Origin of the sequence: Sulfitobacter sp. SK012 (genome assembly GCF_003352085.1) — a bacterium.
In the GTDB taxonomy this organism is placed as follows: Bacteria; Pseudomonadota; Alphaproteobacteria; order Rhodobacterales; family Rhodobacteraceae; genus Sulfitobacter.
In genome coordinates this window covers 1,367,318-2,290,063 of record NZ_CP025804.1, presented here as the reverse complement: position 1 = coordinate 2,290,063, position 922,746 = coordinate 1,367,318, and the positions used below count along the sequence as shown (strand labels likewise).

Annotated in this window: 837 protein-coding genes, 12 tRNA genes, 1 other RNA gene and 15 pseudogenes (2 of these 865 only partly in view); 395 read left to right on the top strand and 470 right to left on the bottom strand. The window is 55.1% G+C overall.

Annotated elements, in window-relative coordinates:
* On the top strand, positions 1 to 123 hold the end of the coding sequence (locus C1J03_RS11195) for a c-type cytochrome (protein ID WP_114886496.1). Its footprint begins 291 nt before the window's first position; the window shows 123 of its 414 coding nt (coding positions 292–414); its start codon lies beyond the left edge, outside the window; it ends in the stop codon at positions 121 to 123.
* Positions 124 to 269: 146 nt separating this feature from the next.
* On the top strand, positions 270 to 416 hold the full coding sequence (locus C1J03_RS25325; protein ID WP_162798517.1) for a hypothetical protein: 147 nt from the start codon (positions 270 to 272) through the stop codon (positions 414 to 416).
* A gap of 374 nt (positions 417 to 790) precedes the next feature.
* Here the strand turns inward: C1J03_RS25325 and C1J03_RS11190 are convergent, their stop codons facing one another.
* Entirely contained in the window at positions 791 to 1,984 is a 1,194-nt protein-coding gene (locus C1J03_RS11190) for an IS91 family transposase (RefSeq protein ID WP_114886494.1), read from the bottom strand.
* A 12-nt stretch (positions 1,985 to 1,996) separates the two neighbouring features.
* On the bottom strand, positions 1,997 to 2,884 hold the full coding sequence (locus tag C1J03_RS11185) for a tyrosine-type recombinase/integrase (RefSeq protein ID WP_114886492.1): 888 nt from the start codon (positions 2,882 to 2,884) through the stop codon (positions 1,997 to 1,999).
* 457 nt (positions 2,885 to 3,341) lie between these two features.
* On the opposite strand from C1J03_RS11185, the gene C1J03_RS11180 reads away from it, so the two are divergent.
* The 5 genes from C1J03_RS11180 (at position 3,342) to C1J03_RS11160 (ending at position 9,073) form a co-directional block, all read left to right on the top strand.
* Positions 3,342 to 3,773, top strand: coding sequence for a MarR family winged helix-turn-helix transcriptional regulator (locus C1J03_RS11180; protein ID WP_114886490.1), 432 nt, complete (start codon positions 3,342 to 3,344; stop codon positions 3,771 to 3,773).
* Between the two features lie 141 nt (positions 3,774 to 3,914).
* Positions 3,915 to 5,414: an IS21 family transposase gene (istA, locus tag C1J03_RS11175; RefSeq protein WP_114882484.1), complete on the top strand. Its 1,500-nt coding sequence runs from the start codon at positions 3,915 to 3,917 to the stop codon at positions 5,412 to 5,414.
* On the top strand, positions 5,411 to 6,175 hold the full coding sequence (gene istB, locus C1J03_RS11170) for an IS21-like element helper ATPase IstB (protein WP_114882482.1): 765 nt from the start codon (positions 5,411 to 5,413) through the stop codon (positions 6,173 to 6,175). Before istA (C1J03_RS11175) ends, istB (C1J03_RS11170) begins: the two co-directional genes overlap by 4 nt.
* Positions 6,176 to 6,288: 113 nt before the next feature.
* Complete coding sequence (locus C1J03_RS11165) at positions 6,289 to 7,761, top strand: hypothetical protein (RefSeq protein WP_114886488.1); 1,473 nt, start codon at positions 6,289 to 6,291, stop codon at positions 7,759 to 7,761.
* A gap of 10 nt (positions 7,762 to 7,771) precedes the next feature.
* A complete protein-coding gene (locus tag C1J03_RS11160) occupies positions 7,772 to 9,073 on the top strand; it encodes a HupE/UreJ family protein (protein WP_162798516.1) in 1,302 nt (433 codons plus the stop codon).
* A 1,042-nt stretch (positions 9,074 to 10,115) separates the two neighbouring features.
* On the opposite strand, the gene C1J03_RS11150 is transcribed toward C1J03_RS11160, so the two are convergent.
* The 10 genes and pseudogenes from C1J03_RS11150 to C1J03_RS11105 form a co-directional block, all read right to left on the bottom strand.
* Complete coding sequence (locus C1J03_RS11150; RefSeq protein WP_114886482.1) at positions 10,116 to 10,457, bottom strand: hypothetical protein; 342 nt, start codon at positions 10,455 to 10,457, stop codon at positions 10,116 to 10,118.
* Positions 10,454 to 10,687, bottom strand: a complete 234-nt coding sequence (locus C1J03_RS11145; RefSeq protein WP_114886480.1) for a helix-turn-helix transcriptional regulator — start codon at positions 10,685 to 10,687, stop codon at positions 10,454 to 10,456. The genes C1J03_RS11150 and C1J03_RS11145 overlap by 4 nt, the downstream gene beginning before the upstream one ends.
* Before the next feature lie 146 nt (positions 10,688 to 10,833).
* Positions 10,834 to 12,147 (bottom strand): tyrosine-type recombinase/integrase, encoded by a 1,314-nt coding sequence (locus C1J03_RS11140; RefSeq protein WP_114886478.1) that lies wholly within the window; start codon positions 12,145 to 12,147, stop codon positions 10,834 to 10,836.
* A gap of 680 nt (positions 12,148 to 12,827) precedes the next feature.
* Positions 12,828 to 14,348 carry a calcium-binding protein gene (locus C1J03_RS11135; RefSeq protein WP_114886476.1) on the bottom strand — a complete coding sequence of 507 codons (1,521 nt, stop codon included), beginning with the start codon at positions 14,346 to 14,348 and terminating at the stop codon, positions 12,828 to 12,830.
* 428 nt (positions 14,349 to 14,776) lie between these two features.
* Positions 14,777 to 15,031: pseudogene (locus C1J03_RS11130) on the bottom strand (c-type cytochrome); the annotation flags it as partial.
* The gene (locus C1J03_RS11125; protein ID WP_114886472.1) at positions 15,028 to 16,326 is read right to left on the bottom strand and encodes a multicopper oxidase family protein; all 1,299 of its coding nucleotides are present in this window, start codon (positions 16,324 to 16,326) and stop codon (positions 15,028 to 15,030) included. The pseudogene C1J03_RS11130 and the gene C1J03_RS11125, both read right to left, overlap by 4 nt.
* An 8-nt stretch (positions 16,327 to 16,334) precedes the next feature.
* Positions 16,335 to 17,183, bottom strand: coding sequence for a copper resistance D family protein (locus C1J03_RS11120; protein WP_114886469.1), 849 nt, complete (start codon positions 17,181 to 17,183; stop codon positions 16,335 to 16,337).
* Position 17,184: 1 nt separating this feature from the next.
* Positions 17,185 to 17,526: a copper resistance CopC family protein gene (locus C1J03_RS11115; RefSeq protein WP_114886467.1), complete on the bottom strand. Its 342-nt coding sequence runs from the start codon at positions 17,524 to 17,526 to the stop codon at positions 17,185 to 17,187.
* 35 nt (positions 17,527 to 17,561) lie between these two features.
* Positions 17,562 to 17,996 carry a c-type cytochrome gene (locus C1J03_RS11110; RefSeq protein WP_114886465.1) on the bottom strand — a complete coding sequence of 145 codons (435 nt, stop codon included), beginning with the start codon at positions 17,994 to 17,996 and terminating at the stop codon, positions 17,562 to 17,564.
* 72 nt (positions 17,997 to 18,068) lie between these two features.
* Positions 18,069 to 18,818, bottom strand: coding sequence for a MauE/DoxX family redox-associated membrane protein (locus C1J03_RS11105; protein WP_174234460.1), 750 nt, complete (start codon positions 18,816 to 18,818; stop codon positions 18,069 to 18,071).
* A 106-nt stretch (positions 18,819 to 18,924) separates the two neighbouring features.
* On the opposite strand from C1J03_RS11105, the gene cueR (C1J03_RS11100) reads away from it, so the two are divergent.
* On the top strand, positions 18,925 to 19,308 hold the full coding sequence (gene cueR, locus C1J03_RS11100; protein WP_114886463.1) for a Cu(I)-responsive transcriptional regulator: 384 nt from the start codon (positions 18,925 to 18,927) through the stop codon (positions 19,306 to 19,308).
* A gap of 1,001 nt (positions 19,309 to 20,309) precedes the next feature.
* On the top strand, positions 20,310 to 20,810 hold the full coding sequence (locus C1J03_RS11090) for a GFA family protein (protein ID WP_368073928.1): 501 nt from the start codon (positions 20,310 to 20,312) through the stop codon (positions 20,808 to 20,810).
* 25 nt (positions 20,811 to 20,835) lie between these two features.
* Here the strand turns inward: C1J03_RS11090 and C1J03_RS11085 are convergent, their stop codons facing one another.
* Positions 20,836 to 22,449, bottom strand: a complete 1,614-nt coding sequence (locus tag C1J03_RS11085; RefSeq protein WP_114886459.1) for a hypothetical protein — start codon at positions 22,447 to 22,449, stop codon at positions 20,836 to 20,838.
* A gap of 226 nt (positions 22,450 to 22,675) precedes the next feature.
* On the opposite strand from C1J03_RS11085, the gene C1J03_RS11080 reads away from it, so the two are divergent.
* The 3 genes from C1J03_RS11080 to C1J03_RS11070 all read left to right on the top strand — a co-directional run bounded on the left by C1J03_RS11080 (position 22,676) and on the right by C1J03_RS11070 (position 25,736).
* Positions 22,676 to 23,383, top strand: a complete 708-nt coding sequence (locus C1J03_RS11080; RefSeq protein WP_114886457.1) for a VIT1/CCC1 transporter family protein — start codon at positions 22,676 to 22,678, stop codon at positions 23,381 to 23,383.
* Between the two features lie 368 nt (positions 23,384 to 23,751).
* The gene (locus tag C1J03_RS11075) at positions 23,752 to 24,834 is read left to right on the top strand and encodes a tartrate dehydrogenase (RefSeq protein WP_114886455.1); all 1,083 of its coding nucleotides are present in this window, start codon (positions 23,752 to 23,754) and stop codon (positions 24,832 to 24,834) included.
* Positions 24,831 to 25,736, top strand: coding sequence for an alpha/beta fold hydrolase (locus C1J03_RS11070; protein ID WP_114886453.1), 906 nt, complete (start codon positions 24,831 to 24,833; stop codon positions 25,734 to 25,736). Before C1J03_RS11075 ends, C1J03_RS11070 begins: the two co-directional genes overlap by 4 nt.
* Positions 25,737 to 26,025: 289 nt before the next feature.
* On the opposite strand, the gene C1J03_RS11065 is transcribed toward C1J03_RS11070, so the two are convergent.
* The 3 genes from C1J03_RS11065 to C1J03_RS11055 are packed head-to-tail and all read right to left on the bottom strand — an operon-like array spanning position 26,026 to position 28,342.
* Entirely contained in the window at positions 26,026 to 26,712 is a 687-nt protein-coding gene (locus C1J03_RS11065; RefSeq protein ID WP_254694252.1) for an NnrU family protein, read from the bottom strand.
* The gene (locus C1J03_RS11060) at positions 26,697 to 27,908 is read right to left on the bottom strand and encodes an NnrS family protein (protein ID WP_254694251.1); all 1,212 of its coding nucleotides are present in this window, start codon (positions 27,906 to 27,908) and stop codon (positions 26,697 to 26,699) included. Before C1J03_RS11060 ends, C1J03_RS11065 begins: the two co-directional genes overlap by 16 nt.
* Entirely contained in the window at positions 27,905 to 28,342 is a 438-nt protein-coding gene (locus C1J03_RS11055; RefSeq protein ID WP_114886449.1) for an Rrf2 family transcriptional regulator, read from the bottom strand. The genes C1J03_RS11060 and C1J03_RS11055 overlap by 4 nt, the downstream gene beginning before the upstream one ends.
* An 81-nt stretch (positions 28,343 to 28,423) precedes the next feature.
* Here C1J03_RS11055 and C1J03_RS11050 point away from each other — a divergent pair, with 81 nt between their 5' ends.
* From C1J03_RS11050 to C1J03_RS11020, 7 genes are all read left to right on the top strand, one after another.
* Entirely contained in the window at positions 28,424 to 28,819 is a 396-nt protein-coding gene (locus tag C1J03_RS11050) for a YbaN family protein (RefSeq protein WP_174234459.1), read from the top strand.
* A 138-nt stretch (positions 28,820 to 28,957) separates the two neighbouring features.
* Positions 28,958 to 29,230 carry a hypothetical protein gene (locus tag C1J03_RS11045; protein ID WP_114886445.1) on the top strand — a complete coding sequence of 91 codons (273 nt, stop codon included), beginning with the start codon at positions 28,958 to 28,960 and terminating at the stop codon, positions 29,228 to 29,230.
* Positions 29,231 to 29,577: 347 nt separating this feature from the next.
* The gene (locus tag C1J03_RS25730; RefSeq protein WP_254694250.1) at positions 29,578 to 30,744 is read left to right on the top strand and encodes a DUF6544 family protein; all 1,167 of its coding nucleotides are present in this window, start codon (positions 29,578 to 29,580) and stop codon (positions 30,742 to 30,744) included.
* Complete coding sequence (locus tag C1J03_RS11035; protein ID WP_114886443.1) at positions 30,741 to 31,406, top strand: MotA/TolQ/ExbB proton channel family protein; 666 nt, start codon at positions 30,741 to 30,743, stop codon at positions 31,404 to 31,406. Before C1J03_RS25730 ends, C1J03_RS11035 begins: the two co-directional genes overlap by 4 nt.
* A 31-nt stretch (positions 31,407 to 31,437) precedes the next feature.
* On the top strand, positions 31,438 to 31,764 hold the full coding sequence (locus tag C1J03_RS11030; protein WP_114888964.1) for an ExbD/TolR family protein: 327 nt from the start codon (positions 31,438 to 31,440) through the stop codon (positions 31,762 to 31,764).
* 4 nt (positions 31,765 to 31,768) lie between these two features.
* Entirely contained in the window at positions 31,769 to 32,146 is a 378-nt protein-coding gene (locus C1J03_RS11025; RefSeq protein ID WP_114886441.1) for an ExbD/TolR family protein, read from the top strand.
* Positions 32,143 to 33,366 (top strand): cell envelope integrity protein TolA, encoded by a 1,224-nt coding sequence (locus tag C1J03_RS11020; protein WP_114886439.1) that lies wholly within the window; start codon positions 32,143 to 32,145, stop codon positions 33,364 to 33,366. Before C1J03_RS11025 ends, C1J03_RS11020 begins: the two co-directional genes overlap by 4 nt.
* A gap of 222 nt (positions 33,367 to 33,588) precedes the next feature.
* Here the strand turns inward: C1J03_RS11020 and C1J03_RS25545 are convergent, their stop codons facing one another.
* On the bottom strand, positions 33,589 to 35,409 hold the full coding sequence (locus tag C1J03_RS25545) for a CAP domain-containing protein (protein ID WP_174234458.1): 1,821 nt from the start codon (positions 35,407 to 35,409) through the stop codon (positions 33,589 to 33,591).
* Between the two features lie 693 nt (positions 35,410 to 36,102).
* Between C1J03_RS25545 and C1J03_RS26065 the strand changes: the two genes are divergently transcribed.
* Positions 36,103 to 36,222, top strand: coding sequence for a transposase domain-containing protein (locus C1J03_RS26065; RefSeq protein WP_216825915.1), 120 nt, complete (start codon positions 36,103 to 36,105; stop codon positions 36,220 to 36,222).
* Positions 36,223 to 37,020: 798 nt separating this feature from the next.
* Positions 37,021 to 37,611 (top strand): VPLPA-CTERM sorting domain-containing protein, encoded by a 591-nt coding sequence (locus C1J03_RS10995; protein ID WP_114886437.1) that lies wholly within the window; start codon positions 37,021 to 37,023, stop codon positions 37,609 to 37,611.
* Positions 37,612 to 38,280: 669 nt separating this feature from the next.
* Here the strand turns inward: C1J03_RS10995 and C1J03_RS10990 are convergent.
* Entirely contained in the window at positions 38,281 to 40,035 is a 1,755-nt protein-coding gene (locus tag C1J03_RS10990) for a calcium-binding protein (protein WP_114886435.1), read from the bottom strand.
* Positions 40,036 to 40,879: 844 nt separating this feature from the next.
* Here C1J03_RS10990 and C1J03_RS10980 point away from each other — a divergent pair.
* Complete coding sequence (locus C1J03_RS10980; RefSeq protein ID WP_114886434.1) at positions 40,880 to 41,425, top strand: amino acid synthesis family protein; 546 nt, start codon at positions 40,880 to 40,882, stop codon at positions 41,423 to 41,425.
* 176 nt (positions 41,426 to 41,601) lie between these two features.
* On the opposite strand, the gene C1J03_RS10975 is transcribed toward C1J03_RS10980, so the two are convergent.
* Positions 41,602 to 42,633, bottom strand: a complete 1,032-nt coding sequence (locus C1J03_RS10975; protein ID WP_114886431.1) for a D-cysteine desulfhydrase family protein — start codon at positions 42,631 to 42,633, stop codon at positions 41,602 to 41,604.
* Between the two features lie 265 nt (positions 42,634 to 42,898).
* Positions 42,899 to 43,924 (bottom strand): LacI family DNA-binding transcriptional regulator, encoded by a 1,026-nt coding sequence (locus C1J03_RS10970; RefSeq protein ID WP_114886429.1) that lies wholly within the window; start codon positions 43,922 to 43,924, stop codon positions 42,899 to 42,901.
* A gap of 100 nt (positions 43,925 to 44,024) precedes the next feature.
* Between C1J03_RS10970 and C1J03_RS10965 the strand changes: the two genes are divergently transcribed.
* The 5 genes from C1J03_RS10965 to C1J03_RS10945 all read left to right on the top strand — a co-directional run bounded on the left by C1J03_RS10965 (position 44,025) and on the right by C1J03_RS10945 (position 49,974).
* Positions 44,025 to 45,536 carry a tripartite tricarboxylate transporter permease gene (locus C1J03_RS10965; protein WP_114886426.1) on the top strand — a complete coding sequence of 504 codons (1,512 nt, stop codon included), beginning with the start codon at positions 44,025 to 44,027 and terminating at the stop codon, positions 45,534 to 45,536.
* Positions 45,533 to 46,003: a tripartite tricarboxylate transporter TctB family protein gene (locus C1J03_RS10960; protein WP_114886425.1), complete on the top strand. Its 471-nt coding sequence runs from the start codon at positions 45,533 to 45,535 to the stop codon at positions 46,001 to 46,003. Before C1J03_RS10965 ends, C1J03_RS10960 begins: the two co-directional genes overlap by 4 nt.
* Positions 46,004 to 46,043: 40 nt before the next feature.
* Positions 46,044 to 47,012 carry a tripartite tricarboxylate transporter substrate binding protein gene (locus tag C1J03_RS10955; protein WP_114886423.1) on the top strand — a complete coding sequence of 323 codons (969 nt, stop codon included), beginning with the start codon at positions 46,044 to 46,046 and terminating at the stop codon, positions 47,010 to 47,012.
* Positions 47,013 to 47,089: 77 nt separating this feature from the next.
* Complete coding sequence (gene sauS / locus C1J03_RS10950; protein WP_114886420.1) at positions 47,090 to 48,493, top strand: acylating sulfoacetaldehyde dehydrogenase; 1,404 nt, start codon at positions 47,090 to 47,092, stop codon at positions 48,491 to 48,493.
* On the top strand, positions 48,490 to 49,974 hold the full coding sequence (locus C1J03_RS10945; RefSeq protein WP_114886418.1) for an AMP-binding protein: 1,485 nt from the start codon (positions 48,490 to 48,492) through the stop codon (positions 49,972 to 49,974). Before sauS ends, C1J03_RS10945 begins: the two co-directional genes overlap by 4 nt.
* Before the next feature lie 712 nt (positions 49,975 to 50,686).
* Here C1J03_RS10945 and C1J03_RS10940 read toward each other — a convergent pair.
* On the bottom strand, positions 50,687 to 50,950 hold the full coding sequence (locus C1J03_RS10940) for a hypothetical protein (protein WP_162798514.1): 264 nt from the start codon (positions 50,948 to 50,950) through the stop codon (positions 50,687 to 50,689).
* 93 nt (positions 50,951 to 51,043) lie between these two features.
* Between C1J03_RS10940 and C1J03_RS10935 the strand changes: the two genes are divergently transcribed.
* Complete coding sequence (locus C1J03_RS10935) at positions 51,044 to 51,247, top strand: hypothetical protein (RefSeq protein ID WP_114886414.1); 204 nt, start codon at positions 51,044 to 51,046, stop codon at positions 51,245 to 51,247.
* A gap of 392 nt (positions 51,248 to 51,639) precedes the next feature.
* On the opposite strand, the gene C1J03_RS10930 is transcribed toward C1J03_RS10935, so the two are convergent.
* The 3 genes from C1J03_RS10930 to C1J03_RS10920 form a co-directional block, all read right to left on the bottom strand.
* Positions 51,640 to 51,963, bottom strand: coding sequence for a hypothetical protein (locus C1J03_RS10930; RefSeq protein ID WP_162798513.1), 324 nt, complete (start codon positions 51,961 to 51,963; stop codon positions 51,640 to 51,642).
* Between the two features lie 277 nt (positions 51,964 to 52,240).
* On the bottom strand, positions 52,241 to 53,629 hold the full coding sequence (locus C1J03_RS10925) for an NAD(P)-binding protein (RefSeq protein WP_162798512.1): 1,389 nt from the start codon (positions 53,627 to 53,629) through the stop codon (positions 52,241 to 52,243).
* Between the two features lie 288 nt (positions 53,630 to 53,917).
* Complete coding sequence (locus tag C1J03_RS10920; RefSeq protein WP_114886408.1) at positions 53,918 to 54,922, bottom strand: GlxA family transcriptional regulator; 1,005 nt, start codon at positions 54,920 to 54,922, stop codon at positions 53,918 to 53,920.
* Between the two features lie 63 nt (positions 54,923 to 54,985).
* Here C1J03_RS10920 and C1J03_RS10915 point away from each other — a divergent pair, with 63 nt between their 5' ends.
* Both C1J03_RS10915 and C1J03_RS10910 read left to right on the top strand, forming a co-directional pair.
* On the top strand, positions 54,986 to 55,240 hold the full coding sequence (locus tag C1J03_RS10915) for a DUF1272 domain-containing protein (protein ID WP_114886406.1): 255 nt from the start codon (positions 54,986 to 54,988) through the stop codon (positions 55,238 to 55,240).
* A gap of 17 nt (positions 55,241 to 55,257) precedes the next feature.
* A complete protein-coding gene (locus tag C1J03_RS10910) occupies positions 55,258 to 55,866 on the top strand; it encodes a DJ-1/PfpI family protein (protein ID WP_114886404.1) in 609 nt (202 codons plus the stop codon).
* Between the two features lie 192 nt (positions 55,867 to 56,058).
* Here C1J03_RS10910 and C1J03_RS10905 read toward each other — a convergent pair whose 3' ends face one another.
* The gene (locus C1J03_RS10905) at positions 56,059 to 56,643 is read right to left on the bottom strand and encodes a Crp/Fnr family transcriptional regulator (RefSeq protein WP_114886402.1); all 585 of its coding nucleotides are present in this window, start codon (positions 56,641 to 56,643) and stop codon (positions 56,059 to 56,061) included.
* A gap of 78 nt (positions 56,644 to 56,721) precedes the next feature.
* Here C1J03_RS10905 and C1J03_RS10900 point away from each other — a divergent pair, with 78 nt between their 5' ends.
* A complete protein-coding gene (locus tag C1J03_RS10900) occupies positions 56,722 to 57,270 on the top strand; it encodes a hypothetical protein (protein ID WP_114886399.1) in 549 nt (182 codons plus the stop codon).
* A 134-nt stretch (positions 57,271 to 57,404) separates the two neighbouring features.
* On the opposite strand, the gene C1J03_RS10895 is transcribed toward C1J03_RS10900, so the two are convergent.
* Together C1J03_RS10895 and C1J03_RS10890 are read right to left on the bottom strand one after the other, a co-directional pair.
* On the bottom strand, positions 57,405 to 57,899 hold the full coding sequence (locus C1J03_RS10895) for a hypothetical protein (protein WP_162798511.1): 495 nt from the start codon (positions 57,897 to 57,899) through the stop codon (positions 57,405 to 57,407).
* 79 nt (positions 57,900 to 57,978) lie between these two features.
* Complete coding sequence (locus C1J03_RS10890; protein ID WP_114886395.1) at positions 57,979 to 58,707, bottom strand: NAD(P)-dependent oxidoreductase; 729 nt, start codon at positions 58,705 to 58,707, stop codon at positions 57,979 to 57,981.
* Positions 58,708 to 58,811: 104 nt separating this feature from the next.
* Between C1J03_RS10890 and C1J03_RS10885 the strand changes: the two genes are divergently transcribed.
* On the top strand, positions 58,812 to 59,714 hold the full coding sequence (locus C1J03_RS10885; RefSeq protein WP_114886393.1) for a LysR family transcriptional regulator: 903 nt from the start codon (positions 58,812 to 58,814) through the stop codon (positions 59,712 to 59,714).
* Positions 59,715 to 59,716: 2 nt separating this feature from the next.
* Here the strand turns inward: C1J03_RS10885 and C1J03_RS10880 are convergent, their stop codons facing one another.
* Positions 59,717 to 60,331, bottom strand: coding sequence for a TetR/AcrR family transcriptional regulator (locus C1J03_RS10880; protein WP_114886391.1), 615 nt, complete (start codon positions 60,329 to 60,331; stop codon positions 59,717 to 59,719).
* A gap of 128 nt (positions 60,332 to 60,459) precedes the next feature.
* On the opposite strand from C1J03_RS10880, the gene C1J03_RS10875 reads away from it, so the two are divergent.
* Positions 60,460 to 60,891, top strand: coding sequence for a DUF4345 family protein (locus C1J03_RS10875; protein ID WP_114886389.1), 432 nt, complete (start codon positions 60,460 to 60,462; stop codon positions 60,889 to 60,891).
* Positions 60,892 to 61,144: 253 nt separating this feature from the next.
* Here C1J03_RS10875 and C1J03_RS10870 read toward each other — a convergent pair whose 3' ends face one another.
* Positions 61,145 to 61,651, bottom strand: a complete 507-nt coding sequence (locus C1J03_RS10870) for a hypothetical protein (protein WP_114886387.1) — start codon at positions 61,649 to 61,651, stop codon at positions 61,145 to 61,147.
* Between the two features lie 437 nt (positions 61,652 to 62,088).
* On the opposite strand from C1J03_RS10870, the gene C1J03_RS10865 reads away from it, so the two are divergent.
* The gene (locus C1J03_RS10865) at positions 62,089 to 62,637 is read left to right on the top strand and encodes a luciferase domain-containing protein (protein WP_216825914.1); all 549 of its coding nucleotides are present in this window, start codon (positions 62,089 to 62,091) and stop codon (positions 62,635 to 62,637) included.
* Positions 62,638 to 62,722: 85 nt separating this feature from the next.
* Here the strand turns inward: C1J03_RS10865 and C1J03_RS10860 are convergent, their stop codons facing one another.
* Complete coding sequence (locus tag C1J03_RS10860; RefSeq protein ID WP_162798510.1) at positions 62,723 to 63,865, bottom strand: MFS transporter; 1,143 nt, start codon at positions 63,863 to 63,865, stop codon at positions 62,723 to 62,725.
* Between the two features lie 35 nt (positions 63,866 to 63,900).
* Entirely contained in the window at positions 63,901 to 65,418 is a 1,518-nt protein-coding gene (locus C1J03_RS10855; RefSeq protein ID WP_114886385.1) for an amidase, read from the bottom strand.
* 447 nt (positions 65,419 to 65,865) lie between these two features.
* Here C1J03_RS10855 and C1J03_RS10845 point away from each other — a divergent pair, with 447 nt between their 5' ends.
* Positions 65,866 to 66,438: a sugar O-acetyltransferase gene (locus C1J03_RS10845; RefSeq protein ID WP_114886382.1), complete on the top strand. Its 573-nt coding sequence runs from the start codon at positions 65,866 to 65,868 to the stop codon at positions 66,436 to 66,438.
* Positions 66,439 to 66,746: 308 nt separating this feature from the next.
* On the opposite strand, the gene C1J03_RS10840 is transcribed toward C1J03_RS10845, so the two are convergent.
* Complete coding sequence (locus C1J03_RS10840) at positions 66,747 to 67,679, bottom strand: carbon-nitrogen hydrolase family protein (RefSeq protein WP_114886379.1); 933 nt, start codon at positions 67,677 to 67,679, stop codon at positions 66,747 to 66,749.
* Between the two features lie 66 nt (positions 67,680 to 67,745).
* Complete coding sequence (locus C1J03_RS10835) at positions 67,746 to 68,897, bottom strand: acyl-CoA dehydrogenase family protein (protein ID WP_114886377.1); 1,152 nt, start codon at positions 68,895 to 68,897, stop codon at positions 67,746 to 67,748.
* Between the two features lie 142 nt (positions 68,898 to 69,039).
* Between C1J03_RS10835 and C1J03_RS10830 the strand changes: the two genes are divergently transcribed.
* Positions 69,040 to 69,729 carry a winged helix-turn-helix transcriptional regulator gene (locus tag C1J03_RS10830; RefSeq protein ID WP_114886375.1) on the top strand — a complete coding sequence of 230 codons (690 nt, stop codon included), beginning with the start codon at positions 69,040 to 69,042 and terminating at the stop codon, positions 69,727 to 69,729.
* Between the two features lie 95 nt (positions 69,730 to 69,824).
* On the opposite strand, the gene C1J03_RS25725 is transcribed toward C1J03_RS10830, so the two are convergent.
* Positions 69,825 to 70,151, bottom strand: a complete 327-nt coding sequence (locus tag C1J03_RS25725; protein WP_254694249.1) for a VPLPA-CTERM sorting domain-containing protein — start codon at positions 70,149 to 70,151, stop codon at positions 69,825 to 69,827.
* Positions 70,152 to 71,022: 871 nt separating this feature from the next.
* On the opposite strand from C1J03_RS25725, the gene C1J03_RS10810 reads away from it, so the two are divergent.
* Positions 71,023 to 72,822: an NAD(P)/FAD-dependent oxidoreductase gene (locus C1J03_RS10810; protein WP_114886369.1), complete on the top strand. Its 1,800-nt coding sequence runs from the start codon at positions 71,023 to 71,025 to the stop codon at positions 72,820 to 72,822.
* Between the two features lie 184 nt (positions 72,823 to 73,006).
* Here C1J03_RS10810 and C1J03_RS10805 read toward each other — a convergent pair whose 3' ends face one another.
* Both C1J03_RS10805 and C1J03_RS10800 read right to left on the bottom strand, forming a co-directional pair.
* Positions 73,007 to 73,483: a hypothetical protein gene (locus C1J03_RS10805; protein WP_114886367.1), complete on the bottom strand. Its 477-nt coding sequence runs from the start codon at positions 73,481 to 73,483 to the stop codon at positions 73,007 to 73,009.
* 486 nt (positions 73,484 to 73,969) lie between these two features.
* Positions 73,970 to 74,914, bottom strand: a complete 945-nt coding sequence (locus C1J03_RS10800; protein ID WP_114886365.1) for an alpha/beta fold hydrolase — start codon at positions 74,912 to 74,914, stop codon at positions 73,970 to 73,972.
* 125 nt (positions 74,915 to 75,039) lie between these two features.
* On the opposite strand from C1J03_RS10800, the pseudogene C1J03_RS10795 reads away from it, so the two are divergent.
* Positions 75,040 to 75,315: pseudogene (locus C1J03_RS10795) on the top strand (helix-turn-helix transcriptional regulator); the annotation flags it as partial.
* Positions 75,316 to 75,373: 58 nt separating this feature from the next.
* Here the strand turns inward: C1J03_RS10795 and cueR (C1J03_RS10790) are convergent.
* Entirely contained in the window at positions 75,374 to 75,769 is a 396-nt protein-coding gene (gene cueR, locus C1J03_RS10790; RefSeq protein ID WP_114886363.1) for a Cu(I)-responsive transcriptional regulator, read from the bottom strand.
* Between the two features lie 10 nt (positions 75,770 to 75,779).
* Entirely contained in the window at positions 75,780 to 78,287 is a 2,508-nt protein-coding gene (locus C1J03_RS10785) for a heavy metal translocating P-type ATPase (RefSeq protein ID WP_114886361.1), read from the bottom strand.
* A gap of 460 nt (positions 78,288 to 78,747) precedes the next feature.
* Here C1J03_RS10785 and C1J03_RS10780 point away from each other — a divergent pair, with 460 nt between their 5' ends.
* Both C1J03_RS10780 and C1J03_RS10775 read left to right on the top strand, forming a co-directional pair.
* On the top strand, positions 78,748 to 79,062 hold the full coding sequence (locus tag C1J03_RS10780; RefSeq protein ID WP_114886359.1) for an ArsR/SmtB family transcription factor: 315 nt from the start codon (positions 78,748 to 78,750) through the stop codon (positions 79,060 to 79,062).
* Positions 79,063 to 79,116: 54 nt separating this feature from the next.
* Positions 79,117 to 80,169: a permease gene (locus tag C1J03_RS10775; RefSeq protein ID WP_114888960.1), complete on the top strand. Its 1,053-nt coding sequence runs from the start codon at positions 79,117 to 79,119 to the stop codon at positions 80,167 to 80,169.
* A 286-nt stretch (positions 80,170 to 80,455) separates the two neighbouring features.
* On the opposite strand, the gene C1J03_RS10770 is transcribed toward C1J03_RS10775, so the two are convergent.
* The 20 genes and pseudogenes from C1J03_RS10770 to C1J03_RS10675 form a co-directional block, all read right to left on the bottom strand.
* Positions 80,456 to 81,049 carry an OsmC family protein gene (locus C1J03_RS10770; protein WP_114886357.1) on the bottom strand — a complete coding sequence of 198 codons (594 nt, stop codon included), beginning with the start codon at positions 81,047 to 81,049 and terminating at the stop codon, positions 80,456 to 80,458.
* 15 nt (positions 81,050 to 81,064) lie between these two features.
* Positions 81,065 to 81,519, bottom strand: a pseudogene (locus C1J03_RS25720) (S-methyl thiohydantoin desulfurase domain-containing protein).
* A 288-nt stretch (positions 81,520 to 81,807) separates the two neighbouring features.
* A complete protein-coding gene (locus tag C1J03_RS10760; protein WP_254694268.1) occupies positions 81,808 to 82,467 on the bottom strand; it encodes an IS6 family transposase in 660 nt (219 codons plus the stop codon).
* A 282-nt stretch (positions 82,468 to 82,749) separates the two neighbouring features.
* Positions 82,750 to 83,514, bottom strand: coding sequence for an IS21-like element helper ATPase IstB (gene istB, locus C1J03_RS10755; protein ID WP_114882482.1), 765 nt, complete (start codon positions 83,512 to 83,514; stop codon positions 82,750 to 82,752).
* On the bottom strand, positions 83,511 to 85,010 hold the full coding sequence (gene istA / locus C1J03_RS10750) for an IS21 family transposase (RefSeq protein WP_114882484.1): 1,500 nt from the start codon (positions 85,008 to 85,010) through the stop codon (positions 83,511 to 83,513). Before istA (C1J03_RS10750) ends, istB (C1J03_RS10755) begins: the two co-directional genes overlap by 4 nt.
* A gap of 399 nt (positions 85,011 to 85,409) precedes the next feature.
* Positions 85,410 to 85,499, bottom strand: a tRNA-Ser gene (locus C1J03_RS10745).
* A gap of 47 nt (positions 85,500 to 85,546) precedes the next feature.
* A complete protein-coding gene (locus tag C1J03_RS10740) occupies positions 85,547 to 86,266 on the bottom strand; it encodes an alanyl-tRNA editing protein (RefSeq protein ID WP_114886355.1) in 720 nt (239 codons plus the stop codon).
* Entirely contained in the window at positions 86,266 to 88,644 is a 2,379-nt protein-coding gene (locus C1J03_RS10735) for a DUF3772 domain-containing protein (protein ID WP_114886353.1), read from the bottom strand. The genes C1J03_RS10740 and C1J03_RS10735 overlap by 1 nt, the downstream gene beginning before the upstream one ends.
* Positions 88,641 to 89,675, bottom strand: coding sequence for a cysteine synthase A (locus tag C1J03_RS10730; RefSeq protein WP_114886351.1), 1,035 nt, complete (start codon positions 89,673 to 89,675; stop codon positions 88,641 to 88,643). The genes C1J03_RS10735 and C1J03_RS10730 overlap by 4 nt, the downstream gene beginning before the upstream one ends.
* Positions 89,676 to 89,698: 23 nt before the next feature.
* Entirely contained in the window at positions 89,699 to 90,823 is a 1,125-nt protein-coding gene (locus C1J03_RS10725; RefSeq protein WP_114888959.1) for an NUDIX domain-containing protein, read from the bottom strand.
* Between the two features lie 5 nt (positions 90,824 to 90,828).
* A complete protein-coding gene (locus C1J03_RS10720; RefSeq protein ID WP_114886349.1) occupies positions 90,829 to 91,269 on the bottom strand; it encodes a TrgA family protein in 441 nt (146 codons plus the stop codon).
* Between the two features lie 23 nt (positions 91,270 to 91,292).
* Positions 91,293 to 92,504 carry an SAM-dependent methyltransferase gene (locus C1J03_RS10715; protein WP_114886347.1) on the bottom strand — a complete coding sequence of 404 codons (1,212 nt, stop codon included), beginning with the start codon at positions 92,502 to 92,504 and terminating at the stop codon, positions 91,293 to 91,295.
* Between the two features lie 83 nt (positions 92,505 to 92,587).
* On the bottom strand, positions 92,588 to 94,012 hold the full coding sequence (locus C1J03_RS10710) for a cryptochrome/photolyase family protein (protein ID WP_174234457.1): 1,425 nt from the start codon (positions 94,010 to 94,012) through the stop codon (positions 92,588 to 92,590).
* 70 nt (positions 94,013 to 94,082) lie between these two features.
* Positions 94,083 to 95,306 carry an aminotransferase class V-fold PLP-dependent enzyme gene (locus C1J03_RS10705; RefSeq protein WP_114886343.1) on the bottom strand — a complete coding sequence of 408 codons (1,224 nt, stop codon included), beginning with the start codon at positions 95,304 to 95,306 and terminating at the stop codon, positions 94,083 to 94,085.
* Between the two features lie 70 nt (positions 95,307 to 95,376).
* Complete coding sequence (locus C1J03_RS10700; RefSeq protein ID WP_114886342.1) at positions 95,377 to 97,095, bottom strand: BCCT family transporter; 1,719 nt, start codon at positions 97,093 to 97,095, stop codon at positions 95,377 to 95,379.
* Between the two features lie 184 nt (positions 97,096 to 97,279).
* The gene (acuI, locus tag C1J03_RS10695) at positions 97,280 to 98,263 is read right to left on the bottom strand and encodes an acryloyl-CoA reductase (protein WP_114888958.1); all 984 of its coding nucleotides are present in this window, start codon (positions 98,261 to 98,263) and stop codon (positions 97,280 to 97,282) included.
* 78 nt (positions 98,264 to 98,341) lie between these two features.
* Positions 98,342 to 99,445, bottom strand: coding sequence for a dimethylsulfoniopropionate demethylase (locus C1J03_RS10690; protein ID WP_114886340.1), 1,104 nt, complete (start codon positions 99,443 to 99,445; stop codon positions 98,342 to 98,344).
* The gene (locus C1J03_RS10685) at positions 99,445 to 99,954 is read right to left on the bottom strand and encodes a DinB family protein (RefSeq protein ID WP_254694248.1); all 510 of its coding nucleotides are present in this window, start codon (positions 99,952 to 99,954) and stop codon (positions 99,445 to 99,447) included. Before C1J03_RS10685 ends, C1J03_RS10690 begins: the two co-directional genes overlap by 1 nt.
* Complete coding sequence (locus C1J03_RS10680) at positions 99,951 to 100,658, bottom strand: DUF1326 domain-containing protein (protein WP_114886338.1); 708 nt, start codon at positions 100,656 to 100,658, stop codon at positions 99,951 to 99,953. The genes C1J03_RS10685 and C1J03_RS10680 overlap by 4 nt, the downstream gene beginning before the upstream one ends.
* Before the next feature lies 1 nt (position 100,659).
* Positions 100,660 to 101,448 (bottom strand): DUF2182 domain-containing protein, encoded by a 789-nt coding sequence (locus C1J03_RS10675; RefSeq protein WP_114886337.1) that lies wholly within the window; start codon positions 101,446 to 101,448, stop codon positions 100,660 to 100,662.
* Between the two features lie 76 nt (positions 101,449 to 101,524).
* Here C1J03_RS10675 and C1J03_RS10670 point away from each other — a divergent pair, with 76 nt between their 5' ends.
* The 10 genes from C1J03_RS10670 (at position 101,525) to C1J03_RS10625 (ending at position 108,467) form a co-directional block, all read left to right on the top strand.
* Positions 101,525 to 102,253, top strand: a complete 729-nt coding sequence (locus C1J03_RS10670; protein ID WP_114886335.1) for a FadR/GntR family transcriptional regulator — start codon at positions 101,525 to 101,527, stop codon at positions 102,251 to 102,253.
* 109 nt (positions 102,254 to 102,362) lie between these two features.
* The gene (locus C1J03_RS10665) at positions 102,363 to 102,935 is read left to right on the top strand and encodes a DedA family protein (RefSeq protein WP_114886333.1); all 573 of its coding nucleotides are present in this window, start codon (positions 102,363 to 102,365) and stop codon (positions 102,933 to 102,935) included.
* Between the two features lie 34 nt (positions 102,936 to 102,969).
* Positions 102,970 to 103,317, top strand: a transfer-messenger RNA (tmRNA) gene (gene ssrA, locus C1J03_RS10660).
* A gap of 87 nt (positions 103,318 to 103,404) precedes the next feature.
* A complete protein-coding gene (locus tag C1J03_RS10655) occupies positions 103,405 to 103,833 on the top strand; it encodes an ester cyclase (protein WP_114886330.1) in 429 nt (142 codons plus the stop codon).
* A 132-nt stretch (positions 103,834 to 103,965) separates the two neighbouring features.
* Entirely contained in the window at positions 103,966 to 104,781 is an 816-nt protein-coding gene (locus C1J03_RS10650; RefSeq protein WP_114886328.1) for a chromate resistance protein ChrB domain-containing protein, read from the top strand.
* The gene (gene chrA / locus C1J03_RS10645; protein WP_114886326.1) at positions 104,778 to 106,025 is read left to right on the top strand and encodes a chromate efflux transporter; all 1,248 of its coding nucleotides are present in this window, start codon (positions 104,778 to 104,780) and stop codon (positions 106,023 to 106,025) included. Before C1J03_RS10650 ends, chrA begins: the two co-directional genes overlap by 4 nt.
* Before the next feature lie 71 nt (positions 106,026 to 106,096).
* A complete protein-coding gene (locus C1J03_RS10640; protein ID WP_114886324.1) occupies positions 106,097 to 106,573 on the top strand; it encodes an SspB family protein in 477 nt (158 codons plus the stop codon).
* A gap of 95 nt (positions 106,574 to 106,668) precedes the next feature.
* Positions 106,669 to 108,060: a class II fumarate hydratase gene (fumC, locus tag C1J03_RS10635; protein ID WP_114886322.1), complete on the top strand. Its 1,392-nt coding sequence runs from the start codon at positions 106,669 to 106,671 to the stop codon at positions 108,058 to 108,060.
* A gap of 9 nt (positions 108,061 to 108,069) precedes the next feature.
* The gene (locus C1J03_RS10630; RefSeq protein WP_114886320.1) at positions 108,070 to 108,246 is read left to right on the top strand and encodes a DUF4169 family protein; all 177 of its coding nucleotides are present in this window, start codon (positions 108,070 to 108,072) and stop codon (positions 108,244 to 108,246) included.
* A complete protein-coding gene (locus tag C1J03_RS10625; protein ID WP_114886318.1) occupies positions 108,243 to 108,467 on the top strand; it encodes a ribbon-helix-helix domain-containing protein in 225 nt (74 codons plus the stop codon). Before C1J03_RS10630 ends, C1J03_RS10625 begins: the two co-directional genes overlap by 4 nt.
* Here the strand turns inward: C1J03_RS10625 and C1J03_RS10620 are convergent.
* The 4 genes from C1J03_RS10620 to C1J03_RS10605 form a co-directional block, all read right to left on the bottom strand.
* The gene (locus tag C1J03_RS10620; protein ID WP_114886316.1) at positions 108,464 to 109,357 is read right to left on the bottom strand and encodes a fructose bisphosphate aldolase; all 894 of its coding nucleotides are present in this window, start codon (positions 109,355 to 109,357) and stop codon (positions 108,464 to 108,466) included. The genes C1J03_RS10625 and C1J03_RS10620 overlap by 4 nt on opposite strands.
* 75 nt (positions 109,358 to 109,432) lie before the next feature.
* Entirely contained in the window at positions 109,433 to 110,797 is a 1,365-nt protein-coding gene (locus tag C1J03_RS10615; RefSeq protein WP_114886314.1) for a cytochrome P450, read from the bottom strand.
* Positions 110,794 to 112,029 (bottom strand): hypothetical protein, encoded by a 1,236-nt coding sequence (locus C1J03_RS10610; protein WP_114886312.1) that lies wholly within the window; start codon positions 112,027 to 112,029, stop codon positions 110,794 to 110,796. Before C1J03_RS10610 ends, C1J03_RS10615 begins: the two co-directional genes overlap by 4 nt.
* A 54-nt stretch (positions 112,030 to 112,083) precedes the next feature.
* Positions 112,084 to 112,836 carry a cytochrome c biogenesis CcdA family protein gene (locus C1J03_RS10605; protein ID WP_114888956.1) on the bottom strand — a complete coding sequence of 251 codons (753 nt, stop codon included), beginning with the start codon at positions 112,834 to 112,836 and terminating at the stop codon, positions 112,084 to 112,086.
* A gap of 92 nt (positions 112,837 to 112,928) precedes the next feature.
* On the opposite strand from C1J03_RS10605, the gene C1J03_RS10600 reads away from it, so the two are divergent.
* Positions 112,929 to 113,165 (top strand): sulfurtransferase TusA family protein, encoded by a 237-nt coding sequence (locus C1J03_RS10600; protein WP_114886310.1) that lies wholly within the window; start codon positions 112,929 to 112,931, stop codon positions 113,163 to 113,165.
* A gap of 46 nt (positions 113,166 to 113,211) precedes the next feature.
* On the opposite strand, the gene C1J03_RS10595 is transcribed toward C1J03_RS10600, so the two are convergent.
* Positions 113,212 to 115,917: an Rne/Rng family ribonuclease gene (locus C1J03_RS10595; RefSeq protein WP_114888955.1), complete on the bottom strand. Its 2,706-nt coding sequence runs from the start codon at positions 115,915 to 115,917 to the stop codon at positions 113,212 to 113,214.
* A 566-nt stretch (positions 115,918 to 116,483) separates the two neighbouring features.
* On the opposite strand from C1J03_RS10595, the gene C1J03_RS10585 reads away from it, so the two are divergent.
* The gene (locus C1J03_RS10585; RefSeq protein ID WP_114886306.1) at positions 116,484 to 116,783 is read left to right on the top strand and encodes a hypothetical protein; all 300 of its coding nucleotides are present in this window, start codon (positions 116,484 to 116,486) and stop codon (positions 116,781 to 116,783) included.
* Between the two features lie 20 nt (positions 116,784 to 116,803).
* On the opposite strand, the gene C1J03_RS10580 is transcribed toward C1J03_RS10585, so the two are convergent.
* The 5 genes from C1J03_RS10580 to purC form a co-directional block, all read right to left on the bottom strand.
* Positions 116,804 to 118,138, bottom strand: coding sequence for a sigma-54-dependent transcriptional regulator (locus tag C1J03_RS10580; RefSeq protein WP_114886305.1), 1,335 nt, complete (start codon positions 118,136 to 118,138; stop codon positions 116,804 to 116,806).
* A gap of 4 nt (positions 118,139 to 118,142) precedes the next feature.
* On the bottom strand, positions 118,143 to 119,900 hold the full coding sequence (locus C1J03_RS10575) for a sensor histidine kinase (protein WP_114886304.1): 1,758 nt from the start codon (positions 119,898 to 119,900) through the stop codon (positions 118,143 to 118,145).
* Positions 119,901 to 119,936: 36 nt separating this feature from the next.
* Complete coding sequence (gene purQ, locus C1J03_RS10570) at positions 119,937 to 120,605, bottom strand: phosphoribosylformylglycinamidine synthase subunit PurQ (protein WP_114886303.1); 669 nt, start codon at positions 120,603 to 120,605, stop codon at positions 119,937 to 119,939.
* A complete protein-coding gene (gene purS, locus C1J03_RS10565) occupies positions 120,605 to 120,835 on the bottom strand; it encodes a phosphoribosylformylglycinamidine synthase subunit PurS (protein WP_114888954.1) in 231 nt (76 codons plus the stop codon). The genes purQ and purS overlap by 1 nt, the downstream gene beginning before the upstream one ends.
* A gap of 67 nt (positions 120,836 to 120,902) precedes the next feature.
* A complete protein-coding gene (gene purC, locus C1J03_RS10560; protein WP_114888953.1) occupies positions 120,903 to 121,664 on the bottom strand; it encodes a phosphoribosylaminoimidazolesuccinocarboxamide synthase in 762 nt (253 codons plus the stop codon).
* Between the two features lie 158 nt (positions 121,665 to 121,822).
* Between purC and C1J03_RS10555 the strand changes: the two genes are divergently transcribed.
* Together C1J03_RS10555 and bmt are read left to right on the top strand one after the other, a co-directional pair.
* A complete protein-coding gene (locus C1J03_RS10555) occupies positions 121,823 to 122,137 on the top strand; it encodes a DUF1476 domain-containing protein (protein WP_114886300.1) in 315 nt (104 codons plus the stop codon).
* A 255-nt stretch (positions 122,138 to 122,392) separates the two neighbouring features.
* Positions 122,393 to 123,406 (top strand): betaine--homocysteine S-methyltransferase, encoded by a 1,014-nt coding sequence (gene bmt / locus C1J03_RS10550; RefSeq protein WP_114886298.1) that lies wholly within the window; start codon positions 122,393 to 122,395, stop codon positions 123,404 to 123,406.
* Positions 123,407 to 123,525: 119 nt separating this feature from the next.
* Here the strand turns inward: bmt and C1J03_RS10545 are convergent, their stop codons facing one another.
* Positions 123,526 to 124,605 (bottom strand): PA0069 family radical SAM protein, encoded by a 1,080-nt coding sequence (locus C1J03_RS10545; protein ID WP_114886296.1) that lies wholly within the window; start codon positions 124,603 to 124,605, stop codon positions 123,526 to 123,528.
* A 192-nt stretch (positions 124,606 to 124,797) separates the two neighbouring features.
* Between C1J03_RS10545 and C1J03_RS10540 the strand changes: the two genes are divergently transcribed.
* From C1J03_RS10540 to C1J03_RS10525, 4 genes are all read left to right on the top strand, one after another.
* On the top strand, positions 124,798 to 125,496 hold the full coding sequence (locus C1J03_RS10540; RefSeq protein ID WP_114886294.1) for a corrinoid protein: 699 nt from the start codon (positions 124,798 to 124,800) through the stop codon (positions 125,494 to 125,496).
* 99 nt (positions 125,497 to 125,595) lie between these two features.
* The gene (locus C1J03_RS10535) at positions 125,596 to 125,811 is read left to right on the top strand and encodes a hypothetical protein (RefSeq protein WP_114886292.1); all 216 of its coding nucleotides are present in this window, start codon (positions 125,596 to 125,598) and stop codon (positions 125,809 to 125,811) included.
* A complete protein-coding gene (locus C1J03_RS10530) occupies positions 125,811 to 126,125 on the top strand; it encodes a YbjQ family protein (RefSeq protein ID WP_114886290.1) in 315 nt (104 codons plus the stop codon). The genes C1J03_RS10535 and C1J03_RS10530 overlap by 1 nt, the downstream gene beginning before the upstream one ends.
* Complete coding sequence (locus tag C1J03_RS10525) at positions 126,122 to 126,757, top strand: DUF1638 domain-containing protein (RefSeq protein ID WP_114886288.1); 636 nt, start codon at positions 126,122 to 126,124, stop codon at positions 126,755 to 126,757. The genes C1J03_RS10530 and C1J03_RS10525 overlap by 4 nt, the downstream gene beginning before the upstream one ends.
* A 677-nt stretch (positions 126,758 to 127,434) precedes the next feature.
* Here the strand turns inward: C1J03_RS10525 and C1J03_RS10515 are convergent.
* Positions 127,435 to 127,845 (bottom strand): SufE family protein, encoded by a 411-nt coding sequence (locus C1J03_RS10515; RefSeq protein ID WP_114886286.1) that lies wholly within the window; start codon positions 127,843 to 127,845, stop codon positions 127,435 to 127,437.
* Between the two features lie 157 nt (positions 127,846 to 128,002).
* Between C1J03_RS10515 and C1J03_RS10510 the strand changes: the two genes are divergently transcribed.
* Entirely contained in the window at positions 128,003 to 128,494 is a 492-nt protein-coding gene (locus C1J03_RS10510) for a hypothetical protein (protein ID WP_254694247.1), read from the top strand.
* On the opposite strand, the gene rnd is transcribed toward C1J03_RS10510, so the two are convergent.
* The 3 genes from rnd to purM all read right to left on the bottom strand — a co-directional run bounded on the left by rnd (position 128,491) and on the right by purM (position 131,360).
* Entirely contained in the window at positions 128,491 to 129,654 is a 1,164-nt protein-coding gene (gene rnd, locus C1J03_RS10505; protein ID WP_114886284.1) for a ribonuclease D, read from the bottom strand. The genes C1J03_RS10510 and rnd overlap by 4 nt on opposite strands.
* A 63-nt stretch (positions 129,655 to 129,717) precedes the next feature.
* Positions 129,718 to 130,317, bottom strand: coding sequence for a phosphoribosylglycinamide formyltransferase (gene purN, locus C1J03_RS10500; RefSeq protein WP_114886283.1), 600 nt, complete (start codon positions 130,315 to 130,317; stop codon positions 129,718 to 129,720).
* Positions 130,314 to 131,360, bottom strand: a complete 1,047-nt coding sequence (gene purM, locus C1J03_RS10495) for a phosphoribosylformylglycinamidine cyclo-ligase (protein ID WP_114886282.1) — start codon at positions 131,358 to 131,360, stop codon at positions 130,314 to 130,316. The genes purN and purM overlap by 4 nt, the downstream gene beginning before the upstream one ends.
* Positions 131,361 to 131,473: 113 nt before the next feature.
* On the opposite strand from purM, the gene C1J03_RS10490 reads away from it, so the two are divergent.
* Positions 131,474 to 131,550, top strand: a tRNA-Ile gene (locus C1J03_RS10490).
* 22 nt (positions 131,551 to 131,572) lie between these two features.
* On the opposite strand, the gene C1J03_RS10485 is transcribed toward C1J03_RS10490, so the two are convergent.
* The 3 genes from C1J03_RS10485 to C1J03_RS10480 form a co-directional block, all read right to left on the bottom strand.
* The gene (locus tag C1J03_RS10485; RefSeq protein ID WP_114886280.1) at positions 131,573 to 132,676 is read right to left on the bottom strand and encodes a tyrosine-type recombinase/integrase; all 1,104 of its coding nucleotides are present in this window, start codon (positions 132,674 to 132,676) and stop codon (positions 131,573 to 131,575) included.
* Complete coding sequence (locus tag C1J03_RS25320) at positions 132,673 to 132,846, bottom strand: hypothetical protein (protein ID WP_162798509.1); 174 nt, start codon at positions 132,844 to 132,846, stop codon at positions 132,673 to 132,675. Before C1J03_RS25320 ends, C1J03_RS10485 begins: the two co-directional genes overlap by 4 nt.
* A 103-nt stretch (positions 132,847 to 132,949) precedes the next feature.
* Positions 132,950 to 133,153, bottom strand: coding sequence for a helix-turn-helix domain-containing protein (locus tag C1J03_RS10480; RefSeq protein ID WP_114886278.1), 204 nt, complete (start codon positions 133,151 to 133,153; stop codon positions 132,950 to 132,952).
* 140 nt (positions 133,154 to 133,293) lie between these two features.
* Here C1J03_RS10480 and C1J03_RS10475 point away from each other — a divergent pair, with 140 nt between their 5' ends.
* Positions 133,294 to 133,683 (top strand): helix-turn-helix domain-containing protein, encoded by a 390-nt coding sequence (locus C1J03_RS10475; RefSeq protein WP_162798508.1) that lies wholly within the window; start codon positions 133,294 to 133,296, stop codon positions 133,681 to 133,683.
* Positions 133,680 to 133,961, top strand: coding sequence for a hypothetical protein (locus C1J03_RS10470; RefSeq protein ID WP_162798507.1), 282 nt, complete (start codon positions 133,680 to 133,682; stop codon positions 133,959 to 133,961). Before C1J03_RS10475 ends, C1J03_RS10470 begins: the two co-directional genes overlap by 4 nt.
* Positions 133,962 to 134,662: 701 nt before the next feature.
* On the opposite strand, the gene C1J03_RS10465 is transcribed toward C1J03_RS10470, so the two are convergent.
* Entirely contained in the window at positions 134,663 to 135,580 is a 918-nt protein-coding gene (locus C1J03_RS10465) for a LysR family transcriptional regulator (protein WP_114886271.1), read from the bottom strand.
* A gap of 99 nt (positions 135,581 to 135,679) precedes the next feature.
* Here C1J03_RS10465 and C1J03_RS10460 point away from each other — a divergent pair, with 99 nt between their 5' ends.
* The gene (locus C1J03_RS10460) at positions 135,680 to 136,786 is read left to right on the top strand and encodes an alkene reductase (RefSeq protein ID WP_114886269.1); all 1,107 of its coding nucleotides are present in this window, start codon (positions 135,680 to 135,682) and stop codon (positions 136,784 to 136,786) included.
* 136 nt (positions 136,787 to 136,922) lie between these two features.
* Here the strand turns inward: C1J03_RS10460 and C1J03_RS10455 are convergent, their stop codons facing one another.
* Positions 136,923 to 137,822, bottom strand: coding sequence for a LysR family transcriptional regulator (locus C1J03_RS10455; protein WP_114886267.1), 900 nt, complete (start codon positions 137,820 to 137,822; stop codon positions 136,923 to 136,925).
* Between the two features lie 117 nt (positions 137,823 to 137,939).
* Here C1J03_RS10455 and C1J03_RS10450 point away from each other — a divergent pair, with 117 nt between their 5' ends.
* From C1J03_RS10450 to C1J03_RS10435, 4 genes are all read left to right on the top strand, one after another.
* Complete coding sequence (locus tag C1J03_RS10450; protein ID WP_114886265.1) at positions 137,940 to 138,569, top strand: pyridoxamine 5'-phosphate oxidase family protein; 630 nt, start codon at positions 137,940 to 137,942, stop codon at positions 138,567 to 138,569.
* 39 nt (positions 138,570 to 138,608) lie between these two features.
* Positions 138,609 to 139,589, top strand: coding sequence for an alpha/beta fold hydrolase (locus C1J03_RS10445; RefSeq protein WP_114886263.1), 981 nt, complete (start codon positions 138,609 to 138,611; stop codon positions 139,587 to 139,589).
* Positions 139,590 to 139,670: 81 nt separating this feature from the next.
* Positions 139,671 to 139,868, top strand: coding sequence for a hypothetical protein (locus tag C1J03_RS10440; protein ID WP_114886261.1), 198 nt, complete (start codon positions 139,671 to 139,673; stop codon positions 139,866 to 139,868).
* 60 nt (positions 139,869 to 139,928) lie between these two features.
* Complete coding sequence (locus C1J03_RS10435; RefSeq protein ID WP_216825911.1) at positions 139,929 to 140,543, top strand: hypothetical protein; 615 nt, start codon at positions 139,929 to 139,931, stop codon at positions 140,541 to 140,543.
* On the opposite strand, the gene C1J03_RS10430 is transcribed toward C1J03_RS10435, so the two are convergent.
* Entirely contained in the window at positions 140,479 to 140,904 is a 426-nt protein-coding gene (locus tag C1J03_RS10430; RefSeq protein WP_114886259.1) for a DUF4345 family protein, read from the bottom strand. The two genes, C1J03_RS10435 and C1J03_RS10430, sit on opposite strands and share 65 nt — an antisense overlap.
* 128 nt (positions 140,905 to 141,032) lie before the next feature.
* On the opposite strand from C1J03_RS10430, the gene C1J03_RS10425 reads away from it, so the two are divergent.
* Positions 141,033 to 141,647: a TetR/AcrR family transcriptional regulator gene (locus C1J03_RS10425; protein WP_114886257.1), complete on the top strand. Its 615-nt coding sequence runs from the start codon at positions 141,033 to 141,035 to the stop codon at positions 141,645 to 141,647.
* Positions 141,648 to 141,649: 2 nt separating this feature from the next.
* Here C1J03_RS10425 and C1J03_RS10420 read toward each other — a convergent pair whose 3' ends face one another.
* Complete coding sequence (locus C1J03_RS10420) at positions 141,650 to 142,552, bottom strand: LysR family transcriptional regulator (protein WP_114886255.1); 903 nt, start codon at positions 142,550 to 142,552, stop codon at positions 141,650 to 141,652.
* A 136-nt stretch (positions 142,553 to 142,688) separates the two neighbouring features.
* On the opposite strand from C1J03_RS10420, the gene C1J03_RS10415 reads away from it, so the two are divergent.
* The 3 genes from C1J03_RS10415 to C1J03_RS10405 are packed head-to-tail and all read left to right on the top strand — an operon-like array spanning position 142,689 to position 145,026.
* A complete protein-coding gene (locus C1J03_RS10415) occupies positions 142,689 to 143,417 on the top strand; it encodes a DUF4386 domain-containing protein (protein ID WP_162798506.1) in 729 nt (242 codons plus the stop codon).
* A gap of 12 nt (positions 143,418 to 143,429) precedes the next feature.
* Positions 143,430 to 144,467: an NAD(P)-dependent alcohol dehydrogenase gene (locus tag C1J03_RS10410; RefSeq protein WP_114886252.1), complete on the top strand. Its 1,038-nt coding sequence runs from the start codon at positions 143,430 to 143,432 to the stop codon at positions 144,465 to 144,467.
* Positions 144,460 to 145,026 carry a DUF4386 family protein gene (locus C1J03_RS10405; protein ID WP_162798505.1) on the top strand — a complete coding sequence of 189 codons (567 nt, stop codon included), beginning with the start codon at positions 144,460 to 144,462 and terminating at the stop codon, positions 145,024 to 145,026. The genes C1J03_RS10410 and C1J03_RS10405 overlap by 8 nt, the downstream gene beginning before the upstream one ends.
* A gap of 209 nt (positions 145,027 to 145,235) precedes the next feature.
* On the opposite strand, the gene C1J03_RS10395 is transcribed toward C1J03_RS10405, so the two are convergent.
* Positions 145,236 to 145,781 (bottom strand): hypothetical protein, encoded by a 546-nt coding sequence (locus C1J03_RS10395; protein WP_114886249.1) that lies wholly within the window; start codon positions 145,779 to 145,781, stop codon positions 145,236 to 145,238.
* 80 nt (positions 145,782 to 145,861) lie between these two features.
* Between C1J03_RS10395 and C1J03_RS10390 the strand changes: the two genes are divergently transcribed.
* The gene (locus C1J03_RS10390; protein WP_114886247.1) at positions 145,862 to 146,446 is read left to right on the top strand and encodes a Crp/Fnr family transcriptional regulator; all 585 of its coding nucleotides are present in this window, start codon (positions 145,862 to 145,864) and stop codon (positions 146,444 to 146,446) included.
* Between the two features lie 348 nt (positions 146,447 to 146,794).
* On the opposite strand, the gene C1J03_RS10385 is transcribed toward C1J03_RS10390, so the two are convergent.
* From C1J03_RS10385 to C1J03_RS10345, 8 genes are all read right to left on the bottom strand, one after another.
* Complete coding sequence (locus C1J03_RS10385; RefSeq protein WP_162798504.1) at positions 146,795 to 147,307, bottom strand: hypothetical protein; 513 nt, start codon at positions 147,305 to 147,307, stop codon at positions 146,795 to 146,797.
* A gap of 215 nt (positions 147,308 to 147,522) precedes the next feature.
* Positions 147,523 to 147,852 carry a helix-turn-helix domain-containing transcriptional regulator gene (locus C1J03_RS10380; protein WP_114886243.1) on the bottom strand — a complete coding sequence of 110 codons (330 nt, stop codon included), beginning with the start codon at positions 147,850 to 147,852 and terminating at the stop codon, positions 147,523 to 147,525.
* A 1-nt stretch (position 147,853) separates the two neighbouring features.
* The gene (locus C1J03_RS10375) at positions 147,854 to 148,201 is read right to left on the bottom strand and encodes a type II toxin-antitoxin system RelE/ParE family toxin (RefSeq protein WP_254694246.1); all 348 of its coding nucleotides are present in this window, start codon (positions 148,199 to 148,201) and stop codon (positions 147,854 to 147,856) included.
* A 33-nt stretch (positions 148,202 to 148,234) separates the two neighbouring features.
* On the bottom strand, positions 148,235 to 149,794 hold the full coding sequence (locus C1J03_RS10370) for a relaxase/mobilization nuclease domain-containing protein (RefSeq protein ID WP_114886239.1): 1,560 nt from the start codon (positions 149,792 to 149,794) through the stop codon (positions 148,235 to 148,237).
* Positions 149,791 to 150,261 (bottom strand): plasmid mobilization protein, encoded by a 471-nt coding sequence (locus C1J03_RS25715; protein WP_254694245.1) that lies wholly within the window; start codon positions 150,259 to 150,261, stop codon positions 149,791 to 149,793. Before C1J03_RS25715 ends, C1J03_RS10370 begins: the two co-directional genes overlap by 4 nt.
* Positions 150,258 to 151,139 carry a helix-turn-helix domain-containing protein gene (locus C1J03_RS25710; protein ID WP_254694244.1) on the bottom strand — a complete coding sequence of 294 codons (882 nt, stop codon included), beginning with the start codon at positions 151,137 to 151,139 and terminating at the stop codon, positions 150,258 to 150,260. Before C1J03_RS25710 ends, C1J03_RS25715 begins: the two co-directional genes overlap by 4 nt.
* A 540-nt stretch (positions 151,140 to 151,679) precedes the next feature.
* On the bottom strand, positions 151,680 to 152,942 hold the full coding sequence (locus C1J03_RS10350; protein WP_254694243.1) for a BamA/TamA family outer membrane protein: 1,263 nt from the start codon (positions 152,940 to 152,942) through the stop codon (positions 151,680 to 151,682).
* Between the two features lie 496 nt (positions 152,943 to 153,438).
* Entirely contained in the window at positions 153,439 to 154,758 is a 1,320-nt protein-coding gene (locus C1J03_RS10345) for an ATP-binding protein (protein WP_114886237.1), read from the bottom strand.
* Positions 154,759 to 154,803: 45 nt separating this feature from the next.
* On the opposite strand from C1J03_RS10345, the gene C1J03_RS10340 reads away from it, so the two are divergent.
* Positions 154,804 to 155,715 (top strand): MBL fold metallo-hydrolase, encoded by a 912-nt coding sequence (locus C1J03_RS10340; RefSeq protein WP_114886235.1) that lies wholly within the window; start codon positions 154,804 to 154,806, stop codon positions 155,713 to 155,715.
* 79 nt (positions 155,716 to 155,794) lie between these two features.
* Positions 155,795 to 155,869: transfer RNA gene (locus tag C1J03_RS10335), tRNA-Asn, on the top strand.
* A gap of 220 nt (positions 155,870 to 156,089) precedes the next feature.
* Here C1J03_RS10335 and C1J03_RS10330 read toward each other — a convergent pair.
* The gene (locus C1J03_RS10330; protein WP_254694242.1) at positions 156,090 to 157,001 is read right to left on the bottom strand and encodes a tyrosine-type recombinase/integrase; all 912 of its coding nucleotides are present in this window, start codon (positions 156,999 to 157,001) and stop codon (positions 156,090 to 156,092) included.
* A gap of 151 nt (positions 157,002 to 157,152) precedes the next feature.
* Positions 157,153 to 157,410: a hypothetical protein gene (locus C1J03_RS10325; RefSeq protein ID WP_114886230.1), complete on the bottom strand. Its 258-nt coding sequence runs from the start codon at positions 157,408 to 157,410 to the stop codon at positions 157,153 to 157,155.
* 227 nt (positions 157,411 to 157,637) lie between these two features.
* On the opposite strand from C1J03_RS10325, the gene C1J03_RS10315 reads away from it, so the two are divergent.
* Entirely contained in the window at positions 157,638 to 157,943 is a 306-nt protein-coding gene (locus tag C1J03_RS10315; RefSeq protein WP_162798503.1) for a hypothetical protein, read from the top strand.
* Between the two features lie 2 nt (positions 157,944 to 157,945).
* Here the strand turns inward: C1J03_RS10315 and C1J03_RS10310 are convergent, their stop codons facing one another.
* A complete protein-coding gene (locus C1J03_RS10310) occupies positions 157,946 to 158,587 on the bottom strand; it encodes a hypothetical protein (protein ID WP_114886226.1) in 642 nt (213 codons plus the stop codon).
* Positions 158,588 to 158,745: 158 nt separating this feature from the next.
* Here C1J03_RS10310 and C1J03_RS10305 point away from each other — a divergent pair, with 158 nt between their 5' ends.
* Positions 158,746 to 158,958 carry a helix-turn-helix domain-containing protein gene (locus tag C1J03_RS10305; RefSeq protein WP_074786777.1) on the top strand — a complete coding sequence of 71 codons (213 nt, stop codon included), beginning with the start codon at positions 158,746 to 158,748 and terminating at the stop codon, positions 158,956 to 158,958.
* 2 nt (positions 158,959 to 158,960) lie between these two features.
* Complete coding sequence (locus C1J03_RS10300) at positions 158,961 to 159,164, top strand: hypothetical protein (protein WP_114886224.1); 204 nt, start codon at positions 158,961 to 158,963, stop codon at positions 159,162 to 159,164.
* A gap of 265 nt (positions 159,165 to 159,429) precedes the next feature.
* On the opposite strand, the gene C1J03_RS26055 is transcribed toward C1J03_RS10300, so the two are convergent.
* Positions 159,430 to 159,999 (bottom strand): TetR/AcrR family transcriptional regulator, encoded by a 570-nt coding sequence (locus tag C1J03_RS26055; RefSeq protein ID WP_368073931.1) that lies wholly within the window; start codon positions 159,997 to 159,999, stop codon positions 159,430 to 159,432.
* A 102-nt stretch (positions 160,000 to 160,101) separates the two neighbouring features.
* Between C1J03_RS26055 and gntH the strand changes: the two genes are divergently transcribed.
* From gntH to C1J03_RS10255, 7 genes are all read left to right on the top strand, one after another.
* Positions 160,102 to 161,400: a guanitoxin biosynthesis MBL fold metallo-hydrolase GntH gene (gene gntH, locus C1J03_RS10285; protein WP_114886218.1), complete on the top strand. Its 1,299-nt coding sequence runs from the start codon at positions 160,102 to 160,104 to the stop codon at positions 161,398 to 161,400.
* A 208-nt stretch (positions 161,401 to 161,608) separates the two neighbouring features.
* Entirely contained in the window at positions 161,609 to 162,433 is an 825-nt protein-coding gene (locus tag C1J03_RS10280; RefSeq protein ID WP_114886217.1) for an outer membrane protein, read from the top strand.
* An 84-nt stretch (positions 162,434 to 162,517) separates the two neighbouring features.
* On the top strand, positions 162,518 to 163,630 hold the full coding sequence (locus tag C1J03_RS10275; protein WP_114886214.1) for an AI-2E family transporter: 1,113 nt from the start codon (positions 162,518 to 162,520) through the stop codon (positions 163,628 to 163,630).
* Positions 163,631 to 163,657: 27 nt separating this feature from the next.
* Positions 163,658 to 164,467 carry a hypothetical protein gene (locus C1J03_RS10270; protein WP_114886212.1) on the top strand — a complete coding sequence of 270 codons (810 nt, stop codon included), beginning with the start codon at positions 163,658 to 163,660 and terminating at the stop codon, positions 164,465 to 164,467.
* 102 nt (positions 164,468 to 164,569) lie between these two features.
* A complete protein-coding gene (locus C1J03_RS10265) occupies positions 164,570 to 166,369 on the top strand; it encodes a hypothetical protein (protein WP_114886210.1) in 1,800 nt (599 codons plus the stop codon).
* Positions 166,366 to 167,631 (top strand): HupE/UreJ family protein, encoded by a 1,266-nt coding sequence (locus C1J03_RS10260; protein WP_114886208.1) that lies wholly within the window; start codon positions 166,366 to 166,368, stop codon positions 167,629 to 167,631. The genes C1J03_RS10265 and C1J03_RS10260 overlap by 4 nt, the downstream gene beginning before the upstream one ends.
* A gap of 82 nt (positions 167,632 to 167,713) precedes the next feature.
* Positions 167,714 to 168,937, top strand: coding sequence for a porin (locus tag C1J03_RS10255; RefSeq protein WP_114886206.1), 1,224 nt, complete (start codon positions 167,714 to 167,716; stop codon positions 168,935 to 168,937).
* Between the two features lie 864 nt (positions 168,938 to 169,801).
* Here the strand turns inward: C1J03_RS10255 and C1J03_RS10250 are convergent.
* Both C1J03_RS10250 and C1J03_RS10245 read right to left on the bottom strand, forming a co-directional pair.
* Positions 169,802 to 170,140, bottom strand: coding sequence for a hypothetical protein (locus C1J03_RS10250; RefSeq protein WP_114886204.1), 339 nt, complete (start codon positions 170,138 to 170,140; stop codon positions 169,802 to 169,804).
* A gap of 110 nt (positions 170,141 to 170,250) precedes the next feature.
* Positions 170,251 to 171,690: an amidohydrolase family protein gene (locus C1J03_RS10245; protein ID WP_162798501.1), complete on the bottom strand. Its 1,440-nt coding sequence runs from the start codon at positions 171,688 to 171,690 to the stop codon at positions 170,251 to 170,253.
* A gap of 206 nt (positions 171,691 to 171,896) precedes the next feature.
* Between C1J03_RS10245 and C1J03_RS10240 the strand changes: the two genes are divergently transcribed.
* Complete coding sequence (locus tag C1J03_RS10240) at positions 171,897 to 172,847, top strand: helix-turn-helix domain-containing protein (RefSeq protein WP_254694267.1); 951 nt, start codon at positions 171,897 to 171,899, stop codon at positions 172,845 to 172,847.
* Between the two features lie 307 nt (positions 172,848 to 173,154).
* Here the strand turns inward: C1J03_RS10240 and C1J03_RS10230 are convergent, their stop codons facing one another.
* Positions 173,155 to 173,343, bottom strand: a complete 189-nt coding sequence (locus tag C1J03_RS10230; RefSeq protein ID WP_254694240.1) for a hypothetical protein — start codon at positions 173,341 to 173,343, stop codon at positions 173,155 to 173,157.
* Between the two features lie 259 nt (positions 173,344 to 173,602).
* Here C1J03_RS10230 and C1J03_RS10225 point away from each other — a divergent pair, with 259 nt between their 5' ends.
* From C1J03_RS10225 to istB (C1J03_RS10155), 16 genes are all read left to right on the top strand, one after another.
* Positions 173,603 to 173,929 carry a hypothetical protein gene (locus C1J03_RS10225; protein WP_052275151.1) on the top strand — a complete coding sequence of 109 codons (327 nt, stop codon included), beginning with the start codon at positions 173,603 to 173,605 and terminating at the stop codon, positions 173,927 to 173,929.
* A 64-nt stretch (positions 173,930 to 173,993) separates the two neighbouring features.
* Entirely contained in the window at positions 173,994 to 174,584 is a 591-nt protein-coding gene (locus tag C1J03_RS10220; RefSeq protein WP_114886195.1) for a lytic transglycosylase domain-containing protein, read from the top strand.
* Positions 174,584 to 174,874, top strand: a complete 291-nt coding sequence (locus C1J03_RS10215; RefSeq protein WP_039004605.1) for a TrbC/VirB2 family protein — start codon at positions 174,584 to 174,586, stop codon at positions 174,872 to 174,874. The genes C1J03_RS10220 and C1J03_RS10215 overlap by 1 nt, the downstream gene beginning before the upstream one ends.
* A 7-nt stretch (positions 174,875 to 174,881) precedes the next feature.
* A complete protein-coding gene (locus C1J03_RS10210) occupies positions 174,882 to 175,160 on the top strand; it encodes a type IV secretion system protein VirB3 (protein WP_114886193.1) in 279 nt (92 codons plus the stop codon).
* A complete protein-coding gene (locus C1J03_RS10205) occupies positions 175,150 to 177,510 on the top strand; it encodes a type IV secretion system protein B4 (RefSeq protein ID WP_114886191.1) in 2,361 nt (786 codons plus the stop codon). The genes C1J03_RS10210 and C1J03_RS10205 overlap by 11 nt, the downstream gene beginning before the upstream one ends.
* Complete coding sequence (locus C1J03_RS25315; RefSeq protein WP_162798499.1) at positions 177,510 to 177,668, top strand: hypothetical protein; 159 nt, start codon at positions 177,510 to 177,512, stop codon at positions 177,666 to 177,668. The genes C1J03_RS10205 and C1J03_RS25315 overlap by 1 nt, the downstream gene beginning before the upstream one ends.
* Entirely contained in the window at positions 177,661 to 178,809 is a 1,149-nt protein-coding gene (locus tag C1J03_RS10200; protein ID WP_114886189.1) for a lytic transglycosylase domain-containing protein, read from the top strand. Before C1J03_RS25315 ends, C1J03_RS10200 begins: the two co-directional genes overlap by 8 nt.
* Entirely contained in the window at positions 178,806 to 179,585 is a 780-nt protein-coding gene (locus C1J03_RS10195) for a type IV secretion system protein (protein WP_114886187.1), read from the top strand. The genes C1J03_RS10200 and C1J03_RS10195 overlap by 4 nt, the downstream gene beginning before the upstream one ends.
* A gap of 4 nt (positions 179,586 to 179,589) precedes the next feature.
* The gene (locus C1J03_RS10190; protein ID WP_114886185.1) at positions 179,590 to 180,240 is read left to right on the top strand and encodes a virB8 family protein; all 651 of its coding nucleotides are present in this window, start codon (positions 179,590 to 179,592) and stop codon (positions 180,238 to 180,240) included.
* A gap of 3 nt (positions 180,241 to 180,243) precedes the next feature.
* Positions 180,244 to 180,939: a TrbG/VirB9 family P-type conjugative transfer protein gene (locus tag C1J03_RS10185; RefSeq protein ID WP_114886183.1), complete on the top strand. Its 696-nt coding sequence runs from the start codon at positions 180,244 to 180,246 to the stop codon at positions 180,937 to 180,939.
* Positions 180,932 to 182,248 carry a TrbI/VirB10 family protein gene (locus C1J03_RS10180; protein WP_114886181.1) on the top strand — a complete coding sequence of 439 codons (1,317 nt, stop codon included), beginning with the start codon at positions 180,932 to 180,934 and terminating at the stop codon, positions 182,246 to 182,248. Before C1J03_RS10185 ends, C1J03_RS10180 begins: the two co-directional genes overlap by 8 nt.
* Positions 182,249 to 182,250: 2 nt before the next feature.
* A complete protein-coding gene (locus C1J03_RS10175; protein WP_114886179.1) occupies positions 182,251 to 183,246 on the top strand; it encodes an ATPase, T2SS/T4P/T4SS family in 996 nt (331 codons plus the stop codon).
* Positions 183,239 to 183,430 (top strand): DUF4177 domain-containing protein, encoded by a 192-nt coding sequence (locus C1J03_RS10170; protein ID WP_102938029.1) that lies wholly within the window; start codon positions 183,239 to 183,241, stop codon positions 183,428 to 183,430. Before C1J03_RS10175 ends, C1J03_RS10170 begins: the two co-directional genes overlap by 8 nt.
* A gap of 9 nt (positions 183,431 to 183,439) precedes the next feature.
* Complete coding sequence (locus C1J03_RS10165; protein ID WP_254694239.1) at positions 183,440 to 184,030, top strand: type IV secretion system protein; 591 nt, start codon at positions 183,440 to 183,442, stop codon at positions 184,028 to 184,030.
* Positions 184,031 to 184,134: 104 nt separating this feature from the next.
* Complete coding sequence (gene istA, locus C1J03_RS10160; protein ID WP_114882484.1) at positions 184,135 to 185,634, top strand: IS21 family transposase; 1,500 nt, start codon at positions 184,135 to 184,137, stop codon at positions 185,632 to 185,634.
* Positions 185,631 to 186,395 (top strand): IS21-like element helper ATPase IstB, encoded by a 765-nt coding sequence (gene istB / locus C1J03_RS10155; RefSeq protein WP_114882482.1) that lies wholly within the window; start codon positions 185,631 to 185,633, stop codon positions 186,393 to 186,395. Before istA (C1J03_RS10160) ends, istB (C1J03_RS10155) begins: the two co-directional genes overlap by 4 nt.
* Positions 186,396 to 186,877: 482 nt before the next feature.
* Here istB (C1J03_RS10155) and C1J03_RS10150 read toward each other — a convergent pair whose 3' ends face one another.
* From C1J03_RS10150 to C1J03_RS10125, 6 genes are all read right to left on the bottom strand, one after another.
* Positions 186,878 to 187,540: a hypothetical protein gene (locus C1J03_RS10150; protein ID WP_114886177.1), complete on the bottom strand. Its 663-nt coding sequence runs from the start codon at positions 187,538 to 187,540 to the stop codon at positions 186,878 to 186,880.
* A 175-nt stretch (positions 187,541 to 187,715) separates the two neighbouring features.
* Positions 187,716 to 189,479, bottom strand: coding sequence for an ATP-binding protein (locus C1J03_RS10145; protein ID WP_114886175.1), 1,764 nt, complete (start codon positions 189,477 to 189,479; stop codon positions 187,716 to 187,718).
* Positions 189,479 to 191,011, bottom strand: a complete 1,533-nt coding sequence (locus C1J03_RS10140) for a DEAD/DEAH box helicase (protein WP_114886173.1) — start codon at positions 191,009 to 191,011, stop codon at positions 189,479 to 189,481. The genes C1J03_RS10145 and C1J03_RS10140 overlap by 1 nt, the downstream gene beginning before the upstream one ends.
* A gap of 225 nt (positions 191,012 to 191,236) precedes the next feature.
* On the bottom strand, positions 191,237 to 192,076 hold the full coding sequence (locus C1J03_RS10135) for a phosphoadenosine phosphosulfate reductase domain-containing protein (RefSeq protein WP_114886171.1): 840 nt from the start codon (positions 192,074 to 192,076) through the stop codon (positions 191,237 to 191,239).
* Positions 192,069 to 195,419 (bottom strand): ATP-binding protein, encoded by a 3,351-nt coding sequence (locus C1J03_RS10130; RefSeq protein WP_114886169.1) that lies wholly within the window; start codon positions 195,417 to 195,419, stop codon positions 192,069 to 192,071. The genes C1J03_RS10135 and C1J03_RS10130 overlap by 8 nt, the downstream gene beginning before the upstream one ends.
* The gene (locus C1J03_RS10125; RefSeq protein WP_114886166.1) at positions 195,409 to 196,350 is read right to left on the bottom strand and encodes a DUF4007 family protein; all 942 of its coding nucleotides are present in this window, start codon (positions 196,348 to 196,350) and stop codon (positions 195,409 to 195,411) included. Before C1J03_RS10125 ends, C1J03_RS10130 begins: the two co-directional genes overlap by 11 nt.
* A gap of 127 nt (positions 196,351 to 196,477) precedes the next feature.
* On the opposite strand from C1J03_RS10125, the gene C1J03_RS10120 reads away from it, so the two are divergent.
* The 4 genes from C1J03_RS10120 (at position 196,478) to C1J03_RS10105 (ending at position 203,599) form a co-directional block, all read left to right on the top strand.
* Entirely contained in the window at positions 196,478 to 197,620 is a 1,143-nt protein-coding gene (locus tag C1J03_RS10120; RefSeq protein WP_114886164.1) for a cysteine desulfurase family protein, read from the top strand.
* 72 nt (positions 197,621 to 197,692) lie between these two features.
* Positions 197,693 to 199,720, top strand: coding sequence for a DNA phosphorothioation-associated putative methyltransferase (locus C1J03_RS10115; RefSeq protein ID WP_162798497.1), 2,028 nt, complete (start codon positions 197,693 to 197,695; stop codon positions 199,718 to 199,720).
* 78 nt (positions 199,721 to 199,798) lie between these two features.
* A complete protein-coding gene (locus tag C1J03_RS10110) occupies positions 199,799 to 201,166 on the top strand; it encodes an exonuclease domain-containing protein (protein WP_114886160.1) in 1,368 nt (455 codons plus the stop codon).
* Positions 201,167 to 201,277: 111 nt separating this feature from the next.
* Entirely contained in the window at positions 201,278 to 203,599 is a 2,322-nt protein-coding gene (locus C1J03_RS10105) for a DUF262 domain-containing protein (RefSeq protein WP_114886158.1), read from the top strand.
* A 540-nt stretch (positions 203,600 to 204,139) separates the two neighbouring features.
* Here C1J03_RS10105 and C1J03_RS25310 read toward each other — a convergent pair.
* Complete coding sequence (locus C1J03_RS25310; RefSeq protein ID WP_162798496.1) at positions 204,140 to 204,337, bottom strand: hypothetical protein; 198 nt, start codon at positions 204,335 to 204,337, stop codon at positions 204,140 to 204,142.
* A gap of 815 nt (positions 204,338 to 205,152) precedes the next feature.
* Between C1J03_RS25310 and C1J03_RS10090 the strand changes: the two genes are divergently transcribed.
* From C1J03_RS10090 to C1J03_RS10070, 5 genes are all read left to right on the top strand, one after another.
* Positions 205,153 to 206,307, top strand: coding sequence for a helix-turn-helix domain-containing protein (locus C1J03_RS10090; RefSeq protein WP_114886152.1), 1,155 nt, complete (start codon positions 205,153 to 205,155; stop codon positions 206,305 to 206,307).
* Positions 206,308 to 206,661: 354 nt separating this feature from the next.
* Positions 206,662 to 206,799 carry a hypothetical protein gene (locus tag C1J03_RS10085; RefSeq protein WP_162798495.1) on the top strand — a complete coding sequence of 46 codons (138 nt, stop codon included), beginning with the start codon at positions 206,662 to 206,664 and terminating at the stop codon, positions 206,797 to 206,799.
* 1 nt (position 206,800) lies between these two features.
* The gene (locus C1J03_RS10080; RefSeq protein ID WP_114886148.1) at positions 206,801 to 207,280 is read left to right on the top strand and encodes a hypothetical protein; all 480 of its coding nucleotides are present in this window, start codon (positions 206,801 to 206,803) and stop codon (positions 207,278 to 207,280) included.
* Positions 207,281 to 207,353: 73 nt separating this feature from the next.
* Positions 207,354 to 207,743 carry a hypothetical protein gene (locus C1J03_RS10075; protein WP_114886146.1) on the top strand — a complete coding sequence of 130 codons (390 nt, stop codon included), beginning with the start codon at positions 207,354 to 207,356 and terminating at the stop codon, positions 207,741 to 207,743.
* A gap of 55 nt (positions 207,744 to 207,798) precedes the next feature.
* Complete coding sequence (locus C1J03_RS10070) at positions 207,799 to 209,841, top strand: UvrD-helicase domain-containing protein (RefSeq protein WP_254694237.1); 2,043 nt, start codon at positions 207,799 to 207,801, stop codon at positions 209,839 to 209,841.
* A gap of 144 nt (positions 209,842 to 209,985) precedes the next feature.
* On the opposite strand, the gene C1J03_RS25305 is transcribed toward C1J03_RS10070, so the two are convergent.
* The 3 genes from C1J03_RS25305 to C1J03_RS10060 form a co-directional block, all read right to left on the bottom strand.
* The gene (locus C1J03_RS25305) at positions 209,986 to 210,147 is read right to left on the bottom strand and encodes a hypothetical protein (protein WP_162798409.1); all 162 of its coding nucleotides are present in this window, start codon (positions 210,145 to 210,147) and stop codon (positions 209,986 to 209,988) included.
* 89 nt (positions 210,148 to 210,236) lie between these two features.
* Entirely contained in the window at positions 210,237 to 211,112 is an 876-nt protein-coding gene (locus C1J03_RS10065; RefSeq protein WP_114886144.1) for an endonuclease NucS domain-containing protein, read from the bottom strand.
* Positions 211,109 to 211,447, bottom strand: coding sequence for a HipA domain-containing protein (locus tag C1J03_RS10060; protein WP_114886141.1), 339 nt, complete (start codon positions 211,445 to 211,447; stop codon positions 211,109 to 211,111). Before C1J03_RS10060 ends, C1J03_RS10065 begins: the two co-directional genes overlap by 4 nt.
* Before the next feature lie 247 nt (positions 211,448 to 211,694).
* Here C1J03_RS10060 and C1J03_RS10055 point away from each other — a divergent pair, with 247 nt between their 5' ends.
* Positions 211,695 to 212,291: a DUF6088 family protein gene (locus tag C1J03_RS10055; protein WP_114886139.1), complete on the top strand. Its 597-nt coding sequence runs from the start codon at positions 211,695 to 211,697 to the stop codon at positions 212,289 to 212,291.
* 128 nt (positions 212,292 to 212,419) lie between these two features.
* Here C1J03_RS10055 and C1J03_RS10050 read toward each other — a convergent pair whose 3' ends face one another.
* The 3 genes from C1J03_RS10050 to C1J03_RS10040 form a co-directional block, all read right to left on the bottom strand.
* Positions 212,420 to 212,995: a PIN domain-containing protein gene (locus C1J03_RS10050; protein ID WP_114886137.1), complete on the bottom strand. Its 576-nt coding sequence runs from the start codon at positions 212,993 to 212,995 to the stop codon at positions 212,420 to 212,422.
* A complete protein-coding gene (locus C1J03_RS10045) occupies positions 212,992 to 213,456 on the bottom strand; it encodes a helix-turn-helix domain-containing protein (protein ID WP_114886135.1) in 465 nt (154 codons plus the stop codon). The genes C1J03_RS10050 and C1J03_RS10045 overlap by 4 nt, the downstream gene beginning before the upstream one ends.
* Positions 213,457 to 213,646: 190 nt before the next feature.
* A complete protein-coding gene (locus C1J03_RS10040) occupies positions 213,647 to 214,510 on the bottom strand; it encodes a hypothetical protein (RefSeq protein WP_114886133.1) in 864 nt (287 codons plus the stop codon).
* 361 nt (positions 214,511 to 214,871) lie between these two features.
* Between C1J03_RS10040 and C1J03_RS10035 the strand changes: the two genes are divergently transcribed.
* Complete coding sequence (locus C1J03_RS10035; RefSeq protein ID WP_114886131.1) at positions 214,872 to 215,189, top strand: hypothetical protein; 318 nt, start codon at positions 214,872 to 214,874, stop codon at positions 215,187 to 215,189.
* A gap of 299 nt (positions 215,190 to 215,488) precedes the next feature.
* Here the strand turns inward: C1J03_RS10035 and C1J03_RS10030 are convergent, their stop codons facing one another.
* Positions 215,489 to 218,467 (bottom strand): ABC transporter transmembrane domain-containing protein, encoded by a 2,979-nt coding sequence (locus C1J03_RS10030; protein WP_441351136.1) that lies wholly within the window; start codon positions 218,465 to 218,467, stop codon positions 215,489 to 215,491.
* A gap of 501 nt (positions 218,468 to 218,968) precedes the next feature.
* Between C1J03_RS10030 and C1J03_RS10025 the strand changes: the two genes are divergently transcribed.
* The gene (locus C1J03_RS10025) at positions 218,969 to 219,223 is read left to right on the top strand and encodes a hypothetical protein (RefSeq protein ID WP_114886129.1); all 255 of its coding nucleotides are present in this window, start codon (positions 218,969 to 218,971) and stop codon (positions 219,221 to 219,223) included.
* A 266-nt stretch (positions 219,224 to 219,489) separates the two neighbouring features.
* Positions 219,490 to 219,654, top strand: coding sequence for a hypothetical protein (locus C1J03_RS25300; RefSeq protein ID WP_162798494.1), 165 nt, complete (start codon positions 219,490 to 219,492; stop codon positions 219,652 to 219,654).
* A gap of 54 nt (positions 219,655 to 219,708) precedes the next feature.
* Here C1J03_RS25300 and C1J03_RS10010 read toward each other — a convergent pair whose 3' ends face one another.
* The 3 genes and pseudogenes from C1J03_RS10010 to C1J03_RS10005 all read right to left on the bottom strand — a co-directional run bounded on the left by C1J03_RS10010 (position 219,709) and on the right by C1J03_RS10005 (position 226,230).
* On the bottom strand, positions 219,709 to 220,581 hold the full coding sequence (locus C1J03_RS10010) for a metal-dependent phosphohydrolase (RefSeq protein WP_114886125.1): 873 nt from the start codon (positions 220,579 to 220,581) through the stop codon (positions 219,709 to 219,711).
* Positions 220,582 to 221,295: 714 nt separating this feature from the next.
* Positions 221,296 to 221,647, bottom strand: a pseudogene (locus C1J03_RS25700) (DDE-type integrase/transposase/recombinase); the annotation flags it as partial.
* An 86-nt stretch (positions 221,648 to 221,733) separates the two neighbouring features.
* Positions 221,734 to 226,230, bottom strand: a complete 4,497-nt coding sequence (locus tag C1J03_RS10005; RefSeq protein WP_162798493.1) for a VCBS domain-containing protein — start codon at positions 226,228 to 226,230, stop codon at positions 221,734 to 221,736.
* A 276-nt stretch (positions 226,231 to 226,506) separates the two neighbouring features.
* Between C1J03_RS10005 and C1J03_RS10000 the strand changes: the two genes are divergently transcribed.
* Complete coding sequence (locus C1J03_RS10000; protein WP_114886121.1) at positions 226,507 to 228,795, top strand: CHASE2 domain-containing protein; 2,289 nt, start codon at positions 226,507 to 226,509, stop codon at positions 228,793 to 228,795.
* A gap of 1 nt (position 228,796) precedes the next feature.
* On the opposite strand, the gene C1J03_RS09995 is transcribed toward C1J03_RS10000, so the two are convergent.
* The 3 genes from C1J03_RS09995 to C1J03_RS09985 are packed head-to-tail and all read right to left on the bottom strand — an operon-like array spanning position 228,797 to position 233,680.
* The gene (locus C1J03_RS09995; RefSeq protein WP_114886119.1) at positions 228,797 to 230,119 is read right to left on the bottom strand and encodes an HlyD family type I secretion periplasmic adaptor subunit; all 1,323 of its coding nucleotides are present in this window, start codon (positions 230,117 to 230,119) and stop codon (positions 228,797 to 228,799) included.
* A gap of 4 nt (positions 230,120 to 230,123) precedes the next feature.
* A complete protein-coding gene (locus tag C1J03_RS09990) occupies positions 230,124 to 232,310 on the bottom strand; it encodes a type I secretion system permease/ATPase (RefSeq protein WP_114886117.1) in 2,187 nt (728 codons plus the stop codon).
* Complete coding sequence (locus tag C1J03_RS09985; protein ID WP_162798492.1) at positions 232,307 to 233,680, bottom strand: TolC family protein; 1,374 nt, start codon at positions 233,678 to 233,680, stop codon at positions 232,307 to 232,309. The genes C1J03_RS09990 and C1J03_RS09985 overlap by 4 nt, the downstream gene beginning before the upstream one ends.
* 211 nt (positions 233,681 to 233,891) lie before the next feature.
* On the opposite strand from C1J03_RS09985, the pseudogene C1J03_RS09980 reads away from it, so the two are divergent.
* Positions 233,892 to 234,871 (top strand): annotated as a pseudogene (locus C1J03_RS09980) (IS481 family transposase).
* Between the two features lie 152 nt (positions 234,872 to 235,023).
* Here C1J03_RS09980 and C1J03_RS26190 read toward each other — a convergent pair.
* A pseudogene (locus C1J03_RS26190) lies at positions 235,024 to 235,637 on the bottom strand (DDE-type integrase/transposase/recombinase).
* A gap of 289 nt (positions 235,638 to 235,926) precedes the next feature.
* Between C1J03_RS26190 and C1J03_RS09970 the strand changes: the two are divergent.
* Complete coding sequence (locus C1J03_RS09970; RefSeq protein WP_114888947.1) at positions 235,927 to 236,601, top strand: Crp/Fnr family transcriptional regulator; 675 nt, start codon at positions 235,927 to 235,929, stop codon at positions 236,599 to 236,601.
* A gap of 55 nt (positions 236,602 to 236,656) precedes the next feature.
* On the opposite strand, the gene C1J03_RS09965 is transcribed toward C1J03_RS09970, so the two are convergent.
* Complete coding sequence (locus C1J03_RS09965) at positions 236,657 to 237,364, bottom strand: IS6 family transposase (RefSeq protein WP_114886112.1); 708 nt, start codon at positions 237,362 to 237,364, stop codon at positions 236,657 to 236,659.
* Positions 237,365 to 237,542: 178 nt separating this feature from the next.
* Between C1J03_RS09965 and C1J03_RS09960 the strand changes: the two genes are divergently transcribed.
* A complete protein-coding gene (locus C1J03_RS09960; protein ID WP_114883801.1) occupies positions 237,543 to 238,703 on the top strand; it encodes an IS30 family transposase in 1,161 nt (386 codons plus the stop codon).
* Positions 238,704 to 238,743: 40 nt separating this feature from the next.
* Here the strand turns inward: C1J03_RS09960 and C1J03_RS09955 are convergent, their stop codons facing one another.
* Positions 238,744 to 240,450, bottom strand: a complete 1,707-nt coding sequence (locus C1J03_RS09955; RefSeq protein ID WP_254694266.1) for a CHASE domain-containing protein — start codon at positions 240,448 to 240,450, stop codon at positions 238,744 to 238,746.
* Positions 240,451 to 240,819: 369 nt separating this feature from the next.
* Positions 240,820 to 241,182: an integrase arm-type DNA-binding domain-containing protein gene (locus C1J03_RS09950; RefSeq protein ID WP_368073927.1), complete on the bottom strand. Its 363-nt coding sequence runs from the start codon at positions 241,180 to 241,182 to the stop codon at positions 240,820 to 240,822.
* Between the two features lie 263 nt (positions 241,183 to 241,445).
* Here C1J03_RS09950 and C1J03_RS09945 point away from each other — a divergent pair, with 263 nt between their 5' ends.
* A complete protein-coding gene (locus tag C1J03_RS09945) occupies positions 241,446 to 241,958 on the top strand; it encodes a GNAT family N-acetyltransferase (RefSeq protein ID WP_216825910.1) in 513 nt (170 codons plus the stop codon).
* A gap of 383 nt (positions 241,959 to 242,341) precedes the next feature.
* Here the strand turns inward: C1J03_RS09945 and C1J03_RS09940 are convergent, their stop codons facing one another.
* Positions 242,342 to 242,701, bottom strand: a complete 360-nt coding sequence (locus tag C1J03_RS09940; protein ID WP_114886104.1) for a group I truncated hemoglobin — start codon at positions 242,699 to 242,701, stop codon at positions 242,342 to 242,344.
* Positions 242,702 to 242,873: 172 nt separating this feature from the next.
* Between C1J03_RS09940 and C1J03_RS09935 the strand changes: the two genes are divergently transcribed.
* Entirely contained in the window at positions 242,874 to 243,566 is a 693-nt protein-coding gene (locus C1J03_RS09935) for a winged helix-turn-helix transcriptional regulator (RefSeq protein ID WP_114886102.1), read from the top strand.
* A 307-nt stretch (positions 243,567 to 243,873) separates the two neighbouring features.
* Here the strand turns inward: C1J03_RS09935 and C1J03_RS09930 are convergent, their stop codons facing one another.
* Positions 243,874 to 244,797 carry a sulfotransferase domain-containing protein gene (locus C1J03_RS09930; RefSeq protein ID WP_162798489.1) on the bottom strand — a complete coding sequence of 308 codons (924 nt, stop codon included), beginning with the start codon at positions 244,795 to 244,797 and terminating at the stop codon, positions 243,874 to 243,876.
* Between the two features lie 913 nt (positions 244,798 to 245,710).
* On the opposite strand from C1J03_RS09930, the gene C1J03_RS09925 reads away from it, so the two are divergent.
* Entirely contained in the window at positions 245,711 to 247,180 is a 1,470-nt protein-coding gene (locus tag C1J03_RS09925; RefSeq protein ID WP_114886097.1) for a tetratricopeptide repeat protein, read from the top strand.
* Positions 247,181 to 247,584: 404 nt separating this feature from the next.
* On the opposite strand, the gene C1J03_RS09920 is transcribed toward C1J03_RS09925, so the two are convergent.
* The 6 genes from C1J03_RS09920 to C1J03_RS09890 form a co-directional block, all read right to left on the bottom strand.
* Positions 247,585 to 249,006 (bottom strand): FAD-binding oxidoreductase, encoded by a 1,422-nt coding sequence (locus tag C1J03_RS09920; RefSeq protein ID WP_114886095.1) that lies wholly within the window; start codon positions 249,004 to 249,006, stop codon positions 247,585 to 247,587.
* A 150-nt stretch (positions 249,007 to 249,156) separates the two neighbouring features.
* The gene (locus tag C1J03_RS09915) at positions 249,157 to 249,465 is read right to left on the bottom strand and encodes a DUF4242 domain-containing protein (protein ID WP_254694235.1); all 309 of its coding nucleotides are present in this window, start codon (positions 249,463 to 249,465) and stop codon (positions 249,157 to 249,159) included.
* The gene (locus C1J03_RS09910; RefSeq protein WP_114886093.1) at positions 249,458 to 253,012 is read right to left on the bottom strand and encodes an adenylate/guanylate cyclase domain-containing protein; all 3,555 of its coding nucleotides are present in this window, start codon (positions 253,010 to 253,012) and stop codon (positions 249,458 to 249,460) included. The genes C1J03_RS09915 and C1J03_RS09910 overlap by 8 nt, the downstream gene beginning before the upstream one ends.
* A gap of 588 nt (positions 253,013 to 253,600) precedes the next feature.
* A complete protein-coding gene (locus C1J03_RS09900) occupies positions 253,601 to 254,308 on the bottom strand; it encodes a helix-turn-helix domain-containing protein (protein ID WP_114886088.1) in 708 nt (235 codons plus the stop codon).
* A 417-nt stretch (positions 254,309 to 254,725) separates the two neighbouring features.
* On the bottom strand, positions 254,726 to 255,418 hold the full coding sequence (locus C1J03_RS09895; protein ID WP_114886086.1) for a hypothetical protein: 693 nt from the start codon (positions 255,416 to 255,418) through the stop codon (positions 254,726 to 254,728).
* On the bottom strand, positions 255,411 to 256,718 hold the full coding sequence (locus C1J03_RS09890) for a tyrosine-type recombinase/integrase (RefSeq protein WP_114886084.1): 1,308 nt from the start codon (positions 256,716 to 256,718) through the stop codon (positions 255,411 to 255,413). The genes C1J03_RS09895 and C1J03_RS09890 overlap by 8 nt, the downstream gene beginning before the upstream one ends.
* A 376-nt stretch (positions 256,719 to 257,094) precedes the next feature.
* Here C1J03_RS09890 and C1J03_RS25295 point away from each other — a divergent pair.
* Positions 257,095 to 257,195: transfer RNA gene (locus tag C1J03_RS25295), tRNA-Cys, on the top strand.
* A 1,036-nt stretch (positions 257,196 to 258,231) separates the two neighbouring features.
* On the opposite strand, the gene urtE is transcribed toward C1J03_RS25295, so the two are convergent.
* From urtE to urtA, 5 genes are read right to left on the bottom strand one after another with little or no spacing between them, the layout of a single operon-like run.
* Complete coding sequence (gene urtE / locus C1J03_RS09885; RefSeq protein WP_114886082.1) at positions 258,232 to 258,927, bottom strand: urea ABC transporter ATP-binding subunit UrtE; 696 nt, start codon at positions 258,925 to 258,927, stop codon at positions 258,232 to 258,234.
* A gap of 3 nt (positions 258,928 to 258,930) precedes the next feature.
* Positions 258,931 to 259,671, bottom strand: a complete 741-nt coding sequence (urtD, locus tag C1J03_RS09880; protein WP_114886080.1) for an urea ABC transporter ATP-binding protein UrtD — start codon at positions 259,669 to 259,671, stop codon at positions 258,931 to 258,933.
* Positions 259,668 to 260,843, bottom strand: a complete 1,176-nt coding sequence (gene urtC, locus C1J03_RS09875; protein ID WP_114886078.1) for an urea ABC transporter permease subunit UrtC — start codon at positions 260,841 to 260,843, stop codon at positions 259,668 to 259,670. The genes urtD and urtC overlap by 4 nt, the downstream gene beginning before the upstream one ends.
* Before the next feature lie 4 nt (positions 260,844 to 260,847).
* Positions 260,848 to 262,797, bottom strand: coding sequence for an urea ABC transporter permease subunit UrtB (gene urtB, locus C1J03_RS09870; protein WP_114886076.1), 1,950 nt, complete (start codon positions 262,795 to 262,797; stop codon positions 260,848 to 260,850).
* 60 nt (positions 262,798 to 262,857) lie between these two features.
* Complete coding sequence (gene urtA, locus C1J03_RS09865) at positions 262,858 to 264,132, bottom strand: urea ABC transporter substrate-binding protein (RefSeq protein WP_114886074.1); 1,275 nt, start codon at positions 264,130 to 264,132, stop codon at positions 262,858 to 262,860.
* Positions 264,133 to 264,673: 541 nt separating this feature from the next.
* Here urtA and C1J03_RS09860 point away from each other — a divergent pair.
* From C1J03_RS09860 to C1J03_RS09830, 7 genes are read left to right on the top strand one after another with little or no spacing between them, the layout of a single operon-like run.
* Complete coding sequence (locus tag C1J03_RS09860) at positions 264,674 to 265,060, top strand: Fur family transcriptional regulator (protein WP_114886072.1); 387 nt, start codon at positions 264,674 to 264,676, stop codon at positions 265,058 to 265,060.
* On the top strand, positions 264,948 to 265,688 hold the full coding sequence (locus tag C1J03_RS09855) for a DUF2796 domain-containing protein (protein ID WP_368073926.1): 741 nt from the start codon (positions 264,948 to 264,950) through the stop codon (positions 265,686 to 265,688). Before C1J03_RS09860 ends, C1J03_RS09855 begins: the two co-directional genes overlap by 113 nt.
* Before the next feature lie 6 nt (positions 265,689 to 265,694).
* Complete coding sequence (locus C1J03_RS09850) at positions 265,695 to 266,387, top strand: ABC transporter ATP-binding protein (protein ID WP_114886068.1); 693 nt, start codon at positions 265,695 to 265,697, stop codon at positions 266,385 to 266,387.
* Positions 266,384 to 267,634 (top strand): ABC transporter permease, encoded by a 1,251-nt coding sequence (locus C1J03_RS09845; protein WP_114886066.1) that lies wholly within the window; start codon positions 266,384 to 266,386, stop codon positions 267,632 to 267,634. The genes C1J03_RS09850 and C1J03_RS09845 overlap by 4 nt, the downstream gene beginning before the upstream one ends.
* A gap of 22 nt (positions 267,635 to 267,656) precedes the next feature.
* On the top strand, positions 267,657 to 268,157 hold the full coding sequence (locus C1J03_RS09840) for a DUF3299 domain-containing protein (protein ID WP_114886064.1): 501 nt from the start codon (positions 267,657 to 267,659) through the stop codon (positions 268,155 to 268,157).
* The gene (locus C1J03_RS09835) at positions 268,151 to 269,269 is read left to right on the top strand and encodes a hypothetical protein (protein WP_114886062.1); all 1,119 of its coding nucleotides are present in this window, start codon (positions 268,151 to 268,153) and stop codon (positions 269,267 to 269,269) included. The genes C1J03_RS09840 and C1J03_RS09835 overlap by 7 nt, the downstream gene beginning before the upstream one ends.
* Entirely contained in the window at positions 269,262 to 269,816 is a 555-nt protein-coding gene (locus tag C1J03_RS09830) for a DUF3299 domain-containing protein (RefSeq protein WP_114886059.1), read from the top strand. The genes C1J03_RS09835 and C1J03_RS09830 overlap by 8 nt, the downstream gene beginning before the upstream one ends.
* 278 nt (positions 269,817 to 270,094) lie before the next feature.
* On the opposite strand, the gene C1J03_RS09825 is transcribed toward C1J03_RS09830, so the two are convergent.
* The 5 genes and pseudogenes from C1J03_RS09825 to C1J03_RS09795 form a co-directional block, all read right to left on the bottom strand.
* On the bottom strand, positions 270,095 to 270,748 hold the full coding sequence (locus C1J03_RS09825; RefSeq protein ID WP_114886057.1) for a DUF3299 domain-containing protein: 654 nt from the start codon (positions 270,746 to 270,748) through the stop codon (positions 270,095 to 270,097).
* 323 nt (positions 270,749 to 271,071) lie between these two features.
* On the bottom strand, positions 271,072 to 271,671 hold the full coding sequence (locus tag C1J03_RS09820; protein ID WP_162798488.1) for an MSMEG_1061 family FMN-dependent PPOX-type flavoprotein: 600 nt from the start codon (positions 271,669 to 271,671) through the stop codon (positions 271,072 to 271,074).
* Between the two features lie 104 nt (positions 271,672 to 271,775).
* A pseudogene (locus tag C1J03_RS25690) lies at positions 271,776 to 272,753 on the bottom strand (NAD(P)H-dependent flavin oxidoreductase).
* A 388-nt stretch (positions 272,754 to 273,141) separates the two neighbouring features.
* A pseudogene (locus C1J03_RS09800) lies at positions 273,142 to 274,298 on the bottom strand (IS3 family transposase).
* A 76-nt stretch (positions 274,299 to 274,374) separates the two neighbouring features.
* Entirely contained in the window at positions 274,375 to 275,769 is a 1,395-nt protein-coding gene (locus C1J03_RS09795) for an FAD-binding oxidoreductase (RefSeq protein ID WP_216825909.1), read from the bottom strand.
* A gap of 145 nt (positions 275,770 to 275,914) precedes the next feature.
* On the opposite strand from C1J03_RS09795, the gene C1J03_RS09790 reads away from it, so the two are divergent.
* Positions 275,915 to 276,949: a GlxA family transcriptional regulator gene (locus C1J03_RS09790; RefSeq protein ID WP_114886044.1), complete on the top strand. Its 1,035-nt coding sequence runs from the start codon at positions 275,915 to 275,917 to the stop codon at positions 276,947 to 276,949.
* Between the two features lie 355 nt (positions 276,950 to 277,304).
* Here the strand turns inward: C1J03_RS09790 and C1J03_RS09785 are convergent, their stop codons facing one another.
* The 4 genes from C1J03_RS09785 to C1J03_RS09760 form a co-directional block, all read right to left on the bottom strand.
* A complete protein-coding gene (locus tag C1J03_RS09785) occupies positions 277,305 to 277,901 on the bottom strand; it encodes a hypothetical protein (RefSeq protein WP_114886041.1) in 597 nt (198 codons plus the stop codon).
* A 43-nt stretch (positions 277,902 to 277,944) separates the two neighbouring features.
* Positions 277,945 to 278,847, bottom strand: coding sequence for an oxidoreductase (locus C1J03_RS09780; RefSeq protein WP_114886039.1), 903 nt, complete (start codon positions 278,845 to 278,847; stop codon positions 277,945 to 277,947).
* Between the two features lie 294 nt (positions 278,848 to 279,141).
* Positions 279,142 to 280,302 (bottom strand): IS30 family transposase, encoded by a 1,161-nt coding sequence (locus C1J03_RS09775; protein ID WP_114883801.1) that lies wholly within the window; start codon positions 280,300 to 280,302, stop codon positions 279,142 to 279,144.
* 951 nt (positions 280,303 to 281,253) lie between these two features.
* Positions 281,254 to 281,904, bottom strand: a complete 651-nt coding sequence (locus tag C1J03_RS09760) for a CDP-alcohol phosphatidyltransferase family protein (protein ID WP_114886033.1) — start codon at positions 281,902 to 281,904, stop codon at positions 281,254 to 281,256.
* A gap of 241 nt (positions 281,905 to 282,145) precedes the next feature.
* Here C1J03_RS09760 and C1J03_RS09755 point away from each other — a divergent pair, with 241 nt between their 5' ends.
* The 6 genes and pseudogenes from C1J03_RS09755 (at position 282,146) to C1J03_RS09725 (ending at position 287,651) form a co-directional block, all read left to right on the top strand.
* A complete protein-coding gene (locus C1J03_RS09755; RefSeq protein WP_114886031.1) occupies positions 282,146 to 282,628 on the top strand; it encodes an adenylyltransferase/cytidyltransferase family protein in 483 nt (160 codons plus the stop codon).
* 1 nt (position 282,629) lies between these two features.
* Positions 282,630 to 283,181, top strand: a complete 552-nt coding sequence (locus C1J03_RS09750) for a 2OG-Fe(II) oxygenase (protein WP_114886029.1) — start codon at positions 282,630 to 282,632, stop codon at positions 283,179 to 283,181.
* Positions 283,182 to 283,501: 320 nt separating this feature from the next.
* Positions 283,502 to 284,809 (top strand): DUF3300 domain-containing protein, encoded by a 1,308-nt coding sequence (locus C1J03_RS09745; RefSeq protein ID WP_114886027.1) that lies wholly within the window; start codon positions 283,502 to 283,504, stop codon positions 284,807 to 284,809.
* Positions 284,809 to 285,732, top strand: coding sequence for a DUF2950 family protein (locus C1J03_RS09740; protein WP_114886026.1), 924 nt, complete (start codon positions 284,809 to 284,811; stop codon positions 285,730 to 285,732). The genes C1J03_RS09745 and C1J03_RS09740 overlap by 1 nt, the downstream gene beginning before the upstream one ends.
* 810 nt (positions 285,733 to 286,542) lie before the next feature.
* A pseudogene (locus C1J03_RS26050) lies at positions 286,543 to 286,827 on the top strand (winged helix-turn-helix domain-containing protein); the annotation flags it as partial.
* Positions 286,764 to 287,651 (top strand): hypothetical protein, encoded by an 888-nt coding sequence (locus C1J03_RS09725; protein ID WP_162798408.1) that lies wholly within the window; start codon positions 286,764 to 286,766, stop codon positions 287,649 to 287,651. The pseudogene C1J03_RS26050 and the gene C1J03_RS09725, both read left to right, overlap by 64 nt.
* 225 nt (positions 287,652 to 287,876) lie before the next feature.
* On the opposite strand, the gene C1J03_RS09720 is transcribed toward C1J03_RS09725, so the two are convergent.
* On the bottom strand, positions 287,877 to 288,434 hold the full coding sequence (locus C1J03_RS09720; RefSeq protein ID WP_114886017.1) for a CIA30 family protein: 558 nt from the start codon (positions 288,432 to 288,434) through the stop codon (positions 287,877 to 287,879).
* 513 nt (positions 288,435 to 288,947) lie between these two features.
* Here C1J03_RS09720 and ppk2 point away from each other — a divergent pair.
* Positions 288,948 to 289,814, top strand: coding sequence for a polyphosphate kinase 2 (gene ppk2 / locus C1J03_RS09715; RefSeq protein WP_254694264.1), 867 nt, complete (start codon positions 288,948 to 288,950; stop codon positions 289,812 to 289,814).
* Between the two features lie 17 nt (positions 289,815 to 289,831).
* Positions 289,832 to 290,074, top strand: coding sequence for a YdcH family protein (locus C1J03_RS09710; RefSeq protein WP_114886013.1), 243 nt, complete (start codon positions 289,832 to 289,834; stop codon positions 290,072 to 290,074).
* 534 nt (positions 290,075 to 290,608) lie between these two features.
* On the opposite strand, the gene C1J03_RS09705 is transcribed toward C1J03_RS09710, so the two are convergent.
* A complete protein-coding gene (locus C1J03_RS09705) occupies positions 290,609 to 291,115 on the bottom strand; it encodes a hypothetical protein (protein WP_114886011.1) in 507 nt (168 codons plus the stop codon).
* A gap of 726 nt (positions 291,116 to 291,841) precedes the next feature.
* On the opposite strand from C1J03_RS09705, the gene C1J03_RS09700 reads away from it, so the two are divergent.
* A complete protein-coding gene (locus C1J03_RS09700) occupies positions 291,842 to 292,168 on the top strand; it encodes a DUF1330 domain-containing protein (protein ID WP_114886008.1) in 327 nt (108 codons plus the stop codon).
* A 96-nt stretch (positions 292,169 to 292,264) separates the two neighbouring features.
* On the opposite strand, the gene C1J03_RS09695 is transcribed toward C1J03_RS09700, so the two are convergent.
* Positions 292,265 to 293,086, bottom strand: a complete 822-nt coding sequence (locus tag C1J03_RS09695; RefSeq protein ID WP_254694234.1) for a helix-turn-helix transcriptional regulator — start codon at positions 293,084 to 293,086, stop codon at positions 292,265 to 292,267.
* Positions 293,087 to 293,206: 120 nt separating this feature from the next.
* Here C1J03_RS09695 and C1J03_RS09690 point away from each other — a divergent pair, with 120 nt between their 5' ends.
* Positions 293,207 to 294,160, top strand: coding sequence for an ornithine cyclodeaminase family protein (locus C1J03_RS09690; RefSeq protein WP_114886005.1), 954 nt, complete (start codon positions 293,207 to 293,209; stop codon positions 294,158 to 294,160).
* Between the two features lie 10 nt (positions 294,161 to 294,170).
* On the top strand, positions 294,171 to 295,292 hold the full coding sequence (locus tag C1J03_RS09685; RefSeq protein WP_114886003.1) for an aminotransferase: 1,122 nt from the start codon (positions 294,171 to 294,173) through the stop codon (positions 295,290 to 295,292).
* 168 nt (positions 295,293 to 295,460) lie between these two features.
* Here the strand turns inward: C1J03_RS09685 and C1J03_RS09680 are convergent, their stop codons facing one another.
* The 5 genes from C1J03_RS09680 to C1J03_RS09660 are packed head-to-tail and all read right to left on the bottom strand — an operon-like array spanning position 295,461 to position 298,996.
* Positions 295,461 to 296,060 (bottom strand): peroxidase-related enzyme, encoded by a 600-nt coding sequence (locus C1J03_RS09680; RefSeq protein WP_114886001.1) that lies wholly within the window; start codon positions 296,058 to 296,060, stop codon positions 295,461 to 295,463.
* Between the two features lies 1 nt (position 296,061).
* A complete protein-coding gene (locus C1J03_RS09675; protein WP_114885998.1) occupies positions 296,062 to 297,132 on the bottom strand; it encodes an aromatic ring-hydroxylating dioxygenase subunit alpha in 1,071 nt (356 codons plus the stop codon).
* Positions 297,132 to 297,476, bottom strand: a complete 345-nt coding sequence (locus C1J03_RS09670; RefSeq protein WP_114885995.1) for a carboxymuconolactone decarboxylase family protein — start codon at positions 297,474 to 297,476, stop codon at positions 297,132 to 297,134. Before C1J03_RS09670 ends, C1J03_RS09675 begins: the two co-directional genes overlap by 1 nt.
* Positions 297,477 to 297,487: 11 nt before the next feature.
* A complete protein-coding gene (locus C1J03_RS09665) occupies positions 297,488 to 298,246 on the bottom strand; it encodes an amino acid ABC transporter permease (RefSeq protein WP_114885993.1) in 759 nt (252 codons plus the stop codon).
* A gap of 9 nt (positions 298,247 to 298,255) precedes the next feature.
* On the bottom strand, positions 298,256 to 298,996 hold the full coding sequence (locus C1J03_RS09660; RefSeq protein ID WP_114885991.1) for an amino acid ABC transporter ATP-binding protein: 741 nt from the start codon (positions 298,994 to 298,996) through the stop codon (positions 298,256 to 298,258).
* 126 nt (positions 298,997 to 299,122) lie between these two features.
* On the opposite strand from C1J03_RS09660, the gene C1J03_RS09655 reads away from it, so the two are divergent.
* Both C1J03_RS09655 and C1J03_RS09650 read left to right on the top strand, forming a co-directional pair.
* Positions 299,123 to 299,893 carry a transporter substrate-binding domain-containing protein gene (locus tag C1J03_RS09655; protein ID WP_114885988.1) on the top strand — a complete coding sequence of 257 codons (771 nt, stop codon included), beginning with the start codon at positions 299,123 to 299,125 and terminating at the stop codon, positions 299,891 to 299,893.
* A gap of 240 nt (positions 299,894 to 300,133) precedes the next feature.
* Positions 300,134 to 300,886: a creatininase family protein gene (locus C1J03_RS09650; RefSeq protein WP_114888943.1), complete on the top strand. Its 753-nt coding sequence runs from the start codon at positions 300,134 to 300,136 to the stop codon at positions 300,884 to 300,886.
* Here the strand turns inward: C1J03_RS09650 and C1J03_RS09645 are convergent.
* The 3 genes from C1J03_RS09645 to C1J03_RS09630 form a co-directional block, all read right to left on the bottom strand.
* Entirely contained in the window at positions 300,883 to 301,971 is a 1,089-nt protein-coding gene (locus C1J03_RS09645) for a hypothetical protein (protein WP_114885986.1), read from the bottom strand. The two genes, C1J03_RS09650 and C1J03_RS09645, sit on opposite strands and share 4 nt — an antisense overlap.
* A gap of 682 nt (positions 301,972 to 302,653) precedes the next feature.
* The gene (locus tag C1J03_RS09635) at positions 302,654 to 304,288 is read right to left on the bottom strand and encodes an arylsulfatase (protein ID WP_114885982.1); all 1,635 of its coding nucleotides are present in this window, start codon (positions 304,286 to 304,288) and stop codon (positions 302,654 to 302,656) included.
* Between the two features lie 485 nt (positions 304,289 to 304,773).
* The gene (locus C1J03_RS09630; protein WP_114885980.1) at positions 304,774 to 305,874 is read right to left on the bottom strand and encodes a CaiB/BaiF CoA transferase family protein; all 1,101 of its coding nucleotides are present in this window, start codon (positions 305,872 to 305,874) and stop codon (positions 304,774 to 304,776) included.
* 1,853 nt (positions 305,875 to 307,727) lie between these two features.
* Here C1J03_RS09630 and C1J03_RS09625 point away from each other — a divergent pair.
* Positions 307,728 to 307,919, top strand: a complete 192-nt coding sequence (locus C1J03_RS09625) for a hypothetical protein (RefSeq protein WP_114885978.1) — start codon at positions 307,728 to 307,730, stop codon at positions 307,917 to 307,919.
* Positions 307,920 to 308,025: 106 nt separating this feature from the next.
* On the opposite strand, the gene C1J03_RS25600 is transcribed toward C1J03_RS09625, so the two are convergent.
* A complete protein-coding gene (locus tag C1J03_RS25600; protein WP_216825908.1) occupies positions 308,026 to 308,169 on the bottom strand; it encodes a hypothetical protein in 144 nt (47 codons plus the stop codon).
* 210 nt (positions 308,170 to 308,379) lie between these two features.
* On the bottom strand, positions 308,380 to 309,693 hold the full coding sequence (locus tag C1J03_RS09615) for an alpha/beta hydrolase (RefSeq protein ID WP_114885974.1): 1,314 nt from the start codon (positions 309,691 to 309,693) through the stop codon (positions 308,380 to 308,382).
* Positions 309,694 to 310,146: 453 nt separating this feature from the next.
* On the opposite strand from C1J03_RS09615, the gene C1J03_RS09610 reads away from it, so the two are divergent.
* The gene (locus tag C1J03_RS09610; RefSeq protein WP_114885972.1) at positions 310,147 to 310,473 is read left to right on the top strand and encodes a TfoX/Sxy family protein; all 327 of its coding nucleotides are present in this window, start codon (positions 310,147 to 310,149) and stop codon (positions 310,471 to 310,473) included.
* Between the two features lie 174 nt (positions 310,474 to 310,647).
* Here the strand turns inward: C1J03_RS09610 and ndk are convergent, their stop codons facing one another.
* A complete protein-coding gene (gene ndk, locus C1J03_RS09605; protein WP_114885969.1) occupies positions 310,648 to 311,070 on the bottom strand; it encodes a nucleoside-diphosphate kinase in 423 nt (140 codons plus the stop codon).
* A 104-nt stretch (positions 311,071 to 311,174) separates the two neighbouring features.
* On the opposite strand from ndk, the gene C1J03_RS09600 reads away from it, so the two are divergent.
* From C1J03_RS09600 to C1J03_RS09590, 3 genes are read left to right on the top strand one after another with little or no spacing between them, the layout of a single operon-like run.
* Positions 311,175 to 313,049 (top strand): ABC-F family ATP-binding cassette domain-containing protein, encoded by a 1,875-nt coding sequence (locus C1J03_RS09600; protein WP_174234456.1) that lies wholly within the window; start codon positions 311,175 to 311,177, stop codon positions 313,047 to 313,049.
* Entirely contained in the window at positions 313,046 to 313,684 is a 639-nt protein-coding gene (locus C1J03_RS09595) for a MarC family protein (protein WP_174234455.1), read from the top strand. The genes C1J03_RS09600 and C1J03_RS09595 overlap by 4 nt, the downstream gene beginning before the upstream one ends.
* Positions 313,685 to 313,728: 44 nt before the next feature.
* Complete coding sequence (locus C1J03_RS09590) at positions 313,729 to 314,310, top strand: retropepsin-like aspartic protease family protein (RefSeq protein ID WP_114885965.1); 582 nt, start codon at positions 313,729 to 313,731, stop codon at positions 314,308 to 314,310.
* Here C1J03_RS09590 and C1J03_RS09585 read toward each other — a convergent pair.
* Together C1J03_RS09585 and C1J03_RS09580 are read right to left on the bottom strand one after the other, a co-directional pair.
* Positions 314,307 to 314,765: a DNA polymerase III subunit chi gene (locus C1J03_RS09585; RefSeq protein WP_114885957.1), complete on the bottom strand. Its 459-nt coding sequence runs from the start codon at positions 314,763 to 314,765 to the stop codon at positions 314,307 to 314,309. The two genes, C1J03_RS09590 and C1J03_RS09585, sit on opposite strands and share 4 nt — an antisense overlap.
* 6 nt (positions 314,766 to 314,771) lie before the next feature.
* Positions 314,772 to 316,244, bottom strand: a complete 1,473-nt coding sequence (locus C1J03_RS09580; RefSeq protein WP_114885955.1) for a leucyl aminopeptidase — start codon at positions 316,242 to 316,244, stop codon at positions 314,772 to 314,774.
* A 150-nt stretch (positions 316,245 to 316,394) separates the two neighbouring features.
* On the opposite strand from C1J03_RS09580, the gene lptF reads away from it, so the two are divergent.
* From lptF to C1J03_RS09545, 8 genes are read left to right on the top strand one after another with little or no spacing between them, the layout of a single operon-like run.
* Positions 316,395 to 317,525 carry an LPS export ABC transporter permease LptF gene (gene lptF / locus C1J03_RS09575; protein ID WP_114885953.1) on the top strand — a complete coding sequence of 377 codons (1,131 nt, stop codon included), beginning with the start codon at positions 316,395 to 316,397 and terminating at the stop codon, positions 317,523 to 317,525.
* Complete coding sequence (lptG, locus tag C1J03_RS09570) at positions 317,522 to 318,619, top strand: LPS export ABC transporter permease LptG (protein ID WP_114885951.1); 1,098 nt, start codon at positions 317,522 to 317,524, stop codon at positions 318,617 to 318,619. The genes lptF and lptG overlap by 4 nt, the downstream gene beginning before the upstream one ends.
* Position 318,620: 1 nt before the next feature.
* Entirely contained in the window at positions 318,621 to 320,765 is a 2,145-nt protein-coding gene (locus tag C1J03_RS09565) for an LPS-assembly protein LptD (protein ID WP_254694233.1), read from the top strand.
* The gene (locus tag C1J03_RS09560) at positions 320,753 to 321,976 is read left to right on the top strand and encodes a peptidylprolyl isomerase (RefSeq protein WP_114885947.1); all 1,224 of its coding nucleotides are present in this window, start codon (positions 320,753 to 320,755) and stop codon (positions 321,974 to 321,976) included. The genes C1J03_RS09565 and C1J03_RS09560 overlap by 13 nt, the downstream gene beginning before the upstream one ends.
* Entirely contained in the window at positions 321,973 to 322,938 is a 966-nt protein-coding gene (gene pdxA / locus C1J03_RS09555; protein WP_114885945.1) for a 4-hydroxythreonine-4-phosphate dehydrogenase PdxA, read from the top strand. The genes C1J03_RS09560 and pdxA overlap by 4 nt, the downstream gene beginning before the upstream one ends.
* A complete protein-coding gene (gene rsmA, locus C1J03_RS09550; protein ID WP_114885943.1) occupies positions 322,935 to 323,768 on the top strand; it encodes a 16S rRNA (adenine(1518)-N(6)/adenine(1519)-N(6))-dimethyltransferase RsmA in 834 nt (277 codons plus the stop codon). The genes pdxA and rsmA overlap by 4 nt, the downstream gene beginning before the upstream one ends.
* Positions 323,765 to 323,899, top strand: coding sequence for a hypothetical protein (locus tag C1J03_RS25950; protein ID WP_302661620.1), 135 nt, complete (start codon positions 323,765 to 323,767; stop codon positions 323,897 to 323,899). Before rsmA ends, C1J03_RS25950 begins: the two co-directional genes overlap by 4 nt.
* Positions 323,900 to 323,923: 24 nt before the next feature.
* Entirely contained in the window at positions 323,924 to 324,331 is a 408-nt protein-coding gene (locus C1J03_RS09545; RefSeq protein ID WP_162798486.1) for a hypothetical protein, read from the top strand.
* Positions 324,332 to 324,435: 104 nt separating this feature from the next.
* On the opposite strand, the gene C1J03_RS09540 is transcribed toward C1J03_RS09545, so the two are convergent.
* The 3 genes from C1J03_RS09540 to prfA form a co-directional block, all read right to left on the bottom strand.
* The gene (locus C1J03_RS09540; RefSeq protein WP_114885939.1) at positions 324,436 to 325,134 is read right to left on the bottom strand and encodes a DUF4167 domain-containing protein; all 699 of its coding nucleotides are present in this window, start codon (positions 325,132 to 325,134) and stop codon (positions 324,436 to 324,438) included.
* Positions 325,135 to 325,344: 210 nt separating this feature from the next.
* Positions 325,345 to 326,181: a peptide chain release factor N(5)-glutamine methyltransferase gene (prmC, locus tag C1J03_RS09535; RefSeq protein ID WP_114885937.1), complete on the bottom strand. Its 837-nt coding sequence runs from the start codon at positions 326,179 to 326,181 to the stop codon at positions 325,345 to 325,347.
* On the bottom strand, positions 326,178 to 327,227 hold the full coding sequence (gene prfA, locus C1J03_RS09530; protein WP_114885935.1) for a peptide chain release factor 1: 1,050 nt from the start codon (positions 327,225 to 327,227) through the stop codon (positions 326,178 to 326,180). Before prfA ends, prmC begins: the two co-directional genes overlap by 4 nt.
* Before the next feature lie 63 nt (positions 327,228 to 327,290).
* Here prfA and C1J03_RS25680 point away from each other — a divergent pair, with 63 nt between their 5' ends.
* On the top strand, positions 327,291 to 327,578 hold the full coding sequence (locus tag C1J03_RS25680) for a hypothetical protein (protein WP_114885934.1): 288 nt from the start codon (positions 327,291 to 327,293) through the stop codon (positions 327,576 to 327,578).
* On the opposite strand, the gene C1J03_RS09520 is transcribed toward C1J03_RS25680, so the two are convergent.
* From C1J03_RS09520 to C1J03_RS09505, 4 genes are read right to left on the bottom strand one after another with little or no spacing between them, the layout of a single operon-like run.
* The gene (locus C1J03_RS09520; RefSeq protein ID WP_114885932.1) at positions 327,516 to 327,917 is read right to left on the bottom strand and encodes a DUF1499 domain-containing protein; all 402 of its coding nucleotides are present in this window, start codon (positions 327,915 to 327,917) and stop codon (positions 327,516 to 327,518) included. The two genes, C1J03_RS25680 and C1J03_RS09520, sit on opposite strands and share 63 nt — an antisense overlap.
* Positions 327,918 to 327,957: 40 nt before the next feature.
* Positions 327,958 to 328,905, bottom strand: a complete 948-nt coding sequence (gene speB, locus C1J03_RS09515) for an agmatinase (RefSeq protein ID WP_114885930.1) — start codon at positions 328,903 to 328,905, stop codon at positions 327,958 to 327,960.
* Positions 328,902 to 329,864 carry an agmatinase gene (gene speB / locus C1J03_RS09510; RefSeq protein WP_114885928.1) on the bottom strand — a complete coding sequence of 321 codons (963 nt, stop codon included), beginning with the start codon at positions 329,862 to 329,864 and terminating at the stop codon, positions 328,902 to 328,904. Before speB (C1J03_RS09510) ends, speB (C1J03_RS09515) begins: the two co-directional genes overlap by 4 nt.
* A gap of 1 nt (position 329,865) precedes the next feature.
* Positions 329,866 to 331,032 carry a M20 aminoacylase family protein gene (locus C1J03_RS09505; protein ID WP_114885926.1) on the bottom strand — a complete coding sequence of 389 codons (1,167 nt, stop codon included), beginning with the start codon at positions 331,030 to 331,032 and terminating at the stop codon, positions 329,866 to 329,868.
* A gap of 56 nt (positions 331,033 to 331,088) precedes the next feature.
* Here C1J03_RS09505 and mazG point away from each other — a divergent pair, with 56 nt between their 5' ends.
* From mazG to C1J03_RS09485, 4 genes are all read left to right on the top strand, one after another.
* Positions 331,089 to 331,925 (top strand): nucleoside triphosphate pyrophosphohydrolase, encoded by an 837-nt coding sequence (gene mazG / locus C1J03_RS09500; RefSeq protein WP_114885923.1) that lies wholly within the window; start codon positions 331,089 to 331,091, stop codon positions 331,923 to 331,925.
* 109 nt (positions 331,926 to 332,034) lie between these two features.
* Complete coding sequence (locus C1J03_RS09495) at positions 332,035 to 332,976, top strand: nucleoside hydrolase (RefSeq protein ID WP_114885921.1); 942 nt, start codon at positions 332,035 to 332,037, stop codon at positions 332,974 to 332,976.
* Positions 332,973 to 333,425 carry a GNAT family N-acetyltransferase gene (locus C1J03_RS09490; RefSeq protein ID WP_114885919.1) on the top strand — a complete coding sequence of 151 codons (453 nt, stop codon included), beginning with the start codon at positions 332,973 to 332,975 and terminating at the stop codon, positions 333,423 to 333,425. The genes C1J03_RS09495 and C1J03_RS09490 overlap by 4 nt, the downstream gene beginning before the upstream one ends.
* Positions 333,422 to 334,828, top strand: coding sequence for a protein adenylyltransferase SelO (locus C1J03_RS09485; RefSeq protein ID WP_114885917.1), 1,407 nt, complete (start codon positions 333,422 to 333,424; stop codon positions 334,826 to 334,828). Before C1J03_RS09490 ends, C1J03_RS09485 begins: the two co-directional genes overlap by 4 nt.
* On the opposite strand, the gene C1J03_RS09480 is transcribed toward C1J03_RS09485, so the two are convergent.
* On the bottom strand, positions 334,825 to 335,712 hold the full coding sequence (locus C1J03_RS09480) for a DMT family transporter (RefSeq protein WP_114885915.1): 888 nt from the start codon (positions 335,710 to 335,712) through the stop codon (positions 334,825 to 334,827). The two genes, C1J03_RS09485 and C1J03_RS09480, sit on opposite strands and share 4 nt — an antisense overlap.
* Before the next feature lie 129 nt (positions 335,713 to 335,841).
* Here C1J03_RS09480 and C1J03_RS09475 point away from each other — a divergent pair, with 129 nt between their 5' ends.
* Complete coding sequence (locus C1J03_RS09475) at positions 335,842 to 336,705, top strand: DUF533 domain-containing protein (protein WP_114885913.1); 864 nt, start codon at positions 335,842 to 335,844, stop codon at positions 336,703 to 336,705.
* 72 nt (positions 336,706 to 336,777) lie between these two features.
* On the opposite strand, the gene C1J03_RS09470 is transcribed toward C1J03_RS09475, so the two are convergent.
* Positions 336,778 to 338,106 (bottom strand): DEAD/DEAH box helicase, encoded by a 1,329-nt coding sequence (locus tag C1J03_RS09470; protein ID WP_114885911.1) that lies wholly within the window; start codon positions 338,104 to 338,106, stop codon positions 336,778 to 336,780.
* Between the two features lie 330 nt (positions 338,107 to 338,436).
* Between C1J03_RS09470 and C1J03_RS09465 the strand changes: the two genes are divergently transcribed.
* Positions 338,437 to 338,847 (top strand): Fur family transcriptional regulator, encoded by a 411-nt coding sequence (locus C1J03_RS09465; protein WP_114885909.1) that lies wholly within the window; start codon positions 338,437 to 338,439, stop codon positions 338,845 to 338,847.
* A 111-nt stretch (positions 338,848 to 338,958) separates the two neighbouring features.
* On the opposite strand, the gene C1J03_RS09460 is transcribed toward C1J03_RS09465, so the two are convergent.
* Positions 338,959 to 340,011, bottom strand: coding sequence for an AbrB family transcriptional regulator (locus tag C1J03_RS09460; RefSeq protein WP_114885907.1), 1,053 nt, complete (start codon positions 340,009 to 340,011; stop codon positions 338,959 to 338,961).
* A 107-nt stretch (positions 340,012 to 340,118) separates the two neighbouring features.
* On the opposite strand from C1J03_RS09460, the gene C1J03_RS09455 reads away from it, so the two are divergent.
* The 5 genes from C1J03_RS09455 to C1J03_RS09435 all read left to right on the top strand — a co-directional run bounded on the left by C1J03_RS09455 (position 340,119) and on the right by C1J03_RS09435 (position 344,417).
* On the top strand, positions 340,119 to 341,021 hold the full coding sequence (locus C1J03_RS09455) for a DMT family transporter (RefSeq protein WP_114885905.1): 903 nt from the start codon (positions 340,119 to 340,121) through the stop codon (positions 341,019 to 341,021).
* Between the two features lie 39 nt (positions 341,022 to 341,060).
* Positions 341,061 to 342,335 carry a phosphopyruvate hydratase gene (eno, locus tag C1J03_RS09450; protein ID WP_114885903.1) on the top strand — a complete coding sequence of 425 codons (1,275 nt, stop codon included), beginning with the start codon at positions 341,061 to 341,063 and terminating at the stop codon, positions 342,333 to 342,335.
* Positions 342,332 to 342,838 (top strand): GNAT family N-acetyltransferase, encoded by a 507-nt coding sequence (locus tag C1J03_RS09445; RefSeq protein ID WP_114885901.1) that lies wholly within the window; start codon positions 342,332 to 342,334, stop codon positions 342,836 to 342,838. The genes eno and C1J03_RS09445 overlap by 4 nt, the downstream gene beginning before the upstream one ends.
* Positions 342,835 to 343,251 carry a cupin domain-containing protein gene (locus C1J03_RS09440; RefSeq protein WP_114885899.1) on the top strand — a complete coding sequence of 139 codons (417 nt, stop codon included), beginning with the start codon at positions 342,835 to 342,837 and terminating at the stop codon, positions 343,249 to 343,251. Before C1J03_RS09445 ends, C1J03_RS09440 begins: the two co-directional genes overlap by 4 nt.
* Before the next feature lie 452 nt (positions 343,252 to 343,703).
* Entirely contained in the window at positions 343,704 to 344,417 is a 714-nt protein-coding gene (locus C1J03_RS09435; protein WP_114885897.1) for an NYN domain-containing protein, read from the top strand.
* A gap of 310 nt (positions 344,418 to 344,727) precedes the next feature.
* On the opposite strand, the gene C1J03_RS09430 is transcribed toward C1J03_RS09435, so the two are convergent.
* Complete coding sequence (locus tag C1J03_RS09430) at positions 344,728 to 345,843, bottom strand: anhydro-N-acetylmuramic acid kinase (RefSeq protein ID WP_114885895.1); 1,116 nt, start codon at positions 345,841 to 345,843, stop codon at positions 344,728 to 344,730.
* A gap of 77 nt (positions 345,844 to 345,920) precedes the next feature.
* Between C1J03_RS09430 and tyrS the strand changes: the two genes are divergently transcribed.
* The 3 genes from tyrS to C1J03_RS09415 are packed head-to-tail and all read left to right on the top strand — an operon-like array spanning position 345,921 to position 348,849.
* On the top strand, positions 345,921 to 347,171 hold the full coding sequence (gene tyrS / locus C1J03_RS09425) for a tyrosine--tRNA ligase (RefSeq protein WP_114885893.1): 1,251 nt from the start codon (positions 345,921 to 345,923) through the stop codon (positions 347,169 to 347,171).
* Between the two features lie 54 nt (positions 347,172 to 347,225).
* Positions 347,226 to 348,056, top strand: coding sequence for a GNAT family N-acetyltransferase (locus C1J03_RS09420; protein ID WP_114885891.1), 831 nt, complete (start codon positions 347,226 to 347,228; stop codon positions 348,054 to 348,056).
* A gap of 37 nt (positions 348,057 to 348,093) precedes the next feature.
* Positions 348,094 to 348,849, top strand: coding sequence for a 3-hydroxyacyl-CoA dehydrogenase (locus C1J03_RS09415; protein WP_114885889.1), 756 nt, complete (start codon positions 348,094 to 348,096; stop codon positions 348,847 to 348,849).
* A gap of 69 nt (positions 348,850 to 348,918) precedes the next feature.
* Here C1J03_RS09415 and C1J03_RS09410 read toward each other — a convergent pair whose 3' ends face one another.
* From C1J03_RS09410 to C1J03_RS09400, 3 genes are all read right to left on the bottom strand, one after another.
* Positions 348,919 to 350,733 (bottom strand): ABC-F family ATP-binding cassette domain-containing protein, encoded by a 1,815-nt coding sequence (locus tag C1J03_RS09410; RefSeq protein ID WP_114885887.1) that lies wholly within the window; start codon positions 350,731 to 350,733, stop codon positions 348,919 to 348,921.
* Between the two features lie 97 nt (positions 350,734 to 350,830).
* Positions 350,831 to 351,556: a GNAT family N-acetyltransferase gene (locus C1J03_RS09405; RefSeq protein WP_114885885.1), complete on the bottom strand. Its 726-nt coding sequence runs from the start codon at positions 351,554 to 351,556 to the stop codon at positions 350,831 to 350,833.
* 61 nt (positions 351,557 to 351,617) lie between these two features.
* Positions 351,618 to 352,091, bottom strand: a complete 474-nt coding sequence (locus C1J03_RS09400) for an outer membrane protein assembly factor BamE (protein WP_114885883.1) — start codon at positions 352,089 to 352,091, stop codon at positions 351,618 to 351,620.
* 112 nt (positions 352,092 to 352,203) lie between these two features.
* Here C1J03_RS09400 and C1J03_RS09395 point away from each other — a divergent pair, with 112 nt between their 5' ends.
* From C1J03_RS09395 to C1J03_RS09360, 8 genes are all read left to right on the top strand, one after another.
* Positions 352,204 to 352,758 (top strand): YceD family protein, encoded by a 555-nt coding sequence (locus tag C1J03_RS09395; protein ID WP_174234454.1) that lies wholly within the window; start codon positions 352,204 to 352,206, stop codon positions 352,756 to 352,758.
* 182 nt (positions 352,759 to 352,940) lie between these two features.
* Complete coding sequence (rpmF, locus tag C1J03_RS09390; RefSeq protein ID WP_114885881.1) at positions 352,941 to 353,147, top strand: 50S ribosomal protein L32; 207 nt, start codon at positions 352,941 to 352,943, stop codon at positions 353,145 to 353,147.
* 38 nt (positions 353,148 to 353,185) lie between these two features.
* Entirely contained in the window at positions 353,186 to 354,265 is a 1,080-nt protein-coding gene (gene plsX, locus C1J03_RS09385; RefSeq protein ID WP_114885879.1) for a phosphate acyltransferase PlsX, read from the top strand.
* Positions 354,262 to 355,233, top strand: coding sequence for a beta-ketoacyl-ACP synthase III (locus C1J03_RS09380; protein ID WP_114885878.1), 972 nt, complete (start codon positions 354,262 to 354,264; stop codon positions 355,231 to 355,233). Before plsX ends, C1J03_RS09380 begins: the two co-directional genes overlap by 4 nt.
* Positions 355,234 to 355,327: 94 nt before the next feature.
* Positions 355,328 to 355,630: an integration host factor subunit alpha gene (ihfA, locus tag C1J03_RS09375; RefSeq protein WP_114885876.1), complete on the top strand. Its 303-nt coding sequence runs from the start codon at positions 355,328 to 355,330 to the stop codon at positions 355,628 to 355,630.
* Positions 355,631 to 355,634: 4 nt separating this feature from the next.
* Entirely contained in the window at positions 355,635 to 356,612 is a 978-nt protein-coding gene (locus C1J03_RS09370) for a MerR family transcriptional regulator (protein ID WP_114885874.1), read from the top strand.
* A 106-nt stretch (positions 356,613 to 356,718) separates the two neighbouring features.
* Positions 356,719 to 356,795: transfer RNA gene (locus tag C1J03_RS09365), tRNA-Pro, on the top strand.
* Between the two features lie 64 nt (positions 356,796 to 356,859).
* Positions 356,860 to 357,936: a 2'-deoxycytidine 5'-triphosphate deaminase gene (locus C1J03_RS09360; protein ID WP_114885872.1), complete on the top strand. Its 1,077-nt coding sequence runs from the start codon at positions 356,860 to 356,862 to the stop codon at positions 357,934 to 357,936.
* On the opposite strand, the gene C1J03_RS09355 is transcribed toward C1J03_RS09360, so the two are convergent.
* The 8 genes from C1J03_RS09355 to C1J03_RS09320 form a co-directional block, all read right to left on the bottom strand.
* Entirely contained in the window at positions 357,933 to 358,202 is a 270-nt protein-coding gene (locus C1J03_RS09355; protein ID WP_114885870.1) for a hypothetical protein, read from the bottom strand. The genes C1J03_RS09360 and C1J03_RS09355 overlap by 4 nt on opposite strands.
* A 60-nt stretch (positions 358,203 to 358,262) precedes the next feature.
* Positions 358,263 to 358,868 (bottom strand): SMC-Scp complex subunit ScpB, encoded by a 606-nt coding sequence (gene scpB / locus C1J03_RS09350; RefSeq protein WP_441351135.1) that lies wholly within the window; start codon positions 358,866 to 358,868, stop codon positions 358,263 to 358,265.
* Positions 358,869 to 358,923: 55 nt separating this feature from the next.
* Positions 358,924 to 359,706 carry a segregation and condensation protein A gene (locus C1J03_RS09345; protein WP_114885866.1) on the bottom strand — a complete coding sequence of 261 codons (783 nt, stop codon included), beginning with the start codon at positions 359,704 to 359,706 and terminating at the stop codon, positions 358,924 to 358,926.
* On the bottom strand, positions 359,699 to 360,712 hold the full coding sequence (locus tag C1J03_RS09340) for a glycoside hydrolase family 3 N-terminal domain-containing protein (protein ID WP_254694232.1): 1,014 nt from the start codon (positions 360,710 to 360,712) through the stop codon (positions 359,699 to 359,701). Before C1J03_RS09340 ends, C1J03_RS09345 begins: the two co-directional genes overlap by 8 nt.
* On the bottom strand, positions 360,709 to 361,692 hold the full coding sequence (locus C1J03_RS09335) for an SPOR domain-containing protein (protein ID WP_254694231.1): 984 nt from the start codon (positions 361,690 to 361,692) through the stop codon (positions 360,709 to 360,711). Before C1J03_RS09335 ends, C1J03_RS09340 begins: the two co-directional genes overlap by 4 nt.
* A 97-nt stretch (positions 361,693 to 361,789) precedes the next feature.
* Positions 361,790 to 363,535: an arginine--tRNA ligase gene (argS, locus tag C1J03_RS09330; RefSeq protein ID WP_114885860.1), complete on the bottom strand. Its 1,746-nt coding sequence runs from the start codon at positions 363,533 to 363,535 to the stop codon at positions 361,790 to 361,792.
* Positions 363,536 to 363,601: 66 nt separating this feature from the next.
* A complete protein-coding gene (locus C1J03_RS09325; RefSeq protein ID WP_162798485.1) occupies positions 363,602 to 364,204 on the bottom strand; it encodes a hypothetical protein in 603 nt (200 codons plus the stop codon).
* Positions 364,205 to 364,265: 61 nt separating this feature from the next.
* On the bottom strand, positions 364,266 to 365,411 hold the full coding sequence (locus tag C1J03_RS09320) for a deoxyguanosinetriphosphate triphosphohydrolase (RefSeq protein ID WP_114885856.1): 1,146 nt from the start codon (positions 365,409 to 365,411) through the stop codon (positions 364,266 to 364,268).
* Positions 365,412 to 365,504: 93 nt separating this feature from the next.
* Here C1J03_RS09320 and C1J03_RS09315 point away from each other — a divergent pair, with 93 nt between their 5' ends.
* Positions 365,505 to 365,828, top strand: coding sequence for a HesB/IscA family protein (locus C1J03_RS09315; protein WP_114885853.1), 324 nt, complete (start codon positions 365,505 to 365,507; stop codon positions 365,826 to 365,828).
* Positions 365,829 to 365,847: 19 nt separating this feature from the next.
* On the opposite strand, the gene C1J03_RS09310 is transcribed toward C1J03_RS09315, so the two are convergent.
* The gene (locus C1J03_RS09310) at positions 365,848 to 366,909 is read right to left on the bottom strand and encodes a DUF6902 family protein (RefSeq protein ID WP_114885850.1); all 1,062 of its coding nucleotides are present in this window, start codon (positions 366,907 to 366,909) and stop codon (positions 365,848 to 365,850) included.
* A 51-nt stretch (positions 366,910 to 366,960) separates the two neighbouring features.
* Complete coding sequence (locus C1J03_RS09305; RefSeq protein WP_114885849.1) at positions 366,961 to 367,359, bottom strand: DUF6749 family protein; 399 nt, start codon at positions 367,357 to 367,359, stop codon at positions 366,961 to 366,963.
* A 355-nt stretch (positions 367,360 to 367,714) separates the two neighbouring features.
* Here C1J03_RS09305 and xth point away from each other — a divergent pair, with 355 nt between their 5' ends.
* Positions 367,715 to 368,497 (top strand): exodeoxyribonuclease III, encoded by a 783-nt coding sequence (xth, locus tag C1J03_RS09295; RefSeq protein WP_114885844.1) that lies wholly within the window; start codon positions 367,715 to 367,717, stop codon positions 368,495 to 368,497.
* Between the two features lie 43 nt (positions 368,498 to 368,540).
* On the opposite strand, the gene C1J03_RS09290 is transcribed toward xth, so the two are convergent.
* The 4 genes from C1J03_RS09290 to C1J03_RS09275 all read right to left on the bottom strand — a co-directional run bounded on the left by C1J03_RS09290 (position 368,541) and on the right by C1J03_RS09275 (position 371,278).
* Complete coding sequence (locus C1J03_RS09290; RefSeq protein ID WP_114885842.1) at positions 368,541 to 369,125, bottom strand: HNH endonuclease; 585 nt, start codon at positions 369,123 to 369,125, stop codon at positions 368,541 to 368,543.
* A gap of 121 nt (positions 369,126 to 369,246) precedes the next feature.
* On the bottom strand, positions 369,247 to 369,912 hold the full coding sequence (locus C1J03_RS09285) for an alpha/beta hydrolase (protein ID WP_114885840.1): 666 nt from the start codon (positions 369,910 to 369,912) through the stop codon (positions 369,247 to 369,249).
* On the bottom strand, positions 369,909 to 370,538 hold the full coding sequence (locus tag C1J03_RS09280) for a DNA-3-methyladenine glycosylase family protein (protein ID WP_254694230.1): 630 nt from the start codon (positions 370,536 to 370,538) through the stop codon (positions 369,909 to 369,911). Before C1J03_RS09280 ends, C1J03_RS09285 begins: the two co-directional genes overlap by 4 nt.
* The gene (locus C1J03_RS09275) at positions 370,535 to 371,278 is read right to left on the bottom strand and encodes a precorrin-6A/cobalt-precorrin-6A reductase (protein WP_114885838.1); all 744 of its coding nucleotides are present in this window, start codon (positions 371,276 to 371,278) and stop codon (positions 370,535 to 370,537) included. The genes C1J03_RS09280 and C1J03_RS09275 overlap by 4 nt, the downstream gene beginning before the upstream one ends.
* Before the next feature lie 96 nt (positions 371,279 to 371,374).
* Between C1J03_RS09275 and C1J03_RS09270 the strand changes: the two genes are divergently transcribed.
* Positions 371,375 to 372,607 carry an MFS transporter gene (locus tag C1J03_RS09270; protein WP_114885836.1) on the top strand — a complete coding sequence of 411 codons (1,233 nt, stop codon included), beginning with the start codon at positions 371,375 to 371,377 and terminating at the stop codon, positions 372,605 to 372,607.
* Positions 372,608 to 372,612: 5 nt separating this feature from the next.
* Here the strand turns inward: C1J03_RS09270 and C1J03_RS09265 are convergent, their stop codons facing one another.
* From C1J03_RS09265 to cysS, 4 genes are all read right to left on the bottom strand, one after another.
* The gene (locus C1J03_RS09265; RefSeq protein WP_114888939.1) at positions 372,613 to 373,377 is read right to left on the bottom strand and encodes a squalene/phytoene synthase family protein; all 765 of its coding nucleotides are present in this window, start codon (positions 373,375 to 373,377) and stop codon (positions 372,613 to 372,615) included.
* Positions 373,374 to 374,093: a class I SAM-dependent methyltransferase gene (locus C1J03_RS09260; RefSeq protein WP_114885834.1), complete on the bottom strand. Its 720-nt coding sequence runs from the start codon at positions 374,091 to 374,093 to the stop codon at positions 373,374 to 373,376. The genes C1J03_RS09265 and C1J03_RS09260 overlap by 4 nt, the downstream gene beginning before the upstream one ends.
* Positions 374,090 to 375,715 (bottom strand): citramalate synthase, encoded by a 1,626-nt coding sequence (gene cimA, locus C1J03_RS09255; protein WP_114885832.1) that lies wholly within the window; start codon positions 375,713 to 375,715, stop codon positions 374,090 to 374,092. The genes C1J03_RS09260 and cimA overlap by 4 nt, the downstream gene beginning before the upstream one ends.
* Positions 375,716 to 375,794: 79 nt before the next feature.
* The gene (gene cysS, locus C1J03_RS09250; RefSeq protein ID WP_254694229.1) at positions 375,795 to 377,195 is read right to left on the bottom strand and encodes a cysteine--tRNA ligase; all 1,401 of its coding nucleotides are present in this window, start codon (positions 377,193 to 377,195) and stop codon (positions 375,795 to 375,797) included.
* Between the two features lie 227 nt (positions 377,196 to 377,422).
* Between cysS and C1J03_RS09245 the strand changes: the two genes are divergently transcribed.
* The gene (locus tag C1J03_RS09245) at positions 377,423 to 378,595 is read left to right on the top strand and encodes a pyridoxal phosphate-dependent aminotransferase (RefSeq protein WP_114885827.1); all 1,173 of its coding nucleotides are present in this window, start codon (positions 377,423 to 377,425) and stop codon (positions 378,593 to 378,595) included.
* Between the two features lie 411 nt (positions 378,596 to 379,006).
* A complete protein-coding gene (locus tag C1J03_RS09240) occupies positions 379,007 to 380,557 on the top strand; it encodes a trimethylamine methyltransferase family protein (RefSeq protein WP_114885825.1) in 1,551 nt (516 codons plus the stop codon).
* A gap of 89 nt (positions 380,558 to 380,646) precedes the next feature.
* Here C1J03_RS09240 and C1J03_RS09235 read toward each other — a convergent pair whose 3' ends face one another.
* Positions 380,647 to 380,907 (bottom strand): hypothetical protein, encoded by a 261-nt coding sequence (locus C1J03_RS09235; protein WP_114885823.1) that lies wholly within the window; start codon positions 380,905 to 380,907, stop codon positions 380,647 to 380,649.
* 250 nt (positions 380,908 to 381,157) lie between these two features.
* On the opposite strand from C1J03_RS09235, the gene C1J03_RS09230 reads away from it, so the two are divergent.
* The 4 genes from C1J03_RS09230 to rsgA all read left to right on the top strand — a co-directional run bounded on the left by C1J03_RS09230 (position 381,158) and on the right by rsgA (position 384,078).
* Positions 381,158 to 381,655: an RNA polymerase sigma factor gene (locus tag C1J03_RS09230; protein ID WP_114885821.1), complete on the top strand. Its 498-nt coding sequence runs from the start codon at positions 381,158 to 381,160 to the stop codon at positions 381,653 to 381,655.
* A 124-nt stretch (positions 381,656 to 381,779) separates the two neighbouring features.
* Positions 381,780 to 382,268 (top strand): twin-arginine translocation pathway signal, encoded by a 489-nt coding sequence (locus tag C1J03_RS09225; protein ID WP_114885819.1) that lies wholly within the window; start codon positions 381,780 to 381,782, stop codon positions 382,266 to 382,268.
* Between the two features lie 73 nt (positions 382,269 to 382,341).
* A complete protein-coding gene (locus C1J03_RS09220) occupies positions 382,342 to 382,902 on the top strand; it encodes a ferric reductase-like transmembrane domain-containing protein (RefSeq protein WP_254694228.1) in 561 nt (186 codons plus the stop codon).
* A gap of 141 nt (positions 382,903 to 383,043) precedes the next feature.
* Complete coding sequence (rsgA, locus tag C1J03_RS09215) at positions 383,044 to 384,078, top strand: ribosome small subunit-dependent GTPase A (protein ID WP_254694227.1); 1,035 nt, start codon at positions 383,044 to 383,046, stop codon at positions 384,076 to 384,078.
* Between the two features lie 86 nt (positions 384,079 to 384,164).
* On the opposite strand, the gene C1J03_RS09210 is transcribed toward rsgA, so the two are convergent.
* On the bottom strand, positions 384,165 to 384,923 hold the full coding sequence (locus C1J03_RS09210) for a DeoR/GlpR family DNA-binding transcription regulator (RefSeq protein WP_114885815.1): 759 nt from the start codon (positions 384,921 to 384,923) through the stop codon (positions 384,165 to 384,167).
* A gap of 279 nt (positions 384,924 to 385,202) precedes the next feature.
* Here C1J03_RS09210 and glpD point away from each other — a divergent pair, with 279 nt between their 5' ends.
* From glpD to C1J03_RS09175, 7 genes are all read left to right on the top strand, one after another.
* Positions 385,203 to 386,819 (top strand): glycerol-3-phosphate dehydrogenase, encoded by a 1,617-nt coding sequence (gene glpD, locus C1J03_RS09205; protein ID WP_114885809.1) that lies wholly within the window; start codon positions 385,203 to 385,205, stop codon positions 386,817 to 386,819.
* Between the two features lie 21 nt (positions 386,820 to 386,840).
* Positions 386,841 to 387,929, top strand: a complete 1,089-nt coding sequence (locus C1J03_RS09200; protein ID WP_114885806.1) for an ABC transporter ATP-binding protein — start codon at positions 386,841 to 386,843, stop codon at positions 387,927 to 387,929.
* Between the two features lie 12 nt (positions 387,930 to 387,941).
* Entirely contained in the window at positions 387,942 to 389,021 is a 1,080-nt protein-coding gene (locus tag C1J03_RS09195) for an ABC transporter ATP-binding protein (protein ID WP_114885805.1), read from the top strand.
* A 54-nt stretch (positions 389,022 to 389,075) separates the two neighbouring features.
* Positions 389,076 to 389,948, top strand: a complete 873-nt coding sequence (locus C1J03_RS09190) for a carbohydrate ABC transporter permease (protein WP_114885803.1) — start codon at positions 389,076 to 389,078, stop codon at positions 389,946 to 389,948.
* Complete coding sequence (locus C1J03_RS09185; RefSeq protein WP_114885800.1) at positions 389,948 to 390,787, top strand: carbohydrate ABC transporter permease; 840 nt, start codon at positions 389,948 to 389,950, stop codon at positions 390,785 to 390,787. The genes C1J03_RS09190 and C1J03_RS09185 overlap by 1 nt, the downstream gene beginning before the upstream one ends.
* Positions 390,788 to 390,807: 20 nt before the next feature.
* Entirely contained in the window at positions 390,808 to 391,080 is a 273-nt protein-coding gene (locus C1J03_RS09180) for a DUF2160 domain-containing protein (protein ID WP_114885798.1), read from the top strand.
* A 71-nt stretch (positions 391,081 to 391,151) separates the two neighbouring features.
* Entirely contained in the window at positions 391,152 to 392,873 is a 1,722-nt protein-coding gene (locus C1J03_RS09175) for an ABC transporter substrate-binding protein (protein WP_114885796.1), read from the top strand.
* Positions 392,874 to 393,046: 173 nt separating this feature from the next.
* Here C1J03_RS09175 and C1J03_RS09170 read toward each other — a convergent pair whose 3' ends face one another.
* Positions 393,047 to 393,475, bottom strand: a complete 429-nt coding sequence (locus tag C1J03_RS09170) for a YqaA family protein (RefSeq protein ID WP_114885793.1) — start codon at positions 393,473 to 393,475, stop codon at positions 393,047 to 393,049.
* Between the two features lie 766 nt (positions 393,476 to 394,241).
* Here C1J03_RS09170 and C1J03_RS09165 point away from each other — a divergent pair.
* Positions 394,242 to 394,910, top strand: coding sequence for a YrbL family protein (locus tag C1J03_RS09165; protein WP_114885792.1), 669 nt, complete (start codon positions 394,242 to 394,244; stop codon positions 394,908 to 394,910).
* A gap of 763 nt (positions 394,911 to 395,673) precedes the next feature.
* Positions 395,674 to 395,865 (top strand): hypothetical protein, encoded by a 192-nt coding sequence (locus C1J03_RS25290; protein WP_162798484.1) that lies wholly within the window; start codon positions 395,674 to 395,676, stop codon positions 395,863 to 395,865.
* Positions 395,866 to 396,424: 559 nt separating this feature from the next.
* Here C1J03_RS25290 and C1J03_RS09155 read toward each other — a convergent pair.
* The 5 genes from C1J03_RS09155 to pdxH all read right to left on the bottom strand — a co-directional run bounded on the left by C1J03_RS09155 (position 396,425) and on the right by pdxH (position 402,545).
* Positions 396,425 to 400,069 carry a vitamin B12-dependent ribonucleotide reductase gene (locus C1J03_RS09155; RefSeq protein WP_114885787.1) on the bottom strand — a complete coding sequence of 1,215 codons (3,645 nt, stop codon included), beginning with the start codon at positions 400,067 to 400,069 and terminating at the stop codon, positions 396,425 to 396,427.
* Positions 400,070 to 400,698: 629 nt separating this feature from the next.
* Positions 400,699 to 400,775 (bottom strand) — tRNA-Pro (locus C1J03_RS09150).
* Positions 400,776 to 400,831: 56 nt separating this feature from the next.
* The gene (locus C1J03_RS09145; protein ID WP_114885785.1) at positions 400,832 to 401,362 is read right to left on the bottom strand and encodes a DUF192 domain-containing protein; all 531 of its coding nucleotides are present in this window, start codon (positions 401,360 to 401,362) and stop codon (positions 400,832 to 400,834) included.
* Positions 401,287 to 401,925: a cold-shock protein gene (locus tag C1J03_RS09140; RefSeq protein ID WP_174234453.1), complete on the bottom strand. Its 639-nt coding sequence runs from the start codon at positions 401,923 to 401,925 to the stop codon at positions 401,287 to 401,289. Before C1J03_RS09140 ends, C1J03_RS09145 begins: the two co-directional genes overlap by 76 nt.
* A gap of 14 nt (positions 401,926 to 401,939) precedes the next feature.
* Positions 401,940 to 402,545 (bottom strand): pyridoxamine 5'-phosphate oxidase, encoded by a 606-nt coding sequence (gene pdxH, locus C1J03_RS09135; RefSeq protein WP_114885783.1) that lies wholly within the window; start codon positions 402,543 to 402,545, stop codon positions 401,940 to 401,942.
* A 242-nt stretch (positions 402,546 to 402,787) separates the two neighbouring features.
* Here pdxH and fabI point away from each other — a divergent pair, with 242 nt between their 5' ends.
* The 7 genes from fabI (at position 402,788) to C1J03_RS09100 (ending at position 410,405) form a co-directional block, all read left to right on the top strand.
* Positions 402,788 to 403,594 carry an enoyl-ACP reductase FabI gene (fabI, locus tag C1J03_RS09130; RefSeq protein WP_114885781.1) on the top strand — a complete coding sequence of 269 codons (807 nt, stop codon included), beginning with the start codon at positions 402,788 to 402,790 and terminating at the stop codon, positions 403,592 to 403,594.
* 14 nt (positions 403,595 to 403,608) lie between these two features.
* On the top strand, positions 403,609 to 404,211 hold the full coding sequence (locus C1J03_RS09125; protein WP_114885779.1) for a LysE family translocator: 603 nt from the start codon (positions 403,609 to 403,611) through the stop codon (positions 404,209 to 404,211).
* 5 nt (positions 404,212 to 404,216) lie between these two features.
* Positions 404,217 to 404,738, top strand: a complete 522-nt coding sequence (gene gpt, locus C1J03_RS09120; protein ID WP_114885776.1) for a xanthine phosphoribosyltransferase — start codon at positions 404,217 to 404,219, stop codon at positions 404,736 to 404,738.
* A 32-nt stretch (positions 404,739 to 404,770) separates the two neighbouring features.
* On the top strand, positions 404,771 to 405,952 hold the full coding sequence (locus C1J03_RS09115) for an aminotransferase (protein WP_114885774.1): 1,182 nt from the start codon (positions 404,771 to 404,773) through the stop codon (positions 405,950 to 405,952).
* Positions 405,953 to 406,015: 63 nt separating this feature from the next.
* Positions 406,016 to 407,857 carry a peptidyl-prolyl cis-trans isomerase gene (locus C1J03_RS09110; protein WP_114885772.1) on the top strand — a complete coding sequence of 614 codons (1,842 nt, stop codon included), beginning with the start codon at positions 406,016 to 406,018 and terminating at the stop codon, positions 407,855 to 407,857.
* 2 nt (positions 407,858 to 407,859) lie between these two features.
* A complete protein-coding gene (trpE, locus tag C1J03_RS09105) occupies positions 407,860 to 409,371 on the top strand; it encodes an anthranilate synthase component I (protein ID WP_114885770.1) in 1,512 nt (503 codons plus the stop codon).
* Positions 409,371 to 410,405 (top strand): succinylglutamate desuccinylase/aspartoacylase family protein, encoded by a 1,035-nt coding sequence (locus C1J03_RS09100; RefSeq protein WP_114885768.1) that lies wholly within the window; start codon positions 409,371 to 409,373, stop codon positions 410,403 to 410,405. The genes trpE and C1J03_RS09100 overlap by 1 nt, the downstream gene beginning before the upstream one ends.
* A 4-nt stretch (positions 410,406 to 410,409) precedes the next feature.
* Here C1J03_RS09100 and C1J03_RS09095 read toward each other — a convergent pair whose 3' ends face one another.
* On the bottom strand, positions 410,410 to 412,026 hold the full coding sequence (locus C1J03_RS09095) for a divergent polysaccharide deacetylase family protein (protein ID WP_114885766.1): 1,617 nt from the start codon (positions 412,024 to 412,026) through the stop codon (positions 410,410 to 410,412).
* A 134-nt stretch (positions 412,027 to 412,160) separates the two neighbouring features.
* Here C1J03_RS09095 and C1J03_RS09090 point away from each other — a divergent pair, with 134 nt between their 5' ends.
* The 7 genes from C1J03_RS09090 (at position 412,161) to lexA (ending at position 417,645) form a co-directional block, all read left to right on the top strand.
* On the top strand, positions 412,161 to 412,742 hold the full coding sequence (locus C1J03_RS09090) for an anthranilate synthase component II (protein ID WP_114885764.1): 582 nt from the start codon (positions 412,161 to 412,163) through the stop codon (positions 412,740 to 412,742).
* Positions 412,739 to 413,758, top strand: coding sequence for an anthranilate phosphoribosyltransferase (gene trpD, locus C1J03_RS09085; RefSeq protein ID WP_114885762.1), 1,020 nt, complete (start codon positions 412,739 to 412,741; stop codon positions 413,756 to 413,758). The genes C1J03_RS09090 and trpD overlap by 4 nt, the downstream gene beginning before the upstream one ends.
* Entirely contained in the window at positions 413,758 to 414,417 is a 660-nt protein-coding gene (locus tag C1J03_RS09080; protein ID WP_114885760.1) for a uracil-DNA glycosylase, read from the top strand. The genes trpD and C1J03_RS09080 overlap by 1 nt, the downstream gene beginning before the upstream one ends.
* Positions 414,414 to 415,226, top strand: coding sequence for an indole-3-glycerol phosphate synthase TrpC (trpC, locus tag C1J03_RS09075; RefSeq protein ID WP_114885758.1), 813 nt, complete (start codon positions 414,414 to 414,416; stop codon positions 415,224 to 415,226). The genes C1J03_RS09080 and trpC overlap by 4 nt, the downstream gene beginning before the upstream one ends.
* A complete protein-coding gene (moaC, locus tag C1J03_RS09070; RefSeq protein WP_114885756.1) occupies positions 415,226 to 415,699 on the top strand; it encodes a cyclic pyranopterin monophosphate synthase MoaC in 474 nt (157 codons plus the stop codon). The genes trpC and moaC overlap by 1 nt, the downstream gene beginning before the upstream one ends.
* Positions 415,696 to 416,868 (top strand): molybdopterin molybdotransferase MoeA, encoded by a 1,173-nt coding sequence (locus C1J03_RS09065; protein WP_114885754.1) that lies wholly within the window; start codon positions 415,696 to 415,698, stop codon positions 416,866 to 416,868. The genes moaC and C1J03_RS09065 overlap by 4 nt, the downstream gene beginning before the upstream one ends.
* 78 nt (positions 416,869 to 416,946) lie before the next feature.
* Positions 416,947 to 417,645, top strand: a complete 699-nt coding sequence (gene lexA / locus C1J03_RS09060) for a transcriptional repressor LexA (RefSeq protein WP_114885752.1) — start codon at positions 416,947 to 416,949, stop codon at positions 417,643 to 417,645.
* Here lexA and C1J03_RS09055 read toward each other — a convergent pair.
* Complete coding sequence (locus C1J03_RS09055) at positions 417,639 to 419,693, bottom strand: ComEC/Rec2 family competence protein (RefSeq protein ID WP_114885749.1); 2,055 nt, start codon at positions 419,691 to 419,693, stop codon at positions 417,639 to 417,641. The genes lexA and C1J03_RS09055 overlap by 7 nt on opposite strands.
* Positions 419,694 to 419,828: 135 nt before the next feature.
* Between C1J03_RS09055 and gltX the strand changes: the two genes are divergently transcribed.
* The 4 genes from gltX to C1J03_RS09035 all read left to right on the top strand — a co-directional run bounded on the left by gltX (position 419,829) and on the right by C1J03_RS09035 (position 424,299).
* Positions 419,829 to 421,229 (top strand): glutamate--tRNA ligase, encoded by a 1,401-nt coding sequence (gltX, locus tag C1J03_RS09050; protein WP_114885747.1) that lies wholly within the window; start codon positions 419,829 to 419,831, stop codon positions 421,227 to 421,229.
* A gap of 116 nt (positions 421,230 to 421,345) precedes the next feature.
* A complete protein-coding gene (gltA, locus tag C1J03_RS09045) occupies positions 421,346 to 422,641 on the top strand; it encodes a citrate synthase (protein WP_114885745.1) in 1,296 nt (431 codons plus the stop codon).
* A gap of 349 nt (positions 422,642 to 422,990) precedes the next feature.
* The gene (locus tag C1J03_RS09040; RefSeq protein WP_114885743.1) at positions 422,991 to 423,920 is read left to right on the top strand and encodes a calcium-binding protein; all 930 of its coding nucleotides are present in this window, start codon (positions 422,991 to 422,993) and stop codon (positions 423,918 to 423,920) included.
* Between the two features lie 73 nt (positions 423,921 to 423,993).
* Positions 423,994 to 424,299 carry a hypothetical protein gene (locus C1J03_RS09035; RefSeq protein ID WP_114885741.1) on the top strand — a complete coding sequence of 102 codons (306 nt, stop codon included), beginning with the start codon at positions 423,994 to 423,996 and terminating at the stop codon, positions 424,297 to 424,299.
* Positions 424,300 to 424,305: 6 nt separating this feature from the next.
* Here the strand turns inward: C1J03_RS09035 and C1J03_RS09030 are convergent, their stop codons facing one another.
* From C1J03_RS09030 to C1J03_RS08985, 10 genes are all read right to left on the bottom strand, one after another.
* On the bottom strand, positions 424,306 to 425,082 hold the full coding sequence (locus tag C1J03_RS09030; RefSeq protein WP_114885739.1) for an enoyl-CoA hydratase-related protein: 777 nt from the start codon (positions 425,080 to 425,082) through the stop codon (positions 424,306 to 424,308).
* A 75-nt stretch (positions 425,083 to 425,157) separates the two neighbouring features.
* On the bottom strand, positions 425,158 to 425,610 hold the full coding sequence (locus tag C1J03_RS09025) for a cytochrome c-type biogenesis protein (RefSeq protein ID WP_114885736.1): 453 nt from the start codon (positions 425,608 to 425,610) through the stop codon (positions 425,158 to 425,160).
* A complete protein-coding gene (locus C1J03_RS09020; RefSeq protein ID WP_114885733.1) occupies positions 425,607 to 427,568 on the bottom strand; it encodes a heme lyase CcmF/NrfE family subunit in 1,962 nt (653 codons plus the stop codon). Before C1J03_RS09020 ends, C1J03_RS09025 begins: the two co-directional genes overlap by 4 nt.
* A gap of 78 nt (positions 427,569 to 427,646) precedes the next feature.
* A complete protein-coding gene (locus C1J03_RS09015; RefSeq protein WP_114885731.1) occupies positions 427,647 to 428,219 on the bottom strand; it encodes a holin family protein in 573 nt (190 codons plus the stop codon).
* Positions 428,210 to 428,821 (bottom strand): holin-associated N-acetylmuramidase, encoded by a 612-nt coding sequence (locus C1J03_RS09010; protein ID WP_114885728.1) that lies wholly within the window; start codon positions 428,819 to 428,821, stop codon positions 428,210 to 428,212. Before C1J03_RS09010 ends, C1J03_RS09015 begins: the two co-directional genes overlap by 10 nt.
* Positions 428,822 to 428,897: 76 nt before the next feature.
* Complete coding sequence (gene ccmE, locus C1J03_RS09005) at positions 428,898 to 429,341, bottom strand: cytochrome c maturation protein CcmE (RefSeq protein ID WP_114885726.1); 444 nt, start codon at positions 429,339 to 429,341, stop codon at positions 428,898 to 428,900.
* A 6-nt stretch (positions 429,342 to 429,347) separates the two neighbouring features.
* A complete protein-coding gene (gene argC, locus C1J03_RS09000; RefSeq protein ID WP_114885723.1) occupies positions 429,348 to 430,376 on the bottom strand; it encodes an N-acetyl-gamma-glutamyl-phosphate reductase in 1,029 nt (342 codons plus the stop codon).
* A 48-nt stretch (positions 430,377 to 430,424) separates the two neighbouring features.
* Entirely contained in the window at positions 430,425 to 431,234 is an 810-nt protein-coding gene (locus tag C1J03_RS08995; protein ID WP_114885721.1) for a glutamate racemase, read from the bottom strand.
* Between the two features lie 14 nt (positions 431,235 to 431,248).
* The gene (locus tag C1J03_RS08990) at positions 431,249 to 431,587 is read right to left on the bottom strand and encodes a hypothetical protein (protein WP_114885719.1); all 339 of its coding nucleotides are present in this window, start codon (positions 431,585 to 431,587) and stop codon (positions 431,249 to 431,251) included.
* 187 nt (positions 431,588 to 431,774) lie between these two features.
* Complete coding sequence (locus C1J03_RS08985) at positions 431,775 to 435,191, bottom strand: indolepyruvate ferredoxin oxidoreductase family protein (RefSeq protein ID WP_114885717.1); 3,417 nt, start codon at positions 435,189 to 435,191, stop codon at positions 431,775 to 431,777.
* A gap of 174 nt (positions 435,192 to 435,365) precedes the next feature.
* Here C1J03_RS08985 and C1J03_RS08980 point away from each other — a divergent pair, with 174 nt between their 5' ends.
* The gene (locus tag C1J03_RS08980; protein WP_114885715.1) at positions 435,366 to 436,271 is read left to right on the top strand and encodes a LysR family transcriptional regulator; all 906 of its coding nucleotides are present in this window, start codon (positions 435,366 to 435,368) and stop codon (positions 436,269 to 436,271) included.
* Between the two features lie 274 nt (positions 436,272 to 436,545).
* Complete coding sequence (gene purL / locus C1J03_RS08975) at positions 436,546 to 438,705, top strand: phosphoribosylformylglycinamidine synthase subunit PurL (protein ID WP_114885713.1); 2,160 nt, start codon at positions 436,546 to 436,548, stop codon at positions 438,703 to 438,705.
* A 63-nt stretch (positions 438,706 to 438,768) separates the two neighbouring features.
* On the opposite strand, the gene C1J03_RS08970 is transcribed toward purL, so the two are convergent.
* Together C1J03_RS08970 and C1J03_RS08965 are read right to left on the bottom strand one after the other, a co-directional pair.
* Entirely contained in the window at positions 438,769 to 440,031 is a 1,263-nt protein-coding gene (locus C1J03_RS08970) for a vWA domain-containing protein (protein WP_114885711.1), read from the bottom strand.
* A 36-nt stretch (positions 440,032 to 440,067) separates the two neighbouring features.
* Positions 440,068 to 440,976, bottom strand: coding sequence for an AAA family ATPase (locus C1J03_RS08965; RefSeq protein ID WP_114885708.1), 909 nt, complete (start codon positions 440,974 to 440,976; stop codon positions 440,068 to 440,070).
* A gap of 245 nt (positions 440,977 to 441,221) precedes the next feature.
* On the opposite strand from C1J03_RS08965, the gene C1J03_RS08960 reads away from it, so the two are divergent.
* The 10 genes from C1J03_RS08960 to C1J03_RS08915 all read left to right on the top strand — a co-directional run bounded on the left by C1J03_RS08960 (position 441,222) and on the right by C1J03_RS08915 (position 453,035).
* Positions 441,222 to 442,262, top strand: a complete 1,041-nt coding sequence (locus C1J03_RS08960) for a glycosyltransferase family 2 protein (protein ID WP_114885706.1) — start codon at positions 441,222 to 441,224, stop codon at positions 442,260 to 442,262.
* A complete protein-coding gene (locus C1J03_RS08955; protein WP_114885704.1) occupies positions 442,259 to 442,888 on the top strand; it encodes a sulfotransferase in 630 nt (209 codons plus the stop codon). Before C1J03_RS08960 ends, C1J03_RS08955 begins: the two co-directional genes overlap by 4 nt.
* Positions 442,885 to 445,242, top strand: a complete 2,358-nt coding sequence (locus C1J03_RS08950; protein ID WP_114885702.1) for a glycosyltransferase family 2 protein — start codon at positions 442,885 to 442,887, stop codon at positions 445,240 to 445,242. Before C1J03_RS08955 ends, C1J03_RS08950 begins: the two co-directional genes overlap by 4 nt.
* Before the next feature lies 1 nt (position 445,243).
* Positions 445,244 to 445,951, top strand: coding sequence for an FkbM family methyltransferase (locus C1J03_RS08945; RefSeq protein ID WP_254694226.1), 708 nt, complete (start codon positions 445,244 to 445,246; stop codon positions 445,949 to 445,951).
* Entirely contained in the window at positions 445,952 to 447,010 is a 1,059-nt protein-coding gene (locus tag C1J03_RS08940) for a glycosyltransferase family 2 protein (protein ID WP_114885700.1), read from the top strand.
* A 120-nt stretch (positions 447,011 to 447,130) separates the two neighbouring features.
* Positions 447,131 to 448,060: a phosphoadenosine phosphosulfate reductase gene (locus C1J03_RS08935; RefSeq protein WP_114885698.1), complete on the top strand. Its 930-nt coding sequence runs from the start codon at positions 447,131 to 447,133 to the stop codon at positions 448,058 to 448,060.
* Between the two features lie 32 nt (positions 448,061 to 448,092).
* A complete protein-coding gene (gene pyrC / locus C1J03_RS08930; RefSeq protein ID WP_114885696.1) occupies positions 448,093 to 449,127 on the top strand; it encodes a dihydroorotase in 1,035 nt (344 codons plus the stop codon).
* A gap of 72 nt (positions 449,128 to 449,199) precedes the next feature.
* Positions 449,200 to 449,877 (top strand): orotate phosphoribosyltransferase, encoded by a 678-nt coding sequence (locus C1J03_RS08925; protein WP_114885694.1) that lies wholly within the window; start codon positions 449,200 to 449,202, stop codon positions 449,875 to 449,877.
* A 163-nt stretch (positions 449,878 to 450,040) separates the two neighbouring features.
* On the top strand, positions 450,041 to 451,537 hold the full coding sequence (locus C1J03_RS08920; protein ID WP_114885692.1) for a replicative DNA helicase: 1,497 nt from the start codon (positions 450,041 to 450,043) through the stop codon (positions 451,535 to 451,537).
* 160 nt (positions 451,538 to 451,697) lie between these two features.
* Positions 451,698 to 453,035 carry an MBL fold metallo-hydrolase gene (locus tag C1J03_RS08915; protein WP_114885690.1) on the top strand — a complete coding sequence of 446 codons (1,338 nt, stop codon included), beginning with the start codon at positions 451,698 to 451,700 and terminating at the stop codon, positions 453,033 to 453,035.
* A 20-nt stretch (positions 453,036 to 453,055) separates the two neighbouring features.
* Here C1J03_RS08915 and C1J03_RS08910 read toward each other — a convergent pair whose 3' ends face one another.
* A complete protein-coding gene (locus tag C1J03_RS08910) occupies positions 453,056 to 454,375 on the bottom strand; it encodes an alpha/beta hydrolase family protein (protein ID WP_114885687.1) in 1,320 nt (439 codons plus the stop codon).
* A gap of 120 nt (positions 454,376 to 454,495) precedes the next feature.
* The gene (locus C1J03_RS08905; protein WP_114885685.1) at positions 454,496 to 454,756 is read right to left on the bottom strand and encodes a hypothetical protein; all 261 of its coding nucleotides are present in this window, start codon (positions 454,754 to 454,756) and stop codon (positions 454,496 to 454,498) included.
* Between C1J03_RS08905 and alr the strand changes: the two genes are divergently transcribed.
* From alr to C1J03_RS08845, 12 genes are all read left to right on the top strand, one after another.
* The gene (gene alr, locus C1J03_RS08900) at positions 454,755 to 455,789 is read left to right on the top strand and encodes an alanine racemase (RefSeq protein WP_114885683.1); all 1,035 of its coding nucleotides are present in this window, start codon (positions 454,755 to 454,757) and stop codon (positions 455,787 to 455,789) included. The two genes, C1J03_RS08905 and alr, sit on opposite strands and share 2 nt — an antisense overlap.
* A 34-nt stretch (positions 455,790 to 455,823) precedes the next feature.
* Entirely contained in the window at positions 455,824 to 456,258 is a 435-nt protein-coding gene (locus C1J03_RS08895) for a paraquat-inducible protein A (RefSeq protein ID WP_114885681.1), read from the top strand.
* Between the two features lie 148 nt (positions 456,259 to 456,406).
* Positions 456,407 to 457,213 carry a DNA repair protein gene (locus C1J03_RS08890; protein ID WP_114885679.1) on the top strand — a complete coding sequence of 269 codons (807 nt, stop codon included), beginning with the start codon at positions 456,407 to 456,409 and terminating at the stop codon, positions 457,211 to 457,213.
* A 57-nt stretch (positions 457,214 to 457,270) separates the two neighbouring features.
* Positions 457,271 to 458,638 carry a DNA repair protein RadA gene (gene radA, locus C1J03_RS08885; protein ID WP_114885677.1) on the top strand — a complete coding sequence of 456 codons (1,368 nt, stop codon included), beginning with the start codon at positions 457,271 to 457,273 and terminating at the stop codon, positions 458,636 to 458,638.
* A 58-nt stretch (positions 458,639 to 458,696) separates the two neighbouring features.
* A complete protein-coding gene (locus tag C1J03_RS08880; RefSeq protein WP_114885675.1) occupies positions 458,697 to 459,251 on the top strand; it encodes a CvpA family protein in 555 nt (184 codons plus the stop codon).
* A 277-nt stretch (positions 459,252 to 459,528) separates the two neighbouring features.
* Entirely contained in the window at positions 459,529 to 461,013 is a 1,485-nt protein-coding gene (gene purF / locus C1J03_RS08875; RefSeq protein ID WP_114888935.1) for an amidophosphoribosyltransferase, read from the top strand.
* Between the two features lie 44 nt (positions 461,014 to 461,057).
* Entirely contained in the window at positions 461,058 to 461,456 is a 399-nt protein-coding gene (locus C1J03_RS08870; RefSeq protein ID WP_114885672.1) for a DUF1801 domain-containing protein, read from the top strand.
* A gap of 136 nt (positions 461,457 to 461,592) precedes the next feature.
* The gene (locus C1J03_RS08865; protein ID WP_114885670.1) at positions 461,593 to 461,859 is read left to right on the top strand and encodes a pilus assembly protein PilZ; all 267 of its coding nucleotides are present in this window, start codon (positions 461,593 to 461,595) and stop codon (positions 461,857 to 461,859) included.
* Positions 461,860 to 461,901: 42 nt separating this feature from the next.
* The gene (locus tag C1J03_RS08860) at positions 461,902 to 462,552 is read left to right on the top strand and encodes an SDR family NAD(P)-dependent oxidoreductase (protein ID WP_114885668.1); all 651 of its coding nucleotides are present in this window, start codon (positions 461,902 to 461,904) and stop codon (positions 462,550 to 462,552) included.
* A 74-nt stretch (positions 462,553 to 462,626) separates the two neighbouring features.
* The gene (gene surE / locus C1J03_RS08855) at positions 462,627 to 463,412 is read left to right on the top strand and encodes a 5'/3'-nucleotidase SurE (RefSeq protein ID WP_114885666.1); all 786 of its coding nucleotides are present in this window, start codon (positions 462,627 to 462,629) and stop codon (positions 463,410 to 463,412) included.
* Complete coding sequence (locus C1J03_RS08850) at positions 463,409 to 464,065, top strand: protein-L-isoaspartate(D-aspartate) O-methyltransferase (protein WP_114885664.1); 657 nt, start codon at positions 463,409 to 463,411, stop codon at positions 464,063 to 464,065. Before surE ends, C1J03_RS08850 begins: the two co-directional genes overlap by 4 nt.
* 61 nt (positions 464,066 to 464,126) lie before the next feature.
* Entirely contained in the window at positions 464,127 to 465,323 is a 1,197-nt protein-coding gene (locus C1J03_RS08845; RefSeq protein ID WP_254694225.1) for a peptidoglycan DD-metalloendopeptidase family protein, read from the top strand.
* 2 nt (positions 465,324 to 465,325) lie between these two features.
* On the opposite strand, the gene C1J03_RS08840 is transcribed toward C1J03_RS08845, so the two are convergent.
* Genes C1J03_RS08840 through tatA form a run of 4 tightly spaced genes read right to left on the bottom strand, consistent with a single transcriptional unit; the run spans position 465,326 to position 467,861 of the window.
* A complete protein-coding gene (locus tag C1J03_RS08840; RefSeq protein WP_114885662.1) occupies positions 465,326 to 466,165 on the bottom strand; it encodes an ATP-binding protein in 840 nt (279 codons plus the stop codon).
* Positions 466,162 to 467,034: a twin-arginine translocase subunit TatC gene (gene tatC, locus C1J03_RS08835; protein WP_114885659.1), complete on the bottom strand. Its 873-nt coding sequence runs from the start codon at positions 467,032 to 467,034 to the stop codon at positions 466,162 to 466,164. Before tatC ends, C1J03_RS08840 begins: the two co-directional genes overlap by 4 nt.
* The gene (gene tatB, locus C1J03_RS08830; RefSeq protein ID WP_114885657.1) at positions 467,031 to 467,615 is read right to left on the bottom strand and encodes a Sec-independent protein translocase protein TatB; all 585 of its coding nucleotides are present in this window, start codon (positions 467,613 to 467,615) and stop codon (positions 467,031 to 467,033) included. Before tatB ends, tatC begins: the two co-directional genes overlap by 4 nt.
* A gap of 6 nt (positions 467,616 to 467,621) precedes the next feature.
* Positions 467,622 to 467,861: a twin-arginine translocase TatA/TatE family subunit gene (gene tatA, locus C1J03_RS08825; RefSeq protein ID WP_114885655.1), complete on the bottom strand. Its 240-nt coding sequence runs from the start codon at positions 467,859 to 467,861 to the stop codon at positions 467,622 to 467,624.
* A gap of 173 nt (positions 467,862 to 468,034) precedes the next feature.
* Here tatA and C1J03_RS08820 point away from each other — a divergent pair, with 173 nt between their 5' ends.
* On the top strand, positions 468,035 to 468,712 hold the full coding sequence (locus tag C1J03_RS08820) for a helix-turn-helix transcriptional regulator (protein ID WP_114885652.1): 678 nt from the start codon (positions 468,035 to 468,037) through the stop codon (positions 468,710 to 468,712).
* On the opposite strand, the gene C1J03_RS08815 is transcribed toward C1J03_RS08820, so the two are convergent.
* From C1J03_RS08815 to C1J03_RS08790, 6 genes are all read right to left on the bottom strand, one after another.
* Positions 468,709 to 469,077: a Lin0512 family protein gene (locus tag C1J03_RS08815; RefSeq protein ID WP_114885650.1), complete on the bottom strand. Its 369-nt coding sequence runs from the start codon at positions 469,075 to 469,077 to the stop codon at positions 468,709 to 468,711. The genes C1J03_RS08820 and C1J03_RS08815 overlap by 4 nt on opposite strands.
* Positions 469,070 to 469,420, bottom strand: a complete 351-nt coding sequence (locus C1J03_RS08810) for a Lin0512 family protein (RefSeq protein ID WP_114885648.1) — start codon at positions 469,418 to 469,420, stop codon at positions 469,070 to 469,072. The genes C1J03_RS08815 and C1J03_RS08810 overlap by 8 nt, the downstream gene beginning before the upstream one ends.
* Before the next feature lie 21 nt (positions 469,421 to 469,441).
* Entirely contained in the window at positions 469,442 to 470,524 is a 1,083-nt protein-coding gene (locus C1J03_RS08805) for an ABC transporter ATP-binding protein (protein WP_114885646.1), read from the bottom strand.
* Positions 470,525 to 470,566: 42 nt separating this feature from the next.
* Positions 470,567 to 471,925: a sodium:proline symporter gene (locus tag C1J03_RS08800; RefSeq protein ID WP_114885644.1), complete on the bottom strand. Its 1,359-nt coding sequence runs from the start codon at positions 471,923 to 471,925 to the stop codon at positions 470,567 to 470,569.
* Positions 471,926 to 472,030: 105 nt separating this feature from the next.
* Positions 472,031 to 473,149, bottom strand: coding sequence for a hypothetical protein (locus C1J03_RS08795; RefSeq protein ID WP_114885641.1), 1,119 nt, complete (start codon positions 473,147 to 473,149; stop codon positions 472,031 to 472,033).
* Positions 473,149 to 473,928, bottom strand: a complete 780-nt coding sequence (locus C1J03_RS08790) for an SDR family oxidoreductase (RefSeq protein ID WP_114885640.1) — start codon at positions 473,926 to 473,928, stop codon at positions 473,149 to 473,151. The genes C1J03_RS08795 and C1J03_RS08790 overlap by 1 nt, the downstream gene beginning before the upstream one ends.
* A 140-nt stretch (positions 473,929 to 474,068) precedes the next feature.
* Here C1J03_RS08790 and C1J03_RS08785 point away from each other — a divergent pair, with 140 nt between their 5' ends.
* From C1J03_RS08785 to C1J03_RS25285, 7 genes are all read left to right on the top strand, one after another.
* Positions 474,069 to 475,070 (top strand): Hint domain-containing protein, encoded by a 1,002-nt coding sequence (locus tag C1J03_RS08785; protein WP_114885638.1) that lies wholly within the window; start codon positions 474,069 to 474,071, stop codon positions 475,068 to 475,070.
* 247 nt (positions 475,071 to 475,317) lie between these two features.
* On the top strand, positions 475,318 to 475,866 hold the full coding sequence (locus tag C1J03_RS08780) for a VPLPA-CTERM sorting domain-containing protein (protein WP_114885636.1): 549 nt from the start codon (positions 475,318 to 475,320) through the stop codon (positions 475,864 to 475,866).
* A gap of 123 nt (positions 475,867 to 475,989) precedes the next feature.
* Entirely contained in the window at positions 475,990 to 477,609 is a 1,620-nt protein-coding gene (locus C1J03_RS08775) for a peptide chain release factor 3 (protein WP_114888933.1), read from the top strand.
* Positions 477,610 to 477,622: 13 nt separating this feature from the next.
* Positions 477,623 to 478,564 (top strand): glycosyltransferase family 2 protein, encoded by a 942-nt coding sequence (locus C1J03_RS08770; protein ID WP_114885634.1) that lies wholly within the window; start codon positions 477,623 to 477,625, stop codon positions 478,562 to 478,564.
* Between the two features lie 142 nt (positions 478,565 to 478,706).
* Positions 478,707 to 480,245, top strand: a complete 1,539-nt coding sequence (locus C1J03_RS08765) for a DEAD/DEAH box helicase (RefSeq protein ID WP_114885632.1) — start codon at positions 478,707 to 478,709, stop codon at positions 480,243 to 480,245.
* A gap of 21 nt (positions 480,246 to 480,266) precedes the next feature.
* Positions 480,267 to 480,923 carry a class I SAM-dependent methyltransferase gene (locus tag C1J03_RS08760; protein ID WP_114885630.1) on the top strand — a complete coding sequence of 219 codons (657 nt, stop codon included), beginning with the start codon at positions 480,267 to 480,269 and terminating at the stop codon, positions 480,921 to 480,923.
* Between the two features lie 538 nt (positions 480,924 to 481,461).
* On the top strand, positions 481,462 to 481,704 hold the full coding sequence (locus C1J03_RS25285; protein ID WP_162798483.1) for a hypothetical protein: 243 nt from the start codon (positions 481,462 to 481,464) through the stop codon (positions 481,702 to 481,704).
* A gap of 48 nt (positions 481,705 to 481,752) precedes the next feature.
* Here the strand turns inward: C1J03_RS25285 and C1J03_RS08750 are convergent, their stop codons facing one another.
* The 38 genes from C1J03_RS08750 to C1J03_RS08555 form a co-directional block, all read right to left on the bottom strand.
* Positions 481,753 to 483,420, bottom strand: a complete 1,668-nt coding sequence (locus C1J03_RS08750; RefSeq protein WP_114885625.1) for a ribonuclease J — start codon at positions 483,418 to 483,420, stop codon at positions 481,753 to 481,755.
* 1 nt (position 483,421) lies between these two features.
* The gene (locus C1J03_RS08745) at positions 483,422 to 484,198 is read right to left on the bottom strand and encodes a type III pantothenate kinase (RefSeq protein ID WP_114885623.1); all 777 of its coding nucleotides are present in this window, start codon (positions 484,196 to 484,198) and stop codon (positions 483,422 to 483,424) included.
* A 16-nt stretch (positions 484,199 to 484,214) separates the two neighbouring features.
* The gene (locus tag C1J03_RS08740) at positions 484,215 to 484,946 is read right to left on the bottom strand and encodes a biotin--[acetyl-CoA-carboxylase] ligase (RefSeq protein WP_114885620.1); all 732 of its coding nucleotides are present in this window, start codon (positions 484,944 to 484,946) and stop codon (positions 484,215 to 484,217) included.
* A gap of 34 nt (positions 484,947 to 484,980) precedes the next feature.
* Positions 484,981 to 486,423 carry an NADH-quinone oxidoreductase subunit NuoN gene (gene nuoN / locus C1J03_RS08735; protein WP_114885618.1) on the bottom strand — a complete coding sequence of 481 codons (1,443 nt, stop codon included), beginning with the start codon at positions 486,421 to 486,423 and terminating at the stop codon, positions 484,981 to 484,983.
* A gap of 16 nt (positions 486,424 to 486,439) precedes the next feature.
* Complete coding sequence (locus C1J03_RS08730; protein ID WP_114885616.1) at positions 486,440 to 487,999, bottom strand: NADH-quinone oxidoreductase subunit M; 1,560 nt, start codon at positions 487,997 to 487,999, stop codon at positions 486,440 to 486,442.
* The gene (gene nuoL / locus C1J03_RS08725; protein ID WP_114885614.1) at positions 487,999 to 490,104 is read right to left on the bottom strand and encodes an NADH-quinone oxidoreductase subunit L; all 2,106 of its coding nucleotides are present in this window, start codon (positions 490,102 to 490,104) and stop codon (positions 487,999 to 488,001) included. The genes C1J03_RS08730 and nuoL overlap by 1 nt, the downstream gene beginning before the upstream one ends.
* Positions 490,105 to 490,109: 5 nt before the next feature.
* Positions 490,110 to 490,415, bottom strand: coding sequence for an NADH-quinone oxidoreductase subunit NuoK (nuoK, locus tag C1J03_RS08720; protein WP_008553673.1), 306 nt, complete (start codon positions 490,413 to 490,415; stop codon positions 490,110 to 490,112).
* Between the two features lie 152 nt (positions 490,416 to 490,567).
* Complete coding sequence (locus C1J03_RS08715) at positions 490,568 to 491,170, bottom strand: NADH-quinone oxidoreductase subunit J (protein WP_114885612.1); 603 nt, start codon at positions 491,168 to 491,170, stop codon at positions 490,568 to 490,570.
* A complete protein-coding gene (locus C1J03_RS08710) occupies positions 491,167 to 491,586 on the bottom strand; it encodes a carboxymuconolactone decarboxylase family protein (RefSeq protein WP_114885610.1) in 420 nt (139 codons plus the stop codon). The genes C1J03_RS08715 and C1J03_RS08710 overlap by 4 nt, the downstream gene beginning before the upstream one ends.
* Positions 491,583 to 492,077, bottom strand: a complete 495-nt coding sequence (gene nuoI, locus C1J03_RS08705) for an NADH-quinone oxidoreductase subunit NuoI (protein ID WP_114885608.1) — start codon at positions 492,075 to 492,077, stop codon at positions 491,583 to 491,585. The genes C1J03_RS08710 and nuoI overlap by 4 nt, the downstream gene beginning before the upstream one ends.
* Position 492,078: 1 nt before the next feature.
* Entirely contained in the window at positions 492,079 to 493,116 is a 1,038-nt protein-coding gene (nuoH, locus tag C1J03_RS08700) for an NADH-quinone oxidoreductase subunit NuoH (protein WP_114885606.1), read from the bottom strand.
* 6 nt (positions 493,117 to 493,122) lie between these two features.
* Positions 493,123 to 493,506: a hypothetical protein gene (locus tag C1J03_RS08695; RefSeq protein WP_441351130.1), complete on the bottom strand. Its 384-nt coding sequence runs from the start codon at positions 493,504 to 493,506 to the stop codon at positions 493,123 to 493,125.
* On the bottom strand, positions 493,503 to 495,518 hold the full coding sequence (gene nuoG, locus C1J03_RS08690; protein WP_114885604.1) for an NADH-quinone oxidoreductase subunit NuoG: 2,016 nt from the start codon (positions 495,516 to 495,518) through the stop codon (positions 493,503 to 493,505). The genes C1J03_RS08695 and nuoG overlap by 4 nt, the downstream gene beginning before the upstream one ends.
* A 4-nt stretch (positions 495,519 to 495,522) precedes the next feature.
* Entirely contained in the window at positions 495,523 to 495,924 is a 402-nt protein-coding gene (locus C1J03_RS08685; protein WP_114885601.1) for a DUF5333 domain-containing protein, read from the bottom strand.
* Between the two features lie 121 nt (positions 495,925 to 496,045).
* A complete protein-coding gene (locus C1J03_RS08680) occupies positions 496,046 to 496,372 on the bottom strand; it encodes a hypothetical protein (protein ID WP_114885600.1) in 327 nt (108 codons plus the stop codon).
* Positions 496,372 to 496,842 carry a DUF3291 domain-containing protein gene (locus C1J03_RS08675; RefSeq protein ID WP_114885598.1) on the bottom strand — a complete coding sequence of 157 codons (471 nt, stop codon included), beginning with the start codon at positions 496,840 to 496,842 and terminating at the stop codon, positions 496,372 to 496,374. The genes C1J03_RS08680 and C1J03_RS08675 overlap by 1 nt, the downstream gene beginning before the upstream one ends.
* Positions 496,843 to 496,917: 75 nt before the next feature.
* Positions 496,918 to 497,289, bottom strand: coding sequence for a hypothetical protein (locus C1J03_RS08670; RefSeq protein ID WP_114885596.1), 372 nt, complete (start codon positions 497,287 to 497,289; stop codon positions 496,918 to 496,920).
* 395 nt (positions 497,290 to 497,684) lie between these two features.
* Complete coding sequence (locus C1J03_RS08660) at positions 497,685 to 498,092, bottom strand: MAPEG family protein (RefSeq protein WP_114885592.1); 408 nt, start codon at positions 498,090 to 498,092, stop codon at positions 497,685 to 497,687.
* A 303-nt stretch (positions 498,093 to 498,395) separates the two neighbouring features.
* Positions 498,396 to 499,694 carry an NADH-quinone oxidoreductase subunit NuoF gene (gene nuoF, locus C1J03_RS08655; protein ID WP_114888931.1) on the bottom strand — a complete coding sequence of 433 codons (1,299 nt, stop codon included), beginning with the start codon at positions 499,692 to 499,694 and terminating at the stop codon, positions 498,396 to 498,398.
* Positions 499,695 to 499,699: 5 nt separating this feature from the next.
* On the bottom strand, positions 499,700 to 499,924 hold the full coding sequence (locus C1J03_RS08650) for a DUF5337 family protein (protein ID WP_114885590.1): 225 nt from the start codon (positions 499,922 to 499,924) through the stop codon (positions 499,700 to 499,702).
* Between the two features lie 16 nt (positions 499,925 to 499,940).
* The gene (locus C1J03_RS08645) at positions 499,941 to 500,771 is read right to left on the bottom strand and encodes an NADH:quinone oxidoreductase (protein ID WP_114885588.1); all 831 of its coding nucleotides are present in this window, start codon (positions 500,769 to 500,771) and stop codon (positions 499,941 to 499,943) included.
* 27 nt (positions 500,772 to 500,798) lie between these two features.
* Positions 500,799 to 501,947, bottom strand: a complete 1,149-nt coding sequence (locus C1J03_RS08640; protein ID WP_114885586.1) for an NADH-quinone oxidoreductase subunit E — start codon at positions 501,945 to 501,947, stop codon at positions 500,799 to 500,801.
* 84 nt (positions 501,948 to 502,031) lie between these two features.
* Positions 502,032 to 503,255, bottom strand: a complete 1,224-nt coding sequence (locus C1J03_RS08635) for an NADH-quinone oxidoreductase subunit D (protein WP_114888930.1) — start codon at positions 503,253 to 503,255, stop codon at positions 502,032 to 502,034.
* Positions 503,255 to 503,860, bottom strand: coding sequence for an NADH-quinone oxidoreductase subunit C (locus C1J03_RS08630; protein WP_114885584.1), 606 nt, complete (start codon positions 503,858 to 503,860; stop codon positions 503,255 to 503,257). Before C1J03_RS08630 ends, C1J03_RS08635 begins: the two co-directional genes overlap by 1 nt.
* A 25-nt stretch (positions 503,861 to 503,885) precedes the next feature.
* Positions 503,886 to 504,416 carry a NuoB/complex I 20 kDa subunit family protein gene (locus C1J03_RS08625; protein WP_114885582.1) on the bottom strand — a complete coding sequence of 177 codons (531 nt, stop codon included), beginning with the start codon at positions 504,414 to 504,416 and terminating at the stop codon, positions 503,886 to 503,888.
* On the bottom strand, positions 504,407 to 504,772 hold the full coding sequence (locus C1J03_RS08620) for an NADH-quinone oxidoreductase subunit A (RefSeq protein WP_114885580.1): 366 nt from the start codon (positions 504,770 to 504,772) through the stop codon (positions 504,407 to 504,409). The genes C1J03_RS08625 and C1J03_RS08620 overlap by 10 nt, the downstream gene beginning before the upstream one ends.
* 63 nt (positions 504,773 to 504,835) lie before the next feature.
* Positions 504,836 to 504,997 carry a hypothetical protein gene (locus C1J03_RS25280; protein ID WP_162798482.1) on the bottom strand — a complete coding sequence of 54 codons (162 nt, stop codon included), beginning with the start codon at positions 504,995 to 504,997 and terminating at the stop codon, positions 504,836 to 504,838.
* Between the two features lie 786 nt (positions 504,998 to 505,783).
* Positions 505,784 to 506,944 carry an IS30 family transposase gene (locus C1J03_RS08610; protein WP_114883801.1) on the bottom strand — a complete coding sequence of 387 codons (1,161 nt, stop codon included), beginning with the start codon at positions 506,942 to 506,944 and terminating at the stop codon, positions 505,784 to 505,786.
* Positions 506,945 to 507,241: 297 nt separating this feature from the next.
* Positions 507,242 to 508,024, bottom strand: coding sequence for a crotonase/enoyl-CoA hydratase family protein (locus C1J03_RS08605; protein ID WP_114885576.1), 783 nt, complete (start codon positions 508,022 to 508,024; stop codon positions 507,242 to 507,244).
* 3 nt (positions 508,025 to 508,027) lie between these two features.
* Positions 508,028 to 508,882, bottom strand: a complete 855-nt coding sequence (locus C1J03_RS08600) for a hydroxymethylglutaryl-CoA lyase (protein ID WP_114885574.1) — start codon at positions 508,880 to 508,882, stop codon at positions 508,028 to 508,030.
* Positions 508,883 to 508,957: 75 nt separating this feature from the next.
* Entirely contained in the window at positions 508,958 to 509,629 is a 672-nt protein-coding gene (locus C1J03_RS08595) for a glutathione S-transferase family protein (protein WP_114885572.1), read from the bottom strand.
* Complete coding sequence (locus C1J03_RS08590) at positions 509,626 to 511,572, bottom strand: acetyl/propionyl/methylcrotonyl-CoA carboxylase subunit alpha (RefSeq protein WP_114885570.1); 1,947 nt, start codon at positions 511,570 to 511,572, stop codon at positions 509,626 to 509,628. Before C1J03_RS08590 ends, C1J03_RS08595 begins: the two co-directional genes overlap by 4 nt.
* A 75-nt stretch (positions 511,573 to 511,647) precedes the next feature.
* Positions 511,648 to 512,061, bottom strand: coding sequence for an ASCH domain-containing protein (locus tag C1J03_RS08585; RefSeq protein ID WP_114885568.1), 414 nt, complete (start codon positions 512,059 to 512,061; stop codon positions 511,648 to 511,650).
* 75 nt (positions 512,062 to 512,136) lie between these two features.
* Complete coding sequence (locus C1J03_RS08580; RefSeq protein ID WP_114885566.1) at positions 512,137 to 513,741, bottom strand: carboxyl transferase domain-containing protein; 1,605 nt, start codon at positions 513,739 to 513,741, stop codon at positions 512,137 to 512,139.
* Positions 513,742 to 514,027: 286 nt separating this feature from the next.
* The gene (locus C1J03_RS08570; protein WP_114885562.1) at positions 514,028 to 515,545 is read right to left on the bottom strand and encodes an AMP-binding protein; all 1,518 of its coding nucleotides are present in this window, start codon (positions 515,543 to 515,545) and stop codon (positions 514,028 to 514,030) included.
* Between the two features lie 55 nt (positions 515,546 to 515,600).
* Entirely contained in the window at positions 515,601 to 516,764 is a 1,164-nt protein-coding gene (locus C1J03_RS08565) for an acyl-CoA dehydrogenase family protein (protein WP_114885560.1), read from the bottom strand.
* 203 nt (positions 516,765 to 516,967) lie between these two features.
* Positions 516,968 to 518,164, bottom strand: a complete 1,197-nt coding sequence (locus tag C1J03_RS08560) for a DegT/DnrJ/EryC1/StrS family aminotransferase (RefSeq protein WP_114885558.1) — start codon at positions 518,162 to 518,164, stop codon at positions 516,968 to 516,970.
* Between the two features lie 3 nt (positions 518,165 to 518,167).
* Entirely contained in the window at positions 518,168 to 518,839 is a 672-nt protein-coding gene (locus C1J03_RS08555; RefSeq protein ID WP_114885556.1) for an HAD-IA family hydrolase, read from the bottom strand.
* Positions 518,840 to 518,978: 139 nt separating this feature from the next.
* Here C1J03_RS08555 and glmU point away from each other — a divergent pair, with 139 nt between their 5' ends.
* The 3 genes from glmU to C1J03_RS08540 are packed head-to-tail and all read left to right on the top strand — an operon-like array spanning position 518,979 to position 522,831.
* Positions 518,979 to 520,331, top strand: coding sequence for a bifunctional UDP-N-acetylglucosamine diphosphorylase/glucosamine-1-phosphate N-acetyltransferase GlmU (gene glmU / locus C1J03_RS08550; protein ID WP_114885554.1), 1,353 nt, complete (start codon positions 518,979 to 518,981; stop codon positions 520,329 to 520,331).
* Between the two features lie 2 nt (positions 520,332 to 520,333).
* Positions 520,334 to 522,154, top strand: a complete 1,821-nt coding sequence (gene glmS, locus C1J03_RS08545) for a glutamine--fructose-6-phosphate transaminase (isomerizing) (RefSeq protein WP_114885552.1) — start codon at positions 520,334 to 520,336, stop codon at positions 522,152 to 522,154.
* A gap of 8 nt (positions 522,155 to 522,162) precedes the next feature.
* The gene (locus tag C1J03_RS08540) at positions 522,163 to 522,831 is read left to right on the top strand and encodes a DNA alkylation repair protein (RefSeq protein WP_254694224.1); all 669 of its coding nucleotides are present in this window, start codon (positions 522,163 to 522,165) and stop codon (positions 522,829 to 522,831) included.
* A 65-nt stretch (positions 522,832 to 522,896) separates the two neighbouring features.
* Here the strand turns inward: C1J03_RS08540 and C1J03_RS08535 are convergent, their stop codons facing one another.
* On the bottom strand, positions 522,897 to 523,400 hold the full coding sequence (locus tag C1J03_RS08535) for a hypothetical protein (RefSeq protein WP_174234451.1): 504 nt from the start codon (positions 523,398 to 523,400) through the stop codon (positions 522,897 to 522,899).
* An 85-nt stretch (positions 523,401 to 523,485) separates the two neighbouring features.
* Between C1J03_RS08535 and moaA the strand changes: the two genes are divergently transcribed.
* From moaA to C1J03_RS08520, 3 genes are read left to right on the top strand one after another with little or no spacing between them, the layout of a single operon-like run.
* Positions 523,486 to 524,493 (top strand): GTP 3',8-cyclase MoaA, encoded by a 1,008-nt coding sequence (gene moaA / locus C1J03_RS08530; protein WP_114885548.1) that lies wholly within the window; start codon positions 523,486 to 523,488, stop codon positions 524,491 to 524,493.
* Positions 524,494 to 524,496: 3 nt separating this feature from the next.
* Positions 524,497 to 525,783, top strand: coding sequence for a 3-deoxy-D-manno-octulosonic acid transferase (locus C1J03_RS08525; protein WP_114885546.1), 1,287 nt, complete (start codon positions 524,497 to 524,499; stop codon positions 525,781 to 525,783).
* Positions 525,780 to 526,820: a glycosyltransferase family 4 protein gene (locus C1J03_RS08520; protein ID WP_114885544.1), complete on the top strand. Its 1,041-nt coding sequence runs from the start codon at positions 525,780 to 525,782 to the stop codon at positions 526,818 to 526,820. The genes C1J03_RS08525 and C1J03_RS08520 overlap by 4 nt, the downstream gene beginning before the upstream one ends.
* Here the strand turns inward: C1J03_RS08520 and C1J03_RS08515 are convergent.
* Genes C1J03_RS08515 through C1J03_RS08490 form a run of 6 tightly spaced genes read right to left on the bottom strand, consistent with a single transcriptional unit; the run spans position 526,817 to position 533,963 of the window.
* A complete protein-coding gene (locus C1J03_RS08515) occupies positions 526,817 to 527,977 on the bottom strand; it encodes a M20 aminoacylase family protein (protein ID WP_114885542.1) in 1,161 nt (386 codons plus the stop codon). The two genes, C1J03_RS08520 and C1J03_RS08515, sit on opposite strands and share 4 nt — an antisense overlap.
* Before the next feature lie 43 nt (positions 527,978 to 528,020).
* Positions 528,021 to 529,187, bottom strand: coding sequence for a M20 aminoacylase family protein (locus C1J03_RS08510; protein ID WP_114885540.1), 1,167 nt, complete (start codon positions 529,185 to 529,187; stop codon positions 528,021 to 528,023).
* 26 nt (positions 529,188 to 529,213) lie between these two features.
* A complete protein-coding gene (locus tag C1J03_RS08505; RefSeq protein WP_114885538.1) occupies positions 529,214 to 530,554 on the bottom strand; it encodes an NAD(P)/FAD-dependent oxidoreductase in 1,341 nt (446 codons plus the stop codon).
* A gap of 24 nt (positions 530,555 to 530,578) precedes the next feature.
* Positions 530,579 to 531,742, bottom strand: coding sequence for an acetylornithine deacetylase (gene argE / locus C1J03_RS08500; RefSeq protein ID WP_114885536.1), 1,164 nt, complete (start codon positions 531,740 to 531,742; stop codon positions 530,579 to 530,581).
* Positions 531,739 to 532,116, bottom strand: coding sequence for a bleomycin resistance protein (locus C1J03_RS08495; RefSeq protein WP_114885534.1), 378 nt, complete (start codon positions 532,114 to 532,116; stop codon positions 531,739 to 531,741). The genes argE and C1J03_RS08495 overlap by 4 nt, the downstream gene beginning before the upstream one ends.
* Before the next feature lie 14 nt (positions 532,117 to 532,130).
* Positions 532,131 to 533,963, bottom strand: coding sequence for an ABC transporter ATP-binding protein (locus tag C1J03_RS08490; protein ID WP_114885532.1), 1,833 nt, complete (start codon positions 533,961 to 533,963; stop codon positions 532,131 to 532,133).
* Positions 533,964 to 534,354: 391 nt separating this feature from the next.
* Between C1J03_RS08490 and C1J03_RS08485 the strand changes: the two genes are divergently transcribed.
* The 3 genes from C1J03_RS08485 (at position 534,355) to C1J03_RS08475 (ending at position 538,259) form a co-directional block, all read left to right on the top strand.
* Positions 534,355 to 536,073 (top strand): peptide ABC transporter substrate-binding protein, encoded by a 1,719-nt coding sequence (locus C1J03_RS08485; RefSeq protein WP_114885529.1) that lies wholly within the window; start codon positions 534,355 to 534,357, stop codon positions 536,071 to 536,073.
* 130 nt (positions 536,074 to 536,203) lie between these two features.
* The gene (locus C1J03_RS08480) at positions 536,204 to 537,271 is read left to right on the top strand and encodes an ABC transporter permease (RefSeq protein ID WP_114885527.1); all 1,068 of its coding nucleotides are present in this window, start codon (positions 536,204 to 536,206) and stop codon (positions 537,269 to 537,271) included.
* Complete coding sequence (locus C1J03_RS08475; protein ID WP_114885525.1) at positions 537,264 to 538,259, top strand: ABC transporter permease; 996 nt, start codon at positions 537,264 to 537,266, stop codon at positions 538,257 to 538,259. Before C1J03_RS08480 ends, C1J03_RS08475 begins: the two co-directional genes overlap by 8 nt.
* Here C1J03_RS08475 and C1J03_RS08470 read toward each other — a convergent pair whose 3' ends face one another.
* From C1J03_RS08470 to C1J03_RS08450, 5 genes are all read right to left on the bottom strand, one after another.
* The gene (locus tag C1J03_RS08470; protein ID WP_114885523.1) at positions 538,260 to 539,540 is read right to left on the bottom strand and encodes a DUF3422 family protein; all 1,281 of its coding nucleotides are present in this window, start codon (positions 539,538 to 539,540) and stop codon (positions 538,260 to 538,262) included.
* Between the two features lie 298 nt (positions 539,541 to 539,838).
* Entirely contained in the window at positions 539,839 to 540,732 is an 894-nt protein-coding gene (locus tag C1J03_RS08465; protein ID WP_114885521.1) for a hypothetical protein, read from the bottom strand.
* A 151-nt stretch (positions 540,733 to 540,883) separates the two neighbouring features.
* Entirely contained in the window at positions 540,884 to 542,332 is a 1,449-nt protein-coding gene (locus C1J03_RS08460) for an NAD(P)(+) transhydrogenase (Re/Si-specific) subunit beta (RefSeq protein WP_114885519.1), read from the bottom strand.
* 10 nt (positions 542,333 to 542,342) lie between these two features.
* On the bottom strand, positions 542,343 to 543,917 hold the full coding sequence (locus tag C1J03_RS08455; RefSeq protein ID WP_114885516.1) for a Re/Si-specific NAD(P)(+) transhydrogenase subunit alpha: 1,575 nt from the start codon (positions 543,915 to 543,917) through the stop codon (positions 542,343 to 542,345).
* Between the two features lie 224 nt (positions 543,918 to 544,141).
* The gene (locus C1J03_RS08450; RefSeq protein ID WP_114885514.1) at positions 544,142 to 544,849 is read right to left on the bottom strand and encodes a porin; all 708 of its coding nucleotides are present in this window, start codon (positions 544,847 to 544,849) and stop codon (positions 544,142 to 544,144) included.
* Between the two features lie 184 nt (positions 544,850 to 545,033).
* Between C1J03_RS08450 and C1J03_RS08445 the strand changes: the two genes are divergently transcribed.
* A complete protein-coding gene (locus C1J03_RS08445) occupies positions 545,034 to 545,786 on the top strand; it encodes an SDR family NAD(P)-dependent oxidoreductase (protein WP_114885512.1) in 753 nt (250 codons plus the stop codon).
* Positions 545,787 to 545,810: 24 nt separating this feature from the next.
* On the opposite strand, the gene C1J03_RS08440 is transcribed toward C1J03_RS08445, so the two are convergent.
* The 3 genes from C1J03_RS08440 to C1J03_RS08430 all read right to left on the bottom strand — a co-directional run bounded on the left by C1J03_RS08440 (position 545,811) and on the right by C1J03_RS08430 (position 549,263).
* Entirely contained in the window at positions 545,811 to 546,584 is a 774-nt protein-coding gene (locus tag C1J03_RS08440; protein ID WP_114885510.1) for a gamma-glutamyl-gamma-aminobutyrate hydrolase family protein, read from the bottom strand.
* 99 nt (positions 546,585 to 546,683) lie between these two features.
* The gene (locus tag C1J03_RS08435) at positions 546,684 to 547,109 is read right to left on the bottom strand and encodes a GlcG/HbpS family heme-binding protein (RefSeq protein ID WP_114885508.1); all 426 of its coding nucleotides are present in this window, start codon (positions 547,107 to 547,109) and stop codon (positions 546,684 to 546,686) included.
* A gap of 39 nt (positions 547,110 to 547,148) precedes the next feature.
* Positions 547,149 to 549,263 (bottom strand): malate synthase G, encoded by a 2,115-nt coding sequence (locus C1J03_RS08430; RefSeq protein WP_114885506.1) that lies wholly within the window; start codon positions 549,261 to 549,263, stop codon positions 547,149 to 547,151.
* A gap of 354 nt (positions 549,264 to 549,617) precedes the next feature.
* On the opposite strand from C1J03_RS08430, the gene pepN reads away from it, so the two are divergent.
* The 3 genes from pepN to C1J03_RS08415 are packed head-to-tail and all read left to right on the top strand — an operon-like array spanning position 549,618 to position 553,167.
* The gene (gene pepN / locus C1J03_RS08425) at positions 549,618 to 552,179 is read left to right on the top strand and encodes an aminopeptidase N (protein ID WP_114885504.1); all 2,562 of its coding nucleotides are present in this window, start codon (positions 549,618 to 549,620) and stop codon (positions 552,177 to 552,179) included.
* 23 nt (positions 552,180 to 552,202) lie between these two features.
* A complete protein-coding gene (locus tag C1J03_RS08420) occupies positions 552,203 to 552,736 on the top strand; it encodes a hypothetical protein (protein WP_114885502.1) in 534 nt (177 codons plus the stop codon).
* Positions 552,733 to 553,167, top strand: a complete 435-nt coding sequence (locus tag C1J03_RS08415; RefSeq protein ID WP_114885499.1) for a hypothetical protein — start codon at positions 552,733 to 552,735, stop codon at positions 553,165 to 553,167. The genes C1J03_RS08420 and C1J03_RS08415 overlap by 4 nt, the downstream gene beginning before the upstream one ends.
* Positions 553,168 to 553,170: 3 nt before the next feature.
* On the opposite strand, the gene C1J03_RS08410 is transcribed toward C1J03_RS08415, so the two are convergent.
* Positions 553,171 to 553,917 (bottom strand): lytic transglycosylase, encoded by a 747-nt coding sequence (locus C1J03_RS08410; protein ID WP_254694223.1) that lies wholly within the window; start codon positions 553,915 to 553,917, stop codon positions 553,171 to 553,173.
* 250 nt (positions 553,918 to 554,167) lie between these two features.
* On the opposite strand from C1J03_RS08410, the gene C1J03_RS08405 reads away from it, so the two are divergent.
* The 4 genes from C1J03_RS08405 (at position 554,168) to C1J03_RS08390 (ending at position 559,190) form a co-directional block, all read left to right on the top strand.
* The gene (locus C1J03_RS08405) at positions 554,168 to 555,496 is read left to right on the top strand and encodes a hypothetical protein (RefSeq protein WP_254694222.1); all 1,329 of its coding nucleotides are present in this window, start codon (positions 554,168 to 554,170) and stop codon (positions 555,494 to 555,496) included.
* A gap of 171 nt (positions 555,497 to 555,667) precedes the next feature.
* Positions 555,668 to 557,179: an Asp-tRNA(Asn)/Glu-tRNA(Gln) amidotransferase subunit GatB gene (gene gatB / locus C1J03_RS08400; RefSeq protein WP_114885497.1), complete on the top strand. Its 1,512-nt coding sequence runs from the start codon at positions 555,668 to 555,670 to the stop codon at positions 557,177 to 557,179.
* 653 nt (positions 557,180 to 557,832) lie between these two features.
* Positions 557,833 to 558,501, top strand: coding sequence for a VPLPA-CTERM sorting domain-containing protein (locus C1J03_RS25275; RefSeq protein WP_162798481.1), 669 nt, complete (start codon positions 557,833 to 557,835; stop codon positions 558,499 to 558,501).
* Between the two features lie 227 nt (positions 558,502 to 558,728).
* Positions 558,729 to 559,190 carry a DUF4177 domain-containing protein gene (locus C1J03_RS08390; RefSeq protein WP_114885492.1) on the top strand — a complete coding sequence of 154 codons (462 nt, stop codon included), beginning with the start codon at positions 558,729 to 558,731 and terminating at the stop codon, positions 559,188 to 559,190.
* Positions 559,191 to 559,193: 3 nt separating this feature from the next.
* Here the strand turns inward: C1J03_RS08390 and C1J03_RS08385 are convergent, their stop codons facing one another.
* Complete coding sequence (locus tag C1J03_RS08385; RefSeq protein ID WP_114885490.1) at positions 559,194 to 559,457, bottom strand: BolA family protein; 264 nt, start codon at positions 559,455 to 559,457, stop codon at positions 559,194 to 559,196.
* 92 nt (positions 559,458 to 559,549) lie between these two features.
* Here C1J03_RS08385 and C1J03_RS08380 point away from each other — a divergent pair, with 92 nt between their 5' ends.
* Positions 559,550 to 560,176: a J domain-containing protein gene (locus C1J03_RS08380; protein WP_114885488.1), complete on the top strand. Its 627-nt coding sequence runs from the start codon at positions 559,550 to 559,552 to the stop codon at positions 560,174 to 560,176.
* On the opposite strand, the gene C1J03_RS08375 is transcribed toward C1J03_RS08380, so the two are convergent.
* Positions 560,166 to 560,612: a hypothetical protein gene (locus C1J03_RS08375; RefSeq protein WP_114885485.1), complete on the bottom strand. Its 447-nt coding sequence runs from the start codon at positions 560,610 to 560,612 to the stop codon at positions 560,166 to 560,168. The genes C1J03_RS08380 and C1J03_RS08375 overlap by 11 nt on opposite strands.
* A 159-nt stretch (positions 560,613 to 560,771) precedes the next feature.
* Between C1J03_RS08375 and C1J03_RS08370 the strand changes: the two genes are divergently transcribed.
* The 5 genes from C1J03_RS08370 to C1J03_RS08350 all read left to right on the top strand — a co-directional run bounded on the left by C1J03_RS08370 (position 560,772) and on the right by C1J03_RS08350 (position 566,557).
* Complete coding sequence (locus C1J03_RS08370) at positions 560,772 to 561,140, top strand: hypothetical protein (RefSeq protein ID WP_114885483.1); 369 nt, start codon at positions 560,772 to 560,774, stop codon at positions 561,138 to 561,140.
* A gap of 133 nt (positions 561,141 to 561,273) precedes the next feature.
* Positions 561,274 to 562,260, top strand: a complete 987-nt coding sequence (cobS, locus tag C1J03_RS08365) for a cobaltochelatase subunit CobS (protein WP_114885480.1) — start codon at positions 561,274 to 561,276, stop codon at positions 562,258 to 562,260.
* Positions 562,261 to 562,473: 213 nt separating this feature from the next.
* On the top strand, positions 562,474 to 564,345 hold the full coding sequence (gene cobT / locus C1J03_RS08360) for a cobaltochelatase subunit CobT (protein ID WP_114888926.1): 1,872 nt from the start codon (positions 562,474 to 562,476) through the stop codon (positions 564,343 to 564,345).
* 51 nt (positions 564,346 to 564,396) lie between these two features.
* Positions 564,397 to 566,187, top strand: coding sequence for an aminopeptidase P family protein (locus C1J03_RS08355; protein WP_114885478.1), 1,791 nt, complete (start codon positions 564,397 to 564,399; stop codon positions 566,185 to 566,187).
* 25 nt (positions 566,188 to 566,212) lie between these two features.
* Positions 566,213 to 566,557, top strand: coding sequence for a DUF427 domain-containing protein (locus C1J03_RS08350; protein ID WP_114885476.1), 345 nt, complete (start codon positions 566,213 to 566,215; stop codon positions 566,555 to 566,557).
* A gap of 10 nt (positions 566,558 to 566,567) precedes the next feature.
* On the opposite strand, the gene C1J03_RS08345 is transcribed toward C1J03_RS08350, so the two are convergent.
* The 15 genes from C1J03_RS08345 to ftsW form a co-directional block, all read right to left on the bottom strand.
* The gene (locus tag C1J03_RS08345) at positions 566,568 to 568,253 is read right to left on the bottom strand and encodes a chloride channel protein (protein ID WP_114885474.1); all 1,686 of its coding nucleotides are present in this window, start codon (positions 568,251 to 568,253) and stop codon (positions 566,568 to 566,570) included.
* 64 nt (positions 568,254 to 568,317) lie between these two features.
* Positions 568,318 to 569,967, bottom strand: coding sequence for a DNA repair protein RecN (gene recN, locus C1J03_RS08340; protein WP_114885472.1), 1,650 nt, complete (start codon positions 569,965 to 569,967; stop codon positions 568,318 to 568,320).
* A gap of 39 nt (positions 569,968 to 570,006) precedes the next feature.
* Positions 570,007 to 570,873, bottom strand: a complete 867-nt coding sequence (locus C1J03_RS08335; RefSeq protein ID WP_114885470.1) for an outer membrane protein assembly factor BamD — start codon at positions 570,871 to 570,873, stop codon at positions 570,007 to 570,009.
* Between the two features lie 182 nt (positions 570,874 to 571,055).
* The gene (gene lpxC, locus C1J03_RS08330) at positions 571,056 to 571,979 is read right to left on the bottom strand and encodes a UDP-3-O-acyl-N-acetylglucosamine deacetylase (RefSeq protein ID WP_114885468.1); all 924 of its coding nucleotides are present in this window, start codon (positions 571,977 to 571,979) and stop codon (positions 571,056 to 571,058) included.
* 206 nt (positions 571,980 to 572,185) lie between these two features.
* Positions 572,186 to 573,838 (bottom strand): cell division protein FtsZ, encoded by a 1,653-nt coding sequence (gene ftsZ, locus C1J03_RS08325; RefSeq protein ID WP_114885466.1) that lies wholly within the window; start codon positions 573,836 to 573,838, stop codon positions 572,186 to 572,188.
* 176 nt (positions 573,839 to 574,014) lie between these two features.
* Positions 574,015 to 575,349 (bottom strand): cell division protein FtsA, encoded by a 1,335-nt coding sequence (gene ftsA / locus C1J03_RS08320; RefSeq protein WP_174234450.1) that lies wholly within the window; start codon positions 575,347 to 575,349, stop codon positions 574,015 to 574,017.
* The gene (locus C1J03_RS08315) at positions 575,346 to 576,233 is read right to left on the bottom strand and encodes a cell division protein FtsQ/DivIB (RefSeq protein WP_114885464.1); all 888 of its coding nucleotides are present in this window, start codon (positions 576,231 to 576,233) and stop codon (positions 575,346 to 575,348) included. The genes ftsA and C1J03_RS08315 overlap by 4 nt, the downstream gene beginning before the upstream one ends.
* Positions 576,221 to 577,099, bottom strand: a complete 879-nt coding sequence (locus C1J03_RS08310; RefSeq protein WP_254694221.1) for a D-alanine--D-alanine ligase — start codon at positions 577,097 to 577,099, stop codon at positions 576,221 to 576,223. Before C1J03_RS08310 ends, C1J03_RS08315 begins: the two co-directional genes overlap by 13 nt.
* Before the next feature lie 105 nt (positions 577,100 to 577,204).
* On the bottom strand, positions 577,205 to 578,143 hold the full coding sequence (gene murB / locus C1J03_RS08305; RefSeq protein ID WP_114885460.1) for a UDP-N-acetylmuramate dehydrogenase: 939 nt from the start codon (positions 578,141 to 578,143) through the stop codon (positions 577,205 to 577,207).
* On the bottom strand, positions 578,140 to 578,424 hold the full coding sequence (locus C1J03_RS08300; RefSeq protein WP_162798480.1) for a hypothetical protein: 285 nt from the start codon (positions 578,422 to 578,424) through the stop codon (positions 578,140 to 578,142). The genes murB and C1J03_RS08300 overlap by 4 nt, the downstream gene beginning before the upstream one ends.
* A gap of 4 nt (positions 578,425 to 578,428) precedes the next feature.
* Positions 578,429 to 578,692 (bottom strand): DUF2484 family protein, encoded by a 264-nt coding sequence (locus C1J03_RS08295; RefSeq protein ID WP_114885456.1) that lies wholly within the window; start codon positions 578,690 to 578,692, stop codon positions 578,429 to 578,431.
* Positions 578,689 to 578,940 carry a DUF2484 family protein gene (locus C1J03_RS08290; RefSeq protein ID WP_114885454.1) on the bottom strand — a complete coding sequence of 84 codons (252 nt, stop codon included), beginning with the start codon at positions 578,938 to 578,940 and terminating at the stop codon, positions 578,689 to 578,691. The genes C1J03_RS08295 and C1J03_RS08290 overlap by 4 nt, the downstream gene beginning before the upstream one ends.
* A complete protein-coding gene (gene murC / locus C1J03_RS08285) occupies positions 578,937 to 580,352 on the bottom strand; it encodes a UDP-N-acetylmuramate--L-alanine ligase (protein ID WP_114885452.1) in 1,416 nt (471 codons plus the stop codon). Before murC ends, C1J03_RS08290 begins: the two co-directional genes overlap by 4 nt.
* Complete coding sequence (locus C1J03_RS08280) at positions 580,349 to 581,449, bottom strand: UDP-N-acetylglucosamine--N-acetylmuramyl-(pentapeptide) pyrophosphoryl-undecaprenol N-acetylglucosamine transferase (RefSeq protein ID WP_114885450.1); 1,101 nt, start codon at positions 581,447 to 581,449, stop codon at positions 580,349 to 580,351. Before C1J03_RS08280 ends, murC begins: the two co-directional genes overlap by 4 nt.
* Positions 581,446 to 582,615, bottom strand: a complete 1,170-nt coding sequence (gene ftsW, locus C1J03_RS08275) for a putative lipid II flippase FtsW (protein ID WP_114885448.1) — start codon at positions 582,613 to 582,615, stop codon at positions 581,446 to 581,448. The genes C1J03_RS08280 and ftsW overlap by 4 nt, the downstream gene beginning before the upstream one ends.
* 260 nt (positions 582,616 to 582,875) lie before the next feature.
* Here ftsW and C1J03_RS08270 point away from each other — a divergent pair, with 260 nt between their 5' ends.
* A complete protein-coding gene (locus C1J03_RS08270; protein ID WP_114888924.1) occupies positions 582,876 to 584,051 on the top strand; it encodes an NAD(P)/FAD-dependent oxidoreductase in 1,176 nt (391 codons plus the stop codon).
* On the opposite strand, the gene murD is transcribed toward C1J03_RS08270, so the two are convergent.
* The 8 genes from murD to C1J03_RS08230 all read right to left on the bottom strand — a co-directional run bounded on the left by murD (position 584,048) and on the right by C1J03_RS08230 (position 593,250).
* Complete coding sequence (gene murD, locus C1J03_RS08265; protein WP_114885446.1) at positions 584,048 to 585,451, bottom strand: UDP-N-acetylmuramoyl-L-alanine--D-glutamate ligase; 1,404 nt, start codon at positions 585,449 to 585,451, stop codon at positions 584,048 to 584,050. The genes C1J03_RS08270 and murD overlap by 4 nt on opposite strands.
* Positions 585,452 to 585,611: 160 nt before the next feature.
* Positions 585,612 to 586,694, bottom strand: a complete 1,083-nt coding sequence (gene mraY / locus C1J03_RS08260) for a phospho-N-acetylmuramoyl-pentapeptide-transferase (RefSeq protein ID WP_114885444.1) — start codon at positions 586,692 to 586,694, stop codon at positions 585,612 to 585,614.
* 41 nt (positions 586,695 to 586,735) lie between these two features.
* Positions 586,736 to 588,163, bottom strand: coding sequence for a UDP-N-acetylmuramoyl-tripeptide--D-alanyl-D-alanine ligase (locus C1J03_RS08255; RefSeq protein ID WP_114885442.1), 1,428 nt, complete (start codon positions 588,161 to 588,163; stop codon positions 586,736 to 586,738).
* Complete coding sequence (locus tag C1J03_RS08250; RefSeq protein WP_114885440.1) at positions 588,160 to 589,641, bottom strand: UDP-N-acetylmuramoyl-L-alanyl-D-glutamate--2,6-diaminopimelate ligase; 1,482 nt, start codon at positions 589,639 to 589,641, stop codon at positions 588,160 to 588,162. The genes C1J03_RS08255 and C1J03_RS08250 overlap by 4 nt, the downstream gene beginning before the upstream one ends.
* A gap of 12 nt (positions 589,642 to 589,653) precedes the next feature.
* A complete protein-coding gene (locus C1J03_RS08245; protein ID WP_114885438.1) occupies positions 589,654 to 591,441 on the bottom strand; it encodes a peptidoglycan D,D-transpeptidase FtsI family protein in 1,788 nt (595 codons plus the stop codon).
* A complete protein-coding gene (gene ftsL / locus C1J03_RS08240) occupies positions 591,438 to 591,812 on the bottom strand; it encodes a cell division protein FtsL (RefSeq protein WP_114885436.1) in 375 nt (124 codons plus the stop codon). Before ftsL ends, C1J03_RS08245 begins: the two co-directional genes overlap by 4 nt.
* Positions 591,812 to 592,804, bottom strand: coding sequence for a 16S rRNA (cytosine(1402)-N(4))-methyltransferase RsmH (gene rsmH / locus C1J03_RS08235; protein WP_114885434.1), 993 nt, complete (start codon positions 592,802 to 592,804; stop codon positions 591,812 to 591,814). The genes ftsL and rsmH overlap by 1 nt, the downstream gene beginning before the upstream one ends.
* Before the next feature lie 5 nt (positions 592,805 to 592,809).
* Positions 592,810 to 593,250 (bottom strand): division/cell wall cluster transcriptional repressor MraZ, encoded by a 441-nt coding sequence (locus C1J03_RS08230; RefSeq protein ID WP_368073925.1) that lies wholly within the window; start codon positions 593,248 to 593,250, stop codon positions 592,810 to 592,812.
* Between the two features lie 773 nt (positions 593,251 to 594,023).
* Between C1J03_RS08230 and C1J03_RS08225 the strand changes: the two genes are divergently transcribed.
* A complete protein-coding gene (locus C1J03_RS08225; RefSeq protein ID WP_162798479.1) occupies positions 594,024 to 594,800 on the top strand; it encodes a hypothetical protein in 777 nt (258 codons plus the stop codon).
* A gap of 3 nt (positions 594,801 to 594,803) precedes the next feature.
* Here the strand turns inward: C1J03_RS08225 and C1J03_RS08220 are convergent, their stop codons facing one another.
* Positions 594,804 to 595,877 (bottom strand): Mrp/NBP35 family ATP-binding protein, encoded by a 1,074-nt coding sequence (locus tag C1J03_RS08220; protein ID WP_114885430.1) that lies wholly within the window; start codon positions 595,875 to 595,877, stop codon positions 594,804 to 594,806.
* A 395-nt stretch (positions 595,878 to 596,272) separates the two neighbouring features.
* Between C1J03_RS08220 and C1J03_RS08215 the strand changes: the two genes are divergently transcribed.
* The gene (locus C1J03_RS08215) at positions 596,273 to 596,593 is read left to right on the top strand and encodes a DUF1127 domain-containing protein (protein ID WP_254694220.1); all 321 of its coding nucleotides are present in this window, start codon (positions 596,273 to 596,275) and stop codon (positions 596,591 to 596,593) included.
* Between the two features lie 186 nt (positions 596,594 to 596,779).
* Here the strand turns inward: C1J03_RS08215 and C1J03_RS08210 are convergent, their stop codons facing one another.
* Complete coding sequence (locus C1J03_RS08210) at positions 596,780 to 599,122, bottom strand: ATP-dependent helicase (protein WP_114885427.1); 2,343 nt, start codon at positions 599,120 to 599,122, stop codon at positions 596,780 to 596,782.
* 123 nt (positions 599,123 to 599,245) lie between these two features.
* Here C1J03_RS08210 and C1J03_RS08205 point away from each other — a divergent pair, with 123 nt between their 5' ends.
* The 4 genes from C1J03_RS08205 to C1J03_RS08190 all read left to right on the top strand — a co-directional run bounded on the left by C1J03_RS08205 (position 599,246) and on the right by C1J03_RS08190 (position 604,950).
* Positions 599,246 to 600,391, top strand: a complete 1,146-nt coding sequence (locus C1J03_RS08205) for an alpha-hydroxy acid oxidase (protein ID WP_114885425.1) — start codon at positions 599,246 to 599,248, stop codon at positions 600,389 to 600,391.
* 122 nt (positions 600,392 to 600,513) lie between these two features.
* Positions 600,514 to 603,957: a pyruvate carboxylase gene (locus C1J03_RS08200; protein ID WP_114885423.1), complete on the top strand. Its 3,444-nt coding sequence runs from the start codon at positions 600,514 to 600,516 to the stop codon at positions 603,955 to 603,957.
* 227 nt (positions 603,958 to 604,184) lie between these two features.
* Positions 604,185 to 604,565: a VOC family protein gene (locus C1J03_RS08195; protein ID WP_441351129.1), complete on the top strand. Its 381-nt coding sequence runs from the start codon at positions 604,185 to 604,187 to the stop codon at positions 604,563 to 604,565.
* 310 nt (positions 604,566 to 604,875) lie between these two features.
* Positions 604,876 to 604,950: transfer RNA gene (locus tag C1J03_RS08190), tRNA-Gly, on the top strand.
* Between the two features lie 107 nt (positions 604,951 to 605,057).
* Here the strand turns inward: C1J03_RS08190 and C1J03_RS08185 are convergent.
* Together C1J03_RS08185 and C1J03_RS08180 are read right to left on the bottom strand one after the other, a co-directional pair.
* On the bottom strand, positions 605,058 to 605,399 hold the full coding sequence (locus tag C1J03_RS08185; RefSeq protein ID WP_114885421.1) for a hypothetical protein: 342 nt from the start codon (positions 605,397 to 605,399) through the stop codon (positions 605,058 to 605,060).
* Positions 605,399 to 605,638, bottom strand: a complete 240-nt coding sequence (locus C1J03_RS08180) for an Lrp/AsnC family transcriptional regulator (protein WP_114885419.1) — start codon at positions 605,636 to 605,638, stop codon at positions 605,399 to 605,401. The genes C1J03_RS08185 and C1J03_RS08180 overlap by 1 nt, the downstream gene beginning before the upstream one ends.
* A gap of 127 nt (positions 605,639 to 605,765) precedes the next feature.
* On the opposite strand from C1J03_RS08180, the gene hisB reads away from it, so the two are divergent.
* From hisB to C1J03_RS08165, 3 genes are all read left to right on the top strand, one after another.
* Positions 605,766 to 606,353: an imidazoleglycerol-phosphate dehydratase HisB gene (gene hisB / locus C1J03_RS08175; protein WP_114885417.1), complete on the top strand. Its 588-nt coding sequence runs from the start codon at positions 605,766 to 605,768 to the stop codon at positions 606,351 to 606,353.
* Position 606,354: 1 nt separating this feature from the next.
* Complete coding sequence (hisH, locus tag C1J03_RS08170; protein ID WP_114885415.1) at positions 606,355 to 606,993, top strand: imidazole glycerol phosphate synthase subunit HisH; 639 nt, start codon at positions 606,355 to 606,357, stop codon at positions 606,991 to 606,993.
* Positions 606,994 to 607,207: 214 nt separating this feature from the next.
* Entirely contained in the window at positions 607,208 to 607,639 is a 432-nt protein-coding gene (locus C1J03_RS08165; RefSeq protein ID WP_114885413.1) for an ACT domain-containing protein, read from the top strand.
* A 176-nt stretch (positions 607,640 to 607,815) separates the two neighbouring features.
* Here the strand turns inward: C1J03_RS08165 and C1J03_RS08160 are convergent, their stop codons facing one another.
* The gene (locus C1J03_RS08160; protein ID WP_114885411.1) at positions 607,816 to 608,715 is read right to left on the bottom strand and encodes a haloalkane dehalogenase; all 900 of its coding nucleotides are present in this window, start codon (positions 608,713 to 608,715) and stop codon (positions 607,816 to 607,818) included.
* 433 nt (positions 608,716 to 609,148) lie between these two features.
* The gene (locus tag C1J03_RS08155) at positions 609,149 to 609,532 is read right to left on the bottom strand and encodes a DUF2147 domain-containing protein (RefSeq protein WP_114888920.1); all 384 of its coding nucleotides are present in this window, start codon (positions 609,530 to 609,532) and stop codon (positions 609,149 to 609,151) included.
* Positions 609,533 to 609,668: 136 nt separating this feature from the next.
* On the opposite strand from C1J03_RS08155, the gene hisA reads away from it, so the two are divergent.
* The 3 genes from hisA (at position 609,669) to C1J03_RS08140 (ending at position 611,550) form a co-directional block, all read left to right on the top strand.
* Positions 609,669 to 610,388: a 1-(5-phosphoribosyl)-5-[(5-phosphoribosylamino)methylideneamino]imidazole-4-carboxamide isomerase gene (gene hisA / locus C1J03_RS08150; RefSeq protein ID WP_114885409.1), complete on the top strand. Its 720-nt coding sequence runs from the start codon at positions 609,669 to 609,671 to the stop codon at positions 610,386 to 610,388.
* A 98-nt stretch (positions 610,389 to 610,486) separates the two neighbouring features.
* A complete protein-coding gene (gene hisF, locus C1J03_RS08145; protein ID WP_114885407.1) occupies positions 610,487 to 611,248 on the top strand; it encodes an imidazole glycerol phosphate synthase subunit HisF in 762 nt (253 codons plus the stop codon).
* The gene (locus C1J03_RS08140) at positions 611,245 to 611,550 is read left to right on the top strand and encodes a phosphoribosyl-ATP diphosphatase (RefSeq protein ID WP_114885405.1); all 306 of its coding nucleotides are present in this window, start codon (positions 611,245 to 611,247) and stop codon (positions 611,548 to 611,550) included. The genes hisF and C1J03_RS08140 overlap by 4 nt, the downstream gene beginning before the upstream one ends.
* A gap of 9 nt (positions 611,551 to 611,559) precedes the next feature.
* Here the strand turns inward: C1J03_RS08140 and C1J03_RS08135 are convergent, their stop codons facing one another.
* The 3 genes from C1J03_RS08135 to rlmB all read right to left on the bottom strand — a co-directional run bounded on the left by C1J03_RS08135 (position 611,560) and on the right by rlmB (position 613,308).
* Positions 611,560 to 612,027 (bottom strand): CoA-binding protein, encoded by a 468-nt coding sequence (locus tag C1J03_RS08135; protein ID WP_114885403.1) that lies wholly within the window; start codon positions 612,025 to 612,027, stop codon positions 611,560 to 611,562.
* Between the two features lie 216 nt (positions 612,028 to 612,243).
* Complete coding sequence (locus C1J03_RS08130; RefSeq protein ID WP_114885401.1) at positions 612,244 to 612,525, bottom strand: hypothetical protein; 282 nt, start codon at positions 612,523 to 612,525, stop codon at positions 612,244 to 612,246.
* A 6-nt stretch (positions 612,526 to 612,531) separates the two neighbouring features.
* A complete protein-coding gene (rlmB, locus tag C1J03_RS08125; RefSeq protein ID WP_114888919.1) occupies positions 612,532 to 613,308 on the bottom strand; it encodes a 23S rRNA (guanosine(2251)-2'-O)-methyltransferase RlmB in 777 nt (258 codons plus the stop codon).
* 451 nt (positions 613,309 to 613,759) lie between these two features.
* On the opposite strand from rlmB, the gene C1J03_RS25270 reads away from it, so the two are divergent.
* Positions 613,760 to 613,843: transfer RNA gene (locus C1J03_RS25270), tRNA-Tyr, on the top strand.
* Positions 613,844 to 613,927: 84 nt separating this feature from the next.
* Here C1J03_RS25270 and C1J03_RS08120 read toward each other — a convergent pair.
* Both C1J03_RS08120 and C1J03_RS08115 read right to left on the bottom strand, forming a co-directional pair.
* Complete coding sequence (locus tag C1J03_RS08120) at positions 613,928 to 615,544, bottom strand: arylsulfatase (protein ID WP_254694219.1); 1,617 nt, start codon at positions 615,542 to 615,544, stop codon at positions 613,928 to 613,930.
* Positions 615,545 to 615,782: 238 nt separating this feature from the next.
* Entirely contained in the window at positions 615,783 to 616,343 is a 561-nt protein-coding gene (locus C1J03_RS08115; RefSeq protein ID WP_162798478.1) for a hypothetical protein, read from the bottom strand.
* Between the two features lie 100 nt (positions 616,344 to 616,443).
* Here C1J03_RS08115 and C1J03_RS08110 point away from each other — a divergent pair, with 100 nt between their 5' ends.
* Positions 616,444 to 617,178 (top strand): DUF6502 family protein, encoded by a 735-nt coding sequence (locus C1J03_RS08110; protein ID WP_114885396.1) that lies wholly within the window; start codon positions 616,444 to 616,446, stop codon positions 617,176 to 617,178.
* Positions 617,179 to 617,566: 388 nt separating this feature from the next.
* Here C1J03_RS08110 and C1J03_RS25675 read toward each other — a convergent pair whose 3' ends face one another.
* Complete coding sequence (locus C1J03_RS25675) at positions 617,567 to 618,226, bottom strand: hypothetical protein (protein WP_254694218.1); 660 nt, start codon at positions 618,224 to 618,226, stop codon at positions 617,567 to 617,569.
* 108 nt (positions 618,227 to 618,334) lie between these two features.
* Here C1J03_RS25675 and C1J03_RS08100 point away from each other — a divergent pair, with 108 nt between their 5' ends.
* A complete protein-coding gene (locus tag C1J03_RS08100; protein ID WP_114885394.1) occupies positions 618,335 to 619,339 on the top strand; it encodes a hypothetical protein in 1,005 nt (334 codons plus the stop codon).
* A gap of 84 nt (positions 619,340 to 619,423) precedes the next feature.
* On the opposite strand, the gene C1J03_RS08095 is transcribed toward C1J03_RS08100, so the two are convergent.
* Positions 619,424 to 620,080 (bottom strand): DVUA0089 family protein, encoded by a 657-nt coding sequence (locus C1J03_RS08095; RefSeq protein ID WP_162798477.1) that lies wholly within the window; start codon positions 620,078 to 620,080, stop codon positions 619,424 to 619,426.
* A gap of 394 nt (positions 620,081 to 620,474) precedes the next feature.
* Here C1J03_RS08095 and C1J03_RS08090 point away from each other — a divergent pair, with 394 nt between their 5' ends.
* Both C1J03_RS08090 and C1J03_RS08085 read left to right on the top strand, forming a co-directional pair.
* Positions 620,475 to 621,767: an O-acetylhomoserine aminocarboxypropyltransferase/cysteine synthase family protein gene (locus C1J03_RS08090; protein WP_114885390.1), complete on the top strand. Its 1,293-nt coding sequence runs from the start codon at positions 620,475 to 620,477 to the stop codon at positions 621,765 to 621,767.
* A gap of 174 nt (positions 621,768 to 621,941) precedes the next feature.
* Positions 621,942 to 624,431 carry a hypothetical protein gene (locus C1J03_RS08085; RefSeq protein ID WP_114885388.1) on the top strand — a complete coding sequence of 830 codons (2,490 nt, stop codon included), beginning with the start codon at positions 621,942 to 621,944 and terminating at the stop codon, positions 624,429 to 624,431.
* Positions 624,432 to 624,515: 84 nt separating this feature from the next.
* Here C1J03_RS08085 and hppD read toward each other — a convergent pair whose 3' ends face one another.
* The gene (gene hppD / locus C1J03_RS08080) at positions 624,516 to 625,625 is read right to left on the bottom strand and encodes a 4-hydroxyphenylpyruvate dioxygenase (RefSeq protein WP_114885386.1); all 1,110 of its coding nucleotides are present in this window, start codon (positions 625,623 to 625,625) and stop codon (positions 624,516 to 624,518) included.
* A gap of 138 nt (positions 625,626 to 625,763) precedes the next feature.
* On the opposite strand from hppD, the gene C1J03_RS08075 reads away from it, so the two are divergent.
* Both C1J03_RS08075 and C1J03_RS08070 read left to right on the top strand, forming a co-directional pair.
* Positions 625,764 to 626,219, top strand: coding sequence for an Lrp/AsnC family transcriptional regulator (locus tag C1J03_RS08075; RefSeq protein WP_114885383.1), 456 nt, complete (start codon positions 625,764 to 625,766; stop codon positions 626,217 to 626,219).
* Positions 626,220 to 626,241: 22 nt separating this feature from the next.
* Entirely contained in the window at positions 626,242 to 628,155 is a 1,914-nt protein-coding gene (locus C1J03_RS08070; RefSeq protein WP_114885381.1) for a cation:proton antiporter domain-containing protein, read from the top strand.
* Here the strand turns inward: C1J03_RS08070 and cobT (C1J03_RS08065) are convergent.
* On the bottom strand, positions 628,152 to 629,162 hold the full coding sequence (gene cobT, locus C1J03_RS08065; protein WP_114885379.1) for a nicotinate-nucleotide--dimethylbenzimidazole phosphoribosyltransferase: 1,011 nt from the start codon (positions 629,160 to 629,162) through the stop codon (positions 628,152 to 628,154). The two genes, C1J03_RS08070 and cobT (C1J03_RS08065), sit on opposite strands and share 4 nt — an antisense overlap.
* An 80-nt stretch (positions 629,163 to 629,242) precedes the next feature.
* Here cobT (C1J03_RS08065) and C1J03_RS08060 point away from each other — a divergent pair, with 80 nt between their 5' ends.
* Entirely contained in the window at positions 629,243 to 630,007 is a 765-nt protein-coding gene (locus C1J03_RS08060; RefSeq protein WP_254694217.1) for an adenosylcobinamide-GDP ribazoletransferase, read from the top strand.
* A 66-nt stretch (positions 630,008 to 630,073) separates the two neighbouring features.
* On the opposite strand, the gene C1J03_RS08055 is transcribed toward C1J03_RS08060, so the two are convergent.
* From C1J03_RS08055 to C1J03_RS08035, 5 genes are all read right to left on the bottom strand, one after another.
* Complete coding sequence (locus C1J03_RS08055; protein WP_114885377.1) at positions 630,074 to 630,586, bottom strand: CarD family transcriptional regulator; 513 nt, start codon at positions 630,584 to 630,586, stop codon at positions 630,074 to 630,076.
* Positions 630,587 to 630,888: 302 nt separating this feature from the next.
* A complete protein-coding gene (fdxA, locus tag C1J03_RS08050; protein WP_114885375.1) occupies positions 630,889 to 631,227 on the bottom strand; it encodes a ferredoxin FdxA in 339 nt (112 codons plus the stop codon).
* 52 nt (positions 631,228 to 631,279) lie between these two features.
* Positions 631,280 to 631,654 carry an RNA-binding S4 domain-containing protein gene (locus tag C1J03_RS08045; protein WP_254694216.1) on the bottom strand — a complete coding sequence of 125 codons (375 nt, stop codon included), beginning with the start codon at positions 631,652 to 631,654 and terminating at the stop codon, positions 631,280 to 631,282.
* A 13-nt stretch (positions 631,655 to 631,667) separates the two neighbouring features.
* Entirely contained in the window at positions 631,668 to 634,502 is a 2,835-nt protein-coding gene (locus C1J03_RS08040) for a helicase-related protein (protein WP_441351134.1), read from the bottom strand.
* Between the two features lie 37 nt (positions 634,503 to 634,539).
* Positions 634,540 to 635,130, bottom strand: a complete 591-nt coding sequence (locus C1J03_RS08035) for a tetratricopeptide repeat protein (protein ID WP_254694215.1) — start codon at positions 635,128 to 635,130, stop codon at positions 634,540 to 634,542.
* Positions 635,131 to 635,172: 42 nt separating this feature from the next.
* On the opposite strand from C1J03_RS08035, the gene C1J03_RS08030 reads away from it, so the two are divergent.
* From C1J03_RS08030 to C1J03_RS08010, 5 genes are all read left to right on the top strand, one after another.
* Positions 635,173 to 635,463 (top strand): SCP2 sterol-binding domain-containing protein, encoded by a 291-nt coding sequence (locus C1J03_RS08030; protein ID WP_114885369.1) that lies wholly within the window; start codon positions 635,173 to 635,175, stop codon positions 635,461 to 635,463.
* 12 nt (positions 635,464 to 635,475) lie between these two features.
* Positions 635,476 to 636,423, top strand: coding sequence for an alpha/beta fold hydrolase (locus C1J03_RS08025; RefSeq protein ID WP_114885366.1), 948 nt, complete (start codon positions 635,476 to 635,478; stop codon positions 636,421 to 636,423).
* Between the two features lie 39 nt (positions 636,424 to 636,462).
* Positions 636,463 to 637,476 (top strand): ligase-associated DNA damage response exonuclease, encoded by a 1,014-nt coding sequence (locus C1J03_RS08020; RefSeq protein WP_114885364.1) that lies wholly within the window; start codon positions 636,463 to 636,465, stop codon positions 637,474 to 637,476.
* The gene (locus tag C1J03_RS08015; RefSeq protein WP_114885361.1) at positions 637,473 to 639,071 is read left to right on the top strand and encodes an ATP-dependent DNA ligase; all 1,599 of its coding nucleotides are present in this window, start codon (positions 637,473 to 637,475) and stop codon (positions 639,069 to 639,071) included. Before C1J03_RS08020 ends, C1J03_RS08015 begins: the two co-directional genes overlap by 4 nt.
* A gap of 167 nt (positions 639,072 to 639,238) precedes the next feature.
* A complete protein-coding gene (locus C1J03_RS08010; protein ID WP_114885359.1) occupies positions 639,239 to 641,059 on the top strand; it encodes a M3 family oligoendopeptidase in 1,821 nt (606 codons plus the stop codon).
* A 31-nt stretch (positions 641,060 to 641,090) separates the two neighbouring features.
* On the opposite strand, the gene C1J03_RS08005 is transcribed toward C1J03_RS08010, so the two are convergent.
* The 5 genes from C1J03_RS08005 to C1J03_RS07980 form a co-directional block, all read right to left on the bottom strand.
* Positions 641,091 to 641,621, bottom strand: a complete 531-nt coding sequence (locus C1J03_RS08005) for a hypothetical protein (protein ID WP_162798476.1) — start codon at positions 641,619 to 641,621, stop codon at positions 641,091 to 641,093.
* A gap of 177 nt (positions 641,622 to 641,798) precedes the next feature.
* Positions 641,799 to 642,029 carry a hypothetical protein gene (locus C1J03_RS07995; RefSeq protein WP_162798475.1) on the bottom strand — a complete coding sequence of 77 codons (231 nt, stop codon included), beginning with the start codon at positions 642,027 to 642,029 and terminating at the stop codon, positions 641,799 to 641,801.
* A 52-nt stretch (positions 642,030 to 642,081) separates the two neighbouring features.
* Positions 642,082 to 643,053 carry a Gfo/Idh/MocA family protein gene (locus C1J03_RS07990; RefSeq protein ID WP_114888914.1) on the bottom strand — a complete coding sequence of 324 codons (972 nt, stop codon included), beginning with the start codon at positions 643,051 to 643,053 and terminating at the stop codon, positions 642,082 to 642,084.
* A gap of 129 nt (positions 643,054 to 643,182) precedes the next feature.
* Positions 643,183 to 644,079 carry an RNA polymerase sigma factor RpoH gene (gene rpoH / locus C1J03_RS07985; RefSeq protein WP_114888913.1) on the bottom strand — a complete coding sequence of 299 codons (897 nt, stop codon included), beginning with the start codon at positions 644,077 to 644,079 and terminating at the stop codon, positions 643,183 to 643,185.
* 170 nt (positions 644,080 to 644,249) lie between these two features.
* On the bottom strand, positions 644,250 to 645,284 hold the full coding sequence (locus C1J03_RS07980; protein WP_114885350.1) for an RluA family pseudouridine synthase: 1,035 nt from the start codon (positions 645,282 to 645,284) through the stop codon (positions 644,250 to 644,252).
* Here C1J03_RS07980 and C1J03_RS07975 point away from each other — a divergent pair.
* Positions 645,283 to 645,573, top strand: a complete 291-nt coding sequence (locus C1J03_RS07975) for a DUF6476 family protein (RefSeq protein ID WP_114885348.1) — start codon at positions 645,283 to 645,285, stop codon at positions 645,571 to 645,573. The two genes, C1J03_RS07980 and C1J03_RS07975, sit on opposite strands and share 2 nt — an antisense overlap.
* A 106-nt stretch (positions 645,574 to 645,679) precedes the next feature.
* Here the strand turns inward: C1J03_RS07975 and C1J03_RS07970 are convergent.
* Together C1J03_RS07970 and C1J03_RS07965 are read right to left on the bottom strand one after the other, a co-directional pair.
* Positions 645,680 to 645,756, bottom strand: a tRNA-His gene (locus C1J03_RS07970).
* Positions 645,757 to 645,828: 72 nt separating this feature from the next.
* Complete coding sequence (locus C1J03_RS07965; RefSeq protein ID WP_114885346.1) at positions 645,829 to 646,311, bottom strand: GNAT family N-acetyltransferase; 483 nt, start codon at positions 646,309 to 646,311, stop codon at positions 645,829 to 645,831.
* A gap of 83 nt (positions 646,312 to 646,394) precedes the next feature.
* On the opposite strand from C1J03_RS07965, the gene C1J03_RS07960 reads away from it, so the two are divergent.
* The gene (locus C1J03_RS07960) at positions 646,395 to 646,589 is read left to right on the top strand and encodes a DUF6324 family protein (protein ID WP_114885344.1); all 195 of its coding nucleotides are present in this window, start codon (positions 646,395 to 646,397) and stop codon (positions 646,587 to 646,589) included.
* A gap of 4 nt (positions 646,590 to 646,593) precedes the next feature.
* On the opposite strand, the gene C1J03_RS07955 is transcribed toward C1J03_RS07960, so the two are convergent.
* Entirely contained in the window at positions 646,594 to 647,052 is a 459-nt protein-coding gene (locus tag C1J03_RS07955) for an MmcB family DNA repair protein (protein WP_114888912.1), read from the bottom strand.
* Between the two features lie 119 nt (positions 647,053 to 647,171).
* Here C1J03_RS07955 and C1J03_RS07950 point away from each other — a divergent pair, with 119 nt between their 5' ends.
* Together C1J03_RS07950 and C1J03_RS07945 are read left to right on the top strand one after the other, a co-directional pair.
* A complete protein-coding gene (locus tag C1J03_RS07950; RefSeq protein WP_114885342.1) occupies positions 647,172 to 648,458 on the top strand; it encodes a hypothetical protein in 1,287 nt (428 codons plus the stop codon).
* Positions 648,455 to 649,216 (top strand): hypothetical protein, encoded by a 762-nt coding sequence (locus C1J03_RS07945; protein WP_114885340.1) that lies wholly within the window; start codon positions 648,455 to 648,457, stop codon positions 649,214 to 649,216. Before C1J03_RS07950 ends, C1J03_RS07945 begins: the two co-directional genes overlap by 4 nt.
* A 241-nt stretch (positions 649,217 to 649,457) precedes the next feature.
* On the opposite strand, the gene C1J03_RS07940 is transcribed toward C1J03_RS07945, so the two are convergent.
* The 5 genes from C1J03_RS07940 to C1J03_RS07920 form a co-directional block, all read right to left on the bottom strand.
* Positions 649,458 to 650,150: a sulfotransferase family protein gene (locus tag C1J03_RS07940; protein WP_114885338.1), complete on the bottom strand. Its 693-nt coding sequence runs from the start codon at positions 650,148 to 650,150 to the stop codon at positions 649,458 to 649,460.
* Positions 650,151 to 650,152: 2 nt separating this feature from the next.
* The gene (nusB, locus tag C1J03_RS07935; protein ID WP_114885336.1) at positions 650,153 to 650,632 is read right to left on the bottom strand and encodes a transcription antitermination factor NusB; all 480 of its coding nucleotides are present in this window, start codon (positions 650,630 to 650,632) and stop codon (positions 650,153 to 650,155) included.
* A complete protein-coding gene (locus C1J03_RS07930; protein ID WP_114885334.1) occupies positions 650,629 to 651,180 on the bottom strand; it encodes a 6,7-dimethyl-8-ribityllumazine synthase in 552 nt (183 codons plus the stop codon). Before C1J03_RS07930 ends, nusB begins: the two co-directional genes overlap by 4 nt.
* Before the next feature lie 4 nt (positions 651,181 to 651,184).
* Positions 651,185 to 652,309 (bottom strand): 3,4-dihydroxy-2-butanone-4-phosphate synthase, encoded by a 1,125-nt coding sequence (gene ribB, locus C1J03_RS07925; RefSeq protein ID WP_114885332.1) that lies wholly within the window; start codon positions 652,307 to 652,309, stop codon positions 651,185 to 651,187.
* A gap of 69 nt (positions 652,310 to 652,378) precedes the next feature.
* On the bottom strand, positions 652,379 to 652,966 hold the full coding sequence (locus C1J03_RS07920; protein WP_114885330.1) for a riboflavin synthase: 588 nt from the start codon (positions 652,964 to 652,966) through the stop codon (positions 652,379 to 652,381).
* 150 nt (positions 652,967 to 653,116) lie between these two features.
* Here C1J03_RS07920 and C1J03_RS07915 point away from each other — a divergent pair, with 150 nt between their 5' ends.
* The 3 genes from C1J03_RS07915 (at position 653,117) to C1J03_RS07905 (ending at position 657,704) form a co-directional block, all read left to right on the top strand.
* Positions 653,117 to 654,409, top strand: a complete 1,293-nt coding sequence (locus tag C1J03_RS07915; RefSeq protein WP_114885328.1) for a capsule biosynthesis protein — start codon at positions 653,117 to 653,119, stop codon at positions 654,407 to 654,409.
* Positions 654,410 to 654,524: 115 nt separating this feature from the next.
* Positions 654,525 to 655,661 (top strand): polysaccharide biosynthesis/export family protein, encoded by a 1,137-nt coding sequence (locus tag C1J03_RS07910; protein ID WP_114885326.1) that lies wholly within the window; start codon positions 654,525 to 654,527, stop codon positions 655,659 to 655,661.
* 6 nt (positions 655,662 to 655,667) lie between these two features.
* On the top strand, positions 655,668 to 657,704 hold the full coding sequence (locus tag C1J03_RS07905) for a capsular polysaccharide biosynthesis protein (protein WP_114885324.1): 2,037 nt from the start codon (positions 655,668 to 655,670) through the stop codon (positions 657,702 to 657,704).
* 4 nt (positions 657,705 to 657,708) lie between these two features.
* Here the strand turns inward: C1J03_RS07905 and ribD are convergent, their stop codons facing one another.
* The 10 genes from ribD to C1J03_RS07855 all read right to left on the bottom strand — a co-directional run bounded on the left by ribD (position 657,709) and on the right by C1J03_RS07855 (position 669,749).
* On the bottom strand, positions 657,709 to 658,797 hold the full coding sequence (gene ribD / locus C1J03_RS07900) for a bifunctional diaminohydroxyphosphoribosylaminopyrimidine deaminase/5-amino-6-(5-phosphoribosylamino)uracil reductase RibD (protein WP_302661619.1): 1,089 nt from the start codon (positions 658,795 to 658,797) through the stop codon (positions 657,709 to 657,711).
* Positions 658,794 to 659,261 carry a transcriptional regulator NrdR gene (gene nrdR / locus C1J03_RS07895; RefSeq protein ID WP_114885322.1) on the bottom strand — a complete coding sequence of 156 codons (468 nt, stop codon included), beginning with the start codon at positions 659,259 to 659,261 and terminating at the stop codon, positions 658,794 to 658,796. The genes ribD and nrdR overlap by 4 nt, the downstream gene beginning before the upstream one ends.
* A gap of 169 nt (positions 659,262 to 659,430) precedes the next feature.
* Positions 659,431 to 659,844, bottom strand: a complete 414-nt coding sequence (locus C1J03_RS07890; protein ID WP_114885320.1) for a hypothetical protein — start codon at positions 659,842 to 659,844, stop codon at positions 659,431 to 659,433.
* A 346-nt stretch (positions 659,845 to 660,190) separates the two neighbouring features.
* Positions 660,191 to 662,188, bottom strand: a complete 1,998-nt coding sequence (gene rpoD, locus C1J03_RS07885) for an RNA polymerase sigma factor RpoD (protein ID WP_114885318.1) — start codon at positions 662,186 to 662,188, stop codon at positions 660,191 to 660,193.
* Positions 662,189 to 662,318: 130 nt separating this feature from the next.
* Complete coding sequence (gene dnaG, locus C1J03_RS07880) at positions 662,319 to 664,301, bottom strand: DNA primase (RefSeq protein WP_114885316.1); 1,983 nt, start codon at positions 664,299 to 664,301, stop codon at positions 662,319 to 662,321.
* Positions 664,302 to 664,349: 48 nt separating this feature from the next.
* The gene (locus tag C1J03_RS07875) at positions 664,350 to 664,661 is read right to left on the bottom strand and encodes a hypothetical protein (protein ID WP_114885314.1); all 312 of its coding nucleotides are present in this window, start codon (positions 664,659 to 664,661) and stop codon (positions 664,350 to 664,352) included.
* A 32-nt stretch (positions 664,662 to 664,693) separates the two neighbouring features.
* Positions 664,694 to 665,233, bottom strand: a complete 540-nt coding sequence (locus C1J03_RS07870) for a sarcosine oxidase subunit gamma (RefSeq protein ID WP_114885312.1) — start codon at positions 665,231 to 665,233, stop codon at positions 664,694 to 664,696.
* The gene (locus C1J03_RS07865) at positions 665,226 to 668,162 is read right to left on the bottom strand and encodes a sarcosine oxidase subunit alpha family protein (RefSeq protein ID WP_114885310.1); all 2,937 of its coding nucleotides are present in this window, start codon (positions 668,160 to 668,162) and stop codon (positions 665,226 to 665,228) included. The genes C1J03_RS07870 and C1J03_RS07865 overlap by 8 nt, the downstream gene beginning before the upstream one ends.
* A complete protein-coding gene (locus C1J03_RS07860; RefSeq protein WP_114885307.1) occupies positions 668,159 to 668,422 on the bottom strand; it encodes a sarcosine oxidase subunit delta in 264 nt (87 codons plus the stop codon). Before C1J03_RS07860 ends, C1J03_RS07865 begins: the two co-directional genes overlap by 4 nt.
* Positions 668,423 to 668,495: 73 nt before the next feature.
* The gene (locus C1J03_RS07855) at positions 668,496 to 669,749 is read right to left on the bottom strand and encodes a sarcosine oxidase subunit beta family protein (RefSeq protein WP_114885305.1); all 1,254 of its coding nucleotides are present in this window, start codon (positions 669,747 to 669,749) and stop codon (positions 668,496 to 668,498) included.
* A gap of 199 nt (positions 669,750 to 669,948) precedes the next feature.
* Between C1J03_RS07855 and C1J03_RS07850 the strand changes: the two genes are divergently transcribed.
* On the top strand, positions 669,949 to 671,631 hold the full coding sequence (locus C1J03_RS07850; protein WP_114885303.1) for an adenylate/guanylate cyclase domain-containing protein: 1,683 nt from the start codon (positions 669,949 to 669,951) through the stop codon (positions 671,629 to 671,631).
* A gap of 30 nt (positions 671,632 to 671,661) precedes the next feature.
* Here the strand turns inward: C1J03_RS07850 and C1J03_RS07845 are convergent, their stop codons facing one another.
* A complete protein-coding gene (locus C1J03_RS07845; RefSeq protein WP_114885301.1) occupies positions 671,662 to 673,095 on the bottom strand; it encodes a Glu/Leu/Phe/Val family dehydrogenase in 1,434 nt (477 codons plus the stop codon).
* 384 nt (positions 673,096 to 673,479) lie between these two features.
* Between C1J03_RS07845 and C1J03_RS07840 the strand changes: the two genes are divergently transcribed.
* Genes C1J03_RS07840 through C1J03_RS07830 form a run of 3 tightly spaced genes read left to right on the top strand, consistent with a single transcriptional unit; the run spans position 673,480 to position 676,051 of the window.
* Positions 673,480 to 674,934, top strand: coding sequence for a TadE/TadG family type IV pilus assembly protein (locus tag C1J03_RS07840; RefSeq protein WP_114885298.1), 1,455 nt, complete (start codon positions 673,480 to 673,482; stop codon positions 674,932 to 674,934).
* Positions 674,931 to 675,470 (top strand): TadE/TadG family type IV pilus assembly protein, encoded by a 540-nt coding sequence (locus C1J03_RS07835; protein ID WP_114885296.1) that lies wholly within the window; start codon positions 674,931 to 674,933, stop codon positions 675,468 to 675,470. The genes C1J03_RS07840 and C1J03_RS07835 overlap by 4 nt, the downstream gene beginning before the upstream one ends.
* Positions 675,470 to 676,051 carry a TadE/TadG family type IV pilus assembly protein gene (locus tag C1J03_RS07830; protein ID WP_114885294.1) on the top strand — a complete coding sequence of 194 codons (582 nt, stop codon included), beginning with the start codon at positions 675,470 to 675,472 and terminating at the stop codon, positions 676,049 to 676,051. Before C1J03_RS07835 ends, C1J03_RS07830 begins: the two co-directional genes overlap by 1 nt.
* A gap of 75 nt (positions 676,052 to 676,126) precedes the next feature.
* On the opposite strand, the gene C1J03_RS07825 is transcribed toward C1J03_RS07830, so the two are convergent.
* Complete coding sequence (locus C1J03_RS07825) at positions 676,127 to 676,639, bottom strand: hypothetical protein (protein WP_114885291.1); 513 nt, start codon at positions 676,637 to 676,639, stop codon at positions 676,127 to 676,129.
* 137 nt (positions 676,640 to 676,776) lie between these two features.
* Positions 676,777 to 677,727, bottom strand: coding sequence for an NAD(P)-dependent oxidoreductase (locus tag C1J03_RS07820; RefSeq protein ID WP_114885289.1), 951 nt, complete (start codon positions 677,725 to 677,727; stop codon positions 676,777 to 676,779).
* Between the two features lie 169 nt (positions 677,728 to 677,896).
* On the opposite strand from C1J03_RS07820, the gene C1J03_RS07815 reads away from it, so the two are divergent.
* Positions 677,897 to 678,808 (top strand): pirin family protein, encoded by a 912-nt coding sequence (locus C1J03_RS07815; protein WP_114885287.1) that lies wholly within the window; start codon positions 677,897 to 677,899, stop codon positions 678,806 to 678,808.
* Here C1J03_RS07815 and C1J03_RS07810 read toward each other — a convergent pair.
* Complete coding sequence (locus C1J03_RS07810; RefSeq protein ID WP_114885285.1) at positions 678,805 to 679,389, bottom strand: TetR/AcrR family transcriptional regulator; 585 nt, start codon at positions 679,387 to 679,389, stop codon at positions 678,805 to 678,807. The genes C1J03_RS07815 and C1J03_RS07810 overlap by 4 nt on opposite strands.
* 78 nt (positions 679,390 to 679,467) lie before the next feature.
* Here C1J03_RS07810 and C1J03_RS07805 point away from each other — a divergent pair, with 78 nt between their 5' ends.
* From C1J03_RS07805 to C1J03_RS07775, 7 genes are all read left to right on the top strand, one after another.
* Positions 679,468 to 679,764 carry a hypothetical protein gene (locus tag C1J03_RS07805; RefSeq protein WP_114885283.1) on the top strand — a complete coding sequence of 99 codons (297 nt, stop codon included), beginning with the start codon at positions 679,468 to 679,470 and terminating at the stop codon, positions 679,762 to 679,764.
* A gap of 80 nt (positions 679,765 to 679,844) precedes the next feature.
* Positions 679,845 to 681,131, top strand: coding sequence for a homoserine dehydrogenase (locus C1J03_RS07800; RefSeq protein ID WP_114885281.1), 1,287 nt, complete (start codon positions 679,845 to 679,847; stop codon positions 681,129 to 681,131).
* Between the two features lie 46 nt (positions 681,132 to 681,177).
* On the top strand, positions 681,178 to 682,917 hold the full coding sequence (recJ, locus tag C1J03_RS07795; protein WP_114888910.1) for a single-stranded-DNA-specific exonuclease RecJ: 1,740 nt from the start codon (positions 681,178 to 681,180) through the stop codon (positions 682,915 to 682,917).
* An 86-nt stretch (positions 682,918 to 683,003) separates the two neighbouring features.
* Positions 683,004 to 683,078: transfer RNA gene (locus C1J03_RS07790), tRNA-Glu, on the top strand.
* A gap of 385 nt (positions 683,079 to 683,463) precedes the next feature.
* Entirely contained in the window at positions 683,464 to 684,240 is a 777-nt protein-coding gene (locus C1J03_RS07785) for a sugar transferase (RefSeq protein WP_162798473.1), read from the top strand.
* A gap of 72 nt (positions 684,241 to 684,312) precedes the next feature.
* Positions 684,313 to 685,197, top strand: a complete 885-nt coding sequence (locus C1J03_RS07780; RefSeq protein ID WP_162798472.1) for a CpsD/CapB family tyrosine-protein kinase — start codon at positions 684,313 to 684,315, stop codon at positions 685,195 to 685,197.
* Between the two features lie 142 nt (positions 685,198 to 685,339).
* Positions 685,340 to 686,614: a GumC family protein gene (locus tag C1J03_RS07775; RefSeq protein WP_114885277.1), complete on the top strand. Its 1,275-nt coding sequence runs from the start codon at positions 685,340 to 685,342 to the stop codon at positions 686,612 to 686,614.
* Position 686,615: 1 nt separating this feature from the next.
* Here C1J03_RS07775 and C1J03_RS07770 read toward each other — a convergent pair whose 3' ends face one another.
* Positions 686,616 to 687,968, bottom strand: a complete 1,353-nt coding sequence (locus tag C1J03_RS07770; RefSeq protein WP_114885275.1) for an oligosaccharide flippase family protein — start codon at positions 687,966 to 687,968, stop codon at positions 686,616 to 686,618.
* 120 nt (positions 687,969 to 688,088) lie between these two features.
* On the opposite strand from C1J03_RS07770, the gene C1J03_RS07765 reads away from it, so the two are divergent.
* On the top strand, positions 688,089 to 689,285 hold the full coding sequence (locus C1J03_RS07765) for a glycosyltransferase family 4 protein (RefSeq protein WP_114885273.1): 1,197 nt from the start codon (positions 688,089 to 688,091) through the stop codon (positions 689,283 to 689,285).
* On the opposite strand, the gene C1J03_RS07760 is transcribed toward C1J03_RS07765, so the two are convergent.
* From C1J03_RS07760 to C1J03_RS07725, 8 genes are all read right to left on the bottom strand, one after another.
* On the bottom strand, positions 689,286 to 690,125 hold the full coding sequence (locus C1J03_RS07760) for a glycosyltransferase family 2 protein (RefSeq protein WP_114885271.1): 840 nt from the start codon (positions 690,123 to 690,125) through the stop codon (positions 689,286 to 689,288).
* On the bottom strand, positions 690,122 to 692,614 hold the full coding sequence (locus C1J03_RS07755; RefSeq protein ID WP_114885269.1) for a hypothetical protein: 2,493 nt from the start codon (positions 692,612 to 692,614) through the stop codon (positions 690,122 to 690,124). Before C1J03_RS07755 ends, C1J03_RS07760 begins: the two co-directional genes overlap by 4 nt.
* A complete protein-coding gene (locus C1J03_RS07750; protein WP_114885266.1) occupies positions 692,611 to 693,552 on the bottom strand; it encodes a hypothetical protein in 942 nt (313 codons plus the stop codon). Before C1J03_RS07750 ends, C1J03_RS07755 begins: the two co-directional genes overlap by 4 nt.
* Positions 693,553 to 693,574: 22 nt before the next feature.
* A complete protein-coding gene (locus C1J03_RS07745; RefSeq protein WP_114885264.1) occupies positions 693,575 to 694,273 on the bottom strand; it encodes a 4'-phosphopantetheinyl transferase family protein in 699 nt (232 codons plus the stop codon).
* Complete coding sequence (locus tag C1J03_RS07740; RefSeq protein WP_114885262.1) at positions 694,270 to 698,742, bottom strand: MupA/Atu3671 family FMN-dependent luciferase-like monooxygenase; 4,473 nt, start codon at positions 698,740 to 698,742, stop codon at positions 694,270 to 694,272. Before C1J03_RS07740 ends, C1J03_RS07745 begins: the two co-directional genes overlap by 4 nt.
* Positions 698,739 to 699,710 (bottom strand): glycosyltransferase family 2 protein, encoded by a 972-nt coding sequence (locus C1J03_RS07735; protein WP_114885260.1) that lies wholly within the window; start codon positions 699,708 to 699,710, stop codon positions 698,739 to 698,741. The genes C1J03_RS07740 and C1J03_RS07735 overlap by 4 nt, the downstream gene beginning before the upstream one ends.
* A gap of 4 nt (positions 699,711 to 699,714) precedes the next feature.
* Positions 699,715 to 706,101: a type I polyketide synthase gene (locus tag C1J03_RS07730; RefSeq protein WP_114888908.1), complete on the bottom strand. Its 6,387-nt coding sequence runs from the start codon at positions 706,099 to 706,101 to the stop codon at positions 699,715 to 699,717.
* A gap of 296 nt (positions 706,102 to 706,397) precedes the next feature.
* Positions 706,398 to 707,855, bottom strand: a complete 1,458-nt coding sequence (locus C1J03_RS07725) for a hypothetical protein (RefSeq protein ID WP_216825907.1) — start codon at positions 707,853 to 707,855, stop codon at positions 706,398 to 706,400.
* Positions 707,856 to 708,038: 183 nt separating this feature from the next.
* Here C1J03_RS07725 and C1J03_RS07720 point away from each other — a divergent pair, with 183 nt between their 5' ends.
* Complete coding sequence (locus tag C1J03_RS07720; protein ID WP_114885258.1) at positions 708,039 to 708,785, top strand: WecB/TagA/CpsF family glycosyltransferase; 747 nt, start codon at positions 708,039 to 708,041, stop codon at positions 708,783 to 708,785.
* Here C1J03_RS07720 and C1J03_RS07715 read toward each other — a convergent pair whose 3' ends face one another.
* The 10 genes from C1J03_RS07715 to C1J03_RS07670 form a co-directional block, all read right to left on the bottom strand.
* Positions 708,786 to 709,730: a glycosyltransferase gene (locus C1J03_RS07715; protein WP_114885256.1), complete on the bottom strand. Its 945-nt coding sequence runs from the start codon at positions 709,728 to 709,730 to the stop codon at positions 708,786 to 708,788.
* Between the two features lie 239 nt (positions 709,731 to 709,969).
* Positions 709,970 to 711,310 carry an NAD(P)/FAD-dependent oxidoreductase gene (locus C1J03_RS07710; protein WP_114885253.1) on the bottom strand — a complete coding sequence of 447 codons (1,341 nt, stop codon included), beginning with the start codon at positions 711,308 to 711,310 and terminating at the stop codon, positions 709,970 to 709,972.
* Positions 711,307 to 712,803: an aldehyde dehydrogenase gene (locus C1J03_RS07705; protein ID WP_114885252.1), complete on the bottom strand. Its 1,497-nt coding sequence runs from the start codon at positions 712,801 to 712,803 to the stop codon at positions 711,307 to 711,309. The genes C1J03_RS07710 and C1J03_RS07705 overlap by 4 nt, the downstream gene beginning before the upstream one ends.
* Positions 712,804 to 712,807: 4 nt before the next feature.
* Positions 712,808 to 713,722, bottom strand: a complete 915-nt coding sequence (locus tag C1J03_RS07700) for a dihydrodipicolinate synthase family protein (RefSeq protein ID WP_114885250.1) — start codon at positions 713,720 to 713,722, stop codon at positions 712,808 to 712,810.
* A 7-nt stretch (positions 713,723 to 713,729) separates the two neighbouring features.
* Entirely contained in the window at positions 713,730 to 714,431 is a 702-nt protein-coding gene (locus C1J03_RS07695) for a GntR family transcriptional regulator (protein WP_114885248.1), read from the bottom strand.
* 84 nt (positions 714,432 to 714,515) lie between these two features.
* The gene (locus C1J03_RS07690; RefSeq protein WP_254694213.1) at positions 714,516 to 715,550 is read right to left on the bottom strand and encodes a diguanylate cyclase domain-containing protein; all 1,035 of its coding nucleotides are present in this window, start codon (positions 715,548 to 715,550) and stop codon (positions 714,516 to 714,518) included.
* Complete coding sequence (locus C1J03_RS07685) at positions 715,547 to 716,134, bottom strand: heme NO-binding domain-containing protein (protein WP_114885246.1); 588 nt, start codon at positions 716,132 to 716,134, stop codon at positions 715,547 to 715,549. The genes C1J03_RS07690 and C1J03_RS07685 overlap by 4 nt, the downstream gene beginning before the upstream one ends.
* A 108-nt stretch (positions 716,135 to 716,242) precedes the next feature.
* Positions 716,243 to 717,802 carry a trimethylamine methyltransferase family protein gene (locus C1J03_RS07680; protein ID WP_114885244.1) on the bottom strand — a complete coding sequence of 520 codons (1,560 nt, stop codon included), beginning with the start codon at positions 717,800 to 717,802 and terminating at the stop codon, positions 716,243 to 716,245.
* Between the two features lie 109 nt (positions 717,803 to 717,911).
* Positions 717,912 to 718,607: an HAD family hydrolase gene (locus C1J03_RS07675; RefSeq protein ID WP_174234449.1), complete on the bottom strand. Its 696-nt coding sequence runs from the start codon at positions 718,605 to 718,607 to the stop codon at positions 717,912 to 717,914.
* Positions 718,604 to 718,888 carry a DUF3572 domain-containing protein gene (locus C1J03_RS07670; RefSeq protein WP_114885239.1) on the bottom strand — a complete coding sequence of 95 codons (285 nt, stop codon included), beginning with the start codon at positions 718,886 to 718,888 and terminating at the stop codon, positions 718,604 to 718,606. Before C1J03_RS07670 ends, C1J03_RS07675 begins: the two co-directional genes overlap by 4 nt.
* Before the next feature lie 99 nt (positions 718,889 to 718,987).
* On the opposite strand from C1J03_RS07670, the gene C1J03_RS07665 reads away from it, so the two are divergent.
* Complete coding sequence (locus C1J03_RS07665; protein ID WP_114885237.1) at positions 718,988 to 720,415, top strand: diguanylate cyclase; 1,428 nt, start codon at positions 718,988 to 718,990, stop codon at positions 720,413 to 720,415.
* A 20-nt stretch (positions 720,416 to 720,435) separates the two neighbouring features.
* On the opposite strand, the gene C1J03_RS07660 is transcribed toward C1J03_RS07665, so the two are convergent.
* The 4 genes from C1J03_RS07660 to C1J03_RS07645 are packed head-to-tail and all read right to left on the bottom strand — an operon-like array spanning position 720,436 to position 722,374.
* Positions 720,436 to 720,924: a periplasmic heavy metal sensor gene (locus C1J03_RS07660; RefSeq protein ID WP_162798471.1), complete on the bottom strand. Its 489-nt coding sequence runs from the start codon at positions 720,922 to 720,924 to the stop codon at positions 720,436 to 720,438.
* Between the two features lie 4 nt (positions 720,925 to 720,928).
* Entirely contained in the window at positions 720,929 to 721,267 is a 339-nt protein-coding gene (locus tag C1J03_RS07655; protein ID WP_216825906.1) for a hypothetical protein, read from the bottom strand.
* Positions 721,248 to 721,889: an RNA polymerase sigma factor gene (locus tag C1J03_RS07650; RefSeq protein WP_114888906.1), complete on the bottom strand. Its 642-nt coding sequence runs from the start codon at positions 721,887 to 721,889 to the stop codon at positions 721,248 to 721,250. Before C1J03_RS07650 ends, C1J03_RS07655 begins: the two co-directional genes overlap by 20 nt.
* A 41-nt stretch (positions 721,890 to 721,930) precedes the next feature.
* The gene (locus tag C1J03_RS07645) at positions 721,931 to 722,374 is read right to left on the bottom strand and encodes an EF-hand domain-containing protein (protein WP_114885231.1); all 444 of its coding nucleotides are present in this window, start codon (positions 722,372 to 722,374) and stop codon (positions 721,931 to 721,933) included.
* Between the two features lie 259 nt (positions 722,375 to 722,633).
* Here C1J03_RS07645 and C1J03_RS07640 point away from each other — a divergent pair, with 259 nt between their 5' ends.
* A complete protein-coding gene (locus C1J03_RS07640; protein ID WP_114888905.1) occupies positions 722,634 to 722,984 on the top strand; it encodes a DUF983 domain-containing protein in 351 nt (116 codons plus the stop codon).
* A gap of 25 nt (positions 722,985 to 723,009) precedes the next feature.
* Positions 723,010 to 723,717, top strand: coding sequence for an NUDIX hydrolase (locus C1J03_RS07635; RefSeq protein ID WP_114885229.1), 708 nt, complete (start codon positions 723,010 to 723,012; stop codon positions 723,715 to 723,717).
* Positions 723,718 to 723,765: 48 nt separating this feature from the next.
* Here C1J03_RS07635 and C1J03_RS07630 read toward each other — a convergent pair whose 3' ends face one another.
* On the bottom strand, positions 723,766 to 724,713 hold the full coding sequence (locus tag C1J03_RS07630; RefSeq protein WP_368073924.1) for a fatty acid desaturase: 948 nt from the start codon (positions 724,711 to 724,713) through the stop codon (positions 723,766 to 723,768).
* A 107-nt stretch (positions 724,714 to 724,820) separates the two neighbouring features.
* Between C1J03_RS07630 and C1J03_RS07625 the strand changes: the two genes are divergently transcribed.
* Complete coding sequence (locus C1J03_RS07625; protein WP_114888903.1) at positions 724,821 to 725,681, top strand: helix-turn-helix domain-containing protein; 861 nt, start codon at positions 724,821 to 724,823, stop codon at positions 725,679 to 725,681.
* A 24-nt stretch (positions 725,682 to 725,705) separates the two neighbouring features.
* On the opposite strand, the gene C1J03_RS07620 is transcribed toward C1J03_RS07625, so the two are convergent.
* The 4 genes from C1J03_RS07620 to C1J03_RS07605 form a co-directional block, all read right to left on the bottom strand.
* The gene (locus C1J03_RS07620; protein ID WP_114885227.1) at positions 725,706 to 727,178 is read right to left on the bottom strand and encodes a carnitine 3-dehydrogenase; all 1,473 of its coding nucleotides are present in this window, start codon (positions 727,176 to 727,178) and stop codon (positions 725,706 to 725,708) included.
* Positions 727,175 to 727,777: a lipocalin family protein gene (locus C1J03_RS07615; RefSeq protein WP_114885225.1), complete on the bottom strand. Its 603-nt coding sequence runs from the start codon at positions 727,775 to 727,777 to the stop codon at positions 727,175 to 727,177. Before C1J03_RS07615 ends, C1J03_RS07620 begins: the two co-directional genes overlap by 4 nt.
* Positions 727,774 to 728,685 carry a 3-keto-5-aminohexanoate cleavage protein gene (locus tag C1J03_RS07610; RefSeq protein WP_114885223.1) on the bottom strand — a complete coding sequence of 304 codons (912 nt, stop codon included), beginning with the start codon at positions 728,683 to 728,685 and terminating at the stop codon, positions 727,774 to 727,776. The genes C1J03_RS07615 and C1J03_RS07610 overlap by 4 nt, the downstream gene beginning before the upstream one ends.
* 132 nt (positions 728,686 to 728,817) lie before the next feature.
* The gene (locus tag C1J03_RS07605; RefSeq protein WP_114885221.1) at positions 728,818 to 729,861 is read right to left on the bottom strand and encodes an aldo/keto reductase; all 1,044 of its coding nucleotides are present in this window, start codon (positions 729,859 to 729,861) and stop codon (positions 728,818 to 728,820) included.
* Between the two features lie 143 nt (positions 729,862 to 730,004).
* On the opposite strand from C1J03_RS07605, the gene C1J03_RS07600 reads away from it, so the two are divergent.
* Positions 730,005 to 731,240 (top strand): MFS transporter, encoded by a 1,236-nt coding sequence (locus tag C1J03_RS07600; protein ID WP_114885219.1) that lies wholly within the window; start codon positions 730,005 to 730,007, stop codon positions 731,238 to 731,240.
* Positions 731,241 to 731,305: 65 nt separating this feature from the next.
* A complete protein-coding gene (gene metG / locus C1J03_RS07595) occupies positions 731,306 to 733,015 on the top strand; it encodes a methionine--tRNA ligase (protein ID WP_114885217.1) in 1,710 nt (569 codons plus the stop codon).
* A 179-nt stretch (positions 733,016 to 733,194) separates the two neighbouring features.
* Here metG and C1J03_RS07590 read toward each other — a convergent pair whose 3' ends face one another.
* Positions 733,195 to 735,618: a methyl-accepting chemotaxis protein gene (locus tag C1J03_RS07590; protein ID WP_254694212.1), complete on the bottom strand. Its 2,424-nt coding sequence runs from the start codon at positions 735,616 to 735,618 to the stop codon at positions 733,195 to 733,197.
* Between the two features lie 612 nt (positions 735,619 to 736,230).
* On the opposite strand from C1J03_RS07590, the gene C1J03_RS07585 reads away from it, so the two are divergent.
* A complete protein-coding gene (locus tag C1J03_RS07585; RefSeq protein ID WP_114885213.1) occupies positions 736,231 to 737,163 on the top strand; it encodes a hypothetical protein in 933 nt (310 codons plus the stop codon).
* Positions 737,164 to 737,316: 153 nt separating this feature from the next.
* Positions 737,317 to 737,625, top strand: a pseudogene (locus tag C1J03_RS07580) (helix-turn-helix domain-containing protein); the annotation flags it as partial.
* A gap of 581 nt (positions 737,626 to 738,206) precedes the next feature.
* On the opposite strand, the gene C1J03_RS07575 reads toward C1J03_RS07580, so the two are convergent.
* From C1J03_RS07575 to C1J03_RS07565, 3 genes are all read right to left on the bottom strand, one after another.
* Positions 738,207 to 738,791 (bottom strand): uracil-DNA glycosylase family protein, encoded by a 585-nt coding sequence (locus C1J03_RS07575; RefSeq protein ID WP_114885211.1) that lies wholly within the window; start codon positions 738,789 to 738,791, stop codon positions 738,207 to 738,209.
* Positions 738,792 to 738,858: 67 nt separating this feature from the next.
* Entirely contained in the window at positions 738,859 to 739,227 is a 369-nt protein-coding gene (locus C1J03_RS07570) for a hypothetical protein (RefSeq protein WP_114885209.1), read from the bottom strand.
* Between the two features lie 110 nt (positions 739,228 to 739,337).
* The gene (locus tag C1J03_RS07565; protein WP_114885207.1) at positions 739,338 to 740,294 is read right to left on the bottom strand and encodes an AraC family transcriptional regulator; all 957 of its coding nucleotides are present in this window, start codon (positions 740,292 to 740,294) and stop codon (positions 739,338 to 739,340) included.
* 136 nt (positions 740,295 to 740,430) lie between these two features.
* On the opposite strand from C1J03_RS07565, the gene C1J03_RS07560 reads away from it, so the two are divergent.
* A complete protein-coding gene (locus C1J03_RS07560; protein WP_114885205.1) occupies positions 740,431 to 740,955 on the top strand; it encodes a DUF4142 domain-containing protein in 525 nt (174 codons plus the stop codon).
* Positions 740,956 to 741,481: 526 nt separating this feature from the next.
* On the opposite strand, the gene C1J03_RS07550 is transcribed toward C1J03_RS07560, so the two are convergent.
* Both C1J03_RS07550 and C1J03_RS07545 read right to left on the bottom strand, forming a co-directional pair.
* A complete protein-coding gene (locus C1J03_RS07550) occupies positions 741,482 to 742,297 on the bottom strand; it encodes a DUF3800 domain-containing protein (protein ID WP_114885201.1) in 816 nt (271 codons plus the stop codon).
* 176 nt (positions 742,298 to 742,473) lie between these two features.
* A protein-coding gene (locus tag C1J03_RS07545) for an IS5 family transposase (RefSeq protein WP_114885199.1) occupies positions 742,474 to 743,231 on the bottom strand; the annotation gives its coding sequence in 2 pieces (ribosomal slippage) (positions 742,474 to 742,907 and positions 742,907 to 743,231; 759 coding nt in all).
* Between C1J03_RS07545 and C1J03_RS07540 the strand changes: the two genes are divergently transcribed.
* On the top strand, positions 743,230 to 743,619 hold the full coding sequence (locus C1J03_RS07540; RefSeq protein WP_114885197.1) for a hypothetical protein: 390 nt from the start codon (positions 743,230 to 743,232) through the stop codon (positions 743,617 to 743,619). The genes C1J03_RS07545 and C1J03_RS07540 overlap by 2 nt on opposite strands.
* A gap of 10 nt (positions 743,620 to 743,629) precedes the next feature.
* Here the strand turns inward: C1J03_RS07540 and C1J03_RS07535 are convergent, their stop codons facing one another.
* The 8 genes from C1J03_RS07535 to C1J03_RS07500 form a co-directional block, all read right to left on the bottom strand.
* Entirely contained in the window at positions 743,630 to 744,757 is a 1,128-nt protein-coding gene (locus C1J03_RS07535; protein WP_114885195.1) for a Gfo/Idh/MocA family protein, read from the bottom strand.
* A gap of 1 nt (position 744,758) precedes the next feature.
* Positions 744,759 to 745,814 carry a sugar phosphate isomerase/epimerase family protein gene (locus C1J03_RS07530; protein WP_114885193.1) on the bottom strand — a complete coding sequence of 352 codons (1,056 nt, stop codon included), beginning with the start codon at positions 745,812 to 745,814 and terminating at the stop codon, positions 744,759 to 744,761.
* 21 nt (positions 745,815 to 745,835) lie between these two features.
* The gene (locus C1J03_RS07525; RefSeq protein WP_114885191.1) at positions 745,836 to 746,957 is read right to left on the bottom strand and encodes a Gfo/Idh/MocA family protein; all 1,122 of its coding nucleotides are present in this window, start codon (positions 746,955 to 746,957) and stop codon (positions 745,836 to 745,838) included.
* Entirely contained in the window at positions 746,950 to 747,714 is a 765-nt protein-coding gene (locus tag C1J03_RS07520; RefSeq protein ID WP_114885188.1) for a sugar phosphate isomerase/epimerase family protein, read from the bottom strand. Before C1J03_RS07520 ends, C1J03_RS07525 begins: the two co-directional genes overlap by 8 nt.
* Before the next feature lie 17 nt (positions 747,715 to 747,731).
* Positions 747,732 to 748,811: an ABC transporter ATP-binding protein gene (locus C1J03_RS07515; RefSeq protein ID WP_114885185.1), complete on the bottom strand. Its 1,080-nt coding sequence runs from the start codon at positions 748,809 to 748,811 to the stop codon at positions 747,732 to 747,734.
* A 7-nt stretch (positions 748,812 to 748,818) separates the two neighbouring features.
* Positions 748,819 to 749,724 (bottom strand): carbohydrate ABC transporter permease, encoded by a 906-nt coding sequence (locus C1J03_RS07510; protein ID WP_114885183.1) that lies wholly within the window; start codon positions 749,722 to 749,724, stop codon positions 748,819 to 748,821.
* Entirely contained in the window at positions 749,717 to 750,634 is a 918-nt protein-coding gene (locus C1J03_RS07505) for a carbohydrate ABC transporter permease (RefSeq protein WP_114885181.1), read from the bottom strand. The genes C1J03_RS07510 and C1J03_RS07505 overlap by 8 nt, the downstream gene beginning before the upstream one ends.
* 78 nt (positions 750,635 to 750,712) lie before the next feature.
* Entirely contained in the window at positions 750,713 to 751,942 is a 1,230-nt protein-coding gene (locus C1J03_RS07500) for an ABC transporter substrate-binding protein (RefSeq protein ID WP_114888902.1), read from the bottom strand.
* A gap of 157 nt (positions 751,943 to 752,099) precedes the next feature.
* Between C1J03_RS07500 and C1J03_RS07495 the strand changes: the two genes are divergently transcribed.
* The 3 genes from C1J03_RS07495 (at position 752,100) to C1J03_RS07485 (ending at position 754,753) form a co-directional block, all read left to right on the top strand.
* Positions 752,100 to 753,122, top strand: coding sequence for a LacI family DNA-binding transcriptional regulator (locus C1J03_RS07495; protein WP_114885179.1), 1,023 nt, complete (start codon positions 752,100 to 752,102; stop codon positions 753,120 to 753,122).
* 411 nt (positions 753,123 to 753,533) lie between these two features.
* Positions 753,534 to 754,253, top strand: coding sequence for an META domain-containing protein (locus C1J03_RS07490; protein ID WP_114885177.1), 720 nt, complete (start codon positions 753,534 to 753,536; stop codon positions 754,251 to 754,253).
* Between the two features lie 86 nt (positions 754,254 to 754,339).
* Positions 754,340 to 754,753 carry a c-type cytochrome gene (locus tag C1J03_RS07485; RefSeq protein WP_114885175.1) on the top strand — a complete coding sequence of 138 codons (414 nt, stop codon included), beginning with the start codon at positions 754,340 to 754,342 and terminating at the stop codon, positions 754,751 to 754,753.
* A gap of 194 nt (positions 754,754 to 754,947) precedes the next feature.
* Here the strand turns inward: C1J03_RS07485 and C1J03_RS07475 are convergent.
* The 3 genes and pseudogenes from C1J03_RS07475 to C1J03_RS07465 form a co-directional block, all read right to left on the bottom strand.
* Positions 754,948 to 755,127: pseudogene (locus C1J03_RS07475) on the bottom strand (IS3 family transposase); the annotation flags it as partial.
* A gap of 150 nt (positions 755,128 to 755,277) precedes the next feature.
* Positions 755,278 to 756,339, bottom strand: a complete 1,062-nt coding sequence (locus tag C1J03_RS07470) for an IS630 family transposase (RefSeq protein ID WP_114883540.1) — start codon at positions 756,337 to 756,339, stop codon at positions 755,278 to 755,280.
* Positions 756,340 to 756,424: 85 nt separating this feature from the next.
* Positions 756,425 to 756,625, bottom strand: a complete 201-nt coding sequence (locus tag C1J03_RS07465) for a DUF1059 domain-containing protein (protein ID WP_114885173.1) — start codon at positions 756,623 to 756,625, stop codon at positions 756,425 to 756,427.
* A 287-nt stretch (positions 756,626 to 756,912) separates the two neighbouring features.
* Here C1J03_RS07465 and C1J03_RS07460 point away from each other — a divergent pair, with 287 nt between their 5' ends.
* A complete protein-coding gene (locus C1J03_RS07460) occupies positions 756,913 to 757,932 on the top strand; it encodes an IS110 family transposase (protein WP_114885170.1) in 1,020 nt (339 codons plus the stop codon).
* Between the two features lie 346 nt (positions 757,933 to 758,278).
* Here the strand turns inward: C1J03_RS07460 and C1J03_RS07455 are convergent, their stop codons facing one another.
* Together C1J03_RS07455 and C1J03_RS07450 are read right to left on the bottom strand one after the other, a co-directional pair.
* The gene (locus tag C1J03_RS07455) at positions 758,279 to 759,829 is read right to left on the bottom strand and encodes a VCBS domain-containing protein (protein WP_114885169.1); all 1,551 of its coding nucleotides are present in this window, start codon (positions 759,827 to 759,829) and stop codon (positions 758,279 to 758,281) included.
* 608 nt (positions 759,830 to 760,437) lie between these two features.
* Positions 760,438 to 760,866: pseudogene (locus tag C1J03_RS07450) on the bottom strand (IS30 family transposase); the annotation flags it as partial.
* Between the two features lie 402 nt (positions 760,867 to 761,268).
* Between C1J03_RS07450 and C1J03_RS07445 the strand changes: the two are divergent.
* Positions 761,269 to 761,784 carry a hypothetical protein gene (locus C1J03_RS07445; protein WP_216825905.1) on the top strand — a complete coding sequence of 172 codons (516 nt, stop codon included), beginning with the start codon at positions 761,269 to 761,271 and terminating at the stop codon, positions 761,782 to 761,784.
* 262 nt (positions 761,785 to 762,046) lie between these two features.
* On the opposite strand, the gene C1J03_RS07440 is transcribed toward C1J03_RS07445, so the two are convergent.
* From C1J03_RS07440 to C1J03_RS07425, 4 genes are all read right to left on the bottom strand, one after another.
* A complete protein-coding gene (locus C1J03_RS07440) occupies positions 762,047 to 763,264 on the bottom strand; it encodes a tyrosine-type recombinase/integrase (RefSeq protein WP_114885167.1) in 1,218 nt (405 codons plus the stop codon).
* Positions 763,265 to 763,425: 161 nt separating this feature from the next.
* Positions 763,426 to 763,511: transfer RNA gene (locus C1J03_RS07435), tRNA-Leu, on the bottom strand.
* Between the two features lie 186 nt (positions 763,512 to 763,697).
* Positions 763,698 to 764,168: a tetratricopeptide repeat protein gene (locus C1J03_RS07430; protein WP_254694211.1), complete on the bottom strand. Its 471-nt coding sequence runs from the start codon at positions 764,166 to 764,168 to the stop codon at positions 763,698 to 763,700.
* A gap of 114 nt (positions 764,169 to 764,282) precedes the next feature.
* Positions 764,283 to 764,759, bottom strand: coding sequence for an Lrp/AsnC family transcriptional regulator (locus tag C1J03_RS07425; protein WP_114885163.1), 477 nt, complete (start codon positions 764,757 to 764,759; stop codon positions 764,283 to 764,285).
* Positions 764,760 to 764,867: 108 nt separating this feature from the next.
* On the opposite strand from C1J03_RS07425, the gene putA reads away from it, so the two are divergent.
* The 3 genes from putA to cas8a1 all read left to right on the top strand — a co-directional run bounded on the left by putA (position 764,868) and on the right by cas8a1 (position 769,505).
* Positions 764,868 to 768,287, top strand: a complete 3,420-nt coding sequence (gene putA, locus C1J03_RS07420) for a bifunctional proline dehydrogenase/L-glutamate gamma-semialdehyde dehydrogenase PutA (RefSeq protein ID WP_114885161.1) — start codon at positions 764,868 to 764,870, stop codon at positions 768,285 to 768,287.
* Positions 768,288 to 768,396: 109 nt separating this feature from the next.
* Positions 768,397 to 769,140, top strand: coding sequence for a rhomboid family intramembrane serine protease (locus C1J03_RS07415; RefSeq protein ID WP_114885159.1), 744 nt, complete (start codon positions 768,397 to 768,399; stop codon positions 769,138 to 769,140).
* Complete coding sequence (cas8a1, locus tag C1J03_RS07410) at positions 769,137 to 769,505, top strand: type I-B CRISPR-associated protein Cas8b1/Cst1 (RefSeq protein ID WP_114885157.1); 369 nt, start codon at positions 769,137 to 769,139, stop codon at positions 769,503 to 769,505. The genes C1J03_RS07415 and cas8a1 overlap by 4 nt, the downstream gene beginning before the upstream one ends.
* A gap of 60 nt (positions 769,506 to 769,565) precedes the next feature.
* Here cas8a1 and C1J03_RS07405 read toward each other — a convergent pair whose 3' ends face one another.
* On the bottom strand, positions 769,566 to 770,351 hold the full coding sequence (locus C1J03_RS07405; RefSeq protein WP_114885155.1) for an inositol monophosphatase family protein: 786 nt from the start codon (positions 770,349 to 770,351) through the stop codon (positions 769,566 to 769,568).
* 167 nt (positions 770,352 to 770,518) lie between these two features.
* Between C1J03_RS07405 and C1J03_RS07400 the strand changes: the two genes are divergently transcribed.
* Positions 770,519 to 771,559, top strand: a complete 1,041-nt coding sequence (locus C1J03_RS07400) for an NADP-dependent oxidoreductase (RefSeq protein ID WP_114885153.1) — start codon at positions 770,519 to 770,521, stop codon at positions 771,557 to 771,559.
* A 117-nt stretch (positions 771,560 to 771,676) separates the two neighbouring features.
* On the opposite strand, the gene C1J03_RS07395 is transcribed toward C1J03_RS07400, so the two are convergent.
* Entirely contained in the window at positions 771,677 to 772,582 is a 906-nt protein-coding gene (locus tag C1J03_RS07395; protein ID WP_114885151.1) for a LysR family transcriptional regulator, read from the bottom strand.
* A gap of 91 nt (positions 772,583 to 772,673) precedes the next feature.
* Between C1J03_RS07395 and metF the strand changes: the two genes are divergently transcribed.
* Positions 772,674 to 773,540: a methylenetetrahydrofolate reductase [NAD(P)H] gene (metF, locus tag C1J03_RS07390; RefSeq protein ID WP_114885149.1), complete on the top strand. Its 867-nt coding sequence runs from the start codon at positions 772,674 to 772,676 to the stop codon at positions 773,538 to 773,540.
* A 65-nt stretch (positions 773,541 to 773,605) separates the two neighbouring features.
* On the top strand, positions 773,606 to 774,088 hold the full coding sequence (locus C1J03_RS07385; protein ID WP_114885147.1) for a PaaI family thioesterase: 483 nt from the start codon (positions 773,606 to 773,608) through the stop codon (positions 774,086 to 774,088).
* A 56-nt stretch (positions 774,089 to 774,144) separates the two neighbouring features.
* Here the strand turns inward: C1J03_RS07385 and C1J03_RS07380 are convergent, their stop codons facing one another.
* Together C1J03_RS07380 and C1J03_RS07375 are read right to left on the bottom strand one after the other, a co-directional pair.
* Positions 774,145 to 775,224 (bottom strand): DUF2235 domain-containing protein, encoded by a 1,080-nt coding sequence (locus C1J03_RS07380; protein ID WP_441351128.1) that lies wholly within the window; start codon positions 775,222 to 775,224, stop codon positions 774,145 to 774,147.
* Positions 775,202 to 777,499 (bottom strand): xanthine dehydrogenase family protein molybdopterin-binding subunit, encoded by a 2,298-nt coding sequence (locus tag C1J03_RS07375; RefSeq protein WP_114885145.1) that lies wholly within the window; start codon positions 777,497 to 777,499, stop codon positions 775,202 to 775,204. The genes C1J03_RS07380 and C1J03_RS07375 overlap by 23 nt, the downstream gene beginning before the upstream one ends.
* 354 nt (positions 777,500 to 777,853) lie before the next feature.
* Between C1J03_RS07375 and C1J03_RS07370 the strand changes: the two genes are divergently transcribed.
* Positions 777,854 to 780,946, top strand: a complete 3,093-nt coding sequence (locus C1J03_RS07370; RefSeq protein WP_114888900.1) for a valine--tRNA ligase — start codon at positions 777,854 to 777,856, stop codon at positions 780,944 to 780,946.
* A 104-nt stretch (positions 780,947 to 781,050) separates the two neighbouring features.
* Here C1J03_RS07370 and C1J03_RS07365 read toward each other — a convergent pair whose 3' ends face one another.
* Both C1J03_RS07365 and C1J03_RS07360 read right to left on the bottom strand, forming a co-directional pair.
* Complete coding sequence (locus C1J03_RS07365) at positions 781,051 to 781,839, bottom strand: crotonase/enoyl-CoA hydratase family protein (RefSeq protein WP_114885143.1); 789 nt, start codon at positions 781,837 to 781,839, stop codon at positions 781,051 to 781,053.
* 75 nt (positions 781,840 to 781,914) lie between these two features.
* Positions 781,915 to 782,082, bottom strand: a complete 168-nt coding sequence (locus tag C1J03_RS07360) for a twin-arginine translocation signal domain-containing protein (RefSeq protein ID WP_114885141.1) — start codon at positions 782,080 to 782,082, stop codon at positions 781,915 to 781,917.
* 99 nt (positions 782,083 to 782,181) lie between these two features.
* Between C1J03_RS07360 and C1J03_RS07355 the strand changes: the two genes are divergently transcribed.
* Positions 782,182 to 783,285 carry a pyridoxal phosphate-dependent aminotransferase gene (locus C1J03_RS07355; protein ID WP_114885138.1) on the top strand — a complete coding sequence of 368 codons (1,104 nt, stop codon included), beginning with the start codon at positions 782,182 to 782,184 and terminating at the stop codon, positions 783,283 to 783,285.
* 155 nt (positions 783,286 to 783,440) lie between these two features.
* Here C1J03_RS07355 and C1J03_RS07345 read toward each other — a convergent pair whose 3' ends face one another.
* The gene (locus C1J03_RS07345; RefSeq protein WP_114885135.1) at positions 783,441 to 784,721 is read right to left on the bottom strand and encodes a pyridoxal-phosphate-dependent aminotransferase family protein; all 1,281 of its coding nucleotides are present in this window, start codon (positions 784,719 to 784,721) and stop codon (positions 783,441 to 783,443) included.
* 216 nt (positions 784,722 to 784,937) lie between these two features.
* Between C1J03_RS07345 and C1J03_RS07340 the strand changes: the two genes are divergently transcribed.
* Positions 784,938 to 786,716 (top strand): ABC transporter ATP-binding protein, encoded by a 1,779-nt coding sequence (locus tag C1J03_RS07340; RefSeq protein ID WP_114888899.1) that lies wholly within the window; start codon positions 784,938 to 784,940, stop codon positions 786,714 to 786,716.
* A 52-nt stretch (positions 786,717 to 786,768) separates the two neighbouring features.
* Here C1J03_RS07340 and C1J03_RS07335 read toward each other — a convergent pair whose 3' ends face one another.
* Positions 786,769 to 787,443, bottom strand: a complete 675-nt coding sequence (locus tag C1J03_RS07335) for a TIGR04283 family arsenosugar biosynthesis glycosyltransferase (RefSeq protein ID WP_114885133.1) — start codon at positions 787,441 to 787,443, stop codon at positions 786,769 to 786,771.
* Positions 787,444 to 787,508: 65 nt separating this feature from the next.
* Between C1J03_RS07335 and ygfZ the strand changes: the two genes are divergently transcribed.
* On the top strand, positions 787,509 to 788,252 hold the full coding sequence (gene ygfZ / locus C1J03_RS07330) for a CAF17-like 4Fe-4S cluster assembly/insertion protein YgfZ (protein WP_114885131.1): 744 nt from the start codon (positions 787,509 to 787,511) through the stop codon (positions 788,250 to 788,252).
* A 7-nt stretch (positions 788,253 to 788,259) separates the two neighbouring features.
* Here the strand turns inward: ygfZ and efp are convergent, their stop codons facing one another.
* On the bottom strand, positions 788,260 to 788,823 hold the full coding sequence (gene efp / locus C1J03_RS07325; protein ID WP_114885128.1) for an elongation factor P: 564 nt from the start codon (positions 788,821 to 788,823) through the stop codon (positions 788,260 to 788,262).
* Between the two features lie 220 nt (positions 788,824 to 789,043).
* On the opposite strand from efp, the gene C1J03_RS07320 reads away from it, so the two are divergent.
* Together C1J03_RS07320 and C1J03_RS07315 are read left to right on the top strand one after the other, a co-directional pair.
* Positions 789,044 to 789,364 carry a DUF6280 family protein gene (locus C1J03_RS07320; RefSeq protein ID WP_114885126.1) on the top strand — a complete coding sequence of 107 codons (321 nt, stop codon included), beginning with the start codon at positions 789,044 to 789,046 and terminating at the stop codon, positions 789,362 to 789,364.
* Between the two features lie 396 nt (positions 789,365 to 789,760).
* The gene (locus tag C1J03_RS07315) at positions 789,761 to 791,224 is read left to right on the top strand and encodes a cobyric acid synthase (protein WP_114888898.1); all 1,464 of its coding nucleotides are present in this window, start codon (positions 789,761 to 789,763) and stop codon (positions 791,222 to 791,224) included.
* Position 791,225: 1 nt separating this feature from the next.
* Here C1J03_RS07315 and C1J03_RS07310 read toward each other — a convergent pair whose 3' ends face one another.
* The 3 genes from C1J03_RS07310 to C1J03_RS07300 form a co-directional block, all read right to left on the bottom strand.
* A complete protein-coding gene (locus C1J03_RS07310; RefSeq protein WP_114885124.1) occupies positions 791,226 to 792,500 on the bottom strand; it encodes a hypothetical protein in 1,275 nt (424 codons plus the stop codon).
* 120 nt (positions 792,501 to 792,620) lie between these two features.
* Positions 792,621 to 794,042, bottom strand: coding sequence for a TolC family outer membrane protein (locus C1J03_RS07305; RefSeq protein ID WP_114885122.1), 1,422 nt, complete (start codon positions 794,040 to 794,042; stop codon positions 792,621 to 792,623).
* Positions 794,043 to 794,092: 50 nt separating this feature from the next.
* On the bottom strand, positions 794,093 to 794,746 hold the full coding sequence (locus tag C1J03_RS07300; RefSeq protein WP_114888897.1) for a protein-L-isoaspartate O-methyltransferase family protein: 654 nt from the start codon (positions 794,744 to 794,746) through the stop codon (positions 794,093 to 794,095).
* A 143-nt stretch (positions 794,747 to 794,889) separates the two neighbouring features.
* Between C1J03_RS07300 and C1J03_RS07295 the strand changes: the two genes are divergently transcribed.
* Positions 794,890 to 794,963 (top strand) — tRNA-Cys (locus C1J03_RS07295).
* A gap of 714 nt (positions 794,964 to 795,677) precedes the next feature.
* Here C1J03_RS07295 and C1J03_RS07290 read toward each other — a convergent pair.
* From C1J03_RS07290 to C1J03_RS07255, 8 genes are all read right to left on the bottom strand, one after another.
* Positions 795,678 to 796,301, bottom strand: a complete 624-nt coding sequence (locus C1J03_RS07290) for a histidine phosphatase family protein (RefSeq protein WP_162798470.1) — start codon at positions 796,299 to 796,301, stop codon at positions 795,678 to 795,680.
* Positions 796,298 to 796,930, bottom strand: a complete 633-nt coding sequence (locus tag C1J03_RS07285; protein WP_114885118.1) for a hypothetical protein — start codon at positions 796,928 to 796,930, stop codon at positions 796,298 to 796,300. The genes C1J03_RS07290 and C1J03_RS07285 overlap by 4 nt, the downstream gene beginning before the upstream one ends.
* A complete protein-coding gene (locus C1J03_RS07280; protein ID WP_162798469.1) occupies positions 796,917 to 799,013 on the bottom strand; it encodes an NAD-dependent epimerase/dehydratase family protein in 2,097 nt (698 codons plus the stop codon). The genes C1J03_RS07285 and C1J03_RS07280 overlap by 14 nt, the downstream gene beginning before the upstream one ends.
* 147 nt (positions 799,014 to 799,160) lie before the next feature.
* Complete coding sequence (locus tag C1J03_RS07275) at positions 799,161 to 800,459, bottom strand: MBL fold metallo-hydrolase (RefSeq protein ID WP_114885114.1); 1,299 nt, start codon at positions 800,457 to 800,459, stop codon at positions 799,161 to 799,163.
* Positions 800,456 to 801,361 (bottom strand): restriction endonuclease subunit S, encoded by a 906-nt coding sequence (locus C1J03_RS07270; RefSeq protein WP_114885111.1) that lies wholly within the window; start codon positions 801,359 to 801,361, stop codon positions 800,456 to 800,458. Before C1J03_RS07270 ends, C1J03_RS07275 begins: the two co-directional genes overlap by 4 nt.
* A 777-nt stretch (positions 801,362 to 802,138) precedes the next feature.
* Positions 802,139 to 804,397: an AAA family ATPase gene (locus C1J03_RS07265; protein ID WP_114885109.1), complete on the bottom strand. Its 2,259-nt coding sequence runs from the start codon at positions 804,395 to 804,397 to the stop codon at positions 802,139 to 802,141.
* Between the two features lie 51 nt (positions 804,398 to 804,448).
* Positions 804,449 to 807,094 carry an AAA family ATPase gene (locus C1J03_RS07260; protein ID WP_114885107.1) on the bottom strand — a complete coding sequence of 882 codons (2,646 nt, stop codon included), beginning with the start codon at positions 807,092 to 807,094 and terminating at the stop codon, positions 804,449 to 804,451.
* Positions 807,091 to 808,200 (bottom strand): metallophosphoesterase family protein, encoded by a 1,110-nt coding sequence (locus C1J03_RS07255; protein ID WP_114885105.1) that lies wholly within the window; start codon positions 808,198 to 808,200, stop codon positions 807,091 to 807,093. Before C1J03_RS07255 ends, C1J03_RS07260 begins: the two co-directional genes overlap by 4 nt.
* 497 nt (positions 808,201 to 808,697) lie before the next feature.
* On the opposite strand from C1J03_RS07255, the gene C1J03_RS07245 reads away from it, so the two are divergent.
* Positions 808,698 to 809,309, top strand: a complete 612-nt coding sequence (locus C1J03_RS07245; protein ID WP_114885101.1) for a dCTP deaminase — start codon at positions 808,698 to 808,700, stop codon at positions 809,307 to 809,309.
* A 365-nt stretch (positions 809,310 to 809,674) separates the two neighbouring features.
* Here C1J03_RS07245 and C1J03_RS07235 read toward each other — a convergent pair whose 3' ends face one another.
* The 7 genes from C1J03_RS07235 to C1J03_RS07205 form a co-directional block, all read right to left on the bottom strand.
* The gene (locus tag C1J03_RS07235; RefSeq protein WP_114885096.1) at positions 809,675 to 810,379 is read right to left on the bottom strand and encodes a ThuA domain-containing protein; all 705 of its coding nucleotides are present in this window, start codon (positions 810,377 to 810,379) and stop codon (positions 809,675 to 809,677) included.
* Positions 810,376 to 811,242: an NAD(P)-dependent oxidoreductase gene (locus C1J03_RS07230; RefSeq protein WP_114885094.1), complete on the bottom strand. Its 867-nt coding sequence runs from the start codon at positions 811,240 to 811,242 to the stop codon at positions 810,376 to 810,378. Before C1J03_RS07230 ends, C1J03_RS07235 begins: the two co-directional genes overlap by 4 nt.
* Positions 811,242 to 812,771, bottom strand: a complete 1,530-nt coding sequence (locus tag C1J03_RS07225) for a sugar ABC transporter ATP-binding protein (protein ID WP_114885092.1) — start codon at positions 812,769 to 812,771, stop codon at positions 811,242 to 811,244. Before C1J03_RS07225 ends, C1J03_RS07230 begins: the two co-directional genes overlap by 1 nt.
* Complete coding sequence (locus tag C1J03_RS07220) at positions 812,768 to 813,769, bottom strand: ABC transporter permease (protein ID WP_114885090.1); 1,002 nt, start codon at positions 813,767 to 813,769, stop codon at positions 812,768 to 812,770. Before C1J03_RS07220 ends, C1J03_RS07225 begins: the two co-directional genes overlap by 4 nt.
* A 13-nt stretch (positions 813,770 to 813,782) precedes the next feature.
* Entirely contained in the window at positions 813,783 to 814,757 is a 975-nt protein-coding gene (locus tag C1J03_RS07215; protein WP_114885088.1) for an ABC transporter permease, read from the bottom strand.
* An 81-nt stretch (positions 814,758 to 814,838) separates the two neighbouring features.
* Complete coding sequence (locus C1J03_RS07210) at positions 814,839 to 815,630, bottom strand: SDR family oxidoreductase (RefSeq protein ID WP_114885086.1); 792 nt, start codon at positions 815,628 to 815,630, stop codon at positions 814,839 to 814,841.
* Positions 815,631 to 815,718: 88 nt separating this feature from the next.
* Complete coding sequence (locus tag C1J03_RS07205) at positions 815,719 to 816,675, bottom strand: sugar ABC transporter substrate-binding protein (protein WP_114885084.1); 957 nt, start codon at positions 816,673 to 816,675, stop codon at positions 815,719 to 815,721.
* Positions 816,676 to 816,971: 296 nt separating this feature from the next.
* Here C1J03_RS07205 and C1J03_RS07200 point away from each other — a divergent pair, with 296 nt between their 5' ends.
* The 15 genes from C1J03_RS07200 to C1J03_RS07130 all read left to right on the top strand — a co-directional run bounded on the left by C1J03_RS07200 (position 816,972) and on the right by C1J03_RS07130 (position 831,436).
* The gene (locus C1J03_RS07200; RefSeq protein ID WP_114885082.1) at positions 816,972 to 818,708 is read left to right on the top strand and encodes an extracellular solute-binding protein; all 1,737 of its coding nucleotides are present in this window, start codon (positions 816,972 to 816,974) and stop codon (positions 818,706 to 818,708) included.
* Between the two features lie 24 nt (positions 818,709 to 818,732).
* Complete coding sequence (locus tag C1J03_RS07195) at positions 818,733 to 819,542, top strand: SDR family NAD(P)-dependent oxidoreductase (protein WP_114885080.1); 810 nt, start codon at positions 818,733 to 818,735, stop codon at positions 819,540 to 819,542.
* Positions 819,543 to 819,600: 58 nt separating this feature from the next.
* Positions 819,601 to 820,911, top strand: coding sequence for a M24 family metallopeptidase (locus C1J03_RS07190; protein WP_114885078.1), 1,311 nt, complete (start codon positions 819,601 to 819,603; stop codon positions 820,909 to 820,911).
* Between the two features lie 73 nt (positions 820,912 to 820,984).
* Complete coding sequence (locus C1J03_RS07185; protein ID WP_114885076.1) at positions 820,985 to 821,980, top strand: thiamine pyrophosphate-dependent dehydrogenase E1 component subunit alpha; 996 nt, start codon at positions 820,985 to 820,987, stop codon at positions 821,978 to 821,980.
* Positions 821,981 to 821,990: 10 nt separating this feature from the next.
* A complete protein-coding gene (locus tag C1J03_RS07180) occupies positions 821,991 to 822,986 on the top strand; it encodes an alpha-ketoacid dehydrogenase subunit beta (protein ID WP_114885074.1) in 996 nt (331 codons plus the stop codon).
* Complete coding sequence (locus C1J03_RS07175; protein ID WP_114885072.1) at positions 822,976 to 824,295, top strand: biotin/lipoyl-containing protein; 1,320 nt, start codon at positions 822,976 to 822,978, stop codon at positions 824,293 to 824,295. Before C1J03_RS07180 ends, C1J03_RS07175 begins: the two co-directional genes overlap by 11 nt.
* 15 nt (positions 824,296 to 824,310) lie before the next feature.
* Positions 824,311 to 825,741 carry an NAD-dependent succinate-semialdehyde dehydrogenase gene (locus C1J03_RS07170; protein WP_114885070.1) on the top strand — a complete coding sequence of 477 codons (1,431 nt, stop codon included), beginning with the start codon at positions 824,311 to 824,313 and terminating at the stop codon, positions 825,739 to 825,741.
* A gap of 10 nt (positions 825,742 to 825,751) precedes the next feature.
* Positions 825,752 to 826,630: a 2-oxo acid dehydrogenase subunit E2 gene (locus C1J03_RS07165; RefSeq protein ID WP_114885068.1), complete on the top strand. Its 879-nt coding sequence runs from the start codon at positions 825,752 to 825,754 to the stop codon at positions 826,628 to 826,630.
* 11 nt (positions 826,631 to 826,641) lie between these two features.
* On the top strand, positions 826,642 to 828,021 hold the full coding sequence (gene lpdA / locus C1J03_RS25670) for a dihydrolipoyl dehydrogenase (protein ID WP_114885066.1): 1,380 nt from the start codon (positions 826,642 to 826,644) through the stop codon (positions 828,019 to 828,021).
* Positions 828,022 to 828,023: 2 nt separating this feature from the next.
* Positions 828,024 to 828,791: an SDR family oxidoreductase gene (locus C1J03_RS07155; protein WP_174234447.1), complete on the top strand. Its 768-nt coding sequence runs from the start codon at positions 828,024 to 828,026 to the stop codon at positions 828,789 to 828,791.
* A gap of 104 nt (positions 828,792 to 828,895) precedes the next feature.
* The gene (locus C1J03_RS25265; protein WP_162798468.1) at positions 828,896 to 829,066 is read left to right on the top strand and encodes a hypothetical protein; all 171 of its coding nucleotides are present in this window, start codon (positions 828,896 to 828,898) and stop codon (positions 829,064 to 829,066) included.
* 833 nt (positions 829,067 to 829,899) lie between these two features.
* Entirely contained in the window at positions 829,900 to 830,226 is a 327-nt protein-coding gene (locus C1J03_RS07145) for a hypothetical protein (RefSeq protein ID WP_114885062.1), read from the top strand.
* Between the two features lie 64 nt (positions 830,227 to 830,290).
* Positions 830,291 to 830,869, top strand: coding sequence for a lytic transglycosylase domain-containing protein (locus tag C1J03_RS07140; protein WP_114885060.1), 579 nt, complete (start codon positions 830,291 to 830,293; stop codon positions 830,867 to 830,869).
* Complete coding sequence (locus tag C1J03_RS07135; RefSeq protein ID WP_114885057.1) at positions 830,869 to 831,159, top strand: TrbC/VirB2 family protein; 291 nt, start codon at positions 830,869 to 830,871, stop codon at positions 831,157 to 831,159. Before C1J03_RS07140 ends, C1J03_RS07135 begins: the two co-directional genes overlap by 1 nt.
* 7 nt (positions 831,160 to 831,166) lie before the next feature.
* Complete coding sequence (locus tag C1J03_RS07130) at positions 831,167 to 831,436, top strand: type IV secretion system protein VirB3 (protein WP_114885055.1); 270 nt, start codon at positions 831,167 to 831,169, stop codon at positions 831,434 to 831,436.
* Between the two features lie 168 nt (positions 831,437 to 831,604).
* Here C1J03_RS07130 and C1J03_RS07125 read toward each other — a convergent pair whose 3' ends face one another.
* The 6 genes from C1J03_RS07125 to C1J03_RS07100 form a co-directional block, all read right to left on the bottom strand.
* On the bottom strand, positions 831,605 to 833,647 hold the full coding sequence (locus C1J03_RS07125) for a CocE/NonD family hydrolase (protein WP_114885053.1): 2,043 nt from the start codon (positions 833,645 to 833,647) through the stop codon (positions 831,605 to 831,607).
* A 63-nt stretch (positions 833,648 to 833,710) separates the two neighbouring features.
* A complete protein-coding gene (locus C1J03_RS07120) occupies positions 833,711 to 834,643 on the bottom strand; it encodes an oligopeptide/dipeptide ABC transporter ATP-binding protein (protein WP_114885051.1) in 933 nt (310 codons plus the stop codon).
* Positions 834,640 to 835,617, bottom strand: a complete 978-nt coding sequence (locus C1J03_RS07115; protein WP_114885049.1) for an ABC transporter ATP-binding protein — start codon at positions 835,615 to 835,617, stop codon at positions 834,640 to 834,642. The genes C1J03_RS07120 and C1J03_RS07115 overlap by 4 nt, the downstream gene beginning before the upstream one ends.
* Positions 835,614 to 836,495: an ABC transporter permease gene (locus tag C1J03_RS07110; protein WP_114885047.1), complete on the bottom strand. Its 882-nt coding sequence runs from the start codon at positions 836,493 to 836,495 to the stop codon at positions 835,614 to 835,616. Before C1J03_RS07110 ends, C1J03_RS07115 begins: the two co-directional genes overlap by 4 nt.
* Before the next feature lie 11 nt (positions 836,496 to 836,506).
* The gene (locus tag C1J03_RS07105; protein ID WP_114885045.1) at positions 836,507 to 837,445 is read right to left on the bottom strand and encodes an ABC transporter permease; all 939 of its coding nucleotides are present in this window, start codon (positions 837,443 to 837,445) and stop codon (positions 836,507 to 836,509) included.
* A 124-nt stretch (positions 837,446 to 837,569) separates the two neighbouring features.
* Positions 837,570 to 839,135: an ABC transporter substrate-binding protein gene (locus C1J03_RS07100; RefSeq protein WP_114885042.1), complete on the bottom strand. Its 1,566-nt coding sequence runs from the start codon at positions 839,133 to 839,135 to the stop codon at positions 837,570 to 837,572.
* Positions 839,136 to 839,349: 214 nt separating this feature from the next.
* Here C1J03_RS07100 and C1J03_RS07095 point away from each other — a divergent pair, with 214 nt between their 5' ends.
* A complete protein-coding gene (locus C1J03_RS07095; protein ID WP_114885040.1) occupies positions 839,350 to 840,129 on the top strand; it encodes a helix-turn-helix transcriptional regulator in 780 nt (259 codons plus the stop codon).
* Positions 840,130 to 840,609: 480 nt separating this feature from the next.
* On the opposite strand, the gene C1J03_RS07090 is transcribed toward C1J03_RS07095, so the two are convergent.
* From C1J03_RS07090 to C1J03_RS07030, 13 genes and pseudogenes are all read right to left on the bottom strand, one after another.
* Positions 840,610 to 841,629, bottom strand: coding sequence for an IS110 family transposase (locus C1J03_RS07090; protein WP_114885038.1), 1,020 nt, complete (start codon positions 841,627 to 841,629; stop codon positions 840,610 to 840,612).
* Positions 841,630 to 842,163: 534 nt separating this feature from the next.
* Positions 842,164 to 842,361 carry a hypothetical protein gene (locus tag C1J03_RS25260; protein ID WP_024096524.1) on the bottom strand — a complete coding sequence of 66 codons (198 nt, stop codon included), beginning with the start codon at positions 842,359 to 842,361 and terminating at the stop codon, positions 842,164 to 842,166.
* Between the two features lie 321 nt (positions 842,362 to 842,682).
* Positions 842,683 to 843,975 (bottom strand): type II toxin-antitoxin system HipA family toxin, encoded by a 1,293-nt coding sequence (locus C1J03_RS07080; RefSeq protein ID WP_114885035.1) that lies wholly within the window; start codon positions 843,973 to 843,975, stop codon positions 842,683 to 842,685.
* Positions 843,975 to 844,220, bottom strand: a complete 246-nt coding sequence (locus tag C1J03_RS07075; RefSeq protein WP_025059995.1) for a helix-turn-helix domain-containing protein — start codon at positions 844,218 to 844,220, stop codon at positions 843,975 to 843,977. Before C1J03_RS07075 ends, C1J03_RS07080 begins: the two co-directional genes overlap by 1 nt.
* A gap of 97 nt (positions 844,221 to 844,317) precedes the next feature.
* Entirely contained in the window at positions 844,318 to 845,181 is an 864-nt protein-coding gene (locus tag C1J03_RS07070) for a hypothetical protein (RefSeq protein WP_114885033.1), read from the bottom strand.
* 444 nt (positions 845,182 to 845,625) lie between these two features.
* Positions 845,626 to 846,014, bottom strand: a pseudogene (locus tag C1J03_RS07065) (YaeQ family protein); the annotation flags it as partial.
* A 333-nt stretch (positions 846,015 to 846,347) separates the two neighbouring features.
* Positions 846,348 to 847,208 carry a TauD/TfdA family dioxygenase gene (locus tag C1J03_RS07060; RefSeq protein ID WP_114885031.1) on the bottom strand — a complete coding sequence of 287 codons (861 nt, stop codon included), beginning with the start codon at positions 847,206 to 847,208 and terminating at the stop codon, positions 846,348 to 846,350.
* 33 nt (positions 847,209 to 847,241) lie between these two features.
* Positions 847,242 to 848,033 carry an SDR family NAD(P)-dependent oxidoreductase gene (locus C1J03_RS07055; RefSeq protein ID WP_114885029.1) on the bottom strand — a complete coding sequence of 264 codons (792 nt, stop codon included), beginning with the start codon at positions 848,031 to 848,033 and terminating at the stop codon, positions 847,242 to 847,244.
* Positions 848,030 to 849,466, bottom strand: a complete 1,437-nt coding sequence (locus tag C1J03_RS07050) for an AMP-binding protein (protein WP_114885027.1) — start codon at positions 849,464 to 849,466, stop codon at positions 848,030 to 848,032. The genes C1J03_RS07055 and C1J03_RS07050 overlap by 4 nt, the downstream gene beginning before the upstream one ends.
* Positions 849,466 to 850,053, bottom strand: a complete 588-nt coding sequence (locus tag C1J03_RS07045; RefSeq protein WP_114885025.1) for a thermostable hemolysin — start codon at positions 850,051 to 850,053, stop codon at positions 849,466 to 849,468. The genes C1J03_RS07050 and C1J03_RS07045 overlap by 1 nt, the downstream gene beginning before the upstream one ends.
* A gap of 95 nt (positions 850,054 to 850,148) precedes the next feature.
* Positions 850,149 to 851,513 (bottom strand): sensor histidine kinase, encoded by a 1,365-nt coding sequence (locus tag C1J03_RS07040; RefSeq protein WP_114885022.1) that lies wholly within the window; start codon positions 851,511 to 851,513, stop codon positions 850,149 to 850,151.
* Complete coding sequence (locus C1J03_RS07035; protein ID WP_114885020.1) at positions 851,510 to 852,187, bottom strand: response regulator transcription factor; 678 nt, start codon at positions 852,185 to 852,187, stop codon at positions 851,510 to 851,512. The genes C1J03_RS07040 and C1J03_RS07035 overlap by 4 nt, the downstream gene beginning before the upstream one ends.
* A gap of 13 nt (positions 852,188 to 852,200) precedes the next feature.
* The gene (locus tag C1J03_RS07030; protein ID WP_114885018.1) at positions 852,201 to 852,806 is read right to left on the bottom strand and encodes a DUF6134 family protein; all 606 of its coding nucleotides are present in this window, start codon (positions 852,804 to 852,806) and stop codon (positions 852,201 to 852,203) included.
* 621 nt (positions 852,807 to 853,427) lie between these two features.
* Between C1J03_RS07030 and C1J03_RS07025 the strand changes: the two genes are divergently transcribed.
* Entirely contained in the window at positions 853,428 to 854,888 is a 1,461-nt protein-coding gene (locus tag C1J03_RS07025; protein ID WP_254694210.1) for a S1C family serine protease, read from the top strand.
* A 342-nt stretch (positions 854,889 to 855,230) separates the two neighbouring features.
* Entirely contained in the window at positions 855,231 to 855,437 is a 207-nt protein-coding gene (locus tag C1J03_RS07015; RefSeq protein WP_114885011.1) for an aldo/keto reductase, read from the top strand.
* Between the two features lie 29 nt (positions 855,438 to 855,466).
* Here C1J03_RS07015 and C1J03_RS07010 read toward each other — a convergent pair whose 3' ends face one another.
* Both C1J03_RS07010 and C1J03_RS07005 read right to left on the bottom strand, forming a co-directional pair.
* A complete protein-coding gene (locus C1J03_RS07010) occupies positions 855,467 to 855,889 on the bottom strand; it encodes a thermonuclease family protein (RefSeq protein ID WP_114888896.1) in 423 nt (140 codons plus the stop codon).
* A gap of 104 nt (positions 855,890 to 855,993) precedes the next feature.
* Positions 855,994 to 856,848, bottom strand: a complete 855-nt coding sequence (locus tag C1J03_RS07005) for a M48 family metalloprotease (RefSeq protein WP_254694209.1) — start codon at positions 856,846 to 856,848, stop codon at positions 855,994 to 855,996.
* Between the two features lie 1,435 nt (positions 856,849 to 858,283).
* Here C1J03_RS07005 and C1J03_RS26040 point away from each other — a divergent pair.
* The gene (locus C1J03_RS26040; protein WP_216825903.1) at positions 858,284 to 858,715 is read left to right on the top strand and encodes a DUF3995 domain-containing protein; all 432 of its coding nucleotides are present in this window, start codon (positions 858,284 to 858,286) and stop codon (positions 858,713 to 858,715) included.
* Between the two features lie 518 nt (positions 858,716 to 859,233).
* The gene (locus C1J03_RS06995; protein WP_114885009.1) at positions 859,234 to 860,553 is read left to right on the top strand and encodes an adenylate/guanylate cyclase domain-containing protein; all 1,320 of its coding nucleotides are present in this window, start codon (positions 859,234 to 859,236) and stop codon (positions 860,551 to 860,553) included.
* A 49-nt stretch (positions 860,554 to 860,602) separates the two neighbouring features.
* Here the strand turns inward: C1J03_RS06995 and C1J03_RS06990 are convergent, their stop codons facing one another.
* The 4 genes from C1J03_RS06990 to C1J03_RS06975 all read right to left on the bottom strand — a co-directional run bounded on the left by C1J03_RS06990 (position 860,603) and on the right by C1J03_RS06975 (position 868,868).
* Complete coding sequence (locus C1J03_RS06990; protein WP_114885007.1) at positions 860,603 to 863,959, bottom strand: ATP-binding protein; 3,357 nt, start codon at positions 863,957 to 863,959, stop codon at positions 860,603 to 860,605.
* Positions 863,960 to 864,663: 704 nt separating this feature from the next.
* Entirely contained in the window at positions 864,664 to 866,499 is a 1,836-nt protein-coding gene (locus C1J03_RS06985) for an ABC transporter permease (RefSeq protein WP_114885005.1), read from the bottom strand.
* A 4-nt stretch (positions 866,500 to 866,503) separates the two neighbouring features.
* The gene (locus tag C1J03_RS06980) at positions 866,504 to 867,595 is read right to left on the bottom strand and encodes an ABC transporter ATP-binding protein (protein WP_114885003.1); all 1,092 of its coding nucleotides are present in this window, start codon (positions 867,593 to 867,595) and stop codon (positions 866,504 to 866,506) included.
* A 16-nt stretch (positions 867,596 to 867,611) separates the two neighbouring features.
* Positions 867,612 to 868,868, bottom strand: coding sequence for an ABC transporter substrate-binding protein (locus tag C1J03_RS06975; protein ID WP_254694208.1), 1,257 nt, complete (start codon positions 868,866 to 868,868; stop codon positions 867,612 to 867,614).
* A gap of 192 nt (positions 868,869 to 869,060) precedes the next feature.
* Here C1J03_RS06975 and C1J03_RS06970 point away from each other — a divergent pair, with 192 nt between their 5' ends.
* Positions 869,061 to 869,900: a TIGR01459 family HAD-type hydrolase gene (locus C1J03_RS06970; protein ID WP_114885001.1), complete on the top strand. Its 840-nt coding sequence runs from the start codon at positions 869,061 to 869,063 to the stop codon at positions 869,898 to 869,900.
* A gap of 871 nt (positions 869,901 to 870,771) precedes the next feature.
* Here C1J03_RS06970 and C1J03_RS06960 read toward each other — a convergent pair.
* From C1J03_RS06960 to C1J03_RS06925, 6 genes are all read right to left on the bottom strand, one after another.
* Positions 870,772 to 872,310 (bottom strand): YfjI family protein, encoded by a 1,539-nt coding sequence (locus C1J03_RS06960; protein ID WP_254694207.1) that lies wholly within the window; start codon positions 872,308 to 872,310, stop codon positions 870,772 to 870,774.
* A 400-nt stretch (positions 872,311 to 872,710) separates the two neighbouring features.
* The gene (locus C1J03_RS06950; protein WP_114884993.1) at positions 872,711 to 873,343 is read right to left on the bottom strand and encodes a hypothetical protein; all 633 of its coding nucleotides are present in this window, start codon (positions 873,341 to 873,343) and stop codon (positions 872,711 to 872,713) included.
* Complete coding sequence (locus C1J03_RS06945) at positions 873,333 to 874,622, bottom strand: tyrosine-type recombinase/integrase (protein WP_114884991.1); 1,290 nt, start codon at positions 874,620 to 874,622, stop codon at positions 873,333 to 873,335. Before C1J03_RS06945 ends, C1J03_RS06950 begins: the two co-directional genes overlap by 11 nt.
* 774 nt (positions 874,623 to 875,396) lie before the next feature.
* On the bottom strand, positions 875,397 to 876,050 hold the full coding sequence (locus tag C1J03_RS06935) for a DUF2461 domain-containing protein (RefSeq protein ID WP_114884987.1): 654 nt from the start codon (positions 876,048 to 876,050) through the stop codon (positions 875,397 to 875,399).
* Between the two features lie 465 nt (positions 876,051 to 876,515).
* On the bottom strand, positions 876,516 to 876,980 hold the full coding sequence (locus C1J03_RS06930) for a hypothetical protein (RefSeq protein WP_216825902.1): 465 nt from the start codon (positions 876,978 to 876,980) through the stop codon (positions 876,516 to 876,518).
* 118 nt (positions 876,981 to 877,098) lie between these two features.
* On the bottom strand, positions 877,099 to 878,046 hold the full coding sequence (locus C1J03_RS06925) for a DMT family transporter (protein WP_114884983.1): 948 nt from the start codon (positions 878,044 to 878,046) through the stop codon (positions 877,099 to 877,101).
* A gap of 814 nt (positions 878,047 to 878,860) precedes the next feature.
* Here C1J03_RS06925 and C1J03_RS06915 point away from each other — a divergent pair.
* Positions 878,861 to 879,133: a hypothetical protein gene (locus C1J03_RS06915; RefSeq protein WP_114884980.1), complete on the top strand. Its 273-nt coding sequence runs from the start codon at positions 878,861 to 878,863 to the stop codon at positions 879,131 to 879,133.
* 109 nt (positions 879,134 to 879,242) lie between these two features.
* Here C1J03_RS06915 and C1J03_RS06910 read toward each other — a convergent pair.
* Positions 879,243 to 880,175, bottom strand: a pseudogene (locus C1J03_RS06910) (IS5 family transposase).
* Positions 880,176 to 880,479: 304 nt separating this feature from the next.
* Here C1J03_RS06910 and C1J03_RS06905 point away from each other — a divergent pair.
* Together C1J03_RS06905 and rlmF are read left to right on the top strand one after the other, a co-directional pair.
* The gene (locus C1J03_RS06905; protein ID WP_114884978.1) at positions 880,480 to 880,965 is read left to right on the top strand and encodes a DUF3124 domain-containing protein; all 486 of its coding nucleotides are present in this window, start codon (positions 880,480 to 880,482) and stop codon (positions 880,963 to 880,965) included.
* Between the two features lie 301 nt (positions 880,966 to 881,266).
* On the top strand, positions 881,267 to 882,208 hold the full coding sequence (gene rlmF / locus C1J03_RS06900; protein WP_114884976.1) for a 23S rRNA (adenine(1618)-N(6))-methyltransferase RlmF: 942 nt from the start codon (positions 881,267 to 881,269) through the stop codon (positions 882,206 to 882,208).
* Here rlmF and C1J03_RS06895 read toward each other — a convergent pair.
* The gene (locus C1J03_RS06895) at positions 882,205 to 883,056 is read right to left on the bottom strand and encodes a hypothetical protein (RefSeq protein WP_254694206.1); all 852 of its coding nucleotides are present in this window, start codon (positions 883,054 to 883,056) and stop codon (positions 882,205 to 882,207) included. The genes rlmF and C1J03_RS06895 overlap by 4 nt on opposite strands.
* A gap of 444 nt (positions 883,057 to 883,500) precedes the next feature.
* On the opposite strand from C1J03_RS06895, the gene C1J03_RS06890 reads away from it, so the two are divergent.
* The 16 genes from C1J03_RS06890 (at position 883,501) to C1J03_RS06815 (ending at position 900,465) form a co-directional block, all read left to right on the top strand.
* Positions 883,501 to 884,496 (top strand): lipoprotein N-acyltransferase Lnb domain-containing protein, encoded by a 996-nt coding sequence (locus tag C1J03_RS06890; RefSeq protein WP_114888892.1) that lies wholly within the window; start codon positions 883,501 to 883,503, stop codon positions 884,494 to 884,496.
* A gap of 171 nt (positions 884,497 to 884,667) precedes the next feature.
* The gene (locus tag C1J03_RS06885) at positions 884,668 to 884,979 is read left to right on the top strand and encodes a bactofilin family protein (RefSeq protein WP_114884972.1); all 312 of its coding nucleotides are present in this window, start codon (positions 884,668 to 884,670) and stop codon (positions 884,977 to 884,979) included.
* 482 nt (positions 884,980 to 885,461) lie between these two features.
* Positions 885,462 to 886,583 carry an MHYT domain-containing protein gene (locus tag C1J03_RS06880; protein ID WP_114884970.1) on the top strand — a complete coding sequence of 374 codons (1,122 nt, stop codon included), beginning with the start codon at positions 885,462 to 885,464 and terminating at the stop codon, positions 886,581 to 886,583.
* A 134-nt stretch (positions 886,584 to 886,717) separates the two neighbouring features.
* The gene (locus tag C1J03_RS06875; RefSeq protein ID WP_114884968.1) at positions 886,718 to 887,572 is read left to right on the top strand and encodes an FAD binding domain-containing protein; all 855 of its coding nucleotides are present in this window, start codon (positions 886,718 to 886,720) and stop codon (positions 887,570 to 887,572) included.
* Between the two features lie 13 nt (positions 887,573 to 887,585).
* Complete coding sequence (locus tag C1J03_RS06870; RefSeq protein ID WP_114884966.1) at positions 887,586 to 888,080, top strand: (2Fe-2S)-binding protein; 495 nt, start codon at positions 887,586 to 887,588, stop codon at positions 888,078 to 888,080.
* Positions 888,077 to 890,503, top strand: a complete 2,427-nt coding sequence (locus C1J03_RS06865; RefSeq protein WP_114884964.1) for an aerobic carbon-monoxide dehydrogenase large subunit — start codon at positions 888,077 to 888,079, stop codon at positions 890,501 to 890,503. Before C1J03_RS06870 ends, C1J03_RS06865 begins: the two co-directional genes overlap by 4 nt.
* 51 nt (positions 890,504 to 890,554) lie before the next feature.
* Entirely contained in the window at positions 890,555 to 891,430 is an 876-nt protein-coding gene (locus C1J03_RS06860; RefSeq protein WP_114888891.1) for an AAA family ATPase, read from the top strand.
* Positions 891,427 to 892,608 carry a vWA domain-containing protein gene (locus C1J03_RS06855; protein ID WP_114884963.1) on the top strand — a complete coding sequence of 394 codons (1,182 nt, stop codon included), beginning with the start codon at positions 891,427 to 891,429 and terminating at the stop codon, positions 892,606 to 892,608. Before C1J03_RS06860 ends, C1J03_RS06855 begins: the two co-directional genes overlap by 4 nt.
* Positions 892,605 to 893,384 (top strand): XdhC family protein, encoded by a 780-nt coding sequence (locus C1J03_RS06850; RefSeq protein WP_114884961.1) that lies wholly within the window; start codon positions 892,605 to 892,607, stop codon positions 893,382 to 893,384. The genes C1J03_RS06855 and C1J03_RS06850 overlap by 4 nt, the downstream gene beginning before the upstream one ends.
* A complete protein-coding gene (locus tag C1J03_RS06845; protein ID WP_114884953.1) occupies positions 893,377 to 893,991 on the top strand; it encodes a nucleotidyltransferase family protein in 615 nt (204 codons plus the stop codon). Before C1J03_RS06850 ends, C1J03_RS06845 begins: the two co-directional genes overlap by 8 nt.
* Before the next feature lie 110 nt (positions 893,992 to 894,101).
* Entirely contained in the window at positions 894,102 to 894,554 is a 453-nt protein-coding gene (locus tag C1J03_RS06840; protein ID WP_114884950.1) for a CoxG family protein, read from the top strand.
* Complete coding sequence (locus tag C1J03_RS06835; protein WP_254694205.1) at positions 894,547 to 895,512, top strand: XdhC family protein; 966 nt, start codon at positions 894,547 to 894,549, stop codon at positions 895,510 to 895,512. The genes C1J03_RS06840 and C1J03_RS06835 overlap by 8 nt, the downstream gene beginning before the upstream one ends.
* An 871-nt stretch (positions 895,513 to 896,383) precedes the next feature.
* Positions 896,384 to 898,693, top strand: coding sequence for a xanthine dehydrogenase family protein molybdopterin-binding subunit (locus C1J03_RS06830; protein WP_114884946.1), 2,310 nt, complete (start codon positions 896,384 to 896,386; stop codon positions 898,691 to 898,693).
* 94 nt (positions 898,694 to 898,787) lie between these two features.
* Positions 898,788 to 899,057 carry a hypothetical protein gene (locus tag C1J03_RS06825; RefSeq protein WP_114884944.1) on the top strand — a complete coding sequence of 90 codons (270 nt, stop codon included), beginning with the start codon at positions 898,788 to 898,790 and terminating at the stop codon, positions 899,055 to 899,057.
* Between the two features lie 51 nt (positions 899,058 to 899,108).
* Positions 899,109 to 899,750, top strand: coding sequence for a glutathione S-transferase family protein (locus C1J03_RS06820; RefSeq protein ID WP_114888890.1), 642 nt, complete (start codon positions 899,109 to 899,111; stop codon positions 899,748 to 899,750).
* A gap of 298 nt (positions 899,751 to 900,048) precedes the next feature.
* Positions 900,049 to 900,465, top strand: a complete 417-nt coding sequence (locus tag C1J03_RS06815; protein WP_114888889.1) for a VOC family protein — start codon at positions 900,049 to 900,051, stop codon at positions 900,463 to 900,465.
* Between the two features lie 304 nt (positions 900,466 to 900,769).
* On the opposite strand, the gene C1J03_RS06810 is transcribed toward C1J03_RS06815, so the two are convergent.
* Positions 900,770 to 901,810: a glycosyltransferase family 8 protein gene (locus tag C1J03_RS06810; protein ID WP_162798466.1), complete on the bottom strand. Its 1,041-nt coding sequence runs from the start codon at positions 901,808 to 901,810 to the stop codon at positions 900,770 to 900,772.
* Between the two features lie 231 nt (positions 901,811 to 902,041).
* Here C1J03_RS06810 and C1J03_RS06805 point away from each other — a divergent pair.
* Positions 902,042 to 903,012 (top strand): annotated as a pseudogene (locus C1J03_RS06805) (IS481 family transposase).
* Positions 903,013 to 903,534: 522 nt separating this feature from the next.
* Here the strand turns inward: C1J03_RS06805 and C1J03_RS06800 are convergent.
* The gene (locus tag C1J03_RS06800; protein WP_302661623.1) at positions 903,535 to 904,206 is read right to left on the bottom strand and encodes a GntR family transcriptional regulator; all 672 of its coding nucleotides are present in this window, start codon (positions 904,204 to 904,206) and stop codon (positions 903,535 to 903,537) included.
* Positions 904,207 to 904,344: 138 nt separating this feature from the next.
* Between C1J03_RS06800 and C1J03_RS06795 the strand changes: the two genes are divergently transcribed.
* The 5 genes from C1J03_RS06795 to C1J03_RS06775 all read left to right on the top strand — a co-directional run bounded on the left by C1J03_RS06795 (position 904,345) and on the right by C1J03_RS06775 (position 911,013).
* Entirely contained in the window at positions 904,345 to 905,502 is a 1,158-nt protein-coding gene (locus tag C1J03_RS06795; RefSeq protein ID WP_114884938.1) for a M24 family metallopeptidase, read from the top strand.
* A 2-nt stretch (positions 905,503 to 905,504) separates the two neighbouring features.
* The gene (locus tag C1J03_RS06790) at positions 905,505 to 906,299 is read left to right on the top strand and encodes a carbon-nitrogen hydrolase family protein (RefSeq protein ID WP_114884936.1); all 795 of its coding nucleotides are present in this window, start codon (positions 905,505 to 905,507) and stop codon (positions 906,297 to 906,299) included.
* A gap of 88 nt (positions 906,300 to 906,387) precedes the next feature.
* A complete protein-coding gene (locus tag C1J03_RS06785) occupies positions 906,388 to 907,500 on the top strand; it encodes an aromatic ring-hydroxylating oxygenase subunit alpha (protein WP_114884934.1) in 1,113 nt (370 codons plus the stop codon).
* A gap of 476 nt (positions 907,501 to 907,976) precedes the next feature.
* The gene (locus C1J03_RS06780) at positions 907,977 to 909,248 is read left to right on the top strand and encodes a mechanosensitive ion channel family protein (protein ID WP_114884932.1); all 1,272 of its coding nucleotides are present in this window, start codon (positions 907,977 to 907,979) and stop codon (positions 909,246 to 909,248) included.
* Between the two features lie 88 nt (positions 909,249 to 909,336).
* On the top strand, positions 909,337 to 911,013 hold the full coding sequence (locus tag C1J03_RS06775) for a mechanosensitive ion channel family protein (RefSeq protein WP_114884930.1): 1,677 nt from the start codon (positions 909,337 to 909,339) through the stop codon (positions 911,011 to 911,013).
* 363 nt (positions 911,014 to 911,376) lie between these two features.
* On the opposite strand, the gene C1J03_RS06770 is transcribed toward C1J03_RS06775, so the two are convergent.
* A complete protein-coding gene (locus C1J03_RS06770) occupies positions 911,377 to 912,219 on the bottom strand; it encodes a helix-turn-helix domain-containing protein (RefSeq protein ID WP_114884928.1) in 843 nt (280 codons plus the stop codon).
* Between the two features lie 417 nt (positions 912,220 to 912,636).
* Between C1J03_RS06770 and C1J03_RS06765 the strand changes: the two genes are divergently transcribed.
* Positions 912,637 to 914,214 (top strand): arylsulfatase, encoded by a 1,578-nt coding sequence (locus tag C1J03_RS06765; RefSeq protein ID WP_254694203.1) that lies wholly within the window; start codon positions 912,637 to 912,639, stop codon positions 914,212 to 914,214.
* Between the two features lie 198 nt (positions 914,215 to 914,412).
* Positions 914,413 to 914,997 (top strand): hypothetical protein, encoded by a 585-nt coding sequence (locus C1J03_RS06760; RefSeq protein ID WP_114884923.1) that lies wholly within the window; start codon positions 914,413 to 914,415, stop codon positions 914,995 to 914,997.
* Positions 914,998 to 915,071: 74 nt separating this feature from the next.
* Here C1J03_RS06760 and C1J03_RS06755 read toward each other — a convergent pair whose 3' ends face one another.
* Positions 915,072 to 915,932 carry an NAD(P)-dependent oxidoreductase gene (locus C1J03_RS06755; RefSeq protein WP_114884921.1) on the bottom strand — a complete coding sequence of 287 codons (861 nt, stop codon included), beginning with the start codon at positions 915,930 to 915,932 and terminating at the stop codon, positions 915,072 to 915,074.
* 103 nt (positions 915,933 to 916,035) lie between these two features.
* Between C1J03_RS06755 and C1J03_RS06750 the strand changes: the two genes are divergently transcribed.
* Complete coding sequence (locus tag C1J03_RS06750) at positions 916,036 to 916,953, top strand: LysR family transcriptional regulator (RefSeq protein WP_114884919.1); 918 nt, start codon at positions 916,036 to 916,038, stop codon at positions 916,951 to 916,953.
* Positions 916,954 to 917,133: 180 nt separating this feature from the next.
* Here the strand turns inward: C1J03_RS06750 and C1J03_RS06745 are convergent, their stop codons facing one another.
* The 5 genes from C1J03_RS06745 to C1J03_RS06725 form a co-directional block, all read right to left on the bottom strand.
* Positions 917,134 to 918,828: a dipeptide ABC transporter ATP-binding protein gene (locus tag C1J03_RS06745; protein WP_114884917.1), complete on the bottom strand. Its 1,695-nt coding sequence runs from the start codon at positions 918,826 to 918,828 to the stop codon at positions 917,134 to 917,136.
* Positions 918,828 to 919,733 (bottom strand): ABC transporter permease, encoded by a 906-nt coding sequence (locus tag C1J03_RS06740; RefSeq protein WP_114884915.1) that lies wholly within the window; start codon positions 919,731 to 919,733, stop codon positions 918,828 to 918,830. The genes C1J03_RS06745 and C1J03_RS06740 overlap by 1 nt, the downstream gene beginning before the upstream one ends.
* A complete protein-coding gene (locus tag C1J03_RS06735) occupies positions 919,733 to 920,707 on the bottom strand; it encodes an ABC transporter permease (RefSeq protein ID WP_114884913.1) in 975 nt (324 codons plus the stop codon). Before C1J03_RS06735 ends, C1J03_RS06740 begins: the two co-directional genes overlap by 1 nt.
* A 25-nt stretch (positions 920,708 to 920,732) precedes the next feature.
* On the bottom strand, positions 920,733 to 922,298 hold the full coding sequence (locus tag C1J03_RS06730) for an ABC transporter substrate-binding protein (RefSeq protein ID WP_254694202.1): 1,566 nt from the start codon (positions 922,296 to 922,298) through the stop codon (positions 920,733 to 920,735).
* A 286-nt stretch (positions 922,299 to 922,584) separates the two neighbouring features.
* On the bottom strand, positions 922,585 to 922,746 hold the 3' portion of the coding sequence (locus tag C1J03_RS06725) for a DUF2182 domain-containing protein (protein ID WP_114884908.1). Its footprint extends 714 nt past the window's final position; 162 of the gene's 876 nt are visible here — the last part of the coding sequence; its start codon lies beyond the right edge, outside the window; its stop codon occupies positions 922,585 to 922,587.

Sequence of the window (922,746 nt, the reverse complement as noted above, 5' to 3'; positions counted from 1 at the left end):
CATGACATGAGTGAGTTCGATCCGGGAAATGGCAATCCGTTCCTTATGCCCACTAAGCTGATCGAGATCGCAAACTACCTAGAGTCACTGCAGGATCCTGCGCCAAAGCCCAGCCTTCCCTGAAAAACATTAGAGCTGATGGACAGAAAATCGATTTGGCCGAAGCCATCCCTGTTTTTCATGCTTTAGCTCGGTTAACTTAGTTGACGCAAAAATGCTAAAAACGGCTGCTTTGTCCCCAACTGAGAGATCGGGCACGGGCGCAGCGAATGGCCGGTTTGGATTCTGGTGATTTGGCACCCTTTGAACGGCCGCTTCCGGGAAATCTTGCCACAACGCCGAAACGCAGTCACCGTCTCGACCAGTGTGTTGTCGCAGATTTTGCTGCACCTGCATCAGGCGGCTTTGTCCGCTAAGCAGACCTCCATACGTAGTGCAGCGAACGTCCGGTATCCTGAAGGTTTTTCGATGAGGGCCGCGGCGTTACGACTGCCGCCAAGTGATGGCGGCCCGCGTTGACAAACCCCGGAAGGAGGAAGCCGCGGGGGGCTGGGAACTGTCTATGGGGAAAGTGAGCTGACGGTTGGGTTTGACTTCTCGTCGGATCGGCATCCTGATTGATAGCGGGCGCTATTGGCATCCTCTGACCGGCACGCAGCTGAGCGATCTGAGGGCCATTTGGGTTCCACAGCTTTGACTTTGGTCCATATCTGAACGCCAAGCATATAGAGATCGGGCCGGAACAGGTAGTTGGACCGGGGCATGGTAGACGAGAGTGACGGGCGGTTTGTCATGCGGCCTGCTCCCTTGGTGGTGCCCTTGATCTTGGCTGTTGTCCTCGACGGAATATCTCCACGATACGCATCGGCCCACCACAGCATGGGCATGGCTCGCGCAGTGTAAGCGGGATCACCTCAGCGCTTTGCTGTGGCTCTTGATCGGGTTGCTCCACCTCAAGCAGGGTTCGGATCTTGGCGATGTTGGTCTTTCGGGTCGCGTTGGCCAGCAGGCCATAGTGCCTGATGCGGTGGAAGCCGTCGGGCAGGACGTGGATCAGGAATCGGCGAATAAACTCGCTGGTAGCCAGGCGCATGGCCTTTTGGCGGTCGCCTGTTTTGATCCGATAATCCTTCCAGCTGAAAGCCACGGTCTTGGCGTCCGCGCAGACCAATCGGGCGTTCGAGATGGCGACGCGGTGGGTGTATCGACTGAGATAGGCCAGCACGGCTTCGGGACCACCGAAGGGAGGTTTGGCATAGACCACCCACTCGGACTTGCAGAACGGGGCGAGCCACCCAGTGAAGACATCGGTACCTGACAGCCCAGCAAGATCGCCGAAGAATGTCAGTTCTCCTGCCCGGTGTAGTGCTAATAGACCTTCGATAAACAAGCGGCGAAAGAGACGCGACAGCACCCGTACATGCAGAAAGAACCCCGGCTTGCAGCCGACCCAACGGGTGCCGTCGGGCGACAACCCACCGCCGGGCACGATCATGTGGACATGGGGATGGTGGGTCAGCGCCGATCCCCAAGTATGCAAAACGCTGGTCATGCCAACCCGTGCGCCGAGGCGCTTGGGGTCGGCACCGATGGTGGTCACCGCCTCGGCTGAGGCGCGGAACAGCAGTCCGTAGATCGTTTTCTTGTTCCAGTAGGCAATCTGGGCGATCCCGGCGGGGAGTGTGAAGACCAGATGGAAATACTCCACGGGCAGCAGGTCTTCAGCCCGCGCAGCCATCCAGTCGATTGCCGCTGGTCCCTGACACTTTGGACAATGCCGGTTCTTGCAGGAATTATAGGCGATGTGCTGGTGATCGCACTTGGTGCAAGCGGCAACATGTCCGCCGAGCGCCTCAGTTCGGCAGGCTCCAATGGCTGACATCACTTTGAGCTGGCTGAGGCTGATATGCCCAGCATTGGCCTGCCGCCATGCGGGACCGTACTTTCGAAAAATGTCAGCAATCTCTAGCTTCGGACGAGACACCGGCCCCGAGCGTCACTCCAACCCTCGTCGGAGCGTGTGATCCTGCAACTGTTTGAGGTTGTCGAACGGGCTGACCGTATTGCGGATCGTCTTGGTGGCGACGTGGGTGTAGCGCGCTGTCGTGCTCAGCTTGGAATGACCCAACAGGACCTGGATCACCCGCACATCGGTATTGGCCTCCAGCAGATGGGTCGCAAAACTATGCCGCAGAGTATGCAGTGTCGCCGGTTTGTTGATCCCAGCCATGTGCTTTGCCGAGGTGAAGGCGCGATTGAGCTGGCGTGGTGACAACGGATTGATCTTGGGTTTTCCGGGAAATAGCCAGCCCTCGGGTCGTGCCTCGAGCCAATAGTCTCGCAGCAGGTCCAAAAGCTTCTGCGACAGCATCGCCTTACGGTCTTTGCCATTCTTGCCCTCGTCGACATGGATCAACATCCGGTCGCTGTCGATGTCGGCCACTTTGAGGTGGCAAACTTCGGACGCCCGCAGCCCTGCACCATAGCTAATCCCGAGCGCGGCCCGGTACTTCAGCCCGGGTCCGGGAACAGCTGCCAGCAAGTCGCCGATCTCCTTGATGCTGAGCACGACCGGCAGCTTCCTCGGCTTGCGCCGGAACTGCATGTACCGCTTCATCTCTTCGCGCCCGCAGGTCACGCCGAAGAACAACCGCAAAGAGACGATCCGGGTGTTGAAACTCGCTGTCGATACATCTGTATCTGTCATGTGTAGCTGATAGGCGCGCAACTCATCTGGCGTAGCTGTGTCCGGTGGTCGACCCAGAAACGCAGCGAAGTTCTTAACCGCGCGGATGTGCCCTTTTTGCGTCGTCTCCTTTAGCCCACGGATGCGCATATCTTCAATCATCCGCTCACGCAGCGGCGTCGTTCTATCGTCCCTCATGGAAGCCTCCTGTCCTTGGATTGAGAGCCTCAATCGTCGGACAGGTTCGTCAGATCACAAAATGAGCCCGGTGGAGGTCAGCGCGCACCACCAGCCACAAACGCCATTGCCGCGCGAGCGGCTTAGTCCATCCGCCCTTAGTGTCAAAATGTGCATGGTGCAGCATTGGTCACAAACGGCCCATAGCGGACCTTGATGGCCTTTGCAGCGAACGGCAGGTCTGAGCCCTCTTTACCGAATTTCTGCAATGCGGCTAATGCCCGCTATCACCATAGAGGCAAAAACCTTCTACAATCGATTAGCTTTTGAACGGGGTCTGTGGCTGCATTCAACGATGTGGTTTTACCTGATCCAAGAGCGAGAGTTTTTAACGGCTTGCAGGTTGGTTTTCCAAACGTCACCACAACCTGATCCATTTTCTTGCCGACGTGAAGTTACGGGTATATACCCGTAAATTATGAGTGACAAATGTATTTGCACGTCTCTGCGTCAGGCCGCTCAGGCCAGCACTGCTCTCTATGACAGGGTGCTAGCACCGTCCGGCCTAAAGGTGACAATGTTTCGCCTCTTGCGCCAGATCGAAGCCAACCCCGACGCAACGATCAGCGAGTTGGCTGAACTTGTGGGATTGGACCGCAGCACGCTTGGGCGAAACCTTAAGGTGCTGGAGCGTCAAGGTCTGCTGGTTTTGCCGACTTGCGCGGATGCGCGGGCGCGCAGCGTGGTACTGACCCCAGCGGGCTGCGCGGCGCTTGTGAAAGCGGTTCCGCTTTGGACACAGGCGCAGTCGGAGATGAAGGCATCACTCGGTAAGGGGCTCGATAACCTTCTAGGCACGCTGGAGCGTGTTATTGAATTAGATACCAAAAGCAAGGGCACATCCCCATGACAAAACCTGTTGGCGCATGGCACGGCGCAGTGTGTGAATCCCGGAGACAAAATGGCCATGGAAATGGTTGGGTAATCTGACCGTCGCGGAGTAAAATTCCGCAATCTAACATCTGGTGCTGTCGAGCAACGGGTGGGGAAGATGTATTCTGTGGATTTGTACAGTCGGGTGCGCCGTGCGTGCCATGTCGAAGGTAAGAACAATAGTGAGGCGGCCCGTCTGTTTGGGATTGACCGCAAAACAGTGGCGAAGATTTTGAAGCATTCGGTTCCGCCGGGTTATCAAAGAACGACCGCGCCAGTTCGTCCGAAGTTGGATCCGTTCATTGGGATAATTGATCAGATCCTGAAAGACGATAAACGGGTCATCAAAAAGCAACGCCACACAGCCAAACGTATTCATGCGCGATTGCGTGATGAACATGGGTTCACTGGCGGGATCACCATCGTCACGGACTATGTTCGTGAGAAGCAGCGACGTACCCAAGAGGTGTTTGTTCCTCTGGTTCACACCCCTGGCCATGCTCAGGTCGATTTTGGCGAGACCCTTGGTGTGATTGGTGGTGTTGAACGAAAGCTGCATTACATTGCGATATCGTTGCCGCATTCGGATGCGTTCTTCATGAAGGCATATCCGGCAGAAACGACAGAAGCCTTCTGTGATGGTCACAACGCTGCGTTTGCGTTCTTCGGTGGTGTGCCCTTGTCGGCACTGTACGATAACACCGTGATAGCGGTTGCAAAGATCTTGGGAGGAGGCAAGCGGATCCGGACCAGAACTTTCTCGGAACTACAATCGCATTATCTGTTTGAGGACCGGTTTGGCCGCCCTGGTAAAGGTAACGACAAAGGTAATGTCGAAGGTGTCATTGGCTACGGACGGAGGAACTTCCTAATCCCTGCTCCCCGGTTCGATAGTTTTGATGCTTTGAACGCCTGGTTGGAGGAACAATGTTTGAAGCGTCAGGACGATGTTGTTCGCGGGCATAGTGAGAGTATTGGTGAACGGTTGCTACGAGACCTGGACGCGTTGATGGCATTGCCCCCAACACCTTACGATGCGTGTGATAAGGTCAGTACTCGGGCAACTTCAATATCGATGATCCGTTATCGCAATAACGATTACTCCGTCCCTGTCGCCTTTGCCCATCATGAGGTTCAGGTACGCGGCTATGTCCATGAGGTCGTGATCGGCTGTGGGACCGAGATTGTCGCCCGACATCGACGATCTTACGAGAAGGCAGATATGATTTTCGACCCGATGCATTACTTGCCATTGTTGGAGCAGAAGGTTGGTGCTCTCGACCAGGCGGCACCCTTGCAGGGTTGGGATCTGCCCGATGCGTTCACGACCCTTCATCGATTGTTGGAAGCCCGCATGGGTAAGGCGGGGAAGCGCGAATATGTTCAGATCTTGCGACTATTGGAAACCTTCGAGATGGAGCACGTTCATGCTGCAATCAAACAAGCCTTGGACCTGGGCGCACTTGGCTACGATGCGATCAAGCATCTGATCCTTTGCCGGATTGAGCGTCGTCCGCCTAGGCTTGATCTCGATATCTATCCTTATCTGCCGAAAGCGGTGGTTGAGACGACAAAGCCTTCCAGCTATGCCGTGCTGTTGTCCGAGGTGGCCGCATGAACGATACTGTTACTGATACACCGCAGGTTCTGCTCAGGCATCACCTGACCAAACTTCGGCTGCCAACCTTCCAAAGCGAATACACCAAACAGGCCCAACAATGCGCCGCAGAGAACAAGGATCATGTCCAATATCTCCTGCGCTTGTGTGAGCTGGAGCTGATCGAACGTGAGCGACGGATGGTAGAGCGGCGTATCAAAGCCGCGAAGTTTCCGGCAACCAAGAGCCTGGATAGCTTTGACTTCAAAACGATCCCGTCACTGAACAAGGTGCTGGTGATGGAATTGGCCCGCTGCGAGTACACCGCAAAGCGTCAAAACGTTATCGCGCTAGGACCAAGTGGGACCGGTAAAACACATGTTGCTCTCGGCCTTGGACTGGCAGCTTGCCAAAAGGGCTTGAAGGTACGTTTCACCACAGCCGCTGCACTGGTTCATGAAATGATCGAGGCAGTTGACGAACGCCGACTGCAACGACACCAAAAACAACTAGCAGCCCAAGATTTGCTGATCATTGACGAACTTGGGTTCGTGCCACTCTCCAAGACCGGGGCCGAGTTGCTGTTCGAAGTGATCAGTCAACGATATGAACGCGGCTCCATCATCATCACATCCAACCTGCCGTTCGATGAATGGACAGAGGTCTTCGGATCAGAACGCCTCACGGGTGCCATCCTCGACCGCCTGACACACCACGTCCATATCCTGGAGATGAATGGTGAAAGCTATCGGCTGAACCAAAGCCGAAACCGCACAGCCTGAACAAACCCAACTGAAGCCAAGGAGCTGACAAATTGGCCAATTTCTCTCCGGGACGCTGACCGATTTTACTCCGGGATTGACACATTCGAGGCGTTGATGGCGCTCCGCTAACCGTGACCGCAGAACTGGTCGAGTCGAGAACAAGGGTCGATCGCGCTTCGCCGCTTGCGGGCAGGCGCGACCCGACAAGTGGGCAAATCGTTCCAGCCCCACCAAATGACAAACGCGTGCTTTACGCGGAGCTTTTCTATTCATTCGAGGGCACCCGCCCCGAGCAAGTAACGATAGTGCCGCCGATGGATGAAGACGGACGTTTGCGTGCCTCAACAGGTATGATCGTCTATGACCGTGACGTTCCGGTGATTGATTTTCGCTATTTGTCTGGTCAAGAAACGCTGAACATCGACTGGAGCGACCCTTGGTATAGCCGTTTTGAAAACACGACGTTGCGGCGTCACTATCGCTTTCCTATCCAGACATTTTTGTATGCGACACCCTACGAAATCCGTCATGAAGCCCTTATCCGGGTGCGTAACGCCGCCAAGTTGGCTGGTGTGTCGATTGCAGGGCGGACCATGACAGCGGCTGAGCGCAAAGAGTTCGAAACACGTCTGCCCTCGATTTTGAATGAACGCTCGCCAATGACGGTTGAAGGTGAAAAAATCGTCCCATCTTTTGATCGCCTCAGTTTTATGCGCATTGGAACTAGAGGCCTGAATTTTCTCGGAGACGATGATGAAATTCTGACAGACGCAGACTTTGTCGGTCTGATCTATTCGATCCCCACAGACGGATATGCCCAGAAAGCGACAGTCGAATGGACTGTGTTTCCCGCACCTGTCATTAAGGTTCCGGGCAATGCCACGGACGCCGCTGGCCCATTCCTAGCAGACCTCACTCCGGACGACTCGGTATTGACCTGGGTCAACTTCTTCAAAACCTACGAGCCGCCGATTATCGCGCCTGTTGTCTATGGCAAAGAGCGCACGGTCGACGTGCCTATCCTCACGATCTTTCTGACCGCACTCACCTTGGGTGTGGCGGCTCTTCTGAGCCGGAGGCGGTCCGTTCTTGTCGCTCGCAGAATTGGCGTTGTAGGGGTTCTGGTTGCGGTCACGGGTGTATCAACCCAATTTGGTTGGGTCACGGTCGTTAACCCTGTCGCAGGAGTGCCTGATGACCCTGCTGCCGCGCGTATCACCGGTCATTTGATCGAAAATTTTCACAAGGGGTTGCAAGAAAAGATACCCGAACGGTTGGATGATGCTTTAATTGTCAGTGTTTCAGAAGATTCTTTTGAAGACGTGAAACAAGAACTCTCCCGCGCTCTGCTTATTGAGATGCAAGGCGGGGGCGTTGGGACGATCGGTGGCATCCGGGACCTTGTTGTGACGAATGTTGCACCCGCATCCGGGGGAGCCGGGTTTATGGCAACGGTGAACTGGAGCGTGACGGCGTCCGGAAATCACTGGGGACATCCACACCAGAAGACCATCCACTTTGGCGCTTTGATGGATATCGCACCGATTGACGGCGTATGGAAGCTGACTGGTATGACTGTAACAAGTGCCCAGCCGGAGACCTGAAGAGATGCTGTTGAAGTTCGTAGAACTTGGCCGTCGGCCCCTCAAGCTGTCGACCGTGGTTTCTGCAGCACTGCTGTGCGTCCTGCTGCTGGCATCTGGCCAGACGGCCGCGCATTTTTTGTTGAATCTGAATACGCGCATTATTCATGTCGAACATCTGAGCAATGGCTTGCGGGTCTATCTGCGCCTTCCGATGCCCTATCTTGTTGCCAATCTGGTTGGCCCTGATCTGCCCGAAGGTTTACCAGAACCCGCGCCCTATACGACCAACATCCGAGAGGATGGGAATGTCGTCTATTACCTTGATGCAAAGGCATTGCAGGCTGATCCTGGCGGACTCGGCGATTTGGTGGCGGACGGCCATCAGTTTATCGGCGACGGCGTTGTTTTGCAGGCGCGGGTTGAAACCGTCAGGGTGTACCCCGGATCCCGCCAACCACCATTTTCGACTTTGGATGAAGCCCGCGCTTCGTTTCAGAGCGCGCTTTATCCGCCAGAATTTCCGGTAACCTACGTCAGCGACACGGTTGTCGACACGGTCCTTCTATTCACCAACCAGGGGGCTGCGACATCCTATAATGTGTCCAGTTCGCTCAATCCCGGTTTGCCTGGGCAGGAGAAAACAGCCAATCTAATTCTTGATTATTACCCTGGCAGCGTTGAGGTATTTCGAGCACGCGGTCTGCTGGACGACCCGATTCCAATCTCGAGGTCGCCATGGGCCGCTGCCATCACGTTCATCAAAGAAGGCATGCTCCACATTCTGGAGGGTCTTGACCACGTCTTGTTTGTCATCTGCCTGGCATTGGGTGCCGTGAGTTTCAGAAGCCTGTTTTCTCGTACGACCGGATTTACTATCGGTCACAGTGTAACGCTGAGCCTTGGCTTTTTCGGGCTGGTGCCCTCGGGGGCGTGGTTTATTCCAACAATCGAGTTGGGGATCGCCCTGTCAATCATTTTCGCAGCCCTCGTGGCGGTGAGGCAGAGAAAGGGACACCAACCACCAGAACTAACAATGTTTGCCGTCACAGCCGGAATCGGCACCCTGCACGGTCTGGGGTTTTCGTTTGTGCTGCACAAGATTCTGCAAGTCGATTCCCCTAATATCTGGCAAAGCCTCTTATCGTTCAATATCGGTGTCGAGATTGGTCAGCTTTTGATTATCCTTGCCTGCTGGCCTTTGTTTCGTTTTTTGTCGCGGTTGGGAGAGCGGGGCTGGCTGGTGGCGCGTTGGGGTATAGCTGCGCCTTGCATTGCAGTGGCCGCGCTCTGGACGGTGCAACGTGCGATTCTAGTTATTCAAAATATCTGACTAAGGCAGTATCGGACATCGGGGTCAAAAATTCGCTGCAGGGGCAACGAAGGACTGTTCCGTCCGGCAACTGAGACATTGGGCACTAACGCAGCGAACGACCGGTTTGAATTTCAGCCAATTTGTCCGTAGTGAACGTCCGCTTCGGGGAATTTGTGCTGCACTGCCGCGACACGATCGCTGTTTCGACCGGTCTGCCGTAGCAATGTCTGCTGCATTTGCATCAGGCCGCTTTGCCCCCCATAGCAGACCTTGATGCAACGCGCAGCGAAAGTCCGCAATCCGCCCTTAGTGTCGAAATGTGCATGGTGCAGCATTGGTCACAAAGGGCTCCAAGCCGCCGTTCGCTGCGGAGCGCATCAAAGTCCGCTTTGTGGCGTTTGACGCTTTTAGATTTAATGGGTCCTGACCCTAGAAGTAGCTAAATGCTTGGGAATTGGCTGACTGTGATGCGCGTCCTGGAGGCGAACGACACGGCTTCTCAGCATATGCATTCGGGGTGAAACCGCAGATCAACCTCTGTGCGAAAGTGCGACCTATACCGCAAGCGCAGCGCCACACCGTTTCCACGAAAAACAGACCTGTCATCTTGGATGCGCCCTAACGTCTGGAAACGCTACAACGTCTCCATCATCGATAACGTCAGGACCGGAGTGCGCCCCCTTAGTAGTTGGTCTACTTAACTGTGATGATTTTGATGATGATGATATTCGACACTTAGGTCTGTTATCTAAGTTATGATTTTCAGCATTTAGATACGTGAACGCGCGAAAGCCAATTATAACAACCTTGCCGGTTTCAGGGTCAGTTTTTCGAACTTTCTCCGTCCGTAGTAGTCCAAGGTTCACGAGCGATCGGCGGACCCTGTAAAACTTCTGCCTGCCCCAACCAATATCTGCCGACACTATCGGTTCATGGTGCAGCCAAATATCCTGATCGTGGCTGTCGAAATACATCAGCAGAAAGCGCTCATCAGAACTCAGCGGATTGTTTTGAAACATCCACCTAGGAGCTTTGTAGAATCCGGGTCTGCGCTTATTGGTCATTGGTAGACCTCGCGAAGCCGTGCGGTGTCCGAAAGGCAAGCCGTCCGCGTGCCCGCCTCACTGCCAGCGGTCATTGTGACCGGAAAACCTGCACGGGCCAGATTTTCAATGGACTGCCAATCAGACTGTGAGACATTTAGGCCGCCGGGTGCGTTGCAGATCCGTCCAAGCAATTCACGATCACCAGAGGCAATCTGAATGAGCCGTACTTCGTCTTCTTGCTCGACTTCAAAGGTGAATTGCGATAGTTTTTTAGGGTCAGAATGAGCATCAGACAAACCTCGAAATTGCCCTGCCCCGGTTCGCCAACCGGGCGGGGTTTTGAATGGTGGGATCATAGTTTAGCTGCCCCCATTTGCTCAGTTTCCGGGTAAGAAACCGTTGCGCGGCTAGACAGCAAGTTGAGAACGTCTGTTTCGCGCCAAGCGACCGCACGGCGACCTAAGCGGATCGGTTTCGGAAATTCGCCGCGCCCCATCATCACGTAAATGGTTGCCCTTGAGAGACTGGTAGTTTCCACAACGGTTTTAAGTTTTAGTACTCGGCTATGTATTCGTGCATTGCTCATGAGAGATCTCCTAAATAGTATTGAGAGACCCAGAATGGGCTGAATACATCTCTCGCCAAATGCACGGACAAGCATGGCGGAAACATTCGCGAAGAAGCGCAGCTAAATAAGGGATTATGGGCTGAAGAGTTGTGAATCGCCCCACATCAAACTGCTCGCAGCCCAATCGAATTGGTGTGGCCGGATCTTTCGCTAAGCAGATATTGCGCCCACGCTTCCATCATAGGCCGGCGGCGCTCCAATAAGCTATCCCGATGATAGGCCTGCTCAACGCGGTTTCCGATCCTGTGACCCAAGGATAGCTCCGCCAGTTCCCTTGGGTAACCTTGCAGGCCTGCCCAGTCTCGCGCAGTCGATCTTAAGCCATGAGGCACAGCGGGCCGGCCGGACCTCTCGTCTAACCATCCAATTTGATGCTCAAGCAAACCTCTAGCTTTGTATAAATCACGATCATACGAATCCGCTTGGTGAAGTCGCCGCATCACAGCCGACAACGCCATATCGCTTAGTTGGCCGCCTCGCGGGGAAACAAAAACCAAGTCCACGTCAATCAGATCGCCACCTTTGTCGTTTGCCTCGCGAACGCGAGGAATGCCCCTCAGCAGACCGATTGCAGCGAGTGAGAGCGGGACCATCTGCTCCTCTTTGGTCTTCGTTCGGCTTGCAGGAATGCGCCATATCGCTTTGTCCAAATCAATTTCCGACCACTTGGCACCACGGGCTTCACCGCTGCGGACCCACGTAAGCGCAAGAAACTCCAAGCATCTTGCGGATGATCCTCGCCGCTGCGCAAGTTCATCAAACCAGAATGGAGCATCGCGGACTTGAAGCGCGGGCTGGTGGACAACTTTCTTCACCTTCGATGGCTTAGGCAGCAACATGTCCAAATTGCCGCCCCACGTTGCGGGGTTGGGTCCAGATCGCCAACCGCTCGCAGTTGAAAATGCGAAAACAGCTTCGATCCTGCCGCGCAATCTACTTGCCGTTTCATTCTTGGTTTTCCAAATTGGCAAAAGAACCTCGACAATATCCGTGACAGTAATCTCAGATACTCGCATTTTCCCAAGCCGAGGCACCGCATAAGTCCGCAGTGTGCTTTCCCATTGCGCAATATGTTTGGCATTGCTGAGTTCACCGGCCTTTTTGGCGAGAAGGTCGACCATAGCCATATCAAAAGTGCGAAGGGACAAATCTTCATCGCGCCGGGCTAACGGGTCTCCGCCTGCGCGCGCAACGCCCCGGTTTTCCGCTGCGGCTGCACGGGCTTTGGCGAGCGGCACTAAGGGGTAGGCTCCCAAGCCAATATCGCGCCGCCGACCGCGTATCACTAACCTTTGAACCCATCTTTTTGCGCCGCTGTCGGATACCACCAACATTAGACCATCTCCGTCGCTGTGCTTGCCTGGCGCTTTGACAGTGCTGCAAAAACCGGCGGTCAATCCCTTTGCACGTTTAGGCATATCAGCCCCCCATCCCATCCCACATCAAATTGGATAAACCAACATTCTATCCCACATAAAGTTGTGGATTAGAGTAGACTTTTTTAGACGAGATTGGAAGTAAATCTTATCTTATATTGAGAAAAAGTGGATTATCTCGGACAAGGTTAGACCCTAGTATAGCGGACTGTCTCTCCGCCAAGTTACCCCACAACCTATTGCAATATAAAGATAAAGTTATTTTTATATTTTCCTACCTACCATAATGCCTGCCATTCAAGTGATCGAAAATCGCTTGGAGCAAAAATCATTGAGAACTTGCAAGAGAGAAAAAGCACTAGACTGAAATAGGTAGAGTTTTCTTGGTTGCTTTCCAGTTCTCCTTGAGAACCGCCGATCCAGTTGCGGCAGTTCAGCACTAGACTGTTAATCAATTGGTCGTAGGTTCGATCCCTACCGTCGGAGCCATAAAAAGAACCTGAGATCAATAGCTTGATGGCTTTTTTGTTTTAGGGGCAAATCTAAGGACCTCGCCTTGTCACCGAATTTGTCACCAAATTCTCTTCAGATTAGACCAACGGATTGCAAATCCGTGCACAGGAGTTCGCTTCTACTACTCGCCTCCATATAACTGTTGAATAGAAAAAAGGGCCGCATCCAATTCGGATACAGCCCTTTCAATAGCATATATCAGTTGTTGATCAGAAGATGAAATCATCCTCAACCAGATCGCCGACAGCCAGACCTTCTAACGTCAATGTCGCATTTGTAGCTGATGTGATGACCACATTGCCGCCGGAATTACTGGCGTGATTTGCGATCATATCCGTGAAATCGGTAATGCCTGCTGCCGTGCTCATCAGCACTTCGTCCACATTCACCGCGAAATCGGTGATCGTATCTGCGGTCGCCGCAAAGACAAAAACATCCGCCCCGGCACCACCTGTCATCCGGTTGATACCTGTGCCACCGTCAAGCGTGTCGTTGCCGGTGCCGCCGAAAAGCGTATCATTGCCCGACCCGCCAGACAGATCATCGTTTTCAGTGAAGCCGTAGACCGCATCATTGCCGTCACCACCAAGCACGGTGTCATTCCCGGCTCCGCCAAAGAGCGCGTCATTGCCGGTGCCACCTGCGACATAGTCATCGCCGCCACCGCCGTAGACAGTGTCGTTGCCCGCCGCGCCATAGACGCTATCCGCGCCCGCAGCACCGCCCAGCAGATCGTTGCCGCCACCACCGTAAATTACGTCATCACCAGTCCCAGTCCAGATCTCGTCTGCATCGGCACCGCCACCAGCGGTGTCATTGCCACCACCGGTATAGATCTCGTCGCGGCCGCCAGAACCCCAGGCCTGATCCGCAGCATCGCCACCACCAGCCCCAATGAGGTCATCGCCCGCACCGCCGTAGAGTGTATCGCCGCCGCCGCCGCCATAAATGGTATCGTCGCCTGCTCCGCCGCCGACAAAGTCAACGCCGTTGCCAACAAAAATAACGTCCGATCCGTTGCCGCCATAAACGGTGTCATTGCCGCCGCCGCCGCCAATGGTGTCATTACCGTTCGCACCAAAGGCAAAGTCATTGCCCGCGCCAAGGTAGATCACGTCGTTGCCATTCCCCCCGTTTACAGAGTCGTTGCCATTGCCGGACAGAACTGTGTCGTTGCCGAGCCCACCGTTAAAGTCATCATCGCCAGTGGTGCCTTGTATCAAATCGTGTTCGGTGACCGTAGCACCCAAACTTGTCAGGGGGATCGCCCTTCCTGGCCCGAAGACCCCGGTAGCGTTGCCGATAGAGGTGAGTGAGTTTTCAAAGTCGATCCACTGAGCTGCCGTCGAAATCGGCGGCACCGAACCATCGAGCACAAAGAGAAAATCGGTATCGTTCCTGCCCAGACCGTTTATCCGAGTGTTTTCAACAAAAAGACCAAGAACAGTGGCGGACACGCCCGAACCGGAGACGTCAATGAAGAACTCTTCTTCAACGTCAAGGTTTTCCAACGTGTTAAAAGAACTGCCGATCAGTCGGGCGTTTATGTCGTCGATCGAAATGTCAGCAAAGCGGAATTCGTCATCTGAAAACGGCAGCAGGGAGTAGCTTAACGAGGATACGTTGTCTGGAACTACAACTTGCAGCTGAATGTTCTGCGTAAAACCGAGCACCGCATTGCTGTTGGTGCTGCGGTGTACTGCAACTCCATTGAGTGTGTAGGTGGTCATTCTGGGAAATCCTTGCTCTTATTTCTTGTCAGAAAAGTGGGTACAAGCATGTACTAGAGCCAAGAAATACCGATTAAAGACCTGTGCACCACTGCCGCTCGAATTCTTCAGCTCGTATGAGCTGCCTTAACATAGCCCATACAAGCGCTCGGTCAAGTTTTTGGGTGAGCCGCATGGTAGTTCAGCGGAGACCCAAAGTGTCAACTAACGACTAGATCAGGTAAGGACTATCCATGAGCCAAGAACACTCTCTTATCAAATACCGCTATTTGGGCCCATAGGCGCTGACGTCAGGCATCCAGACCGCGCAGTGACGGGGTTCTAACGTGACTGACCGTCTATAACGAGTTGCTATTGATGAAAGAACAAGGCGCAACTGGCCCACTTACCCGTTTTGCACCGGGAAAATCCTCAATCTAGAGTTTCATCAACCGCCGATATTCGAACAGCAATTCATCGTCATGGTGCCAAGTGTGGCCTGATCCGTCGTGAGGCGGCGCTGGAAGCACACCATCGTCGTTGGGAGATCGCCAGTTCGGCTGCCCTTCAAGGTTTGCGCCGTGGCACGATGCGCAGTTGTCTGCATAAAGACCGCGGCCCGCTTCAATGTCGCGATGATCCCAATTGTGATCAGCCGTTGCGCTGGAGGCCAAGGACAACACGACTGCTATCAACCATCTCATGCCACATTCACCCATGTGCGCATCCCACCGACAGCGTGGCTAAGCATGTGGCAATGCAAAAGCCAACGACCAGAATTGTCGAACACACAGATGATGTCACGGCTCTCACCAGCGTTCACCAAAGTGGTATCGCGCAGGTCCCCCAATACTCCCTCTTCATCAACTTCGTAGAAGTGGTGTCCGTGCAGGTGGATGCCATGCGGGAACGATGTGTCGTTTGCGAATGTGATCCGTACCGTCTCGCCATTTTGGAAGGATCCGAATGGTTCGGATTGCAGGTCCGATACATTGTTGAAGGCCCAGATATTATCACCGCTGTGTCGTCCACCCATCGCACCGCCCATCATCGTCAACGTCAGATGCTGCGTAGGCTCATCAGGTGCCGGCAGATTGGGCGGTGACAGAGCCATGATCGCTCCAGCTTGCCTATCCGTATTGGTGCCACTCACAGCCAGATCAGCCAATCGATAAGGTCCCTGACGGGTCTGCATGTCAAACCCAACGGGGCCAGTGATGTCCACAATCAGATCGACACGTTGTGCTGGCGCGAGAACAAGTTCAGTTATCGGGCGCGGCTTGGATAGGGCCATTCCATCCAAGGCCACAACCGACCCTTTGATACCGCTGATCGCAACGGTGAAGATACGGTTCGTTGCAGCGTTGATCAGCCGAAACCGAACGCGATCCCCAATTTTCACCTCATCTTGAGACAAGAATGCGCGGGCGAAGTTTCCCATGTAACCGCCATGGGCAAGACTGTGCATATCGCCAAATTCATCAGATAAACGACCATTCTCCTGTATCTGCCAATCCGACATCAGCACAGTGATGTCCTGATCGACATCGGGGGGTGTTTCATCCTCAACAATTAATGGTCCCATCATTCCGCGCGCCACCTGCTCGTGAGAAATGTAGTGCGAGTGGTACCAATAAGTGCCTTCATCTGGTGGGATGAAGCTGTAGGTTTTTGTGTCCGCAGGATTGATCAGATCTTGGGTCAGCATCGGGACGCCGTCCATTTGGTTCTCTAACCGGATGCCGTGCCAATGCACTGCGGTGCCTTCATCAAGACCGTTCTCGACATCGATGTTCACCCGTTCACCACGACGCAACCGCAGTTCTGGACCTGGCATTGACCCGTTGAAGCCTAGCATGGATGTTGCACCATCTCCGTCTGGCAGGATTTGCTGCGTTACCGTTTCGGCCTTCAGTCGCAACGTATTTTGAGCCGCGAAGGTCGGCATCGGTAAGATCGCGGCGGCCGAGACGGAAGCCAAGAAATGTCGTCTGTTCATGTGGTGCCTCATGTTGGCAAAGTCAGATTTGTGGTCAGAACCGCAGTTGTGCCGAGCACGGCAAGAATAACCATCCATTCAACGGATATAGATTTGGAGAGGTGATTTGCGGCCGCTGGATCACCTGCCCAGAGTGCCGGTATGAACCGAAACTTGTTAGCAGCGGCCAATCCCAAGAGACCACCGACCAGCAGCACCTTGATGATCAATGCCTGCCCGTATCCGGTGCCTATAAGAGCGGAGAATGACCCCACAAGCTGATAGCCCATGTAACCACCCGCGATGATCAACACTGGGACAGTTATCGAGGCTATGACACCAAATCGATGTCCCACATCCGCAGCCGAAGCATATGTGCTGGATGATGAAGCCAAGCGTTTCAATGGCGTAAGAACGCCGATCCAGAGGGCAACTGCCAGCAAGTGCAACGTCAATGCGATGTCGAGGAGCATGGTGTCACGGCCAGAAACATGTCCGACGTGATCGAACGACCAGACCGCAACAATGCCACCTAGAACTGAAATCCAAGGCCCAGATCTGCCCATAAACAGACCCATGATCAACAGGCTGAGGCCCCCAAGACGCAACATTATAGCCGTGCCAACGGGTGTCGCCCAAAGGAGGCCCAGCATCTCAGGATCAGTCATGCCGCCCACGTCGCCCGTCAGATTGGCACCGCGCAAGCAGAAGGCAAGGATCGTCGCAACAATTCCCAGACCACCGAATGCTATGGCCAAACCGCGTGTGCGATCCAACCGAAACACCAACGCGGCCATGACCGTGCCCGCCGCAGCCATCACACCAAGATAAAGCGCAAACTTTGTAACGATTGCAGCCAAACCGAAAACATCAGGCATCTTATTCGGCAGTGAAGCTGAAGGTGCCATTCAACGCATGACCGTCGCTACCAAGTCCACGCCAATCGATCACATAGGTACCGCTGCCATTGGGCTGCATTGGGACTGAATAATCGGAGATGAAACCACTATTTCCGCTCAAGTCCAGATCGACACTGTCGTGATCGGCATGCGTCATGGTCACACGCGTCAGACGAATATCGCCCTTAAAGTCCAGAAGTAATTCGGTCGGTGCCTCCGCAACGCTGGCCTCATTCGCTGGGGTCGTGCCATGGAGGGGGGAGTGTGCCAAGCCAGTAGTGGCCCAAACGCAGATCATTCCTGCAATCAATATGTTTTTCATCTTTGTTCCCTGTCTCATTGTTTTGTTGCGGTCAGTCAGTCGATCCCGTTGGCACGCTGTAACTCCCGAACATAGGCGGTGATCATGGTCACGTCGCCCTTAGTCACACCTTCAACTGGGGGCATGTCTCCAAACGTCCAGTGATGTCCTCGAACACCCATAGACGCAGCGCGTTGGAAACTTTCATCACCGTGGTGGCTCGGTTCATATATGATATGGACCAATGGTGGGGCCACGCCATCCTGACCAGCAGCGTTCGCGCCATGGCAAGCCGCACATTTGGCTTCAAAGCCAAGTTTCCCGATCTGAGCATTCTGCGAGAGTGTTTCAGGTAGCTGGACATTGGCGAGAACCCCATCTTTTACACTGATGGCTCTGTCAGTCGCGGCTGTTTGTGACGTCACAGGCCACATAACGTAGCCCAGGCCACCCACAACCAGAACGGCAGAGATTGCGATATTCGATTTCATGGACTGCACGGACCCTCTTATTTTTGGACATCGCTAAGCCCTCCCGTAGGTGGAGGGTCAAACGCTTTCTCATCACAGCTTCGAGAGCATCCAGATCGCCATGCCTACCATCATTAGGCTTTCTGTAAGTGATACAAATCCCAGTGGGACATTACTGTCACCGCCAACACAAGCGCACTTGAGTTCACGTTTGTCGAGGTAGACCGCTTTGAAAACACTGACAGCGCCAATGCTGGCCACGAACAACGCGGCTGGTGCGGACAGCCACGTGAGGACACCCGCCATCATCAACAGCCCCGCGCCCGTCTCTACGAACGGATAGATGTATCCGTAGCGAACCCACCGCTGTGCCAACAAATCGTAGTTCAGGAACATCGTGGCAAACCGCTCAACATCTTGCAGCTTTTGCAGACCCAACAACACCATTGAGATCGAAATGAACCATTCGACCGTCCGTCCTGTGAACAGGTTACCAAGTGTGAGCCAGGTGACCACAATAGCCAACAACGCAGCGACCGAGAACAACGCAATCACTGGCTTATACGTTGTCGCGTCTTTGGACGTGGTGATTTTCCCGAAATGTCCGCTCAGGTCATCGAAGCCGCCGATGCGTTCTTTACCAATGAAGGTCTGTGGTGTCGTCTTTACATCATGCTTGGCCTTGAACGCATCAACCTCATCACGGCTGGTGAGGTGACGATCTTCCACATGCAAGCCCTGACGCTCTAGCAGATCTTTCGACCTCAATCCGTAGGGACACATGTGGTCAGTCATCACCATCCGATAGAGTGTTGCGGTTTTGGCTGCGGTATCCTTGGCCATGTATCTAATCCTATTGCGGGTGCGGACACCCATCAGAATGGCACCCTTGAAACTCGTTCATCATCAGCTTAATCTCTCCAGTAACAGGAAGGTAAAGGTGAGTTTTATGAATATTTCTGCCGCATCAAAGGCTGCAGGCCTCCCCGTCAAAACCGTGCGATATTATGCCGATATCGGCTTGGTCGAAGCACCGTCGCGATCAGAGGCGGGATACCGCACCTATGATGATGTGGCCGTGCGCAAGCTGGTGTTCGTCAGACGATCACGTGCGTTCGGGTTCAGTATCGAAGGATGCCGCGAACTATTGAGCCTGTACCAAGATCAGGACCGCACCAGTTCGGAAGTGAAACGCATTGCATCCAAGCGACTGGAAGAGATCGAAGAGAAACAACGGGAGCTACAGTCACTGCATGATGAGTTGGCTTATCTGGTGACATCCTGCCGTGGTGATCACATGCCTGACTGTCCGATCATTGATTACCTTGGTTAGGCGGACTGAAAAATTGGGTTCGAATACCTATGGCTAACGTCTTAAGGCAACCAAAACTGTTCATGAAAATAGACACTCACGCCTCCAACACGCTGATGTGTAACGAGTGAGATGTACTCCCTGCCCCCGATTTCGAAGGTATAGGAATAGGAACTAGCATGGGAACTGGTGTGAAATTATTATATATACTTTTCAATTGGATAACGTCACTCGTTCATAATCCATGACTCTCCATCAAGAACTCGCATCAATCGAATGATGACATGCAATGAACACACCACCCTTCAAATCAGGCCCGCACCAAAACCCACAACGTTAATATCAATACTGCGAGCAGAACCAACATTAGGGAAAGGGCTAAGATTGATCACGTTCCTTTTGCATCCTGCTTAATATAAACATACCGACCTAGGCAGCCAAAAGAGGGCCCCACCCACCAGGTAAATAGGGCTCTAACAATCTGATTTTCCCTGCAATTGGTTCAATCTCAAACATTACCAGCCCTCCGTAGATCACCCGCAGAAAACCAATGATCAATAATGCGGAAATTACGGGTCTGATCAAATTAACTGCATTAAAGAGCTTTAACATAACTACCTTCTACCGTTCCAAATCTTAGGCGCTTCCGGAATTCATGTACCCATTCTGAGACAGATCAAAAATTGGCATGAAATAAAATTTCTCTAGCGTTTCTGGCTTTACTCCAGCTTTCCAGTCCAGCCAAACGAGCAAGCGCAGCCTTCTCGCCTAATAGGTGTGCCTTATGGATTTTTCGAGAAAAACATGGTTACAGTTGCAATAACATGCCCCTCTCCAAGAGCCAATTCACCAGCCTTGCAATACACCAAGCCGAAGGGCTTTCCGCGAATGTAGCCTGCACTTATCAATAGATGCTCGCCTTCCTTTATTCGTTTTTCTCAAAGCCTGCTTTGATGCTGTTTGCTACAGCGGAATTAAGGAACCAGTCCCCAACGGCGGTGTTGTCGAAGCGATAGCGCCACATGTCGGTTCAGAACCCAAGCTGCCTTTCTTTCTTCTGGGTTACAGACTTCGATGCGGACTGTATGGTTTGGCCTATGAGGAAGAAATACACCGGAAAATGCCTTTGTGGCGAAGTCACTTACCTTGCCATTGGGCCACCTCTCGTTGTCGCACAATGTCACTGTGAAGAGTGTCGCAGATTGAGCGGAACAGGTCATTCAGTAGGTGCCATGTTTAGTACAAACGCCGTAACCATGAGCGGAAGGTTGAGCGAGTACAATTACGCGTCTGACAAAAACTCTCAGGTTACGAAGGCATTTTGTGCGAGCTGTGGCAGCCCAATTTACGGGACGAACACGCGAATACCGGATCATCTGACAATTACGCTTGGCACGTTGAACGATGCAAGCGATCTGGAAGTAGAAGTCGTCATCTTCGAGCGCGACAAACCACATTGGGATCATCTTGGGCAAGAGGTTGTTTCTTTTGCGACCCAACCGGATTGGAAACCTGAAAGCTGAGCCTAGTTCTATGTAATGCTGCGTATCATTCTGAAGTTCGAAAACGCGAGGATTGCACAACAAACACGACCAATAGCGGCACCGCCACAGTGATTGCCCCGACCACGATCAGCAGTTGACCCAATTCAGTGTAATTCGCTGCTGAGATTTGCTCGCCAGTGACCGGATCAACCGAGGCCCGCGTGACCAGGAACACCTTGTTGAGGTATTTTGTGCCAAGGCTGCTTGCCGACAACGCCATGTTGGTGAACGAGGCCATAACCGCAAAAAAGGTGGCCTTTAGATCGGGTGGCGCGTTGCGCGCGATCCATGCAAGCATCGGCACCATGGCGATCTGCCCCAACGGCGATTCAATCGCAGTATCAAGAACAGCAATGAACCGTGCGTCCACAATCCCGCCAGTACGTACTGCGGTCCACTCCTGCACCCCGTAGTATAGTCCAATATTTGGCAGCGACAGCACCCCCGCCGCAATGGTCAGCAGCACCACAATATATGCGATTGAATATTTGGCCATCAAAGGGCGCAAAACAACCAAGCCCACCAGCGCCAGCAAAGAGGTAATGAGCGAAAGGATCGAAAGGAACTGCTCATCAAACCCAAGGTCATCAATCTCAAACCAAATCAGACCCGGTCCTGGCAAAGGCACTGCCCTGAAAACGAAGATGATCGTAGCAGTACCAATCAGAATCCGGGCCGCAGAAGGCTCCAGCTCTTTGAGCAATTGCTTGATCAAGTACAGGATGATCGAAAGAGAGGCCACAAAGACGATCTCTTGCGCATAAACCAGATTGGATGTGCCTAATGCGATGCTAAGCACCACAAAGAACAGCCCACCGCCAAGGATCTTCCAATTGACCTCTGTCTCGTTGTCTGGATCGGGATGTTCCCGTCTTTGCGATTTGCGCCGTTGAATAAGGGTATGCAGAAACATCCCGCTGACTGAAATCACCGGAATGGCGAGGGCGGTCAGATAAACCCGCGCGTAAAGTGCCAGCCGGGCCTCGCGCGGCAACGCTTCCGCATCGGTAAAAATCCAGATATTGATGGCTGCCACGGACACAAAACCCGAGATAATCGCGATCCGCCCAAGTGCCTGCATGGTGGTGTGCATGGCCCGTGACTGCGTTTCACTGAAGGTTTGACCGGATGCATCAAGCAACGGGACAGCCTCAACCGTCATTGCATCGGCAACAACGTCTTGAATGGCGTATCCGGACGGGGCGAGCAGCAATGCAATGACAAACCAAGTAGCAAGCGGGAGGACTGTGCGCATCTCATCCGGGCGCGACACCAGACCAAACATGATCAGCAAAGACAGCGTAATCAGCCCTGCCCCCACCAAGATCAACAAGCCTTTCCATTTCCAGAACAGATCGACGACATGACCCATGGGCACTTTCAAAATCCACGGCAGACCCGCCCAAAACGCCAGCCCCGCAATGAACTCGGCTGACAGATCCAGATAGTCTTTGAGGTAAAATGCCCCAACGACCGATGTAAGGCCTGACACCCCAGCCGCGAAATACACCATGAGTGGCGGTAGAAATGACCATCGCATCTGCTGCGCGAGGTCTAGAAAGACGCGCTGGAACCAAGTCCGTCTGTCCGGTGGGCTATGATCGTCTTGCAATGTCATTTGTCTCCCTGGCCGGTATCTTAGCCCGGTTATGTTCCTAAGAATTGATCTGCGACAATTGGCTATGGTCATAAACCCAAGGACCTCGCAAACAGCATCAAATTTCGGCATAGGCAAGTGTTTGCAATAGGCTAGCTGCCGGTTATGTCGGTGGCCAATCGCCCTCTTAAAAGCTAGATAGCAATCATATATCAGTACAATCACCTTTTCTTTCATGGAGATTATGATGACCTTACCTTACGAATCTGCGCATGAGGAAATGCACTTCATCAATCGATCGGGCTGGCTACGCGCAGCTGTTTTGGGTGCCAATGACGGTATCGTCTCGGTTTCATCGCTGATCGTCGGGGTCGCGGCGGCGGCCCCCAGTTCATCTGCCATCTTGGTTGCGGGTGTTGCCGGACTTGTCGCCGGCGCAATGTCGATGGCCGCAGGTGAGTATGTCTCGGTCAGTTCACAGTCAGACACCGAACGAGCTGACATTGAGAGAGAAAAACAGGCGCTCATTGATACACCACAAGAGGAAGAAGCTGAACTTGCTTCAATCTATCAGTCTCGTGGACTTTCTGCTGAAACAGCCATGTTAGTCGCACGAGAGTTAACGGCAAAAGACGCATTGAGTGCCCACGTCCGAGACGAACTTGGGCTTTCCGAAATCCACGCCGCAAATCCACTACAGGCGGCGGTGGCCTCCGGGTTCACGTTTTCTGTTGCGGCAGCTCTTCCACTCGCTGCTGCAGTCTTGGCGCCGAGCGATAAGGTCATTCCGATCGTTGTCGTCGCAACCTTGATTTGTCTCGCTGGTCTTGGCGCGTTGGGTGCACATGTTGGCGGAGCGCCAAAACTTCGCGCGACAGCCAGAGTATTATTTTGGGGTGCAGCGGCCATGGCGGTTACCGCCGGTATAGGAAGTCTCTTTGGTCTGAACCTCTAACGAGCTAAATTGACCGGAACGCTGCAGTTAGTTCGGTTCAGAAAAAAGACCACTCTGAGCCCGAAACGGTGCTGTAAGGCAAACTCGAACGAACCTCAGGCAGGCCAGTAAAACGCACTTTATGGCGGACCAGAACGGCGGTGCGTACCCGCTTGAAGTTTACCTGCTGACGAGCAGACCGACGCTGGTTGAGCATTGCTGTCATTAAGAATGCCAACGCTACCTCCTTGTCGCGTGCCTTCGTGGCGCAGTTCTCTAGCACTTCGCCCTCATCATGAGGCCCGCCAGAGATAATCCCGGTCCGCGCATTGACGCCGCAAGTGAAGCAACGCAGGTTACAAAATCAATTTCAAAGGCAGGAAAATCCCATGGCCAACAATAGCTTCCAAATCGCCGTCATACCCGGAGATGGGATTGGTACCGAAGTGGTTCCAGAGGGATTGCGCGTACTAGAAGTTGCTGCAAAACGTTTCAATCTCGGGTTTGATTTCAAAGATCACGACTTTGCCTCGGCCGACTACTACACAGAACACGGCCAGATGATGCCGGATAACTGGCAGACCCTGCTTGATGGGGCGGATGCGCTGTTTTTCGGTGCTGTAGGCTGGCCGGACGTCGTGCCTGATCATGTCTCGCTGTGGGGCTCACTCATTCAGTTCCGTCGGAACTATGATCAGTATGTCAGCCTGCGCCCTGCCCGTTCTATGCCCGGTGTGCCCTCTCCACTGGCCGGCCGTAAGCCCGGTGACATTGACATGATGATTGTGCGTGAGAACACGGAAGGCGAATATTCTTCGGTTGGCGGGCGCATGTTTGAGAACACTGACCGCGAGATCGTCATTCAGGAGACAATCATGTCGCGTGTCGGTGTGGACCGCATCTTGAAATATGCCTTCGATCTTGCTGAACAGCGCGGCAAACATCTGACGTCAGCGACCAAATCCAATGGTATTTCCATCACCATGCCCTATTGGGATGAACGCGTGGCTGAAATGGCCAAGACCTACCCGCATGTCAAAGTGGACAAGTACCATATCGACATTCTGACGGCTCAATTTGTGCTGCATCCTGATTGGTTTGACGTCGTAGTCGCCTCGAACCTGTTTGGCGACATCCTGTCCGATCTCGGCCCGGCCTGCACCGGGACAATCGGGATCGCACCCTCAGGCAATATCAACCCAGAGCGACGGTTTCCGTCTCTCTTTGAGCCAGTCCACGGGTCAGCACCGGATATTGCGGGCAAAGGTATCGCCAACCCTGTTGGACAAATCTGGGCGGGTGCGATGATGCTGGAACATTTGGGTCACAAAGATGCAAGCGATGCGATCGTTGCCGCTATCGAACTGGTGCTGGCTGAAAAAGAGCTGCGCACAGCCGATCTGGGTGGGAGCGCTGATACAATCACCTGCGGCGCAGCGATTGCTGACGCGCTAGCAGACGGAGCAAGATGAGCACCGCAGGCTTTCTGCCAGGTTTTGCCGAACAGCGCATTGACTGTAATGGCGTCTTTATTAACTGCGCTGTCGCCGGCACGGGGCCACCAGTATTGCTGCTGCACGGACATCCACAAACGCTTATCGTCTGGCGTAAAGTTGCGCCTGAATTGGTGGCTGTGGGCTACAGTGTCGTGGCGTCTGATTTACGCGGCTATGGGGCCTCAGACAAACCCGCCAGTACGTCTGATCATGCACCCTATTCGAAACGCACCATGGCGGAAGATCAGGTGACGCTGATGGGCAAACTCGGCCACGAGCGCTTCGCGGTGATCGGGCATGACCGTGGCGGGCGCGTCGCACACCGAATGGCACTGGATGCACCGGACGCAGTCGAACGTGTGGTGGTCATCGACATAGCACCAACGGCCACAATGTACGCGCAGACTGACAAGGAGTTCGCCACCCGCTATTTCTGGTGGTTCTTTTTGATCCAGCCCTTTGATTTGCCTGAAAGGCTGATTTCTTCTGACCCTGCATATTTTCTAAGAAAACATATCGACGGACAGCTAAAGACGCCGGATGCAGTCAGCGACGACGTCTTTATCGCCTACCTGAAAGCCTACCAACAGCCCGAAACGATACATGCGATCTGTGAAGACTACCGCGCCGCCGCCAGTATTGACCTGCTGCACGACGCCAATGACGCGGATATGCGCGTTATCGCGCCGCTATTAGCTCTTTGGGGGTCGAAGGGCACCGTTGGCGCACTTTACGATGTATTGGAGACATGGCGGGAAAAGGCGCTGGATGTATCGGGCTGTGCCCTTCCGTGCGGCCACTCAGTACAAGAGGAAGTGCCACAGCTTTTTCTTGACCACGTGCTGCCTTTTCTCGCCAAGCGACAAAACTCCCGTTAGTTTTGTTTCATGATCCGCCGGTCCAGCTCTAGAAATTTTTTATAAAGAACCAGTCGGAAACCCAGAAGGACGGACACCTGCCCTTAGGAACGGAGCATATCTGCATTGAGCTTTAAATGGACCTTCGCCCTGTCACAATCGAAGTTCTGCCATGCTGACACTGTGTTATTTTGCTTTATTTGCGCCAATGGCGGCTTTTCTGGCGGGTGCAATTGTAGACAGATACAAATTTGAAAAAATAAGACCCTTTCGCGAGGGCATCCTTCCACCACTTGCGCATGCCAAATACTTAAGGCAACGGAGAAACTCCCAATAGCAAAGTATGTGCGAAAATGAGCGCCATGTATGCCAGACATCCGGCTAGTAACCGAAGGCATAGGAACTGGAATGGTTGCAGACTTTGGATGACCGGAGTGATGCTGATCTCATTAATTAAATCCTGCCAATGACTGTGACCGATCGTTCTCTTCTTGCGCCGGTCGATGATCCCCTGCCCTAAAATAGCAAATCCGAGGAAGACACCGAAGAGAATGACGTGTGCCAAATTTCCATTGGGGAGCAGATGCAGGCCAGCCCACAGCGCGAGGGCGACTAATAGCGGGTGGCGTGTCCAACGTACGATACCGGGGCGTGCGGTATCAAATTGATCATTTCTAGCCCCTCCAAACGAAAACCGATTGGGCCTTCCTATGGAGACCGCAAGTAACATGCACACCGCAAACATCCCCACTAGGGTGACGTATTTCTGCCAAACGGCGAGATCCCACAGCAGCACGAACGGTGCGCGGTTCGCTGCAAAGATCAACAGCCCCAACATAACCAAGGACAAGACCGAATAGGCCAAAGTAAAGCCGCGCGACCCAAGCTTTGACACCAAACGGGATTTTATGGCCGGGCGCACTGGGATGGAATGCGTTGCAAAGAAGAGTACAAATACAATGGCAAAGCCGATCCAGTTCATCACTGGTTTTTGCATTTTGGCTGCAGAAGAACGCTGCCGTAGGCAATTGCAAAGCCACCGAACGCGCCCATCCACATTACACCTGCGAGCATGTAAAGCACCAACGAGTGTTCCGGCCAAATCCCTGCACTTAGACGTGCAAAAACCGACCCAGTAATCGATAGATAGATGGCTACAGTCGCCGGTCCTGCTCGCAAGTCACGCCCTGTGTGGCCCAACGTCGCGCGTGTCATCACTGCTAAGGTCATTAAACCAATCGCACCTGCCATCCAGATATGTTGCGCGGCCGCCAGCCCTACTGCGTCGGGCCACAAAATGTACCCCCCGAGGGCTGCAGCGCCGATTGGGACAAACGCGTAGCCCACGTGCAAGACCCATACTAGCGGTTCAGCTTTGGTATGGGTGCCTTTCCAGCGCAGTAAACGCGCGGCGTGTAAGCCAGCCATTACAAGAAGTGCGCCGCCCGTCGCGGTGTGTTTTGGCCAGAATAACCAAGCCAACAACGTGATCAACGTCGCGAAAAGTACGAGTTTGTCAAAGCCCTGCATAACATCCGCAGGCCGGGCATCACGGCCGGTCTTTTTCAACCAATTGCGGGTGAAGGTCGGTATGACCCGCCCGCCAATCAAAGCGATCATCATGAGCCCCGTCGCGAGACCCATACGCAAACCGAACCCTTGGGCTGCATACGCGCCTTGCGCGGCTTCAACATGAAACACCAAGTTAGCAGTTGTGAAAGAAGCCAGCAAAATCACGATGACCAAGTTACGCCAATTTTGGCCTGCAATGATCTCGCGCAGGATGATCGCCCCAAGCACCAAGGGAAAGCTGAGGTCGATTATTATAACGGGTATCAAAGGAAATAGGGCCGATGTCAGAACAGCCAGACGCCCCATACACCAGAGTAATACGAGTGCCAGCAAAGGCCATCCAGCCAAAGGGGGCCGTCCGGTCCAGTTCAGCACAGCCGTCAGGAGAAACCCTGCAATAATTGCCCCAAGATAGCCGAAAAGAAACGCATGTGCGTGCCATGAAACGGGATCAAACCGGCTGGGCAGCGTAAACCCGCCCGCGAGGACAGTCATCAAAATCGTCATTGCCGCTACTGCCCAAAGCGACCCCAACAGGAAAAACGGGCGCAACCCAATGGAAAAAAACGCAGACGGCGGTTTTGCAGGCTGCGGTTGAATTGGTGCGTCCAAGCTGGTCACTGCGCAGCCTCAGAAATGAAATCTGGAATTTGTGCAGGCAGCGCGCAATCCGCTAACGTATAAGCATCAAGTGACGTCAAAAAGGCCGTCTCGGCTGCTCCCAAAAAACCTTTCAGTTTGCAGACCGGTGTGATGGTACATGCGTTACCGCTGCCTTTGTAGCACTCTACCAAAGCTTGATCTTTTTCCAACAATCGGACCAGATCACCGACGCGGATTCTGTCCGCAGGTCGGGCCAGCATTGCGCCACCCCCGCCACCTCGTCTGGTCTTTAGGATGCCTTCGTTGGCTAACACTGCAATCACTTTGGTTAGATGATGTCGTGAAATACCGAACTCATCGGCAATTGCCGTTGTGCTCCACGCACGATCAGGATCGCTTGCGATCCGCATCAAAGCCCGTAGGCCAAAGTCAGTAAAGGTTGTCAGGCGCATCTCCGACTCCTTTTGAGTTTACAATTCTGTCGCCGCACCTTAAACGGTATTTAAAATACCAATTCAAGCTGGAATATGGTTATGGTGATCAAGAACTGCATCGGAACATTGCCGCGCTTGGCTTGGTTAAGTGTTGGTTTGCTTGCACTGGGGATAGGTGCGTTTGGCGCGGTCTTACCCCTATTGCCAACAACGCCTTTTGTTTTGCTCGCGGCCTTTGCTTTCGCAAGAGGATCACCGCGCCTGCGCTTCTGGCTTGTCGAACACCGCGTGTTCGGTTCGATAATTGCAGATTGGGAAAGCCACGGTGCAATTGCACGCCGCTACAAGGTTTTGGCCTGCTGTGTCATGGCGATCACCATGATCGGTAGCTTTTTGATGGGGTTTCCAACGACCGTACTTATCATACAATTGTTGACCTTATCAGCCGCAGCCACTTACGTCCTTACCCGCCCAAGTGCGGGCGGCGCACGCTAATCAGCCAGCCCAAGGCGGCCAGCCAGCATGCCACGGCGGGAACTCCTGCCCATCTAAGGAAAACCTTTATGAAACAGCCCATTTTTTGCGCTATAGCGCTGTGTATTTCCTAGCATTGTCTTTTCTGAAACGACGGTCGTGCAAACGGCCGATCCCCCAAATCAAACGGTTTATGATGTGGCCACGCTAACGCAACTGGCGCTGGATGCCGAAGGCAAACCGTCGGTGATCCAGCTGTCCTTGCCTGACGGTGAAGAAATCGCGGCCCATGGTACGGACAGCGGTCTGCGGCTGATCACAGTTGTTACAGGTGATTTATATTGGGGTGATGGTGATGCCGTCGATCCAGCGGCTAAGATGATTTATCCAACCGGCTCAGTTTTGATGCTCCCCTCAATAACACCACACTAGCTGACCGCTCATGCGAGGCCGCAAAGGTCAAATGCCTTAAAGCTCTAGAAAAGGGACTGGGTAGGATATCCAGGGGATGCGATGGCCCTGGTGTTTCTGGGGACTGCTATGTTTTCGCGTCCTTGGCTGACCACGGCTCATGCGACCGCCAACATTAGAAAGACGACGAGCGGGCCTTGCTTCAGCGCCCTAGGACGACGGCTTTATCCGCTCCGCTGGCCCCCTCCCAAGCGACTTGGGCGCGACGGTTGCGCGCATCCCAATTGGACTCTTGTGATTCAGATCAAGGGTCATTCGCACAGCTCCCAGTAAGCTAAAACTTGCAATTTTTTCTTGGAGTGACGTTTATGAAAGCAACCATAGTTGTCATCCTTTGCATCCTGGCGCTGGTACTTGCCGCTCTGTTCGTTTGGAGATTGCTTGATCACAAAGCTGACCGCGCCGAATTTGAGCGTCTTTTGGTCCTTCAACCTATCGATCCCCCCATATTTACAAAAAGCCTCGTTGCAGACCAGCCTGACCCCGCACGTCGCTACTTCGAGTTTGTAATTCATGAAGGGACCCCACTCTACACCGTGGCAAGGATCGAGATGGCAGGAATGTTCGGCCTCGGAAATAACGATGAACCAAACTACATGGCCGTGAGTGCGCAGCAGATCTTGGCGGCCCCTGAAGGATTTATCTGGAAAATGTCTGCGGGTACCGGGCTTAAAGCCATTTCCGGCTCGGATAGTGCTCGCTGGACGCGTTTCTGGTTAGCTGGATTGGTGCCTGTAGCACGGGCAGGTGGAACTCCAGATCACACTCTGTCAGGATTTGCACGATACGTGTCGGAAGCCGTGTTTTGGACACCCGCAGCGCTGTTGCCGAGGCCGGGTGTGGAATGGGACGCCTTGGATGCGAATACTGCACGTGTGACGATGGTGCAAAACTGCAAGACCCAGTCAGTCGATGTGACAGTTGATGCGGACCTTCCGCTTGGTTGCTGTCCGCGATATGTGGAGCAAAGTGTCCGGTCGTGGCACCAGCGACGCGTCGCCGCACGTCATGGCCGTCGCCGCGTAATAAGGAGCCTGCCCATGTCGTTTCGTCGCCTTGCTCTTGCCGTACTACTCATCGGTGCAATGCCGAGTGTGTCGTTGGCGCAATCTGCTGAAGGTGCTCCTTCGCAGCTTTTTCTGGAACTGAATTCGATTAGGGATGTTGGCGGTGCGTGCCGATTGACGTTTTTAGCGCGCAACGAGACGGGCGTTGCGATCGACAAGGCCGTGTTCGAGACGGTGATATTTGACACATCAGGCGGCGTGGTGAGCCTGTCGCTTTTTGATTTCCGCGACCTGCCAGCGGACCGGCCCCGGGTGCGTCAGTTTGAGCTCCCGGCAATGGCCTGCGACACTGTGGGACAGGCGCTGATCAACGGCTCAAGTTCTTGCATCGTCGATGGTGCCGAAAGCGGGGTGTGTCATGAGGCACTCTCACTTGGCAGCCGTCTCGCGATTGAGCTGCTCGGATGAGCGCCCTAGACACGCTGTTCGGGATCCTCGACCTCGGTGGACCGGTGGTTGCGATCCTACTTGTGATGTCGGTGCTGACACTCGGTGTCACGCTCTACAAACTTTGGCAATTTGCAGTCTCCGGCGTAGGCCGGCACCGGGTGCTTTCCGAGGCGTTGACAGCTTGGGATACAGGCGACCGGCCGGCGGCTCAAGCGCGTCTCGCCCAGAGCCGCAGTTACCTCGCACCGCTTCTGGGCAAAGCGATGAAATCGCTGGACCAGCCTGGGATTAACGGGCGGCTCGATGCCGAAGCTGGGCTGGCGCTCGCGGGTCTCGAGCGCGGCTTTCGCCTGTTGGACACAGTCGCACAGATCGCACCACTGCTTGGGCTTTTTGGCACAGTACTTGGCATGATTGAGGCGTTCCGGAGCTTGCAGTCGGCCGGATCTTCGGTTGACCCGTCGCTGTTGGCAGGCGGAATTTGGGTGGCTTTGCTGACGACAGCCGTCGGCTTGGCGGTCGCCATGCCGACGTCGATGATCCTTGCTTGGCTCGAAAGTCGCACCGCGCGCGAGCGGATCTTTGCAGACAAGGCGCTACGTACCGTGCTGGTACCAGCCCAGAGCATGCCAGCGGCAATGGGGGCAGAATCCCCCGCAGCCGCCCCCTCACATGCGTAACGCAGCACCCTTTATCCGACGGGCAGTTTCGATGACCCCGCTCATCGATATCGTGTTCTTGCTTTTGCTGTTCTTCATGCTGACCTCGACCTTTTCGAGCTACGGCGAGATCGAGCTTAGCCAGGCAACTGCCGGGGCTGCCACGCCTAGCGAGCCATCGGAACGGGCCTTTGTCCAGCTTGGTGCCACTCGACTGGTATTGAACGGCGCGCCAATCGCGCTGGAAGACCTGACCGAGCAGCTAGAAACCGGACAGGTGCTGGTCAGCCTTGACGCCGATGCGTCAGCGCAACGGCTGGTCGATCTTCTGGCTCTGCTGCGCGGGCGTGCTGAGCTGACCGTCATGGTGCTGGAGTGAGCGCATGATATCCCCTGCTCCTCCGCGCAAAAAACGCGACTCGACCATTGCACTGATCAACGTAGTCTTCTTGATGCTGATCTTCTTCCTGATCGCAGGCACGGTGGCACCCCCGCTCGATCCCGGATTGGAACTTGTGGACACATCCGACCTCGAAGGGCGCGAGCCGCCAGATGCACTGGTGCTGCGCCAAGATGGGACGTTGAATTTCCGAGGTGTTCCGACCGATCCGGCGGCCTACATGGCCAACCATGGTACGGGGCCAGTACGGATTGTGCCTGACCGAAACGCCTCTGGTTCGCGACTGATGGAGGTCACCGGCGCGCTCCGCCGTCTGGGCGCTCCTTCCGTCTTCCTTGTTACCGTTCGGTCGTTAGAATGATCCGAAGATCTACAGCCATTGCTGCAGCGGCCATTCTGCTGTCGCTCTTGGTGCACTTCCTCGGTCTGGGCTTTGCCCCCCCCATCCAACCGCAGCCATCTACCGAGGAAACCACCAGCGATGTGGTTCGAGTGGGAAATGCGTTTGAGGACGTCGCCGAAACCCTGTCCGAGCCTGTCGCGCCCGAAAATACACCAAGCCCAGAACCGGAACCGGCGACCGAACCGGAGCCGGAGCCCGCAGATACGCCGACCAGCGAGGCGCTTGTGGCCTCTTCCAACCCACAACAAACCGTTTCACCCGACACGGGTTCGGCGCAGGCCGTGCAACCTCAGTCAACAGGGCCGTCCGAGCCGGAGGAAGGCCAGGTCCCCGACCCAGAGACCGTGGAGCCGTCAGGTGAAACAGGAACACCTGCCGATTTGCCTGAAACCTCGCAGGTTGAGCCTGAGACAATTGCCGAAGCGCCGAAGGGGGAACCACTGGCAAGCGTAGAGCCCGTCGAGACAATCACTGCCGAGCCGGTGCCCAGCCCTCCCGTTGCTCCTCCTGTCACGCAGCAACTCGCGGCCTTACCACCAGAAGCGATCGCGCCTGCTTTGCCTGTCACACCAGCTCCTGAGCCCTCGGCGATCCCTGTTATCCCGCTGGGCGTAGAGACGGTCGCCCCTGAAACTCCGGAGACGACGGTCGATCCCACGCCTAATGATGCCGAAACCGAAGAGGCCGAAGATGAAGGTACCGGCTCCGATTTGGCCGTTGTCTCTTCAAAGCGCCCGCAATCACCACCACCTCGGCCAGCTGGGGATTCCTCGGGCGATGCTCAGCGTACCCCACCGCCACTCATTGAATCGCCGCTAGCAGCCTATCAACGCAACGGAACCGATCTTAATTTCAAACAAAACGGCGGAACCCGGTCTGGCGGGATCGGCTTCCAGAATTCTGGCGGCAACGGGAACTCTAACGTCACCAACTATGCCGGTTCGGTTCTGGTCCATTTAAACCGTGTTGAGACGGTTCGTGTCTCAGGCCAAGGGTTTGCTTGGGTTAAGTTTGAAATTAATCCTGACGGAACGCTGGGCTGGGTCGACATTATTGACAGCTCAGGCTCGCAGGAAATCGATCGCGCGGCAGAAGCGCAGGTTCGAAACGCAGCACCGTTCCCGCTTCCACCGGAAGGTGCCAGCCGAAGACTGGCGTTTTTCTACCGAATCTATTGATCAGATGGGCCGCCCGGGCGAGCGGCCCCCCCTCGAGCTGCCGAGACTGCGCGATCACCAGCGCTTGGCCATCTGCCACGCTTGCACTCCGTCCACCAATGAACATTTACTCAACGAAACAAGGGGGAGCACTGCCCCCCGATGTTCGCCTTTGCCGAGCGAAGCAAGTCTCAAACAGATTATCCTGATCTGAGTGCCACAAGCGCTAGATAAGAAATTCAATCAGACGAAATCAAAATCGGATGATGTAACATCATCCCTGTTTAACCCCACAAGAAAGACGTCTACGTTGCCGAATTCGACCAGTAGTCCTGCAGCCGTGTCCGTAAATTCTAGGTCAGACATATTTTCCGCACCGTTCCAGATGCGAATGGTGTCATTGCCTTGAAAATCCGTGATCCTGTCTCTGCCTGAACTGGCATTGAAGATGAATATGTCGGCACCCGAACCGCCCGTAAGAGCGTCCGAACCACCATCGCCACGAAGCCAGTCATTCCCGCTTCCGCCAAACAACGCGTCATTCCCATTGCGGCCTGCGATGAAGTCATTGCCACCCTGGCCCCAGAGACTGTTGGCACCATTATTTCCAACCAGAACGTCGTTGTGATTAGACCCAAGTAGGTTCTCGACTGACGTGTAGGTGTCGCCTTTGGCTTCGCCGGAGTTTGTGCCAGTGAGGATAAGGTCGGCGCGCAGGCCAGAGGTCGCAGTGTTGTACTCTGCGCGGTCGATACCTGCCCCGCCATCAAGGCGGTCAGCCCCCGTGCCGCCATTCAGCCGGTCGTTGTTGTTCCCACCAAATAACTTATCGTTGCCACCTCGGCCGACAAGCAGGTCATTTCCGTTGATCCCTGCGAGTGCGTTGGCACCGTTATTGCCAGCAAGAACGTCGTTGTGATTAGACCCAAGTAGGTTCTCGATTGACGTGTAGGTATCGCCATTGGCTTCACCGGTGTTTGTGCCAGTGAAGATAAGGTCGGCGCGCAGCCCAGAGGTCGCAGCGCTGTACTCTGCGCGGTCGATACCCGCCCCGCCATCAAGACGGTCAGCCCCCGTACCGCCATTCAGCCGGTCGTTACCCGTGCCACCGTTTAGACGGTCGTTGCCGTTGCCGCCATTCATCCAATCATTACCACCTCGGCCGACAAGTAGGTCATTTCCGTTGATCCCGACGAGCGCGTTGGCACCGTTATTGCCAGCAAGAACGTCGTTGGAATTGGACCCTAATAGGTTCTCGACAGACGTGTAGGTGTCGCCATTGGCTTCGCCTGTGTTTGTGCCAGAAAACATAAGATCGGCACGCAGGCCAGAGGTTGCAGTGTTATAATCTGCGCGGTCGATACCTGCGCCGCCATCAAGGCGGTCGCCCCCCCTGCCGCCATTCAGCCGGTCGTTGCCCGCGCCGCCGTCCAAACTGTCATTGCCGTTTCCGCCGTAAAGATTGTTCTGGGTCGAAGAACCTTCCAAAATGTCATTTCCAGCCAACCCGTTGAGATTGCCGGCAACCCCTTGCGCCAGAGCCAGCCAATCGGCGCTGTCGGTGCCTGTCGTTCCCGCAGAAACGACTTGTCTCGCAGTTTCTCCGGTATCCAATTGCAGTGTTGCTGAAGTGCGCGCGAAGTTCTGGGTCACCATCACAGCATTGAAACCCATTTGCGTACCCGTTTCGATCCCAATCCCGATGACGGTGACATCAGGATTGAGGATGTTGGCCCTGTGTCCTGGGCTATTCATCAGACTGTTGTGTAAGTCGACTACATCATCGCTCAGGCCCGGTGCCCCTCGCTCGCTCTGCCAGGCGATGTTTTCCGCCCATGTCCAGCTGCCCGAAAATACAAAGTCAGCGTCCCGCATTCGATCGCCCGGTGACGATCCATTGATACCGGTGTGCGAAAATCTGTCGGTCTGAAGCATCCAATCGCTGTGATCTTCTGCCGCGTCGTTCAGTCTGAGTTCCAACTGAACTGGATCGAGTCCTCGCGATGTGCGCTCGGCATTTATAAGGTCAAGCATCTGTCGTTCGAGAGAATCGGCCTGTGACATAAGAGATATCCTTGTGAGTTATCGAGTTTATTTCTCCCTTTGGTGGCAGGATTAAGGCCATGTGAAAGACACAGAGTTCCCGACACCAGTTGTCGGCGAATAGCGGCCAGATTTTTGAAGCCCGTGGTGCGGGAAACCGCTCGATAATATGGCATTTGAAGCGACAGCAATAAGCCGCGCGGGCCGACCCTTGTTTTCGGCGAGTACCCGCACGATCGAGCGGTCAATCTTGCCCCAAGACCGACTCAATTGCGGTGCAAAAACCCAATCTGAGACTCACTGGTCGAGCCAGAATACTCTTGGCAAGACAATGTGTTCTCGCGGCTGGGGCTCTTTGAGGTCCCGGCTTTAGAAGCCTGTCGCTGCTTCCATGCGAACTCGGGTTCTGTTCGGCTTGCAGGTCCTAGCACGGACCGCCGCCAACGTCTCTTTCCCGCACGTACTACTTCAAATGTCCTTGCTAAACTTTCCTGAGGTCGCGGCACATAGGGTTCCCGTCTTCTCGTGCCATCCAGCGGCGTTCCGGCGGCAAATGCTCGAACTTTCACTCGCGAAATCTGCGGATACGATCACGGCCTCGCGGCCCAGCTCTTTTCGTCGACAACTAGCCGCAGAATCTAACTATCGCATCCGGTCGGGTTCAGAACCGGCACAAGGCCGTCGCCATCGCTCTGCCTTCCAGCAGGTTTGGTCGTGCTGCAAACCCCTGCGCTCAAACCTCTTGCATCCACCCTGATCCAAACCGCCAAACTCAATACCGTCGACCCACACACTTGGCTTGCATGGATTTTGCGACGCATCGCAGGAATATAATCAATAAGTTTAACGAATTCATGCCGAGAATTATCGTTCTGAACAGTAGGCAAGGCCCCTTGCTTTAGGTCAGGCAAATCTATCCGTTAAGCGCTGACGTCAAACATTGCAAAACCATGCGTCTACTGTGATTGTGATTTCGACTATTCAATTTGAGAAATGAGCCCCGCATACTAAAAAAATACCCTCTGGGTTTATCGCGACGATGTGTTTGGTCGCAGTCCTAATGTAGTTAGAATACCAAAGTGGTAATAGACTCGATCTTGATGAACTTGTAATACCGATCGGAATATTCATTTGCGCTGTTGTGTATTATTTTTTTAAAAAATGAATAGGAAAAAATCTAACTAAAACAAACACTAATATGAAAAATTGTACAATCTGATTAATTACACAATCGATGTTCCCGACGGCCTTTCCAGTTTTGATCCATGAGGCTATCAACCTTCAAGTTACCCACTTCGTACCACTGGCAACGCTGCAACTGCGGTACCGATTGGCGTCGGCGGGAGTTGCGCAGGGGTCGTCAAATCCACCGGAGTGGGTATCAAGGTCGGCGTCAAAACCTGCAATTAGGGCGGAGCAAAAGTCGGGCATTTGGTGCCGTGCCTTGATCTTGACGGTCTAACCCATGGTTCCAATCGCATCGCTGAAACAAAGCAGCAAAAGCTGCAGCACCGTTGAAGGTTTTCCGTAGATATCTGTAATGCTTTGGTTTTCTATAGAGTTGTGCAATGGTCTCGAGGGTTAAGGCATTCCACTGGGTGAATGTCAGCTGAAATTGGAAGTTAAAAATTTATGACAACGTCAACAAAACTAAGGAGCCTTGCGACTGGCATCGCTCTGACAGCCCTCGCAGGTGCGGCTAGTGCTGCGACAGTGACTTTCGACCTTACTTACAGTGGATCGGCCCAAGGGACATCCGCAACTGCGTCAATCTCGTTGGACGATGTAATTTTCGAAGGGGCAGCAAGCGGGAATTTTCCTGGATCGGGAATTACAGCATTTTCCATTACAGTTGAAAACGGACTAGGCTCATCGACGTTTGGCTTGTCAGATTTTGATGAATTCATATTCTTTAGCTCTGGCCCATTGGACGGTACAATTGATTTGGTCGGTCAGGCTGACTTTCAGGATTTTAACTTTTTTGGACCTGAGCTTTCTGGAGTAGAACCATTTGTGTTTTCGGAGGGCGGTTTTAGACCTCGCTTTGCAGCGCTAAGCATTGGCAACCCTGAAAGACCAGAAGGACCTGAAGGGGATTTGTATACCCTGACGTCCTTTGCGCCAGCGACAGTCGCCGCAGTTCCGCTGCCCGCGGGCGGTGTTTTGCTGATAACTGGCCTGTTGGGCCTTGCTGCAGCACGTCGGAAAAGGAAATCCGCGTGATCGTCAGCTAAAAAAACAAACCGCAGCGCCTGAGCTTTGGCGCTGCGCCTCTGACGTGATCACAGCCCAGCCTAATTTAACGCGCTCAAGCGCCCGATGGATCATCCGCCAAAGGGTTTAAAAAGTGCTCTGTGACGTGCTTCACAGACCGCGCGGGCAAATTAGGGTAACGTGAAGCCAGCCAGAGGAGATGATTATGTTTATCCATACCTATAAAACCAAAATTACTCAGGCAGTTGCTCGGACTTTTCGGGCGTGTTGCCGGATGCAACGGCGGGTGAACCGCTTCCACTAAAAGACCATTTGTAAGTTCAAAGTTTGGGGGGACGTAAGTTAAGTCCCCTTTTTTCCTATTTCCTTAGTTTGTAGAGTTGGTGAGCCCGGGTTCGGCGCTGGCAAGCGTGGCGCTTGGGGTAAACCTAAGAAGCCAACAGTAGATTGCGCCACACATCCCACTCATGCGGAACCCAAGCCACTCAAGACGCCGCAAGTCTAGCTGTGAAATTTCACCCTCCTGCTTGTTTGGAGGAAAACACACCTGCTTATCGGGTGTTTGAATGTTTGCACTAGGTTTTCAGGATCATGAACCCACACAACACCATAGTGCATCGTTGAAAAAGAGGGTCGTCCATTTGGACGCCCCCCTTTGTGATGGTTCTTGTTTTCCTCTTAGAAAATCAACTCAAAGTCAGCGTTTGTAAGTTCACCGATGAGCGTGTTTTCGATGGTTATGCTATCCCGGGCGCTGAGGGTAATGACCGCGTCATCGCCCAGTTGGCTGAATGCCAGTTCCGAGATGTCCGTGATCCCATAGCTGCTGATCTGAATCATATCGATACCGATCTCGAAATCTGTGATGGTATCAGCCCGGGTGCGATCATCAGTAAAGATAAATATATCAGCACCTTGGCCGCCGGTGAGTTCATCATCACCCCACCCGCCGATAAGCTTGTCCGCGCCATTCCCGCCATTCAGGACATCTTTGCCAGCGCCGCCCAACAATTTGTCATCGTCATCGCCGCCCCAGATTTTGTCGTTGCCGTTCTCGCCGACCAATGTGTCATTGCCGCTGTCGCCATAAATACGGTCATTGGCATTTCCGCCGTTGATGTCATCGTGGCCATTTCCGCCTTCGAGTTTATCGTTGTCTGAACCGCCTAGAACGACGTCGTTGCCTTCGCCGCCTTTGATTTGGTCCTTACCTGAACCACCGATCAGCAAGTCGTTGCCTTCTCCGCCGTCAATCGTGTCCTGACCTGTGCCACCATCGATTGTATCGTCTCCGCCAAGGCCATAGACCCGGTCAGAGCCGCCAGCCGTCAGGTAGGTCTCACTCGCTTCGGTGCCGGTGAATGTGTCACCGCCTTCGGTGACCTCGATCACGGGTGCTGCGTCCAGGATGAAGTCGTCGTTGGTCAGCATGCCTTCAGCCAAATCCACGAGTTCGATATAATTGCCATCACCGGTACTGATCCGGACGCCATCGGCCGATCCTTGGATCCCCAGCTGCGATATGTCCCAAACATTCAGTAGGGTTAGGTCGATCTTGTCCTCGCCTTGGGTGAAATCGGTGATGATGTCCTGTCCGTCACCATTGCTAAAGACGAAGGTGTCGGCCCCTGCCCCACCTGTCATGAGGTCATCATCTTTACCGCCAGTGATGAAGTCGTCGTTATCACCACCATCAATTGTGTCATCACCCTTTTCACCGATCAGAGTGTCATTGCCTCCGTCGCCGTTCAACACGTCTTCTTGGTTGCCGCCGTCCATTAGGTCGTTGTCAGCGCCGCCCGACATGATATCGCGACCGTTGCCGCCCAAAAGCGTGTCATTGCCTTCGTTGCCTGTAATTCTGTCATTGCCGCAGACACCATCGATGTTGTCATCGCCCAGGCCCCCAGTAACCACATCAGATCCACCAAGCGCTACATAGGTATCATTCCCGCCCAACAGATCAATTCGGTCAGACGTCATGTTCCCTATGAGGTTGTCGTCCCCTTCTGTTGGGCCGGGGATTATCACTTCTGCAAGCGTCACGGTATAGTTGACACCCGCTGTGGCGCTACCGTCGGTCCCAAAGGCAAGCACGACTGGCCCTGACGTTGACGCGGTGTAGGTGACGGTTAATTCAAATGTGCCGATGGCATTGGGGGCAGACGCCGAAATCCCATCAACGTTAAAATTTAGGCTGACGGGGTTGCTTTGCGCGTCGCCAGCAACCGTGAAGGTATATGTGTTGCCTGCGATGACATTGATCGAAGCCGTGTCCAAGACATCTGTACCTTCAGGTCCGGCCAGATACTCAATCCCTACGGTGCCTGATAGTTGATCGCCGACTTCGATATCGATCGCTTGTTGGTCATAAAAAGAGTCCTCAAAAAACGTAACTTCACTAACAAGCGTCTCAACATAAACAGCCGACATAATACTCTCCAAAAAATCCAGCAATTCACAAATTTCACACTTGCTGAACGGTCGCCCAAACCCAGAGAGTTGATACCACAAGATTTGACCAGTGGTTGAAAAATGGCCTAAATATGGCCTATTTATGGTTAATTCTCGTCATGCGGGAGTTCTTCGTTTACCTCTTAGAAACAATGAGAGTTATCCTTCGGCTTTGTAGATTTAACTGTGAATTACAGGTGCGAATCTGTTCTGCTACCGGTGCATCGCGCTGTGCAGAGTTTCTGAGTTAGCTTTGCGTTTTCCCGTGAGATCCCAGACCAGAAGTTGTTCGATCTGTTTGTGTTACGTACCTGTCTTTTGGCCCAAAAGTCCTCGAGTGTTTTGGCCACACCGCGATCGCTGCTGCTGGTATTATCAGCATCGGAAGCTGGCTGACGATCTTTTCCGGGGCGCTATGTGGGCAGATTGTGGACCGCTTTGGGGGCCGCAACGTTGTTTTGTCAATTTGCATGGGGGGCGCAATCGTGTCCCTTTTGCTGCTAAACTTGCCAGGTGCCGGACTTGGCGCAAGCCAGTGTTTCGGTTTGGTTGGCATGGCCCCGGCTGGGGTCATCATGGCAATGTCCGGACAAGCGCTGCGCCCATAGGTTCGGGCATTCGGAATGGGCATATTTTTTACAATCTACTTCGTGATCATGTTGGTCGCGCCCCCGTTCGCGAGCGCATTACTGAACGGGGCCGGAAGCACGCAGGGGCCAATATGGCTTGCCATCATTTTGTTTGCATCCGTGGTCCCACTTGCGATTGCATTTCAGCATTTCAAAAGCCAACCTAATCAAGCCGTTGAAAAGAGAGTTTGATCATGGACATTCGGAAAACGATTTTCACCAAAGAAATCATATCAGCAGATGAAATGGGCAAGTCGTGCGAACCGATTACGCGTGTCGCCGCCATAGCAGTCGTTCGAAACCCCTTTGCAGGGATCAATCAAGAAGACCTTTCGAAGTTATTCGAATTTGGTGCGCTGCTTGGCGGATCTCTGACAGAGGAACTGGTGAATATGCTCTCAGGGATACCTATTTGCTATGGCAAAGCCGCCCTTGTTGGATCGTCAGGCGCAATGGAGCATGGCGCTGCGGTGCTGCACCCAATGCTTGGGAAACCTGTGCGCGATGCCGTTGGGGGCGGAAAATCACTGATGCCCTCAAATCACAAAGTTGGGCCTTTGGCAGGTACCATTGATCTACCGCTCGGGCACAAAGATGAGGCATGGTCATTTGATCACATCGACACGATGACCCTTTGGGTGCCCGACGCACCGCGCGCAGATGAAATCTTGCTGTGCATCGGATTATCGGACGGTACTCGGGTGCACCCGAGGGTCGGCAAAGGCCCAAGTAATTCTTAGCAAGTATCGGTTTGCTGGCAGGCCTTCCGAATAGCAGATAGTCTTGCGGTTTGCAGTATTGGTAAATCGGGCTCTGGGCAGTCATTCACTGCGGGATTCTTAAAATTCGCAAATCCGGAACAAAGTGAGCTTTCGCAAGACAAGCACCAATGACTGATATGGTCAGAATTCGTAATTCAATCTTGGTACAACTGATCGGCGTAGCCAAACAGTGCCGGTTGCCCGCCCGTGTGCCAAAACAGAACACGTCTTCCGCTACACTCATCTTCTTGTGCTTTTGCGATCAGTGCTGCCATGACCTTCCCAGTATAGACTGGATCTAGGAACAATCCTTCCGTCCGGGCCGTCCGTTCAATTGCTGCGCGGGTGTGAGTAGCCATTTGGCCGTATCCGGGCCCAAGCGCCGCATCAGTCAAGTGCACGTCTTCCGGAGTGACAACCCGGTCATCCACGCCCAACAAAGCCGCTGTGGCTGCCACTCGTTGGAGGACGCGCGCGGTCTGTTGCGTTGCATTTCGGCGGACGCAGACACCGCGCACCGGGGTCTTGTCGCCAATCAAACGAAGGCCAAGCAAGAGACCAGCATGGGTTAGCGCACTGCCAGACGCGACCACGATTTCATCAATGCCGCCAACTGCCTGGATTTGCGGCAAAACTTCTATCGCCGCCCGGACGTATCCAAGGGCGCCTAACGGTTTGCTGCTAGCGCCAAGAGGAATAATGTAGGGCGTCTGACCGCTACCCCGCAGCGCATCCGCAATCCGCGCGATTTCAGCGTCGGCACCGGCCTCATCTTCGCCTTCAGGGTAGGAATGAAGCGTCGCGCCAAGCAATCTGTCCAAAAGCACGTTACCGTTTGTGCGGTGAAGATGAGAGATGTCGGGCACACGTTCTTCAAGCTGAATGTGACACTCCATGCCAAGACGGCGTCCCATTGCAGCAGCGATGCGTACAAAATTTGACTGTACGGCCCCTGTGATAAGCAGGACGTCGGCATGAACGGCTTGCGCGGCACCCAAATAATATTCCATCTGCCGGACCTTGTTGCCGCCAAATGCAATGCCTGTGCAGTCATCCCGCTTTACAAAGAGTGACAATCCTAGTTCTCGGCCGAGATTTGGCATGGCCTCCAAAGGGGTCGCCAGATGCCCGATTTCCGCTCGAGGGAACCGTTCAAGAGTGGCCAACAAAAGGTCGTCATCTTTCATCTTTGGTCCGTGCCTCAAATGTAATTCGCGAAGAGAATTACCATCGCTTCCTAGGAAGTGACAACACGCAGTTGAATTGGCTGTCCAAATTCACTGTTTCTCACGTGCGGTGATTGGGTATCTTGAACGATGATGGCTCATTTGGGCTCAGAGGCAACATCTTTTGGTTTGGATTTGGTGCAAATGCCAGCGAAGCGGACAAATCTGACTAATGGTTGTTCGCAGCACAATGTCCGCTTCTTGCACCTCATGCCCGCTAAAGAAACTAAGGTTTGTGTTTGCAGGTGCCACGTTCGATCAACGCAATATCGCAGCTGACTCGCCGTCTCTCTGTCAATTCACCGATGATAGATCGACTAAGGTGCTCCCCAGCTTGGCGTCCGATTTCCCGGGCCGGGAGGCGAATGGTTGTCAAACCAGGCTCCACTTCGTTTGAGCCTTTAAAATCGCCAATTCCAATTATGGATAGGTCTTCGGGAACGCTCAGGCCGCAACGTCGCGCGGCATACAAAACCCCCATCGCTAGAACATCATTTCCACATAGTATTGCGCTTGGGCGGTGCTTGTTTTTCAGGATCTGCAAGGCCGCGTCTTTGGCGTCAGCAATACTGTATGAGCTTTCAATATCCCATTGAGGATGAACGTGGGCACCAACTTTGGTCAGAATGGACTGCGCACCACTTCGCCTATCGCGTGCGCGGTCGTTGTCAGTCGTCGGAGGGAACACCAAACCAATGTCCAAGTGACTGAGATCCGCAAGATGTTGGGCGGCCAAGCTACCAGCCATCTCATTGTCTGCCCCAACGCAGGATAGCCGCGAGTTTTCAGTATAATTCCAGATCGAAATCGCTTGGATATTTTGGCGCTCTATCAGTTCGTAGGTTTCCTCTGAATGGTCCTCCCCGATAATGGCTACACCGTCGACGCGGTGTTCCAGAAATTTCCGTAGAACCGCGTATTCCCTCTCCAAGTCGTAGCCATGCGACGCGATAAGTATCGTGAAGCCATGTTCGTCAACGCTGTCGGAAAAGGCTTGGATCACCTCGGCAAAGATCGCGTGATCGATTGTGGGCACAACCAACCCGATGGTTCCGCTGCGAATTCCATGCATGGTTTGGGCCGCGCGATTGCGAATATATCCAAGCTTGCGCACAGCTGCATCAATCTTCTTGCGAGTCGCCGGATTGACCAGTTCTGGATGATTGTAGCTACGTGAGACTGTTGAAATAGAAACCTTCGCACGCTTTGCTACAGCGAAGATATCTACCTTATTTTGTTTACTATCAGCCATTTGCCAGTGCCTTTTGGAGTCTTTATGAAAACATTTGCAATACTATTTTCATCACCTAACCTCAAAGGTCAACAACAGGTATGACTGGGACGTTTGAGAAATGGAATTCATCTACTACTTTGGTGACGTCTTCACGCCGATCAATTTTGGCCTACTTCTGTTGGGCACAATTGGTGGCTTAATTCTTGGCGCGACACCGGGATTATCGCCTACAATGGCCGTTGCCCTGCTGATCCCGTTCACCTTCCAACTCGAGGCAGCTCAAGGGCTGATCTTGCTTGGCGCAGCCTACACATCAACGGTCGCAGGTGGTGCGGTTTCGGCAATCCTCCTCAAAATTCCAGGTGCGCCCGCAAATATCGCCACCACCCTTGATGGGCACGCGATGGCGCTAAATGGTGAAGGTGCCAAAGCCTTACAGCTATCGTTCTTATCGTCAGCGGTTGGCGGTGTGTTCGGCGTTCTTCTCCTCATTTTTCTGACGCCCGTTTTGGCACAATGGGCACTCGCATTTGGCCCAAGCCATCTGTTCTGGCTCGCGATCCTTGGGGTGACAGTCATTGGATCACTGGATTCCAAATCGGTGGTCAAAGGATTGCTCTCAGGTTGCATCGGCTTATGGCTTGCAACAATCGGATTTGACGACATCATGGGCGCGCAGCGCTTTATCTTTCACCCCTCTTTGGGCGGCGGCATCAACATCATCGCGGCACTCATCGGGTTGTTCGCAATCCCTCAGGTCATCACCATGTTTGCAAAAGGCCGCAAAAACGACGGGGCCGAAGCGATCCAAGTCAAAAAACACCCAATCAAAGGGGCAATATCCGAGCTTTTCCGTTACAAACGCGCGATGGGCATCGGCACGATCACCGGCTCAATCATCGGATTGATACCGGGTGTCGGTGGCCAAATCGCAGGGCTTGTCGCCTATGATCAATCCAAGAAATTCAGCACTGATCGCGACAAATTCGGCACCGGTCATCCCGAAGGGTTGATCGCTGCGGAGTCTGCTAACAACGCAATGGTAGGTCCTTCATTGGTCCCCCTCCTCACGCTCTCGATCCCCGGGTCTCCTACCGCTGCGGTCCTGCTCGGTGGCCTACTGATCCATGGCATCTTTCCCGGCACTGATCTGTTCGACAACCACCCTGACGTGGCGTGGACCTTCATCAACTCGATGCTCATTGGGCAAATCTTGATGTGTATCTTTGGGCTTTATGTGGCGGGTATGGCCGCGCGGGTCGCCCAAGTTCCACAGTCCATGATGGCCGCGATTGTGCTGGGTCTTGCCGTCTTCGGAAGCTATTCGGTTCAATCCAGCATGGGCGATGTCTATGTCATGGCCTCGCTCGGGGTGATGATGTATTTCCTTGAACGGTTCGGTTTTTCCGCGGCACCACTCGTCCTTGGTCTAATCCTAGGGCCCATCGCGGAAAGCAACTTCATCCAAGGCAGCATGATCGCTACGGCCACTGACGGTCTCGCCCCCTATTTCCTAACTGGCATATTGAACCTGTTCCTCATAGCGGTTGTGGTCCTGTCGATCCTTTACTCTGCCTATATGGAGCTCAGATCACAGCGCTACACATCCAAAGAGGAAATCATGGCATGAGCACTATCTCCCTGCCCCGTCTTCAGCACATCATTGGCTCCGGTATCGTGGCAGCCGTCGGAGTAACCGTCTGCTACATCAGCTACACACAACAACCGTCCGAGGCGTTTCTATTCCCGCGCCTGATCTCAACCGTATTTGTTGTCTTAGCGATCTGGACCTTCCTCAAGGCCTGCCTTGGGTGGACCAAAGTCGGCAACGGCATCTCCATGACACAGTTCAAAAACCTAGCACCTGGGTTGGTCATCGCACTGATCTACATTTTCTGGGTGGCCAAAGGCCTCGGGTTTTACACAGCCACAACAATCGCGTTTTTCATTCTGCTTAGCCAGTACGACCCTGCGCCACACAATGCGCTGAAATCATGGGTTAAGCGCGTCATCACAACGGCCTGTTTTATGGCCGTTATGTACGGTCTCTTCGCACTACTGCTCAAAGTGTACACGCCGCGGGAGATTTTTTTCTGAACCGCACAAGCGGCAGAATTCACTTAAGGGAGGAACTACAATGAAAAAGTTACTAGCTGGGGCCGCCTGCGCCCTAATGGGCCTGACCCAAACAGCGTCTGCTGACGGTCATGCCAACTATCCAGAGCGCCCCATCATGATGATGGTCAGCTACGGCGCGGGCGGTGCAACCGATTTTCAGGCGCGTATCGTGACCATGACCGCTGGCAATGAGGACGCGTTGGGCATGCCAATCGCAATCCTGAACAAGCCAGGAGCTGGTGGCCGTGTCGGTTGGAATTGGCTTGCGGGACAAGCCGAAGCAGATGGGTATACGCTTGGGGCCTACAACATCCCCCACTTCATCGCGCAATCCATCAAAGGTGGCGTTGAGTACAGCGCAGAATCCTTTGAACCCATCGCAAACTGGGGTGCAGATCCTGCGGTTCTTGTCGTTGGAAAAGATAGCGAATTCAATACGCTAAAAGACGTAGTTGATTTCGCGAAGGCTAACCCTGGCAAACTGACAACATCAGGCGCAGGACTGTTTGTTGGCCACCATATTGCAGCCTTGCAAATGGAAAAAGCTGGCGACATGAAAATAGCCTACATCCCAACAAAGGGCGGTGGTGCAGCAGCAATGAAAGCCGTGATCGCAGGCGACGTTATGGCAGGCATCAATAACCTGTCTGACGCTTTTCGCGCCGAACAAGCGGGCAATGTCAAAATCCTCGCCGTAGCTGATTTAGAACGGAATGAGTTCCTGCCAGACGTTCCTACAATGAAAGAAGGCGGTTTGGACGTTGATAATGCCTCCGTGAACTTTCGTGGCGTGATGGTGCCAAAAGGTACACCGCAAGCGATCATCGACAAACTGGCGGCAACGGTCCCAACGATGTTCGAAAACAAGCGCGTAGCCAGCAAAATGAAAGCTGGTGGTTCTCCCATGCACATCATGACGCGCGACGAAGTGCTGGCCATGTGGGCCGCACGTGAAGAGACCTTGAAAGACCTGCTCGCAGGTCTGTAGAGCCACACGATATCAAATAGATCCTCACCCGGTATATCGGGTGAGGATCATCTCTTAAACAGTAGGAAACGTCCCAAATGACCGTTCTTGATGATCTTGCCGAAGTCGAAGCCGTTGTTGAAAGCGCCCGCTCCGCGCAACGACGTTTTGAGGCAAATGGCTCTCAAGTTCGCTATGACCGCGCAGCCCAGGCTGCTGCATGGGCGATCATGGAGCCCTCCAGAAACACTCGCCTTGCTGAATTGGCCGTTGAAACAACTGGCCTTGGCAACGTGCCCGACAAAATCACCAAAAATCACCGCAAAACATTGGGTTTGATGCGCGACATTGCCACGGCCAAAACCTACGGCGTCATCAGCGACAACGCTGAAACAGGTATCACCGAAATTGCCCGTCCGATCGGGGTGATTGGGGCCGTTGTGCCTTCGACAAACCCTGCCGCGACGCCCGCAAATAACATCATCAATGCCCTGAAATGCGGCAACGCAATTGTGTTGTCCCCCTCCCCAAAAGGCGTACCGGCCTGCGAGGTCTTAATTGGGTATATTCACGCTGAATTCGACAAGATCGGTGAAGACCGTGATCTGGTTCAAATGGTCCCCGGCAAGGGCAGCAAAGAAAAAACCCAGCGTTTGCTTGAAATCAGCGATCTGATCGTGGTGACGGGATCACAAAACAACGTCAGACGGGCCTATACATCTGGGACCCCTGCGCTCGCCGTGGGCGCAGGCAACGTCACAGTGATAGTCGACGAAACTTGCGATCTGGATGCAGCCGCCGAAAAGATCACCGCCTCCAAAACATTCGACAATGCTACCTCTTGCTCGTCTGAGAATTCAATCGTCGTGGTCGATGCAATCTACGATGAATTCATGGCTGCTCTGGCTATTGCAGGTGGCGTTCAGGTGACCGACGAGGCCAGAATAATCAGCAAATTATGGCCCGACGGACACCTCAACAGGTCTGTCATTGCCCAAGACGCGGACAAAATGTTGCAAGCGTTGGCTATGGAAAATGAGGTGCCCGCAAACACCAAATTCCTAGCCGTCGAAACCAAGGGCATCGGACCTAATCATCCGCTTTCAGGTGAGAAACTTTCCCGTGTCGCAGCGCTCTACCGCGCCCACGACTTTGACGATGCGCTCAAGATCACCAATGAGATTATGGCCTATCAAGGGGCTGGTCACTCCGTTGGTCTGCATTCCACCTCTCCAGAACGTGCGCTACAGCTTGGTATGGAAATCCCAACCTGCCGGGTGATCGTCAATCAGGCGCACACCTTCGCAACCGGTGGGTCCTTCACCAACGGAATGCCGTTTTCTCTGTCGATGGGATGTGGATCATGGGGGGGCAATTCGATCGATGACAACGTGCATTGGAAACACTTCATGCAAACGGCCAAGATCATCCGTGAAATCCCACCACGCGAGCCAAAGGTCGAAGATATCTTTTCCGATTACTGGGACGCCGCGGGTAAATGAACTTGTCTTACGATACGCCGCCGGAAGGAACGTTGCGCGACTGGATTAACTACCGGGCGCAAGGCGCTGATATTGCGTTTGTATTTCCAGAAGGAGAGATCTCGCTAAGTTGGAAAGATCTGCGAGACGAAGCTGCCAAAATAGCGAGGGCGATCACAGCTCAAGGAATAGCAAAAGGCGAAAGCATCGCAATCCTTCAACCCAACGGGCGCGAAGGTGTTTTGGCCTTCTACGGTGCGGTCTACGGTGGGTTTCGCGCAACAATGGTAAACCTTGCAGCTGGGCGAGACGCTATCGCCTATGCTTTGGATCATTGTGAAGCCCGCATAGCGCTGGTTCATGATAGCGTTTGCGACTTGTTTGAAACAGCGCGCCCCAAAAAAATGGTACGGCTGAGTTCATTCATTGAAAATGATGTCGAACTGCACAACGTAAGCGCGTCCGATCACGCGTTGCTCATGTACACCTCGGGCACCACCGGACGGCCAAAAGGCGTGGTACATACGCAGTCCAGCTTGCTCGCTGGGGGGTGGACACCCACTGTGGCGCATCGATTGACCGATCAAGACCGCGCGCTTTGCGTTTTGCCAATCTGTCATATCAACGGGTTGTGCGTGACTGTCATGGGAGCGTTGGTTTCGGGTGGTTCCGTGGCAATGGCCGAAAAATTCTCGGCCAGCCGGTTCTGGGATCAGATTAAGACCTATGAGGCGACGTGGTTCTCTGTCGTGCCCACAATCATCTCACACCTGCTGCACAACGCTGCAAACCCTGACGAAAACAGCAAACAACGCCTGCGATTTGGCCGCTCGGCTTCGTCAGCCTTAGCGCCCGATGTGCAAACTGCGTTCGAGACGCGCTTTGGCCTGCCGATCATCGAAACCATGGGGCTTACAGAAACTGCAGCACAAATCCTGTCTAACCCCCTGCCCCCGGGAAATCGCAAAATCGGCTCCCCTGGCATCGCATTTGGAAACGAGGTCACGATTCTCGCGGCAGATCTCAGCGAATGCGAAACGGGTGTTGAAGGTGAAATTGCCGTTCGCGGACCAAATGTCATGCTTGAATACCTCAAAAATCCAGAAGCTACGCAGTCCACTTTCCACAAGGATTGGTTGCGTACTGGTGATCTGGGGCGCAAAGACGCTGATGGGTATCTTTTTGTCACAGGACGGCTCAAGGAATTGATCATCAAAGGCGGCGAAAACATCGCTCCGCGAGAGATCGACGAAGCGCTTTATGCCCATGGCGATGTGGTCGAAGCGGCAGCCTTTGCACGCCCTTGCGAAATATACGGTGAACGGGTCGAAGCCGCAGTGCGGGTTTGCGAAGGATCGACCCTCACGGCACAAGACCTCATCGCGACCTGCATCGAAAAATTGGGCCAATTCAAAGCGCCCGATCATGTGCATTTCCTACCCGAACTGCCGAAAGGTCCTTCCGGGAAAATCCAACGGCTTAAGCTGCAAGAAATTCTTTAAAGGTGACGCCTGTTATATAGCTCGCCGCAAGCAGATGTGCTCTTGCGGCAAAAATCACTTCCAAGTCTCATCCAAAGGTGGTCCGGTCGTCGATCACATTTATGTTCGCGCTGAGCAACGCGAGGGCCTGCAAAGGCACCCGGAAGTTCTCTAGAGACCAAAGAAGCCAAGTGAATGATGTCTTTGCACATTTTGTAGAAATTCTTTCACACCTCAGCATTGGGCATTTTGGATTACACAAGGAAAGTTGACCGCCTGCATTTTTGATGCGGTCCCGCGGCGTTGCGGCAGGCTGGGTGTTACGCATGGTGACCCTCGCGGATTAATTGGAACACTAAACCCAAACAAGAGAAAAGCGTCTGAGAGAGAAAACCAGAACGGCCTCAATATCCGCAATCTCTTTGAGGCTCAGAAACCTTGCGATGTTCTATTCGTTGCCTGTGCAATCTGTCATTGGACACCGGTGAAAGGAGCGTGTCCTCCTTTGAAGAAGCCGATGAACGACGCATAGCTATTGCAAAGGATATTGAGCCAGCACAAAGCCACCCGTATTGAAGGCACATATACGCGTCGCAGGAACGGAGCTGGATCAGATCACAGGTCAACGAGCTGGTTCTGTCGACGCCCACTCTGACGTGAGCGTCTCATGAACTCTAACCGCGCGACTTCATGCCGAAGATATGGCATTTACCGCAACGAACCGGATCACCGTTTACCGGAGACTCCCGTCAAAGAAGTTATCGTTGTCACGAATGGCCCCTATGCAGCTTTGATCATCGGTGGCAGAACAACTGACTGGGCGTGTCCCGACATAGATATACCGCCTAGAATAGGTGGTTCCGTTGTCACGGACAAATTCGCGCGTGACAGACCGGTAGGTGTCCCCACGGTAAGCAAACGTTCCTTCAGTTTCATTGGCCGTTTCCACGCATGCGCCAAGTGTGAGTGCAAAAAGCAGTATTGCAGCATGTTTCATCGAATATTCTCCAGTCCAAACAAGAACAATAAATGTTACATAGCCCGGCATATTCCAAGTGGAATGCCTACGCCTTCATATGAAGCGGTTTTAATGCCTCAATCAAGTGCTGCGGGCACGCTGTGTCGATTTGTCGACGCTGTGTTCATAAACTCGCCAGCGATGGTGAAGCCAGCACGCGCTTTGGAAAATATCATAAAAACCAGAGCTTACGTCATTGGCTGTGAACTTTCGATTGCACAAGCTACGCCTGCGTCCGAAGCGCTCAACATACGCAATCGGTTTGATCTCGATTAACCCGACAGAGTGCAAAGTTGGGCATTGGCTTCCAAACTAGAAACGGGCGTCAGTATGAATGGCGCACAGCTTGCCCCTGCGTTTCCATCTACCACCGTTTTGCATTGCAAACCGTTATAGGCAGCCACGAAAACCGGTAGGGGCTTTTCGAATTAGGGGCCACTGGCCTTCGCCCTTGGAGGTTTGCGAGTTGGGAATGCGCCGTTCGAGCCTCTTTTCCTCGATATGAATTGCACTCAAAACAAATAACGCCCTCACACTGCTTCCCCGCAGTTTACTGGTAGAATTTCGTCTAATTGCAGTGACGGCTGGGAACCCGGCCGACACAGTTGGCTTCAGCGCCTCGAGCGGCTGCATGTTGGGCTGCCATGCGGGACAAAATGAATCCTTGCTCAATCGATCTTTGGGGCCAACTCCGCTTGATGAAAGGCAGCTAGACAACCAAGCGTCGCTTGGGTGGCGAAGATGTGGGTGGTTATGCCACGTTGATCCTCCGGCACTAGCCCGTGATTTTCATACGCATTCTTCACCATGAGACTAATCAAATCCTGTGTTCGCCTATTTTCGGAGGTTCCGATCATCATTTCCATTAGCTCAGGCATTGGCACCTCTTTCTGGCGAAAAAATATGATCTTCAGAGCATTGCCGCCAAATTCAATACAGATACGGTCTTCTGCTGTGAGCGCGCGTGCTGGTTCTGCATAGGTGCCCGCCATGGCCGTAACTGCTACCAATGCGACGCGCCTCATGGAGTGTTCCCTTATTCTGCCTCCGTCCAAATCGGTTGGAGGCATTGGCTACCGAGTGTGACGTCGAATGCAATAATCTCGTGGGCCAATATCGTAATCTGAACCTCCGCCCTATGTTGTCTTGCCAAGGTCTATTCAGCAAAGCTCAGCCCGGTTTAGGCACGACGTGGCCGCTTGCTGCACCATGCATTAAGTTTCGGTCCAGTCCTGAGGTCACAGAGCTTCAACTCGTATCCAGAGCTCGTCATTGTTTTGCGAGTTTTGTCATGTTGAGGAATGCCGGCAGAGACATTTCTTTTATGCGGTTAAAAACCGCCTTTACCTCTGGGTCAGCTCTATCGACTTCCCGGCTGGCACGCCCAAAGCCATCAAGGCGGCAAGTCGCGATCCAAGCTATTATTTCAGCGTTCTGAGACCACGCGATTTGGTTCGTCGAGCTGACAAGTTGGGAAGTTAACCAGCTTTGAACGGTGTCCGTCATGGCCACTGGTTTCGTGAGGGCATTTTTCAACTCATTATTGTCGAAAGTTGCTTCGATTTTTGCGATCAAGGCTGCGCTAAAAGTGGGCTGGTAGATCCGTATCATTTGCAGCGTAATTCGATCATCGTTGAATATTTGCGTTGTATTGGCATGACTAAGTGCCCGAGCCGTACAATCAATGTACAGCGTATCAGCACGTGCCGAACAAACTCCTCCCACAAGCCTAAGCATGTCAGGCTCGATAGTCTCGACATGGCCCATGCGAACAACATCTCCAACTTCGCGAAGCTGGGTAAGTTCCGCCTTGGCAACCGTAGGCCCGTGCATGATGAGCGGTCGAACAGATGGATCAAGACGCATCCATAAATCAGCGGCTTCCATTCTATCAGCAAAATCGTTCGTTGAAGTCGCCTCGCTCAGGGCTTCCATCTGACGTGCTATGCCGCCAAAACTCTCATGATAAAACGCGCCGCTTGGCTGGACGGAGGCGCGATTGATCATCCACGGATCGCGCGGTACCACCCAGCGGATCTGTGCAGGATCCGCACCGTTTTCGAGCAACCAAAGGACGCTATCCATTGCAGTTTTGCCAGCGCCCAGTATCGTGAAATGGTCGTGTAAATGCGCCTTTTGTAGTAAAGAATTCGGCGGAATACAGGCAACACCTCCAGCAACATGGAACTTTCTTTGATGTGTTAAAGGAATGTTATTTTCACAATACCTTGCATCAACAAACCGGTGGCCCACGTTGACTTGGGTGAGTTTGTTCGAAAGCAATTGTCGGACTTTACCGTTACCCAAATGCTCGGACATGGGTAAAAAGCGCACGCGACCAGATTGCAGCAATCGATCTCGCATCACCGTATGGAAATAGTTGGTGACCTCTGGGCCAGAGGCAAGTTCTTCGTAGCCCATATTGAGTCCGGCTTGGTCAATTCTCTCGCGGCCTAACTTAAGCGACGAAACGCCATAAAATGAAGAGGGCTGGTGCAACCGAACAAAAGGGTATGCATCATTCCAGTGGCCGCCGGCCTGGTCACGGCGATCCACCAGCGTGATATGCGCGTCCGTTTCGTCAAGCAGTGTATCGGCAAAAGCCAAACCCGAAGCCCCTGCCCCAATGATCATGTAGTCTGTCTCAAAGCTGTCCATAGCGAATTCCCGATAGTGCTTGAACAAAGCTAGACACCGTCGGGTCTCACGCATAGCTTAATTCGGGTGCCGAATGTCATAGTACCTTCTCGACATCCGCAAAGCGGGTAATAAGCGCCATATCGAAATCTGTCGTTCGGCCCCAAGCGGGCCGTCGCTTAGCCAAGCAATATCGCCCAGTCTTTGAGCAGAGCTACCATTGGCCAAATGTAGGCGAAAGTCAGCTATCGACCTAGAGGACGATAACTCCTTGAAATCTAATTGCCGCCAATGGTCTTCTTGCCAGTGTCACTGCGACTGAAATTGAGCACGGTATTGAGAAGGCGTCGTTTTTACCTGCCGCAAGAATGCGCGTCTCATGCGTTCATCGTCTTGAAAGCCGCAGTTCACGGCAATCGCCTTGATGCTTTTTTCGGTTGCCCCTAACAGGTCACGCGCGGCATTTACTCGAATGGCTTCAACAGCCTTTGCTGGTGGCGTCCCCATCGTCGCGGTGTACTGGCGCGAAAAGTTTCGCGAGCTCATGCCGCAACGTTCGGCCATAACATCCACACAAATGTCTTTGCGAAGATTACTGTTAATCCAATCATGCAGAGGCCTGAACCGTCCTTCGAGGTCTCTGGCTTGCCTGTCCAACTCGGGGCTGAATTGCGATTGCCCGCCGGAACGGACCATCGGCGTCACCAATGATCGCGCCATTTCAATAGCCGCGGGCGTGCCCAAGTCTTCCTCAATGATCGCCAGCGCCATGTCGATGCCAGCCGTGATACCCGCAGATGTCCAGACCGTTCCGTCTTTGATGTAGATCGGATCGACTTCTACTTTCACCGCCGGATATTGCGTTGCAAGGTGATCACAATCCTCCCAATGTGTGACAGCCCGCCGGCCATCAAGCAAACCCGCTGCCGCCAAAACAAGTGCACCGGAACAAACTGAACACACCCGGTAGGACCGTTCCGCCAGCTGTCTAACTTGACTGACCAACTGGAGATCTAGGGCTGCGACGAGTGCACCGTCACCGCCAATGACCACCAATGTATGGATGGGCGTATCTTGATGTGCCTCGAACCAATCAGTCAGCGGATCGCTGTCGATCTGCAAGATTGTATTGGTTTCTATTCGTCCCCCATCACATGACACAACATGCGTTTGATACGCTGGCCCTGCGTGCGCATCCTTACGTGCATGGGTGAACACCTGAAGCGGCCCAACAAGGTCAAGAAGCACAATGTTAGGGTACACAATAAACACGACGTTCATCGGGCTGGGTGATTTGTCATAAAAAGAGGTCATGTTGTCATTTATGCCATGACTTAGCCTGTTAGGCTACCAACAGCACAAACAGAGGATTGGTCCATGTTGATTTTAAAACCCAATTGCGAATGCTGCGACGCGGATTTGCCACCTGACAGTCAAGACGCACGCAGTTGCTCGTTTGAATGCACGTTCTGCAAAGATTGCGCTGACACTGTGTTTCACGAGACATGCCCCAATTGCGGTGGAGAACTTCTGCGCCGTCCAATTCGTCCCGCAAACATGTTGGATAAATTTCCAGGATCCACAGAGCGGTTTGTCAAAGATCACCCCGAATGCGCACAGCTCAAAACATAAAGACAGGACCCATTATAATGAAAACTCTCGCAGCACTCGTCTTTCCCGGGTTCGAAACACTCGACTACTTTGGGCCCATGGAAATGCTCGGGGGATTAGGGAAAGAAACCGAAATCATCACAGTGGCCAAAGGGCGCGATCCGGTTCCAAGTGTACACCGTCAGCGCATTGTAATCGACAAAACCATTGCGGAGAAAAACGACTATGATCTGCTGTTCATTCCCGGCGGCGACTCCGCGCTGGACGCGGCCAAAGACGAAGAATTGATGCAGTGGATCAGGGAAACTTCCGCAAACGCGGAGCGCGTGATGGCCGTCTGCACCGGGACAGTGCTTCTAGGAATGACAGGCGTTTTGGACGGGCGCAAAGCGACAACCAACAAGCTTGATTTCACCAAGACAGTCCCCCTCGCGCCGAACGTCAATTGGGTGAAAGAAGCGCGTTGGGTCGAAGACGGCAAGTTCTTCACGTCCTCCGGCGTTTCTGCTGGAATGGACATGGCCCTTGCTGTGATGGCCGATCTGTTTGGCATGGAAATGGCCGACAGAATCGCCTTGGGTTGTGAATATGAATGGCACAAAGACGCTAACCGAGATCCTTTTGCAAAATCAGCAGGTTTGGTGTGAACTAGATTGCCATTTGCGGCACCGCTGAGTTTTGCTCAAAGAGGTATCAAAGCAGACGTTTGACAAAAGCAGGCCGAAAAGTTGTTCTGCTACAATGCCCCTTTAACGTCGGATATGCGAGAAGAAGCACCGTCTTTTTGCTTTAGCGACCAAGGCATTCTTTACGAGCCGATGGTTCCCACAGGCAAGCGTTCAATCAAACGCGGCGTCTCGCTCGGCACCGCGAAGCCTGCTGAGTGTGACCGGTGATATCCCTAGAAAAGAGGCTATCAAATAATGGCCGAAAAGCCCTTCGTGGAGCGGAAAGTGTTCACGAAACCACCCAAGGCGGTCTGCACCACCCAATGCGGCAAGGCACCACTCTCGATCAGCCTTACGGGCCAGTTCTTGCTGCAAAATTCCGTTCGCCCATTCCCGAATTGGCTCGGATGCCAACATGAGTTCCGTCAAGGAACCGCTGTCCATTTGCGCAACTAACGCGTCCGAATTCACGTCTATTGAAACAAGCGAGGCCTCATTTCTGGTTCTCGCGACATTTGGTGCGACCACGCAGGGGCCAGCGTGAAAGCCAACACAAACGGCTCGGCCTTCAGGATCTGTGATTTGACTGGTGGCGCGGCCATCCAGGATGATGTGTTCAAATGGATCTGGTTCACCCTGCGTTGCAATGCGGTGCCCCTTTTCGACATATTTAACGCGCCATGCCTCTGTCAGCTGACGCGCAGTGTCTTTGTCCAAAGCACTCGGAGAGCTTGTTAGAAAAGTTAAAAGGTCCAATCGCGAATTCCTTATCAAACGATAATGCCAGTTTGGCGCGCGTTCAGTACGACGGTGCTAACGGTAAGGAGACGACCAATGAAAATAACGATAGCAACGAAGCAGTACGGGCGGCAAGCGGCACTCTTTGGTTTCGCTGCCAGCGCAATTTACCTGCTGATGATTTTTGTCACGCTAGCGCATATCGAGGTACTGTCCGGTCTTCGCCCTTTCGACATGCGCCCCGGCGGGTATTCCGATGAACAGGCGAATTCTCTGCTCTCTGCCCTAGGGCCCAGCGGGAGGCGGTATTACCTCGCTCGACAAATTCCGCTCGATCTTATGTATCCCGCGCTTATGGCTCTGACCTTAGTGTCCTTGCTCAATTGGCTCGGATCTCGGGGCATAGATCGCAGGCTCATTCAGATTGGAATTTGGTTTTCGATTGGCGCAGCTAGCGCCGATTACATAGAGAATACAGGTATCTGCCTTATGATCTTGAGTTGGCCAGAAACATCAGCAAACACAGTCCTTGCGGCAAGTGTCGCTTCCATTGTGAAATCCGGTCTAACGACGGGTGCTGTGCTGACTGTCTTGCTTGGCGCAATCTTTTGGACGTTCAAAAGGGCGCATGCTTATGCCCGGTAGATACTTGCTGGAGCTCCCTCTAGAATCCACTTTTTCAAAAAGCCGTTGGCTCCCATCTTTCGAAATTTTACTAACCGCCCTTTAAGGTGTGCAATCTGCTGACAATGGCGGCCTCTTTCGCATTCAAACAGAAATTATTCCACAAGGGTCTGGCCTCGCGAGATCATGCAATGGCTCACGAATTCTGTCTGCTGTTTCTTCAGCTCACGTTTGTGGGCCGCTGCGGAGGCGCCTCCAACAAGTACGGCACCGATGGCCGCCGCTCCTGCCCGACTATAGCCCTGATCGGCGACGACCGCTCCGAGAATTCCGCCTTTGGCAGAGCCCTTCAAAATTCTCATCCGCTGTTCTTCCGTCGGCATTTCTGTTGCAAAAATTCGACATTCTGTCAGATTTTGTTGGTACGCGCGGTTTGCTGGTACATCCGTTTGCAGCGGCTGTTTGGCGGTTGGCTCACTGCAAGCAGATAGAATTATTGCAGCAAATATCGTAGAAAATAGAGCCTTTAGCATCTGATATTTCCATTGTTTTAAAAGATATTTGGAAGTTTTTAGTCGGTTGGCGCGACTTCGACTGGAATTCAATGAACTGTTGGGCACCTCCCACAAGGTGCGGACAATTGTTCTCAAAGGGCCGCCAACCATAAAGACACCGAGGCCGCTCAGCCAAGTTCAGCAGATAGGTCATGGCTACGCTTAAGTCACGCCATCAGGCGGATGCTGCGTTATAGATTACTGGCATCTTGCCCTGCCACTTGCCCCACGTGATATCTGCACTGATTAGCTTTGCCATAAAATGTGCAACGTTGATGCGGCTGGTAGTCCCGGCATCAAAAATTGCGCTTCGAGTTGGCGAAGTGTGAATCTTGTATTCCGAAACTTCGGTGTCATCGGTAAGCCCGTCAGGCCGCACTGCAGCCCATTCAATTGCCGGATCGTTTTGGCCGACGTTGATACGCAGGTAATCAGCCGCTTTTTCGTTGTCCAAATGCGGAGGTAACAGCACTCGTAACAGGCCAATGACACATTTTTGCGCAAGGGATATGCGCTCGTTTAGGTCGCGGTTGCTATTGCCTGTCGTGTTCATCAGGATAAATTTAATGGGTCCCGCCGGTTCGTTCGCCCGGATGGCGTCGCATAAGCGGCGAGTTGCATCAGCGACGAGCCTGTGGGGGCCTCCGAATAATCCTCGGAAGGTTAGGTTGTGTCCCAAACATGATACCACCGCGTGACATCCTCGAACATGTCTGGCCATCTCGGCGTCGCTAATGTCCAAAATACTCGCCTCAATCACAACCAAGTTGGCGTGGGTTTTTATTGCCTTAGGCAGGCTATCAAGTGATCGAACGACGATCTTCACCGTTTGGCCACGGTTCAATAATTCTTCCACAAGTAAACGCCCTGTTGCTCCGCTTGCTCCAACGATGAGAGTTGTCATATTTGGTCCAATCCATTTGGGTTCAATTTGTTAACTGTGCAATACTGCCTTCGGTTTAGAGAACTTGTCGAAATATGCGAATTGACCAAGTCCTGTGATTTGATATGCATATATGCATGGATTGGCGCTCAGTAAAATTTGATTGGAATAAGGCGCGGGCTTTCTTGGTCACCGCTGAAGAAGGATCGCTGTCAGCGGCGGCGCGCGCATTGGGTATGGCCCAACCGACCCTGGGCCGGCAGGTTGATGGCCTAGAACAAGAGTTGGGCATCGTATTGTTTGAGCGCGTTGGCCGCGGCCTAACGCTCACGCCAAGTGGGCTGGAACTGCTGGACCATGTCCGCGATATGGGAGAGGCAGCAGGCCGTGTCTCGATGACTGCTCTAGGTCAGTCGCAAGCGCTAGAAGGGTCGATCTGCATTTCAGCAAGCGAGACCTATGCCGCTGTGTTGTTGCCCCCGATTATCGCTAAGTTACGCCTCTTAGAGCCCGGCATTCAGGTCGAGATTGTCGTCGCCAATCATGCAAGCGACCTGCGCCGCCGCGAGGCTGATATCGCGATCCGCAACTTCCGACCCACCGAACCTGACTTGATCGCCAAGAAGATCGGTGACGCGGGTGCGGCGCTCTATGCAACGCCAGATTATATCACAAAGATCGGCAACCCAACGAAGCCCTCTGATCTGCGTCACGCTGAATTCGTGAACTTAGATCATGGTGGCATGATGCTCAAAGGGCTCAACACGCTTGGGCTTGGCTTGACCGATGCGAATTTCCCGCTTTTGACCGAAAGCTATCTGGTCATGTGGGAACTTGTGCGCCACGGCGCAGCTATTGGTATCCTCGACGCCCACATCGGCGACACAGACCCCATCGTACGCCGCGTTCTCCCTGATCTCGAACCGCTCGTTTTTCCGATCTGGCTGGTCTCACACCGTGAACTCACAACCAGCCGTCGCATTCGCCGAGTCTATGATTTTCTGGCTGAGGAGCTGCGTAGAGGCTGACGTCAAGTCGCGTCATCGATTGGTGACACAATGTTCTTGAGCAGTTGGTCAGTCATCATCGCCGCGTCCGCCCAAGGATAATCACGTACCGTATTAATACAAAGCGCAATGCCGATCATTCCAGAAATGAGTGTGTCAGAACTTGTTTTGACGTCGTGGTCACCTTGAGTAACAGCCCGCACCAAATCTGAGAACATCTTAAAATGCATCAAAGTTTTATCTTCCTGAACGAACGTGCTGACATCTGACCGCGATACGTTGTTCGACATAAAAACGAGCCGAAAATGATCAGGGTGATCGATCCAATAGGATACAAAGGTCTGCGCAGCCATTTGCAAACGCTCAACCGGGGCAACAATTGGTTTAAGTTTTTCCTGAATTTCGTCGGACATACCCGCAAGAACGTCAGCCCAAAGATATCGCAGAATGTCCTGTTTTCCCTCAAAATGAGCGTAAATCGTCATCGGGGCGCAACCAACCTCCTTGGCAAGGCGGCGCATCGAAACCGCTTCGAAACCTTCTGCGCGGTAGATCACGAGTGCTTGCTTTGCGATCTTGGATCTGTACGCCGAGATATCTCTCTCGCTGCGGGGTGGTCTACCGGCGGTTTTAGCCATGGGTTTGTTTCTCCAAGAATAATTTAGAACACGTCACAAATAATCCTTGCAATGTCAAGGCAGCATTAATATGGCACGCGCAACACTTAATACAAATACCTAAACAAACTAACTCAAGGAACACAGAAATGAAAAAGATCAATCTACTGAATCTGGTTGTTGTGATTGTTGGCGTTGCCATCATCTTTCTGGGATTGAATGTTGGTCTAGGTGGGATCAGAACACTTGGCTGGCAAACAACAAGAGATTTTGTCGCAATCACAGATGCTGCAATATTTCACACACAAGATAGCCACATAAGGTTTATTGGCGGTATCTGGTTCGGTGTTGGTGCGACGTTCCTGATTGGGGGTTTTGCACTGAGAACGTTCCGCCCAACATTGATCATTCTGTCTGCGATGATCGCGATTGCCGGCCTTTTCCGACTGAGCGGCATGGACAGCGGCGCAATATTCAGCGCGGCAATTGCCCCATCCATTTCTCTGGAGTTGATCGGCTTTCCGCTGCTTGCGTGGTGGCTTGTGGTGTCGAAAAACGTGCGCGGTAACTTGAACACCTGACTTGGTGTGTTGGTCTGCGGCCCACCGGACAGCGAGCAAATATTGAATCAATGCTAGGAACTGATTGTCCGTCGATGTTCACTTGCGACCAGGCACTCTCAATGGGCTTGCCGACAACCGAATTAGGCGAGATCGGCCAACTCAAACACTTTGCAGTCTTTATAATCGATTGGGTTTTGGAGGCACAAAAAAAGGCCCCGCCATGGGCGGAACCTTGTTATTCGCAATGGACGGTAAGCGTCCATGCTTCGTCTTAGTTGATCTGCTTGTCGTTGCACTCACGGGCCATTTCGATGGCCTTTTTTGTGCCAGCCAGATCAACGACAAAAGAGTACTCTGTCTCTGGGAATACGACCATCTCGTATTGCTGCTCGATGTCTTTCACGAACATGGGGCTGTCGCTGAGGACATATCCACCGGAGTAGCCCTTTGTGATGTTGCCGCGCATCCCAGTCACTTCACCAAGGTAGATATTCTCACCGATGAGGATCGCTACACCTTCTGTGTCACCTTTTTTGATATTGGTGTCAGCTTTGGTGAAAACGCCGAGATAACCGATGCTACGGTCTGCAGTCAGGCCCATCTGAACAACGTTTTCAAAGGCATCCACGGCTTCAATCAGGCAAGATTTTTTCTCTTGATCAACGAAGACTTTCCAGCCCTCAACTTCACCGTATTTTTCGTAGGTTTCAGCGCTCGCGCCAGTGGTGAGCGCGGCGGTCACGATTGCTGCGGTGGCAATCTGTTTTATTCTGAGCATAGTGGTAAAGTCCTATTTGGAAATCATGCCGATTAGTGGGCGTGTATAATTTATCTACTAGGGCGGTGGCATCAACCCCAAAAGACACTAAAGCAAACCACAATAGATCAATAGGAGCGCCTCTTGCGGGCCTAATTAGCATCGACATCCTAATAGTAAGGGCCACATTTCCATTTGAACCACCGTTTCCTACGACTGGAACAAACGAAGTTACTGAGTGTACAGATTTTGATGCGCGATACTATGCAAGGCTAGTTCCCAACACCTTCGTCATGGTTTTCAGAGGGAGCGCATTTGCAGTTCATAGAGATGAGTTGCTCTCTCCGCTTGAGTCCACATGGGGCGATCGATATCCTTCGATAAATCCTCTTCCAACAAAACTGACTGGAAGGTGCCTGACTTTCTTGACCCGAAACAAGTTCAAATGGGAGTGAGACATGCCATCGTTGCCGAACCTTTCATGTTATGGCCTGCTGTCATTGTTGGCGGTGTCTGCGACGTTGTCACATGCTGAAACTCTACCGATCCGCACAACGCCAATACCCCAAACCACGGATGGTGTGCCCCACGTACAGATCGGTGTTGATGCGGTCCCAGAACTCACCGAAGCGCTTTTGAATTACGTGGCGCAATTTCCGGGCGTTAGTCTTGGACCAACACGTGTCTCGATGCCGGGCGGCATTGGGTTCCAGCTCGAAGAAGATCTACCTCTCGCGCGTCCGGATGAAATTGTCGGTGGTCGAGAGTTTGCACACATTCATCCGGATGGCAGCTTACACGCCTCATTGAATCCTGACGTGGCCCTCGCCGCGATCCAAGCAGGTTGGGCTATCGCCCATCCTTGGGCCGATCAACGGGCAGGATGGGAAGGGTTCGTGATGATCTACACCCCTACCACGCAGGCCGAACTGGATGCTGTGCTCCATTTGGTGCGAGGTTCATACACCTACATCACGGGGCAATCATTGCCCGAAACATCGCAATAGCGGGCAGCAGTGAAGCGATCACATCGCCGACGATCGCTCGTAAGACTATTGGGACAATACACATTGTCGTTCGGGCCTAATGTTCTCAGCTATGTCGCATGCTCTTTTGCGCGGAAATTGCTGAAATGATGCCCAGCCCTGCAGCCACCCACAGCGCCAGGACATAACTTCCATCCCAGTCATAGATTTGGCCTGCGAGCCAAGGCGCAAGTAACCCAGCAAGTCCCCAGGCCGTGAATATTCGGCCATAGGCGATGGGGCCATCTTCGCCGGGGAAAAGAACGGAAATAGCAGCTGGATATGTTGCTATTGTCCCTCCGTAGGCGAAACCGACGACGCCCAAAAGCGCTATCGTGAGCCCAGGGAACACTGAAAGCGCCAGTAGTGCAGCTGTGCCAAGAAGCGGTAGAACTGTGAGGATCCTGCGATGTGAAACCTTCTCCGATAGCCATCCTGAAAGGAGGCTGCCGACGAGATTGCAGCCCGCAATAACTGCTGTTGCCACCCAACCGGCAAACCCCGCGGTTGCGGCAATGCCTGCTGCGTGGCCAATGGCCATTAGCCCAGCGGCGACACCGCTGCCATATGCGACCCAGATCGCGGCGATGCGGCCCAACGGCAAGTTGAAGGTTTTTGGTTTTGCTTGCGCGTCAGAATACTGCGCACCGCTCCTTAATACTATTAAAGCCGCACCAAGGGCGACAAAAAAGATAACCGATCCAAGGGCGATCATAGCCAAAAAGAAACCTCCGTACGCCAATGCGACTTCAAATCCATAGGGAGCCAAGACAGCTCCAAGGGCGTAGGCTGCCGTGACCACTCCCATGGCGAACCCTGCATGGTCTGGGTTTGCGCGTGCCGCGAATTGGAGGCCAAATCCGTAGCCTAAACCGTTGGCGATACCAAAAATAAAACTGTAGCCAATCCAAACGGTTTCTAACCCGGTCGCGATACCGGCAAGGCCGGTCCCGATGGCACCAAGGAACGCGACCCAGATGTAAATCGTGGCCGGCTGCAGGCGGGAATATACCGCCGGGCCAAACAGAACCGAGATGGTCAGGAAGACCAAACTAAACGAGTAAATAAGACTGACAGTTCCACGAGAAGATTTGAATGTGGTTTCGAGAGGTTCCAAAAAAACTGAAAATGCGTGTATCGAGCCGAGCACCATAGAAACCATTGAAGCCGCAAAGAGAACTTTGGGCCCTTGATGATCAGGTGAGTTCATGGAGGGAACGTATCGTAAGTGGTACAGAGAACCAACTAGACTGGCACGTATTTCAACGAAAACGGTGCCCAAATGTTCTTCCATGGGCGAGCGTCTTCCAGTTCATAAGCCAGCTCGTACAACAGTCGGTCATGCCCTTCTGCCGCGATGAAATGTGATCCAATGGGCAGTCCAAGAGATGCACTCCAAAATAGAGGCACTGACATGGCTGGGCACCCGGCGAAGTTAATCGGGGACGTAAACTTCAACCGTGCTGCCGCGTACTGCGCCAATTCATCTGTCCATAACTCGTCGGGCGTATGCTCATACAAGGGCGGTGCTACAACGGGGGCGACCGGTGCTAGAAGCACATCATAGCGTTGAAAGACACCGTCGAAGAGAGGCACCAGGTTGTCTAAGAATTCGCGGCCCGCAGCGATATCTTCGGAGGAATAGGCTGCTGAGGCCTCAATGTTGGAGGCCAGCAACGGCGTCAGCAATCCAGCTTCCATAAGGGGTTTGCCTGAGGCCGCCTCAACCGCTTGCTTTAGAGGCCCCACCTTTCCAGCAAAGAACTTCACATAAGCATCGGCCATAGCATCCGCGTCAACGGGCCACGCTGTCTCTTCTACTTCGTGGCCAAGCGACCCGAGTAAAAGTGCCGCCTTGCGCTGCGCATCAGAAACCTCCGGATTCGTTGAAATCAGCTTTCCGTCATCTACCACCAGACCAATTTTAAGACGCCGAGTTGATGCTCCCTCAACAAAACCCACGGGAGCAAACGGGTCGCCTGCCTGAGTTTCTGTAAGAGAAAAAGCAAGGGCACTGTCGCGAACTGTGCGAGACAGCATCTGGTTTGTTTTCGCCACATCGTGCCCGCCGCCAGCTTCGCCCGACAGCATTCGGCGCCGGCTCGGCTTCATGCCGAATATCCCCGTCGCAGACGGTGGTAGCCGATTTGAACCCGCGCCGTCCGTTCCATGCGCCATTGGCACGACGCCAGCGGCAACTGCGACAGCCGATCCTCCACTAGATGAAAAAACGGAATAATCCGGATTCCAAGGGTTCCTGGTGGCCCCAAAAACTTCGTTGTTTGTTATGACAAAACTGGCCATCTCTGGAACGTTTGTCTGGCCAAGAATGTTCAAGCCAGCCCGCTCCACAGCTTCGACATACTCCACGCTCCGCTCCGGAACGTTATTCAACATCAACCGAGAACCGTCCGTACGAGGCATGCCGCCAATGTCGATCATATCCTTCATCAAGATTGGGACACCGGCAAAAGGCGCATCAAGTGGGATCGTATCGGCCTTCGCGCGGGCACGATCAAAGGCCGAGTTCGTCATAAAGTTCAGCGCCGGATTCATCACTTCGATCCGACGGATAATTGTCTCGACCAATTCCGATTGAGTAAACTCGCGGGCGCGCAAACGAATTGCTAGCCCCGTTGCATCTTCGTTGATCAGTTCATCCATGCGGCGCGTCGGTGTAAGCCCTACCGCTGGCCTCAACCCCACGACAGATGCGGCCGCAGCGGATGCCATCAAAAATGCTCTACGGGTTTGCTTGGACATCGGCTTCACTCCTTACACGTCTGCATTGGGGAAAAATTAGTTCAATTCCACGGAATATCAATCAGCGTGTTGGTTAAGCACGCCCTGCTGGAATGACACACATGATCGAAGGAACGTTTCGAATTGTGAGCCACAATGCGCAACAGGATGCTTTCGCCGCTTTGGTCCAGCTAAGGCATGCTTCGCACCCTATCGAGCGAGACTATGCAAACGGCCCAGATCCGGCCTTGACCTCAAGAGCTGCGCTGCTGTTTCCCCAATCCGGACATTGGTCCAGCACGTTGCACTTCTTTAGCTTGAAGGGCATCAATCCAAATGAACGGACTCTGAAAGACGAGGTTGCGAACCCGCTCAGAATGTCTTGACCATACCAAAATGAACAGCAAGAAACAGGGACCGGCATCACGCCCCAACGGCCCATATCAGGGGAAAAGTTCATAGGTAGTTATGCAAAAAACTGAAAGACAGAAAATGGAAGCGGGTGAATGGTACACCTGTCTTGATGATGAACTCGAAGAGCTGCGCGTTGCCGCGCGATTTGCTGTTCATCAACATAATATCCTTGCTCCGGATGAACGTGGGGCCATCGGGCCAAAACTTCGTGAACTCATCACGGCACATGATGCTATCATCGAGGCCCCTTTTCATTGTTCCTACGGGATCAACATCCACCTTGGTCGCAATGTGTTTTTAAATGCTGGCTGCACCATTTTGGACTGCGCGACCGTCACGATCGAAGATCAATGCCAACTTGGGCCCAATGTGCAAATTTTCTGTGCTGAACATCATCAGGATCCTATTAAGAGAACTCATGAAGGCCTTGAGGTCGCCCATCCTGTCCATATCAGAAAACGTGCATGGATCGGCGGAGGCGCAATTATTTTGGCAGGTATTACGATTGGAGAAGGCGCTGTGGTTGGAGCAGGCAGCGTTGTTACAAAAGATGTGCTCCCCGGACAGATCGTCGCTGGCAATCCAGCGAAATCGCTAAATGCAAAGATTTCAGAAGCGAGCAGTTAACAGCAATCGAGCTGTGAGCGATTTCTGAAGCCATTGCGATTTGTGTCTCTGGGCCGCCCGACACGTGCCGCCAAAACTGACCTTTCAACGACCAAATCACATGCCGAAGTGCAGCACGTCCAAGGAGGCATCCGCTGAAACTGTCACGTCAGGTGGCTAGCGAATTCACACTCTGCGGGGAAAAAAGATGGCCTTCTCCAAGTGCATCCTAGTGGTTGCCGTCACCCTTGGAAATATTCGTAACTATCGGAAAGGTCGAGCAAATCAAACGGACCTTAGTAATGCTGGCTTCGATGAAATGCCTGCAGTCAGCTGAACGAAACTGGCTCCTTTTTGCTTCTATCGACCGCGAGCGCAAACACATCGGGCCTGGAATAATGACCACTGACATCGAATTTTCGCCGAGAGGATCGAGATGCGGATACATCAATGTCAGCCCAGAGCAGCCCCTTCTCACGGTTCATTGGCCCAGCTTGGATCCCGCCGAATGGCTTGTAGATGACGGCGTCACCAGGGTTCACCCATTCATCCTTGTCTGGGAACAGGATTTCATGATGTGGGATGCCTGTTGGAATGTCGGACGCTTCTAAGGCAGTCGCGCATCCGATGACCCAACATCCACCCTCACGCGCGACATGTTGCATCGTGGCAAGCCAGGTGTCGCCACTGTCCCATGTCGGGGCGATATAGATGTCGATATTCTGGGCATACAGCGCATAGCGTGCCAGGGGCATATAGTTTTCCCAGCAAATCAAAGTGCCAATGCGACCCACCGCCGTTTCAACCACATTGAGGCCTGATCCGTCACCAAAACCCCAGATCATACGTTCAGGGTTGGTCGGCATCAGTTTTCGGTGATTGTTCACAATTTGCCCATCGGCATCGATAATCGCGCAAGAGTTGTATAGAGTGGAGCCCGAAACTTCTCCGTCGATTTCCTGATAACCGATCACAATAACCATATCGTTTTCGGCTGCCGCATCTTGCAGCGGGGCCATGCCGTTGCGGCTAAGATCGATGGAGTTCGCTTGTGTCAGAGCGAACAATTCGTCCGTCTTGCCCATGTCTGCACCTGGTGACAAACGCCAACAAAACGTCGGATAGCCAGGAAGCCAAGTTTCGGGAAAGACCAACAACTTAGCACCGTCTTTGGCGGCTTGCTCGACCAGGTCAACGGCGCGCTCCATGCTGGCAGCAAGATCTAAATAGACCGGCGGCTCCTGAATAACTGCGACTTTCATCTGAAATTCCTTTGAATTAGCTACCAATGGATTTTGGGCATTGGAGGGTGTGGCACTTGAGCGGTCTCAAAAAATTCGATCAACAGGATGGCCGAGCGCCATGGCACCGGCATATTCGGCCTGCACCTCTTTTTGCAGCGGGTGATAGCGTGCGGCCTGAATGTCGCGAAATCTGCGCTCAAGTTCAGTTTTGCGATAAAAACTGGCCCCACCAGCCAATTCCATGGCCAGTTCCACGACGCGGATCGTGTTCTCTTCGACCAGGCGGCGGCCGATCATCACATCATTTATAGTCTCAGCGGAAGGTGCGTTACGCTCAACGACTTCAATCATATAGTTTTGGGCCAAACGTGCCGCCGTCAGCGCCGTGTCCATCCGCCCTGCTATGGATTGTGTGCGATGAGAAGTTGGTTTCATTCCAGCAATACCGATCGCGATCTCGCGGGCACTTTCTGCAACGCCAAGATAGGCTGAGTAGATCAGAGGAAACGCTATTGTGGCAATCATTTGGAATGCCGGATGCCATTCGCCTGCCCTACGTCTCAGAGGAATTTTGTCATCCGGAATGAACAACCCGTCGATTTGAATATCGTGCGAACCCGTGCTCCGCATCCCCATCGTGCGCCAAGTGTCTAGGATGCTCACCTCTGGCGCGCCAAGCGGCACACCGAAATGTAGCACTGTGCGTTCGCCGCCTTCTTCGCTGATTGCGCCAGTCATCAAGAGATCACCGGCAGGAGCCCCTGATGTAAAAACCTTCCGCGCGGTGATCAGGTACCCCCCCTCGACCTTTTCTGCTTTGCCGGACCCGCCGATCCAGTCTGATCCGCCTGAACTCAGCAGGACAAGGTTTTCATCTGCGACACGACGCAAAAGCGGTTCAACCATTGCGCGGGCCGCGTCCTGATGGTGCCAACGCCATGCCGGAATTGCGACTTGATGAGTATGCATCGAGAGTGCAAGCCCAGTTGACCCACAGGCCCCCGCGATTATGCGCAGCATTTCGCAGAGCTCGCGAACTTTGACGCCGCCGCCACCAAGCTCTTTCGGAACGCCTGCGGAGAGCAAACCCGCGGCCTTCATATCCGCAAAGTTATCTTCAGCAAATTTGTCATTCTCGTCATTCGCCGCAGCCCGTTTTTCAAATTTCTTGGCCAGTTTTTTGGTGCGCTCTCTGACGTCAATAACGGCTATTTCTGGGTCTATCAGATTGTTCATGAAATCATCTCCTCGCTTCAAAATATGCTGCCAGAGTCGCGAAATGCCCTGTCTTGTGATAGTCCAGAAACTGTACCGGACACGAACAAACCCCTCGTGCTAGGCTCAGATGGCAATTTTTTTTGCGAGAAGGATGAACATTATGCGCGGCGGATATGGACAATTTTGCCCGATTGCTATGGCAGCCGAGATCCTCTGTGCCCGCTGGACTCCGCTGCTCATCCGGGAGTTTCTGTGTGGGAGTACCCGGTTCAATGACCTGCGGCGCGGACTGCCGCGTATGTCGCCGACGCTGCTGTCAACGCGGCTGAAAGAACTGGAAGCAGCAGGTGTGATTCATTCTGTGACAGGCGCAAAAGGTGTCAGAGAGTACAATCTGACAAAGGCTGGAGAAGAGCTACGCACCCTTGTCATGGGCATCGGCGTTTGGGGGCAAAGATGGGTCGAGAGCGGACTTTCTCTCGACAATCTGGATCCAGAATTGCTGATTTGGGACATGCATCGCGGCTTGAATATCGACCCTCTCCCGAAAAAGCGGATTTGCCTTCAATTTGTGTTCGACAACCTTCCCACTGCAAAACAGAACTATTGGCTTCTGGCCGACCCCGAAACGGGAGTTGAGGCTTGCTATGCCGATCCAGGCCATGACGTGGACCTTTACGCAGTTAGTAATTTGCGGACGATGACAGCTATTTGGATGGGCGTGGATACCGTGCAGAAAGCGGTGGCTGATAGTCGCTTGGTGTTGACCGGCACCCGCGAAATCGCGTCCTTAATGCAGGAATGGCTTGGCCTCAGCCCATTCGCTCACGAGGAACGCATGGCCGATTAGAGCGCTTGGTCGCGGGCTACACGGCCGCCCGATCCCGTTAGAATACAGCCCGACAACTTAGGTCAGGCCGCCTTTTGCATTCGTAAGTATGAGCCTTACGCCTTGCGCCGACGAGACAGCGCTCCCAATCTGCCAATTGCAGAGATAAGCAATAGGCTCGCTGCCGGCAGTGGTACGGGTGCCACTGGTGTTGGGAATGGGCTGGATTCGTATCTTACCATCGAGTTTGGCGCGAAAGCATCAAATGTCAGCAGCCCACCATTGGTATCGAAACTACCAAAAGTCACCGCTTGGGTTAGATCAAAAGCTGCGTCGGTGTCTAAGCCATAAGAAATTGGCACGGTATTGGCTGACAACACGGTTGCAATATTAAGACCGGAAATGTCCGCGGCAAAGGCCAGCGTCCCTCCGGCGCGAACCACATAAACTGGCTCAACAAGGGATTAGGAGGAGCCTCCGAAAACAATGGTTGCATCGAATGCGTTGGCAATCCTGGTGGCATCTATGCTGAATATATTGTCCGTATCGCCTGTGCCAGAAATGATGATTGGAACAGCCAGGACAGTTGGTGTCCCGTCCAAAGTTAAAGTGGCGTCCAATTCAAAGGTATAATTAATACTCGCAGAGTTTGCACTCTGCGCGACCAGTAGAAAAACTGCAATCTTCGTCATTTGACCAAAAAGGATCTTCGTAAATCTCCCCAAATAATATTGGCAGGAAAATGAGCAGCTAGGTCGAACCGGTCAAGAAATTACGTCACTTGGCTGATCTTTGGTGCTGGCAACGAAACACTGGGCCAGAAATCGGGGTTATTGTTTCCGTGTTGCACCCAAAACGCAGAGATGCGAACTAAACAAAAACATGATCGGCAGCGCAGAAATACCAACATTGGCGACAAAAGCCATCGGGGATTATGACCGCACTGAGGTTGCAATGATCGGCGGCAACGCAGCTACCGAAGTGCCGACCGTATGTCTTTCAACTGTTGGGTTAGCAAGTAAACCGGTGGCCAGACGATAGCTGCTGCATCCGTGCCTCCGCCTTGCTTCCTTTTAAACTCTGCGCAATTTCGCGCGCCAAACTTGATGCCTGTGGCCCTGTGATCCTGTCGAAAGTAGGTTGGAAATGGATACAGAAGTACTCGCGAATAATACCGTGTGCTCCTCGCTGGTGCCTTCATTTGCAGAGCGTAAGGCGAGATATTGCTCGTCGCGCTTGCCAAGTCCAAACACGCCCGCTTAGGGTCGCTGAATATTAGAAACATTTTTGAACATTCCGACTGGGGGGATACCAATGCTTGATCGCAATGCAGATACCGACGTGGAACAGGTCCTTGATGCGCTCAACCAAGCATTGACTGCAGGCGATGCTCACGCCGCAGCAAACCTTTTCACAGATGATAGCTATTGGCGTGATCTGGTCTCCTTTACTTGGAATATCAAAACCATGGAGGGCAAGGACGCAATCGCCGAAATGCTGTCCGCGCAGCTGTCCTCTGTCAAACCAAACGGCTGGCGAATTGCCGATGGTGAAGTCGCCGCAGAAGATGGAGGTGTTACCACAGCCTGGATCAGCTTCGAAACCGCTGTGTCACGCGGCTACGGATTGATGCGTCTGCGCGACGGGCTAATCTGGACTTTGCTGACGTCGATGGTGGAACTTAAGGGGCATGAGGAGCCCTTGGGCACGGAGCGTCCCATGGGTGCCAAACACGGAGCTGGAAAGCACCGCCCCACCTGGAAGGAAGACCGCGAGAAAGAAACGGCCGAACTCGGCTATACCACTCAGCCTTACACTGTCATTATCGGCGGCGGTCAGGGTGGTATCGCGTTGGGCGCACGGTTGCGTCAAAACGGTGTACCCACGATCATTATCGAAAAGAACGATCGCGCAGGCGACAGTTGGCGCAACCGCTACAAATCGCTCTGCCTTCATGATCCGGTCTGGTATGACCACCTGCCCTATCTGCCATTCCCGCCGAATTGGCCGGTTTTCGCGCCCAAAGACAAGCTGGGTGATTGGCTCGAGATGTATACGAAAATCATGGAGCTCAACTACTGGACCCGCTCCACCTGCCAGAACGCCAGCTATGACGAAGCGACTGAGGAATGGACCGTCACAGTGGACCGCGACGGCAAGAAGGTCGTTCTAAAGCCCAAACAGCTGATCTTTGCCACCGGCATGTCCGCCAAAGCGAACCTACCCAATTTTCCCGGTATGGACAGCTTCAAGGGCGATCAGCACCACTCGTCTAAACACCCAGGGCCCGACGCCTATAAGGGGAAGAAGGCGGTTGTGATCGGTTCCAACAACTCTGCTCATGACATCTGTGCAGCGCTTTGGGAGAACGATGTAGATGTGACCATGGTCCAGCGTTCGACGACCCACATTGTTCGTTCTGAACCGTTGATGGAGATCGGGCTAGGTGATCTCTATTCCGAGCGGGCGGTGGCCTCTGGAATGACAACGAACAAGGCCGATATGGTCTTTGCGTCATTGCCCTATGCGATCCTGCACGAATTCCAGATCCCGGTTTATGACAAAATCAAGGAGGTCGATGCTGACTTTTATGCAGGCCTCGAGAAGGCAGGCTTCCAACTGGATTGGGGCTCGGACGGGTCAGGACTATTCATGAAATACCTGCGCCGAGGCTCAGGGTATTACATTGATGTTGGGGCGAGCCAGCTGATCATCGACGGTAAGATCAAACTGGCCCATGGCCAAGTCACTGAAGTCGTGGAGGACGGTGTTATCCTCGGCGATGGAACACAGCTGGAGGCTGACGTCATCGTCTATGCCACGGGCTACGGCTCGATGAATGGTTGGGTCGCTGACATCGTTGACAAAGAGACCGCATATAAGGTCGGAAAATGCTGGGGCCTCGGCTCTGACACGCCCAAAGACCCAGGGCCATGGGAAGGGGAACAACGCAATATGTGGAAGCCTACTCAGCAAAAGGCGCTTTGGCTCCATGGCGGCAATCTCCATCAATCCCGCCACTATTCGCAATTCCTGGCATTGCAAATAAAGGCTAGAATGGAAGGCATCGCTACTCCCGTCTACGGGCTGCAAGTCTCGCATCACAAAGGATAATCGCACCTGCATCCTGAATGCTCGGAGCGTAATGTCGCGGCATGCAATCATTCTATGGCAGTCTAGGCGGGCTCGAAGCTGACCACCACTTCGGCGAGCCCGCTTTGGGAAAAACTCCCAAACCAATTTCCTGTCCTCCCGTTGATCGCTCAAGTTGGGATAGCTAAAATCCGGGTGGCCAATGCTATGTTGAATACTGTTTCAAAAGGTACTTCGTTATCTTTTTGTTGGGCGTACCAGAGTTGCCCAAAATAGTATTTTTCCAGGCGGTAACTTCAAAATTGACGATGTCCATTTCCCACACGCAGCCAACCACTTCGTTATTGCTGGGAGCGAAAATTGTCGGCTGCTCCCAGGGTGCACGGATCTGCTCTACGTTTGCGAGCACGCTTCCCCATTTCCAGTAGAATGCTGGCGCGACCACTGCGACCTCTGCAAAATGAACTATCTGAAATCCAACGCCATGATTGGTACTGGCATCAAAAATATCGCCTGCCGTCGGCAACCGTTCACTCACTGCTTGCAATGCAGCCGAGGCAATCTTGTCATCAAAATCGTGATCCTTGGACAAAATGGCATAACGCTTCAGGCACCAGCCGTTCGTGTTTACGATTGGCAATGCCTGAACGCTTCGAGATTGGAATGTTTGTAGATGTTCCATGGTGGCTCCTTGCGGCTAAATTTACGTTGAGCCCAATTAGCAGCGGTAAACCCTGCCCCTTCAACTGCCGGATGGCCCGACAAGCTCGTGATGAAGCCAATGCAAAAAAACCTCAATCACAAATTCATCGCGTTTGCAGTATGATCATTTCTGGTAGTTTCGCACCGCAAAGAACTTGACCTATCTGAGAATACCCAACTGTTGACAGAGATAATCGACGATGCCGTTGGGCAGACGCCAATCTGGAATTTTCTCATACCACCTGTATATTCAGTTCTAGAAACTCCGCCTCAATAAATGTCGTTTTTAAAGTTGGATATTCAAACAGGATTATTGGTCGTTGCGGCTCCCACGAAGCGCTGTTCATGGAAAGAGCGCGACAAGCACGCTGAAAAACAGGCCTTCGAATGCGGAGTGCCCCGGATTGATGTCTGTTACCCTCCAGTTAAACTGAAGGGTAAGATTGACGCTGAAATGTGCCGTTGGCTAACTGGTATCCTGCTGCTTGAGCCACTTCAAAATTACTCGGTTTGTGTCTTCCGGCTTTTCTTGCTGGATCCAATGACCGCAATCCAGATTGATCACCTCTACATTGGGCACAAAATCTGTTAAGTTTTCAGACTTCGCGACCGGATCACGTTCACCGTAAATCATGAGCGCGGGTTGTTGGATGATCGGGTCCGCGTCGGCCAATAAGTGCCAGTTTCGATCCAGGTTCCTGTACCAGTTGATACCCCCTGTGAACCCAGTTTTCTCAAATGCAGAGACGAAAACAGCCAGATCACTGTCGCTCATAACGGGTTCACCCTGTGGCGTTTCTTCTTTGGCAAGGTTGATCATCATCATGCCGTCCGCTGGCGCGACAGGGGGCTGGTTTTGGCGATACAGGTTGCGCAAAAACTGGGCTGTGTTTTCGCCCAAAACGATGTCTGCGACGCCTGGCTGTCGATTGAAATGGACAAAATAGAAGTCTGGACCCATGAATTTCTCCATCATCTCAATCCAAGGTTTTTCCCAACGTTCTTGGTAAGGCACGCTCAGGTTTATCAGCCTGTTTACACGGTTTGGGTGCAACAACGTCAGGCTCCAAACAACCATCGCACCCCAATCATGGCCAACAAAACTGGCGTTGTCATATCCGAAGTGATCCAGAAGCCCGACAAGATCACCCGTCAAATGTTCAATGTCATAATCAGCGACTTCGTTTGGGCGCGACGAGTTGCCATACCCCCGCTGGTTCGGGGCAATGACGTGGTAGCCCGCAGCGACTAAAGCAGGGATTTGATAGCGCCATGAAAATGCATGCTCTGGCCAGCCGTGGCACAGGACAATCGGATTGCCCGCATTGTGCTGGCCCGCTTCAAAAACTTCGAGCTCGATGCCGTTGGTCGCGATAAGGATCGGCTTGGGAAAGTCGGTTGGGTTAGACATTTTAGTTCCAATTTCAGTTTCTGGATGTGCCTGACACTTTCATAATTGCCTTGCTGACACGCTCTGCCCCTGACTAAGGTTTAAAGGTGCCAAATACTGGCACCTTTAAACGGTAGCCTTTCAAAATGAACATTCGCAGTCGACATGACGCCATCGTGCGCAGCCTACGCCGCAACGGGACCTCGACAATCGCCGAACTGATGCAGGACGTAAGTGCATCGCGGCGCACGGTGCTGCGGGACATTAGCGCATTGCGTGATGAGGGGTTCGTCATTCATTCCGAACCGGGTCGCGGGGGTGGTTTGCAACTCGACCCACAATCGGTCCAAGCCACCGCCCGGCTTTCGGTCGCGGAGGTCTTTGCGCTTTTGATCAGCGTGGCGTCCATGCGTGCCGCCGGATAGAACCACCGACGCCAATTGCACTCGGGCCGGACACCACCAAAACGAGAGGGTCCGGTTACTTCATTGGGAATTTTTCAAGAGACTTCAGGATCGGGCAATCAGGCCGCTCATCACCAGTACATTCACGCACAAGATGTGACAGCGTGTCCTGAATTTCTTGTAAATCCAAAATTTTGCTTTCAACCTGCGCCAAGTGCTCTTTTGCAATTGCCCGCACATCTGCGCTTGCCCGATCCTGATCATCCCAGAGTGCTATGAGATTGCGACAATCCTCAATGGTGAAGTCCAACGCTCGGGAACGGCCCAAGAACGCAAGTTTGTGCATGTCGCTATCTTGAAAGCTACGATACCCGTTTGTGGTTCGTTCGGGCGCTACCAGTCCGATTTCCTCATAATAGCGTATCGTCTTTGGCGGCAGGCCAGCACGCTTTGATACATCTCCAATATTCATCTGAGAACTCCTATTCCGCCGCCGCTGACACAAGGCCAGGGCTTACGCTGGTATTCGAGCGGGATTCGGTGAGGGTTGGGGCGATCCACCGCAAGCGAAGCGCATTGGACAACACAAACACGCTGGAGAGCGCCATTGCCCCCGCCGCAAGTGCCGGCGACAGCATCAGTCCGAACAGAGGGTAAAATACGCCAGCGGCGACGGGGATCAGCAGAGCGTTATAGCCAAAGGCCCAAAACAGATTCTGATGAATATTTCGCATGGTACGTCGGCTGATGTGCAGGGCATTCACCACCCCTTTCAGATCACCAGACATCAACACAACGTCCGCGGCCTCAATCGCAACGTCGGTCCCAGTTCCAATTGCCACGCCGACATCTGCATGCGCCAAAGCAGGCGCATCGTTTATACCATCGCCGACGAATGCAACCTTGCGCGCGCCTTCCTGCAGCTTTTGAATTGCCGCGACTTTGCCTTCGGGCAGGACTTCAGCAACAACCGTATCAATCCCAAGCTGACGTGCTATCGTATCTGCCGTCGCTTGATTGTCACCCGTGATCATTGCAACCTTAAGGCCCATATCATGCAAAGCAAAGATTGCCTCGGCGGTGCTCGGTTTTATTGGATCTGACACTGCAATGATGGCTGCAAGCTTTCCGTCGATTGCAGCATAAAGAGGTGTCTTACCCGCCTGCCCCAAGCTTGTTCCAATGCCATCCACCTGATCAAGTGCAATGCCTTCGCGGACCATAAGGCGGTCTGCGCCGACAAGAATTTTGCGACCTTCAACCTCGGCGCTTACGCCGTAGCCAGTGATAGAGTTAAAACCGTCAATCCCTGCCAATGTTAGCCCTTGTTGTTCTGCTCGCCGCACGATTGCCGCAGCAATCGGGTGTTCTGATGTCCCCTCAACGGACGCAACCAGCCTCAAAACATCGTCTTCCGCAAATCCCGCCGTAACAGTCAGATCGGTTAGCTCTGGACGACCTTGTGTCAGAGTCCCTGTCTTATCCAACGCGATCGTGCTTACATTATTCAAAGACTGCAGCGCATCACCGCGCCGGAATAGAACACCCAGCTCTGCGGCGCGCCCTGTTCCCACCATGATCGACGTCGGCGTTGCCAATCCCATTGCGCAAGGACACGCAATAATCAGCACTGCCACAGCGGCAACCAGGGCAAAGCTGAGCGCAGGATCAGGACCAACCAAGAGCCATACGACAAAGGTAGCCAACGCAACGCCCATCACAGCGGGCACGAACCAAAGTGTAATTTTGTTGACCAAATCCTGGATAGGAAGCTTGGCACCCTGGGCCTCTTCCACCATGCGGATAATTTGCGCCAGCATGGTATCCCTGCCGACCTTGGTGGCTTCAAATACCAGCGCACCCGTCCCGTTAACTGTACCGCCCACCACCTGAGCGCCTTTTGTCTTTTCCGAAGGAATAGGTTCGCCCGTGATCATGCTTTCGTCGACGTAAGACGCACCTTTGATGACGATACCGTCGAGTGCGATCTTTTCGCCAGGCCGCACCTGAACGAGATCACCGACCACAATATCATCCACCGACAGCTCAATGATTTGCCCATTTCGTTCGACCTGCGCTGTCTTTGCCTTAAGACCCACAAGCTTTCGAATGGCCTGCCCCGTCCGCCCTTTTGCACGGGCCTCAAGAAATCGCCCGAGAAGAATAAGGGTCACGATGACCGCTGCGGCTTCGAAATAAACCACACGCGTGCCGTTTGGCAAAAGCGAAGGCGCAAAGAGTGCGACTGTAGAAAAGCCCCAAGCAGCCATTGATCCAAGTGCCACCAGCGAATTCATATCAGGTGCACCTTTGAGCAGTGCAGGAAACCCCTTGAGATAGAACTGTCGCCCCGGCCACGCCAGAACGATGGTCGTGAGGACAAATTGAATTCCCCAGTTCACATCCATACCCAGTGAGTTCATGACCCAATCATGAAGTGCAGGGATCAGGTGACTGCCCATTTCCAGAATAAAAACAGGGATAGTAAGCAACGCCGCAAGGAGCGTCATATTTTTGAGATGCTCAGATTCTGCTGCTTTTCGCTCCGCGGTCCTATCCGCACTGCCTTCGTCAACAAGCAAGCTCGCGGGATAACCTGCGGCGGCTGCGGCTTGCGTTATCGTACTTGCCGCTACGCCAATTGCTTGAACCGTCGCTTCTTCCTGCGCCAGATTTACAGAGGCATTTACAACACCTGGCACCATTGCAAGAGCCTGCTCGACCCGCCCGACACAGGACGCACATGACATATTCTCAATAGAGAACCGGAATGTTGCCATCTCGGCAGGATATCCAGCGTCCTTGAGTGCGTCAGCGGCCAAACTCATATCGAAGGCATTTCCAACAGCAATTGTTGCAGTTTCTGCAGCCAAGTTGATGTTTGCTTCTAGCACCTCGGGCACCGCCAATAGTGCTTTTTCAACCCGGCCAACACAGGAAGCACAAGTCATCTCGCGGACCTGAAATGTGAATGAATTTTGACTGCTCATGTTGAGGCTCCTGCTCTTACATGAACACTACATAGGGCTTCCAGTTGCTGGAAGGTCAAGGACTAATGCTGTTTCTAATACGTCGCTGATTTCACACGGTTCGATAGAGAGTGGTGGTGGAGCAAACACCAAGGGGCTTGGGCGTAAAATTCTGCTAGAGTTTCCAGTTCAACCAAAGGCCCAGTAAGCTCAAGGTTCCATTGCGGACACGGATTTTCTGGCTAACCCGACAGTCGTTCACACTAGCCCTTAGTTACGAGGGTTGGCCTAGATCAATGGCAGACACTCAAACTTTCCACAGCATCGCAATTATAGGTTCAAAGCCGTTGATATCTGCGCTTTGTTGCAGCGACAGGAATGCGGACAATATCTTAAAAGGAGTCCTTTGAGACATCGGCTGCAATGCAGAAAATTGAATGAAGCGTCTTGACAAAACTATATATGTAGTTTTATTGGTGTTATGATGAAACACTCGTCCGCCGCTCTCTCGCTTGCCGCTCTTGGCCACGATACTCGCCTGACAGTCTTCCGATTGTTGGTGCGGGCTGGAAACGATGGTCTCAATATCGGTGAGATCGGCCAGCACTTAGGCATGGCGGCGTCAACGCTTGCCTATCACCTTAAGACTCTGGTCGACGCAGAGCTTGTGACTCAAGAACGGCTGGGGCGGCAGATCATAAACCGTGTAGATTTCGATGTTATGCACCAAACTGTGTCGTTCCTTACATCGCAATGTTGCGCAGGGGTGAAGCTCACACAGGAGGATGCTGCTTAGTGGGCACAGCAATTTTTCTCACCCCAAAGAAACTATAAAATTAAGGATATGGATATGTCTGATCTCTTTTTTAATACCCGCTCTAGGACTAATGACTTGATTTACCGGTTCTGGGCAAAGGAAAAGGTCTGGCTTTTCTCAGCAGCTCTTCTCACTGTTTTGCTCATTTTTGCACCGAAACTCGGCGTAACAACTGCGGGTTTTGCAGCCCAAAACCTGCTTAACGTAGCCCCTTTCCTCGCCCTTTCTGTAGGGATAGCGGCGTATGCTGGGGCGACTGGTGCTGATGGGCTGATCGCGCGGGCTTTCACTGGATCGCCCACTGTCATGATCTTGATCGCAGCTGCAGTTGGTGGACTTTCGCCATTTTGTTCGTGCGGTGTGATCCCGCTGATTGCCGCCCTCTTGGCGATGGGCGTTCCGCTTTCGGCGGTCATGGCCTTCTGGCTTGCTTCGCCGGTGATGGACCCTTCGATGTTCTTGCTGACGACGGGGGTACTGGGCATCGAGTTCGCGATAGCAAAGACAATCGCAGCCTTGAGTTTGGGCGCTCTTGGAGGCTTTGTTGTCCACTTTCTGTCCCGTTCGGGTGCTTTGTCGGATCCACTGCGCGACGGTGTGGGTAATGGGGGTTGCGGTGGGGCCAAGGTCCGCACGGCACAACCCATTGTCTGGAAGTTCTGGAGCGATGATGCGCGCGTTGCCAAATTCTGGCGCGAAGGTATCAAGACTACGCTATTTCTTGCCAAATGGCTGACCCTCGCCTTCATTCTTGAAAGCCTGATGTTGGCCTGGCTGCCTGCTGATCTGGTGGCACGTTCGCTTGGCGGCACCGGCCTCGCCCCTATTGGGATCGCAACGCTTGTAGGTGTGCCTGCATATTTGAACGGGTACGCAGCTTTGCCGCTGGTTGGTGGTCTAATGGGGCAAGGCATGGCACCTGGCGCGGGCATGGCATTTCTTGTCGCAGGCGGGGTCAGCTCGTTGCCCGCAGCTATCGCAGTCTGGGCCTTGGTCAAAAGGGAAGTGTTTTGCCTGTATCTCGGCATTGCGCTCGCTGGCTCATTCGCCATCGGTCTGTTGTTTCAGCTTTGGACCGCTCTCTAGAAAGCGTTTTGGTTCCACACAGAAGATCGCAGGCATTCGTCGAATGCCTGCGATTTCGCACTGCGGTCCTCCCTATTCGTTCAAAAATCCCACTTTTTTGACAGGCGTGAACCGCCTCATTTAAGGTGGTAGAAATCCGACCAGTCATGGATTTTTTTGCCTTTCTCGTAAGAGCAGCCAACCGAGTTTCGGGGCCAAACTGTGCGCTGCCCTTTCCCCTCGCCACAAGATACTCAACCAGAAACACGTTCCCCATCGAAATTGGGTCAAATCAAGCCGGAAGCCATCACCCATTGCGTTTGATGACTTCTTTCCCGTTATAGATCAGACGAGATGACCACGGAATTGGGTTGCGAAGAGCATGGTGAGCCATGCAGGCATTCTCGGCCTCGTCCATAAGATCCATGATACGTTCTTGGGGTTCATCGCTTTCGATCAACACATGCGTTTCAATGCCCAACGTCTCGCCCTCAGTCGTATGACCCAAATCACGCATATTGCTCAGATTGGTCTGGAACCGCATCTTCTGCTCGATATTCATCGACTTAATCTTGATTTTACGGGCCGAATAAATGTCCGTCAGGTGTGTCATCAGGCAAAATGCAATGCCCGCGCACAGATATGCCAAAGGCGGCGGCGCTGTGTCGTCGCCAACCGGGGTCTGTTCATCGCAATACAGTTTGACCGGGGAAAAACCTGGGATGTTCACCTGCACCATGCCGGACTTCCTTTGCCGGTCATGTGCCTCTGCCGTTAGATTAATCTCAAACTGGAGAGGCGCAGGTGGACGGCCTTTTTTGAACGGTTTGGTCTCGTATTGGGTCGGTGCTGGCATGCTGTCTGAAAGCTCACCAACCTTGTATTCTTTCGCATCACTCATGGCGCTAATCCTTGATCAAGGTATTTGGGGGACTGATGGGCGGTATTGCTGATCCAAGCCTGCATAAGCTGGGCCAAATGCAACCAGCCCTTTGGTGGGTGTAAATTGTGTCGGTGCTGGCAAAATGACCTCTGCTATGCTTTGCCCGTCATGGTAGTTTTGGTTCGTCACAGGCGCACCAGTATCAGTGTCGATCATACAAATCATATCTGGAATTGTTGCGTGAACGGTATGGTTCAACCAACCATATTTTCGTTCTTGAGCCAAATGCGATATTCGTCGTTCCTGAATTCATCAATTCCCGCGATCGAAACATTGCCAATTGTAAAACCGTCTTCGGTCTTCCAATCATTCGCAGCGACCACGCCACGAAAGGCGACAAACCCAGCACCAATTTTCGCAACAACCGTGGCACCGTCTTGATCCTTAGCAAGGGCTTCCCGCGCGTTTTTGCCCATTTCCAACGCCATGCTGATCGTACCGGGAATAATGGCATCGCGGACTTCATGGATCTCAAGCGCGTGATCTCTGGCACGGCGCGACCGGCAGGACCCCGTGTCAATCAAATACGCACCGATAAAAATCACCAAAGCCATTCAATCTAAATGACAAAAATGGTGGGTTGGCGGTGCTGTCAGACGAATGCGAACCAGTCTCTGCAAGGACAATGAAACTGCCCTTTATGCCGCATCGAGTTGACGCCACGGTGCTGCCAGACTAATTCGAAACAGTCTCCGCAAGGACAGTGAAGCTGCCCCTTATGTCGCGCAGAGACCACGCCACTCGGCAAGAGCAGCGGCGCGGTTGAGCTTGAAATTCGGTCTCGTTGAAAGGCTGCGTTCCTGATTGAATTGATTGTAGACTGAAGCGTGGACGGATGCGAATTTCTGCAAACTTCGCATCCGTCTGAACCGAAGCATCGCCCGTTCCCGTCTTCGAAATGGCAGGTGTGAGTTTTCTGCTCTGTTGTTCAGCCAGCGGCCCGTTTCCTGTCTGTCTGCAGCGCCCATCTCCTTCAGAGCCGCGCCATACGATGCCAGCCCGTCCGTCACGATCAGGTCGGGACTGACGGGCTTCCGCATTGCTTTCTTTAAGAATCTCAACGCGGCCTTCTTATCACGTGCCTTTGTGACGAAGCTTTCCAGGATTTCGCCTTCATGATCGACGGCCCGCCAGAGATAGTGCTGTTCGCCGTTGATCTTCACGAACATCTCGTCCAGGTGCCAGCGCCAGCGACTGGATTTCATACTTTCGATCCGGCGTTTACGGATCTCGGAAGCAAACATCGGCCCGAACCGATGCCACCAATATCTGACGGCTTCATGGCTGACATCGATGCCCCGTTCATTGAGCAAATCTTCAACATTGCGAAGGGACAGAGGAAACCGGACATAAAACATTACCGCCAGGCGGATAATCTCACGACTTGTTTAAAAATAGCGAAATGGGTCATATTGTATCATCTTTAGACGCTACGAAACCGCCCTGCCCGGCTCAAGTTAGTTTCTTCTGACAGAGCCGATCCAACAGGGTGCCGTCTACCTGCGCTAGCATTTGGGGCTGCCGTGGTGCGCGCTATCACCGACCACCTGCTCGATCACGCAGATCGGCACGCCGTTGTCAATCCCGGAGTAAAATCGGTCAGCGTCCCGGAGAGAAATTGGCCAATTTGTCAGCTCCTTGGCTTCAGTTGGGTTTGTTCAGGCTGTGCGGTTTCGGCTTTGGTTCAGCCGATAGCTTTCACCATTCATCTCCAGGATATGGACGTGGTGTGTCAGGCGGTCGAGGATGGCACCCGTGAGGCGTTCTGATCCGAAGACCTCTGTCCATTCATCGAACGGCAGGTTGGATGTGATGATGATGGAGCCGCGTTCATATCGTTGACTGATCACTTCGAACAGCAACTCGGCCCCGGTCTTGGAGAGTGGCACGAACCCAAGTTCGTCAATGATCAGCAAATCTTGGGCTGCTAGTTGTTTTTGGTGTCGTTGCAGTCGGCGTTCGTCAACTGCCTCGATCATTTCATGAACCAGTGCAGCGGCTGTGGTGAAACGTACCTTCAAGCCCTTTTGGCAAGCTGCCAGTCCAAGGCCGAGAGCAACATGTGTTTTACCGGTCCCACTTGGTCCTAGCGCGATAACGTTTTGACGCTTTGCGGTGTACTCGCAGCGGGCCAATTCCATCACCAGCACCTTGTTCAGTGACGGGATCGTTTTGAAGTCAAAGCTATCCAGGCTCTTGGTTGCCGGAAACTTCGCGGCTTTGATACGCCGCTCTACCATCCGTCGCTCACGTTCGATCAGCTCCAGCTCACACAAGCGCAGGAGATATTGGACATGATCCTTGTTCTCTGCGGCGCATTGTTGGGCCTGTTTGGTGTATTCGCTTTGGAAGGTTGGCAGCCGAAGTTTGGTCAGGTGATGCCTGAGCAGAACCTGCGGTGTATCAGTAACAGTATCGTTCATGCGGCCACCTCGGACAACAGCACGGCATAGCTGGAAGGCTTTGTCGTCTCAACCACCGCTTTCGGCAGATAAGGATAGATATCGAGATCAAGCCTAGGCGGACGACGCTCAATCCGGCAAAGGATCAGATGCTTGATCGCATCGTAGCCAAGTGCGCCCAGGTCCAAGGCTTGTTTGATTGCAGCATGAACGTGCTCCATCTCGAAGGTTTCCAATAGTCGCAAGATCTGAACATATTCGCGCTTCCCCGCCTTACCCATGCGGGCTTCCAACAATCGATGAAGGGTCGTGAACGCATCGGGCAGATCCCAACCCTGCAAGGGTGCCGCCTGGTCGAGAGCACCAACCTTCTGCTCCAACAATGGCAAGTAATGCATCGGGTCGAAAATCATATCTGCCTTCTCGTAAGATCGTCGATGTCGGGCGACAATCTCGGTCCCACAGCCGATCACGACCTCATGGACATAGCCGCGTACCTGAACCTCATGATGGGCAAAGGCGACAGGGACGGAGTAATCGTTATTGCGATAACGGATCATCGATATTGAAGTTGCCCGAGTACTGACCTTATCACACGCATCGTAAGGTGTTGGGGGCAATGCCATCAACGCGTCCAGGTCTCGTAGCAACCGTTCACCAATACTCTCACTATGCCCGCGAACAACATCGTCCTGACGCTTCAAACATTGTTCCTCCAACCAGGCGTTCAAAGCATCAAAACTATCGAACCGGGGAGCAGGGATTAGGAAGTTCCTCCGTCCGTAGCCAATGACACCTTCGACATTACCTTTGTCGTTACCTTTACCAGGGCGGCCAAACCGGTCCTCAAACAGATAATGCGATTGTAGTTCCGAGAAAGTTCTGGTCCGGATCCGCTTGCCTCCTCCCAAGATCTTTGCAACCGCTATCACGGTGTTATCGTACAGTGCCGACAAGGGCACACCACCGAAGAACGCAAACGCAGCGTTGTGACCATCACAGAAGGCTTCTGTCGTTTCTGCCGGATATGCCTTCATGAAGAACGCATCCGAATGCGGCAACGATATCGCAATGTAATGCAGCTTTCGTTCAACACCACCAATCACACCAAGGGTCTCGCCAAAATCGACCTGAGCATGGCCAGGGGTGTGAACCAGAGGAACAAACACCTCTTGGGTACGTCGCTGCTTCTCACGAACATAGTCCGTGACGATGGTGATCCCGCCAGTGAACCCATGTTCATCACGCAATCGCGCATGAATACGTTTGGCTGTGTGGCGTTGCTTTTTGATGACCCGTTTATCGTCTTTCAGGATCTGATCAATTATCCCAATGAACGGATCCAACTTCGGACGAACTGGCGCGGTCGTTCTTTGATAACCCGGCGGAACCGAATGCTTCAAAATCTTCGCCACTGTTTTGCGGTCAATCCCAAACAGACGGGCCGCCTCACTATTGTTCTTACCTTCGACATGGCACGCACGGCGCACCCGACTGTACAAATCCACAGAATACATCTTCCCCACCCGTTGCTCGACAGCACCAGATGTTAGATTGCGGAATTTTACTCCGCGACGGTCAGATTACCCAACCATTTCCATGGCCATTTTGTCTCCGGGATTCACACACAGGCTCTTACAGACAGTAAAAGCGATACTTTGCATAAGAACGATTTGAACTTTGGCCGAAACGAAAAACTAATATTCAACAGAGCTATCGTTTTCTCCACATCTCCATCCAATGTGTCGGTCGAACTTGGAGGATTTTCGCCTGTTTTGACCCTACTCAATAATCACGACACGATACTTCTAGCAAACCTGCGATTCTCTCAAGAATGCCTTGGTGGATGAAATGGGGGATGGCGCAGTAAGCAAGGAATTCAATACTTTGAAATTATTGGGTAATTTATAATTAGTTGGCGGACAGACAGGGATTCGAACCCTGGAGACGGTCACCCGCCTACACACTTTCCAGGCGTGCGCCTTCGACCACTCGGCCACCTGTCCGTAATCTGGGGTTTAGCGTGGGAGAGGTCCGGGTTGCAAGCAAGAAATCAACCGCCCAAATGCAGATAGACACGGCGGTTCATGCGACCTTTCTTCTCGATCTTGCCCAGGCGCAGGGTGCCGATTTCACCGGTGCGCGCCACGTGGGTTCCACCGCAAGGTTGCAGGTCGATCCAGTCGTCCTCCTCGCCAATCCGCACAAGTCGGATATCGCCCCCTCCGCGCGGAGGTTGGACGGCCATTGTCTTGACCAGCTCAGGTGCCGCATCCAGCTCTGCTCGGGTGATCCAGCCATCACCCACCCGCGCGTCCATCTCAATATAACTGTTCATTGTGTCTTCTAGACCAGCGCGATCTTCGGGGGCATCCGGCATGTCGAAATCCAGCCGCCCGTGCGACGCTGAAATCGCCCCGCCCGTCACCCCGAAAGGCATCACCACCGACAACAGATGCAGGGCTGTGTGCACCCGCATGTGACGGTGACGTCGGTCCCAATCCAGCTCTTGCGTGACACGTGCTCCCAGCGGCGGCAGCGCCAAAGGTTCAGACGGAACCAGCACAATATTCCCTTGGTCATTGCGCACTGCCGTGGCGATCGGCAGGGTTTGACCTTGCCAATGCAGCACACCGCTGTCGCCAGGCTGCCCACCACCCGTAGGATAGAACAAGCTGCGATCCAGAACGACGCCACCTTCGGCCGTAATCTCTTCAACACGTGCATCAGCCTGACGCACATAGGCGTCGTCTAAGTAAAGCGGCTTGGTCATCAATCGTCCTTGGGCTTGTCTGATTTGGGTGGTGATGCCTGCATCTCTCTGCCGGGGCGCAGCATTTCAGGGTTGCGCAGCCACAGGTCGCGCTGAGCAAAGGGTATTTCAATGCCTTCGGCAGCAAAGCGTTCTGCGATGACGTGGTTAACGTTGTTGCGCACAACCATCGTCCAATTCACGTCTCTTAGGTACATCCGCAATTCAAATTCCAGCGCATCAGCGCCGAAGTTCACGAAAAACACATTGGACGGTGGGTTGGCCAAGACCATCGGTTGTTCCGAGGCGATCTCAGTCAGAATGTCATTCACCAACCGTGTGTCCGTCCCGTATGCCACGCCAACAGCAATAATAACCCGCCCTACCGTGTTGCCTCGGGTATAGTTGGTCACCGTCCCCGTAATCAGATCTGCGTTGGGAACAATCACGTCTGTTCGATCGAAAGTCTCAATTCGGGTAGACCGCACCGAGATGTCGCGCACATAGCCCATCTGCCCGCCAACTTCGATCCAGTCACCTTCTGAAATGGGCCGCTCAATCAAAAGGATGATCCCAGAAACAAAATTCGACACCACATTTTGCAGGCCAAAGCCGATACCAACCGACAAGGCACCGGCAACATAAGCCAAGGCGCTCAGGTCGAGCCCTGCCCCTGTGATCGCCACCAGCCCAGCAAGGAACAGGCCAACATACCCCAGCCCAGACACAATCGCGTTTTGCCCACCGATATCCATTTTCGTCTTGGGCAGCACGGAACCCCGTAGCGTGCTTTGCAAAAGACGAGTCAGCCCATAGCCGATGGCAAAGATTACAGCAAAGCTCAGGAATACTTTCGGTGAAATTTGCGATCCACCAACCTCAACTCCACGAAGGAAGGTCACCCAAGCCTCAGAGAGGTCGTCCACGCCGGCGCCCCAGATGAGCGCCACGAGCGGGATTGCCGCAAGGCTTAGTAAAAAGCCAAAGAAAACGGGCATCAGCGTATCGCGGGCCTTCACGCCCAGCCCTGTGACTGCGCCATAAACATCAGCGCTGAACCGCTGGAGCACCATCAACAACCCAAGCAGTATACCCGTCATGACAAAGGGCGGCACGAATGCTTGGACCGCCGTGGCATAGCCCGCCGCTTGGAGCAGTGGCGCGATGACCGCAACCAAAAGTGCGGCCGAGCCATAACCCCGAACAACCCGGATCCGCGTACCTGCGCTTGCAGAGCCATCCTCGTCGGACGTCAGTTCTACGCCATATCCGCGTAGCAGCTGTCCCAGACGGTAAAGCACGAGGCTCATCAAGATCGTAATTGGAAAGGTTAAAACAGTGATGCTGGTGGCTGAAGCATTGTCCAGTTTCAACAATTCCACCAAGCAGGCCAGCACGATGATCAAGATAGTAATGGCTGTGATACACATGCGCGCGTGTTTACGGCCATGCCCGCTGAGCAAGATTAGCGCTTCGTCATCATCGCGTGAAAAAACGCGTTCAGACACCCAGCGAAATCCAAGTATCACGCCGCCTATTAAAGGAATAATTGAGATCAGCGTGGTTGATCTGGGCCCAAGCACGGTACTTTGTTGCAAGGCATAAACCAGCAACCAAAGACCAATAAGTGGCAACGCAATCCGTAAAAGCGAGACCAAGAAACGCCAGACGCCAATGTCGCGCACACCAAGCTGCTGCAGGCTGCCGACAATGTGCACAGCCCACGCCCGACCACGCGCAACCAATAGGACACCTAAAAAGATCGAGCCCAATACCAGCGGCAGCTTACCGCGCCACCCCAAGCCGCTCTCTTCAAAATTTAGACGATCCTCTTTCCAAACGCCGCGCACCGCATTTCCCAAAGCCGTGAGTGCAGGCCCCCAATGCTTGGGGTTCAAGGGCGACGCGATAACCGACACCAGCTGATCGGCTTTGCGTTCGCGTTGTATCGAGTCGATTTGCCCCACAATACCATTTGCGCGGGTAAACCCAGCTTCCGCGACCTGCACCGGGACCAAAAGCACGGCCAGCCGGCGCCTCAGATCTTCGCGCTTTTCTGTAATCTCGGTGGCTTCCGATACGCTTGCCCCATCAGCTGGGGGATCGCCAAGCGCCGCGATTTGCTGACGCAGTGACACAATCTGCGCACCGTTTGTTCTGCGAGCCGATTCAAAATAAGCGCGGTGCTTGACGACCTGCGCCCGCAGATCAAACAATGCTCTATCGCTAATGGAAGAATCTTCGACTGCGGCTTCCGAAAGCTCAGCAATGCTTTGCCACATTGCTGGATTAACGTCCCTTTGCTCTTGCGCAAAGGCAGCCCCCGCAAGCATGCCCCACAAGAGCGCAAACGTAACTGAAACGCTAATCGCAAAAGGGCGCAGCATAAGGCGGGTCATACGTCTTCGAACACGCCAGGAATGCTTGCAGGTGCGCGTTCAAGCCAGCTTGGTGTCGGCAGGCCCTTTTCGCGCAGGAACTCGGGGTTAAACAGCTTGGACTGATAGCGCGTGCCGAAATCGCATAGGATCGTCACAATCGTATGCCCAGGCCCCATGTCGCGCGCCATACGGACGGCGCCTGCGACATTCACCCCTGAAGACGCACCCAGGCACAGCCCCTCATGCTGCAAAAGGTCAAACACAACCGGCAGCGCTTCGCTGTCGGGGATATTATAGCTGAAATCGGGTTTCAGACCTTCAAGGTTCTTGGTGATGCGGATCTGCCCGATGCCCTCCGCAATGGAGGAGCCGTCCGAGGCAAGCTCGCCGGTCGTGTAATAGCTGTGAAGGGCCGCACCATCGGGATCCGCAAGGCCGATCTTAACGCCCTTGGGCTGGAGTGCCATCGCCATGCCAGCCAGTGTTCCACCAGAGCCTACGGCGCAGATGAAACCATCCACATTACCACCGGTCTGCTCCCAAATCTCAGGGCCAGTGGTTTCCACATGGGCCTGACGGTTGGCGACATTGTCAAACTGATTGGCCCAAATCACCCCTTCGTTGGTCGAGCGCGCCAGTTCATGCGCCAAACGCTCGGAATAGCGCACAAAGTTGTTGGGGTTGCGGTAGGGCGCTGCGGGCACCTGCACCAGTTCAGCGCCGGCCAACCGCAACATGTCTTTCTTTTCCTGGCTCTGCGTCTCAGGAATAACAATTACTGTTTTGAACCCCATTGAGGCCCCGACCAGCGCAAGGCCAATCCCGGTGTTACCAGCTGTTCCTTCGACGATTGTGCCGCCAGGTTTCAGCGTGCCCTTCGCGATCGCATCTTTAATGATATAGAGTGCCGCGCGGTCCTTAACCGATTGGCCGGGGTTCATGAATTCGGCTTTGCCATAGATCTCGCACCCGGTCTCTTCGCTGGCCTTACGCAAACGAATGAGCGGTGTGTTCCCGACGGCTGCTTCTAGATCGCGTGCTACTTGCATTTTGGCCCCCAAATCATGTTGCCCTATGATGTAGCGGTGCTCCCCTCAGACCTCAAGCGTTCCCGGTGCTGCGCCAGCCAATAGCCCGCCAAAACAAGCGGCGAATTTGCGACTTGTAGCGTATCACACAGGGTCATGAACGCGTCAAAAGACATAATATGCGAGCGGATATCCTCGTCTTCTGACGCAAGGCCACCTACCCCGGCCACGTCGTCAGGCAAATCCGCAATGCCCACGAAAATGTGAAAGAACTCGGTCGAATTGCCGGGCGAGGCATAACATTCCGCTACCGACTCTAACTTGCCCAAGGCGACGCCTGCTTCTTCCTCGGCTTCACGGCGTGCGGCCTCTTGTGGGGTCTCTCCGGGATCAATGCGCCCTGCGATGGGCTCAAGCTGCCAACAGGCCACGTCACCGCGCACAATCGGCCCCACACGCACCTGTTCCACCATCATCACCCGGTCACGCACCGGATCGTAAGGGAGCACGAGTGCGGCATCCACAGGCACAAAGACGGACCGTTTCAATGCCGGTGACATCGTCCCATCAAAGCGTTCAAACTGCAGGTTCATCTCATCCAGTGCAAAAAAATCTGAATAAACGCGAGCATGGTCCGTCAATGTGACCTTGCCGTGCAACGTCCCTGCCCCGTGGCGGGCATCTGCCGCCAGAACCCGCGCCCAAGCGCGCGTGCGGATCGGCCCAAAAATCTCGGCAACTTCTTCCCGGCTGCGTGTGCCTCGGTACCCCATGACCTCGCGCGCGGCGTGGCAACTCATTGCGCCCCAGTTGCGCTCCCAAACCTCAAGCGACCAAGGCTCTGTCGCGGTCCAACGCCCAGCTGGGGACATATAAACCTGCGCGGTTCCGCCTTCTTCCAGCGGCAAATCCACCAGATCATAGTCAAAGCCACCTTCGTAATAATCCAACCGCGCGATGTCTTCGGCACTGAGGCCTGCAACAACAAGGCCAACCGCCCGTCCACCAGATTTGGAAATCAACGTCGGAAACGGGCCTTCGGCAACGGCGCAGACCTGATGATCTGGCAAATGGGTCGTCGTTAGCTCAAGCTCAGCAGCCGACCGCCCAAGCACAATTTCCAAAAGCGGCACATGCCGCAGCGACCCATAGAAAAAGAGACGGCTCACGGCACTCAGCGCCATTTACCTTCAGCGTATTCCGTCAAAAGACCGCTGATCAACGCACCGATCAAAAACGTAACCCCAATAGGCACCGTCAACATGATCAAGCCGTATTCAGCGCCAATCTCAAAGATCGCGGTCAGGGCTTCAAATGCGTCTTTGTACCTGTTGCGCATGGCAAGGCGGAACATCTCATAGGTCGCCTGAACGCCAAGGCCCCACAAGATCAGTACAAAAACGCCCGTCAGGCCGTTGTTTATTCCCTGAACAGTGCCGCGCCCAGCACGAGGTCCCATCACAAACCACCCCGCAAGAAGCCCAAGACCCATATTGAGCCAGGTGAACCTTCCAAAGCTCGTACTTTCTGGCATGAGCGGCTTGACCTGCTCAGACAGCACCAAGGCCACAATTGCTAAGCAGATTGCGGCCATCAATCGGGCGGCTGTGGGCATTGGTGTGGCTCCTATCGCGGTGACTACAGTGGCTTACGCACCGTAATCTGCGTCACGTCACAATTTCCACTCTCAAATGTCGCCGCGCAAGAAGTGAGGTAAAAATTCCACATGCGTCGAAACCGGTCATCAAAGCCCATTGCCGCAACTTGGTCCCATTTTTCGTTAAACGTTTCATGCCAGCGGCGCAGCGTGATGTCGTAGCTTTTGCCAAATTCGATGGAACGCACAACAGCCAACCCGGCCTTTTCAATCTGACCACGCAGCACGCTGGGACTGGGCAGCATACCGCCCGGAAAGATGTATTTTTGGATGAAATCGACGCCACGCTTATAGATGTGCCACCGGCGGTCCGCGACTGTGATAATCTGAAGCGTCGCTGTTTTCCCCGGCTTCAACCGTTCGCGCACGGTCTCGAAATATGCGGGCCAGTATTGTTCGCCCACGGCTTCAAACATTTCGATGCTGGCGATGCCATCATAGGTTCCCAGTTCGTCGCGGTAGTCCTGCAATTTGAATTCAACAAGATCGGAAAGACCAGCTTTATCAATGCGTTCCTGAGCGTACTTAAACTGCTCTTCGCTGATTGTAAGACACGTCACCTTCAACCCCCGTTCGCCTGCGGCATATTCGGCAAACCCGCCCCAGCCACAACCAATTTCAAGTACATGATCCCCGGGCTGCGCGCCCATTTCATCAACCATGGATTTGTACTTTGCCGTTTGAGCAGCCTCCATGCTTTGCTGCGGATCGCTGAACAGCGCACTGGAATAAGTCATCGTATCATCAAGCCATAACCCGTAAAAATCATTGCCCAGATCATAATGATAGCTGATGTTTTTGAGGGCCTGCGCTTTGTTGTTGCGCTGCAGCCAAAAGCGGAACCGCTCATAGCCACGCACCAACGCCATGCCGGGAAAGCCGTCGTAAATATTCTCATTAGCCTCTGCGTGGATGAAATCCATAAAGGCTTGCAAATCAGGTGTGCTCCACCAGCCATCAAGGTAGGCGTCACAAAATCCTAGATCGCCTTCACGGATCATGCGGGCAAAAAGATCATCATTGTGCACGCGAATCTCAGCGACAACACCGGCTTCTGCCCCTTCGGCCCGAAAGGTACGCCCGTCAGGCAGCACAAAATCAATCCGTCCTTGATGAAGGTCCTTGGCCGTCGCCAATACTCGGGAAAAATAGCGCGGCAATCCAGTCTGGCCTTCGGTGCTCGTCAAGATCATTACGGCGTCCCTTCTAGCGTTTCTCCCGTGGCGGTAAATCTCTTTCCCAGCACGGCACAATTAACAATAATTAATATAGTACTTCAAAAGTCGCGATTTTTATAGGCGTCCAAGGCACGCAACCGGCCCACATCCAACGCCACGATCGGCTCATGGGGATAGTCATTATCCGGACTGAGTGCCCATTCAAGCGGGACCGCGTCGAAAAAGGCCAATGCATCTTTGTGCGGTTGCGCGCGCCCTTCGGCGATCCAACGAGAAGTATAATCGCGGTTTTTGTCGAATTTGTCGAGTTGGGTCACCGGATTGAAGACCCGGAAGTAGGGCGTGGCATCAGGCCCCGACCCTGCCGACCACTGCCAGCCCATCGCATTGCTGGCCGGATCCCAGTCAATCAGACACTCTTCGAACCATTTCTGACCAATGCGCCAATGACACATCAAATGCTTGGTCAAATAGCTCGCGACGATCATCCGTCCGCGGTTGTGCATCCGGCCCGTGACATAGAGCTCCCGCATGGCAGCATCGACAAAAGGGATACCAGTGCGTCCCCCTTTCCATGCCTTAACTTCGGCGCTGTCTTGATCTTCTTTCCAGGGAAAGGCTTGCCATTCTTCGCGCCAATTCGAATTCAAGATACGCGGCGTATGGTGCATCAGATGATACGCGAACTCTCGCCAAACAAGTTCCTTTAGGAATATCTCAGCACCTTGTTTGCCCTCTTCCATGGCGCGGCGGCCTGCGTGCCAGCATTGATGCGCAGATATTTCACCTAGCGCCAGATTTTCGCTGAGGTTTGAGGTGCCATCGGTGCCCGGCAAATCGCGGGTGGCCTTATAATCGGCCACAATGTTGCCGATGAACGCCGCCAACCGCGCCTGCGCCGCCTGTTCGCCCAGCCGAACGAAGGGCCGGACCACCTCCGCGCCACGGTTCATAGCCGCAGCCATGTGCCAATCGCTGAGGTCTTCGGACGCGGGCCATTCAGATGGCGGCCTAATCTCACTTGGTGCAGACCGAGGCGCATCCACGCCAACGTTCTTAACCGAATTCCAAAACGGCGTGTAAACCTTGTAATAACCGCCCGTTTTCGTCTGAACCGTCCACGGCTCAAACATCAGATGCCCGCCAAAGGATTTAGCATCAACCCCATCAAATTTCAGTGTTTCTTTGACTGATGTATCGCGCGCAACCGCACTGGGGTCATACAGCCGCGACCAATAGACCGCCCCTGCTCCTGTCTCTTTGATCAAGGTCCGCAAGACATCCAGTGCATCGCCACGCCGCAAGATCAGCTGGCTCCCTTTGTCCGCGAGCGCCTTTGCAAAGGCTTCAATCCCTAACCCCAGTCGAAATTTAGGCGCAGCAGCCAGTGCTTCTGCCTCATCGTCTAGGATAAACACCGGGATCACCGGGCGGCCAGATGCGCAAGCATGGCTAAGTGCCGCGTGATCGCTCAGCCGCAAGTCACGGCGAAACCACATCAGGACTGGGGATGTTTCGGACAAATCAAAGATACCTTTTTTAACACACTGTTAAGCGAGGTAGGCCGTGCACCGTGCGATCAAGGGAGAGACCTCACAAAACTGCATCCAAAGCGCCCAAAAGCTGATCTATTTCGGCCTGCGAAGTGTAATGCGTGAAACTAAGCCGCAAAACACCCTGATCGGGGTCCACGCCCATGGCACTAAGCGCGCGCATTGCATAGAAATCACCGCCCCCCGCCATGATGCCGTGATCAACCAACTCACGTGCGACGTCCTCGCCCGGACGGTTGAGCGCAAGCGCAACGGTTGGTGCGCGCCCTGCGGCCTCGCTTGGCCCAATCAACCGCACCGCGTTGCGCCCTTTGACTGCATCCAGCAGCTGCTGCAACAACCCGGTTTCGTGGGTGCGCATCAGGTCATGAACCACCTTGCCCCGGCCAGCGGCATCCGCGTCGCCCCCACCGTGATGGGCATAAAGCGCGTCGATATAATCTGCCATTCCCGCACACGCCGCCACCTGAGCATGATCAGGTCCCGCAGGCGTAAACCGCTTATAAAGGCTATTGCCGTTGAAATAGTGCCCTTGGTTCGGCAACAGCTCTGCCAGCGGGCGCCGGACCACCATCAAACCTTGATGCGGGCCAAAAGTTTTGTACGATGAAAAGAGGTAAATGTCGGGGCCAAGGTCGCCCACATCCACAAAACCATGCGGTGCATAAGACACACCGTCCACACACACAAACGCACCTGCGGCATGCGCAAGAGCGGTGATCTGTGTGACTGGATTGATCTCGCCCACCACGTTGGAGCAATGGGGGAAGCAGACCAGCCGCACTTTATCGTCGAGCAGCTCTTCGAGCGCGTCCGTATCAAGGTGGCCTGTGGCGGGATCAACCTGCCATTCACGCACCTCAATTCCGCGCTCGGCCAACCTGCGCCATGGCCCGCTGTTGGCCTCGTGATCTTGATTGGTCACCACAATCGCTTCGCCGGGCTGCAACATCTGGCCAAAGGCCTGCGCCAGCACATAGGTGTTCTGCGTGGTCGATGGCCCAAAGCTTAGCTCATCGTCGTCAACTCCAAGGATTGCAGCCATACGGGTTCGCGCCTCGTCCATCTCTTCGCCACCAAGGGTGCTGGCAGCATAGGCCGCATAAGGCTGCACTTTGCGTTGGGTGTAAAAACGATGCAGGCGGTCAACAACCGCACCACAGGCATAGGACCCGCCAGCATTCTCAAAAAACGCCTGACCCTGCAGCGTGGGTTCCGCAAACGCTGGAAACTGGCTGCGTACAAATTCAATGTCTAACTTCATAAACGCACCCTACGACAAAGGCCCCGATGCGCAAGCATCGGGGCCTTTGAATTCTTCTTTTTGGATCGGTTTATTCAGCAGGCATCGCTGCTGCCGCGGCATCATCAACCGTCACAGATGTGACACCAGCGGCTTCACGACGACCGTCGTTAAAGATCGCTTTGATCAACGATATTGCCATCAACACCATCACAAAGGAGAACGGCAGCGCGCCGATCACCATCGCGGTCTGAATGGCACCTGTACCACCTGACATTAGCAGCCCACCGACCACTAGCGCCAATGCAGCACCCCAGAACAGGATATGCGGACGTGCCTTTGGACCTTCATCACCCGCCGCGTTGATCGTGTTAACGATCAAAACCGCAGAGTCAGCAGACGTCACAAGGAAAGTCATCAACAAGACAACGATCAGCAACGTCATGCCCCATGAAAGCGCCTCAGAAATCGGTGCAAGCATGTAGTTGGTCATGGCAAAGATTTTATCGCTATTGGCCACACCAAAGATCGCACCATCAGCGCCACCGTTCAGTTCAAGGTCAATGGCGGTGCCACCGGCCCATGAGAACCAAACAAAGCACATCAATGCGGGCACGAGCATTGCACCCAACACGAATTCACGGATTGTCCGCCCACGCGAGATGCGTGCAAGGAACAGGCCAACGAACGGTGCAAAAGCGATCCACCAAGCCCAGTAAAACACGGGCCACCAGCCCTGCCACTGCGCCAATTTGAACGCTTCGGAGTCTGCAACGCCATCGGATTTGAAGACGTTAAAGCTCATGGATGGCAATGCGATCAGATAATCCCAGATACCAATGAACATCGCCTGCGCGCCGAACCATGTCGCCCCAAAGATGATGAAAAAGCTCAGCAAGATAATCGACAACACCATGTTGATGTTTGACAGCCATTTGATGCCTTTGCCGACACCAGACAGCGCCGACAGAGTGGAGGCACCCATGATTATCACAAGAGCAATGATGATACCGAATGTAGTAGAATTGCCTGCAATGCTTTCGCCTGCTGCATTCACTGCATCAGCGCCAGAAACGAGGCCACCAAAGCCAATACGGGTCAAGCCAGCCAAGAACTGCTCAACACCAAAGCCAAGCGTTTGCGCCACGCCCAGAATGGTAGCCACAACCGCAACGATGTCGATCAAGTGACCCAAAGGACCCGAAAGAGCTTTGCCAAACAACGGCGTCAAACCCGAGCGGATTGTCAGTGGCAAACCACGACGATAGCTAAAGAACGCAAGCGACAGGCCTGCGATCGCATAACACGCCCAAGCGCCCAGTCCCCAGTGCAGGAACGACCATTTGTAGGCCATGCGAACGTTGTCCGCTGTGCCACCCGTCGTCATGCCTTGGATGGTTTCAGGGTTGGACCCAAAATGTGCGACCGGTTCGGCCACAGCAAAGGTCAGCATGCCGACACCGATACCGGCACCAAACATCATCGAGAACCAAGAGAAGTTGGAAAACTCGGGCTTGTCGCCTTCGCCACCAAGGTTAAGACGCCCCGCAGTCGGCCAGATCGCAAGGCCAAGACACACGATCACAAATGCCGCAACGACCCAGATGTACCAAGCCGCAAAATTTGCAAGAATAACGCTGTTCCAGTTGCCAAGAACACCACCAGCCTGCGTGGGCCAAAAGATGCACCAGACCACAAGCACGGAGATTATGACCTTACTGATTACAGTGACGTTAATGCTAAAGCCTCGATAGAAGCCCACATCCGCTGTCTTGATCGGTAGATCAGATAGAGGGGGTTGAAGTGCCATTAATTTTTGTCCCTATTGTTTTTTATTAGTCGCTAATCCTAACTTGTTTCCTACACCAAACAAGGAAAAACCCAGCGCGACTGGAACATTTTGTCGCACCTGATCACGGCTCATTATTGGGATGCCGGCATAAAAAAACCGCCCATGCCACGGGGACACGGACGGTTTCAAAGATTCAACCGCTTCAGGCGTTAACGTCTACGACCACGCGGCCCTTGATCTGACCTTTTAGGATATCTCGGCCCAGCTGCGGCAAATCCGACAATGTAGCGGGCTGCACCATCGCCTCGAGTTTGTCCATCGGCAGGTCCTTAGCGATACGTCCCCAAGCGCGGACACGGTTTTCGTAAGGCTGCATCACGCTGTCGATCCCCAAAAGGTTCACACCGCGCAGCAGGAATGGGATCACGGTCGCGGGCAAATTGGCACCACCAGCAAGACCAACGGCGGCAACAGAAGCACCGTATTCCATTTGGCCAAGGACCCGCGCCAGCATCTCGCCGCCCACTGCGTCAACACAACCGCCCCACGCTTCGGCTTCAAGCGGCCGTTTGATGGTTTCGTTGATCTCTTCGCGGGCAACAATTTGTGTGGCTCCCAAAGATTTCAGGTAATCCGCCGTTTCAGGCCGCCCCGTCACAGCAGCAACATCGTGGCCCAACGCTGCCAACAGAGCTACTGCAACCGATCCAACGCCGCCCGCTGCACCACAAACCAGAACCGGACCTTGCTTGATGCCGTGGTCCTCTAGCGCCATCACCGACAGCATCGCGGTAAAGCCGGCCGTACCCACAGCCATAGCCTGACGTGCATCCAGACCTGCGGGCAGCGGCACCAACCAGTCAGCCTTAACGCGCGCTTTTTGGGAATATCCGCCCCAATGCGCTTCGCCAACACGCCAGCCGGTCAACACGACCTTGTCGCCTGGCTTGTAGCGCGCATCATCAGAGGCCTCGACCGTCCCTGCAAAATCGATCCCCGGAATATGCGGGTAATTCCGAACCAACCCGCCGCCTGGCCCAATGCACAAACCGTCTTTGTAATTTACCGTCGAATACTCAACCGCAACCGTCACATCACCTGCAGGAAGCTGATCTTCACTGATCTGCGTCACCGCCGCATGGGTTTTGCCCTCATCATCCTTGGTCACCACCAATGCATCAAACATATTTGTCTCCATTCCGGGCATTTCGCCCTGCTCTTTATTCAAAAAATTCAGTCGAAGGCCCCGACATTGCGCGTGGCGTTAAAGCCAAAAGTCCTCGCGCACTATTGCATCGCGCAAGCCGTCCGGTGTTTCGACTTGCAGGTGCGTCCCGGGATCCCAGTGGGTCATACGCACCATGCCCATCGCCACATTCGTCCCAAAGTCAGGCGACCATGCCGCCGAGGTCACCTGCCCCACACGCTTGTCACCTGCCTTGATTGACCACGCCCGATCAGAACCTGGCACTTTGCCGCCAGCAATCTCAATCGCGCGGATTTGCTGAACAGGGCCTTCCTTGGCCACGCGCAACAGCGCATCGCGGCCAATACACCCGATAGCAGTTTGGGTGTCGCAAAACCGACCCAGGCCGCATTCATGGGGTGTGTTATCGTCGGTCATGTCATTGCCATAACTCAGCAACCCGCCTTCGATCCGCTCAATCATGTTTGGACAGCCCGCGCGCACATCCTTCGATTTGCCCGCTTCCATCAGCGCATGCCACAGCGGCATCGCCAAATCGGACCCTTCGACATAAATCTCAAAACCACCCTGCTTGGAATATCCAGATCTTGCCACGGCCAAGGACCGTCCCTGGAAATCAAACATGCCAAAGCGGAAGAATTTGATGTCGCGAACGCCATCGCCGAAGATTGCGGCCACCAGATCTTCGGCCTGAGGGCCTTGAACGGCAAGTGGGCTCACGTCAGGTTCATCTACCAGCACATCCAGCCGGTAACCATTGGCGATCCCTTTGACCCACAACAATAAATCCGAGTCTGCGATGGAAATCCACCACCGGTCTTCAGCCAACTTTACTGCAACAGGATCGTTCAACATGCCGCCCGTCTCATCAACGATGGGCACATAGAAACACCGCCCCGGCAGCATCCCGCGTAGGTCACGCGGGGTCAGCATTTGCATCAGTCGTGCAGCATCGGGGCCGCGCAACTCAACTTGGCGTTCACAAGACACGTCCCAAACCTGCACAGCAGACTTGAGGTGGTGGTAGTCTTCTTCTGGACTTCGAAAGACGGAAGCCAGCAGCATCCGGTTATAGACCGTGTATGCCTTAACACCGGCGGCTTCGACGCCATCAGAAAAAGGAGTACGCCGCACCCGGCGTGAAGGAGAAATCAACGACATTATACGTCCTCCGACATCATAAAGAGATCGCTCACCGGCGGGGTCATTCCCGCTTGGGACAGCATGGCATGCAGCTGACCGCGGTGGTGGGTCTGATGGTTAAACATATGCGCCACACAAACGGCCATGGGCCGGGTCACATCACGCGCCAAGGCGTCTGAATGCCACGATAGGTCGCCGCTCAGATCAACATTTCGCAAGGTTTCCGACCAAATGCGCATGCGCCCATCAAGCCGAAATCTTTTTGTATCCCACACGTCCAGATCGGGCGTGAAGGCAATGCTGTCGGGAATGCCCACATCTGGCGCTGGCACATCACTGCACCAGCGGCTCATCCAGATTGTATCGCCCCACAGAAGATGGTTCAGAGTGCCAAAGATCGATCCGAAAAAAGCCCCACGATCTTTATGCAACTCCGCCGCATCTGCGACTTTAACAAGGTCGCGTAATTGACTGTTTTGCCAAGCATTATAGCGCGCCATCATGCTGACATAACGCTTGTCGATCACGCAACAGGACCTTTCCAGTCAATCGGGCAAATCTCAGCTGATTTTCCGCCGAAATCCCAAATGCGGCCATAATCGCGCACCCGGCTTTTGAGGCCCTTTGCTGCAATGATGTCAGGACCCATCCAGTATTTCGAATTGCTGACCATCACAGGGTGGTCTTCCGACTTACCAGCGATCATCTCGATCTCGCCTTGGATTTTGCGACCAATCTGGATGGAGCGTTTACGGCCATCGCATACGATTTCTACGGGTGCACGTTCTGCCCCGATGATCTCTGAGACCAGCATCGTAAACAGGCCCGTCGTGCCCCCAGCAGCACCTGAGAATATCTGCAGGATGCCGTTATAGGCTTTGCCGGTGGCGCGTTCGTCCACGTAGGCCGCAACTTTCCAATTTCCCTCGCCCATACGGCCCGGAATATCGACCAACAGCCCGACATTAAGCCCGGCAAGGTCTTCACCCTCATAATGGCCTTCATCAATGGCGATCGCCATCCACGCGTGGCAATGCCCCTCTGTGGGAGGGTGCGCGCCCAAGGACACAACGCAGGGACAGAACACTGTGCACGAACAATTGAGGAATAGTTCCCCTTTGATCGCCCAGTTCGTCGGCGTCGCCTCGCGGCGTTTTGGGTTTGGCATGCGGCTGTCAATCCGCTGTGAAATCGGCAGCTTATCCGCGTCCGGTCGCTTGTTCGTAGCCATCTTATCCTCCCGTTAGCATGGGCCAGCCTGCCACGACGAAAGCGCCGAGGATCAGGGAAAAACCCATTGGTTTTGTTACGTAATGTCCAATTTGTGGTAGTTTTTCCAACACCATAAACAGTGTCGCAAGACCCATCCAAGCAAGGTTCATCACCCCGCCTGCAAATCCCAACGCCATAAAGCCCCAGCAGCAGCCGACACAAAAGGCCCCAAGGCCCAAACCCATGCGCAGCCCGCCACCAAATCCAGTGCGCCAATGGCCCAAGAAATACATCCCAGGCGCGTGACAAACCCCGTGGCACAGCTCCTTGGCGCGGGTGAATTGAAAAAGCCCAACGGCCAAAAGCAATGCCACAGCAAACCAGCGCGACCGCGCAATGCCCAGCATATCGATGACACCGCCAAACAGCAGCGCCAGTTGCAGACCAGCCAGAGCCATCGCAAATACGACCCAAACCGCGAAATACCCTGTGACCACACCCAGCCAACCAACACGTGTCCCGTTTGCGGAGTCCATCAGGTCTTCATAGGCGCGCAAAGTCGGCACCAGCGTTGGCAGCATCATCGCCGCCATCATCAGCGCCCACATTCCTGCCAACGGCCCGAATCGCGCCATCGGCATGTCCATATCCATGTGCGGATCCATCGCTGCCATCGCACGGCCCATTGCATCTGGGCGACCCAGCAAATCAAGGCCCATTTGCCCGCTCATCTGCGCCATCATGACCCACGCAAAGAGGATCAGGCCGAAAAAGCCTAACCAGAATGTGGAGCGTAAAAGATGTGGCATGAGAGGCCTCGCGAACGGTTCTTGCTTTTTTAATGTCAGACATTTAGATATTTGCCAAACATTAAATGTAAGACATATGAAAATTGACCCACAAAGCCCCGCTGATCTGTCGGCCCAGATCGCCAGTGCGATACGCGATGAGATCGTTGAAGGCCGTTTGATTGTCGATGCACGCTTGCCGTCTGAGGCAGAGCTTGCCGATCATTTTGCCGTCTCGCGCCCCACGGTCCGCGAGGCGCTCAAACGTTTGGCTGCGCAATCACTTATCCGCACGCAACGCGGCGCGTCTGGTGGGGCATTCGTGAACAGGCTCAGCTTTGAAGAAGCTTATGCCCAGCAAGTCACTACTTCGACGTTGCTCCTTTCGATGAATGCGGTGAGTTTTGGGACCGCCTGCGAAGCGCGCTATGCGCTTGAAAGGGCCTGTGCGCCCCTGTCCGCTGCGCGCCGCAGCGCGGACCATTTGGCCACCATGCGTGCCGAAATTCACCGCCAGCAACAGCCCGGCCTGACGGACGAAGCATTTTGCGCCTCTGACGTGACATTCCACCGCGCCCTCGTTGATGCCGCTGGCAATCCGGTTCTGTCTTACCAACTCGCCGGTGCGGTTGAGGCAATGCAGCCCCTCATGAACATGATCACCTTTACCGCCCGCGACCGCAGCGCCATCGTGGCATTTCATGTGGCCATCGCAGATGCGGCTGAAGAACACGCCGGCGACAAGGTCGCGCAGGGCCTCAGCGCGCTTGAAGACGAAACCCAAAGCCTCGCCCGCAGCGTTTTTGCCGCCCGGGCTGAACGCTAGATCGTCCGCTTGGGCATCACAGACGTTTTGAGGATGCCGTACCACGGGGCAGATTTCCAAACACCCCATGTTCATTGCCCCCACCTATGGCTGCAGCTAGGTTAACTCAATGCACTCAATCGAGACCTTTCTTGCCAGCTATGGCCTTGTCGCCGTTTTTCTCGGTTGCTTCTTAGAGGGCGAAACCGCGGCGATTGCTGGGGGTGTCATGGCCCAGCACGGATTATTTCCGGTTTGGCAGGTCGCGACCGTTGCGTTCACAGCCGCATTTACCACTGACTTTGGTATTTTCATTCTGGCCCGCCGTTACCGCACCCATGCATGGGTGGTGCGCCAAATGGCGCGCACAACAATGAAGCGGGCTCTTTTGGGGGTCAACGCAAAGCCACACGTGTTGGCGAGCCTTTTTCGCTTTATTCCCGGCATGCGCATCGTGGGGCCAACTGTGCTGGCGCAATCGCGGATCGGCACCGCCCGGTTTGCGGCCCATGCCGCCGTTTCAGCAGCGGTTTGGGCATGGTTTTACGTCTATCTAGGTGAAGCCATCTCAATACTATTCGCCCGTATTTTTGGCGATCTAACTTTAACCCAGCAAGTCTTGATCGCCTCCGGGGTCGCCCTTTTGCTTGGCGGCAGCATCGCCATATGGCACCGCCGCAACAAGCTTCGGCCACGCCCATAGGCGGAATGCACCAATTGCAGCAAACACCGATCAGCCAATTGAAATCCCACGCCAGATGCCCTATCTAGAAGATGTCCTTCGGGACTATGGACATAAACGCGCTCGTCATAAGCGGATCGGACCCGGGGGCGGTACCCGGCGTCTCCACCAAATATCCTTCATTTGAGGATCATGGGGACGAAATAGGATCGACGAACGTCTAAAGGGGTTGCTTTGTTTCGGCTGACTGCCACCGTTATCGGCGTAAAATGTACAATTGCAAATGACAATCGTGCTCCAATGGCGATGGCCGCGTAAGCGACCGGGACTATTGAAAATTAAGTCCTTGCGCTTAGCGGTGTAAGGCGGGGTTCGCAGGCACCTGGCAACAGAAGCCTGCACTTTAACCCACTAATTTCAAACACGTTTACCAATTGGTAGCTTCGCTGAGCGATGACTGTTCTATACACTCATGGTCAGGACCCCACCTATGCTCTCCAAGGTCGAAATCCTTGCAAAATGGTACCGCGAGGTTTGGGAAGACGGCAATCTGGACGTCATCGAAAGCTATTTCAACATCGCCGCGCGCGACCAACGTTTACTGCCTGGCTCCGATATTGAACCTAGCGAAATTCGCGAATGGGTCGGTGTGTTACGCGGCCTGGTCGACAACATCCAAGTCCGTACGATTCATTCCATAGAACAAGGCGATTGGCTCAGCGCCATTCTGGAGATTTCCTGCAGCAGGCGCAGCGACGGCGCACCGATCAAGGTCATCCAACAGATCATGTTGCGTTTTGACGGGGACAAAAAGGCTGAAACCTATCCCTTGTTCGACTTTCTCCAATTTTTTGAACAACTTGGCCTGCTACCCCACGACGTCCATGCACTATTGCTCGCGGGAACCAAGTTTGAATAATTTCATCGAAAAGGCGCAGCGTGATTGACCGCACGCCCTTTCGCGTGGCATGCATGATCCATGGGGACAGCGCGATCGCCCCGTGAGGCTCCGGCCCAAGTATCGCATCCTGTTCAAACAAAGGATGCTGCTATGCCTGCTCCCAATGAAATTACTGCTGCTCAACTTTTGCGCCGTATTGGCCTGCCCGATGCGCCCGTTCTGGTGGATATTTCCATCGATCCAGACTTTGAAGCGGATCCCTTCCTCATCCCCGGTGCCTTTCGGCATCCGCACACCGACATCCCCGGCCTTATCGAACGACTTGCCGGGCGGCCCGCTGTGGTGACCTGCCAGCAAGGCATCAAACTAAGCCAAGGCCTCACTGCATGGATGCGCAGCGAAGGCCTTGAGGTGGAATACCTAAAGGGCGGCAACTACGGTTGGCGCGATCTGGATGGGGCACCGCGTGTCCCCGCCTCAGCCCTGCCCGCACGCGTCGCCGGCAGCACGCTTTGGGTCACGCGCCATCGCCCCAAGATTGACCGGATCGCCTGCCCCTGGTTGATCCGCCGCTTTGTCGATCCCTCCGCTCGGTTCCTGTTTGTCTCGCCAGCCGAAGTCGAAGGCGTCGCGGCCCGCTATGAGGCCACACCCTTTGACATCGAAGGCGTATTTTGGTCCCACCGTGGCCCGCTTTGCAGCTTTGACGTGATGCTGGATGAATTTGGCCTCAGAACCCCTGCCCTCGACCGATTGTCCACCGTTGTGCGCGGCGCTGATACCAACGCCCATGATCTAGCCCCCGAAGCCGCGGGCCTGTTGGCCCTTTCGGTTGGTTTGTCACGGCAATACCGCGATGACACACAACAGCTTGAGGCCGGTATGGCGATGTATGACGCTTTGTACCGATGGGCGCGCGACGGCGCGGATGAAACCCATGACTGGCCTGCGGTCCGCGGCCAATGAACGCCCCTAGTTACCGCGAGATGGCCCGCATTTTCGGGCACATCGGGCTTTTGTCGTTTGGCGGGCCCGCGGCCCAGATCGCCTTGATGCACCGCGAATTGGTCGAAGAGCGCACCTGGCTTTCTGAGCAAACCTATTTGCGCGCACTCAGCCTGTGCATGTTGCTGCCGGGGCCAGAGGCGATGCAACTGGCGACTTATGCGGGTTGGCGCATGCGCGGCACCGTTGGTGGATTGTTGGCAGGACTTCTTTTTGTGGTGCCGGGCGCAATCATCATCGCCGCGCTGGCGCTGCTCTATGCGTCCTACGGACAATTGCCACTGGTGCAGGCGGCGTTTCTGGGAATCAAGGCCGCAGTAATCGTTGTGGTCTTTCAGGCCTTGCGCAAAGTTGCTGCCAAGGCGCTGCATGGCACTCAAGGGTGGCTCCTTGCGGGGTTCAGCTTTGTCGCGCTTTTCGTGTTTGGCCTTCCGTTCCCGCTTATTATCATTCTTGCTGGGCTGTGGGGCATGTTTACTGCAAATGCCGCCGCAGAACCCTTTGTGCCACCACCCGATACCAAAAGCCATTTCTGGCCGACACTCTTGATCTGGTCCGCCTTATGGTCGCTGCCTTTGCTGCTGGTCGCGGCGCTTGATAATCAATTCCTGCTGGAACTTGGCCTCTTTTTCTCAAAACTCGCAGTCGTGACGTTTGGCGGGGCCTATGCCGTTCTTGCCTATATGACCCAGACCGTCGTCAGCGATCTGGGTTGGATCACTACACAGCAGATGATCGACGCACTTGGCCTTGCAGAGACCACACCCGGTCCATTGATCCTTGTGACCGAATTTGTGGCCCTGCTCGCCGGGTTTGCGCAATCTGGCCTCACAGGGGCATTGGCGGCGGGCCTCTTGGCGCTTTGGGTGACTTTCACGCCGTGTTTTATGTGGATTTTCCTGGCCGGTCCTTATCTTGACCGGATTAGCGCACAGCCGCGTCTTGCCATGGCGTTGCAGGCCATCACCGCCGCTGTCGTTGGCGTAATCGCAAATCTCTCTGTTTGGTTCGCTCTTCATGTGATTTTCGCCGAGGTAAAAACCGGCGCATCTTGGGCCTTGCCCGTTCCCGTTTGGGCCAGTTTCGATCCAATTGCAGCAGCCCTCACACTACTGGCCGCAATCCTTATGCTGGGCGCTAAATTGGGCTTTGTGCGCGCAATGATGTTGCTTGCGGTCGCTGGGCTTGGATTGTCCGTTTTCTGATGTCTGCACCCCCTTTCCTTGCCGGTAGAATCCATTATGCTGCACCCAGTATTAATCGAGCGGAGAGCGCGATGACCCGCGGCATTGACTACGGCAATCTAATGTATGACGCGATGCGGGGGCTCCTGCATAAGGTCCTTCTGGACGTCGCGGCCAATGGTTTGCCCGGTGATCACCATTTTTTCATCACCTTTCAGACCAGCCACCCGGATGCCGAATTGGCAGATTGGCTGTCTGATCGCTACCCAGATGAAATGGTTGTGGTGATACAGCATGAGTTCGAAGACCTAAAAGTCACCGATGACGGTTTCTTTGTGACTGTTCGCTTTGGTGGCGCGCCCGAGACAATTTATGTGCCATATCGCGCGATCACGACGTTCGTAGATCCGTCCGTTGAACTGGGCCTACAATTCCAGCAGCGCGACGAAGAAATAGATGAAGCGGATACAGACACCGAACTGACCCAAACCGACGAAGCCGAGCTCGAAGTGGCTGATAGCGGCCCGCGTGACGCTGAAATCGTGTCATTGGACAGCTTCCGCAAGTAAACATCTTTCACCAAGTACATTGGCCTGCCCAATTGCTTTGGGCCTTGCGGGACGCTAAACCGCACGGCGACCCTTTTGCCACATCAGGAGCCGACATGGCCGATACCCGCACCGAAACAGACAGCTTTGGCCCGCTTGAGGTCCCTTCAGATAAATACTGGGGTGCGCAAACGCAGCGCTCCATCATCAACTTCCCGATCGGCTGGGAAAAACAGCCCATCGCCATCGTGCGCGCACTTGGTGTGATCAAACAAGCCTGTGCGCAGGCAAACATGGCCCAAGGATCTTTGGACGAGACACGCGGTAAAGCCATTGTAGAAGCTGCCAGCGAAGTTGTCGCCGGCAAGTTCGACGATAATTTTCCACTGGTCGTCTGGCAGACAGGGTCCGGGACACAATCGAACATGAACGCCAATGAGGTCATCGCCAACCGCGCGATTGAAATCCTGGGCGGCGTGATCGGGTCCAAGGACCCGGTGCACCCCAATGATCACTGCAACATGGGACAATCGTCAAACGATACGTTCCCCACCGCCATGCACATCGCCGCCGCGACAACAGCGCATACCGTGCTATTGCCTGGCCTGCAAAAACTACACGCGGCCCTGCAAGCCAAGGTTGAGGAATTCGACGGCATCATCAAGATTGGCCGCACCCACACCCAAGACGCCACGCCCCTTACGCTCAGCCAGGAATTCTCTGGCTACACCCATCAGGTCGCGATGGGCATTCAGCGTGTCAAAGACGCTTTGGGCCGTATTTATGAGTTGGCGCAGGGTGGCACAGCCGTCGGCACGGGCCTGAACACCCAAAAAGGTTGGGACGTGGCCGTCGCCCATAACATGGCACAGATCACCGGCCTGCCCTTTGTCACCGCGCCCAACAAGTTCGAAGCACTGGCAGCCCATGACGCGATGGTCGAAATTTCCGGTGCGTTGAAAACCGTTGCCGCTAGTCTTTTCAAGATCGCCAACGACATCCGCTTGCTGGGCTCCGGCCCCCGCTGCGGTTTGGGCGAATTGGTATTGCCAGAAAACGAGCCTGGCTCCTCGATCATGCCGGGCAAAGTTAACCCAACCCAATGCGAAGCGCTGACACAAGTATGTGCGCATGTGTTTGGCAATGATGCGGCCGTCGGGTTCGCAGGCAGCCAAGGCCACTTTGAGCTTAACGTCTATAAGCCAATGATGGCCTATAACGTCCTGCAATCTATGCAGCTTTTGGGTGATGCGTCTTCGACCTTCACCGATAATCTGATGGTCGGCCTCAAAGCAGACCCGGACCGGATCGAAAAGCTGATGCGCGAATCGTTAATGCTTGTCACCGCCCTCGCACCAGAGATCGGCTATGACAACGCGACTAAAGTCGCTAAGACGGCGCATAAGAACGGCACCACATTGAAAGAAGAGGCAATCGCCCTTGGCTTTGTGGATGCAGAAACCTTCGAGCGCGTTGTGCGTCCGGAAAATATGATCGGCCCAAAATAGGATGCTGAAATGAGCGCGCCCATAAATTTGAATAAAGTGAAAAAAGAGCGCAACCGCGCATCGCGCAAAGCGCGGGCGGATGAAAATGCTGTTGGTTTTGGCCAGTCCAAAGCCCAAAAAGAAGTGTTGAAAGCACGCGCCGAACAAATCGCGCGCAATCTTGAAGGCAACAAGCGCGAAACATGACTGCGCGGCCCGTCAAACATTCGGTGACCTTACGAGGTCACCGAACATCGATCTCGCTTGAGGCACCATTTTGGCTTGAATTACGCCTGATCGCAGAAGAAAAAAGCATGCCTATCAATGCGCTAGTAGCCGACATTGATGAAGCACGCGGGATTGAGGCAGGTCTCGCCTCAGCCATCCGCGTCTACGTGCTCCAGTCTCTTAAGGACCGCCTGCCTTAGGCCACCGACGCGCTGTAAATCTTGTCGATGTTTTGGCCAAGTGCAGTGTTGAACTCAACATCCGTCATTTTGACGTTCAGCCCTTCTGTCAGCGCACGGCTAAAGCTTGCGATCATCTTGGGATTTTGCGTCAGCTTGTGGCAGGCGTCCTGTGTTGAATACCCACCCGATAGCGCCACAACGCGCATCACCCGAGGATGGTCGGCCAACACATCGTAGATGCCCGCATTCTCAGGTATTGTCAGCTTGACCATCACCTCAACGACATCATCTAAGCCGTTGAGGTGTTTGATAATTTCGGAAACTAAAATACCCTCGGCATCGGCCTTTGTATCAGAGGTGATCGTCACCTCTGGCTCGATAATCGGGACTAAGCCAGCTTTGGCAACGGCTTTGGCTAGGTCAAACTGTTGGGCCACAATCGCAGCGATCCCGGCCTCATTAGCTGCATGAATGACGGAGCGCTCTTTGGTCCCAAAGATGCCTTTGCTTTTGGCCTCATCCAGCAGCGCTTCAAGGCCCGGAATGGGCTTGAGAAGCTGAACGCCCTGCGCCTCATCTTCGAGCCCTTTGTCGATCTTGAGAAACGGCACCACACCACGTTTAGACCACATCAGTTCGGCCACCGGTGTACCATTTATCGTCTCGTTCATGGTGCGTTCAAACAAGATCGCGCCAAGAACTTTGGCGGACGTAAAATCATCTGCGAGGATAATGCGGGCACGCATGTCATGCATCGCCTGAAACATCTCAACATCACCAGAATAATCCGCAGGCTCTACGCCATAAAGGCTCAGTGCTTTGGGAGTTGATCCGCCGGATTGATCCAATGCCGCAATAAAACCGTCGCCGGTATGGATTTGTGTACGTTGTGCTGCGGTATTGGACATTAGAAAATCATTCCTTCGTTTCATCGTGATTCCGTTGTGCGGTTCTTAGAACATTCCGCGTTGTGATGATAGAACCTAGCGCCGCTCCAGCCGAAGCCAGATACCGTTCTCAGAGCGTACCGTCAGATGCGCCACCGGTACAGGCGTACGTGTCGCGACAGGTACCGCCCGAAGATCCCGCAATATCCGCGATAGGATAAGCGGCCCTTCGATCATCGCAAACCCGGCACCCGGACAGACACGTGCGCCCGCACTGAAGGGAATAAACGCTTCGCGCTGGCATTTCTGGCCGTTCTCAGTGGCCCACCGCGCAGGATCAAATCCATCAGGGTTATCCCAAAGCCGCGTGTGCCGGTGCAGGTGCCAAGGGCTGAGCACGATCTGGCTGCCACGCTTGACTGTGCGGTCGCGAAACTGCTCCGGGCAGGCGTTTTCACGCACCATCATCGGGACAGGCGGATAAAGCCGCAAAGTTTCACGAAAGACATCACGGCTGATCTTGAGCTTTGACATGACTGAAAAATCACAATGATCCAGCGCCTGCGCCTCTTCAGATAGACGGTCCTGCCAGTCAGGGAAAAGCGCCATCAGATACAGCGCCCAAGACAACGCCGATGCGCCGGTTTCATGCCCAGCAAGGAAAAAGATCGCCACTTGGTCGACCATCTCATCGGTGCTGAACACCGCTCCGGTCTCGGGATCTGGCGTTGTCATGATCTTGGTGGCTAGATCATCTGGCGCAGACCCATCATTGATCGCTTCACGCCGCGCAGACGTTAGCTTGGTGATCAACTGCCGGATCAACGCCGCACTCGCCCGTGTGTCGCGCCGAAACATCCTTGGCATCCAACGCGGCAGAGGGATCAGCGCGCCCAAATTCAGGATCGGTTGGCTGCGTTGATAGGTACGAAATTCGTCAAATACTTCGCGCGCCGTCTCATGTTCGATGGGGATCGAAAACAACGTGCGAAATATAACGTCAGCGGCAACATGGCTTGTCTCGCTCTCAATCTCGATATCGCGGCCTACATTTGCGTTCAGCCGGGTCGCGGCGGCCTCTGCAGCGTCCCACATGGCAGGAAATGTTTCGCGCAGCCGACCTCCTTCAAAGGCCGGGTCGATAATGCGGCGCTGGCGCTTCCACGTCTCACCATTGGTCAAAAACACCGAATTGCCCAAGAGCGGGCGCAACCCTTCACTAATCCGGTCGGATTTAGGGAAATCATCTGGCCGCCCGCGCAGCACCTCTTTGATCAGATCAGGTTGATTGACCAAATAACTGCGAAAGAACGGCGTTTTGAATTCCGCCATCCAAGCACGGTAAAGCCGCGCAGGCTGTGCGGACAGCAGATCTCTGCGAAACAGCTTAGCATAGTGCCAAAGCGACACTTTATCTGCCCTGCTAGGGGGTTTGGGCGGAAGGATTGCGGGCCCTGTCATGGTGCCATACTCGGATATTTATTCACCGGCGTTTCAATCCGGGACTTCGAAGGCGCGCGGTCGGCGTAGCGATCCCCGAGCGTAATCGGCCCTGCGGTAATCTGGAAATAGTCATAGTCACCCGGCCGGTCAAAAGCGCAGAGATATTGGAAATGCAGCCGAAAAAACCGCCATCGCAGTTCCTTCCACCGCGCCGCGGTGAGCGTTTGTGAAAAAGCTGCAGAGAAAACCAGCGGCCAACGCTTGTCCGGAGGGGCAACACCAGTCACGCAAACCGGATCACACAACGCAAAAGCACAACCATCGCCGGGGGCCGTAACATCGACCCAAGTCAGGCCATCCTGAACGCTCAGATAGGCCAGATCAGCCCGTAAACGGTGGGCGTTGGGCAGAAATGACACCATAGGCACAACTTGCCCCAAGCTTAAGAACGAAAGGGTCGGACCATCAGCAGGCACCCTGCCCGCACGGATCAAATCAGCCAGAACTGACACGCCCAAATGCGCGCCAGATGAATGGCCAACAACCAACACCTCATCCACGTCTGTCTCAAAGGCCGCCGCGATAGAATCCGAAAATTGCGCCATGCGGGCCTCGAGTTCAGGCGGGTTTGCCCCCTTTGTGGCCGCGCCGTAAGCGTAGTCATGCATGAGGTAGTAGGCAAAAAACCGGCCGTCTTTCTTTTTGAACCACCGCATCAGCAAAACGAATACCGCTATGCCAACGACCATCGCCATCACATGCCCCAAAATCCCCATGAGCGGGATCAAAAGTGACTTCATCCCCCAGAACGCACCTGCCGCAGCCGCATACGCCAACAACAACTGCACCAAGAGCATTCCGACCGGGTAGAGCGCGGCAATCACGGGGCCTTTGCGCAACTTCATCAGACGCCACAGCGTACCAGAGCCGATATAGACCCAAGCAGTGCGGATCAATTGGACGTATGTGGCAAGGATCGATGTATCCATACTGTCGCGCACGATGTCGGACCAGATCAGCACATCGACGTCAGAACTTACACGAACGTCGTCGATCAAACCATTGACGTTCCATCCATAATTTCCACCAGGGGTCTTTGGGTTTAGTGCGATTTCATATCCCGAAATCTCGGCTTGCGAGGTGCCTTCCTTGCGGTAAAGCTCGCGGTAACGGCGCGGCGAAATAGGGTCATAGCCGGGGATATAAAACACCCGGCGATTGGTGACCGTTGGGATAGGACTGCTGCGCATGGCGACCTGCTCGTTTCGGTCAAGCTAGCGTAGATCTCCGGCAAGAGTAAGACGTTATCCTAGCACGGCAAGCGCTGGAAATGTCTCGAGTAGCCAGAAGCTGAGCGTTGTGAACGCGCCTGTAATCAAAGCCAAGCCGACCAACACCAAAAGAGCGCCCATGACCCGCTCAATCATCTTCATGTGGCGTTTGAGCCGGTTCATCACGCCCATCGCGCGGGTGATGAACATCGCCGCCAACATAAACGGTATGCCCAGCCCCGCCGCGTAAATGCCTAACAACAACGTGCCACGTGCAACGGATGCTTCATTAGCCGCCAACGACAGGATCGCGCCCAATTGTGGGCCGATACAGGGTGTCCAGCCAAAGGCAAAAGCGAGGCCAAGAACGTAAGCACCAAAGCTGGAACCGCCCTTATCACCGGCATCCAACCGCGCCTCTTGGTCGAGGAATGGAATGCGAAAGACACCTAAAAAATGTAGTCCGAAAATGATGACGACGACACCTGAAATTTGCGCCAGAAGCACTTGGTTTTGCAGGAAAAAGGTTCCGAATAGTGATGCGGTAAATCCCAAAAGGATAAACACGGTGCTCAACCCAAGCACGAAACAAAATGCTGCGACCACCGCGCGTTTACGCGCCGCGCTGACCGATGACATATCGTTGAGAGTGACGCCACTCATGTACGCCAGATACGGCGGCACAATCGGCAACACGCAGGGCGATAAAAAACTAATGATGCCAGCAACAAGCGCGACGATCATGGCAGGCAGCAAGCTTGCGTCGATGAGGTCAATTCCAAACATCATGTACACATAGCCCCGCAGTTGGGCCCCGTCACGCACCTTAATATCACAAGGCTGTGGACAGGCTGTAATATCCCTCCTACATCTCGGATATGGATACCTATGATCTTGATGCAACTGGCCTTTTGTGCCCGCTTCCAGTGTTAAAAGCACGTAAACGGCTGCAAGGGCTGGCACCTGGCGACCAATTGCGGATGCAGGCAGATGATCCGGCCGCCTTTGTTGATGTGCCGCATTTCTGCGCAGAGGCAGGTCACACCTTGGTCGAACTATCCGAGAATGGCGCAATTCAGACGTATCTGATCCGCAAAGGTGGCGCGCGCGCATAAAAAAACAGGCCCGAAGGCCTGCTTTTCTTTCACAATCTGAACGGCATCAGCCGCCCAGTGACCACCAGCCCTTACGCTTGGATTTGGGCTTCTCAGCCTTCTTTTCGGGTTCTAGGGCTGGCTCAGGGGCAGCTGCTGCCATTACGGGCTCCGGTGCCTTCTCAGGTACCACAACTTCCGGCTCGGGTGCTTTTTCAGGCTCCACAGCTTGCACAGGTTCTGGCGCAGGCTCGGAAACAACCACAGGTGCCTCAGCCACAACTGCTATGTCGTCACTGACCATTTCTGCGGCAACCGCTTCAGCCTTAGGCTTGCGGGTCCGCGTGCGTTTTGGCTTGGCCGGTGCTTTTTCAACGGATACCACTGGCTCTGGTGCCGCTTCGGCTGCAACTGGTGCTGCTGCTTCAACCGGCGCTACAACCTTTTTGCTGCGTGAACGGCTGCGGGTCTTTGGCTTGGGCTTCTCCTCAGTCGCACCTTCGACATTTACCTCTACAGGTTCGGCCTTTGGCTGCTCAGAAGCAGGCTCACCATCTGTTTCAGACGGCGCATCGCCACCTTCACCGTTCTGGTTTTCACCATTCTGGTCGTCGTTGTTTTGACCGTCACCATTGCCCGAGCGACCACCGCGGCTGCGACGCCGACGCCGACGCTTGCGCTTGGGCTTTTCTTCGCCATCACCTTCTGGAGTTTCAACACGCTCAGAGGTCTGAGCTCCCTGTGGCGCAGGCGCGTCTTCCTCTTCAACGCTGGCATCATCCTCGTCGATTTGATCCATCAAAGACGTGTCCACAGACACCACATGCGTAACCGGAGCTACAACACGGGTCGCTGTCTTGAACTTTTCGAGGGTGAAGTCAGGGCTGATCAGATGCGGATCCCCTTCAATACGCACGCTCAGGCCATAGCGGCCTTCGATATGCGCAATGTGCTCGCGTTTTTGGTTCATCAAGAAGTTGGCGATACCCACAGGGCATTTCACCAGCACTTCGCGCGAACGACAACGGGTGCCTTCTTCTTCGATCTGGCGGATGATCGACAGCGCAAGGTTGTCGTCCGAACGAATGAGGCCCGTGCCGTGGCAGGCCTGACACGGCTGGGTCGTAGCCTCGATCATGCCGGGACGTAGACGCTGACGTGACATTTCCATCAGACCAAAGCCCGAAATGCGGCCGACTTGAATGCGCGCACGGTCGGTCTTGAGCTTGTCTTTCATCATCTTTTCGACGGAGGCATTGTTTTTACGCTCATCCATGTCGATAAAGTCGATGACAATCAGACCCGCAAGATCGCGCAGACGCAGTTGGCGTGCCACCTCAGCGGCGGCCTCCAGGTTGGTCTTAAGCGCGGTTTGCTCAATCGAGCCTTCTTTGGTCGCACGACCAGAGTTCACGTCCACAGCGACAAGCGCTTCGGTTGTGTCGATCACAATGTAGCCGCCCGATGGCAGCTGAACTGTTGGGTTGAACATGCCCGAAAGGTACGATTCAACCTGATACCGCGCGAACAATGGCAGGTTTTCACCGTACAATTTCACGTTTTTCGCATGGCTCGGCATGATCATCTTCATGAAGTCTTTGGCGATGCGGTAGCCGCGCTCGCCTTCGACAAACACTTCGTCGATGTCGCGGTTATACAAATCGCGGATCGAGCGTTTGATCAGATCGCCTTCTTCGTAAATCTTGGCGGGCGCGATGGATTTCAGCGTCAGCTCGCGAATCTGTTCCCACAGGCGTTGCAGATATTCATAGTCGCGCTTGATCTCAGCTTTGGTGCGCTTGGCACCTGCCGTACGTACAATCAGGCCAGCACCCTGCGGCACTTCGATTTCTTGAGCGATCTCTTTAAGCTTCTTGCGGTCCAGGGCGTTGGTAATCTTGCGGCTGATGCCACCACCACGTGCGGTGTTGGGCATCAAGACGCAGTAGCGACCGGCCAGCGACAGATATGTCGTAAGGGCAGCGCCCTTGTTGCCGCGTTCTTCTTTGACGACCTGCACAAGCAGGATCTGGCGAACCTTGATAACTTCTTGGATCTTGTAGCGACGTGGCCGAGGCTTGCGCACCGGACGGATGTCTTCACTGTCGTCTTCGTCCGCGACAGATTCGATGGTCTCGTCTTTGGCAGTCGCATCAGAGCCCGCATCATCTGCATCGTCCGTATCGCCGTTCTCGTCATCCGCATCCGCTTCAGTCGTGTCAGCTTCAGCTTCGGATGCTTCGACTTCAGGCGTGTCTACAGGTGTCTCTGGCACACGTTCCATGGGCGAAGACGCCTCATTTTGATCAACTTCGACGTCATCGTCATCACTAAGATCAAGCGTCTCCATGCCTTCGATTTCCGTGGACACTGTTGCGTCCTCAGAAATGGTCTCTTCAGCCTTGGGCTTGGCACGGCTGCGCGACCGTGACCGGCTGCGTTTTGGCTTGATGTCTTCATCATCCTTGGCGGCCTGCGCTTCGGCATAGGCGCGCTCTTCTTCCAGCAGCGCTTTGCGGTCCTCTACGGGTATCTGATAGTAATCCGGGTGGATTTCAGAGAACGCGAGAAAACCGTGGCGGTTGCCACCGTAATCTACAAAAGCCGCCTGCAAGGACGGCTCAACGCGCGTTACCTTTGCGAGATATATGTTGCCAGCAAGCTGGCGTTTGTTCTCGGATTCAAAGTCGAATTCCTCAACCTTGTTTCCGTCCACAACCACGACGCGGGTTTCTTCCGCGTGGGTGGCATCGATAAGCATTTTCTTTGGCATAAATCCATATTGCACAGCCGCGACCGCCTTTCGCCCGGTGGGGGCGAACAGCGATGCGGGGTATGTCTTGTCAGGGCGATGGTGGACGCGGCGCAAGCAAGGCCCGGAGGGCCCAGCGTTTGAGTGCCTGTTGCAGTTGCGCGCGTCATCGCGTTTCTTCTCCGACATGAGGGCCTCAGCCACTCATATCCATTAAATACTGGGCCTTACGCGGCGTTTGCCGTCTGGGACTTCAGCGGTTCGTTAGCCGTTTCCGGCCAAATCGGCCTGTTCCGGCACATCCATACAGGCGGCGCGCAACAGCGAATTTCGTCAACGGGCGCGCGTAACAAAAAGACGCAATGCAACCCATCCCTCTAGTTAAGTCGACAGGGGGCGCAATGACAATGGGCAAAGTGGGCACAATCGACGCAAAACGCCCATCAGGTGCAGGAACAGACGTTGACATATTATTGAGGGCGCGGCCATTTGCCGCTACCATTACCCATGACACTGGGAGATGTGGCGTCCGATTTTGGGAAAACACCTGAAGCAAAGCGCCCTAAAATAACGATGAAGGAGACAACATGCGATCTGTTCTGCGCCCTGTATTGGGTCTTTGTGTGGCCCTGACGGCCCTTTCCGCCTGTGATCCCGCTGAATTTGACTCAGATCCACAGGTACGCGCCGACGCGCGCGCCGGGCGCAAATGCGTGCAGGCCGTCACCCAACAGACCGGCGATGCCTCTGGCGTTGTGAACACGACCTTGCCGATCGTCGAGATCAACCAACTTATTATCGATCTGCCTTCATCACAAACTCGCTGGGTTTGTCTGACTGATGACCTCGGCGCGCCCCTGCAGCTTTATCAATTGGGTGCAGGGTAACCCCCCGCACCCCGCAGCGATCAGAGATAGTCTGAGCGCTGCAACTGATATTTTGCCATCTTTTCGTTCAATGTCCGGCGCGGCAGGCACAGCTCGTCCATGACGCTTGCGATTGAACCTTTGTGGCGCCGCATCGTGTTATCGATCAACATCCGTTCAAACGCCTCGACATATTCTTTCAGCGGCTTGCCTTCGGTGGTCATGACAGGCTGCATTTCGTCGTGATCGCTCATTAGGAGTGACGCGATGGTGCCGGATCCGCGCCGCGATTGCAGCACCGCACGTTCGGCCACGTTGATCAGCTGACGCACATTGCCCGGCCAGGGGGCCTGCAACAATTGCGCTGCCTCTTGCGCAGACACCTGCGGGGCATCGCATCCATATTCATCCGAGAACTGTTCTGACAGACGGGTGAACAGCGTCAGGATATCCTCACCGCGCTGGCGCAAGGGCGGAACAGTGATGCGCAATGCGGCCAACCGGTAAAACAAATCGCTCCGCAGCGCGTCCTCAGACGTCCGCCCTGCTTCTTGCAAGTTTGAGATTGCAACAATCCGCGTCTCTGCTGGCGTGCCCTGTTCGTTGATCACGCTCAACAGGCGCGCCTGCAACGTTTCGGACAGCGCCTCAATGTCTTCGAGCACCAATGTGCCACCGCGCGCCTCTTCGATTGCAGGCAAGAGCGCATCCTCAGGCTGCATCGGTCCAAAAAGCCGTTTGCTCAGCGCATCTTCTTCGAGTGCACCACAGCTAACGAGGACAAATTTCTTGCCCGCTCGGCTGCCAACGGCATGCAGGGCATGCGCCACCAATGTCTTACCGGTGCCGGTCTCTCCGTCGATCAGAACGTGGCCATCGGCCTGCCCCAGATCAAGAATATCTTCGCGCAAACGCTCCATCACTGGCGACTGACCGATCAGCTTTTTCATCAACTGTCCGCCATCCGACAATTCGCGGCGTAGCGCACGGTTGTCCATCACCAGACGCCGCGTGGCAGTGGCCTTTTTGGCAAGCTCGCTCATCCGGTCCGGATTGAATGGCTTTTCCAGAAAATCAAACGCACCCACGCGCATCGCCTCAACCGCCATCGGCACATCGCCATGCCCGGTGATCATGATCACGGGCAATGCACTGTCATTTCCCATCAGTTTCTTAAGAAACTGCATTCCGTCCATGCCCGGCATCTTGATGTCCGAAATCACTATGCCCGGATAATCTGGCCCCAGCGTTTTTAACGCATCCTCTGCGCTTGCAAAAGTTTCCGTGTCATAACCCGACAAGGCCAACCACTGGCTGATTGATTGCCGCATGTCCTGTTCGTCGTCCACGATCGCGATCTTCATTGCCTTTGCCATGTGTTTACTCCGCCGCTTTTGTTGTGCTGTCGTTTTCATAAATCGGCAGCTGGACCTCGAATACCGCACCGCCCTGCTGGCCGTTGCGCGCCGTCAACCGGCCCCCAAGGTCGTTCACAATACCCGAGGAAATGGCAAGGCCCAAGCCCACGCCGTCGCCCGGTCTCTTTGTCGTGTAAAATGGCTCAAAGAGCGCATCGAGATCTTCGATCCCAGGGCCGTTGTCCCGCACTGTTAGTGTGGCCGTTTCGCCGGCTGAAAGTATGATCTCGACCAAGGGCGCGCGCTCAGACTGGGTCGCATCAAGAGCGTTGCGCAGCAAGTTCACCAAGACCTGTTCAATCCGCATCCGGTCGCCCATCACCTGCACCGGAGCTTCGGGTAATATGCGGGTGATTTGCACTTGGCGTTGGCGCAGCTGTGGCTCCATCATGGACAGGCTTGAGGCAAGCGCATCGCCCATATTCACAGGGGAAAACACCTCTTGGCCTTTGCGGGCATAAGACTTGAGCTGCCGTGTGATCGCGCCCATACGCTCGATCAAATCGTCGATGCGCCCAAACGATGACAGCGCCTCTTCTTGACGGTTGCGCCTTAGCAAAAGCCGTGCCCCCGCAAGGTAGGTTTTCATCGCTGCAAGCGGTTGGTTCAGCTCGTGACTTACGGCTGCAGACATCTCGCCCAACGCGGCCAATTTACTTGATTGTTCAAGGGTCTGTTCGGCCACTGCGAGCGTCTCTTGCACGCGTTTTCGTTCGGCAATTTCCCGCTGCAAGGCAACGTTCAGTGCGCGCAACTCTGCCGACTCTCGTTGGAAAAGTGCGGCCTTCCCTGCGGTGCGGCGGCTCAATGCATAAAAGCTCAGCGCCAGTAGAATCGCAAATCCCATGACCTCAAGCGCCAAAACCCCATTCACCTTCTCGCGCACACTTGCGTAGGTGGTGTAAGACGCCATGCGCCACCCGCGAAAATTGACCCGCGCGCTCATCCGCATCACCGCTTCGCCGCGCAGATACGCATCAGGGGCCAGTGCGGACCAATCCGTGGTTGCCTGAATTGCGCGCTCAATCGCGCTTTGCGGCGTTTGATTAGCCAGCGCCACTTCCTCGGTCAGCCCGCGCCAACGCGGTTCCGTTGCCAGCACAATCTGCCCAGTACTATCTGTCACGATGACCGCATCAGAAATACCCGCCCAAGCACGCTGAAATTTCTGCAAATCGACTTCAACTGCGATCACGCCGATCGTCGTGCCGCCATCCTGAATGCGCCGTGAATAGAAAAACCGGTACCCGCCAGGGGCTTGCTGGATGACACTAAAGATCGTCGCGTTTGATCGGACCGCGTCCACAAAATAGGCTTCGCTTTTATGGGCAGATCCCAATCGGTTGCGGTCTGTTGCGGCAACCGTGCGTCCATCAATATCAAACAGCATCAACGATGCGGCCCCGATTTCCTCAACGAATGAAATCAACCGCTGGGTCGAGAGCGAATAATTCGCCGACTGGAGCGCATTGATCAATGTGGGGTCGCGCCCCAACAACTGTGGAACAATTGCATTCTGGCGCAGATCAGCCAGCAGATTGCCGCTGTACAACGCCAACCTCAGCTCAGCCCGGCTGCGCGTGCTTTCAGTGAATCGATCCGTCAGCAGCCTGTTGGTCACCGTTATTGTTAAAACCGCCAGCATCATCAAAACGACAAACGCCAACCGGACCCGCCAGTTAATCACATTGTTCAGATCATTTGCCCCCGCAGAATCCATGGCAATAACCTACGCGGGCGCGAAGCCCACCTCAAGTCAAGCCCTCGTCAGCGCCCCTGACAATGCGCGGAAGAGCGCCACCCCGTCGGTTCCGCCGTGGCCTGTGTCCGCGGCACGCTCCGGGTGTGGCATCATCCCCAAAACACGCCGGTTCTTTGATAAAATGCCAGCAATATCTGCCCGCGCACCATTAGGATTGTCAGTATAGGTAAAGGCGATCCGGTCTTCGGCTTCCAAGGCTGCTATCGTTTCATCATCGGCAAAATAATTGCCATCGTGATGCGCGATTGGAATGTCGATGACATCACCCGCATTGTAGCCGGCAGTAAAGTCAGAAGCCGACGTCGCGACCTTTAGGCCAACCGTCTTGCAAATGTACTTCAGCCCCGCATTGCGCAGCAACGCTCCGGGCAGCAAACCCGTTTCGGTCAGGACCTGAAATCCGTTACAAACACCCAAGACATAACCGCCACGCGCCGCATGCGCCGCCACCGATTTGCAGATCGGTGAATTCGCTGCAATCGCACCACAACGCAGGTAATCACCGTAGGAAAACCCACCAGGAATACCAACGATATCAATACCATCCGGAAGGTCAGTATCTTTGTGCCAGACCATACTGACGTCAGCTCCAGCAGCTTCAAAAGCTACGGCCAGATCCCGATCACAGTTCGATCCTGGGAACACAACAACCGCTGCGCGCATCAGGCCATCTCCACCGAATAGGATTCAATAACCGTATTCGCCAATAGCTTTTCACACATCGCCGTCACGTCGTCTTGGGTAGAACCATCGGCCAGGTCCAGTTCAATAACCTTGCCCTGACGCACGCCTTTGACCCCGTCAAATCCCATGGCTCCAAGCGCATGGCGCACGGCCTCGCCCTGCGGATCCAGCACTCCGTTTTTGAGCATCACATGCACCCGTGCCTTCATGGTCAATTCCCCTGCTTCATCTGTCATTTTAAGCTCAAAATTTCGACAACGCCCCAAACGGAGCGTCTTAATTAATGAGCGTAGGTTTGGTAATTGGTGTCGACGTCTTGGGCATCACGCCCAACCGGCGCGCCACTTCAGTGTAGGCATCAGCAAGAGACCCCAGATCGCGTCGGAACACGTCCTTGTCGAGCTTTCGGCCTGTTTCAATATCCCAAAGCCGGCACGAATCTGGACTGATTTCATCGGCAACAATCAAACGCTGGAAATCGCCATCATAGACGCGCCCAATCTCAATCTTGAAGTCCACCAGCTTGATGCCAACGCCGTACATAACACCGGATAGAAAATCATTGACCCGAAGTGCCAGGCTTAGGATGTCATCCATGTCCTGCTGGCTGGCCCAACCGAACGCAGCGATATGCTCTTCGCTGACCAACGGATCACCAAGCGAGTCGTCCTTGTAGCTGTATTCAACAATAGGACGCGGCAGCTGTGTGCCTTCTTCAATCCCGAGACGCGTGGCAATGGTGCCGGCCGCATAGTTGCGCACGATTACTTCCAGCGGAATAATCTCAACCTGACGTACAAGCTGTTCGCGCATGTTAAGTCGTTTGATGAAATGCGTCGGCACGCCTATCTGGTTCAGACCGGTCATGAAATACTCAGACAATCGATTGTTCAGCACGCCCTTGCCGTCAATCACGTCTTTTTTCTGAGCGTTGAACGCCGTTGCATCATCTTTGAAGTACTGCACGATCGTGCCGGGCTCTGGGCCTTCATACAGGATCTTTGCCTTACCTTCGTAGATTTTCTTGCGCCGGGCCATGACCGTCCCCTCAGATTGTCGGACCCGAGGGGTGTCCCCGGTCCTGCGCATCTCATAATGCAACCCCACAAAACCCGCAAGCCGCCCCTCCCTCTTGCGCAACCCGGTTTGGAACCGCATATCATAGGGGAACATAAACAATGCCACGGAGTGCCCAAATGAGCAGTTTTGACGACCGCGCCAACGCCTTTGAGAACAAATTCGCCCATGACGCCGACATGCAATTCAAGGCCGAAGCCCGCCGCAACAAGCTTTTGGGCCTTTGGGCCGCAGATCTGATGGGCAAATCGGGTGATGACGCCGCAGAATATGCGCGTGAAGTTATCAAATCGGATTTTGAAGAAGCCGGTGATGAAGACGTCTACCGCAAAGTGTCTGGTGATCTTGGCGATAAAGCCGACGAAGCCACGATCCGTGCCAAGATGGTTTCTTACATGGCGGAAGCCAAAGCCCAGCTGATGTCCGAATCCTAAACCCTTTTTAGGGTTATGAGATTAAATTTGAGCGCCCTTTCGGTTGAATCCGGAAGGGCGTTTTGCGATTCACCGGCCCTGTCGGCGATTTGCTGGCTGTGCCTGAGGTGCCTCCATCAATGCCTGAGAAATTCGAATATCGGCGATGCGGGCGTCTCACGGAAAACCTCATAAAGAAGATGAAAATAATGAACTTGATTCATATCGCGCTGCATGTGAACAGAGCCAATTACCCTCAATCTGCGGAGTTTTTCGATGCCCAATGCCTTCTCCGACCTGCTTGCCGAAAAAGGCGTTCTACTGGCCGATGGGGCGACGGGAACGAACCTGTTTAACATGGGGTTGATGTCTGGCGACGCTCCCGAAATGTGGAACACCGATGAGCCTGCAAAAATCACGGCCCTTTACAAAGGCGCTGTGGACGCGGGCAGTGATATTTTTCTCACCAACAGCTTTGGGGCAAATGCTTCACGGCTAAAACTGCACGGTGCCGAAAAGCGCGTACATGAGTTAAGCCGTGTCGCGGCCGAATTGGGGCGCAACGTCGCCGACAAAGCTGGGCGCAAGGTTATCGTGGCAGGCTCCGTTGGCCCTACGGGCGAGATTATGGAGCCGATCGGCACCTTGTCCCACGCCATTGCGATCGAGATGTTTCATGAGACTGCAGATGGCCTCAAGGCTGGCGGCGCTGATGTGGGCTGGCTTGAGACTATCAGTGCACCCGAGGAATACGCCGCCGCCGCCGAAGGCTTTGAGCTGGCTGGTTTGCCGTGGTGTGGCACCATGAGTTTCGACACTGCTGGGCGGACGATGATGGGTCTGACCTCTGCTGGGATGGTCGACATGGTTGCGGCTCTTGAGAATGGCCCGCTGGCCTACGGGGCCAACTGCGGCACCGGTGCATCAGATGTGCTGCGGACTGTTTTGGGCTTTGTCGCAAAGGGTGGTGACCTGCCAATCATCGCCAAAGGCAACGCCGGTATTCCAAAGTACCACGAAGGCCACATCCATTACGACGGCTCGCCAGAATTGATGGCAACCTATGCCATCATGGCACGCAATTGTGGCGCAAACATTATCGGCGGTTGCTGCGGTACGATGCCGGCGCACCTTGAGCGCATGCGTGAGGCGTTGGATACCACGCCCAAAGGCTGCGCACCTGAGCTCGACGAAATCGTCGCAGCACTTGGTGCGTTTTCTTCAGCCAGTGATGGAACCGACGGTCAAGGGCCGGTGCGTGCACCGCGCAAAGGGCGTCGTCGCGGTTAAGCCAAATCAGCGCACCTTCATTCGGTGCGCGGTTTGGTATGCCATTGCTGCTTGAACTGCCCAGAATAGTGAACTTTCTCAAAAGGCCCTGTTCTTTGAAACACGCAAAATCAGACCTGTTAGAAAAGCTGCATTTGCGCTGCATTACGGCCCGGCGCGCGGAACAGGTCCGTGCGCAACACTGTGGCGGCCTTTGCGAAACCCAACCGCTTCAACGCAAGGTCAAACCGCGCCGCAACCATTTGCGCGTAAGGCCCCTCGCCCCTCATACGCTTGCCCCAAGCCGGATCATAATCACGCCCGCCGTGCATTTCGCGCAGGCGTCCCATGATCCGCGCGGCACGTCCGGGGTAATGCTGGGTCAACCAATCGCGCACCAGCGGCGACACCTCACGCGGCAGGCGCAACATCACCCAACTGGCATGGTCTGCGCCTGCATCATGACCGGCCTGCAAAATGGCCTCCAATTCAGGGTCCGTGAGCACGGGGATCAGCGGCGACGCCATTATGCGAACGGGAATTCCTGCTTGCGCCAAACGCGACACTATCCGCAGGCGTCGCGCAGGTGCAGGTGCGCGCGGCTCCATCAAACGGCTCAGGCGCGCATCCAACGTGGTGATCGAAATTCCGACCCGCGCCAGTCCGTCCGCAGCCATGTCGCTCAAAATATCAATGTCGCGCTCTATCAAGCTGCCTTTGGTCACGACCGCCACGGGATGGCGCGCCTCTCGCAACACCTCAAGACAGGCACGCATAATGCCGTGTTCCTTTTCAATCGGTTGGTATGGGTCGGTATTGGTACCTATGGCGAGGGTTGCTGGCCGATATGCCTTGGCCGCCAACTCACGCCGCAAGACATCTGGGGCTTCAGGCCGCGCAATCAACTGCGTTTCAAAATCCAGGCCCGGCGACAAACCCAGATACGCATGGCTGGGGCGCGCAAAACAATAGATGCAGCCATGCTCGCATCCTCTGTAGGGATTTATCGACCGATCAAACGGCAAATCGGGCGAACGGTTGTAGCTGATGATGCTGCGCGGCCGCTCTATGCGCGTGGTGGTTCGCAGCACCGGCAGCGGGTCTTCATCGCCACCCCAACCGTCATCCGTTGCCTCGCGCAGATGCCTTTCAAAGCGCCCCGCATGATTGCTAGCAGCTCCGCGGCCACGCAAGATGAAACTCCGGTCTTCTCTGTCCATGATGCAAAATTAGAACAAAATGAGAACACTTACAACAATACCCTGACCCCTAACCCAAATTTACGACCGCTTTTTACAAGAGCGCGTCGCGACGCGCTCTGTTCGTGTCGTAATTCGCATAGTAAGATTGCCCGGTTCTGACAAAAAAGAATGTAGGGTTCACGCCCCCGGTGCCGACCAAAAGGAAATACCATGTCCGACGACGACGAAATCATCCTGGCTGATCTGAACGACGAAGAACTTGTCCAACAGATGTTTGACGACCTTTATGACGGCCTCAAGGAAGAGATCGAAGAAGGCGTTAACATCCTGCTGTCGCGCAAATGGGCCCCCTACGACGTCCTGACCAAGGCGCTTGTTGGCGGCATGACCATCGTGGGCGCGGATTTCCGGGACGGCATCTTGTTTGTTCCCGAAGTGCTGCTCGCTGCGAACGCGATGAAGGGTGGCATGTTCATTCTGAAGCCGCTGTTGGCCGAAACAGGCGCACCGCGCGTCGGCAAGATGGTCATTGGCACCGTCAAAGGCGACATCCACGACATCGGCAAAAATCTTGTCGGCATGATGATGGAAGGCGCTGGTTTTGAGGTTGTCGATCTTGGCATCAATAACTCAGTTGAGAAATACCTAGAGGCGATGGAAACCGAAGGGCCTGATATCTTGGGCATGTCGGCTCTGTTGACGACCACAATGCCCTATATGAAAGTCGTAATCGATACGATGATCGAACAAGGCATCCGCGATGATTATATCGTATTGGTTGGCGGCGCGCCGCTGAACGAAGAGTTTGGCAAAGCCATTGGGGCCGACGCCTATTGCCGCGATGCCGCTGTTGCCGTGGAAACGGCCAAAGAATGGATGGGCCGCAAGCACAATAGCGTTAACGCCTGATTTAAGCGAAGCATGTCGGAATGACAAAAGGCCTCGCATCACGCGGGGCCTTTATTTTTAGCACATAACGCATACATACTGGATCAAAGGAGACACGTCATGCCACTCGACCGCCTTGTCCTAATCCTCGTCTGTGTGTTGATCGCCGCCGCGGTCACCGTATGGGTCGGAACGCTGGTTTTCGTCAGCTTTGAGTTTCCTGTCATGAGTGTCGCGCTGATCCCAATCGCCCTCGTGGCCTACATTGTCGTCCGGGTTATCGTCCAACGTATCGGCAACAAAACCGAAGATCATTACGACGGGATGGACAACTGATGCTGATCGCCACGACAGACACTCTTGTTGGTTACGAGGTTATTGAAAGCCTCGGTTTGGTGCGTGGTGCGACTGTGCGGGCCAAACACCTTGGCACGGACATTGTTGCTTCGCTCAAACAAATTGTTGGCGGCGAGCTAACTGGTTATTCTTCGTTGCTAGCAGGTGCGCGCGAACAAGCGCTTGATCGGATGTGTGAAGATGCGCGCGCCAAAGGGGCCGATGCCGTTGTTGGGTTTCGAATGGAGACGTCCTCCATCGCCAAAGGTGCCTCAGAAATCGTCGCCTACGGCACCGCCGTTAAATTGCGATGACCCTTTCAGACAATCATCTGACCGAAGACGGTCTGCCGCTTGAAAGCCCAAAGGGGCGAATTCTGCTGATCGCCTGCGGTGCACTTGCCCGCGAAATCATTGACCTAAAGGCGGCAAACGGGTGGACCCACCTCGATCTGACCTGCCTGCCCGCGAAATATCATCTCTACCCTGAAAAAATCACCCAAGCGGTCACGGATACGGTCACCAAACACCGTAGTGATTACGACGATATCTTTGTGGTTTATGCCGATTGCGGTACCGGCGGCCTGCTTCAGGTGGCCTGTGATACACTGGGCGTCAAGATGATCCCTGGCCCTCACTGTTACAGTTTTTTTGAGGGGAATGAACAGTTTGCGAGCCACAGTGAAAGTGAGATAACGGCGTTTTATCTGACTGATTTTCTGGTCCGCCAATTCGACGCCTTCATCATGAAGCCCATGGGACTAGACCGTCACCCAGAACTGCGCGACATGTATTTCGGCAATTATGAAAAGCTGGTCTACCAAGCCCAGACCGACAATCCTGCGCTTACCGAAAAAGCAAAAGCCTGCGCCGAAACCCTTGGCCTCGCCTTTGAACATCGCCACACCGGGTATGGCGATCTGGACACACATCTCCGCGCGCTCTGAGCCCCAATACTTTGACCACGCATAAAGGCCGGCAAGGACAAGACGAAAAAAGATGGCAAGTCATGCGCGAGTTTGTTGGTGCAATTTTCAGTCCACCTGGCTTCCCGGTAAAAATCAAAAACCGATCAAGGTCGGCTTCGAGCTCAAAAAAACAATAGAACTTGGTCCCTAAGGTTTTTTTTCTCCGATGGGGAGACAGTTAAACTGTCTATCAACTTCCCTCACCAGATCCAGTCGTCTATCGGGCATGCCTGCAACAACTGCTTTAAGGTCTGCTTGTTTCCCAGTTTCGCTTGCAAGCACCATTGCGGCTTGAAGAGCGGCGGCTTCATTTTGTGCGAATAGGACAATCTGCTCTTGGAAATAACGTGAGCTTGTTCAGCCTGCTCAAGGGTCTGCATCTCGGATGCCAAGATCTCACAGGAATAGACCAACGCGTTTTTCCCGTCTCGCGTGTCTAGAACAAACTCAGTTTGAGACGTCGGGTACAAGGAAAACAGCCCATACGCCGCGACCAAGGTCAGGATAAGAAATAAGGCCCGCCGTCTCAAATTCTTACTCCACAAAACGCATTTGAGCGGACGTCATGTCATCCTAAAATTGAAAACTTCGTAGGCCACCGCTTAGCCCACAAACCGTAACAAACTTTTGCGGAAGAGGTGACTCGCTGTGCCCAGTTAGCCCGAGCGCGCTGCAGTCTCTCGCACCCGCTCTATCATCGCCCGCAACCCGTTGGACCGCTGTGCTGACAAATGCTCATTCAGCCCCAGTCGCCCCATCTCAGCACGGGCATCCACCGCCATGACAGCTTCGGGTGTCAACCCATTGTAAAGTTGCCGTAAAACAGCAATCAGCCCTGACACAATCATGGCATCGCTTGCGCCGTCGAAATTCAATTGCCCATCCGACATTTCAGCATGCAACCAAACCTGCGAAGCACAACCATCGACCTTGGTCGCGGGCACTCGCAATGCCTCAGGCAGCGCATCCATTGCCTTGCCCATGTCAATCACATGGCGATAACGGTCTTCCCAAGCGTCGAGAAACTCAAAATCTTCGACCAGCTCTTCGAATGCGCTCGTGGCCATTGCCGTCTCCTGTTTCTGCGTTTGGTATGACGTAGGACGCACCTTGCCAAAGGTCCACCCCCTTCCCAAGCTGGGACAGATGCGCTAACCCGAAGGCAAGGCAGTTAACACGGCAGGTCACATGCGCATTTCCCTCTCCGCTTTTTTGGTATCAACCATGGTACTGACCTCTTGCGGCTCCGTAAGCGATAGCGCGATTAACCCAATCAACTGGTTTGGTGGCAGCGGCAGCACATCAGAGCCTGTGGCTCAAGGCGACACGGTTACGAACCCATTGATCCCCGAAAGATCAGGTTTGTTCCAAAGAAGAGCCCCGAAAGAGGTGATCTACGATGGCTTCCCATTTGAGCAAGTTACCAGCCTCAAGGTCGATCGCGTGCCGGGCGGCATAATCATCCGCGCCACGGGATTGGCAGCGCGCCAAGGCGTTTATGACGTGCAACTTACCCCAGCTACCGAAGGTCAGACGCCCGTCGATGGGGTGCTGACATACCGTCTTGAGGGTATACGTCCTGCATATGCCACCAACACCGGCACAGTGCCGACCCGTGAAGTTGTTGCTGCGCGCAAACTTACAGATCAGCAGCTCTTGGGCGTGCGCACCATCCGCGTTGAAGGCGGTGAAAATGCGTTGGTCGTAAGCCGCTAAGGCGCGACGTCGACCAATACAATATCATTGCCTTTTGCCGTCAACGCGATCTTGCCTTCGCACAGCTTAATCGCGTCCGCGCCAAACACTTCGCGCCGCCAGCCCGACAGTGCTGGCATATCGCGCAAACCTGCTGACATGCCATCCAGATCAGCCGCGTTGGCGATCAACTTGGCGGCAACCCCCGCGCTTTCAGTCTTGGCCTTCAACAGCACCCGCAGCAAATCGGCCAGCGCCGGGTTCACCTGTAGTTTTTCGCGGCTGCGATCAGGCTGCGGCGCGTCACCGGGCGAACAGGCCAAGCCTTTTTCGACAGCCTTAAGGATACCATCCGCAATATCGCCCCGGCGCGCTTCGCGCAGCAGCAAACGCGCGCGGCCCAATTCCTCGTGGTTCTTAGGCTTGTTAGACGCAAGCTCAACCAACGCATCGTCTTTGTAGACGCGGTTGCGCGGGATGTTACGTTCTTGGGCATGCGTCTCGCGGAACGCTGCAAGCTCTTGGACAACAGCCAAAAACTTGGCGCTGGACGTGCGCGTCTTGACCCGCTTCCACGCGTCTTTGGGGGTCGTAATATAGGTATCTGGGTTGGTCAGAATACGTAGCTCTTCTTCGACCCATCCCGCACGGCCAGTTTCTTCAAGCCGGGCCGCGAGAAATTCATAAATCTGGCGCAAGTGCGTGACATCAGCCAATGCATAGGTTTTTTGGGCATCGGTCAGGGGCCGACGTGACCAGTCGGTAAAGCGTGAAGTCTTATCGACGCCTTCATGGGCAATCTTGCGCACAAGTGTTTCATAACCAACCTGATCACCAAAACCGCACACCATTGCGGCAACCTGCGTATCAAACAGAGGCTGAGGGAAAACCTTGGCATCAACGTAAAAAATCTCAAGATCTTGGCGCGCGGCATGAAATACTTTGACCACTGACGTATCTCGGAAAAGATCGTACATTGGCTCCAGTGACAGGCCTTCGACGAGTGGATCAACCAAAACGCCCTTACTGTCATCGGTGCCCGGCATTGCCAGTTGCACCAGACAAAGCTTTGAATAATAGGTCCGCTCGCGCAGGAACTCGGTGTCCACGGTCACAAAAGGATGCGTTGCAGCTTCCTTGCAAAAAATCTCGAGATCTTCGGTTGTTGTAATTGTTCTCATGAAAACTCTTCTTGCGTCACAGATTCATCATAGGGCTACAGGAGCGGGCCGGTTTTGACCAGATCAGCAAGTCAGCATCATTGGATCAGTATTGCCAGCAGCAAAACGGCGTAAGACGGCAGGGTAAAGTCGATGCTCTTGCACCAATACCCGCGCCGCCAATGTTTCAGGCGTATCATCAGCCAGAACCGGTATCGTCGCTTGGCCCAAGATCGGCCCATCATCTAAGGCTGCGGTGACCTCGTGAACGGTGCAACCATGCACGCGATCGCCCGCTTCAAGCGCACGGGCGTGGGTATGCAGGCCCTTATATTTAGGAAGCAACGACGGGTGGATATTAATCATCCGCCCTGCCCAGCCATCTGTAAATCCGCCCGTCAATTTGCGCATAAAACCAGCAAGGCAAATGATATCCGGCGCGTGCGAGGCCAATGCGGCGTTTAGAGCGGCCTCAAACGCCGGGCGATCCGTGCCATAGGGCCGGTGGTCAACCACAGCTGTAGGCACGCCCATGGCCGCAGCCCGCGCAATCCCGCCTGCCGTCGCGTTGTTTGACAGAACTAAACAAGGTGCCCCTGCATGACCGGCGCGGGCCATGTCCTCAAGCAGCGACACCATATTGGAGCCACCACCGGACAAAAAAACCGCAACGCGTTTGGTCACTGACGGTGGCCAAAATAGGTGACGCCCTCTCCGGCCGTGACCTTGCCCAAAACGGCAACGCGTTCGCCGGCGCGTTGAAGCAGGGCAATTTGATCTTCGGCGCGATCGGCCGCGACAATCATGACCATGCCAATACCGTCGTTGAAGGTCTTGAGCATTTCAGCCTCAGCAATCCCGCCTTGTTCCGCCAACCAACCAAACACCGGCGCCGGCGTCCAACTGCCCAGATCGATTTCGACCCCAAGGCCATCAGGAACGGCGCGCGGCAGGTTTTCGGTAAGACCCCCACCGGTGATATGCGCCAATCCATGCACCCCACCTGCCCGGATCGCTTCGAGCACTGGTTTCACATAAAGCCTCGTGGGCGTCAGCAGCGCCTCGCCCAGCGTGCCAACATCAAACGGGCAATCCGCGTCCCAATCCAGACCGCTCATCTCTACCACGCGGCGCACCAGCGAATAGCCGTTGGAATGCACGCCGTCACTTGCCAGACCCAACAGCACGTCGCCTTCGACCACACCGTCCGGCAGGGCCGTTCCGCGCTCCATCGCGCCCACAGCAAAGCCTGCAAGGTCAAAATCGCCTGCGGGGTACATGCCCGGCATCTCTGCCGTCTCGCCCCCGATTAGCGCGCAGCCAGAGCGTTCGCAGCCCGTTGCGATACCCTCGATGATCCGCGCGGCCTGATCCATCTCAAGCTTGCCCGTGGCAAAGTAGTCCAGAAAGAAAAGCGGTTCCGCCCCCTGGCACACCAGATCATTGACGCACATCGCCACCAGATCGATGCCCACACCGTCGACATTGCCTGTATCAATCGCGATCCGCAGCTTGGTGCCCACACCGTCTGTGGCTGCAACCAGCACCGGATCAACAAAACCCGCGCCCTTAAGATCAAAGAGCGCACCAAAACCACCAAGCCCTGACATAACGCCGGGCCGTGTCGTCCGCTTGGCCGCGGGCTTGATCCGTTCCACCAACTCATTGCCGGCATCGATATCTACGCCTGCATCGGCATAGGTTATGCCCTTTTTCTGGTCTGTCATGGTCTGATCCCCGCCGCACGATTGACTATGCTCGCGGGGTTAGAGCATTGGCGGCATCCGTGCAACGCCAACCCTTGACGAAACCTCGCGACAAGATTACCCAAACCACCGGAGGGCCTGTAGCTCAACTGGTTAGAGCAGAGCGCTCATAACGCTTTGGTTGCGGGTTCAAGTCCTGCCGGGCCTACCAAACATCATTTATTATCCTTTTATTATAGGGTGTTAGGTGATTTTTTGACGAACCTTTCAGGGTGGTTCGTCAAGTTTTGTTCCGCTTTCGTGCCTGTAAGTCGCGAAAATGCTGAATCGGCCATGTCCCGCCGCCCAAACGTCTCACAGTACTTTTGAGCCATCGCCAGCGTGACGTGCCCGCTGACCGCCATGATTTCGTAAGGTGTGCCACCCGCCTCGGCGATACGGCGGCAAATGGCTTTTCGGAGGCCGTGTGAAGAACATAGAGGCAAGCCCGCTTTGTCGCACCACTTGCGCATGGATGTCCCAAGACCCTTGCGAGAGCGCGCCTTGTTATGGCTTGTCTCAAGGTAGGTGAACGTGACGGGCCTTGCCTCCAAAGCTGCTGCCAAGGCCGGATGGATCGGCAAGCTGATCAGCACCCCGCTTGGGTTCTTGCTGGTCTTTTGACGGCGATATTCTATCCGCCCATCTTTGACGTTCGCGGGCCCCAGCTTCACCGCATCAACCTTCGCGGCCCCTGTGTAGAGCATCAGCGTCATACAAATATGCGCAGGTGATCCGAGTGGATGAACCTCATAGAAACGAGCAATCTCGCCTTCGTCCCATGAGTGATACCCTTCGGACGTGGTCGCATACTTACTGACACCGAGGACCGGATTGGCGGCGACCCAATCCATCGTGACGGCAAGATCCATCATTTGAGACAGCCGTTTGAGCATCTTGTTGGCCTGCATCGGCGTTTCGTGCATTTCCGCCTTGATGGCCATGACGTGCCGAATTTTCATATGCGCGATACGCTTCTTACCGTGTTTGAGCCTTAAAGGCTCGATGACACTGCGATAATCGGCCCGTGTGCTTTCGCTGATGGTCGGAAAGTGCAGCTTGTAGAAATGGGTGACCAGATCATCCAAAGTTCCAGCTTTTGTGCGGGAAGCCCCTGCCCCTTCACTAGACTTCGATTTCTGGCGGTTAACGGCATCCTGATACCTTTGTTCAAACTCATCTGACCCGTAGTCAGACCCCAGTTCGGCAGTGAACCCGCGCGACCTATACCGCCAACGGCGTTTCCCGTGTCGATCCTTGTAGGAGCTTGCGCCCGGATATTTTTCTCGTTTTTTCAATCTGCGTCCCAATCATTTATCGTTGGTGGTGAGTTCTCACTCGCAGAATGTATCACCACCGTCCCATCTGGGCCAATTTCGGTACGCCCGACAGGAATCCCCGCGTCACGGTATGCGGCCAAATAGCGCTTCAGTTCTGTCTGGGTCAAAACAGCTTTTCTGGCGGGCATGGCAGATGTCTCCGTTTGGGCTGGCTTCTTTTTTCTCTCTAGCTCAGTTTTCACTTCCGCTCTGACGGTGAAATAAACAACGTCTCTAAGCCTTTTAGATCTTTCAAGGATTGCCCTTCTCATCAGCGAGGCAAGTCTCGACCATGTTTTGGGATAGAAATTCCTGGACGGCTTGTTCGGGGACAAAAAACTGCTTCCCAATACGAATGTGGCGCAGCTTCTTTGACGAAAGGAGCCGCCGCACACGGCGCACGGAAAGGCCAAGACATTCCGCAACATCTTTGGTTTCCAACATGGCTTCACTCATGACTTCCCTTTCTTTGCGGCGATGTTATACATTTTGAGACACTTTTGACCTCAAAGGCACCTTAATGTCCAAATTTGGACATTAAGGTCAACATATGGACATACATATTACCAATGTCTAGCGAAAACACGAGCATCGGCATGCGCCTGAAAGAAATCAGAGCGAAAACCGGACTAAACCAGCAAGATTTTGCTGAAACGATTGGCGCGTCGTATCGGTCCTATCGGGGTTACGAGAGCGGTGAACGTGAAGTGCCAACATCGATATTAATCAAACTGCACAATCTGATGAACGAAGAACCTTTGTGGATTCTCACAGGAAAGCAAACCCCGCTTGGGGATACTGAGTTAGACATCGTTGAAAACGCACTGCTCGCAGGTCTTGGCACGGTTCCAACTGCGTTAATCGAAAAAAGCCCCGAAAAAGCTGCGGCTTTCTTGAAATTGCTTGTGAAACTGAGCCTCAAGCAGGGCGAGGGTTTAACCCAAGTCGATGCTCAGGAAATTGCACAGCAAAGCCTAAAGGAGTGATCATGCCGACACGTTTTTTCAAGAAACAGTACGCGGATGGGGCTACAGCATTGGAGGTGGCGCAAACCATGCACAAACAGGCCAAGGGTGCGTTTCTTTCGAGCGTTGTATTGATTACATGCGCGACCATTGCCGTCGTTTGGACTGCAGGCAGTCTAGAGAAACAACTTTTGAGCCTTGGAGCTCTCGCATTTGCCGTGATTGCAGCCAATCAGCTGAGAAGGATCAAACTCGATTGCCAAGAGCTGATCTGCCGCCTTCCATCTCAAACAAAGTAGCGAACACGGCCACAATTGGTTTGGGCTAGCAGAATGCACATAAGAAAGTGGGCTATTTCAGCAGCAATGGCCAAAGTGCCAACGGCGGAAACACCTAACATCTTAGTCGTTTATACGGGATGCTGCGAATGGTAATGTTCTCAGATCAGCCGTTCACGCGAGCTGCGACTAATGTCTCGAGTGAGCCCATAGGAGAAGTGATGATTTTTCGCTGCGTGCGCATGCAGCGAAGGAAATCCGGCAGATTCACATTCGTTTGCGCCGCCATACAGCGAAAGGACCGGTCATTGCAAATGGCCCTCCGATCAAGCCGAAGGACTATCAGATGAGTAACAGAAGGAGCCTATGCAGCGGCTCGCCCGGCCAACCAGGCGCAAAATTGCGCGGGTTGTTTCCTCGGGCATTTGACGACATGAAAGCCGCCCACGCGCATGTCGCCACCGAACACAAGAAAGGCAACGCCGTCATGACTGTCAGGGGGTGCGATCCAACCACGGTATTGGCTTGTGACCACGGCGGATTTTGCGACAACGCAGGTTTACAAGAAATTATCAGAGTGGCTGAAATCAGAAGTGAAACGAAGCATAGGCACGCAGGTTGGCCATGCAATTGAGTAATGCCGATTTTCTCCGGTAGCGGCATTTGAGTGGTCCAAGTTCGGCACGCATCCTGAATTTAAGCAGCTCAGCACTTTTCTGACATCAATGTGATCTGATCGCTTCCAGTTCGGCGCGTTCCTTTGCCTCCACTCTCTTGGCAATTGTTTCCAGATGCGAGATTGCCACATCGACCCGACGCGGTGAAAATCTGCGATCGGGGCGCACCAGATGGATTGATCGATCCCTATGCCAAAAATTCTGAAGAACCGGAACGACTGCGCCGGTTGCAAATGCGTCACCAAACCCCGCAAGCGCCATATAGGCAACACCGAGATCACGCATGCATGCGTCTAAAATCGCCGGGCCCGCGTTCAGACTTAACCGTCCACGAACCATTACGTCCAGCTGCTTCTTATTCTCAGAAAATCGCCAAAACTTGGCGTTCGTCAAAAGGCACTGATGGTCCTTCAGATCTCTTGGGTGCCGAGGAACACCGTGGGCCTTGAGATAATCCGGTGAGACCGCCGCGACCCTTGTCCGGGAGGATAAGGGTTTTGCGATCAGACCACTGCTTTGCATCGGGCCAGCCCTGATCGCAAAGTCGTACCCTTCGCTTAGAATGTCGACTTGCCGTGGGCTAAAGTCGATTTCAATCTCGATGTCTGGATGTTGTGCGGCCATTTGGTTCAAGGCGGGACCGACAACCTGATCAGCAAAGGAACCTGACATGGAGGCGATGCGCAGGCGACCCTCCAATTTGCGTTGGGTATTTGATACTTCCTGAAATGCCTTTTCAAGATCGTCTGATATCTTTTCAGAGCTTTTTCGAAGCTGTTCACCTGCAGTCGTTAGACGAACGGATCGCGTGCTGCGCTGGAACAGCTTGATTCCAAGCCGTGCCTCAAGCCGTCCAACTTGACGGCTGACATGTGCCACAGAAACGTTCAATGCGCTTGCTGCCCCGGTAAACGTACCGGCGCGCGAAACTGCTAGAAATTCACTCAACCCGTCCGAGTTCATTATTACCACCGAGTAATAGTGTTTTGATTATTGGGCGGATACCGCATTCAAACAGAAACAACAATATAGGGTGAAGATCAAACAACGGAGCACAGATCAATGACCAAAAATCTCTTCGATCCCATCCAAGTGGGTGACTACCGCCTTAACAACCGGATTTTCATGGCCCCCATGACGCGCGCGCGCGCTGGTGCCTCTGGGGTTCCCAACGAAATGATGGCGACCTATTACGCGCAGCGCGCCAGTGCCGGGCTCATTATCTCAGAAGCCACGGCAGTTTCGCCGCGTGGTGATGGCTGGCCGGGTGCGCCCGGCATTTACACAGACGCGCAGCAAGCGGGATGGGCATCCGTCGCGGATGCAGTGCACGATCGAGGCGGACGCATCTTCCTTCAGATATGGCACATGGGTCGTGCAGTCCTGTCTGAAAGCATAGGCGGGCAAAGGGCCCTTGCTCCCTCTGAAATCGCTGCAGAGGGCGAATTGCCCAACAGCGAGGGCATCCCGACGGCCTTCGATACTCCAGAAGCGATGTCTGTGGATCAGATCGACGAGGCGATCGCAGAGTTTGCCTCTGCTGCACGCCGTGCCATTGATGCTGGTCTGGACGGCGTTGAACTTCATGCTGCCAACAATTTTTTGATCGATGCTTTTTTGCGCGATGGAACGAATAAACGCGATGATGACTATGGCGGAACGCTGCAGAACCGCAGCAGGTTTTTATTGGAGGTTGTCGACGCGGTTGTGGCCGAGATTGGCGCAGGCAAGGTAGGCGTTCGATTTTCACCGACAAACGCTGTTTTTGGAATCAGCGACAGCAATCCAGAAGCAATTTTTTCATTTGCAGCGCGACAGCTTTCAAAAAGAGAATTGGCCTACCTGCATGTACTGGAACCGGCGCTCGATAGCGGAAGTCCGATGGTTGCTGGATTGCCTTCTGTCGCCCCGGCACTACGGGATGCTTATGATGGGTTTATGATCCTTAATGGCTCTCTGACCCAGAAAACCGGAGCAGATGTTGTCGAAACCGGGCGCGCTGATGCAGTCGCATTCGGGGTGCCATTCATCGCTAACCCGGACCTTGCAGAGCGTTTCGCCAACGGTATCGCCCTGTCTGAGCCGAAACCAGAGACCTTCTACAGCGGCGGCGCAGACGGGTACATCGACTACCCGAATGGGGGTCGTCTCACACCTGCAGACCAATGATCAAATTTGGGCCGGATGTTTTGATCCGGCCCAAACATTTCAAGTGGCACTTGCGATCCACTGCGATCTCACATCTGAACGTTGCCGGGGCCGATTAGACTGGAGTTCCGCCTTTTGGGCTGGGCGCACAGCACCTTTAACTGATGTGCTTATCTGTCCGAAGGCGCTCTACCATGAAGTCAACAAATGCTCTGACTTTGCCGCTGACCATGCGGCCTTCTTGATGGACGACATGGATTGGCATCGATGGCAATTCGAATTCTTCTAGCACTGGTTTCAATTGCCCTGCTTCAATGAACGGAGAAACTTGATAAGATAGCGCTCTCGATAGGCCCCATCCCCGCAGTGCCATTTCTATTGCGGCATCGTTTGTGTTCATCTGCACGCGTGGTTTAACGTGAACCGAACTCCGCGCACCGCTGATTTGAAAATCCCACGCGTGAGACCCCGCAGCCGCCACAGACTGAATAAGAGCGTGATCTTTCAGGTTCTCCGGATGCGTCGGCAGCCCATGTTTTTCGATGTATTCGGGTGCCGCAAAAACAACCTGCCGAACTTTGCCGCAGCGCACCGCAGTGAGCGAAGAATCCGGCAACTCTCCAATTCGGATGCCAACATCCAGTCCTTCATCAATCAAATTCACGACGCGATCCACGTACACCGTTCGGGCGTCAACATGCGCGTATGTGTTGAGGAACTCGCCAAGCGCAGGTGTTACGAACATGCGGCCAAACAGAACCGGGGCCGTAATGCTCAACGCGCCTCGCGGTTCAGAATGTGACCCAACAGCCGCGTTCTCTGCCTCTTCCAATTCAAGTAGGATCCGCCGTCCATCAGCCAGAAACCTTTTGCCTACATCTGTGAGCCCGATTGAGCGGGTCGTACGCATAAACAGACGGGCCCCAAGATGTTCCTCTAGCATCGAGATGTATCGCGTGACTGCGGGCGGGGACATGCCCAGCCGGCGCGCAGCAGGTGCGAAACCTTGGCAGTCAGCCACCGCAATAAACACCTGAATGGATCGTAGTTTGTCCAATTGATTATTCCATATTATTGAATAATCAATTTACTAATACAAGTATTATGCAAATTCAAGGAATAGACTAACTCTTGCCCACCGAGTGACAGCCTCACAAACGAACAGGAACATCCCATGCCACGCGCATTCGCAGAAATTAGTTTTACACCTTCCGTTCTTGCCCTGCAGACACAGAACGGTTCGGCGCAAGGGTATTCCAAGTTTCTTCATCCGGACGCTGAGCGTGGTGATCGGATCGGCCCCGCTGAAGCAGAGTTTATTACCGGAAGGGATGGCTTTTACCAAGCTACGGTTTCAGACTCTGGATGGCCTTATGTGCAGTTTCGCGGCGGACCTGCGGGGTTCCTTAAGGTGCTGGATGATCGAACGATTGCCTATGCTGATTTTCGGGGAAACCGCCAGTATCTGAGCGCAGGCAATCTTGCGCAAAATGATCGCGTCTCAATGATCTTGATGGACTACCCAAATCGGCGAAGGCTCAAGGCTTGGGGCCGCGCAAAGCTGACCGCGGCAACCGAAAATCCGGAACTGATAGCCCAACTTCAGGACACGTCCTATCGCGGGCGACCAGAACGCGCTGTGGTCATAACGATTGAGGCGCTTGATTGGAACTGCCCGCAACACATCCCACAGCGGATGACCCTGGAGGAGCTGGAACCGCAACTTGAAACCATACGCACCGAACATTCGCGTCTGAAATCAGAGAACGAAGAACTAAGAACTGCGCTTGGTCTGAACGACTGATCAGCGCCTCACATTCACCCCACCAAAAAGGAAACCAAAATGACCAATCCGATTAAGTCGGCACTCTGCGCGAGCTTTCTGGCTTTGACCCTTGCATCCCCCAATATCGCCGCGTCACCCGCCTTCGCGGTTGAAACCAACGCCATGATCGATGTGACACAAACGTCGTTTCACTCGGAAATCATTGATGGCATCAGGATCGCATATCGTGAGGCTGGTGATCCGGCCAAACCAACGATCTTGCTTTTGCATGGCTTTCCAACGTCGTCACACATGTTCCGCAATCTCATCCCCGAGCTTGCTGCCAACTACCATGTCATTGCGCCAGACTATCCCGGTTTCGGGGCGTCAGACATGCCATTGGCAGAGGAGTTCGATTACTCCTTCGCCAAGGTCGCGGAGATGATGATCACACTTTTGGATCGCAAGGATGTCAACAACTACGCGGTCTATTTGATGGATTACGGCGCGCCTGTCGGCTTTCGAATGTTTGCACAACATCCGGAGCGGGTGTCGGGCTTCATCATCCAGAACGGCAATGCCTATGAGGAAGGTCTGCGCGAATTCTGGGATCCGATCAAAGCCTATTGGGCTGAACCCTCAACCGAAAATGGCGACGCACTGCGCGGGTTTTTGGGAATGGAAGCGACGAAATGGCAATTCACCCATGGCACGCAAAACCCTGACGCGATCAGCCCTGACAATTTCTGGCACGTTCAGTACCTGCTGGATCGTCCAGGCAATCAAGAGGTCCAACTGGCCATGTTCCTCGACTACGGTACCAACGTAGCTGAATACCCAAAATGGCAGGCGCTGTTTCGTGAATATCAACCGCCGACATTGCTGATGTGGGGTAAGAACGACCATATATTCCCTGCCGATGGCGCACATCCGTACAAGCGCGACCTGAATAACATTGAGTTCCATTTGCTCGACACCGGCCACTTCGCGCTTGAAGAATTCGGCATCAATATCGCGGCTGGGATGATCGAGTTCCTAGATCAAAATACTACCCCATAACACGCCAGAAGAACCGGCAGATACCGCGCCCTTCAAAGAGGTGCGGTATCCAGCCTGGCTGACAAAACCAAAGGAAATACCATGCCCACGATTTCTCATCCAACAAGTGCAGGAGTCCCATTTTGGAAACGGTTTTACCGAGCCATCGCCGCCTATGAGGACGCGATGGATTTTGATCCCACTGAGCATGTGGTCGCGGCTCTTCAAAAGAGGACATCCATCATGGAGGAGAGAATGGTCAAGCTTGCGGCCATTTGTCACTACGTTTCACACTCATAGAAAAGTTGGCTCCCCGTGGCAGGAATGCCTCCGCTCACGTAAATTATCTGGAGAATACCTATGGAAACCCTTGAAATATTTGGCGTTCAATTTGTCTTGAGTGTAATTGTCTTCGCTTTGATTGCAAAATGGTATGCCGCACCTTGGCTTGCTCATAAATCTAAACAAGTTGCTTTAGGGTTGCTGATCCTTCCACACGCATTCCGCCACATCGGACTCACATTCTTGACACCAGCAGGCGTCAAGGAGGGCATACCAAGCACCTTTGCCACTGCCGCAGCCTATGGTGATTTTGCCAGCGGGATTCTTGCGATACTTGCCTTGATTGCTTTGCGGAGAAATTGGCCCGTGGCCATGGCGTTGGTTTGGGTTTTTAGCCTAGTAGGTATTGCCGATTTGCTCAACGCGTTGCGGCAAGCAGAAGCAGTCCCTTACTTTGCCGCTGTTTGGTACATCCCGACATTCCTGGTGCCGTTGTTACTAATCACACATGTCATGATTTTTGCACGCTTGCTTGGCGGCGACATGGCCAATTGCGCCGCCCCGTGTTCACCGTCCATTCGGGATTCGAGCGGGGCAACGAGAGTGTCAAAAAGTGTTTGCCTAACTGTCAGCTCTGATCCTCTCGTCTTCCCGACACGACGAGCCACCACGCAAGAAGCGGAAAGCCAATGAGTTCCAGTGCAATTGACGGGGCAATTGCCGCGCTGAATATCACACCGCTGTCGATGTCACTCAGCCGGAATAGGCCCGCGATCGCGATCATCGCCGACAGAATGATCAATGTTGGGCGGAACGTACGCATCGCAAGACCGCCGATTACGAAGGCGGCACCGACACCAAACCAGATACCACCAATGAACCTTATGTGGCTATCCTGAGCGTGGAATATTGCAGCATCCATGATCGCCACGAAGTCGCGTGTCGATTGCCAGCCGAGTGTTTTGATCCCACCTAGACCAACGTTCAGTCCTAGAAAGATGATGGCTACGCCGACAATGGTGACAACCAGATTCAGTAAATTGATCTTTTTCATTTCCATGTTCCTTGAGGGAGTTCTGCTGGGTATCCATTTTATTTAGTACGCGTTCTATATTAATGTAGCCTTGACAACGCAAGCATTATTTGTGACGCGTGCTAAAATACTATTGGAGAACCCAACCCATGGCTAAGACCGCAGGCAGGCCGCCCCGCAGCGAGAGTGACATTGCGGAGTACAGATCAAAGATCGCAAAGCAAGCACTCGCGATCTATCGCGCAGAAGGTTTTGATGCGGTTTCGATGCGCCGTCTTGCCAAGGAGGTCGGATGTGCCCCGATGACGATCTATGCGCATTTTGAGGGCAAACACGATATTCTACGATATCTGTGGGCGGATGTTCTTGCCGACATGTCCAGCGAAATTCAAGGAAAATTAGAACGGATCGATGCACCGGCTGAACGTCTACAAATGGCTGCGCATACCTTTGTATCTTATTGGGTCGATCATCCCGACCATTTTAGGCTCGTCTTTATGTCGAACGACGTAACGCGGTCGGACGTCAGCACATTTGTCATGGACGAAGAAACGTTGGCACACTTTCAGATGTTTTCGGATCTGGTGCAGGACATTCTTCAAAATGAGAGCAACGTCAAAGCAAGCACCGACACACTGATATCTGGAATGATAGGCATCGCACTTTGTCTCAATACGATCCGTGACTACCCTTGGACCTACGCTAAGATGATGACCGACAGATTGCTCACGGGCATTATCTCCCCTGTCGATACTGCGTCCTGAAGTTAACCCCGCCTCAGTTCTTCTGCCAGAAAATCATAGACCCTGCGAATGCGGCGGCTTGTTGAGAGTTCTCGGTGGGCGACAAGCCAGATCGGGAAGATGAGCGGTTCGAGATCAGGGAGAACGCGGCGCACGATGGGGTCCGCGTCGCCGATATAAGCGTCCAGAATGCCGATAGCCGCTCCCTGGCGCACAAGTTCCCACATAACCAGATAACTTTCGGTAAGAAGCGGAAAGTTCGCCTCAGTCAGGCCAAGCCCGAGCGTGTTGAGACCTTTGAGCATCATGCCGCCATGATCCATATTCACGAAGTCAGCGTGACGCAGATCGTAGGGCTTCGTTGGGTTACCTATCTTTTCAATATAGTCCGGTGTTGCATAAAGCACCGCATCAGCATCGCCGATCCTTTTGGCGATCAGATCGGGTTCGGTGGGCCGGAAATTGCGGATGGCGATATCGGCCTCGCGGCGACGAAGGTCGCTGGCATGATTGGCCACGACAATCTCAACCTGAATGCCGGGTTCCATGATGCGTAATCTAGCAATGATTGGCGGTAGCAGCACCACGGCATAGGTCTCGCTGGCCGAGATGCAGATCGTGCCTTCTAATGCTTGCGATTGGCCGAGAGCCGTCATCGAGACACGACCTGCAGCCTCTCCCATGTCGCGTACATGGTCCAGCAGTTCTAACCCACTTGGCGTGAGTGTGAGGCCGCGACCGACACGCTCAAACAAAACGATTCCCAGTTCCTGCTCAAGCCCGTCTACCTGACGCCCAAGAGTTGGTTGGGCCATGCCCAATGCACGCGCGGCGGCTGACAACGATCCTTCCTCAGCCGTGACCAAGAAAGCCCGTGCTTTGTTCCAATCAAATTTTACTGAGCGCCAATCCATGCAAATATGCATATCAAATCACAGGATTTGGTCAATTCGCATAGCTGCACGGACGTACTAAACCGAAGTCAACATCTTTACGCCGACCCCCGAAATTCGGTTTTGCCCAAAAGCGCCAGTCGCGCTTTGGCCCATGAAAGGAAATCCCATGTCGAAGGACATTCAAAACACATTGAACCTGAAAGATGCCCGCATTGCAGGCGCGCTCTACCTCACCATTGCCGTTTGCGGCGGTTTCAGCATTGGCTATGTGCCGGCGCAAATCGTCGTAACAGGAGATGCCTCGTCCACAGCTGCCAATCTGATGGGCCAGCTTGGGTTGTTTCGATTGGGCGTGCTTGCAGATAGCGCGGTCATCCTGCTGGAGATCGCGATCACGGTTATCCTGTATCAGATGTTTCGCACCACCAGCCCAAGGCTTGCCCTTATCGCGATGGTATCCCGTTTGGGTATGATCGTCGTCATGGCGATCAACCTGTTGTTGTGGGTTATGCCCTACGTGCTGTTGACCCAACCAATGGGGCTTGACCCGACTGACAGTCAGGCCTTTGCGCAAGTCTTTTTCGAGGCGCATGCCCTTGGTATTTACGTCTGGCAGCTTTTCTTTGGCGCACATTTGCTGGCCCTTGGATGGATTATCCTGCATTCCAGATTGGTGCCGCATCTACTTGGCTGGGGTCTGTTTATCGGGGCGTTTGGCTATCTGATCCAAGGCCTTGTTGAGCTGACGTTCACTGATGTTGCAGCACTGGACATCACCATTATCGGATTGCTCGTGATTGTTACGATCGCGGAGCTTGGGTTCGGGTTTTGGCTGCTTATCCGTGGCCTGCGCGGCAATACTGCCCAAACCGTTTCCACTCCTCAGACAGCTTAAGGAGCTTTTGAAATGTATGCCTATACTTATACTGAATACGGCGGCCCCGGCGTTTTGAATTTCGTTGAACTGCCAACCCCAACACCTAAAGCAAACGAAGTGCTGATCCGTATTGTTGCAACCACCGTCAGTGCGGGTGACTGGCGAGCCCGCAGCTTGACGATGCCCGCTGGGTTAGGACTTGTTGGACGACTTGTCTTCGGCATAACGCGCCCCCGCAAGCCAGTTCTTGGAACTGATCTATCCGGCGTAGTCGAAGCCATCGGTGCAGATGTGACCACTTTCCAACCTGGGGATGCTGTCATCGGTTTTCCAGGCGCAGGATTTGGCGCGCATGCGGAATACATCACGATGCCAGCCGATGGAAAGGTCGTCCGCAAACCTGAAACCCTGAACTTCGAGGAAGCAGCAGCCATCCCATTTGGGGCCACAACCGCATATGATTTTCTGATCAATAAGGGGAGATTACGCGCAGGTGAACGGGTTCTGATCAACGGGGCGTCCGGATCTGTCGGCTCTGCCTGCGTGCAACTCGCCAAGCACTTCGGGGCCGAAGTGACGGGCATCTGCAGCGCCACAAATGTAGATCTCGTGCGTAACATCGGGGCCGACCATGTCATCGACTACAACACGCAAGACTTTACCAAAGAAGGCCCGCAATACGACATGGTCGTGGATACCGTTGACACAGCACCTTGGGACCGGGCGCGGCACGCCTTGGTGCCAAACGGTCGTATGCTGCTGATCGCAGGATCTACATCCGACATGATCTTGGGTTGGCTCAAGGCCCGGTTGCGCGGCAAGCGTCTGATTGGCGGTGTGGCGTCAGAGTCAGTCAATATCCTGCGCAAAGTCGTTGATCTCGCAGCTGCCGGAGATTTCCATCCGGTCATCGACCGAAGCTTTGATTTTTCCCAAATGATTGCCGCGCATACCCATGTCGATACTGGGCACAAGAAGGGCAACGTCGTTGTGACGATCAAATCTCAAAGTAACGCGCATTTCCATGATGACGAAGATCTTCAAATGGCGGAGACAGCTCATGTCTGATGCACACAGTTTTAGGATCATTGGTCTGTGCATCTTGGCGGCATTCCCACTTTTCGGAGTTGGCCAAGCCCTCTTGGGCAGTGAGTGGCACTGGCTTGGCCTGCTCATGTGCCTCGGCAATTCCGTGGCCGTGATTACCATCGGACTTCTGATGCGCCCGATGATCGCGACAACAGCGCCACGCAGCGGAGGCATCTATCTCTCGGCGCGTATAGCTGAAGGCTTGTTGTTGGGCATATCGGTCATGGCACAACAGGGCAGTTTCATTGGATTGACGACATCAGCCGACACCTTTTATCAACTCGGCATGATAGCACTCGGCCTTGGCAGCTTACCTATGTGCCTCTGGCTGATCCGGTCGAAGTTTGTTCATACTGCGCTCGGTGCGTTGGGTTTCATCGGCTACGTATGTCTCGTCGTCGCGATGATTGCCGCAGCATCCAATTTTGAGACAGTGTCGATGCTACTGCTGCTCCCCGGTGCCGCGTTCGAGGTAATGTTTGGCCTCATTCTTGTACTGCGTGGTCCAGGGAAGTGGGCGCAACGGTTTGCACTTTAGGCCAACCCGTCCGAAAGCCCGCCTTTCGTGTTTTTTGCGAAAGGCGGGATCGTGGCGGCCGCGCCCTCTTGGTCTCTGTTGAGACTTTCCTCATGACTGCCACAAGCGGCGGCCCTGGCTCTGACCCTCGGTTTGAGCCGATGGGCGACGGTTTGGTCAGAAACGTCTGACGATAGCAACCCATTGCTTGGGGCTTCAACAGGCATCGATCAGGCGTAGGCACGTTTCCTTTTGCACGCCCAAGAGCCGACACCAAGCAAGACGATCAAGACAGCAGTCGTCGTTAAGCCTGATTTTAAAATGGAAGCGACACTTGCCGCCAAGACAGTGTTGGCTGATATTTCAGGCCAACTCAGGATCATGACGCAGATGCCGGCGTTCTCTAAATAGTCAGCGATAGCTGCCGCAATCGAAAACCAAGTTCCAATTCGAACAGGCTTTTGACTTACGTCTCGTGAACCAAGCCATTTGAACAATGATATTAAGGTCAGCGCCATCAGAGAGGGATAAACTAGATCAAGTGGAATTTGTCGCGTGAGATAGTACCACCTTCCACTGGATTCCAAGGCATCGATCAGCGAATCTGCCAATTCAGCCGAATATCCGCCGGGGCGCATGTCGAAAGGGCGAAGGCCGGATACGGTCTCGATGTGCGCCAGAGTGCCAAAGATCATCAGCAGATAGATTCCGGCGGCAGCGAGACCGAAGAGTGCCGCTTGCCGCCCGTACTGCTTAGTTGGTATCGTCATATTCATTGGTTGTTCTCCTTACCGTTGGCACCGTCGTACTGAGCGCGAGCAAAGCTGGCATTATCGTTTGATAAGGAATTCGCGATTTGGACCTCTTTACCTTTCTGACATGTCCCCCGAACGCATTAAATGGAGACGCAGCGCATGAGTTCGCGGCAGCATGGAATGTTGAATTTGTCGAAAAGGGGCGTCGCATTGCGACGCAAGGCGAACCAGATCCAATGGAGCACATCATTCTTGATGGGCGCGCCACGAGCCAAATTAGCGATCCAGAAGGCCGCGGCGTTTGCGTTAGCTTTAACGCAGGTCCGTGCGTGGTCGCACCAAATGTCGCGAGAACTAGAAACGGGACCTCGCTCGTATCAATAGATGTAGTTGCGGACGCGTTAGTTGCGCACATGGACAGCCGCGCTTTGACTGAGCTCATGTTGGTGTCGGAGCCAATTCGCGAATGGGCAAACGGCATTTTGCAACAAGAACTGGCCCGTAAGGCTGACCGGGAGTGGTGCCTTGCTGCGCTTGGCGGGGCAGACCGCCTTGCGTGGTTTCGCGAAGATTTCCCGCGTCACGAAGGGCTCTTCGGCCATCATTTGATTGCATCTTTTCTCGGTGTCACACCGGTCACACTCAGTCGGCTTCGCGGTGCCGAGCGAAACACGGCGGTTGACTGAGGGTTCGATGGGGGGGACCTATTGCTAGCAAAGCTGACAATGGTAGCTGCCGTAGCAAAATGGCGTCTAGTCCGCATCGTAACAGTTCACGTTCGGTGTAGCGAAAGTGTGGTTTGGGAATGCCAAATTTTAACCATTCTTAATGGCCGCTCTGGTGAATTCGCTGCGTCGCCAAAAGTATTGCCGCCGCAACTACAAACGAAAGCTGCGTCAGCAACATGGCCAAACGTGAATGTCAGGAAAGTCCGCATCTGTTGGGTTCGAACAAGGTGCAGCGAAAGTCGGTATTTCCTGAACCAGCCTTTCATGACCAGCGCGGCGAAGGTGTCGGGAGAGCCCGAGTTACTGTCAGTTACAAATCGCATTTGCCATAGCTGCGTAAGAATCTTTAAGTCCGTCCACAGTAGGAAACGGATTCATTGGCCCTTCGGGTGTGTTGATCCCTGACGCAAGTACGATGTTGTTGATGAAATCAAAGATGCCGCAGACTTCCACAACCTCGTAAACCGCAACCTCGCTCCATCCAGCACTCAGTGCCGCATCGAACGCCTCCGTGATCTTGTCGGAATTTTTGCTGTGCAGACCGAGGGCATATGTCAAAAGTGGTTGGATACGTTTGTTGGTATCTTCAACAGGTCCAGCAAATACCTCTGAAAATACAGTGTGATAGAAAACACAATAGGGAGTGGTGTTTTGCTTCGAAATGAACGCAGCTATCGCTTCGCGCTCTCCTCTTGATAACGCTCCATCTGCGCACATGATGTCATTGAGGAGGCGGAGAAGTAACTCAGAATTACGCGGGAACAACTTCAACACATCAGTAAGGCCGCTACCAGATGAGAGACCATCAAAGTTTGCCATTTCGTTTTGACCCTTTGCAAATTTGGGCTGCGACAAAACGCAATCACCCCTTCCCTAACCACAAACTAGCACCCGGCAATGACTATGTCACTTTGTCCGCGTTGTGTCAGTTCAGGAAGAGCGCAGCGAATATCCGGTTTCGCTCGTTCGCAAAAGTGCTGAAGCTTTCGAAAGCGACTGCGAGACTATATCTCGCATAGATGGGCAGAAAAAAATCACGCGTGTAACTGATTGCCTTGGGTCAAAGACAAAGATACGCCCTCGCGCTGTTTCAACCGTGATACCATCGCCAGCAAATTATCCGCGCGCGGGTTTCCCTTGGCGCTGAGCATCCGCATCAGACTCTTCGGGTCCTTGTCCATGTCTTGCGCCAAGGCCTCGAACCCCACTGTGGCGTTGACGTAATCACGCAGCAGCACCTTACCCGTCTCCAGATCGTCGCTGAGCATCGCCTCAACGGCTTCGCGGAAGAGGCCCGCGCGGAACTCAGGATCGCGCTCGGCGCGCGCTTTGATCGTGTCTTTGAAGTCTTTCGTCAGTGGCATGTCAGTCACCTTTCTCCTTGCGGGCTTTGTAGTCGTCCCAATATGCTTTGGCCTGCTCGATGTCTTTCGACTGGCGCTTCTTGGTGCCGCCACACAGCAGGATGACAAGCGTATCGCCGTCTTTGCCGAAGTAGACGCGGTAGCCGGGGCCGAAGGTGATGCGCCGTTCTGACACGCCTTGTCCGACTGGCTTCACATCACCCAGATTGCCCGTCTCGATCCGCGCAAGCGCCGTTCTTACCTTCAGGGCAGCAGCTGTGTCCAGATCGTTAAACCAATCTTCAAACGGCGTTTTCCCCGCTTCGGTGACATAGACAACAAGCCTATTCATTGGAGGAATTGGTGACATATACGTTACCATTTGTCAATCGGTGTTGCATCATCAGTGCGTCATCCCTCGATCCATTTCTAACTCCCGCGTCTCTAGTTCTGCTTCAACTGTCTCTCGGCGGCTTTCACTAATTTCAAGCTCGTCTCTAGTTGCCTCCGCAAATTCCCGTAGTTCGAGCCTTCGTTCAGCAAGCCGTGCAACGCAGCCACGGACGCCGTTTGCGATTGAATGAGCACTGACACGCAGGCGGCCAATCCATCCATCTGGCTCTGCATCCCGCTGGTCGAGCGCGCCTCCAAGCCGCTCAATTCCTTTGCTGAGACTTCGCAGGCCATCACCAACCGCTCGACGCAGGCGAGCAAGTCGCGTTCCAAGGCTGTCAGGGGTGTCGTCATCTAATCCTCCTCGATCTTGATGCAGGTCACCGACCGACCGCCCATTGTGCAGGTCCTCAGGCGCGTCTTGGTCGGGTCCAGCACCAGCCATGTCGCGTCCTCCCTGTCGATCCGCGTCAAACCCAGTTCCGTCAGTTCCGAGCGCGTCAGTTGGACCGTCCAAAGCCAGCTCGCGACCATCATCAAGGCGATCCCCGTCACGATGATCCCCGTGATGATCCAAGGCGAGAACGTCATCCAATTCTTGATCAGCTCGATCCGTTCCTCGAACAAGTTCATGTTGTGAAACAGAAAGTGCGCCGTATCGTTCTTCATTGTATTCTGTGCGTCGTTCAACATGGTCTGCGAGGTTTGCACGAAGGCGGTCATGTGAGATTCCATCAAGTCTTCTTGCTCGGTTTGCATCTGCGCCAGTTTCATACTCAGCCGCGATTTCTGCGTGTCGGGTTGTGGACCAGTTTTCATGAGTGAGGACGCCTTCAAGTTTGAACGGTTTTGAAAATTCAGGATCACGGACACTGATTGATTTTGCGGCTTGGCGCGTGACCTCGAAGCCAGTGTCCTCAAAGAAGGCGACCATAGTTGCGCGGTCGGTGATCAGGCCCGCGTCAATCTGATCGTAGAGCGCCCCGATGATGACCTGACGGGCCTCAGCGCGTTTAGCACTTTCACGCACAAGCTTGAAATCACGGGCAAGGTCAGGTTCCATCGGGTCGGCCCAACAGTGGGTTTTGTTCAAGACGTCGCGCAAAGTACCAAACGCGGCCTCATGGCCGGGCGGTGCGATGTTCAACGCCCTGCCCGTCGCCAGCTCCAAACGCGGCGTGCAAAAGTGCAGCTCGACATTACCTTCATGCACATGGCGCACCCAAAGGCAGTCGTATTGATCCGCCTCAAGCCCAGCAAAGGCCATAGCCTCAAATTGCTCAATGGCCTCTTGCTGGGCGTCTTCGCTGGGCTGATCGCTGACTGCAAAGCTAATCACGCCAGCCGTGTAGCTCCACTTATTCGCGCTTGCGTCGATCAAATCGCGCGTCTGGTCGGGATTGCCGTGCAGAACTTCGGGCAATGGGTTGCGGGTTTTGATCTGCGGTTGGCCGTGTTCATCGCGGATCAGGTTGCGGTTTTCGTCGTAAGCCAAAACCTCGCGTGCGGTCAGGTAGTCAACGGGGGCAGCCCCCCCGCCCGTGCCAGACGAAAAGAACGAGATGATCATTGCTGGCCCTCGCTGTGCTGGCCAGTGATCTGCGCAAGCTGGCGTTCAATCACGACCAGCCGCACGCTGACCTTCAAGGCGTCGATGTTGCTGGCACGGCCAGATTTGACGGCCCCGTTGATCCATCGAGACAATTGGTTGAGGTTGCCCCCAACACGGGCAACGGCCAATGTCAGCGACGGGTCAACGCGCGGCACGGGCTTGCGCCGCCGCGCTTGGACCAACCCCAAGGCCTCACGCATCAGCGTGGCGTTGGGCAGTCCAGCCGCGTGCGCTTTGGCGACAAGCGCGGCCTTCTCCGCAACGGTGCATCGGAAGATCACAATCTCGGAGAGGCCTTCTTTGACGCGCTCCCCGCGCGTCTGGTTGGGGTTTGAAGGGGAGGCACGCCGCCCCTCACAAGTCCCGCCGATGTAATCGGTGGGTAACCTTGCTGTTTGCTCTGTCTTCGGATCGGGCGCGGTCATGTTCTAAGGCCAGCGGCTTGAATTTGTGCCTGCGACACCAACTTTGAGGCAAGCAATGCAGTGACTTGCGGAGCCGTGATGTGTTTGCACATCGGGCTGCGTTCACTGACCCAACAAGCTAACCGCGCATGGTGATCGGCCTGCAACGCAGCCGACTTTTCTCGGTCTTCCGCCTGCTTCTCAACATAGGCCAGCCAGCGCCGCGACTGAAACCAGTTGTCAGAAAAACAGACCTTGGAACGGGTGAAACCTGCGGTGTCGGTGGCGTAGGCTTGGACCGCTAGCCGCAAATCCTCCGGCGCGATCTCTTCCTTCATGGCCTCTTCGATCTGGGCTATACAGGCCGCTTTGCCTCGAAGGCGATCCGGTGGATACGTCGCCAAAATCTTCTCAGCCTCTTCATCCCCCGCCGCCTCGCGCTTGCGCGAAGGTGGTTCTTTAACAGGTTCAATGGTAAGGTTACTGTCCCGCTTTGGGACTACCCCCGTCTCACGGCTGGGACTTTTCCCCCGCTTTTTTGAGACGTTTCCCCCCGTCTCATTTTGAGACACAACCCCATTGGGACCGCTCGCCCCGCCCTTCGGGCGCGAACTGGGGCCAAGGGTAATATCGAGGTGCAGCTCGTATTGGTTAGACCCTCGCCCGCCATCACCATCTCCACGAGCATGGCGCGTGACAAGCCCGCACTCCTCCAACGTCGTCATGTGACGAAACAGCGTTGCGCGGCCCATCTCACATTCGTCCGCCAACCTCTTTGCGCTTGGGTTACACTGACCAGTCTCTTTGTTGTGGAAGTCTGCCAGTTGGATCAGCACGATCTTCGCGGCAGGTTTCAAACCTTTGACATTCGCGGCCCAGATCAATGCCATGCCACTCATGGCTTTGAACCGCCGAACGAATGCGAAAAAAGGTTCGTCACATGTCGAATAATCGCAATGATATCAAAGGCCGTGTTTTTGCAGTTCGTCAGCCTAACATATTGTTCTCGTGAATTTGTGCTCTGCCTGCCGGGCCTACCACTCCGCCTTCATCCAAACAGATAAATCAAATCGTCAATTGATTTGACCGCCGAGCTGTTTCCAAGGTTGAGCAAGGAACATCTGAGGCGCGCTGTTTGCGCCAGCTTTCGGTTTCAGCCTGGAAATGTCCACGTCCATTGTCGAAAACGAGGGCTTTGGATGATCAGAGCGACCGCATCCGTTGGTAATACCTGAAGTCAGCACCCATGAATCCAAACAGAGCAATTTGAAAAGGGGTGTTTGTGGCTCATCGGCAACCCTGGCAAGTGGACGATGAGACAGACAACTGGAACTCTCAAAACCCCAGAGCGAACACACCGCTTAACTGCACGTTCAAAACCGATGCTTTTGTAGTGCCAAAAATGAAAATCCAACCATGCTTTTACGGGAAGTCAGACGTCAAAATCGTTGACCTACATAGATGTACAGGAAGTCTTCACTGTCATTGTTCATTGACATATCCACTGAGAAATCTATCGGGAACTTTTGCGAGACACGGTACCTTACACCTAAGCCGCCAGCAGCGCGGAGCCCATTGTCGGTGAGTGATCCAAAGCTGGGACCCGTCCAGCCAAAACCGCCAAATGCAACGACACCGAACCGCTTGCCCAATCGTTGACGTATCTCAGCTTGGGCAGACAACAGCCTGGTATTGTAAAACTGTGTTGGTGAGAAACCACGGAAACCATCGCTGAATCCAATCGAGCACTTATCAAAAAATGGGGCGTTTGATGATGCACCACAGGTCGACAGTCTGCCCGCCACAACAGTTGTCTCGCTTAGAGAGTGATAGGCATCAAAATTTGCTGACGCGTATAGATAGTCCCGCGATGGTCCTGAAAGCGAAGTTCCAAAGTTTGCCGCGACGTTCAAACGTGCGCCCCCGGTCGGGTAATCGCTGTCATCACGGATATCCCACTCAAATTTGCCTCCTAAGCTTAGCAGTTCAAGACCCAGATCCGGGATCAAATCCGCCGGAATGGAAGCTCCTGCAGTTTGCAGGCTGATCGTTGTGTCCAAATAGCGGACCGCCGCACCGACAGAGATTGTATCAGTTAGGCCGTAGTCAAATCCGCTGTTGAGCAGCACGCCATCTTGATTGATCGGAACTTCTACTGGCCCAACGAAAAGATCATACAACAGGTCCGCTTCAGCCAGAGCGAAATTGAAGCTCGAACCGCTGCCAAATGACAAATTTATAGCAACACCATATGCGCTGCTATTATTGTCGGATGCCATACCACCGAGCCCAATAAAGGATGTTTCGGCCTCTGGATCCAGCTGGAACAGATATCCGCCGCCAATCGCAAGGCCTGCACCAACAATCGGGTTTGTGAAAGGAACAGGAACCACAATAAATGACCCATTTCTCAAACCATAATCAGATTTCTCCTGAACGGATTTCACGGAGTTAAATCGGTTGTCGACAATGTTCGGGTTGGCTGTCGCTGCTTGAGGTATGAACAACGAAGAAAAACCAACGATTGCAGCAGCCTGAACAAATGATCGATATGTTACGCGCCGCTTTTTTTCTGATACGGCCGGAGTTTCACAACCCGGCAGCGCCTCCAAATAAGACACTCGCTGGTCAGGGCGAATGGAATCGTTCCACTGCGGACCTGTCATCCCTGTTTCGTCACATGTGACGCTTTTCATTTTCATACTTGGATGCTCAGAAGTATCAAATACCATAACTTTTCCGTCCTATTTGAGACAACGACGCCATCCCAATTTTTGCGCAAACTTCGGAACATTTGCATCAACCACATAAGGTGGCGTCATGATCCAAACGTTATTCTATGTAAACAGGACCAAACTATTCAGATTTTGATGACGAAGGCCACTATAAACTCGGTCAGTCAATTTGAGCGAATGAGCTAGCTGATTGTCCCATGGTTTGGGTGAAATTCGCTGGATTCCCAATGAAATAGTATAAGCATTACAGGCTACAAGATATGAAGAAGTTGCCGGCATTTGCAGCGACTTTCTTTTGGCTTGAGATGGGTTTCTCAACAGTTCACGGAGGGGAACAATTGCAAATAGTTGAGGCAAGTCGGTCTGCCGGGGTGTCCGAAGCTATCGCTCGTGCTAAGTTAGAAGATACGATCAAGTACCTGTTAAAGAATAATTTATCCAATTACGTCGAGCGATCCCACCGCTACCTGGCAATCACGATATCCGCCCGCAATCCGCCGAGCCGGTCTGACGTGCCCAAGCGAAGCACCCCGCCATGCGCGCGCGCGATGTCCGTCACAATCGCCAATCCTAGCCCAACGCCACCGCCTTTATCTTGGTTGCGCGCGGCATCCAGACGGGTAAAAGGCCGAGCGGCCTCGCTACGGCGTGTTTCTGGGATGCCCGGACCGTCGTCCTCGACGCGGATGCGCAAAGCCTTGTCGCTCAAAAACACCGACACTTCGCCTCGCGTGCCATAACGCACCGCATTCGACATCAGGTTATCGACCGCCCTGCGCATCGCAACCTCGCGCAACATTACTGTGCCGCTGCCATCGCCCTCAAAGGGCAACAGTTCAACATTGCGCCCCGACCGTTTAGCGGCATCCACAAGCGACGCCACCATCGCTTGTGGATCAACCGATTTGGGTTCCCCTTCGGCCGCGCCCCGTGCAAAATCAAGGAATTCATCAAGCATCCCTTGCATGTCTGCGACATCATCGAGCAAGGGTGCCGCTTCGTCGTCATCCATCATCGACAAACCCAGCCTCATCCGGGTAAGCGGCGTGCGTAAATCATGACTGACCCCGGAAAGCATCAAGGTGCGTTGTTCGATATGCCGTTCAATCCGGGCGCGCATGTCGACAAAGGCGCTGCCAGCGGCACGCACTTCAATGGCTCCGCTGGGTGTGTAGGGCAGATGTCGGCCACGCCCAAAGGCCTCAGAAGCGTGGGCCAGCCGCTTGATCGGACGTAGTTGATTGCGCAAATAAATGAAGGCAACGGCCGTCATCACAACGCCAAAAAACACTGTATAAACAAAAAGTTGATGGGGGTTTGCTGCCGAAATACGCCCGCGATCAAAGCGGATCTCAACCAGCCCATGAGACGAGTTAGCGTAAAGATGCACCATCCCATGCGGCATCAGATCAACTGCCTCAAAGCTTGGCATTTTGTCAGCGATGCGCCCGGTCAGCACCCCCCCGGAATAATCGTACCAAACACGCGGATTGCCTTCTGGCCGCGTCTCAACGGGGGTAACTTCGATCTCCAGCGGCCCAAGCGCATTTTCGACGGCACCGGGCACAGCCGCCGCTGATGGGGCCGCATTGACCACCTCCATCACCATCACCAACTCACGCAGGACAGTGTTGGTCATCTGAGTGGTGACGCCTTCGAAATGCCGTTGAGCAAAGATCACCGTGACCACCAGCTGCAAGAATACCACCGGCAAAAGCAAGATCAGGGCAGCACGCCCGTAGATGCCACGGGGCATATACCGTTTGAGCCATACAAAGAACATGGCATACACCTTAGCCAGCACCCTGCCCCTGCGAAAGGTGAAACCATGCAGCACCCTGACGACTTTGATCCCAAAATTGGTGTGGCTGACACGCTAGAGCCCGGACTACGGCGTATCGTTGCGGGGAATCCGTCGCCGATGACCTACCGTGGGACCAATACCTATGTGTTGGGCTCGCAGGCCTTGGCCGTAATTGACCCCGGCCCCAACCTGCGTCCGCATCTGGATGCGATTCTGGCAGCTGTGGAACCGGGCCAGCACATCAGCCATATCATCGTGACACACAGCCACTTGGATCATTCCCCCCTTGCCCGCCCTTTAGCTGCGGCAACGGGCGCACCTGTCTTAGCCTTTGGCGGCGCTCAGGCAGGCCGTTCCGCTGTGATGCAATCTCTTGCCGCAACAGGCCTAGGGGGTGGTGGAGAAGGCATAGACCATGACTTCACCTGCGACGAAACGCTCCGCGACGGCGATACCATTGAGGGCAAAGACTGGATCCTAGAAGTCATCCACACACCTGGCCATCTAGGCAATCACATCAGCCTTGGCTGGGGGGATGCTTGTTTTACCGCCGATCACGTTATGGGATGGGCCTCTTCTCTCGTCTCGCCGCCCGACGGCGATCTAACCGATTTCATGGCCTCTTGCGCACGGCTAAATATCCGCAATTGGCGCGTATTTCACCCTGGACATGGTGCCCCAATCGCCGATCCTACCGGGCGGTTGGCCTGGTTGATTGCTCACCGCAAATCACGCGAAACCGCGATCCTAGACCACCTCGCACGTGCGCCCAGCGATGCAGCGACATTGGCCGCTGCAATCTATTCCGACACGCCAAATGCTCTGCTTGGGGCCGCCACCCGCAATGTCTTGGCGCATTTGATTGATCTGACGGGTAAATCGCGTGTGGAGGCAAACCCAACACTGCGCGCAGACGCCGTTTTCAGCCTAATTTGAAGGCTGGATAAAAAACCCGCTGAACAAGTCAAATCCCACTGGACGCGCCAAAAACCCGCTGCTATATCGCCCAGACCGTTCCGACGTAGCTCAGCGGTAGAGCAGTTGACTGTTAATCAATTGGTCGTAGGTTCGATCCCTACCGTCGGAGCCATAAAAAGCCACTGAGCTCAATAGCTTGGTGGCTTTTTTGTTTTAGGGGAAAATCTAAGGATCTCGCCTTGTCACCGAATTTGTCACCAAATTCTCTTCAGATTAGACCAACGGATTGCAAATCCGTGTACACCGGTTCGATTCCGGTACTCGCCTCCATTTAAAAACAATCACTTAGAGTATCCCTTCCCATGCTTGGGGCCCACCGTTTACAGGGGCGTTTACATTTTTGTGCTTTGAGACAGTGTTTTTGCCCTATTGAGCTTGCGCAAAACGGCATCGCTTTCGTCGGGACTAACCTGCGCATAATGTTCGATAACTTGCGCGGCGTAGCGCACAGACCACCCCATCAGGACTGCTATTTGGCGCAAAGACAGATCTGCGTTCAGCAATCTTGTCGCAGCCGTACCGCGTGTATCGGACAGAGTTTTTTCCCGACCATCAATCCACGGGGGAATTTGCGCTTCGCGCCGCCACTTCGTGATCTGGTTTGATGCCCAGCGAGCCGTCAAAGGCCGACCCAATTCAGAAACAAGCAGCATTTCCTGATGTTCTGGCGTTTCGGCGATCAATTTCTCAAGTGCTGCGGTTGCTGGGATGAAAGCGATTTGCCCACGCTTACTGGTGCGAAAGCGAAGTCGTTTACCGTGGGGTGTGTCTTCGAACTGGTCCATCTTGACCTGAACCAAATCGGCCGCCCGCAAACCGGTTTCGCAACCTGCCCTTAAGATCCGTTGGACCCATTTGGGCGCATGCCTATTAAACTGAGCAAAATCGCCGCTCGTCCAGATGATTTCGGTACGGTTCGATTGATAGAGCTTCTTTAGCTTATGGCAGTGGTGCTCTTTGAGCTTCCCCTCTTCTACCGCCCAATTCAAAACACGAGTCGCATGTGTGCCCGCCATGTCGTGCTGCTTGGGCGAATGAAGCCATTTCTTTCGCCAATTATTCACTTCGCCCCTTGAAGCGCGCTCTTCGAACATTGCAATTGGATCCGCCCCGAACTCCTCGCGAAAAAATTCCAGCCACTTTCGAATATCTGCTTTGGACCGCTCGGCTTTAGGCAAAGACGCACTAGAGAGAAAATCATCAACCAAATGGGTCGTCAGATATTCGGTAGGACTAATCGGCATGCCGCACTGTGAAAAGGCATGGAAAAATTCTGGCTCTTTGGGGTTTGGCTCTGTCCCTTCCCAAAACTTGGGACCACCTCGCCACGCGTAAAAATGATATCGAACACCAGATACGACTTTGCGTCGGACACGGTGAACCCCTTTGGGTAGGTTACTTCTGGGCATGGCGCGCTCTCCGCTGTGCAACGAGGCTCGGTTGCGTAGTTGCCTCTCGCTCGGCGGCGCTTATGCCCTGAACGGCATCCAATCGCGCGCGAATGAGTTTCGGATCATACCAACCCCGTCGTCCAGGTACGGGGGCGATGCCCGTCCGGCGGCAGAAATCGTAGAATGACGCGCTTGGTTCATTGTACCCAAACAAAAGCGCCAGTTCCGGCGTCGGAATCAGTTGGATTTGGTTCAGGCTCATTTCTCAGCCCCCTCGCGAAGCGTCTCTTGTCGCGACATTGCTGCCCGCAGGCAGGACACAACTTGCGACCCCTGCGAGCGTAGGTTCCGCACCGCCTCTTCTTCTAGCCAGGCTTTCACGTCCGCTGGCAGGTTAAGTTTGAACTGGGTTGTTTTCATATTCACACCTCGACAAAAGGACATAAAATGTCCATATCATTAGGGACAAATATTGTCCATCATGCAATCATGAAAGATGAAGCCTTGCTCCAATTCAAACTCTTGCTCCCCGCCGCGCTCAAAAAACGGTTGGAAACGCATGCCACAATCAACCGACGCAGCCTGTCTCAGGAAATCGTTGTGGCACTGGAAGAAAAGTACCCAGCAGCAGAACCGGATGCGACGTCCGATCCTGCTGCCCGGATGTTGTTCTGGCTCGCCAAAAGAATCCGTCGTCGAAATCCCAAACCGGGTTCCGCCAGAGACAAACAAGCTACCCTATATGAGCGCATTGCTGGTGATATCGCCGAGCGCATGAAGGACATCGGAGACTAGCCTCAATAGGCCACCCACTCATATCCGTGGTTGCCTTCGTGATCCTCCCATTCGACACCGACCCCTCGTCGCCAATTCGATGACGAACAACTTCGCGATGGCAGAACCCATTGAGGGGCCGCCGCAGGCGTGGTGCGCTGCCATCCAAAATCGCCCTGAGAACCATAGGTTCCCAGCCGCATGTTGTGGCTTTCCGAGCAATCGTCGTCGCGTCCACGTTCACGATGGCTATAATACCGCACGTCCCAAACGCGGATCGAGCGCACGAAATCGAACTCCAAGCCGCTGATGTCAATATCTGCGCCACCGTCTACGACCTGTGCCAAGATGACTTGGCCAACACCAATCCTGACTTGGTCATTCGCCTGCCAAACCTGAGGAGCTGTGCTTTGCAACGGAGCGCGCTCTGCCACCCCCATCGGGCAACGCCAGATTTGTAGCGGCGGCTCGATCGGCCAAGGCGTGATCCGCCTGATGAACACGGCACGGGCATGAGCACATTCTGCTGAAGCTGGCCACCCACCAGCAAGGCAAAGCAGAATGGCACAATCAACTTGGTAAGCCCTTGCAGCCTGCGGGGCCGTGCTGGAAATGAAAGCTAAGGCGACCCCGCCGAGCCAGTTGCGGATGATTATGAGCGACATTTCAATAAATACCTTTCGACAACATTACGATAGTATTGAAAATCTACGCTTAACTTCCCTCGTCACACCATATGCGGGAAGACACTTATAACAGCTCGCGCGCGTTTTGTGGAATATATTCCGTAGAGCAACCCTCATGATTTGGCCGAAGACAGGCCATGAAATTGAGGGAACGAGTAGGGCTAAATATCCAGAATCTAAGAAATTCCAGAGGATTGAGCCAAGAACAGTTAGCTTTAGCTGCGGACATGGATCGCAGTTATGTCAGCGAGATCGAACTCGCCAAATTTTCAGCATCATTGGATGTTCTGGAGCGGATAGCGCGCGCCCTTGAGGTCGACGCAAAGGAATTGTTTAACGAGAGGGGCTAGTTTTGCCCGAATTTGAGAGTGTTCGCACAACGGCTGAAGCCATCGGCCGCGTTACGTGCATTAAAACAGGCGTTGAAATTGGCCTGCTCTATCAATGGGGCAACGGCGAAACGCAGGCTGCACTGTATGAAGACGGCCTGCCTCAATCTACAAGCTGCCCAGAGCAACAGGCAGAACCGGACCTTGGTGCAAATCGCAGCGAATAGCAGGAAAGAGCCCAATGCAGACATGGTCCGGCACCGATGCTCGCAGATGCAGTAACTCAGTTGAGCGAAACCATCAGCTGCGCCGCAGAAACAAAAGCGGCCGTTGGTGCAATCCGCAGCAAACTCGACAGGAGCCATGACCGAGTTGCGGACATAGCGGCCGTTCGATCATGGTATCTTCGAAGCACATACGTTAATCAGACTGGCGCATATTCAGTAAATTTTGCCACAATTTTCGACCCAAAAAATCTTGCAACGGGTTTGATCAATCTCCCCGCGACTGAGTGAAAAACCTCACCCGTTCGCGGATCAAATCATCTGTGACCGGTGATTCGTCTGGAACTTGCACAATGCTGAGCGAGCTGTGGAAGAGCACAAAGATCCGCGTTCGTTCAATCAAGTCGACCCCGGTAAATCCTATTTCGGCGAAGATTGCCTTGATGGCCGTGAAACGGGCGGCATCAACGCGCCGCACCACCTTTGCGACCAACGTATCCTGCGCAGCCCAACAGCGAAAAGCCGTATCGAATTTATTCAGTTGTTCGCGTTCAACTCTGACCGCAAGCCGAAAGAGACGTTCGTGTGCCGGAGCTTTGCTGGCCGCGAGTGCACGGAGCTGCTGCTGGGTGAATTCTTCCTCCCAAAACGCAAGAAGCTTTTCTATAAAGTCTTGGCGGTTGCGGAAGTGATAATAGAAACTCCCCTTGGTTACACCGAGTTTGCCCGCCAGCTTTTCGACGTTCAGCCGAGCCTGACCGTCGCGCGCCAAAACGTTCAGTGCAGCCAAAAGCCATGCGGCGCGGTCGAATCGGCCGTCATTACTGGATTTGGGCATGGGGTTGGTCTCTGAAACTGACATCAAGAATAAGCCTAGCAAAGTACATAATAGTATTGTACATACTTTTTCGTATACAAAATTCCTCTGGGAGTCCATCGAATGGTTCGATCAACGAAGTTCTTGACTGCCGCAGCCTTGGGGCTGGGGCTTGCAGTAGGTTCCATGACGGGGCTGGCCAGTTCGTGGTCCGCAGCCGCGCAGGAAGCAGAGATGGAGGTCTCTCCAACGATGGTGCGGGATCGCCCCCGCGACGTCTACTATCCGAATACGGAGGACCTTGCGCCTGACGAGATGCGGGTGATTGCCTGTGGGACCGGCATGCCGACAACAAGGGCGGCCCAAGCCGCGGCGTGTTTCCTCGTGGAGCTCGGCAACGGCGACAAGTTTCTTTTCGACATTGGCTCCGGGTCCGCCGAGCGAATTTCTTCATTGCAGATTCCCTACAACTATCTTGACAAGGTCTTCATCGGGCACCTGCACACCGATCACTTCGGCGCGCTTCATGATCTGTTCATTGGCGGGGCGCTGATGGGGCGCAACGTGCCCCTGCGCATCTGGGGGCCGAGCGGAGCGACACCGGAACTTGGCACGGCCTATGCGATCGACCGCATGCAGGAGATGCTGACCTGGGACCTCGCAGGCCGCGCCGGTCTGACGGATTTCCGCGGCTACGTCATGGATGTCACCGAGTTCGACTTTCGCGGCGAGAACCAGGTGGTCTATAAGGAAAACGGTGTTGTCATCCGCTCTTTCCCGGCGATCCACTCAATCGACGGATCGGTCAGCTATGCCCTTGAATGGAACGATCTGAAATTCGTCTTCAGTTCCGACACCTACCCGAACAAGTGGTTCATTGATTACTCAAAGGATGCCGACCTCGTCATTCACGAATGTTTCGTCGCGGTGCCGGACCTGATCGACAAGATGGGCTTCACGCCGGAATCCGCGCTTGTCGTCGGCACACAGATTCACACGTCACCTGAAGCCTTTGGAAAGGTCATGAGCGCACTGGAGCCGCGTATGGCGGTCGCTTATCACTTCTTCAACGACTTCGACACGATCCTGAATGTGTATGATGGCATTCGTTCGACCTATGACGGACCCCTGAGCCTTGCAGAGGATTACATGGTCTGGAATGTCACAAAGGATGACATCCACGTCCGGATGGCGCATCCGGAGCATGCGACATGGGCGCCGCCGCTGGGCGCACCTGCCCAACCGCCGAATCCCGAGGACAAGATCGCATTCGCGGAAGAGCGGGGCCTGCCGATTGAGGCCACGTCATACTCTGACTTCACAATATCCGGTAAGTGGAATGTCGATGACGCCATTCGTCCAGTCTACGAAGCGACGTCCGAAGAATTTGGGCGCGAGTTTGTTTATCCTGCGGATCAGTGACGGTTTCAAAGGTGCTGGCGATGTTCTGTGACGCCAGCACTACACCCATCGGATTGCGCAAAGACTTCTGACCTTTGGTGTGCGGGAAATAATGTCCTTTGTGGTTCTGGGATTTCCGAACGTACAGCCGGGGCGATGGTGACAGCTAGAGCTATGCGCGCAACGCCAGGGCAGCGTTAAGGCCTTCAACACTAAGGAGAGACGAAAAATGTTCACTGATTTGTCCAAATCCGCAATGCTTGCGCTGATCGCTGCCACGGCACTCGCGTTGATGTGCTCGCCGAGCGAGGTCGTTGCCGAGCCCATGGCGCGGACTGGTCAGAGCGAGGATGGCTGGCGGCATAGTTCGACCGCCTACGCATTCCTGCCCGCTCAGACCTCTGGCACTTCGACAGTTGCTGGTTCGGATGTTGATCTGGATCTCAGTCTTGGGGACGTTCTCGACAACGATCTTCTCGATTTCGCGCTGGCCGGTCGCTACGAGGGCTGGAACGGCGATTGGGGCATCATCGTAGACGCCAACTACGTCAGGCTTGGGGCCGTTATTGCCCCGGTGCCCGGGCCCGAAGTGGACGCTGACATCCAGCAGGCCTGGTTGGGTGTCATGGCGGCTTACCGGGCCGTGAACACCACCTATGGCCAAAGTAACCGAAGACTGACGTTCGACCTCCAAGGGGGCGTCCGATACAACAAATTGAAGCAGGAATTTGACATATCTACACCTGGCCCAAACGTGACGATTGGCGGGACAGAGAGATGGTGGGAGCCGGTCGTCGGCGCGCGGCTCATGTGGGAGATCAATGACAAGTGGGCTGGCGCAGTTGACGCCAACTTTGGCGGGTTTGGCGCGGGCGGCAACGACCTTCAGGTTATCGCGACTGCAGGGGTCAGCTACCGAGCTTGGGAGAACACGTCAGTGCGGTTCGGTTATCGGTACTACAGCATTGACTACAGTACCGACCGCAGTGACGGACCCTTCGCTCTCGATATGAGCCAACACGGTCCTTACCTTGGGATTACCTGGCACTACTAGCCAGCCCCTTGGGGCCTTCAAGCGATGTTGTTTTTTGCGTTACGTGTCCACTCTGATGAAAGATCATCAATAGGAATCGATTGAATGGAGCCAGTTAGCAAAGAACCTGCAAGTGTGCCGATTTGGTTCCTCACGATGGTCACCATCGCGCTTGTGATTTGCGCTCTTTGGTTCGGGCGCGGGTTTCTCATGCCGCTGGCCATAACGGGTCTTCTTTACATTCTCACCTCTGCGCTTGTTGACAAGATCCAAAACACAAGCCTTATGGGCTGGTCTCCGCCGGGTTGGATGGCTCAACTCCTGAGCACAGTTTTTATAATCGGTGCGATCGTTCTTCTGGGTCTTGTTGCCTCGTCCTCAGCAGATGATGTTCAAGACGCATTGCCCAGATACCAGGAGCGCTTCTCGGTTTTGTCGGAACAACTGGAGGGTTTTCTTGGGCCCAAGATTGTGACCTCCACCCAGCAAGCCATTGAGCAAGCCGATGTAGGTTCTTGGATCACTTCAGCGATGAGCGGAATAGGCGGAGCACTTTCTACGCTTGGCCTCATCACGCTTTACCTAGCTTTTCTGACGGGTGAACGACTGGCTTGGGCTGCTAAGTTACCGCTTTTGGCTTCGACGAAGGAAGAAACACGTCGTGCCAAAAAAGTGCTTGGAAGAATTTCTGACGGCGTGAAGCAGTATATGTGGCTTAATGCGGTAACGAGTGCCATGAGCGGTATTATTGCGTTCGGCATTTTTTCATGGGTTGGCCTAGACTTCGCGCCACTACTCGCACTGACCGTCTTTATTGCCGGTTTCATTCCAAACATTGGAGCGTTCATTGCGATTACGCTCCCTTCGCTCGTGGCACTGATCCAATTTGATACTCTGAAGCCTTTTTTGATCGTGTTGTTAGGCTACGGTCTTGCGGATCAGTTCATCGCAAATGTTATTAAACCGAAGATGCAAGGCCGCTCTCTGAATCTCAGTACCTTCATGGTAATGGTCGCTCTTACGTTCTGGGCCACGGTCTGGGGCGGTATGGGCGCGTTTCTGGCAATACCGATGACGGTCGTCATTATGGTTGTTTGTGCCGAAATCTCGGCGATGAGATGGATCGCGGTACTGCTTTCAACAGATGGCCAATTATCTCAAGAAAAAACAGACGTCGGTGATCTGAAGAAGCAATCCGCTCACTCGCGTGCGGGTTAACGAGAGTATTCGTGGAAAGAAGTACCAATGTCTTTAAACCTAGTCTGGCACGTGGAAAATCCCAATGAGCTATGCGTTGACGCGGCCCAAAAACAGCAACCTCGGTGGAAACTTGTGGGCTTGCTGCTTACGATGGGGCTTGGGCTTTTGGGAACCGCGAGTGTCGCAGAAAATGCGTCCAATCCACTGGCGGCGGTGAACAATACGGACTTTCGCTTGCAGGGTAAATCAGCCGATGCGGGTGATACCTATGACTTTTTCATTGACGGCGCCTACATGGTCACACCGCGGCTCAAACTGAAATATGAGCTGCACTACCTGTCAACCGACGTCATCGGCACGCGCGAAAACGGCTTAGAGAAGCTCGTTCTGAAGCCGATCTATTTTCCGTCAGAGGGACAACTTAGCGGCGGGTGGGGATATCGGACAGCCGTGGGATTCGACCTGATAATTGACCTTGGCGATCAGGCAAAAGGCATCGGCATCGGCACAAACCAGTTCGCGCCTCTCGTTGGAGTTGCCTTTAGCCATGCAAACTCCGGTTGGACGCTCATTCCATTGGCTCAGCATTTCACGGATATCGGCGAGGGGCCTGACATCAGCCAGACTTCGGGCCGCTTAATCGCACTAAAGCCCTTCGGGGATGCCAACTGGTTCAAAGTCGACGCCAAGATTCCTTACGACTGGGAAAATGAAACATGGCCGATTACTGCGGAATTTCAGATTGGGCGCACCATCCGCGATGGCATAGGTTTATATGCTGATGCGCTCGTCGGCGTGGGCGCTGATCGCCCCTATGACTGGGGCCTGGGTGTCGGGCTGCGGCTCAATTACTAGAATGGTCCAAGCGACCGTAAAAACCATCGGGTCAATCTGCACCATGAAGAGATTGCCAGCTCAGGCAAGAGACAAACAACGGCTGCAAAGGCATTTTAGGCCATGAAAATATCAACTTGGATGTATCGTCAAGTGTGGGGTCTCTTCGGCTGGCTTGCCGTTGCTATGTGCGGACCGGCCTACGCAGACCTGTCGCCGCTCAACGGCGCAGCGGTGGCACCGAATATCGCCGAGATTCGCGTTCTCGAAGACAGGGTCGAGGTCTCTCTCGAGGTCTATGTAGGCAACCTGGAAGTGTTTCAGGATCTGCTTCCCGACACTTGGTTCAAGGGTGGCGCTGCAAAAGGCCGACCTGCCGAGGCAGAACGATTGCGACTGTTTGCAGAGACCGGGTTGCAAGTCCGGGCTGACGGGAAACTTCTCGAGGCCAGCGTCGTCTTGGCCGAACCCCGGCGCCGCATTGACAGACTTGCTGATTTCGCCCGATCCGCGGGGCAACTGACGGGCACACAGATCGTCCCCAAACCCCCAGAAGATGACAGGGTTTTCTATGTGGATCTTGTCTATCCGTTTGATGGACAGCCCGCAGAACTGGAGTTCTCGCCACCGGTGCAGCCACCCGAGACGCCGCAGGTGAGCATCGGCTTCGTGGTGTTTCACGGGTCTGTCCATGTTATGGATTTTCGTTACCTCAGCGGCCCGGAAACCCTTCGTCTCGATTGGTCCGACCCTTGGTATTCGCGGTTCACGAACAGGAACCTCAAGCGTCACCATGACAGCGGCTTGCTGACATTCCTCTACGTCGAGCCTCGTGATGTGCGCCATGAGACGCTCATACGGGTGCGGGACCTGCAAGACTTCGTTGATCTAGGTCTTGATCCCGAAGCGCAGCTCCTGACGGTCGAGGATCAGGCGCGCATCACCGAAACGGCCCGCGCATTCTTCGCGGATCTATCTCCACTAGAAGTGGACGGATCGGTCATTGCGCCTACCGAGACGCGCGCCGAGTTCTTGTCAATCACCACGTCCGGCGTCCGGGTGAGCGTAGGAGAAGAAGATCTTGACCCGGCAACGGCCCTTGTCGGGGTCATCATCTCCTATCCGGTTACAACCCTCCCACAGAACGTTTCAATACGATGGCCGCTGTTCAACGAGCGCATACCGCGCGTTCCGGCTACGACATTCGATCCAGCCGGCCCATTCCTGACCCTGTTGGATCCGGAGGCGCAACAGATCGAATGGATCAACTACCTGACCCAGTGGGAGGAGCCGGTTGTGCGCCCCCTGGAGGTCAACACCGCGACGGTGCTCAATGTCCCCTGGCTAACAGGCATACTGGTCGCAATTGGAATCGTGGCTCTTCTGCTTGCCCTTCGCGGGGTGGGTCGCGCAAGGAGTGGCGCAGCGGCTGGGGCAGGGGCGGCTTTTCTTGGTGCAATCCTTGCATATCCGATTACCACCTCGATCGAGCTTCCGGGTCAGGGAGCCCCGGACATCGAGTCGGCGCATCGGGTAGTTGCGGGCTTGTTGGACAACATAAGTACGGCAATGCTTGAGACTGAGGAGGCCCAATTCGAAGCGGCGCTCGACGCGTTTGTTGCCGCCGAGAACGTGGACGCGGTTGGGCCGGAGATCCGGCGCGGACTGACTGTTTCGCTGCCCTCTGGTGCCCGCGCCCGCATTGAGGAGATCACGGACCTAACGGTCGAAGAGGTCACCGAAGCCGCAAATGGAGCGGGCCATCAGGTTCTCGCCAGTTGGTCCGCGCAGGTAAGCGGCGGACACTGGGGCCATCTGCATCGCCGTGCAATCACCTATCGAGGGCTGGCGGACGTCTTTCAGAACGATGGCACGTGGTATCTGAGTGGTCTTACAATTTTGAGTGCACAGGAGGGCATATGATCTATCCTCGATTTGTAGGGATGTCCGTTTTGTTGTTGGCGCTGTTGCTCGGCGGCGCGGCCATTGCGCATTTCAAGTTGAACCTCAACGTGCGGATCTTTCACGTGGTGCACGGAGAGGACGGGCTCGACATCTACTTTCGAACGCCGATGCCGTATTTGGTCGCGGACAAAACCGGCCCGATGGGACCCGATGGCTTGCCCACACCCGCACCTTATACCTTCAACCGGCTGGAAGATGGCATGCCGATGCATCTGGTCGCCGGTGAAGCGCTCCTGAAGGATCCGATGGGCTTGGGTCTGATCGCAGCCGATGATCTGACGATCGAGGTCACCGGCAAGCGGCTGCCCTTAAGCGTTGTCTCTGTCAGAGTTCATCCAAACGGGTCGGAACCCGGGTTTGCTACACGAGCGGAGGCTGAGGCCGCGCTCTCGGGCGGATCGGCTTTCCCGGTTGATGCGGGTGAAACCTATGTCGGGGACGCGCTTGTAGATCTCCACCTTTACGCTCCGGCAGCGGGGAGCCTGGGCGACTACCGGATATCGGTCTCGTCCGATCCAGGGCTGCCGGGACAGGAAGAAACAGCCAATCTGCTTCTCGACTATCGCAACGGGTCGCCGCGCACATACCGCAGTCGCGGCTTGATGGAGACGCCGGTCGTTGTGTCCGGGTCTGCCGTCGCGGCGGCTAAGACCTTCGTGATCGAGGGGATCAGGCACATTCTGGAGGGGCTCGACCACGTTCTCTTCGTCATTTGCATGATCCTAGGTGCCGCTACGCTGCGCAGTCTTGTCGCGCGGGTGACCGGGTTCACCCTTGGCCATACTGTGACGCTCGTTCTGGGTTTCTTCGGCTTGTCCCCGCAAGGCGCCTGGTTCATCCCTGCGGTCGAGACCCTGATTGCACTATCGATCATATTCGCTGCGGTCGACGCTGTTGCTCGGTCGGCAACCGAGCGCAGTAATGGCCGTGCTGTCGTGGTTACCTCGTTGATCGGCGTGCTCCACGGCTTCGGTTTTTCCTTCATGTTGCAGAATATCCTGAAAGTCGACGCACCCAACGTCTGGCAGAGCCTTTTTGCGTTCAACATCGGGGTCGAAATTGGCCAACTCCTTATCGTCGCCGCCGCGTGGCCCCTAGTGCTGTTCTTGCGACGTCGCCCGGCACCTGTTTGGCGAGTGGCAAGCGTAACAACTGCGGGAGCGGCAAGCCTTGTGGCTACCTACTGGGTCGTTGAGCGTGCAGGTGCGATTTTTGCCTAGGCGACTTCTTGAGTCAGTTGGGCAAAGCACTGCTTAGTTTATTTCTTGGACACTGCGACCGCCAATACCGGAGCAAATCTCTATGCATTTCGTGTTCGTCTGCTTGATTTGTGTATTCGCAACCGTAGCCGCATGGTGGCCGTCATCGGCGCGAGCACAGGCCGAGTCGGAAGTCGTCCATGAGGCAGGCGAAGATTCGAACGACTGGGCCAAGAATTGGGCAGAGAGCTGGCGCAATCGACTTGAAAAACGTCAGAGCCGGTTTCAAAATCTATTCAATTGGCAAATTGGGGAAAACACACTCCTGTCGTTCTATGGCCAACTCAACATCATGTATTTGGATTATGATGATGGGGTTGAGTCGAACACATTTGCGCGCGACAACGCCAATTCCCCAGGGCGCCTTGGATTAAGGCTGGAATCTGACCTCGACAACGGGGGCGGGCTGTTTTTTAATTTTGAAACTGGGCTGCGGCGAACGGACTACAACAGCATTCTCGGAACGGGCCCGTCCGGTGAAACTTCGGATTGGAATCGTGAACTGCTCCGAAAGGCAGAGATGCGTGTTTCCATTCCGGATGTTGGGTTCTTTTCCTTTGGCCAGGGCAGCATGGCCGCAGATGGTATTACTGGTTTTGACTTTTCCAACACCACAGTCACAGCCAACAGCAGCGTGGGTGACACTGCTTCGGGAGAACTCGCCAGGTTCACGAACGGAGCAGAAAGCAACCAGAGCCTAGAGTCATTTTTTCCAACTTTCGATGGCTCTCGCCGGTTTCGGGCGCGGTATGACAGTCTGGCGGACCGAGGGTTGTCTTGGTCCGTTTCCCTTGGGCGCGAAGTGCTGCAAGAGGACAACGATAATAACTATGCCGACGCTGCGTTGCGCTATGAAACGCAATGGCGTCAATTCCGCGTCAAGGCTGGGATCGCCTACGCGTATAACGATACGTCGCCGGATTACTTCTCCGGCTCTGTCGCCGGTATCGATGATCAAACCGGACTGAACTTCTCGCTAGCTGCTGGCGCGGACGACGATGGTGGCCTTTATGCATACGGCAAGGTCGGGATTATCCGGAATTTGCTGTTTTGGGGCAGAACTTCGTTTTCCGTTGACTATTACATCAGCGAGGATCCCATAACGGGTGCCAGCAGCTCACAATCCTGGGGGCTAGCTTTGGTGCAGGATATCGAGGTCAACCAGACCCAAATTTATGCGACTTATCGGGAATACAGCATCGGTGGAACCACGCTCCAATTTCAGGACGTCAATGTGTTTGCCGCGGGTGTTCGGTTCACTTGGTAAAACAGCTTCGCAAAGGCTTAGCCAACGAGCAACCCGCGACACTGGAACACCTTCAATTTGACTGCGCCGAGCGCGCCTTCATTTGCAGACTTGAATAGGTCGGCTCTGGGCTGATTGTGTTGAAAAACTCGGTTTCCGATCAATTTCGGAAAGGTTTTTCTCGGTACAAGGACGTTGGGAAATTTTGGCTGAGGGGTCGGCCAAATTCGAACTGCACCGATCCACGGGGAGCTCAGCGCGACTGAAGGGTAAACTGCTGCCGGTTTTCGGATTTCTGGCTATTCTGCGAAGGAAATGCGTTTCCGGAAATCGGTGTTTTTCAACACAATGGGCTCGAAGCGGACTTGCGGCGGCGCAGCGGGGCAGGCTTGCACCACGATCCGTAAGCAGCCATTCCCAAAACACAGAAACTACAACGCTTTCAGCGGCGTGACCCAACTCTTGGACATTCGGATGTTTGAAGCGGTCGTTAGACTACAGTGTCCGGAACGACGGCACAGAGCCCACAGCAGTCGTAGGTTGTGAATGCAGCATTCGGTACTTTGGGCGGACACCGGGCCTTCGCTACTGGTGCGAGGCGAGATAGCGTCAACGGCGAGAGCAGACATTTAAATGGCCGCAGATCGGAAGCTCGTTTTTGCAGCGGAGGGCGGCCGTGAATCCAGAGGAGGCGAAATTATCTAATCTATCATTGTATCACAGGCAGCCAGCGCACAATTTAGAACAGCACTTCCAATTCGACGCGAGCGCATCAGGTGAGATATCTATTTATTTCTGGGTCACTTAGGAAATAATATTGCGGGGCGGCTCGAGGTAAAGAAACCGCCCCGCGTACAGCTCAGAAATCAGCCGGAAGACCGCCGATCATTTGATGCCGTATTGAGTAAGAAGAGTTTTCCGGACACTTTCACAGCGCCCTGCATCCAGCGGCTTGCCGAGGTAGTCACCATCCTCTGCCGCTTTCTTCATAAGCAGCGCTTTGGTTTTATCGCCATCTGCAGACAGATTACTGAAGTCTTTGGTTGTTGCCGCAACAAGCAAACCATACCGACCGTTGTCATCGTCCGTCATGAAATTGTCGCGGCAGTATTCCATAGCGCCAGCATTCGCGCCAAGTTTGGAGGCATCCGATACCTGCGCAGAGGTTGCAGTCGCGGCCAATAGCGCACCAACTGTCAGACCTGAAACCAGTCTATACTTCATCGTTATTCCCTATCTTGTCTAGAGGTTCATTCCGGTGAAAGCAGGGCGGCCGAGGTAAACAAACCGCCCCGCTGTGTCACAACTGTTGTGACGAAGCCCAGATCATAGGATCAGGGGTAGACCTTTGGTTCTGAAACCGCGGGCCGGTACATGATGCTGTCGCTGTCTGCCAATGTGTTCTTGTAAGCACGGCCGTCCTTCATCACCAACTGCAGCTTGCTCTCGTCGAGGATCAGATTGATGTCCTCCAACGGGTTGCCGTCCCAAAGCAAAATGTCTGCGTAGCTCTCCGGGGCAATCCGGCCAAGGTGGAAGCTCGGATATGGATTTTTCGGACCAGACCAGGCCATCACGATTCCGGCATTTCCAGTCCAGTGCTTCAAAGCTTGTGCAGGTGTAAAGCCAGCGTCGACATTGCAGGTGATGTCTTCCTTAATCTTCTCGACCAGACCGGGGCTGAACATGTCAGAACCGCCGATGGTAAACATATCGTATTCGTTCATCCATTTGGACATCGCCCGAACACCTTCGCCGACCCGGACACCCTTCAGCTTTTGCTCATGCGTAAAGAATGCGGGCATGGATTCGTAGCTGCCGAAGGAGTTAACACTCATAAAGCACTGGAAGCTCCAGACGATGTCCTCAGTCTCTTTGTATTTAGCGACCATTTTCTTGACCATGTCTTCCGAGATCAGGAAGCCATGTTCAAAGGACCGTGTCCCAAGGCGCAGGTGCCTCTCGTAGCTCTCGTCGTGATATGCATGAACAGCGACATAGGTGCCGTTGTCGGCCGCGATTTCCACAGCTTTAGCCACTTCTTCTTCGGACAGGCCCATAATGTCGAGCGGGTCAAATTCGCTGGCGACACCGCCACCGCCCATGACCTTGATGAACCCTGCACCGCGCCGCAGGTTCAGGCGTACCGCCTTGGTCACCTCGTCAGGCCCATCAACAGTCCATGAGTTTTGCGAAGCTTGAGTCACGTCGGCATGTTCCGCGATAATCCCAGGAGGGACGTTGCGACCGGCCCAATCACCATGACCACCTGTTTGTGAGATAGCGCCACCAGAAGAGACGATCCGCGGTCCGGGAATTAGTCCCATGTCAATGGCCTTGGCAATGTCCAGCGGATCTCCTGCAATATCCCTAACAGAGGTAATACCCTTCATCAGGATGTTGTTCACGAGGTGGTGCTGTGCGATCGCGCCGCCCGATGCCTCGTCCCATCGCGTCTGATATGCGGCTGTGCCTTCTGGGGGATTCAACATGACGTGCTGGTGCATGTCGATCAGCCCGGGGGTCATCGTTTTGCCGGTCCCATCGACAACAAACGCGCCTTCCATGTCAATCGGGTCGGTCGAGACCTGCGTGATGACATTGCCCTCGACCAGAACGTTTGCGTCCATGAGCAGGTCCGGGCTGAAGCCGTCAAAGACATCGACATTGGTGAACAAGATTGGTGGTGGCGCGTCTTCCTCCGCTTGAGCAATGCTGAGTGGAGCAAAGGCAACACCTGCCGCAAACACCACCGATTTGATTGAACTGGACATGATCTTGATCTCCCCTGATGAACTTCCGGGGAAATCTAGCAGATCAGCTGAAGGATCGGTGGCCACTTTTCGATCAAAAACACGATTCTGAAACTAAAAATGGCAACCGCTGAGGAAATTAAGGCGTATGCTGGGCCAAGGAGTCGCCCATGCCGCACACAACCAATTCGCAGGCCCATCAGGAAGGTTTTATTCGCTTGGCGCTGGTGCTGCCTTTTTTGGACTATCTGAACGCTCGCGACATTGACCCACACCCGGCGCTGGAGGAATTTGGTGTGAGTGAAGACCTGATGCGCGACGCCAAAGTCTATGTCCACGCCGAACTGGTTTTTGGTTTGTTAAACAAGCTGTCGGAACTGTCTGGCGACAAATACCTTGGTATCCATGTCGGTGAAACTTTTGACCTCCAATCTTGGCCTCCGTTTACCAATGCGCTTCAGGGACCATCAACTCTGTTCAAGTTCTTCGCCGATTTCGTGCGCTTGGTGCCGCAGGAATCCAGCTCTGTTCTTCACAGTCTCATCGTTGAGGCTGACAGGGCGATTTATCGTATTGCGCGACAGCAAGAGCCGTCGGTCCAGCCACTTCAAGTCACGGGCTTTGGTGCTGCCGTTTACGTCCGCCTGCTGCAATCGGTTACGGGCCCAAACTGGGATCCTTCGGTGGTAGCCTGGGAAAGTCGTTATCTTCTCGGCGTACCACTAGGCTACAGCGGCATAGAAACCCGGGTCGGACCCGACCCAGGTATGCAGATCAGCTTTCCGACGGCTTGGCTTCACAAGGACGTCGCAATCGGATCACGTTTCGCTAGCGCACAACCGGTGTCGTCGGAGCAGGATGTTTCAGTGGTTGCCGCCTTGCGATCTGCTCTGCGAGACAAACTGGACGAGACAGTTCTGAAGCCTGCATCGGTTGCCAGTCTGCTCGGCATCGACCCTGACTTACTCATCAATGCACTGAAACATAATGGCACAACATTGCCGCGCGAAATCAAACGCCTGAAGATCGACGTGGCCAAGGAATACTTAATGGACCCTACGCAAACCGTGGCAAACATCGGCGCTTCACTGGGGTACTCGGACAAGGCGCATTTCACACGCTTCTTCCGCTCCCAGATGGGAATGACACCGACGCAATTCCGAGTCGGCAAATCATAAGAACAGATATTAGTTGATCCGCCTATCGCTACAGCAGCACAGCCCATGACGGCCACTGAAATCGGTTGCTCTTATTCGAACGGTGGAAATGCCCGCTGACCGGCGTTTCACTGGCCAAAATGCTGCGCTCTGCACGATTGGGAGCAATGACGGGCTGCACCGCAGCATCTTGGGAGGTTTTCGAGGTCCGGTCCGGGCCGGAAGGGCCAGTTGAGGTGGGTGCGGTCAAGGTCGGTTTTGTCCGCATTGGCGACCTTCGCTGCTATGATGGTGAGCGGCCGCTCTTGCGTCGACGCAGCCCTCCCCCTTAACTATCACTCCCCAAAATCTCTAAAACGCGCGCATAGTCTTCGCTGACCTCCCGCGCTTGCTCAAACACCTCACGTCGCTCCTGGTCCTGGCACCGGAAGTACTGCTCGACATCGTCAAAGTATGTCTCTGCGTCGCGTCTCAACAGGTCAGCATAGGCCCGAACATCATCAGTATCGGTCGGCATCAAGGGCGCTATCGGAGGTAAACAAGTTCCGGCGGCAGAGGCAGATCCCCAGCTCAAAACGGCCAGAACCGCCCATGTCTGCTTCAAAATCACCATATTATCTTGGCTCAGCCACTCCGTTGCAGTAAGTTCGTTTCAACGCATAAAGAGCGCATCAATTCAAAATGCACCTCTTGATTGCAAAATTATAATCATGTATCGAACTGGTAGTCCATGAGGGACTGCCGGGTCCATGCACAGTTCAGCAAGGCTCGTTTCAATGAATTTGATGCAAGACGCCCCCAATGTTGTTAGCGAAGAAGGGCTGCGCGCACTGCTTGCCGAGGGACACTCGGCTGATGTCGTGTGCCGCGTTACGCCCAAACGAACAAGTGCTCAGTGGTCCGGGGTTTGGACCGTGCATTGCGTCTCGCCTGACGGCGAGACGCGCCGCCTGCTCGTCACTGCACGCAACAACATGGCCGCGCGAGAATTCAAGACAATCAACGGCTTATCGAGCTTCCTTGCAGGGTTGGACGTATCGATCATTTCAATCCCGATGGTCGAAGGCAAAGTCGCTTCCCACAAGCCAGGCGACACCGACTAAAGCACTTGCAGTCCTTGCTGCGTTTATCGCAGCCCCAGCTGGCGCTGAAGGTTTCGTGCTCTCAATGCGGGCTGATGGCCAGTTGGAAACCAAAGCTCCTCAGTCCGGTTTCGCACAAAGCTACATCGACGGCGTAGGCGCGAATGCATCAGAGCCGACCGTCTTCGCAGCGCCTGAACCGCAAGCGCCCCGCATGTCGGTTGGGTCTGGGCCTACGCCAGCAATCCCCCGCCCCGAAATCCTCGCCGCCCTTGAAAGCGCTGCGCATCGCTATGGTGGGCACCCTGCCCTGCGCCGCGCGGGTCTGTCTGTGTCCGAATGGCAGACGCTATTTCAAGCGAATATCGAGATCGAAAGCGCCTATCGCGTCAACGCGCGCAGCTCTGCAGGCGCGATCGGTCTCGGCCAATTGATGCCAGCCACAGCTGCGCAGCTTGGTGTAGACCCTCACGACTGGCAGGCCAATCTGGATGGCTCTGCTCGCTACCTTCTGATGATGCTTGCCCAATTTGGCACGCCGGAACTTGCACTTGCGGCTTACAACGCGGGGCCTAACGCGGTCACGCGCTACGGCGGCATTCCCCCTTACCAAGAAACCCAAAATCACGTGCGCCGTGTCATGGCCGTGCGTGATCGACTGACTGGAGCCTCATGATGCACACACAAATCCGCATGATCCTTTCGCTGGCTCTGGCCAGTTTGATGATTGCCAATCCCGCGCTCGCGCAAAGTATCGACCTTTCGCCGGTGCAAAACCTTCTGCAAGGCATCGTCGACACGATCACCGGTCCCTTGGGCATCGTGATCGGCACCTTGGCTTTGATCGGTGTGTTCCTGTCCTGGCTCTTCGGGATTCTGGATTTTCGCCAAGCCCTTTGGGTGCTGGTCGCAATCGCGGGCATCGCGGCTGCGCCAACCATCGTGACCGCCATCTGGGGCGCGTAAATCCGATATGGCAACGCAAACCCTTCTTTTCCTGGGCCTGATCCGGCCACCAAAGCTCATCGGTTTGCCGATCATGTATGCAATGGTCTGGCTGTTCGGGTTTGTGTTGCTGTTTTTGTGGGTCCAGAGCTGGCCGGTGATCATCATCGCCGCTCTGGCCTATCCCGCGCTGTGGAAAGCCGCTGACTGGGATCCTGCGTTTCTTGAAGTGCTGGTAACTGCGCTGCAGGAAACGCCACCAACACCGAACCGCAAGATCCATTCAGGGGACAACTATGCTGCGTGACCCTTCAGATGATCTTGCCATGTTGCCAGACTGGACGCGCAAAGAGCGCCCCATGGCCAGCATGCTGCCCTATGTCAGCCTCGTGGATGACATAACGATCCGCACGCGCGGCAATGCCCTCTTCCAGTGTATCCGCCTCGATGGCGTCAACAGCATGACCAGCGATGACGCGCACCTAGAGAAGATCCGGGCTCTCTTCGCTGCCATCATCGCGCAGATCGGGCCCGAATATAGTTTTTACGTGCACAAGGTTTCAAAGGCAATTGAGACTACGCTGCCGCCGGTGCCTGACGGGGGATTTGCGCAAGCGCTCGATACCCGGTGGCAGGCGGCAATATCGCAAGCAGGCCTGCGCGACAAAACACTCACGCTCACGGTTCTAAAGCGTCCGCCCCTTGCCGCGCGGTTGCGGCTGAAACGCTCAGACTCGATCTCCCAGCTCAAAGACCAGACCGCCAAGCAATTGCGCAAGCTCAGCGAGGTCGTCGGATTCCTACTGTCTTCCTTTTCAGAGATGAACCCGCGCCTGCTCGGGGCCGACGGCGGCGAGCTACTGGGCTTCCTTGGCGCACTCAACATAGGTCAGGAAAGGCCGCTCTTCGCAAAATCGCGCTTTGGAATTATTGCCGAGGATGTGGCCAACACACGGGTCACGTTTCAGGGGCGAAGCTTCACGCTAGACGATGGGACGGCAGGCAAGCGGTTTGGCACCAGTTTCGCGATCAAGACTTATCCTGCAAGAACCAGCTGCACCATGTTCGATGAGCTCAATCTGCCCATCGACATGGTGGTCACCCACTCCTTCACACCGATCAGCAGCAACATCATGGCCAGCCGGATTAAACGGCAACAGCGCTTGATGAAGGCCAGCGATGACGGAGCCATCTCATTGGCCGAAGAACTGGTCGACGCACTGGATGATCTGGAATCCAAGCGGCTCAGCTTTGGTGATCATCACATGACTGTCACTGTCTTTGCCGAAACCGAAGAAAAGTTGGAGGCCATCGCTGCCGAGGTGCGCAACATCGCCGCCAGTGAAGGTGTCAATCTGGCCAATGAAAGTTTTGCCGCCCGCACCCATTATTTCGCGCAACATCCGGGCAACGGGCAGATGCGCAGCCGTAAGGCCGCCATTACAAACACAAACTTTGCCGACCTCGCAGCGCTTCATCGCAGTCAGCTGGGCAAGGCTGGCCATAAAGTGCCCTGGGGCAAACCGATTACGCTGTTCCCGACACCGGAGCGTTCGGGATTCCTGTTTAATTACCACGAGACCGGTCAGCCCGACAAAGAACCAACCGGCGGTCATACCTTGATCCTCGGTCGCCCTGGTTCAGGTAAATCGGTCTTATCAGCCTTCCTCATGTCCCAGGCCCGGCGCTGCGAGGCACGGGTGTTTGTCTTTGATTATCGCATGGGCATGGAAATGGCGGTGCGCGCGAATGGTGGGCGCTACAGTGCAATCAAGGCTGGCAAAGCAACCGGTCTCAATCCCCTTCGCACCGAAATTGATGGGCGCGGCCAAGCATGGCTTTCTGATTGGCTCGCCACGCTTCTACATCGCGCGGACAAGCCCTTAAGTCCCGTCCAGATCAACCGCATCCAAGAAGTGGTGCGCCAGAACGCTGGTGCCAGCGAGGCTTCGCTCCGCAACTGGCAAGACCTGGCCTCCCTCTTCGTCGCAGGTGCCGATGAAGGAGACATGTTTGAGCGGATTCAGGAATGGACGGCCAATGGGCGCTATGGCTGGATCTTCGGACAAAGTCTCGAGGACAGCTTTTCGCTCGAGGGCGATGTGGTGGGCTTTGATTTGACGGGCATTCTCGACAGCGAAAGCGAGAAAGAACGTATGGCGGTACTGTCCTATCTGTTTCGGCGGGTGGAACGAGTGATCGAGGATCGCAAACCAACGTTGATCATCATCGATGAAGCCTGGAAAGCGCTCGACAATCCGTATTTTGCCGACCGCCTTAGCAACTGGCTTGTGACTGCGCGCAAACAAAACGCGGTTGTCGTGATGATGACCCAATACGCCAGTCAGCTCGAAAAGACCCGGACTGGCAAGACGATTGTCGAGGCCGTTCCGACGCAAGTCTTGCTTCCCAATATTCGTGCTTCGGCCAGCGATTACGCGATGCTTGGGCTCACTGACAAAGAGCTCAGTGTGCTGCTCGGCACGGGCAGCAATTCCCGACTGGCGCTGGTGCGCGATGATCAAGGCTCGGTCGTGATCGACGCCGATCTCAGCGCCCTTGGCCCGTATCTCACGATCCTTGGCGGCATGGAAAAAGGCGAAGCGCTGGTCGGCGCGGATTATCGCCAGAACCCCGAATTTTGGAGACAGATTTGATGCGCAAGCTTTTCACCCTGACACTCACCCTTCTGACCCTCACGGCCTGCGCGGAATACCGGCCGTCAGAGGCAGAATGTTTCACCTCCTTTGCCGAAGTCAGCCGCAGTAATTGCAATTTCGAGATGCTTGGACCGATTGGCGACCTGAATGAATAGCCTTTGCCCGCATATCTTTGCGGGCTTGGTGTCGCTCGCAGCGCCCATAGCGTTAGCGCAAGGCGTGCCAACCTTTGATGCAGGCATGTTCTTGCAGCGTGAACGCGTGTTGAATCAGGGAGTGCAGGATTTGGCGCTGCAGCAGGACCGCCTTTCCAGAGAAGACGCGCTAGAGCGGCTCGAAGAGGAACAACTGCGAGCGCTGGAAAACATCCTCGATGCATCCACGCTCGGCAGCGGAAATTCGGGTGTTCTGGTCGCCAGTTTGGAAACAGGCACTTCACCGGAAAGTGCTGCAGATGCACTCTACGGTCCGGTCGATCCCAACCCAGGTGCTGCCCAGATGTTTGGCGATGCCTCCGGCTCCATCGAACAGCTAATCATTCGCGCTGCGATAGAAACGCACAATATGTCCGGTGTGCGCGCGGCGGGCTTGTCCCCCAAGCAATGGCGTTGCCTGTTGCAGGCGCTGATCTGGCAAGAAAGCCGTTTCACCATTGGTGCGCGCTCCCCCGTTGGCGCGTTCGGCCTCACTCAGATCATGCCGGGCACCGCACAGGATCTCGGGATCTATCCCGCCTATTATGAAAACCCCTATGTGCAGGTCACGGGCGGCGCGCGCTATCTGGCACAGATGCTATCCATGTTTGATGGCAACATCATTCACGGTCTGGCCGCCTACAACGCGGGGCCCGGAAACGTGCAGCGCTACGGCGGCGTGCCACCCTTTGCAGAGACCCAGCATTACGTTCAGGTTATCCCAGAGCGCTATAACCTTTACCTCGCGCGCGTTGGCGGCGTTGATGCGCTTGGCACTATTGATCCCGTGCTGCTCGCAAATTCGACCATGAGCCTCACCTCCTATGGCGCGGGGATCTATGGCGATTATTCCATTGTCTCCGTACGCTCAGCGGCCCTGCGCGTGCAGGACATCATCACTCGCATTGGCGAAACGGACGATATTCATGCCACCATGTCGCTTAACACTTACGCACGCGCCGAACTGGCCCGCCTAGTAGCAATTCGTACCCGCCTCAAAGCCGCTCATACCCGCCCCCTTGGCGCTGCCGAGCTAGCCATGGCCGCCGCTCAAGTCCGTGAGCAAGACTTCATGCAATTCGATCTGGAGGCACTTCAATGATCCGCTTTTTCTCAGCCATCATCACATGCGCGATGCTCGCGGTCTCGCCTGCAATCGCCCAAGGCGTGCCGACAATCGACGCACGCAACATTGCCCAGGAAATTCGCCAATTGCAGCAGATGCTCGAGGACTTCGGGATCCAGACAGACCAGCTCGACACGCTTCTCGAGCAACTGGATCTAGTGCAGCAACAACTCGACACGTTGAACGAAACCTACGCAGCCCTGACTGGCGCGACGGACATCATTGAAATGGCCATGGGCGGCGATCTCGACGGGCTTCTCGATCAAGAGTTCGGCGATCTTCTTGGCACCATCCGGCAAATCCAAAGCGGCGATTTCAGCGGCCTCATCGGCAATGCCGCCCCTCAAATGGAAGGCCGCATGACCCAAGCGCTGGAAGACGCGGGCTTTGATCAAGACAGCCTGTCGGACATGGCCAGCAGCGGTAATCCGGGGGCTGAGCGGATTGCCAGCCAAGCAGGCACCGGGGCGATGATTTCAGCGGCAGCCGAGAACAGCTACGACGAGGCCGCGCAATCTCTGGAGCGGGTCGAGCAGCTGGTATCGTTGATCCCTGACATGGAAACGCTCAAGGAAGCCGTCGATCACAACACCCGCGTCACCGCCGAGCTGGCCATCGCGATGACGCGCATGTGGGAGTTGGAAGCCATCCAGACCGTCGGCGCAGGTCAATCCGGCGTTGTCGATGCCGCCACGCTGGCTGAAGAGCGCCGCTATATGGACTTCACCCTGCCAAACTTGCGCGCGGATTGATCCCATGAGCAGCGAGGCAGAAATCATCGAAGAAGAACTTGTCTATGGGGCGCGACGCCGCGAGCTCCTTTGGCAAAAACTAGGTCTGACAGGCTTGGGCTTTGGCATGGCAGGTTGCCTGACCGCTGCCCTCGTGGCCCTTTTCGACGTGGACCCGCCGCCCATGATCGTGCCCTTTGATAGCGCAACTGGCATGGCCCTCCCCAATGCCATGGTTGACGCGATCTCACTCACGGAACGCCCTGCTATCATCGAGGCACAGGTCTACCGCTATGTCATCGGTCGAGAGACATATAATCAGCTCGACAATGACGTGCGGGTGCGGCGGGTCCTAGATCAGTCGGATGGGGCGGCAGCAACAGGTTTGCGTGCGCTCTGGACCAGTGGCCATGAGGCATACCCACCCGACAGCTACGGCACAGATGCGCGGCTTGAGGTCGAAGTGCTCTCAATCACCCATATCAGCGCAAACCGCGCGCAGGTGCGCCTGCGCAAACGCCTTAGTACGCCGCGCGGCAATCAAAACGGGCTCTTCACAGCAACGCTGATGTTTGAGTTCCGGCCCGAGAACAGCCGGTCTATCGATGATGTCTGGCAAAACCCTTTCGGCTTCACAGTCACTGAATACGCGATCCGCTCGGATCGTTTGGAGTAACATATGGCCCGCCTGTTCTTGATCTTCACTGTCCTCCTTCAGCTCGTTGGCACCGCCAGTGCTGAAACCCAGCCGCGACAGGGCCCCTATGATACCCGCGTCCGGCTGGCCACCTATCAAGATGGGCAAGTCTATCGCATCAGCACCAGCCTGACCCATGTCACCAGCATCGAGTTTGGCCAAGGCGAGACCATCCGCTCGATCATCGCGGGCGACACCGAAGGCTTCCTTTTGGACGGCGTGCCCGGTGGTCAGGCTTTTGCGATCAAGCCGGTCTCGCGCGGTGCGCATACCAACATCACCGTCTACACCAACCAGCGCAGCTATTATTTCAACGTCACTGAGGCGAGCTCACCGACGTTCTATGTCATCCGCTTCACCTATCCCGACTCTGCCCCCCAGCAGTCTCGTGTTGCCGCAAGCGAGCCCGCAAACCATGCATACGGGGTTAGTGCGCGATCCGAGATCACGCCGCGTGAAATCTGGGACGACGGTACATTCACGTATTTCCGCTTTGCCGCAAACGCGCCACTTCCCGCGATCTTTCGTTGGTCTGGGGGCAATGAGCGTAGCGTGAATGCGCTTGCCCAGACAGACGGCGTCATCCGCGTTTCAGGTGTCAGTGATCGGTGGGTACTACGGCTTGGCGAGGATGAGATCTGCGTGCAGGAGATGAGCGAGGCAAATCACAATGAGTGAAACGGCTGAGTTGAAGAAACGCCTAGAAGCTATTGAAGGGAAAAAACAAAAGCACTCAAAGAGACCGTCATTTCTGACTATGGCCCTCGCCATCGGGGGCATCATTGCCCTCGGCGGCCTGTTGCTGCTGTTCTCCGGTGGCTCTGAACAAGAAGCCCTTGAAACCGCCTCACCTGATGAATTCCAAACGGCAGGACCGGGCTTTGGCGTTGTCGAGCCCAGTCCTGCACCGATCGACACAACGCCGCCTGCGTCGGAGCCTGAACCCAGCCTAGAGTCCGAAGAACTGCGCGCCCAATTGGATGCGATGCGCACAGAACTCGAGGCATTGCGCAATGTGCCAGCACCCGAGGCCCAACCAATCGATACCGAAGCACTCGATACCCTGAGTGCAGAGGTCGATGCCCTGCGCAGCGAGGCCGCGACTGCTCAAGCCGCCTTGCGCGAAGAACTGGAAGAACGCGCGCGCCAACTCCAACGTTTGCAGAACGATCTGGAGCTTGCACGTCTGGAATCCCCGCGCACGCCCGTGCCAACTGGCCCCACTGCTGAGGAGCTGCGCCTTCAAGAGCTCGAGCGGCGGCGGCAAGCGGAGCTTGAAGAATTGCAAGCCCGCATCGCCAGCCCGATCATCGCTTTTGGTGGCACCGGCGCCGGAAACAGTGAAACGGCAGCAGAGCAGCGACGCCTTGACGGCGACACCGAGTTTGTCCGCAATGGAGCCGAGCCAGCCGAAGTGACGCAGGCACAGCTGATCGTGAACCCAGCCAATACAGTTGTTCAGGGTACGATGATCCAAGCGGTGTTGGAGACCGCAGTCGACAGCTCGCTGGCTGGTCAGGTGCGGGCCATGGTGTCGGAGGACGTCCATGCCTATGACGGCTCGCGGATCCTGATCCCACGCGGTTCGCGCCTTATCGGACGTTATCAGTCTGGCCTCGACATCGCACAGCAACGGGTGACGATCGCCTGGGACAGGATCATTCTCCCCAGCAACCAAACCGTTGAAATCAGCGCTTTTGGTGGCGATGAACTGGGTCGCTCTGGCACAACTGGTTTTGTCGACAGCCGCTTTGGCACCAGGTTCGGCTCGGCCGCGTTGATATCGCTGATCGGAGCCTTGCCTGCCGTCGCCGCGCACAACACTGAAGACGCGATCACCTCGGACGTGCTCGAAGGCATTGGCGAAGATCTGCAAGGCAGCGCGCAAGGCGTCATCGGCGAATATCTTTCGGTTTCGCCCGTAATCTATGTCGATCAAGGTGCCCGCGTCACTGTGATGGTCGACCGTGATCTGAAGATCTTCTAACCATGGCCGCCAGCTATCTTCAAAGCTCAATGGACAAGATTCCCGAGGCGCGTGATCCAAAGCTGATCGAGCTTTGCATCAACCCTGACGGTTCGCTTTGGGCGGAGTTTCAGGGGGATCATTTCATGCGGCCCGTCAATCGGCCGCTCTCCCCAAATGAGATCAAAGACCTTGGCAACCAGATTGCCTCGGCTGCGAACACCACGCTCAGCCGGACCAAGCCGATCGTATCGGTCAGCATCGCCTATCGCGACCGCCCCATCCGCGCGCAGGTCATCCAGCCCCCGGCGGTCGATGGCGGCTATGCAATATCGTTGCGGTTCTTCGCAGACCTGCCGCTGGAGCAGATCAAGCTGTCCTACCTCTTCGGCAAAGAGCGCAGCAATGAAGGTGCGCGGCGCAAGCGCAACGCCGAGCTGCGCGATGTCGTGGCCACGGGTGATATAGATGCCGCAATCAAATTCTGCGTCGTGCACAAGCTCAACATGATCGTCTCTGGTGGCACCTCGACCGGCAAGACCGTTACTGCGCGCAAGATCCTCTCCTTTGTTCCAACCGACGAGCGTATCGTCACTATCGAAGAGGCAGCTGAGCTGCGTCCAGGACAGCCCAATGTCGTCACGCTGATGTCCGACCGCAATGAAGCCACACGCAGCGCGGATGTGCTGCTGACCTCTACGCTGCGGATGCGGCCGGACCGCATTGTCCTAGGTGAAGTGCGCGGCAAAGAGGCCATGACTTTCCTCGAGGCCATCAACACCGGCCATGGCGGATCGCTGACCACGCTTCACGCCGAAACACCGCAGCTGGCGGTCCAGCGTCTGGCCATCGCCGCCCTGAAAACCGATGTGCCCATGACCTACCAGGACATGAACGACTACATCACCCGCTCGATCGATGTGATCATTCAGGCCGGTCGTCATGAGGGCGCGCGCGGCATTACCGAATTTTACCTGCCGATTGATCCGGCCCAAGCAAAGGAAACAGCTCATGTTTGAATACAAGATTGAACAGATTAACACCGCTAAGACAAAGCCACCGAAGATCGAGGCGCAGCTGACCGCCCTTGGTCAGGATGGTTGGGAGCTGGTCTCGGTCGTGCCGGATTTCGACGGCGAACACATCCTGAAGGCCTTCCTGAAGCGCGACATCTGGCGTGTCAAACCGACCGAAAAAGCATAGGAGCACCCAATGAGCGTCGTCACCTGGATGGTTGAGACAACCGATAACTTTCTGGACGACGCGGCCCAATCCACTTTTGGCAACGTCGCCGGTCAGCTAGGCGGCATTATTGCGGTTGCCTCGACGCTCGCCGTGATCGGCGTCTTCATCAACATGGTGTTTCAATACAAATCCATGGACGGGCGGACTGCCTTCTGGTTCGCCCTCAAGCTTATGCTCATCTCTCTGTTTGCGATGAACTGGGTCCAGTTCAATGCAGTCGCTAGCGCCCTAATCGATGGGCTCGACCAGCTCGCGGGCGGTATGGTGGCAGGACTTGGAGGCGGCGGTGCTGGGGCTGGATATTTTGCCAGTGCATTCGACGACCTGATCGAAGAGTTTGGTAATTACCTAAACGCCGCCGGTGACAACATGCATTGGATGGCCGGGGCTCTCATCGGCGCGATCGGCGCTTTCCTCCTTGGCGTGATCGGCGCGCTCTGCGGCCTTGTCCTAATCTTCGCGAAGATCATGCTGGCCTTCATGATCGGCATCGCCCCGATCATGATTGCGCTATCGTTGTTTGATGTCAGCAAGGACTACTTCCACCGCTGGTTGTGAATCCCGGAGACAAAATGGCCATGGAAATGGTTGGGTAATCTGACCGTCGCGGAGTAAAATTCCGCAATCTAACATCTGGTGCTGTCGAGCAACGGGTGGGGAAGATGTATTCTGTGGATTTGTACAGTCGGGTGCGCCGTGCGTGCCATGTCGAAGGTAAGAACAATAGTGAGGCGGCCCGTCTGTTTGGGATTGACCGCAAAACAGTGGCGAAGATTTTGAAGCATTCGGTTCCGCCGGGTTATCAAAGAACGACCGCGCCAGTTCGTCCGAAGTTGGATCCGTTCATTGGGATAATTGATCAGATCCTGAAAGACGATAAACGGGTCATCAAAAAGCAACGCCACACAGCCAAACGTATTCATGCGCGATTGCGTGATGAACATGGGTTCACTGGCGGGATCACCATCGTCACGGACTATGTTCGTGAGAAGCAGCGACGTACCCAAGAGGTGTTTGTTCCTCTGGTTCACACCCCTGGCCATGCTCAGGTCGATTTTGGCGAGACCCTTGGTGTGATTGGTGGTGTTGAACGAAAGCTGCATTACATTGCGATATCGTTGCCGCATTCGGATGCGTTCTTCATGAAGGCATATCCGGCAGAAACGACAGAAGCCTTCTGTGATGGTCACAACGCTGCGTTTGCGTTCTTCGGTGGTGTGCCCTTGTCGGCACTGTACGATAACACCGTGATAGCGGTTGCAAAGATCTTGGGAGGAGGCAAGCGGATCCGGACCAGAACTTTCTCGGAACTACAATCGCATTATCTGTTTGAGGACCGGTTTGGCCGCCCTGGTAAAGGTAACGACAAAGGTAATGTCGAAGGTGTCATTGGCTACGGACGGAGGAACTTCCTAATCCCTGCTCCCCGGTTCGATAGTTTTGATGCTTTGAACGCCTGGTTGGAGGAACAATGTTTGAAGCGTCAGGACGATGTTGTTCGCGGGCATAGTGAGAGTATTGGTGAACGGTTGCTACGAGACCTGGACGCGTTGATGGCATTGCCCCCAACACCTTACGATGCGTGTGATAAGGTCAGTACTCGGGCAACTTCAATATCGATGATCCGTTATCGCAATAACGATTACTCCGTCCCTGTCGCCTTTGCCCATCATGAGGTTCAGGTACGCGGCTATGTCCATGAGGTCGTGATCGGCTGTGGGACCGAGATTGTCGCCCGACATCGACGATCTTACGAGAAGGCAGATATGATTTTCGACCCGATGCATTACTTGCCATTGTTGGAGCAGAAGGTTGGTGCTCTCGACCAGGCGGCACCCTTGCAGGGTTGGGATCTGCCCGATGCGTTCACGACCCTTCATCGATTGTTGGAAGCCCGCATGGGTAAGGCGGGGAAGCGCGAATATGTTCAGATCTTGCGACTATTGGAAACCTTCGAGATGGAGCACGTTCATGCTGCAATCAAACAAGCCTTGGACCTGGGCGCACTTGGCTACGATGCGATCAAGCATCTGATCCTTTGCCGGATTGAGCGTCGTCCGCCTAGGCTTGATCTCGATATCTATCCTTATCTGCCGAAAGCGGTGGTTGAGACGACAAAGCCTTCCAGCTATGCCGTGCTGTTGTCCGAGGTGGCCGCATGAACGATACTGTTACTGATACACCGCAGGTTCTGCTCAGGCATCACCTGACCAAACTTCGGCTGCCAACCTTCCAAAGCGAATACACCAAACAGGCCCAACAATGCGCCGCAGAGAACAAGGATCATGTCCAATATCTCCTGCGCTTGTGTGAGCTGGAGCTGATCGAACGTGAGCGACGGATGGTAGAGCGGCGTATCAAAGCCGCGAAGTTTCCGGCAACCAAGAGCCTGGATAGCTTTGACTTCAAAACGATCCCGTCACTGAACAAGGTGCTGGTGATGGAATTGGCCCGCTGCGAGTACACCGCAAAGCGTCAAAACGTTATCGCGCTAGGACCAAGTGGGACCGGTAAAACACATGTTGCTCTCGGCCTTGGACTGGCAGCTTGCCAAAAGGGCTTGAAGGTACGTTTCACCACAGCCGCTGCACTGGTTCATGAAATGATCGAGGCAGTTGACGAACGCCGACTGCAACGACACCAAAAACAACTAGCAGCCCAAGATTTGCTGATCATTGACGAACTTGGGTTCGTGCCACTCTCCAAGACCGGGGCCGAGTTGCTGTTCGAAGTGATCAGTCAACGATATGAACGCGGCTCCATCATCATCACATCCAACCTGCCGTTCGATGAATGGACAGAGGTCTTCGGATCAGAACGCCTCACGGGTGCCATCCTCGACCGCCTGACACACCACGTCCATATCCTGGAGATGAATGGTGAAAGCTATCGGCTGAACCAAAGCCGAAACCGCACAGCCTGAACAAACCCAACTGAAGCCAAGGAGCTGACAAATTGGCCAATTTCTCTCCGGGACGCTGACCGATTTTACTCCGGGATTGACAGAACAGAGTGGGAGAGGGCAAAGCCCGACCCATGGCCCTGAACGGGGCTGTCAATCGGCCACATTTGCGAAGAAAATGTCTGCGTCAAAAACAGACGCCAATTTGCCGCGCGAGGAATGGCTCGCCCGCGAGACAGGGGAAATTGGTGGCTGTTTTTGGGGATGGACTAAGGTTGACCGCCACGGTCAGGGATGTTGGGCGGACCAAACAAATAGAAAGATGCCTGGATTGGGGTGAGCGGGCCGTAGGCCCGTTGAGCCCCGGTTCAGCCGACTGACATCAAGTGCCCGCGCGCTAAAGCGCGGTGCCTTCAATCGGAGATCCCAGATAATATTAAGCCCAAACCCAATTAGAACAGCGGAGAACAAATTAGCGTTGCCGAGAAGCAAGCCACCCAAAGCTAGTCGCGAAGAAAAACAACCGAAGACACGTTTGGCTTCTCAACGCAAACCCCATCGGGTTGAAACACGACAACAAGATCGAGCAAGTTTTCTAAAAGCTCTTTGATGTTGCGTCTGTAGGGGGCGGGATCATCGTATACATCTGTGTGAAGTTTCTTCGAAAGCCAACCAAATGAAGCCGAGCCGCCATTTTCCTCAACAGAACTTATCAGCCATAAATATGCCGGGCTTACTTTGAACTTTTCAATGTCGTTCCACCTAAAACTGTCAGCGGTTGTGTTTTGGGGGAAGTCGGAACAGTATAAATCCCTTTCTTCAACAAAGATCGCGTCAGGCCAGCTAGCGGGAGTGTTGTTAGAAACAGTATCGAGCTGCTCAATGAATTTCTGCATGGCAATTAGTCGAGCATGATTGATCTCTGTTCCTTGGGACCACAGATTTTCGGCAATTTCTGCATCACGAGCTGTGGGCTCACCTTCCGTGCTGAGTTCATCGTTACAATACCCAACTAGGGCCAAACCTTTGCCAGTGAGGTTAGCGCTTCCTACAAACAGTTTTTCGTCAAAAAAGTACAATTTTACGTGCAGCGCAGACGACAACCTAACTTCAAAACCGGCATCAAGCGCGCTTTTTAACGCTGCGAGCGAACATGCACCTGTCATCACGTCTCTAAGATCACAGCGCACCAGTAAGCGATCTGAGCTGAACTCATGACGATGTCCAATTACGAAATCAATACCGGGTTGAGATATGAAGGCACTGTAAATCCAGCACCTTCGTGAATCCGAAAATTGTTGCTGTAATCTACTTTTCAGCTCTGCAGTCGGGAGAAGCATACTATGAGTTGTTTAATTGCGTCAGCAGCTTCTTAATCCAGCCTCCCCATTTTTCCCTAAACTCTTCAAGAGTCTCTTGTGACCTATCATCCCACAGCTCGTCTTCAGCTCGCGCAGCAGCCAATAGAAAAAGGTTCATAGCCAACGCCTCTTGAGTATCAGGGCCTTTGCAAATTTTGTCATACAGCTCCACTTGGAAAGGATGGCGAGCGTTTAGTGCGATCGTCATGATTTCGCCAGGGCGCTCGATCGTATAAAATTGATTCCCAGGCCAAGACTTCTCAGTAATTGTCACGCCCGTCGCCTTAATCTCTTCAACCATCCTATCTAGTTCATTATCCGGGATGTCATTCCCATGCTCTTGGATCAGCATATCTTTAAGTTTTGTGTCCTGCTCTTCCGGAGTCACTGCATCCTTTTCGATTTTTGTCTTTGTTTTTGCTGGATCATTCTTAAAGTTTTGACCGGCTAACTCCGCACTCTGTGCGGCCGGATCTGTTTTTCTGCCGGATACACTTCGCCCCGTCTCAGGTGCTAAGCTGTCTATGCGTGCTCTAATTGCTTTGTGCGCAATTTTGAAACGCTTGCTTAATTCTGCTCTGAGAGCAATCTTATGATCGAAATCAATGTCGTCTTCACTGAGGCCATCGTGAAGTTGCTCAACTTCTTCCCTCTCTATGAAGTCAACATCGCGCACTGCCTGCTTGTTGTTGGTAACGCCAAACAGTTCGTCAAGCTCAGGTCCGAACCGGACTTCACACCCCCAATAACGCTCCTTTAGCTCTTGTGGATTAAAATACCCAAAAGACCCAAAATCGATTTCGCGCCCAGCTCTCACAAATGATATACCGGTGTTTGCCTTATAGTGGTCCACAACGGATGCTGTGTCAGCATTCCTTGTCCACCTAGCAATATCCTGCCGGATAGCCGAGAATCTAACTTCGACCATTGACTTCTTGCCGCTATTTCCGAACCTTACCGGAATTCTTTGAATCTCACCGTAAGCTTCGTTTGTAGCTTCGTCTTCAAAACCTGGAAGGTTGTTCGGCGTCATCAAGTAGAGGGGATCATTGGGGAGCAACTTGATGCTTTCAACTACATCAGCGTCCGGCTTTACTATCAAAATTCGGATATCTCTTTGCCGTCCATATGTATCGTCGTCATCAAGGAAGTGACGATAGATGCGGCAAAAACTTGTCTCCATGCGCCTAACCAAAGTCTGGGTTCTTTTTAGGTCCAATCTATCACAATCTTCCCATACAATTAGCGAACCGTGGTCTTTAACGGGAACGTCAAGGTGCCGCAGGATCTCTCCTGGAATTTCACACTTTTCTACTTCGTTTGTTGTTTGCTGTTTCGACTTTTTGACTTCGTCAATGTCGAGATAGGTAGTAAAACAATCGCCTTCTTGCCATGAGTAGACTGTTACGCGCTTGCATTGACTGATCGAAGCGAGAGGAAGTCCAACACCAAAGCGACCTATCCCCGAGCGCGTATTCAGCCTCGTTCCTTGAGCGAAAGCCAAACAGATCTCAAGGACATCTGGAGACATACCATGACCATCGTCATAGACCGCCAAGGAGCCCACATTGGCTACAGTTCTCTGCACACTGACGTTTTCTTCGATGGCAAGAATACGGACGTTGTCAGCTTCTGCCTGAATCGAGTTGTCCACGAGTTCCGCCAAGGCCATCGAAGTATCGCGATAACCCGCATCCCGGAAGGATTCAATTGCAGTGGATGCAGGAAAAATATACGTCGTCATTATTGTGTGCTCCAGACATTATTAAAATAGTTGTAGGCCATGTTCTCGGATGGCATTCCGTGCAAGTTGTCCACCACATCAATAACTCTTGCTCGTTCGTTCCCACCATTCTTTGGTCCCCTAATCGCCCTACCGATCATTTGGGAATAAAGAACGACAGATGCCGTCGGCCTAGTAATGAAAACGGTATCGGTATTGGGGGCGTCAAATCCAGTTGTCAAAACTCCATAGTTAATCAAAAACTGCACTTTGCCATCTTTGTATTCAGCGATGTATCTCGCTCGATCTTTCGGATCGGTTTGCCCGGTAACAAGGCGAGCAGCTATGTCCCGTGCAACACATAGATCGCTTAGCAACTCTGCATGAGCAATAGAGCAAGCGAACAAAATGACTTGCCGTTTGGCGTCTGACAACTCCATCATGCGATTGAAGATCAACAAGTTCCGCTCGTGTTGTCCCCCAAGACGTCTCAAGAAACTTTCTGGAAGTTCCATGAGCTCTGAGAGCTTGGCCATTTCGTTCTCGCTTAGGTCAATTGAGACGTCAGTTTCAATTTTTTCGCGATCAAGACGGGCCAAGACCCCCATATCTTGTAGGTAACCGATACCATCCTCCAGCTCCCTACCGCTATCGTCACACAAGCCAATTTTGGTATTGTCGAAAAACTCTGACAGCTCTCTGTTTTCTTCATGATTTTCGCTGCGACCCGGTGTTGCAGATAGACCAACCAATTTTGGCGGAGTACTTGCCATAGAGAGCGAGTTAATGGCTATTTCATAGGTTGGTGCAATAGCTTTATGTGCTTCGTCGATAACGATCATTTTGGTTGCCGCCCCTATTTCTCTTAGCAGGCTTAAGTCCCTTGATGCCGATGTTAAAAGTGCGTGGATTGACTGAAAGCTGGCCACCACGAATCCCCTCTGTGGCGCATCCGAAGGTCTTTCAAAACTTCCCCAAATCCTTGTAATAGATGCTTGGTGATCACCTTTTGTTGACCAGGTTCGTTCAATTGCCTCAACAGCTTGTGTGCAAAGTTCTTCCGAGTGAGCGAGCCATACAATCAAAGCAGGGCCAGGAGGCTCGGCCCTCAACGCATCAACCATCAGCTCACAGGCTGTTCTAGTTTTCCCCGCGCCGGTTGGCATGTGTAATAGAATACGCGAACTAGGAAGTTTCAGCGCAGCAATGGCTCTAGCTTTGACATTAAACTGATACTCATGCAGCGGTGCCGAGACGGGAATAGAATTGCTTGCCGGAGGGCTCGCCTCTGCGACAGGCGGGAGGAATTCGGTACCCAGCTCAAGAGTTTGCACTAGGCGTTGAGCGCTACTTGAGCTGCTTGACCAAACTACTTTAGAACTCTTCCCTAAGATGTACTTTCGGTCGAAGTCATCAACATGGTTCAGCACCATTTTTCTTATCTGGGCGTTCCCAAGTATTGATGAACCGTATCTTTGAAGAAGAATATCAATCAGTTTAGGTGCGGTAACACGAACACGGAACCACTTTTCCATGTTCTCAAGCGTTTCCATTCCCACAAGCTCTGATAGCTTTGCTACCCCAAACCTACTAAGTACAGATTTCAGCTTACCCGTTCCCAATTAGTTGGTCCTCCAAGGTTTTTTTCGTTCCTGATCGTGTTAGATTTCTCTTTAAGAAACCAGCCCTAGTTGCTTGGTTTTGGCCAAATTTTCACCGTTTCCAGATCTGAACCACAAAATCCATCAGTACCGGTCTCGCTAATTTTTGGAAGCTGGTCATTTATGGCAGGCCAAACACACCTTTTGCTGGCCATAGATATCATCAAGATCAACAGCGCCTTGTTCTGGCCGAAGAGGATCAATCTTCCTCTTCGCCTTAGCTCTTTCGACGCGCTTTTCATGATCTGCGCGGATTTGAGCGATGCGTTCTGGCTTCTCTAGCTCCAAAAGCGTCTCCCCTTCACTCCACGAAAACGGCGATCCGTGATCGAGAGAGGTTTTCTCCATTTCCTTGGCCCTCTCGAAGGCTTCGGGGTGACGCTCCTTTAGACCAACCCACTCAATTTTTTGCTGAAAGAAACAAAACGTGCAGCCACTCCTGGAACGCCAATCATAGTAAGTTGGAAGGCCTAGCCCTGAGTTCTCAAGAATTTCGAAAACGCCGGCCTTGTCGATCCCATCATCTTTGAAGGGCAGTTTAGTAATCAGACTGCCATTTTTCGAGTTCAGGCCTTGGCGAAAATCTTCATCAGCACGGATCGCGACATAACTGTAAACAGTGTATCCCTGCTCGGTAAATTCAGATTTGACCCACTTTTCAAAAGGCTTGATCTTCAGGTCCTTCGTACACCAACGCGTCTGAGCTGACGGAAGAAATTGATTATACTGAGCAAGGTAAAACTTAAAATCTCGCCCTGGGTCCAAGTACCGGATCTTCTTGCCAAGGAAACCCTCAAGCATTGCTAGGTACTCATACACCTCGTCCAGCTCTTCACCCGTGTCAGTGAAGAAATACTCGATATCGAGTTCTGGGTGAGCCTGGCTCATGTAGATCGCGAGAGCTGAACTATCTTTGCCCCCTGACAAGCCCAATACATGTTTAGTTTTGTCAGCCATCTACTTCCTCACTCGCGTTTGATTGTTTGATCCTCGCGGCCCCAACTTTGGCCAAAGCAGCAAGGATTACGTTTCTACCGGTGCCTTCTGCAGCTTGCTGCAACACTTCTTCAATCTTTCTACTGAGGTTGTTCACCTGCTCATTGTCGGAATCCAAAATGTCAAATTCCTCCATCACAGGGGTTGGCCGATCATCAACGCTGACAATTAATGCCATTGCGGACCGCTTGTCCTTTCGCCCAGCGACACGCGCGACAGATTCGTGTTGATTGAACTGCTGCGCAAGCAAGGTGAGTTGCACATTTGCTCGGTCAATGTCGCTATCGATCCAGGCTTTGGCGGGTTTGTTGATACCTAGCCCCGCAAGTGCCTCCATCGATTGCAGGTCATCTCCGAAGCTGGTGAGCTGAGTGATGAATGATCGCAGCCGCAAGTCACCGGCAACATCTCGGATATTATTCGCGCGCTCGTTCAGCTCTCGGTACGCTTTCGAAGTGCGCCCATGAACTTGCAGCTCATTCAGAATGTGTTCGCGCATTCTGGTGAGCATCGCAGGGTAAGCCGCACGGATTTCAATCAGCCCTTCTTTGATGTTTTGAGCGATCTCAGAGATCCCTTGATCTGTTAGAATATCGATGTCCTTTCCGTAGAGACCTGGAATGTCATCAAAGGCGAACTTTTGTGGGTCATTGGAACGCTTGAAGAGCGCTCTTACTTTTTTTGCATGCTCAGGCAGACGTGAGGTTCGTTGAACCCAAGGGGCTGATGTCTCATATGCTGCGATGAGTGCGCGCCCAACTTCCAGCGGACTTAGCGTTGAGACTCGATCGTCAACAACTTCACCGACCGCGTTTGCCAACTCAGTGAGGAGCCTCTTCGTCGTTTGGTTCATTTCGATCCAGCGTAGTTGGACCATTTGCGGCGCTCTCAGAACATAGTCCACATCAACATCCGAAATAGTCGATAGAAAAATACCCTCCCGGTAGTGTGACAGGTTCCGACGCTCCGCGAGCATGAACAACACAGCAAGGAATGGCATCAAACCATCCTTCAGTCCAAAGGGAGGTGCCCGCCAGAGGTCATACACATCAGTGAGTTGTACGTTGCGGTTGCCCCGCTTCTTCAAGAAATCTTTCGTTGCCTTCCAAATGGGTATCAGATTGGCAGCATCATCTCTTGATGGAGGGACAAACTTCCATTCATTGCCCTCTTCGAAGTATAATCCGTTAGCCTCAACTAGCGATACGAACAAAGCTTTTTCAGCAGGGAATTTCTTAAACCCAAGACCTGGAGTACCTTCTTTAAGGACGGCGGCATGCAGTAGCAGCTTGAGCGCTGAATTGGCCGATGCCGATGGCTTGGTTCGGTTCAGCAGTTCGTTGTTTAACTTTGGCGACATTGGAAATCGACGGTCTGCCATCTCTGACGCCAAAACTGTGAGGTTCCGACGCGCAGGAATTGGAAGATCATCAATTCCAGTTTGCCATTCTGCGCTTTCGATCAATTGCCAGACCTCATGCTCAATGCGGCCCACAATCGCCTCGATACGATCGTTAAGCTCTCTGCGCGCAATTTTGTCTCGGTGAATTTCAGCATGCGATGCCAAGATATCTTTCAAAGCCGAGTGCTCTCGTGCAAGTGCCACAAGGTTCTTTGATTTTTCAGACCTTACAACCGCAAAGTCAGCCCCCCACCCATACTCACCAAAATCCTCAACAATGCTTGTCGGCGCATCGTCCAGTGAAACGATAAATGCGCCAAAGCATCCATTTGTAGGGGCAAAGCTGGTGACATAGTTTTCTACCTGGCTTTCGAGCATGACCTTGAGTTCGCACCAGCGCAAAGCGCCAGTTTCACGGTAGTGCCGTTTAGCCACGATATTTGGTGAAGACAAAGCGTTTGAGATTGAGCTGAGATCGAAGTCTGATCTTTCTCTCAATGCCTCATCCAGCGCCACTTCAATGTCAAAGTCGCTCCCGTCAAAGAGGGAGTAAGTACCTCTGAACTTTCGAAAAACAACAATCGACGCCGCCTCAAGTTCTGACAAAAGCTCCTCTACTGCAGCACTTGTTTGGTTTATTGACAGGCAAAGTGCACCCAGCGTCGCACCTACTCCGGTTTGCTTTTGTGTCAGCTCCAAAATGGCTAGCGACTTTAGCAGTTGCACACCGAGTTCGCCGCCATCTTTCGCTTCCCACCGTGCAATTGCATCCCTCGCATTTGCAAAGTGATGGCTGTCCAAAGACACCGCGATTGCGGCTTGCAGATTGAAATCGAGATAATCCCAAAAATCAGCCAATCCGTAGTCTTTCGGATCTTCTATGCTCGCCTTTTCAAGGTAGTCCTGAAAGCCAAACAGTTCGGATGACCCTAAGAAACTGAAGATGCTACGCTGGTTTTGCCCATAACTCCGTCGGGATGCAGGCCCGAGCACCAATGTAACAAGCGGATTGAGGGGCCAAGCGCTAGTAAGCAACTCTTTCGAAACGGCGGACGCGCCGCGTCGAGCGTCGGCAAGAAGATCCAGAGCAGCTTCTGCGTTCTGGCTAGCGCTATCTGGCTGATCTGCAGCAATAATCGCCTTACTCACCAGTTCAATCTGCTCATCGCCAGAGACATTGACGGGAATGTCGATGAAGCGACCTTGGATCTTTCCCCACTCATCTTTGATATCGCGCGCCAAGCGGCTCGCATATTCTTGGAATGACTGATGAAGGATACCCACAACGATGAGGCGGCCGCCGCTTCTCGAAGCCGCTTCACCAAGCAGTTGGAAGAAATATGCATCTCCTGATGAGGATGCGGCGTGCTCAAGTAGCTTCCCCATTTCATCCAAAAAGAGGACTAAACCTCCCGAATGTTCACTGTCCGCGGAGGCCAGATACTGCAAGTACTCGATGACTTTTTCAGGCGTATCAAACTTCCTTTGGCGTGCTGCAAGTCCTGCATCCTTGATACCATCACCGATCAGCTGGAAAGGTTCCACACTGCGTCCTACGACCGACACACACTTCCAGCCATCTCGCTTCGGAGGGAGTAACTTCCATAGTTCCTTTGCAAACTCTGGATCAGTCTTGCTCGCGGCCGTCGCCCGTTCTTGCTTATCCCCACTCAACAACGCAGAGAGGGCTAGTGCGAGGCTCGACTTCCCGCTTCCATACGGACCGGTCCATGTGAAGGCACCTTGCCCACTCTCAAATTGTTGATGTGAAAAATTACTGAGGATTTCCCGTACTGATGATGAGAAGACAAAGCCTTCTAGTGCTTCATTGCGGTCATCTTGATCAATTCGAACAGATCGCAAGAAGCGTCCATTCACCGAGACAATTTCGTTAAGCGGCATGTGAACCTCTCAAGTCGGAAATGTCGGAGGACCAGAGGTTCTCTGCAAAATCCGGGGGAAACTCCCCAAGTCTAAGAAGCTGCTTCAATCCAGCCGTCTCAGACCAGGAAATCAAACCGTCGGTCATGTCAGCGACATCGGCCAACCTATCAATCAGCTCCCACTCCTCAAGTGCGAACACCCTTCCGGGAGACCCGGGCTCTAGTAGCATCGACTGAACGCTAAGCGTGTTTGCGGATGACGTTCGTTCCCAAAAATCGCACACCGCATAGAGGAAAACACCGTTAGACAGGCTCGGTTTCCGCCCCAAGTTCATACCGAACTTTCCATTGGAGCGCCGCCGGATCAAACCTAGCTCAGTCAGCGGAGAATTGAATGCCTCTTCGCTTGGACCACGCTTTGGGACGCTAGGGACGTAGTTAGCCAACAAGACGCTTATATCGTTTGTTAACGTCTTCTCCGTTGGCACCTTCCAACCACGCTGACCAATAAATTCTAGCAACCTTCGCAGAACCGTATCGCGGTCAAAGTTTTGCTCATTGAAAATATTGAACAACCAGTATGTGGCTGTGTGCTTGGGATTAGACGCAACGTCCCAGTGGATTTTCCAGAGCGATGAAGCGTTTTCAAGGTATGGATCGATACCATTGGGCCCAAGTAACTGCTGACCTAACTTGGTCGTCCTTACATCCTTCCCATCGGTTGCGAGTATACCTGCGACCTGTGCCCAAAACCGGATTGCGGCTACCATATTTTTGCCGACGCCAAAATGCGCGATTGCCGTGCTGTCTGAAAAAATCTTGTTGTTATTCAGGCCGCTAGCATCAACAGCTTCAAAAGCCTTTTCCAACCACCCATAACGCAAGGGAAAGGTTTCGTGCCCCGAGAATTGCGGCTTGTAATCCTGCGTGAATGTTGTTTGCTTTTTCATGTAGCTGCTACCCCGCTTTGGGGTCGTTATAGCGATCTTCCAAGGAGATGGTCAACGGCGTCCTGGTGCTTGACCCCAGGATCAAGCTTGGTCTACAGCTAAGCTCCTATTTGGTAGGAAAAACCCTTTGACCGTATACCTTGATCATCAAGCGAGCACCCCGATCCTGCCCACAGTTCGGGCCGCAATGCAGCCGTTTTGGGCTGACTTCCATGGCAACCCACACTCATCCGAACATTCCACAGGGTGGACTGCAAACAAGGCTACTGAGTCATCGAGGACCAAAGTGGCCAACTATATTGGAGCCGATCCGGATGAGATCATCTTCACATCCGGCGCTACAGAGGCGAATAATCTTGCGATAAAGGGCCTGTGCATTCCGAAGCAACGGCAAAGTCAACGCAAGACAATCCTAGTTTCGGCGACGGAACATAAGTGCGTATTGGAAAGTGCCGCCTATGTTGCTCAGACAACAGGATGCTCGGTTTTAGAGATTCCGGTCAACGGGAAAGGCCACGTCGACCTCGATAAACTGCGAGACATGCTAAGCGAGGATGTCTTGTTAGTAAGCGTAGCATTAGTCAACAATGAGATCGGAACCGTCCAAGATCTTGCCTCAATATCAGCACTTTGCCGTGATGCGGGCGCAATCCTCCACTCTGATTTCGCGCAGGCACCAAGCGCAGTCGACCTTATGGACTATGCGAATTTGGCCGATATGGTCAGTCTATCGGGGCATAAATTTGGTGGGCCCATGGGTGTTGGCGCGCTCTTTGTGAGTCGTGAATTGAAGGACCACATTGAGCCTTTGTTTCACGGAGGCGGGCAAGAGGGTGGGATGCGGTCCGGTACGTTGCCCCTCCCTTTGTGTGTTGGTATTGGCGCAGCGGCGGAGTTCCATGCCTCGGAGGCCGGAGCTGCCATGAGAGCGCGTGTAGCAAGACTACGAGATCTTTTCGTAAATAAACTGCAATCGAGCCGTGACCATATAAGATTAAATGGCGAAAAGCTCGCCTCCCGTCATCCTGGCAATGCGAATCTAAGGTTCGAAGGACACGATGCCGATGAAATGCTCCAACGATTACAGCCTATCGTTTCAGCTTCGACGGGTTCTGCCTGCTCTTCGGGAATTACGGAACCAAGCTACGTCCTCAGCGCAATCGGTCTTACATCGGATGAAGCGCAAGCCTCCATTCGTTTTAGCTTTGGGCACACCAACACATCGGATGAAGCTCTAACAGCCGCAGAGGCCATAATAGCGGTACTCTAGATCGATCGCCCTTCGATCAGGTAGGATGTGTTAGAAGAACCTTTAGAAAGGTCCAAACCCGAAGGCTGAAACTTGCAAGACAAAAGATCTCCCAAAAATGCGGTTGGAAAAAAGGTGGGCCAAGCAATCTACGTGCACCGGGGCGCGGTTGATTACCTTCAGACGAGCGCAAAGGATAAGCTGAGCGTTGCACTGCAAAGGGTTCCGGAAGACTTCCAATGGTCGGTGTTAAAGATCTCGGGGCAAGACGATCAGACCTTCTCATTTTTGGACTACCAAGAATTCAGCGCCGTGGCTTTTCCAGAGCTGCGGGCAAGCCTACTCGTCCACCTCGCAGAAGAAGGCGCAAAACTGAGAAAATACTCTGACGCAAATCCACCCATTCTCCACAGAAAAGAGCTACTCCTCGCCCCGGATCATCCGCTGAGAGATGAGTTTGCCAAGCTGACGCAGTCCTTAGAGAGCAATGGGCTGTTTAAGAATATGGCAAACAAGGGAACGCGGCGGATTTGGATGGAGACACTTGCTGAAGCCGGACTGACAGTCGAAGGTCCAAACGTGGTGCTTAGTAGCTCAAGGTCAGACGAGCTTCTCGAGGCTAAAACTGATGACATAAGCACCTCAGAAAACAAGAAGATTGAGCGACACAAGACAGCGATCACACGCGCTGCACTCTCTGCGCCAATGTACCTGCTGTTTACTAGTGGGCTTATCCGTCACGATAGCACCGTATTGGACTACGGATGTGGCCAAGGCGATGACATCCGAGCCCTGGAGTCCGATGGGTATGCTGTCGAAGGGTGGGATCCACATTATCGATCAGATCCTAGCTCTCTGAAAAAGAGCCAAGTCACCAATCTCGGGTTTGTACTGAACGTTATCGAAGACCCTGAAGAGCGGGCCGAGGCGCTGAAACGCGCATTCAGCTTGACGGAGGTCTGCCTAGCCGTTTCCGTCATGCTGTACGGCAAAGCTGATCTAAGTGGCGCGCGGCCTTACCGCGACGGATACTTGACGTCCCGAAAGACGTTCCAAAAATATTATACACAGTCCGAACTTAGAGAATTCATCAGCAGTGTTTTAGATGTCGAGCCCTTAGCTGTCGGCCAAGGCATATTTTTGGTCTTTCGGGATGAGTTAGAAGAGCAAAGATATTTGCTAAGGCGTCAAATTGGCTTCAAGGCGCGTGAGTACCGCGCCGTTCCAAAACCAAGTACACCTCAAAAAAGCATCCCAAATAAATCCTCTGAAAAGCTCAGCCAAACAACCATCCGAGACCTTGCTGCTGAGATCAGGGCCTTTGGCCGCCAGCCCGACCTCTCAGAGCTTCCCAAAAGCCTTGCGACAAAGCTTTCGCATTCAAAACAAGGCCTTCAGTATGCGGCAAGTCAAGCAATTGCTGACATAGGTCATGAAGAACTTGAAGAAATCGTTGCCACTAGAACTGAAGATCTAAGCCTCCACTTCGCAATGCACGCATTTTCACAAAGAAAATCGTATGGCTCATTTCCTCCGGAACTGAGGCGCGACATTCGGGCTTTCTTCGGCAGCCACAAGCGAGCGCAGGAATCTGGACAAGAGCTTCTCTATTCCATCGGCAATCAAGACCTGCTCTTAGAAGATGCCGCAGCTGCAGCCACTGCCAGGATCGGACATTTAGAACACGGCAAATTCCAATTTTCCGCTAACAGACTCCAGGACCTGTCCGTCAGGCTTCGAGGGTATGTTGCGCTCGCGGAACGACTGGCTGGTGATCTGTCCGAAACAACTCTGCTAAGAATACACATAAACAGCCGTAAGCTAACTGCCCTGACATATGCCGATTTTGAGACATCATTTCTCCCACGTTTGATGACTCGGGTGAAAGTCGAGTTCGACACTTTTGATGTTTCCATCATCGACCATTCTGCAAACAATGACGTTCGGCTTCTTTATCTAAAATCTCGCTACATGACAGATGCTGATCCTCGACGAGCGGCACAGAAAGCGTTTGATCAGGAAGTCTTGGATCTGAACACTCTTAATTTCAACAATGAAGGACCGAGTTTCCGGGAGTTTGCTCAGACCCTCCTCAAGGCTGGCGTAAAGATTCCTAGCTAGATGAAACACAATTGGGCTTTCGTCGCGTTGGTTGGTAGAATGTAGGCTTGGCCAGAAAGAGACGGGTATTAGACACGCATGTTCGCATTTTACGACCTTGAAACCACGGGGACATCACCCGCTTTCGACCAGCCCCTACAGTTTGCGGCGATCTTGACAGACAACGACCTGAACGAGGCCGAGCGCGTGGATATTCGCTGCAGACTGGCACCGCACATTCTTCCGGCACCATGGGCGCTTGCTGTGACAGGGATCTCGCCAGATCAGTTGGTGGACCCTGACCTTCCATCATGGTTCGAGTTTTCACATCAGATAAGCGACCTGATCAAACGCTGGGCTCCAGCGACATGGGCCGGTTACAACACACTTGCATTTGACGAAGAGTTTCTCAGGCAATCGTTCTATCAAAATCTTCATCCCAATTTATATCAAACCCAGTTTGCCAACAATGACCGCCTCGATCTCATGAAGGTGATCTACGCAGTAAGGGATCGCGAGCCAGACGCCCTCAAATGGCCACTTGATGATCTTGGGCGCGAAAGCTTTAAACTTGATCGCCTCGCTCCCGAAAACGGGTTTGCAAATCATGACGCCCACGATGCCCTCGGCGACGTAGAGGCGACGATCCATATCGCATCAGTCATTCGCAAGCATGCTCCTGCCGTCTGGGATCAATGCTTGTTGAACCGCGACAAGCACGAGGTTGACCGATTGCTACAAAGTGGGCATCCAGTATGCCTGATCGAACGATTTGGCGCGGCACAGCCACGATCCTATTTTGGTGTTTTCGCAGGCACAAACCCGCAGAACAATAACTCCGTTGCATTTCTCGATCTGGACCTTTGCGATGCTTCTATCATCGATGCCAACGATCAAGATCTTGCCAAAGCGGTTGCTGCATCACCCAAGCTGATACGAACGATTGCGATAAACAAAGCCCCGAACGTCTTTCCTGTAGCCAACCCCCGCTCCGCGCATGGCTCGCTTGCCCAGCTAGTTTCTGCGCATCCTGAATTTCATCAACGTGTGGGACAGGCTTTGGCAAATCGCTATGCGGACAAAGAGCCAGCCCAACACGTCGAACAGTTAATCTATGACAGATTCTACAACGCCGGTGACAAACGGGTCCTTGAAGATTTCGAGGTTGCCGACTGGCGTGACCGCGCTCAAATCGTCGCTCAACTAGACGACCTCCGCCTCAAGCAACTGGGTATGCGGCTTATCTTCTCCAACGCCCCGGAGTTCGCACCCAAGAAATACCGATCAGCAGCAAGCGCTGCGATCCGCGACCGCTGGCTGACCAAGGAGCCATCCACGCCATGGACGACAAAGGCCATTGTAGAAAAACAACTCCACGAGATCGTGTGTGGTGAAGTGCTAAACATGGATCAGATTTGTGCACTTCAAGATTTCTACCACGCAAGGATCTCAGAAATTGACATATGAGTTTGCGCCGACGGCCACGGCGTGTCATCTCTCCCACACACTTGCTCCCGTGCTGCGGGCCTATGATCTCAAACACATGATATAAAAACCAAAAGTACTTGCGAGGTGAGCATGAAAAAAGCGAAAGACCTGTTTGAAGCACTAGCAACCAGCCCTCTTGAGATGGCAATGCTTGAGGAAGGGCGTGTCGGTTTTGCGATCCCGGAGTATCAGCGCCAGTATGATTGGGCCGAAGCCAACATCGTAAGGCTCTATTACGATGCGCTAAATGGCTTTGCCCGTACGTCGGAAAGCGGCGATGCCAACGCCTTTACGTTTCTTGGCACGCTGATCCTCGTTAAAGAGGAGAACAAGGAAGAGGATTTTGGCGGCCTTTCCTTTGCCGTCGTAGACGGGCAGCAGCGCTTGACTACCTTGTCATTGTTTGCCTGCGCTATCAGCGAAGCATTGCGCCGCCAACTTGAACGGACAGACTTTCCATCCTCCGTTGACGCCACTCTGAAGAAATGGCTCGAAGAGGAATTGAGCGAACGACTCTATGCGCTCTATGAGTGTGCTGTCGGATCGCAACGCATTTCGCCGAAGAACACCTTCCCGTTCCCCCGAATAGTCCGGCAGGAGGATTCGCGCGGACGAAGCAAGCCCACGTCGGATTATAAGTCCGCCATAGCACGATTTCTTGACGGATTTGCCGAATATGTTGACAGTGAAAAAACTGAATATGTTCCTCCGTCGCTCGGAAGCGGTACCGATGCCGAGAAACTTGCGGGCAACTACCAGCTCATCCGCCGTCTTATTGGCAATCTAAACGATGCGGATTGGTACGAGGATACCGAATGTGAGCAGTTCGACATATCATGGATACAGCGGGCGCAGTGCCGTACTCTATTCGATAGATTTTTTGACTTCATAAAGAATGACAGCGACCGAAACCGGGCGCTCGATACGATCCTCAAGCATCAAGAACTTCATTGCCTGACGCGGACGCTCCTGTTCGCATCCTACTTTTGCAATTGCATTGTGCTTACACGCGTAACAACACACGACGAATCTGCGGCCTTCGATATTTTTGATGCTCTCAATACGACCGGCGAGCCTCTCACAGCACTCGAAACCCTAAAGCCCCGTGTCATAAACTATGAAAAAAAACAGCATGGCTATGCCGGAACACCTTCAGAAAGTGCGTTTGCCACGATAGATGGCAATCTGGATCAACGCTTTTCGGATACGGCAAAGAAACAAGCCGAGACCAAGGACTTGATCGTTACCTTCGCGCTTTATCTCGAAGGCAGAAAACTCTCGAAAGACCTTGCAGCACAGCGTAACTTCTTGCGCCAGAGTTACGACAATGCTGCAAAGAACAGCCCGAGCTCCGCGCGCCAATTCGTGCAGGCGCTTGCGGACGCCACGCAGTTCCGACGCTACTACTGGGAGAGCGGCGGCGTCGAGGAACTCGGCAGGTTTCACCGGAGCGAAACGGTGGACGAGGTGCAGCTCCTCTCCTCATTCATTGCTGATATGAAGACCAGCCTCGCGCTTCCCATACTCTCGCGGTACTGGACGGATGATCTGAAACATAGCGGCGAAGATCGCTTCGTTGAGGTTCTCAGGGCTGTAGCCGCATTCCTTGTGCTACGGCGCGCGGCGACCGGCGGCACGGCAGGGATCGATAGTGATTTCAGGGCTATAATGGCCCCCAAATTCGGCCGCGGATCAAGCCGCAAATTCGGCCTCTGTGCGGGCGTCGACCATACGAACGACCTTCTCTCACCAGACGAACTCAAAGAGGCCTTCAAGGCCCTTCTGACGCACAAACTGAAGACGCTTACGAAGGAGAGCTGGGTAGGGATGGCGGCGGCAAACCCGCTTTACCAACAATCCCGGGAACTCGTCAGGTTCATGATTCTGACGGCAGCGCATCAGGCCATTCCGTCGGAGACCACACCCGGCATCTGGAAAACGGACGGCGTAAAGGCGAGCGTCCATACTAACAACTTCTGCAACTACGCAACCTGGCATGGCAATCACTACGCCACCGTCGAGCACATCGCTCCGGAAACAGTCCCGAAGCATGGGTGGGACAACGGCCTCTATAAAGATAGCATTCTAAGACACACTCTTGGCAACCTCGTGCTACTGCCAGCAAAAGAGAACTCTGCAATCGGAAGCGACAGCTGGGAGAAGAAGAAGAAGTTCTATCTTGCGCTGACTGAATCATCGGTGGCTGATCAGGATAGGCGTATTGAAGAGGCAAAGGCGGCAGGGATCAGCTTCTCGCAGAACACGGCCAAACTCCTACAAGAAGGCACGCGGCTTTCCCTTCTTGATCCGCTCCGCAACGTCGAATTATGGAATGAAGATGTTGTCTCGGCCCGCGGCAGGAATACTGCCGAACTATGTTGGGAGCATGTCTGGCCTTGGCTCAACAAATAGTCTTTGATCAGTAATTGGCACATGAGCTTACATCGACGGCCACGGCGCGTCATCTCTACCGCCCCTGACCTCTGGTGTGGGTCTTGGCTCACCAAAAGCGCCGTAGTGAATTGGCCCCAATCACAAGAACGGTAGAGCGCTTTTTGCCATTGAGCCAAAGCTTGACTCAAAAATCCAGATCACAACACACGCCTGGATTGATGTAGAATTTTTCACACTTTGCCATCTTAGCTTTAATCGGCATATACTTGAAATTCATATGGAAAACCAATAAACAGCTAAGTTTGCCCGCCTTGGAGAAAAGCCAGGGCGGGCAAACCCGCCCCGGCGGGACCGTCAATCAGTGACCGGATCTTCATCGCGACGCGGGAACCTTGTTGTGATCGAGAACAAGCTCGATGACAGCGGGCGTGATGTGACCTGGCAAGCGCTGAAATACACAGCCTATGTCTCAGGCCTGACCAAGACCCAAATCGTCGACATCTACCAACAGTACCTCGACCGCTATGCCGGCGGTGGCAACCCGCCCAGGCGTACTGATCACTCTGTGACCGGATCATCGACGCGGCGCGGGAAGGCGACCATTTCGACGTCAGGGAACATGCTGTGTTTGACGTTGATCGACGTGATGATGCCGGCGTCATCGGTGTTGACGAAGAGGACGCCGCAGCGGTCCCAGAAGTTTTTTCCATCTTTTTCTCCGGATTTGACGTTCAGTTTCAGAGTTTGAGTAGCCATTGTTTGATCCTAACTTTGAGTGTTTCGATGAACATTACCAAAGCGGGCACCAAGGGGATGTCAGCGAGAAAACTGCCTCGAGAGGAAGGCGCTGGCGCAGGGGAATTTTCTTGTTGAAGCGGGGCTTGTCCCGCGTCTGACACGGCTGCCCGCTTATGTTCAGCAATCAGAAACACAGCGTTGAGGATCCGAACTTGGCAAAGTGCACCAAACCTGAATGTAAAACCTTGCTGAAGATGGAGGAAGTGAAAGCCCTGCAGTTTGGATGACACCTTCAAATATGACCTACCGGCCATAAACTTCATTTATGATCTACGGATCATATGCACGTGCCGTTGCGAGAAGCGAACGATTTCCTATGAGTGAACCGCCGCTCACGCCGATTTACAGCAATTCTATGAACTGATGCAGCGTCTCGGCAGTCTGAAATAGTTTTCGAGCTTTGATCCGCTGGAACGGCAAAGGCGCTGGTCTTGCAACTGATGATTGGAAGGGCGGTGGTCGGCATCCCGGTGAGGAACCAGAGGATCCCGGAAATCGCGCGCTGCGACGTGCGCTTACGAGGTCGTAAGAGGGCTGTGAGGACATCCGAATGTCTGAGGTGGCAGCTCAAGGGGCGGATAATCGGCGCGATTCGCAGTGGGCTGCCTCGGCGATGACATAAATGTCTATAATAATGTCCATATAGTCAACCATTATATAATTTTCCTGAACGAAACGGAGCTTTGACGGAAGAATATGGTCATGAGATGCCATCTATTAATATACTATTTTGTCATGTTACCAATTAGTAAGACAACACAGGGAACATACAGATGGCATTCGATGCAAAGCTCCTCCGAACGAAACTCAAGGAAGCAGGTAAGACCCAAGCGGCCCTTGCCAAAGAGGTTAATACAGACAAACGCACCATGAGCCGATGGGTCAGCGGTGAGAATCCACCCTCGGATAAAAATCTAACGGCGCTTGCGAACGCGTTGGGTTGCACGCCGGAAGAATTCGACCCAATCTTTACAGGCGAGGGTGAGGTCGCCATTTATGCTCGCGTGTCCATCGCGGCGCACAATGCCTATGAACTGATGGAACTCCGTTACGGTGTTTCCCAGAAGGACATCATGGAGTTGGCCCCGGTCTTGTTCTCGATCGTCGCGGGCCATGCCCTGCGGGTCCCCAGTGAGGATGACGCGCAAGCCGCACGTCTTGGTCTGATTGACGCGAGACAAGGAAGTCCAGAAGCTCAAGACGCTTGGGGGATTGATGACCGAGCCAGCCGGAACAAAAAGTGTTTCGGTTTGAAAGGAGAGTATTCTCGCAATCTCTTTTATGTGGCGATCCAGCGGTTATGCCACGACATCCAAGAAAACGTGAACGCAGAGCACCTTGCAAAGCCCGCCCCAGGAAAGGCGCCATCAGCCGTAGGCTTCATTCCTGACTTGGACGGGCTCGTCGAGCTGACTGGCGGGGACAACGAGCTTGCAGAAGCTCTAATCAAAGGTCACGTCCGTCTTTCGAAATGCCTCGAAGATCACAGAGCCAGTGAGGACCAAGGCGCCGAATCCTTTATTCGCGTGCTGCGCAAAGAGTTGGCGAGAGTTGATGATCAATACAACAAAGAGGTTTCGAAAAATCGCGATGCAGGCCTTGTGAAGCTCAAGGCTTGGCGCGCCTTTTATGCGAACCGCTATCCCGATCTCGCACAGGAATATGACCAGATCGCCGAGAAACACTGTTATAAGGAAGGCTGGTATCCGTCATATTATGACGAGGAGCTTCAAAAGCTTTGCTGGATAGAACCTTATTTGGAGGACCGGCATATCAACAAAGAAACGCTGCCCGAGTATCAGGCAAAGAAGATTGAATCTCCGAAGAAGCTTCACCTTCCGATGACCGACCCGATCTATCAGCGATTTCACCAATTGGAGGCCCATCGCCGGAAGGCTAAAGCAGGGTTCGAGGAGGGCGGGCAATGAACCAGCTATTCCATCAAAACACCTTCTCGCTCAGCAAACATGCCGTTACCCGTATCGCGCAGCGCGGAATCCTAGACCGAAGCTTGGACATTCTTTTGATCCACGGATCCCGATCCGACGCTGGCGGTGGTTGCGAAAGGTATCGCCTTCTGGACCGCACCGTGAAGCAGCTCAAAACAGAAGGTTATGACGCTCGAGCCCTCAAATCTGCCACGAAGTTACGTGCAATTGTGAGCGCCGATGGTGCCGTCGTGACCTGCTACCGAGGAAACCCTGAAGGAAGGAGAAGCTTTGGCAGAAAACGGGTGCGCCACAACGGAGATAGTTGGCGCAGGGCACAAAGGAGCCGAGATCATGATCTATTCCAAAATTGAAGACACGGTTGCCGACGAAGCCGATGTTCTAAACCTCAAAGAATTCGGCGAAGGTCCTGAGAGCATGATGAGGTCAGTAAGCTTCGAGCTACAAAATTCATTAGAAAGCAGAGGTTGACATGAACATAGATATTATAGCATCGAAAAAGTTACATCACTCACATACGCAGTATAGGGCCGACGTTGAGGGGTTTACCTTACTTCGCTTGACCTGTGGATCGAGCTACGGACTGAGTGGCGGAGCCATCAAAACCGCAACGGTCGGTGATGATCGGGGCGTGCCCGTTTATCCGGATCAGGGAGCCCTGATCTCGGCGATGAAAGTAGCTCTCGTCAAGTTCGCCGGTTCCGATCGTGATTTGGAAATCAGGCAAGATGGCGTTGGCCGACCGTTCGCAGAAATCACAGGGAAGGGTTCAGAGGACAGTTGCATTAGCTCTCTGGCGATGCTCGCAGAAGACATGGGTGCCACGCTAAATCTCGACACGAATAATGACATGCGCGAACTCTATAACGACATTTGCCACACGAATGGTGAGCCGATGTATCTCTCGGATGGCGTTTATCTAGAGCCGGATGGTGAACTGCTTGAGCGTTGACAACGACTAAGAAAAGCCATTTTTCGAGGCTAACTAAACTCTCATTCCTGTTTTCTAAACAAGAGGTTGTAATATGGGCGACTTTCAAGACGTATTCGGTGCTGGTGCAGACGCGGACGATATCATCGACGGTTATTCGCGCGAGTATGAACGCTCAAGCCGGAGTGAAAAGGCGAATTGGAATGGCGCATCTTCAGATGTTGGTTCCAAAGAACAGAGGCACAATGACAGCTGGTCATCTGCGATGGCCGCAAAGGGATATACGCAGGGCCCACATTTCAGTTCATACGATGAGCTTTCGGCGTGGGACAGTTCGAACGCCCGCTCGCATGTTCGCAGCCGCAACGATCAAGGTTACCAAATTTATTTCACTGACGGGCAACCGCAGGGTGGATCAGAAAGCAAAGTGGCACCCGACAGTAGGAAACCAACACCTTCGACTGACGATGACATACCGTTTTGATAGGTCGCTACGCCAGTAGGACTTCACGAGTGCGCCTAAATTTTGTCAAAACTCCATGAAACTGTCTCGCCAGAACCAATGGCTGGATATTTCAATGACGCAACATTCATTAACTCATCTCAAGAGTTCAAAAACAGGAATGCCCTTGGCTATAGTGCAAAACACTACACGTGTCGTCGATCCGCCGATCGACCAACACGAGTTTCTCCGGCAGCCGATGACGCGCGGCGAAAAGTTAGTCTTCCAACTATTTGATCGTTTACTCTCTCCCGAGTGGGAAATCTATGTTCAGCCCCATCTAAATGGGCTGAGACCCGATTTTGTTATTTTGAATCCTAATGTTGGAATTGGTGTTTACGAGGTCAAGGATTGGAACCTTGATGCGATGAAATACCATGTAGAAGGGTATCCAAGCGGGTATCAAGAATTGCGCGCAACGCACCGTGGAGAAACATTCACGGTTGAAAATCCATTCGAAAAAATCAGGCGTTACAAAGACGAAATATACAATATTTACTGCCCACGCCTCCGGCAGAAGGCAGGCTACGGAGCAATCACAGCTGGTGTTATTTTCCCCTTTGCCGACGCTGCACGTATCATGGAGCTCCAGAGGCCTTTCCTGAATGAGAAGGAGCAGAAGAAAGCCAAGACTTATTGGCCTGTGGCTGGGGAAAGTGAGATAAAAACGGATGACATTAACGCAATCTTGCCACTTCTGAACCGCGAGGCGAACGCGCCGCAGTTGATGTTCCCTGCCCTTGCTGCCGATCTGCGCAGCTGGTTAGTTGAGCCGGACTTTGCACGTGAACAGCGCCGACCGTTGGAGCTTGATCGAAACCAACGTAACCTTGCGGAAACCCGAACCAAGAGTGGCCTGCGCCGTATCAAGGGGCCAGCAGGATCCGGAAAATCTTTGGTATTGGCTGCCCGCGCGGCCAGTCTGATAAATGAGGGAAAGGAGGTGCTGATTGTCACCTTCAATATGACGCTGTGGCATTACCTACGCGATCTAGTTGTGCGAGACGTCAAGAGCGCGGGCAACAGCAGTCAATTGACCTTTCGACATTTTCATAAATGGTGTGGAGAAGTCTGTTGCGACGAGGAATATAATACAGGGTATGCGGATGACTATGCTGAGATCATGAAGCCTATCGCCAAGATAAAGGCTATGGAGCTGGGTGCGCTTGAAGAAGCACGGATGCTCCGCCCTATCTTGCCGGCCATCCTAAATGACAAGGTGCCCGCACTCGCAACCCTAGCCGCAAAGCACCCGAATGCGAAACGCTATGATGCCATTCTAGTTGATGAAGGTCAGGACTACCTCCCCCACTGGTGGAATGCGTTGCGCAACGCACTTCGTGATAACGGGGAAATGCTTCTGGTCGCCGATGCCACGCAAGACGTTTACGGCACTGCTAAAAGCTGGACGGATTTATCCATGAAAGGTGCAGGTTTTGAAGGAGGTAGCTGGGCTACGCTGGACGTCAGTTACCGTTTACCGCCTGACGCCCATCCTGTTGTAAGGGATTTTGCCGACCGCTTTTTGCCCATCGAGACATGCGACATTCCGGATCCAGATCAGCAGGATATGGACTTTTTCCCATGCGACTTACGTTGGATACAGTGTGATGAACAGGACGCGATGCGGCAATGCGTGAACGCTATTTTGGCCATGATGCGGCAAACTGGGAAAGCCGGATTGGCCAATGCAGACATCACATTTCTGACCGACAATATAGATTTCGGCAAAGAGGTGGTGGATGAACTTGAAACTTACAGGGTCCGCAGTGCCCATACCTTCGCCAGAGAAAAAGCCGAACAAAATCGTCGAAAGATGGCTTTCTTTATGGGGGATGCCCGGGTCAAGGCTACCACGCTTCACAGTTTCAAAGGTTGGGAAGCCCGCCTGTTGGTTATTCATATCGGTCATGCAACTGGGCAAACAGATCTTGCCTCAATCTATGCGGCCTTGACGCGTTTGAGGCGAAGTCAGGAAGGTAGTCACCTCACCGTTGTATGCACCGCGCCGAAACTTGCCGATTTCGGCGCGGGCTGGCCTGTGCATGAGGACGCCTCAACAGGTTTCACGGGATCATAAGCATTATTCACAAAAATGTGGCTACGAGACGACTTAGAAATAAGGTGTTCGTAGGGCTCTGAATCGCCCCGGTTTAACCGGAGACCTTTAGCTTCATTTCACGCGACCATATCGAGCACGTCGCGCTGTGCATAGAAGTTCTGTTCAGCCTCCGCTGGCGGTATGCTCGTCCAGCGTACTCTCGTCGCCTGCCGCAAGGTCAGGGACATGTTCTTTGCCAACCAGGTCTTCCAACTCGGCGCGCAAGGTTTCGCGCTCCAGGTCATTACGGAAAGGATCCGTGGTCGGGTCAGCGGTCAGAAACATGACATTGAGGGTCGGGCTTTGGCTGCAGCAGACTGAGCTGCCTCGCAAAACCTGCACCGAAACAGCAGAATAGTTCTTCGTTGGTTAGGTTATGCCACCCGACGCAGCGCCGAAGGCCATTCCATCTCATAAGCGGCAATCCCGGCGTGCAGAGCTGCCTCACGCACCGCTGCTGATATGCGCTCGGCGATCAGCACGCCTTCCAGCTTGCCGAACGCAAATGCGTCTTTCTGACCGAGTGCCAGCAGATAGTCCTCAACCTGCCGCACAGCATCGATATTGGCTTCGGCCCGCTTGATCTCGATCACAAGCCAATCACCCAATTTTGGATCCTGCGCAAGCACATCAATCCGGCGGGAATTCAATCCACCGTCCACTGGGTATTCGTCCTGCACGATGACGTGACGCCTAGCGAACGGAGTTTCCGCCCAATGGTTCAAGATCGCCCGTTGAATTTCGTATTCCGTGGCAAATCCAGCATGGCTACGCTCAGTGCGACCCAGATCGAGAACCTGATGCTCAAACTCGCGCAAAGCCGCAAGGGTTGGCAAAACATGCTCACGCGCGACAACCAGATGCCCCGCCCCTTTGTTACGTTTCTCAAACGTGAATGGTAGCCCGAGCTTCACAAATTGCTCGTGATATTTTCCGTTGAACACCCCATGCCCAAACTCACCACTAACCGGTCGAAACGTATCTATGGCCAACGCCCATTGCTGATGCTCTGACGGTGAGAACGCCAGATAGACCACGCCGCGCCGGTTTGGCCAGCGCGCATTGCGGCGCGGGTGATCCGTGCGGATCATCCAGTTCAGACCCGCCACCATTGCCGCTTCCACAAGCTCGATAACGGGTGCAGACAGGCACCAATTGCGCGCGACATAAGCCTCCGTGCCTTGCTGAACGAGAAGGCCTTCCTCTATCTCCTCCAACAGAATCCCATTTGGAAGTTCAAGCTTGGTCATTCCGTGCGGTCCCCCTTGTGAATCATAAGGGATGCCGTTCGCTGCCTGACGCCGTCTGCAATGGTTTGAGCCAAGTCTTCAGGGAAATTCGTGGGCATACCCGAAACCGTTTTCTCAATGGCAAGCTCAATTCGTTCTGCGGCATCCGCCAACACTTCCTCCGCCAGCGTAACACCATACCCCGCCCCCTTTGCCACCTGCAGAAAGTGGCGCGGCACCACCTCATTAATCCGATAGTGCCCGTCCACTGACATGGCGAGGCGCATCCGGTTCTGGCGGATTTGACCGTCATCAACGGCCTTCTGGGCGCTCAGCACATCATAGAGCGGAGTCATACGGAAACCTCCGGGGCATACTCAGATCATAAAACTAAATTATGATCCTTAGATCATACGTCAAATACCCTAACTTCTGGCTGTTTACGCTATAGCGTAAATTGGAGAAGTTTGCGCTGTAGCGTAAATTTGACACCGCTATGCTACCTCACGCTTTCATCCCTGCCGCACGGACCTGATCTGCCGCTATCAACAGCTCATTGACTTTCAGAAAAACATACCCTATTTTCTGACAAGGAGTTCAAGCATGATTACGTCGAATATCAAGCAACGCATCATCGGAAAAGGACGCGGGGCAATCTTTGCACCGGCTGACTTTCTTGATATCGGGTCCCGCGCAAGCGTGGACCAAGCTTTGTCGCGTCTGTCCGATCAGGGCGTGATCCGACGGCTCACACGGGGGCTATACGACTACCCAAAGAAGAGCCCTCGCTTCGGATTTCTGTCGCCATCCACAGATGATATCGCAAAGGCAGTTGCCCGTAAGGACGGTCAGATTCTGCAACCCTCGCCATCAATGGCCGCCAACCGGTTGGGCCTTTCAACTCAGGTGCCTTCCAAGCCTACCTACATGACAGACGGCCCTACGCGGACCAAAAAAGTTGGACGGCAAGTCATCCAATTCCGGAACGCGTCCTCCAAGACGCTCGTCGGCGCAGGCCATAAAACCGGGGTTGTCTTCCAGGCATTGCGTTATATTGGCAAGGATCGTGTAGACAGCCAAATAATCGACCAGCTTGCTCGCACACTGAATGACAAGGACCGGATGCTACTGGCAAAGCAAAGCAGGCATGTCCCAGCTTGGATGCACCCGATCGTGCAGCAGATTGTTGCGCACGTATGAGCATAGAACAGTGCGCCAGATATGATCCGCCAACCATTTCTTTATTCAGTTCTCTTGAAATCGTGCAGAAGAAACAAATGCTTGAGAGCGAAAGGCGGCCTCCAGGACAATACATCGTCTAAGTCAGCTCAAAGCAGCTCTAGAAATTGATGTAGAGTTTCAGCAGTTTGAAATAGTTTTCGAGCTTTGATCCGTTGCAGCAATGCTTCTGCATCCATTTCAGGGTTTCTGAACCGGGCGCGCATTTTTCGCAGTGCGGCTACCGCAGCGAGTGGATCGAGCTCGATTGCATCAGAAATAAACTCATCAGCAGAAATGGCATCTATGTCAAATGGACCAAGGATGTCGTTTGGAAAATCCTTGAGGTTTTCTGTCACTATCACTTGCGCAGAAGTGGTTATAGCCGCGGCCAAAACGTGCCGGTCATCCGGGTCGGGGAGCTCCAAACTGGCTTCAAGAGAGGCATACCCGTCGACACAAGACTCTGGAAATGCGCGCTCCATAGCAGAACGCTGCTTGACTGTGTCAGCCCCACCTTTCGTGATTTTGGCGATTGCACCGGCAGTCTCGTCCATAATCTTGTCGCTCCACCGAGGCCGGAAAAATCCAGCCTCAGCCAATGACAGAATTATGTTTCTACGCATCGCGCAGGCCAGAACATTTGCGTCAATCAATGCCGTGAAACGGTCGGCATAGTCACTCATAAAAGATCGCTCTCCATGTCCATCGCCGCTAGGTCAGACAGCGCATCAGAGCGGTCTGTGTCGCGTTTCTTTTTGTATTCAAAAAGATCAGCAGCTTTCACACGGCGGTGCCTTCCGGTCTTGAAGAATGCAATTTCCCTGTCTTCCAGAAGTTTCACGAGATGCGGACGCGAAACATTCAACAAGTCAGCTGCTTGCTGGGTCGTCAGCTCCGCATCAACAGGGATCATCCGGAACCCTCTACCGCTTGAAACCAGCCGCAACAATTCCATCAAGGATGCGGCCAGAGCTGGAGCCAGCGTCACTGGTTCGATCTGCTTTCCGCCAAGAGCCAGACGCAGCTCCACTGCCTCATCACCGTTCACCTGCGAGGCAAGAATTCGGCGAAGACTGTCAGCATTTTCAATTTCGACCTGATCGGGTAAACGCTCTGCGAACGCTTCTTTTGCTTGCATCATCATGGGTTCTCTCCTTTTCACGCGGCGGGATCTTGCGTCCTATTCGCAATAATCAAAATAAACGAAATAAACGTAAATGCAACCAGTACCTCGTTCACAAGATGAAGAGCCCACGAAACAAGCTAACGCGTTCATTGCCTGACAAGCCCCCGTTTCCAAGCAAAACGGAGCCAGAGCCGCACCAAACCTCCGGTCACGCCTGCAGCCCCGCCGCACGCACTTGCTCAGGCGTCACCAGCTTTAACACGATCAAGTCCTCGATCTGCCGGTTGGTGATATGGCGGCAAAGGGGATGGCGCTCGTGAATCCACTCGACGAGGCTGGCGCGACCTTTGGCTTCGGCTTCACGTGCCTTCTCGCGGTCGGCCCATATCAGGGCAAGCCTCTTCTCCCATCGACGCATCTTGAACCAGTTATCTGAGAAACAGACCTTGCTCCGCGTGTAGCCCTCACCCTCCTTCGCATAGGCTTTGACCGCCTCCAGCAAGTCATCGGGCTTCACCCCGGCCTTCACCGCCCCTGCGATCAGACAAAGACTGGTCCGCCGGTTTCGGATCCTGTCCTCGGGATAGGCCGCCAAGATCTTCGCAGATTCAGGATCTTCAACCTCCTCCGTCGCCTCGCGCCTGCGCGTAGGTGGTTTATGGATGGTTTTAGGATGGTTTGGGGTCCACCGTGAACCCCGTACCCCGGCCACCGTGGACCCCGTACCGGGTTCAGGCTGGACGGGGTTCACAGTGACCCCCGTCACGATATCGGGTTCCGCAGTGGTTTCCATCGAAGCCACGCGTTCGAGGACAATGCGGTAAATGACCGTGTAACCATTCTGGCATTGCCGCTGCCCCGTCTCGATCAAGATACCCTCCCGTAGGAAGTCGATGATCGTGCGCTTCACTGTGCTCTCGCTAAGCTCTGTGTGGCGTTGGATCGTGCCTTTGGAGCACCAGATGCCCGAGCCGTCATCGCTCGCCTTGTCAGCCAGGAACATGATGATCTGCTTGCGCGCGGCACTGCCAAAGCGACGCTCTGCGCATTCATTTGCAACACGCCAACTCATAATCGCACCGCCAATCGGCTTGAGGTCAGGCCGAAATTCGCGTAATCATGAGATAGGAAAAATTCTTCTTTGCCGTTGAGGTGGGTGGCCGCCCCCTCAGCGGTTTTTCTTTGCCTTTTGACCTGCGAAAAACCGTTTACCTCGGCCTCGTAACCCATTGAAAAGTGACCGTGAACGAAACAAGTCCGTTTACAATTTTTCCCTATTAAATCAGAGAAATTTTCCGGATTGCAAATCCGTGCACAGGAGTTCGATTCTCCTACTCGCCTCCAGTGCTAACCCCCCACGGGGTAACGAAAAACTTAACCAGCACGGTGACGATTATTTCCCGGCTTCCAACTGTCCTCGGACGGGAGCGAATATGTCGTCACTTAAACTGGCCTTGGCCGAATATCGAGCCGATCACCTTGAAAACTTGAAGCACGGGACGGAGCGATACCGTCAACTGGAACGCGTTTTCGCGCATCTGGAAGACTACGAGCAGATCACCCAAAGGGAATTGACGCTGGTTTTGCGGCAATGGACGGGTGCGACTTACAATCGCTACGTCGCCGCTCTCATCCACTTTTTCCGGTGGTCCCGCCACATGGACTACACCGAATTACGCCCTGAGTTCATGCGTAAGCGTGAAGCCAGCCGCGATGACGTGCTATCGATGGAGCAGCTAGGCTCTATATAACCGCCAGGCGGATGATTTCGGGGGACGTCTTAAAGTAGCGAAAAGGGGAGCGTTTTGTCATCCGGCGATGGCTAAGTCGTCGCCCTGCCCGCCTCAACCAGTTTTCTTTTGACAGTGCCGTCACTCGGACTAAACACACCGGCTTCAAGGTTTCTGATCTGGGGAAGATTAACATATGAGGCGAGACTTTGGCGATCACGTGGCTAAGCGCGGATTGAAAGGGCTGTCTAGATAGCGCTTGTCCAAGATCAGAAACTAGAAGTCCAGCTTCAGTGGTTTCAATTTTCCAACGACCGTTTTCAACTCGTCAAGTACCCGGCCACCACCTGCAAAAGCTTGTAGGATGTTGCAGCATCATTTTCGACCACGGCGAGAAAATCTTCGGCACTAATGCGCAAGCAGCTAAGATCAGTGGTCGCCAGCATGTCCAATGCGCGCGGTACATTACGGATCAACCCCAGTTCGCCGACCAGCATGCCCGGACCGACCGCCGATACCACCCTGCTCTCGCCGTCAGCTTGCGGCATCAGCAAATCTGCTTCGCCTTCAATAATTAGATAGGCACCACTGGTGGGCTGGTCGTTCTGATGAAAGACATATTCACCCCGCTGAGCTGAATACCACCGTGCGCCAAAAGCAAGCAACCGCAGCTGTTTACGGTCCAATCCATTGAACAGGTCTGTTTGCTCCAAAGCTCTCATCTTACGAGCTTGATCAACGCTGATTGCGCTGTCTTCTTCGCTGGTAATGTCGTCAGATTCAGCGGAAATTCGACCTTGCTTCAACTCAAGTTGCAGATCGAAGCTGCTTGGGTCGGCAAACGAACGTTCAAGGCAAATCATAGTCGCCTCTGGAAGCAGCTTTCGCAGACGCCCATACATGTCTTGCCTGACCGAAGCTTCATGACTGCTCAGGACTGAATCTAGGATCAGAACATCTGGGCACTTGATCATCGCACGGCTGACCGCGAGTGGCTCGGCAATCTGAGCAGGCAAGTTTAGCCCACCCAATGCGATCGGCATGTCGAAAATCAAACTCAGAACTAAGCTTTCCAAGCCCTCCTGGCGCAGAACGTTCCCGACCACCAAGCGCAGTTCATCGCCTTTTCGGCCTGCCCCCTCCGAAACTCTACCAAAGAGGGCATTTTCTAGCACGCTCAGCCCCGCAACCGGCTGGTCCGCGACCAAGGGCACAAAAAGGTCCCGCATGCTGGCCCTCAGCGCGTCACCATGACCGTGCCGCATTTGCAGGACGCGATCAATGATTTCAGGCGGAAAGGCAGGCCCAATCTTCTCGGCAGAGATGGCAAAGGGCACGATCAGCAACTGGGCCTTTTCAATGGCTGTCAGCGTGCTTCGATCTTTTTGTCTAGCGATCAGAGAAATTGCGGCTTCATAAGTCCCGGCGTCCAGACCCAACTTTCGGAAAAGCGGATGGTCTGTGCCGTCGAAACCGAAAGTCTGGCGTAGCATCTCGACAATATCAACGGCCAGCTGCAATAGGTCATCTTCGAGTGTCAGTTCCGCCAAAAGATCCAGGAATTTGGTCTGCTCGGCCAGCACATCAGCAGTGATCGGACGACGAGGTGCGCCAAAGAGCAGGTTGTCAATGACCGGAAACGCCGGATTATAGGTGGCCGGGTGGATAACCCAAGCGTGATCATTCAAGCCACTTGCGGTCAGGGCCTTTGCGACCTCGGGGCGCAAATCTACCAGCGCCTGCGCAAGCCGGTCTTGTATTTCGGGATCGATACGCAAATCCAAACCACGCCGGAACAGCACATCGGCACTGCCCATACCTTGAACCAGATCAAACCACCAATTGCGCAACTGGTCTGCATCTGAAACTCTGGCAGCAGCCATATCCAACCAGTCGGCATCCAACGGCTCAGTACTGTTACCCGCGCGCGCACTTTCGCGGATGGTGTCAGTCTGCGTAATAATTCCTTTGGGTTGATACTTCAGCGGCATTAGTATGTTTTCACCTAAGGTACCAAAAAACAGGGCCGGTCTTGATGTGGCGTGCCCAATGCGGGCGGCAACGGTCGCCTGGTGCAACCTAGACAAATCGTGACCTGCAATTAGGACCTTGCCGGAGCTGGGTGTTAGCTCGCGCGTCAACAATGCGCACAGTGCCCGGCGGTCTTCATCATTCGGTGCGGTGATCGCCACAGAACTTCCGGCAGGCAGGGTCACGGTGATTTTGTCTAGCACCGCGTTCCCGTCATCATCGCGCACCGAAACATCCTTCAGCTCGATATCACCTGCAAGGCTGGGGATCTCATCGGGAGTTTCATTAAAAAGTGTTGCCTCGATCATGCCGGGTGGGGCAAATCGTTCCGTAATCGCTTGCCACCGAAGCGACATGTCCTGATATTGCGTGTAGTAGGCCAGCAGTTCCTTCCAAGGCGAACTCAGATCCTTGTAGGCCGCGAGAGCCGCAACAAGCGCGCCGAACGTGATTTCGCCCTTGATCACCAGATAACCACCGACCGCATAAAAGAAGAACGGCGTCAGTTGCGTGATGAAATTATTGGCAAATTTCATGAAGAACTTCTTTTGAAAAATCTCAAACCGTATGGAGTAGAGCCGCCCCAAACGATCCGAGATCATCGCCATGCGGTAACGCCATCCACCATGGGTTCGCAGCGCGGTAGAGCCGGCAGCCCCTTCGCCAATTTCCGCGGCCAAAGCCCGCAACTGCACCACGCGCTTCTTATTCAAAAGATTGATCTGCCGTTGCAGTTTTGGAATGATCCACGCCTGAATTGGTATTAGGGCACAGGCCGCCAACCCGAATGTGACACTTTGAACAAACAGGAAACCCAATATCGTTATCATCTGCCCGGCTTGCAGCACAGGTTGGGCCACTGCATCGCCCATCAACCCGCCAAGGGGCTCAGATTCTGATGTCACCATCGATACCAGTTCACCCTGGCTGGTACGTTCGAAATAGGGGGCGGGAAACCGCAGAATACGGGCAATCAGCGTAAAACGGAAGCGGCGCAGCAGCCGCTCGGCAAGTACGCCCTTCATTGTGTTGATCCGCATCTTCATCAGCCCGTGCACCAACACAGCCAAAAGGAAAATCCCGCACAGAGCCATCAGATAGGTGACCTGTGGCAAGGCGACTCCAAAGAAGGCTACCGTCTCACCGTCGGAACCAATGGCATCATTGATAATGCGTTTAGGCAGCTCAAGCGTGAGATACAGCAATGGGAACAGCGTAATAGTCACCAAAAGCAATAGTAGCTGATCGCGCCGGGAATATTTCCAGATAAAGGCAAAAAGCGAGCGTTCGATTTTGTGGGTCCTAACGGATAACGATCAGTTAAAGGCCGCAAGCTCAGATTTAGCAGAATCCGAGTGCTCTAATCAAATGATTTGCGCAAAGCCCGGATCGCGTGACGTTCAAAAAAGGAGGTCCGACGGCTTTGTCGAATTAACACAGATGAACGAAATATGTTGCCGAACCCGCAGATCAAGCGGCCACAATCTCAAACCATTCAGCAAATGCTCTGGCGCAGGATTGAAGGAGAGTTCGGCGAGACACCAGGGGCGCGCTGGAAATTGCATTGATTTCAGATGACATCGTGAACAGACAGAACTTGCTACATTGATCCGGATGACTTGACCTTCCGGGTCGTAGTTCTCGCCAACGCTTTGGCCCCCTCTTATCTTATAATCTGGGCCGTTCCTGTGTGAAACTGGAGCAACTGCTCGGCACCCACTGGGCGATCGTGCAAAATAACCGTGTCCGTTTCGTTTAAGTGCCCGTCAATGACGGGTGAAGCGGTTGTCGGTATTGAGCTGAAGCGCGGATCTCCAAAGTGCGGTCTTTACTTAGACACGGTTAATAACCCGGCAGCCGATCAGAAAATGTTCCTCTATCAGCCCAGCCCAGCAAAGTGGCCGAAGGTCATGGAAATAAAGACTGTGAAGCGCAAGATTAGCCCCGCTTTCATCGCTATCAGCTGGGCCATACAAGAATTCACACAGCTTGCCCCGGTGATCCTTTCTCTGCCGCAAGATTAAGAACGTTCAGAAAGATATCCCAGTTTCCAAGTGGGTTGGCTCCTATTCTGGCATAAGTTGAATGGTTCGCTTCAAGCAGAGACCTCTGCATAACTCATGGATTCCCCTGATGGTCTAACATTGCTATATTGAAGTCATGCAAAAGCCTTTTGCTACACAAGCCGAACTCTTCATTACCTGCGCTGATGATGAGCATACGAGCCTGCAAGGGCTGGGTGGTGCAGAGGCGGTTCTGGACTGGGGCTAAGCCAGTGATCGGATCATAAATGCGCCAAGTGCAATCCCATTGTACGGGCTTTGCAATACGCCTGTTTCTCCGCGATAACGCCGCGAACTCCGCCGCGGGGATTTCTGACATCGCCATCCTGTCGCGGGATCAGGTGAACATCGCAATGAAAGATAGTTTCATCCGGCGGATGCGCCTGAGTTGAAGCAGGTTTCCGTTTCATCGGTCTGCCAAATAGCTAAAAAATGCTATGAGCATCCTAATCAAGCTTCTCTGTACCTTTCGGACCGGGAAATGGCCCAAGACAACTAGCGCGGTGAGAAGCTTGGAAGACGTGGTTATAGAGTTGTGCCACCCATTGTTTCCCTTCCATCGTCTGCTCTAAGTGCCCAAGTGCGGGGCCGATGAGCGGTTGGACCTGTTGCCAAAAGAAATTCGGAAACTGTTCCATCAAATCCATTGCTGTAGCGTACCCAAGCTCTTCAGCGAACCCGGTTTCATTAAACTCATGGTATAGTTGACCAATCTTCCGATGGTAAAACGGGTCGGCCATTTGGCCAATCAGATCGGCAGCCCGCACAAGAGCCGGCTCGCTTTCGGTTTCACGATACGCGGATTCATCCGGAGGAGGAAAACGAGTGTAATCGATGGCTCGAGCAATTCGTTCTTCGTCGATAAGGCTGGATTGCGCGAAGCGCTGGCGGGCATAAATCTTGCCGCGGTCAATGTGGTATGGAGCCAGAAAAGCGTCTGACGTACCACGAGGCGGGCAAACTCGGTCACCCGCCTCGTTCACAACGACCTCATTGTCCGAATCTCCCTGACAGATATCGCGGCAGTAACCAATGTCATGGACGAGCAGCGCCACCATAAAGTGCAGCCAGTCTTCAGGTTGTACGGCTTTGGTCACCAACTGGCCTCGTATGATCTGCTGGCCAACCAAAGTGACCATCATAGTATGCTCTGCATTATGATAAAGAGCATCTGAATTACCTTGGCGCTCGAGCATCATTCTGGCACAACCGCGGAGAAAGGCTGCGTATTCGACCTTTCGGCCCGAGAAATACTGTAAGTAAGTTTCGGCTAGATGGTCACCAAATTGAGCGGCTACTACGGCAGTTGGGTTAAACATCGTCGCATCCCTTATGAGTCAAGACGTTTTCCACATCCTAGCACAATTTGTTAGCGGCTCACCTATCATTACCAGTTAAAAACACTGGTCAGGTGCTGTCAGACAAATTCAACAGGCTTTCGGTTGGTCGACAGATCGGTTGGTTCAGAGGCGGATGTGCCGCACTGACAAGCTAAATGCCTCCAAAGACTCTCAGAGCTACTCTAGTTTCCATCCAGCAACTTTGACACGTCCTGACTAATGAGCCTAACGGCGCTCTGTTGGGCTCCCTGCCCGCCCAACACTTGGGCCTGCTGAGTGTCGTTTCGATTTTGGCCTTTGCCGCCGGTCGTTGCATGATCGCGGCCTATCGCCGAGGGGGCGCAGATATTTTTGCCCGGATGTGATGCAACCAAATCTTATGAACTGCCGACGATAGCATCCTTATCTTTGTCCAAAAGGGCGATATTATAACTTAGATTGGCGCGGGCATCATAATTGCCAGCAGACTGTACATCGTGCTGCGCGAAAACATCGTCGGCACTCTGACCAACGCCTCAGTCCTGAATACCAAAAGTGGCTATGAATCAGGCGTTGCGCCACGGGTCAACCTACTGAAAAAGTACGCGAAGCGTCACGACTGAAACCTCGGAGAAAAGATGCTCTTTGGTTTAGTTCGCGCCTCACTATCGGCGTCTGGCTTAGCCTAGCAGGGCACTGCAGCGTGATAACTTATCGTGCACGTCGTGAGGTCACATAACCTTCCAGCACCTCGCCTCGGGAACTACGATCCGCCACAAGTAGTGCGCCTCAATGTTTATACTCACGAAAACATCATCAATATACCACTTCCAGTTTGAGCACGCCCTGAACTGTTGGGTGCGCCTTTTCCGGATTTCTGCGGCGAGCATCGGGCAAAATATATTCCACCAAAAGCACACGGTCTCTTGGTTGATATCGATTCCGCGCAGTTCGAGTAAATCACCCGCATTCGCAAAGAAAGTGGGAACCGGACGTAGAGTATAAAAGCCAAACGCATGGTTTCGTGACTTGTTTTGAAATATCGTAATGGGTTGTGTTTTGTCATAATCCGACGCTGCCCCCTATCCGGATCAGGTTGGTTTGCCTGACAGCGCTCTTAAAAGAGCTGAATGATTAACTTGGCGAGCGACACTAAGCAACGACGACAGTCACTTCTACTTCGGCGTCGATGCCTAGCGTCGCCATCAGTCCGCCATTCTCGAAGTACTGGTAAATGTCCATAACAGTGCCACTGCCATCATCCACGGTTATGCCATTCGCGCGGATGAACTGAGTTGCCGCCGTATTCTCAAGCTCGACATTATCATCAGCATCTCCATAAACCGAAACATTCGCGACTGCCGGACCGTTGAGCAGATCCGTGATTTCCTGATCTGCAGTGCCGGACAGGTCAAACACATCCGCCAACGTCACCAGGTTCAAGGAGTTGGCCTGCCCATTGTCCATATCTAGGACCTCGATGCCGCTCAAATCTAGCATCAGCAATACGTCATCATCAATGCTGCCAGTCACCGCGACCCGCAGCGTATCAACGCCACTCCCCCCATCGATCCTCTCGTCAGCCCCAATTGGTAGTACGGACAAAACGATCAAGTCGTCTCCATCTCCAGCCAGGATTGTATCTTGGCCCAAGCCACCGTTTAGGGTGTCGTCGCCACTAAGGCCGATGATAACATCATTGCCTCCCCCACTCGATATTTGATCTTCCTCTTGGCTTCCGAACAAAAGATCGTTTTCTGCCATTCCGTTCAGGATCTGGGCTACTCCAGCGTTTCCAAATACTTCAGTCGAAAAGAGTTCGATTTCAGGTGTTTCCGGGTCACCGTCCAAATCGAACCTTGCCGTTGCACTGAACCGGTTATTTTCGCCCAGCAGCAGATGGATATCCGCTATCTCCGCCAAAGCAAGTTCATATTCCAACGAGTTTGTCGCAAAGGCTGGGCTGTTTTCGTCTGCTATAACCAGCGCCTCTCGCCCATCAACTTCTAATGTCAGCTCAAAATCAATCAGCGTAGGGTTGAAAAGAGGTGATGCGTCTAAAACCGCCCCAAGCAAGCTTGAATCGGCCAGAAACGTTGGTGTCCTGCCAGCGAGGTCAGTTAACCTCTGAGGAGGGTTTTCCACGTCATAAGCAGGGCCGATCCCAAACGCCTCGATGAAGACAGAATATCCGTCACCACCGTCAGTCCTCAAATCGTCAGATAACGCCCGCCAACCCTGATCGGCCGGCAGACTTCTCGGTTCAGTTGGCACCCCGTCCGTAATAAAGAACAGGTAGTTTGTCTCGTTACTGGGGTTGGGATTATTATTCTCAAAAAAGCTTTGTGCTTCTGCCAACGCGCGGTCCCATCGTGTACCGCCACCGTCGTAGCTTTCAATGAGTGTTGAACGCGCCAGATCGAAATCCTGCAGTTCAAAAGGTCTATAAGAAATCGTTGTCGTTGCATAGGTGATGACCTGCACCATCACTTGGTTTGATGCGCCATCAAATGTGCGTGCCAAGTTTTGCAAGGCTTCAAGCACCGCATCAACCTGATCTTCCCAGCCTGCAGCGCCAATACTACCTGATCTGTCCATCGCAATGGAGAGGTTGATCGTATTGGTATCGGCTCGTATAGAGGTTATCGCGACGCTTCCTGAGGCGGCGGTTTCGGTTGCCTCTGTGTTGATCGCCAGTGTTACAGCGCGGCCTTCGTCACCGAAACCAGACTCACTTTCCACTTCCACCTCAACCCGAGCCGTCGTTACAGCACCATCGGAATCGGTGACAGTATATTCAAATCGGTCGAGTCCCAGAAATCCCTCGTTAGGCCTATACTCATAGCTGCCATCTGAGTTCATGACCAAGTCGCCTTGAGAGGGGCCATTCAAACCCAGCGCAAAAGCGAGATCACCTTCAATTGTCTCAGCGTCCGTTGCCGTCAGCTGACCCAACAAAGGGGTGTCCTGAATTGCTTCAACTATCGTGGTACCCCGAACCATCGGTGACTGGTTTAGGCCTACGATTTCTATTGTGACAAACTGCTGTACCTCCGCCCCTTGCCCGTCGGTCACAAAAACCTCAAAGGTTTCAGTCTCAATGTCGCCCACTGACAGCGCTTCAGCGCTAGCATTCAGCGTGTATATCCAGCTCCCGTCTTCGGAAACTTCAAATTCGCCATACGTACCTGCTGCGGAACCGCGCCAAGTCACAACCGCGCCATTGTCGGGATCTGTCGCACTCAACTGGCCTGTTACTGAGGCGATATCGGTCCCTTCAGTGAGGAGTCCTGCATCACCGCCAGGTGCTGTAGTCATACGTGGAACATCATTTGTGCCCGTGATCGTCACCGTCACGACCTCGTTCGCTGATCCATCCGCAGATATCGCAGTGAAGCTGTCCGTCACCTCATCGCCCGCGCCAAGTGCCTGGATCGCCGTCTGGCTGTTGTCCGCGCTGTAGCTCCACGTGCCATTCGCAAGCAGATCAAAGCTGCCATACCCGTTCGACCCAACAGCTCCCGTCTGCACCTGGAAGACGGCTTCGCCCGCATCCACATCCGTGATCGTCAGCGCACCACCCGTCGTCAGCGTCGCCGCAGCATCCTCCTCCGTCACCTTGCCCGCCGTCACGCCACCAATCTCCGGAACATCATTTGTGCCCGTGATCGTCACCGTGATCTCTTGGGTATCTGTAGCTCGGCTGCTGTCCGTAACAGTTGCCAAAAAGCGATCGAAAACCACCTCGCCTTCTACAAGAGAATCCGCATTTTCCGAGGAAAGAGTATATTGCCAGATACCGGCTGCTGTAATTTCAAAGGTTCCGTATGTGCCAATTGCAGAGCCACTCCACGTCAGCATGTCGCCAGTGTCTGCATCCTGCGCTGTCAGAGTTCCTCCAACAGTTTCAGCCGCAGCCTCGTCCACATTTGCTGAAAATACGCTGCGCGATTCGACAATTGTTGGCATGTCGTTGATTGCGGCCACAGTAACCGAAATATTTGCAACAACGCTGGCCCCGTCTGGATCCGTTGCACGTACACTGAAGCTGTCGGCACCACTGAAGTCCGCATCAGGAGTATAATTGTAGGTTCCATCTGCCAGCAGTACCATTCCACCGTTCGTAGCGGGTCGTTCCAAACTATAGCTCAGCGCGTCACCGTCCACATCCGTTGCAACCAACATTTGGGTGATCGACCCATCCTCGGACACTTGCACCACGCTGTTCTTGAACTCTGGTACATCGTTGACAGGCACCAATTCAACAAGGACAGTACCGGTACTGTCGATACCTCCGGCTCCAATCACGCGATACGTAAATTGGTCCTCCCCGTTAAAATTCGGCACCGGGACGTATTCAAATGATCCGTCTTGCGAGATTGTCACAGTGCCGTTCACAGGGGCTTGTACGATGGTAAATTCAAGCGCGGAAACATCCGCGTTGCCTATGGGAACAGATCCGGTAATTGCCCCAGTAGAAGGGTCTTCAAATCCCGCAACAACGGTATCAGTGGCAAAAAAATCATCTTCAATATTCAAATTGCCATCGTCGAAGGGCGCGCTGTCGTCTCCGTTACCATCTGTTTCGGGGACAACATCGGGGGCAGTTCTGCCCGGTTCATCAACGGAATCCAACTCCAAACCACTTCCGGTCCCTGTTACGGGAGCGCCACCGTTACGACCACCGCGGGTATCACCAAACGTGACGAACGTTTCACCTGAATCAACCCGTGCAAATGCGCTTCGGTACGCGCCCACAGCTTCAGCAATCAAGAAGCTGTCATCCGCATCGTCCTGCAACGAACGGGTTACTTCGAACACTTGGCCTTCAGTCGTCAATAACCACTTGATATCCGTTCCAGTGATGTTGGCAACGATATTGCCATCAAGATCGCGCAATACAATTTCGCCTACATCGCCATCGGGATCGCGCGAGAGGCTGACCTCGGTAGTCAAAACGCCATTGACCATCTGAACATCCGCTATCACCGTTGTACCACGGATGCCCATTGTGGCGGATGGCGTGTTGACATCCATGCCACCCGTCTTGGCAACCTGCCCCGCGATGAAAACAAAGCCCCCTTGAACTAGGTTGAAACTACCTGAGTTTGAGTTGCTCGAGGGATCATAAACAAGGTAATCGATCACCATTCGCGAGTTGGCAGATAGCGAAAATATTGTCCCGTCCACGAAAGTGACCGACACGGTGGAGTCAGGGCCTGTCTGGAGGAGGTCATTTTCGAAGATTTTCTTGCCTACAGTCAAAACCTCAACTGTACCGTCAGCGCGCTGGACTGAGCTATCGCCGTCCAACGTTTCGACCTGACCTATAGCCTCCGCGCCATCCCGAGCGCCGGACTGCACGTATTGTCCCGGCGTCAACGGTCCTGCCAGTCGAGTGACGACATCGCCGCGCAGCACCGCGCCATTTACCGCATAGATGTCAGCAGGATGATCCGAATTGAAATAGTCAGCAATTCGCAGCGAAATTACGCCCTTGTTCAGCAGGTAAAGATCAGACCCGGCGCGTTGGAAGTCAGCCTCAAAAAGTTGCTGCGCGTCCGGCACGATGAGACCCCCATCAGGTCCGGGCATCAGTGTGATCGCGGTATTTCCTTCGTCCGGCTGGACGTGTGAAAACAATGACACGGCAGCATCCCCCAAAAACAAAGTATACAGCCAAATTGGCAATTTTTCGCTGAGTTATCCCGTGAATCACCTCACATACTACGAATAAAGCTCTTAAATTTCCCGCTGTGATTGTGCTTTGATGCTGATTAATGAATCCTGAGCGAGGCTATTGGTGTTGCTATGTCAAAATTTGGTATTTGTGCGAAACTACGAATCGGGTCCTTAAGGTATTGCGTAGAAATATCTACCGGTCACTTAAGGCTCCAAATCTGATACGATCAGGTAGAGGAATTTATGCGGAAGTGGTTTTCTAAATGGCTGGGATGGGTCCGGTTCGTGGCCATCATCGGACTGCTCTGCGGACTGACGATCAGAGTCGCTGATCCCAACCCGCTCGCAGGGTTGAGGAACGCCACATTCGACTTTTACCATCAGTCCAAGCCCCGCACGATAACCTCACAACCAGTCGCAATTATAGATGTGGATGACCGCAGCATCGCGGAAATTGGGCAATGGCCTTGGCCGCGCACACGCATCGCCGAATTGGTGGAAAAAACGACACAAGCGGGTGCTGTGGCCATCGCATTTGATATTGTCTTCTCAGAACCAGACCGGCTTTCGCCAGAGCAAATCGCCATAGACAACCCCAATATTCCACCAGACCTTACAAAAAGGCTGCAGGGCCTGCCCAGAAACGATGACGTACTTGCCAATGCTTTCGAAGCTGCGCGTGTCGTTGTTGGTCAAACCAGTGTGCGCAATGTCGCCGGAAATCGCAACGAAAGGCGAGACATGCTCGATGTTCCGCATGGGTTTATAGGGCCAGATCCAAAGCCATTTCTTCTGAAGTTTCCTGACGCCGTTCAAAACTTGCCTCAACTTGAAGAGGCCGCTGCCGGGCACGGAATGTTTACAGCGCGCCCTGATCCTGATGGCGTCCACCGGCGCGTTCCCATTGTGATGAGTGTACAAGGCGAGGTTCGGCTCGGCTTGGCCCCAGAGTTACTCCGTATTGCAACCGGTGGGGAACCCTTTGCAGTGAGGACCAACGACGCCGGAGTGGAGGGCGTTGTTGTTGCGCGTCAACTTTTAAAAACAGCAGGTGACGGCACGCTCTGGCCCTATCTGTCTCCATCTTCGCCAAGCCGTTATATATCTGCTGTCGATCTTCTTGAAGGGCGCATGCCGGAGGGGCGATTGGCAAATCATTTGGTCTTTGTAGGGACCTCTGCAATCGGGCTCGAAGACTTCCGCGCTACGCCACTTGGGGTCTCGATGGCGGGCGTAGAGATACACGCACAGGTGCTTGAAAATATCCTATCAAAATCTGCTCTAAGCCGCCCGAATTTCACTATTGCAGTCGAACTGGTCATGACCTTAGTGCTTTGCTTATTGGCTATAATATTTGCACCAGTCCTACGTGCAGGTTGGCTGATCATTTCTGCAATCGTGTTGCTGGCCGGTTACGCTGCGTCGTCCTACTACTTGTTTTACTTCGCTCGTGTTCTCCTTGATCCCAGCTTTCCGGTAATCGCGACGACCGCAACCGTAATACTTATGTCCACCGTAAACTACTTGCGCGAAGAGCGGCAACGGCGCGAAATCCGCAGCGCATTCGGCCAATATGTTTCTCCAGATCTTGTTGCTCAACTGAGCAACAACAGGGGCAGATTGACGTTAGGCGGGGAAACAAAAACCCTGACGCTATTGTTCAGCGATGTGCGAGGATTCACGGCCATTGCTGAAGATTTCAAGGATGACCCAAAAGGGTTGACCACGTTGATGAACCAGTTCCTGACAATCCTGTCCAACGGCATCCTCGATTACAAAGGCACCATCGACAAATTTATGGGGGATGCTGTCATGGCGTTTTGGAATGCACCGCTTGATAACGATAACCACGCTCGCGCCGCCTGTCATGCTGCTCTGCGGATGATAGCAGATGTTGAAAAGTTCAATAGGCGCCGACGCGCAACCGCGCGGTTGGCCCGGATGCAAAGAGTTAAAGCCCACGCAGGAAGAAAAAGAATAGGCGGAAAGAAAGTAGAGAATGCTGATAAGCATGTGCACATAATCAACGTGGGAATAGGCATCAACACGGGTAAATGCGTTGTCGGCAACATGGGCACCAGCACGCGGTTTGACTATACGGCCTTGGGTGATCCGGTGAATGTCGCCTCAAGACTTGAGGGGCAGTCTCGTTACTACGGTGCACGCATCATTCTGGGTTCCAACACAGCACGTGACGCAACGAAAGATTTCGCGCTTCTCGAACTCGATACGGTCCGAGTTGTGGGCAAAGAGGTTCCGGAGAATATTTTTGCGCTGGTGGGGAACGATAGACTTCGCGCCGACCCCGTTTTTCAACAAGCATCCAGCCTTAATGCCACGATGCACGCTGCCTATCGTGCGCAAGATTGGGACAGCGTTGAGTCCATATTGTCGCAGATCGAAACGCCGTTTAAAGAGCTCAGGTTGGGCCTTGAGCGGTATGTAGATCTTTACCGAGGGCGCGTAACGGATCTGCGCGCTGAGCCGCCGCCGCCTAATTGGAATGGTGTTTTCGCTTTGACAAAAAAGTGATCTAGCGCTCGCGCAGCGCTTCCGATTTCGCCCGCAGAATTGGTTTGGCAAGATAAGACAGCACTGTTTTCTGCCCGGTTTGAATGTCAACAGATGCAATCATGCCAGCGGTGATCGGCAACTGGTTTTCACTTGTACCCAGATAGGACTTATCTGTCTGGATCACGACCCGAAAGAATTCTGTTCCGTCTTGGTGTTTAATGGTGTCAGCGCCAATCCGTACCACTTCCCCCTCCATCGCGCCGTAGATCAGATAGTCATAGGCGGAAATCTTGACTGAAGCGCGCTCACCCATTCGAACAAAGGCGATGTCACGCGGCCCCAAATCCGCTTCAATCAGCAGGCTGTCGTCGATTGGCACAATGTCAAACAGCGCAGCACCTGGTTGAACCACTGCGCCAAGCGTCGTCATGTGAATCGTGTTAATCGTCCCAAGTACTGGCGCGCGAAGTTCGGCGCGTTTGACACGATCATTGGCAGCACGAAGCGTTTCTTGCACAACCGCGAGTTCCAGCTGTAATTTTGCCAGCCGAAGTCGTGCCGCAAGCACATAACCAGAGCGCGCCGCTTTGATTTGGCCCTGAACTTCCCCGATCGCCGCTTTTGCCCGCGGTTCAGCTGCAAGGCTCACAGAAATGTCTCCCGATAATTCAGCAAAACGTGATTGCAAGCGCAAGAGTTCAATCTTTGGAACAACACCTCGATCGACCATACCTCCCGTCAGCTCTATCTCTTCGCTTAACGGTGCGAGCACTGCCCGAGTTCTATCCCGCTGCGCCCGCGACTCCTCAAGAGCACTGCGCTTTTGAATTAACCTTGCCTCTAAGATTTCTAATTCACGTACCAATTGCTCGCGGCGTGAAAGGAACACCTCTTGTTCGACTGCAGTTGCCTGAGGGTTGCGTGCAACAAGCTCTTCGGGAAACGTCAGCTTGGGCTCAAACTCTGCTTCTGCTCTGAGCCGCGTCGTTTCTGCTGCGATCGCGGAGGACTGCTCCAAAAGTTCCCCCCGTTCCGAGGTAAAGCGAATGTCGTCAATCTGCATCAGGACATCGCCTGCCTCTACTATGTCACCTTCGCGCACCATCAGCGCACGCACGATTCCACCTTCAAGGCTTTGAACAATCTGGACTTGCTGTGAGGGGATAACTCGCCCCACTGCGCGTGCTGTTTCCTCGATCTGATAGGTTGCCGCCCAAAAGAGGAACGCCGCGATACCGAGCGCCACAGCCAACAACAAAGTCCAGGAACTGCGGTCATGCAACGCCGTTGGGGCGGCACTGATGTTGTTGGCAAACTCATCCTCGATCCGGTTTCCGAACATATGTTTATTCCGCCGCCCTTGTTGCACTTGCGGCGCGCAGTTTGTGTAATACTTCAGCGCGGGGGCCATCAAGAACCATCCGGCCCTGATCCATAACGAGAAGCCGCGACGCCATCGCGGCTAAGCTTTGGCGGTGCGTGCAAATTATCAGCCCGGTACCTTCTTGGTTGAGTACACGCAGCCTAGTAATTACTGCCGCTTCCATCTGTTGATCCATCGCATTGGTGGGTTCGTCAAGAAACAGCAAGCGTGGGCCCCGAAGCAAAAGCCGCGCAAGCGCAAGCCCCTGTCGCTGCCCACCAGAAAGTCGGTTGCCTTGCTCCCCGATGAACATATCTAAACCTTCAGGCGTCTGTGTCAAAAAGTCGTCCAATGCAGCAAAATAAAGAGCCCGTGTCAGAGCTTCGTCGCTTGCATTAGCTTCTCCAATCAAGAGATTTTCACGCAGAGTCCCGGTAAAAAGATCAGGGTTCTGTGGGAGATACCCTATGCCTCGCCTCAGATCTGCTGCTTCGTATTGTGACTGCGCAATGCCATCAATCAAAATAGTGCCACTGTCATGTTCAAGGAGGCCAGAAATGACTTTGCCTGTTGTGGTCTTCCCCGAGCCCACCTTGCCCAACAGAGCTACAACTTCACCAGGTGCCATTTCAAAGCTGAGGCCGCTCAAAGCGGGGCGTTTTGCTTCTGGATATGTGAGACAAACATCCTGCAGCGAGATTGATCCACGCACCACGTTACTTGTCCGCGTGATAGCAGTGTCTCGCTCAACCGGCAGCGCCATGAAACGATTAAGAGCTGCCAGCGATTTAAAGGCATATTGTGCACGGAAAATAGTCTGCGCGATGGTTCCAAGCGGTGCAAGCACGCGCCCCGCCAAAATATTTGCAGCTATCAATCCACCAATAGTGATCTCGCCTCTAGAGACAAGGAAAACGCCCCAAATGATAATACAAACACTTACGGCCTGTTGCACTAATACGGTTCCGTTAGTAGCAACGCTGGACCAGAACTTTGTACGTCCGTTGATATGTGATGACGCAGTAACAGCTGCTTCCCATTCTTGCTGCATAAAGGGTTCGGCGTTCAGGCTCTTGATAGTTTCGATACTCGCAAGCGATTCAACCAATACCACATGGCGCTTGGTTGCCATCTGTTGCGCCCGCGCCGCAGAACGCCCGATGGGGATTTGCGCGATCAGCGCTAGTACGAAGACGACAGGGACCGCCGTCAGCGGAACAAATGCAATTGGCCCCACAATTGCAAAAAGCACTGCCACGAAAATGCCAATAAACAACAGGTCAATGACTGAAACGAATGTAGCTGAAGCAAAGAACTCGCGCACCATCTCGAAATCGCGGATTGTGCTGGCAATTCCCGCAGCCCCACCAGGTCGCGACAGTAAGCGCACATTCATGGCTTGCTCAAAAAGCCGCGCAGCAACTTTGAGGTCTACGCGTCGCCCGATATTTTCGAGGATATTGGAGCGGACTGTGCGCAACAGCAGATCAAGTATCAACGCAATGCCAACCCCAACTGCCAGCGTCCATAGCGTCACAAAGGCGAGGTTTGGAATAACTTTATCGTAAACATTCATGACAAATAGCGGCAACGCCAGCGTCAGAAGGTTGAGCAGAAGTGCAGCCACCAACACCTGTATCCAGTTACCCCAGTTCGCGCGAACCGGTGCCCAGAACCAATGTCCCTTCTGTGCAGCCGCTGCATTGGCATCAGGCGACAACATCCGGCTCGTCCGGTCATCTGCCTGCGTTACCAGCAAAACTTCACGCCGGATTTCACGTTGCAATGCGCGCATCGTTACGTCCCGGGCTTTTCCACCCTTTTCGGGATCGGCCACACTAGCGTTCTTCCCGTTGTGGGTGATAGCAGTCAGCACCAGCGGCGTCTGGTTGGAACGCAGTAGAATGTAGGGTAGCGCTATCTGATCAATTGTTCGTGGTGCGCGCTTGACCAACTGCGACTTGAGCCCGATTGCCGCAAGTGCGCGGGTCAACATCAGGGGATCGCGCAGGTCTGCCCCTGCTGGAAGTCGCGCGGCCACCGCGGCGGCAGAGTAGGGGCGGTTGAAATAGCGTGCATACCATTCAATGGCAGCAAAGCCCGGGGTCTCGTTTTCCGAAGTACCATCGGTCGACACAGCCATATCGGCGGTGTCGACAGGGCCACTCATTTCATCGGCTCGATATTCACATTAAAAATTTGTGTCGGCGCGTTCTTTACGCGCTCCTGAAAGTTCGGTGCAAACGCGATGTCGCTGTTTTTGATCCCAAAGTACTGGGCCAATTCACTTCCTGCTGCCAACACGCGATACGTACCAAATGCGACTCCAGCATCTGAACTTGTTTTCTGAAACTCCACATTGAATCGAGCTCTCTGAACTTCCAACAAATCCAGCAATGTCCGTTTGGCGGCGGCAAATTCTTCGTTGTAAAGGTTGACGATCAGGCGGTTGATCTGCAATTGCTGGCCCAACATGAAGTTACGTTCCGCCGTTGACTGATAGTTGTTCCATGTCAGCGCCGCCAACTCCACTACCTCACGCACTGCCAGCGCGCGCTCCGATAACGCCTTTTGCGTGCGTTGCGCAAAAGCATTTCGCTCTGCCTTGCGGCCTCCCTGATATAGTGTCCATCGCAGTCCGACTCCAACATACTGGTCGGTGCGACGGCCAGACACGCCATTGCGGTTGATGTCTTGGGAAACCCCTGCATCCAAGGTGACTGTGGGCATGTTATCGGAAAGTCCCACTTCGGCGCGAAACTGGCTTTGATCAATCTCTGTCTGGATGAATTTGATACGGTAGCTGTTCGCGACGGATTTTTGCGTTAGAATATCAAGTGACTTGGGGACTGGTCCCGATTGCAGCCGCATATTTTTATCGGGTTTACGCCCAACGATGCGCTCATATCGCGCAGAGGCATCGCCCAACGCTTTTTCGACATCCAGCAATGCGAGTTCTGCAAAACTGATCCGGTCGTCAATCGTCAATTCATCGCTGTACGGCAAACGCCCAGCTGCCACCAAATCTCGGATTCGTCGACCAAGTGCCTGATGTGACGCTATGTTGCGCTTTGCAACTTGGATCAGTGCCCTGTGGCGGACCACATCAATGTAGGCCTCAGCCACGTTGAGCGCCATTATTTCGGATGCATCAAGCAAGCGAAATACATTCCCGTCGACCCGTGCGGCGTCGGCGTAAACTAGATTTGCGCGCCTGAAGCCATCAAACATGACGATGCTGGCATTAATTCCGATCTCCGCCCGATCATCCACACGATTGTTTGCTGCACGCGACAAGTTCTCTGGGTCATTCACCCGTTGCAAACCCGCCTCACCAAAAACCCTAACCGTCGGCAAGTACTCTCTGCGCAATTCAATCAATTCGAATGTACTCGCCCGCATCTCAGCCTCGGTGACTTTCAATGCGGGGTTTGTCGTCAAGGCAAACTGCACTGCTTCTTTAATCGTTTCGGCGCTAGCAGCGGATATGCTAACGACCCCCAGAATGAAGAAAAAAAGAATTTCATTGAGTCTTTTCAATTTGCGTCCCATCAAAGATAGAATCTTAAATTATAAGCCTGCTAGCGATATATTAACCGACGCAAGATGTTTTTGCAAAAATCTTTCATATCCGTTTAGGTGATGTAAACTGTAGTGTTAGATGTTCCATCCCGGATGATCACATAGACCCTCGCCGTTCTGCGTTTTTCATTGCAAGATCGGTTTTTGAGGAAGCCCGGGAGGACGCCCAATGCTGATCAATCTTCACAGTCAGGCTACGACAACACCTAAGATAAGGGCGGAAATTCAAGCGAGCGACGAACCCGCATGGGTTCTGGCTGAACGGCACGGTACAACCGAACAGACAGTGTGGAAATGGCGCAAGCGCGACAGTGTACATGACCGCAGCCATACCGCTCATCGACTGCAAACGACGCTGACGCCGGCGCAGGAGGCTGTCGCAGTTGCGCTGCGCAAGACGCTGCTTGTCTCACTGGATGACTTGCTCGCGGTGGTGCGGGAGTTCCTGAACCCGGATGTCTCGCGCTCCGGACTGGATCGGTGCCTGCGGCGGCACGGCGTGGGCAACCTGCGTGATCTCAAGGGAAAGGCGGCCCGTCCCAAGCACATTGGCTTCAAAGCTTATGAACCAGGGTACATCCACATCGATGTGAAGTACCTGCCTCACCCTCTCGGGACATCGCTGCGCGATACCCTGACGGGCAGTGAATGGCGGATCAAACGTCCCGCCGCTACCTGTTTGTCGCGATTGACCGGGCCACCCGTTGGGTCTTCATCCGCGTTTACAACAGTAAGACAGCGGCCAATGTGCGCCGCTTTCTGCGGGATTTGGAGCGAGCCTGCCCGATACGCATCCGAACCATACTCACGGACAATGGAAAAGAATTCACCGACCGCCTTTTTGGTCTGCGCAAACGCGCCCAAACAGGGAAACATGAGTTCGACAAGCTTTGTGTCGAACTGGAAATCGACCACCGCCTGACGCCACCGATGTCGCCGCAAACCAACGGCATGGTCGAGCGATTTAACGGCCGGATTGAGGACGTCTTGCAAAGCCACCACTTCCAATCTGGGGAGGAACTAGAAGCCACCCTGCATCGATATGTCTGGCTCTATAACCAGCAACTTCCTCAGTCAGCCCTAGGCAGCAAGACGCCCTTGCAAGCGATGAAGGACTGGCACAAACTCAAACCGGAGTTGTTCAAGTAACAGCCATACTACCGTCCGGGATGTGACAGTTAGAGATGTACTCCAGTATCTAAAAAGAGCGCTGTCATACCAATTCGAACCAGTCTGAGCTTACCGCCGAGATCGTGAACCTACCCAGAATAAATCCGGGGCCACTCGGAGAGAGCAGTTCTTCAATTTAGTTTGAAATGATCTCCGCTGTAGAGCAGCCATTTCCTGTTTGAATGATTATAGGCAAACAACCGGCGACGAATTCCTGCAGCGATCGCAATTGCCTAACTCGGAGGATGACACGTTCTGGTCATTGAAACGGTGGGTGAGAGTTCCCGCCACGGCTGTTGAGCGAGCTACTAGTTTCCTGCCAGCCAACGCCCCTAAAGACTTTCATCGCCATGCCATATGATCTCAACTTGTTCGAAATGATAATTTCGGGCTGGATATATTACTTCCTCTATTTTTCTAATAATTTCAATGTCGTTTTACGGTCCCAGCGCTTGGCCACATAGCATTCCAAGACTTCTCCTTAGTGACCAACAGCCCACCAAAGGCAGCGCGACTCTCGGTAGACCTTCACGAAGGCCTCATCCAAATACCCCCCCAGTTGGAGCAGGCGCGGAGATTCTGGACGCGGTTCCAGCGGATCTCAGCGGCATACAACAGACCAAATGCGGTTCCGTCAGAAACGCACTAACGCGTGGCAGATATCTATACCGTGTTCGTGAAGCAGGTCTTCAACATTTCGCAGGGAAATTGGAAACCGAACCTACAACATCACAGCCAAACGCATGATCTTCGGCCTCGTTCGGAAGTACCGAAATGGGATGGTTTTTACTGTTCGGCAAAGCCACCCTGCCCGCCTCAAGCCAAATCCTCTGGCAACGCCGTCCGTCCAAGTAGAAGTCGGTCAGACCAACAACCCGATCAACCCCTCCGCCAAAGCCAGAAGGCACACTCAGTTCGCGCGTCTCCCCCCCAAGAGGCTTGATCGGGGCAGAAAACCGGGCACCCTGCAGGACAAAACACTCTTTTTAGGATATATCGACGAGACTATGATACAACGTGGCGGGGGAAACGACATGGAACAGACAGATTTACCAGAGACTGGATTTCTTTTCGGGGCCTCGACAGAGTTGCGGACAATGCTCAAAGCACAAGCTACCAAAATCTCAATGCAGGCAGGTGAGACCCTGTTTGAGCAGGGCGACAAAGGCGGTGCTCTATTTGCAGTCACAGCAGGATCAATCGAAATCAGTGTGTTGGAACGAAATGGACGAAAGCTGGGGCTGGCCGTCATGCGACCTGGCGCGTTATTTGGAGAGATTGCATTGTTTGATCCCGGAGACCGCACCGCCACTGCAACGGCGATTGAACCTTCAAATGTGTTGCGCGTTAAAAATTTGGACGTGCTTGAACAGGTCCGGAAGAAACCGGAATTGGCTGTTGATTTGATCCATTTGGCCGGTCAGCGCATGAGGTGGATGGGCCGGCAGCTTCATGAGCAAGTTTTCTTACCTATGCCGACCCGATTGGCGCGCAAGGTGTTGTACCTAACCCCTGAACGCTCGAAGGGTCTATCAAAGCTCAATTTGTCACAGGCCGAACTGGCGGAGTTTGTAGGTGCAACACGCGAAGCTGTCTCAAAAACGCTTGCCGCGTGGAACCGCATTGGTTTGATTGAAGCGTCTAGGGGGGGGCTCATGGTGCTGGATCGCTCGGCACTCAAAGTGCTTGCTGAGCCGGATCAGATATAATGGTGCTGTCAGACGAATGCGAACCAGTCACTGCAAGGGACAATGAGGCTGCCCTTTATGCAGCACCGAGTTGACGCCACTCGGTGAGAGCGGCGGTTCGGTTCAGCTTGAAATTGGCGCGTGAGTAAAGGTGGCGTTCCTGGTTGAAATGATTGTGGATCGAGGAGTTGACGGAGACGAATTTCTGCAATGTTCGCGTTCGCCTGAAGCGCAGCATAGCCCGCTCTCTTCGTCGAAATGGCAAGTGTGAATTCTCGGCGAGATTGTTTTTCCAGCGTCCCGTTTCCTGTTTGTCAGCATTGCCGATAACCTTCATCGCGGCACCGTATGACCGCAGTAGATCGGTTACGATGACATGCGGTGGGCCAAAGCGCTTCATTGTTTTTCTGAGGAATTTCAACGCGGCCTTACGATCCCGGCGCTTGGTGACATAGCTTTCAAGCACTTCGCCCACGTGGTCAACGGCGCGCCAAAGATAGTGGGTTTCTCCGTTGATCCTCACGAACACCTCGTCCAGATGCCACTGCCAGTTCGAATGAGCACGAAGTTGGTGAATCCGTTTCTTTCGGATCTCTGCAGCAAACAATGGGCCGAAACGGTTCCACCAGAAACGCACCGTCTCATGGCTGATCTCGATGCCGCGTTCGTGCAGCAAATCTTCGACATTCCGGAGCGAAAGTGGAAAACGCACAGACATCATAACCGCCAGGCGGATGATTTCGGGGGAGGTCTTAAAGTAACGAAAAGGGGACCGTTTTATCATCCGGCGACGCTAGGTGCCTACCCTGCCCGCCTCAACCAGTTTTCTTCTGACAGTGCCGTTATGGAGACTAGGTCAGCGAGTGTTTATTGAATCGAGTAAGAGCTTTTCATTAAAAAGACGGTGGCCTCAACTGGTCGACGCAACACTTTAATCTTTAGAAAGAGATGGAGTGTTTTGAATGAAGTATCGTCGCAGGATTTACTATTCAGCTGAGCAGCGTGCCGAGATCTGGGATCGATGGCAACGTGGGGAGTCGATGAGTTCGATTGGGCGGGTCTTTGATCGCCAATCGTCGTCGGTATTTTCGGTCATCTCACCTACGGGCGGGATACGGCCGCCGGATCGCAGGCGTGGCAGTTCTGCATTGAGCCTCTCTGAGCGCGAAGAGATATCCCGCGGGCTGAGTACCAAGCAATCCTTGCGTGCGATTGCACGCCAGTTGCGACGTGCGCCCTCAACGATCAGCCGGGAGGTGCGGCGCAATGGCGGATCAGTCGGCTATCGTGCGTCTAGTTCAGATCAGGCTGCTTGGAACCGGGCTCTGCGTCCAAAGATATGCAAGCTGGCTTGTCACCCGACATTGGCCCGCGCAGTATCAGCAAAGCTACGGCGCAAGTGGTCTCCCGAGCAGGTTGCGGGTTGGCTCAAACGGGCGTTCCCGGAGGAGGCGCACAAACAGGTGTCACACGAGACTATCTATCGAAGCCTTTATATACAGGCACGTGGCGTTCTCAAAAAGGAGCTGCTGGCGCACTTGCGCGCAAAACGCACAGTCAGGCGTTCCCAGCATGCCAGCCTAAAGCGCAACGGTAATGGCCAGATTAAAGATGCTGTGTCCATCAGCGAAAGGCCTGCATCCGTCGAGGATCGCGCTGTTCCGGGTCACTGGGAAGGCGACCTGATTGGCGGATCGAAGAACAGCTATATCGCGACCCTGGTCGAGCGGCATTCACGATACGTGATGTTGGTGAAAGTCGCGAACAAGGACACTGAAAGCGTCGTCACTGCGCTGATCAAGTCGGCTCAGAAGCTGCCGCGAGAACTTTACAAATCCTTGACGTGGGATCGTGGCAAAGAGCTAGCAGATCATCCGCGCTTCACACTGGCCACGGATGTCGATGTCTACTTCTGCGACCCGCAGTCACCTTGGCAACGTGGATCAAACGAGAACACCAACCGGCTTTTGAGGCAGTATTTGCCAAGAGGAACCGACTTATCCGTTCATTCTCAGGCAAAGCTCAGCGCAATTGCAAGGCAACTTAACGAACGTCCTCGCAAGACCTTGCAATATCAAACCCCAGCAGAGAAGTTCGCTGAGTGTGTTGCATCGACCGGTTGAGGTCGCCACCCATACCGGTCATTGACAAGAAACAGCTCACTCACCCCGCAATAACTGAGTAAAGTTGAACTTCGCGCCCGACACCTTTCAATTGAACTTCGTCAAGTGGGGCACATTGAAATCGTTGGTGCACCAACTTGAAAGTATCGTCTGTTATGGTCACCCTGTCCGGGAGACCTAATTTCTCGATACGGGCGGCAATATTTACCTGTGACCCGACAATAGTGTATGACATGCGTTCGTTGCAGCCGAAATTGCCGACATCACAAGTGCCAGAATGAATTCCAATTCTCATATGGATTGGTTCCAAATACCCTAGCTCTTGCCATTTTTTCCGCAGCTTGATCATTCGATGCTGCATCTCGATTGCCATATTGACGCATGTCACCGCGTCATGACGCACGCCATCGCTTGTTGGATCGCCAAAGAACATGACAACTGCATCGCCCACATATTTGTCAAGCGTCGCACCGTGGCGCAATCCAACGGCTGACATCTCAGAAAAAAAGTCGTTGAGGATAAAACTTAAGTCGTCTGGTTGCAATTGATGGGACAGGTGTGTGAACCCAATGATATCCCCAAAAAATATCGTTAGTCTTTTACGTTTCGCCCCAATTAACCGGTCGCCTTTACCCTTCAAAACAAATTCCCATAATTGTCGAGGCAGATACCTTGCCAGCAACTTTGAAACTTCTTCGAGATGCTTGTTCTTATCTTGCAGGGACGCGGCGAGCCGCCTCAACTGCATGACACCGCACTGACGCATCCGATAGACCATGGACGCGATCGCAGTTAAGCCAAGCGAACAGAATAGAAGTGACCATGGCAACCAAAGATCACCCGTCGTTGGCCATTTTGCTGGCGGCTTGACTACAATCTGCCAGCTAAGGTTCGCGACCTCAATCTGGTATGAAGCGAACGGCCCGGAGATTGCCCCAGCAGAGTCTGGCAAGGTATTTTCGGTAACTTGCCGTATGAAAACAAGTTTTTGACCTTTGTTCCCCAAATTCGCAAAGACAAAAACGTCGCCAAATTCGGGTGTCTCCAACCAACGGCTTGTAGCTGCGGTAATCAAATCGGGGATTTGCAGCACCGCCAAAACGAAACCACTTAACTGTTTGTCTTGCTGGGTCATCTTTTCGAACGCCCGACCCTGCCTGAAAACAGGAGCCATAACCAATACCCCGAATTCGCCCTTGGATTTTTGCACCAAATCAATGGGATCAGATATGGTCATTTTGCCTGATTTCCGACTGTGGAACAAGGCGGCGCGCCTCGTTGGCTCTGACATCACATCAAAGCCGAAGGCCCCTTTGTTGCCCGAAATGGGCTCCACATAGTAAACGGGATAGTACTCGGGACGCCAACTTGCAGGCACCAATCTTCCATCGTCAGCGAGCTCGGTTATCCGAAACTCAGACAGACCATCCAGCTCCGCATCTTGCTCAAATGAGTAACGTTCGTTGGCCAATACATTTGGCAACCATTCCAATGCTTGAATTCCGTTGTGCCAGGACAAAATGGATGAAGCGAATCTTTTGAATTCTTGTCGGGTCACATGCTCAGAGCTTTCATAAAACGCGACTATAGACTGGACCGCCGACAGATCGGTCTCAATCAGTTTGTTGACCGCTAAGACCGGTTGTTGCGCGGTAATTTCAAATTTTGTCAACAAACGGTTTTGTTCGGCGTTGTAGCTGTAAAGGAAGAGAATTATTGAAAGGCATGCGCCCGCAGTGGCGACCATTGCAACCGGAAGCCATTCTTTCAGAATCGGCGATTGGAAAGCCCCCTTTAGCGTTGCTCGGGTCATTGAAAAATTCCAGCGATGTCGCATTGATTAATCGTCAAACTGCACGTTTTCGTAGCAGTAGATACTCATTTTCTGCTGGACCATAGCACAATCACGGTACTTTTTGTAGTGTTCACACCGCCAGGTCGAAGGCGGGTCACATTGTGGATTCATCAAACCGGTTTCAGCTGCAAGTTTTGGGCTACGGTCCGTTTTCCCCTGGAGCCTGACTGTTTCCCAAAAGTCGCGCTAAACCCCCTCGAGGCAGTTTCCAACCTGACCGTAATACGATAGTGATTTTTGCTGCACTCACATTAGGCCGCTTTACTCCGCATTGCGGACCTCCACGCATGGCGCAGCGAAGGTCCGCAATCCGCCCTTCTTGCCAACATGTGCATGGTGCCGCAATTGGGTAAATTCACCTGCCCATACCCTGCCCACCTGATGAAGGCGCAGATACTCGTCAACGGCTTTGAAGAAGCGCCTGCCCTTGGCCCCAACCAACTCGCGGTTGATGGCCACTTCGATCTGCCTATCTTCCAACTCAGCTACAGGATCGCGGCCTGCAGAGGCCGATGCCTTAAGCTCAAGACTTTTTGAGCGCGCATCCGACCCCGTCATGCTCGGAAAAGTGCCCAGCTTTATGGCACGACGCTGGCCGCAGCCAAATGAATAACAACAACCCAAATCTCAACACAAGCTATCCTTGAAACAAACTGGCATCACGCGGTGTGAATTACCCGCGTGTGGTAAGGACCTAGGAAGGACCCAAGCATCGGGGTAAGTGCAGCGGGCACTGCGCTAGAACCTGACCCACTCAATCAGGAGTATTGAACATGACCGTCGTGATAGAGGCCGCACCCAAAGGTGTTTCACCGCAGGAACTGGCGGACCTTCTCTAGAGCACCGACCCGCAGTTGAATGGATACATGTTCGGCAGAATGTCGACATTGCATAAGCTCATTGACAGTGAATGGTCGGGCGAAAAAGGGTTATTTTCACACAAACAAGCGTTTACCGCCTCGAAAGATGGTAACATCGTAGGGCTGCTGATCGGTCACGCAGAGGACGAGTACATTGCAAACTTTGACTATTCGGTTGCCAATCAACCGACTGCACTGGGAGGCCAAGAGGCTACCCATATGGAGGCTGCTCTGCACTGGATGGATCGGCTGTTTCCGGTTCCGCGATGTGGGTCCTATTATGTCCTCGAGTTTGCTGTGAGCCCAAATGCACAGGGTGCAGGGATTGCCGGTCAGCTGTTCAAAGCGGCAAAGGAGCAGGCCCGTGCAAAAGGGTGCGCACAGATTTGTCTTGATGTGGCCGCTGATAATGAAGCCGTTGGCTTCTACCGGCATCTCGGATTTCGTATTGAGGTAGAGACGCGCGTTCCGTTGTTGGACGACGAACATGGGATCGGACTTCACCTGCATATGGTTCACGATGTCGCGCGATTGGTGTGATGGCGACTACTTAACTACTGCGCAATACTGGGCCTGTGGCAACTAGCTAATCGGGCCGCTTCCCTCTTCGTTCATGGTCATGAACGGCCCTTAGCAGACCTTCGTGGTCTAGTCCGTCGCCGCGACCCAGCTTAACTAAACCGGACATTCATGCACAGTGCAGCAATTCAAAACCTCGAGGGATCGCTATGCGGGACAAAACTGCCGTTAGTTCGAGCCAATCCAGCCACCGCTTTGGGCCCACTGCAAACCTTGGTAATCGTTGCGGCGAAGGTCCGGTTGAACCAATCCGCCAAATTGGATTGTATCACCTTTCGGCTGTGAAATCAGAACACAGGCTTTGGCCGCAAGAGTGCGGAGGCAACTATCTCGCGGCTAACCTATCAAACTTCGATCACTTGGTCTTTCAGGCTGTAGAGCATAAACAGAACTTCTTCCTTTTCACGCTGTCCGACACTGTTGGCGTTCATTGCAGCTACAGCGTCATCAAGAACCGCAACAAATTCGCTGCCACTGATGTTCATATGCTTGTGAGCTGAAATCATGTCTTTACCCGAGTAGATTTCTGGTCCGCCCGACCCGGTGATCAACAGATCGCCCGCCATCTTTTTCAAGTTTGTCAGGTCGGTGCCAGCAAACCGTGGTGAAATCGCAGCGTTGGTAGTGTGGTTGTCCACAAGAGTGTCAGCTATTTTTCGGATACCATCTGTTCCACCCAGGCGTGAATAAAGCGTATCGGTCATTTTGTATTCCTTTTACCAAATATCAAGATTTTGCCTTGGATGTACTCTAGTGAGCTCAATCTCCTGCCGTCTAGTTCAGAAACTGAACCTTTGTGGTTTACGCTGTAGATACAGTCTAAACTTCTAAAGATACCTTCCAGATCAGCTCTGGAGTTATAAAGGAGACAACATAATGACTGCTGGCTACAAACAATTTTGCCCCGTTGCGATGGCTTCAGAAATACTATGCACAAAATGGACGATCGTACTTCTGCGTGAGTTAGTGGAAGGGTCGACTAAATTCGGTGATCTGCGAAAGGGGATGCCGCGCATGTCGCCGGCACTTCCGTCACAACGCTTAAAGGAGCTTGAAGCCTCCGGCGTGATTGACCGAATAAAGTCATCCACCAAACGTGGCGCTTACGAATATGTACTGACCGAGGCAGGCCGTGACCTAAGAAGCGTGATCGAAGCCATCGGTGTTTGGGGGCAGCGTTGGGTAGATGCTGATCTCACACTTGAGAACCTCGACCCTACCTTGTTGATGTGGGACATGCGTCGAAACTTGAACGTAGACCCCTTACCCGAACGCCAGAGTGTCATTAAGTTTCACTATACGGACCTTTCCGAAGCCCAGCAGAACTGGTGGATGATAGCCGAAGAAACTGGTTCAATCGATTTATGTTCCATTGATCCGGGTTTCGAAGTGGACCTTTATGTGACCACAACGCTCAGGCCAATGACTTCCATCTGGATGGGTTTTACGACTGTCAGGCAAGAACTTGAACAGGGAACGCTTAGCCTAGACGGGTCTCGAACAATCGCTGAGAAGATGCAGAATTGGCTGGGTCTCAGCCCGTTTGCGGCGGAGAAAAAACGTCTCTGACCATATCTGTGTGTAACCGCGCAGAAAAGCTTCGGTATCACATGTGCGCGACCTCAATTCGTATGACGGCTTTTCACGAATATCAAACCCCTGGTGCATCAAGCTGTAAAAAGCCGGATTTCCCACTTTAGTGTCGGAATCTGCGTGTTGCGGCAACGGACACTATGGGCTCGAAGCCGCCATCCGCTGCGCCCTGTGCCAATGACTGCTATGCTGAACAATGCACTTTTGGCGATGCAAACCACAATCCCGATAGGTCTGTGTCAACATCTTTGGAAGTCGGTGACGTGCTCAGGCGGCTTTCATATCAGGGGAGTTCGCCCCCTTCGTAAAGCCACTTAACGGCTGCGGTATCGGGAAAAATCTGGCTGCCCACCTCGCGCAGGTGCCGGGATATTTCGTCAGTCATTCCGTCGGCCTTTGCTTTGCCAACTTCGCCCTTACGAATCATTGCGCCAGAATTAATAATCGGAACCTTGCCAGCGGTGCTCGCTTCAAATTTGCCCTCATTCTTCTTCATCCAAGGGAACGATGTGTATTCAAGGATTTTGGCCCATTGATCGTTGTTCGGCTCCTCGCCTAAGAATTTCGCTATTTTTCGGACAGATCCCTCGTGGTCTTGCTTCATATCCGCAAAATGGATGAACATGACGTTTGGTTCATGCCGAAGCGGCCACCACGCCGCGAGAAATCCAAAGAAGGCCCCCTGCATGCCATGGCCATCAATAACCTCGGAATAGAATGACGGAAAGTCTGGGCGACACAACGCTTCTCTTGGCATCCCCCAGAGGTCGAACCACTCGTCTGTGTGCTTGTCGAGGAATGTCTTAAAAGAAACGACACCTTCTTCGGGGTTACGGAAAACGACGACATACTTCACGTCTTTGCCCGATGCTGCGGCCTGGAATGGCACACCGGGAGGTGGGGAATGTGTTTTGAATGCGCGACGACCTGCGGTAGGCATCGCGGCCACGCGGTCCACAACATCTTGAGGGGACTGCCCTGGAAAACCCAAAAACTCTATCCAAGGGACTTGCTCGTAGATGTCGCGGAAATCAGCAGTTCCACCGGTCAGCAGTTGATGGACAATATTCATTGTCCAAGTTGTGCCGCTCTTGATGGGCACCGAAATGACGACGTCGCCATCGCGCCACTCAATCATCTGCTGAATCTCGGGCTGGATCCACGGAGGTCCTGCCGGGGGGGCATCACTTTCCAAAGTATCGCTCATGTTATCACTCTCCCTATTGGCTAGTCTCCAAGTCGTGAAGACGTCAATCTTCCGTTTTCGAAACCGTGACCATGCTCCTAAAATTCTTGTCCTTGTCAGATATTGGTCTTCCCCATCGGCGTGTTTTGAAAACATGTGACTCTTGTATAGCACTGGTAGCGCAACGAGTCAGCTTTGGGCTTATTCTGTTGAAAAACTCCAATTTCGGCCAAATATCGAAAATACTCCCCCGCACAGAGCATCTATAATATTTCGGCGAGGGGTTCGGCAAAAAGGTCGGCTCCAAGCCCTGTTGCGTCTCTTTGGAACCGTTCGCGGCAATCTTCACTTTGTATACGCAAGTGCGTGCTTTTTGCTGAAACTTTCGGAATCCAATTATTTGAGTGTTTCAACAGAATAGGCTCTAAGCCGCCCTTCGCTGCGTTTTGCACCAAAGACTGCTATGTGGGACAAAGCCGCCGTTGACCGCAATAGGCGCGACCCCCGCTCCCGGCCCTTACCTGCCGCTCGCCGGACATGTTGTATGCTGCGATGCGGCCCGTCAATCTTGCCGTTCGCTGCGTCTGCAAAACACGCACCTAACTGAACTCACAGTGTGCGGGACAAACCCGCGGTTCGACCTTTGTTAGCTCAGCGAGACTGCTCCCAGAAGCGAAACCTGCGAATCGCAGTGATGCCCTTAAAGAATGCGCGCACTAACCAAGTGCACTCACGCCAATCCCATTTGGTATCAATGCGCTAGAACAACATCCCAGGAATGTGCCGCCTCAAACGGGTAAATGTGCTAGAATTCTTCTTAGTGAGGTGACCTCTTTCAAGCGTCTTTCAAGCCTCGCGCGAAGAAACGGGGGTCCATAAAGCCTGCGCTATTCACGAAGCATTGCACCAGAACATAAGCAAAGGGAATTTCGAGATGCTCAACCCGATTAATCGATCCACGTCTGCTTTGGTCACGCTGTTGGCCACGGTCGCCGTTCTATCTTCGAGCGCAGCCCAAGCGGCGGATCTGCCGACGACCTGCATCGCGGAGGCCGACGACGCAATCGACGGAGGTCTGACTCTGCTGCACAATATGATGTACATTCAGGCCGAGTCCTCCTTCAGCCGCGCCGCCGATTTCGATCCCGACTGCGCGATGGCCCAATGGGGGATCGCAATGGCAAATTTCCATCCGCTCTGGCCGGGCGGTCCAACCGAGGACGAAACCGCACGTGGCACCGCCGCCGCAGGGCGTTTATCTGAACAGACACCGGGAAACACGCTCGAACAGGCTTTCGCCGCAGCTGCGGCCGCGTTCTATTCCCCAGAGCATAAGGACTACCGCGCTCGTATCTCAGCATGGGCCGCGGCTCAGGATGACGCTTACGCGCGAAACCCCGACAACATCGACGCTGCGGCACTCGCCGCTCTTGGTCGGTTAGCAACAGCGCCGCGCGGACCAGGGCGCGTCGAGGCCAACGCGACAGTGGGCGATCTGCTCGATAGCTTGCATGAGAATGCGCCGGACCACCCCGGCGTCATCCACTACGCGATCCATGCCTATGACAATCCGCCGCTCAAAGACCGGGGGCTGCCATACGCCGACATCTACGACAAGGCCGCTCCCGATGCGGCGCATGCGCTTCATATGCCAGCCCATATCTTCACGCGCACCGGCGACTGGTCCAAATCGATTGATCTCAATCGTCGCTCTGCCGAAGCCGCGCTGAAGACCTCAGGCGACGTCGTCCAGAACCATTACGCCCATGCGGTCGACTACATGGTCTACGCCCATCTCCAAATGGGAGAGCCCGAGAAGGCGGAGAAATTGGTCGACGACATGCTGGCGATCAACAACCATCAGCCTGGTTTCGGCGGAGCATACGCTTTGGCTGCGTCGCCCGTACGATTGCTTCTGGAACAGGACAAGTGGGCAGAGGCAGCCACGCTTTCGTCAGATATGCATTCTTCAATCCCATGGGAAAAGTTCCCACAGACCGTCGCGATGCGCTGGTTCGCTAAGGGCTTGGGAGCGGCACAGATCAAGGATGTTGAGACAGCCCGTGCAGCCGTGGAGGAATTAAAGGCGTTGCATCAAGCGATGCAGGAACGCGGCCAAGGCTATTGGGCGAAACTGACCGAAGGCCAGATCCTTAGCGTCGAGGCGTGGATCGAACTGGCAGAGGGAAATGACGAACTTGCCGTCACGCTTCAAACGAGGGCGGCTGATCTGGAAGATGGGATCGGCAAAAGCCCGGTGACCCCCGGACATGTCATGCCTGCGCGAGAGCTTCTGGGTGATATCCTTCGCGAGGTGGGTCAGCCCGATGAAGCGGCAGATGCTTATCGTGCGACACTCGCCAATTCGCCCAAACGTGCCCGCAGCCTCAACGCGTTGAACTAATTGATTGACCGGATTGCGGTGCCCCGCCCGAAGTGGCCGGGCACCGCAATGCCCCTCGTCCTTCGAAGTTTTTATAAACTCCTCAACGAACAGCGTTGGAAATTTGTAGAGTCGTCGGCCGTCTGGTGAGGACTCCAGTTCGCCACTTAAATGGCCGCTTCAGTGAATGGGCCGACCGCATGTCAGGCGCGCGGCAAATGTCCGGATTCCGCCCGCCCTGTGGGTGGAGTGCTATGGACGCTTCCGGCCCGAATCCGCATTCCAGAAACCACTCTGGCTGCGATATCCAGAATACAAATAGGCCGAAAGGTTACCGTTTCTGACATGCCATCGGCGCAACGAAATGCAGTTTTCACTTTGAAAAGAGTTGCAGATTGGAGCGCCGATGACACTAGGACATAGGGCTATGCCTGCGGTGCAATATTGTGATTTATGCGAAACATATTTTCTGGATCATACGCATTCTTTGCTTCGATCAGCCTTTTGTAATTCGCGCCGTAAACATCAGCGACACGTCCTGGTTCATCGTCGGGAATGAAATTCACATAGGCCGTACCCACAGAATACGGTGATACATCGTCAAACAGGGAACGCGCCCAAGTCTGGCAAATGTCGTCATCGTCCGGGTTATGCCATCTGGTATGTACATTCATGATGAAATGCGAATTTCGCTGAGGGTAGGCCGTCGCGCTCGCATCCACGTTGGATACCACACCGCCCATATGCGCGAGAAATATTTCGCATTCCGGGCTGGGTGCATTTCGCACCGAGTCGATTATCGTGTCCGTTGCATTCACAGGTAAAGATATCAGGTCATGGCTTTTCCAGTAATTGCGCGCACCGGGTGCCAGCAATGGGTCAAACGCTGCTTGCCATCCGACATAAGCGCTGGGGCCGATCACATCAACAATCGGGTCGCCAAGGGCCCGCAATTCTGCCACAGATTTTCGACCCGCGTCGGTTTCTTCGCACAAACAGGCCGCAAAAATTAGCACATCGCGACCGTGCCATTCTTCTGGAAGGAATGGCAGAGGTGGGGCTTTGCGCATGACCACCCAGACCGTCAATTCGTCGGGTGCATCCTTAGCGATGCGTTCATAGTGGGGCAACAGATCACTGGCAGCATCCAGCGAATGAACGATTAAACCGGCTGTCACTTCCGGGCCGACCGGGTGCAGGGTGAATTCAAACGATGATACAATTCCGAAATTTCCGCCACCACCACGGATGGCCCAGAACAAGTCAGGATTTTCGTCGGCACTGGCAGTTACCAATGTGCCATCTGCAATGATCACATCCGCTGATATCAGGCTGTCGATTGTCATGCCATACTTCCGCGTGATCCAGCCAAAACCACCGCCCAGGGTCAGACCAGCAATCCCCGTGGTGGAGTTGATCCCTACAGGCACAGCAAGGCCATGGGCCTGTGTTTCGCAATCCACGTCTCGCAATGTTGCCCCAGGTTCAACACGTGCGCGACGCGACTTTGGATCGACGTGCACCGATCTCATATTTGAAAGGTCCAGCAGCAGGACGCCGTCCTGAACCGCATGCCCGGCGATCTGATGGCCACCGCTGCGAATCGAAATCAGTAACCCGTTCTGACGCGCAAAATTCACGGCCACCTGAATGTCACAGGCTCCAAGCGCACGGATCACAAGGCCGGGGCGGCGGTCATGCATCGCATTCCAGATTGTCCTAGCTTGGTCATACCCAGGATCGTCCGGGGTTACCACGTCGCCGCGCAAAGATGCCGTTAGGGCTTCGATTGCGTCTTCAGTAATTTCCACGGCATTGCCGCTGCAAGCTGTAACAGTTACCGTCATTGTTGCCTCCCAGAAATGAATGGAGGTCACGCGCCTGTTGGTGTTCCGCCTCAAAGCAGAGATCTGTGCCGGTCTTCAGGCCATCTTTAGGACAAGTATTCGATACTCGTAAAAAAAGCCCAACTGACGTCCCGAATGGCGATGCTCAGATCAGGCGAATATAGCTGGGTCAAATTCGTCAACAGACATAATAACGTCCGCTGGCACCCCCGCTCGGTCGGCAGCGCGCTTGATAGATTCCGCATCCTGCGCTTCGTAAAGACAATATGATTTGCGCTTGTCGGCGCTCAGAAATGAAACGATCCAACGAACTTCCTCGTCATCGTTGATCTGTTGAATACTTGCTGTTCCGTCCGCGGTCAGTTCCAATTTTTCGGCAAAATTGCGTTCAATAATAAACTTCGGCATTTTGGTCTCCAAAAGATCAATTAGCTGACCTAATCGGGTCAGGTCATGCATCAAAACCTAATAGGCTTTTGCTGCTCTTCGCCAAACGGATCATACCAAATTCAGACGCTACGTCTATAGCTTCCTGAACCGCTGACAGGGCACGCTGACGATCCGCGGGTCGACCACGCTTTAACAACATTGCTGCCAGATCGTGTTTCGTCCACGCTACCCAGGGCAATGTTCGCATGCGCTGGTTTAAATCCAATGCTGACTCAAAGTGCCGCTCCGCACGATCCCACTCGCCCAAAGCTGTCGATAGCATTCCAAGCTGACGCGCGGCTGCGCCCAGACAAACCGTCATGACACCTGCCGTGATCGTCATCTCTTCATAGGGGTGCAATAGGTCATAGAGGCGTTCAGACAGACCCTTGTCATCGGAAATGGCTGCGACTTCGGCCAGATAGGCCAGTGTAGTGCTGTACTTGGCGTCCAAAGCAAAAGAGAAATCATTCTCGGCCATCTCACGCAGCATCCGCCGAGAGGCATCTACATGCCCCAAATCGCTTGCAACGATCGCAAACCCGGGCTTCCAGGCGGCGTCCGACGGGTCATCGTCCAGCATCTTCTTGATGACGGGCGCGATCTGAGCTAATCGGTCTTGCTCACGGCGAATGGTGAACATTTGCATGCCATGCACTCCCTCTGTTGATCCGCCATATGTCTTCTGACCAAGGTCAACGGCTGTGTTTGTAAGTTTTTCCGCCGACTGAAAATCACCATCCAAAATCGCCTTCATTGCCATCCCGTGAGACACAATGACTTCAAAATGCATGTGCTGTCTGTCTTTACCAAAGAGCGCCATTTGTTCGAGCGCCTGGTTCATGCGATCGCGATCTCCCATTTCGGCGGACACAAAAACTTCGAGCGCCCGAGCACGGGCTTGATGGCTGTCGTCAAGCTGTGTTGCGACGTCTAACATTTCATCAAGCTTCGTGCGCCATGACCCAAGCTCGACGGCTTCTCGCACCCCAGCCGGTGTGAGCAGCTCTGAGAAATAGAGATTGCACAGCGATCCTATGTCATCCAGTTTCCGCGCCAAGGTCAGGGCCTCTGCGCGATATCGTGATCCTTTTCGGCCATCTCCTTGCATCAGGCTACCGCGCGCCAGGCTACTAAGCAGCTCGCAGCGTAGCTTTTCGTTATCCGCAGGTGTCGCGCTGAGCGCGTCTTCCAGCAGTGCGATCGATGGAGAAACTGACGATGAGGACATAAACAACGCATTGCTGTAATGTAAGGCCGCGTTGGCAAACCGCTCGTTATCCCCAAACACTTTTGCCAGGCCCGCAGTTGATTTCAAAACCTTACAGGCCTCGAAAATCTCACCCGAACTTTCGAACGCACGCCCTAACAGGACGCCAGTTGCTATTTTTGCATTGGTCATATCTGCGGCGTCTTCAAGCTGATCCGCAAGCCCATACGCAGCCTTGGCATGTTCGACGGCCTCAAAATCGGCTGATCGCGCCAAGGCCCGTTCAGCGGCTTTGATCCAATACTTTATGGCTTCGTGGGGGTGCACAGCCTCGGAAAAGTGGCGCGCAATCACCTCTGGTTCCCGGTCAATAGCGTCGCCAGGTCTGCCCTCCAATTGGAGGGCAATGGACAGGTGATGCGCCTGGCGGGTGCGCGAAAGCAGCGATTGGTAAGCCGTGTCCTGAATAAGGGCATGCCGAAACATTCGTGCCCCAGGAGCAGACCCGCTGGCCACGAGTATACGGGCGCTCGCCAACTCACTTAAGCAGACATCCAGTTCGTCCCCATCCGATCCAAGAACTGCCGCCAATAGGCTTGCATCAAAGTCGCGCCCGATGACTGACGCAACCAAAGCAACGTTCCTTGCCCCGCGCGACAACCTGTCAAGCCGGGCCATCAATGACCCTTGAAGTGTCTCGGGGATGGTTACCTCGCCGTCGCCCTCGCTTCGTTCTGCAACAGATCGTGCCAATTCTTCGACAAATAACGGAACGCCGCCCGCACGTTTTTCAATATCGTCAACAAAAGCACTATCTGGTGCCTGACCCAAAATGCTCGTAATCATTTCCGTCGTCTGGTCGCGGGTCAGCAACCCTAGTGGCAACAGCGTTGCATTGTCATAGTCGAGCGCCCAATCAGATGCACCCTCAGGTCTCTGCGTAACGAGCAAAAGAACCGGCAAATCGGCAATTTTAAGGGTCAATCTCTCAAGAACCTCCTGAGAGGACGGATCGATCCAATGGGAATCTTCCAGCACCATTAGAACCGCTTTTTGCGATGCCATCGCGGCCATCCGTTCGACGATTGTTTGTATTGTCAGGTCTTTCAGGTTCTGCGGCGTGAGGGTGCCAATTTCAGTGTTTTCTTTGTGCCCGATTGACAAAAGTTCGGCATAAACCTCGGCCGCACGCGGAACCTGTTGTGGGGTGGTCTCGAGCATAGCTTTGATCTTGGTTGCTCGAATGTCGGCTGTGTCTTCGGGCCGAATGCCAGAAGATCTTAGAATGCGTTCAGCGATTGGGTGAAACGCGCTGGTAGAATGGTAAGGAGAACACTGCATGCGTATCAATTCATGCGGCGTATGGTTCACCTCGCTCATCAGTGCCTCGACAAGACGGGATTTCCCAATGCCCGCGTCACCTGAAATCATAACCACCTGACCTCGGCCTTGAATAGCGCTCTGCCAACGATCAAGAAGAATTTGCCGCTCACCAACGCGCCCGACCAAACGTACCAGACCTGATAGACGCTGTGCAGAAAACCGGCTTTCGACGGTGCTTGGTGCCACAACGCGATGGGGTTCAACTTCGTTTTCGTATCCCTTGAGCCGCGTCGCACCTAAGGTTTCCAAGATAAATTCTTTCCCACAAAGTCTGCGGGTCGTAGGGCCGATTACGACGTCACCGGGTTGGGCGACGGCCTGCAATCGGGCAGCCAAATTAGGGGTATCGCCCGCAATAGCACCGGTTTCAGTTCCACCTGAACTGACAAGATCACCAACGACGACGCGGCCAGTTGCAATGCCAACCCTGCCTGAAAGAGCCTTACCATTTGGCCGGATTTCTTTAAGGGCGGCAATGATTTCCAACCCGGCATGAACGGCTCGGCTGGCGTGATCTTCGTAGGCCGTCGGCCAGCCGAAATAGGTCAACGCTCCGTCTCCAAGATATTTTGCTACATAACCGCCGTATCTGGAAACAACCCCATTCACGGCGTCCTGAAAGCTGCGCAAAGCTTCGCGCATCTGTTCGGGCTCAAGTTGTCGCGACAATTCGGTCGACCCGACGATATCCGCGAACAAAACAGTCAACAGCCGGTGTTCTGCGTCATCTGTGGGGGTGACCTCCGGCGTAGGATCTGGTTCCGACGGTTTGGCTAAGGTGGTCGTTTGTGGTTGAACTGTCGAACCAACATCAGCGATCGCAGCCATCAATATTTTGCGATGCCCAAGAGACACGCCCAACTCTCGAAGATCTGCCTCTGACAGAAGTGGCAGGGCCCGCATATCAACGTCGTTTTCGGCCAGAATGTCCGCGTAGACACCTAACCCAATTTGTCCCAGCCATTTGGAAACAGAAGACTCCATAAGCAACCTTCTCAGAAAACAGAAGATCGGGATACATGTTTCATGAGCTCGAGACCGACCACCCTGACCTACATTTCGAATTAGGGTCTCACTTCAGGCGCACCTGTCCGTTTTGCCTGCATCGGGATGTCTGCTTGGGGCATGGCATGGGTTTCCCCTCTGTTTTGCAGCGAACGTCTCCTTTCCGCCCTTAGCGCCAAAATGTGCGTGGTGCAGCAATCGGCCCCCCCTGCCGCCTATTGTGCTTCCTTTGATATGGCCCATCCCTCCTCGCGATCGTCGCGTGAAGGGAACATAGGCGGTTAAAACTTGAACATCGATCAGACCCGGGCTGGAACCACGCAGAGGTGTTTTTTCCTCTTGTCGACCCAGCGACGATTGCAGCGGCGGGGCCGTGCTCATTTGCCAACCCCGCCGCTTGGATCCCAGCAGGGCCGGGCAAAATACAAAGACGCTCCTCATAGGTGTCTTTTTGATCTGTCAAAACGTTGCATGCAGGCGCTTGCTGCTGCGGCATTTGCGGCGTTTGCGGCAAATGCCCTGATTGAGGGACTTGGCTGCCAGAAGCTCCGTCAAAAGCCATGTTCATCAGTCCAATTGAACTTTGTATGCGTCCAAAAGATCTCCGACCGACTGTCCAAAAGATCTGCCTCCATCTCTGTAGGACTCGAATACCTGCTCCAGTTTGCCAGCCGGAAGTTCTAGCAATCCTTCATAACCATAGCCCTTGCTCTCAAAAACCTTCACCATTCTCCGTTCGAAGTCTCCAGGATTGATCTGTCGTCCTGCACTATCCCCGGCATTCCGAAGCGACGTTGGCCCGACCACCTCCACTCTCTCAGCTCTGTCTTGTTTCTTTATAGTTTCTTTTATTTGTTCGGGTGCAGTCCGCTTCAGGTTCTTGCGGCAGCGCATTGCAGGGGGAGCGGCAACAGGCTGCAACCCTGTTCGCGCTCCTGCGCGCGATTTCAACTCTGCCGAGCGTTGGTTTTGGCCAATCTCATCCACAGAGAATATGAGGAATTGGTTGCGGGCACGCTTGGCTACATGACGCCGCTTTAGTGCGCCACGGCTTTCTAGTTCCTTGAATGCACCACGTACGCCACGTTCCGAAAAACCCGTTTCTTCACACAGGCCTAAGGCCGATGGGTCGCACCGGCCGGTTTTGGTATTTTGTCGATCCAACAACCTCAGAAGGACGAGAAGAGCAGTACGTGTCAGGAGTGGTTGCCGGCGCGTCCAATATTGGGACACGTGCCATTTTTGTAATAGATCAAGCGGGGCTCGTTTTGTCATTGGGCCACCCCCTGCCCTGCATTTAACCGCATTATGCAAAATTCAGCCCAACTCCCTAAGTTGCAGACGCTACAGAAGCACCGATCCTTAACTTTGGCTCGACCACGGGAAACTAAGTGATGCCCGGTTTTCTCTTCAAATGGAACGAGAGCGCCAGTCATGACGAAGCCCTCGGTGATCTCGGTTGAATCTGTTCCATCGACAACAGCCATGCTTCGATGGCTGCAGGCCGGTAGTACACCTTACGTCCAACTTTGATAAACGGCGGGCCGACACGCTGTGCCCGCTCACGTTGGACAGAACGAATTGAAACGCCACGTTGCTCTGCGTAGTCAGTTTCGGATATTAGATCGCGGAATGACATGAATGACCTCATCTAGTTACATCATGACGCCGTTGTCGCTCACTGTCGGAGGGTCATTCGCTCCTGCTTGACCCTACTTTCTTTGGATTTGTGAGGTGTCGTTTAATCGTGGACTCGCTCACGTCGAACTTTTTTGCCACTCTTCTTTGCAAATCAGCCCACGACAAGTGAGGCTTGCGTTTACTGAGGTCATCAACATAGGCCTGCGCGTCTGCTCCGCGCTGAACACCGAAACTATTATCTGTTCGCATCTCGTTGCCTTGTTGACCATTTTTGACTTGTCGTTTCCCCGCGAGACCGAGTGTTTCGCGGCTTTTGCCAGTCGCATCTTCGTTGCCCTGCCTCCAAAAAAAGCGTTCTTGGATCTTGCCCATCTCTACAGCGTGATAAATGAGGTGTTCCAATGACTTTGGGTTGGCATCCTTTAGCACCTCTGCTTTGACAGAATTAATGCGATATAATTCGAAGAGCCACTTTGCTGCGAGATGCGTCATGGTATCTTCAGCAAATTCGTTGAGCGCATTATTCAGAGCCATTGGATCCTGTGGATCCTCGACACCCTTGCTTTTGAGATGAACTCTGCACTGTTCCGCTATTTCTTGACGTTTCTCACCGGTCCCCATGAATGAGATCATCATATGGTCTCTAGATGCTTGCCACTCGGCTTCTCCACCTTTTGCAGTCAAATCATATTGAATCTGGGTACGCACCATCATTCCGACACCGCTTTTGACGTCCTCAGGCATTGGTCCGTTTCTCCCTAAGCAGCACCACATTCTTTGGTTCGAGGGCCAGTCCGCGTCCCTCTACAACCCCAAATAGTCGGTTTTCCCAAACAATCAGGGCCTCGCGTTGTTCATCTTCAAATGAATGTTGGTCATAGACTGCGACCATACCGGTCTTGACGTGGCCAATTGTCAATTCAGCGATATCAGGGCGGACCTTGCAGGCGGAAAGCCCTGTGCGCATGGTGCGGCGTAGGTCATGTGGGGTCCACCGGCCCCATGGCAGCACATCCTTGGCCCCAAGCGCTTCGCTCTGTCGGTCTACGGCACGGCAAAGTGCAGCGTTGGTAATGGGGCGCTTCGGCCTCGCCTCAAACAGATAGCCTTTCGAAGCAACATTCCTGCGCTCTTGCAGCCGGTCCAGTTCTGATCTCGCACATTCCAAAATACCGAGCGCCGTGTCGGTCAAATAGACAGTATGTGCTGTTTGAGTTTTACCTCTGCGACTTGCAGGAATGGTCCAAATTCGGCCCTCGATCTCGTCTATATGCATCCCGGCCACCTCACCCGGCCTTTGCCCTGTTACCAGTACCAGCTTGAGCGCCAGTGCAGTTAAACGGTGAAGGCCAGATGTTTCGACATTGCGCCAAAACACTCTGACCTCGTCATCATCCAGAACTCTGGTCCGCATTACTGGCTTCAATGGGTCACGCCTGCCTTTCACCTTGATGGAAGAAGGCTTTAGGCCAGCGAGGGGGTTCGCCGGCAAGTAATCTCTATCCGTCGCGTAGTCGAGCATTCGACGGGCATAGAGAAGCAGCTGGGCCGCAGCACGTGGAGTATGTTCCGCCTTCGCCTCTACAACCTCGATAACGTCTCGACGCCGAACATCGCTCACCTTCAAGCGACCAATGGCCGGAACCAGGTCATTAATGATGTAACCTCGAATGGCGCGCTCGCTCTTGAGACCAGTGGCGTGCATCTCGAGCCATTCCACAGCCAAATCGCGAACCAATGGTTCTGACTTACGCCGACGCGTGTGTTCAAGTGGGTCAGCGCCAGAACTAATCTTCAACACCAATTCTCGTGCCTCAATTCGAGCTGCTTCGAGCGTCCAGGTCGGCCAGTCGCCAATAGTCATACGACGTTTTCTGCCGTCCACTGTGTAGCTCAATATGAAAGCCTTGCCCCCTGCCGACGTAATCCGGAGACCGAAACCACGTGGCGCATCGCGATGATCGTCATAGATGAAACGCTGCCCATGCTCTGGAGCAGCTTCCTTGGCGATGATCCCATTTTTGCCGTCCGTTAGTTTTGCCATTTACCCCTACCCTCGCCCCAAGTCCCTAAAATAGTTAAGTCAGCCAAGCTCAACGAAACCACCCTGATAACCATCCGTTGCTGTGAGCGCGGCGAAGGCTTTGGGGCCCAAGATTTGTCACCGGATTTGTCACCAACCGTACAGGCTCTAAATGGCGTCTTCTGGCGATGACTGTCAACATCGATGCCCCCTATGTCGTTGAGATAAAGTATAAATAATCACTTTTAGTGTGAGAGCCCATAAAATCACAGACTTACAGTCGTTTGAAAATCGCCTGTTAATCAATTGGTCGTAGGTTCGATCCCTACCGTCGGAGCCATAAAAAGCCACTGAGCTCAATAGCTTGGTGGCTTTTTTGCTTTAGGGGAAAGCCTAAGGGTCTCACCTTGTCACCGAATTTATCACCAGATCCTCTCAAGATTGGACCAACGGATTGCAAATCCGTGTCCAGGAGTTCGATTCTCCCACTCGCCTCCATCTAATATTTCTAAACTGTTGTTTTTAAAGGTTATTTTGGTCATCAACCTATATTTGGATCACAACTACCCACCCAAAAAATATTCAACACACCGTAATGGGCATAGCAATTTACTTTGCATTTTTCGGGACTGGAAAATGAACGTGGAATTCCACACGCTGCAAATGCAAAGGAACGGGCCTGTCTGAGGATGCCCTTCCTGCTGTAGGTGCTTGCCGCCAACAACATCTAAGATTTACAAATTGTTTGTAGAGGTAGCTTTCAGTACAAAACCGTAAGATCATCACGACCTATTCAGGTCGGTCAAACATGCCTATCGAAACAGGACACTGGTAAATAAAAATAGGCTGCAACTTAAACTAGATCGGTGCTGCTTTTAGTATGTAATTTGTCGGAAAAAAGTTGTTCTAGGCAGATCAAGCACTTATTCAAAGGCATCAGTTTGGAAAACTGAGGAAAACTGAGGTCTTAACCATTAAACAACGCCCGCTAGACAAATTTGTAACATTTCATACCTGTATGGGCGTCAAGCAAGCCATGAAGAATAAGCCAAAAAGATCTATGATCTGACAAACTCTTGCGGCTCATAGCGACATTACACTGGCCAACCAGATGCCGCACCGCAGGTTTGCTCAACCAGCCATTCTCGCAATTTCCCTAAGGGGCTGTTCCATGCTGAGATGGTGAACATAAAACGAAACTCGGGAACCTCTATTTAGTGAAATCCATTGCAACCGCAGCGTCAGATTCTCAGAGATACAGCACCCAAGCCGGTCATTCGATGACATCGAAATCCGCAGAATTCTGACCAACCGTTTGAAGCGGTCGGCTCCAACTAACCAAGTTGGATCAATGAGTGCATTCGCTGACCTACTTTAATTACTGCTGCTAGAATTCAGCAGTCGTAAAGAACAGCACTATCAAGAGATAGTGCAGAGGGGTGACCAGTATGGGAGAACACATTTTTTATGAAGTTGGTGCGGGGCATTCCGAAGCGTCAAGATTAGACTATCAACCGATGTTTCAGTTGACACTTCAGACGGATACTTCTCTTAAAATGTCTTCACGCTCAATCTCATTTTTCACCGCATTCTCAACTATTTCCCCACGTCGCATAACAATAATTTGATCCGCTAATTCGAATGCAAAATCAAAATATTGCTCGACCAAAACGATCGCCATATCTCCACGATCCCGCAGCAGGCTAATGACCTTTCCGATGTGTTGGATAATGTTGGGTTGGATTCCTTCCGTTGGCTCGTCCAACAGCAGCAGTTTTGGCTTGGTGATCAGAGCACGAGCGATGGCCAACTGTTGTTGTTGCCCCCCCGACAGATCGCCCCCCCGACGGTGCGCCATTTCCTTGAGAACGGGAAATAACTCAAAGATATCATCCGGTATAAAATGCTGTGAACTGGGCAGGCAGGAAAACCCTGTTTGCAGGTTTTCGCGCACTGTGAGCAAAGGAAAAATATCGCGCCCCTGCGGCACATAGCCAACGCCCATCTGAGCCATTTTATGCGCACCTATTTGGCCGAGGGATTTTCCGTCAAATGTGATGTCCCCGCCCGACCGCAGATGCGTGCCAGAAATTGCTCTGAGCAGGCTGGTTTTTCCGACGCCGTTTGTGCCCATGACGCAAGTCACCTCGCCCAATTTAGCATGCATTGAGATGCCGTAGAGGATCTCCGACTTTCCGTAGTGGAGGGTTAGTTCATTTACGTTCAACATATCTTAGCGCCCCAAATAAACGTCGATGACGTCTTGGTTTTTAGTCACATGATCCAGCGATCCCTCTGCCAGAACTGCCCCTTCGTGGAGCACGGTGACCTTGCAATTCAAACGCCTGACAAACTCCATATCGTGCTCGACGACGACCACTGCGCGGGTCTTGGCCGCATGAACAAGAATCGCGGTGGTCTTCTCCCTTTCGGCCAGGGTCATGCCCGCTGCAGGTTCGTCGACCAACAGCAGTTGCGGTTCCTGCGCCAACAACATGCCGATCTCTAGCCATTGCTTTTGGCCGTGGCTCAACTCTCCGGACACGCGTAACAGCGCCTCGTCCAACCCTATCTGTTCAGCAAGAGACTCGACGCGGGCAAAGTCTGACTTGGAGGGTTTGAAAAACAGCACCGCCAAGGGCGCACGATCTTTGCGCAGGGCCATCATCAAGTTCTCTTGAACGGTCTGCTCCTCGAACACGGTTGGCTTTTGAAATTTGCGGCCGATGCCAGCTTGGGCGATTTTGGCCTCTGACATGCCGATAAGGGACAGGTTTTTGTCGCCCCACAGAATACGCCCAGAATCGGGCCGTGTTTTGCCAGTGACGATGTCCATGAATGTCGTCTTGCCCGCACCATTTGGCCCGATCACAGCCCGCAATTCAGCTTTCGCGATCTGGAATGAGAGGTTGTTGATGGCACGGAACCCGTCAAAGCTAACCGTGACGCCTGAGACTTCGAGAAGGGTGCTCATGTATCCGTTTCCTTGTGCTTGCGCTTTAGCAGGTCAATCAAGCTACCCATGCCGTTCGGCGCATATAACGTGACCAGCACAAAGCTGAGACCGAGCAGCACAAGCCACCAATCCACCCATTTGATCGTGTAAAAACCCAAAGAGACGTCCGGTGCTTGGCCGCCTGTAAACCAACTGGACACGAGACTGACAAATGCTGTTCCGATCACCGCGCCATAGAGTCTGCCGCGTCCGCCAATAGCCACCCAAACAGCGAGGTAGATTGAAGCAATTGGGGCCACTTCAGCAGGATTGATGATACCCGCCTGCGGGTAATACAGCGCCCCTGCGATACCAGAAATACAGGCTGTCAGGGTAAACACGGCCAACTTGTAGGTCTCAACCGAGTACCCCAAGAACCGCACCCGTGCTTCGTTGTCGCGAATGCCCCGAATGACGGAACCGAATTTGCCAGAGACCACCCACGCGACCAACAGGTAGCCAAGGCCAAGAGCCAGCGCAGAGGCCCAAAAGAACCACAGCGATACCACTGACTGTGGGGCGGTGACGCCCGGAAGGTTCTGCAGACCTGACAGGCCGTTGTTGCCGCGCAGCCCGCTGGCGTTCTGAAACAGATACAGCGATAGGCCTAGGGTCATCGCTTGGGTCAGGATCGACAGGTACACGCCTGTCACGCGGCTGCGAAAGGCGAGCCAGCCGAAAACCAGTGCAAGGAGGCCGGGAACGAGCACCACAAAGGCCAATTGCAAAACCAAACTGTCCGCGAATGCCCAGATCAACGGGAATTCACTGCTGCCCACAACACCAAATATTTGGTTGCCGATCCCAGTTGTGATTTCTTCGGGTGTCGGGGGCAGCACTCCTTCTGACAATGAATTCACGACGATTTGCCGGGTGCGTTCGTACATCAGCCACATGCCAATCATGTACCCACCAAGGCCGAAGAACGCGAAGTGACCCAGCGACAGGATGCCCGTGTAGCCCCAAATCAGGTCCATCGCGATGGCGATCAGGCACAGGCACAACGTCTTGCCCAAGATCTTGACGAAACTGGTTGAGATGGCACCTATGCCGAAGCCTTCGGACAAGACAGTGATAACCAGTGTGAACAACGCCAGACCCGCGAGGAAAACCAAAGTCGAGGGATTGCGCGCAATAAATGATCTGTTCATGGCGTTAATCCCCCGCCGCACGGCCTTTGAGGGCGATGATCCCCCGCGGCCGGAACTGAATGAAGATGATGATAAAAATGATCATGTAGGTTTGCGCCGCCAATGTGTTTGAAGGGTTCAGGAATTCGACACCCTTCTGGAAGCCACCAATCATCGCCGCCCCCGCCAGCGTGCCCCAGATATTGCCAACGCCGCCGACAACTACGGTCATGAAGCTCTGCACAATGTAGTCGCTACCCATCTCGGAGGTCACCTTGGCGAATAGACCGATCGCAACACCTGCGATGCCCGCGATGCCAGATCCAAGACCGAAGGTCAGCATATTCACACGGTCCGGATTGATCCCCATGCTAGCTGCCATACGTGGATTTTGTGTCACGGCACGGGTCTCCAAACCTAGCCGCGTGCGTTTCATGATGAACAGAAACAGGGCCAGAAAAAGCAGAGCGAGGATAAAAATGGCGATGCGGATATAACTGATGGAAACCACATCATTGATGACCCAAGCGCCGTCCAGCCATGCAGGCGAGGTCAATGGACGTGCCTGAGTGCCAAAGATGTTCTTTGCCAGTTGTTGCAATGCGATTGAGACACCAAAAGTCGCGAGCAAGGTCTCAAGCGGACGGTGATAAAGCCAACGCACAACAAGGCGTTCCAATGCGACGCCGGCAGCAAAAGTAACGGCAAAGGCCAAAGGAACTGCAATCAGGATCGAGGCCGTGTGGTTAGGCACGAACAACTGCACGACGTAACCGGTGTAGGCCCCCATCATGATGAACTCACCATGCGCCATGTTGATCACGCCCATCACGCCAAAAGTGATGGCAAGGCCAATGGCGGCGAGAAAATAGATTGAAGCCAGTGAAAGCGCATCTAGGCCCAGATCGGCCGCGCGACTGATCGCCACCCTTGCCTCGGACGCCGCAAGCGCGGCCTTGGCAGACGCTGTGACCGCCAGTGAAGGTTCAGAATAGACGTCAAAGAAACGATAAGTGGCAAGGCTCGCGTCGATGTCCGCTTGCGTCACCCGAGGGGCCGCTTGGCCGCGCGAAACAAGCCTATCATACGCTCTGTCACGCGCGGCTTCTGTAGACAGCTGCGCCACTGGCAAGCCTGTGATCCGGCCACCTTCGATGTGCGCCTCAAGTGCCGCATCGCGGGCTTCAGCCGTGATCTCGACCGGTGCTTTACCCGCTGCGATCAGTAGCGCATAGGCGGCATCACGTGTCAGCGTATCGCTACCCACTTTCACCTCTTGGGCGATGTTCGCATCCGGTTGGATTTCGGCCACAACCCGTGTGGTGCTTAGGATCGGGTTCAGCGTTGCGCGAAAGTCGACACCCAGATCACCCGACATATCATTGATAGCAGCCACTCGAGTCGGAACATCGCTGTCAAAGGCCATGCTCATCAGCCGCTCCAAACGCATCTTGCGTGCAAGTATATCCGCGTCCGTTTCGCCCTCGATCGAGGCCCGTAGCGGCACCAACAACGCGGCCTCAGGATCGCGCGCAATCGAGTTCAACGCATCGGCACGTTTGGATACGTCAGGGTCGGAAAGTTGAAACTGCACCAAAGCGGTGGCGATCATCGCCCGCACACCGCTGTTGGGTTTGAGCTGTTTGAGATCGGTGGCAGTGGCCGTACCAACCTCTATGCCCTGCTCAAAGTCTTGAAGACTATAGGTTCCGTCCGCGTTCTTGGTCGCGGTATAGAACAACCCATCAGCCTTGTGTTGCCACATCTCCTTGGCTTGCCACACCTCCAGCACATTCTGCATCTGCGGCAACCCGCTTGCCACCAGTGCATCAATTGCGGGACCAATTGTGCGACGCGAGCTTTTCTCGATCAGCGCCCGCTGGTTTTGCAACACATCTTGGACGGGGGTCGTTTGAGCCGAGGCCCAATGGCTCAGGGATAGCGCGAAGCTAAGAGCCAGCAGTAAGGTCTTCATGAATATTTTCCGGGAAATCAGAGGTGGAGGGCACGCCGAAACATGCCCTCGCTAAGTTGATTAGTAGTTGGACAGAGTCTGCACGCAGGTCTGTGTCTCGGTGTTGTACATACCGCAGCCTAAGTCCTTCCAATCCGACATCAGCTTGGCAGATTCTGGAAGGAAGTCGGTCCATGCATCGCCCGGTACTTCGCTGGTCTGACTGATGATGTCGAACTGACCCTCTGCCGTGATCTCGCCGATCAGCACTGGCTTAGCGAGGTGGTGGTTAGGCAGCATGACGGCAGTGCCGCCTGTCAGGTTCGGGAACTCTTGCCCATACATCGCTATGCGGACGGCATCAACTTCTGCGCTGCCTGCTTGGGTCACTGCATTTACCCACATGTTGAAGCCGATATAATGCGCCTCCATCGGATCATTGGTCACACGCTCCTCGCCCATGCGTTCTTTCCATGCCGCGATCCATTCAGCGTTGGCGGGCGTGTCGGCGGATTGGAAATAATTCCAAGCCGCGAGGTGCCCGACAAGGTTGCTGGTATCCAGGCCGGAGAGTTCTTCCTCACCAACCGAAAAGGCCACAACCGGAATGTCATCTGCTGAAATTCCTGCCGCTGAAAGCTCTTTGTAAAAGCCAATGTTCGCGTCGCCGTTGATGGTCGAGATCACGCCAACCTTCTTGCCGTCTGCGCCGAGGGCAACAACATCAGCCACGATCTTGGACCAGTCGGAATGGCCAAAGGGTGTGTAGTTTACAAAGATGTCGCTGTCCGCAGTACCTTTGGATTTCAGGTAAGCTTCAAGGATATTGTTCGTCGTGCGAGGATACACGTAGTCAGTGCCAAGCAACGCGAACTTTTCGATGCCGAGTTCCTCAAGAAAGTAATCTGTGGCAGGAATAGCCTGCTGGTTTGGCGCAGCACCTGTGTAGAATACATTCTTGGAGCTTTCTTCACCTTCATATTGGACAGGGTAGAACAGCAGGCCGTTCAACTCTTCAATAACCGGCAGAACAGACTTACGGCTTACGCTGGTCCAGTTGCCAAAAATCACATCGACGTCTTGAACCGTCAATAACTCGCGCGCTTTTTCAGCAAACAAGGGCCAATCAGAGGCCGGGTCAACAACAACGGCTTCAAGCTGACACCCTAGTACGCCCCCTTTTGCATTTTGCTGTTCAATCAGCGTTAGCATCGTGTCTTTCAACGTGGTTTCGGAAATTGCCATCGTTCCGGAAAGTGAATGCAGCACACCCACCTTGATTGGGCAATCAGCGGCCATGGCAGGCAGGGCTGTCAGCGTGGCAAGAGCAGTGGCAAGAGCAGTGGTCGTTTTCATGTGATATCTCCATGCAGGGAAACCAGCCGTATCTTGCTCTCGCAAGACATGCGCACTAGCTATTCCCTGCAACTTAAATGTTGCAAACCGTGTGGCGGCTGGCCTGAGGTCCAATTCATCCGGTCGTCACACACCCCTCTTTGTCGCCGTCACGGTTCAACGGCAGGGGATGGCCTATGATTGCTGCGTTGCGGCACGTAGGGCAATTTTGTCTGAAGACTAAATCAACCATCATAGTTGTTTGCTTAAATGCTGGGCGGAATTGACCTTTGATGCCGCACAATTGGGCATTCGCGCGATTGTGCAGGATATTTGAACACCACCCCACCTCCCTAGATCGCCAAAAGCGGCCGAAAAACAGGCTACACCATTGATTGCGCGGACCTCCTATAAAAAAATCACTCCACAGCTGGCGGCCTCAAAGAGACTTGTCCGAAACGCGTTGCAACCAAGAGCGCAAGCCGTCTGTCTATAGCGATGATCACACCTTGCCGTTTGTTACTTTATAAAGTAAGTAATCGGAAAAAGTGGAGGTCGATGAATGAGAAAGCGCGCGGTAGCCCGACAGAGTGATGTCCTTGGTGTTCTGAACGCATGCGCTCGGCCTATGACAGCTTACCAGATTCTGGAGAGGTTGCAGGTGGGTGAACCCGACATCGCGCCCCCTACGGTATACCGTACTCTATCTGCCTTGACAGATCAGGGCCGAGCGCACCGTCTTGAATCAATCAAGGCGTTCGTGCCCTGTCGATGTAGCCACGTCAAAAATGTTCCAGTGCTTGCGATCTGCGAAGACTGCGGGACTGTCGAAGAGCATGACGGGAGTGAAATTCTACCGAAAATCTCTGCACTCACCTATCAAAGCGGCTTTAAGCCGGCGCGGCACATCGTCGAAATTCACGGGCAATGCGGGGCATGCGCTGCCTAATTTGTCTCCAGAAACTCAGAATGGAAATGTCATGGAAAAAGCCCTCACACTGATCGTATTTACGGCAGCCCTGCCCGCACTTGCAGAAGATTCACGCCAACTTGACGCACATGAACATGGCGTTGGTGCGCTGAACATCGCGATCGAAGGCTCCACCGTCGCAATGGAATTCCACGCACCTGGAGCCGATATTGTCGGCTTTGAATATGCAGCTGAAAGTGATGCCGATCTAGCCGCGATCGAAGCGGCCACGGTAACACTGGGCGTGCCGCTTGATCTGTTCGTTATGCCGGATGCCGCAGCTTGCTCGCCTACCACAGCACAGGCGGGCCTCGAGAGTGAAGATGGCCATGATGAGAAAAGCGATGAACATGGGCATGACGACCATGCCGACGAAGAGCACGCCGATGAAGGTCATGATGATAAAGCCGAAGAAGCAGGCCACACGGAGTTCCATGCAGAGTACACCCTGACCTGCGACAATCCGGACGCCTTGAACAAAATCACTTTTGCCTATTTTGACTTTTTCCCCAACGCGAAGGAGGTCGAAGTCCAGATGATCACAACATCGGGCGCGCAATCTTATGAAGTCGAGCGTGGCGCACCGGTCCTCGATCTGGGGCGCTGACTCCACATGATGGAGGCTGTCCTCACGCTTTCTGACGTCGGGTATCAATGGCCAGGACGGGCGGGATTTTCGCTGACTGTGCCGGATTTAACCGTTGCCAAAGGGGAAACGGTTTTGCTGTTGGGCGATAGCGGATCGGGGAAATCGACGCTATTGTCACTGATCTGTGGCACGATCCTGCCGGACCGCGGTACGTTGAAAATCATGGGGACAGACACATCTGAACTTTCTGGAGGTGCACGCGACAGGTTTCGGGCTGAGCAGATTGGAGTCATCTTTCAGCAATTTAATCTGCTGCCTTTCGGCTCTGTCTCCGACAATATTCTACTGCCGCTACGCTTTGCGCCAGAACGGCGCAAGCGCGCCGATAATGCAGTGAAGGAAGCTGCAAGTTTGTGCACAGCACTCGGCTTACCTTCCGGTGTCGTCGGCGCAAAGGCCAATACACTGAGCGTTGGTCAGCAGCAGCGTGTCGCTGTTGCACGGGCATTGATCGGGAAACCGCCTTTGATCGTTGCAGATGAGCCAACGTCGGCTCTCGATGCAGGCAGCCAGGCCGCCTTTTTAGACGTGCTGTTTGCGCAGACAGAGGCACACAAGACTTCCCTGTTGATGGTCAGCCATGACGCCAGACTTGGTGAACGGTTTGACCGGGTCATCCGCATGGAAGAGATTGCCCAAATAGAAAGGGCGGCATGACACTTCGTTTGGCTTTTGCATCACTTCTCGCGCGCGCGCTGACGGTGGGTATGACGATCCTTGCCATCGCCTTGTCGGTGGCACTCTTCCTTGGCGTTGAAAAGGTGCGAACCGGGGCCAAGGCCAGTTTTGCGGATACCATTTCGGGCACCGATTTGATCGTCGGAGCGCGGTCCGGGTCGGTTCAGCTCTTGCTCTATTCCGTTTTCCGCATTGGCAACGCGACGAACAACCTGACGTGGGAAAGTTATCAAGACATTGCGGCGCGGCCCGATGTCGACTGGATTGTTCCGATTTCCCTGGGTGACAGCCATCGCCAGTTTAGGGTCATGGGAACAACCCAGGCTTTCTTTGAGCACTATAAGTACCGGCAAGGCAGATCGCTGGAGGTGTCTGACGGGGCCATCATGGATGATCTGTTTGATGCCGTCATCGGTGCTGATGTCGCCGCGGCACTGGGTTACAATGTAGATAGCCCGATCGTGGTTGCTCATGGGCTGGCGTCCTTCACCGAACACAAGAATCAGCCATTTCGTGTGTCGGGAATTCTGGAAAAAACCGGCACTCCGGTAGATCGCACCGTGATTGTTAATATGGAGGCGATTGAGGCGATCCATGTCGATTGGCAAAGTGGAGCACAAATCCCGGGAAGCTCAACGCCTGCGGAAGAGGTTCGCAAGATGGATCTGACCCCCAAAGCCGTGACGGCAGCACTTGTGGGCGTGGACAGTCCACTACAGACCTTTGCACTCCAACGCGCAATCAACAATTACCCTGAGGAGCCGTTGTTGGCGATCCTGCCGGGTGTTGCCTTACAAGAGCTTTGGGGCATTGTTGGTATTGCAGAAACCGCGCTTTTGGCTGTCTCGGCCATGGTGGTTGTCACGGCATTGATAGGCATGATGGCGACAATCTTCTCCAACCTCAATGAACGCCGCCGCGAGATGGCGATTTTTCGGGCAATGGGTGCGCGACCCGCCACCATTCTAGGCATGCTGGTTTTCGAAGCTATGGTGATGGCGACGGTCGGCGCTTTGCTTGGCCTTGCGCTTCTCTACATCGGATTGGCCATCGGACAGCCCATCATCGACAGTGCCTTTGGCCTCTGGCTCCCGATTGATGCGCCAACGATGCGCGAAATCTGGGTGATGCTCGCTGTGATCGCCGCTAGCGCTCTTGTGAGCTTTGTCCCTGCATTACGGGCTTACAGAATGTCGGTCGCTGATGGTATGATGGTAAGAACCTAACGTCGAGAACGAGGTGGAATCAATGCTGAATCGCCGAAGAATGCTGACCCTCTTGTCTGGATCTGTCATGGCCCCGACGGTCGGCTTTGCGGCAACCCCGCGCGAGATCGTGTGGGATGACCTGATCCCGAAGGGCGTGCCTTATTCGCAAATCATTGGAGAGGGCGAACTCGACGAGATCAACGACCTTTGGAACCCGATCTATGATGCGAATGGTGTTAAGCTGAACGAAGATCTTGACGGTGCTTATATCAAGATGCCGGGCTACATCATCCCCTTGGAGGTTGGTGCAAAAGGCGTGAAGGAATTTATGCTGGTCCCCTATGTCGGTGCCTGCATCCACACGCCACCACCACCGGCAAATCAACTGGTCATGGTGACTACAGCGCTACCATGGCCGGGCGACAACCTCTGGGGCGCTGTCTGGGTCACCGGGGTGATACGGACGCAACTTCAATCAACCAACCTTGGCCAGATTGGCTATTCAATCGCAGCCGAAGAAATGGAGCTCTATAAGTGGTGACCTCTTTCACCAAAGAGAACTGTGAGCGACTTCACCCGCCTTTCTCAAACGGGTTTCGTGCGCGTGCTTTCGGCGTTTTGCTGGCAGCGTTTTGTTTTACCTCGGGTCCGGCCATTTCCTGCGCCTTTGACATGGTGAAACCCGAAAAGACGACAATCGACTGGATTGTTGACTCAGAGGTCTTGGTGTTGGCCCGTCCCAGCGATGAAAACCCTTTCGCCTTCGATGTGATCCGCGTCTTAGCCGGCGTCGATGATGGGCCACCGATTAACCAGCTTGTGGACAGTTCCAGCCGTCGAATATTGGCAGCGCGCCCCGCAGACGCCGTGTTATTCGCCTACAGTTTCGATCAGGGATGGCGGCGGGTCGCTTATGTGGATGAGAGCTTTCGCGGCCTTCTGCAAACCGCATTGGATCATCGTCTCGCCTGGCAAAACAGCATACCGCAAAGTCGCTTAAACTTCATCACCGCTTTGCAAGGCAGCTCTGTAGCTGCGCATAAAACTGTCGTCATCGGCGAGTTGGACAAAGTGCCGTACGCCGTGTTGCGGACATTGGATATACGCATTTCGGACGAGGAGTTGTTAAAAGAGCTCTGGTCCAGGACAGGATACCCTTATCAGGCCATTCGCGCGCTGCTTTTAGGGCTCTCTGGAACGCCTGCCGCTAGAGCTGAAATACACGACTACATCAACCGGGTCACGGATTGGGGATGGGCCAACAACCTAGGCGCTTTCGCTGCGGCTTACATCGAGCTTGAAGGCGCATCTGGCGTCGAACATCTGGCGAATACCATGCTCCTTGCCCCCAACCAGCCGCTGAACAAGCTTGAACAAATTGTTATGGCGATGTCTGTTCATCATGGCATCGGTGATCAACAAATAAAGACAAGCATCCAAGAGAGCATCAACGCATTGGTTATCCAGCGCCCCGAAGCTGGCGTTATCGTCGCACGGCAATTCTCATTGCGTTCTGACTGGTCACAATCCACTGCTCTGGAACCGCTGGTGCGCGAACGTTCCGTTGCCCTGGGTGATCTACTGACCATTTCAGTTTATATGGCCCGTGCCCGTGAAGTTGGCGTAAAAGCAACTGGAGGTGAATATGAATAATCGGTCCGAACAGAATGCCGAGACAAACCTACTCCAGCAAACAATAGAAGATCCGTTGCGGCGCAGTCTATTAGCAGCTCTTCCAATACTGCCTTTTCTGGGAAGCCGCGCTTTTGCAGAGGAAATTATCGACCTGAACTGGTCTGATTTGTTACCTGAAGGGGAAACAACGATACCAAACGAGCTGCGTGGCCTGATCCAACATGATGACGCGCCGTTGCTTAGTCAGCAGCCTCCATCAAGTGATGTCAGAGGGGATTGGAATGGCAAAATCGTTCGGCTTCCCGGCTTTATCGTCCCAATTGACTACAGTGGGACCGGTGTCGTCGCCTTCATCCTTGTTCCTTTCGTTGGTGCCTGTGTGCATGTCCCTCCTCCGCCCGCTAATCAGCTGGTTTTTGTAACCACTCAAACACCCTACGAAAATGACGGGTTATTCGAAGCGGTTAGCGTGGTTGGGATGTTTGGGGTATCCTCCCTTTCCACACAGCTGGCGGAAATTGGGTACGCATTGTCAGCCGACAAAATCGAACCCTATCGGGCATAATCCCCGCGTCGATTGAGCCGTAAGATAAATGGGCTTACCATTTCTGTTCGCCCTTTCTTTTGGCTCTCAAGGCAGTGGACTACGCATTTTTCTACGTGAGTTACCCAAGACGGCTCTGCGGATAAGCTAACGTTGGCTGCGACTAGTACCCCAAAAGATCGAACTTCAATCCGCATTGCGGACAAATCAGAAATCGTCTTTTGCTCCTTTCCGACGAACATAGCACCATCGGCTCCGGTGCCTCGATCGGTCTTTTCATCGCGCAAAACGATTTTCAGTCAATACAAATAAATGTCTTCGGGTGACATTTCGTAGCCCACCTCTACTTGGGCCCCACCATCTGATAATCCCACGTTTTGAACCGAGAATTTGGCAATCATCTTCCCCTCTATCCACACCGGCGTGAACAAACCCGAAACTTCAATTCCGTCAGGGTAGTTAACATGCACCATTTGGTTTGCTGGTGGTGGCGGTGTGTGAATGCAAGCACCAGCGTAAGGTACGAGCAAGAAAGACGTCACCTTTTTACCTTTGAATTCCAATGGCAAAACGTAGCCCGGTATGCGGACGTCTATACCGATTACGTTTGGGTTTACTGCGGTAGATTGCGCTCGACGCTCTTGTATTATTATCTCACGTTGCTCAAAGAGCCGATCTACATCAAGCCCATCACCCGATAGCTGGCTGCGCAGTTTTTCGGCTTCTTCGGGCGTTATGAAGCTTGATGTCGTGTCCTTTGATGCTTCAAACCGGAGTATCTTTCTGAGCGCATCCAGTTGTTCGGGACCTAACTCAGTGAAAGGATCTTCAATGGCTGACTGCGGCGGTATGAGTTCTGCCCAACCGATTTCTGATCGTTCCGCTGCGGCAGAGACGCCAACAATCATGCAGGCAATAACATAAACAAGTAGCCTAGGTTTTTTTACTGCCATTTTACCCACTCCCGCCGTCTCTATTCAGGCATCTCAGTTGCAGAGATCATCCTACATGTTCGACATGAACACATCTGAAACAATACCACGGGTGTGGGCAATACCAACCATAAAACATTTGCCCGATTTATAAATGTAACGTCTCGGATCATTTTATTGCCAGATATTGCAGGGGATATATCGACGACTTTTTGGGCGACGGATATCAGGCCACTTTAGACAAAGCTGACCTTCACCCCGACAGCCTCCAACGTCTGCAAAGCGGGACAGAGTGACCATTCGCTGCGGCAGCGCCAAAGGCCGCTTTCAGCGCTTCTGCCTCTTCAATATAACCGTGTTGTCTCATCACTTGAGTGGTCATCTTGAACTTCGCCTAAGGTTTGTTCCCGCTCAACAGTGGCAAGGACCCATTCCGCTAATGTAGGTGCTGTTTTACGAACAGGCCAATTATCTGGGTGCCAAAGGCGCGACCGAATTAGTGACTTAGAGCAATGCATAAACGCTTCTTGCACCTCCACGACCATGGCTAGCAGAGGTTCTTTGCCGTTTATCGCGTGACGTTTGTTAATTGCGCTGTCCTTTACGATCCGGGCGGTGCCAGCAATTCGGAGAGTGTCTCCATGACCGGGTACAATGAATAAAATCGCCACATTGGGATCTTCAAGAATATTCAAGAAGCCATCGACGCGGTGATTGCCCAATCTGTCAGGAATTATCAGGGTTTTGTCGTCGTAAACCTCTACAAAACCGATAGGATCACCTTTTGGCGAAACATCAATTAGACCCTCCGAGGACTTTGTGGCGACTATAATGAAGGGTGCAGTGGCAATGAATTTTCGCGCAACATCGTTCAACTGATCTGTGACTTTCAAGAAGGTGTTCGTGAACCCGTCTGTGGGCAGCAACTCGCGTAGGCGTGACACGCTTCTTATTTCCTCATCGACAGTCAACATCCTAAAAACCCTTCTTTTCTAACCGCCAAGCACGACGTACCCGCCAGATTACAATGGCAGAATTTGGAGATGTTTCAGAGAACAGAAACTCCTGTCTGTAGGCACTTCTTTGCTTCCCGATAAATCTCTTCAACAATATCCGCCACGGGCATGATCTCGCGTACCAATGCCACGCCTTGTCCCGACCAAAGTGACATCGCCTCGACGTCGCCGACTGTTTGGGGCAGCGGAGTATAGCTTTCGTAGCGTATTACTGGATCGCCATTCGGGCGCTGGCCGATTTGTTCTTTTTCGCTCGGCCTGTTGCCAGGCACAGACTTTCCGGCATCCGCCCAAGCCCGGGATGTCGAATTGGCTAGTGTCCGATGGGGCGCGTCGGGCCAAGTGACATCGTAGAGCTCGTGAGCCCATTGCGTATCAGCTTCTGAGGCCTGTAGGATGCTGGACCGATAAATATCGTGAATAGTCGCCTCAGAGCTTGCCAAAAGACGCGTTCCGATCCAAACGCCTGACGCGCCAAGCATCAGTGCAGCGGCCATCCCGCGACCGTCAGCTATCCCCCCAGCCGCCACGACCGGAATATCAACGGCGTCAACCACGGCTGGAACGAGCGCCATTGTCGAAACTTGTCCCCAGACATGCCCTCCGGCCTCTCAACCTTGGGCTACTATCACGTCAGCGCCAGCGTCTGCGGCAATTCGAGCTTCCTCCGCGCACCCTACGCTTGCCAAGACAACCAAACCTCCCGCCTTGGCACGCGCGATGGCCGCGGGCTCCATCCCCCAAAACAACGACACGCCATGCACGCCATTTTCGATGCACGCTTCCAACTGTTCGGTGTAGGGGAATGATAGGTTCAAATTGACGGAAAAGTTCCCATCGGTCAGCGCTCTAAGCTCATTTATTCCGCTAATAACTTGATCTGCGGGTCTGCCCCAAAGCGGAATGACTCCGTAGCCCCCCGAATTGCAAACTGCCGCTACCAAGTCTGGTCCAGCGGCCCCTGCCATTGGCGCAGATAAGATTGGCTTGTCGGCTCCTAGAACGTCCAATAGGCGAGGTTTCAAATGACATCTCCCAAAATCAATGATTCATTGGGCGCTGAAACACGCGGCAAGTCAAATAGGATGGATTTCTTTGATGCCGCCATTTGCTGCGACCTGCCTTAACGTATGCTCTGCGGCACGAAGCGGCCGTTTTCTTCGACTTCGTTACTGACCGCTTTTTTAGTGAACCCTACAAGCCGCTTGGTGGAAGCTGTGTGCGGCTCGACCGAAACCAAAAACCAGCCGCTGCGCTTACGAGCGCCAGCATCAACCCGTGCTCGCCAGCAACGTAATGTGTGAGCCACGATGTTTTGAATGTCAGATTCCGGAAAAAACCCTGAGTGTGAACATTGAGGGCCATGTGAAAGATCGCGGTTGAGGTGCCCCTAGTTTCCTAGACGCCTGCCTCGTTCATTTTCTGCTGTTTCTTTTCATAGTCAACTGGTGACAGCATGCCGTTGTTTGTGTGCTTGCGTGTCGGGTTGTAAAACATCTCGATGTAGTCGAACACATCCTACCTTGCGGCATCGCGTGTTAAGTATGTCCGCCGCCTGATCCGTTCCCGTTTCAGAAGCTGGAAGAAGCTTTCGGCCACTGCGTTATCATGACAATTCCCACGTCGGCTCATACTGGCATCCAGATTGTGTTTACCAAGGAACGATTGCCACTCTTTGCTGGTGAACTGTGAGCCTTGGTCGGAATGGATCATAACCTTGGCCTTGGGCTTGCGTCGCCAAACAGCGCTCAGCAATGCCTGCAAGGCGAGGTCCGTTGTCATCCGCGACGGCATAGACCAACCGACGACACGCCTTGAGAACAGATCGATCACAACAGCCAGATATGACCAGCCCTCGTGCGTTTTGATGTACGTGATGTCTGTCACCCAAATCCGATCAGGCGCCTCGACTTCGAACTGTCGGTCCAATGTGTTGTCGGCGAAGACTGCTGGCTTACCGCCATACCGACCAGGGCGACGCCTGTAACCGATCTGGGCGGCTATACCAGCTAAGCTGGCCAAACGCGCTACGCGGTTCTCAGAACAGGTCTCGCCTTGATCAAGAAGATCATCGTGCAGCTTGCGGTATCCATAAACTTTGCCGCTGTCCGTCCAGGCTTGTTGGATCAGATCGGTTTGCCGCGCATCTTCAAGCGCCCGCGGGCTTAACGGTTCCTTAAGCCATGCATAGAACCCGCTGAAATGGACCATCAGCACGCGGCACATTGACCGAACAGAAAACTCCGCCCGATGAGCCTCAATAAACGCGTACCTCACTGAGACTCTCGCGCGAAGTACGCGGTCGCCTTTTTTAAGATTGTGCGTTCTTCGGTCACCCGCGCCAGTTCGCGCTTCAACCGCCTTATCTCAGTGGCCTGATCCAAAACCTCGGCCCGTACATGCGGTGGCTTCGAAAACTGCGCCTTCCATGTGTAAAGCGACTTAGTGCTGATCCCCAGCCGTTCAGCCACTTCGCTGACCGCGTATCCGCGCTCAACGACCTGTGCCACCGCGTCCCGCTTAAACTCATCCGTAAACCGAATTCCCTCACTCATATCCGTCTCTCCTTGGTTCCAAAATTACCAAGCAAAGCGTCTACAAATCTAGGGGCACCTCACTGGCTCGCTGGCCCTAAGCCTCAGGTGCAATATTCTGATTGAAGCGGAACCGGTTGTGCGGATCGTATTTGGTTTTTATCTCAACAAGCCGATCATAATTCGGACCGAAACTGGTCCGCGTCAGCGCCGCGTTGTCCTCACCGTGGCCCGCAAAATTCAGGTAAGCACGCCCCTGATGGCCAAAACACTCAGAATTTGACCAACCTTCGCGAGACCAGGCAATGTTTGCGGCATCGTCACCGGGATCAGTCCAAACGCCATCCAGTGAATACATCCATCCCATCGATCGGTCACCAAACGCGGTGGCATCTGCTGATACTTTCGCTGTCGCTCCACCAAAGTTCCAAAGAGATGAAAGCGAGTTGTCCGAAGGCGCAGCCAACGCGTTGGCCAAGGCCAGATCAATCATGTCGTCTGTTAAGTCAGAAAGATAGCGGGCTTTCCAATAGCACCGAAAATCTCCTGCTGGCATGAGAGTATCGAATAGTTGTTGCACATCGCAGTAGTTCATTCGCTCGGAAAAATCTGTCGACATTTCACCAAGCTCGCGAAGTGGCTGAAGAAGCGTTTCCCCTTCATCAGCATCACCGTTGTACACACACGCCAACGTGAATACCCGCTTCCCCCAGTGCTTCTTGGGAAAATCCTCGCCCCCTGCAGTGGAAAACTCGCAAAGCGATCCGACTCTATCGCCATGTTTGGCAAGAAAGTCGCGCCATGCGCGAATTGGTTCAGGGCCGTCTTCGACGAGGTATATTGGAGCAGCAAACATAATCTCTGGGCCGATGTGGTGCAGCGCGAATTCGAACTGCACCACGACACCGAAGTTGCCGCCCCCACCTTGCAGCGCCCAAAGTAGTTCGGGGTTTTCGTCTGCGCTTGTGTGGATAAGCGCACCGTCGGCGGTGACGACGTCAGCTGCAACCAGATTGTCGATCGACAATCCATGCTGCGCTCTCAGCCAGCCAATTCCCCCCGACAGGGTTAGACCTGCCACCCCGGTGTCGGAAATCAGACCACCGGGTGTCGCGAGCCCATGCTCCTGCGTCGCGGCATCCACATCTCGCCACAACGCTCCGCCCTGCACCTTGGCAAGCCGAGTAGATGCATCAACCGAAACACTACGCATGAGCGAAAGGTCGATCATCACGCCGTCGACACAGACCGCATGGCCCGCAACATTGTGCCCGCCACCACGAATGGAAATGGGCAAGTCGCGGGCAACCGCGAGCTTGACTGCAGTCTGCACGTCTCCAGCAGTTCTGCATTGAGCGATCAGCGCGGGGCGGCGATCTATCATTGCGTTCCAGACGCCCCGCGCACCCTCAAATCGCGCGTCTTCGGGGCCAATCATCTCACCACCAAAATCGAGTGACAGCGCATCTAATGTGTTCCTAATGTCATCCACCCTGTGCCTCCTTTTCAAAACTTGCTTTCAGGCTATCCCATCGCACCGGCTCGGCAGAGTGGCATTATAGACAAGCACAAGGCATACTGGACAAGTGACCAAGGCAAATCTGCCAATACCGTGCCTAATCGGACAAGGATCAGTCATGACCCAAACCAAGAAGCCCCTGATTGTGCTACTCGCTGCACCAGAAACATCAGCATCCGTTCTTTATGGATTGTATGATGTCTTACTCTCCGTGGGCGCAGTTTATCCTGACATGGTATCCGGATCGCCGGGAGACGAACTGCTGGACATCAAGATTGCTTCGGCTGACGGAAAGCCTTTTCATTGCATTGGGAATATTCCGGTCGAACCACACTCGTCCATTACTGATCAAGCGACACCTGATGCCGTTGTCATTTGCGATATGTATACGTCGATCTACGATGTACCGAAGGGCCGATACCCCCGAGAAATTACTTGGTTGCGACAGGTGCATACGGATGGGGCTATGCTTACGTCCGTCTGTTCAGGGTCTCTCCTTCTTGCCGAAGCAGGGCTCCTAGACAGGAAAGAGGCGACAGCGCATTGGGCGTACCGCGATATGTTTCAGCGTCATTACCCAAAAGTCGCCTTTCGCAATGAATCAATTTTGTGCTTGGCAGCCGAAGCAGACCGCATTGTGACTGCAGGTGGTGTCAGCGCGTGGCATGATCTGGCAATCTACTTGATTGCCAGATTTTGCGGATACCAGCATGCCATCGAGACAGCAAAAGTATTTCTGTTCAGCGGCCACTCTGAAGGCCAGTCGCCGTATTCGGTTATGACCCGTCCGATGGAAACGTCAGATGCACAGATATCCGATTGCCAAGTTTGGATAGCTGACAATTACGCCCTCTCGAGGCCGGTTGAACTGATGGTTGAGCGATCCAGGCTGAACCCACGTACTTTTTCGCGCCGGTTTCGTTCTGCCACTGGCTTTGCGCCCATCGAATATGTTCAGGCACTCAGGATAGAAGAAGCCAAGCAAATGCTTGAAACAGATGTCCACTCTGTTGAGGAGGTTGGCGGTTCAGTTGGATATGAGGACCCGGCATCTTTTCGCAGGGTCTTCAAACGAGGCGTTGGTCTATCACCAGCCGCCTATCGAAAGAAATTCCAGCGCATCTCGCAGATCGCCAAGCCAATTGGAGTGTGACGATGCCGAGGTCATTAGGAAGCCGAGGTTAGCGCAGATGCAGCGAACGTCTCTTGAAGCTTGCACAGCAACCATTGTCCAAACCACAGCAAATGGCTGCATTGAGCCCAAAGCGGTCGGATCTAAATCGGATCTTTCGCTCCTGCAGCAAAAAAATCCGCGCTGATTAGTCCGAGCACCTCTCTGCAACGCAGCTACGAAAGCGGCCGTTCGTCTTTGTCGCAGCGAGCTCCCGAGGCCCTATTAAGGAGGCACGGAGGCAACAGACGTTCATTGCGATCACGCCAATTGTGATTTTATGCACTAATCGAAGGTTTCGGACGCATTCGTAGCCTCCTCCAAAGACTAGATAGGATTAGACCACCACCAGAACATCACGGCCGAGTGTCGCCAGAGTTTGAAACTGTGATTTCATACCCGTCGAAAAATTATTGCCTTCGATGCAGATCATCCGAAGGTCGGGTGCAGTCAGAGCCCATTTCAGGATCGAGCGGCCACCTGCATCACCAATGGAGCAACCCACCAGCCCCAACTCCAGCATGGTTTTTGGGAATGCTGCAGCTAACGCGGCGGCACCAGCGTCTCCCAAACCGGGGTTATAACTTGCGCTGAACGATCGTAAGAAAAACCCATTGTCTGCCGCAGAACCCAACAGCCCGTTTGCAAGAATTTGCGTATCGGCTTCGTTCAACTCCGCATGTCGCAGATGTAGATCAAATCCGGCCGATGATCTTGTCGATGCCGCCAAACTATCAGCCGCATCCAGACAAACGGGTTTTCCAATTGCTCTCAACGCATTGATCAGTTCAGTTGGGCCCATCGCAACGCTTTCATTTTCTGCGGCTGCAGCCGCTTGGGAAAAGACCCCCGCTGAGGCCACTAGGCCGCAAACCCCGGCAAAGGCGGCTTTCACCACCATGCGCCGAGACCTGTATTGCTGCTCAAATTTCATCTTTGTGACCCCATTAACAAGACCGTTAATACCATGAACTTAGTCATGGATAGGCAACACCCGTCACGTCCTGCCCCACATCCCACAGTCGGTTCGCAACATGGGTATCCATTGCGGAGGCGTCGATCTCACCAATAGCTGGGAAACCGCCCAATTCGCCCGGACCATCTGGACCAAAATAATCCCCTTGAATTACATTGTGCCCTGTCGCGGCCACCAACGTCGGCAACGATCCCTGCCATGCATCCATGAATGTCATCTTTTCAAGGATTGCGGGGTCAACATGTCGCTGCAATTCCGTTTTCGTAAACCCTGGATGACAGGCAACAGATAGAACCGACGCCTCTATTGCATCGATGCGGCGACCAAACTCCAATGCGAACAGAAGGTTGGCCAACTTACTTTGGTAGTACTCACGCTTTTGATCGTAAGGCTTTTCCAGCCGTAAGTTGTCAAAGTCGATCTGCGCCCCTCTATGCGCAATACTACTCAGCGTCACCACGCGTGAACCAGTTGTAGATTGCAATCGGTCAAAGAGCAGACCGGTTAGCGCAAAGTGACTTAAATAGTTGACCCCGAACTGGCTCTCGAAACCTTCTTCGGTTTTGCCCTCCGGCGGCATCATAACGCCTGCGTTGTTGATCAAGATGTCGAGCTTTGAGTGGTCCACAACAAACTGGGCTGCGTACTGTCTCACAGACTCCAAGCTTGCCAGATCAACAATTCCGGCCTTAAGGGATCCATCGACCCCCTCAGCTTCGATGCTCTTGATTGCTTGGTCGATCTTGCTTGGGTTACGACCTGCAATAACGACATGCGCACCGGCTTTCGCCAGAGCCAAGGCAGAATAGTACCCTATTCCTGAATTCCCCCCGGTAATCAGGATTGTCTTGCCTTTTTGACTGGGAAGGTTTTGATCAATCCAATGTTGAAATTCTGAAATCATTTGATGCGCTTTCTACATTGAATTTTTGCCAGTATGTCTGCGTAACAGTTCCAATGATGAATGCCAGCTGATTGGCTTCATTCCCATTGGTCGTTTCCACAGCCAATCGCTACTTGGGGCTCAAAACCGACTTGTGGCGCACAGCGGGTCAAGCTTCAATCACGCTCCAGAAACAGCCATACCCAAAACGCGGATGTATAATTTTTCAAATGTGTAACCCGACACTCGGAAATTTGGTGGCTTGAAGCAGTCGTTGGGTGAAGGTCGATGCAATGACTGCAACGAGCGGCGACCTCAACCGGTCGATGCAACACACTCAGCGAACTTCTCTGCTGGGGTTTGATATTGCAAGGTCTTGCGAGGACGTTCGTTAAGTTGCCTTGCAATTGCGCTGAGCTTTGCCTGAGAATGAACGGATAAGTCGGTTCCTCTTGGCAAATACTGCCTCAAAAGCCGGTTGGTGTTCTCGTTTGATCCACGTTGCCAAGGTGACTGCGGGTCGCAGAAGTAGACATCGACATCCGTGGCCAGTGTGAAGCGCGGATGATCTGCTAGCTCTTTGCCACGATCCCACGTCAAGGATTTGTAAAGTTCTCGCGGCAGCTTCTGAGCCGACTTGATCAGCGCAGTGACGACGCTTTCAGTGTCCTTGTTCGCGACTTTCACCAACATCACGTATCGTGAATGCCGCTCGACCAGGGTCGCGATATAGCTGTTCTTCGATCCGCCAATCAGGTCGCCTTCCCAGTGACCCGGAACAGCGCGATCCTCGACGGATGCAGGCCTTTCGCTGATGGACACAGCATCTTTAATCTGGCCATTACCGTTGCGCTTTAGGCTGGCATGCTGGGAACGCCTGACTGTGCGTTTTGCGCGCAAGTGCGCCAGCAGCTCCTTTTTGAGAACGCCACGTGCCTGTATATAAAGGCTTCGATAGATAGTCTCGTGTGACACCTGTTTGTGCGCCTCCTCCGGGAACGCCCGTTTGAGCCAACCCGCAACCTGCTCGGGAGACCACTTGCGCCGTAGCTTTGCTGATACTGCGCGGGCCAATGTCGGGTGACAAGCCAGCTTGCATATCTTTGGACGCAGAGCCCGGTTCCAAGCAGCCTGATCTGAACTAGACGCACGATAGCCGACTGATCCGCCATTGCGCCGCACCTCCCGGCTGATCGTTGAGGGCGCACGTCGCAACTGGCGTGCAATCGCACGCAAGGATTGCTTGGTACTCAGCCCGCGGGATATCTCTTCGCGCTCAGAGAGGCTCAATGCAGAACTGCCACGCCTGCGATCCGGCGGCCGTATCCCGCCCGTAGGTGAGATGACCGAAAATACCGACGACGATTGGCGATCAAAGACCCGCCCAATCGAACTCATCGACTCCCCACGTTGCCATCGATCCCAGATCTCGGCACGCTGCTCAGCTGAATAGTAAATCCTGCGACGATACTTCATTCAAAACACTCCATCTCTTTCTAAAGATTAAAGTGTTGCGTCGACCAGTTGAGGCCACCGCCCATTTCGGCGAGCTCCCTAATCAGCTTAAATGGATTGCCCAGAAAAGCATCAAAGCTTGGCACTCAAGAAAGCCCGGTCAGCATGTCGACCCAAATCACGCAAAACTCAGTGTATACGCCTTTGACCCGATCCCGGTTAGGGTTGTTGCCTTTTTCATCTCCGACGCTCTAAAGAATTCCGACCATGAGGACCGGTAAACCCAGCATTCCAAGACAGATTATTGCAATTGAAGTTCCTAGTCCTTTGAACATGTTATTTCCTCGTTTCTAAACATTAACATAGAGAACGAAATGGGCGGGGCTTGTCTGTTCTCAATGCGGCGAGGTGCCGCACCCTCCTAGGCGCGGAACAACTCTTGGACATCGCTTTGGCCAATGCTGATCTTATCGAGACGCTCAATCCTAAATTGGAAAGCGTCACTCATGGTTGAGCGGCTAATACTGGGCCAGTTGCTCGAACCTGAAGCAAATGTCGTTTTGGCTGCAAATGAGACTTCGAAAAGGCCTAAAACCAACGACCGGTTTGGTTTCTTATCTTCAGCCCATTGCGAGCGGAGGTTTCCGGGGAACTTGCCGCAGCGCGCGGAACTGTCGCGTTCTTGATCAGGCGGGTTCAACGAGTTTTGCTGCACCCGCATCGAGCAGCTTTGTTAAGCATAGCAAACCTTAGCCCAAACCGCAGCGAATGGCTGCATTGAGCCCTCTGTTACCGATGCTGCTCTATGCACATATTGGCAATAATGGGCGGAAAGCTGCCTTTGAGGTCGGCGGGCCAAAACTCCAACCAAACGGCTTTGAATTGGTCCTCAAATGAAAGTACCGAAAGGGACCGCGAAGGTTAGAGACTATAGAAAAATCGGGTCGAAATATCCACCCTTGAGCTCAGAACCTAGGTCAGTTTCCAGCTATAAATAGCCGTGACTACGAGCGTGTACGCCGCCAGTAGGACAACGTTCACAGGCTTTCCTGATAGCTTTGGCGTCTTGATCTGAGAGACATTCAGGACTGCAAGGCACAAGCCACTGATCGCGAGAATAATCGAAAACACAGGTTGGCCGAAAAAATCCGCAAACAAGAACAGGAACACAAGGAAGATGCTGTTGTTATCAATGGCCAGGCCCGTGTATTTCGCGTCATCTGACAGGCCAAATGTGCTGAAGTAGCTCAAACGAACTGCCCCAAAAACCAGCATGATAAATGCAACCGGCAGAAAGGCTGGGTTAAAGCCTCCATAGCTCATTATCAAAAGCGCAGGCGTCACGCCGTAACTGACGATGTCGATAAGCAAATCAAGTTGCCCGCCGAACCGCCGGTCAGCTCCCGTTCGCCCCTTCATTTTACGGGCGATCAAACCATCAGCCCAGTCGAACCCAACGGCCCAGATCATGCCGATCATCGCGGCGGCGTAGACACCCGTGATCACGAAATAGATCGCCATTAGGGTGCATCCCAGCCCCGCCAAGGAACACAAATTTGGCAGGTCCTTAATGTAGGACAGGATCGGTCTTGTCGGTACGTCCGCAGCGTTTTCGGTTGTCATGGCAAGTCCTTTGCGTTAGGCGGTCTGATGCTGGTCGATCTCGACAGGCACTCTCTCTATTTCCATTCTGCGTGCATTTGAAACATGTAGCTTTCAAAACACCGACCCGCCCCAGCCTGTTGAAGGTCTGGAGTTTTCTCAGCTTAATTGTGTGAAACTACTGAATAAATATCGTGCGTTCGTGGATTCAGATCCCGTTCGCTAGCATCGTTTATGCGTAGGCAACAGGATAAAATGAACCATGATCGTTTATACCGTCGGCACGTTTGACCTTCTGCATGTTGGCCATCTTGCATTGTTGAACCATTGTAAGAGCTTGGGCGATATCCTCGCTGTTGGCGTCGCGTCCGATGAGGTCGTGAATATGTACAAGCCCAACGTTCCTGTCGTGCCACTAGATCAGCGTGTGGAAATGCTCCAAGCACTAGGCTGTGTCGACATTGTTCGCCCCTATCACGAGTTGGAATACGTTTCGGGCTGCAAAGCCGTGGGCGTCGATATCTTTGTGGTGGGCGAAGATTGGGGCAGCAATCCGCACAATCTGGATGTGGATGCCTATCTGCGCGACATGGGAAAACAGATTTCTCAAGTGACGTATAATCCAAGGACATCGTCCACACGGATAAAACAGATGGTCATGGCACAATCAGCCGCGCGAAATACGAACCTTGGACCGAACGCCGATGCGGTGCCCAACAGTCCCGCTGTGTCGATGGCATTATGAAGTGATATCTCTCCACTCCATGCCGCAAGCCTTCAGCGTTGAGGAATGCGAATGGATCATTACAACTGTGGCGTCGTCACCTTCACAGGAGGCGTTGCTTGTCGGCAAGAATCGCGATCACAACCAACGCTGCGCGGAATTGGTTTGGGTGGATAACGTCGACGGCATGGGCTGGATCATGGACCGTGTAATCGAGATTGTACGCACTTCCAACCGCGACCAGTTTGACTTTGATCTTAGTGACTTCGCCGAAAGTCCGCAGGTCGCGACTTATAAGGCAGAAGCCGGTGGCCATTTTGCATGGCATTCTGATATCGGCGACGGACAGCTCGCAAAAAGGCGCAAGCTCACGTTGGTTTTACAACTCAGTAAGCCGAACTCCTATGAAGGCGGTGATTTGCAGGTCATGCCATGTGCAAATGTATTTGCCGCCAGTCGCGATCAAGGCTGCGTTAGTATCTTTCCAAGCTTTAACCTGCACCAAGTGACACCCGTCACGCGCGGGATACGTCATTCTTTTACGGTGTGGGCGCATGGCCCCTCTTTTCGATAAGGCACGTCGATGATTTTTGTAGCAGCTGGAAACCGTGGGTCCAATGTTACCACCGGGCAGGAAGTAGTTTTCCAGCAGAATTCAATTCTGCAAAATTTTAGAAAGAAGAGCCCAAACTAGACATCAACTGCGCCCGACATAGAGGCCGGCTACGCGCTTCAAATCACGGTAAACTCAGCTCAGAGCGGCTTGACCGGTGCCCGAAAGAGCCAGAGCATGAAAAAGAAGGTGTTTCACTTAGGTAATATCGGCTGAAACATCACTTGTTGCATCCTCGTCTAGCCCCGGTAAGCTAGTCGTGTAGATTAGGGGGCCGAGAATTGTACAATCCATTGACTTCCGCCGTGTTGGTTTTTGCTCTTGCGACGTATCCGCTGTCACCAGCGTTTGCACAGCAGACCAATAGCACGAGCGAAGAAACAGCGACCACAACTGAGGCCGCTGAAGACGTTCTGCTGAGCAGCGATGAGCTGGACGAGTTGGTAGCCCCGGTGGCATTGTTTCCTGACACCCTGCTCATTCAGATTTTGGTTGCAGCAACCTACCCCTTGGAAGTTATCAAGGCCCAGCAGTGGTTAGAAGACAACGAAGGCATGAGCGAGGAAGACCTTTCTACGGGTGTACAAGAGCAGAGCTGGGACCCCAGTGTTCAAGTTCTAGCCGAAGCCTTTCCAGATGTGTTGGAACGTATGGCGGAAAACATGGACTGGACCGAACTTGCCGGTTCAACCATGTTGGCGCAATCCGATGACGTGATGGCATCGATCCAACGCATGCGTGAAGTTGCGTTTGAAGCCGGTAGCCTTGTTGACACCCCCGAGCAGGTGGTCTCACGCGATGAGACCGAAGCTTTGACCATTCTTCCAGCCAACCCCGAAGTCATCTACGTGCCGCAATACGATACCACGACCGTGTACGTTACCGACACAAGCAGCAACAATAACAATGATGCGTTGGTATTTTTTGGTGCGGCGATCTTGATCGCAGCAATCGTCAACAACAATAACGACAACTATTGGAACAACTACTGGGGCTGCAGGAATTGCGGCGGCTGGAATGGCCGGCCTGTCCATTATCGCGGCGGCGACATTGATATCAATGGCAATGTGAATATCGGTAATAACGTAAATATCGGGAACCAATGGAACCCCAATCAGGATCGAAAAAAACGTGGCCAAGACCAAATCCGCGATCGAAAAGATCGTGGTAGTCTGAAGGATCGCCCAGGGTCCAAACCCGGCAAAGTTCCTTCGATGAACGACAGGCCCTCGCGTGGAGATCAGATGCGCAAGGATTTGGGCGCAAAGACCGGTGCCAGAGATATCAGTCGGCCGGAAAATCGGGATGCGGCGCGGGACATTTCGCGTGATCGACCAAAAGCAAATAACAAAGCCCGCCCAAAGAGCAGCGGTGTCGCCAAAAGGCCCGCGGCATCCAAGAATAAAGCTGTTGCGCCTTCTAAGACAAGATCAAAACCCTCAACCAAACAGAGGGCGGCACCAAAGCAGCAGAGGCAAAAAACATCGCCTTCGAGTGCGAAAAGACATCAGAGTGGCCACGGTGCCAGAAAATCATCGTCAAGAGGCGGCGGACACCAGTCCCGTGGTGGTGGAAGAGGAAGAAGATAATGGAATCTAAGAAAATGAAAATCTTTGCCCTCGCAAGCCTGATGATCTTTGGAAATTCAGCGTTTGCAGATGTTTCTGGTCAAAAGGCTGGGTATGCCACCTCAGAGCAACTCGCGGGTGCTTTGGTGTCAGCGATCCGCTCCCAATCAGCTGAGCAGATGGAAGACCTGTTTGGGACAGGCGCGCTTGACGTAATGACAACAGGCGAAACGTTCGAAGACAGAGCAATTCTGGAGAGCTTCACAGCTGCTTATGACGAAGAGCACTTTGTTCAGGAGATTTACGGAAAATACGCAGTTCTTCTAATTGGCGAGGACAATTGGGCCTTTCCAATGCCAATGATGCGCAATGAGGACGGGTTGTGGGTGTTCGATGTCGAAGAAGGCCTCGAGGAAATGGCCAACCGCGAGATCGGCCGCAATGAGATTGAGACCATCGAGATCCTCAAAAGCTATTCCGATGCGCAGGCTGCATACAGAAGCACAGACTGGGACGGCGATGGTGTGTTAGAGTTCGCCTCTACCGTCATTTCGTCTGAAGGTGAGAAAGATGGTTTGTATTGGCCGGGCGTCGACAGCCCGGCTGGTGAGTTGTTCGCACGCGCATCTGCCAATGGATATGTGGCTGATGGCGAAGAGCAAGCCCCTGAACCCTATGAGGGTTATGTGTACAGAATGTTCTCAAGTCAAAGCGACGCAGCCTCGGGCGGTGCAATGGACTATGTCGTGAACGGGCACCAAGTTGCAGGTCATGCGGCGATGGCGGTCCCTGCAGAATACGGCGTGACCGGTATCATGAGCTTTATGGTGTCCGAAAACGGAATCATCCTAGAGCAAGATTTGGGAGATGACGGTCTGGACATGAGCTTTGAAATGAAGAGCTTTGACCCCAGTGAAGGCTGGGTACCATTACCGTCTGACTAAGCCAGGTAAGGCGGCATTGGCCGCCCGGCCCGTCGGGGGCTTTTTGCGTTAACTACGTCAACCCTGCTTCACTGATCTGCCAGCCAGCCGTCCCCACGACTTTCCTGGGCTTTCCCCGGGGAGGTGCCACCGCGGGTCAAGCCGAGATGGAACTCAACGCAGATGGACGGCGACAACATAGCGGAGTCACCACTATCGCTATCGCATGTGCGGTTTATTCAATCTTTTGTTAGTGTCCTGACTTGATAGCGCAACAACAACAGACCTATCCCGACAATGCCGCGTCGCGGCTTTCCCGAAGCGGACATTGGCAATGGTGCGCAGCAATTTGGTTGGGCCGATGACTGCAATGCCGGACAAACCGGACTTACGCTGGTGCATCTATTGCTGACGCAGCATTTGCTCGCAGTCGCGGCGATGTTTTTTTGGCAGTGCAGCATTCTTCACCGAAGCAGCCGTTCAAATTGGTCAACCGTGCTTGATCTCGAACTAACCTTTCGCCGCGCGATGCATGAACTCAGGTGTCGCGGACAAATTTGCGGTTCTGAACTCAAGCTTTAAGTACCCCTTCCGGCTCGTAGTTACCGGTCGTGATGATTTTACTGTCGCAGGGCGGCTTCCCAAAAGTGGCCTTTCGCAACGGCGCAGAACTTTGCAATGACATTGGTAAATCAGTGAGCTACTTTAGCATTGATCAGTGGCGGATATGCTGCCCTTAGCTACAGGATCAATTATGCGAACTTCTGTCATGCAGCCCTTTAAGATTGATCGAGGTGCTCGAGTTTTTAGGTTGCGGAGCAAACGGTTCAGGTCGGTGCGCGGGCTTTCGATGTGTTGGCTTTCCTCGATGATCATTCCGATCGTGTCGTTTCTAAGCATGAGCTTATAGAACATGTCTGGGGCGGACTGGCAGTTGAAGAGGGAAACCTAAGCGTCCAGATCAGCGCGCTGCGCAAGTTGCTTGGCACGGACGCTATCGCGACGGTTCCTGGCGTGGGCCACAAGCTCATCCAGGAAAACCAAAACAACCTTTGGTCGACGGTCCGACGCTTCCACAAAAGCCTTCAGCTGCCGTCTTACCCTTTACAAATCTGACCGCGGATGGTGCGACTGATTACCTTATCGATGGCATTGTTGCTGATCTGATTTCTGTCGTCAGTCGTGTACCCAGAATTTTTGTAATCGCGTCATCCTCTAGCTTTAAATACAAAGGCGAGGTCGTGTCATTGCGGGACGTCGGTACCGAATTGGGCGTGCGCTATGTCTTAGAAGGTAGCATCCAATTAGCGGGCGACCAACTGCGCATTACCAGACAACTTGTCGAGGCGCAGACAGGCCATACGATCTGGTCAGAACGGTTTGCGGGCACAACGCAGGATGTTTTTGCGCTTCAGGATCAGATCACTGAACGCACTGCGGCGGCATTGGAATTGAATGTGATGTTCGCCGAAGCCGGCCGCTCAAGGCAAGCGCCAACCGACGATGTCAGGGCATATGACTTGTGTCTTCAGGCTGTGCCATTGGCAATGCGCGTTTCATCGAAGGCCGCTCTTGCGCAGACGTTGGACCTGTTGGATCGTGCGTTGGCGCTTGACCCAGATTACGCATATGCCAAGGCATTGAAGATACGAGCCTATATGATGGCTGCAGCTGCGCGGGCGGTGACACATGATGAGGCGCGCGAAGGCCTTCCATTGGCACAGGCATTGCTTGACGGTCGGCAAAGTGACCCACTGGTACTGACGTATGCAGGGCATTTTATGGCCTACTTGGGTGGCGAGCCCGATCTAGGCTACAGGTCCATCCAGCAGGCCAAAAGCATCAATCCCAATTCGGTTCTCGTTCGAGTGTCTTCTGCATGTTGCGGTGCATATCTAGTTTATTATCAAGCAGCTATCGAAGATGCCGAGTTTGCCTAGAGGCTCAATCCACTTGATCCAAACCTAGGGCATAGTCGATCGGCCCATGGATATGCGCTACTCGGACTTGTGTTTTGGTTAAACAGGTCGGTCTGGGTGCGGAACTGAAAGAATACGTGGAGCAGGGTGAAAAAATGTAATGACTTCTACTACACGCCTTGGGTCTTGCCCTGACGAAGATTGCGGAGTAGCCGGCCAATCAATGCCAAATCGACCCAATCGCGTTTAGTAAAACCCAACTTCTCGAATATCAATCTCAGCGTCATGATCCCGCCCGTATGCGACTATTCCAACCGACCTAAGACTTTGTGCACGGGGAATCTTTCGCAGCATTCGACCTGATGCCTCAAAGACCGCAAAAGGCAACCGAACCTCGGTCCAATTGCGCGTGACATCGAACCCTGCCTGATAATACTGCCATGGGAGCACTGTTCCGCTTGTTCGGAGATGGACGAAATACACTTGATCATTGCCGCGCACGATCAAGCGTACACCTGTTGTTCCAACCGGTGCCTCATCTTGCAACTCCGTCCGTATTTGGATGAAACCGCCATTATTTGCAGTGCTGACACGTCCGGTCATATGGGCATAAGCGGCTTCATCATCGGTTTCAAAGGTCACCTGCCCCGAGGAGACACCTCCCATTACGGTGTCAGCAAAGAAGCGCCATCTAGTCTCGGGTTGGCGTTCAAAATTCCCAATTATGTTGCCCTCGGCGATAAGCGGCGAAGGAGCGCCAAACAACAAAAACACAACAGCTGCAAGTTTCAAAGCTGAACGCATGGTTTCTCCATATCATGAGATGCGCGGCGTGCCAGTGAGCACCTTTTCCCATGCACCTTCTTTCGTCATAACGTGTTTGCAAACTTGGCACATTCAAGGCACCAACCTTCGTATACCGAAAATAATTTTAGGCACGAGCCTAGCGAGGTCACTGCTTGCGACGATGTCCCGATCAAGCAAGGGCGCCTGCCCGCGTTTCTTAGTATCCTCACAACAGGCTTTGCTGCTGAGCCTAGCCCCAATATTTAATCTCATATTCCCAGCGGCACCTTACTTCGATAATCGCGACCTCTTGACCTGGACGCCAAGCTTTGGGCCCACGGAATCACAATTCGGCGACATGCCAGATCGCTCCCTTGATTTTTAGCTGAAGGTTCCCGAGAAATTGACACAGGTCAAAACTCTCGACCACCGATAGAGATATCTTGTTTGTGAGCGTAGCGAACAGGACAAGTAATGGCAGACAGAAAAAGAACCGCAGACAATCTTAATGTTAATGCGGCCGTCGATCTCATGCGCCCGGCGTCTTCAAAGGACAAAGTGAGTGGTTTTGATACCGGCGAATACCCTTATGAGACCAAATTGAGCCGAAAGGAGTATGAGGCCGAAAAGGCGGAGCTCCAGGTTGAGTTGTTGAAAGTCCAACATTGGGTGCAAGAAACTGGCCAGAGATTTGTGCTGCTTTTCGAGGGACGTGATGCCGCTGGCAAAGGCGGAACGATCAAAAGGTTCACTGAGCACCTCAACCCCCGAACAGCGCATGTCGTCGCGCTAAACAAACCCACGGACGAAGAGCGGGGACAGTGGTTCTTCCAGCGCTACATCAAACATCTTCCGACGTCGGGCGAAATGGTTCTTTACGACCGGTCTTGGTACAACCGGGCTGGTGTGGAACGCGTCATGAACTTTTGCAAACCAAACGACTATCTTGAATTCATGCGCCAGACGCCCGAGTTCGAGCGGATGCTAACGCGTAGCGGAGTCCGTTTGTTCAAATACTGGTTTTCCGTAACTCGAAGCGAGCAAAAGAACCGTTTTGCAGCGCGCGAGACAGATCCGTTGAAGAGGTGGAAGCTCTCAGCGATTGACCGCGCCAGCTTGGATAAATGGGAAGACTACACAGAAGCCAAGGAGGCCATGTTCTTCTACACGAATACGGCGGATGCTCCTTGGACGATCATCCGATCCAACGACAAGAAACGCGCGCGGCTTAACTGTATGCGGCATTTCCTGTCCAGCATCGATTATCCAAACAAGGACACTTCCATTGTAAAAACACCCGACCCCAAGATCGTGGGTCAAGCAAACACAGTTGTGGAGAAATCCGAACATATCATAGCGTCTTCGCTGCATCCGCAAACCCGTCGCGAGTTACCCTAATAAACAAGGAGCAGAACATGTCCCACGTCCCGCACGAGCTTGCTGAAGAATTCCCAGAGCTCACACAAAAGATGCACGACCTAAAAGCTTCAAACCTGCATTTCTCTCGGCGGTTTGATGAGTATCATCAGATAAACCGGCAAGTTCACCGAAGTGAAACCAATGTAGAGCCAGTGAGTGATGAGGTCATGAACAACTTGCGCAAGCGGCGCATGAATCTCAAAGATGAGATCTACGGTATTTTGACAAGTAACTCGTAGGAAGCATCTCGCGCTGAGGTATTTTGGTGCACCTATTTGAGGAGGCACCTCCGGCTAGTAGGGAATTTTGACCACTTACTGAGGCCCGCCTTATCATTTATCACGGGGCTCTATAGCAGTTAGCCGTGACAGCGGAATTCCATTTAGCAGACGTTGTTACATGGCAACGTGAAGGCCCGCTTCCGTTGGACGCCGACAGACATTTGACCGGAGATCAGGCGCTGGTGCAATGCCCGCACTTCCTCGGCTGATCGGATCAGGCGTATGTGTGCAAAGTCCCAAGTGTTTTCTTTGTGGACGTCAGACTTCATTTTTCGAAAACTGATATGCACAATCGCAGGCAAAGGGGGGCAGAAGAAAAGGCCGCCCCTTGCCCTAACCGAACTCGGCTAGATCAGTCCACTCACCGCAAGCGACATCTTATGTCTCTCAACCAAAATTCTCTGACCTCAAATACACAAGACAAAATGAAAAGGCCCCACGAATTGCGGGACCTTTTCAATTATTATTACCGGGAGATCCCGACATTTGGTCTTAGTTCACCAGCTTTGCGTTACATTCGCGGGCCATAGCGATGGCCTTTTTTGTCCCAGTCAAATCAATGACGAAAACGTAATCGGTTTCCGGGAAAACGACCATCTCGTATTGCTGCTCAATGTCCTTGACGAACTGTGGAAGGTTGTTGGTGATATAGCCACCCGAGTAGCCTTTGGTGATGTTGCCACGCATCCCAGTCGCTTCCCCATAGTAAGTGTTTTCTCCGATCACGATAACAACAGCCTCTCTGTCGTCCTTCTTGAGATTGGTTTCACCTTTGGTGAAAACACCCAGATAACCTAGGCTGCGGTCCTCGGTGAGGCCCATCTGAACGACGTTTTCAGCGCTGTCCACCGCTTCGATAAGGCAGGACATCTTGTCTTTGTCTGCAAAGACTTTCCAACCCTCGACTTCACCATATTTTTCAAAAGTATCGGCACCGGCGGATGTTGTAAGTGCCGCAGTGATGATTGCAGCTGCGGCAATCGATTTCATTTTAAGCATGGCATAGATCTCCTGTTTCTTAATTGTCCCTTGGGGCGTCAATATTATTTGTTCATTATCCGGGTAATGGCAAGTTTTATTTGGCCGACATTTTCCTAGCAGAATACCAACCATTTAATGGTGCGGCCGATTTGCGCGTCTATCAGGCCTATTAGTCGATTTGTGCCGCAGATCGTGCATTTGACACGCGATCAGTGCGGGATCGCAGGCCTCCGCAGCAGATTTAGCCCGACACTTGGCCTGCTCGTCATCCGTTTAGTCAGGCTTGCCGAGCCACTTTCCTTAGGGTTTTGCCTCTAGCTTTCTCAAGCAGGGACCGGTGGCACAGGCAGCTGTTGGTTGGCTGCGAAGATGCGTATTAACAGATTACCACTTACAGCGACCTCAGCCAATTTGAAGGTGATAGCACATGCGTGGTGGACAGTCCGACTGATGTTTTCGACTCCTAACGGACCTTAGTACTCAGTGCAGGCAATGCTTACATCATGAGTATCGGCGGTGCGTAAGCAGACAGCGAAACAAAGAACTAATCTCCAATACTCAATTTCTCCGATTTATTCGAGATAGATATCAGCAGAGTTTACGGCTACCATCTCGGCTTGGGGGGACTTTTTTTGGAACGTAGACTTGCCGCAAGTTTGGCCGCAGACGTTGTCGGCTTTTCACTTATGAGGACACACGCTGCCATGCAAAGTTGCCGCAGCAAATATTCAATAGGAGAATAGAATGAGTGTATTTCCAATAGCAGACATTGAAGTTACCGATGCCGGCTGGGTTCCAGAATATGCAACGAATGTTCATAACTTGGACAAGAAACACGGCGGAAAATACCTACCCCGCAGCGGAAATATCGAGACCTTGGAGGGGTCAGACAAGGACAGCACGCTAATTGCAATTCTTGAATTTCCCACAAGAGAAGCTTTGAACAATTTTGTTGCAGACCCCGAATACGCGCCCTTTGGACAGGCCCGACAGGCCGGAAGCGTCAGCAATTACCACGTTATCGACGACACGGATATTGCCGGGGCAATTCCCTATCTCAAAGCCGGGTGAAGTCCAGATGCGTGTCAGCTTGCAAAGGTTGGCACGACGCCACCGTGGTCTCTACGGGCTCAGAGCCGCCCTAGACCTACCGCCTTCCAATGCCCTCTATCTGCCTCGGATCACGGTCTCTTGCCATTGTAGAAATGTGTTGAGCAATTGCTGTTGGGTGCTGATACCCAATTTTGCATAAGCATTTTTTCTGTGGGTCTTTACCGTCGGCAACGCAATTTCCAGCGTCAAACTAATCGATAGACTCGAATGCCCCTTTAAGATCAATTGCACGATCTCAGCTTCGCGGGGCGAAAGAATGCCAACTGCGAAATCATCGAGTGGCGGACGTCGTTCGATCGGTGTGGCCGCGGCATCTGAATTGCGCGCCCATAGGTGTCGAAATGCCGTAGCAAACAAAGGATAGAACGGCTGAAGCCTGGCGACCATTTCCGGCGAAAATCCACCAAGTTCTGATGGGCGTGCCAGGCTGATTTCCCCCATCATTCCATTTGGAAAATCTACTGTCAGAGCAAGTTCTTGCAAATTTTCAGGCCAACCTCGCGTGCGAAATCCGATTTCTTCTTTTTGCTCGAAAACCACTTCGGATGGATCCGCAAATATTTGCCAGTTGTCAGGTGCCAGATCGATCATGCGGTGGAGTCCCGGTTGCAGCCCCGCCAAGAAGGCGTTGTAGAGAGGGTTGAGCAGATAGGTACTATCGATGTAGCGCTGAACGGCTTCTTTTGGGGACCCTTCGCGGTAGGTGTCGCATAAGTAAACTGGCGGTTGATCGATGCGATTGACGACACAAAAGGCTGCTGCAAAGGGAATAACATTTTGGGCCGCAGCGATCATATCCAGCGCGATTCCACGCCCTTCAATAACCTTAGATAAGGTCACATTCAGTGCTTCAATATTGTCAGGGTCAAAGTCCAATGTACCCTCCCGATGAATTTTTCCGAACTTGGCGGTGTATGCCAGGCATCATCCTTTGGGATGATGGCCCAATCTACCGAGCTCTAATACAAGTGCTTCAAATAAATGGAGTTGAGCCTAATGACCACGCCCCCAATAACACTGGACGCTACCGCCGTAGAAGTGTTGTTGCCGCAGGTCGATGTTTTGCAGGAAATGCGTCAACTCTTTATCGGGCTTGGCAACGCGCAAGCGGTCCAACCTCCTCAGACTTTGGCGCTGTTGTCCGAGGACAAAGGCGATTTCATTACCTATCTGGGAGCTGACACAAACGCGGGCGTGTTCGGGGCCAAACTGTCACCCTACCTTTTGACGAGCGGCAAACCGATCATCACGGCGTGGACGGTGCTGATGTCTGCGCAAACGGGCCAACCGCTGTGCCTCTGCGATGCAGGAGCTTTGACAACGGAACGCACAGCGGCAACCACGGCTTTGGCCATCGATCTGTTGGCACACCAAGACGCGAAACGTATAGCAATCATCGGATCTGGGCCTGTTGCCGCCGCTCATTGGCGTCATGTGCAAAAACTGCGTCCTTGGCAGCAGGTCCATGTTTCTTCACCCAACCTGAAAAAAGATTCCGACAACTGGGCACATTGGCAATCGGTCTGCCCGAATGTGATTCTTGCAGACAGCGCAGAGGCCGCAGCACAGGACGCCGATGTCGTGATGCTTTGCACATCTTCTGGATCACCCGTTGTGGACCACACGAAACTTTCATCCAACGCTTTGGTAACGTCGATCAGCACCAATGCGCATCAAGCCCACGAAGTATCGCCTGCGTTTCTGACCCATGCACAAGTCTATTGCGATTACCGCGCAACGACACCAGCGACGGCAGGTGAGATGGTGCTTGCTGCACGGGATCACGGTTGGACGGTTGCCGATTTGCGTGGAGACTTGGCCGAACTCTCCGTGGGCACATGCCCGATACCAGCTGAGGGACGTCCCGTATTTTTCCGATCTGTTGGGCTGGGCCTTGAAGACATTGCCATCGCCCATGCCATCTACCGCGCCGCTTGCGCACAAAAATAGGAATTCCAGTATGTATATTGAACCTTTTGGCGTCGAAATGTGGATGAACGAATGGGAGACCAAGTGCGAATGGAACTTGGCTGAAACCTGCGTCGAAAGCCTGACGATTGCCGAGCTTTTGGCTCTGGTAGGCAAAAACGACACCGACCTTTCAGAGCTTCTGTCAATGAAAATGACCTACGGTGAAATCGAAGGATCAATGCGCCTGCGCCGCGCTATTTGCGCCCTTTATGATCAACAGAAACCAGAAAACGTAATCGTCACCCACGGGACCATCGGAGCCAATATGTTGGTCCACAAAACCTTGGTATCGGCGGGTGATCGGGTTGTGGCCGTAGTGCCAACCTACCAACAGCACTACTCGATCCCTGCAAGCATTGGTGCCGATGTGCATCCTTTACAATTGCGAGCGGAAAACGGGTTTCTGCCTGATCTAGAAGAACTGCGGTCGCTTGTCGTGCCGGGTACGAAACTGATTGCTATAAACAACCCCAACAACCCAACCGGTGCGTTAATGGATCAGGCTATGCTAGAAGACATAGCGGCCATCGCCCGTGAAGTTGGCGCATGGGTGCTGTGTGACGAAGTATATCGTGGCGTGGATCAGGCGGGTTCTGGTACGACTATATCAATCGCAGATGTCTACGAAAAAGGGATCAGTACCGCCAGTGTGTCCAAGGCCTACGCGCTTGCAGGTCTGCGCCTTGGTTGGATAGCAGCTCCGCGCGACGTGATCGAAGCGGTCGCGATCCACCGCGATTACGACACAATCTCAGTTGGAATGATCAACGACCATTTCGCGGCCCTCGCGTTGGAGAATCGTGACAAAGTGCTAGGGCGCAGCAAAGCAATCACACGCGGTAATTTGGCAATTTTGGACGCGTGGGTCGCAGAGCAACCTTTGATCAAATGGCTCAAGCCAGTGTCGGGCACGACTGCTTTGTTGAAATTCGAATTGGCAATGACATCCCGCGATTTCTGCGTCGATTTGTTAAAAGAAACGGGTGTCATGTTCACGCCTGGGTCGGCGTTAAATATGGAGGGGTATGTGCGTATTGGCTACGCTAACAACCCTGCGGTTTTGAAAGAAGGGTTGAAACGAGTTGGTCAATACCTTGCGAAGTCTGCTTAGCCGCAAGATATCGGTCTTTGCGGTGAGCAGAGAGTTGAAGATTGGGCCAAAAATCCGTGACCGACCATTCGCTGCACCGCTGTAGATTGGCAATAGAGGCGCACGGCACCGATCTGAAACGTTCAATCTGCTGCGCGCGGACTGGTTATTTATAGAGTGCGCCCAAGTTCAATCTGTCTCCGGATCCGGTGCGTCCTCTTTGTAATACCCAATCTGATCCCCATCCGTGGTACATCCCAACCCATTCAATAGACGGTTTGAATAGTTAAAATACGCACAAACCTGATTGACCTCGAGTATTTCGCCATCCTCGCATCCGGCGATTTTCAAGGCCTCAAAATCGGATTTGACCATCTTCCCAACTGCTTGGGTAAGCTTGCCTGCATAGCGTAGCAATGCCAGTTCTTTGCCATCAAACTCATCCTCAGGACGATGCGATTTGAGCGCAGTAAATATGCGGTCGCTGCGCGGCTGGTCGCGTAGAAGGTTGCGCACGTTCATAAAGTGGTGGGTTAACGAATAAGTACAGTCGTTCAGGATTGACGTATAGCTGGCGACTATTTCTAGAAACAAGAACGACAGTTGATTGTCGTCCGAATGCAGGACAGATCGATAGAGCGTCACGTGACCGTTCATCGTCTCTGGCCGCAAAGAATGCACGCGCATGACAGTGTCGACTGTGCCATGGGGCGTACGTGCATGATCTAGCAACTCTTTTAGGCGCGGGCCCGCATCCTTATCATCAACCATCTTAATCCACGCGGTCATGTCATGCATCCCCTAGTTGTTTTGTCGCACTTTCGGCCGTGATGGCTTTGGCAACTCGATTGCGAAAACGAACAGCCCCCGCATCAAGACCCAAATTGAGATAGCCGCCTTTGCGCTTAGCCATACCCTTTTGAACGAATTCCAGTACATCTTTGTCTTCTTGAAAGGCCATTTTAGCCCCCTCAAACATGCGTTCAGATAGGGCATCATCATTGCTGTGCATATTGCGGTGCTGAAACCAGAAGTACTTGGTGGTACAGGCATCCACTGGTGTAATGAAGTTATAGGAGATGTTGATAAACGCGTTTTGCGACAGCGGTTTGTCCGCGCCACCCTCGCCCGTTGGGGTGTAAACCGACATATTGATTGCCGTGGAAGGGAGCCGGCATTCATAGTGCTGCTTACGGTCAACCTTTGGGCCAAAGGGCAGCATATCTTGGTAATAAGGCGGTGGAACCTCGTCAGCGATCCAGCGCCCAACGATTACGCCATCATCCAGCTCTTCAATTTCAAGTGGGCGATTGTCGGTACCGGCCCCAGCAAAAGATGTCAGATGCACCCAAGCGACATGGCTGGGGTCAAGCAAGTTATCAACGATATACAAGTAGTGGCAATCCATAGCCATGCCGCCACGAGGGGTCTTGCCCCAGTCAGAATTATCAAAGTTTGGGATATCGATAATCGGGGTATCTGCTGCAAGAGAAGCATCACCCATCCACACCCACAAAAACCCCCAACGGTCGATTGCTGGATAGGAACGCACAGCGGCGCGACGCGGTGGATTGTCCAATTGCGTAGGTGCGATCACACATTCACCGGAGCAATCGAACGTCAGCCCGTGATAGCCGCAGACAACATAGTCACCTTCAATTGTACCACGTGACAGGGGCAGTTTGCGATGCGGACAGGCATCTTCAAGGGCTGCAGGTTTGCCTTGAGTGTCTCGGTAAATCACAATCTCGTCTTCAAGCATGATGACAGGTGTAAGATCCCGGCCAAAGTCTTCGCTTAAACCCGCGACATACCATGTATTGCGGATGTAGCCCTCGGACCCTGCAAGATCGGGACGCATCACTCGGCCTCGCTTGAAAACGCATCAAATGCTGCCAGCGCCTTGGCAGAGTAGGCATAAGATGGTCCGCCACCCATATAGGTTGCCATAGCCAAAGCCTCGTTAAGCTCATCTCGGCTTGCTTTTAGACGCACAAGTGAGCGTACATGAAAGCCAATGCAGCTGTCACACCGCGTGGCGATTGCGATGCCAAGGGCGATAAACTCTTTGGTCTTTTCAGATAACGCGCCCTCAGCTTTGGCCGCCCGCCCCATCTGGCCAAACCCTTTGACGGTCTGCGGCACCTCTTTGGAAAACGCCGCCAGATTTGCCTCCGTTTCAGCCATGAAGTCATGCCAGTCCATTTGAGCTCTCCTTACCCTTGTTCATTTGATCCCATGCGCCGCTCAAGCCAACGCACGCCAGCGCTGATGATCAGCACAAGGATCAGATATTCGACAATCAAAAGCGAATAGATTTCAAGCGGACGATATTCCGTCACCACCAACTCGTTCGCGCGTCTGGTGAGTTCCTGCATGCCAATGACAGAGGCAAAAGCGCTCATCTTGACGATGTAGATAAACTGGTTGGCCAGTGGTGGCAGAATGCGACGGATGGCTTGCGGCATGATGACATAGCGCATCGTTTGCATGTAGTTCAGACCGATGGTCTGTGCCGCTTCACGTTGGCCTTTTTCAATGGACTGAATGCCGGAACGATAAATTTCTGCCGTAAACGCACTGTCGGAAACGGCCAGTGTGATGATCGCGCCCCAGAACGGATCGATGGGAATGTTCAATCCCATGGCCTTAAAGACCAATGGTAATCCGTAAAACACCCAAAACAGCATCGGCAACAGGGGGATGGATCGAACGAATTCTACATAAACTCGGTTCACGATGCGCCAGCCACGTCTTGTCGATTGTCCGGGCAGCGCAACCACCAGGCCCAATATGATCGAGATAGCAGCGGCGATGAGTGAGATCGATATCGTGGCCCCCATCCCCGAAATCATGAACCGGACATTGACCCAACCTGCGTCCGTCATGGGGTTGATCACGTACCAGCCCCAGAGGCCTGAAGAACACCCACCTAAAGCAAGCAATAACAGCAAGGCGATACTGATTTTTTTCATCTGCTCCCCCTAGTGCTGCAAGATTTGGCTCAAGAAGGTGCGGCAACGCTCCGTCTTGGGGTTACTAAAGAATGCTTCGGGGTCAGCTTGTTCGACGATCTCACCCTCATCCATAAAGATCATCTTGTCGGCGACTTTACGGGCAAATCCCATTTCGTGGGTCACCACCACCATGGTCATCCCTTCGCCCGCCAGTTCGACCATGACATCAAGGACCTCTGATATCATTTCAGGGTCCAGTGATGAGGTTGGCTCATCAAACAACATCACTTTTGGCTCCATACACAGCGACCGGGCGATGGCCACACGTTGCTGTTGGCCACCCGAAAGTTGTCCGGGCATTTTGTCCGATTGGTTTGGAATGCGGACGCGTTCGAGGTAAAGACGTGCCGTTGCAGTGGCATCCGCCCGACTTTGGCCACGCGCTTTCATAGGGCCAAGGATTAGGTTTTCTAGAACACTCAAATGCGGAAACAAATTGAACTGTTGAAACACCATTCCAACCTCACCTTGGATCGAGGCGGCGGATTTGGGATCATTAGTAAGCTCGCGCCCATCAAGCCGGATCGTGCCCTTTTGATGCTCTTCGAGCCGATTGATGCAGCGAACGACGGTCGATTTCCCGGACCCCGATGGCCCACAGATCACAACTTTTTCGCCCGTACCGACAGTTAAGTTGATATCTTTGAGGACATGAAACGTGCCAAACCACTTATTCACATCAACAAGCTCGATTGCTGTTTGCGGCATCCGGGTCCTGACTATTTAGCGTTGGTGGATTTCTTGTCCTGATACTCTATTTGAAATTCAGGACCATACAAGCGAGTATGCCAGACAAGACAAGACAACAAAATAAATCACCTACGGGAGAATACGATGAACAGACTTTTCAAAGCGGCAGCAGTCGCTGTCTTGGGGCTTACCCTTAGTGGTGCGGCGCAAGCACAATCTGCACTTAACGAAATACTCCAAACTGGCGTTTTAAAAGTTGGCACCACGGGGGATTGGAACCCAATGAGTGTGCGTGACCCCGCAACCAACAGCTATAAAGGTTTTGACATCGACATCATGACCGAGTTGGCGACAGACTTGGGCGTAGAAGTCGAATTCGTTCCCACTGATTGGAAAACACTGGTGAACGGTGTGGTTGCAGGCCAATACCACATCACCGGCTCCGCTTCGATCTCGCCTGCACGCATGAAAGCGGCGGGTTTCTCTGAAAGCTATATATCCGTGGAAATCTACCCCTTCACGATCAAGGAGAACGCTGGAAAGTTTGCAGACCATGACGCAATTAACCAGCCGGGTGTAAAGGTTGCGACCACCTTGGGAACAACGTTCGAAAAGTTGGTGCGTGAATGGTATCCAAATGCGGATATCAAAGTTGTTGAAGCCCCGGCGCGTGGCTATCAGGAAGTGTTGGCTGGGCGTGCAGACGTCTTTATCACATCCAATATTGAAGGTTCCACGTTGGAAGAGAAGTTCGGCGTCATGCGCGTAGAAGGCGCAGAGGCCCGCTCGCCTACGCCGATCGCAATGTTGCTGCCGCAAACGGATCAAGTTTGGATCAACTATGTGAACAACTGGGTTAAAGTGAAGAAGGCCAAGGGTTTCTTTGAGACAAATAAAGCCAATTGGGGCCTGTAGTCCCACCAAAAAAGTGCAGCAGGTGGTTAGGCCATCTGCTGCTCAATTGCCGTGCGTTTCATTGTGGCAATTAAGAGAAATCAAAGCGACACTTAGCGTCAGTAGTTAAACTGTACGATGTGACGCGCTAGAACGGATTTCAGACGTAAATTCAGCATAACGAAAACCCATTCTGCGACTTGCCGGATGATCGGTTTTTCACGTCACCAGAAACTGCGCAAAACGGAAAGGTGGGACCAAATGCTGTTAAGTATGATGACCTGGCCCGAGGTCGATGAGCAACTATCGAATGGGATATGTGCGCTGCTGCCCGTCGGTTCGATTGAACAGCATGGTCCTATGGGGTTAATCGGTACAGATGCGATTTGCGCAACTGCCGTTGCACAAAAGGCCGCCGAAGATGTGGGCGCTATTGTCGCCCCAACAATCGAGTATGCGCCTGCACCATTTAACACTGCATTCGCGGGGACCGTCTCCATTACACCAGACCTCTTTGGTGCGCTGGTGACGCAAGTTTGCCAAGGCCTGCTTGATCAGGGTTTCTTGGGCGTATTTATTGTGAACGGGCACGGCGCAAACCTTGAACCCATCGCTCAGGCGACGGCCAGTTTGCCAAAATCTACGGTCGCAATCCAAAGCTGGTGGGCGCCTGCTTTGGTCAATGGAATGCGTGCTGACTTATACGGCGATTGGGAGGGCATGCACGCCACTCCGTCCGAAGTTGCCATCACTCAGGCGTTACACGGTGCCCGCGCCGCAGGTGTCGCAGCCGAACCGCCAAAGAAACTGACAACAGATTACATTCGTGCACACAGCGGTGATCGGCACGGTCCGCCAGATCAGCATCGCGCCGATTTTCCTGATGGCCGGGTTGGGTCTCATTCTGCTCTGGCGACGCCAGAACATGGGGCAATGCTCCTAGAAGCTGCGGCACAAGCAATCGGGGAAGAATTTGTTGCGTTTCAACAGGCGTGCCGAGCGTTAAAGGATTAGGCTTTTTCCAGCAGTCCAATATTTCGATCAGGATGCGCAAAAGCCGACGCTGCACATGGGAATTGCTTTAGGATATCCGGCCCTTCGGGCAACTTGTCTGCACGAAAAACACCGTTTTCCCAGATCGTTACACCATCAACCACGATGGTTGGGTCTAAGGCGTTCCACGATATCTCACCGGGGGCATAGTTACCGCAGGTGTGGAAGTGTAGAACGCGTGGGTTGCCAAATGCGACGCCACCCCAACGCTCATAATCTTGGCGTATATTCCAAGGGAACCCGCATCCCGGATGTATCCCCGCATGCCACGAATGCACAAAATTCCGATCGATTTCAAAAAGACCTGCAACCCGATCATAATGCGCATTGGCTGCAGAAACATCTGAGGCCAGCCCCTCAAATCCAGCTAACCTGCCAGCCTCAAGAACAGCAAAAACCTGCCCCTCGAATTCGACCGTGTAATTGTCGTAATACTGTGAACCAGTGCCGGTTAAGAAGCCGGCCAATGCAACCTTACCCGAGAACCCTTGTGCCGGGACCGGCGAGAATACGGACATCGGGAACCGCTTCAAAGCAGTGTCGGTCTGTTTTTTGTGCTGCAGATTTGGGTTGCCGCAAACCGATGTCCCCGCTGGGCAGGTTATGGTGATCAATTGGGCGTCAGCAATACAGCGATCAGCGGCATGTTTTAGGGCTAAGAAAGCGTCGTAATGTGCACTTGCAAATGCGGAATTTAGCAGATGCTCGTTCAGCGTATAACTATTGATGATTGCCTTGCCTTTCGGCATCTCAGAAAACCGGAGTTGATCCCCTAAGCGCGCCAAAAAGACGACTATATCCGCATCCTCAATCGCTGCTAGTAGCTCAGGATTCATCGAGGGGTTTTCAGCTGAAAACCCAACATCCAGACACTCGACCAGCAATCCTAATTCAAGCGCACCAGCGGCCACCTGTTCAATGATTTTTGAACTAAAAAATCCAAAACTTGAGGGTTCATAGGCAATCAGTAGGCGCTGACCAGGCTGCGCCTTTGCACAATGCAACAGTAAGTTCCGTATGCTTTGCTGTGTGATCAATTTTTTCATGCTAGCCCACTAATTCGCTGCGCTATTCTCACCTGATTTGATGTTTTTGGGAACTCTTTGTTTGGAGCTCGCTTTGCGCCTCGACGCGAGCCGTATTTTCTAGAGTAGTTGTTGCCAGCTTGAGCAAAAGTGCGAATACTGACCTGATGCTGAAAGCAAGCCTAAGTCTGGCTTTCGTATCCAGCTCTTTGCGGTCATCTATGTAGCTTTCACAATCCTGCAGTCTGGTCTCGAACCGGTCATTCGCGGCGCGTTGAAACAAGGTCTGTCATGCGGACAAGTGTGCTTTCGCTGCACGTGCCCCAAGGTCAGCTTCTAGAAATGCGAGGTCGAAATCGGCAAAGGGTTTTGGTCACTGACCGCCCATTCTGCTGGTGACGGAAAGGTAGGGTCTTTACGAACCTTAGGATCTAGACGGACAGCATTCATTCATTCGAACAGGAACGTAGCCCAATCTCCGGGCCAACAATTCCGGCGCCTAGAATGATCGTTTCGGAAGCGTGCGCTTGCGCGGCCTCCACAGGACAGGCAAACCCCGATCCCCAAGCGAGAGCGGACCGCTTTACTTAGGACGCCTTAGGCTCAGGAACAACAAGTCGAGCCTTGCGCCAACGGCATATTTCTCCATATCAGGGCAGTTCAATTTTTGAGGGCTGACCACGCCGACCAAGTTAGAGCGTTCTCACGGCACCGCTGGAACGACCCCGACATCGGCGGCATAATCGTTCCATGCAGCCACGAGTTTGGCCAGCAGCTCTGGCTTCTCGCTTGCCAGATTGTTGCTCTCACCCGGATCTTCATCAACGTTAAACAGGCGCCATTTGCTGTCGCCATAGGGCGGCGGAACCAAAACAGCCTTGTAGCTGCCCTGACGCATCCATTTACCTTCGCCCATTTCGCCGCCGACGAAATCTTCCGGCCCATAAACTTCCTGCGCTGCACCACTGATCAACGGCATCATCGTTCGACCACGCGGTTGTTCTACTTCATGGCCGTTAAATGTTGTGGGATATTCAACGTCTGTAACGTCCAAAAGCGTCGGCAAAACGTCCCAGACATAAGCAAACGCGTCGGTTGTTTCTCCCTCAGGGATACCCGGTCCTGCCATAATCAGCGGCACCCGGATGCCACCCTCACCAACGGTCAGCTTGAACCAGTCAAGCGGTCCGTTCGACGCGGTCGCAAAGCCTGGGCCATAGGCGTAGTTCGACCCCGGGTGGCCAATATTTTCCAAGCTGTGGTCAAACAAATTGACAAATTCTGGGTTAGTAGCCCCGGGATAATCTGCCGAGTAAAACGGATTTGAACCGTTGTCAGACAAAAACACGATCACGGTATTGTCCAACTCGCCTATGTCAGCGAGGTAGTCAATAACTCGGCCATAGTGGTAATCCATGGCCTCGACCATGCCCGCATAGACTTCCATGCCGCGGCTTTCTGTGGCTTTTGCTTCTTCAGACAACTCATTCCACGGCTTCACAACCTTCTGGCGTGCCGGCATAATTGCGGTCTCGGGCACCCGACCCAAGTCCTTGGCCGCGGTCCAGCGTCGGTCTTTCAGGACATCGTAACCTTCGTCATACCGACCCTTGTACTTTGACAACCATGGTTCCGGCACATGCACCGGGTCATGCGGTGCCGTGAAGGCCAGATAGGCCAGAAACGGTTTATCATCTCCGTGATTGGTTCTGATCTGGTCGATCAATATATCGACGTAGCTGCGGCTTGAGTAGAAATCTGCAGGCAAACTATCAATGTGCTTGCCGTTAGAAGCATAGGGAGCCGGGTGGTCTTCGGGCAGAATGCCAAGCATATCGTCCCAGTGGCTTGCCCCGCCAACCAACATCGTAAAGCTCGATTCAAAGCCGCGATCAAACGGCAGTTCACCTTCCTTATGACCAAGGTGCCACTTGCCAGACATATAGGTGTGATAACCCGCTGCTTGCAGCACCTCTGCCATTGAAGCGACGCGATCATTCAAGTGGCCCTCATAACCCGGTTGTCCAACCTGATTGGCGACCAGCATCTCGCTCATCGTGCCAAGCCCTGCGACATGATTGTCATTGCCTGACATCAACATCGAACGGGTCGGAGAACACGACACTGAAGCATGAAAATCCGTAAACAGCATGCCTTGTTGGGCCAACGTGTCCAAATTCGGCGTATCAATTTCGCTACCATATGAGCCAAGATCAGTCCAACCCAGATCATCCGCCATAACCAGCAAGATGTTCGGTCGATCCTCAGCGCTTGCCGCACTCCCGAGCAGCAACAGGCCGCTTGTGAACATTGACATCGTCCAAGTTTTCACGGCCATCGGTTCCGACCTCCTCTAGGGGACTTCAATTCTCTGTACGAACGTTGTTAACATCCTGCATTGGCTATCAGTACGAATACAACAATATCTGTTAGAAAAACGAAACAGATGTAACGAGCAAGGGTCTTGATACGCGGTTCGATGCATCCGTCTTTCCCGGAACCGCATCTCGCCCTCAATGTCTAAAAATGCATACCGAAGTGCCAGCTACTAAGGGCTCAATGCCGTCAGCTGACGGTTTTGGTCGGATGACAGCTGTTCCGTGCTGAACAGACAATGGTACGGCCGAGTCCATCCATTGTGGCTTTGTGATTCATCTGCGACAGGAGGACTGCCCATGTCGCATCTTTACTTGCTTCACACAGCATACTTGAAACGCTTTCAGCATCTGTTACCGAACACAGCAACCGGGCATAATTTTTCAATTGCACCAATGAACATACGACATTCTCCATCCATTAGAGGGAGAGGCGTAAGTCATCCTTTTACACCCTCCAGCGTTCGATCGATTTGCCAAGCTCGGCCAGAATTTCTTCGGTGTGTTGGCCGCGCGCGGGCGGGGTTCCGGGCGGTATTGCGCGTCCATCAAAGCGTGGGGCAGCCGCCGCTTGCAGTTGGTCATCATCGTGCCAGATGCCACGTTCTTTGCTCACCTGATGCTCGGCCGCCTCATCGGGACTGAGGACTGGACCTGCACAGGCGTCCGTACCGTCAAACCGCGCAGCCCAATAGTCCCGGGTCTCCGTTGCAAAAATCTCGACAAGACGACGGGTAGCCTGACCCCAACTGTCCGCCTCAAATTGTCGGGCAAAATCAGGATCATCTTGCACGCCCAACCGACGCAGAAAAACGGAGTAAAATTTCGGTTCAAGAGATTGGACACTCATGAAACCGCCATCAGCACAGACGTAAGTCCGGCTCCAGTGAGGACCATCTAGCAGGCCTATACCCCTCTCTGAACTTTTAGGTCCGCTTTGCCTTAGGGTCATCAGCAAATTCATCATGTGCGCGGATCCATCCACGATCGCGGCGTCCACCACCGTGCCCTTACCAGTTGCGCGGGCGTTCAGGATGCCTGCCAGCATACCGACCGTAAGATAAAGCGCCCCGCCACCGATGTCCCCCACAAGCGTGGGCGGCGCGACCGGAGGCTGACCCGGCAACGAAGCATACCATAACGCGCCCGACACCCCGATGTAGTTCATATCATGCCCTGCCGTTCGCGACATCGAGCCGCTCTGCCCCCAGCCCGTCATGCGGCCGTATACAAGCGCTGGTTTGACTGCGTGGCAGTCTTTCGGCCCAAGCCCCAACTTTTCCATGACGCCGGGGCGAAATCCTTCGATAAGCCCGTCCGCAGTCCGCAGCAGCGCCTTTAGGGTCGCCACGTCATTGGGGTCTTTGAGGTCAAGCGAGATGGACCGTTTGCCACGGTCGATTATTGGCTGGTCGGGCATTCCTGGGGTCGGGTTGCCGCCTTTGCGGTGAACCACAATGACGTCTGCGCCCATATCGGCAAGGTGCATGGCCGAAAATGGGCCCGGACCGACCCCTTCGATCTCGATAATCCGAATGCTGTTCAGCATGTTAACCTCCCTCTTCCCGTCTGCTTCCTTGGGTGCTCGCTAGTTTGGTTGGGCACGGACTTAGTAACCATCTTAAAACTGCCGTCGAGGCGCAAGACTCCAAGGGTTCTTATTGAAGAGGTTAGATTTCATTTTTCAATAACTGTGATACTCGATCGAAGTCAGCGTTCTGTATTGCTCTATGCCCTGAGCACCGAACCAAGCATTCCATCATGTCGAATACGGCCCAAGGGGCCTCTAGCCAACAACACCAGCTTATCAATTTGTTCTATTTTGACATTCGGTCCTGACTGTCTGGCAGTCACGCTCGTGAAGCGGGAATTCCACATTGCATAGCGAAAGTGGGAATCGAAAATACACCATCAGCGTCCGGTGAATAATCTCGGTGCTCGTTCCAAAATAGCGGCAAAGGAACCGTTTTGTCATCCACTGGCACCACGAGGTCCCCTACCCGGCTCAAACCAGATTGATCCGAAAGGCTTCTCAGCTAGAATGCATCAAGCCACAAAACACAGCGTGATCATCGATACGCATACGATTACAGAGGCTGCTGTTGTGATGGAGTGCCTCCGCTCTAACCGATCGGCAAGCACACTCTCAGGAAGCTCTTCTAAAAAGTAACCATCAGGCGAATGCCGAAAATCGGCAGCCCTATGTGTCCGAGCGTTCTTCATATACAAATCTACTCACAAGGCCCAAAAAACAATCTCTGGGTTAAATTGGGCCGCCCGGGAACCACCCGCACGGCCCTATACTCTTTAAAATTCGTTCAAGCTGCCTGATGGGATGGTGTCAGGCCGCAATAGCAAATCAACTCTGTAAAAACGTTGGAACCTTTTTAGCTCAACCAAAGCTGGCGCCGGAACTAGTTGAATTTAATTTTCTTGGGCGCACAAATGTACCAGCGCAGGGTGATTGAATTACCCTCATAGCGGGAAACGATGTCAAGGCTCGGCACTCACTGTTCACAGGAAAGCTGCTGTACCTTACAATTTGAAAGCCATGGCGGGCTTCATTCAAGGAAAACCACACACGCTGTTTCTTGTTATCGGCGCTAACGCCCCGTGCAAGGCTATCCAATCACGGCGCGACAATGCAAAAAGGCTCGATGATTGCGAGCCGCGCTTCCAAGTAAATGCAGCGGATCAAAACATCGCTCAAGCGGCGTGTGAAAATTCGGCGAATAGGGAAGCGAAATGTGACCCTTACGTCCGGCAACGATTCGTCAGTTTATTCCCGCCATGAGGGAAGGATTGTTTCCAATCTTGGCAGACCTTGACGCTGCAGCGTTATTAATTGGCAGTTTTGGCGACAATCCAGTGTCAGAAATGTGATTCAACAAATTTTCGACTTAAAAAAGAACGATTCCCGTCAGAGTTGAGCTCAATCATGAGTAGGTATTCGATACCTGCTTAGGTGAGAAGGAACGGCCAAGTTCTCCCAAGAACCAAAGGGAGACACACTAACCAGCCGGCCCGCTCACCATCACTCTTAGCAGTTAAAGGATGGTTAAGATTTGGCGCTCCGTAGGCTCTCCTATGATTGCCTACAGCTCCGAGGGACGAATGCGACCTATGGGATGGTTGCACTAAAAAAAACAAGGCGTAAACGCCTGCTGCAAGTTAGGAAGTAAAATGAACAACGTGATCTCTTTCAAGAAGTGTACCAGTAGCCGAAATTGTGCGATTATTAAGCGGTTCTCCAACAATGTCGTGTCTCTCACTGATTGGAAGAAAAGGCCTCAAGCGCTGCGTACGCCGAATGGTGTGTTCTTCATCACTTCCGTGCTGGCTTGCCCCGGTAACGCCGCCTGATCCTTCCCACTCACAACCACCGTTCGTTAGGAGAAATCAATGAACATTTCGCTTTTGGAAACCGCACGCCGTAATCGTATCGTAGCCCTCGAAAACCTTCGCATCAAAAAGCAGGTTAACGAAGGCTCAGGCCAAGTACTTAATCTTCAAACCATGCGCGAGAAAATGAAGACACAACCGATGTTCAAAACAGCCAGAATGCGCCATTTCGAAGAGCGGCGTGCTGCATAATCGGAAAAGGGCTAGTGAATGCCAATCGCGATCCCTCCCGCTTAAAGCTGGCTTGTCCCCTTATTGCCAAGCCAGAAAGCGGAAGGGGGATGACCACTTTCTCCCCCTAGCGGGCCTGCTTTTCCTCTATCAGCTGTCTGTCAGCATAACGAATAAGGCTGGCCGCAATAGTCAGTGCTAAGTTTTCAGGAACACCGGATTTCGATTTGACGGCTTTCAGGCTGTCCAAGCAGTCTACCGGTTTGGTCATTATCAAATTTTTGCAAAAACGCCTGCCGTTTCAACCTGATGGCGACCGCGCAACTCGCAGGATCGATGGCTACTTCAAGCACCTCGTGCTCCTGCATTGCTACGCTCGACAGCATTGAAGGCACCTCTAAGCCCACCCGGCTAGGGCAGCGCAAGACCCGTAGGTCTAAACAGCCCGCTGCGAACCCAGCTTCAGCCCTCCCGCAGCCAATTATTTTGCAGTGATGCTGACCAAACGCTGAGGATAATCTGGCGGGAAGGTCCACACTGATTTACCCTCAGATCGCACCAATCCACGTTCTTGTGCGGTGAACCGCGTCAACAAGGACATGAAAATATCACTGCTCGCCCACGGGGACGTACGAAAGAAGGAGTGACCATTTCCAGCGGAGGATTCTTCGGCATCCGTCACATCTATGATTTCAAGCTTGTCCAAACTGGCCAGCTTGGCCTCCAGCGCTGGCCAGACATCATCGCCGTCTTTGTCCCAACTCTGTCCAAGCCGGTCGCGACCAAACACGAGGCTCGAAACCCCCAACGCTGAATCTGTGCCCGACGTGTACACCGACAGCTGATCGACGGCCTCCAAGATACCGTCTGCCAAGGCATGTCCAAAGTAACTGCGGTCCAAATCACTGCTGATCAAGATAACATCCCCCAGCCGCGGCCCTGAACCCTCTCGGTTCAGAAGTGCAATTTGATATGTCACTTCAAACGCCAAACGCGATCCAGCGCTATATCCAATGAGGTTAATGTGGTCGGCATTGGTATTCTCAGACAAGAACTCAATCAAAGACCTTAGATTGCGCCGGGTTGCAGACGCCGTTTCTTGATCTTTGAAATACGCAAATCTGTTGGGTGTCGCCGCCCAATTATAGGTAATGAAAGCGCCCTGATATCCAAGAAAATGCTCCAACTCTCTGCCAACAAGTGTCGAATACTCAAAATCAACGTTGTACCCGTGAATATAAATATGGACGTCTTTGTTTTTCGACAAAGCCAGTTGAGCATCAATTTCACTGGCAAATCCCTTGCCTGCGGCCTCCATTTCAGCATCACTCGGGGGAGTTTCGTACAAATCCGCGACGCTGTAGGGCAGCACGCCTATCTCGGTTACCCCTACTACATTCAGCAGATATTTCCGGTCGCGATCACCTTGCAGCGTAATATCGACAAATTGCTGCCAGCTGCCCACCGTTGGCGACAATTCAACCTCGGCATACCCCGCACGCGAGAGTTGACCGCGCTGGTTTGTATAATGCGACTGCTTGTCCTCCGGACCAGCGGTCTCGCGGTCTGTTACGTAAAAGAGCTTTGAGCGGGCAGACAGCGCCGCGGCGTCTGCCGCCAAAAATGGAGTGAACCCGGTCTGCGCATAGACGGCCGGCGACGGCATCAGTTCGATCTCGTTATATGACCCTTCACCGCATCCTACCAAGAAAAGCGAGAGTGCCACGGGCCAACCAAGTGCACGAAATCGGACAGGCCCAAAAAGGCTGCGCGGCGGAAATTCAACAGATTGCATGTTACTCTTTCGTTGTGACCAGAGTTTTACGCGTCGTTGCGTGTGCTCGATTAAGCTTTGGCAAGTGTAGTCAGATCAAGGTCAAACGACAATCAGGTGTTTCGCGTCGAGTATCCCTATTCCGCGCATAATGGGGTGACCTTTTGCTCAACCGCGCGGCAGCGCAGTCGGCACATTATTTCCAAACAATACCTTAATGTCGCCCTACCGCCGGCAGGATCAAAGCGCAGCTTATACCTGCGGCAGGCCTATGTTGTCGCGAAATAGTAAAGAGTGGAATGCGTGTATGTCAGATCCAGAACCCAAAGTACCAACGCCAATGCCAGACCAAAAATTGTCCGCCCAAACTGCAAATACTGCCTCAAAAGACCATCCCCCGCAGGAGCCAAAAATAACCGACTATGCCAGTTTGTGATCCGTGACACCGGGTACGTGATCGCTTAAACTTAGCGAATGGCGACTACGATTTCATCTATTCGCAACCTCGGTCCCATGATGGAGGAGGCTTGCATCAACGCGGGCATCCCCGACGCAGAAACCCTGCGCGAACTTGGTGCAGATGCCACCTATGCCAAACTTTTGAGCACCGGCACCAAACCGCATTTCATCGGGTATTACGTCTTGGTCATGGCGCTTCAGGGGCGGCCCTGGAACGATTGCAAGGGCGCGGAAAAAATCGCCCTGCGCAAACGCTTTGATGCTTTAAAGGCTGGGCATTTTGACAAGGGATCGTCAGAATTTGAACGGATGATGAACTTGATCGGCGTTCGCAACACCTAAGAGCGCGTTTACATTCGAACCTCGAGGGACATCGGCTCCCATTCCGCAACTCTCATGATGTCAGCCGGGGCGCAATTACCTCCAACACGTCAGGTAGCGCGCCCATTGCGGTCGTCACAAACGAAAAAGGGCAGCCAGAAGGCCGCCCTATTCCATAAAACCTAACTGCGTGGCTTAGCCAACCAGCTCAAGGCCAGAAAAGAAATACGCGATTTCGATCGCTGCTGTTTCTGGCGCGTCTGAACCGTGGACCGAATTTTCGCCCATAGATTCTGCGAAATCCGCACGTACTGTGCCAGGTGCGGCGTCTGCTGGGTTCGTGGCGCCCATCACTTCGCGGTTTTTGGAAATCGCGTTCTCGCCTTCGAGAACCTGAACAACCACTGGCGCGGAGGCCATGAATTCGCACAATTCGTCATAAAAAGGACGCTCAGAATGCACCGCGTAAAACACGCCGGCTTGCGCCTTGGTCATGTGGATACGCTTTTGTGCAACGATGCGCAGACCTGCGTCTTCAAATTTTGCATTGATTTTACCGGTCAGGTTACGACGTGTGGCATCGGGTTTAACAATCGAAAAAGTGCGCTCAAGGGCCATGTGGCTTGCTCCTATGGGTGTTAATTTGGCCGCTCCCTAGCATGGTGCCCAGCCCATGAAAAGCTGCGATTGACGCGGGCGGGCGCTTGGTCCACACCGCGCCCATGTTACGCATTTCAGAGATCAACTATTCCGTCGAGGGTCGCCCCTTGTTCGAAGAAGCCAGCGCCGTCATCCCAGATGGCCATAAAGTGGGGCTTGTGGGCCGAAATGGTGCGGGTAAAACCACGCTGTTTCGCATCATCCGCGGAGAGCTGGGCCTAGACGGCGGCAGCTTTTCCTTGCCATCGCGCGCCAAGATTGGCGGCGTGGCCCAAGAGGTGCCGTCCTCAGAGGTGTCGCTGCTCAATACGGTGCTTGCCGCTGATACCGAACGCGCAAGCTTGCTTGCGGAATCCGAGACAGCAACCGACCCTGCCCGCATCGCCGAAGTGCAGACCCGTCTTGCCGACATCGATGCATGGTCTGCCGAAGGGCGCGCCGCTTCGATCCTTAAGGGTCTGGGCTTTGAACATGCCGAACAACAGATGCCGTGTTCTTCGTTCTCAGGTGGCTGGCGGATGCGCGTGGCCCTTGCTGGCGTGTTGTTCGCGCAACCTGATCTGCTGCTACTTGATGAACCGACCAACTATCTCGACCTCGAAGGGGCGCTGTGGCTGGAAAGCTATCTGGCGAAATACCCTCATACGGTTATCATCATCAGCCACGACCGTGGTCTGCTGAACCGCGCCGTCGGTGCCATCTTGCACGTCGAAGAGCGCAAATTGACTTATTATTCGGGCCCTTACGATCAGTTTGCCCGCCAGCGCGCCGAACGCCGCGCCGTGCTGTCCGCCATGGCCAAAAAACAACAGGCCCGCAAAGACCACATGCAATCGTTTGTGGACCGCTTCAAAGCGAAGGCCTCCAAAGCCAAGCAGGCCCAGTCCCGTCTCAAGATGATTGAGAAGATGGACATGATCACGCCGCCTGAAGAAGCCGCGCGCAAGGTGTTCACGTTCCCGCAGCCAGACGAGCTGTCGCCCCCCATCATCGCCATAGAAGGCGGTTCTGTTGGGTATACGCCTGGCAACCCTGTCCTTTCGCGTCTTGACCTGCGCATCGACCAAGACGACCGCATCGCGCTTTTGGGCAAAAACGGCCAGGGCAAATCGACGCTGGCAAAACTGCTGTCTAACCGCCTTGTGCTGATGGACGGCAAGGCAATCCAATCCTCGAAACTGCGCATCGGGTTCTTTGCCCAGCATCAGGTCGAAGAGCTGCATGTCAACGAGACACCGCTACAACACTTGATCTCAGCACGCCCCGGTGTGCTGCACTCCAAGTTGCGTGCCCAAATGGCTGGGTTCGGCCTTGGTCCCGATCAGGCAGAAACCCAAGTGGGTCGTCTGTCGGGCGGTCAAAAGGCGCGATTGTCGTTGCTGTTGGCCACTCTTGATGCGCCGCATTTGCTGATCCTCGATGAGCCGACCAACCACCTTGATATCGAATCGCGCGAAGCTTTGGTCGAGGCGCTTACCCGCTATTCCGGCGCTGTTATTCTGGTCAGCCACGACATGCATTTGCTGTCGATGGTCGCGGACCGTCTTTGGCTTGTCACCGATGGCACGGTCAAACCTTATGACGACGATCTTGAAGCATACCGCAAGATGCTGCTGACCCCAGAAAAGCTCGGATCAAAGAATAACTCTAAGAACCCTGTTAAAAACGTTGAGGCTCCAAAAGCCAAACGCGCCAGCCGCGAGGACGTCCTAGCGCTGCGCTCTGAAGTTCGAACAGGCGAGGCCCGGGTGGCCAAGATTAACGACATGCGCGACAAGCTGGCCAAGAAACTTGCCGACCCTGCCCTTTACGAAAAGGACAAAGTGGGTGAGCTTGAGGTCTGGAACAAGAAATACGCTGAAGTCATGACCGCGTTGGACCGCGCTGAAACGATGTGGATGGCGAGCCTCGAAAAACTGGAGAAAGCACAGGCATGATCTTGGACACCGCCTATATGATCACGGCTTTCGTGACGCTATTGGTGGTGATCGATCCTGTGGCGATTGCGCCCATATTCCTCGCCCTTACGCCTGGCATGGATAGCGAACAGCGCGCGCGCATCGCTTTGCGTGCCGTTCTCGTGGCGGGGCTTATTCTCGCGATATTCGCCTTTTTCGGCAAGGCTGTGCTCGATTTTGTGGGTATCTCCATGGCCGCATTTCGCGTCGCGGGGGGCGTTTTGCTGTTCCTCACAGCGATGGACATGCTGTTTGAGCGGCGCACCAAACGGCGCGAAGACAGCTCTGAGGTCACAGACTCTGAACACGATGATCCGTCCGTCTTTCCCATAGCGATTCCGCTGGTTGCAGGTCCCGGTGCCATTGCGTCGGTTATTCTGTTGGTTGGCGAAAAGCCGGGCGGCGAAGGGCTGGTTTCTATCCTTGGCATCACCGCCGTGATTTTGCTGATCATGTACGTCATGTTGCTCCTGTCCAGCGGACTGGAGCGTGCGATGGGCAAGGTGGCGATCAACGTGACAACCCGGGTTCTAGGCATGCTGCTGGCAGCCCTGTCTGTGCAATTCGTGCTCGATGGCCTAGCCGAATTCGGATTTGTTACACCTGTTGTATAGCAGCATCCCGTCCCTATCTTAGTGATAGCAAGAAAGGAGCCGCCATGACCGGAGATGATACAGCCCGCCTGATTTATCTTGTTCTTCTGGGCGTTTGCGTCGGTGGCTGGTTCCTAGTCCAAGGTCGTGAGAGTATTGGAAAAACCTTGCAGCAGGCAATGATCTGGGGATTTCTATTCCTTGGTGTGGTCGCAGGTTATGGGCTGTGGAACGATATCCAACGCTCAAGTATGCGCAACCAAATCGTGCAGATTGGCACCGGTCAGATCGCCGTGCCGCGCCAACTTGACGGGCATTATTACCTGACCCTCGATCTCAACAACCAGCCGGTGCGCTTTGTTGTCGACACTGGTGCCACGCAGATGGTCCTGACCCAAAAAGACGCGCGTGCCGCAGGGATTGACCCGCAAGGTTTAAATTATCTAGGCCGCGCCAATACTGCCAACGGCGAAGTGCGCACCGCACCCATCCGCCTTGATACTGTGCGCCTTGGCGGCATCACCGATACAAATGTTGCGGCGGTGGTGAACGAAGGCGAGATGAGCGGATCGCTTTTGGGCATGGGTTATTTGCAACGCTGGGGTCGGATTGAAATCGCCAACGGCGAGATGATCCTGACGCGCTAGGCCTCGGCCTTTTTTTCCCAACGGCCACTTTCTTCAGACCAATATTGCGCCGAAGCCCCTGCTCCGGTCAGCGACTTCCACTGAACACGCGCCCGCGCAAGCGCCGCCTCATCATGGCCGTCAAAAAGAATACAGACACGCTCCAACGACACGATTTCTTGGGCCGTCACTTCGGCACCCTGCACCGCCATGACGCACACGGCACCATTCAGAACGTCGGTGCCGGTCCCAAGCAGCACGGGTTGGTCCACGTCAGATTGCCCGCCAGCCATGCCATGCGGCAAAAAGCTGTCGGGTGGTCCCAGCCAAAGCGCTTGATCCAACGCCTCCAACCCTGCCGCATCCGTGCCGCGCACAGCAACGCGCCAGCCATTGGCCAGCGATTTATCCAACAACATCCGCAGCGTATCGGCCAAAGGCCGCTGCGTCAGGTGGTAGAAATAAGCAGCACCCATCTGCTCTTACTCCGCTTCAAACATGTCCGCGACCAATCGGTTAAGAGAAGCCACACCCCAACCCGTTGCGCCCTTAGGGGCCAGCGCCGTTTCCGATTTAACCGACGCCACACCCGCGATATCCAGATGGATCCAAGGGGTTTCGTCTTTGACAAAACGCTTGAGGAATTGTGCAGCAGTGACTGACCCTGCAGCCCGCCCGCCGATATTTTTCATATCCGCGATGCGGCTTTTCAACATATCATCATAGGCCTGACCCAGCGGCATGCGCCACGCGCCTTCGCCCTCAGACGCCGCTGATTTCAGGAACGCCTTGCACAGCGCGTCATCATTGGAAAAGACGCCTGCATTTTCATGGCCCAATCCGACAATGATCGCACCCGTGAGTGTTGCCAGATCAATCATCGCAGCAGGCTTATATTTCTCCTGCGTGTGCCACATCACATCACACAGCACCAAACGCCCTTCAGCGTCAGTGTTGATGATCTCGACCGTATCGCCCTTCATCGAGTGGATCACGTCACCGGGCCGCACAGCGTTGCCAGAAGGCATGTTTTCCACGATCCCAACAATCCCGACCACATTCGCCTTGGCCTTTCGCAGCGCCAGTGTGCGCATCACGCCGGACACAACGGCAGCACCGCCCATGTCCATTGTCATGCCTTCCATGCCCGCACCGGGTTTGAGGCTGATGCCGCCAGTGTCGAACACCACACCCTTGCCGACCAACGCCAGCGGGGCGTCGCCCTTTTTGCCGCCATCCCAGCGCATCGCAACGACATAGCTCGGGCTGTCAGATCCCTGCCCCACACACAAAAGCGTGTTCATTCCGAGCTTTGTGAGGGCTTCTTCATCCAAAACCTCGACCTTTAGGCCAAGCTTTTCCATCTCTTTCAGACGATCCGCGAATTCGGTCGTCGTCAACACATTCGCAGGCTCATTGGTCAAATCACGCGTCATAAACGCTCCCTCGGCCACCGCCATCAACGGCACAGCTGCCGCCGCCACTTCATCTGGCTTTGACACCATAATGCTAACCGTGCCCTTGCGCTCTGCTGCACCGGTCTTGTGATCATCAAAGCCGTAGTCGCGCATCGCGATCCCGTACGCGATCTGTGCCGAACGCCGAAATCCCCCTGCCATGACCAGTATATCCGCCCCGCCACGTACCCGCGCCAACGCAGCGCCACCGGCCCGTGCGGTCGTCACGTCATCGCCGCGCGACAGCCGGATCACATCGACGGCATCTGCGGCCATACCCGTCGGATAGGACAGGCTTATGTGCCCGCCAGCCTTCAATTTGCCAAACGCTACCCCTTCGACCAGCCGTTTCAGCGCGCCCTTGGTCAGCTTGTTGACCCTGCGCGCCCCGGGATCGAGCTTGCCTTCGGCGTCCACAATTACGGCCACACGGCCGGCATGTTCTGCAATTTGGTCAATGTCTGTGGCATCAAAGGAAATCGGGGTCAGGTGGGTCATCTAAAAAGCCTTTCGCTGCGGATCCTGCACAGACCTAGCGCGCCATGCCCGCCATTGCCAGAACCGAGCAGCAGATATCAGTTTTATGACCCGCAATTTTACGCTAACCTGCCTATTAAACGCCGTTAGAGCAGACCGAGAGGATATCGTGTGGCCAAAATCGACCGCTATATGCTGTCGCAACTCCTGGTCCTGTTTGGATTTTTTGCGCTTGTTCTGGTGGCCATTTTTTGGATCAATCGAGCTGTGGTGTTGTTTGACCGGCTGATCGGTGATGGCCAAACTGCCCTTGTTTTCCTTGAGTTTACGGCCCTCGGCATGCCGCGACTGATCACAACCGTCCTTCCCATCGCGACATTTGCAGGCGCGGTTTACGTGACCAACCGGATGTCGAGCGAATCTGAACTAACTGTCTTGCAGGCAACTGGCACGGGACCCTGGCGCTTGGCTCGCCCGGTTTTTGCATATGGCCTCTGTGTCGCTGTGATGATGTCCGTCCTGAGCCATTTTCTGGTGCCATTGGCGCAAGGCCAGCTGAACGAGCGCGAAGGCGAGATCGCCCAAAACGTATCAGCGCGGCTGTTGACGGAAGGCACGTTTTTGCATCCAACCGATCAAGTCACCTTTTACACACGCATCATCGGCAAGGACGGCGTCCTGCGCGATGTCTTTCTGTCTGACCGGCGCGACCCCAACGAAGGTGTGATTTATACTGCGGCCGAAGCGTACCTGATCCGCAATGGCGAAGGGACGACGTTGATCATGGTCGACGGCCTCGCTCAGCGGCTCCAAACTGAAGGCAAGCGCCTTGCCACAGCAAAGTTTCAAGATTTTTCCTTCGACATCTCCGGTCTTGTCAGCCGCGAAAGCATTAAAGAAGTCCGCATTGGCAACATGATCACGCCGTCGCTGATCGGCGGTTGGGATGCGCTGGCAGTGCTGGCAAATGAAACCAACGGCACCATCGCCGAAGAAGTACACGCCCGTTTTGCCCAACCGCTGTTTTGCATCGTAGCGGCCTTGGTCGGGTTCTCTACCCTGCTGGTGGGCGGATACTCGCGATTTGGCGTCTGGCGGGAGGTCGCCATCGCGTTTGGCCTATTAATCGCCATCGACGGGTTGCGCGGCACGCTTGTCGATAAGGTGCGCAGCGATGCGGATATGTGGCCATTGATGTACCTGCCTGTATTGATCGGTACGGTGCTGGTGATCGCAATGCTGGCCTACGCGTCCAATCCCGGCTGGCGCGCAAGCTTGCGTCGGCAGAAGGCCACGCCATGACCCTGCATTTCTATTTCGCGCGGCGATTCACCCTCGGCTTTTTGCTGATCACGACGGTTTTGCTCGCACTCGTGGTCCTTGTGGATTTGATCGACCAAACCCGTCGTTTTTCAGACTATGACATTGGATTTGGGCGTATTTTTGGCCTAACAATGCTGAATGCACCGCAAACGCTCAACTTGATCCTGCCGTTGATCATGATCCTTGCCACCGTCATGCTTTTCCTCTCGCTGGCACGGACATCCGAACTGGTGGTGACAAGGGCGGCTGGACGCTCGGCCTTAGCTGCGTTGATGGCACCATTATGCGTGGCGTTGGTCATTGGCGGATTGGCCGTTACCACATTTAACCCGATCGTTGCCGCCACATCGAAACGCTATACCCAGCTTTCTGAGATTTACCGTTCTGATGGGGCTTCGGCCTTGTCGATCAGCGACGAAGGGCTGTGGCTGCGCCAGGGAAGTGCTGAGGGCCAGACAGTGATCCGCGCATGGCGTTCCAACGCAGATGCGTCCGAGCTTTATGATGTGACTTTTATTTCTTACGCCCCAGACGGCGGACCAATCCGCCGGATCGAGGCGGAAAGTGCAGCCTTACAAGACGATGGCTGGTTTCTGAGCAGCGCAAAATCCTGGCCCTTGCGCGCGGGCATCAACTCAGAAGGCAACGCAGAGGTCTTTGACCATCTCATCATCCCCTCCAGCCTGACGCTCGACAGTATTCGCGATAGCTTTGGCAAGCCGGCCGCGATCTCGATCTACGAACTGCCAAGTTATATCCGCCAGCTCGAGCAATCCGGCTTCAGCCCACGCCGTCATAAGGTTTGGCTGCAAACTGAATTGGCGCGCCCTCTGTTTTTGATGGCTATGGTTCTTGTCGCGAGCGCATTCACCATGCGCCACACCCGGTTCGGAGGGACTGGCGTTGCCGTCCTTTGCGCCGTTCTTTTAGGGTTTGGTTTGTATTTCATCCGCAGCTTTGCGCAGATTCTTGGCGAGAACGGGCAAATTCCGATTTTGCTGGCCGCTTGGGCCCCACCTGTTGCATCCGTGTTGTTGGCGCTTGGCCTCCTTTTACATGCGGAGGATGGCTGACATGCTTCGCCTCCTTGCTGTTATGTTAGTGCTTTTGGCCCCGCTGCGCCTGGCTGCTCAAGAAACGTCCCCTTCGGCGGTCTTGGTTGCGGATGAACTGTTTATCACCCCAGACCGCGTGCTGGTCGCATCCGGCAACGTCGAGGCCTTTCAGGGCGACACCCGTCTGCGCGCCACGTCAATCCGCTACGATCAGGCCACCGGCGCTATGACCATCGAGGGCCCGATCATCCTGACGGAAGGTACCAGGACCGTCATCATCGCAGATGCAGCATCGCTGGACGCCGATTTGCGCAATGGGATACTGCGCGGCGCTAGATTGGTGTTAGACGAGCGCCTGCAATTGGCCGCGACGCAAATTGACCGCGTGGATGGCCGCTATAGCCAGCTTTACCAAACGGCCATTACCTCGTGCCGTGTTTGTGACGATGGACGCCCACCGCTTTGGCAAATCCGCGCACGCCGGGTGATCCATGATGATCTTGAGCGCCAGCTTTATCTTGAGAATGCACAGTTCCGTGTGGGCAATGTGCCGATCTTTTATCTGCCACGCATGCGCCTGCCGGGCCCAACTGTGGAACGTGCGACTGGTATCCTAGCACCCTCCGTCCGCACGACGTCCCAATTGGGGATCGGCGTCAAAATCCCTTATTTCATAACACTCGGCGAACACCGTGATCTGACATTGACACCCTATGTATCGGCCAAAACCAAGACGCTAGAATTCCGCTATCGGCAAGCATTCATCAACGGAAACATCCAATTTGATGCGGCGGTGACCCGTGATGAAATTGAACGCGGCAAAACGCGTGGGTATTTCTTTGGCTCGGGTGCTTTTGACCTGCCTTCGGACTTCAACCTGCGGTTTGAAATCGAAACAACCAGCGATGATGCCTATTTGATTGATTACGACTACTCCGATGCCGACCGGCTGAAATCAGAGCTGACAGTAGACCGCGCGCGCCGTGATGAATACATCCGCGCCAGCCTCATCAATTTTCGAACCCTGCGCGACAACGAGGATAACGACACAATTCCAACCCTTGTGCTGGACGGCGAATATGAACGCCGGGTGTTTCCGGTCAGCATCGGAGGAGAATTCCGCTTTGGGCTAGAAGCGCATAGCCACTACCGGACGTCCTCGCTTGCGACTGACGGGCCTGATGCGGACGACATTGTGGATGGGCGCGATGTTGCTCGGCTGAATGCCCGCGCTGAATGGCTCAACACAACAACCTACCGTGGGGGTCTGCAAACCGATTGGCGTTTTGGCGCAGCGTTTGACATCTTTAACATCTCCCAAGACGCAAGCGTCAGCCAAACTCAATATGATGCGGTCCCTTTTGCGGCATTTACTCTGCGCTATCCGATGGCTCGTGCAGGCAAGGGCGGCAGCGCGCAGGTGCTCGAACCCATCGCCCAATTTTCTTGGACCGGCGGCGGACGCCTACCTATTCCCAACGAAGAAAGCACGCGGGTTGAATTTGACCAGGGCGACATCCTCTCAATGTCCCGCTTCCCGGCTCCTGATCGGCGCGAACACGGCTCTGTTGGCGCGCTAGGGGTCAACTGGTCGCGGTTCGACCCAACTGGATGGGACGCGCATCTGACCGTAGCGCAAGTGTTTCGCGACCGGTACGACGATGCCTTTACCGAAAGCTCAGGCTTGCGTGGGACATCGTCAGACCTTTTGGTTGCGGGTCAGATCACCGGGCTGAACGGGCTGGCTTTGACAGGTCGCAGCCTGCTTAACGAAGACTTCAATATGTCTAAAACCGAGTTGCGCGGCGAATGGGATTTTCGCCGGGGGCGTCTCGGCGGTAGCTATGTTTGGCTGGGCAACGATCCCGATGAGGACCGCGATCGCAATGTTTCCGAGTTCACACTTGATGGAAATTTCAAGGTCAACCAATTCTGGACAGCCAGCGCAGACTGGCACTACGACACAGAATCTGGTCGTGCCTCCACCGCTGAGCTGGGCCTAAGCTATAAAAACGAATGTGTGACTGTTGATCTGACGGTAAAGCGCAGAAATACCTCCTCATCAAGTGTTGAGCCCTCCACCGATATCGGGTTTAACATCGGCTTGCGCGGGTTCTCCGCCGGCTCTGGAACAGAAAGATACGCCCGCTCATGTTCAAACTGATCTCTCGGCCGCTGGTCGCACTCGCATTTACCGCCGCTATTGCTGGCTCAGCTGCGGTTGCACAAAACCTCTTTGCCCCTGTGGCCACGGTAAATGGGGCCGGCATCACGCTTTTTGAAGTCCAGCAACGCCAGCTCTTTTTGACCCTGCTCAACGCCCCAAATGGCGATGATGAGGCAACCATCAACTCATTGATCGATGAACGGCTGCGCACGGAAAAAACCACTGAGGCCGGCCTGGACCTGAGCGAAGAATCAATTCTGGCTGCCCAAGAGGAATTTGCGGGCCGCGCAGAATTAGACCGCGAAGAATTCATCGGCATCTTGAACCAAGCCGGCGTGTCTGAAGAGACCTTCCGTGATTTCGTCGTCAACGGAATTGTTTGGCGCGACTACATCCGTGGGCGCTATGGGCGGCGGGTGGAAATCTCAGAAGCCGAAATCGACCGCGCATTGGCGCAACAGAACGGCGGCAGCTCTGCAATCCGGGTGCTTTTGTCCGAAATCATCATCCCTGCGCCGCCTGAGCGTGCCGCTGAGGTAAATGCGATTGCCGAACAAATTGCAGACTCGTCGTCAGCGGAGCAGTTCTCTGCTTATGCGCGTGAGTATTCCGCCACTGCCTCGCGCGAACAGGGTGGACGCCTTGAATGGACCCCGCTCAACCAATTGCCGCCAACCTTGCAGCCCATGATCATGTCGCTTTCCCCCGGTGATGTCACCGCGCCGTTGCCGATCCCTGATGCCGTAGCCCTGTTCCAGTTGCGCGCGATTGAAGAAACCAGCGCGCCTGCCCGCGAATATTCAACCATCGAATACGCCGCCTATTACATGGCCGGCGGCCGTAGCGAACAGACCCTGCAGCAGGCCTCAAACTTGCGCGGTCAGGTCGACCGCTGCGATGATCTTTATGCCTTTGCCAAGGGTCAAGCCGAAAGTGTGTTGGACCGCGAGGTGAAAAAACCCGGCGAACTACCACAGGATTTCGCCATTGAACTCAGCAAACTTGATCCTGGCGAAGTCTCCACCGCACTCACGCGCTCGGACGGCCAAGCCCTTGTGTTCCTGATGCTATGCGGCCGCACGGCCATGGGGAATTCCGAAGTTAGCCGCGAAGACGTTGCTGAAGCAATTCGCCAACGCCGTCTAGCAGGTTTCGCCGACAGCCTGCTGGCCCAACTGCGGGCCGAGGCGCGCATCGTCCGCAAATGACCAAACCACTTGTCCTAACCTGCGGGGAGCCTGCAGGCATCGGGCCCGAAATCGCCGTGCGCGCTTGGGAAGCCTTGGCTGACCAGATGCCGATGTTGTGGTTGGGCGATCCGCGCCACCTGCCCGGTGACGTGCCCCATGAAGTGATCAGCGACCCAGCGCAGGCCGCTGAGGTCACGCCGCGTGCGCTGCCGGTGCTTGCCCATCCTTTTGCAGGAAGCGCCACACCGGGCCAGCCAGATCCTGCAAATGCCATTGGTGTCATCGATGTGATCGCGCGGGCCGTTGCTCTGGTGCGCAGCGGTGCGGCTTGTGCCCTGTGCACTGCGCCGATCCACAAAAAGGCTCTGAAAGACGGCGCTGATTTTGCCTACCCCGGCCACACCGAATACCTTGCGGCGTTGGCGGGACAGTGCGAAGTGGTGATGATGCTCGCCTCGGATCAACTGCGCGTGGTGCCCACAACAATTCACATCCCGCTTGCAGACGTCCCCAACATGCTCACGCCAGCTTTGTTGCGCCGCACCATTGAGATCACCGACGAAGGCCTGCGCCGCCAGTTTGGCATTCCCAAACCGCGCCTTGCTGTCGCTGGTCTGAACCCCCACGCGGGCGAAGGCGGCACAATGGGACACCAAGAGGTAGACTGGATCGCCGGACTGGTGGACGAGTTGCGCGGCGAGGGCTTTGACCTCACAGGCCCCTTGCCCGCAGATACGATGTTTCACGCAGCCGCCCGTGCGCGCTATGACGCCGCAATATGTATGTACCACGATCAGGCGTTGATCCCGATCAAGACCCTTGATTTTGACCTTGGTGTGAACGTCACGTTGGGCCTGCCATTCATCCGCACCTCGCCCGACCATGGAACCGCCTTTGACATCGCCGGGCGCGGCATTGCAAACCCATCAAGCATGATACAAGCCATGCGTTTGGCCCACCGAATGGCAGCAAACCAATGATCGATAATCTCCCCCCCTTGCGCCAGATCCTTGACGACCATGACCTGCAGGCCCGCAAGTCAATGGGCCAGAACTTCCTGCTGGATCTGAACCTGACGGCTAAGATCGCGCGCCAAGCAGGTGATCTGGCAGATTGCGATGTGCTGGAAATCGGCCCCGGCCCCGGCGGGTTGACCCGCGGCTTATTGGCCGAGGGCGCGCGCCATGTGCTTGCCATTGAAAAGGACCGGCGCTGTCTGCCCGCGCTCTCGCAAATAGCGGACGCCTATCCAGGGCGGCTCACCGTGATCGACGGCGATGCGCTTGAAATCAACCCGCTCGCCCATTTGACGCCACCGATCCGCGTGGCCGCCAATCTACCCTATAACATCGGGACCGAATTGTTGGTGCGCTGGCTCACCCCGCCTGACTGGCCGCCGTTCTGGCAAAGCCTGACGCTGATGTTTCAGCGCGAAGTTGCGGAACGTATTGTCGCCAAACCCGGCTCCAAGGCTTACGGGCGTTTGGCTTTGCTCGCGCAGTGGCGGGCCGACGCACGCATTGTGATGAACCTGCCGCCCGAAGCCTTCACACCCCCGCCCAAAGTCTCCAGCGCTGTGGTGCATCTAACGGCCCTGCCAAAGCCTAAGTTTGAGGCGGACGCCGCTGTGTTATCCCGCGTTGTCGCAACTGCATTCAATCAGCGGCGTAAAATGCTGCGCTCCGCACTCAAGGGCATAGCCCCCGATATCGAAGACCGCCTACTTGCCGCCGGGATCAAACCAACAGAGCGTGCCGAACAGGTTCCGCTTGAGGCGTTCTGTGCCTTGGCACGTGAAGTCGCGAAATGAAAACGCCGCTTGGGAAATTGGTAACAGGGGCAGCACTCTGGGCCGTGCTTTGCGCGCCCCTGGCCCATGCAGATCACTCAAATGCCGACACCGCTGCCGTGCTCGCTGAAATACGCGATACCATGACGTGATCCAACCACAGCACGACGGTAACCTTGAACGGCTGCACGCTGCAGATCAAGACGCACCTGCGCGATACATGTGACTATGACACACAGCCAAACTGGAAAATTACGACAATTGTTTTGGATGAAGTTCGCGAAATGGAGTGGCGCAAGTACGACGACAAACAGATTCTTTGGGTCACGCTTGATGTACTAGAGCCGCCTCAGGCACTAACCATATTGGATACGTTGCGGTTCGGGAAAGCTGAAGCTATTAAGCGCTTAGGGGAACGAAGCGCGCTTCTTCTTCCCCAGAACCCAGTAAAAAGCGGCACGTCCGTGATTTCTTGTACCAGGATCAAAAGAAGGCGGGCCGAGCGTGAAGTTTCTGTCACTTTTAACGAAAGACCCAAGCTATGGCCGCAGATCGAACCGCTGCTACAGCAATGCCGTAAGTAGTAAACGCGCCGTCGGTCAAACGGCAAAGAGCGACAAAACCCCCACTACATTATACCTGCTGATGTAAAAAAGGCCCCGCGTGATGCGAGGCCTTTTCAAAATACCTACTCGGCCGCGTCGGGCTGATCGCTCTCACCTTGCGGTGCGGCGTCTTCCTTGGGCTTAGGCTTGCGCCGTGGCGCGCGTTTGGGCTTGGGTTTGCTTTCTGGCGTTTCCACCAATCCGCTTTCCTCAGCACCAGTATCTTGCACTAAGAAATCAGGCAGATCGGCCGTGTCGTGGCCAGTCTGGGGTCGCCGCTCACGCTTTGGGCGGTTGGTATGTTCTTTTGGTGCTACATCAGGCTGCTGGACGCTTGGCTGTTCAGTGTTGTGGCCAGAGTTCTGATCGCCCTGCGGCGCATCACCACCACCATTTGCCGCTTCGCGTTCTTGACGCTCGGCCCGCTCGCGGTCCCGCTCAGCTTGGCGTTCGCGGTTCTGGCGATCCTGCTCTTCTTGGCGTTCGCGGTTAAAGCGCTCTTGCTCTTCACGTTTGCTGTCCATTTCGCGCTGTGCTTCTGAAAGCAGGCGCAAATAGTGTTCCGCATGTTGCTGGAAGTTTTCCATTGCAACGCGGTCATTGCTCAACTGCGCATCGCGTGACAGCTGATTATATTTTTCAATAACCTGCTGCGGCGTGCCGCGCACCTTGCCTTCGGGGCCCGAGCTATCGAACACACGGTTGACGACGTTGCCGCCCTGCTGGCCACCGCCACGGTTACGGTTATTCTTGGACCTCGAACGTGATCTCGACGATTTCATCTGGGAATTCAGCCTTGTGTGCTAATGATCTTTTTGCCGGTCACGCAGCCTCTGCGTTGGTCTGTCCCGGCTCATGCGATTGTTGGGCTTACGCCGCGCGGGACCACCCTAAGGTATCCACCGCTGCAACACGTCTCACAAACCACGCGAGAGCCAAGGGGGCAAGAGGGAATGCGATACAAATGAAGTAAAATGCGCGAAAACACGCCGTTATGCCGGGTTTTCGGCACAGATTACACGGTTGCGCCCATCAAGGTCCGGTAGAATCGCCACGCGCGCCCATCCGGCCGCCTGAAATATTTCAGCGACGTCCGGTCCCTGCTGCCACCCAATTTCAACCATAACGCGACCTTGAGAAGTCAAATACCCCTGCGCTTGATGCGCGATGATCCGGTACGCACTAAGCCCATCACCGCCATCCGTCAGCGCCATGGCAGGTTCATGCAAGGCGAGTTCCGGGGCTACGTCCGCCATTTCGGCTTGGGCCAGATAAGGCGGGTTAGACACTATCAGGTCAAACCGACCTTCCACAGCAGAAAACCAATCCGATTGGACAATCTCTGTACGTCCCGCAACCTCGTGCAACACCGCATTGGCGCTAGCTTGCAGACAGGCCCTTTCGCTCAAGTCAACGCCCACGCCGTGCGCGTCAGGGCGCTCTGCCAGCAACGTCACAAGAATACAGCCCGATCCTGTGCCCAGATCCAGCACACGTGTATAGGGAACAACCAAAGCCGCTTCGATCAGCGTCTCGGTTTCGGGACGCGGGTCAAGCACGTCGCGGCTGATTCTAAAGGAACGGCCATAAAAGGCGCGCGCACCAACCAGGTGGGACACCGGCACCCGAACGGCACGCAAAGCGACCAGGTGCTCAAATCGTTCGGATATTTCAGGGGCAATTTCTTCGGGCGCGATCAGCGTAACACGGACAGCATCAACCGACGCCGCATGTGCCAGCAACACTCGAGCATCGCGTGCGGGGTCCGGCACCCCTGCCGCGCGCAGCCGCGCCGTCGCTGTGGCCATTGCGGCACCCGCGGTCGTCATTGGCCCATCTCCGCCAACATCTGCGCCTGCGCATCCGCCGTCAGCGCATCAATAATCTCATCCAGATCACCCTGCATCACCGCATCCAAACGGTAGAGCGTCATGTTGATCCGGTGGTCCGTCATCCGCCCTTGCGGGAAGTTATATGTCCTGATCCGCTCGGATCGATCACCGCTGCCAACTTGGCTGGCACGGCTATCGGAGCGTTCTTTGTCTACGCGTTGCCGCTCCGCATCATAAAGCCGCGCTTTGAGAACCTGCATCGCAATCTCTCGGTTACGGTGCTGCGATTTTTCAGAGCTGGTCACAACGGTCCCGGTGGGCAAATGCGTGATGCGCACCGCAGAATCGGTTGTGTTGACGTGCTGGCCGCCCGCACCAGAGCTGCGCATGGTGTCGATGCGTATATCGTTTTGATCGATGTGAATGTCCACATCCTGCGCTTCGGGCAGCACCGCGACTGTAGCCGCCGAGGTATGAATGCGCCCGCCGCTTTCCGTGCTCGGCACACGTTGGACCCGGTGGACGCCGCTTTCATACTTTAGCCGGGCAAAAACGTTTTCGCCGGTAATATGCGCCACGACTTCCTTGATCCCGCCCAGCTCGGTGGCCTGCTCTTCGATCATGTCGAACTTCCAGCCACGCGCTTCGCAATACCGCTGGTACATGCGCAACAGATCCGCAGCAAACAGCGCGGCCTCATCGCCACCTGTGCCGGGCCGAATTTCCAGCATCGCAGGTTTGGCATCCGCTTCATCGCGCGGTAAAAGTGCGAGCTGCAATGCGGCCTCAGCGGCCGGCAGCTGTGCCTCAAGTGTCGGGATTTCTTCGCGGGCCAAGGACGCCATTTCCGGGTCTTTGAGCATCAGCCGTGCGTCGTCCAGATCATCAAGCAGTGAACGGTACGCGCTGATCTGTTCGACCACCGGCCGCAGGTCGGAATATTCCTTGGCAAGCTTGGAGATATCACCACCCGCCGTCGACATCGCCGCCTCGAGATACTCGAAACGGGCAGAAATCTGTGCAAGGCGGTCCATGGGTATCATCGCGCATCCTTTGGTCAATCAAGGGGCTTTGGTCAAGGCCTCCGATGTGGTACGATTTTCAGTATGACACGTTTTGCCCTCATCCTGGCACTGTTACCCCTGCCCGCTTTGGCAGATGTCGTTACCCCTCAGGGTCGAACGATTGATTGTTATTGCACCGACACCAGTGGCGCACGTTTGGAGCTTGGCGAGACAATCTGTTTGTTCGTGGACGGGCGTATGTTCATGGCGCAATGTCAGATGTCGCTGAATGTTCCGATGTGGCGCGAAACGCAGGAAGGGTGCCTTTCATCCAGCCTTAAGCGTGGTGATCAACCCCTCCAGTCGCCCGGCGTTTACCCCAAAATCTAAGCTTCCAAACCGCAAACGGGCATAAAGCTTGATGTAATCGCCATCTTTCTCGATGGTCGTGAAATCAGGAAACCCGATCACTTTGCTGCGTGTGATATACGTCAGACGCCCTTCTCCGACCGACCCGGCAATCAGTTCAGTGCGGGGCAGTTTGAGCATTGCGCGATTGAGTTCTGACAAGGCACCAGGTTTTTCCTTGATGACCCGCGCGGCCCAACCAGAACCGGTGACGTCTTCGGCGTCGCCAATGGGGACATGCCAGCGCGATACATCTGTTGGTGCCAATCGCACATAAGCCAAGAAGCCCACGCTCAGCAGTATAAGTACCGTTAAGATCATCCGCTTCACCCCAGTTTACCTCTGCCAAGCATTTGTCTGCTCAGCGATACGCCACGCCGGGCAGAACACACAACATCTCAAACAGGATATTCGCCCCCGTCAGTGCCGTATTTCCGGACAAGTCATAGGGTGGCGACACTTCAACCAAATCCCCCCCAACGATATTGAGCCCCTTTAGCGCGCGAACCAGCTCCAGCGCCTGCGGCGTTGTCAGCCCGCCAATTTCAGGCGTGCCGGTACCGGGCGCAAAGGCCGGGTCAAGACTGTCGATATCATAGGTGATGTAAACGGGTGCATCGCCAATATCGCGCCTGATTTCGGCCCCAAGTGACGCAAGGCTGCGCCCCCACAACTCATGCGCCGGGAATTGCTGAAACCCCCAACCCGCCGCTTCGGTGAAATCATCCGCGCCATATCCCGTGCCCCGCAAACCAACCTGATAGGTCTTTTTTGGGATCACCAGCTCTTCTTCAAACGCGCGTCGCAAGAAGCTGCCGTGGGTTTCACGTTCGCCAAACATGTGGTCATTCACATCCGCATGGGCGTCCACATGAACCAACGCCATAGGCCCGTGCCGTTTGGCCATCGCGCGCAAGATCGGCAGGGTCATCGAATGATCACCGCCAATCGCCAATGGCATGGCATCATAGTTTAAGATCGCGCCGTAACTCTCTGAAATTATACGAAGGCTCTCACTCAAGGAGAACGTGTTGATCGCTAAATCACCGATATCAGCGACTTGCAAACTGTCAAAAGGCGCGGCCCCCGTCGCCAAATTATAGGGCCGCAGCATGGCAGATTGGCTGCGCACTTCTTTGGGGCCAAAACGCGTGCCCGACCGCCAAGATGTCCCAATGTCCATCGGGATACCCAGCACCGCAACATCCAACCCTTTTAGGTCGTTGGCCGCAGGCAGCCGCATAAACGTCCCCGGCCCCGAAAATCGCGCCAAATCATTGCCGCTGATGGGTTGGTTCTTGGTGTTCATCCGCGCATCCTTGCCCCCAGCAAACACAGGATTTCTGTTGCCACATGGGCCCCTGCAATCGCTGTTGCCCCGGTCGTGTCAAAGGGCGGAGATACCTCAACCACATCGCCGCCTTGAATATTGATACCCGACAGCCCCCGCAGCATCGCGGCACATTGCGCGCTGGTCAGCCCACCCCATACCGGCGTGCCCGTGCCCGGCGCATAGGCCGGATCCAGCGCATCAATATCAAACGTCAGGTAACAAGGCCGGTCGCCCAATATGGATTTGATCTTGGCAACCGTAGCCTCAGGCCCGGCCCGGTGAACTTCGGCCGCATCAATGGTGGTCACCCCCAGCGTATCCGGGTTCGTCGTCCGGATGCCCACTTGCACAGACGTTGCCGGGTCCACGATCCCTAATTTCACTGCCTTGTAGAACATCGTACCATGATCGATCCGGTCCATATTGTCATCGGGCCAAGTGTCGGAATGGGCATCAAACTGCAACAGGCTGATCGGGCCATATTTCTCGGCATAGGCCTTCAAGATCGGAAAGGTGATATAGTGATCGCCGCCCAGCACCAGTGATGCGGCCCCAGCCTCCAGTATCGTCTTGATATGCGCTGTCAGCAGCGCTGGAAAGGCCGGCACATTTGCATGGTCAAACGCCATGTCGCCAATATCCGCGATGGCAAATTCGCTCATCACATCAAAGTCCCAGCCATAAGGCGCATCAGGCGCTTGCAATGCGCTGGCCTCACGGATGGCGCGCGGACCAAGGCGCGTACCGGGTCGATTAGTCACCGCCTGATCAAAGCAGACGCCAGTCACAGCAATATCCACACCTGTGAGGTCTTTGGTATAGCGCCGCCGCATGAACGAGGTCGCCCCCGCGAATGTAAGCTCAAAACTAGGGCCCTTGAGGTCTTCACGCGTGAAGGCCAGATCGATTTGCGTCGCCGCGTCCTCCAGTGCCATATCAGGAGGCCGCCGGTTGCATTTGCTCGACGAGCTGCACAAAGAACGAGGCACCAACGGGCGCAATCTCGTCGTTAAAATTAAACTTTGGATGGTGCAGGCCGGCCCCCGGTCCCGCCCCGAGGAACAGATATGCTCCCGGACGTTCCTCCAGCATATAGGCGAAATCCTCCGACCCCGCGACTTTGGGGAAATTCTCGTCGACCTTATCCGCGCCCACAACACTGCGCGCCACACCTGCGGCATATGCGGTCTGCTCGGGCGTGTTGACGGTGCTGGGATAACCCTCTTCATAATCCATCGTGGCGGTCACGCCGTAACTCGCCGCCTGCCCTTGCACGATCTCCTCCAGGCGCTTGCGGATCAACGCACGCGTCTCCACATCAAAGGTGCGCACCGTGGCGTTGATCATTGCTGTGTCGGGGATGATATTACTGGCGCTGCCCGTGTGGATCTGCGTGACCGAGATCACCTTCTCGGCACCCGACTTGGTGTTCCGGCTTACGATGGTCTGGATCGCCTGAACCACGCCGCAAGCCGCCACGACCGGATCAGCCGCCTCATGGGGCATGGCACCGTGGCCGCCGCGCCCGTTGATATAGATCGTGACCGTATCCACCGCCGCCATGATCGGCCCCGCCGTGGTAAAAAACATACCCTCCTCGGCACCGGGCAAATTGTGGATGCCGTAAGCCTCGGCAATGTCGAACCGGTCCATCATCCCTTCGGCACACATAACTTGCGCGCCGCCGCCGTCTTCCTCGGCTGGTTGGAAAATCAGCGCCACACGGCCTGCAAAATTCCGCGTCTCGACCATATATTTGGCAGCCCCCAGCAGCATCGCCGTATGCCCGTCATGCCCGCAGGCATGCATCTTGCCCGCATGAGTAGAGGCATACTCGACCCCCGTCTCTTCCTCGATCGGCAGCGCATCAAAATCCGCGCGCAAGCCTACGGTGCGCCCCGCGCCAGTGCCATTGATGATCGCCACAATACCCGTCTGCGCGATCCCTTCGTGGATCTCATCCACACCCATCTCGACAAGCCGTTCCTTGATAAAGGCCGCCGTTTTCGGGCAGTCAAACCCCAATTCGGGGATCGTATGCAAATGCCGCCGCCATGCGGTCATATCGGTGGCAAAATCGGCGATCCGGTTGATCACAGGCATGGGTGGACTCCTCTGGGCTGTTGTCCTTATCTGACACCAGTCTAGGGAGAGCCGCAATGCCAGACGAGTTGATAAATGACCAAAACGCCGGCATCGAGCGGCTGTTAGAGATCATGCGCCGCCTGCGCGACCCCGACACTGGCTGTCCGTGGGATATCGAGCAGGACTTCGCCTCCATCGCGCCCTACACCATCGAAGAGGCATACGAAGTCGCAGATGCCATCGAACGCGCCGATTGGCCTGAGCTTGAAGGCGAATTGGGCGATCTGTTGCTGCAGTCTGTTTACCATACCGCCATGGCCGAAGAGAAAGGACTGTTTTCCTTTCAATCCGTGGTGCGCAACATCTCAGACAAAATGGTCGCGCGGCATCCGCATGTTTTTGGCGACGAAAGCCGGGATAAAAGCGCGGATCAACAAACGGCCGATTGGGAAGCGATCAAGGCCAAGGAACGCGCAGGCAAAGCCCAAGGTGGCGCGCTTGACGGTGTGGCGATTGGGCTGCCGGCGCTTTTGCGCGCCCACAAATTGCAAAAACGCGCGGCCCGCGTTGGATTTGACTGGCCTGATGCCTCTCATGTGATTGATAAAATTAAGGAAGAAGCCGCCGAACTGGTCGAAGCACGTGATGAACTTTCACAAGCCGAGGTCGAAGAGGAATTTGGCGATTTGATGTTTGTCATGGCCAATCTGGGCCGTCACCTGGGCCTGGAACCCGAAGCCGCTTTGCGCGCAGCCAACGCCAAATTCACCCGCCGCTTTGAAGGGGTTGAAGCCAAGCTACGCGATTTAGGCAAAACCCCAAATGACAGCGATTTGGCCGAAATGGACGCGCTCTGGGACGCCGTTAAGGCAGATGAGCGCGCATCCAAAAATACCACCCATGAAAAATGATGCTCAGCATATTTGTGCCAGCCCGCCGACATAACACCGCCGCCCACGCCGCGGACCTCTTCTAATCAACCTTCGCATCCCCTATCTCTGAACGGGAAAAGGACAGCATATGAAACCTCGTAAGATCATCATCGACACAGACCCCGGACAGGATGACGCCGTTGCCATTCTGCTGGCGCTAGCCAGCCCCGAAGACGTTGAAGTGCTGGCGCTAACTTGCGTCGCAGGCAATGTGCCTCTTGATCTGACGTCAAAAAATGCCCGCATTATCTGTGAGTTGGCGGGCAAACCTAATGTGCCCGTCTATGCCGGATGCGACCGGCCATTGGGCCGCGATCTGGTCACCGCAGAGCATGTGCATGGCAAATCCGGTCTCGACGGTCCAGATTTGCCTGACCCCACGATGCCGCTGGCCGAGGGCCACGCCGTTGATTTCATCATCGACACTCTGCGCGACAATGCGCCGGGCACGATTACCTTGTGTCCGCTTGGCCCACTTACCAACATCGCAACGGCCCTGCAAAAAGCCCCCGACATCGCGAAACGCGTCGCCAAGATCGTGCTCATGGGCGGCGGCTACTTCCAAGGCGGCAACATCACCCCCGCCGCTGAATTCAACATCTACGTCGATCCGCAAGCCGCTGATATTGTGTTTAAATCAGGAATTCCGATTGTGGTGATGCCGCTTGATGTCACCCATAAAGCGTTGGTGACCAAATCTCGCAATGATGCTTTCCGTGCGATCGGCACACCTGCTGGCATCGCAGTTGCGCAAATGACCGACTTCTTTGAGCGTTTCGACAAGGAAAAATACGGCTCGGATGGTGCACCGCTGCATGACCCTTGCGTGACCGCCTATCTGATCAATCCCGATCTCTTCAAAGGCCGCCACGTGAATGTGGAAATTGAAACCCAATCCGAGCTGACCATGGGTATGACCGTCGCGGATTGGTGGGGCGTCACAGACCGCGCACCCAACGCGACATTTATGGGTGAAATCGACGCTGACGGGTTCTTTTCCTTGTTGGTGGAACGGATTGGCCGCCTGTGAGCGCAGTCCTCACCCTCGCGGGGCCGGACCATTTGGACCGCCTGCTAACCCTTGTCAGCGCATTTCACCATGAGGCCAATATTACCCTGACCGACAAGGCCCGCCGTGACGGCGTGGCCCCGTTACTGGACGGCATCCCACATGGCTGCGCGTACCTGATTGGACCGCCGCGCGCGCCAATCGGTTATGTGGTCATTACTTTTGGATGGTCCGTGGAATTTGGCGGTCTCGATGCCATTATCGATGAACTCTACATCCGGCCTGGTGTGCGCGGACGCGGCATCGCCTCTGAGGCGTTGACGGCTTTACCGCGTGCGCTAAAGGAAGGTGGACTCCGCGCGATCCACCTTGAGGTCGACAGCAACAATGCAGCCGCACTCAAGCTTTATAAACGCGCCGGTTTCGCGCCGCGCGAAGGATATATGTTCATGTCAAAGCGCCTCGTATGATTAATTTCGACAACAGCTATGCCGCCTTACCTTCAGGGTTTTATACTCGGCTTGACCCGACGCCAGTCAAAGCCCCCGTTCTATTGGCCTTCAACAATGGCCTCGCAAAGGTGTTGGGGATCAATCCCTCTGAGTTAGGCGACCTAGCTTCTGTGTTTGGGGGTAACAAAATACCCCAAGGAGCCACACCCTTGGCGCAGCTATATGCCGGGCATCAATTCGGCTCCTACAATCAACAGCTGGGAGACGGTCGCGCGATACTTCTGGGAGAAACCATTGATACCAACGGATTGCGCCGCGACATTCAGCTAAAAGGATCCGGTCGAACGCCTTATTCACGTGGCGGCGATGGCCGTGCTTGGCTGGGTCCAGTGCTGCGCGAATATGTAGTGTCTGAGGCCATGCATGCGCTTGGCATCCCGACAACCCGCGCATTGGCCGCAGTTGCCACAGGCGAGGATATTTTACGCGAACAAGGCATGCTCCCCGGTGCCATTCTGACCCGTGTTGCGTCCAGCCATCTGCGCGTCGGCACCTTTCAGATCTTTGCCCACCGTGGCGAGATAGAAGCCTTACAAACCCTCACTGACTACGCTTCGCAGCGCCACTACCCGCTGGCGAAAACCCCAATGGACCTGCTGCGCGAAGTTTGCAGCGCGCAAGCTGAACTGATTGCGGCTTGGATGTCCGTCGGTTTCATCCACGGTGTGATGAACACCGACAATTGCAGCATTTCCGGCGAGACCATCGACTACGGTCCCTGCGCTTTCATGGATGATTTCAACATGGGGCGCGTGTTTTCATCAATCGACCAACAAGGCCGCTATGCCTTTGGCAATCAACCTAATATTGCAGTCTGGAACATGGCCCAATTTGCTACTTCGCTCCTCCAGCTCTTTGAAGACAAGGACGCAGCCGTCGAAGAAGCCACCGCAATCATCCACGCCATGCCAGCCCTGATTGAGGCCGCTTGGCTCAAGCGCTTTGCAGCCAAAATCGGCATCTCTGAACCAACAAAAGACGACGAAGCGTTGATCCAAAGCCTGCTGGACTTGATGCAGAAAGATGGCGCTGATTTCACCAACACCTTCCGCAATCTTGGCACTCCAGACGCGCCAGATCAATTTACCGATCGTGATGCCTTTGACAGCTGGGCCGTGGCACATGCCGCCCGCATTGCGGATGTGCCTGACGCGCGTGCGACGATGGACGCCGCAAACCCTGCAATTATCCCGCGCAATCATCGAATTGAGCAAATGATCGACGCTGCCGTCGCGGGCGACATGGCCCCGTTTGAGCGGTTGATGACAGCGTTGAAAACGCCATTTACCCTGACCGATCCCGACCTGGCAAAACAACCGCGCCCCTCCGAAATCGTCCCTGCGACGTTCTGCGGAACCTAAGCCGTTGGTCTGCGGTTAATCAGGTAAATACCCACGGCCACCAGCACCAATGCGGCCCAAACGGACGGCGCGACATCTTCAGACAACAACAACCAGCCCAAAATCACCGAGAAAACCGGCGACAGGAAACTGAACGAGGCGACGGAAGACGCGGGATAGATTTTGATCAACCAAAACCACACTAGAAACCCAAAGCTGCCAACGGCGATAATCTGAAACAGCAGCCCTGCCAAAAATATGGGCTGCAAATCGCGGATCAGTGGCCCAAATAACGGCGCGATCAGCAGCAAGATTGGCCCGGAAATCGCCACCTGCGCCATCAGTTGCGGCGCGGCTTCCACCTCTGAAAGCGGGGTGATCCGTACACAAAGAACGATGCCAGCCCAGCAGAGCGCCGCCGCCAACGCCAGCAGATCGCCTGTCCAACTGACCGACGCGCCACCCGAACGGTCCAGCAGCGCCACCGCGACCCCTGCCATCGCCAGCACCAAGCCCACAATGCGCAGCCCTGACAATCGCTCGCCAGGCAACAGCACATGTGCCGCCAACGCCAGCCAAACCGGCATTGAATAAAGGATCACCGAAACCCGGCCGACATCTCCCTTATCAAGCGCGACAAATAGGCACGCAAATTCCAACGTAAACAGCAGACCTGATGCGATCGCCCCTGCCCATGCTGCCCGCGGGATCCGCATCGGCACGCCGCGAAAATACATCCAAAGCAGCAGCACAAAACCAGCACCTGCAGACCGGATCCCGGCCGAAAACACCGGATTGAACCCACCCGTCGTGACTTTGACAACGACCTGATTGAACGCCATATGCAGCGCAAATGCGATCAGGCAAGCCGCTCCAAAAATATCCATCTGTGATTTACGTTCCATAGGGCGAACAGGCGCGCGAGAGTGCCCACTGTCAATGCTCTGAGGTGGGATCAGTAACTTTCCCCCTGCGTTTTTTCGAAAAACCTGCCATGCTGGTCTTCGGATATTAAACAACTGGGGAATTCAAATATGAGCTTGATGAATACATTGGCCAAAGTGGCAATTGGTGTGGCTGTGGCCAAAGGGGCCAAGGCAATGATGAACAAAGGCGGCAGTGCGGGCACGTCGAGCGCAGGCCAAGGCGGCGGATTGGGCGGCCTATTGGGTAGTCTAGCCGGTGCCGCAGGTGGCAGCGCAGGTGCTTCGCGCAGCAGCACGGGTGGTGGCGGCGGTCTTGAAGACATGCTGGGCGGCCTTTTGGGCGGCGGCGGCGGTGCCGGCAGTGCGGGTATGCCCGGCGGTCTGGGCGGCTTGCTTGAACAACTTGGTGGCGGTGGCGCTGCTGGTGGCGGCGGCGGCCTTGGTGGGTTGCTTGGCGGCCTTGCAGGCGCTGCTGGCGCAGGCGGTCTAGGTGGCCTTTTGTCCGGCACGGATGAGACAATGCGCCGTGCACCAGAAACCAACGATCAGTCGTTTGGGTCGGTTTTGAACTCGCAGTTCGACCAGACACCAGAGCCTGCGATTGAGCCGTCACGCGAGCAAGAAGCCACTGCAGGCCTGATGCTGGCCGCGATGATCCAAGCTGCCAAATCGGACGGTACATTCGATGACGGGGAGCGCGACAAGCTGTTGAGCAAACTGGGTGACGTCGACGCGCAGGAAGCCGCGTTTGTCAAACAGCAGATGGCCGCTCCGATGGACATCGACGCGTTGGTTAATCAGACGCCAAACGGCATGGGTCCGCAAATCTATATGATGTCGGTGCTCGCGATTGATCTCGATTCGCAGGACGAGGCGCAATACTTGCACAAACTCGCTCAAGGCTACGGAATGAAGCCTAAGAGTGTGAATGACATCCACGCGCAGCTTGGCGTGCCGTCGCTCTACACCTAAGCGGTTCGAAAAAATGATAAAAAAAGGCGCGCCTGTCGTAAGGCGCGCCTTTTTCATGTCGAGTTATTGGGATTAGGCCGCTTGTTGGCCAGCACTACCACCGCCGCCTGGCTTGCGCCTGCGACGACCGCCACCGGGCTTGCCTGCGCCGCCACCGGGGGCACCGCCACCGCCACCACCCGCGTTGGGACGACCACCGCCACCGCCGCCACCGGGGCGACCGCCGCGGCCACGACCACGGCCCTTGGGCTTGTCAGGTGCATCAATCGCTTCCCATGGACGGCCAGAGGCCACTGGAATAGCGATCTTCATGACCTTCTGAATATCTTTCAGCTCGCCCATTTCATCCGGTGCGCAGAACGCAATCGCGGCACCATCTTTGCCCGCACGCGCGGTCCGGCCAATACGGTGAACATAGTTGTCAGGAACATTCGGCAGCTCGTAGTTATAGACCTGTTTTACGTCTGGAATATCGAGGCCGCGTGCTGCCACATCCGTCGCCACCAGCACAGTCACTTCGCCAGATTTGAACGCTGCAATTGCGCGGTCCCGCTGGCCTTGTGACTTGTTGCCGTGAATAGATGCCGCGTCGAACCCAGCTTTCACCAGATCCTTCATCAGCTTTTCACAGCCATGTTTCGTGCGACCAAAGACCAGTGCACGTTCGCCTTTGTGCTTGGTCAACAGCTCCATCAACAATGCCTTCTTTTCGGCCTTGGCGATAAAGTGCACCTCTTGGGTAACTTTATCCGCCGCCTTGCCCGGAGGCGAGACTTCGATGCGGATCGGGCTTTCAAGATAGCTCGACGCGATCTCGTTCATCAGCTTGGGCATGGTCGCTGAAAACAACATTGTCTGACGGTTTTTTGGGATTACAGACGCGATTTTGCGCAGGTCATGGATGAAACCCATGTCGAGCATTTGATCGGCCTCATCCAGCACCAGAAACGTTGCCGCATCCAGTCGGACCGCACGACGGTCCATCAAATCCAGCAAACGACCGGGCGTAGCAACCAAAAGGTCCACACCGCCATGCAGCCGCTTGATTTGCGCTCCGATGGACTGACCGCCCACCACCATCGCAACTTTGATCGGTGTGCCAGCGGCTAGATCGCGCAAGTTTACGCTGATCTGCGTGGCCAGTTCCCGGGTTGGTGCCAGCACCAGACCGTGCACGGACTTCGGCATCGGCCGCTTGCCCTGCTCAATCATCTGCGCAACCAGCGGAATGCCAAAGGCTGCGGTTTTGCCGGTGCCGGTTTGGGCAAGGCCCATGACATCACGGCCGTTCATCCCATGTGGGATGGCTTGGGCTTGGATCGGGGTCGGATCGACCAACCCCATCGCGCCAAGGCTTTTCATAAGGCTTTTAGGAAGCCCCATCATCGAGAAATCACTCATCTTCAAACTCACTTTGTCCCTGCGCGGCTATGGCCAGCGCAGGCTATCGAGGTCACACAGAACGCGGATCGCAGAAGGCCAGCCAAGTGCCGCGCCTCTGTCCGGCTGCGTTTGGCCCCACGCGTGATATCGGGAACATTTAGCGGCCTTGCACGGCAGGTCACCCATGTGGGGTGCTGCAACTGCTCACGCGGCAGAAGGCATCGCTTAATCAGGCAAATGGGGGGTTTAAGGTGATATGTCAATGCTCTTGCCCCAATTGATGGTGGCGCCGTTCCGCGATCCCCGCTAAAAAGCGGGTCCAAACGGCACCGGCGGAGGCTGACGCACATGAACAAGACCATCATCACCCGCTGCGAAGACAAAGGCCTGCGCATGACCGGCCAGCGTCGTGTGATCGCGCAAGTGCTTGAAGACAGTGATGATCACCCCGATGTCGAGCAGCTATACGCCCGCGCCGTGGCCCAAGATGCGGGCATTTCGATCGCGACGGTCTACCGCACGGTTAAACTGTTTGATGAGGCCGGCATCCTGGACAAACTCGAATTCGGCGATGGCCGGGCGCGCTACGAAGATGCCGAACGCGACCACCACGACCACCTGATCGATATGAATTCAGGCGAAGTGATCGAATTTGTGGATCCCGACATCGAAGCGTTGCAAGAACGCATCGCAGCCAAGCTGGGCTATGAGTTACGCGGTCACCGGCTTGAGCTTTATGGCGTCCCAAAGCGCAAGTGACCCCTCTGCACTCGACTGTTTGCGCCTAGGTTGGGCTGACCTGGATTTGCACAAAATCTAACTGCGACGACATTGCCCAATAGTAATAAAACCCGCTGGCGGCGCGTCAGGTCAACGCTGTAATAGCGCCATACTGCGCGCCAACATCACCGGCAGCAAAACGCTCAAAACCAGCAACCGTGTCATATGGCACGCTGCAACGAACCCCGGCACAACACCCAACACAACGCCCATGGCGATCATCGTCTCAAGGCCTCCGGGGGCAAACGCGACCAACAGATGCGCAACTGGCATCCCCAAAGCCGCCGCGACTGGAACTGCTGCCAATGTCGACAATCCCACAGCGACGCCAGTGATGGCCAGCCCTGCCCCTGCGCTGCTTGCCAGCAATGCTAATGTCACGCCAGAAAACCGCGTTCCGATCAATGCGCCCAATACCAGATAGGCAGGCAAAATGAGCACCGTGGGCATCACCCCCGGTGTCAGACCACTTATGTGGCCCGCTCCCGATACAACCATTGCTCCGATCAAAAGCGGTGCTGGAACTGAAAGCCTTGCAAAAAGCTGTCCCACTAGTACCGCCAAAACAATCAACACCAGCACGGAGCCCCAGATCATCGGCGCGCCTTGGGGTATGACCGTACCGCCTACATCAACCCCCATTGCCATGGCAGCAAATGGCACCACCAGCGTCAGCGACAACAGCCGTACCGATTGCGTGACCGAAATTCGCGCAACATCCGCACCAGAATCGGTGGCCATCGCAATCACAAAACTCAGATGCCCCGGCGCGGACGCCATTAACGCTGACGGCGCATCAAATCCGAATCCGCGGACCAACATCTTTTGGCTAAGCACCATCGTGATCCAGATCATAACCGCGATCACCACAAAAGCCAGCGGCCAACGGATCATCGTGCCTAGCGCGTCACTGTCAAATCCAGCCCCAACGGCAAGCCCAAGCAGCACAAAACACGCATCGCGCAGCTGCGGCGGCACAACCATTCGCATCCCCGCAACCCCAAGCAGGCTTACGGCGACCGCAGGCCCCAGCAACACATACACCGGCGCATTCAACGCCCAACCAACCACAGCGCCCACAATACCAGCCCCAAGCGTCAGCGCCGCATCACGCGGTGATCTTGATATCTGCGGCCATCTCATGGGGGTCGACCTACCACTCCAAGGCCGTGCTCACCAGTCCGCAACACCTTGAACCTGCCAGAGTAAAGGCGCATCACGCTCAAAATCCGACCCCAGAAAGGCACCCAATGGATAACCTGCGTGGCGCAGCTTTGATGGTCATGGCCATGTTTGGCTTTGCGATCGAGGACATGCTGATCAAGTTCATGGCCGGGGCCCTGCCCGTCGGCCAAATCCTTGCAATGCTCGGCGTCGGCGGCGCATTGGTTTTTGGCACAATCGTTCGGTTTCAGGGCCAACGACTGGCTGAACCTGCCATGCTTGCCCCGCCAATTTTGATCCGGGCCGCAGGCGAGATTTTTGGCACCGTATGTTTTGTCACTGCAATTGTGGTGACACCCTTGTCATCTGCGTCCGCTATTTTGCAGGCCACACCGCTGGTCGTGACGCTGGGTGCAGCCCTATTCCTGTCTGAGCCCGTTGGCTGGCGACGCTGGTCTGCGATCTTTGTCGGATTTTTTGGCGTGTTGCTCATTGTGCGCCCCGGTATGGAAGGCTTTTCCCCGCTTTCGCTGTTTGCGGTCGGCGGCGTTTTAGGCTTGGCAATCCGCGATATCGCGACGCGCAAAGCCTCCGTTCAGGTGACAACCATGCAACTCAGCTATCTTGGTTTTCTTGCAGTCATCCCTGCCGGCGTCTTTCTGATGATCTTTTCGGGCACGCCACCTGTCGCGTTGTCGCCGCGAATTGCGCTTATTTTTGCGGCCACAATCAGCATTGGGGTATTCGCCTACTACGCCATTGTTGCCGCGATGCGCGTCGGCGAAGTCAGTTTCGTCACGCCATTCCGCTACACACGTATGATCTTTGCCCTGATCATCGGCATCACCGTCTTTAGCGAATCCCCTGACATGCCAACCCTTATTGGGGCCGCGATTATCGTGGCATCTGGCATCTATACGGTCTTTCGCGAACGCAAAAACCGCGCTCCATCCGCCGCGAGCCTTTCCAAGCCGGGTGTGCCGCGCTAAGACACGCTCAACCATATTCAGCCGAAAAAGGACTTTGCCATGAGCACCATTATCGACATCCACGCGCGTGAAATTCTCGATAGCCGGGGCAACCCGACGGTTGAAGTCGACGTGATCCTTGAGGACGGCACAATGGGCCGTGCTGCTGTGCCCTCTGGTGCGTCAACCGGGGCCCATGAGGCAGTCGAACGCCGCGATGGCGATAAATCCCGCTACATGGGCAAAGGCGTGCGCGAAGCTTGCGCTGCCGTGAACGGTGAAATCGCAGAAGCGCTTTTGGGCATGGACGCCACCGATCAGGTTGAGCTGGACGAAGGCATGATCGAGCTCGACGGCACGCCCAACAAGGAACGCTTGGGTGCCAATGCCATCCTTGGCGTATCGTTGGCTGCGGCCAAAGCAGCTGCAGATTACTGCACCCAACCGCTGTATCGTTACGTAGGTGGCACGTCGGCCCGCGTTTTACCGGTGCCAATGATGAACATCATCAACGGTGGCGAGCATGCCGATAACCCCATCGACATCCAAGAATTCATGATCATGCCCGTTGCCGCGCAGAACATTCGCGAAGCTGTCCGCATGGGCTCTGAGGTATTTCACACGCTGAAAAAAGAGTTGACCGCCGCGGGCCTGTCCACTGGTATCGGCGACGAGGGCGGCTTTGCTCCCAACATCAACTCCACGCGTGACGCACTTGATTTCGTTCTGCAATCTATCGAAAAGGCGGGTTACAAACCGGGCGAAGAAATCTACCTCGCATTGGATTGTGCCGCGACGGAATACTTCCACGACGGCAAATATGTCTTTGCTGGAGAAGGAAAATCCCTCACGAGCGAAGAGAATGTCGACTACCTTGCAGCGCTGGTAAATGATTACCCCATCATCTCAATCGAAGACGGCATGGCCGAAGATGACTGGGATGGCTGGAAGGCCCTGACAGATAAACTTGGATCAAAGATCCAGCTTGTCGGCGATGATCTCTTTGTCACCAACCCAACCCGTCTGGCCGAAGGCATCAAGCGCGGCTCGGCCAATTCAATGCTCGTGAAGGTCAATCAAATCGGCACCCTGACAGAAACGCTGCAGGCCGTGGATATGGCACACCGCGCTGGGTTTACCAACGTGATGTCCCACCGATCCGGCGAAACAGAGGACGCAACCATCGCGGACCTCGCCGTTGCCACAAACTGCGGTCAAATCAAAACAGGCTCGCTTGCACGGTCTGACCGGCTTGCTAAATACAACCAGCTTATCCGCATCGAAGAAGCGTTGGGCGAAACGGCCAAATACGCCGGCCGTTCGATCCTCAAATGATCAGCTTGCGCGCGGCGGAAACTGACAGCGACCTCGCCGCCGTGCGCACCCTGTGTTGGGCCTACCGCGACCAACTGGCCGCCCTATCCGCGATTGAATGGGATCTGATGGAGACCTTCTATCCGGCACCCAAATACCGCGTGTTGATGGACGCTCTGGCAACAGAACACGCGCGCCCGAGCGGCATCATCTTGCTGGCCAGTGACGGCGATACTCCGGTCGGTTGTGCGATGTCGCATGCGCTCGATGGAGACACCTGCGAGATGAAGCGCGTTTTTGTCACCCCCGCGGCACGCGGCAAAGGCGTCGCGCGCCAGCTTTGCACCGCTGTGATGGCGCAGGCCCGCACCGACGGGTTCACCCGCGTTCTCCTGGATACCTCCGCCAATCTGACAGCCGCCCGCGCGCTCTATACGCAGCTTGGTTTCGCCGAACGGGGCCCCTACCAACCTGTTCCTGATTTTGCCTTACCGCATCTGGTGTTCTTTGAGGCACGCTTGTGACCGCCGATCAAATCATCGCGCATCTAAACCTCGCGCCGCATCCAGAGGGCGGCCATTACCGCCAAACTTGGGTCGCAGAAAATGACGGACGCCCCACCGGCACCTGCATCTACTTTCTGCTGCAGGCGGGCGAGCACAGCCATTGGCACCGCGTCGACGCCACCGAAATCTGGCTCTACCATTCTGGTGCGCCGCTGATCCTGTCGCTCAGCGCATCTGACGCAGGCCCCGCCAAAGACCATCTGCTGACACCTGACCTGAGCAACGGCGCACCACAAATCATCGTGCCGGAAAACCACTGGCAATCTGCGCGCAGCACCGGCGATTTCACCCTCGTCAGCTGTACCGTTTCACCGGGGTTTTCCTTTGAGGGTTTCACCCTCGCGCCCCCCGGTTGGGGCATCCCCAGATAAGTTAAAACGACCCCACATTAACCTTCTTTTTATGGAATCCTTCTATCCACGGCTCAGCTCTTGAGCGCCGGGTAAAATGAGGGGTAGAAACATGACGAAATTGACGGCGCACGGGATCGTAAAGCTGAGGGTGGACGGTATTCGGACCGCGGATCGCTCTATCTCAACGTGATTGGCGGCGGCCGCATTTGGGTCAACAGCTTCCCGCCAAACAAGAGACGACGCGGGTCGCCATACGTTCACAACGTACCCCATGACCTTTCGCGCACATTCCTAGTAAGACTTCAAACTACCTAAGCGACAAGCAAGGGCTTTGAGAAACACTTTGGCTTCAGTGCCGTTTAGATCCCAGATCTCCGTGAATTCTTCGCATGAGGATTGATCAAGCCACAAAGCAGCGCCAACATGAAAAAAGGCATTCAATTTTGGGAATGCCGAATAAGGACACCATTATGCCAAACCATGACCGCCCATTGCTTGCCGTTCTGATTGACGCAGACAATGTACCAGCCCGGCATGCGGCCAAGATTATGAACGAAATCGCTTCCATTGGAGAGCCGGCTCTGCGGCGCGTCTATGGCGACTGGTCGAACGAGCACCTGAAAAGTTGGCGTGAACCGATCCATACTCTCGGCCTTGTCGCGCATCAGGAAACAGCAAATTCACGAGGAAAGAACGCAACCGACATCGGCCTCGTCATACACGCAATGGACATCCTGCATTCGGGCAAGTTTGACGCCTTCGTCATAGTGTCCTCCGACAGCGATTTCACAGCACTTGTGAACCGGTTACGTGAGGACGGATTGACCGTGATAGGCATTGGTGAGGAAAAGACCAACCCTGCCCTGCGTAACGTCTATAATCGGTTCATTCTCGTGGAAAATCTCAAGGACGAAAACGAAAGCAACGACAGTAACGACACCGCTGCTAAGCCCAAGGCCGATATGAACCATGCCTATCAACTGATCTGTAATGCAATCGCGCGGTGTGAGACAGAGGACGAATGGGTATCATCTGGCCCAGTGGGTAAGAATCTGATGGCAGCACACCCCGACTTTGACACCCGCAGCTACGGTTTTGCAAAACTGAGCGGGTTAATCAAAGCGTTACCAAAACTGAAGTTTGCCAACGATGGCAACCGTCCCTTGGTTCGCCTCAAGACCTAGTACGGCGCCAGCATCCTTTGAATTGTTGCATCTGAGCCTGCGCTGATTGGCCGGCCCTTCTTGCGGCCGTATTCACTAGCCGAGCATGGCTACTGCCCGCCTGCCGCAAACATCCTGGAAAATACCCGTGCACCGCTGACCAACCGTGTTGTGCGCTCTATCGCATGGAACATGCTGACCATGCAGCGCTTCACGCAATTTCGCTGGTGCCGTTACACCAGTTGCCCGCGCGGTACGGGGATGCAGCTGAACACATCAAGACCTTGGCACCGGGCTATGCTGCGTCTACCCGCGCACTCTGTTCGAGGAATTACGGACGGCTGAGTGTTCCGCCACCCACAGCGGCCCGCACGCCCGTCGTGCCAGGGCATGACGTCGGCAACCCCCGTGCCACGCGCACAGCCAGATAGGCAAAGGCCTGTGCTTCGAGCATATCACCATTAAGTCCCACGTCCTCAACCGGAGCCACGGGGCAATCAAGGCTCACGCTCAGCATCTGCATCAACACAGGGTTATGCCGCCCGCCGCCCGTCACCAGCACGCGAGATGGCGGCGTCGGGCAATGCTGCATCGCTTCGGCCACGCCAGCGGCACACATCGCCGTCAGGGTCGCGGCGGCATCGGCGTCCGATAACTCGCTGACCAGAGCCACCATTTCAGCAAAATCGTTTCGATCCAATGATTTGGGCGGAATACGTGCAAAATACGGCTCTGCCAAAAACAACTCCAACGCGCCGTGTTCGACTTCTCCCTTGGCCGCAATTTTTCCGCCCTCGTCAAAGGGAATACCCAACCGAGCTTGCAACAGATCATTCAAAGGCGCGTTCGCAGGGCCTGTGTCAAACGCCAGCAACGCCCCCTCAGTCTCGGGGGCATCCGCCTGCGGATTGACCCACGTCAAATTGCCCACACCACCAAGGTTCAAAAATACCACCGGCCCCTCGGCACCGATATGGCGCGCGCAAGCAAAGTGGAAAAACGGTGCTAACGGCGCACCCTCGCCGCCCATTGCCACGTCCGCGCTGCGGAAATCCCAAACAACCGGCGTATCCAACGCCGCGGCCAGCATCGCGCCATCGCCCACCTGCAACGTGCCATGGATGCGCGGCGCATGGGCCAGCGTCTGGCCATGAAATCCAATCAGCTCAGCGCCCTCAAAAGGTTTCAGCACCTCCAGATGCGCGTGCTCAATCACCTGCGTCGCGGCCAGAACCTCTGGCCCGGACCATTTCCCCAAGCCCGCCGCGACCACCGCCCGCTCTGTCGCTGAATACGAGCGATACGCCACCGCGCCAAAGCGCGAAATCTCGTGCCCATCGGTATACAGCATCGCAGCATCTACACCATCAAGCGACGTGCCAGACATCACCCCTAACGCAGCCACAACACCCGTTTTGCTCAATATCCCGCCTGCCCCATTTTCCATGCTCTTGTTCAGGGCCTTTTCCTTTGACTGCGCACCGCCTATAGAGTGCAACGCATTCCCAGCCGAGAGCAAGCGCCATGACATACCATCCCAAATCGGATTTCATTGCTGTGATGCAGCAGCGCGGCTTTCTGGCTGATTGCACCGATTTTCAGGGGCTCGACGAAGCTCTGCTCAAAGGTGCACAACCTGGCTATATCGGCTTTGACGCCACCGCGAAATCGCTGCATGTGGGCTCACTCATTCAGATCATGATGCTGCGTTGGTTGCAAAAAACCGGCGGCAAGCCCATCACTTTGATGGGCGGCGGCACGACCAAGGTTGGCGATCCCTCGTTTCGCGCGGATGAACGCCCCCTGCTGGGCCCGGACCAGATCGACGATAATATCGCTGGCATCAAAAAAGTGTTCTCGGCCTACCTCACTTACGGCGACGGGCCATCCGATGCGCTGATGATCAACAACGCAGAATGGCTCGATGGGTTGAACTACCTCGATTTCCTGCGCGACATCGGGCGGCATTTTTCAATCAACCGGATGCTATCCTTCGAGAGCGTTAAATCGCGCCTTGATCGCGAGCAGTCTCTGTCATTCCTTGAATTCAACTACATGATCCTGCAAGCTTATGATTTCATGGAACTTCATCGCCGCTACGGCTGTGTACTGCAAATGGGTGGCAGCGATCAATGGGGCAACATAGTCAACGGTATCGACCTAACACGGCGCGTGATTGAGGGCGAAGTTTACGGCCTGACATCGCCCTTGCTGACCACCTCTGACGGCAAGAAAATGGGCAAATCGCAGGCCGGCGCTATCTGGCTGAACCCTGACATGCTGTCGCCTTACGAATTCTGGCAGTTCTGGCGCAACACGACGGACGCCGATGTGGGCCGCTTCCTCAAGCTTTATACAGAAATGCCTGTCGATGAATGCGACCGCCTTGGTGCCCTTGCCGGATCCGAAATTAACGAGGCCAAAATTCGCCTTGCTAATGAGGTCACTGGTTTGCTGCATGGTGCCGACGCGGCCACTGCGGCCGAAGCCACGTCTCGCGAAGTGTTCGAGCGCGGCGGCGTTGGCGATGACCTGCCCACTCTGACCCTCAGCGCTGAGGATGTGGGGGACGGTATCTCCATTGTGCAGTTGATCGTTAAATCCGGCCTCGCGGGCTCCGGCAAGGAAGCCAAGCGCCTGATTTCAGAAAATGGGGCACGCATCGATGACCAGCCGCTGACAAATGCGGGCATGATGCTTGATGCACAGGCGTTGTCATCGCCGATCAAGCTCAGCGCAGGCAAAAAACGGCACGCGCTGGTCCAACTGGGCTAACGCCACGCCGGACCGGTTAACGTGGCGTTTACCACGCTTGGCATCAAATGAGCTATGTTTGATGCCACACCGGCCACGCCGGGCCATGCCCTTCACCAAGACCCAAGCTTTGCCGCGGCCCTCAGCCTGTGCGGGCAGGCCCCTGTCACTTTGCCTGGTGGCTTGATTCTGCTGCACCGCAAACTCGCTGGTATCCCTGTTGCGATGCTGCCGCGTGCCGATCCGCCCCCAGATCTACTTGCCCAACTTAAGGATGTCGGACTGTCCCGGATCCCGCTCATTTTGTCGCCTGAGCGGCCCTTGGGGCACATGCGGGCGCTGCGTCTACGCAAAGGGATCAGCACCGCGATTATCGATTTACAACAAAGTGATACGGTCCGCCGCGCCGCCTTGCATCAAAAATGGCGCAACCAACTATGTCGCGCCGAGGCGTCGTTGCTGCGCGTAACCTCCGCCTCTCTTAAACCCGACCACATCCTTTTGAGTCTGAACGAGGATCAGGCCCGAAAACGCGGCTATGCCAATTGGCCCGCCCCCCTAACAGCAGCTTTTGCTAGCACCGCCCCAGATCAAACCCGTCTATTCACCGCATCACTCAACGGCACCAAGGTCGCGCATATGCTGTTTTTGCGTCACGGCCACCGCGCAACCTATCATATCGGTCACAGCACCCAACAAGGACGCGCGCATCACGCCCATAATCTGCTGCTTTGGACGGCGTCATGTTGGCTGGCAGTGCGCGGAAGCACCTCGCTGGATCTTGGGCTACTCAATGACAGCACCCCAAGCCACACCCGATTTAAGTTGCGGGCCGGAGCACGCCCTCAGCTGATGGGCGGCACATGGCTGCGCTGGCACCCTCTTGCGCGCAAGGCAGGCACATGATGAAATGAACGCCTGTTCAAATCGGAAAGGGGATTTCATGCAACTTGCCACCACAACAGCCATCATCACCGGCGGCGCATCAGGCTTGGGCGAGGCAACCGCCCGCCATTTTGCGGCACAAGGCGCGCAAGTTACCCTGCTCGACCGCGATGCCACGCGAGGGCCACAAGTCGCAGATGAGATTGGCGGGCATTTTGTTGAAACAGATGTCACCAGCGAAACGTCTGTGCAGGTGGCCATTGAATTTGCGCTCTCCAAAATGGGTCACATCACCGCCACGGTAAATTGCGCCGGAATAGCCTTGGGGATCAAAACGGTAGGCCGCGATGGCCCCCATCCCCTCGATGCTTTCCAGCGAACCATAGATATCAATCTCGTGGGCAGTTTCAACGTTGGCCGCCTTGCCGCCGCCGCCATGGCGCAAAACACGCCTGACGAGGATGGCGCGCGCGGGGTCATCATCAACACCGCCTCCGTCGCCGCCTATGATGGGCAAAAAGGTCAGGCCGCCTACGCCGCGTCCAAAGGTGGCATTGTCGGAATGACCCTGCCCATGGCCCGTGATCTAGCCAGCAGCGGCATTCGTGTGATGACCATCGCACCGGGCATTTTCAAGACGCCGATGCTGGCGGGCCTACCCGATGACATCCAAGCAGCCCTCGCCGCTGACGTGCCGAACCCCGCGCGGCTGGGCGATCCGTCTGAATACGGGCGCTTGGCCGCGTTCATCATCGAAATGGGATATCTTAATGGCGAAGTGATCCGGTTGGATGGCGCGCTGCGGATGCGGTGAAACAAACTTGTGCACTGTAGCGGTGCACATGTTGTACACGCTCGGTGCACAGGCTGTGCATCGCGGCAATTAGCCTTGCGACGCTGCTTTTTCTTCCAATGCCAGCCACTCTTCCTCGGCCGCTTCAAGCTTGGCCTGACGGTCCATAAGCGCGTCTGTCGCCTTCTGGAACTTCACCGGATGATCGGTGAATAATGCGGGATCACTCATCAGCTCGCCAAGCTTCCCGATCTCAGCTTCCAGCCGCGCAATATCTTCTGGCAGCGCCTCCAGACGGTGCTTTTCAGTAAAGCTAAGGCCGGTTTTCTGAGTGATCTTAGCCTCAGCCTTAGCGCCAGAAACCTTTTTCTTAACAACGCTCTGAGCAAAATCATCCTGCCCACGCTGCGCAAGGTAATCACTCCATCCGCCCGCATAAACCGTGGCACGCCCGTCGCCTTCCATGGCAATGGTCGTGGCTGCCACGCGGTCCAGAAAGTCGCGATCGTGACTGACGAGCAATACGGTCCCATCATAGGTGCTCAAAAGCTCCTGCATCAGATCCAATGTCTCGACGTCCAGATCGTTGGTCGGTTCATCAAGCACCAGCAGATTGCTTTCGCGCGCCATGATTTTGGCCAAGAGCAAACGAGCCTTTTCGCCGCCCGAAAGCGACCGTACAGGGGCCCGCGCCTGACCTTCGTCAAACAGGAATTCCTTAAGGTAACCAACAACATGCTTGGGTTGTCCGCGCACTAAAACCTGGTCAGCCTTGCCTGAAACACGCATGTCGGGATCGCCCGTCAGGCTGTCCCAAAGGCTCATGTTACCATCCAGCTGCGCACGCGCCTGATCGAACAATGCCAAAGCGATATTTGTACCCAGCTTGATCTCACCACTGTCTGGCTGCTCACGGCCAATCAGCATGTTCAACAGCGTGGTTTTGCCCACACCGTTCGGGCCAACCAGCGCAATCCGATCCCCGCGCTGTATGGTCAGGGAAAAATCGCGCACAATCGTTTTGTCGCCGTAGCCTTTGCTGATGTTAATTGCCTCAGCAACTTTGCGCCCCGACTTTGGACCGGCCTCAAGTGCCATGGCCGCGGCACCTTGCCGTTTGATCTGGCCTGCCCGTTCAGCACGTAAATCTTGCAAGGCGCGCACCCGGCCTTGGTTGCGCTTACGGCGTGCGGAAATACCTTCAACGGCCCACCGAGCTTCGGCTTTGATCTTGCGATTAAGCTTGTGACGTTGGGTGTCTTCTTCTTCCCACATCTGGTCACGCCAGGCCTCAAACCCGCCAAACCCAATCTCTTGGCGGCGCACTTCACCCCTGTCAATCCAAAGGGTTGCGCGCGTTAGCTCACGTAAAAACGCCCTATCGTGACTGATGATCACAAAGCCTGCGCGCGCGGTTTTCAACTCGGCTTCCAGCCACGCAATCGCTTCGATATCCAGATGGTTTGTTGGCTCGTCGAGCAACATCAATTCCGGCTCTGACGCCATAAGCCGCGCAAGGGCTGCGCGCCGCCGCTCGCCACCAGAGGCTGTTTCCACCGGGCGCGCTGGATCAAACTTTAGGCCCTCACCCGCACGCTCGACGCGGTACATCTCCGACGCTTCGAGCCCGTGGGCCGCAAAATCGCCCAACGTCGCAAAGCCGCTCAGGTCAGGATCCTGTTCCATGTATCCAACTGTCACGCCAGCGCCTGCGATAACATCGCCGCCATCAGGTTCAACCATGCCGGCCATCACCTTCATCAGCGTCGATTTCCCAGAACCGTTGCGCCCGACAAGCGCCAGCCGGTCACCCGGTTGGACCACAAGCGACATGCCATCAAAAACCGGATCGCCCCCGAAGGTCAGCGAAATATCATTAACTTGCAAAAGGGGTGTACGTGCCATTCCTGCCAGCTATCGCCGTCGCCTGTCAGGGTCAATGTGCCAAGGCCTGCAATTGCTTCAAAATTCTCACCTAAAGTCAGATTTTCTGGACCGCCAGTTAAACCAGCGCCCGCAACAGCCGTTTGCGCTCCACAGGGATCGCGCCAATCTCGAGGCCCGTAAAGACATGCAGCGTCCCCATCTGCCGGTCCACCACGGCATGATCGCTGACGCGGCCGCCCATCATCAGGTAGCTGCGCAGCAGTGGCGGCATCCGCAACATCCCCTTTTTTGCATCAGGCTTGCGCCGCAGCTTGGCAGCAAAGCGAAACACATCTGGGGATTTGACCTGCGGCAACCAGCGCTTTGGGGCCAAATACCTCGCCTTGAGCATCGCGAAAGCGTCCAGGTACTGCTCCGTTTCAACACCGGCAAAGCTGGCGCAGCCAAAAATCATCTGCACGCCCACTTTATCCACCGCGGCTGTCATCGCCGCCCATGCCACCCGCAAAATATCAGGGTCATGCCAATCAGGGTGCACGCAAAAACGCCCCAGCTCCATCATTGGCCCTTTGCAGGCAGACAGTGCGCTTAACTCGTAAAACTGTGCTGAATAGCTTTGCGTCAGGCGTTCACCGGTCAAAAGCGAGATCCGAAAACAGCAAACCAAAGTACCGCTTGCGACATCATGGACCAGCATATGCGTGGCCGCCGTGTCATATGCATCAATGTCGTTGGTATGTGGTCTGCCAAAGCACTGCGCTCGAAGGACCTGAGCGGCATCCAAGTCGCTCTGCGTCTTGGCTTGCTGGACGTCATAGCGCCCTTTATCCAAATAAATCATCCGCAGCTCCAATCGCCAGCCCAATACAGGCCTCGCGCGGATTCGCGGCATTTAAGTGAAATTATAAGCCGCCAATCGCGCCTGCCGGATCAACCTGACCAAAGTTACCCAAGAGCTGGCGTAGGAAGCCCGTGTTGGTAACGCCCGAATCCGTAACGCGGCGTGCCAAAGGTACGACCTGACCACGCTCCAGCCCAAAACGCTCGACATTGGCGACAACGCCATTTGTGTCAAAGCTGATGGCAAGAACTTCGCGCTCAATCACTTTGGGTTCCAGAAACGCAACGCTGCGCATGCGGCTACGTACGAAATAATAACCACTGTCATTTAGGATTCCGGCAGACGTCGGCACGCCTACCGTTTCTTCAACAGACGAACGCGTATCCACGCCAACCACGATCAGTTCAAGCTCTTCTGGCTCGGGGATATAGCCGTGGTTTTGGAATCGAGGGGAACAAGCGCTCAGCGCGCCTACGACGACAAGCGCAGCCAATGTAACGGTGACCCGCCGGATGGTGCTGTATTCGCGGCCCATGATGCTGCCCTCTGTCTTCCTGTTGCCGTGCCCTCTTGTCGATGGCGTCTCCGGCTTTTATCTCGCATACACCATGGATGCCCCTCGGTTCAAGAAACGAAAGCACAAGATAATGTCACGACAAGCCCCCACTGCCACTAGCATGCGTGTCTCCGAGCTTTCTCAATCGGGGAAAACACCGATTGAGTTGCGCCCTACAAAGGCGGAATTGGCCACGATCGCACAGGAGATCAAGATCACCGATCTACGCAAACTTGTTTTCACAGGATCGTTATCGCCTCACGGAAAGTCCGATTGGGAGTTGAACGGTCATCTCGGAGCAACTGTTGTGCAGCCCTGCGTTGTGACCTTGGTGCCTGTAACGACACGAATCGAAGTCGATGTGCTGCGTCGGTTCATTCGGGAATACGATGATCCCGACGATCCTGAGGTCCAAATGCCTGAGGATGACACCACCGAAGTCTTGGGGGCATGGATCGACCCTGTCGCTGTGATGACCGAAGCGCTGACCCTTGCGTTGCCGGAATACCCACGCGCCGCAGATGCGGCCCTATCAGCCACACAATTCGCAGAACCTGGTGTGACCCCGATGACGGACGAAGATGCGCGCCCTTTCGCCGGTTTGGCCGCTCTAAAGGACGCGTTGGAGAAAAAGCCAAAGGACTAAGCGACGATTCTCTCTTGAATGCGCTCCTTTTCGCAGTATTTTGCCGATCTTATCCCAATTAAGGTTGGACAACCGCCGAGCGTAGGCCTACACGCAGCCCACGCCCGAACGGGAGTTGATATGAAACACGGCCGTAGGCGCAGTATGCTGCCTCACCGGCCCCGAAGACAAAGGCACCAGACATGGCTGTCCAGCAAAACAAAGTATCCAAATCGCGCCGCAATAATCGTCGCGCACATGATTCGCTCGTTGCAGCAAATCCAAACGAGTGCACCAACTGTGGTGAACTTAAGCGCCCTCATCACATCTGTGCGGCCTGTGGCCATTATGATGACAATGAGATCGTCGCGCTGAACGATGAGATTGATCTCGAAGACGACGCTGCCTAAGGTAAGGTTCGACTGAACAACTAAAGGCACTCGCACCGATGACGGCACAGACCGATCACTCTACCGCGAAGGCCGCACGCACCCTTATATCGGTCGATGCGATGGGTGGCGATCAGGGCCCGGCAACCGTTGTTGCCGGGTGTTCCGATTCTGCCAAGATCAATCCTGACATTGCTTTTATTCTGCATGGCCCCCGCGCCACGCTTGAGCCTTTGGTGGCAAAGCGCCAAACGCTGATCGGTCGCTGTGAAATCCGTGATGCGCCTGGCGTTGTAACGATGGATGACAAGCCCAGCCAAGTTGTGCGCACCGGCAAGGACACTTCGATGTGGTCCACCATTGAGGCCGTCAAGACCGGTGAGGCCGGCGTTGCAGTATCATGCGGCAACACAGGCGCGCTGATGGCCCTGTCGATGATCCGCCTGCGCAAGCTGCCCGGCGTCAACCGGCCCGCTATTGCAGTGCTCTACCCCTCGACCAACACGCACGGATTTAACGTGATGCTCGACGTTGGGGCCGACATTCGCGCGGATGCCGACGATCTTTTGCGTTTTGCCCTGATGGGCATGTCCTATGCACGCAACGGCATGGACGTGGAGCGCCCGCGCATTGGCCTGCTGAACGTCGGCACCGAAGAGCACAAAGGCCGTAATGAGCTTAAGGAAGCCTTTGACCTGATTCGCGACCATGCGCCGGACGCGGGCTATGATTTTGTTGGATTCGTCGAAGGAGGCGATCTTTCTGGCGACGTCGCGGATGTTATTGTCACAGATGGCTTTACCGGAAATGTTGCGATCAAAACCGGCGAAGGAACTGCCAATCTGATCGGCACCCGCCTGCGCGAAGCTTTCAGACATTCGCCGCTTTCGATGCTGGCCGCGCTGCTTGCATACACATCGCTTCAGCGGCTCAAGAAAAAGATCGACCCGCGCCGCGTCAATGGCGGGGTCTTTCTGGGCCTCAATGGCACGGTGGTGAAATCGCACGGCTCAGCGGATGCGACCGGTGTGTCCGCCGCAATCAAACTGGCCGCGCAACTGGCCGACAACAGCTTTAACGACAAACTCGCAGCCCGTGTGGCAGCCGCCCTACCAATCGCAGAAAGAACCCAACAATGACTGTTCGCGCCGTCGTCCGCGGTGTCGGACATTACCTGCCCAAACGTATCGTTGAGAATGCCGAGTTTGAGGCAACGCTAGACACCAATGATGAATGGATCCGCGGCAGATCTGGCATCGAACGGCGTCATTTTGTCTCCGAAGGGGAAACCACATCGACAATGGCCGCTGCCGCTGCGCGCGCGGCACTTGAGATGGCTGGCATGGACGCCAACGAGGTCGATGCAATCATCGTCGCGACGTCGACAGCCGATCTGACATTTCCATCCGCTGCCACAATGGTTCAAGCCGAATTAGGCATGAAACAAGGCTTTGCCTTTGATGTGCAAGCCGTTTGCGCTGGCTTCGTTTATGGATTGGCGAACGCGAATGCGCTGATTCTCTCGGGCCAGGCGCGCCGCGTCATGGTCATTGGTGCCGAAACATTCAGCCGCATCATGGACTGGACCGACCGCAGCACGTGCGTCCTTTTTGGCGATGGAGCTGGTGCGCTATTGCTCGAAGCGCAAGACGGCGAAGGCACCTCTGCTGACCGCGGTATTTTGGCGACGGATTTGAACTCCGACGGCAGCTATCGGGACCTGTTGTTCGTGGATGGCGGTGTCTCAACGGGCACGACCGGCTATCTGCGCATGCAAGGCAATCAGGTCTTCCGCCACGCCGTAGAAAAGCTGGCTTCAACCGCGACAACTGCCATGACGCGGGCTGGCGTAGAGGCCAGCGATATCGATTGGGTTGTGCCGCATCAGGCGAATATCCGCATTATTCAGGGCACCGCGAAAAAGCTTGGCCTGCCCATGGAAAAGGTCGTCGTTACCGTACAAGACCACGGCAACACTTCGGCGGCCTCTATTCCTCTTGCTCTTTCAGTTGGCTACAGCCGCGGGCAAATTAAAACCGGCGATTTGTTGGTAACCGAGGCCATTGGCGGTGGTCTTGCCTGGGGTGCAGTGGTCCTGCGGTGGTAACTCTAGATGGTGCCGAAACGACGTCTTCCAAGCCATTGATATTGACTCGGAAAAATACGTTGGCCTATGTTGTTAAAAAAAACCGGGGGACGACATGACGAACAAGACATTGACGCGAATGGATCTGAGCGAAGCGGTATTCCGCGAAGTCGGCCTGTCACGAAATGAAAGCGCACAACTTGTTGAAGCCGTACTGGACCAAATGTCCGACGCATTGGTAAGTGGCGAACAAGTTAAGATTTCGTCATTTGGAACATTTTCAGTACGCGACAAGTCAGCCCGCATTGGCCGCAATCCAAAAACGGGCGAAGAGGTTCCAATCAACCCACGCCGCGTTTTGACCTTTCGCCCCTCGCACTTGATGAAAGATCGCGTCGCGGACGGCAACAAGTCCTGATCTGATGCCCAAATCGCCAGACGCATTTCGCACGATATCCGAAGTCGCAGAGTGGCTTGGTATCCAAGCGCACGTGTTGCGGTTTTGGGAAAGCAAGTTCAGCCAAATTAAACCGATCAAACGCGCAGGCGGTCGGCGGTACTATCGTCCTGCCGATATGCTGCTTTTGGGCGGCATCAAGAAGCTGTTGCATGATGATGGCCTGACGATCAAAGGCGTTCAAAAAATCCTGCGCGAGGAAGGCATGGGCCATGTCTCGGACCTGTCCGTTTCTCTGGATGACCCTGCATTGGAAATAGCCGCGAAGGCGGCAAAGCCAGTGGCTAAACCTAAACCAGAACCCGAAGCAGTTGTGCTGTCTTTTGAGGCTCCTTCCGAAGCCAAAGATGACGTGAAGGAAGGCGTGCAAGCCGCTGATGCAGTGGAAGAAACTACCTCAGACGGTGATGCGCCTGAAGGCGACGAAGGATCTACGACCGCGGAGGTCGCTGATGAAGTCGCGCAAGCTGACACACCAGCCGAAGAAGCACCCGCCTCTGAGCCAGCCGTAGCTGAGACCGTGGAAACCGACGCACCAACCGCCGCGGAAGAAATGTCGCCGATGCCAAGCTTCCTCAGCGAACCGGCAGAGCCAGAGCCCGCGGTTACTTCTGACAAAACAGACGCGCCCGAGGATCCCGCAGAGCCCGAGATGTCGGACCCGGAAGAGGCGGAACCCGCAGTGGCCTCTGCCGAAGAAACCGTCGTTTCAGAGCCAGAAGAACAGGTCAGTGCACCGGACGTCGAACCGGAACCTCAGCCCGAGGCCGCCAAACCACGCGATATCGGCATGCCTGAAATCACCCCTGAAGCGAACATCAAGGTCGAAACGGGCGTCCTCGCGACATCTGCGCGCCTGACCGGTATGTCAAAAGACAACGCCGATCAGATCGCCCCCTTGTTGGAACAGCTAGCCGCCCTGCGCGACCGAATGGCCGCGTGACGCAACCGATCGGCGGCAGGCCCATCATCTCAGCACGAGACCCGTTGCTCAGTTTGGCAATTGGCCCTTGCACGCTGCCCCAATTTCGCTATGAAACGGCTCATGTCGGGCTATGGCGCAGTCTGGTAGCGCGTCCGTCTGGGGGACGGAAGGTCGCAGGTTCGAGTCCTGCTAGCCCGACCAACCGACATATCAAAAACGCCCGTGCCCCCGCCGCACGGGCGTTTTGCATATCTACGAGGTGGCCATGGCCGGTGTGATCCCCAACCAACAGCTCAGCACGATGATCGCCTCTGGACAGATCAGCGCAACGCCGCCTGTAACGGATGCTCAAATCCAACCCGCAAGCCTTGATCTACGTCTGGGCACAGTGGCTTACCGCGTTCGCGCGTCTTTTCTAGCTGGGCACGGTGCCCGCGTTGAGGACCGCCTGGCAGAGTTCGAGATGCACCGCGTTGATCTTACCTCTGGTGCCGTTCTGGAGAAAGGCTGCGTCTATGTCGTGCCGCTTATGGAACACCTCGCGTTGCCCAAGGGCGTAACTGCGGTCGCCAATGCCAAGAGTTCAACCGGTCGACTTGATCTGCTGACCCGTATGATCACCGATGGCGGTACGGAATTTGACCGTGTTGCGGATGGTTATCACGGCCCACTTTATGCCGAGATTTGCCCGCGCTCTTTTTCTGTTCTGGTGCGCCCTGGCATGCGGTTGAACCAAATCCGCTTTGGTTCAGGCGATGCAGTGCTTAATGACGACGCGTTGCGGGCCTTGCATGCCGAAGTTCCGCTGGTGAATGGTGACGCTGTTATCGACGACGGTCTGGGGTTTTCTGTCGATCTACGCCTGCCCGGCACAACGCTGGTCGGTTACCGTGCCAAACCCCACACGGGCGTTATTGATCTCGATAATATTGGGTATTATGCGCCTGCCGAATATTGGGAAGAAGTCCACAGTGACAACGGCCAGATCATTCTGGACCCCGGTGCATTTTACATTCTTGTCAGCCGCGAAGCTGTGACGATCCCGCCAAACTACGCTGCAGAAATGGCACCCTACCTCGCGATGGTTGGTGAATTCCGCGTGCATTACGCGGGATTCTTTGATCCCGGCTTCGGTTTCGAAGCCGCAGGCGGTGCGGGATCACGCGGCGTATTGGAAGTTCGCTGCCATGAGGCCCCATTTGTTCTAGAGCACGGGCAAATTGTTGGACGATTGGTCTATGAACGCATGGCAGAGGCACCAACGCAGCTTTACGGCGTTGGCATTGCATCCAATTACCAAGGACAGGGTCTTAAGCTGTCAAAGCACTTTAAAGCAGCTTAAAATCGTGAGGTTCGACGCATAACCTTCATCGCCTGTTTGGCTTGTTGTCCGCCGTTTCCGGACTGACCCTGCGCCTGCCTGCGTGCACGGCGTTCTGCACGAACTTGCTTTTGCGTCTTCACCGGGTTGCCAAAATCGTCGATTTCGCCTGCTGGCATCTCTTGACCACGCCCGAGCTGCGACGCTTTGTTAAAGCCTGCGTCGATCCCTTTGCTCACCAGCTTGCGCATCAAGAGCCTCGTGATCATGTTGATCAACTGGTTCATTGTTCTGCCTTTTTAACTGCCTCAGCCACCAATATAGCATGAAATGAGGCGATTTTCAGGTCAATCTTCGAAAAGCTCGCTCTGGCCTTCTTCGGTTTCTTCCTCATCATCACCATCACCCAACAGCGGCGAGCTCGATGGCAGTGGACGGTTTTCCAACAACCCAGCAGAGCGCAGCTCTTTGAGGCCCGGCAGATCGCGTGCATTCTCAAGCCCGAAGTGATCAAGGAATGTCTGCGTTACCACAAACGTCACAGGACGGCCCGGCGTCATCTTGCGGCGACCAAAGCGGATCCATTCCATCTCGAGCAACTGGTCCACGGTCCCCCGAGACACCGACACGCCGCGAATTTCCTCGATTTCTGCACGGGTGACAGGCTGGTGGTAGGCGATAATCGCCAATGTCTCGATTGCCGCCCGGCTCAGCTTGCGGATCTCTACGGTTTCCTTTTGCATCAGAAACCCCAGATCCGCGGCGGTGCGCATGGCGTAGGCATCCCCGACCTTCATCACATGAACACCGCGCCCTTCATAGCGACGGCGCACATACACCATCGCCTCTCCGGCATCGCAACCATGTGGCATCCGCGCTTCGAGTTCACGCAACGTGATCGGCTCAGACGTGGCAAACAGCACCGCTTCTAACATGCGCTCTTGTTCGGCCATGGGAGGAGCCTCAAATAGGCTTTCTTCTTTTTCTTCAATGTCTTCTGACACGCACCTAATCCTTCTTACGCAACTGGATCGGCGCGAAACTCTCGGCCTGACGTATTTCCAGATGGCCTTCTTTTACCAATTCGAGCGAGGCCGCAAAGGTCGATGCCGTAGCAGAGCGACGCCGCACCGGATCGGCTTCCCAACCTTCAGGCAGATAGCTCATCAGATCACCCCAATCGCCAGCAAAGCCAATCAGACCACGCATCCGTTCAAGCGCTTGTTCCATTGTAAATATAGATTCTCGATCCAGCACAAAGGGTCGAAAATCATCGCGTGTCCGAATGCGCGCATATCCCTGCATCAGATCCAAAAGCGTCGCGGTATAGGTCACTTTGCGCACGCGCTGCACCTCAAAGGTTTGACCGCGGGCAAAGAAATCACGACCCAATTGGTCACGCGCCATAAGTCGCGCCGCAACATCGCGCATCGCGGCCAACCGCTCCAATTGAAACGCCAAATGCGCGGCAAGCTCCTCGCCTGATGGGCCATCTTCTGTGGGATCAGGCGGCAATAACAGTCGGGATTTAAGGAACGCGAGCCACGCTGCCATCACCAGGTAATCCGCCGCCAGTTCTAAGCGCAGCGCCTTGGCCTGTTCGACAAAGGCCAAATATTGGCGCGCAAGTTGCAGGACTGAGATTTTGCGCAGATCGACCTTTTGCGTACGACTGAGCGTGAGCAGTAGGTCAAGCGGCCCCTCAAAACCATCGACATCAATAATCAGCGCTTCGGCCGCAAGGCGATCCGCAACCGAAACAGTGTCTTCTTCGAAAGTGGTATCAGCCATGCAATGCCCCGCCCAAAAGCGCTTCAAGCTCGCTCTGGAGGGCGGGAATGTCAATATCATCAGGGGTACGGCGTGCATCAAGCGCCCGCAGCGCGCGGGTTTGCGCGGCATCGGTCATCTCTCCGGCGGCAACGGCGACTTCGGCGCGCTCTGCCAGCGTGCCGTTGCAATGCAAGATTACATCACACCCAGCCTCTAACGCACCGCGCGACAGGTCAGTGAGCGTGCCTTCGAGCGCTTTCATTGAAATGTCATCGGTCATGATCAGGTTATCGAAACCAATATCTTCGCGGATCACCTGCATCACCGGCTTTGACAGCGTTGCAGGAGCCTCATCAATCGCGTCGTAAACCAGATGCGCGGTCATCCCCATCGGCAGGTCGGCAAGCGCCTTAAAGGGCGCGAAATCAACCGCATCCAAATCCGCACGCGGAGCCGAAACACGCGGCAGGTCAAAGTGACTGTCTGCCGTGGCGCGCCCGTGTCCCGGGATATGCTTGACCACGGGCAACACACCACCGGCCAGCATGCCATCGGCGGCAGCACGACCAAGGGCCGCCACTTGCATTGCATCGTTGCCATAGCAGCGGTTGCGCAGGAAATCATGAGTTTGAGGACCAGCTACGTCAACCATCGGCGCGCAGTTGCTATCAATGCCCAACTCAAAAAGCTCATCTGCAATCAGCCGGTAACGCAGGTACATCGCGCGCGTGGCCTGCCCACCTGCAGCGTCAACAAACTCGAGGGGCGGAAACCATTCGCGCCAAACCGGCGCGCGCAGACGTTGAACACGCCCACCTTCTTGGTCGATCGTAATCGGGGCATTGTGTCCCACACAATCGCGAAAATCATCGCATAGCGCGCGAACCTGATCTGGGTTGTCGATATTGCGGGCAAAAAGGATAAAGCCAAACGGGTTCACATCCCGAAACAGCGCCTTTTCTTCAACGCTCAGACGCAGTTCCGCTGCATCCAGTATCGTCGCGCCAAAGCGCTGGTCTGTCACCGCGTCACAACCGGAATACAATCGGCGTTTTGTGCCGTCAAAGCAGAGCAAAACCGCCGCGCATCCGAGATGTCAGAAAACCCATGGGCCCGGAGGCGGTAAAACGTGCGTCCGCCGCTGGTTGCTTGCTGAACGATGCGTTGTTTGTCACCCAGATAAGCCGAAAATTTTCGCTGCAACACGACCCATTGTTCGCGCGCGATCTCGGGGCTGTCGAAGGCCCCCAATTGCACAAGTCGCGTGCCAGCTGGCAAGGTCGAGATATCGATTTCTGCCGATTCCGACGACACATCCGCCGGAACCTGCAAAGACGCTTGGATCACATCAGCAGCTGGGCGGTTGCGCGGCCGCAATGAGCTGCGCGGACCAGGGCCAGTAACAATTACCGCCGGCACTTCAGCCGCGACGCTCGCCAAAACAGGGGTTACTTCAGGTGCAGTTTCTTCGCTTTTTATTTCTTCCAAAGGCGCGACGCCCCTCGTCAGCTGTGCGACCAAATCGTCCACGGTGCCCGCCTGAAGTGCTGCCGCTACATCGACCGCTACGGCCTCTGCTTGGGTTTCTTCGGCAACAGCCTGTGGCGCATCGGCAACCACTTCGGTCTCCATAGGTTGGTCTTCGTCAGAAAGCTCAATCGGTTTTGGGGCAAGCCGTAGCTCTTCGACCGGTGTGCTAGAGGCCCCAACCGAGGCCACTTCGTTCACCGACAGCCCTTGATGCTGTGCCAATTGACCGCCCGGATTATCGGGGAGGATGCGCATTTCTCCCTCTGCCGCCCGGACAACTGGAATGCCACTGACATCGCGTACAAAGATCTTGTAGCCCCAAACACCAATGCCTGCGATCAATGCCAGCGACACAAGTGCGCCCGCTGTATTCGTAAGCGTTGTCAAACCACTACGCGGCTCTGTTGAAGTGCCTTGCGCGCGGTAATACGCCATTTGGCCCCCGTCCTCGGGGGAGGAAGTGTAATCTGCCATCTCTGCCTCGCTGCCCGCGTTGGTACATTGCCGTGCGGGTCTGATCGTTTGGTTGCCAGTATCTATGTCGTCGCCTGTAGGTGCCGGTGCGATGCTGCTAGCGCATCTCTTGCGCCGGCTCTACGCCCAGAATACCCAGACCGGCTGCAATTACAATCGCGACGGACCGCGCAAGGGCGATTTTTGATTGAGACGTCTGATGTGCGTCTTCCTGAATGAACCGCAACGACGTGTCATCATTGCCCCGGTTCCAAAGACCGTGCAGATCGCCCGCCAGCTCATAGAGATAGAACGCAACGCGGTGCGGCTCGTTGCTGCGCGCGGCTGTTTCGACCAGACGCGGCCATTCAGCCAGCTTTCGCAGAACTCCAATTTCAGCATCGTGATCAAGCTTGCTAAGGTCCGCAGCCGCCAATGTCGCATCATCAACAGCAATGCCCGCCTCGGCAGCTTTGCGCAGCACAGAGGCCACACGCGCATGGGCGTATTGAACGTAAAACACCGGGTTATCGCGAGACTGCTCCAGCACCTTGTCGAAATCAAAATCAAGCGGCGCATCGTTCTTGCGGGTCAGCATCACAAACCGCGTCACGTCACAGCCAACTTGTTCGACCACATCACGCAAAGTCACGAAGGTGCCTGCGCGTTTGGACATTTTGAACGGCTCACCGTTTTTATAAAGCTTCACCAACTGCGTCAGCTTGATATCGAGCGGCACTTTGCCATCTGAGAGCGCTGAGGTGGCCGCCTTCATCCGCTTGACATAGCCACCGTGATCCGCGCCAAAGATGTCAATTAACGCATCAAAGCCGCGGTTTACCTTGTTGTAATGATAGGCAATATCGGGTGCAAAGTAAGTCCAAGAACCGTCAGATTTCTTGACGGGGCGGTCAACGTCATCGCCAAAATCCGTGGATTTAAACAACATCTGTTCGCGGGCTTCCCAATCTTCGGGCAACTTGCCCTTGGGCGGCTCCAGCGTGCCCTGGTAGATCAGGCCCTTGGCATCCAACAACTCAATCGCGGCGTTAATCTGGTTGCCCTCATACATCTCAAGCTCGCTGGTAAACAGATCCATCGAGATGTTCAAAAGCGCCAGATCCGCCTTGATCAACTGCATCATCGCATCAATCGAATAGCTGCGCACATCCGCAAGCCAGACGTCTTCATCTGCACCCAGATACGCATCCCCGACCTTGGCTTTCAACGCTTCACCGACCGGGATCAGATAATCGCCTGGGTACGTGCCATCCTCAAACGCGACCTCTTTGCCATGCGCCTCAAGATAACGCAGGTACACGGACCGCGCGAGCACATCGACCTGCGCGCCGCCGTCATTGACGTAATATTCCCGCGTGACCTCAAAGCCCACGAAATCCAGCAGTGACGCCAATGCATCGCCAAAAACCGCGCCGCGTGTATGGCCCACATGCAATGGCCCCGTTGGGTTGGCAGAAACATATTCGACGTTAACCTTTGCACCCTGCCCCAGATCTGAGCGGCCAAAATCCGTACCAGCAGCCAGCACTGCGCCCGCGACGCCTTGCCATTGTGGCGCGTCCAAACGCAGGTTCAAAAACCCCGGCCCGGCCACATCAGCGCTGATCACCCGCGGATCAGCCATCAGCAACGCCGCCAGAGCTTCGGCAATATCGCGCGGCTTAAGCCCCGCGGGCTTTGCCAACACCATCGCTGCATTTGTCGACATATCGCCATGCGCCGTGTCGCGCGGCGGCTCCACCGTGACGGCATCAAACTTTAAGCCCGACGGCAAACGGCCATCGCTGACCATTGTATCAAGGGCGGACAGAACAAGGGTGCGGATATCGGCGAAAAGGTTCATGTATTAGGTGCTTTCATGGTGTATCCGTGCATGTACCAGCTTTGCGGCTCAGGTCAATCAACGCGGCTACTTGGCCGCGATATGAATGATTTGGCCTGTTAAATCTTTTGCCTCGCGGCACAAAAGGCTCAATGCAGCAGCAAGCCCTCGTTCTGGATCATCTTGTGGCGCGATAACCAGATTGATCTGCACACCGCGCAGGGCCAAAACCTTGGCCAGGGCCTGATGCGCTGCCCCCAAAGCAGGGCCCATTGCGGCAGCTCTTAAATCAAACGGATCGGTTGGGTGCGTAGCCAGCGTGACCAACGCCCCCTCGCCCGCCTCTAGCCCCTGTGCAAAAGCCCGCGTCAGAGCGGTAAGTCTGGTGATCTGGGCATCAATTTCCCTAGGGTGCGCCAAAGGTAACAGGTTCAAAACGCCGTGCAGCGGGGTCTTGGCCCAGCTTTGACCAATCCGGCGCAAGGCTGCGGGCACATCTGCGCCCAGCATCAACGATTCAATCCGGGCGCTAGAGCCTGCGACCACGTCACTGAGGCCAGCCGCGTTTTGATCAAGTGCAACAACGCGTGCGCGTGCCTTGGCCAAACGCTGCGCACAGATTGGCCCAGGCGTCTGGCACGCCCCTGCAATGACCACTCTGCGGCCAGTAAATTCGTGAATGAGCCCCACAACACCCCCATCGTTGCTGTTGTCGTACGTTAACAGACTTTCAGCGTTTGAAAAACGGGCCTCAGCGCGCAGGCACCAGTCGGGCGTGCTCTTGCAGCGCAAATCGGTCCGTCATCCCGGCAATATAATCCGCCACCATACGCGCCAGCGCCGTGCGGTCGTTGCCCGCAGCGGCAATGCTACGCGCCCAATGACGCGGCAGTAAATCGGGTTGGGCCAGAAAGAGCGGGAATAAATCCTCGACCACCTGCGTGACCTCAGCGCGTTTTTCCATAACCACGGGCGCTCGGTACATGCGGGTAAACAAAAACGCCCGAATTTCGCGCAAATCGCGCCACAAACTGTCCGAGAACCGAATAACCGGCCGACCAAGATGGCGTATATCAGCGGCAGACGTAGCATTTGAGTTTGCCAACAAACCCCGAGACGTCTCGATGACATCAGCAACCATCACACCGAACACCCGGCGCAATGCCTCGTGGCGGCGACGGTAAGGATCGGTGTCGGGGTAAAGGCGGTCCACTTCGGCGTAAGCTGCGCGCACCAGCGGCAACTCAGCAATGTCATCTTCGGTAAACAGCCCTGCGCGCAAACCGTCATGCAGATCGTGGTTGTTATAGGCAATATCGTCGGACAATGCGGCAACCTGCGCTTCGGCAGATGCATGGGTATGTAGTTCTAAATCATGCACAGCGTCATATTCAGCAAGCGCATAGGGCAGATCGCCAACCACAGGCCCGTTATGTTTCGCGATCCCTTCCAACGTGTCCCACGTCAGGTTCAGCCCATCAAAATCTGCGTAGTGCCGCTCAAGCGATGTGACAATGCGAATGGCCTGTGCGTTGTGATCAAACCCACCGTAAGGGGCCATCAGTGCATGCAGGGCGTCTTCGCCCGTGTGACCAAAGGGGGTGTGACCCAAATCATGCGCCAAAGCCACGGCTTCGGTCAGCTCGCCATTCAGGTTCAGTGCCCCTGCAATTGTACGCGCAACTTGTGCCACTTCGATGGAATGGGTCAGCCGGGTGCGGTAATAATCGCCCTCATGTTCCACAAATACCTGCGTTTTGTGCTTGAGCCGCCGAAACGCTGAGGCGTGGATAATTCTGTCGCGATCCCGCTGATAACACGACCGAAAGGTGCTTTCCTCTTCGGGGACGCAACGCGCCATAGCTGTTGCTGGATCACAGGCAAAAATTGCGCGCATGGGCTGGGGTCCTTGTGGCCTGTCCTTAGCTTTCTATATATAAGGTATCGTGGGATGCAAACCGACCCACTCCCCGTGTACCGGAGCCTGATCATGAACCTACCACCTCAAGTGACCCCCCGCGCCTTCGCACGTCTCTCTGAGATTGGTGCTGCTGAGGATGGTAAAGCCCTGCGCGTTGCCGTTGATGGGGGCGGATGTTCAGGTTTTCAGTATGAAATCGTGCTTGATGCCCCAAAGGATGACGACCTGATCCTAGAAGGCGACGGCCAGCAGGTTGTGGTCGACGCGATCTCCCTGCCCTTTCTGGCCAATGCGACGATTGATTTCACCGAAGAGCTGATCGGCGCCCGGTTTGTGATCGAGAACCCCAATGCCACGTCATCGTGCGGCTGCGGGACGTCCTTTTCCATGTAATTGGGCCTTTGGCTGCTGCTTAGGCCAGCGCGGTTCCGGCCCGCGCAAAACCCGCAAAAAACGCTTCGAATTTGTCGGTTGATTGCTCTGCGCCACTTAGGATCGCACTGCTTGTTGGGCCAAGGTATAGCTCAACATGGGGGCGCATCCGGTCCCAATCGCCATTGCGCGCGTCATCAAGTTCAAACATGCATTCTGACATGGGGCGCAATGCCCCCGTTCCTGAGCCAAGGCCGTTAAACTGCACTCGGCCTTCGGGAACGGCCTGCTCGAAACCGTCATGGCCCGCGACCCGAAGCGCCCAATTGCCCACCAGATATTCGTGGTAGGTATCAGGGACTGTGTCAGGTCCTGCTGGTGTAATGGTTGCGTGGGCCACGGACGCCTCGACAGAAGCCTCCCAAATCGCAGAAGGAACACGCCCCGCAAAGCGCAGCGCCACACAGACTTCGGCCAAAAGATCCATGTTTTGATCAAGATAGGCAAGCAAGCCAGCGTATTCGAGGCTGGTGATTGCAGATGCATCAAGGCCCGGATCCCGCGCACCATATTCACTTAGGTAAAAGACAATATGGGTCAACTCATAGGCTGCCTTTTTGTTGGGCATTACAAACGTATCCGTGCGGTTCATAAAGCTGTGCAAGCGCTCCGTTAACCCGTCATCGACCACTTCAATGCCGCGCCGCGCAAAAAGCCTGCGCGCTTCTGCGCGTTGCAGATCGGACAGCTCCGCGTCAGCAAGTCCAGCTTGGGCCGCCCAGGTACAAAGCGCTGATGCCTTGTTGCCGCCCATCCCCAGATCTTCGAGGTCGAGGCACACAGAAACTAAGAACCGGTAGTATTGCGGAAAAAACCGCAGCCGCTTTTCGATTTGTTCGTAAAAGGTATCGAACGGAGCAAGCGCACCGTCCGGCAGCTTGGCCCCGCTACAGGCCAGTATTCCTAGAAATTCAGCATTTTCCTTGAGCCAGAACACATCATCGCCAGCGCGACGGTGTGCGGCGAACGCCTCTACCAGTGCAGGCAGACGCGGCCGAGGTTCGGGGCGGCGCATATCGCGAAGGGAAACCACATTGGACATATTTTGATCCTCATTGTTACAATTCGCGCATAGCGCCGCCTCAAAGATTGTTCAGCAGCTGGTGGTGAACAGAGCGACTTGATCACCGCCATCCGACGAGGTGCCTGCATCAATGCAGCTGGTGGTAAACATCTCGACTTTATCGCCAGCAATCGATGATGCATCTGCGGTCACGCAGCTGGTGGTAAACATCTCAACTTTGTCGCCCGCCATCGATGATGCATCCGCCGTGATGCAGCTGGTGGTAAACAGCGCGGTTCCGTCGCCTGTTAGCATTTCAGTGGTCATTGCTGGCGTAGAACCAGAGGAAAACAGTTCAGTTGCGTCCCCCATCAGTGTGTCGCCCGCCGCTGGAGCTGAGCCCGAAGAGAAAAGCTCGGTGCCGTGGCCTGTGAACATGTCGTCGCCAAAAATCTCGTGTGCTTCGATACGCTGTGCAAGTGCTGTCATTGGGGTCATCCTTTTCAGTGTTCTATTTATAGTTGCAGATGGATCAACGCTTGCCCGTTAAAGGCGATCTGCCAACAAGAAATTTTGACACCCTCGGAAATTTCGGGACTTATCCACATCAACTGCGCCGTCCAATCCGTGGCGGCCGAGCAAGAAGATTGGGAATGGTTAACGGCAGAAATTTTTTATCCACAGCCCCACTAATTCGGAGCTAAACAGAAATCTCGACTTAAATTTCCCTTCATGCGGGAATATTGTTCTTTTGTTAACCAATAAAGTGATTCTCCCAAAGTCACCGCCCTTGCCCAAACCGACCCGATCAGCGATAGCAAACAGACCGCAAAAGGAGCCCGCCATGAAGATCGCGACCTTCAACATCAACGGCATCAAAGCCCGCATCGACGCCCTGCCCACTTGGTTGGACGAAGCATCCCCCGATGTCGTGCTGCTGCAGGAGATCAAATCAGTCGACGAAGGGTTTCCCCGCGAGGTTTTTGAAGAGCGCGGCTATAACGTCGAAACCCACGGGCAAAAGTCATTCAACGGCGTAGCGATCTTGTCGAAATTGCCACTCGAGGACGTCACCCGGGGCTTGCCCGGTGACCCAGAAGACGAACAAGCCCGCTATATCGAAGCAACTGTGGTGGGCGAAGCTCATGCCGTGCGCCTGTGCGGATTGTACCTGCCCAACGGCAACCCGGTGCCGGGCCCAAAATACGACTACAAGTTGGCGTGGATGGACCGCCTGCGCGACCGTGCGGCCGCATTGCTGGCCGAAGAAACACCCTTCCTGATGACGGGTGATTTCAACATTATCCCTCAGGCCGAAGATGCAGCCACCCCTGACAGCTGGCGCGAGGACGCGCTCTTTCGTCCGGAATCGCGTGAGAAATGGCGTGAGCTGCTCAATCTTGGCCTAACCGAAGCATTCCGCGCGCGGCATCAGGGGCCAGGTCATTACAGTTTTTGGGATTATCAAGCCGGGGCGTGGAACCGAAACAACGGCATTCGCATCGACCATTTTCTGCTGTGCCCGCAAACCGCCGATCTTTTGCGCGATTGCCAGATCGACAAAGACATCCGAGCACGCGAAAAGCCTTCAGACCATGTTCCGGTTTGGGTGGAATTGGCGCTTTAACGACGGCTGTAGGACAGGATCCACACGGAGCGCGTCAACAGCGTCATGCCTGCAGTTCTGCGTCCCAATACAGGAAGTCCATCCAGCTTTCATGAAGGTGGCCCGGTGGGAACTTGCGACCCATATTGCGCAGTTCTTCGGCACCGGGCTGGCGCGGCGGCTTGCGCAATGAATACCCCGTTTGGTGCAACGCCTTAGATCCTTTGCGCAGGTTACACGGGCTGCACGCGGCAACGACGTTCTGCCAACTGGTCACCCCACCAGCGGCCCGTGGCACCACATGATCAAACGTCAGATCACCGCGCGCACCACAGTACTGGCAACAAAATTCATCGCGCAGAAATAAATTAAAGCGCGTGAAGGCCACGCGCTTTTGAGGTTTCACATAGTCTTTGAGCACAACAACCGACGGTATTCGGATTGTCCGTGACGGGCTGTGCACGCAGTCATCGTATTCAGCAACGATATCCACCCGGTCGAGCCACTTGGCCTTGATCGCATCCTGCCAAGGCCACAGCGACAGCGGATAGTAACTAAGCGGACGGTAATCCGCGTTTAGCACCAATGCAGGTCGATGCTTTAGCGCACCAGGTTGGCGCGTGAATTCGGTTCTGAAGTCGCCGTGCATATCCGGTGTCGTCCCTTGCCCATTTATCCGACTATATCTCGTGGTTTTACTCTGGCAACCCAAAGCTTAACCACAAGATATCGCGCATAAACGTAAACGAGGTGCGTGGACCGACCGGAACCTACAGTCCTAGTTTGTCGCGCATAAAGGCCAGCGCTACCGAAAGGCCATCAGGCGCTATGCCATGACCGGTCCCTTTCATCACGTGGGCAAAGACATCTTTCCACCCGGCCTCTTGTAGCGCTTCTGCCGCTTGGGGCAACGATTGTGGCGGCACGACATCGTCTTCGTCGCCGTGCACTAGCAAAACCGGCGGGCGGCTTACAACGTCATCCGCCAGGGTCTCTGGCGACAAAAGGCGGCCCGAAAATGCAACAATGCCCGCCACCGGATCTTCGCGGCGCGGGGCCACATGCAGCGCCATCATCGAGCCTTGGGAAAATCCAAAAAGCACGACCTGCTCGGGCAGCACATCATTATCTACCATCAACGCATCAAGAAACGCATTTAGATCATCCACCGCATACGCCATGCCGCGCGCAGACTCTTCTTCGGATGAATTGTCTATCCACGGGATTGGGAACCACTGAAATCCCATCGGCGCGCCAGCACAGGCTTCTGGCGCATCAGGGGCCACAAAAAGCGTGTCCGGCAGGTGCTCCGCCAGCGGATCGGCAAGACCTAAAAGGTCCGCACCATTTGCGCCGTAGCCATGTAAGAATACCACGACTGATCGTGTTTCTCCCGAAAGCGGCGCACGCTGTTCTGCGTTTAAAATCCGTGTCATGTGATCCCTTCCCTGTCTTTTGCTACTCGGTAGTACGTAAACAAAAGCCGCGCTGCAACTGCCCGCCACGGCGACCAGTCTTGAGCCATCACAGCCAGCACCCGGGGTGTTGGTCGTTCTGGTAACTCAAATAAGATCCGGGTTGCTTCTTGGAGGGCCAAATCGCCGGGTGCGAACACATCCGCGCGGCCCAATCCAAACATCGCATAAATTTGCGCCGTCCATTGCCCAACGCCCGGAACTTGGGTCAGCGTCGCAATGACATCTGCATCAGGTTGCTCGCGCAAAGCGACATAATCGATGCCCGCGTCAGCCAGCGCCAAGGCATAACGGATCTTTTGACGGCTCAATCCCGCAGCACGCAGACCGTCCTCGCCTGCCGTAATAACCCCAACGGGCGTGTCCATCCCCAGCGCCAGCATCCGCGCCCAGATCGCGTTGGCTGAGGCGACCGAAACCTGCTGCCCCATGATGGCATGAAGCACGGTGGCGAAACCATCGCCGCGTAACCGCAAGGGCAGCGGCCCCATCAGCGACATCGCATATTCAAAGCGCGGCTGCGCCCGGGCCAACCATGCGGCCCCTTCGGCCACATCAGCAACACACGTGATGATCCGCGAGTTCACAGGGCACCAACCCAGTCGAGCGCAGCCCTAACGCTATCCACACTCAGCATATCGGGTGGCGATACTGGCCGATCGATGAGGATAACATCCAATCCCAGCTTGATCGCCGCATCCACCTTGGGGCGGCTCGCGCGGCCGCCCAGATTGCGACAGATCAGCAGATCAACGCCCATTCCTTCAAAAAGCTGCACTTCGCTGTCCACCGTAAATGGCGGAATGCCAAAGACGGGCTCTACAAAACTGAATGGCGGCGCGCGGTCCTCTTGTCGGGTCTGTCGCAGCAACAAGGTCTCTCCCGGAAATCCCTTATACTGGGGAAGGCTTTCCCATCCAGTCGCCGAAAACACCCGTGTGCCCGGCGCAATCAGTGACATCGCAGCAGCCACGTCCACGGCACTGCGCCCGCGCGGAATTTCGGGAAGCGGCCAACCCGGACGATCAATCCGCAAAAACGGCAGCCCCAGCTTTTTTGCGGCCAAAAACCCCAGCGACGTCATTGTCCCATCAAACCCGTGGCTTGCGTCCAGCACCGCGTCACTTCCGGCCTTTGCCAAATAGCCAACCATTTCGTCCACATCAGAAAACTGTTTGACCTCAGGCTCAATCGCAGGAGCGCGCAGGCCCCGCGGTGGTTCTGACATGATAGAACGGGTTGTGATCGGTAGTGAAACCAGCGCCTCAGCAAGGAGGTTGGCCTCAGCACTGCCAGCCATCAACATCAGGGATCGGACCTTACTCATGTCACCATGCTTATCTCGCCCGCGCGTATGCGCAAGGGGGCTTGCTCCCCCCCGCCGCGAGGTCTAGCCATACCGCACAGGCAAAGGACCACCAAAATGACCGACCCAGTGCAGCAGATTGAATCCGATGACGCACGCGCAAAGCGCAACGTTTTTGTATTGGTCGCCGCACAGGCGTTTCTGGGCAGTCAAATGCCGATGATCTTTGTGGTTGGGGGCCTTGCTGGGCAATCGCTTGCGGCCAACATCTGTTTTGCGACCATGCCAATTACGATGATCGTCATCGGATCCATGCTGGCCGCCACGCCGGTCTCTGCGATCATGCAGCGCTACGGACGGCGCGTTGGATTTATCATCGGCGCGACAGGCGGTGCTTTGGGGGGCGCGGTTGGTGCATATGGCCTCTATGTGGCGTCCTTCCCAATCTTCTTATTGGGCAGCCTGCTGACGGGTATCTATATGTCAGCGCAGGGATTTTACCGGTTTGCCGCCTCTGATACCGCATCCGAGACGTTCCGGCCCAAGGCGATATCTTATGTAATGGCCGGTGGATTAATATCCGCCATTCTGGGTCCACAACTGGTCAAATTTACCGCCGACGCATACGTGATCCCGTTCTTGGGGACATATATCGCGGTAATCGCCTTAAACGTCATCGGCAGCTTGCTGTTTGTTTTTATCGACATTCCCAAACCACCCGTCCCACAACATGACGCACCCAAGGGGCGCAGCCGGTTAGAGCTTTTGAAGACCCCGCGCATCGCAGTCGCCGTCATCTGCGCCATGGTCAGCTATGCGTTGATGAATTTGGTTATGACCTCAACGCCGCTGGCCGTTGTTGGGTGCGGCTTTGATAAATCCGTTGCGGCCGATGTGGTGACGGGCCACGTGCTGGCAATGTTCGCACCGTCATTCTTCACCGGGCACCTTATTGCGCGCTTCGGGGTCGAGCGGATTATGGGGATTGGTATCGCGATCTTGGCGGCCGCTGGTATGGTTGCCCTGATGGGCGTCGCCCTTCCCAACTTCTTTTTCGCGCTGATCCTGCTGGGCCTTGGTTGGAACTTTGGCTTTATCGGTGCGACGACCATGCTGGCTGGTGCCCACGCCCCACACGAGCGCGGGCGCATGCAAGGGCTGAACGATCTGTTGGTCTTTGGTGGTGTGACGGTGGCATCGCTCGCATCTGGCGGTCTGATGAACTGTTCAGGTGGCAATGCCGTCGAAGGATGGGCTGCGGTGAACTATGCGATGGTGCCGTTTTTGATCCTCGCCGGCGGGTCGTTGATCTGGTTAACCCTGCACGAACGGCGTGCCGCTCTCGCTTAAGGTATCTACCAGCGCCGAAGGGCTGCGCGCAGCGTAAACCCAAGGCCCGGTTCTGGCAGCAACCCATCTGCGACACAGTTTGGATTTGCCACTGCGGCTCTTAGCACCGGCCCCGCTGCTGCTGCGGGCAGAATTGCCGGTGCGGCATCGCTTGAAATACTGCGCCGCGCGGACCGTGCCGTCCCAAGCCGGTTCAATGCGTCCTGAGCCAGCGCCCGAACGCCAGCCGCCGTTCCGTCCAAAAGCGGCACACGGCCCGCTTTTTCCAGCTGCAGGATCGCGCGCAACCAGTTTGCAATCCCAGCCGCATAGGCCGCGTTTCGAACTGTCGCCTCATCTGCGTGGCCCAGCAACGACGCGCCTGCCCACATCAAATGCCCCGAAGTCTCATTCACGAAGCGCTCAAAATGCACCTCATCCTCGAACGGGTCCCGGTAGATATCAAAACGTCGCGAGGCCACCAATGCATCCAACATCTTGGCCAAATCAGGGCTTAGCACTGCGGCCAAGGGCGTCGTTACCTCGTGGCGACGAACAGTCCCGCCCTCGGCAATTTCCTCCAAGGCATCACGCCACCATTGCAGGCGCATTTCTGCGATCATCGGTTCTTGCGTGACCCACGGGGCGCGTGCGACTTCAACGTTAAAGGCATAAAGCGGAAACAGAACCCGCCGCGCCGCCAAGGGGGCTGCCATCGCGCACCGAAAGCGCAATGGATCGCCCTTTTCAACAAGAGCAGCGCAGGCATTTAGATCGGCGTCAAAACTCACGCGGGGCGCACCACACAAAGCAAGTAGCCAAAACTCGCGCGGTTGGCGCGCCAGCAAGCCGCTTCTGCTTCGGCCTCATCCAGAACAGTTTCAAGAGCCGCGTCGCCGGTTCCGCGCAACATCGCGATCCGCGCATCTACCGGGCTATAATAGGCCTCCCACGCCGCATCAGACAGCGCACGGGTGCCCAGCATCTCATACCCTGCCGCTTCAACCTTAGCGGCAATACCCGCCGTATCGGTCATCGCTGGATATTCGGCCCAGTTTGCCTGTGCTTCCGCCGAGCGATCATCGGTAAACCAACACGGCTCACTGAACGCGATCACGCCGCTTTTGGTCAATGATTTGCGCCACGCTTGCAAGGCCTGAGTAACCCCAAGGAAATAGACAGCACCAGCGCACCAGATCATGTCATATTGGTTTGCCACCCGCGCCATGTCTGCTCGCAAAACCGTAACACGGTCGTCGCCGCGCCACGCGTTTCGGGCCGTATCCACAAAATGCGGTGTCTTATCAAGCGCCGTGACATGGCCCTGAGGGGCCGCATCCAACAATGCCGCAATGTCCCCTCCTGGACCGCAGGCCACATCGCCCACAACAGCCTTTGGGCTAAGCTTGGCCAGAGCCGCTGCCCACGCAACATCCGCAGGCTCGCCCGGTCCTTCGCGCGACAAATCCCTGTGCAGGGTGAAAAACGCCTCGGGATCAAAACTCATGTTGCCGCCCCTCCTGTGTCGCGGATCAGCTTCCAACGGATCGCGTCTAGCAGCGCCTCAAAACTCGCATCCACTATGTTTGCGCTGACCCCTACGGTCGACCAACGGTGGCCAAGCGCATCTTCGCTGTCGATGATGACGCGGGTCACAGCCTCAGTTCCGCCTTGGGTGATGCGGACTTTGAAATCCACCAAGCGCATGTCTTCAAGATGTGCTGAATACTGCCCCAAATCCTTGGCCAACGCCTTGGAAAGGGCATTCACCGGCCCCCGGTCACAGCCCAGCGCGTCCATGCTTTCAGACACCGACTGCCGCTTTTCGCCGTCAACTTTGACCACAACCACCGCCTCAGACAGGCTGACCATCTGGTCGTATTTGTTTTTGCGCCGCTCAACCGTCACTCGGTAGCGTTTGACCTCAAATAACTCAGGCATCCGTCCCAAAGCAGTGCGGGCCAACAACTCAAAGCTCGCTTGGGCCGTGTCGTAGGAATATCCCTCAGCCTCTCGGGCTTTTACGTCTTCTAGGATGCGGCCCAGCGCCGGATCACCCTTTTCCACGGACAGACCGGCACTGGCCAAACGACGCCGCAGATTGGACTGGCCAGCCTGATTGGACATCGGAATGATGCGCGCGTTACCAACAATACTTGGCTCGATATGCTCGTAGGTCGATGGGTCCTTGAGGATCGCACTCGCGTGCAACCCCGCCTTATGCGCAAAGGCCGAAGATCCAACAAACGCGGCCTGCTTCATCGGCACGCGGTTGAGGATTTCATCCAACATCCGACTGGTCTGGGTCAGTGTCTTGAGCGCCTCAAGGCTGACGCCTATCTCAAACTGGCTGGCATAGGGTTCTTTGAGCAGCAAAATCGGGATCAGCGTGGTCAGGTTTGCATTGCCACACCGCTCACCTAAGCCATTCAATGTGCCTTGGATTTGCCGCGCACCCGCATCCACAGCCGCCAGCGAACAGGCAACCGCGTTTTCAGTGTCGTCATGCGTGTGAATGCCCAAACGGTCACCCGGAATGCCGCTTGCGATAACCTGCGCCGTCACACGCGACACTTCGGCAGGCAAGGTACCGCCATTGGTGTCACACAGCACAATCCAACGTGCGCCTGCGTCAAACGCGGCATGGATCGCTTTGAGCGCATATTCAGGATTGGCACGGTAGCCGTCAAAGAAATGCTCAGCGTCAAACAGTGCCTCACGCCCTTGGGCCACAAGATGTGCAAAAGACCGGGCGATATTGTCGAGGTTTTCGTCCAGCGTGATCCCAAGCGCCGTTGTCACGTGGAACTCATGGGTCTTGCCAACCAGACAGACGGATTTGGTCCCCGCATTCAGAACCGCGGCCAGTACGTCGTCATTTTCCGCCGAAATCCCTACCCGTTTGGTCATGCCAAATGCTGTCATCGCGGCACGTGTCTTGGGGGCTGCATCAAAAAACGCATTGTCCGTTGGGTTCGCCCCCGGCCAACCGCCTTCGATGTAATCCACGCCCAGCGCATCAAGCGCCGCGGATATCTGCATTTTCTCATCCGTTGAGAACTGGACGCCTTGGGTTTGCTGCCCATCGCGCAGGGTGGTGTCATAGATGCAAAGGCGTGTCCGGGTCATGGGTGGGCCCTCCTTGCTGGATTACAGACTGTGCCATTTGGCCAAGGCTCTGCGAGATTGGTCATACCCTGAGGAGCGATCATTTGACGGCCTCAAGCTTGCTTTCATCGAACTCAGGGGTTGGCATCAACACAACGCCTGTTTTGCTCATCTGCACCTCGACGCCGGCCTCCATCAGTTTGCCTTTGATCCGGTCCACATGGGTGAAATCCTTGGTTTCCATCGCGGTGATCCGCGCCTCACTCAAAAGGAGTTCGTAGACCGACAGATCAAACTGCGCCCTTGCGGCCCATTCAGGTGCCAGATCCCCCATCAGACCAACCATGCGAAGCCCAGCGCGCAAGCTTGCGGCCTTGCCCGCGTTGGCAAGTTCATGAAGATGGGTAATGGCACCGGCAGTATTCAGATCGTCTGCGAGCAATCCCAAAAGCTTGCTGTCCGGCACGCCTTCTTCTTGATCGGCTGCAATGGCATACCACTTGCGCAGCGTCTTCTCCGCCTCCGCCCGCTTCTTTTCCGTCCAGTCCATTGGCTTGCGGTAATGCGTGCTGAGCATCACAAATCGGATCACCTCGCCCGGCACGTCTTGGTCCAACAGGTCACGTACCGTAAAGAAGTTACCAAGCGACTTGGACATTTTCCTACCTTCGACCTGCAGCATCTCGTTGTGCAGCCAGACATTGGCAAATTCGTGCCCCGCGCAACGCGACTGTGCAATTTCATTTTCGTGATGTGGAAACTGCAGGTCATTGCCACCACCGTGGATATCAAAGTGACTGCCCAGCAGCTCATCCGCCATGGCAGAACATTCGATGTGCCACCCAGGCCGACCGCGCCCCCACGGGCTGTCCCACCCTGGCAAATCATCTGGCGACGGCTTCCACAGTACGAAATCCATGGGATCTTCTTTGAACGGGGCCACTTCGACCCGTGCACCCGCAATCATATCGTCAACGGATCGCCCTGAAAGCTGGCCATATGAACTATCTGAGCGCACACGAAACAACACGTGGCCTTCCTTTTCATAGGCATGGCCCTTGTCGATCAGAACCCCGATCATCGCGATCATCTGCGCAATATACGCTGTCGCGCGTGGCTCATCATCTGGCCGCATCGCGCCTAGCGCATCCATATCGGCGTGATACCACTCAATGGTCTCATCCGCGCGGCTGGCGATCAGCTCTTCCAAGCTCCCCTGCGCCCCTGCCGCTTTGCGTTTCTGCGCCGTCTCGTTGATGCGGTCATCCACATCCGTGAAATTTCGCACATAAGTCACATGATCCGGCCCATACACATGCCGCAACAACCGGTAGAGCACATCAAACACAATCACCGGCCGCGCGTTGCCGATGTGGGCGCGGTCATAGACGGTCGGTCCGCACACATACATCCGCACGTTTTGGTCGTCGATTGGCACAAAATCCTCGCGTTTGCGGGATTTGGTGTTGTGCAGTCGTAGGGTGGGCATTGGGGACGTCATGGGTTGGTTCCTCGCGCAACTCTGGCGCGGGCTTGCCACATATCAATCAGAATGAAAACGACATGAACAGGCCCGCGAGAAAACTCTCAGCAGGTAATGGGACAGCAAATGCAAATCGACATGTTCATGGGGAATGCGTAGCGCGTGGGCACGGGGGTGGTCAAGCCTGATTGACAAATCAGATGTCCTCTGCGCCCCTGCCGAGTAACAGTAACGGAGGCACCGACATGAAACCATCACAGCGTATCACGACACTTCTTGGCGGCGGCTCAGACGGCTGGGACGTCTTTAACAAAGCACGTGATATGATCGCCGACGGTGTTCCCGTGACCGAGTTGACAATTGGCGAGCATGACATCCGTACTGCAGCGCCAATCTTGCAAGAGATGCACCGCGCCGCGATGGCAGGTCACACCGGCTATGCCTCCGTACCTGGAACGAGCAAGCTACGCGATATCGTGGCTGCGCGCTATACCGACCGTACAGGCGTGCCGACCACCCGCGACAACGTTTTGATTACGCCCGGGGGGCAATCGGCGCTCTTTGCTGCCCATGTCGCCGTCACTGATCCCGGTGATGTGGCCCTGTATCTAGACCCCTATTACGCGACTTACCCCGGTACCCTGCGCAGCGTCTCGGCACAGCCGCGGCGTATTGCGACCAGAGCCGACGACGCCTTTCAGCCCCGCGCCAGTGACATTGCTGCCGCCGCTGAGGGCGCAAAATCACTGCTGATCAACTCACCCAACAACCCAACCGGCGTGGTCTATTCCCAAGCCACGATGGACGGCATCGCGCAGGTCTGCATTGACCATGATCTTTGGCTCATCTCGGACGAGGTTTATGACTCGCAGGTTTGGGAGGGACAACATATCAGCCCCCGCGCCCTACCCGGTATGGCTGAGCGGACACTTGTCTGTGGATCAATGTCAAAATCCCATGCCATGACGGGCTCGCGCTGTGGCTGGATTGTTGGGCCACCCGACATCATTGCGTACCTAATTGATCTTGCCACCAATACGACCTACGGCGTGCCGGGCTACATTCAGGATGCCGCCGCTTTTGCGCTGGAACAGGGTGCCGAACTGGAAGAAGAAATCGCCGCCCCCTTCCGGCGCCGCCGCGCACTTGCAAAAGAGGTTATTGCGAAACAGAATGCCGTGTCGCTCGTTCCGGCACAAGGAGCGATGTATCTGATGCTCGATATCCGCAGCACTGGACTTAGCGGTGAAGACTTCGCCAATGATCTGCTGGATGCAGAGCATATCGCAGTGATGCCGGGCGAGAGCTTTGGAGATGCCGCAGCGGGCCATGTGCGTGTGGCGATGACCATCGCAGATGACAGCTTTGTCGCAGCGTTGGAGCGTCTGTGTAAATATGCAGAAGGGCGTGCGGGTTAACACCGGCCCTCTTCCTCGCGCGGCACACAGGTTCTGCCCACCCCACAAGATCTAACCCATCCCGAGGCCTAAACGCCAACAGGGGTGGGATTTTGCATTTGCTGTCCAAACTGTTGCGATAAGCAAATTTTGCGCCGAAAATCACCCCATTGGGCGATCTGCCCCCTTTTTGGGCCATGTGCATTTCATGTCGCAAACATACCATAGGTCGCAAATAGGACAGAACCGCGGACCTTGCGTTGCCAGCCTTGGCTTAGCAAAGAGGACAGAGCCATGCAGCACAGTATTTGTATGATAGCACTGATCATCCGCACCATTGGGGCGGAGCGCGGACGTGCAGCACGGGGCGCGCCAGACTTAGTTGTTTGAACGCCACCCTGCTCTTTTTCCGCAATCCATGGACCTCTATTTATGACCGAACATTCCGCTATCTCTCCCCCTGGCCGCTCAGGTGGCCGCGCCGCGCGCCGTGCCGCCCGCGCAGCCCCCCTAGCCGATCACCTCCGGCCAATCCGCCCCGGTATGCAGGGTGGCGCATACCGCCCGCTCAGCGATACCGATATGGCACAAATCCACAGTGCCGCCCTTGACGCGCTTGAACGCATTGGGCTGGCCGACGCACCACCCTCGGGCGTGGCATACCTAACTGCAGCTGGTGCCATTGAGGGCGACGACGGACGCATCCGGTTTCCCCGCGCATTGGTCGAAGATACAATCGCGCGCGCCAACCGCAGCATAACCCTATGCAGCCGCAACGGTGCAAATGATCTGGAGCTGTGGGGCAACCGCGTTCACTACGGCACGGCAGGCGCAGCCGTGCATATGGTCGATGTGGACGGCAGACATTACCGCGAATCCACCGTTCAAGATTTGCATGATGCAGCGCATATCGTTGACGTGCTGGACAATGTGCATTTTTGCCAACGCCCGATGGTTTGCCGCGATATTTTCGATAACTTCGAGATGGATATCAACAGCATCTATGCCACAACTTGCGGCACCACCAAACACATCGGCACCTCCTTTACGGACCCCGCCTACGTAGCCCCCGCAATCGAGATGCTGCACATGATCGCAGGCGGTGAAGACAAATGGCGCGAGCGGCCTTTTGTCAGCAACTCCAACTGTTTTGTTGTGCCGCCAATGAAATTTGCCACTGAATCCTGTCTGGTGATGGAGGAATGCATCAAACACGGCATGCCTGTTTTGCTGCTGTCTGCGGGCATGTCAGGGGCTACTGCTCCGTCGACCATCGCAGGTGCCATTGTGCAAGCGGTCGCGGAATGCCTTGCTGGGTTGGTTTATGTAAACGCGATCAAACCCGGTGCCACAGCGGTTTTTGGCACGTGGCCGTTTGATCTGGATCTACGCACTGGTGCTATGACGGGTGGATCTGGCGAACAAGCGCTGCTCACAGCGGGCTGCGCGCAAATGCACAAGTTCTACGACCTACCAGGTGGGGCTGCTGCAGGTATCGCTGACAGCAAAATGCCAGATATGCAGGCGGGTTGGGAGCAGATGTGCTCCAACGTGATGGCGGGCCTTTCGGGGCTCAACATGGTCTATGAGGCTGCAGGGATGCATGCCTCGCTATTGGGTTTCTGCCATGAATCGCTGATCCTTAGCGACGATCTGATTGGTCAGGCCATGCGCTGTGTGCGCGGGATCGAGGTGAACGAAGAAACCCTTGCCGTCGATCAAATTGCGTCTGTCTGTATGGGCGGTCCCGGACATTACCTTGGCACCGACGAGACGCTAAGCCGTATGCAAAGCGACAACGTCTATCCTGCTTTGGGCAACCGCATGTCCCCCAAGGAATGGGTTGAGATGGAAAAACCTGATCTACTTGTTGGGGCAACGGCCAGAAAAGAAGCGATCCTTGCCACCCGCGCAGAAGCCCGTTTTCCCGCAGACCTTGATGCCGAGATACGGGCGAAGTTCAACATTCACCTTCCCGCGTAAGTATCTGAATACAAATGAGGCCCGGCGGGGGAAAGCCGGGCCTCAAATCTGCAACTAGACGTCCTAACGGGCCTTAGCTGCAGCCAGCGTTAGCCGTCTGTGGGCGCTGCGGGGAGAAGCCCAGCATCCGTGGCCGCCGCCACTTCGGTGGCGTCCAGCGATCCATCCGCGTTGGTGTCAACGGTGGCAAACTGGTCTGCCGTCATGTCAGGATAGACCGCTTGCAGCTCTGCCATGCTCAACATGCCATCCCCATTAGCGTCCATTTCCGTCGCCCCTTGGCCCATCGCAAATGCCGGCAAGCAAAGGGCTGTAATGACGATCGTCGCGAGTTTGGTTGTATGTGTCATGGTGATCTCCTTGAGTTAATCATCTAAGTTGTCGTCCGAGGGCCAGTGTGGCTCTCAGAGGGTTAGATGCGCCTCATGCCCTTTGCGTCCGCCCCCAAAGTATCACCCGCCAAAGCCCGCCGATTGCGCCTTACCCGCTGGGCAAGCCACCGCCCAAAAAAGGGGTGTGCGGCAATCGGCGGAAATTCCCCCTCTGGTTGAACTGTGATTTTTTCTGAATGTTGGTGCCTGACCCAACAGGAAAATCACCATGACACCCAAACATACACCTAACGCCCTTGAAGTTTTTCTACCCCGCTTGCGGCGCCGTGCTCGGCGGCTGACCAGAACCCGCACCGAAGCCGAAGATTTGGTTCAGGAAACCTGTCTGCGCCTACTACAGGCCATGGACCGCGCCCCGATCGCGGCCCCCGAGCATTACGGCATGATCATTGTGCACAACCTTGCGCGGCAACGCTGGCGCGACCGTCACGACACACAAGAGCTGGAAGAGAACAACGCTAGCACACCTGACAGCGGAACAGCGCGGCTTGCATGCAGCCAGATCATCGATGCCATCAACCGACTGCCGCCGGATCAAGCCCGCCTGATGCGCCTTGTTATGGAAGGCGAGACAAGTCCGCGGCAATTGTCGCACACTGTTGGTTGCCCGGTTGGTACCGTCATGTCGCGCCTCGCCCGTGCCCGCGCGCGCTTGCGCCGCGAAATGGGGCTTGAGGGGTCCGAGCCTGTATCTGCGCTGTTGTGACGGAACGCGGTCCTATTGCCAAAGAGCCTACCTCACAAACATGTGTGGACTGGTCTATGCACGCCGACCTATTATCTAAGCTAGACCAGACAAGATCCTTTGAGCCCGAACAGGAGATACTTTGATGAGAATCCCCGCCTACGATCGACGAAGCATGCTTATCGGTGGCGCAGCCGCCACTCTAGCGTATCCTCTCGGCTTGATCACATCTGCCGCAGCGCAAACCGTACTATCGCCCACGCAGACAATGCGCGGGGGAAGCAATAACTACAGCCCCGGCGCGCCACTGGTCGACAACCTTGGCTCAGGATTTGAAATGTCGGGCAACGTGCGCCGCGCCGATGACGGCGCACCACTGGCAAATGTGCGCATCCAAATCTGGGCGGCAACCAAACGGGGCGGAGAGCGCGAACCGAGCAACCACGGTAGCGTGCTCACCGCGGCTGATGGCAGCTTCCGGTTGGAGATGGAGCAGATCGTTCCGAATTTTGGTCAACCGCACGCCCACTTGGCGTATGACGATGACGCATTTCAAACCGTTTTCCTGCGCCCCGTGATGCCAAGCGCCAGTGACACCAGCTTGCGCGCCGATTTCATTCTAGAACGGGCCTAACGCCCTGCCCCGCCGCCAAGACCCTTTGCCACGCTGGGCAAGCACGCTTGTCTGGGCCGTGATGGCGTTTACGATGATTGGCCCCTTCTTAGTCGCAGCGCAGAACCCGCTGCTCGCGTCTCGGTCTGCGGCCTATGTCACGGGCGGCATGGCGGGCATCACAGCACTGGCGCTGCTCTTGATCCAACCCCTGCTCGCCGCGGGATACCTGCCCGGCGTCAGACCAGCCGTGTTGCGCCGCTGGCACAAATGGGTCGGCATCGCGTTGGTTTCGGCCGTGGCAGTGCACGTCGGAGGCCTTTATCTAACCAGCCCGCCAGATGCGCTTGATGCACTCCTTTTGGTCTCCCCGACGCCCTTTTCCGTCTATGGCGTCGTTTCGATGTGGGCAGTGGTGCTAACTGCGATTTTAGTCGCCGCGCGCCACAAGCTGCGACTGAAGCCAACCACTTGGAAAATTACACATAATTTGCTGGCTCTGGCCGTTGTCATCGGCGCAGTTGTCCACGCGCTGATGATCGAAGGCGCAATGGGGGCTACGTCAAAAATCGCTCTGTGCATCTGTGTGCTGGCCACAACTGGGATCACGATCTTTCATCTGCGGATCCTGCGGCCTTTATCCCGTCGCCCGTAATTTTGTCTGAGCACGGGTTCACGCCACGCCAATTTCAAATGCTGCTGTTACTGTAACCTGCCTGACGCTTTGGACATCAAAGCATGTAGATACCAATAGAAAGCCTTGCATCACGCGGATGGCGCGACCATTCAGAGAACTGTGAATAAAAATACTGATCCTGCTTCATCCTCGTTGGCCTCTCTTGGTTGGTCTCAGTTCTTTGACGACCAACTGGACGCTGACGAAACGGCGTATGCGCGCGTACGCATCGCGACGGTTCATCGCTCCCGACTGACGGCGCAATCTGAAGATGGCCCAGTCAAGCTGAGCCTGCCCGGCCAGATGGGGACAACCGATTTCGCAGTGGGGGACTGGGTTCTTGTGGAACCTCAGGATCACATGGTCATTCGCCGGCTTGAACGACAGTCATTGCTCCAGCGGCAAACGATGGGCGCGCGGGTCCGGCAATTGATTGCGGCAAACATCGACACGCTTTTTATCGTTACCTCGTGCAATGACGATTTTAACCCCGCCCGCTTGGAACGTTATCTCGCCCTCGCCAATGAAGCTGGAACAGATCCGGTGATCGTCTTGACCAAGGCGGATCAGGTAGAAGACGTGTCGAACTATGAAGAGCAGGCAGCGGCCCTTCAACGCGACCTATCTGTCGTGACGTTGAACGCAAAAACGCAGGCTGCGGTAACGGCGCTTGCTCCGTGGTGTGGTGTTGGCCAAACCGTTGCTCTTGTTGGATCATCTGGGGTTGGAAAATCCACTTTGCTCAATACCTTGGCCGCCAAATCTGAGGAAGAAGCGCAGCCGACAGGTGGCATCCGCGAGGGCGACGCAAAGGGGCGGCATACCACCACCTCGCGGTCGCTTCATGAAATTGCCAGTGGCGGTTGGGTGATCGATACGCCGGGCATGCGCACGCTGCACGTCAGCGATGTCTCTGCTGGGCTGGATGTGCTCTTTGCTGAAATCACGGAACTGGCCCCGCACTGCCGCTTCAGAGATTGCACGCATATGCACGAACCGGGCTGTATGGTTCAGGCGGCCATCAAGGATGGCACGCTCGACGCGGAACGCCTGGGTCGGTGGCGCAAACTGTCAGAGGAAAACCGCGACAACACGCCCACAACGACCGGGGCGCGCGGCAACAAGAAAACACAAGCCCGCGGTAAACGGCGTTAGTGCAAAAAGCACTGCATCCGCTAAATTCAGTCACTTGTGTCACGATAAATGATCACATGCGCCTGCATTGATGGTCCGTTGAGGCCTTAGACCTTCACAACTTGTGTGCCCCACCGCTGGCAGTCGCCTGCGAGCTTCTCAGGCAATGCGCCATCCGTGAACCAAACCCCCACATCGCTGAGAGAACAAATTGTGAGCGGTGCCTTGCGTTGAAGCTTGAGGTGATCGGCAACAACCATGACATTGCGCGAGCGTTGAATGGCGGTTTTGCTCACCAGAACTTCTTGGCCATCAAAATCCAAAAGATCGCCATCTTCGTCGATCGCAGAGCACCCTAGAACCGAGAAATCAAACTTGAATTGCCGCACCATTTCAGCGGTAAGGCCACCAACAAGCCCACCGTCCGCACGCCGCAAAACGCCACCTGTCAGGATGATCTCGAAACTATGGTTGGCTGCGAGTGTGTTCGCGATATTCAGGTTGTTGGTCACAACCAGCAGATTTTCGTGATCCAGCAGTTCATGCGCAACGGCTTCGGTACTGGTTCCGATGTTCATGAACACCGATGCCCCATTCGAAATCGCGGCGGCACATGCGACAGCAATCGCTTTCTTGCCGTCTTCGTTCATGCGGCGGCGTTCGTCATAGACCAGGTTCACAACCCCTGAAGGCACAACCGCGCCGCCATGCACGCGCTCAAGCCGTCCCTTCTCTGCCAATTCGGACAAGTCACGTCTGATGGTTTGGACGGTCACATCATAAAAGTCAGCAAGCCCATCAACGGTGACTTTGCCCTCCTTACGCGCCAGCTCAACTATCTCTTTTTGCCGGAAATTCGCGGCCATGGTCTTCTCCCCGGGCGCTTGTGCCCGCTTGGTTAATAGCACGTCCTTGTCTGGGCGCTGCGTTTGACAACAATCACCACCAGCGCATGCGCGTCAAGGGAGCGCTGGGTTCGCTTTGATCCAGCGCCACAAGAATTTCACCCTTATGCCGAGAAATGTTGATGAAAATATGTTCAAATTAGAGAAGCGAAAAAAAACGAACATTCGGACTTGACCGTTAAAGACGCTTAGTGCCTAGTGACGCAACGCCGGAAACGCTGAGTCTTTGGCGGGTCATGAATGCGGGGGGCTTCATTGGATCAAGGTGCAAACCTAGACATCGTCGATCTGTTCGTCATAGGCGGCGGGATCAATGGATGTGGCATTGCACGTGATGCGGTTGGCCGTGGCCTGAGCGTTGAGCTGGCCGAAATGAATGATCTGGCTTCGGCAACATCCTCCGCCTCAACAAAGTTGTTTCATGGTGGCTTGCGCTATCTTGAATATTGGGAAGTCCGCCTTGTCCGCGAGGCGTTGATCGAACGCGAAACATTACTCAAAGCGATGCCGCATATCTCTTGGCCGATGCGGTTTGTCCTGCCCTACCACAAAGACATGCGGTTTGAAGGCGATACGCCAACCTCAAAACTGCTAAATGTTGTGATGCCATGGATGAAAGGCCGCCGCCCCGCTTGGCTCATTCGGTTGGGCTTGTTCATGTATGACAATCTGGGCGGGCGCCAAATCCTCAAACGCACGACCTCAATTCGGCTTAAGGGCAGCCCAGAGGGTGCGCCGCTTCAGGAGCGGTTTGAGCAGGCCTACGAATATTCTGATTGCTGGATCGAAGACAGCCGCTTGGTGGTCTTGAATGCCCGCGATGCCCAAGACCGCGGTGCCCAGATCAATGTTCGAACCAAGGTTATCTCTGCGGAACAAGTGGACGGCCTGTGGCACGTGATGCTTGAGGCAAAGGACCAAGGCGAGCATCGGCTGGTCAAAGCGCGGATGTTGATCAACGCAGGTGGCCCATGGGTCGAAAATATCATTCGCAATACCGTGCGCATCAATTCCTCAGAAGGTGTGCGCTTGGTCCGGGGCAGCCACATCGTGACCCGGAAACTCTATGATCACGACAAATGCTATTTCTTCCAAGGTGAAGACGGACGGATCATCTTTACGGTTCCCTACGAGACCGACTTTACACTGATCGGGACCACAGACGCAGATCATGAATCGGTGGGTGAGAAGCCCGTCTGCACACCAGAAGAACAAGACTATCTTTTGGCTTTTGCATCGAATTACCTCAAGAAACCTGTGACACAGGACGATGTTGTCTGGACCTATTCTGGTGTGCGCCCGCTTTATAATGACGGTGCATCCTCAGCGACATCTGCAACGCGCGACTATGTCTTAAAGGTCGACCAATCTGCGGGTGCGCCTATCCTGAACGTCTTTGGCGGCAAGATCACAACCTACCGCAAGCTTGCTGAATCCGCGCTGGAAAAGGTCGAGCCGTTTTTCAGTCATGCTCAAAAGCCATGGACGGCCGGCGTTCCGCTGCCGGGTGGAGATTTTCCGGTAGACGGTGTCGCGGCGCTGCAAGGTCAGTTGGCGGAGAAATACCCATTTTTGTCCAAACGCTGGGCTTCACGTATGGTGAAAGCTTACGGTCTTGAAGCGTTTGAAGTCTTGGGTGATGCGAAAACCGCAGCGGACCTTGGGCAAGACTTCGGAGCAGACCTGACGGAACGTGAAGTAAAATGGCTGACCCAAAAGGAATTTGCGGTCAGCGCAGAAGATATTGTTTGGCGCCGATCCAAGCTTGGCCTCAGGCTAACAACGCAAGAAATTGATTTGCTCGACACATGGTTGGCCAACGTGCCCACCGCCTCGTCGCTGCAAAGCGCAGTGTAAACTGCGACAAGGGAGAGAGAAATGTCACTTGTTCTAGAGGGTGTGTCCAAGGTCGTGAACGGCCAGACACATATTCACCCTACCGATCTGGAGCTGTCGTCCGGCACGATGAATGTCCTGCTTGGGCCTACCTCATCGGGCAAGACATCGCTGATGCGTGTGATGGCGGGGCTCGACGTGCCGACCACCGGCAAGGTCATTTGGAATGGCACCGATGTCACCGGCATGCGCGTTCAGGACCGCGGCGTCGCCATGGTTTATCAGCAGTTCATCAACTACCCCTCTATGACGGTCTATGACAACATCGCCAGCCCAATGCGGCTGCTTGGTAAGTCAGCCGATCAGATTGACGGCGCCGTGAAAAAGGCCGCCGATTTGATGCAGCTTTCTGCAATGTTGGACCGCAAACCATTGGAATTGTCGGGCGGTCAGCAACAGCGCTGCGCCCTTGCGCGCGCCCTTGTCAAAGACGCAGGCCTTGTTTTGTTGGATGAGCCATTGGCCAATCTCGATTACAAGCTGCGCGAAGAATTGCGCGCCGAGATCCCCAAGATTTTCGAGGAAGCAGGCTCAATCTTTGTTTACGCCACGACCGAGCCCGAAGAGGCTTTGTTGCTCGGCGGTAATACGGCGGCCTTGTGGGAAGGCCGGGTCACGCAATTTGGTAAAACGCCGATCGTCTACCGCCAGCCCGTTGATGCCACAACAGCGCGGGTATTCTCTGATCCACCTATGAACTTTTTGCAAATCCGCAAAACTGGCGAGCGTCTACATTTTGGAGAGGGGCAAACAGCACCGGTTTCTGATGCCTTTGCAGGTTTGGCCGATGGCGAATATCTTGCCGGGTTCCGCCCGAACCATCTTGAGCTGGCCAAACATTCGCCGGCCGCCTTGGAATTCACCGGCAAGTTGAGCGTCACAGAGATCACCGGATCAGAAACTTTCGTGCATTTGGACCACCAAGGCGAAAGCTGGGTCGGATTGGTCCATGGGGTCAAAATCCTAGAGATCGGCTCCGCTTTGAAGGTCTATCTAGATCCAAAACATGTCTACATCTTTGCCAAAGACGGCACAGCAATCGCAGCTGCATCTTATGCAACTGCGGCCTGAGGGGAAAATAGAATGGCAAAAATAACCCTCGATAATCTGGCGCATTCCTACCTGCCCAACCCCAAGGGCGAAGACGATTTCGCGCTTAAAGAGTTGAACCATGATTGGGTGGACGGCGAAGCCTATGCCCTGCTTGGTGCTTCGGGCTGTGGTAAATCCACGCTGCTCAACATCATCTCGGGGCTTTTGCACCCAAGTCAGGGTCGCATCCTGTTCAATGATCAAGATGTGACAATGGCGCCCACAACAGAGCGCAACATAGCGCAAGTGTTCCAGTTTCCGGTCGTTTACGACACAATGACCGTGCGTGACAATCTGGCTTTTCCGCTGCGCAATCGGGGCGCTGATGCGGCCTATGTGCGCGACCGAGTACAGCAGATCGCAAATATGATCGGCATGGAAGAAATGCTGGACCGCAAGGCGCGCGGCCTCACGGCAGACGCAAAGCAAAAGATATCGCTGGGCCGCGGCATGGTCCGCGAGGATGTGAATGCGCTGCTGTTTGACGAGCCGCTAACTGTCATCGATCCCCATATGAAATGGGAGCTGCGCACACAGCTAAAGGCGCTCCATCATGAGTTTGGCCACACGATGATCTATGTGACGCATGACCAAACCGAAGCGCTGACCTTTGCCGACAAAGTGGCCGTTATGTATGACGGGCGCGTTGTGCAAATGGGCACGCCGCAGGAGCTGTTTGAGACACCTGAGCATACCTTTGTTGGGTATTTCATTGGCTCTCCGGGCATGAACGTCCTTGATGCCGAAGTCTCTGGCAACACGGCCGTGATTGCAGGCAACAAGATTTCACTGGGCAAGGCCTATGGAACACCAACAGGCAAAGTAGAGCTTGGGGTGCGGCCTGAGTTCACCTCACTCGCTGAAGGAGATGAGGGTATTCCCGTCACCATCAAGCGGGTTGAAGATGTGGGCCGCCACAAGATTGTCCGCGCAGATTTTCAAGGCACCGCGATCAACGTAATCCTCGCTGAGGGCGAGACGGTTTCACCCGAAATGAACCGCGTTGTTTTCGATACTGCCGGTGTGAACGTCTACGCCGATAGCTGGCGCATCGCGCCAAAGGGGGCATGAGATGCGCCCAAGCTTAATCCATCCGACCTGTCATTTCGTTGAAGGAGCTGCGTTGTGAATAAGACCGTCAATCAAAAGGCATGGTTTCTTATCCTGCCCGTGCTTGTGCTTGTTGCCTTCTCAGCGGTCATTCCCCTGATGACGGTGGTAAACTATTCGGTTCAGGACACATTCGGCAACAACCAATTCTTCTGGGCCGGTTTCGAGTGGTTCGAGGAAATGATGTCGTCAGAGCGGATGTGGAACGCTTTGGGCCGCCAGCTTGCCTTCTCGGGGATCATTCTCGCGATCGAAATTCCCTTGGGCATCTTTGTAGCGCTCAACATGCCCAAAAGCGGGTTCTGGGCGTCACTTTGCCTGGTCCTGATGTCTCTCCCCCTGCTCATCCCATGGAATGTTGTAGGCACGATTTGGCAGATCTTTGGCCGCGTCGATATCGGGCTGTTGGGCTATACGCTGGATGCCATTGGGATCGATTATAACTATACGCAAAACTTCTATGCCGCATGGGTAACCGTCATCGTTATGGATGTCTGGCATTGGACATCTCTGGTCGCCCTTCTGGCGTATGCCGGTTTGCAATCGATCCCGGATGCCTATTATCAGGCCGCCAAAATCGATCAGGCCAGCCGTTGGAAAGTGTTCCGCTTTATTGAACTGCCCAAGATCATGGGCGTTCTGATGATCGCGATCCTGCTGCGGTTCATGGACAGCTTTATGATCTACACCGAACCCTTTGTGGTCACTGGTGGCGGCCCCGGCAACTCGACTACGTTCTTGTCGATTGATCTGGTCAAAATGGCGCTTGGACAGTTTGACCTTGGACCTGCTGCGGCGTTCTCGATCATGTATTATCTCGTTATCCTGTTGATTTCATACGTGTTCTACACCGTCATGACGAACCTCGACAAAAGGGATGGCCACTAATGTCTGATGTCTCTCATCCCACCGCCCGTCGCCTACCCAAGATAAAGGGCAGCGCCATTGTAATGGGTCTTTATCTGCTGTTCTTGCTGCTGCCGATCTATTGGCTGCTGACCATGAGCCTCAAAACAAACACGGAGATCCTAAACAGCTTCACCTTGTGGCCTAATGATCTGACATTCGACAACTACCGCACGATCCTGGCGGATGCCTCGTGGTACACCGGCTATCTAAACTCCATGGCCTATGTGGTGATGAATATGGTCATCTCACTGGCCGTCGCCCTGCCCGCCGCTTACGCGTTCAGCCGCTATACGTTCCTTGGTGATAAGCACCTGTTCTTTTGGCTGCTGACCAACCGGATGGCCCCCCCTGCTGTTTTTGCGCTGCCGTTTTTCCAGCTCTACAGCTCGGTTGGTTTGTTCGACACGCATATCGCCGTCGCTTTGGCGCATTGCCTGTTCAACGTGCCTCTGGCGGTTTGGATCCTCGAAGGGTTCATGCGCGGTGTACCCAAAGAGATCGACGAAACGGCCTATATCGACGGCTATTCGTTCCCGCGGTTTTTCATCCGGATTTTCACGCCACTTGTTGCCTCAGGCATCGGCGTCACCGCGTTCTTTTTGTTCATGTTCAGCTGGGTTGAGCTTTTGCTGAGCCGCACACTGACCAGCGTTAACGCCAAGCCGATTGCAGCCACGATGACACGTACCGTCGGTGCTGCTGGGATTGACTGGGGTGTTCTGGCTGCTGCCGGGGTTCTCACAATCTTGCCCGGCGTTTTGGTGATTTACTTTGTCCGCAACTACATCGCCAAGGGCTTTGCCCTGGGCCGCGTGTAACTAAGAAAAGGGAGAGACCTATGGAATGGATGGCATGGACTTGGCCGACCGCCGCTTTCTTCGCATTTATTGCGGTGACACTGATCACCTTTACGGTGCTCGGAATCAAATTCCCCGAAGTGCCGCGCAATGGCGTTTTGGGGATCGAAACGACGCGGGGTGACCGCTTGTTCATCACGCTACTAGGCTCAGCCTTTCTTAATCTGGCTTGGCTTGGACTGCTCAGCGCGCCCCAATGGGGTGCACTGATCGTATGCTTTTTCTACGCTCTCGCAGTATTTCGCTGGGTCTAGAAAAAGCAAATGGGCCACCGGTGTGCAAGACCCGGCCGGCCTTAACCGTTCTTATCTAGGGAGGAACACCAATGAACTTGCGACTAAAAGGAACGACAGCGATAGGCCTTGCAACATGCATGCTTGCCGCTCCGGCGTTCGCGGACATGGATGCTGCAAAGGCTTTCTTGGACAGCGAAATCGGAGAGTTGTCATCACTGTCTCGGGCCGATCAAGAATCCGAGCTACAGTTCTTTGTCGACGCAGCCGCACCTTATGCAGGCATGTCGATCAATGTGGTGTCCGAGACAATCGGGACACACGAATACGAAGCCACCGTTCTGGCTCCTGCGTTTGAAGCCATCACTGGCATCAAAGTCACGCATGACCTGATTGGCGAAGGCGACGTTGTCGAAAAGCTGCAAACACAAATGCAGTCTGGCGAGAACATCTATGACGCCTATATCAACGACTCCGATCTGATCGGCACGCACTGGCGCTACCAGCAAGCGCGCAATCTGACTGATTGGATGGCTGGTGAAGGCGCTGCTGTCACCAACCCCAATATTGATCTGGAAGATTTCATTGGTCTTTCGTTCACAACCGGACCAGATGGCAAAATCTATCAGTTGCCTGACCAGCAATTCGCGAACCTATATTGGTTCCGCTATGATTGGTTCAACGACGAACAGAACAAGACTGATTTCAAAGAGAAATTCGGCTACGATCTGGGCGTTCCGGTTAACTGGTCAGCCTATGAAGACATCGCTGAATTCTTCACCGGTCGCGACCTGTCGCGTCTGGGCGTCGAAGGCGACGTCTTTGGTAACATGGATTACGGCAAAAAAGACCCATCCTTGGGTTGGCGCTACACTGATGCGTGGCTGTCCATGGCTGGTGCCGGCGACGTAGGTGAGCCAAACGGCCTGCCTGTCGATGAATGGGGCATCCGCGTTAACGAAAACTCGCAGCCTGTTGGTTCTTGTGTTGCACGTGGCGGCGCTACAAACGGACCGGCAGCTGTCTACGCGATCACAAAATCCATCGAATGGCTGGAGAAGTACTCCCCTCCTGCCGCAGCTGGTATGACATTCTCCGAAGCGGGTCCAATTCCTGCTCAGGGTAACGTCGCTCAGCAGATGTTCTGGTATACAGCGTTTACAGCAGCTTCTGTGATGCCTGATCTGCCTGTGATGAACGAAGATGGCACACCAAAATGGCGTATGGCACCTTCGCCACACGGTTCATATTGGACCGAAGGCACCAAGATCGGCTACCAAGATGCCGGTTCATGGACCTTGATGGAATCGACGCCAGTAGACCGTGCACAGGCCGCTTGGCTCTATGCGCAGTTCGTGACCTCCAAGACAGTGGACGTGAAGAAAAGCCATGTTGGCCTGACATTCATTCGTGAATCGACGATCCAGCACGAAAGCTTTACCGAGCGTGCACCGAAACTGGGTGGCTTGATCGAATTCTATCGTTCACCAGCCCGCGTTCAGTGGTCGCCAACAGGTACCAACGTGCCTGACTATCCAAAGCTGGCCCAGTTGTGGTGGCAGAACATCGGCGATGCAATGTCCGGTGCGAAAACCCCACAAGAAGCACTTGATGCGCTGTGTGCTGATCAGGAAAAAGTTCTGATCCGTCTGGAGCGCGCTGGTGTCCAAGGGGATATCGGTCCGAAAATGAACGAAGAGCAGGATCCAGAATACTGGCTCTCACAGCCCGGTTCACCAAAGCCGAAGCTGGACAACGAAGACGAAACTCCAGTGACGATCTCTTATGATGAGTTGATCAAATCTTGGCAGTAAGCCTTTCATCCGGGGCCAGTTTTCTGGCCCCGGGTACCACGACCCGCTGTCCCTTAGCTCAAGAACACCCATATCCCCATGCTTTCCCTCACTGAAAGCCAGAGATGCGGCACTCACTAGGACAGAAGTTTTCCCAAGCATTCTAATTCGAGTAGAAAAGCGGCTTTGCGCTGTCAGAACCAGTTCAACACAAGTGCTGCCAAAACCAAATATCTTGCCCCCTTTGCGATCGTGACCAGCAGCACAAATGGTGCAAATGGTTCGCGCATAAGGCCCGCCACGACGGTAAGCGGATCGCCGACAATCGGCAGCCAACTCCCCAAAAGCGACCACCTGCCGTAGCGCCGATACCAATTCTGGGCGCGTTCAAGCTGCTGTTCTGAGCATGGAAACCACCGTCTGTCTTTGAAACGCAGCATATGGCGCCCAAGATACCAGTTGATCACTGATCCCAACACATTGCCCACTGTCGCGACGGTGATCAAAACAGACGCCGGATGGGCATCGTTAAGCAACAACCCCACCAAAACGGCTTCGGATTGCATCGGCAGGATGGTCGCCGCCACAAGGGCTGACATGAAAAGGCTGATATACGCGATCATCTTTTACCCAATGCCTGTTTCACGAAGCAATAAAAAGGGGGAGCGCGAACGCTCCCCTCATAGTCTCGCCACTTAGGCTCAATATGTTAACCGCTCAATGTTTTTATTGCCTGCGGCCCAAGTTGCGTCAGGGGGCGAGCGCACCCGCCCCGTGTAAGTTGCCCCGTATTAGGTGGGACAAAGAGGTAGCTGTCGTCGTTCCATTTTGAACGCAGCGACCACCCCAGTTATCGGTGAGGCACAAAAAGCGCTGTAAAGACCGCCGTAGTTTGTCCACAGCCCTAGATAAAACTACTGAAAACAACAAGTTTTTAAGATTTGGAGCTCCCTCGCGGCGGACGTTTTGTCCATTTGACCCCCCATAAGTTGTCCACCGACTTTCCGGCCAAACAAAAAAGCCGCTCAAAGGAGCGGCTTTCAGATAGCTGATCTCGTTTCTAGGGTCTGGACCTATTAAATCTCAAAGCGCCAAATGTAACAAAGCAGACCTTCGCTGCGCCATCCACCAATGGCTGCTATGCGGGGCAAAGCCGCCGTTCAGCCAAAGTGAGGCAAATGGCGCTTCCGGCCCTTAGCTGCCGTTCGTGTTGTACGCCGCGAAAGTCCGCTTTACTCGCGTGGACAGAAACCTGACAAGCCCATGCGGCCGACACCGATATCATGGCTGTTTCTCGAAGATGCTTGATCTGGGCGCAAAACAGCGACAAATTCTTGGGAAGGCAGTCTACTAGGGGAATGTCAGGCAAAAGGAGGCGCACGTCGAAAAATGCTGAAGCTTAGTGACGAGCCCGTCATTGCCAAGGGTAATCGGCAACATGTCTATGCGCACCCCGGCGATCCAACCCTGCTTGTTAAAATTCCGCAACCCGGAACCTTCGAGCCCGATGGCCATATCCCGAATACGAACTGGTTTGAACGCCGCTTTCGCCGCGCCACCATGTACAAGAGTTTCGTGCGCGAGTTCCGAGAATATCTTGAACTTAAGGCCCACCGACAGGAGCCTGGCGTCTTGCTGCCGATCTGTGCAGTGCATGGAACGGTGCCTTCCGATTTGGGGCTGGGTCTTGTCTACGAACGCATCTCGGACCCAGATGGCAGCCTGCCCCCGACGCTGAAGGAAATGATCGACACGGGGTGTTTGGAAGCTTGGCACGTGCCCTTGCTAAACGCCTTTTTCGACACGCTGATCGCGCAGCACGTCGTGGTTAGTAATGAGAACCTTAACAATATCATTTTCCAAACAGAGAGGCCGGGCCACGGCCGGTTTGTTTGGATCGATAGTTTTGGGTGCAAGCAGGCGATACCAACGCGAAAATGGTCTAAATGGCTGAACACACGCCGTCTGGAGCGGGTGCGCAGCCTGTTCGTGGCGCAGGCGGAAGAGGCCCTGGCCCGGATTGCAGAGATAAGTTTGCCAGCAGGTTCTGTCAGGTAAATCTGGCATAAGATGAAACGCGCTCCTGCGCAGCACGGAGTTCTAGATTGTTAGAGAGCACGTTTGCTCCTGAACTTGATGGTTTCCGAGGCGAAATGCCAGGTGGACTATAACTTGTCATCCCAGATGAAGGGCAGTTGGAACGTGAGGTCGTATTCTTACCGCGAGGGCGGGGCCCTTTTTTCAAAGTGCTGAGTGGTTAAGATGGAGCTAAAGGTCTGGTTTATATCAGCGTCGACGCGATTGAGACTGGCAAGGTGATGCCGTACTGGAGCGCTCAGTTGAGCGCCGTCGCAAGACAGCTTAGCGAACGACCACGAATGACGCTGGGATATGAGACACCCGCAGAGCGTTTCAGTGCATGTGTTGCGTCGATCAATTGAGACCGCCGCCCAAAGCGACCAATTCTGCACCATGCACATTTCGGCAGTAACGGCGGAAACTGGATTTTCGTTGTGGGGTAATGCAACGATAGCGTGATTAGCCAGCCGAGTTATTTTTTGGATGAGATCATAGCCTTCTGAAGAACATTTCGAAGTGACACTTCAGGCTCACGACAGAAAAAATTGAAACCCGTCTACTCTTCACAGTCCTAGCGGGATTGTTGGCGAGGTACTAGAAATCGGGCGCACAGTCAGAAATGCGGAAATGCCTTCAGGCGTCCTTTCCGGCGCATAGCCAAGGTTTCAAGAAAACAGTTTGCTTTGGTGGAGGGTTTCATATGAGTTCCCCCTCAAAATTGGTAACTAAGTGGGAGAACGAAATGATGTTGAGAATACTTGCATTTGGCGCGCTCTTCTCAGGGGCCTTCGGCATATTCTTAGGCTTTAGTTTGGACCAACCATGGATGTATGGAACAGCGGCCATCCAATCGATTGTCGCCTTTGCGGTACTCATGGCGTTAGCTGAGATAGTTGACCGCCTAAGAACGATTGCAGAAAAAACGAAGCAGTAGACATGTCGTGCGCCGCACAGCGGGAAAGCACAGCCAAAACCCTACAAGCGACTGTGTACAGAACCAAAAGAAGGGCCGACCGAAAGATAGAAGTGGGCACCAAAACTACCAAATGGCCCTCAACTCCCTTGTGCATCACATATCTGAAAAATAAAAACGGAGAGCCGAAGCCCTCCGTTAAGTTTCGCCGTTCAAGCTCAATTTGTTAACCGCTCGGTATTTTTTGCCTGCGGCCTGAACGTCGTCGGGGGCGAGCGCACCCGCCCCGTGTAGCAAAGGCAAATCGCTCTGCCTCTGTAGTAGGATGAGAAGGACTCAAGTCGCGTCTCGTCTCACCCTGCCTCGTCGGAAGCCGGATCAGTAAGACCGGCCCAGTCCCTCGCGCCCCTTCCCAGGGACACGTATTGCTTCAGCTACACCCAGAAGCCCCAAAAATTTATATACAACCTTAACAAAGGGTTGCAGAACTCTGGACAAACTATGCTTCGTGAAACCACTCAAAATTCGCTCATTTGGACAAACTATGAGTGGCTTATCAAGCGCCCCACCCTAATCCGTATCAGCTACAGCCGGATGTCCCGCCGCAGGTGTTGCACTTCATGCAGGTGCCGTTACGCACCAGCGTGTAGTTGCCGCATTCGCCGCACGCTTCGCCCTCGTAGCCCTGCATCTTGGCTTTGGTGCGGTTATCCATCGACGTGGCCACCATGGTGGAGGTGGACGATGCCATGGCAACTGCCACACCGCCGCCAACTGCCACGTCGGGTGCCAATGCTACATCGCTCATCGCAGCCTGACCGCCTTGAAGCACGGTAAAGCTTGAAGGAACACGGTTGCGCAGATATCCCGGCGACGTGATTTGCTTCAGCACTTCCAAAGACTTAGCCGCCGCGCTTTCACTGATCTCAGAAATGTTCGCCACACCTTCTTCTTCGCCACGGCCCAGCGTGTCGAATGTCGCCCCTTCGGGTTGGACATGCGCCAGATCAGTACGATCAAGATAGCTCACCGCCAATTCGCGGAAGATATAGTCAAGGATCGACGTCGCGTTCTTGATGCTGTCGTTGCCTTGAACCATGCCGGCGGGCTCGAACTTGGTGAAGGTAAACGCATCCACGAACTCCTCTAGCGGCACGCCGTATTGCAGACCCACGCTGACCGCGATGGCAAAGTTATTCATCATCGCACGGAAGCCAGCACCTTCTTTGTGCATGTCGATGAAGATTTCACCCAAGGCGCCATCTTCGTATTCGCCAGTGCGCAGATAAACCTTATGGCCACCCACGTTCGCCTTTTGGGTATAGCCCTTGCGACGCTGTGGCATCTTTTCGCGGTGTGACTTGATGATCTCCTTGACGATCACCTTCTCAATGATCTTTTCCGCCAGAACGACTGCTTTTTCATGCATCGTCCCGCTCTCTAGGATATCTGCCGCTTCGTCGTCATCTTCGACCAGTGCAGCAGCCAATGGCTGGGACAGTTTGGACCCATCGCGGTAGAGCGCGTTGGCTTTGATACCCAGTGACCAGCTTAGCTCATAGGCCTTCTGGCAATCTTCGATCGTTGCGTCGTTTTGCATATTGATCGTCTTGGAAATCGCACCAGAGATGAACGATTGCGCAGCAGCCATCATGTAGATGTGGCTGTTAACGCCGAGATAACGCTTGCCCTTTTTCCCGCAGGCATTGGCACAATCAAAGATGCTGTAATGCTCAGTTTTCAGGTGCGGCGCGCCCTCAAGGGTCATCGTGCCACATACATGATCATTGGCCGCTTCAATATCGCCGCGGCTAAAGCCCAAGGATTTCAGCAAATCAAAGGTCGGATCATTCAGCTTGGCCGTAGGAATACCAAGAACCTGCGTGCAGAACTCCTCGCCCAGCGTCCACTGGTTGAAAACAAAGCGGATATCAAAGGCCTGCGCCAATGCACCTTCGATCTTGGCCAACTCATTAGGGCCAAAACCGTGACCGATCAGCGTGGTGGTGTTGATCGCAGGGGCATTGCCGATGCTACCGTGACCGACCGCATAGCTGACGATTTCTTCGATCTGCGCAGAACCGTAGCCCTGCTTTTCCAATGCCGCGGGCACTGACTGGTTGATGATCTTGAAATACCCGCCACCGGCAAGTTTCTTGAACTTTACCAAAGCAAAGTCAGGCTCGATGCCGGTCGTGTCGCAATCCATGACCAGACCAATGGTCCCAGTGGGCGCAATCACAGAAACCTGCGCGTTGCGGTATCCATGTGTCTCGCCCAGTTTCAGCGCTTCGTCCCAGCATGACATTGCCACATCAACCAAACCGGGTTGCGGGCAACTGCCGTGATCCAATGGGACCGGCTTGATCGATAGATCCTCATAGCCATTCGCCTCGCCATACGCGGCGTTGCGGTGGTTGCGGATAACACGCAGCATGTGTTCGCTGTTACTGACATAGCCGGGGAACGCCCCCAACTCGCCCGCCATTTCGGCAGAGGTCGCATAAGATACGCCCGTCATGATCGCAGTCAGGGCACCACAAAGAGCGCGGCCCTCGTCGCTGTCATAAGAAAAGCCCATGTTCATCAACAGGCCGCCAATGTTGGCATACCCCAGTCCCAGCGTGCGGAAATCATACGAACGCTGTGCGATCTCCTTTGATGGGAACTGCGCCATCATCACTGAGATTTCGAGCGTGACCGTCCAAAGACGCGACGCATGCATATAGTCTTCGACTTGGAATTCACCGTCCGACAAGAACGTTAGGAGGTTCATTGAAGCAAGGTTACAGGCCGTATCATCCAGGAACATGTATTCTGAACACGGGTTTGACCCACGGATCGCGCCATCTTCGGGGCATGTGTGCCAGTCATTAACCGTGTCGTGGTATTGGATGCCCGGATCAGCACAAGCCCATGCGGCATGGCCAACCTGCGCCCAAAGATCACGCGCCCGGATTGTCTTGGATACTTTGCCTGTTGTGCGGTCCAGCAATTCCCAATCGGCGTCTTTTTCGACGGCTTTAAGGAACCCGTTTGTCACCCGGATCGAGTTGTTGGAGTTTTGGCCAGAGACGGAGTTATACGCCTCGCTGTCCCAATCGGTGTCATATGTCGGGAATTCGATGCTGGTGTGGCCCTGCTTGGCATAATCCAGCACGCGCTTGACGTATGTCTCTGGGATAGCGACCTTTTTGGCTTCGCGAACCGCCTGCTTAAGCTGCTCGTTCTTGGCCGGGTCATAGGCATCTTCTTCGGCACCATCCCAAGCTTTGATCGCAGCAAAGAGCAAGTTCAGCTTTTGCTCGTGCATCTTGGAACCAGCGACGATGGACGCCACTTTTTGCTCTTCAAGCACCTTCCAGTTGATGAAATCCTCAATATCGGGGTGGTCCGCGTCGACAATGACCATCTTCGCCGCACGGCGCGTGGTGCCGCCTGATTTGATCGCACCCGCAGCGCGATCGCCAATTTTCAAGAAACCCATCAAGCCCGATGATTTACCACCACCAGACAATTTTTCTCCGGCACCGCGCAGGCTGGAAAAGTTGGTGCCTGTCCCAGAGCCGTATTTGAACAAACGTGCTTCACGAACCCACAGATCCATGATGCCGCCATCGCCAACCAGATCATCTGCAACCGACTGGATAAAGCAGGCGTGTGGCTGAGGATGCTCATAAGACGACTTTGAGCGTGTCAGTTTTTGTGTCTTGAAATCAACATAGTAGTGGCCCTGCGCTGGCCCGTCGATGCCGTAAGCCCAGTGCAAACCTGTGTTGAACCACTGTGGAGAATTCGGGGCCGCGCGCTGGCTGGCCAACATGTGGCGCATTTCGTCGTAATACGCTTGGGCATCGGCTTCGGTGGTGAAATACCCACCTTTCCAACCCCAGTACGCCCAAGCACCTGCCAACCGATCAAAAACCTGCTTGGACGACGTCTCGCCGCCCATCACGGCCCCATCATCAGGAACAGAGCGCCACAGGAATTCTGGCACGCCCTTTTCTTTGACTTTCTTGAGGCGAGTCGGCACGCCAGCTTTCCGGAAATATTTCTGAGCGATCACATCAGAGGCGACCTGGCTCCAGCTGCTCGGGACTTCGACACCATCAAGGTGGAACACAATGGATCCATCGGGATTGCGAATTTCGGACACGGTTTTCACAAAATCCAGATCCGCGTAAGCGTCCTGTCCGAGCTTGGTAAATTTCCGTTCAATTTTCATTTTAACAGCGCCTCACATCCAGCAGTTTATCACTTTGTGCAGCATGTCATTGCATGCAGCCCACTCAATTGCCCCGCAACAGCCACAAACATGCTGTCCTACGCCCCGAAAAACTCAGCGCGAACCACATCAGAACGTCAAAGTATGATCGTCTGCCTGCCCTGTTGCCTGATCCGCCCTCATTGTTTTCCACACTACATCTTGTGGCGGTATCATCGACTTGCACAAACTGGCGTACCAACCCCTACCCGGTCAACGAATTTTTTCACTTTTTTTTCACATATTCTGGGTTGACCCATGGGCCTTGGATGTGCCGTTCACGGCCTCGTGTGATTCATAGTATTAACGCCAACGCAGAAACGTCACGCGGTGGCAGTACTATGAGCGGGGAAAAGCAAATAATCCTTGCGACTTACCCGATGCAACGCGTGTCTTGAGTGAGGCCATGCTCAACCATGAACGTTAATATTGATTAATTTTCGCGCAAAAGTAGTTGCTGCAAAAAAACCACGGCACCGCAGATTTTTTCGGTTTTCCACTCAAATGGGTTAGGATGCGCAAACCACAGATTGTGGCTTCCTTGCCCGAAGGCAAGGAAGTCCCACAAGATGTAGATATGATCTTGAAAGTGGTCGGGGCGAGAAGATTCGAACTTCCGACCCCCTGTACCCAAAACAGGTGCGCTACCAGGCTGCGCCACGCCCCGACTGAGGGTTCTTTATCGCCTGTCTTCGGGATTGGAAAGCACAAATCTCACATAGTCTAACATGGCCATGCCGGCGTGCTCTTCGCAAAGGCAGGATGACGCAACGAACTGCCCTCTGTGATGCCCATTCGGCGCGCCAAACCGCCACCGATTTCAAGCACGGCAATCAGCCCCTCTCCACCCGCAATAGGCGTTTCATCCAACGGCTGTGCCCGGTGGTGGATGTGGCGCACAACGCCGTGTTCGTCGATAAACAACATATCCAGCTCAATAAGCGTGTTCCGCATCCAGAACGACAGCCGCTGGGGCTCTTCATAAATAAAGAGCATCCCAGCGCTCGACGGCATGCTGGTACGGTGCATCAGCCCTTGGGCGCGCTCCTCGCGGTCATCAGCTATCTCTACGGTGAATCGCGCCTGCCCCCAGTCACCACGCAACTGCACGGTATCGGGGCGGCACTCTTGTGCAGCGGCGTTTCCAGCCCAAAGAACTGCAAATACAACGGCAAGGCTTAGCCTGCGTCGGATTCGCCCGCGTCCAGGTCCGCGCCAGTGGCCTCGTCCTCGTCTGTGTAGATCGTTTCCCATGCCCGCACCTCAGCCGCCATACGGCCCCGTTTTCCGTCAATGACACGCATCGCAAGCGCCTCGCCAGGCTGCAAATCCGCCAGACCAGACAGCCTCAGTACTTCGATGTGCAAAAAGACATCTTCGCGTTTGCCAAATATGTTGGCAAAACCGAATCCCTTGCTCTTGTCGAACCATTTGACCCGCGCAGGCTCCATCGGAGCTAGTGCCACTGCTTCGGAATCCAGCCCCACAATATCGCTCAAGGGTGTAATCTGCGAACTATCCGGCGGGGTGATCGACAAAACTTCGGTAGCCTGAACGCCGCGATCGGTCGTCTGGCTCATCAATTCGACCCGCGCACCATCTGTGACGGAACTTTGCCCAAAATTGCGCAGCACATTGACGTGCAAAAGAATGTCCGGCCCGCCCTCGTTAGAGACAACAAAACCGAATCCCTTCAGGGGATCAAACCATTTTACAATACCCTCAACGCGGGAAGGCTCATTATTCGTCTCTTGGGTATCTGTCACAGGATCATCGTCACATATTAGAGGGTCGGGAAACAAATTCGGAACAAACATTTACTCAGTAACCTTTACGGATTTAGTCGGTGCACCGTCCACGGTGCGCCAGGTGCTTCACGCCGCCATCGAAATCGATCATGCAAGCGCGCCTCGCCATCCGCCCAGAACTCTATCTCAAGCGGGGTCAGACGGAAACCACCCCAGAATGGGGGCCTCTCAGGATCGGTGCCTTTCTCGGCGCTAATTCTATCTACTTCTTCAAGCAGTACTTCACGGCTCTCCAGCGGACGGCTTTGACGCGACGCCCAAGCCCCCAAACGGCTCTTGAGCGAACGTGATTTGTAGTACGCGTCGGCCTGCGGGCCGTCTTCGCGCGTTATCAGACCCCGCGCCCGCACTTGGCGGCGCAGAGATTTCCAGTGCATCACAAACGCAGCCCGACCTGAAGCATCAAGTTCTTGCGCCTTGGCACTCTCGTAATTGGTGTAAAAAACAAAGCCATCTTGCTCGATGTCTTTGAGCAATACGACACGCGCATTGGGCATACCTTCAGCATCAACCGTCGACAGCGCGACCGCATTGGCATCATTTGGCTCTGCCGCTTCGGCTTCTTTGAGCCAACTATGCGCCAGATCAAAAGGATTTTCGCCGGCGAAAATGCCTGTTCGTGTCGTCATCGCCCCCTCCTTTGGCCTTTTTGGCACGGGTTTTACGGTGGATCGTTCTTCTGTTAGAGCTACAGCATTGTGCATAACCCAACAACTCTTTCGTTCGTTTTGCCCTCTTAGGCATCGCCTTTTAACCACCATGAGCAATATCCCGTGGGTTGAGTTATCGCCCATCGCGATTCTGCCGCCTTGATGCGCCCTCTGCAATGTCCTAAACCGTCAGCAATTGTAGGATATTTTGGAGTCTGCGTGTGTCAAACAACCTAATGGCTGGAAAACGTGGGCTTATCATGGGCTTGGCGAATGACAAGTCGATCGCCTGGGGCATTGCGCGGCATCTTGCCGATGCAGGTGCCGAACTGGCCTTTTCTTATCAAGGCGACGCTCTAAAAAAGCGGGTTGGCCCGCTTGCCGCTCAACTAGGGAGTGACATTGTTCTGCCCTGCGATGTTGGGGATGAAGCATCGGTTGATGCGCTTTTCGACAGCTTGAAAGAGCGTTGGGGCACTCTTGATTTCATCGTTCATGCCATCGGCTTCTCTGACAAAAACGAATTACGTGGCCGCTACGTCGACACCAGCCGTTCAAATTTCGCGATGTCTATGGATATCTCAGTCTATTCCTTTACCGCCGTCGTGCAGCGCGCCGAAAAGATGATGAACCCAGGCGGTTCGTGCCTGACGCTGACCTATTATGGCGCGGAAAAGGTGATGCCACATTATAATGTCATGGGCGTGGCCAAGGCCGCGTTGGAGGCGAGCGTCAAATACCTCGCCGAAGATCTGGGCAAAGACGGCATTCGCGTGAACGCCATCAGCGCCGGTCCGATCAAGACATTGGCCGCATCGGGGATCGGCGACTTTCGCTACATTATGAAGTGGAACGAATACAACTCTCCCCTGCGCCGCAACGTGACCACTGATGAAGTGGGCAAGGCAGCGCTCTTCCTGCTCAGTGATCTCGGCAGCGGCACCACCGGCGAAAACCTGCATGTGGACGCAGGATATCATGTGGTGGGCATGAAGGCCGTCGACGCGCCTGACATGAGCAAAGATTAACAGGGCGCCGCGACATGACATTTGAGCAGCTCATCGCCTTCAACGCCGTGCTGATCGTGTCGATCCTTAGCCCCGGCGCTGCGTTTTTGATGGCTGTGCGTGCCAGCGTATCAGGCGGCAGGCGCGCAGGCATCGCGACGGGACTTGGCCTTGCGACAATGGCGAGTCTTTGGACGCTCGCGGCCCTTGTGGGCATGGATGCTATCTTTGCGCTGTTCCCTTGGGCCTTCGCAGCCCTAAAAATCGGTGGTGCGGCTTACCTTATCTACCTCGCCGTGATGACATGGCGTGGGGCAAAACAGCCCGTCACTGCGGCCCCCAAAGCACAAGGCCGCGCCTTTATCGACGGATTTCTGGTTAACCTCGGCAATCCCAAATCTGTGCTATTCGCCGCTGCCGTTCTGGTGGTGGTCTTCCCACCCAACCTGACGGGCGCGGAAATAGCGACAGTGGTGCTTAATCACTTTACGCTGGAAATTCTCTTCTACACAGGCTGCGCCTTTGTTCTAAGTGCCCCGGTAGCGCGGACCCGCTATCTGCGTGTGAAACCTCATATCGACCGTGCCGCCGCCCTGTTGCTGGGTGGTTTAGGCCTCAAACTTCTGCTGCAAAGGTAAATCCTATGACTGACGCGACCAAAGATCCGGGCCGTTTGCCCCACGAAAAGGGTTTTCACATCAGCTGGGACCAAATCCACCGCGACAGCCGGGCGCTTGCCTGGCGGCTTGACGGTAAAGGCCCCGACAACGGTGCATGGCGCGCCGTTGTTGCCATCACCCGCGGTGGCATGGCCCCGGCAATGATTGCCGCACGCGAACTCGACATTCGCACTGTCGACACCATTTCGATCAAATCCTACGACCACCAGGAACAATCTGAAGCCAAAGTGCTCAAGGCACCGGATGCAGACCTGATGGGGGACGGAACTGGTATCTTGATCATCGACGATCTGGTCGACAGTGGTAAAACCCTTGAGGTCGTCCGCGCAATGTACCCGAACGCACATTTTGCAACAGTCTACGCAAAACCCTCAGGTCGCCCGCAGGTCGACACGTTCATCACCGAAGTCAGCCAAGACACTTGGATCTTTTTTCCATGGGACATGGCGCTGCAATATGTTGAACCTTACCGCGGCAAGGACTGAAGCCAGTCCAAAACGCCCAAACCGGAGCCATCATGTCGCTGACCCGCACCGCCGCTACCTTTCCCCCGCCTGTGATGGAAGCGCGCCGCTGGCTTGACGGCGTGACCCATCCTGCGGATCGGCCGTTGATCAACGTGAGCCAAGCAGCTCCCGTTGATCCGCCGCCGCCCGCTTTGCGGCAGGTGATGGCAGATGTCGCCCTGACCCGTGATGATGTGCATCTTTATGGGCCTGTCTTGGGGTTGCCCGAGTTGCGCGATGCTTTGGCCGCCACCACACAGTCCCTCTACGGCGGCACCGTCACTGGGGGCCAAGTTGCCATCACCTCGGGGTGTAATCAGGCATTTGCGGCCGCCATCGCGTCGCTTTGCGCCGAAGGGGACGAGGTCATTCTGCCGACCCCGTGGTATTTCAATCATAAAATGTGGCTCGATATGGCGGGTGTTAACGCAGTCGCTCTTCCTGCCGGTCCTGAGATGCTGCCCGATCCTGCTCAGGCCGCCGCCCTGATAACACCCCGCACCCGCGCCATTTCACTGGTCACACCCAACAATCCATGCGGTGTCGAATATCCCGCCGATCTGGTGCAAGCGTTCTTTGATCTGGCGCGCAGCCGCGGCATCTCGCTGATCGTGGATGAGACATACCGCGACTTTCACAGCCACTCCGGCCCTGCCCATCCCCTTTTCCAAGATCCAGACTGGCACGACACTCTGATCCACCTTTACTCTTTCTCCAAGGCCTACCGCCTGACCGGACACCGTGTCGGAGCCTTGATCACAAGTGCCGAACGCTTGGCCGAGGTTGAGAAATTCCTAGACACTGTTGCCATCTGCCCCGGCCAGATCGGGCAGCATGCCGCCCTTTGGGGCCTGGAGAACCTTGGTCAATGGCTGGCATCAGAGCGCGACGAAATCCTGTCACGCCGCGCCACAATTACACAGCTGATGCCGCGCATTGAAACTCACGGTTGGAAGCTTCTGGGCCTTGGCGGATACTTTGCCTATCTGCAACATCCCTTCGACATCAGCAGCGCCGATTTGGCCCCTGCACTGGTCCGCGATGCTGGAATTCTGTGCCTGCCCGGCACCATGTTTTGCCCGCAAGGCGATGTCAGCGGTGCCTCACAAATCAGACTGGCCTTCGCCAATTTGGATGCGGCAGGGCTTGGCGTGCTCTTTGACCGCCTTGCCGGGCTGAAGCCCCCAAAATAGCAGGTCTTGCCCCGCGAACCGTCAACGCATAGACAGTGCGAAACGCGAAAAAAGGGGGCCCACATGGCCAAAGGAATGAGCTTTTCTAAAACCGCCGTTTGGGTGCTGCTTGGCCTTTTGATCTTAGGTCTGGCTGGCTTTGGGGCCGTTGACCTGTCAGGCAACGCTCGGCTCATTGGCACGGTCGGCGAAAAGACCATCACTGTGGACCGCTACTTCCGCGAAATGCAGCAAGAAATGCGCGCAATCAGCCAACAAACCGGCCAATCGGTCACGTTTGCCCAGGCCCAGCAAATCGGCCTGGACCGTGCCGTGATCCAGCGGCTGGTACGCGACCGCGCACTGGATCATGAAACTTCGCAGATGGGCCTTTCCATTGGCGACGAGATCTTGCGTGAACGCATCCTCGAAATCCCAGGGTTTCAAGGCATTGACGGCTCATTTGACCGTGAAGGCTATGCCCAGACCCTGCGTCAGGCCGGCCTGAACGAGAAAGAATTTGAAGAAACCCTGCGCGAAGACACCGCCCGCACGCTGTTGCAAGACGCGATCCTTGGTGGGGTTGAGATGCCTCAGACCTTCGCGCGCACGCTGGTGAATTACGTCGGTGAAACCCGCAGTTTCACATGGGGTCTGCTGGACGAGACTATGATGGATCCCCCTCTAAGCGCCCCCAGCCAAGCTGATCTGCAAGCCTATTTCGACGCAAATGGCGATGATTTCACCCTGCCTGAGACCAAACAACTCACCTATGTTGTGCTCAGCCCGGATGATCTGATTGACCAAGTGGACCTGACCCAAGAAGAACTGCGCCGCGAATTTGATACGCGTATCGACCAATTCCAACAGCCCGAGCGCCGTCTGGTAGAACGTCTTGTGTTCTCCGATCAAGAGACCGCCAATCAGGCCGCTGCCAATCTTGAGGTCGACGGCACCACTTTTGAAGCACTGGTCCAAGAGCGTGGATTGAACCTCTCTGATATTGATCTGGGCGATATGGGTCAGCAAGAATTAGGCGCTGCCGGTTTGGATGTCTTTTCAGCCCAAGTTGGCGATGTTGTCGGCCCCCTGCCAAGCGATCTGGGACCCGCACTTTTCCGGGTCAACGCCGTTTTGCCTGCACTCTACGTCACCTTTGAAGAGGCCGAACCGCAGCTGCGTGATATCCTTGCAGCCGATCGCGCTGTCCGTCTGGTCGAGGCGCAGGCTGAAGATTTTGACGATCGCCTTGCTGGCGGTGCAACGCTGGAACAACTGGCTGAAGAAACCGACATGACTTTGGGTCAGATCGATTGGACCCCACAAAGTAGCGACGGGCTGGCCGCTTATGGCGATTTCCGCGAGGCCGCCGCGGGCGTGTCCCTCAATGATTTCCCGAAAATCCGCCAACTTGAAGACGGCGGCATATTTGCCATGCGTCTGGACGAAGAACTGCCCCCGCGCCCTGCCCCTTTTGAAGCGGTCACCGACGACATTGCCGCCGCGGTGCGCACTCAGCAAATCCTGACCCGCCTGACTGCACAAGCCGAAGAACTGCTGCCTCAGATCCAAGCAGGCACTGATATGACCGAACTGGGCCTCGATGCTGTGGTTGAAGAAGGCCAAAACCGCAGTGCCTTCGTAAATGGCACACCAACCGCTTTCATGGCATCCGTGTTTGAGATGGCACCAGGTGATCTACGCGTCTTGCCGGGTGACGATACCGTTGTAATCGTGCGGCTTGATGGGATTGAAGCTGCGGAACAAAACGCCGAAAGCGCGGCTTTGCTCGACAGCCTCGCCACACAACAAAACGCGGCGTTGGCCCAAGCCCTGTTCACCGTCTACGCAAATGACACGATCTTGCGCGCAGGCCAAGAAATCGACCAACGCGCTGTGCAAGCCGTGAACGTGAACTTCCAGTAGCCATGGCGCTGAACCCATCTTTTGAAAGCTTCGCTGCCCGCTATGCTGCGGGTGAACATCAGGTTGTCTACACCCGGCTGGCCGCGGATCTTGATACGCCTGTTTCATTGATGCTCAAGCTCAGCGGGGCTGCGGAAAACGCGTTCATGCTGGAATCAGTCACCGGCGGCGAGGTGCGTGGGCGCTATTCGATCATTGGGATGAAACCCGACCTGATCTGGCGCTGCCGTGGCACCACGTCCGAGGTCAACCGGGCCGCGCGCTATGACCCGGATGCGTTTGAGCCAATTGCGGGCGATCCTCTCGATGCTTTGCGCGACCTGATAGATGCCTCAAAGATCGATCTGCCTGACGGTTTACCGCAGGCTGCCGCAGGCCTTTTTGGCTATCTCGGTTACGATATGATCCGATTGGTAGAACATCTTCCAAACATTAATCCCGACCCGCTTGGCCTGCCCGATGCGCTGATGTTGCGCCCGTCCGTGGTGGCCGTGCTGGACGGTGTCAAAGGCGACGTTACGGTCGTGTCCCCTGCGTGGGTCACCGAAGGCCAAACTGCCCGCGCCGCCTATGCGCAAGCGGCTGAGCGCGTGATGGATGCCGTGCGTGATCTCGAGCGCAGCCCCGCAGCGTCCTCGCGTGATTTAGGCGACGCCGCGGCTGTTCCAGAGCCCGTCAGCAATTTCACCCGCGACGGCTACAAACAGGCCGTGCGCGATGCCCAAGAATACATCCGCGCGGGCGATATCTTTCAGGTGGTCCCGTCACAACGTTGGGCGCAGCCTTTTGCGCAACCGCCCTTCGCGCTGTACCGATCCTTGCGGCGTACGAACCCCTCGCCCTTCATGTTCTATTTCAACTTCGGCGGCTTTCATGTTGTCGGCGCCAGCCCGGAAATCCTTGTCCGTGTGTTTGGCAATGAAGTTACTATTCGCCCCATTGCAGGCACCCGCCCTCGTGGTGCCACACCCGAAGAAGACCGTGCCTTAGAAGCGGACCTTTTGAGTGACGAAAAAGAGCTGGCCGAACATTTGATGTTGTTTGATTTGGGCCGCAACGATGTGGGTCGCGTTGCCAAAATCGGAACCGTACGCCCAACCGAAGAATTCATCGTCGAACGGTATTCGCATGTCATGCATATCGTCTCCAACGTGGTAGGCGAACTTGCCGAAGGCAAAGACTCCTTGGATGCGTTTTTTGCAGGTATGCCTGCAGGCACCGTCTCTGGTGCGCCCAAAGTCCGCGCCATGCAGATTATCGACGAGCTGGAGCCAGAAAAGCGCGGCCTTTACGGCGGCGGTGTTGGCTATTTCAGCGCAGGCGGCGACATGGACATGTGTATCGCCCTGCGCACAGCGGTGATCAAAGACGAAACGCTTTATATCCAAGCTGGCGGCGGTGTTGTTTATGACAGCGACCCCGAAGCGGAGTTCATGGAGACCGTGCATAAATCCGGTGCCATTCGCCGCGCAGCCGAAGACGCAGCGCGCTTTGGCGGTTCGGGCAACGGCTGATGCCAACCGGTTTTGAGATCGCAGGCATAACTGTCGCCCCCGGCACCCGCCAGACCGTCAACCTGCCGGTATCGAACCTCCCAGATCATACGCCCGTGACCCTGTCGGTTGAGGTCATTCATGGCAAGCGCCCAGGCCCCGTGATGTTTATCAGCGCCGCGGTCCATGGCAACGAAGTCATCGGGGTCGAGATTGTGCGCCGCGTGTTGCGCGCCCCGCAATTGGCCAGCCTGCGCGGCACACTTTTGGTCGTCCCAGTGGTCAACTCATTCGGCTTTCTCAACCAGTCGCGCTATCTGCCCGACCGCCGAGATCTCAACCGGTGTTTTCCCGGCCATCCATCGGGATCACTTGGTGCACGTTTGGCATATATTTTCCTGAACGAAGTTGTACTGCGCTGCGCGTTTGGCATTGACCTACATTCTGCTGCGATCCACCGAACCAACCTTCCGCAACTGCGTATTTCTCCGTCTGATCCGGTCACCCACCGCATGGCAAAAGCTTTTGGCGCGCCTGTGATTCTCACCTCATCTTTGCGCGATGGCTCGTTGCGCGGCGTGGCGGCCGCCAAGGGCACGCCTGTGCTGCTTTTTGAGGCGGGCGAAGGGCTGCGCTTTGATGAAATGGCCGTACGTGCCGGTCTTGCAGGCATCCTGCGTGTGATGCTGGCCGAGGGTATGCTTGCCGCCAAGGGCATCGCCACATCGCGCACGCCCTCGCATATCTGTGCGGCATCAAGCTGGCTGCGCGCGCCTGTGGGCGGGCTGCTGCGCATCTTCCGGGCTGAGGGCGAGATGGTCGCTGAAGGTGACGTGCTGGCCAGCGTATCTGACCCGATGGGCAAATCCGAAACCGATATCATCGCGCCCAACGCAGGCATTCTGATTGGCCGAGCAACGTTGCCGATCGTCAACGAAGGCGATGCAGTGTTTCACTTGGCCAAGCTTGCCCCGCGCGCCGATCCCGACACTGTCGAAGAAATGGCCGAGCAACTCTCGGATGATCCGCTTTTTGACGAAGACGAGATTATTTGAACCGCTAGTTCTGCGTCAGAACCGCCGATACCGGAGCCAGTGCCACCTGAGACGCACGATCGGCAAGCCCCCAAACCAACAGCGCCTTGATCGTTTCAGGGCGCAAGCGACCCAGCATGATCACACCGCCTTCTTGGCTTGCCTTAAAAGCGGCCTGATCCAGAAAACGACGGATCACCTTGGCGCTTTGATCTTTGCCGTCAAAATCACGGAACACCGCCACCGCAGGCACCCCTTGTTTGCGCGCCAGCGTGGCAGCCGTGTTCAGGCCTTGCGCCTGCGTGATCAGCCCATGCCCGGTTTGCGCCAAAACAGCGGCCACTTGGTCCGTGGCTTCGCGCTGATCGGGAAAACCGGTGCCCGTGCCCTCTAGAACACCAACGACTTCGGCCATACGTGGCAACATCACCGCAAGGTTGGTTTCAACATCAACGGGCTGTGCGCCTTCGGGCAGGTCGATCATCGCCAGCACTTCGAAGCCTTCTTCGCGGTACCGCGTCATCCGCGCAACGGCGTCCGGCAGGCTCGCATCTACTGCAAAACTGAGCGGATAAGGAAAGCTGCCCAACGCGGGCAATCCAATGCCGCCTGCGTCCAGATCAAAACCATGATCAATCAGCACAATGCCCATGAGTGGTTTTTGCTCTGGATTATCAAATACTTGGGCATAGCGGTGAATAGGGAGATTTGAATCAACCGCAGGTGCCTGCGGCGTCACGGTGGTTGGCAGGGCCGGCTCAGCGGCATCTGCGGCGCCAGCAACGACCACAGCGGCAGCATCCTCAGCTTCGGGCCGATTTACCTGAATGCCACTGTCGCGCGCCAAAAGGCTGGTCGCAGGTTTGCCAATGCGCGGCCCCCCGGACACGGCTTGGTCCTCGGGTGTTTGCGTATCTTGTAGCTCTGCCACCTCTTCAGCCGGTGCTTGGGGTGATGGCGCGTCAGCCTGCGGCACGTCCGCGACGTCTAGGTCGGGGTCGGCCTGTGGCTCTTCAACCGGTTGCACTTCGGTGGTTTCAACCGGCTCGGTGACTGGCGTATCAACCTCAGCGACGGCTTCGGGCACAACGGCATCCGCTTCAGGCACTTCTTCAGTTTTTTCTGAATCTGATTCCGCAACTGGCGTTTCGACGACCTCGGCAACTGGGGGTACCGCTTTTGCTGCAGGCTCGGTATCCAGCGGGAGTTGGTCTTCTTGCAAGGGCTCCATCGGGGCCAAGGCCTGCGGGTTTGGCAACACTGGCGCATCATCCTCAGGCTGAGCTGCTGCGCTCTGTGCAATAGACTGCGGTGTGCCAAGGCCATCCACCACACCAGTCTGTGGTTTCGGCGCCTGCGTCCCTAACCCACCCTCAACATCGAGGGGCGACGTGGCTGTGTCTGTCGGGGTTTGCAGCGCTTGCGGCGTTTCGCGCGGTTCAATCACCGCCTCATCTTGTGGCGGTGTTGCGGGCACATCCTGCGGCACCGCATCAGATGCAGCGGCCTGTTCCGGCGCCGTTTCGGGCACCTGAGGTGCTGGGGTAGGAGGTGCCACAGGCACCAGTACAGAGATCGCCCCTGCGACCCCCAGACTTGCCACCGCCCCAAAGATCATTCCACTGAGTACGCCGCGCGCCATGCTGCCTGTCCTTCGTCCTGCTCTGTCCCGGCTTTCCCCCGCCTCTTGACGAGCGCGGCCAAGCCTGACCATGTAGCTCCGATCTATACCCCGTTCCGGCGGGTTACCTCTAGTCCTAATGCGAAGTTAGCTGAATGTTGCTGCTGATAGATAACTACGACAGTTTCACCTATAATTTGGTGCATTATCTCGGCACGCTTGGTGCTGATGTTACTGTCTACCGAAATGACGCGATCACAGCGCAAGATGCGATGGCGCTGAACCCTGCGGGGATCGTGCTGTCGCCAGGTCCTTGTGACCCTGATCAAGCCGGCATTTGCCTTGAAATGACGCACGCAGCCGCAGATGCACAGCTGCCTTTATTGGGCGTATGCTTGGGTCATCAAACGCTGGGACAGGCATTCGGTGGTAGAGTAATCCGTGCCAAAGACATCGTGCACGGCAAGATGGGGCATATCATTCACCACGGAAAAGGTGTGTTTGCAGACCTGCCCAGCCCCTTTGCTGCCACGCGTTACCACTCCTTGGTTGTTGATGCGGACAGCTTGCCGGACTGCCTTGAGGTGACCGCAACCCTTGAAGACGGCACCATTATGGGCCTGCAGCACCGCAATTTGCCGCTGCATGGGGTACAATTTCACCCCGAATCGATCCGGTCAGAGCATGGCCACGCTCTGCTCCAAAACTTCCTAAACGAAATGAAGGTTCCAGCATGAGTGACGCCCTCAAGCCCCTGATTGATGCCGCAGCCAACGGCCCGCTGACACGCGTGCAAGCCATGGCCGCCTTCGAAATCCTGTTTGACGGCGAAGCAACCCCCAGCCAGATCGGCGGATTGCTGATGGCTTTGCGCACGCGCGGCGAAACGGTCGATGAATACGCCGCCGCAGCCGCCGTGATGCGCGCCAAATGCCACAAGGTTCACGCGCCTGAGGGGGCGATGGACATCGTTGGCACCGGGGGCGACGGCAAAGGCACGCTTAATATCTCAACCGCGACGGCTTTTGTCGTGGCAGGCGCTGGCGTCGTGGTGGCCAAACACGGCAACCGCAACCTCAGTTCAAAATCAGGCGCCGCCGACGCGCTGACCCAAATGGGCCTCAGGGTCATGGTTGGTCCCAAGGTGGTTGAAGCAGCCCTCGCTGAGGCGGGTATCGGTTTCATGATGGCCCCCATGCACCACCCCGCGATTGCCCATGTCATGCCCACGCGCTCTGAACTCGGGACGCGCACAATTTTCAACATCCTTGGGCCACTCACCAACCCTGCAGGCGTCAAACGCCAGCTTACCGGCGCGTTTTCACGTGATCTTATACGCCCCATGGCCGAGACGCTGGGGCAATTGGGATCAGAGCGCGCATGGTTGGTTCACGGCTCCGATGGGACGGACGAATTGACGATCACCGGCATAAGCTGGGTGGCAGCACTCGAGCAAGACAGCAGTGTCCGCGACTTCGAAGTGCATCCCGAAGAAGCAGGCCTGCCGGTCCACCCTTTCGAGGCGATCATTGGCGGCACTCCTGAAGAAAATGCGCGTGATTTCAATGCACTGCTTGACGGAACGCCGTCAGCCTACCGCGATGCTGTGTTGCTCAATTCCGCAGCGGCTTTGGTTGTGGCGGATGCAGCCCCTGATCTCAAAGCCGGTGTAGAGATGGCCCGCGCCAGCATTGATTCTGGTGCCGCTCGCGACAAAATCACAGCCGTCGCGCGCATTACCCAAGCAGGTTGATGCGCTTTGATCTAGATCAACTTGGCGCTTGGAGCGACCTGCCCTTTTTTGCGGACACCCTGCCCGCCATCGAAGCGCATCTGGACGATAAGGCGTTTTTGCCGCCCCAAGATCAAGTCTTTGCAGCGCTTGCGCGGACGCCCCCGCATAAGGTGCGCGTTGTTATTTTGGGCCAAGACCCCTACCCAACGCCCGGCCATGCTCACGGGTTTTCTTTCTCCGCGGATGCAAACACCAAACCTTTGCCGCGATCATTATCTAACATCTTCAAAGAAATGCGGGATGACATCGGGGACGCGCCCCGTCACGCGGATCTGCGGTTCTGGGCAGATCAAGGTGTACTCCTATTGAACACGGTGCTCACCGTTCCTGCGGGTACACCCCAAGGACGCAAAGCCCTGGGATGGCAGGCTTTGACGGCACAAATCCTAATGCGATTGGCCGACGGGCCGCGGGCATATCTACTTTGGGGTAAACCTGCACAGGCGGCCGCATCACAGGTCGACCCCATGACAAACCTCAAAATCGAGACCGCGCATCCGTCACCCTTGTCGGCGCGGCGCGGGTTCTTTGGGGCAAGACCCTTTAGCCGCACCAATGCGTGGTTGCACGCCCAAGGCCAGCCCGTCATAAACTGGACCGACCCGGAGGCCCAATGACACAGACCATTCTCGACAAAATCAAAGCCTATAAGCTCGAAGAAATCGCTGCTGCAAAGGCTGAAAAGCCGATCGAGGTGATTGAAGCCGACGCAAAGGCCGCATCGCCAGTGCGCCCCTTTGCAGATGCGTTGTTTAACGCGTCTCGCGAAGGTTACGGCCTCATTGCCGAGATCAAAAAGGCCAGCCCGTCAAAAGGTCTGATCCGCGAAGATTTCGACCCAGCGACCCTTGCTGCGGCCTACCAAGAAGGCGGTGCGACATGTCTTTCGGTTTTGACCGACACCCCAAGTTTTCAGGGGGCAAAATCCTTTCTTGTTGAGGCCCGTGAGGCCTGCACCCTGCCGGTTCTGCGTAAAGATTTCCTCTATGACACCTATCAGGTTGCCGAAGCGCGTGCCCTTGGGGCCGATTGCATTTTGATCATCATGGCTTCGGTTTCTGACGCCCAGGCTGCCGAGCTTGAAGACGCCGCAACCCAGTGGGGCATGGACGCCCTGATCGAGGTTCATAACGCCGAAGAGCTGGTCCGTGCCGCAAGGCTTAAAAGCAGGATGATCGGCATAAACAACCGAAATCTCAATACCTTCGAGACCTCTTTGGATGTGACCCGCACGCTCGCAAAAGAAGTCCCCGCCGACCGGATTATCGTTTGCGAAAGCGGCTTGTTTGTCCCCAAAGACCTTGCTGACATGGCGCTATACGGGGCGCGCACATTCTTGATTGGCGAAAGTTTGATGCGACAAGCAGACGTTGCGAAAGCGACCCATGATTTGCTGGCCAACCCTCTTAACGCTGGAGGTATGTGATGGCACTGACCCATTTTGACGGAGACGGCCACGCGCATATGGTGGATGTGTCTGACAAGGACATCACTGCGCGGATTGCCACGGCTGAAAACCACATCAAAATGCACCGCGAAACCTTTGATATCATTACCGAAGGACGCGCCAAAAAGGGTGATGTGCTGGGCGTCGCACGCCTTGCTGGGATCATGGCAGCCAAGCGAACCTCTGATCTGATCCCGCTGTGTCACCCGCTCCCCATCACCAAGGTCAGCGTCGATCTAACCCCTGATCCAGAACTTCCCGGTATCCGGATTGTCGCAACGGTCAAGACGACAGGCCAAACCGGGGTCGAAATGGAAGCGTTAACGGCCGCGTCTGTCGCCGCACTTACCGTTTATGACATGTGCAAAGCCGTCGATAAAAATATGGAAATCAACGGCCTACATGTCACACTTAAAGACGGTGGGAAATCTGGCCGCTACGTGGCGACATGATCACCGTCTCGCAGGCCCTCGATCAGCTGTTTTCACTTGTATCGCCGTTAGACGTCGAAAATGTTCCGCTGCGCGAAGCATCAGGTCGGGTTTTGGCCCGCGATGTTGCCGCTACACGTACCCAGCCGCCCTTCGCGGCATCCTCAATGGATGGGTATGCAGTGCGGCGCGCCGAAGTTGAGCCTGATGCGATGTTCAAGGTTATCGGCGAAGCCGCAGCCGGGCACCGCTTTGAAGGCACGATGCGCGCGGGTCAGGCTGTCCGTATCTTTACTGGCGCTCCTATGCCGCAAGGCGCTGATTTCATTATTATTCAAGAAGATGTGACACGGCGTGGCGACCTGATCACTTTGGGCCACCGAGTCGGTACAAAGGACAATATTCGCCCCGCAGGTGGTGATTTCTCCGCAGGTGAATTGATGACGGCCCCCCGGCTGCTGCGCCCTGCTGATATCGCCCTTTTGGCGGCCATGAACATTGCCACCGTGCCTGTGACCCGCAAACCAATCGTTGCGATTTTGGCCACCGGGGATGAATTGGTGCAGCCCGGTGAAACCCCCGGCCCAGATCAAATCATCGCCTCCAACAGCTATGGCTTGGCCGCGATGGTTGAGGGTATTGGCGCCACCGCGCGGATGTTGCCGATTGCCGCTGATACCGAAGCCGCTTTGATTCAGGCGTTTGGGTTGGCAAAGGGTGCCGATCTTATTGTGACCATTGGCGGCGCGTCCGTTGGCGATCACGACCTCGTAGCACCAGTTGCAGCGAAACTCGGAATGGAACAGGCGTTTTATAAAGTTGCCATGCGTCCCGGAAAACCGCTGATGGCGGGTCGGTTGGGGGACGCGGCAATGGTTGGGCTGCCCGGTAATCCCGTCTCAGCAATGGTATGTGGCACTGTGTTTCTGGGCCCAATGATCCGGTTGATGCTGGGACTTGCCACCGAGCCCGCTTTGCGCCGCAGCGTACCGTTGGCCAGGGCCATTCCTGCAAATGGTCCGCGCGAACACTACATGCGCGCGCAGCTTCAGGACGGGCAAGTCCACCCTGAGAGCCAACAAGACAGCAGCCTGCTCAGCATCTTGGCCACAGCCGATGTGCTAATGGTGCGGCCAATTGATGATCCTGCGCGAGAGATCGGCGAAATGGTCCAAGTCATCGATATCTAGGAACTAGCCTTAAAGGTTGACACAAAACGGGAACATCCCTAGAACAAAGGTTAACTTTGACAGGCGAAGGGAACGACCGTGCTCACCAAAAAACAACTCGATCTTCTGGCTTTCATTCACAAACGCGTTCAGCGCGACGGCGTTCCGCCCAGCTTTGACGAAATGAAAGAAGCCCTTGATCTACGGTCGAAATCTGGCATCCACCGCCTTATCACAGCACTAGAGGAACGCGGGTTTATCCGCCGTCTTGCGCACAGAGCGCGCGCAATTGAAGTCGTGAAATTACCCGAAAGCCTTGGCGGTGAAGCAACAGTTGGCTTTACCCCACGCGTAATCGAAGGCGATCGTCCTGATGCACCGCCTCCGCCCTCCGCACAGATGATTATGGCCAGCTCAGTTGAGTTGCCGATGATGGGCCGGATCGCCGCCGGTGTGCCGATTGAAGCGATCAATCAGCAGTCCCATTCCGTGGCCGTACCGGGTGCGATGCTGTCAGGCTCTGGCGAGCATTATGCACTCGAAGTCAAAGGCGATTCGATGATCGAGGCCGGGATCAACGACGGTGACGTTGTAGTCATTCGCGAAACTTCAGTGGCTGATGACGGCGATATTGTTGTCGCATTGGTTGAAGATCACGAAGCCACGCTGAAGCGGTTTAAGCGCAAAGGCCGCTCCATCGCGCTTGAGGCGGCAAACCCCGCCTATGAGACGCGGGTCTTTAACGCAGATCAGGTCAAGGTACAGGGTCGTTTGGTTGGGTTGATTAGGTCCTATTGATCCTTTGATGCGACACGTTTGGTACGGCGCGCTTTGGGCCAGTTGGTCCAAAGTCGGTCACCAACGGCTGCACGCGACGTACGCTTGATCAACGCGCCGTCTTGCATGATGAACGCGATTGATCCCGTTTCACGCAATGCGTCCGGCTCAAACAATGTACAGCCCTTGCCCTGAGCCCCCTCCCACGCCACGGATGCAACCACGATTTGGCCCTTGCCACAGCGTGCCAGCTTGGCGGCTGCGCGTTTGCCAGAGAGGTGGATCACCTCCACGTCGCCAAGCGCCCCTAGCTTCCAGCGCGCTGCCGCGGCCAGTTGATCACTGCCGTCGCCATCATTCTCCAACCAGTTACGTGCAACGAAACCCGCACCTTTTGGCTTGCTCAGGGCGCGGCCTTGGGCAGTCATCACCCCTACCAATGTGCCCGTATCTGCGATCAAAAGAGCAGGCCTGGTGGCCCCCTGCCACAGCACGAAACTCAGCGCGATTGCGACACCACCGGCCCACCGCAGACGGCCTTGCCACAGCACCGCGAACAAAAACCCCAGCGTTAACAGCGGCAACACCCACGGCCCCGGCCCCACAACATAGCTGCGCGCACCATCCCAACCGGCCACCCCATGCGCCACCCAAAGGATCCAGCGCAGCCCAAGCCTCATGAACTGCAAGCCGATAAACTCAAGCCCCAAGGGTGCCAACACCACGGCAACCACCGCGGCCGGGATCACCAACACCCCCATCAACGGGACGCTGACCACATTAGCAATGAGCCCGTATTGGGCGAATGCATTGAAATGCGCGGCAGCAATCGGAGCCGTCGCAAACCCAGCAATGGCAGACGACATGACCACACCGATCACGGGCCGAAGCCATGCAGGACCCAGCGGCAGATCGGCATCGCGCAGCCAGCCAAAGACGGCAACCAACGCCGTGGTCGCAGCAAAGGACATTTGAAAACCGGGACCCATCAACGCTTCTGGGCGCAGCACCAGCACAATGATCGCAGCAATCGCGACGGCCCGCAGGCTGATTGCGCGCCGCCCCAGCATCAGCGCGCATAATGCGACAGCAACCATGATGAACGCGCGCTCGGTCGAGACATTGCCGCCCGACAGCGCGAGGTATCCTGCGGACGCGATCAATGCACCACCCGCCGCCATACTGCGGGCCGGCATGCGCAAGGCCACGTAAGGGATTAGGGCAAACAAGATCCGCAGGCCCGCAAAAACCACGCCTGAGAGCAACCCCATGTGCAATCCAGAAATCGCCAATAAATGCGCAAGATTACTGGCCCTAAGCGCATCGAGTGCTGAAGCGCTCATGGCGCTTCGGTCGCCCGTTGTGATGGCTGCTGCAAATCCACCAATGTCGCCCGGCAACACCGCTTGGATACGGGCAGAAGCCGCCATGCGGATACGAAAGACAGCAAGGCCCGCCTGCCCCTGTTGCGCACGTTCGATGCCCATCAAAGGCACACGAGTATAGCCAACGGCACCCAGTTGGACAAACCAAGCATGACGCTGGAAATCGAAACCATCGGGTTCTACCGGGCCAGACGGCGGTGACAGATGCCCTGTTGTCATGACCCGCAACCCCGGCTCTGCCGCGATGTCATCACTACGGTCGCCGTGCAGTGATATACGCACGCGGGCCGGCGTTTTGTCGGGCCCTACGCGGGCCAGCACAACCCGGTCCAGCGTTAGGCGTAACGCGTCAGATTGGCTGCGATCAATCGCGATGATGCGCCCTTCAACGGGCCCGTAATACCGCCAACCCAACACAGGCTCCGCAACGGAATTGGTGCGCACGCCAGCCAATACGAAACCCGCCACGACCAGACCAATCGCCACAAACACGGGGCCAAGCAGTTCACCCGAAAAGCGCCCAGCAATCATTGCTAAAAGCGCCGCTGCGGCCAAGCCGATCAACAACGGCGGGGAGGGCTCCCAGGTGAGGTTAAAAAACGTGCCGATGCCGACAGCAAGACACACAGGTACCCAACCGAAAAGCGCGCCGCGTTGCATCAAGAACATATGGCGCAGGCCCATGCTTGCCCCCGGTTGCTGCACTGTTTAGACAGGCGACAAACCTAATCTCCCGTTGGTTACCAAATGGTAAACATCGCTTTTCACAAAGCAGAAGCGGTTGGGACTGGCCCCTAAATGCAAAGGTATCGTTGCCACATGACTGCTCCTGTCGTTACCCGTTTCGCTCCATCCCCTACTGGTTTTTTACATATCGGGGGGGCGCGCACTGCGCTGTTCAACTGGCTTTTTGCACGGGGTCATGGCGGCAAGTTTCTGTTGCGCATTGAAGACACGGATCGCGCGCGATCCACCCCCGAGGCAACTGCGGCTATCCTGCAAGGGTTGGCTTGGCTTGGCCTTGATCATGACGGTGACATCGTCAGTCAATTTGACAACGCCCCGCGCCACGCAGCCGTCGCACAGGAGCTGTTGAGCACGGGAGCCGCTTACAAGTGTTTTGCCAGCCAAGATGAAATCGCGGCTTTCCGCGAGGCGGCACGGGCCGAAGGGCGCAGCACTCTCTACCGCTCGCCGTGGCGCGACGCAGATCCAGCCACCCACCCAGACGCGCCATTTGTTATCCGCATCAAAGCACCGCTGACAGGAACAACCGTGATCCGCGATGCTGTTCAAGGCGACGTGACCATTGGCAACGATCAGCTCGATGATATGGTGCTGCTTAGGTCCGATGGCACACCTGTATACATGCTGGCGGTGGTGGTGGACGACCATGATATGGGCGTCACACATGTGATCCGCGGAGATGATCACCTCAACAACGCCGCGCGTCAGATGATGATCTATCACGGTATGGGCTGGGACGTACCCGTCTGGGCGCATATCCCGCTGATCCACGGATCCGATGGTAAGAAACTCAGCAAACGCCACGGCGCACTTGGCGCTCAGGAGTATCAGGCCATGGGCTATCCCGCGGCTGGCATGCGCAACTACCTCGCGCGGTTAGGCTGGAGCCACGGCGATGACGAGTTTTTCAGCGACGCGCAGGCCCGTGAGTGGTTCGATCTGGACGGTATTCGCAAAAGTCCCGCGCAGTTCGACCTCAAAAAACTAGAAAACATTTCAGGCCAGCAGATTGCCGCCGCTGATGACGCTGCACTGCGGCACGAAGCGCAGGAATATCTAGCAGCCGCAGGGCAACCTGCGTTGACCCAACGGCAATCACAAGGTCTTGAAGCTGCGATGTACTGCCTCAAGGAACGCGCCAAAACCTTTCCAGAACTCCTTGAAAAGGCTGAATTTGCGCTGGTCAGCCGCCCAATATCGCCAGATGAAAAGGCCTCAAAACATCTTGATCCGGTATCCCGCGGTATACTGGGAGAATTGACGCCGCATCTGCAAACTGTTAGCTGGGATAAGGAAACGTTAGAGCAGGCTCTGAACGAGTTTGCCTCAAGCAAAGATACCAAATTTGGCAAACTAGCAGGACCGCTACGTGCCGCCCTCGCCGGACGCGCGGTTACACCGTCAGTTTATGACATGATGCTGGTGCTTGGCAGGGATGAGACCATCGCGCGACTTAGCGATGCGGCAACCTGAAAGTGGCCCAAATGGCCGCTGGCCAACTTAAGACTTAAACGGTGGTGCGCCCCTAAGGGTGCGCCATACAAGATTGCGAAAAACAATTTCGCGACACCAGATCGGGAAGGGATACCATGGCCGAAAGTACAAAATCCGCAACATTGACCATTGATGGCAAAACGATAGATTTGCCGATTTTCTCACCCAGCGTTGGCCCCGATGTGATCGACATCCGCAAGCTTTATGCGCAAGCGGGTGTGTTTACATACGATCCGGGTTTTACCTCAACGGCGGCCTGCGACAGCTCCATCACCTTTATCGATGGCGAAGAAGGTATCTTGCTGCACCGTGGGTATCCCATCGGCGAGCTGGCCTCCAAATCACACTACCTCGAAGTCTGTTATCTGCTGCTTTACGGGGAGCTACCCTCCCCTGCAGAGCTTGAAGATTTTGAACACCGCGTCACCAATCACACCATGCTGCACGAGCAGATGATGAATTTCTTCCGTGGGTTCCGGCGCGACGCGCACCCGATGGCCGTCATGGTTGGCGTTGTGGGCGCTATGTCCGCGTTTTATCACGACAGCACAGACATCACTGACCCGTGGCAGCGCGAAGTTGCCTCTATCCGTCTGATTGCAAAGATGCCCACGATTGCCGCGATGGCCTATAAATATACCGTCGGCCAACCTTTCGTGCACCCGCGCAACGATCTGGATTATGCCTCTAACTTCCTGCGCATGTGTTTTGCCGTGCCTGCCGAAGATTACGTGGTGAACCCGATCCTTAGCCGTGCAATGGACCGCATCTTTACCCTGCATGCGGATCACGAACAAAACGCTTCAACATCAACTGTGCGTTTGGCCTCTTCCTCTGGAGCCAACCCCTTTGCGTGTATTGCAGCCGGTATTGCTTGCCTTTGGGGCCCTGCGCATGGCGGCGCAAACCAAGCCTGCCTTGAGATGCTCAAGGAAATTGGCACACCAGACCGGATCCCAGAATTCATTGCGCGCGCTAAGGATAAAAACGATCCTTTCCGCCTGATGGGCTTTGGCCACCGGGTCTATAAGAACTTTGACCCGCGTGCGACCGTGATGAAAGAGAGCGCTGACGAAGTGCTCGAGCTTTTGGGCGTGGAAAACAACCCGATCCTACAGGTCGCAAAGGAGCTTGAGAGAGCCGCCCTTGAAGATCCGTATTTCGCAGAAAAGAAACTCTTCCCGAATGTCGACTTCTATTCAGGCACCATTCTCGAAGCGATGGGTTTCCCCACATCGATGTTCACACCGATCTTTGCGCTGGCGCGCACGGTGGGTTGGATTTCGCAGTGGAAAGAGCAGATCAGCGACCCACAACTCAAAATCGGCCGGCCCCGTCAGCTTTATCAAGGGGCCACCGCACGCAACTACGTGGACATTGAAAACCGCTAATTCACAGCTCGATTTAGATGTTTTAGGCCTCGGCAATATGCCGGGGCCTTTTTCGTTTTGAGCGGTTTTTGACCTCCCCAAATGTGGCGAAAAAAAGGCACCGCTTGCGCAGTTGGTGCCCCGAATCGTTTGATTCGAATCATATGTTGCCGAAGCAGTCCCGATAATAATCTCCAACGGAAACAGCGGATTGTCGCCACCTATGCGTGTCTACTACGCAGCGCTAAGCCACCAAAAAAGGCCATAATGTGGCATTGTTTCGACCAGCCTTACAATGGAATCAGAAAGCTTGACCCAGCAATCCTCAGGCGAATAACTATGTGTTAACGAGTTTTTAGAGAGTTCCGGTATGATTTTAATACTTTCACTTTTATTGCCTGTCGCTCTCATTGGCGTGGTCGTGGCAAACCATGATGACGACGACGACGATTCCGGTGAAAGCCTGGAAGGGGCCGAAAACGCTGATACTCTTGAAGGCGGCCAGGGCGATGACTTTTTGGACGGTGGTGCGGGCGATGATGACCTTGTTGGTCTGGCCGGCGACGATACCATCTTTGGCCGAGAGGGCGACGACATTATCACCGGCGAAGACGGTGCTGACATGCTGTGTTCTGGCGATGGCGATGACTTTATCACCGGTAACCGCGGCAGCGACACCATCGAAGGCCAAGGTGGCGACGACTTCATCTCTGGCGATTACAGTGCTGACCTACTGCGCGGCAACGAAGGCTCCGACACGCTGGTTGGCGGACGCGGCTTTGACAACTTGGGCGGTTTCTCAGGGGATGATGTGCTCTTTGGTGGGATCGTAAACGCTTTGCCCTTGGACCTTGAAGAAATGGACGCGTTGCGCGACGGCACCTCCACGCTGGCAGACCTAAATGGTGGCCAAGTCGACATGCGCGATGACAGCTTGGGTAATATTCTCTACGGCGGCGCTGGCGACGATGACTTGATCTTGGGTAGCCAGGACATGGGTACCGGTGGCAACGGCGAAGACACCTTCCACGTACTGAACGAACAGGCGGGTGCCGGCGTTGCAACTATTATGGATTACGATGAAGTCGACGATAGCGTCACTGTCATCGTAGAGAACGACACCGATGTGAATGTCACTGTTAACAACAATGATGGCGATGCCATTGTGCGTGTTGACGGAACGGTCGTGGCACGGGTTACGGGTGCGGGTGGCACTTTGAGCGCGGGCGATATCACCGTCTTGACCGAAGCGACGGTAGTGCAACTGTTTGAACCAAACGCTCCGGCGGCAGTCGCATAACTTAATACAACAGGCAGCTAAACGGGCTAGTTGCATAAACTTTTAGGACGGGCCGAGAGGTCAAAGGAATACCATGGCAAGCTATATCAAATATGCAAACTACGAATGGTCGAACGCAAAGGGATTGATCCCTGCGACGGCCCCAAATCAAAAAGGACTGCAGGGAGCGCTTGTTCCCGACAGCAACCACAACTGCGACCACGTCGCTGTGGTCTATGACCGTGGTGACACCCCGCCAGAGATTACGATCAAGGAAACCTCTGGCATGGTGCACACGGTTCTAGCCAATGGTGTGGCCATTGCAGTGATCGCCCGCAGCACTGGCGCGGCCCTCAATCCCGCGGATGTGCTTTTGGTTGAGCGCAGCGTTCACACCTAAGATCGCTTAGCGCCCCTCGAATTCCGCGGGGCGTTTTTCGATAAAGGCCATCACGCCTTCCTTAAAATCACGTGATTTGCCGCATTTGCCCTGCTCGCGCGCTTCAAATGCCAGTTGCGCATCAAGGGTATTGTCCCAGCTGCCGCGTATGACCTTTTTCACAGATTCAAACGCTGCTGTTGGACCCGAGGCAAGATGCGCAGCTTTTGCACGCCAATGCGCATCAAAATCTTTATCGGCGACCGCTTCCCAGATCATGCCCCAATCGTCGGCCTGACGTGCGCTGATTTTATCGGCAAAAAGTGCGGCCCCCATAGCTTTGGCCATGCCCATCTGGCGCGGCAGCATATAGGTGCCGCCCGCATCGGGAATAAGGCCAATCCGCGTGAAGGCCTGCAGGAAATATGCGCTCTCGGTTGCAAAAACCACATCTGCGGCCAGTGCCAAGTTCGCCCCGGCCCCCGCAGCTGGTCCATTCACCGCAGCGATTGTTGGGACAGGGCAGTCATAGATGGCGCGCAGCATTGGCGCGTATTCGTCGCGCAATGTCCGTTCAAGATCAATGTCCGCCGAGGACGCGCGGTCACCCAAATCTTGGCCCGAACAAAAAGCCCGCCCTGCCCCGGTGATAACAACCACCCGCGATTCTTTGCCAGCTTGCGTAAATGCATGGGCAATCTCGGCGCGCATCTGCGTGCTAAGGGCGTTCATTTTATCAGCACGATTCAGGGTGACAATCGCCACGCCGTTGCTGAGGTCATAGGTCAGGGTTTGGTATTCCATGGTCCGGGTATCCTTCGTCCAATCGGTTTCCACCGTTCTAACAGAGCACGCGCTACTCGCCAGCGAAACCGAGCGTCAGTCTTTTAGGATATCGCGCAGGCGGGCTTCTTCTGCGTCGGACAAAACATCCTCACCCAGCGTCGGTGCACGGCTTCGTGCGCGCAGGTATATGCCCCCAACACCGCCTGCGATCAACAACATCAGCGGCCCCGCAGCCCAAAGAAGCCAATTCGCGCCACCCAACGTTGGATTGAGCAGTACAAATTCACCGTACCGCGCGACGATGAAATCAACTGCCTCTGCATCTGTGTCGCCCGCAACCAACCGTTCGCGCAGCAAAATCCGCAGATCGCGCGCAAGGCTCGCTTCGCTCTCGTCAATGCTCTCGTTGCGACATACAAGGCATCGCAGTTCTTTGGAAACATCGCGGGCCCGCGCTTCGAGCACCGGATCACTGAGGACTTCATCAGGCTGAACCGCCGCCAAGGGCGTCGCGAGCAGCACCAAGATCAGACAAAGATGCTTCATTCGGCTGGAACCTGTCTGGCTTTTCGGGCACCTGCGGCAACCCGGAAACGCCGGTCTGACAGGCTGAGCAACCCACCCAGAGCCATCAATCCACAGCCGATCCAAATCCAGTTGGTCAGCGGCTTGATATAGGTCCGCACGGCCCAGCCGCCACCGGTCTGTTCATCACCGATCACAACATAAAGATCGCGCGCGAGGTTCTGATGGATCGCAGCTTCGGTCGTTGGCATCTGCGCGACGGGGTAAAAGCGTTTCTCTGGCGATAGCTGCCCCAAGGAGCGGCCATCTTGGCTGACATCCAGAACACCAGTCGTGGCCAAATAATTCGGCCCGCGCCCCTCGGTCACCTCACGCAGGGTTAACTTGTAGGCCCCAACATCAAAGGGTTGATCAATACGCGCCACCTGAATGTCCTCGACCGTCCAAGCCGTCAGTCCCGCAACACCAAGCATCGTAATACCAAGGCCTGCATGTGCCGTGGCCTTGCCCCAATCCGCACGCGGCAACCGCATTAGGCGCCGCCACCGGCCCTGCCCACGCCCAGTGCGCTGCGCAAGATCGACGCCGGTGCCCATCACAACCCACGCCGCGAGGAACATGCCCACCGGTCCAATCAGGCTCCGCCCGGTCTGCATCGCCCAAACAAGGCCACCGATCGCAAGTGCGGTGACAAACACCCAGCGCAACGGCCGAATGGTGCGCATGAAGGACGCGCGCTTCCACGACAGCGCGGACCCAATCGGTAAGGCCAGTCCAAGCGCCACCATAAAGGGGGTGAATGCCAAATTAAAGAAAGGAGGCCCAACGCTGAGTTTGCGATCAAAGAACATCTCTGCCAGCAGCGGCCACATTGTACCGATGAACACAACAAAGCAGGAAACCGCCAACAAAACGTTATTCAGGATCAGCGCGGATTCGCGGCTGGCAACGCCAAACACGCCCTTCGCTTCCATCGTGCCTGCCCTCAAGGCAAAGAGCAGCAGCGCCCCTCCTGTGAAGAACCCCATAATCGCAAGGATGAACACACCACGTTCAGGATCATTTGCAAAGGCATGCACCGACGTCAGGAGGCCCGAGCGCACGATGAACGTCCCGATGAGCGAAAAGCCAAAGGCTAGAATCGCGAGCAGGATGGTCCAGCTTTTCAGGCTCTCGCGTTTTTCCACAACAATAGCCGAATGCAGCAGCGCAGCGGCCAGAAGCCAAGGCATAAAGCTGGCATTCTCGACCGGGTCCCAGAACCAGAAGCCACCCCAGCCCAGTTCATAGTAGGCCCACCATGAGCCCAGTGCGATGCCAATGGTCAGGAATATCCACGCAGCCAACGTCCAAGGCCGCACCCAGCGACCCCATGCGGCATCAACACGCCCCTCAATCAGGGCCGCCACCGCAAAGCTGAACGTCATGCTTAGCCCAACATAACCGAGGTAAAGAAACGGGGGATGAAATGCGAGGCCGGGATCTTGTAGCAGAGGGTTAAGATCCTGCCCATCAAAGGGCGGCACAGCCATGCGCGTAAACGGGTTTGACGTGAAAAGAATAAAGGCGAGGAAAGCCACACCTATCGCGGCCTGAACACCCAGAACACGCGCCCGCAGGCTGGTCGGCAATGCGGTCCCAAACCACGCAGCCATTGCCCCGAAAAGGCTAACGATCAACACCCAAAGCAGCATAGATCCTTCGTGATTGCCCCATGTTCCACTGATTTTATAGAGCAGCGGTTTTGCCGAATGACTGTTTGCAACAACAACCGTTAGGCTGAAATCTGAAGTTATAAAGGCCCACATCAACGCTAAAAAAGACGCCGCTATCAAAACAAATTGTACGCCCGCGGCTGGCTCTGCCACGGCCATCCAGCCCGGCATCCCACGTGCGGCCCCGATCATCGGCACCACCATCTGCACGAGCGCCACACCGAATGCGAGGATAAGAGCGAAATGTCCGAGTTCTGTAACCATGGGCTGAGTATAAGCCTGCAAGCCCCCCCTTTCCAATGCAAGAAAGGAGGGCGTGTTGTCACATCTCTGGCAGTCGGCTTATTCCGCGCGCCGCCACGCATCCAATGCCAAGTTTTGCTCTGGTGCGATGGCATTGGCCGATAGCCGCGCGTCTGTCCCAGTATCGGCGGCATTAATGCTGCTCGCCCGCAACTTTTTTATCTTTTCGATGTTTTCCATGACCTGCGGCACATGCCCCATGGTCTGCACAATCGAGCGTTGGAAGTCTTGCGCCTTTGTTTGATGCCGCGCGCCGAAATAAAACGATACAACCACCCCCAGCAACCACCACAGCGGTTCAGGAACCAACGCAATCCCTTGCATTCGCTCAGAAAACCACAACGGCGCGACCATGGCAGAGATAAACAGCCCTAGTGTGCCCAATGCCATCGCGGGGCGCGGCAGGCGATTCACAGCATCCATAAAGCGATCAAACAGACCTTGGCGCGTGCCGTTAAACTCTTCGCCATATTGCGCCATAGCCTGGCCTTGCACGACGGCCCCGCGTGCGGCCCCTGCTTCGGCGTTTTCACGGAACACCTCCGCAGTCTCGCGCACCACATTACGACCGCCGCCAAAGACGATGCCAAATATCCTCTCCATCAACCCCATGATGCGGTCCTTTGCTTGAATTGGTCATGAGATAGGTGAAATTGGGGGGAAATGAACTCTTCCGCCCGTTTGATCCAACCGCCTTTGCCACCCGAACGACTGCGGGCGTATTTGCGGCTGGCGCTCCGACGCTCGGCAAGCCGGAAATAATAGTTGCGTCGCGCTATGCCGTAGGCATCCACCATATGACCCGGTGCGGCCTCAAACGCCGCACGCGCGGCCCCGAGGCTTTGTGGCCCCAACATTCCATCAACCGAAACGCCAAACTTCATCTCACGCAACAGCTGCTGCAGGAGTTTCACCGCATTGGCCCCCGCGTTCACATACATATCATAGACCGACGCCTGAAGGGCCTCGGGAAGTTCCGCAATCAGCGGTCTTTCAAAATAATGTTTGATAAAAATATCAACAGCCTGCGAGCGGGTCAGCAATCGCACGTCCTTGGACGTCACCGCGCCATCCTTGTTCAGATCAAGGCCAAGCCTGCGCATCGTGTGGATGGTCACACCAAAATTAGTTGCCCCACCTGGATCATCAGGATCATTCACATAGCCACCCTCGCGGTGGACGATGTGATCTGTAATTTGTCTGATAGTCTGCATTGGCAATACTCTCCCTCAATCGTTGGAGAAAGCTGGCCATATCTAAGTTAACGAACCGCAGCCAGAGCGTACGCTGCTAGCTGTCAGGTTCTTGATAAACGCCTTGTGCCTTGAGGGCGTCCACCACCTCTTTTGGCATATAATTTTCATCGTGTTTCGCAAGTATTTCAGTAGCTTCAAAGACCCCATTAATGTAACGGCCCGTCCCCACCATGCCTTGATTTTCTTCGAAAAGATCAGGCAAAACGCCGGTAAACGTCACCGGAACACTCGCGCCCCCATCGGTCACAGCAAAGCGGATCGTTTCCCCATCGCCGCGGACCAATGTGCCTTCTTCGACCAACCCACCAATGCGAAACACTTCTCCCGGGCCCGGTGGTTCATCTACAACTTGCGACGGCGCGCGAAAGAAATTGATACCATCGCGCAACCCATAGCCAATCAAAGCAGTCGACAGCACAAGGGCCACCGCCGCGACGGCGATCAGTTGAATGCGGCGTTGCTTTTTAAGGCTTTTCATACGTCCTCAAGGAAAAAGTGGGGCCATCATCAGCCCCTGCGTCTCTGGAAGACCTAACATCAGATTGGCATTTTGCAACGCCTGACCGGATGACCCTTTAGTGAGGTTATCAAGCGCTGCAACCACGATAGCCCTTCCATCAATGCGGTCAGCAACCACCCCGATATGACAAAAGTTCGAACCCCGAATATGCCGCGTGCTTGGTGTTTCGCCCATAGGCAACACCTCGATAAACGGTTCATCAACATAAGCGCTTTCCAAAGCCTTATGAATAGCTTGTGCCTCGCCCTTCACGTAAACCGTAGCAAGGACACCGCGGTTTGCCGGGATCAGATGCGGCGTGAATTGCACCTTAACCGGACGACCTGCAAGCGCCGAGAATTCCTGATCAAACTCTCCCAAGTGACGGTGTGTGCCGCCGACCGCATAGGCATGATACCCTTCGGAAAGTTCTGCATGTAGCAGATTTTCTTTCAGGCTGCGTCCAGCACCCGAGACAGCGCATTTAAGGTCCAGAATGATCTCATCAAGATCAATCACGCCTGTCGTTATCAGTGGCCGTAGCGCAAATTGCCCGGTCGCGGCATTGCATCCCGTACCCGCAACCAACCGCGCCGCTTTGATATCTTCGCGGTAGAATTCGGAGAGGCCGTAAACCGCCTCTGCCTGCTGCTCAAGCGCAGCATGTGGGTTCCCGTACCATTTGGCGTATTCTTCTGGATCGCGAAGCCGAAAATCCGCTGATAAATCAACAATCTTCAGGGTCTTGGGGAGAACCGAGATCACCTCTTGGCTGGTTTTGTGAGGCAGCGCGCAAAAACAAAGATCAATGCCCGACCAATCAATTTCATCCATCTTTACAAGGTCTGGCAGGTCCAAGTGGCGCAGATGTGGAAAGACCGATGCCAAGCTTTGTCCCGCTTTAGAATTGCCCCCCAACGCTTTGATCTGCATCGAAGAGTGCCCCGAGATCAGCCGGATCAACTCAGCGCCAGTATATCCTGAAGCGCCTAGAATTGCGATATTATATGTCATGGTCGTGTCCTGTCGAAAAAAGGTATCGTAAAGCCAAAATGGCCGCCCTTATGCTGCCTGAAACGACATCTCTCGTCGCAAGAACTGCGTGGCACGGCTGCTGACACGCTGCGGATCACCGGTCGTCAGAAAGCCAGGCGCACCTTCTCCAATCATCGCGGGATGGCGTTCCAGATAGTCCGCAAGGCTTTCGGCAACCAGATTGGCTTGGCTGAACACTTGCACATCGGCCCCCAAAGCTGCCTGAAAGATATCCTGCATCAACGGGTAATGCGTACATCCAAGGATCGCGGCCTGAGGATCAGGCATCTTGCGCTTGAGCGCATCCACATGGCTGCGGACCAATGCCTCGGCCAAGATCATATCGCCCTCTTCAATCGCATCGACCACGCCCCCGCAGGCTTGTGCTTCGACATCCACCCCAATCGCACGAAACGCCAGCTCGCGTTGAAACGCCCTGCTGGATACCGTCGCCGGAGTAGCAAATAGCGCCACGTGGTTCACGCCGACTTCGCGAGGCGGTGAATTATCGCCCCACTGCCGCTCGGTCATCGCCTCAATCAGGGGCACAAACACGCCCAGCACCCGCTTGTCCTTCGGCACCCAAGATTCTTGCATCCGGCGCAACGCCGCAGCAGAGGCCGTGTTGCATGCCAGAACAACCAAGTTGCAGCCTGAATCAAACAATTTCTGGGTCGCAGCACAGGTCAGTTCGTAGATATCATCCGGCGTGCGCACGCCATAAGGCGTATGGGCGCTGTCGGCCAGATACACAAAATCCACGTCAGGCAGACGCGCCTGAACGGCACTCCATACGGTTAAACCACCCAGACCGGAATCAAAAATACCTACAGCCATTCACGTCAACGGCGTCACTGCCGTTCCTCGAATTCATAGCCCGCATCAAGGGATTTGAGCGGTTCTGGTGCCAGCACATACGTGGCTTTGCGCGGGAAATCCATCACCGCTTTACTGTCTTTTGCCAATGGGCCCAACTGTGCCCGCTCAATTGGCGCACCGACAGCAACACCCACCGGCATATCGACCCAGCACTGGAACTCTTTAATCAGCAAATCCATCCACGAATTCGCATGCACATAATGTGTCATCTGGAACATCCGGCTGGTGTGCCCGGCAAAGTAGATTGGTACGACGCGCGCAAGTGATTTACCAATCAGTCGCGCGGTGAAAACCCGCCAATTGGGGGCCATGGAGTATGAAAACGGCCATGTCGCTGTGCTTACTGTGTCCCCGGATCCTCGCCTTTCTGCTTCGCGTTTCAGCGGGCCATGTATAGCTCAGATCACCGACTGACGCTTGGCGGCATATCAAACCCATGAAGCGACCCTCATCACACTCGAAATCCCCTAGGCCCCGCAGGTTACAGACTTGCGGCGCTCATTCCGCGGCCTTCGCAGCGGTAGTGCCCCCCGCCCGGATCACGCTAAGCAATTCCTCGCGACGCTTGGCAGCTTTAGCCTCATTGGCGTGTTTAACCGGGCCAAAGCCTTTGATTTGCAATGGCAGCTCCGCAAGCGCAACAATTGCATCACGGGTCTGATCGTTCAGCAGCGGCAGCACCACTTTCATATCCGCCTCGTACTGCTTGATAAGCGCGCGCTCCATGCGCCGCTCCGCCGTATAGCCAAACGGATCGAATGGCGTGCCACGCAAGCCCTTGAATTTCGCCATAAGCCGCAAAGGCCGCTCCGACCATGCGCCGAATTCACGCTTGATCGGCCGGCCATCAGGTCCAATCTTTGAGATCATGGGAGGGGCCATATGGAACGTCATTTTGAAATCGCCATCAAATTCTGCCTGCGCTTTTTCGCGGCTTGTCAAAAGCAGGCGGGCGACTTCGTATTCATCTTTGTAGCTCAGCACATTGTGAAACCCGAGTGCCACCGCACCCTTCACGCCCGTATCTGACACCTGCCCCAACAGCTTGGCATAACGTTTTGCCAGCCTGCCACCCTGATAGGCCTTAAGGTGTTCTGAGCGAAACGCGATCTTTTCGTCCAGCGTTTTGGGCAAGGCGATCACCTTTGGCTCTGCCACGCGCGCCGCTTCTTTGGGGTGCACAATCGCCCAGCGCCCCAATTCAAACGCCTTCAGGTTTCGCTCAACCGCGGCTCCGTTCATCGTGATGGATTCGGTAATCGCCTCGAGGGACAATGGCAGCAATCCGCGCTGCCAAGTGGCCCCAAAGATTATCATGTTGGAAAATATAGAATCCCCCAACGTCGCCTTGGCCAGATCAGACGCATCAAACATCGTAAGCCGCTCTTTCAGCCGCGCTTCTAAGGCCAGCGTCAGGCGGTCGTAGGGCATCTGGAATTCAGTATCGCGGGTAAAGTCGCCGGTAATAATCTGGTGCGCATTGACCACGGCACCAGTTTTACCCGCTTTGGTAAGGCCCAGCGTCTTGTTGCCCGCAGAGACGACCAGATCGCCACCAATCAACGCATCCGCTTCCCCCGTAGCGACACGAATGGCAGAGATATCTTCAGGCTTTTCCGCCAACCGGCAGTGGATATTCACCGCGCCACCCTTTTGGGCAAGCCCCGCCATCTCCATCATGCCAGCGCCTTTGCCATCAAGCTGAGCCGCTTGCGCCATCACCGCCCCGATGGTCACAACACCCGTGCCCCCAACGCCAGTGATTACGACATTGTAGGTGCCGTTAATAGCAGGCAGCTCAGGCATCGGCAGATCGGGGATTTTTACCTCCGCCGTTGGTTCCTTGCGGATTTTGGCCCCTTCAAGCGTCACAAATGATGGGCAGAACCCTTTGACGCAGCTGAAATCTTTGTTGCACGATGATTGGTCAATCGCCCGTTTGCGTCCCAGCTCGGTGCCTTTCGGCACGATCGAGACGCAGTTGGATTGCACTCCACAATCGCCACAGCCTTCACAAACGTCCGAATTGATGAACACGCGTTTATCAGGATCAGGAAACAGCCCTCGCTTGCGACGGCGACGCTTTTCTGCGGCGCAGGTTTGAACATAGACAATGACACTCACGCCCTCTTTGGTGGCAAGGTCCTTTTGAACAGCGTCCAACTGCGCACGCTCATGGGTAGGCACGCCGGAAAATGCCTTTAAATCAATATCTTCTTTTTCATCATACACCACAGCAAGGTTTTGAACACCGAACGCGCGCAGCTCAGCAACAATGCGCGGCGCATCCAAATCACCCTCGTTGCTCTGCCCGCCCGTCATCGCCACGGCATCGTTGTAAAGAACCTTATAGGTGATGTTTGTCCCTGCCGCCAAAGCCGCGCGAATGGCTTGCAGGCCAGAATGGTTATAAGTCCCATCCCCGATATTCTGGAAAACATGCTTGCGCGTCGAAAACGGAGCCTCGCCGATCCAATTGGCACCCTCGCCGCCCATATGGGTAGAGCCGGTGGTTTCGCGGTCCATCCATTGCACCATGTAGTGACAGCCAATCCCCGCATAAGCGCGGCTGCCTTCCGGTAGCTTGGTGGAGGAATTATGCGGGCAACCCGAACAGAAATAGGGCGTGCGCGCTGCAATATCTTCGGCATTATCGGCGTGGCGGGCTTCTGACAACGCCTCAAGTCCGGCCTTTATCGCATCGGTGTTACGGCCTTCTTCAAGCAAGATGCCGCCAAGCTTTTCAGCGATCAAGATCGGATCCAGCGCACCGCGCGTCGGAAACAGCTCTTCACCATGCTCCATGCCAGCGCCGCCGCCTTTGTGCCAGCCATAGACACGGCGGTGCGGGTCCGAGAACAGCGCTTCTTTGATCTGCACCTCGATCAGCTTGCGCTTTTCTTCAACCACGACAACCAAATCCAGGTCTTCGGCCCACGCGTGAAACCCGCGCATGTCCAACGGAAAGGTCTGGCCGATCTTATAGGTGGTAATCCCCAGCCGTTCCGCCTCGTTTTCATCGATATTGAGCAGCGACAACGCATGCACCAGGTCCAGCCAGTTCTTGCCAGCAGCAACAAACCCGATCTTAGCACCGCGCTTGCCCCAGACGCGTTTGTCCATTTTGTTGGCGTGACTGAATGCCTCTGCGGCAAAGCGTTTGTGATCGATCATCCGCGTTTCTTGCGCATGGGGCGTATCGACCAACCGAATGTTCAGCCCCCCTTCTGGTAGGGCAAATTCCGGCAACACCACCTTCACCCGGTGCGGGTCGCCGTTCACAACAGAGGTCGCCTCAACTGTGTCTTTCATCGTCTTAAGGCCAACCCACAACCCCGAGAACCGCGACAGGGCCCAACCGTAGATGCCGTAATCCATAATCTCTTGCACACCGGCGGGACTAACGATGGGCATATATGCATCCACCATCGCCCATTCTGATTGGTGCAGCACGGTCGAGGATTCGCCCGTATGGTCATCCCCCATCGCCATCAGCACGCCACCGTTTTTGGAACTGCCGGCCATATTGGCATGACGCATCACGTCACCTGAGCGGTCCACCCCCGGCCCTTTGCCGTACCACAAACCAAAGACGCCATCATATTTGCCCTCGCCGCGCAATTCCGCCTGCTGGCTGCCCCAGAGGGCGGTCGCGGCCAAATCCTCGTTCAATCCTGGTTGAAAGGTCACGTTATGCGCGGCAAGAGGCTTGGCCGCCTTGCTCATATGCAAATCCACAGCCCCCAGCGGACTGCCACGGTACCCGGTCACCAACCCTGCGGTATTCAGCCCAGCCGCGCGGTCACGCGCCGCCTGCATCATCATCATCCGCACCAGCGCTTGTGTGCCATTGAGCAGCACAGGCGATTTTTCTAAATCAAAGCGATCATTCAGTGAAATCTTCTGCATGGTCATGGCAGCTCTCCCCAGCGGTGTGTCAGCGTCTTGTCAGAAGTATATATAGGTCATACTTACTGACCTGTATAGGGGGCACTTCCGCCGCAGTGCAGCAAGAATTTGCCGGTTCCCCTTATTTTTTCCGATACAATAGTTTAGCTGTAAGAAGGTCTATTATGAAAGTGTGGTCCGATGGATTGGGACAAACTCAGAATTTTTCATGCGGTGGCGGATGCTGGGTCTCTGACCCATGCTGGCGACAAACTGAATCTGTCGCAATCTGCCGTAAGCAGGCAAGTGCGCGGGCTTGAAGAACAGCTCAACACCAACCTCTTTCACCGACACGCACGTGGCCTAATACTGACCGAGCAAGGCGAGCTGCTGTTTGACGCCACTTCCGCGATGACAAAACGCTTGGATGCCGCCACGGCACGCATCCGCGACAGCGAAGAAGAAGTATTCGGCGAATTGCGCGTAACCACGACTACGGGATTCGGCACACTCTGGCTCGCACCGCGGTTGTCGAAGCTTTATGAGCAATACCCCGACCTCAAAGTCGATCTGATGCTCGAAGAACGTGTCCTTGATCTGCCCATGCGCGAGGCCGATGTCGCCATTCGCCTCAAAGAACCTTCTCAGGCCGATCTGGTCCGCAAACGGCTGATGACCGTACGCATGTGCCTCTATGCCAGCCCGAAATATCTGGCCGCCAACGGCACTCCCACCCGGATCGAAAATATGGCTGACCACCGCCTGATCTGCCAAAATACGGACAGTGATCAGGTTGGTGCAGGCCTCAATCTAGTGCAACAGCTACTGCTCAACGACATCCGCTCACTGCTGACGGTCAATAATTACTTTGGTGTGCTGCAAGGCGTGCTGAACGATCTGGGTGTTGGCGTCCTGCCTGATTATTTATTGCAAGACTTCCCGGACCTCGTTCAGGTGCTGCCGGATGTGGAATCAGCCGATGTTCCGGTGTTCCTCGCCTACCCCGAAGAGTTGCGCCAATCTAAGCGGGTCGCTGCTTTCCGTGACTTTGTGCAAGATGAAATAATAACCTATCGCAAACAAAAGCGGGCCAAAGAAAACGGTTAGCCCCGGCAGCCATGCACCAAGTGCATATCGGGTTTGCATATACGTTAGGCTATAATGCCTTGAACGAAGGCACCTTGCTACCTATTTAGACTGTATGAAGATGGATGCCCTTCGGGCGCATCGCTTTGTACCTCCCTGTTGGACTTGGCCGGGCCTTTGTGCCCGGTCTTTTTTTGCCCGACGCTTGCCGGCTGCTGTTATGGCCTTTGCCCTTTTCCTCAGCCTGCCACTGTTCTAAAGACGCGGTGACATTGACGCGAGGGGAACCGCACTCATGACAGAGCCCGCCATCACACCCGAACTCATCGCCAAGCATGGGCTCAGCACGGATGAATACGCAAATATTCTAGGCCTGCTGGACCGCGAACCCTCCTTTACAGAGCTTGGCGTCTTTTCGGCAATGTGGAATGAGCATTGTTCCTACAAGTCCTCCAAGAAATGGCTGCGCACCCTGCCCACAACCGGCCCTCAAGTTATCTGTGGCCCCGGCGAGAACGCAGGCGTGGTCGACATCGGCGACGGCCAAGCGGTGGTTTTCAAAATGGAAAGCCACAACCACCCCTCATATATTGAACCCTACCAAGGTGCGGCGACAGGCGTGGGTGGCATTTTGCGCGACGTCTTTACCATGGGTGCACGGCCGATTGCGGCCATGAACTCGCTTAGCTTTGGTGTGGCCAGTCACCCCAAGACACGCCAGCTTGTGCACGGTGTGGTGGCTGGCGTTGGTGGCTATGGCAACTGCTTTGGCGTGCCAACAGTTGGCGGCGAAGTGCGCTTTGACCCAGCCTATAACGGCAATTGTCTGGTAAATGCATTCGCTGCAGGCCTAGCCGACGCAGACAAGATTTTCTACTCGGCGGCCTCTGGCGTTGGAATGCCCGTCGTCTACCTTGGTGCCAAAACCGGCCGCGACGGTGTTGGCGGTGCAACTATGGCGTCAGCAGAATTCGACGACACAATCGAAGAAAAGCGCCCCACCGTCCAAGTTGGCGATCCGTTCACCGAAAAACGACTGATGGAAGCCACGCTAGAGCTGATGGCAACCGGCGCAGTCATTTCCATCCAAGATATGGGCGCTGCGGGTCTTACCTGTTCGGCCGTTGAAATGGGCGACAAGGGCAACCTTGGTGTGGTGCTTGACCTCGAAAAGGTCCCTACCCGCGAAAAGAACATGACAGCCTATGAAATGATGCTGTCGGAATCCCAAGAACGCATGCTGATGGTGCTGCGCCCCGAGCTTGAGGCAGAAGCGAAAGCTGTCTTTGACAAATGGGACCTCGATTTCGCCATCGTCGGCGAAACCATCGCCGAGGACCGCTTTCTTATTCGCCACCACGGTGAGCTCAAAGCCGACCTACCCCTCAAGGCACTCTCCGGCACGGCCCCCGAATATGACCGCCCCTGGGTCGAAACCCCGCCTGCGGCCCCTCTCACAGACATCCCGAGCATTGATGCGATTGCGGGTCTGCGCGCACTCCTTTCAAGCCCGAATTACGCCTCCAAATCTTGGGTGTTTGAGCAATACGACACGATGGTTATGGCCGATACCGCCCGCACCCCCGGTTGGGGCGCAGGTATCATCCGGGTGCACGGCACCGACAAGGCATTGGCTTTCACGTCAGACGTCACACCGCGCTACGTACACGCCAACCCCTTTGAGGGCGGCAAACAGGCCGTCGCCGAAGCGTACCGCAACCTAATCGCTGTCGGCTCAAAGCCCCTTGCGACAACGGATAACCTCAATTTCGGCAATCCAGAAAAGCCTGAAATCATGGGCCAGTTCGTTGGTGCCATCAAAGGCATCGGCGAAGCGGTCGAAGCTCTCGACATGCCGATCGTCTCGGGCAACGTGTCGCTTTACAACGAAACTGATGGCTCAGGTATTTTGCCGACCCCAACCATTGGCGCTGTAGGTTTGCTGGCACATACCGACGACATCATCGGCTTTGATGTGCGCCCCGGTCATGTCGCATTGTTGTTGGGTGAAACATCTGGCCACCTTGGCCAATCCGCCCTGCGTGCCGAAGCGTTCGGCCGAAAAGACGGCGACGCGCCGCATGTCGATCTTGCCGCCGAAGCACGTCATGGCGATTTCATTCGCGCCAACCACGCAGACATTGATGCCTGTACTGACCTGTCGGATGGCGGCCTCGCGCTCGCGGCTTTCGAAATGGCCGACCACGCAAAGCTTGGCGCAACTCTTACCCTAGACGACACCGCTGCCGTCTTTGGCGAAGATCAGGCGCGCTACCTTATTGCAGCAACACCAGCGCAGGCAGAAAAGTTACTCGCCGCAGCCACTGCCGCAAACGTCAGCCTTGCTAGGGTCGGCACATTCGGCGGCGACACTCTCTCGTTTGGTGCCGCATCCGCCAACCTCGCCGATCTGAGCACACTCTACCGTGAGACTTTCGCAAAAACCTTTGCGTAACAACGTTTTGAATACAAAGTGATGACTAAGGGGGTGCGACCGACACCGGTTTCAGCCCCTTTTTTATGCCCGCAACGCCGCCATCAACCGTGCTTTTTCACCTAAATCATCGGGCTTGGAGATGACGCTCGCAAGCTCTTCCAACGACGCGATCGAGTGACCTGCCCGAAAACTGTCAACATGCGGTAGCATCGCGCGAATGCCTGCAGCTTTGGGCGCGAACCCGTCCCATCTCAGCAGTGGGTTAAGCCAAATCAGCCGTCGCGCTGATAAATGAAGCCGCTGCATCTGATGCGCCAAATCGTCTGGGTCGTCCCGGTCCAAACCATCTGTGATCAGCAACACCACAGCTCCCTGCCCCAGCACCCGACGCGACCAGTCACGGTTGAATGCAGCAATACTTTTGCCAATACGAGTTCCACCTTCCCAATCTTGTGCTTCGGCCCCCGCAGCCGCGAGTGCGGCATCTACATCGCGGGTCGCTAAATGGCGGGTGATGTTCGTCAGCTGCGTGCCAAAGGTAAAGGCATGCACCTGCGCCCAGCCTGCCCCCTTTTCATTGGCAACAGCGTGCAGAAAATGCAGGATAACGCGGGAATACTGGCTCATGGAGCCGGAAATATCACATAAAACCACCAGATTGGGCCACCGCGCTCGTGGCTTTTTGAACGCGAGTTGATCCATTTCACCGCCCCTGCGCAAAGCCGCGCGCAGCGACCTTGCCGGGTCTATCCGACCTTGACCAAAGCTTGCTGCAGTACGGCGCGACGGCAGCGGTTTGATAGGCAGTTTGAGTTTGGAGAGCATCCGCTTGGCTTGCGCCATCTCAGCAATGCTCATTTGTTCGAAATCAAGGCTACGCAGACGCTCAGACGAGGACATCGTCAGGCTGGCGTCTACTTCGACGAGCGCGTCTTCTTCTGGCGTCTCGGACGGATCGTCCTGCGCCGGTGCCTCTGCGCCATCCAATAAAGCCTCCGCTGCGCGTTTCTCGGCCGGTTTGGCCGGGCGGTCTTCTTGCACGCCCCGGATCGCAGGCAGCATCGCGGCCATCATATGCTCAAGATATCGCGGATCGCGCCAATAAAGCCGAAACAGCTGAGCAAACACCCGTGATTGCTCCGGCCGGTTCACAAAACACGCGTGTAGCGTCCAGTAGAAATCCCGACGCTCCGAGAAACCCGCAGCCTCAACCGCGCGGATAGCCTCAAGCGTACGACCCGGGCCAATAGGCAGCCCTGCCCGCCGCAACGCCCTTGCAAAATGCGTTATGTTGCCCGCAAGTCGCGGGTTATCAGGCAGTTCAAGCGGGGCGTACTCAACCACGCTTTGCGCTCAAGATATTGCGAGAACCTGCAAACATCAGGCTGGCTCTAGACTTGCGCGGGCCTGATCAAGAATACGTTTGGCTTCTGATCCATGCAATTTTGCGATGTCGTCTTGGTATTTCAGGACCGCCCCCAACGTATCAGCGATAACTTCAGGGCTCAGCGTCAACGTATCAAGCGCCAGCAAACATTTCGCCCAATCGATGGTCTCAGCCACACCCGGCTTTTTAAATAGATCCTCAGTCCGCAACTGCTGAACAAAAGCGACAACTTCGCGGCTCAGGTTCTCTGCGGCTTCCGGCGCACGGGCGGTCAGAATGTCCATCTCCCGGTCAAAATCGGGATAATCGACCCAGTGATACAGGCACCGCCGCTTCAACGCATCATGGACCTCGCGCGTGCGGTTGGACGTCAGAATAACTATGGGTGGCTCTGGTGCTTTGATCGTCCCCAGCTCAGGGATCGTGACCTGAAATTCGCTCAGCGCCTCCAATAGAAACGCCTCAAAGGGCGCATCAGTCCGGTCCAGCTCATCAATCAACAGGACGGGCGCGCCATTCTCATCAGGGCGCAGAGCCTGCAACAAAGGCCGCTCGATTAGGAAATCTTCGCTGAAAAGCTCCGTATTGAGTGCCGCGCGGTCCGCGGCACCTGTCGCCTCAGCTGTCCGGATCGCAACCATCTGCGCCGGGAAGTTCCATTCATAGACGGCAGAAGACGCATCAAGCCCCTCATAGCATTGCAACCGGATAAGCCGTCGGCCCAGCCCCTTGGCCAATGCTTTGGCGATTTCAGTCTTGCCGACGCCCGCTTCGCCCTCAAGAAACAGAGGCCGACCCAGCTTTAGGCTTAAGAACACCACGGTGCCCAAAGAGCGATCGCTAACATAGCCCTGTTCGGCCAAAAGCGCCTGCACGCCGTCGATGGATGAAATATCGGCCATAATGCCTCCCCTTGTCTGACGCACAAAGGTGCACCCACGGGCCGCGCGGTCAAGGGATGTCTGGCGCATATGTCACGTGATGCCTGATGAAACTGCGGAACGATTGACGCGATTCCCCTGAAATGCGAAGCTGTTAAGGCGTATAAAAGAGGTTACAGGGCACAAGCATCTGGACCCGGGCCCAAAGGGCGAGGCAGTGATGAGTAATTCCAAGGCGGCAACAGCCAAGGCACGTGGGCACTGATATGCGCATCACGGCAATTACATGTGTAAAAAATGAAGGGCCGTTTCTTTTGGAATGGATCGCCTTTCACAAGCTCTTGGGCGTGACCGATTTTCTATTCTATTCAAACGATTGCACCGACGGGACCGATACACTTCTGGATGCTTTGGCCGATTTAGGCGTGGTGCAACACCTGCCAAACCCTGCGCAGGGGCGAAACTATCAGATGGAGGCCCTAAAAGATGCCGCGCGCCAAGACATCGTGACCCAAGCCGATTGGGTATGGGTCGCCGATGTAGACGAATTCCCCAACATCCACGTCGGCAACCATAGTTTTGCCGCCCTCATCAAAGCTTGTGGCAATCCCCAAGCCATCAGTTTGAACTTCCAGTTCTTCGCCAATGATGATGTGGAGAAATTTATGGACGTGCCCGTGATCGGTCAGTTCAGCCACAGCCACAATCCAGATCTGTGGTGTGGTGAAGCGGCGATTGAAGTCAAGACGTTGGTCCGAAACGACTTTCCGCTGCAGTATTTCGGTGCACATCGCCCATTCTTCAAACCAAAAACAAAAAAGGGCAACCGCCCCACTTGGACAGACGGATCAGGCCGCACCGTGCCACACCGCTTTTTGGTGGCCGCCAACCCCCGGCGCATCCGGCGGTTTCCTGCAGCAGGCGCACGGCAATTCGCAACGCTCAATCACTACGCATTGCGCAGTCTCGACAGCTATTTAGTCAAGAACGATCGAGGCGATGTGAACCGCGAAAACCGCGAATTTGACGATACGTATTGGCGCGAACGCAACGATCCCGCGTGGTTAGACACATCAATACAGCGCCACCTTCCTGCGTTAAAAGACGCCGTGAAGCAGTTGAAGTCAAAAAATAATATCGGTTCGCTGCACAACACCAGCGTCAAGAAACACCGCGCTATGCGCGACGCATTGCTGGAACAAAAGACGTATAGCGACATGCGTGATCAATTGCGCATCGCCTCCAAATTGCCCCCCCAAGAAGAAGCCATGCTGCGCGATCTGGGATTACTTGAGGGTGCGACATGAGCTTGCGTGTTATCAACCTTGGCCTTCCAAAAACCGGCACAACCACCCTTGCAAGGGCGCTCAAGATGGCTGGCTTTAGGGTCGCGGATCACCGAGTACGGGCCAAACAAACCGATGTTGCTCGCTTACACGGTGAATTCGTCGCCGATCTGCTCTATCGCGGCTATTTCGAAACTGGTGATCCCGGTGCTCATTTTGCCGACTTCAACGCTTTGACCGAACTGAGCCTGTTGCGCGGCGGGAAATCCCTGTGGCCGCAAATGGATTTTGCCCTGATTGACGCCATTCGCCGGTATCACCCTAAAGTTCTTTTCTTAGGCAGCAGGCGCGACAGTTGGGATGTCTCCCAGTCCATGCTGGCTTGGTCGGACCTTGGCATGGACCGTTTGCCCGCAAGTGACATCCCCGGCCTGCCCGAAGGGTACGGCGAGACCACCAAAGAGCGCATGCAATGGATTGACGGGCATTATGCGCATCTGACGGCGATGTTTTCTGGTGACGCGGCTTACCTGGAATTCGACGTTAAAAACCCAGGCGCGCAAGCTGCCGTAGGCGCGCATTTGGGGGTCGATCTGCCGTGGTGGGGCCGCGCCAATGCCAACCCCAATCGGGGTAAACTCGCATGAAAATCTATCTGCATATTGGGTTTGAAGAGGCGGGCGCGCCTCGCTTGCAATCAGTGTTGGCGTCCAAACGCGATCAGATGGTGCCAAAAGGCGTTCTCTATGCACGCAGCTTGGGTAACAAGAACCACACACGACTGTTTATGGCAGTCACGGATCCTGACCACATTGATCCGCTGCGGTTTAACCGTGGCTATATCACACCAGAAAAGCAGGTTGTTCTGCGCGATGCCGTGGCGAGTGATCTTGCGAAAGAAGTGTCTCAACACAAACCTGACGTGTTGATCGTGTCCTGCAGCCAGCTTGCCGCTGGGTTACGGACCGGCACCGAACTATCGCGGCTTTATGATTTGCTGACGCCGCTGTCCAAAGACATCGAAATCATCGCCCATATTGATGAGCCAACCGCACTTTTGTCGCGATGGTATGCCGCACAAATCCTTGAGGGGCGTGGCTCAACACTCGACGTCGAAATGGCACTGGCTAGCAAAGGCAGCTGGTGGAACGCAGCTCTGGCTCAAACCCCCGCGATTAACCCCGCCGCAGGTGTGTTCGCCGAAACGCAGGCCCCCGCATTTTGGCTTGATTATCCAGCGCTTGTGACGTTCTGGGAAAGTACCTTTGGCAAGGGCCGTGTACATTTACGCGCCTATGACGCAGACGTCTTTGGCGCGCCAACCGTGACCGAGGAACTGCGCGCAGGCTTTGGGATCTCTGCCAACATTGGCAAAGCACAGGCCGAAACCCCTGCCCCAGCAATGCCGGCCGCCGCATTGGCCCGTGGACGGCAATTGAACGCACTGATCCTTCAGGTGCTTGCCAAAGGAAGCCGCATTTTGCCGCGACAGCTGTGGCGTACATTGGTGCAAGAGGTTGCTGTGGACGGCCCAGAAATAGATATCGCTGGCCTGCATGAGATTGCAAAGAAACTTGAACCGGGCAACAAGGCCCTGCTGAAAACGCAACCGGCCCTGCGTGCGGCAACCTTCAAACGCCCCCGCGCAAAAGGCGTTTGGGAAGAAGCCGATCCTTTGTTTGGGTACCGAGCCTCGCAATACTTGCTGGGCTTTATGTGGCGGATCGACAAGGCGACAGCAGAGGCAAGCAAGGACAAGTTGCCTGATCTGGCGCAAATGTCGGAAGGCACGTTGCCTACGCCCCCCCAAGATGGCCTCAGCGACAGCGCGCGCGCGCTCATGCCGCCCCTCGCCATCCAGAATTTTGAAAAATTGCGCACGTCTTCCTTTGCGCCGCACAACCGTATGGGCGCTGTGAACGAAGAAGCGCTCGCTGCTGCTTACACTGCTATCCCCCCGCGCAGCCTGCCCAAAGGTTCCAGCGGCAATGTCATCGTCGGATGTATGAAAAACGAGGCCCCCTACATCGTCGAATGGGTCGCCTATCACCGCGCCATGGGTGTGGACGACTTTTTGATCTACACAAACGGCTGCGAAGACGGGACCACCGAAATACTTGATCGCTTGCAAGAAATGGGCATCTTGCAGCACCGCAACAACGACAATTGGAAGGGCAATTCACCCCAACAATATGCGCTGAACCAGGCCTTGAAAGAGCCTGTCATCAAAAACGCCGATTGGATCATCCATATCGACGTGGATGAATTTATGAACGTGCGCTGCGGCAACGGCACGGTTCAAGATTTCTTAGACGCCGTGCCTGATGCAACCAATGTTGCAATGACGTGGCGGCTGTTTGGCCACAATGGCATCACCGACCTGTCAGATGATTTTGTCGTCGATCAATTCGACACCTGCGCCCCGAAATTCTGCCCCAAACCTCATACGGTCTGGGGGTTCAAGACCATGTTCAAGAATATCGGAGCCTATGAAAAGATCAGCTGTCATCGCCCCAACAAGCTGGATGGTGCGTTCAAATCAAAGGTCAAATGGGTCAACGGATCAGGCAAAGACATGACCCGCGAGGTTGCTGAAAATGGCTGGCGCAGTTCCAAGAAATCAATTGGCTATGACCTTTTACAACTGAACCACTACGCACTGCGCTCGGCGGAATCGTTTCTGATCAAACGGCAGCGAGGCCGCGCATTGCATGTGGATCGCTCTATCGGGATAAACTATTGGATTCGGATGGATTGGTCCGATTTCCGCGACATCACGATCAAGCGGAATATCCTGCGCCTGCGCGTTGAGTACGACAGATTGATGCAGGATAAGACGCTGAAGAAATGGCACAAAAAAGGATCTGAGTGGCACCGCGCCAAAGCAGGTGAACTCAAGAAAAACCCGGAATTCGCAGACCTGCTTACGCAAGCATTAAACGTCAAACTGACCGAAACGGAGCGGGTCGCATATGCCCTCGCTCTTGATATGGAGAGCTAAAATGGATGGCACTGTGATTGAAGCAAAGAGCAAGCAGCGTTCACCTTTTATCGTGTCGCGCGGCATGAAATTCCCCAAAGACAATCAGTTCATCAAGGGTCAAATTCGCGGTGCCTTGCGCAAAGATTTGTATGAAGGCAAGGAATCCGACGCCGTGATGAAGGTGGTGCGCGACGACGACGTGGTCATCGAGCTGGGCGCTGGCATTGGCTATATGTCCACGTTGGTTGCGACCAAACGGAAGCTCAAAGCAGTGTATGCATATGAAGCAAACCCAAACCTGATCCCCTATATTCACGCGGTTCATGCCGCCAACAACGTTAAAAATGCACATGTGCACAACGCCATTTTGGGAGCACGCAAGGGAACCGTCGATTTCTATCCTCGGAAAAACCTGCTCGCGTCTTCACTTGTTCCAAAAGAGGGCGAAGAGGCCCCATATTCTGTCAAAGTCGATGTACTGAATGCCAAACAGGTGATGAAAGAAACGCAGGCGAATGTGCTGATCTGCGACATCGAAGGCGCGGAAGCCGATCTGATTCCAGCAATGGATCTTAGTGGGTTGCGTGCCGCCGTGATCGAGTTGCATCCGCAATGGATCGGCCCTGACGGGGTCAATGCGGTTTTTCGCGCCTTTATGGATGCGGGTCTGGCGTATTATGCACGCGGATCAACGCGCAAAGTCGTTTCATTTCGTCGTAGCTGGTAAATGACCCATCTCGCTATCCTTTGTGTCCGCAACGAAGCGGCTTTTCTGCTGGAATGGCTGGCCCATCATCGTGCCGTTGGCTTTAACGATTTCCTTGTCTTTTCAAACGATTGCGATGATGGCACCGATCTAGTCCTGGACCGGCTCGCAGAAATGGGTCAGCTGACCCACATCCGCAACGACGGTCCATATGACAAGGGCGGTATCCAATTCACAGCGCTTAAAGCAGCCGCGAAACTAGATCAGGTCAAGAATGCCGACTGGATTCTGCCCTTGGATATAGACGAGTTCGTTAACATTCATGTGGGCGACCACACGCTTAGCGCACTGCATGCCGCGGTTCCCGATGCCACCGCGATCACCTTGACATGGCGGCTGTTTGGTTCGGCGGGTCAGGTCCGATACTCTGATGCGCCCATGACCGAAACCTTCACCCAATGCGCACCCGCAGTGATGTATTGGCCTTGGCGTGCATCGATGTTCAAGACGCTTTACCGCAATGACGGCACATACGCCAAACCCGGCGTGCATCGGCCGCGCAGCCCCGATCAAAGCCGCTTGGCAAATGCGAATTGGGTCGATGGCAACGGCACCCTCCTGCCCGATATGTTCAAGACCAAACGCATTTTCTCAAACTTTGGCCGCGATAATTACGGATTGGTCCAACTCAACCACTATGCCCTTGGCGCATTAGAAAGCTATGTGCTCAAGGCCGACCGGGGCCGCGCTGTGCATAGCGACCATCTGCTTGGCATGGACTACTGGGTGGAACGAAATTTCAACACCGACCGCGACCAAACGATCCATGCCCTCAAACCCGAACGTGATGCATACTTGGCCGACCTAATGACCGATGCGACTTTGGCCAAGTTGCACAAAACGACCGTCGCCTGGCGCAAAGCCCGCTTTACCGAGCTGATGCAGCTCGAGCCCTTCCGCGCGCTCTTTGGCAGGCTCCTGATGACGCCTGGATCAGCCCCAGTACCACAAAAAGCCGCGCAGTTTATGGTCCAGCACGCAAATATGGCCCGCCAACCTGCTCCCAAAAAAACTACGTGATTTTGCGCAAAATCGCCCCAATTTAGGGCTGATTGTCCCTAATTTCGCCGCAATAGACCTGTAGAAACCCTTCAAAGCCACGATCCGAGATAGGGAACGGGCACATTTGAGGATGGCAAAATGGCAGGCGAAGCGTTGAGTTTCGACACATCTCTGGCCGAGATGGAAAAGGCAGACTGGTTAGCTGCTCTGGCATCCCTTTGCGAGGACGACGGCTATCTTGAGCGCCTAGGAAAACGGCACGTCGCAGCATTTATCGAAGCCGGAACAACGCTTTTGGTCACATTCGAAACCCTGCAAGGCATTCACGCCCTCTCGCCCAAAGCACAACCTTTGGGTTGGCGCATGATCCAAGCCGAGGGTTGGTCGCATTTGTGCATAGCATCCGACGGCGACACATGGTTCCGCGACCGCGCCGTTTTTGGCTATTTTGACCGGCTCGTGGATGATGGGTTCTTCGACGAATTTGAGACGGTCATTTTCTATGGTGCCGGCCCTTGTGGATATGCCGCCGCCGCCTACGCCGTCGCTTCCCCTGGTGCGCGGGTTGTTGTGGTCCAGCCTCAGGCAACTCTTGATCCGCGGATCACCGAATGGGACGATCGTTTTTCTGATATGCGCCGTCTCGATTTCACCGCACGCTATGGCTATGCCCCTGATATGATTGATGGGGCGGAGCGCGCCCATGTGCTTTACGATCCAGCGCAGCAGCTTGATGCAATGCACGCAGCACTCTTTACCCGTCCAAACGTAGTGAAACATCGCCTGCGCTTTATGGGGGACGCGATCCAAACCGATCTGTTGGAAATGGATATTTTTGACGCGCTGCTAAAGGCAGCGGCGAACGATACGCTGGACGAGTGGCTGTTTTCAAAATTGCTGCGGTCACGTCGCAATCACTCTCCATATCTGCGAAATTTGATGACCGCTCTTGATAGCCAAGGGCGTGACAGCTTGGTACGTGCGTTGGCGCAAAATGTGACCGCGCGGATGAAAGCACCCCGTTTTGCCCGCCGTTTGGCAGAGCTGAATGAGGCACAAGACGACTAGCGCGCCGAAGGGGGCTGTGCTAGCCCGCTGCCATGACAAAAACTTTCACGATCCGCCGTCCCGACGACTGGCACCTGCATCTGCGCGACGGAGACATGCTGTGCGCGGTCTTGCCCCATAGCGCCAGTCATTTCGGCCGCGCCATCATCATGCCAAATCTAGTCCCCCCAGTGGTCACGGCAAAAGATGCCGCCGCTTACCGCGACAGGATTCTCGCAGCGATGCCTGAAGGAGCTGATTTCAACCCACTGATGACGCTCTATCTTACGGAAAATACTGACCCCGCGGATGTTGCCGCAGCCCATGCGGACGGTTTGATCCACGCGGTCAAACTTTACCCCGCGGGTGCGACCACCAATTCTGCCAGCGGCGTGGCAAATTTTGACCGTGTTGGGGCGGTCCTGGAAAAGATGGCTGAGATCGGCTTACCGCTTTGTACCCACGGCGAAGTCACCGATCCTGAAATAGATATTTTTGACCGCGAAGCTGTCTTTATCGACCGTGTTCTTGACCCCATCCGCCGCAGTCATCCCGCTTTGCGCGTTGTGATGGAGCATATTACCACACAACAAGCTGCTGATTACGTCCGTGCGGCCCCTGAAAACCTTGCCGCGACGATCACCACCCATCACCTCGTGATCAACCGCAACCATATCTTGGCCGGCGGGATCAAGCCGCACTACTATTGTCTCCCGGTGGCCAAACGCGAAAATCATCGCCTCGCGCTACGGGCTGCGGCAACTTCTGGCGACCCGCGGTTCTTTCTTGGCACAGACTCGGCACCGCACACGGACGCAAACAAATTGCTGCCGTGCGGCTGCGCAGGTTGCTTCACCGCGCCAAATACCCTCAGCATTTTGGCGGAAGTTTTTGAGCAAGACGGCGCGCTGGATCAGCTAGAGGCGTTCACATCGCTTAACGGGCCCGCGTTTTACGGCTTGCCCGCGAATGAAGCGAAAATGACCTTAACCCGCTCGCCGCCCAGCTTTCCAAGCCATGTCGACACGCCCGAAGGCCCCGTTACCGTTTTTGACCCAGCAATGCCGTTGCACTGGACTGTGACCTGAGGCTTTACTCTTAACAGTACCCTTACCAGAGGCATGATTTCTTTTGCCCCACTCGCACAAAGGACACCGCAGATGATCCCAACCAGCTATCCGCCCGCCGACGAAATGGCCCGCCTGACCGCGCGTATGTTGCTGGAAATTGGGGCCGTGCATTTCAATGCCGATGAACCTTTCACCCTTGCTTCGGGTTTGCCGAGCCCGACGTATATCGATTGCCGCAAGCTTATTTCTTACCCGCGTATCCGCACGACTTTGATGGATTTTCTGACTGTCACCGTTATGCGCAATGTGGGCTTTGAGGCGTTCGATAACATCGCCGGCGGCGAAACTGCGGGTATTCCCTTTGGCGCTTTGGTTGCCGAACGGATGGCCTTGCCGATGACTTATGTCCGCAAAAAGCCCAAAGGATACGGCCGCAACGCCCGTATCGAGGGCGTGATGACAGAAGGTCAGCGGGTTCTGCTGGTCGAAGATCTCACCACCGATGGCGGCTCAAAACTCTCTTTTGTGGATGCGATTCGCGAGACTGGAGCCACCTGCGGGCATACGGCGGTGATCTTCTATTATGATATCTTTCCACAAACTGAAAAGACGCTGGGTGATCATGGGGTTGCGCTACATCACCTGTGCACGTGGTGGGATGTTTTGGCCGAAGCCAAGGCCCAAGGCAGCTTTTCTGCAGAGACACTCACCGAGGTTGAATCTTTTCTAAAAGCGCCCCGCGCTTGGCAAGAAGCGCGCCAGACATAACCAAGCCCGCCACATCATCTTGACGAAACGCACTCTGTTGGGTCAAGATGTGGGGCGGGCAAAGCATCCACCAGATATCCACAAAAACATACAGTTTGCGTGCCCGGCCGCCGCTGGATAAGACCTCATGAGGGCTGACACCGGGGCAGAAAAGGGTGAGACAATGAACGAGATTTCGTCACTGAACGCGAACCAAGTTGCTGTACAGGCCCCCGAGACAATGCCGCATTCCATCGAGGCTGAACAACAGCTTCTGGGCGCGATCCTGACCAACAACGATGTTTACGACCGCATTGCGTCGATCATTGGTGCCAAGCATTTCTACGATCCCGTCCACGCCCGCATTTATGAGATCGCGGCCGCACGTATCGCCAAGAACAACCTCGCATCGCCCGTGACGCTCAAGGCGTTCATGGAAGACGACGAAGGCCTCAAGGAACTTGGCGGCCCTGCATATCTTGCCCGACTGGCCGGTGCTGCGATTTCTGCATTTGCGGTACGCGACTATGCGCAAATGATTTACGATCTGGCCGTCCGCCGCGATCTGATCCTGCTGGGCCGCGACATCTCTGCAAAAGCCGCACAGGTCGACGTCTCGTCAGAACCACGCGAGCAAATCGTTGAGGCAGAACAACATCTGTATAAGCTTGCCGAACAAGGCCAGACCGAAAGCGGCTTTCAGAGCTTTCTCAAAGCGGTCACGGATGCTGTTAACAATGCCAACACGGCCTATCAGCGCGATGGTGGCCTATCGGGCGTGTCTACTGGTCTGATTGATATGGACAAAAAACTTGGCGGTTTGCACCGCTCTGACCTTTTGATCCTCGCAGGGCGCCCATCTATGGGGAAGACATCGCTTGCGACCAACATCGCATTTAACGTCGCCAAAGCCTATAAGCGCGGCAAGCTTCACGATGGTACCGAAGGAGCTATCGACGGCGGTGTTGTGGGTTTTTACAGCCTCGAAATGAGCGCAGAACAGCTCGCGGCGCGTATCCTGTCTGAAGCCTCCGAGATCCCGAGCCAGCAGATCCGTTCTGGTGACATGACCGAAGTTGAATTCCGCCGGTTCGTTGACGCGGCCAAAGCGCTTGAGGCCTGCCCGCTTTATATTGACGACACGCCTGCCCTGCCGATCAGCCAACTTGCAGCACGCGCGCGTCGCCTGAAACGGACCCACGGCCTTGATGTCCTGATCATTGACTACCTGCAATTGGTGCGTGGTACGGGCAAGAACGAGAACCGCGTTAACGAGATTTCCGAGATCACCATGGGCCTTAAGGCCATTGCCAAAGAACTAGACATTCCCGTCATCGCGCTGTCGCAGCTGTCGCGTCAGGTTGAAAACCGCGAAGACAAACGTCCCCAGCTTTCAGATCTTCGCGAATCTGGTTCGATCGAACAGGATGCCGATGTGGTGATGTTCGTGTTCCGCGAGGAATATTACAAAGAGCGCGAAAAGCCGGGTGATCATGAACTCGACAAGATGGCCATGTGGCAAGAAGAGATGGAACGTCTGCATGGTAAGGCCGAGGTTGTTATCGGAAAGCAGCGCCACGGCCCTATCGGCACTGTCGATCTGAGTTTTGAGGGCCGTTTTACCCGTTTTGGCAATCTCGCGAAGTCTTGGCAAACCGGCAACGACGAGACCGAGTTCTAGGGCATCCATCAATGTTTGTGCAAATTGCTGCGCAAATGAAAACAGCGCTGATATTCAGGACCTTACTCGACATACCGACGCGATCTGGGGATGGCCGCGCTTGCGTCTGCAGATGGAATAGGTGAGAACAGCGCGGTCTATAATCCGGAGTTCCAGCGACATGCAGATCGAGTTTGTCAATCACGCCTCTGTTTTGATCCGCCATGGCGACGTCAGCCTATTGAGCGATCCATGGTACGAAGGTCCGGCCTTTCACAACGGTTGGCGGTTGTTGGTAGAAACCCACGCACCGCAAGTCGAAGAGTTACTCAAGCGCACCACGCACATCTGGCTGAGCCATGAACACCCCGATCATTTTTCGGTCGGATTTTTCAAACGCTACGGTCAAATCATCCGTGATCGTGGCATCATGTTGCTGTTCCAAGACATCGATGATCAGCGTGTTGCCGATTTTTTCCGCGCCCAAGACTTCGTCATAACCTTCCTGCCGTTTGGCAAATCCATTGATCTGAGCAGTGATGTCTCCGTGACATGCATCAAGGATGAATTCATCGACAGCGCCCTTTCGGTGCGCGCAGGCAACACGCATATCCTCAACCTCAACGACTGCAATGTTGGCACAGCCAAGCGCGCGCAGGAGTTTCGCGATGCGGTCGGCACCTGCGATATCTTACTGACCCAATTCAGCTATGCGGCCTGGAAAGGCGGACGCGACAACCGCGCTTGGCGCGTCACAGCAGCGCAAGAAAAGCTCGATAACATCAGCGTTCAAGCCCATGTGCTGGAGCCAAAGATGATTATCCCTTTCGCCAGCTTTGTGAGTTTTGCACATGAGCGGAACAACTATCTTAACGATGCCTCCAACACGCCCGACGCGGTTGTCGAAAACTTTAAGGACGCGCCTTTTGCCATTCAGGTCATGGCACCCGGTGATGTAACCGATGGTTCTGCCGATCCAGCGGCCAGCGCCAAGGCCTGCGATTGGTGGCGTACGCAATATGCCAAAGCTGGCGATGATCTGATGACCTATGAAACGGTGGATGCGCAGGCATTGCAGACGGCCTTTGCCAAATGGCGCACGCGGGTATTCAAAAACAACAGCCGCCCTGTGATGAAATGCGCGCAGAAATTCAGCCCGATCAAAGTGTTAAAACCCGTGGTGATCGAGCTTGATGATTTGGGCACGCGTTGGGAAATTGACCCGCCCAAAGGCACGTTTACACAAACGGGTGCCCCCGCTGACCTGATCATGCACTCGGAATCTTTGGAGTTCTTGTTCCTCAATTCCTTTGGTTTTGACACATTATCGGTCAATGGCAACTTTGAAGAAGCGAGCACGGGAGGTTTCAGCCGCGCCGCGCGGTCAATTGCGATTGAGAACCTCAATAATCTTGGCATCCGCTTTGGCATGGGATTGTTGTTTGAGCCAAAGATCATCGCCGTGATCTTAGAGCGCCTGCGCGGTGTCAGCGCAAAAATGGGACGCAAGGAAGCTTAAGCCTCCTTGCAAGAACGGCCTCACTCTGGCGCTTTGACCTCGTACATCAGACCCTTGGCCGTGCCTTTGGCAAACCCTTTCCAATAGGAGTGATCCTCTTTTTCGGTCCCGTCGTCATTCACGGACCAGAAACCTGCATTTGAATCCTCAACCAGACTTAGGAATTCAGCGGCATCTGCATCGTCTTTCAGCTTCACATCCAGCCAGGCCGTTACAAAATGCTGCGCGATATTGTTCATCCGCGCGGTATCCCAAACCGCATCCGTGTAATGGTCGGAAACGCTGCCGCCCAACGCCTCATCAAAGCGAAATGCCTCTTTTGGTGCCGGCATTGGCGCGCCAGAATTATGCCCGCCATTTGCATAGGTCAGCAAAGCACGTTCCACATTGCTCACCCCTTCCCAGATCGCACGAATGCCATTTTCATAAAGCGATACATCATCCTGTGACCCAGCAATGAACAGCATCGGGACTTGCACCCCCGCCAGTCCCTCCGCGTCCCAAAAGCCGGTGTTCATGCCCCAAGGGCCGAACGCCACTGCCGTCTTGATCCGTGGGTCTGGCAGCGCATTATGCGTGTCAGAGCCTGCGCGGTGGATGTCTAGCGTGCCATGCGGCCCACCCCACCCAAAGCCCACAGACGCTTCTGTCACACCGCCTCCTGCGGTGATCAAGGCACCGTACCCGCCCATAGAATACCCGATCAGCCCGGTGTTATTTACATCATAAAGGCCGGAAAATTCCCCTTCGGCCATCTCCGCCATCACGCCCAACACAAACAGCTGATCAAGCGGTCGGTTTACCAGAGTAGATCCAAACGCCGCTTTTGTCCGGTAGGTCGAATCGGTGTGATCAATTGACGCCACCACATAACCTTTGGAGGCGATATTTTCCGCCAAATGCGACAACAAGAACCGGTTGCCGGGGTAGCCGTGGCTGATCAAGACCAAGGGGTAGGGTTTCTGGGGCGTGGCAATCTGTGCATCGCGGTGGGCGCGACCCTGCAAAGTCACCTCAGTTGTTGCATCGCGCAGATAGGCGCGCAGGCCGGTATCGCCGGTTGCACCTTCGGCGGCGGGATACCACATCTCAACCGTTAAAGGGCGATCATAGCGCGGCCACGTTTCTGGCTTGGGAGCATCAGGATCAATCGCAAGAATGTCGATTTGATTGGGGTTCACAAGATCAATCTGGCGCACGCCAATCGGCAAATTCCCATAGGCCGCCAACTCTGGCGCGCCCGGCAATTGCGTGTCGATCCGGTTTTCAGCCATTACAGCCGTACCCGCCTGTGCTGCAACAGCCGCAAGGCCGAGTGCCGTAACAATTTTACGCGTCATATCGATCTCCTAATCAAGCTCTTCAACCCTACGGTTGACTGCTCTTTTCGCAAGCCACGTTATCGCACTTTTATGTCATGCAATTTGGGATCGACGTACCAACGCTGATACCTCCATAATTCAGGCATCTTGGAACTTGCTGGCACTATTGGCCGTGTCTGCAGGGGTACGCATTTGCATGAAGGCCGTTCCAACCAGCCAAGGCGGCTTGTAGGCCATCCCTGCCCCAAACATCACCCCCGCACAGGCTCCGCGCCCCTTGATTGCAACGAAGGTGAATAGATACGGTGCCAAATCTTCAGCCTTTTGGACATTCCACTGGTCCAAGATCCTGCCAAGGTGCTTGACGCGGCCTCCCATCCTGTCAAAACCCCAGCCCATGAGCACAGCCAATTTAACAATCGACCTTTCCGCCATTGCGGCGAATTGGACAAACCTCAACAAGCTGACCGAGGTTGAAACCGGGGCCGTGGTAAAAGCTGACGCTTACGGGTTAGGCGTCGCACGTGTCGCACCACGCCTTGCCGCTGCAGGCGCACGTCAGTTTTTTGTTGCCGTCGCCGAAGAAGGTGTCGCCTTACGCCGCGCGCTGGGTCCAGGGCCATCAATCTCTGTTTTCTCTGGCCACATGCCCGGTGATGCCGAAATGATCCGCGCTGCCAGCCTTGTACCCTTGATTAACTCTGTCGATCAGATGCTTCTTCATGTCGAAACCCTGCCCGGTCACCCTTTTGGCCTGCAACTCGACACCGGCATGAACCGATTGGGGATGGAGCCTGCTGAATTTTCCGTCCTGCGAGAGATTGCCTTAGCTCAACTTCCTACGCAGATCATGTCGCATCTCGCGTGTTCCGATGAACCGCCGCACCCAATGAACCTGCACCAATTGGGCGTCTTCGAAGAGATGACCGCCGGTATCGATGCCCCCCGCTCTTTGGCGGCAACGGGCGGCGTGATGTTGGGCGAACAGTACCACTTTGATCTGACCCGTCCGGGTGTGGGTCTTTATGGTGGCTTACCGTTTGTCGATGCGACCCCAGTGGTGACGCTGGACCTGCCCGTCATCCAAACCCGCGACGTCGAAATTGACGAAACCGTTGGCTACGCTTGTGGTTGGGTTGCAGATCGCCGATCTCGCATTGCGACGGTGGCCGCTGGCTATGCGGATGGGCTGATCCGGGCGATGGGGACCAATGCGACGCTGACCAGTGATGGGCAAAAAGCTCCCGTCGTGGGCCGTGTTTCTATGGACCTCATAACCGTTGATGTAACCGACCTGCCCTTTGAACCTGAATCACTGCAACTCATAGGACCCCACCAGTCCATTGATACGGTTGCAGAGTTTGCAGGTACCATCGGCTACGAAATTCTCACAAACCTTGGTGCGCGTTATAATCGGGTTTGGCTGGCGTGACGTCTTTTGCCCTTTGCTGCGGCCGTGAAATCCAATGATTGCCCGCTATCTTAACCTCGCGCTCCTCATCTTATATCCGATCGCTTGGATTGCCCCCTTAATGAAGGCGGGGCCGCTGCCACTCTTCAGACTCAGTGAGATTTCTGTCCTGACGGGCCTGCAATCACTTTGGGCCTCGGACATCTTTCTCGCGGTCGTGGTCACAATCTTTGCAATTGTGGCACCCTATCTCAAAACAATCGGCCTCAGCCTGATCCATTTTGGTCTGCTGAGGCCCAACGTTCTGCCCGTCCTGCAGACATTGGGCAAACTTGCGATGGCAGATGTTTTCTTGATCGCGCTCTATATCACGCTCAGTAAAGGCGTTGGTGTTGGTCGAATCGAGGTTGCTTGGGGTCTGTATCTTTTCACGGCCTGCATTCTGGCCTCACTCTGGGTAAGTTGGAAAACGCAACAATCCGGCGAATAACCGCGAAATTGCCACAGAATCGGCAACAATCAAAATTAATCTCTTCCTCAGGAAGTGTGGCTAAGCTGTCATCAGACACCGCCCAGCCCGCTTAAAATATAGGTATTTCGTGCAAAACTGCTCGGAATGACATCTCGGAGGACAGCAGATGACAAAATTCAAAGCCTACGGGCATATCGCACAGCAAATCCTGCAATGGCTCGCAATCGGTGCCTTTGGCATCTCCGCCATCGCACTTACTGGCACAACCTTGATGGCCGCGTTTGGTCAATTGCGCTGGATCGACCTGAACCTTAGTTACAACGGCGCGCTTCTTGAAAATGCTGGCATGTACGCACAAATCGGCCTGACCGCTCTTGTGATCGCGATGTGTTTCTTCCTGCCGACCAACCGCCGCGTCATGAAGCTTGAGACGTCGCACCGTGATTTCAACATGTCGATGCGGGACGTGACCCGGGCTTATGCAGATGTGCATGCCAATGACCGCAAAGAAGTCTTCAAGATGTCATCAGAATTTGACGCTGTTCGCGAACGTATCGCCTATTTGCGCGATCATCCGGATCTCAGCACGCTTGAGCCGACAGTTCTTGAAGTCGCGAGCCAGATGAGCCAGATTTCCAACGAACTTGCCGTGGTCTATTCCGACGACAAAGTTGACCGCGCCCGCAAATTTCTGACCCAGCGTCAGGAAGAAATGGCGACCTTCAAGATCCGTATTGATCAAGCCAAGCTGGTCTCAGCCGAGCTGAAGCAATGGCAGCACGAGGTCGAGATGGAAGAAAACCTTGTTCACGCTCAACTCGACCAATTGCGCACTGAGCTTCAGCAAATTCTCCCTGAACTCGGCATTCAAACCAAAATGAATGGCAGCAAAATTGTATCGAGCGCTGATAAGCCGTGTATCAATGCCAACGGCAGCCGCGTCTTTGGCATGCCGGCAACAGCCGCGGAATAAACCAAAGCTGGGTGGTTTCTCTTTGACCGCATCTGCGCCCTGCGCCAAAAGGGCGTCATGGCCAAATCATCCAGCTCCTTTTCTTGCACAAGCTGCGCCGCGATCTTTCCAAAATGGTCGGGGCGCTGCGACAATTGTGGCGAATGGAATACGATCTCCGAAGACAAGGGGATCTCCTCAGGCCCCCCGTCGAAATCTCTGGGCGCAAAGCGCGGCAGCGCCATGGTGCTCACCGATCTCTCTGCCCACGAAGATCCGCCCCCCCGCACAAACTCGGGTTTGGCAGAACTAGACCGCGTGCTCGGTGGCGGCCTTGTCCCGGCCTCAGCCATTCTGGTTGCAGGTGACCCCGGCATCGGAAAATCAACACTGCTGTTACAGGCCGCAGGCGCTTTTGCCTCAAAAGGCCTGCAGACCGTTTATGTCTCTGGCGAAGAGGCCAGCGCCCAGATCCGCATGCGCGCTCAACGCCTTGGTCTATCGGATGCGCCAGTCAGGCTTGCCGCAGAAACCAACCTGCGTGACATCCTAACAACGCTTGAAACCGAACGCCCACAGCTTGCCATCATCGATTCCATTCAAACCATGTGGTCTGATAATGTAGACAGCGCACCAGGCTCAGTCAGCCAAGTCCGCGCTGCCGCCCATGAGTTGACCAGTTTTGCGAAACGGCGCGGCGTGTCTGTTGTGCTTGTGGGCCACGTCACCAAAGAAGGTCAAATCGCCGGCCCCCGGGTTGTCGAACATATGGTCGACACTGTCCTTTATTTCGAAGGCGAGCGCGGGCACCAGTTCCGCATCCTGCGCGCCGTAAAAAACCGTTTTGGCCCCTCCGATGAGATTGGCGTCTTTGAGATGACAGGCCGCGGCTTGGCCGAAGTTACCAACCCGTCGGCGCTGTTTCTATCCGAGCGTGGACAGCCGAGCCCCGGATCCGTTGTATTTGCCGGCATCGAAGGCACCCGGCCTGTTCTGGTCGAACTGCAAGCACTCGTCGCTCCGTCGCCCCATTCGCAACCCCGCCGCACAGTCGTTGGTTGGGATTCAGGCCGTCTCGCAATGATCCTTGCCGTCCTCGAAGCGCGGTGCGGCATCCCCTTTGCGGGATTGGATGTTTACCTGAACGTCGCGGGCGGCATGAAAATATCAGAACCCGCTGCTGATCTGGCTGTCGCATCGGCGCTTCTTAGCGCACGTGAGGATGTGGCTTTGCCCGCCGAAACCGTAGTTTTTGGCGAAATCAGCCTGTCTGGAGCCCTCCGTCCGGCCCCACAGACCGAAAACAGGTTGAAAGAGGCAGCAAAACTTGGTTTTACGTCCGCCATTGCTCCTTCAGGTGGAAAAGCCGTGGGCGCGCAAGGCATAACGCTCAGAACAATGAGCGATCTGACAGGTTTTGTTGGTGAGATTTTCGGGGCGGGATAGTCAGCTCCCCCATAGTATTCTAGGGTCAAAATGATCCGGGCAGAAAGGCAAGACGAGCATGGAAGGTTTTACCATCATTGACGGCGTTGTGGCGCTGGTCATCGTGATGTCTGCGCTGTTGGCATATGGCCGGGGCTTTGTGCGCGAATTGATGGCCATTGTTGGCTGGATAGCGGCGGCCGTGTTGGCTTATATGTTCGCCCCCAAGGTCGAGCCATTGGTGCGCGAATTGCCCGTTGTCGGTGAATTCCTTGCCGATAGCTGCGAATTGTCAGTGATCGGAGCGTTTACGATCGTTTTGGCGCTTACGCTTATCGTGGTCTCACTCTTTACGCCGCTCTTTTCGTCACTGGTGCAGCGCTCCGTCTTGGGCGGCATTGACCAGGGCATGGGATTCTTGTTCGGCGTCATCCGCGGTGTTCTTTTGGTGGCCGTGGCGTTCTTTGTCTATTCCACCGTCATCACCGGCCAGAACTTTACGGTCGTCGATGAGAGCCGCTCTGCTTTGGTTTTTGGCAAGTTCTCTGATGACATCCAAAACCAAGACCCCGATCAAGCGCTTGGCTGGATCACCGGTCGCTACGAAGCACTTGTTGCTAGCTGCAGTCAGTAATCAGCCCAAGCAACTTACGCCATTCGCCGTTTGTTAGGGCTTTTCAGCGCATAAGCTTAGCGCTGGACTGCGCGGACAGCCCAGTATTGTGACTGATACCGTGGGCTGCCGTCGCGGTAAAACTCGCCATTTCAGCCCTATCACCACCCGCAGTTTACACGTTCTTGCTACGTGACGGCATCTCGTTGACGTTCAAGGGTGACACGAGCGCTGCAAGCGCCTAGATAAAGGCTGCGCACCCCTGCTGGATTCGGAGCTGCCCTTGCCCCCTAAAATGATGCCCCCCGCACACCCTTTCGACGCCACCTACCTTCGGGATGGGGACGACGGCGATAAATTGAAAGAGGAGTGCGGCGTTTTCGGCGTTGTCGGCGTTGCCGATGCCGCGAATTTTGTAGCCCTTGGCCTGCACGCTTTGCAGCACCGCGGTCAAGAAGCAGGCGGGATCGTCAGTTATGACGCCACCGCTGGTTTCCAATCCGCCCGGCGATTTGGCTATGTGCGCGATAATTTCACCTCACAGCGTGTGATGGAGACTTTGCCCGGCGAGCTGGCAATCGGCCATGTTCGCTATTCCACCTCTGGCTCAAAAGGGCCGACAGCGATCCGCGATGTGCAACCTTTCTTTGGCGAATTCGCCATGGGTGGTGCCGCGATTGCCCATAACGGCAACATCACCAACGCCAACGCTTTGCGCCGTGAGTTGATTGAGCGCGGCTCCATTTTTCAATCCTCATCCGACAGCGAATGCATCATCCACCTGATGGCCCGCTCGCTGCAACGCAACATCCCCGAACGGATGGAAGATGCCTTGCGCCGGGTCGAAGGTGCCTTTTCAATTGTCGCGATGACCCGCACCAAACTGATTGGTGTGCGCGACCCATTGGGCGTACGCCCACTGGTGCTTGGAAAGATCGGCGATGGCTGGGCGCTGAGCTCTGAAACATGCGCGCTTGATATCATCGGTGCCGATTTTGTGCGCGAGATTGAACCCGGCGAAATGGTTGTCATCACCGCCAAGGGCGTCGAATCGCATTTTCCATTCCGCCGTCAGGCCTCTCGCTTTTGCATCTTTGAGCACGTCTATTTCAGCCGACCTGACAGCATCCTTGGCGGTCGTTCGGTCTATGAGACCCGCGAAGCCATCGGCCGAGAGCTGGCCAAAGAAGCGCCAATGGACGCTGATATGATTTGCCCCGTGCCTGATTCTGGCACCCCTGCCGCCATCGGGTATTCCCTGCAAAGTGGCATTCCTTACGCGATGGGCATCATCCGCAATCAATACATGGGCCGCACCTTCATTGAACCGACCGAACAGATCCGCAACATGGGCGTGCGCCTCAAGCTCAATGTTAATCGCGCGTTGGTGCGCGGCAAACGGATCATTTTGGTCGACGACAGCGTTGTACGGGGCACCACCAGCCGCAAAATTAAAGAGATGATTTTGGATGCGGGCGCTGCTGAGGTCCATTTTCGGATCGCCTCACCCCCAACAGCGTGGCCCTGTTTTTACGGCGTGGACACGCCACAGCGTGAAAAATTGCTCGCGGCAACAATGTCAGAAGACGAGATGCGCGATCATTTGGGTGTCGATTCGCTCAAATTCATCTCGCTTGATGGCCTCTACCGTGCAGTTGGCGAAGCAGAGGGGCGCAACGCCAAATGTCCGCAGTATTGCGACGCATGTTTTTCAGGCGAATACCCTGTCACCCCCGCTGACCAAGTCGACAACGGGTTTGAGATGAAACCAGCCGCCGAATAACCTGCTGCCAAAAACTGTCACTACGAATGTGCTAGAAGGGTTCCATGAAAATGTCCGCCTTCCCCAACGCGTTCGACGAAACAGTCGCCACATGGCCTACCGCCGCCCAGCATCGGTTTTCTGAGATCCGGACGATCATTCTGCGCGCGTCGCAAGAATGGCCTATGACCGAAAGCCTCAAATGGGGCCAACCGGCATGGCGGCCAAGCAAAACCAGCCAAGGGAGCACTTTGCGGGTTTCGTGGTCAGATAAGAACCCGGGCAATATCGGCATTTTTGTCCATTGCCAGACGACACTCGCGGCCACCATGCGCGATCTTTATCCCGACAGTTTTGCATACGAAGGCAACCGGGCGTTGCATCTTCCGCTCACAGGCGAAGTTCCCGAACAGGCGCTGGATCACCTTGCCAGACTGACGTTTACGTACCACGCCAAGCGCTGACGGCACTTTTCCGCCGCCCCGGTGGCGCTGACTGGCCTATGACCTCTCGTCACCCTTTTGCAGACCTGCACGGATTGATAGCTGCACCGCAGCATTCCGAATCGCAAGCAGCGCTGTTGCGCGCAGAAGGACCACCATGACCACCCCAACCGACGGGACCCCCACGCCCCCCAAAGTCACCGAACTGGCGACCGAAACCACCAACCTTGACCGCACCGCGCTCATCGGCACCTTTGGCTCTGCCACGCTGCCCGGTGCGTTGGTGCGACTGCCCAATGGCAAAATTTCCCGTGTCGTCATCGGCGACGCGGTTGCTGGTGGCACTGTGTTGGCCATTGATACGGACCGCCTGATCTTGTCGCGGCTTCACGGTGAATTGGTCTTGCGCATGCCCAAAAGCTAAGCACTCTTGACGGCACCCCAGCCCCTCGTGCAAACGCGCATTATGACAAAAATTGCTCTGATCACCGGTGCCTCGCGCGGCTTGGGTGCCGCCCTTGCCGAGGCGCTCGCCCCTAGCCACCACATTATCGCTGTCGCGCGCACTGTAGGGGCTCTCGAAGAACTCGACGACCGCATCAAGGCCCGCGGTGGTGCCTGCACGCTCGCACCGATGGACATAACGGTCGAACCAGCGATGGCGACCCTGTGCCGAGGTATCCACGAGCGTTGGGGCAAGCTTGATCTATGGCTGCACACGGCGATCCACGCAGCCCCCCTCACTCCTGCAGATCACATCGATCCCAAGGACCTCCAGAAATCAATTGCGAACAACATCACAGCCACAGCGACCCTGATCCGGTTTGTGTCGCCGCTGCTGGGTCAACAAGGCCAAGCCGTGTTTTTTGACGATCCTCGCGCCGGTCAAAAGTTTTTCGGCAGCTATGCTGCGACCAAATCAACTCAGATCGCTCTGGCCCGCAGTTGGCAATCTGAAGCCGACAGAATTGGCCCCAAAGTTCACATTGTCACCCCAGATCCTATGCCCACGGCCACCCGGGCACGTTTCTTTCCCGGCGAAGACCGCAACGCTCTTTGCCCCCCAAATGAACAGGCCACTGCGCTTCTGGCGCAACTCCCCATTTCTTTAGGCTGAAAATACTCCCGCCAGAGGTTCCCTGCCTTGCCGCATCCCCAGCCCTCGCCTATCAAAGCGAAAAGGGGCCTATCATGCGTATTCTCATCACCAACGACGACGGCATTAATGCACCGGGATTAATCACTCTCGAAGCCATCGCCCGTGAGTTGACCGGAAATCCTGAGAACGTTTGGACAGTTGCCCCAGCGTTTGAACAATCAGGCGTTGGCCATTGCATCAGCTACACCAAACCCATGATGATCACTGAATTGGCCCCGCGCCGCTTTGCCGCCGAAGGAGCCCCCGCTGACTGCGTTATGGCGGCCCTCTACGACGCAATGGCAGGCAACCCGCCCGATCTGGTGCTTTCTGGGGTAAACCGCGGGAATAACTCAGCCGAAAACACGCTCTATTCCGGGACTATTGGTGCCGCGATGGAAGCCGCGCTTCAAGGCATTCCTGCCATCGCCCTGTCGCAGTTTTTTGGACCTGGGAACAACAAGCTGGACAATCCATTTGAGGCCGCGGCGCAGCACGGCGTTAACGTGATCCGGCGCATTCTTGACCACACACCGTCCGAAACCTCCGATTACCGGCTGTTTTATAACGTAAATTTCCCGCCCGTCGCTGCCAGCGATGTAAAGGGCATCAAATTGGCCGCTCAGGGACGCCGCCCCGGCGTGAACTTTGCGACTGAACCGCATATCGCGCCGAACGGGCGCCGTTTTCTGTGGATCAAAGGCGGCGACCAACAGGTGCCTACGGCCCCCGGCACGGACGCCGCCGTTAACCTTGAAGGTTATGTTTCGGTTACCCCAATGCGCGCGGATTTGACCGACCACGTCAGCTTTGATGCACATAAAGGCATCGCCACATGAACGACGAAGCAGGCAGCGAAGCAGAACGAAAAATGCAGTTCCTCTACGCCCTGCGGTCCAAGGGCGTGACGGATAAACGCGTTTTATCCGCCATGGAATCGATTGATCGTGGTCCCTTTATTCGTGGCCTTTTTGCTGAGCGTGCTTACGAGGACATGCCCTTGCCCATCGCCTGCGGCCAGACCATTAGCCAGCCGTCGGTTGTGGGATTGATGACGCAGGCCCTGCAAGTCAGCGCGCGGGACAAGGTGCTCGAGATCGGCACCGGAAGCGGCTATCAGGCTGCCATCCTCAGTAAACTCGCACGCAGGGTCTACACACTCGACCGCCATCGCCGTCTTGTCCGCGAGGCCCGGGAAATCTTTGATGCGCTTGATCTAAGCAACATCACAGCGATCACCCGCGACGGCAGCTTTGGCCTTGAAGAGCAGGCACCATTTGATCGCATCTTGGTGACAGCCGCCGCCGAAGACCCTCCCGGCCCGCTGCTTGCACAGCTTAAGGAAGGCGGCATCATGGTCGTCCCCGTGGGGCAATCCGACGCCGTACAACACCTAATTCGTGTGCGAAAAACCCCAGACGGGTTGGAATATGACGAATTACGCCCAGTTCGCTTTGTTCCGTTGCTCGAAGGGTTGGGCAAGGACGGATAAATAGGTTAAGATGCGCGAAACCCCGGGAATACATCGGGATATCGCGATGAGGATCAAGCAGATGACGTTTCAAACCGCCCGCGCGCGCGCGCGACTGAGCCTTTTTGCAGGTGCATCCTGCGTCTTGCTGACCGCCTGTGGCCAGCCCCTTGATGTCGATCTGAGGGGCATCTCAGGTGGGTTTTCAACTGCTGAGGCAGCTGTCGCACCAGTAGGTGAACGTCCAGAGCCAGATAATCGCGGTGTGATTTCTTATCCAAATTACCAAGTCGCCGTGGCCCGCAAAGGCGATACGCTGACGGATGTTGCGCGCCGCGTTGGTGCAGACCCCACCAAGGTCGCACTTTATAATGGCATCGCGCCTGACGTAGAACTTCGCAAAGACGAGATCATCGCCCTGCCCGACCGTGTCGCAGAGCCCTCCGCTGCGACCGGTGCACCCGGAAACGTCGACATCAACAGCGTCGCAGGCGGTGCAATCAACCGCGCACCAGCCACGCCCGGGGTGCAAACTGCCGCCCTGGCCCCCGCAACCAAAACACCTGTCGCGCCGGAAGCCAAAGAACCCGTGCGTCACAAGGTTGAGCGGGGCGAAAGTGCCTATACCATCGCGCGACTTTATGGCGTTCCGGTTAAATCATTGGCAGAGTGGAACGGACTTGGTGCTGACTTCGCAATCCGCGAAGGGCAGTTCTTATTGATCCCCGTCGCTCAGCAATCTCCGCCAGCAAGCACAGCAACAAACACCGCCACAGCACAACCATTGCCAGGTGCAGGTTCTCCGACGCCGACGCCGCCGTCTGCGGCCAAGCCCCTGCCCAAGGATGAAACAGCAAAACCGTTGGTTAAATCGACAGCACCTGCCAAACCCGTTGCCGATGTCGGCAAAGTCTCCAAGCCTGTTGCTTCAGCCAAGTTGGTCATTCCGGTGACCGGCACGATTATCCGGGAATACAGCAAGGGCAAAAATGAAGGCATCAACATCAAGGCCAGCCCCGGATCACCGGTCAAAGCCGCCGATACCGGCACCGTTGCTGCAATCACAAAAAGCGCCGACAACGTCCCAATCGTAGTGCTTCGTCATGCTGATAACTTGCTGACCGTTTATGCCAATGTCACGGATGTTTCTGTGAAAAAGGGCGACAACGTCGCGCGCGGACAGAGCATCGCAAAACTGCGCAGCGGCTCTGATGCCTTCGTGCATTTCGAGGTGCGCAACGGATTTGACAGCGTCGATCCCGGCCCATACCTGAAGTAAAACTAGATCGTCACGCCTTTGCGGCCTGCAAGATCGGTAAAATACTGCCACGCGACGCGGCCTGACCGGGCACCGCGCGTGGCTTGCCACTCGATAGCTTCAGCGTGCAGGGTTGCGTCATCGATCGAGACACCATGCGCGTCGCAATAGCCCCGGATCATCGCCAGATATTGGTCTTGATCGCAGGCATGAAAGCCAAGCCACAGCCCAAACCGATCCGACAGTGACACTTTTTCCTCGACCGCTTCCGCTGGGTTGATGGCCGATCCACGTTCATTTTCGATCATGTCGCGCGGCATCAGGTGGCGGCGATTGGATGTGGCATAGAGCACCACATTTTCAGGCCGCCCTTCGATCCCACCATCCAAAACCGCCTTAAGCGATTTGTAATGCGCGTCGTCATGGCCAAAGCTGAGATCGTCACAAAAGAGAATAAACCGTTGCGGCACGTCCCGTAAAAGGCCTAATAAGCGCCCCACTGAGGGCAAGTCTTCACGCTGCAACTCAACCATCTTCAAATTTTCATGTGTCGCTTGAACAGCGCCGTGCACGGCTTTGACAAGGCTGGATTTTCCCATACCTCGCGCGCCCCACAAAAGAGCATTGTTAGCAGGCAACCCCGCCACAAATTGCGCTGTATTTTGCAGCAGCGTATCACGCGCCCGGTCCACACCAATAAGCAGGTCTAGATCCACGCGCGATACCTGTGCCACAGGTTCCAACCGTTCTGGCGCGGTATGCCAGACAAACGCCGCTGCCCCGCTAAAGTCGGGGGCAGCCAGCGGTTCTGGGGCCATGCGCTCCAACGCGCGCGCAATGCGGTCTAGCGGTTCGTCGGTCATTTTTCTTCGGTATCTTCCGGCGTTTCTTCAACGTCGTCGTAATACCCATCTGCACGCAATTTTGCTTCACGTTTGGCGTCTACACGGCTCACCAAGAAGATCGAGATCTCGTATAGACCGTAGACAACCACAAAGAGGATAAGCTGCGTCACCACATCGGGTGGTGTCACCAATGCTGCCAGCAACAAAATGCCAATAACGGCGTATTTGCGCACATTCCCCAGCCCTTCGGCCGTCACCAACCCAGCCTTGCCCATCAAAGTCAAAAGCACAGGAAGTTGGAAACACAGGCCAAAGGCCACGATCATTTTCAGTGTGATATCAAGGCTTTCGTTCACTTTACCTTGGAAAACAATATCAATCCCTGACTTGCGCGCGTCGCCTTCGGCTACCAATGCGGACAGCACGGACGCGGCGTCTGAAAAACCCAAGAAGAATTGCATCGCCAGCGGCACAACAATGTAGTGGGCGAACGCAGCACCCACCAAAAAGAGCACTGGTGAAGCGATCAGGAACGGCAAAAACGCGTTCTTTTCATTCTTGTAAAGGCCTGGCGCAACGAAGCGCCACAGCTGGGTTGCGATCACTGGGAAAGACAGCCCCAGCCCCCCGACCATCGAGATGCGGATCAAGGTAAAGAAGTACTCTTGCGGTGCCGTGTACTGCATCACTGGGTTTGGATTGCCCAGGTTGCGCATAGTTTGTTCAATCGGCACCAATAGAAAATCGAGGAGCATACTGCCAAAGCTAAAGCAGATGATCATCCCAACGAGGAATGCAAGAACAGCACGGATCAGCCGCGTGCGCAGCTCTGCCAGATGCTCAATCAGCGGGGCGGCGCTGTCGTCGATATCTTCGCTAGCGCTCATGTATCACTCTTCTTTGCAGTCTTCTGAGCAGCCGGTTTTTTCGCAGCCACCTTCTTAGGCGCGGCTTTCCTAACCGGTGCCTTCTTTGCAGCTGGCTTTTTGGCTGGTGCCTTTTTCGCAGCTGGTTTGGCAGGCGCCGCATCAGGCGTCAGGGTCGCTTCCATCTCATCCGCACGGGCCAACGCGTCGGTTGCTTCACGCGCTTTGCGATCTGCAGCGGCGCGTGCGGTACTGGCTTGGATTTTTTTGACCTCATCGGCCCGTTTCGCAGCCAACTTGCCCGTCTCGCTGTCTGGATCAATATCGGTCAGCGAACTCGCCGCTGATTTAACACCGTCCAAGGCACTGCCCAATGGGTTTGACGCCGCTTTAATCGAGGTGTTGAGGTTGCGAGAGATGTCGCGCACGCCGCTATCATCCGCAGCGCTATTCATCGCGGATGTGAACTCGCTCGCCATCCCCTTGGCCTTACCCATGAATTGGCCGACTTGCCGGAACATTATGGGCAAGTCTTTTGGGCCCACCACGATCAACGCGACGATGCCCACGATCAACAGCTCAGACCAGCCCATTCCAAACATAGTAGGTTACACCCGATCCTTGGTGTTTTTGACGTCAGCGCCGGCATCGGCCTGATCAGCCAACTCGGCCTCGTCAACATCGGTGGCGTTTTTGATCTCTTCTTCGCCCTCGTTGATGCCCTTTTTAAAGCTGGTGATACCTTTTCCGACTTCACCCATCAGCGATGAAATTTTGCCGCGTCCAAACAGAACCAGCACCACAACTGCAATTAGCAGCAGGCCCGGCAGACCAATATTGTTCAGCATGTCATGTCTCCCAACAAATGCACGCCGCCCCCAAGGGCGGTCTAATCCCAGTGATTCTAGGCCGATTTGACGTTCGGCAAAAGCGTCAAAGCGGCTGCACCTGCACATAGTAGCATCGCAAGTTCGTGAATTTTCACCTTGCTGATACCAACTGACATGATAGTGTCAGGAGCATGTCGGACATCTCCAACACAAAACGCAGCGATCGATTGTCGCTCTTGCTGCAAACACTCCAAGACGGCGCGCTGCACAGGGCTGCTGATCTGGCGCGCACCTTGGGTGTCTCAGATCGAACGCTTTATCGGGATATGGATACGCTGGTGGCGTCGGGCATTCCGGTGATCGGCACCCGCGGTGCTGGCTATAGGCTGTCAGATGCAACGCCTTTGCCCCCCATGACATTGACCCCTGCTGAGCTTGAAGTGCTGCAGCTCGGCCTTGCCCTTACAGCGGAGCTGGGCGGGAACGAGCTGCGCGCCGCCAGCTTGTCGCTGGCAGCAAAGGTCGATGCTGGCCTGCCCACCCAAGCCATTGCGCCGCAAGACATTTGGAAATTCGCTACCTATCCCTTTGCGGATACCGCACGCGGGTTGGGCCATATGCCGACTTTGCGCGCTGCGATTACTGCGCGCCAAAAGCTGCGCCTGACCTATACTGGCATAGACGCGCATGTGACCTCGCGCACGATACGGCCCTTGCGCCTTGGCTATCTGGGTCGCATCTGGACGCTCGTCGCGTGGTGCGAACTGCGCCATGATTTTCGAGATTTCAGACTTGATTTGATTGAAACAGCAGAAGCCCTGCCCGCCCTTTTTACAGACGAGCCGGGCAAACAGCTGTCTGATCGCTAGCCCTTGATGCGCCAGCCGGTTTGCGGCGGCAAGAACGCCTCAACACTCGCCTGCGCGACAACGATGGTTTCATCGCCTGAAGGTACATTGAGCCCCCCAAACACGGCGCGCACTTCGGCTTTTCCGCGCGGCAACGTGGCAGTTAAGGCGTCGACATCTACCTTTTCAGGCTCCTGCACCGCGACAGTCACCTGCACACGCATCGCTTCATGGCTAAGCTTCAGTGCCCCAAACAAGGGCAAGGACGAATGGCGGAACGCGTCTTCAATCGCTCGGACACAGGCCTTGGTGTAATCCATACCGTGCAGGTCATTGCCCATGCCCATCTCAATGATCACACGTTGTTCGGTCTGGGGTTCAGTCATCAGCCCGCTCCATATCAAAACTCACCGACAGGGCGGCATTGGCCATGATCGTCGGATTTCCTGTTCCCTCAGGGCGGGGCACATCCAGCCCGCCGCGCATGACATTCACTGTTACCTGACCGTACGGGAATACCGCGCGCAGCACCTCTGGATCAACGGCATCTGGTTGCTGTACGCCAACGTCCAGCGTGATCTGCATGTCCGTCTTATCAAAGCCAAACAGCTCAGCCAAATTGATCGAGTTATGCCACAACGCATCCGTTACGGCGCGCTTGGCCGCTTGGGTATAGTCGCCTTTGCGCAGCGACGTCCCCATTCCAAATTCCACCAACAGTTTGTCCATAGCACCCTCCTGCTGCAGCCCCTAGGCTCCAAAAACGAAACATTTATCCCGCCGGATCGTCAGCCAAAGCGGCGTCCCCTCCGCAGGTAAAAACACGTTCGGCACCGTCGCCTTGAGCGTCGATCCATCGTGATCCATCACAAATTCGATGAGGCTTTCATTGCCCATAAACCTTGCCCGCTCAACCACGCCGCGTGCAGCCGTGCCGTCACTTGCCGTGGGCTTTGGGCCTTGCCCACCGCGGTCGAAATCAATCCGCACATGTTGGGGGCGAAAGACGATATCAACATGTGTGCCGTCCGGCACACCCGGTGCCAAAAAGCGACCAAAGGGTGTTTGTGCCAACGCACCCGACACCAGCGCCCGCAACACATTCGCATCGGAAAAGAACGACGCTGCCGCGCGGTCCATGGGGCGCGTATAGACGTTGTAAGGTGCGCCTTGCTGCACGATTTTGCCGCCGCGCATCAATGCAATTTCATCGGCCATGCGCATGGCCTCATCAGGTTCGTGGGTTACCAGCAAAACGGCCGTGTCTTGTTCTTTGAGGATGGCGAGGGTTTCGTCCCTGATGCCGTCCCGCAAGCGATTATCAAGGCCCGAAAAAGGCTCGTCCATCAGCATAATGCGCGGTCGCGGCGCAAGTGCTCGGGCCAAGGCAACCCGTTGCTGCTCTCCGCCCGACAGCTGATGAGGGTAGCCATCGATAAACCGCCCCAAATCAACGCGCTCCAGCATTTCTTCAATCCGGACGCGCCGTTCTGCCTTGGTGCCCGATTTCAGACCAAAGCCCACATTACCCGCCACACTCAAATGCGGAAATAGCGCGAAATCCTGGAACATCAGCCCAATGCCTCGGCGCTCCGGCGGGACGCGGAATTCAGTATCACAGACCAACGCCCCATCGACATAGATCGACCCGCTGTCTTGCATTTCGACCCCTGCGATGATCCGCAAAGTTGTCGATTTTCCGCACCCTGACGGACCCAACAGGCAGGTCACCTGCCCCGGCATAATCTGAAGGCTTACATTGTCGACAACGGTGCGCCCATTATAGCTGCGCCGAATGTCGCGTATTTCTAACCGTGGGATAGGCGCTGGCATAGTCTGGCTAAGTATCCGATGAAATCAGTCGGATATGAGCTATCAGGCCCGGCGCACGCCCGCAAGCACCGCCCCAAAGCCAATAACCAAGACAACAATACAGATGCCCAAAAGCTGCTCATATTTATGCCCCTCGGGCAAGATCGCAGCAATTGTGGACCAACCGCGGGCAAAATAGATGAATGCGCCCAGCATCGCGGCCCCAAAAGCCACCAAATAGGACCAAAGCGCAATTTGCCGCCCCTTTACCAGCCCCAGAATCAACACCGGCGTAAGGAACATCGACGCCGTGCCAGATACCGCAACCGCATCAAACAGCGTTGCATTTCCCCACAACGTCAGCGCCGTACCTGCCAGCATAAAGATCAGCATCACGACCCGCCCCGATGCGAGGTTGCGCGGGATGAAACGGGTTTCTTCAACCACCAACCGCGCAGCAGAAGACAGCGCAGAATCGAGCGTCGAGAGCGCTGAGACAAGCAAGGAAAGCATCAGCGCGCCAAAGACCCATGGGCCAAACATCGCCGCCCAAGTCCCAATCAGTTCACCCTCATAGGCCGCGCCAATCAGCGCCGCTTGGATGCCGAAAAAGCCAAAGCCGATGATGCATAGCGTCGAAATCCAAAACGCATGCAAGAACGAGGTCCGCGTGGTTGCCTCATCTGCGACAAAGCCGCGGTCCATCATGATCGGATCATGTGCTGGATATGAAAACACCTGCAATGCTGCGACGGCCAGCAATACCCAACCATTGTAGGAGCCCGCCACGCCCGGTGCGGTCAAAACAGCGCCCAGATCGAACCCTGGTGCTGTCACCAACGCCACAAAGGCCATGCCAAACACCACCAGAAATACAAGCATCTGCACCACATCAGTGCGCAGCGCCGCCGACAATCCGCCCCACGCAGAATAGGCCAGCCCCAATACCGCAACGATCAAAATCGCAGAGGTCCCACTGCCCGCCAGCACAGCGTTAAAGATCAAGCCCACCACTAACAAATTAGCGAACACTTCAGACAACAGCCGCAGAGCGATCACAAAGTTATAGCAGCCGTTGCCAACCGCTCCAAATTGCCCCCCCAGCCAGTCTTGCACTGACCGCGCGCCTTGGCTGCGCAACTGGCCCACAATGTATCCACCCGTCAGGAAAGACACATAGTAACCTGCATATGCCAAGGTGCCTGCAATGCCGTAGTAATAGCCAAGGATCGCCGCGTTCATCAAACTGCGCGCAAAAATCCAGGTGGTAACTTGGCTAAGCACCAGCACCCAAAGGCCCGGACTGCGCCCGTCTGCGCCCATGCCACCAAAAAACCCTTCAACCGAAGCGCGGCGCGGGGCTGCCAGCAGCGACGCGACCACGACAGCCGCGAACAAGGCAATCAGTAGAATTGAGGACATGGTAGGGAATTCCTTTTGCGCATTTGGGCTTTGCCTAGCAGCGCATTCCTCCGCCAACCAGCGCCCTACGAAAAGTTGATTAGACCGATCATAGTCGTACAAACGTCAAGCCAGCACAAACCCAGCTTCTGCGACGTCGCGCCCATTGACCTGCACAATCACCCTGTGGGCACCGGGATACAGCCGGAAGGTGGTCGCATCCCCCTTCATCCGGTGGGTCTTTTTCACCGTCAGAGGCACGCCAGCCTGCGTTTTGGCTACCTTGAGCTTGAACACCTTCTGCGCGGTCTTACCCTCTGCTCGCGCAAATTCGATCCGGTAATCAATCAGCAGCGGGGCTGCAGATTTGGTCGTCAGGATACAATCGAACGCAAGGACATCGCCAATTTGAACCGTTTCAGCGGAAAGCTGTAGTTCCGCCGCAACTTCCACGTCATGGCGGTAGCCAAGGGCCGTCATCGCCCCGCTTTGCCCCTGCTTGATCAGCGTGCGCAACGCATGGCGCGTCATCCAAGCCATCTCTTTGGCGTTTTGGCCTTCCTGTTTGCCCCACGCAGCCAATCGTTCCAAGACCTGCTCAGGCACTGTTTTTGACAAATCATTTAGGTGGTTGGCTACTGATCGCGTGACATAGCGGGTGTTGTCAGCATGCAGCATATCCAGCAGCGGCAGCGCTTGATCTGGCACTAGTTTGACCGCCTTGGCCCATGGCAGTTTGGGGCGTGTCCCCTCACTCACCAAGCGGCGCACGTGGTAATTATCATCCCGCGCCCAAAGCGCCAACCGAGCCAGCGTTTCTTCCGGCCACCGGTTGAGAAATGGGCGAATGTAGAATTCCATCGAAAACCGCTGCGTCCCTGCATGGATCAGATCAAGCGCACGGTCGCGGTGATCTTCCAACCCGTGCCGAACCGCCAGAATGCCCGGCACCGCGTGGATAAATTGACCGAAATCATCATCGCGCAACTCAGGATCAAGGCGCGCAGGCATTGCGGCCTCAAGCTGATCTGCCATGGCTTCAAATTCCGGAGAAAGCTGCGCACCAATACAGGTCGCAATCCAATCCAACCTCTCCAGCAGCCCACGGTCCGCGAACCCGGCCAGTGCATCAGCCTCGAACTTCGAGACGTCAAAGCCGGGCACGCCAGCGGCATATTCAGACGCCAGCTGCCCGACCGACCGCGGATTAAAGAGATGATCGTTAAGCGAGAATTTCTCAGCCATTACATTGTGATATTGGTGGCACCACCATCCATCAGCAGGTTCTGCCCAACGATGAACCCCGCATGGGTCGAACATAAAAACGCACAGGCCGCCCCAAATTCCGACCGCGTGCCGTAGCGCCCAGCAGGGATGGTTGCCGCCCGGGCCGCGCGTGCTTCATCCAAGGATATGCCGTTGGCCGCGACCACCGCACCATCCAATGCATCAGCCCGATCTGTCGCATGAATACCCGGCAACAAGTTGTTGATTGTCACACCTTTGCCTGCCACCTGACGGCTGGTGCCCGCGACATAACCCGTTAGGCCCGTCCGCGCCGCATTCGACAGTCCCAAAACGCCAATTGGGGCCCGCACTGATTGCGACGTGATATTCACCACCCGGCCCCAGCCCCGATCCATCATACTTGGCACCAGTGCTTTGATCAGCGCGATGGGGGCCAGCATGTTTGCATCCAGTGCGGCGATGAAATCATCACGGTCCCAATCGGACCACATGCCCGGAGGCGGCCCGCCGGCGTTGTTGACTAAAATATCGACGCCCTCAGCGGCCTCGATCACGCGCTTCTGGCCTTCTGGCGTCGCAATATCTGCTGCCACAGTAACCACGTTTACGCCGTATTCACCCCGGATGCGCGCGGCTGCGGCTTCCAGCGCGTCTGCTCCGCGTGCGTTCATCACTAGGTCGACCCCGCCTGCTGCTAACGCTTCTGCGCAACCCAGCCCGAGGCCTTTTGACGACGCACATACCAACGCCCGTTTACCCTTGATCCCAAGATCCATCACCGCACTCCTTTTGCTTTGCCGCTTAGCTACCACTGGGCGCGCGGCAAAGGCCAGCAAAACACCTGACGATTGACCGACACCTGCCACAATTCTACGCTAAGCTTACCCCTAGACACTCCCTCGCAAAAGGCCATTTCATGTCCGCCACGTCCCAAAGTGTTCCGGTCTACCGCGCGGCCCAGATCCACGCGACGGACGGGGCCAATATGGGGGATACTTTGTCCTTTGCGGCTGAGCTTTTGAACGACGATGTTTACGAGATTTCCGCTGGTACCACCCCTGAACGCCTGTCTCTGGTAGCGCATAACGATGGCAGCTTTTGCATCGGCGATGATACCGCCCTTGGCACCCCCGGTGCCGCGGTGCATCTGGACAGCGCCCTTATGTTTATGTCTCAAAACGGCAAGACAACCGACACGATGCTGCTTGTCGAAGTGGACACGGATGGCAATGTTGCCGGCATTTATTTGCTACCCTTGTCGACCATGGTGCCCCGCATGGAATACCGGCTTGTCACCATAGACACGGATACGGCGCTCCAGAAATTCGCGCAGGTCGCCTGTGTTTCATTCACGCGCGGCACCCAGATTACCCTGTCCTCTGGTCAGCAGCGCCCGATCGAGGATTTGCGCATCGGTGACCGCCTGCTGACCCGCGATGACGGTGTTCAAACATTACGCTGGATCGGGCAAAGCACTGCGCGCGCCGTGGGTGAATTCGCCCCGATTTGCATTCGTGCGGGGACGCTGAACAACGAGCAAGACCTGATCGTGAGCCCCGACCACCGCTTGTTTATCTATCAGCGGCGCGACGAGTTGGGCGCGGGCCGGTCCGAGCTGTTGGTCAAAGCGCGCCATCTGGTCAACGGTGACAGCGTTACGGTCCAAGAAGGCGGTTTTGTGGACTATTTCCAACTGCTATTTGATGGCCACCAAATCATCTATGCCGAAGGGATTGCAGCGGAATCCATGCTGATCGACAGCCGCACCAAACCGGTGCTGCCCCATGACATGTCCGCCGCCCTGGGCGACGTCATTCCCGGCCATTCCAACCTGCCCCATGCGGGCCTTGATGTGCATGAAAAGCTGCTGCGCCGTCCGGATGCGGCGGAGCTGTTGCGCAAGGCGAGTACACGCTAAGCGCGGTTTTTGAGCCATCAAATCGAGTTTTGCCGGGGCGATTCATTCAAGTGAATGATTCTTTGCACCATTTTCTGGCTCGCGTTCCGCGACAATCATGACCCTCCGGCCCCATTGCCGCCACAAAGCCGCCTCAATTCAATCTGTACTGGAAAATTATCCTTAAATTCATGAATCATTAGGTGAACGCACCAATCCGTGAACAGACCCTAAGTCTGAGGAATTAATAGAAATCTAGGGACGTATCATGAATTTTAAGAAACTAATCACAGCTGCCGCAATTGTCGCCGCATCTGCAACGGCCGGTTCGGCCGCAACCTATATCGGGTCGAACAACCCGGGCGACGGTTCATGGGCGCGACCAATCCGGGGCCTTTCCGCCATTTCTACCTTTGGCCCCGTCAATTACGATTTGCAGATTTTCAGCGTCAGTGCTGACGGCCACTATGATTTTTCGAGCGTCCAGACCTACGACGGTTACCTGCATGTATATGAGACGTTTTTCGACCCAACGGATCAACCGTCTAACCTACTGGCAGGCAACGATGACGGTGTCGGCGGTATCGGCACTTCGAATATCGATGATTTGGCGCTTTTCTCGGGTCAAGATTATTTCCTGATTACCAGTGCTTTTCAGGCTGGCCAAACTGGGACCTTTACCAACGAGATCACCGGCGCGGGCGATGTGTATTTGACCGCAGCACCGTCTGCCGTGCCACTGCCTGCAGGTGGCGTGTTGTTGATCTCTGGTTTGATGGGCCTTGCAGCCGCACGTCGGAAAAAGAAAACCGCCTAAACGCGGTCTAAGCTGACAAACCGCAGCGCCTGTGATGGGCGCTGCGTGACACTCCGCACCAATCTGCGGACGATGCTATCAACGCCGCTTGCCGCGCGCAGGCCTGCCCGTTATATCGCAGCTATGAGTGACACCCCCCAGAACCGCCCAGCCCTGCCTGCCGAGATTGCGCGCCGCCGTACCTTTGCGATCATCAGCCACCCGGATGCAGGCAAGACCACCCTGACCGAAAAATTCCTGCTGTTTGGCGGAGCTATTCAGATGGCCGGACAGGTCCGCGCCAAAGGCGAGGCCCGGCGCACCCGTTCAGACTTTATGGCGATGGAAAAAGACCGCGGTATTTCGGTATCCGCCTCCGCGATGTCGTTTGATTTTGCGCTAAAAGACACCAATTTTCGCTTCAATCTGGTCGATACACCGGGCCACTCGGATTTCTCGGAAGATACCTACCGTACGCTGACGGCTGTGGACGCCGCTGTGATGGTGATCGACGGGGCCAAAGGTGTTGAAAGCCAGACGCAAAAACTGTTTGAAGTGTGCCGGATGCGCGACCTGCCGATCCTGACGTTCTGTAACAAGATGGACCGCGAAAGCCGTGACGTCTTTGAGATTATTGACGAAATCCAACAAAACCTCGCCATTGATGTGACCCCAGCCAGTTGGCCCATCGGCGTCGGCCGCGATTTTATCGGCTGTTACGACATCCTGCGCGACCGGCTGGAATTGATGGACCGCGCTGACCGTAACAAGGTGTCAGAATCCATCGAGATCAACAGCCTTGATGATCCGCAACTCACCGAGCATGTCCCCGCCGCCCTGTTGGAAAAGCTGCGCGAAGACCTAGAGATGGTGCGCGAACTGATGCCACCCTTGGACATCGCCGCCATGCACGAAGGGTCCCTCACGCCGATTTGGTTTGGGTCTGCGATCAACTCCTTTGGTGTCAAGGAACTGATGCGCGGCATCGCCACTTTCGGGCCTGAGCCGCAAATCCAATCCGCCGAGCCACGCCAGATTTTACCCGAAGAAACAAAGGTTTCCGGCTTTGTCTTTAAGGTTCAGGCGAACATGGACCCCAAGCACCGCGACCGGGTGGCTTTTGTGCGCCTGGCGTCTGGTCATTTCCTGCGCGGTATGAAGTTGACCCACGTGCGGTCGAAAAAGCAGATGGCGATTACCGCACCTGTGATGTTTCTTGCCTCTGACCGCGAGCTGGCAGAAGAAGCTTGGGCTGGCGACATCATCGGCATTCCCAACCACGGCCAACTTCGCATCGGCGATACGCTGACCGAAGGCGAAGCCCTGCGCGTCACGGGCATTCCGTCCTTTGCCCCTGAATTGTTGCAAGGTGTGCGTGCAGGTGATCCCCTGAAATCCAAGCACCTTGAAAAAGCGTTGATGCAATTTGCCGAAGAAGGTGCTGCGAAAGTGTTCAAGCCTTCAATCGGATCGGGCTTTATCGTGGGCGTTGTGGGGCAGCTACAATTTGAGGTGCTCGCGTCCAGGATCGAGCTGGAATACGGCTTGCCTGTTAGGTTCGAGCAGTCACAATTCACCTCCGCGCGTTGGGTAAACGGTACCAAGCAAGACGTTGATAAGTTCACCGACACCAATCAACAGCACATCGCTTATGATCATGACGGCGACATTGTTTATCTGACCCGCCTGCAGTGGGACATAGACCGCGTGGACCGCGACTATCCCGACATAAGGTTAACGGCGACCAAAGAGATGATGGTGTGATGCGAGGCAGGATATGACCACGCTGCCGACATGGGGTCTTGTTGCGACGATAAAGGCCCCGGCAGAAGACGTCCTGCGATTTGCCGCCTACCATCTTGAAGCAGGCGCGCATCGGTTACGCCTGTATCTCGATGCACCCTGCCCCGAAGCGCAAGCCGTTTTAGCGAAGCACCCCAAGATTCAGGCAACCTTATGCGACGCAGATCATTGGAAACGGCTGAACGGCGGTCGCCCGCCCATGCATCAGCCGCGCCAAACGATCAACGCCACGCACGCCTATTCTGCCGAAACCGAACTTGATTGGTTGATCCACATGGACGTGGACGAGTTTTTGGTGTCGGACGCCCCCGTGGCTCAGCACCTTGCAAATCTGCCCTCCGGCACACTGACTGCCCGCGCCCGCCCTATGGAATTGCTGGCCGGCGGCACAGGGGCCTTCAAACGGTTCATCCCCGCAGGTCCGGACCGTGAGCGGCTGGTGGCAGAGCTGTATCCGACCTTTGGTGAACACCTAAAGGGCGGTTTTCTAAGCCATCTGGCGGGAAAAATCTTCCTACGCACCGGGCTTAGCCGCGTGAAATTGCGGATCCACAATGCCTTTCAGGACGGGGAAATGAACCCGGCTCAGGTCGATCTGGCGGCAGTTGATCTGGCGCATTGCCACGCGCCCACTTGGGACGCGTGGCAGGCCAGTTTCCGCTACCGGCTGGAAAAAGGATCATACCGAGCTGATCTGGGCCCGGCACGGGCGCGCAAGCTCGGTGGCATCACGATGCACGAGCTGTTCCACGCCATCGAGGCCGACGCTGGCCCCGCCGGACTGCGCACCTTTTACGACGAAGTTTGCGCCGATTCTCCCGCCCTGCGTGTAAGGCTGGAACAACGCGGATTGTTGCACTTGGTTGATCTGGACCTTGATGCTGCACGCATGCACCAATTTCCTGTAATCCCCTAAGTTTACCTTGTGTTTGACGCGTGCCGAACGTCCTGCTATGCGCTTTTATGCATGTCGCGATCGTAGGTCGCCGCTTGGGCCATTCGGGCCGGCATAAATCGCTGCCGCGGGCCAAATGCGTGTCCGCAAACCACGGATACACATGATAAAATTTTCTGATCTGAAGCTAAACCCTAAGGTCCTCAAAGCCATCGAAGAGGCGGGCTACGAAAGCCCCACGCCGATTCAGGCCGGAGCCATCCCCCCCGCCCTAGAAGGGCGCGACGTTTTGGGCATCGCCCAGACCGGTACGGGTAAGACCGCCAGCTTTACGCTGCCAATGATCACCATGCTGGCGCGAGGCCGTGCACGTGCACGCATGCCACGCTCGCTGGTGCTGTGTCCCACACGGGAATTGGCCGCACAGGTTGCCGAAAACTTCGACACCTACGCCAAGCATGTAAAGTTGACCAAAGCACTGCTGATTGGTGGCGTGTCGTTCAAAGAGCAAGACACCGCCATCGACAAAGGTGTGGACGTGTTGATCGCCACGCCCGGCCGCCTACTTGACCATTTTGAGCGCGGCAAACTCATCTTGAACGATGTAAAGGTCATGGTCGTAGACGAGGCGGACCGGATGCTCGATATGGGGTTCATCCCTGACATTGAACGCATCTTTGGCCTGACGCCGTTTACGCGCCAGACGCTGTTTTTCTCAGCCACCATGGCTCCGGAAATCGAGCGGATCACCAACACGTTCCTCAGCAACCCTGAGCGGATCGAAGTTGCGCGCCAAGCCACCACAGGCGAGAACATCAAGCAAGGCGTGTTGATGTTCAAAGCATCTCGCAAGGACCGCGAAGCGACGGAAAAACGCAAAGTACTGCGGGCTCTGATCGACGCTGAAGGCGAAAAATGCACAAACGCGATCATATTTTGCAACCGCAAGATGGATGTCGATACGGTTGCTAAGTCGTTGAAAAAATACGGATATGACGCAGCTCCGATCCACGGAGATCTGGAGCAAAGTCAGCGCACGCGCACGCTTGATGGTTTCCGCGCAGGCTCGCTACGGTTCCTTGTGGCCTCTGATGTGGCCGCGCGCGGCCTTGATGTGCCCGCCGTGAGCCACGTGTTTAACTTTGATGTGCCAAGCCACGCCGAGGACTATGTCCACCGCATTGGTCGGACGGGTCGCGCCGGACGTGACGGCACGGCGATCATGATCTGCACTGCTCGGGACGAGAAAAACCTCGCAGATGTAGAACGTTTGGTACAGCGCGAAATCCCACGTCTTGATGATCCTTTGGGCGGCGGTAAGCCAGCCGAAGCGGCAAAACCCGCGGCTCCAGAAGCTGAAGCCCAAGCTGAAAAACCCAAGCGCACCAGGTCACGCAGCCGCAAGTCTGACGATAAGCCCAAAGTTGAGGCAGAAGTGCCAAAACCAGTGGTTAAAGCGGAGACGCCAGAGCCCGAAACGAAGGTCGAAGGGGTCAGCCCACCTGAGCCAAAGATTGAAGCGCCAGAGAAGACGGATCCGCCAAAACAGCAGGACCGGAACAACAATAATCGAAGCCGCAACAACAGCAATAATAACAACCGTGGTGGAAACAACGATCGCGGTGGTAACAAAGTTGTAGGGCTTGGCAATCACACGCCAGACTTCATCGAGTTAAGTTTCGAAGACCGCCAGAAGGCGTAACAGCACAAAAGGATCGCGACGATGGATGCTTGGGCTATTCCTGCACGCAAGATTGACGCTGAAATTCGGAACTTCGAGAATGCCTGCCCATTTCCCGAAGGGGAAATTACGCGCATGGCAAACCGTCGTCGCATCCTACGTCATTTGCCCAAAAAGAGCATCGGTGCGGAGATTGGTGTATTTCGCGGCCATTTCAGCGAAATGATTTGTAATGTGGTCGCGCCGCGAAAGTTGTACCTGATCGACCCATGGACCAAGTCTGGCGAGACATTTGGCTGGGGTAAAGAATACACCAATTTTGGGGCACTCAAAACTGCAGATGCCCGAGACGAGAGTATTCTGCGGGCCCGGCGTGGCGGTTGTAGTGAAGTCGTTGTGATAGAAGAAGGTTTTCCCGCTTGTGCCGGACAGATCGCCGAAAAGCTCGATTGGGTATATTTGGACGCCAGCCATAAGTTCGAAGCAACACTGGCCGAACTGCAGCGCGTGGCAGTGATAGTCAAAGACGACGGCGTGATCGCGGGAGATGATTTCGCGATTAACCCTGAATCCATGCATCACGGTGTCTTCCAAGCCGTACACGCATTTATCCGCGAAACGGACTGGTGCCTGATCGATTGCGCCCATGCCAATCAATACGCCCTAAAACGCTTCGAGACCCACGGGCGATTGCCCTAGTTGCAAACCTATCATTGCATCCTTGAAGACGAATTGGGGAAAGCTGAGAATGGTTGATGGTCCAATACTCCAAATGACCGGGAAAACTTGACCAAACGTTCTGAGCACGAGATGGGTTTTGGAACAGCTGGAACGCGCCCGAATACATGAAGTGGAAAGATGGCTTCTAGGCCCGAGACTGATCCAAACGCCATGCTTTCGCCCATGTTGGAAAACTTTTGCATCAATCAGATACAAAGCCGGATCGACCATAGAAATCCTTGATATCTGCTCAGGCCCCCTCGGCTGGATCGGCACTCGGTCGGGTAATTGCAATCGGTCGCCCCGCTGGCGGATGAATATGGCGCTAAGTTGAACGCCAAATGCGTCACCTGGCGTGGGATGTCCGATCAAAGGGTTCTTTGAAGGCGCACTATGGCAGCCTGGGGCAAATAAGTACGACAAAGTCTGGTCAGCCAGCTCTCTCGACCATTCCAACGACCCGGTGCTCGGGCTTTTTAACCTCATCAGCATCTGCAGAATTGGCGGCGGGGCAATCATGATGTTGCGCCCCAATGACGCAGAAGGCGAAGACTACAAGGGCCTACACCAATGGAACCTCGACAACATCTTCGACGGTGAATTGATCCTGCACCAACTGGGTCGGCGTTTTTCAATGATGCCGCTCTTGCGCCCGCAAGGAGATTTGGTCGTCCAAAACGTGGCCGCGTCCGAACGCGACAAAGCCAAACTGATCGTGAAATTCAAAAAACGGCGGATGCCAATATTTCTCAGGCTATGATGCTCTGAGAATGTTCCCGCCCGCAAATGCTGCGGGCGGGAACAAAGGTTAGCTTAGGCGGCTAACCACAACTGTAACTTCAGGCTTCTTACCGATCTCGTTGTTCGAAGACTGACGTGCGATCTTGCGAAGGCCATCATCCAGCAGCTTGTCATCGCGCAAGGTTTTGGGCGAAGCACGGCCCAACCATTGCGCCAGATCAGCTTCAACCACATCAACCAGCGGAGACTTGGACGTGCCCATTTCCGGCAGGCCCATCGCGTCGACCCACGGATCACCCAAAGGCTCATCGGAATCGTCAATGATCACGGTCACGGTCATATGACCGTTCAACGCCATCCGAATACGGTCACGAACCACGCCGTCCAACGCGCCAACCTGTACAGAGCCATCCAGATAGGTGCGCCCCGTCTCGATGTACTCAGCAATCTTAGGCGCATTGCCAGACAGGTCGATCATCATACCGTTGACAGCCAGCACACCAGCAATGCCTTTGGCATCCGCGATCTTGACGTGCTCGCGCAAGTGACGATGCTCGCCGTGCATTGGGATCAGGATCTGGGGCTTGATGATGTCATGCAATGTTTCCAGATCAGGACGGTTGGCGTGGCCAGACACGTGGTATTTGCCGTTGCTGTCATCGACAACATCAACACCCATCTCAGAAAACGAATTCATGACTTTGATCACGCCACGCTCGTTGCCCGGAATGGTTTTTGACGAAAAGAGGAACATATCGCCCTCTTTCATCTCAAGGCCCATGTACTTGCCGCGCGCCAACTGCGCGCTGGCAGCACGGCGCTCGCCTTGACTGCCCGTGACCAGCAGCATCACGTTCTCACGTGGAATGCCGCGTGCCTGCTCGGGGCTGATGGTAGGCGGAAAATCTTTCATCACGCCGGTTTCAAGCGACGCATCAACCATCCGCTTCATCGCGCGACCCAGCAAAACGATAGACCGCCCTGCCCGCTCGCCCGCTTGAGCAAGTGTTTTGACCCGCGCCACGTTAGACGCGAACGTTGTCGCCACAACCATACCTTTGGCCGAAGAAACCAGTTCTTCGATCGCGGGTCCAAGGGTCCCTTCAGAGCGACCTGGTTCGGGTGAGAACACATTCGTGCTGTCACATACCAAAGCTTTGACGCCGTCCTTGGCAATCTCAGCAAAGGCAGCGGCGTCGAACGCTTCGCCAACGCCGGGCGTTACATCGACCTTAAAGTCGCCCGAATGCACAATCCGGCCGGCAGGGCTGTCGATGATCAAAGCTGACGATTCAGGGATCGAGTGCGAGATCGGCATGAAGCCAACGGTAAACGGGCCAGCTGTGATCTGTGCGGGCCAAACCTGCGCCGTGGTGATTGCATCATCGGGGTGTTTGTATTCTGACATTTTGCGGCGCGCGATGTTGGCGGTAAAGTTACGCGCATAAATCGGGGCACGCAGCCGGTCATAGGTGTGTGCCACCGCGCCCACGTGGTCTTCGTGCGCGTGTGTAACAAAGATCGCTTCGATCTGTTTGCGGCGTTTTTCCAGCCATGCGATGTCGGCGATGATCAAATCAACGCCCGGGCTTGTGTCCATATCCGGGAAGGCCACGCCAAGGTCCACGACAATCAGTCGCTCCTTGCCGGGTTTGCCATAGCCGTAAACATAGGCATTCATGCCAATTTCACCCGCCCCCCCAAGGGGCAGGTAGATCAGTCTTTCACTGCTCATATTATTTCGTCAAATCCTTGTTATACTTATGAATCACGGTCAATCCGTGCATTGTCAGGTCATCTTGAAAGGCGTCAAAAAGCGTTTCAGTTTGCTGAAACAGGGGGGCTAGCCCGCCGGTTGCGATGACGCGCATCTCGCGGTCACGTTCCGCCTTTATCCGCGCACATATCTCACGAACGAGACCGACATAACCCCAAAAAACGCCAGATTGCATACAGGCAACAGTATTTGTGCCGATCACCGCCTGCGGTTTGGAGATATCGACATGCGGCAAAGCGGCTGCAGCATTGTGCAACGCCTCAAGGCTTAGGTTCACGCCGGGTGCGATAACGCCGCCAATATAGGCGCCATCTTGGGCCACAACATCAAAGGTGGTCGCGGTGCCAAAATCAACAACCACAAGGTCACCACCATAGAGATCATAACCCGCAACGGTGTTCACCAAACGGTCTGGCCCTACGGCAGTACCGGCATCAACGCGGACATCAACCGGCAGCGCACAGTCAGATTTTCCAACCACCATCGGTCGCGTGTTAAAATACCGATCAGCGAAAACGCGAAGATTGTAGACAACCCGTGGCACAGTTGAGGACACGATCACATCTGTGATGTTCGCCTCGATCTGCTGGAACTTCATCAACGTGCTGAGCCAGACGTAATACTGGTCCGCCGTCCGCTGCCATTCAGTGGCCGTGCGCCACGTCGCGATAAACGCTTTGCCGTCCCAAATTGAGAAGACCGTATTCGTGTTACCGCAGTCAATCGCCAGAAGCATTGTTGCCCCCTTCTGCCTAGAAATACACATCCGCCGCCGTGACGATCACGCGGCCCTTGGGTGTCCCAAGGATGAGGTTACCTGATGCATCCACATCTTCAAAGACGCCTACTGTTTCGTCGCGCATGGTGCGCGCAGTGATCACTTCGCCGCGCCGTGCGGCCTGTTCCATCCAAGCGGCGCGTATCGGCGCAAATCCGTAAGTGCGAAATTGATCTTCAAGCACGGCATACTGGGCCGCCAGCGTATCCAGAAAATGCTCTGGCGTGACCATTGCCCCGGTGCTGGACAGCGATACTGGGCGCACGGCCCCTGCCTCAACTTGATCCGCACCAGGGGCATGGGCAAGGTTTACGCCAATGCCGATGGCCAAATGGTCGCCGGTGCCTTCTAGTAATATTCCGGCCACTTTGCCGCCCCGCAGCAAAACATCATTCGGCCATTTCAACGCAAAATCCGCCTCACGGCCCGTCACCTCAACAAAGCTGCGCCACAGCGCCAGCGACATTACAAAACTGCGCAAAGCGGCCTGCGCAGGTGGGTCCGTGCGTGGCATGATAAGGGTTGCTGCGAAATTGCCGCGCGGTGTTGCCCAACTGCGGCCGCGTCTGCCGCGCGCGGCCGTCTGCTCCGCGGCAAGTATCCAAGTGGCCGCAGCCAACGTCGGCGCTAGGCGTGCAGCCTCTGACAAGGTGGAATCGATGCTGTCGAGCACATGGCGGTCATAACCCTGCGGCCATTTCCCCATATTGCTCACTGTTCAGTCGCAGCCCTGTTCAGGATCAATTGACCAGCATCGCGGCAGCAGCCGCCGCTGCTTCTTCGACGCCAAACATGCTGATACTCGCAAGCGTGACCATCACCGCTGAGGCAACAAAAACGATCTGCAAAACGCCGCCCGTATTGTTATCCAAAGCATCTGAGCGGTCCTCGCCGAAATACATAAAGAACACGATGCGCAGGTAGTAATACGCGCCAATCACCGATGCGATAACACCCGCGATTGCCAGCCACGCCAAGCCACCTTCATAGGCAGCGCGCAGCACATAGAATTTGCCAAAGAAGCCCACGAAGGGTGGCACACCCGCAAGGCTGAACATCAAAACCAGCAGCGCCAAGGCGCGTCCGGGATGTTGCTTGGAATACATATTGAGCGACGCGATATCTGTGACCGGCTGGCCGTCCTTTTCCATCAACAAGATAAACGCAAATGTTCCGACGTTCATCGTGATGTAGATCGCCATATAGACCAGCATCGCTTGCACGCCAAAGGCAGTCCCGGCGGCCAGTCCCATCAGCGCATAGCCCATATGCGCAATCGACGAATACGCCATCAGACGTTTGATGTTGGTTTGCCCGATCGCTGCGATGGCTCCAAGGAACATCGACAGTACCGACAGCAGCGCGATGATCTGGCTCCAGTCACTGACCGCATTGCCAAATGCATCATGCAGTACCCGTGCAAACAGTCCCATCGCCGCCATCTTGGGCGCAGTCGCAAAGAAGGCTGTGATCGGTGTCGGTGCGCCCTCATAGACGTCTGGCGTCCACATGTGGAACGGCACAGCAGAAACCTTAAAGGCCATACCCGCGATCAGGAATACGATACCAAAGAGCAACCCAATAGAGGTCTCGCCGGCTTGAGCCACCTGAATGATCCCCGAAAACAGCGTCGTGCCGGCATAACCGTAGACCAGCGAGGCACCGTACAGCAGCATCCCAGAGCTCAGCGCGCCGAGCACGAAGTACTTCAAGCCTGCTTCTGTGGATTTTACGCTGTCACGCCGCAAAGAAGCGACAACATAAAGCGCCAGGGATTGCAGCTCCAGCCCCATATAAAGCGCCATCAGATCGCCAGCGGACACCATCATCATCATGCCCACAACGCTTAGCGCTACAAGGACAGGATACTCAAACCGCAGCAGATCACGCGCACGCATGTAGCCTTCGGACATCACCAGAACAACGGCCGCCGACAACAAGATTGTAACTTTGGCATACCGTGCAAAACCGTCGTCATTGAACATGCCACCAAAGGCCACGCGGGTGCCCTCACCGGTCATCCCAATCCAGAACCCAAGGATCACCATGACCCCTGCAGTCAGCCACAACACGAGGCTCGCCACGCGATCCTTGCCCGTATAAACCGCACCAAGCAGCGCGAGGATGGCAAAGACGGAAAGCAAAATTTCCGGCAGGATGATGTTGAGATCGGCAGTGATCATCGTGGTCGTCCTTTAATCAGTGCGATGCGGCGGATTGCACGGCGGCACCCGCAACGTCCAACGCAGCTTCGTAGTTATTAACCAGCGCGGCCACAGAGGGCCCGGTTATATCAAGTACCAGCGCCGGGTAGACGCCCAGCAGCAATGTCATCACCACCAGCGGAGCAAAAATCCACTTTTCACGCGAGGTCATGTCGGTGATGCCTTTGAGGCTCTCTTTGATCAGGTCGCCCATCACCACGCGGCGGTACAACCACAGCGCATAGGCCGCCGACAAAATCACACCGGTCGTCGCCACAGCTGCAACCCAAGTGTTAACCTGGAAGACTGCAATCAGTGTTAGGAATTCGCCAACAAATCCGCTGGTTCCCGGCAGTCCGACATTGGCCATCGTGAACAACATAAAGATCATCGCATAAACCGGCATACGGTTCACTAGCCCGCCATAGGCATCGATGTCGCGCGTATGCATCCGGTCATAGATCACACCAACCGCAAGAAAGAGCGCGCCCGAGATAAAGCCGTGGCTGATCATCTGGAATATCGCGCCATCAATGCCCTGCTGGTTCGCCGAGAAAATACCCATGGTTACAAATCCCATGTGCGCAACGGATGAATAGGCGATGAGCTTTTTCATGTCTTCTTGCACCAGCGCCACCAGCGAGGTGTAGACAATCGCAATCGCGCTCATCCACAGCACTAAAGGTCCCATGACATCTGATCCGACCGGGAACATTGGCAAGGAGAACCGCAAGAAGCCGTAACCACCCATCTTGAGCAAGATCGCCGCCAGCACAACCGAACCCGCAGTCGGGGCCTGCACGTGCGCATCCGGCAACCAGGTGTGAACCGGCCACATCGGCATCTTGACCGCAAAGCTCGCAAAGAACGCAAGGAACATCAGGGTCTGTACGCCACCAACGACTTGTATCCCCAGCACGCTAAACGTCTCGGAGCCAAAGGTATGGGTGAGCAAACTCACTTCGCAGCCGCCGATACAGGTTGTTCCCGCATCCGCGTACATCGCCACCATCGCCACCAACATCAGAACCGAACCAAGGAAGGTATAAAGGAAGAACTTAAAGCTCGCGTAGATCCGGTTCGCCCCGCCCCAGATACCAATGATCAAGAACATCGGAATGAGGCCAGCCTCAAAGAACAGATAGAACAGCACAAGATCAAGCGCCATAAACACGCCCAGCATCAGCGTTTCCAACAATAGAAACGCGATCATGTATTCTTTGACCCGCGTGTTCACATTCCAGCTGGCCGCAATAACAAGCGGCATCATGAATGTGGTGAGCATCACAAACAGGATCGAAATCCCGTCAACGCCCATGCGGTATTTCAGGCCCATCAGCCAATCGGCCTCGTCCACCAATTGAAAGCCCGTGTTGGTGGGATCAAATTCAAGGAACACAAAGATCGACACAAGGAAGGTCACCGATGTGGTGATCAGTGCCAGCCATTTCGCATTGCGCGCAGCGGCTTCGTCTTCACCACGCAGGAAAAGCGCCAAAATACCGGCGGCAAAGGCCGGCATAAAGGTCACGATAGAAAGCAAGTGATGCTCCATCAGTGTGCCCCCCCGGTCATCGTCATCCAAGTCACCAACACAGCAATACCGATCACCATCGCAAAAGCGTAGGTGAAGATATAGCCAGACTGCGCGCGGCCCGCGAGCCGTGTGAGCCACGGAATGATACCCATCGCAATACCGTTGAGCGTGCCGTCAATCACGCCACCGTCCCCACGTTTCCACAAGAAGCGGCCGAGCGCCTTTGCAGGCCGGATGAAGATAAAGTCGTAGATCTCATCAAAGTACCACTTGTTAAGTAAGAACAGATATAGCGGGCGCTGGCTTGCTGCCAAACGCGCAGGCAGGCTTGGGTTCCAGATGTAGAACCACATCGCCATCACAAAACCAAAGAGCATCGCAATAAACGGGCTGACTTTGACCCATGTGGGCGCGCCATGGGCCGCGTCCAGAACATGGTTGTCGGCTCCAAAATAGATCGCACCTTCGCCCGGTGCCCCTGCAAACCCAGCACCGTGATGGGTTTCACCGTGATCATCGCCAGTAGCCGCGGCATCATCATGTGCCTCTTCGGCACCTTCAACATGCGCGGCACCACCCTCGGCCATCTCAGCCATGGGAATACCGTAGAACTCGCCAATATCTTCAGCGTGACCAAAGAAGGAGTTGTACCAGATCATACCAGCAAAGACGGCTCCAAGGCTCAGTACGCCCAGTGGGATCAGCATGGTCATCGGGGACTCGTGCGCGTGCTCATGGGTGTGCTTGTCGCCACGTGGCTTGCCATAGAACGTCATGAACATCAGGCGCCAGCTGTAAAAGCTCGTCATCGCAGCAGCGATTACCAAAAGCCAGAAACCGTACATTGAATCGCCGCCATAAGCGCTTTCAATAATCGCATCCTTACTGAGGAAACCTGCGAAACCAATATGCGTCAGAGGAATGCCAACGCCTGTGATCGCCAACGTACCAATCATCATCGCCGCGAAAGTGTAGGGGATCTTTTTGCGCAGACCGCCGTAGTTATTCATGTCCTGCTCGTGGTGCATCGAATGAATGACCGACCCCGCGCCCAGAAACAACATTGCCTTAAAGAACGCGTGGGTGAAGAGGTGGAACATCGCAGCCGAGTACATCCCAACGCCTGCGGCCACGAACATATAGCCCAGCTGCGAACAGGTCGAATAAGCAATCACGCGCTTGATGTCGGTTTGAACCAGACCCACGGTGGCTGCGAAAAACGCGGTGCTTGCGCCGATGAAGGTCACAAACATCATCGCTTCTGGGGCGAATTCCATGATCGGTGACATGCGGCACACAAGGAAAACACCGGCGGTTACCATTGTCGCGGCATGGATCAGTGCCGACACAGGGGTCGGGCCCTCCATCGCGTCAGGAAGCCAAGTGTGCAGGAACAACTGCGCCGATTTACCCATCGCGCCAACAAACAGCAGGAAGGCAATAACATTGGCCGCATTCCACTCGCGCCACAGAAAGCTCAACTGCTGCTCGGCCAGATCAGGGGCCGCAGCAAATATATCATCAAGACGGATGCTGTCAGTCAGATAGAACAGCGCAAAGATACCCAGCGCAAAGCCGAAATCACCAACACGGTTGACCACAAACGCCTTGATAGCCGCAGCATTCGCACTTGGTTTACGGTAATAAAAGCCAATCAACAGGTAAGACGCGACGCCCACGCCTTCCCACCCAAAGAACATCTGCACAAGGTTGTCAGCCGTCACCAGCATCAACATCGCAAAGGTAAAGAACGACAGGTAGGCAAAGAACCGAGGACGATAGCTTTCGTTATCCCGAAAATTCTCGTCATGGGCCATATAGCCAAAGGAATAAAGGTGTACGAGGCTCGACACTGTCGTGATCACGATCAGCATGATCGCCGTCAGACGGTCCAAACGGATCGACCAATCGGTGCTCAGTGTACCGCTTTCGATAAAGCGTAGGATCTGGATATGCTCAGTGACGCTGGCGTCCATGGTCAGGAACACGACCCAGCTGAGCAGTGCCGACAGGAACAACAGCCCGGTTGAAATCCAAGTCGCGGCAACTTCGCCGATGATCTTCCAACCGAACCCGCAAAGGATCGCACCTACCAGCGGGGCAAAAAGGAGTGTGGTTTCCATAATCCTCAGCCCTTCATCACGTTGACGTCTTCAACCGCGATCGTGCCACGGTTACGGAAGAAACAGACCAAAATGGCCAGACCAATCGCCGCTTCTGCTGCGGCAACCGTGAGGACAAACAGCGTGAACACCTGCCCCACCAGATCACCCAGAAAGCTGGAGAATGCGACAAGATTAATGTTCACCGCCAAGAGCATCAGTTCGATGCTCATCAGCAGAATGATCACGTTCTTGCGGTTCAGAAAAAGCCCGAAGATGCCGATGACAAACAGCGTCGCCGCCACTGTCAGGTAATGTTCAAGTCCGATCATGTCGTCCCTCAGTCTTTTGGCCCTCTTGCGGGGCAGTATTCTTATGTGCCGGATACGGGTCCGGCTGATCTCAGATCAGGTTGTAGCCGCCGAATAGAATGCTCAGCGCGACCACGATAGTATTTTGGTAGGCAATATCTCTAATCGCCCGCCTACAGCCCCTGCCCCGGTTTCACGTCTTTTAATTCCATCGCCTTAGCTGGATCACGCATCATCTGTGCGACCACGTCCTGGCGTTTGACATCTGTGCGGTGGCGCAGGGTCAGCACGATTGCACCGATCATCGCAACCAGCAGGATCAGGCCCGACAGCTGGAAAAGCAAAAAGTAATCGTCATAAATGATTAACCCAAGCGCGGCGGTATTTGTGACATCCATATCCGTCACCTGCGCGCGCAGCCCCTCAGCGGCGGCATTGAATTCCCAAGCGCCAAAGGCCATCACAAATTGCATGAGAATCACGAGCGCGATCAACAGCGCCAGCGGCATGTAGCGCGCCATTTCGGCTTTCAATTCGGCGAAATCAACGTCCAGCATCATCACAACGAACAAAAACAGGACCGCCACGGCCCCGACATAGACGATGACCAAGAGCATCGCGACAAACTCTGCACCCAAAAGCACAAACAGGCCCGCTGCAGACAGGAATGACAGGATTAACCAAAGCACGGAATGCACGGGGTTGCGGCTGATCACGGTGAAAAGCCCCCCTGTGATCACGCAGATTGCAAATAGATAGAATGCAAAAATGCTCATGCGTCACGTTCCTTATCTTTGGCTTCATCCGCCGCGTCACCGTCCAGCACTTCTTGGGCCAGTTGCATCGCGCGGTTCATCGCAGGAATACCGGCAAAGGCGGCCATTTGGCCAATCGTATCAATAATCTGTTGCTTGTGTGCACCCGCCTCAACGGCGTGGCGCACAGTTTGGCGCAAAACAACTTCGTTCTGTGCGCCTTGCATGGTCAGCCCCGCCAACGTCAAAAGCAGCCGCGTCTTGGCGTCCAACCCATCAGGGTTAAGCTTGTTGCCAAAGAAGGTTTCCATCATGTCCTTGGGCATCAGGCCCATCATCGCCTCAAAACCCTTGGGCGAAAACGCATCCATCGCCGGAAAGGACTTGGCCATTTCCTGCATCTGCTTGGTCATTGCTTCAAAGGGGTTATCGGTCATCGGTACGGCGCATCCATCTCAAGGTTACGCGCAATCTCGGCTTCCCAGCGCTCACCATTTTCCAAAAGCTTGTCCTTGTCGTAAAACAGCTCTTCGCGGGTCTCAGTCGAGAACTCAAAATTCGGGCCTTCAACAATAGCATCCACCGGGCAGGCTTCTTGGCAGAAACCACAATAGATGCATTTGGTCATATCGATGTCATAGCGCGTGGTGCGGCGTGATCCATCATCGCGCGGCTCAGCATCAATCGTGATGGCCTGCGCGGGACAAACGGCTTCGCAAAGTTTGCACGCAATGCAGCGCTCTTCGCCGTTGGGATAACGACGCAGGGCATGCTCACCCCGGAAACGCGGGCTGAGCGGGCCTTTTTCATGCGGATAGTTCAACGTCGCCTTGGGCCGGAAGAAATACTTGATCCCCAGCTTCATGCCGACCCAGAAATCCTGCAAAAGGAAGTACTTGGCGTGCCGTGTATAATCGATCTGTGCCATATTAGCCCCCTACGCCCCAACGGGCATATGCCCCCCAGAACCAGTCGAATTTTGCTGCGAATGCAACGAAGACCACCCAAAACAGCGAGAACGGTAGGAAGACTTTCCAGCCCAGACGCATCAGTTGGTCGTAGCGGTAACGCGGCGTGATCGCCTTTACCATTGCAAAGAGAAAGAAGAAGAACGCCATCTTGCCGACCATCCAGAACACGCCATCGGGCAGGAACGGGAACGGTGACAACCAGCCACCAAAGAACAGCAGTGTCGTCAGAGCGCACATCAAGAAGATCGCGATGTATTCGCCAGCCATGAACAACAAGAACGGCGTCGCGGAATATTCCACCTGATAGCCCGCCACCAGTTCGGATTCAGCTTCGGGAAGGTCAAACGGAGGGCGGTTCGTTTCCGCCAGCGCCGAGATAAAAAACAGGAAAACCATCGGGAAGTGCGGCAGCCAGTACCAGTTGAAGAAGCCCCAATCACCGTCTTGTGCGGCTACAATGCCGCTGAAATTCATAGATCCGGTCGAGATGATCACCCCAATGATGATCAAACCCAGCGAGACTTCGTATGAAATCATCTGTGCGGCGGACCGCAACGAGCCAAGGAACGGGTACTTTGAGTTCGACGCCCAGCCGCCCATGATCACGCCGTAGACCTCCAAGGAGGACACCGCGAATACAAATAGGATCGCCACGTTGATATCTGACAGTACCCACCCATCGTTGAACGGGATCACCGCCCAAGCAATCATCGCCAGAACAAACGACGTCAGAGGGGCCAGTAAAAATACGGTTCGGTCGGCCCCCGCAGGGATCACAACCTCTTTGACGACATATTTAAGCGCATCGGCCACAGTTTGCAGCAGGCCAAAGGTGCCCACCACGTTTGGACCCCGGCGCAACTGGACCGCGGCCCAGATCTTGCGATCACCGTAAACCAGAAACAGCAAGGATATCATAACGAAAGCCAGCACAGCGAGCACTTGCGCTAGTATCAGCACAGCGATGCCCGCAGGAGTGGAAAAGAAATCAGCCATATATCCTCACACCGTCGGTATGCCTTTTTCCACGCAGTTCTGCGTGGTCACTTCAGCATCAATTGTCTTCAAGCCACGTGGCAGGCTCGGCGAGATTGTGTAAATAGCATCTGCGCGCCATATGCCACCCTCTTCGAGCACATTTGTCCGCACATGTCGCGCAAAACCATAGCCTCGGATCAGTGTATATTGCGCAGCAGCACATTCCGCATAAGCCGCAACGTTATCAGACGTGCGCGCCTTCGTCATGGCAACATTAAACTGAACCAAATCACCATCCAGTAACACGGTCTCTACGCCCTTATATTCAGGGATAAAATCCTCGGCGGTCGGCACAGGTTCCACGCACGCGGCCAAAAGCACAGGTGCTATGATCGCGAAATGCTTCACTCTGCGGCCAGTTGCTCCGTGCGGCGCGCCTTTGCGTTTGCCGACAGCTCAGCCATCAGGCTCGATGCGCGCGCGATTGGATTGCTAAGGTAGAAATCTGCAATCGCTGCATCAAAGCCGCCTTTGGCCAGCCTGCCCTTAGGTTCCGCCTGCCATTCGTTTTCGGGCACCGCGTCGACATCTCCCAAATGCGGGACGTCCTTGATCAACGCACGGCGCAGGGCCGCAAGGGAATCAAACGGCAACGTGGCACCCATTTCGGCAGAAAGCGCGCGAAGGATTGCCCAGTTTTCTTTGGCTTCACCAGGGGCAAAGCTTGCGCGCTGTGCGATCTGCGGGCGTCCTTCGGTGTTCACAAACAAACCGGGTTCTTCGGCATAGGCCGCACCCGGCAGAATGATATCCGCACGGTGCGCGCCTCGGTCGCCGTGACTCCCTTGATAGATCACGAACGGCCCGGCAGCGATTTCGACTTCGTCAGACCCGAGGTTATAGATCACCTCTGCTGCAGTCACATCATCCATGCCGTTCTCCGCCACGGCAGCAATATCCATCGCGCCAACGCGGCCCGCTGCAGTATGCAAAACCATAAAGGTCGATTTCGTGCTCGCTGCCAATGCCATCGCCTCGGCCAAAACGGCCGCGCCATCCGCACGCCGCAACGCCGCCTGCCCGACGATGATGATCGATTGCTTTTCAGCAACGTCCGAATGGTCGCGTTTTAACAAAGCAGACATCACCGATGGATCATCACCCAGATCGTTATATTCATACGTTAGATCCACCTTTGGACCGATCACGCCAACATTTGCGCCCCGCGACCACGCCTTGCGGATGCGCGCATTAAGCACTGGAGCCTCAATAGCTGGGTTGGCCCCAATAAGCATGATCGCCTGAGCCGTATCGATTTCTTCGATCGTGGCCGTCCCGACATAACCCGAACGGTTGCCCGCAGGCAGCTTTGCCCCGTCCGTGCGACATTCAACAACGCCGCCCTGCCCTTCGATGAGGGTCTTAAGCGCATAGGCCGCTTCAACCGACGTTAAATCACCAACCAAACCTGCGACTTTTTTATCCTTCATCGCTGCCGCTGCAGCACCCAGCGCCTCAGGCCAGCTTGCTTTGCGCAGCTTACCGTTTTCGCGGATATAAGGCGTATCCAAACGTTGGCGGCGCAGACCGTCCCAAACGAAACGTGTCTTGTCGGAAATCCATTCCTCGTTGACGCCATCATGGTTGCGCGGCAGGATGCGCATGACTTCGCGCCCCTTGGTGTCCACACGAATGTTGGACCCAAGCGCGTCCATCACGTCGATACTCTCGGTCTTGCTCAATTCCCAAGGCCGCGCCGTGAACGCATAGGGCTTAGAAACAAGCGCACCCACGGGGCACAAATCAATGATGTTGCCTTGCATGTTCGAATCGAGCGTCTGACCCAAATAGGCCGTAATCTCAGCATCTTCACCCCGGCCCGTCTGGCCCATCTGGTGAATGCCCGCGACTTCGGTGGTAAAGCGCACACAGCGCGTGCACGAAATGCAGCGCGTCATATGGGTCTCGACCAACGGCCCCAGATCAAGATCTTCGGTTGCGCGCTTGGGCTCGCGGTAGCGGCTGAAATCAACGCCATATGCCATCGCCTGATCTTGCAAATCACATTCGCCGCCCTGATCGCAAATCGGGCAATCCAATGGGTGGTTGATCAGCAGGAATTCCATGACCCCCTCGCGGGCCTTTTTGACCATAGGTGAGTTGGTTTTCACAACGGGAGGCTGGCCTTCGGGACCGGGGCGCAAATCGCGCACCTGCATCGCACAAGAGGCCGCAGGCTTGGGAGGACCGCCAACAACTTCAACAAGACACATACGACAATTGCCAGCAATCGATAGTCTTTCATGGTAGCAAAAGCGCGGAATTTCCACGCCCGCTTGCTCACAGGCTTGAATGAGCGTCATCGCCCCCTCAGCTTCAACTTCTTTGCCGTCGATGATGATCTTGCGAATGTCGCTCATGTGCTCACTTTGCCTTCAGTAACGAACCGATCCGGCTCGATTTTTGAATCTCTGCGCGTCCTAGCGCACAATAGCTTTGCGGGTCCGAAGTTTCGACCCCCCTAGCCTTGAAAAATTCGTCACCCCTTGCCCTCATGCGCGTTTTTTCCGCGTCACTGTCAATGTAGGCATCGATTTCCGCGTCAGTATAGCCAAGACGGCCGGCCTCAGCCTTTAATCCCCAAACATAATTCAACGCCTTAAGCATCCGCGCAGAGATATCCGGACACTGTTTGCGGATAATGTCGGCGATGCCCAAGTCAAGCAGTGCATTGTCAATTTTGGGTACATCGCGCAAGGGCGGTTTGGCGGCAACTGGGTTGGCCAAAATCGCCATAACGCCAAAAGCGATCAGTAATCCACGCATATCTACTCTCCTCAAGAGCGGGTGGGCTTGGTTGCCCAACCTGCAAATGGAGTGTGCGCAGCTTGATATGCAATAACATCAGCTGTTTTGGAGCCATTCAGGCAATTTTGCGCCCGTGCGTTCACTGCGGACAGACACCTTGAAATACAAACTTGTCTTTTTCAATGCGCAGCTGTTCGGGCGGCGTGTCCGGACCAACAACCCAATCGATATCGGAATTACCATATGTATTGAGGCAGTATTTGATACCCTCGTACCCGCCGGCTTCGCGTGCACCATCCAACGATTTGGAAACCCCTCCAACGGTCACGGTAAAGACATCATACTGGCCATCAACTTTACGCACCTTGGCACTAAAGAACTGCCCATCAAACGCCACCCGTTCGGCCCGCGCCGTACAGCTCGCTGCCAATGCAACCAGCACAATCATCCCCAAAATCCGTGTCATTATTCCGTCCCCAGTTCCGCTGCCTGCTTTGCATAAGACCAGCCAAAGGCATGATCGCTATCGCCGTTATCGCGCAAATGCTCCAGCCGTGCCAGTGCTTCTTGGAGCGTAGGTTGGTGGCCCTGCGGCACCCACCACATCACGAAATGCGGGGCCGCAGCCACTTCGAACCAAGCTCTGCGCTTTTCATAGAAGCGTTTGTGCAGCGTGTCCCAGACAAATGTCTCAAGCGCGGCAAGATCGCGCCAAACACTCAGGTTCGCAACATAGAGCGGATCACCCTCGATTTTGGCATCCGTATTGCCGGTCCCCGGCTCCCCTGATCCTTCCATCATCCAGATGAAACCCGGCATCCGCTTGCCCAAACCGTTAATTTTATCAAGGTTGTCCATGAATTCCGCAACACGCGGATCATCTGTCGCAGCGATCAACCGCCCCACGTTCAGCTCTGCCAGTTGCATATCTTTCATCTCTACCCCGATCCGATTTCGACATACCCGCGGGTATTTCACATTGCTTGCTGCACAGCTCAACCCGCTGCGCGACTAGGACGGAATAAACACTTTATCAAAACCATTGGAAAGTGTGTCCAGCTTTGCCCGTAGTTCTTCGATATTTGGCACTTTTTCCAAAACGCTGGACGTTTTCTGACCCCGATTGAATAGCGCGTCATTCACCAGTGCATCATATTCAGAATGATCGGCGGGATCGATGTCCAAAAAGGTAAATAGGCGGAGCAGCAGAGCTTTTCCGACTTCGGCAGGCTGGTTATAAATGTCTTCGAAAAAGACGATAAAAGGCGTCTCACCAGCGGCGCTCATCTGCTGCGCCAATTCCTCGCGGCGCTGATAAGAATTGGCCAAATAGTCAGTGACGTGCTTTTGATCAAGTATCGGAGCAGGCTTCGTTCCATTCAAAATTTCAGCAAAAACCTCTTTGGCCTGCCTTCTACCCTATGCCCCGGTCGCATCGGCCTGTTCTAATGAAACAATCCGGCCTCTCTCAGAACGGCGATCAAGGATAATGTGACCGAACACACGGGTCAAGTTGAACGGTTCATCTTCGACACTTGGGTGCTCCGAAAGACGGCGCAAAAGTATGGCCAATGTCGTGCCACCTGTTCGTTGCATTGTCCAAATGAAGTACGCGTGGCTCAACTCACAAACTCCTTGGCATTGCGGTGACATACGGAATGCCTGTGCAGATACGCAAGGCAGCCGTCCCGCTCCCTGCCCCATTCGGGCATACGCTTAGCGCTCAGCCAGTCAACCAAGTATCACAATGAACGACCGGCTCGTTTAGCTGCTCTGGCTTAAAGCGCCGCAAAAACCGCGATCAACCCCAAGGCGATGATCACTAAAAATCCAACCATAAAGCTGATGGAACGCATCGGCTGGTTCTCTGTGCCGATATGAATGGCAGCCATCGCAATCCGCGAAATCACAAATACCGCCGCCAATAGATTTACCCAGAATACCGCTCCACCGGCCAACATGGCCGCCAGCGTGGTTGCGATAAACGGGCCAGATGTCTCAACCGCGTTCATATAAGCCCGTTCGCGGCGATACACTGGGTCTGCGTAGTCCCGCTTGGGTTTGCCGCAATCGCACCGCGCCTCCGCTGTGCGGCCAAACGTAGAATAAATTGTCAGAACCAAAATCAAGAGTCCCCAAAGTGCCAGCGCCACAATGGCGGGGCCGTAGGCTGCGAATTGTTCCATTTTTAGGTTCCTAAAAGACAGTTTATTTACGGGTCGGATTTGACCCTATTGGCGACAGATTTTGCCAAAGCATACAGCCCGATCAAAATACCAACGGGTACTGACGAAAGGACCACTTCTCGAACCATCGCTGGAATCTCAAAAGAATGAGCAGCGGTTGTTACTACGAATGGGACCGATATGAAGCCCAATGCAACAGCGCAGGACATCAGTCTCGGCCACTGGTTGGCACGCGCCAACACATAGATGATCGCGAGAAACAGGGAAACAGACGCAAAGTTAAGATATGTACTCAAGGGCTGCTTACTCTGCTGCAACCGCTGCAGATACGCGTCCTGTCCGCTTGTGTTTGATACGATCCTCGATATCGCCGCGGAAATGCCGGATCAGGCCTTGGATCGGCCAAGCTGCCGCATCGCCAAGCGCACAGATCGTGTGGCCTTCGACTTGCTTGGTCACGTCCAAAAGCATGTCGATTTCCTCAGGCTCCGCATCGCCTGTTACCAAACGGTCCATGACCCGCATCATCCAACCGGTACCTTCACGGCACGGCGTGCATTGGCCACAGCTTTCGTGCTTGTAGAACTTCGACAAACGCCAGATCGCTTTGATGACATCCGTGTTGTTGTCCATCACGATCACCGCCGCCGTACCCAGACCCGACCGCTGCTCGCGCAGGTAATCGAAGTCCATGATCGCGTCTTTCATTTGCGCGCCAGGGATCATCGGAACGGACGATCCACCGGGGATAACAGCCTTGAGGTTACTCCAGCCGCCACGAATACCGCCGCAATGTTTCTCGATCAGTTCTTCAAACGAAATGCTCATCGCTTCTTCAACGACGCAAGGGTTGTTCACATGACCCGAAATCGCAAACAGCTTGGTGCCAGCGTTGTTCGGGCGTCCAAACGACGAAAACCACTCCGGCCCGCGCCGCAGGATCGTTGGCACAACCGCAATCGATTCCACATTATTCACCGTGGTCGGACAGCCATAAAGACCAGCGCCCGCCGGGAACGGTGGCTTCATCCGCGGCATGCCCTTTTTGCCCTCAAGGCTTTCGAGCAGCGCAGTTTCTTCGCCGCAGATATACGCGCCCGCGCCGTGGTGCAGGTAGATGTCGAAATCCCAACCTGACTTACAGGCATTCTTGCCCACCAGGCCGGCTTCATATGCTTCGTCGATGGCGTTCTGCAGGGCTTCTTTTTCGCGAATATATTCGCCGCGAATATAGATGTAACAAGCATTGGCATTCATCGCGAAAGACGCGATCAGGCACCCTTCGATCAGAGTATGCGGATCATGGCGCATAATCTCGCGGTCTTTGCAGGTCCCCGGCTCAGACTCGTCCGCATTCACCACCAAATAGCTGGGGCGTCCGTCACTTTCCTTGGGCATGAACGACCATTTCAGACCCGTCGGGAACCCTGCCCCGCCACGGCCCCGAAGCCCGGATGCCTTCATCTGGTCAACAATCCAGTCGCGGCCCTTTTTGATGATCCCGGCAGTGCCATCCCAATGGCCACGCTTCTGCGCGCCCTTCAGCGTGCGGTCATGCATGCCGTAGATATTGGTAAAGATGCGGTCCTGGTCTTGCAACATGATGCTCATCCGTCTTTCTCAGACTGGCGAACCCGCCACAGCCTGAATGCTTGTATAAAGACCCACAAAAACATGGCAGCAATGCCAAGTTCCAGCAGGCCCATTGTCTGGTTGGGCCAATTAAAATAAGCCCCGGCGGCCTCGATACCAATAAACGCGAACGCGCCCACCACACTTACCAAAGCAAGTCGCCGTCCGTCACGCATCAGTTTATCGTCACTCTGCGCCACAAACGGCTCCTAAACTCTAGGTCTTTTTCTTCTTTTTCGAAAACTCAGTCTCGCCACCCTTAGCTAGGATTTTGGCCTGAGACATCCAGTCGTCCCGCTCAATTCGGCCCTTAAAGCGCAGACGGGAATCGACCCATTCGATTTCCTTTTTGCGCCAGCCAGCGACTTGATCAAAGTGGTAAAAGCCCAGCTCGTTCAACGTCGTTTCAAGCTTTGGACCCACACCACTGATCAGCTTTAGATCATCGGCGGTCTGTCCCGAACGCGGGCCCGTTAGAACTTCGGGTTGACCATCAGCAGCAACAGCCGCGCGCTTTGGCGTGGCAGCAGCTTTAGGCGCTGCCGCTTTTGGCTTTGCAGCGGCTTTGGGCTTGGCCTCGGTCTTGGGTTTTGCAGCAGCCTTTGGTTTCGCTGCTGCCTTAGGCTTCGCAGCGGCTTTTGGTTTTGCGGCAACTTTTGGCTTCGCCGCATCTTTTGGTGCCGCCTCAGCAGGTGCTGCTGCTGGTGGAGCAGAAGTAAAAGAAGACGGCGTAGATCCGGACGTTACCGCATCGGATGTCCCTGCCGCAGATGCAGCCATCGATCCTGCAGCGCCGGCACTTGCCGATCCTGATGCTGTATCAGCCGCTGCGGAGCCCATGCTGCTTTGCGCGGCACTGTCAGACTTGCAGAAAAACGATGGGAACAGAAAGCCGCAGATCACACCGACTACGATCCCTGCGAACAATGCTTGGAAAAAGCCCCAGTCCGCGGCCAGCCAAAGCACAATCGCCAAAAGCAGCCCAACGCCACCCGCCATGCGCCAACACCCGCGTCTGCACGCGTCTTTGTTCTCAAAATCTAACATACCTTAACGTCTCCCCAGATTACACCGTCACGTCCGGTCTTTATATATGCCGGTTTTCTTGGCCCGTTGGGAAAACTCGGTTTCCCCACCAGTAGCAAGTGCGCGTGCCTGATCGACCCATGTGTCCCGCGACGCGCGACCCTTGAAACCCTTCAGGTTTTGATCAACCCACGATATTTCCTCGGCACCCCATTTGGACACCTGATCAAAGTGGAAAAAGCCTAACTCGTTCAACATTTTTTCAAGCTGGGGGCCGACGCCTTTGATCATCTTAAGATCATCCGCCCCAGCTTTGCGCGCCGCTTTCATGCCGCGCGGCTTCTTGCCCGCTCCGGTCGCCGCGGGTTCAGCCGCTTTTGCGTCCTGCTTGGCAGCTGCCTTTGGCTTCGCTGCGACATCAGCACTTGCAGCTTTGCTCTTGGCGGGCTTTTTCGCAGGTTTTGCCGGCTTTTTGTCGTCATTCGCCGCAACACCCTGCCAAGGGGCCAACAATGGAACCTCAGTGCCGTCAATCCGTTTGACCGTGTCGCCAATATCCGTCGCCAATTGCACGCTGGCGTTATACGCGGATTTGCCACTGTCGTGATCCACCAGCGACGTCAGACCCGAAAGCGGCTCTGCGGCATAGCGGCCGTTCTGTGGGCCCGGCGTTGGAACTTTACCTGCCGCTAGCTCATCAAGAATTTCACCAAGGCGCTCAGTTGTAAGGTCTTCGTAATAATCCTTACCGATTTGCGCCATTGGCGCGTTGGAACACGCTCCAAGGCATTCAACTTCTTCCCAGCTGAACTTGCCATCTTCACTCAGCTGATGCGCTTTGCCCGCAATCCGCTCTTTGCACAGCCCAACGAGATCTTCGGCACCGCAAATCATGCAGGACGTGGTGCCACAAACCTGAATATGCGCAACAGATCCAACAGGTTGCAATTGGAACATGAAGTAGAACGTCGCCACTTCAAGCCCGCGAATATACGCAAGACCTAGCATTCCAGAGATGTGTTCAATCGCAGGACGCGACAGCCAACCCTCTTGCTCTTGGGCGCGCCACAAAAGCGGAATGATCGCGCTGGCCTGACGCCCTTCTGGGTATTTCGTGATCTGCGCTTCGGCCCACGCCTGGTTGGCGGAGGTAAAAGCGAAGCTGTCAGGTTGGTCAGGGTGAAGGCGGCGAAGCATCAGGTCAGGCTTTCGTAAGTGCGCAGACCAAGGCGGTCTCCGGCAGGAATTTAGGTGCAAAGGTGAAGTCAGAGATGTGTGCCATCACCGGTCAATCTCCCCGAAGACCACGTCCATCGTACCGATGATCGCAGCCACATCTGCAAGCTGATGCCCACGGCTCAGGTAGTCCATCGCTTGTAGGTGCAAGAACCCCGGCGCGCGAATTTTGGCGCGGTACGGTTTGTTCGATCCATCCGCAACAAGGTAGACACCGAATTCGCCCTTAGGGGCTTCAACAGCGCAATAAACTTCGCCAGCAGGCACATGGAACCCTTCGGTATAAAGCTTGAAATGGTGGATCAGGCTTTCCATTGAGGTCTTCATATCCGACCGGCTGGGCGGTGTGATCTTGCCACGGGCCAAGATGTCGCCCTGCCCTTCGGGTGCCCGGAGCTTTTCAATCGCCTGAAGGATAATCTGCGTCGACTGACGCATTTCTTCCATCCGAACAAGGTAGCGGTCATAACAGTCGCCGTTCTTGCCGACAGGGATTTGGAACTCGAATTCATCGTAGCATTCATAAGGCTGCGCACGGCGCAGATCCCACGCGAGGCCGGAACCGCGAACCATCACACCGGAGAAACCCCAGTCCTGAATGTCTTGTTCGTTCACCACGCCGATGTCAGCGTTACGCTGTTTGAAGATGCGGTTTTCAGTGAGCAGCGCGTCGATATCGACCATGAAGCCCGAAAGGAACTTATGCGCCCAAGTCTCGATATCATCCAGCAATTCTGGTGGCAGATCCTGATGCACACCGCCCGGACGGAAGTATGCAGCGTGCAAACGCGCGCCACTGGCACGCTCATAGAAGATCATCAAATCTTCGCGTTCTTCAAAACCCCAAAGCGGCGGGGTCAGCGCGCCAACGTCCATCGCTTGCGTTGTCACGTTCAGCAGGTGGCTAAGGATCCGGCCAATCTCAGAAAACAGCACCCGGATCAGTGACGCGCGGCGCGGCACTTCGACACCGGTCAGCTTTTCAATGGCCAAACACCAGACGTGCTCTTGGTTCATTGGTGCTACGTAATCAAGCCGGTCAAAATACGGCAAATTTTGCAGGTATGTCCGGCTTTCCATCAGCTTTTCAGTGCCACGGTGCAGCAGGCCAATATGCGGATCGCAGCGCTCAACAACTTCGCCGTCCAGCTCCAGCACAAGACGCAAAACACCGTGCGCCGCAGGGTGTTGTGGCCCGAAGTTAATGTTAAAATTGCGGATCTTCTGCTCGCCGGTTAGGGCGTCATCGAAACCTTTGGTACCATCCATCATTTCGCCGCCTCTTTTTCATCACCCGGCAGGATGTATTCGGCACCCTCCCACGGAGACATGAAATCAAACTGCCGGTATTCTTGGACCAGTGACACCGGCTCATAGACCACGCGCTTTTCAGCCTCATCATACCGCACTTCGGTATACCCTGTTGTCGGGAAATCCTTGCGCAGTGGATGGCCGCGGAAACCGTAATCCGTCAGCAACCGGCGCAAATCAGGGTGGCCGGAAAACAGCAGGCCGAACATATCGAACACTTCACGCTCAAACCAATTGGCTGAGGGGTGCACATCAACCAGCGACGGCACCATGTCTTGCTCGCGGACTGCAACGCGCAGACGGATGCGGTGGTTTTGGTACATTGACAGGAAATGGTAGACCACGTCGAACCGCTTGGCCCGACCGGTATAATCCACGGCTGTGATATCCACGAGAGACGAAAACCGACAGGTCGCGTCCCCCTTCAAAAACTCCACAAAGCCCACGATGTTGGCCAGCGTCACGTTCATATTCAGCTCACCCTGGGTCACATCCCAAGACAGCACACAATCAGGGCGCTTGGTCTCAATGTAGGACCCAAGTTCGTTCAGCGCTTCACTCATGCTAGGCTTCCTTCATACGCACGGCTCATCGCACGATTGTCCCGGTACGCCGAATTTTACGTTGCAGCTGCATGATACCGTAAAGCAGCGCTTCCGCCGTCGGCGGGCAACCGGGCACATAGATGTCGACCGGCACAATGCGGTCACAACCGCGCACCACCGAATAACTGTAATGGTAATATCCGCCACCATTGGCGCAGGATCCCATCGAGATCACATACCGCGGCTCTGGCATCTGGTCATAGACCTTGCGCAAGGCGGGTGCCATTTTGTTGGTCAGCGTCCCAGCCACAATCATCAAATCTGATTGGCGCGGCGACGCGCGTGGCGCCGTCCCAAAACGTTCCAGATCATAACGCGGCATTGAGGTGTGCATCATCTCAACTGCGCAGCAGGCCAAACCAAAGGTCATCCAGTGCAGCGAGCCGGTGCGCGCCCAGTTGATGATGTCTTCTGTTGATGTCAGCAGGAACCCTTTGTCCTGCAGTTCAGCATTCAGGTTTTGGGTCGCCACGTCGCGGTCCATGCCCGCGCTGGCCGTTGATGCTACTGCCATTCCAGCGCCCCCTTCTTCCATTCATAAGCAAAGCCCGCCGTCAGCACGCCCAAGAACACCATCATCGACCAGAAACCGACCATGCTCACGTCCTTAAAGGCCACAGCCCAAGGGAACAGAAATGCAATTTCCAGATCAAAAATGATGAACAAAATCGAAACCAGATAAAACCGTACATCAAACTTCATCCGCGCATCGTCAAAGGCGTTGAACCCGCATTCGTAGGCAGACACCTTTTCAGGGTCCGGATTGCGCACCCCCAAGACCATCGCAGACAGCAACAGCACAAGGCCAAGACCGATAGCAACGGCCATAAAAACAAGGATAGGCAGGTATTCCCGCAGCATGTCGTCCAAGAGGAGGCTCCTTTAGCGGTATGTGGCCCTAAAACGAACGCAAAGGGCCCGGCGGAACAGGCTTTAGTCGGGTTTAACGGCGCGACGAGGTGGGGTCAACGGGATGTGCAGCGAAAGGTGGGGCTCAAAGCGCACCATCACGTCATGGCCTTGGGCCCGTGGCGCGCAAAGCAACAGCCAGATAAAACCCGCGTTGACGCCAGGTTTGCTGGGCTGGAGTTTCATGATTGGCGCTTGCGATGCATGAGGCCGCAACCTGCCCCGCCATCTTCACACATGTGGAACGCCGCGCATCTACGACTCGATGCATCGGATTCCCTGAACCCCATCAAGGATCCGCGCCATGCAGCCTTGGCCCGAACATCAAGCATTTCTGCCCCAAACCGGACCTTCACCACTATCTTTGCCAAGGTCGGCAGCGCGGGACTTAGTTACCGTTCGAGACTTGCTTCCTAGAGCGCCAGACACAGAGACCTCCAATTATCGAACTTAGGGTCATCAGTATCCAAAGAGTGGCAAACAACACCTCATTTCCGCTTTCTGGATAAGAAATGCCTTCCAAAAACGAACAGGCTGTCTGGCCACTTACCAACAACGCGCTACTCAGTTGGAGTGTGAAGATTGTTAGCCAAATCCATATAGGCCAGAGCGGTAGCGTGCATAGAAAAATAACGCGCCTATTTTTGGCAAAGTGTAAGGCAATCAACGCAATACAATAAAGTATGATCGAGAGGGCAGCACCGAAGAGACGGTCGGCATCGCCCTGAGTGCATGTGCCCGCAAATCGCGCTAGGATTGCGTTTGCCCCGCCAAGATAAAAAGCCGATACCGACAAAAGTGCCAAAAAATGTTTGATGATGAACCTGTCAATAATGAATTTCGGGCTGTTTCGACCAAGCCTATGTGAATTCTTCAATCTTGGATAGTTGGGGGGGTTCAAGTCACGTACTCAATGGGCTCGCAACGGACTTCCGCTGCATCTTACCTGAACGTCCGATTTTAGGGGCGACCTCAACCGGTCGATGCAACACACTCAGCGAACTTCTCTGCTGGGGTTTGATATTGCAAGGTCTTGCGAGGACGTTCGTTAAGTTGCCTTGCAATTGCGCTGAGCTTTGCCTGAGAATGAACGGATAAGTCGGTTCCTCTTGGCAAATACTGCCTCAAAAGCCGGTTGGTGTTCTCGTTTGATCCACGTTGCCAAGGTGACTGCGGGTCGCAGAAGTAGACATCGACATCCGTGGCCAGTGTGAAGCGCGGATGATCTGCTAGCTCTTTGCCACGATCCCACGTCAAGGATTTGTAAAGTTCTCGCGGCAGCTTCTGAGCCGACTTGATCAGCGCAGTGACGACGCTTTCAGTGTCCTTGTTCGCGACTTTCACCAACATCACGTATCGTGAATGCCGCTCGACCAGGGTCGCGATATAGCTGTTCTTCGATCCGCCAATCAGGTCGCCTTCCCAGTGACCCGGAACAGCGCGATCCTCGACGGATGCAGGCCTTTCGCTGATGGACACAGCATCTTTAATCTGGCCATTACCGTTGCGCTTTAGGCTGGCATGCTGGGAACGCCTGACTGTGCGTTTTGCGCGCAAGTGCGCCAGCAGCTCCTTTTTGAGAACGCCACGTGCCTGTATATAAAGGCTTCGATAGATAGTCTCGTGTGACACCTGTTTGTGCGCCTCCTCCGGGAACGCCCGTTTGAGCCAACCCGCAACCTGCTCGGGAGACCACTTGCGCCGTAGCTTTGCTGATACTGCGCGGGCCAATGTCGGGTGACAAGCCAGCTTGCATATCTTTGGACGCAGAGCCCGGTTCCAAGCAGCCTGATCTGAACTAGACGCACGATAGCCGACTGATCCGCCATTGCGCCGCACCTCCCGGCTGATCGTTGAGGGCGCACGTCGCAACTGGCGTGCAATCGCACGCAAGGATTGCTTGGTACTCAGCCCGCGGGATATCTCTTCGCGCTCAGAGAGGCTCAATGCAGAACTGCCACGCCTGCGATCCGGCGGCCGTATCCCGCCCGTAGGTGAGATGACCGAAAATACCGACGACGATTGGCGATCAAAGACCCGCCCAATCGAACTCATCGACTCCCCACGTTGCCATCGATCCCAGATCTCGGCACGCTGCTCAGCTGAATAGTAAATCCTGCGACGATACTTCATTCAAAACACTCCATCTCTTTCTAAAGATTAAAGTGTTGCGTCGACCAGTTGAGGCCACCGGTGTTTCGGTCAGGTTTTGACGTAAAGGTCAAAGTCATCTGACGTTCAACACTACATGGCGTCATGACTTGTCCAAGTTTGCCCACCCTGCACTGACGTTGAGAAAATCAGCGCAAAGGTCCGCGCAGCTTTGATGTTTGAGCGTTCCGCATGACCGGCTCTCGTTGTGTGGAGTCGCATCTCCATTCCCCTCAGTCGCTGATAATTCGGGGTACCATGGTTCAAATTTGAGGTCGCCTACACCACCCACGCCGCCTTGCGCTTGTCAAAGAATGCGCCGATCCCTTCGGATGCTTCGTCAGTTTCCCACCGGGCAGTCAGTCCCGCAATCGACATCTCGACGGCCTCCGGTGTTGCCGCCCCGCCCAGATCAAGCGCCAGCTTCTTGGCCGCGGCCACCGCCCCCGGCGCGCAGGCCAGATAAGGCACCACCTCAGCTTCAACCGCCGCATCCAGATCGGCCTCAGGCACCGCGCGCGCCAGCAAACCAAGTTCCACTGCCTCAGGAGCCTCAAACAACCGCGAGGACATAAACACACGCCGCGCCCGCCCCTCGCCCATACGGGCAATCACATAGGGACCGATGGTCGCCGGAATGATGCCTAGCTTCGTCTCGGTTAATCCCATTTTGAGGGTATCGACGCCAATCGCCACATCGCAAACGCTCGCCATGCCAACCCCACCGCCAAAAGCGTTACCTTGCACGCGGCCAATCAACGGCTTGGGAAGGGTATTGAGTGCGCCAAGCATCGTGGCCAGTTTGCCCGCTTCACCGGCCCGTGTAGCGGCGTCCATCTGCATCTGGTCGCGCATCCACCCAAGGTCACCCCCTGCGCAAAAGCTACGCCCAGCGCCGGTCAACACCACAACCCGAACGCTCTCATCCGCGCCCAAATCGGCAGCTGCTTGGGTCAGCTCCGCCAACATAAGCGCGGACATGGCGTTGTGTTTGTCTGGGCGGTTCAGGGTCAAGGTCGCTACGCCGCGCGCATCGACCTTGATCGAGATCGTCTCATGCATCGTTTATCCTCGCATCGCCTGCGCAAGTGCTGCAGCCTCAACAATCAGCTCTTGATCAAGGCCCGTCTGGTAGCCGAGTGCTGTCAGATGCGCATTCACTGCCTCAGTGGCGACATTGCCCACCGCGCCCGGGGCAAAAGGACAGCCGCCCAGCCCACCAACGGCCGTGTCAAACACCCGTACACCCATGCTGAGCGAGGCATCGATGTTGTCCATCGCCCGACCGCCCGTGTCATGGTAATGGCCCGCAAGACGGCCCGCTGGCACCACGTCTCGGACCGCAAGCAACATCCGCGCGATGCTGTCAGGCGTGCCGGCACCAATGGTATCGCCCAGAGACACTTCGTAACAGCCCATCGCAAACAATCTATCGGCAACCGCCGCCACCGCTGCGGGCGAGATCGCACCGTCATAGGGGCATTCCACAACGCAAGACACATAGCCGCGTACCGGCAAATCGATATGGCGCGCTTCTTCCAGAATGGGGGCGAACCGTTCAAAGGCTTCTTCGATGCTGGCGTTAATGTTCTTTTGGCTAAACCCTTCGGAGGCCGAGGCAAAGACGGCGATCTCATTCGCGCCTGCGGCAATCGCATCCTCGTAGCCACGCATATTCGGCGTCAGCGCCGCATAACGTACGCCCTTCTTGCGATTTATCGCGGCCAGAACGTCGCCAGAGCCCGCCATCTGCGGCACCCATTTCGGACTCACAAAACTTGCACATTCGATCCGCCCAAAACCAGCCTCACTCAGCTTGTCGACCAAGGCGACTTTTTCAGCCACCGGGATCTCACGGGTCTCATTTTGTAGCCCGTCGCGCGGTCCTACTTCGAAAATCTCGCAAGTGCCTAAGTTCATCGCATGCCCACCCGGTCTTTAAATTTGAATTTTTCGTACCGCATTGCTGTCCCTCTCAGTTGGTATTCACCCACCCTAGCGCGCTTCTGTCGGCCAGGGGGGATAAAATTCACGCGCATAGATTCCACCGCCCTGTGGCAGTGACTTGGCAAAGCTTGGCCGCTCGGAAATACGCTCGTACCAATCTGCCACTGCGGGAAATTCATCAATCTTAGCAAAGTATTGCGCCATGTAGACCGCTTGCCCAACGGAAATATCCGCCGCAGAAAAGCCGCTGGTCAGAAGGTAATCGCGCCGCTCGACGGGTGTGCTTAATCTGGCCTCAAGTGCGACGTAGCATTTGGTCAGCCGCGCGGCCTCTAACTTCATCACTGTGGGGCTGCGCATCCAATCCTCGCGCAGCATGATGTGCTGTTGGGTCAAGGCTGCGATATGCTGGCTGATGGTTTCAGCAAAATGCACCCAAACCAGCCATGCCATCCGGTCGGGGCTGCGTGCATTGCGGCCCAATCGATCCGTGCTGAACTTCTCACATAAAAATTCGGTGATGGCCCCGGTTTCAAACATCCGCTCGCCTTCGATCTCCAGCGCAGGCACCCGGCCTGCGGGGCTTAGGCTCAAAAACTCGGGACTGCGCAATGTTTGGTCAAACGGATAGCTGCGCAACTGGAACGGCACGTCCAATTCATGCAGCAACCAAAGTGTGCGCATGGACCGTGTTTGCGGGCAGTGATGGAGCGTAATCAAGCGGCCACCTCCACTTCCGCTTCCAGCCGAACAAGCGCAGCACCCGCTTCAACCTGATCGCCGGGGGCCGCCAGCACTTCAGCCACCACCCCGTCGCGCGCAGCAAGCAACGAATGCTCCATCTTCATCGCCTCCAACACGGCAAGCCTGTCGCCCTTTGACACCACCTGCCCGACCTTTGCATCCATCATCCGCACCAGCCCTGGCATCGGTGCCTCAATAAGGTTTCCGTCCCCTTGCGTACCCGCCGCACGGTCCAAGGGATCAACCACGTCAAAGATCAAACCGGCATGATCAAACACTGTCACTACGCCACCCGACTGGCTCACCGGGGCTGCAAAGATATCCCCAATCCGCCAAACGCCGCCCAAGCGCCGCGCCTCAACCAGCACATCCCCGATCTGCCAATCCTGTGCATCCGGTCCACGTACCGCCACCTTGATCAGGTGGTCCTCACCATCCCACCGAAGCATCACCTGCCGCTCAAGGGGTGCCCAAAGCGTAAACCCCGCCTGCGCGCCTGTTTCCAAAAGACCCAGTGCCGCCATTCCAGCCAGCGCTACGTGGCGCGGAGCCACTTCAGGGACCGCTGTCAAAGTGTCAATATCGCGTCCAATCAGCCCGGTATCCACCTCGCCCCGGCCAAAGCCCGCATGCCCTGCCAGCGCGCTTAGAAAGGCCAGATTGGTGACCGTCCCCGCAACCTGTGTGCCCGCCAGCGCCTGACGCAGCCGCGCAAGGGCGACCGCGCGGGTGGGTCCGTGCACGATCACTTTGGCAATCATCGGATCATAAAACGGGCTGATCACATCGCCGGCCCGCACGCCACTATCAGCGCGGCAGCCTTTCGGAAACAACAAATGCGTCAGCGTCCCAGTGGCGGGCAAGAAACCCTTTGCCACGTCCTCCGCATAAAGCCGCGCCTCAAAGGAGTGACCGCTGATGCTCAACTCTTCTTGTTGTGCAGGCAGGGCTTCACCCGCGGCCACCCGCAACTGCCATTCTACCAGATCAACACCAGTAATGGCCTCTGTTACAGGATGCTCCACCTGCAAACGCGTGTTCATCTCCATGAAAAAGAACCCGTCAGATCGCAATCCGTCAGAGCCATCAACGATAAATTCGACCGTACCTGCGCCGCTATATCCAATGGCTTCCGCCGCGCGCACTGCCGCTTTGCCCATGGCTGTGCGCATGTCTTGCGTCATGCCCGGAGCAGGCGCTTCTTCGATCACCTTTTGATGGCGTCGCTGCAACGAACAATCGCGCTCAAACAGATGCACCGCGTTTGAGCCGTCGCCAAATACCTGCACCTCAATATGGCGGGGTTGGGTCACAAATTTCTCAACCAGCACATCAGAATTGCCAAAAGCCGTCTTTGCTTCTGAACGCGCGCTGTCCAATGCGGCCTGAAATTCCGCGGCTTCCTCAACCAGCCGCATGCCTTTACCGCCGCCGCCCGCAACCGCCTTGATCAAGACCGGATAGCCGATTTTGCCGGCCTCATCTGCCAACAGCGCATCGTTCTGATCCGCCCCGTGATATCCCGGCACAACAGGCACGCCCGCCTCAACCATCAACGCCTTAGCCGCATCCTTAAGACCCATCGCGCGAATGGCAGATGCACTCGGTCCAATAAACGTCAGCCCCGCTGCCGCAACCGCATCCACAAAATCTGGGTTTTCACTCAAAAAGCCATAGCCCGGATGGATGGCCTTCGCGCCCGTGTCCAACGCCGCTTGAATGATCACATCCCCCCTGAGGTAGCTTTGCGCCGGGGTCGATCCACCGATATGAACAGCGTGATCCGCCATGGCGACATGCTTGGCCGCGGTATCCGCGTCCGAATAAACCGCAATACAGCGCACACCCATCGCTTGGGCCGTTTCCATCACCCGGCAAGCTATCTCGCCGCGGTTCGCAATCAGGATCGTATCAAACATTCTTCATCCCATCACCTTGCTTCATCTTCATCATATAAATCGAATTCTAATGCATGCGCGCGTTTCTCTCGCGCATCATCCCCCAAAATCCTCGATCACGTCGAACCGTTCCCAGATCAGTGCCATATCCTCAGCGAAAATCCCTTGGCGCGAATAATAGCGCCGGTGCCCTGCCCGCCAGCCCTCGAGTGTCTCATCTTCGCCCTCCGCCAGTGCCATCTCTTCGGTCATCTGCGCCCAGGTCGTGTTGACCAATTCCTTAGTCTCAATAACAAGCGCCGGGGCTCCGTATGGCCCAAGGGCAATGTCGCGCCGGCCAATCTTCGGCTTGGCTTCACGCCCCGCTTCAATATCGATCACCGCTGTGCACGTCGCACGCTTGTGCCCCAAGCGCACCAACCCTGTCAGCTCCGCGATTAGCGCCGGGCTGTCGCCAAACGAAAATGTCGCCGCCCCGGGATATTTCTTCATCGCCTCGTCCAACGTCATCCGAGTTCTCCTATCGTGCACAGCAGTGGTGTACGTCCGGTGCACGGGTTGTGTACGCAATGTGCACCGCGCAAATCACATCCGGAACACACCAAATTTCGTCTCCTCGATTGGCGCGTTCAACGCCGCAGACAAGCTCAGAAACAGCACGTCGCGGCTTTTTCGAGGGTCAATAATCCCATCATCCCACAGCCGCGCCGAAGCATAAAGCGGATGGCTCTGTTCTTCGAACATATCAATCGTAGGCTGCTTGAATGCCGCCTCATCCTCGACACTCCAACTCTCACCGGCGCGCTCAATCGCGTCACGTTTCACCGTCGCCAGCACCCCCGCCGCTTGCGCGCCGCCCATCACAGAAATCCGCGAGTTAGGCCACGACCACATAAACCTTGGGCTATAAGCCCTTCCAGCCATGCCGTAATTTCCCGCACCAAACGATCCTCCGACCAGCATCGTGACCTTTGGCACATTGGTGCAAGCCACCGCCGTCACCATTTTGGCCCCATGTCGCGCGATGCCTTCATTCTCGTATTTGCGCCCTACCATAAAGCCCGTGATGTTTTGCAAGAACACCAACGGTATCCCCCGCGCAGAGCACAATTCCACAAAATGAGCCCCCTTTTGCGCCGATTCCGAAAATAGCACGCCATTGTTGGCGATTATCCCAATCGGACAGCCCTTGAGATGGGCAAACCCCGTTACCAATGTCTCGCCAAAGCGCGGTTTGAATTCGTCAAACCGGCTGCCGTCCACCACCCGCGCAATGACCTCTCGGATGTCATAAGGCGTGCGCAAATCTGCGGGTACCACGCCAAGAATTTCTGACGGATCATAGGCCGGCTCTTCGGGTGTTTCCCATTGCACAGTGCTGGGTTTGGCCCTGTTCAAGTGCCCAACCGCACGCCGTGCCAGCGCCAAAGCATGTGCGTCATCTTCTGCCAAATAATCCGCGACGCCCGACAGACGCGTATGCACATCACCACCGCCAAGGTCCTCTGCGGTGACAATCTCACCTGTCGCTGCCTTAACCAAAGGCGGTCCAGCCAAAAAGATAGTCCCTTGTTCTTTCACAATAATAGTGACGTCCGACATGGCAGGCACATAGGCACCCCCTGCGGTACACGATCCCATCACCACAGCAATCTGCGGAATACCCTTAGCGCTCATCCGTGCTTGGTTATAGAAAATCCGGCCAAAATGATCGCGGTCGGGAAACACCTCATCCTGATTGGGCAGGTTCGCGCCACCGCTGTCGACCAAATAGATGCAAGGCAGTTGGTTTTCCTCTGCAATCTCTTGGGCGCGCAGGTGTTTTTTGACGGTCATGGGGTAATATGTCCCCCCCTTCACCGTCGCGTCATTACAGACCACCATCACCTCTTGGCCTTGCACCTGACCAACCCCCGCAATCACACCAGCGCAAGGTGCGGCCCCGCCATAAAGCCCATGTGCAGCGACCGCCCCGATTTCCAGAAACGGGCTGCCGGGATCCAGCAAGTTCGCCACCCGCTCACGCGGCAACATCTTGCCTCGGCTGATATGGCGTGCACGGGATTTTTCACCGCCACCCAAAGAGGCCGCATTTGCCACGTCCCCAATTTGCGCCAGCGCCTCGAGATGGGCCGCCTTGTTGGCTTTGAACTGTTCCGAAGAAGGCAATGCCTGTGACTGAAGCTTCATTGTGCTTTCTCCAAAATATAACAAGGGCTTACGTGGGGTGCATGAAAGCCTATCGCGCTACATGCCCGAAGGACCACGGCGACAGGCTGAAAAGCTAGGACATTAAACGCGCGCAAGACAACAACAGCGAGCACGATCACAAAGGTCGACCCGAGCGCCCGCAAGCGCACATCGGAGATATCGCAACGAGAGGAGCCGTCTTGGCGGGTATTTACAGGGGGCGTGTGCGTTTTACCCACATGACAGTCAGGACCGCTGAGATCGGCGTCGCGGCATGCCATTGCATTCATGAGGCTCCCTCCGCCACGGCCATTGCCTTCAACTCGCGCCGGATCACCTTACCTGTCACGGTCATCGGCAGGGCATCCAAAAAAGTGATTTCCCGAGGGTATGAATAGCTTGCAAGCCGGTCTTTGACCCAGTCCTGCAGCGTCTTGGCATCCACATTTTCCCCCGACTTAAGCACGACGAAGGCCTTCACCACCTCGGTCCGCAACGCATCGGGTTTACCCACAACACCCACAGTCGCGACTGCAGGGTGGGTCAGCAAGCAATCCTCAATCTCGGCTGGACCAATGCGGTATCCAGACGACGTAATCACATCATCTTCCCGGCCCACAAAGCGCAGGAAATCGCCCTCCCAGACACCGCGATCCCCAGTCAGCATCCACGCGCCCCGAAACTTCGCCGCCGTCTCCTTTGGGCGCTGCCAATAGCCCAGCATCATAGAGGCCGAACCGCGTTTGATCGCCACGTCGCCTTCGTCCGTTGTTGGGACGCCTTTTGCGTCCAGAACAGCGATCTCATGCCCCGGCACCGCGTGCCCGATGCAGCCGGGCCGCGCGGGAAATTCAGCGCCGCAACTGCTGGCGACCATGTTGCATTCAGTTTGACCGTAAAATTCGTTGATATCTAACCCAAAGGCTTGCCGACCCCAGCTGAGCATCTCGGGTCCCAGTGGTTCCCCCCCACTGGCAACCGAACGCAAACCGCTGATCTCGGCCCCCGCAGCTTTGAGCATCCGCAATGCCGTGGGTGGAAAGAACACGTTGCGCACCCCACCCAGCTCAATGATCCGCGCACAGCCCGCCGGATCGAATTTTGCCATCCGTGCAGCTACCACCGGCACCCCCAGCGCGAGCCCCGGCATGGCCACATCAAACAGCCCTCCGATCCACGCCCAATCCGCAGGCGTCCACAGGCAATCGCCGGTCTGGCCTAGGTGATCATGGCTGATTGTGACCCCGGGCAAATGACCGGTCAGCACCCGGTGGCCATGCAGCGCCCCTTTTGGACTGCCGGTGGTGCCAGAGGTGTAGATCAGCACGGCAGGATCGTCGGCCGCTGTATCGGCAAAATCGACTGGCGCACCATTCTGCGCTGATTGATCCGCCAGCAAGGGCTCAGCCAAATCACCCAGTAACGCGGCACCTTCGTCATCTGTCAGCACCAATTGCACGCCCGCATCACCAACACGGCTGGCCAATGCATCGTGCTTGAATAGCTTGAACAGCGGCACCGAAATGCCACCGATTTTCCAGATCGCAAGATGCGCCGCCGCGCACCAGGGGCTCTGGCTCAGAAGTACGCCAACACGGTCACCGGCAACCACCCGCTCAAGCAGCGCGCGCGCCAGACCGTCCACCATCTCGCCCAAGGCTGCATAGGTGATTTCGCGCCGCACATCCCCGGTTAAATCGATGATCGCAACCGCATCTGCCGGTTGGGCCAAGCATTGCGCAGCCATGTTCAATCGGTCCGGCACGGCCCATCGGCCTTCGCTGTCCAAACCCGGTAAAATCATCTCGCGCGCACATCCTCGCAGGTTTTAAGGCCGCATCGAATGAAGAGGCATGGCGTCACGCCATCGCTCCCATCATCTCGCGACCGATAAGCATGCGGCGGATTTCAGATGTACCCGCCCCGATCTCCATCAACTTAGCGTCGCGAAAAATCCGACCAACTGGATTGTCCGACAAATAACCCGCACCGCCCATCGCCTGAACCGCTTGATGCGCCTGCACCATCGCCTGCTCGGACGCATAGAGACAGCACGCAGCGGCATCCGCCCGCGTGACTTCGCCACGATCGCAAGACTTTGCAACCTCGTAGACATAGGCGCGCGCAGAATTCATCGCCGTGTACATATCCGCCATCTTGCCTTGCATCAGTTGGAAGGAACCGACCGGCTGACCGAACTGTTTGCGTTCTGCCATGTAAGGCATGATCTCATCCAGACAGGCCGCAATGATGCCCAGGCCAATCCCCGACAACACAACGCGCTCATAATCCAGGCCCGACATCAGGACGCGCACGCCGCGCCCCTCTTCGCCAAGAACGTTCTCGAACGGCACTTCGCAATCGTCAAAAATCAGCTCTGCGGTGTTTGATCCACGCATCCCCAACTTGTCGAAATGCGAGGACGTCGTGAAACCCTTCATCGACTTCTCGATAAGGAACGCTGTCATCCCCTTGCTGCCAGCCTCTGGGTCGGTTTTGGCATAAACCACCAGTGTATCGGCGTCACATCCGTTGGTGATCCAGTATTTATTGCCAGACAGCCGGTAGTGGTCGTTCCGCTTTTCGGCGCGCAGCTTCATCGACACGACGTCCGATCCGGCCCCCGCCTCCGACATCGCAAGCGCGCCAACATGCTCACCAGAGCATAGCCCCGGCAGGTATTTGCGACGCTGTTCGTTTGATCCATTCAAACGGATTTGGTTAACGCAAAGGTTTGAATGCGCCCCATAAGACAACGACACCGAAGCCGATGCCCGCGCCACCTCTTCTACAGCGACAGTATGCGCCAAATAGCCCATGCCAGTGCCGCCGAACTCTTCCTCGACCGTCATACCCAACAAGCCAAGATCGCCCATCTCGCGCCATAGCTCGGCAGGGAAATCATTCTTGAGGTCGATATCTTTAGCCATCGGCTTGACCCGCTCTTGCGCCCAACGGTGCACCAACTCGCGCAGCGCATTCACATCTTCGCCCAGGTCAAACTGCATGGTGGCGTTGAACATTATTTTCCCCTTCGGAATCGTGGATCAAGTTATTGAACAGTTGTTCAATAGATATACAAACCACTTCAACCGGTCAAGAACATGCTTTGTCTCAACGCCTGCGTCGCACGACGAGAGCCCGCACGAGAGACGCCTCCTGCGGACAACCCATCCCGCAGGGGGCGATTCAAATCAGGCAAAATGCGCGCCAGCGCACCTTTGGATCAATCCTGTGATTGGAAAACCGCGCTCACTTCTTGCCGGATGATCCGCGCAATCAACGCGCAATCTTCTAGCGAAAAAGTCAGCGGCACGCGCATATCCACAATCCCCGCAAGGATCGCATCACTTTGCGGCATGGGGGCTGCGTCCACATAACGCCAACTGTCGTATCGGCTGGTAAAGCCCAAAGGCTCCGCCGCCCCGAACCATTTCAGCTCAACACCGCGCTTAATGCAGCGCGCCAACACCTCTTGCACTGGGCCCTCGGTCCACCCTTCTAACAAGAATTGGATCGATGATCCGACAATGCGTTCGTTTGGGGGCCGCTCAATCACCGTAAGTCCCGGCGTCCCGCGCAATCCGTCTTCGATCGCATAATACCGTTCGTTCCACCGTGCGCATTGCGTTCCAAGGTCCGCAAGTTGCGGGCGCAACAAAGCTGCGCGCAGGTTGTCCATGCGCCCCGAAATATTTGGTGTCTGATAGCGCACCGTTTCAAACGCAGCCAAATCCGGCCCCGCCAAGTGCCTTTCATAAAGCATGTACGATCCCGACAGCATGATCGCCTTCGCAGCAATCTCAGCGTCATCTGTGACCAGCAAACCGCCTTCACCGGAATTCACATGTTTATAGGTCTGACACGAATAGCAGCCCACAGCACCAAAACGCCCCGATGGTATGCCTTTCCAGCTGGCCCCCATAGTATGAGCGCAATCTTCAATGACCTGCACATCATGGGCGTCACAGATCGCCATCAACGCCTCCATGTCGCAGATATGCCCACGCATGTGGCTGAGCAGCAAAACCTGCGCCTGATCCGCCTTGGTCGCCAAATCTTCGAGGTCCAACGTAAGGTCGCGTGTCACACCCACAAACACCGGCACCGCTCCTAGGGCCGCAATCGCGCCCGGCACAGGGGCCAGCGTAAACGCGTTACTCAGGACCTTATCCCCCGGCTTAACCCCCATGGCCCGCAGCGCAGTGGCCATCGCATAGCCCCCAGACGCCACAGCAAGACAGTATTTTGCACTAACACTGGTGGCAAATTCCTGCTCCAGCAACGCTGTCTCAGCTGTCTCTCCAGGGGCTGTGTTATAGCGGTGCAGCCGCCCGCTGCGCATAACGGCTATCGCGGCCTCGATCCCGGCTTCGGGTATCGGTTCTTGCTGGGTGAAACTGCCTTTGAAATCCTCATCCATCCGTCATGCTTCTCCCAACAAATTCACGACGATCTGCGGCAGATCGACATAGTCTTTCAACAATGCCGCAGGATTTAACGCAAGCATATCGCCACCTGCGGGTCCGAATGTGACCAGAACACAAGGCACCCCTGCTGCCGCTGCCGTTTTTCGGTCTGTATCCGTGTCACCCACCAACAGACATTTATTGGGGTCACCGCCCGCCCGACGCGCGGTTTCATACAAATGCTCAGGATCAGGCTTGCGCACAGAAAGGCTATCTGCCCCCAAAAGCGAAGCAAACGCGGCCCGCACACCAAGCCGCGTCATCAAAATTTCCGCCAACCCTTCGGGCTTGTTGGTGCAAACGCCCACGCCGTAACCCATCGTTTTCAGCGCTTCGACCGCATCCATCGCACCGGGGTACATCGTGGTATGACTGTCGATGTCTTTGGCGTAGGCCGCGAGCAGATGGGGGTATTGCGCATCGATTTCGGCGTCATCCTCGGCCCGCCCTAGGCGGGTCATTCCCAGCCGCAGCATCGCGCGCCCGCCCTTTAGCGCTGTTGCCGCATCACGGTTTGCGTCCAACATGTCGCCCTCTCCTAGAGCCCGAAAACAGCTGTTGGCCGCAGCGATCAGATCACCGCTGGTATCGGCCAATGTCCCGTCTAGATCAAAAATGACTGTTTTCATGCCTGCTCCTATTCACCGCCGAATAAGCGGAGTTCTGCGTCCAGTTGTTGCAAACCGCAATCTTGTTTGATCTCGCCATGGCTTGCGCCACACAGGGAACCCGATAAAGAAGGGCTATCAAGAGTACAAAGAGATTATAATGAAAACAGCACTTGTCATCCTTGCCGCAGGCAAAGGCACCCGGATGAATTCGGACTTGCCCAAGGTCCTTCACCCAATTGCGGGCGACCCCATGTTGATCCATGCGATGGCCGCAGGGGCCACACTTGAGCCCGCGCATACTGTCGTCGTAGCAGGCCACGAAGCCGAAATGGTCACAACAGCCGCCCTCGCGTATGACGGCGAAGCCCGGGTTGTTGTGCAAACCGAACAGTTGGGCACGGCCCACGCGGTTGCTCAAGCACGCCCGGCGCTTGAGGGTTTTGATGGGACGGTTCTGGTGCTTTACGGCGATACCCCGTTTGTGCAGCCAGAGACGCTGGAAAAGATGCGCGACGCCAGTGTCGACCACGACGTGGTTGTTTTGGGGTTTGAAGCTGCAGATCCTGGACGCTACGGGCGGCTTGTACTGTCTGGTGACGCGCTGGACAGCATTGTCGAATTCAAGGATGCTTCAGAGCAAGAGCGCGCGATTACGTTGTGCAACTCTGGCGTAATAGCCTGCGACGCAACGCTGCTCTTTTCGTTGATCGATGCGGTCAGCAATGAAAACGCGGCTGGCGAATATTACCTGACTGATATCGTCGCCCTCGCCCGCGCTCGCGGCCTAAGCGCTACGGTTGTTACCTGTGACGAGGACGAAACCCTTGGCGTCAATTCACGCGCACAACTGGCCGAGGCCGAAGCTGCGTTTCAAACCCGCGCCCGTGCTGCCTTGCTGGAAGATGGCGTGACCCTACCAGCACCAAATACGGTTTATCTGGCTCGTGACACCGTGATCGGTCGCGACACCATCATTGAACCGAATGTGGTTTTTGGCCCCGGTGTGACCGTTGAAAGCGGCGCGACCATACGCGCGTTCAGCCACCTCGAAGGTTGCCACATATCTCGCGGATCAATTGTTGGGCCCTATGCCCGCCTGCGCCCGGGTGCCGAGTTAGCCGAAAACGTCCGCGTCGGTAATTTTGTTGAGATCAAGAATGCCCAAATCGAACCTGGAGCCAAGGTAAACCACCTCAGCTACATCGGCGACGCGCATATTGGTGCGGGTGCAAACATCGGTGCGGGCACCATCACTTGCAATTATGACGGCGTGATGAAGCATCATACACATATCGGCGCGCGTGCCTTTATTGGGTCCAACACTATGCTGGTTGCGCCGGTGCATATCGGTGATGGCGCGATGACGGGTTCAGGTTCGGTGATCACTTCAGACGTAGAAGCCGACGCGCTGGCCCTTGCCCGCGCACCACAAATTGAGAAACCCGGCATGGCACGAAAATTGTTCGAAATGTTAAAGGCCAAGAAGGCCAAATCCCAGAGGGGTAGTTAATTATGTGTGGTATTGTTGGGGTCCTTGGTCAGCATGAAGTTGCGCCAATCTTGGTTGAGGCGCTAAAACGCCTCGAATATCGCGGCTACGACAGCGCCGGCATCGCTACCATTAACGACGGCAAACTTGATCGCCGTCGCGCCGTGGGCAAGCTGGTCAATCTGAGTGATTTGTTGGTGCATGAACCGCTGGCAGGTAAATCTGGCATAGGCCACACACGCTGGGCGACCCATGGTGGCCCATCAGTGTCTAACGCACACCCCCATAAGGCGGGACCAGTTGCCGTTGTGCACAATGGCATCATTGAGAATTTCCGCGAACTGCGCGCAGAGCTTGCTGAAAATGGCGTGGAATTCGTAACGGAAACCGACACCGAGACCGTCGCACTCCTGACGCATCACTATCTGGAACAAGGCATGTCCCCCGTTGATGCGACCACCAAAACGCTGTCGCGGCTGCATGGTGCATTTGCCCTCGCGTTCTTGTTTGACGGCGAAGAGGATCTGATGATCGCCGCGCGCAAAGGTTCTCCTTTGGCCGTCGGATACGGTGACGGCGAAATGTACGTCGGCTCAGATGCGATCGCACTTTCGCCGATGACAAACCGGATTGCCTATCTTGAAGAAGGTGACCGCGCCGTTCTTACCAGAAACTCCATCGAGGTTTTTGACGCCAATGGCACGCTGGCCAATCGCGAAATCAAGACGATTTCCGTCAACAATACCCGCATCGACAAGGCCGGGCATAAACACTTCATGGCCAAAGAAATTGCCGAGCAACCCGGCGTGATCGCCGACGCTTTGCACCACTACCTCAGCCAAGATGGGCAGATCACCCTGCCCGACCCAGGCATTGATTTCACCAAGATTGAGCGCATCACCATGGTTGCATGTGGCACGGCGTCTTACGCGTGCCTAACCGCGAAATACTGGTTCGAACAAATCGCGCGCATCCCAGTCGAAGTCGATGTTGCCTCCGAGTTCCGTTACCGTGAACCACCGATCCCGAGTAATACATTGGCCCTTTTTGTCAGCCAATCGGGTGAAACGGCCGACACTCTTGCCGCTTTGCGCTATTGCGACGGCAAGGCCGCGCAGATCGCCAGCGTGGTTAATGTGCCGGAATCCTCGATTGCGCGCGAAAGCGATATCGCCATGCCGATCCATGCTGGTGTAGAAGTCGGTGTGGCCTCGACCAAAGCGTTCACCTGCCAGCTTTCGGTCCTGTTTATGCTCGCTCTTAAGGCGGGGTCTGACCGTGGGGAAATTACGCCAGAACAACTTGCCGATCACATCTCCGCGCTACGCGGCCTGCCAGCTCTTATCACCACTGCACTGGAACGCGATGCGGACATGGCCAACACCGCACGCAAGCTCGCGTCGGCCCGTGACGTGCTGTTCTTGGGGCGCGGAGCCATGTTCCCCCTCGCCCTCGAAGGTGCGCTTAAACTAAAAGAAATCAGCTATATACATGCCGAAGCTTATGCGTCCGGCGAGCTAAAGCATGGCCCCATCGCGCTCGTGGATGAAGACGTCCCCGTCGTTGTCATGGCCCCCCGCGACACGCTTTTCGACAAGACCGTGAGCAACATGCAAGAAGTCATGGCCCGCAAAGGTAAAGTGATCCTAATCTCTGACGCCAAAGGCCTCGCTGAGGCCGCCGAGGGTGTTTGGGATACGATTGAGATGCCTGCCGTAGCCGATGCTGTGGCCCCTATCCTTTATGCAATCCCAGCGCAGTTGCTGGCCTATCACACCGCCGTCGCCAAAGGCACGGATGTGGACCAACCCCGCAACCTCGCAAAATCGGTGACCGTAGAATGATTGATGCCATGGAACAGCTTGAAGCCCTAGCAGACCCGGCCCGCGCGATCGGTTTGCGCAGCTATCACAAGGCAGATCGGGTCTATCTGGGCCTGACCAACCCGCAGATCAATACACTGGCACAGGACTGGCGGCAGGAACTGGAACTGGCCGACCGCGTGGCTCTTGCCGACAGCCTTTGGCGTACTGATATTTTTGAAGCACGCTTGGCCGCCGCCAAACTGCTGACCCAAGCCCGCATGCGGCCTGATGACAGTGCCGCGTGGGCACTGATCGCCTCTTGGGCACCTGATTTTGACAGCTGGGGCATCGCGGATCACGCGTGTATGGCAAGTCAAAAACGCCTTGTCGCCGATCCCAATCGCCTTGACGAAGTAGAAACGTGGACAACGTCCGAGAACCTCTGGGTGCGGCGCGCGGCACTAGTTGTGACCCTGCCTTGGACCAAACAGAACCATCCAAAGCCCGATGAAAGCGCCGCGCGCGCACGGATCCTCACGTGGGTTGCTACTTATGTGCCAGACCACAAATGGTTCATCCAAAAAGCCATCGCGACGTGGCTGCGCGAGCTTAGCAAACATGACCCGGACGCTACCCGTGCGTTCCTTGCTGAGCATGGGCCTCAGATGAAAGCCTTCGCCGCCAAGGAAGCCGCGCGACAGCTGCCAAAAACCTAAACCAACACATCTTCATTTGAATTTGTCTAAGAATGCCACGCCGCGCCTGCGGTGTGGCCCAAAACCTAACCGTCCAGCGACACCTCTACGGTAGTCAATTCTGTCAACGAAGCCTCAATCAGGCGCATCGCGGGCAAGGACATCCTGCTGCCCCCTGTCGCGGGTCCGTCGATCGGGATCAGTAAAACAGCAGAGGATTTTCCATTGGCAGGGTTCAATACCCGCCCCTGTGTTTGCGTCTTGACCAGTGGTGTTTTTAACCAAAACCCCGGCTCTGTAGGGCTTCCTAAGGACGCGACCGTTGTTCCCAACGCTTTGGACACTTCGGCAACTGGTGCAGCTGCGGCCGCACGTTGCTCAGCCGTGGTGGTATCCAAGGTTTCTGCCGTCTTCGCGGCAGCTGGCGGCGGTGGTGCGGCGGTTAACTCTGATGTAGTTGCCGGTCCGTCTAGGGCCACGATACTCGGGGGCAAAGGCTTTGGTCCCTTTACAAAGGGCGATGGCACACCAAGCCGCGCACAGCCCGAAAGGGACGCCACGGCCGCAATAACGATCAATACACGTATCATACAGCATGATTACCCCGCGCCGTCCCGCGCTTCAATCACACAAACCACCTTGCCCCCTGATCGGCGGGCCTTTACCATTTAAATTATGAATGCACCCCTGATCGATCCTTTCGCCCGCACCATCAATTACCTCCGTGTCTCTGTGACGGATCGGTGTGACTTCCGCTGCGTCTATTGCATGTCGGAAAACATGACGTTCCTGCCCAAGAAGGAACTGCTGACCCTCGAAGAATTGGACCGCATGTGCTCCACCTTTATCGGGCTTGGCGTAGAAAAACTGCGCATCACAGGCGGGGAACCTTTGGTGCGCCGTGGCATCATGCAGTTCTTTGACGGTATGAAACGCCACCTTGATGCAGGTACCCTCAAAGAGCTGACGCTAACAACCAATGGCAGCCAGCTCGAGAAGTACGCAGATCAACTTTATGCAGCAGGCGTACGCCGGGTGAACATCTCGCTCGACACGTTGGACGATGCCAAATTCGCCGAAGTTACCCGCTGGGGCCGTCTGCCTCAGGTTATTCGCGGCATTGATGCGGCCCAAAACGCAGGCTTGCGGGTCAAAATCAACGCCGTCGCGCTCAAAGGCTTTAACGAACCCGAGCTTCCGCAGATCACTCAGTGGTGTGCTGAGCGGGACATGGATCTGACATGGATCGAAGTCATGCCAATGGGCGATATTGGCAATGAAGATCGTCTAAGCCAATATTGGTCCCTCAACGACGTGCGCGCAGCCTACGCAGAACACTATACCGTCTCTGATTTGGCAGAACGCACTGGTGGCCCTGCCCGCTATGTCCGGCTTGAAGAAACCGGCCAAAAGATCGGGTTTATCACACCGCTCAGCCATAATTTTTGCGAAAGCTGCAACCGCGTTCGCCTCACCTGCACCGGCGAGATTTTTCTTTGCCTTGGTCAAGAAGACGCCGCTGATCTGCGCGCGCCTTTGCGGGCCCACCCGGATGACAATGGCCCGCTCGAAGATGCGATTCGTGCCGCCATAGCACTCAAACCCAAGGGCCATGATTTTGACTACTCCCGTCAACGTGCAGACGGCCAGATGCCCCGCCACATGAGCCATACGGGCGGCTGATCCATGGCCTCGGCCCCTTTCTTGTACCGCGCATATGTTGCCCTCACATGCGCTCTGGTACCGCTTGCCGCCTATCTGGAAACTAAAAAACTGCGCCAAGCCGGGGTGCCCGTACACCGTGCCCATGAAAAGTTAGGCCACGCGACCGAAGACCGTCAGGGCAGCGGGCCACTGATCTGGTTTCATGCCGCATCAGTTGGTGAAAGCCTCTCGGTTTTGGCGCTGATCACCCGCATAGGCGTCGCTTTGCCAGACGCGCATTTCCTCATCACATCCGGCACTCCAACGTCAGCAGAGCTGATTGCCGCAAGGATGCCGCCCCGCTGCATGCACCAATTTGCGCCATTGGATGCACCTGGCCCGCTCAAACGGTTCTTGAAACACTGGCACCCCGACGCGGTCGTTTTTGTCGAAAGCGAGCTGTGGCCCCAAATGCTGCGCCGGACCAAAGAAAGCGGTGCCCGGATGGTGTTGGTCAATGCGCGCCTATCCGCAAAATCCATCGCGCAATGGACCAAAAGAGCAAAGCTGTCGGCCTATGTCTTTGACGTCTTTGACCTGATCCTGACCCAGAATGATGCAATGGCCCAAGCCATGGTCGATATGAATGCCCCCGCTGACCGTGTTGCACGCGGCAGCAACCTTAAATCGTTGGCCGGCCCTTTGCCTGTGGATCAAGACGCCCTGTTTGAGGCACGCGCAGCCCTTGGTCACCGCCCCGTTTGGGTGGCGTCTTCGACCCATCCAGGCGAAGAAATCGAGGTCTTGCAGGCCCATCAAATCTTGCTGAAGCGTTTTCCCGACCTGCATCTAATTCTCGCGCCGCGCCATCCTCAACGCGGTGATGAAATCGCAGAACTGATATCTGAGATGGGTCTCAACTACACGCGGCGCAGCAGCGGCGACGATCCCGGAGGTGCGGTTTTTCTGGCCGACACGCTCGGAGAACTGGGTACGTGGTATGCCCTCACCGACATCGTGTTCCTCGGCGGATCGCTCGAACCTATCGGCGGGCACAACCCCTTTGAGGTCGCTCAATCCGGGGCCACCGTGATTTCAGGCCCACATGTGACCAACTTTGCCGAAACCTTTGCCGAGATGGAAGACGCAGGTGCCGCGCAACACGTCGAAGATGGCCCTGCGTTGGCGCAGGCAATTGCCACCTTGCTGGATGATGACACAGCGCTGCATACGGCCAAATCCGCCATCGCGCAATTTGCCGATGCTCAGACCGATCAACTCGACCGTATTGCCGCACGGGTCATCAAAGCGTTAGGTTTTGCACCATGAGCCAAGATTTTCGCGTCATCGCCCCGAATTTCAAACGCCGCCTCTCGGGGGTGACCGCAACCATCGTGCGCCTTGTCCCGCTGCAAGCGAAAGACATCGAAATTGTCGCCACCGGGCCGGTACTGCCAAGCCATGTGCCACAAATCCCGCTGCACCAGCTGATCACCATGTCGCGCGGGCCAACCCGTGTCTGGCACGCCCGCCGCAATGTTGAAATGCTGGGCGGGCTGGGGCTGAAATACCTGTTAGGCAAACGGCTTAAGCTGCTGTTCACCTCCGCGTCGCAACGCAAGCAGACCGGCCTGACACGGTGGCTTATCCGGCGCATGGACGGTGTGATTGCCACATCGGACCGCACGGCCAGCTACCTTGAGGGCGCGGCTGACGTTATCATGCATGGCATCGACACTGAGGGTTTTGCCCCCGTGTCAGATCGCAAGGCCTTGCGCAAGAAAATGGGCCTGCCGACGAGCGGTCCACTGATCGGCTGTTATGGCCGTATTCGCGCGCAAAAAGGCACGGACGCCTATGTCGATGCAATGATCGAAGTCTTGGGGAAACACCCAGACGCATCCGCCCTTGTGATGGGCCGTGCCACCCAAGAGCATGAGGCGTTTGAGCGCGACCTGCGGAGCCGCGTGACAAAAGCCGGTCTGGCAGAGCGTATCTTGTTCATGCCCGAGGTTCCGACCGAAGCCATGGCCGACTGGTACGCAGCTCTTGATCTTTATGTGGCCCCTCAGCGCTGGGAGGGCTTCGGCCTGACCCCGATCGAGGCCATGGCGACGGGATGTCCCGTTGTCGCCACCCGCGTCGGCGCATTTGAGCAATTGGTCGTGCAGGATGAAACCGGTCTGCTGGTGGATGCAGACGATATCCCTGGCCTCGCGGCGGCAACCGCCGAGGCCTTATCAGACCCCGAGCGGCTTGCCCGTTGGCGCACGGCGTCGCGCGCCCACGTTGAGGCGGATTATTCGATCAAGCGCGAGGCGGCAGCCATTGTCGCAGTCTACCGCCGCCTGCTGGACGCGCCTTAGATCGGCATCCGTTGTTCGGCAAGGCCTGCCCACCAGCTGCACCCTGCTGGAATCGCATCATCGTTGAAGTTATATTTGGGGTGGTGAACATTCGCAGTATCGCCATTACCCACTAGGATATATGCACCCGGACGCGCCTCGAGCATAAAGGCAAAATCTTCGCCGCCCATAACCAACGGTGCCTCTTCACAAGCGCCCGAAACAGACCGCGCTACGTCCGCCGCAAAGGCAGTCTGTTCGTCGTGATTGGCCATCACCGGATAGTTGCGGGTGTATTTGACCTTCGCCGTCGCCCCGAAGCTGCCAGCAATCCCTTCGCAAATCTCGACCACACGTTTTTCCGCCAGATCGCGCAGATCATTCGACAGCGTGCGGACGGTACCGTTCATCTGCACTTTTTGCGGGATCACATTAAACGCTTTCGAAGACGTCTCTAAGGACGTGATCGACACCACAATATTGCCGATGGGATCAGCATTGCGACTGACGATGGTCTGCAGTGCTGTGACGATATGTGCTGAAACAACCGTGGTATCAATGGTCTCGTGTGGCTTGGCCGCGTGGCCCCCACGACCTTCGACTTCGATTTCCAAAAGGTCCGTCGCGGCGAAAAAGGGGCCCGACCGGATACCAAAGCTGCCAACAGGCATACCGGGCCAATTGTGCATGCCGTACACTTCTTGAATGCTCCAGCGGTCCATCATGCCATCGTCGCACATCTCCTTGCCGCCACCACCACCCTCTTCGGCGGGCTGAAAGATCACCACAACAGTTCCGTCAAAATTGCGTGTCTCAGCCAGATATTGCGCTGCACCCAGCAACATCGCGGTGTGCCCGTCATGGCCACATGCATGCATCGCGTCCGGCGTCTGCGAGGCGTATTCCACACCTGTTTCTTCGTTGATCGGCAAGGCGTCCATGTCCGCCCGCAACCCGATCACCTTGCCCGATGCGGTTGTATTGCCCTTGATCACACCCACGACGCCGGTGCGTCCGATGCCCTCCACCACTTCATCACAGCCAAAAGCACGCAGCTTTTCCGCGACCAGCGCAGAAGTGCGGTGCGTCTCAAACAAAATCTCTGGATGTGTATGAATGTCGCGGCGCCACGCGGTGATGTCGTCGTGCAGTTCGGCAAAGCGGTTCTTGACGGGCATGAGGCTGTCTCCTGACAGGAATTTATGTATTGGTGGGCTACGGTTAGCTCGCAGGCATTCGGGTTTCGACCATTTCAGCGAACCACGAGCATCCCGCAGGTATTGCATCATCGTTAAAATCATACATAGGGTGATGTACCGTCGGGCCATCGCCATTGCCAAGCATGATATACGCACCGGGCCGTACATTTAACATATAGCTGAAATCTTCGCCCGCCATGATGGGTGGCGTGTCGCGGTCTACACCCGGTGTGACCTTTTCGGCAGCATCAGCGGCCATCACGGTATTCTCAGGGTTGTTCACTGTAATCGGATAGCCCCGATCATAGCTAATATGCGCGGTACAGCCATGGGCCATTGTGGTATGCGTGACAATCTCGTGCAGACGTTCTTCGGCAAGATCACGAATACCTGCATCAAGCGTGCGAACGGTGCCGCGCATGAGAACTTTTTGCGGCAACACGTTGTAGCTGTCGGTATCGCTGCGCAAGGTGCAGACGGAAACAACAACCTGCTTGATCGGGTCCACAATGCGGCTGGCGATGGATTGCAGCGCAACCATCACATGGGCGGCCGCCAGATTGCTATCGATCGCCTCATGTGGCGCGGCTGCATGGCCCCCTTTGCCCTCAATCTCGATGTCAAACTGATCCGTCGCGGCCAAAAGCGCTCCTTCACGGATCGCAAATTCACCAACCGGATGGCCGGGCATATTATGAAGCCCGTAGACTTCTTGAATGCCCCAACGGTCCATCAACCCGTCCTTCACCATTTCGTCGCCACCACCGCCACCTTCTTCGGCGGGCTGAAATATCATCACGGCAGTGCCGTCAAAATTGCGGGTCTCAGCCAAATACTGCGCCGCGCCTAGCAACATCGCGGTGTGACCGTCATGTCCGCAGGCGTGCATTTTTCCGGGCACAGTGGAAGCATGCTCAAGCCCCGTGGCCTCTAGAATTGGCAACGCGTCCATATCGGCACGCAGCCCCACAACGCGCCCCTTGGTGTCCGTGCGGCCTTTGATCACGGCGACGACGCCGGACTGCCCGACTCCCATGGTGATGTCTTCGACGCCAAAACCACGCAGCTTTTCAGCAACAAATGCGGCTGTTTGATGCACGTCGAACCCCAATTCAGGGTGCTGATGCAAATAGCGCCGCCAGCCGGTGATTTCGGCATGGGTTTCGGCAAAGCGGTTCTTGATCGGCATAAATGTTGTTCCTTGATTAGCTGGGTTCAGACGTTGGGACCCAGATCCATCTTTGTGCCATCGGTGAATCGGTCAAACCGAAAGCGCCCCAAATCATAGCCCGGATCACGCCCCATCGCGAGGGCAGACAGCACCCGACCCATTCCCGGTCCGATGCCAAATCCATGCCCACTCATCCCTGTGCCAATCACCAACCCTTCGATAGGAGCATGGTCTAAGACAGGTACGATGTCGGGCATTGTGTCGATCATACCAGCCCAAGAGGCCTTTAGCTTGACCGGCGGCAACGAAGGAAACATATCGGCAAAATCACGCACAAGTCGGGCGATCTTGCGCGCGTTTGGTGCGGGATTAAGGATGCGCATCCGCTCAAATGGTGTCGCATCGCCTGCCCCCCAACGTCGCGCGGTCCCCCAGCCATCAGGAAAGCCGCGCGGGGCGAACGGGAGCAGACGTTGCCCCATGGGGTTCGCGATTAATTGCGGCAGGTATTTTGGCAAGGCGCGCACGGCATCGGGACCGATAAACAGCTCCGGTGCGCCCGGTGGAGCCAGTGTGTAACCTCCATCAGCGCGGCGTCGAAAGGCTACCTTGCGGTCCGCCGCCGCACCTTCAGAAATCTCAGGCAAAGCATGGGTCGCCGCGACATTCTCGCGCACCGAAAGCTGCGGCATCGAGATACCATGATTGCGCAAGAACAACGCCGACCACGCGCCCCCTGCCAACACGACACGCGGTGCAGCAATTGGCCCGGTTTCCGTCACCACTCCAGTTACTTTGCCACCCACAATATCCAGCGTGCGCACGGCACAACCTTCGACTATTTGCACGCCCTCGCGCGCCGCAATCCCTGCAAGTGCCGGCACCGCGACCCAAGGCTCAGCTCGCATGTCAGACGGCGTCACCATCGCCCCAGAATAAGAGCGCTGCATATCTGGATACATCGCGGCAACTTCGCGCGCAGACAGTAGCTTTGAATCCAAACCATTCGCTTGCGCGTGCGGCAACCAAGCGGCGTAGCCTGCCATCTCTTTGTCCGTTTTCGCCAAATAAGTAATGCCAGCCTGGCGCAACCCGATGTCCTGGTTGGTCTCACGTGCCAATTCTTGCCACAACCGGCGCGCCTCGGTCATGATCGGCAGCTCATGCGGGTCGCGGCCCTGCTGGCGTATCCAGCCCCAATTGCGGCTCGATTGTTCGCCTGCAATTCGACCCTTTTCTAACAAAATAACGCGTTGACCTTCGCGGGCCAGATAGAGCGCCGTGCAGACGCCAATCACCCCGCCACCAATCACCACGACATCCGCCGCGTCCCCGTGGGGACCCGGATAGGATATCGGCGTATTGTCCGTGATCGGAAATGCCATCAGCACACCGCCCAATTCATCACGTTACTCCGCCAGTTTTGCGACAAGCTTGCGCATGAATTCATGGCCTGCATCAAACTGCGAAATCTCAATGAACTCATTGGGTTGATGGGCCTGCGCGATGTCACCCGGCCCACAGATAACGGCAGAATACCCGGCGTCCTGAAATTGGCCCGCTTCGGTGCCGTAACTAACCTTATGGCTGGCATTATCGCCAGTGATTTGACGAACAATCATTTCCGCAGCCCCATCGTTTTCGGGCTGCAAGGCAGGCACGTCAAAGCGCGGCGTCACATCGATGCGGGTCCCGGGCACAACAGACTTCATCTGCTTTTCAACTTCAGCGACCTTTTTCAGGTATGCAGCACCCCATTTATCCTTGTCTTCGCCCGGTACGACGCGGAAATCCAAGGCAAAGCGGCAATCTTTGGCGGTGATGTTATGCGCTGTGCCGCCCTCAATCATGCCCACGTGCACGGTGGTAAAAGGTGGGTCGAACATTGCAGCGATATCGTTTGGCTTCATGGCCATATTGGCGGTGTTCATCTCATTGGCCCACTCAATCAGCTTGGCACCGGACATGATCGCATTGACGCCTTTGTGCAGCATCGAGCTGTGGACTTCAAAGCCGACCACATGCGTATCAAACCCTGTCCCACCTTTGTGGCCCGTTACAGCTTGCATGTTTGATGGCTCACCCACGATTACGGCAGAACCCTTGGGCACCACGCCTTGCATCGCGGCGATCATCGGCGGCGCGCCGGTACATCCGATCTCTTCATCAAAACTAAAAGCAATCTGCAGTGGGCGTTTGACGCCAGCATAATGTGCCTCGACCAGCGCCCAAAGTGCCAACGCGTCAAAGCCTTTCATGTCGCAGGTGCCGCGCCCGTAATAGCGGCCCTCTTTTTCAACCACGGTGAACGGATCGCTTTCCCACGGCTGGCCATCAATCGGGACCACGTCAGTATGACCTGACAGAACAATCGCACCCTCTTGATCAGGGCCAACATGGGCAAAAAGCGCATGTTTCGGTTGATCTGGGTCCACATATCGATGCGATGCGATGCCGTGGCTCTCGAGGTATTCCGCCACCCAATCGATCAGCGGAATGTTTGTATCGCGCGATACGGTCGGAAAGTTGATGAGCTTTTCCATCAACGCCAAAGGGCTCAATCTGTCCGTCATGATGTCGTCAAAGCCTCTCCAAAAAACACAAGTGTGCAGTCCTCATCGGCCACATGGAATTCCCGCTGGCCGTAGTCCTGATTAAAAGGTGCTCGAACCCGCCGCACGGGCAATTCATCCAAAGCGGGCTTAAGCGATGCATATAGCGCATCGATCTCGACAACGTCGATATAGAATGATCCCCGTCGCTCAGGATTAGTCAAATCAACGCTAGGTGATACCTCGACCAACCTGAGAGCCGCATCATCCCGTTTCAAATAACCATAGTTTTCTGCCTGAAACCCAACAACAAAGCCAAGAACATCCCGGTAGAATTTAATTTGCCGATCCAAAGATGTGCACGGAACAAACGGAGTGATCTGTGTCAGCTTCATGCGCCACGTGCACCTTAGTATCCGCTGTCGGTGATCAGCACCTTATGGCCCGGTGCAACCTCTCTATAGACCGACGGTTCGGCCTCATAGCTTGCAGGGTGGATGGGCGACGGGATCGGTTTAAAGTTAAGGTCCCGCTCATCTTTGCGACGGCGCGGATCGGCGATCGGTACCGCCTTCATCAACGCCTGCGTATAGGGGTGTTGCGGGTTCTCAAACACCATTGACCGCGGCCCCAACTCAACAATCCGGCCCAGATACATCACACCTACGTAATGGCTAACGCGTTCCACCACGGCCATATCGTGACTGATAAACAAGAACGACAGACCAAGTTCTGCTTGCAGCTCTAGCATTAAGTTAAGGACCTGCGCCTGCACCGACACGTCCAGCGCTGATACCGCTTCATCTGCGATGATCAGTTTTGGGTTCAGCGCCAGCGCGCGGGCAATCGCAACCCTTTGGCGTTGTCCACCCGACAGCTCATGAGGGAAGCGCCGCATAAAGCTGCGCGGCAACTCGACCCGGTCAAACAGCATCTCAACGCGTTCACTGACGGCAGCACCTTTGAGCGTACCAAAGTTATGGATCGGCTCGGCGACTTGATCGGCCAACCCCATCTGCGGGTTGAGCGAGGCAAAGGGGTCTTGGAAAATCATCTGCATATCAAGGCGTGCCATGCGCAATTCGCTCTGGTTCAGCGCCATGATATTCTTGCCGTCTATGTCGATTTCACCGGCCATCGGCTCAACCAGCCGCAGGATCGAACGACCGGCTGTCGATTTACCGCACCCGCTCTCCCCCACAAGGCTCAACGTTTGCCCCTTGTTGATCTCAAACGACAAATCCTCAACCGCGTGAACATTCGCTACCGTACGGCGTAAGAAACCACCCAGAACTGGAAAACGCGTAGTTAGGCCTTTGACCCGCAACAGAACTTCATCAGTGCCCGTGATCGGCACGATAGGTTTATCTTCGTCGCCCAGCAATTTCATGGGCTCAGGGTTGGCCTTGCCCGACATCTCGCCCAGCTTTGGCACCGCCGCCAGCAGCGCCTTGGTGTAGGGGTGCTGCGGGTTCTCAAATATCTGTTCTACCGTGCCTTCTTCCACTTTGTTGCCACGGAACATGACCACCACGCGGTCAGCCATTTGCGCGACCACGGCCATGTCGTGGGTGATGAACATCACGGCTGTGCCCGTCTCGCGCTTAAGGCGGTCCATCAAGGCAAGGATCTCAGCCTGAATGGTCACATCAAGGGCCGTTGTGGGTTCATCCGCGATCAACAAACGCGGCTCGCAGGCGAGTGCCATCGCGATTACCACACGCTGGCGCATCCCGCCCGACAGCTCGTGTGGGTATTGCTGCAAACGCCGCTCCGGCTCAGGAATTCGCACTTGCTTCATCAGCTCCAGCGCGCGGGCTTCGGCTTCGGACTTACTCATGCCTTTGTGGAGGCGCAAACCTTCGGTCAGCTGACGTCCAATTGTGAAAACAGGGTTCAGCGCCGTCATTGGTTCCTGAAAGATCATCCCGATCTCATTGCCACGGATCGTACGCATCAAATCAGAACCGGTTTGGGCCAAATCAACTTGGCCCTCCGCCCCGCGATCAAACAGCAATTGCCCGCCCGCGATATGGCCCCCGCCGAATTCAACCAACCGCATCAAAGACAGCGAAGATACCGATTTACCCGACCCAGATTCGCCCACAACACAGACGGTTTCGCCGGCGTTTATATCGAAACTGACGTCTTCTACGCCCACCACAGGGCCGTCCTTGGTCTGAAACTCGACCCGAAGGCTCTTGATTTGGGCAATAGGCCCGGCAGATGGCTGATCCAGCATGTTGTTCCTGTCCCCCAACGCAAAGACCTGCGTTTTTCACGACGCTACGGCCATTCGTCAGCCACTGTCAAACCCCGTCAACGCCGCACACGTCCAAACGCCCTAAGACACACCGCGTGTAAACCTGATAGCGCAACCGCCCAAACTACGGGCGAATGCCCGAATTCGAGCAAACCATTTTCAGTTCGACCATCACGAGGCTTGCAATTTCCGCCAGAAATGTTTCGATGGGAGCACGCGCTTTGGGGGCGATCGGTCAACTGTCTGAATTTTGTGGGAAATCACCACGGTTTGCGACTTTTCCGGTACACCCTTCAGTCGATAAAAAAACCCACGGGCCTGACCCGGAAAGAAAAGTGACACGTCGTGAGTGTCCAACATGGAGTAAGCTATGAAAATTAGAACCCTACTGATGGGGGCGGTCGCGATGACTGCCTTTGCGCCCACAGCATTTGCTGATGGCCATACCGGAGAACGCGGCCGCGACGGCCAGCTTAACATTATTTATTGGCAAGCCCCGTCGATCTTGAACCCTTTCCTTTCAGGCGGCACAAAAGACCTCGAGTCTGCGAGCCTCGTGATCGAACCGCTGGGCCGCTATGACGAAACCGGCGCGCTGGTTGCATATCTGGCAGCAGAAATTCCAACCGTTGAAAACGGTGGCGTGAGCGCCGATCTCAAATCAATCACCTGGAAGCTGCAAGAAGGATTGCTGTGGTCTGACGGCACGCCCGTCACGTCAGCAGACATAAAATTCACTGCTGAATACTGCATGCACCCAGAAGGCGGTTGCGCACAGGCGTCCAAATTTGACGGCGTGACAGCGGTAGACGCAATTGATGACCTGACAGTTAAAGTCACGTTCTCAGATGCCAAGCCAAACCCATACGGTCCTTTCATGGGTGCTCAGTCCCCCATCATTCAGGCCGCACAGTTTGCAAATTGCCTCGGTGCAAAAGCACCTGAGTGCACAGATGCAAACTTCATGCCAATCGGCACCGGCCCCTTCATGGTCACCGATTTCCGTCCAAACGACGTAATCCAGATGGAAGCGAACCCGAACTACCGTGACCCGATGAAGCCGGCGTTCGCGAGTGTGAACTTTAAAGGTGGTGGCGACGCAACTGCTGCGGGTCGTGCGGTACTGGAAACCGGTGAATACGATTACGCTTGGAACCTGCAGCTGGCACCCGATGTTTTGGCCAAAATGGCTGAAGCCGGCAAAGGCGTTCCAATCTCTGCATTCGGCACACTCGTCGAGCGCCTTGAGATGAACCTCACAAACCCGTCACCTGATCTGCCAGAAGGCGAACGCGCAACAATCGCGCATCCGCACCCCTTCTTGTCAGACTTCAACGTGCGCAAAGCGCTTTCCATGGCGATCGACCGCCCTTTGCTGGTCGAAGTTGGCTACGGTCAAGCGGGCCGTCCGACCTGTAACCTGGTCCCTGCCCCTGCACTTTATGCGTCCGACAACGAAGAATGCCTGACCCAAGACCTCGACGGAGCCAAGGCACTCTTGGACGAAGCCGGTTGGGTTGACAGCGACGGCGACGGCGTACGCGACAAAGACGGCGTTAAGCTGGCGATCCTTTACCAGACGTCTACCAACGCGGTACGTCAGGATTTCCAAGCACTGATCAAAGACTGGTGGAACCAGATCGGCGTCGAAGTCGAACTGCGCAACCTTGACGCGTCTGTCTTCTTTGGTGGTGACCCAGGTTCGCCTGACACGTTCCAGAAGTTCTATGCAGATGTTGAAATGTACGCCAACAACTTTGACGGCACAGACCCACAGGCATACCTGTCGGCCTACCGTTGTGGCGGCGAGCCAAAACCATCCAGCCAATGGCAGGGTGAAAACATCAACCGCTTCTGTGATCCAGCCTATGACGCGCTGCTCGACGAATTGTCGCGCACAGGTGAGTTGTCAAAGCGTGGCGACATTGCCAAGCAACTCAATAACATGATCACACGTGACACGATGACAATCGTGCCGCTGGTTGACCGTGGCCGTGTATCCGGTGCCTCCGTCACTCTTGGCGGCGTTATCCTGAACACATGGGACTCCGAGCTGTGGAACATCGCAGACTGGTACCGCATCCAATAACGATGTGACCCTAATAGCCCGCGCATTTTGGTGTGCGGGCTGATGCAGGGGGCGCGTCTTGTGCGCGCCTCCGGCATTTCCCAACTTTCCCAACGTCACCAAAGACCGATCCGCAAAGGCGCCGCGACGTATGTTGACCTTCACCATCCGACGACTGTTTCTCGCCATACCGACGCTTTTGCTCATCAGCCTTGCTATATTTATGCTGCTGCAGTTGGCCCCAAACGACCCAATGGCGCAGGTCCCTCTGACCGTCCCGCCTGAGGTCAAACAAAAGATGCGCGAAGCGCTTGGCCTCGGTCAGCCACTGCACATCCAATACCTCAAATGGCTCTATCAGTTCTTTGTGGTCGAACCGCAATTCTTGATCGACTGGGCAACACGGGAGAGCTTTTTCTTTGGCTGGCTGCCCGACACCCAGCTGTCGATGGTCGTAGATGCCGACACCGGCAACCTTAAGCCACAACAGCGTGTGATCAGCTGGCAGACCCGCAGCCCCGTCATGGATATTGTTGTACAGCGTATGCCTCAGACGCTCTGGGTGGTTGGGCTGGCCTATGTCGTCGGCATCGTGATCGCCATTCCCATCGGCATCTATTCGGCCTACCGGCACTATTCAGTATTCGATCAGGCCGGTACTTTTATCACCATGATCGGCTTTTCGATCCCACCCTTCTTCACTGGCCCCCTGCTGATCGTCGTCTTTTCGGTATACCTAGGCTGGCTGCCATTCATTTATGACACCACACATGTGGTGAATGACTGGGATAGTTTTGTGTATCAGATGAAACAGATGATCATGCCAGTAATGGTGCTCGCGCTACAGACCACCGCGCAGATCAGCCGCTACATGCGCGGTGCCATGCTCGATAACCTCAACCAAGATTACGTGCGCACAGCCCGCGCCAAGGGCCTACGCGAAAGTGTTGTGGTTATGGTCCACGTTCTGCGCAATTCGATGATCCCCGTTGTGACGGTGATCGCCCTTGGTATCCCAGCGATCTTTGGCGGTGCCATCATCACCGAAGTCATCTTTGCCGTGAACGGGATTGGCCAACTCTTGATCACTGCCCTGCGCGCCAATGACATGCCCATGGTTATGACGCTGGTGTTCATCTTTGCTATACTGATCGTGTTCTTTAACCTGATCGCCGACATCCTCTACGGCGTACTTGATCCGAGGATCCGCTATGACTGACGCGCCAAGCATCGTAGCCCCAGACACCGAAGCCGAAGTGCTAGGTGCCCTTAAAGACAAGGTTCCCTCAACGCCGCCACGCAGCCAGTGGCGTGACGTATGGGACCAGTTCAAGAAACACAAAGGCGCGCTTTTCGGCGGGTTCTTTCTCCTCCTGATCACACTCGCGGTCCTCATTGGCCCGCTCTTGTGGAACTTGGAACCAACCAAGCTTGATATCCGCAACAAAAACTGGCGTCCAATTTACACCCTCATTTGGGACTCTGGGGCATTGGCCGGCTGGACCCACCCTCTGGGCACCGATCAGCTGGGCCGCGATATCTTGGCACAGATGATCTATGGCGGGCGCGTTTCCATGGCCGTTGGCTGGATGGCGATGCTACTAGCGCTCATTATCGGTACCTCGATCGGCGTTGTCGCGGGCTATTTCAAGCGTTTGGATGCGTGGCTAATGCGCTTTACCGATCTGGTCCTGTCGCTGCCAATCCTGCCCTTGCTGCTGGTTGCAGTGACCTTGTTCCGCCAACCTCTGACTAAGAATTTCGGGCCTGAAGGCGGCATGTTCATTCTTATCGTGGGTGTGGTTGGCCTGACCTCCTGGATGCAGACTGCGCGCATCGTGCGTGGCGAAATCCTTGCATTAAAGGAACGCGAATTCATCCTCGCCGCCCGCTCTATCGGCACCACGCCGTTCAAGATCATCAGCCGGCACCTGCTGCCCAATGTGATCTCGCCGATTATGGTTTCTGCAACGCTGGGCCTTGCGACTGCAATCATCACTGAATCTGCGCTGAGCTTTCTTGGCGTCGGTTTCCCGCCTGACTTCCCAACTTGGGGCAAGCTTCTCGCGGACGCCGTTACCCGTATGCAGGAATTCCCAGAGCGCGTGTTACTTCCTGGCATTGCGATTTCTCTGACCGTGCTAAGCGTCAACTATCTTGGTGACGGTCTCCGCGATGCCCTCGATCCGCGCATCCGCGGACGGTAATCACAGCTTGCGCCGCAAACGGCGCAGGCCCCACCACACAAGACCCACCACCGGAACGGTTATCATCGCCGTCAGCATGCCCTTGCTGATGCCCGTGACCTCTTGCAGCGGATAGAGAAGGTATCCAGCCAAGGACACGGCGTAGTAACTCACCGCGACGACGGACAGCCCCTCAACCGTATGCTGTAATCGCAGCTGCAGATCGGCGCGCCGGTCCATGCTTTCCAAAATCGCTTGGTTCTGGGCAGAGCGTTCCACATCCACCCGGGTGCGAAGCAGCTCAGCCGCGCGCACAGCCCGGGCAGAGATTGTATCCAGCCGCGCCTCCGTGGATTTCACGGTCCGCATCGCAGGCTCGTAGCGGCGCATCATAAATTCGCCAAAGCCCTGACGCCCCCGAAACCGGGCCTCTCGCAGCACCTGAATGCGCTGGTTCACAATCGCCTCGTAGGCCCCTGTTGCGCCAAAACGGAACGCCGATTGCGCCGCCATGGTCTCTAGCTGCACAGATACATCCAACAGCGCATGCAGCGTGTCTTCGGCCCTTGCTTTGGATCCGCACATGTCGCGCATCAGCTCCCCCAGCTTGCCGTCCAACTCTGTCAGTGGCCCCCCAAGGGTGCGCGCCTGAACGAAGCCCAACATCGACATCGCCTTGTAAGTCTCTATCTCGCACATGCGTTGCACAATCCGCCCAATGCGCTGTTTGCCGACGCTGGGGTTCATAAAAATCGCCATCCGCATATGGCCTGCCGGGTCAATCCGGAAATCGCTTGCCACCACGGCGCAGTCATCCAGAACCGAACCCACCGCAAGGCTCTCATGGACAAACCAATTCTGCAAAAGCCCGGCAACTTCCTTGTCGGTATCGGGCCGTGGCAGGACGCGCAGCACGATAGACGTGACCCGCTGCCCCGGGGCAGCATCCAGCCAGTAGTCTGGGAAAACATCGAACTCAGCTGCATCAAACGCTTTACCACCCGCTTCGGACTTAAAGACTGTGTAGGTGACAAACTCCGTGTGCTGTTCCCACTTCAACGAATATCTGCCCATTTCACCGTAGTAATGCGTGGCATCAGGGTCAGGCTTTGGCGCACCATAATGCTCTAGCAATTGTGTCAAATGCGCAAAATCCGCCGCACGGTCGCGGGTCGCCGAATCTTCGGGTTGCTTGATCGCCAGAAACACCGCAGAGGACGGCGCGGCAACGGCAGGGAACGGCCGCGCGTGCAGCTCACCGCTCAGGATGTAGCGTTGCGGGTGATCTTTGATCGGAGCCATTTTCATTCTCACTTGATGGGCTGGGTGGCCAAGAGCCATCCACAACAGCTATCGCGCGGTTGAAAAAAAGACGAGAAAACCTTCGGCATACGGTCGTCGACTGACATTCCTGCAACGGACACGTCCTGCCATAACGGCGTGGCACCTTGTCGTTTCACAGAAAGAGGCGGGCCCACAGAACCACCCTTGCCCCAAAACCTCATACCTGCCCCGGGCCTGGGTTAGCGACCGAAGCTGGGAATAGCAGGCATCGGTGCCAGATCCGTTTTGGCAATTCTTAGGCCCTACCCCCACAATCTTACGCGGCGCGGCTACCCCTCTGCCGCTCATTGGATTCGCGTGTGGCACCCTTTAACGCAAGCGCCGCCGAGGCCCGCCCACTCGCAGCGCTGTCGCGGTCAGCTCTGGCCCAAATGACATTCCTCAGCATCTTGTCATATATAACGCTGCTGCGGCGCAGTTCTCGATAATCACGTTGAAATTGAAAGGGGTTAAGTTCACCCTCAAGAACATCATCCAGCAATGGCAACAACCGCCCCGTGAGATGCAAGAGTCGCCCCGCCTTGTGCCCAGCGTAAAAGCATTTCAGATGTTGAATATGAGCACCTTGCATCCGATCCGCATGGGCTCGGTCTGGTGCAAAATAGGGATCGTAAACCAAATGAGCCCGGCGCGCCGTTGCCAACCCGTCCGCCCCATCGCGGTACCGTGGATCTGACCAGTCTCCGCGTAAGCGGGGCGCAGCATAGCGCGTCTCAAACGGGACCAAATCGGAGGCCAGCGTGGATTGCGGCATCAAGGCCAACACATCTGCCCCTGGAGCCGCCGACGCAAAGGCGCAGGCCCCAAAGCCACCCATCGAACTGCCGTAGAAAAGCACGCGGCGGTATTGCTGGAAAAAGCCGCTGTCGCGTAGATCGTCGAAGAAATCAAACAAGTCTGTGTGGCGAAACCAGTCATTGCGCCACCGCATCATAATGCCCAGATGCGAATGACCCCGCGCAGCCAATGGGCCGTAACCCCACGGGTACCGCGGGACTGGTAGATCGCGCGCCTTCATGTGATCAAACGTCACCACCAGCGTGTCATCCCGCTTGAAGTGGCAGGCAAAATGGCGGGCCATTCCGTGGGAAAACCCACCTTGCTGACCTGCTTCAATCGCTGTTTTTCGAAAAGGCGTCGGTAACCCCATTACTGCTGCCCTCAGTGCATTGATCGCCTTTAGCTTGCCAGACACCGGGTGCAAAAATTGGGGATATTTACGACAATTTGAGGACCATGAGATACAAATGACAAGGCAGGCCACATTGGGCCTGCCTTGTCCGAGTGATTTGATACGCCCCTTAGTCGATCAGCGGGATCAACTTGTCCAAGCTGGCCTTGGCGTCGCCATAGAACATGCGCGTGTTTTCTTTGAAGAACAGCGGGTTCTCGATCCCTGAATACCCTGTGCCCTGCCCACGCTTAGACACAAACACCTGCTTGGCATTCCAGCATTCCAACACCGGCATACCCGCAATTGGGCTGTTCGGATCGTCCTGCGCGGCGGGGTTCACGATGTCGTTGGAGCCGATCACAATCGCCACATCGGTCGTGGGGAAATCATCGTTGATCTCGTCCATTTCCATCACGATGTCATACGGCACCTTGGCTTCGGCCAAGAGCACGTTCATATGCCCCGGCAAACGCCCAGCAACAGGGTGAATGGCAAAACGAACCGTCTTGCCTGCCGCCCGTAGCTTTTTCACCAACTCAGACACAGATTGCTGCGCCTGTGCGACCGCCATGCCGTAGCCCGGGATGATGATGACACTGTCGGCGTCATTAAGCGCTGCGGCCACACCTTCGGCCTCGATCGCGATCTGCTCGCCTTCGACCTCCATCTGCGGACCAGTGGTACCGCCAAAGCCACCAAGGATCACCGACACAAATGACCGGTTCATCGCTTTGCACATGATGTAGCTTAGGATCGCGCCGGAGGAGCCCACAAGCGCGCCCACCACGATCAACAGATCATTGCCCAGCGTGAAACCAATCGCCGCCGCCGCCCAGCCTGAATAGCTGTTGAGCATCGACACAACGACCGGCATATCCGCGCCGCCAATGCCCATGATCAGATGATAGCCGATAAAGCCCGCAATGAGCGTCAACAGCACCATCGTCCAAAGCCCAGATCCATTGGCGAACATGATCACCAGGATCAACGACAAGATCGCCGCCGCAAGGTTAAGCATATGACCGCCCGGCAGTTTGCTTGGCTTGCCATCGACTTTGCCCGCCAGCTTGCCGAACGCAATGATCGAGCCTGTAAACGTGACCGCACCGATAAAGATACCCAATGCCACTTCGACCTTGAGGATGACGATCTCAACCGCGTCTTTTTTCCAAAGCTGATCGCCAAAGCCGGTCAGTTCAGCCGCCTTTTGATCAACGCCCGCCGCCTTCAACTCTTGCACGGCAGACAACATGATATCCGCGTTCAGACCGATAAAGACCGCCGCCAGACCCACGAAGGAGTGAAGCGCCGCCACAAGCTGCGGCATTTCTGTCATCTGGACTTTGCCCGCCACATAGTAGCCCGCAAAACTGCCTGCCGCGATGGCAACTAGGATCAAGAACAGGTTGTAAACGCCAGGCCCAAAGACCGTGGCCACAACCGCTATGCCCATGCCGGCAATGCCATACCATACGGCGCGCTTGGCGCTTTCTTGGTTGTTCAGCCCGCCAAGGCTGAGGATGAAAAGAACAGATGCGGCGATGTAAGCCGCTGAGGTGATGCCAATACTAAACATGTCGGCTCCTTCAGGATTTCTGGAACATGGCAAGCATGCGCCGCGTGACGAGGAACCCGCCGACAATATTGATCGACGCAATTAGCACACCGATGAAACTGAGCAAGACAACCAGCCAACTGCCCGAGCCGATCTGCAACAGGCAGCCCAAGATCACGATGCCAGAGATCGCATTGGTTACGGCCATCAACGGCGTGTGCAGGCTGTGGGAAACACCCCAGATCACCTGGAACCCAACAAAACAGGCCAGCGCAAATACGATGAAGTGCTGCATAAAGCTCGCTGGCGCGAATGTCCCGATCAGCAGCATCACAGCACCACCAATAGCTAACATCGTCACCTGAGATTTTGTCGCCGCCTTGAACGCGGCCACTTCATTGGCGCGCTTTTCAGCTGGCGTCAGCTCTTTGGGCTTGTCCTTTTTCGGAGCCGCCGCGATCGCTGCAACCTTGGGCGGTGGCGGCGGGAAGGTGACTTTCTTTGCATGGGTAATCGTCGCCCCACGGATCACGTCGTCTTCCATGTTCTGATTGATCACACCGTCTTTTTCCGGTGTCAGATCCGTCAACATGTGACGGATGTTGGTCGAATACAGCGCTGAGGCTTGCGCGCTCATCCGGCTTGGAAAATCGGTATACCCAATGATGGTCACGCCATTATCGGTGACAACTTTTTCATCCATCACTGTCAGCTTGCAGTTACCGCCCTTTTCCGCCGCCAAATCGATAATGACCGATCCGGGCTTCATCGCTTTGACCATATCTTCGGTCCAAATCTCAGGAGCTTCGCGGTTCGGGATCAGCGCCGTGGTGATAACGATGTCGATCTCTGGGGCCAGTTCTCGGAATTTGGCCAATTGTGCTTCGCGGAACTCAGGCGAGGACACGGATGCATAGCCGCCAGATGCGGACCCATCCGCCTGCTCTTCTTCGAAATCGAGGTAAACAAACTCAGCCCCCATCGATTCAACCTGCTCGGCCACTTCGGGCCGCACGTCAAATGCATAGGTGATCGCGCCAAGTGACGTCGATGTCCCGATCGCGGCCAACCCGGCCACCCCGGCACCAACAATCAAAACCTTGGCAGGCGGTACTTTGCCCGCGGCCGTGATCTGTCCGGTAAAGAAGCGGCCAAAGTTGTTGCCTGCTTCGATCACCGCACGGTAGCCCGCAATATTGGCCATCGAAGACAGCGCGTCCATTTTTTGTGCCCGTGAAATACGCGGCACCATGTCCATCGCGATGACGGTGGCGCCTTTCTTGGCTGATGCCTCCATCAGATCGGCATTGCCAGCAGGGTTAAAGAACGAGATCAGTGTTTGCCCGTCGCGCAATTTCTTGACTTCGGCCTCAGAGGGCGCGCGCACTTTGGTGACCACTTCCGCGGCTTTCCACAGTGCCGTGGCCGTCTTTACCACCGACACGCCGGCCGCTTTATAAGACGCATCGTCAAACCCGGCCTCAAGCCCGGCCCCGGTCTCGATCACACAGTCATGACCCAGCTTTTGCAGCTGCGTAGCGCTTTCAGGCGTCATCGCGACGCGGCGCTCACCCGAATAAGTCTCTTTTGGTGTCCCGATCTTCAATCCAGCATCCCCCGCTTTGAGCCTTTGATCACGCTTGACCGCGCAATAATATGAGCTGAGCGATACCGCGCACGCCAGAATAATTCAAGCAGTTGAAGGGGCAAGCAGGCAAAAGGTGCCACCAAGAGCGGCGCTTTTGCAGCTTTAGCGCAAACAAAGCGCGCCAAAGTCAAAAAGGCACTGGTCGCGCCGGCCCGAAGCCCGGCGCGACCTGCTTTGATTGTTTACAGACCGGGGATAAGACGTGTCAGGCCGCGTTGCTCAAACGTGGCACCACGCTCGGCACCAAAGACGATCTTGCCGCCCAAGCCGACAAACGTCTCAGAACCCGACAAACCGCCAGCTTCAACGTCCGCACTGCCAACTTCGACAAACAGGTTCAACGTCGGAGAGACGTCACGGTCAAGTTTCACGCCATAACGCGACAGCTCAACGCCGTCCCCGTCGATCTGGTCGAACGATCCTGTCAGTCCCAACGCATTCGAGAATTCATAGCGCCCCGAAATACCCAGGATTGTGGCGTTATCGCCATCGCCATCGAAATTCCCGGCGTATCCTTCGAGCTCCACTTGGCCGGTCTCATAACCGCCTTCAATGCCATAGAAGTTGCCATCGCCGTCATCGACATCCTCGCGCATGAAGAACGCGCCGAGCGATGTATCATCATTTACGTGGTAAATGCCGTGCGCGCCGAATGTTGTGGAATCCAGATCCGATTCGCCAAAGTTCTGAAACGCCAAATCGCCTTGTATGCTGAAGTCGCGGTTAAATGCATACTCGATAGAGCCTTCCACGCCGATGCGTGAAAAATCTGAATCTTCGGTAAAGGATGAATACGACAACCCGATCGAGCCGCCGGAGATTTCGCCCGCCAAAGCGGCGTTTGAAAATAGAAATGTCGCACCGATCACGGCGCACTTAAGGGTATTCATTGAACTGCTCCAATAGATTTTGTGGCCCTGTTTTCAGGTTGCCTGTGTATGAATTGATAGCAAAACGGGAATCTCACAACAAGCCCGGTGTTTTTGATTGCAAAATCAATGTTGTGTGACTCAAATAACGCGGTCCCTGCTGAGTAACCCGGCAGCGGCATGGGCAACACCATTGGAGAACAGTATGGACCTAACCGGCAAACACGCGCTTATCACAGGCGGCGGCACGGGCATCGGGCTGGCCATCGCTCAAGATCTCGCGGCGAAAGGGTGCACCGTTACAATCACCGGACGCCGCCAAGAAGTGCTGGACGCCGTATCAACCGACCGCATCACCGGTATGGCCATGGATGTGCGTAACGAAGACGATGTAGTGTCCAAAATCGCTGCCGCCGTCGCGGCACGTGGACCCATCCAGATTTGCATCCCCAACGCCGGCATCGCCGAAGGCCGCGCGGTACATAAGACCGAGCTTGATTTTTGGCGCAACATGATGGCCACCAACCTCGATGGCGCGTTCCTGACCATCCGCGAATCCCTTAAATCCATGCGCCAAACCGACTGGGGCCGTGTCATCGCAATCGCTTCCATCGCAGGGCTGCGCGGCTTGCCGGGGGCGGCGTGTTATTCCGCCTCCAAACACGGGATGATCGGGTTAATTCGGTCACTTTCCGAGGACTATCTGGGCCAACCCTATACGTTCAACGCGCTTTGCCCTGGCTACGTCGACACTCCTATCGTGACGCGCAACACCACATCGATTGCCCAACGCGCCGGTGTCAGCGAGGAAAAAGCCCGCGACATGATGATCAGCGCCAACCGCCACAAGCGGCTGATATTGCCCGAAGAAGTCGCCACCGCGGCGGCATGGCTTATCGGGGACGGCTCACAAAGCATCAACGGCCAGACAATCGAAATCGCTGGCGGACATATGTAGCGCAAATTTTTGTCAGGGAGGCGACTAGATCGCTTTCAATGCCCGTTCGCCCCGCGTGGCCCAAGACCGCGCCGCATCGCCAAACGCTTCAAAAAGCGGACGCGAAACAGGATCATTGCCCGCGTCCCACTCTGGATGCCATTGCACCGCCAGCGTGAAACCCGGTGCGCCGTCAATATAGGTCGCCTCCGGCGTGCCGTCGGGCGCATAGCCATCCACTACGATGCGCGGCCCGGCGTCCTTGATCCCCTGCCCGTGTAACGTGTTGGTCCGCACCTCTTGCGCGCCCATAAGCCGGTGGAACACACCGCTCTCGGAAAAGCGCACAGTGTGGCGCAACTCGAACTTTTCTTCGAGGGTGCCATCGGGGGGCATGCGGTGGTTCATCCGCCCCGGTAATTCACGAATTTCAGGGTAAAGACTACCGCCCATCGCAACGTTAACCTCTTGAAATCCACGGCAAACACCTAACACAGGCTGCCCCCGTGCAACACAAGCCCGAACCAACGGCAAAGTCAGCGCGTCGCGCGCCCGGTCAAAGGCACCATGCGCCGGGGTTTCTTCTTCGCCGTATTCTTCAGGGTGCACATTGGGCCGCCCACCGGTCAGCAAAAAGCCGTCGCAGACATCCATCAATTCATTGATATTGCTCAGCACGGGATCGCTTGGCACGATCAGTGGAACGCAGTCCGACACTTGGTGAACAGCCTCCGAATTCATCGTGCCCGCCATATGGACACCATACTGATCGTGCAAAAGAAAATGGTTGCCGATGATACCAATTACGGGCCGTGCCATGACAAAACGCCTCTTGTTGTCTAAACAAACTCGCGCACACGGTAACGCGGCAATCCAGCAGCCTCAACTCCCCAAAACGGCAGAGCTACTGTGCACGGATCAGATTTCGCCTTTCAGCCCCGCCGCCTCGATGCCAGCAAACCCTGCGGCAGCGTCATTGTCCGACGTGTCGCCTGTGACACCCACGGCCCCGATCACCGCACCCTGCAGGTCACGGATCAAAATGCCACCCGGCACTGGAACAAACTGTCCGCCAAAAACGCCGTTCACCGCTGTGATGAAATAGGCTTGTGCCTCTGCCCTCGCCATTTGCGCCGTTCCCGCCATACCCAGCATCACCGCGCCATAAGCTTTGCCCTGCGCAATCGCGTAACGGCCCGGTGCCGCGCCATCCTCGCGCTCAAATGCCAGCAAATGCCCACCCGCATCAAGAACGGCAACTGAGAGCGGCTTTAGCCCCAACTCGTGGCCATTTTTGATTGTGGCAGCGATAATTTTACGTGCGTGATCCAGTGTAACTATCATGTTTTTTCCTTTTAATATAAAAGCATTGAGAGCCGATCTTTATGTCATTGCCTTCAGCTCTAACCGGCGGGCATGCAACACTGGCTCTGTGTAACCAGAAGGCTGCGTGGCCCCTTCTAGCACCAGATCACACGCCGCAAGGAACGCCACCCCATCATACCCCGGTGCCATCGGCATATAGGCTGGATCGCCGGCATTCTGGCGGTCCACGACCACTGCCATTTTTTTCAAACCATCCACGATCTCTTCGCGGCTGATCAGCCCATGGTGCAGCCAATTCGCCAAGGCCTGCGCAGAAATGCGGCAAGTCGCGCGGTCTTCCATCAGACCCACATCATTGATGTCAGGCACCTTGGAACAACCGACGCCCTGATTAACCCAGCGCACAACATATCCCAAAATCCCTTGGGCATTATTTTCCAGTTCGCGGGTGATTTCTTCACCGCTCAGGTTCCGGCCCTCAAGCACGGGGACCTGCAGCAATGCATCAAGCGTCCCGCGCGGCCCTCCCGCTGCGATCTCGTCCTGGCGCGCCAAGACATCGATGTGGTGGTAATGCGTCGCGTGCAAAGTGGCAGCCGTCGGTGATGGCACCCAAGCACAGGTCGCACCCGCTTTCAGGTGGCCGATTTTTGCCTCGAGCATGTCGGCCATAAGATCGGGCATCGCCCACATCCCTTTACCGATCTGCGCGCGGCCCTTCAGCCCGCAAGCCAGACCGATATCAACGTTACGGTCCTCATAAGCAGCAATCCACGGCGCGTTCTTCATCTCGCCTTTGGGCACCATTGGCCCGGCTTCCATCGATGTATGGATCTCATCCCCTGTCCGGTCCAAGAAGCCGGTGTTGATGAACGCCACCCGTGATTTCGCGGCACGGATACACTCCATCAGATTCGCCGACGTCCGGCGTTCCTCGTCCATGATCCCCAGTTTGACCGTATATTGTGGCAACCCCAGAGCGCGCTCAACGGCGGTGAATATCTCGTCCGTGAATGCAACTTCTTCTGGCCCGTGCATTTTAGGCTTAACCACATAAACCGATCCGGTAACCGAATTGCCACCCTCGCGTTTGAGGTCATGCATCGCGATCATCGTCGTCAGCATCGCATCCATCAGCCCTTCGCCGATCTCGAGGCCGTCGCGGTCCAGCACCGCAGGGTTTGTCATCAGATGCCCCACATTGCGGATCAACATCAACGCACGGCCCTTGACGACCAGCGGTTTGCCATCACGGCCCATGTAGGTCCGGTCCGGGTTCAACGCGCGGGTGATGGTCTTGCCGCCCTTATCAAAGCTTTCGGACAGGTCACCCTTCATCAGGCCCAACCAGTTGGTATAGGCGACAACCTTGTCTTCGGCATCCACTGCCGCGACGCTGTCTTCGCAATCCATGATCGTGCTCAGGGCACTTTCCAGCACGATATCGGAAATACCTGCGCGGTCCTGCCCACCAATTTGCGAGCTGGAATCAACCTGAATTTCGATCCGCATCCCGTTGGCTTGCAACAGAACTTTGCCATCTGAATGGCCGACAAACTGTGCATCATCTTTTAGCTCGACCGACAATGCACCGTCTTGAACGGAAATCCCGTCAATGTCAGTCCATGACCTTGTCGCCAGCGGCACAACAGCATCCAAATGCGCCCGGCCCCATGCGATGACCCGCGCACCGCGCTCAGCGTCATAGCCGCCAGCCTTGGGCAGATCGCCCAGCGCATCGGTCCCGTAAAGTGCATCATAAAGCGATCCCCAACGCGCATTTGCAGCGTTCAGCGCAAAGCGGGCGTTGGTAATTGGCACCACCAACTGTGGCCCGGGCATATGCGCGATTTCAGGATCAACACCCGTCGTTTCGATTTGAAACGGAGCACCCTCAGGCACCAAATAGCCGATGGTCTCCAAAAACGCCTTATAAGTCGCTGCGTCATGCGGCTTGCCAGCTCGGCCCTTGTGCCAGTCATTAATCTGCTGCTGAATTTCGCCACGTCGTGCCAACAGTGCCCGGTTGCGGGGGCCCATCTCGTGGACTAGTGCTGAAAACCCAGTCCAGAAAGTATCCGCCTCAACACCGGTGCCCGGCAACGCCTGAGCTTCGATGAAATCGACCAACTGGCTGTCTACCTCAAGGCCGTGTTTGTTGATCCGTTCCATGAAGTCCCCTTTTCGGTGTCAATTATGTCGCGCGGTTTCCGAACCAATACGGTCATTCCCGCAGCCGATCAAGCATTTTGGTAAATTTATCTTACCAATTTCTCATTTTTGTGATGTCACCCTAAACCAGCGGCATCATTTGCAGCAATCGCGCACCTCTACAATGTACGCCGCCGACAGATTTATCACGGCAGTTCCAAGATACCAGCGCCTGTAGCCATGCATTTTGTGATGTCAGTCTTGGGATGGCTTATCCATTCTCTCAAATAGCAGCCCAAGCCCATCTTGCAGCCCCCCTGATGCGGACTTAACGTGTGGCTAACAAATTTGTTTCCCCTCCGACAGGATGACCCCATGCGCGACGCCGCCCCCCAAACCATCTACCTCGAAGACTACACGCCCTTTGGCTGGCAGATAGAGAGTGTCGATCTGCATTTTCAGCTTGATCCGCATGCCACGCGGGTCCGCAGCAAAATGCGTTTTGTCCCAAATCCGGAGAGCAATAAAGACGCCGACGCGCCCCAGCTCCCCATGTTTTTGCATGGTGAGAACCTGAAACTAATCTCCGCTCAGATCGATGGCATCCCTGTAACGCCGACGCTCACCCCCGAAGGGCTCAACTGCGACGTGCCCACGGGCCCCTTCACATGGGAGGCCGAGGTCGAGATTGATCCCGCAAACAACACCGCCCTCGAAGGACTTTATATGTCCAACGGCATGTATTGCACCCAATGCGAGGCCGAAGGGTTTCGCAAGATCACATACTACCCCGACCGTCCTGACGTGATGAGCGTGTTTACCGTCACCGTTGAGGGGCCGCATCCGGTCTTGTTGTCCAATGGCAATCCGGTGGAGACAAAAACGCACCAAACCAAATGGCACGACCCTTGGCCCAAACCTGCGTATCTCTTTGCGCTTGTTGCAGGTGAATTGATTGCCCACCCCGGCCAATTCACCACCAAATCGGGCCGCGTGGTCGATCTGAACCTCTATGTGCGTCCCGGCGACGAGGGCAAATGCGCCTTTGGCATGCAGGCACTCAAAGACAGCATGAAGTGGGATGAAGACGTCTATGGACGGGAATACGACCTTGATCTGTTCAATATCGTGGCCGTTGACGACTTCAACATGGGCGCGATGGAGAACAAAGGCCTTAACGTCTTTAACTCCTCCGCTGTCCTAGCATCCGCTGAAACCTCAACCGATCTGAACTTTGAGCGGATCGAAGCGATCATCGCCCATGAGTATTTCCACAATTGGACCGGCAACCGCATCACCTGCCGCGACTGGTTTCAGCTGTGCCTCAAGGAAGGGCTGACGGTTTTTCGCGACAGCCAATTCACTTCTGACATGCGCTCTGCTTCTGTGAAACGTATCGGCGACGTGATCGACCTGCGTGGCCGCCAGTTTGCCGAAGACCAAGGGCCGCTGGCCCATCCGGTGCGTCCCGAGAGTTTTCAAGAGATCAACAATTTCTACACCGCAACCGTCTATGAAAAGGGCGCAGAGGTCATACGCATGCTCAAAACGCTTGTCGGTGATGACGCCTATGCACAGGCCGTCACCCTCTATTTCGACCGCCACGACGGCCAAGCTTGCACGATTGAGGATTGGCTACAGGTATTTGAAGACACCACCGGCCGCGACCTTGCCCAATTCAAACGCTGGTATTCGCAGGCCGGCACGCCGCGCCTGTCAGTGACAGAGAGCTTTGAGGGCGACACCCTGACGCTGAGCGTTGCCCAAACCACGCCCGCCAGCACCGCAACCCCTGATCCTCAGCCTTATGTCATCCCGATCGCGGTCGGCCTTATTGGCGCGGACGGCGCCGAAGTGACCCCGACAACTGTGCTGGAAATGACGAAGGCGAACCAAGACTTCACCTTCTCAGGCCTCAAATCGCGCCCTGCTGTGTCCATCCTACGCGATTTCTCGGCCCCTGTGGTTATGGATCACGACGCTGATCACGCCCATCTGCTGGCCTACGACACCGATCCCTTTAACCGTTGGGAAGCCGGGCGCACCCTTGCGCGCAATGCACTGCTGGGGATGATCCGCAACGGCACACGTCCCAATCCCGCCTATCTTGACGGCATCCAGGCTGTGGCGATGGACGACGGGCTCGACCCTGCCTACCGCGCCCTGATGTTGGGCTTGCCCAGCCAATCTGATCTGGCCACCGCCCTGCATGACGCAGGCGACACGCCAGAGCCTGACATCATCTATGCCGCAACTGAAATGATGCGCGATGCGTTGGCCGCCAAGCTTGATACCGCACTGCCCGCGCTCTATGCCGCCAATCTGGTGACCGCGCCGTATCAACCGGATGCTGTGCAATCAGGCAGGCGCGCCCTTGGCAATGCGGTCCTTGCCCTGCTTACGCGCCGCGACGACGGCAAACAGGCGCAAGCGCAATACGACAGCGCCGACAACATGACCCAACAGCTGGTTGCCTTGGCCAATCTGATCCGTGCGGGTCGCGGGGATACAGCCCTCAAGGCATTTGAGGCACAGTGGAAAGACGACCGGCTGGTGATGGACAAGTGGTTCGGCCTGCAAGTTATCGAAGCTGATCCCGAAGACGCCCATGAGATCGCTGAAAACCTGACCAAGCATCCCGATTTTAATTGGAAAAATCCCAACCGCTTCCGCGCTGTTTTTGGCAGTCTCGCGATGCACCACGCTGGGTTCCATCATGCCACGGGTGCGGGCTATGCGCTGCTGGCAGATTGGCTGATCAAGCTTGATCCGATCAATCCGCAGACCACAGCACGCATGTGTTCGGCCTTCCAGACATGGGCGCGCTATGACGGTGACCGCCAAAGCCTGATCAAGTCACAGCTTGATCGCATTCTGGCGACCCCTGCGCTCAGCCGGGACACCACTGAGATGCTGACACGCATTCGCGGCGTCTAACTGGAAAACACGGAGCTTTGGTAATGCCTATCCTCCTTGGTCTGATTGGCCTCGCTGCGAGCGCCTATTTCGTGATCGTGCGCGTCAAACGCGGTGCCGAAATGGCATCCGGGTTGATGGATGCCGCCCAGGATGTGCGCGGTGCAGCGCGCCGCTTTGGGTTTCGCCGCCAAGGAAACCAGCATCCCGTGGAAGCCGTGGAGGATCCAAACCTTGCCGTCGCAGCACTAGCTACCGCGTTTATGCAGCTTGACGATCTGCCGACCGCCGATGCCCGCCGCGCGTTGGATGTAGCATTGCGCTGCCACCTAAATCTCGACGGTGACACGGCTCAGGAAATCGAAGTGTTGGGACACTGGTTGGTAGAGCAATGTGGCGGTGCCGCCCCCGCGTTCTCGCGCCTCTCTAAACGCCTGCACAAACTCGACGAAGGCGCATCTTTCCCTACTCTCATCGAAATCCTCTCTGAGGTCACTTCAGCAGGCAGCAAAGGTGGCCCAAGCACCCGCCAATCCGAAGCCCTGACCGATCTTGCACATGTCTTTAGCCCAAGATGATCACACCCCTGCAATACCATACCCAAGCGCGCAACGTGTTAACCGCCGTGGTTGTGTGTGGGGTTTGGGCAGCCCTGCTCGCGGCTTATGTCTTGGTGGGGGCCGCGTGGTGGGTGATCGCCTTTTTTGGCATATTCACGCTGCCTGCACTTTATGATCTGGCGGCAAACCCTGCCGCCGGCTTGACCCTCGATCAACAAAGCATCCGCTGGTATTCTGGCCGCGCCAAGGCCGAGGTAGCCCTATCAGAAATCGACCATATCCGCCTTGATACACGCCTCGATTTCTCGACACGTGCGACGGTGATCTTGCACACGGGTCGCAAAGTTCGCTTGCCGTTTGAGGCAACGCCCCCCGCCCGCCTGCTTGAACCTGCACTTGATGCACATGACATCCCCACGCGGCGACATCACTTTACCTTTATGCAATAGGGCTCAAGGACGCGTCCGGGGCCGCGTGTCCTTCACCGGTTTGCAGTAAGTCTGCGCGTTCAGCCACCTCGACATCTCGCGCCGCTTGGCCTTGCTACGCAACGGACCCCAATCCGCCGCAACGCCCTTGCCGCCGGGTCCATAAATCACGCCATCACGTGGTACCGTAGTCGCCATGATCCGAACGGCGCAGCTTAGGTTCGCCGCACCACTCTTCAACGCCGCTCCCGTGCCTACGTTACACCTATACCCGCGCGCCGTAGCGGGCAGGATTTGCAACAACCCGTACCAACGCCCCCCGCCGCCAACGGCCGTGGCCTTATACGTGCTCTCATATTTCGCTAGCGCAGACATGAACCCTACCCAGAACGCCCGCCGCTTGGCATCGTCATTCTGTTCATAAGCCGGGCACCAGGTTTCAATGTCGCCCGGCACCAGATCAACCAACGGCTTGCCGTGATCTTTGAGTGCCGACAGCGCTGCGCGCGTCCAAATCTCATTGCCCGGCATATGTTGCCAACGCGTGCGTGGCAGATCCGCTAGGCGCGCTGGTGGTCGCAAGTTATAAGGATTGTCAGTCACATCTTCTGGAACAAATGAATCTTTGGTAGCTACTTTGAGGTTTGCAACCGCGACCCCAGATTGTTCTGGCGAAATTGGCTTCGCGTCACTTGCCGGCAGGGCCACCTGTTCTGCCAACACCCCCAAAGGAGCCACAGCCAACAGTCCAATCAATACAATACACTTCATAATTAATTTCTTGACCCAAGATTAACGCATTCGCAAGAATTTAGACCGCTATGGACGGTTTAGGAAACAACCCGCTCACCAAACCCAACACCATCACCAAAGCGGCAACAGTCGCCACAACAATGGCAAGAATTCGCCCACAAGCTGCATGAAACTCCGCACGAACACCGCGGCGCCGCCACGAAGCCGCCCAAATCCAGCAGCACAACTGTCGCTAACGAATATCAGCTCCTTTTGGCGGACCCTTTGCATGAAACAAATACTCAACGCGCTGCACATCCGGCTGAAAAAAGCCAAGGATACGACCCCTGTGCCGCATGTTGAAGATACGCCAATCGCACCGCTGAGCGACTTCGTGAAAACCTCGCGCAAACGCCCGGTTCCTGCGCACGCGGTCCAAAGTGCATCCCCCGAAACCGTGTCGCATGAAAACATGCTAAGCATCCCATGCCCCGATCCCACCGCCGAAGACCGCATCCGCGATGCCCACCAAAACCGCGCCCTCAATCTTGTGCGCCAAGAAGACTGGTCCACGCTGTCCAACCTCATTCAGACCGCCGACCGAACGCTTAAAATGACGCCCGGCAGCATGCCTGTGGCAGAACTGATGGCTTACGGCGCGCGCGCTGATGTGGTCCATGCCGCCGAACATGCACTCTTTGACACCACGCCAGAGCGCGATGCGCCGCTGCTCAATGGCATCGAATCGCTGGAATATGTACTGCAGGACCACCCTGAGGACCCTGCCATCGCTTGTGTCGTGGCGCTTGCGCATATTGATGTTGCATGGGCGTGGCGTGGCACGGGTTGGGACATCGACGTGCCTCCCCAAAACCGCGAAGCTTTTGGCGCGCATTTCGAACGCGCCACCGAAATCATGGCCCCCTTTAGGGCCGAAGCCTCCCATTCGCCTCTGGTCGCCGCTACTTGCTGCGCACTGCTGGCAGGCCCTGGCCAATCCGCCCAAACGGCTGCCGACCGCTATGAAGCACTGATTGACCTCAACACGAGCAACCCCGCTCCAATGCGCGCCATGGGCAATCATCTGCTGCCGCGCTGGCATGGATCCTACGACGCGCTTGAACTTGAAGCCCGCCGTACTGCCGCACGCACCGGAAATATCTGGGGCGCAGGGGCCTATACATGGGTGATGTTCGATGCGATTTCCGGCGATGATGAGGCTTGCGCCCGACTTGACTTGCCGTTCTTTATCGAAGGACTGCATGACATCCTCGCGCGCCGCCGCGATCCTCATATCGTCAATCTGCTGGCCGCCTATTGCGCCAACACCATGGGTCAGGCCTATTCAGGTAACAACGACGCCGATCAAAACCGCGCCCAAATCGCAGCCTGCGCCGACTGGATCGTGCGCGAACACCTAACTGAATTGCACCCGATGATTTGGGCCCACGCCGCCCAAGGTTTCGACAACTCCCTTCGCATCCGCTCTGCCGCTCGCTTTGCCGCCGCCGGCCAAGCCGACGCCATGCGCATCCTCACGATATTGTTCAAACGCGAAATCGCCGCGGGCAATCGTATTGTGTTCACAGAAGACGGCCCCGTCGCGACAGCCGGCTAAGACGCGGTCGCTTCTGCGATTGCGTCAGGAGTGGCGTGGCAATTGAACGCCGGCCTCCTAACCCCAGCATGATGAAGCCACCGCTGCGCAGATTATCCAAGCCGCGCCCTCTTGCCCCACCTGCCCTGCAGAGCTAAGACCAGACGCATCACATGACCTATGAGGCCGCCCATGCTTGACCTGACCTATGACACCCCAAAACCCCGCATCATCGCCGGGGCCACGCAAGACTGGGAAGTCGTCATCGGGATGGAAGTCCATGCGCAGGTCAAATCCAACGCTAAGCTCTTCTCAGGGGCCTCGACTACATTCGGTGCTGAGCCAAACTCCAACGTCGCTTTTGTGGACGCCGCCATGCCCGGCATGCTGCCCACGATCAACGAATATTGCATCGAACAGGCCGTGCGCACCGGGCTTGGCCTCAAGGCAAAGATCAACCTGAATTCGGCCTTTGATCGCAAGAACTACTTCTATCCTGACTTGCCGCAAGGGTATCAAATCAGCCAACTTTATCACCCCATCGTCGGGGAAGGCGAAGTGCTTGTGGAGCTTGGCGACGGCACTGCGCGCCTTGTACGCGTGGAACGCATTCACCTGGAACAAGACGCCGGAAAATCGATCCACGACATGGACCCAAACATGTCCTTTGTTGATCTCAACCGCACCGGCGTCGCTCTGATGGAAATCGTTTCGCAACCCGACATCCGCTCCCCCGAAGAGGCTGCCGCCTATCTCGCCAAATTGCGTCAGATCCTGCGGTATTTGGGAACCTGTGATGGCAACATGCAGTCCGGCTCCATGCGCGCGGACGTCAACGTCTCGGTCTGTCCCATCGGGCAGTACGAAAAATATCAGGCCACCCAAGATTTCAGCCACCTTGGGACCCGATGCGAAATCAAAAACATGAATTCCATGCGCTTCATTCAGCAGGCCATCGAAGTTGAGGCAAAACGCCAGATCGCCATCGTTGAAGCGGGCGGTACAGTGACGCAAGAAACGCGCTTGTTCGACCCCGACAAACAGGAAACGCGCTCCATGCGGTCCAAGGAAGAAGCCCATGATTACCGCTACTTCCCCGACCCCGATCTATTGCCGTTGGAAATCGAACAGGCGTGGGTGGATGATATCGCCGCCTGCCTGCCCGAACTGCCCGACGCCAAGAAATCGCGTTTTATCGCCGACTTTGGCCTGTCGGATTACGATGCCTCCGTCTTGACTGCCGATCTCACGTCCTCCTCATATTTTGAGGAAACCGCCCAAGGCCGCGACGGCAAAATGGCCGCGAACTGGGTGATAAACGAGCTCTTTGGCCGGTTGAAAAAGGATGAAAAAGACATCGCTGACAGCCCCGTCACCCCAGCCCAGCTTGGCGGTGTGATCGACCTGATCGCCTCAGACGCGATTTCCGGCAAGATCGCCAAAGACGTGTTTGAGATCACCTACACCACCGGCCGCGACCCTGCCGAAATTGTTGAAACCGAAGGCCTCAAGCAGGTCACTGACACCGGCGCGATTGAAACAGCTGTCGACGAGATCATCGCCGCCAACCCCGATCAAGTCGCCAAAGCCCGCGAAAACCCCAAACTCGCCGGTTGGTTTGTAGGCCAAGTGATGAAGGCGACGGGCGGCAAGGCCAATCCCAAAGCGGTGAACGAACTGGTGGCGAAAAAGCTGGCGCAGTGACCCAATTGCGCCGCTAAAACAACCGCGGAACTGTCACAAACTCTGGGGAAGCACGCGCATTTGTGCGAACTCTCGATGCGCTTGCTTCGGTTCCGAAGGCCGATCAATGCCTGCATGGTTCCCGGCCGTGGTTCAAATCTGAAAAAACCGGAAACTAACACTGCCTCTTTGACCCAAATGGGCTATGCAATCAACTGGATGCGGTGCCACGAATGATGCACTAGCACAGTTCAGACATTCCGACGGCCATGGGTCAAAATCCCTATGCCAGCCGCTTCGAATCGCAGAAAACTTCGGTCGTCGCCCATGCCAAACCAAATGCATTCACGCCCTCGTCGATAGCCTCCCAACGCACTCTCTTTTATCGGCGGTTTTTGCGACCCGGTCGCCAAAACCTGCTTCACCGATCGGCAATGTCTCGCCGAATCACATGGGTTTTAGGCGGTCGCTCATCCAACACGGCAACAATGCTGCCCCCGGCCTGCCATTGTAGCCCGATCAACCATCAATTTTACACGCCTAGGTCGCAATTCCGCCATAATCTCTACAATTCTGGACGAAGCCTTTTCTGCAGTGTTACTAGAAACTTCAGATTTGAAATCGGCCTTACAGACATTCTTGCAAAGGCCTCGGAAGGAATAGGAAGACACCTAATGGCATTGCATAATTTTAAAATGACGCTTGCTGTCGCCGCGACAATCGCCGTCACAGCGACAGTATCGACTGCTGCAACCTTCGGCCTAGTTCCTATCAACGGTACGGCAACAACACTGCCCGCATCGACATATTCGCTTATCGAGCCGGTATTGCCATTCCCAATCATAAGCTTTCGGGATGAGGGATCCCTATTTGGTGGCTTGTTCCTGAGCGGTACGACAGCAAACACCCGGCTGACATACACGTTCATCGGTTCAGAGGCGAGCGCGACAAACCTCTCTACCCTCGCGCTTGGATCAAATTCATTCAGCAACGCCACATCCGTTAACGGCGACAACTTTACCACCCAACAGACGTTTGATGATTTTGTTGATCTGAATTTCGAAACAAACAATCTCAGCGAAAGCGATTTCATCAGCAACCTGTTTGGCAGTGCAAGCGATTCTCGGCTCTCCATTGCGTTTTCGGACATCTCCAATGATCCATTTGCAACGAGCGTCTACGCGTTCTTTGGTGACGGTGCTGGCGACAATGACTTTGATGATTTGGTTCTCCGGATCGACACCTTCGAAGTTTCCGAAGTTCCACTGCCCGCCGGTGGTATCTTGTTGATCTCCGCCCTTGGTGGTTTGGCCGCTGCACGCCGGGCGCGCCGCAAAAGCTAATCTACGTCGTCACAAAATTACGCAGTAATTTTCAAGGCCGTGCTCATCACCGAGTGCGGCCTTTCTGCTATGTGGCGAATCCAATAGCGACCTGCCTCTACGGCTGGATCCCAAAGTCCTAAAATCGTGCACAACCCGGTGCACAGCTTGTGCACAGGTATCACCCCCCTTTCGGAGCGCGCTTTCGCTTGATACAGACATGTGACAAATTGCCCGAAAGATCGCCAATGCCCCGTTTTGAGTACAAAGTCGTCCCCGCCCCGACCAAAGGCCTCAAGGCCAAAGGTGTCCGCACCGCCGAAGCACGCTTTTCCAATGCATTACAAGATCTTATGAATGAACTCTCAAGTGATGGATGGGAGTATCTGCGCGCAGAAACACTGCCATCGACAGAGCGCTCAGGTCTGACCGGATCCACCACTGAATGGCGCAACGTAATGATTTTCCGCCGCCCTCGCGAAAGCGACACCTCTGACTTCCAACCCGAGCTGTTGCCCGCGCCCACTCAAGAGCCGGTAATGTCTTCTATAGAAAAAGAAATTTCTGAGCCAGAGATCAAAGAGCAGCCAACACCAGTGGTTCCAGGCGCCGTTGATAACATCGTCGAAGACACCCCGGCCAAAACTGGCATAAGCACGACACTCAGCCTGCTGGCCGCGAAGAGAAACGCTTCTAAATCAGAAGACTAGTGACTAAACCTCATCTGATATATCCAAAGATAACGCGTGGATTTGCGCGATCAGCGACGATCCCAGCGCATTATGCACCGCACGATGCCGCGCAATGCGGCTCAACCCCTTGAAATCAGGGGACGTAATCTGTACGTCGAAATGGGTTTCGCCCCCTTCGCGAAAGCCACTATGCCCCCTATGGGCTTCACTGACATCGGCCACCTCAAGTTCGACCACAACAAATGCCCCATTTAGCGCCGTTTCGATTTTTTCTTTCATTTCCATACCAATCTTTCAGGATTTTTTCGTCCTGCCCCCTTCAATCTCTCGACGACAAGTCTAAACTGACCAGCCTGAGTCGGAAAGGTCCACACCCAATGCCAAAGAACGATCCCTTCGGATTTGACATGTCAGTGTCATCGGCGAAAAAGAAAAACCCACGTGGTCGTCGAGGCATGTCAGGGGCGTCTGAAACCTCCCGGCGGCTGTGCGATCATGAAGGCTGCGAGGAGCCGGGCAAGTACCGCGCCCCAAAAGCGCCAGATGTGCTGGACGACTACTTTTGGTTCTGCCAACAGCATGTGCGTGAATACAATCTTAAGTGGAATTTCTTTGACGGCACCACTGAGGCTGAGTTGAACGCACAGATGTCGAGCGACAAAGTTTGGGAACGCCCGACGAAACCTATCGGCGATCCCGAAGCACGCGCTTGGGCTCGGCTTGGCATTGAGGACCCCCATCAGGTTTTGGGGGCCAACGCCACCCAGAACCCCGGCAAAGGACCGCAGGCAGGCCGACGTCTGCCCCCCACAGAGCGCCGCGCGATCGAGATCCTTGAAGCCAAGGACACATGGACCAAACCAGAGGTGCGCAAGGCCTATAAGGCGCTCATCAAAGTGCTCCACCCCGATATGAATGGGGGCGATCGCAGCCAAGAAGAGCAACTCCAACAGGTTGTCTGGGCTTGGGATCAGGTTAAGAGCAGCCGCAACTTCAAGGACTGATTTCCGCCTGGTGGCGCAATTTCGCGGTTGCCAAATGCAGCATAACCATCGCTGCAACCCACAGTTTTACAGATAAAAAACTGTGGGTTGCAGCTTCGGCCAAGGTAACCCAGCCAAACACGAAAACGCCCATCTGCGCGTGCGGCAGAGGCAAGATCAACATTGCCCCCAAACCTGAACCTGCAAGGGTCGCACCGATCGCGCTGAGCGCTGCCCACAGCATGCCCTTGCCGCCAGGCCGGCCGAACCCATCCGCAAATACAAACCCGGCAACACCCGCGCCGATCATAGCCGCCAGGTGAAACCCTGTGTCGGGTAACATGTGGCGCAAATTGCCACCCAGCTCCGTCATCGCAAAGGCGGTTACCAAGCCAACAAGGCCTGTCAGCGCTGCGATGCAAAGGCGTGTCTGATTGCTTAGATTTTGATGCGTCATGAGTTTTCTCCTTTTGTGACGCTGTCTGTTCTAGGGCACGATTTGCGCAACACAGGCCGCGTATTTGTGCAGATATCGCGCAAGCGGCTGTTTATCTTAATTAAATAACAACATCTCGGCCTCAAGTTGTGAGCATTGCACCAGTCACTAGGATTATTTATGCGCTGCCTGATAGTTGAAATGGACCCGATATTTTCCGAAATGCTGTGCGACAAGATCGAAAGCTTGGGTCATAGCGCAACCCGCGCGCGCACTGTGCAGGACGCCAAACCACTATTGCAAAAAGGTCTGTTGGATATTGTGATGTTTGATCACGCCATGCAGGACGCTCAAATAATGCGCCTGACGCGCTTAAAAGATACCCTCTGCCCAGGTGCAAAAATGATCAAGTTGACGGATTGCGAGATGCTCCCGGATAGGTCCGGCGTTCGGTTGGCCCCCGCACTCGCGCAGGTCCTTGCCGCACCTACAGCACCGATTGCGCAACGCCCAGGTCCGCTGGCTGCTGCCATTGCTTGGCTAACTTAACCAAAGACGAGCCAAACTGGCCTTAAGTCTCTTTGATTTTTGCCCCTTTCCCTTGCACGTAACCACGATATGTTGCATCCGAAGACGGAATTTCCCTTGCAACACCAAGGGCAGAACCAAGGGGACTAAAACGATGGCCGACGGCGCATTAGATATTGATTCAAAACCAACCGAAGATATCTCGGTGCGTGAGGCTTTTGGCATCGATTCAGATATGATGGTAAAGGGCTTTGCTCAGCGTACAGAACGCGTTCCTGATCTGGACAGCACCTACAAATTTGACCCAGACACCACTTTGGCGATTTTGGCAGGATTTTCCCACAATCGCCGCGTGATGATCCAAGGGTACCACGGCACAGGAAAATCCACGCATATTGAACAGGTTGCAAGCCGCCTGAACTGGCCTGCCGTACGTGTGAACCTTGATAGCCACATCAGCCGGATCGACCTGATCGGTAAAGACGCGATCAAGCTTAAGGACGGCAAGCAGGTTACTGACTTCCAAGAAGGCATCCTGCCTTGGGCTTTGCGCAACCCGACCGCCATCGTGTTTGACGAATATGACGCCGGCCGTGCTGACGTGATGTTCGTGATCCAGCGCGTTCTCGAAGTTGACGGCAAACTCACGCTGCTTGACCAAAACAAAGTCATCGAACCCCACCCCTATTTCCGCATTTTTGCCACTGCAAACACTGTGGGCTTGGGTGACACGACGGGCCTCTATCACGGCACGCAGCAGATCAACCAAGGTCAAATGGACCGCTGGTCGCTGGTGGCCACGCTCAACTATCTGTCGATTGATGCAGAGACTGCGATCGTGCTGTCAAAGAACCCGCATTACAATAATGCCGAAGGGCGCAAGACCGTCAAACAGATGGTCACCGTCGCTGACCTCACGCGCACTGCGTTTATGAACGGTGATCTGTCGACCGTGATGTCGCCGCGCACAGTGATCGCATGGGCCCAAAACGCCGAGATTTTCCGCAACGTTGGCTATGCCTTCCGCCTGTCGTTCCTCAACAAATGCGACGAGTTGGAACGCCAGACTGTAGCTGAGTTTTATCAGCGTCTGTTTGATGAGGAATTGCCAGAAAGCGCGGCGAGTGTGAGCTTGGGGTGAGAGCAACTGCGGTCATAATTGCTGCGTTAGCTGCTTGCGCTTTTGCACAGGCAGCTCGCGCAACAACATTACCAAAATTGCTCAACTTACCTGAAACTGCATTCGGACAGCTTGGCTTTTTCCATCAATGCACAGGGCTTGTTAAGGCAGGCCCAACGCATAGACTAGGCCAGCTGCCGAATGACGTTGCCGCTTGCATTGAGGCATGAGAAAATGACCAACTCCACTGACAATCCAGCAGATGCCTTCAAAAAAGCGCTCGCCGAAGCGTCTAAGGTGATGGCCAACGACCCTGATTTGACGGTCAGCTATTCCGTGGACCCATCAGGGTTGTCAGGCGACGCAATGCGCTTGCCGCAAGTATCGCGCCGGATGACCCGCGACGAGGTGATGTTGGCACGTGGCACCGCAGATGCGCTGGCGCTGAACCGCCGCTACCACAATGGTCAAACCCATGCGCGCTATGCCCCCCAAGGCGATATGGCGCGCGACCTTTACGAAGCGATGGAAACGGCGCGTTGTGAGGCGATGGGCGCGCGGGACATGCCCGGCACCGCGGGCAACATCGACGCAAAAATCAAACATGATGCGCTCCGCAAAGGGTATGATCAAGCCAAGCAGGCCTCAGATGTGCCGTTGGCTGTCGCTGCGGGCTATCTTGTGCGCCACCTCGCAACGGGCCGCGATTTGCCTGCCGGTGCTGAAAACGTAATGGAGTTGTGGCGCGGATTTATCGAAGAACGCGCCGATGGAACGCTTGAGAACCTTGATGGCTCCCTCGACGACCAAGCGATGTTTGCGAAATTTGCACGTCAGATGATTTCAGATCTCGGCTACGGCGATCAGCTGGGCGACGACCCCGATCAGCTTGACGAAGATCAGCAGGACGAGGCCGAAGAAGGTACCGAAGAGGACCAAGATCCCGACAGCACCGGCCAAGATGACCAAAACGATGAGGATGCGGAGGCAACGCCTGAGCAGTCTCAGGAGCAAGAGCAGGACGCAAGCCAAGCTCAAGTTTCGATGGATGATATGGCCGACCAAGAGTTGGGCGATGAAGCGGAAATGCCAGAGGGCGATGCGCCAATGGACCCGCCTCCCCCACAGCCAGTGTCAGATGCCGACCCAAATTATCAAGTGTACCAAATCGATCATGACGAGGTTGTCGGAGCCGAAGAGTTGGCCGAGCCTGTCGAGTTGGAGCGTCTGCGCGCCTATCTCGACCAGCAGTTGGAACCACTCAAAGGGGCCGTAAGCCGCTTGGCCAACAAATTGCAACGCCGCCTTCAGGCCCAACAGAACCGGTCTTGGGAATTCGATCTCGAAGAAGGTACGCTGGACGCTGGACGTCTGGCGCGCGTGGTCGCCAACCCGACTACCCCGCTGAGCTTTAAGGTCGAGAAAGACACCGAGTTTCGCGACACGGTCGTGACCTTGCTGTTGGACAATTCCGGGTCCATGCGCGGACGCCCTATTTCGATTGCAGCGATTTGTGCCGACGTACTGGCTCGGACGCTAGAGCGGTGCAACGTAAAGGTCGAAATCCTTGGCTTTACCACCCGCGCTTGGAAAGGCGGCCAATCGCGTGAGGCATGGCTGAACGAAGGTCGCCCTGCCCAGCCCGGCCGATTAAACGACCTGCGCCACATCATTTATAAATCAGCTGATGCGCCATGGCGCCGGACGCGGCCCAATCTGGGCTTGATGATGAAAGAAGGCCTGCTGAAAGAAAACATCGACGGTGAGGCATTGGAATGGGCGCACCGCCGGATGATGGCTCGCCACGAAGTCCGCAAAATCCTGATGGTAATCTCAGACGGCGCGCCCGTAGATGACAGCACTTTGTCGGTAAACCCAGCAAACTATCTGGAAAAACATCTGCGGGACGTGATCGCGATGGTTGAGAAAAAGCGCGCAGTCGAACTTTTGGCAATCGGGATCGGCCATGACGTGACGCGCTATTACGACCGCGCGGTAACAATCACGGATGTGGATCAACTTGCCGGTGCGATGACCGAGCAGTTGGCAGCCCTATTTGACAACGATCCGCGTGTTCGAGCACGGGGCATGCGGCGCACAGGCTAGACGCTTGAGGCTTCAAGAGGCCGCAAATTTTACAAGATGAAGGGGATCACAATGTTCCAGAGTTTCGAGGTGACAGCGAGGCCCCAACAAGGGCCGCCCCGTTTGAAAGCGTTGCGCACGGTGTTGGAAACCGAAGGGCTTGATGGTTTCTTGGTGCCCCGCGCAGATGCGCATCAGGGTGAATATGTGGCAGCGCATGATGAACGCCTCGCTTGGCTGACTGGATTTACCGGCTCAGCAGGGTTTTGCGCAGCCCTGCGCGAGGTCGCAGGTGTCTTCATTGATGGGCGCTACCGCACGCAGGTAAAAGCGCAGGTCGCAGCAGAATTTACCCCAGTACCGTGGCCTGAGGTATCATTGGGCGATTGGCTGAAAGAACAACTCCCCAAAGGCAGCATCGTAGGGTTCGACCCATGGCTCCACACTCCGGCGCAGATTTCGCAGGTTGAAACCGCACTCGAGGGCACGGGCATCACGCTGCGGCATTGCGGAAATCTAGTGGATCAGATTTGGCAGGACCAACCAGCCCCCCCGATGATGCCTGCCAAGGTGCACCCTCTTGAATTTGCGGGAGAAAGCCACACTGATAAATGCACGCGACTGGGCGCAGAATTGCAAACGGCTGGTCATGCGGCCGCTGTGATCACCTTGCCGGATTCGCTATGTTGGCTTTTGAACCTGCGCGGCGCTGATATTCCACGCAATCCGATTGCTCATGGCTTTGCGGTTTTGCATGGCTCTGGTGCCATTGATCTATTCATGGAACCGTCCAAGCTGAACGGCCTAGAGGGTCATTTAGGCCCAAACGTCACATCCCATGCCCCCGGTGATTTCCTGTCGTTTCTGGAGAGGCTTGATGGTCCTGTGCGCCTTGAAAAAACATCTGTTCCTGTCATCGTTGCTGATGTCATAGGTGACCGCGTTCAATGGGGTGACGACCCTTGTGCACTTCCCAAAGCCTGCAAAAACGAAGCTGAAATCGCAGGCTCAGCTGCGGCACATCTTCGCGATGGCGCTGCGGTCTGTGAATTGCTTGCATGGCTTGATGACCAAGTCCCAGGCAGCCTGACAGAGACCCAAGTGGTCAGCCAGCTCGAAGGATACCGCCAGCGCGACAATGCCCTGCAAGACATTAGTTTCGAGACGATTGCTGGCACAGGTCCTAATGGGGCCATCATGCATTACCGCGTCACCGAAGAAACCGACGCAGTGCTTGAAGACGGCCACCTGATCGTCCTCGACAGTGGCGGGCAATATCTGGACGGGACGACCGATATCACGCGGACCGTTGCCATTGGCACCCCGCCCCGCGAGGCGCAGGAGGCGTTTACGCGCGTCCTTGCCGGTATGATCGGCATGAGCCGATTGCGCTGGCCCAAAGGCTTGGCCGGGCGCGACATTGAGATGATCGGGCGACTGCCGCTATGGATGGCCGGTCAAGATTTTGACCACGGGTTAGGCCACGGCGTTGGGGCATATCTGAGTGTGCATGAGGGACCACAACGGTTGAGTAAAGTCAGCCATGTGCCGCTGGCCCCGGGCATGATCCTAAGCAACGAACCAGGATATTACCGCGAGGGTGCATTTGGCATCCGCATCGAGAACCTGCTTGTTGTGCAAAAAGCAGCGGATTTGCCCGGTGGTGACGTGCACCGAGAAATGCTGGATTGGCGCACGCTGGCCTATGCGCCAATTGACCGTCGCCTAATCCTGCCTGATCTGCTGAACACCAGCGCACGCAGCTGGCTTAATGCCTACCACGCGCAGGTTGCCGAAAAGATCGGCCCACGCCTATCACAACCCGCAAAACTATGGTTGGATGCTGCAACAGCGCCGATTTGAGCGCTCCCCAACGGAGGAAAAACCCATGGCAGATCACATCAAGGTTACCAAATCAGAAGGAACCTGGAGCGTGCGCGCTGGCGGCGCTGTGTTGGGCGAAACCTCCGATGCACTTGAACTGACTGAGGGCGACTATACCCCCGTGATCTATTTCCCGCGCGGCGATATTGCGATGGCGTTTCTAGATACCTCTGAAAAGACGTCACATTGCCCGCATAAAGGCGATGCCAGCTATTACTCCGTTGTCACAAAAAGCCGAACTTTGAAGGATGCCGTGTGGTCCTATGAGGACCCGAAAGATGGCGTATCGCAGATCAAAGGCCACCTAGCCTTTTATCCAAGCGACGAGATCACGGTAGAACAGCTTTAACCTTAATATCTTATGAATGCTCTTCGGCGGCAGTGGCGGCCAGCGCGCGGTTATATGCGCGCAAAGCATCAACTTGGAAAAGCGCCCCTAGCATTTCGGGCGGGGCGTCAGCGCTTAGGGTGACGACGGGAATGAATTCCGCGCCTGATTGCTCAAAGATCGGCATGGCAACCTCAAGCGTGCCGCTGGCATCGATATACGTCCCCTCGTCCACCATTTCCCAGCAGCGCTCTTCGCTGGCGGCATGTGGATCATCAGGGTTGCGCATTATCTTTGAGACAACGAACGTCGAGAGCAAATAGGCCTGCGGACCTGCGGCCAAATGAACGCCGCGCCGCTCGATTTGTGTCAGGAAAAAGCTGCGATCTACGATCCGAGAACTAAGGGCCGTCGACATGCTGACCGCGACCATTACGGCAAGGCCCGTCTGCCAATCCCCTGTGAGCTCGAACACAATCAGCGTGGTCGAGATCGGTGCGCCAAGCACCGCTGCAGCAACGGCGCCCATACCCGCAAGAGCATACAGCGACGTTGATCCAGACACTTCAGGCATGACCCCCGTCGCAATCAAGCCGAATGCCAACCCGGTCAACGCCCCGATCATCAAGGAGGGCGAAAACACCCCGCCGCCCATGCGCCCGCCAAGCGTAACCGCGACGGCAATCACCTTGAGCACAGCAAATGTCGTGGCCTCGTGCAGCGCCAACTCTCCGGTCAGCGCCAGCGAGGTTGTCTCATATCCCACCCCAATGATGTGAGGGAACCATAAGGCGAGCACGCCCAGCATGGCACCAGCGATCGCCGGGCGCAGCCAGCGAGGCAGCTTGGTGCGATCCTGAACAAAATTACCAAAATCATCCGCCCAAAAAACCGCCCGCATCAGCGCCACAGCGACCAGCCCGCAAGTGAGGCCCAGCAGCAAAAAGGCTGGCAGTTCGACATAGAACTGAACGTCGCCATAGGACGGCAGGACAAATTCAGTCATGCCGCCAAATTCGATCCGGTTGATCACGGTGCCTGCTACACTGGCAATCACAATGGGCGCGAATGCATGAACTGCAAAGTGGCGCAGCACCACTTCAAGCGCGAACAGTGCCCCCGCGATCGGTGCATTAAAGCTGGCCGAGACTGCCGCCGCAACAGCGCACCCCAACAAGTCGCGCCCCGTGATGCCGTCTGCGTTGATCCGGCGGCTGACCCAGGTGGCAATCACGCCTGCAATATGCACGACAGGTCCTTCGCGGCCCGATGACCCACCCGTCGAGAGCGTGATCAGCGACGCAAACGCAGAGGCGACCCCAGCGCGGGTTTCAACCCGCCCGTCATGTAACGCCGCCCCCAAAATAACATCAGCCACCGAGCGCGAACGCGCATCTTTGGTAAAGTAATGCAGGATGAGCCCTACCACCAAACCGCCCAGTGTCGGGATCAATACGACCCACATCCACGGCAGATCAGTGATGAAACTATGAAGATATTGCACATCATCCGTTCCATAGAATTTGGCCTGTAACGCGTTGATCGCCTTGCGGAAAAAAAGAGCTACAAAGCCAGCCGCGATGCCAATCAGCAGGGCGATAAACCAAAAGGTGATCTTGCTGGGTCCGCGCAGCCGCAACACCTGCCAGCCCGACCGAAAGGTCGCGATGGCAATCTGCATCTGCTGGCCAATAAAGGAGCGGGTCGGGTCGGTCATCGCAATTCCTTGGTGCGTGCCGTGATGCTAGGCGATTGCCAGGCTGGCGAACACCGCATTTTACTCAGGCCCCTAGCAAGGCGCGGGCGGCCTCTCGCGCGGCATCGGTCACAGTATCGCCTGCCACCATGCGCGCCACCTCGTCTACACGGTCTTGCGCCGAAAGCGGCACAACACTGGTCGTCGTCATGCCTTTGGTCACAGATTTTTGCACGCGCCAATGATGCGCGCCCAATGCGGCGACCTGCGGCGAATGGGTCACGACCAGCACTTGGCCCCCATCTGCAATCGATGCCAACCGCCGGCCAACGGCATCCGCAGTTGCACCGCCAACACCGCGGTCGATCTCGTCAAAGATCAGCGTGAGGCCACGTTGGTTTTGAGTAAGGCAAACTTTAAGGGCGAGTAAAAAGCGGCTAAGTTCCCCGCCTGACGCGATCTTATTCAAAGGTCCCGCGGGTGCGCCGGGGTTTGTCGCCACAGTAAAGGACACCGCGTCGCGGCCATCGGGGCCTTCGGTCTCTGGGCTGATCTGCGTGCTAAAAACCGCACGTTCCATCTTGAGGGGGGCAAGTTCTGCACTGACGGCTTTGTCCAATTTGGTCGCTGATTTGATGCGCGAAGCACTCAGAGCAGAGGCTGCCGTGTCATAGCGCTCTTCTGCTGCTCGAACGGCGGCTTCAAGCTCTGCTTGTCGTGCCTCGCCTGCATCCAGCGCCTCTAGCTTGGCACGCAGCGTCTGCGCAAACCCAGCCAATTCATCTGGCTGAACATTATGCTTTCGCGCCAAACCACGAATGGCAAATAGCCGCTCTTCGGTGTCTTCCAACTCGCCCACATCAAACGACAGTGCCTCGATTGCGGTAACAACGCCGGTCATCGCATCGTCCAATTCGACCATCGCACGGTCAAGAGCAGCCATCGGCGCGTCCAAATGGCCATCTGCCTTTGCCGCCGCCCCATCAAGCCAGCGCATTGCATCCGACAGTTGCGCCTCTGCCCCGCTATGCCCCAACACTTCGTAGGCATTCACCACATCCGCTCGAATTTTTTCGGCCGATTGCATTGTGCGGCGCTGGGTATCAAGGATCGCTTCTTCGCCTGCTTGCGGGTCCAGCTTATCCAGTTCAGCGACGGCGTGGCGTAGGAATTCCTCTTCGGCCCGAATGGCATCGCGGGCCTGTGCGGCCGCATTGGCTGCTTTGCGCGCGCGGCCCATGTCCCCCCAAGCGGCGTGCGTCTTGGACCGGGCGCTATCAAGCGCCCCAAATTCATCTAGGATTTTTCGATGTCCGCGCGGGTTCAAAAGCCCACGGTCATCATGCTGACCATGCAATTCCACAAGGGTATCAGACAGCGCACGCAGCACCTCGCCCGAGACGCGCCGGTCATTAACCCACGCGGTTTTACGGCCCTCGATGGTGTTAATGCGTCGCAAGATTAACTCATCTTCATCCGGTAACCCGGCTTCTTGCAAAACTGCGTGGGCTGGATGGTCAGGCCGCAGATCAAAACACGCGGTTACTTCACCCTGTGCCGCGCCTTGGCGTACAAGATCAGCACGCCCGCGCCAACCGAGGACAAAACCAAGTGAATCCAACAAGATAGACTTGCCAGCACCAGTTTCGCCGGTCAACACATTTAGACCCGGCTGAAAACTAAGTTCCAGCCGTTCAATGATTAACATGTCCGAGATATCAAGGCCGCGCAGCATTTTGTTCCACCCCAAGGGCGAGGTTGCCCCCGGTTGCTGCTAGAGCCACTGACCTTTGATGGTCTGGCGGTAAATCGAAGACAGCCAGTTGTCACCAAACGATTTAAGCTCAAGCCCACGGCCAGACAGCAATTTGAAGCTGTCTTCGTACCACACGGTCGAGCGGTAGTTATAGCCCAGAATCGCCCCAGCCGTCTGCGCTTCATCCGTCAGACCAAGGCTTAGATAAGCCTCAACCAGCCGGTGCAATGCCTCTGCGGTGTGTGACGTTGTCTGGAAATCCTCTACCACCACTCGGAAACGATTGATCGCTGCCGGATAGTGGTCGCGCCGCAGATAATAGCGCCCGACTTCCATTTCCTTGCCCGCAAGATGGTTGAAAGCAAGGTCAAATTTCAGGACCGCAGCACGGGCATAATCGCTATCTGGGTAGCGCTCAATCACATCACGCAGCGCTTGCAGCGATTGAAACGTCAGCCCCTGATCACGGCCAACATCATCGATCTGATCGTAATAGCTGAGCGCCAGAAGATAGGATGCATAGGCGGCATCATCATCATCTGGATAGAAGTCGATGAACCTCTGCGACGCAGACCGGCTGTTGGGGTAATCTTTGTCTTGATGATAGGCAAAAGCCTGCATGATTAACGCGCGTTTAGCCCATTCTGAATAGGGATAAAGACGCTCAATCTCTGAGAAGTAGAACGCACCGTCGCTTGGGCGCTTGCGATTCAACTCAAACTCGCCGCGTTCAAAAATCTGCTCAGCTGAATACGTATCAAGAGGGATTTCTTGCCGGTTAAAGAAGCTTGATGTGAAGCGCCCGGAATCCGTGCTACAGGCAGCCAACGACGCTACAATCAGCATCACTCCCGCTACCCGTTTTGCTGAGCCCTGCACTTTCATGCCCTGCCACCCTCATTTAATAACCGTACCCGGCGCATTTTCACGTCAGTTCGCCTCTGACTAACACAATAATTTCCAGTGCAAAACGCCGATTGCGCATTTAACCACCCCAAGATGCTCAAATGCCCGTCAGCCGTTGCTGCAGGTCCTGTAATATTTGAATATTGATGCAAAAGCTAGGTTCAGGCGACGGCAGGAATTTCATCCCAAACCAGACCGTGGCCCGGAAGACGCGCAGCCATTTCGCCGTCACATTTGACCATCCGCACCGCCCCTGGCGTCGCAAAAAGAGCGCGCAGCAGCGTGTTGGTCAAGGAATGGCCCGCACGCACGCCAGTATAGTGACCCAAAAGCGGTGCACCCGCCAAGGCCAGATCACCCAACGCATCAAGCATTTTATGGCGTACAGGCTCATCCGCATGCCGCAACCCACCAGGGCTCACGACGTTTTCACCATCAAAAACAACAGCATTTTCGCCAGCGTTCCCGCCAAGTGCCAAACCGCTGGCCTGCATCGCATCCACATCTGCCTGACGGCAGAAGGTGCGGCTGTCACAAAGTTCACGCGCGAAAGAACCGTTGTTCATGACCAATGATTTTTGCTGGTGCCCAATGGCAGCGTCAACAAAATCGATTGTGAAATCAATCCGAAGCGTGTCTGACGGCGCGATTGATGCAGACGCATCGCCCTCCGTAACAGTCACCGTTTTCAGAACTTCAAACGCCATCACAGGGGAAGTCTGAACACGAACGCCGCGCTGCATGATACCGCGCACGAAAGGGGCGGAAGAGCCATCAAGAATGGGAACTTCTGGACCGTCGATTTCAACGAGCACATTGTGGATACCGCAGCCTGCGATGGCTGCCATCAAATGCTCAACAGTAGAAACCTGAAGACCGTTTGCGTTTTCCAGCTTGGTGCACAAAGGCGAACGGTTAACAGCATCCCAACGCGCAGGAATCATCCGGTCACCCAAATCAATGTCCGTCCGCTTGAACCAGATCCCGTGGTGCACACCAGCAGGACGCAGTGTAACAGTCACAGGCGCACCAGAGTGCAGGCCTTTGCCGGTAAAGCTGATCGCTGATTTCAAAGTTGTTTGCACGTCGCACCTCAGGGTCTAAGACATCGTTTGTCTTGCTTGAAGTCACACCTATGCCGCTGGTTGCGCTATCACAATTCAATCTTTGTAACCGACTGAAACATCAATGTTACAAAGCGGCGCAAACCAGCCGTCACGATTGCAAGCCCCTGTTGTAAAACGAAAAAGGACCACCCGAAGGCAGCCCATTCCGTGAATTGAAAAGTGATTTAGTTCGCTTGACGGCGCAGGAACGCGGGGATTTCGATGCGTTCTTGATCGGGATCAACAGACTCGCGGGGCTGAGGAGCCGACGCAGCAGACGGCGATTTGACCGATGGTTGCTGGCGCGCAGGCTGCGGCGCGGCTGCTGCAGGACGCTCACCTTCTTGGCCTGTCATGCGGTTGATCAGCGAGTTGATCCCAAACCGTGGACGCTCACTAGAAGCGGCACTGGGTTCTACCGATTGTTGCTGCTGGCGTGCTGCATGTTGTTGCTGGGCTGCCGGATTCGCCTTTTGTGCGGCGGCACGCAGGCGTGCAAGTGCTTCAGGCGATGGCGTGCCGGGCACAGGAGCGCGTGGCGCAACAAATGCCTCTGGCTCAGCTTCGATGGCATCACGGCGAGGCTCGAATGCGGTCACTTCTGGCGTATATGCCGGGGCTGGCAGACCGTCTTCGTCATCTTGTGCGTCTTCATCAAAGATATCGTCATGCATGTCCTGTGCAGCGACCTCTTTTGTATCAAGATCGTCAAGGAAGCTTGGTGCATCGTCTTCTTGGCGTTGCGATTCTGCGGCAATCGGCTGGCGCTCAGGCGCTTCGATCTGGCCAATCTCCTGCGCGTCGTCGAGCGCACTTTGTGGCAAAGGCTGACGCATGGAACGACGTGGAACCGGCATTTCGGTGTTCACATCCATCGCATCGATACCCGTCGCCACAACGCTGACGCGCATTGTGCCACCCATTTCGGTATCCAGCGTGGAACCGACAATGATGTTTGCCTCTGGGTCGACTTCTTCGCGAATGCGGTTTGCAGCTTCGTCCAGTTCGAAAAGGGTCAGGTCGTGACCGCCGGTGATGTTGATCAGCACGCCCTTGGCACCGCGCAGGCTGATTTCGTCCAGCAGCGGGTTGGCAATGGCTTTTTCTGCGGCTTGGATCGCGCGATCTTCGCCGTCCGCCTCGCCTGTCCCCATCATGGCTTTGCCCATTTCGTCCATTACGGCGCGCACATCAGCAAAGTCGAGGTTAATCAGGCCAGGACGTACCATCAGGTCTGTAACGCCCTTAACACCTTGATAAAGCACGTCATCCGCCATGGAGAAGGCTTCGGTAAAGGTGGTTTTTTCATTGGCCAAACGGAACAGGTTTTGGTTCGGAATGATGATCAGCGTATCAACAACCTTTTGCAGCGCCTCAACACCGTCCTCGGCCTGACGCATGCGCTTGGCACCTTCAAACTGGAACGGCTTGGTCACGACACCAACGGTCAGAACACCCAATTCGCGGGCGGCTTGTGCGATAATTGGAGCAGCGCCTGTCCCGGTGCCCCCCCCCATACCGGCAGTGATGAAACACATGTGAGCACCGGCCAGATGGTCAACAATCTGTTCAATGCTTTCTTCGGCTGCGGCGGCACCAACTGCGGCGCGGGCCCCAGCCCCCAAACCTTCGGTGACTTTGATACCCAGCTGAACGCGGTTCTCTGCTTGCGCCTGCTGCAAGGCTTGAGCGTCCGTGTTGGCGACGACAAAATCCACACCATCGAGTTGCTTCTCGATCATGTTGTTTACAGCATTGCCACCCGCCCCGCCGACACCAAATACGGTGATCCGTGGCTTAAGGTCATCCTGTCCGGGCAATGAAAGATTCAATGTCATTGTAAAAGTCCGCCTGTTCTGCTTGCCCGCAAAGCGCGGGAGTTGTGTGCCTAAATTCCCCCAATCCTAGTCGCTGGAGGCGTTGCCGTCACCTAGAAATCGTTACGAAACCGCTAAATGTGGGCAATTTTTCGCCAATTCCCGCATTATTTCGGTCTTAACACTGCATCTTGCGATCACCAGTTGTCCCTGAACCATTTAACCGCCCGCTTGAGAGAACGTGAAGGGTATCGGTCTGCGGGAATATCGAAGTCCCACCACTCGTCCTGCGGGTGTGCCGCGAACAATGCGAGCCCCACAGCAGACGCGAATCCGGGTCCCGTTGCAGCCTGTGGCAACCCATGCACCCGCAAAGGTCGACCAAGGCGAACCTGCTGGCCCAAAATCTTGCTGGCCAAACCGTCCAAGCCAGGGATCTGACTGCCGCCACCGGTCAAAACAATCTGCTGGCTTGGCAGATGGTCGAAACCAGCCGCATCGAGCCGTGCCCGCACCTCTTCAAAAATCTCTTCGACACGCGGGCGCATGATGCCAATCAGTTCTGCCCGGCTCGCCGTACGGCGGTCGTGGTGGTAATCCCCGGTTTCGGCCATAATCTCGATCATCTCACGGTCATCCATGCCCGTGGCGTGCACACCGCCGTAAAACGTCTTGATCCGTTCGGCGTTGGCCATTGGAACCTGCAAGCCCATCGAAATATCCGAAGTGATGTGATCACCGCCCATTCGGATGCTGTCCGCGTAGATCATGTGTTTCTTCATAAAGATCGACACGCTGGTCGCTCCGCCGCCCAAATCAATGCAAGCAGCACCCAATTCTTGTTCGTCTTCCACCAAGGCTGAGATGCCCGAGCAATATGCCGAAGATGCAATCCCAGCCAACTCAAGATCGCAACGCTTGATGCAATGCGCTAGGTGTTGAACCGCATCGGCATCCACCGTCAGCATGTGCATATCAACCGACAACGCATTGCCCAGTTGACCGCGCGGATCGCTCAGACCTGAGCGGTGATCGAGTGCGAAATTCACTGGCTGTGCATGCAACACTTCGCGCTCCGCACCGTAGTCAGGCACATCACACGATGCGAGCACCCGGGCCACGTCCTGCTCAGAAACGGCGCTGCCTTCCAACTCGACCTCAGCATCAAGCCCGTAGCTGCGCGGTTCGGCCCCTGCAAAACACGCAATGACATGATCAACACGGATGCCCGCCATCTTTTGCGCGGCCTGCAACGCAGTGCGAATGGCCCGCTCCGTTTCTTGGATTGCGCAAATCTCGCCAAAGCGGACCCCGCGCGAGCGTGTGGTCGCCGCACCGATCACTCGGAAGCCCGACTGTCCCGCCAATGATCCGATCTCGCCGTCTTCGACCATGCTGCCCGTGCCATCAAAGCGAAGCACCAAGCATGCAATCTTTGAACTGCCCACATCAAGGATCGCCACAACCCCGCGCTGCATCGCAATTTTGCGCATATTCCGCATCGATCGTTGGCTGTCGTAGAGATCCATCATTTTTCCTGTGCCTTAAAGTTCGTCTGCCGGGCCCGCCATTGATCGGAGGCCTCTTTACTCATCTGAACGGTGGGTCGTTGACCCAACCGCATATCCACCCGCGCCACATCACGGCTCAAAACATCGCGCGCGCCCTCAAGGGCAATCACCCGCTCAAGCGCCTGCAACGCGCCGGTTTCGGGCAGCAAAATCCGTTGCCCCCGGTCCAGAACAACGTCCCAGCGCCGCTCGCCGATACGCACAACGCCGCGCAATCGGTCGCCCAAAGGGTCAGCGGCTGCAATCAAGGAAAGCGCTTCGGTCACAGATTGGTTGGCTTTTCCGCCCGCGATCAGCGGCAAATCAGGGCGCGCATAACGTGTCAAAATCTCTGCGACATAAATGCCATCGCGGTCGATCAAGGCCAGCCCAGTCTCAGAGCGCCATATCGCCACGGGCACCCGAGGGGTCACATCGACCTGCAACACCCCACCCGGCCGAATGCGAAGGGCGGCCTGGTTGACGGCAGAAATCTCGGTGATGGTCTGGCGGATCGCCGTCAAATCCAAATCAAAGCTGCTGACCGGGAAATCAAGCGGCACAGCGGCTCGAATATGCGCTGCCAGATCATCTTCGGCCCCATCGATAGCCATCAGATTGACCATAAATTCTGGACGCGTCTCGATGCTGGCGCGGGCATCTGCGACTGTCTGTGCAATCATGTCGCGGCGCGCTTCGTCGGTCAGGTACCAAGTGCCTGCTGCCAAGGTGATGCAAAACGGCACGCCCACCCTCAAGGCAAAACGGAACACCGGCGTGAGCATCAAGCGCTCCATCCGCCAAGACCAGCGCGACGGCGCAGGATCAGAGCGCGAAGTTTTGTTCCTACGGATCAACGACAGCATGAGGCATCCTCCACCATCCAAGCACATAAATCAGCCAGCGACGTTCCCATAACCATTGCCTGCTCGGGCGTTAGAGATGTGGCCGTCATGCCGGGCTGGGTGTTTGTCTCAAGCAAGATCAACCCATCGGCCCCGCGCGCCTCATCCCAGCGAAAATCCGTGCGGCTCACACCACGGCATCCCAAAGCGTTATGGGCGCGCAAAGCGTAATCGAGGCACAGATCAAAAATGTCAGTGGGAATATCGGCAGGCACCACGTGGCTGGATCCGCCTTCTTTATATTTGGCGTCATAGTCGTACCAGCCGGTGGTGATAATGTCAGTGACGGTCAAAGGCTGCTGTCCAATCACGGTCGTCGTCAGCTCACGCCCCGGCGCAAAAGCCTCAATCATCACATGCTCGGGCATATCCGCATCCAGCTGAGGCGGGCCATTATTATCCAGCCCAACCAGATAGACGCCAACCGAAGATCCTTCGCTGTTGGGCTTAACCACATAGGGTGGTGTCATCATGTGACGCGCACGCACATCAGCCGCGAGCACGATTGCGCTTTCGACCACGGGCAAACCAACCGCCCGGTAGACGTCTTTGGTGCGCTGTTTATCCATGGCCAGCGACGACGCCAGCACGCCCGAATGGCTGTAGGGAATACCCACCCATTCAAGCAAACCCTGCACACAGCCGTCTTCGCCCCAACGGCCATGCAGGCAATTGAGAACAGCGTCAGGTTTCAAATTAGTCAAAACGGAGCAAAGGTCGGGGCCAGCATCGACCTCGATCACATTGTAGTCCCGTTCCCGCAATGCAGCGGCGCAGGCGCGCCCACTCGAAAGCGACACTTCGCGCTCCGCGGAAGGGCCACCCATCAATACCGCCACTGTCGGGGTTGTCCTGCTCGACGTACCCACCGGAGTGCCTTTTTTCCCGGACCTTTTGCGGTCCATATTATTATTTAGATGCCGCTTTGCGGCTTATGCCTCAGCGTTTTCGGCAAGAAATTCGCCGACCCGCATGATTTCCCACTCTAACGTGATACCGCTATGAGCGTAAACCTTTTTTCGCACTTCTTCGCCCAATCCTTCAAGATCGGCGGCCGTGGCAGCCCCTGTGTTTATCAGGAAATTTGAGTGTTTGGGCGACATCTGTGCGCCACCCTTTGTGGCACCGCGCATGCCGGCGTCATCGATGACCCGCCAAGCCTTGAGATCATGCACATCATCCGCCTGCCCCGTCGATGAAAACCCGGCCGGATTGCGAAACGTCGATCCTGCACTGCGGTCTTTGGTCGGCTGTGTCTCGTCCCGCTTTTTCAGCTGCGCTTCCATACGGGCGTGCAGCTCAACACTGTCCCCTTTTGGCGGCGCAAAGGTCGCATTGATCAACACGGCCCCCTCGGCCAAGTCACTCTGGCGATAAGAAAAATTCATGTCGTTTGGCCCCAGCGTGATCAGCGCGCCGTCCCGTGTCACCGCCTGCGCAGACACAAAATGATCCACCGTATAGCTGCCATAACAGCCAGCGTTCATCCGCACAGCCCCGCCAATACTGCCCGGTATGGTGCGCAAAAACGTTAGGTCCAAACCCGCGTCTGCCGCACGGCGCGCCACATGGGCGTCCAGCGCCGCGGCCCCTGCAATGACATGATCCACATCGATACCGATCCCGTTAAATCCACGACCAAGCCGGATCACAACAGCGCGCAATCCACCATCACGCACGATCAAATTACTGCCCACACCAATGGGGAAAACCGCCACGTCATTGGGCAAATCACGCAAAAAATCGCGCAAATCGTCAACATCAGCAGGTTGGAACAAATAATCCGCAGGCCCGCCCACACGCAACCATGTCAGATCATTCAAACTACGCTGCGGCGTTAGCTTGCCGCGGGGCGTTGGTAAGTCGTTCATTCCTCAACCCTGCTTTCGTGCCATTGCCGTATGAACCGACCAAGTATCCAGCCAAACCCGCAAGACGACAACGCAAACAGCATCGCTGACACATGCGCCATCAACGCATTGCCGGAAATCGGGCTGAACCCAAGGGCCAGCCGCATCCAAACGGCATTGCCGACAATTCCAATCGCAGCAATCAGTGCAAAAAGTTTAAGCTGCCCAGCGTAGCCACAGGCCGCACAGATCAGCATCCACAGGATTAAAACAATTAGGAAACCTAGGACTACGCCGCTCACGAAATTACTCCGCTGGTTCGTTACGAGACCCGATCCGGCGCACCCAGCGCATCAGGTAGATCACCGGCCAACGCAGCACCGAGCACCCACCGGCCATCACAAGCAAACCAATCCAAGGTCCGTGCTGCAACGCCACATATCCGACAATCGGAATGCCAATGGCGATCAGCACATAGGCATTGCGCCAATGATGGTCCTTGCTTGGTGTCATCGCCAGGATATTGGCACCAATGGCCCAAAGGCAGGCAAGCGTCAGGGACAAACTCATTTCGGGGTCTCCGGATGGTGCCCACGCGCACGCGCCAGCAAATAACGTAGTGGGTTACGAAACATCGAGACAAAGGCCGCAAGCGCAAGCAGCGCTACGATCCACCCTAGTTCCAAACCGATCATCACAATCAACACCGGAGCTGCGATCAACAAAATCACCCCCGGAACATACTGCCGCCGCATGGGCAGCATCGCGACACCCGCTGAGGCAAAAACCCAGAATATGCAGAACAAAAGAAGAGTCACGCAGCCTCCCCTTTTAACGCTTGCAATGCCTCAGGTAGGCCATTGGCCCAAACGCTAATCGTACCAGCACCAAGACACACCACCATATCACCGGGCCGCGCTTGTTCGGCGACAAGTCGGGCAAGGTCATCGGGCCCTTGGACCGCGCGCGCATGGCGGTGACCATGGGCAATTAATCCGGCGACCAAATCATCGCGACTGGCACCAGGGATTGGGTCTTCTCCCGCGCCATAGACATCGGCAATGCCTACAACATCAGCGTCGTTGAAGCAGGTGCAAAATTCTTCGAAATGGTGGCTCAGCCGGGAATAACGGTGCGGCTGATGCACCGCAATCACGCGTCCTTCGGTGGCCTGTCGTGCGGCTTTCAGAACCGCGGTAATTTCAACCGGGTGGTGGCCGTAGTCATCAATGATGGTCACACCGTCAACTTCGCCCACTTTTGTAAACCGCCGGTTAACACCGGCAAAGCTGGCCAATGCGCTGCGGATTTGCTCGGCCTTCATGCCCAACTGACGCGCCACCGCCACCGCTGCCAACGCGTTAGAGACGTTGTGATCCCCCGGCATCGGCAACGTGCAATCGCGGATCACGATATCATCTTGCTGCAACGCGACATCAAAATGCGCCACGCCCGCTTTGTAAGTCAGCCCGAAAGCCCGCACATCTGCTTGCGCGTTAAAGCCATACGTGACCACACGCCGGTCGGTAATCTTGCCCACAAGCGCCTGAACCTCTGGATGATCCGTACAGCACACCGCCACCCCGTAAAACGGAATGTTGGAGGTGAAATCAAGGAAACCTTGGCGCAGGTTCTCGATCGTGCCCCAATGTTCCATATGTTCCGGGTCGATGTTGGTCACAATCGCAATGGTCGCGGGCAGCCGGTTAAAGGTACCGTCGCTTTCGTCGGCCTCAACCACCATCCACTCGCCTTCGCCCTTGCGCGCGTTGGATCCGTAGGCATGGATGATCCCGCCGTTGATCACTGTGGGGTCCAGATCGCCGCCATCCAAAAGCGCTGCGACCATTGTCGTAGTCGTTGTCTTGCCATGTGTGCCAGCAACCGCAATGTTGGATTTCAGCCGCATCAACTCTGCTAACATCTCCGCCCGGCGCACGATGGGCAGGCCACGCGACCGCGCCGCGTCAAGCTCAGGATTGCCCGGTTTGATCGCCGATGAAATCACAATCACATCCGCATTTTCGATGTTCTCGGGGCATTGACCTTCAAAAATGATTGCGCCCAATTCTTTGAGCCGGTCCGTAATCTTGGACGCTTTCAAATCGGATCCCTGCACGGTGTATCCGTGATTGAGTAACACCTCAGCGATGCCTGACATACCGATACCGCCGATGCCGACAAAGTGGATGGGACCTACGTCACCGGGCAGTTTGGTTGCGGCATTCATGTTGTTTCTTCCTTGTTCGCAAAATACTCGACCATATCCGCTAGCGTTTGCGCGGCTTCCGGCTTGCCCAGCGTCAACGCCGAGTTGGCCATTTGCAGCGCAGCATCCGGATTGGAGAGCACCAGTTCGATATTCTCAGCCAGACTTTCCGGCGTCGCTGCAGATTCTTGGATTAAGATGGCGGAGCCCTTTTCCACAAGTCCGTGGGCGTTCGCAACCTGATGATCGCCTGTCGCTGCGGCAAACGGAATTAGGATCGACGGACGTCCAATCACCGTCAGATCAGCAACACTCGATGCCCCTGCCCGACTGATTACCAATTGAGCCTCAGACATGCGCCGCGGAACGTCATGAAAAAACGGCTGAACGTCCGCTTCAATCCCCGCCTCAGCATAGAAATCAGCGACCCGTTGGCCGTCTTCTTCGCGGGCTTGGTGGCTGACCCGAATATTGCGCAACCGATCGATGGGCAACGCAGCGATGGCCGGTGGCACAACATCGCTTAAGATGCGCGCGCCTTGGCTGCCGCCCATGACCAACAACTCCATCGGGTAATCGCCGGGCGGAATATAGCCCGCACCCGCACGGTCCAGCACAGCTTCGCGGACAGGATTGCCGACGTGATACCCATCAATGCCTTCTGGCAAAGTTGTGGGCCATGTGCCGCATGCAACAGCATCAACGCGGGTTGCAAAGATCTCGTTTACGCGGCCCAGCACACCATTTTGTTCGTGGATAATACGTGGAAGGCGCAGCAACGTCGCCGCACTTAGCGCGGGAATGCTTGGATATCCGCCAAAGCCGATAACCATCGCAGGTTTGTCCATCAGCATGGAAATCGCCGCTTTGATCACGCCAAAGCCGAGCCGAAAAGGCACGACAGCTTTGGCCAGTAAACCACCGCGCGCAAAGGTGGCGCTGCTGATCTGCGCAATCTCAACTGCGTCCGGAAACGCGCCGGTATAGCGTGCGCCACGTGGGTCCGTACTCAGCTTGATGCGCCAACCGCGCGACAGCATAACCTCGGCCAATGCCTGCGCGGGAAACATATGCCCGCCCGTGCCGCCTGCCGCGATAATAAGAAGGGGCTGCCTCACCGCGCACGCCCTCGGGACAAAAGATCACTGATCTGGCCTTGCGGACGGTTGCGTGTAAACGCCAGCAACATCCCCAATGCGATGCCTGACGCAATCACCGAAGACCCGCCATAACTTACAAACGGCAGCGTCATGCCTTTGGCCGGCAACAGCCGCACCGCAACTCCCATGTTGATCATGGCCTGAACCCCAAACATGCACGCAATCCCTGTGCCAGCAAGCCGGATAAACGGGTCACGCTCCCGCACCAACCGCAAGAGCGAGCGTACCACAATAAAGGTATAAAGCGCTATAATGGTCAAAACGAGCACCAGACCGTATTCTTCGGCCGCGACGGCAATGATGAAATCAGTATGCGCATCAGGCAGCGACCATTTGACCTCGCCCTCCCCCACGCCGACACCAAAAAGCCCGCCTTCGCGGATCGCGTTTGTCGCATACCCCAACTGGGTGGTCGGATCGACATCAACACTCAGAAAGCCATCGATACGGCGCGCAAAATGTTCTGAATTTGAGTAGGCGACAGTGCCCGCCACTACGACAAGCCCTGCCATTCCAACCAGCAGCACAATCGGTGCGCCGGCCACAAAATACATCACACCCCAGCCAAACAGAACCAAACAAGCTTGGCCAAAATCAGGCTGCATCGCCAGCATCAGAACAATCGCGATACACAGGGCGAATGACCACGTGCGCCCCGGTGGTCCGTTAATCTCAAGGCTCGCAGCCAACATCCAGGCCGTAACGACAACAAACCCAGGCTTAAGAAACTCAGAAGGCTGAATGCTCGCAAAGCCGAGGCTGTACCAGCGCATCGCACCTTTGCCGAAATCTGTGCCAAAAAACGGCAGCAATGCCAGCCCCACAAAGGCTGCAAGGAACCCCACCACCGCAAGACGGCGCACCAAAACCGGCGACATCATTGACGTCAGAAGCATGGCGATCATCGCAACACCGCCGAAAAATGCCTGTCGCTGCACATAATGAAAAGGGTCAAACCCGTTTTTCGCAGCCAAGGGGGGCGATGCCGCCAAGCCAAGCAACAAGCCGACGGCGAACAGCATTAAGATGAAGGACAAAGCCCACTTATCAATGGTGCGCCACCATTTTGGAAGAATTGGTTCGCCGTCCCGAACTGGAACTGCGCCATAGACCATCTCTGTCATGGGTACTGCCTTACACTGCCTCGTCCGCCCCCTTTTCGGGAGTCTCAAGCGCAAGCATAGCGCTAAAATCGGCTCAAAGCTAGTCTGTTTCGCCCTGCAAACACGTTGTTTTAAACAGATATGATCCCCTTATGGGTCTCTAAAGCGGCTGATTGTCGCCGCCTGCGAACTTCCAGAGCTTCGTAAACTGGCTTTCGGTGTCATTTGCAAACAGCACCCCGGCGCTTGACCGCACCTCCGCGATCAGGCACGCCGCCCGGATGCAGTTTGACACAGCCATAATAGGAGCCGGAGCCGCCGGCATGATGTGCGCCGCCCATGCACCGGGGCGCGTGCTGATCGTGGACCATGCCCGTGCACCGGGTGAAAAGATCCGCATTTCAGGCGGCGGGCGCTGCAATTTCACCAATCTGCATACAAACCCTGATGCATTCCTAAGCAACAACCCTCATTTCGCCAAATCCGCCTTGGCCCGCTACACTCAATGGGACTTTATCGATCTCATCGACAGCCACGGCATCGACTGGCATGAAAAAACCCTCGGTCAGCTCTTTTGCGATGGCTCAGCCAAACAGATCGTCGCAATGCTGCGCGAGATGATGGAACAAAACGGCGTCGAAATGTACCTGAACAGCTCGGCCTCCGGGTTTGAGCAAACAAGTGACCACTTTAGCTTTCAGCTGCAAACGCCTGATAAAATTATGACAATCACCGCAAAGAACCTTATTGTCGCGACAGGTGGCAAATCGATCCCCAAGATGGGCGCGACAGGGTTGGCCTATGATATCGCCACGCAATTTGGCATCCCCGTCACACCAACACGACCCGCGCTTGTGCCTTTCACCTTTGCAGACAGCCGGTTTGCCCCCCTTTCAGGCACCGCAACGCATTCGATCGTGCGCGCAGGCACCGTCAGCTTTGAAGAAGCAATGCTATTCACCCACCGAGGGCTCTCTGGGCCCGCGATCTTGCAGGCGTCATCCTATTGGGACGAAGGCACGCCCATTTCGGTCAACATCTGTCCCGGCCCTGATCTGCTGTCGCAACTGCGCGCGCAGCGCCAAACGGCGGGCCGGCGCAACTTCACAACTGAACTTGCGCGTCTGCTGCCCGGGCGCTTGGTTGATCACCTCGCCACGATCCATGACTTGTCTGGGAACCTTGCGGATTGGTCGGACACCCGCCTCACTACGCTCATCACCGCGCTGCAAGACTGGCAGCTCACACCATCGGGGACCGAAGGCTACCGCACCGCCGAAGTCACCTTGGGCGGGATAGACACTGATGCGTTGTCGTCAAAAACCATGGCTACCAAAGCGCATCCAAACCTCTATTTCATCGGCGAAGCGGTCGATGTCACGGGCTGGCTTGGCGGATACAACTTTCAATGGGCTTGGTCTTCGGCCATGGTCACTGCCCTTGCGCTTAGCGCTTAGTCCCGCTGCAAATGCGCCTCAACTTGCGCAATGAAATCATCGCCGCGCCGCTCAAAACTGTCATATTGATCAAAGCTCGCTGCCGCAGGCGCCAGCAAGACCACATCGCCCGGTTCTGCATCCGCCACAGCACTGGCGACGGCCGCTTCCATCGTGCCACAAACTTCGGCTTCGACCTCCAGCTGCATTGCAAACCCTGCCGCCTCTCGACCGATCACATAAGCTTTGCGCACGGATTTGGAGGCGACTGCCAGCCCGGACAACCCGCCTTCCTTCTCCAACCCGCCACAAATCCACCGGATATTCGAGAACGCTACCAAGGCTTTGGCCGCCGAATCCACATTCGTTGCTTTGCTGTCATTCACAAAACGCACACCACCTGCCTCGCCGATCATCTGGCTGCGGTGCGGCAACCCGCCAAAGCTGTGGAACGCTGCCTCAACGACCTTGGGAGGCAGGCCCAACGACCGACATGCCGCATAGGCTGCACAGGCGTTTTGATGGTTATGCGCACCCGGCAAACCCGGCACACTGCGCAAATCAACCGACGCTGCTTGTTTTCCGCGCCGGTATTCGGACAAGAACCCTTTGCGTGCGAACACCTGCCATCCCGGTCCGGTTAACTTGCGGGTGACACTGACACGGATCACGCGATCATCGCTGCGCCCCTCCGTCAGTTGTCCGGCCAAGAACATCCCTTCATTTTCATCTACGCCGACCACCGCACGGTCCGGCCCACCCTCAGCAAAAAGGCGCCTCTTTGCTGCGAAATAGCCGCCCATTCCGCCATGTCGTTCCAGGTGATCAGGGCTAAGGTTGGTGAACACCGCCACATCCGGCGTTAGGCTGCGGGCGAGCTCAGTCTGATAGCTCGACAGCTCCAGCACAACGACGCCGCCATTTTCGCTAGGTTCGATGTCTAGAACACCACGCCCGATATTGCCCGCCAACTGGCTGGGCCGCCCTGCTTCGGTCAGGATGTGGTGAATAAGCGCAGAAGTCGTCGACTTACCGTTTGATCCAGTGACTGCCACGATCCGAGGCATCGTCCCCATGTTGTCCCAAGCTTGTGTCGCGAAGCTTTGGAAAAACAGGCCAATATCATTATCAACCGGTACGCCTGCCTCAAGTGCCGCAGCAACCACAGGGTTCGGCGCAGGGTATAGATGCGCAATTCCAGGACTAACAACCAGTCGCGCAATCGCTTCAAACGATCCGTTTCGGCGCAGATCTTGTATCAAAAACCCTTCGGCCTCGGCCACGTCGCGCGCGGCAGGGTTATCATCCCAACAAATCGCCTCAGCGCCACCTGCCCTCAATGCACGCGCGGCACTCAAACCTGACCTGCCAAGCCCCAAAACGGCGACTTTCGCCCCCGCCAATCCCTGAACTGGAATCACGCTGCACCCCCTGTTATTGCTGACGATTACAATGGGCGCAAAGCGCTGGCACCACAAGCCGGAGCTGCCCCATCATGCGAGAACTTATCGCAGTCACCGATGACCTGCGCGGAGAGCGAAACTTGGGCAATGTGGTGAGCCTAAAACAAGACAGCCGCGTTTAGCGTACCTTCAGCGTCGCCAGCCCGATCATCGCGAGGATCAGTGAGATAATCCAGAACCGGATGACAATCTGCGGCTCAGCCCAGCCCTTTTTTTCATAGTGGTGATGGATCGGTGCCATCAAAAACACCCGCTTGCCCGTCCGTTTGAAATAGAGCACCTGAATGATCACCGACATCGCCTCGACCACAAACAAACCACCGACGATCGCCAGCACCAACTCGTGCTTGGTGGCCACGGCAATCGCACCCAAAGCACCACCAAGTGCAAGCGATCCGGTATCGCCCATGAACACAGCCGCAGGCGGCGCGTTATACCACAAAAATCCAAGCCCCCCGCCAAATATCCCAGCGGTAAAGACCAAGATTTCACCGGTTCCTGGTACATAATGCACGTCTAGATATTCGGTGAAATCGACCCGCCCGACGGCATAGGCAATCACACCCAACGTGCCCGCCGCAATCATCACCGGCATGATCGCCAGCCCATCAAGGCCATCCGTCAGGTTCACCGCATTGGCAGAGCCCACGATAACAATCACCGAAAAAGGCACGAACAAGAAGCCGAGGTTAAGCAGCGTGTCTTTGAACACCGGCAATGCCAATTTATATTGCAACGCTTCGGGGTGGTATTGCGCCGCCCAGAACCCTGCAATGCCCGATATCACCAGCCCCAACAGCAGCCGGACCTTGCTGGAAACACCAGCCACAGTCTGTTTGGACACCTTGGCGTAATCATCGGCAAATCCAATCGCCGCAAAACTCATCGTGACAAACAACACAAGCCAAACAAACGGATTGTCCAACCGGGCCCAAAGCAATGTCGAGGTGAGCAAAGCGCCCACAATCAGCAAGCCACCCATGGTCGGTGTGCCCGCTTTGACGAAATGCCCTTCGGGGCCGTCATCTCGGATGGGTTGTCCCTTGCCCTGCCGCCGCCGCAGCACCGCAATCAAAGGTTTGCCAAACAAAAAGCCAAAAATCAAAGCGGTCAGGAACGCTCCGCCGGCGCGGAATGTAATATAGCGAAAGAGGTTAAAAAAATCGCCGCCGTCCGACAGATGTGTCAACCAATAGAGCATCGCGCGCGTCCTAACTCAAAATCTAGTGGGTGCGTGGCGTGTCACACCCCTGCACCCGGATGGCCCATTTTGCGGATGGCGTCAACGATCAGGCCCAGTTTCATGCTCAGCGATCCCTTGGCCAGCACCACGTCGCCACTGTCGAGCCGCCCGCGTAGACCGGTCAGCATTTCCTCAGAAGTCTCGGTCCAATGGCCACGCTTATGATCTGGCAACAGATCATAAAGCGCGCGCATCAAGGGGCCGACGCAATGGACAACGTCCAGCTCTTTTGTTGCGTCCAGATGAGCGATGCCAGCATGCAAAGCAATGGCGTCTGGCCCCAGTTCTTTCATGTCACCTAAAAACGCGATCCGCCGACCTTTGCTGACGCGGCCAATATCGTGGGTCACTTGGGCACCCGCCAACACCTCGAGCGCTGCTGCCATGGAGGTCGGATTGGCGTTGTAGCTGTCATCAATCAAATTGAGCGTCATATGTGTCTCGACGGGATCAAGGTAAATGACCTCCCGCACGCCGCGCCCTTTATAGGGGCTCCACCGTCCCAAAGCCGTCGCGGCCAGCGCCAGATCAGCGCCCAACGCCTCAACCACGGCCAACGCACCCAGCGCATTCATCGCAAAATGCCGCCCCGGCGTGCCGATCTTAAACAATAGCGGCGTTCCGTTCACGTCAGCCTGAGCTACTGTTATCTCACCTTGGATAGAGACGTTTTTCATTTTATATTCATAGCCATGCTCGCCAAAGCTCATGCCGTTTAACCGGCAATCCAAGGTCTTGGCCATCAAGATAGCGGCATGTTCAATATCTGCATTGACGATTGCCGCCCCCCCGATCGGGAGCCCCTCGAAAACGCTGGCTTTTTCGATCGCAATTTCTGAGACATCGTCGAATGCTTCAAGATGCGCTGCGGCAACCGTGGTGATCATCGCCACATGCGGACGGGCCATGCGCGCCAGCGGGGCGATCTCTCCGGGATGGTTCATGCCAATCTCGATGATGGCAATTTCAGTGTCCTGCGGCATCCGCGCAAGGGTCAGCGGCACGCCCCAATGGTTGTTGTAACTTGCCACGCTGGCATGGGTCCGGCCCTGCCCCTGAAGCATCGCAAGCAGCATTTCCTTTGTTGATGTTTTGCCCACGCTGCCCGTGATTGCGGCGACCTTGGCGTTTGTGCGCGCGCGCGCAGCCACACCGAGCGCTTCAAGACCGCGCAGCACATCATCCACAATCAGCAGAGGCGCATTTGCGGAAACGTCCTTCGGCACGTGGCTTACCAGCGCGGCACCAGCTCCTTTTTCAAGCGCCTGTGCGACAAAATCATGCCCGTCGCGGATATCTTTGAGCGCGACAAACAAATCACCCGGTTCAATCGTGCGGGTGTCAATCGACACGCCGTCGCAAGCCCAGTCCCCGACGGCACGCCCCCCGGTTGCCGCTACTGCTTCTGCTGCTGTCCACAAGCTCATGCCAGTCTCCCGTCAAGTGCTGCAACTGCAACGCTCGCCTGTTCCACGTCATCAAAGGGCAGCACATCGTCGCCGACGGTCTGCCCGGTCTCATGCCCTTTGCCCGCAATCAGCAGCGCGTCACCAGGGCCAATGGCATCGACCCCGCGCAAAATCGCCTCGGCGCGGTCCCCAACTTCAATTGCATCAGGTGCACCGTCCAGAACGGCCGCCCGGATGGTTGCGGGATCTTCGCTGCGGGGATTATCATCCGTCACAAACACAACATCTGCATGCTGTGTCGCCGCCTGCCCCATCAAAGGCCGTTTACCAGCATCGCGGTCACCGCCTGCACCGACAATCGCCACGAGCCGTCCCATCACATGCGGCCGCATCGCGGCCAGCGCGGTGGCTATGGCGTCGGGCGTATGAGCATAATCGACGAATACAGCCCCACCATTGTCGCGCGTGGCGGCCAACTGCATTCGGCCACGAACGGTCGTTAGATGAGGAAATGTATCAAACACATCAGCGGGTTCTGCCCCGCAGGCGATCACCAATCCGGCGGCCAGCAGCACGTTATCGGCCTGAAATCCGCCAATCAGTTCCAGCCGCTTTTGGAAGGTCTTGCCTTGCCACTCAAAGCGCAAATCTTGTCCCGTCGCATCAAAACGCTGCCCTGTCAGGTGCAGATCACCACCGTCGCGCCCCACAGATAAAACCGCATTGCCGCGCGCCCGCGCGATTGCAACCATGTCGACGCCTTTGGGATCATCGATGTTGATCACCGCTGTGCCATTCTCGGGCAACACACGCGAAAACAGCCCGACCTTGGCATCAAAATAAGCGTCGAACGTGTCGTGATAATCCAGATGATCTTGCGTGAAATTCGTGAAACCAGCAGCCGCTAGTGTCACCCCATCAAGGCGGCGTTGATCAAGGCCGTGGCTTGATGCCTCCATCGCCGCATGGGTGATGCCGTGGACTGTGGCTTCGGCCAAAACACGGTGAAGCGTCAAAGGCTCGGGCGTAGTGTGAGCAAGAGGAGCAGACCACGCGCCCTCAACCCCGGTTGTGCCAAGGTTGACCGCCGCGAGGTCCAACTCAATCCAGATTTGACGCACAAACGTGGCCACCGAGGTCTTTCCATTGGTGCCGGTGACAGCCACAACCGTCTCTGGCTGCGCGCCGTGCCAAAGTGCAGCGGTCCACGACAACGCTTCACGTGGGGCATCCGTCACGACCACGGCAGTGCCCGCCTCCGCCAGCAAATCAGCAGCAATCGCCGCACCTGCCGCATCCGTCAAAACGGCCACGGCCCCTTGCCGCAAAGCATATTGAATAAACTCGGCCCCGTGAATTTTTGATCCAGGCATTGCCGCAAACAAATAGCCGTCTTTTACAGCGCGGCTGTCCACCGCAATGCCAGTGATCTGGGGGGCCTTGCCGCTGCGAGCGGTGAGACCGAGAGAGGTTAACGGGACGGCCTTCACGCTCATATTTATGCTTTATTAGTTGCTGCTGGTCAGCGTTATACCAGTGACTTGCACGGGTTCAACAGAAGGTCGCATTCCCAAGAGAGGGGCCACGCGTTTGATCATCTCTGCGGCGACAGGCACGGCCGTCCAACCTGCGGTGCGGCGTGGTTTTTTGCCCGAAGTTTCAACTGGTTCATCCAACGTCACGACCAACACGTACTGTGGGTTCGAGGCAGGGAACATCGCCGCGAACGTGCCGATGACTTTGTCTTTGTAATATCCACCGCTTGGCTTTGGTTTATCTGCGGTGCCTGTTTTGCCTGCAACCTCATAGCCAGGCACTTCGCCAAAACTGGCGGTACCACTGGCCACCACGGCGCGCAGCATTTTGCGGGCCTCATGTGCCGTTTGTTCTGACATCACCCGAGCGCCCAATTGCGGGCCGTTTTGTTTGAGCAGCGTCGGCTTGACCACACGCCCCCCATTGGCAATCGCGGCGTAGCCCGCCGCCAAATGCATTGGCGTGGTGGACATGCCATGCCCATAAGAAATCGTGACTGCCGATAGATCAGTCCACTTCTTTGGCAACAGGGGTTTACCACCTGACGCCTCGACAATCTCAAACGGGGTTGCTTCAAAAAAGCCCATTGATTTCAGGAATTCTTGCTGCCGCTTTGGCCCAATCATCAACGCCATACGGCCCGTGCCACGGTTCGAGGATTTCTCGATGATCTCAGACACGGTTAGCTCGCCGTAATTCTTGTTGCGGAATTCACCAATGCGCCGTCCGCCAACGCGCATCGGGCCTTTGGTATCGATCACAGTAGACGCATTCACCAGCCCCAGTTCCATCGCTTGGGCGGCGGCGAAAATCTTGAAGGTCGAGCCCAACTCATACACACCCTGAACCGAGCGGTTAAAAAGCGGGCTGTCAGACGCATCGCCCACAATTATAGGGCGCGGACGGTTATTGGGATCAAAGCTGGGCAGTGAAACAACGCTGATGACTTCGCCAGTTTTCACATCCATCAAAATACTGGTGGCACCTTTAGCGTTCATCAGCTTCATGCCGCCCCAAAGAACCCGTTCGGAGGCCGCCTGTACGCTCAGATCGATTGACAGCTCAAGCGGTTTGCCGCCATTCGCCGGATCACGCAGATAGTCGTCGTAATACCGCTCGACCCCTGCCACACCGATCACTTCTGCTGCACGCACACCTTCTCGGCCAAAGCTGGCCCCGCCCATCACATGCGCGGCAAGCTTGCCATTGGGATAAAGTCGCATGTCGCGCGGAGCAAAAAGTAGGCCCGGGTCGCCGATCTCATGCACGGCTTGCATTTGCTCAGGGCTGATTTTCTTTTTGATCCACAAGAACTTACGGCTGCCCGTAAAATCTTTAACCAGGCGTTCTTGTTTCAGGTCTGGAAAAATACCCACCAGTTTTGTTGCCACAGCTTGCGGATCAATCATCTGTTTGGGCTGCGCATAGAGAGCATGGGTGTCAAAATTTGTGGCCAGAATACTGCCGTTGCGGTCCACGATATCGGCCCGCGTGGCCGAGATAACCGATCCCGGTGCCTGCGCGCGCGGCTCTACCGGATCAGACATCGCCAACAGGCCCATACGGGCACCAACAACAGAAAAAGCACAGAAAAAGAACACGCTCAGCACCAATAGCCGACCTTCGGCCCGCATCCGGGAGTGATCCCGCATCTGCTCGTGCCGGATACGTTTGTTTTCGCGTTCAATCGCGTCGGGGTTTTCGCCCTTTGCACGGGCCTGAAGAATACGCGCCAGTGGGCGAAGCGGTGTGCGGATCATGGGAAATCTCCCTGAACGATGGTAGGCGTTTCGTTGCTGTTCATTGTCGATACATCCACGGGATAGGTGATCGGCAAGAGCGGCTTGACCGGATAATCGATCTCATCCACCTGCCCAAACTGATCAGGGTGCAGCGGCAACAGGCCCAAACGGTCGAAATTTAATTCTGCTAGGTCGCGCAGACGGTCGGGGCGGTTTTCATAGGCCCATTCCGCACGCAAAACGGCCAAACGGGCATGTGCTTCGCGGATATTATGGTGCAGCTTTGTCGTCTCGCTAAGGGCTGCTTGGGTCGCATAATTCTCGCGGTAGGCCCAAAAAGCCAGCCCGATCACACCAAGCGCTGTCAGCACAAAAAGCACCGTCCGCATCATTTTGCCCCCTTTGTCATCGGCATTCCGATGGATTTGGCATCAATTGTTCCGCTGGGCGCATCCGTCCGTGTGCCGATCCGCAACTTGGCAGAACGCGAGCGTGGATTGGCGGCCAGTTCATCTGCATCCGCAGAAATGGCCTTGCGCGATTTTATGGTGAATTGCGGTGCCTCTGTTATCTGTTCAGGCACATAGCGGTTTGCATTCCCACCCGACCCCGAACGCGCCGTCAAAAAGCGTTTGACCATGCGGTCCTCGACCGAATGAAACGTGACCACGGCCAGCAATCCTCCGGGCTTCAATGCCCGTTCAGCAGCCATAAGTCCTTCAAAAAGCTCACCATATTCGTTGTTTACCGCGATCCGCAGCGCCTGAAAGCTGCGCGTGGCAGGATGGGATTGGCCGGGCTTGGCGCGCGGCAGGCACCCCTCAACCACCTTGGACAGCTTCAACGTTCGAGTGATGGGAGCCTCGGCACGCGCGCGCAGGATCGCACTTGCAATGCGGCGGCTCGCGCGTTCTTCGCCGTATTGAAACAAGATATTTGCGATCTCTTCTTCTTCGGCGTTGTTTACGATGTCGGCGGCCGTTGGCCCCTCTTGGGACATCCGCATATCAAGTGGCCCGTCGCGCATAAAAGAAAAGCCGCGCTCCGCCAGATCAAGCTGCATCGAAGACACGCCAAGATCGAGCACAACACCGTCCAAATCCTGACCGTAGTTGTCCATTTTCGAGAAAACGCCATGCTGTAGGACAAGACGGTCGCCGTATTGCGCGATCCAGTCTTGCGCCATCTCAAAGGCGAGCGGATCACGGTCCACTGCAATTACACGATCAGCACCCGCATCAAGCAGCGCACGTGTGTAACCGCCCGCGCCAAACGTTCCGTCCAGCCAAGTGCCAGAAATTGGCGCGCAGGCCTTTAGTATCGGTTCCAGAAGAACGGGTGTGTGGGGAGCAGAAGGGTCAGTATGGGCCGCAGCAGCCATCTGGATCAGTCCTCCGCGTCCGGGATTAGCATCAGAGGATCAAAATCGTCGTCCTCGTCATACTCTTCTTCCTGATCACGCTCGAAGTCTGCGTAGGCCTCAGCGCTCCAAATCTCGAAATAATCGCCCATAGCGACCATCTTTGCCTCGCCCTCCAGCCCGATCTGCTGGCGCAGACGCTGGGGCAGCACAATGCGGCCGTCTTTATCAATTTCGGTGTCCCATGAGTTCCCAAGGATCATCCGGCTGGCGCGTTTGCGCTCATCGCTGCCCTTTTTGAGCCTGCGAATGCCGGCTTCGATCTCTGCCATGGCGTCTATTGTATAGGCATGCAGCACGCCCTTGAGGTGTTTGCCCGTGAGGACCACCATGCGCGGCAATTGGACTTCGGGGCAACGCGGATCACCATCCACCAGCACAGCACGATAATCGGCGGGAACCGACATACGTCCTTTTGTATCAACCTTTTGGCTGAATGTGCCTCTAAAACCCAGAACCACCTGATGCGGATCCTCTTGCCTGCTCCCCCCGATGTCTGAAAATGGAAACGGCGGGTTTTGATCTGCTGCCACTGATCAAACCCGCCGCCCATGTCCCGCTTTGCGGGTAAGTCCGACTGCGCGCGCCACCTGGGGGGATGTCTGCTCGCTCGCGCGCCGGATCTCTTCGTCTGATGAAAGCGAGGTGCCTGTATGAAACCTGCTAGAGTTTTTTTGTCTGCGTGGGGTCGTTTGGTGCCCCGTATCTCGTTCTCATCTGATGGACTATGAATGCCATGGGAAATCGTGGGCGTCTACATTTTTCTGCGAAAATACCCACAGGATACGGTTCTGCACAGGACAAAAATGCGAGTACTAATGATCTAACAGCAACGCCTGGCACCTCAATTTGTGCTCACTATACGCAAAAACACAATATATAGACACACCTCGTCAAAGAACAGGTTTTCCCAGGTTTTCCCAAGTTTTTTCATGCACAAAGTTATCCACAAGGCATGTTCTTGACTTGTTCCGCGCAACTCATGGAAAAAAAAGTCCAAATTCGGGATGATTCACTCGAATCTACACGATTCGGGCACATCACCTTAAGAAACGGCAGCACCTGAAACCCCGGTTCCACGGTTTCCCGGCCCTATTCTGCCACTATCGCAACCGCAGCGCGACTTGATCTCAGGTGCAGATGGGGCCAGTAAGTGAAAGGGACAAAGGGGATTCCACAAGTGAACACGGCTGCCGCCATTATTAGACATGCCTTGCGCATGTTGTTTAAGAATCCCGTAAAGACTTTGCGGGTGATCGCCCCCGCGTTGCTGTTGTTGATCTGCGTAGGATTGGTGACGTACTTTAAAGCGCCCTATTTGCTGACGACCGGTGCGGCGCGCAACGATCCAACCCTGTGGCCCGCCGACGCGAACGTTATCTTAAGCGTGTCGCTGACCTTTTTCTTTGTCGTGGGCTATGCGCTGATGGCGATCTTGTGGCACCGTTATGCGCTGGCCGAAACTGAACCGCGCCCCCTAAGCTTTGGTTTGCTCTTGGGCTATCTGTGGCGCGTTGTGTTGCTGGGGATCATCCAGCTTGCATTCAGCGTGGCGATCATGATCCCATTGCTGATATCAGCGGCCTTTACTCCTTCGCAGGGCATTGAACCAAATACCATCGCAATTTTGGTGACAACCTTTCTGGCGCAGATCGTTATGATCTGGCTGTCGCTGAGGCTGAGCCTGGTATTGCCTGCCGCAGCCCTTGGGCGGCCTTTGCCAATCGTAGACAGCTGGCGCGAAACCGGGCCTCTGATGCGGCCCTTGTGGGGCGTTGCGGGTTTGCTAGCCGCGTTCAACACCCTAATTGCTAAGGCAGTGGAATTGACCAGCACCGGCAATGCATTGGCAGCACTCACAATGGAAATGCCTATCTATCTTATACAAGGACTGCTGATCTTTGGCGTTCTGACCACGCTTTACGCGCATCTACAACAGGACCGCCCGCTGGCGTGACCCTTAGGCCATGCCACCTTTGATCAGACCGTCAGCGATCTGTGCGTAGGCCTGAGCCATCGGACTATCCCCTGCCGCAATGGGTGTTCCGCCATCCCCAGCCAGCCGGGTATCAAGATCAATCGGCAAAGACCCCAACAAAGGCACGCCCATTTTCTTGGCTTCTGCTGCGACGCCCCCGTGGCCAAAGATCTCATGCTCTGACCCGCAGTCTGGGCAGACAAACATCGACATGTTTTCGATCAGACCCAGTACGGGCGTTTTGAGCGTTGCAAACATATCGAGAGCTTTGCGCGCATCGATCAACGCCACGTCTTGCGGGGTCGACACCACAATGGCACCCGTCAATTCCGACTTGGTACAAAGTGTCAGCTGAACATCCCCCGTGCCGGGCGGCAGATCGACAAGCAGTACGTCCAACTCGCCCCATTCGACTTGGCCCAGCATCTGCTGCAACGCGCCCATCAACATCGGCCCGCGCCACACAACCGCTTTACCCTCTTCCATCATAAAGCCGATCGACATCAACGTAACGCCATGCGCGTGCAGCGGAATGATCGTTTTGCCGTCGGGAGATGCGGGGCGTTTATTGACCCCCATCATGCGCGGCTGGCTTGGACCATAGATATCAGCGTCCAGCAGCCCGACTTTGCGCCCTGCCCGCGCCAAGGCAACCGCGAGGTTTGAACTGACGGTGGATTTACCCACGCCGCCTTTACCAGACCCGATGGCAAGGATGCGCTGCACACCAGTGGGCTTCGTGGGGCCCTCTTGCGGCTTCGGGTGCCCACCGATCTTAAGGCTTGGAGGTGCGGCAGGTTTGGCCGCGGGCCCATGCGCCGTCAACGCCACGGAGGCTGATGTCACCCCCGGTACTTCGCGAACAACTTTTTCAGCGGCATCGCGTAGTGGGCCCATCTGCTGGGCCACTTCTGCGCTGGGTGCTTCGATTACGAACCGCACAGCGCCGTCCTGAACTGTAAGGGCACGGATTAAATCATGTGCAAGCAGGTCCCTTCCATCTGGCAAGGTCACGCGGGCAAGTGCCGCCTCGATCTGGGCTTTGGTTACTGACATGCTCAATCTCTCCTCAAACGTGCCTCTCCAAATGGCATGTTCTGCGCAAATCGCAAGGGCCTGCGCCCAGTTGCACAAACCTTGCACCGAACGCCCAAGGATTAAGCAGGCAACCTATGTTTATGCTGCATGGCAGCAATGCTGAAAAAAACGTTGTGCAAGTGCAGCATACTGATCAATATAGGTGCATGAGATTGGCCAAACGGTCGACCTCAATTGAGACCAAGATGCGCCCACCTCCTCCCGGGCAAATCTTTTCTAGGCGACGACACCTACCTCCTCCCAGATGTCGTCGCCCCTTTTTTTACCCCACTGATATCAACCTGCAAAAACCCACTCATTACTTTTGTGAAAATTTTAACGTTTTATTACAAATGTTTAGAAAATGTCGTCCCATGCAAGAATTGCATACCGGAGTTGTCCAATTGTCGATTGAAGCGGCGTTCAGAGCCCCTATCTTTAGTTCAACAGAAACGAAAACACGAGAAGAGAGCAAAATGGCTTACTACAATGAAACCGCCTCATGGACCCATTCAATTTCTAGCCGCGCTGCAGCATTTTTTGATGCTATCAGCCTGCGCTACCGCCAGAACCGGGCCTACAACACCACGCTCAATGAGCTGGCCGTACTGAACAGTCGCGAATTGAGCGATCTTGGCCTTCACCGCTCTGAATTGCGGAACGTCGCCAGCGAAGCAGCGGCAAAAGTGAAATAAACAACAGAATTCCTCGCCGGCCCATGTGGCAGGCTCAGGAACCGCAGCGGGAACGTTTTCTCCTCCCTGAACTCACCCGCTGCACCGTGCGCCCCGTCCCGACCTCCCTCGGAAGGATGCATAAAATGACGGCGGTGCCATCCTCCCATGGCACCGCCGTTCTTTCATTCAAATGCGATGTAACGCTTAAAAAGGTACGTCGTCTGACCCACTGAGAAAACGCGAAACTACCTTTTTGGTGCCCGCTTTTTCAAATGCGACTTCCAGCTTGTCGCCCTCAATCCCGATGATTTCGCCGTAGCCGAACTTTTGATGGAACACGCGTTCGCCCATCGTAAAGACGCTGACCGCGTTCAGGTCAATCACCACATTGCGCGTTTCTTTGGGCTGGCCCATACCGCGCTCGCCGGCGCGCGCCTGCAGACGTCGCCAACCAGGTGAATCGTAGACATTTGCCTCAGCCGCCGCCTCGTGCAGCGTGCTGCTTGGCATTGCCGCGCCAAAACCACCGCCATAGAGGCCCGGCGGCGTCAGCACCTCGACATGTTCTTTAGGCAATTCATCGATAAACCGCGACGGCATTGAGTTTTGCCATTGGCCAAACACCCGACGGTTGGCCGCAAAGGAGATCGTGCAGATTTCTTCGGCGCGGGTTATGCCCACATAGGCTAGCCGCCGCTCTTCTTCCAAGCCTTTGATCCCGCTTTCATCCATTGAACGCTGGGAGGGGAACAATCCGTCCTCCCACCCCGGCAAGAACACGGCCGGAAACTCCAGCCCCTTGGCCGCATGCAATGTCATGATGGAGACCTTGGCCCCCTCGCCTTCCTGTTCATTATCCATGATCAGACTGACGTGTTCCAGGAACCCCTGAAGATTTTCGAACTGCTCCAGCGCCTTGACCAGTTCCTTGAGGTTTTCCAACCGGCCCGGTGCCTCGGGCGTTTTGTCGTTTTGCCACATACCGGTATAGCCGCTCTCGTCCAGAACGATCTCGGCCAGCTCCATATGGCTTAGGGTCGTGTCGCCCGCCATCCGGCCCCAGCGATCGATCCCGTCGATAAGCAGACGCAGTTGCGCGCCACCTTTTCCGCCGATGCCGTCATGAGCCAGCAAGATCCGCGCCCCTTCGACAAGGTTTGTGCCGTGCTCTTGAGCCATCCGGCGGATCTTTTGTTGGGCCACATTGCCAAGCCCGCGCTTTGGCGTGTTGACGATCCGCTCGAATGCAAGATCATCGTCCGGCGATGTCACAACGCGAAAATAGGCCATCGCATCGCGGATTTCCAAGCGTTCATAGAACCTAGGGCCGCCAATGACGCGGTACGGCAGGCCGATGGTTAAAAATCGGTCCTCGAATGCGCGCATCTGGTGGCTGGCGCGCACCAAAATCGCCATGGAATCCAGATCAAAGGGGTGTAATCCGCGGGTGCCGCCTTGCATGCTCTCGATCTCTTCGCCGATCCAGCGCGCTTCTTCTTCACCGTCCCAATGGCCGATCAACCGGAGCTTTTCGCCGTCCTGTGCTTGGGTCCAAAGCGTTTTGCCCAAACGCCCCTCATTGCCCGCGATCACACCAGAGGCAGCGGCCAGAATATGTGGGGTCGAACGATAATTTTGTTCCAGCCGCACCACATGCGAGCCCGGAAAATCCTTTTCAAACCGCAAGATATTGCCCACTTCGGCACCGCGCCATCCATAGATCGATTGATCATCGTCGCCCACGCAGCAAATATTCTGATGCCCCGCCGCCAACAGCCGCAGCCACAGGTATTGGGCTACATTCGTATCTTGGTATTCGTCAACGAGGATGAATTTGAACCAACGCTGATACTGCGCCAGAATATCCTCGTGGGTTTGAAAGATCGTGACCATGTGTAACAGCAGGTCGCCGAAGTCCGTGGCATTTAGCTCCTTGAGCCGCACCTGATAGGCGGCATAAAGCTCGACCCCGCGGTGGTTATAGGCCCCCGCATCAGCGCTTGGCACTTTGTCGGGCGTGATCGCACGGTTTTTCCAGCCATCGATGATCCCAGCCAATTGCCGCGCGGGCCACCGTTTGTCGTCGATGCTTTCTGCGGACACGAGTTGTTTGAGCAACCGCAGCTGATCATCCGTGTCCAGAATGGTGAAGTTCGATTTTAATCCGACCAATTCGGCATGGCGACGCAGCAATTTGACACAAATCGCGTGGAACGTCCCCAGCCAGGGCATCCCCTCGATCTGTTGACCCATCATAGCCCCCACGCGGTTCTTCATCTCGCGCGCGGCTTTGTTGGTAAAGGTCACGGCCAGCACTTCGTTGGGGCGTGCACGGCCTGTGTTCATTAGGTGCACAATCCGTGCGGTCAGGGCGCGCGTCTTGCCCGTGCCAGCCCCGGCCAGCATCAAGACAGGGCCATCCATCTGCTCAACAGCGGCGCGCTGTGCAGGGTTCAACCCGTCCATATAAGGTTGCGGGCGCGCGGCCATTGCGCGGGCCGACAATGATGCACCCTCAAAGGCGTCTGTTTCATCAAAACTGCTCATCCGCGCAACCTAACGCCAATTGCGTCAGAGGAAAACCCATGTTCTCCCCCTGTTCCGCCTCAATTCTTTGGGCAAACCCCGCGAATGCTGGACAAAGCAAAGTGCCGGTCGCACAAGTCACCTATGGACCTGCACGCAAAATACCCCGGCCTTTCCGACCTGCGCACCCGTGCCCAGCGGCGTATCCCAAAATTTGTTTGGGAATACCTCGACAGTGGCACCGGGACGGAGGCGACGAAAACGCGCAACCGCTTAGCACTCGACCGGGTCGGCATGATGCCATCGGTCCTTCATGGTGAATTCACACCTGATCTTAGCACCACATTTCTGGGACAGTCTTTGCCTTTGCCGTTTGGGGTGGCCCCTATTGGCATGTCCGGGTTGATGTGGCCCGACGCTGAAGGGCATCTGGCGCGCGAAGCGGCGCGGGCGGGCATTCCCTACTGTATCTCAACCGTGGCCACGCAATCGCCAGAAGATGTCGCACCCCATATTGGCCCGCAATCTTGGTTCCAGCTTTATCCACCGCGCGACCCGGAAATCCGGCGCGACATGCTCGCACGTGGCAAAGCTGCCGGGTTCTCGACGTTGGTGCTTACTGTCGATGTGCCCGTGGCCTCACGTCGCGAGCGACAGGTGCGTTCAGGCCTAACTAATCCGCCCCGCCTGACGCCGCGCCTGATGGCACAGGTTGCGATGCGGCCCGCTTGGGCGATGGGCATGGCCAAACGCGGAATGCCGCATATGCGAGGACTTGATAAATACACCGATGCGGCCAGCAACGGGCTCTCTCCGACGGCACATGTTGGATATCTGCTTCGTACGGCCCCGGATTGGGACTACGTCAGTTGGTTGCGCGACGAATGGGACGGCCCGCTGATCGTTAAGGGCATATTGCAGGGCGAAGATGCGGCAAAGCTTGAAGCGCTTGGAGTTGATGCGATCTGGGTTTCTAATCACGCAGGTCGCCAGTTTGATGCAGCCCCTGCCAGCATTGAAGCACTGCCAGACGTGCGCGCAGCCACCAGTTTGCCGCTGATTTTTGACAGTGGCATTGAAGGCGGACTCGACATTTTACGCGCCCTCAGCCTTGGCGCGGATTTTGTCATGTTGGGTCGTGCGTTTCACTTTGCCCTAGCAGCCCTCGGGCCAAAGGGGATTGAGCACTTGATCGACATTCTGGCTAAGGACATGGTGTCCAACATGGGCCAACTTGGCGCCCGCGATTTGACCTCTTTGCCGCCTGCCGTCATCCGAAAACCGCTCTAGATCACCAAATATTTGTTTCAATACAGTGCATTAAAGAAATGCCCCCCATACGTAGAAGCGGGTATTGCGCTGCAGCGCAGCATCCCTAAACTGCTGCCACCTCTAATCCGGAAGGCCTGCCCATGACCGACTTCAAAAAAATCCTCATCGCAAACCGTGGCGAGATCGCAATCCGCATCATGCGGGCCGCCAATGAAATGGGTAAAAAGACGGTCGCGGTCTACGCCGAAGAGGACAAATTGGGCCTGCACCGGTTCAAAGCAGACGAAGCCTACCGCATTGGCGAAGGGTTGGGCCCCGTGGCCGCATATCTGAGCATCAAAGAAATGATCCGCGTGGCCAAGGCGGCGGGGGCTGATGCGATCCACCCCGGTTACGGGCTGCTGTCAGAGAACCCCGATTTCGTGGATGCGTGCGCGCAGAACGGCATCACATTTATTGGCCCCAAGGCCGACACCATGCGCGCACTTGGCGACAAAGCATCGGCGCGACACGTGGCAATGGCCGCAGGTGTGCCGGTCATCCCTGCCACCGAGGTGCTGGGCGACGACATGAAGAAAACCCGCAAAGAGGCGGCTGAAGTTGGCTATCCCCTTATGCTCAAGGCGTCTTGGGGCGGTGGTGGGCGCGGCATGCGCCCGATCATGAACGAATCCGAACTTGAGGAAAAAGTGCTGGAGGGGCGTCGCGAGGCCGAGGCCGCGTTTGGCAATGGCGAAGGGTATCTGGAAAAGATGATCCTCAAAGCCCGCCACGTCGAGGTGCAAATTCTTGGCGACATGCACGGCGATATCTACCACCTTTATGAGCGTGATTGTTCCGTGCAGCGGCGCAACCAAAAAGTGGTTGAGCGCGCCCCGGCCCCCTATTTGACCGAAGAGCAGCGGACTGAAATCTGCGAACTGGGCCGCAAAATCTGCGCTCATGTAGGCTATGAATGCGCCGGCACCGTCGAATTCTTGATGGATATGGAAACCAACAAGTTCTTCTTTATCGAAGTAAATCCGCGCGTGCAGGTCGAACACACGGTCACCGAAGAGGTCACTGGCATCGATATCGTGCGCGCCCAGATCCTGATTGCTGAGGGCAAGACGATCCAAGAGGCCACAGGCAAAGCCAGTCAGGCCGACATCGCCCTCACCGGTCACGCATTACAGACACGGATCACCACTGAGGATCCGCAGAACAACTTTATCCCCGATTATGGCCGCCTGACAGCCTACCGATCGGCGACTGGTATGGGCATTCGTCTTGATGGTGGCACCGCCTATGCGGGTGGGGTGATCACGCGGTATTACGACAGCCTGCTGACCAAGGTTACGGCCAAAGCCCCAACGCCCGAAATGGCCATCGCCCGTATGGACCGTGCCTTGCGCGAATTCCGCATTCGTGGTGTGTCGACAAACATCGCCTTTGTTGAAAACCTGCTCAAGCATCCCACGTTCCTTGATAACACGTACCACACCAAATTCATCGACGAGACGCCCGAGCTGTTCCAATTCAAGCGCCGGCGCGACCGCGGCACCAAGGTGTTGACCTATATTGCCGACATCACCGTCAACGGCCATCCTGAGACCAAGGACAAGCCCCTGCCCGCTACTGCGATCCATCAGCCGCGCCCGCCAGCCGTGCGCGCCGAGCCGATGATGGGCACACGCAATCTGTTGGAGCAAAAAGGCCCACAGGCGGTCGCCGATTGGATGAGCCAGCAACAGCAGTTGTTGATCACCGACACCACCATGCGCGACGGGCACCAGTCCTTGCTTGCCACGCGGATGCGCAGCCATGACATGATCAAGGTTGCCCCTGCCTATGCCGGAAACCTGCCCACGCTTTTCTCAATGGAATGCTGGGGCGGCGCGACGTTTGATGTGGCCTACCGGTTCTTGCAGGAATGTCCGTGGCAGCGTCTGCGCGATATCCGCGAGCGGATGCCAAACATCATGACCCAAATGCTGCTACGTGCCTCCAATGGCGTCGGCTATACCAACTATCCTGATAACGTTGTGCAGGAATTTGTGCGCGTCGCAGCCAAAGAAGGCGTTGATGTTTTCCGCGTTTTTGACAGCCTTAACTGGGTGGAAAACATGCGCGTGGCCATGGATGCGGTACAAGACGCGGGCAAGGTTTGCGAAGGTACAATTTGTTATACTGGTGACATCTTTGACCCTGAGCGCGCGAAATATGACCTGAAATATTACGTCGCAATGGGCAAAGAGCTGAAGGCGGCGGGGGCCCATGTTTTGGGCCTCAAGGACATGGCCGGGCTGTTGAAGCCAGCCCAAGCGCGCATCCTGATCCGCACCTTGAAATCCGAGGTGGGCCTGCCGATCCACTTCCATACTCATGATACGGCCGGCATTGCCTGCGCCACGATCCTTGCTGCCTCAGAGGCCGGTGTGGATGCTGTGGACTGCGCGATGGACGCGTTGTCGGGCAACACCAGCCAAGCGACATTGGGATCGGTTGTTGAGGCACTCAAGCACACCGACCGCGACACAGGCCTTGATATGACTGCAGTGCGCGAAATCTCTGACTATTGGGAAGAAGTGCGCCGCCAATACCGTGCGTTTGAAACAGGCATGCAAGCCCCTTCCTCGGAGGTTTATCTACATGAGATGCCCGGCGGTCAGTTCACCAACCTAAAGGCGCAGGCCGCGTCGCTGGGGTTGGAAGATCGCTGGCCCGAAGTCGCGCGCACCTATGCGGATGTGAACCAGATGTTTGGTGATATCGTCAAAGTTACCCCGTCCTCCAAAGTTGTGGGCGATATGGCGTTGATGATGGTCACCCAAGGCCTTAGCCGCGCGCAGGTCGAAGACGCGGACACGGACGTCGCCTTCCCTGATTCAGTCATCGACATGATGCGCGGCAACTTGGGCCAGCCTCCCGGCGGCTTTCCAAAAGGTATCGTGAACAAGGTCCTCAAGGGCGATGCACCGACAACGCAGCGCCCCGGCGCGCACCTGTCCCCCGTTGACCTAGAAGCCACACGCAAAGAGCTGTCTGCTGAGCTTGAAGGTGCCACAATCGAGGATGACGATCTGTCAGGCTATTTGATGTACCCTAAGGTTTACCTTGATTACATGGGCCGTCACCGCACCTATGGCCCGGTCCGCACCCTGCCTACGCATACGTTCTTTTATGGCATGCAGCCGGGCGAAGAGATCACCGCAGAAATTGACCCCGGCAAGACGCTGGAAATCCGCCTCCAAGCAATGTCTGAAACCAATGAAGACGGCGAAGTGAAGGTGTTCTTTGAGCTCAACGGCCAGCCGCGAGTGATCCGAGTGCCGAACCGTTTGGTCAAGTCGACAACCATCCAACGGCCCAAAGCAGAAGCCGGCAACGCCAACCATATCGGCGCACCCATGCCGGGTGTTGTGGCCTCTGTGGGCGCGGTTGTGGGCCAGCCCGTCAAAGAGGGCGATCTGCTGCTGACAATCGAGGCGATGAAGATGGAAACCGGTATTCACGCCGAACGCGACGCCGTCATCAAGGCAGTGCATGTGCAAGCAGGTGGTCAAATCGATGCCAAGGACTTGTTGGTCGAATTCGAAGACTAACAGCCCTTCCCCGCGCTAGAACGTAGTCCCGCCATCCGCCCTCAGATTTGTGGGTCGGATCGGCGTGGCGCGGACCCCCGAGTTCGGCCTAGTCGGTGCGTCGCACGCAGCGTTCCATCGGTTGATCAGGACCAACCATTGGGCTGCGCGCGCATGTCGCCCGGGTTTTAGGCCCTGCCCGAATGCGGCATCTCGCCCTTTGTAGTGGTATCTGGCATACCCTCCTGATGAAACTTGCAGCTGTCTCTTTGATTGTGCCCGACTATGACGCGGGGATCGCGTTTTACTGCGGGATTATGGGGTTTGAACTGGCCGAGGATTTTCCTCAGGGCGACAAACGTTGGGTGCGTGTAAACCCTCCAGGCGGCGGAGCCTCTTTCATTCTGGCGCAGGCTGCTACGCCACAGCAATCTGCCGCAATCGGAAATCAAGGCGGAGGGCGTGTTTGGTTGTTCCTGCAAAGCGATGATTTTGATTCAGATTACAACCGTCTCAATGCAGCGGGCGTTACTTTTGAGGAAACCCCGCGTTCTGAGGTCTATGGCAAAGTTGCCGTCTTTCGCGACCCTTTTGGCAATCGCTGGGACTTACTTGGCGCGCCAGAATAGTCCCCGACCAAAACGCTGTGTTCAACTTGATCTTCTGGCCCTCGCTGCGCGCATAGGCGCGTTTGGCGCGCCCAATATATAGGCCATGTGGTGAAATGAAACCGCCCTGCGTTTCAACCTGTTGTTGTCGGTGATCAGCCGAACCGATGCGCGGGCACCACTTTGGCTTGATCCCGCCCTCAAGATGATCCGGCTGGGTAGATCGCTGCCATTTGATGCCTTTTGTGTTCTGGCAATTTTTTTTGCGCAGGGACAATATTACCCCTTGCGGCCTGCCCCGCCTCTGGGTATCTGACGGATACCCAAGGATGCGGGCGTAGCTCAGGGGTAGAGCATAACCTTGCCAAGGTTAGGGTCGGGCGTTCGAATCGCCTCGCCCGCTCCAATTTCCACTGCAATGTGGAAGGCAGATGCGAAAGAAGACAGACAGGGCCACCTTCGGGTGGCCTTTCTGCTTTTTGGGGTTTGCTAGTCCCACCCCTCATCGAACGCTTAGTTAATGGGAAATCGACCCAGGCACAGTGGCGCGTTACGTTGGTAGTCCGCCAGGGTATCTTCGATGCTGCGTCGATCGCGCATCTGCTCCATCGCAGCTTTCTTTTGCGCCCACGTGCCCGACACGTGGCGCTCCAAGATCAGAATCGTCACGCCCAGCAACACTTCTTGCTCAGCATCGTCCATCAGTTCAGCATTCCGCAAGGTCACCCCCGTCAGCGCCAGCATATTCGCGCAACGCAGGGCCGAGGCCTCTTCACCTTCATAAACCTTCTGACCTGCCGTGGCTGGCCCACTCAATACCAAAGTTACGGCCAAAACCAGGCCGCGCAGCCCCATCAAAACACCTTGAAAGTCATGGTGGTCAGGGAACGTTCAATACCCTCAATATCCAGCAGTTGGTCGTTGATATAGACGCCCACATCTGCAGTCTTTGGGATATATAGCTTCATCAGTAGGTCATAATCCCCCGAGGTCGAGTAAAGCTCTGAGTGGATTTCACGTAACGCGATCGCCTCGGCCACGCGGTACGTTGTTCCGGGCTTACAGCGGATTTGGATGAAAACACATGTACTCATAGGGGCGCTCCTGTCTCTTGTCGCAAGGCTCGCATATCACGCTACTGGGCCGCAATCCCATATCGCCCCCTTGGCGAGAGCAGGTGCGCTGCTATAAGAGCGCAGATCGCCACTCCGGAGAGCCAAAATGCGCCAAGCTAAGATCACCAGGACCACCGCCGAAACCGACATCAGCGTCGAGATAAACCTCGATGGCACAGGTGCTTACGACAACAAGACCGGCATTGGGTTCTTTGATCACATGCTCGATCAGCTATCGCGCCATGCGCTGATTGATATGACAGTGCGCTGTTCGGGCGATTTGCACATCGACGATCACCATTCCGTTGAGGACGTAGGCATCGCCCTAGGCCAAGCGCTGACCCAAGCCATGGGCGACAAGCGTGGGATCATACGCTACGGATCCTGCCTGCTGCCGATGGACGACGCGTTGGTGCGCAGCGCCCTTGATCTATCCGCCCGACCCTTTCTGGTGTGGAACGTCGAAATGCCAACCGCCAAGATTGGCACCTTTGATACCGAGTTGGTGCGCGAGTTCTTTCAGGCCTTCGCGACACACGGTGGCATTACGTTGCACGTCGACATGCTGCACGGGCTTAACAGTCACCACATTGCAGAGGCTGCGTTCAAATCTGTGGCGCGCGCCCTGCGCGATGCGTTGGAACGTGATCCGCGCAAAGCGGACGCGATCCCTTCAACCAAGGGCGCACTCTGACATGCACACGGTGCTGATCGACTACGAGAGCGGCAATCTGCACTCGGCACATAAGGCGTTTGAGCGTATGGCCCGCGAGACGGATGCCGGCACCGTTGCGGTGTCCGCTGACGCCGATGAAGTGGCGCGCGCAGACCGTATTGTGCTGCCCGGTGATGGCGCATTTCCGGCCTGCATGGCAGCCCTGAAGGGGCGCAGTGGGCTCTATGATGCCATGGTCGAGGCCGTAGAAGTAAAGGGCCGCCCCTTCCTTGGCATCTGCGTCGGAATGCAGTTGATGGCCACAATGGGCCGCGAATACGAAGACACCGCTGGATTAGACTGGATCGGCGGCGAGGTGACACGGATTGTCCCAAAAGATCCCACGCTAAAGGTTCCGCATATGGGTTGGAACGATCTGGTGATCGACACGCCCCATGCTGTGTTGGACGGCGTCGTGACCGGTGATCACGCTTATTTTGTACACAGCTACCATATGGCCGTCACATCCCCCGCTCAGCGAATTGCGCATGTTGATTACGGTCAAGATGTCACCGCCATCATCGGCCGCGACACCATGCTAGGTATGCAGTTCCACCCTGAGAAAAGCCAAGCAACTGGGCTGCGGTTGATTTCAAACTTCTTATCTTGGGCACCTTAGGTAGGTTTAGCGCAGGCATAATTAGGCCTGATCTTGGCCGCGCGTATCCAGATGTCCTCAAGGGTGTCGCCTGTGCTCATCACTGCTCTGCCAATTGGGGCGAACTCACTGCCTGTGCAACCAAATCACCCTCAAACAGCAGCATCTGCACCGCATCTTGCCGAGATCCAGAAACAAAGCGCATAGTCAGCGAAAGTTCAGATGGAGCAACCAAATGCCAGAAATAGCTCAAACCGCCTATGAAATGATTTCAGGGATGACGCCAGTTTTGCAGCCGGGCCTCTTTGTTTTCATCACAACGAAAAATCCTGCTCTTGTTACATCGCTTTCTTCCGAAGCCATTTCTACTTTCAAAGAAGAGGAAGGGCTCTCAATGCTCATCCCCGTGGAATTGGCCAAGAAATCAAAGCTGAATGTGGATGCGCCAATGCGGTTCATAACACTGAACGTGTTTTCTTCGCTGGAAGGTGTTGGTTTAACAGCGGCCGTGTCAGCGGCTCTCGGCGAGAATGGGATTGCTTGCAATATGGTAGCAGCTTTTCACCACGACCACGTGTTTGTACCATCTAAGCTGTGCGATCAGGCGATGGAGGTGCTTTTGGCTTTGCAGAGCCAAGCAGATCAATACGCGAAGCCGAATGGGTAAATGCTGCCTGAACTGGAAGCGTTACATGAACTGGTAGGTTAGTCTCGCAGAGAAGGCATCAGTTCAACTACACCTTTTTAGACACCAGAGTGGGCGCTCGGCAAAATGGGCCAGATGTCTGTTCCATGCCCGATCGGGGCCCAAAGCGAACTGTTAGCCCAGGTTAATCGGCTCACTCAGCAATTGTCGCCAAAGTGCTTCATTGCCGCCCGCGCAACCGAGTCACCCCACTCCTGCACAAAATGCCCGGCTTCTTCCAAAACCATTGGTTCTGGGCAGTTTCTGATGGTTTCGCGCAACTTATTCATCACTGGCACGCCCAGAACCGGATCTTTTGCTCCGATGGCCATGAAGCTTTCACCCTCCCACTCAGATTGCCAGAATTTTTGTGCGCGCATTGCTGTTTCGGCACCGTCCATCCCCGGCTCAATCATTACCAATTGCGGAAACCGGCGAACGCCCGCTTTGTAACGTTGATCCGGGAACGGTGCCTCATAGGCTTGCGCCTCTGCCTCGGTCAAATGTGGGCAGGCCCGCTTCATCAATGCGCCGCAATCCATGTCAGGCCGGCTTGCCACATAATCTTTCCAGCCATGAAACCCCTCGCCAAGGCTTTCTCCAACCGGGATTGCCGTATTCATGACAATCAATCGGGAAAATCGGTCGCGTTGATCCATTGGCAGAGTCAGCCCCAGAATACCGCCCCAATCTTGCACAACCAAGGTGATGTTCTGAAGGTCCAGTTTCTCGATGAAGGCAAGCATCATGTTGCGGTGAAAATCAAAGGTATAGACTGCGTCATCGACGGGTTTGTCGGACCTTCCAAAACCCAACCAATCTGGCACAACCACCCGCGCACCCGAATCCGAAAAAACGGGTATCATGTGGCGAAACAGGTAAGCCCATGTTGGCTCTCCCGGCAGGCATAGGAACGTCCGGTTTGCATCGTCCGCGCCCTGGTCCACATAGTGCACCCGGAGACCTTCATAGCCCCTTAGGTCATCGACGTAATTCGGTGCAAAAGCGTAACCCGGCAGGTTTGAAAAATGATCGTCGGGAGTTCTCAATACGTCCATAGATAAACCTACTCGCCGCTTCAGGTTGTTCCAGCGTCTCTGGATAGGCCCTCGCTGGCAATCTGTCTTTGTCTGACGGCCGGTTCACCCACGCTGCCCTCATTGCTCCACCCACACACCACACATAGTACAGGGTTCGGGGCCTTTGAGTATAAAGGAATACAGGAGGAGTTATGAAAAAAATGCGGAAAAACGCTGCTCTATTGTGTCTGCGCGCAACAAGAAGCTCGCAAAATATTAGTGGCGCAACTTCGCCGGACCGGTTTCTGCCAAAAGCAATTTGCCGCCCGATAAGAACAAAACCTTGTCGTCCTTGCATCCGTTCAAACAAAACGGGCAACAGGCGTAAGATCACGCCCATTGCCCCTTCGCATTCTTCCAAGATCGTAAAATCAGGCCAGCTTCGGCCATTTAACCGCGAGCAAACCCGCGGTTAATTTACCCGCGACCATGTTTGCTTTTTACAGATAGGACCCACGCAGCCAGATACTTTGAGCGTGTCACCCGACAACGCCATCTTGGATTTGTAGGTTTTGTCTGTGCTGGGCTGCCAGATCTTTCCCTTTTTGTACGCACCACCGCCGACGGGCTGCATATCCCACACCAGCTTTTTGCCGATGTTGTCCGATTTATACTCACCCGTGTCATTGAATGTGCGCGCGATCACACCGCACAATGCCGCGCCACAAGCGCTGACCTCGACATGGGCATAAGCGCCATCATCAACCTGCGTCTTCCAGACCCCTAAAACCGGATCGGCAAATGCCGCCCCACCAAAGCCAACTCCCAATGCCACTGCGGCCAAAAACATCTTCATGGTACATTCCTCCCGTAACCTGAGCCGCAGTTTGATAGCCACGTCCCCGCGCAGGCAAGCCTGACGTTGGGTCGCGTTGCACATCACCACGATCCATGCAAAACCGCCCCAAACACCTTGCGAAAGGGCAAGTTTCATGATCCTCTACCCCGCGATAGACCTTAAGGATGGCCAAGCCGTCCGCCTTGTGCACGGCGACATGGCGCAATCAACCGTTTTTAACGACGACCCAGCAGCCCAAGCCCGCAGTTTTGTGGATGCGGGCTGTGAATGGTTGCATCTAGTTGATCTTAATGGCGCTTTTGCGGGCCAGCCGGTAAATGCCGCCCCCGTTGAGGCGATACTGAAATCCTGCAAGGTCCCCGCACAACTGGGTGGCGGCATTCGGGATATGGCCACGATTGAGGCATGGCTTGATAAGGGGCTCGCCCGCGTGATCCTCGGAACTGTCGCTGTCGAAAACCCCGAGTTGGTGCGCGAGGCCGCCAAAGCCTTCCCTTCCCAAGTCGCCGTTGGCATTGACGCGCGCAACGGCCGCGTCGCAACAAAAGGCTGGGCCACGGAAACCGACGTCATGGTAACGGACCTTGCCAAATCGTTCGAAGATGCAGGTGTGGCTGCGATCATCTATACCGACATCAACCGCGACGGTGCGATGGCCGGCCCCAATATTGATGCCACAGCCGCCCTTGCACGCGCAGTTTCCATACCCGTGATCGCATCAGGTGGTGTGTCGTCGCTGGCCGATCTTGCAGCGCTCAAAGCCACGGGTGTTATCTCGGGTGCCATTTCAGGTCGCGCGTTATACGACGGGGCGATTGATCTTGGCGAAGCGCTTTCGGCCCTGAAATCCTGATACCTGTTGGCCAAACTATCCAGCTGGTAGAAGCTATGGGAACTTGCCCCCTCACCTCTTCACTTGCCCCAGAGCGAACCCCGGACTAAACCACCCACATGCTTAAAACCCGCATCATTCCCTGTCTCGACGTTGCTGATGGCCGCGTTGTCAAAGGTGTCAATTTTGTCGGCCTGCGCGATGCAGGCGATCCCGTTGATGCAGCCATCGCTTATGACGCGGCAGGCGCGGATGAGCTGTGTTTTCTCGACATTCATGCAACCCATGAAAACCGCGGCACGATGTTCGACCTTGTGCGCCGCACAGCGGAGCATTGCTATATCCCTCTGACCGTTGGCGGCGGCGTCCGTACGGCTGCGGATGTTCGCGCTTTGCTCCTCGCAGGGGCCGACAAGGTCAGCTTTAATTCTGCGGCTGTTGCAAACCCCGATGTTGTCTCGGAGGCTGCTGATCACTTTGGCAGCCAGTGCATTGTTGTTGCGATCGATGCCAAAACCGTATCGCCCGGCAAATGGGAAATATTCACCCACGGCGGGCGCAAAGCCACCGGTATCGATGCTGTTGAATTTGCCAAAACCGTTACCGCAAAAGGGGCTGGGGAGATTTTGTTGACCTCCATGGACCGCGACGGCACCAAGCAAGGCTTCAACCTACCCCTCACCCGCGCCATTTCGGACGCTGTGAGCGTTCCGGTTATCGCATCTGGTGGCGTTGGCACGCTGGATCATCTGGTCGAAGGCGTAACCAAGGGCGGTGCCTCTGCGGTGCTTGCCGCGTCAATTTTTCACTTCGGCGAATTCACCGTCGCGCAGGCCAAACAGCACATGGCCGCCGCAGGCATCCCAATGAGGCTCACATGACGCTTGATGAACTTTATGCCACGATCCTGACTCGCAAAGCGGCTGATCCCGGCTCAAGTTGGACCGCACAATTGCTCTCCAAGGGTCCAGAGAAATGCGCCGAAAAATTCGGCGAAGAAGCGGTTGAAGCTATCATTGAAGCCGTCAAAGGGGACCGCGAAGCCCTTACCGCTGAGGCCGCGGATGTCCTGTATCATTTGCTGGTGATGCTGGCCGCGCGCGATGTCCCGCTTGAGGATGTCTTGACCGAACTCTCTAATCGGCAATCCCAATCGGGCATCGCGGAAAAAGCGGCGCGGTAGAACTGCACCTCAGAGTTTGCTTGAAATAATACCGGTCGCAAAACCACCCATGCGCAACTCACCAAACAGGCGTTGGTATTCGATTTTTGGGCAGCGATCCTGAATAACGGTCACGCCTCGCGCTTCGGCTTGGGCCGCTGCCGCGTCATGCTGCACGCCCAATTGCATCCAGATCGTACCTAGCGCAGGGAACGCCGCCAGCGCAGATGCGACAATTTCAGGCACAGCTTCTGAACGCCGAAAGATGTCGACCATATCCACGCCCCCTTCGATTTCTTCAAGGCTCCCGACAGCGATCTTTCCGAACAGCTTTTGCCCTGCAATTCCGGGGTTCACCGGCACCACATCATACCCCTTAAGGGTCAGATAACGCGCTACAAAATAGCTGGGGCGCACGGGGTTACTCGACACGCCAACCACGGCAATGCGTTTGGTCCGGTTCAAGACATCGCGCAATAAGGCATCAGAATAATTCATCCCCCCTTCTAGCGCGGTAAATGCACAAAAAAAAGCACCCGATGGAATATCCAACGGGCGCAAAGGTTTGGAACGAGGGACAGTCAAGGGCGTTGCAGGAGTTCCAAACCTGCTGCCTTCAATTATTAAATAGGTGCTCCTTTTGGCAAAAAAAGACCCTGTGGAAAAAACTTGGGGAAATGGCGGGGATTTAGCGTGTTTTGGCCGATGGTCTATTTAGTCAAAAACGTCCTCGACGAAATCGAAAACATCTTCGGCCACATTCTTTAACCAGCGCCCATAAAAACGGCGCGTTTTTTTGACCTTTTTCGACTTTTTCCGCTTGGGGGGCAGTTGATGGCTGATGGTTATCTTTTGAAACTTCGGGGCCATGGGCAGAGCCTTCATCCGCGAAAGCGGTGCCCCGCAACTGTCACAGCTTAGCGTGTGCCGGACCCCATCAAGTCGCAACACCGCGCGCGTCCCGCAATGACAGCAGGTCGTGATCTTGGTGATCATCCGCGCTTAGCCGTGCGGGCGACTGGCATAGAGCGCAATCGCCGCGGCGTTCGATACGTTCAACGACCCAAAGCCACCGCTGGCATCGATACGCACCAGCGCATCCACCGTTTCGCGTGTCTTTGCGCGCAAACCCGGCCCCTCGGCCCCCAGCACCAGTGCCACAGGTCGGTCACGTTTGCCCTCGACAGCGGCTTCGATGGTCAATTCAGCTTCGCCATCAAGCCCGAGCACGAGATATCCCATCGCCTGTAGCTCTCGGATTGCATCCGCCAAATTGCGCACACGCAAATACGGTTGGCGCTCCAGCGCGCCTGAGGCCGATTTCGCAAGCGCACCGGTTTCCGGTGCCGAATGGTGCCGCGTTCCGATTACTGCCGAGGCACCCAGCACTTCAGCCGAGCGCAATATCGCACCGACATTATGCGGATCCGTCACCCGGTCCAGTAGCAGCACACGCGGTGCCTCGGCCCCGATGCACACATCCTCAAGCTTTCCCCAATTGAGCGGCTTAACCTCAAGCACGGCCCCTTGGTGAACGGAATTTTGATCGATGGGCGGGCGGAAATTGCGTGGCTCTATGATCTCGGGCACGATCCCTGCCTCAGCAATCGCATCTGCCAGCTTTACCTCAGCATTTGGCGTCACCATCAGCTTCAGCTTTTCGCGGCCAGGGTTCACCAGCGCATCGCGCACCGCATGCAGGCCAAAGAGCCAAAGCGTCAAATTCGCCTCGACCTTCTTGTCCTGTTCTTTTTGCACAACCCACTTTGGTTTTTTCATCACGCGCCCTTCCGCAGCTCGGGCGGGCTGGACCCGTGTGTCAGGTCTCAGGGCACCGCAATGAATGCGATAAACCACAGCAGCCCCGCTGTGAAGGCCGTAAGCACCCAGCAAGCTGTTACCGTCGACGATTTGAACATGACAGGCCGTATCCAACCGCGCTGCGTAAAATCGCATAAACACCGGTTATTGAAAGGCTAACAGACCGCTCGCAGGTCGATCGGGCTCCAAATTCGACGAACCTACGCGGCAAATGGATCAAGGCTGCATCCGTGGCCGGGATCATCAATTGTATGAACTTCATTTTCAACATACTTCGCTGCGCGACTGTGATGAAACATATGAAAAACTGTGCAAATAGCGCCAGCGCGCGTTCTGGGCCCATGACACAGCAGATTGGCCCATTTTGTGGTTGACGCTTATCAGACCCACAGGTAATCAGCCCGTCAGTGGGCGACAGGCCGCAAGGTGTGGCAGGGGACTGTAACTCCCTCGCGGAGACGCACGCCTGGTTCGATTCCAGGGTCGCCCACCACTTCACCAAGCCGTTATTGTTGCTTGGAAAAACACCGGCCTCACCCAAATCAGCGCTGTTTTTCTGTAGCTTCGACAGCGAGTGTTATCCCTCCGCGGAGTCCATCTTCCAAGCGGCGAGTAACTTGGGCAATGCTATGTCCCATTCCAGAACCCCGGTTTGTGTTGCCCATGACAAATACTGACCCTTCAAATCCGCCTCGAGCTTTGGGGACGTACCAGCCAAGTCGTGCAATTCTGTGCGATCCGCTTCCATGTCGTAGAGTTCCCAGTCCTGGGAATGTTGTCGCACAAGTTTGAACTGTCCCAGCCGGATCGCTGAATTCCCTTCATGTTCGAAAAAGATCGGTTGTTCGCGATCCCATGCTTTGCCCTGGAACAACGAAAGCAACGATTCCCCCTGCATTGGCTGGATTTCATGGCCTCCAACCTCGGTCTGATAGGAACACCCCGTCGCCTCAAGGATCGTGGGCAAGATGTCCACGACGTGGCACGCAGCATGGGCGGTGTCGCGTGGCTGAAACCCTTTTGGCCAATGGGCGACCAGTGGCGTCGATATTCCGCCTTCGTGTACGTAATGTTTGAACAGCCGAAACGGCGCGTTCGATACGTTTGCCCAAGGTTTGTCATAGCTTTGATAGGTTAACGCCCCGCCCGGCATGACGTCTGGCCTGTTACCCATTTCAATTTTGCGGCCGTCCGATGTTGTGTCTGGGAAAAACTTGGCCCAGCCATCTTCGGCCATAAACTCAGCACAGCCACCGTTGTCGGACAGAAACATAATCAACGTATTATCGAACTGCCCCATACGTTTAAGCTCTGCAATCAGACGGCCAATGGATTGATCCATACGGTCCACCATCGCAGCATAAGTCGCCATCTTGCGAGCTTCCCAATCGGTATTTTTCTCAGTGGACCAGGGATGCACCTGAGTATCGCGCGGAGAGATATCCCAGTTCTTTTGGAACAGTCCCATACCATTCATGGTCTCGTGCCGAGCGGTACGTATGGCATCCCAACCGGCGTTATAAACGCCATCATAGCGCGCGATGTCCTCTTCATGGGCGTGCAGCGGCCAATGTGGGGCAGTATGCGCCAGATAAAGGAAGAACGGCTGGTCATCGGGCGTCTCTTCGATCATACCAATCGCTTTGTCGGTTATTGCATCGGTGAAATAGAAATCATCGGGGAAGGTCTCAACTCGGGAATCGTCTTCCAACATGTAATGCGGTGAGAAGAAATGCGTGACGCCGTCCACAATACCATAAAATCGATCAAAGCCACGTTGCCGCGGTGTTGGGTGCTCTAGATCCCCTACCCGCCAGCTATCGACCTCTCGGGCCATGAAATCCCCCGCCACATGCCACTTCCCAGACATCAACGTTCGGTAGCCATTCGCCCGCAAATGTTCTGCAATCGTGGCACTGTCGTTGCGCAAAAAACCTTGATAAGCAGGCGTGCCAAGGTTGGCCCCCATGTGACCGACGCCTGCGTTATGTGGATACAACCCAGTCAGCAACGACGCGCGGGTCGGACAGCATCTGGCGCAGTTGTACATGGCCGACAACATGGTGCCATCGCGGGCCAGCGCATCAATATTCGGAGTTTTGATTTCTGAACCCGTAACCCCGAGATCCGCAAATCCCAGATCGTCCGCGAGGATCAAGATGACATTTGGTCGTTCGCTGGTCTTTGGCATCATTTGTCCTCCAGCCATGTTTGGGCAAAGCGTAGGACTGCCCTAGCGCAAAATCAATTCCCGTGGCGCGTTGGGACCGAAAGCTGCCAGGAGTAGGTTCGCTTTGTCCACACAGCCGGCTTCAAGCCTTCAAGTAGCATCACTTGGCTCTCGCAACCGCAGCGAATGGCAGCTTCGAGCCCGTTGTGACCAATGCTGCGCGCTGCAGGAATGTCTGCTATGCTGTAGGTGAGCCAAGTGATTAGTGCTGTCGTTCCGCAGCACCGCGCAACATTTCTTCAACAACTGGGGCTGTTGCTTGCGCAATTTTTAGTGTGGCGCGCTGCAATCGTGAAGGATTTTTGATCCGCCCGCCCCAAAAGCCGCGTCGGCCACCAGAGGGCGAGACAGCTTGCGCAGTAGCCATCACCCCACCGGAACCCACGTGAAGTAGGGCTACGTCAGCCGATCCAGTTTCGGGATGCATCCGCACCACAAGCAGGTAGTTGAAACGCTGCTTACGTGCCGTTTCGATCAAGTTGGCTCTGGTGGCAGACCACCGATGGACGTTACCACCAATCAGGAGTGAAAAGCTGCCAAGTCTTTCGGCTTGGTTGGGCAAATCAGTCCATAGCGCCGTCTCTCTCATACCTGCTGCCTGCGTCGCCCCATACACAACTCGTGCAAACGCGAAACGAGCGGGCAGTTCAAAATGATCCGGAGTCTTGGACGTCACCGGAATTGGTGGGGCATCCCCTACAAAGGTTGGCATTGAACAAGCGCTTAGCAGCGCAGCAAGATAAACAATCATCATCAGTTTCATATATGTGCTCCGGTTAATAGGATTGAGATCGGGCGGAATGTGTATTTTGCACATTTCATCTTTATGTTGCTCGGTCAAGATAAATGTGTATATTGCACACATGATCTGGCTCGACCCAATCCTGCGCCCTCTTGCGCGCCTTGCTGTCCGAAAGGGCTGGCTGTTTCCAATCGTGGAGCATCGTTTGCGACACGCATATATCGAGGCTGCTGACACCCTTGGCGAAGATCCTTCGACGGACAGCAAGGTCAGCATCCTAACTGGATTACAGAGACGCGACATCGCTCGGTTGCGTCGCGAAGTAATTCCGCCTCAGAACCAACGTCAGCCCTTGGCTGAAATCATTGCACTTTGGTGGGATAATCCAGCCTATGACCCTAAAGGAATCTTCGTACAGGGCGATGGCCCAAGTTTTACCGACCTTGCTCGTTGCATACGAAAAGATGTCCATCCGCGCACCTTTTTGGACGTTCTTATTGAGAACGGCGCTGTGAAAGAAATCGGAGACAAGGTCATTCTGAACACCCGTAGCTACCAACCGCTTTCTGGATCAGATGATCAACTGGCCTATCTCGCGGATAATGTAGGTGATCATCTCGCGACAGCGGTATCAAACGTCGTAGGCGAAGCAGGAAACTACGATATGTCTGTTCACTACAAAGGTCTATCCGCAAGCGCGATAGAGCAGTTGGATAAACACTTCCGTGCCCGAATGAAGCAAACATTGCAAGAACTAGACACGATGGCTCGGACTTTGCCAGCGACCGAAGATGGTCCTCACCGTTTCCGAGCCGGTGGATATTTTTCCGATGATTTAAATTGTAAGGCCAAATAACATGATCCGTAAAACAATTGCATTCGTCGTCCTTCTTGCTCTGACTGCATGTTCGACTCCCGAGGTGTTGCCCGCAAAAGACTGCCCCCGCGAGGGAGGCATAGGCGGCACGGGTGATTGCGCTACGGAGCAACCGATCTCATAATGTTGATGGGAATAAGCGGACCTTTGATCAATCGCGGCGAATTCACGCTAAGTCCCGCATAACTGCCATCTCTGCGGAGTGCAGCCAATGTTCGTGTGCCATTCCAGCGCCATTCCTAATTGCGACGCTGAGGTAAGTGCACCAGTTAGGTGTGGCGTTACATCGAAACAAAACTCCAAACTACAGCGCTTACAGTTTCTTATCGAAATGATGGCCGCTCCAGTGCCCCCACTGCCTTCCCCATTAGGGGATCAGCACGTCACCACGTTTGAATTCGACAGCATCTGTCGTCAGGTCGTCAAAAACCACCTGAATGACAACAGTTTCGACCGCGCCCAGCCTGAGCGTCAGGTAGGGCAATCCATCTTCTTCCAGAATGGCATTGGGCGTCGCATATTTCATGTGGCATGGCGGCAGCGGCCAGTTCTGCATGGGCTCGTCGTTTATTGAGATGGCCATCGCCGCCAGTCCACAGCGCCAGCTCCAAAGGTGCGTAACATAGAGCAAATCCTGCCCGTTAAATTCGCGCACTGCGATCCAACTGCCTTTGGTGGCATCCATGATCGGTTTGATCTCAGTGGCAGTGGTGAATTTGCCGCTGGGGTCTTGGGGATCCGCCACAAGGCCTGCTGGAATAACGGCTTCGTTGATCTGTGGACCCAGGCTTGGCAACGGTAGAACCGGTAAAGCTGCGGGGGCGGTACTGTCGCCAACGCCTTCGAGCAGCGTGTTGCCCCCGATTATCGCGCCCTGCCCGATGATCACGCTGGACGGCGCAGCTGGCGCGTCGGTTACGGCTTCTGCAACAATCTGCGGCGCTGGGGAAACCTCTGCGCTCGTGCTGTCATTATTCCCACCAGACGCTGCCGCAAGTGCTACAATCGCAAACATAAAATCAAACATCTAAAATCTCCCGAAACGGTTTTCGAACGAGCGTTAAAATTCCCACCTTTTCAAGCGGCGCTGCGCCCTTATACTGAACCGAAAACCCCAAAGGGCGCAATATCGAGCATGGCAAGCAAACCGGCAACGCCACCCATCTATAACATCGCGATCATAGGCCAGCATGGGCGGCTGTCCTATGAGGCACTGCTTTTTGCTGCCTCATTGCGCCACACCAACCCGAATTTTGCGGGTCGATTGCTGGTCATGGAACCGCAGCCCAGCGTCTTGTGGGAAAGAGACCCCAGCATCCGCGCGCCAGAGGTCCGCGACGCTTTGGCGGCCCTTGGGGCAGAAGTAATCCCGTTTGAATCCCGTCATTTCGGCACGGTCTATCCTTATGGCAACAAGATCGAAATGCTGCGCGCCCTGCCCAAGGGCGAACCCTTTGTCTTCTTTGATACAGACACGCTGATCACCGGCGATCTGGGCACTGTTCCTTTTGATTTCGACCGCCCCATGGCGTCTTTGCGCCGCACTGGTACGTGGCCCGAACCGCAGCTTTATGGCCCCGGATACGCCGGGTTGTGGAAATCGCTCTATGACAAGTTCGGATTGGATTTTGAGAGCAGCCTCGATCTGACGGAGCCGGACGAGTATTGGAAACGCTACCTCTACTTCAACGCCGGATATTTCTTTTTCCGCTGCCCGCTTGAATTCGGAGCCCGCTTTGAGGAATATGCCCTCGCGATCCGCGACACACCGCCCGTTGCGCTTTGCGCACAAAGCTTTGATCCATGGTTGGACCAAATTGCCCTACCGCTGGTGATCCACAGCTTTGGCGGTGGGCGCGACACGCTGCCCGATGGGTTGCTGGACGGCGCGGTCAGCTGCCATTACCGCACCCTGCCCTTGCTTTATGCGCGCGAAAGCGATGCCGTGGTCGCGCTGCTGCACGAGGTCGCTCAGCCCAATAAGCTAAAGAAGGTCTTGAAGGGCTACGAGCCCGCCAAACGGATGATCTACCAAAAACGCGGCCTGAAAGTGCGCGCGCTGTTTGATCAAGAAAACCTGCCCCGCAAGGAACAGGCGATCCGCAACCGGATCAAATCCGAAGGGTTCTGGATGCGCTAAGCCCCGCGGCATGCACCGCAGGGCTTGTTTTAAGTTCTACCCGCACCCTTGATAAGAAGGATCACGGTTAGGTTTGCGTTGTGTTCAGGATTTGGCGCGCGAACGGCGACGGCCAACAAAACCAAGAACACTCATACCACCAAGCAGCAATGGCAACGCCGCAGGAAGCGGAACAGGCGCCGGGGCTGTATCGATCCCAGTAAAGGTGACTTGGTAGTCGCCGTAGGTACCTAAGAAGAAGGTGGAATTTACACCGGATCGTGCTTCACTTTCGGCAAATCCCCAATCAGACAGCGACAAGACATACGTGCCCACACCCAATGCAACTGACAGGAATGAATCCAAGCTACTAGTGGATCCGTCGTCCGATCCGTTACCAACGCCAGAACTGTCGTCGTTACCACCGATAAGGCTGCCAAGCAGACCTTGGTCGCCCGTGTTGTCAAAACCAAACAGCAATATTTGTGGATCTAGACCCGATGTATTGCCACCGGCCCCGCCGTCACCACCCAGAACATTGCGTGACAAAATATCGATACTCACGGTACCGGCCGTCGAAACATCGAATTGCCAGTAGTCAACGCTCACGGTGCCTTGACCTGTATCATAGATCGTACCGGTCTCAACCAGCGCGTCCACGGTTTGGGTCGCAGCCATCGCAGGCGCGGCCATTGCCAACACGCCGACAGCGGCGGCGGTTGCCAGCAAAGTTCTGCTGGCTGTTTTGAGTGTCGTTTTCATCAATCTCATCCTTAAATTAGGTTACCTTAAAAACGCCTCTCAGCCCAGAAATGAGCCGGCACCATCCGAAAGACAATGACCACACTAGCATTCATCAACCACTCGAGAACCCCCAAACCTTTTGAAATTTAACGATTTCTTTAGATCTTTGTTTCGAAATTGGATCAAGATGGCGGGCCTGCCCCAAACTGTGCATATTTTGGCCACAATCCGCTTTTTGCTCGGCCAAAGGTATTGCGTGGTGCCGCAGTGGCGATTCGCGACCCGACGTAAGAACGAGGGCAATTCGGTTAGGCCACACCCTCGATACACAAGCAGCTATGGTCCGTCCCTTGTGCGGCATAGGCCAATCCCTTAACCATACGTTCAAACGGAAATTCGAGGAGAGACCCCAATGACTGACGGCCCCACATACGGCTTTGATACGCTCCAAATTCATGCAGGCGCACGGCCCGACCCCGCCACAGGCGCGCGGCAAACGCCGATTTATCAAACGACGGCCTATGTGTTCCGCGATGCTGATCACGCCGCGGCGCTGTTTAACCTGCAAGAGGTCGGTTTTATCTACTCTCGCCTGACCAACCCAACAGTTGCCGTACTCCAAGAACGCATTGCAACGCTGGAGGGCGGCACGGGTGCTGTCTGTTGTTCATCGGGTCACGCCGCACAAATCATGGCGTTGTTCCCATTGATGGGTCCAGGCAAAAACATCATCGCTTCCACACGGCTTTATGGCGGTACGGTCACGCAGTTCAGCCACACCATTAAGCGCTTTGGTTGGACCTGCAAATTCGTTGATTTCGACGATCTTGATGCGGTCGCTGCTGCTGTGGACGAAGACACGCGCGCGATCTTTGGCGAAGCGATTGCAAACCCCGGCGGCTATATCATGGACGTCCGCGCCGTGGCCGATGTGGCCGATGCAGCTGGCATCCCGTTGATTATCGATAACACCACAGCCACACCCTATCTGTGCCGCCCCATTGAACATGGCGCGACCCTCGTGGTGCATTCGACCACGAAATACCTGACCGGAAACGGCACCGTCACCGGAGGCTGCGTCGTCGATTCAGGCAAATTCGATTGGTCCGCAAACGACAAATTCCCCTCGCTAAGCCAAGCGGAGCCTGCCTATCACGGCCTGAAGTTCCATGAGACGTTTGGTGCCCTCGCCTTTACCTTCCACAGCATTGCCATTGGCCTGCGCGATCTGGGCATGACGATGAACCCCCAAGCCGCGCATTACACACTGATGGGCACTGAGACGCTGTCTTTGCGGATGGAGCGCCACGTTGAAAACGCTGCCAAAATTGCAACTTGGTTGGAAAAAGACGACCGCGTTGACTACGTCACCTACGCGGGCCTGAAATCCTCGCCCTATTTTGACCGGGTGAAAAAGGTCTGCCCGAAAGGTGCCGGAGGTCTGTTCACCTTTGCAGTTAAGGGCGGCTATGACGCCTGCATCAAACTCGTGAATGCGCTGGAAATCTTTAGCCACGTGGCCAACCTTGGGGATACGCGTTCGCTTATCATTCACTCGGCTTCCACTACACACCGGCAGTTGACGGCAGAACAACAAGAAGCCGCTGGTGCCAGCGCGAATGTTGTTCGTGTGTCGATTGGCACCGAAGACGCCAATGATCTCATTGCGGATTTGGATCAAGCGTTGTCCAAGGCGACAGCCTAAATCAATGTCTCTGTGCCACGCCTGTTTCTAAGCGGCGTGGCACAGTTAATTGAAAGAAGCGTGCGCGGTCATGCGCCGGGTACGCAGAGGCATGCTTTCCTTGAATGGCGCGGTGCTCTATTCTAAGGTGAAAGTCGTATTTCGTTGTTGCAGGACCAGAGATAAAGGCATGGCATGAAGCCTAATTTTGCGCTTTCCTTGTCGCTTGAAGGCATTCGCCTGTTGCATCGCGCAGCGGGCGGTTGGCGCGAGGTTGGCGAAGTATCGCTAAGTGCAGCCGATATGGAAGCTGAGCTGGCGACGTTGCGCAAAACCGCCGCCAGCCTTGAGCCCGGCGGCGTGCGCAGCAAGTTGATCATCCCCAACAGCCAGGTCAAATTCCTAACCATCGACACCGCTGATCAGTCCCAGCCTCAGCGCCGCAAGGCCGCCGAGGCCGCATTGGCTGGCGCGACCCCTTATGAAGTCGCCGAGCTGGCCTATGATATCAGCAGCGACGGCGCGCGCACGCATATCGCTGCTGTTGCCTATGAAACTCTTGAAGAAGCAGAAGAATTTGCCCGCGAGCACAGGTTCCATCCCGTCAGTTTTGTGGCAATTCCCGAGGGAGATAGCTTTCTCGGGGAACCGTTCTTTGGCGTCACAGAAGGTGCCGACGCCCTACTGGAACCCGGCGATGAAGTTGAAGCGGATGGCATTGCAATTATTGTCGTGGGTCCAGCCGAGGTGCCTGCTGTCGAGCCCGCACTAGAAGATCCGCCAGCCCAAAACGACAAAGAAATTACTCTCAAGAACGATGAGCCAACCACAAAGAGCGCTGATGAGGACGACGCGATACAGCCCGAAGCATCGGCGTCACTTCGCGAGACCGAAACCTCAGACGCTAAAGCCGAAGCGCCGGAAACAGTAGCAAATGAAGCCGACGAAGAACTCATAGAAGAAGACATTGACCTCGAGCCACGGCCGCCCGGATACGTACCAGCACCTTTGGGCTTTAGCAGCCGGCGCAAAGAACCCAATGCCACCACAGAAGCTAAAAAGCTGGGGGGCGCATCGCGGGATGGTGGTGCAAACGCATCGCATAACGTTCCGGCACCCAGCACGGTGCAAGCGCCAACGCCGGTTCAGGCAGCTCCGTTGCCCGACAGCAGTTCACTTGATCAACCTGCCCCGCACGTTCTGGATGCGCCAACCGAGGCAAAACCCGGCTTTCTAAGCCGCCGAAAAAAGCTGCACGCCGCCATGCCAGCGGCTGCTGTAACGGCGACCGCCGGCAACGAGGCCGATCGCATGACGGTCTTTGGCGCACGCGAAAGCGATGTGGGCGGCAAACCGCGGTTTCTGGGCCTGATCCTGACGGCCGTCTTGCTTGTACTCTTGGCCGGCGTTGCCGCGTGGGCCACGGTCTTTATGGATGACGGGGTCGCGGGATTGTTCTCCCCGCGCCAAGAACGGGCGACCGCTTCCAACCTCGAAAACCAAATTGACCCCGAAATCATTCGCACCACGCCAGAGGCCAGCACCCCGATTGATCCAGTCGGGATCGCCGTAGCGTCCCTTGAACCCGGTCTTATCGAGAGCGACGCGACCGTTCTGGCACAGCCCGAAACACAGGTGATCACCGCTAACGAGGCTGATGCGCGTTATGCAGTGACCGGTGTCTGGCCGCTGTCGCCGGACGTGCCGCAGATACGTGCAGACCTGCCAACAGAGGTCGTCTACCTCAACAGTCTGGAGCAGGTAAGCGCCACCAACGATGCAATTGCCTTGCCTGGTGTCGACGGGTTTGAGACCGATGCAATCCCCGTGATCCTGACCCGGCCGGCACCTTATGGGGCGCTTTTCGGCCAAGACCCCAACGCGCTTGTTGCGGCCACGCCTGAGGGAACGCTCGCGCCGGGTGGGTATACCGTATTTCTTGGTTCACCGCCGCAAATCCCACCCAACGCGCTGCCTGAGGTCGAAGAGGCTCCCGAAGTCGTGGACGCCCGCGCAGCCTTGGTCGATGCGCGGCCCCGGACACGCCCCAGTGGCCTTCAAGAAAATGCACAACGTGCACAGCTGAACGGGCTGACTGTGCTCGAACTTGCGGGTTACCGCCCGGCCCTGCGTCCTGCCTCAGTTCTGCAAGCGGCCGAATCCGACGCGCGTGCGGCACTAGCCGCCGAAGCCGCTGCCCAAGAGCTTGCCGCAAAGCAAGCTGCGGCCGCAACACAAGCCGCGATTGAAGCGGCGATCGTAGCGGCCTCTCCAACGGCGACGGCGACGCGCCTTGCCGTTGCACAATCCAGACGCCCTGATACGCGTCCCCGGAATTTCGCTCGGATCGTAAAGCGCGCCCAGCGTACCGCCCCAAAAGAAACACGCACCGCAAGTGCCGCTACAGTGGCACCGCGTACGGTCAAGCCGTCCGTGCCCTCAACAGCATCTGTGGCCCGCTCCGCCACTGTTAAGAACGCGATAAACCTGCGGCGGGTGAACCTGATCGGTGTCTACGGCAAGCCTTCAAGCAGACGCGCGTTGGTGCGGTTGTCCAATGGACGCTACAAGAAAGTCACCGTCGGGGACCGGATTGATGGCGGTCGGGTGTCGGCCATCGGCGACAGCGACCTGCGCTATACCAAGGGCGGGCGCAACGTTACTTTGAAGATGCCAAAGGGCTAACGAACCGCTTTTCTGGCAACGTAAAAGGGGACCAGTTCCCTGATCCCCCGCATTATCTCCATTCGCGATGGCACCCTCTCAGACTTAATCGGCGCCGATTTCACCTGCATCGATTTGTTCTTGCTCAATGCTTTCAAACAGCGCCTTGAAGTTGCCTTCGCCAAAGCCATCATCGCCTTTGCGCTCGATAAATTCGAAAAAGATTGGGCCGATAACAGTTTTTGAGAATATCTGCAGCAGGATGCGGGTTTCGCCGCCCTCAACGCCCTCAACATCCACTACGCCTTCTCCGTCGATCAGAATGCCGTGTTTCTTCATCCGCTCCAGAGGCTCTTCGTGGCCTACGACGCGTGTTTTGCTGAGCTCGTAATACGCATCCGGCGGGCCCGGCATGAATTTCACACCATTTTGTGCAATCTCATCTGTCGCGTCGTAGACATTGCGCGCACCAACCGCGATGTGCTGGATGCCCTCGCCATTGTACTTCTTGAGATAGGCAACGATCTGCCCCGTTTCTCCCCGATCCTCGTTCAACGGAATGCGGATGCGCCCACAAGGTGAGGTGATCGCGCGGCTGAATAGGCCAGTGAATTTGCCCGCGATGTCGAAAAAGCGGATTTCGCGGAAGTTGAACAGGTCGCCGTAGAACTTGAACCACTTGTCCATGTTGCCTTTGAACACGTTATGCGTGAGGTGATCGAGGTAGTAGAACCCCACCCCTTCGGGCTTAGATTGCGCAATCCAATCGTACTCCCAATTATAGGGCGACGTGTCGTAATATTGGTCGACGAAATACAAGAGCGATCCACCGATGCCCATGATTGCAGGCACATCAAGCACCTTGCCGTCCCCGGTGTATTCCTCGGCTCCGTTGGCAACCGCATGCGCCAGCGCTTTTTGCGCATCAACCACGCGCCAGCCCATTGAAGGGGCGCAAGGACCGTGCACATCCACGAACCGCGCAGCAAAGCTATCGGGATCGAAATTCAGCACATAGGTGATATCACCTTGTTGCCACAGTTCAATCTTTTGGGTCTTGTGATTGGCCACGTGGACATACCCCATGCGGGCAAAAACATCGCGGAGCGCCTCGCGGTCCGGGCTGGCGAATTCGACAAATTCGAACCCATCGGTGCCTGCGGGGTTTTCAGCTGTAATCTGTGACTTTGCGGCGTCGTGCGGGAAAGGACCCATGGGTTTGCTCCTATTGGCATGTCTTTTGCGTGTTCTACATCAAGATGGGCACGTGGTTTGCGCGTATTTCAGCACCGCTATGGTATATTTCGCGTGATTTACGCATACTAGAGGAAAATATCATTCAAAGGCCGCATCATGCTGGACAAAACAGATCATCACCTGCTGGACGCCCTGCAACACAACGCGCATCTGACCGCTCAAGAGCTGGGCGAAATCCTGAACCTGTCGCCCTCCCAGGCCGGCCGGCGCCGTCAACGTTTGGAGGCAGACGGGGTGATCCAAAGTTATACCGCGCGCCTTGATCCTGTGCGGCTCGGACTTCAGGTACAAGGCTTCGTACAGGTCCACCTTAGCACCCACGGACCAGAGCATTCAGCCCGCTTTGCGCGGCTTGTTGCCACTCGAGTCGAGATTGTGAGCGCATGGACAATGACGGGGGATGCGGATTACCTTCTGCGGGTCTACTGTGCCGATCTGCCCGCCCTGAACCGGTTGATTCACGAGGTGCTGCTGCCCCATCCGGCGGTGTCGCGCGTGCACAGCCAGATTGTGATGGACCAGCTTAAACGGGACGGCCCCTTGCCAACCTGAACTCACCTTTGAGAGGACGATCATGGAAGGCTTCCTGTTTCAGGCCACTATTTATCTTGCTGCTGCTGTGATCGCGGTACCCATTGCCGCGCGCCTTGGGCTGGGGTCTGTGTTGGGGTATCTGGCCGCAGGGATTTTGATCGGGCCAGTGCTTGGATTGGTTGGGGCTGAAACTAAAGATTTGCAGCATTTTGCTGAATTCGGCGTTGTAATGATGCTGTTTCTGATCGGATTGGAACTTGAGCCGCGCGCGCTGTGGGACATGCGCCACCGGCTGCTGGGCCTTGGCGGTTTGCAAGTTGTGATCAGTACCGCGGCCTTGATGGGGATCGCGATGGCTTATGGGCAACCTTGGGGGGTGTCGCTTGCGGTGGGCCTGTCGCTGTCGCTCAGCTCCACTGCGATTGTGTTGCAGACCTTGTCGGAAAAAGGGCTGATGCAGACCGCAGGTGGCCGGTCGGCCTTCTCTGTTTTGCTGACCCAAGATATCGCCGTTATCCCGATCCTAGCTTTCTTGCCGTTGCTGGCCGTTACTCTGCCGTCAGGAATTCAGCCAGACGGTTCCATTTCTCTGAATGCAGACAAACTAGATCCCGCAAACAAGGCAGCCGAGGGCGGTCATGGATCCGAAGCGGCACAGGTCGCCTTCTCGCTGATCGACACCCTGCCTGCATGGGGCGTGACGCTGGCCACCATCGGGGCCATCGCGACCATCATCATCACTGGTGTGTTCTTTACCCGGCCCGTGTTCCGTTTCATCCACTCCGCAAAACTGCGCGAGATGTACACCGCCCTTGCCTTGTTGATTGTGGTCAGCATTTCGCTGCTGATGATGGTCGTCGGCCTCTCGCCTGCGCTTGGAGCATTCCTTGCCGGGGTGGTGCTGGCCAGCTCAGAGTTCCGCCATGAGCTTGAGACCGACCTTGAGCCATTCAAAGGCCTGTTGCTTGGGCTGTTCTTTATCACGGTTGGTGCCGGCATTAACTTTGATCTGCTGCTCTCAGATACAATCATAATCGTTGGCATGGCGCTTTTGGTGATCATCGTAAAAGGGTTAATCCTATATGTTTTGGGCCGGTCTTTTGGCTTGCGGGGGCGTGACCAATGGCTCTTTGCACTGGGATTGGCGCAAGCAGGCGAGTTCGGCTTTGTCCTCGTGAGTTTTTCGGTGGCAACCGGTGTGATGCCCAACGGCGTCGCTGAAACGTTGCTGTTGGTGATTGCGCTGTCGATGTTGATCGCACCGCTATTGTTCATTCTTTATGAAGTTATTTCAAAGCGGTACAGCGAGCGCCAAGGCGTCATCCCCGAGGATGAGATCGACGAAGAAGGCACCGTGATCATCGCGGGCATCGGCCGTTACGGGCAAATCGTGAACCGCATCGTGCAGGCCAGTGGGTTTGATACGGTTGTGCTCGATCACAATCCCGAAGCCATCGCAGTCATGCGGCGTTTTGGTTACAAGGCGTTCTTGGGCGATCCGTCGCGCCCTGACATCTTGCGCAAAGCGGGCTTGGCAGAAGCGCGGGTTCTTGTCGTGGCACTTGATGACCAAAAAGCCGCCCGAGCGCTAGTCGAATACGCCCGCAAACTGCGCCCGGACATGCATATCGTGGCGCGTGCCCATGACCGGACGGATGTCTACCGGCTGTATCAATGTGGCGCGAATGACATTGTGCGAGAGATGTTTGACAGCTCTTTGCGCGCTGGCCGTTATGTGTTGGAAAACCTTGGGTTGTCCGAATATGAGGCCGCCGAAGCGCAGCGTATCTTTTACCAACACGATCGCGCGTCGGTCCGCGAATTAGCTGCCCTGTGGCGCCCCGACGTCCCGCCAGCGGAAAACAAAGCTTACGTGGCGCGCGCCATAGAACTGCAAAAGGACCTTGAAACTGCTTTCTTGGACCGCAACGACGACGACAAGAAAAGCGCTTAAGCGTCGCTAACCCCGGCCTCGGCGAATGTTGCCATGCCAGAGTGGCACTCAAGGGCCGCGCGCAATACTGAAATGGCAAGCGCGCCGCCTGACGCCTCGCCTAGGCGCAAACCTAGCGACAGGATCGGTGCCTTGTCGATGGCGTCTAACAGGCGCGCATGTGCACCCTCAGCGCTGAGGTGTCCCGCTGCGCAGTGATCCAGCGCACCCGGCACCGTTTGCGCAAGGCAGGCCGCAGCAGCACAGCAGATGAACCCATCCAACAGCACAGGGATACGCCGCGCACGGGCACATGCGATCGCCCCCGCCATCGCAGCCAATTCGCGCCCGCCAAGGCACCGCAGCACTTCGAGCCCATCGTCGGTCGCGCCGTGAAGGGCCAAGCCCTCACGGACAACGCGGATTTTATTTTGCAGCCCCGCATCGTCAACGCCCGTCCCGCGCCCAGTCCAATCCTCAGCATCGCCGCCAAACAACGCGCAGGCGATCGCAGCAGCCGGGGTTGTGTTGCCAATCCCCATCTCACCTACGACCAACAGGTCAGTATCGTCGTTCACCGAATTCCAGCCCGTTTGCAGCGCCGCCAGTAAATCCGTCTCACTCAAGGCTGGGCCTTTGGTGAAATCCTGTGTTGGCCGGTCAAGCTCCAGGGCGTGCACGTCTAAACTAGCTCCAGCCGCCCGGGCGATTTGATTGATCGCCGCGCCACCAAATTGAAAGTTCATGACCATCTGTTCGGTCACTTCAGGTGGGAACGCAGACACGCCCTGCGCTGCGACACCGTGATTGCCGGCAAATACGATCACTTGAGGCGACGTCACCCGCGCCGTGGCATTTCCACGCCATCCCGCATACCAAATCGCCAGATCTTCAAGCCGCCCTAACGCGCCGGGCGGCTTGGTCAGCTGGCCATTGCGATCTAGCGCGGCGGCACCAGCATCAGCGTCCGGACCGGGCATTGCGGCCAGCGCGTCACGAAACCCGTCGAGATCAGAAAAATCAGCCATGCGTGAAACCCTCGTTGCAACCGCTCTCCTGCCTGTTTACCCATTGCTACGCCGCTCACAAGCGACGAAAGGGTCAGCCGGTGACAAAAAACGACATACACAAGGCGTGGCAGTTGCACCCTTGGTTAGCGGGCGTCTTACTGACCCGCCTGCCCTTGCCGCATCTGCCTGATGATGCCTTTGAAGCTGCCCCCCGCGCGGTATGGGCTTATCCGCTGATCGGCGCAGGTGTTGGGGCTGTTGGCGCAATTGTCGGTCTGCTTGCGATGCATCTGGGCCTGCCTGATATTGCCGCTGCCGGATTGGCCCTTGCCGCAATGATGCTGATCACTGGTGCGATGCACGAAGACGGCCTGGCCGATTGTTGCGATGGCTTTTGGGGAGGCCGCGACTCGGCCCAAAGACTGATCATCATGCGTGACAGCCAGATCGGCACCTATGGCGTGCTGGGACTAATAGTGGTCACTGGCTTGCGATGGAGCGCGCTTGTAGCCCTCCTGCCTTACGGTCTATGGCCCCTTGTCGCGGCCGCGGCTCTGTCTCGGGGTGCCATGCCTGTGGTGATGGCAGGCTTGCCACATGCGCGCTGCGATGGGCTTTCCCATAGCGTTGGACAACCTTCAATGTCAGTTGCTTGGCAGGCTGCAGCCCTTGGGGCGGCCATTGCTCTTTTATGCCTAGGACCATTGGCGTTCAGCGTCGCGATTCTGGCAGGCCTGATCGCCCTAGGGGTGGCGTTGTTGGCCAAAGCCAAGATCGGCGGCCAAACTGGGGATGTACTTGGGGCCACACAGCAACTTTGCGAAATGACGATCCTACTAACCTGCGCCGCCGCCCTAATCTAAAAGACGACAGAAAAAGGCCGCGCTCGGTTCACCCGAGCACGGCCTCAATTCTTAAAGTCAGCGCATTTAGGCCGCGACGCGGCTTTCCAGCACATCGCCGACCTGCTTGGCCGCACCAACTTCATCGCCACCAGAAACAGCCGCAACTTCGCGGGTCAGGCGCTCAAGCGCTGCTTCATAAAGCTGACGCTCGGAATAGCTCTGCTCGCGTTGGTCATCCGTGCGGTGCAAATCGCGCACAACTTCGGCAATCGCGATCAGATCACCGGAGTTGATCTTTTGCTCATATTCCTGCGCCCGGCGCGACCACATGGCCCGCTTGACCTTGGCCTTGCCCTTAAGCGTCTTCATCGCATGAGCAATCACGTCCGGTGAGCTAAGTGCGCGCATTCCGATTTCAGTGGCTTTATGCGTCGGTACACGCAGCGTCATCTTGTCTTTCTCAAAAGAAATCACAAACATCTCAAGCGAGATCCCTGCCACTTCCTGATCTTCGACTGAAACGATCTGCCCAACGCCATGTGCGGGGTAGACAACAAATTCATTCGGGCGGAAGTCCAGTTTTTTCGATTTAGTCATTCAAAGGCTCCTATCGGAAGCGTCACCAGCATTGGCGCGCGGGGTACTACACAAAAAATCACACCCACACACAGGCCAAGTGACCCGGTACGGCTGTGTCATGTCAGATATTCAACTCTTACGTGCCTGCGCGGCCCGTGGGATGTTATGTCCGTCAATCATCATCTGAGGCGAACCATACCACAAAAACGGCCCCAATGAAAGCAGCGGCCCAGAACCCCACAGAGGTCTATTTTACTGGCCAACCGAGCCAGTCTTGCCGCCCGTAGGTCAACGTAAAACGAATCGCATTAAAGCTTCGACTAACCGCCCTCGCCCGGCGCTTCGGAGAAGTATTTCTCGAGCTTGCCAGCTTCGCCGTCGCGTTCTTCGGCTTCCGGCAGCTGGTCTTTCTTGGTAATAATGACCGGCCACAACTCAGAGTATTTGCGGTTAAATTCGACCCATTTTTCCATATCCGGCTCGGTGTCGGGGCGGATCGCGTCGGCGGGGCACTCAGGTTCACACACACCACAGTCGATGCATTCATCGGGATGAATGACCAACATGTTCTCGCCTTCATAAAAACAATCGACAGGACAAACCTCGACGCAGTCGGTGTATTTGCAGGCGATGCAGCTGTCGTTAACGATATAGGTCATGGGTCTACTTTTACGTTTTTGTGTCGAGGTTTAGCTAATTCACCGGCACAGATCATTCAAGGTGGCGCGCTTTAGAAAGATCAAGGATGCGCCTGTCACGCTTTGTTGGGCGGCCTTTTCCCTCAAATGCCGGGTTTTCAGGCGTTTTTTCCCGAATTCGCGGCTCAGGTGGGGACAAATCAGTGTAAAGTGCCTGCGCTTCAGGGGCCGGACCGCGTCTTGTGGCAAGAGCATCGATATGGATCACGCGAATATGATCACCCTGAGCAAAGGTCAAAACGTCTTTGGCACTGACCGTTGTGGCAGGTTTATGGGTTAGGTTCCCATTCACCCGCACAGCGCCCGAAGAAACTGTGGCCGCAGCCAGCGAACGTGTTTTGAAAAACCGCGCGTACCACAGCCACTTATCAAGCCGGAGATTTTCCACCCCCGCGCTCACATCACTTGTTGGTCTTGAGACCCATCAGCGCCGCGGCAAATGGATTATCAGGGTCGATCTTTTTCTCAGGCTTAGGCGGACGAGCAGAGAAATTCTTTGCCTTGTTGCCTTTGTCGTCACGATCACCGCGTGGACCACCCTTTTTGCCACGCGCAGGCGGCTTGCCTTTGCCCTGTGGACGCTCAGCGCCACGACGGGGCCCAGTATTGGCACGCGGGGGCCTGCCCCACGTGAAGGAATAGAACACCTCCATCTCAACGGCGGGGCTTTCGGCCTCCACCGCTGCCTCACTTGGCGTTTCAGACGCCTCTTCGGAAACCAGGACCGCAGCTTCTTCCGCTGGTGCCGCAACTTCCTCAACCTCAGGCGCGGCTGGGGCTTCGGTGGCGTCGCTTTCGGGTTCTGCTTCAGTAGCATCCTTAACAGGAGAGTCGTCTACAGCGTCTTTCTCGGCTTCAGGCTTCGCGTCGGCCACAGGCTTTACCTTTGCCCGCTCGCCTTTTTCCGATTTGTATCCAAGCCCTTGCATCAAATCTGAGAACTGCTCGAGCGTCATGCCACTGATCGACAGCATATCTGCTTTGGCCTCAAAGCCACCGCGCGAATCCTCGGCACGCAGCATGTCAGCCAAGCGCTCCAGCATATCGATGCGAATGGCCCGTGTGCCGGCGTTGCGGTAGCCAGACATAGTGTCAGACCCTTCTGGCACGCCAGCTTCAACCGGGATTGTCACCAGACCGGGGGGCGGCGATTCGGGAAATTCGGACAGTCCCTTTACCAGCGACCAAAGCACCAGCCGAAGCCGGGTTGGCGCAGGCTTAAGCAGCAGCGGCATAAAGATGGTGAACTGGCCAAAGCGGATGCCGTGCTTGCGCAGCGCGCCGCGCGCATCTTGGTCCAACGATTTAACGTCCTCGGCCACCGAAGCACGCGGCAGAAGGCCAAAGTTCTCGACCATTTGAAAGGCAAAACCGCGCGCAAGCCCAGTTAGCGTTTCGTCTTTTTGAACAGCAATTAACGGCTCAAACAACGCGGCGACCTTGCGGTCGATGAAATGCTGCAAACGGCGCTTTACCTTTTCAGCCACTTCAGGCCCGGCAACGTCGTCCACGAACACTTCGACCTGTGGACGCAGGCCGTCAGCCCCCGCAACAAGTTTGCCAACCGCCGAAGAGCCCCACATCAGGCCGCCCTGCTCGGTGAAATCAATCTCAGTATCGGGTGCGTTATAAAAACGATCCGCGCGCAGATGGAACTGCGGAGCCAGCGCCTGAACGGCTGCTGACTTTATCGTTTTGTCTTCGGCGGCACCAGCTCCCTTATCGGGGCGGAAACGGAACCCGTCCAACTTGCCTACAAATTCGCCTTCAACGGTTACTTCACCGGTCTCATTTACATCGGCCACCATGGCTTCCTTCTGTCCTAGCCGGCGCAAAAGCACGGATGTGCGCCGGTCTACAAATCTTTGCGTCAGACGCTCGTGCAGCGCATCCGACAATCTGTCTTCTACGGTACGCGCTTGCGCGCGCCAATGGGTTTCGTCACTTGTCCAGCCTTTGCGTTGCGTGACATAAGTCCAGGTGCGAATAAACGCTAACCTCTTTGATAACGCATCAATATCCCCATCTGTTCGATCAATGCGGCGAATTTGTCGCGCAAGCCAGTCATCAGGTAGGCTGCCACGTTCGTGTAGATAGTTGAATATCTGCTCCAAAAGGCCCGCGTGTTCGGCATGGCTGATGCCCCGAAAGTCCGGAATGCGGCAAACATCCCAAAGCAACTTCACCGAAGGACCATCGGTGCAGCGTGCAGCCACTTCTGCATCCTCCGACAGCGCTTTGAGTGCGCGCAAATCATCTGCTTCGCGTGCCCTGACAAAGCGTTCATGATCGGGCGGCAATTCGAGCGTTTGGATCAGCCGTGTTAGCGATCCAAACTGTAGTTTTGAATTGCGCCAGTTGATCTTGTTCTGTGGTGTGAATTGGTGGTCCATAATGGCGCGCGCAACGCCATCATCCAAGGCAGGCGCATCCCCCGTTACACCGAATGTTCCGTTCTTCATGCCCCTGCCCGCGCGGCCTGCAATCTGCGCCAGCTCATTGGGTGCCAAGGGACGCATCCGCCTGCCGTCAAATTTCGACAAAGCCGAAAACGCGACGTGATCAACATCCAGATTTAGCCCCATACCGATGGCATCCGTCGCCACCAGAAAATCGACTTCACCGTTTTGATACATCTCAACCTGCGCGTTGCGTGTGCGTGGACTTAGCGCGCCCATAACAACAGCCGCACCGCCCTTTTGGCGGCGTATCAGCTCGGCAATGGCATATACATTCTCAACAGAAAACCCGACTATTGCACTTCGAGGCCGCATACGGCTTATCTTTTTCTGACCAACATAGAGTAATTCGCTCATCCGATCACGGCGTATGAAATCCACCTCCGGCACCAGCGCTGCGATGGTCCCCCGCATGGTCTCAGCACCCAAGAACTGCGTCTCATGCAGGCCGCGCATGTTCATCAGCCGGTCGGTAAAAACATGCCCCCGTTCGGGATCCGCACAAAGCTGGATTTCATCGATGGCGACAAAATCTGCCCCCATGCCTTCGGGCATCGCCTCGACGGTACAGACCCAATATTGCGTGCGCGGCGGGACAATCCGTTCTTCGCCTGTGACCAGCGCGACCACCGACGGCCCGCGTATCCCCACGATGCGGTCATACACCTCGCGCGCCAACAGCCGCAGCGGCAGGCCAATGACACCTGTGCGGTGCGCCAACATGCGCTCTATCGCATAGGTCGTTTTGCCGGTGTTGGTCGGCCCTAAAACGGCCACAACACGCCCCTGATTACTCACCAAATTTTTCCTAAGTTCAGAGCGTGCGGCCGATGCCGTCGCGTTTAAGCGCTTCAAGCGCTGTCGCAGCATTTTCATGATGCGGATTGAGCACGATAACCTTGCGGAAAAGCTCTGCTGCGCGGCGCGTATCGCCGAATTCCAACAAAATCACCCCTAGGCCAAAAACCGCGTTGTAATTGTCAGGGTTCAGGGCCAGCGCCGTTTCCAGATCATCCAGCGCCGGACCGTATAAATCCGCCTGAAAATAAGCCGTTGCGCGCGCATGATAGCCTTCGGCGAAATCTGGCGCATGATCGGTCAAGGCCGTCAAATGATCGATCGCCGTGGCAAATTCCCCGACCGCCAACGCGTCACGGCCCCGCTTTAGCAACAAATCCATGGCTGCGGATCCCGAGGTCGCCCAAGACCGCTCCACATCACGCTGCAAGTTGGCCACCTCTTCTGGGGCAGCCTCCTGAAGCCGCTGCAACAACTCAGAGTCATCTGATTGCGCATTTACGGCACCGCACAGCAACAAAGCTGCACCAAGTGCCGTAAGGTGACGTTTGAGGTTGACGGGGTTCAGACGCATAACAAAAGTGAATGTAACAGGCTGCCGCCGCATTTCCAGACCCCTTGGCAGCCGCTTGCCAAAAAAGGGCTAAAGATGAGCGATATTATTGACCAAGCTGTAACAGTTTTGAACGAAAAACTAACCGGAGCCGATTTCGGCGGCACCGCGAAGTTTGCCATCGAGGGCGAAGGTGCCGTCATGATGGACGACACAGGCGCGCGCGCCGCTGATGAAGAAGCCGATGTGACCCTCAGCGCCGATGTTGAGACGTTCCAAGGCATCCTGTCAGGCGACACTAACCCCACCTCCGCATTCATGACCGGCAAGCTTAAGGTCGACGGCGACATGGGCATGGCGATGAAGCTTGCGTCCGCGCTGGCCTGATACGCCGCCCACATGTCCCTGCCGATAGCTCCTCTGTTTACCGACGTACACCCAGGCCCCGCCAGCGGTGCGGCCTATTGGGCAAATACGTCGGATGGCAAACAGATCAGGCTTGCCGCATGGCCTCACAAAAATGCCCGTGGCACAGTTTTAGTGTTGCCCGGGCGCTCTGAATACATTGAAAAATATGGCCCTGCGGCGACAGAGTTGGCAAATCGCGGGTTCGCGACGTTGTGCATCGACTGGCGCGGACAAGGCTTGGCCGACAGGTTGCTGGACAACCGTCTGATTGGGCATGTTGAGACGTTTCCCGACTATCAAAAAGACTTAGCCACGATGATGCGCGCGGCCCGCACGCTGGGCCTACCTCGGCCATATTTTATGCTCGCTCATTCGATGGGAGGCTGCATCGGCCTACGGGCTGTGATGGAACGCCTGCCTGTTCTGGCCGTGGCCTTTACCGCGCCGATGTGGGGCATTCAGATCGCGCCACATTTACGGCTCGCGGCAAAGGGATTGACCGAACTCATGCCGCGCATCGGCAAGGGCCACCTCAACCCGCCCGGCACCACGCTTGAACCATACGTGGCCAACCAACCTTTTGAAAACAACTCGCTAACGACGGACCGCGAGATGTTTTACATGATGCGCGACCAGATTTTGGCACATCCGGATTTGGCGCTTGGCGGGCCCAGCTATCAATGGCTTGGGGCGGCGCTGCGCGAAACAAAACATCTGGCCGAACGCCAAGCACCAAATCTGCCGTGCATTTCATTTGTTTGTAAGAACGAACGCATCGTCGATGTCGACCGTATCGTGGCGCAAATGGACAACTGGAAGGGCGGCACGCTTGAGACCATGCCAGGCGGCGAGCACGAGGTCTTGATGGAGGTCGAAGCCATACGCACTCCGGCCTACGACAAGATCGCAAAGCTCTTTTTCAACGCAATGAGCGCCTGAGGACTGGGCTGGGCGGTCATATCCGCTAGATTGCCCACTATGACACGCTCAAAGGTCCTTCAATTCACGCCGAAAGGCATCTACTGCCCAGCAGGCGATTTCTATATCGATCCATGGCGCTCTGTGGATCGCGCGTTGATCACGCATGGCCACGCCGATCACGCCCGCCCAGGGATGGGCCATTACCTTGCTACCCATGCCGCCCTGCCCGTCATTCGCCACCGCCTTGGTACAATTTCAGCCGAAGGCACTAATTTCGAAGAAACCCGCCAGATTGGTGATGCGCGTGTGTCTTTTCATCCCGCAGGCCATGTGCCCGGCTCCGCCCAGATCAGAGTTGAGGTCGCAGGCGAGGTCTGGGTTGCGTCAGGCGACTACAAGGTCATCGACGATGGGCTGTCCGAACCTTTTGCCCCCGTCAAATGCCACCATTTCATCACCGAAAGCACATTTGGCCTGCCTATCTATCGTTGGGCTCCGCAAAGCGAGGTCGCGGCCGAGCTAAACACATGGTGGGCAGGCTGCGCGGCTGCAGGCAAGGTTGCTGTGTTGGGGGCATATTCGCTGGGCAAGGCGCAGCGTCTGTTAACGATGCTCGACCCCGCGATTGGCTCAATCCTGACCCATAGCGCCATAGAGAAAACTAATACAATCCTTCGAGGTCAGGGGTTTAACCTCCCGGACACCACGTTGATGACGCCAAGTACCGCCCCCAAAGAACATCCCGGCGCATTAATGCTGGCACCGCCCTCTGCTTTTGGTAGCACTGCAATAGGCCGCTTTGGGGCACATGAAGTTGGTTTTGCCTCTGGTTGGATGGCCTTGCGCGGGGTACGGCGACGGCGTTCCGGCGACCGAGGGTTTGTCATATCGGACCATGCCGATTGGGATGGACTGCTTTGGGCGGTCAAAGAATCGCAAGCTGAAAATATATACGTTACACATGGTTACACGGATAAATTCACGCGACACCTTAACGAAAATGGATGGAATGCACAGGTTGTTCCCACAAAATTCGAAGCTGAGACGCTCGATGATGGACAGGCGGCATGAAACGCTTTGCCAGCTTGTTCAATACAATTGACCAAAGCACAAAAACCGCGGCCCAGGTCAACGCTTTGGCAGAGTATTTCAACACCGCCACCGAAGCAGACAGGCTTTGGGCAATCGCATTATTTTCAGGTCGCCGCCCCAAGCGTGCCGTCACCACAGCCAAGTTGCGCGACTGGGGTGTGGACGCGGCGGATATCCCGCTTTGGTTGTTTGATGAATGCCACTCCATTGCTGGCGATTTGGCCGAAACCATCGCCTTGGTTTTACCGCCCAATAAAACAACAGACGACAGATCATTATCATATTGGATCAGTGCCTTACGTGACCTCAACAAGGCAACTGAAGCGACGAAAAAGGCCTTTGTACAGGACGCATGGGCCACGCTTGGCGGAACCGAACGCTTCATCTTTAATAAACTTGTCACGGGCGGCATGCGCGTCGAAGTCAGCCAAAAGCTCATGACCCGCGCCCTGGCCCGCGCAACGGATCGCGACAAGGTGGAACTTGCGCACCGTCTTATGGGCGATTGGCATCCCGACGATACCAGTTGGTATGAACTGTTTGAGGCCGAAGATATCAACGCCGACGCCGCGCGCCCCTATCCATTCCACCTTGCGGACCAGTTGGAGGGTGATCCCGAGACGCTTGGAAGCGAAGCCGATTGGCACGCCGAATGGAAATGGGACGGCATTCGCGGTCAATTGATCCTGCGCAGTGGCGAACATTCCGTTTGGTCGCGCAGCAACGAACTCATGACCGACCGCTTCCCAGAGCTTGCCCGCGGGCTCGATTTTCTGCCGGCTGGCACCGTTCTGGATGGCGAGTTACTGGTCTGGTATCCCGGTGCCACGCATCCCGCGTCCTTTCAGGCGCTGCAGTCCCGAATTGGCCGCAAAACCGCACCCAAAAAGCTGCTGTACGATGCGCCAGTCGTGTTGCAAGCCTATGATCTGCTGGAATGGCAAGGCAACGATGTCCGCGCACGCCCTTTTGCAGAACGCCGTGCCATGCTTGAGGCTGCCTGTGCCGATCTGCCGTCTGAAGCGCCGGTACGCCTGTCTCCACAGCTTGAGTTTACCACGTGGAATGACCTCGCCCATTTCCGCGACACCGCCCGCGCAGCTCATGCCGAAGGGCTCATGCTCAAACGCGCCCAAAGCCCGTATTTGGCAGATCGCGAGAATGGCGCGTGGTGGAAATGGACGGTCGCACCGCTCACCATCGACGCGGTTATGATCTATGCACAAGCCGGATCGGAGCAGCATGCGAACCTGTTCACCGACTTCACATTCGCGGTGCGCAGCGGCAATGATCTGGTCCCCTTTACCAAGGCCGAGTTTACCCTCACGGACGCCGAGCGCCGCGAGATCACGGCATGGGTGCGCAAAAACACAACGCAACGCTTTGGGCCCGTGCGCCAAGTCACACCAGAGCATGTTTTCGAGATCGCCTTTGACGGCATCCAAGTCAGCCCACGCCATAAATCGGGCGTGACTTTACGGTTTCCGCGCATATTGCGCTGGTGCAAAGACAAAACGCTACAAGAAGCCAACACCCTGGAAGACCTCACAGAAATGCTCCGTATTTATGGATAATCCAGACGCCGATGTGCAGATGGGCGTCAAATATTCTGAACTCCTGCATTGAGAAATCCAGATCGATGCGGCTTTTGAACAATTGTTGAACACACTCAGGGCTTTCGCTGCTTGTCGTGCTCCCTTCGGGACATTAGATAAAGCGAAACCAATATGAGGTCTGATCCATGTTCAAGCTGCCCTTCCCCGTTTTTGATGCCAATGCAACGGGCGGTGACTCGCCGCTGGGTCGGTTGCCTGAGTGGAACCTCGATGATCTTTACACCGGCGAGGACGCGCCCGAGCTAAAGCGCGATCTGGACTGGCTCGAAAATGCCTGCGCCCGCTTTGCCGAAGATTACGAAGGTAAGCTAGAAGCGCTGGATGCTGCGGGACTGCTCGATTGTGTGTTGCGCAATGAAAAGATTAGCCAGATCGCTGGGCGCATCATGTCATTCGCCGGCCTGCGCTATTACCAGCTGACCACCGACGCGGACCGCGCAAAATTCATGTCCGACGTTCAGGAAAAGATCACCAACTTCACCACCCCACTGGTTTTCTTTACGCTGGAATTGAACCGGCTCGAGGATGACCACCTTGCGGGGTTGCTGTCAAAGAACGCTGATTTGGCCCGCTACAAGCCGATATTCGACAACATCCGAGCAATGAAAAAATACCAGCTGTCTGATGAGATGGAAAAGTTCCTGCATGATTTGGGCGTCGTTGGCGACGCATGGGAACGGATGTTTGACGAGACCATCGCCGGGCTGGAATTTGAGGTCGACGGCGACCTGTTGAATATCGAAGGTGTCTTGGACTTGCTGACTGACCCCAAACGTGAGGTCCGCGAGGCGGCGGCGCATGAATTGGCCGATGTTTTTGGCAGCAACATCAAAACCTTTGCCCGTGTGCACAACACCCAAGCAAAGGAAAAGGAAATCCTAGATCGCTGGCGCGGCATGGAAACGGCGCAGATGGGCCGGCACCTCTCCAATCAGGTCGAACCCGAAGTTGTCGAGGCCCTGCGCAATGCAGTGGTCGAGGCCTATCCAAAGTTGAGCCACCGCTACTACGAGCTAAAACGCAAATGGCTGGGTTTGGACGTGATGCAGGTTTGGGATCGCAATGCGCCACTGCCCATGGAAGATCCGCGGATTTTGGATTGGGAAAGTGCAGAAAAGACTGTGATGGATGCGTATACCGCGTTTGATCCACGCATGGGCGAAATCGCGGCTCCGTTCTTCAGCGAAGGCTGGATTGATGCGGCCGTGAAGCCAGGCAAGGCTCCTGGTGCATTCGCGCACCCCACGGTGACGAATGTGCACCCTTATGTGATGCTGAATTACTTGGGCAAACCGCGCGACGTGATGACCCTTGCGCATGAATTGGGCCACGGCGTGCATCAGGTATTGGCCGCTGAACAAGGCGAAATGCTTTCCTCTACCCCGCTGACGTTGGCCGAAACAGCAAGCGTATTTGGCGAGATGCTGACATTCCGCAAGATGCTGGATGGGGCCAAGACCAAGTCCGAGCGCAGGATCCTGCTCGCTGGCAAAGTTGAGGATATGATCAACACTGTCGTGCGCCAGATCGCGTTCTATGATTTTGAGTGCAAATTGCATGCCGCACGACGCACAGGTGAGCTAACACCAGATGATATTAACGCGCTGTGGATGTCCGTTCAGGCCGAGAGCCTTGGACCAGCATTCGAGTTCATGGACGGGTACGAGACCTTCTGGGCCTATATCCCGCATTTCGTCCATTCGCCCTTCTACGTCTACGCCTATGCATTTGGCGATGGGTTGGTGAACGCGCTCTATGCGGAATATGCCGATGGGGCCGAAGGTTTTGAGGACAAATATTTCGACATGCTCAAAGCAGGCGGTTCCAAGCACCACAAAGAGCTTTTGGCCCCGTTTGGTTTGGATGCCACTGATCCGGCGTTCTGGGACAAGGGATTGTCGATGATCTCAGGATTTATTGATGAGCTTGAGGCAATGGAAGACTAATACCGCAGAGTTACAGCGCATTTGGCGCGGGCTACCCTTGGTTAACATCAAGACCTACCCGCGCCAAAATACGATCGAACCAGTCATCGCGGCCCATGTTGATGCAGTTTTTTTGCAAGAACCAATGTAGGAACGCCGCGTAAGGCAAATTTGACCCAACCTCCAACGCCCAATCCAGCGCCGCCGCGACGTCGTCCGTTTGGTGAATGGTTCGGGCGATGTGGTGAAAGTCGGTCATACCGAACAGCAGCGCGGGTTTGCGGTGCATCATCCCCTCAAGAGACACGCTAGAGCTGATCGAACAGGTCAGCGCAGCGCTGGCCAGCATGTCGTGGATATGGGCATCAACGATCTGCACATTCGGGTGGGCTTTGGCGAGTTTTTCGACATGGGCCAAAGTTTCTGGGTCAGCGGTGCGCGGATGTGGTTTGACCAAAATCGGGCGATTACCAGCAGCGACGGCGATACGGCTGACCATCTGCGCCTCTGAGCAGTACTGTGCCCGTTCTACAGGCTGTGAAGGGCCTTGCAGGAAAACTGCGATGGCATCCGCAGGCAACACAGGACGGCCCTCAGGTTGGCGGTATTTGGTCAGCCTGCGGGTGATGTTGCGTTTGCTCAGCCGGGCAAAAAACGCCTGTGCCTGCTCGGTGTTTTCACACTCAGCGTCAAACGTCAGCTCCGCGATGCTGCTTTCGCCAAAAATACCCTTTGGATCGACGTACCAAAACGGCGCGATTTAGGCGAACCCGGTGTTAAAAACCCCGGGAGCACGGACCAGCCCTTGATGCACAAAATGCGCGCCCTTGTTGGCATAATCTTCGCCGCCATAAATGCTGAACCGCTGGCGAAAATCGGCGGGTATCCCTGCTTCCACGAGGGCCTTCTGAAGTTTGGTATAGAACTGGCCACCACCTGGTGGGTTCATACGGTAGAGCTTCTTGGGAAGGTATATGAACGCCTGCGACATGGCCGTAACCTAGCGGAACGACCCGGCGTAGGGCAAAGCGGTTTTTACCACCCTACCCCCGGCCCCCTGCAGCGTAGGTCATATCAATCATCGCCTGCGTACCCCGCGAGAACTCGAGCGGGCAACCATACACCTCGTGGCCCTGTGCCGCGCGGCCAAAGGCTTCGACTTGCAGCACATATTGGTTCACGCCCGCAAAGCGCTCGGTGGTGATGGTTGTGTCATCCGTTTCCAGATGCAATTCCGCCTGATCAAGCACGCCCGCGTTAAACGGACAGCTCAAGCGAAGCAGCCCTTTTTCCCCATGGAATGTCAGTTCTTGCTGCTTGAAAAGGCGGATGGCCACTGTCGCCCCATAGCTAAACCCGTCAAAATCCGCGGCCATTTGCACAAAAGTATCGACACCATTGGTGTAATCGATACGCGCGTAGGGCACGCTCAACGGCTCTTGGCCCGTTACAAAACGCGCCGCCCCAAAGGTGTACACGCCAATATCAGGCAACCCGCCGCCGCCCAGATCGGCCTGATTGCGGATATTCTCTTGATCGTCATTGAAGAAGGAAAATGAAGCCTGCACATGGCCCAACTGCCCCAATGCGCCAGACTGCACAATTTCACGCGCGCGCAGCATTTGTGGATGATGCACGATCATATACGCCTCAGCCGCCAGCAAGCCAGAAGCATCGCGCGCGGCAATAAGTTGATCAAACTGATCGGCCTGCATCGTGATCGGCTTTTCGCACAGCACATGTTTACCAGCCTCAAGCGCCTTGAGGGTCCATTCCACATGCATATGATTGGGCAATGGGATGTATACCGCATCGATCTGCGGATCGTTTAACAGCGCTTCGTAACTGTCATGCACACGCAATCCCGGTGCAAAGGCGCTGAAGTTTGCGGCCTTGGCTGGATCGGAGGTCGCAAGCGCATCCAAGGATGCCCCTTTGGCCGCATGAATTGCTGGCCCCATATAATGACGCGCAAAATTTGCAGCGCCCAAAATACCCCATCGCAAGACCGTCATGGCAAACATTTCCCTTTTATATCAATACTACTCTACCACTCGCAGTCGGCGGCGCAACCTGGCCGCAACAAACAAAAACCCCCCGTAACATCTGCCACGGAGGGTTCAATTCTAAAGCAAATAGGTACCTTAAGAAGCGGTGATCATACCTTTTTCGCGGGCTAATTCGCCCATGCGCTTTTGCAGTTTTTCAAAGGCACGCACTTCGATTTGGCGGATCCGTTCGCGGCTGACATTGTATTGGCCGCTTAGATCCTCCAACGTGATTGTCTCATCCGACAATCGCCGCTGAGTAAGGATGTCTTTTTCGCGGTCATTGAGCACGCCCAACGCCTCGGCAAGCATCTCACGGCGTGTTTCCAACTCATCGCGAGCCTCATAGTCGCCCGCTTGGTCAGCATCCTCATCCTCGAGCCAATCCTGCCACTGCATGGTCCCTTCGCCTTCGGACCCGACAGTCGCGTTCAACGACGCGTCCCCGCCGGACATGCGCCGGTTCATGGAGATCACTTCTTTTTCGGTCACGCCCAGCTGAGTGGCGATGGTCTTCACGTTTTCAGGACGCAAATCGCCTTCTTCCAGCGCGCCGATCTTGTTCTTGGCTTTGCGCAGATTGAAAAACAGCTTTTTCTGGCCAGACGTCGTGCCAAGCTTCACCAGCGACCATGAACGCAGGATATATTCCTGAATGCTCGCCCGGATCCACCACATCGCATAGGTCGCCAGCCGGAACCCTTTTTCAGGATCAAACCGTTTGACCGCCTGCATAAGGCCAACATTGGCCTCCGAAATGACTTCGGCCTGCGGCAACCCATAGCCACGGTAGCCCATGGCAATTTTTGCGGCCAAACGCAGGTGCGAGGTGACCATACGGTGCGCAGATTCGGTGTCTTCTTGCTCAACCCAAGCTTTGGCAAGCATGTATTCTTCTTGAGGCTCCAGCAGGGGAAACTTACGAATCTCCTGCATATAGCGGTTTAGACCGCCTTCCGGTGTTGGTGCCGGCAGATTTGCATAATTTGCCATAATCCACATTCCTCTTCCCAGTTGGGGCTCATGTTACTGAGCTTAACATACAATATGGTTGGCCTCGGGCCCGTGTTCAAGACTAGGCCTGCGCCTTTCGTGTTCATATTGCTCTAACTTGAGTAAATGAAACATTTACGGTGCGTACGCTCACGCAGCCGTGTGCATTTTTAGGCCTGGCTGGGCTCCAGCACGGTCAGCAGCGCAGCAATATCTGGCGGCAAAGGAGCCTCAAAACGGACCATTTCGCCGGTAACCGGATGCTGAAAGCCCAAAACAGCCGCATGCAATGCTTGCCTAGGAAAGGCGCGTATTGCATCTGCCATGGCTTCTGGCAGGGCTGCCTTAGCGATCTTGCGTTTGCCGCCATAAACCGGATCACCGACCAAGCCATGCCCCGCATGCGCCATATGAACGCGAATCTGATGGGTACGCCCTGTTTCAAGCCAACATTCCATCAGCGCGATCACCGCAGGTGTGCCAAACCTACGCACTGTGCGGGCACGGGTGACCGCATGGCGCCCACCGTGAAACAGCACGGCCTGACGTTGGCGATCCGTCTTGTGACGCGCCAACTGCGTGGTCATCTTAAGGATATTGCCAGTTTCGAAATTGGTGCCCTTGATGCCCCGCAACCGCGGGTCATTTGCATCCGGAACGCCGTAAACCAGCGCCTGATAATAGCGCTCGACAGTGTGCGCCTCGAACTGCTTGGCCAGCCCGTGATGCGCCGAGTCCGATTTTGCGACCACCAAAAGACCAGAGGTTTCTTTATCGATCCGATGCACGATCCCGGGCCGTTTCATGCCCCCAACACCAGATAATTCATCCCCACAATGGGCCAAAAGCGCATTTACCAGCGTACCGTTGGGACTGCCGGGTGCTGGATGCACCACCATCCCCGATGGTTTATTCACCACGATCAAGTCTGCATCCTCGAACACCACCTCAAGCGGAATATCCTCCGGCAAGATGTGGCTGTCCTCGGCCTCCTCCACGTCAACGGTGATTACAGCACCCTCGCGCGTTACGGCCCGTGGATCACGTACAACCTGTCCGTCGACCTGCACGGCACCACGTTCAATCAATTTCATAAGCCTTGTGCGCGACAACGCCTCTTGCTCTGGCACATCTCGTGCAAGCGCCTTATCAAGACGCGGTGGTGGCCCCTCGGCCAGCGAAAAAGTGATACGGCGGTGCGACATGGATGACTTCCCCGAACCGGCCAACCTGCGCTTTTTGCGTAGACTGGTCACGGTGCTGACAACAGTGATGATTGGCGGCGTAATAGTGGTGATCGCACTGCTTGTCACCCGCTTGAACGCCAGCGCCCCCGATCTACCCAACACTTTGACCCTGCCAGACGGTGCCACGGCCTCCGCCTTTACCCAAGGCGACACGTGGTATGCGGTTGTAACCGACGACAATCGCATCCTGATTTACGACCGCCTCAGCGGTAAACTCAGCCAAACGGTCGAGATCACATCCCCTTGAATTCGTCTTTTGAGTTAAGGAATTGGTGAGTTTACGGGACAACTCCGTTACGAATGCGCGCGCTAAAAAGTCCCTTGCGAACCGAGCACATCGAAATAGAGGGGAATGGTACCGCCTCCCCGGCTTGAACGGGGGACCCCTGGTTCCACAAACCAGTGCTCTAACCAACTGAGCTAAGGCGGCAACGAAGATGGATTTAGCGCCCGTGCCTGAGGATTGCAAGACCCTAAGAGGTACTGATTGGCCCAGAATGACCTAGAAAGTGATCTCCCAAGTCTGTTCAATATTTGGCTGCCCAAATGACACGACCGGCACCGAATTGGTTAGTGTCCAGCCATTGCGCTCATAGAGCGCCCCCGCCGAGCGGTGGCTTTCATGGGTCCAAAGCTGCATTCCCAAATAGCCGCGTTGCTTGGCAAACCCCATGCACGTCGCCAACATCTGCCGCCCAAGGCCAAGGCCACGCGCCTTAGGCTCCAGTAAAAACAACCGCAGCTTGGCCGTTTCCGGGCCCAACCGAACGCAAAAGATACATCCAAGCCGCTGATCCCCACGCCAAGCAACCCAGCCTGCCTCATCCTCAGCATCATGCCCGTCGATAAACCCATCGATGATTTGTGCCACCAATACGCCGAAACTGGCGTCGAACCCTTCATCACGCGCATAATGCGTGCCATGCGCCTCAACGAGCCAATCCCGGTCGGTGGCCAAAAATCGCCTGATCTCTATCTCATCCATGCCCAATCCAACCCCACAAAGGCTTGCCTTTCAAGCCCCTGCGCGATAGCGATCCCCACCATCCTAGGACTGGAGTAAGCACCATGGGCATCGACACTGAACGCGACATCGAGGCGAACCTGCAGATCGGCCCGACCGACAATGGCATGGTCCGGCTTTTTATCGAAGCAAATGGAATTGAGATCCCAATGGATTTCACAGCGGACGAAGCCCGCGAAATTGCAGAAGAAATCATGGCAGCCGCCAGCAGCTTGGGCGGCAAAAAGGGCAAACGCTAAGCTCTTAACCCCATTCCGGCATCATGTCCGGATCGCGCAGTATTTGGAGCCGCCGTGCGGCACAGGTAGCAAACTTCTGGACCACGACCTTGCGCCGCGCTGGCGCTAGTTTGGTTTCTGGCCCCATGCGCAGGGTCTCGGCCCCGTAGGCATCCGCAATGATCAATCCAGCATCCTGTGGCAGCAGATCGGTTGGAAAATCTGCATCCACAGCAAAGAAAAAGCGGTCCGCCCACTCCAGATAACCCTGCCATTTGGCGTCCGACATAAAATCTGCACGGCTGGACTTGCATTCAACCACCCAAAGTTCGCCTTTGGGGCCAAGCGCCATCACATCAACGCGCAAACCCCGTGTTGGCACGAGCTCTTCTACGCAAGCAAAGCCACACGCAGAAAGGTGCCGCGACACGCCGCGCGCCAGTAATTGCCCCGGTTGAAAATTCTGAAGTCCGTTTTCTATCATGCCCGCAAGTATGAACAATACGTGAACATGCGCAAGCCTTTTGCCCTGCAGCGCCCCACAGACTTGGTCTTTGCCCCACCAATCCTTATCTTCACCAGTGGTGAGCAAAGGAGATAACCATGGCCGATCAGCAGGACCCGTCGACAAAAGCGCGCGGCGTTCGGTACGCACGCGAGCTTGAGGACCACCTGAGTTGGCTTGATACCTTCTCCGGAACAGCGCTTGGCGTGCTGGCGGTTGCCTCCGGGATCTATACCTATTTAGGCGTGTCGTCCTTGCTTGATGATACTGGCGCGATGTCTGTATTCGCCGCGATCGCCTATTCGGTTGCCGTCTCCGTCGGCATATTTGTCTTTTGGTCCTACATGCTCCGGCTTTTCCCGGCGGTGCGCGGCGCACGGGCCCGCGTCGCTTTATTGGGCGCAATGGGCTTTGGCTCAGTTGCGATCATCGCCATGTCGAGCTGGCTCAATGCCGCCGCTCTTGCGGGGTCCGCGGCAGTCGAACAGCACCTTGCCAAAACTGTGCAAGAATACCAAGTCTCACTAGAGCGCGCCCACGAAATTGCCACTTCTGCCCAAGGGCTTGAACGTGACGTCGCCCGAGTGCGACAGTCGTTTGAGGACCTGAGCGAACAAGAAGCGGCGGGTGGTCTTTCGGGCCTTGCTGGGCGTGGTGCCGTCTTTCGCGTGCTGCGCCAGAAATCTTCTGAACTCTCGGGGTTAGAAGCGCAAATCGCCACCCAGACCCCGCTGGTCCAATCGGCCTTTGTCGAAGGCAACGCCATCCTTAGCCGCATGCGCGCCCTTACAGTTGAACCCGGCCCAGTTGAGGCACGCTCCGTCGAATTCTCCGAACAGGCGGTGCGTCTGGCTGGTCTGATCACGCAACTGCGCCAGCTTTCTGTAGCCTCTCTGGTGGAACGTGCCGCCCAAGATCTCTCCGCTTCCGTCGTGCTGCCAGAACTAGACGGGCGAAGCGCCGAAACGCGGGGCGACCAGGCCGCGACCATCACATCCGTACTCGAAGTCCTTGCCCAACGCGCCGCCACGCTGGAAAGTGCTGCCCAATCAGTTCTGGCCATGCCGCCCCCGCGCGAGACCACCTACACCCCGATCTCAAGCGCCGATGCTGTGATCCTATATGCTCGTAATTTTGCACCCTCATGGGCCGGCGCCATCGCAATTGACCTACTGCCCGCCGTGTTGGTTTTCATCTTGGCCATCACCCAATCCGCCATCCGGTCAGGCCGCGAAGGCACCAACATTGAGGATAGCTTAACCTTGGCCGAGCTGCGCGCAGCTGTTGCCGTCATGCACGACATGGATGCAGCATTTAAAGCGGCACCAGAGGTTCCCGCCAAACCGATCAGCGCACCCAGCGTCACGCCAATCAAATCATCATGAGCACCGTCAAAACAAAACAATCCCCCGTCGCGCGCGTGCTCATGGGCGTGCTGATTTTTCAGCTTGGCCTTGGCGTATTGCTCTTTGCGGGTGATCTGCAGAATGGTTTTAGCCTGCCACGCTTTGGCCCAAAAGCACCGTCCTTGACCGAACCTGTGCGCCCCGGCGACCAAACCCGCCGCTTTCGCCTTGACAGCGCGCCACCGGGGGGCCGTCCGATGCCAAGCACGCCCCTGCCCGGTCGGTTGGTCCTAACACCTGTCGCCGGCGGTACCGCGGTTCTCTTGGAAGGTGCAATCAGCGTTGGCGATGCAGAACGGATCACCAAACAAATCACTGCGCTCGCTCCTGCACCCACGCGCGTGATCCTAAACTCCCCCGGCGGTTCAGTGCGCGATGCGCTGCGCCTTGGTCGCGAACTGCGCGACGCCGGGCTGACGACTGAGATGCGCGAAAACGACATCTGCTATTCCGCCTGCCCTTACCTGCTGGCCGCGGGGATTGCCCGGGACATCCCTGAAAGCGCCTCTGTCGGGGTCCACCAACATTTCTTTGGCGAAAACACCTTTCTGCCCGCATTTGTCGCCGTTGAAGATATCCAGCGCGGTCAGGGCGAGGTCATGCGTTACTTTTATGAAATGGGGATTGATCCGCTGGTCATGCAACACGCGCTCGTGACGCCGCCCAATGAGATTTACGTGTTGCTGCCCGAGGAATTGCTACGCTACGGGTTTACACAAAGTCCTGAGACTGAGTAATCGGCCCTTGCCGTAGCCCTCGCGCCACCCTACCTAAGGGGAGTGGCGGGTTCTGCCCTGCTCGACTGACGTTAATTCCAGTGGCCTTAAGCAAATCCTCGGATGCTGGCTCTGTCATGACCCTGGTCACGTTACCTGGCGCCCACCTGTACATACAGGTCCCCGGGAATAAAACCGACCCGGCAACGGCGGTCCCGTCACACTTCTGCCGCTGATTGCGATGAGTTGCCCAGAGAGGCTTTCATTCCTTGAGATGATCGAGCCGCTGCGCCAAGATTCGCGTTACCAGTGCCGGATCGTAGGGTTCGCGCAGGAAGCGGAACAGACCCTTTAGCATGCTTGGATCGGCTATATACTTGTCGTAATGCACCGCGTGACATTGCCGTGGATTGGCCTTGATGAAACCAGCAAAGAGCCGTTCGGCCTTTTGCAATGTCTCTTCTACCTTCTCGCTCTCTAGATTGCGCCACCATCCGGATCGCGCCACATCCTTGTGGTTGCGGGTATTGAAAATGAACTTTGCATTCGGAAAGCAAACTTTCAGGAAGTTGAGATGCAAAGAGAACAATTTCGGATGATTGTGATACCTGATTTCCTTGAATCCCGATACCCGCACGCCCGGTGATGGACAGAGCACGGTTTTCACAAACGCTTCTGCCAGCGCGGCACCGTACGCAACAGCATCAATATTCTCCGCCCCGTACCATGGACTGGTAGGCGCGCTTACTATTCCTGACTGACGGCGGTTTGTAATTTGCTCGGAATTCCGTATTGCGCCCCAAGCCTGCGCAAGTTGAAGGCAAGTATTCTGGTTTTCCCCCCGAATTTCATAATCCGGCAACGAATTGAGTAAATTTTGCAGAAGCGTCGACCCGGACCGCCCATATGTCACGATAAAGACAAAACTCTCGGGCGACGCATAGGACGAATTCATGCTCAAAACGCTTCTGGCCGGGCCTCGCGGGCCATATGATCGAGTACGCCGTTGACGAATTTCGATTCCTTGCCATCTGGGAAGAACGCGCTCGCCAGATCAACATATTCGGCAATCACAACTTTTGGTGGCGTGGCACTATCGCGAAACTCAGCCCCTGCCGCACGGAACAGCGCTCGCAAAGTCGGATCGATACGTGCAATGGCCCATTTTGCCACCAGCGCGCGGTCGGTCAATTGGTCGATCTGGGCCTGATAATTCACGGCATCTTCAAGAACGCTCGTAAAGAGGTCGCTGTCGCCCTCTTGAAGCTCGTCTCCGTCCATAATCTCGCCAAAGCGGTGATTAAGGAACTCCATGCGCACCATGTCGACAGTCATGCTGGAGTGTTCCATTTGGAACAGCGCTTGGACGGCATAAAGCCGCGCTGCACTGCGCATTTTACGCTTTTGGTTGCCGGACAGGGTCGTGGGATTGTTCATGCGATTGTGTTTCCGCTTTCGTCGCCGGCCATCAAGGTATCATGGCCGAATGGCTTGAACCCGATGCCCTTGCTTTGGCCGCCCCATTTACGGGCGAGCGCGATCAGATGCAAGGCCGCTGCCGCCGCCCCGCCACCTTTGTTTTGACCATCCGCATCCGCACGCACTTCTGCTTGCTTGCGGTTTTCAACAGTGAGGATGCCATTCCCGATGCACAGCCCCTGCAAACCCATCAACTGCAGCGCGCTTGAGCTGTCGTTACAGACTGTCTCATAATGCGTCGTTTCGCCCCGGATCACACATCCCAGTGCCACGTAGCCATCAAAATTGCTTTTGCGGTCAGAGATGCCGATGGCCGTGGGGATTTCCAACGCACCGGGCATTTCGACGACTTCCCACTTTACTCCTGCGGCCTCAAGTTCGGTTTTGGCGCCGCGCAACAGGCCCGCAGCAATATCGCTGTAATAGGGCGACACCACGATCAAGACCTTTACCGGTTCATCAAAGCTGGGGCGCGCCAGAGTGGTATGCGCTATAGATGCGGCCATGGAATTACTCCGTCGTGATGGGGCGTGTGCCCACAATTTCTAGTTGGTAAGCATCAAGACCCAAATACCGCGTATCAGGATTGTCGGTCAGCAACACCAGCTCGGTCAGCCCAACGGAGGCCATGATCTGCGCCCCCAGCCCGGTACGTTTGATGGTGCGTGGGCCGTCATCCTCATCCCCTTCAAAGCGCAGGCGCGGAAACGGATCGCGAAACAACAACACTGCCCCGCGCCCTTCATCCGCGATGATCTGCATCGCGCGTGGCAGTTCATTTGCGGGGCTGGGACCAAGGCCCAAGATATCCTCAAGCGCATTAACAGCGTGGGTCCTTACCAGCACTGGCTCTGGCGTGCTCAGATCGCCCTTGCTGAGCATAACGTGGTCCGTGCCGCTGATTTGATCGGTAAAGGTACGCATCATCCAATCGCCACCATAGGCGGAGGTTACCGTGCGGCTGTCGCGTTCTACCAGCAGGTTGTCATGCTTGTTACGGTAGGTGATCAGATCGCTGATGGTGCCGATTTTCAGGCCGTGTTCCCGGCCGATCTCAACAAGGTCCGGCAACCGCGCCATGGTACCGTCTTCTTTCATGATTTCGCAGATCACGCCCGAAGGGTTCAGCCCCGCCAAACGGCTTAGATCGACCGCAGCTTCGGTATGTCCTGCACGCACAAGCACGCCGCCTTCGCGGGCGCGCAGCGGAAACACATGGCCCGGCGTTGCAATATCAGCAGGCCCCGCCTGTTCCGAAATCGCGACCCCAACGGTCAGCGCCCGATCAGCCGCCGAAATGCCGGTCGTCACGCCTTCGCGCGCTTCAATGCTGACGGTAAACGCCGTCTCGTGACGCGAGGAGTTATTCACGGCCATCATCGGCAGACCCAGATGGTCGATCCGCGAAGACGCCATTGGCAAGCAGATCAATCCACGCCCATGCTTTGCCATAAAATTGATCGCGTCGGCATCGGCAAATTCCGCAGGAATCACAAAGTCGCCTTCGTTCTCACGGTCTTCGTGATCGACGAGGATGAACATGCGTCCCGCCTTGGCTTCAGCGATGATTTCCGCAATGGGCGAAATCGCGCCAGCAAGTTCTGCTTCGACGGGTCCGGGTTCTTCAAAATTCATCGCATCTTTTCCTTAGCCTCTTGGCCGCATGCTCTAGCCCAGCCAGCGCGGCAAGGCCAGCAGTTCACCTTAGGACATCTCAGCCAGTCGCGCGACGTAACGTGCAAGCGTGTCGATCTCGAGGTTCACCTGGTCGCCCACCTCTACATCACCCCACGTGGTCGCAACTTTTGTGTGAGGAATGAAATTGATCCCAAAATCACAGCCGGACACCTCGTTTACCGTTAGCGACGTGCCGTTCAACGCAACGGATCCTTTTGGGGCCACGAACCGCGCCAAATCTTGCGGCGCACGCAATGTCACACGGGTGCTGTCGCCGTCATCCGCCATGGCGATCACCTCTGCGACACCGTCAACATGACCCGAGACGATATGGCCGCCCAGCTCATCACCGACCCGCAAGGCCCGCTCTAGATTGACGCGCCGACCCGCTGTCCAGCCACTCAGATTGGTTTTGCCCACCGTCTCGGCGCTGACCTGCACCTCGTACCAGTCAGCCCCCAACCCCACGACCGTCAGGCAAACCCCATCGCTAGCAATAGAGGCACCTAGGTCAATGGTCCCTGTATCGTAGCCACATGTGATGCGCGCGCGCAGGTCGCCTTCTTGCTCCAGCTTGGCAATGATGCCGATATCGGTAATTATCCCGGTGAACATAGCACTTCCCCGCGCTGTTAATTGCCCTTGATCAGCTCTGACCTAACCCCACGACGCCTTTCTTACAAGCAAGCGAGACTTTCTTGGGGTCATAATTTAGACAGCATCATATGCCCTAGTGGCCATAACTGAGTGAACCGAAAGCCTATAATGACCAGTGCCGCCCCCGATGATCGGGTGTTTTTGTTTCTACAAGGACCACATGGCCCGTTTTTCAATCGGCTGGGAAAAATGCTGCGCGCGGCAGGTGCACAGGTCTGGCGCGTTGGGTTCAATGCTGGTGATCGCGCGTTCTGGTTCCACCCTAGCAGCTACGTTCCCTTCCGTGGCACCCCTGAGGAATGGCCGCAGACCTATGCGAAATTGTTGGCCGACAAAGGTGTCACCGACATTGTCTTATACGGTGATACACGGCCCATCCACGCTGCGGCGGTCGCACAGGCCAAAACCCTCGGCATCACGGTGCATGTGTTCGAAGAAGGATACATGCGGCCCTATTGGGTCACGTATGAACGCGGTGGCTCCAACGGGAATTCGCGCCTGATGGAGATGACTATCCCTAAGATGCAGGACGCCCTTTCCAAGTCGGACATGGAAGCTCCCCTGCCCCCCGGGCACTGGGGCGACATGCGCCAGCACGTCTTTTATGGCGCGCTGTATCATTGGTTTGTGATGTTCCTAAACGGCAAATACGCCAACTTTCGCCCCCACCGCGCAATGCCGGTGACCAAAGAATTCCGGCTTTATCTGCAACAACTTGTCTTGATGCCGTTTCATGCGATTGAGCGGCGTCTGGCCACCCTGCGCATCCGGCGCAGCGGATTTCCCTACCATTTGGCCCTCATGCAGCTTGAGCATGACAGCTCCTTCCAAAAGCATTCTCCGTTCGAGACGATGACAGATTTTCTTGAGTTGGTTATCGACGGATTTGCTGCCGGCGCCCCCAAACATCACCACCTTGTGGTCAAAGCTCATCCTTTGGAAGACGGCCGCGTGCCGGTGCGCCGCGAAATCAAACGCTTGGCCAAATCACGTGGCGTTCAAGGACGTGTCCACTATGCGCGGGGCGGCAAGCTGGCGCAGCTCTTGAATGATGCACGCACCGCTGTGACCGTGAATTCGACTGCTGGCCAACAAGTGCTCTGGCGCGGCATCCCGCTTAAGGTGTTTGGCCGCGCGGTTTATGAACAACCAGAATTCGTATCCGATCAGCCTTTGCCAGAGTTCTTTGCCGCAGCTGCCCGCCCTGACAACCGGGCTTACAAAGATTACCGGCGATATTTGCTGGAAACTTCGCAGCTTCCGGGCGGGTTTTATTCATCGCGAGGGCGGCGGCAACTGCTGCGCCAAGTGGTCGACATGATGCTCAGCAGCGATGATCCCTACGATGCGCTGGGTCTAGGGACCGCGGCACCAAGGCAACAGTTACGCGCTGTCACATGACATAGGCTTGGCCTGACAGTAGATTTTCCCAGCAAGCTGCGCTAACGTTCGGAATAATACGTCGAATTAATCGGCGATTTTGAGGCAGATAAGACTAGGTCGAGGAGACCGGGCAGTGAAATCCGTACCGTACCGGTGGGCGCGTCCCATCGCCCTTTTAGCGGCGCTTGCCGTTGTTTCTTCCTGTGGCTTGCCGCAGGTGGGGCCTAACAAAGAACAGATTTATGCGGGTTCAGTCCAGCGTGAAGGCGACGCATTCGTTGTTTCAGTCAATGATCGCGTGACCCGTGCAACTGCCGTCACCGAAGCGCTTGGCTTTGACACCAAATTCAAAAATGCGGCCCAGGTAGGCTCTGACACGATCCGCGCGGGCGACGTGCTGGGTATCACTGTTTGGGAAAACGTCGATGACCCGCTGCTGGGCTCCGAAGGAACGGATGCCGCCATTCTTGAAGAAGTTCAGGTTGATGGCGACGGCTTTATTTTCATTCCATACGCTGGCCGTATCAGCGCTGCGAACAACTCGCCAGAAGCAATCCGCCGCATCATAACCGATAAGCTCTCCGACCAGACGCCAGATCCACAGGTGCAGGTGCGCCGAGTTGCTGGTGATGGTGCGACCGTATCGCTTGTAGGGTCTGTCGGCGGTCAGGGCGTTTATCCGATTGAACGCCCCACCCGGACACTGTCAGCCATGCTCGCACGTGCAGGTGGTGTGACGATTGAACCTGAGATTGCCCAGATCACCGTTATTCGCGGAAAATCCGAGGGAACAATCTGGTTCCAAGACCTCTATGGCAATCCCGAACTTGATATCGCACTGCGTGGCGGCGATCGTATTCTGGTCGAACAAGATACCAGGTCTTTCACGGCCTTGGGCGCGACGGGCACACAAGCACGTGTCGCGTTTGAATCCCAGAACCTGTCAGCAATTGAGGCCATCGCCCAAGTGGGCGGTCTATCCTCCTCTGCGGCTGACCCTACTGGTGTGTTTGTGATGCGCAACGAACCCGCATCAATCTCAAATCAGGTCCTCGGCCGCACCGATCTGATCGGTGCGCAGCGTATGGTTTATGTGCTCGACCTCACACAACCTAACGGCATGTTCATGGCCCGCGATTTCGTGATCCGTGACGAGGACACAATCTATGTTACCGAAGCTCCCTGGACCCAGTGGAACAAGGTTATTTCGGCCATCACGGGTGCCACCCTCTCGGTCAGCGGGATCACCTCGCTCGCCACAGGCGGTTAACGGCCCATGGCTCTAGGGCCTGAAACTTATGACACGAACGCCGCCGGCCCTGAAAAGGACCGGCGGCTTTTCATCTTTAATGGTGGATTTCTAACCCAAAAACGCGTGCGGCGTATCTTGGCACTGTCGGGATATTCGCTGCATTTAGGGCTACCTCGCGATGGCGATAGCGTCGCAATCTGGGGCAATGCCGGGACCGCCCACCGCGGTCTTGTGATTGCAGCCAAGCGCGGCGCACCGATTGTGCGGATCGAAGATCCGATGCTGCGGTCCCTAAAACCCGGGCGTTCAGGCGAGCCGCCCTTGGGACTGCTGATTGATCACCGTGGCAATCATTTTGACCCTGCACAGCCCTCTGATCTTGAGGTTTTGCTGGCCACTCATCCGCTGGATGATACGGCCTTGCTGAACCGCGCCCGCGCTGCACTGGCTCGGTTGGCAGAGGATCATCTGACCAAATACGCCGCCGTCCCACTTGATACCCCTACCCCCGAACCGGGCTACGTGTTGGTCATCGACCAAACGCAAGGCGACGCGTCTGTCACCGCCTCCGGCGCGGATCGCGCACGGTTTCTGGAGATGCTGGTTTATGCCCAGCAAGACCACCCCGGTGCGCGCATCTTGATCAAGTCGCATCCTGAGACTGAGCAGAGCCACCGCCCTGGCCATTTCGGCCCCGACGATTGTTCAGACCGCGTGTCCATATTCAGCGATCCAATCAGTCCTTGGACATTGTTTGAAGGCGCGATTGCGGTCTACACGGTGTCATCCCAAATGGGGTTTGAGGCAATCTTTGCAGGCCACAAACCGGTCCTGTTTGGGCAGCCATTTTATGCGGGTTGGGGCCTGACAACAGATCACTTCGAGGTTCAGCGCCGACAGCGACGCCTCACCCGCGCACAGCTTTTTGCAGCGGCAATGATCCTTTATCCGCGCTGGTATGACCCTTACCGTGACCAACTCGGGACCCTTGAAGATGCCATCGATTGTCTGTCCGCCCAAGCCCGAGCATGGCGCGAAGACCACCTTGGCTGGGTTGCCTCAGGCATGCGCATGTGGAAACGCAAACCGCTTCAGGAATTTTATGGCCGCCACAAACCGATGATCTTTGCGGAAGGCCCTTCACAGGCGCGTGCCACGGGGCGTCCCTGGATGGTCTGGGCGGGCAACGCCGAAGTCGGGCATGCTGACGCGGTGCGAGTCGAAGACGGGTTTTTGCGTTCCCGTGGATTGGGTGCCACGCTTATTCCGCCGCTGTCGTTGGTCAACGATGACTTGGGCATCTACTATGATCCAGACCGCCCTTCGCGGCTTGAAAAGTGGATCGAGAAACGCACCAACTTGCGTCCGGACCAAGAAATCCGAGCAGCGGCTTTGATCAAAATGCTGACGGACAAAGGCCTTAGTAAATACAATCTGCCCGGCTCCGCCGATCTTGATGCGCTACCCTCTGGGCACCGCATTTTGGTTCCAGGCCAAGTCGAGGATGATGCATCAATCCTCAAGGGTGCGAGCGATGTGCGCACCAATCTGGGCTTATTGCAGGCCGTGCGTGCAGCTCATCCTGACGCCGTAATCCTCTACAAACCGCACCCAGACGTGGAGGCAGGCCTGCGCAGCGGGGAAATCGACGCGAGTGCAGTCGCTGACCAGATATTAACCCATGTAGACCCCATGGCGCTGCTGCCTGCAGTGGATGAAGTTTGGACCATGACGTCGCTGCTTGGCTTTGAGGCCTTATTGCGCGGCGTGAGTGTCACCACACTAGGCGCACCGTTTTACGCAGGCTGGGGGCTGACCAATGATCTTGGGGACGTCCCACCGCGCCGCCGTGCACTGCCGACACTCGGAGGGTTGGTACATGCCACCCTCATTGACTATCCGCGTTACCGCGACCCAGTCACGGGCCTGCCCTGCCCTGTCGAAGTTGTGGCAGAACGGCTTATGTTTGGAGATATTCCACGCTTAGGGCCGGGAAACCGCGCCCTGTCAAAGCTGCAGGGGCTGTTCGCCAGCCGCAGCCATCTGTGGCGTAAAGATTGACCGCTTAGCCGCGGGTCCAGACGTGCAGCGTATCAGGGCCAATTACCTCGACGCTTTCCAAAACATATCGAGGCGCGTTGCTAAGCCGCGACAGACCCATCGCACCGATGCCAGGCAAGCCTTCGGCACCAATAATCACGCCTGCCGTAAACCCTACCAAGCGGTCCACCAGATCAGCTTCAATCAACGATGCAGCGAGCGCAGAGCCACCTTCGCAAAAGACCCGCGTTAACCCATGCCCGCCCAACTGTTGTAAGATATCCCGTGGATCAAGCTGGCTTCCTTTCACTGCGCAGGGCAGCAGCGTAGCACCCAAATCACGCCAAGTATCAACCAAGCTGCGGTCCGCATCATGCCCGTGGCATAGGATCAATGGCACCTCAGCGGCACTGCGCGCAAGCTGACCCATCAACGGCAGATCAAGCCGGCGCGACACAACCACACGGGCCGGTTGGCGCGCGATGCCAAGGTCGCGCACCGTTAGCGACGGATCATCCTTGCGGGCCGTGCCACCGCCTACCATAACCGCGTCATGACGGCTCCGCATCATGTGCACAGCGCGGCGCGCATGGGGTCCTGTGACCCACTGGCTTTCGCCTGTGCCGGTCGCAATGCGGCCATCAAAACTGCTGGCAAGCTTCAGCGTGATCATGGGTCTGCCCTGCTCAACCCGCGTAAAAAATCCGATGTGATCTGCACCTGCATCACGTTCAAGAACGCCGAGCTTGACCGAAATATGCGCCGCGCGCAGCATCTCGATACCGCGTCCGCTTACCCGGGCATCACAATCGCCCAAAGCCACTACAACCCGCCCGACGCCTGCGTCAACGAGGGCTTGCGCACATGGCGGCGTCTGGCCGGTATGAGAGCACGGCTCAAGTGTTACAAAGACATCCGCGCCGCGCGCCAGTTCACCAGCTTGCGCCAATGCTTGCGTCTCTGCGTGAGGGCGGCCACCTGCGGCTGTCCAGCCACGCCCAACAATCCGCCCAGCGTTCACAATAACGCAGCCCACTGCAGGGTTCGGCCAAACCGATCCCTGCCCGCGCCGCCCTAAACTAAGGGCCAGCGCCATGTAGCGGGAGTCGTTCACGTCTCGGGAAGGCCGTCCGGGCGCAATTCCTGAACGAACTTATCGAAGTCATCCGCAGCCTGGAAGTTCTTGTAAACGCTGGCAAACCGCACATAGGCCACGGTGTCGATCCGGGCCAGCGCCTCCATCACAATCTCACCGATCTGCTTGGAGCCAATGTCCGTTTCGCCCATGCTTTCCAGCCGTCGCACGATGCCAGAAATCATCTGATCGATACGTTCAGGATCAATGGGGCGTTTCTGCATGGATATCCGAATGGATCTTTCCAACTTGTCCCGATCGAAATCCTCGCGTTTGCCGCTGGATTTGATCACAACCAGATCGCGCAGCTGTACGCGTTCATAAGTGGTAAAACGCCCACCGCATGCTGGACAGAAACGACGGCGCCGGATCGAAACATGATCCTCCGCGGGTCGGCTGTCTTTTACCTGGGTGTCAATATTTCCGCAAAATGGGCAGCGCATCGCCGTCCCCCTATTTTCTGTCTCGTCCGCCTCAATTGTGGGATCATTGCCCCACTTGTCCACAAGTATAAGTCACCCACAAGGTTTTGGGTAGAGGGGAAATGCTGCCGCTACATGAGCGTTGCGGCAGCACCATAAGCTGATCAAAATAGCGGCACAGCACTGCAAATCAACGCAGGACAGTAACCTGTAATCCGAGACCATCGACTGGGCAGGCGGTTTCCGCTGTCCCTGTTTTAAAAGACAATCCAGGTTTGCGCACGCTGAACGAATAGCTCGATGATGCGTCCTTAACCTGCGCTGTGGTGAATATTACGCCTTTGCGTCCGGGCACATTTTGGGAAGCCTCCCGAGCTCGTGTGATCGTAAGGGTTCCGCGCCCTTGGCCAAGGACTTCGGTCGCATATATCGATGCAGCACACCACAATTGCGAGGCTCCGGCACCGTCGTTTTCGATCACTTCGAAACTGTCATTGGAAATTGGGAAAACTGGGATTCTATAGCGCTGTAGTGTCGGGAACCCGACTGCCGCAACAGCTGTGGCCAAGGTCAAGCCTGTGCAAAGTAATAGTGTTTTGATCATCCGGAAGTCTCCTTTAGAAACTAAATAGTCTTGAAACAACTTAGCGCCAGCCTGCGAGGTCGGACAAGTCCAAGATACCCAGCTTTGCCAGATGCGATAGCAACTACGGGGGCAACCGGATCAGTGACAGACCAAAGACCGCGCAAGCGACATCACCAAAGAACTCGGTGCAGAAGTGAATGCGGCGTGGTTTTGGCGGTCGGTGTGCTTTGGGCCGGAATTTATGACAAACCAAGCCTGAAGGTCCGGCCAAGCATTGAAAATGGCATTGCGCCCTGCTGAAAAGAAAATCCGCCCGGGGGGCCTGCCCCCGGACGGATTTAAATCAGTTTCATTTCTGCAAGTTTTACTGGTCCAGGAAAGACCGTAACTTGCGGCTACGCGATGGATGCTTGAGCTTGCGCAGCGCCTTTGCTTCGATTTGACGGATACGTTCGCGTGTAACGCTAAACTGCTGGCCAACTTCTTCCAGCGTGTGATCCGTGTTCATCCCGATACCAAAGCGCATCCGCAATACACGCTCTTCGCGCGGTGTAAGGCTTGCCAGAACGCGCGTCGTGGTTTCCTTGAGGTTCTCTTGAATCGCGCTGTCCAAGGGCAGCACAGCATTCTTGTCCTCAATGAAGTCGCCCAGCTGGCTGTCTTCTTCGTCGCCAATCGGCGTCTCCAGCGAAATCGGCTCCTTGGCGATTTTCATCACCTTGCGCACTTTTTCAAGCGGCATTTGCAGCTTTGCGGCCAGTTCTTCTGGCGTCGGCTCGCGGCCAATTTCGTGCAGCATCTGACGACCTGTACGCACCAGCTTGTTGATCGTTTCGATCATATGAACCGGAATACGGATCGTACGGGCCTGATCCGCAATAGAACGCGTGATCGCCTGACGGATCCACCACGTCGCATAAGTTGAGAACTTATAGCCGCGACGATATTCAAACTTGTCCACGGCTTTCATCAAGCCGATGTTACCTTCTTGAATAAGATCAAGGAATTGCAGGCCGCGGTTCGTGTACTTTTTCGCTATCGAGATCACCAGACGCAAGTTCGCTTCGACCATTTCTTTCTTGGCCTGACGCGCTTCTTTCTCGCCCTTCTGAACCTGCTGCACGATGCGGCGAAACTCAGGGATATCCAGACCTACATACTGACCGACCTGCGCCATATCAGAGCGTAGCTCGTCGACTTTTCCGGACGAGCGTTCGATAAACATCTGCCAGCCGCGACCGGCCTTACCTGCCATCCGCTCCATCCAATTTGGATCAAGCTCATAGCCACGGTATTCATCCACAAATTCCTTGCGGTTGATGCGCGCTTGGTCTGCCAGCTTCACCATTGCACTGTCGATTTGCATGATGCGGCGGTTGATGCCGTAAAGTTGGTCAATCAACGCGTCGATACGGTTGTTGTGCAGATGTAGCTCGTTCACGAGCAGCACGATCTCTGACCGCAGTTTCTGATAAGCCTTTTCATTCTTTGCAGAAAACGACCCGTCTTCGTTCAGCGTAGCGGAAATGCGGCTGTCTTGCATCTCGCTTAGCTTGACATAGTCATCGGCAATAATGTCGAGCGCTTCCAAAACCTGTGGTTTCAGGGCCGCTTCCATCGCAGCAAGCGACATGTTGGCCTGTTCGTCATCATCGTCGTCGTCATCATCATCTGCAGTAATCGGATTGCCATCGGCGTCCAGCTCTTGGCCACCCTCGGTTTTTGTCTGGGCCGTAGGAGCGCCAAAGGCAGGAACGACAGGTGTCGTCGCCTCTTCTTCGCCCATCTGGGTGCCAAACGTGGCTTCCAGATCGATAACGTCGCGCAGCAAAATGTCTTCGGAGAGAAGTTCGTCACGCCAGATTGTAATCGCTTGGAAGGTCAGCGGGCTTTCACACAGCCCTGCGATCATCGTGTTGCGGCCAGCCTCAATACGCTTGGCGATGGCGATTTCGCCCTCGCGGCTCAGAAGTTCAACTGAGCCCATCTCACGCAGATACATCCGTACAGGGTCATCTGTGCGGTCCAACTTTTCTGTCGTACTCGCTGAAAGGGTCAAGTCACGGTTGTTATCCGTTGTGGCCACCTCGGTGCCACCCTTGGCATCTTCATCCTCTGCGTCTTCGTCTTCGTCTTCGATGATGTTGATGCCCATTTCGCTGAGCATCGACATCACGTCTTCGATTTGTTCGGACGAGACCTGATCAGGTGGCAGAACAGTATTCAGCTGATCATAAGTGATGTAGCCCTTTTCGCGGGCATCACCGATCATCTTTTTGACTGCGGCCTGACTCATATCCAGCGAATGGCCGGAATCTTGGTCGTCGGTTTTGGCGTCTTCGTTGGTGTCTTTGGCGGCCATGAAAGCTCCTATGGGTCTCTCGCGAATCACTAAGGTGATTCGGTTTTTCGAATCATGCGGGGTTTGGGGTGATTCTTAAACCCATAAGCCCTTCTTTTCAGTAAAATGCGGGCAAAAGGCCACGCATTGCTTAACTGTCTTTTTCTGCACGCCCTTTGGGCTTGGCAAAGGTAATCTGATCTAGGAGCGCGTCCAGTGCGCTACGTTCGTCTCTTTTGATGCGCGCACCGTTGTCACCCAGATCATATTCCGCCTTATCTTCTTGTCCGCTTCGGTGCGCCCGGTCCGACGCACGCGCCGCTTCGGACAACCTCCATGTCACACCTTCGTCCGCCACGCCGCTCAAATCCTCTGCGGCATCCGCTATCTCATCCGCCAGTCCGCGCACGGCCTCCAGCTTGGCCAATTCTTCGGTCACCGTCATTGCTGTGATCTCCGCATTTCCGGGCGAACGCACGCAAGGTGTAATGGCAACGTGGCTTTGACCCAGCAGATTTTCAAGGGCTCCGCCCCCAAGCGCGCTCATTATATTTTGGCGCAACACCTCCGGACCTTGGGCCGCGTGGCGTAGAATCAGGTCGCGCAAGACGGCGTGCTGGGTGTCAGTGCAGGCCATGCTCTCCAGCCCGTTTTCAAAATCCTCGACCACCTCAGGACAGCAGATACAGGCCGCAAGGATCACCGCCTCGCGCAGATGATCTGTGGCACGCGCATCTGGCGAGGTCGCAAGAACGGAAGATTTAGCGCCAGCCGACGGTCCCTCTGGCGCGCCCTTAAACTTCGCGCCCGGCACCCATTTTGCGCCAGTTTGACGCGATCCACTCCCTTTTGAGCGGAAAAGCTGCCAACGCAGGTCCTTGATTTCCTGACCGTAATGGCTGCGGATTGATGGATCTTTGATCAGCTTGATCTTTTCGCGCAACGCCTTGTCCAGCCCGGCTTTGCGCTCTGGGCTGTCAAAAACACGTCCTTCAGTCTCGCGTTGCCACAAAAGCTGCACCATGGGCTGGGCCGCATCCAAGAGTTTTTGCAGCGCACCTGCCCCTGCACTGCGAATAAGATCATCAGGATCCTGCCCGTCGGGCATCATCGCGAACCGCAGGCTTTGCCCCGCCTCCAAAAGAGGCAGCGCCAGATCGATCAGCCGCAGCGCCGCGCGTTGGCCCGCAGTATCGCCGTCCAGCGTGATGATCGGCTCAGGTGCGATGCGCCACAACATTTGCAATTGGTTTTCGGTAATCGCAGTGCCCAAAGGTGCAACCGCCGCACCAAAGCCCCCCTGCACCAAGGCGATCACATCCATATATCCTTCGGCAACAACCAAGGGCTGTCCCTTGCCCGCGGCCGTACGCGCGTCCTTCACATTATAAAGACTGCGGCCCTTATCAAACAGTGCCGTTTCGGGTGAATTGAGGTATTTCGCCTTGTCCTCAGGGTCCATCGCGCGGCCCCCAAAGGCAATCGCACGCCCCCGCGCATCGCGGATTGGGTACATGATCCGACCACGGAACGTATCATAGGGCTTGCCGCCTTTGGTGCTAGGCTTTGCAAGGCCCGCACCAAGGATGAGATCATCCGCGATGCCCTTGCCCTTGAGGGCATCCCAAAGACCTTGCCAGCTGTCGGGGGCAAACCCGATCTCCCACCGCTCAAGCGCTTCATCATCCAAGCCGCGGCCGATCAGATAGTTGCGCGCCGCCTCTGCCGCACCAGTCTTGAGCTGCAGGCGAAACCACCGCACCGCTAGTTCCATCACCTCAGAGAGCTCCGTGCGCAGATCAGATTTCTCCTGCGCACGCGGATCGCGTTCTGGCATTGGCATCCCAGCTTCGCGGGCAAGAATCTCAACCGCCTCCATGAAACTCACATTCTCCGTCTCGCGCACAAAGGAAATCGCGTCGCCCTTGGCATGACAACCAAAGCAATAGTAAAATCCCTTGCGGTCATCGACGTGAAAGCTGGCCGATTTTTCTTGATGGAATGGGCACGGAGCCCACATATCGCCTTTGCCCTGATTGGATTTGCGCGCATCCCACATGACCTTACGCCCCACCACCTGTGACAGGCTGGCGCGGGTCCGTAGTTCATCCAAAAATCCAGGGGGCAGGCTCATGCCACTTTATATTGGGCGCGCTGGATCAGAGTCCAGACGCAGACGTGCTTACTGCTGCAAACAAAGTTCTTTCCAACCCGCTTGCAAATCGGTGGTGCGCACTTCTTTCATCCGCATCTCATAAATCCACGGGGCAACCAGCGGGATGACGGCATTGTACTTTTCTGGCCACGTAGGTTGCGTCTTGGCGATATGTTCCGGCACAGAACGCTCGCGCACCCGAGCAATGCGCGCTTGACGAACGGCCTCAACAACATTCCCCTGATACGCACAATCGGTTTCTTTGGCCGATGCAGCCAACAAAGGGGCCGCAGGCAGCGCCAAACAACATACGACAGCGAATTTTACGAAACGAACCATTTTAGTCTCCACATCTTGATTTCACCCCCAGCCTAACGCCGAGACGCGACCCCTGCCATAGCTGTCTTTAGCTCATGCACCATCGTACCTGCCATTGATCGAAACACCGCGATCATAAAGCTTTGGGAGCCCAGTCGCGTGACGCTGCAGGCCATATGCCCCAGCTGCGTACGCCCGGTGTGACCGCGCTTGAATTGCGCAGGCCTTAGATCAAGCGGCATAAGACGCGCCAAAACTTGGTCTGCGCCCTCGCCATTCAACGTGACCACGGCCCAACCGTCGGATTGATCAACAACCGCACCATGTTTGGCCAATTTCGCATCCGGCACAGGCCCCATCAGCAACGCCTGCCCCCGTCCAAACCAGATACAGCGCGCGCCCTCTTTACCCGTACTGCGCCCCGGTACTGGCAACGCCATCCCATGAGCTGCTTCCAAAACGTTCGACATTTTGGCATCGGCAAACGGGCCAAGTATCGTCATCTGCCCGGGATCAATCTCTTCCAGCGTTACGCCGCCAATCTCCAACGGCAGCAACTCAGCACAGGGTGTTTTTGACGTCAATTCAACCACGTACACGCCCTCCTGTTGGGTCGACAAAGACGGGGCTGCAAATTTCAACCTCAGCTTCAATGGCGCGCAGATGGTCGACCATGCGCATCACTTCACCTATTCGAGCAGGTCCATTTTTGACGAACCCCAAGCCGACATAGGTTCCCACATCAGGCGAGAACGCCACGGATGTCACATAGCCTTGGCCGTTTTCGCGCACCGCGTCGTCACCTTCAGCAAAGACATGCGCGCCCGCCGTCAGCTGTTTGACCGAACCTACAGGTTTTAGCCCGACCAGCTGTTCGCGATTGTCATCCACCAGGCCCGGACGCGCGGCCATCACCTTGCCGATGCAATCCTTTTTGGCGGACACCATCCGCGCCATGCCAATGTCGAACGCGGTTGTGCGGCCATGGATTTCTGCGTGGGTGATATGCCCCTTTTCGATACGTAGCACATTCAACGCTTCCATCCCGTAAGCCCCACCGCAAAGGGCTTCACTGCGCTGCACCAACTCAGCAAAAAGCGACGCCCCGTAGCGCGCAGGCACCGCAAGCTCATAGGCGTGCTCGCCCGAGAAAGAGATGCGGAACAGCCGCCCTGCAACACCCGCAACCTCCATCTCTCCGCAGGCCATGAACGGCCAGGTTTCATCGTCGATCTGCCCATCCAACAGACCGTTCAACAGCTCGCGCGATTTTGGCCCGGCCACAGCAAACTGCGCCCACTGCTCCGTCACCGACGCAATGTTCAGCTGCCATTCAGGATGCAAACATTGCGCGACAAATTCCAAATGCCGCATCACATCGCCAGCTGCAGCGGTTGTGGTGGTCATCACATAATGCGCGTCACCCAGCCGCGCGCAGGTGCCATCATCCATGACGGTCCCATCTTCACGCAGCATCAAACCATAGCGCACTCGGCCGACCTTCAGCGTCGAGAACATGTTGGTGTAGACCAAATCCAGCAACTTGGCCGCGTCCGGCCCCTGAATATCGATCTTGCCCAAGGTGCTGACATCGCAAACCCCAACAGTCCCGCGCACAAAACCTACCTCGCGGTCACAAGACTGCCGCCATGTCGTCTCACCGGTGCGTGGGAAATAGCTGGGGCGGTACCATAGCCCCGCCTCAATCATTGGCGCGCCCATCTTGGTGCTTTGCCTCTGCGAAGTTGTATAACGTTCGGGCGCAAAACCTGTGCCCTGTGCGCCTGCCCCCATCGCCGCAATCGCGACCGGTGTGTAGGGCGGGCGAAACGTCGTGGTCCCCGTCTCAGATATGCCGCGCCCCGTTGCATCCGCCAGCACCGCCAAAGCCGCCATGTTGGAATTCTTACCTTGATCGGTCGCCATGCCTTGCGTGGTATAACGCTTCATATGCTCAACGGATTTGAAATTCTCAACTGCGGCCTGTTTGATGTCCTTCACGCTCACATCGTTCTGAAAATCGAGCCAAGCACGCCCTTTACCTGCTACGGCCCAAAGTGCGCGGATGCGGTAAGGTGCATCTTCGGCCGTAGGCAAATCCACAGCTACAGGCTTCTTGCCCAGCGCCTTTAGTGCATCCGCTGCGGCGCGCACGCCATCTGCCAAACACGCTGCCGTCGAAAACACGCCATTGCACGCGCCCGCAGACACCATATTTGGCACTGAACCTTGGGTCGGGACAAACGCCTGAATGTCGTCGCGCCACGTGGGCCGCCCGTTCATATGGCAGGTCAAATGCACCGTCGGGTTCCAGCCCCCCGACATCGCCAGGCAATCTGTCTGGACCGCAAAATTCCCATCCATGGTTCGGATTTGAATGCTCTCAAGCTGTTTGCGGCCAGAGCTGCCATAAACCTGCGCACCTCGGTAAACCGGATAAGGCACATTGCCCGGATCGGCTTCGGGCCGGCTGTCGATCAGGGCAGCCACATGCACACCTGCCGCGGCCAGATCACGTGCGGTGCGGTGGGCGTCATCATTGTTGCCAAAGACCGTGACGTGTTTGCCCGGGCTGACCCCCCAGCGATTGAGGTATGCGCGCACCGCCCCCGCCGTCATGATCCCTGGTCGGTCGTTGTTTTGAAAGGCCACGGGCCGCTCCAGGGCACCTGCCGCAAGCACCGTCTGTTTGGCCGCAATACGCCAGAAGCACTCAAGCGGAACGAGCATTTCGCGCGCGCCGTGATGGTGCCCAACGCGCTCCAGCGCACCGTAGGTGCCGCCATCATAAGCCCCTATGACCGTCGTGCGGGTCATCAGTCGAACATTATCCATCGACGCAAGCTCTGCCACGATATCTGCCGCCCAAGCAGCACCATGCTGGTGGCCAACGGCGTCGCTCTCCGCCAGCAATCGCCCCCCCATCCGCGTGTCTTCATCGCATAAGATCACGTCAACGCCGGCCCGCCCTGCTGTCAGCGCGGCCATCAACCCCGTGGGACCCGCCCCAATCACCAACAGGTCACAATGGGCAAAGGCGCGTTCATATGTATCGGGATTGCTTTGACCGCTCAAACCACCCAGGCCTGCTGCACGCCGAATGATCGGCTCATACAGCGCTTCCCAAAACTTCTTGGGCCACATGAAAGTTTTGTAGTAAAATCCCGCTCCCAAAAACGGCGCGGCAAAGTTGTTCACGGCCATCACATCAAAATTAAGCGACGGAAACGCCGACTGTGAACGCACCTTCAGCCCGTCGTAAATCTCCTGCACGGTGGCGCGCACATTCGGCTCTGCTCCGGCGCCCTCGCCGATGGTCATTAGGGCGTTGGGTTCTTCGCTGCCTGCACTCAAAACGCCGCGGGGTCGGTGATATTTGAACGATCGGGCCATCAACCGCACCTCATTGGCCAATAGCGCTGACGCGACAGTGTCCCCGGCAAATCCACCATAGCTTTTGCCGTCGAACGTAAACGACACCGGCTTGCTACGGTCGATCAATCCTTTGCCTGCAATCCTCATCGCGCAGCCTCCGCTCCCAAAACCACTTCGAATATCTCGTGGGTTACGGTATCGCGGGTCACAACAACCCAAGCTCCGCAGCCCCCCTCGTGTTGCCATAAATCGCGGGTGCGTCCAGCGGGGTTATCGCGCAAATGTACGTAATCTTGCCATGCGGTTTCACCCGCGTCAGGCGCAGGACGGTTCAAAGCAATCGCGTCGCCCTTGTAATAATACTCGCGTCGGTCACGCTCTCCGCATATCGGACACTTGATCCTCATGCCAACACCCCCAATAGAGCCGCAGCCCTTGCTTCATCCCTCAAAACGAACTCAAGACCAGTCATCGGCATCCTCAATGCAGGTTATGCTGAGAGCCGGTGCCCTCTTCGTCCAAAATCCCAACGCCGCTGCGAAAGCGGTCCAATCGGAACTTGGCGGCTGGGGCGTGGTGGTCCCCTGTGGCCATCAAATGTGCCAAGCTGTAGCCTGATCCCGGCACCGCCTTGAACCCGCCGTAACACCAGCCGCCGTTGATGAACAAACCTTCGGTTTCGGTCTTGTCGATAATGGGCGATCCGTCTGGCGTCATGTCCATGATCCCGCCCCAACTGCGCAAAACCTTGGCCTTGCCAATCATCGGCATCAACGTCATCCCTGCTTCCATTACATGCTCGGCCATCGGCAAATTGCCTCGGCTGGCATAAGATGCATAGAAATCCAGATCGCCACCAAACACCAACCCGCCTTTGTCCGACTGGCTGATATAAAAATGTCCCATCCCAAAGCTGACCACATGATCGATGACGGGTTTCAGTCCTTCGGTCACGAATGCCTGCAAGACATGGCTCTCGATTGGCAGGCGCATGCCCGCCATCGCCGCCACCTGACCTGAGCGACCCGCAACCACGATCCCAACCTTTTTGGCTCGGATCGACCCGCGTGTGGTTTGAACGCCGCGCACTTTGCCATTCTCAATGTCGATGCCGGTTACCTCGCACTGCTGGATCAAATCTACACCGCGTTGATCTGCCCCCCGCGCATAGCCCCACGCCACAGCATCATGCCGCGCGGTCCCGCCGCGCCCATGCAACAAGCCACCATAAATAGGAAAGCGCGCAGTGTCGAAATCCAGATAGGGCAGGTATTTGCGCACGCCCTCGCGGTCCAAAAGCTCGGCGTCGTCTCCTTGATTGATCATCGCATTTCCGCGCCGCGCAAAGGCATCGCGCTGGCCGTCGGAATGAAAAAGATTAATCAAGCCGCGCTGTGAATGCATAACATTGTAGTTCAGATCTTGTTCCAGCCCCTCCCAGAGCTTGAGTGAATGCGAATAGAATTCCGAGTTCCCCTCAAGGAAGTAATTCGCCCGCACAATGGTCGTGTTCCGTCCAACGTTACCGCCACCCAGATAGCCTTTTTCCAACACAGCGATATTGGTCATTCCGTGATTTTTGGCCAAATAATAAGCAGTCGACAACCCGTGGCCGCCGCCACCAATGATGATTGCATCATATTCAGCCTTGGGCTCGGGGTCACGCCAATGGGGACCCCAACCCTTATTACCGGTCAAGCCTTCACGCAGAACGCGCCATCCTGAAAACCGCATTAGATTCTCCTTGCTGAACCGGGCAAACCATAGCCGCCATAATATGGAGTATCAAACCGCGTATTGCCGTCCACCCATATTTCCGACCAAGCGATGTCGCGTGTCGACCTTGCTTTGATCCTACCCCCCTCACCCCCACTGGCCACCGCACCCGACCCGATCTATCATTCCCTTACGTAAAGAGGAGCGACGCGAGCCTATGAACCGAAAACTCTCTGCTGTTCTTGCGGCTGATGTCGTTGGTTTCTCTCGTATGATGGGTGCGAATGAAGCGGCGACGATGGCTGCTTTGAAAACGCTGCGTGCCGAAATTTTTGGCCCGGTCTTTGCTGATCACAAAGGTACAATCGTCAAGAGCATGGGCGACGGATGGCTGGTGGAATTCACCAGCTCGGTTGCTGCCGTTTCGGCAGCCATGCAGGTGCAAGACCGCCTTAAAGGGCACGCCGAAATCACCCTGCGCATGGGCATCCATATCGGTGATGTCACCCGCAACGAAGATGACATCTACGGCGACGGTATCAACATTGCGGCTCGCCTTGAGGCGCTGTCACCACCCGGAAGCGTCCTGATCTCGGACGCCGTATATTCCAGCCTAGATGGTACTTTGTCACCATCATTTGAGGCGGCAGGCACGCAGAAGCTCAAGAACATTACACGGCCCATCATCACTTGGGCACGCATGTCGCACACCGCAGTTGAACGCGAACGCACGGACACGGCGCAGGACGTATCAACCCTGCCCGGTCTGCATATTCATCCCACCATTAACAACGACCCACGCGCTGAACTTCAGGACATTGCCGACGGGTTAACCGCAGATTTGGGTACCTATTTTGGTGGCATCAACTGGCTGCAAACCAAAATTTCTGGATCTGAGACGACGGAGGCTTACAGCCTGCGCCAAACGTTGCGGGCCCGCGGCGACAGGCTACGGCTTGAGACACGGCTGCAAAATGATCGCGGTGATATTATCTGGACACATAAGTCGGATAGCACTCTGGATGATGCCTTTGACTGGCAAGACAGCGTGGTTGCGGACATCGCCGACCACTGTCTGGGCATGATCCTTGAAGCAGAAACAACCCGCCTGACAACCATTCCCGACGACCAGCTGACGGCCGAACAATGCGTGTTGATGGGCATTATGGCATGGCGCGATTTTGGCCATGTATCATTCGCTAACTCTGTCGCATTCTTTGAGCGCGCCATCAAAGCGAAACCCGATTTGGCGGACGCCTATGCGGAGGGCGTGATCGTATTAGTGGCCGCGCAGACAATGAGCCGCAAGCCAGACCTCCTGGCCTATATTGCTAAATTGCCTGCCTGGGTCGAAGCGGGCCGAGCGCTGGCACCGGGGCATCCGATGCTGACGCTCAGCATTGCCATTGCAACATATCTACAAGATCAGCGGCCCCTGCCCCTGAAAGATGTAGTGGCCCAAACCCTGCGACTGGCTCCTTTTGATGCGCGCATCCTTGGCTACTGTGGGTGGGCCAATTTGTGGTCAGGCCAGACCCAAGATGCTTTTGACTGCTTTAAAAAATCATTGGATTTCGGGCGGCGCGGCCCTGCCTATGTCGCGTCCTTGGGAGGTATCGCTTCAGCCTGCGTTCAGCTTGGCCGCGATGAGGACGCCTTGGCGTATGTGAAAAAAGGGCTGGCGCTGACGGATAACTATCCAACCTATTTCAGCGCAAAATCCGCGGCACTCGCCAATCTGGGACGGATCCAAGAAGCACAGGAAGCCATGGTGCACTACCGAATTTTGGAACCAGATCGCACCATAAGACTTTGGCAGGCCACCAATAACTACGCCGGCTGCGATGGTGGCAAACGTTTCTTTGATGGGTTGATCTTGGCGGGATTGCCCAAAGAGTAAGGCCGGAGCAAACGCCCCGGCCCTTAAATCTTACAGCCCTTTGGCGCGGTAGCTCGCTGCCACTTTACCGATCGACACCAGATAGGCCGCCGTGCGCAAATCCGTCACATCACCACGGCTGTGCCAAACGTCAGCCATCGACAGATATGCATTGCGCATCGTGTCATCGAGACCAGAACGCACCAGCTCCAGTTCATCCGCGCCGCGCAGATACTTATCCTTAAAGTTCGGACTTAGCTGCCAGCCGATGCCGGAATCCGACGAAAGCCGCTCAAGTTCATCCACCACAAGTTGGTGCCGCGCCTCTTCTTGACGCCTTTGCATGCGACCAAAACGGATATGGCTTAGGTTCTTGACCCACTCAAAGTAGCTAACCGTCACACCACCGGCGTTGGCGTACATGTCAGGAATGATCACAACGCCCTTATCGCGCAGGATTTCATCGGCACCCGCCGTGACGGGACCGTTCGCCGCTTCAATGATCAGCGACGCTTTGATGTTGTTGGCATTGCTGAGGTTGATCACCCCTTCAAGAGCAGCCGGGATCAGGATGTCACATTCCTTTTCCAAAAGATGCGTGCCGTCCTTGTGAAAAGTGCCCCCCGTGAACCCATCAGGCCCACCGGTTTCGGTGATGTGCTGCTTGAGCGCCTCGATATCGAGACCGTCATCATTGGTGACAGAACCATTATATTCGATCACGCAGGTCACCTTGCAGCCATCTTCCTCACTCAGGAACTTGGCGGCGTGATAGCCCACGTTGCCCAAGCCCTGCACGATAACGCGCTTGCCCTTAAGCGCCCCTACCATGCCAGCTTTCTTGAGGCCTTCCGGATCACGGAAGAACGCGTGTAGCGCGTATTGAACCCCACGGCCCGTGGCTTCTGTCCGGCCTTGGATACCACCCGCATTGATCGGCTTGCCCGTAACGCAGGCAACGCCGTTAATGTCCGTGGTGTTCATGCGTTTATACTGGTCAGCAATCCACGCCATCTCCCGCTCGCCGGTGCCCATGTCGGGCGCAGGTACGTTTTGCGCAGGGTTAATCAGGTCGCGTTTGATCAGCTCATATGCAAAACGACGGGTGATCAACTCCAGTTCGTGTTCCTCATATTCGCGCGGGTCAATACACAGCCCGCCCTTGGAGCCGCCAAAGGGTGCCTCGACCAAAGAACACTTGTAAGTCATCAAGGCCGCCAATGCCTCAACTTCGTCTTGATTGACCCCCAGCGAAAAGCGGATGCCACCTTTGACCGGCTCCATATGCTCGGAATGCACAGAACGGTAGCCAGTGAATGTCTTGATCTGACCCCGCAGGCGCACGCCGAAGCGAACGGTGTAGGTCGCGTTGCAGACACGGATCTTTTCCTCGAGCCCGGGCGGTAGCTCCATCAATGCCACCGCGCGGTTGAACATCATATCAACACTCTCACGGAAGCTCGGCTCGTTGGAAGGTTGGCTCATTATATGGATCCTTTTTGATGTCTGAAGAGCAGTCATACAGCGCCTTGTGTCGACTCGGCGCGGCCCCCTCATCCGCGCAGCCTAAGCGGACGCGCAGAGAAGCGCTACTTTTTTAGTCAATTTGAAAACACCGCGCCAATGCATGCCTTCCGACTCACCCGCCGGACCTGCTGCACGTCTAGTACAACAAAGTTAACCATTGGTTCTCAGTCGGAAACAGACGGGCCTCAGATGCCAAGATTTTGCATAAAAACCCCTTAAAACAAGCCATTCAGCCACGTGACCGCCCCAATTCAGCCATGTTTTTCAGGCAAAAGACCGTGAAGACATAAGTCCGCGACGATACGATTCCGCCCACACTGGGGCATGAGAGGTAATGATTAGATGACACAGTTGCATTTCGCCAAACGCGCTCAAGATACCAAATCTCCGGCGTTTCTGCGTGGCTTCGCTCGAGAAGAGGATGGGGTTATGACGGTGCTCGCGTGCTTCGTCATACTGATGATGCTCTTAGTCGGTGGTATCGGCGTAGATCTAATGCGAAACGAAATGGAACGTGTCCGCATTCAAAACATCTCGGACCGCGCGGTTCTTGCCGCCGCTGACTTGGACCAGGAAAACGATCCTAGCCTCGTTGTGCAGGACTATTTTGAGAAATCTACACCAAACGCGGTGGTCAACTCGGTGACGATCACCGAAGGATTGAACTTCCGCACTGTGCGCGTGGATGCCGACACGACTACGCCTACCCGCTTCATGCGGATGGTCGGTGTCGATGAATTGCCCGTGCCCGGCTCCTCCGCTGCCGAAGAGCGTGTGAACAAAGTCGAAATCTCGCTGGTCGTCGATATCTCCGGCTCAATGAAAAATGACAGCAAGATCACGAATTTGCGGACGGCTGCAAAAACCTTTGTGGACACCGTCATCACCGACGACACAAAGGATTTGATCTCGATTTCACTGGTGCCTTACTCAGAGCATGTGAACCCCGGCAAAGAAATCGCATCGCGCATGAATGTAAACTATGTGCATGATTATGGTGCATCGCCCGATTGGGGCGACATCAACTGTCTTGAATTCCCTGACAACCAGTTCAATTCAACTGTCATCAATCTGGGCATGACCTACGACCAGATGCAGCACTATCAGTGGAACTCATATTCCAACAGCACAGGTAATACCCAAAATACTCGGCATGACACTGTTTGCCCACGTTATGAGTATGAAACCATCACTCCGTTCAGCCAAGATGCTGGCGCCCTAAAAGCACAGATCGACCAACTTCAGCCACGTGCTGGTACGTCAATCTTTCTGGGCATGAAATGGGGTGCAGGTATGCTTGATCCAGCTTTCCGGCCGCTTAATTCGGAACTGTCCACCGGCGGTGTGGTTGACGGTGTATTCAGCACACGGCCTGCAAGCTTTGATGATAGTGAAACGCTCAAGACCGTTATTTTGATGACGGACGGGCAAAACGACAATTCCAACCGGATCGTCGACAGCGTTTACTCGACCAGAAGCCACGCACGGCACTGGAACGACTATAACTTCAACTACTATCTGAGCCGCTACGTCAGCTATAGCCAGCGCCAGTACTGGTCCTACAAAAAGTACAACGCAGCACAGGGCGATCAACTGCTCCACAATGTTTGCGAATCCGCAAAGCAGAGCCATATCGTAATCTGGTCGATCGGTTTTGAAGTTAACGACCACGGTGCAAACGTCATGAAGAGCTGTGCTTCTTCGCCCAGCCACTTCTTCCGGGTCGAAGGTATCGAATTGACCGAAGCGTTCAAAGCGATCGCACGGCAGATCAACCAGTTGAGGCTCACACAATGATGCGTGCCCTCACCCGCCGACTGCGTCGGTTCCGCAAGAACGAAGACGGCTCTGTCACAACGATTGAATTCGTTATTATGGTGCCACTCATCTTTATCGCTTTCATGATGTCCATCGAAATGGGCGTCTACACCATGCGCCAGATGTTTCTGGATCGCGGGCTCGACATAACGGTGCGCCACGTTCGGCTCAACACCAACACGACGATGACCCACGATCAGCTAAAGGATATGATCTGCACAAACTCTGGCTTCTTGCCCGATTGTAATGACTCCCTTCGGTTGGAAATGAAGCCGCTTGATCCCCGCGCTTTTGCAGCGTTCGACCAAACGGCGGATTGCGTGGACTCAACGCAACCGGTGGAGCCCGTACGTGGCTTCAGCCTTGGTCAGGAACACGAGCTGATGGTTTTGCGCGCTTGCGTAAAGTTCAAGCCTGTCTTCCCAGCTACGGGTCTCGGATATGCGCTTGAAAAAGACGGTGCTGGACTGGCCAAGATGATATCGGTCTCTGCCTTCGTACAGGAGCCAGGTTAATGTTAAAAATGACACTTAAATCTATTGCGCGGTTGGAGTTTGCCCGCCGCGAGGATGGCACTGTTGCCATTGAAACAGTGATTATTCTACCGCTGTTGTTCTGGACATACCTGTCGATGTTCTCGATCTTCGATGCGTTCCGTCAGTACAGCATCAACCAAAAAGCCTCGTTTACCATCGGCGATATGATCTCTCGCGAGACACTGCCACTGGATAACGACTATCTAAACGGCTCTCAGGACCTGTTCGACTATCTGACCCGCTCGCGCAGCGACAGCGCAATCCGGGTTAGTTCTTTGGCTTACGACAAGACCAACGACAAGTTCAAACACGACTGGTCAAAAGTGCGCGGTTGGGTTGAGCCCCTGAATGATGATCAAGTGCGCACATGGACCGATCGTCTGCCGCTTATGAGACATAATGAGCGTATTATGGTTGTTGAGACGTGGTCGAAATATGACCCGCCTTTCAACACCGGATTGGAAAAGCGCGAAATTCGAAATTTCGTTTTCACACGTCCCCGCTATGCGCCACGTGTATTGTGGTTTGATGATGGTCGGGATGGCGATTATTTGCCGTAGCCCTGATCCCATACCTAATATGAAACGAACCGGCCCCTTGAAAAAGGGGTCGGTTTTTTTGTTCACTACGGAGGTTTAGTCGAGCCGGTCGTCCGGTTCCATATCGCGCCGCGCAAGAATGACAGCGATAATCTCAGACATCAATTTGGTGTGGTGCCCCGGGGCCATACCACCAATCCCGATCCGCCGGCCCATGCGCCACCACATCCCGGGTCGCCACGCCTTTTCAGCACTCTGTTTTGTCTTGAGCAAAAAGCCGTTTGAAGGTTTGAACGCAAAAACACCGCGATCCATCCCTTCGATATCGTCGATCCAAGCAATAACTGTGCCGTCGCTGTCGCGCAAAACCGTTTCTGTCAGCTCAATCTGACCAACTGTGGCGCGGCGCATTTGCTCCACCATCCAGAAAGACGCAAAGCCCACGACAAGTAGAAAAACCCGCCATTCCAAAGCTGGAGTTCGGAACAATGCCACGCCCACCACCAGCACACCCAGCATCCCAAGAGAGAATAAGCCTAAGAATCGGCGCCCCTTAGAAGCACGTGCAATGGCCAGGATTTCTTCGGGTTCAGAGGGTTTATCAATCATGCCGACCTGACTAGCGAAGCCCAGAAGAGGCCACAAGCCCCCGTCACCCAATGCGGTTGGGCAACGGGTTAGCAAGAACACGCGTAATCTAATTTTTATACTGTGAATACAACATCTTAATTTAGCACCTTAAAGCGCTATATTAGTTGCCGAGACACAACTTCATGGCCCCGTTCTTCCGGCTCATCATCGACCAAGTCTTGCGGAAAGCCATCCGCGAGGATGCTTAGGCCTGTCGCCTCTTCCAAACGCTCGATCATGCGGTCAGATTGTGCCCGATCGCCATATCGCTTTTGCCCGTCGCGCATCATCTCGATAACAAGCGGCGAAATCTCAAGCGGTACGGCAAAATCGTCGGCCAGCTTTTGAAACAGCCCAATATCTTTTTGCACTAGATCCATCGTGAAATTCACATCTCTTGAACCTGATAGGATCAGCTGGCTTTCGGTTTCATGCACAAAGGATGTCCCCGACGACATCGCGATCGCATCATAGGTCAGCCCCATATCCATGCCCGCAGCTTTCATAACCGTCAGCGCCTCGCAGACCGCCAGCAGGTTTGCTGTGGCAAGGTAATTCGTCATCACCTTGAGAACACTGGCATTTCCGATCTCGCCCACATGCAGCACCCGCCGCCCCATATGCGTCAGGATCGGTAATACGCGATCGAACGTTGCCCGGTCACAGCCTGCATAAATGCTGATGTTGCCGGTGTCCGCACGGTGACACCCGCCCGAAACTGGGCAATCCACGGCCGCCCCACCCGAAGCGATGACCTCTGCGCCCAGGCGCTTGACCTCAGACGCATCCGTTGTCGACATTTCCATCCAGATCTTGCCGGGCCCAACTTCGGGCATCATTTGCGCGACGACAGCCGCGGATGCCGCGGGGCTCGGCAGGCACGTAATCACCACATCGCAGTCGCGCATCATCTGCGCTGGTCCCTGGCCGTCTGTCGCCCCACTCGCGACCTTTTCAGAAACAAAACCCTCATTCAGATCATGTACATAGAGGTCAACGCCGTTGCGCAGCAAACTGCCTGACAGCTTACCTCCGACATTGCCAAGACCGATAAACCCAACCTTCATAACTGTCCCTACTTCTAGATTATTTCCCCGAACCTCAGCTTTGAACAAGTGCCCGTCTCGCCTAAAAGCGACCATCGATAGTCCCCTGTGCGCCACTGCACATACGCCCGGCTTGCCCAGCTCCGTTACGCTTCTTATGTGAATATCAACCCTAAACAGGAGGCTCCCGATGTCCCTTAGACCCACATTAGAAATCCGCGCGGCCCAAGCGACCATGGAAGGTGCTGGCGTTAAGCTGCACCGCGCCTTTGGCTTTTCAAATCCAAGTGAGCTGGATCCTTTTTTGTTGTTCGACGATTTCCGCAATGACCGCGTTGAAGATTTCGAGAAGGGCTTTCCTTGGCACCCCCACCGCGGGATCGAGACGATCACATATGTACTCGAAGGCACGGTGGCCCATGGCGACAGCCTCGGAAACGAGGGCACGCTGGGTGCTGGTGACGTACAATGGATGACAGCGGGCTCCGGTATTTTGCATCAAGAAATGCCCGCTGGAAACGCCGCCGGTCAGATGCACGGTTTTCAGCTTTGGGGGAATCTCCCCTCGAGCCAAAAGATGACAGCGCCGCGGTATCAAGACGTCACCGCCGCAGATATCCCTGTGGTCACTGACGACGACGGGACATCTGTGCGCGTCATAACTGGCGAATTCTGGGGCAAAACCGGTCCGGTCGACGGCATCGCAGCTGACCCACAATACCTGGACATCAGACTACCCGCAGGTGTGCGCAAGACGTTCCACATAGATACCTACCGCCGGGCATTTGCCTATATCTTTCAGGGGTCTGGCGCATTTGTTGATGCCAGCACTCCGGGCGGTATTTTGCTGGAGAAAGAGCTGGCAGGCCAAGAGCTTAACATCCGCGATATGTCAGGTGACCGCACATTGGTCCGCTTTGGCACGGGCGACGAAGTGACCGTACAAGCCGGTCCAGATGGGATGCGTTTTCTGCTGATTTCAGGGGCACCGATCGAAGAACCTGTCGCGTGGCACGGCCCTATCGTGATGAATACGCGCGCTGAGCTGCAACAAGCCATGCAGGACCTCAACAACGGCACCTTCATCAAGCCTGCGCATTAGCCTGAGACGGATTTTCGGACCATGTCCCAATATTGGCCCGTGACCTGATTAAGCGATAGCCGCCCGCCGGTCCGAAACCACGTGCTCACACCTGTCAGCATGGCAATCACTGCGAGCGTAGCGATTTTGGTGTCTGCCACGGTAAACACGCCCGCCGCGACACCGTCACGCAAGATTGTCTCGAGCCGATCTTCGTACCGGCGGCGCAGGGCTTCGATCTGAACGAAATTCTCGGGGCTCAGGTTGCGCAGCTCCATATAGGCTATAAAAACAGCATCAGGTCGCGCGTGATGAAACCGGATGTGGAAATCAACGAAATGCTGCAAACGGTCTTGCGGGGCGCGCGCGGCGTCATCCTCAAAAGCAGCCAATAGATCGCTCATGTGGCCCTTCATCAGATCAAACAAAAGCGTCTGCTTATCCGGCGTATAGTTATAAAGCGCGCCAGCCTGCACGCCCACCTCAGCGGCAATCGCCCGCATCGATACCGCCGCATAGCCACCCTGTGCGAACAGACGTAGCGCCGCATCGCGCACACGCGGGCCAGTAATATCAGAATGCGATCCTTGCGTACGTGCCATACGGCCAATTATCTGAACGCCCGTTCAAAAGTAAACCCCGCCCTTGCCTGCGCTCAGGTGCTAGTGCACAAGTTTTGTATGACCCGCATTTCTCGCCTTTTCCTGATACCCGGCACGCTGGCAGCCCTGAGTGGTTGTGGTGAGTACCCTGAGCTCAACGACACACTCACACCGCAGCTAGAGGCATCAAGTTATCCCGATCTGGTCCCACTTGGCCCCGTGCTGGCACAGGCCAGTGCGCAAGGGACAGATCCAGTACAGGCCCAAGCCAGTGCCGAAGCGCGCGTTGCAGCTTTGCGCGCACGTGCGGCACGGTTGCGCGGCTCTGTTCTTTCAGGAGCCGAACGCGTGCGTTTGGCAGAAGGATTGCGCTAGGGTCCGAGGCGCCGTTGCACCACATCGCCGAACCCGTTACATCCCGCGCAGAACACCCATTACCGCAAAGGATCTACGCCATGTCACAACCGCTTCGCCTTGGGATTGCCGGTTTGGGAACGGTCGGCATTGGCCTTTTACACGTTTTGCGTCAGCAACGCGCTTTGCTCGAGGCACGCACAGGCCGCGAGATCGTCGTCTCTGCCGTCTCTGCGCGCAGCCGCGACAAAGATCGCGGCATCTCGCTGTCTGGGTATGCTTGGGAAGACGATCCCGTGGCCCTGGCCAAGCGTGATGATGTGGATATTTTTGTCGAACTCATGGGCGGCGAAGACGGCCCCGCCAAAGACGCTACAGAGGCTGCTCTTGCTGCGGGCAAGGATGTTGTAACTGCCAACAAAGCAATGCTTGCGATGCACGGCCAAGCGCTGGCTGAAACTGCCGAAGCTGCGGGCCATGTAATCCGATATGAGGCTGCTGTTGCAGGCGGCATTCCGGTGATCAAATCGCTGTCCGAAGGGTTGGCCGGCAATGAGATCACCCGCGTGATGGGCGTGATGAACGGCTCTTGCAACTATATCCTGACCCGCATGGAAGACGCTGGTCTGCCTTATGCAGAGGTTTTCGCCGAAGCGGATGGGCTGGGCTATCTAGAAGCTGATCCAACCCTCGACGTGGGCGGCATCGATGCGGCCCACAAACTCGCGATTCTATCTGCGCTGGCTTTTGGTGTGCGTGTCGATTTCGCAGGCATCGAGCTGGAGGGCATTGATCGGGTCAGCATCGACGACATCCGCGCGGCTGCCGACATGGGTTACAAAATCAAGCTGCTGGGAGTGGCACAGATGACAGGCCGGGGGCTGGAGCAGCGGATGCAGCCCTGCCTCGTGCCGGACACCTCCCCCTTGGGACAGCTTTCAGGTGGGACCAATATGATCGTGCTCGAAGGCGACGCGGTGGGTCAGATCGTTTTGCGCGGTGCCGGTGCCGGTGCAGGCCCAACCGCGAGTGCGGTAATGGCCGATATTTGTGACATTGCGCGCGGTCATCGCGGACCCGTGTTTGGTCAACCCGCAACCAGTCTAGCCAGCCCCAGCCCCGCACTCAGCCAGCGGCCAGCACCCTATTACCTACGGATGGCGCTTTTGGACAAACCCGGTGCGTTGGCCAAAGTTGCCGCAGTTTTGGGCGAGGCAGGCGTGTCCATCGACCGGATGCGCCAATATGCGCATGCCGATGATAGCGCCCCGGTCTTGATCGTGACTCACAAGACGACCCGTACTGATCTCGATCATGCTCTGGCTGCGATGGGGAAAACTGGCGTGGTCAATGGCGATCCGGTCGCCTTGCGGATCGAAGAACTCTGATGCGTCGGCGCGCCCCTTCAAGGGCCGCTTGCGCGCCCGTCTGCACATGAGTTTCCTCGGCGTCACAGAATCGCTCAAGGGCCGCCGCTGGATAGGTCCCGGGATCGAAATAGAACGCGCCGCCGAAGCGTTATCTCAGCAAACGGCCCTACCCACAGCTGTTTGTCAGGTTCTAGCGCGCCGCGGCGTCCCCGCAGAAGAGACGGAAGCTTTCCTTGCCCCGTCCCTGCGCAAGCTGCTGCCGGACCCAAGGTCCCTGCGGGATATGGAAACCGCCGCAACCCGTTTCTTAGTGGCCGTTAAACAGCGCCAACGCATCGCGATCTTTGCTGACTATGACGTGGATGGCGGCAGCTCAGCTGCACTTTTGTTGGCTTGGCTCCGGCAAATGGGGATCAAGGCAACGCTTTATGTGCCGGACCGCATCGACGAAGGGTATGGGCCGAACGAAGCTGCCATGGCAGAGCTTGCAGCCGTCCATGATCTAATCATCTGCGTCGATTGTGGCACCCTGTCCCATGATCCGATAACCGCCGCCAAAGGTGCAGATGTGGTCGTGCTTGATCACCACCTGGGTGCCGAAACCTTGCCCGACGCGCTGGCCGTGGTGAACCCCAACCGGCAAGACGAAGACGGCGAACTTGCGCATCTATGTGCTGCGGCAGTGGTATTTCTTATGTTGGTAGAAGCCGGGCGGCAGTTGCGGGAGGCCGGTCAAAAAGGCCCCGACCTAATGTCGATGCTGGATCTGGTGGCGCTGGCAACCGTAGCCGATGTGGCTCCGTTGATTGGTGTGAACCGTGCCTTTGTGCGCCAAGGCCTTCGGGTGATGGGGCGCCGTGAGCGTGCCGGTATCTCGGCTCTGTCGGACATTGCGCGCATGGATACGGCCCCGTCAGCGTATCACTTAGGTTTCCTGTTGGGTCCACGCATCAACGCAGGTGGCCGTGTGGGCAAGGCTGATCTGGGCGCGCGCTTACTCGCCACAGATGACCCCCACGAAGCGGCCGCACTCTCAGAACGGCTCGATGCGCTAAACACAGAGCGTCGCGATGTGGAAAACGCCGTCCGCGCAGCCGCTTTGGAACAGGCCGAGGAACGCGGTACCGACGGAGCGTTGGTTTGGGCCGCTGGCGCAGGTTGGCACCCCGGTGTGGTCGGCATCGTTGCTGCGCGCCTGAAAGAGGCCACAGGACGCCCTGCGGTCGTGATAGGACTCGATGACGGGGTCGGCAAAGGCTCGGGCCGCTCCGTGACCGGCATTGATCTAGGAGCGGCAATCCAAAGGCTGGCGCGCGAAGGTGTGCTGTTGAAAGGCGGCGGTCACAAAATGGCCGCGGGCCTCACGCTTGCCGAAGACAAACTGGAAGACGCCATGGCGCAACTATCCGCGTTACTGGAAAAACAAGGCGCGCATTTGCTAGGGGCCGCGGACCTGAAAGTCGAAGGCATCTTGATGCCCGGTGCCGCCACGGTTGAGCTGACCGAACAGGTCGAAGCCGCTGGTCCCTTTGGGGCCGGTGCGCCTGCCCCGCGTTACGTATTTGCAGACATGGCGATCTTTTCCGCGCGCCGCGTGGGAGAATCGCATTTGAAGGTCAGTTTCGGCGACGGAACCGGCCCTCGGCTTGATGCGATTTGCTTTGGCGCGTACGATTCCGCCCTTGGTCCAGCGCTCGAATCCCATGGTGGAGCGCGCTTCCATTTGGCCGGTCGGCTCGACATAAACCACTGGCGCGGCAAGCAGACAGTGCAACTGCGTCTCGAAGACGCTGCAAGGGCCTAAACAAGACCCGACAAAATGCACAAAGAATCGGAATTTCCACTTGCGCCATGGCGCTCGATTGCCTAATGAACCGCTCACGGCACCGTGGCCCGTTCGTCTATCGGTTAGGACGTCAGGTTTTCAACCTGAAAAGAGGGGTTCGACTCCCCTACGGGCTGCCACATTCCCGCCATAGTAGCGGAAATTCCCGCCATGGTTATGGAAACGCCCGGAATCACCCGTAAGGGTTGTAAGTGGCTGTTTTCTTTATGTTTCAAAAGTCATGGAAACAGTTTGTTTCGAAAAATTCCCCTCAAATGTGGTGAAAATCTGTTCTTAATAAGCCATAAGAGAGAAACTGATGTCAGGATAGTTTTCGAGTCGGGTATGCAGCATGTTGTTGCTATCAGCGCGAAACGCAAATTTCTGCAATCCCCATCAGTGCCAGTGTTAACCGCCACGCCTCATGTTGAGGCACAATGCGGTGATACTGTTAAGTTTAAGGTGTTCCGCGGTGTTCGCAGGACTATTTGTTAATGAGTTACGTTGTACCCTGGGGGGTCACATATGAGAAACTACACTACCGACAGACCTGGTTTTGGCCTGAGCACAATGGCTCGCCAACCGTCATCACGCGCCGAAGCCATTGCCATCACTGATTCTGGCAGATCATTTGGATCGTCCCAGAAAATGATATGGGGCATTACCCCAACGGAAAAAACGACCAGCAGTGCGGGTTTTTACCGCAATGGCGGCAAACGCATTTTTGATACGCTTGTTATTTTGCTGAGCGTTCCATTTTCACTTACAATTATTGGTCTTTGCGCCCTCGCCCTCTGGATCGAAGGCGGCAACCCGTTTTACCGTCAGGACCGCCTTGGTCGGAACGGCACCCGGTTCTCCTTGTTGAAAATGCGCACAATGGTGCGCGACGCCGATCAAGTGCTTGAGGACTACCTTGCAACAGACCCAGAGATGCGCCGCGAATGGGACGAGCTGCAAAAATTGCGCAATGACCCCCGCGTCACCCGTGTAGGTCGCATTCTGCGCGCCACTTCGCTGGATGAATTGCCCCAGCTTTGGAACGTGCTGCGCGGCGACATGAGCCTTGTTGGCCCCCGTCCAATGATGCCCGAACAGCTTGAGATGTATGGCGAGCCATCCGACTACTTTGCCCTGCGCCCAGGTATCACCGGCTATTGGCAGATCTCCGCACGCAACAACAACAAATTTTCGTTCCGCAACGAAGTGGACGCGGATTACAACACATCCATGTCTTGGACCAAGGATCTGGCCGTTATGGTCAAAACCATCGGCGTCATGATGAAGCGGACGGGATGCTGATCCCATGGACTTAATCAAGTTGCCCCTGTCTGCTATGATCAACTCATGTCCAGCAAGTCCAAGAAGCGCAGCATGAAAGATATGCATGAAACCGGAACCGGCCTTAGCGCCGAGGATGGCGTATATCTGCGCCCATCCAGTGCTGCTGCACGTCGCTTCACGCGCCCATTGAACAGCGGTTCCGACGATATTATCGAAGGTAGCCCACCTGCCCGTACACACCCCGCTCCGGCCTTGAAACTGCGTTCCAGTTCCAAATGGGATGCGTTGGAGATGGTCGAACAGGGATCAGCAAAACATCTTTCAAAGACAACACCCCTGGTGGATTTCTTTCGCGGCAGCCCTGCGTCAAAGGCTTTTGATTTGCTGCGCACACGGCTCCGCCAAACCGCGATGAAACATGCTTGGAAGAACATCGCCATCTGCGCGCCCACCTCTGGGTGCGGCAACAGCTTTGCAGCGGCCAACTTGGCCATGAGCCTGTCACGGGTGCCGTCCTCGCGTACGGTATTGATGGATTTAAATCTACGGAATCCTGGTCAGGCCCAAGCCTTTGACGTCGACGCACCCGGCCCGATCAAGCCCTACCTCGCTGGGGAAACGGCCCTTTCGGATCATTTGATTCGGGTCAACGATCGTTTGGCGCTTGGACTTAACAACACAACAGATAAAAATGCCGCCGAACTCCTGCAGGATCCCGCGACACACGCGACCCTTGAGCGGATGCAGGCATCTTTACGCCCAGATATGGTGCTCTTCGATCTGCCACCACTCTTGGCATATGACGATCTGACTGCCTTTATGCCCCAACTAGATGGCGTATTGTTGGTTTCAGACGGGACCCAGACCATGGCCAAACACCTTGCCTCATGCGAACGTATTCTTAAAGGTCAGGTGCCGCTCTTGGGAGTTATCCTGAACCGCGCACGCGCCAATAGTATTGAAAAATTTCACTGATTACTCCGACAATGCGTTGGGTTTTCATGATCACACGCTCTCCAATATTTGCGGGTAGCGTCATATAATAGCCTAGATTTTAGGCCATTAGAGGGTCAATCGCCGCGAAAACAGCGGCATTTGGCAGTACAGAGGCACAACCATGGGTCCAATTTATTCTTGGAATGACTTTCTGGACATGACCCGTCGCCGCATGGGTCTGATCTTGTTTGTCATTCTCCTTGGCTGCATGATTTCGCTGGTCTTGGTTTTACGTCAAGTGCCCGTTTACCGGTCCTCCGAAGTGATCCAGATCGAACAGCCAAAGATCACCGATGATCTGGCGCGATCGACCGTGGCCGGTTCCTCTGCGCGGCGACTACAATTGATCGAACAACGGTTAATGGCCCGCGGCAACGTCCTAAAAATAATAGATAAATTCGAGTTGTTTGGGACCGATGGAGAGCTGAATTCGGTGCAGAAAGTTGACCTGCTGCGCCGTGCTGTAAGCATCGCCGGTGTGGCTGCCGTACGTGAAGGTTTTGCTGATGACGGTGCAATTGCTGTTCTGACAATCAGCGCTGAAATGCCTACTCCTGAACTGGCCCAAGCCATTGCACATGAGTTTGCCAACCAAACACGTGAATTAAGCATAACGCGCAGACGCGAACAGACCGCCCAAACCCTCGAGTTCTTTGAAGAGCAGCAAAAAGCGCTGACTGCAGAAATTTCTCAAGTCGAGAACGAGCTTGAACTGTACCGCATTGAAAACAACCTTTCTGTGACGGGTGGCGTCGATTTTCGGATGAATGAAATCGCCAGTCTGAACGCATCCATTCTTGAACTGGATCGCGGCATCATCGCAGCACAACTCGCTCGGACACAGATCGATCGGGCGGCGCGACCCCAAACCGTAGCCCGCGCCGATAAGGCAATTGTTGCCCGGCTCGAGACATTACAAAGCCAGCGCGAGCTGCTGGACAAACGCCGCGGGGTCATCCGCCAGACCATACAAGGCTCTCCTGAAGTAGAAAGTGACCTAAGCAGCTTTGAGCGTCGCATCGACCGGTTGCAAACCCAGTTGGACCTTGTCTCGGCACGAAAAAACCAAGCTGAAGTTGGTTTTTCTCTTGAATCCGGATCGCAGGGCGAGCGTATGATCACGATTGAAGAGGCTGTTGTGCCGGAATACCCGATTTCTTCTAGCCGAAAGCGCCGAGCCGCGATGGGTGGTATAGCCTCGGGCATCTTGGCTTTTGTCCTCGCTTGGGTTTTGGAATTGCGGAACCCGGTCATCCGCACAGCCCGGCAGATGCAGCGCGAAACTGGTTTGATGCCAGTGGTCGCCATTCCCGAGTTGAAAACGCGCCGTTTTTTGCTAGGCCGCGATAAACGCCGCCTAGCTGCCAAGCAACGCAAAGAGCTGCAAAGCAGCTAACTTAGCCGCTAACCCCCGCAGAAAGCTCAACAATCGAACCCCAGTGCAGCCACAGCGCCAGTGTACTGATCAGCACGGCCACCACCGCGAACATCAGATCGTGCCGCATGTCCCACACCCCGTGCGCGCGGGCCAACCAGATCAACACCAAATGCGACAGAACCAAAGCGGTCCACATACCGATCATCGCCCCGACCAGCCCGCCCATAAACGCCCCAATCAACAACAACCCAAACTGCACGATTGAGCGTATGGCGGAAAAGATGAAAAACCGCCGCGAATCCCCACTCGCAAGAGCGGCCTGATCGTAGGTCATACCGATCACTTGTGGGATCAGCGCAACCGAGACCAGCGTTAAAATCGCGCCAGCCGGGAAATATCGCGAGTCATACAGCAGCTGAACCAGCCAAGGCCCAAGCAGCGCCATCAGCAGCTGCATTCCCATTACCCCCCCTGTCAGCACATAGCGCATCCGCGTGACTTTATGGGTTTCACCGGCTTGTTCGCGGTAGATGGGGATCATGATCCGGCCCGCTACACTTAACCCCAACAAGAGCGGAAAGGACGCCAGGAAATAGCCGATATTATAGATCCCCAACTCCTCCAGCGGTAGGAATTTGCCCAACACAACACGGTCCCCCTGGCTGGCGAAGAACCAAAATATCGTGCTGAGAAATATCCATTTGCCGAAAGTGACCAATTCAATCACGGCGGCCATTTCCCAGCGGAAGCGGTTGCGCAACCCCGGCATGCCCCAATGGACCAGAGCCAGCTTGGATAGAATGCCAATTAGATTGCCAACCACCAACGCCCCGACCGAAGGCCAGGCCAATGCCAGTGAAATCATCGCAACGATTCCAATAACTTGACTGACAAGGTCAAGCGCCGTCAACCTGCCCAGCAACAGATGACGATGCGCCGTTTCAATCCGGGTTGGGTTAAAGCCGGCGATCAAAAGGCCGACCGCCGCAAGAGGCAGGTAGTAGATCAAACTGGGCGCGTCATAGAACCGCGCAGCAGGCCATGCCAGCGCCATCGCAACCAGCCACAGCGCCACACCGCGGCCCACTTGAATGGTCCAAGCCGTGTTCAGGAAATCAGGATCATCGCCGCGTTTGCTTTGCGCGATCGACGGCGAAATCCCCACATCAGAAAACAGCGCCAGCCCAACGGTGACCAGCGTGATCAGCGTCATAACGCCAAAGGCTTCGGGAAACAGCAGCCGCGTCAGGATCAAGTTAGACGCCAGGCGGATCGCCTGAGACGCGCCATATCCAAGCACAATCCACGACGCACTCCGCAACACGCGAGCCATCAGTCGATTGCCCTTTAAGAGCTGCGAAACCCGTTGCATGTTACGCGCAATCCAATTCAAAAATAACCAAGATACTGTCTAATCCTGCTGCCACTCTTGTGCCAGTGCCAACGTAACATGTACGACAGGTTACATCCTTAAATGTCGGGGAATTATCGCGTGAAACTTGCATATATCCTCAATACCTATCCGCAACCGTCCCACAGCTTTATCCGCCGCGAGATACGCGCCCTTGAGGCGCAAGGCCATACTGTCCTGCGCCTCGCCATGCGGCCGAGTGATGCAACATTGGTTGATACGCAGGATGTAGAGGAATCCGTCGCGACAAAATATATTCTTGAGGCCGGGGGCAAGGCGCTCCTCGGGGCCACGTGGCGCGCGCTGCGCCGCGATGCTGTCGGGTTCTGGTCAGCCCTCAAAACAGCGGTCGCTTGCGGCAAGCGCAGCGAGGTGGGTATCCTTCGCCACTTGATCTACCTCGCCGAGGCAGCATCGGTGGCTGAGGCTTGCAAAGCGGCCGAGATCACGCATGCCCACGCTCATTTCGGCACGAATGCCGCCGCCGTTGCGATGCTGTCGCACATGTTAGGTGGCCCGCGCTACAGCATGACGGTGCACGGGCCCGAAGAATTTGACGCCCCTCGCACCCTATCGCTGGGAACCAAGGTTGCAAATTCGGAATTTACTGTCGCCATCAGCAGTTATGGCCGCAGCCAGCTGTGCCGTTGGGCCGGCGCCAAAGACTGGGCCAAGATCGAAGTCGTGCATTGTGGCATTGATCCCAGCCGCTTTCCCGAGCCCGCCCCGCTGCCCAAAGGCCCCGCCCGATTTGTTGCCATCGGTCGTTTTGTCGAGCAAAAAGGCCAGCTGATCCTATTAGACGCCATGGCACGCCTGCGGGCCAGCCACCCCGATACACATCTAACCTTGATAGGTGACGGAGAGTTGCGTCCCCAGATCGAGGCGCGCGTTGACGCTCTTGGGATCCGTGACCAAGTCACATTGACCGGCTGGGTCGACGAGGCCCGCATCTTGTCTGAGTTAGAGGCAGCGCACGCCCTTGTCATGCCGAGCTTTGGCGAAGGGTTGCCCATGGTCATCATGGAAGCCATGGCCGCAGGGCGACTGGTGATTGCCACTTATATCGCGGGCACGCCCGAATTGGTCAAAGAAGGCGAAACAGGCTGGCTGGTCCCAGCAAGCGACGTCCAAGCCTTTGCCGACGCGATGGCAAACCTAGCGGCAACAAAGCCTTCCAAACGCAGCACAATGGCCAAAGCGGGGCGCGACCGCTGTCTGGCTCGTCACGATGTAGACAATGAAGCCCAAAAGCTTGCGCGCCTAATGGCCCGCTAACTAGCGACCCCGTGCCCAAGTGTCCTTATCTCGGTGCGGTAGGCGTGTGGCGAGGGCCACAACCGCGTAGACCACAAACCCCATAGGATCGCTCGCAAATCTGCGCCACAGGGGTGGTAGGGTTATCGGGGTAGGATCATCATTGCCCATAAGCGCAGGAAAACGCTGACGTATCTCAGTGACGCCGTGATCCTGCCGGCGGCGAACTATCACCAGTGGCGCAAACCCTTCGATCATCGGCCAGGTATAAATTGCAGGTACCCGTACTCGCTCTGCTGGGGTGAAATTCAGCCGCACAAATGTGTCGTCAGAAATGATGTTCGGAAAATCATCCCACCGCGCCCTGCCCGCTTGATTGACTGCAAACAGGCCAAAGCCCGGCACGCCATCCGTCACAAATGGCAATGTCTGCCAGAACCGCGCATAGGCCCGTGTGACGGCAGCCTGTGCCGGCGCAATCACCGGTGTACCGCTGACGTAGCTAGCCGCGTCATTACGCAGCAGCGCTTCGGACAGTTGCCCGACCAGCGCGGGTGACACGCTCACATCCGCATCCAAATAGGCGCGCGCAGCATAGCGTGCACGCTCATCGCCTGCATTCAGCGCGCCCATCTTGCCGCCCTGCGCAAGCTCAAGCACCTCATACCCCCAACCACGCGCTGCAAACTGATCCGCAAATTCCCGCGCCCGCGCAACCGTGTCGTCCTCGCACCCATTGGCGGCCATGAGCACCTCAACCGCTGACGCGACTGGACCAGAAGCCAACAGCGCCTCAAGGCACGCACCGATATAATCCGCCTCGTTATGGGCTGGGATAATGATACTCAGTCCCGGTTTCATTCGAAGTTCACCAACACGTCCCAACGCGGATTAGAATCCGTCAAGAATCGTAACCCGCCCCAGCTGCCCCATTTTGTCGGCGCATACACGTCCGCATATGCATTAAACAGGTCTCCACCCACATCACGCCAACCTGCCAGAAGTGCTTCATAGAGCACCCCCATTTCCGGCGCATAATTAAGGTGGTGAAAGAACGCTGTCAGTGCTTCGTTATCGAGCATAGGCCCAAGCCCAACGACATGCGTGCCACCCTCATACATGATCAAATCCAACCCGTGTGTCTGCGCCACCTGCGCATGATAGGGCCAGACCCGTTCCACCAGATCGGCAATTGAATCTTGGTTGTTGCCACTGACACGTCCGTCATTCAGCTCGGCTCCCGCTTGCATCGTCGCATAGTCAAACCGTGTCGCGGCAATCTTGTCGTTACGCGCCTGACCTGTCAGGCCATTGGCATCCGCCAAATTCTCTGCGCGTTTCAGGCTCTCAGTCAGCCAGCCATCAACAAGCTCTGCGCGGTCGTCATGCCCTAGAATCCCGCCAAAATACCCTGTGATCGCATAGGCATCAAACGCTTCTGCTGGGGGCGGCGACCCTTCGGCCACGACAAGCGGTGCCTCAAGGATACCGCCCTCAAGTCCCAACCATCCTGTTTGACTGGAGATCACATTCACCAGACGCGCGTCTGCAACAGGGCCGTAAACATCCGACCATATCCGTGCTATCTGCGCCGCCCGCATGCCATAAAACTGAGTACCCACATCATCCTGGTTCCAGCGTGCACGGGCCTGTTCATCCGTCCAGACGGCCTGCTCAAATTGCCAATTCCAAACCTCGTTTGAGTATTCCACATAAGCCTTCAGCTTTGGATCCAGCGCACCTTTTACGTACGTCGCAAAGGCCTCTACATAGGCGTCATCGGCCAAGTGGGGCATGTTGAACCAAGGATCAGTGCCCGTCTCATTCGCCAGCGCCACCATGACTTCCACGGGGGTACCTTTTGCAGCCCATGTCGTTTCCTCAAGGCGCGGCCGCGCATCCCACGTGCTTTGGATGGAATCGTTGGTCGCCATCCAATCCATGAAACGAAAGCTGTCAAACCGCTCCAGCCTCCCGGTCCAGTCGGGATTGAAAATCGCACCAGCTTCAAACAGATCAACCCTGTCGGCGCGCACCAATGTGATGTTGCGAATGGGGTCACTTTTGCTCATCCGTTGGATACGAATATCAACAGAACCATCGCCCGGCGCATAATCAAAACTGACCTCGCCCTTGCCATAACGCTGATTGCTCGCCCGCCCTGTCGCCTCGACGATCCCCTTGCCTTCAAAGCGCAGCACATATCGGCCCACAAGCGAGGTTGCTGTCTGTGGAATATTGGTGAGCACCAACGTCCCCACCGATCCAACCTCGGGTGGCAGATCCAGCACCCAGCCATCCGCGTCTAGATACCCTGCAGCCTGTAAATCGTCGTTCTCCACGCCGCCCCATTGCCCCGCAAGATGGCCAAACCAAGGGCGTGCAGTTTTCATCAGATCAAGGAACGGCTGCTGTGTGCTCCAATCCGTAACGGGGGCCAGACCAATCGCCATTTGCATCGGCGCTTCAGCGCGCGCGCGAGGCGCACTAACAAGAGTTTTCGCTGCGACTGGAGCAATGGGGGCAACCGGCAAGGATGCAACTTCTTCACCGCGGTACTCGCGCACTGCATCCCAAGCCACACGTTGCAGTTCAGCCGCAAGCGCGCCATCAGGACCCTCAAGATTGCCGCCCCAGCGATCTTTCATACTATGCGGCAATCCAGCAGGATCTTGCTCGGTCAGCACCGCCACCTGAACCATCGCGACAAAATAATGCCCGACCGCATTTAGGTGGATGTCATCTTCAAATAGCTGTGCAATATCGCCGAGTTCTCCGACGCGACCCGCCGCTATCTCATCGGCCAAACGTCCCATCGCTTGCCCGGCTGGGATCAGAGCAAACCGTTCAGCAGCCTCTGGAGCACCGCGCTGCATTTCTGCGACGATCCCCTCCCACTTTGGCAAATCGTCATCCAACCTTGCGCGCCAGGGCTGGTCCGCGCCGTCGTCATGCGCGACGGCTTGACCTGTGCCACTGTTGAGGCTGTGCCAGGTTTCTTGCACAAAAATACGCGTCTGTGGATTGGCCTCCAAGGCAAGACCGGCAAAGGCCAGCGCATAAGCACCCGTCTCTGACCATTCCAGATGATTGGCGAGCGGCAATGCCTCGGTCAGGACCAAGTCTGTGATCTGGCCGGTGGGCAGCACAGCGCGGGCATCGACGCCCTCGGCTTCTGCACTGTGTTCCCAATTGTAGATCAACGGCGCGCCATTGATAATCTGGGCCTGCACCTGCGCGGCGGGTGCGCGGGCCTGCAAAGACGTGGCCAATATTTCCGGGCCCGTTTGCCCAAACAAACTATGTCCGATCATCAAAACTGACAGCGCTGTTCCTACAAGGTCCGTCATGCTGAAAACCCGCTCAATGGATAGCTGCGCACCACATCCCACGCCGTCTTTTGCATCAATGCGCCTGCGTCGGCGTCCGGGGCATCCGCCAGCGTGCCATCTGCCTTGCTCAACGCCAATGGCAAACCTTCTGGGCTGCGCTGATAGAGCGCCGCGTAATGCGTACAGGCCACAAGATAATTGCCCAGATCGCTCAGATGAATAGTGTCCAGTGTGCCATCCTCGGTTGTGGCAAATAACGCGTCCCGCCCAGCCACATTACCCACACCCCCGGCGGCATCAACGGCCCGGACAAACCGCGCCAGAACCTGCCCTGCAGGGATCACATATACCGGAATGCCCGCCTTGTCCGCAGCAGGCAGCGCCACTTTACCTTCCCAAAGCTCTGACAGATCGACGTCTATCCGCGTCAGCCAGCCTTTGGGATCATCCGTCGGGTGCCATGTCTCATAAAGATAAACCCGCAGATCGACCTGTGCTTGCCGCCCCATTCCGGCCCAAGCCGCCAACGTATCAGCGCTTTTATGGTACCGGATTGCATCGCGCAGTTCGACCATCTCGGTCAGGATCAACGCGGCGTATTCACCGCTTTGGACGGCCTCATGTGCGGGCCGGAACTGATCATGGGCATTTTCCTCGGCAAAGCCGTTTATCGGAAGGTCGGGATCCAAATGATCCCGTAGCGGCGTGCCCCACCCCAACTGGGACGCAAATTCATGCCCAGCCATCTGCGCCAGCATCGCAGGCATATCCCGCCCGACCAACGAATGGCCCAAGTGGTAGACCGCCATCGGTCCCTCAGGTTTGGTCAGCGACACTTGATAAAGCGCGCGCACCCGGGCACGCCGCCGCTTCTGCCACACACCTGCAACCAGCCCAAACGCCGCCAAGACGCCGCCGCTGACCATCAATCGTCTTGAAAATCGTGAACCCAACATCCGTCTTTCCTTGATCGCCGCTTTAGCCGCCCTGCTGCAGTGCAACACCTGTCACAAGCATACCAGCGGCATGCGCAAACCGGCCAGCCAGCACGTCTCCGGCAACAAATTCCCCTGCGGGAGCTAGGAAACACGCGCTAAATTCCGTCTCGGCCCTGTTGATCGTAACCTCTAGATGGTCAAACCCGAACACGGCACCTGTCAACGGATATTGCGTCTTATAAGTCGCTTCTTTGGCGCAAAAGATCAGCTTTGCCATCAAACCGCGCTCTGCCGCTGGTTGCTCGTCCAACCACGTCAGCTCCGCCTGACCGCAAACCACGTCCATCAAATCAGCTGCCAGCGGCGTATCTTCTTCAAGATCAACTCCAAGCGATGACCACTGCGTCGACGCGCCGATGACCGCCACGCAAGCTGTCACACTATGCGAAATGGTGCCCACCAACCCGGTCGGCCAAATTGGGGAACGATCTAGATCGCTTGGCACAGGTAAAGGTGGCAAACCTAACTGGACCATCGCCGCCCGCGCCGCCGCGCGGCCTGCATAAAACTCGGCCTTTCGGCGCGGCACCGCCCCTTCTAACGCCGGAGCTTCAGACGGATCGACCGCGCCAGGAACGCCAGCCGGATCGCGCGCGGCAATCCCAACGCCCGCAGGAAAAATGGACCCGGTCAGGGCTGCCACAAGCTGCGGATCGATCCGCGCTGTGGTCCCAATCATACGCCAGTCCTGCTACGCCCGGCGCGCATCGCCTTGCGTTTAGACATCGTCTCGGACCGGTCGGGTGCTGGTTCTTCGACGGCTGCAGGCGCGCTGGACCCCTTGCCCATATGGGCGGCCAGACCTTCAAGCGTAGGAAACCGGAAAATGTCGGTGATCGACAATCGATCAGCGCCAAGCGCCGCCTTGATGTCTCTATGTGCTTGTACGGCCAGCAAAGAATGCCCGCCCAGCGCAAAGAAATTATCCGCTGGCTGTATCTGAGAAATCCCAAGGATGCGCGACCAGACCTCGGCAATCGCGCGTTGGGTATCATCCGCTGGCGGAGCACTTGGTGCCGTTGCTCTGGCAGTTTTCGTTTGTGGGGCGGGCAACGCTTTTCGGTCGATCTTTTTATTTGGCGTCAGCGGGAAACGCTCAATCGTAACGATCCGCGCCGGCAGCATGATATCGGGCAATGTACTCGACAATGCGCGCCGCAACGCATCCTCCGAGACAGGTGCTTCAGCGATGACATACCCCACCAACTGCGCGCCTCCTGCGGCATCACGGGCAACAACGACCGCTTGCGTAACGCCGGGCTGCGCTGCTAGGGCTGCTTCAATTTCGCCCAACTCAATACGGTGGCCTCGGATTTTCACCTGATCGTCCGCACGCCCCATGAAACTAAGCGTGCCGTGCACTGTCCAAGCGACCAGATCGCCGGTGCGGTACATCTTGCCAGGTCCAAAGGGGTTGGCCACAAACCGCTCCGCCGTCATAGCTTCGCGTTTCCAATACCCCTGCGTGACGCCGTAGCCCGCGATATACAACTCGCCCGCAACACCTACTGCGCAGGGTTCCAGCACGTCGTTCAAGACATAGGTTTGGGTGTTGGCAATCGGCGTGCCAATATGGGCCGCGCCTTTGCTTTTGGTGACATCTTGAACGGTGGACCAGATCGTCGTTTCCGTTGGCCCATACATGTTTTGGATGCGTCCTCGCGTTGCCAATTGCAGCGCCTCAACCAGCACCCCCGGCAAGGCTTCACCGCCCACCATCATCTCACGCAAGCCCGACAAAGCATGGCGCGTCTCGTCATTGGTCACCAACATCTGTGCCATCGACGGTGTGCATTGCAGGTGGCTGACCTTGTGGCGCATCAACTGCGCCGCAAGCGAATAATCATCCTCTTCCAACTGCGATCCGGCATTGGCGCAGCGCAAGACTTCGGCCAACGGAACAAGCCCCGCCATGACCTCTGGCACGGAGATACCGTAGTCGATTAGACAGGCGATCTCATCCACCCCAATCCGTTTAAGCTGTTCTGTGCGCGCCACGCCGTCCTCGATGGTGCCAAAGAGCCCACTGTCATTGAAATAGCGCTCGAATGCGAAATCGAGGATCGCTTCCATCTCGATCTCATCCAGGCTCTCTAGGTCAACTTGAAACGGGTTCGTCACCCCTTTGGGTTTCTTGAAAGCCGGAAAGGCCCACGCGTATTGCTTGATCAACCCCGCAGCCGACCGCAGGTAATCCTTCATCGGACCGCGCGCGATATCTTCGGCTTGCTGACGGGTTTGCGCCAAATACGTATGCAGCATGACCGTGACTTTGTGATCTGCTGGATCATGCCCCGCACCGCGCAGCGCATCATGGTAAATCTTGATCTTATCGGCGACCTCGTCCACCGACTGGCCCAACAGATGCGTCAGGACGTTGGCACCGATTTGCCCTGCCTCTTTCCACGTCTCGGGATTGCCTGCCGTCGTCACCCAAATAGGCAACTCCTTGGACACGGGACGCGGCTGCGTCACGACAGCAAAGGGAGTGCCGTCTTTGGTCGGAAACTCGACCGCTTCACCGCGCCAAAGCGCACGCAACTGGTCGATAGCCGCATACATCGCAGGCTTGTTTTCAGGGGGGGCGTTTTCGGGGCGTAACACAAAATCATCAGGCTGCCAGCCGCTGGCAATCGCGAGGCCTACACGCCCGTTCGTAAGGTTGTCGATGACCGCCCATTCCTCGGCGATGCGCGCCGGATGATGCAGCGGAGCAACGCAGGACCCTGCCCTTACGTCCAGATTTTGCGTGACCGCAGCAACCGCAGCACCAGTGACCGACGGGTTCGGATAAGGGCCGCCAAAGGCGTGAAAATGCCGCTCAGGAGTCCAAACCGCATTGAAACCATTGGCATCCGCGAATTTCGCACCCTCCAGCAACAACTGGTATTTCGCTGGACCGACGCCATCATCATTACCCCAATAAAACAGATTGAAATCAATCTTGCGGTCCGACACGGCGATAGGTCCGCGGCTCAGTTCTGTGCGACTGTCATCGCCCGCAAGCACCAGCTTAAAGCCGCGCGACAGCGTCCAGAACAGCTCTAGCACCGAGATATCGAACGAAAGGCTGGTCACCGCAAGCCAGACGGAGCCATCAGAATGGTCAATCCGTTCATCCATGCCTGTAAAGAAATTGGCGACATTGCCGTGACCGACCATCACGCCTTTGGGCGTCCCGGTGGATCCCGATGTATAGATCAAATATGCGAGTCTCTCGGCCGTTAGCGCAACGTCCAGGTTCCCCTCAGGGGCCCCGTCCAGACGCGCATCAGTATCCAGCACCAAAAGCGCCGCGTCCCCTTTAGGCAGGCCATCAGCAAGCGCGCTTTGGGTCACAATGATGGGCGCTGCACTATCCGCGATATAATGCGCGATCCGGTCGGCAGGATAGCCGGGATCAAGCGGCACATACGCCCCACCCGTTTTTAGAATACCAAGCGCGCCAATCAGCATATCAGGCCCTCGCGCGATGCTCAGTCCGATGGGGATCCCGGGTCCGGCACCCATATCCCTCAAGACATGTGCCACCCGGTTCGCGCGGGCGTTAAGCTCGGCGTAACTTAGCGATTGCCCTTCAAAAACCAATGCAACCGCATCAGGCGAACGCGAAACCTGCGCCTCAAACGCAGTGTGGATCAACGTTGACGGATCGTAAGACCTCTTTGTATTATTCCATGTCTCAAGGGTCAGCGTGCGCTCTGCTTCAGGCAAACTACGCGGTTCCAATGTGCCCGCCAGCGCCGTCTCAAGGCGGGCCACCAATATGTCCATCGCCGGTTGAGACAGCTGCGATGAGGTCAGAGTGATCTCTGCCTCGATCACGCCAATACTCAGCACCGAATTGTCATCCAGCCTGCCATCCGTCAGCATGATGTCTGGGCGACCTGCGACTATCTGAGTATCGCGCTCTGGCAGATCAACGGCAAAGCCTTGCGCGCCCACAATCTTGTCCAGCTGCGCTGCAACGTCCCCGTCCCCAACGCGCAACGGCAGCCAATCAGAGAGGTACCCGGCAAAGCCCGTTTCCACGGCAACGCCAATATCACCTGCATCCTGCCCAGCGCCCAAAAGCGCCATTGTGCCGATAGCAGCAATCGCCTCGGCTCGACTTGTCCCAGCAGGGATCGCAACGGTTTGTGCAAGCGTTTCACCCGCGTCACCACCCAATGGCACGCCAAGCAGTTCCATCCGCCCCAGCGCATGCCGCCAGCGGCCCTCGCCCTTTGCTGCACGATCTTGCGCGGCCTCTAGCGCCGCATCCGCAGCATCTAGCACATCACCAATTGCCACATCTTGGAGTCCAACACCCGTCAACCGTACGGCACCGTCTGTACAGGCCACCACAATGGCACCATCCGCCACATCCAAGACCGTTCCGGGCGCGCCAGAACCAGCTGCGGCTTCAGCAGCTGTCACCTGCATTCCCCGGCCTTGCAACGCGACCTTAGGAAGGCCCAACGGGTTCCAATAGCCACCAAAATCAAGCCCCCGCAGCAGCGCTGATACCTGTGCCACGGTTTTGGTAAAATCGATCAAACCAAATGGCACAGGCCGCGCATCACGAGCAAAATAACTGCGCAAACTCAGGTCTTGCGCCACACGGGCAAGCGCACCGCTTTCAACCTGTGCCATGACTGTGCCAAAGCTCTCCATCCCGGCTGCGTAGCATTTGGAATTCAGGCTGAATGCTGTCTCATCAGCCGCGATATCAACCAACACCTGCGCCAGCAGATCGCCTTCATCCACGCCACCTTCCAGCATGTGCCAGCTGACACCGTGCTGTGCTTCGCCGTTGATGATCGCCCATGCAGGCGTGTTGAGCCCCGCGTAGCGTGGCAACGGGCCGTCGTGAAAATTAACAGCGCCTTTGCCCGGCAGTGCCAACACGTCATCAGGGATGATCCGCAGGTTCGCGATGCTCAGCAACCAGTCAAACGGGTCAAGCCCAGCACCAACCAGATCGCGCGGAGCGCCGTACACCGCAATGCCCAGCCCTTCGGCCCAACGGCGCACATCCGCATCTTCTGTCACGATCGCCGCAACGTTATGGCCGCCTGCTAAGATCATATCCGCGCAGGCAATGGTCAGCGATTGATCTCCTAGGATGACGCAGGAAAAGGCAGCGGGATTGAAACTCGCAGTCATGTGCGGTCCTCCGAAACAGGTACGCGTGATGTGACGGCATGGGCCAGCAGATCACCAAGGAATCTAGGGGGATCTTGCGGGTGGCGGCGGCCCAAAAGCGCACGCAACCGGTGCAAAGCGCCGCCAGTCAGATGCGCCAGCAACGCTGCGGCCGCATAGGCCCTACCGTGATTTTTAACAAAATAGTAACGACGGGAATCAAACCAATAGCGCGGCATACGTTCCCAAGTTTTCATGCCCGTTGATACAGACCCAATATGCACCACACGGCTTTGGGGCAGGTACCAACATTCCCAACCATCGCGCGCCGCGCGCAGACATAAATCGGTCTCTTCGAAATAGAGGAAAAAGGTCTCATCAAAGGCCCCGATCCGCTCAAGCATCTCGCCGCGCAGCATCATGCTGGCACCCGCTGTCCAATCCAGACGCGTCGCCACTTGTGGAACGCCCATTGGTACAACCGACCCAGCAAACAACCGCGAAAATACGCCCAGTCGTGCAGATCCTTCGAACTCCCCGACGATGGAGGGAAAGCGGAATGCGGTGCAGTGATCCACACCGTCCTCGCCGCGCACATGGCTGCCAGCGATGCCCACTTTTGGGTGGGCCTGCATATGCGACAACAGCGTGCCGATACAGCCCGGATCAGGGAAGGCATCAGAGTTCAGGATATAGACAAAATCAGCCGGCGCACCGTCGCTCATGCCTGCGCGAATGCCAACATTGTTGCCCGCGCCAAAACCGCCATTGACCGGTGATGCAATGACCCGAACCCGGTTGCCAACTGTCCAGCCACGCGCCAGCACTGCCGAGGTGAGTTTATCAAACGACCCATCTCCGGACGCGTTATCAACGATGACCAGTTCAGCACCCTGTTGATCCATGTCAGCAAGTGCTGCCTCGGCGGCGCGCAAGGTCATATCCGGCGTGCGGAAATTTAACAAAACGACAAGCAATCTTGTGTGCATCGCCCTACTCCGCCGCCGTCGCGTGCTGCCAGTCCTGCGCCAGACCTAACGCCTCGGCAATGACCTCGCGCAGCTCAGACGCCATGACAACGACATTGGGGTTCAAAACCATGCTGTCATGGTCTCCCGGCACTTCGATCACCTGCACCAGCGGCGCATAACGTGTCCAATCATTGTCGGCAAAAACATACTCTCGTTCCGCTGATACCCAGTTGCCGCCCGTCACTTTGTAATGGCAGTCCAGCACGGGGCGCAGCAACGTCATTGGGCCGTCCCATGCAGGCGTATCATAACAGCCAACAGCGCGCAAAAACGCGGCTTCGATCTTGGTGTTGTTGAACCCAACTTGCGGTGCCGTAGTCCCAGCTTGGCGTTTCTCACGCTCCCAAGCGATGCGATTTTGCGCCCATTCACTCAGGTACTTGGGGCCCTTCTGGCGCAGTTCGTGCAGCTTTATCAAAGCTTTGTCAGGTCGCCTCAACGATGGGCGCACCGGCAGCGGCGTGTCCAACAGCGCCAAAACAGCGACCTCCTGGCCGACCGCCCGCAACCGTTGCGCCATCTCGTAGGCCGTGACCCCTCCGCCTGAAAACCCCGATAGCAAATAGGGCCCTTCTGGCTGAACCTGGCGCAGCTCTTCGAGATACGCCGTCGCGGCCTCTTGGACAGTCTCATGCGGGGTATCCTCCCCGATCAACCCGCGCGCTTGCAGCCCGTAAACCGCGCGTTCTGATCCAAATTGCAACGCCAGATGGCGTAGGTTCAACACATTGCCAAACATGCCCGCGACCACAAACAGCGGTGCAGCGGTATTTTTGACCCCATTGAGCGGCACCAGATAGCTAAAGCTTGGGCCCGCGGGGACTTTGGCTGGGGCATCATCCCCGGCCTCCCCTTCACCGATCTGAGCGACAATCAAATCTGCACAACCCGCGATGGTCGGGGCCTCAAACAGAACGGAGATCGGGAATTCCACGCCGAACTCACGCTTGATGGTGGCAAAAAGGCGCACAGCAATCAATGAATGCCCGCCAAGATCAAAAAAACTATCTTCGACGCCTACTGGCGACACACCAAGTAAATTGGACCAGATCACAGCCAGTTTTTCTTGCGTCGGCGTGCTTGGGGCCACAAAGGTTCCGTCCAAGTCGGGCCGTTCAAAACTCTGACCCGCGCTAATTTCAACGGGCGGCGCATCGGCCTGTTTGACCAATGCTGCCAACGGAAGCGCACTCACATAAATCTGCGACCGGCCCGAAGACAAAGCGCGCTCAAGCGCCTCAGGGCCCTCGGCAGCCATGATACCTTGGCTGACGGCATAGGCCAGTCGTTCTTCCGCCGCACTCAGCACGCGCTCGGCCCCGGTGCCTTCGTCAAATTCAACCTCGCGAGGGTCCAGTGCTGCGGTTTGCGCCGCAAAGCCGCCAACCAGTCGGGTCATCGAAAAATCACGCACTTCGACCAGCACGGTGCCATCGGGCGCACAGAGCGTCACATCAAACCGCGCGGTGTCGCGCGCCGTTTCTGCAGCAGCGCGCACCCAACTGATCACCTCACGCGGCAAGGGCGCGTGAATGGCGATCTCGCCGTAAGACACAGGCACCCACAGGTCCGCAGCATCATATGAAGCGGCGAGTTCAACCGCCCAACCGGTCGCGATGTCCATCAAGCCAGGATGCAAGATTTGGCCGTCGGTCAGGGCTTCTTCAAGCACCAAACGCGCCAGCCCCTCGCCTTTGCCCAATGCGCGGCTGCGCAAAACCTGCCACTGCGCCCCAAAGGCCAGATGCGCCTCTTGTGGGGTCCGCAGACGCGTCGCGCCAGCCTCTTCGATGGGGCCACATCTGGCGGCAATTGCATCCAGGTCAACCGCCGGGGCGGTCCCCGTCAACGGCACGACCTGAGCCTGCGCATTCAGCTGCCAACCCGCGCGGCCTTCAAACACGACATCGCTGCGCAACTCAGCGGCATAGCCTTCTCCGTCGCGGTGTAGTTGCACACGCATCTGCCGCAAGGTGCCTTCGCTCATGCTTAGCGGGCGCAAGAAATAGAGGTCTTGCAAAGAAAACCCAGTCGCCGACCCTTGAAGTTGTGCCGCCTCGGCCAAGGCTTCGATCATCCCGGTGCCAGGCATCACGGCTGTGCCATCTTCCATCCGGTGCTGATCCAAGAACCAATCCGCTTTGGCATCAAGGGAGGCCTCAAATACGGCATCTCCGCCCGCCTTGACCATGCTACTTGCGAGCATAGGAAGGTTCACCGGCTGCGGTCCCGCAGTCTCAGCACCAAACGCTTCAGCGGCCATGCCAACGTCCGCCCAGACACCCCAATTCACCGCAACTACGCGGGTTTGCGCCCCTTTGCGCGACCGCGCAAACGCGTTGAGGTAATCATTGGCGGCAACGTAATCCACCTGTCCTGCCGCCCGCGTCGCTGTGCTGGTTGATGCAAAAAGCACCATCAGATCGACCGTGCCATCCGGCAAAAGTGCATCAAGCACCCGCAGGCCTTGGACCTTGGGAGCCAAAACCGCATCCACGGCCGCTTGGGTCTTGGCCAACACGGGCGCATCATCCAGAACCCCTGCGGCATGGATCACACCGGCGATGTTGCCCTCGGCCATCAGTGCCTCAATCACCCGGCGCATCTGCGCAAGGTTAACCACATCTGCGACCCGCACGTCGACCTGACCGCCCAGAGCCTCGAGCCGTCTAACCGCCCTAATACGCTGCGCCGTCGCGTTTCCAGCCGCACGCGAAGACAGGTATTCTGCCCACTCCGCCTTGGGTGGAAACGGTGTCCGGCTTAGCAGGACAACCCGCGCGCCGTAAGATTTCAAGAGCTGTGCCGCGATGGTTTGGCCAATGCCGCCAAATCCACCGGTGATCAAATATGTACCACCCTGTTGGAAACCAGGGACATCCGCTGCCTCCAAGTTCTGTGCGGCAAAGCTTTGCACGTAACGCCGCGCATCGCGGTGAGCGACGACAGCATTCACCGGCGTTGCCAACAGATCCTCGATCAGTCGGTCGGTCATGTCTTGGGTGTCAACGTCCTCGGGTTTACGGGCCCAGAATCCGGATGCGACCTGCGGCTCCGGCATCACAAAATCGACCGTGCTACAGGTTAACCCAGACACTTCGCGCGGCAACACCCCAGCGGGGCCGCTGATCATCGCTTTTTCAGGAAAGGCCAACGCCTCGTCTCGGACCTGTACAGCGCCGGTCGTGAAGACGTTTAAATGCACCGGATCAGCCCCATCGCGACTGCCAAGCGCTTGGCCTAACCACATCAAGCTGTAGAACCCGTGCTCCATATTTCGGTCAAAGACACTGCTGCCGGGGCGGTGGTCTTCGTCCTGCCCAGCCAGCCAGAAATGCCCGATCTGATCAGGCCCCATATCCGTCAAGCTAAGCGCTGCAATAAGCGCATCATAGCCGTCGCGGCCCTGTTCAGGGGCCAGCGTAAAGTTCCCCTCACCCAAATCAGCAAAGCTGTCGCCGGCGCGTACAGTCGCAACCCGGTGACCCGCATCTTGCAACCGTGCGATCACAGCGTTAGCAACACCGCCGGCATCCGCAAAGATCAACCAACGCGTTTCTTTTGCTGCCAGTAGCGCCGCATCCAGATCGGCATCAACATCCGCGAACTGCGGTGTCCAGCGCGGGACAGCGCCCCACTCGGCCATGTCATCTGAACGTGCGATGACCGGTTCGGCTTCCACGACCGCTTTGCCGGGGGCTATGAAATAAGGACTGCGTTGGAATTGATAGGTCGGCAGCAAGACCCGATTGCGCCGCGCCTCCCCCCACAACTGATCCCAATCCGCCTCGACGCCGCATGCCCAAAGCCGCCCAATGACGCCGATGAAATATGCGTCATCTGCCACGTCTTGATCAGAGTGCCGCAAGGACGCCAGCACTTGCCCCGGTACCACGGCGGCACACATAGGGGCCAGGGACGACAACGCCTTGCCGGGCCCAACTTCCAAGAATACCCGTTTCGGGCCAGCGGCCAGCGTATCAATGCAATCGGCGAAATTGACAGTATTGCGCAGCTGACCCACCCAGTAGTCGGGGTCCGTTGCTTGTGCCGAAGTGATCATTTGGCCGCTGCGATTGGAAACAAACGGCATCTGCGGGGCTTGCAGATCAAGCGTGGCCAGAAACGCACGGTACTCGGCCAAGATCGGCTCCAGCATCCGCGAATGGGCTGCAATATCGATGGCTATGCGCTGCCAATCGACATCATCCGCACTTAGCCGCTCTTGCAATGCAGCAAGGGCCGCATCAGGGCCAGACACGGCCGTTAGTTGCGGGCCATTGACGCTGGCAATGTCCAGATCTTCGCTCAGATAGCCTTCCAGATCAGCACGGCTGAGCGAAACGCTCAGCATCCCGCCGGGGGCTACGCTGTCAAAGAGCTGACCACGCAGCAGCACCAGATCAATCAGGTTTTCAAAACTCATCACACCAGCAAGGCAGGCAGCAACATTTTCACCCATCGAATGGCCAACCATGGCGCTGGGTTTGACCCCCCAGCTAATCCACAACTGCGCCAAAGCGTATTCGACAATCGCAATCAAAGGCAATTGGACCGACGGTTTCTTTAGCTTTTCCGTCGCCGCCGCACGGGCCTCAGGCTCCGGCAACCACAGGGCGCGAATGTCGTAATCCAGCTGCGCCTGCAGATGTGCCAGCCCCTGATCCATCGCTTCGGCAAAAGCGGGTTCAGTTTCATAAAGATCACGCGCCATGTCAGGATATTGCGCGCCCCCACCGGGGAACATGAACACAACCTGAGCGCCCTCGCCCAGATGATCATGGGTAAAGACCCGTCGGGTATCACCTGTCTCAAGCGCCGCGGCGGCTTCCTCGTGGGTTTCGGCGACGACAATGCGGCGCTTTTCAAACCCACGCCGTCCGTTTTTCAACGTATGCGCTAAATCTGCCATGGGCTGTTCTGGATGGGCGCGCAAATGCGCCGCAAGTGCGGCGGTATTGGCCTCGAGTGCCGCCTTGCTGCGGGCCGAAACCACCATTGGATGAAACGGAAAATCGCTTTCTTCGGATGCGGCACGGACCGGAGCCTCTTGCAAGATCGTATGCGCATTTGTGCCACCAACCCCCAGCGCGTTGATCGCTGCCCGCCGAGACGCATCGCCCCGTGGCCACGGCGTCAATGAAGCGTTGACCGAAAACGGGCTGCCCTCAAATCCAATCGCGGGGTTCGGTTTCTCAAACCCGAGCGACGGCGGCATCGCCTCGTGATGTAGTGCCAGGGCTGCCTTGACCAGCCCGGCAACGCCAGCTGCCGTATCTAGATGGCCGATGTTGGTCTTTACCGAGCCGATGCGGCAAAAATCCTCAGCTTGCGTCGATTGGCGGTAAGCTTCCGTCAAGGCCGCAACCTCAATCGGATCACCCAGATAGGTGCCGGTGCCATGACATTCCACATAGCCGATACTTTGCGCAGCAACCCCTGCAGCATCCAGCGCCTTAACGATTGCCGCAGATTGGCCATCCACGGACGGTGCCAAATAGCCTGCCTTGGCCGCGCCATCATTATTGACTGCAGAGCCCTTGATCACCGCCCAGATGTGATCGCCATCAGCAATCGCATCATCAAGCCTGCGCAATGCGACTGCGCCCGCGCCAGAACCAAAAACAGTGCCTTGCGCGCGGTGATCAAAGGCATGGCAATGACCGTCCGGCGAAAGGATTTCGTTTTCCTTGAACTCATAGCCACGCCCCTGCGGCAACTCGATGGTCACGCCGCCCGCTAGCGCCATATCGACCTCGCCTGCGTGCAACGCCTGACAGGCATAATGGATCGCAACCAGCGATGTTGAACAGGCCGTTTGCAGGTTTATCGAGGGGCCTTTGAGGTCGAACACATGGCTGACCCGTGTGCTGAGGAAATCCTTGTCGTTGCCCGTATGGCGCAGCAAGAACATGCCCACGTCATCCACCAAGTCGGGGTTCGAGCAGATGTTAAAATAGAAATAGCTGCCCATGCCGCATCCCGCATAGACCCCAACGGGTCCGGGGATTGTCTCAGGTGGGTGACCTGCCTGCTCCATCGCTTCCCACGCCACTTCGAGAAACTTGCGGTGCTGAGGATCAAGGATCGCGGCATCTTTTGGGGAAAAGCCAAAGAAATCGGCGTCAAATTCTTCAAAGCCATCGAGTACTGCAGCGGCAGGCACATAATTTTTGCGGCGCATTTTTTCGAGGGACTCGCCCGCGGCCAGCAATGCAGCGTCATCCAAACGCCGGATCGATTCCACCCCGTCGCGCAGGTTTTCCCAATAGGTCTCAACAGACTGAGCACCAGGCACGTTGACGGACATGCCAACAATGGCAATGTCAGTGCTTGTTCCTGCACCCATTGGCTCTCCCGAAAGAGGCCGAAGATCGTTTTTGTGGTCCATGACCATAGTATACCCCTTAGCCCACCTTGCGAAAAGCAGGCCGGAGCCCCCATTTAAAGCATATCAAAAGACAGTGATTTTTACAGACCTAACCGCCTGATTTGGTGCCGAATTTCAAAATAAATCATATGTTACAATGTACTTAGCGGCACCTCTCGTTACGGTAGTAACGTATGATATCACAACAATTCCATGTCCCTACAGTTTTTGACAACTTCGCCGCAACAATCGCGCCACATTCAATTGGAATCGTATCACAGCACCGTGCGGGGCCCTGGTCGGGCTTGGCCGTCCAAAGCCGGGCGGCTTTGAAGCGCATGGGGCGGGGCTTGCGGCACCCGAGGACTGAGGCGTTCGGCATGGCCCAACACAGCACCCGCGACGAGCCACGTGACGGGTGTCAGGGTTGCGTTCAGCAGCATGTCCATCATCGTAATCCCCAAGATAAGTGCGACAGGTCCGACAAAAGGCGACAACGCTGCCTGAGGCTGACGCCGGATATACACACCCATCAAAATCAGAGGCAGAGCCAACAGACCAAATTCTGACAAATAGCCCAGCCAGCCAAAGGTACCGAACACAATGATCCAGCGGCCATCAGGGATCGTGACGATCGTTCCCGTCTCAGAGTCCCGCAAAAGGCTGCGCCCCCAGCCCCCCCAGCCAAAGGCAGGCTTTTCCGCAGCGCGGCCCAAAAGCTGCTCCTCGTTAAAAAATCTATATCCAAGCGATTGCGCACGTTCGGGGCTGAACGCCTCCGCCTGTGCCAGAATTGCATCAAGCGGAATGATGCCAAAGTTGCGCAGCATCGGGTAGGTCAGCGCAATTACCGCAAATGTTGCCGCCAAACCAATTTGCCACCGGGTGGGCACGAACAATACGAGTGGCACCAAGAACAGGCCATACACTAAGGACGCAGCGCTTTTGCAAAGGACCAAGAGGACAAAAAGATAGGCCAGCAGCATCACCGTCTTCCAGCGTTCCTGATTGGGTGCAGCCCGTGCCAAAGCTGCAGCGGCAATCACTCCAGTGCATATAAACATAGCCAACCACAGCCCATGGGGCAGGAAAACAATAGGGCGAAAGCCCTGCCCTCGGATGGTTTGGGCAAAGTCGTGCTGGAAGAAACCGTAGACCCAAATGTTCATTTGTGGGCTCAAGCGGATTTCGGTTAGCGACGGGATTGAATAGGCCAGCGCCCCAATCATGAACGCCAGCAAGAGCTCGCGTAGCCCAGCTTCGGTCGATAGAAACTGTCGCGCCAACAAGAACGGCACAAGGGTCAGGACTTGCGCAATCAACACAGAACCAATGTCGCGCACGGACTGTCCCGGCAGCGCGTCGACAAAGAACACAATCGGATCGGCACCCTGCAGCACCTCGAATAAGATCGCATCGCCATTGGTCAACACGGTTGGAATAGTGCAGAGGACCAGACCAACTACCAAAAGCTGTGCAATCCGGTTGTCGGGCCACAATCGCAGTTTTTCACGCATCCCAAACAGCATGATGGCGAGCACGCTCAAATTCGGGATCGTCACTTTGTCCATGGCGGGCACCAGTGGAAAATTGAACTCGGCCAAAGGTGGCAAAATCAGGTAACCGCCCAGAATTGACCAGATCAACGCGCGCTCAACTTTGAGCGTACGAAAAAGTACAAGGCAAACCGCGGGCCATGCCAATAAGGCGAGATATGCAATTGCGTTTGGCATGTTGCTCCTGAACGACCGTTGTGCATTTACACGCTAGGCATCATCAAGTCATCACGCTACTTTGGCGAAATCTTAGAAACACTGGTCTATCGACATCATGAGACGCATTGAAAACACTAGCAAATCTACCGTAGTGCGCGAAAATCGCGACATTGGGCTGTTGTTTTTCTGCATAATCTTCAAATGAAATTCTTCGGCTCCCGTTTCGAAATCAAGGTCAATATCGCGACTCACGAGGAATTGTTTCACATTCTGCACCAGCGATTTTCTAATCGTATCGGATTCGCGCTCGCCACCTTAAATCTTGATCACCTCACAAAACTGCCCGGTAATTCTGAGTTTTTAGATGCCTACAAAGAACACGACTTGATCGTAGCCGACGGGCGACCGATAGTCTGGCTTTCGAAGGTTGCCGGAGAACCAATCGAATTGATGCCCGGCTCCGACTTGATCCACGGCATGTGCAAGCTTGCAGCTGCAACAAAAACCCCGGTTGCATTTATTGGCAGCAGCGATGATGCGCTCGCGGGTGCCAAAGCCGCCCTAGAACGCGAAATACCCGGCCTGAACATTGCCTTGTGCTATGCGCCACCGTACGGGTTTGATCCCACCGGCGAGGCGGCAAACGCATTTTCCGATATGCTCAATGAGTGCGGTGCAGGCTTGTGTTTCATCGCACTTGGGGCACCCAAGCAGGAGATCTTTGCAGCCCATGCTCGGGTCAAATCTCCGAAGGTCGGCTTTGCCTCTATCGGAGCGGGTTTGGATTTTCTGGCGGGCCATCAGATCCGTGCGCCGCTCTTGATGCGGCAAATGGCATTGGAATGGCTGTGGCGTACCGCTCAGGATCCGCGCCGCATGGTGCCGCGCTATGCAAAGTGCTTTGCTATTTTGCCCCAGCAATTCTGGCATGCAGTGCGGCAGCGGTAACTATTTATATTCGATGAGCCGGGTACGTCCGCCGGTGACTTCACGCCAATAATAGCTAAGCGCGCCCAATGCCTCAGGGAACTTACCCAGAACATTGAACACACCCCAAACCAGACCGCGCTCCTTGGACAGCCGCAACATCTGAAGCGGATAGACCAGCAGAAAAAGCCACGACACCGGCCCAACAAAAAAAACCAGCAGCAAAATCATGGCAGGCAATGCGGCACCCCATATCAGTGAGCGCCTTGTTTCAACAACCCAATGCCGCTCTGGCGGGCTGCCATGCAACCATGCCCCTTCTGCAAAGGCATGGCCCGCTCGTTTGCTGCGTTTCCACCACTGCCCGAACTGCGTGATTTGTGCGTCATGGGCCGTCATTTCGACCTCTAATCGCCAAATGCTCCATCCGGCTGCACGAAGCCGTAAACACAGCTCGGGCTCTTCGCCCGCGATCAGATCATTGCGGTATCCGCCCACCTGCCGAAGCGCATCCATCCGCATCAAAGCGTCCCCACCACAGGCTTTGGCCTCGCCCACCGGTGTGTCCCATTCCAGATCAATCAGCGCATTATAAATTGAACTTTGTGGATGTATCTCGCGGCGACGCCCACAGACCACAGCAACATCGCGATTTTCCTCCAAAAAGCTGCGAGCCTCAGCGAGCCAGCCTTCTTGAATGACACAATCCCCGTCTAGAAACTGCACCAGTGAAATATCCTGCGGCACCTCATCAAGACCCGCATTGCGCGCCCGCGCGGCCGTAAAAGGCTGCGCCATGTCCAGCGCCACAACATTGGCACCACGCGCCTGCGCCGCCCCAATCGATCCATCGTTGGATCCGCTATCGACATAGACAACCATTTCCACCGCACCGCGCAGTGCATCGAGACACGCGATCAAACGCGTGCCTTCGTTGCGGCCAATCACGATGGCAGCGATGCTCATACGGTCTCCTTTGCCGGAAAGGAACGATACGCATAGAGGTAGCCTGAAATCCCTGCTTCATACAACGGTGCGGTTTGGGGGTTTTGGTGGCTACGGTGCCCAGAAACATCCCTACATCTGCGCACATCCATGCTGAAGTAGGGCTGGCGCACTTCAGCGACATCAAGTCTTAAATCCGTCAGGGCCAAACCCGCACTCCGCTCGAAAAGAAACACATGTCAGCACAAAGCCCTGGCACCCTATTCTGCGCCAGCGCGTCGCTCTTTCCAGCGTAAGTAAGCGTTTGCGCCCCAGGTTGCAAAAGGCTCAGGCGGCAGTGAGCGTGGTTTTGCCTCCGATGCGAAGTGCTTTGTGATGTCGCTGTGTTCCCCGGCGGCCTGTTCCGCGGCAGCAATGCCAGTCAATGTGCCGCGCGCGGTGCCCAGCCCGTTCTGCACGCATGCACTAAAAACACCACTATCGATCTCTCCGGTGACGGCCACACCGTTGCGCGTCAAACATAGATGCCCGGCCCATTCATGCGCCATACCAAGCCCCGCAAGCTGTGGAAATCGCGCATCAAACTTGCCGCGTTGCGCTTTTGCAGCCCGCGCTACATCTCCCCCGCCCGCCTGCATTCCGGGGCGCACGCTCGCACAGGTCCGCGTAATGATCCGGTTGCCGCCCTGTGCGCTATCGATACGCCGCATGGTCGTGCCAACGGGGTCCGACGGGGTGACCCCCCAGCGCGGAGCCCCCCCAAGACGGCGCAGTTGATCTTTGTCTAACTCGGGCGTCATGGAGGCGAATAAAAAGAGCTGGATCAACCGCCCCTTGGCGATACCGAAGCTCTCCAAATGTCCGTTCGTGCCCAATATGATCTTTGGGGCGGTAACTGTGCCCTGCCCCGTCGTGACTGCCCAATCCGTGCCTTGCCGCTCAAAGCCTGTCACGGCCGAGCGTTCAAAAATCTCAACGCCGTCACGGCGCAGCCCCATCGCCAACCCGCGAATATAACCCGCAGGCTGCAGGATCAGCGTGCCTGGAGTATAGAGCCCCGAAGCGTAGTAACTGCTGCCCGTCAGCTCTTGCATGGATTGGCGGTCCAGCATTTCTGATGCCTCACCAAGCTGGGCCAAATGGGCGCCGTAGCTGCGGTTATGCGCTTCTCCTGCGGCACCCGCTGCTCCGTTTACCTTACCCACGGGATCGGCATAGGCCGGGTCGATCTGATACTCAGCCACGGCGCTGCGGGCAAAACGGATCGCCGCACGGTTGAGCGCAATCATCGCGCGGTCATCGCCAGTCCCAGCATAATCATCAGACGCCAAATCATGCGGCAAATCGATCATGAAGCCTGAATTCCGCCCCGCAGTCCCTTCCGCGATCGGCAACGCATCCAGCACAACAATCCGCGCCGATGCATCAAGTTGGCGCAACCGGCGCGCAGCCGACAACCCGGCAAAACCCGCGCCGATGATGACCACATCCGCCGTGTGCCGCCCCTCTAACACCGGTCCGTCTGGTGCCGCGCCCAAAATTGTGTTCCACGCCGCCTGTGTCGCAAATTGCGGCGTGGTCTTGGCGCGGTAGCTGTTCAATCGACTGCCTCGCCTGCGTCGTCGCTCAAATCCAGCCAGATGGTTTTCAGCTGCGTATACTGATCATGCGCATGCACACCGTTGTCGCGTCCACCAAATCCAGATTGTTTATAGCCGCCAAACGGCGTCGTAATATCACCCTCGCCGTAGGTGTTGACCGTCACAGTGCCAGCCCGCAGCATCCGCGCCGCGCGCAGGGCACGTTTGCCATTCGCCGTGAAAACACTGGCGCACAGCCCGTAGTCACTGTCATTGGCAACCGCGATAGCCTCGTCAAAGCTCGCCACGTCAATAACGCTCAGCACTGGGCCAAAGATTTCCTCGCGCGCCATTTGGTGATCGCGCGGCACCTCAACCACAGTGGCTTCCACAAAGACGCCATCTTTGGTTCCACCGCCAACGATCGCTTTAGGAGCGCCTCTCAAGTATCCGGAGACTTTATCAAAATGCGCTTTAGAAACCATCGCACCTAGCCGTGTTTCAGGGTCCAGCGGGTCGCCCAATGGCCAGTCGCGCATATATGCTTCAATCCGTTTGAGCAGCGGCTCTTTAACAGCTCTATGCACAATCAACCGGCTGATGGCGCTGCAGTTTTCGCCCATGTTCCAGAGCGCTCCATTGGCGATATGCGCCGCCACACGGTCGAGGTTCTCTGCATCGTCCAACACAATACAGGCGTTTTTACCCCCCATCTCGAGGACGATTTCCTTGGCATTGCTCTCACCTGCATAGCCCAGAAACCGCTTACCCGTCACCGTCGAGCCCGTAAAACTGACCATATCGACGTCCATATGCCGCCCCAATGGCTCGCCAACTTCGGTGCCGCCGCCCGGCAACACCGCCAGCACACCAGCCGGCACCCCTGCCTCATGGGCCAGTTCCGCCATCCGTAACGCTGTGAGTGATGTCTCTTCTGCGGGTTTCACGATCACCGAACAGCCTGCCGCCAACGCCGGTCCAATCTTCCACGCCAGCATCAGCAACGGAAAGTTCCAAGGCAACACCAGCCCCACTACGCCCACTGGTTCTCGTACGACCATCGCGATGTGATCATCCGAGGCAGGTGCGACTTGATCATACATCTTATCAATGGCTTCCGCGTGCCACTTAATGCAATCTATCGATTCCGGGATGTCCGTTTCTTCGCAATCATAGATCGTTTTACCCGCATCAAGGCTCTCCATCACGGCCAGTTCACGCGCGTTGCGTGTCATCAATTTGGCCAGCCTGATCAAGACATCTTTGCGCGCTGACGGATGCAACCGCGACCACCGCCCGTCCTCAAACGCATCGCGCGCCTTTTGCACCGCGAAGTCCACGTCTTGTGCGCCACATGCTGCAATATGGGCCAGGTGCTCTCCGGTCGCGGGGTTCACACTTTCAAAGGTCTTGCCGGATGTGGCCGGGCGATATCCACCATCAACAAAGGCATTGGTGGGAAATTCCAGTCCCTGCACCAGCACGCGGTACTCTTCTTTTGTCAGCAAACCCATCGCCTTATCCCTTCACAATCGCGGAAACGGTCGCCTTTAGCACCCGCACCACCTGTTCCAATTCGCGTTTCTCATCTTTGTTGAGCGGCTTGAGCGGTGGCATCATCCCACCCGCATCAATGCCCGCCACCGTGACGCCGTGCTTTACACAGGCAACAAACTTGCCGCCCTGCTCCAACACCCGCATCAATGGCATCATCGCGCTCATGATTCTCCGGCCCTTGTCATAATCGCCCTCAACCGCGCAGGCTTGATAAAGCGCCACATGTTCTTTGGGCAGGAAATTACTCCCCGCACACACCCAAGATCGCGCGCCCCAGGCAAAGAACTCGAGCGCTTGATCATCCATACCGCATGACATCTGGATATGCGGATAATCGCGCGCCAACAGGTGTACTCGGTTGATATCGCCCGAACTTTCTTTGATCGCGCAGATGTTGCTGCTCCGCCCCACCCGGTCCAGAAACTCTTCGCCCATGTTCACGCCCATCCGGCCCGGGTAATTGTAAAGCATCACTGGAAGGTTCGCCGCCCGGTCAATCGCCAGCGCATTCAGTGCGTTTTCCCGTTCCGTCGGCACAGCGTAAGGCGGTGTTCCGAGCAAAATCGCATCTGCCCCCATCTCGCGCGCACCAGTCGCCAGCGCGATACTATCGGGCGTCCGCATTGTGCCGGTCCCCACAATCAGCGGCAACCGACCCTTTAATCGCTCTTTGGTAAACCGCCCCAGCGCCAGCCGTTCTTCAACGGTTTGGGCATAATTCTCTCCTGTTGAGCCACCCGAAATGAGGCCATGAACCCCCGCCTCAACCAGTTGTTCAATCTGATCCGCCAGCGCGTCGTGGTTAATGCTGCCGTTGGCAAACAAGGGCGTAACAAGGGGTGTGTAGATCCCTTCAAACTTGAAAATGGGCGTCATGGCATCCTCACGTAGGGCTGATTTGCCCCAAGGGGGCCTCCAGCGCGGTTGGCATTACAAATTGGGCAATTCGGTCTCGGGAAAGGTTCCAGTGGTCTTCGGCCAGTTGGGCTGCTGCGGCCTCATCCCCGGCTTCAATGGCAACGATGATCGCCTCATGCTGCTGGCTGGCAGCGTCAAGTTTTTGCGCCGTTTCCGCATCCCGCGGTTGGAAAAAGGTCATCGAAATACGCGCGTGATCAATAAGCAAGCGCCGAAAGCTTGGCAGCAGGTAGATGTTATCGGCCATCTCACCAGTAACCTCGTGAAAGCGGTTATTTGCCAGGGCACGGGCTGCAATGTCGCCCCCGCGCAGAGCCGCACGAAACTGTAGTTGGGCATCTTTGAGGGCGGCGATCTGTAGGGGCCGTGCATTTTGTGCCGCCAACCGCAGAACGGCACCATATATCATCGGAGCCGCCTGAAAAAATCCCCGTAACGTCGTGTGAGACATGTCGCTGACCCGCGCACCCCGGTTTTCGCGCAAATCGACATAGCCGTCTCCGGCCAAATCCCGCAACGCCTCTCGCAGCGGGGTGCGAGACAGTGCAAATTCTTCGGCAAGCAACGCCTCGTCCAGATCCGCACCAGGGGCTAGCGCTTGCGTTATAATGGACCGGCGCAAGTGCACCAGCAAAGCAGCTTTTCGTGATTTTGCCGTCTCGCTCATGCGAATCCTTCCCAGACGCCGTTTCAGTGGCGCTGGTTGAATTATCATAAAATACAACTTGTGTACAATAAGAATTTACAAGTTTTAGGAGTCTAGATTTCCTCGCCCCTCTGGGGCCGTGCCAATGGTATCGCTCTGGCGTAAGGCGGGGGTATAGAACGTCTGGCACGCCCGCCCTGCGTGCTTTGAGGCGTAAAGCGCGACATCAGCATTCGACAACAGATCTTCCATTGAAGGTCGGTCACTGCCGCCAATCCAAACGGTTCCGATGCTGGCCGAAATGCGGCAGCTGTCTGAGTTGAAGGCGATTGGATGTTCAATCCGCTCAATGATCCGCTGGCCCACCCGGCGCAAAATGGTATCTTTGCGCACATCGGGCAAAATGACGGTAAATTCATCACCGCCTACTCGAGCGACGGTGTCCGTGTCGCGGGTTTCCTCAACCATGATATGGGCGACGCATTGCAAAACGTGATCCCCCGCCGCATGGCCCAAAGTGTCGTTAACTGCTTTGAAATGATCCAGGTCGATATGCATCACTGCAAACGGCCGATCCCCGGCGATCAAGCGACTTAATATGTGATCCATGGCGCGCCGGTTTTTCAGTCCCGTCAAAGTGTCGGTAAACGCTTGTTCTTCGGCCGCAATCTTAGCTCCTTGAAGCCGCGTATTCAGCTTGCCTGATGCGTCCATCGCGGCCGATTTGGCCTCCACCAAGTATAGCATCTCAATTGCCAGATCAGTGGCCGCGAAATCTGTGTTGGTCAAAGCATAATCGCGAACCCCATCAAGGATCGAAATGCCAAAGGACATGTTCACAATAACCTGTCCGCTATCTCCAGGGATCGGGACCATTAGCCCTTTCAGCTCGGTTTCTGGCATATCACTCAGCACCAAATGCAGCTTGAGATGGGCCGCCCGCCGCAGATCCGCCATCTCCGTGATCGAACGGGGTCGCTTGATCCGAAACACCTCAAGAAAAGGCTGCCCCACCCAGTCGCACTTGGGTCGCAGCTTTTGCAGTGTCGGCCCTACATGCAAAATACACCCATCCGCCCCAAGCATCAGATGCATCGGGCAAAGCACATCAAGCACCTCTGGGCACGGTGCGTCTATCATCCTGCGCGCGCCCCTAACTCAAACGCGCGACCGGCGGCGAATTCGGCTTCAACCAACGTAATGCTAATGTTCTCTCGCCCGGCAATGCACCCCATATGCTCAAGCAGTGCGAGCGCACCGTAATCATCCGCCATCGCCCGCAAAGTCCCCATCAGGACGTGACCAAACCCATCAACCCCGCTGCTACAGACCAAACTATAGCGGCCTTCCTCATGGTCCAGCAGTTCAATCTCTGGCAGATCAAGATCTGAGACCGCCAATCGTGCCCGATCGGGCAAATCATCCAGCGAATGCAGAAATTCTTCGAAATTCACGCCCCCAAAACGCAGCAACCGGCGCAAAGCCTCTACTTTGGGGTTTGAAACGAGATAGGTCCCAATGTCCTCCATCAGTTCTTCTCGTGGACGCGACAACACCATACTAACGGCATCCAATATCGCAGGCGTCATAGCGTCATCATAGCTGAGCATCGCTTCGATCTCGGGCGAGTCGAGGCCTGCCGCCGCAGCCGCATCTTCCCAGAGCTTCTGGCCATAGCTGTCGACAACGTAATTTTGGATGCTTCGGTTGATAAGCCCGTGCATGATGCCTCTTTCAATTCTTCTGACAAAGTGATGCCCGAAGAGTTTTAAGAAGTCGCAAACATCCTCAATTCGAAGTATTTTCTCAGCCGCAAAACTGTCCAAGACCTATTAAAAATCGGTCGGCGCACCGCCTTCGCTTTTGCGACGCTCCACAAATGCTGCCAGCTCTTCGCGGATTGCCGCATCCATAGGCGGCTCTTCAAACGATCCCACGATCTCTTTGAACATATGATGTGCGCGCTCAGCCGTCCAAATGCCCCCGGCCAGCTCCCAACCTTCGTAGTTGCGCCAATCACTGAGGAAAGGCTGGTAAAAGGCGGTCGTATAGCGGTCTTGGGTATGCTGGATGCCAAAGAAATGGCCCTGATTTCCGACCGATTTAATCGCATCCAACGCAATCTCATCCGGCCCCGTCGCGCAGATTTCTGGGGCCATATAGCGCTGAATTTGCTGCAAAATTTCGCAATCCATGATGAATTTCTCCGGAGACGCAATCAGCCCGCCCTCGAGCCAACCCGCCGCGTGATAGACCATATTGGTGCCAGATTGCACCGCCGCCCAAAGCGAATTGGACGTCTCCCACATGGCCTGCCCATCCGGTACATTCGCGGCACACACCCCCGAGGACCGCATCGGCAAACCGTAATAACGGCACATCTGCCCGGTCATTTGCGTCGCGCGCATATATTCAGGCGTCCCAAACGCAGGTGCCCCCGATTTCATGTCCACGTTTGAGGTAAACGTCCCCACTGCCACGGATGCCCCCGGTCGAATGATTTGCGCCAGCACCACCGCACAGAGCGCTTCAGCCAATGATTGAGCGACAGCGCCCGACATGGTCACCGGTGCCATCGCACCAGCCAGCGTAAAGGGCGTCACAACCAGCGCCTGATTGCGCCGTGCCATCCGCATCCACCCATCCATCATCGGAAAGTCATGCTTCAACGGCGAAGTTGAATTGATGTTGGTGTACATCTTAGGGCTGGCCTCAAACTCCGCATCGGTCCAACCGCCTGAGATACGCACCATTTCCATCACGTCCTCAACGCGTTCCTTGCCCAAGGAATAGGCGTGCATCACCTTGTCTGTGATTGTCAGCTTGTCATAAAGCACGTCCAGATGCCGGACAGAGGGGTGGATATCCACCGGCTCCACCGGATAGCCGCCTGCAAAGTGGATGCAGTTGAAATACTGGGTCAGCCGCAGCAAGTCTTTGCACATTTCGCGGGTACCCGAAACTTTGGTGCCCAGTTTCATATCCCAATAATTCGGGGGCGAAGATACGTTACCAAACAACAGGTTATTGCCCCCGACCGTGATCTTGCGGTCAGGGTTTCGCGGCGTCAGTGTGAATTCGGATGGGGCCATGGCGACATATTCCATCACCATATCACGGCCCATCCGCACGTTTTCGCCGTCGATCGTACACCCGGCCTTGCGCAAAATCTCAAGCGCTTCGGGGTTCAGAAATTCGATCCCGATCTCTTCAAGAATGCGCATGGCACCATCGTGAACGGCCTCAATCCCTTCGGGACCCAGGGGTTCCGTCGGGCGGTCGATATTGACAGGCGGGTTCCAAGGCATCTGCTCGATGACGGCCGTGCCACGCCGCGTCTGCGCGCCTGCGCGTCCACCACCACGCGTCCTGCGTTTGGATTCCTGTGCCATATGCTGTTCCTCCCGGGGCTGCGATGTCGACCTCTCAACAAAGCCTCACCGGGTCGCGTCCAGCCGTTCTGTTCACGACGACACATGTCGTTTTCAAACAGCGCGCCCGCTATTGCGCGTCCAGCCAGCCGGGCAATTCGCCAATATCGGCCAACACAACATCCGCATGGGGCATCAGGGTTTCGCGGTCTGCCATCCCTGTCAGCACACCAACGCAAGACATCCCTGCCGCACGGCCGGCCAACAGATCATGGGTGCTGTCGCCAACCATTACCACGGTCTCAGGCGCCAGTGACATCGCTTGGGCAAAGCCCAGCAATTGCCCAGGCGCAGGTTTACCACCAAAGCCACTGTCAAACCCTGCTATGAAATCAAAGTACGTCGTTGCTCCAGCCCGGTCCAGATGCGCACGTGCAGGCGCTTCGGCATCATTGGTCGCAACGCCCAGCTTCATTCCACACCCGCGCAGCCCTTCCAGAAACGGGATTAGCGGAACCGCCTCTGCTTGCGGCGCGTCGGTAGCCTCTTCGTTTAGCATATCAAACACCCCGTCCCGCGACAGATGCGGAAAATGCGGGGCCAACGCATCGGCCACCTCGCCAGGCGTCCCGGCGATCACGATACTATCTCTTTGGAAGGTATGGCTTTCTAGATCAAAACCGATGGCCCGACCAACTTCGGCCGCCTGCATGCGGTCGCCCTCGCTTGCGCGCAACAAGAACGCTTGTGCCCAAACTTCCCACGTCGCGGCAAAATCAAAAAGCGTGCCATCTTTGTCAAAGAGCACTCCTGCAAAAATACTCATGTCCAGTGCACCTGCGCGCCACCGGGCAGCATCTGGCGTGCCTCAAAAACGCGCTCGTAAGGGACCGTCACGCTGTCACAAAAAGAAATCACCCAAGCATCATCCATCATCAAGAAATCAAGCACCCCGATCAGAAACGCCGGATCACCCGCACTTTTGCGCAGATCTTCTTGCGACGCGCCGCTACTGCCCTGGAAAACCGGCCAAAGTTCGTCATTCCCCACCAACCAAGTCAGTGCCTGCAGGGCGAGCACTTCGGCGGATTCTCGCGTATATTCCATAATACCTCTGTGTCTAATCCGAGCCTTCTCAACGCTTTGTTAACCAATCCCGTCAAGAACTAAAGCACGAAGATCTACCTTGGCTTGAAAGGACCACTCGTGCAGGGCAAAATCCTAATCGTTGACGCTATCGCGACCAATCGCATCGTTCTCAAGGTTAAACTTGCGTCAGCCTTTTACAAGGTATTGCAAGCGGCCTCGGTGACCGAAGCGATCAGCATGGTGGCCCTTGAACAGCCCGACCTAGTGATCACCGCATTTGCCCTGCCTGATGGCGATGCGGCCGGTCTGTGCCGCGCGATGCGCGACCAACCTGCGTCCGAGCATACGCCGATCATGGCAATCGGTGCTCTTTCTAACAAGGATCTGCGCGTCACCACGCTTGAGGCAGGCGTGCAGGACGTGATGCTCAAACCGCTCAATGACACGCTGCTATTGGGCCGCGTGCGCAGCTTGATCCGTGCTCAGAATGCGGCCGCCGAATGGCAGATGCGCGATGATACCACCCGTGCGCTCGGCATGGCGGAACCAAGCTCTCCTTTCACACCCCTACAACTTGCAGATAAAGGCCCCGCTGGCTACGTCACGGTTATCAGCACCGAACCCGCCCGCTTGCACAGTTGGTTGCACCGTTTGCGCCCTATGCTAGCGTGCCAGCTGGCCATGGCCGATCCCGGGGACGCCCTGGGCGGTCCCGACAGCCTTACCACCCCCGATGCTTATGTGCTTGTCTTGCCCGCCTCCCCCAAGCTTGCGGCAGATACGCTGCGGTTGATCTCAGCTTTGCGCGCCAACAGTTCGACCCGTCATGCGGGCCTTTTGGTGCTGCAAACCGCAGGTGATCCTGCCTTGGCCGCAAACGCGCTTGATCTTGGGGCCGATGATCTAATGACCGATGGGTTCGAGGAAAAAGAGCTCGCCTTGCGCCTCAAAGCGCTGTTGCGCCGCAAACGCATGGCGGATCAGCTGCGCAAAACGGTGCGCACTGGCCTGCGTGCCGCGATGTTTGACCCGCTGACAGGTCTGCACAACCGTCGCTACGCCATGCCGCATCTGTCGCGCATCGCAGAACACAGCGCGGCAAATGCGCGCCCCTTTGCCGTCATGTTAGCGGATATGGATCATTTCAAACGCATCAACGACATCTACGGCCATGCCTCCGGTGATGCGGTGCTGGTGGAAACCGCGCGCCGGCTGCGCAGCAACCTGCGCAGCGTCGATATGGTCGCGCGCCTAGGTGGTGAGGAATTCCTGATCGTTATGTCTGGCACTGCCATGGACGATGCGCGCGAAACCGCACGCGAAATCTGCCAGCATATTGGCGGCACACCATTCGACATTCCGGGATCTGACACGGCGGTTTCCGCAACAATCAGCATCGGCCTCGCCATGGGTGGCCTCACATGCGACAGCGCTAATCACAAAGGACGCGACGCCGATGCTCTGCTCGATCTGGCCGACAAGGCGCTCTACGCCGCCAAGATGAAGGGTCGCAACCGTGTCACCCTCAGCCGCCCCGCGGCCTGAACGGCACCAGGCTGCACCCCTCAGTTTTTACGGGTGCGCTTTCGGCGAGGTTTGCTAATGATCTTTTCAAGCCGTTCCGCATAGGCCGCCCGCTCTTCGTCATTCATTTCGCTCACCCGCTCCAACCAAGCCATCTGCGCAGTATCTTGTGCCGCCAATGACCCGGCGCGCTGAGTGCTCAACAACGCCGCAACCGCGTCAGCTTCAAACGGGGCCGCACGCAACGCCTCCAATACGGCTTGATATTGTTCGCGGCGCGGACCTCCACGGTCAACTTTGGGCTCTGCTGCCTCCAAGCGACTGCGCAGTGCATGCCGGTCTTCTTTGTCCAGCGCCCAGACATAAGGAGCCGCAAACCCACGCATCCCGCCCGTCCTTGATGGCCCATCTGCGTTCCCGGACATCCGCCAAGCGATCCCGGCCACCGCTGCAATCACCGCTACATTCAGCGCAAGCGATGCCACTAGAACCACCTTCATCAGCCGCCGTTTCTTTGCTGGTTTTTCCATGGTCCTATCCTTCATCACTATACCAACCAAAGCCATCCAGCTCCGGCTCATCACCCAATTCGATCTCCAAAAGCGTCGTCGGATCTGGCAACCCTTCAGGCGGTGCTACCCCAATCCAAAATCCAACCACAGCAGCCGTCGCGATCCCGCTCAGTCCCGCCATACCGCCAAGCCCGAGCAACACGCTATTCCAAAGAGACCCGCGCGCTGCGGGCTGTGCGGCTATTGCCTGCGTTTCAAGCTGCGCCATAAATCCATCACGCATAGCGGGTGCATTGGCCCGGGCATCCTCAAACAAAGCTTCAAGCTGCATGTCATCATCCTCAAGTCGTGTCATCATCATACCCCAATGCTGGTCGCTGCGCCGCCAATGCGGCCGTAAGCGCCCGTTTTCCGCGCGCGGTCAGGCTTTCTACCGCTTCGACACCAATCTCTAGTATCTGTGCGATCTGCGGGTTCGCCAACCCATCTAAATGGCGCAAAACAACCGCTTGTCGTTGCCGATCAGGCAAGCTGTTCAGCGCAATCTTCAAGGCCCCCATCCGCGCAGCTTGCTGCAATTGCGCTTCGGCCCCTAGGGTCGTATCCGCCGGTTCGTCCACATCATCCAAAGGCACGGAACGCCGCGCCCGCAGCCTGTCAGTGCATAAATTGGCCGTCACCCGGAACAACCAAGTTGAAATTTGCGCGCGGCCTGCATCCCAGTCCGGTGCGATCTTCCACAGGCGCATCAAAGCATCCTGCGTCACGTCTTCTGCTTCTGCCGCATCACCCAGCACCCGCACAGCATGGCCAAAAATCCGCGGCGCATGGGCACGGGTCAATTGCCGCGCTACGCTTTGGTCCCCCGCCACGTATGCCGCCAGTAGATCCGCGTCTTTTGCCCGCGCGGCGTCATGTTCTGAGCCGCCTGTCACTGCCTCAACACTCCCTTCATGCGCGCCGCATCTCTTTCCGACGCGCATGTAATTCACCTCATCAGCATGGCGTTCGCCGCCATAAAGCCTCACTCAGTAGGACGTTTGTCGCCATGACGTTTCTTGCCATGCTTTCGCATCTTTTCAAACTCTTCAGCACTCAGCGTTCCATTGCCATCCGCGTCAAGCCGCGCAAACATTTTTGCTGGATCACGGCGGCCTTTCATCTCTTCGGGCGACAGTTTTCCGTCATTATCGGCGTCCATCCGATCAAATTTGCGCGTTGCGCGCTCTGCACGTCGCTCATCCGCTGCTGCTGTCACTTCGGCCTTATCAAGGAAACCGTCGCCATCTGTATCTGCTTTTGCAAACCGCTCAGCGGCCTTAGCCTGCAGCTCCGCTTGCGTCAGCTCACCATTGCCATCAACGTCAAGCGTTTCAAAGGCGGGACCCTTGCCTGCATCACGAGCGTCCGCTGCAGTGCTGCCCAAACCGACCAGAATGGCGGCTGTCAAAATTGCCTCTTTATACATCTTCTTCTCCTAGACGTTTGTGTCGTCGCCGCCGCCTTGTGCGGCGCGATCACAAGGTCCTACGCACCCCATCTTCAATTCCGTCGCAATTAGTTTCTCGAAATTTTGCCACCCCCGCACCCCGAGACATTTCGCCGCCTTCCAATTAGCCGCCAATTCCGTCACAGAAGGCACAATGCGAAGGATACCTGCGATGCAAACCCCCACCACAGTCCCAAATTCAGATCTAGACCAAAGCCAACCAGACGAACGTCTGCGCATGCCTGCAATGATGCGCGGATGGCGGCGCAAATGCCCCAACTGTGGCGCAGGCCCCCTGCTGCATGGGTATCTTAAGGTAAACGATCACTGCACTGTCTGCCGCGAGGAATTTCATCACCACCGTGCCGATGATGGCCCTGCCTACCTGACCATTTTGGTGGTCGGGCACCTGATGGCACCATCTCTGCATTTTGCCTTCGTCACATGGCGGCCAGAGCCCTTGACCCTTTTTACCATCTTCGCGGTTGGCACGGTCGCCTTGTCGCTTTACCTTCTGCCTAGAATGAAGGGAGCCCTGATAGGCTTCCAATGGGCCAAGGAAATGGGCGGCTTCGCACGCAGCACTTAAAGGCCAGTATTTGGGCGGAGACGGCATGACCACCGACACTAAACCCATCGATAAATCAGCCATTCGCAACGCAGCCACCGTCATTGTGATCCGTGACCGAATGACGGTGCCTTCAGTCTTAATGGGCCAGCGCGGCGCGAAAGCCGTGTTCATGCCCAACAAATTCGTCTTTCCCGGCGGTGCGGTGGATGCTGGGGATGCAGACATCGCCCTTGCCACCGCGCTAAATCCCATCTGTGCTGCCCGGCTGACCGAGGATGCGCACGCGCCCCTGGCCCACGCCCTTGCCATTGCTGCTATCCGCGAACTCTGGGAGGAGACCGGCTTGATCTTGGGTCAATCCGGCTCTTGGCAAACCGCGCCGCCCCCGGATTGGGCGACCTATGCCGCCACCGGCCACGTGCCCGATGCCTCTGCCTTACAGTTTGTGTTTCGTGCTTTGACACCGCCCGGCCGTCCCCGACGCTTTGATGCGCGCTTCTTTTTGGTCGATGCTGATGCCATTTCGACCGACCTCGATGATTTTAAAGCCGCCACAGACGAATTATCGCATTTGCAATGGGTGCCAATTGCCGACGCGCGGGCCTTTGATATGCCCTTCATTACCGAAGTTGCATTGGCCGAAATACAGGCTCGCGCCCATGATCTGGCCCCTCCGTCCTCCGTTCCGTTTTTCAAAAATAACGACGAGGAAAGCCTGTTCTTGCGCCTGCGCGGCCACTCAATGAGCTGAGCACGTAGCGTACCGTTACCCCATCAGGGCCCAACAAAATGCTTATATTTAGTCTTCCCGCCAAAGCGGATGCGCGACCGGGTCCTTTGCACGCAAGAAGTAACTGCGGAAAAGCTGTGCGTATGAAGCATAAATATAACCGTCATTGCGCGCCCGAAACCGCACGCGTCGCGCTGCATAAAGAGCTGGCAAACGGTACCATGACACGTCCGGATGCATGTGATGAACGACGTGCAAATTATTATTAAGAAACAAAAATGCCAGCAAGCCACGATCTTCGATAATGACGGTACGGCCCGCGGCGTGCTCATGCGCGCGGTGTTCCATAAAGGTTCGAATTTTCAGAACCGACAGCGCGCCATAACAGGCGACAAGATACGCCCAAAGCGGCAAAACCGACAAGCTGACCAGCCACAAGCTCAGCACCACACCCGGCAGATGCCACCGCCAATCGCGCATGACATGCGGATCACCTGCCCGTGCCAGCCTGACCTCGCCAATCAGAAAATACACCATGCCAACCAGCGGTCCAATGACGATCCGCCCCAGCAATGTGTTGTTAAAGCCCAGCACCATTTGCAAGACAAACGGCAACCGATGCCAGACCGCAGGGTCCAGATAGTTGCTTTCGGGATCATCATAGGGGTCCGTCAAATTTGCGTCCCGGTGATGCGCCAAATGCAGTCTCTTGAACCGCAGATAAGGCACGAGCAATCCCGGCTGGAACAAGCCCAACGCCGTTCCAGCCCTTGCACTGCGAAACGGATGCCCATGCAATATTTCATGGCTAAGTGAACTGTGTAGCGTCAATGCCAGCACCAGCCCGACAACTGCCAAAAGCCCCCACCCCGCCGGCAACATCAGCGCCATAGCCCAGACGGTGGCGGTGCCGAAAAACAAGGCCAAGGTCGGCCAGTCGCACATCCCCACAACCTTCCGCCAAAATGTCTGCTGTTGCAAAGCAGCGTCGTGCGGCAGGCTGGTCTCAAGTGGCATTTGGGTGTGTAGTCCTTTCGATCTAGCTCCTTGTACTTCAGCTGCCCTGCTGTGGGATATTCAGATAGATGTTACCAAAACCCCATATCTGTGATAATTATCACCAAATGACCATTAAAGTAACAAAACTCACCCGCGCATCTCAGTTTCGCGCCCGCCTGACCCAAGCCATGACCAGCGCGGGCATGACCCAAAGTGAGCTCGCCCGCCGCATCGGCAGTGACCGCTCGACCTTGTCTCAGGTGCTCAAGGATGATGGTGCGCGCCTGCCTGGTGCTCACGTGATTGGGGCCTGTGCAGGGGCGCTTGGAATCTCGTCGGATTGGCTTCTCAGCTTGTCTGATCGACCAGAAACCGCGACACAGCTCCTCTCCGCGAGCCTCTCATTCTCCCAAGCCCCGCGCGCGTTGGTGGATGAACAGATCTTTGCGTGGCACCGCGAGGCGGCGGGCTATAAAATCCGCCACGTCCCTGCGGGCTTGCCTGATATGCTCAAAACCGACGACTTTCTGACATGGGAATATGGCCCCCATCTGGGTCGAACAACGCAGCAGGCCATCAACGCATCGCGCGACCGGCTCAATTGGATGCGCGCCGCACGCTCGGATTATGAAATCGCCATGCCGCTCTTTGAAGCCCAAAGCTTTGCAGCCGGAACCGGCTATTACAAAGGGTTGCCTGCCGATGTCCGGCGCACGCAAATCGCGCATCTTATTGATCTGACCCGCCAGCTTTACCCACGCCTACGGGTCTATCTCTTTGACGCCCGCAGGCTCTATTCGGCACCTGTCACGGTCTTTGGGCCGCTGCTTGCCGTCTTTTACACCGGGGGGCACTACATGACATTCCACGACGTGGAACGGATTGAGACGTTCACCAATGACTTCGACGTCCTGATCCGCGAGGCCACGATCGCAGCCCGCGACCTCCCCGACCACCTTACCGATCTTGCTCAACTCATTCGGTAAAACGCTAATCTAGAGCCGCCGTTCTTACCGAGGTGCCCCAACCCAACGCCCTACGCCGACTGGCATCGGCAATTCCGTGTGCCCAGCTGCAAAGCGCACCAATGCCGCTTCAATTTCTGCCGATGGCGGTGACGGCTTGCGCGTCTCGAGGGACACATGCAGCAAGAAGTGCTCCGCCGTTGCCAGCATCCGGTCACCTGCCCGCATCTCGTGCCACAGATGCATCTTGCTGCCCGCACCTGCGATCACCCGCGTTGTAATCTCAATCACCGTACCTGCGTGGACTTCGTCAAGATGCCGGATATGCGTCTCAGCGGTGAAATAGCTCCCCCCCGCCGATATATATGCCGCGTCACACCCGATAATCTCCATGAACCGGTCGGTGGCATCCGCGAACGCATGCAAATAGCGCGCTTCCGTCATATGCCCGTTATAATCCGTCCAATCCAATGGCACCGTCCGCCGCGCCGTCAGCACTGGCGCATCAGCGTCCAGCGCATCGGCCCGCGCGGCCATAACGGTTCCCTCTTTCATCGCCGCTTCTTGCGCATTTATCAGCGCGCCCGCGCCCCAGTCTTGCGTCTTGAGGCCCCGCAACATCGTCACCAGATTGTTATCCCTGATCCGCTCAAGTTCGCGGATGGAATGATGCCCCGATTGCGCATCCGACTGTCCAGCGATCAAATCAACCAGCGCGTCATCAAATTCGGGCACATCCATCAGCTTGGTCCAGGGCCATTTCAGCGCTGGACCGAACTGCGCCATAAAGTGCTTCATCCCCGCTTCGCCGCCCGCCACGCGGTAGGTCTCAAACAGCCCCATCTGCGCCCAGCGGATACCAAAGCCATAGCGGATCGCATTGTCGATTTCTTCTGTGGTTGCGATGCCGTCTTTGACCAACCACAACGCCTCGCGCCAGACCGCCTCGAGGAAGCGATCCGCCACATGCGCGTCGATTTCCTTTTTAAGATGAAGGGGATACATCCCCAAAGAGTTCAGCGTCTCCTTGGCCGTTTCAATCAACGCCGCGTCGCCTGCATCCCCCGGCACCAGCTCAACCAAAGGCAATAGGTAAACCGGGTTAAACGGATGCGCGACCATGATCTGGCCGGGCCGTGCAGCCCCTTCTTGCAATTGCGATGGCTTAAACCCGGAAGTAGAAGACCCGATCACAGCTCCCGGATCGCATGCCTGCTGAACCGCGCCCAGCGTGGCATGTTTAATTTCCAACCGCTCTGGCACGCTTTCTTGGATCCAGGACGCGCCTTGAACGGCCTCCTGAATACTGTCGTAAAAGCTGATTTTGCCTTCATCGGGCAACGCCACATCTGTCAGTCCCGGCAAGGAGCGCCGCGCGTTGGCCATGACTTCGGCCACTTTGCGTTCTGCTTCCGGATCGGGATCAAATATGGACACATTCCAGCCATTCAGAGCAAACCGCGCAGCCCAGCCGCCCCCGATCACACCCCCGCCAATAATCGCCGCTGTTTTAGTCATTTCCGCGTCCTCAGTTGGCTTACGTCATAGCCGTTGAAATCAAGAATTTCGCGCGCCGCAACAATCCGGTCGCCGCCACCTGTCGCATTGCGATCAAGGATCCACGCAAAGCTGCCTGCCGGGTTTCCGACAACTGCCGTCCGAAATCCTTCGTCGACCCACAAAACCCACATCTCGCGATTGCTCTGCCCGCCTGCGCTGCGCAACTGATATCGCCCCTGCCCGGTCTCACTTGCTGCAAAGCGCTTGCTGTCACGTGTGCAAACGCCGGACCCCGCACAGATTTCCGACACCGCGGTAACCTCTGCTCCGGTTTCGGTCACCTTGAAAGCCACCGTATGCAGCCCCGCTTCTTCGGGATAGGACGCGCGCACCTGCCAGTCTCCCGCAAATTGGTCAGCATTAAACCGCGTCGTCGCCCCGATGAGCGCGGCTGCGTCTCTGTACATCCCCGGAGCAGTCGGCAGCGGGCTCAGCGGCGCATTACATGCCGCCAATCCCAAAAGCGCCAATAGCCCGAAAGATGCACTGCGTCGGTGCACACTCGGTGCACCGGTGGTGTACGCGTTGTGCACACCGGTTTTGGCGGCTTTGCTCATCGCGGCGCTCTTTTGGTGAGCCCCAGTTTCTCGCGCACTTCGGCAGGTCCAATAACCCGCGCGCCCATGTTCTCAACGATGGTGCCAGCGCGCTCGACCAGCTGCCAGTTCTCCGCCAACTGCCCTTTGCCAAGCCACAGATTATCCTCCAACCCGACGCGTACATTGCCGCCCGCCAGAACACTTGCGGCCACATAAGCCATCTGACTGCGACCCAGCCCAAAGGCCGAAAACGTCCAATCATCCGGCACATTATTGACCATCGCCATAAACGTGTTGAGGTCATCGGGCGCGCCCCATGGCACCCCCATGCACAGCTGCACCAAAGCGGGGCTATCTAATACACCATCTTTAACCAGCTGTTTTGCATACCATAAATGACCCGTATCAAAGGCCTCGATCTCGGGCTTCACCCCCAGTTCGGTCATCATCTGCCCCATCGCGACCAGCATACCGGGCGTGTTGGTCATCACATAATCAGCTTCGGCAAAGTTCATCGTGCCGCAATCAAGCGTGCAAATCTCCGGCAAACACTCTGCGACATGCGCGACCCGTTCCGAGGCCCCCGCCATGTCCGTGCCAGCCTGACTCAACTGCATAGGATTCTCCACACCGCCAAAAACGATGTCGCCCCCCATCCCGGCCGTTAGGTTTAGGACAACGTCGGTATCACTGTCACGTATCCGCTCGGTGACTTCACGAAACATGCGCAAATCGCGACTAGGTTGGCCTGTCTCGGGATCACGCACATGGCAATGCACCACCGCCGCCCCTGCCTTGGCCGCGGCGATCGCACTTTCGGCGATTTGTGCAGGGCTACGCGGCACATGGTGACTACGGTCTTGCGTGGCCCCCGACCCGGTAACGGCACAGGTGATAAACACCTCTTGGTTCATTGAAAGTGGCATGTGGATCTCCCTTTTACTGCGCGCAGCATGATGTTTTTTTGCAGCGCACAATAGGAAATGCGCCTCGGTTGTGTGTTCGTCAGGTACTCTAGCCTGACATTAACTTTTCGTTAACCAATGCAGGAAACCTACTCAGTAGGGCATCGGGTGGGCGCGGTGCACCGTGTCGATTTCATCCAGCAAAGCCTTATCAAGCGTCACATCAGCAGCCCCCAAAGCCCGCTCAAGCTGCGCCAAACTTGTCGCACCAAAGATCACGGAGCCCATAAAGGGACGCTGCCGCGCCCAAGCCAGCGCCATATGAACCGGGTCCAAATCATGTTGTTGCGCAAGCGCCAAATAAGCACCGGCCGCCGCAAAAGCGTTCTGTGTCTTCCGCCCGCCCAAATCTGGGCTGAGCGACATGCGCGAGCCTTCGGGGATCGCACCATCTTGATACTTACCCGTCAAAAGCCCCGTCGCAAGCGGCGAGAACGACAGCAGGTCGATGTCCTCATTAATGCAAGTTTCGGCCAGATCCGTATCAGCCAAACGACACATCAACGAATATTCATTCTGCACGCTAACTGCGCGTGGTCCGCCAACCCGCTCTGCGACATCGACCCATTTGGTCAGCCCCCAAGCGCTCTCGTTGCTTAACCCAAAGGCTCTGATCGTGCCGCGTGCAACCTGCGCCTGCAAAGCCTCAAGCGCCTCTTCCATATGCGCGATGGTCGCCGGCCCATCTTGGCCAGAGGGGTCAAAACTCCAATTCTTGCGGAACATGTAACTGCCCCTGTTTGGCCAATGAAACTGGTAAAGATCTATGTGATCCGTCCCCAACCGCTTCAGCGAATCTTCAATCGCCAGGCCGATTGTTCCGGCCCCGATAGGCGCGCCACCTCTTGCGTGCGCCATTCCTTCACCTGAGTGTTTGGTGGCCAGCACCACATCCGAACGCCGGCCCGACCGCGCGAACCACTGACCGATGATTTCCTCGGTTCGACCAAGGGTCTCTGCGCCAATCGGATTGACCGGGTACATCTCTGCCGTGTCGATAAAATTGATACCTGCAGCCAAAGCCATATCAATCTGCTCAAAACCTTCTTCGGCGGTGTTCTGCGTTCCCCAGGTCATCGACCCCAGGCACAGATCTGACACCGCAATGTCACTGCGGCCCAATTTATTCATCTTCATCGCAACATCTCCAATGGGCACAGCTATCTTGGGCCACCCTAGCCAGATCAGACGCCGCCGCAAGCACCTGAAAGCGCGAAAAAGCCAAACGATGTCGCAATTGGCAATGGGCCTTCGCCAGCAACAAAGGTAGCGTTGAAGACATGCGCATCATGATCTCCTTTGCCGCCCTTTTTCTATCCGTCATCCTGCTCCAACTTTCTTCGGGCGGCGTTGGCCCTTTGGATGTCCTTTCAGGGACCGAACTGGGATTTTCGAACCAACAACTCGGCGCGTTGGGTTCCGCACATTTCTTCGGCTTCTTCATCGGCTGCTGGTGGGCTCCGCGGCTCATGGGCAGCGTCGGTCACAGCCGTGCATTTGCTGCTTTCACGGCGACCGGAGCAATCGGATTGATGGCGCATATGTTGATCGTAGATCCCATCGCATGGGCGTTGATGCGAGTGGCCTCGGGGCTATGCGTCGCAGGCTGCTACACAGTTGTTGAAGCTTGGCTGCAAGCCAAAGTCACCAATGAAACGCGCGGCCGAGCCATGGGCGTCTACCGCGTGGTCGATATGACCGGATCGCTGGCCGCGCAAATGATCATCGGTGTCCTAGCTCCAGCAAGTTACGTTTCTTACAACCTTCTGGCCATTGTCTGCTGCGCCGCGCTCTTACCGATCACTTTGACAAAAACCTCACAACCCGAGACACCCAGCGCTCCCCGCCTGCGCCCAAGCTTGCCAATTAAGCGCTCCCCTCTCGCAGCTGCCGCGGTTGTGGTCGCGGCCCTTTCCAGCGCGTCTTTCCGAATGGCCGGGCCAATCTATGGCCAAGAAGTAGGCCTAAGCGCTGGTCAAATCGCGTGGTTTCTGTCGGCCTTCGTATTAGGTGGCGCCGTGGCGCAACTGCCCATCGGTTGGCTCGCAGATAAATACGACCGACGCGTGGTGTTGATCTGGCTTTCGGCGGCATCAATGCTGAGTTGCGGCGTGACCATCGGGGCCGCTGGTTTTGGCACTGTCGGAATCTTTTTGTCAGCTGGCTTGTTTGGACTCACCACCTTTCCGATTTACTCGGTCGCCTGCGCACATGCCCATGATTTTGCGACCAGCGACGAACGGGTAGAGCTCTCTGCCGCCCTGATGTTCTATTTCGCGCTAGGTGCAATTGCCGCCCCATATACCGCTTCGTTGCTGATTGAAAACTATGGGCCCAGCGCACTCTTTATGATGATCTCGGCAGGGCACGGGGTATTGGTGATCTTTGGTTTGAGCCGCATGCGCGCGCGCCCTACCGTCGCAAAGCGAACCAACTATGTGAACGCCCTGCGCACCAGTTTCACCATCGGGCGGCTTACCGGGCGCGGGCGCGATCAAAAGAACAATGGTGACTGACACTCTGGCACGCGCGCGCGGGGCCTGCTAAAGCCATTCAAAATGCAGGACCAAAGGCGCATCCCATGACCCGTCATCTCATCACCTCGGCCATTCCCTATATCAACGGGATCAAGCACCTGGGCAATCTTGTCGGCAGCCAGCTGCCCGCTGATCTTTATGCCCGTTTCCAACGCAGCAAAGGCAACGAAGTGCTATTTCTGTGTGCCACCGATGAGCACGGCACCCCAGCTGAGTTGGCCGCAAAAAAAGCGGGTAAACCCGTTGCAGAATATTGCGCCGAGATGCATGCAATACAGGCTGAAATCGCGCGTGGCTTTGCCATGTCGTTTGACCATTTCGGCCGCTCATCCAGCCCGCAAAATCACAAGTTGACCCAACACTTCGCAGGCAAGCTGGCCGACAATGGCCTGATCCGCGAAGTGAGCGAATCCCAAGTCTATTCGAACGCCGATGGCCGGTTTCTACCTGACCGCTATATTGAAGGTACCTGCCCCAACTGCAACTACGATCGAGCGCGCGGGGATCAATGCGAAAATTGCACCAAACAGTTAGACCCCACCGACCTGATTGACCCACGTAGCGCAATTTCAGGCTCGACTGATTTGGAAGTACGCGAGACAAAGCACCTCTATCTGTGCCAATCCAATCTGAAAGACGATCTGGATGCATGGATCGACAGCAAGACTGATTGGCCCGTGCTCACCACCTCGATCGCCAAGAAATGGCTGCATGACGGCGAAGGCCTCAAGGATCGAGGGATCACCCGCGATCTTGACTGGGGCATCCCGGTGCGACGTGGCGACGCCGATTGGCCGGGCATGGAAGGCAAGGTTTTCTATGTCTGGTTCGACGCGCCTATCGAATACATCGCCTGTGCTGGTGAATGGGCCGAGGCCACGGGTGGCGATTGGGAACGCTGGTGGCGTACCGATAAAGGTGCGGAAGACGTGCACTACACCCAATTTATGGGCAAAGATAACGTACCATTTCATACGCTGAGCTTTCCAGCGACGATCCTTGGTTCTGGCGAGCCTTGGAAAATGGTCGATCATCTCAAGTCGTTCAACTATCTCAATTATGATGGCGGCCAGTTCAGTACGTCTCAGGGGCGCGGTATCTTTATGGATCAAGCCCTGGAGATTTTGCCGGCTGACTATTGGCGTTGGTGGTTGTTGAGCCACGCGCCGGAAAGTTCAGATTCGGAATTTACCTGGGAGAATTTCCAGGCTTCTGTGAACAAAGATTTGGCTGATGTTCTCGGTAACTTTGTGAGCCGCATTACCAAGTTTTGCCGCTCCAAATTCGGTGAAGTGGTACCCGAAGCTGGCACCTATGGGCCAGCTGAGGAGGCGCTGATCGTCGATTTGACGGATCGGGTTGCCCGGTATAGCGCGCTTATGGAAGCAATGGAGGTGCGCAAATCCGCCGCGGAATTGCGTGCGATCTGGGCTGCGGGAAATGAATATCTTCAGGCTGAGGCCCCTTGGACGACCTTCAAAACAGACCCTGAAAAGGCGGCGGCACAAGTCCGGATCGCGCTCAACCTGATCCCATTTTACGCGACACTTGCTTCACCCTTTATCCCCGGTGCTGCGGCCAAGATGTTGGAAGCTGTGCATCTAGAGGACACAGGTTTTCCCAGCAATGTTCCGGCCGCGCTAGCGCAGATGCAAGCAGGTCAAAGCTTTGACGTGCCCGAAGTCCTGTTTGCAAAAATAACAGACGAAGAACGTGCGGATTGGGAGACACGATTTGCCGGGCAACGCGACTGAGTGAGGAGCCCGCGGCCATAGCAACGCCGCGGTTTTCTAAATACTTTGAGGTGCATCCTTCAGTGCTCGGGACTTCACATTTCTTTTCTGTGCAATCCAGCTCACTCACAGCAATTCAGGTAGTGCATCACTTAGAGAGACTTCGGCTTTGACTCCGCTGGCGATAACTACGCGCGCAATCAAAACTCTTCCCAACCAGCTTCTGCAACCTGGTCATCTTCTCTGCAAAGCGCAAGGGTACCTGCAACTATGGGCGCGGGCCTCACGACATCACGAACCGGCCTTTCCGATATGGCGTTTTCTTTCGCTGGTGGGTCGATCATGCGGAATTGAGCAACCGCCGCAGCGAGGGCATCCGCTTCTGCGGTCAGGGTATAGCTCGCGGCCGTTGTCTGCTCGAACATAGCAGCGTTTTCTTGGGTCACATGGTCCAACTCATTCACAGCGGTGTTTATTTCGACCAACCCACTTGACTGCTCGCGGGTCGAGATTGCAATGCCCGATACGCGTTTGGAAATCTCAGATATGGCCAACACAATTGATGCCAGCGCAGCGCCTGTACTGTCGACCAATTCGACACCATCACGCACCTGTTCGCTGCTTGACGAGATCAAAACATTGATCTCACGGGCAGCTTCCGAGGATCGTTGCGCCAAGGCGCGAACTTCGGTGGCCACAACAGCAAAACCGCGCCCTGCTTCGCCTGCGCGAGCGGCCTCAACACCCGCATTAAGCGCAAGCAGGTTTGTTTGAAACGCGATGTCATCAATCACGTTGGTGATCTTTGAAATTTCCTGCGACGATGTCTTGATTCCGTCCATCGCGACAATCGCTTCACGCGCAACTGTACCACCTTGCTCCGCGTTGGTTTGGGCTTCAGCAGACATTTTACTCGCGTCATCGGCACCCTCGGCGGCTGATCGAACTGACGCTGTCAATTCATCCAGTGCTGCCGCAGTTTCTTCCAATGTTGCAGCTTGTTTTTCAGTGCGACGAGACAAATCATCCGCCGCACCGGAAATCTCTCCGGTCTCATTGCGGATCGAATCTGCATTTTGAATGACCACACCAACCGCGTTTCGCAGTGCTGTGACCGCCGCGTTAAAATCAGCGCGCAGCTTGTCATACTCTGGTGGAAAATCTTCAAGAATATCACTGCTCAGGTCGCCCCCAGCCAAGCGCGTCAACGCCACTCCAAGCGCTTCCACGACGTACTGCTGCTCTACTGAAATCCGCCGACGCTCAGCCTCCGCTAAGCGCATTGCATTGTCGGCGTCGCTTACGTCAGTTCCCAGAAACAGGCAACTTTCGACCTGACCGTCTGCCCCGATTACTGGCGTAAAACAGCCTTCAAGAATATAAGTGGTGCCCTGCTGAGTTGGTCTAAGTTGAAACCTCCCATGAGCAGGTTTCCCGCTAAACACACGAGCCTTTAGGTCAGAGTCCGGCCCTTGCTCGGCAAGGTCTTTGTCAAAAACATCACAAAAATTTAGCGTAAGTGCCCGGTCATGGCTTAAACCAACAAGGTTAAGTACAAGGTCATTCGCCTCACGCAAACGGTTCCTGCCGTCGAACTCCAATCGTATCTGACTGGAATCAATCCCGCTGATCAAGGCAACATTTCGCTGCGCCTCGGTCCGGTCTGCCCACTCCAGAACTGTCCCAATCATACGCCCATCACCATCGACCGCCGCACTCATGGTGATTTCGGCGACATTGTCATCCAGCTGAACCATGACACTGGCTGGCAATATCGAGATGCCTTCATTCTTGATCCTCTGAATCAAATCAGCCAAATCAACCATTTCACGAAGATCCGCCCCCACCGGATTATCAGGATCAAGCGTCTTCCAACTTTGCTTTAACCCAACGCGGACTGAACGAAGCCAAGACACACAAGTTGGGTTTGCAAAAATAACACGGCTGGTTTCATCCATCATCATCATCGCTGCAGATGAGCCGCTGAATGCCGCCCCTTTGAACGCGCTTTCTCGCTCAGCCACTTTTGCAAGTGCCAACGTGTTTCGAAAAGCATCAAGACGGACCGCTATCTTGCCGATTTCATCACGCCGGGCAATATAAGGAATTACGGTATCGTATTGCGCATTCGCAACGTCTGCCATCACAGCTTCGAGCCGAACCAATGGGAGCGACATAGAATTTCGTAGGTAAAACCCTCCTAGGAAAAGCCCCGCCAAGAGCACCCAAAAGCCGGTTTTCAGGTTATCTACTTGGCTATCATAAAAACCTTGCAGCTGGTATTTGGCTGTCCAGCCTGTCACGATCGCACCAACTACTTCGCCGCGATCTCCAAAAAATATCGGGGCGGCGATTAGTCCACCACCCGTGCCGTGATCCGCGTTCAATGTCTTAATCGCGTCAATACCCAGAGCCACGGCAGCCTGTTCGTCAAACAGGTCTCCGCCGCTTGAAAAGGCTACAGTCCCCTGCGACGTCATCACTAGACCGCCCAGAGCGTCCCTCCCAGCCGATGCAAGCACGCCATTCAATATCTGTTCGATGTCATCCACGTTCATGAACTTAGTCGAGACACCCATCTGGAGCGCAGCGAGGCGATTGATCTCCCGTACATGCTCGTTCATCTGATGCTTTACCATCAGCGTACGGTCGCTTCTCCCGAGAAATTCAATGGTAGCTACGACCATAACCACACAGAGTGCGATCACAAATGTGCACCTGAAGAACAGCGTATTTAACGGGTTTTCCCGTTCCCTGTAGGAGGTCGTTTCCGGCATTGATGTCCCCTAAATTCAACAGGCCACCCCACCAAGTCGCGGGGCTGACTGGCCTTAAGATAGACGCGGATATCTTACACCTGCCTTAACGGCGTGAATTAAGGTGGTAAGGACAGCAGGGATTCAATGTGCAAAAAGTACTTCAATGGAGCGGAACAGCGTTTTGGGTGCGATATATGCAAACCTTGTGCACCCCAAATCCTTAAGGAGGCAGTTAGATGATCAAGTTCCACAACAGCTCTAATACGTCATACATACTGAACTATTTCATCAAGCTTTTCGATTCAAAGCGAATGTCAGCTCCGAGCCCATAATGACCGATTCTGCGTGGCGCACGAATGGCCGTTGTTGCAGTTCAACCGCTTTAAGTTCAGTGTCGCAGCACGTGGTTCACACGATCTCAGTGGCATGAGTGGATAGCGTACTGCAGATGCCGAAAGGCCAAGGAGCTACGCAACCATGAAATACACATTTGCAAGTATCTTTCTCGCTGCGGCGCCTATCGGAGCAGTCGCTCAAGAGGCAACGATCACGACAGGCCTTGCTACGGAAATCAATTCTGGACTGTTTGACTGCGGGCCACGAACCCGCCCAAGTGCAGTGGGTGAAATTGCCTCTGACGATGGTACTGTTTGGACCGTCCCCGCAGCGACGAACTACGGAACTGTTCCCTTTGCCGCTGACCTCTTCAACGAATGCGGAGGCGACCAATTGGGGTCCTCGGCAGATATCGACCTCAACTCTGTTCCCTTGATGGACGCAGGTGGCAGCGAGACGTTCACGGCATACATTTTTGCCGATAACTACTTTGAGCTTTACGTGAACGGCGCATTGATTGCGGTTGATGAGGTCCCATTCACCAAATTCAATTCAAATCTCGTTCGCTTCACCGCAGACCGTCCCGTAACTCTGGCCGTCATGATGGTCGACTGGGAAGAAAACCTTGGACTTGGTTCTGAAGACAACCGCGGCAAAGCTTTTCACCCTGGTGATGGCGGGTTGGTCGCTCATATTCAGGATGCGAATGGCGAGACGGTTGCAATTACGAATGACACTTGGCGTGCGCAGACGTTCTACACATCCCCTCTTAATGATCGCAGCTGCCTTGTTGTGGACGGTCGCTCCGCGTGCAGCGAGGAGGGTGTAGATGATGCAACAGGATACTCAGCGGCACACTGGGCCGTTCCGTCGGACTGGATGGTGCCCTTGTTTGACGACAGTGTCTGGCCCGCGGCATCTACGTTCAGCAACGACACTGTTGGCGTGAAGAACAAAAAGGCCTTCACAAATTTCGAAGACCTATTTGACACACCCGGCGCGGACGCGGATTTTATCTGGTCTTCGAATCTCGAGCTCGATAACCTCGTTCTCCTGCGAAAAACGTTTGAGTAGACTGCTCCACGCAATACACAGAGACCGATCCATAAGCAGTGTCCCAGCCCAGAAGCAGACTTTCATGTCTGATGCATGGAAGTCCGCTATAGGCGGTTGCCTCAACTGATCGACGTAACACTTTAATCTTTAGGAAGAGATGGAGTGTTTTGAATGAAGTATCGTCGCAGGATCTATTATTCAGCCGAACAGCGTGCCGATATCTGGGATCGATGGCAGCGTGGCGAGTCGATGAGGTCGATTGGGCGCGTTTTTGATCGCCACTCATCGTCGGTATTTTCCGTGATTTCACCAACGGGCGGAATACGTCCACCTGATCGCAGACGCGGTCGTTCTGCATTGAGCCTTGCTGAGCGTGAAGAGATATCTCGTGGGCTCAGCACCAAGCAATCTCTCCGGGCAATTGCGCGTCAGTTGCGACGTGCGCCTTCAACGATCCGCCGCGAGGTACGACGCAATGGGGCGCGATCTCAACCGGACATTGGGCGGCTTTTCCGTAAGATCTATTATCGCATCGGCTTGGTTAACTTTATCTCAATGGTAAAAATCGCTTCGCCCAAGCTGGCCAAGATCGTTAGGTGATTTGGCGTGAGCAACATAACAAGAGATTTGCCAACAACGCCCCGGCGTTGTTTAGCGGGGGCACGAAAAGCTAACCCAACCCTATGCAAAGCGCGCGTGCTGCACCTCGGTGCACCTCCCTTTCCAAGTGCTCAGGCTTTTTATGCAAAAACTCTGCAGTGCGTGTTTGGGCAATAAGTCGGACGCGTGGTGCGCGGGGCAAGCATAGGCAAGGGAATGCGATGCCTGTTTTTGCGGACGCTAGCTCTCAAAACAACCTTACAATTGCCACAGGCTTGTTCGCGAACTACGAGGACAATCTTTCTATTCCAATTTGAATCAAAGATGAAATTTGGTAGTCGACGATGCGAGACAACGTTGCCATTCGCCGCAACCGAACCAATGGCGGGTTTTAGAACAAACTGAATTGTCCGTAACAAATGCACTAACCTTCGCCTTCGCTGATCTTCCTCCCGACAGGTCTACTTAAATAGCTCACCAACTTTTACCCGCAGCACAGGAATGACTTCCTCGTCAAACCAAGGGTTTTGTTTTAACCATCGGTTATTGCGTGGGCTTGGGTGTGGAAGAATTAACTTGTTCGGCCACAACTGCCTCCAATCTTTCACCGCCTCAGTCACAGATCGTGAGCCCTGGTCTGGCTGGTGCCAATCGATTGCGTACCGCCCGATTATCAAGGTCAGTTCTACTGAAGTTAGGGTTTCTAAGATACGATTTCGCCACGCCGCCGCACACTCTGATCGGGGAGGCAGATCACCGCCTTTTCCGGTTCCGGGAAAACAAAACCCCATTGGCACAATGGCAAGTTTTTGAGCATCATAGAATTCGTCTCGTCCAATGCCGAGCCAATCTCTTAGGCGGTTTCCCGATGGATCATCAAAAGGAATGCCTTTGTTATGAGTTATCCTGCCCGGCGCTTGCCCAACGATCAACAGCTTTGAATTCGTGCTAAACTGAACAATCGGGCGCGGCCCCAATGGCAGGCCTTTGCATTCGGCGCAGGCCCGAATTTCCTTCAGCAGACCATCTGAATCGTTAACAATCACCCTTGTTCCCTCCAACAAAAATGGGGGCACCTACATCGTAGCGCCCCCAACAATTCGTCATTCCGGCCTAGGCCATCACAGCGGCGTCTTCAGATTTATGCATCCCAACAACTGCCAGTACAGTTAAGCCAAGAACCATATAGTACCAAAACTCGATCCCAACAAAACCCAACGCCAAAGGGGCCGCCACAAAAGCAATGCCGACCGCAGCATCGACGGCAAGGTGTAGACCGTAGGGCAAGATCCGGAAGATGCCTAAGTGATGGTCGGTGAGGACTGTCAGCAAGAGTGCTGCTACGCCTGTTAGGACGGACAGCCAAAATGCAAGCATGTTACCTTCTCCTAAACCAAAAAAGAACGGCATGGCCATCAGGCCAAATGCAACGGGATAATCGAGGTAGGCATGGATAGACTTGGTTATGAAGCGTGGAAACATGGTGTTTTCTTTCCCTTGTTTGTGATGCACTGATTTACATCGATAAGGAGAAAGTAGTCAGAACCAGAGATTAAACTATGCGCATACGTTCCAAAATTATGCTTGATCGTTCAAAGATCAGGACGATTTGCGGAACTTTCTTTTCTAAACCCAGCAGGGGTCATTCCGGTCTCCTTTTTGAACACGCGCGAAAATGCAGAATCCGAGGCATAACCTGCGCCTTCGGCTGCGTCTGTCAGGGTATTTGCGGGGTTCGTAAGGAGTTTTTTGGCAATCTCTATGCGCCAGTTGGTAACGTACTGCATCGGTGTCATTGTCATCTTCTTCTGAAATAACACTGCAAAACCAGTCCGTGACATTCCGGCCTCCTGGGCAAGCGCTTCAACGGTCCAGGCCTTGTCCGGTGTCTTATGAAAAACACCTAAAGCACGTTGCAAATTTAGGTCGGAAAACGCGCCGAGGCCGCATTCAGTTGCATCGTTGCTTTCGATAAAACTGCGAATGGCCTGAGCGAAGATGGCTTCCGACATTTTCAATGCAATCAAATCGCCACCCAACCGCTGCCCACCGGCTTCATCACCAATAACGCGTAAGGTCGATTCCATCCATTTCCCAGCGGCCTCACCGTAGTTCTTAAGGTGGATGTATGGCGGCAACCGATCAATCAAAACGTGGTGCGCGCGTTTTTCGAACGAAAAGTGTCCGCAGATGAGCTGGGTTTCACTTTGGGGTTCATTGCCCCCGTAAACAAGAACGCCGGAGCCGGTGTAGCCCGATCTTTCCAACACTGTATCAAGCGGCAGAATAGTATTCTCAGGTTCATGCCCGCAATATAGATCGTGCTGCGACCCGTGGGGGATGATGATCAAATCACCTTGCGCCAAAAGAATGGGCTCCTCGGTGCCCGCCACTTTCACCAGGCAACTGCCGCGTTGTGCAAAGTGAAACCGCGCGACGTTTTCGTATGCTGGTACGGCCACTCCCCATGGTTTGGTGAAGGACGTACGGAAATACAGTGAACCGCGCATGGTTAGTCTGGTGAGGATATCGCTGACAAGATCTAGCATACCTCATAGACGCACAGCTTTCTGCTTTAGTACAGATGTCTGAACGATCTGCACAAAATTGTGGACGAGTAAGCATGTAACGGCAGGGTCTATGACGGGTAGTGAGAGTGCACAGAAAGTCAAAATGGAGCACAAAATGAAGATTCTCGTATCAGCCATTGCTATCGCATCCGCAGTGTTTGCGGCGCAGGCATCGGCTCAGGAAGTTGCCGAACTCAACGATCTGGAAATGGCGCATATCGCATATACTGCCGACAACATTGATATCCGCTACGCCCATCTGGCGCTTGCGATTTCGACCAACCCTGACATTCACACATTCGCCAACACAATGATCAGCGACCACACGGCTGTGAATGCTTCTGCATTAGGATTGCTCGATAAATTGGGCGCAACAGCGCAGGACAATTTCTTTAGCCAAGCTCTCAATGAAGGTGCGGAAAAGATCATCAATGACTTGTCAGAACTTCGCGGCGCAGAGTTCGACAAAGCCTATGCGGCCAACGAACTGGCCTATCATCAAACGGTCAACGGCCTGGTTGAGGGCGCAATGATCCCGAACATCGACAACGAAGAAGTTCGCGCACTGTTTCAGCAAGGCCTCGAAATCTTCAAGGTCCATGAAGGTCATGCAGAAATGATGGTCAAGGCTGTTAACTAATGGTCGTGCTTGTAACAAGGCGTTCAGCAATAGTGGAGGCGGTCGCATCAGCGACCGTCGTTACTTTGACCCCGATAACGTCATTTGCTGATCAGCCAACTCTTCATGAAGTGAAGATTCAACGCTTCAAGTTTGTTCCAGATACCATCCATGTCCAGCTGGGGGATGGACGTTCGCCGGGTCCGAAGTCACAGGCATTGTTGCAGAGAACGTTGCAAGCCAGGTCAGAAATGAATTGAACCCATTGAACGTCAAATAGTTAAAACACCGCGAGCAAAAGATTGATTATCAATTAGGCGCAGTAGGACAGCTATAGAAGCTGGACCTGAACCCGACCGCGAAAGTTCGCGAACGACCACTCAGCACGATAGACGCGACATCTGACAGATGTGACTCGGATAACGGCTGAGAGCCCAAATGCGAGGTAGGTAGTGCGCATTGTCCGTTACCAAGTGCGCAAGACCTCATATTTCCAATCTGATCCAGTCAGCGAAGGTGTACCGGCGAGGCCGCGCCCAACGCTCAGTCAAGACTTCTTTCGTCTTACCAAACCAATAGAAGAGCGATATCTGGCGTGTGCTTCGTCCGCATCCGCGGCCAAGTCCTTCCGGCTTCCCACTTGCGGCAACAAGTCTCGGCTGTTCCATTTAATGGACCCAAGCAGTTCGAGAATCTCAGTGTCAAATTCGGTCCGATTTTCCTTGTAGGTCAGGTTGGTCAACCTGTTTACGGAGTAGGCTACGAAATCCGCAATTTGGAGTAATGGCTCTTCAAGGCTACTGGCGAAGCTGGCTTCAAGTCGATCCGAATAATCTCGAAAAATGGAGGAGCCCAACTTAGTGCCGGTTTTTCGTTTCGGTCCTTCATCGATCAGCACCCTAATTTTTTTAGGCGCAGGTGGAAACTCAGATCGAATTTTGATCAGAAGAAGGAATAGGCTCTGATCGCTTTTTTTTGATAGATCGAACCCCTCCAGTTTCCCAGAGAAATTTTCGATTCCGTGGTCTGCAAATGTTCGGCTGTCAACTGTTTGCACAAAGACCGGCCATCTGTTGATATTGTAGATATTTACGAATGCCTCAAACACAGCAATGTTGGCACCGCTATTAGCGCAGTCTTTCCATGGCCCAATCCGATTGAAAATATCTGTGAAGTGAAACTCTCCAACTTTCACTTCGAGATCGCGGTTCACGTAGGCGATCAATGATCGCATTTGGTGGCGAATTTCATCAACTTGTTCGGCGGAGAAGGCCACCGCAACATGCGTTCTCCTTTCAGCGGTTACGAACCTAGATGGGGCTAGTTGCGAGGATCCGTAGGTATCGTCAATCGCGAAATACATGCATTCTTCCTTCTTCAACCCATATTGGAATTTTTGCAAACAGCTTGATTGCTCGTTGCGGACAGAAAAAGATCACCAGCTAACACTGCTATTGCCGTCACCCAACCAACACCCGCTCTCATTGTTCAGGTCCGAACGTATTTCTTCCATATTCTCAACGTCCCTAGGCTCTGGACTCATAACCAAAACAAGACCGTTGCCGCAAGGGTGATGGCAGACATGAAGATAACAGGGCACCTGTCATAGCGGGTTGCGACCCTGCGCCAGTCTTTCAGCCGCCCAAACATGTTCTCAATCTTGTGACGGCTTCGATAAATCTTGGTGTCATGTTGGATGACGTCTTTGCGGTTCCGCCGCGATGGGATGCAGGGTTTAATGCTTCTTTCTTTCAAGCCTTCTCGGAACCAGTCGGCATCATATCCGCGATCCGCTAACATCCATTCCGCAGCAGGTAGTGAGGGTAAAAGCGCCCGTGCGCCGATGTAGTCGCTGACGTTCCCCGCTGTCAGGAATAGCTGAATTGGACGACCCACCGCATCGGTCACAGCATGGAGTTTGGAGTTCAGGCCACCCTTGGTGCGGCCAATGAGGCGTCCACGCCCCCCTTTTTAAGCCCCATGCTGGACGCTGTACGATGGGTCTTCAGGTGGGTCGCATCAATCATTAGCGTGCCTGTTTCATCGCCTTGAGCGGCCAATTCGGTCAGGATGCGCGCAAAGACGCCCATCTGGGACCATCGAGCCCATCGGTTGTAAAGCGTCTTATGTGGCCCATAATCGGACGGAGCGTCCCGCCAGCGCAAGCCATTGCGAATGACATGGATGATGCCGCTGAGAACCTTTCGGTCGTCAGCACGAGCAACCCCCCGTGGCTTTGGGAACATATGCTTGATGCGGTTGAGACGCTCTTGGTCGAGCCAGAATAGATGCGACATGGACAATCCTCCTGTCGCACATGAATCACGTTACATGGGTGAATGGAATCGACCATCGCAAGGTCCGCTATCCATCCCGAACCAGTCATCCGACAAAAATCGTCAGATGACGGCACTGAGCCCACTTTACCGAAATGCCGTTTCGCAGCGAATGTCAGGTATCGGTATACCTATGAAACAACTACCGATTGTTCGACCCCGCATCAGCATCCACCGTTCGATACAAAACTACTTTGCGGCCCAAGTGGCGGTCATCCATGTATCGCGCAGCATTTTTTTCGGCACGCCGCACTTTTTTCTTGCAGGTGGGGTCTCAATTTTTAGTCGTGGGAAGCCGTGGACTTTTTGCAACAAGAAGATTGCAATGGGAGGGTCACAATTCGTGTAAATGGTACACTTCAAATGCTTGGGCGAAGGTCGATCCAAGATGCCCCTCCCTGTGATGAACGCTGGCAGGCGTCTACAAAGAGCACTCCATCGAGTGCGTCTTGGATGCCAATTGTGCCACCTAACTTGCCCTGCGATGAGATAACTGCTGCAGCCTCTCGATAGAGCGTTGCGAAAGCCTCCAGATAGCCTTCCGGATGGCCTGCGGGAATTCGCGTCACGGCGGAGGCGGCCGAGCTTGCAGCTGTGCCGCCGCGGGTGATCATTTGAGGCGCGTGCCCAAGTTGGGTAAACCACAAAATGTTTGGGTTTTCCTGCGCCCAACGCAGTGATCCTTTGGTGCCGTAGACGGCCAAGGTCAGGTTATTCTCATTGCCGATTGCGACTTGGCTGGCCCAGATATGGCCCTGCGCACCGCCGGCGAATTGCACAGAGATCCGGGCATCATCATCGACCAAACGCCCCGTGACATGAGAGGTCAGTGTCGCACTCAGCGATGTGGCGCGTTGGCCCAAGACGAAGCACGCAAGGTTATGGGCGTGGGTTCCGATATCACCGATTGCGCCACCACCCGATTGGGCGGGGTCGGTTCGCCATTTGGCCTGTTTATTATCTTCAGCAGGGCTCACGCTGAGCCAATCTTGCAGGTAGTTCGCCTCGACGATCCTGATCTCACCAAGTGCGCCTTCAACCACCATCTGGCGGGCCTGCCGGATCATCGGGTAGCCCGTGTAGTTATGCGTTAGAAAGAAGTGCCCCTTAGACACCTGCGCTACGGCCAAGAGGCTTGTCGCTTGAGCCAGTGTCGCGGTCATCGGCTTGTCGCAGATGACTGAAATATCTTGTGCCAAGAACGCTTCTGCAATCGGGCCGTGCAGGTGGTTGGGTGTGACGATAGACACGGCGTCGATCCCATCGGGTCGCGCGGCTTCGGCTTTCGCCATGTCTTTGAAGTCCGCATAGGAGCGGCTCGCTGCCACGCCCAGTTCCGCCGCAGAGGCGTGGGCGCGTGCAGGGTCGGACGAAAAGGCACCCGCGACCAGATCGAAACAACCGTCAAGACGTGCGGCCATGCGATGCACGCCGCCGATAAACGCACCTTGCCCACCGCCAACCATGCCGAGTTTCAGGGGTGCCATTCTAGAACCCCATCATTTTGCGCAAAGCCACCGGATCAGACTTCCCGCCTGCAAAATCGTCAAAAGCCCGTTCGGTCTGACGGATTAGATGGTTGGCAATGAAGGGCGCACCCTCAGTGGCACCCTGTTCTGGATGCTTCAGACAGCATTCCCACTCAAGTACCGCCCAACCATCGAACCCGTATTGGGTAAGCTTGGAAAAGATGCCTTTGAAATCGACCTGACCGTCGCCCAGCGAGCGGAAACGGCCTGCCCGGTCGGACCAGTCGGCATAGCCGGAATAAACGCCCTGTTTACCCGTTGGATTGAATTCGGCATCCTTGACGTGAAAGGCGCTGATGCGGTCGTGGTAGATGTCGATGAATGCCAAATAGTCCATTTGCTGCAATAAGAAGTGGGAGGGGTCATAGGTTATCTTGCAACGCGGGTGATTGTCCAAGGCGTCGAGGAAACGCTCGAACGTCGTGCCGTCGAACACGTCTTCACCGGGGTGGATTTCAAAGCCAAGATCAACGCCTGCCGCGTCATAGATGTCCAAAATCGGTTTCCATCGACGGGCCAATTCGCCAAAGGCTTCCTCGATCAAGCCAGCAGGCCGCTGCGGCCAAGGATAAAGATACGGAAACGCAAGCGAACCTGTGAACCCCACGGCTCCTGTAAGACCAAGATTTTGCGAGGCTCTTGCAACCTTGATAACTTGATCCACGGCCCATGCTTGCCGCTCAGCTGGTTTGCCGTACAGATCTTCGGGCGCAAAGGCATCGAATGCTGTGTCGTAAGCCGGATGCACTGCAACCAATTGGCTTTGCAAATGGCACGACAGCTCGGTGATGGTCACGCCATGATCAGAGCAGATGCCAGCGACTTCATCGCAATAGGTTTTGCTGGACGCAGCTTTGTCCAAATCAAAGACCCGGGCGTCCCAAGACGGAATTTGCACGCCTTTGTAGCCCAAGCCCGCTGCCCACTCGACAATCACGGGCAAGGAATTGAACGGGGCTTCATCACCCAGAAACTGGGCCAAAAACAGCGCGGGGCCTTTGATGGAAGGGGTCATCTTACTCTCCGTAAATTGCAATCAAGCCATCAGGGCGCGGGCCGCGTCAGGGCCAAGCACGTCGGGCCTGCTACAGGTGGTTGTCATGGTCATCACGGTTCCGGTTTCGCCAGCCTCAAGGATCGCTGTCATCACCTCGACCACGTGGGTCGCGAATGCGTCATTGCAGCGGTGCGGGCGGTCTGCCGCGATGGCGAGGGCCATGTCGGCCAACCCTGCGCCGCGATAGTTGGCTTGGGTTTCCTCAAAATTTGGAATGTTGAAGGGGTGATCCCAAGACTTTTCGACGGGGTCACCGTTGCGTTCTGTCACTGTTAGAGTGCCGCCAAAGAAGTTCGGGTCAGGCAGGTTCAATGTCCCCTCAGAGCCATAAAGCTCCATGATGGGGTGATTGCTGGCCCAAACATCCCAACTGGCCAGAAGCGTAACGATCGCGCCGCTTTCAAACGACAACACAGAATGGATCGTGGTCGGGGTTTCTACTGGCACGGTCTCACCATCGCGGGGGCCGTTGGCGATGGTGCGGGTGTTGCTCGCCATTCCGGTAAAGCTTGTTACCTTTTTCACCGGTCCAAGCAACTGCACCAGATTGCAGATATAATAGGGCCCGAGGTCAAGGATTGGCCCACCGCCCTTTTGAAAGAAGAAATCAGGGTTCGGATGCCAATCTTCCATGCCGTTCGACATGATGACTGCTGCACCAGAAGTTACTTTGCCAACGGCACCGGCATCAATGAGGTTTCGGGCCAGTTGGTGGCTACCGCCCATAAATGTGTCTGGCGCTGATCCGATCCGCAGATTGTATGCTTTTGCAATTTCGCCCAACTCTTGTGCTTCTGTAAGGCTGAGAACAAAGGGTTTCTCTGAATAGACGTGTTTGCCCGCGTTCAAAATGGCGCGGGACACATCCACGTGCGCCGCAGGGATCGTGAGGTTGATGACCAAGTCCACGTCCCTCGCGGCCAATAGGGCCTCTACCGTTTCCGCGCGCACACCAAATTCAGCTGCCCGCGCGTTTGCGTTGTCCATGTTGATGTCGGCAACCGCGACAATTTCATAGCCTTTGAACATGGGGGCCAGTGTCAGGTAGGCCGTTGAAATATTACCGCATCCGATGATGCCAACGCGTAAACCTTCAGCCATGCGTGTTCTCCCAGAGGGTTTTGAACGCGGCGGCAGAACGGCTGGCGTAGCCAACCGGATCGCTTGGTTTGTCGTGTTCCAAGGTATAGATCAGATCGTTTGACGCGGTACGGCAAGCTTGCAAGAGCGCTGCCCAATCCATTGTGCCTGCGCTCAGATCAGACCAACCATCCTCGTCCAGATTTGTTCCACTCGCCGCGATATCTTTGACGTGGATGGCCGAGAGGCGATGACCGTAGCGCTGAATATATTCGATCGGATCGCACCCGCCGCGCACGATCCATGCCAGATCTGCCTCCCATGTGATGTCGGGGGCAGTCTCCAGCAAAATGTCCATCGGGGCGCTACCATCGGCCAGTGCCACAAACTCGAAGTCGTGGTTGTGCCAGCCAAAGGTGATGCCGCGTTCGGCGTATTTCTTGCCTGCGGCGTTCAAGCGTTCGCCCAAGTCTGCCCAGCCGTCTGTGGTCGTGGGGCGATCCTCTTCTTCGAGATAGGGCGCAAAGACGCGGGTGATACCAAGGGTATCGACGATGCCCATCGTGGCCTCGAAATCAGCTTCGATGTCGCTCAGCCCCATGTGCCCCGAAGGCATAGAGATGCCATTGGCATCCATCGCTGCACGGTAGGCTGTCGGGTCGCCGTAGACGCCGCCGTAACCTTCGACCTTTGTAATCCCTAAGTTGGGCAGTTGCGCCAAAAGTGCGATTTGATCCGCGCAGTCGCGCATCGAATAGAGTTGGAGTGCTGCTGTCATGTGTCTGCTTTCGAAAATTAGAGACGGATCTCTGTTGCCACGTCGAAGAGATGCAGCCGCGCCGCATCAAATCCAATTGTCAGTCTGTCGCCAGATTTTAAGCCCGATTGCCCCTCGGTGCGTACGCGCACCGATTGACCCGCAAAGTTGACCCACACAAGCGTGTCTGAACCCATCGGCTCGACAATGTCGATCTCAGCGGTACCAGTGAAAGTCGCACCGTTGGCATCCTTGCCCGTCAGGATATGCTCCGGGCGAATACCAAGCCAAGCGGCGGTATCGCTGCGGGTCTCTGAGGCAAACTCATACCCGTCTACGTCCACCTCAAAGCCATCACAGGCAAATTTTGTTCTGGTCAATTGGCCCGTAAATAGGTTCATTGCAGGAGAGCCAATGAAGTCCGCCACGTATTTGTTGCAGGGTTTTGCGTAGATAACTTCGGGGGTGTCCAATTGTTCGATCAGGCCGTTTTTCATGATCGAAATACGGTCGGCCAATGTCATCGCTTCGACTTGATCATGGGTCACATAGATCATCGTGTTTTTCAATTGTTGATGCAGGCGTTTCAGTTCGACCCGCAGATCGGTGCGCAATTTGGCATCGAGATTGGATAGTGGTTCATCGAACAAGAAGACATCCACGTCTCGCACGAGGGCGCGACCAATAGCGACCCGCTGGCGTTGCCCGCCTGAAAGAGCACCAGGCTTGCGATCCAGCAAAGCTTCGATCTGCAGAACTTTGGCAGCCTTCTCAACACGCTGTGCGATCTCAGCCTTTGGGACTTTGGCGTTCTTCAGGCCGAACGAAAGGTTTCCGCGTACCGTCATTTGCGGGTAAAGCGCGTAAGACTGGAACACCATGCCGATGCCCCTGTCGGACGGTTCCGCCCAAGTGACGTTTTGCCCCTTGATGAAGATTTGTCCATCCGTCACATCCAGCAATCCAGCGATACAGTTCAATAGTGTCGATTTTCCACACCCCGAAGAGCCAAGAAGTACCAGGAACTCACCCTCAGCTATCTCGAGGTTGAGTTGCTTGAGGACCTTTACAGAACCGAAGTTCAGGTCCAGATCTCTAATTTCTACAGAGTTTGCCATGAGTTAATCAGCCTTTGACTGCGCCAGCGGCGATGCCACGGACAAAGAGTTTGCCGGAAGCAAAATAGATGATGAGAGGAACCAATCCGGTCAGCAATGTTGCTGCCATATTGACGTTGTATTCCTTGACCCCCTGTACCGAATTCACGATATTATTGAGCTGTACTGTCATCGGATAGGTCGCGGGTTTGGTATAGATCACGCCAAACAAAAAGTCGTTCCAGATACCTGTCACTTGCAAAATGATTGCGACCACAAAGATCGGCAGGGCCATGGGCAACATGATCTGAAAATAGATCTGCCAGAACCCGGCACCGTCCACACGCGCTGCTTTGAACAGCTCTTCTGGGATCGAGGCAAAGTAGTTGCGAAACAGCAGCGTCAGGATCGGCATGCCAAAAATTGTGTGTACCAGAACCAAGCCACCAATGGATCCCATCAGCCCAATCTCGCGCAGCAGGATCACGATCGGATACAGCATCGTTTGATAGGGAATGAAGGCACCAATGATCAGGATGGTAAAGAAGGTCTCGGACCCTTTGAACTTCCAGTTCGACAATGCGTAGCCGTTGATCGATGCAATCAGGATCGACAGCACAATCGACGGGATCAAGATGCGCACAGAGTTGCCAAATCCTCGCGACAGCCCGTCGCAATTGATACCAGTACAGGCCTCGGACCACGCCTTGACCCATGGCTGAAAGGTAATCTCAATCGGGGGGCCGAACACGTTGCCCATGCGGATTTCTGGCATACCCTTCAGCGACGTCACGATCATCACGTAAAGCGGCAGCAGGTAGTACATCGAGACGACGATGAGCGTGCCATAAAGGAAAATATTGGCGCGCGAGAATACTCTTTTTGGCTTTGGGCCGCGCGGACCAGCGGCCTGATTTACTGCGACATCAACCACGTTTGCGCCCTCCGAATTCAAGATAAGCCCACGGGATCAGAATGATTACCACCGAACACAGCATCATCGTTGAGGCCGCAAAGCCTTGACCCAGATTTTGGGCACGGAACATATATTGGATCACGTATTTCGCGGGCACTTCTGACGCGAGGCCCGGCCCGCCCCCGGTTTGCGCCACCACAAGATCGTAAAGCTTGATGATGCCAGATGCGATCAACACCAGCGAAGTGATGAACACAGGCCGCATCATTGGGATGATCACCACAATATAGGTCTTGATCGTGCCGATCCCGTCGACCTTTGTAGCTTTCCAGATGTCTTCATCGATGCCGCGCAAGCCCGCAAGCATGATGCACATGATCAGGCCCGAACCTTGCCAGATACCTGCAATCAACAGACCAAACATTACGATGTCGGGGTTATTAAGCGGATCGAAATTGAACGATCCCCAGCCCCAGCTGCGTACAACGCTTTGCATTCCGAAGTCGGGGTTCAATATCCACTGCCACGCAAGGCCAGTGACAACAAAGGACAGGGCGAAAGGGTAAAGGAATATGGTGCGAAAGACGCCTTCGAAGCGAATTTTGCGATCAAGGCACGCAGCAAGCGTAAAGCCGATCACCAAGGTCAGGATCATCGAAGAGACACCGTAGACGGCAAGGTTCTTGATCGAGATGATCCAGCGCTCAGTGCCCCAGAGCCGTTCGTATTGGTCAAAGCCCACCCAATTGGTTTTGGGCAACATGCGCGATCCAGTAAAGGAATACACAACCGTCCAAGTCGTGCCACCTACAAAGACGACAAGGGCCGTCAGGATCATTGGGATCGAAGCAAGCTTGGCCATCAGGTTCTTGAACAGGCGGCTTGGCCGCTTGGCGGATGGCAGCTGGGGGTCCGAGGCCACGGTCATCGTGTCGGCTCCAAAATAAGGGGTGTCGGTCCGCAAGGTTGGCCCAGCAGCACGTTGCCGCTGGGCCACCGAGTGCGCTTAGTCTGCGTCTTCGATGATGGCAGCGTATGCGGCTTGAGCATCAACAGCCGACATATCGCTCGACCAGAACTGTGCTTGCAGATCTTCGAGTTGCAGCGTGGTGTCCTGAGAGAACGTGATGTCATTGGAAGGCAGCACACCGCCATCCGAAAGGATTTGCAGACCTTTCTGCATGCAGCCATTGGCCGAAGACATATCAATATCACCACGCACAGGCAGCGAGCCTTTGGACAGGTTGAAGGCCACCTGAATTTCAGGAGAGATCAGTAGTGCTGCAAGCTCTTTTTGCGCAGCCGCAACCTCTGGATCGTCGATGACGGGGAAGTAGAATGCGTCACCGCCGGTGTCGAGAACCGGGTTCAGACCCAGACCCGGCAGACAGGAATAATCCGTGCCCTCAACTTTGCCAGCCAGCGAGAATTCGCCCTGTGCCCAATCGCCCATGATCTGAGCGCCGGCTGCCCCTGTGATGACCATGTTTGTCGCTTGGTTCCAGTCTTGCACGTTGGATTCGCGCGCCAAAGCACGGGCTTCGGCCACTGCTTCAAAGGCTTTGGTGTATTCTGGGCCGCGGGCTACATCAGCGTTCTTGTCGACGTTTACGCCTTTCCATGCGTCCAGACCGGCAACGGCCAATGTGATCGCACCGAAGGCGATGTTTTGCTGCCAGCCTTGCTGACCCATAGCCAAGGGCACCACGCCTGCCTCTTGCAGGGCAGCGGCGGATTCTTCGAACTCGGTCCAATTTGCCGGAACTTCAAGGCCTGCTTTTTCGTAGGCAGCATGTGACAGCCAAATCCACTGCGCAGAGTGGATGTTGACGGGCACGCAGTAAATTTTGCCATCCAATGTGCAGGCATCAAGCAAGGACGGCGGGTTGACGATGTCAGCCCAGCCACCAGCTTCAGCCACGTCTGTGAGGTCAAGCAGCATTCCCGCTTCGATCAGCTCTTGGGCTTGGCGACCGTGGTTCAGTTGTGTGGCGGCCATCGGGTCGCCGCCAAGGATGCGCGAAATGATAATTGGACGCGCAGTATCGCCGGATCCGGCAATCGCGCCATCGACCCATGTATTGCCTGTGGCGTTCCATGCGTCGGCAAATTTGGAAACGGCTGCAGCTTCGCCGCCGGACGTCCACCAGTGGGTGACTTCCAGTTCAACTGCGTTTGCTGCGGATGCGGCTGTGAGTGCCGTCCCAAGCAGCAGAGACTTCAAGGTTTTAGACATTTTTTCCTCCCAGAAATGCGGATTCCCGCCAATTAGATAGAGATCGCGTTGTGATCTCCCCACTATGCAATCGATTACATTTTGATATGGCATTGATGTTTCTGTCAACAAAATATGTAATCGATTACACGGAAGTAGGTAATTACAGGACGACAAAGTGGTTAAAATCTCGACACTTCAAGATGTTGCCCGAGTAGCAAAAGTTTCGACTGCGACGGTCTCCCGGACGTTGTCAAACCCAAATGTCGTCTCCGAATCGACACGGCGGCGGGTGGCGGAGGCCGTGAAGATCACTGGTTACCGCATCAATCGTGCCGCGCGAAATCTGCGCACCCAGCGCGCACATTCGGTTCTCGTGCTGTTGCCCAATCTTGCAAACCCGTTCTTTTCGTCGATCCTTGAAGGTATCTCGCGACACCTGTCGCAGTCCGGGTTTTCGATGCTTATTGCCAGCACCAAACAGGTGCACGACAGCGGGGAACGGTTAATCGATTATCTTGATGATGCACTTGCTGACGGGATGATCATTCTCGATGGAGGGTTGGATCCCCAAGTTATCGAAACGCTGGAGAGCGCCCCTCAAGCCAAGCGTATCCTCTTCGCTTGCGAGTGGATTGAAGGCGCCGACTTCCCGTCAGTTCGTTGTGAAAACCGACAAGGTGCACGTACAGCAGTGAACCATTTGTTTGACCTTGGCCATCGCAAGATCGCTCACGTGACAGGTCCTGAGGGCAATGTTTTGATGCAAACCCGCAAGGATGCCTTTGTCGCTGAAGTGGCGCGGCTCAAGCTTGAGTTGAAGCCGGAATGGGTCATTGCTGGCGACTTCTCGCTCGCGGCTGGTTGTCTGGGTGCAAAGACGTGGATCGCAATGGAAGATCGTCCCACCGCAGTTTTTTGTGCGTCCGATCAATTGGCGATGGGGTTTATCGCCGAACTGTCGCGCCATGATTTCAAGGTGCCTGATGATGTGTCGGTCATGGGTTTTGACGACATCGAATTGGCCGAACAATTCATCCCGCCACTCACGTCTATCAGGCAGGATCGTCTTATGATTGGTGAAACGGCAGCCAAAATGCTGATGGCGCGGATCGTAACGCCCAATGCGGAGAACTTAGAACAGGCCGCCGTCCTGCCGATATCCCTTGTCATCCGTGAAAGCACTGGATCGCCTCGCTGATCAGGCACGCTCTTGTTCCGGACCCTCAAGGTGAACGAATGAGAGCGGCTAGGGTCAAAATTTGATTTGACAAGTAGGCGTTTCGACGACCAAAGCAACAACCGCACGCCCGCTTATCAAAATATCGCCGCAGTTCCGAGCTACCTCAGCGAATGTGCTCTATTGCCCGGTGCATTTCGCCAAGGTTACAGCTTGGAAAGCGGTCATTGGCATCGCGGAAACCAAGGGCAGCTTTGTCCGCATTGCAGACCTTAGTGCAGGACACAGCGAAAGTCTGTTTTGCGACATTTGGCGCTTTGATATTTAATAGGTCCAGACCCTAAGAAGCGGCGGGAGTTGCATACGGCCTATTGATCTAGTGTGGCAAATGATCTCTATTGGAATGCTAAATGAGAACTTGAAGGACCAGCAATGTTGTCCATTCACCGCTTGTTGCCTCTGCTTTTCTGTTTTTCACTTTTTGCCGGAACATCTGCGTCAGCAACTGCGGACGGTCCTGATTATTATGCTGTAACAGGCGTTGCGAACAACGATGTCTTGAATATTCGCACTATACCTTCGGCTTCGGGTACTTTGATTGGAGCCATACCACCTGACGGGGACGGCATCGCCAATCTTGGTTGTGTGGGAGGGGTTACCTACGAAGAATGGGTAGATGCGACTGAGGAGGAGCGGGCAGAAAGCGTCAAGACGAGGTGGTGTCGCGTTGGCTATGATCGCACTATTGGGTGGGTCGCGGGTTGGTTTTTGACCGAAGGCAGCGGTGAGGATCAATTTCGGGCTGGAGGTAGGCTAAGCGACATAGCGGGTTCCGAATGGCAAGTACGCGATTTTGCAGGCGAACTCTCGAAGGCTGATGCTTGGATTTCTTTCAAATCAGATAATGCCGTCGTTGGCAGCGGAGGCTGCAACAACTTCAATGGAACGTATGAAGCTGATCAGGGCCCAGGACTTTTTGGTCCGATAGCATCAACCAGAAAGATGTGTCCTGATCCGGAAATGCAGACCGAAATGCGTCTGTTTCAAGTGTTGGGCGATGCCCAAGAAATGGTAGCGTTTCATCTTGTAATGGCTCTTTTCGACAACAATGGTGCAATGTTGGCGACCTTTGAGCGCAGCGACCCAGACTAATTTAGTTCTATTTGCTGACTGAATGGGTTGTCCCTTCATAATCAGGCAAGGTAGCTCTTTAAATACTTTAATGAAAAAGGTCACCGATGAACCGATTTGTACTTATTTTCCCGTTGCTTGTTTTGGGCTCGTCGCTAGGAGCTGAAAACACTGGACAAGATCTGTTCGCCGAGAATTGTGTTTTGTGCCACGGCACAGCGGGACGTGGCGACGGTCCCAAGGCTGGAGAACTGGGTGCGCCGCCACCAGATCTGACAAAAATCGCCGAGCGCCGTGACGGGGTTTGGCCCATGCTTGAAATTATGTCGATCATCGATGGTTACTCCCGCAACACGCTCCCGCGAGAAGATATGCCAGTCTTCGAAAATTTCTTGGACAATGACATGGTAGAATTTGACACTGGAAACGGTGTGGAAGTTTTGGTGCCGAGTAAGCTTGTCGAGATAGTGAACTATCTCGAAGAGTTACAGGATCCTGCGCCAGAGCGATACGTACCTTGAGGCCGCTTCCTAAATGACAAAAGAAAAGGGCATGGAATGGCAAAGATTGATTTTTGGTTTTCTATTGGAAGTACGTCACAGTAATGCGCCTGCCTGATCTTGCGAAGAAGGTTGGGATCGAGTTTCGATGGCGGCCATTCGACGTTCGACACGTCATGATCGAACAGAAGAACATATGAGGTGCCCCTAGTTTCCTAGACGCCTGCCTCGTTGATTTTCTGCTGTTTCTTTTCATAGTCAACTGGTGACAGCATGCCGTTGTTTGTGTGCTTGCGTGTCGGGTTGTAAAACATCTCGATGTAGTCGAACACATCCTGCCTTGCGGCATCGCGTGTTAAGTATGTCCGCCGCCTGATCCGTTCCCGTTTCAGAAGCTACCAACAGTGCATTCGGGTCGCTTTCAAGTATCTGCAGAACAGCCTGCCCAGAAATTCCATTTGCGTTCGAAATCTCGCATTGTTCCATCTGGGCAAATGTTACTGGCACGTCAACTCTCCCTGTACAGATCTCAATCTATACCCTGTTCACTCCAAAACCCGAACGTTCTGATGTGAGATGATGCGGAAGTTGTCAGTTACTTGATCTCGAAAGCTGAGCCACTGTTTTGGGACCACCTCTCGCATAAAGTTCAAGATTGCATTGGCGAAGTGTTTTTGCGTTGGATAGTGCCGATTATGGGTGACGTGGCTGTGCATGACGGCCCAGAGCCTCTCGATGGGATTGAGATGTGGGCAATAGGGCGGAAGTTGGATCAGATGAATGCGACACTTCTTGCGCGACAGGAACGCTCTTACATCGGGGCCTTTGTGGTATGGGGCATTGTCCCAAATGACGTGAATGATACGTTTGTCAGGGTTCCTCGCTTCGATCTTGGCGAGAAGTTGAACGGAGCTAACCCCATCAACGGTGGTTGGTTCAACAAAGGGTGCGTCGAAGGTTTCCAGGTTCAGAGCACCGTGAATGTTCACGCGGCCGCGCCCAGATGTCGTTTGAATGGCTGGATTTGACCCTTTGCGAGCCCAACCATGGCTGGGCTTACTTTGATATTCTGGATGAACGGCATCCGAGAAGTAGACGGCCTCGTCGGCAGGCAAGTTGTTCAGTAGGCTTTCATAAAATGCGATGAATGCGGCCTGCTTCTCGACGTCAGCCACACGGGGCAGCGCCCTTGGCTTGCGATATTCGAACCCCAAACGGGCCAAAAGCTTGATGCAGCCAGAATGAGAATAATGGATGTTATACTTTGAGCTCACATAGGCTCTGATCTGCACCGTTGAACGGCAGAACCGTCCCTCAAGCCATGCGCACAAATTCCCTTCTTGAGCCGTCGTCATCCGTGACTGCCCACCTTTCCAACCATCGTAGGCGACGGCATCCCAGTTTTCAGCCAGATATTGCTTGTGCCAGCCGCGCACCGTGTCGTCGTCCAGAAATAAAACTTTTGCGATTTGGGCACATGACATCCCCTCATCGAGCAGCAAAAGCGCATTCGCACGCCGCGCGACCCCGTGATCTTCGCGTTGGCGTTGCACGCACGACAAAAGTTCAAGGCGATCTGACGCAGTGAGGAAGTTCGGACGGATCATACAAACATCTGAATCTCATTTGCTTAGTCCGTCAATCCAAAAGTCGGGTGATCGAGGACTCGGTGTATACCATAAAAAGTGCGGCTCAAACTGAGACTGATTTTATCAAAGTACCAAGGTATTCTCGAGTTCCGTCATCCCAATCGGTAGGGTTCTCATTGTGAGCAACTTGAGCATGAAGTTCCATGAGCTTCCAAACTTCACTCTTCGTTTTCGCGACAACACTGGCAGGGCAGGCCTCCATTCCCTCACAATCTCGGCACGAATATGAAAAGGCATCCTTCATGATATTGGCTCCCTTTGTTTCGTAAGAGTGTACCAGAAAAAGTTAAATCGAGCAAAAATCCACTAATGGTACGAAACCAGATAACTGACATCCCGACGCAAATTTACTTGGTCTGCTCTGGGCTTGTCTTATGCCATTCCCATCGATCTGCGAAGATTGAGCCGGTGCTCGCTGCACTCTGCGCAGAGGTCAGCTATGCGGGATGGGATGGATGGCTCCTGCGCCCATCGGCGTCGTAATGCGCCATACTGCAGTTGTCAGAAACTGTTCAGCAGAGGAGCCACCCAATGCAAGTTACAACAGTAGGTCTAGATTTGGCCAAGAACATTTTTCAAGTTCACGGCATCACTAATGACGGCGAGGTTGTCTTCAATCGCGCCCTACGGCGTGCGCAATTGCTAAAGTTCTTTGAATGCCTTGATCCTTGCCTTGTTGGCATCGAGGCATGCGGCACCAGTCATCATTGGGCCCGCGAATTGGTGCGATTGGGCCACGACGTAAAGCTGATCCCGCCCATTTATGTGAAGCCTTATGTTAAAAGGGGCAAGTCTGATGCGGCTGACGCGGAAGCCATTTGTGAGGCTGTAACACGGCCGACCATGAGATTTGTTGAGATCAAGACGCCAGATCAGCAAGCAATACTGGCACTGCACCGAACACGGAATCTTGTCGTTCGACAACGCACGCAGACTATCAACATGTTACGTGCGCAACTGGCCGAATTTGGCATCGTGTTTCCGCAAGGTGTTGGCCACGCGACCAAATTTGCAAAGCGCCTGTTTGAAGGTGAGTGTCCAGAGCTGCCAGATACTGCAGGCGGTGTGATTGCCAAACTTTGTGAGCAGATTTTGTTCCTACATGGAAAGATTGCCAACTACACCCATGAGATGACGCAAGTGGCGCGACGCGAAGATCGTGTCGCCCTGTTGCAAACGATTCCTGGCATTGGGCCGATCACAGCGTCCGCCATCGTGGCCACGATTGGCACTGGCAAACAGTTCAGCACAGGTCGTGATTTTGCTGCTTGGCTAGGCCTTACACCTCTAAACCGCTCCAGTGGTGGTAAAGAGAAGTTGGGACGTATCTCGAAGATGGGGGACAGGTACATTCGGCGATTACTCGTCATCGGCATGATGTCCCGCATGCGCCAAATCACCAAGACCCCCGAGCGATATGACCCATGGTTCGCAGACATCATGGCCCGAAAGCCTGGCAAAGTAGCTGCCGTCGCAATGGTGAATAAAACCGCTCGCATGGTTTGGGCCGTCCTAACCCGTAACGAACCTTATCGCATCAGAACAATCTGACCCAAACCGAAACACAGAGGTAGCAAGACCAATGAAGTGATGGAAAAATTGTCAGCCCTAGAACCAAGACACACCGTGCTTTGTCCTGAACACATGTTGTTCGATATGCAGAATGGGACTTGGTTTGTGGAAACCATCAGGGCCAGCGGTCAAGTGATCCGCGCAAACAGGCCGGACACAAGACCGCATCTGACAAACATAAATCGCATCAGAAATGTCTTGCTAAGTAGGAGCCATCCACACAGGACAAAGCGGTGATTTGGCATCAGCCCTTATTTTCGCTGGGGCAAATGCAATGTTGAAGCCCCCCGCAAGCGGTGCTGCTTTGCAGAGGGCTGTTGAAGTCTTAAACGAGGATCAGATCGTCTGCGTAAATGACAAACAGATCATCGGCGGCAAGAGCTTCAAGCGGCACTGTTTCATAGGGAATAGTAAAATCGCTAAACAGCTGGATATTACCGCTCTCAATTAAGTCGTCGGCAATAAGTTCACGGGCGCCATTTTCATCAATGAATTTTACTTGAGTAAAGAATTCATTTGAAAAGGCCAAAATAGCGTCTCCGTTTCTGCCTATCACATTAGCAAAACTAAAGTCAGAATTCAGAATGCCATCTTCACCAAATGCGTAGAAGTTGATAGCGGCGGCGCCCCCGGCCAGCTCAAAATTAGTGATTACGAAACGATCTTCGCCAACATCAAAATTTGTGATATTGACGACTGATCGGCCATCAATTGCATTGAAGCTGAGCACAAAATTTTCCGCTAATCCGGAGACCGCGGTAAATTCTGTCCCACTGCCCAAGTCGATAATCACAGGTCCCGCAGGCCCATCGTCGGCCCCGGTGATGGCGATGTCGATGACCTGCTCGGTGCCGTCATCGCTGGAGAACACAAAGCTGTCGGTCAAAGGATCGCCAGCCGCCAGCGCATCGACCGACGGATTGGCGTCGTCCAGGGAATAGCTCCACACGCCAGACGTATCGATGGAATAGCTGCCATAGGTCGTGGTGCCACTGGACGCGACAATTGCGCCTTGCCCTTGATCCACATCCGAGACAGTTGCGATACCGGTCGCGTCCACGTCTTCGTTCTCGGTCACAGCCCCTGACAGATCGCCCCCGAATGTCGCCCCATCATTAGCGCCGGTGATGCCAATCGTCACGGTTTGCTCGGTCCCGTCCTCCGCCATCACGACAAAGCTGTCGGTCTCCGCGATACCGGCGTTCAGTGCGTCGATGGTCGCGTTGGCGTCATTAAGGGTATAGGTCCAGCCACCATCGGTGCCGACCGAATAGCTGCCATATGTTGTGGTGCCCGCAGCAGCGACGATCCCATCGGTGCCGTCAAAGTCGGTCGCGGTCAGCGTGCCTGTCGCAGGGGTTTCTGCGTCCTCGGTTACTGATCCTGCATCATCGCCGGTGAACAGCACCGCGTTGTTGCGACCGTCCAGATAAAGAGTATAGTTATCTGCCCCGAAATACATCGCTTCGATGGAGACAAGGTAATCCTGCGCGCCTTGGTCATCCGTGATCCGCGTTACCTTGCGGTCGCTGGCGATGTTATAGTCAAAGATCGAACCGTCAAAGCTTGCAGTATCAAAGCCGCTGCCGCCATAGACCAGATCCTCACCAGCGCCGCCGCTCAGGTCGTCATTGCCCGACCCGCCATAAAGCCGATCATCGCCCTCTTGGCCAAAGAGAGAGTCGTCCCCGCTGCCGCCGATCAGGGTATCGTTGCCGCCGCCGCCATAGACCGTGTCGTCACCGCTGCCCGCGATCACGAGATCGTCGCCCTCGCCCGCGAAAATGAAATCGTCACCCTTAAAGGAAATGATCAGGTCATTCCCGTCAGTGGCTGTAATATTGTCGTCTGAAAAGCTTCCGAACCTAACCGGCATGAGAATCCCCTCTCATTTTTCCAAAGCAAAATCGCTTCGATGAGAAGGCGGCCAGAACGGCCACTCGCGTATAAGCAAAAACTGATTAGTAAATTCTTATTCCCCTGACCAACCGTTATCGAAGAACCACCCATGTGTCATGTCAAAAATCAGCGTATTCTTGTCACTAACAACAGTTTCAACGTCAGGGTGTTGATTTGGAATTTTTGCCGTGAGGGATCGCCAGAAGATCACTTTCAAGCGGGGCAACTTTGGCAATTGGGCTATGACCGCTTTGTCCGGCGGACCTGTAGATCGATGCAGCACTTCACTTTGAGAGCAATGAAGAATAGTTTAAGTGTCAGCTTTCGCCGTTGCCCTTGTCTCATCTCGCGCTTGCAGCGAATTCACACTTTCCGCCCGACTTTCTGCTGCCCTCGCGAGCGCAGCAATGATTGCGCACTTGCAGCGAAAGCTAACTATGTCCGCATCTTACCAGTTCGTGCGCCGCGCAGCGAACGGCGCTGTTTCCTGAACCGGTCACTCGTTGTTTGTGCGGCGAATGCTACTGAAGAGCCCAAACTGACCGATGCTGCGGTATGCACATTTCGACACTAAGGGCGGCGACCTCAACCGGTCGATGCAACACACTCAGCGAACTTCTCTGCTGGGGTTTGATATTGCAAGGTCTTGCGAGGACGTTCGTTAAGTTGCCTTGCAATTGCGCTGAGTTTTGCTTGGGAATGAACGGATAGGCCCGTTCCGCGAGGCAAGTACTGCCTCAAAAGCCGGTTGGTGTTCTCGTTTGACCCGCGCTGCCACGGTGATTGTGGGTCGCAGAAGTAGACATCAACGTCGGTTGCCAACGTGAATCGCGGATGATCTGCCAGCTCTTTGCCACGATCCCACGTCAGCGACTTGTAGAGCTCGCGCGGCAGTTTCTGCGCCGATTTGATCAGCGCCGTGATGACACTCTTTGTGTCTTTGTTCGCGACTTTGACCAGCATCACGTACCGAGAATGCCGTTCCACGAGTGTCGCGATATAACTGTTTGTTGAATGTCACTGAGAGCTGAGCGGACTGTCGGTTGCTTCTTCTCGTAGGCAACCCTGCAATCCAACAATTCCTCGATCTAGTCATAAAAGTTATGGGAGCGGGCTAGATAGCCCAGGCCTAGAACAATGAGAGAACAAAATTAGAGGTCTGGCGTCAAAAATCGAACCACTTGGGTTCTCTCTACCTGCAAATATGATATCATTTGCCAACGCAGAAACATTAGGAGCGCAATTTTGCAGAACACATCGCACGCAGTCATGGCGCAGCGTGCGGAAGCTCGCGATAGCCTAGACAACTTCCCAACCCCACCATGGGCAACACGTGGATTGCTTGAGCATATTATTGAGCAAGGTGGACACCGAGAGCATTTAACGTGCTTAGAGCCTGCATGTGGCGCTGGGCACATGGCCGCCCCCTTAGCAGAGTATTTTGGGCAAGTTACGGCAACCGACATTTACGACTATGGGTATGGAGGCGTTTCAGACTTCCTTACCTCGGACATGCCAGCAGGATCGCATGATTGGGTAATAACAAATCCACCGTTCCGTCTTGCTGAAGAGTTCATCTTGCGCGGTCTAGACGCGGCAAGAAGAGGTGTGGCTGTTTTGGTGAGAACCGTTTTTCTAGAAAGTGTTGGACGGTATGAGCGTCTATTTTCCACTACCCCCCCGAGTACAGTTGCGCAGTTTGTCGAGCGTGTTCCAATGGTCAAAGGGAGGTTAGACAAAAAAGCTTCAACGGCTACGGGCTATGCATGGGTAGTTTGGGAAAAAAGGGTTGATCGGGGAACCCAGCTACTGTGGGTGCCTCCATGCCGTAAAAAACTTGAAAGAGCATCGGACTACGAGGGAACCATCTCCTCAAGTGTTGATGCAACAGTTGAAATAGTGAGAGAAGATCAGAGCAAGCTCCTACTCTAAACGTAACCAAAACATAATATCGACCGCGCCAAGGCTAAAGCAAAACTGACAAGTCTTTGAACATACGTGTCGCTAATGTTCCTCTACTGCAAACCTTGAAGTTCAGCTTCGTACCTAGTGGTTACAACCCATACTCAGCCTTTTCCATTTGCACGTTGCAAGCACTCGAGCTCGCTTGAGTTTTGCTACATCTTTTGCAAACGGATTGAGATCATTCAGCCGAATACAACCCTCCTGAACAAGGGCATCAAGAATAGCCCCGCTAGCGGCCTTGTCGATACTCAGCCGCCATTGGCAGCACGCTCGCCTCCACCCGCACGCCATCCAACCAATCCGCCCAGGTCCGCATCATTTCGTGGCGTTCCGATCGCCATGTGACGCGGTTATAGGCCCGGCCATGCATGTCACGCGGCGTATGGGATAGTTGCATTTCCACCATGCTCTCCCGGTATCCGAGGGTCTCCACCAACACCGTGCGCGCCACAGCACGCGCCCCGTGGGCAGTCATGCGCCCTTTATAGCCCAGACGGTCGATAAGCTGCCCTGTCGCCACATCGGCAACCACACGACCAGTCGGGCCCGCAAACACATGTTCACTGCTAGAATTTCTGACACGAAGCTGATCGATGAGCGCCAGCATCGGATCAGACAATGGAACTATGTGCCCATCCTTAGCGACCTTGCCGACACGGTAGACCCATTCGCGCTTTTCAAAATTCAAATCTGCCCAACGCATCTGCCGCACTTCACCCGGGCGCGCGAAGGTATAGAGGCAGGCCTGGACGATGGGCTTGCCCATGGCGCGGGTTTCAAGCCCCCAGAGCGACTGTAGGAACAGCGCAAGTTTCTCGGGTTCGATAAGAGCAGGACGATGCGACACAGCGGGTGTGTCACCGATCGCCTTACCCAGCCGCAGTGCAGGGTTGTATTTGCACATGCCCAGAACCACGGCGTGGTCCATGACCTGAGCGATGAACCCGATCACCTTCTTTGCAGTATAGACTGCCCCGCGGTCCGCGATGGGCTGGACGGCCGCCAAAATGTCCAACGGTTCGATGCCGTCGATTGGCGTATTGCCCAGCACCGGAAACACATCGATATTCATGCGATGCCAGAACCTTGCGCGCACCGACGGCACCCACGATGTCCGCGTTGCCTCATAGGCCACTGCCACGTCCCGAAAAGCGTCACCAGCCACGACCCGATCCCGCGCCTGTGCGCGCCGCTTTTCGGCACCGGGATCGATACCGGAGGCAACGGCGTCTCGAACCTCCGAGGCCGCGCGCCTAGCATCCGCCAACGTCAGGGACGGATAGCTGCCCAACGTAACATCCCGCTCCTTGCCATTTTGATAAATTCGCTGCTTCCAAGTTTTTGACCCGGTCGGGCGAACCACCAAAACGAGGTTTTCACCATCAGACAGCTTGTAAGGCTTCGCATTTGGTTTGCATTTCCTAATTTTCAACTCAGTCAGCGCCACGGCTACCCTCCTTTAGAACCCCAGCTCGACCCCAGATGAACCCCAGAATGGGCCTGATTTGGTCTGTCTGGCATTGTCGGGGAGTGTTAATGACATAAATCGCAAGTCACTGCAAATAAAAGATTTTTTGATGGGGTTTGACGGGGTTTGAGAAGGTAAAGTGGTGCGGGCGGGGGGACTCGAACCCCCACGGGCATACGCCCAACAGATTTTAAGTCTGGTATGTCTACCATTCCATCACGCCCGCATCTGGCGTTGTCTTCAATTTCCAGCTTCGGGCTTTCATCAAACCCAAAACCTGTCTCGCAGACGCAACTCTTTGTTCCGTATGCATTTCGCCGCACAGACACAAGGGGCCTGGATCTTAGCGTCTCCCATTCCCCAAGTGAGCCGTGTGGCGCACAATACGCAAGCTTGGGGCAGTGTAAACGCCTCAGATGTCTTCGCCTACGGGACCAAGCGGTGCACCCTTGGCCAACAGCGTAGCTTCGCTAAGCCAAGGATTGTTTTCAACCGCGATTAACATCTGTTTGCGTGCTTCTTCAATCCGCCCCAGCTTGAGCAACGTTAGACCCCGACCAGACTGCGCCGCGACGTGATCGGGCTGCAAGGAAAGCGCGATATCGAGATCTTCAAGCGCCTGCGCATAGTTCTCGGTCAGAAAATGAATGTAGGCCCGCTGATTGAAACCTTCGGCATAGGCCGGGCAATACTCGGCAAGTCGGGAAAAATCCGCCAAAGCACCAATGAAATCATAGCTGTCACGCTTGCGCATCCCGCGGTCCAACACTTCTTGGGCAGCCTCATCAGGCGCTTCTAGCCAGACCTTCCACATTTCCTGCGACACAGTTCTGCCAACCCGGAAATCGGGCGCAGTGCGCGCCTTTTCAAAGAGCTGCTGCATTTGAGCAGACACATCCTTGGGGGTAGGACAGTCAGCGGCGAAGGCGGGGCCAGCCATAAGACAAAGGGCGATAAGCGTGCGCATACCCTAAGGATGGCGCATATCGGTTATCCGTCAAGCCCCCTCCGCCAACATGACCTCTTTCACAGCTTCCATTGCGACGTAGGTCGAAGTGTTGGAAACATGCGGCAAGCTCGAGATCGTCTCACCCAAAAAGCGGCGGTAGCTGATCATGTCGCGGGTCCGCACCTTGAGCAGATAATCAAAATTACCGGCGATCATATGCGCCTGCTCAATCTCGGGCACACGGGCCACTGCCGCGTTAAAGGCCCGCAGAGCGGCCTCTCGGGTATCGCTAAGCCGGACTTCTACAAATGCGACGTGATCCAGGCCCAGTCGGATGGGGTTTAACATGGCGCGGTACCCAAGAATGATGTCGCTTTCTTCAAGCCTACGCAAACGGGCTTGGGTCGGTGATTTTGACAGACCAATGCGCCGAGCAAGATCAGTGATACTGATCCGCCCATCCTCTGCAAGCACAGCCAGAATCGCTGCATCAAACCGGTCCAAACCGGACGGATCATTTGCCATGAAAAACCTCCAAAAAGAAACGAAATCGCCTTTGCCTCGACCAATCATAAGGCATAACGACTGCTGATTACGCTGTAAGCTAGTTCCAAATCAACCCGGAGCAACCCCATGGCACACGATATTTCCACTAACCTGCGCCAGCAGATCGACGCTTTGACCTATGCTGACCCGGATGTGGTCCTGAAGGAGCTGATTGAGACAGCTGATTTGACGGCCGCAGATCGTACAGACATCTCCGGGCTTGCAGCCAATCTTGTGCGCGATATTCGCGGTGCTACATCCCCTGGAATGATGGAGGTATTCTTAGCTGAATACGGCTTGTCCACCGACGAAGGCGTGGCGCTGATGTGTTTGGCCGAAGCATTGCTGCGTGTGCCAGATGCGGACACCATTGATGCTCTCATAGAAGACAAGATTGCACCCTCAGACTGGGGCCGCCACATGGGCCACTCGACCTCCAGCTTGGTAAATGCCTCAACCTGGGCGTTGATGTTGACGGGCCGTGTGTTGAACGACGACCAACCGAGCCCCGTGCGTCATCTGCGGGTCGCGATCAAACGTCTGGGCGAGCCGGTTATCCGCACCGCCGTCAGCCGCGCCATGAAAGAAATGGGCCGCCAATTTGTGCTGGGCGAAGACATCACAGCCGCCATGAAGCGCGCCAGCGCAATGGAAGACAAAGGCTATACATATAGCTATGATATGTTGGGCGAAGCAGCCCGGACCGACGCCGATGCAAAGCGTTATCACCTAAGCTATTCACGCGCCATTTCGGCCATCGCGACCGCGTGTAATGACGATGATATCCGCAAAAACCCCGGCATTTCGGTCAAGTTGAGCGCCCTGCACCCGCGCTATGAAATCGCACAAGAAGACGCGGTGATGCTGGATCTTGTTCCGCGCCTGCGTGCCTTGGCTTTGTTGGCGAAATCCGCGGGAATGGGCCTGAATGTTGACGCCGAAGAAGCCGACCGACTGGCGCTGTCTCTGGACGTGATTGACCGCGTTATGGCGGAACCGGCTCTTGCCGGGTGGGACGGCTTTGGCATCGTCGTCCAAGCTTACGGCCCTCGTGCCGGTACGGTTATCGATGCGCTTTTTGATATGGCCACCCGCCATGATCGCCGCATTATGGTTCGTCTGGTCAAAGGGGCCTATTGGGACACCGAAATCAAACGCGCGCAGGTCGAAGGCATCGACGGGTTCCCCGTCTTTAGCCGCAAGGCCGCAACGGATGTCTCCTACATCTCCAACGCGCGTAAATTGCTTCGGATGACCGATCGCATCTATCCGCAATTTGCGACCCATAACGCCCATACTGTCGCCGCGATCCTACACATGGGCGAGGACAAAGAAGCGTTTGAATTCCAGCGCTTGCATGGCATGGGCGAAACGCTCCACGGCCTCGTCATGGCGCAACACAAGACCCGTTGCCGCATCTACGCCCCGGTTGGTGCGCACCGCGATTTGTTGGCCTATCTTGTCCGCCGTTTGCTGGAAAACGGCGCGAATTCTAGCTTCGTCAACCAGATCGTCGATGAAGACGTGCCGCCAGAAATTGTCGCGGCTGACCCGTTCGACAAGCTTGCCGAGGCTGTACACATCATCCCCAAAGGACCGCAGATTTTCCTCCCCCTGCGCGCCAATGCGCGCGGCTTTGATCTGGCCCACACACCTACACTTGAAATGATCGAAAAGGCCCGCAATCCCCTCCGCACCCATAAATGGCGGGCCGCCCCGCTTATCGCAGGAAAGCTTGAGGCCAGCGCGCCCATCCCTGTGGAAAACCCCACAAACCCCGACCACAGCCCCGGCACCGTGCAAAATGCAACCGCCAAGGACGTGGCCACTGCCCTTGATGCCGCCAAACCGTGGGGCGCGACCCTTGCCACCCGCCGCAAAGTCTTGTTGCGCGCTGCCGACATCTTGGAAGACAGCTTTGGCGAGATCTTTGCGTTGTTGGCACTTGAGGCTGGAAAAACTCAACCCGACACCGTGTCTGAACTGCGTGAAGGCGTTGATTTTATTCGCTATTACGCAGCACAGGCGACCAATGCACCTGCTGCCGGCATTTGGACCTGCATTTCGCCGTGGAACTTCCCCTTTGCGATATTCTTAGGCCAAGTCAGCGCGGCACTTGCTGCTGGTAACTCGGTGTTGGCAAAACCGGCCGAGCAAACGCCTTTGACGGCCCATTTTGCGGTCAGTGCCTTGTACGAAGCTGGCGTGCCCAAAACCGCCCTACAGCTGCTGCCCGGCGGCGGCGATGTGGGTGCCATGGTTACGTCTGATCCGCGCATCGGCGGCGTGGCCTTCACTGGCTCCACGGGTACAGCCATGCGGATCCGCTCTGCCATGGCCGAACATTGCGCGCCCGGCACACCACTAATTGCGGAAACTGGTGGGTTAAATGCGATGATCGTCGACAGCACCGCCCTGCCCGAACAAGCCGTTCAGGCCATCGTGGAGAGCGCTTTCCAATCTGCCGGCCAGCGTTGCTCTGCGCTACGCTGTCTTTATGTTCAAGAAGACATTGCCGACGACCTGATCAAGATGCTGACAGGTGCCATGCACAGCTTGAACGTCGGTGATCCTTGGAACCTAAGCACGGATGTCGGTCCGGTCATTGACGAGTTGGCCCGCAAGGCCATCGCAGATCATATCGAAATCGCCCGTTCTGAGGGGCGATTGATGGCCGAAATGCCTGTGCCAAAAGGCGGCACCTACATCGCGCCGACAATGATCAAGGTAAAAGGTATTGGAGAGTTGGAGCGTGAAATCTTTGGTCCAGTCCTGCATATCGCAACATTCAAATCGCAAGACCTCGACAAGGTGATCGATGCCATTAATGCCACAGGGTATGGGCTGACGTTCGGCTTGCACACTCGGATTGATGACCGCGTGCAACACGTGTCCGAACGGATCGAAGCAGGCAACGTCTATATCAATCGCAATCAAATCGGTGCCATTGTCGGCAGCCAACCATTCGGCGGTGAAGGCCTGTCAGGCACCGGACCGAAGGCGGGCGGGCCGAACTACTTGCCCCGCTTTTCCGCCCCTGACGTTCAGAAAACGGACGCAATTTGGGGCAAGGCACAAACTAAGCTGCCCGCCCTGCCCGCTCATGTGACAACTGCAATCAGCACCCTGTCGCTGCCGGGCCCCACCGGCGAAAGCAACCGCTTATCGCTCATGCAGCGCCCCGCCTTGCTGTGCATGGGTCCCGGGAACGAGGCCGCGGCCGCCCAACAGCGCAGCGTCCAAGCGCTAGGAGGCACCGCCGTTGTTGCCACGGGGCAAATTGACCCCAGTGCCCTGACAGATGGCCCTGCCTATGGCGGTGTCTTTTGGTGGGGCGACAGCACAACGGCCCGCGCGGTGGAACAAGCCCTGTCCAAGCGCAAAGGCCTTATCATACCCCTAATGTGCGGCCTGCCTGATGATGGCCGCGTCCGTGCCGAACGCCATGTTTGTGTCGACACAACAGCGTCGGGCGGCAACGCCGCTCTGCTGGGCGCTGCGGGCTAAACTAACCTTGGACGCTTCCTTAAATGGGAGCGTCCCTCCTGCGAAGATGATGTCTTAGCGATCAAAGCGCCCTTGACCCCAAGGCGCTTCTCGCACAACCCTCGCCCCTATGTTTCCAATTCGCGATCATAACCCGTCCGGCCGCACGCCCTACGTCACCTACGCATTGCTGGCGATAAATATCCTAGTGTTTCTCAGCTATTTCACGCTGATGTCGAACACGCAGGCCATCAATCAGTTCTACTACGATTGGGCCCTGCTGCCCGCCCGTGTCGCCAAAGGCGACGGGTATATGGGCCTATTCACATCAATGTTCTTGCACGGTGGCTGGCTGCATTTAGCAGGTAACATGCTGTTTTTGTGGATCTTCGGGGACAACATAGAAGATGAAATGGGCCATGTCCCCTTCCTGATCTTCTACGTTGCATGTGGTGCCCTTTCTGGGGCTGCACACGTGTTGTCAGATGCTGGATCGATGGTGCCAACGGTCGGCGCATCTGGTGCGATCGCTGGCGTGATGGGGGCCTACTTGCTGTTATTTCCTAAGGCCAAAGTTGATGTCCTGATCATATTCGTGATCTTTTTCAGAATATTTCCAATCCCTGCGTGGATCATGCTTTTGCTGTGGTTGGCGATGCAGTTCGTCGGTGGCTTTGGCACATCTGCGGAAGAAGGTGGCGTGGCTTACTGGGCCCATGCAGGCGGATTTTTCGTTGGCATTGTGTTGGCGCTGCCTCTGTGGCTCAAACGAGGCGGCACCCAGTTCTGGGATGCGACCCAAGGCCATCCGCCCCACCCCGAAGCGCGCTATCCCGCGATCAACAGCCGCATGCCAAAGGTCCGGCGCAAATGACCGAAACTGTCAAAGCATCCTGCCACTGCGGCGCTGTTGTCATCGAAGCGACTTTGCCAGAAGGGTTAGCCAACCCCAGTCGCTGCACGTGTTCCTTCTGTGCGCGCAGACAAGCCGCAAACGTCACCGCAATCGCCACCGAGCTCAAGGTTCTGCATGGGGCGGATCATCTCACCCTCTACAGCTGGAACACCCACACCGCGAAACACTATTTCTGCAAAACCTGTGGCATCTACACCCATCACCAGCGCCGGTCTGACCCCACGCAATGCGGCATCAACCTAGGCTGCATCGAGGGGGCACAGCCGTGGGACCACGAACCGATCCCTTGGGCAGATGGCATCAAGCACCCAGCAGACAGCTAAAACATCGCCCGTTGTTGCGTCCTTCAGGATAAATTTAGAATGACGCGCCCCAGGGGTGGATTATCCGCGGATAACCTTTGCAAAGCCTGAAAACAGCGGCTCATTTGCACAGATGATTTCGCCATCCTCAAGGATGTTGCCATTGCGGCGCAAGGGTTCGACCAACCCGCCCGCTTCGCGCACCAAAATCACACCGGCTGCCAGATCCCATGCGTTCAAACGACGCTCCCAGTATCCGTCGTACCGCCCAGCCGCCACATAGGCGAGATCCAGCGCAGCCGAACCCCAGCGCCGCACACCGGCACAAACCGGGGCAATCCGCGCAACCTCTTTCAAGGTGTCTGGCAAGTCAGGACGACCCCCAAATGGGATGCCCGTCGCATAAATAGATTCGATCATTTTCGAGCGTCCGGAAACCCGAAGACGCATGTCATTCATCCAAGCGCCTGTGCCCTTTTCGGCAAAGAACATCTCGTCCTTGGCAGCATCAAAAACAACACCGGCCACGACCTGACCTTTGTGCTCAAGGGCGATGGAAACCGCCCAATGCGGCAGCCCGTGCAGAAAGTTTGTTGTGCCGTCCAACGGATCAACGAGCCAGCGGCGGGTCGGGTCATCGCCTTCTTCTGCGCCACCTTCTTCGGCCAACCAGCCATAAGTGGGGCGCGCAGTGCGCAACTCTTCTTTAATAATTTGCTCAGCGTTGGTGTCTGCGCGGCTAACGAAGTCACCGGCCCCCTTCATCGAGACCTGAAGGTTCTCGACTTCTCGGAAGTCTTTGACAAGCGCGCGGCCTGCCCGGCGCGCAGCCTTGATCATGATATTGAGGTTTGCACTACCAACCATCTGTCGCACGCCTTTTACTGAGGGATCAGGCGCTGCGTATAGGTGCTCTGCGCGCGCTTGCCAAGGGCCGCAAATCAGGCTGGCACAATGCAGCCCTTTAAGCAGCGCGTAGCCTGCCTTATATCAAGCCCAACCCAACGTCTCTCGTTACATAAAAGGCTATTAAAATGACCGACACCATGCAGCGTATTGTCCTTGCCAGCCGCCCTGATGGCGCGCCCACGCTAGATAACTTCCGGCTCGAGGACACGAAGGTACCGACGCCAGGCGATGGCGATGTGTTGGTGCGCGTGCATTACATGTCTATTGATCCATATATGCGTGGCCGCATGGATGACGCAAAGTCTTATGCTGCGCCGATCCCTGTTGACGGCTTGATGGAGGGTGGTTCGGTCGGCGAAGTCACCACCTCCAACGATCCCAAGTTTAAGCCCGGCGATTTTGTCATGGGTCCATTTGGCTGGGCAACCCACGGCGTAGCACCTGCCGCTCAAGTGATGAAGATTGACCCAAATGTAGCACCCATCCAGACAGCGCTTGGCGTGTTGGGCATGCCGGGATTTACTGGCTGGCTGGGGTTGACCAAATATGGCCGCCCCGTCGAAGGTGAGACTTTGGTTGTGGCCGCTGCAACCGGCCCCGTCGGTTCCATGGTCGGTCAGATCGCAAAGGCCAAGGGGCTTCGTGTTGTTGGCATCGCAGGCGGGCCAGAGAAATGCGCGCTGGCTGTGGATAAATTCGGCTTTGACGCCTGCCTTGACCACCGGGCCCACAAGACTGCCAGCGAGTTGCGCGCAGCGCTCAAAGACGCCTGCCCAAATGGCATCGATGTGTATTTTGAGAACGTAGGCGGCAAGGTTTTGGAGGCCGTGACACCGTTGATGAACCTGCACGGGCGCATCCCCATCTGCGGCATGATCGCATGGTACAACGAAGGTGGCCTTGGCGAAACGGCCAGCGACGCAGGGCTGACTGGGCCGAAGCTGTGGCGCACGATCTTGGTCAAATCGCTCAGCGTAAACGGCTTTATCATTTCAAACCATTGGTCTGAGTTGCCCAAATTCTTGGGCGAAGTTGCGCCGAAGGTCGTCGGCGGCACCTTGGCCTATGAAGAGGACATTACCGAAGGTTTGGAAAACGCGCCACAAGCGTTCATCGATCTGCTGACGGGCGGCAATACTGGCAAGGCATTGGTCAAAATCGGGTAAAAACCATCCAACATGGGCGGGCTTCGGTGTATTTCCCGCCCATGTTGATACCGACCACGCAGCGACGCCGGCGTCCTTTAACAGATGCTCTGTCGCCCTTTGCAAAGGCAGCATTGCTTAGATTTCCTGCAGTTTCCGCGCTTCTTGCCCCGCAAGCTTCAGCAACTCCTCCATGAAGGGTTTGTTACGGTCGTCGCTGCGCACGGCAGCATAAAGACGCCGGGTGATGCCTTTTTTCGTCAATGGCCGCGTCACGTAATCTGATGAATACTTCACCTCGCGCACCACCCAGTCAGGCAGGACAGACACACCGCGATTCGACGCGACCAACAGCAAGATCACTGCCGTCAGCTCGACCTGACGGATCGCTGCAGGCTCGACTTTAGCGGGGATCAAAAGCTGGCTGAAAACATCGAGCCGGGTGCGCTCAACTGGATAGGTGATCAGTGTCTCGCCGCGAAAATCTGCAGCCTCAATGAACGGTTTCTGGGCCAAAGGGTGCTGACTCGCCGCGACAAAAACCGCGTGATAATCAAACAACTCCACAAACTCCACGCCTGCGATTTCTTCGGGATCCGAGGAAACCACCAAATCCACTTCCTCGCGCAAGAGCGCTGGCAATGCATCAAAAGCAAGGCCGGGGCGGATATCAACGTCAACTTCATTGAAACTGCGCCGAAATTGCTCAAGCACTGGGAACAGCCATTCGAAACAGGCGTGGCATTCAATCGCGATATGCATGCGCCCTGTACTGCCTGCGCGCAGACCGGAGAATTCATCCTGCAGGGCCGCGACCTGCGGCAACACCTGATGCGCGAGCTTGAGCAAGCGTTGGCCGGCCGGTGATAGCTTCAGCGGCTTGGAGCGGCGCACAAACAACTCAACACCCGCCTGATCCTCCAGCCCTTTTACCTGATGGCTCAGCGCGGATTGCGTGATGTTCATCATCTCAGCGGCACGGGCCAACCCGCCGGCCTCGTGAATGGCTTGGATGGTGCGAAGATGTCGAAATTCGATATGCATATGAGGCGATCCTCATGTTGAAGATGAAAGTTATGAATTTGTCTCACATCCGCACACGTGCGACAAGGGGCGAAACAACAAGGATACCGCTATGAACACGCCTGCCATCTCCTTCGAAGTCTTCCCTCCCCGTTCTGTCGACGCGGCGTTCAAGCTTTGGGATACCGCGCAGGCGCTGGCACCGCTGACCCCTCGGTTTTTCTCAGTCACTTACGGCGCGGGTGGCACCACCCGCGATCTGAGCCATGATGCCGCCCATGTGCTGCGCCGCACGTCCGGCTTGCCAGTGGCAGCGCACTTAACCTGCGTGGGGGCTAGCAAAAAAGAAACGCTAGAGACCGCTGAGCGTTTCGCCAAAATCGGCATCACAGATATCGTCGCCCTGCGCGGCGACCCGGCGGATGGCGACACAAGCTTTCAGCCGCACCCCCAAGGGTTTGCCAACAGCGTCGACCTCATCGAAGCACTGGCAGAGACCGATAAATTCACCATGCGCGTTGGGGCCTATCCTGACAGCCACCCAGATGCGGTCAGCCAGCACGCCAATATCCAATACCTCAAGCGCAAATTTGATGCGGGCGCGGATGAAGCGATCACACAATTCTTCTTTGAAGCCGATACGTTCCTGCGCTTTCGCGATGCCTGTGCCGCCGCTGGAATCACAAAAAAGATCATTCCCGGCATCCTTCCTGTCGCCAACTGGGCCTCTGCCCGCAAATTCGCGGATCGATGCGGCGCTGTTGTCCCCGCGTGGATCGAAGAAGCCTACCGCGCGGCGGAGCGTGATGGCCGTCATGACCTGCTGGCGACCGCCCTGTGCACCGAGCTTTGCAGCGATCTGCTCGATGAAGGTGTTGAGGATCTGCATTTCTATACCCTCAACCGTCCAGAACTGACCAAGACGGTCTGCCACGCGATGGGAATTACGCCGCGTAGTGAGCTCTCAAACGTCGCTTAACCGCTTGCCTTAAGTGTATAAAACCACCTAGCTTCTTTGGTAACTCGTCTTACCGGAGAAACCTCATGGTGCGTTTTGCGCAATCCCCCGATGACCTGCCCAGCCAATCTGACGCGATCAAGCTGTCAGGGCTGGAATTCATGCAAGCCATTTTGGATGGAACCAATCCCGCCCCCCCCATTTCTCAGACAATGGGTTATGGTCTGCACTGCGTCGAGAAGGGCCGCATCGTGTTTCGCGGCGCGCCAGAATTTCAGGCCACCAACCCAATGGGGACGGTACATGGCGGCTGGTATGGCACTCTTTTGGATTCTGCTATGGCCTGTGCGGTTATGACAATGGTGCCGCGTGGGTCAATCTATACCACGTTGGAATATAAGATAAATATCCTACGTTCCATCCCGTTAGGTATGCAGGTCGACTGCGAAGGGCTGATTGATCATGTGGGTCGTTCGACCGGCATTGCGCATGGCGAAATCAGGGGCGTTGAAGACGGCAAACTCTATGCCACCGGATCGACAACCTGCATCATTATGAAAATCAGCTAGATTTGACTGCAGGCCAGCTACTCACCCTGATCGGCAGCCTAAACCAATTGTAAACATCACTCTGCAGAAGATGCATGTACCTGCGGTGTCGGATTATCAGCAGAGCCGCGGCGAACATCCACACTGGCGTCAATACGCTCTGACGGATCCGCGCCAACAATGCGTTTGCGTCGCGACAGGAATAGTTTTGCAAACCCGCGCCAGCGCCCAACCGACGGCGCGGTTGCGTCAATTGGAAACCGCATTTGCCATTCTTCGGGCAGTGGCACGCCGCAAGCGTTGGCCTGTTTCAACATCCAAACCAACGGGATATTCGACAGGCCGCGCGCCTCGCTAAACCCATTCAAGTGCCCCCCCACATCGCTGTGGCTTCCGGGGAACCAGACTTGGTCAATGTACCCTTCAAATCCTTCGGGCGATGTCCAGAGAACGGGCGAATAGACCACGCGGTTTTCATCAATGGCCAACGCCTGAAAACCGTTACGAACACTTCCGCCAAGCGCGTGTGTGTGAAATGCGTGCTCCGCCGTGCTGAGACGCCACAAGATCGGCGCGTTGAACCCTAGCGACTTGACCGTATCCCAAACACCAATCATTTCAATTTCGACCTGGGGATAGCAATGCGCGCTGGCAAATGCGCGCGCTGCAGGGCTGCTAGGTCCATCCCGGTAATGGCGGTAGGTCTGGCGCACATTGCGTTCTGTTGCATCTTCTGCGCGCAAAAGGCCGACCATATCGATCACGCCAGCAAGGCTGCGCACGGCATAAGCCCCTCGCGAATACCCCATCAGGATGATCTGGTCGCCCGGACGGTAGCGCGATGCAAGATACCCATAAGCCCGCCGGATTTGACGGTTGATACCCCGTCCCGCCGCCACATCTAGGGCTGAACGCCAATCGTGCCATTGCGGTCCTGGTTCATAGTAAATCGACAAGGCCGCGCCCATCTCGCGCAGAAGTTTATACGTAAGCCCCGCGTTGGATTCGTACCCTGCCGTCAGCGATGACATCGTGCCATCAAGGATAATGACATGAGTTTGCTGACCGCGATGCGGCGTAAAATCGCTATCCGGACGCGTCCAGAACTTACCAAAGAGGCGCGCAAAAATCGATTTATTCGGCCGCGATCTTGCCACCTTGCAACAACTCCCAAACCTTATGGGGCGTAAAGGGCATATCAGCCTGCCGCACCCCGTGATCCCAAAGCGCATCCTGCACGGCGTTTGCCACCGCCGCCAACGCGCCAACCGTGCCCGCCTCGCCGCACCCCTTCATCCCCATGCGGTTTGCGGTCGACGGAACGGGTTCGCTGGTAAAGGATATATTGGGCATATCTATGGCGCGCGGCATGGCATAATCCATGAAAGACGCCGTCAGCAACTGGCCATCTTCATCGTAAACAACATGCTCCTGCACCGCCTGCCCGATACCTTGGGCGATCCCTCCGTGTACTTGCCCTTCGGCCAGCATCGGATTGATAAGGTTACCAAAATCATCAACGACGGTATAGCGATCCACCGTCAAGATCCCCGTTTCAGGATCAATCACAACCTCGGCCACATGCGCTCCATTGGGATAGCTGCGCGCCGGCAATGTGGTACGGGCGGTATGGCTCAGCAGGTCCTCGCGCCCCTTGTCGCGCGCCATCTGTGCGACGTCCAACATCGTCGGCGTCAGGTTTGTGCCCTCTGCACGAAAGCGTTCATCGTCAAAACTGATCTCGGATGCGGGCACGCCCATTTCGTCAGCGAGGAAAGCGGTAAATGCTTCCGTGATCTTGTCCACGGTGCCCAGCGTGGCCGTATTTTGCGTGGTAACTGAGCGCGAACCACCAGTTCCTCCGCCGGTAGCAATAAGATCGCTATCGCCTTGAACAACCACGATCTGTGACGCTGGAATGCCCGTTTGATCACTTAGGAATTGCGCATAAACAGTTTCGTGGCCCTGCCCGTTCGACTGAGTACCCACATAGATCGACACCTGACCGTCGTCTTCAAAAACAACCTTGGCCGTCTCGGATGGGTCCCCCAGGATGCTCTCGATATAATAACAAAGCCCCTCTCCGCGCAGCAGACCACGGTTTGCATCCGCCGCCTTGCGTGCGTCAAATCCGTCATGCTGCGCCTCAACGGCTGCCCGGTTGAGAACCAGATCGAAATCTCCGACATCATACATCTCGCCGGTGGCGCTTTTGTAGGGGAATGCATCAGGCTTGATGAAGTTGATCCGCCGCAATTCCCACGGATCAACACCCAGCTCGCGCGCGGCGCGGTCCATAATCCGCTCTAGGACATAGATCGCCTCAGGGCGCCCGGCCCCGCGGTATGCATCCACCTGCACAGTATTGGTATAATAACCCTCAACTTGCAGCCATGTCGTCTGCACATCATAGACCCCCATCAGCACCCGACTGAACAGCGATGTCTGAATATGCTGCGCAAACTGGCTGTTATAGGCCCCTAGATTGCATTTTGTGCGCACCCGGTAGGCGGTGATCTTGTTATCTTCATCAAAAGCGAGCTCCGCCAGCGAGGTCAGATCACGCCCGCCATTATCGCTGAGCATCGCTTCGGTCCGCTCGGACATCCAGCGCACAGGCCTGCCCAAAACGCGGGCACCATGTGCCGCCAAAAAGTACTCCGGATAGGTCATCGCTTTCATCCCAAAAGCGCCACCAGTATCGGGGTTGGTCACACGTATATCATCGGCTTCAAGCCCAAAGGCCGTGGCTAGGTAGTCCTTATGGACCCAAACGCCCTGCGCATTGTTAGCCACATGCAGGCGCTTGCCATCCCATTCGGCAAAACAACCCCGTGGCTCGATCGAATTGACGATAATCCGGTTGTCATCGACATCCATTGCCACAATGCGAGCGGCGGATTGGAACGCTGCCTCCGTTGCCGCCTCATCGCCGGTGCCCCAATCAAAGGCGCAATTATCAGGTGCTTCGCCGTGGATCTCCTGTCCACCTCGCGCGATGTCCAACTTAACGGGCAGCTCTTCGTACTCCAGCACGATCAACTCTGCGGCGTCGCGTGCCTGCGCCAAAGTATCTGCGATCACCACCGCAACCGCCTCCCCGACAAACCGCATCCGGCCTTTGGCCAACATCGGGCGCAAAGGCTGCGCGCCCTTCGTGCCGTCTCGGTTTTGCACCAGCGAGCTAAAAAGCCCAATGTTCATCCCTGCAGCTTCAAGATCAGCGCAGGTTGCCACCAGATGCACGCCTTCAACTTGCGCCGCATCAGACACATCTAATTCGGTGATGTCCGCATGGGCCACGGGGGCACGAAAGACAAAAGCATGAAGCGATCCTTCGGGGGCGATGTCATCGACATAGCGCCCTTCGCCCGTCAGAAAACGCACATCCTCTGTCCGTTTGACTGATTGGCTCTTGCCGAATTTTTCCATGTTTTTCGCCCCTTGGTGCCGAGTTGCTGCCCAATGCAAACTATATCAGGCAACGGCAGTGTCTAGAGCATTACACCGTTTTGTCAGGTGCACGCGGTCGCATTTTTCTGAACCCTACAACGGTTGAAAATGCCCGGGCGCGTCCGCTCCACGGAGGCAAAACCGCCTTGATACACCGTAAACCACCCAGTTGATCTCGAGCCCAAGGCATAAGCGTCTGCCAGCAATTAGGGACACGCCTGCAATTAGAGGCAATTTGACCAACACATGACCCAACCAAAGGGCACCAGCCACCCTTTCCCTCACGCGCAAGCTGGGCTAGATCACCAAAGCGCAGACGCGAGGGAAAAGATCATGGCACTGGACAAGACATTTGACGCCGCTGAGGCCGAAGCCCGGCTTTATGCCGCATGGGAAACCGCGGGCGCATTCAAGGCCGGGGCCAATGCGTCACGCGATGAAACATACTGCGTGATGATCCCGCCGCCGAACGTGAACGGCTCACTGCACGTGGGCCATGCGTTCAACAACACGCTCCAAGACATTCTGACCCGCTGGCACCGCATGCGCGGCTTTGACACCCTGTGGCAACCGGGCCAAGACCACGCAGGCATCGCCTTGCAGCTTGCGGTCGAAAACAAGCTGTCTGAGAGCGGCATCAAACGCACTGATCTAAGCCGAGAAGAATTCCTCACCCACGCTTGGGCATACAAAGAAAACACCGCTGACACCATTGTGGGTCAGCTCAAGCGCCTCGGTGCTTCATGTGATTGGTCGCGCAATGCGTTCACCATGTCCGGTGCTCCGGGCGACACCCGCGTTGGCCACGAGAACTCCCCTAACTTCCACGACGCCGTGATCAAAGTCTTCGTTCAGATGTACAATGATGGCAAAATCTACCGCGGCAAACGTCTGGTCAATTGGGACCCCCGGTTTGAGACGGCGATTTCTGATCTTGAAGTAGAGAGCACCGAAGTTGACGGCCATATGTGGCACTTCAAATACCCGTTGGCGGGCGGTGCTACATACACTTACCTGGAAAAAGACGAAGACGGTAACGTCACGCTGGAAGAAGAGCGCGACTACATCTCGATTGCCACAACGCGACCTGAAACTATGCTGGGCGACGGAGCTGTTGCCGTTCATCCATCGGATGAGCGTTACGCGCCAATAATCGGAAAACTATGCGAAATTCCCGTTGGCCCGAAAGCGCAGCGCCGCCTCATTCCGATCATCACAGATGAATACCCCGACAAGGATTTCGGCTCAGGCGCGGTGAAGATCACAGGCGCACATGACTTTAATGATTACGGCGTCGCAACCCGCAACAACATTCCGCTTTATGCGCTGATGGACACCCGCGGTGCGATGCGTGCCGACGGTCTGCCCTACATCGAGGCCGCGGCCCGCGCCCAAGCAATTGCTGATGGATCCGAGGACGCACCCCAAGATGCGACCGAGATCAATCTGGTACCCGACGCTTACCGTGGACTGGACAGGTTTGAGGCGCGCAAAAAGGTGATCGAAGACATCACTGCAGAGGGTCTTGCCGTGATGACCGAAGCGGGCGATCCGCGCCTCGGTAAGCCCAAAAAGAAAGCCACTGATGAGGATGCACCCACGTCTGTCCCCCTCGTCGAGGCCAAGAAGATCATGCAGCCGTTTGGCGACCGGTCCAAAGTTGTGATCGAGCCGATGTTGACCGACCAATGGTTCGTCGACACAGACCAGATCGTGCAGCCCGCCATCGACGCTGTGCGCAATGGCGACGTGAAGATCATGCCCGAAAGCGGCGAGAAAGTGTACTATAACTGGCTGGAGAACATCGAGCCTTGGTGCATCTCACGGCAATTGTGGTGGGGACATCAGATCCCGGTTTGGTTTGGTCCTTCGAAAGAATGGATTGAGCATTTTCTTGAAAGTAAGAAGAATGACGAAGCCTGGGCGCAGTCGATCAGCTTCGAAGGCAACAATGCTTTAGCTGACAAACAGTTCTGCGCTCCCAATGCGATCCAAGCGCATTCACTGGCACAAGATTATTACAGTAGTGATGTCTCCGTCTCGATATTGCCTCAGTCCAAGGATGGCTGTTTCATTCTAAGAAAAACCCTGGATGGAAAAATTGAGCTGGAAATTGGCCGCGACCCAGACGTTCTAGACACATGGTTCTCTTCAGGCCTCTGGCCCATCGGCACCCTCGGTTGGCCAGATGAAACGGACGCGCTCAAGAAGTACTTCCCCACGTCCGATTTGATTACAGGGCAAGACATCCTGTTTTTCTGGGTCGCACGCATGATGATGATGCAGCTAGATACCACGGGCAAAATCCCCTTTGACACTGTCTACCTTCACGGCCTCGTACGTGATGCGAAAGGCAAGAAGATGTCGAAATCAGTGGGCAACGTCATCGACCCGCTCGATATTATCGGCGAATATGGTGCCGACGCGCTGCGCTTTACCAACGCGGCTATGGCGTCACTTGGTGGTGCCCTCAAGATGGATACAGCCCGCATTGCCGGCTACCGCAACTTCGGTACGAAGCTTTGGAATGCGCACCGTTTTGCTGAAATGAACGGCGTCTTCGACGGCACTGCGGCCACGATACCAAAGGTAACCGCGACGCTTAACATTTGGATCATCGGGGAAACCGCGCGCATTCGCGAAGAAACAGATGCTGCCCTTACCGCTTACCGTTTTAACGATGCTGCAAACGGGCTTTATGCCTTTGTCTGGGGCAAAGTCTGTGACTGGTATGTTGAGTTGTCCAAACCGCTCCTGCAGGATGACGCACCCGAAGCAGAGGAAACGCGCCAAACCTTGAAATGGGTTCTGGATCAATGCCTTATCATGCTGCACCCCATCATGCCGTTCATCACAGAAGAGCTGTGGGGCACCACCGTCGCGCGTTCAAAAGTGCTGGTACACGCCGATTGGCCCGACTACACAACCGCCGATCACCTCATTGAGGCCGCCGATATGGAGATGAACTGGGTCATCGGATTGATTGAGAGCATCCGCTCTGCCCGGACCCAGATGCATGTGCCTGCGGGCCTCAAAGTGCCGATGATCGCAACTGAAATGAGCAGTATGGCCAAAGGCGCCTGGGCGCGGAATGAGGCCATGATCAAACGTCTCGCCCGTGTGGAATCCTTGGAAACTGCTGACAGTTTCCCGAATGGCACCGTCAGCATCCCTGCGCCGGGCGCGCAATTTGGCCTGCCTTTGGCCGGGCTGATTGATCTCGACGAAGAAAAGGCGCGCCTGCAAAAGTCGCTCGACAAGCTGATGAAGGAAATCGGTGGCCTTAAGGGGCGGCTCAACAATCCAAATTTTGCAGCCTCCGCCCCCGAAGAAGTTGTCGCTGAAGCCACTGCAAACCTCGCTGCACGCCAAGAAGAAGCTGATCAGCTCAATGCTGGTTTGTCTCGCCTCAACGAATTGGGCTGAGCTGCGTATCAAATTGTTGACCCCGCCTGCGAATATGGGCGGGGCTGAGAGTTTGTCGTTGGATATCTATGAGCGGGTTCACGCAAGAACCGCGCTGCAGGCGCTTATTTAAATACCGCAGGGCGCTTGCCGAATTCAGCAGCAATCACTTCCATCTGATGCGGCTTGCCAATCAACTCCGCCTGGGCGCGGGACTCCGCCAACAGCACATCCTCAGATGATCCTACTTCTGCCAGCGCAATCAGCGCCTTGGCCGCACGTATCGCACTTGGGCTTTTTCCAGCGATTGTCCCTGCCAGCTTCATCGCCGCAGCAAGTGGATCATCGGCCAGCTCGGTCACCAAACCCCAACGTTCTGCCTGCTGTGCATCGATCCGTTCGGCCGTGTATGTTAGTCGACGCAAAACGTCGCTGCGGACCAAATGCGGAAGCAACACCATGCCGCCCATATCCGGAACGATCCCCCATTTCATCTCCATCACAGCCAGCTTGGTTTGGGGTTCAGCAATGCGGATGTCCGCCCCCAGCGCCAGCTGCAGTCCTGCGCCGTAAACCGCACCATGCAATGCGGCGATCACCGGCACACCCACGCGTGTCCAGATCATCGCGACTTCTTGCCATTGGTTTGTGGTCCTGTCGCCATGGCTGCGCGGCATGATGAGCTCAACCGGATCTTTGCCAATCATCCCCGACAACCCACCGATATCAATGCCTGCACAAAACGCCTTGCCTTCGCCTGACAGCACCACAACCCGCGCAGCTGATGCGGCCACCTCTTGACCAGCAGCAATGATTGCATCGATCATCTCCTGATCGACCGCGTTCATTTTGTCAGGTCGGGTCAAGCGTACATGGGCGATGTGGTCAGAATAGGTCACTGTTACGCGAGGCATGGGTTTCTCCAGGGTTGGGGTCCCCAGCATCTCAACCGATTACAGGGCCACATGCCACCAAAACGTGGCGGCAGATCAAAGCGGTACGACTTTTTCAATCGCGCGCATGGCACCCAGCCCTTTATCGTAAACCAACGTCAGGATTCGCCGCGTTGCGGGAGTGCGCAGTGCAATTCCGGTGCCGCGCAAGGCCCCTGCTGCAGCCGTAGCTGCCAAAAAACTGCGCCGTGTAAGCTTGGCCATAAGAACACCCCCCTCAGATGCGAATGATTCTCACGTAACTACGAAAAGGTCGCTTTCAACCCCTTGCCCACAGCGATCCAGCAGCGTTACTTTGGGGATATGACCCATGCCCGCCTTACCCCGCTTGTCCAATCGCTCCCCGCAACCGTGCCTTTTGTTGGCCCTGAAACGCAAGAACGCGCGCGAGGTGCCCCGTTTACCGCAAGGCTTGGCGCGAATGAAAACGTCTTTGGGCCCTCCCCGCGTGCGATAGACGCGATGGCTGAGACCGACCAATGGATGTACGGCGATCCCGAAAGCCACGATCTGCGCAGTGCACTCGCGGACCATCACCAGACCACACCTGATCATATCATTGTCGGCGAGGGCATCGACGGCTTGCTAGGTTATTTAGTCAGGCTTTGTGTCGCCCAAGGCGATGCCGTGGTGACCTCTGCAGGGGCATACCCTACGTTTAACTACCACGTCGCCGGCTTTGGCGGGGTGCTTCACACTGTCCCTTACAAGGACGATCACGAAGACCCTAACGCGTTGTTTTCAGAAGCGGCAGAAGTAGATGCAAAGCTGGTCTACCTTGCCAATCCGGACAACCCGATGGGCAGTTGGCACAAAGGTGGGGACCTCGTCGAGGCGATGGATGCACTGCCCGCAGAAAGCTTGCTAGTGCTTGATGAGGCATATGTCGATTGCGCCCCGCAAGGCACCGCCCTGCCGCTGGCATTCAGTGATCCGCGCGTGATCCGGATGCGGACGTTTTCAAAGGCTTACGGGATGGCAGGCGCACGTGTTGGCTATGCTCTTGCCGATCCAGCGCTCGTTTCGGCATTCGACAGGGTGCGCAACCATTTCGGAATGAACCGTGCCGCACAGGCCGGAGCGCTCGCCGCCCTGCAAGACCCTGATTGGCTGGCGCAAACTGTCGCAAGCATCGACATCGCACGCACCCGCATCGCAAAAATTTCCACGGACAACGGGCTGAAACCACTCCATTCGGCCGCAAACTTTGTCACCATTGATTGCGGGCGCGACGGGGCTTTTGCCAAGGCAGTTCTCGACGGATTAGTGGCGCGCGGCATCTTTGTGCGCATGCCGTTTGTGGCCCCGCAAAATCGCTGTATTCGTATCAGTTGCGGTACCCAAGCCATGCTTGATGCTGTTGCAATTGCTCTGCCAGAAGCGCTCAGCGACGCAATGAAGGGCTGACAGCCACAATTTTCGCGCTATCATCCAAATCGTCAAAACCCGGAGGGCCAATGAATCACGACCGCCAAGCCGCGCCCAATTACACCAACGCTTGCATCACGATGTTTGGCGTGAACATTGCATGGATCTTCTTTGCGATTTGGGCCGCGTGGGGTCTAGCTGCCGCAGCATTGCTGGGCTGGCTGATCAACCGCGTGATCCGCCACATCGGCGTCCGGCGCGGCACGCTGTGAATCGGCAATAACTTGTGCCGCAGCGTCCAGTGCACCAGCGCCATGTGCAATATCCAGACTGCGCATCCCCGCTTCTACACCGCCGAGCAATCCAAGGATCATGTGCCCATTTACATGGCCCATATGACCTAAACGGAAAAAGCCGTGCCATGCCGCGTCGCCCGGTTCCGCCATACCCAGACCAATGCCAAGGGTCAGGCCCAGGTTTTCTTCAACCCATGTGCGCAAGCGCGTTCCATCCGGTGGCTCAAGGCGCAATGCGGTCACCGCATGGCTCCGGTAATCCCGGTCCGCAACATTCATCGCAAAATGACCGGCACCACTCCATGCCTCTGATGCGGCCCAAACCGCGCGCGCCAGTGTTTCATGGCGCAACCAGACATTTTCAATGCCTTCTTCTTGGATCATATCGAGAGAAGCGCGCAGACCGTAAAGGTGATGTGTTGGTGCCGTACCGCCGAAATACTCAAAAAACTGCTCAGGATGGGCACGTGGCATCCAATCCCAATAACGGCTGACGCGAGGCATGGCGTTCCGCACCGCCTCAGCGCGGTCATTGAAGAAAACGAACGAAACGCCAGGCGGAACCATCAGCCCCTTTTGGCATGCCGTCACCATCACGTCGACGCCCCACGCGTCCATCTCAAACACGTCACATCCCAGCGAGGCGATGCAATCTGCCATCAACAACGCCGGATGTCCCAGATCATCCAAGAGCACCCGAAGGGCTGAGATATCATTGCGGATCGAGCTTGACGTATCAACATGTACGGCCAGCACCGCTTTGATTTCATGCGCCTTATCGGCCGAAAGGGCTTCTGCGACTCGCGCCATTTCGATGGGTGAGTGCTTACCAAAATCAATCAAATCAACCTGTGCGCCCAGCCCTTCAGCCATCTCGCCCCAACCGACGCCAAAGCGGCCCGTGGCAGGCACAAGGACCCGGTCGCCCGGACTGATCACATTGGCCAGTGCTGCTTCCCACGCGGCATGCCCGTTGCCGATATAAATCGCGACGTGATGCTGCGTCCGCGCCACAGCCCGTAAATCACGTGTGAGGTCGGGCATCATATTGATCAGCTCACCGGCATAGATATTGGGTGCCGCACGGTGCATTGCACGCAAGACAGCGTCCGGCATCACAGAAGGTCCTGGGATGGCTAAATAGGATCGGCCTTGTGCCAGCGTTGTTGCCTTGGTCATCGCAGGTTTTCCTTTGCGCTATAACCCGATTCAGCTCGCAACTTAGCGGCCCGCGGCGGGACGTCAATCGCTTGCCCCGCTCCGTCGAGCGCCCTACAGTCAGCTGTGCAGCAAACCGCCGCCAAGGACAGTGATATTTTGACCGAGCCGCAAACCTACACGTCCCGCGAATTGTTGACCTGGCTCTGGCATGGGTACCTCAAACGGCACCTTGGGATGCTAAGCCTAGCGCTTGTTTTCATGATCATTGAAGGCTCAACTTTGGGTGCGCTTGCGCGCCTGATGCAACCAATGTTCGACCAAGTTTTTGTTGCAGGTGACAAAAACATGTTGGTTTTCGTGGGCCTCGTATTGGTCGGCATCTTTGTGGTTCGTGCAATTTCCAGCGTGGCACAAAAGGTGCTGCTAACGCGGATCGCACGACGCTCGGCCGCAGACATGCGCATTGATTTACTCGATCAGATGATGGCGCAGGATGGGGCTTTTCATCAGACGCACCCGCCGGGCTTTCTTATGCAACGCGTGCAATTGGACGTTAACGCGGTTGGATCTGTCTGGCGGTCGGTCATTACCGGTGCCGGACGTGACTTCATTGGCCTCTTGGTGCTGTTAGGCGTGGCTATTTCTATTGATCCGATTTGGGCGCTGCTGGCCTGTATCGGCATCCCCGTTTTGGTTTTGCCTGCCGCTGTCGCCCAACGTTTTGTCCGCCGTCGGGCCCGCGAGGCCCGCGACCTAGGCGCCACCCTTTCTACCCGTCTCGATGAAGTATTCCACGGCATCGTCCAGATCAAACTCAACGCGCTGGAGCAATATCAGGCCCGCCAATACCGCGATATCACCAACAAATTCATCGAGACCGAAGTCCGTACCGCCTTTGGCAGCGCTGCTATTCCGGCAATGATCGATATCATGTCCGGCATCGGCTTCATGGCTGTAATCCTCTATGGCGGCTCCGAAATCCTTGAGGGCGAAAAGACCATCGGCCAGTTCATGACCTTCTTTACCGCGATGGGATTTACCTTTAGCCCCCTGCGCCGTCTGGCAGCCGTAAGTGGCCTATGGCAAACGGCGGCCGCGTCCCTTGAACGCCTCAAAGAACTCATGGATGAACCAGTCCTGCTCAAATCACCAGCCAAACCAAAGCCCGCCCCAAAGGGCGTGCCTGATATCACGCTTGACGGGGTATCGCTGTCTTATGGCGAAACGCAGGTGTTGCATGACCTGACCCTGACTGCGAAGGCCGGTAATACCACGGCGTTGGTCGGCCCATCCGGAGCCGGAAAATCAACCATTTTCAATCTGTTGACGCGCCTTGTTGATCCGCAATCTGGCAAGGTGAAACTTGGTGGGATTGCGACCGACGAGATGGCCCTGCCCGATCTACGCAAGCTCTTTTCCGTCGTCACCCAAGAAGCGCTGCTGTTCGATGAAACTTTACGCGAAAACATCGTGCTGGGCCGGACGGACGTTACGGACGCGCAACTCAAAAAGGTGCTTGATGCTGCCCATGTCTCTGACTTCATCCCGAATTTGGAAAACGGCTTGGACACCCGCGTCGGCACGCGTGGATCCACCCTATCAGGTGGCCAGCGCCAGCGCGTTGTGATCGCACGTGCATTGCTGCGCGACACCCCGGTCTTGTTGCTGGATGAGGCCACTAGCGCCCTCGACGCCCAATCCGAGCAGGTCGTCCAAGACGCGCTCGACCGACTAGCTGCCGGGCGCACAACCATCGTGATCGCGCACCGTTTGTCGACAATTCGTGGCGCTGACAAAATTGTGGTGATGGACCGGGGCCGCGTTGTCGACCAGGGAACCCACGAAGAACTGCTCAAGCGCGGCGGTACATACGCCGATCTTTACCGCCTACAGTTCAAAGACGCAGGTGGTCCGGGCCAAACTGCACCAGTGCCAAACACCAACCCCGACGACACTGAGGTCGGTCTCCTTCAACGGCTGTCGCAACTGCTCTTCGGACCAACGGGAACTTAATAGGGTCTGAACTAAATATACAATCGCTCGCAAGCGCCGCGTTTGAGTCGGTCTAACGTCGATATGCCCGCGCCAACCGATCAGGTGACACGCCAGCCAAATATTGCAACAACGTCCACAGATTGCGCGTGCCCCGCCGCAGCCAGCCTTGCCGCTGATACCGCTGCGCACTTGTCACCGCCACGGCTCCCACCGGCTGCAACTGACCGCGCAAGGCCCGCGACAGCGCCACGTCCTCCATTAACGGCTGATCACGGTAGCCCCCCACCGCTTCATAAAGTGGGCGCGGCAACAGCATGCCTTGATCCCCGTAAGGTAATCCGAACCTGCTGCGCAAATTCGCCCACCCCGCAACCATCCACGCCGCCGCGCTGGCTTCGTCAAACTGCAGCCGAAACCAGCCCGCCTTTTGTCGACGCATATGTTGCTCGACGGCTCCGCTCCATCCAGGGGACAGCACCGTATCCGCATGAAGCACCAACAGCCAAGCACCCTGCGCCGCGGCGCACCCTCGCCGTAACTGTCCACCGCGCGAGGCAGGCCCTCTGACCATTTCCCCGCCCCAGGCTTCAGCAATCGCACATGTCCCATCTTTTGATCCGCCGTCGCTCACAATAAGTTCGCGGATCAACCCGGCATCCAGCCCCTCCATCAACGCTGACAGGCAAGCCGGCAGCGTTTCTTCTGCGTCTAGCGTTGGGATGATCACGGATATGGCAGCGCGCATGCGGCACCCCTTTTTCGTTTCGTCAAAGCGCTTATATGTTAACAGACGTAAAAAAGGACAGCCCCATGACCCAACGCCGCATCCTCCGCGTATCAGGCAAAGATACCCGTGACTTCTTGCAAGGGCTTGTCACCAATGATGTTTCCAAAATTGACGACGGGTTGGTCTACGCCGCTCTGCTCACCCCTCAGGGCAAATATATTGCTGATTTCTTTATGGCAGCTGATGGGGATGACGTGCTGCTTGATCTTGATGAGGCCCAGGCCGACGCGGTGGCGCAGCGCCTTGGCATGTACAAACTGCGCGCGGCTGTGGCGATCGCACAAACTGATCTGCACCTGCACCGCGGCCTTGGCAAAACGCCGCAATCTGCACATGCGGATCCGCGCCATGCTTCCCTTGGGTGGCGCATGTACTCCGATACGCCGCAAACCGATGACACAACCGATTGGAACAGCCTGTACGTCACGCATCTGATCCCGAGTTCTGGCGTTGAGCTTACCCCAGACAGTTTTATCCTTGAGGTCGGGTTCGAGCGGCTCTCTGGCGTTGATTTCCGCAAGGGCTGTTATGTCGGCCAAGAAGTCACTGCCCGGATGAAACACAAAACAGAACTGCGCAAAGGTCTTGCTCGCGTACACATTGAAGGTGAGGCTGAAACTGGGGCTGCTATCTTGGCAGATGGCAAACCCGCAGGTACGTTGCTTAGTCGATCGGGCAGCGAAGCCATTGCCTATCTGCGCTATGATCGCGCTACAGGCGTGATGAAGGCAGAGGATGCAACCCTCCGCCTGATTTCAAAAAGCTAAGCCAGCCTCAGGCCCGCTCTGAATATTCCATCGTTTCGGTGTTGACGATAATGTCTTCGTCCTGCCCCACGAAGGGCGGCACCATTACCTTGAAACCATTGTCGAGGACCGCAGGCTTGAAGCTGTTGGCCGCTGTCTGGCCTTTAACCACAGGCTCGGTTTCGACGATTTTGCAGGTGACCTTTTGCGGCAACCGCGCATTCAACGCTTCATCTTCATGATATTCGACCACGATCATCATACCGTCTTGCAAAAATGGACGCCGTTCGCCCAACAATTCCGCATCTAGCTGAACCTGCTCGTAGGTTTGGGTGTCCATGACAACCAACATGCCGCTGTCTTCGTACAAAAACTGCTGATCTTTTTGTTCAAGTCGAACCTTTTCCACCTTGTCCGCAGACCGGAAACGTTCGTTCAACTTGGAGCCGTTGCGCAAATTGCGCATCTCGACCTGCGCAAAAGCGCCGCCTTTTCCGGGCTTTACATGGTCGACCTTCACCGCCGCCCACAAACCGCCATTATGCTCCAGCACGTTACCGGGGCGTATCTCGTTTCCGTTAATCTTAGGCATATGTCAAAACCACGTCAAAAGGTTGATGAATTACTGCCGCACCCTATATCTGGTGGTGTAAGGCGGTGCAAGACAACCTATCGCGTGCTGCACCTGCAGCAAGCCATGCATCTAACGCATGGGTGCATTGCAAAAACAGGGTATCCGAATCGCCCACTATCGGTCATAAGAGGTCTCAAGCCGAAATGACAAGAACAAGAATAATTGAAAGGACGACGAGATGAAAGATTTCGTTGACGGCACAGCCTTTAATAACGAGCAAGGTAACCGTGCCCGCAAACTTTTCGCAGCTGTCGTACTGGCTGCACTGGACGATGCAATTGCTGACGATAAAAAATATGGCAACGGCCCGGAACAGATCGCCCGCTGGGCTCGCTCGCGCGATGGCCGCGAAGTGTTGAGCTGTGCAGGTATCGACCCCAATGAGCGTGTTGTAAGCGGTCTCATGGACTTTGTTGGAAAAGGCGTGCGGACTTCCGTTGCCCTGTCCCGCGAAGAATCAGAGCGTCGCAATGCGGCACAGCAGGCCGAAGCGGCATAAGCTACGAAGCCTGTGTGAAAATCAAAAAACGCAGCTTAAAGGCTGCGTTTTTTGATTTCTGGGGGGCCCGCCAACAGGAGGTTTGCCCAACTGAAGGCTGCTAGGCTCTCCTTCTCCAATGAGACAACCGTCCAAACCGCTTAACGCACGATTGGTTTGCGGCACAAAGTGATGCCCCCGGCTACCGCCGCCATGGTAGGTTCGCTGGGTCTAACCCAGCCGGTACGATTGTCTCAACATTACAGCCCAAACCAGCTTAGATCGAACGCGCGCGCCATGGTCGCAGCACCAATCAGTAAATGAGCCGGTGTATTCATGCCGCCTACCCCTTTTACCATCCACCAAATTGCGCCAGTTTGCACACAACACGAGATGTTTGGCGCGAGGCAGCACAACATGACAAAAGCGATCATGATACAGGGTACCGGCAGCAATGTCGGCAAATCTATGATCGTGGCCGGGATCTTGCGGGCTCTCACCCGGCGCAGCCTGAACGTGCGGCCATTCAAATCGCAGAACATGTCAAACAATGCGGCTGTCACATCTGATGGTGGCGAAATCGGCCGTGCTCAGGCCTTGCAAGCCCGCGCTGCGGGCGTTGCCCCCCATACCGACATGAATCCAATCCTGCTAAAGCCGCAGACATCAACGGGGGCACAGGTCATCGTGCAAGGCCAGGTTGCTGGCCATCAAGAGGCCGCCGCCTTTGGTGAGAACAAGTCCACCTTGATGCCCGCCGTGCTGCAAAGCTTTGCCCGGTTGGCCAAAACATGTGATCTGATCGTGGTCGAAGGGGCTGGTAGCCCGGCGGAAACCAACCTAAGGCGCGGCGATATCGCCAACATGGGCTTCGCGCGCGCGGCAGGTGTCCCTGTTATTTTGATGGGCGACATCGACAGGGGCGGTGTGATTGCCCAGATCGTGGGCACCAAAACTGTATTAGACGCCGCCGACAACGATCTCATAAAAGCGTTTTCTGTCAATAAATTCCGCGGCGATCGCAGTTTGTTTGACGCTGGCCGCGACGATATCGCGGCGCGCACTGGCTGGCCTTCATTGGGGGTCATCCCTTGGTTTGAAGGTGCGCACCGCCTGCCAGCAGAAGATGTGATGGACCTGCCCGCGCGCGCGCGTTCAGGGGGTAAAGGGTGTATCATCGCCGTTCCGCAACTGCCCCGCATCTCAAACTTCGACGATCTTGATCCATTGGCGGCAGAGCCTGCTGTTGATTTGCGCATGATCCCGCCCGGCACACCGATCCCCGGCGACGCTGATCTGGTCCTGCTGACCGGTAGCAAAGCCACAATCGCCGATCTTGCCGCGCTGCGCGCAAATGGTTGGGACATAGACATCGCCGCTCATATTCGCCGGGGCGGTGCTGTTATGGGGCTATGTGGCGGCTATCAAATGTTGGGTCGTAGCATTAGCGATCCGCACGGTATCGAAGGCCCTGCATCACATGTTGAAGGCCTTGGCCACCTTAACGTTGAAACGGTGCTGGCGCCAACGAAACACCTGTCACTCAAATCTGGCACACATATCGTCAGTGGCACGGCCGTATCGGGGTATGAAATCCATATGGGCGAAACGCAAGGACCTGATACACATACGCCTTGGCTGAGCTTTGAAAGCATGGCGGAAGGTGCTGCAAACCGCAGCGGCAAGGTTTTAGGCTGCTATCTGCATGGAATTTTTGCCTCGGACGCCTTTCGCGCAACGTATCTTGCAACGCTAGGAGCGTCTTCAACGACACTGTTCGAAGATCAAGTTGAAGAAACGTTGGACGCACTGGCCGATCACATTGAACGCTATTTCGACCTTGATCACATGCTAACACTGGCCGCTGAGGTCAAAGCCTAGGTTATTCCAGTTCTTGCGCCGTCAAAGCGCGGTGAATTTCGCGCCGGACCAACTTGCGGACATTGCGCGTGATCCGTTCACCCAACGCCCCTTGGAGCTCTTCGCGAACAATATCACTCACCAAGTCGCGCAAGGCATCTTCATCAAGTACCTGATCATCGCTGTTAAACCCAACAAAGCCGTCATCCGCGTCATCCGTTTGCGGCGTTGGCTCCACATCAAGGGTCACGGATGGGCCATCTGTTGCATGAACAAAACTCTGCGCTTGCGGCGCATCGGCCTCTTCCATCGGTAAAATCACATCCTCAGAGTCGTCTTTAAACTCAAAATATTCTGACCGATCGCCCAAATCCGCTTCGTCATCGGCGATCACAGCTTCGGTAGCGGGTTCTTCTAACTCCGCCGCTTGGGTCACAACAATCTCGTCTTCTGCATGCGTTTCCAACTCATCCACTTGGGCTGCAACGGGTTCGTCATCAGCAGCTACATCATCAGCACGCTCGTCTAATTGGATCGATTCCGTTTCGGTTGCGGTTTCCACCTCCAAAGGTTCCGCGTCATCCACCTCTGCTTCAAGCTCTTCAGAAACAGCTTTTTCAAACCCAGGCAAACGCGCGCCAGTGGCATCCAGCTCGACATCGTCTTCCCAGTCGATTGTTGCGCTTTTGGTGCCTGAATAGGCATCCGTACCCGCTTCATCAGGCTCCCATTCCTGCCGGATCGATCCGGCAGCCTCAAGCGCGCTGATCTTTGCGGTCAACATCGACGCCTTGGAATTCTCAGCGCGCACTTGAATCGTCGGCGCAGCCTCATCATCAGGCATTGAGGCTACTTCTTCTTCGTCCGCAATGACGTCACCGACATCATCCACGGAGGCTTCAAATGCCGCCTCCTCTAACGGTGCCGCTGTTTCGATGTCATCGTCCCAGAAGGCCTCCGATGAATGGTCCCCGAATTCCTCGTCATCATCCCAACTTGTATCCACCTCTGCGTCAGCCTCAGGCGTGGCGGTAACTTCTGACTCCAACACCCCAGCAATGGCATCATCACCCTCTTCGGGCAGTTCCGGTTCTTCCCACGTTTCTTCAGTAAGCTGGCGAAGATCGAGGGTTTCGGGCTGTTCTTGCTCGGTCACGCGTAGCGATGGGGTCAAAACCAACCGGTCTTCTACAGGCTTAGACTTTGGTTTTTGCAGCGGGCGCTTATCTTCGGACACCAAACGGCGGATCGAAGACAAGACATCCTCCACATCATCATTACTCACGGGCTTTGACATTTCTTTCCCACTCTTTCCTCATTGAGAATGTTACCCCGACATCGGGATTCTCACAAGCAGACCTTGAAAATTGTAGAGCTTTCTTGTCTTCTTAGAGGGCAAAAAAGCAAAAAATCTACATTAGTTTTTCTGCAATTTACGCAGCACACGGTCCAGCTGTTGTCCTTGTTTGCTCCGGTTCGTGGGGCTGTCTTTGACAAGGTTATAATATTCAGCGGGGTCATAAATCTGCACTGGCAAACCCAGATCACGGGCAGTCAACTGACCCTTCGAAGAAAGCACCGAATAGGCCGAGATATAAAGCTGGCTCTGCGCGGAAATGCGCGCGGCTTCCGCATCCAAAAGTGACTGCTCTGCGTCGAGCACATCAAGTGTGGTACGTGCACCTAACGTCGCTTCTTCGCGGACACCTTGGAATGCGATGCGTGCAGCGCGAATTTGTTCCGCGGTCGCGGCTAGAGACGCCCGTGCAGAATCCAGTTGTGCATAAGATTGGCCAACGCCTTGTTGAATATCGTGGCGTACGCGGTGAAGATTTCCACGCTGAGCATCGCGGTTTGCCGTCGCTTGGCGCACCTGCGCAGACAACAAGCCGCCTCGGTAAATCGGCCCACCAATGTTAAGGCCGACCACACCTTGGTTTTGATAAGCATCGGTATCTAGGGTCTCAATGACTGACAATCGGCCTTCCAAACCTATCGTCGGCTTCATGTTCGCTTCGGCCTGCCTGATCCGCAGCTCAGCCGCGGCAACCTGATGCTGAACCGCGCGAAGGCTGGGATGGAAACGCACCGCGATCCCCTTAGCTGCTTCCACATCACCGCCTAGATTTGGCAGCCTTGGCAAAGCAGACAAACGGCCAGGCTTGCGGCCTACCACATTGCGGTATTCCTCGATTGAGATCTGAAGGTTACCTTTTGCATTCGCCTGATTGCTACGCGCAGATGCCAGTTGCGCCTCAGCCAATGCGACATCGGTCCGGGTCACTTCGCCGACCTCAAAACGGTTTTGGGCTGCGCGGAGTTCCTCGGCTAACACGCGCTGGTTATTGTCCGCCAGCTCAACGAATTCATACGCCTCAATGACACCCATAAAGGCTGCAACAGCCCGCAACAGCACATCTTGCTCAATCGCAAGCAGTGTATCACGCGTGGCCAACACAGTTTCTTTGGTGGCTTCAATTCCGAAAGCTGTCGCACCAAAATCATACACCAGTAGGTCCGCGATCAACGAGATCGACGCCTCTGTGTTATTGATGTTCTGCCGGCCCAAAACGGATACCGCAGAGCGCGACCTCCCGAAGGTCTGCGTTATATCTGCAGACCAGCTGATGATCGGTTTCAGCGCGGAGTTAGCAATTGCAACATCTTCATCTGCAGCTCTGAGCAATGCGCGGTTTTGGTCCAATAGGCCCGAATGCGTGTAAGCACCAACCAACGCATCTGCGAGCGTATCCGCCTGCGCAGGCACGGCCAGCCCGACACATATTGTGCCTGCGGCAATGGCCCTGCCGATCTGTTTTCGAACGTTCATCACTTTCATGACCTGTCTCCTATATCTGCTCGTTTTGTCCCGTGACGCTTGCTGCGTCTTCAGAACTCGAATTCAATTTCTTTCAAAAATCCGTCCAATACTGGAGCGCCTGCATTAAATGCCCTGCGCCAGCTTATTTCACCATCACGCTTGTAGCCCACACGCACTTCGCCCAGCGCACCTTCCATAAAGATACACGCAATGCGCCCGCCTTCTTTCAATTGATCACTCAAAGCGGCCGGCATTTTCGCGACGCCACCTTGCACAAGGATCACGTCGTAGGGTCCATGCTGTGCAGCTCCTGCAGCCAAAGGTCCCACATGTAACATCGCATTGTCAGCTCCGGCTGCCACCAGGGCGTCCTGCGCCTCATGCGCCATGGCCTCGTCCTCTTCGACAGCAATCACGGCTTCGGCCATCCGCGCGATAACAGCTGCAGAATACCCCATCGCGCACCCCACATCGAGCACCAGTTCGCTGCCATCAATCGCCAATACGTCTAGCATTTTGGCCAGCGTCCGCGGCTCAAGAACCACCCGCCCCTGACCAAGATTGATGTTCTCACCAACATAAGCGGCCTCGCGTTGGCGCGCTGGCACGAAATCTTCGCGTGCGACATGTAACATGGCGTCAATAATCGGAAATTTGGTCACGTCCGATGGGCGCACTTGCGTGTCGACCATCACGGTCCTGCGGGCGGCAAAGTCTGTCATGTGCGAAACTCGTTTGTTTTCTTTGGTGTTCAAGAGCAAATGTGCCACATCAACGCGCCTGCGGCAACGGCGCAAAAACGCTTTTCCATGAACTGGTCTTGCAGCGCCACAGTTGTTCGGCTACCTAGGCCATCGCACCCGGCGGCGAGTTGGCGGAGTGGTTACGCAGCGGATTGCAAATCCGTGTACAGGAGTTCGATTCTCCTACTCGCCTCCATATAATTAAGGCCCCAACGCCTTCTGAACCTAGATCCCGGTGACACTCCGGTGACATCTCAGTTTTTTAGAGCTCCCCTTTTTGATGATTTCCAATTCTGACGCGCTGGCAGCCCTCTGAAGCCCCTCCACACGTGGAGCCACAGGATTAGCTGTTGCCCACAAGTAATCACTCGGCTTCTTTCGGGGCTCAAACCAGTCAGAATTCACCAACAGAATGCACCTACTGAGGTCAAGAACAGCCCCGCCCCGCACAGCGGCAATCAATCGTAGGAACTGGCGGTTCGAGGTGCTTCGTTTCAAAAGTCGTTAAACCGCGCAACCACCTGCAAATTCCCGGCTTCGCAATGCCAATGCCTGTCAACTTGATCAAGAGAATGCCACAACTGGTCGCCTGGACCCTAATATTGCAAAGCGACACCTGTGACCCTTCCGGCGGTTAGGCGTGACCACAAACAACGCTTCGGGTGCCGGTAACACAGCCCAGAGCAACTACGTAAATTGTGTCGCTGCGACGATGATAAACTCCACCTTCGAAAACTGTCAGACCGACATTCTTTTGAGAGGCAGAGTTCAAAGTAGCGTTTTGAGAATTAATATTAGTTCACCAACAAACCCTGCTGACCTCCGGCAGCGGCCCTAACAATCGATCATTTTTGCGACACTTTTGTAGATCACCCGATTTCAATACACCACGCCCAAGACAATCCACACGTTAGACGATCAATGGGCTTGCCAACTTGGGTTTGGATCCGGCGCTAAACTTTAGGCGAAACAAGCCATAATTCTCTGTACTGATCATTCTCACCCCTTTTGAAGGGCGAACACCAACCGCAAAGGAAACCAAACAGCGAATAAAATAACCATGCGAAACCAAAATCAAATTTTCGTCCAAAGATTGAACCCTTTGAAAGGTTGCGTTTATCCTACTCAACACTGAGTCCCAACTCTCGCCGCTTGGTGGAATTGCAGCAGTTTTATCGCTATTCATCCAATTTTCATATTGGGGGGCCAGGTCAGATTTTTTTAGCTCTATCTTTGTATTACCTTCAAAGTTACCGAAATCCACCTCATGCAATTCGGGCCAAACATTACAACGATTGGGGAGAAACTCTTGAACTTCTCTCACAAAATTAGCTGTCTCAACGGCTCTCTTGGCCGGGCTGGAAATTATTCGTTTTACATCAAATTTTTTAATAACTGATGCGTGCATAGCAAGGTTAGGGCTCTCCCCCAGCACCAATGAGATATCAGTTCGCGAGTTATATCTGTGCTCCAAGTTCCATTGAGTAGGACCATGACGCATCAGTAGAAGGGTTCTAGTTTCACCTTCATTCACTTGTGGATGTACTTCCCACTGATCCAAGGAAACTCGGCATTCGGACTTTCACCCTCTTTAATAGTTTTTAAAGTCAACAACTTAGGGAACCGTGCTTTGGCACCTTCGGTGACATACATAGCGACAGATGCTCCAGGAAATTTGTTATTACCCGCGAGAAGAGATTTCATTCCAGCTTCAAACGTAGAGCCCGTTCTCAGTTGAAAGATAAAGACTAGAGAATGTTCAAGTTCGTCCGGTTGCAAGAGTAGTTCAAGGTTCTTGCCCACAGAAATTCGACGTTGCGACAGTTCATCGTCTGTTTCAGAAGTTGAACGTGGCAAAGCCAAAAGTTCACTTATGCCCATCCTCTGTGCAAGCATACCTCCCACGATCGCACTAGATCGGTCAAATGTGATTATTAACTTCGGCCTAATGGCGTTTTCAGAAATAAATTTCTCCATATCGTATAAGCTTTTCCTGAGCTGCCATACGGAAAGAAGAGGTGTAGCCAGTGGGAGAAAAAGTGAAAGCGTAAGAACTCCAGGTATGACGTACCAAAACCAAGGCTGCTGCTGAGAAAATTGATAGATTGCGATCCCTCCTGCGATCAAACCCACAAGCACCGCAATACGATTAAATGCTTTCATTCGAATCTTCCTCAAGCAACTTCACCAACTCCTGCAAACATATAGCACCACGCGCAATAACAGAAGCGGTACGAGTTGTGTCCAGGCCCTGAAAAAACCGGTAACCCGCATCAGCCAAAAAATGTGTGGCTTCGCTAAGAAGACATCGTTTCAAGAACGCACTTCTTTCGAGCAAACGAATCTGTGAGAAACTCGAGTGCGAAGAAACTAGTTCAAGAACCTCTTCACGCAATTTCATCAGACTTCTATCGGGTTGTTCCAAATGCAATGAACCGTCATCATCCCACTGAAATTGCAGCCGCCCACACATGATTTGAGCAAACCCACCAAGTGAGAAAAGCAGCTTTCCAACATCGTATGCAGCGTCCCATTCCCCGACATGCCCCCTTGGGTCGATCAATAACACGCGATCCTGACTATCATCATATATCATGTTTAGAATTGTCAGGTCGCCGTGACCGCATGGACCGACCGTGCGCGGTGAGAGTTCGCTGGTTAGCTGCTCGCTGCAGCGAATTTTGCGAAGCAATTTAATTGGGTTTTCAACTGGCTCACCTGAGATGATTAAATCTGAACCCTCACTCAAGTTTCGGATGAGTTTAGCGAATGTAGGATCTAGACAGAATTGAGATGTCAGCTTTCCTAAGTTCATCAATCGGTCAATTGCGCGATCAAAATATAGCGCATCCAAAAGCCTATACCCTTCATTTAGCTCAACGCAGCGTAGTCGCTTCAAATAACTTCGATCGAATAGGCATCTTACAACAGACATGGTTTGCGAGCTGAGGACTCTCCCCTGCTCATTCCAAATGTCAGATATTGACTTGCCTTTACCAATATAGGCAAGCTCAAGGCTCGCTTCTGATGCCGAAATCTTCGAAGATATAACTTTTGGATATAGTTCTTTCAGAGAATTGAGGCGGTCTTCACCCAATGCCTCATAGAAATTGATCTCAGCCCCTATTTTCGCTAAGCCTGCTCCTTCATATCCACCTCTGGATGCTTGTTTGATCATTGTTCGAATGGGAGTACGAATCTTGCTCGCTATCGATCCTCCTGCGGTTCCTTCATATCGTGCTTTCTTAAGTTCGCTTCCATCAATCAGACAATCTTGTCCCGTAAAATTGGATAACTGCCGGGCGCTTCGAACGACTTTTCTCATTTGGGTATCGAATTTATCTTCAGTCCCTCTCATAATCTCAGTTTGGTCCCACAATCGCGGGATATTGGCGGTATTGGCGATTGATCCAGGAGCGAAGTTAACTGTTCCGTAGCAGGTTGGAAGGTACAAACAGACTTGCTCGAATATCTCCTCAGCAGTCTTATCATACGATCCGTATCCCCAGTAGCACCTGTTTTTTGAATACATCTGTCCTAGACAAAGGGATGTTAAAAAAGGGCCCAGTTCTTCCTCATGCGACCAATTTCGTTTTTCGTTCAGAGCAGAAATCTGTGAGCCTCTCAACCTTGCGTCGATGAGCCTGGGTATTAGTCCCCGCCTTCTAATGTTTACACCGAAAAAATTCGAAATTCGAACAAAACTCGCTCCATCAAACTTATGGCAGATCTTCTCCATAAGCATTTTGCTAACAGAGTAATGGTCGCTTTTGTTTAGTTCTCGTTGATTTGCTCTGGAGAGACCGCGGCTGGCTCCATCTATCAGCGCTTCATGCCAATCTAATGATGCATACAATTCTTCCAGCAGTTCATTTTCGTTAGAAGTAACAGCCTTTCGGTCAAGATCCCCAGTCGAAAGGTGGAAACTTGGACATCCTAGTGCGCGTGAAAGTATGAGCAGCCGTTGAGTTACAAAAACATTGGCAGAAAGAGTACGCTCAAAATTTCCCTCAGATTTATCTGGGAATCGATTTAACCCGGTGCAGTTAGCGACAAAATAATTTCGAGGACCGAATCGCGCTAGCAACGTGTCTTTGAAAAACTGGACTCCAGTCTCGCTAGACAAAGTTTTGATGTCATTTCGATCCATGGCGAAGTACGCGACTTGCCGCAGCCTCAATGCTCTAGTGAGCACGCCTCCTACATCACCGCTGCTTCCAGCCACTAAGATTAGAAACTTATGCAAAAAATCCACACCTTCATAATCGCAACGACCCTACTTGACGGCAACAGGATGAGCTGTTGATCAAGCAAGACGCCGCTCAGCTTCATTCGGCGTTCAATGCACCCCTCTGCCGCCGAAACCCTGCTGATTGAACATACCACCCCCCCTTCAACGCTCTAAGACGAATCGCATTGAGAACTCGGAATGCTGATCAACTTGAACAGCGAGATGTTTCCAGAAATCACGAAGGACTTCAGCATGCGGGTGGCCATAACTGTGATTGGGGTCGGAACAAAAAATGCTCATTCTCGGAGACGCAGCAGCAGCCAGACCGTCATACCAATTCGCTCGCGCGCCATGATGCGGCACTTGAAAAACGCTTGCATGAATCGCGCGGCGGCGACCAAGGTATCGCTCCAACGTGTCCCACTTCGACACGGAGCCAAGATTACCGTCACCGGTCAGCAAAATCGCCGCCGTCGTTTCGTGCTGTTGCCAGCACCAACAGCCCTCCGAGAGACTATGGCTAAGGCATTCACAATAAAAATGCCCGCGCCAGTTACCGACCGCCCCGCCATACAGCATAAGGCTGACATCGTTCATTGCGGTGCGACCAAAAGTGGCCTTATACAGAGCCTTCAGATCTTTGAGCGCAGCCTCTCGTTCATCTTCGTCGCCGTTCAGCAGCGAACCTCGATAGGATTCCACCTTTGCCGCAAACCCGAATGGGTCGTTAGGTTTTGTAGCTGGATCGTTGTAGGGTAGAAACTCCCAAACGTCATAGACGGAAATGGCAATACCGGAACGGAGCATCCGGACACGACGGTCCAAGTGGCCGTATGCTCCCTCCAGATCGCCATACGAAACTGGATCGCCTTGGTCAGACGGCTTTTCAGGGTCATCTAAGCCTTCGGGGGGTTCAGGGGCTTCGGTAGGTTCGGTGGGAAATGGTGGCCCCTCACCGTCAGATGGCATGACGAACAAAACCTGGTCAAACCCGTCACCCGCTTCTTGCTCGAAATATTGCACCGGGTCGACAAAGAACAGCATCTCGGGGTCTTCTGCCCGAATACCTTGTTCAAAGCCGATGAGCAGACGATGCCAGAGCGGTGCCCATGGCAACATGACCGTCTTGGCACCGATGGCGTTCAACAGGTCCACCGCGCCGTTAATGTGGTCATTGTGGAAATGCGAAAGGGTGAGAAGGTCTATCTTCTCCCCTTCGCAGTCGCCTTTCAGGTCGGCAATAGCGTTGGTGACCAGCCGCTTTGCCGTACTGCTGCCGCAGTCATAAACCCAGCGGTAGACATTTTTGACGATCTCAGTTTGACCCGAACGTCCTTTAATTCTACGGGCCCCAGCATTTCGCCAACCTGTTGGTCTAGATTGTGAAAAAGCCAAGGAACCAGCGGCAAACAGACCCTGCCCGACAGGAAAGAACCGATGGAGGGCGTGGATCTCGGTCATGCGTCAGAAGTTTCTTTAGCTGGCTCCAGTGCTTCGCCCAAGAGGGCGTTGAGGAGTTTACTGCGGGTGGTCGCGGTGGCCGTGAGACTGGCCTCCAACTGATCGCAGACGGCCATAAGGGCGTCGACCTTTGCGACAATTCGGTGTTGTTCGGCGAGGGGCGGGAGCGGAACGACGAACTGCGTCACATCGGTCAGCCGGAAACTGTTCTTGATACCTCTTTGCGGCGCGTTGAATTGATCCTGAGCAAAAGGAGAGCGAAAGAGTTCAGGTAGATAACGTCCTTTCATGCCACTCATCGGTCGAACCATCGCGATGTGTTGGTTGATGTATGCCTCGCCGAAATCATCCGGTATCAAGCCCAGCATACCGACATCGCCTGTGATCGATATTAGGACATCGCCGCCCTCCAAGCTCGTGCGCGAACCCTCGCCACCAGCTGGTGCGTTCACTCGCTGTATGTGGTCGAGACGGAGCTGATAGTGGTTTTTAGACAGGTTTCCCATTCGGACAAAGATTGCACCCTCATTTGCGTAGTGCTTAGCCCAGTCTCGCGAGCCGCTTGTTACAAATTCGCTGAGGTCTCCAAGTCGAGCCCAGACCCAGCCAAGGGGCAGATGGGTTTCAGCGTATTCCAAACCCTGTTGCAGCCCAGCGCCGATTGCTTGGGTATTTACTTTTGCCTCAATTATCGCGATCGGAATGTTCGGTTTTACAGAAAGAATATAGTCCGCGCGTTTTCCCCTCCCTCGACTGACCAGCTTTCCGCGAACGATAATTCTGCCCTTCGTAAAGCTGACCTCTTCCCGGATTTGGTTGATTTCATCCCAGCCTGCCCCGCGAAGTGCGGGTGTAACCAGCTTTGTGCAAATATCACGCTCACTAAGTGATCGTTTATCCATGAGGTCGTTTCCCGGCTTCGCGAAACGCCACAAGAGTAGCAAATCGGCTAATTAATTTGTTTTTCAACCTTAGACAGAATTTCAGATGTTGGGCAACGGCAAGCCTACATCACACACATGGGCACGGTCCGGTTTTACTTTGTATTTTTTGACGCGCGCGACTTCAATCGCATATTTGGCGGGTGTGGTTGTCACCGTGTATCACATGTTTCTATTCTTAACTCTCAGTCACAGGAGCTAGCAACGCCCCCAGTTTCCAACCAAGGGGGTGGGGCACATAAAGTCACGCTCGCCACAAGTATAAGCACATCTAATGACAGGCATTTATCCATCTTAATTTTTCAGCCTAAAAGCGATTCTACTTTTTGTCACCCATGAGTCACCGAGCATAGGGTGTAAGCTGTAAAATATTGATAAATAATAATAATAAAATTATGTCAGGGGATTTACGGTCCCCTGATGGGGCCGATTTATACGCTTCGATTTGTGATACGTCATGTGGCACGAATTGCAGCAGGGTCTCCTCGGAGATGTAACAGCGCCTCGTCCATTTCTAACTGTTGGCTGTCATATATATCCAAAAAATGTGGTGTCTAGTGATCGTTGATGTCGGCGATGCAGCATTTCCATCCGCGACACTGTTGAAAAACAGTGATCCTAGACGATGCGACAACCAGCACCGGATTTCCGTTTTCGGACAGATCCCAATCACCAGTTATTCCGGTTCGATCGATGTCCGCATTGGGCTTGCCGAGCAACCATCTCAAGAGCCCCGTCCTATGAAGCTCCAGATAAAGTGTCAGTTAGTGCCTTGTGATGAACTGGTGCCACGATTCTAATCATTTCAAGCAGATGTTTGACGTTTGTTTGGGTCTCCCCAACCAATGCCGGATCGAGTCCAGATAGCGTCGGGTGGGATAGATCGTTCGTATATTTGTAAAGTGCTGCTTTCTTGGTCTCATCGTATTCTAGGTTCTCTAGCTTTTTGTAGAAGCTATTTCCGGCGGAGTGCTGCTCGAGAAAAGTCTCCAACACCTTTCTGGCGATGTTTGGGATTGGATAGGCGTTTGCCACCGTGCCATCGGATTCAAATTCTGTGAGAATTTTGAACAGATAAGTGAACTCGTTCTTGTTCTCTAAGAGTATCTTGTCCAGAGGCTTAAGGTCGGTCTCTCGCTGTGCTCCGCCAGTGGTTGTACAGTGCAACATCCAGCATGTTTTGTCAGCCTTTTTTACACGTGAAATCCAATCCAAGAGCAGCTTCAGAAACTCAAAATTGTGGGTGAGCAGGAATATCTGCCGTGCGTCCCTTACCGCATTTTTAAGAAATGAAAATGCTTGGTATACCGAACTGGAGTCGAGACTTGAAATGGGATCGTCGATCACAACAATGCCCTCGGCCAGCTCGAAATCCTGGTCCTGAAGCCCAACAACGAAATATAGGAACGTGATAGCAGTCTTTTCGCCTTCGCTAAGACGTTTGGCGGCCCTCCCAAACCGCATAATGCGATAGCCTTCGCCTTCAGGTTCAAATCGAAGATCATCACGACCGAGGAAGGAGGCAAGTTTCTTTGATAGGTCTTCCGCGGCCTGATGTGAATTGGCGATCTTTAGCCTGTTTTCTGCAATGCGCTTTCTGAGCGCTTCAATCCCCAGTGTGCCTTTACCGATGTCACCTTGTGTTAACAGCTTTATGGCCGCGTCGACCGTTTCTATTTCGACATCGACATCGGCGACTTGTCTTACAATTCGGCTGAGGAAGTGTTTTTCGATCTTATCTCTTGTTGACTGTAGTCGCTGATCGAATTTGTCTGTTTGAGCGTTGTGTTGCTCAATCAATTCGTTAGCTTCTTGAAGTGCGTCGAGATAAGGTTTGGCATCATACTCAGGCACCTTGATTTCGTAGCAGACAGTTCTATTGATCAGCTTTGTGTTGAGGAGCTTGTTCAGTTCGGAAAGGTGGTTGAAAAGCGATAACTTAAGCGAGGAGAACGCTGCCGTTGTCGCTGAGAACGGTTCTTGCAACTCCGTATAGAAACTCGATTTTTTAGGTACAAAAGAACTCTGTTGATTTTGCCGTAAGGCCTCAAGGTCCTGCAGTGATTGTTCAATTTCTTCTTTCAACTTCTGATCAGAGTCGTTGAAATGCGACGCCAGTGCCTGTGCGCGTTCCTTTGGGATTTCCTGTTGGCAGAATTCGCAGGTGTCACCATCGGTGTGATCGTGGATCGTAATGCCGTGCTCCACCCATTGAGCGATCTCCGGGTTTTCAACAAGTCGTTGGATTGCGATCGATGTAGCGCTCGTTTGGACGACTCCCGAAATATACTTTTCGAGCAATTTAAGTGCGGTGAAGTATGGTAGGTTTGACTTATCGCCAATTTGAAGGTCTATGTTGCCAAGAGAAATCGACTTTTGTTTGTCCATCGCGGGCTGTTTCATCGATTTCGATGCAGATGCCAGAACTTCAGTGCTCATAACTTGTGGGGCGGTCAGAGCTGCGAAAGCTGCTTCTGCATTGTTTTTGCGGTAGGTACGAGTTGTCGTTCCTGCGGTGTGTTCAGAGATTTCACTCGCAATTTCAGTGAAAGTCTTACCTTTTCTCTTCACAAGCTTGCCATGTTCGATCAGTTGCGCAGCATGCGATGACTCGGCTTGCTGAAGGGCTTTCTCATCCTGTTCCACAATGGCAACAAGTGCCTTGTTCTCCTCGCCGATGACGAATATCGGATGCAACGTTCCCTCGAGTTCGCCGATATTGGCCTCGACGTATTCAGAATTGAACACGCGGATGTTTCTTGTGTACGGTTTTCCCTGTGTAAAGGGACCTTCTTCGGTGGAGATTTTGTACTTTAGGTCGTTGAAGCCAGCTGCCGTTCCGGTGTTTAGATCATGGAAGAAACGCGACAATGTCGTCTTCCCGGAGCCGTTCAATCCATAGATCAGGTTGAATTTCGCGAACGGAACCATGCCCGGAGGCTTAGCATATTTGGCGAAGACACCCAGGTTTTCTATCTTGTCGAAGTGCCTAATCATTTTTTACCCCTAAAGCTTCTTTAGATCAAATTTGGTCGACTCTAGCTCGGCTCATGAATCGCCAGGCTTCCACTCGGTCATATTGAGTCCATTGCCACCCAAACGTTCGAAGGCGCGCTGCCGGCAACTGAAAACCAGAATCTGAAGATCATTCGCCTGTCTATGCAAGGCGTCGAACATACGTTCGATGCGCTCATCGTCCGAATACACCAGTGCATCATCGAGGATGACCGGAACTGGATTGCCAGATTTTGCGAGCAGACGTGCAAAAGCCAATCGAGTGAGGATGGCAAGCTGTTCGCGCATTCCCCCACTCAAGAATGTAATGTCTTCATCTAAACCCTCACGACCGAGCGTTCTGGGTAGAAGCGTCGCCTCATCGAAAGTGATGGATGCCTCATCCAACAATAGGGTTAGGAGTGGTTTCAGTTCGGCCATGACAGGTTCAAAATATTGATCTTTGGCCGAGGAGCGCGCGTCTTCTAGCGCCTCCTTAAGTCGAGAGAGCGCTGCGACTTCGTGATTGAAACGTCCAACGCGGCTATTTGACGCGATGCATCGTCCTTTAACTTCCTCGTACACATCTTCAATGCCATGGCCCGATGAGACAGATATGCGCCCATCAAGTTCGGCCACTTCCTTATTCAAAATATCGATCTCGGCTTGCGCTCGATCATGAGTGGAGGCGGCTCGTTCATATGTTGCAGTCACACTCTTCAAGTCGGGGGCATCGGCTCTTAGCTCCCCAGTAACTTTCTGAGCGGCGGCCAGTATCTCTTGCTCGTCGGCAAATGCGCTTTGAAGCGATTTCAGGTGGTCGCTTTGCTCAACGTCCGACCCGAATTCGGTTTCCAGCTCTTGTCGTTCCTTGCGAATGCCAGCGACCATAATGTCTCTGCGAAGAACCTCATCCTTCGCATCGTGATATGCTGATCGAGCGATTTCTCTGTCGCTTTGGGTAGTGCGATGCGTTTCGATGGCAGCAGCAAGTTCGCGCTCAGCATCATCCAAGCTAGTTTTTTGAGGATCAGAAGCTTTGCAGAGTTCTTCCAATTTGACCGAGCGTTGCCTCAATGTATCGATACCCTCTGGTGCCCGCGTTTCCAGCTCTGCGCGCTTCAACATCAAGGAAGAGGTTTTAGCCTTTGCGATTGTCAGTTGTTCTTTTGCCGCTAAGATGGACACGCAATTGATTTGAGAAAGGCCGCTTCGGAGTTGCTCTTTGACCTCCTGGAGTTCAGCTTCCAATTCTTGGGTAGATGCATCGGAGCCAACTGATATCGTCAGCTGGCCGACTTGCGGAATATCGAGACAGGTCTCTGAGGACACCTTGATTGACTGTCCGTCGGCTAAGACACTCCCATCATGGGTGATCTGATTTCTACTGGGTTCTACATAGTCGACCTGAACAACAACCGACTCAGTTAGGATTGTCGCGTTGAGAGTTTCGATCCGTCGTTCAAAGGTTTCCAGTTGCCCAACAACCTGGTCATCAACCAAAAGCGCATCACATTCGGCTTCGAGCTTTTCAATTTCGCCTCGAAGTTTTTCTGCTTTTTCAAGTTGCGTCTTCAGCTCTGTGAACTGCTCTGCGGCTCGCTCGGCCTCCATTGAACGTTTTGCTGCGTTTAGAAGTTCACGCGCATTGTTCAATCGCTCGTCACATGTTTGTAGAGCCTTTTGGCTTGACTCATTGGCGGATAGCGCTGCGTTTCGTTTCAGCTTGGCATCCTCTTGTTGAGCTTCACCCTCGATGATTTGTTGAACTATTTTCCCGAGCTTCTCTAGTTTTGACTGATGGGTTTCGAGCTGGTTCTTCGCATTCTGACACTTTTCCACTGCCAGCTTTTCCTGCGCTTCAGCCGTGGCTAGTTTGCCAGATTGTTCCTTTGCTGCCTCTAGCCGTTCTGCGGCGTCCGTCTTTTGCTGGAGCCTGGACTGTACCGCATCAGGATCGTTCAAATCTTTCAACCGTTTCAGCTTTTTGCGACGCGTATCTAGCGCAGACCGTAAGTCAGAAATTTGCGAGGCGAGGTCAGTCTCTTTCCCCTGTAGGTCCTCAAGCTCTGAAAAGGCTTTGGCGTATTGCCCTCCAGCCTTGGGCTTCCCTTTGCTCGTGACCAACTCTTCCAGTTTTGCATTGGTACGGTCGAGGACGCGCAACATGCGACGTCCACCGGTGAGAAATTCGACCTCATCACCCGTTACCGAGGTCAGCACATCTTCTCTGACCCTGCGCTCCTCATCTTTCTCTTTGTTGGAACCGCCACCGATATCGGTGGCTCCTTGTTGAACCCACAAAAGCCCAGCAGGTCCAGCTGACCCACCCCGTATCAGGTTAGCTATCCAAGTCTCGGCAGCGTCTGCCTGAGCGACAATTCTATTTGTCGCAATATCGGTTATGACCGCATTCTTACCGGTGTAGTATGTCTTGCTGATACGGAACTGACCCTCATGCGTCTCGACATCGACTTCGACTTGAGGGCTGCCGCCGCTATAGGGGCGAAGCATCTGGACGGGCTTCGGTGTTCCCGAGAAGGGCTGAAAGAAGGCCGCATGCAACGCGTCGAAGCTTGTCGATTTGCCGAATTCGTTTTCTGCCGAAAGAACGTTCACTCCATCACCGATGTTCTCAATTGCGATGCCGCGACCGGCAAACTTTCTCACATTCCACAGTCGCAACGCTCGGAGCTTCATGCTTCTTCCGCCGCAAATGTAAAGAGCATGGACAGGGCCGATGCGGAAACACCATGAGGGTCGGAATCCGCCTCGGCTTCCCGCATAAGACCCTCAGCAGCTTGCCTTAGGGCACCTGCCTGATCGATTACGTCCAGGTCCGATACTTCATATTCGCTCGCAAGCGCTTCTGATCTCGCTTCAAACAATGCGAAGTCGGGCGCGACCTTGCGGATTTCTTCATCTAGGTCCAAACGATCCGGAATTCGAATGCGACCCTCTACTACTATCTGAAGCAACGTACTGCGCCTCAGAGATACCTCCGGAAGGATATCATCAAGTTGCTTTCCAACATCTTCGCCGGACAGGATATGCATCGCTTGTTTTTGCCAATTGAAACTTCCAGTTTCGAGTGGCTGCACAACGGGTATGGCTCCGGGGCCCTTGATCTCGACCACGAGAGCTTTGCCCGGCTCACTGTGTTTGAAGCGGTCCGGCTCGGGCGTGCCCGAGTACCAGGTTCGCTCATTGATTGAGATCTGGCCGTGCCAGTCTCCAAGAGCAAGATAGTGGAGGCCAGACTGTTTTGCGCGATCTGGGGCAATGACTTCCGAAGCGCCTTCCTCTCCAAAGCTCTGTACCGCACCATGCGCCAGTCCGATGCGTATACCTTCGCCCGCAATATTGGCATCGGACATCCATTCGGTAAGGTCGCGTCCAGGCCTACGATTAAGGCAGGGGGCGGGCAGAATGAATGTCGCGGGAGTTATTTCAATAGGCTTGCTTTCGAGACCGAGCAGCACGTTTTCGGGTCGATCATTGGCGACCTGTTTCCAAAGCTCATCGGAAGATAAGGAATCGTGATTTCCGGGTATGATCACCCACTTTGTCGCTTGATCAGCAGCCATGGCCCGCATCGCTTGCCGTATCACAGAGGGGGATGGCGTGCCGGTATCGAAAACATCTCCGGCTACAAGGATAAATTCCGCTCCTTGGCTACGGGATAGTTCTGCCAAGTTGGTGATGGATTGGTGTCTTGCTTCGGTCAGCCTTCCGCGCAAATCTTCTGGGAACTGACCAAATCGCTTTCCAAGGTGAAGGTCGGATGTGTGAATGAAACGAACCATGATTATACTATGCCGGACAATGCGTTGGTTGTATCCATAATTGTATTCCCCCTGGTTGCTGCGATGCCGATCAAGGTCTGCTTTGGGGAAGCTGCGCTGCCGCGCACTCGGGTATTGTCAAAGTCCGGTTTGGGCCATTCGCGACGGTCTTGGGTAAGTGAATTTGCGCAATTTCTGCACCATGCACATTTCTACGTCAAGGGCGGGAAGCGATCGCTCGCTGCAAGAGCAAACCGATCAAGTCGCAGTGTTAAAATACGTGTTTCGGATGCACGCCGGATGAAATCGAACGGGCTCTATGATCAGATTGCGTTCACTTTCGACAAGGACGAAACATCGTCGTGACCACTCAACTCGTATCGGGGCACTCCATAGATTGGTGCGAAGTTCGGCGCTGGAACTAGAGTTGCTGGAGACATCGAAAATTGTTAGTGCGTTGACTAACGTCAGCAGACACAAGTCTTCTGAAGCTTTTAACATTCGAACTGGGAGTCCTCATGTCTGGTAAAATGTTGGTAGATCATGAATTAGTGGAAGCAATCCGGACTAAAACAATTGGGTTGACTAACTTTGATCTGGATTCAATCGATATTACCTCCTCGAATTGTCCGATTCAGGCAAGTTCACTCGATCTCAGTGTTGGTGAAATCTATTTTCCTACATCTAAAAAAATGGATGAGGAGCATACACTAAGAGGAGAAACAGGCTACAGGTTGGCAGCTGGCGATAGCATTGTCATCGAAACGCTTGAAGAGTTATCACTTAAAGAAAATATCTCTGGGATTTGCTTTCCACCTGCAAGGCTCGCTCGAGATGGCCTATTGATGACCAACCCAGGCCATATTGATCCAGGGTTCTCTGGTAAGCTCACTTTCACGCTGATTAATTTTGGAAGAGAGGAATGCTCTCTGCGAAAAGGCGACCCAATCAGCACATTCTTGTTCTTTGATTTAGGCCCGGGAGCTCAGGTCCCCTACAACGAACGATTACCAAAAACAGAGCCAAAAAGCGGCAAGATTCCACGTATTTTGAACAAACTTTCCCCTGATTTCGCTAACTTCAGCGAACGAGCGGAGAATGCTGCAAACCTGCTCAGATCAATCTACTGAACCGGACCTTGGCGCAAAGCGCGGCTAAAGACCGGAAAGAGCCCACACCAGACCTGTTGATTTTGTGCTGCATGCGCTCGCAGCGCGGAAATCGCTGCAACAGCGTAAATTTTTTTCGCCGCTGTGCAGCGGGAAAAGCGGCCATTCATTCGAACCGCAGCGGGAGCGAAACTCTGAAGGAACAAGTCGCGGGCAAAGCATGGGCAATCGAGCTGACCAAGCTGGTGGTTCCATATCTTTTCCATAACTGCGATCTGTCAGCCTATTGCGACTGTTATCACACCTCGCATTACAGACATGGCAGGCGAACTCGTCTGTTTATACTCTGACGCAGTGTCAAAATTCGAGCGACGCTGCTTTGACCCCTATGTCCTGCCCGCAGCCCAAACTGCGCCACGGCGGATCATCTCGGTGACTTCAGGCACCTTGAGATCGTCCAACTCATGTCCGATCGAGCAGTAGAACACGCGCCCCTTGTCCCAACGTCGTGTCCAAGTGACGGGGATCACCGTGCCCTCAATCCACCAAAGGTGATCCCCTGAAAACGTCGTCGTCGCCAGCACGTTGTTAGACGGGTCAGTGAGCATATAGTACTGTTCTGACGTGATGCGGAAACTGCGGATCCCTTCGACAAGTGGGTGATCTGGCTGGCAGATCGTCACATCATAATCAATGTAGTCTTCTTTGGGCTGGAGATTGTCGGGCCAGCCGGGCGGGTGTGCGACGAACTGACCACCGATCAGGAAGTGGTAGGTGGGACGGTCGCGAAACGCGTCACCCATATGCCCATGCCAGCCCGCAAGACCACAGCCATCGCCGATGAGCTTTAGCAGGCCGTCTTCCTGCACCTTGGTCATATTGCCGAACTCTTCTTGATGCCCTGAGCGGGCGGACGACCAGATCGGGGTGATCAGATCGACATCCGCCATGTCCTCAGGGCGTTCCAGTGGTTCAAGCGTGTCATGAACGACGACCTCAAAACCGTTTTCCACCAGCAAATCGCGATACCAATCCGCAAAATCCTTTGGGGCGTGGCCTTCCCAGCCCCCGACAAAAAGTACAGCTTTCATGACTTATGTTCTCTCATATAGTTCAGGATCGAGGCCATATCGCGGGCGGCGTAGCCCTCCGATTCAGCCTTTCTAAGGATTTCCAGAGTGCTCAGACCCTGTGGCATATCAGTGCCGAGTTTGCGGGCCAGATCGGCAATCGCTTCCATGTCCTTGCGCGCAAGGGCCACTGTAAAGGTCACGTCATGCGCGGCCTGGTCAAGGTAGAGCGGACGGCGGTATTTCAGCATCGGCGCACAGGCCGCAGAGGCTTCGATCACGTCAAAGGCCGCAACCGGCGCAATCCCCGCTGCCTCGGCAAGCGTCATCGCCTCAGCCAAGGTTTGGTTGATGCCGTGGATCAGCGAATTAACCGCCAGTTTCATCACCGCGCCACTGCCCGTCTGACCAAGGCACCGTGTTTCTTTGCCCATCGCCTCAAAGAGCAGGTTTAACGGTGCAGCCTCGGCTGGCGTGCAGCCCGCCATGATGAGCAGCTGCGCATCGGCCGCGGCCTGTGTTGCGCCAGAGACCGGCGCGTCGATGACACGGGCTCCCACGGGGGCCCGTTCCGCCAGCCATGCGATGTGGTCCGGGCTCATCGTGCCCATCTCGACATAGGTCCGCGCCGATCCGGCAAAAAGCCCCTCCGCGCCGCTATGTACATCTTTTGAAGACGGATCGTCGGCCAACATAGTCACGATCACCTCCGCCGCATTCGACAGTCCCCGGGGGCTGCCTGCTGTGGCGCAGTCCAGCTCTGTGGCTAGAGATTGGGCCTTTTCACGCGAGCGATTCCAGAGAGTCACGTCATGCCCCGCACGGGCCAGATTGCGCGCCATATGCGCGCCCATCCGGCCCAGTCCGGCAAACCCGACCCGCATCACGCCACCTTTTCAGTTTCCAAGCCCGAAATAGCGGCAATCAGGTTTTCCTCGGTCACCTCTTCAGAGGTGAAGGTCCGCATAACCTGACCCGAATACATTGCCACGATACGGTCGGCCACACGAAGCACCTCGGGCATTTCCGAACTGATGACGATTACCGCATAGCCCTGTGCCGCCAGTTCGCGAAGCAGATTGTGAATTTCCGATTTTGATCCGACGTCGATCCCGCGTGTGGGTTCGTCCACGATCAGCACGTTGGGACGCATCGACAACCATTTCCCAATGACGATCTTTTGCTGATTGCCACCCGAAAGGTTGCCGACCATCTGTTTCCAGCCCGGTGTCCTGATGTCGAGCTTGTCGCGGTATTGATCGAAGATCGCGATCTCGGCCCCGTCGGCCACGAACGGCCCGGATTTAAGATCGTCGATTTGCGGCAAGGTCATGTTATCGCGGCAGTTCATGCCAAGCACGAGGCCCTGTCCCTTGCGATCCTCCGGCACCAGCGAGATGCCCCGTTCGATTGCGTCATACGGCGAATGAATCCGCACCTCTTCGCCGTCCAACAAGATTGAACCGGATGACGGGTTTCGAAGGCCGAATAGCGTTTCAGCGATTTCCGTCCGGCCGGCACCGACGAGTCCGTAAAATCCGAGAACCTCACCGCGCCGGACCTCGAAATTAACATCGTTGAATAGATCACCACAGCTTAGACCGCGAACTTCAAGCGCGACATCGCCCAATTCGTGATGGGATTCATTGCGGCTGAGGTCAAGCTTGCGCCCGATCATCATCTGGGTCACGCCTTCTTCATTCGTATCGGCTGTGTTGACCGTGCCTTGGTATTGGCCGTCGCGCAAAACGCTGATCCGGTCAGTGATCTTGAATATCTCTTCCATCCGGTGCGAGATATAGGCAATGCCAACACCCTGTTCTTGTAGGTCAGAGATGACCTCGAACAAAACAACCTTTTCCGCATCGGTCAGCGATGCGGTCGGCTCATCAAAGATCACAGCCTTTGCGTCCACCGTCAGTGCGCGGGCAATTTCTACCATCTGTTGGTTGGCAATCGAAAGGTCACCCACACGCGTCGTGGCGTTAAAACTGACCTTTAGCTTTTCGAGAATGGTGTTGGTCTTGGCCTCCAGTTCAGCCCAGTCCACCAGCCCGAACCGCTTGCGTGGCAATTCTCCAAGATAGATATTCTCGGCCACACTCAGCTCATCTGCGAGGCTGAGTTCTTGGTGGATGAAGACGATTCCTTTCGCTTTCGCGTCCAACGGGCCTGACATGATCACTGGTTGTTCATCTACAATGATCAGGCCTTCGTCAGGCTGGTGAATTCCGCCAAGCACCTTCATCAGAGTGGATTTTCCAGCACCATTTTCACCCATCAGGGCATGCACTTCGCCCGGCAGGATCGAAAGAGAGACGCCATCAAGTGCACGTACACCGGGAAAGGTCTTTACGATCCCTTCCAGCCGAAGGACAGGGGCGGGGGTCGTCGGTTCAATAGTCTCGGTCATACCTTCAACTCCTCTTTGCCTTTTACGTTCAGCTGCCGATCAAGGAACAGCACAGCGATCAAAATGAGACCGATCACAAGGTTCACGGTCGATGTATCAGCACCGATATGGCTCAGCCCCTTGCGCAACAACTGGATCGCCACCACTCCGCCGAAGGTCGAGATGATTGAGCCCGCCCCACCGGTCAGTTTGGTACCGCCCAGCACGACGGCGGTGATCACCCACAACTCATAAAGTTGGCCATCATTGGGGTTCACCGAACCGGATTCCGAATAGAAAACTACTGCGGACAGTGCCGCCAAGAAACCGATGATCATAAAGTTGATCATCATGTGTGGGCCGACACGGATGCCGGCATTGACGGCCGCTTCGCGGTTGTTACCAATGGCATAGGCGTTGCGGCCATGAACTGTGCGGGTCATCAGAAACCAGATCACCGCAGTCACAACCAGCAGGAACCATGTTGCGGTGTGAAAACCAAGGAACTGGGCCTCAGCGAAGTCGACCAGCGACCAGTTGAGATGGCTAGTCGGCTGTTCGCCGTTATACATGAAGACCAATCCGCGATAGCCCAGCATAGATCCAAGCGTCACAATAAAGGCATCCACTCCGGTCTTCCATACGATCAACCCGTTGATCGCGCCAAGAACCACGCCGGTCAGCAGCGCGAGGCACCAGGCCACTGGAATGACCCAATTGCCGAGACCTGCGAACATTGTCCATGTCATCGAGTCCAGCAGGACAATGGCGCAAATTGCGTAGATTGCTCCTACGGATAGGTCGATATTGCCGTTGACCATCACGATTGTCATACCCATGGCGATGATGCCGATCGGTGCCGACTGTTTGAGCAGCAGCAGCATGTTGTCGCCGTCCATGAAGGCCTTCTCGCTCACAGAGAAGAACTCGCCCGCGACTGAGAAGAAGATCAGCTCTAGGACGATGAAACCCCAGATGGCGCCGCCTGCGAGGTATTTTGAAAGTGTTCCAGCTTGCATTTTTTTTCCTCTCTTACGCGATCGGCGACATGAGCTTGCCGCGCTTGGCCGCAATATCAAGCCAGACTGCAAGGATGATGATGACCCAGGTCACGACGTACTGTACGGAGAAATCAAGCCCGACCAGCAAGAGACCATTCTGAATGAACCCGAGGATGAGTACGCCGATCACCGTCTTGAAGATTGTTCCCGAACCACCCAACAGAGATGCCCCGCCAAGAATGACTGCGGCGAGTACTTCAAGTTCTAGTCCTTGCCCTACAGTGTTTTGTGACCCCATGGAGCGACTGGCCTGGATGAGACCAGCGGTGGCCACGCACAGCGCGCTCATGATGTAGCACAGGAAAACCACGCGGGCCCGCCGAACGCCTGAGAAGGTCGCCGCCGTACCATTGCCGCCCACCGCGTAAACTTTTCGGCCAAACGGTGTCTTGGACAATATGATGCCCAGCAAAGCCGCCAGCGCGATGAATATCAGAATCGGCGTTTGAATTCCCATGATATTGCCTTGCCCGAAGATCGCAAACCAAGTGCCTTCTTTGTCGGCGATGTCCATGTTCTTGCCGCCCGAATAGGTCAGCGTCAGTCCGTGAATGGCCGAAAGCATCCCCAGCGTCACAATCAATGAATTGAGCTTGAGGTAGCCGACAAGAAACCCGATGAAGGCCCCAAGGCACAGCGTCATCGCGAACATTGCAGGGATCGCAAGGGTCGGCCCTATCTTGTCGTGAAGATCAAGGACCACGATGGTTGAAAACGACATCATCGACCCTACGGAGAGATCGAGATTGCCGCTGATAACGACAAAGGTCACCCCCAACGCCATCACCCCCAAAATCGCCGAAGACCTGACCACGTTCTCGAAATTATCGAGGGTCAAGAATTTCGGGTTGGCAATTGTGAACCCAATTATGAAGAAAGCGAAGGCGATCAGAATGCCCTGTTTCGCCAGCAACTTTCCGATGTCCTGCTTCGTAAACTCAGCCATTGTTCCCTCCCTTGGGTCACGCTCGGCGACCCTTAGTTCATTTCTTTTCAGCCTGCCGAACTGCCTTCCCGGCACATCAGATCAAACCAGTGTCATGCCGCCGTCAATCATCACGATCTGACCTGTCATGTAGTCGCTTTCCGGTGCTGCCAGAAAGGTGGTCGTTCCAATGATGTCTTGTGGCTTGGCAACGCGGCCACGCAAGATTTCAGACGAAAACTCTTCCATTGCCTGACCGGGACGTTCGGCTGCGCCGATGTCCATCAGGTCTCGATCGACCTGCTCCCACATCTCGGTGTCTACCACACCGGGGGCGAACCCCGTTACGGTGATATTATGTCTCGCTAAGTCGCGCGCGCCCGATTGGGTCAGCGCCACAACCGCAAATTTACTGGCACAATAGGGTGCCACGTTATCAAAACCCTGACGGCTGGCAATTGAGGCGGTGTTGATTATCTTGCCGCCTCTGCCCTGCTTGATCATTTGGCGGGCCGCTTCCTGTATGCCAATCATGCAGCCAAGCCCGTTGACCCCCATGATAAAATTCCAGTTGTCTTCGGTGACATCCATAAAGTTCATTGGCCGATTGACGCCTGCATTGTTGAACTTCACATCCAGCCTGCCGAACGACGCGACCGTATGGTCGATCATCGCGCGTACTGTGGCGCGGTCGGTCACATCGACCTGCGCATGTGTCACTTTGCTGTCGCCGTATGTCTTTCGATTCGCGTCTGCGACTTTGGCAATCTTATCACCATTGATGTCGGCGAAACATACGCTTGCCCCTTCTTCCAAAAGCGCCTCAGCGATGGCGCGCCCAATACCTTGTGCGGCACCTGTAACAATGCACGACCGACCAGAGACTCGACCCATTGGTCATCTCCCATACTTAAATCAATTTTGGAATGCGAACGGGCGTTAGGTGGGGGGCCGCAGCCCCCCACCTAATTCTAGTGGAACCTTAGAATACCGGCTTGGTAAACTGATCCATGTTGTCCTGTGTGATCTTCGGTGTGTCGAAGTAGTTCAGGAACGGCAGCTCTTCGCCGTTGAGCAGGTCAATCGCGGTCTTAAGCGCTGCTTCTGCGTCATCGACAGGTGACTGGTAGATGGAACCCCAGTATGTGCCTGCGGCCATTGCTTCATAGCCAACAGCGAAGTTGGTTGCGCCGACGAAAGTAATGCCCTCGCGGCCAGCAGCCACAGCGGCGTTCATTGCGCCAACACCCATGTTGTCATCGCCTGAATAAACGCCGTCGATGTCATCATACTGCACGAGGAAGGCTTCCATGACCTGCTGGGACTTTTCACGGTTCCAGTCACCTGGCTGCTCGTCGATCTGCTCTACGTTCGGGCAGACTTCTGGCAGGCGGTCGTTGAAACCCTGAGCGCGCTCGATGGCGGTCGTGTAGCCCGGCTGACCTGTGATGTGGACAACCTTGGCCTCATCTTCGATGCCCAGCTCAATGAAGCGGTCGCACATGATTTCAGCAGAGCGAATGCCCTGTGTGACGTTGTCCGGGCCGGAGAAGGACGCGACGAAATCGAAGCCCGCTTCGGCGATGTTGGAGTTGGTGACAACAACCGGGATGTCAGCCTGAGATGCCTTGCGAACGGCAGGGATCACTGCTTCGCCGTTTGTTGGCCAAATGATGATCGCGTCGACTTCTTGCTGAATGAGGTCTTCCATCTGGGCGATCTGGCGGGCAACGTCGCCACCAGCGTCCAGAACGACGACTTCAACATCATCGTTGGCTTCTGCCGCGGCGATGAAGGCCTTTTCGTAGGTCGTCTGGTAGCTGTCGACCCCAACATTGTTCTGTGTGATGCCGATTGTCATGGTTTCGGCGGTAGCCATACCCGCAACGGCCATCGCCGCTGTTGCCGTCGTGGCTGCTAGGATTGTACGTAGTTTCATAGTGATCTCCTCCAAGAACTTTATAGACTTTTATGTCTTTTCCCCACCCTCCCGGCGGGAATCACCATCCGACGAGCCGGTGTGATCCCATACAGCTTGCAAGAGTGACCGAAGCCTAACCCCCCAAATGTTATCCATTTCGGATAAAATAATATCCAATATGGATATTATTGCGATACATTCTGAAGTCATTCCAGCGGCAACATAAGGTGTATCTTATGACGATTCCAAAATCATCCGAAATGAACAAATCACGTGGCCATCGCCACACTAAAGGGAAGGCAGCGATAGGGGGTATGAATAAGATGAGGGGGGATAATTTCAATCAACTTATGCCACCTCAGGCGAAGGCAGATATGCTGAGCGTTCTGTCGTTTATGGAAAACCTTGGTGATGAGTTAGAAAACGCGTCCGACCTGTTTGCATCCACCCCGAACTTGCGCATTTCCATGCATTTGATCCGTGGGCATCTGGACGGGCGGCTTGTCACAATGACATCGCTGATCGGGGCCAGTCGCGCGCCCTACGCCACAGCCAATCGCCGCATCAAAGACATGCAAGATGTGGGCCTGATCGACCAACGCGCGCGGACGGCAACAGGGAAAAGCTTTTCCTTGCACCCCAGCGTGCTCTTGTTGGACCAATGGACCCAACTGACACATCGCGTGCATCGCCTTGCGACTGCTCAATTCGGTGGTGCTGGGTCGACAGAAGCATCTGACTACTACTTCGGCGGATCGTACCTAAACGCAAAATCGATCCCCCCAATGGAGGTTTTGGCCGAGCCGCTCAAGCTAGCAGGCGGTTTACGCGTTCTGGTCCATGGTGATCCAACCTTTATGGTGATGGATAACCTCAAGCGCCAGTTTGAGCAGACCATCGGCACGCAAATTCATCAACGCGCCTTTTCGATAGATCGACTGCGCGAAGAAACCATGCGCAATGCAAGCCGTAAGTCGAGCAACTACGATATCATCGCCGTTGATCTGCCATGGGTCGGCGGATTCGCAGAACAGCACGTCTTGATGCCGCTAGATGAAGCCATGGAAATAGCCCGCATTGATCCGGCGGACTTCCATACCGCTGGCTGGCAAGCGGCCCACTGGGGCGGTCGTGCCTACGGGATTCCGGCGCAAACAACGCCAGAACTTTTGTTCTACCGTAAAGATCTGTTTGCCCAAGCGGGCCTTGAGCCACCCGCCACAGCCCAGGACTTGCTGACTGCTGCAAAGGCGTTACACGATCCACAACGCGGTCTGCATGGCATCGCCTGGAACGCCGCGCGCGGGACAGCATTGGGTCACACCGTTCTGATGACCTTGGCGGATTTCGGGCAACCTATCCTTGATTTGCCCCCGAATGCGGGTGGTTTTGATACGCAGCACCTTGCGAACCGTGATTACCGGTTCACAATCAATACGCCAGCGGGTTTGCAAGCGGCAGAATTTTTGAAAGAGCTTCTGAAATATTCGCCGCCTGATATTTTGTCGATGTCATGGTACGAACGCATACGCCCATATGCTGCAGGGCGCATTGCAATGGCCTATGGCTACACGTTGCTGGCTCCATATTTTGAGCTCGATGAGGCGTCCCCTGCAAAGGATCAGACAGGGTACCTGCCGCATCCTGCTGGCCCAAACGGCGCGCCAATCGCACCTGTTGGCGGCTATGTGATGGGCATACCTGCCAATTTGCCAAAAGAACGCGTTGCGGCGGCGGTGGAGGCCTTGTTGGTCTTCACCTCTCCGCCCGCGCAAAAGCTATATGTCCAGAACGGCAGCCGCACGAACCCGCGCTATTCCGTAGGGTCCGACCCCGACGTGCGGCGTCTGTCGCCTATCTTCGAGGCGGTCGATGGCATGTCATGGCGCGATGAGCTTCAGTTCTGGCCACGCCCGCCAATCCCCGAAATCGACGAGATCATCCAGATCTGCGGAGAAGAATTTCACGACATGTTGCGCGGGATCATAACCCCGCAAAATGCATTGCGCCGCGCGCAGGAGAGAGCCGACGCAACCCTAACCTCACCATAATCATGACGTCAGGAGGAGACACCCATGGACCCCAATCGCCTTAAAGGTAAAAACATTCTCATCACCGGTGCCGCCCGCGGCATGGGCGAAGCCAACGCAAGATCCTTTGCTGAACAAGGCGCCAACGTCTGTATCGGCGATCTGGACCTCGACATGGCGAAAAACGTTGCCGACGAAATCAACGCTGCAGGCAATGGCAAGGCGATTGCCGTCAAGATGGATGTCACCAGACGCGAAGATAACGCAGCCGCTGTGGCAGCCACTGTCGAGGCCTTCGGGTCGATCAACGTCGGTGTCTTTAACGCGGGTCTGAACAAACCTCGGTTCTTCATGGATATCGATGAAGACAACTGGGACATGATCATGAACGTCAACACCAAGGCGATGTGGCTGGGCATGCAGGAAACCGCCCGCCAGATGATCGAACAGGGACCGATGGAAGATCACCCGTATAAACTGATCAACGTCGGCTCGATTGCATCGCGCAAGCCGTTGATCGATGTCACCGTCTATTGCACTTCCAAATATGGCTGTCTGGCGCTGACGCATTGCGGTGCCCTCGGTCTGGCAGAGCACAATATCACTGTGAATGGCTATGCGCCTGGCGTCGTTGTGACACCGCTTTGGGAGCAGCTGGATAAAGACCTTGTTGATATCGGCTTCAAGGAAAAAGAAGGCCAAGCCTACGACGATATCGTACGCGATGCGCTTCAGATCAAGCGCGTGTCTTATCCCAAAGACATCATCGGCACCGCATCCTTCCTTGCGTCTGATGACAGCGATTACATGACCGGCCAGATGATCCACGTCGATGGCGGCTGGTGCATCCAGTAACGGGCCACCCCTTTCACCTTTAATTCAAATGGGGCCATGCGCCTCTGAGGAGACTTCCATGTCAGAACGTCCGGGCAATGCCCTTATGCCGAACCTGCTTACCCCGATGGACCTTGAGCCCAACTGGGAGTGGCGCGACAAGTTGCCAGCCCATGGACACATGTCCGTCGACTTTGAAAACCGGGTAAACCATGACCGCTTGCGTCGATATCGCCTTGCGCGCACGCGCCAGTCGCTGCAAAACTCGAACGCGGGCACGCTGTTGTTGTTCGATGTGAACAACATCCGCTACGTCTCGGCCACCAAGATCGGCGAATGGGAACGCGACAAGATGTGCCGTTTCTGTCTGCTGACGGGTGACGACAGCCCCTACGTCTGGGATTTCGGCTCAGCCGCTGAGCATCACAAGCGCCATTCGGACTGGCTAGAACCCAGCCACTGCCTTGCAGGTGTTGTCGGCATGCGCGGAACCATCCCACCTGAATTCGGCTTGATGCAGAAGTATGCCAAGCAGATCGCGGGACTTATCCGTGATGCGGGCATGGCCAATATGCCAGTTGGTGTTGATTATGCGGAAACTGCGATGTTCCACGCACTGCAAGAAGAAGGCCTCAACGTGGTCGATGGCCAACAGATTATGCTGGCCGCACGCGAAATCAAAAACACGGATGAGATCCAGCTTTTGACCCAAGCTGCAGCGATGGTCGATGGCGTCTACCACATGATCTACGAAGAGCTGAAGCCAGGCATCCGCGAGAATGACATTGTCGCGCTGTCCAACAAGATGCTCTACGAGATGGGCAGCGACGACGTCGAGGCGATCAATGCCATTTCTGGCGAACGTTGCAACCCGCATCCGCACAACTTCACCGACCGATTGATCCGCCCGGGCGATCAGGCGTTCTTTGATATCCTGCAATCCTACCAAGGCTATCGCACCTGCTACTACCGCACATTCAACGTCGGCCGCGCAACACCGTCGCAAAACGATGCCTATGTGAAAGCGCGTGAATGGATCGACGCATCAATTGCGATGATTAAACCGGGTGTGTCCACCGACAAGGTGGCAGAGGTTTGGCCCACTGCCGAAAGCCTCGGCTTTGCCAACGAAGATCAGGCCTTCGGTCTGCAATTTGGTCACGGGCTTGGCCTTGCCCTGCACGAACGGCCAATCATCAGCCGCGCTGTGTCCATGGATCACCCGATGGAGATCAAAACAGGCATGGTGTTTGCGCTGGAAACTTATTGTCCGGCAACAGACGGATATTCTGCCGCACGGATCGAGGAAGAAGTCGTCGTGACCGAAACCGGATGCGAAGTCATCAGCCTGTTCCCGGCCGAAGAACTGCCCATCGCCAACCGCTACTAATCGGCGACAAAGCTCTGCCATGCGTTTTCTCCCTGCGCAAGGCGGAGCCGAACCCACCGTCTAAGAGGATATCATGGCCAAAACAAAGACAAATACCGAAGATTATCTGCGTATGTATCGCCAGATGGTGCGCATCCGCTCGTTCGAGGATAACGCCAACCAGCTTTACCTCTCGGCCAAGATGCCAGGGTTGACCCACATGTATTCCGGCGAGGAAGCGGTTGCTGTGGGAATCTGCGAGGCGCTTAAGGTGACGGACAAGATCACCTCAACGCACCGTGGCCACGGCCACTGTGTCGCCAAGGGAGCGAATTTCAAAGAAATGTTCTGCGAACTTCTGGGCAAGGAAGAAGGCTATTGCCGTGGCAAGGGTGGCTCGATGCATATCGCGGATCAATCCAATGGCAATCTGGGGGCCAACGCCATCGTCGGCGGCTCCATGGGGATCGCCACGGGCTCGGCCTTCACGGCAAAATTGTTGGGCAAGGACGATGTGACCGTTTGTTTCTTTGGCGACGGGGCCACAGCACAAGGTCTGTTGTATGAGGTCATGAACATGGCAGCACTTTGGCACCTGCCTGTTATCTATGCCTGCGAAAACAACGGCTATTCCGAATACACCAAAACCGAAGAAATTGCTGCCGGTTCAATCACCGCACGTGCAGAGGCCTTCGGCATTGAGGCGCATCAGATCGACGGACAGGACGTTCTGGCGGTCAACGAGTTGACGCAAGATCTGGTTGCCCGCGCCCGCAAAGGCGAAGGTCCGTTCTTTATGGAACTGATGACCTATCGCTATCACGGCCACCACGTTGGCGACATCAACCGCGAATACTACCGCTCCAAGGAAGAAGAAAAAGACTGGAAAGAAAACCGCGATCCGATCATCAAGTTTCGCGGCTGGCTGGTAGAACAGGGCATCGCGTCCGAGGACGAGATCGAAGCGATGAACGCCGAGATCAAAAAAGACGCAGAAGACGCCGTCGCCTATGCCGAGGCCGCCGCTTACCCCGATGAATCCGAAGTCGATATGCACGTCTTTACAGACGTCAAACACGCGCTGGCCTGAGGAGAACAATATGCGAGAAATTACCCTGTCCCAAGCGGTCAACGAAGCATTGGCCGAAGAGATGCGCCGCGATGACACCGTGTTCATCATCGGCGAAGATGTGGCCGAGGCGGGCACACCGTTCAAAATCCTGAGCGGCCTTGTCGAAGAGTTCGGCACTGAACGCGTCGTTGACACACCCATCGCCGAGCCCGGTTTCATGGGCCTTGCCGTGGGTGCCGCGATGACAGGCACACGCCCTGTTGTAGACCTGATGTTTGGCGACTTCATTTACCTGATCATGGATCAATTGTGCAATCAGGCTGCCAAGACGCACTATATGTCAGGTGGCAAGATGAGCGCGCCACTGGTGCTGCGCACCAATATGGGTGCAACCCGCCGCTCTGCCGCGCAGCACTCCCAATCACTGCATGCCTTGGTCGCGCATATTCCCGGCCTCAAGGTGGCGATGCCATCGTCTGCCTATGAGGCCAAGGGCCTGTTGAAAACGGCCATCCGCGACAACAATCCGGTCGTGATCTTTGAAGACAAGCTGATGTATCAGGACAAGGCACCGGTCCCCGAGGAGGAATTTCTGATCCCCTTCGGAGAGGCCAACATCAAACGCGCGGGCAGCGATATCACCCTCATCGCGACGTCCTCGATGGTGCAGGTCTGCGAAGCTGCCGCCGAGATATTGGCGAAAGAAGGGATCGAGGCCGAAGTGATTGATCCGCGCACGATTGTGCCGCTGGACGAAAACACGCTGATCGCGTCAGCCAAGAAAACTTCCCGCGTCATCGTCGTGGACGAGGGGCACCAGAGCTATGGCATCACGGGTGAAATTGCGAGCCGGATCAATGAAAAGGCATTCTATCATCTCGATGCGCCTGTGGTGCGCATGGGGGCGATGGATGTGCCTATTCCCTTTTCGCCCGCCCTTGAGGACATCACCGTACCGACACCCGAAGGCGTGGCCGAGACTGCGCGCAGACTCATGTCGGGGGAGATGATCCATGCCGCATGAGGTCATCATGCCCGCCCTCGGCATGGCCCAGGACACCGGCAAGATCGTCAGTTGGCTCAAATCTACTGGTGATCCGGTCAAAGCGGGTGACGCACTGTTCGAGGTAGAAACCGACAAGGCCACGATGGAGGTTGAATCCCCTGCCGATGGCTATCTGACAGATGTGCAGGCCGACGCTGGCGCAGACGTGCCCGTGGGTCAGGTGATCGCCCTTGTGTCCGAGACCGCCGAAAGCAGCGGTGCCGTTGCGCACTCCCCTGTTGATACGGACGCCCCTGATGATGCGCCGTTGCCAGAGGGCAAAGCCGTCATCATGCCCGCGCTTGGTATGGCACAGGATACAGGTGTGATTGTGGCCTGGCACAAGGGGCTTGGCGATCCAGTCGCTGCGGGTGACATTCTGTTCGAAGTGGAAACCGACAAGGCGACAATGGAAGTCGAGGCAGGGGCCGATGGTTTCGTTGCGGCATTGCTGGCCGAAGCAACCGAATCCGCCCCGGTCGGGGAAACCATCGCAATTATTTCTGCTGAAAAGCCTACCAATCCGGTGCAGCGCAGCATGGCGGATGGCGCTATATCAAAACCAGCCACGACGCCTGATCAAACGCCAAAAGCCGAGGCGAAAGACGAACAAAAATCCGCGCCAACAGCCAAGCAGGTCAGCAAAGCCCCCCCCACAAAACCGACAGTCAAATCAGCCGATGGTCGTATCCTCGCCTCGCCCAAAGCGCGGCGGTTGGCGTTGGAACAGGGGCTGGATCTAAACCGTCTTGTAGAGGCCGGACATCCCCAGCCCTTCCATGTCGCGGATCTTGAGGTCCTTCGGGCATTGCCCGCGCAGACAGTGGAAACCGCCGCAGCACCGTCCCACCGCCTCACGGCGGAAGTACCTACAGACGGGTTCTCTGAATTTGCTCTGTGGGCCGCAGAAAACGCAGGTCTGAAAGACGCAAATGCCGTGCTCGCAGGTCTTGCTGCCGCAAGCCTTGGCCATGAAACGGCAATCATTATGGTCGAAAGCTTCGGGCAAAGCCGCGCCTATCAGGTGCCCGCCGGTGCGTTCAGTTCTATCGTTGAGGCCGAGGACGACACCGCACCAGACCTTATCCTGCGCGATCTGCGCATGAGCCGTGTCAGCACTGTCAACCTTGGTGCGGAAAATGCGCCTGTTCTCACGCTAACACAGGCAAAAGGCGGGCTTTCCATCACGCTCGAATGTGCGGGCCATCACTTGTCCGCCAGCGCCGCTATCAGCCTTTTATCAGAATTTTCAGGCCGCATGGAGCAGCCGCTCCGCCACCTGCTTTAAGTCTTGGAGACACCCATGAAATATACCGATCTCTACATCAACGGCACATGGACAAAGGGAACCTCGGGCGAGCGTTTCGATGTTATCAACCCCGCCACCGAAGAGGTTCTTGCCTCTGTCGCCTCCGCTGATATTGCCGATGCAGATGCGGCACTGGACGCTGCCGAAGCCGCAATGAAAGACTGGGCCGCACGCACGCCGCGCCAGCGCTCCGAAGTCTTGCGCAAGGCGTGGGAACTGATGACCTCACGGCTTGACGAATTTGCCCATATGATGACGCTCGAAAACGGCAAAGCCAGCGCAGATGCGATGGGCGAGGCGACTTATGCCGCCGAATTTTTCCGCTGGTTTGCCGAAGAGGCCGTGCGCGCCGACGGGATGATCACCCATGCCCCGTCTTCGGGTGCGCGTATTGTGGTGCAACACAAACCGGCGGGCCTGGCGGTGCTGGTCACGCCTTGGAATTACCCCGCCGCGATGGGCACTCGTAAAATTGCGCCCGCGCTTGCCGCAGGCTGCGGCGTGATTATCAAACCCGCATCTGAAACCCCGCTGACCATGTTGGCGTTGATGCCGCTTCTTGAAGAGGCCGGGGTTCCTGCAGGCCTCGTCAACGTCCTGCCAAGCCGCAAGACCGGATCATTGGTCGACCATATGCTGCACGATCCGCGTGTGCGCGTGGTCAGCTTTACCGGCTCTACGGGTGTCGGTCAGAAGCTCTTGAAAAGTGCTTCCGATCAAGTTCTCAAGCCCGCAATGGAACTGGGCGGCAACGCCCCTGTTGTCGTTCTTGAAGACGCCGACATGGAAACAGCCATCGAAGGCACGATGCTGGCCAAGATGCGCAACCTTGGCGAAGCCTGCACCGCCGCCAACCGCATCTATGTGCATGAGAGCATCGCAGATGAGTTCACCAAGCAACTGAGCGCACGCATGTCCGCGCTCAAGGTTGGCGATGGCACGGACCCAAGCGTCGATGTCGGTCCGCTTGTGAATGCTGATACGCGCGACAAGGTTGCAGAATTTGTCGCAGATGCCGTGGCAAAAGGCGCGAAGATCGAATGTGGTGGCACCCCGCCCGAAGGCAAGGGTTTTTACTATCCGCCAACAGTCCTGTCGAACGTGTCCGAAGATGCAGACTGCGTGCGCGACGAAATTTTCGGCCCGGTCGCGGCAATCCAGACCTTCAAGGATCAAGAAGAGGTCATCGCGCGAGCCAATGACACCGAATACGGCCTTGTCGCCTATGTCTTTTCCGAGGATTTCAAACGCGCCCTTCAGGTCTGCGAACGCCTTGAATACGGCATGGTCGGCCTGAACCGTGGTCTTGTGTCCGACCCCGCAGCCCCTTTTGGCGGGGTCAAACAATCGGGCCTTGGCCGCGAAGGCGGGCACGAAGGCATGCTTGAATTTATGGAAACACAATACATTTCGGCCAGTTGGTAAGGGGACAGGTATGAGCGACATTATCGCACCACCTTCGGTTCGCGCCCTCGCGCGCCAAAAAGGCATTGATCTTGAAAAACTTGCCAAGGATCTCGGCCGCACATCCATCGCGCGCGAGGATCTGGAGGGTGGGAAGCCCGCCGCAGGACCTGCGGGCGACACCTCATATTGGGACGTGGATCACAGCCAGTTCGGCCCCGTCACCGAAGAACCGATGAGCCGCTTTGCGCAGGTGGCTGCCGCCAATCTGGGGGCCGCCAACGCGCTGATCCCGCAGGTCACACATCATGATCGCGCCGATGTCACGGCCATCGAGGCGCTGCGCAAAGAATTGAAAAACGAAGCCCAAGCGCGTGGTGTCAAGCTGACTGCACTTGCGTTTCAGGCCAAGGCGCTGGCGCGGGCTTTGCGTGAATTTCCACGGTTCAATGCGTCGCTTTCGCCTGATGGCAAATCGCTGACGCTCAAGGACTACGTTCACATCGGCATTGCAGTGGACACGGCGCATGGCCTGATGGTTCCCGTTCTGCGCGACGTTGACCGTAAAGGGCTTTGGCAGATTGCAGCAGACATCGCCGATCTCGCGTCCCGTGCGCAAACCCGCAAAATCGGGCCGGATGAAATGGGCGGTGCGTCGATGACGATCACCAATTTGGGCGGTATCGGCGGCATCGGCTTTACGCCAATCGTCAATCCACCCGAGGTCGCCATTTTGGGCATCACCCGCACCGAAACCATCACGGTCTGGGAGGGCGACATGCCGCGCCCTGTGCCGATGGTTCCGTTTGATCTGAGTTACGATCACCGTGTCATCAACGGTGCTGATGCGGCACGTTTCGTCACCTACCTAGCCGGATTGATCGCTGATCCGCGCCGGATCATGATCTGAGGGGGCTGCAGATGTCTGACAACCACGCCGATCTTATTGTTTTGGGCGCGGGTCCGGGCGGTTACGCCTGCGCCTTTCGCGCCGCTGATTTGGGCCGCAATGTCGTTATGGTCGATCCACGTGCCACACTTGGCGGGGTCTGTCTGAACGTCGGCTGCATCCCGTCAAAGGCCCTTTTACACGCCGCCGAAGTGATCCGCGGGGCCCGTCACGGGGACGATTGGGGGATTTCAACCGGCAAAGTCTCGGTCGATCTGGACAAATTGCGCGCTAAGAAAGACGACATTGTCGCTCAGTTGACAACGGGCCTTGTCGGCCTTGCCAAGCGGCGCAAGGTGCAGACCATTCGGGGAACGGCCCGGTTTGACGGTGAAAACAGCTTGGATATCGACGGCGACATCTGGACCTTCGATCAAGTGGTGATCGCGGTCGGCTCTGCGCCTGTGCGCCTACCGGGCTGGCCCGAAGATGATCGCATCTGGGATTCCACCGATGCGCTTGAATTGCGTGAGGTGCCAAAAAACCTCGCGATTGTGGGTGGCGGAATTATCGGGCTGGAAATGGCCACGGTCTATGCAGCACTTGGCAGCACGGTGACTGTCATAGAATTTATGGACCAGATTGCCCCCGGCGCTGATGCCGAGGCTGTGGCGATCCTGCGGGCCGCGCTTGAGGCCGAGGGTGTCACGATCCACACCGGCACCAAAGTGACCGAGGTCAAAGCCACCAAAACCGCCCTGACGCTGAGCTGCGAAGGTGGATTTGAGGGCACCATCAAAGCGGATGTTGTCATTCAGGCTGTCGGTCGCTACTCGAACGGGAACCTCGTCGACCCAAAGACCGCAGGTATCGAGATTGACGACCGAGGCGTTATCAATGTGGATGCTTCCTGCCGCACGAATGTCGCAGGAATTTTCGCCATTGGTGACGTCACCGGCAACCCGATGCTGGCACACCGCGCCACCCATCAAGGCCATGTCGCCGCAGAAGTCGCCTCGGGCCATGCCGCTGCATTGGATACCGATCTCATCCCGTCGGTCGCCTATACCAGCCCCGAGCTTGCTTGGGCTGGCTTGACACAGGCGCAGGCAAAAGATCAGGGCATTCCGCACAAGGTTGCCAGTTTTCCCTGGGCCGCGAGCGGACGGAACCTTGCGTCGAGCGGTGGCGATGGGCTGACCAAGCTGGTCTATTGCCCTGAAACCCATCGTCTGCTTGGCGCGACTATCGTGGGCCGCAACGCTGGTGAGCTTTTGGCAGAATGCGTGCTTGCAATGGAAATGGGCGCAACACTCGAAGACGTTTCACTCTCGGTACATGCGCACCCGACACTTTCAGAAACCGTGGGCTTTGCGGCGGAACGCGCCCTCGGCACGCTGACCGATCTGTGACCTTGCCCGGCCTCTCTATCGACCTCGGCGGACAGACAGCGCTCGTTACTGGAGCAAGCCGCGGCATTGGCCTTGCCATCGCCCGCGTGCTTGCCCTATGCGGTGCGGATGTGATCGGCGTCGGTACTACGATCTCGCAAAACGCTGAAACCCTTGCAGTGGACTTCGAAGATCTTCGAGGATCTTTTAGGCCGGTCGACTGCGATCTGTCTGATCGTGATGCCATTGCGGCGATGTTGGCAGAAATCGATGCAAATGGCGCTGTGATCAATATCCTCGTAAACAATGCCGGCATCATCCGGCGCGATGAGGCCGCCAGCCATAGCACTGACGATTGGGACGCGGTCATGGCCGTCAACCTCGACGCTGTTTTTCTTCTCAGCCGTGCGCTCGGTTCGAAGATGCTGGAACGCGGTCATGGCAAAATCATCAACATTGCCTCAGTGCTGTCATTTCAGGGCGGTGTTCTCGTGCCCGGTTATGCCGCCGCAAAAGGGGCCGTCGCTCAACTCACGCGCGCGCTGGCCAATGAATGGGCCGGGCATGGCGTCAACGTTAATGCAATTGCCCCAGGTTATGTGGCAACTGACAACACATCTGCTTTGCGACAAGACGTTACCCGCAGCGAAAGTTTGATAGCTCGCATTCCAGCGTCACGATGGGGAAAGACAGAGGAGATCGCCTGGCCAGTTGCATTTCTCGCCAGTGATCTTGCCGAATTCGTCCATGGAGCCGTATTGCCTGTCGATGGTGGGTGGCTAGCGCGCTAATAAGGCTAGAGTCCTTGAAGATGGTATAAAGGCCCAATGGTTAATGGAATCATGATCAACTCTTCGGTTACCCAATTAGAAGCTTCATTGAGGGTCCTCTTCTGATGATAAATCCGATAGTCACATTCGTTGTCTTCCTCTTCATCGGATGGTCAATTTTGTTGCTTGATAGATCACGTTTTTTGGGCACGGTTTCTATCCCCATTACGCCTGCGCGCATCCTAGCAATTGCGCTTGTTGCAGCAGGCGTGACGATCTTCTTTATGGTGGATTGAAGATCAAAGCTTGGTCAGACACCTCCAACAGTGTCGGTTCTTTACGAATGCGAGGAGCCTCAAAGTGAAAACACTTTCGAAACTCCTTTATTTCCATAGCAAAAAGGTAACATTAGACGGGCTTTGCATTCAGTAGCTGGCCTGCTCGAAGCCGTTAAGCCCTCTATAGTCACACAAGTCATCGCTGGTTCGAGGATTGGGCCAATCCCTGCACCCCGAACGGCTGGTTTGGTGAAATTTGCTGCGCTGCAAAACGCATCCCGCTGCAACTACGAACAAATGCTGCGTCAGCAACATGCCCAAACTCCAACGTCGGGAAAGTCCGCAGTGGCGACCTTCGCCGCCATGATTGTGAGTGGCCGCTCTTGCGTCGACGCAGCCCGTCCTAACTACCACTCCTCAGGATTTTCAAAACGCGCGCATAATTTTCGCTGACCTCCCGTGCTTGCTCAAACACCTCCCGTCGCTCCTGGTCCTGGCACCGGAAGTACTGCTCGACATCGCGAAAGTATGCCTCTGCGTCGCGCCTCAACAGGTCAGCATACGCCCCAACATCAACGGCATCGGTCGGGATTAAGGGTGCTACTGGAGGTAAACAAGTCCCCGCGACTGAGACAGTTCCCCAACTCAAAATGGCCAGAATTACCCGTGCTTGTTTCAAAATCACCATATTATCTTGGCTCAGCCACTCCGTTGCAGTAAGTTCGCCTCAACGCATAAAGAGCGCATCAATTCAAAATACAGCTCTTGATTGCAAAGTTATAATATTGTATCGGTTCGGTAGTCCATGAGGGACTGCCGGGCCAATGCACAATTCTGCAAGGCTCGGTCCTATGAATTTGATGCAAGACGCCCCCAATGTTGTCAGCGAAGATGGGCTGCGCACGCTGCTTGCCGAAGGACATTCGGCTGATGTTGTGTGCCGGGTTACGCCCAAACGTACAGGTGCTCAGTGGTCCGGGATTTGGACCGTGCATTGCGTCTCACCAGATGGCGAGACGCGTCGCCTGCTCGTTACCGCGCGCAACAATATGGCCGCCCGAGAATTCAAGACAATCAACGGCTTATCCAGCTTCCTTGCTGGGCTTGGCGCTTCGATCATTTCTATCCCCATGTTTGAGGGCAAAGTCTCCTCGCATAAGCTGGACGATACCACCTAAGCCACTTGTTGTCCTAGCTGCGCTCCTCGCCGCGCCTGCTTACTCTGAAGGTTTTGTGCTTTCCATGAGGGCCGATGGTCAGCTGGAGACAAAAGCGCCTCAGTCCGGTTTTGCGCAAAGCTATGTCGATGGGATCGGCGCGAACCCACCCGAACTGATCGTTTTCGCAGCACCTGAGCCTGAAGTGCCGCGATCTGCACCCGCTCCGGCACTCCCTCGCCCTGAAATCCTCGACGCCCTTGAAAGTACCGCGCATCGCTATGGCGGGCACCCGGCGTTGCGCCGCGCCGGTCTGTCCGTGACGGAATGGCAGGCACTCTTTCAAGCCAATATTGAGATTGAAAGCGCCTATCGCCCGAATGCGCGCAGCTCCGCAGGTGCGATTGGGCTTGGGCAGTTAATGCCAGCTACAGCCGCACAGCTTGGTGTGGATCCGCACGACTGGCAGGCCAACCTCGACGGCTCTGCACGCTACCTTCTGATGATGTTGGCGCAGTTCGGCACGCCCGAACTCGCGCTTGCTGCCTACAACGCGGGGCCCGACGCGGTCACGCGCTACGGCGGCATCCCTCCCTACCGCGAAACCCAAAATCACGTGCGCCGCGTCATGGCCGTGCGTGACCGACTAACTGGAGCCTCCTGATGCACATACAATTCCGCACGATCCTGTCGCTGGCTCTGGCCAGTTTGATGATTGCCAACCCCGCCCTTGCACAGAGCATCGACCTCTCGCCGGTGCAGAACCTGTTGCAAGGCATCGTCGACACGATCACCGGCCCCTTGGGCATTGTGATTGGCACCTTGGCCTTGATCGGCGTGTTCCTCTCCTGGCTCTTTGGCATCCTCGACTTCCGGCAAGCCCTCTGGGTGCTGGTTGCCATTGCAGGCATCGCGGCTGCGCCGACCATCGTGACCGCCATCTGGGGCGCGTAGATCCGGCATGGCAACGCAAACCCGCCTATTCCTGGGCCTGATCCGGCCGCCAAAGCTCATCGGCTTGCCGATCATGTATGCCATGGTCTGGCTCTTCGGGTTTGTGTTGCTGTTTCTATGGGTTCAGACTTGGCCGGTGATCATCATCGCCGCTCTGGCCTATCCCGCGCTGTGGAAAGCGGCAGATTGGGATCCGGCCTTTCTTGAGGTGATGGTCACTTCGTTGCAGGAAACCCCGCCCACCCCGAACCGCAAGATCCATTCGGGGGACAGCTAGGATCCTGCCCCCTCCGGCATCAGACCCAAGTGGGGTAGATTCCGGCTGGGAGCAGAATGACGCCCTAAACACCGATCACGCGCTTTTCGTAGTCACCAATTTCCCGTTGGACCGACGTAGCGGTAGAGGCATGTTGTGGTAGGCTTCCTGGAGTGAGATTCGAATTTGTCAGAATATTGTGCGCGGAATTTTCACGTCCCAGTCGCGAGCGAAAATCTGTATATCATCTTCAAACGCCATTATCCGGCCTTTGAGGATGAAGTTGGTCGCGTCGCACGTTGTGACCAATTCACTTTGGGTTCGCACATTCCAGCCGTCGCGGGCAAAACTGAAGCCTGCCTTATATTCGATGCAGGCCGACAGCGGATCGCCTTCGACAATCGAGTATTTTTGTGAATTGCTGGAGCCATAGGTTAAATCGGTCTCTTCGAACCAAATCTCGTCGCCCGCAAACTGAACGTCCATAACGATTTGACCTGTCTCAACATCTTGGCTGATGTGGCGCGATCCCGTGGATGGCTTGATGTTCTCGTGCGCAGGTGGATCAGCGGACACCGCTGGGCCGAAGGGGTCCCCAATTTCCCCACCAGCATTGCTATCCCTAACCGGCAGTTCCAAAGAGCAACCCGCCAGTTCAACATCAAGCACCGCCCGTTCAGCCACGGGCCAGGCCATCGGCCACAGCTGAGTGGACAAGGCCAGTCGCAATCTGTGCCCCGGCTTCATGGACCAACCGGTGTCATTAAGCCGGACAGTAACGTCCATGCTTTCGCCCGGGGTGACTTCGGCCAGAACTTCACGGCCATTGCGCTGTTTTAGGTTCAGAATGCCATAGCTGATCAATGTCGAGGCACCGTCAGGTGCCACATCGCAAATCCGCGCAGCAATCAGGCCGCAAGAGCAATCGCTCGACAGGCGCAGGTGCACTTTGGTTGTTCCCAACAGATCAAGCGGCTGCGACAATGGTTCACTGTCAAAACAGACCGAGCGTCCATCATCCCCCCTTTGATCTTGCGGGAGCTCCGCGATCCCAGAAATCGGCATATATTCCCCGGACTTCAGGCCAAGGGCGACTGGCGAGCAGATGCTAACACTACCCGCACCGCCAGATGATCCTTCTAACAATACACCAGGCCTAAGGTCATACCGGCAGTTCGTGACATTTTGCGTAGGCCAGCCCGGCTCGCCTACCCATCGGCCCTGTCGATCGGTAGGGTTGGGGTCAGGCGCGTGGCTGTCTTGCAGATAGGCCAGAAAGGCCGGAGCATCCATAACGCCGTTCTCTTTGCCCTTCAGCCAATGATCCCACCATTCCAGCGCCAACTGAAGATATCCAGCCAACGGTCCGGGTCCGCCAAGGTTGGGATACACATGACCCCAAGGCCCTGATACCGCGCGGCACGGTGCATCTATGTTCTCAAGTAAGCGGATCATGGTGTTGGGCCAGCAATCGTTCCAACCGCTTACCCCGAGTACCGGCACTTTGATCTTGTCATACGCCTCGCAGACAGATCCCTGTTTCCACGTTTCATCGCGTAGCTGATGCGTCAGCCACTTTTCCGCGAACATTGGCGTGCTTTCCAAACGCTTCATCCACATGTCGCGCCAGCCATCGCCCACGACGGCCGGATCGGGTGGCCTGATGCAATACCCGAACATGATGCCGCCCCAGCCGAGACCTTGCCCCGCGTAACCACCCACCAAATACCCGGCATCATCGTAATAACGATCCACAGATGCGCCCACTGGTATGATGGCCCTCAACGCGGGGGGCTGTTTAACTGCGGTCTGCAAGCTGGCGATGCCGCCCCAGGAAAGCCCCATCATGCCGACGTTCCCATCGCACCACGGCTGTTTGGACAACCAATCGATCACTTCGACCGTATCTTGTTGTTCCTGTGGCGAGTATTCATCCAGCATGACTCCTTCAGAATCACCGTGGCCACGCATGTCGGGGCGAATACAGGCATACCCTCGTGCCGCAAACCATGCGTGATTGCGGTGATCCCGCATCGCAAGAGAGTCCCGCTTACGATAAGGGACAATTTCCAGAACTGCCGGAGCTGGCTCCTCGCTAGCGTTCACAGGCAACCACATCTTGGCAGACAGACGCGTGCCATCGGACATCGTAATCCAGATATGTTCGATGATCTCAATCTCGTTCAATGGTGGCGAGACAATGTGGCCAAGGTCATCATTTGGTGTCAGCATTCTTAGTCTTTCTTAAGTTGGGCGAGCCCATGATAATACGGTATTGAATTGTTAAGGATGCGCCTAACTAAGCGCGCGCGGCGTCAGACAGCGAATGCCGTGGCCTTGGTCAACCTCCCATTGCGGCACCTGCATACATACCTCGCTGGCCACTGGGCACCGCTCACGAAATTCGCACCCTGTAGGGCGGCGGATCAGGCTGGGAGGCTCACCTTTAAGGGCGATGCGTTCCAGCCGGGCATCGGGATCAGGTTCGGGATTCGCACTAAGCAAGCAGTGAGTATAGGGGTGGCGAGGCTCGCTGAAGACGGCTTCAGAGCTGCCTTCTTCGACCAGACGTCCAAGATAAAGGATACCCATACGGTCAGCCACATGACGCACAACGTTCAAGTTGTGGGTAATGATCACCATCGACAAGCCCAGGCGTTCACGCAAATCGTTAAGCAGATTGAGAAGCTCCCCCTGAACTGAAACATCCAGTCCAGCGGTTGGTTCATCCGCAAGGATAAGTTTCGGCTCCAACGCAAGAGCGCGGGCGACACCGACGCGACGCGCTTGCCCGCCTGACAACTGATAGGGGTAGCGGTCGGTGAAATGCGCAGGCAGATTGACCAGCTCCAGCAGACGTTTTGCCTCGGCGTTCAGATCCCGATTTTTCATCCCCTGAATGCGGTAGGGTTCCGTGATCAGATTGCCGATAGTCAGGCGGGGCGACAAGCTGCCGACCGGGTCCTGAAACATCATTGCGATATCTTTGCGCAGAGGGCGCATCACCCGTTCCGATACACCGCGAATTTCACGGCCGTCAAATTTGACTGACCCGCCTTGTGCCGGGGCCAGCCCGGCAATGGCGCGGATCACGGTTGTTTTGCCTGACCCGCTTTCACCAACCATGGCATAGGTTTCGCCAGCCTCAACTTTAAAGCTCACTCCAGCAAGTACATTGACCGCGCCATAGCTGGTTTGCAGGTCTTTGACTTCCAGTATCGGGCTCATGTTGCGGTCTCCAACTGGTTCAGCCAGCAGGCGGCGCGATGATCCCTGCCAACGTCGACAAGCGGTGGGACATCGCTGCAGCGCGCCATCGCCTGATCACAGCGGTCTTGGAAAATGCAGCCACCAGGCAGATTGGCCAGATCGGGCACCTCACCAGGGATGGTTGGCAAGACGCGGGCACGGGTCTTTATGTGGCCGGGGTCACATTCGATCAGGCGGCGGGTGTAGGGGTGTTTCGGGTCATGAAAAATCTCGCGCACGGTGCCACTTTCCACGACCGCGCCGGCATACATCACCACAACGCGATCACACAGTTCGGCGATCACCCCCAGATGGTGCGAGATGAACAGGATCGCGCAGCCAAAGTCGCGCTGCAGATCTTTCAACCGTTCGATGATCTGCACTTCAAGCGTGGCATCTAGGGCCGTTGTCGGCTCATCCGCGATCAAGAGATCGGGTTCAGACATAAGCGCCATGGCAATCGCGATCCGCTGGCGCATACCGCCTGAAAACTCATGCGGTAACTGTTTCAGCCTTTCGTCAGGGTCGGGGATGCCGACAACACCCAGCATCCTTGCCGCATTGGCGAGTTTTTCTGCCTTCGACGCGGATGAGCGGTGCTGGATATCAACCATTTGTTGCCCGATTGATATGACCGGGTTGTGGGTTTGCATCGGGTCCTGAAACACGATTGAAATATCCGAGCCACGCAAGTCGCGTATGGTGCGTTGACTGGCCTGCAAAAGGTCAGCGCCTTTGAAACGAACCTGCCCTTTACGGAACCGTGTGTTTGGCGCAGTCAGGCGCAGGATCGAGGAAATTAATGTAGATTTTCCACAGCCGCTTTCCCCCACTATGCCGACGATTTCGCCCTTGCGGACATCAAAAGTGATATCGCGCAGGGCTTTCAAATTACCATTCGCAGTTTCGTAGTCGACACTAAGACCGTCGAGTTCCAGAAGTGTCTCGGTCATCGGTTCTTCCTCAGTTTTGGGTCAACGACGTCACGCAGGCTTTCGCCAAGGAAAGTAAAGCCCAATGTCGCAAGGATGATCGGCAGGCCCCCACCCACCACCAACCAGGGCATCTGGCGGATCAACGCATAACCATCCTTCAGCAACGAACCCCAACTTGGGGTAGGTGGTTTGACCCCAAGGCCAAGAAAGGAGAGTCCGGCCTCAAGCGCAATTACGGCAGGGATATCCATCGCCGCCAACACAGCAAGAACGCCGATAATATTGGGCAGCATATGCACACCCAAAATACGTATCATTGAGGCCCCCATAGAACGTTCAGCGAGGATGAATTCTGAATTACGTAGGGTCAGTGTCTGGGTTCGGGCCACCCGGCCATAGGTTGGGATTGATGTGGCCATCACCACAAAAACAACAGTTTGCAGGCTGGGGCCAATAAGGGCCACCACGGCAAGGGCGAACATAACCGTCGGGAAGGACCGGATAGTGTCGAACAACAACATCAGAATGGCATCGAGCCATTTAGGCCCATAGCCTGCGATCATGCCCAACGTCAGACCAATGGCCATGGCTCCAAAAACGGCAGGCAGCGCCACCTTAAGCGCCACCTGCCCACCCATGATCACGCGGGAGAAAGTATCGCGACCAAGTTGATCCGTGCCCAGAAAATGGTTGAGAGACGGTCCCTGCAACCGGTCCTGGATATTCATGGCGACAGGGTCATAGGGGACGATCCAGCTGGCCAAAACGGCGCTAAGGACGATCATGCCAACAATAACCAAACCGATCAGTCCAAGAGGGTCTTTGGCGACACCTTTCAAGATGATCATCAATTCCGATTGCGACTTTGTCCCTGGACTTTCGGTAGTGCCTGTCATTTTGCTTGCTCCTACTTCGCGGTTCTTGCGCGCGGATCCAGAAGCGCGTTGATGAGGTCGGCGAGCGCCGTCGACAAAACAAACAGCCCCGTAGAGACAAGAACGCCCCCCATCACAACGGGATAGTTTCGGGTGGTGATGCTATCGATCACCAGTTTACCAAGCCCCGGGCGGGCAAATACTATTTCTGTAAAGACTGCGGCACTCAGCAGAAAACCCATCCCCACACCGATCACTGTCACGACCGGTAGAATGGCAATACGCAGGGCATACACCATCACAATGCGCCGCTCATTCAGGCCAAACGCACGTGCGGTGCGAATATGGTTTTCCCCCATGACTTCGAGCATTGATGCCCGCACTAGTCGCGCTGTGTAGCCAACCCAGCTTAACCCGATCGCAAAACAAGGCAGAACCAGGTGGTACGCACGATCCATGAAACCTTCCCCAACACCAATGGCGGGAAACCACTGTAGTTCCACGGAGAAAACCAACAGTACCAGCAGCGCGACAACAAATGCAGGTGCGGCGACAACGCTGACAGAAATGGCAGCCGTAATGCGATCAAAAATAGTATTCGGATGTGCTGCTGCATAGGCACCCAGAGCTATTCCAAGACCTGCGGACCAGATAATTGCACCGAAAATCAGTTCCAATGTGAACGGCAATTGCTCAAACACGGTGTCGGTAACTGCCCGACCCGAAAAAACATCTATACCCAGATCGCCCTGTAAAAGGCCTTTGTAAAATATCAGCAACTGTTTCCAGATTGGCTGATCCAAAGCCATTTGCGCAATCAGCGATGCCTTAAGCTCTGGTGAAGCTCGAGGCCCCAGCATGATAGATACCGGATCACCCGGCACTGCCCTGATCATCAGGAACATGACTGTGACCGCCACAAGCAGGATAAGCACCGCAAGGGCAAATCTTCGCAAAGCATAGGCAACCATCGCGCACCTCTTCCTCTTTTTCGATTTTCCGCCTGAAACGAGATTTCGGGCTTGAGGCGCGCGTTTTGCCTCATTCAAATTGGTGTCACCCTTCGCGCCAATCTTAGCCGCGAAGGGTTATTTTTTAGGATTTCCCGAAATAGCGAAGCTGGGCTATGCCGTCAGGCCGTAGCGCAGGGATCACGCCCGCTGAATGCACAACCGGGTTCGCCTCATGGGTGATAAAACGGTAAGCACCACTTTCTTCCATCAGATCTTGCGCCCGACGATACATAGTAGCTCGCTTGTCAAAATCTGTTTCCCGAGATGCGTCGATATGGATCTTGTCAAACTCCTCATTGCTGAAACGCTCCCAGTTCCAGATGCCGATTTGATCGGAAACGAACCATGATGTTGCATAGTAAGGGTCTGGCGTCATCGAGTAGCGATTCAGAATCAATTGCAGGTTTTCATTGTCACCTGAGGCCCAGAACGCGCCGGATTCCAAATTGTTGATTTCAACCGTGATTCCGATTTGTGCCAACGTCGCCTGAATAACCTGCGCCATCACCGAATTGGTTGTTTTGTTTAGTATGTCGAGTGTGAGCGTGACGTTGGTCTCCCCGGATTCCGCCAGCAATGCGGCCGCCTTCTCAAAGTTGGCCTCCGGTGGAATCAAGCTGTTTTCACGGTTACCAGGCAGGCCGGGCGCAAGAATACCTGTCGATGCGTCGGCCGCATTGAAATATGCCGCTTGAAGAATTGACGGTACATCAATTGCGTGCTGGATCGCCTGACGCAATTTTATGTTTTGCAGCTTTGGATGATCCAGGTTCATGCCCAACCAGACATAGAACAGCGATGGATATTCGATCAACGAACCACCGTTTGGTACATCTGAACGATAGCGCTCAACAGCCCCCAGAGAGACACGTGTGAAATCCAACTCGCCCGCTTCAAAGGCGATCTCAGCGGTGTTTTCATCGTCAATTGGATAAATCTCAATTGTGTCCCAAGCCGCAGCCTCACCTTTCCAGTCAGGATTGCGTTTGAGTACGGATTTTGATTTCGCGCTCCAGCTGTCCCGCAGATAGGGGCCAGATTCAGCCACTGGATCCGTACCTATCCGCCCTCCGGCGGCTTCAGTTGCTTTCTTGGAGATAATATTGCCAACGATGTAGGGCAAAGCGATCGAGAAGAGCGGCGTAAACGGCTCATTCATAACGATCGTTCCCTCGCGCTCGCCTGTGATCTCAACATGGCTAAGAGGGCCCATGTCGGGTCTGTTTGTTGATGCGATTTCTTCGGAAACAATGCGCTCAAAAGAGAACTTAACATCCTCAGCCGTCATTGCCCCAAAGCCGTTGGTAAATCCGATATCGTCCCTTAGCGCGAATTTCACATGTGTAGGGTCGACTTGTTCGATCATTGTTGCCGCATCCAACTGCCAGTCCCATTCACGGCCCGGTTTGTACTGGATCAGCTTGTTGTAGACACATGAGTGCATTGTTTCGTCGACGAGGCCCACACTGTACGCGGGGTCCATGGACTTCAAATCACCATACGCGCGTACGCGCAGCACGCCGTCATCTGGCGATGCCATTACGTGCGAGCCCATGCCCATTGGCAGCGCAGAAGCCGCGCCAAGAGCGGTTGCCCCCTTCAGAAATGTACGGCGCCCCACCGGTGCCTTTGTCCATTCGATTTTCATATTTTCTTCCCTTAGGTTGGTTTAAGAAGCCCTCTTGGCATGGTTTCAGGTCAATTATTTTCTATGACCACAGGTGTGTTTGGCATCGGTGGCCATCCGAAACGCTCATGTAAAGAACTATTGCTGCACCAAACTTCTGTTTGTAAGTGTGCTAAATTGTGCATACTTATGCTAACTTGAGCGAACTAGGATAAAATAGAACAAGGATTTAACTATGAAAAAGAACTTTTCTCAAAACCTACGCCACATATGTGCAAAGAGTGGTTCGATTTCACATGTCTGCCGTGAAATTGGGATTAACCGGCATCAGTTTGGCAGATATCTCAACGGCGAGAGCTTGCCAGCTGCGCACACCCTGCACAGAATTTCATCTTACTTAAAAGTTGCAGAAAGTGATCTGTTCGAACCCAATGATCAGTTTATTGAAAAACACAAACAACACTTCAAACACATTGACGGAACCCCTGCCGATATTCTGACAACTACATTTTCAGATCAATCAAAACGCTTGCGTCGCTATCTTGGGCATTACCACGTCTACCTCACCACGCCGACCTGGGATGGGCAGATAATGTGTATCCTCACGCATACCTATGAACAGAATGGATATGTTGTCGCCCGAACCCTTCAACGCGCCAAATCGAAAGACGGGAGCATGCGCCAGCGTGCAAGATTCGATGGACTAGCGACGTTTCGTGGCAATCGTATTTACGTTATTGAACGTGAGCCTGACGAAAATGGTAGCATCGCTGAGACAGTGTTGTATCCTGACCATCGCCAACAGGTGAACTACCTGCGCGGGGTAACGCTTGGGGTGGCGTCCAGACCGGGCCTTGCGCCCTTTGTCTCCAAAACAATCTGGAAACGCCTTAGCGAACGGATGTCGGTACGCGAGGCCGTTCAAGCCTGTGGAGTCTACGGATTTCAAGATCGCCGTATTACACCTACAGTACGCGAATTCATGCAATCACCCATCGATACCTTACCCCAGTAGAATCCGTCTCCACAAAGGTACAGAAAGTCCCGTAGGAACTGACTATGAAATGAGTGGGTCAGTATGCTCGTTTCCGAGCTGTTTGATGCGATCTGGCTTGCCGACATCTCAGACCATAAGATCAACCGGGTCAACGACCTACTACACTGGAAATAGCGGCCACAAAAGACTCTGCCGTGTAGCGAACGGCAGGATCGATATCTGGTTTCCCAAACGAAGTTGAATGTCCTGTGTGGATAGCTGCTGCATAGCAAGACATTTTTCGAACTGATTTTAGCACTGGTCAGAAGCAGACGTGTGTCCGGCCTGTTTGCGCGGCACACGTGGCCGCTGGCCCTGATGGTTTCCGCAAACCAAGTCCCAAACCGGTCTACGGACAAGTGATGTCCCTGACATTCGACGGGGTGTCTCGGCTGACGGGCTGACTGTGCTCCATCATTTCAATGGTCTTGCTGTCTCGTGTGTTCTCTTTTCCTCAGTTTAGACCGTTTGCGGTCTGTAGTATTCGTTCCTGGTCAAAACGGCCCAGATTATCCGCGCTGTCTTGTTCGCCATTGCCACAGTGGCAAGACGGATTGGCTTGCGGTCAAGCAACGCTCGGGACCACGGATCAACGCGTTCGGGATGTGTTTTCATCTGCCTCAGTCGAGATGTCATCCCAGTGACCAGCAGTCGTCTGATATATCGATCCCCCATCTTTGTGATGCGTCCAAGTTTCTCCTTGCCACCACTCGATCGGTTGAGCGGTGTCAGCCCCAGCCAGGCGGCAAATTCGCGACCGTTCCTGAACTGACTGGCGTCACCCGCTGTTGCGACAATTGCTGACGCGGTCACTGGACCAACGCCGGGGATCGTGCGCAGCAACATCACGCGCGGGTCCTGCTTGGCCTGAAGCTGCATACGCATCTCGTACCAGCGCACACGCAGGTGCAGAGCAACAAGTTGGTTGCTGAGGTTGTTGAGTACATCAACGGCGATTTCAGGAATACCGGGTTTGTCTCCATCCAGCATATTCTTTGCGAACTTGATCGCGCTACCGATCCCTTGCGCAATCACAATACCGAACTCGCCCAGCAAGCTACGCAGCATATTGCCTAGTTGGGTTCTCTGCCGGACGATCAGATCGCGGGCACGGTGGAGGAAGAGAACGCCCTGCTGCTCTTCTGATTTAATCGCGACAAACCGCATAGTTGGACGCGTCACTGCCTCGCAGATAGCGGCGGCATCAACCGCATCGGATTTGCCCCGTTTCACATAGGGCTTCACATACATGGCTGGGATAAGACGCACATCATGACCCAACTTGCTCAGCTGTCGGGCCCAATAATGACTGGACCCGCAGGCCTCTATGCCAACCAGACAGGGTGGGAGTTTCTCAAAGAATGCAAGCAACTGTGCGCGTCGCAATGCTTGGTTGAAAACAACTTCGCCATTCTCAGTCACTCCGTGAACTTGAAAGATATTATTGGCCAAATCGAGGCCGACTGTTGTAACCTGCATTGGGTAGCTCCTCTCATAAGCAGTTAATAACAACTGCAGTATGGCGCATTGCGACGCCGGTTTGAGCAGGAGCTATCCACACCATCCGGTCTTGGAAAATTCGCTGCCATGCAGAACGCGCAACTCTGCGCGCACGAGCCAAACGAGTTCGGAGAGTCAAGTATTTTGCTGAGCGAGCACGAGTCTCCTCAGCCCGCTCCTCTATTGTTGAACTAGCTCGCGGCGAAAGGTCGGTTTGGAATCAGCCGGGATTGGCGTGATTGAACGACCGGTCTCGGGAAATCTGCTGCGCCGCTGAATTTTTCGCGCTGCCAGGGCGAAGTCTTTCTGCGTAAGCAATGGCGGCATGGGCAAAAGGCGACTCCGTCCCGCTTAGCACTAGTTCCCCCAACTGCCAGTTTAGCACTTGCAGCGAAAGTCCGGTCCGAGGAGTTGCACTGAAGCGACATCGGGTGCTTGTGGAAGTCCAATTGGCAGCGATCCACACCTAACTTCGGGGTCACCCGGGGCGGGCTACCCGCCCCGGCACCGCAGTCATTCGGTGACTGGATCGTCATCGCGGCGCGGGAAGGCGACCATTTCGACGTCGGGGAACATGCTGTGTTTGACGTTGATCGAAGTGATGTTGCCGCGGTCATCGGTGTTGACGAAGAGTACGCCGCAGCGGTCCCAGAAGTTCTTGCCGTCTTTTTCGCCGGATTTGACGTTCAGTTTCAGAGTTTGAGTAGCCATTTTTTGATCCTCACTTTGAGTGTTTCGATGAACATGACCAAAGCTGGCACCAAGGGGCTGTCAGCGAGAAACTTGCTTCGCGAGGAATGCGCTGGCGCAGGGGAATTTTCTTGTTGAAGTGGGGTTTGTCCCGCGTCTGACACGGCTGCCCGCTTATGTTCAGCAATCAGAAACACGCCGTTGAGGATCTGAGTTTGGCCATCAATCTCTGGGCTGGCCCGTCAAAGCTGGCCTGAAACGCTGCAACTACTTTGCTGGGCCTGCAGATTGCGCGCAGTAAATATGATCTACCGACCATAAAACGGAAATATGATCTGCGGATCATACGGCATGAAAGGCAGCCGCCCGACGTCGTATTCCAGCAACAATGGCTTCCGCCAATAGCTGCGGAAACCCATCCGGCAGGTCGGCTAGTGTCTTGTCCAAGGCGGGTTCAAGCTCCGTCGCGACGCCCGACAAGACCTCTTCCGCCAGCGCCACACCAAAACCTGCCACCTTCGCAGCCTGCAGGAAATGACGCGGCACCACCTCGTTGATCCGGTAGTGTCCGTCGACGGCCATCGCGAGGCGCATCCGGTTCTGGCGGATTTGACCGTCATCCACGGCTTTCTGAGCGCTCAGCACATCGTAGAGCGGGGTCATGCGGAACCCGCCAGGGCGCAATGCGATGCTGAAATTCTTAGCGTGCCCGTCTGTCGCCCCTAAAAGCCAAAACAGCACTTGCGCGCGGAAGAACACGCGCTGATCCGCCTCGGGGTCATCACTGCCTGTCAGCAACCCGATCCCTTCGGTGATCCCCGGCCCGCCATCCATTTGATATTTTTGGCTGGGTGGGACTGAGAGCGCCTGACAAAAATCCTCCTGCGGGAGGCGGATCAAGCGGCCATCTTTGGTCCAGCGCCGATCAAACCGCGTCACGACAAGGCTTCGTACGTCTTCGAAGTCAGTAATTTCTACCTCTGCTACATCCAAACCCATGGCGCGACAGAAGCTCATGCAGAAAAACTCGTTCTCAACACTGTCAGACAAATCAATCCCCGCTGGTAAAACACCTAGCTGGGTCTTGAAGATATGGGTCGTAGGAGTGAGCCCCGATGGACGGATCCACGCGCCCTCGTGGCGCAGCAGCGCTGTTTTCTCCTGCGCCCCGGCGATGGAAATGCGGAAGTCGTCTTCCTCATCCAAGCCTAGCGGAGCGCTTGCGAGGTTGCGTAACATATCCGCAATCTGTGCCTCAGATACGGGCTCTCCCTCGAGCACGGCAAACTCTGGAATCTCACCCGAGACGAATTGCAAGGCCCCCACGCAATCGCGCCCGATTTTCTCCAGCATGTGCCACGCGTCCGTGCCGCCCGCACGCACCCGTGCAGCGACGCGCTCTCGTATCGCCTGATTGTCCGGCAGCAGGTTTTCCAAGTAGGCGATAACAGGGCCGCCCTGGTGTGCCTCTTCACGCAAAGGCAGTGACTGCGAGATGGGCATGGCATGTACCCATGCCAACCATTCCGGGTCATATGTAAAGCTGATCGCGCCTGAACCAGCGAGACGCAAAGCCCCCACCGACCGCCCGTTCAGAAGCACTTGCATCGTGCCGCTACGCCCGCGTTTGGCCATCAGAAGATATCCTCAATCTCAAGCGAGCCACCGCGCTCCACCAATCGGAACTCAAGCCCAAGTGCCGCCATGACAGCGAGCACTGTGGCGAGCTTCGCTCCCGCGTCGCCATTCTCGAGCGACGAAATTGTCGCGACGCGCAAATTCGTACGCGCGCTGATATCGCTTTGGGTCCAGCCGCGCGCTTTGCGCGTCCGGCGGAGTGCCTCGCCGATCTGCTCGGCCGTTCGTGCTGTGAGGTCCATGACGTGGCTCCTTTTACGGCACAGCGTAAATCAAAACAAATTACGCTGCAACGTAAATATTCAATTTTTACGCCATAGCGTAACAATCGAGCCGCACTCATGCCTGCAGCCCCGCAGCTCGAACCTGCTCAGGCGTCACCAGCTTCGATGCAATTAAGTCCTCGACCTGCCGGTTGGTGATGTGACGACACAGGGGATGGCGCTCGTGGATCCACTCGGTGAGGCTGGCACGACCTTTGGCTTCGGCCTCTCGTGCCTTCTCGCGGTCCGCCTGTATCTGGGCAAGGCCCTTCTCCCATCGGCGCATCTTGAACCAGTTGTCTGAGAAACAAACCTTGCTGCGCGTGTAGCCGTCACTTTCCTTCGCATAGGCCTTGACCGCCTGCAGCAGATCATCGGGCTTTACCCCGGCTTTCACGGCGGCTGCGATCAAGCGCAGACTGGTTCGCCGGTCTCGGACCCTGTCCTCGGGATAGGCCGCCAGGATCTCCTCAGATTCAAGATCTTCAACCTCCTCCACCGCCTCGCGCCTGCGCGTAGGTGGTTTATGGATGGTTTTAGGATGGTTTGGGGTCCACCGTGAACCCCGTACCCCGTTCACCGTGGACCCGGTACCGGGTTCAGACTGGACGGGGTTCACGGTGACCCCCGTCTCAATGTCGGGCTCAACCGTGGGTTCGAGCGCGGCCACGCGCTCCAGAACGATGCGGTAGATGACGGTGTAGCCGTTCTTGCATTGTCGCCGCCCGGTCTCGATCAAGATGCCTTCGCGTAGGAAGTCGATGATGGTGCGCTTGACCGTGCTCTCACTAAGCTCTGTGTGACGCTGGATGGTCCCCTTCGAGCACCAGATGCCTGAGCCGTCATCGCTCGCCTTGTCGGCCAGGAACATGATGATCTGCTTGCGTGCAGCGCTGCCAAAGCGGCGCTCGGCGCATTCGTTTGCGATGCGCCAACTCATTGGATCACCTCACCGGTCAGAGGCCAGGAAAAAGCCGACTGAGCATTTGCGATACGGCACTGGCCCATGCTAATGTGCAGTGAAAGCTGACAGGCTTTTTCTATTTGGCCCCGGTTCACAGTTGCCGCTGTGACGGGGCCTTTTTCATTTTGAACCGGCGAAATTGGCTTTGAAACTTTCGCTTTTTGTTCACTTTTTGTCAGGGGGTGTTTTGCACCCTTAAGCCGTTGTTTTCGCTTGCGCTCTTTCTGGATTGCAAATCCGTGTACAGGAGTTCGATTCTCCTACTCGCCTCCATATAACATTGCTAAGATGTTGGTATTAAATATTATTTTGGCAATCAATCTATATACGAATTACATCTACCCACCCAAAAAATATTCCACCGACGCTGATCATGACTTCGCCGTCCTGAATATTCACCTGCACTTTCATTGAGCGATTTGCCAGTTCGCCAAGATCACAGGTCTCTTGCTCTAAAAAACTCATAACTCGAAGATTGTCAAAACGGGTGGCGCTGTTTTGATGTTTTCCCACCACGTTTCTGCGGTCCTGCCCCCGTAGCTAAAGACGATCATCTTGCTGGCTTTACCACAAGACTGACGCACAACCTTCTCGCTCGGAAGCCCTAACGCCACCCACAAATCCAGCTCGCCGCTCAGGCTTTTCTGCCAGATGTCTGGCTCATCAACCGTTGAGAGACCTTTGGTCATTTCCAATTGCGCATGGGCTTTCAGGGCAAAAGCAAGGATACGCACAATTAGCCGTTCATCCGTCTCAGAGGGACGTTTTGCTTCAGTCAGTTTGTGGACCTCATAATAGTGGCGGTCCATAAGTGTCCCATCCCCGTGATGCTTGTCATGAACGGCCCAATGCGGACATTGACGCCGGCCGCAGCGAAGGGCAGCTTAGAGCCCAAACTGACCGATGCTGCGGTATGCACATTTCGACAATAAGGGCGGATTGCGGACCTTCGCTGCGCCATGCGTGGAGGTCCGCAATGCGGGACAAAGTGAGCTTTAGCTGCGGTTGTTACAATGGCTGCTTTCGATCTTTTACGGCACTGGCAGATAGAGCGGTTTTGCCAAGAAATTGCTATCCGGCAGCGTTGAGGAAAACTCCGGCGCTAACGCACTACCGCGATCCTCAACTGTGGTAATGACCAATTAGAGGCGACCCATTCCAATAAATAACTGCCGATCTTTGTCCTTGATCGCGCGGCGACCATGCATGACGCGGGTGTTGTCGATCACTGCGACATCCCCGTCCTGCCAATTGATCTCGACCGTGCAAGTCTCTGCAATTTCGCGAAGTTCTTCGATCTCATCGGACGTTACGATGGAGCCGTCGTCCAAGGTATAGACGGGCGGTTCATAGTTGTGCGATGGCCCGAGGATCGCGTTCGCGAAGGCCTGACCGTTGGACAGTGACGATGGACGGACAGGCGAAACCTTGATGCGGTATTCAAGGGATCCATCCTCGTTCAGCGTAAAATCCTGATCAGGGATTGATGCTTTGAATTGCAGGATATGTTCCTGCCTGACCTCTTCAGGTTCACTGATCGCGGGGTGCTCATTGGCGAGGTATCGCTTCCACAATGCCTCGGGCAAAGTTCTTGTGACCGTCATGCGCTGCGACCAACGCTCCTTTTGTGCCTTCGAGAATGCTGCAAACACATCCCGACCATCACAAATTGTTGTCTGGGAGCCCTCGAAAGCGGCCTTTGTGCTGTAGAACGCAACGACGTCAGGGCAAACCGGCGTGTTGCCATTCTCGATATGCAAGCCTATCGGCCCGAGGCCAGCATCCACTTTCTGGGTGTTCTTATCTGTATTCTCCCGAGCAGGATCAAAGGTGATGGTCTTGCACAATTGCGATGTGATGCCGCTGAAGGATGCAATATCCAAATCGAAACCACGCAGCAGCGCCCAACCGTCGCGGTTTAGGTGTTCCTTGACTGCGGATAGTATGGCTGGATTGACGGAGGAAGCCCCTGCCTCAGACGCACGGATAACATTGTAGGTCATGTCTCTTGTCCTGTAGTTTTGAGTTTTTGTTGATTAAGGTTGAATTGACAGTTTCAGCGCCGCCAGGGTTTTGGGATCACGCGCCTGTGCGCCGACTGATTTGTCGACTAGTGACGGGAACAGCCGCTGCACTTTGACAAAGAACCGCTCTTTTCCCTTAGGAAAGCTCTCGCGTTTGCCCTTGAGGATTGCATCCCAAGCCTGTGCGGCAACGACGTCCGCAGTGTCGAGTGTCATCTCCATTGGCTCAATCAATGCAGCAAACGCGCTTTCCGAAGCTGTACGCGTTGCGCGCGGTGCTATGTAGCTAACACCAATGCCTGCGCCCGACAGTTCACGTCGCATTGCGTCCGAGAACCCACGCAGGCCGAATTTGCTGGCCGAGTAACAAGCAAAAAATGGATAGGCGATGTCGCCGAAAACCGACCCTATATTGACTATTCGACCCTTTGATCTGCGCAACGCTGGCAGCAGGTCGCGGGTCAATGCCATCGGCGCGACCAGATTGGTGTTTGTCATCCGCTCCAGATCGGCATCGCCCATGTCGGCAAGATGCCCTACACTCAATACGCCGGCGTTATTAATGAGGATATCGAGCGATCCATCGACCGCGTCAGCGATCAATGCACGCCCTTCCGCCTGCGTCACATCCGCGACGACTCTGCGGGCGGCGCTTGTGCTGCACATCGAAAGAGTTTCTTCCAGCGTGTTTGAGGTGCGTCCGACCAGGATCAGGTCGAACCCTTTTTGCGCAGCCTCAATAGCCAATGCTCTGCCAATGCCGGTTCCTGCTCCCGTGATAAGAACTTTTTTGGTGGTGCTCATGATGCGATGCTTTCTGGTGTGGCGTTCAATGGTTGCGTCGAGCGTGTGTTGATCAAGGACGCCGCCACAGAACGGTTGGGTGTTCCAACGGGGAACAACAGACCGGCCTCAGATGGATCGGTCATGATCAACGCGGTTGGCTGCGCATAGATCGGCAAGTCTGATAGGTAAGTTTCGATCTCGCTGGACGACACCGGTGCCACCGCCACGACGATCAGGGCCAATGCCCCGTCAGATTTGCGAATGCCCAAGGCGGAACTGACAATGCGCGGATCAGCGTTGACGCGCTGTTCTACCCATTCAGGTGAGATATTGCGCCCTGCGCCGGTCACCAAGAGCGCGTCTTTGCGGCCATCAACAACCAGCCTGTCGCCTTCAAAATGGCCGAGATCGCCCGTGTGCCAGACTTCCGGTGCAGGCTCCCCGTTCAAGTATCCCTGCATCACTGTAGGGCCTGAGACGACTATCTCACCGTTCTCAAGAGATACGTTCAGCCCATCCAGTACCGGACCAACTGCGCCGGGGTGGTTGTCTCCGGGTCGGTTCATTGCGACGACGGCACAGCATTCGGACAAGCCGTAGCCTTCATGCACTGGAATTCCGATAACTTGTGCCGCATTGATTAAGGAGGGTGAACTGGACGCGCCACCAACGGCGACAAAGCGAAGGCTGTCAGGCGCGGCTTTGGTTCCAAGTGCATTTACCCAGCGGCCCAATATGGCCGGTGCCAGAAGGCTTGTTGTCGGACGTGTTGTCTCGAAGGCATCAAGAAGAGGTTCAATCGGAGCACCAAACAATGACCTGGTGGCTTCAAATCGGATAACTGTTTTGGCACCCGCTACAATTGGAAGAAAAATACCGCAAATCTGCTCTAAAAGCTGCGCGAGCGGGAGGATAGACAGATGTGTGTCTTTCGCATCAGCAGCAATGACGCGACTTAAAGCGCTGATAGAAGCGTCCAATTGACGATCCCCCAGCACCACGCCTTTGGGATTTCCGGAAGACCCAGAGGTATAGATAATCCGCTCGGCACCGCCAGCGTAAGGACGAAAAGCGCAAGTTTCACTTGGCATGGCGACTGGGTTGATGAGTTTCAGGTGCGGTAAAGCAGAAAACAATTCTGGATTGCTGGTGACGACCGTGCTGACTTTTGCGTCCATCAAGACATGCGCATTCTGGGCCGTGCTGAAAAAGAACGGTAATGGCACTTGCCGCTTCCCGCTGAGTGTCAGCGCCAAATCAGCCACGACATAGTCGATACCACCCGCAAGGCCGATCCCAATGGTCCCTTCCACCGCGTCCAACGTGCGGGCGAGGCTTTCGACACGCATGGCTAGTTTGCTCCAGCTGATCCGACCGATGTCATCTTCAAACGCAATGTCGTTTGAACGGGACTGTGAATGGCGCTTGAGTGCGTCAAAGACCTGCTTCATCAAGAAGCCCCCCTAGCAATTTTCGCGGCACGAGCGCGTGGGGACAAGACAACGGGTTGAGACAAAACCTCGCTGAAAGCGCATACTTTTGGGTCAGTGTCGTAATACGAACCCCACGTCTTGGGGTTTGAAACCTGAGATATGTCTGCTGACGCCAATTCTGCATAGCTCAGCGAGGTTCTTTTCAGTAGACGGCGTAGGGGTGCGGTCGCGGTGAATACCCCACAGGTCATCCCGTTTTCACGGCCCCATTCGATCATTCTGTCCAGCATGGGCAAAACTGGGAAAGGCGTTGTGGAGGCGAGGGAAACAACTTCCATTATTTCCTGCGCGGGAACGTCGATGTGCGCTGCGTGTTGCAGAGCCGTTGATAAATCGGTCTTGAGATAGGTGTCTGAAAAGAAGCCGTCCTTTGCTGTCCGAATACCCGCCGCACAAAGAATTTCTCCGTCTACGCGCTTTGCGACAACCAACAACGGCGCAAACGCAGTTACCTCTGCGCCATAGACATGGCTATAGACCCCCTTAATGTGATCTTGTGCCTCTTTGCGTCCGGGGCAATTCCCACTTAAAAACTCGATCTTCATATCCAACCTCAACGTGCCTTTTCATGACGTGTTGAGGATGTTTTTGCGTATCGGGCTTACAAGAGACTTACAGCAATCAGAGAAATCAAAGTCTGTTAGAGATTTTGGTCAAACGTAAACGAGAAAATGCTGCCGCCCCCATCTCGGTCTTGGATAGAGACATCCGCATTGTGCGAATGTGCGACCGACTTTACGATAGCAAGACCGATGCCCGATCCTTTGCTGCCTGCGTTTGCTTGATTGCCGCGATTGAAGCGCTCAAACAAGGCTGTCTTTAGCGCGTCTGGCACACCCGGTCCACGGTCAAGAACCCGCCATCCGGCTGGGTTGGAGTCCAGCTCGATTTCGACTTCGCTGTTCTCAGAGGTATACTGCAAAGCATTGCGCACAACATTGGCCAGAGCAATTCCCAACAGACCTGCATTCCCGTGAACAAGCACCGTTTCGTCTCCGATCACTGACAAACGGCGACCGGACTGCAAGGCTACCGGTGCCAAGTCAGTTGCAACCTCAACAGCTACATTTCGTAAGTCCACAGCCTCAAAACCCGATTGCAAAGCAGCATCAGCTCGGGACAAATCAATAAGCTGGCCAAATATACGATCCAACTGTTTTGCATCCTGCGACAACGATTGTTTCAAAGCGGGGTCATTGATCCGGTCAATACTGGATCTAAGCACGGCGATAGGAGTGCGTATTTCATGCGCCACGTTTGACGCAAAATCCCGCTGCGCTTTGTAGCCTTGTTCCAAACGATCAAAGGCTTTGTTTACATCTGCAATCACCGGCGCGATTTCGGTAGGCACCCGGTCGGTCGTCAGGCGTTGTTTCGCAGCACCTGGTCCAATTTGATCCGCTTGAACTGACAATACCTTCAAGGGAGAAAGGGCGCGACGGGTCGCAAACAATGCGGATGCCAACACGATCAGCGCACCAAGAATAACCCACCCAACCCCTTCTTCTATCTCATGTAGGAGCTTATTAATTTGCGACTCGTTGTTCCCCTTCGGATACGTGGATACCAAGACAAATACGTCTCGATCCGCAATCCGGGCCCTCAGGGCGATACCAAGCCTTTCACCAAGAAGCGCTATCGGTTTTGGTTCACCCAATTTGATCTTTGAGAGCTGCTGCCAGATTGCATCAGACCCTTCTCCACCGGCAACAATGCTGCCAGTTTCATCAAATACAGTATATCGATAGTTCCCCTCAACGCCTTGAAATCGCAACGAACCTGCATCGAGACCGTACTGCGCATCGGTCAGTTCGATCTGTCCAACAATCTCTATGGCTTCATCCACCATCGCCTCTTCAAGGTTTTCTTCAAGATGATCGTAGAATTCGCTGATCAACACGGTTCCCGCTAAGATGATGCAAAGGCTTAACGCAGCAATGATATTGAGCAGCAGGCCGCGCTTTAATGATTTGCGAGGCCCAAATAGAAAGTTCAGTATCGTCATCCTGAGTTTTCCTGAAGTACGTATCCGATTCCACGCAGGTTATGGATTTCGATACTGGCACCCTTTTCGATCAGCTTTTTCCTCAAACGATGGGTTAATACTTCAATGGCATTGGGCGTTGCTGCCTCATCAAAACCGTAAAGAGCGTTTTCAATCGCATCTTTTGACACAACTCTGCCAGCTCTGCGCAAAAACAGCTCTAGTAGGGCGAGTTCGCGTTTGGAAAATCTTGTCATTACGTCGTTGATGACAACCGTTCGGTCAGCCGTCTCATACTTCACATTGCCCAACGTTAACGTCATCCCGAGCGCGCCGCCTGGTCGCCGTAGGACAGCATTTACCCTTGCGACCAGTTCCGAAACAGCAAACGGTTTAACAACATAATCGTCAGAACCTGTATTCAGACCTTTAATCCTGTCATCCAGCGCGTCACGCGCAGTGCATATAATAATTGGGGTTTGCGGCTTGGCCATCTTGATCATCGGCAAAACCTCCAAACCATCTTGATCTGGCAACCCGAGATCAAGAATAACCGCATCATATTCAAAGCTTTTTACAGAATGCAAAGCATCCGCCGCGTTGTGGACGACGTCCACCACAAATCCGGCGTCACGCAAACTGGCGCTCGTATTGAGCGCCAGCTTTTCGTTGTCTTCAATATAAAGTAGCCGCATTCGGCGTGTCGTCCTATTTTCGGATATACATCACAGTTGAGCCATCATCAGCCTTGAACATCACCTGTGCAAGGTTGCCCTCGCCGTCATACCAAACGTCACGGGCCAACCCACCTGAAAGCCGGTAATGATGCGCAGAAACAATACCGCTTTTTGTCTTCACCGTTTCCGAGCCAAGATCTGCCGCGCGTACGCTAATGATCTTCCCGTCAATGGTATTCATAAGTTTGCCGCTACGGACGATATCGTCGTTCCAGAGGCTGGCGGGCAATGCGCCTTTATTCGACGTTTTCAACTGGTGCGGTTCGCCGTCATCATTTGTAGATGAGCTGAGCTGTTGCAACTTGCCACCTTTCCAGCTCTCCACACTTTTATGCTTGAAGCTGTAGGCCGTTGTTCTGATCAAAGGCACTTTTACAACGATGTCAGTTTCCACATTGACCGTGAAAGCACTGCTCTTGCCTGAAAATCTGTAGCTGTGATCGCCAATATCTTTGCCCTTCCGGACCACATCGAAACTCAGCTTACCGTTTGAAGGCAATGAGAGGGCGTCCACAGGAGCCGCAAGAGCGACGGCAAGACCAAGGGCGATTCCAAAAAGACGCATATCAATCTCCATTATGCTTTTAGATTGACCCGCTCATGGTCGATGAGGCTTACATAAGACTTACAATCATGAAGTATTGGGTCGGGAGCATCACCAAAGCAGCCGTTCGTAGATAGCGCAGCATCGGTCAACTTGGGCTCAGACCTGCCGTTCGCTGCAAAGGCCATCAAGGTCCGCTATGGGCCGGAAGCCGACCTTACGAATATGGCACCACCGGCAGCTTTGTCCCGCATTGCAGACCTTGGTGCACGACGCAGCGAAGGTCTGCTTTGTGACATTTACCGCTTTGAGATTTAATTGGTCCAGACCCTAAGGCGTACAGCCGTGGTTATAACTCTGGGTATGCAGACGGTTCAGCCGAATGCCTTGCCAAAAATAACTACTGGTCCGTGAACACGCACCAAGCGGCTGACGTTAAGCCCCTCTCAAGCTCCTCACGGTGCAGAGCGAAGGGCCAAGCAGACAAGCATTTCATTGCAAAATTTGCGCACCTTCTCTGCCCTGCAGAACTTAAGATGTTTGTTGGAGGAACTTGAAAAATACTGAAACGCAATCGATGCCCCATATTGGTCAGTTTTTGACCTCGTTTTCCACGCGCACTCATGTTTGACTGCGGTTGTAATCGAATAATCTATGAAATTTCCAGAGCTGGAGAAGGCTTCGATGTCGAAGTTCAGAAAATTCTTGTTTTGCATTTTTGTGTTTGCCATCTCTCTACAATGCACAGCAGCCAAAGCGCAAAATTATGAAGCCCTATTTCAAGGTTTCACAACGAATGGCCTTTCCTTCACAGAACGTAGATACCTTCAGGCAGCATTAGCCTTCGAAGGTCATTACGTCGGGTTGCTTGATGGCGATTGGGGGCGCTTGAGCCGTGAGGCCATGCAAAGTTACACGCGCAAGGAATTCGATGCGCAGCCAGAAGAATGGCACACAGCCATGCTAGCCTTCAGTTTTTTCGACCGATACGACCGTGATGGTTGGGACATGCAGTATTTTCCAGCACTCAACATGTCACTAATGCTCCCGCTAAAAACATTGATTACGGACGCGCCCTCAGAACATCTGTTGAACTACCGTCATCGAGATAGCACTCTGGCAGTCTCAATAGGTCGACATACCTTAGAAACAGCCTCAAATTTCCATCAGTACACTGCGAATGCGCATTCAACGGCTGAAGTTCCCTACTCTGTCAGAAAAGATGGTCTTGCTATCAGTACTGCAACCAAAAGAGATGGCACAAAGCTCTATACCCGCTCGAACTTGTTAAACGGGGCATGGTCGACAGTCATGATTTCTGCCAAGCCATGGGACTTAAATACTTTTCAGGCTGTGGCGTCTAGCATTTCTAAAGGCAAAAGCGCGCCCCTCGACATCACAAGGGATGGCAAACTAATTGAGGTTGTAAGAACAACCATAGCGCTAATAAATTCAAGTGAAGCGACCGATAAAGCCGTTTCCCCTCCTTCTACTGAACCCGACAGCGCGGCAAGTTCCGGCTCTGGCTTTGTTGTATCAAGCAGTGGTCATATTTTGACCAATGCTCATGTTGTTGATGGGTGTTCAGAAATATTTGTAGATGGCGTTTTGGCCACAATCATTGATGTTTCAAGCGAGTTTGATTTGGCGCTCCTCCAAACAACTTTGTTAGAATCCAGAAGCGTTGCGGTATTCTCTGCTAGCCCCGCAATGCTAAACTCTGATGTGACTGCTGTAGGTTTCCCTTACGCGGGTTTGCTTGGCGGAATTAACGTAACTAGGGGAGCGATTTCCTCTCTTAAAGGACTCGGTGGTAACGCCAACACTTTTCAAATCACAGCACCTGTTCAAAGTGGAAACTCGGGAGGACCAGTACTTGCCTCGGATGGTGAGGTGGTTGGAGTTGTTGTATCAAAGCTAGATGCAACGTACGTGGCGGAAAATATTGGTGACGTCCCTCAGAATGTAAACTTTGCAATCAGGGGTGAAATAGCCAAACTGTTCTTAGCTCAGAACCAAGTTGAAGCGAAGTTGAGCTTGAAAAATGTAGCAATCCCACCGGAACAGCTCGCAAAATTAGCGGCAAAATTCACAACTTTCATTGAATGCAAGTAGCACAACCTCAAGCCTCAATGTCCTTTGTAGGATCGAACAGACTCTTGAGTTCCAAATCGATATCCGATGCAACCGCGCAGACTTTGATCCAGATCAATAAGGGACTTTGCTTTTGTGAGCGATTGGTTTGTCCACTGACCGACCGTTAACTGGATCAATGCTGCGCTAGCTACGAATTGCAGCAATGCGAAAGCTGCGGCGCAGCGATTGAGGGATCTTTGAGAGTTTGGTTTGGGCCGTCTGGGGCAAATGCCGCACTTTGCACATTTGGACATGAAAGGCGTGAAACCGATAGGAACTCGGCGATACTAGCCCAGTGAACCCGAAAGTTCGCAATCCTGGCTGAGGCTCGAACACGTCGATCTTTTTTATCCGCACCAGCCCGATCAAGATGTCCCGGTCGAGAATCTGATGCAAACGCTGCTTGCATTCAAAGCTGAAGGCAAGATCGACAGTATGGGTTTCTCCGATATCTCTCCGGCCACTCTAAGACCGGCAACTGCTGTTGGGACGGTAGATACCCGCAATCAGGCTTACCATGCGACATAGTTGGCTTCCGAAGCTTTGCGGCGGGGTTGCTAGCAATAACTCGCTTGAGGCAATCGTGACCTAGCACCGGGGGGCTCAAGCTCCCGATATCGTCCACCAGAATAACGGCGACAGTCGAGCGCATGTCCGTTCGCAATCATCACTGCGCCAATGTCTTGGCCTTCTTCTGTGAAGCAAACACCCACCCAACGGTCATAGGTCCGCTCGCCGTTCAGTTTGCAGTTCAGGGTTTTGCCACGCACAAACCGTTTCATCGCTGCCGTGGCCTCTTTACCGGCTCTGGTTCCGTTCTCCGGCGCATCGATACCATTGAGACGGATCGCGATGCCTTTAACAACTACGGTGTCGGCGTCGCGAACCTTAGTCACTTTGCCCAATACTGTCTGAGCGGCATGGGCAAAAGAAGTGAGGCAGACGCATGCTGCTACTGCCCCAAAAATTACAAGTTTCATTTGAATATTCATCCACATTTCTGACAATTTGACACCATGAAGGAACGGGCACGAAATTGAGCGTCTGCGGTCTACTCGCTTGTCACGTCAATTTCGACCACACTTCAATCCACAGCTTTTAAATGACCTGTTTTCGCCGCCTTGCGCAGCCCAATCCGCGCATTCACTTCTTCGGCGGTTGCGATCACTGTTGCCAATCGCTTCTCATCAGGGGGGTGCGTCCCCCAGAAGGACAGATTACCCGCCGTGGTTTTTGCAGCTTCTGGTCGTGCGAAGAACATAGCTCCTTTTACTGGGTCGTAGCCTGCAGCTGCTGCAATGCGTGTACCTAGGGTGTCACTTTCCAACTCGTAGCTCTGAGAATAAGCCCGAGAGCCAAGAGCAGCCCCAGTTTCCATGCTTTGACTGACCGCATTGGAATCATAGTAGCCGCCATTTGAAGCTGAATATTCGTTGGCAGCAGCCGTCATGGCCCCCAGAATAATTGCACCGGCCAGAGCTTGTTGCTGTTGTTTTTCGATGTGGCGTCCAATGAGGTGCCCAAATTCATGACTAAGAATAAATGCTACTTCATCGTCATTTGCCGAGTCCTGAAGCATAGGCTGCGATATTCTTATAATTGGCTTTTTGCCTTGGTAGGTGAAGTAAGCATTTCGCTCTCTCATTTCTCGATCGACCGCTATGTCTACGCTGCAATTGAAGTTCTGGCGTTCCGCCGTCAACGTTTTGCAGTACTGCGTACCTACTGCAGAAATCCGACTGGCGACTCGCCGAAACCGCTGTTCGGCAGCACCAGGCGAAAGCATTTGTCTTGGGGCCCTTTGTTGTGCGGCCGCAAACATCTGATTTGCTTGCTGTGACTGGGCCTTCCCGAGCTCGGGAAGCTGAAAGGTTGTCCCGCACGCGGAAAGTGTTCCAACGACGAGAAGAGGGACAAGTTTGTTTAAGATGCGTTTCACTTAACGCTCCTTTCATTCTCTGTTAGGGCCTTGCTGGGCTGGACTTCTCAGAGGCAAAACAGCTTTGATTGGGATCGTTCGGGGCTTTCGGCGCTAGTGGCAATGCAAAGGCTTACTGCCAGCATGGCAACACTGACCCGGAGGGGAACTTTTCCGACATCCTCCGCTGTGTTCTACTTGGTTTGTTTGGGGCCCAAAAAGATTTTCGGCCATGGTCCCGGACAAGCTTGGCCCGCAGGACAGTAAAAAAATGAGAGGTGTAGCGAATATTACATTCAATGTTCAGGTGTCCCAAAATCTAGGTTCGCCAATCAGTGTCAGGCGATACAGCTATAGATTAGGAATCAACTGAGGCTTTTTATTGGTCAGATTGGAAAGATTGTGAGACGCTCGGAAAACTTTTGACGCTTTACACGTAGCCTTCTCCCGCATGAACCTTCAGGCATGAACGGATCAGTTTTTTCGGCGTTACGCATTCTTCAGCTCACTTACAAAACCACATGCGATATTCCAATAGCCCCCAGTAGAACCTCCTGATAGCCGAAGGCAGAGTTGGAACAGAATAATCATTACCGCCCTTAGCACACGAGGGACTGCGACGCGAACTTGGATTTCTGGGATCTGCCGATCGAAGCCTCTCGCCGAGACCCAAGGGCAGTTTGGGTGGCCAGAGCCGAATGAATAACAACAACCCAAATCTCAACCCAAGCTATCCTTGAAACAAACTGACATCATGCGGTGCGAATTACCCGCGTGCGGTAAAGCTCAGGGAAGGACCCAAAACTATAATCGGACACCCAAGATGCTAAATTTCTTTTCGTCTGACAAGGTTGGCAACGTCAGGCCCAGCCATCGCAGCGTTTCACGCAGGTTGCCCAATGAACTGACCGCTCGCTGACGTGAGATCGCAGTTCGAAGATGGCTGGCCACAAGGCCTTTCCATTGGGCCCGACATAGAGGTCTTTCTGTAGGGCCAACACTTACCGTAACAACGTCGCAAAAACAAAAATACCACCTGCCTAATGCCCGAGTACTTCTCAAAGGGCACTAACTTGTCGACACATAGACAAGCAAGCTGAGTGCTGTCGCAAGGCAGTTCAATGAATGACCTCGAATGACGCTGATTTATGAAGCTCAGCAGAACGCTTCAATGCATGTATTGCGTCGATCAGTTGAGCCCGCCGCACATAGCGACAAATGTGCATGGTGCAGCAATGGGGCTAGATCGTCTGTCCCATGACCGGCGTAAACGGCCCAGAGCGGCCCTCCACCGTTCGTTCCTTTGCTGAGGTGCGGCTTTCGCATTGCTGCCATTCGAGCGTCCCGTAGCAGTCTACTTGGTCGGATGACGGCACGGTGGGACTAAGCGGTAGTCTGTTACGGTTGTGCCAAAGGCTGATCTCCTTAAGGTGCACCAAGATTTTGGGATTTGAAAATGGAAATCATGATGCTCACTTTGACCGTAGTTGCACTTGTGGCCGTCTTGGTGATTTCTGGGTTACATTTCGCATGGGCAGGACGGCTATGGTGGCCGATAACTGATGAAAAGCGACTTGTTCGCGCGGTAGCTGGCTTCCCTAATGTCGATAGAATGCCGCCTCCTGCTCAATGCCTCTTTGTTGCTGTCGCCCTTTGCTGCGTAGCCCTTTTGCTATTGTTTGAAATACTTCAGCCAAAATCAAACCAAGCCACCGCAATACCCCTGCTGGGAGCGGGTCTCGTTTTTGTTGGTCGAGGTGTTGTTGGCTTTACCACTTTCTGGTCCCGGGTAACTCCAGAGCAACCATTCCGGCGACTAGATCGAAGATACTATTCCCCGATTTGCTTGGCTATTGGTGCCATAATTTTGAACGCTGCGCTGTCTTAGCTTCGGGTGAAAAAGCAGCCGTTCTTACATATGTAGCGCGGTCGCTTTGGGCTCATGCACTAAATCGCTTCGCGCTTGTGGCGAGTGTTACGCTGAAGAGGTATTTGTCGCGGGGGTTTTGATGTCGGGTGTGTGCTGTTGGTCGAGGTGATTTTGCCTCGGCTAACAGAGGGCATTCCGATGAATATTCAGCACCAAACCTACGACGCCCCTTAGTGCCCGCATGATCGCGGCCCCCCGAAGCAGGGCAACGACTGGAGACACTCACGGCCCTAACCGGCCATTGACGTCGCCACCCAACGCTGCGGCGCGGCTTTCGCATTGCTGCCATTCGTGCATCGTGCAGCATTTTGTTGGGCGAAGCGTCGGTCAGCAGGCTTAGTGAGCGTTCGCTGCTGTCGTCCCAATGACCGCGTCCGGCAGTTCGCTTATCGGAGCACCGCCGCAGTAGACTAACGAGAGGCGATGCAATACCTATTGAGCAAAAGTTGCAGTTCATCTGAAAGTAGTATGCCGTCATGGATGTCCCGAGAACACAATATGCGGATTGTGACGGCATAGGCATTGCGTACCAGGTCTTTGGCCAGGGTAAACATGATTTGGTCTATGTGCCTGGGACGATTTCAAACATTGAAATGGCATGGGACGATCCTGCACAGGCTAGATTCCTACGCAGTTTGGCAGAACATTTTCGCGTCATTGTGTTTGATAAGCGTGGACAGGGCGTGTCGGACCCAATCCAGGGAGCGCCGACCTTTGAGGAACGCATGGAGGATGTGGGTGCAGTGATGGCGGCATCGGGTTCCCATAGCGCCACTCTGTTTGGCACGTCCGAAGGTGGCCCAATGTGTATTTTATTCGCAGCAACTTATCCGGAAAAAGTAGACAACCTGGTGCTGTTTGCCTCAATGGCAAAATTTTGCGGGTCAGAGGATTATCCGTACATGCCACTGAGAGAAGCATTAGTAGAGCATTTTCCCAAGACATGGGGCACCCATGAATCGGTCGCTATTTTTGCGCCCGATTTGGTTGGCAACGCCGAGGCAGAAAATGCGTTTATCCGTTTTCAACGGCAGGCCTGCACACCAAATGTTGTCCGGCAAACTTATGAACTGACCGCTAAAATGGATGTTCGGCAGGTGTTGCCGCTGATCTGTGTGCCGACGCTAATTCTGCAACGTAGAAAAGATCGCGCAATTAATTATCGCAATGGTCGTTATTTGGCGGATCACATACCTAATGCCACTTATCTGGAGTTGTCCGGTCGAAACCATGTGATCTTTTTGGGCGATACTCAGGCCGAAGTCCGGGCAATCTCCCAGTTCGCGCAGTCACGAGCATCAACGGATACTGCACCGGATAGACGCCTATCTACGGTGCTGTTCACCGATATTGTTGGGTCAACGGAAATGCTTAGTCGGTTTGGAGATCAAGACTGGAGCAAGACTCTGGATCGGCATGACGCGCTGGTAATGAAGGTTGTGTCCGAGTTCAAAGGGCGGCTTGTCAAGAGCACCGGTGACGGTAGCCTTGCCCTCTTCGACAAACCGTCGCGAGCGATTAGTTGCGCGGCTGCACTGGTCAACTTGCTGGGACAGGCAGGCATTCCGATCCGAGCTGGACTGCACGCAGGTGAAATCAAGATCCGTGGCGACGACGTGGCCGGCATGGTCATTCACACTGCCGCGCGTGTCATGGATCACGCGAAAACCGGTGAAATTCTCATCACACGTTTGCTCGCTGACCTTACGGCAGATCAGGAAATTGACTTTGAAACCTTTGGGGCGCATCAGTTGAAAGGACTATCAGAAGAGACAGAACTTCTACGAGTCCAATAGTTACGACCAGTCTCGGACGAGGTACCGTTTTATTCCGCAGACGGCAGGGTTACGTCGCAAACTCTTCGAGCAACTTCCGGGCCGTCGCCTGATCTTTGAGGCAGTCTCCGTCAGCGATACTTGCGTGGACGGGGGTGAGAATAGCAATGGCCTCATCCATGCGACCCTGATCCTGCATGATATGAGCAAGATCAATGGCTGCGCGCAGCTCCCAAAGTTTGGCACCTTGCTGGCGGGCGACCGAAAGGGCGTCGTTGAGGTGCCGTTCCGCGGCTTCGCCATTTCCCTCATCGCGTGCCAAAGACGCGTACAAGCGGTGAAGGTTGGACCGCCACATATTCTCTCCGGTTTCATCCATCATCTGCTGCGCCTTGGTGGCCAGTCGTGCTGCTTGAGCGCGAAGCCCTAGCGCCAAGGCATGGATGCCCGACTCAATTCTCCATGACGGAAGAAAGGCCAACGCTTTTGTCGCCTCCGTAGCTTCGTCAATGCTATCAAAGTTAGCAATGGCAGCTGAATCGCCACTTTCAGACCTCAAAATCGCGCGACTAAGGGCTGCGTGGCTTTCAAAGAAAGGGAGCTTATACTGCTCCGAAAGATCAAACATGCATTTGGCATGCCGCTCCATTTTAGCTCTGTCACCGGTAACGACATTCATAATCGTGCCGATAAGTTGTAGATAGCAGTCCGACGCGACATCGCTGCAAGCCGCCGCATATCGTTCGCCGTCTCTAAATATCCTCTCCGCACGCTGAGTTTTGCCCCTTATCAGGAGGTTGAGGCATATGTACCCATGGCTTCCTATGCCCAGATCGACTCCATATAGATGTGCGAGGCCTTGATGCTGGTCCAGGTTGAAAAGGTCCAAGGCGCGATCGAAATAGGGTTGTGCTTGCTCCACTTGACCCGCGAACATCAGGCTGATGGCGAAGGATCGGTTAGCCACAACGGGATGCGCCGTCTCTATCGAGTTTTCCGCCAAGTCGACCAAAGCCTGCCCGTGTCGAATTGCTTCCATGTGATCGCCGCGAATGTAGCGAGTGGTCATCAGACCGTAGAGGATCGAGAAACGTAGCGGCGTTTCTCCCACCTCGTCTGCCAAAGCCAGCGCCCGAATCCAAGCCGCCTTGGTCTGGTCACTGCCAAAGCCATTACCAGCCATCGATGCGAGCCCGAGCTGGACCTGAAAACCAAGCGCCCGGGTGAGAATGGTGGTGTCGTCGGTCTCCAGTCGCGGCATGATCAGCGAGATTGCGCGACGAAGGTTGGAGATGCCTTCCTTGAACGCCGGTCTTGCGATGGCGGCTTTGCCTGCTGCTTCCCACAGGTCGATGGCGCGGTCGGTTAGGTTGGCGGCTTCGGCATGTACGGCGCGCACCTCAAGGCCAATATCGGGGTCGATCTCAAGTGCTTTCAGGATGCGCGCGTGGATAGCGCGACGCTTCTCCTTCAGCTGGCTCTCATACGCCGCATCGCGGACAAGCGCATGCTTGAACAGATACGTCGCCTCGGGCGGCACGCCCCGGCGGAAAATTAGCTCCGCCGCGATCAGACCGTCCAGCGCGGTGGTCAGTTCCACTTCGGGCAAAAGGGAGATCTGCGCAAGCAAGCCATGGCTGAACTCCCGCCCGATGCAGGCGGCGGTTTGTGCCACCTCCTTGATCGGTTGCAATCGGTCTAGACGCGCCATCAGGCTGTCATGCAGCGTCGCCGGAATGGCGATAGTACTGAGCGGTCCATTCAGAACCAGACGGTCACCATCCTCTTTTAGCGCACCAGATTCCAAAATCGTCTTGGTGAGTTCCTCGACAAAAAGCGGTACGCCATCCGTTCGCTGCGCGATAATCTCCATGATCTCGTCTGGCAGCGCCTTGCTGCTGGTCAACTTGGCGACGATGTCCCCAATCTGATCCTTGCCCAACCGGTTCAGGGTAAAGCGCGTCACAATGGGGTGCCCGCCAAAGCCGTACTCAAAGCTGGGACGTGCCGTGGCCAAAATCATGATCTGGTGATCGGCAATTGCGTCAAGCAAGAGATCCAATAGTTCAAGAGATGTGGGGTCAACCCAATGCAGGTCTTCGTAGACCAGCAGCAGAGGTTTGTCCTTGGCCTGCTCAACAAGCAATTCTGTCAACGCCTGCATTGTGCGCGCCCGCTGCTGAGCAGGTGTCAGATCAAGCGCGCCGTATCGAGTGATTCCTTCCAGACCCATCATCGGCGCGATCAGCTTCAATATGTCGGGGTCCTGACCGAGCAGCGCCTCCAGCTTGTCCAGCCGGGTATCCGGCCCATCTGATGGTGCAATTCCTGCAGCAAACGACAATTGTTGAATAACTGGGTAGAATGCTGAATCCGCGTGATAGGGCGAGCACTGATAGGTGATGCGGGTGTGATCGTCCTTCGCAACTTCGTCGACGACCGCTCTGGTGATACGCGACTTACCAATGCCTGCCTCGCCGCTGACGATGACCATCTGGCCTTGGCCTGATTTGGTAAGCGCCCAGCGTTCCAACATCAGTTCGATCTCACGGTCGCGCCCGACGATGGGCGTCAGGGTCCCAGACTGGCGCGCCGCAAAGCGGCTTTCGACGGAGGCTTCTCCCTCGACGACGAAGGCTTCCACAGCCTCACCCACGCCCTTCAGCTTCTGTGCACCAATTGACATCAGCTTGTAAGTGCTGCCCAGCAGACGCTGAGTTTCAATGGGCAGGACAAGCTGGTTCGGCCCTGCAACGCCTTGTAGTCGCGCGGCCAGGTTGGGCGTCTCACCAACAACGGCTGCTTCCTGAGTTGCGCCGCTTCCAATCAGATCCCCAACGATTACAACACCCGTAGCGACCCCTATCCGGGTTGCCAGGACCGTGCCGTCCGGTGCCTTTGTTGACTTGACGCTGTCGATGATCGCCAGCCCCGCCCGCACAGCGCGCTCCGCATCGTCCTCACCGGCACGCGGCCAGCCAAAGTAACACATCACGCCGTCGCCCATAAACTTGGCCACAAACCCCTCGTACCGGCTTACCACACCGGCAACCGTGTTCTGGTAACCGGTGATGACAGTACGCATATCTTCCGCGTCCAAGCGCGTTGCCATTTCTGTCGAGCCAACAAGGTCGATGAACATGACCGTCAGGTGGCGACGTTCGGCGTCGGAAGGGACAATTGCACCAGAGAGCGGGGCAGAAGGCAATTCGGGTTCTGCCGCAGCGAGAGGTGGCGGAACTGACGCACCGCCAAGCACTTGAATTGCATCCATGATTTTTCGGCGCGGGCCAATCGGCAAACCTAGATCTTTAAGGTCTTCCTTATCGAGACTTGGTAAGATGTCGAAATCAATCTCCGCCTCCGCAAATGCCGCAGCATATTTTTCCAAGCCGAGTTCAGCGAGCCAACTTTGAATGTCCTGCAACTTGATCCTCCAAAGGTACCGATGTCAGCCACCTACACCTCTCCAAACCTGACATTAACCATATCTTGGTTAGTGTCATGCCCTTACTTTACGCTTCAATCAGTCCGCTTAACGGCTGTCAGTCTGTCGACGGTAATGTGATCCGGGAAGTTCCAGCCATTTGGGATGCCCATTGACGGCCAGAAAAGCTGCACGATGAATGAATGCATGCGATGCGATGCGAAACGATACAGCAAATTGCTTTATTGAACTGACGGGAATGTCAGGGTCGGTCGTGAAAACTCCAGATCATGCTGCAAGTGCTAAATTGACCCATTGTGACGCGGCTGGTTTGGGCTTCCAAACCGCCTTGCGGCGGTGCAGAAAGAAGCTGAGATCCTCGGTAATGTGAATGTCAGCTCTCGCCGTTGATGTTTTGCCGCCTCGCACTTGCAGCGAACGGCGGCTGTCCGCCCTTCTTGTCACGATGTGCATGGTGCAGCAATTGGGCCAACTCACTCGCCAACCAATGTCGCGAACGGCCCAAAGCCGACCTTGGTGCATTGCGCAGCCAACGGCAGGAAAGAGCCTATACTGCAAGATTTCTGCAGTGGTGCGACTGGTCAACTGATGTGGTCAGTTCACTCGAAAAGAAAAAGTACATGCTCCAGCATGGCCAAACCATGCGCCGCTACGGAATTGATCGCCGTCTCAACATGACAAGATTAAGTTGCGTTTAGCCGCCCAACACCGGCGCTGCGCGACATAACGCGAACAATGACGCTGATTATGATGATGATGAGTACAAGCATCAAAGTCACAGCGCTGGAATGCTGCGCCATGTCTTGTTCTTGGTAGCCAAATATCAGGCCTGTTAAAACCATGTTGCCCGGCGAGATCAGCAAGATAATCAACGATAGCTCCCGCATCGCCGTGATAAAGGTCAACAGCATCCCCGCAACAAGCCCGCTCATGGATAACGGAATGATGATGCGGAACATGCGCCTGAACCAGCCGATGCCTTGGACCCGGGCAGCCTCTTCTAGGGATTGGTGGATCTGCAAAATTGCTGCAATTCCTGTGCGTGAGGTGAATGGCAAGTTTTTTATCACTGTGATCAAGATCAAAATAGTGAACGTGCCGTAGAGCGCAGGAATTGGGCCGATATTAGTCGAAAACATCCCGATATAAATCGCCCCTAAAGCAATAGATGGGAAAATGTAGGGCGCAAACGCGATTGCTTCCAGCCATTTTGAGAGACGCTTACCGCGCCCGCGAACCACTGCATAACCAACCAAAAGGCCGAGGACTCCGTTGAACAAGGCGGCCGCAAAGCCAAGTTTAACAGAGTTGAGCAATGCGCCGAGAATGCCTTTGTTGTGGATGACGCCGGGTTCTCCGTAGGCCAGATTAACATTGCCTTGCCCGACCCAGAAATAGGTCGTCAGGTTCGATAAACTGTAGTCTCCGGGGATTAGCGTCAGAGATTCCCACAGTAGCAAGATTAGCGGCAAGGCTACAGTCATGCACAGGAACAAGATCACCAATACGGTCGCAGGCCAGCGCATTTTTCCAAGGTCACTTTCGTGCTTTCGAAAACCTTTTCCAGTCATTGTCACATAGCTTTTGCGCACACCAATTATGCGACTGTTGACCCAGATGAACGAGATCGCCAGCACGATCAATACCAGCGCCAACACAAAAGCGTCGCCTTGGTTGCGGGCGTTGATCGAGGCGTAGATTTGCGTGGAGAATGTGAAGAACCGAACAGGCAGGCCCAGTAATGCAGGCGTGCCGAACGTTCCTAAAATACGAATGAATGTCAGTACAATCGCCGACCCAATCGCCGGCATCAACAAAGGCATAGTGATCACGCGAATGCGCTTCCATTTGCCCATACCGCTGGTCGCACCCGCTTCCTCCAACTCACTATCAACTGTCGCCAAAGCGCCAGAGATCAGCAGATAAGCGTATGCGTAGTAGTGAAGCGCTAGGGTAATCACGATCGGGAATATCCCGTAAGCCACCCAATCAGGCGCTTGCGTTCCAGTAAGATACGTCAGGACACCCTCAGACCCACCAACGCGGTCATTTTTGAACAGGCTAAGCCACGCAATCGCCATCACCCATGATGGCATCATATACGGAAACACCAACATAGCGCCAAAGACGCCTTTGAAATGTACATTGGTTCTGACCATCAACCACGCAAGGCTAAATCCGACAGTCAGAGCAATCACTGTGACGGCAAACCCCATCTTGAGACTGTTCATTAGCGGCTTGTAAAAGAGCGCCGCCGAAATGGGTTGGTTAAAGACGCGGTCAAGATGGAAAAGGGTGAATTCGCCAACGACGCCGTCTGGGTTATAGGCAAGATCATAGCTTTGAAACGTGAACGCATCCTTGATAATTTGCAGCAATGGAACCAGCACGACGAAGCTTAGAAACCCAAGCGCAAGCAGTCCGATAATCAATTCCGGCCGGTTTTTCAGCCGGTACGCTTGATAAGAAACGTTCTGCAATGACCAAAACGCTGGTTTGCCGCTTTCCACTGCTGCCATATTTTTAGCCCGCCTCAGTGCGCATGTTTTGCTGCGTGTCTGTATCAAAGAAACTTATCGCGTCGTGATCAAAGTTGATCCAAAGCGGGGTGCTCTCGGGTAAGGTCATAAAGCCGGGTTGTAGCAAAGTTATAGGCGTATCACCCGCCTTAACCTCCAGAATCGTATTTGCTCCTGTGGGCTGCAAAATCTCCGTACTGACTTCCCGCCAACCATCAATCGCAGTCTCAGACACGTCGATTTTCTCCGGCCTAATGCCTGCAATCAGGTTACCGCTGCTCTTGGCGATGGCATCTGGAAGGGGAATTGAAATAGCCCCACAGTCGAGTGCACCATTTGCAATTGTTCCCGAAAACAGGTTGATCCCCGGATCGCCTATAAACTCGGCTACAAAGATATTCGCTGGATGGTGATAAATATCATAAGGCGATCCTTCTTGCATGATCTGCCCTTCATTCATGATGATCACACGGTCCGACAGGGTCAAGGCTTCGATTTGATCGTGCGTTACATAAACTGTCGTCGCTTCAAGATCGCGATGCAGGCGCTTAAGACTGGCACGCATCTCGGTACGTAACTTCGCATCAAGATTGGAAAGTGGCTCATCCATCAACAAGATCGACGGGCGCAACGCAATCAAGCGCGCTACTGCAACCCTTTGCTGCTGCCCGCCTGACAATTCCGAAGGATAGCGTTCGGCATAGCCTGTCAGCTGCACAAGCTCCAATGCAGTTTCCAGCCGTTTTTTAATTTCAGCTTTAGAGATTTTTTGTTCTTTCAAAGCCAATGTAATGTTTTTGGCCACGTTCATATGTGGCCAAAGAGCGTAGCTCTGAAAAATCAACCCAAGGTGTCGCGCTTCGGGGGGGATGACCACCCCGCTGCTGCGCGAAAAGACAACTCTATCACCCAGTGTGATGTCACCTTGGTCCGGCTCCTCCAACCCTGCGATCATACGCAGGGTTGTGGTTTTTCCGCAGCCAGATGGCCCAAGGATGGTTAAGAATTCCCCCGGCTGCACAGTGAGATCGAGGTTCTTGACCACGACCTCTTTGCCATAGGACTTTACGATCCCATCAAGACGTATTTGTCCCATGTTTTTGCGTCCCTATTTACTGGCTGGAATGGATTAGCCAGAAGTCGCGCAAGCGTGGGCCTTGTTCCCACATAAAGTCAGCAGACACATTCCAGCCCACCATCTCGTCCCAAATCTCACCACCCTGAGGCAATGGCACATCGCTGCGCGGGCTAACTGACCCCGCATCGTGATAAGGGGCCAGCCCTTGAAGCAACTCAAAGCTTTCGCCTTCAAGATACGGCTTCTCCAGCTTCGTATCGAGTGTAATTTCAGGACTGCCTAACAGATATGCTATCAACACTTTCGCAGCATTGGGGTGCGGTGCATTGGCTCCAATAGACATAAAGTTAGGATAGACCATGCGCGCAGCCGGATCGAGATCTGCTATGATTGCGTTCACATTTCCTTTGTCATCATTGCGCGAAATATAGGTCATACTGGTCATTGCGATCATTGCATCATCTTGACCTTTGGCACCTGCGGCATCGGCCAATTTTGAACCTGACTTAAAGATCACAACATCATTGGCTAACAAACGCCGCACGAATTCATAACCCGCATCTGGCACGCCGTCGCCAAGCACAATGTCCTCGCCTGTTAGGCGTTTGTAAGCTGCGGCCATTTCTTCAGGGTATTGCACCAATGTTGCCAAGCCCATAAGCGACGACCCGGATCCCATCGGGTCTTTGATCCCAACACGGCCTCGGAATTCGTCTTGGGTTAGCTCCCAGACATTGCTGATTGGCGCGCCGTCGGGGTAGGTTTCTGTATTATAGAAAAACACCATGGCTTCATTCACGCGGATAAGCAGTGGGTCACGGTTCTCTTCCGGAATGCTCTCTTTGAGATGTGCCGGCACATAGTTGAATATGCGATGGTTCGCCAAGAGCTCGTGAATAACCTGCCCAGAATTGCCTGTGGTTATAACATCAGCAGTAAAAATACCTGCGTCCTGCTCCCGGACGGTTTTCTCAATCGTCTTAACCGATCCCAGATCATAAACGGTGAGTGTGATACCAGGGTAAAGTGCCTGGAAATGGTCCACGAGTTTGGCAATACGGCCAGAGGCGGTGTAGACAGAAACTTCCCCCTCTTTTGTTGCTGCTGCAACGATATCGTCCCAGCTTTCTTCCGCCATCGCATGGGTGCCCAGAGAGTTAGTTTTCAGCCACGCGTCAAGCTCTGCAGATACCTCTTGAGCCGCGGAAACAGATGCCACGGTGGTTAGCAGTGTCGCCGCCGCCATTCTTGTTAGCGCTCGCAGAAAATTTCGTTTTGTAAATTTCACCATTCTCTCCCACTTGTTTTAATTTTGCTCTCATTGCAAAAATTCATACTTTACAGCATGTAAGCGTAGAGATTCAAAAGTCTTTTGCAACTACAATTGCGTTTAACCTCCCGGGCGATAGAGTTATCTCGTGCGATTCACACACAGAGGCCCAATGCATAATCAAGAAAAGCCAAGCCCAGAAGCTGAAGAACTGTGACACAGGTTTTGGACAACATTTCTACGATCGCATCAAACTACGATGCGATCGTTTTGGATCAATGGGGCGTTCTGCACGACGGTAGCAAAGCTTATACGGGTGCAGTTGACTGCCTTGTCGGCCTTGCAATAAACGGAATTCCCCTGGCGGTTCTTTCCAATTCAGGAAAACGCAGTGCCTTAAATGCCGCGCGTATTGCGGGTATGGGATTTGCGCCTTCATTATTCACGGCCGTGATGACCAGCGGCGAGGCGTTGTGGCGAGACACTGAAACCCGCTTCATCACCGAGCGTCGGTTTTTTCCAATCGAACGCAGCCCCGGCGACGCCAAAAATTGGGCCGAAGGCCTAGACATCAAATTTGAAGACACGGTTAAAGCTGCTCAAGCAATCCTGTTGATGGGATTGCCTGACGGGAATGATGCAGCTCAGTGGCAAGATATTTTGGACCAAGCCTTTGAGGCGCGGTTGCCAATTTATTGTTCGAATCCTGATCGATCAAGCCCTCGCTCTGCAGGTAGGCTGGTCACGTCACCCGGCGCACTAGCACATGCATACCGCAAACGCGGTGGCAAAGTCGTGTTTTATGGCAAGCCTCATCGCCCCATTTTTGATGGACTAAAGTCACAGCTAAAGGCGGAGCGGCTTTTGATGGTCGGAGACAGTTTGGAACATGACATAGCTGGAGGTCATGCCGCCGGCTGGGACACGCTGTTAATCCGAAGTGGGTTATATGCAGCAGACTTCGACCAAGGTTCTCATGATGCGGTACTGGCCCGACTGGTTGCGGAAAAAAACTACGAGACACCCACTTACTCTATCGAGCGGTTGAAGTGAAAAAGTCATTTCTTGGTGTTGTCGAACCGATTTTCCCAGATATGGCGGACCTGCCTAAATCAGAAGCTCGAAGGAAGTCAGTCGGAGTCTTGGAGGCTGATCGTGACCCTATTGAAGCGCGCATCATTTCTTTGGTGTGTACTCCATAGTAGACGTTGATGTAGTTACAACGAAGTGACGCTTTGTCCCGCACAGCAGTCACTCGCACCGACCGCGGCGAAGGTCTTCCGCCCTTAGTGTCGAAATGTGCATGGTGCAGCATCGGTCAGTTTGGGCCGGAAGCGGTAGTTGCTTGGTCGTACTGGAACTGCGGCTTTGTCTCGCAAAGCAGACCTCTGTCCAAGCCGCAGCGAAGGTCCGGTTTCCGCCCCTTGCCAACATGTGCATACCGCAGCAATCGGACTACTTCACTCGCGTATCACGGTCGCGAGCCCACCAGCCGCACCACATTATCCACCTTGCCCTGAGCATAGCCCCGTCACTAACCGCGCCCTTGCAACCAGCGCATCGCTCTTTTCATTTGCATAGTCGTGCCGCGGATATTGCGCATCACAACTACGCCGCATCGCACTTCCACATAACGCCCAGACGGCGTCTTGTTACCCCCTGCCCCGCCCGGCCAAAAACTCTGCCAGTGGCCGTGGCAACCCGCCGTCGCATTCAATGATGGCCGCGCGCTCTTCAAACTCATCTTCCCGGTCTGTGAGCACTCTGCATGCAGACGCCTTTGGCTGCGGCAACTGCGGCAATTGCGGCAAAGATCCCCGAGAGAATCCTAGCTGGGCCCCATGGCGGTTTTCAGGATAGACAATCGGGAAAATTTCTTCCGCTTTTTCAAAGCACGCTCGGATGCGTTCGATACCAGCCGAAGTCATACCGCCGCGCTCGGACGCACCACACGCCAATATGTTTTACTAATAGCTCCATTGATGACCTGTCGCCCAGCCTCGCGAACCAGCCAGCCGTGCGCCTCGAGCTTTTGGATACCGCGATGCAATGTGTTCCCGTCACGCAGATGACCTGGGCCGTTTTTCATCATGGTACGCTTATCGATGAAATCTCCTTGCCACCGCTTTACAACCCACTGTCTGAGGTCTTCAGCAGTACACAGTTCCTCGTCCGGTCTGCCTGTATCCGAAACACGCTGCATTTCCGACAGATACCATTCCATCATGGCGATTCCGTTTGATATCATCTCTTCGGTAATCTCGATTGCGCCGGCATCTGCATAAAACGTTTGTACGCCAGCGATCCTAGCCGCCATTTCAGGTGCCTTTGCCGCAAAGCCAGCTATATACTCAAAAGCCTCACCCTTGTTTGAGGCCTGCTCCACGCGGTTATAGAACTCTTCTAGTTTTGCACGCGCCTGCTCAGAGAGCGGCAACTGACGAAGGTCAAGATCCGCCCTTGTCTCAGGGTGAACCGATAACTCAAGATTTAGAAGTTCTTTGATACGCTCATTGAATGTATACAATGTTGCCTTCGCTTCGATTTCTTCTGCAATGCGAGATGGGTCCTTCCTTATTTTGCGAGATCCAATCTTACTGTCGGGCCATGCGATAAGTATGCGAGAGAGGAGCCCCTGATCCTTCATCGTAGGATCGCCAACCACCGTCTGGGCTACACCGGGCTGTATCATCAGATGCAACGACACCCGCTTTCCGTAAAGCACACTCGGTTCTGATGATGCACGACTTTTACTGATGGGTGAACCATCCCACAGCTTGGAAAACCCGGCGGCTGTTTTGAGCGCGTTTTCTCGCTTCATGCTGTGCCCACCAAAGAACTGGCCACCTTCGTCTGTCATGACCGCGACAGACGGCGTGCCAGTCTCTAATCGTCGATGTAACCCTTCGATCGTCACATCGCTGACCAATAAAGTGGGAACAAGCGGTGGCTCGGGAACCAAATTAACCTCTGAATCTTTGAACTCGTCTTCAAGAACATCAAAGTCATTGCTTGGCTTTCGTCTTTTGCCTTTCTGGAACTCAATCAACTCGGCTTCAAACACGCGTTTGGCACGGCGGTACTGACGTTCCCGCTCTTGATCGACCTGTTTGATTGCGCCTGTTGCTAGCGCGTCACATGCCGATTTGCGCTCTCCGGATTGGGCAATGGTGAGTGCAAACAAACTTATGGGGACATGCCCGTGCAGGCTCTCCACATCCCCAAGTCCCTGCGTTGCCGTACTTACAACCGCCAACACGCTTTGCATCGCGATGGCCGCCGGTGCTTGCGTCAACGTCGATATACCTTTGATGGGCTCAGCCAGGGGACCAAGCGCCTCCCACGGAACTCGCTCAGCTTCTCTCAATTCCCCGAAGAGCGGGGTCGGTTCTACATCAGCAGTGGAGACACAGCTCTCCCCTTTGCTAAACATGTTAGTTAGCATTACTTTAGTCTCCAGCAATATTTTGATGTGAGCTTTCTATGCTCAGTTTTGTTTAAGTCGGTTCAGGGCGGCAGGCAGAACTTGAGCTGTGACCCCAAAGGATCAAAAATCGAAAGTCTATATCCTACAGAAGCTCTTCACCCTACTCCTATGCGATTTCAACGAGATTTTTTTCCCAAGTCTCAATTGCTGAGAGCTTCCAGCGGGTACAGCCAGGCGACAAAGAAAGCGCACGGGGGAACCTTCCGTTCGATCGATGCCAACGCCAAACCGTTTGCCGCGTTACGTTGAAACGTGCGGCTAGATCGGTGTCAGAAAGGTACGTTTCATTCATTGATTTCACCTCATGTTGTTGCTGACATTACCATCGCTGACCGGTGCAGAACTTTCAAAGTAATAGAAATCCGACGTATTTAATTTACCGAAGCTTCATTCGATTCCGGAATAAATTTTCGAAGCGTTTTGCACGACTGTCTTGCTGGGAAAATCCCTCGTCCTGAGCCACCTGTCGCGCAGCTTCCGGAATGCTCATACCCTTTGCGTGCAACAATCGCATTTTATCGAGTTCATCGGTGTCTTTGAGCCAAGCTGGCTTCAATTTTGGTGTTCGACCCCGCCTTTTCTTGACACGTCGGAGGACAGAAATAAGTGGATGGATTTCTGGAGGGCTCTTTGGTCCAAGTTGTGCAACTTCAAAGAACTTTCTAAATTGCTCTCGCTCGGATCTGTCCGGGCTTTCCATACCGTTTTTTAGATTTCCCCATTCCTTTGCAAAATCCAAGAGGGCGGCGGGAAGTTTCACGCCCCCGCCCGAACGATATCGGGCCAAACCAAGATCGTCCCAGAGACGAGCACGCTCCCTCTCGTAGTCTCCGCTAATCTTTAAGAGATCTATTACTTGCAACGCAGCCCGCATGGCCTCTTGCTCAAGGTCTACCGAAGCCGCAAGCTGGCCATCTTGATCACGAGGCTGAACGCCTTGCTCGATAGCAATTTCATCCATCGCGGCAATGTAATATTCCTTCGATTTCAGAAGCTCATTAACGCCCATTGAGACTACCGTTATCCAACCCCAAGATATCTGTGGCACCGTCATTGCCCTGAAGAAAGGCGGCCCAATCCTCCATCATCACGCGGCGTTTCTCCAACTGGTCTGAGCGGTCATACGCTTGCTGCACCTTATTGCCAACTTTGTGCGCCAAAGCAATTTCAGCCATGTCCCCGTCAAACTGAGTACGCTCCGCTACCCAAGTTCTAAAAGTCGAACGCAGTCCATGCGGCACAGCAGCGCGAGCTCGTTGGGCATCAAAGTATCCTTTTCCCCTGCCACCCTCATCCGCCGCGTGAATTTTCCGCATAACGGCGGAAAGCGAGGCATCAGAGAAAGGACCGCCGCGGGGTGCCCAAAATACCAGCGGATTGTTGTTTGCCCGCGGGAGCATCCGTAGAAGGCTTAGTGCAAAGGTTGATAGCGGCACTCGGTGTGGCCGACCTGAGGGCGAAATCTTTGAGGATTGCCGTCCAGGTTGTATCGTCCAAAGCCCGCGATCAATATCTACTTCATCCCAAGTTGCAAAGCGCACCGCACCAGTGCGTGATGCAGTTAACGCCTGAAACTCCAGGGCACGCGCGCTTGAACCAGATCGCGTCTGAAGAGCCGCAAACCACCTTGCGGCGTCGTCTACTCTCAATGCCGGGTAGTTTTTCGCGCCCGTCAGCTTCGTTGGTGCTGGTAAAACCATGTCCAGATTACCGCGCCATCTGGCAGGGTTTTCTCCGCTTCGATGCCCGGCAACAGTTGCGTATTCTAATACCCGCTCAACGCGCTGCCGAACTTTTGATGCTGTCTCTGTTGTTGTAAGCCAAATTGGTCGAAGCATATTCAAAATGTCGTGGAGCGTGATGTCTTTGACGGCGATGTCACCAAGTGTCGGAACTGCGTGCCTCTCAAGCGACGCGCGCCACTGTTTGCGGTGGAGCGTGCTCCGAAATTCGATCGCCTTCTCATCTGCAAATTTCTCAACGGCCTCAGCGAAAGTAACTAACTTTCTGCGCGCAGCCCGCCTTTCAGCAATAGGATCTACCCCTTGCCTCAACAGCTCCCGAGCTTCGCGCGCGTAGTCGCGGACTTTGGCCAATGAAATATCCGGATAGGGCCCAAGACCTGCTTCTCGACGTCGGCCATTATGCCGAAAGCGGAACACCCAAGATCTCGCTCCCGTGCTGGTCACCTGCAATGCGAGCCCCGCGATGCCGCCCACTGCGTGTACGCCAGGGCGGGTCAAACGCTTGACCTCCAGTGGCCCGAGTTCCTTGGCTCGTCTCGGCATAATCCAACCTTTGCTCAAACCGGGGAACGATCTCGGCCTGAAATTCTCTATCCCACAAATACCCACCCAAACGGGTGTGATTGATTGCTATTTCATGCGACTAAAAGGAACAAGGTCATTCTCTAAACTACTTAAAAATATGACAAAATGATACAAATTGAGACGGCGGTACGTATGCCCTACTCGCCTCCACTCTACATCTATAAGTTACTGATCTTAGTTTTTTTGATTACTAACCTACGTTCAGATCACATCTATGCACACAAAAATATTCAACATCGTGAAGGGCATAGGCATCTACTTTGTATTTTTCGGGCCTGGAAATTGGACGTGGAATTTCACGCACTGCAAATGCAAAGCTACCGGCCTGTCTGAGGATGCCCTTGCCGCTGTAGGAGCCTGCCGCCAACAACATCCTAGATTTACAAATAGTTTCTAGAGGTAGTTTTCAGTACGAAGCCGTAAGATCATCAGAACCCATTCAGGTCGACCCTGAGCAGCTCTTCGAGAGCCTTGATATCCTCATCAATGCTCTCGGAGAAGAGAGAGGCCGCCACGGCGTTCGTTACTTTCAGTCTTTCGGCACCCCAATCGTCTGAAGGGTCATGTTCGATCTACTTTGATATGCCTTCGTATTGCTTGAGCACTTCTATGCGAGCCGACGTGGATAGTTTCCGGCCAAGAGTAATGTGATTGGGTTTAAAAAAGTGCCGAAAATGCTGGCGGATAGTAAGAACTAGAACACAGTTGTTCAAAAACCTTTTGACCGCATGATCACTCAAAGTACCTGACCAGCGGGCTGGCTGAGCTAAAGATGTGAATCAATTGCCCAATCACGTCATCTTCCAGCAAAAGCCCATCTGGCAGGTCCTTGCGGCACCCAAAGCCGACCATCTTCAAATATGTTGCTGCTGGATCGTTAGTGTCAAAACCTTCAGGAACAGAATTCAGCGCTTTGCGTGTGACAATTCCGTCCGGAAATACATCATTGAATTCTGGATCATTCACGAGGTCGTTAATCCCTTGGGGGTCATCAACCAGACGCGCGCGCAGGGAGGCAAGTGTTGCTTGTGAGGGGTGGAAAAGCCCCGCACCAGCGTGGCAATTCCCGGGTTCGATATGGAGATAATATCCGACATCTTCGGCCGGGTTACCTGCGTTGGCGAATACGTCAACATCCGTGCGGTATAAGCCGGGTCCGACACGATCACGCGCTTCCTGAAAGAACTTGGAATAGCGTTGCTTTGGTTTGATCCTTGCCTCGGCCACGTTATGGTCAAAACGACCCGCATAGTCATGGAGTGTCGTCGCGATGCCCGTAAAATTGCGCAGAGCGTCGTCACGTTCCTCGCGGTGTGCATCCATCCAAACTTTGCGGTTGTTCGCGGCAAGATCTGCTAGGAATGTAAATGTCTCTGGCTCAACCATGTTCGCCGCTCCTGAATTGAGGTTGTCACGATGAGTGTCTGCGCTGTCGCAACACCATTGTAAGGTCGTTTAACAACAACAGCTATGAGTTTGTGGATTTTTGCCGCGTATCTGAAGGTCTGCTTATCGGAAGTCGACAAGGAATTTGTCGATACAACCGAAGGTCCGGAAAGGGCCGTTCGCAATAGGCTGGATTTTCCACTCATACGAAATGCTGCGGGGTGGCATTGGGTAAAGAGGGCTCAGAGCGAATTTTCGGTGCGCGGTATGTGAGTGACTGCCATGCGGACGGAGCGGCCAACTAGGCCTCATAAATCAATATTTGCTCTTACTTAAATGCGTGAAAGGAGCTGGAAAAACGGGTTGCATGTTCTCCTAGCTCAAACTTTATTTGCGCCACTTTCCAAAAGCGTTTCTTCGAGTGGGACGTGGCCGCCAGAGTAAATCAAAGAATGCTCGATATGTTCAGTCGATCATCAGATCCACAACTGCTGTCCAGCAATGGCCTTCGGTGAACACATCTACAGTATTCAGACGACCTTTCCATTTTTCCATTGTCAGTTGGCCGCACACCTTGGCTGCCGATTCTATATCGCCGTTGATCGCGAAATAGGGTTCTGCAATTTTGAGTGTACCACCAAAAAATGGAATTGGCGGGCTGGTATTTTGCATCGCCATCATCGCGTTTGTGTGCACACCGGAGACATATTCGTGGATATCCGAGAAGTCTTCGCGGCTTCCCGGCCTGCCCACCTTGCCACCTGCCCACCTTGCCACCTTGCCACCTTGCCACCTTGCCACCTTGCCACCTTGCCACCTTGCCACCTTGCCACCTTGAATATATTCAAAATCATACAAAGCGGCTAGATCGAACGCGTCATAAAAACCGGGAATGCTGGCAGCAACAGCGAAGTGATTGAAAGGCACCATACGGGCGCAATAGGTGGGTCCGCCGCTTTCGACATAAAGCGGCCTTTCATTAGCCTGGTTCTGTCAATGTTGTCGTATCCCCAAAGCCAATTTTGGCACAGACCTGACCTGATTTCTGTCAGCCTTGCCGTTTAGGAGATTGCCGTTTGGCGAGCTGGTTTTCGCGCCAAACGGTGTAGAGCCCCGAGCCGAGAACCAGTGCGATCCCGATCCACGCCACCAAGTCGGGCCATTCATCGAAGATCAGTACGCCCAGTAGGATCGACAGAGGCAGGGCGAGGTACTCGAATGGGGCCACTAGGGCGGCTTCGCCCAAGCGGTAGGCTTGGCTGATAAAGTAGCCACCCACGGAAGCGAATACGCCGAGAATGAGCAAGGAGGGCAGATCTGCGCGAGTCGGCACCACCCAAGCGCGAAACAGGAAGTCGAGCGATGCGTTGTCGCTGCCTGCGAACTTGCCATCCCCCATGATCAGACCCAACGCCAGGGTCGCTACGATGAACATCAACTGGATGTAGAACACCATGGAGAGTGCACTTTCCGTGTCGCGCAAATAGCGCGTCATAATATGCAAACCAGCATACCCGAACGCGGCAGCAATTGGCAGTAACGACGCGAGCTGAAAACTCGATGTGCCCGGTCGCAGTATGATGAGGACGCCGAGCATGCCCACACCCACAGCAGCCCAGCGGCGAGGGCCGACGACCTCTCCCAAAAACAATACCGAAAAGATGGTGATGATGAAGGGGGAGACGAAAAACAGGGCGACGGCGTCTGCGAGTGGAAGTGCTGCAAGGCCGAGGAAAAAGGTCATGTTGGCAAAGAACACCATACCGGCCCGCGCCATCTGTGCGCCGAGGCGTCCGGTTTTTAGCGCAGCACGCCCGCCCTGAAAAGGCATCATAAAAAGCAGCACAACCGATATTCCGACGAGAGAGCGGATCAATACAATCTGGTGGAGCGCATAGCCACCGGACAAGAACTTCATCGTGACGTCGTTCAACGAGAACAATGTCACCGCAATTACCGCGAAGAGCGGCCCAAGCGAGGTTAGGGAAAGTTTCATACTCTGGACGCTAAGCCTGTCCAGAACGGGCGTCCAGCGACTTGCCTCAATGTGCGCCCTCCGCGGATATTGAAGCTGCGGCAAGAACGGTTCATTTCTGCCATTCGCCGGTGAACTAGATTGCCGCGGCGCAGCCCGCCCTTTGTGACGATGCTGCGCCATCGAGGAATGACCGTTCCGGGCTCGAAGCAGTCCTTCGCTGCGTTCTGCACTAACAATTGCTCTGCGGACAAAGCTGCCTTTTGAAGTAAGCGATCCACCGGCAGCTTTTCAGAAGCTATTCACAACGGCCGATATAGCCAGTGCCAGAAATGTATAGGTTTTGGCCAAGTTCCTATTCTGCTGATTCTACAACCGACACCCAAAACTCAAGCACACGTTGATCTTCAAAATTGGCCATTCGCTGATGTAGTATCTGCTCCCATGATCCGGAATTGGTCCGCGCATCACGGAGATCTATGTTGAACGCCTCAAGTGCATCCTCTTCTTGACCGACTTGTGCCAGTGCAATCCCCTTTTCAAGTAGGACAAAAGATCCTTTTGCTCGTTCAAAGGGAAATACTCGTATCAAGCTCCCAACTGTTCGTGAAATATTGCAGAATCGAAGCTTTTTCTCTCCTTCGTAACGGTCACTTCGACAAGCATCAGCCGTCAGACCCGCTATCATCCCACTCAGCCACAAGAAAAGGAACGCCCAAACGAAAATGGCATCGGCCCAAGTTCTTCAGTTTGATGACCCTGTTTTGACTTCCTGTTCCATGCTTCACAATATCAACGGAAGCAGACGTTCGTACAAGCCGCAGCATCGGTTAAAATGGACTCAGAGCCGCTATATTCGGCATCTCTTGCTGTTCTTCGCACGGTCGCGCACGGCACCCCTTCGGACATAGATATTGCCCTCGTGTTCGACGCAGTCGGTGCGGCTGTCGATCAACTCCCGGATCACGGTCACGGCCCGTTTGCGGATGGCGTCAGCCTCACCGTGGGCTGCGTGTTCCTCAACATCAGGTGTGATGGGTTAGATAGACGCCTTAACCAGCGCCCATGCCTATTCGAGATGCGCCATGTCGAACCGGACCCGATATAGATCGGTGTCCTTCCATGCAGCATCTGACAGGGTGTACATACATATAGGTATCGACGGCTTTGTTGCAAAAATCGGGTTGAAGTCGAACTTTCCCTTACCCTGGACGGATTTAGCCTACGGCCTCTGTGATAGGTATGCCAAGCGCTGAGAAGCCGTTTAGGATGGCAGCGCGGATCTGTATCTCTGCGACTTTGCGATCAAAGTCGCGGGCCATGAGAGATTGACCGAGCAATTTCACACAATGCATCTTTGTTTCGACGCGGCTTCGGCGGTGGTATCCGGTCACTTGCCGCCATAATGCGCGACCCAGGTACTTTGAGGACCGAACAGCTTCGTTTCGCGCTCTGGCTCCGGGTGTGTTAGACTTCCACAACTTCGCATTCTTACGCGGTGGAATGACAGCATGGGCATTGCGAGCTGCAATTGCATCGTGGCATTTGCGGGTGTCGTAAGCCCCATCTCCAGTGACACTGCCAATCTCTTCGTCCGGCGGGATCTGATCGAGCAGGTCAGGTAGCATGGGCGCGTCACCGATGCTGCTACTGGTGACCTCGACGGCACGTATTTCCAGTGTTTCTTCATCAATTCCGATGTGGATCTTGCGCCATAGGCGACGTTTAGGGCCGCCATGCTTACGGGCATTCCATTCACCCTCGCCCTCCGCCTTGATGCCTGTGCTATCTATCAGAAGGTGCAAGGGCCCCGATGAACCCTGATAGGGAATGGCGACCGGCAACGTTTTCTGCCGTCGACACAAAGTGCTGAAGTCTGGCACTGTCCAGTTCAGACCAGCAAATTACAGCAAGCTTTCGACAAACCCAGTGGTCTGCCGCAACGGCAAACCGAACAGCACTTTCATGGTCAAACAAGCTTGGATCGCCGCATCAGTATAAGCCTGCTGACGCCCCCACTTGCCAGATGGCGTCGCATCCCACACCATCTCAGCGTCAAACCAGATCGACAGCGAACCACGCTGTTTTAGGGCTCGGTTATAGTCTGACCAGTTCTTGGTCTTGTAAATCTTCGGTATCCAGCTGCTCATGTCCGTCAGCTACCACGCTGGATTCATACAGCGAATCCCACAACCCTATTTGTGCAACAAAGCCAAGAATAGGCAGTGTTTTTCATCGCAACTGCCGTATCAGAAGGGCACGTGAACGGTTCTCCGAAAGGGTTGGATTCACTTCGCATTACCTCAAATTAAAAGATCGTATGGCTCGGTTTGTACCGATCACACGGACGGGCAAGACCACTTTCTTTGACCTCAGCCTCCCTTCAAAAGTAGGGGACGCTGGACTAGGGTAAAATCAGGAAATGGTTCTTGATACCGAAAAGGGAGAAATTTGGTGAAAATCTGGATGAATTTGATACCGCTCGCTTTTACGGCTATGACAAGCTGGGCCCACGCAGATGGCATTGTTCTTAAGGCACTCTCTGAAACAATCTATGTTCCAGCTTACTCCGAAGTTCCTATTGGCCCCGGAAGTTCACATCAGATGGCGGTAACAATTGTCATTCACAACGTCGATCCAGAGCAACCAGTCAACCTCCAGACGGTCACCTATCACGATCATCAGGGGAAGCAGGTCCAAAGCCTATTGCAAGAAGCGATCACAATTCCACCTTTTGGGTCATGGAAACATCTAATCGATATAAGAGACAAGACTGGTGGGGTCGGTGCCAACTTTCTTATCAACTGGACCAGCGAGGCACCCGCAAACTCACCTATTGCAGAAGCTTTGATGATCGGCGGAACCGGGACGCAAGGCATATCTTTTACGTCCAGAGGTCAAGCTATCTCAAGAGACGTTGTAGGCGTTTCCAGCAATTAGATCTTTTTGGTTATTCAGCTCCGTTTGTATGACCGTTTAAAGGAAACTGTGCTGCAGCGCCGCAGGTGGTTGGGCTATTTGATCGAGATGAGAGCTGAATGCCGCTGCGGCGCATCGGGCCGATTTGTTCTGCAAAGTCCAGCAATCACGCTGGAGACATGCGCTAAATCCTATCAGGGCATTTGTGCGACAAAGCCATCCCCATGGAACACCTTACTAATTTTACTAATTGTCCACGAGTGTTTAAGTACAACTAACGGCTTGGCCAGTAACTTCCACCAACTTCAATGAAGGCTTCCCCATGGTCACCAAAACGAAGCTGCACCCCCGTAATCAACACAGAGAAGGTTACGATTTTGTGCGTTTAGTGGCGGACTCACCTGAACTTGAGGCATTTACGATCAGCAACCCCGTCGGACAAACGACGATTGATTTTCAAGACGCATTGGCGGTCCGTATGCTCAATCGGGCGTTGCTAAAGACTCATTACGATATAAAATTTTGGGATATCCCGGCAGATTATTTATGCCCTCCGATCCCCGGTCGTGTCGACTACATCCACTATCTTGCGGACTTGCTTGCCTGCGACAACAATCAAGAGATCCCGCGTGGGCGTAGTATAAAGGCGCTGGACATAGGCACCGGTGCTAGCTTGGTGTACCCCCTTGCCGGTCAGAGCGAATATGGCTGGCATTTCACTGGCGTCGACATAGACCCGGTCGCTATCAAATCGGCACAGCAGATTTGCCAGCTCAACAAGCTGGACATCACACTCAGACAGCAAAATATACGTGAAAATACCTTTAGAGGCGTGATCGAACCCCAAGATTATTATCATATCACCCTGTGCAACCCCCCTTTCCATGCCTCCATGGAACAAGCCAACAAAGGCACCCAACGTAAGTGGAAAAACCTCGGAAAGGGGCATTCCAAAAAACTCAATTTTGGCGGTCAAAACGCTGAGCTTTGGTGCCCAGGTGGTGAGGTTAAATTTATCGCTAGCATGATTGAACAGAGCAAAGAGTTCGCGGACCAGTGCCTATGGTTTAGCTCGTTGGTGTCGAAAAAAGACAATCTCCAGCCAATCTACAAAATTTTAAGAAAAGCTAAAGTCGCTGATTTTAAGGTAGTTGAAATGGCACAGGGCCAAAAAACAAGTCGTTTTGTTGCTTGGACTTACATCAATAAACGTCAACGATCGTTGTTTGCAAGTGGAGCTACACCCGTTGCGGGCGGACGCTAACTTCCCGCTTTAACACCCAATGCGTTCTCAATTTCCGCTATAGTTGCGCGCAATGTACCATCATCCACTTGGACCAAGCCTTCTTCGAAACGATTGGTGTCAGCGATGGTAAACATTATTACAAACAAGAATCCGGACAATAAAAATATACGCCAAGTCAAAGTACGTCCGAGAACTCCTGATCTATTGCCCATAAGAAACATCGCTGTGAGCGCGGCGCCCAGAACCATAAATTGTGACAAATTGGATACCGGCTCAGAAAGTGTTTGCATACGAAATAGGTGAGCATCCAACACGTCGTTTATCGATCCCGCGAAGAACGTCTTCATGGGAGCGGGCAATGGATCCGCAGTAACCTTCAAAGTGAGAGGCCACAAAATGGCCTGTTCCCGCAGGCTAGCATCCAGAAAAGAACGCACTTTCTCCGAGGTGTCCACTTCCTCTTTCTCGGGAACAATGCGGGTTACCGCATAGGCGTAAATTGCTAGTTTAATTTCCGATCTTCCGGGCTCCGGCAAGTAATCGGCACGGTCAAATGCAGTGCCTATAGTAGCAGCCTCATTAATCAAAACCTCTTTTGCCGTACGCGAAAGAGACATCGCGTTCCCAAAAGAAAACGCCAGTAGCAGCCCCAAGATCGCAAAAACAGCACCCATGGTGGTTTCTCCTGCGCGCACGTCAATATCCTTGCCAGCCCCTAGATGTTTCTTCCGCACGGACTTTCCTACGAGGTGACCAATGACAGCAAATGCAGGAAGAACAAAAAAGAGGAGCACCCCCAGATTCTGCAACTGCAAGACCGGCATGGAAATTTGATTGTATGCGATCGTTGATGTGAGAGGTTCCAACTGGTTTTCCATCTTTTTGGGCAATGCGGCGAGCCGCAAACAGCAGGAGCATTGTGTTTCAGCCCGACTTTTAGTTCAACTGGAGACTGGGCAGTCCTGCCACATGGCTTCGTTTAGCAGCTCAAAGTGACGAATGTTAAGCGAGAGACCATAAAACCACCGAGCTTTGAACCGGATGGCCGTTTCTTGGATTGCGCCACTGCGAAACCTAAAAGGCAATGGGTGCGCCCTGTTTCTTTTCGACAAACTGGGTAGCAATCTGAGGTGGTCTGCTTCGGGGTTAAACCGGTCTAATGCGCGCGCGACAATTTCGCTAGCCAATACCCTTTCTCGAGTCTTGAACCAAATTTCAATGCAACAGCTGAGGCGTTAGCGAGAGCCGAAGAGCGGCGTTGGCCGAGCAAGATTATTTACTTTCCCCGCCAAGTTTTCATATTGTTCCCGATGTTCCGAATTGTACAATTTTTCCCATTCGCAGTGCTGTTTCTAACAGTCGCCTATGCAACAGCTTGGGGCACGCTTGCACTGTGGTACAAACTGCCGGGGCCTAACCTCGTGGTTGGAGTAGCCGCCGTATCCTTCGGAATATTTGGAATCAGCACACTGATTGCATTCTTCACATCGCTCCGCTGGCGGTGGTTTTGGGTTTTCGGCGTGTCACTAGTTGCCCTGAACGTGTGGTGGAACACACTGGTCCCCCCTGCTGACGGAAATTGGACGCCCGACGTGGCCCGACAAGTCACAGGCACGATCGACGGAGATATCCTGACCCTTCACAATGTCCGTGCTTTCAATTGGCGAACGGTCGATGATTTTGACGAGAACTGGGTGACGCGAACATATGACCTTTCCCAAACCGAGTCCGCCGATTTGTTTATGTCCTATTGGGCCGGACCCGAGATGGCACATTTCATGGTTAGTTTTGGCTTTGCGAACGGGGACTACTTAACCTGGTCTATGGAAGTGCGCCGTGAAGTCGGCAGCTCGTTTTCTCCCACGGCAGATTTTTTCAAGGCACATACGATCGCAGTGATCGCAGCGGAAGAACGAGATATCGTTGGACTGCGATCAAATATCAAAAAGGAGCGCGTGCAAATCTTTCGGGGACAGCACGATCCAAATGATACCCGCCTTATTGAAGCCTATGTAGCAGCGGCAAACGAAGTCGCCGAAAAACCGCGCTGGTTCAACTCAGTGTTCACGAACTGCTCGCGTTCAGTCATAATGCTAGCACGTCATGTCGGTATCAAAGTCCCGTTTGACTACCGCGTAATCGTCAACGGCTATTTCCCAAATTTTCTATACGATCATGGAAAATTGAATAGCGATGTTTCCATCGAAGAACTTTATCATCTTGGAGATATTACCGAACGTGCCCTAGCAAACGGGCTGACCGATAATTTTTCCACCGCCATCCGCAAAGATGTACCAATGCCGTAAGCCTGATGTGCGGTCACAGAGTTTCGCGCACGCTAGGTCAAATTGCGGACTTTGCAGTGGTCCTCGCCGATGCTGTCCTGCGCTCAATGGGGAGCGCTGCTCTTTTCATTAGACTGTTGACGGCGGTCAGGTCAGTGCCGCACAAAGGTTCTGTTGAGGGGAGATTTGACCATGGGAAAAACAATAATTTCAGAGGACCTGAAAATAACAGGTAACATTTCCGGAAGCGCGGATATCGATGTAGGCGGAAAAATTGACGGTGACGTTGAAGGCAAGTCCATCGATGTTTTGATGGGAGGGTCTGTGTCGGGGAGTGTGAAGGTAACATCCGCTCACGTCCGAGGGCATTTGGCCGGATCTTTAAAAGCCGATACCGTGGAATTGCAATCAGGCGCGGACGTGACAGCTGACATTTCTGCAAAAAATATGGATATGCAAACAGGAGCGAAAATAAAGGGCAAACTGAACGTATCAGGTGCCTGATAGTCGCCTTAGAAGGCTACATTCTGTCCTTCCTTTTTCTTCTTTTGCATTCGCAACAGATGTCTGCATTGGACTCAGTGCCGCAGTGCGCTTCAGTGTGTATCAACGACTGCTATGAAGACAAGCCCCTCACTATGATTGCACTGAATGGCCGCTTTGCAGAGTTTTGGACAGCCTAGGCCACGACGCATAGGACCTAAGAGACCACGGTTGGGTATAATGAGCCCGATGAGGATCGGAACAAACCGACACGCCAGTTAATTATGCGACTTATGACATAGGTCGAAACCACACTGGCGCTTCAAGAATCTCGAAATCCGGCCAACCTGATCGCTGTCTTTCGGTCAGTTTCCAGCGCATTCAGTTCTGCCAGCTCTCTGTGCGGGTGGTGGTATGTGGCACATTTGTTTGCTGACGTAGGGGCGATTGGAATACAAATCTTGCCAGTTTGATTTGTTTGAAAATTGCTGCCATCAAACGGGATGGAGTTTTTAGACGTTACTCACAACACTGCACTGGTTATCGCTTCGATCGTGGTTGCCCTTGCCGCGGGCTTTACAGGTCTGACCTTGTCAAAGGACCTTTCAAAGCAAAGTGTCTCGCGCCGCAAAGGGTCGATTGCGATGTCGGCCATAGCCTTGGGCGGCGGCATTTGGTCGATGCATTTTGTGGCGATGCTTGGCATTCAGATGCCCATCCTCTTTTATTACGATGCGGCGATCACGCTTGCGTCGGCATTGCTGGCAATCCTCATTGTAGGCACGGCGTTGCTGCTGTTGCACTTTCGTGAACGAACGCCTTTCACCTTGTCTGCCGCTGGCGCCATGGTTGGATGTGGCATTCTGGCGATGCACTATGTCGGAATGGCCGGCCTGCAATTGTGCCGCGCGGTTTATACACCATTCGGAATTCTTCTGGCCGTCGTGGCAGCGGTTGGGCTTTGTATTGCGGCGTTCTGGATCGCCTACGGCCAACGGTCCAACCGCACAATCTTATTGGGGACGTTGTGCTTTGGGGCGGCTGTCAGTGCTGTTCATTTTGCGGCCATAGCTGGGACCAATTTTGTCGCTGTTTTCACACTGAATGAATTTGGTCCGGTGATGAGTAACGAAACACTGGCGATGGGCGTTATCTTTTCCAGCTTTGTCATCTTTGGCGCTTTTCTTTGGATGGGGGTGACGTTCCTAAACCCGACCACGTCCCTGGCTGCGGAACCTTCAATTGTTTCAGCGGCTCCGGCCACGACACCCACTGTGTCAGCACCTGTTCCAATCGCTGTCCGTATTCCGTGTGAACGCAATGGCGTTACGCAATTGATTGACCCCGCTCAGGTGGCGTTTGTGCGCGCCGAGGGCCATTATACTTACATCTACACCAAGGATGAGCAGCACTTCTGCGCCTGGCCGATCACCGAGGCTTATAAGCGGCTGGATGGGGTGGGATTTATCAAGACCCACCGCAGCTATTTGGTGAACCCAAAGCTCGTCGAGCACTTCGAACGACGGAAAGACAATGGCGTATGCAGTTTTGGCGATGCCAAGCTGCCTTCTGTCCCGGTCAGCCGATCGAATCTAAAATTCGTCCAAAACGCACTGGGTCTATAGCCCCGCAGTTCGTGCGGCCTGTGGTGCGTTTCGTGCAAAAACCCGATCATTTCGTTGAATAACCCAAGCGCCGGCATTCCGCTGCGTACAGATTGGTATTCTGAAAAATATTTGCGGAAACGGGAGGCGAAGCAATGATACCAGCGGCGTTTGAGTACTACAGGCCGACAGACATGGCAGGGGTGATTGCTCTGCTTCAAGAACATGGGGACGATGCGCGGGTAATCGCGGGAGGGCACAGCCTGATTCCAATGATGAAGCTGCGGATGGCTGATGTCCCGCACCTGATCGATTTGCAAGCCATTGAAGGCCTAGGCGGGATCAGCATCAAGGATGGCACCATCAAGATCGGTGCCATGACAACACAGCACGAGATCATCAACTCTGCCGAGCTGGAACAGGCTGCCCCCATAATGAAAGAGGCGGCTCTGCAAATCGCCGACCCGCAGGTTCGCTACATGGGCACCGTTGGCGGGAATGTCGCGAACGGCGACCCCGGCAACGATATGCCCGGTCTTATGCAATGTCTAAACGCGCAGTTTCATCTGGTTGGACCGGAAGGGGACCGAGCCATTTATGCGCGCGACTTCTACGAAGCCGCTTATATGACGGAACGCGATGACGAAGAAGTTCTGACGGCCGTGACACTCAAGGCCCCGGCCGGTGGTTTCGCCTACGAGAAACAAAAGCGCAAGATCGGCGATTACGCGACCGCTGCTGCAGCCGTGCAAATTTCAAAAGAGAACGGCAAGGTCGCTACCGCCTCAATTGCGATGACCAACCTCAGCGATACGCCGGTCTGGTCGGAGGCCGCTGGAGATGCGCTTATCGGCACGGACTGTGATGCGGCATCGATCAAAGCTGCTGTCACAGCCATGCTGAGCGATATTGATCCAACAGAAGATAACCGCGGCCCCGTTGCATTCAAACGCCACGTTGCTGGTATCGTCCTAGGCCGTGCGATCGCGCGTGCTTGGTCGCGGGCGTAAGGGAGGAAAACACATGTCAAACAAGATGCACGTCAAACTAAACGTCAACGGCGAGGATCACGAATTCTTAGCTGAACCTCGCGAGCTGCTCATCTATGCGCTGCGCGAAAAGCTCAACATCACCGGTCCACACGTCGGCTGTGAAACGTCCCATTGTGGCGCTTGCACTGTGACGATGAACGGCAAGTCGGTGAAATCCTGCACTGTCTTTGTAGCACAAGCCAATGGCGCAGAGGTCACCACCGTTGAGGGCCTCGGCAACCCAGACGCGCTGCACGTCCTGCAAGAGAACTTCAAAGAACACCACGGTCTTCAGTGCGGTTTCTGCACACCGGGCATGATCACCCGTGCAGCGAAGCTGCTCGAGGAAAACCCCAACCCAACCGAGGAAGATGTGCGCTTTGGCATTGCCGGCAATATCTGCCGGTGCACGGGCTATCAGAACATCGTCAAATCAATTCTCTCAGCAGCGTCTGAGATAAATGCAGCCAAGGAGGCGGCACAATGAAGGACGAAATCACACGCGAAGAACGGGTCGCTGGCCTCAAAGGTATGGGCTGTTCACGCAAGCGCGTCGAAGATGCACGCTTTACTCAAGGCAAGGGCAATTATGTCGACGACATCAAACTGCCGGGCATGTTGCACGGCGACTTTGTCCGCTCGCCCTATGCACATGCTCGGATCAAATCGATCAACATCGATGCCGCCATGGCGCTGCCCGGTGTCACAGCTGTTCTGACAGCAAAAGACCTCGAACCGCTGGGCCTGCACTGGATGCCAACGTTGGCAGGTGACAAGCAGATGGTGCTGGCCGACGGCAAGGTGCTGTTCCAAGGCCAAGAGGTCGCCTTCGTTGTTGCTTCTGATCGCTATGTTGCCGCTGATGCGGTGGAACTGATCGAAGTGGACTATGAAGAACTTGAGGTGATCGTCGACCCTTTCAAATCGTTGCAATCGGATGTGGTTCTGCGCGAGGATTTGGTGGCCGAAGACGGCTCAATCCCCAACGGCGCGCACGGTCCGCGCAAGCATCCCAACCATATCTTCACCTGGGAAGCTGGTGAAGAAGTGGCCACCAATCAGGTGATAGACAATGCCGAAGTCGTGGCCACCGAAGAGATGTATTATCACCGCACGCACCCCTGCCCGCTCGAGACCTGCGGCTCCGTCGCGTCGATGGATAAGGTGAACGGCAAGCTCACTCTTTGGGGCACTTTCCAAGCACCGCATGTGGTGCGCACGGTTGCCTCGCTTTTGTCGGGCATTGAAGAGCATAACATCCGCGTCGTTTCGCCCGATATCGGTGGCGGGTTCGGCAACAAGGTTGGGGTCTATCCCGGCTATGTCTGCTCGATCGTCGCGTCCATTGTCACGGGCGTTCCCGTAAAATGGGTCGAAGACCGGATGGAAAACCTGATGTCTACCGCCTTTGCCCGCGACTACTGGATGAAGGGCAAGATCAGCGCCACGAAAGAAGGCAAGATCACTGGTCTCCATTGTCACGTGACAGCAGACCACGGCGCGTTTGATGCCTGTGCGGACCCAACAAAATTCCCGGCGGGTTTCATGAATATCTGCACCGGATCGTACGACATTCCCGTCGCTTATCTCGGCGTCGAAGGTGTCTACACCAACAAGGCTCCGGGCGGTGTTTCTTACCGTTGTTCATTCCGCGTGACCGAGGCTGTCTATTTCATCGAGCGCATGATCGAAGTCCTCGCGATTGAGTTGAACATGGACCCCGCAGAACTGCGATCGATCAACTTTATCAAGAAAGAGCAGTTTCCGTATACTGCGGCACTGGGTTGGGAATACGATTCAGGCGATTATCAGACAGCGTGGGACAAGGCGTTGTTGGCCGTCGACTATAAAGGTCTACGCGCTGAGCAAGCCGAACGTGTCGAGGCGTTCAAGCGCGGTGAAACTCGTAAGGTTATGGGCATCGGTCTGTCGTTCTTTACCGAGATTGTCGGTGCTGGCCCCGTCAAGAACTGCGATATCCTTGGGATGGGTATGTTCGATAGCTGCGAAATTCGGATCCACCCAACGGGGTCTGCCGTCGCTCGGCTTGGAACAATCAGCCAAGGTCAAGGGCACGCCACTACCTTCGCGCAAATCCTAGCGACCGAAATTGGCCTGTCCGCCGAAAGCATCACGATTGAGGAAGGCGACACTGATACTGCCCCTTATGGCTTGGGTACGTATGGCTCTCGCTCCACCCCCGTAGCCGGTGCCGCGGCAGCAATGGCAGGGCGCAAGATCCGTGCCAAAGCGCAGATGATCGCGGCCTACCTGCTTGAGGTCCACGACAACGACGTGGAATTCGATGTGGATCGGTTCGTCGTCAAGGGCGCGCCAGAGCGGTTCAAGACGATGAAGGAAATCGCCTATGCCGCCTACAATCAGGCCATCCCAGGGCTGGAGCCAGGTCTTGAAGCGGTCAGCTACTACGACCCACCCAACATGACTTACCCGTTTGGGGCCTATGTCTGTGTCATGGACATTGACGTCGATACCGGTGTTCCAGAAATCCGCCGTTTCTATGCGCTGGACGACTGCGGCACACGGATCAACCCGATGGTCATCGAAGGGCAAATCCATGGTGGACTGACCGAAGCGCTCGCCGTCGCCTTGGGCCAAGAGATTGCCTATGACGACATGGGCAACGTCAAGACGGCCACGTTGATGGACTTCTTCTTGCCAACCGCGTGGGAGGTTCCGAACTATGAGACGGACTTCACGGTCACCCCAAGTCCGCACCACCCGATTGGGGCCAAGGGAGTTGGCGAAAGCCCGCATGTCGGCGGCGTTCCGTGCTTCTCGAACGCGGTGCAGGATGCGTTTCGGCCCTTTGGCAACCGTCATACCAACATGCCGCATGATCATTGGCGCATTTGGCAGACAGCCAACAATCTTGGCATGCACGACTAGGAAAAGGATGGGGGCAGCCACGCGCTGCCCCCTTCGTCTGGGAGGACAATGATGACTTGGATGACGCTACAAACGGCTATGGCCGATCAAGGCTATATCGCTTCTGGTGATCTCGCGATGGCACTGCATCTGTCTTTGTCGCTTGGTCGGCCCTTGTTGCTGGAAGGGGCTGCAGGCGTCGGCAAGACCGAGGTCGCGCGTGTTTTAGCGGCCGTTCAAGATACCCAGCTGATCCGTTTGCAGTGCTACGAAGGTTTGGATGCTGCACAAGCGATCTATGAATGGAATTACCAACGTCAACTCTTGGCGATCCGCGCGGCATCTGAGGATGGCGAGACAGGAAAGGCCGTTGAGGCGCGGATATTCTCGGATGAGTTTCTGCTTGAACGTCCCCTGTTGAAGGCGATCCGCCAAGACAAGGCACCCGTCCTCCTGATCGACGAAGTCGACCGTGCAGACGAAGAATTCGAGGCCTACCTGCTCGAAATCCTGTCGGAGTTTCAGGTGACCATTCCCGAAATGGGAACGATCACTGCAACGACGCGCCCTATGGTCATTTTAACGGCCAACGGCACCCGCGACCTAAGTGATGCGTTGCGGCGGCGCTGTCTCTATGCCCACGTGCCTTATCCTGATCTTGAGACCGAATTGTCCATATTGGTGACGCGCTACCCAGACATAACAGACCGGCTCTGCGCTCAGATCGTTGGGTTTGTGCAGGCATTGCGCAAACAAGAACTCGAGAAAAAGCCAGGCATCGCGGAGATGTTGGATTTCGCTGCCGCTCTGATGGGGCTCGGTGTGGCCGACCTGACGGATGACCCTGTAGTTTTGCAGGCAACGTTGACGACTTTGCTGAAAACACACGTAGACCGCGATGCGATCCCCACTGAAATCGCACAACGCCTGGCAGGCAAAGCGGCATGACGCTTGTAACCAAATTCGCCGCCCGCGATCCGGGACCCGCTGCGCGCATGGCTGGTTTTGTCGCACATCTGCGCGACAACGGCTTGCGACTTGGCGTGGGTGAAACGGGCATCGCGTTGGAAGCCTTAACCCACATCAACGCCACAAACCCGCATGACGCGCGCCGCGCGCTTAAATCCGTGTTTACCGGCTGCGTCGAAGAAGCGGCACAGTTTGATGGATTGTTTAACAGCTTTTGGATGAATGGCGGACGGGTCAAGACCCGCGTAACCGCAACAGCTGTGCCGAGCGAAAGCGAAAATGTGCATTCCAATCGCGAGGTGAGTGAAGAGGCAAGCGGTGGAACAGGCGACATCAGCGCCCCTGACAGTGGTGAAGGCGAAGCGGAAAGCGATGGGGAAGGCAAACTCGTCGCGACAGATGTGACCAACCTGTTCAAGAAAGACCTGCGCGATCTGGTTCGGCCCGAAGACATTGCCGAGGCCGAAAAGATCGCACTCCGCCTTGGGGCTGCCTTGCGGGATCGGCGATCACGTCGTCGCAAAGCCGCGCGCAAGGGAGATCAAATCCACTTTCGCAAAGTCATGAGGCAAAGCCTTGCAACTGGGGGCGAGCCGTTCGCGCTCCCCAAACGTCAACGGCCTGACCGCACTCTACGGATAACTGCGATCTGCGATGTTTCGGGTTCGATGACCGTCTATTCCCGTGTCTTTCTGGCGTTCCTTGCAGGGCTGATGCGGGCTGATGCGCGCGCGGATGCCTATCTGTTCCACACCCGCCTTGTTCGGATCACCGAAGCCTTGCGCGATAAAGACGCACTCCGCGCGTTGGCGCGGTTGTCATTACTGGCCGAAGGTTTTGCCGGCGGATCCAAGATTGCAGATAGCCTCGACACCTTTGCAGGCACCTATGGCCGGCGTTTTGTCGATAACCGGACTGTCGTGATGATCCTGTCAGACGGTTATGACACGGCATCGCCCGATGGGATCTCTGATGCTCTGGTCCGCTTAAAGAAACGCGGCTGTAAGATCATCTGGCTCAATCCGCTGAAAGGCTGGGAGGGCTACACTCCTACAGCCCAAGCGATGGCCGGGGCATTGCCGCATTTGGATTTATTCCGTGCCGCCAATACTCTCGGCGACTTAACGGCGCTTGAAGCAGATCTGGCGCGGCTATGACACCCAAACAGATCACTGATCACGGACTGCAAATGGGCGAAGACTGTTTCGCGGTCGCCACCATTGTGCGCACCGCAGGCACCACCTCTGCCAAGCCCGGTGCTAAGGCATTGCTGCGCGAAGATGGAACGATCCTTGAAGGATGGCTTGGCGGCGGCTGTGTGCGTGGTGCGATCAAGGACGCAACTTTGCGGGCCTACGCGACTGGAAAGCCGCAGTTTATCTCAGTCGCTCCGGAAGAAGATCTGACGGAAAAAGGTGTGCGCGCGGGCGATGACGTTGATGGTGTCCGTTTTGCGCGCAACGGATGCCCGTCCAAAGGCACGATCGACATCTTTATTGAGCCCTATATCCCAACGCCCGACTTACTGATTTTTGGAGAGTCTCCGGTTGCTGAAAAGCTAATTGAGCTTGCTCCGCAATTTGGATGGGCTGTGGCCACTGTCAGGTCTGACGCGCCCATGGCCGAACGCTCGCAAGGTCGCGGGCGGTACCTTGTGATTGCGACACAAGGCCAAGGCGATCTTGCCGCGCTGAAGACCGGATTAGCTGATACGGTCGATTACGTCGCTTTTGTCGGCAGCACTAAAAAGTTTGCCAGCCTGTCCAAAAAGCTGATCACTGCCGGCACAGATCCCGCACACATCGCCGCTGTCCGCGCGCCCGCTGGGTTGAACATTGGCGCAGTGACGCCTGCTGAGATCGCGCTTTCGATCCTAGCGGAACTGACGCAGGTCAAACGCGATCTTTTAGCAAAAGTTGCGCAAAATGGGTAGCTTTGGTGCGATCATATTGGCCGCTGGCCTGTCGCGCCGCATGGAGGCGCGCAACAAGTTGTTGTTGCCGGTCAACGGCAAACCAATGATCCGGCACGTCGTTGAAACCTACCTTGCTGTCGTGGACAAACAGGTCTGCTTGGTGACAGGGTTTGAAGCCGATAAGATCGAGGCGGCACTTGCAGGTTTACCGATCCACTGCGTTCACAATGCAGAGTATGAAGCGGGACAACCATTTTCGGTCCGCGCAGGACTTCTTGGGGCAGCCGACGATGCGCTTAACTATCTGATCGGGCTTGGCGACCAGCCACAACTTACATCTGACGATCTGCGCGCGCTAATCGCGGCGCATTTGGCCGCAGACGTTCAGAAAATTTCGATCCCTTACAAAAACTCTACACGTGGTAATCCGATCATTATGCCCGCAACACTGCGCACCCAATTGTTGGCTGATCAGGCCAATCCGGGCTGCGGAAAATTCACACGTGCCAATCCCGAACTGGCCCAACCCATCCCGATGACCCAACCCGGTTTCTTCAATGACATCGACACGCCCGCAGCGTTTGCAGCTTTCGAACAAATGACGTCGCAAAGGGGTATGGCATGAAAAAACTACGCAACTACTTCCGGGCCTTCCGTCAGAAATGGGCCCTCACACCTGCGCAAGCCGAAACACTTGCGTCCACCAAATTCCCCTGCTGTTAGGAAAGAAAAACAATGGAACTGAAAGACGAAATCACCATCAATGCGCCAATGGCCCGCGTCTACGAGGCCTTGAACGATCCTGAAATCCTGCGCCAGTGCATTCCAGGTTGTGAAGAGCTGATCCAGCATTCAGACACAGAACTTGAGGCAAAGATCGTGCTGAAAGTCGGGCCAGTAAAGGCGAAATTCAGCGGCAATGTTCAACTGGACAAAACGGGTGCCCCTGATGCGTTCTCCTTGACGGGGCAAGGCAATGGCGGCGCTGCGGGCCACGCCAAAGGCGGAGCAGATGTGTCATTGGCTGCAGACGGTGACACCACAATCCTAACCTATGATGCCAAGGCGCAAATCGGCGGTAAGCTGGCACAACTTGGCAGCCGTTTGATCCAAAGCACGTCAAAAAAACTTGCAGCCAAGTTTTTCAAGAACTTTGCAGACGTGTTGGATGCCGAAAAGGTTGGCTAATCCAATCATATACAAAGATCACGCTGTCGATGTTCTCGCCCAGGCCGCGGCCTATGTCCGAACAGGGCAGCGTTTCGTCTTGATTACATCTGTGGATATAAAGGGCGGAAGTGCCCGCGATATCGGGTCACTGGCCGTTGTCTCGGATGAAGGAGAAATGACGGGCTACATGTCCAATGGTTGCATTGATCAAGATATTTTGCTTCAGGCACTAGATTGTTTGCGTTCTGGGACAGCACGATTGTTGCGTTACGGTGATGGTTCGCCATTCCACGATTTGACTTTGCCATGTGGCGGGGCCCTGTCGGTGTGGATTGACCCTGCGCCCGACAAAACTGCGCTCGTCGCAGCCTATGACGCCTTGTTGAGACGCAAGCCTGCATATCTGACATTTCATCCCAAATCCGAAACGCCTCAGGCTTTTCCCGCTTCGATTACGATCGCCTACCAACCCAAAGTGGCCCTGACCCTTGCCGGACGCGGTGCCGTTTTTCGTGCTACAGCCAAGGTCGCACATGCCATCGGATTTGATGTGACCGGCTTTTCCCCCGACACGCATGATCTGGTTGCGATCGCGGCGTACTGCATAGACGCCCCAACGCATGTGACGTCTCAACAAAGTATCACCAAACTAGATTTGGATGAGACCAGTGGTTTCTTAACTCTGTTTCACGATCACGACTGGGAACCAGTGTTCCTCGTCGCAGCACTGGCGACCCCAGCTGGGTTTATCGGTGCTTTGGGAAGCCAGACAACCCAGGCTGCTCGACTTGCCCATTTGGCAGACCTTGGCATATCGGACCAAGATCAAAAGCGGATCAGGGGCCCAATTGGTCTTGTGCCATCGCTGCGCAATGCCGACCTTATCGCAGTCTCGGCATTGGCCGAAGTCGCGCAGGCCTTTGCGTATCAACAACAAGTAGTTGTCGACGTAGAACAGGCTTACCAAACGGCATAGATGTCCGTTAGGCATCGTTGTCAAAATCGCATTCGCTCTCTCAATTGTTATTTGAAGAAAGAGAGCCCAGAGCAGGCATTCGCTGCGAAGAAATCAAATGGCTGCTTTGGCCGCTCTGCCCACCAGGCATTCAACCACTAACCCACCGATATCTCGCAGGCGTCCTGTGGTTCAATTTACAAATAATTAAATAAAATCAGTATCATTTTCGGGTTTCAGATCCGGTTACAGGAGTTCGACCCTCCTACTCGTCCCCAATCAGATCAACAAGTTTCTGGGTGCTCGAATACTGCTTGAACATAAAGTGCTACTCCCATTGCTCTACCAATCTCAACAGAGATATTCGATTTCGCCCAATTTTGGCAAAGCCGACTTTCGACAATTTCCTATCCAGGATCTGTTGCGCACAATTGGTGAACAGTTGCTGCGGGTTGCCTGACGTCTGCGCCTATGGGCCCAAATAGCGGTATTTGATAAGAGAGTGTTCTTGGCCCATCCTAACCACTGAGGAGTGGGAGATGAGACAGACAACTGGAACACGTAAAAGCCCTGGCGAGAAGATCGTCAAAGATATCAAGCGGGCCAACCAAACTGGTCGTTTCGGCCCTAACAGGCTGTTCAGCGAGATGTCGAACGCGGCGGTGCAGCTTTCGGAAAGAGGACGTCGATAGAAGCAAATAACTTGAGGTCTACATCGTCAAACAAGGCTACGACCTTCGAACTAACACATTCTAACAAATCACAAAAAACTACCTTCGCGACAGAAGTTCCTAACTTCCAGTTTATTAAGTAAACTACTGCTAGGTGGGAACAAAGGCGGCTGTATAGTTCTATCAGATGCCATCGGTCCGTTCCCCTACTGGAGAGACTGATGCAAAAATTCGGACGTAGCAGACCGCTTTCTCGCAGCGAAGACGTTAGATTGCTCTGCGGCAAAGGCACATTTGTCGATAATATCGCGCCAAGAAACGCGCTTTTCGCGTATTTCTTCAGGTCGCCCGTCGCCCATGCGACTATTTCCAGATTGCAAATTGATACGGCCCGTCGTGCAGATGGGGTACATTTAGTTTTGTGTTCGGCTGATCTGCTAGCCGCCGGGATAACTGAAGGATTGCCCTTCGAAATCTTGGAAAACCGCGATGGTAGCAAAGGGGCCGCGCCCAGAAGACCGTTGCTGGCAGAAAAAAAAGTTAGGTTTGTTGGCGAACCGCTTGTGATGGTAGTGGCAGAGACGCTCAATCAAGCGAAGGATGCCTGCGATCTGATCGAGTTCGATTTCGACACATTGCCTGCCCACACTGAGCTTATTGCTGGCGGACAAGCACTGCATGCAGAAGCCACCGACAATTGCGCATTTGATTGGTCAATCGGAGACGAAGCTGACTGCTCTTCGGCATTTGACCGCGCCGCACATCAAATACACAAATCAATCCGCAACAGCAGGGTGACCGTCAACACGATCGAACCACGCGGGTGTTTCGCTGAAAATGTGGATGGTAGATTGCATGTCGCCGTAAACAGCCAAGGTGTACGCGGCATCAAGAGCAGCATCGCCGAGACCCTCGGTTTGCCACCAGAAATGGTCCATGTCACGACACCGGATGTTGGTGGGGGCTTTGGTATGAAGGCAATGTCCTATCCAGAGCCGTATCTGGTTGCTCATGCTGCAAGGGTGCTGTCTCGTTCGGTCCGCTGGATGTCTGAGCGGGTCGAGGCAATGTTGACCGACACAGGCGCACGGGACCTTGTCCATGACGCCGCGATGGCATTTGACGAAGATCACCGGCTCATCGGGTATCGCGTTAACACCAGATGCAATCTTGGCGCATATAATAGCGATCTTGGGCAATGCATTCAGACAGAATACTTCGCTATGGTTTTGTCTGGAGCGTATGACGTGCAGGAAACATTTCTGAATGTGCAGGGGATATACACCAATACTGCACAAACCGATGCTTATCGGGGGGCTGGCAGGGCCGAGGCAAGCTATGTTCTGGAAAGAATGTTGGATTATTCAGCCCGAGAACTGGGCATCGATCCATGGGATTTGCGGCAGAGGAATTTCATCCAACCGCATCAATTCCCTTATACGTCATCGACAGGAGAAGTTCTTGATCCGGCGAATTATGAGCGTGTATTGACCCGAGCCCGAAGTGCCGCTGATGTTGACGGGTTTGCAGCGCGTAAATCCCAAAGCGCATCCAGAGGGCGGCTGCGCGGTTTGGGCCTGAGCTACTACATCATGAATGCCGTCGGCAGTTCCGAGATCAGTGTTCGGTTGATGTTTATTGAGGACGGGACAGTTTCATTGGCGGTTCCGACACAGTCCTCTGGCCAAGGGCATGAGAGTGTTTTCTCGGCATTCCTGTCCGAACAGACCGGCATCGATCCGGACAAAATCCAAGTCATTCAAGGTGACAGCGATTACGTTGACACAGGCAGCGGCACGGGCGGATCAAGTTCCGTGACGACGGTCGGGAATGCCACATTGGTTACTGTGGCAAAAGCCATTGAGGCATTTGCGTTGTTCCTAGCCCCACATATGCAGGCTGACGCGAAAGACATAATTTTCGAGGAACAGACATTTCGCGCCGCCGGTTCAAATTTGACACCGACGTTGCTGGAAGCCGGAGCAATGGCACGTGCAGAAGGTAGAAACGATCTTTTGGTGCATGAAGGTGTCGGCAAGATAGACACTTGGGCGTTTCCCAATGGCGCACATGTTGCTGAAATTGAAGTAGACCCGGAAACCGGAAAGGTGGCGCTGGACCGCTATACCGTCATTGATGATTTTGGAAATCTGATTAATCCCCTACTCGTCGAGGCGCAAGTTCACGGTGGCTGCGTACAGGGCATCGGACATGCTCTTATGGAGAATACGGTTTTCGACGAGGATGGGCAGTTGTTGTCAGCAAGCTTCATGGATTACGCCATGCCGAGGGCGGATGATATTCCAATGTTCTCCTTCGGCAGTGAACCTGTGCCGTCTACAGCCAATGTATTGGGGGTGAAAGGATGTGGGGAAGCCGGAACAGTGGGTGCAACAGCCGCCATTGCCAATGCGGTTTCCGACGCTTTGTCGGAGGAAGGTGCCAAGCAACATGATATTCCATTTACCCATCATAGAGTCTGGACCATGGCGCAGGCTTGTACCGAAAAGACTCGCCAAGCCGGCACCTAAACATACAAAAAAATAGCACATCCGACTGTCGTTCAATCCTAGAATTCCTGATTTTCAGTTGCCACGAACTTCCGTTTCTTGCTCTTACTAACCGATGCTGAGCGCCGACCTAGCGGCTGCTTTGGGCTCAAAACTGACTCGCGCTGCATCCTGCACTATCGATTGCTATGCGGGATACAGCTTCCTGAAGCGGGTGCAGCAAGGCTCGCTGGGCCTGCCCGATCAAGAACGCGACAGTTTTGCGGCGCTTTGGCAGGGTTTCCCGGAAGCGGTTGTTCGCAGTGATCAGAAGGGAAGAATTCCAAACTGGGTGTTGGCCGCAGGCGTGTGCGATGTCTCAGTTGCAGAACCAAACAGTCATTGAAATTTTCTGGGCTCCACTGCAACCTTTGCTAAAATGATAGGTGGATTTGGTGTGGTGGAAGTCTGGGGTCGGAAAACGTCTTCGAACGTGCAGGCATTGATGTGGTGCATTGGAGAGCTCGGCCTGAAATATGTCCGCCATGATGCGGGCGGCATCTATGGCGGCACTGAAGAAGACGCATTTCTAGCAATGAACCCAAACGGAACAATTCCAGTTCTGAAAGACATCGATTTGCCTCCGCTTTGGGAAACAGGCGCGATATGCAGGCACTTGGCCACGAGGTATGGCAGCGATAGTTTTTGGCCCAGTGACATGACGCAACGGGCTGACGTTGATCGATGGGCCGAGTGGGCCAAGCTCAATGTTGCTGCCGCATTCACAGTTCCAGTCTTTTGGCATTTGGTAAGAACTCCAAAGGCACAACGCGACAAAAAGGCCATAAGGGCGGCGGTCGAAGTTCTGGAAAAAAAGCTTGAAATTGCCGACGAAAAACTTGCCAAGCATCACTTTCTCGCAGGGGAAAACCTCACACTTGCTGACATCCAGTTTGGTCACGTTCTTTTTCGGTATTACGACATTGATTTACAACGCGCCAATTTCCCGAATGTGCAAGCCTATTACAATCGCCTCGCTGAGCGGCCCGCCTACCGCGAACACGTCATGGTGTCCTACGACGAACTGAGAGTCGATTGAATTTGCCTTTCGCATGCGCGTCCTACGCGGGGTTCAAATGGACTGCTTTTGCGCCGCCAAAACCGACCTTTTCTGCGTCCCGTAACAATGCCAGCTTAGGGGAGCCGTTCAAAAACGGTCATTTTTGGGGTGATACTGCCAGCTTACAAATGACTATTTAAAGCCCGAGCCCTACCATTCCTAATTGGACGATGACGCGCCGTTTCGTGTAGCGGTTATTGAGCCCAATGGCGCGTTGGTCTACCAAAATGCGGTAAGCACAGTGCAAGAACCAAACTTCCGGAAAGGAACACGCAGCATGATTGCCTACGTCACCGTCGGTGCTGATGACATCGCCCAAGCGAAACGGTTTTACTCAGCGTTCCTGCCAGCCCTTGGTTACGGGCTGAAGGAAGGTCCTGAGGGCCTAAGTTACGCCCTACCCGTTCAGCCAGGTCAACCTGCCGCTTTGCCAGATTTCTACGTCAAACCAACTTTCGATGGACGTCCGGCCTCAGCTGGGAACGGCGCTATGGTCGCATTTGAAGCTCACAGTCAAAAGCTAATTCGCGATCTTCACTCGGCCGCGCTTGCCGCAGGCGGCTTTGACGAGGGCCAACCCGGCTTTCGCGCCTCGTATGGAACCCATTTCTATGTCGGCTACCTTCGCGACCCTCAAGGCAACAAGATCGCATTGTTTTCCAACGATCTAGAAGAACCCGGACGAGACGGATAACGCTGGTTTCGCGGGCGATGACGGCGTATTCTTTGCATGCCAGACTAAGAAGTCGCGCAGCATCGGCTCGTTTGCCAAGCGTGGCGAAACTATCTTGTTTCGCGCCGCCACAATCCTTGTTCAAAACCAAAGCAGTTGTTGAATGGTCTTGCCTGACCCGTGATAGAGGCCACTCGCGGCGATGTGATAGATCGGTAAAATGGGCTCCGAGTCAGCATTTGAAGCGAAAAGAAAGCGACTTTGCCTACTCCGCCCATTTTGCTTTCGACTACTAACCCACTGATACTGCGCAGGCGGCCAGCTTCTATTCAACATTTAGCCCAACACGAGAAAGAGCCGCGGCCATGCGCTGAGAAGCCTGCGGTGCAATCCGCGAATAGCACGGGGTCCGCACACAGACATCCCACCATTTCCGCATATACGGCAAATCCGCAGCGCGGAGCTGTCGTGAGTTGGCCAGAGTAAGCGCAGCCATGTCCTTGCGGACAAGATGCTCCGCCACCAAATGCTCAGCCTCTGCGGTCAGTCGCCAATGCACCGGTTTGAGCACTCCACCGCAATAGTGGATCACGGCAGGCCGCTTCATGGTACGGTTGGGTAAGTCATTGAAGAAGCGGTGATTATACCGATCATTTGCTTGCACGTAGTGGCTGCCATGGGTCAGGGAAAACAGCCCCTGATCACCGAATTCAAGGTTGAGTTTGTCGTACGCCCATTCGGCGGTCTCAACATAATGGCCAATCTCGATCCCATCGCGTCGAAACTTGTCGAGGTTGAGGACGATTGCGCCACTGTTTATCAACCCCCGCGACATGTGCTTGATCATCCAAGTTGGCACACCGCAATCATGTGCTCGCCGGGCCGGGCCAACCAGCAGTGGGGGGATATCCAGCCACTCCCGGCACGCTACAAGATATTTACCAAGAAACGGATGTTTCAGCAGCGGTACAAGATCGTCGCTGACGATGACGTCCAAAGCATCCAGATAGACGACGCGTTTCAGATCCCTCGGGAGGTGCTGATGTGCGACGAACCAAAGGAACCTTGCACTGTCCCGTTTCCCGCCCAGTGTCTTGAGACGATCAAAATCTCCGGTATGTGGAATCTTGATCGAACGCAGGGTCACATTGCCCAAACTCGCGCAGAAATCCGCTAAGGCCGCAATATCCTGTGCGGAAACCCTCTGTTCAAAAAGCCAGAAGACGATTTCGTCGCGCGGATGTGTTTCGGACAGCGACAACAGCAGGACCTGAACTACGTCCAGATTCTGTCCCGCATACGATGTCATCACATCCAACCGCGTCGGCGCGCGATACTTGTATCGGCGTTGCAGATACCGGTCCATCTCGCTAGCCCAGACGCTGGGAAGCGCTCGATAGAGATGTTTGACGGTCGGCTTTGCGAGGCCCAATAGCATCTAAGGTATAAATCATTTATGGTTGAATAAGGTGCCACGGGAGCACAAAACTAATTTGCAAGTCAATAACTGTTCCATCCCGGATGATCACATAGATCCTCGCCGCTCTGCATTTTTCTTGGCAAGATCGGTTTTGGGTGACATCCGGGAGGACGCTAAATGCTGATCCATCTTCATAGCCAGGCGACAACAACGCCTAAGATACGGGCTGCCATCCAGGCGAGCGGTGAGCCCGCATGGGTTCTAGCTGAGCGTTTTGGCACAACTGAACAGACGGTTTGGAAATGGCGCAAGCGCGACAGTGTACATGTCGTAGCCATACCGCTCATCGGCTGCAAACGACGCTGATGCCTGCTCAGGAAACCGTCGCAGTTGCGTTGCGCAAGACGCTGCTTGTGTCGCTGGATGACTTGCTGGCCGTAGGGCGGGAGTTCCTGAACCCAGATGTCTCGCGCTCAGGGCTGGATCGGTGTCTGCGGCGGCATGGGCTGGGCAACCTGCGCGATCTTAAGGCAAAGGCCACTCGCCCAAAGCACAGCGGCTTCAAGGCTTATGAGCCGGGATATCTGCATATCGACGTAAAGTACCTGCCACAGATGGCGGATGAGACCTCGCGCCGCTATCTGTTCGTCGCGATTGACCGGGCCACCCGCTGGGTCTTCATCCGCGTCTACAACACCAAGAGGGCAGCCAATGCGCGCCGCTTTCTGCGTAACCTGGAGCGGGCCTGTCCAATGCGCATCCGCACCTTACTCACGGACAATGGAAAGGAGTTCACCGACCGCCTCTTTGGCCTGCATAAGCGCGAACAAAGTGGGAAACATGAGTTCGACAAGCTCTGCGCCGAGCTGAACATCGAGCACCGCCTGACCCCGCCAAGATCGCCCCAGACCAACGGTATGGTCGAACGGTTCAACGGACGCATTGAAGATGTACTGCAAAGCCACCACTTCCGATCAGACGAAGAACTAGAAGCCACGCTGTATCGCTATGCATGCCTCTATAACCAGCAACTCCCCCAATTAGCCTTGGGCAGCAAGACGCCCTTGCAAGCGATGAAGGACTGGCACAAAATCAAACCGGAACTGTTCAACAAACAGCCATACTACCGTCCGGGATGTGACAAATAACTTAGCGGCGGATTGCTTGAAGTGTTTCACCAGCAGCCGCTCCTTTGATGGTGTCCCGGCGAACCTCGACCGGTGGGTCGGTCCCGTAACGAAAAGAGACCTTTCACAATTTTTCTGCAGTGCAGCTTTATGACGGCTGCTGAGAAAACGGTAAGTTGGGCGCATGAGCAGCTACTTTATGCCGCCACCTTTCGCTCCAGATGCGAACAAAGCACCGCACTGCACGGCAGCGGAAATGGCGCTCTGGGAGCGAAGCAAACCATCGGTGTGAAGAATTGAAATGACTACTTTGGCTATTCTCCTATTTTTACGTTCAACAATTAGCTAACTGATACCCTGTTGGCCCCTACAGTTGATTTCTCAAAAACTTCAATTCAACCAACCTGAAACCTTAGATTCCAAGTATCCGTACACCGGCTCGATTTCAGCACACAGCTCCAATTCATAGGGGCGGCTCTCAGTTTTCTTATCCTACGGGTTCTGATCACGCCCGACCACCTGCCCGTTCCTGAAGACTCAGGGCTAGGCTTTATCAGTCGACTGATCGCAGAGTTGCGCCTTGATGCCGCTGTAGCCGTAACCGATGTGGGTGCGCTGGATAAATCCAATGGCATCGGCGTCGTTATTTTTCAAAGCAGCCACAGTATCACCAAGCTCATGCACAAGTGCCCTTCCGGCATCTGGACCCAAACGTTCACTAGAACGATACCATGTGCTGGCGGCCTGATAATAAGTCTGCCACCAAAAAGAATTCAGCACGCTGTTTTCAATCAAACTGGCGATCAGTTCATGAACCCGATGGTTAAGTTCGACGTAATTTCGTGGGTGGAAATTTTCGGTCAGGATGGCCGCCTCATCCAGAAGCGATTGAGCCGCTTCGAGGTCATCCGCCCTGATTGCGCGCGCAGATTTATTCCCAATGAGCTTCGCAAGTTCCAAACGCATTTCGTACACGTGGTGAATTTTCTCGGCAGTGAGAGCAACGACAACAGTTCCAACGCCGTTCCTTGTCTCAACCAATCCCAAATGGTTGATCCGGTTGATGGCGTCGCGAACGGGTGTTCTGCTGACCCCAAACTCGGCAGCAAGTTCCGCCTCTTTCAACTGATCACCCGGAAGGTATTCCAAGAAACATATGCGCCGCAAAAGCTGGGCTTGAATGGCCTCTGCAGCCGCCGTCTTATCTGTGAGCATCAAACACGTATCCATCAAGCTGTATGCACCTATAGTTCTTTCGTACCAATTTCGAGCCCTAAATACAAATTGACTCCCACGCTGTACACAGATTAGCGTTTTTTCAACTCTCGCTATATCACCGAAAAGGGGTCCAAAATGCTCGAAGAAGCCAAAATCCGCACCTCCGCTCTTCAACATCATATGAAGGCGCAAGGCATTGAGTACGCCGTTTTCACAGATGAAGGTTCGATAGCCTATCTTGCCGGGTTCTGGGGGTATCTTGGGATCGAGTTCGGCCGACCTACGATGTTGGTGGTCAAGGCGCAGGACGCACCGATTGTGATCACGCCTTTGATGGAATCCGAAATGGTGGGTGCGATGACCTGGATCGATGACATCCGCGTATGGGAAGATTTTGGCACAAACACATGGGGCACTGCCCTTGCTGGGGCACTAGGCGACAACCCTTCCGCAATTTGGGTTGAGCGCAACACAATCCCTGCCATCGTGCGCAACCACCTAGATGACACATATAAGGACGTCCCAATCAAAGATATCTCACCCGTGTTGGGGGCGTTACGTAAAATTAAGTCACCCTTCGAAATTGGGGTGATGAAAGAGGCTGGGCTTATTGCCGGCGCAATGATGGCCGCAGCCCACAGAAGTTTGCGTGTTGGGGCCCAGGAATATGAGAGTGCTCTTGCCGTTATCGAAGCTGGCTCTCGAAAGGCGGCTACTTTTCTCACCGACAAGGGCTGGGATCGTTTTGTTTCACCGATGATCCACAATCTTCAGATCCTGCAAAGCGGAAAGGACACGTCGATGGTTCACCGCCGCGCCTCTGTTCGGCGTTACGAACCGGCCGACCCAGTCTATTTTTGCTTCTGCAACATGGCTCAGTTCAAACAGTACAAACTTGGCTTTGATCGAATGTTCCATGTGGGCGAGGTTCAGGATGATGCCGCCCGAGTTCAGGAAGCCGCGATCGCAGCGCAGCAAGCAGCAATCGCGGCCATCCGTCCGGGCGTATTAGCGCAAGACGTGGCAGCGGCTGCAAACGCCGTTTACGCTGATCGAGGCTATGAAACGGGATACCGCACCGGGCGGTCCATCGGCGTCGCATATCTGGAAGCACCGGAACTCAAAGCTGGAGACAAAACGGTTTTGGAAGCTGGTATGACCTTTGCTGTTGATGGTGGGATTTCGATTGATGGTGTGACTGCTGGGCGGATTGGCGACTCGATTGTTGTTACTAAAACCGGGTGTGAATACATTACCAACTATCCGCGCACTCTGTTGGTGACCGAGGCCTAGACATGAGCGATGTCTTCCGCCTGGCCGTCGGCCAATCACCCGCAGACCTTGCTACGCCGCAAGATCGCCTCCACTGGCTTTGTGCTGTACTGCCCGACGTTTTGGCGCAACACGCCGATTTGCTATTGCTGCCAGAGCTTTTCTCAACGGGTTACAACATTGGCGGAGAAATTGAGGCCCGCGCAGAACCGGCCGATGGTCCCACCGCCCAGGTCATCGCGGAGCTTGCCAAATCTAATAGCGTCGCGATCCACTACGGCTTTGCTGAGAGAGACGGCGCGGAAATCTACAACGCGGCACAGTGTTTCGGGCCGGATGGAAATCGGCTTGGCGGGCATCGCAAACTGGCAATACCTCCAGGGTTTGAGGCAAACCATTTCAAACCTGGGCAAGGCTGCAAGTTGTTTTCTTACCGCGGCATACAGATCGCAACATTGATCTGTTATGACGCAGAGTTTCCCGAAACCACCCGGCGCGTCACATCCTTGGGCGCAGATTTAATCTTGGTACCCACGGCACTTGGCGATCAATGGGGTTGGGTTGCGCAGCGCATGATCCCAACGCGCGCATACGAGAATGGTGTTTTTCTAGCCTACGCCAACAGCGCGGGCGAGGAAAACGGCATGGGTTTCTTGGGGCAAAGCTTTATTGCGGACCCCATGGGTCAAGAACTCGCCCGTGCTGGCGTGAAGCCGGGTATAATCTTTGGGGAGATCCGACAAGAACAGGTGGCAATCGCCCAAAACCGATTGCCATATTTAGAGGACCTAAAAGGGCTGAAACTGGCCTTAGAATGAATTTTAGGTGGCCGTCAGTTTGGGTGTTCTTTGAGCGGTTATCAAACGAAGGCAAGCGCGTGGAACGACATCAGTATTGGAGTACCAAATGACAGACCAGACTGTATCAGGCGAACGCGGTGCTTTTACTAAAACCGCACAACATTCATACACCCTGCCCTCGCGATATTATCTCGACCAAGACATATATGACCAGGAGCATCAGAAGATATTTCTGCGGTCTTGGCTTTATGTGGGGCATGTTTCAGATCTGCCGGCAATTGGCAGTTTCATTACCGACGACGTTGCTGGCCAACCGATTGTTATCATTCGTGGGTCGGACAACAATGTGCGCGCATTTTTCAACGTCTGTCAGCACCGCGGCGATCTTCTTCTAAGTGGCAAGGGTCAGGTTAAGAGCAAGATCGTTTGCAAATATCATGCTTGGTGTTACGGCCTCGAAGGCGAACTGAAAACCGCCCGTTTGACAGGCAATGTTCCAGGATTTGACCGAACAGATTTCGGGTTAAGACCGGTGCAGCACGCCTTGGTCGCAGGGATGATCTTTGTCAATTTCGACCCTAATGCGACACCAGAAGACGGCGATCTGCCCCAGTTTGAAAAAACAATTCTAGACAACCTGCCCGAGATGCCTGGCTACGTGTCAAAACACCAATTCGATTTTGACATTCATGCAAATTGGAAAGTTGTCATCGACAATTTTTCCGAAGGTTACCATATCCCCGTTGCCCATCCGACGCTGGCCACACTCTACAACGAGGAAACGGTAAAATCACAAGTTCGCGATCGCTTTCGCTTCTATCAAAAGACGGCAAAACAAGGGTTTGCAGGATTTGAAACCAAAGGCGATGAGCCATATTTAACTTGGTTTCTGTGGCCCAACCTATGCTTGTTGAGCCTGCCTGGCGCGTCACAGCTTATCGTTTTGCGGATTACGCCAGATGGGCCAGGAAAATCTCTGGAACATGCCGATGTCTATAGTCCTGCAGAAACCGACGCCCCCAATCTTGAGGTTGTGAAATCGTTGTTTTCAGAGATGTTCAATCGAGAGGACATCGCACTGGTCCAAAGTGTTCAGCTTGGCCTGGGCAGTCTTGGGTACGATCAGGGTCGATATGTCGCCGACGCTGAGGATTCCTGGTTCACAGAATCCGGTCTCCACTTATTTCATCAGCAGATCTTGGATGCGTTGGGTTCATAAAATCAACGTGGTTCGCCAACATCGCAGTTTGGAACACATTTCCCATTTTTTAGCCGAGTTCTTGCCGCGCAAAAAATACTAGTAGCTAAGTGGCTGAAGCCCTTGGGGCCGTCAGATACGGGTTTTCCAAATCGATGTTTACGGCAGATTATTCACCCATTCAAAAACCCCTGAGGTAAGTTCAATTTAAGTCTCGCCCTTACTGTTTGGGCAATTGATATCCACGCTGCCGCTGTTATCAAAGCCAAATTGCACCCGAAAAATTAGCAAAGAGCTCTAAGCAATCCTCATCTGCAAATTTTTCGTATGACTGCATTGGCTTCAATATGCAGTATGCATCCAAGGGTTTAACGCTTCGAAGGTCGTAATTTACGTTGCTGCTAACAAAAAGAACCTTAACAATGAACGCTGGGAATGGCTCAGAAAGCCTATATCACTGGAACGAATTTTCCGCTTAGACCGCATTGAGGAACCACATGAAATTCGCGATCACAAGAACCATTTTGGCAATCACGTTGGTTATTATTTCGGCCGCGTCATGGGCTCAGGATACCGCTTCTACTATTCCACCTGCCCCGGATCCCGCGAGTCTATCCACCAATCTTGAGCAGTTGAACGCACTCATGGTTCCGATGACCTCTGACGATCTGGCAGAACTTGCGGACGTTTGGCAGGGCCATCTTAAATCCTCGCTTGAAGAAGTGGTGCAGCTTAATCTCGCTATAGAAGGCCTGGATGGCGCGCAGGCAACTGCGCTGCGAGAACGAGTAGGACTATTGGCGGATGATAAAAACGCGGTTCAGGACCGATACGCCGAAGTCCTGGAATCTTGGACAAGGAAGGGCGCGCCCCCTGAAGATGTAGCAAAACACACCGTCTATATCTCGGCTCTCAATCTTGGCGCAGTACGAACCACTGACCCGCGTACGTTGTTCAGGCTCGGGTTAAACTGGGTTACAGCACGCGATGGCGGGCTAGGCTTCATGCTCAAGATAGGTGGCTTCGTCCTTGCCATCTGGGTGATGATGTTTCTCGCTCGCATATTCAAACGTGCGGCACAACGCGGTCTTGATCGGTTGCCTTCGGTTTCGCGCCTGTTGCGGACCTTCATCGTTAACGCCGTGTATTGGGCTACATTTGTCCTTGGAATATTGTTGGTCCTCAGCGCTTTTGGCGTCAACGTCACACCACTATTTGCCGTCTTCGGTGGCTTGTCCTTTATCCTTGGCTTTGCTCTGCAGGACACCCTTGGCAATCTTGCAAGCGGCTTGATGATCATGATCCTAAAACCATTCGACATGGGTGATTTCATTGAGGTGTCGGGCGCATCCGGCGTCGTCGACGAGATGTCTATCGTATCGACGCAAATTCGAACTTTCGACAACCAGATCATCGTTGTTCCGAACTCCAAGATCTGGGGCAATGTCATCACAAACGTCAGTGCGTCCCCTGAACGGCGTGTCGATCTCGTTTTTGGCATTGCGTATACCGACAAGGCCAGCCACGCGATCAGTGTTTTGAACGAGCTCGTGAAGGCTCACAAGCTTTGCATCAGTGATCCCGCTCCAGAGATTTTCGTGGGTGAACTGGGGGACAGTTCGGTAAATATTTTCTGTCGCCCATGGTGCAAGACTGAAGATTACTGGATTGTATATTGGGATTTGACGGGTCAGGCAAAAGAGCGCTTCGACGAGGAAGGGATCTCCATCCCCTTTCCTCAACGCGATGTCCACCTTATCCAAACGTAGGCCACAAGCACTCTTTAAAACAACTTGTGCACCATCAATCCAAGCATTTCTTGGTGCACAGACTAAAACAAAATTAGAAAGTAAGTTGATGAAACAAATCACATTTTGGCGTACCGGGTCGTTGCGTTCGTTTGTATTCATCTTGCTGGCGGGGCTTTCAATCCTCCTATTTGCGACAGACCGTTCAGCAGCTCAGGAACAAGAAAACGTTTCACCCCCCGAGCAGGTCGAGCAGCTACCAGAGGGCGTCTTTTCTGCGCCGGTTATTGTGGAAGGTGAAGTTCTGTTTGCTGTGCGCGGATCTAGCGCCTTGCCCGCGAGTATTCGCGCTGAGAAAATTGTCGAACGTATTCTGTCAGTTGCAGAACAGTCAAAAGCTGCAGCTGTAACAGTATCCGTAGAAAAGCATGAATTGGGGCTCGGAATTGTTGCCAATGGAGTGCTTATCACTGTCACGACCGACGCGGATGCGGAGATGGACTCCTTTGACATCGAAGTACTGGCATCGCTGCACTCGGAGTCCATTCAAGGGGCCATTGAAAAGTACCGCTTTGATCGCTCAGATACCGCCCGTGTCGAAAGTGCGATGGCGGCGGTTGCTTGGACCGTAGGCTTTCTGCTCATCACCTTCGTGTTTGCGCGCTGGCGCTTAAGGGTCGGTGCAGCACTGGCTTTCATAGCTGAGAAGTACTTTTCAAAGTTCGAAAAAGCTACAGGCTCTGTGGTTCGCGGAAGGGCCATAGGCAAACTAACAGGCTATCTCGTTCAGGTTGCCTTATGGACCGGATATTTGTTTCTCCTGTATTACTACCTGTCCTTTGTGCTGCTTTCCTTTGCGGAAACACGTCCGTTTGCACAGATTCTGCTAACTTATGTTTCTGAACCACTGATCTCCGTGATCCTTGGATTTATTGCCTACCTGCCCAACCTCGTCACCATTGTGATCATTGCGCTGGTGACCCGGTTTATGATCAGAGGTTTTCGGCTTCTCATGGATAACGTTGAAGCCGGCACCATAAGCATTCAAAATTTCGAACCCCATTGGATTACACCCACCTTCAATCTTGCACGTGTCGCGATCATTGCTGTAGCGATCGTGTTTGCCTATCCTCACTTGCCAGGTGCGGGGTCAAAAGCGTTTCAAGGGCTGACAATCCTTGCAGGTATTATGGTGTCGCTTGGTTCCAATACTGTCGTCAGCAACATGATGGCCGGCCTTTTTGTGATCTACCGCCGTAGCACCAATATTGGTGACCGGATCAAAGTGGGCGAGCAGATTGGTGATGTCGTGGAAATCAGGCTGATGGAAACGCTCATCAAGTCGATCAAAAATGAGATGATCAGCATTCCAAACGCTCAGTTGTTAAACTCCGAGGTGGTCAACTATTCCCGAAAAATCGATGGTCGCGGGTTGCTGCTGCACACAACGGTTGGCATCGGCTACGAGGAACCTCAGGAGAAAATAGAAGCAATGCTTGTAGAAGCAGCAAACCGGACACGAGACTTAAGAAAGTCACCGGAGCCGTTTGTTCTTATCACCGCACTGGCTGACTACGCGATCAACTACCAGGTCAACGCGTTCACAACCCGTGGATCAAGCCTGCCTCGCATACTTTCAGATCTGCACCGTCACATCATTACCGTCTTCAATGAAAACAACGTGCAAATCATGACACCGTCATACATGGCCGACACAGAGATCGCAAAAATTCCGACAGAGAGTTGGGATGGCAAGCTTGCTCCGTCCACTGAAAAAGCTGTTTGAATCCTGTCGTTTTGGCCGAAACAAAAAACAGCCGTGAGACACGAAGTGATGCTTCATGCACCCAGCCCATGAAGATGAAACTTCCAGGCACTGTTACAGCAGAGCAGAAAACAGCCATTGGCGGCAGTAGCCTTGGTGTTCTGTGTTGTTCGCATCCCTCCCTCGCACCACAAAGAGCGGCAGGAGAATAATGCGAAACGGGGTAAGAAAATCGGCCGCTCGCGGTTCTCACCAGCTTCTATGATCTCTCCCGTGTGGCGGTTTGCAAGTTTGTCGAATGCCAAGGCACGACTGAAACCATAGCCTCCGTGCAGCCTAATGGAAGCACGCCATCGCCAAATCCAACACTTGGTCCGCAAGCTCTTAAGCGCTGACTTCAATCTTGCGATACTCTGTCGGGGACAAACCGACCTTCTGTTTGAAAAACCGGGTGAAGTGTCCTGGATAGCTGTATCCCAGCTCCAATGCTATTTCCGTCACGGAATATTCTTCCTCAGACAGCATTCTCAGGGCAAGTTCGAGCCTCGCGTTTTCGATCAACTCTGTATGTGTGGTGCCGACCTCTTTCAGCCTGCACTGGCAGGATCGAACACCCATTCCAAACGACGTGGCCATTCTTTGGGCCAACATATCCGATGTTCCGCTGCGCATGAATTCGGCAGCGCAAGCCACAAGGACTGACTTGTTTTCGGACGACAATGGGTCAGAGTTGTCGATCTCGCCGTGCATCGACTGAACGCGACGCTTTTTCACGAAATGGCACAGGTCCTGGATACGAAACGCCAACCCTGTAATCTGGGTTTCGCGCAACTGAGGTATTTCAAGCAGATCTACGGGAAGCTCTGTGAGTTTGGCTGTGTAAGGGATACAAACTGCGCGCGGTTTCAGAGAGCCGCCAAACAACTGTCTCACACCTGATAGAAAAGCAGCGAGACTATAGTGAACCACAGACCAATCTGAGGTCCAGTTGGACGCGTTGGTCGTACGGCCAATCCAAAAAACACCATTGAGTACTTTGCCGAATATCCGATCGCCTGTCAGCATCCTGTCAATATTTGCTGCAAGATCAAAGGCGGCATCCAATCCGGTCGAACCTGTTTGTATCGGCAAGCTTGCCATGTAGCTGTCCATAGCCGGTCCGGAGATCGGCAAAGTCGTAAAGTCAAAGGTCGGGCTGTCTATAAGTTTGGCGCTCGCATAAATCATTTTTTCGGCAGCTTGCAGGGGATTATGCCGCGTCGGGCCTCGCTCAGCGATGGTGCCAATCCCGCATTCTCAAGAGCAAGCTCGAGTTTATGCTGGCTAAACGGCAGTGCGACAACAAGAGGCGTCATAAAATTAGCGTCGACGATATGCAGCTGCCCCAACAACTAAACCTCTCAAAACAAGACCTTAAGGTCACGCCAGGTCCAAAATTTGTCAACCACCGTGGCATGAAATGGTAAGCGGCAATCCAAGAGCCAAGGCAATGTGTAGGACGTTTGCATATCACATTGCATCTTTGTCGCCCCCGCTTGGACGCAGGACTTCTTGTCTGAGTGCTCAACTGTGCAGAAGTTGCAATGTGATCCGAAAATACTGAGGATACAGATGAAAAACCGACTGCATATGGCTTAGGCTATAGTGACTGCGTCCGCCTTGTCAGGCGTGTCGTCTTTGGCCATTGCCGATACATCCAAACCGAACATTCTCATCCCTTTTGGGGATGATATCGGCGAGTATAACATCAGCGCATATAACATGGACCAAATGGGCTACCGGACACCCGACATTGACAGCCTTGCCAAAGAAGGTGCGCTGTTTACGGACTGGTATGGCCAGCAAAGCTGCACGGCGGGCCGCGCGCCGTTTATAACCGGACAGTCCCCGATCCGAACCGGCCTAACCAAGGTTGGCCTACCCAGAGCGCCAGAAGGCATCACCAAGGAAGACCCCACACTTGCAGATCTGCTAAAGCCTCATGGGTACGTGACCGGCCAATTTGGCAAAAACCACCTCGGCGACCGAAATGACATGCTGCCCTCAAACCACGGTTTTGATGAATGGTTTGCCAATCTTTATCACCTGAATGCCGAAGAAGAGCCCGAGAACGAGAACGAGAACGAGCATTACCCTAAAGATCCGGCATTCAAAACGAAGTTTGGACCGCGTGGGGTTCTGCATTGCCGGACTTCTGAAGAGTTTGACAGCACCGAAGAACCTCGTTTTGGGCAATTGGGAAATCAGGCCTGCGAAGATACCGGGCCATTTACTGTGAAGCGGATGGAGACGTTTGACGACGAAGTCACGGCGCAAGCCATCGACTTCATGGAGCGCGCCAATGAAGACGACAAGCCCTTCCTCATCTGGTGGAACACCACCCGTATGCACGTTTATACGCACCTGAAAGAAGAGTCTGCGGGCAAGACCGGCTACGGCATCTTTGCTGATGGTATGGTCGAACATGACGGTCATGTCGGTCTGATGCTCGCCAAGCTGAAAGAGCTGGGCCTCGATGAAAACACCATCGTCATGTATTCCAGCGACAACGGTGCCGAAGCATTTGGCTGGCCCGACGGTGGCACCACGAAACACCGCGGTGAAAAGAACACCCAGTGGGAAGGTGGATACCCTGTTCCGACACTCATCCGTTGGCCCGGAACGATCGAGCCCGGCACAATCATCAACGACATAGCTGCACATGAGGACATTCTCCCGACTGTCATGGCTGCTGTTGGTGACACGACGGTCAAAGAAGACCTGCTCGTAGTAAAACAGGTCGGCGACATGACGTATAAGGTTCACCTTGATGGCTATAATATGATGCCGTTCCTGAAAGGGGATGTGGAAAAGTCACCACGCAAAGAGATCATCTACTGGACCGATGATGGAAGCGTTGCTGCATTGTGGTACAATGACTGGAAACTCACATTCCTGCGTCAGAATTCAACGGGCTTCCGGGTTTGGGAAAGACCTTTTGAAGAATTGCGCTGGCCAATGCTGACTAACTTGCGGATGGACCCTTTTGAACGCGCTCTTGATGAAAGCGCCGGCCACTCCGAATGGGCTACAAATCGGCTTTTCGCTTTGGCACCAGCATCTGCGTACGTTGCCGGCTGGCTGCAGAGCTTTAAAGAGCTCCCACCTAGAATGAAGCCCGGCAGCTTTAGTCTGGACCGGGTCATGGAAGCTGCCAGCAACTCTGTCGGGGGATGCAATTAAACTCTGACTGATTGCTGAAATTTCGGCCGCATTTTGATTTTCAAGTGCGGCCGTTTTTATGAGCATCTGAGTTATTCGTCTAAAGGTTTCAGGCCCCTAGCAACCAGAACGAAAAATGACGGGAAGGCATAGTTTCCCTACCGTTGGGTTTGGGGTACTCAAGACGTGTTGCTCATTGAAGTTTGAAGGAAATCTGAATTGAAACGTACTATTCTCATTGGCGTACTGTTCCTTGTTCCTCTGGCTTTTGTGGCGATCATTTTGCAAAAGGTCTTTGAGATAAGCATGGTCGTCGCGGCGCCACTGGACGCGTTGATACCTTTTGAACGCATCGCTGGAATAGCATTTGCGAATATACTGGCCATTTTCCTGATATTGTTGGTCTGTTACCTAGCAGGACTGATCGCGCACAAAGGTTGGTTTTCTAAGCGACTGAATAAGCTTGATAATATCCTTATTGATACGTTGCCAGGTTACGCGGCCATCAAAGGAATGATCTCAGGTGTCGCTGGTGATGAAGGCCAAGACGCCCTTATGAAACCGGTGCTGGTTCGATTTGACGACTACGAACAGATAGCGTTCGAGGTAGAACATTTAGGTGATAAATCTGTTATTTTCCTACCGGGGTCACCAAGTGCTGGATCAGGTGCAACCGTTATTGTTGAATCCCATCGAGTATCGCCCCTAGACCTTCCTCCGCACAAGGCCGTGAGCCTGCTTCGTGTATTGGGGCGAGGGTCGTTGAAAGTTACTCAAAAACAGGCCGATCGCCCCCAAGTATAGTGGACTGGAGTACCCTCGGCCTAAATCCACTGGAATAACCAACAGCTTATCCGGCTATTTCGTGTTGTCAGCACTTAATTTGCCATCGTCTTAACCAGCGCTGTCAATTCTTGATCACCATGTCCATCATCCCATGCAGCCTTGGTATTGTCGTACATCAGTTGCATGAACTCAGACGGGGCATCCAAAGATTGAAATGTCTTTAGCGCGTCTTCTTGCGCCAAAGCGTAGACCTTCATGGACGCTTCGGCATTCGCAAATCTTTCAGTCGGAACTGATCGTTCAAACAATCCGTAGTAGTCATGAACCAGTTTCAGAGACGCCGGAATTTGATCCGAGAAAACCTGCATCGGAACGCCCGCTTTTTCACAAACGATTGCCCCATAGATCATTCCGAACATGAACCCTTGCCGCACTGAAAACAGCCCAGCAAACATCGCTGCCAACGCAGATGGCTCGCGCCCAATGCAGGCCGATCGTCCCGCTAGTGTTTGAATGATAGGACCATAAGCCAACCAACTTCCTGCGCTGCCAACGGTCAAGATTGTGGCGTCATCCGTGCCAATTCCCGATGGATAAGCATTGATCATCCCCAACATATAACGTGCCCCTTGCGCGCTCAATATTTTGACCAAAGCCTCAGCATCTTTGGTGTCGCCCGTACTCATGTCACAAATCATTTTGCCTTGAATCGAGATGGTTAGATCGCTGATAATTTTGACGGTTTGTGCGTGGCTCTTAACGCAGACAATTGCGAAATCACTAACTGCGATGGCTTCATCAGGCGTTTTCGCGGCGCGTGCGCCGAGGTTTGTAAACGCATCAGATTTGCCCGGAGTTCGGTTCCAGACCGCAACGTTGTGGCCCGCCTTAATCAAACAATGAGCGAGCGCGGACCCCATGGAACCCAATCCTAGAATAGCAATATTAGTCATCGATCTCTCCAATTCATCGAATGTATCGTTGCAATCCAGGATGGCCGAAGCGCTTGGAAAAAGAGAGTTGTAAATTTTTCTATGCTGTTAGATATTCTTACGTATGAATTGGAAAGACCTCCCTTCTCTTACATCTTTGAAGGCCTTTGCAGTCGCGGCAGAGCACCAAAACCTGACGAAGGCTGCAGCGGTTTTGAACGTCACTCATTCCGCGATAAGCCAGCAAATTCGAACCTTGGAACGCCATCTTGGAATTCGGCTTTTTACCCGCACGCAGCATGGTATTTCGCTGACGTCACAGGGCGAATATCTTGCAGCCGGTCTACTTAACTCCTTTGCATCAATGTCATCGGTGCTGGAAAACATGGCAGATGCTGAAAATTCCCGGCCCTTACTGGTGTCCGCAACGCCGATGTTTTCGAGTGCGTTTTTGATGCCACGTATGTCCGACTTCTTGAAAACCCATCCAAAGATTGAACTGAACATTCAGTCGACGATTGAGGCCGTCATCCTAACCCCCGGTGGCGTTGATATGGCGATCCGCTATGGCACAGGAAATTGGCCAGGGTTGGATGCGCATCTAGTTCTTCCGGGCTGCCTTACCGTTGTGGCATCGCGCGAATTGGTTAGAGACCGTGTCTTTAGACATCCGCGCGAACTTCTGGAATATCCGCTGCTTCAAGAACAGGCATCGGTCGAATTTGACCTTTGGTTGGAAAAAGTAGGCGTTCCTATCCAAGCGCCTCGCAAGGTTGTTCGACTGCCGGGGAATATGCTTGTGGATGGTGTGCGGCGTGGCGACGGGATCAGCGCAACGGTGCCAGCCTTTATTGCGGATGAGCTGAAGACCGGGGAAATCGTGACGCTGTTTGACGACCCTATTCCTGAAATCGGCTATTACCTTGTCGCCCTGCCCGGCACCCAACGTCCCGCGCTGACAATCTTCAGAAATTGGCTGGAAAAATCAGTGTCCGCCTATGAACGCGGCCTTTACCGCTGGCCCCCAGCTCACCTGCTGTGATCGCGCCCATGAGTCGGTACGCTTAGAAAGTTCGTGGAATGAGCATTGGAAGCTCCTTGGAGTTCTCGGCATTGGTACAGCGCCCTACCCCAGTTTACGGCACAAACTCAAAGTGGATTAGATTTTCCATCCGTCATTGGCCTCATACATACAACAAAGATTTAGCTTGAACTGTTCTTCTCAAGATCGCCAATTGCTCGGCAGGACGGGTGTTAGCGCGAGGAGTTTTTTAGTGTAGTCCGCCTGTGGTTCACTGAACACACGCTCAGATGCGCCTATTTCCTGGATGCGGCCATTGCGAAGGACGACGATGTCGTCGGCCATCTGGCGCACGACTGAAAGGTTGTGGCTGATGAACAGGATCGTCAGCCCGAACACGTTTTGGAGGTCTTTGAGCAAGTTGAGAAGCTCGGCCTGAATTGAAACATCAAGTGCTGACGTCGGCTCATCACAAATCAAGATTTTAGGTCTTGCCAGAAGTGCGCGTGCAACTGCGATGCGCTGACGTTGCCCACCAGAAAATTGGTGGGGGTATTTGTCGATTGCAGCGGGCTCCATGCCAACGAGACTGAGCATCTGAAGGCATAGGTCGCGCCGCGCGTCGCTGTCATTCACCAGACCATAGAGCCACAATGGTTCGGAGAGAATGGTACCAATGCGATGGCGGGAGTTGAGCGATGAGAAGGGATCTTGGAAGACCATTTGTATCATTTGGCGTGAGGGGTGGTGGCGTGAACGGGCCTTACCACCCGGCAACGGTTCCCCGCCTAAAGTCATCCCACCGCTTGCAGGTTTGATGAGGCCGGTCAGCGTCTTGGCGAGTGTCGACTTACCCGATCCGCTTTCGCCAACAACGCCCATGACGGATCCCGGGCGCACGTCAAAGGAAATATCATGAAGTGCGACATATGGCTCTGGTGTGCTCCAAATTGACGTCCTTGTTCCGGGAAACGCGACGGTCAGGTTTTCGAGAGTAAGCCCAATGGCATCTGCCCTCTGCCCCTCGAGAAGCCACGCCTCTGCAGCGTTGCCTCCGTTCTTACTGGCGGCAGCCAATTGCGTCTCGTCTTCGGGCACGGGAAAGCGGTCAATCTTTTGGTCCAACGGAGGGACCGCATCCATCAACTGCTTAGTGTAGGGGTGCGAGGGCTGGCCCAAAACCTGCGCGATTGGGCCGCTTTCGATCAACTTACCGCGCCGCATTACCGTGACTGAATCAGCGATTTGCGCAATGACACCAATATCATGGGTGATCAGCATGAAGCCTACTTTTCGGACGTCAGCAAGGCGTCTAAGTAAGTCCAGCACTTGCGATTGCACGGCAACGTCCAATGCTGTGGTCGGTTCATCCGCGATGATGAGTTCGGGGTTCGTGCACAGCGCCAAAGCGATAACGACCCGCTGGCGCATCCCACCAGAGAATTGATGAGGGTAGGCACGCATGCGGATTGCGGCGTCTTCAATCCCCATTTCTTCAAGCAGGTCGACGGCACGCTTTTGGGCGTCCCGTGTTGAAATATCCTCGTGCGCCTGAATGGTCTCAACAAGCTGATCCTCAATCCGCATCAACGGGTTCAGGCTGGTCTGCGGATCTTGGAAAATCATCGAGATACGCTTACCACGCAGTGCATGGGCCTCAAACCGGTCAAGCGCGCGCAGATCAGTGTCGCCTAAAAGTACTGTACCCTCTGTGATGTAGCCGGGTGGTTGCAGCAATCCGATAATTGCTGCGCCGACGGTAGATTTTCCCGCACCACTTTCACCGACCAATCCGTGGATTTCCCCCGGGGCAATGGCCATAAATATGTCTTCCACTGCGGTCATATCACCAAAGCGAGACGGGAATTTCACTGTGAGGTTTTCAACCCGCAACATCAGCGCAACCTCGGGTTGAAGACATCACGCAGGAAGTCGCCAAGGACGTTGATGGATACCACAAGTGCGACGAGGAATAGCGCTGGTATCCATAGGATCCACCACTCACCAGAAAGCAGAAACTGCATCCCGATCCGGATCAATGTACCCAGAGACGGGCTGTCGGCGGGAAGACCAATTCCGAGAAACGACAGCGTCGCCTCGAGCAAGATAGCCGATGCCAGATCAACCGTCATGATGACCAACAGAGGCCCAAGAATGTTGGGCAGGATGTGCACAAACATGACCCGTAAAGGGTGTTGGCCTTGCATGACTGCGGCTTGAACATATTCCTTGTTCATCTGCACGAAAGTCGATGCGCGCGCGGTTCGGGCAAAATTGACCCAAAGCGAAAGCGCGATGGCGAGCGTCAATACAGCAACACGCAGGTCCTGTTGCATTTCTGGAGGAAGGACGCCGCGTGCAATACCGTCGATCAAAAGTGCCGTCAGGATTGCAGGCAAGGCAAGCTGGATGTCAGCTATGCGCATCACGACGGCGTCAAACCGCCCTCCGAAATAGCCAGCCGCCAGGCCCAGACCGACACCTAAGAACGTGGCGATGGTCATTGCCGCGATGCCAATAATAAGCGAGAGCCGCGCGCCATAAAGGATCGAAGAGATCATATCGCGGCCTTGGTCGTCGGTGCCCAGCAGGAATTTATCGTTCCCAAATTCTTCCCACACGGGCGGCAAAAGTCCGTCCATCAGCGAAAACGAGGCCAAATCGTAAGGATTTACCTGTGCAATCCACGGGGCAAACACCGCGCCCAGAAATATGGTCAGCGCAACAAAAGCAGCAACGATCACAAAAGGCGACCGGGTAAAGAGCCAGAGCCCTTCGTGGCGCTTGATGAAGTCCACCATCAAGAAACGTCCTGAATGCGTAAACGCGGATCAATCGCAACATAGAGAAGGTCGACGATCAGGTTCACCAGAACGAAGAAAAAGGCGATCACGACAAGGTAGACACCCATGACTGGGATATCGACAAACCGAATGGACTCCAGAAAAAGCAGCCCCATGCCGGGCCATTGAAAGACGCTCTCTGTCACGATGGAGAATGCAATTACACCACCAAACTGCAGGCCAATGATTGTGATCACGGGGATCATCGTATTCGCAAGCGCATGTCTGAAATAGAGCCGGCTCATCGGGACACCGCGTGCCGTAGCAAAACGGATATAGTCAGAGCGCATGACCTCCATCATCTCGGCACGCACCAGGCGCATGGTCAACGTCAATTGGTACACACCAAGCGTCACAGCAGGGAGGATCAGCGCCCGCCAGCCATCAGCGGTCAGAAACGATGTCTCCCAGCCACCTAGGTGCACCGTACCGCCACGCCCGAATGTGGGGAGCCAGCCTAGTTGCACACCAAATATGAAAATGAGCATGATGCCGATAACGAATGTCGGGATTGAAACGCCAATGAGGGTTGTCATGAGAATTGCTTGGGTTGCGAAACCACGTGGCCGCAAGGCCGTATAAACACCAGCTGGAATACCAACAAAAAGTGATATCAACAGCGCAACAATACCAAGCTCGAGCGTGGCTGGGATGCGCTTCGAAATCATCTCGGCCACAGGCTGGCGTGTCCGATACGAAAACCCAAAGTCGCCTTTCAGCATGTCACCTGTAAAGCGGGCAAATTGCATGACGAAAGGGTCGTTGAGACCAAGTTCCTCGCGCAGGCGTTCCTGATCTTCAACCGAGGTTTCAACGCCGGTCATTTGGGTGATCGGGTCGCCAACAAATCGGAAAAGGGAAAAGGCCAGAAAGGCAACGGCCAGCATAACAAACACCGACTGGATCAGCCGCTTTGCGATGAAATATACCATTGCCTCTCTACTTTGCTCTTAGGTCTTAATTCACCGTCACCCAGCGCAACATAAAGAAGTTGTCGGCGCGCTGTGTAAGGTCAACGCCGTCTTTCGCAGCCCAGATCAAAGGCTGGGTATACAGCGGAATATAAGCCACTTCTTCTTGCGTCACTGCGACGACTTCATCGACCATCGCCTGACGTGCAGCAGGGTCGATCTCCTGCTGAATCAACGGCAGCAATTCGTCAACGCGTGCGTTTGAATAGTTACCAAAATTCCATGACCCTAGCTTTTTCTCGTCGTCCTGACTGTGCAGCAAGAACCGGATGGGATGTTCCATATCGAAGGTTCCCGGTGACCAGCCAAGAAGGTACATATCGAAATCGTCTTCACGCAGCTGTGGCCAATAATCACGGACAGGACCGGTGGAAAGTTCGGCATTCAGGCCAACGGCCGCGAACATTGAAGCCGCTGCACGGCAAAGTGCCTCGTCGTTGATGTAGCGGTCATTTGTACATTTCAGACCAAAACTAAAGCCTTCTGGATAGCCAGCTTCCGCAAGGAGTGATTTCGCTTTTTCTGGATCGTATTCCGGACGGTTTGAATTGGCCTCTGAGAACCCAGAAATACCTTCTGGGACCAACTGGCTTGCGCCTTCAATTTTGCCGCGGAAAAGAACACGATCAATTGAGGCAAGATCAATTGCGTGCGCCGCCGCCAAACGAACACGCGGATCAGCAAATGGGTTCGCGTCAGCCACATCGGTGGAATAAAGCAACGTCTCATGCTCGTGTCCAAAACCAAACATGATCACACGGGTTTCTTCACCCTCAAGGACTTTGAACCCATCACGGCTTTCGACTTGCGCGACGTCTTGCAATGGGATCGGTTGAATAAAGTCGATCTCGCCTGAAAGTAGCGCTGCTAAGCCGGTGGCAGAGTTGCCAATAGGGGTAAACGTTGCTTCGGTAACGTTATGCTCAGCGTCGTCCCACCAGCCGCCATGCGGGGCCAGCACTGTTTTTACACCTGGATCACGGCTTGCTACCACAAACGGGCCGGTGCCGTTGACGTTAATCGTCGCAAAGTTCTCAGCGTCACGCGCAGGAAGAGCTGCATCGTTGGACATCGCCCAATCTTTATCGAGGATCATGAAGTTGGCGATCGATGATGGGAACAATGGGTTCGGGGCTGTTGTTACAAAATCGATGGTAAAGTCATCAACGACACGAACCTCTGAAACGGGCGCGAACCAAGAGCGGACGTCGGCGGCTTCATTGGATGCACGTTCATAAGAGAACAGCACGTCTTCTGCAGTAAAGGCAGCGCCGTCCTGAAACGACACATCTTGGCGCAAGTTGAACCGCCAGCCGTTTTCACCGTCCAGTGGTTCCCAGCTTGTGGCGAGCGATGGTTCAATCGCCATATCACGACCGCGACGCACAAGGCCTTCATAGACGTTGTTTAAAAACGAAAGAACGGGCGCGGAGTTAACCGCATGCGGGTCCATCGTTTGAGGGTCGGTGGTTGACGCCCACTTGAATTCTTCAGCTTGCACACCGAAAGCGGCCATCGAGACAGCGCCCCCAAGCAAGAGTGATCTAGTCATAATTCTGCCCATGGCTTCTCTCCTAATTTATGTGCCAAGCCTGCGCTTAATGTCAGGAACGTCAAGACTGAACTGGCAATATGACACAGTCGTTAGAAGAAACTCAGTTGTAACAACCAGTTTCAGTTTGAGGTTTGCAAATCCCGTGAAAGAATTCGACCGCCCTACCCGCCTGCGGCCCAGACCAGCCGTTCACCCATTGGCGCTATGCCAGGTTGCAGCTTTGGCATTCCGACCTTTTGTTGAAATCACAGCATTCTGGCAGCCTTGCGGTCTGGGCAAAACATCACACAAGTGCGCTGTAAAAGAAAGTTGCCCCCCAGGCCAAAAGCAGTACCCCAGTGATCTGACCCAAACGGGGCCCGATCGGAAGGAGTTTTTCGAGGAAAACGATCATCGCGAGTCCGACAATCCAGTATAGGTTCATGATACCGCCGAAAAAGAGGAT

Bases quoted from the DNA above. Each gene is read 5' to 3' on its own strand.
- C1J03_RS25325 (WP_162798517.1), top strand. From the start codon at position 270: ATGGCCGGTTTGGATTCTGGTGATTTGGCACCCTTTGAACGGCCGCTT.
- C1J03_RS11185 (WP_114886492.1), bottom strand. From the start codon at position 2,884: ATGAGGGACGATAGAACGACGCCGCTGCGTGAGCGGATGATTGAAGAT.
- C1J03_RS11180 (WP_114886490.1), top strand. From the start codon at position 3,342: ATGAGTGACAAATGTATTTGCACGTCTCTGCGTCAGGCCGCTCAGGCC.
- istA (WP_114882484.1), top strand. From the start codon at position 3,915: ATGTATTCTGTGGATTTGTACAGTCGGGTGCGCCGTGCGTGCCATGTC.
- istB (WP_114882482.1), top strand. From the start codon at position 5,411: ATGAACGATACTGTTACTGATACACCGCAGGTTCTGCTCAGGCATCAC.
- C1J03_RS11150 (WP_114886482.1), bottom strand. From the start codon at position 10,457: ATGATCCCACCATTCAAAACCCCGCCCGGTTGGCGAACCGGGGCAGGG.
- C1J03_RS11145 (WP_114886480.1), bottom strand. From the start codon at position 10,687: ATGAGCAATGCACGAATACATAGCCGAGTACTAAAACTTAAAACCGTT.
- C1J03_RS11140 (WP_114886478.1), bottom strand. From the start codon at position 12,147: ATGCCTAAACGTGCAAAGGGATTGACCGCCGGTTTTTGCAGCACTGTC.
- C1J03_RS11135 (WP_114886476.1), bottom strand. From the start codon at position 14,348: ATGACCACCTACACACTCAATGGAGTTGCAGTACACCGCAGCACCAAC.
- C1J03_RS11125 (WP_114886472.1), bottom strand. From the start codon at position 16,326: ATGAACAGACGACATTTCTTGGCTTCCGTCTCGGCCGCCGCGATCTTA.
- C1J03_RS11120 (WP_114886469.1), bottom strand. From the start codon at position 17,183: ATGCCTGATGTTTTCGGTTTGGCTGCAATCGTTACAAAGTTTGCGCTT.
- C1J03_RS11115 (WP_114886467.1), bottom strand. From the start codon at position 17,526: ATGAAAAACATATTGATTGCAGGAATGATCTGCGTTTGGGCCACTACT.
- C1J03_RS11110 (WP_114886465.1), bottom strand. From the start codon at position 17,996: ATGAAATCGAATATCGCAATCTCTGCCGTTCTGGTTGTGGGTGGCCTG.
- C1J03_RS11105 (WP_174234460.1), bottom strand. From the start codon at position 18,818: ATGGCCAAGGATACCGCAGCCAAAACCGCAACACTCTATCGGATGGTG.
- cueR (WP_114886463.1), top strand. From the start codon at position 18,925: ATGAATATTTCTGCCGCATCAAAGGCTGCAGGCCTCCCCGTCAAAACC.
- C1J03_RS11090 (WP_368073928.1), top strand. From the start codon at position 20,310: ATGTCGGTTCAGAACCCAAGCTGCCTTTCTTTCTTCTGGGTTACAGAC.
- C1J03_RS11085 (WP_114886459.1), bottom strand. From the start codon at position 22,449: ATGACATTGCAAGACGATCATAGCCCACCGGACAGACGGACTTGGTTC.
- C1J03_RS11080 (WP_114886457.1), top strand. From the start codon at position 22,676: ATGACCTTACCTTACGAATCTGCGCATGAGGAAATGCACTTCATCAAT.
- C1J03_RS11075 (WP_114886455.1), top strand. From the start codon at position 23,752: ATGGCCAACAATAGCTTCCAAATCGCCGTCATACCCGGAGATGGGATT.
- C1J03_RS11070 (WP_114886453.1), top strand. From the start codon at position 24,831: ATGAGCACCGCAGGCTTTCTGCCAGGTTTTGCCGAACAGCGCATTGAC.
- C1J03_RS11065 (WP_254694252.1), bottom strand. From the start codon at position 26,712: ATGCAAAAACCAGTGATGAACTGGATCGGCTTTGCCATTGTATTTGTA.
- C1J03_RS11055 (WP_114886449.1), bottom strand. From the start codon at position 28,342: ATGCGCCTGACAACCTTTACTGACTTTGGCCTACGGGCTTTGATGCGG.
- C1J03_RS11050 (WP_174234459.1), top strand. From the start codon at position 28,424: ATGGTGATCAAGAACTGCATCGGAACATTGCCGCGCTTGGCTTGGTTA.
- C1J03_RS25730 (WP_254694250.1), top strand. From the start codon at position 29,578: ATGAAAGCAACCATAGTTGTCATCCTTTGCATCCTGGCGCTGGTACTT.
- C1J03_RS11035 (WP_114886443.1), top strand. From the start codon at position 30,741: ATGAGCGCCCTAGACACGCTGTTCGGGATCCTCGACCTCGGTGGACCG.
- C1J03_RS11030 (WP_114888964.1), top strand. From the start codon at position 31,438: ATGACCCCGCTCATCGATATCGTGTTCTTGCTTTTGCTGTTCTTCATG.
- C1J03_RS11025 (WP_114886441.1), top strand. From the start codon at position 31,769: ATGATATCCCCTGCTCCTCCGCGCAAAAAACGCGACTCGACCATTGCA.
- C1J03_RS11020 (WP_114886439.1), top strand. From the start codon at position 32,143: ATGATCCGAAGATCTACAGCCATTGCTGCAGCGGCCATTCTGCTGTCG.
- C1J03_RS25545 (WP_174234458.1), bottom strand. From the start codon at position 35,409: ATGTCACAGGCCGATTCTCTCGAACGACAGATGCTTGACCTTATAAAT.
- C1J03_RS10995 (WP_114886437.1), top strand. From the start codon at position 37,021: ATGACAACGTCAACAAAACTAAGGAGCCTTGCGACTGGCATCGCTCTG.
- C1J03_RS10990 (WP_114886435.1), bottom strand. From the start codon at position 40,035: ATGTCGGCTGTTTATGTTGAGACGCTTGTTAGTGAAGTTACGTTTTTT.
- C1J03_RS10980 (WP_114886434.1), top strand. From the start codon at position 40,880: ATGGACATTCGGAAAACGATTTTCACCAAAGAAATCATATCAGCAGAT.
- C1J03_RS10975 (WP_114886431.1), bottom strand. From the start codon at position 42,633: ATGAAAGATGACGACCTTTTGTTGGCCACTCTTGAACGGTTCCCTCGA.
- C1J03_RS10970 (WP_114886429.1), bottom strand. From the start codon at position 43,924: ATGGCTGATAGTAAACAAAATAAGGTAGATATCTTCGCTGTAGCAAAG.
- C1J03_RS10965 (WP_114886426.1), top strand. From the start codon at position 44,025: ATGGAATTCATCTACTACTTTGGTGACGTCTTCACGCCGATCAATTTT.
- C1J03_RS10960 (WP_114886425.1), top strand. From the start codon at position 45,533: ATGAGCACTATCTCCCTGCCCCGTCTTCAGCACATCATTGGCTCCGGT.
- C1J03_RS10955 (WP_114886423.1), top strand. From the start codon at position 46,044: ATGAAAAAGTTACTAGCTGGGGCCGCCTGCGCCCTAATGGGCCTGACC.
- sauS (WP_114886420.1), top strand. From the start codon at position 47,090: ATGACCGTTCTTGATGATCTTGCCGAAGTCGAAGCCGTTGTTGAAAGC.
- C1J03_RS10945 (WP_114886418.1), top strand. From the start codon at position 48,490: ATGAACTTGTCTTACGATACGCCGCCGGAAGGAACGTTGCGCGACTGG.
- C1J03_RS10940 (WP_162798514.1), bottom strand. From the start codon at position 50,950: ATGAAACATGCTGCAATACTGCTTTTTGCACTCACACTTGGCGCATGC.
- C1J03_RS10935 (WP_114886414.1), top strand. From the start codon at position 51,044: ATGCCTCAATCAAGTGCTGCGGGCACGCTGTGTCGATTTGTCGACGCT.
- C1J03_RS10930 (WP_162798513.1), bottom strand. From the start codon at position 51,963: ATGGCGGGCACCTATGCAGAACCAGCACGCGCGCTCACAGCAGAAGAC.
- C1J03_RS10925 (WP_162798512.1), bottom strand. From the start codon at position 53,629: ATGGACAGCTTTGAGACAGACTACATGATCATTGGGGCAGGGGCTTCG.
- C1J03_RS10920 (WP_114886408.1), bottom strand. From the start codon at position 54,922: ATGACCTCTTTTTATGACAAATCACCCAGCCCGATGAACGTCGTGTTT.
- C1J03_RS10915 (WP_114886406.1), top strand. From the start codon at position 54,986: ATGTTGATTTTAAAACCCAATTGCGAATGCTGCGACGCGGATTTGCCA.
- C1J03_RS10910 (WP_114886404.1), top strand. From the start codon at position 55,258: ATGAAAACTCTCGCAGCACTCGTCTTTCCCGGGTTCGAAACACTCGAC.
- C1J03_RS10900 (WP_114886399.1), top strand. From the start codon at position 56,722: ATGAAAATAACGATAGCAACGAAGCAGTACGGGCGGCAAGCGGCACTC.
- C1J03_RS10890 (WP_114886395.1), bottom strand. From the start codon at position 58,707: ATGACAACTCTCATCGTTGGAGCAAGCGGAGCAACAGGGCGTTTACTT.
- C1J03_RS10885 (WP_114886393.1), top strand. From the start codon at position 58,812: ATGCATATATGCATGGATTGGCGCTCAGTAAAATTTGATTGGAATAAG.
- C1J03_RS10880 (WP_114886391.1), bottom strand. From the start codon at position 60,331: ATGGCTAAAACCGCCGGTAGACCACCCCGCAGCGAGAGAGATATCTCG.
- C1J03_RS10875 (WP_114886389.1), top strand. From the start codon at position 60,460: ATGAAAAAGATCAATCTACTGAATCTGGTTGTTGTGATTGTTGGCGTT.
- C1J03_RS10870 (WP_114886387.1), bottom strand. From the start codon at position 61,651: ATGCTCAGAATAAAACAGATTGCCACCGCAGCAATCGTGACCGCCGCG.
- C1J03_RS10865 (WP_216825914.1), top strand. From the start codon at position 62,089: ATGCCATCGTTGCCGAACCTTTCATGTTATGGCCTGCTGTCATTGTTG.
- C1J03_RS10860 (WP_162798510.1), bottom strand. From the start codon at position 63,865: ATGAACTCACCTGATCATCAAGGGCCCAAAGTTCTCTTTGCGGCTTCA.
- C1J03_RS10855 (WP_114886385.1), bottom strand. From the start codon at position 65,418: ATGTCCAAGCAAACCCGTAGAGCATTTTTGATGGCATCCGCTGCGGCC.
- C1J03_RS10845 (WP_114886382.1), top strand. From the start codon at position 65,866: ATGCAAAAAACTGAAAGACAGAAAATGGAAGCGGGTGAATGGTACACC.
- C1J03_RS10840 (WP_114886379.1), bottom strand. From the start codon at position 67,679: ATGAAAGTCGCAGTTATTCAGGAGCCGCCGGTCTATTTAGATCTTGCT.
- C1J03_RS10835 (WP_114886377.1), bottom strand. From the start codon at position 68,897: ATGAACAATCTGATAGACCCAGAAATAGCCGTTATTGACGTCAGAGAG.
- C1J03_RS10830 (WP_114886375.1), top strand. From the start codon at position 69,040: ATGCGCGGCGGATATGGACAATTTTGCCCGATTGCTATGGCAGCCGAG.
- C1J03_RS10810 (WP_114886369.1), top strand. From the start codon at position 71,023: ATGCTTGATCGCAATGCAGATACCGACGTGGAACAGGTCCTTGATGCG.
- C1J03_RS10805 (WP_114886367.1), bottom strand. From the start codon at position 73,483: ATGGAACATCTACAAACATTCCAATCTCGAAGCGTTCAGGCATTGCCA.
- C1J03_RS10800 (WP_114886365.1), bottom strand. From the start codon at position 74,914: ATGTCTAACCCAACCGACTTTCCCAAGCCGATCCTTATCGCGACCAAC.
- cueR (WP_114886363.1), bottom strand. From the start codon at position 75,769: ATGAATATTGGAGATGTATCAAAGCGTGCTGGCCTGCCGCCAAAGACG.
- C1J03_RS10785 (WP_114886361.1), bottom strand. From the start codon at position 78,287: ATGAGCAGTCAAAATTCATTCACATTTCAGGTCCGCGAGATGACTTGT.
- C1J03_RS10780 (WP_114886359.1), top strand. From the start codon at position 78,748: ATGATGAAACACTCGTCCGCCGCTCTCTCGCTTGCCGCTCTTGGCCAC.
- C1J03_RS10775 (WP_114888960.1), top strand. From the start codon at position 79,117: ATGTCTGATCTCTTTTTTAATACCCGCTCTAGGACTAATGACTTGATT.
- C1J03_RS10770 (WP_114886357.1), bottom strand. From the start codon at position 81,049: ATGAGTGATGCGAAAGAATACAAGGTTGGTGAGCTTTCAGACAGCATG.
- istB (WP_114882482.1), bottom strand. From the start codon at position 83,514: ATGAACGATACTGTTACTGATACACCGCAGGTTCTGCTCAGGCATCAC.
- istA (WP_114882484.1), bottom strand. From the start codon at position 85,010: ATGTATTCTGTGGATTTGTACAGTCGGGTGCGCCGTGCGTGCCATGTC.
- C1J03_RS10740 (WP_114886355.1), bottom strand. From the start codon at position 86,266: ATGACCAAGCCGCTTTACTTAGACGACGCCTATGTGCGTCAGGCTGAT.
- C1J03_RS10735 (WP_114886353.1), bottom strand. From the start codon at position 88,644: ATGACCCGCCTTATGCTGCGCCCTTTTGCGATTAGCGTTTCAGTTACG.
- C1J03_RS10730 (WP_114886351.1), bottom strand. From the start codon at position 89,675: ATGCAAGTAGCACGCGATCTAGAAGCAGCCGTCGGGAACACACCGCTC.
- C1J03_RS10720 (WP_114886349.1), bottom strand. From the start codon at position 91,269: ATGCCCACAGCCGCCCGATTGATGGCCGCAATCTGCTTAGCAATTGTG.
- C1J03_RS10715 (WP_114886347.1), bottom strand. From the start codon at position 92,504: ATGATCTTGACGAGCACCGAAGGCCAGACTGGATTGCCGCGCTATTTT.
- C1J03_RS10705 (WP_114886343.1), bottom strand. From the start codon at position 95,306: ATGAAGTTAGACATTGAATTTGTACGCAGCCAGTTTCCAGCGTTTGCG.
- C1J03_RS10700 (WP_114886342.1), bottom strand. From the start codon at position 97,095: ATGGCACTTCAACCCCCTCTATCTGATCTACCGATCAAGACAGCGGAT.
- acuI (WP_114888958.1), bottom strand. From the start codon at position 98,263: ATGTTTGATGCATTGGTGGTGACCAAGGATGATGAGGGCAAAACCCAT.
- C1J03_RS10690 (WP_114886340.1), bottom strand. From the start codon at position 99,445: ATGTCGTTGATTTCTCCTTCACGCCGGGTGCGGCGTACTCCTTTTTCT.
- C1J03_RS10680 (WP_114886338.1), bottom strand. From the start codon at position 100,658: ATGGCTACGAACAAGCGACCGGACGCGGATAAGCTGCCGATTTCACAG.
- C1J03_RS10675 (WP_114886337.1), bottom strand. From the start codon at position 101,448: ATGCCACATCTTTTACGCTCCACATTCTGGTTAGGCTTTTTCGGCCTG.
- C1J03_RS10670 (WP_114886335.1), top strand. From the start codon at position 101,525: ATGAAAATTGACCCACAAAGCCCCGCTGATCTGTCGGCCCAGATCGCC.
- C1J03_RS10665 (WP_114886333.1), top strand. From the start codon at position 102,363: ATGCACTCAATCGAGACCTTTCTTGCCAGCTATGGCCTTGTCGCCGTT.
- C1J03_RS10655 (WP_114886330.1), top strand. From the start codon at position 103,405: ATGCTCTCCAAGGTCGAAATCCTTGCAAAATGGTACCGCGAGGTTTGG.
- C1J03_RS10650 (WP_114886328.1), top strand. From the start codon at position 103,966: ATGCCTGCTCCCAATGAAATTACTGCTGCTCAACTTTTGCGCCGTATT.
- chrA (WP_114886326.1), top strand. From the start codon at position 104,778: ATGAACGCCCCTAGTTACCGCGAGATGGCCCGCATTTTCGGGCACATC.
- C1J03_RS10640 (WP_114886324.1), top strand. From the start codon at position 106,097: ATGACCCGCGGCATTGACTACGGCAATCTAATGTATGACGCGATGCGG.
- fumC (WP_114886322.1), top strand. From the start codon at position 106,669: ATGGCCGATACCCGCACCGAAACAGACAGCTTTGGCCCGCTTGAGGTC.
- C1J03_RS10630 (WP_114886320.1), top strand. From the start codon at position 108,070: ATGAGCGCGCCCATAAATTTGAATAAAGTGAAAAAAGAGCGCAACCGC.
- C1J03_RS10625 (WP_114886318.1), top strand. From the start codon at position 108,243: ATGACTGCGCGGCCCGTCAAACATTCGGTGACCTTACGAGGTCACCGA.
- C1J03_RS10620 (WP_114886316.1), bottom strand. From the start codon at position 109,357: ATGTCCAATACCGCAGCACAACGTACACAAATCCATACCGGCGACGGT.
- C1J03_RS10615 (WP_114886314.1), bottom strand. From the start codon at position 110,797: ATGACAGGGCCCGCAATCCTTCCGCCCAAACCCCCTAGCAGGGCAGAT.
- C1J03_RS10610 (WP_114886312.1), bottom strand. From the start codon at position 112,029: ATGCGCAGCAGTCCTATCCCAACGGTCACCAATCGCCGGGTGTTTTAT.
- C1J03_RS10605 (WP_114888956.1), bottom strand. From the start codon at position 112,836: ATGTTTGGAATTGACCTCATCGACGCAAGCTTGCTGCCTGCCATGATC.
- C1J03_RS10600 (WP_114886310.1), top strand. From the start codon at position 112,929: ATGGATACCTATGATCTTGATGCAACTGGCCTTTTGTGCCCGCTTCCA.
- C1J03_RS10595 (WP_114888955.1), bottom strand. From the start codon at position 115,917: ATGCCAAAGAAAATGCTTATCGATGCCACCCACGCGGAAGAAACCCGC.
- C1J03_RS10585 (WP_114886306.1), top strand. From the start codon at position 116,484: ATGCGATCTGTTCTGCGCCCTGTATTGGGTCTTTGTGTGGCCCTGACG.
- C1J03_RS10580 (WP_114886305.1), bottom strand. From the start codon at position 118,138: ATGGCAAAGGCAATGAAGATCGCGATCGTGGACGACGAACAGGACATG.
- C1J03_RS10575 (WP_114886304.1), bottom strand. From the start codon at position 119,900: ATGGATTCTGCGGGGGCAAATGATCTGAACAATGTGATTAACTGGCGG.
- purQ (WP_114886303.1), bottom strand. From the start codon at position 120,605: ATGCGCGCAGCGGTTGTTGTGTTCCCAGGATCGAACTGTGATCGGGAT.
- purS (WP_114888954.1), bottom strand. From the start codon at position 120,835: ATGAAGGCACGGGTGCATGTGATGCTCAAAAACGGAGTGCTGGATCCG.
- purC (WP_114888953.1), bottom strand. From the start codon at position 121,664: ATGGCCCGGCGCAAGAAAATCTACGAAGGTAAGGCAAAGATCCTGTAT.
- C1J03_RS10555 (WP_114886300.1), top strand. From the start codon at position 121,823: ATGAGCAGTTTTGACGACCGCGCCAACGCCTTTGAGAACAAATTCGCC.
- bmt (WP_114886298.1), top strand. From the start codon at position 122,393: ATGCCCAATGCCTTCTCCGACCTGCTTGCCGAAAAAGGCGTTCTACTG.
- C1J03_RS10545 (WP_114886296.1), bottom strand. From the start codon at position 124,605: ATGGACAGAGAAGACCGGAGTTTCATCTTGCGTGGCCGCGGAGCTGCT.
- C1J03_RS10540 (WP_114886294.1), top strand. From the start codon at position 124,798: ATGTCCGACGACGACGAAATCATCCTGGCTGATCTGAACGACGAAGAA.
- C1J03_RS10535 (WP_114886292.1), top strand. From the start codon at position 125,596: ATGCCACTCGACCGCCTTGTCCTAATCCTCGTCTGTGTGTTGATCGCC.
- C1J03_RS10530 (WP_114886290.1), top strand. From the start codon at position 125,811: ATGCTGATCGCCACGACAGACACTCTTGTTGGTTACGAGGTTATTGAA.
- C1J03_RS10525 (WP_114886288.1), top strand. From the start codon at position 126,122: ATGACCCTTTCAGACAATCATCTGACCGAAGACGGTCTGCCGCTTGAA.
- C1J03_RS10515 (WP_114886286.1), bottom strand. From the start codon at position 127,845: ATGGCCACGAGCGCATTCGAAGAGCTGGTCGAAGATTTTGAGTTTCTC.
- C1J03_RS10510 (WP_254694247.1), top strand. From the start codon at position 128,003: ATGGTACTGACCTCTTGCGGCTCCGTAAGCGATAGCGCGATTAACCCA.
- rnd (WP_114886284.1), bottom strand. From the start codon at position 129,654: ATGAGAACAATTACAACAACCGAAGATCTCGAGATTTTTTGCAAGGAA.
- purM (WP_114886282.1), bottom strand. From the start codon at position 131,360: ATGACAGACCAGAAAAAGGGCATAACCTATGCCGATGCAGGCGTAGAT.
- C1J03_RS25320 (WP_162798509.1), bottom strand. From the start codon at position 132,846: ATGCCCGCCAGAAAAGCTGTTTTGACCCAGACAGAACTGAAGCGCTAT.
- C1J03_RS10480 (WP_114886278.1), bottom strand. From the start codon at position 133,153: ATGAGTGAAGCCATGTTGGAAACCAAAGATGTTGCGGAATGTCTTGGC.
- C1J03_RS10475 (WP_162798508.1), top strand. From the start codon at position 133,294: ATGCGCCTGAAAGAAATCAGAGCGAAAACCGGACTAAACCAGCAAGAT.
- C1J03_RS10465 (WP_114886271.1), bottom strand. From the start codon at position 135,580: ATGAACTCGGACGGGTTGAGTGAATTTCTAGCAGTTTCGCGCGCCGGT.
- C1J03_RS10460 (WP_114886269.1), top strand. From the start codon at position 135,680: ATGACCAAAAATCTCTTCGATCCCATCCAAGTGGGTGACTACCGCCTT.
- C1J03_RS10450 (WP_114886265.1), top strand. From the start codon at position 137,940: ATGCCACGCGCATTCGCAGAAATTAGTTTTACACCTTCCGTTCTTGCC.
- C1J03_RS10445 (WP_114886263.1), top strand. From the start codon at position 138,609: ATGACCAATCCGATTAAGTCGGCACTCTGCGCGAGCTTTCTGGCTTTG.
- C1J03_RS10440 (WP_114886261.1), top strand. From the start codon at position 139,671: ATGCCCACGATTTCTCATCCAACAAGTGCAGGAGTCCCATTTTGGAAA.
- C1J03_RS10435 (WP_216825911.1), top strand. From the start codon at position 139,929: ATGGAAACCCTTGAAATATTTGGCGTTCAATTTGTCTTGAGTGTAATT.
- C1J03_RS10430 (WP_114886259.1), bottom strand. From the start codon at position 140,904: ATGAAAAAGATCAATTTACTGAATCTGGTTGTCACCATTGTCGGCGTA.
- C1J03_RS10425 (WP_114886257.1), top strand. From the start codon at position 141,033: ATGGCTAAGACCGCAGGCAGGCCGCCCCGCAGCGAGAGTGACATTGCG.
- C1J03_RS10420 (WP_114886255.1), bottom strand. From the start codon at position 142,552: ATGCATATTTGCATGGATTGGCGCTCAGTAAAATTTGATTGGAACAAA.
- C1J03_RS10415 (WP_162798506.1), top strand. From the start codon at position 142,689: ATGTCGAAGGACATTCAAAACACATTGAACCTGAAAGATGCCCGCATT.
- C1J03_RS10410 (WP_114886252.1), top strand. From the start codon at position 143,430: ATGTATGCCTATACTTATACTGAATACGGCGGCCCCGGCGTTTTGAAT.
- C1J03_RS10405 (WP_162798505.1), top strand. From the start codon at position 144,460: ATGTCTGATGCACACAGTTTTAGGATCATTGGTCTGTGCATCTTGGCG.
- C1J03_RS10395 (WP_114886249.1), bottom strand. From the start codon at position 145,781: ATGAATATGACGATACCAACTAAGCAGTACGGGCGGCAAGCGGCACTC.
- C1J03_RS10385 (WP_162798504.1), bottom strand. From the start codon at position 147,307: ATGGCAAACTTTGATGGTCTCTCATCTGGTAGCGGCCTTACTGATGTG.
- C1J03_RS10380 (WP_114886243.1), bottom strand. From the start codon at position 147,852: ATGCCACTGACGAAAGACTTCAAAGACACGATCAAAGCGCGCGCCGAG.
- C1J03_RS10375 (WP_254694246.1), bottom strand. From the start codon at position 148,201: ATGTCACCAATTCCTCCAATGAATAGGCTTGTTGTCTATGTCACCGAA.
- C1J03_RS10370 (WP_114886239.1), bottom strand. From the start codon at position 149,794: ATGATCATCTCGTTCTTTTCGTCTGGCACGGGCGGGGGGGCTGCCCCC.
- C1J03_RS25715 (WP_254694245.1), bottom strand. From the start codon at position 150,261: ATGACCGCGCCCGATCCGAAGACAGAGCAAACAGCAAGGTTACCCACC.
- C1J03_RS25710 (WP_254694244.1), bottom strand. From the start codon at position 151,139: ATGAGTGGCATGGCATTGATCTGGGCCGCGAATGTCAAAGGTTTGAAA.
- C1J03_RS10350 (WP_254694243.1), bottom strand. From the start codon at position 152,942: ATGAAAATGAAAAGCGTCACATGTGACGAAACAGGGATGACAGGTCCG.
- C1J03_RS10345 (WP_114886237.1), bottom strand. From the start codon at position 154,758: ATGTTCTTTGTATGGCTCAAACGGTATATGCCCCGTGGCATCTACGGG.
- C1J03_RS10340 (WP_114886235.1), top strand. From the start codon at position 154,804: ATGCAGCACCCTGACGACTTTGATCCCAAAATTGGTGTGGCTGACACG.
- C1J03_RS10330 (WP_254694242.1), bottom strand. From the start codon at position 157,001: ATGCCGATTAGTCCTACCGAATATCTGACGACCCATTTGGTTGATGAT.
- C1J03_RS10325 (WP_114886230.1), bottom strand. From the start codon at position 157,410: ATGAGCCTGAACCAAATCCAACTGATTCCGACGCCGGAACTGGCGCTT.
- C1J03_RS10315 (WP_162798503.1), top strand. From the start codon at position 157,638: ATGAAAGATGAAGCCTTGCTCCAATTCAAACTCTTGCTCCCCGCCGCG.
- C1J03_RS10310 (WP_114886226.1), bottom strand. From the start codon at position 158,587: ATGTCGCTCATAATCATCCGCAACTGGCTCGGCGGGGTCGCCTTAGCT.
- C1J03_RS10305 (WP_074786777.1), top strand. From the start codon at position 158,746: ATGAAATTGAGGGAACGAGTAGGGCTAAATATCCAGAATCTAAGAAAT.
- C1J03_RS26055 (WP_368073931.1), bottom strand. From the start codon at position 159,999: ATGCCCAAATCCAGTAATGACGGCCGATTCGACCGCGCCGCATGGCTT.
- gntH (WP_114886218.1), top strand. From the start codon at position 160,102: ATGGTTCGATCAACGAAGTTCTTGACTGCCGCAGCCTTGGGGCTGGGG.
- C1J03_RS10280 (WP_114886217.1), top strand. From the start codon at position 161,609: ATGTTCACTGATTTGTCCAAATCCGCAATGCTTGCGCTGATCGCTGCC.
- C1J03_RS10275 (WP_114886214.1), top strand. From the start codon at position 162,518: ATGGAGCCAGTTAGCAAAGAACCTGCAAGTGTGCCGATTTGGTTCCTC.
- C1J03_RS10270 (WP_114886212.1), top strand. From the start codon at position 163,658: ATGTCTTTAAACCTAGTCTGGCACGTGGAAAATCCCAATGAGCTATGC.
- C1J03_RS10265 (WP_114886210.1), top strand. From the start codon at position 164,570: ATGAAAATATCAACTTGGATGTATCGTCAAGTGTGGGGTCTCTTCGGC.
- C1J03_RS10260 (WP_114886208.1), top strand. From the start codon at position 166,366: ATGATCTATCCTCGATTTGTAGGGATGTCCGTTTTGTTGTTGGCGCTG.
- C1J03_RS10255 (WP_114886206.1), top strand. From the start codon at position 167,714: ATGCATTTCGTGTTCGTCTGCTTGATTTGTGTATTCGCAACCGTAGCC.
- C1J03_RS10250 (WP_114886204.1), bottom strand. From the start codon at position 170,140: ATGAAGTATAGACTGGTTTCAGGTCTGACAGTTGGTGCGCTATTGGCC.
- C1J03_RS10245 (WP_162798501.1), bottom strand. From the start codon at position 171,690: ATGTCCAGTTCAATCAAATCGGTGGTGTTTGCGGCAGGTGTTGCCTTT.
- C1J03_RS10230 (WP_254694240.1), bottom strand. From the start codon at position 173,343: ATGCCGACCGATACTGATGATGTTCGGGCCTATGCTGACCTGTTGAGA.
- C1J03_RS10225 (WP_052275151.1), top strand. From the start codon at position 173,603: ATGAATTTGATGCAAGACGCCCCCAATGTTGTTAGCGAAGAAGGGCTG.
- C1J03_RS10220 (WP_114886195.1), top strand. From the start codon at position 173,994: ATGCGGGCTGATGGCCAGTTGGAAACCAAAGCTCCTCAGTCCGGTTTC.
- C1J03_RS10215 (WP_039004605.1), top strand. From the start codon at position 174,584: ATGCACACACAAATCCGCATGATCCTTTCGCTGGCTCTGGCCAGTTTG.
- C1J03_RS10210 (WP_114886193.1), top strand. From the start codon at position 174,882: ATGGCAACGCAAACCCTTCTTTTCCTGGGCCTGATCCGGCCACCAAAG.
- C1J03_RS10205 (WP_114886191.1), top strand. From the start codon at position 175,150: ATGCTGCGTGACCCTTCAGATGATCTTGCCATGTTGCCAGACTGGACG.
- C1J03_RS25315 (WP_162798499.1), top strand. From the start codon at position 177,510: ATGCGCAAGCTTTTCACCCTGACACTCACCCTTCTGACCCTCACGGCC.
- C1J03_RS10200 (WP_114886189.1), top strand. From the start codon at position 177,661: ATGAATAGCCTTTGCCCGCATATCTTTGCGGGCTTGGTGTCGCTCGCA.
- C1J03_RS10195 (WP_114886187.1), top strand. From the start codon at position 178,806: ATGATCCGCTTTTTCTCAGCCATCATCACATGCGCGATGCTCGCGGTC.
- C1J03_RS10190 (WP_114886185.1), top strand. From the start codon at position 179,590: ATGAGCAGCGAGGCAGAAATCATCGAAGAAGAACTTGTCTATGGGGCG.
- C1J03_RS10185 (WP_114886183.1), top strand. From the start codon at position 180,244: ATGGCCCGCCTGTTCTTGATCTTCACTGTCCTCCTTCAGCTCGTTGGC.
- C1J03_RS10180 (WP_114886181.1), top strand. From the start codon at position 180,932: ATGAGTGAAACGGCTGAGTTGAAGAAACGCCTAGAAGCTATTGAAGGG.
- C1J03_RS10175 (WP_114886179.1), top strand. From the start codon at position 182,251: ATGGCCGCCAGCTATCTTCAAAGCTCAATGGACAAGATTCCCGAGGCG.
- C1J03_RS10170 (WP_102938029.1), top strand. From the start codon at position 183,239: ATGTTTGAATACAAGATTGAACAGATTAACACCGCTAAGACAAAGCCA.
- C1J03_RS10165 (WP_254694239.1), top strand. From the start codon at position 183,440: ATGAGCGTCGTCACCTGGATGGTTGAGACAACCGATAACTTTCTGGAC.
- istA (WP_114882484.1), top strand. From the start codon at position 184,135: ATGTATTCTGTGGATTTGTACAGTCGGGTGCGCCGTGCGTGCCATGTC.
- istB (WP_114882482.1), top strand. From the start codon at position 185,631: ATGAACGATACTGTTACTGATACACCGCAGGTTCTGCTCAGGCATCAC.
- C1J03_RS10150 (WP_114886177.1), bottom strand. From the start codon at position 187,540: ATGACAGGTGCATGTTCGCTCGCAGCGTTAAAAAGCGCGCTTGATGCC.
- C1J03_RS10145 (WP_114886175.1), bottom strand. From the start codon at position 189,479: ATGACGACGTATATTTTTCCTGCATCCACTGCAATTGAATCCTTCCGG.
- C1J03_RS10140 (WP_114886173.1), bottom strand. From the start codon at position 191,011: ATGGAAACGCTTGAGAACATGGAAAAGTGGTTCCGTGTTCGTGTTACC.
- C1J03_RS10135 (WP_114886171.1), bottom strand. From the start codon at position 192,076: ATGGCTGACAAAACTAAACATGTATTGGGCTTGTCAGGGGGCAAAGAT.
- C1J03_RS10130 (WP_114886169.1), bottom strand. From the start codon at position 195,419: ATGCCGCTTAACGAAATTGTCTCGGTGAATGGACGCTTCTTGCGATCT.
- C1J03_RS10125 (WP_114886166.1), bottom strand. From the start codon at position 196,350: ATGAAAAAGCAAACAACATTCACGCAGGATTACAAGCCGCAATTCTCG.
- C1J03_RS10110 (WP_114886160.1), top strand. From the start codon at position 199,799: ATGTTCGCATTTTACGACCTTGAAACCACGGGGACATCACCCGCTTTC.
- C1J03_RS10105 (WP_114886158.1), top strand. From the start codon at position 201,278: ATGAAAAAAGCGAAAGACCTGTTTGAAGCACTAGCAACCAGCCCTCTT.
- C1J03_RS25310 (WP_162798496.1), bottom strand. From the start codon at position 204,337: ATGGCTACTCAAACTCTGAAACTGAACGTCAAATCCGGAGAAAAAGAT.
- C1J03_RS10090 (WP_114886152.1), top strand. From the start codon at position 205,153: ATGGCATTCGATGCAAAGCTCCTCCGAACGAAACTCAAGGAAGCAGGT.
- C1J03_RS10085 (WP_162798495.1), top strand. From the start codon at position 206,662: ATGATCTATTCCAAAATTGAAGACACGGTTGCCGACGAAGCCGATGTT.
- C1J03_RS10080 (WP_114886148.1), top strand. From the start codon at position 206,801: ATGAACATAGATATTATAGCATCGAAAAAGTTACATCACTCACATACG.
- C1J03_RS10075 (WP_114886146.1), top strand. From the start codon at position 207,354: ATGGGCGACTTTCAAGACGTATTCGGTGCTGGTGCAGACGCGGACGAT.
- C1J03_RS10070 (WP_254694237.1), top strand. From the start codon at position 207,799: ATGAAACTGTCTCGCCAGAACCAATGGCTGGATATTTCAATGACGCAA.
- C1J03_RS25305 (WP_162798409.1), bottom strand. From the start codon at position 210,147: ATGTTTCTGACCGCTGACCCGACCACGGATCCTTTCCGTAATGACCTG.
- C1J03_RS10065 (WP_114886144.1), bottom strand. From the start codon at position 211,112: ATGACCAAGCTTGAACTTCCAAATGGGATTCTGTTGGAGGAGATAGAG.
- C1J03_RS10060 (WP_114886141.1), bottom strand. From the start codon at position 211,447: ATGACTCCGCTCTATGATGTGCTGAGCGCCCAGAAGGCCGTTGATGAC.
- C1J03_RS10055 (WP_114886139.1), top strand. From the start codon at position 211,695: ATGATTACGTCGAATATCAAGCAACGCATCATCGGAAAAGGACGCGGG.
- C1J03_RS10050 (WP_114886137.1), bottom strand. From the start codon at position 212,995: ATGAGTGACTATGCCGACCGTTTCACGGCATTGATTGACGCAAATGTT.
- C1J03_RS10045 (WP_114886135.1), bottom strand. From the start codon at position 213,456: ATGATGATGCAAGCAAAAGAAGCGTTCGCAGAGCGTTTACCCGATCAG.
- C1J03_RS10040 (WP_114886133.1), bottom strand. From the start codon at position 214,510: ATGAGTTGGCGTGTTGCAAATGAATGCGCAGAGCGTCGCTTTGGCAGT.
- C1J03_RS10035 (WP_114886131.1), top strand. From the start codon at position 214,872: ATGTCGTCACTTAAACTGGCCTTGGCCGAATATCGAGCCGATCACCTT.
- C1J03_RS10025 (WP_114886129.1), top strand. From the start codon at position 218,969: ATGACGGGTGAAGCGGTTGTCGGTATTGAGCTGAAGCGCGGATCTCCA.
- C1J03_RS25300 (WP_162798494.1), top strand. From the start codon at position 219,490: ATGCGCCAAGTGCAATCCCATTGTACGGGCTTTGCAATACGCCTGTTT.
- C1J03_RS10010 (WP_114886125.1), bottom strand. From the start codon at position 220,581: ATGTTTAACCCAACTGCCGTAGTAGCCGCTCAATTTGGTGACCATCTA.
- C1J03_RS10000 (WP_114886121.1), top strand. From the start codon at position 226,507: ATGCGGAAGTGGTTTTCTAAATGGCTGGGATGGGTCCGGTTCGTGGCC.
- C1J03_RS09995 (WP_114886119.1), bottom strand. From the start codon at position 230,119: ATGTTCGGAAACCGGATCGAGGATGAGTTTGCCAACAACATCAGTGCC.
- C1J03_RS09990 (WP_114886117.1), bottom strand. From the start codon at position 232,310: ATGAGTGGCCCTGTCGACACCGCCGATATGGCTGTGTCGACCGATGGT.
- C1J03_RS09970 (WP_114888947.1), top strand. From the start codon at position 235,927: ATGGAACAGACAGATTTACCAGAGACTGGATTTCTTTTCGGGGCCTCG.
- C1J03_RS09965 (WP_114886112.1), bottom strand. From the start codon at position 237,364: ATGATAAAACGGTCCCCTTTTCGTTACTTTAAGACCTCCCCCGAAATC.
- C1J03_RS09960 (WP_114883801.1), top strand. From the start codon at position 237,543: ATGAAGTATCGTCGCAGGATTTACTATTCAGCTGAGCAGCGTGCCGAG.
- C1J03_RS09955 (WP_254694266.1), bottom strand. From the start codon at position 240,450: ATGGTCGCCACTGCGGGCGCATGCCTTTCAATAATTCTCTTCCTTTAC.
- C1J03_RS09940 (WP_114886104.1), bottom strand. From the start codon at position 242,701: ATGACCGATACGCTTTATTCACGCCTGGGTGGAACAGATGGTATCCGA.
- C1J03_RS09935 (WP_114886102.1), top strand. From the start codon at position 242,874: ATGACTGCTGGCTACAAACAATTTTGCCCCGTTGCGATGGCTTCAGAA.
- C1J03_RS09930 (WP_162798489.1), bottom strand. From the start codon at position 244,797: ATGAGCGATACTTTGGAAAGTGATGCCCCCCCGGCAGGACCTCCGTGG.
- C1J03_RS09925 (WP_114886097.1), top strand. From the start codon at position 245,711: ATGCTCAACCCGATTAATCGATCCACGTCTGCTTTGGTCACGCTGTTG.
- C1J03_RS09920 (WP_114886095.1), bottom strand. From the start codon at position 249,006: ATGACGGTAACTGTTACAGCTTGCAGCGGCAATGCCGTGGAAATTACT.
- C1J03_RS09915 (WP_254694235.1), bottom strand. From the start codon at position 249,465: ATGCATGACCTGACCCGATTAGGTCAGCTAATTGATCTTTTGGAGACC.
- C1J03_RS09910 (WP_114886093.1), bottom strand. From the start codon at position 253,012: ATGGAGTCTTCTGTTTCCAAATGGCTGGGACAAATTGGGTTAGGTGTC.
- C1J03_RS09900 (WP_114886088.1), bottom strand. From the start codon at position 254,308: ATGACAAAACGAGCCCCGCTTGATCTATTACAAAAATGGCACGTGTCC.
- C1J03_RS09895 (WP_114886086.1), bottom strand. From the start codon at position 255,418: ATGCCTGAGGACGTCAAAAGCGGTGTCGGAATGATGGTGCGTACCCAG.
- C1J03_RS09890 (WP_114886084.1), bottom strand. From the start codon at position 256,718: ATGGCAAAACTAACGGACGGCAAAAATGGGATCATCGCCAAGGAAGCT.
- urtE (WP_114886082.1), bottom strand. From the start codon at position 258,927: ATGTTGAACGTAAATGAACTAACCCTCCACTACGGAAAGTCGGAGATC.
- urtD (WP_114886080.1), bottom strand. From the start codon at position 259,671: ATGAGCACCCTTCTCGAAGTCTCAGGCGTCACGGTTAGCTTTGACGGG.
- urtC (WP_114886078.1), bottom strand. From the start codon at position 260,843: ATGAACAGATCATTTATTGCGCGCAATCCCTCGACTTTGGTTTTCCTC.
- urtB (WP_114886076.1), bottom strand. From the start codon at position 262,797: ATGAAGACCTTACTGCTGGCTCTTAGCTTCGCGCTATCCCTGAGCCAT.
- urtA (WP_114886074.1), bottom strand. From the start codon at position 264,132: ATGAAAACGACCACTGCTCTTGCCACTGCTCTTGCCACGCTGACAGCC.
- C1J03_RS09860 (WP_114886072.1), top strand. From the start codon at position 264,674: ATGAGAAAGCGCGCGGTAGCCCGACAGAGTGATGTCCTTGGTGTTCTG.
- C1J03_RS09855 (WP_368073926.1), top strand. From the start codon at position 264,948: ATGACGGGAGTGAAATTCTACCGAAAATCTCTGCACTCACCTATCAAA.
- C1J03_RS09850 (WP_114886068.1), top strand. From the start codon at position 265,695: ATGATGGAGGCTGTCCTCACGCTTTCTGACGTCGGGTATCAATGGCCA.
- C1J03_RS09845 (WP_114886066.1), top strand. From the start codon at position 266,384: ATGACACTTCGTTTGGCTTTTGCATCACTTCTCGCGCGCGCGCTGACG.
- C1J03_RS09840 (WP_114886064.1), top strand. From the start codon at position 267,657: ATGCTGAATCGCCGAAGAATGCTGACCCTCTTGTCTGGATCTGTCATG.
- C1J03_RS09830 (WP_114886059.1), top strand. From the start codon at position 269,262: ATGAATAATCGGTCCGAACAGAATGCCGAGACAAACCTACTCCAGCAA.
- C1J03_RS09825 (WP_114886057.1), bottom strand. From the start codon at position 270,748: ATGGCAGTAAAAAAACCTAGGCTACTTGTTTATGTTATTGCCTGCATG.
- C1J03_RS09790 (WP_114886044.1), top strand. From the start codon at position 275,915: ATGACCCAAACCAAGAAGCCCCTGATTGTGCTACTCGCTGCACCAGAA.
- C1J03_RS09785 (WP_114886041.1), bottom strand. From the start codon at position 277,901: ATGAAATTTGAGCAGCAATACAGGTCTCGGCGCATGGTGGTGAAAGCC.
- C1J03_RS09780 (WP_114886039.1), bottom strand. From the start codon at position 278,847: ATGATTTCAGAATTTCAACATTGGATTGATCAAAACCTTCCCAGTCAA.
- C1J03_RS09775 (WP_114883801.1), bottom strand. From the start codon at position 280,302: ATGAAGTATCGTCGCAGGATTTACTATTCAGCTGAGCAGCGTGCCGAG.
- C1J03_RS09760 (WP_114886033.1), bottom strand. From the start codon at position 281,904: ATGACAACCGAAAACGCTGCGGACGTACCGACAAGACCGATCCTGTCC.
- C1J03_RS09755 (WP_114886031.1), top strand. From the start codon at position 282,146: ATGATCGTTTATACCGTCGGCACGTTTGACCTTCTGCATGTTGGCCAT.
- C1J03_RS09740 (WP_114886026.1), top strand. From the start codon at position 284,809: ATGGAATCTAAGAAAATGAAAATCTTTGCCCTCGCAAGCCTGATGATC.
- C1J03_RS09720 (WP_114886017.1), bottom strand. From the start codon at position 288,434: ATGCGTTCAGCTTTGAAACTTGCAGCTGTTGTGTTTTTGTTGTTTGGC.
- ppk2 (WP_254694264.1), top strand. From the start codon at position 288,948: ATGCGCCCGGCGTCTTCAAAGGACAAAGTGAGTGGTTTTGATACCGGC.
- C1J03_RS09710 (WP_114886013.1), top strand. From the start codon at position 289,832: ATGTCCCACGTCCCGCACGAGCTTGCTGAAGAATTCCCAGAGCTCACA.
- C1J03_RS09705 (WP_114886011.1), bottom strand. From the start codon at position 291,115: ATGCTTAAAATGAAATCGATTGCCGCAGCTGCAATCATCACTGCGGCA.
- C1J03_RS09700 (WP_114886008.1), top strand. From the start codon at position 291,842: ATGAGTGTATTTCCAATAGCAGACATTGAAGTTACCGATGCCGGCTGG.
- C1J03_RS09690 (WP_114886005.1), top strand. From the start codon at position 293,207: ATGACCACGCCCCCAATAACACTGGACGCTACCGCCGTAGAAGTGTTG.
- C1J03_RS09685 (WP_114886003.1), top strand. From the start codon at position 294,171: ATGTATATTGAACCTTTTGGCGTCGAAATGTGGATGAACGAATGGGAG.
- C1J03_RS09680 (WP_114886001.1), bottom strand. From the start codon at position 296,060: ATGACCGCGTGGATTAAGATGGTTGATGATAAGGATGCGGGCCCGCGC.
- C1J03_RS09675 (WP_114885998.1), bottom strand. From the start codon at position 297,132: ATGCGTCCCGATCTTGCAGGGTCCGAGGGCTACATCCGCAATACATGG.
- C1J03_RS09670 (WP_114885995.1), bottom strand. From the start codon at position 297,476: ATGGACTGGCATGACTTCATGGCTGAAACGGAGGCAAATCTGGCGGCG.
- C1J03_RS09665 (WP_114885993.1), bottom strand. From the start codon at position 298,246: ATGAAAAAAATCAGTATCGCCTTGCTGTTATTGCTTGCTTTAGGTGGG.
- C1J03_RS09660 (WP_114885991.1), bottom strand. From the start codon at position 298,996: ATGCCGCAAACAGCAATCGAGCTTGTTGATGTGAATAAGTGGTTTGGC.
- C1J03_RS09655 (WP_114885988.1), top strand. From the start codon at position 299,123: ATGAACAGACTTTTCAAAGCGGCAGCAGTCGCTGTCTTGGGGCTTACC.
- C1J03_RS09650 (WP_114888943.1), top strand. From the start codon at position 300,134: ATGCTGTTAAGTATGATGACCTGGCCCGAGGTCGATGAGCAACTATCG.
- C1J03_RS09645 (WP_114885986.1), bottom strand. From the start codon at position 301,971: ATGAAAAAATTGATCACACAGCAAAGCATACGGAACTTACTGTTGCAT.
- C1J03_RS09635 (WP_114885982.1), bottom strand. From the start codon at position 304,288: ATGGCCGTGAAAACTTGGACGATGTCAATGTTCACAAGCGGCCTGTTG.
- C1J03_RS09630 (WP_114885980.1), bottom strand. From the start codon at position 305,874: ATGCTGAACAGCATTCGGATTATCGAGATCGAAGGGGTCGGTCCGGGC.
- C1J03_RS09625 (WP_114885978.1), top strand. From the start codon at position 307,728: ATGAACATTTCGCTTTTGGAAACCGCACGCCGTAATCGTATCGTAGCC.
- C1J03_RS25600 (WP_216825908.1), bottom strand. From the start codon at position 308,169: ATGACCAAACCGGTAGACTGCTTGGACAGCCTGAAAGCCGTCAAATCG.
- C1J03_RS09615 (WP_114885974.1), bottom strand. From the start codon at position 309,693: ATGCAATCTGTTGAATTTCCGCCGCGCAGCCTTTTTGGGCCTGTCCGA.
- C1J03_RS09610 (WP_114885972.1), top strand. From the start codon at position 310,147: ATGGCGACTACGATTTCATCTATTCGCAACCTCGGTCCCATGATGGAG.
- ndk (WP_114885969.1), bottom strand. From the start codon at position 311,070: ATGGCCCTTGAGCGCACTTTTTCGATTGTTAAACCCGATGCCACACGT.
- C1J03_RS09600 (WP_174234456.1), top strand. From the start codon at position 311,175: ATGTTACGCATTTCAGAGATCAACTATTCCGTCGAGGGTCGCCCCTTG.
- C1J03_RS09595 (WP_174234455.1), top strand. From the start codon at position 313,046: ATGATCTTGGACACCGCCTATATGATCACGGCTTTCGTGACGCTATTG.
- C1J03_RS09590 (WP_114885965.1), top strand. From the start codon at position 313,729: ATGACCGGAGATGATACAGCCCGCCTGATTTATCTTGTTCTTCTGGGC.
- C1J03_RS09585 (WP_114885957.1), bottom strand. From the start codon at position 314,765: ATGGGTGCTGCTTATTTCTACCACCTGACGCAGCGGCCTTTGGCCGAT.
- C1J03_RS09580 (WP_114885955.1), bottom strand. From the start codon at position 316,244: ATGACCCACCTGACCCCGATTTCCTTTGATGCCACAGACATTGACCAA.
- lptG (WP_114885951.1), top strand. From the start codon at position 317,522: ATGACCCTGCATTTCTATTTCGCGCGGCGATTCACCCTCGGCTTTTTG.
- C1J03_RS09565 (WP_254694233.1), top strand. From the start codon at position 318,621: ATGCTTCGCCTCCTTGCTGTTATGTTAGTGCTTTTGGCCCCGCTGCGC.
- C1J03_RS09560 (WP_114885947.1), top strand. From the start codon at position 320,753: ATGTTCAAACTGATCTCTCGGCCGCTGGTCGCACTCGCATTTACCGCC.
- pdxA (WP_114885945.1), top strand. From the start codon at position 321,973: ATGACCAAACCACTTGTCCTAACCTGCGGGGAGCCTGCAGGCATCGGG.
- rsmA (WP_114885943.1), top strand. From the start codon at position 322,935: ATGATCGATAATCTCCCCCCCTTGCGCCAGATCCTTGACGACCATGAC.
- C1J03_RS25950 (WP_302661620.1), top strand. From the start codon at position 323,765: ATGAAAACGCCGCTTGGGAAATTGGTAACAGGGGCAGCACTCTGGGCC.
- C1J03_RS09540 (WP_114885939.1), bottom strand. From the start codon at position 325,134: ATGAAATCGTCGAGATCACGTTCGAGGTCCAAGAATAACCGTAACCGT.
- prmC (WP_114885937.1), bottom strand. From the start codon at position 326,181: ATGACGACCGCGGGTGCCGCAATGGCCACAGCGACGGCGCGGCTGCGC.
- prfA (WP_114885935.1), bottom strand. From the start codon at position 327,227: ATGATACCCATGGACCGCCTTGCACAGATTTCTGCCCGTTTCGAGTAT.
- C1J03_RS25680 (WP_114885934.1), top strand. From the start codon at position 327,291: ATGACACGTTTTGCCCTCATCCTGGCACTGTTACCCCTGCCCGCTTTG.
- C1J03_RS09520 (WP_114885932.1), bottom strand. From the start codon at position 327,917: ATGATCTTAACGGTACTTATACTGCTGAGCGTGGGCTTCTTGGCTTAT.
- speB (WP_114885930.1), bottom strand. From the start codon at position 328,905: ATGAACACCAAGAACCAACCCATCAGCGGCAATGATTTGGCGCGATTT.
- speB (WP_114885928.1), bottom strand. From the start codon at position 329,864: ATGGCACTGGAGGACGCGGCGACGCAAATCGATCTGGCCTTCACGCGT.
- C1J03_RS09505 (WP_114885926.1), bottom strand. From the start codon at position 331,032: ATGCCTGTGATCAACCGGATCGCCGATTTTGCCACCGATATGACCGCA.
- mazG (WP_114885923.1), top strand. From the start codon at position 331,089: ATGCCAGACGAGTTGATAAATGACCAAAACGCCGGCATCGAGCGGCTG.
- C1J03_RS09495 (WP_114885921.1), top strand. From the start codon at position 332,035: ATGAAACCTCGTAAGATCATCATCGACACAGACCCCGGACAGGATGAC.
- C1J03_RS09485 (WP_114885917.1), top strand. From the start codon at position 333,422: ATGATTAATTTCGACAACAGCTATGCCGCCTTACCTTCAGGGTTTTAT.
- C1J03_RS09480 (WP_114885915.1), bottom strand. From the start codon at position 335,712: ATGGAACGTAAATCACAGATGGATATTTTTGGAGCGGCTTGCCTGATC.
- C1J03_RS09475 (WP_114885913.1), top strand. From the start codon at position 335,842: ATGAGCTTGATGAATACATTGGCCAAAGTGGCAATTGGTGTGGCTGTG.
- C1J03_RS09470 (WP_114885911.1), bottom strand. From the start codon at position 338,106: ATGAGTGATTTCTCGATGATGGGGCTTCCTAAAAGCCTTATGAAAAGC.
- C1J03_RS09465 (WP_114885909.1), top strand. From the start codon at position 338,437: ATGAACAAGACCATCATCACCCGCTGCGAAGACAAAGGCCTGCGCATG.
- C1J03_RS09460 (WP_114885907.1), bottom strand. From the start codon at position 340,011: ATGAGATGGCCGCAGATATCAAGATCACCGCGTGATGCGGCGCTGACG.
- C1J03_RS09455 (WP_114885905.1), top strand. From the start codon at position 340,119: ATGGATAACCTGCGTGGCGCAGCTTTGATGGTCATGGCCATGTTTGGC.
- eno (WP_114885903.1), top strand. From the start codon at position 341,061: ATGAGCACCATTATCGACATCCACGCGCGTGAAATTCTCGATAGCCGG.
- C1J03_RS09445 (WP_114885901.1), top strand. From the start codon at position 342,332: ATGATCAGCTTGCGCGCGGCGGAAACTGACAGCGACCTCGCCGCCGTG.
- C1J03_RS09435 (WP_114885897.1), top strand. From the start codon at position 343,704: ATGCCAAACCATGACCGCCCATTGCTTGCCGTTCTGATTGACGCAGAC.
- C1J03_RS09430 (WP_114885895.1), bottom strand. From the start codon at position 345,843: ATGGAAAATGGGGCAGGCGGGATATTGAGCAAAACGGGTGTTGTGGCT.
- tyrS (WP_114885893.1), top strand. From the start codon at position 345,921: ATGACATACCATCCCAAATCGGATTTCATTGCTGTGATGCAGCAGCGC.
- C1J03_RS09420 (WP_114885891.1), top strand. From the start codon at position 347,226: ATGTTTGATGCCACACCGGCCACGCCGGGCCATGCCCTTCACCAAGAC.
- C1J03_RS09415 (WP_114885889.1), top strand. From the start codon at position 348,094: ATGCAACTTGCCACCACAACAGCCATCATCACCGGCGGCGCATCAGGC.
- C1J03_RS09410 (WP_114885887.1), bottom strand. From the start codon at position 350,733: ATGGCACGTACACCCCTTTTGCAAGTTAATGATATTTCGCTGACCTTC.
- C1J03_RS09405 (WP_114885885.1), bottom strand. From the start codon at position 351,556: ATGATTTATTTGGATAAAGGGCGCTATGACGTCCAGCAAGCCAAGACG.
- C1J03_RS09400 (WP_114885883.1), bottom strand. From the start codon at position 352,091: ATGGGCCGCGAATACAGCACCATCCGGCGGGTCACCGTTACATTGGCT.
- C1J03_RS09395 (WP_174234454.1), top strand. From the start codon at position 352,204: ATGTCACGACAAGCCCCCACTGCCACTAGCATGCGTGTCTCCGAGCTT.
- rpmF (WP_114885881.1), top strand. From the start codon at position 352,941: ATGGCTGTCCAGCAAAACAAAGTATCCAAATCGCGCCGCAATAATCGT.
- plsX (WP_114885879.1), top strand. From the start codon at position 353,186: ATGACGGCACAGACCGATCACTCTACCGCGAAGGCCGCACGCACCCTT.
- C1J03_RS09380 (WP_114885878.1), top strand. From the start codon at position 354,262: ATGACTGTTCGCGCCGTCGTCCGCGGTGTCGGACATTACCTGCCCAAA.
- ihfA (WP_114885876.1), top strand. From the start codon at position 355,328: ATGACGAACAAGACATTGACGCGAATGGATCTGAGCGAAGCGGTATTC.
- C1J03_RS09370 (WP_114885874.1), top strand. From the start codon at position 355,635: ATGCCCAAATCGCCAGACGCATTTCGCACGATATCCGAAGTCGCAGAG.
- C1J03_RS09360 (WP_114885872.1), top strand. From the start codon at position 356,860: ATGGCCGGTGTGATCCCCAACCAACAGCTCAGCACGATGATCGCCTCT.
- C1J03_RS09355 (WP_114885870.1), bottom strand. From the start codon at position 358,202: ATGAACCAGTTGATCAACATGATCACGAGGCTCTTGATGCGCAAGCTG.
- scpB (WP_441351135.1), bottom strand. From the start codon at position 358,868: ATGGCCGAACAAGAGCGCATGTTAGAAGCGGTGCTGTTTGCCACGTCT.
- C1J03_RS09345 (WP_114885866.1), bottom strand. From the start codon at position 359,706: ATGGCTGATACCACTTTCGAAGAAGACACTGTTTCGGTTGCGGATCGC.
- C1J03_RS09335 (WP_254694231.1), bottom strand. From the start codon at position 361,692: ATGGCAGATTACACTTCCTCCCCCGAGGACGGGGGCCAAATGGCGTAT.
- argS (WP_114885860.1), bottom strand. From the start codon at position 363,535: ATGAACCTTTTCGCCGATATCCGCACCCTTGTTCTGTCCGCCCTTGAT.
- C1J03_RS09320 (WP_114885856.1), bottom strand. From the start codon at position 365,411: ATGCGCGCAATTTTTGCCTGTGATCCAGCAACAGCTATGGCGCGTTGC.
- C1J03_RS09315 (WP_114885853.1), top strand. From the start codon at position 365,505: ATGAACCTACCACCTCAAGTGACCCCCCGCGCCTTCGCACGTCTCTCT.
- C1J03_RS09310 (WP_114885850.1), bottom strand. From the start codon at position 366,909: ATGTCCAATGTGGTTTCCCTTCGCGATATGCGCCGCCCCGAACCTCGG.
- C1J03_RS09305 (WP_114885849.1), bottom strand. From the start codon at position 367,359: ATGACAGCACTTGCACAGCGTATCGAAGCACACGAGATTTTTGGCGAC.
- xth (WP_114885844.1), top strand. From the start codon at position 367,715: ATGAAGATCGCGACCTTCAACATCAACGGCATCAAAGCCCGCATCGAC.
- C1J03_RS09290 (WP_114885842.1), bottom strand. From the start codon at position 369,125: ATGCACGGCGACTTCAGAACCGAATTCACGCGCCAACCTGGTGCGCTA.
- C1J03_RS09285 (WP_114885840.1), bottom strand. From the start codon at position 369,912: ATGACACGGATTTTAAACGCAGAACAGCGTGCGCCGCTTTCGGGAGAA.
- C1J03_RS09275 (WP_114885838.1), bottom strand. From the start codon at position 371,278: ATGAGTAAGGTCCGATCCCTGATGTTGATGGCTGGCAGTGCTGAGGCC.
- C1J03_RS09270 (WP_114885836.1), top strand. From the start codon at position 371,375: ATGACCGACCCAGTGCAGCAGATTGAATCCGATGACGCACGCGCAAAG.
- C1J03_RS09260 (WP_114885834.1), bottom strand. From the start codon at position 374,093: ATGAGTTTTGATCCCGAGGCGTTTTTCACCCTGCACAGGGATTTGTCG.
- cimA (WP_114885832.1), bottom strand. From the start codon at position 375,715: ATGACCCGGACACGCCTTTGCATCTATGACACCACCCTGCGCGATGGG.
- cysS (WP_254694229.1), bottom strand. From the start codon at position 377,195: ATGACGTCCCCAATGCCCACCCTACGACTGCACAACACCAAATCCCGC.
- C1J03_RS09245 (WP_114885827.1), top strand. From the start codon at position 377,423: ATGAAACCATCACAGCGTATCACGACACTTCTTGGCGGCGGCTCAGAC.
- C1J03_RS09240 (WP_114885825.1), top strand. From the start codon at position 379,007: ATGACCGAACATTCCGCTATCTCTCCCCCTGGCCGCTCAGGTGGCCGC.
- C1J03_RS09235 (WP_114885823.1), bottom strand. From the start codon at position 380,907: ATGACACATACAACCAAACTCGCGACGATCGTCATTACAGCCCTTTGC.
- C1J03_RS09230 (WP_114885821.1), top strand. From the start codon at position 381,158: ATGACACCCAAACATACACCTAACGCCCTTGAAGTTTTTCTACCCCGC.
- C1J03_RS09225 (WP_114885819.1), top strand. From the start codon at position 381,780: ATGAGAATCCCCGCCTACGATCGACGAAGCATGCTTATCGGTGGCGCA.
- C1J03_RS09220 (WP_254694228.1), top strand. From the start codon at position 382,342: ATGATTGGCCCCTTCTTAGTCGCAGCGCAGAACCCGCTGCTCGCGTCT.
- C1J03_RS09210 (WP_114885815.1), bottom strand. From the start codon at position 384,923: ATGGCCGCGAATTTCCGGCAAAAAGAGATAGTTGAGCTGGCGCGTAAG.
- glpD (WP_114885809.1), top strand. From the start codon at position 385,203: ATGCGGGGGGCTTCATTGGATCAAGGTGCAAACCTAGACATCGTCGAT.
- C1J03_RS09200 (WP_114885806.1), top strand. From the start codon at position 386,841: ATGTCACTTGTTCTAGAGGGTGTGTCCAAGGTCGTGAACGGCCAGACA.
- C1J03_RS09195 (WP_114885805.1), top strand. From the start codon at position 387,942: ATGGCAAAAATAACCCTCGATAATCTGGCGCATTCCTACCTGCCCAAC.
- C1J03_RS09185 (WP_114885800.1), top strand. From the start codon at position 389,948: ATGTCTGATGTCTCTCATCCCACCGCCCGTCGCCTACCCAAGATAAAG.
- C1J03_RS09180 (WP_114885798.1), top strand. From the start codon at position 390,808: ATGGAATGGATGGCATGGACTTGGCCGACCGCCGCTTTCTTCGCATTT.
- C1J03_RS09175 (WP_114885796.1), top strand. From the start codon at position 391,152: ATGAACTTGCGACTAAAAGGAACGACAGCGATAGGCCTTGCAACATGC.
- C1J03_RS09170 (WP_114885793.1), bottom strand. From the start codon at position 393,475: ATGATCGCGTATATCAGCCTTTTCATGTCAGCCCTTGTGGCGGCGACC.
- C1J03_RS09165 (WP_114885792.1), top strand. From the start codon at position 394,242: ATGCTGAAGCTTAGTGACGAGCCCGTCATTGCCAAGGGTAATCGGCAA.
- C1J03_RS25290 (WP_162798484.1), top strand. From the start codon at position 395,674: ATGATGTTGAGAATACTTGCATTTGGCGCGCTCTTCTCAGGGGCCTTC.
- C1J03_RS09155 (WP_114885787.1), bottom strand. From the start codon at position 400,069: ATGAAAATTGAACGGAAATTTACCAAGCTCGGACAGGACGCTTACGCG.
- C1J03_RS09145 (WP_114885785.1), bottom strand. From the start codon at position 401,362: ATGGGAAACGATCTACACAGACGAGGACGAGGCCACTGGCGCGGACCT.
- C1J03_RS09140 (WP_174234453.1), bottom strand. From the start codon at position 401,925: ATGTTTGTTCCGAATTTGTTTCCCGACCCTCTAATATGTGACGATGAT.
- pdxH (WP_114885783.1), bottom strand. From the start codon at position 402,545: ATGACGACACGAACAGGCATTTTCGCCGGCGAAAATCCTTTTGATCTG.
- C1J03_RS09125 (WP_114885779.1), top strand. From the start codon at position 403,609: ATGACATTTGAGCAGCTCATCGCCTTCAACGCCGTGCTGATCGTGTCG.
- gpt (WP_114885776.1), top strand. From the start codon at position 404,217: ATGACTGACGCGACCAAAGATCCGGGCCGTTTGCCCCACGAAAAGGGT.
- C1J03_RS09115 (WP_114885774.1), top strand. From the start codon at position 404,771: ATGTCGCTGACCCGCACCGCCGCTACCTTTCCCCCGCCTGTGATGGAA.
- C1J03_RS09110 (WP_114885772.1), top strand. From the start codon at position 406,016: ATGGCCAAAGGAATGAGCTTTTCTAAAACCGCCGTTTGGGTGCTGCTT.
- trpE (WP_114885770.1), top strand. From the start codon at position 407,860: ATGGCGCTGAACCCATCTTTTGAAAGCTTCGCTGCCCGCTATGCTGCG.
- C1J03_RS09100 (WP_114885768.1), top strand. From the start codon at position 409,371: ATGCCAACCGGTTTTGAGATCGCAGGCATAACTGTCGCCCCCGGCACC.
- C1J03_RS09095 (WP_114885766.1), bottom strand. From the start codon at position 412,026: ATGGCGCGCGGCGTACTCAGTGGAATGATCTTTGGGGCGGTGGCAAGT.
- C1J03_RS09090 (WP_114885764.1), top strand. From the start codon at position 412,161: ATGTTGCTGCTGATAGATAACTACGACAGTTTCACCTATAATTTGGTG.
- trpD (WP_114885762.1), top strand. From the start codon at position 412,739: ATGAGTGACGCCCTCAAGCCCCTGATTGATGCCGCAGCCAACGGCCCG.
- C1J03_RS09080 (WP_114885760.1), top strand. From the start codon at position 413,758: ATGCGCTTTGATCTAGATCAACTTGGCGCTTGGAGCGACCTGCCCTTT.
- trpC (WP_114885758.1), top strand. From the start codon at position 414,414: ATGACACAGACCATTCTCGACAAAATCAAAGCCTATAAGCTCGAAGAA.
- moaC (WP_114885756.1), top strand. From the start codon at position 415,226: ATGGCACTGACCCATTTTGACGGAGACGGCCACGCGCATATGGTGGAT.
- C1J03_RS09065 (WP_114885754.1), top strand. From the start codon at position 415,696: ATGATCACCGTCTCGCAGGCCCTCGATCAGCTGTTTTCACTTGTATCG.
- C1J03_RS09055 (WP_114885749.1), bottom strand. From the start codon at position 419,693: ATGGGCCTGCGCCATATGTTCTTGATGCAACGCGGCGCGCTTTTCGGT.
- gltX (WP_114885747.1), top strand. From the start codon at position 419,829: ATGACTGCTCCTGTCGTTACCCGTTTCGCTCCATCCCCTACTGGTTTT.
- gltA (WP_114885745.1), top strand. From the start codon at position 421,346: ATGGCCGAAAGTACAAAATCCGCAACATTGACCATTGATGGCAAAACG.
- C1J03_RS09040 (WP_114885743.1), top strand. From the start codon at position 422,991: ATGATTTTAATACTTTCACTTTTATTGCCTGTCGCTCTCATTGGCGTG.
- C1J03_RS09035 (WP_114885741.1), top strand. From the start codon at position 423,994: ATGGCAAGCTATATCAAATATGCAAACTACGAATGGTCGAACGCAAAG.
- C1J03_RS09030 (WP_114885739.1), bottom strand. From the start codon at position 425,082: ATGGAATACCAAACCCTGACCTATGACCTCAGCAACGGCGTGGCGATT.
- C1J03_RS09025 (WP_114885736.1), bottom strand. From the start codon at position 425,610: ATGAAGCATCTTTGTCTGATCTTGGTGCTGCTCGCGACGCCCTTGGCG.
- C1J03_RS09020 (WP_114885733.1), bottom strand. From the start codon at position 427,568: ATGGTTACAGAACTCGGACATTTCGCTCTTATCCTCGCATTCGGTGTG.
- C1J03_RS09015 (WP_114885731.1), bottom strand. From the start codon at position 428,219: ATGGGGTTGATGGAGAGGATATTTGGCATCGTCTTTGGCGGCGGTCGT.
- C1J03_RS09010 (WP_114885728.1), bottom strand. From the start codon at position 428,821: ATGCAGACTATCAGACAAATTACAGATCACATCGTCCACCGCGAGGGT.
- ccmE (WP_114885726.1), bottom strand. From the start codon at position 429,341: ATGAAAAGCCTTAAAAAGCAACGCCGCATTCAACTGATCGCCGTCGCG.
- argC (WP_114885723.1), bottom strand. From the start codon at position 430,376: ATGACATATAATATCGCAATTCTAGGCGCTTCAGGATATACTGGCGCT.
- C1J03_RS08995 (WP_114885721.1), bottom strand. From the start codon at position 431,234: ATGGCTGTAGGTATTTTTGATTCCGGTCTGGGTGGTTTAACCGTATGG.
- C1J03_RS08990 (WP_114885719.1), bottom strand. From the start codon at position 431,587: ATGGCCCCCAATTGGCGGGTTTTCACCGCGCGACTGATTGGTAAATCA.
- C1J03_RS08985 (WP_114885717.1), bottom strand. From the start codon at position 435,191: ATGACCATGCAGAAGATTTCACTGAATGATCGCTTTGATTTAGAAAAA.
- C1J03_RS08980 (WP_114885715.1), top strand. From the start codon at position 435,366: ATGGATTGGGACAAACTCAGAATTTTTCATGCGGTGGCGGATGCTGGG.
- purL (WP_114885713.1), top strand. From the start codon at position 436,546: ATGACAGAGCCCGCCATCACACCCGAACTCATCGCCAAGCATGGGCTC.
- C1J03_RS08965 (WP_114885708.1), bottom strand. From the start codon at position 440,976: ATGGCCGATATTTCATCCATCGACGGCGTGCAGGCGCTTTTGGCCGAA.
- C1J03_RS08960 (WP_114885706.1), top strand. From the start codon at position 441,222: ATGCGCATCACGGCAATTACATGTGTAAAAAATGAAGGGCCGTTTCTT.
- C1J03_RS08955 (WP_114885704.1), top strand. From the start codon at position 442,259: ATGAGCTTGCGTGTTATCAACCTTGGCCTTCCAAAAACCGGCACAACC.
- C1J03_RS08950 (WP_114885702.1), top strand. From the start codon at position 442,885: ATGAAAATCTATCTGCATATTGGGTTTGAAGAGGCGGGCGCGCCTCGC.
- C1J03_RS08945 (WP_254694226.1), top strand. From the start codon at position 445,244: ATGGATGGCACTGTGATTGAAGCAAAGAGCAAGCAGCGTTCACCTTTT.
- C1J03_RS08940 (WP_114885700.1), top strand. From the start codon at position 445,952: ATGACCCATCTCGCTATCCTTTGTGTCCGCAACGAAGCGGCTTTTCTG.
- C1J03_RS08935 (WP_114885698.1), top strand. From the start codon at position 447,131: ATGGCAGGCGAAGCGTTGAGTTTCGACACATCTCTGGCCGAGATGGAA.
- pyrC (WP_114885696.1), top strand. From the start codon at position 448,093: ATGACAAAAACTTTCACGATCCGCCGTCCCGACGACTGGCACCTGCAT.
- C1J03_RS08925 (WP_114885694.1), top strand. From the start codon at position 449,200: ATGATCCCAACCAGCTATCCGCCCGCCGACGAAATGGCCCGCCTGACC.
- C1J03_RS08920 (WP_114885692.1), top strand. From the start codon at position 450,041: ATGAACGAGATTTCGTCACTGAACGCGAACCAAGTTGCTGTACAGGCC.
- C1J03_RS08915 (WP_114885690.1), top strand. From the start codon at position 451,698: ATGCAGATCGAGTTTGTCAATCACGCCTCTGTTTTGATCCGCCATGGC.
- C1J03_RS08910 (WP_114885687.1), bottom strand. From the start codon at position 454,375: ATGACGCGTAAAATTGTTACGGCACTCGGCCTTGCGGCTGTTGCAGCA.
- alr (WP_114885683.1), top strand. From the start codon at position 454,755: ATGAGCACAGCCAATTTAACAATCGACCTTTCCGCCATTGCGGCGAAT.
- C1J03_RS08905 (WP_114885685.1), bottom strand. From the start codon at position 454,756: ATGGGCTGGGGTTTTGACAGGATGGGAGGCCGCGTCAAGCACCTTGGC.
- C1J03_RS08895 (WP_114885681.1), top strand. From the start codon at position 455,824: ATGATTGCCCGCTATCTTAACCTCGCGCTCCTCATCTTATATCCGATC.
- C1J03_RS08890 (WP_114885679.1), top strand. From the start codon at position 456,407: ATGACAAAATTCAAAGCCTACGGGCATATCGCACAGCAAATCCTGCAA.
- radA (WP_114885677.1), top strand. From the start codon at position 457,271: ATGGCCAAATCATCCAGCTCCTTTTCTTGCACAAGCTGCGCCGCGATC.
- C1J03_RS08880 (WP_114885675.1), top strand. From the start codon at position 458,697: ATGGAAGGTTTTACCATCATTGACGGCGTTGTGGCGCTGGTCATCGTG.
- purF (WP_114888935.1), top strand. From the start codon at position 459,529: ATGCCCCCCGCACACCCTTTCGACGCCACCTACCTTCGGGATGGGGAC.
- C1J03_RS08870 (WP_114885672.1), top strand. From the start codon at position 461,058: ATGAAAATGTCCGCCTTCCCCAACGCGTTCGACGAAACAGTCGCCACA.
- C1J03_RS08865 (WP_114885670.1), top strand. From the start codon at position 461,593: ATGACCACCCCAACCGACGGGACCCCCACGCCCCCCAAAGTCACCGAA.
- C1J03_RS08860 (WP_114885668.1), top strand. From the start codon at position 461,902: ATGACAAAAATTGCTCTGATCACCGGTGCCTCGCGCGGCTTGGGTGCC.
- surE (WP_114885666.1), top strand. From the start codon at position 462,627: ATGCGTATTCTCATCACCAACGACGACGGCATTAATGCACCGGGATTA.
- C1J03_RS08850 (WP_114885664.1), top strand. From the start codon at position 463,409: ATGAACGACGAAGCAGGCAGCGAAGCAGAACGAAAAATGCAGTTCCTC.
- C1J03_RS08845 (WP_254694225.1), top strand. From the start codon at position 464,127: ATGACGTTTCAAACCGCCCGCGCGCGCGCGCGACTGAGCCTTTTTGCA.
- C1J03_RS08840 (WP_114885662.1), bottom strand. From the start codon at position 466,165: ATGACCGACGAACCGCTAGACCGCATTGCGCGCGCGTTGGAGCGCATG.
- tatC (WP_114885659.1), bottom strand. From the start codon at position 467,034: ATGAGCGCTAGCGAAGATATCGACGACAGCGCCGCCCCGCTGATTGAG.
- tatB (WP_114885657.1), bottom strand. From the start codon at position 467,615: ATGTTTGGAATGGGCTGGTCTGAGCTGTTGATCGTGGGCATCGTCGCG.
- tatA (WP_114885655.1), bottom strand. From the start codon at position 467,861: ATGCTGAACAATATTGGTCTGCCGGGCCTGCTGCTAATTGCAGTTGTG.
- C1J03_RS08820 (WP_114885652.1), top strand. From the start codon at position 468,035: ATGTCGGACATCTCCAACACAAAACGCAGCGATCGATTGTCGCTCTTG.
- C1J03_RS08815 (WP_114885650.1), bottom strand. From the start codon at position 469,077: ATGACTGAACCCCAGACCGAACAACGTGTGATCATTGAGATGGGCATG.
- C1J03_RS08810 (WP_114885648.1), bottom strand. From the start codon at position 469,420: ATGGACAAACTGTTGGTGGAATTTGGAATGGGGACGTCGCTGCGCAAA.
- C1J03_RS08805 (WP_114885646.1), bottom strand. From the start codon at position 470,524: ATGCCAGCGCCTATCCCACGGTTAGAAATACGCGACATTCGGCGCAGC.
- C1J03_RS08800 (WP_114885644.1), bottom strand. From the start codon at position 471,925: ATGTCCTCAATTCTACTGATTGCCTTGTTCGCGGCTGTCGTGGTCGCG.
- C1J03_RS08795 (WP_114885641.1), bottom strand. From the start codon at position 473,149: ATGGCTGAGAAATTCTCGCTTAACGATCATCTCTTTAATCCGCGGTCG.
- C1J03_RS08790 (WP_114885640.1), bottom strand. From the start codon at position 473,928: ATGGATCTTGGGATCAAGGGTAAACGGGCGTTGGTATGTGCGTCGTCA.
- C1J03_RS08785 (WP_114885638.1), top strand. From the start codon at position 474,069: ATGTCCGCCACGTCCCAAAGTGTTCCGGTCTACCGCGCGGCCCAGATC.
- C1J03_RS08780 (WP_114885636.1), top strand. From the start codon at position 475,318: ATGAATTTTAAGAAACTAATCACAGCTGCCGCAATTGTCGCCGCATCT.
- C1J03_RS08775 (WP_114888933.1), top strand. From the start codon at position 475,990: ATGAGTGACACCCCCCAGAACCGCCCAGCCCTGCCTGCCGAGATTGCG.
- C1J03_RS08770 (WP_114885634.1), top strand. From the start codon at position 477,623: ATGACCACGCTGCCGACATGGGGTCTTGTTGCGACGATAAAGGCCCCG.
- C1J03_RS08765 (WP_114885632.1), top strand. From the start codon at position 478,707: ATGATAAAATTTTCTGATCTGAAGCTAAACCCTAAGGTCCTCAAAGCC.
- C1J03_RS08760 (WP_114885630.1), top strand. From the start codon at position 480,267: ATGGATGCTTGGGCTATTCCTGCACGCAAGATTGACGCTGAAATTCGG.
- C1J03_RS25285 (WP_162798483.1), top strand. From the start codon at position 481,462: ATGATGTTGCGCCCCAATGACGCAGAAGGCGAAGACTACAAGGGCCTA.
- C1J03_RS08750 (WP_114885625.1), bottom strand. From the start codon at position 483,420: ATGAGCAGTGAAAGACTGATCTACCTGCCCCTTGGGGGGGCGGGTGAA.
- C1J03_RS08745 (WP_114885623.1), bottom strand. From the start codon at position 484,198: ATGCTTCTGGCGATTGACTGCGGTAACACGAATACGGTCTTCTCAATT.
- C1J03_RS08740 (WP_114885620.1), bottom strand. From the start codon at position 484,946: ATGGGGAAATGGCCGCAGGGTTATGACCGCCATGTGCTCGACAGCATC.
- nuoN (WP_114885618.1), bottom strand. From the start codon at position 486,423: ATGATCACTGCCGATCTCAACATCATCCTGCCGGAAATTTTGCTTTCC.
- C1J03_RS08730 (WP_114885616.1), bottom strand. From the start codon at position 487,999: ATGGAGCATCACTTGCTTTCTATCGTGACCTTTATGCCGGCCTTTGCC.
- nuoL (WP_114885614.1), bottom strand. From the start codon at position 490,104: ATGGAAACCACACTCCTTTTTGCCCCGCTGGTAGGTGCGATCCTTTGC.
- nuoK (WP_008553673.1), bottom strand. From the start codon at position 490,415: ATGATCGGACTTGAACATTACCTGACAGTGGCGGCGACGCTGTTTGTC.
- C1J03_RS08715 (WP_114885612.1), bottom strand. From the start codon at position 491,170: ATGAGCATTTTTGCATTCTATCTATTTGCAATCTGCGTGATCACAGGG.
- C1J03_RS08710 (WP_114885610.1), bottom strand. From the start codon at position 491,586: ATGACCGATAACCCCTTTGAAGCAATGACCAAGCAGATGCAGGAAATG.
- nuoI (WP_114885608.1), bottom strand. From the start codon at position 492,077: ATGGCACAGATCGATTATACACGGCACGCCAAGTACTTCCTTTTGCAG.
- nuoH (WP_114885606.1), bottom strand. From the start codon at position 493,116: ATGGCTGATTTCTTTTCCACTCCTGCGGGCATCGCTGTGCTGATACTA.
- nuoG (WP_114885604.1), bottom strand. From the start codon at position 495,518: ATGAGCGACATTCGCAAGATCATCATCGACGGCAAAGAAGTTGAAGCT.
- C1J03_RS08685 (WP_114885601.1), bottom strand. From the start codon at position 495,924: ATGCGTGGATTACTGATCGCTTTTGGCGTTATGGCGATTTTGGCCAAC.
- C1J03_RS08680 (WP_114885600.1), bottom strand. From the start codon at position 496,372: ATGACACGGATTTTGGGGATGATTGTGCTGGTTGCATTGGCAGCGAGC.
- C1J03_RS08675 (WP_114885598.1), bottom strand. From the start codon at position 496,842: ATGAAAGATATGCAACTGGCAGAGCTGAACGTGGGGCGGTTGATCGCT.
- C1J03_RS08660 (WP_114885592.1), bottom strand. From the start codon at position 498,092: ATGGAACAATTCGCAGCCTACGGCCCCGCCATTGTGGCGCTGGCACTT.
- nuoF (WP_114888931.1), bottom strand. From the start codon at position 499,694: ATGTTGCAAGACCAGGACCGCATCTTTACCAATATCTACGGCATGCAT.
- C1J03_RS08645 (WP_114885588.1), bottom strand. From the start codon at position 500,771: ATGTTAGATTTTGAGAACAAAGACGCGTGCAGACGCGGGTGTTGGCGC.
- C1J03_RS08640 (WP_114885586.1), bottom strand. From the start codon at position 501,947: ATGCTTCGCCGCCTTCACCCTGACCAACCTGACAGCTTCGCTTTTACC.
- C1J03_RS08635 (WP_114888930.1), bottom strand. From the start codon at position 503,255: ATGGATGGTACCAAAGGTTTCGATGACGCCCTAACCGGCGAGCAGAAG.
- C1J03_RS08630 (WP_114885584.1), bottom strand. From the start codon at position 503,860: ATGAGTGAAGCGCTGAACGAACTTGGGTCCTACATTGAGACCAAGCGC.
- C1J03_RS08625 (WP_114885582.1), bottom strand. From the start codon at position 504,416: ATGGCAGTAGCATCAACGGCCAGCGCGGGCATGGACCGCGACGTGGCG.
- C1J03_RS25280 (WP_162798482.1), bottom strand. From the start codon at position 504,997: ATGAAACTCCAGCCCAGCAAACCTGGCGTCAACGCGGGTTTTATCTGG.
- C1J03_RS08610 (WP_114883801.1), bottom strand. From the start codon at position 506,944: ATGAAGTATCGTCGCAGGATTTACTATTCAGCTGAGCAGCGTGCCGAG.
- C1J03_RS08605 (WP_114885576.1), bottom strand. From the start codon at position 508,024: ATGCATGAGACGATCTCGATCAAGGTCGATGCGCGCGGCGTAGCGACC.
- C1J03_RS08600 (WP_114885574.1), bottom strand. From the start codon at position 508,882: ATGAACTTAGGCACTTGCGAGATTTTCGAAGTAGGACCGCGCGACGGG.
- C1J03_RS08590 (WP_114885570.1), bottom strand. From the start codon at position 511,572: ATGTTTGATACGATCCTGATTGCGAACCGCGGCGAGATAGCTTGCCGG.
- C1J03_RS08585 (WP_114885568.1), bottom strand. From the start codon at position 512,061: ATGACGTTGGACGAGGCGATGAAGAAATATCCCGGGGCGGCGACATTT.
- C1J03_RS08580 (WP_114885566.1), bottom strand. From the start codon at position 513,741: ATGAAGCTTCAGTCACAGGCATTGCCTTCTTCGGAACAGTTCAAAGCC.
- C1J03_RS08570 (WP_114885562.1), bottom strand. From the start codon at position 515,545: ATGATTTTACCGGGTTTGGACAGCGAAGGCCGATGGGCCGTGCCGGAC.
- C1J03_RS08565 (WP_114885560.1), bottom strand. From the start codon at position 516,764: ATGTTCAACGCCACCATGCAGTTTGACCTGGGCGAAGATGTGAATGCG.
- C1J03_RS08560 (WP_114885558.1), bottom strand. From the start codon at position 518,164: ATGGATGAGGATTTCAAAGGCAGTTTCACCCAGCAAGAACCGATACCC.
- C1J03_RS08555 (WP_114885556.1), bottom strand. From the start codon at position 518,839: ATGAAAACAGTCATTTTTGATCTAGACGGGACATTGGCCGATACCAGC.
- glmU (WP_114885554.1), top strand. From the start codon at position 518,979: ATGAAAACAGCACTTGTCATCCTTGCCGCAGGCAAAGGCACCCGGATG.
- glmS (WP_114885552.1), top strand. From the start codon at position 520,334: ATGTGTGGTATTGTTGGGGTCCTTGGTCAGCATGAAGTTGCGCCAATC.
- C1J03_RS08540 (WP_254694224.1), top strand. From the start codon at position 522,163: ATGGAACAGCTTGAAGCCCTAGCAGACCCGGCCCGCGCGATCGGTTTG.
- C1J03_RS08535 (WP_174234451.1), bottom strand. From the start codon at position 523,400: ATGATACGTGTATTGATCGTTATTGCGGCCGTGGCGTCCCTTTCGGGC.
- moaA (WP_114885548.1), top strand. From the start codon at position 523,486: ATGAATGCACCCCTGATCGATCCTTTCGCCCGCACCATCAATTACCTC.
- C1J03_RS08525 (WP_114885546.1), top strand. From the start codon at position 524,497: ATGGCCTCGGCCCCTTTCTTGTACCGCGCATATGTTGCCCTCACATGC.
- C1J03_RS08520 (WP_114885544.1), top strand. From the start codon at position 525,780: ATGAGCCAAGATTTTCGCGTCATCGCCCCGAATTTCAAACGCCGCCTC.
- C1J03_RS08515 (WP_114885542.1), bottom strand. From the start codon at position 527,977: ATGCCCGTCAAGAACCGCTTTGCCGAACTGCACGACGACATCACCGCG.
- C1J03_RS08510 (WP_114885540.1), bottom strand. From the start codon at position 529,187: ATGCCGATCAAGAACCGCTTTGCCGAAACCCATGCCGAAATCACCGGC.
- C1J03_RS08505 (WP_114885538.1), bottom strand. From the start codon at position 530,554: ATGGCATTTCCGATCACGGACAATACGCCGATATCCTATCCGGGTCCC.
- argE (WP_114885536.1), bottom strand. From the start codon at position 531,742: ATGACGGACAGATTGAGCCCTTTGGCGTTGATGGAAAAGCTCATCAAC.
- C1J03_RS08495 (WP_114885534.1), bottom strand. From the start codon at position 532,116: ATGAAGCTGACACAGATCACTCCGTTTGTTCCGTGCACATCTTTGGAT.
- C1J03_RS08490 (WP_114885532.1), bottom strand. From the start codon at position 533,963: ATGCTGGATCAGCCATCTGCCGGGCCTATTGCCCAAATCAAGAGCCTT.
- C1J03_RS08485 (WP_114885529.1), top strand. From the start codon at position 534,355: ATGAAAATTAGAACCCTACTGATGGGGGCGGTCGCGATGACTGCCTTT.
- C1J03_RS08480 (WP_114885527.1), top strand. From the start codon at position 536,204: ATGTTGACCTTCACCATCCGACGACTGTTTCTCGCCATACCGACGCTT.
- C1J03_RS08475 (WP_114885525.1), top strand. From the start codon at position 537,264: ATGACTGACGCGCCAAGCATCGTAGCCCCAGACACCGAAGCCGAAGTG.
- C1J03_RS08470 (WP_114885523.1), bottom strand. From the start codon at position 539,540: ATGGCTCCGATCAAAGATCACCCGCAACGCTACATCCTGAGCGGTGAG.
- C1J03_RS08465 (WP_114885521.1), bottom strand. From the start codon at position 540,732: ATGGGGTTACCGACGCCTTTTCGAAAAACAGCGATTGAAGCAGGTCAG.
- C1J03_RS08460 (WP_114885519.1), bottom strand. From the start codon at position 542,332: ATGTTTAGTATTGGCATCACCTCAGCGGCTTACATCGCCGCATCTGTT.
- C1J03_RS08450 (WP_114885514.1), bottom strand. From the start codon at position 544,849: ATGAATACCCTTAAGTGCGCCGTGATCGGTGCGACATTTCTATTTTCA.
- C1J03_RS08445 (WP_114885512.1), top strand. From the start codon at position 545,034: ATGGACCTAACCGGCAAACACGCGCTTATCACAGGCGGCGGCACGGGC.
- C1J03_RS08440 (WP_114885510.1), bottom strand. From the start codon at position 546,584: ATGGCACGGCCCGTAATTGGTATCATCGGCAACCATTTTCTTTTGCAC.
- C1J03_RS08435 (WP_114885508.1), bottom strand. From the start codon at position 547,109: ATGATAGTTACACTGGATCACGCACGTAAAATTATCGCTGCCACAATC.
- C1J03_RS08430 (WP_114885506.1), bottom strand. From the start codon at position 549,263: ATGGAACGGATCAACAAACACGGCCTTGAGGTAGACAGCCAGTTGGTC.
- pepN (WP_114885504.1), top strand. From the start codon at position 549,618: ATGCGCGACGCCGCCCCCCAAACCATCTACCTCGAAGACTACACGCCC.
- C1J03_RS08420 (WP_114885502.1), top strand. From the start codon at position 552,203: ATGCCTATCCTCCTTGGTCTGATTGGCCTCGCTGCGAGCGCCTATTTC.
- C1J03_RS08415 (WP_114885499.1), top strand. From the start codon at position 552,733: ATGATCACACCCCTGCAATACCATACCCAAGCGCGCAACGTGTTAACC.
- C1J03_RS08410 (WP_254694223.1), bottom strand. From the start codon at position 553,917: ATGAAGTGTATTGTATTGATTGGACTGTTGGCTGTGGCTCCTTTGGGG.
- C1J03_RS08405 (WP_254694222.1), top strand. From the start codon at position 554,168: ATGAAACAAATACTCAACGCGCTGCACATCCGGCTGAAAAAAGCCAAG.
- gatB (WP_114885497.1), top strand. From the start codon at position 555,668: ATGCTTGACCTGACCTATGACACCCCAAAACCCCGCATCATCGCCGGG.
- C1J03_RS25275 (WP_162798481.1), top strand. From the start codon at position 557,833: ATGGCATTGCATAATTTTAAAATGACGCTTGCTGTCGCCGCGACAATC.
- C1J03_RS08390 (WP_114885492.1), top strand. From the start codon at position 558,729: ATGCCCCGTTTTGAGTACAAAGTCGTCCCCGCCCCGACCAAAGGCCTC.
- C1J03_RS08385 (WP_114885490.1), bottom strand. From the start codon at position 559,457: ATGGAAATGAAAGAAAAAATCGAAACGGCGCTAAATGGGGCATTTGTT.
- C1J03_RS08380 (WP_114885488.1), top strand. From the start codon at position 559,550: ATGCCAAAGAACGATCCCTTCGGATTTGACATGTCAGTGTCATCGGCG.
- C1J03_RS08375 (WP_114885485.1), bottom strand. From the start codon at position 560,612: ATGACGCATCAAAATCTAAGCAATCAGACACGCCTTTGCATCGCAGCG.
- C1J03_RS08370 (WP_114885483.1), top strand. From the start codon at position 560,772: ATGCGCTGCCTGATAGTTGAAATGGACCCGATATTTTCCGAAATGCTG.
- cobS (WP_114885480.1), top strand. From the start codon at position 561,274: ATGGCCGACGGCGCATTAGATATTGATTCAAAACCAACCGAAGATATC.
- cobT (WP_114888926.1), top strand. From the start codon at position 562,474: ATGACCAACTCCACTGACAATCCAGCAGATGCCTTCAAAAAAGCGCTC.
- C1J03_RS08355 (WP_114885478.1), top strand. From the start codon at position 564,397: ATGTTCCAGAGTTTCGAGGTGACAGCGAGGCCCCAACAAGGGCCGCCC.
- C1J03_RS08350 (WP_114885476.1), top strand. From the start codon at position 566,213: ATGGCAGATCACATCAAGGTTACCAAATCAGAAGGAACCTGGAGCGTG.
- C1J03_RS08345 (WP_114885474.1), bottom strand. From the start codon at position 568,253: ATGACCGACCCGACCCGCTCCTTTATTGGCCAGCAGATGCAGATTGCC.
- recN (WP_114885472.1), bottom strand. From the start codon at position 569,967: ATGCTGCGCGGCCTTGATATCTCGGACATGTTAATCATTGAACGGCTG.
- C1J03_RS08335 (WP_114885470.1), bottom strand. From the start codon at position 570,873: ATGAAAGTGCAGGGCTCAGCAAAACGGGTAGCGGGAGTGATGCTGATT.
- ftsZ (WP_114885466.1), bottom strand. From the start codon at position 573,838: ATGACATTGAATCTTTCATTGCCCGGACAGGATGACCTTAAGCCACGG.
- ftsA (WP_174234450.1), bottom strand. From the start codon at position 575,349: ATGATGGATCTCTACGACAGCCAACGATCGATGCGGAATATGCGCAAA.
- C1J03_RS08315 (WP_114885464.1), bottom strand. From the start codon at position 576,233: ATGCTGTCGTTGATCCGTAGGAACAAAACTTCGCGCTCTGATCCTGCG.
- C1J03_RS08310 (WP_254694221.1), bottom strand. From the start codon at position 577,099: ATGGGTGGCCCTTCCGCGGAGCGCGAAGTGTCGCTTTCGAGTGGGCGC.
- murB (WP_114885460.1), bottom strand. From the start codon at position 578,143: ATGAACGACTTACCAACGCCCCGCGGCAAGCTAACGCCGCAGCGTAGT.
- C1J03_RS08295 (WP_114885456.1), bottom strand. From the start codon at position 578,692: ATGAGTTTGTCCCTGACGCTTGCCTGCCTTTGGGCCATTGGTGCCAAT.
- murC (WP_114885452.1), bottom strand. From the start codon at position 580,352: ATGAATGCCGCAACCAAACTGCCCGGTGACGTAGGTCCCATCCACTTT.
- ftsW (WP_114885448.1), bottom strand. From the start codon at position 582,615: ATGACAGAGATGGTCTATGGCGCAGTTCCAGTTCGGGACGGCGAACCA.
- C1J03_RS08270 (WP_114888924.1), top strand. From the start codon at position 582,876: ATGCAGTTTGACACAGCCATAATAGGAGCCGGAGCCGCCGGCATGATG.
- mraY (WP_114885444.1), bottom strand. From the start codon at position 586,694: ATGCTCTATTGGTTGACACATCTGTCGGACGGCGGCGATTTTTTTAAC.
- C1J03_RS08255 (WP_114885442.1), bottom strand. From the start codon at position 588,163: ATGAGCTTGTGGACAGCAGCAGAAGCAGTAGCGGCAACCGGGGGGCGT.
- C1J03_RS08250 (WP_114885440.1), bottom strand. From the start codon at position 589,641: ATGAGCGTGAAGGCCGTCCCGTTAACCTCTCTCGGTCTCACCGCTCGC.
- C1J03_RS08245 (WP_114885438.1), bottom strand. From the start codon at position 591,441: ATGATCCGCACACCGCTTCGCCCACTGGCGCGTATTCTTCAGGCCCGT.
- ftsL (WP_114885436.1), bottom strand. From the start codon at position 591,812: ATGCGGACGGTGCTTTTTGTGCTGACAGCGCTTGGTGTGATCGGGCTG.
- rsmH (WP_114885434.1), bottom strand. From the start codon at position 592,804: ATGGCTGCTGCGGCCCATACTGACCCTTCTGCTCCCCACACACCCGTT.
- C1J03_RS08230 (WP_368073925.1), bottom strand. From the start codon at position 593,250: ATGTCGGTTCCCGCCGATTATCGTGCTGTGCTGGTGGATGGTGATCCG.
- C1J03_RS08220 (WP_114885430.1), bottom strand. From the start codon at position 595,877: ATGTCAGTAACCAAAGCCCAGATCGAGGCGGCACTTGCCCGCGTGACC.
- C1J03_RS08215 (WP_254694220.1), top strand. From the start codon at position 596,273: ATGCAAGAATTGCATACCGGAGTTGTCCAATTGTCGATTGAAGCGGCG.
- C1J03_RS08210 (WP_114885427.1), bottom strand. From the start codon at position 599,122: ATGAGCAGTTTTGATGAAACAGACGCCTTTGAGGGTGCATCATTGTCG.
- C1J03_RS08205 (WP_114885425.1), top strand. From the start codon at position 599,246: ATGGACCTGCACGCAAAATACCCCGGCCTTTCCGACCTGCGCACCCGT.
- C1J03_RS08200 (WP_114885423.1), top strand. From the start codon at position 600,514: ATGACCGACTTCAAAAAAATCCTCATCGCAAACCGTGGCGAGATCGCA.
- C1J03_RS08195 (WP_441351129.1), top strand. From the start codon at position 604,185: ATGAAACTTGCAGCTGTCTCTTTGATTGTGCCCGACTATGACGCGGGG.
- C1J03_RS08185 (WP_114885421.1), bottom strand. From the start codon at position 605,399: ATGGGGCTGCGCGGCCTGGTTTTGGCCGTAACTTTGGTATTGAGTGGG.
- C1J03_RS08180 (WP_114885419.1), bottom strand. From the start codon at position 605,638: ATGAGTACATGTGTTTTCATCCAAATCCGCTGTAAGCCCGGAACAACG.
- hisB (WP_114885417.1), top strand. From the start codon at position 605,766: ATGCGCCAAGCTAAGATCACCAGGACCACCGCCGAAACCGACATCAGC.
- hisH (WP_114885415.1), top strand. From the start codon at position 606,355: ATGCACACGGTGCTGATCGACTACGAGAGCGGCAATCTGCACTCGGCA.
- C1J03_RS08165 (WP_114885413.1), top strand. From the start codon at position 607,208: ATGCCAGAAATAGCTCAAACCGCCTATGAAATGATTTCAGGGATGACG.
- C1J03_RS08160 (WP_114885411.1), bottom strand. From the start codon at position 608,715: ATGGACGTATTGAGAACTCCCGACGATCATTTTTCAAACCTGCCGGGT.
- C1J03_RS08155 (WP_114888920.1), bottom strand. From the start codon at position 609,532: ATGAAGATGTTTTTGGCCGCAGTGGCATTGGGAGTTGGCTTTGGTGGG.
- hisA (WP_114885409.1), top strand. From the start codon at position 609,669: ATGATCCTCTACCCCGCGATAGACCTTAAGGATGGCCAAGCCGTCCGC.
- hisF (WP_114885407.1), top strand. From the start codon at position 610,487: ATGCTTAAAACCCGCATCATTCCCTGTCTCGACGTTGCTGATGGCCGC.
- C1J03_RS08140 (WP_114885405.1), top strand. From the start codon at position 611,245: ATGACGCTTGATGAACTTTATGCCACGATCCTGACTCGCAAAGCGGCT.
- C1J03_RS08135 (WP_114885403.1), bottom strand. From the start codon at position 612,027: ATGAATTATTCTGATGCCTTATTGCGCGATGTCTTGAACCGGACCAAA.
- C1J03_RS08130 (WP_114885401.1), bottom strand. From the start codon at position 612,525: ATGATCACCAAGATCACGACCTGCTGTCATTGCGGGACGCGCGCGGTG.
- rlmB (WP_114888919.1), bottom strand. From the start codon at position 613,308: ATGAAAAAACCAAAGTGGGTTGTGCAAAAAGAACAGGACAAGAAGGTC.
- C1J03_RS08120 (WP_254694219.1), bottom strand. From the start codon at position 615,544: ATGATGCCAAAGACCAGCGAACGACCAAATGTCATCTTGATCCTCGCG.
- C1J03_RS08115 (WP_162798478.1), bottom strand. From the start codon at position 616,343: ATGAAACTGATGATGATTGTTTATCTTGCTGCGCTGCTAAGCGCTTGT.
- C1J03_RS08110 (WP_114885396.1), top strand. From the start codon at position 616,444: ATGATCTGGCTCGACCCAATCCTGCGCCCTCTTGCGCGCCTTGCTGTC.
- C1J03_RS25675 (WP_254694218.1), bottom strand. From the start codon at position 618,226: ATGTTTGATTTTATGTTTGCGATTGTAGCACTTGCGGCAGCGTCTGGT.
- C1J03_RS08100 (WP_114885394.1), top strand. From the start codon at position 618,335: ATGGCAAGCAAACCGGCAACGCCACCCATCTATAACATCGCGATCATA.
- C1J03_RS08095 (WP_162798477.1), bottom strand. From the start codon at position 620,080: ATGAAAACGACACTCAAAACAGCCAGCAGAACTTTGCTGGCAACCGCC.
- C1J03_RS08090 (WP_114885390.1), top strand. From the start codon at position 620,475: ATGACTGACGGCCCCACATACGGCTTTGATACGCTCCAAATTCATGCA.
- C1J03_RS08085 (WP_114885388.1), top strand. From the start codon at position 621,942: ATGAAGCCTAATTTTGCGCTTTCCTTGTCGCTTGAAGGCATTCGCCTG.
- hppD (WP_114885386.1), bottom strand. From the start codon at position 625,625: ATGGGTCCTTTCCCGCACGACGCCGCAAAGTCACAGATTACAGCTGAA.
- C1J03_RS08075 (WP_114885383.1), top strand. From the start codon at position 625,764: ATGCTGGACAAAACAGATCATCACCTGCTGGACGCCCTGCAACACAAC.
- C1J03_RS08070 (WP_114885381.1), top strand. From the start codon at position 626,242: ATGGAAGGCTTCCTGTTTCAGGCCACTATTTATCTTGCTGCTGCTGTG.
- cobT (WP_114885379.1), bottom strand. From the start codon at position 629,162: ATGGCTGATTTTTCTGATCTCGACGGGTTTCGTGACGCGCTGGCCGCA.
- C1J03_RS08055 (WP_114885377.1), bottom strand. From the start codon at position 630,586: ATGACTAAATCGAAAAAACTGGACTTCCGCCCGAATGAATTTGTTGTC.
- fdxA (WP_114885375.1), bottom strand. From the start codon at position 631,227: ATGACCTATATCGTTAACGACAGCTGCATCGCCTGCAAATACACCGAC.
- C1J03_RS08035 (WP_254694215.1), bottom strand. From the start codon at position 635,130: ATGCGGCGGCAGCCTGTTACATTCACTTTTGTTATGCGTCTGAACCCC.
- C1J03_RS08030 (WP_114885369.1), top strand. From the start codon at position 635,173: ATGAGCGATATTATTGACCAAGCTGTAACAGTTTTGAACGAAAAACTA.
- C1J03_RS08025 (WP_114885366.1), top strand. From the start codon at position 635,476: ATGTCCCTGCCGATAGCTCCTCTGTTTACCGACGTACACCCAGGCCCC.
- C1J03_RS08020 (WP_114885364.1), top strand. From the start codon at position 636,463: ATGACACGCTCAAAGGTCCTTCAATTCACGCCGAAAGGCATCTACTGC.
- C1J03_RS08015 (WP_114885361.1), top strand. From the start codon at position 637,473: ATGAAACGCTTTGCCAGCTTGTTCAATACAATTGACCAAAGCACAAAA.
- C1J03_RS08010 (WP_114885359.1), top strand. From the start codon at position 639,239: ATGTTCAAGCTGCCCTTCCCCGTTTTTGATGCCAATGCAACGGGCGGT.
- C1J03_RS07995 (WP_162798475.1), bottom strand. From the start codon at position 642,029: ATGTCGCAGGCGTTCATATACCTTCCCAAGAAGCTCTACCGTATGAAC.
- C1J03_RS07990 (WP_114888914.1), bottom strand. From the start codon at position 643,053: ATGACGGTCTTGCGATGGGGTATTTTGGGCGCTGCAAATTTTGCGCGT.
- rpoH (WP_114888913.1), bottom strand. From the start codon at position 644,079: ATGGCAAATTATGCAAATCTGCCGGCACCAACACCGGAAGGCGGTCTA.
- C1J03_RS07975 (WP_114885348.1), top strand. From the start codon at position 645,283: ATGGATGACTTCCCCGAACCGGCCAACCTGCGCTTTTTGCGTAGACTG.
- C1J03_RS07980 (WP_114885350.1), bottom strand. From the start codon at position 645,284: ATGTCGCACCGCCGTATCACTTTTTCGCTGGCCGAGGGGCCACCACCG.
- C1J03_RS07965 (WP_114885346.1), bottom strand. From the start codon at position 646,311: ATGGATGAGATAGAGATCAGGCGATTTTTGGCCACCGACCGGGATTGG.
- C1J03_RS07960 (WP_114885344.1), top strand. From the start codon at position 646,395: ATGGGCATCGACACTGAACGCGACATCGAGGCGAACCTGCAGATCGGC.
- C1J03_RS07955 (WP_114888912.1), bottom strand. From the start codon at position 647,052: ATGATAGAAAACGGACTTCAGAATTTTCAACCGGGGCAATTACTGGCG.
- C1J03_RS07950 (WP_114885342.1), top strand. From the start codon at position 647,172: ATGGCCGATCAGCAGGACCCGTCGACAAAAGCGCGCGGCGTTCGGTAC.
- C1J03_RS07945 (WP_114885340.1), top strand. From the start codon at position 648,455: ATGAGCACCGTCAAAACAAAACAATCCCCCGTCGCGCGCGTGCTCATG.
- C1J03_RS07940 (WP_114885338.1), bottom strand. From the start codon at position 650,150: ATGAATTCGTCCTATGCGTCGCCCGAGAGTTTTGTCTTTATCGTGACA.
- nusB (WP_114885336.1), bottom strand. From the start codon at position 650,632: ATGAACAATCCCACGACCCTGTCCGGCAACCAAAAGCGTAAAATGCGC.
- C1J03_RS07930 (WP_114885334.1), bottom strand. From the start codon at position 651,180: ATGGCCGCATCTATAGCGCATACCACTCTGGCGCGCCCCAGCTTTGAT.
- ribB (WP_114885332.1), bottom strand. From the start codon at position 652,309: ATGAATTTTGAAGAACCCGGACCCGTCGAAGCAGAACTTGCTGGCGCG.
- C1J03_RS07920 (WP_114885330.1), bottom strand. From the start codon at position 652,966: ATGTTCACCGGGATAATTACCGATATCGGCATCATTGCCAAGCTGGAG.
- C1J03_RS07915 (WP_114885328.1), top strand. From the start codon at position 653,117: ATGACCAGTGCCGCCCCCGATGATCGGGTGTTTTTGTTTCTACAAGGA.
- C1J03_RS07905 (WP_114885324.1), top strand. From the start codon at position 655,668: ATGGCTCTAGGGCCTGAAACTTATGACACGAACGCCGCCGGCCCTGAA.
- nrdR (WP_114885322.1), bottom strand. From the start codon at position 659,261: ATGCGCTGCCCATTTTGCGGAAATATTGACACCCAGGTAAAAGACAGC.
- C1J03_RS07890 (WP_114885320.1), bottom strand. From the start codon at position 659,844: ATGATCAAAACACTATTACTTTGCACAGGCTTGACCTTGGCCACAGCT.
- rpoD (WP_114885318.1), bottom strand. From the start codon at position 662,188: ATGGCCGCCAAAGACACCAACGAAGACGCCAAAACCGACGACCAAGAT.
- dnaG (WP_114885316.1), bottom strand. From the start codon at position 664,301: ATGAGCCTGCCCCCTGGATTTTTGGATGAACTACGGACCCGCGCCAGC.
- C1J03_RS07875 (WP_114885314.1), bottom strand. From the start codon at position 664,661: ATGGTTCGTTTCGTAAAATTCGCTGTCGTATGTTGTTTGGCGCTGCCT.
- C1J03_RS07865 (WP_114885310.1), bottom strand. From the start codon at position 668,162: ATGAGGATTGCAGGCAAAGGATTGATCGACCGTAGCAAGCCGGTGTCG.
- C1J03_RS07860 (WP_114885307.1), bottom strand. From the start codon at position 668,422: ATGAGGATCAAGTGTCCGATATGCGGAGAGCGTGACCGACGCGAGTAT.
- C1J03_RS07855 (WP_114885305.1), bottom strand. From the start codon at position 669,749: ATGCGGTTTTCAGGATGGCGCGTTCTGCGTGAAGGCTTGACCGGTAAT.
- C1J03_RS07850 (WP_114885303.1), top strand. From the start codon at position 669,949: ATGAACCGAAAACTCTCTGCTGTTCTTGCGGCTGATGTCGTTGGTTTC.
- C1J03_RS07845 (WP_114885301.1), bottom strand. From the start codon at position 673,095: ATGAGCCAACCTTCCAACGAGCCGAGCTTCCGTGAGAGTGTTGATATG.
- C1J03_RS07840 (WP_114885298.1), top strand. From the start codon at position 673,480: ATGACACAGTTGCATTTCGCCAAACGCGCTCAAGATACCAAATCTCCG.
- C1J03_RS07835 (WP_114885296.1), top strand. From the start codon at position 674,931: ATGATGCGTGCCCTCACCCGCCGACTGCGTCGGTTCCGCAAGAACGAA.
- C1J03_RS07830 (WP_114885294.1), top strand. From the start codon at position 675,470: ATGTTAAAAATGACACTTAAATCTATTGCGCGGTTGGAGTTTGCCCGC.
- C1J03_RS07825 (WP_114885291.1), bottom strand. From the start codon at position 676,639: ATGATTGATAAACCCTCTGAACCCGAAGAAATCCTGGCCATTGCACGT.
- C1J03_RS07820 (WP_114885289.1), bottom strand. From the start codon at position 677,727: ATGAAGGTTGGGTTTATCGGTCTTGGCAATGTCGGAGGTAAGCTGTCA.
- C1J03_RS07815 (WP_114885287.1), top strand. From the start codon at position 677,897: ATGTCCCTTAGACCCACATTAGAAATCCGCGCGGCCCAAGCGACCATG.
- C1J03_RS07810 (WP_114885285.1), bottom strand. From the start codon at position 679,389: ATGGCACGTACGCAAGGATCGCATTCTGATATTACTGGCCCGCGTGTG.
- C1J03_RS07805 (WP_114885283.1), top strand. From the start codon at position 679,468: ATGACCCGCATTTCTCGCCTTTTCCTGATACCCGGCACGCTGGCAGCC.
- C1J03_RS07800 (WP_114885281.1), top strand. From the start codon at position 679,845: ATGTCACAACCGCTTCGCCTTGGGATTGCCGGTTTGGGAACGGTCGGC.
- recJ (WP_114888910.1), top strand. From the start codon at position 681,178: ATGAGTTTCCTCGGCGTCACAGAATCGCTCAAGGGCCGCCGCTGGATA.
- C1J03_RS07785 (WP_162798473.1), top strand. From the start codon at position 683,464: ATGAGAAACTACACTACCGACAGACCTGGTTTTGGCCTGAGCACAATG.
- C1J03_RS07780 (WP_162798472.1), top strand. From the start codon at position 684,313: ATGAAAGATATGCATGAAACCGGAACCGGCCTTAGCGCCGAGGATGGC.
- C1J03_RS07775 (WP_114885277.1), top strand. From the start codon at position 685,340: ATGGGTCCAATTTATTCTTGGAATGACTTTCTGGACATGACCCGTCGC.
- C1J03_RS07770 (WP_114885275.1), bottom strand. From the start codon at position 687,968: ATGCAACGGGTTTCGCAGCTCTTAAAGGGCAATCGACTGATGGCTCGC.
- C1J03_RS07760 (WP_114885271.1), bottom strand. From the start codon at position 690,125: ATGAAACCGGGACTGAGTATCATTATCCCAGCCCATAACGAGGCGGAT.
- C1J03_RS07755 (WP_114885269.1), bottom strand. From the start codon at position 692,614: ATGACGGACCTTGTAGGAACAGCGCTGTCAGTTTTGATGATCGGACAT.
- C1J03_RS07750 (WP_114885266.1), bottom strand. From the start codon at position 693,552: ATGTTGGGTTCACGATTTTCAAGACGATTGATGGTCAGCGGCGGCGTC.
- C1J03_RS07745 (WP_114885264.1), bottom strand. From the start codon at position 694,273: ATGATTGGGACCACAGCGCGGATCGATCCGCAGCTTGTGGCAGCCCTG.
- C1J03_RS07740 (WP_114885262.1), bottom strand. From the start codon at position 698,742: ATGACTGCGAGTTTCAATCCCGCTGCCTTTTCCTGCGTCATCCTAGGA.
- C1J03_RS07735 (WP_114885260.1), bottom strand. From the start codon at position 699,710: ATGCACACAAGATTGCTTGTCGTTTTGTTAAATTTCCGCACGCCGGAT.
- C1J03_RS07730 (WP_114888908.1), bottom strand. From the start codon at position 706,101: ATGGGTGCAGGAACAAGCACTGACATTGCCATTGTTGGCATGTCCGTC.
- C1J03_RS07725 (WP_216825907.1), bottom strand. From the start codon at position 707,855: ATGCCAAACGCAATTGCATATCTCGCCTTATTGGCATGGCCCGCGGTT.
- C1J03_RS07720 (WP_114885258.1), top strand. From the start codon at position 708,039: ATGAAATTCTTCGGCTCCCGTTTCGAAATCAAGGTCAATATCGCGACT.
- C1J03_RS07715 (WP_114885256.1), bottom strand. From the start codon at position 709,730: ATGAGCATCGCTGCCATCGTGATTGGCCGCAACGAAGGCACGCGTTTG.
- C1J03_RS07705 (WP_114885252.1), bottom strand. From the start codon at position 712,803: ATGGGTTTGCTGACAAAAGAAGAGTACCGCGTGCTGGTGCAGGGACTG.
- C1J03_RS07700 (WP_114885250.1), bottom strand. From the start codon at position 713,722: ATGACGCCCATTTTCAAGTTTGAAGGGATCTACACACCCCTTGTTACG.
- C1J03_RS07695 (WP_114885248.1), bottom strand. From the start codon at position 714,431: ATGAGCGAGACGGCAAAATCACGAAAAGCTGCTTTGCTGGTGCACTTG.
- C1J03_RS07690 (WP_254694213.1), bottom strand. From the start codon at position 715,550: ATGATAGACGCACCGTGCCCAGAGGTGCTTGATGTGCTTTGCCCGATG.
- C1J03_RS07685 (WP_114885246.1), bottom strand. From the start codon at position 716,134: ATGCACGGGCTTATCAACCGAAGCATCCAAAATTACGTTGTCGACAGC.
- C1J03_RS07680 (WP_114885244.1), bottom strand. From the start codon at position 717,802: ATGGCACAGGAATCCAAACGCAGGACGCGTGGTGGTGGACGCGCAGGC.
- C1J03_RS07675 (WP_174234449.1), bottom strand. From the start codon at position 718,607: ATGAGTATTTTTGCAGGAGTGCTCTTTGACAAAGATGGCACGCTTTTT.
- C1J03_RS07670 (WP_114885239.1), bottom strand. From the start codon at position 718,888: ATGGAATATACGCGAGAATCCGCCGAAGTGCTCGCCCTGCAGGCACTG.
- C1J03_RS07660 (WP_162798471.1), bottom strand. From the start codon at position 720,924: ATGGAAAAACCAGCAAAGAAACGGCGGCTGATGAAGGTGGTTCTAGTG.
- C1J03_RS07655 (WP_216825906.1), bottom strand. From the start codon at position 721,267: ATGATGATGACACGACTTGAGGATGATGACATGCAGCTTGAAGCTTTG.
- C1J03_RS07650 (WP_114888906.1), bottom strand. From the start codon at position 721,889: ATGCGCGTCGGAAAGAGATGCGGCGCGCATGAAGGGAGTGTTGAGGCA.
- C1J03_RS07645 (WP_114885231.1), bottom strand. From the start codon at position 722,374: ATGTATAAAGAGGCAATTTTGACAGCCGCCATTCTGGTCGGTTTGGGC.
- C1J03_RS07640 (WP_114888905.1), top strand. From the start codon at position 722,634: ATGCCTGCAATGATGCGCGGATGGCGGCGCAAATGCCCCAACTGTGGC.
- C1J03_RS07635 (WP_114885229.1), top strand. From the start codon at position 723,010: ATGACCACCGACACTAAACCCATCGATAAATCAGCCATTCGCAACGCA.
- C1J03_RS07630 (WP_368073924.1), bottom strand. From the start codon at position 724,713: ATGCCACTTGAGACCAGCCTGCCGCACGACGCTGCTTTGCAACAGCAG.
- C1J03_RS07625 (WP_114888903.1), top strand. From the start codon at position 724,821: ATGACCATTAAAGTAACAAAACTCACCCGCGCATCTCAGTTTCGCGCC.
- C1J03_RS07620 (WP_114885227.1), bottom strand. From the start codon at position 727,178: ATGACTAAAACAGCGGCGATTATTGGCGGGGGTGTGATCGGGGGCGGC.
- C1J03_RS07615 (WP_114885225.1), bottom strand. From the start codon at position 727,777: ATGAGCAAAGCCGCCAAAACCGGTGTGCACAACGCGTACACCACCGGT.
- C1J03_RS07610 (WP_114885223.1), bottom strand. From the start codon at position 728,685: ATGCCACTTTCAATGAACCAAGAGGTGTTTATCACCTGTGCCGTTACC.
- C1J03_RS07605 (WP_114885221.1), bottom strand. From the start codon at position 729,861: ATGAAGATGAATAAATTGGGCCGCAGTGACATTGCGGTGTCAGATCTG.
- C1J03_RS07600 (WP_114885219.1), top strand. From the start codon at position 730,005: ATGCGCATCATGATCTCCTTTGCCGCCCTTTTTCTATCCGTCATCCTG.
- metG (WP_114885217.1), top strand. From the start codon at position 731,306: ATGACCCGTCATCTCATCACCTCGGCCATTCCCTATATCAACGGGATC.
- C1J03_RS07590 (WP_254694212.1), bottom strand. From the start codon at position 735,618: ATGAACGAGCATGTACGGGAGATCAATCGCCTCGCTGCGCTCCAGATG.
- C1J03_RS07585 (WP_114885213.1), top strand. From the start codon at position 736,231: ATGAAATACACATTTGCAAGTATCTTTCTCGCTGCGGCGCCTATCGGA.
- C1J03_RS07570 (WP_114885209.1), bottom strand. From the start codon at position 739,227: ATGTTTCCACGCTTCATAACCAAGTCTATCCATGCCTACCTCGATTAT.
- C1J03_RS07565 (WP_114885207.1), bottom strand. From the start codon at position 740,294: ATGCTAGATCTTGTCAGCGATATCCTCACCAGACTAACCATGCGCGGT.
- C1J03_RS07560 (WP_114885205.1), top strand. From the start codon at position 740,431: ATGAAGATTCTCGTATCAGCCATTGCTATCGCATCCGCAGTGTTTGCG.
- C1J03_RS07550 (WP_114885201.1), bottom strand. From the start codon at position 742,297: ATGTATTTCGCGATTGACGATACCTACGGATCCTCGCAACTAGCCCCA.
- C1J03_RS07540 (WP_114885197.1), top strand. From the start codon at position 743,230: ATGGACAATCCTCCTGTCGCACATGAATCACGTTACATGGGTGAATGG.
- C1J03_RS07535 (WP_114885195.1), bottom strand. From the start codon at position 744,757: ATGGCACCCCTGAAACTCGGCATGGTTGGCGGTGGGCAAGGTGCGTTT.
- C1J03_RS07530 (WP_114885193.1), bottom strand. From the start codon at position 745,814: ATGACCCCTTCCATCAAAGGCCCCGCGCTGTTTTTGGCCCAGTTTCTG.
- C1J03_RS07525 (WP_114885191.1), bottom strand. From the start codon at position 746,957: ATGGCTGAAGGTTTACGCGTTGGCATCATCGGATGCGGTAATATTTCA.
- C1J03_RS07520 (WP_114885188.1), bottom strand. From the start codon at position 747,714: ATGACAGCAGCACTCCAACTCTATTCGATGCGCGACTGCGCGGATCAA.
- C1J03_RS07515 (WP_114885185.1), bottom strand. From the start codon at position 748,811: ATGGCAAACTCTGTAGAAATTAGAGATCTGGACCTGAACTTCGGTTCT.
- C1J03_RS07505 (WP_114885181.1), bottom strand. From the start codon at position 750,634: ATGACCGTGGCCTCGGACCCCCAGCTGCCATCCGCCAAGCGGCCAAGC.
- C1J03_RS07500 (WP_114888902.1), bottom strand. From the start codon at position 751,942: ATGTCTAAAACCTTGAAGTCTCTGCTGCTTGGGACGGCACTCACAGCC.
- C1J03_RS07490 (WP_114885177.1), top strand. From the start codon at position 753,534: ATGTTGTCCATTCACCGCTTGTTGCCTCTGCTTTTCTGTTTTTCACTT.
- C1J03_RS07485 (WP_114885175.1), top strand. From the start codon at position 754,340: ATGAACCGATTTGTACTTATTTTCCCGTTGCTTGTTTTGGGCTCGTCG.
- C1J03_RS07470 (WP_114883540.1), bottom strand. From the start codon at position 756,339: ATGATCCGTCCGAACTTCCTCACTGCGTCAGATCGCCTTGAACTTTTG.
- C1J03_RS07465 (WP_114885173.1), bottom strand. From the start codon at position 756,625: ATGAAGGATGCCTTTTCATATTCGTGCCGAGATTGTGAGGGAATGGAG.
- C1J03_RS07460 (WP_114885170.1), top strand. From the start codon at position 756,913: ATGCAAGTTACAACAGTAGGTCTAGATTTGGCCAAGAACATTTTTCAA.
- C1J03_RS07455 (WP_114885169.1), bottom strand. From the start codon at position 759,829: ATGCCGGTTAGGTTCGGAAGCTTTTCAGACGACAATATTACAGCCACT.
- C1J03_RS07445 (WP_216825905.1), top strand. From the start codon at position 761,269: ATGGCCGCCCCCTTAGCAGAGTATTTTGGGCAAGTTACGGCAACCGAC.
- C1J03_RS07430 (WP_254694211.1), bottom strand. From the start codon at position 764,168: ATGCAGCAGCTCTTTGAAAAGGCGCGCACTGCGCCCGATTTCCGGGTT.
- C1J03_RS07425 (WP_114885163.1), bottom strand. From the start codon at position 764,759: ATGGCAAATGATCCGTCCGGTTTGGACCGGTTTGATGCAGCGATTCTG.
- putA (WP_114885161.1), top strand. From the start codon at position 764,868: ATGGCACACGATATTTCCACTAACCTGCGCCAGCAGATCGACGCTTTG.
- C1J03_RS07415 (WP_114885159.1), top strand. From the start codon at position 768,397: ATGTTTCCAATTCGCGATCATAACCCGTCCGGCCGCACGCCCTACGTC.
- cas8a1 (WP_114885157.1), top strand. From the start codon at position 769,137: ATGACCGAAACTGTCAAAGCATCCTGCCACTGCGGCGCTGTTGTCATC.
- C1J03_RS07405 (WP_114885155.1), bottom strand. From the start codon at position 770,351: ATGGTTGGTAGTGCAAACCTCAATATCATGATCAAGGCTGCGCGCCGG.
- C1J03_RS07400 (WP_114885153.1), top strand. From the start codon at position 770,519: ATGACCGACACCATGCAGCGTATTGTCCTTGCCAGCCGCCCTGATGGC.
- C1J03_RS07395 (WP_114885151.1), bottom strand. From the start codon at position 772,582: ATGCATATCGAATTTCGACATCTTCGCACCATCCAAGCCATTCACGAG.
- metF (WP_114885149.1), top strand. From the start codon at position 772,674: ATGAACACGCCTGCCATCTCCTTCGAAGTCTTCCCTCCCCGTTCTGTC.
- C1J03_RS07385 (WP_114885147.1), top strand. From the start codon at position 773,606: ATGGTGCGTTTTGCGCAATCCCCCGATGACCTGCCCAGCCAATCTGAC.
- C1J03_RS07375 (WP_114885145.1), bottom strand. From the start codon at position 777,499: ATGGAAAAATTCGGCAAGAGCCAATCAGTCAAACGGACAGAGGATGTG.
- C1J03_RS07370 (WP_114888900.1), top strand. From the start codon at position 777,854: ATGGCACTGGACAAGACATTTGACGCCGCTGAGGCCGAAGCCCGGCTT.
- C1J03_RS07365 (WP_114885143.1), bottom strand. From the start codon at position 781,839: ATGCCTCGCGTAACAGTGACCTATTCTGACCACATCGCCCATGTACGC.
- C1J03_RS07360 (WP_114885141.1), bottom strand. From the start codon at position 782,082: ATGGCCAAGCTTACACGGCGCAGTTTTTTGGCAGCTACGGCTGCAGCA.
- C1J03_RS07355 (WP_114885138.1), top strand. From the start codon at position 782,182: ATGACCCATGCCCGCCTTACCCCGCTTGTCCAATCGCTCCCCGCAACC.
- C1J03_RS07345 (WP_114885135.1), bottom strand. From the start codon at position 784,721: ATGACCAAGGCAACAACGCTGGCACAAGGCCGATCCTATTTAGCCATC.
- C1J03_RS07340 (WP_114888899.1), top strand. From the start codon at position 784,938: ATGCTAAGCCTAGCGCTTGTTTTCATGATCATTGAAGGCTCAACTTTG.
- C1J03_RS07335 (WP_114885133.1), bottom strand. From the start codon at position 787,443: ATGCGCGCTGCCATATCCGTGATCATCCCAACGCTAGACGCAGAAGAA.
- ygfZ (WP_114885131.1), top strand. From the start codon at position 787,509: ATGACCCAACGCCGCATCCTCCGCGTATCAGGCAAAGATACCCGTGAC.
- efp (WP_114885128.1), bottom strand. From the start codon at position 788,823: ATGCCTAAGATTAACGGAAACGAGATACGCCCCGGTAACGTGCTGGAG.
- C1J03_RS07320 (WP_114885126.1), top strand. From the start codon at position 789,044: ATGAAAGATTTCGTTGACGGCACAGCCTTTAATAACGAGCAAGGTAAC.
- C1J03_RS07315 (WP_114888898.1), top strand. From the start codon at position 789,761: ATGACAAAAGCGATCATGATACAGGGTACCGGCAGCAATGTCGGCAAA.
- C1J03_RS07310 (WP_114885124.1), bottom strand. From the start codon at position 792,500: ATGTCAAAGCCCGTGAGTAATGATGATGTGGAGGATGTCTTGTCTTCG.
- C1J03_RS07305 (WP_114885122.1), bottom strand. From the start codon at position 794,042: ATGAAAGTGATGAACGTTCGAAAACAGATCGGCAGGGCCATTGCCGCA.
- C1J03_RS07300 (WP_114888897.1), bottom strand. From the start codon at position 794,746: ATGACAGACTTTGCCGCCCGCAGGACCGTGATGGTCGACACGCAAGTG.
- C1J03_RS07285 (WP_114885118.1), bottom strand. From the start codon at position 796,930: ATGAAAGCATTTAATCGTATTGCGGTGCTTGTGGGTTTGATCGCAGGA.
- C1J03_RS07275 (WP_114885114.1), bottom strand. From the start codon at position 800,459: ATGACCGAGATCCACGCCCTCCATCGGTTCTTTCCTGTCGGGCAGGGT.
- C1J03_RS07270 (WP_114885111.1), bottom strand. From the start codon at position 801,361: ATGGATAAACGATCACTTAGTGAGCGTGATATTTGCACAAAGCTGGTT.
- C1J03_RS07265 (WP_114885109.1), bottom strand. From the start codon at position 804,397: ATGATTAGGCACTTCGACAAGATAGAAAACCTGGGTGTCTTCGCCAAA.
- C1J03_RS07260 (WP_114885107.1), bottom strand. From the start codon at position 807,094: ATGAAGCTCCGAGCGTTGCGACTGTGGAATGTGAGAAAGTTTGCCGGT.
- C1J03_RS07255 (WP_114885105.1), bottom strand. From the start codon at position 808,200: ATGGTTCGTTTCATTCACACATCCGACCTTCACCTTGGAAAGCGATTT.
- C1J03_RS07245 (WP_114885101.1), top strand. From the start codon at position 808,698: ATGTCTGGTAAAATGTTGGTAGATCATGAATTAGTGGAAGCAATCCGG.
- C1J03_RS07235 (WP_114885096.1), bottom strand. From the start codon at position 810,379: ATGAAAGCTGTACTTTTTGTCGGGGGCTGGGAAGGCCACGCCCCAAAG.
- C1J03_RS07230 (WP_114885094.1), bottom strand. From the start codon at position 811,242: ATGCGGGTCGGGTTTGCCGGACTGGGCCGGATGGGCGCGCATATGGCG.
- C1J03_RS07225 (WP_114885092.1), bottom strand. From the start codon at position 812,771: ATGACCGAGACTATTGAACCGACGACCCCCGCCCCTGTCCTTCGGCTG.
- C1J03_RS07220 (WP_114885090.1), bottom strand. From the start codon at position 813,769: ATGCAAGCTGGAACACTTTCAAAATACCTCGCAGGCGGCGCCATCTGG.
- C1J03_RS07215 (WP_114885088.1), bottom strand. From the start codon at position 814,757: ATGGCTGAGTTTACGAAGCAGGACATCGGAAAGTTGCTGGCGAAACAG.
- C1J03_RS07210 (WP_114885086.1), bottom strand. From the start codon at position 815,630: ATGGGTCGAGTCTCTGGTCGGTCGTGCATTGTTACAGGTGCCGCACAA.
- C1J03_RS07205 (WP_114885084.1), bottom strand. From the start codon at position 816,675: ATGAAACTACGTACAATCCTAGCAGCCACGACGGCAACAGCGGCGATG.
- C1J03_RS07200 (WP_114885082.1), top strand. From the start codon at position 816,972: ATGAATAAGATGAGGGGGGATAATTTCAATCAACTTATGCCACCTCAG.
- C1J03_RS07195 (WP_114885080.1), top strand. From the start codon at position 818,733: ATGGACCCCAATCGCCTTAAAGGTAAAAACATTCTCATCACCGGTGCC.
- C1J03_RS07190 (WP_114885078.1), top strand. From the start codon at position 819,601: ATGTCAGAACGTCCGGGCAATGCCCTTATGCCGAACCTGCTTACCCCG.
- C1J03_RS07185 (WP_114885076.1), top strand. From the start codon at position 820,985: ATGGCCAAAACAAAGACAAATACCGAAGATTATCTGCGTATGTATCGC.
- C1J03_RS07180 (WP_114885074.1), top strand. From the start codon at position 821,991: ATGCGAGAAATTACCCTGTCCCAAGCGGTCAACGAAGCATTGGCCGAA.
- C1J03_RS07175 (WP_114885072.1), top strand. From the start codon at position 822,976: ATGCCGCATGAGGTCATCATGCCCGCCCTCGGCATGGCCCAGGACACC.
- C1J03_RS07170 (WP_114885070.1), top strand. From the start codon at position 824,311: ATGAAATATACCGATCTCTACATCAACGGCACATGGACAAAGGGAACC.
- C1J03_RS07165 (WP_114885068.1), top strand. From the start codon at position 825,752: ATGAGCGACATTATCGCACCACCTTCGGTTCGCGCCCTCGCGCGCCAA.
- lpdA (WP_114885066.1), top strand. From the start codon at position 826,642: ATGTCTGACAACCACGCCGATCTTATTGTTTTGGGCGCGGGTCCGGGC.
- C1J03_RS25265 (WP_162798468.1), top strand. From the start codon at position 828,896: ATGATAAATCCGATAGTCACATTCGTTGTCTTCCTCTTCATCGGATGG.
- C1J03_RS07145 (WP_114885062.1), top strand. From the start codon at position 829,900: ATGAATTTGATGCAAGACGCCCCCAATGTTGTCAGCGAAGATGGGCTG.
- C1J03_RS07140 (WP_114885060.1), top strand. From the start codon at position 830,291: ATGAGGGCCGATGGTCAGCTGGAGACAAAAGCGCCTCAGTCCGGTTTT.
- C1J03_RS07135 (WP_114885057.1), top strand. From the start codon at position 830,869: ATGCACATACAATTCCGCACGATCCTGTCGCTGGCTCTGGCCAGTTTG.
- C1J03_RS07130 (WP_114885055.1), top strand. From the start codon at position 831,167: ATGGCAACGCAAACCCGCCTATTCCTGGGCCTGATCCGGCCGCCAAAG.
- C1J03_RS07125 (WP_114885053.1), bottom strand. From the start codon at position 833,647: ATGCTGACACCAAATGATGACCTTGGCCACATTGTCTCGCCACCATTG.
- C1J03_RS07120 (WP_114885051.1), bottom strand. From the start codon at position 834,643: ATGAGCCCGATACTGGAAGTCAAAGACCTGCAAACCAGCTATGGCGCG.
- C1J03_RS07115 (WP_114885049.1), bottom strand. From the start codon at position 835,617: ATGACCGAGACACTTCTGGAACTCGACGGTCTTAGTGTCGACTACGAA.
- C1J03_RS07110 (WP_114885047.1), bottom strand. From the start codon at position 836,495: ATGACAGGCACTACCGAAAGTCCAGGGACAAAGTCGCAATCGGAATTG.
- C1J03_RS07105 (WP_114885045.1), bottom strand. From the start codon at position 837,445: ATGGTTGCCTATGCTTTGCGAAGATTTGCCCTTGCGGTGCTTATCCTG.
- C1J03_RS07100 (WP_114885042.1), bottom strand. From the start codon at position 839,135: ATGAAAATCGAATGGACAAAGGCACCGGTGGGGCGCCGTACATTTCTG.
- C1J03_RS07095 (WP_114885040.1), top strand. From the start codon at position 839,350: ATGAAAAAGAACTTTTCTCAAAACCTACGCCACATATGTGCAAAGAGT.
- C1J03_RS07090 (WP_114885038.1), bottom strand. From the start codon at position 841,629: ATGCAGGTTACAACAGTCGGCCTCGATTTGGCCAATAATATCTTTCAA.
- C1J03_RS25260 (WP_024096524.1), bottom strand. From the start codon at position 842,361: ATGGCTACTCAAACTCTGAAACTGAACGTCAAATCCGGCGAAAAAGAC.
- C1J03_RS07080 (WP_114885035.1), bottom strand. From the start codon at position 843,975: ATGGCCAAACGCGGGCGTAGCGGCACGATGCAAGTGCTTCTGAACGGG.
- C1J03_RS07075 (WP_025059995.1), bottom strand. From the start codon at position 844,220: ATGGACCTCACAGCACGAACGGCCGAGCAGATCGGCGAGGCACTCCGC.
- C1J03_RS07070 (WP_114885033.1), bottom strand. From the start codon at position 845,181: ATGAGTTGGCGCATCGCAAACGAATGCGCCGAGCGCCGCTTTGGCAGC.
- C1J03_RS07060 (WP_114885031.1), bottom strand. From the start codon at position 847,208: ATGACCTACAATGTTATCCGTGCGTCTGAGGCAGGGGCTTCCTCCGTC.
- C1J03_RS07055 (WP_114885029.1), bottom strand. From the start codon at position 848,033: ATGAGCACCACCAAAAAAGTTCTTATCACGGGAGCAGGAACCGGCATT.
- C1J03_RS07050 (WP_114885027.1), bottom strand. From the start codon at position 849,466: ATGAAGCAGGTCTTTGACGCACTCAAGCGCCATTCACAGTCCCGTTCA.
- C1J03_RS07045 (WP_114885025.1), bottom strand. From the start codon at position 850,053: ATGAAGATCGAGTTTTTAAGTGGGAATTGCCCCGGACGCAAAGAGGCA.
- C1J03_RS07040 (WP_114885022.1), bottom strand. From the start codon at position 851,513: ATGACGATACTGAACTTTCTATTTGGGCCTCGCAAATCATTAAAGCGC.
- C1J03_RS07035 (WP_114885020.1), bottom strand. From the start codon at position 852,187: ATGCGGCTACTTTATATTGAAGACAACGAAAAGCTGGCGCTCAATACG.
- C1J03_RS07030 (WP_114885018.1), bottom strand. From the start codon at position 852,806: ATGGAGATTGATATGCGTCTTTTTGGAATCGCCCTTGGTCTTGCCGTC.
- C1J03_RS07025 (WP_254694210.1), top strand. From the start codon at position 853,428: ATGAAATTTCCAGAGCTGGAGAAGGCTTCGATGTCGAAGTTCAGAAAA.
- C1J03_RS07010 (WP_114888896.1), bottom strand. From the start codon at position 855,889: ATGAAACTTGTAATTTTTGGGGCAGTAGCAGCATGCGTCTGCCTCACT.
- C1J03_RS26040 (WP_216825903.1), top strand. From the start codon at position 858,284: ATGGAAATCATGATGCTCACTTTGACCGTAGTTGCACTTGTGGCCGTC.
- C1J03_RS06995 (WP_114885009.1), top strand. From the start codon at position 859,234: ATGGATGTCCCGAGAACACAATATGCGGATTGTGACGGCATAGGCATT.
- C1J03_RS06985 (WP_114885005.1), bottom strand. From the start codon at position 866,499: ATGGCAGCAGTGGAAAGCGGCAAACCAGCGTTTTGGTCATTGCAGAAC.
- C1J03_RS06980 (WP_114885003.1), bottom strand. From the start codon at position 867,595: ATGGGACAAATACGTCTTGATGGGATCGTAAAGTCCTATGGCAAAGAG.
- C1J03_RS06975 (WP_254694208.1), bottom strand. From the start codon at position 868,868: ATGGTGAAATTTACAAAACGAAATTTTCTGCGAGCGCTAACAAGAATG.
- C1J03_RS06950 (WP_114884993.1), bottom strand. From the start codon at position 873,343: ATGGGCGTTAATGAGCTTCTGAAATCGAAGGAATATTACATTGCCGCG.
- C1J03_RS06945 (WP_114884991.1), bottom strand. From the start codon at position 874,622: ATGCCGAGACGAGCCAAGGAACTCGGGCCACTGGAGGTCAAGCGTTTG.
- C1J03_RS06935 (WP_114884987.1), bottom strand. From the start codon at position 876,050: ATGGTTGAGCCAGAGACATTTACATTCCTAGCAGATCTTGCCGCGAAC.
- C1J03_RS06930 (WP_216825902.1), bottom strand. From the start codon at position 876,980: ATGGTGCCTTTCAATCACTTCGCTGTTGCTGCCAGCATTCCCGGTTTT.
- C1J03_RS06925 (WP_114884983.1), bottom strand. From the start codon at position 878,046: ATGAAACTTTCCCTAACCTCGCTTGGGCCGCTCTTCGCGGTAATTGCG.
- C1J03_RS06915 (WP_114884980.1), top strand. From the start codon at position 878,861: ATGGACTCAGAGCCGCTATATTCGGCATCTCTTGCTGTTCTTCGCACG.
- rlmF (WP_114884976.1), top strand. From the start codon at position 881,267: ATGGTCACCAAAACGAAGCTGCACCCCCGTAATCAACACAGAGAAGGT.
- C1J03_RS06890 (WP_114888892.1), top strand. From the start codon at position 883,501: ATGTTCCGAATTGTACAATTTTTCCCATTCGCAGTGCTGTTTCTAACA.
- C1J03_RS06885 (WP_114884972.1), top strand. From the start codon at position 884,668: ATGGGAAAAACAATAATTTCAGAGGACCTGAAAATAACAGGTAACATT.
- C1J03_RS06880 (WP_114884970.1), top strand. From the start codon at position 885,462: ATGGAGTTTTTAGACGTTACTCACAACACTGCACTGGTTATCGCTTCG.
- C1J03_RS06875 (WP_114884968.1), top strand. From the start codon at position 886,718: ATGATACCAGCGGCGTTTGAGTACTACAGGCCGACAGACATGGCAGGG.
- C1J03_RS06870 (WP_114884966.1), top strand. From the start codon at position 887,586: ATGTCAAACAAGATGCACGTCAAACTAAACGTCAACGGCGAGGATCAC.
- C1J03_RS06865 (WP_114884964.1), top strand. From the start codon at position 888,077: ATGAAGGACGAAATCACACGCGAAGAACGGGTCGCTGGCCTCAAAGGT.
- C1J03_RS06860 (WP_114888891.1), top strand. From the start codon at position 890,555: ATGACTTGGATGACGCTACAAACGGCTATGGCCGATCAAGGCTATATC.
- C1J03_RS06855 (WP_114884963.1), top strand. From the start codon at position 891,427: ATGACGCTTGTAACCAAATTCGCCGCCCGCGATCCGGGACCCGCTGCG.
- C1J03_RS06850 (WP_114884961.1), top strand. From the start codon at position 892,605: ATGACACCCAAACAGATCACTGATCACGGACTGCAAATGGGCGAAGAC.
- C1J03_RS06845 (WP_114884953.1), top strand. From the start codon at position 893,377: ATGGGTAGCTTTGGTGCGATCATATTGGCCGCTGGCCTGTCGCGCCGC.
- C1J03_RS06840 (WP_114884950.1), top strand. From the start codon at position 894,102: ATGGAACTGAAAGACGAAATCACCATCAATGCGCCAATGGCCCGCGTC.
- C1J03_RS06830 (WP_114884946.1), top strand. From the start codon at position 896,384: ATGCAAAAATTCGGACGTAGCAGACCGCTTTCTCGCAGCGAAGACGTT.
- C1J03_RS06825 (WP_114884944.1), top strand. From the start codon at position 898,788: ATGCTGAGCGCCGACCTAGCGGCTGCTTTGGGCTCAAAACTGACTCGC.
- C1J03_RS06815 (WP_114888889.1), top strand. From the start codon at position 900,049: ATGATTGCCTACGTCACCGTCGGTGCTGATGACATCGCCCAAGCGAAA.
- C1J03_RS06810 (WP_162798466.1), bottom strand. From the start codon at position 901,810: ATGGACCGGTATCTGCAACGCCGATACAAGTATCGCGCGCCGACGCGG.
- C1J03_RS06800 (WP_302661623.1), bottom strand. From the start codon at position 904,206: ATGCTCACAGATAAGACGGCGGCTGCAGAGGCCATTCAAGCCCAGCTT.
- C1J03_RS06795 (WP_114884938.1), top strand. From the start codon at position 904,345: ATGCTCGAAGAAGCCAAAATCCGCACCTCCGCTCTTCAACATCATATG.
- C1J03_RS06790 (WP_114884936.1), top strand. From the start codon at position 905,505: ATGAGCGATGTCTTCCGCCTGGCCGTCGGCCAATCACCCGCAGACCTT.
- C1J03_RS06785 (WP_114884934.1), top strand. From the start codon at position 906,388: ATGACAGACCAGACTGTATCAGGCGAACGCGGTGCTTTTACTAAAACC.
- C1J03_RS06780 (WP_114884932.1), top strand. From the start codon at position 907,977: ATGAAATTCGCGATCACAAGAACCATTTTGGCAATCACGTTGGTTATT.
- C1J03_RS06775 (WP_114884930.1), top strand. From the start codon at position 909,337: ATGAAACAAATCACATTTTGGCGTACCGGGTCGTTGCGTTCGTTTGTA.
- C1J03_RS06770 (WP_114884928.1), bottom strand. From the start codon at position 912,219: ATGATTTATGCGAGCGCCAAACTTATAGACAGCCCGACCTTTGACTTT.
- C1J03_RS06755 (WP_114884921.1), bottom strand. From the start codon at position 915,932: ATGACTAATATTGCTATTCTAGGATTGGGTTCCATGGGGTCCGCGCTC.
- C1J03_RS06750 (WP_114884919.1), top strand. From the start codon at position 916,036: ATGAATTGGAAAGACCTCCCTTCTCTTACATCTTTGAAGGCCTTTGCA.
- C1J03_RS06745 (WP_114884917.1), bottom strand. From the start codon at position 918,828: ATGTTGCGGGTTGAAAACCTCACAGTGAAATTCCCGTCTCGCTTTGGT.
- C1J03_RS06740 (WP_114884915.1), bottom strand. From the start codon at position 919,733: ATGGTGGACTTCATCAAGCGCCACGAAGGGCTCTGGCTCTTTACCCGG.
- C1J03_RS06735 (WP_114884913.1), bottom strand. From the start codon at position 920,707: ATGGTATATTTCATCGCAAAGCGGCTGATCCAGTCGGTGTTTGTTATG.
- C1J03_RS06730 (WP_254694202.1), bottom strand. From the start codon at position 922,298: ATGACTAGATCACTCTTGCTTGGGGGCGCTGTCTCGATGGCCGCTTTC.